Source organism: Williamsia sp. Y712, from assembly GCF_059445525.1.
This window is the reverse complement of the sequence record NZ_JCAIUN010000001.1, coordinates 2591752-3244674: the sequence shown is the minus strand read 5'-3', so window position 1 is coordinate 3244674 and position 652923 is coordinate 2591752. Positions and strand designations below refer to the sequence as shown.

Genomic DNA, 652923 nt, shown 5'->3' with positions numbered 1-652923 from the left:
TCGAGTTCTCAAAGAACACACCCACAACCAACTTCGACACACACACTGTGGCGCCATCCTGGAAGGGATATTTATGTTGTATAACTTAGAAGTTCTGCGACCCGACTCTGTCTGGCGCAGGTCTCCCAACCTACCAGCTTCGAAACTCTCCTGCAACACGCTGGTAACCAGCTTGCGGCGGTCGGATTTCTCAACCTCGGTCCACCCGCGCTTGAACGCTCCACTCGAAGGTGGATCTGATTCTCACTTGGGCGGTCTGCGTTGTTCCTTCAGGAAAAGAACTTCCTGTCGGTGTTAGGGCCGCTCCGGACTCTCGCTCTCCGGCGCCTCACTCGCTGACTTGAAGAAAGTTACGCGGTTGTCAGCAGTGCGTCAAATCGGCTGGTCAGAGCGTTTTCGCGTCCGAGCAATCCTTCGGGTTCCGCAAAAACTCATCCGATCTTGGCGCCGGCCAGATTCTTCTTGCCCCGCCGGACCACCAGCCATGCGCCATGGAGCATATCGTCGGCGCCCGGAGTCCAGTCATCGGTGGTGATCTTGACGTTGTTCACGTACGCGCCACCCTCGTTGATGGTCCGTCGCGCGGCCTTGTTGCCTTCGGACAATCCACTGGCGACAAGTAGCTCGACGATCGTTGGCGTCGAGCCGGCATCGAACTCCGCAACAGTGGTCTCGGACAGTGCCGCGGCCAAGGTGCCCTCATCGAGACTGTCGAGCTCGGCCCGACCGAAGAGCGCCTGGCTTGCGGTCTCCACCGCATCGGTGTTGGCCTGGCCGTGCACCAAGGTGGTCATCTCCGCAGCCAACCGTCGTTGCGCTGCCCGCAGATGCGGCGAATCGGCTGTGACCTGCTCGAGTTCTGCGATTTCCTCGCGTCCCAGGAAGGTGAACCACTTCAGGTAACGGATGACGTCGGCGTCGGCGGTGTTCAGGAAGTACTGGTACCAGGCGTACGGCGTGGTCATCTCCGGGTCGAGCCACAGGCTTCCGCCTCCGGTCGACTTTCCGAACTTCTTGCCATCCGACGAGGTGACCAGCGGCACCGTCATCGCGTGCACCGCATGACCGTCCACCCGCCGGGTGAGGTCGACACCGGCGATGATGTTGCCCCACTGATCCGATCCACCGACCTGCAACGCGCAGCCATACTCGCGGTGAAGTTGAAGATAATCGTTGGCCTGCAACAACATATAGCTGAACTCGGTGTAGCTCATGCCGTCGGACTCGAGGCGGCGACGAACCGTCTCGCGCGCGAGCATCACGTTGACCGAGAAGTGTTTGCCCAGGTCACGAAGGAAGTCGACGGCGGTGAGTTTGCCAGTCCAGTCCAGGTTGTTGACGACGACGGCGCCCTGGGGCGACTCGTCAAAATCGACAAAACGCTCGAGCTGGCCCCTGATCCGACGAGCGGAGTCGGCGACGGTCTCGGCGGATTGCATGGTCCGCTCCCCCACGTCGCGCGGATCACCGATCAGTCCGGTGGCCCCGCCTGCCAGCACGATCGGCCGGTGGCCTGCGCGTTGGAACCTCTTCAATGTCAGGAGTGGCACCAAGTGCCCGGCATGCAGGCTCGGCGCCGTGGGATCGAAGCCGGCGTAGAGAGTGGTCAGCTCGGACAGCACTTTCCCCAACTCGTCGAGGTCCGTGCTCTGGGCGATGAGCCCACGCCAAGTCAGTTCTTCCAGGATGTCTGCCGGTGCGAGATTTGCTGCGGTCACGTAGTCGATCCTCCCCCATCGGCGACCGGTACCGACAGCCGGAGGGGTGCGGCCCGCCGGTACTTGGACACCGCGGGGCTGCGTTCATCCCAGAGTCGCCACGGGTGATCCTGTGCGGTGCTCACCCCGACCCGAGGTCCGTGTCCGACGGCTGATGTCGGGATGCGCGGTCCGCGAAACAGTCGCACCGGCGAGTCCGCGGTGCAGACCGCAGCACCGTTGAAGCTCCGGTCGATCGCCATTGCAGACCCGACATTGCCTGGGCCACAAGCTAATTGGTTGTCATTGCGCGCAGCCGGCCGTCGACTGCGGGCAAGCTCGACGCCCGCAGCGATCTCACCGGCACGCATCAGCACACCACCGCACTGCCCGACCGGGCCGTACGAGATATTGCCGCACCAGTGGATCCCATACGAGCGGTAGACGTATAGGTGCCCGGCCTCGCCGAACATCACGACGTTACGGTCCGTCGGACCGCGGTAGCCGTGCGACGCCGGATCCGGGTACGGGCTGCCCGGTGGACCGCCGTAGGCCTCGACCTCGACGATGCGCATCCGCACCGTCCCACCCGGGCCGTCGACCTCGAGATAGGACCCGAGTAGGCGGCGTGCGGCCTGCGCCGGCGTGGCAGCTGCCAACCGGCGAACATCGAACAGGGCGGGCGCGGACAAACGATCAGTCGGCGACGGGGCCGGTTGTCGCTGTCGCGCGAGACAGGAGTTGCTCGTGCTCGTCGTCATCGACGTCACGGGCGTCGTCGATCAGCAGAGCCGGGATTCCGTCATCGATCCGGTAGGCCCGGCGCAGGCGTGGGTTGTACATCTGCTCGTTGCCGATGACCAGCAACGGACCGTGATCTTGTGGGCAGGCCAGCAAGGTCAGCAGCAAGGGACTCAATCCGGCTTCGTGTGACACGGCGTCAACGGTACCCGGCACCCGGTTCCCACCCACGTTCGTGGGCGATCGCCTTCGTGAGTCTGCGGTATCGGCCTCCCTCATCGCGGTACCAGACCGACGCACCGGCCGCCGGTATGCCTGCGGCCTGGAGCACCGAGGCCTGCGGTCGATACGAGGAGGTCAGATCGATGTGGTCGAGAATCGAGATGATGTGCGGCCGCTGCGCAGGCGTCAGGCCGGCCAGTGCCAGTCGCAGGGCCGATCCGGTCGGCGGGCCGGTCCCATCCTGCTTCGACACCGCAGCGATCGCGATCTCGTCGCCCGGTTCCCCCACCTTGTAGACGACTGCATGTTTGACCTGGACCAGACGAGACAGCCCGTCCACGATCGGTTGCGGATAGATGTATCCATCGGCCGAGTCGACCACCGCACTGGTGTGACCCATGAACCAGAAGTCGCCGTCGGCGTCACGATAGAACATGTGCTCCGAGAGCTGCCACCGGTCGCCCACCGCGAACACATCACGGAACACCGTGGCGCCGACTTCGTACTGCTGCTGGGCTTTTGACATCATCACGCCGACTTCGTCGACCCGGGCCTCACGAACGAAGCCGGATTCGTCGGTGATCAGGCGCCCCTCGGCCAGATCAAATGCGGCGATCGCGACATCATTGACACCCGGCACCGGACGGCCCGACGATCCCACCTTTGTGCCCGTCACATTCGCCAAGATCGCCGACCCGTCACCGGTCGCGAAGAACTCGAGCACGCGGGCCCGCGGGAACTTCTCGTTCACGTCCTCCCACAGTCCCGCAGACATACCCGAACCCATGAACAACCGGATCGTGTTGTGGTTGCTGATCGCGAAGTCGTCCGCCCCGATGATGTCTTGGAGCATCGACCACGTGTACGAGACCACCGTGATCCCGTACCGAGAGATCTCTGCGGCAAACGTGTCGGGGTCGAGACCGGCGGACAGGGCGATTCTCGCACCGCCGACGACGGTGCCACCAAGAGCCGTCAGCAATCCCGACGCATGATGTAGCGGCGTCAGGCAATACACGGTGTCGTTGCCACTGAGCGCGGCCGCAGAGGCAGCACCGAACGCCGACAACGCCCACCGATGGTTGGTCACCGGCCACTTCTCGAGGGTTTCGCCATTCTTGCTGAACAGCACGAACGCGAGATCGCCTGCGCGCCCGGGATCGGGCCGGTACCAGGAAGGCACCTCCACCGAATCCGGATCGATCTGCTCCATGTCGATGATGCGCTCGCCGTCGGCCTGCGCGAGTGTCCGCGCATCACCACCACCGAGGACCAGCACCCGATCGGCAACCGCAGCCACCTGCTCGAGGTTGGCCGGGTCTGTCAGGACCAGGGAGCAATCCCCCAGCTGCATCGACAGTTTCAGATCCGGCCCCGCCGACACCATGACCGCGACCGCACCGAGTCGAGACAGCGCGGCGATGGCCACCAGCGCACTGGGGCGGGTCGGCATCCGTACTCCGACATGTTCACCCGGTCGGACCCCACACGAGATGAGACCGCGCACCACATTGTCGATCCGATCGTTGACCTGCCGATGACTCAGAACGCGGTCCTCGAACAGGAACAGCTCCTGTTTGCCGTTGCGGCGCGCGTTTTCGTTCATCAATTTGCCGAGCGAAATGGTTGTGCGGGACTGGATCTGACCGAGCCTCACCAGTCGGGGCAGTACCCGCAACGATTCGCGACGCACCGCATCGGCGGTCCGGCCGACCGATCTGGCGGCGCCGACGATGTCGCGCCCGGTGTCGGCACCCATCCCGGCGGCCGACCCGAGTCCGTGGGCAACCCGGGAGGAGAAGCTGACACCGGTTCCACCGCGCTGGTCGACGTCGTCGCGCATCTTCTCGATGGTTTCCGGTTGCTCGCCTGATCCGTCGATCCAGCGAATCCATTCCCCGGTACCCGGCCACGTCCGCGAGCCCGCGGTCGATCCGACGACCAAACCGAAATGCCCGACCGGTAAGGATGATTCAAAGACTTGGGCCATCGGTGAGGCCCGCAGGATGCCCCGCACCGCGACCGGCTGTCCGATGTCGTCGGCCTCGCCAAGGAACGCAAGCACCGGGCAGGTGATCTCGGCGAGCGTGACCACCTGATCGTTGATCACGAATCCACCACCGACGAGCCGGTTGTGGACCACGAACTGGCGCAGCACGTCTGCCACCGCGGGTCCGGACCACGCCACCCAGCCGTCGACCTCGATGAAGCGCCGCGAATCCTCGCGTGGCAGCAGGGCTTCCCGGTCGTGGAGCTGCCGCAGGAAATCGATCCGGCTGCGCGCCGCCTTCACCGGGTCGACGAGTTGAAAGCCGGTGCGGGCCAACCACCCCGGGATCGCGATGCGGTTGAACACGTTGTCGGCGAGGAATTGTGCGCCTGGTGTCACCAGTGCTGCGGGCAGACCCAAGGGAAGCGCACCCAGTACATCCACCGGACTGCCGTAGGTGACGATGCTCGCGATGCCCTTGGAGCGTCGGTAGGCCGCGGCCTGGTAGCAGAACATGCCGCCCTGGGAGTACCCGGCGAGGTGCACGTCCTTGCCGGTCACCGCACGCACCCGGTCGATGATCTCGTCGATCGACACGATGTGGTCTGCGAGGGTGCGGCGCATGCCGCCCGCGACTTTGTCCGGCGAACCGAAGTCGACCACCCAGGGGTCGAGTCCGGCCCGGTGCAAGATACTCACCGCCCCGTTGTCGGTGGTGACGTCATAGACGTTCGCCGACACCATCATCGGCGGGACGAGCACCACGGGCGGACCCGCGGCCACGTCGTCCGGGAAGTACCGACGCAGCCGGTACATCGGGACCGTCTCCTCCACCCGAAACGGAGCGGGGCGGGTCCCGGTCTCGAGACCGCCGTACCGGATGACCTCGAGCCCGTTCTGCGCCGTGGCCACAACACGATCAAGGGATTCCTTGATGTTGGGAACGCCTCGCACAAACCCCCCTCAGAACCACAACGACCAACAGGTGACTGGCATCACATATTACCCGGCGTCATCGCCTGCCACCCCGGGACACACATCCCTGCGCCCAGTATCCCCCGAAGTCAGAAGTTGCGGTGCTCCGCAGCCTTGGCGACGAGACGCTGCAACTGCTCCGCCACCCGGACTCCGGCCGTGCCACCGAGCGCATCACGGGAGGCGATCGATCCCGCCACCGTCAGCACCTCACGGACATCAGGTGTCAGCGCCGGATTGATCGCGGCGAACTGCTCATCGGTCAGATCAGCAAGTCCGACACCACGTTCCTCGGCGGCCCGCACGCAGGCACCGGCCACTTCGTGGGCGACCCGGAACGGCACACCGGCCCGGACGAGCCACTCCGCGATGTCGGTCGCGAGGGTGAATCCGGCAGGCGCGAGTTCCGCCATCCGCTCTTCGTGGAATGTCAGTGTGCCCACCAGACCTGCGATCGCCGGCAACAACAACTGCAACTGGGCAACGGAGTCGAAGACCGGCTCCTTGTCCTCTTGCAGGTCGCGGTTGTACGCGAGTGGTTGCGCCTTGAGGGTGGCCAGCAATCCGGTGAGGTTGCCGATCATCCGGCCGGACTTGCCCCGCGTGAGCTCGGAGACGTCCGGGTTTTTCTTCTGCGGCATGATCGAGCTACCGGTCGACCATTCGTCGGCGAGGGTGATGTAGCCGAATTCCGGTGTGCTCCACAGGATCACCTCTTCAGCCATCCGCGACAGATCGACGCCGATGAGCGCGAACACGAACGCTGCCTCGGCCGCGAAGTCACGCGAAGACGTGGCGTCGATGGAGTTCTCGGCAGCACTGTCGAATCCGAGGTCCTCGGCGATCGCGGCCGGATCCAGTCCGAGAGACGACCCGGCCAACGCACCCGAACCGTACGGCGAGACCGCTGCACGTTTGTCGAAGTCCTTGAGGCGCTCGACATCTCGCAGTAGCGGATGCGCGTGGGCCAACAGATGATGGGACAACAGGACCGGCTGCGCTGCCTGCAGATGTGTCTTGCCCGGCATCACCGCATCGGGATGGGCCTTCGCCTGGGCGACCAACGCATCGACCACGTCGAGGACGCCGGTGGCGACCTGACGGACCGCGTCCCGCAACCACATGCGGAACAGCGTTGCCACCTGATCGTTGCGCGAACGACCGGCACGCAGCCGTCCGCCGACCTCGGGACCGACACGCTCGATCAGGCCACGCTCGAGGGCACCGTGGACGTCCTCATCGGACTCGGCCGGACCGAACGCACCGGAACGCACATCATCGGCCAGCGCGGTCAGACCGTCCTGCATGCTTGCCAGGTCGTCGTCCGACAACAATCCGGCCTTGTGCAGGATCCGGGCGTGCGCCTGCGACGCGCGGATGTCGTACGGAGCCAGTACCCAGTCGAAGTGGGTCGACTTGCTCAGGGCCGCCATGGCGTCGGCCGGTCCGGATGCGAACCGACCGCCCCACAGCGAACCCTCGTTGGTACCGGAACCTGAAGACGGGGTCATCTACAGGCCCAGGTCCCGCTTCGCGGCGATCTTCGAGGACAGCCCGTGCAGGTGAACGAATCCCTTGGCGGCCGACTGATCGAAGGTGTCGCCCTCGTCGTAGGTGGCGAGGTTGAAGTCGTACAGCGATTCACCGCTGCGCCGACCGGTGACCGCGATGTGGCCACCGTGCAGATTGAGCCGGATGTCACCGGAGACGTGCTCCTGGGTGTGATCGACAAACGCCTCGAGCGAAGCCTTCAGCGGTGAGAACCACAGACCGTCGTAGACCAGCTCGGCCCACTTCTGATCGGTGTGGCGCTTGTAGCGACCCAGTTCGCGTTCGAGGGTGACGTGCTCGAGTTCCTCGTGCGCGCGGATCAGGACCATCGCGCCGGGTGCCTCGTAGATCTCGCGGCTCTTGATGCCGACAAGCCGGTCCTCGACGACGTCGAGGCGGCCGACTCCGTGTGCTCCGGCGCGACGGTTGAGTTCGACGATCGCCTCGAGCACGCTGACCGGCCGTCCGTCGATGGCCACCGGGCGACCCTTGTCGAAGCTGATGATGACCTCGTCGGGAGCCTGCCAATGGGTGGTCGGGTCCTCGGTGTACGAGTAGACGTCCTTGGTTGGCGCGTTCCACAGATCCTCGAGGAAGCCGGTCTCCACCGCGCGACCCCACACGTTCTGGTCGATCGAGAACGGAGACTTCTTCGACACGTTGATCGGGATGCCGTTCTCCTCGGCAAACGCGATCGCCTTCTCGCGGGTCCAGGCGTAGTCGCGGACCGGGGCGATGACGTCGAGTTCAGGCGCCAACGACGCGAATCCGACCTCGAACCGGACCTGGTCGTTGCCCTTGCCGGTGCAGCCGTGGGCGACGATCGTGCCGCCGTGATCACGCGCGGCGGTCACCAGGTGCTTGACGATCAGCGGCCGTGAGATCGCCGAGACCAGCGGGTACCGGTCCATGTACAGCGCATTGCTGGTGATGGTCGGCAGGCAGTACTCGTCCGCGAACTCGTCCCGGGCATCGACCACCACCGATTCGACAGCGCCACAATCAATGGCTCGCTGACGAACCACCTCCATGTCCTCGCCGCCCTGACCGAGGTCGATGGCAACCGCCACGACCTCCTTTCCGGTCTCTTTACCGATCCAGCTGATGGCCACCGAGGTGTCCAGGCCGCCCGAGTACGCGAGGATTACGCGCTCCGCCATGAGGGGGTCACTCCTTGTTTGTTCGTGATAGTTAAGTCTTGGGTATTCAAATCGTGTGCGTGGTGGTACACGGCCGCATGTCAGAATCTCATGCCAACGCCTCCAGCATTTCGGCCAGGTCCGCTCCGGTCAAAGGTTCGCGGGCGAGTACGAACAATGTGTCGTCTCCGGCTATGGTTCCGACGACCTCCGGGAGGGTTGCGCGGTCCAGCGCGCTGGCAAGATAGTGCGCCGCACCCGGCGGGGTACGCAGCACCGCCATGGCGCCGCTCGAGTCGACCGAGACGAGCAGATCGCCGAGCAGACGGGACAGGCGGTCGGTGCCGCCGGTGACACCGCGCACCGGGGATCCGTCCTCCGGCACGACGTAGATCCCCGATCCACCGTCGGCCCCGCGTAGCTTCACCGCACCGAGTTCGTCGAGGTCGCGCGACAATGTCGCCTGGGTGGCCTCGATACCCTCGTCAGCCAACAGTGTCTGCAACTCGGTCTGGCTGTGCACCTGGGCACCGGACAGCAGGGCCACGATCCGGGCATGACGAGCTGCCCGGGTGGTCACTGCTGTTCCAGAAGCCACAAGAGCACCGCCTTCTGTGCGTGCAAACGGTTTTCGGCCTCGTCGTAGACCACACTGCGCGGGCCGTCGAGGACCTCGTCGGTGATCTCTTCTCCGCGATGAGCGGGCAGGCAGTGCATGACGATGGCCTCGGAATCCGCGAGCGCAACCAGTTCGGCGTTGATCTGGTACGGCCAGAACGGTGCCACCCGGTCTTTGCCGTCGCTCTCCTGGCCCATCGAGGTCCACGTGTCGGTGACCAGCACATCGGCCCCGGCCGCGGCCTCGCGCGGATCAGCGATGACTGAGACGCTGCCACCTGTCAGTTCGGCGCGCTCGGTGGCGTAGCCGACAAACTTCGCATCGGGGGTGAATCCCTCAGGGGCGCTGACCCGGATGTGCATGCCCGCCGTCGCGCCACCGAGCATCAGCGAATGGGCCATGTTGTTGGCACCGTCACCGAGGTACGTCAGGGTCAGCCCCGCAAGGGATCCCTTCTGCTCGGCGATCGTCTGCAGATCGGCGAGCACCTGGCAGGGATGGAAGTCGTCGGAGAGCGCATTGACGATCGGGATCGTCGCTGCCGATGCCATCTCTTCGAGCCGGTCCTGACCATAGGTGCGCCAGACCACGGCCTCGACGTACCGGGACAGCACCCGGCCGGTGTCGGCGAGGGTCTCTTCTCGGCCGAGCTGAGTGGCCTTGCCATCGACGACGACGGCGTGACCGCCGAGTTGTGCGATGCCGACCTCGAACGAGAACCGGGTGCGGGTGGAGTTCTTGTCGAAGATGACCCCGACACCTTTGGGTCCGGCAAGCGGCTTGTGGGAGAAGGGATCCCGCTTCAGCTCGGCGGCGAGTTCGAGCACGCGCGCCTGCTCGGCGGGCGACAGGTCATCGTCGCGCAGGAAGTGGCGCGTCATGACGCGGCTCCTTTCGCGGCGTCGAGTATCCCCGGGAGATCGTTCACGAATCCCGTGGCCTGCTCCTCGGTGAGGATCAGCGGCGGAGCCAACCGCAACACGTCTGGACCCGGCGCGTTGATGAGGTAGCCATGATCGCGCGCCACCGCCTCGACGGCTGGGGCGAGGGGCTCGGTCAGCACGATTCCGATCAGCAGGCCCGACCCACGCGAGTGGTCGATCAGCGGATGACCGAGTTCTTCGACCGACGACGTGATGTGTTTGCCAAGCCGCGCAGCATGATTGGTCAGATCGAGGGTGTCGACCTGTTCGAGCACGGCCAGAGCCGCCGCGGCGCACACCGGGTTGCCCCCGAACGTGGTCCCGTGTTGCCCCGGCTGGAACAGGTCGGCAGCAGCGCCGGTGGCCAGGACAGCACCGATCGGCATACCCCCGCCGAGCCCCTTGGCCAACGTCATCACGTCCGGGGTGACTCCGGAGGCCTGATGCGCATAAAACGTTCCGGTACGGGCGATTCCGGTCTGGACCTCATCGAAGATCAGGAGCGCGCCGTGCTCGACGGTCAACGCCCGGACCGCGGCCAGGTAATCCACCGGCGGCACGATCACACCGCTCTCCCCCATGATGGGTTCGAGGATGACCGCTGCGGTCTGCGGGCCGATCGCGGCCTTCATGGCCTCGAGGTCGCCGTACGGAACGTGGCGCACGCCGGCGGGCATCGGTTCGAAGGGCGCCCGCTTGGCAGGCTGGCCCGTCATCGCGAGCGCGCCCATGGTCCGGCCGTGAAAAGCCTTCTCGGCGGCGATGATCTCCGGCCGGCCGGTCAGACGTGCGATCTTGAACGCAGCCTCGTTGGCCTCGGCGCCGGAGTTGCAGAAGAACGCCTTGCCTTCTACGCCCCACCGAGACAAGAGAGACTCGGCCAGCTTGATGACCGGTTCGGTGACGTAGAGATTCGATGTGTGCCCGAGCGTGGAGAGCTGCTCGGTGACCGCATCGATGATCGCCGGATTGCCATGCCCGAGGATGTTCACCGCGATGCCGCCGAGGAGGTCGAGGTACTCGCGACCATCGACACCGGTCACAACCGCGCCCTTACCCGAGCGCAGCGCCACCTTCGGGGTGCCGTAGTTGTTCATCATCGACGCCGTCCACCGCTCCTGCAGTGCGACGGTCGGATCGGCCTGTTGACTGGAATCGGCTTGCTTGGTCATTATTTGTCCTCGATAGGTGGCTGCCGGTCGTAGGCGTCCGGGACCGCATGGTCGGCGTCGGGCACGACCATGGTGCCGTTGCCTTCGCTGGTGAACAGTTCGAGCAGTGTCGAATGCGGTGTGCGGCCGTCGATCACGTGTGCACGAGGGACTCCCCCGGCCACCGCGCGCAGGCAGGCCTCCATCTTCGGCACCATCCCGGCATCCAGGGTCGGCAGCAATTCGGCCAATGCGGTCGTATCGATCTCCGACACCAGTGATCCGCGATCGGGCCAGTTCGTATACAGGCCCTCGACGTCCGTGAGTACGACGAGCTTCTCGGCACCGAGCGCCTGGGCCAGCGCTGCCGCCGCGGTGTCTGCGTTGATGTTGTGGACCACGCCGTCGGCGTCCGGCGCGATCGTCGAGACAACCGGAATACGTCCGGCCGCAATGAGATCGGTGACCGCGCCCGGGTTCACCGTGGTGACATCGCCGACGAGACCGATATCCGTCGCCTCGCCGTCGACCATCACAGAACGCCTGGTGGCGGTGAACAGGTGGGCGTCTTCACCCGAGATCCCGACCGCAAACGGTCCGTGTGCGTTGATCAGGCCGACGAGTTCTCGACCGACCTGCCCGAAAAGGACCATCCGTGCAACGTCCATCACCTCGGGTGTGGTCACCCGGAAGCCGCCCTTGAATTCGCCGGTCATGCCGAGCCGGGCGAGCATCGCCGAGATCTGCGGACCGCCACCGTGCACCACGACGGGATGAATCCCGCAGGTACGCAGGAACACCATGTCCTCGGCAAACGCGGCCTTGAGATCCTCGTCGACCATGGCGTTGCCGCCGTACTTGACGACGATGATCTTGCCGGCGAACCGCTTCAGCCAGGGCAGCGCCTCACCGAGCACGTGCGCCTTGTCCAGGGCGCTGAGCGTCTCCGGCACGGGTCGAGCTCCGCTCCGCTGCGTCTCCGGCACGGGTCGAGCTCCGCTCCGCTGCGACTCCGGCACGGGTCGAGCTCCGCTCCGCTGCGTCTCCGTCATGACGAATAGGCCGAGTTCTCTTCGACATAGGCGTGGGAGAGATCGGTGGTCCGGATGAACGCCGTCCCCGAACCGATGCCGAGGTCGACGGTGAGGTCGATGTCGATGCCGGAGAGGTCGGCGTCGCGCGCGCCTTCCACGCCCATACCGTTCTCGCAGACCGGATAGTTGTTGAACCGCACCGAGATCCGATCGGGATCCAGTTCGACCGGAGCCATGCCGACCGCGGCCAGCACCCGGCCCCAGTTGGGATCCGAACCGAACAGCGCCGTCTTGACCAGGCTGTCTCGTGCGATGGTGCGAGCGGCGGCCAGCGCATCCGCGTCATGCGCTGCACCGGTCACGGTCACCACAACCCGCTTGGTGACACCTTCGGCATCGGCCTGCATCTGTGTGGCCAGGTCATCACAGACCAACCGGACGGCCTCGTTGAGCGCGGACTGATCCGGCGTCTTCTCGCTGGCGCCCGAACTCAGCAGCAGCACAGTGTCATTGGTGGAACACGAACCGTCGACGTCGAGCCGGTCGAACGTCAGCGCGGTGGCCGCCCGCAGCGCTTCGTCCAGCTGCGCGGCCGATACCGCGGCGTCAGTGGTGATCACACAGAGCATCGTGGCCAGCGACGGCGCCATCATTCCCGCACCCTTGGCCATACCGCCGACATTCCAGCCATCAGTGTGGTGGAAGGCCGCTTGTTTGGGCACGGTGTCGGTGGTCATGATCGCGTAGGCGGCATCGGTGCCGCCGGTCAGGCCGCCGCCCATCTCGTGGACGATCTCGGTGACACCGGCGAGCACCTTGTCCATCGGAAGGCGATCGCCGATCAAACCCGTTGAACAGATCGCAACTTCGATGGCACCGGTCTCGGTGCCCCAGTCGCTGATCGCCGCTGCGGTCGCCTCGGCCGTGGCGTGGGCGTCCTGGAATCCGCCCGGACCCGTGCAGGCATTTGCCCCGCCGGAGTTGAGGATGACCGCGCGCAGCCGTCCGGTGCTCAGGACCTGCTGGCTCCACAACACGGGGGCAGCCTTGACCTTGTTGGAGGTGAACACTCCGGCCGCCGCGTAGTCGGGGCCTTCGTTGAACACGAGTGCCAGGTCTTCCCTGCCGCTCGCCTTGATCCCGGCTTTGATGCCCGCGGCCCGGAACCCCAGCGGTGCGGTCACACCTTGCAGGTGGGTCATGCGGTGTCCGCCGTCGACCTCGCGCCAGTTCGCGGTCACATCCACCACCTTGTCACCGATTCCATCTGCCCCGTTTGCGGCCACATCGCCCCCGCTTGCGGCCACATCGCCACTGCCCTTGTTCACGGTGCCACTCCCACGGTGCTCAGTCCTTCGGTTTCGCCCCATCCCAGGGCCAGATTCATCGATTGCACGGCGCCGCCACCGGTGCCCTTGGTCAAATTGTCGATCGCGCCGACCGCGATCAAGGTGCCGGAACGCTCATCGACCGCGACACTGAGCTGCACCGCGTTCGACCCGATCACCGAGCCGGTGGCCGGCTGCCGCCCCTCGGGCAACAGGGTCACAAACGGTTCGTCGGCGTACGCCTTTTCGTATACCGCCCGCGCCTGAGCCGTCGTCACCGACGTCGGCGCCGTGCAGGTCGCCAGGATTCCCCGTGCCATCGGCGCCAGCACCGGCGTGAACGAGACACTGACCGGCGCGTTTGCCACCGCCGACAGGTTTTGGATGATCTCCGGTGTGTGCCGGTGAGCACCACCGACGCCGTATGCGCGAGCCGAGCCGATCACCTCGGAGGCGAGCAGGTCGACCTTCGGTGATCGCCCGGCACCCGAAGCCCCACTGACGGCAACGATCGTCACCTGCGGTGTGATGATGCCCGCTGCGACGGCAGGCAGCAGCGCCAGCGTGCTCACGGTCGGATAGCAACCGGGCACCGCGATCCGGGTGGCACCCGAGAGAACATCCCGATTGCCGGGCAGTTCCGGCAGTCCATAGGGCCAGCTACCGGCGTGGGTCCCGCCGTAGTACCGCTCCCACTCCGCCGGGTCCTGCAGCCGGAAGTCGGCGCCGCAGTCGATCACGAGGGTCGCGGGCGGCAACGCGTCGGCAACAGGGCCGGAGGTTCCGTGCGGCAGGCCAAGGAAGACAACGTCGTGCCCGGACAGGATCTCGGTGGTCGTCTCCGACAATTCACGATCCGCCAGGGGCAGCAGATGGGGATGGTGCTCCCCGAGCAACGATCCGGCATTCGATCCGGCCGTCAAGGAACCGATCTTTAACTCTCCGGATGCATATTTGGGATGACCGAGAAGCAGACGAAGAATCTCCCCACCTGCATACCCGCTTGCGCCGGCTACTGCGACTGTCACACTCATGTGATTCATTATGCACCCCACCGCAAGTTAATTCATTAGCGGGTCCCTGCGCTTTGCCGGTGTGGCGGTGCGCAGCGCGGTAAGACTGAACGATGACCAGGCCCGCAGCGATCATCGTGCGGTCGCTTGTGGTCAGGCGTGGCGGCAATCTTGTCCTGCATGACTTGGAACTCACGGTACCCGCGGGGTCCATCACCGGACTTCTCGGTCCGTCGGGCTGCGGCAAGACCACCCTGATGCGCGCCATCGTCGGCACCCAGCAGATCGACGCCGGCTCGGTGACGGTCCTCGACCGACAAGCAGGCACCGCTGCGCTGCGACACCGGGTCGGCTACGTGACACAGGCACCCTCGGTGTACACCGACCTGACCGTCGAGCAGAACGTCACATACTTCGCCGACCTCTACGACAACCGGGCCGGGGTGCGCAGCGCCCTCGACGCGGTGGGCCTGACCGAGTTCCGTGCACGCAAGACCCTGGACCTGTCCGGTGGCCAACTCAGTCGCGTCTCGATTGCCTGTGCACTGGTCGGTTATCCGACGCTGCTCATCCTCGACGAACCCACCGTCGGCCTCGATCCGGTGTTGCGCAAAGAACTGTGGGATCGATTTCATGCACTGGCCGACACCGGTGCGACCTTGCTGGTCTCGAGTCATGTGATGGACGAGGCCGACCGCTGCGACAACCTGATCCTGATGCGCGAAGGACGAATACTCGCCGAACTCACACCGGCCCAGCTCCGAGAGCGCACCGGCCAGACCAACCTCGAAACGGCATTTCTGCAGCTGATCACCGAGGAAGCCGGCTGATGCACCCGCGTCGGTTCACGGCGACCACGCGACGCATACTCCGGCAGCTACTGGACGACCACCGCACCGTCGCACTGATCCTCGTGGTGCCGTGCATCCTGATGGTGTTGCTGTACTTCATGTTCGAGGATCAACCCGGCCGCATCCCGGGGACCTCACGTTTCGACGAGATCGGCATCATCATGCTCGGCATCCTGCCGTTTGTGCTGATGTTCGTCACCACGTCGATTGCGATGGTCCGGGAGCGAACGTCCGGCACCCTCGAACGCCTACTGACCACACCACTGGGCAAACTCGATCTCCTGGCCGGATATGGCGCCGCATTCTCGGTCGCCGCCGCGGCGCAGGCAACGCTCGCAAGTGCGGTGGCCTTCTGGATCCTCGACCTCGACATCGCAGGCCAGGCCGTCTGGGTGGTGGTGATCGCCGTCCTGGTCGCAGTACTCGGTGTGGCTTTGGGACTGTTCTTCTCGGCATTCGCCCGCACCGAGTTCCAGGCGGTGCAATTCATCCCGGTCGTGGTGATACCCCAGCTCCTGCTGTGCGGACTGTTCGTTCCCCGCAATCAGATGGCCGACTGGCTGGACTGGATCAGCGGGATCCTCCCGGTCACCTACGCCGTCGACGCACTGCAACAGGTCGCCGCACACCCCGACCCTACCGGCCAGATGTGGCGTGATCTGGTTGTCGTGCTGGCCTTTTCGGTGGTCGCGCTATGTCTGGGTGCGGCCACCCTGCGTCGCACCACTCCCTGACGCAGGTCACCTCACTCCGAAATGCTGAGCGCGAGAACGAAGTCGACCCTGTCGTGCAGTGTCGACAGACTTCGGTCGGTCAGCTTCTCGACCCGCTGCAACCGATAGCGCAGGGTGTTGACGTGGATGTGCAGCCGTTCGGCGCTGCGGCTCCAGGAGCCCGATTCCTCGAGAAAGACCCGGAGCGTTGGTAGCAGGTCGGTCCGGTGGCGTTCGTCATGATCGCCGACCACCCCGATCAGACGTTGCCGAAAGACCCGCTTGATCTCGTCCGGGACCGAAGCAACCAGCAGCAGATGCGACGACAACGAATTGTTGTCGGCAAACCTGATCGGCCCGCCACCCTGGGTCGCGTATCGATGCGTGTATTCGGCCTCACTCATCGATACCCGCGCACCTTCGGGCAGTCGACCAGGCGTACCCGTACCGATCGCCACATACCCTCGATCCAGCAGCGGGCTCAGCCGCTGGGCGATCGAACGAACCTGCGCGGAAAGGACATTCGCCGCATCCGCTGTCGATTCAGGGGCAACACCGACAAACATCAGGAATGCCTCTGACGGCAGTTTCACCGGAGCGGTGGACAACGGTATCTCGTCGTGTAGTTCCTCGAGGATGACACCGGCGAGTTCCGTACCGTAGCGGGTGTCACGAGAACTCACCACGATGCAGCTCACCGGCACGTCGTCCTCGAAGCCCAGACTCCGGAATTGCCCGGCGGCGCCTGTGGCATCGTGCCGTTGCAGACGTGCGATCGCCTCCCGAACCGTACGTTCCTCGAGCCGCCGCGACTCATACCTGGTCGACCGGTCCATGGCCAGCAATGCGCAGACCTCCTCAACCGCTGTGGACATCCAGGGAGCCTGGGTGCGGTGATCGCTCGCAACGGCCACATATGCGACCGCAGGACGCCTGGCCACCGGCGACTGCACCGCGAAAAAGGAGACGTCGCCCTCGTCGATTCGCTGCGCCGAGGGAAATATCCATTCGCTCAACGCCTTTCGGAACGCGATGGGCAAGCCTTCAGAGCCGGCCCCGGTGAGCCGGCCTGCGACCATCCGGCCCGTCGCGGTCACCACGGCACAATCGACCCCCAGAGCACGACGAAGTGAAGCGACCAGACCGCTTGCTCCTTCACCGGCCGCGAGGTCGGCAACCAGGTCTCGATGGAGCGTCAGCTTTCCCGCTGCGCCCGCCAGTGCACGCATCACGGTTTCGGTCAGGAAGCGGAACGACACCGCGCCCTCGACTGCGAACAGCGCCAGCCCGGCCTCCCGGCACGCCCGGATCAGCGGTGTCGGAACCTCGCCGATCGCCGCCAGACCCACCACCAGGGCAGCTGCATGACCACCCGTCAACGCCCCCACAAAGGTGTCCGCATCAGCCGGCTCCCGGTACCACAAACCACTGGTCAGCACGAGCTCCCCGCCGTAGAGGAACGCCAATGGATCGCCGAGATCGGTGGTGTAGACACCGTGCACCTGAGGATCGCCACCACCTGGCACCACCTCGATGAAGTCCAGACCGGGAATCGTTGCCATATCCGACAAGAGCACCGCGCAACCCCTTTCGTCGCCGACATGTGATCAGCACCTCAGCCGAAGCGAACCAGTTGTTACGCCTAGGAAACCACTTTAAATCAGCCTGGAGATTCCTACTACTCGAAGGCGACTTTGTCCTGCCTTCTTCGTCGGATCGTCCATGTCGACGTGTTCGCGAGTGGACTTGACTGTTGACACAGCCCCACGAGCGGAAGTTGTTCCACCCAGTCCCATCAGGTTTCACCAGAGGAGAAGTCATGAACGCTCGGAGCCCGGAATCGGGTTTTCGCGCAACCGGTATCGACCTCGCAGGAGTGTCGAAGAGGTTCACGATGAAACGGCAGCAGGTGACCGCGCTCGACAACGTGAGCCTGCAGACCGACCGGGGTAGTTTCGTCTCCCTGCTCGGACCCTCGGGCTGTGGCAAGTCGACCATCCTCCGGCTGCTCGCCGATCTCGAAGTGCCCACCACCGGATCGATCCTCGTCGACGGCCGGACACCGAATGAGCTTCGCAGCGAACACATTCTGGGAGTGGCTTTCCAGGACTCGGCCCTACTGCCCTGGCGCAGCGTCGAAGCCAACATTCGGGTCCCACTCGAAGCCGCGGGAAAGCCCGTGTCCCACAGCGATGTCAACGATCTGATCAAGCTGGTAGGACTCGACGGATTCGAGGGCGCCAAGCCCGGCCAGCTCTCCGGCGGCATGCGCCAGCGGGTATCGATCGCTCGTGCGCTCATCCTCAAGCCCATGGTGCTGTTGCTCGACGAACCGTTCGGGGCGCTCGACGACATGACCCGGCAGCGTCTCAACACCGAGCTCATGCGTATCTGGACCGAACGGCCATCCACCACATTGATGGTCACCCACGGCATCTCCGAGGCTATCTACCTCTCTGACCGGGTAGCCGTGATGTCGGCGCGCCCTGGCCGGATTCAGCAGGTGATCGACATCGATCTGCCACGCCCCCGGACGCCGGAGATCATGCGGAGTCCGGAGTTCCGGCGTTACGTCGAACAGGCATCCGATCTATTGTTCGCCCCACCGACCGAGTCGGTTGTCCGATGACCACAGCAGTGGCCCTCACCGCCGACCTGATGCGTCGCCTGCCCAAAGCCGAAGTCCACGTGCACCTCGAGGGATGCTTCGACATCGCCGACCTCGTCCAGAGCGCACACACACTCGGCGTCGAGCTGCCAGGCCCTGCCGCAACACTTTTCGACACCTCGACCCATCACGTAGAACGCGATCCGCAGGGCGCAGCCGTCAAGGGCATGGGTGTGGGGACCTTTCTCCAGTTCCTGGACTGGGAAGGGTCACTCGTCCGCACCCATGAACACCTCGTGAGCGCCGCATACCGCGCCTGCGCACGCGAAAGTGCGTCGGGTGTCCACTACGCGGACATCATCGTCAACCCCACGCATTGGGGCAGTTGGCAAGGACGCCTGACCGACTTCACCAGGGCCATCGCCGAGGGTTTCGACGAAGCCGCCCGAGACGGCCTGTGCGAGGCCAACCTCTGTGTGTCCCTGTTGCGTCAGCAATCCGGCGAATCCGCGATCGAGGTGGTCGAAGAGATGATCAACGCGCGCGTTCCACGGGTTGTCGCACTCTCGATAGACGGCGACGAAACCCATGCCGGCGACACCAATGCGAAATTCGCGCCCGCCTTCACCCTCGCCCGCGATGCCGGATTTCGGCGCACGGTGCACACCGGTGAATCCAGCGGCCCGGAAAGCGTCTGGGGTGCACTGGATCTGCTCCATGCCGAGCGGATCGACCACGGCGTCCGTTCCATCGAGGATCCGCGGCTGGTCGAGGTGCTCGCCGAACGTGAGATCCCGCTGGGGATGTGCCCTCGCTCCAACGTCGAAGGATTGAAGATCTACCCGTCACTGGACGTGCATCCGATCGAGCCACTGCGACTGGCCGGGGTCAAGGTCTCGATCAACACCGACGACCCGGCGCCGATGAGCGTTCGCATCGAGGACGACTACGTCGACTGCGCCCGCACATTCGGGTGGGATCTCGACACGGTGAAATCCATTGCCGAGACGTCGATTCACGCCTGTTTCGCATCCGATGAGATCAAGTCCCGCATGCTCGCCGACCTCGACGCTTTCGAAGGCTGAGGCCCCGATGTCAACAACACTGACCGCGCCGGCCCCGCCGCGCCTGAATCTGACCGCCGTCGTGGCCAAGATGAACATGCTCGCCCTCGGCAGCGTCGTCGGCCTGGTTCTCGTGTGGCAGCTGCTCGCAAAGACCGTCTTCAGCGATGTCTACGCCATCGCCGCACCCCTCGACATCCTGGTCACCGCGGTCGACGACTTCAGCTTTGTCTGGCCGAACCTGCTCACCACCGCCGGAGAGGCGGGCTGGGGATGGCTGCTCGGGAACGCCGTGGCAGTCACGCTGGCCGGACTGTCCTTACTCCTGCCATGGACCCAAGCCGTGGTGATGAGGGTGGGCGTGGTCGCGTATTGCCTTCCCATCGTGGCAATTTCACCGATCCTGGTCGCGGTGACCAGCCGGTACATGTCCGTGGTCCTCATCTCTGCCCAAGGTGTCTTCTTCACCACGCTGGTCGGAGCCGTCCTCGGACTGCACAGCGCCTCGGCCACCCGGGTCGACGTCATCCGGGCCGCGGGCGGAGGGCGCGGAAAAGTGTTGCGGATGGTTCAGATCCGATCGGCCGTGCCAGCCCTGTTCGCCGCGCTCCGCGTTGCCGCACCGCTGGCCGTTCTGGGTGCGATGATCGGCGAATACCTCGGCGCGGACAAGGGTCTGGGCGTCGCGATGGTCTATTCGCAGCAGTCACTCAACGTCGACCGCACCTGGGCCCTCGCCCTGTACGCCGCCCTGCTGGCGGCAGGCGCCTACGGCCTCACCGTGCTCGCAGAGAAGCTCGTATACACCTGGCGCGATCAGGAGACCGTGTCCGACATCTCGGTTGCCTCCGCACCGCAGGTGACCAAAGCCCGAAACGTGGCGGGCGTCGTATCGCAGTTCGCAGTGACCTTGCTGCTGGTCTTGGGTGGCTGGTATCTGATCGCCCGCTCGGTCGACCCATATTTCGGGAAGACACCGGTCGATGTCTGGAATTACCTGACCTCCGGACGAGACCTGTCGGACATGTGGGCCGCGTTGCGCCTGACCATCGTCCACACGGTTGTCGGCTTTGCCAGCGGCCTGGGTCTGGCCCTGATCGGAGCCGTTGTGGTCGTCTTGTCCCGCACCGCCGAGTCGATCATCATGCCGATCGCCATGTCGATCCGCACCGTCCCGCTCGTCGCCATGACCCCGCTGATCGCACTGATCTTCGGGCGTGGGTTCATCACGTTGATCGTCGTGTCCGGCGTGGTGACCTTCTTTCCCGCACTGGTGACGATCGTCGGCGGGATCCGGTCCGTCCCACCCAGTGCCCGCGAAGTGGTGACGGTCTCCGGTGGCGGCCCGGTAAAGGTCCTCTGGATAGTCCAGCTGCCCGCCGCCCTACCGTCATTCTTTGCCGCGGCACGCGTCACCGCACCACTGGCCATGACCGGTGCACTCCTGTGCGAATGGCTTGCCACCGGCGACGGCGCCGGCTTCATGATGCTCAGAGCCGGTGTAACGGGCAACTATTCACTGATGTGGTCGCTGGTCGCCCTCGTCACCTTGTCCGCGGCAGCACTCTATGGCATCGCAGCACTCGCCGAAAGCGCCATCAATCGCGTTCGAAGTTGACCACTGGCGGCACGTAGCCGCCCGCACCCCAATCACGGTCACCCATCTCGCAACCAGGAGTTCCCCATGCCGATTTCACCCTTGTCCGCACCGATCAGCCGCCGGTCACTCTTCCGCGGGGGCTTCGGTATCGGCGCCACCGCTCTCGTCGGTATCCCGATCCTCAGTGCCTGCGGTTCGGATTCCGCATCGTCGGACGACGGCAGCGTCTCGGCTCAAACCCAGTGGGTACCAACGGTCGAACAGGCCGGCACCTATGTCGCGGCCACCAACGGCTACTACACGTCGAGGGGCATCAACGTCAATGTTCTCGCGGGCGGACCCAACACTGCCGTCGACACGGTGGTGGTCTCGGGTAAGGCGGCACTCGGCAACGGGAATGCGGACGCGGTGGCCGAGATGATCAGCAACGGCGCGGACGTCAAGATCATCGGAACCCGCTTCCAACGCAGCCCATTCTGTGTGTACTCCCTCCAGGACAAGGCTCTGACCGACCCGAAGCAGATGATCGGAAAGAAGATCGGTGTCGCGGCGCAGAACGAGGCACCATTCCGAGTCCTGTGCGCCATCAACAACATCGACGTCGACGACCTGAACATCGTGCCCGTGCAGTTCGATCCGGCGCCGGTGGCCAACGGTGAAGTCGACGCACAGGTCGGGTTCCTCATCGACCAACCGGCCACGCTACGGGCACAGGGCCGCGACGTGAACGTCATGTTGTTCTCGGACTTCGGTTACAACGTCTTCTCGAGCGTCTGGTTCGCCACCACGGAGACCATCGAGAACCGGCCCGACATGCTCCTGTCTTTCCTCGGTGGCGAGCGGCAGGGCTGGCAGGAGAATCTCAAGGACCCGGCACTCGGCGCCCGACTTGCCGTGGAGGTCTACGGCAAGAACACCGGACTCGACCTCGCCCAACAGACCCTCGCCTCGGAGAGCATCGAAGCGCTGATGGTCACCCCTGAGGTGCCGGCCGCCGACCTCCTGACGATGACCGACGCCCAGATCGCAAGCAACATCGCCACACTCAAGTCGGCCGGAATCGACATCTCCGCTGATCAGCTCTTCGACACCAGCATCGTTGCCCGGCTGTGAGTTTCAACCGCCGCCCCGACCGGCTGACCACCGGCTTCGAGCGCATCCAGCACGCACCAGCACATGAGAACACGAGGAGCCCGGCATGATCCAGCAGGCCGACATCGCCATCACCGGAACAACCGTCATCATGCCGGACGGTCGCGATCCACTGGTCAACCACACGGTCCTGGTGGCCGGCGGGCACATCCAGGACCTGGTGCCCGCGTCGACAGCAGTGCAGGCCGCGAGGGTGATCGACGGGACACACTCGGCAGTGCTACCCGGCATGGTCAACGCGCACACCCACATCGCGTCGAACATGTTGCTGCGCGGACTGCTCGAGGACACCGAACTGTTCGCCTGGCTCGACACCATGTGGCGGCTGAAGAAGAACTTCGACCACGAGACCCTGTACTGGGCGTCGATGTGTGGTCTGGTCGAGATGGCCAAGTCCGGAATCACCTGTTTCAACGAGCATTTCGACGCTTATGCGGTGACGCCGCAGGCACGGGCCCTGCGCGAGGTGGGCCTGCGGGCCACGCTCGGGTACGGGTTCGCCGACGGCGGCGTCTACCGCGACGTCGGCCCCTGGTCCTGGGCCGCGGTCGAGGACTTCGACGCCGCGATCGCGCCGGTGGAAGGTCTCATCGACGACCGTGTCCGGTTGGCGCTCTCCCCCCACGCGCCGTATTCCTGCAGTGGTCCACTCTGGCAAGCGGTTCGGGGGCTCGCCGACGAGCGGTCGCTGCCGATCCACACCCACATCGCCGAAGGACTGAACGAGAGTGCCTACATGGCCTCGACATACGGGCGCACCACAGTCGAATGGCTCGACGACCTCGGGTTCCTCGGACCCGACATCACCGCCGCGCACTGCACACAACTGACCGCCGGTGACATCGCGCTGTTCGCCGAACACGGCGTCAAAGTGGCCCACTGTCCTTGCTGCAACGCAAAACTGGTGTCCGGGACCATGAATCTGAAAGGGCTGTGGGCGGCCGGGGTCACTGTCGGGCTCGGCACCGATGGTCCGGCGAGCCACAACACCCTGGACATGTTCCAAGAGATGAAGTTCGCTGCCATCACCCACAAACAGAGCACCGCCGATCCCACGTTCCTGACCACCCGCGAGGTGCTCCACATGGCCACCGCCCAGTCGGCGATTGCGATGCACCGACCCGAATTGGGGGCAATCCGGATCGGGGCGCCTGCCGATCTGGTTGTTGTCGATCTCGACCGACCGCATGTGGCACCCGTCTACGACGTAGAGGCCGCGCTGGTCTACAGCACACGCGCCGACGACGTCACCCACACCATCGTCGGGGGCGAGTTCGTCGTCGACAACGGCGAGGTCGTCGGGGTCGATGAAGCGCAGGTGGTCGCGAAGTTCCGAGAAAGCGCACTGCGCCTACGTGATCGATCGCAACCGACCGGCAAAGACCAGACACCGCACTGACCCCCGGATCCGCGCTCGTGTCGGCGGTGTAGTCCCAACAACCGACGCTTCCAAGAAAACAACCCGATGGCTTCCAAGGCCGCCACAGCATCGTCGCTGTCATGACAACTGACAGAAGCACTCACACGGCCGTGGTGAAACGCGCGACGCTGGCCGTCGTCTGCGTGACCACCGCGATGCTCATGCTGGACATCGCGGTGGTGAACACTGCACTGCCCTCCATCGCCGTTGATCTCGACGCCGGCCTCGGCGCCCTGCAGTGGGTGGTGGACGCCTACACTCTGGCGCTGGCCACCGTTGTACTCAGCGCCGGGTCGTGGGGTGATCGCCGAGGTCGACGCCACGTGTTCGTGATCGGCCTGGTGCTGTTCACACTCGCCTCACTGGCGTGTGCGGCCGCACCGACGATCGTTACCCTCGACATCGCGCGGGCAATCCAGGGGCTCGGTGGCGCAATGCTTTTCGCCTGCTCACTGGCCCTGCTCGCCGACGTGTTCGCGCCGGGCAAGGAACGTGCCGGTGCACTGGCCGCGTACGGCGCGACCATCGGTGGCGCGTTTGCGCTCGGACCACTGGTCGGTGGCATCCTCACCGAGTGGCTCGACTGGCGCGCCATCTTCTTCGTGAATCTCCCCATCGGGATCGTCGCACTGGTCGCCACCCTCAAATGGGTCCCGGAGTCACGGGACCCGAACTATCGACGTCTCGACATCGGCGGGCAGGTGCTCGCCTCGATCGCGCTGGCCGCACTGGTCCTCGGGCTGCTCCGGGGCAACGAGCACGGCTGGACCGAGACGATCACGGCGTTGTCGTTTGTGGTCGCCGCAGTCGCGGGGACTGCGTTTGTGGTGGTCGAGATGCGGGTCAGCCAACCGATGTTGCCATTGGAGATGTTCCGCAACCGGGCATTCACCGGCGCTCAGATCGCGGCGTTCGCGATCTCCGTGTCGTTGTTCTCGGTGTTCTTGTACACGACAATCTACCTGCAGAGCGTGCTCGGCCTCTCCCCGATCGAGGCGGGGCTGGTCTATCTGCCGGCGACGGTCGCCATGTTCATCGTCGCCGGTGCGACCGCACAGATCGGCGAGCGGGTACCCGACTGGATCATGTTGTCCGGGTCGCTGATGCTGGTCGGAGTGGGTTTGGCGATGACCACGGTCGTCGACGTCGACAGCTCCGGCCTGACGCTTCTGCCGGGCATGGTCGTAGCGATGGTCGGCGCCGGCATCTTCAACCCGGTGATGAGCAGACTGGTGCTCGATTCCAGTGCCGCAGAACATTCCGGCCTCGCCGCCGGCATCAACGACGCGTTCCGGCAGACCGGTATCGCGGTCGGTGTGGCTGCCCTGGGCGCCCTGATGCCGGCAGAGTCGGTGTTCGCTGCCGATCCGCACGAGTTCGTGTCCGGGCTCGACACGGCACTCTGGGTATCGGCCGCGGTCGCAGCGTTGGGCGCGATCATCGCCGCTTGGACCCTGCGTAGCGCACGCACCCCGGCAACCCCAGCCGCGGCGAAAGACCTGACAGCACAATCAGATCTGGTCTGAGCCTGCCCCGGCGATCAACCCCTCCCCTGATCGCCGACCGTCGACGTCGCCCCCATCAGGGGCGACGTCGACGACGACAGATCGGTGAAGCGTTGTCAGCCCCGCATCATGGCGCCGACAGTCAACGTGGCGTGAGCCAGCGCGGCGTCGCGACCCGCGGTGGCCTCGTCCTCGGTCAGGGTGCGGTCGTCGGCGCGGAAGCGCAGTGAGAACGTGAGGGACTTCTTGCCTTCACCCACCTGCTCGCCCGTGAAGACGTCGAACAGCGCGATGCTCTCGAGCAGTTCTCCCGCTCCGGCCTCCAATGCGACGCGGACGTCTTCGGCGGCCACATCGGCATCGACGACCACTGCGAGATCCTGCAGGACCGGCGGGTACGGCGAAATCCGCGGCGAGACAAGGTCATTGTTCACCGGGATGGCGTCGAGGTCGATCTCCAGGGCCAGTGAGCGCGACGGAAGGTGCAGCTTCTCCAACAACGCCGGATGCAGCTCGCCCGCCCAGCCGACCACGGCGTCGTCGGCGAGGATCTCGCCGCAACGACCGGGATGCCAGGGCACCTGCGCGGCCGACCGCAGCTTCAGTTCGACACCGGCGGCCTGCCCGATGATCGCGACCGCATCGAATATGTCGGTGGTGTCGGCGACGCGTCCCTTGCCCCACGGCCCGGCCGGTTCACGCAGTCCGGTCAGCACAGCGGCAACGTGCAGCGGCTGCGCCGGAAGTGATTCGACCAGCTCGGCGATCTGCTCCGCAGTGGGCCGCCGGTCCACCGGAAGCGCATCGATCGGGCGGACGTTCTGTCCACCCAGGACCACCTGACCGATCGTGTACATCGACAGATCACGTTGTCCGCGAGCGATGTTGCGACCGACCATCTCGAGCAGTCCGGGCAGCAACGTGGTGTTCAGCTCGGGACGGTCGGCCTCGAGCGGATTGAGCACGGTGACCGTGGCCCGACGCGGATCGTCGGCGGGCAGATTCCAGAGGTCGAAGACACCGGCAGGCATGAACGGGTACGGCAACACCTCCACGTAACCCGACAGCGCGAGGCTGCGCCCGACACTGCGGCGACGCAGCTGCCGCCGGGTCAGGCCCCGTCCGCCGGGGGCTTTGGGGAGCACAACCGGAATGTTCTCGTAGCCCTCGAGACGCAGTACCTCTTCGACGAGATCTGCGCTCAGGCGCAGGTCCGGTCGCCAGCTCGGCGGGGTGACGGTGAGCACGTCCCCCGCAGCTTCCACAGAGCAGCCCACCTGGACCAGGCGTCGCTGCGCGGTGCCCACCGGATAGTCGATGCCTGCGGTGTCCGATGGAGCCCGCTCCGACATCAACACGGTCGCCGCAGGGGCCACGGACCCGGCGTCTGTGTAGGTGGTATCGATTGTGCCGCCGCAGATCTCGGCGAGCAGCGCCGCGGCGCGCAGCAGCGCGATGTCGGTGACCTTCGGGTCGACAACCCGCTCGAAACGCTTGCTGGCCTCGCTGGTGAGTCGATGCCGTTTGGCGGTCCGGAACACCGAGACCGGGTTGAACGTCGCCGATTCCAGCAACACATCGGTGCTCTGTGCGTTGATCTCGGTGGCGCCACCGCCCATGACACCGGCCAGGGCGATCGGGCCCGTGTTGTCGGTGATGACAACGTCTTCCGGATCGAGATCCCGCACCACATCGTCGAGCGTGGTCAGCTTCTCCCCCGCGTTCGCACGGCGCACCCGGATGTCACCGGAGAGCTTGGCGGCGTCGAAGGCGTGCAGCGGCTGGCCGAGTTCGAGCATCACGTAGTTGGTGATGTCCACTGCCGCCGAGATCGGTCGCACGCCGGACAGCATGAGCCGCTTGACCATCCACCACGGGCTCGGGGCGGACGGATCGATACCGCGCACCACCAGCGCGCAATACCGGGTGGCACCGGAGTCCGGATCGAGGTGCACAGTCGGGACCGACTCGCCGGCCGTGGTCGGAAGCACCGGTGCCGTTGCCGGATCGGCGAACGGCAGGTCGAAGCTACAGGCCAGTTCGCGTGAGAGACCACGCGCCGAGAACGCGTAGCCGCGGTCCGGGGTGACGTTGACGTCGATGATGGTGTCGTCGAGGCCGAGCACCTCACGTGCGTCGGCACCGGGCGCCGCGGTCTCCGGCGGCAGCACCAGAATGCCACTGTGATCGTTGCCGACACCCAATTCGGTGACCGAGCAGATCATGCCGTCCGAGACCCTGCCGTACGTTGTGCGGGTCGCGATCGCGAAGCCCCCGGGCAGGACACAGCCGGGCAGCGCCGCGACGATCAGGTCGCCTTCGGCGAAGTTCCTTGCACCGCAGACGATGTCGCGGTCTTTCTCTTCACCCACATCGACCTGGCAGAAGCGGATGGGCTTCTTGAACTCGGTGAGTTCTTCGATCTTGGTGACCCGGCCGATCACCAGCGGACCGGTGATCTCCGGCAATCCGGTGATGTCTTCGATCTCGAATCCGACACGAACAAAGGCCTCATCGATCTCGGCGGACGGCTTGGCCCATCCGGGAGTGCCCTGTTGCAGGATCTCTGTCAGCCACGACTGCGCTAATTGCACTGGAAACTCAGCTCTTTCGTTGGTTCTGCGTACTCAGGCGCCGGGACCGAAGGGCACCGTGAAGCGGATGTCACCCTCGACCATGTCGCGCATGTCGGGCAGGTCGTTGCGGAACTGCAGGGTTCGTTCCAGTCCCATGCCGAAAGCGAATCCCGAGTAGACCTCGGGGTCGATGCCACTGGCGCGCAGGACATTCGGATGGACCATGCCGCAGCCACCCCATTCGACCCAGCCGGCGCCACCCTTCTTACCGGCGAACCAGACGTCCACCTCCGCCGAGGGTTCGGTGAACGGGAAGTAGCTCGGGCGCATCCGGGTGACCGTCTCGGGACCGAACAGCGCCTTGGCGAAGTGGTCGAGGGTGCCCCGCAGGTGTGCCATCGTCAGACCCTTGTCCACGGCAAGGCCCTCGACCTGATGGAACACCGGGGTGTGGGTCGCGTCGAGTTCATCGGTGCGGAAGGTGCGGCCCGGGCACGCGACGTAAATCGGCAATTCCCGCGACAACATGGCACGCACCTGCACCGGTGAGGTGTGCGTGCGCAGCACCTGACGTGACTCGGGCGGCGCGATGTAGAAGGTGTCCTGCATCGACCGGGCCGGATGATCCGGCAGAAAGTTCAGCGCATCGAAGTTGAAATGCTCGGTCTCGACCTCGGGTCCTTCGGCGATCTCCCAACCCATCCCGACGAACACGTCGGCGACCTGATCACCGATCACGGTGATCGGGTGACGGGCGCCAGGTGTCCGGCGGGCGGTCGGCAGGGTGACATCGATGGTCTCGGCGACCAGCACGGCGGCATCACGTTCGGCGGTCAGGACCGCAAGACGCTCGTCGTACGCCTTCTGCGCCTGTCCACGAGCAACATTGACGAGCTTCCCGGCCTGCGCCTTCTGCTCCTTCGGCAACGCGCCGAGTTCGCGGCGGGCCAATGCGATCGGCGACTTGTCACCGAGGTGCTCGGTCTTGGCAATTGCCAGCGCTGGCAGATCGACCGCGGCGGAAAATGCTGCGACGGCAGCGTCCACTGCGGTCGCCAATGTCTGGCTGTCGACGTCGGCCACGGCTGTGTTGACTCCCTTGAATATGACTTCTTAGAGCTGAAGTACGTCTGATGGAACTGGCTTGGCTCACCTGCGAGGGTAGTCGACCGCCGCAGTGGCATCGGCGCTGGCATAGAGGCAGATCGCGGCAGCGGCAGCCAGGTTGAGGCTCTCCGCGCGACCGTGGATCGGAATGGAGATCCGATGATCGGCCTGCGCCAAGATGTCGTCCGGCAGTCCGTGTGCCTCGTTGCCGAACAACCACGCGGTCGGGCCGGCGAGCACCTCACCGGCGTCGGGCAGGCTCAACTCGGCATCCCCGGCGGTTGCACAGATGGCCACACCGGCCTGGCGTAGCGCGGCGAGGACCTCGTCGACACTCCGCTCGCGTGCGACCGGAATGTGGAACACGCTGCCTGCTGTGGACCGGACGCACTTGCCGTTGTGCGGATCGACACTGTCGCCGGCGAGGATGACGCCGTCGGCGCCCATCGCATCGGCGGTCCGGATGAGGGTGCCCGCATTGCCCGGATCGGTCATCTCGACCGGCACCGCGAGCAGTCGCGGGGTGGCGCTCAGCACCTCTGACATCGGCACGTCGACCAGGTCGCAGACCACAAACAACCCGGTACTGGTGATGGTTTCGGCGAGCTTGTCGGCTGCCCCCGGGGAGATGGACACGACCTCGACGCCACCGGCCTGCGCCTGGTGCACCAGATCGGCGTACCGGTCGAGGGCTTCGTCGGTCGCCAACAGAATCCGTGCGCGACGCGATGCGATGGCCGCGTCGACGGCATTGAATCCCTCCGCGAGGAAGCTGCCTGCTTTACGCCGCGCCGCGGAACGGTGCAGCTTTGCATATGAAACAACCCGCGCCGAACGTTCGGTGAGAACGTCCGGCGCGGGGATGTTTATCTCGCTGCCGATCAGGCTGCGGGGGCGTTGACGTCAGCAGGCAGTGCCTGCTTGGCAACAGCGACCAGACCGGTGAACGCCTCGGGATCGCTCACGGCGATCTCGGCGAGGATCTTGCGGTCGACCTCGACACCAGCGATCTTCAGACCCTGGATGAAGCGGTTGTAGGTGATGTCATTGGCCCGCGCCGCAGCGTTGATACGCGCGATCCACAGCTTGCGGAACTCACCCTTGCGAGCGCGACGGTCGCGGTAGGCGTAAGTCAGCGAGTGCAGCTGCTGCTCTTTGGCCTTGCGGTAGAGACGCGAACGCTGTCCGCGGTAGCCCTTGGAAGCTTCCAGGGTTGAACGACGCTTCTTCTGGGCGTTTACCGCCCTTTTTACGCGTGCCATTGTTGATTTACCTCTTAGAATGTGGCAGCCGGGAACCGGCAGCGGGTGGTCTGGTGGGGAGCGTTAGATCTTCAGCAGGCGCTTGATGCGGGGCGCATCGTTCTCAGAAACGACGACGGTGCCATCGAGACGACGGGTCTGCTTGGAGGGCTTGTGCTCCATCAGGTGGCGACGGCCCGCACGCTGACGGACGATCTTGCCGCTACCGGTCACCTTGAAACGCTTAGCGGTTCCCTTGTGGGTTTTGGTCTTGGGCATGGGAATGCCTTTCTCTTCGTAACGCCTGTGGAGAGGGTCAGCTCTCAGGGTTGGCGGCCGGAGCCGGTCCTGAATCTGCCGCAGGCTTGGTGGGTGCACTCTGCTGGGGTTGCGCTTGCGCTTTTGGAGCTTGTGCTTGTGCTTGTGCTTGTGCCTTGGTCTTGGCGCCCTTGTGCGGGGCCAGGACCATCGTCATGTTGCGGCCATCCTGCTTGGCGGAGGTCTCGACGAACCCGTACTCGCCTACGTCGGAGCCCAAACGCTGCAGCAGTCGGTAACCGAGTTCGGGGCGCGACTGCTCCCGTCCACGGAACATGATCGTCACCTTGACCTTCGACCCGGCTTCGAGGAAGCGGATGACGTGACCTTTTTTGGTCTCGTAATCGTGGTCGTCGATCTTGGGGCGGAGCTTCTGCTCCTTGATGACGGTCATCTGCTGGTTGCGACGCGATTCGCGCTGCTTCTGTGCCGCCTCGTATTTGAACTTGCCGTAGTCCATGATCTTGCAGACCGGCGGACGCGCATTCGGGGCTACCTCGACCAGGTCGAGATCGGCCTCGATAGCCAAGCGCAGGGCATCTTCCACGCGGACAATGCCTACCTGCTCCGAGTTGGGGCCGACAAGACGGACCTCGGGTACTCGGATGCGCTCATTGATACGAGTCTCAGTGCTGATGGGGCCTCCTCATTTGTGTCCGCGTACGTAGGTGGTTCCTCGTGGCAGACGTTTTCGTCTCAGGTTGGACCGCGGTAGCAACTGGTGAAACAGATCCTCAGCGAAAAGGCCCCGGATCGATGATGATCATCGACGGGGCCCACACCGACCGGTATATGTCACCTATCGCATCCCAGCGATCACAGCCTCCAACGCGAAGACCCCCGGAGAATATTCCGCTTTCGCGGCATCTCCGGCGACAAAACCGGACCGTTCAACCGTACGATTGCTTCTTACGAAGACATCGACGTCGAGCGGTGGGAGTGTGAACTCCACTTGCAACCCCGGCGTGAACCAGGGCGGTCGTAGGTGAAAGTCTAACAGCCATGACGGAAAACCTGAATTCCGAGCCCGACGTGCGCGACCTGGCCGAGATCCCGGCCATCGAAGTGATCACCCGAGCCGCAGTCATGCTGATGAGCGCTGCGGCCGAAAAACTCGGCTTGTCCGAGCAAGATCCGTCGACGAGCCCGTACCTCGACCTCGATGAAGCCCGCAAACTGATCACCGCCCTGGCCGGGCTCATAGAGTCGTCGGTCGCCGACCTGGGCATCCACGCCTCCGCACTTCGCGATGGCCTCAAGAGCCTGCAACTCGCCTTCCGGGAGGCCAGCTCACATCCCGACGAACCCGGCAAGGGTCCCGGCGAGAAACAGACCGGCCCCGTCGCCGAGTAGCCCGCCCCCGATAATGTGCCCTTTTGGCGGCGCCCACCTGGGGTTTTGTTCGCCAAAAGGGCACATCTTCGGGTGTGCCAGGGGCTAGTGGTCAGTGGGTGACGGCGCCGACCGAGGCCGAACGCACAAGCTTTGCGTACTTGGAGAGCACGCCCCGCTGATACTTGTGGTCGAGCGGTTGCCAGTCTTGTTTGCGTGACTCGATCTCATCGGCGTCGACGAGGAGGTCGAGGGTGCGGCCGGCGATATCGACCCGGATGCGGTCACCGTCACGGATGAAGGCAACCGGTCCCCCGTCGGATGCCTCCGGCGCGATGTGCCCGATGCAGAGCCCGGTGGTGCCGCCGGAGAACCGTCCGTCGGTGAGCAACAACACATCCTTACCCAGGCCGGCACCCTTGATCGCGCCGGTGATCGCCAGCATCTCCCGCATCCCGGGTCCACCTTTGGGACCCTCGTACCGGATCACCACCACGTCGCCCGCCTGGATCACTCCATCGGCCAATGCGGCCAACGCACTCTGTTCCCGTTCGAAGACCCGCGCCGGGCCCTCGAAGGTGTCGGCGTCGAAGCCGGCTGACTTGACCACGGCACCCTCCGGCGCCAACGAGCCGTGCAGGATGGTGATGCCGCCGGTCTTGTGGATGGGGTTGTCGAGTGCCCGAATGACCTTCCCGTCGAGCGGGCCGATCTCCATTGCCTCGAGGTTCTCGGCCAAGGTCTTGCCGGTGACGGTGAGGGCATCGCCGTTGAGCAGGTCGGCATCCAGGAGCGCCTTCATGATGACCGGGATGCCGCCGTGGCGGTCGAAGTCGTTCATCACGTACCGACCGAACGGCTTGAGGTCACCCAGGTGGGGCGTGCGGTCGCCGATGCGGTTGAAGTCGTCGAGGTGCAGATCGACCTCGGCCTCGCTGGCGATGGCGAGCAGGTGCAGCACCGCGTTGGTCGAACCGCCGAGGGCCATGGTGACGGTAATCGCGTTCTCGAGTGCGGGTTTGGTGATGATGTCGCGGGTGGTGATCCCGAGCCGCAGCAGGTTGACCACCGCCTCCCCCGAACGATGGGCAAAGGCGTCCCGCCGTCGATCTGCGGCCGGTGGCGCGGCTGAACCCGGCAGGCTCATCCCCAGGGCTTCGGCGATCGACGCCATGGTGTTGGCGGTGTACATGCCACCGCAGGCCCCCTCACCCGGACAGATGGCCCGCTCGATCCGGCCCAGGTCCTCCTCGGACATCTTGCCCGCCCGGCAGGCCCCGACCGCTTCGAAGGCGTCGATCAGGGTGACATCTCGCTCGGTGCCGTCGGCCAGCTTGACCCAGCCCGGCGCGATGGTGCCCGCGTAGAGGAACACCGACGCCAGATCGAGTCGGGCCGCCGCCATCAACATGCCGGGCAGCGACTTGTCGCAACCGGCCAGCAGGACCGAACCGTCGAGGCGTTCGGCCGACATCACGGTCTCGACCGAATCGGCGATCACCTCACGCGAGACCAAAGAGAAATGCATACCCTCGTGGCCCATCGAGATGCCGTCGGAAACCGAGATGGTGCCGAACTCCAGCGGGTATCCGCCACCGGCGTGCACACCCTCCTTGCTGGCCTGGGCCAGCCGGTCGAGCGACAGATTGCAGGGGGTGATCTCGTTCCACGAACTACCGATGCCGATCTGGGGCTTTTCCCAGTCCTCATCACCCATCCCGACCGCACGAAGCATCCCGCGACTTGGAGCCGCACTGATCCCGTCCGTGACGGTGCGGCTACGGGGCTTCATGTCGACCATTGGAACTCCTTGGTGTTGTCGTCGGCCGGCGAGGATCTCGCCTGACCCGATCAGTCGTTCCGCACTCAGCCTGCGGTGACCGCTTTCTTACGTCCAGTCTGCTTTGCCGCCGCCTTCCGCGGGGCTGCTTTACGCGCAGGCGTCGGCGCTGCGGCACTCGTCGGCTTCAAGATCTCGGCTAGGAACTTGCCCGTATGGCTCAGCGGCTCGGCCGCGACATCTTCAGGTGTTCCCTCGACGACCACGGTGCCACCACCCGACCCGCCTTCCGGGCCCATGTCGATGACCCAGTCGGCGGTCTTGATGACGTCGAGGTTGTGTTCGATGACGATCACCGAGTTGCCCTTGTCTACGAGACCGTTGATCACATGGATCAACTTGCGGATGTCCTCGAAGTGCAGACCGGTGGTGGGCTCGTCGAGGATGTAGGCGGTGCGCCCGGTCGACCGTTTCTGCAGTTCAGCCGCCAGCTTCACGCGCTGCGCTTCACCACCGGACAGTGTTGTCGCCGGCTGCCCGAGCCGGACATAGCCCAGCCCGACCTCGTTGAGGGTCTTGAGGTACCGATGGATCGAGGTGATCGGCTCGAAGAACTCCGCAGCCACCTCGATGGGCATGTCGAGTACCTCGGAGATGGTTTTGCCCTTGTAGTGCACCTCGAGCGTTTCGCGGTTGTACCGCGCACCGTGACAAACCTCGCACGGCACGTAGACGTCGGGCAGGAAGTTCATCTCGATCTTGATCGTGCCCTCGCCCGAGCAGGCCTCGCAGCGGCCACCCTTGACGTTGAACGAGAACCGTCCCGGCTGGTAGCCACGGACCTTGGCTTCGGTGGTCGCGGCGAACAGCGTGCGGATCTTGTCGAACACACCGGTGTAGGTGGCCGGGTTGGATCGCGGGGTCCGGCCGATCGGCGACTGATCGACGCGGACCAGCTTGTCGAGGTTGTCCATCCCATTGATGCGGGTGTGCCTGCCGGGGACCTGACGCGCACCGTTGAGCTTGTTGGCCATCACCGTGGCCAGGATGTCGTTGACCAGAGTCGACTTACCCGACCCCGAGACACCGGTGACCGCCGTGAGAACACCCAGCGGGAACACGACATCGATACCCTGGAGGTTGTGCTCCCGGGCCCCGACAACGGTCAACTGCCGTTTCCGGTCGATCGGTCGCCGAGTCTCCGGGACCTCCAGCCTCGAACGCCCCGAAAGGTACGCGCCCGTGATGGATTCCTCGTTCCTCAGCAGGTCTTTGTAGCTGCCGCTGTGGACAACCCGACCGCCGTGTTCACCGGCGTGGGGGCCGATGTCGACGATCCAGTCCGCAGAACGGATGGTGTCCTCGTCATGCTCGACCACGATCAGGGTGTTGCCCAGGTCGCGCAGCCTGGTGAGGGTGTCGATGAGCCGCCGGTTGTCACGCTGATGCAGACCGATGGACGGTTCGTCCAGAACGTAGAGGACACCGGCCAGACCGGAACCGATCTGGGTCGCCAGCCGGATGCGCTGCGCCTCACCGCCGGACAGTGAACCCGCTGCCCGGGAGAGCGACAGATACTCCAGGCCCACGTCCAGCAGGAAGCGGATGCGTGACTGCACCTCTTTGAGGACCTGGCCGGCGATGGCCTCCTCACGCTTTCCGAGTTTGAGGTCGGAGAGGTAGTCGGCGCATTCAGCGACCGACAAGGCGCAGACCTCGGCGATCGACTTCTCACCGAACCGCTTGTGGTCGAGGGTGACCGCCAAGATCTCCGGACGCAGACGGGCGCCGTTACAGGTGGGGCACGGGATGTCCCGCATGTAGCCCTCGTACCGGTCTTTCATCTGCTCGGATTCGGTCTGTTCCATCCGGCGATGCAGGAACGACATCACACCTTCGAACTCGGTGTAATACGAGCGGGTGCGGCCGTAGCGGTTACGGAACTGCACATGAACCTGATGTTCACTGCCGTTGAGGATCGCCCGGCGGGCCTTGACCGGCAGCTTTTTCCACGGGGTGTCGGTGTCGAAACCCATGGCGTCGCCGAGTCCGGACAACAACCGCAGGAAGTAGTCGGCGTTGTGGCCACCCGCCCACGGCGCGATGGCACCCTCGGCGAGCGTCAGATCGGCATCCGGGACGACCAGTTCCTCGTCTACCTCTTTACGGATACCGAGGCCATCGCAATCGGGGCAGGCACCGTAGGGCGAGTTGAACGAGAACGAGCGGGGCTCGAGATCGTCGATCGCGATGGGGTGACCGTTGGGGCAGGCCATCCGCTCGGAGAACCGGCGCTCACGATCCGGATCGTTTTCTTCCAGATCGACGAAGTCGAGAACGATCACACCGTCGGCCAAACCGAGCGCGGTCTCCACCGAATCGGTGAGTCGCTGTTTGGCCGAGGCCTTCACCGCAAGCCGGTCGACGACCACCTCGATGTCGTGCTTCTCCTGCTTCTTGAGCTTCGGAGGATCAGCCAGCTGATGGACCACACCGTCGATACGTGCGCGCGAGAAACCCTGCGTCTGCAACGTGCCGAACAGATCGACGAACTCACCTTTGCGGGTCCGGACCACCGGCGCGAGCACCTGGAACCGGATGCCCTCTTCCATCGCCAGCACCTGATCGACGATCTGCTGCGGGGTCTGCTTCTCGATGGCCGCCCCGCACTCGGGGCAATGTGCCTTGCCTGCGCGCGCATACAACAGACGGAGGTAGTCGTAGACCTCGGTGATGGTGCCGACCGTTGACCGCGGGTTGCGGTTGGTCGACTTCTGGTCGATCGAGACCGCCGGAGACAGACCCTCGATGAAGTCGACGTCGGGCTTGTCCATCTGTCCGAGGAACTGCCGGGCGTATGCCGAGAGCGATTCGACGTATCGGCGCTGGCCCTCGGCGAAGATCGTGTCGAAGGCCAGGCTCGACTTCCCGGAGCCCGAAAGCCCGGTGAAAACGATCAAACTGTCGCGCGGGAGATCCACGTCGACGCCGCGAAGATTGTGTTCGCGGGCTCCGCGCACGATGAGTCGATCAACCACTGTGGTCCTTTTCGGGTTCAAATTAGTTCAAATCAGTACTGTGCCGACCATCACTGATCAGCTGTTGGGCGTGCGCCAGAGGCGTACCCGGCAATGCTAGAGGCACCTACTGACAAGATACCGGCGGCAACAGAGCCTGCCAGTCGATCGCACTGCCTGCAGCACCCCGTCAAACCTTCTGACCTGCGAAAACCTTCACCACCCAGAGTGTGAGCAAAGCAACGATCACAAACGGCAACCACACCGCCGCCATACCTATTCCGCGGTAGGCGCCGGCACCGGCAAACGCGCCGACGGCCATCGCCGACCACATCAGGAAACTCCGGACCCACCCCCATCGCGGGCCACCGAACGCCGCATCGACCAGCCGCTGCGCCGCCTTCACCAGGGTGCCGGTCATATAGGTCAACCCCACCGAGACCACCCCCGATTTCTCGAACACCGAGTTGAGCGCGCCCATCGCGACCGCGACGACCATCAACGACACGTATCCCGACCACACCGCAGCGATCACCGCAGACACCCCGAGAAGTGTTGTCACCGAACACAACACCGCGATTCGGCCGTGTACCTCGGCAGTGAGGCGCCGGACGATTGAACCCACCATGACCCCGACCACGAACAATCCGATGATCAGCAGGCAACGCAACCCCGCACTCGTCATGCCCTCGACAAACGACGTCGACATCTGCGTCGTGTTGCCGCTCATGAATGAGATGAAGTAGCCGCCGAGATGGATGAACGCCACCGCGTCCAGAAAACCTGCCACCCCGGTCAATGCAGTGGCCAGTGCCAGTTCACTGCGATCGATCGTGTTCAAGGCCGCACCGTCACAATCCACAACACCCGGCCGAGTCCGGGCAATGGGCTCAATTATGCGTCACCGGCCGGGTACAGCCGGGCTGATGGAAAGCCGGTGGCGGCTACTCATCTGGGTCGCCCGCGGCACCATCGGCACAGATTCGGGGGCAGGCGACCCCCAAACCCTCATCCGGACGGTTAGGGTTGTTCCCATGAGTGCAGCGGCCCCGATTTCCGACAACTACACCGGCGACTTCAGCAATTCGGATGTGCCACAACGCAAAACCACACCGAATGCGACGATCCTCAAATTGTCCGTCGGCCCGATGGACAACAACGTTTACGTCATCACCTGCCGTGAAACCGGCAAGGGTCTGTTGATCGACGCCGCCAACGAAGCCGATGTCCTGATCGACCTGATCAAGGCACACGGCCACATCGAATCGATCTTCACCACCCACTGGCATCCCGACCACTGGATCGCACTCGAAGAGGTGGTCAAGGCAACCGGCCTGCCCACCGCGGCGGGCCGGATCGATGCCCCACCGATCCAGGTGGCCACCGATCGGCTCGTCGATGAGGGCGACGTCATCGAGGTCGGCAACCTGAAGCTGGGGACCATCCACGTCAAAGGCCACACCGATGGTTCCATCGCCCTGTTCTTCGACGACGACGTCACCCACCTGTTCACCGGCGACTGTCTGTTCCCCGGCGGTGTCGGCAAATCGCAGACACCGGAAGACTTCGAGTCGCTGATCAGCGACGTCAAGACGAAGCTGTTCGACCGATTCGACGACAGCACGGTGGTCTATCCCGGTCACGGACTCGACACCACCCTGGGTGCCGAGCGCCCCCATCTCGACGAATGGCGTGAGCGAGGCTGGTAGAAGTTCGCTCCGCGGGGTACCCACCCAACGTCTATAGGCTCAACAGAGTCCATTAGCCCAGAAGTTCGACAAGCAGATTCGACTTAGAACAGTGTCTTTGAGGAGGCCCTTCATGCTGATTCGCCGAATTGCCCGTCCCATGCTCGCCGCAGCGTTCATCGCCACCGGGGTCGAGGTGATCCGACGGCCGGAAGTACTGGCCGAGGCTGCGCAGCCCTACGTCGACAAGGCAAAGGTCGCGCTGCCGCCCGCAGCCGCCGACCTGATCCCGGCCGACACGCAGATTCTCGTCCGCGTCAACGGCGCCATTCACATCGTCGGCGGTCTGGCCCTGGCCACCGGGAAGTTCCCGCGGCTGGCGGCACTGTCGCTGGCGGGGGTTGTGGTCCCGACCACATTGGCCGGCCACGACTTCTGGAACGAAACCGACCCACACGAGCGCGCCGAACAGCAGGCGCACTTCATCCAGAACGTCGGTCTGCTCGGCGGACTGCTGCTCGCGACGGTCGACACCGAGGGCAAGCCGTCGCTCGCTTGGCGCGGACGCAAGGCCGCCGCCGTCGCCGGCGGGAAGGTGGCCGCCGCGCTGCCCTCCGGTTCATCCGGTTCGGCGACAACCGAGGTGCTCACCGACAAGGCCACGCATCTCGCCGGGGTGGTCTCCGAGCGCAGCGGAGAGCTGGCCGAGGTCGCAGCGGATCGAGGTGGCAAGTTCGCCGATGTGGCTTCCGAGCGCGCATCCGAACTCGCGCGCAAGGCATCGGAAAAGGCGGCAACGTTCGCTGACGTGGCGGTCGAACGTGGGTCCGAGTTCTCGGATGTCGCGGCCAAGCGCGGAGCTGTCCTCGCGGGAATCGCTGCCGAGCGGGCCTCTGAGTTCGCCGACGTCGCGTCGAAGCGGGGCGAACATCTGGCGGAACTGACTTCTGATCGGGCTGCCACGCTCTCCAAGGCTGCCGCCAAGAAGCAGGCCAAGCTGGGCAAGCAGGCAGGCAAGAAGCACGCGAAGTTCGCCAAGCTCGCCGCAAAGGAGCAGGCCAAGTTCGCGAAGAAGGCCGCCAAGAACAGTTCGACCGCCAAAGATCTTGCGGCCGAGCGAGGCGCGGAGCTCGCGGATTCGGCGGCGAAGGCCTGGGCGTCGACCAACGGCTACGCCGGGCACTACCTGAACACGGTGCGCGACAGGACCCCCGAGTTGGTCGAGTACGTGCGTGAGCATGGCTCCGAGGTTGCCGCGCGCACCGCCGACGAAAGCGCCAAGCTCTCGGCCCTTGCACGTGAGCAGGCCAAGAAGGCACAGAAGAGAGCAGAAAAAGCTCTCTAGTTGAATCCCGGTGGGTGCGCGGGCCTCAGCCCAGAACCGCACGGGCCGCTGCCCGCGCACCTACCGGATCTGACGTCTGCGAGACCGCTGCCGCGGCGCGGCGGCAGTCATCGAGGCTGACCGTCCCGAGCTTCGCGCCGACCCCGGCCACCGCCGAGGCCGCCGCCGACAACGATGTGACGCCCAGCCCGACAAGCACACAGGCCAACAGCGGATCCGCCGCCGCCTCACCACAGACACCGACCGGTTTACCCGCCGCCGCGCCGGCCGCCGCCGTCCGCGCAACCAGGGACAGCACCGCCGGCTGCCACGGATCGGTCAACCCGGCTAGATCAGCAGACATCCGATCAGCGGCCATCGTGTACTGGGCCAGGTCGTTGGTTCCGATGGACAGGAAATCGACGTGCTCGAGAACTCGTTCGGCCAGTAGAGCCGCCGCCGGTACCTCGATCATCACGCCGGGCACCAGCCCGCGTTCGCGCACCTTCTCGGCAAACCACTTGGCCTCGGCCGGGGTGGCGATCATCGGTGCCATCACCCAGGGCGCCCGCAGGCCCTCGGCCGCGGCCGCCACCCCGTCGAGCTGACGCTCGAGCAATCCGTTGTCCAGCGCGGCCATTCGAATACCACGGACACCCAGCGCGGGATTCGCCTCATCGGGATGAGCGGCGAAGCGCAGCGGCTTGTCCGATCCGGCATCAAGGGTTCGCAGGACCACCTTGGAGTCGGGGAACGCCTCGATCACCTCGCGGTAGATCGCCGCCTGCTCGTCGACCGTCGGTTCCTGTTCCCGATCAAGGAAGCAGAGTTCGGTACGGAACAATCCGACTCCCCCGGCCGCACTCCTGGCAGCAACCCGAGCGCCTGCGCCGTCCTGGACGTTGGCGAGCACATCCACGCGATGTCCATCCGAGGTCGCACCGGGACCTGTCCAGCCGGCAGTGCGCTCGGCGATCAACTTGTACGCGGCAACGGCCTGTGCCGCGACCTCCTCATCCGGTGACACGGTCAGTTCACCGGCGCTTCCGTCGATCAGCACCGGCGTTCCGGCCGCGACGGTCTCGAGTCCGGAAACTGCCACCACGCAAGGGATCCCGAGCTGGCGGGCGATGATCGCGGTGTGGCTGGTCGGTCCGCCCAATGATGTGGCGAGCCCGACGATCAACGTCGGGTCAAGACCTGCGGTGTCGGCCGGTGCGAGGTCTTCGGCCAGGAGCACCGAGGGCACCTCCGGCACCGGGACACCGGGTTCGGGCAGGCCGAGCAACTCGGCCAGCACCCGATCGCGGACGTCGTTGAGATCGGTCACCCGTTCGGCCATCAACCCGCCGAGTTTGGTGAACATGTCCGCGAACTGAGCGGTCGCGGCAACGGCCGCGGCGGCGGCCGAACTGCCGGCCGTGATCAGATCCTCTGCCGCACCCAGCCACCCGCGATCGGTTGCCATCGCAGCGTTGGCCGCGAGCACCTCCGAGGCCGATCCGGTCGACATCGCGGCGCGGTCCGAAAGACGCTTCGCCACCGCGGTGGTCGCCTGACCGAAGGCCTGGATCTCTGCCTCACGACCCGCGGCGGGCACGGGATCTGTGTTGATCACCGGTTCCACACGAGGTCCGGGTACAACGGCCGGCCCGAGGACCACCCCTGGCACCACCGGAGTACCCCGCAGAACCTGACGCGGACTCTCCACCTGCGATGACATATTCATGCGACCTCCTGAGACCGATTCCTTCACGTCGCTTGACTGGACATTTCCAACATAGCGATGTGATCTAGATTACAGAAAACTCTTGACAAGACAATACGTTCGGGCATAAAACAACATAAAGCAACATTTCAAACCACATGCTTGCACATTGCGGCGGGCCACACGGAGGACGGGATGTACCCAGAGGAACGGCAGCAGGCGATGGCATCGGTCATCGCGCAGAACGGTCGCATGTCAGTCGCAGACCTCGCCGAGCTGTACGCCGTGACGACCGAAACCGTCCGTCGCGATCTGGCCGCACTGGACCGGCTCGGACTGATCCGGCGGGTACACGGCGGCGCGGTCCCGGCATCGGCCCTGACCGCCATCGAACTCGGCACCACCGAGCGCGAAAACAGCCACGCAGACGAGAAGGAACGCATCGGGAAGGCCGCCCTCGACCACTTACCGCCTGCAGGCGGCAGTGTGCTGATCGATGCCGGGACCACCGCTGCACGAGTGGCCGCATACCTGCCCACCGACCAGGATCTGGTTGTCGTCACCAACTCCCTTCCGGTTGCCATGCGGGTCAGCGGCCTCGGCGGCTTGCGCCTGCATCTGCTCGGCGGACGCGTCCGCGGCATCACCCAGGCAGTCGTCGGTGACGATGCCCTACGCACACTGTCCACGATGCGAGTTGACGTCGCGGTGGTCGGGACCAACGGCATCACCGTGCGCCACGGTCTGTCCACGCCCGATAGCGACGAAGCGGCCGTCAAGCGGGCCATGGTCGCATCCGCGCACCAGGTTGTGGTCGTCGCGGACTCATCGAAGGTCGGTCGGGAAGACCTGATCAGCTTCGCGCCGATCGACCGCGTCGATGTGCTGATCACCGACACCGCGATCTCGGACGCCGCCCGTGCCGAGTTCGTCGATGCCGGCATCGAAGTGGTGACGGCATGATCATCACGCTGACCGCCAATCCCAGCATCGACCGCACCGTGACGCTGGCCGAACCACTGCGGCGCGGCGCCGTACACCGTGCCACCACCTCGACCTCACATCCGGGCGGCAAAGGCGTCAACGTCGCCCGCGTGATCACTTCCGCCGGAAAACGTGCCGTAGCAGTTCTTCCCGGAAACCAGAACGAACCACTCCTCGTGGCATTGACCGAAGCCGGCATCGAGCACCGTGCGATCGGGCATCCCGGTGCGGCGCGCGTGAATCTCACCGTCACCGAACCGGACGGCACCACGACCAAGATCAATGAACCCGGCGCCGCACTGCTTCCCGAACACCTCGACGCCCTGGCAGCCTGCCTGTCCGAGCTCTCGACGTCGGCCGACTGGGTGGTCTTGTCGGGTTCGCTGCCACCGGGCGTCCCGGATCGCTGGTACGCAGAACTGGTGGCGACGCTCCGCACAGCCGGGAGCTCGGTCCGCATCGCCGTCGACACCTCTGACGGCCCCTTGCGTGCACTCGCGGCCGAGTTCTCCACTGCTGCACCCGATCTGATCAAGCCCAACGCCGAAGAACTGGGCCAGATCGTCGGCACGGACGGTCTCGAACTCGAACGTGCCGCCGAAGAGGGCGACCCCTACCCGACCGCCCGCGCGGCCCGATCGCTGATCGAGCGCGGCGGCCCGCAGACCGTGCTCGCCACTCTGGGCGCCGCGGGCGCGGTCCTGGTCACATCGACGGGCGCCTGGCACGCCACCACACCTCCGATCGCGCCGCTCAGCACGGTCGGTGCCGGCGATTCGTCGCTGGCCGGATATCTACTCGCTGATCTGGAAAACGCCGGACCAGCTGACCGCCTCGTCATGGCGGTCGCGTACGGCAGTGCCGCTGCCGCCCTACCGGGCACGGCACTTCCGAGTCCCAGTCACATCAACCCGGACGCGGTGACCGTCACCGCGCTGACCTCGATCCTCGGCAGCTCCTGATGGCTGCAATCGATCTGGTCACCAGCGCTGCGCACCCTCACGATCGCGCATCTCGAACCTAGGAATCCGTCATGTCGAACCCGACAGTCCACACCGGCCCCACGCCGGCGATCATCACCCCAGAACTGATCACCCTCGATGCCGGACTCGGCGCCACCAAAGAGGCGGTCATCGAGGCCCTGGCCGGCAAGCTCGCCGCCGCCGGGCGCACCACCGACGTCGACAGCCTGCGCGACGCTGCGCTGGCCCGTGAATCACAATCGGCCACCGGGCTTCCCGGTGGGATCGCGATCCCGCACTGCCGGGACGAATCAGTCGTCACGGCGTCCCTCGGGTTTGCCAGACTCGACCCGAAGGTCGACTTCGGTGCCCCCGATGGCCCGGCCGATCTGGTGTTCCTCATCGCGGCACCGGCCGGCGCCGGCTCCGAACACATGAAACTGCTCACCTCGCTGGCCCGGGCGTTGGTCAGGCCGGAGTTCGTGTCATCACTCCGGTCGGCTCCCGGTCCCGACGACGTGGTCGCGCTCGTCGACGATGTCCTGCATCCGGCACCCGCGGCCGCACCGGCTGCTTCCGCACCGGCTGCTTCCGCGCCGCCGGCCACTGCCCCGGCCGCAGCCCCCGACGAGGCCGGTGCCGCGAAGTCGACTACCGAGAAGTCGCCGGCGGCACCCGCGGGCGACACCGGTCCGGCCGGATCCGAGCGGACCATCGTCGCGGTCACCGCCTGTCCCACCGGAATCGCGCACACCTACATGGCTGCCGATTCACTGGTGGCGGCAGGCAAGCGCGCCGGCGTCGAGGTGCTCGTCGAGACCCAGGGTTCGAGCGGTAGCACTCCGCTGTCGCCCGAGGCGATCGCCTCGGCAGACGCGGTGATCTTCGCAACCGATGTCGGGGTGAAGGGCAAGGAACGATTCGCAGGTAAGCCGGTGGTTGCCTCAGGCGTCAAGCGTGCGATCAACGAACCGGACGCGATGATCACCGAGGCGTTGCGCGCGGGCGAAAATCCCAACGCGGCCAGAGTCGCAGGCTCCACGACCGGCGACACCGAACAATCCGGCTCCGGCGGCGGCGACGTCGGTTGGGGTACGCGATTGCGTCAGATCCTGCTGACCGGCGTGAGCTACATGATCCCGTTCGTCGCCGCCGGCGGACTGCTCATCGCGCTCGGATTCTTGTTCGCAGGCTATGAGATCACGGACACCGCAGCGGACATCACCCTCGACAACTCACTGACCTCGCTGCCCGACGGCGGTCTGATGACCTATATCGGCGCCGTCCTGTACCAACTCGGCTCCCTGGCCTTCAGCTTCCTGGTGCCCGCACTGGCCGGCTACATAGCGTTTGCCATCGCCGACCGGCCGGGCCTGGCTCCCGGTTTCACCGCGGGCGCGGTGGCCGTATTCGTCGGAGCCGGGTTCATCGGCGGTCTCGTCGGCGGATTGATCGCCGGCTTTGCCGCCCTCTACATCGGCCGGATACCCGTTCCGCAATGGGCACGCGGCCTGATGCCGGTGGTGATCATCCCGCTGTTCGCCTCGCTGGTTGTCGGCCTGTTGATGTTCATCGTGCTCGGCAAACCACTGGCCTCGATCACCGAGGGATTGACCGACTGGCTCAACAGCCTGTCCGGTTCGTCCGCCATCCTGCTCGGCGTCATCCTCGGACTGATGATGTGCTTCGACCTCGGCGGACCCGTCAACAAGGCCGCCTATGCGTTCGCCGTGGCCGGACTCTCGGTCACCGACGACGCCTCACTGCGGATCATGGCCGCGGTCATGGCGGCCGGAATGGTGCCGCCGCTGGCGATGGCACTCGCCTCGACCGTCCGTCCCGGGCTCTTCACCGAGGCCGAACGGGAGAACGGCAAGGCCGCCTGGCTACTGGGTGCCTCGTTCATCTCCGAAGGCGCCATCCCATTTGCGGCGGCCGACCCACTGCGGGTGATTCCGTCGATGATGGCCGGTGGCGCCGTGACCGGAGGTTTGATCATGGCCTTCGACGTCACCCTGAGCGCTCCCCACGGTGGCATCTTCGTCTCGTTCGCCATCGGCGGGATCGCCTGGTTCTTCATTGCACTTGCCGCCGGAACCATCGTCTCGGCGGTGTGCGTCGTCGCTGCCAAACAATTCATCCGTTCCCGCAAGGCAGCGCCCGACGAGGCAAAGGTTCTCAGCGCGGCCTGACCGATATCACCCCTGATCAGCATCAACCGAAAAACAACAAGGAGAAATCATGCCAAGTAACACCGTTGCTGTTGGATCGTCCATCGGCCTGCATGCCCGCCCCGCAGCCACGATCGCCGAGGCCGTTGCCGCCGCCGGCGTCCCGGTGACACTTTCGGTGGCCGGTGGTGAGCCGGTGGACGCCGGTTCGGCATTGCTGATCATGACGCTCGGCGCCACCGTGGGCACCGAGGTCACCGTCACCTGCGAAGACCAGGCAACCCTCGACAAGGTCACCCAACTCGTCGCGTCGGATCTCGACGCCTGAAGGACCGCGAGTACTGCCTGCTAGCAGGCCGCATCCCCACAGGCACGCGGTGGGCCGGGAACGTTTACCCGGCCCACCGCGTTATTCTTTAGCACTATTTTTGTGCGCGAACGGCGCGGTCGAATGCCCAGTTCGACAAGGTGCTGCAGCAAACCGAGGAGGACTGTGTTCGAGGCCGAACAACACCATCTGGATCGCGTATACGGTCGTCTGGACCGGATGCGCCGCAATACCCAGACGCGGTTGGCATCTGCTCTGCGCGACACCGGCGGCACTCCGCAGGCGCGTTCCGAACGCGAATCCTATGAGCGTCTGTACAACGACGATCTGACGAAGTTCGATGCCGCCGAACACAATCTTTATTTCGGCCGCCTCGACCTCGAGAGCGGTGAGGTTCGTCGGATCGGTCGTATCGGCATCCTCGACGACGACGAGCAGGACAGCACACTCCTGCTCGATTGGCGCGCACCGCTGAGCCGTCCGTTCTATCTCGCGACGCCGGCCTCACCGGAAGACGTCCAGGTACGCAGTCACGTCCGTACCCGCAACCGCAAGATCACCGCGATCAACAAAGAGCGCCTCGACGTCACCGAGATCGCCGATGCCGACAACACCGGCCACGGCGATGTGGTGAACGAGACAGCGCTGATCACCGCACTCAATGCCGCCCGCACCGGGCACATGAACGACATCGTCGAAACCATCCAGCGCGAGCAGGACGTCATCATCCGGTCGCCGCACCGGGGAGTGCTGGTGGTCCAGGGCGGTCCCGGTACCGGCAAGACCGCGGTCGCGCTTCACCGCGCCGCATACCTGCTGTACACGTACCGCGAAACCCTCGCGCGCAGTGGCGTTCTCATCATCGGGCCCAACACCACCTTCCTGAAGTACATCGGACAGGTGCTCCCCTCACTCGGTGAGAGCGGTGTGCTCCTCTCGACCATCGGCGACCTCTATCCGGGCGTGCGGGCCACCGTCACCGACAATCCGGTGGCATCGACCCGCAAGGGCGATCTGGCCATCGTCGAGGTCCTCAAACAAGCGGTCCGGGACCGGCAAGAGCTCCCCACGTCGCCGATCATCCGCAAGTTCGAGGGCTATGAGGTCGCGATCACCAGCAAGGTGATCCAGCGCGCCCGCGGTCGGGCCCGGTCATCGAGGCGTCCGCACAACCATGCTCGATCGGTGTTCCTGCGCTCGGCGTTCGATACCCTGGCCCAGCAACATGCCGAACGCATCGGCTCCAGCGTGGTCGACGGTTCACAGTTGTTGAGCGGCACCGACATCGCGGACATTCGTGACGAGATGCGCGAAGACCCCGATATCACTGCCGCACTGGCGCATTTCTGGCCACAACTTTCTCCGCAAGTGGTGTTGGCCGATCTGCTGACCTCGCCCGAGCGGATCAAGTCCGCGACGCCCGGCTGGTCGCAAGCCGACCGCGACGCACTCCTGCGTACCGAGCGGGGCGGTTTCAGCGCCGCCGACGCGCCGTTGCTCGACGAACTGGCCGAGATCATCGGCATCGACGACAACGACGATGAAGAACGCGAACGCGCCCAGTGGCGCCAGAAGCTCTCGGATGCACAGGATGCACTCGACATCCTGACCGGTTCGGCACCACAGGATCTCGAGGACGAACTCGATCCGGAGATCCTGATGGCGTATGACCTGATCGACGCCGAACAACTCGCCGCGCGCCAGACCAATCGGGTGGCCTTGACCACAGCCGAACGCGCCTACAACGACCGGACGTGGACGTTCGGCCACGTGATCGTCGACGAGGCCCAGGAGCTGTCGGCGATGGCGTGGCGAATGATCATGCGCCGCATCCCGAATCGCTGGATGACCGTCATCGGGGATACGGCGCAGACCGGCGATCCGGCCGGGACGAATTCGTGGGGCGAAGTCCTCACGCCGTATGTCGCGCAGCGGTGGCGCAAGTTCGACCTAACGGTCAACTACCGCACGCCCAGCGAGATCATGGCGGTCGCAGCCCCGATTCTCGAACAGATCGACAGCGAGATGTCGGCACCCACCTCGATCAGGTCGAGCGGGCGGCCACCGGTGTTCGAACACACATCGGCCGAGAAGCTCGGCGCGGTTGCCGGTCGGCTCGCCACCGAACCTCTCGACGGTATCGCCGCGATCATCGCCCCGGATGATCTGATCGACGAGATCCGCAGTGCCACCGAGAATCTCGAGGGCATCCAAGACCTGTCCGTCCTCACGGTCGCACAGTGCAAGGGCCTGGAATTCGACCGCACGATCGTGATCGAGCCGTCCATGATCGTGCATCAATCATCGCGCGGGTGGGGCGACCTGTATGTCGCGCTCACCCGGGCAACCCAGCAACTGGCAATTGTGCACAGCGCCGAGCTGCCCGAGCCTCTGCGGCAGTCCGCTCAGACCGTGTGAACGATCAGGACGTCGCACCTCGACTTGCGGGCGACGTCCGCCGGAACTGATCCCAGCAACCGGCCTGCGATCGAGTTGAGGCCCTTGTTGCCGACCACGAGCAGGTCGGCCTTGGAGTCCAGCACCAGGTTCAGGAGCGCGTCCACCGGCGAGCCGACGACGGGGCGGGTGGCGATGTTGACGCCACCTGCCGCGGCGGCCCGCTCCTTGGCGGACCGAAGGATTTCCTCGGTCGGCGCAGACCCGTGCACCTGGTAAGCCTCGTCCTTGAGCACATCCGATGCTGCAGAGAAGTCCTTGTCGTCAGTCGGGAAATACGCACAGGCAATGATCAACTTTGCCGAGTCCCCACTGATCGCCCCCGCTCGTTCCACAGCCTTCATCGACGATTCAGATCCATCGGTTCCCACTACGACGGTCTGGTATGCGCTCATTCATTCCTCCAATAAACGTGCTTGCATATGGATACGCTCCACGGCGATGCCTTCCGAGAAGGGGGCGTTGCCTTCCGGAAGGGTATATCGATACCTGCGGCCAACATTTGGGTATCCACCGAAGCGGACACCACCATGCCCACTGACCTGCGACAACACTTGCTGTCACTCACGTCACATGTATCTGGAGGAGATCGGTCAGGAGATACCTGCGGCGTCCATGCCGCGCAATTCTTTCTTCAGATCGGCAATTTCGTCACGCAGGCGACCCGCGAGTTCGAACTGGAGATCGCGGGCAGCATTCATCATCTGATCGGTGAGCGCTCCGATGAGATCGGCAAGTTCGGCGCGTGGCATCGCAGACACGTCCCGACCTTCGAGAACACCTGACGAGGTCGAGGCCCGGCCCGGTTCACCCTGTGCGCGCCGGCCACGACTGGCATTTCTGCCGGAACCGCCGACTGCGACCGAGTCCTCGGCTTCCTCGTACACCTGGTCGAGGATGTCGGCGATCTTCTTACGCAACGGTTTTGGATCGACGCCCATCTTCTTGTTGTAGGCGACCTGCTTCTCACGTCGACGGTCTGTCTCATCGATGGCGTTGCGCATCGAGTCGGTGATCTTGTCGGCGTACATGTGCACTTCACCGGAGACGTTTCGGGCCGCACGGCCGATCGTCTGGATGAGGCTGGTGGTACTCCGCAGGAACCCCTCTTTGTCGGCGTCGAGAATCGCGACCAACGACACCTCGGGCAGGTCCAAACCCTCACGGAGAAGGTTGATTCCGACGAGCACGTCGTAGTCACCGAGCCGCAACTGCCGCAGGAGTTCGACGCGGCGCAGCGTATCGACCTCTGAGTGCAGGTAACGAACCCGGATACCCATCTCCAGCAGGTAGTCGGTGAGGTCTTCCGACATCTTCTTGGTCAGGGTGGTGACCAGAACCCGCTCGTCCTTCTTGGTGCGTTCCCGGATCTCGTGGATCAGGTCATCGATCTGTCCCTTGGTGGGTTTGACCACCACTTGCGGGTCGACCAGGCCGGTGGGCCGGATCACCTGTTCGACGAACTCACCGTTCGACTGCCCCAATTCGTACGGGCCGGGTGTCGCCGACAGGTAGACCGTCTGACCGATGCGATCGGTGAACTCGCTCCAGGTCAGCGGACGGTTGTCGACGGCTGATGGCAACCGGAACCCGAAGTCGACCAAATTGCGCTTACGCGACATGTCACCCTCGTACATCGCGCCGATCTGCGGCACCGTGACATGCGACTCGTCGATGACCAGCAAGAAGTCTTCGGGGAAATAGTCGATCAGCGTGGCGGGCGCAGTTCCGGCACCGCGGCCGTCGATATGCCGCGAATAGTTCTCGATGCCGGAGCAGAACCCGACCTGCCGCATCATTTCGACGTCGTAATTGGTCCGCATCCGCAGCCGCTGCGCCTCGAGCAGTTTGCCCTTGCCCTCCAACTCGGCGAGCCGTTCTTCCAGTTCGGCCTCGATGGACGCGATGGCCCGCTCCATCCGGTCGGGACCGGCGACATAATGGGTGGCCGGGAAGATGCGCAGGCCCTTGACCTCCCGCACGACGTCTCCGGTCAACGGATGCAGGTAGTACAGCGCCTCGATCTCGTCGCCGAAGAACTCGATGCGGATCGCCAGCTCCTCATAGGAGGGGATGATCTCGACGGTGTCGCCGCGCACCCGGAAGCTGCCTCGGGTGAAGCTGACATCGTTGCGGCTGTATTGGACATCGACGAGCAGTCGCAGCAGCGCGTCACGGTCGACTTCCTGTCCGACATCGAGTTGCACCGAACGATCGAGGTAGGACTGCGGTGTACCGAGGCCGTAGATGCACGACACGGACGCCACCACGACCACGTCGCGGCGCGACAGCAGGTTGGACGTCGCCGAGTGGCGGAGCCTCTCGACGTCGTCGTTGATCGACGAGTCTTTCTCGATGTAGGTATCTGTCTGCGCGATGTACGCCTCGGGCTGGTAGTAGTCGTAGTACGACACGAAGTACTCGACGGCGTTGTTGGGCAACATGTCACGGAGCTCGTTGGCCAACTGGGCGGCGAGGGTCTTGTTGGGCGCCATCACCAGGGTCGGCCGCTGGACCTTCTCGATCAGCCACGCGGTGGTCGCCGATTTACCGGTACCGGTGGCACCGAGCAGCACGATGTCTTTCTCACCCTTGGACAGGCGTTGCTCGAGCTGCTTGATCGCCGCCGGCTGATCACCGGCGGGCGAGTGGTCGCTGACCACCTCAAAGGTGGCTTCCGAACGTTCAATCTCCCCGACCGGGCGGAATTCCGAGTGCGCAATGATCGGATGTTCTGCTGCAAAGGCCATGTCATCAGAGTAAACGCGACCTCTGACACGGCGCGTACGCCGACAGTGAACATCGCGCTGGCGTAGGTTGACGCGATGGCCGCGATTCATCCGCCCAAGCACGAGACATTCGACGTGCCCGGGCGTACGAACACCGACCCGAAAGGGTTCATCCGCCAGGTAGATGTCTACCGGGCCACCGAATTCGGCCTGTACATGGACCGGCCAGCCGACCATCGAAAGTTCAGCAGGCTACAGTCCTGGCTGCTCCCCGACTTCGGACTCCGGGCCACCATTTTCCATTTTCGTCCCGGGTTCGAACGTGACCAACGCCTCTACCTCGACGTCGGGGAGTTCACGCGTCCCGACGCACAGGGGTGCTGGCATTCCGAGGACTGGTACCTCGACCTGATCGAGCGCTCGGGCCGTATCGAACTCGAAGACGTCGACGAACTGTTCGACGCCCACGCCGCCGGGCTGCTCCCCCGCGAGCACGCCGAGGCAGCGGTCCACATCGCAACCCGCACGATGACCGGGGCGGCCACACATGGTGACGACGTCGAGGCCTGGCTCGCGGCCCAGGGCGTCGCACTGGTGTGGGAGTGACCCTCAGTCGAGCGTGATCGTCACACCAGTCTGATCGTCACAGCCCGCCCGGGATCGGCGTTGGCGTGCACTCCGGGACTGCTCACCGGGAACCCGCCGTCCGATAGCGGGTCGATGAGATCTGCGGCCGACGCCCCGGCGGCCAGCGCCACGTCGAAGTCGATGACGTCGACGGCCGCGGATCCGACCTCCGAGGTGGGGCCCACATGCTTGATGTCGACGATCTTGTCGGCGCCGAGCAGCCGCAGCCGATCCGCCAGCCGGGTCGCATCGACCTGCCACTGCTCTCGGTAGGCCACCTCCGTCGTCGGTTGTGGCGCACACACACGGGTGCGGACCCCACGCTCGTACGGCACGAGTCGTTCGTCCCAGAGCGTGGCCGCGAGTGCTGCCAGGTCGTCCGGGGTACCGCTGTTGTCGAGCCAGACATCTGCGACCGCGCGCCGATCCTCGACGCTCGCCTGCGACCGGATCCGGGCGCGGGCATCCTCTTCCGGCATGCCGCGCTGACCCGTCAGGCGAGCGAGCCGGACGTCTTCCTCGGCGTGCACGATGACCACGAGATGGAAGAACGCCGCGGTCCGATTCTCCACCAGCAGAGGGATGTCCTGGAGCACGATCGCATCCGCAGGCGCCGCATCGAGCAGTTCTGCGGCACGGGCACCAACCAGCGGATGCGTGATGCCGTTGAGCTTCTTGCGTTGCTCGTCATCGACAAAGGCCTTGGCCGCCAATGCCGGCCGATCGAGGGCGCCGTCGGCGAGCAGGATGTCTGCTCCGAACGCCTCGACAAGCTTCGCGAGACCATCCGATCCCGGCGCCACGACCTCTCTGGCGATCACGTCAGCATCGATGAGATACGCACCGCGCTCTGTCAGTGTGCGTGCCACCGTGGATTTTCCGGCGCCGATACCGCCGGTCAGGCCTACTCGAATCACCGACCCAGTGTTGCAGACCAACCCCCCGTCTTCCCGCATCCACCCGCTTTTGCACCAGTCCGACGAATATCGGCGGGCCGGAACCGTAAGCGGGTGGACGATCAAACAATTGGCCTAACCCGTGACACCGATCAGCTCGTTGGGCACCGCGGCAAACTCGTTCTGGGCGGTGATGCCGCCGCTGTCGAGGTCCACCGCGACGATCCTGCTGTTCGCCGGATCGGTGACGTAGGCGGTCGACTCCATGACAAACAGCGTCGGACGCGGCGCCTGCCACTCGATGGGCTCGGCCCAGTCCTCGATGACCTCGATCCGTTTGATCGTGGTGCCCGAGGCGGGGTCGATCACGTGGATGTCACCATCGGTGCCCAGGACCAGCGCCTCACCCCGTGGTCCGCGGGCCAGTGATCGGAAGCTGTAGCTGGTACCCAACTCGACGAGTCGCAGTTCAGCGGTTTGCGTGTTGGCCAGACTGATCCGGGTCGGACGTTCGAACTCGGCATCGGAGTCCACCTTGTAGTCCCCGAGGACCACCGGCGACGCTTCGGTGCCTGCCTGATTGCCGATCCGCCCGTAACTGTCCGGGCTGGTCAGCTTCTGGATGTTGTTGCCCTGCACCACCAGGAGGCCATCTTGGCATCCGAATGCGAGTGTTGCACCGGCGGCGATGGCCTCACCATGGACACCGGGACATTGATCGGTGCTCGCGAGCACCGAGTCGTCGGGTCCGAGAATCTGGATTCCACTGCGGGATTCTTCGGTACCGACGGTTGTCACCAGAGTGCCATCGGCACGCGCCACGGCGACCCCGTGATGCGCCGGTACCTGATATTTTTCCGTCTTTGCCTTGCCCCGCGACAGTTCTGCGGGGGCAACCACATCGATTTCACCGGTGCCGTCAGAGAACAGTGTGATCCGATCATCATGTGACACAACGTGTCCCGGCTCTTCCCCGCCGAATGTCAGCCCCGTCATCGTCGGCTGTGCCGTGTAGTGGTGCCCGTGATCGCCATGTTGGCGGGTCCACGTACCCATGTCGAGGACGCCGAACCCGTCGGGCCGGGACACGAACACGTGGCGCCCGTCGCCGGCCGGATTCAGGCGGATGAATCCCTGTGCCGCAATGTCGCCGACCGGCTCGAGATCGTCTGCATCGATGATCACGATGCCGTCATCGTGAGTGAATGCCAGCCGCCGGGTGGCCGAGGTCTGTTCGACGGGTTCAGAACCGGCACCCGCGCTCCCGGAGGATTTCTCGGCAGCCGGCGAGGTGGCTGCGGTGTCGCCGTCGGTTCCACAGGCAACAAGCAGACCCCCGGCACAGAAGACGGTGATAAATCGGACGGCGAGAGTATTTTTCACACCCGAATCGTCCGCGTTAATGATAATCATTGTCAAAAAGCAATGTTTGCATGGCTCGGCTCCTTGGCGTAACTGCGTCCTGCAGTTGCAATCGAGGGGTACCGTCGCACTACCCCACACGGAGCGTCCCGCCTGGCGGGATCGGCGCGTGCTGGATTCCCGAGCGGCCCGTCGCGGCCCCCCGTAGCTCTACCGAACAACCCTGTCGCCCGGATGGATCCGGTTTCCTCTGTGCGATCGGCACACCGGAAGCGAGCACAATGGTCTCACCGAATCTGTTGACCACCAAGGACGGTCATCGTAGAACCCGCCGGTCGGGACAATCCGTCGCAGTCGTCATGATCCTCACAACCGCACTGGTGGGCACCGCCTGCACATCGGATGCCGACACCTCATCGACCACGAGAAGTTCGACGTCGAACAACGCGCTCCTGCCGCTCGACACCGCTGCCATGGACGAAGTGGTCGACGGACTTGCCACCGAGTTCCATGAAATCGGCATGCTGGTGCTGATCCGGACACCTCAGGGTGACTACACAAACGCGTGGGGCACACTCGGAATCGACTCCACCGACAAACCCACCGTCGACACCAGGGTTCGCGTCGGCTCGAACACCAAGACCTGGACCGGTACCGCCATCATGCAGATGGTCCAGGAAGGCAAGATCTCGGTGGACGATCCGGTCAGCAAATACCGGCCAGATGTCCCGAACGGGGAGAACATCACCATCGGCCAACTGCTCGACATGCGAAGCGGGCTCTACAACTACACCGCGACACTCGAACTGAACACGGCCCTCGACGACGACACCCAACGGGTCTGGACGCCTGAAGAGCTGCTGGCCCTCGCGTTCGCCAACCCGCCGTATTCGGCTCCCGGCACGGAGTACCACTACTCCAACACGAACACCGTCCTACTCGGACTGATCGCCGAGGAACTCGACGGCAAGCCGATCGCACAGATCTTCCAGGACCGGTTCTTCTCCGAACTCGGCATGACAGGAACGTCATTTCCCGCCGGCACCGACACCGCGATCCCGGTGCCGTATGTCAGCGGATACTCGTACAGCGGGAACGTCGAAACCCTGGACGAAGGCAAGGAGTCTCTTCCACCCGAGCGCCTGGCAGCGATCGAGGCGGGCACGGTCCAACCGAGGGTCACCACCAACGACAATCCCTCGTGGACGTGGGCCGCAGGACAGGGCATCTCGAGCGCCAACGACCTGGCGATCTGGGTGGAGGCCTTGGGCAGCGGCCGGTTGCTCGATGCAAAAACCCAACAGCTGCGAATGGACAGCATCGAACCCTCTGACCCCGATGACCCGGCGGGCTCGGGATACGGCTACGGCATCGCACAGATGGGACCGCTGCTCGGGCACATCGGCGAGATGCCCGGGTACAACTCGTTCATGGGCTACGACCCGGTCAACGACGTGACGATGGTGGTCTGGGGCAACCTGGCCCCCACCCCCGACGGGCTACCGCCGGCCGCGATGGTCGCCAAGTCGCTGATCCCGTACGTATACGCCGGGCCTACCGAAGACACCGGCGGGGACATCGACGATGCAGCCGAAGACACCGGCGGCGGCTGAACAAAACAAACCGCCCCCGACCGAAAGGCCGGGGGCGGTTTGAGTTACAGCTCTATCAGGCGTTGCCCGAAAGCTTTTCGCGCAGAGCAGCGAGCTGCTCGTCGCTGGCCAGCGAGCCACCGCTCTTCGGAGCGGAAGACGAGGACGAGGTCGACGATGCCGTTGTGGTTGCAGCGTCGTCACCACCCTTGTCAGCCGAATCCGACGAGTAATCAGTCGGAGCGTTGGCAGCGGCCTCGGCGGCAGCGGCGAACTTCTCCATCTGAGTGGTGTGCATCTTGTGGCGGCGTTCTGCCTCGGCGTAGCGCGACTCCCACACTTCCCGCTGCTTGTCGAATCCGTCGAGCCATTCGTTGGTCTCGGAATCGAAGCCCTCGGGGAAGATGTAGTTGCCCTGCTCGTCGTAGCTGTCGGCCATGCCGTACTTCGAGGGGTCGAACTCTTCGGTGTAGTCCTCGTTGGCCTGCTTGAGGCTCAGCGAGATCCGGCGACGCTCGAGGTCGATATCAATGACCTTGACCATCGCGTCGTCACCAACGGCGACAACCTGATCCGGCACCTCGACGTGGCGCTCGGCCAGCTCCGAGATGTGGACGAGGCCTTCGATCCCCTCTTCGACCCGCACGAATGCACCGAACGGAACCAGCTTCGTGACCTTGCCGGGCACGATCTGGCCGATGGCGTGGGTGCGAGCGAACTGGCGCCACGGATCTTCCTGGGTGGCCTTGAGCGACAGCGAAACGCGCTCGCGGTCCAGATCGACGTCGAGAACCTCGACGGTGACCTCGTCGCCGACTGCGACAACCTCGGACGGGTGATCGATGTGCTTCCAAGACAGCTCGGAGACGTGAACCAGGCCGTCGACTCCGCCGAGATCGACGAATGCACCGAAGTTGACGATCGAGGACACGACGCCCTTGCGGACCTGGCCCTTCTGCAGCTGGTGCAGGAACTCGCTGCGGACCTCGGACTGGGTCTGCTCGAGCCATGCACGGCGCGAGAGGACGACATTGTTCCGGTTCTTGTCCAGCTCGATGATCTTGGCTTCGATCTCCTTGCCGATGTACGGCTGCAGATCGCGCACTCGACGCATCTCCACCAGCGATGCGGGGAGGAATCCACGCAGACCGATGTCCAGGATCAGGCCGCCCTTGACGACCTCGATGACGGTGCCCTTGACGGCCTCGTCCTTTTCCTTGAGCTCTTCGATGGTGCCCCACGCCCGCTCGTACTGAGCGCGCTTCTTGGACAGGATCAACCGACCCTCTTTGTCCTCCTTGGTGAGGACGAGTGCTTCCACCGCGTCACCGACGCTGACGACCTCGCTGGGGTCGACGTCGTGCTTGATGGACAATTCGCGGGACGGGATCACTCCCTCGGTTTTGTAACCGATGTCGAGCAGCACTTCGTCACGGTCAACCTTGACGATGGTGCCCTCGACGATGTCGCCATCATTGAAGTACTTGATAGTTGCATCGATGGCAGCAAGAAAATCCTCAGCCGAGCCAATATCGTTAATGGCTACTTGCGGCGAGGTAATGGTCGTGGACGGCATATGTTAGATGGCTCCGGACAGGTTGGGTTGTAGGGACAGATAATGCAGATATTGCTGGAACGACACGGATCACTGCAAAGTGATCGGCATGTAGAACCACACGAGCTCAGGCACGCGCGTGGTTGAGGATACGCCAGGCCCGGTGGCCTGGGCAAATACCGGCGATTCGCACCCGTTGTTGCGCGGCTCCGTGGACTCGCAGACGAGCGCCGCAGCGAATCGTCGCTGGTGGGACGCCGACGCCGACGAATATCACGTCAGCCACGGTGAATTCCTCGGAGCCGGCAGCGAGGCCGGCGACTTCGTCTGGTGCCCCGAAGGGCTCCGTGAAGAGGACGTTCACCTACTCGGTGACGTTACCGGAAAAACCGTTCTCGAGATCGGTTGTGGGTCGGCGCCGTGCAGTCGATGGCTCACCGGGCAGGGCGCCCACGCGGTGGGCCTCGACCTGTCGCGGGAGATGCTGCGCCGGGGTCAGATGGCGATGGCGCGCGGCGGTCCACAGCCGCCACTGGTCCAGGCAGGCGCCGAACAACTCCCCTTCCGCGACGAGGTGTTCGACACGGTCTGCTCGGCATTCGGGGCTGTGCCCTTTGTTGCGGACTCCGCAGGGGTGATGGCCGAGGTGGCGCGGGTACTCAAGCCGGGCGGCAAGTGGGTCTTCTCGGTGAACCATCCGATGCGGTGGATGTTCCCGGACGATCCGGGGCCTGCCGGACTGACGGTGATGCTCTCCTACTTCGACCGCACGCCGTATGTGGAGACCGAAGACGACGGGACAGTGTCGTACGTCGAACACCACCGAACCGTCGGCGATCGGATCCGGGAGATCCGGGCGGCCGGTTTGATTCTCGACGACCTCATCGAGCCGGAGTGGCCGGAGGGCTTCAACCGGGAGTGGGGTCAATGGAGTCCGCTTCGCGGGCAGCTTTTTCCGGGCACCGCCATCTTCTGTTGCAGAAAGCCCTGACCGCGGCCCGCGGAGTCAGATCGAGCCCAGTACGACCTCGGTGAACTCGGTGGTGGTGGCAGAACCGCCGAGATCACCGGTGGCAACGCCTTGCGACAACGCTGATCCGACAGCTTCCCGAATACGGGTGGCGGCGTCGGAAAGGTTGTTGTCACCGGATCGGGCCGCCTGCCAATCCAGCATCATCGCGGCCGACCCGATGATGCCCACCGGATTTGCGATGCCACGCCCGGCGATGTCGGGCGCTGCGCCGTGGGCGGCTTGGGCCATCACCTTGGTCGCGGAACTGTTGATCGAGGCCGCCAGGCCCAGTGACCCCGCGAGTTCGGCGGCGAGGTCCGACAGGATGTCGCCGAAGAGATTTTCGGTGACCACCACGTCGAACTCGTGTCCGCGCCGCACCAGGTGCGCGGCCATGGCATCGACGTGCTGCTCGGTGATCTGTATCTGTGGGTACTGCTCCCCGACCTGCAGGCAGACGTCACGGAACAGTCCGGTGGTCATCGTCAGCACGTTGGCCTTGTGCACGATCGTCACCTGCTTGCGCCGCGTCATCGCAAGCTCGAACGCGGACACCGCTATTCGTTCGGTCGCCGCCCGGGTGACCACGCCGACCGAGAGGGCGACGTCGGGTGTCGGCATGAACTCCCCTGTCCCGCGCGCCATGTTCCGGTCGGCGTAGAGCCCCTCGCTGTTTTCGCGCACGATGATCAGATCCATCTGCGGACTCACCGCCGGCACCCCCGGATAAGCCACTGCGGGACGAATATTGGCATAGAGATCGAAGCGCTTTCGGATCACCGCGCCCGGTGTCAGACCGGTGCGATGCTCGGCCGGATAGCCCGCCGAATCGTGGGGCCCGAGAATCCACATGTCCAGCTCATCCAGCGCGGACAGTGTCTGTTCGGGGATTGCCTGACCCACGGACTCGATCGCCGCGCGGCCGATGTCCAGGGGTACCCATTCGACCGCACGGTCCAGATTTGCCAGTGCGGCCTCGGTGATGCGCGCGGCCGCCGGGACGACTTCGGGACCGATCCCATCACCGTTGATCAGTCCGATCCGATAACGCTGCATCATGGCGACAATGCTTCCAGACGACGGAGCTGCAACACTGAGGGACATGCCTGACGAAGCATCGGTCAAAAGATCGGCATGGGTCAAAGGTTCGGGAGCGACCAACAGTTCACACTGGGGTGTCTTCACTGCTTCTGTCGACGGCGATGTATTGCGTGTCGAACCGGACTCCGCCGACCCCGATCCATCGCCCCTTCTGGGAAACATCCCCGCGTCGCTCGACACCGGCGCCCGGATCCTGCACCCGTATGTTCGCCGCCAATGGCTGAACAACGGACCCGGCGCCGACAGTGCTCGCGGTGACGACGATTTCGTCGAGGTGACCTGGGATCACGCGCTCGACCTGGCGGCTCGCGAGTTGGAGCGCGTGCGCGACACCTTCGGCAACCGCGCAATCTTCGGAGGCTCGTACGGGTGGGCCAGTGCGGGCCGATTTCACCACGCGCAGAGTCAGATACATCGCTTCCTGAACTGCCTCGGCGGATATACCCGATCGGTGCACAGCTATAGCCACGGTGCATCGAGTGTGCTGCTCCCGCACATCGTCGGGAGCGAGGCGCCACTGTACAACCCGACCACGTGGCAGGTGATGAGCGAACACACCGAACTCTTTGTGTGTTTCGGTGGCATCCCCGCCAAGAACTTCCAGATCAACGGCGGCGGCATCAGCAAGCACATGGTGCGCGGCGCCATCGATGCCGCACACGACAACGGTGCACAGTTCGTGTTGATCGGTCCGCTCGCCGACGACCTGGCGCTGGCGGAGCACGACGAGTGGATTGCCATCGCTCCGGCAGGCGACACGGCACTGATGCTGGCACTGTGCTGGGTACTGCTCGACGAAAACCTCTGCGACCGCGACTTTCTCGACCGCCACTGCGTGGGCTTCGAGCGGTTCGCCGACTATCTGCGCGGCGAACCCGACGGTGTCGTCAAGGACCCGCGGTGGGCGGCAGAACTTTGCGGCATGGATCCCGCTTCGATCGCCGAACTGGCCCGACGGATGGCATCCAAGCGCACGATGGTGACCACGTCGTGGTCCTTGCAGCGAGCCACCTATGGCGAGCAGCCCTTGTGGGCTTCCATCGCACTGGCCGCATTCCTCGGTCAAATCGGCCTTCCCGGAGGCGGTTTCGGACACGGTTACGGCTCGACCGGCGGCATGGGTGCGGCCAAACTCCCCTATTCACTGCCGACGTTCTTCCAAGGCGCAAACCCGGTGGACGAGTTCATCCCGGTGGCGCGCATCGCCGACTTGCTGCTCCACCCCGGCGAGAGCTACGAGTTCAACGGGCAGACCAAGGTTTATCCCGACACCAAGTTGGTCTACTGGGCCGGCGGCAATCCGTTCCACCACCACCAGGATCTGGTCCGGCTCCGGCGCGCCTTCCAGAAACCGGAGACCGTCATCGTGCACGAACCCTTCTGGACGGCAACCGCACGCCACGCAGACATCGTGTTCCCGGTGACCACCACGCTCGAGCGCAACGACATCGGCTGCGGACGGTACGACCAGACCATGATCGCGATGCGGCAGGTGACCCAACCGGTTGGCGAGTCGATGAGCGACTTCGACATCCTTGCCCAGCTCAGCAAACGTCTCGGCGTCTTCGATGCCTTCACCGAGAATCTCGATGAACCCGGGTGGCTCGAGAAGATGTACGAGGATTGGCGTCGCGCCACACCCGCGGAACACACCCCGCCGGAGAACTTCGCCGAATTCTGGGAGAAGGGCAGACTCGAGCTTTCTGGCGCAGACACCGAACACACTCTCTACCAAGAGTTTCGCAGCGATCCCATCGCGCATCCGCTGCCCACCCCCAGTGGCCGGATCGAGATCTTCTCGGACACCATCGCCGGCTTCGGCTACGACGACTGCCCGCCGCACCCGGCCTGGCTCGCTCCACCAGAGGCCGACGGACTCGGCTGCGGCGCGTACCCGATCTGCCTGATCGCGAACAATCCGAAAACGCGACTGCACAGCCAACTCGATCACGGCGCCTACAGCACCGCATCGAAAGTGCAAGGCCGAGAGCCGATCCGCATCCACCCCGACGACGCCGCCTCGCGTTCCATCTCCGATGGTGATCTGGTTCTGGTCCGCAGCCAGACCGCTCAGATGCTGGCAGGCGCGGTCATCGACAACCGGGTCACACCGAACATTGCGCAGTTGTCCACGGGCGCCTGGTTCGACTACAGCGCACCCGACATCGCCGACTGTGTGCACGGCAATCCCAATGTCCTCACCCGCGACGTCGGCACCTCCCGGTTGTCACAGGGATCAACCGGACAACTCGTCCGAGTCGAGATCGAGGTCTATCGCGGCGATGTTCCAACGGTCACCGCTCACGACCAGAAGCAGTGGAGCCGGCGCTGAATGGCGCACTCGATCGAGCTCATCTTCGATGAGGCCACCAACACCGCCATCGGACAGCAGTGGCAGAAGATAGCTGAGGCCGGACTGCCGAGCCAGGGCAACATCCGGTCGACGTCCAATCGGCCGCACGTCACCCTTGTCGCGGCGGACTCGATCGACGCTGCCGTCGATGATGAGCTCGGCGCGATCGGAGATGTTGTCGGGCTACCCGTCAATGTCGGGGCCCTCCTGCTGTTTTGGGGTCGCCGCGGTACCGCCGCCCGCCTGGTGGTCCCATCCGAACGTCTCTTGGGTTTGCATGCCCGGGTATTTGCCACGACCCGACCACATATCGGCGGACGGCTGCTGCCGCACATCCAACCGGACGGCTGGACACCGCACATCACGCTCGCCCGCCGGCTACTGCCAGGTCAGCTCGGACACATCGTGCGAGCCATCGGCGACGACCCGGAGGTGTTCACCGCACATGTCGCGGGCCTGCGGCGCTGGAACGGCGACACCCGTCAAGAGTTCGGACTGATCTGACGCCCGCCGATCTCCGGATGGGGCATCACACGGCGACCAGTCGCTCAATCGCATTCAACGGCAACGGCAGCCACGCCGGGCGGTGACGCGCCTCGTACACCGCTTCATAGACCGCCTTGTCGAGTTCGTAGGCCCGCAGTAACGCGGAATGCGCGCGGGGATCCTCACCGGTCACGGCGGCATACCCGTCGCAGAATGCCGACGAGTTGCGTTCGACCCATTCCCAGGCACGGAACTCGCGTTGCCCGGTGCGCCCCGGCGTTGCCTCGCCAAGGAGATGGTGTCCGGCGTAGTCGAACGACCGGAGCATGCCCGCCACATCGCGCAACGGGCTGTCGGGCAATCGGCGTTCGGCCACCGACTTGAGTGGCTCACCTTCGAAATCGATCAGCAACCAGGTCAACGGTGTTCGCAGAACCTGACCGAGATGCAGATCGCCGTGGATTCGCTGCACAGGTGTCGGGCCTGCGTCGGCGGCCTGGTCGAATACCGCCGACACCGGCTCGCGCAGTTCGTCCAGTTGCGGAATCGATACGGCCGCGGCGTTCAATCGTGCCCGCATGTCACCGATCACCGAGTCGTTGCCATTGCGCTCACTCACGCCCAGGCTCCGGGCCAGATCCGCATGCACGTGTGCCAGTGCCGCACCGAGTCGCTCGGCATCAGCGGCGAAGTCGCTTCCCAACTCAGCTGCATGCAGGTCGGCCTCGGTGAACAGATCACGCACACTGATCAGCGCCATGCTCCACCCGTCGGCGGCGTTGTCGACGAACTCCTGCGCCATGGCCAACGTCGTCGGTTCGCCATCGATATCTGCTTCGATCCAGCCGCGTAGCTCGGCCACGTGCTTGCACCCGACTTCACTCAGGGCGCGGTGCAGTTCCACGTCAGGATTGATCCCGACCTCGAGTTGCCGGAATATCTTGAACAGCAAGGACTCCCCGAAGACCACCGACGTGTTGGACTGCTCGGCACTCATGACCCGACCGGGCGCCTCTGAGTCGACAACACCACCGGGCAAGGTCTCGAATCGCAAGGGTCCGATCCGCTCGTCGGTGGCCAGCGCGGTCAGGAGGCGGCCGGTCAGGTCCGGATCCTGCAACCCGTCGTAGGCGCTCGCCCCCTCCGGCACCGGATCTGTCACCGCCCACGTCAGCAGCGGTTCCGACAGGTGCGTGCGATACCCGAGCGGGACTTGGAATCGCAGGTCGGGACCAGAACTGAATTCGACAGAGACCAACACGTATTCGGCCGCGTAACCGTCGTCGGCAGCCAATGGAACCCGCATGATCAACCGCACCGCCACTATTTGGCGGTCTTTCGCCGAGAACCACCGCTGCTGCGGGAGCCACTGCGTCAATCCGGTGGCCAACTCCTGATCATCGGGCAAGTTCACAGTCATGTTTGGACCGCCGCCTCTGCTTCGCTGCTGAGTGGATATCCCTGGGGAACCCCGGTATCAGTCGGGTCCGGCTGCAACGCAAACCAATAGAATCCGTGGCCAGGGAGCGTCACCATGTAGGACGCGGAATCGATTTTCGGAAACGGTATCGACCCGGTCAGCTCCACCGGGATCCGGCCGTCGAACATCGACAGGTCCATGATCACGGCCTGCGGGAAGCGGGAGAGGTTGTTGACGCAGAGGATGACGTCGCTGGAACGACGCTCCTCGGCCGACGGCGCCAGCTCCCGCAGATAGGTGAGCACCGACGGATTGTTGTTGCCCAGTTCGGTGAAGGTCCCCAGCCCGAAGGCCGGATGTTGTTTGCGCACTTCGATCATGCGCCGCGTCCAATGCAGCAGCGTGTTGGTCGAATACATCTGTGCTTCGACATTCAACGCCTGGAATCCATAGGTCGGATCCATGATGACCGGCAGGTACATCCTCGCCGGATCGGTCCGCGAGAAGCCGGCATTGCGGTCAGGTGTCCACTGCATGGGGGTACGCACCGAGTCCCGGTCGCCCAGCCAGATGTTGTCGCCCATACCGATCTCGTCTCCGTAGTAGAGCATCGGAGATCCCGGCAAGCTGAGCAACAACGCGGTGAACAGTTCCAGCTGGTTTCGGTCGTTGTCGAGCAACGGCGCAAGTCTGCGCCGAATCCCGATGTTGGCCTTCATCCGTGGGTCTTTGGCGTACTCGGCGTACATGTAGTCACGCTCTTCGTCGGTGACCATCTCCAGCGTCAACTCATCGTGATTGCGCAGGAAGATGGCCCATTGGGCCGACTTCGGAATCGGCGGCGTCTGTTCGAGGATCTCCGAGATCGGGAATCGGTTCTGCCTGCGGACCGCCATGAAAATCCTTGGCATCAGCGGGAAGTGGAACGCCATATGGCATTCGTCGCCGACCTCCGATTCGCCGAAGTACTCGACCACATCGGCAGGCCACTGATTTGCCTCGGCCAGAAGGACTCGTCCGGGGTATTCGTCATCGACAACCTTGCGGCAGCGTTTGAGGAACTGGTGTGTCTCACTGAGGTTCTCGCAGTTGGTCTCATCCCGCTCGAACAGGTACGGCACCGCGTCGAGCCGGAACCCGTCGATCCCGAGGTCGAGCCAGAACCGCAACACATCGATCATTGCTTCGGCGACCTCGGGATTGTCGTAGTTCAGGTCGGGCTGATGCGAGAAGAAACGGTGCCAATAGTATTGCCCGCGAACCGGATCCCACGTCCAGTTGGAGATCTCGGTGTCGACGAAGATGACACGCGCATCCGGATATCTCGAATCGTCGTCGGCCCAGACGTAGTAGTCGCCGTACGGGCCCTCCGGATCGGAGCGTGACTCCTGGAACCACAGGTGGCTGTCGGACGTATGGTTCATCACCAGGTCGGTGATGATGCGGATCCCACGACGGTGCGCCTGGTCGAGCAACTCGACAAAGTCGTCGACCGTCCCGAACTCGGGTAGGACGGTCCGGAAATCCCGGATGTCATAGCCGCCGTCGCGCAACGGTGAATCGTAGAACGGCGGCAGCCACAGGCAATCGACACCCAGCCATGACAGATAGTCGAGCTTGTCGGTCAAACCGCGTAGATCTCCGACTCCGTCGTTGTTCGAGTCGTTGAAGGCGCGAACGAGCACCTCGTAGAACACGGCCTTCTTGAACCACTCATTGTCTACACGCAACGGCTTCGCGTGATCGAAGTCATCGGACTGCGCCTCGACCAGATGTCCGTCGGCTGTGTGCTCAGCCTCAGACAGGTCCAGCGGCGGTCGCGATGAGTCCGGCTGATTCTCCAGGGGCATGCGAACCTCGGTTGTCTCACTCGGCGATGTTCCGTTTCCAACCCTACGGGCTGCTGTCGGAGTTGGCCCGCTGTGCGAACATCGCGGATCGCGTTCGTCCACACAAGCGGCCGTCATCCACAGTCCGCGGGTGGAACCAAAGTTCCTGCTGACCCGTCACATGGCAGGAACAACAATTCGACAGCGATCGCCCGTGGGCGACGATCAAGCCGGGGGGCGTTTGTGGGGGAACAGTTCAAGGCATCGCCGACCGAGATCAGCGGGCTCGGCAACTACGTACTATCGGTCAACACCGGCGTGACGCAAGCCGTCGACTTGGTCAAAACGCACACCGCTGCCACCGGTGAGTTCACCGGCCTGATGAGCGCACTCAGTGCACCGATCAACACGCTGCACATCGAAACCGCAACCCGACTCGAATCACTCCCCGAGTCGTTGCGCGGCACCAGCGTCAGCCTCAAACAGACTGCCTGGAACTACACCGGTACCGAGCGCGACAGCACGTTGGGTTTCGAGCACACCAAGGAGCAGATCTTCGACAAGGCTCCCTTCGCACCACCTTTCTCGCGGTCGTCCATACCGGGTACCGCAGAAAACCGAGATCGATTCGTTCGTTGGGATGTGGTCGCCAACGTTCCCGGTGCTGCCGGCTTTCGACCGGCCACGCCTGTCGATGTCAGCCCGCCACCGAGTGAGAGCGTCGACTGGAATGCGCTCATCGAAGACACCGCCGGGTGGCTGGCCGACGCGGACGCAGCCATCGAACGACTCGTGAGATGGAGTCCGCTGACAGCGGCGTTGGAGCCACTGGCCGGAAACTGGCTGGAACTCAAACGTATTGGTCGTACCTACGGCAAAGCGGGAACAGCACTCGGTACCGCCGGCAATGATCTGACCTGGTCCACCAGAGAAGTCAACCAATTCTGGGATGGCGAGGCAGCGATGGCGTATACCGCCTACAGCACCAAAATGGCAGGTGGCCTGGAGTGGAACGCGTCAGTCGGCCGGCTACTCGATCAAGGACTGGAGATCGCCGCAGAGAAACTAGAGGAAGCAGCACGAGCGACCATGAACCTCATCAAGGAGGGTCTTTCCCGGTTGATCAAGGTCGACACCTGGATAGGTGCGCTCAAGGCCGCAGCCAAGATTATCCCTTACGCCGGAACGGCCACCGCCGTCGCCGAAGTGACCGCGCTCTTGGCGGAAGTCAGCAAGGAAGTCTCCCAGATGGTGAACGACATCAACACCTCTATCGACGCGCTGAAGGCATTCATCGAGTTCTGCACAGACCCGGTCGGGTCCACCACCGATCACGTGGATGCTGCCGTGCAACGCACGATCGACGAAAAGCTCAAGCCTCTCAACGATCTGGTGAACGATTACAACAGTGCCGAGGCAGATGTCCGGCACAAGGCGCGAATCGCCGAAGATCTGGTGAACGCAGCCGACGTCCAGGCGCTGGTGAATCAACCCGACACGCCGTTCACCATGGGTACCGGCAACCAACCGTGGAATGACGCGAAATGACCAGATACACGAAAGTCATTGTGATGACGGCATTTGTCGTCCTCGCATCTGCATGCAGCACCAGCAACGACGGCGGCAGCAACAATTCCTCCGCAACGACCGGCAGGGAGATCGTTCCAGGACTCACTGTTCCCGTCAGCACCTTGTCTGAAGACGCACGCCAATTCTTGTCACCGCAAGAAATCTGCGATGCACTCACACCTGAAGACGTGGCACCACTGACCGACGGCACAGTGACCGACGGGCCAACACAAACGACTGACCTCGGCCTCCCCGGATGCAAGTGGCCCGTTCAGGACGGCTGGGGCTGGTTCGAATTGTCAGTCTTCGAACCGGTGAGCATCGACGCCCTCATCACGATCTCCGAAGAGAGCTATGCGATTGCCGACCGGACCGTCTACCAGACCATGCCCGACGGCGGCAGCTGTCACGCAATAGTCGTCGCACCAAAGGCTCCCAAGGGTTACGTTCTTGGCCTCGATCTTCAGGGAATTCCCCGTAGAACTTCCGACAACCCCGACCTGTGTCAGCTGTCGATACCGCAGACCGCAAAGGTTTTGGAGAGGCTCGGGTGGTGATGCGCCCGCAAGATGACTTCGGCCAAGCGTTGAGCAAGCTGCAGGTTTCGATGGACAACCTGGCCACGTCGACCATTCGTGCACGCAACCTCGAGTTCCCTCCGGTGGAGATCACCACAGACCGGAAAACCGAGAACCTGCATCGCCCCGACGACTACCACCTGTTCTGCACCGACAAGTCGATCCGCGACACCGAGTTCGCCCGCCGGAAGCGAGAATCCGTCTCGGCCTGGTATTTCGATCTTGCAAGCAGCAACCAGCCCATGCGGGAGATCACCGCTGAGGAAACCCAAGCGCTCTACAAGCAGGTCGAACAAGATTTTGTTCGGGAACTGAATGAGTACCTCTATCAGTACCCAGAAACGGAGTACAAGAAGTGATCACCCGCTCGCGCCTGACGTTGGTCGCCGTGGCCCTGCTTGTTGCTTTTTCGTCCGCATGTGGTGCGGGAGGTGACAACAACGATGCATCCGCCGATAGCGCCGCCGAGGCGGCAGCCATATCGGCGACCGCCGGCGTGCCGGAGGAGTTCGAAGGTGCCTTGGGCGACTTGCAGGAGTCGCTGGATGATCTTGAAGGCGCGGCCAATAGCGCTCGTAACCGAGACTTTCCACCGGTCGTGGTCGATTCCGGTGATGACACCGAACCGCATCGCACGGACGCCGACCACCTTCGGTTCTGCACGGACGAGGCTGCTCGCAGCGCCGAACTCGAATTACGTAAACGGGGAGCGGTGAAGGCGTGGTATTTCGAACTCGCGGAGTCCACCGAACCCATGCGGGACATCACGGACAAAGAAGCACAGGAGATTCACGAACAGGCCGAAGAAGAGTTTGCTAGAGAACTGAAGAACTACCACGCGTCACATCCCGACGTCGCTTGCGCGGGGTAGCCGAAAACCGGGAGCTGATCTGCTACCTGCGAAAGAGCTTGTTCCCCAACCACACCAGTGGGTCGTACTGACGGTCGACGACCCGTTCTTTCATCGGGATCAGCGCGTTGTCGGTGATCTTGATGTGTTCGGGACACACTTCGGTGCAGCATTTGGTGATGTTACACAGGCCCAACCCGTGCTCGGATTGCGCTGTATCTCGCCGCTCGGCCACATCGAGGGGATGCATGTCGAGTTCGGCAATCCGCATCAAATAGCGCGGACCGGCGAAGTTCTCCTTGTTCTCCTCATGGTCGCGGACGACGTGGCAGACGTCCTGGCAGAGGAAACACTCGATGCACTTGCGGAACTCCTGCGACCGTTGCACATCAACCTGTTTCATCCGGTACTCCCCCGCCTCGAGACCTTCGGGCGGCGTGAATGACTGGATCTCACGGGCTTTCGCATAGTTGAACGAGACATCGGTGACCAGATCGCGGATCACCGGGAACGTGCGCAACGGGGTGACCGTGATGACCTCGTCTTCGGTGAATGTCGACATCCTGGTCATACACAACAGTTTCGGACGACCGTTGACCTCCGCCGAACACGAACCGCACTTACCGGCCTTGCAGTTCCAGCGCACAGCCAGATCTGGCGTCTGCGTGGCCTGGAGTCGGTGGATGATGTCGAGCACCACCTCACCGTCGTTGGCGAGCACGGTGTAGTCCTGCAGGTCACCGTCCTCGCTGTCACCACGCCAGACCCGGAACTTCGCGTCATAGCCCATGTCAGTTCTCCTTGGTGCCACCGGCGTCGGGGTGTCCGGCGATCTCGCCGGCGGTGTAGTACTTCTCGATCTCGGGGAAGTCGAAGAGTTCCAACAGCTCCGGACGCATCGGGGTCTGCTCCTCCTTGACCACCGTCACCTCCGGGACCGGCGAGTTGTCATTGAGATCGGCGGTGCAGACCAGCAGCGTGTTGCGCCAAGTCGGATCCATCGCAGGATGATCGTCGCGGGTGTGACCACCACGGCTCTCGGTGCGCAGCAGCGCTGCCTTGGCGACACATTCACACACCAGCAGCATGTTTCGCAGGTCGACCGCCAGATGCCAACCCGGATTGAACTGCCGGTGCCCCTCCACCTGCATGCCGGACAGTCGGCCACGGATGTTGTCGAGAACCTCGATCGCCTCCTGCACCTCCTCCTCTTTCCGGATGATGCCGACGAGGTCGTTCATGGACTGCTGCAGGTCGGTGTGCAATGTGTAGGGATTCTCGGGTTTGCCCTCGGCAGGCGGATCAAAGGGTGCCAAGGCAAACGCCGCCGCCCGGTCGATATCTGCGGCTGCGACCATGGGTCGCGTCTGCAGCGATTCGATATACGCCGCCGCACCGAGCCCCGCCCGTCGTCCGAACACCAACAGGTCGGATAAGGAGTTGCCACCCAACCGATTCGAGCCGTGCATGCCGCCCGAACACTCACCGGCCGCGAACAGACCCGGCACACGCGCAGCCCCGGTATCCGGATCGACTTCGATCCCACCCATCACGTAGTGACAGGTCGGACCCACCTCCATGGGTTCGGCCGTGATGTCGACATCGGCGAGTTCTTTGAACTGGTGGTGCATCGACGGCAGCCGGCGGATGATCTCGTCTGCAGGCATCCGGGAGGCGATGTCGAGGTAGACGCCCCCGTGTTCGGTGCCGCGGCCGGCCTTGACCTCTTCGTTGATCGCGCGGGCGACCTCGTCACGCGGCAGCAGGTCGGGTGTGCGGCGTGCACTGTCGTTGTCGGCGAGCCATTTGTCGGCTTCTTCTTCCGTTTCGGCGTACTGGCCCTTGAACACCGGCGGGATGTAGTCGAACATGAACCGTTTGCCGTCGGTGTTCTTCAGGACGCCACCGTCGCCCCGGACACCCTCTGTCACGAGGATGCCCTTGACGCTGGGTGGCCACACCATCCCGGTCGGATGGAACTGGATGAACTCCATGTTGATCAGGCTGGCCCCGGCCCGCAGCGCGAGTGCGTGCCCGTCGCCGGTGTACTCCCACGAATTGGATGTCACCTTGAAGGACTTACCGATGCCGCCGGTCGCCAGCACCACTGCCGGAGCTTCGAACAGCACAAAGCGGCCGGATTCACGCCAGTATCCGAACGCTCCGGCAATGGCATCGCCGTCCTTGAGCAGTTCGGTGATGGTGCATTCGGCGAACACCTTGATACGCGCCTCGTAGTCGCCGGTGGCCGCGTAGTCCTCCTGTTGCAACGAGACGATCTTCTGTTGCATGGTCCGGATCAGTTCGAGGCCCGTCCGGTCGCCGACATGCGCCAGTCTCGGGTAGGTGTGACCACCGAAGTTGCGCTGGGCAATTCGACCATCATCCGTCCGATCAAACAGCGCACCATAGGTTTCCAGTTCCCAGACCCGATCCGGCGCCTCTCTGGCATGCAGTTCCGCCATCCGCCAGTTGTTCAGGAACTTGCCGCCACGCATGGTGTCTTTGAAGTGGGTCTGCCAGTTGTCCTTCGAGTTGGCGTTACCCATCGATGCGGCACAACCACCTTCGGCCATGACGGTGTGGGCCTTACCGAACAGCGACTTGCACACGACCGCAACGGAGTAACCCTTCTCTCGGGCCTCGATGACCGCTCGCAGGCCGGCACCACCGGCCCCGATCACAACAACGTCGTATTGGTGGCGTTCGGTTTCGGTCATCTAGCAATGGCTCCCAGCGTGAAATCGATTGCGCAACAGACGTTGCGCACAGGGCAACGGATCAGTTCACAAAGCGAAGGTCGGAGATGGTGTCACTGGCCACGAGCATGATGTAGAAATCGGTGAGCACGAGCGTGCCGAGCGTTATCCAGGCGTACTGCATGTGGCGGGTGTTGAGCTTCGACACCTGCGTCCAGATCCAGTACCGGATCGGATGAGCCGAGAAGTGCTTGAGACGCCCTCCGGTGACGTGCCGACACGAATGACACGACACCGTGTAGGTCCACAGCAGGATCACGTTGCCCACCAGGATGATGTTGCCCAGACCGAAGCCGAAACCACCACCCTTGCCGTGGAACGCGGTGACCGCGTCGTAGGTGTTGATCAACGAAACGATCAGTGCCACATAGAAGAAGTAGCGATGCGCGTTCTGGACAATCAGCGGGAAGCGGGTCTCCCCTGTGTAGCGACTGTGCGGCTCCGCCACCGCACACGCCGGTGGCGAGAACCAGAAGGACCGGTAATAGGCCTTGCGGTAGTAGTAACAGGTGACCCGGAAACCGAGCAGAAACGGCAGGACCACAAAACCGAGCGGAATCCACATCGGGAGTTCCGGGAACGGTGTCCCGAAATGACTTGATCCCGGGACACACGATTCGCTCAGACAGGGCGAGTAGAACGGTGAGAGGTAGTGGTAGTCCGCGACCCAATAGGCGCTGCGGACAAATGACCGCACGGTCGCGTAGATGATGAACGCCGACAGACCGATCACGGTCAGCAGCGGCGACACCCACCAGCGATCCACTCGAAGGGTTCGCACGAGGATCCGCGCCCGTCCGGGAGATCGAACCCCGGCTGTCTCCCGCTCAGTCGCGGGGGCGCTCACTTCGTTCGCTCACGCGAGTGGAAGCCCAGCCCTTCGTCTTGCGCTCCGAGCCACGCGGACTCGTCTGATTTGCTGTCCGGCACGTAGACCACGTCGTCCTTGCCCACCGGTGATCGGCGCACGGGTGGTGGGGACTGTTCGAAGTCGTGCAAGTCGATCTCGAGGCGGTCGAGATCATTGGTCATCCGACGGACTGCATCAACATCCCCGTAGTGCAGTTTCAGCGTGACGATGTGATGCCGCAGCGCGCCGATGCTGCGATGGAGTTCGTTCATTTCGGCAATTGCCATGGCGTTCCCTCCAAGCCCTTGTGATACGCACCACAGTACTGGCAGGACCGATTCAGTCAACGGTTTTGACCGAACGTGTCGGACATGGAATCCGCCTTGGCTCGCAGAACTTCGCTCTCCCTTCGGTTTCCGGCCATCTCCGCCGCCTTCCTCAACTCCCCCTCAGCTTCGGAGTACCGCTCTAAACGCGCCAGGAGTTCACCACGCACCGCAGGCAACAAATGCGACCGGGCCAGCGCACCGTCTGCCACCAGACCGTCGATGATCTCCAACGCCGGACCGGGTCCGGATGCCATCGACACCGCCACCGCCCGATTGAGGTCCACCACCGGCGACGGCGCCAACCTCCCCAGAGCCTCGTACAGAACCACGATGCGGTGCCAGTCGGTCTCCTGTGCGGTGGCCGCGGTGGCATGACACTGCGCCAGAGCGGCCTGTAGGCCGTACGGCCCCCGGCCACGCCCGCAGGCGTCGGCACGCGCGAGTGCCGCTGTGCCGCGGCCTATCTGGGCCCGGTCCCAGGTGCCTCGATCCTGGTCCGACAACAAGATCGGCGTTCCGTCGGCGGCAATGCGCGCACCGAACCGTGAGGCCTGGAACTCCATCAGGGCCACCAGCGAATGCACCTCCGGCTCGCCGGGTACCAATTCCGCCAGGATGCGACCGAGGCGCAGCGCCTCCATGCACAGCTCGCCACGGATCCAGCGATCACCGGAGGACGCCGAATAGCCCTCGTTGAACACGAGATAGATGACGCTGAGCACCGCGGACAGGCGCTTCGGATAGTCCTCACGGGGCGGCACCTCGAATGGCACATTCGCGGCCTTGAGGGTTTTTTTCGCGCGCACGATGCGCTGCTGGATGGTGGCGGTCGAGGTCAGGAACGCCTGCGCGATCTCGTCCGGGGTGAGGCCACCGACGACGCGCAGGGTGAGCGCGATCTGGCCTTCCCTGGCCAGGACCGGGTGAGCCGAGACGAATATCAACCGCAGAACGTCATCGTCGGTGCTGTCCGGATCCCAGCCGAGCTCGGCGTCGGGTCTGGTGTCCAGGTCTCGGGCGATCGCGGCATATTTCGCATCCAACCGCTCCTGCCGCCGCCAACCGTCCACGGCGCGGCGCTTCGCGACGGTCGTGAGCCAGGCGCCCGGATTGCGCGGCACGCCTGACTCCGGCCACTTCGACAGCGCCTCTACCAGCGCTTCCTGGGCCAGATCTTCGGCCAGTCCGATGTCACCGACCATGCGGCTGAGGGTCGCGACGATCTTCGCGGCCTCCATCCGCCAGACCGCGTCGACGGTGCGGCCGATGGCGTCGGACTGGCTCATCGGCGACTCAGCTCGACTTCTGACCCAGTTCTTCGCGCCACCGCTCTTCCTTCTCGATCCATTCGTTGTCCTGCGGGAAGTCCTCGGGGCCGTGGACGCGCCGCACCTCGAGCTTGCTGCCCTTGCCCAGCGGGCACTGCGAGGCCCACTGCGCGGCCTCTTCCTTACTCGAGACCTCGATGATCCAGAAGCCGCTGAACAGCTCCTTTGCCTCGGCGTACGGTCCGTCGGTCACCACGGGCGGATCAGAGTTGAAGTCCACGACGATACCCTCGGATGGGTCCGTGAGTCCTTCGCCGGAGAGCAGCACGCCGGCCTTGACCAGCTTCTCGTTGTACGCGCCCATCGCCGCGATGATCTCGTCGAAGGGGACCTCTTTGCTCGCGTCGATCGCTTCCTGCGTGTCGCGCATGATCATCATGTATCGCATTGTCTTCTCCTCATTCAGTGGATGTTCTGAGGTTCGTTGCCCTCACCCATGCGTCGAACAAGCATCGACCAGATCGACACGCTCGCAGAGAGTATTTGTCGCTAGTGCGCGGCCTCGTCCCATGAACGGCCGTAGCCGATCGACACATCCAGCGGCACGGACAACTCGATCGCACCACCCATTTTGGCCCGGACCAGCTCTTCGAGCTTGTCTTGCTCACCGGGGGCAACCTCGAAGACGAGTTCGTCGTGGACCTGCAGCAGCATCCGCGAGGTGAGGTTCTGCTCCGCGAGTGCCTTCTGCACGTCGATCATCGCAACCTTGATGATGTCGGCGGCGGTGCCCTGGATCGGCGCGTTCAGCGCCGCGCGCTCGGCCACATCGCGGCGTTGCCGGTTGTCGCTGTTGAGATCGGGCAGGTACCGCCGACGGCCGAACAGGGTGGACGTGTACTCGTTGCGGCGGGCCTCTTCGACGGTCTCGTGCAGGTAGTCCCGCACTCCACCGAAGCGCGTGAAGTACGCCTCCATCTGATCTTTGGCCTCGCCGGTGCTGATCTTGAGCTGTTGCGACAGACCGAACGCACTCAGTCCGTAGGCCAGGCCGTAACTCATCGCCTTGACCCGCCGTCGCATGTCGGGGGTGACCTCCTCGATCGGCACACCGAACGCCCGGGACCCGACAAAGCTGTGCAGGTCCTCCCCCGTGTTGAACGCCTCGATCAGGCCCGCGTCACCGGACAGGTGCGCCATGATCCGCATCTCGATCTGGCTGTAGTCGGCCGTCATCAGACTGTCGTAACCGTCGCCGACCACGAAGCCCTGGCGGATCTGCCGGCCTGCGTCGGTGCGCACCGGGATGTTCTGCAGGTTCGGATCGGTCGACGACAACCGGCCGGTCGCGGCCACGGTCTGATTGAAGGTGGTGTGGATCCGTCCGTCGTCGGCGACCGTCTTGAGCAGCCCGTCGACGGTGACCTTGAGCCGGGTGGCATCGCGATGAGCCAACAGGTGCTCGAGGAACGGGTGACCGGTCTTCTCGAACAGCCCGGCCAGCGCGTCGGCGTCGGTGGTGTAACCGGTCTTGGTCTTCTTGGTCTTCGGCATCTCCAGCTCGTCGAACAGCACCACCTGCAGCTGCTTCGGCGACCCCAGGTTGATCTGCTTGCCGATCACTTCGTAGGCCAGATCAGCCGATTGCCGCACGCGCGCAGCAAAGCCCGACTCCAGCTCTTCGAGATGCGCGGTGTCGATGGCGATACCGGCGGCCTCGAGCTCGGCCAGCACGAACAGCAGCGGCAGCTCCATATCGGTGAGCAACGACGCCGAGTCGATCTTGGCCAGTTCTTCGTCGAACCGGTCGGCCAGCTCTGCGACCGCCTGCGCCTGCAACATCGCCTGATCGGCGGCGGCCTGCGCACCGGAGTCCTCGTCGAGCAGCGACATCTGACCGTTGTCGGCCACGGCCTCGGCGACGAGTTCGCGCTTCAGATAACGCAGCGCGAGATCGTCGAGGTTGAACGATCGTTGCCCTGGACGCACCAGGTAGGCGGCCAACGAGGTGTCACTGGTGACACCGCAGAGCGGCCATCCACGGCCGCGCAGTGCGTGAAACGCCCACTTCGCCTCGTGAATCGCCTTGGGTACGTTGACGTCTGCCAGCCACTCGGCGACAGCCTTCTCGTCGTCTGGTCCGATTTCCGCGGGGTCGAAGTAGGCCGATTCACCGTCGGCGGCGGCGATCGCGAAACCGGTGACATCCGAACCGAACACCTGACGAGGCCCGAGCACCGCCAACCCGGTACGTGCGCCACCGGGAGCGGCGTGCGCGGCCAGCCAGGCAGCGACCTCGCCTGCGCCCAGCAGAGTGCCGCGTAGGTCGAACCCGGATTCTGCCTCCGGCTCGGCCGACGACAGTGTGGTGAAGAGCCGATCACGCAGGACGCGGAACTCGAGGTCGTCGAAGAGCTGATGGATCTTGTCGCGATCCCAGGGCGCGAGCACCAGGTCGTCCGGCCCGAAGGGCAGGTCCATGTCGCGAACCAGCTCTGTCAGTTGCCGGTTCATCTGAACATTGGCCAGGTGCGTCCGAAACGATTCGCCGACTTTGCCTTTGATCTTGTCCGCGTTGTCGACCAGCGCCGACAGCGAGCCGTACTCACGAATCCACTTGGTGGCCGTCTTCTCCCCCACACCGGGGATCCCGGGCAGGTTGTCGGACGGATCGCCGCGTAGTGCCGCGAAGTCGGGGTACTGGGCGGGGGTGAGTCCGTACTTGGCCTCCACCTCTTCGGGCGTGAAGCGCGTCAGCTCGGACACACCCCGCTTGGGGTAGAGCACGGTGACGTTGTCGCTGACGAGCTGGAGCGCGTCGCGGTCGCCGGTGACCACCAGCACGCGGTACCCGAGCGCCTCGGCCCGTGTGGTCAGGGTGGCGATGATGTCGTCGGCTTCGTAGCCCTCCTGGGCGAAGACCGGAATTCCCATGGCGCCCAGGACATCTTTGGTCAGATCGACCTGACCACGGAACTCGTCGGGCGCGGAACTGCGCTGCGCCTTGTATGCGGGGAACACCTCGGCACGGAAAGTCTGCCGGGACACATCGAACGCCGCCGCGATATGTGACGGCGCCTCGTCGCGCAACAGGTTGATGAGCATCGAGGTGAATCCGTACACCGCATTGGTGGTCTGACCCGACGCTGTCTTGAAGTTCTCTGCCGGTAACGCGAAGAAGGCGCGGAACGCCAGTGAATGACCGTCGAGCAACATCAAGGTCGGGCGATCACCCGATTCGGTTGCGGACTTCGCCGTTGCACGGCCGGGCTGACTGATCTGGGCAGGACTCACGGGTCCAAGTGTATGGAGCGGCCCCGACACGCCTTGCCATACGGGCCACAAACTCGGGACTCGGCACTGTTTTACGAGGTCGGGAACTCAAGTTACTCAACGGTAACCGTGAGGAAACTTCTAAAGGCCGCCGAGCGCGATTACGGGTTATAGAGTCCGCAAGGATGACTTTCCGCCGCCCGGCCATGGCCGGGCGCTGACCATTTTTCGGGAGGACACACGCGTGATGCCCCATCCTGCTCAACGGGTAAGGGTCTTTGGAGCCAGATGGGGTGCAGGAGCATTGCTTGCCCTGCTGATCTCACTCATGTTCGCCGGGCTGATGGGCTCCGGCCTGGCCTCGGCTGCTCCAGAGGCTCCCGCCGACGACGACACCGTGCGAGTGTTCGGAACCCTGCGCAACGGTTCTGAACCTGTTGCCGGTGTCCAAGTCGATGCGAAAGACCAGGCCGGTGCGACCGTCGAGTCCACGGTCTCCGCCGCGACCGGCATGTGGGAAGTGTTCGTGCCGCCGGGCAACTACACCGTCGTGATCGAGAAGACGACGATCCCGAGCGGGGTCGAGGTCCAGAAGGACACCGTGCCGGTCACGGTCACCCCGGGCTCACCGCGACCGGTGATCTTCCTGTTCGGTGAGGAACGGACGAGCACCGAGATCTCCGCGGCCGAGGAACTGACCCGACTCACCATCGACGGTTTGCGGTTCGGTCTGATCATCGCCATCTGTGGCGTGGGGTTGAGCCTGATCTTCGGTACCACCGGCCTGACCAACTTCGCTCATGGCGAACTCGTCACACTCGGCGCGGTGGTGGCCTGGTTCTTCAACGTCAAGATGGGTATCCAGCTCATCCCGGCGACCATCCTCGCGATCATCGTCGGCATCGGGATCGGCATGCTGAACGAGCTGGCCATCTGGCGGCCCCTGCGACGACGGCGCTCGGGTTTGATCGCGATGCTGGTGGTCTCCATCGGTCTGGCGTTGATCATGCGATACCTCATCCTGATCTTCTTCTCCGACCGCGCCGAACCTCTCAAGGACTACCAAGTTCAGAAACAGATCGGCTCGGGCGCTTTCGCGATCACCCCGGTCAACCTGTGGTGCATCATCATCAGCCTGGTTGTCCTGCTCCTGGTGGCGGTCATGCTGCAGAAGACCCGGATCGGCAAGGCGATGCGAGCCGTCGCCGACAACAAAGATCTGGCCGCGTCCTCCGGTATCAACGTCGACCGCGTGATCCTGTTCGTGTGGTCACTGGCCGGCGCGTTGGCCACGCTCGGTGGCGTCCTGTTCGCGATGTCCGAACTCGGTGGACGCGTCCAATGGGAGATGGGATTCAAGCTGTTGCTGCTCATGTTCGCGGGCATCACCCTCGGTGGGCTCGGCACGGCCTACGGCGCGCTCCTGGGCTGTGTGATCGTCGGTCTGCTGGTGCAGCTCTCGACGTACTGGATCGACCCCGACCTCAAATACATCGGAGGCCTGTTGGTCCTCATCGTCATTCTCACCATCAGACCCCAGGGCATTCTCGGGTCCAAAGCGAGGATCGGCTGACACATGGATATCATTTCCGCACTTCAGATCTCGGTTGCCCAATTGGTCGGCCCGTCAGCGATCTTCTACGCGCTCCTGGCCATCGGCCTCAACCTGCACTTCGGTTATGCCGGACTGCTCAACTTCGGCCAGATCGGCTTTGCATTGCTCGGCGCCTACGGCGTCGGCATCATGGCCGAGAACTACGATCAGCCCCTGTGGATCGGCGCCCTCGTTGGCATCATCGCCTCCGGTGTCCTGGCCCTGGTCCTCGGCTTCCCCACCCTGCGCCTGCGGGCGGACTATCTGGCGATCGTCACCATCGCGGCATCGGAGATCCTGCGACTGATCTTCCGCTCGACCGCGGCCGACGACCTGACCCACTCCACCAACGGCATCTTCGGTTATGCCGGAGGGTTCTTCGAGTACAGCCCGTTCGAGAACGGCAAGCAGTACTCGTTCCTCGGGGTCAAGTTCCAGGGCACAGACCTGTGGGCGATGGTGGTCGGCTGGTCCATCGTCTTGCTGCTCTGCCTGCTGGTCTGGCTGCTGGTCCGCAGTCCGTGGGGTCGCGTGCTCAAAGCGGTCCGCGAGGACGAGGACGCCGCCCGCTCACTCGGCAAGAACGCCTATCTCTACAAGATGCAGGCGCTCATCCTCGGTGGTTGCATCGGCGGTATCGCCGGTGTCTACAACGCGATACAAACGCAATCGATCAACCCGGACTTCTACTCGACCGCGCAGACGTTCTTTGCATACGGCGCCCTGATACTCGGCGGAGCCGCAACGGTATTCGGCCCGGTGGTCGGTGCGATGTTGTTCTGGTTCCTGCTCGCCATCCCCGATGCCCTGCTTCGGCAGGTCACCACCGGCCCTGACGCCTGGTTCGATTTGACCCAGCAGCAGGTCGGCGCCATCCGCTACGTCTTGTTGGGATTGGCCATAGCGCTGATGATGGTCTTCAGACCGCAAGGAATCCTGGGTAACAAGCGGGAGGTGCAGCTCGATGCCTGATGGACGCCATCTGAAATCCGCCCCGTCCGGCGATGAGCCCGCAGGCGAGTCGACCACGCTGACCGCGGGGGCCGCTCCGGCCACGCTCGCCGAACTCAAGACGTTTTCGGCGGCTGAACGCGCCGCGATCTTCGAGTCGGTGTCGCCTGAGCCGGGCTCGGCCAAGCCCGATCCGATCATCACGGTCGACGGGATCACCCGCACGTTCGGTGGTCTCAAGGCCGTGGACGTCGAACATCTGGAGATCCAGCGCGGGTGCATCACCGGTCTGATCGGCCCCAACGGTGCCGGCAAGACCACGTTCTTCAACCTGATCACCGGATTCGACAAACCCGATACGGGCACGTGGGCGCTCAACGGTCAGGAAATGGGAAAGGTTGTGCCGCACCGGGTTGCCCGCAACGGCATGGTCCGCACCTTCCAGTTGACCAAGGCGCTGTCGAAGTTGTCGGTGCTCGACAACGTGCGGCTCGGTGCCCGCCACCAAACGGGTGAGCACATGTTCGCCGCACTGGCACCGTGGTTGTGGCGTAAGCAAGAAGCCGAAACCACCGAGCGCGCATACGAATTGCTCAAACGGTTCAAATTGGATGCGAAGGCCGACGACTACGCCGGCTCGTTATCCGGTGGCCAGCGCAAGCTGCTGGAGATGGCCCGCGCGCTGATGACCAACCCTGAAGTGATCATGCTCGACGAGCCGATGGCCGGCGTCAATCCGGCCCTCACCCAAAGCCTCCTCGAACACATCAAGTCATTGCGCGACGAGGGCATGAGCGTGGTTTTCGTCGAACACGACATGGACGTCATCCGCAACATCAGCGACTGGGTGGTGGTGATGGCGCAGGGCAAGGTGATCGCGGAGTCGCTCCCCGGTCGGCTCGGCGACAATTCGGCGGTGGTGGACGCCTACCTCGGTGGCCATCACGATCAGGCCCTGGAGTTCGACGACGAGGGCAACCCCGTCGGAGAGACCGCGGTCCTGGCCGAAGAGGTGCAGGCGGCGATCGAAGAAACCCTGCAAGCCGGCGGCGACCTGTCCGAACCGGTCATCACCGAACCAGAGAAAAAACCCGATGACCCGGACCGAAAGGACACACCATGAACGGGCCGGACATGTCGAAATCCGGTGGGACACCACCGGATCGTGCGTTGACCCATGCAGAGCTCGCCGCGACCCCCGAGGTTCATCGCAAAGACGCGGAGAACGCACTGCTCCGGGCCGACGACATCACCGCGGGCTATCTGCCGGGCATCAACATCCTGGAAGGCTGCAACTTCTATCTCGACGACGGTGAGATCGTCGGCATCATCGGACCCAACGGTGCCGGCAAATCCACCCTTCTCAAGTCGCTGTTCGGTCTGATTCCGGTGCGGGTGGGGTCGGTGAGCCTGCGCGGCGACGACATCACGTCCGCCAAGGCTCATGTGCTGGTGACCAAGGGTGTCGGCTACGTGCCGCAGACCCTGAACGTGTTCTCCGCACTGACCATCGAAGAGAACCTCGAGATGGGAATCTATCTGCGTCCCAAGAAGTTCAACGAAAGGTTCGACTTCGTCTCGGAGTTGTTCCCGCTCCTTGCTGAACGGCGCAAGGTGAAGGCCGGCGCGTTGTCCGGTGGTGAGCGTCAGATGGTGGCCATGGGCCGCGCGCTGATGATGGAGCCATCGGTGTTGCTGCTGGACGAGCCGTCGGCGGGATTGTCGCCGATGTTCCAGGACGAGGTGTTCATCCGAATCAAGAAGATCAACGCCACCGGGGTGTCGGTGGTTCTGGTGGAGCAGAATGCCCGTCGCTGCCTACAGATCTGCGACCGCGGTTACGTGCTCGATCAGGGCCGCAACGCCTACACCGACACCGGGGTCAACCTCGCCAACGATCCGAAGATCATCGAGCTGTACCTGGGTACGCTGGCAGGCAGCTCCGAGAAGAAGTAACTCGTCGGCAACGACAAAGAAAGGGGCCCAGGTCTTTCGACCTGGGCCCCTTTCTTATTGGGTTTTCTGACTGTCGCTACCCACGATCAGTTGTCGGACACCACCTTGAAGTCAGCGACCGGGGTGATCAGCTTGTTGTCGGCGTCGAACTCGAGGACACCGTACGAACCGATCGACGGTTCACCGGCGGTGACGAATGCCAATTCACCTGTGACACCGTCATAGTCGATGTCAGTGCCGGCCTGGATGAGTGCCAGGCACTCTTCATAGGTCGTGCACTTGGTGCCGTCCTTGGTCACGTTGTTGATCTCCGAAGCGATCGACTGACCGTTGGTCGACTTCGCGATCTCTGCCGCCAGGGCCGAGATGACCACTGCGTCATAGCTTTCACCGGCGTAGTTGAAGTCGATCAGGCCGGGATCGACGGCCAAGAGTCGGCCTTCGAAGTCCGGGCCGACCTCGGTCAGCGGTGTGGTGCCCTTCATCCCCGCGAGGATTCCGGCGCCCACCGACTCACCCAATGCGTTACCCATGTTGCCGTCGACACCGAAGACCAGCTTGTCCTTCGGTCCGATGCCAACCTCGTTCATACGGGTGAGGATCTTGGCGCTTTCCTCGAATCCGATGATGGCGATGCCGTCGGGATTGAAGTTCTTCACCTGGTCGACCTCAGCGTTGAACGACTGGGCGTTCGGGTCGTAGATGATCTTCTGGATCTGGTCGGACGGAATGCCGGCAGCTTCCAGGTCGGAGACCGTGTTGGAGGCCAGACCGGTTCCGTACGGGTCGTTCATCGCCAGGATCGAGACGCGCTGGACGCCACCTTCGGCGATGACCTGGGCCAAGGCCTGGGCCTGCAGAGTGTCGGCCGGGGCCGTACGGAAGTACATGCCCTTGTCGGCGTAGCAGGTGAACTCGTCCGACGTGTTGGCCGGCGAGAACATCACGGCGCCGGCACTGGCGACCTTGTCAATGACCTTCAGCGACACAGACGATGACGCCGCACCGACGATCACCTGGGTGCCGGCCGCGAGCTGGCGGTCGACGGTGGCGCTTGCGGTGTCGGTGGTGGTGTCACCGGAGTCGCCGTTGACCTCTTCGACGGGCTTGTCGAGGACACCGCCGGCGGCGTTGATGTCTTGGATGGCAAGTGCCACGCCCGCGAACTCAGGCGGGCCGAGGAATGCCAGGGAGCCTGTTGCAGGAAGCAACGTGCCGATCTTCAAGGGGGCTGTACTTACCGGGCCAGGTGTGGCCTGGGGGACGTTGTCGCCACAATCAGTGGTTGTGGTGGTCTCCGACCCGCTCGGCGACGCCTGATCTGATGAATCATCGTCGCTACTACATCCGGCCAACGCCATGGCTGTTACAGCCAGCGCTACCGTTCCCCTCAAGAGATATCTATGAGCCATCAATATTCTCCTCGCGGTGTATCCACAAAGCGCGGCGCGCCATTGACGACGCATACGACCGACGCTTGCTGGGGTAAAGCTAGCGCCAACGTGTTGCCCGCGAGTAACGTTCGTGAAACTACAGCCTCTTGGAGCGCGCCGTGATCATTTCGAGACCTCGGCTGGTTTGCTTTGGCCTCACTCTCGCGAAAGACGTTCTCTACGAGATCAGCTCGGCTTGGTCCCCAGCGTTTCGATGACCACTTCGGCAACCGCCTTCATCGTTGTCCGGCGATCCATCGCCGCACGTTGAATCCATTTGAAGGCTTCGGGCTCGGTGAAGGCGTGCGACTGCATCAAGATCCCCTTCGCCCTCTCCACCAGCTTGCGGATCTCGAGCCTCTCGGTCAGATCAGCGACGTCCCGCTCCAGCACATGGAGCTCGTTGTAGCGACTGACCGCCACCTCGATCGTCGGCACCAAGTCGGCTTTCGTGAACGGCTTGACCAGGTATGCCATCGCCCCGGCATCGCGCGCCTTCTCGACGAACTCACGCTGACTGAACGCCGTCAGCATCACCACCGCCGCCAACCGCTTGCTGACGATCTCGGCCGCGGCGTCGATCCCGTCGCGCACCGGCATCTTCACATCCATGATCACCAGATCCGGACGGAGCTCTTCGGTGAGGTCGACGGCCACCTGACCGTTCGGGGCCTCCCCCACGACGTCGTAACCCTCTTCCCGGAGCATCTCGATCAAATCCATCCGGATCAAAGAGTCATCTTCGGCAACCAGAACCCGGCACGTCGAGGGTGCGGACTCCCCGCCCTTGGCTGCAATCGCGTCCGTTGTCGCCATCAGTCCACCTCCACATTGAAAAATCGCCTGGCCACCAGCGCGGACCAGCAGCAACACACGCTACTTCCCCCGCCACGATGTGACGCAACAGTACCGGTTTGGTTGGCGTGAGGCCTGTCCTCTAAAGTGACTTCTGCGACGAGCCCCCGTAGCCCAATTGGCAGAGGCAACGGATTCAAAACCCGTCCAGTGTCAGTTCGAGTCTGACCGGGGGCACCACATTCGCGCAGGTCAGAGGTAGTTTCACTCCTCTTCGCGATCGCTCGATTCAACCCCGGTACGCAGACGGTACGCAGCAGATTCAGCAGCAGCGTCCATTGCCTTGGAAATTTCGTCCAGATCGTCCGGCATGAGGTGTCCGTACCGATCCAGCGTCATCGTCGCCGTCTTATGCCCCAGCAGCGTCTGCAGCACCTTCACGTTCGCCCCGGCACTGATCGCCAGCGATGCACAGGTGTGCCGAAGTTGATGCGGAGTGATCGTCGGGAACCCAGGCGAGGCCTTCACACACCGCTTCACCGCGGGGTCGAAGACCCACCGCAGTGCCCCGATGGTCAACCAATTGGTCGAGCTGGTCGGCGGCCATACCAACCTGTCGGCCGATCGATTGCCTATCTGCTCACGCAACGGCTCCAAGGCGACCGTCGGTACCGGGACGGTTCGAGACGAGTGATTCTTGGTCGTACCTTCCACATAGCCCTGTCCGCTAACGTGCGTCGCCGAGCGTCGGACTCGAATCCTCCCCTTCTCGAGGTCGACGTCACCAACACGAAGCGCGATTGCCTCCCCGAACCGCAGACCGCAGTATCCGAGGACCAATACCAGCGACTTGAACTGCCGACACTCCTCCGCCAGCTGAAGCAGCTGCAGGTGATTGAGATAGACATGCTCGGCTTCCCCTCGACGAGGGAGTTCGACGTCTTCGGCCGGATTTCTCATCAGCAAGCCACTCTTGACCGCGTATTTCAGTACGGCTGAGAGTGTTTGGTGCGTCTGAATCACCCTCGATGGAGACAATCCCCTGTCGACGAATCTCGAGCTTCCGCCCACGCCGCTGAGGCTACCGACCCAGGTTTGGATGGATGCGAAGTCAATGTCGACCAGTCGCTCATCTTCCCACCGAGGTAGCACCACGGTGTCGAGCAAGCTTCGGTAGCCCGCAAACGTTTTCGGCTTCAGCCCAGCCTTACTCAGCATCCAACGTTCAGCTACCGGTCTCGAACCGCTCCTTGCTCTTCCCAGGTTCAACCCACGTCCCGGCGACCATGGCGGCGGTGTTGCTATCGAGCCAGCCCTGAGCGTCAGCCTTCGTTCGAAAGGCCCTTGTGCACTCGGCGCCGGATGGGTCGACATACACAGCGCGCCAACGCATACCGCGACCATATCTCGACGTTCGAGTCTTCTTGTCCTTCGTGAGCCACAGATCCGCCACGCCCGCTCGCCGGCCGCGACGTTGCCCTGGCCGCGGACGTCTAGCAACTCCACTGCTCGGCGCGGTCCCCTCCGGAGTTTCGTTGCTCACTGGCATTCCTCACGCTCACAACATCGTCACACGCCGCCGCTGTCGCCGAGATCCTTCGCCAGGTCGGATTCCGGTGCCAGTCCACGCAACAGGTTGGTCAGATACGGAACGCTCCAGTCCCAGTCCAGATCTTTGAAATCAACAGATTTCGCATCGTAGGTCTTCTCTGAACCGGGCAACGTGGCAGTGTGCGCGAGGAACTCGCCGTCATCATCGGACGAAGGATCATGTATTTCCCACAGCTTGTATTGAGTCGCAGCATTTTTCGCCGCATGCAGGTAGTCCGCGACCGCGGAGCGCGCGTCAAAGTACCGCTGAGTGGCTTGTTGCATCGCCCCGTAGTAGCTGACGTTGGGCTGGTCGATCTCGACCTGCAGGATGTCGAACTGTAGATACTCCGCGATAACAACAGCTTCCGACAGCCGCGGCTCCCTCTGCCCGCTCTCCATCCGCGTGATGCCAGCCTGGTCGATGGTCACACCAAGCTCCGTCAGCTTTTGCGACAGCGCCCGCTGACTCAAGCCAAGCGCCTGGCGTCCGTGGCGCATCGACGCAGCGAAAGTTCGGCCACCCGCGTCAGCCTCATCTTGATTCATATTTGCCACCGTAATGCTTGACAGCATCACCAACAAGTGCCACGCTCGAATTGATTCGCCACAGACTCGTCATGCACCGTCGAATCGAACGACCAACGACTGCCAGGAGGGGCGCGATGTCGGAGGAATTCTTAACAACCAACCAAGTCAGCGAGGAATGGCCGTTCCTGCCCGCAGCGACGTTGAGGTACTGGCGTCACGCTAACCAGGGTCCGGCTTCATTCCGCGCGGGATCCCGAGTCTTGTACCGCCGGAGCGAGATCGAACGGTGGCTCGACGCACAGGAAATCGCGACGAGAAGGGGCGACGTCCCTGCACGGCACACGCCCTGAGTCTGCGGCGACGCAATACGAGAGCGTGACACCACAACCAGTGACTAATGCCGATTGGTCTTCAGTTTCCGCCCCTGGGTTCCCGCGTACTGCAGAAGTCTGCAGGCCTACAACGCAATCGTGAACCGGTCAAGACGGATACGGCTATCGACCTTCTCGATGCGAGCGCGTCAACTCGGGTCCGCAGGCGTTGGCAGTACTTAGGGTTGAATCACGGCAGTCCCAGTTGAATGTCTTCGACGTTTGCGGTCGGTGGCAGATCGAAGAACTCTGCGGGGCAACGCCCGCACCGCCAAACGGTCCACATCCACACGCACACCCCAAACTAAGCCTTTTCAGCCCCGCCAACCCCGCCAACGTCGGTGCCACCGACTAGCATCAGCTCGTGAGTTGGAACGGCTGGCTGCCACAGTCTGCGCGGGAGGCAACACCGCAGCAAGTCTGTGGTGGCTTGTTCGCACTCGCCAGCGTAATTTTGACCATAATTCTCGGCTTCGTCGCGACTGATGGCAACGCACTCCCCGCAATTCTTGCTGTTCTGGCAGTCGTGGGGCAGTTTGCGGGCGCTTGGCTCTTTTCACGGCATCGCAAGGCTGACCCTGCGCACGCGAAAACGGTCGTTCGACTGATGATCGATCTTGTCGCGAAGTCCGCGGTAGCAGTTGCGTTAGTCGAGCAGGTACAGGAGAAACGCAATCCGCGCGCGAATGCCGAGGAGCTTCGTTCCGCGTTGGTGAACTTGAATGTGCGCCTTTCAGAGATACAGAACAGTGGGGTCATGATCGTCCGAAGTTGGAACGACTTCGATCCTCAGACGGTCACACAGGTCGGCTGGATAGCAGATGACCAGACGGACGAAACGATTAACACCGACAGCGGCAATGGAGGTTCACCATGACAGACAACGAAGACACATCCGACGACGAACGCGATGCAATCGTCGGTGAAGTTGTGGAAGTGATCAGCAACCGAGAAGTGATTATTAATGTGGGAGAAGTAGACGGGGCGGAAGTCGGCATGCGCTTCGTCATCCTCGGCGAGACCGAAGTGCACTCGAGCCGTGCGCCGGGAGGGAAATTGAAAGTTCCCTACCGAAAAACTGAGGTAAAAATTGTGCGATTCCTCGATGACCTTCACTCAGTTGGCCGAACATTCCACAAGATTCCAGGCCGCAAGGCGGCATCCTGGAGTGCAGTCAGCCTAGGATTTGAAGAAACCCCTGATCGCGTTGAGACATTACCCGTCGCCAAAGGCACCGATCTCCTTTCGCGGCTGCCATCAGGGTCGAAAACTGTCAATGTAGGCGACCGCGCTGAGGAAACTTGGGGCGAAGAGTTCAGCGATGAGTAATCGTTCAGCGCCGAACTCGCCGGCTGGTCGATGACTCCGTCGTCATTAGGTGTCGACGGCAACGCCTAGCGCATTGGTCAGCACGTCGCCCGGCGGCATTGTCCAGGTCGGCGCAATGTGGCAATCGTGGTCTTACGAGAGCTGTGGCGTCGATGCTCCTGGATCACTTTCGCTGAAGTGTCCGCCGCGATCGGTAGCGAGGAAAAGGTATGCCGGAGGTCGCGTGGGAGGTTCCATTAGCCCGAGTGCGTCGTCGCCTCTGAATGCCACAATTAGGTCGTCCACCGACTACAGCCCCGAGCGAAGGCATCGATTGTTAGCTGCGTTCCGCACGCTGTTGGAGTTCCGCGACCATCCCGACGTCGGCAGAACGGGTTAAGCTCGATTGTTCCTCGGCGACCGATCACGCCGTCGTCATTACCCAGCCTTAACAAGCTCCTTCGCCTACGCAGAGGTCGACGCTTTCCCACCGCAGCGCGAGGCACTCCTGCCATTCCCCCGTAGACGAGTCCACGTGATCGAACACAACTACGTTAGACGGGCAGGTGACGGCCATGGAAAGGTTTCCCAGAAGACGCACGGGCCCTACCTTGGTGCCCAGCTTCCGTACACTTTTATGACGGACCGCTAAGCGCTTCGAAGGTTCCCCTCCGCTGCTGAAGCGCACCGTCCCGCCCCGCCTCGACGGCCGTACACTGGCCGAATAAATCGCCGGACTGTTAGCCTCACAAGAACAGCACGGTTCTAGACGTTGACAAGAATCTATTCGAGATCCAACAAACCCTCGAAGTGACTGTTTGCAGAGGAATTACATGAAGAAGAGAGAGAACGAACCCAAACGCCATCACACGGTACCCAAATTTTATCTCAACGGATTTGGAGCCCAAAAACGGGAACGCTTTCAACTCTGCGCAATCTCCCGGACCGCGGAAAAAGTCATCCACACTAACACTTCAGACGCCACAGTCGTTTCTGATTTCTATCGCATCGGTGAACCAGACCCGTCCGCCCTTGAGGAATTCTTCGGGAGCATCGAAGAAACCGCTTCCGTTGTAATTCGGAAGATCGTAGACCATGATGATTGGCCGCTATCGGAGGACGACAGAGTAAGTTTGGCGCAGCTTATCGCATTCCAATACTTACGAGGACGGCACGTCCGAGACTTCGTATCAGAGCGTGTTCACCAAGTTCTGAATGAATTTCTAGCCGAGAATGTAGTCGCTGAGGGATCCAGCGTCGGCGAGGCTAGCGACGCGAAGTTCGATAAGCTATCAAAAACTTCTACCGATTCCTCCACAATCGAATTCGCCGTACCCGCATCACCGCATGTAGCTCTGATTTACCAAATGTTTCCACTAGTCCTAGATGCCGTCCTTCGATCATCGTGGCGGCTAGTGAGGTTCGGCGATGAATCCCTATTAACATGCGACTCTCCCGTCGGAGTGATACCTCCAAACGATGTTCCCGTCGGCGGCCGGACGGGAATGGCCGACGCTTTATGTTTCCTTTTTCCTCTATCAAGGAAGTCAGGGCTCGTGTTAAAGCCGCTCCCGAGCAGTATTCCCGTACGACTCGATTCCGGGCGTGACCGTCGTACTTTGGCCACACCGCACCTAGCACGACTCTTTAACGGCGTCACCGCCAGCCATGCATATCAGTGGCTCTATTCACATCCCGATGACCGCTCGCTTCTGCAAGAACCGTTCCCCACTCCGCTGCGGCCCTTTCCAATATCCAATGCGATGGAAAACGCACTTCAACTTTGGTCCGACTAGCTAGTCGTCCCCCGCGACTCCCAGGGCACCAGACTGCCGCGCTGTGTGCTAGTTGCCCAATGTCCAAAGGTTGCCTTCGCACCGAACGTGAAACCGTCACGCCGACCAGAGGACAGCATCAACCTCGATTAGGGCCTCAAGTGTTCGGAAACGATTCAGAAAGTGACCGTTCCTGACCGCCCCCACACTCCGGGTACCACCGAAATATGAACGAATGCCCCGCGTAGTCCGAGTGACATCTCAAGTCTCCCACCGGCGCGCGCGTTCGAGCGATGGCTCTCAGCGCAGAAGCAGGCGACGGAGCGCGGTGGTCGCCGCATAACCTAGCGATTGATTCACCTCGAGGCCGAGGATCCCCGATTACCTAGGACTCGCAAAGATCCGATGAATCCTCTGCTGCGCTACAGCGGGAGCGGGACTCTGGAACCATCAGCCAAGGCGGGTTGCACCCTTTCGCTCAGCCGATATGAAGCAAGGCCACACGCTAGCAGCTCGGACCGCTCGACGTCTGCCGGTATACTACCCGGCACATGACTAGCGTTGGGGGCGCACATGAGTCACTTCGAGGTCGGCAACATCGCCGCTACCGCAGTCTTGACGGCGAAGATGCGAGCGATCGAGTCCGAACGCGACGGGAGACTGATCTACGACCCGTTCGCAGCATTGCTGGTCGACAGTTCCGGGTTGGACCTTCGATCGCTCGAGCTCGAACAAGTCACTGGCCAAAGACTATTCGAGTCCAACGTCGTTCGAACGCAGTTCCTCGACCAAGCGCTTCTCCAGGGGACCAGCAACGGTGTCCGGCAGGTTGTCATCCTCGGGTCCGGACTCGACACACGTGCTGCACGACTCGATTTGCCGGCAGACTGCGTCGTGTTCGAGATCGACCAACTCCCCGTAATCACCTACAAGAAGCAGGTACTCGCCGAGCATAGAGTCTCCATCAACGTCGATTGGCGCCCGAGAGGTGGGGACCTCGAGGGTGGCTGGCTTAGTGAGCTGACTACCGCCGGCTTCGATCCACAGGTTCCGACCACCTGGATCATCGAAGGCGTCCTGTTCTACTTCTCGGACGAAACTGTGGCCCAACTGATTCAGATCGTGACGGATCAGAGTGCGCCGGGGAGCCAGTGTGCAAGCCGGTGAAAGTCGCCCGAAGCGCGATCCCAGCGCTGCACGGAAGGCCGTTCGCACCTTCGGTTTTCGTGGGCTGCCAGGACGCGGAGGTGGGCGCTGGACGTTGGTGGACAAGCCCGCCGAATACCGAGGGACGAGCAATCAGGTGTGCGGCATCTGGCCATGGCTGGTCAGTGCCGGCACACCGACTATCGGCACCTACCTCGGTGAGAACCTCGATACCGGCCAAGCCCTGTGCTTCGACCCACTCAACTGGTTCCACCGTGCGAACCTGATCTCAAATCCGAGCGTCTTCATCCTGGGGCTACCAGGACTTGGAAAGTCGACCCTGTGCCGAAAGATGGTCACCGGGGCCATCGCCAGCGGCGTGACACCCATGATCCTGGGTGACCTCAAAGGTGAGTACGTCGACCAAATCCACAAGATGGACGGGCAAGTTGTCAAGGTCGGCCCTGGTGAAGGAACGATCAACCCGCTCGCTGTCGGAGCCCTGGGATCGATCCTCCCCGTACTCAAGCAGTACGGATTCGACGACGAGTACAAGCGGGTGCACGCCGAGGTGCTCTCTCGCCAGGTCGAGATGACCGGCGCGCTGATTGCCATGGTCCGCAAAGACAGACCGGTGTCCGATACCGAGGAAGCTGTCCTGAGCCGCGCACTCGAGCTGATCACCAGCGATGTTCGGTTCGGGCCCGAGAGCCCTCCGCTGTTGACAGATCTGCGGCGCTTCCTTGCTGATGGGCATCCTGATCTGTTCGCCACCTGCGAGGCCGAGACGCACGAGCAATACCTCGAAGTCACTCGCCCACTGCGAATGTCACTGCGCGCCTTGATCGACACCCCTGTTGGGCGAGTCTTCTCAGCACAGACCTCCACACCCCTGAACCTCGATGCTCCCGCGGTCTGTGTTGACGTCTCCGCGCTGGCCCGAGGTGACTCACGCCTGCGCGCGGCGGTGCTCCTCGCGTGCTGGAATGACGGCTTCGGCGCCATCGAAGCCGCCCACACCCTCTCCGACCTCGGTCTGCGACCGCAACGGCAGTTTCAAGCCGTCCTCGACGAGCTGTGGCAGGTCCTCGGTGCCGGCCCGGGCATGGTCGAGCGTGTCGACGCGCTCACCCGCATCAACCGCACGCTCGGCTTGTCTCTGATGATGATCACACACACGCCAAAAGATTTGCGCACGTTGAAGAGTGAACAGGAACGCCAGCGTGCGATGGGATTCATCGAGCGCGCCGGTGCTGTGATCTGCGGCGGCCTGACACCGGCCGACATCGACGCGTTGGAAACGGTGATTGCGTTCACCGCGAAGGAACGGGCTCGGGTCTCGGGTTGGAGTTCGCCTCCCACCATGGACGTGCAACGCAACCTTGAGAAGCCGCCACCCGGCCGCGGGATGTTCCTGCTCAAGATCGGGCGCCGACCCGGCGCCGCCTTCATCACCAAACTCACCTCCACCGAAATCGCATCGGGAATCCACAACACCAACAAACGCTTCGACGGACTCGATCGCGCAACCAGGTAGGGGCGGCACATGAGATGGGCAGTACCACCAGCAAACTCGCTATCGCGCTCCTGGCGCTGGTCACAGGTGTGACGCTCATGCTCGCGGTCATCACAGCCTCGGATCCTGGAGCGAACTGTGACACCTCGGTCTCCGATCAGACCGTTGTCAATGCCGCCGGGGTCGCACCGGCACCGTCGGGGCGATCGGCTGACCCCACCGTGGTCTCCGCGGACGACTGGAATGCGCTGGCCCAGTGCGAGGCTGGTGGTAACTGGAGCACGAACACTGGGAACGGGTTCTTCGGTGGACTGCAGTTCACCCAACAGACCTGGGAAGGTCATGGAGGTTCGCGTTACGCGCCGCGCGCCGACCTTGCGAGCCCTGCGCAACAGATGGAGGTTGCAAATGCCGTCCTCGCGACCCAGGGATGGGGCGCGTGGCCATCGTGCTCAGAAGCCAAGGACTTGATGGGCAAGAAGCCTGCACCCGCGGGTAGCTTCGATCGCGCCGGTACTGGACCGGCCAGTGCCCCAGCTGCACCCCTGGCCCAACCTCAGCCCGCAGGCTCCCCCGCACCCGTCGCGGCAGTCACGCCCAGCAAGCGCACAGTCCCTGTGGCACCGGGCTACACCGTGTCCAGCCCCTTCGGCGACCGCGACGGCGAGGCTCATCGCGGTACCGACTTCGCTGCACCTCTGGGCCATCCGATTGTCGCCGCACTGGATGGACAGGTCGCCGACGCCGGGCCAATTCAAGGTTTCGGCAACTGGATCGTCATCGATTCACTCGACAACGGGCAGAAAGTCTCCACCGTCTACGGCCACATGTACGACGACGGCGTCCGAGTGCGGACCGGAGACAAAGTCACAGCAGGGCAACGTATCGGTGACGTCGGAAGCAACGGCCAATCCAGCGGCGCTCACCTACATTTCGAAGTCTGGCCTGGCGGACGGGTACCTGAAGGCAACGGGCACCCTATCGATCCGATGCCCTGGCTACAGGGTGCCGCCTCCACCGACGGAACGGCAACCCAAGGTGGCGACCCGCCGGCCCCGTGCCCGCCCGACACCTTTGGTACCGCCGGCGGATCCCTCAAGGCCGGCTCCGTGCCACCTGAGTTCGAACCGTGGATCCGCAAAGCCGGTTCTCTATGCGCTGACGTTAGCGCCCCGATGATTGCAAGCCAGCTGTACCACGAGAACAAGTTTCGCTACGGCCCCAACGCACCGGTCTCACCGGATGCGGCCGCCGGCCCCGCACAATTTATACCCGGCACCTGGGCTCGATGGGGCAAAGACTACGACACCAACGGGATCGTCGACGTCAACTCGATCGGCGACGCTGTCATGGCCGAAGGCCACTACCTCTGCTACATCCGAGAGCAGGTTGACAGAGGACTGGAAGATGGCAGCTACCGCGGCGATCCGAACGAACTGACCCTCGCCGGCTACAACGCGGGCGAGGGCTCACTCGTCCGCAATCCGACCCTGGGTCGAGACTCGCTGCCTAGCTATCCACGCGCGATCACCGAAACCATCCCGTACGTGCGGTCGATCATCAACGACATGCCGAAGTACACCGACCGCAACGCCTCTGGTCGGTTCACCTACAGCGCCACCTCGCCACACGGCAAACAGATCGCCGACGCTGCCAAGCAATACCTCGGCACGCCGTACGTGTGGGGCGGTGGCGACATCCACGGACCCACCAACGGAGGCCTGGACTGCAGCGGACTCACCAGTGCCGCGGTCTTCCAAGGGACAGGCAACAAGACGTCACTTCCACGCACGACCTACGACCAATGGAATCTCGGCACCGAGATACCCCTCGACAAGGCGCAAGCCGGCGACCTCGTCTTCTCCGAGTTCGGGAGCACGGGACCCGAACACGTGGGCGTCGTTGCCGCACCCGGCCAGATGATTCACGCCCCGCAGGCCGGCGAGAACGTCAAGTACAGCAGCTTCCAGAGCGGCTCACGCGTGAAGAGGGTCGTATGAACACACCCCGACCCGTACAACTCGTTGCAGCTTTCGCGCTGACACTGCTGCTGGCCAGCTGCGGCTCCGACACCGCTGATCAACCAGCCACGTCGATGTCATCCACCCCACAGCCGACGAGCAACGCCGAACTCGTCATCACCACCGCACTCACCCGACTGTTCACGTGGTACCCAGCGCGGGAGGCTGACACCACACCAGCTTTCCACCGAGCACGCCCGCTACTGGGACCGCCACTGATCGACGCGCAAGGTACCGGGGCACCGTTCACACGGACCGTCGAATGGGGTCAATGGGCCACTCAGGGTGTAGCCATCGTCGCGACGGCACAGATAGTCAGCGACGAGCACCCGCCTGATACCCCCACCTCCGTGTCGAGGGTCGTGAAGATCACCCAGCGGCCGACCACGGTCGACGGACACTCTCAACCACCAAAAGTATTGACCGCGTGGGTCACCGCGACCAGCCACACACCTGGCGATTGGCGTGTCACGACCATCCGCATCTAGGTCCATCCGAAGGGAACAGTCATGACTCATCCGGGACGGTCCAGACAACCCAACAGAACCGCCGGCCACGCTCTGATCTTGGGTGTTCTCGTTCTCGGCTTTGTCATCGCGGGCCTGGTGACTGCGGCACTGGTGTTGGGGACCGACCAAGAGGTCTCGCTGTTTCCACCGACCACCGTGCTCGAATTGGCCCAGCACCGGCTCTATTGGAATAACCGGGCCACCGTCGTCCTGGTCCTGTTGTCGGTGTCGGTCATCGTTGCAGGGGCCGCTTGCACAGCACTTGTGCTGCGACACAGAGCAAGACGCACACGCATCGACGACGCCGCCCAACTCCTGGGACGTGGCAAACACATTGCGTCGCTGACCGCTCGTGAAGCGAACCGGGCTGCTCGACGAATGGGCGTTGACGCCGCGGCCGGCCCTGGCCTGCCGCTCGGTATCGCGCTGCAGAGCAACCGACGCTTGTACTCGTCCTGGGAGGACACACAGATTCACATCTGGGGCCCACGGACAGGCAAATCAACCTGCCTGGTCATTCCGGCGATCCTCGAGGCGCCCGGAGCTGTGAGCGCGACCAGCAATAAACGCGATCTCGTGGACGCAACCCGCCACGTCAAGGCCAGGACCGCACCGGTCTGGGTCTTCGACTCCCAGGAGCTCGTCGGCGAACCTGCGAGCTGGTGGTGGAACCCACTGTCCTACGTCACAGATGACGTGACAGCGATCAACCTCGCAGAATTGTTCGCGGCCGGCTCAGCAGCACCCGATGCCAAGACGGACGCTTTCTTCGATCCAGAGGGCAAAGATGTTCTGGCGCAGCTTCTCCTGGCTGCCGCCCTCGAACAGCGTCCGGTCACCGCTGTGTACGACTGGATCACGCGCCCCTCCGAAGATGCCGTGGTCACCTTGCGGCGAGCTGGCTACGACCTCATGGCCGACGGTCTCGCCTCCCAGATCGCCGCCCCCGACCGCCAACGCGCCGGCGTCTTCGGCACGGCCAAAAAGATGGCCGGATGCCTTCGCCTACGCGCCTTCCAGCAGTGGGTCACCGACGACGGACGCCGACGACGTCACCACCTCGACGTCGCTGAACTCGTCGGCGACCACCACACCCTCCATCTGCTGTCGAAGGAAGGCGCCGGCACTGGTGGCCCACTGGTGGCGGCTCTGACCGTCGCGGTGATCGAAGAAGCCGAACGCCAAGCCATACGTTCCCCCGGAGGACGGCTCTCGACACCGCTGGTGGCCGCCCTCGATGAAGCCGCCAATATCGTCCGATGGCCTCAGCTACCAAACCTCTACTCCCACTACGGCTCGAGGGGAATCGTCCTGGAGACGATCCTGCAGTCCTGGTCACAGGGTGTGGAGTGCTGGGGACTCGGCGGGATGAAGAAACTGTGGTCAGCAGCCAACATCAAGACCTACGGCGGCGGCGTATCCGAGACCGAATTCCTACGGGAGTTGTCCGAGCTTGTCGGCGATCACGAGTACACGACGTCATCGATCTCGTCCGGCCGCGGAGGCGGTTCGGTGAGTCGGCAGGTCAGTTCCAAACGCATCCTCACCACCGCAAATCTCACCGAGTGGCCGCGCGGCCGAGCCCTGGTGTCGTCCTCGGGAAACCGCGCCACCATCGTGCGCACCGAACCTTGGATGTCCAAGCCCTACGCGGCTGACGTCAAGGGATCGATTGACATCAGCACCTCAGCAGCCGTCCCATCGAAAGGTTCTGTCCCGCAAACTGCATCATCACGTGCGGACGTGAACGGATCTGTTGACTTGACAAAGTTCAAGCCGAAGAAGGACCGGCGCTACCTTCCCGGCCTGCGATAGCCCCCAACCATCTGACTACCCAAAGGAGAACACCGTGGATGGAATCGAAATCGACGTCGGCGCCGAAGCCGGCGAGCTCGCGCGAGAGGCTGTGCGCAAAAGGATCCGCGCGCACGTCGACGCAGCGGTGGAACGAGCGTTTCAATCGGAGATCACCAAGAACATCCAGGACCAGATCAGCACCTTGGCCGATGACTTGGTGATCGAGCAGCTCGCTCTGACGGTCGCGCCTCCTGAACCAGAGCAAACCACCCCAGACGCCGCCTCACAATCTGCACCACCGCAATTAATCTTCGACTCGCTATCCGAGTTCGTCACCGACAAGCTCGCCCCGACTTACCGGCGCGAGGTCACCGAAGGCTTGAGCAGACGGTGGTGCCCGGAGTGGTGGCGGCACGCCGAAGCCACCTCGAGACTCGAATCGTTGTGGCGCTCCTGGGAGCACCTGCGTCTCAGTCCGTCGACGGGGATGAGCGTGTGGTGGCGAGATCACGCCGATCACCACATGGAGAAGCTCTTCGATCCGGACGGTCCGTTTAAAGCCTGCTCAGTCCGTGATGGCCACAAGAAGCCCGGCCAGCCCGGGCACATCGAGCCGCTGCCGGTGACCGCTGAGCCCAACGGGATGTTTGTGGCCCTGCCTCAAACCATGGGCGTCGGGTAACGGGGGTGTCGAGTCATGAAGGTCACCGTTTACACCAAACCCGGCTGCGTGCAGTGCAAGGCCACGTTCCGAGCGCTCGAGAAGTCCCAGATCGGCTATGAGGCTGTCGATATCACCACCGACGCGGAAGCACGCGACTACGTCATGAGTCTGGGATACCTGCAGGCCCCGGTCGTTGTCACCGGTACTGCGCACTGGTCCGGATTCCGGCCGGAGAGGATCAAGGACCTCGCATCGTCAGAGTCCGCAGTCGCGCCGCAGGAGCCCGCTCACGATGGGCACCGAGTAGTCGCCGGCGTTCCCATCCCCGAGTACCATCCGCCTGATCTCGAAGCAGTGCGGACGTGGATGAGACCGGTCATCGCCGCCGCAGCCGAAACCGGTGGCCACACTCCCCCTTTCGGCAGTGCTGAATGGACCGAACTCGAGGACGCAGACCCGCGAAAACTCGCCGCTGCTCTCCAAGCCGGTTTGAGTGAAGCCCTGACCGAAGCACGGATCCCAGCCGAGATGCAGCGAGAGATCGAGATCGAGCGGGATGAATATCAACGTGCTGTCGCCCAGGCGAACGAGTCCGTACACGAGTACATGCGGGAACACCCACTCAGCAATCGCGCCAACCACGAACAGCTGCAACGTATTCGCTACGGAGCCTCCGCCGACGCCGTAGCGGCGCGACAGTATCTGGAACGCAGCGACTTTCCGCTCCACTCCAGCCCATCACCAGAACCCTGTGACAGCGGGTCGAACGACCAGACCCAGAGTCCGGTCCTCGCCCGCATCCCCCAACCGAGAACAATCGAAGGCAGGTCACCCGCATGACATCCTCCGAAGTAGACGAAGCAATGCAGCACTTCACAACCTCGCTGCGGATCGGGCTGGCCGCCGCCAGCCAGATCGCCGAGCGCCAGGCTCGGCTGCGCGAACAACGGAGTCGAAACGCCGCGGCCGAAAGCGACCAGACACGCCGGGATCTCAACCCCCGCATCGTGGCTCAACAGAAGAGCGCGGAAGCCTCGTTCACGCGGATCTACCGACGTGAATGGTGGCAGGACGCCGATCCCGTGAAGATTGCCACTGCCTACCGAGCGGTCAGCGAGTGGCAGCAACTATCGCCGGCCGCAGCCATGGCCCGGCAACACATGGACGAGCAAATCCATCGCCGGTACGGGATAACCCCCGCCGAAGTACACGCCGCCCGCAGCGATATCCAAGGCTTGCTCCGCAGAGCGGACACCAAACACAACGAAGCTGGCACAGAGTCCGGCCGTTCCAACCCCGACGAGGCGGTGGCCGTCGCGGTCATGCGCCAGTCAGAAGCCGAAGATAAAGCGACACAGGCAGCTGACCTCGACGCGGACAACCACGACGCAGCCACGACTTCCGCCAAGCAGGAGGGCCGCACAGATCCTGCTGTCACTCAGGACCACTACGACTCTGCCGAACGACGGGACCAACTCCGCGGTCACCTAGAGAACCAAGGCGTCGACGACGAGGCCACCGCAGCGAGACTCTCCGCTGACCTAGATCAAGCCACTCCGCCGGCGGCAGCTGTGTCGAGTGGTGGTCCCAGACGTGCACCGGCAGGGCGCAAGAACAAACTCGGTCGCATGCGTGGTCGCCAGCACAGCCGCGGCCGGTAACAGAGAGGTGGAACTCAATGTCACAGTCCCCGTTCGCTCTCGGTGACTACTACGAACTCCCCGACCGGTCCGCAGTTGTGGACGTATCTGCCCGCATTACCAAGGACGGCTATGCGATCACGGCAACCTTCGTCCGTCTGGACGTTGCCGAGCGTACCGACGAACGCACCTGGAGCGTCCGCACCAGCGCGCCGGTGAAGGATCTAACCGGGGACGGTTGGGCCGTCGATCCCGAATCCATCGCGAATGGGCCTACGCGGCTCGAAGGCGGCCCCCGCGCTGAGTTGAACCAGCTCCTTGCACGATCAGCGACAAAAGCCCGTCACACCGCCAATCTAGAGGAACGTCAAGCCCGTCAAGAGATCATGGAGCTGCGTGCCGAGGTCTCAGCACTACTGTCATCGCACCCCACACTCCGGACCGAGCATCGGTCGACTGAAACTCGCTACGCGAGCCACCATCGCGGACATGGACGTGCCGCGACCGCGATGCGGTAAACCACGCGTCACACGGGCACGCTGATTTCCAACGATCCAATCCCAAAGGCTTGGATAAGTCGCCCAGACTGCTGAAGTTCCGGGTCCCACCGCACGAGTTCGAGTGCCGCGGCAATAGCCTGGCGGGCGATGGACAGCCGCGCTATTGGGTGGCGTCAAACCCGTCCAGCGCGGGCGACACCTTGTTCATTCGCGTGTAGGCCCAGTACAGGCGCGGTAGAACCATGACAAAAGCGAGAAATACGTACGCTGTCAACGCAATCGCTATGTAGGCTGGGATGCAGATCACTGCTTCCTGGAGTGGGGTGCCGGGTGCGCCACGCGAGGCATTTAGGCCAATCACTAGTACCGCAGCATCGACTACACAGGCCAGCGCAATCATGAACAAATGAGCGACGCTCTCATCGAGCGAATCGCGGTGCACGTTCTTGCCATCCTCGCCGTCTGACCACTCGGTGAGTTTCAACCGGAGCGTGGACAACGAGCCGAACGCGCTAAGAGTGCCGCCCGCTAAGAGAGACACCGCGGTCAAAATCGGGATCGGAGCCGACAGAGTCCACTGATACCACCAGGCAACGGCGAACAACGTCACAGGAACGCCGTAGAGGATGGCGAGGGAAACGAAGTCTGGACGACGACCAGGCCTTGTGCCGAGCGTGAGTCCTTTGATCTGCCCGCGAAAGAGAGGGATCAAATTGAATCTACTCATCGCCTCCCCATCCGTCCCAGTTGATCGACAGCGTCAGGGAGTCCTCAAGCGGCTTCACCGCCTCCTGGACTCGTGCATAGAATAGCCGGTCCGTCGGACAATCGACGCCCGTTGCCACGGGATAGATGAAGATGTCAGCCCAGCGTGAGGGGCTGATCTCCTTCTTCTTCCCATCGGAGTCCTTAATCTCAATCCAAGCGTCGTCATACTCCTCGTTGTCGAAACCCGTGTACTTCTCAGCCAGCACAGCCGCAAGTTGGCGACCAGCTTCAACTTGACCCGTGCGCGGAGACTCCCCGCTCGCGTTGTTCGGGAACCAGCCCCCGATCAATCGGCGGGCTGAAGCGACAGCTGAAGGATCGTCGAGTCCCATCTCAACTTTGAGTTTGGATCTGCCTGGCGTTCTCGTATCTGATCCACCTTGCTTTGTCAGTACGATCTTGCTGCTCTGTCCATTCCTGATCATCCGTGCGAGGCGCTGCGGGTCACTCATCGGCGTATATCTGCCGGCCCACCAGACCGGACGGCTCACTTTTCCGCTGGCAGCCTTCGCTGCTTCGGCCGCTTCTATGGCGTCTTGACGAGCCCAGTAGCGAAGCCACTGCTCAAGCTTCTTGTGTGCGCATGCGCGGCTTGCATCTTCGATCGCTAACACGCCCCCCTCCGACTTTTCGCTGTCAGGAAAGAGGAACACTGCCCGGTACGGGCGCACCGATTTCAAATTCGCAATCGGCACCGGCGGAGCGTCTTTCGAAGCATCAGCCTCCGAGTAGCCAGCATGTGTGAATCCCATCTCGCGTCCGTACAAGTAGTCAATGACCAGGTGATCGCCACGGTGGGAGAGCTTGGTGATAACCAGGACCGGGCGGCCCTGACGCGGAGAGGATTCCGCTTCGCCGTTCCCGTTGGCTGGATCGTCGGGGACAACTGCATCGTCATCGTCATCCTCGGTAGCGCCTTCATCACCGCCTTCCGAACGCGATGTCGGCGGAGTGCCATGGACTACCTCGTCAACTCGAGGCTCGATCAAAGTGTGGAGATAGTCGCGGAAGTGCTGAGTCTCGTCCCCCTGTCCTACCCCCAACTCGCACGGCTCGCCGCGGTTGTTCCGGTGGACCTTCACGCTGAACAACCTGAACCCGTAGTTGGTCATTGACGCACACCACAGCTGCACAAAATAATTCGGAACATACGTGAGGTAATACCAGATCAGGGGGCGCAGGCTTCTGGATGCATCTGGATCGTCGCTTGTTTGAGCGGAAGATTCACCAGTCTAGTAAGTTCTTTTCGTTCAAATCGTGTAATCCGATCGGACCCTTCTCGGGAGTATGGGCGGGGCGTCGGGTGGTCCACGCCGTCCACGTTCCGCACGTCCCATCGGGTGCAACACCGTATGCGAGGCGGGCTTGGTGGCGGACGATCCCAACAGACCAGCACCCGGCCCTCTGTGCCAGCTACCTACGCGAGATTCCTCCTACTGACGCATCTGGTGCTCCATAGGTTCGTTCTCTGGGTTCCAGCGATTGAGGAAGAACAGATCCTGCCGTCCGCTCATTGTCTGATCGTTCGACGTCCGGCGGAATAGGAAAGTCTGGTGCACGATCGGCCGGCGGGGCCCAGGCCGGAATCTCGGGAATGGACGGTGCAAATGCGGTCTGTTCTCGACAGACCTCAGCGAGTGAAAAAGCCCGCTGTGCATCACCGGAAGCCGCCGACGCGTCGGCAAGGGCCGAAATCGTCGCTAGTAGCTGGCGCATAAGCACGGTGTACGCGACAACCGGTTTCGTGGGGCTACTGGCAGTCATCAGGAGAAGCGCTGCGCCGCCGGTGCTCACTCTCCCCGCGCGTCTCGGCACCACATGGTGCTGCTGGATGCCGGCACCGCGCGCAAGAGCATCGGCAGTGCATGCGAGTGGACCGGGAGCAGTCTCGGTCCGAGCCGACCAGGCGGCGAACACACCAGCAGTTTGCCCGGCAGCACGAGCCCACTCCGCGCGGTCGTCGAGCGGAATCGACTTAAGATACGACGTCCATCGACCTAGGTCTTGTTCCGCCCTCGCCAACAGCTCTGGCGAAACCGTACGGCTCACAGGTCCCCGCATCGGGGGCCGGTCACGCTTGGCACGACGCCACTCGGCAACTGCGGTGAGGGCGTCTGCGGGGCTGTCGGGCCACTCCGATCGAAGTCGCGGCAAAGTCAAGTCCTTCGATAGCTGGCCGCCACCGAACCAGACCGGACGCGCAGCGAAGTCGCGTTTACCGTCAGCTGTTCGGGGCGCCAGCGCAATTGAGTAACCGGTCACCACGTCCTCCGTACCCGCGGCAAACCGCGGCCGGATCAACATTCCTTCAGCGCGGACACGACGAACGAAGTCAGCCTCGTCGACCGCTGCCGACGCGCACGCACGGGCATCGCGTGCGAGAGTCATCCGGGCCGGCTCGCCACCTTTGCCTGCAGCCTTGTGGCGTTCGGCGCGCGAGTATCCCCTACTTGTGATGCCGGAGGCTCGGCCTTCAGTCACCACTAAGCCGTACTTGCGCTCCAACGCCTGGGCCGCGCGTTGACTCTTCTTCCAGTCATCCCATAGTGCAACCTTTGTGCCGTCTTCGCGTACACATGTCGCGGCGATGTGGATGTGGTCATTGCCGTTGGCGCTCAGACCGTGTCGCACTGCCAGCCAGCGGGCCGGCGACAGACCGGCTTCCGCGAAACCCATCTCGCGCATGAAGTCGTTGGCAATGTCGGACCACTTATCGTCGGCGAGTTGCCCTTCATCGGCTTTCAGCGCCAATGAACAGTGCCAGACGTTGCCGTCTCGCAGACCGTCCGCGCGCCACTTGCCGTCGTCGCCCATCGTCCGCTTCGAAACCATCACGTTCGTGCCGTAGACCCGGCGCGGTTGATCAAGTTGCCGCGCCACGTCCCGCGCAGCGTCCATCGACAATGTGGCGTCGTCATGCCACGCCATGATTGCTGGATCGCCGCCAACAAGGTGAGGATCGTTATGCTCGTTGGCCTTCCCCGGACCGACAAGGTACTTCATCAGTCCAGTCATCTTCGCGCCACGCGTCACGTTCGGCATCATCGGGCTTCGAACCCGTCCAACGTCCGTTCCAGCCGGTAAGCAGCCCGACGCACCGCAGCCAGCGCGGCGGCGGTGTCCGGTTGGACCTCGCGAGTTGAGTTGGTCACCTTTGCGATCTGATTGATGTTGTTCGCCAAGGACGCCAACATACGATACGACGCGAACATCGCGGCTGCGAGATCGGCACGCTGCGTGGATGTCTCACCGCGAGGAGCCAACGCCGCCTCTACCAGCAACCGCGGAATCGTGACCCGTGCCGCAGACGCACGCGCCGCCAGCATGGACTCCTCCCCCGGCGAAACCATCACCTTGTGGGGGATCGAACGACCGCCAGCCACATTCTTCCGCCGAAACCTTCTGCGTGATGGCAGCTTCGGCGAGGCTTGGACTTCCTCTGTCATTGCCACCTCCCTTCGGCCCAGCGCAGCGACTCCAGTAACTGGAGACTAGCACCGTGGTGCGACAGATTCCGGAGCGCAGCGCTCGGGATCTCGACTTAGGGAACCTAAGTCTATAGCTTGCTCCGCCCGGGGCAGGGATTCGACGAAGTACGCTGCAACCGAGGCACACTCACCGCCCGTGGACAGAATCATTGAATCGCAGTTCGCCCAGGCGCATCCACCGGAACGCGACCATGCTTCGAAAGCTGCTGTACCGCACATCATATCAATTCCGAATGGACCAACTGGACGGACTGGACATCAATCAACTCTCAGATCCAAGGCCTGAAATCTGTTGCAGGAAAACATGACAACACGCCACGAACGAACACCACAAACCCCCTCAACTCGCTACCGTGAGTCTATGAATCTGACCATTCCCGCATCTGAGATTGAAGCACGCATACGCGACGAGGCAGAGCGCAAGATCGCCGCAGTTCATACCCTGAAGAAGATCCACAACGAGATCATCGAGGAACGCGAAGCGTTTCTGACTCGAGACTCTGAGCGCCGCCGACAGCTGGGTGACGCACTCGCCCAGGCCAAGAAGGCCGGCTTCCCCGACGCTGACCTCAAAGACTGGCGAGTGGACCCTGTCGGATCCAGCAGGAAGCCGAGAGCACGCCGCACACCTTCCAAGACCCGTAGCGAGGATCCCGCAAGCGGCAAGTCGGCACAAGGATCCGACACGCCTGTAAGGGGATCCGAGAAGGTGAACGCCGAACAGGCGAGCGATGTGACCGCATAACTTCGTCAGCGCGTACCTAGGTTGTCATCCTTCGCCGGATACCGCCCACAGTCTGGACAAACCGACTTGCAAGCCTGGTCTATTCAGAAGCCCATCGACGTCGGCCGCCACGCGATGCCCGTCTCGCGGACTTCAATTACGGCGTCGACGAGCGCACCTACTTCCACCTGACCTCTGGCGTCTGTGCCAGCAGCAGCGAGCAATAGCGGTATGTCGTCGACGCTGATCGTCACAAACGGGCACGAACTCGGGTGCTCGCGCGCGAGCACCGCGAGCGCGACGAGCGCTGCGTCACCGGCGGAACGATGGGCGTCGCCGTACGTGGCGTTGGATCCGGCATCAAGGATGCCTTCATCAGGGTTGGTGGCGACGTGGGCGGTGATGCTCCAGCAGATCATGACGTACTCCTTGTCGAGTGCGAGTGTTTCGCACCGACAAGGATGCCGCGCGGCCCCCAGGCCGCGCGGCAATCACCTATCCGCCGACCCGTTCCTGTGGACAACGTCCGGATCTGGGGATAACCGGGTCAGTCGCGCTGCTTCTCGGAGGTCGGTCCGCGCATCAGCCAACCGGTGCCGGTAATCCGGTAGCTGTGCTGCGCTCGCGGCCGCCAGCTGGGTGCGGCGGAGTTGCGTGAAAACTCTTCGCCGTCGTCGAAATTGGCAATGGCCAACTTATGCGCCTTCTTCATCGCCGCAATCATGGTCTCGATGGCTGTCGTATCCATCAACGCGAACGTGAGCGGCGCGATCGTCAGACGCACGTACGGCGATACCCTTTGCGTGACTGGATGTGTGAACTGATCGCGTGATGCCGCGCCCATCGGTACCCGCGTCCACATCATGGTGGTCTGGACCTCGACGTTGGACTCTGTCATGACTCCGGGCAACCTGTGCAGCTTGCTCATGCCCATCCGAGCCTGTCGGGCGATCGCGAACAATCCGAGTACGAGCTGCACCTGTTCGCAGCTGGTGAATTGCATCGTCACACCGGGGAACTCCACTTGCAGCATGGCCACGCGGGTCTCGGGCGCCACCACTTGATGCGGCTGCTCTGCTCACCGCACGCGGTGATGTTGACGTTTGTGACGACACCGTTTGTCCGCAGTGGGAGCGGAGTCGCGGTGTGATCGGGACGACTACCCGCAATCCGACGTTGTTCCTTCGAAAACTCGCGCGATTTGCCTGTACTCATGGTGACCCCTCCCAGCTCGGTCCGGCGGACCCGCTGTCCGCCAACTTTTTGCCCTTCTGGCGAGGGAGATTTGGGCCGGATAGGAGGACAGAGCACAAGATTCGAGCGGAAAGTTTTTCTGGGAGGCGTAGCCGAGTGCGGGTTGAAAAAGTTTCCGGGCCCAGCGGGCCGGAGCGCAGCGGAGTCGGGTCTTGTGCGGCGGACGACGCCGGCCAGAATCGGAAGGCCAGAAGGGCAAAACACGAGCTTCCGGCCGAAGGCCGGGTCAGGAGTAGCGCCGTAGGCGTTTCGATGTAGGTGCACGCGCAGCGGGCAAACAAAGAAGGCTGGCCACGATGCAACTGCTCCGCCCGGAGCCAAGGCGGTCGTCGCTTCGGGCCTATCGGGTCTTATCAAGAATGTGCGTGCCCTCAGTGAAACTGTCGACGCGGACCGGGCCAATGCTGATGTCCTCGGACGACTGCTCGCCGGTCACCGTTTGACCTCCGAGGACCTTCCAAGTTATCTCACGCCAACAAAAGCTAGCTTCTCTTGGCCTAGCGAACGTTAGTACGGGCTGACCGTCTCATACGCCAAGTGTTTGAAGAGCCATAGGTGACTCTGCCTTGATGCGCTTTGGCTCTTGATATTTGACGTTTGGACTCATAGTCAGCGCGGCTGAACGGGTACGAAATCCGCGTCGAGAAACTGATGGCCAACCGGTCGTTAGCATACGCACCATTTGTCGTCTTCTTATGTGACGACGGCGACCCGAAACGTCGGTACGCTTCGATCGTGACTCCTAGAGCAAATAGTCAGCGGACACTGTCTGCGGCGGCCGTGGTTGTAGTCCCTGGAATCATGGGGTCGGAGCTCAGAGAAGGCGATCGGACGGTGTGGGGCTTCCGGTCGCTGCGTTGGTATTTTGACGTTTGGAAGGACGACCAGTTCAAATCTCTAGCATTAACACAGCGAGAGCGGGACGGAGAGTACGGGCGGATTGAGGCCAGTCACCTGATATCTAGTCCAGCGTTTCTGCCGAAGTTCGACGCCGTGAATCCCTATCGCGCACTCCTCGCTCGCCTTAAGCGCAATGCAGTACACGGCGATGCAGTGACGGCTTTCCCATATGACTGGCGCCTTCCGGTGTCTTACAACGGCGTCCTGCTGGCGCGGCACATCGAACGGCACGTGTCCCGATGGAAGAAGCATCCCGCTGCCCGCGATCATCTTTCCGCATACCCGAGCGCAAACATGAATGTTGTACTAGTTGCCCATTCAATGGGCGGCCTTGTAGCTCGACATTCGGTCGAACACGTTGGCGTCGACCGAATCGTTGCCTTGGGAACTCCCTGGCACGGAAGCCTGTCGAGCCTGCATGCCATGTCGACGGGTTCACTCGACCACCTGCCGTTCTCGGAGTCTGCGATCCGCGAACTCACCTCGGGATTGCCGTCGATGTACGACCTGCTACCGCGGTGGAATTGTATTGCGCCGTCGATAAACTCGAACGCTGAGCCAGACTATGTCGACGGCTCACTCATAGCATCGATCGGAGGGAGCCAATCGGACTACAGCCGCGCCAGCGCGGCGTATGAGGTGCGGATGACGAGGCAGTCCGCCGATATCGTTGGTGTCACAGGAGTAAACCAACCAACGTTCTGCTCTGCGGTGGTTACCAACGGAACAGTCCATCCACGAGAAGGCGCGTACGTCCGCGATGGAAGCGCATTTGAACGCGACGTTGCAGGCGAACTCGTCACGGTTGATGCAAAAGGCGACGGAACGGTACCCCGATTCTCGGCATCAGTCCCCGACGAAATGACACAGTCGTACCAGTGCTTGCAACACGGTCAACTGGCCAGCGCGGCTGAAGGAGTGCAGATCGCGACTCACTTCGTGACGAATACCGACGAGCTGAGGTTCTTGTCGGCTACATCCGACTTGGGTATCAAGGTGCCCAGGTTGAATCGTGTCGGCGCGGCTGTCGAGATCCAGATCACCGACGCTGCACCCGACGCGGACTTGCGTGTAGCAATCCTCGACGCTGAAGGTCTGATGGTCGAGCGCTTGCGCCACATTGCGCGAGATGGCGTGAATTACGCACTGGCGCCCACGCACGGTGAGGGAATTTTTACAGTGCGCGTCGACAATGGGCAGGGAACGCCAGTCGAGACCTCCTACATGGTCGTAGCAGAATAGGCATGGGCGTGAATGCGGTCCTCGTGACCGCGTACGACGAGTTCCCCGACATCACGGTCAGCGAAGATCACCTGGCATCAGTTTCGGACGTTTTTAAATCCTTTGGTATCGGAGAAGACTTCGATAACGTCGCGCTGCGTGGGCGGGTCGACAAACAAGAAATCGAAGCCGCGATGAAGTTGTGGCAACATTCTGCTGCTGGAACAGTTATCTACTGGCTTGGGCATGGCGTTGGGCCCGCGCCGGGGCGACTCCTGCACTCGGCGAGTGCCAAGAATAGGACACATGATGGGGTCCTACCGGTTAACCTAGTCGACGATCTCTTCAGACTCGGTACCGAGACGAGGTTGATTGTGCTCATCCTCGAAGCGTGCCGGTCCGATGCGTTCGTGCTGGCGCTGACGAATGAACTTCGTGAACGGCAACATCGGTGCGCAACGCTGGTGCTTTTCTCCGACGAATCTGTGACCACCCCTGGAGCTGTCGTGCGGGTTCTGCGCGAAGTTGTTGATGATGTCTTTGGTGCGCAAGACGAAATTCATCTGGCCAAGATCGGGGCCGAGTTCGAAATAAGGAGCGTCTCAAGCGAGGTAGCGTTTGCATCATTGAATCTTGGCGATGCCATCCTCACGAGATCGGCCCAACTCCCGACGGGCCAGACCCTGGACGTTCATCGCCGACTCCGAAAAGCCGTCGACGCCCTCCCGGCCGATGAGCGAGACCACTTTGTAGCTAAGGCACAGTCAGGCGGTTCCGGTGAACTAACCTGGAACTTCGAGGGTCGCGAGGCTGAGCGCCAGGAAGTGCGTCGGTGGCTGGACAGCCCCGAATCGTCAATATGCATCGTCCGCGGGGATGCAGGCCAAGGAAAGTCGGCATTCCTTGGAGATATCGTCACACGCTCGCGTCCCGAGCTATTTGAAGCCTTGGTAAGGGCCGGTCTCATGACGCGGGTCAACTCGTGGCCAGACACGGACGGATCGATGCTTGTTGTCTCGATTAATGCCTCCGGAATATCGACACGTCGGTTACTGGAACGTTTTTCGGAGGGACTAGACGAGCCTTCCCTCGTTGAGGGTCTCGAACTCGACGAAGGTCTGAACCGCATCGCAGCGCATATTGACTCGGTAGACGGAGCGGTCCTGTTTATTGTCGATGGACTCGACGAGATGCAGGAACCTATCGAAGGCGCTCGTTTCATTGGCGCTGCCAGTGCGAGATTCGGTAGCAAAATCCTCGTCGCCTGCCGCGATGCGCCGAATGAGGGTCGACATTACCTGTCGTATGCTCACCCGGACCTCGTCCAGGCGATAGTTGAGGCCGCTCCTGCCGGGCAAGCCGTCGAAATTCCTCTACAGGCAGACGCAGGCGCCATCGACCGGTATATCCGAAAGCGGCTAAAAGCGATCCGCAGCGGGCTCGTGATACCCGATCACGTGGATCTGCGTGCAACCGACTTTCTGCACGCGAGTCTGATCGTGCACGAGATTGCTGCGGAGCCGGACTTGCTTGATGCGGGATTGCTCGCGGATCTACTTCACCTTAATCTAGTGCAGTTGTTCGAGTTGATGCTGGATCGGCTGCGGCGGCGGAACCCCGTATTCATTCCGATCTTCCAGGCGTGTGCCATATCCCAGGGCCGCGGAATACCGATGGCAGACGACGTCTGGCTGACCGTGGCCCGCACGGTTGCGGGCACAGCAGAGGGATGCGACCCGAACGCACTTGCCGATTTTCTCGTGGACGCAGAACCGTACTTGCGTATCGACAACGAGTACGAGCAGACAGTCTATCGGCCCGCTCACTCGTTGCTTAGGGACTTCCTTCTCCTCACTCTGCCCGGCGTGAGTCGATACCACACATCCCTCGCCAGGGTTTGCGCTGCTCACGTGCGGGAAGCGGCGCCAGGCGCCTCAAACGCCTATTACCAACACGCAGCGACGATGCATGCGGCTCAGTCTGACCGCGCTGGCTGGTGGGAGATCGACCGCGTCAAGCCGGCGGTTTGGCGCTTACTCGACCCTCGGAGGGTCGTTGAAGATGCTATGAGTGACTTGTTCGGCTGGGCGACGATGCCTGGTGGAGTTGAAGATTTGGTGTTGAGTCACCACGTCAATATGGGACGGGGCAACGCAAGTACCGTTGAGGGCTGGTCTCAAGCCGTGCGTACCGGCCGGTACATTGAACCGCGACTCCCGACCGGTGATCGCCCCAGCGGGAACGCCCGTCTGCACTGGGCACACAACATTGCGCGGCAGCCGCTTTCCTTAAGTCTCACGGGTCATCGAGGCCGCGTGACAGCTATACGAGAGGCTCGCCTTGGTCCGGACCAATCCGGTCTTCTCGTCGGAACTGCCCACGGAGGTGTGTACCTCTGGAACTTGGAGTCTGGCGGGTTAGTGGCGGAGTTCGAAGGCCTTCATCGCGCGGCCCTCTGCGTCTGCTCTGTGGTCGATGCTGAGCTCGGGCTGGTGGTGCTCGGCGGTGATTCTACGGGGCAAATTATTGCTTGGTCAGCGCGTACGCAACACGTGTTGTGGCAGGAAGCCTACGACACTCAGATCGCAGCCCGAATCACCGAGACAGGCAGGTCGTCAACTACTTCCATGGCTGCTCTTGTTGTCCGCAAAGAGGTTTCGGCCGTGGTCGTCGTAACTGATCACCGCGTCCGCATCGTCAACGTTCAAGATGGTCGAACGTTGTATCCGCCCCAGACTGCCTTGCGGCGTTTTGGGCCAGCTGTTGCCATTGGCGAAGATAGGGACGGCATTCGGTCAATTGTGATCGGGGCCGCGGACGAGCCCGGCCTCTTTGTCTGGCAACTGCATTCGATTGGTGATGTTTTGACTTTGAACATGCACCGGGATGTTGAGTTGCCGGCCGACCTGGTGGCTATCCGGCTCATGCAGAGCCCCGAGAACACTTTCCGTCTGCTGCTTGCGAACGGGCAACTGTTGCGATGGAAATCCGGCTCGCATGCCGATGTCGAACTCCACGCCCAGAACGGAACAATTAGCATGGGCGACCTCTCAGCGTCCCCGACTGGACTCACGGACATCCATGTTGACCAGCACCTAGGGCTCCTAGAAATCCGTCTGGTAACCGACGATAGGCAGCAGCGGCTGATCGGGGCGTCTCACGGCGCGGCACCATCGACCCTCCGCGTTATAGATCGCCCTGGCGGGCGTGCGATCGCGGTATCAGGAGGCTCCGACCGAACGGTGCGCATCTGGGACCCGTACTCGGTGGGTACGCGGAAACCTAGTGCAGAGCCCCAGGCTCGGACGGTGTTGGCAGTCCAATCCGGAGGGGGTAGGACCCTAGGTGTGGTAAGCGGCCAGGACGGCACAATTCAATTTGTGAACGGTGCCAACGCGCGCAGCATCGAGCGGTACTCGCTGGGATCGACCGTCGTGAGCCTCAGTTCGTCGACCGATAAGCCTGGACACGCCCTGATTGCTGCGGGGACATTGTCGGGCCAAATGCACTTGTGGCGGCAGCGCGGCCTTGACCGGCCGGAGAGGCTACCGTTCAACGAACAGTTCCCAGACGGCGTTGTGATGGACGTCGAAGCTTCCGGCGAACTTGTAGCAGCCGCGACTTCGGGCGGAAACTTGGCTCTTTGGCGTCAGGCACACCGTCTCGAGTTACTCGTCGAGACAACCTTTGAGCCCTCAGAGATAACGAACGTGAAGGTTCTACGGCCGTTCGATGACTTGGCAGTGATCGTCGTCGTGACCCCCTCTCTCGTTCGATCGTTCTCGATCTCCATGGAACGCAGACCTCGGAGGCTCCATGCCCACGAAGTGCCGCATGGGATCAACAGGATCGTGTCCAGCCTCTACTCGAACGGTCGAGGCATTGGGGTTGTTTACGGCGGGACTGACGGTCTGGTACGCGTGCTGCCGAGCCTTTGGACTCCGAAGCACAGTCTAGTTATCGATAAGCGGGCATCGCGGACCCTGCTCAATCTCCGCCAACCGGTTTCTTCGATCAACGCCCGATTGGTACAGCCGCACCGCCTCGTAGTAGTTGTGGGTGGAGCACACGGGAGGCTCATGGAGGGCGGAGATACGCGTGTTGGACCGCCCCTCGAATTAGAGTTCGGCCAAATTATCTCGTCGGTTTCGGCCCAAAAATCGGGAGTGCTGGCGGCGGTTCAAGGTGGTGTGATGTCTGTGTCTTTCGGCCGCGATTCGCTAAGTTAATCTCTGCAGGATTGCTATCGTCACAGCTCAACGAGGTGCCCGAGACGGTCTGGCGTTGAGGTGACGCGGTCCTCACCCTGCCGAACGCCACGACCCACACGCGAGGTTAGTCCCACTGATAAGGCCGGTATCGCGACCTCCTGCGGCAAATTGCATCCTGAGCCGCCTCAGGGCAGCGATGCGGAGTCAACGTTATTTCTTACAGCCCATTCGCGTACGTGTCGTCGATAATCCTGCAGGAGGTTAAAGGTGTTGATCGCACCGTCCTCCGTAATCCAGTTGGGTTCGGGTACTCCGAACGCCTGCACGATCGGCAACGCGGCGTCGTACGCGGCAGCGAGACGATCCTGTGCGGAATTGATGCCTGCGAGATCGACTACGACGGTCGTTTTGGGCAGTCGACGATCAAGACGACGCAGTCCATGTGTGGAGGTTCCGCCAGAACTGTCGAGCGTGAGAGTCGCCGAACCAGCGGCACCAGCTGCGACCACACCCACGACTATAGTCGCATTGCCCCACAATCCCGTTCGCTCGATTAGATAGTTGAGGACATGCGTCGTGAGGGCATGGATGTCATCGACTAAACCATCAATGCCAATCGCGACCGTCGCACCCTGGCCCTCGAATAGGGATAGGGCAGCGAAGATCGAGCCATCGACATGCAGTTCCCGATAAGAGCCCACCGCGCCAGGGACAGGCGTGCCGCCGTCTGCCGTCGCCACGAGCTCGGTGAATACCAGCCGTCCCGGTGAGGGAAATGGCCTCCCCACTCTGGCCCCGGTCTTTCCGAGGATGGAAACGGGAAACGGCTCACGCTCCTCCCACTCCTGGATCTCCTTGCGTGCCTGGCGGGTTAAGCGGCCGTCGGCGGCAGGGAGGTCGGGGTAGGCAGCCATTGCGATCCATACAGCGCCGCTAGGAGTGAGTTCGTCGACGCCATCGACCCAGAGTTGATCGAGTCGTTGCTGGCGGTCTTCAAACCCCCGCGCGCGGGTGGCATACTTCTCGGCGATTTCATACTCGGTAAGGTACCGGATATTGGTTTCTCCGGGCTGACGCACGAAGTAGTGGACCGGTTTTCGTTCCTCCCCAGATTGCGCGACGACTGCATGGGGAGCGAGGGGGCTAGGCGGAATGACTACAACTAGATAGAACTTGTGCGGGTCCCCCTCCGCTTGGACGTGAATGACGTCAACGGTAGGAACGGGAGCCGCATACTGGCGGACGCCACGGCGGATCTCGTCAATGAAGGCGTGCCGGTCCTTGGCATCAGTTTCCTGGATCGGCTGCATCCGGTCGTCAACCACCGTGTGCTCGCGGTGGTCTTCAATGCCGTACACCAGGATAGCGCCGTGTGCGTTGGCTGGCGCGCACACATCGCGTGCTCGTTCCTGGACATTGTTCCACTTGGGGTCTCGGGTCGGCGGTTTGGTCAGGGCCATGCCGCTCTTGTAGTCAACGAAGTCAGCCTCCGCGGGGACTTCCGTTACCAGATTCCTCAAATTGGCTTCAGTGATCGCCCCCTGTTCCAAGGGGCCGCCGAGTAGGGCTTCAATTCCGGGATGACGCCATAGGGCCATATCTAGCCCACCTCCAGTGTTCGGCGTTGCGATATGTCCGAACTGTATCGGCCGTCGCCATTGTGAGACGCCCGGGTGTATTTGCCGGCTGGTCAACTCCCAGGAATCCTTCCTGGCTAGCCGCGAGGGACATCCGTCGCACCGCCCGCCCAAGAAGCGACAACAGTAGCTAGGCATGTCCATGTCGCTGGTCGCCCAGCAGAACGATCGCCCGATCGGAGAGCTAACTACTGACACCGGGGTGGTGGCAGTTGAGGATTCTGACACTTTGGTGAGAATCCCGGCGTGACAAGTTCATGAGAGATCCCAGGTCGCCCGTGACACGGGGGATGAGAACCTGCAGCTCGCGGCGGCTCGCATCATCTCGACGGCGTCAACCATGCCGTATCGTCGTTCTAGTACTTCGAGAACGTGCTCGAGGGTTTCTGGAGGACTGGTGCGTCGGTCGATCATCGTCCGTAGTGCTCGGACCGCAGCATCGGGCGACACCGCGACCGTGTCTGCAACGAACACAGCAGGTCTGATCACACCTGGATCTGAGCGGGCATTTTCCCTTCTGGGAGGTCTGAGATGTTGTTGGACACGATCGCCTTTTGCGCCACCGAATACAGTTGCTGCCGCGAGGTAGCTCATCGTCGGGATCCGGTAGGCCAAATGAGCCGTCGAGAGCCTCCCAGCCCGTGACCCAGGCATCGTCGAATGCTCCTCCGAAGGCTGTGACGAGGGCGTCGATCACAGCCTGGCGCCACCTTCGTCGAGTCCACCCGACAGGGCGTCATTGGAGGTTCAGCACCGATCGCGTCCGACTTGTAGTCGTATTCAGGCAATCGTGGAACTCGACAACCACGTCGACGTCGCTGTCTCGGCTGACCTTGGTGTTGTCGGGTAACTGCCCTTCGTGTGGATGGGGAGGTCGGTGCCAACGAATAGGTATTCTGTGACGGTGATCGGAGCTGTTGTATTTGACGTTGGCGAGTGTCTGGTCGACGAGACCCGGGAGTACGGGACGTGGGCAGACTGGCTGGGTGTCCCCCGCCATACGTTCGTGTCCGTGTTCGGAGCGACCATCGCATCCGGCAAGGACTACCGCGACACTTTCCAGGTGTTCCAGCCAGGCTTCGACCTCGCTGCCGCCCGCCAAGAGCGCGCCGACGCCGGCAAGCCGGAGTGGTTCGGAGAGGACGATCTCTACTCCGACGTCCGTCCTACGCTGAGCAAGCTTCGCGAGATCGGCGTTTGGGTCGGCATCGCCGGCAACCAAACCGTCCGCGCCGGCGCGATCCTTCGCGACCTTAACCTGCCCACCGATTTCATTGCGACATCGGATGATTGGGGCGTCCAGAAGCCAGACGTTGCCTTCTTCGAGCGTCTCATCGAAGAGGCGCCGGTTCGGGCCGACCAGATCCTCTACGTCGGCGACCGCATCGACAACGACATCACACCAGCCAAGAAAGCCGGCCTCAAGACTGCCTACATCCAGCGCGGACCTTGGGGCTGGATCCTTCGCGACAAGCCCGAAGTCGCCGAACTCTCTGACTGGCGGATCGACAGCCTCAATGAACTGCCCGGCATCGTCGCGGCCGAGAACGGTGAATCGAACTAGCCGACCAGGGAGTTGACGGTGGTGTGCCAGTCGTAGAGACGCTCGTCGAGTTTCCGTACTGCTGGCAAGGACTCCCAATCACGTAGCGATTGCCGAACGGCTTTAACCCGTTCCATCGCTGTCGCGTACCAGGTCTGTCCAAGCTGATCCAGCGCCGACGACAGGTACTCACATGCCTTCTCGGGTGACTTCTCGATGACCGCGGCGGCGGCGAGGTCGGCCAAGATGATCGAGCGCTGTTTGACTGCCTCATCAGGCAGGTCGTTGAGCACGCCCTCTAGGGTTTCGCGTGCGTCACGACCATGACCGGCGACCATCAGGGTGTTCCCCTTGAAGCCAGCGAGTCGCGCTTCCGAGAACCAGTCGAACCACACCGGTGACGGACGATCGTCGAGCTCGGCAAACTGCTGCTCAGCATGATGAATGAGTCCAAGGGCACGGCGGGTGTCCCCGTACCTGGTCTCAACCTCAGCTTCGACAGCGTCGAGCCAAGCGATCATCATCGAGTTCGCGGCACCCCGGCGCGCGAACGCGCGCGCAGCACGAATACGGTCCCGCGCCTCTTCGGCACGCGCACTGTCACCCGAGAACGCCGGCGCGAACGACATGTGCGCAAGCGCCGCGGCACCTAACAACGAATCGTCCGACTCGTGCGCTGCCTGCAGCGCGAGCACAAAACTGCGTTGCGCGAGGTCCGGCTTCTGAAGGTCGAAAAACTCGAGGCGACCTGCGAGCAAACTCGATTCCGAAACCGCCGACGCGAGAATCGGTTTCGCGGATACAGCGACCTGATCGACCAGGTCCGCACCCAAGAGTGCATGCTCGGCGACTGCCCGGTGGATGCGCACTGCGGGCAAGGACCAATAGAGCCGCCGATGAGCAACGGTCACCGCCATGTAATCGGCAGCCACTGAGGCCGGCAGCAAAGGTCCGGACTGGCCAATCCTCGGATGTGCGGATCCCCCGCTCGACTCAGTCCGTCGTTGTGGCGTGTAGCCGGCATCGGACTCACCCGACCACGGCGGAGTGAATCCAAGTTCGGTGATCGGGCGCTGAAATACAGCTTCCAAGGCCGCAGCATGGTCGGGATGCGGCCACGGTGGCGTCGCCGACTCCCAGCGCCGAACAGTGCGCGCAGTTACCGAGATACGCAGACCGGCATCGCGAGCTGCATTCGTCACCGCCTCAGCGAGAGCGGCCTGCGACCGCAGACCAAGACTCTGGCGGGCGGCGCGGAGGCGTGCATTGCCGGGCGTTGTCATACCACAATGCTAGGCGCTAAGCGGACGCGTGTCACGAGTCGTTGGATCAATATGTCCTCGTCATGTCCTCTTGTACGTCCTTTTGTGCGAACTGAAACTGCCTGATGATTCGTACGAGAGCGACAAGTAGACCGAGTAGCCCAACCCGGCCCGACCAACGGCTCCCCACCACACGAAGTCACATCACGACGCACAACCAGTACCTGAACCACGCGCAGGACAGGACAAGACATGAGGAAGCAGCAGACCAGCAACGGCATGACACCAGGCGAATGGGGCCTTCCGATCGCCGGCAATGTCGCCAACGACCTAGATCAGCACTTCGAACAGACTGCTCGCGACGGTGCTGCCGGAACCTTCGGCCCCTCGCCAGCCAGCCCACTCCCCTTGCTCGACGCGCTCGCGCAAGAAGCGCGGCTCCACGCAAAGCTGCACCAACGGCTCGCAGACTGGGCCGGCCAGCTGACCTCAGATCCCACGCTGCGCGATACCCACTACCGCGATGTCGAAGATGCGCTGAACCATGCGTGCGCTGTGGAGCGGGCTGAAGCGGCAGCGACGGCGTTCAGCGTTGTCGCCCATCACGCCGAGGCTTTGTCCGACACGCTCCAGCTGGCGCAGGACTACATCGCCAGCCTCTACCACGATGGCACCGAGCGCCGCCCTGGTCGCCAGAACCGAAGCGCATGAACACCACCGGCGCAGCCCAGCCATTACGGGCGGCAAGTTACTGCGCCATCGGCACCACCGTCGCCATCGCCAGCGGCGCATTCGTCCTCTCATTCGCCGCGCTCGAGGATCTCGCCGTGCAGGCCGGCCAACCTCAAGAACTCGCGTGGATCTGGCCAGTCATCGTGGACGGAGCCATTCTCCAATCCACGATCAGTGTCGTGGCGCTCGCGCCACGCACTGGCGCACAGTCCGCCCGTCGGTTCTTCTGGTCAGTGTTGACGGTCGCTGCGTCGGTATCCGTGGCCGGAAATGCCCTGCACGCGGCGGTATCCACTGTCCGAACACTGGCGCCCCTGATCGGCGCCGCGGTCGCCACCGTTGCGCCAGTGAGTCTGCTCGCAGCGACACACGGACTGTCGCTTCTGGTCGGTACCCCAATCGCCGCTCCACAGGACGGCGCCGTCGACACCACCGCACCAGTGGAACTGGCGCGCGCCGACGACGATCTGGAAACCGGCGACAAACCAAACGCCACGCAAACCTCACCAGCGCCAACTACGGAGATCAAAAACGTCGAAGTCCCTACGGGCCCAGGCGCGCCGACCCTCGCAGTCACGCTCAAAGACGCCGGCTGGTCCAACCGGCGCATCGGCCTCCACCTCGGAGTACACCACAAGACCGTCGGCCGAATGCTCGCCAAAGCGGCCATACCGAACACCACCGACCTCACGACCACCCAGCCTCGCGAAATCCCCACCGACAAGCCCACCACCGAAGGAAACAGCCATGCGCAATACCGATAGCGACCGAGACATGCTCACCGCCAACGAAGTCCGCGACCTTACCGGCATCCCGGTCTCGACCCTGCACGACTGGGCGGCCAAGCGCGAACGAGGCATCAACGCCCCCGGACCACACCACCTGCGCCTGAGCGACCGCCACCGCCGATGGACCCGCATCGACGTGCTCGAGTGGCTCGAATCCACTCGCGTGTAACCCACCGCCATGAGCTGGAAAGCCGTCGACTGGGCCACCGACGCCCACGTGGGTTCCCCAGTCCTCAAACTGATCCTAATCCTGCTGGCCAACAAAGCCGACGAACACTTCTCCTGCTACCCCTCAATCCGAACCTTGATGGCCGAATCCGGCGCCGGCAGAAGCACAGTCCTGCGCGCCCTCAACACCCTCGAAACCGACGGCTACCTCACCCGCCGCGCCCAGTTCCACACCTCCGGAGCACAACGCTCCAGCCGCTACTACCTCAACCACCCCGACGCCCCACAGGCCGACTCCGACCCCGGTCCCGAATTGACACACCCCCGTCCCGAAGTGGGACGGGCCCCATCCCGCAGACAGACCGGGGGCGTGTCAGAACGACACCCCCCGAGAGACCCAGAGCAGGACCCCTTGAACCCACCAACAGAACCCCCATCCGAACCACATCCCCTCGACGACGCCGACCGGGTCTTCGACGCACTCAGCCCCATGGACGGTCGGACATGCGGACCGCCGCCGACTCTCGCCAGCGATCTTCGCCGCCCTCGCCGGCGGTTGGACCGCGGTGGCGTTGGCCGAGCACCTAGCGCGAAACCCCGATGGCGTTCGCTATCCAGTGCAAGTGCTCGCCGCACGTCTCGCAGATCTTGCTGGGCCGCCTAGTAACCGGCGCATCGCCGGCCGGACGTTACCGCCCTGGTGCGGGGAATGTGAGGACGATCGGTCCCGCACTATCACGGTCCAACAACCCGACGGGTCGGAAGCGGCGGCCTTCTGTCCCAGATGCAGTCCGCAAGCCGCCGGACGATCCCGGATCCACCGGCCTGAGAGCGTCGATTCCTCCGAAGCCGGCCTCAACGCTGAAGTGATGACCGACGCCCAGCCGACATGCGATCTCCCGGAATTGAAAAAGCGGTTGGCCGATGACTTGTGACTATCGAACGGTCAGCGAAGACTTCCGAACCGCAGCTGTCAGCCGAGTCCGCTACCTCCTCAAGACCGAGAGCGTCTCTCGGTGGACTGCCATCCTCGACGCTGCGCGACACCTCGGCATCCATCCCAACTCGCTGCGGATCTGGTGCCATCAGAACGGCTTGACTGTCACCGATCAGACAGCGTCAGCGCAAACGGCTAGCGGCCATCTACGCGAAGGTCCAGGAAAGTAGCGACGCGATGAATCCAACCCACAAGCAGTGCAATAGTTTCACCGGTACCGACAGGTACTACTACGTCGAAGTGTCTGCGAGAGTCTTTGCCAACGGCGACACCTCCCCACGAATGCATCGGCGAAATGGGGCCATACCTGTTATCAACTGACGCAATCATCGCGGGTTGTTGTGCCAGTGGACGACCCGGTGCGCGACATGCTCGGTGAGCCACACCATTCCGTACTGCACCCAACCCGGAGCCGACCACGGGCATGCCCGCGTCAACCAGTACGCGGTCCATCGATGCAGTCCGAGTTCTGACGACGGTCTATACCGATACTGGCTCCGACGCGTCCTACCTGCAACGCTCGCCAATCGTATGATCGACGCCGGCACATGCACCCTTCATCATGCTCAACCCGTCGACCGCAGATGCAGACGAAAACAAACCAACCATTCTGCGCTGCATAGGATTTGCAACTCCCTCCGATGCAAAGAACTCGAGGTGGTCAACCTTCACGGCTCCCCTAGCAGGCAGTCAAGTCCGATGCAAGGCGGATGCCTGCCCGCCGTTGACTTGGTGTGACCAGTCCACAACCGCTTGGGTGTGCGAGAGATCAGCGAGGGGCTTGTCAAGGTCGTGCCGCACACGTTGAGCACAACGAGGCGTGGCGGTTCGGGGGCTACGAGACCGCCGCAGATCCTATCGAGGTCGACGAGGCCGGTCTCCATCAGTGGTGATGGACACCGGACGACCCTGCGATCGACACGGTCGAACTGATCGAAAATCAACTGCGGTGTTGTCATCGACGTGTTCACCATTGGGTGCTCGAGGTACGGAGCGAGCGAGCCCGGACGGGTGGTGCCGCCGCCGTCACAAAAACAATTCGGTGACCTCTGCTGCCGTCAGCTGTCGGGTCGCGACGGGGCGTCCTGCTCGGCTGTCGCGGGCAGCGCATCGCCAGCGCTTTCGATGGTTAACCGCAGTTCTGGTGATGCGGCGCGGAGCAGCGCGGCGGTGGCGTCATCGCTTCCATTCAGGGTTTGGGCTGCGAACTGTGGGTCGGTTACGACCCGGTAAGTATCGGTGAGCGTCATGGTCCGGGTCAGCGCGGCGATCGCGGCGTGCTGTGCGAAGGCGGGTTCGTCGGTTCGGGTCTCAAGCAGCGCAAGAGTCCGGGGATCGGTGAACAGTTCGGCGTGATCGCAGGCGAACTCGTAGGACGCGTTCCATGACGGGGTTTCGATCCACTCGCCCAGTAGCGTTGCATGATGGAATGTTTCGGCGAGGGCCTGCAATGCGTCCGCGTGGTCCGGGTACACCTGGGTCATCCGGTCCAACCGGCGCGCGCTCGCGCGGCGCTGCACGTCGCTGCCTGCAAGCGCCGCGTCGGCGATCACGCTCGCACTGACTGCGTCGGTGCCGGTGAGCGTGTACCAGACCGCGGCGACGAATCGGCCGGTAAATGGTACCCCCGCCAGGCCGGGCGACATGCTGATCAGCAGAGCGGCCGTGTCGGTATCCCCGCTCAGCAGGGATTCGACGGTGCGATCGGCAGCGAAGGCGGGGTCGGTGATGGCGTCGTAGACCTCACTGAGGTCCATGGCGCGGCTCAGTCGGGCGATGCTGGCATGCTGGACCAGGACTGGGTCGTCGGCGTTCTGGCTAGGTACCGCGATGGTGCGGTCGGACAGCACATCCGGATAGTCCTGCGCAAACGACATTGAGTCTGCCCAGCTCTCGGTGTCGAGCCAGGTCCGGACAAGGTCGGCGTGTGCTTCGGTGGCTCGGTGTTCGGTGTAGACCGCGTCACGCCCGCGCTGCGCGATGTTTTCGAGCATGACGCGCAGCGAGTCGAGACCTGCCGCGGGGTACACGAAACACGCGAGGTCGAGGTGGGTGCGAAACTGAGGATCTCCGCCGTCGATCCGGTCAAGGGCGCCTTCACGATCTGACCATCTGCTTGCTCCGAGCCATGCATTAATCTTCTCAATCGCCTCGTCGGGGAGCGGATCGCTCGGCCAACCGGACGTGGCCATAGAGTCCACTGACTGGGCATGTCGAGCGGCCAAGTCCCGCACGGCGATCCGTGCGCGCGATGCACGGGTCAAATCGGTCTCCTGCTCGGCTAGACCCCGCGCACGCATTAGGTCGTTCCCGGCCTCCCCGGCACGGTCTGCGGTCAAATGCCACTGGGCGCGGTGAACGAGCAACTCGGCACCGGATCCCGCGGACACGCCGTTCACGGCGTGTCCGTACTCCTCGCTCGCCTCCTGCCACTCGCTCCCATTTTCGATCAGCAGATTGACGAGGTTGTTGAGCGACGTGACGAGGGCGGGCAGGTAGGCGGCGGGATTGGCCTCCGCGAGCTCCCGGCGGATGGTGACGGCTTCGTGGGCGGGGTCGAGGGCGGCAGAGTAGTCCCCGGTCTCGGCCAGCTGCTTGGCGAGGTTGTTCAGCGACGCGGCGAGGTTGGGCCGGTAGGCGGCGGGGTGGGCCTCGGCCAACGTCCGATCGTGCCGGACGGCTTCGCGGGCCAGGTCGAGGGCGGCAGTGTGGTCCCCGGTCTCGGCCAGCCGGTTGGCGAGGGTGTTCAGCGACGCGGTCAGGTCGGGCAGGTAGCCGGGGTTAACCTCGGCCAACGCTCGGTAGTGCCGGGCGGCTTCCTGGGCCAGGTCGAGGGCCGCGGCGTGCTCCCCGACCTCGGCCAGCCCGATCGCGAGGTTGTTCAGCGACGAGGCCAGGTCGGGCAGGTAGCCGGCGGGATTGGCCTGCACGAGCTCCCGGCGGATGGTGACGGCTTCGTGGGCGGGGTCGAGGGCCGCAGCGCGATCCCCCGTCTCCGCCAGCCGGATCGCGAGGTTATTCAGCGACGCGGCCAGGGCGGGCAGGTAGCCGGGGTTAACCTCGGCCAACGCTCGGTAGTGCCGGGCGGCTTCGTGGGCGGGGTCGAGGGCCGCGGCGTGATCCCCGGTCTCGGCCAGCCGGTTGGCGAGGTTATTCAGCGACGCGGCCAGGTTGGGCAGGTGGGTGGCGGGGTTGGCCTCGGCCAACGTCCGATCGTGCCGGGCGGCTTCGTGGGCGGGGTCGAGGGCCGCGGCGTGATCCCCGGTCTCAGCCAGCCGGATGGCGAGGTTGTTCAGCGACGCAGCCAGGTTGGGCAGGTGGGCGGCTGGGCTGGCCTGCGCCAGCGCCCGATAGTGACGGGCGGCCTCGTGGGCGGGGTCCAGGGCAGCGGCGCGGTCCCCGTTCTCAGCCAGCCACATGGCGAGGTTATTCAGCGACATGGCCAGGTTGGGCAGGTAGGCGGCGGGGCTGGCCTGCGCCAGCGCCCGATAGTGACGGGCGGCCTCGTGGGCGGGGCCCAGGGCAGCGGCGCGGTCCCCGGTCTCAGCCAGCCACATGGCGAGGTTATTCAGCGACATGGCCAGGTTGGGCAGGTAGGCGGCGGGGCTGGCCTGCGCCAGCGCCCGATAGTGACGGGCGGCCTCGTGGGCGGGGCCCAGGGCCCCGGCGTGATCCCCGGTCTCAGCCAGCCACATGGCGAGGTTATTCAGCGACATGGCCAGGTTGGGCAGGTGGGCGGCGGGGCTGGCCTGCGCCAGCGCCCGATAGTGACGGGCGGCCTCGTGGGCGGGGTCCAGGGCAGCGGCGCGGTCCCCGGTCTCAGCCAGCCACATGGCGAGGTTATTCAGCGACATGGCCAGGTTGGGCAGGTAGGCGGCGGGGCTGGCCTGCGCCAGCGCCCGGCGGATGGTGACGGCTTCTTGGGCGGGGCGCAGGGCCCCGGCGTGATCCCCGGTCTCGGCCAGCTGGCTCGCGAGGGTGTTCAGCGACATGGCCAGGTTGGGCAGGTGGGCGGCGGGGCTGGCCTGCGCCAGCTCCCGATAGTGACGGGCGGCCTCGTGGGCGGGGTCCAGGGCAGCGGCGCGGTCCCCGGTCTCAGCCAGCCGGATGGCGAGGTTGTTCAGCGACGAGGCCAGGTTGGGCAGGTAGCTGGCGGGGCTGGCCTCGGCCAGCGCCCGATAGTGACGGGCGGCTTCGCGGGCCAGGTCGAGGGCGGCAGAGTGGTCCCCGATCTCGGCCAGCTGGTTCGCGAGGGTGTTCAGCGACATGGCCAGGTCGGGCAGGTAGCCAGCGGGGTTGGCCTCGGCCAGCGCCCGATAGTGACGGGCGGCTTCGCGGGCGGGGTCCAGGGCCGCGGCGTGGTCCCCGGTCTCGGCCAGCCGGATGGCGAGGTTGTTCAGCGACATGGCCAGGTTGGGCAGGTGGGCGGCGGGGCTGGCCTCGGCCAGCGCCCGATAGTGACGGGCGGCTTCGCGGGCCAGGTCGAGGGCGGCAGAGTGGTCCCCGGTCTCGGCCAGCTGGTTCGCGAGGGTGTTCAGCGACCCGGCGAGGTGAGGCAGGTAGCCAGCGGGGTTGGCCTCGGCCAGCTCCCGATAGTGATTGGCGGCTTCGCGGGCCAGGTCGAGGGCTACGGCGCGGTCCCCGGTCTCGGCCAGCAAGTTGGCGAAGTCGTTCAGCGACGAGGCCAGGTCGGGCAGGTAGCCGGCAGGATTGGCCTGCACGAGCTCCCGACGGATGGTAAGGGCTTCGCGGGCGGGGTCGAGGGCTGCGGCACGATCCCCCGTCTCCGCCAGCCGGATGGCAAAGTAGTTGTACCAGCGGGCGAGAGCAGCGCGCTCCTCATCGGTGGTGGGAGGCTCGGTAGGTTTGGTTCGCCGGGTGGCGGTGAGGGCGAGACTGCTTAATGCACTGTGCGCGAACGGGATCTGGTCGGCGATCTCGGCGAGTGGCAGAGGCGTGTTATCGATTTCGGCGAGCGTGATCAGCGCGGCGGCAAAAGGCCCGCCAACGGCTGTGGCAGCCGCGAGGGCCGGGCGCCAAAGCACTGGGTCGTGTTCGAGAGCGACCGCAGCGGTACGGGCAGCGAGGTCGCGGTCGATACCCGCGGCGCGTGTGAGCACGATGGTCGCATTCGTGCGTTCGGTGTCATCGGCCAGGTCGAGGGCGCGGGTCAACAATGTTGCGGGGTTTGCTTCGCGGGGTTGGCCCTGCGGGACGAGGATGTCGGTGAGTAAGAGGTGGTCGGCGATCGGGTCGGGTCGGATCGCTATGGTGCCATCGCCCTCAGCTGGTAGCAGGTTCGTGAGTAATTCGGCGAGCTGTTCGGCGTAGAGGCGGTCGTGGTCGAGTGTGCTGATCGCGGTCAGCACAGTGGGGACCCGGTCCTGCACCGGGGTCAGCAGCGACAAGCAGGCCCCGGCGGCGCGCAACAGTGACTGCGGCGGTGTGCTCAGACCGCGTTCGTCGGCGGTCTTTTTCCAGTAGTCGAACTCCCGGTGAAGGACGTCTTCGTAGAGGCGGTCGCGGCTGGTGGGCAGGTCGATGACGCCGTGGGTCCGCAGATAGGCCAGCAGGATCAAATCCAGGGTGGTCCACCGCCCCTCGGGTGTGTCGAAGGTGTCCACGGGCAGGGTGGGGTCGCGGCGGAAGGCCCGCAGCGCAGCCCGGTAAACCCCGGTAATTCGAGGGTGCCGGTCCGGCATCGCAACAGGGAGAGTGGCGGGGTAAACACCGTCGTTGCGAAGGTCGTGTAGCAGGGTGGTCCACCAATCCCCGAGAGTCCGGGCAGTGAGGATCACGCAGGCAGGTTGCTCGCGGGTGGCGAGGGCGGCCATCAGCCGTTGCACGTCACCGGTTTTGGCTTCGGCGTAGTCGACCACGACGACCACCGACCCGACGATGCCAGCCAGCCAGGACAGCTCCTCTTCGGTGGGGTGGGCGGGGGTGCCCTTGTTCGCGTTGGCTGGGATACAGGTGAGGAACCCGGTGTACCAGCCATCGCGCGCGAGCCGGTCAGCGAGTTCGGCACCGAGATGGGTCTTACCGGCGCCGCCGGTGCCGTGCACGACAGCCAGCCGCGGCCGCGGCTCGGTGCCGAGGGCCGTAGACCAGTGCAGCAGAACGTCGAGTTCGTCGCGGGCCTGGAACCGGACGGTGTTGCTGCGGGCCCGCACCCGAGTCAACGGGCCCGCGTCCAGGTTGGGTGGGTCGTAGGGATCAGCGAGCACCGCGCGGGTGGGCCGGTAGGGCATCGTGACCGGGTCGGGGTGAGGGTAGGTGAGCCCCAAGTCGACCGCCGTCGACCACAACCACCGCGGATCTGCTCCGGCCACGATCCGCGCCCCCACCGCGACCGCCTCGTCCCACGAAGTGGGGGTGGTGACGGCGGTGACGTCGACCGCAAGGAACGCGCCGGGCTGGTCCACCGCCGCCCGCAGGTCGTAACGCAACGCTTCCGGAACTACCGCGAGGTCCACCCCCCGCAGCGGATAATCGGCGGCAGTCCGCCCTTCGCGCCAGTCACCGCCGAGCCACACCATCACCAGCGCGTGACTCGGACCACCCGGCTCGGTGCTATCAACGAGCACGATCAGCGGATGCAGACCCGCATTCAGACAGATCCCCGCATACACCAAGGCCAGATCGACACACGTCCCGGCACCGGGACGGTGCAGCACCTGATCGGGTGGCCGCATCACCTGCCGCCCTGCCCCCGACATCGTCGGCTCGATCACATACCGAATCCCGGCCTCGGCGAGCACCTCATAACCGACTCGGGCCCGCGCGATCCGAGTACCCTCACCCGGGCCGGGCAACTGCCGCGCCAACACCGACACCAACAGCTCACGCGCCGCACCAGGCTGCACATACCGCACCAAACCCGCCGCGTCGTCGACCTGCCACAACGGCCACACACTCACGCCGCCACCACCCCGACAACATCCTCGCACCGCACACCATCGCAACCCGGGATATTCACCGCGTCCACCCGAATCCTGTACTCCCCTGGAGGCAGGACCGGCAACGTCGCCACCCACCGATCCTCGACGCGGACCGCCCGCTCACGGGCCACCAGCCGCAGCCCATCCAGAGCGCTCACCCACACGCCGATGTCTTCGTCGGCCGGAGCTGCGTGCAGTTCGGCAGTGACGATGATCGGGTGGTCCTGAGGATAAATCTCGTCCAGATCCAAACCCAGCCACGGCAACTTGTCAGCTTCCCCACCGCGGACACGTTTGTTCGAGTCTCCGGACGCAATCCGCAGCACCTCGATCACCACCGGTGAGCCGGGCAGCATCAAGTGCCGCTCCGGCGCGCTGCGCCATCCATTTTTGTCGAGCTCGTTCGGGGTTGCGCAAAACGCCGGCACGGTCGCGTCGCCCTTCCAGTCCGGGTTGGGCATCCACGACGCAGCCTCCTTGGTGACCCGTACCTGGGCCGCGTCGCCCGCGGCGCGGGTCAGTGTGGTGTGGCCTTCACCGAAGATCGCGACCTGCCGCGGAGTGTGGGACATCCCTGACCAGGCAGCATCGATGTCGGTGTGCATCGCATACGCCTCCCACGCCCGCTCGGCGAGGCCCAGCGTCGCGAGCAGCGACAGCTCGTGCGGGTACTGCGGATCGGCACCTGTTGCGGCGATCGCGCGATAGCGCGGCAACAGGTCGTGCACCGACTGCCAGCCCCGACCGATACCGGTCAACGTCCGGAACGTCTTCGGCCCCAACCGCACCCCGTTCGCCAGCATGTCCAAGGCCTTCGGCGCGCCGCCGTGCGGCGTACCCACCGTGACCAAAGCGTCCACGACGCCTGCATCGGTTTGCCCACCCACCTCGAGGCACCCTAGCCAATAGCGGGCGACCAGCCCCCCCATGGAATGGGCGACCACGATGACTCGCCGCCCGGGTTGGGTGCCCAACTGCGCGGACACCCTGTCTCGAACCGACACCGCCGCCGCCGCAACCCCGACACGAAAGTCGTACGGCACCAACAGCACATCGGTACCGGGTTGCGGTGACCAATCGAAGGTGCGGGCGGTGTCCACCCGCGCCCCCGGGAACGCCTCGACGATATTGCAAACCAGCGTGTCGTAGCCCGGCAACCGCCCCACCGGCCCGATCACCGACACCGTGTCGACCAGGCCCACCGCATCCAGGTGGGGATTCTCGTCCACAGTCAACGATGACGGGCAGATCGCTCGACCGGCCATGTCCCAGAGCCCGGGCCCCCAAACATCCCGACCTCGCTTGTCCCGCAGCACCGACCCCAAGATTCCTGGCAACACCACGACGAGATGCTTCAGCTGTGCCACACAAATCCCTTGTCTCGGTTCTAGTCTGGCGAATCTGTTGGTCGCCTGATCCGGCTATTTCGTGTGGTTCAGAATGTCGATGCACATCCTTGCCAGCAGCGCCAACAACGCCACCACGATCGCAGCGAACACTGTGGCCCGCAGCGCTGTCGTGTCGTCGAGGAACTCGGCCAACTCCGCCATCACCGCCATCACCGCCCCCAGTGCCAGTATCACGAACGTGATAATCGACAGCGAGTAGATCCGCACCGGGGTCCGCTTCCAGAACCGGTTGTGTTGTAACACCGCCGGCGTCAGACGCTCGAAATACCGCGACTCGAACACCAACGCCAACAACAACACCACAATGATCTGCGCCGCAGTCGAATAGAAATCACTCACCACCCACCCACCCACCCCTTTAGCCTGGATGCACCGACCCAATAGCTGCCGATCGAGCGCCGTAGACGCGAAATACCTTGTCGCGGTGAAAGAATTGAAATCCACAGAAACAACCAGTCACAACGAAGGGCATCTCGTAGATGAAACTATCTCACATCCAGTCAATCGCTGCGGCGAAGTTCGATGACCCCAATTTGGGGGCCGTAGCCCCCAGGCCGCGCGTGATCGCGCTCGCCGAGCAGGCCATGTTGTTCCACCTCCCAGTGGTCAATCCCTTGACCGTTAAGGACAATACGATCTCGTCGATCCCCGTTGGACGGCGTTGCCGTTTCATGACGATCTGCGGATCAAACGAGGCATTGGTATCGTGCGGGACTTCGATCTCGACCGGCCCGGCCTCAGTCAGCACGGTTTCGGATCTCATGCCGTTTCTGGAGTTGCCGCTACCGCGGCCGGCCGGGTCGTGCTTGTCATAACCAAGGTGCTCGGTCATCTCCGCGTCCGATGCGGTTTCGAGCACGTTCTTGGTCAACTGGTTGAGCAGCCCGTTCGGGCCGATCAATTCCACGCCCTGCTCTTTGGCCTGCGCCAGGAGCTGCTCAGCCAACTGTTTTTGATCCACCTTGTTTGCCACGGGCTCGAGTGTTCGGACATCAGTGATCCTTCCTGCCAAGCTCACGCTCGGCGTGTCAAACCACCATCAACTCCACCCTTTCTGACAGTCCCTCGTTTCACCCTTCGGGAGAGGACTCGATAGGTGCGGATTCAGTGGCCGCGGACTCCTTGAGCGTTGACCCGGCCCCCGGCTCAGCAGGCAGCGAAGTTACAACATTCCTCAAGTCGAGAATCGCTACGGCGGTACGTGGGTCTTTGTTGGTTGTGCGGGATTCCGTAGCGGGTTCTGTGGCGTTGGCGGGTTCGGGAGGCGCGATCGCGGTCGAAGTGGGCAATGTCCCGTCGGGCGGCGTCTTGGTGACTTCTCTTACGGTCCTTGAAGAAGGGGTGGTCGTGCCTGCAGCGGAGCCTGGTTCTTTCTCAGTCCTGGACGAGAGGACGGCGACCACGCAGACCCATTGGAATTCCTTCTGCGAGATCTGCAGGCTCACAGATGCTTCGGTTTCACCTTTTGAAGTTGGTCCCGTTTCCCCCCAATAGATTGTCCGCCACAGGGGTGGTTCTAAGTTCGGAGTGTTGTCTTCGTTCCATGGTTGCTGAACACCTAGGCACACGTCGTGACGCACGCGGGGGTCGTATCTGGCATCAAGTGGATTGGTCGTATCGATTGAAGTAATGGCGGACACGCGCACGAGCATCTTGTCTTTGGGTCGGAGTGACAGGCCACTCGCTGTGACCTGAATATTAACCATGTCGCCGGTCGCGGCCTTTTGGGCGGCAAGCACGATGTCTGGCTGCTCACGGTTAGCGATCGCCTGACTGCCAAACACCGCCGTCAGTATCGCGGCAAGAACAACCAGTATCGAGCCCAGCACCTCTGGCCATGGTGAACTCGGCGCGGCACCAGCGGTGGGTTTCTCGGTATTCGGCGGTGCTCGAAAACTCGCCGCGATAGACGGAAGAGACACGCCGACAATGGCTAAGGCGAGAATAATCCACAGGCCAGTCGGGTCGTCCCGGATGAATCTTGAGCGGGCGTCGCCCTCCAATCCCAACACCACGAGTAGTCCTGTGATAACTGCGACGCCGAGCGGAATTGCCAGGCGAACAGCATTGGTGATCCCCGGTGTCTTGGGTTGATCGGTCTCTGCTTCGGTATCGGCAGCTGCTGGCGTCTGCGCCTGAGGTGGAGTGACTACCACAACCAACTGACTAGGAGTAGCGGGCGGCGGATGTTTCTCGAACATTGGAGTCCTCACGTTGGGCCAAGTCCCTGACACTAAATCTGATGCGGCGAGGCATCTCGGGAACTACGCGAATTCGACCGTTGAGGGGAACTCGGCCTGCGTCGCGGCCTGCGGCCGCCATTTCAAAGCAAGCCCGGGCTGAACTGCGTCTGTCCCAGACGTTTCTTGCGCGGCTTGCTCAGTCGCAGGCGCGCAACGAGCACACCTGACGTGTGTGGTCTCATCACATGAGCGACGTGTTCTACCCGGGACACGTCTGCCGTCGGTGGGGCCTGGGCCTATGCGCGTTGAAGTTCCGGACCGGTTTACTGCTGGTACAGGCGTGCGTTGGCGTCACGCGGATGAATCACCCCAAGTTCTTGTGCTTCCCACATTGGAGACGCCACAAAACTTGGGGTGGTTTCTAGGGCTGGTCGCAACACTTCTCTAGATTCTGGAGGTGTGTTGACATTGTCTCGTCGTGTGAAGAAGGGGCCGGGGCGTCGTCCGCAGTCGGCCAAACGTCGCCGGTTCATGGAACTGCGTGCCCGCGGGTGGAGCGTCGTGGCTGCCGCCCGAGAAGTCGGCGTATCTAGGACCGCCGGAAACAACTGGTCGCGCGGGCACAAAACTTACCGCGGCGGCAAGGCTGTCGGCTTCGTGCCGGCGCTCGACCGGTTGATGGTCCGCGAAGTCAGCCCGCGCTTCTTGTCGCAAGATGAGCGAATAGAGATCGCCGACCTTCGCAGGGCTGGGCACAGCATTCGGCACATCGCCAGGGTCTTGGGACGGGCGCCGTCCACGATCTCGCGCGAATTGCGCCGCAATGCAGCGTCTTCGGCCAAATATCAACCGTTTGAGGCTCATCGCCGGGCAACGGCGCGGCGCGAGCGTCGACATCCGAGGCGATTGGCCACTAATGAGCAATTGGGGCTGATCGTGGCTGAGCTGCTTGCCCAGCGATGGAGTCCTGCGCAGATCAGCCGCCATCTGCGGGTCCGGTTCCCGTGCGATCCGGGGATGTGGCTGTGCCACGAGAGCATCTACCAGGCTCTCTACCAGCCGGGATCGGAACTGATGCGGCCGTCCCCGCTGGCCCCGCACCGCCGATCCCCGCTGCGTACCGGACGTGATCATCGACGGGCCCACTCGAATGCGCACAAGCGTCGGCCGAGGTTTCAGCAACCGATGTTGAGCGTGCACCAGCGTCCGTTTGATGGGTAAGTCCCTCGGAGTGGTGGACTTCAGATAAGGCCGGCACCAGCAGAAACGTGTGTCGCTGACCTGATCAGGGTGGGCCATCGCGTAGTGATCAATGAGTTACCGCCACAGTGACTCAGAGAAAGCGATCTACGCGATGACCCACGACCATTCTGCCTTGCTCGCCCAGCTCGATGCACTCACCAGTGCCGATTCCGCCTCTGTTTTTGCCGAACTGATCCGCGCCGGCCTCCAAGCGCTGATCGAGGCCGAAGCCACCGAGAAGATCGGCGCCGCCCGCTACCAGCGCACCGAGGGCCGCAGCACCCAGCGCAACGGTCACCGACCAAAGACCGTGTCCACTACCAGCGGTGATGTGGAGGTTCAGATCCCGAAACTACGGTCAGGATCCTTCTCTCCCTCGCTGCTCGAGCGGCGCCGGCGGATCGACAAAACCCTGCACGCGGTGATCATGGAGGCCTACGTCCACGGCGTCTCCACCCGCAACGTCGACGATCTGGTCGCCGCCCTCGGTGTGGACTCCGGGATCTCCAAATCGGAGGTTTCGAGGATCTGCGGGCAACTCGATGGTGAGATCGCCCGGTTTCGGGAACGCACGTTGACGCACACCACTTTTCCCTACATTTTCCTCGATGCCACCTTCTGCAAAGTCCGGGTCGGCGCCCACGTGGTCTCGCACGCGATGGTCGTGGCGACCGGGGTCTCGATCGACGGCACCCGCGAAGTCTTGGGTACCGCCGTCGGCGACAGCGAATCGTTCGAGTTCTGGCGCGAGTTCCTCACCGGCCTCAAAGCCCGCGGGCTGGCTGGGGTGCATCTGGTCATCTCCGATGCCCACGCTGGTTTGAAAGCAACTGTCGTACAACAATTCACTGGTGCAGCGTGGCAGCGATGCCGAGTCCATTTCATGCGTAACCTGCACGGCAAAGTCGCCGCGAAACAGATCCCGCCAGTCATGGCGGCGGTGAAAACGATCTTCGCCCATACCGAACCCGACGCCATCCATGCCCAGTGGGATCAGGTCGCTGACACCCTGCAGCCGTCGTTTCCGAAAGTCTCGGAGATGATGCGTGAGGCCAAAGCCGACGTCCTGGCGTTCACCGCGTTCCCCAAAGTGCACTGGCAGAAGATCTGGTCGAACAACCCGATCGAGCGGCTCAATAAGGAGATCAAGCGCCGCGCCGATGTCGTGGAGATCTTTCCCAACCCGGCCGCTTTCCTACGCCTGGCGACCGCGGTCGTCATCGAAGCGCACGACGAGTGGCAGGTCACCCGACGCTACGTCTCTGATGTCAGCATGGACGAACTCAGAAAGGTCATCGCCGACAAGGAACGCGCTGCAGCGACCGCCACCACGACTGAATCTCTGGTGAAGCAACACCAAATCACCTAGCATTCATCATGACTCGTTGATCACGCGCTAACGCTCAACCTGATCCGAAGTCCACCACGCCAAGGGGCACTATCCGGATCTACGTGAAGAGATTCCAGCTAGACCCAATGTGATCACATACCGTTGGCGTCCGACTGCACCCACATTGGAACCATCCCATGTTCGGAAGGCTGGACGTCTGATTGCCACAACGGCTGAAGGGGATCGGGTCAGTACCGCCCAACTGGAAGAACGGGCGGGTCGCTTGGTTGAGTTCAACAGGAAACGCTTCATCGCCAGTATTGAACGCGCACTACTCGGACGGCCTAACGCTGTACCGACAGCTCGTTCAATTGCCTATTGGGTTCTCACCGACCGCCAGGGCCAAGAACGTGTGCCTTCATCTCAGCTTGCCGTGGGAGTGCTCGATTGCTTGCGTCGCGTCGGCGACATTGCTTATCTGCGATGGACAACACACATTAAACAGTTGCCGCAGGTACGCAGCGTCAAGGCCGAGGCACTTGGACTGATCACTCATCCTTCAGAACGGTTGGTGTTCGATCCGCGAGCCTCATCGCTTAAGCAGCTGTCGATAGACCCTGCTTAGCTTGGTGATCGGTTGTGATGACAGCGATCACGTCGGCACGGAACTCCTTCGGATACGGCTTTGGCATGACGACCGTCCTTTCCGGGATAGTGCCCCGTAGCGTCATGTGCCAACAGCGAAATGGGTGTGTCGACGGTCGTGACGCCGGGTTGACGAACGTCGATCGCGTTAGGTCGCGCGTGGCCCAAAAGTTGTCCATGGCCATGAAAAAGTCCACGTGGGTCCCCTGCCAGGCACATCAAAGCCTCCGGACACACCGGGGTGATTCAAGTGAGGTTCCCCCGCATAGTGGAGGGAACCTCACTCAGTGTCTAGTGCAAGGTGCAACGCGGCGTTCACTACAGCGTTCCCGTTTGCCAACCGCAGTTGGTCGATAACGCCACTCAACTCTGCAGACGTGCCCGACATGGCCAACTTGATCAGGTCCGCGGCGGGCTGGACTCGCGGATCTGGTGGCGGATTCCGGAACACATCCCACCGGTCAACAGCCACAGTCCGCGCCTCTTCCTGAATCTTACGGATGTCGCATCGGAACATGTGCTGCCGGTAGTCGTCACCAAACTCGACTGTGTTGCCTTCAAAAAGGACACCCACCCGCCCCTCAGCACTACGGTGCGCCGAGGACGCCTTGGCGACAACGCTGATAGAGTAGTTGCCGTCGGATGGCAGGTTGCGAAGCACCAACTGATTTTCGGTGCGCGTGTAGAAGATTGTCGCGGAATAGTTCTCGACCGCAGTTCCGGCTGGTAGCGGCAAAGGGTAGCGCGTATCGACATCAATTCGCACTGACCCCTTGGACTCGGTCAGGTGTCCCTGACCGATCTGCTGGGGCTCCGAGTACGTCAGGTGGAAGCCACGCCAGCACTCAATCCGCCAATCCCATGCCAGCGGGCGGCCGAGAAGCACGGGTCTGGCGGTGATGTAAGCGACCCGCCCGTGTTCGTACTCATCATAAAGAAAATCGCCAGGTGGGCACAGTTGAGTCCCTTTGTAATGGTAAGTGCCAGACGAAATCGAACGGCGAGAGCCTTCCTCCGCAACACCTGCCACCATGTCCACGGCCGGGGTCCTCAACGGCGGAATGTACGGCTGGCTTATGGCGCCGCCGAAGGTGACCGCTTCGGGGACGATCCGGATTGGGTCGGCAAACACAGCGCCGTCAATACCTAGTGGTGAATCACCACCTTCAGTGGATGGTGTTTTGGCATCAGTTGCGCCTTGGGCGACCTGATCGTCTATCCAGATGTTGCCGGCAATCGCGGTTGCGAGCCCCAAGGGGAAAAACCCGGACGCTATTCCTAGGAGGCCACCGAGCACCCATGCCGCTGCGTCACAGTACCAGTCGGTGTGATGCTCGATCTTGCGATTCGGCGGGTTCGGAGTGAATAACGTCCGGACGCGCCGTTCAAACCCATGCGGAGTGCTATTTACGACGATTGCCAATCTCATCTGCTGGGTCAAGGTGATATCGGCCTCGTAGCAATCGCCAGACTGGTGGATTTGGAAAAGGAGATCGATGTAGCCGCCGGCGAACTCGCACGATATCCTTCTCAATTTCCGTCCGGTCCCGATGACACGATTAGTCGCTCCGCCGCAATTAGGAGGAAGCCTGGCGGTCACCAGCCCAGGGTTAGCAGCAATCTCTGCATTGGCCGCGTTGGCAGCATCAGCCCCCAGGGCACCTGCCAGTTCATCGGATCGGAACTGAGTCTCTATCGACGGGCAAAACACCAGGCGCCGGAACGCCGCCTCCGAAATGCTAACGCTGACTTCCTCGCCCGGCAGCGTTGCAATCGTGGTCTTTTGGGAGATGTCGCCGCGATCGCGGCGGTCGAGGAGAAGATTGCCGAATAAACCCACGGTATTGGTGTCAATACATTTGACGGCGTCCAACCGTACGAACCGCAGCGGCGTCACCGCCCCATCAAGCGACGCGTCTACTACGAATCCGCCAGCGGGCATGCGAGGCGATTCCAGACCATGCACGTAGTCGGTCACCATGCCATCGGCAAACTCCTGATAGTTTGGAACGAACGACAGCTGTTGCTTCGAGGGATCATCGAAGCCCACGCGCACTGTCGACGTCGGAAGGTTCACGGTCAGGAAACGCACAAGCGGTCCCGGCGCACCGCCATCGACGAACCCGAGTGCTGTACGCACATAGAAAACACCGTTCAATCCGGTGAAAGAGCCCAGCAAGGTCTGCAGCGACATCTCCTTGAACGACAATGTCAGGTCGACGAAGGCTGTCCCGGCCTCAAACTCGATCGTCGGCGGATATAAAATCAAGTGCGTCACCTGGCCGGAAGTGTCCACAATTTCAATCTCGAACGGCGGGTCCTCCTGAGTAGGCCGGAATCCCAACTGCACTAATCGTTCCACCGCCCCCCTTGACAGTTCGAGCACCCAGTCGAAGTCAGCAAGCAGGCTCATTACGTATGCCCCTTCTCGAACAATCCGCGCAAACGTACCGTGGTTGTCGCCGATCCCGGGTTCGCTTTGATCGCGTGGTAGGCGGTCGCGGACACCGTCGCCAGGTTGGGTATTCGACGAACGATCTCGGCCCGCGCGGGGTCGGTAACCTCTACACCGACATCAGCCAGCAGCAGGAAAGGATTCACCGTGAACAACAGTCCCCCATCGCGGGTTCCGTTGACACGTTCAAGGATCTCTGTCTGGTGCTCACGTAACGATTCCAGCGACTCCACTCTCACCCACGCTCTCGGGCGACCGAGCCCCTCGAAGCTGTCGTCGTCCACTTCAATCGTAACCAGCGAATCGGCCTTTGTGGCAGTCCAGTGCGCACCTCCCGGGTCCACGACGAGGCGTGTATGAGCCTGGGACACCGCGAATGTCACTGTCGACTCTTTCGCAGCTGAAGTGGACTCGACACTGACGGGGATGGTAAAAACGCCTTGGTCGTCAGTGTCGCCACCTCCCACCTGATCCCCACCGTTGTATGCTTGGACCGTCACTCCCCCCAGCCTGCGGCGCGTAATCAAACCGACGACCCGACCCGTAATCCTTAGAGACATTAATTGGTCCTGCATTCCGGCTAACCGTTCCTTTCCGAAGTGGTTTACTGCCGTAGCACCCGAAAAGTTCTAAGGCGCTACCGTATTAACGCGATCCTCCTGTTGAACTTGGGCCAGAATCCGCCTTGCAGGCGTCACGCTCTATCGAAACCAGTGTTCCTAAGCGCTTCGACTAATCCGCTAATAAGTGCGCCAGCGATCGGTCGCACAAGCTTGAGGCAGTTCTCAATGCCAGCGCGAAACGCCCATCACTCGCCTCTCTTCGTTGATCGCCGAATTCTATGCTTCGATCGACGATCTCTCCCGAGGAATCTGGACAGTCCACATTCCCATCTGCGCCTGGGCTTCGGATCTCCAGAGTCACTGAGGAACTGAAGGGCATGGTGTCCAGCTGTAAGTTCCCCGTAGATAGTAGACACAGCGTGTAGCGAGGTCACCGGTTCCGCTATCTCGCTGACCACTACCGGGGCCTAACAGGTGCTGGGTGCGAGGATCTCGCAAAACATGCCGTCGCGGCCCTTCTTTTGGGTTGTTCGCTATCGCTACCGTCCATCCCGTCAACCTTCCTCCGGTCCTGTTCTATGTTGACTTTGTCAGCTGCCGTCAGCATGCATGATCCGTCTGCGTTGCGGTGCGTAGTCGACTACCCCACTTCGGTCCAGAAGTTCGGTACCTGTCACCGCGACGCCAGAACCTGTCACGTGGCCTTGCCTGGCTCGCAGGATTGCTATGCACGCTTCGGTCGCCGACATACAACATAGACGCAAAACCGCGCCCCCTCGAGCGTCTCAGTTAGTTAGGTTTTCGAAGGTCAATTTTCTTTGAAGAGATGTAATCCAGTGGATCTACGTATTGACAATCTCCTCCGAAGGGTCAGACTAGCTGTAGGAAGACGCTCGCGCTTTACCTAACTGCAAAGTACGTCCTTGCCTACAGGGCCCCAACACCCCGAGATTGTTCGGCGGATTATCGGAGTCAAAAGGGTGATTGATGACGCCGTAACCGGTATCGGTGTTGCCATCTTGAATTCACTGATGGCGGAACCCAATTGAGCACAGCGCCCTCGTGGACCACCCGCTGGTTGACCACTCCGACCGGCACGACCATCAAATTTCAGCGCGAAGACCGTTACGCGTCACAGGAGAAGACGCAAGAGGAGGAGAGATGTCAGTACTTCAAGGACAAAAGAACGGCAGTGGCGTAGACGCACGCCCACCGCTCTCGCATTTGTGGCTTGAACTCACCGGGAAATGCAATCTTCGCTGTACCCACTGCTATGCAGACAGCGGGCCCGACGGAGAGCCCGACTCCGTTGGATTAACACGCTGGTTGTCCCTCGTCGATGAGGCGGCAGATGTTGGAGTGGCGTCGGTACAACTGATTGGCGGCGAGCCGACCATGCATCCGCACTTTGATCAGATCCTCGAGCACATATTGCAAAAAGACATAGATGTCGAGGTGTATACGAACTTGACCCACGTTAGAGAACAGCAGTGGGAACTTCTGAAAAGACCTAGGGTATCGCTCGCGACCAGTTTCTATTCGTGGGATCCCGCGGCACATGACCAGGTAACGATGAATCGTGGCAGTCAAAAAAGGACTCTCCGAAATATCGAGAGAGCTCTCTCTGCGAGCATACCGTTGCGAGTTGGTGTCGTGAAAGTCAACGATAGCCAAGGTATCGACAAAACGGTTGAATACTTGGACAATATCGGCATTCGTCATGTTCGTGTCGATGAATCGCGTGGTGTGGGACGGGCGCTCACGACGGACCACACTTCATCCGTGGAAGACTTGTGTGGGCAGTGCAGTAACGCGCGATTAGCTATCGGTCCTGATGGTGAATCGCATCCTTGCGTCTTTGCTCGATGGCTTAATCTCGGAAATATTCGAAATTCGACACTTTCCGAGGTCTACTATTCCGAATTTTCAATTGAAGCTAGAGATACGCTGGAATCGAGCTTTCAGGCGATGGTCGATCGACGTTTGGCCGCAAAGAAAGGGCCTGCTGTGTGCGCTCCGACCTGCGGCCCCGGCCGCAACGAGGGGTGCATCCCCGAGTGCCACCCCAGCGGCCCTTGCAATCCCAACTGCCTACCTTTTACGTAAGTCCTGGGCATGTCAAACTATTCGCGGAGGTCCGACGGTATGCCGGAAAAGGGTGCCCTGAATTCAAACTCTATGCACGGGCGGAAACCGTTGTGCGGGCGAATGTTGCGATTGCGCCCCATCAGACCAGACGACTATCGATTTCTTTACGACCTGACGGTGTCAGAGGATGTCGGGTACCGATGGCGCCACTTTGGGACGTTCCCTACATACGAGTCCTTCGTACACTATTTGATCAGGGACGAATCCGCACAATTCGTCGCAGTACGGACAATTGACGATAGCTACGCAGGCTGGGTTACTTCGTACAATGTCGATCTCGTAAACGGGACGGGTTATCTGGGTATTGCAATGTCCAGGCCGCTGATAGGAACTGGCCTCGGCTTGGAAGCTGCTGGACTTTTCCTTGACTATCTATTCACTTTCTGGAACCTGCGGAAGGTATATGCCGAGTCGCCGGAGTTCTCCTTCAGTTCGTTCTCGAGTCAAGCCGGCCAGGTATTTAGGGAGGAGGGGGTTCTAAAATCACATCGTTACTATGACGGACGGTTCTGGGACGAGCATCTCTTGGCAGTTTATCGAGAAGATTGGGATCGACTGAAACCGTTCGCTAGCTGGATTACTGCCAGTTGGCTTGCCGGGAGCAACGCCGATCTCCATCCCCGGCAATGGTGGGCGGTGACTCCTGACGGTGGTCAAGCGCTCCGAATCGGGGATCAGGAAGGTGGTAGCAATCGCGAATCTGCATCATCAGATAGCCCATCTTAGCTCAGTTTAGGGATTTACAATGCCTCAGCGCAAGCCGCGGACGAATGAAATCGATGCTATACGGAAAGCTCTCGTCGGTTTGGGATTTGTCACTGACGGTGACCCAATATCGGATGACTCCGCACTTTTCGACAAGCCAGGGAAGGATGGTGGACAATCTCTGGGTCTCGATTCATTGAGTATGCAAGTTTTATTCATAGAGCTAGAGAACGAATATGGGTTAGCCTGCGCGCCCGACATCGATCCGTCTTCGGTGGAAACGGTAGGGAAATTGGGTTGCGCACTTCGCGGCAGCGGTTCTTTCGAGCCGGGGTGATTCGTCTGCGTAGAACCCGAGGCGGACAAGAACCTTCTAGACCGTCGCGCGGCGCGCCACGACGCAATCCAATCCCCGAATACAACCGCCCTGCAGGAAATGCTCATTCGTGGATACCTTCCTGCTCGTGCGGGAGGCTGTGCCGCCAGGTGCCTGAAACTACACCTGCCAGCACTACACTAATGCGTCTGGTAGTCCTAGTGCTTCCTGTAATTGCTACTCCAATATTATTGGTATCAAATAGCCTTCCGATCTCGTTGCGATCCAAGTTTCTCCAATGGTTCGCTCATGCGATACTTCGAGGTGTTGGAGCGCAAGTTCGGGTGATTGATACGCGAGGTGACAGTGGCGACAGGCAGGGCCATCCCAGTGGAGCAGTTTTGGTTGTCAGCAACCATGTTTCGTGGATCGATATATTCGTTTTGACGGTCGTCACTCCTTGTGCCTTCGTTGCTGGCGCTGACATTCTCGGTCGACCCATGTGGCTCGTGGTTGCGAAGATCTTCGGCGTGATTCCGATCGATCGGTCTCGGCTGCGAGGTTTGCCGTATACAATTGATGCGATAGTCAGTCGCATCACTTCTGGCCAGAATGTTGCGGTATTTCCCGAAGGGGTTACAACTTGTGGAAAGGTGCCAGGTGCTTGGCACCCAGCGATGTTCGAAGCCGCAATCGCCACGCAATGTCTTGTCCAGCCGGTCTCAATCGGGTACTCCGACTTGTCGGGGATGCCTTCAACGAGCCATGTCTTTGTCGGCGATGACACGCTCCTCCGCTCGGTCTGTCGAGTGATTCGTCAGCCGGATGTAGTTGTGGAGGCAGTCCTGCTACCTTCCGAAGTGCCCGGATGGGATAGGCGCGAACTTACCGCGCGCTGTCAACTGCTGGTCCAATCCAGAGCCCGGAAGAATCAAGCCCTGCATGTCTAGCGAAATAAAACTGATCCTCGACGTGACTAATTCGCCAAAGGACGTCGCGGTTCGTCACGGTGCGCGAGCTTATTGGCGTATCCCCAGCAGATGAATCCACGTGATGTGGCCCGACTATCGGGGACCTGCCACTGGTTCTCAACGCATCCAGGGGGTTAGAACTCGGCCCAGTCGCGGCTACGCTATGCAGATCAACAGAGATGCTCAGCTTTCTCTCGCCAAGGCGCTCAGCGATTTTACGTACTATCTACTAAGGATTAACATGTTGCTGCTCAACATTGTTCGTCACCAGTATTGGAAGAGAACGTGAAACAGGCACTGAGACAGGGTGAATGAGGAAATGGACATGACGCCCGGGCCAGCGAACTCTGGCAGAGTTGTAGACATGCAGCGGCCACTAGACAACGAGATACCCGTGCGCGCACCGATCGCCGGCACCGTCAACCGCACCTCGGAATAGTGTTCGCACTGACGTCGGTTGAGGTGCACTCGGTTGGCGTGATGTGGACCATCGATATCTTCAAACGGGTACCTACCCACTCGTTCGGCTCCTTCGGATTTGGCCGACCCGAAACCTCGAGGTCCTCGAGTTCCCCATGCCTACTGGGTTTTGAATGGGCCGACGGCACCATCTCGTCGAACATGCCACTGGACAACCGCGGCGGACTGCACCCCGACTACCGCGGAGGCCGTCAGCACACCCGCGTCAACTTCTACCTGGACCACTTACCACCACCCGGGCCGCTCTCCATCATCACCGCATGGCCCTTCTTCGACCTTCGCGAACAAACAATTCAGATACGACGGATCCCTCATTACCGACGCTGCTGCACAGGTAGAGCCACTATGGGAACCAATCGAGTCGACGCTGGCCAGTCATGACGACATCCCACGAACCGATGTCACCCTCGTCATGCCCAGAACGGGGTGGTTCGGTGAGCACTTCGACCAAACACCTCCACCTCCGAAACTCGATGAACACGGGAACGAAATGCACTTCCGGGCGGTCAGCATCGACGGCGAGGGAAACCAAATTCCGCTCACGCCCACACCTCGAGGATGGAAGCTAGCCGACGCCGATGAGTAGTACCGGGCACCCTCCACATCCGGCGAACATAGCGTTGAGCGCTCTCCATGTATGCCAAGCCCAGAACAAGTGACGTAATCTGTAATATCGTCTGCGGTTCCTGTCGACCGGCATGGACCCGGTACGCAGAGGGTACGCAGCAGCACCGGAACACTCCACAACGGTTCAACCCCACCAACACGAATACCGCTCCCCCACTACACAATCCGTCAAACCTCAGCAACGCCAATGATCTGCAAACATCCACGACCGCAGGTTCAAAACCCGTCCAGTGTCAGTTCGAGTCTGACCGGGGGCACAAAACCGCAGGTCATAGCGTTGCTTAGATCCGCTAAAGCTGCGGATACGCTGCGGGTACGCTGCGGGTACGCAGGAGTCGTAGCAAGCAACGCTTCCGATGCGGCCAGATTAGCGATTCAGCGAGCGGCCATACCTCGGGGCGAGTACACCTTCTGGGACGAACACGGCCAGGAAATTGCCTAGGCCGTAACCGATCTGGTGAGCGGCAAACCTTGAGCGCCGTGACCCGCCTGCCAACGCCACTCAGCACGGATCGACCCCGCCCCGCGCCCATCTCGCCACTGAACGGATTTCTCACGGGCAAAGTTGCCCGTGTGCCGAAAGCCGAGGTCCGCCAACATGACGGACACCGGTCACCAAGCCGCCTCCAAATCAGCCCTCGACAGGTCCGTGAGACCGAGAAAGCAACCAAGTACACCCAACACCAGCCGCCTAATCCCCTGGCGCACGCGGAGCAACGATCACCATCCGGCGAACCACCACACGATGCAACTGAGGCAACAAGCACATCAGAATGCGACTTCAAACCGATTCGAGGCAGTCCCGACCGGACGGGAACTCTAGCTTCCGGGGCGAGGTGGGGTATCTTGTCGACGTACCCGATTGCCGCACAACATATTTCGTCACCAATGACGAAATGTTCGGGAGTCCGCGAGAGTTGATGGCACGCAGAGGCCGCCTGACAATCAGATTCCCATCCGGGTACACATCGACGGGCCTTATGGCACGAGCTGCGTGACGTTTTCCGTAGAGGCGACAGCGAGTTGGCGAAGCTCCTGCAGCCCTTTGATGGTGCTCACACCGCATCTGTCCAGAGGTTCGCGTGGGACTAGGCCAAGCCCATCGAGATTGATCAACCACACTTCGGGCCCGCGCCTGGCTGCAGCTGTGCACGAATCGTCGGGACGCTGGTCCCGTCCGGCGAATGCCTTGAGTGCGGCTGTGAAGTCGCCGCGGTACCGCGTTGCGGTGTAGGGCCCGGACGCGTGCCGGGGCGGTCCATTCTTCGCATCTGCGCACACGAGGGCCTCGACAGGAACAAAATTCCTCGGCACCTGGACAGGTACGGGCCTTGGATTGCCTGTGCACGCAGGCGACGCTAATGCTACCGGCGTCATCTGAGGTGGTGGATCAACATCTTCCGAACACCCGACGATAGAAGCTAACGCAGCAACCCCACACAAAACCGCCACAACATGTTTCAACACCTTCCGGGGAAAAGGTCCTCGCTCCGTCACCATGCGCCCGCCCTTCCGCCCCAGCCGCATTCCACGCAGCGATTCGTACCAGCTTAACGAACTGGATTCATGACGGGGTGGTACAGGCAACGGTGTGGCTCGCACGCTCCCCCAATCCTTCTGCGGTATACGCGATACCGGCATTGTTAAACTGAGCGACCCAGCTCAATACCGAGGGACCGGCTGGAGCGTGTGCCTCATCAGCAATACGCAAGCAATACGCAGAATCGGAGAGCAGGATCACTGCAAGGTTGCTTCTACACCAAATCGCGCGAGATCAACGGGGACCGCTTCCTCGTACCCCCCAACTAAAGAAGGACACCAACAACTAGTGGCTACAAAACGAATGCGCGTCACTCAACCCCAATACGTCGCACTGCGAGCTCTACCTGATCCGTGGCAGCCCGGACAACTGCTAACGATCGGAGGGGCCTCGAAACGAGACACCACACCGTATGAGGGGTACCCACCTGACCATCCAATCTGGCAGCAACTGCCCGAACAAGGCACGCGGTACCTGGTGATCGTGATCGGGGACGAGCCCGATGAAGTCAACATCGAAGTCACAACCCACCAGACCGCACCGCCCCTCGACCTCGACAGCTGGGACAGCATCGAAGAAGCCGGCGCCGAGTTCGAGCCAGAGACGATCGAAGCCCACAACCAGCTCGGTATCGACTTCACCGAAGAACTACGCGAGGTCCTCACGACAATCCCCTCCGGCTGGAACATGGTGCGCGTCAGCAAACGCCGCGTGACACAACCGCCCAGCGTCGACGTCCACATCGACATATGGCCCATCGACGGCCCCGCGGACCTGAACCGCATCAAACATCAACCCCACCCCCGCCGATCCCGAAAGGCCCAAACATCAGGCGTCGACGCCGAAACGCACTGGTGGCGCATCACTGGCATTCTCCAACGCGCCGGGGCGGCCACGCCGCAGGACTCTTCCCCCAATCCTCGACGCCAGAACCCCGCACATGTGCAAGACATCGCTGCGAGCACCGGTCAAGACTGGCCGCAAGAACTCACCCAGTGGTTCACGACCCTCAGCGGCTACCCCGACGATCGATGGACCACTCTCTTCCCTAGCTACGACCTCCTGACCGCAGAACAGTCACTGCACAGCCGAAACACCTCACTGGCGGCGATGAGCCCAGGCATCGAATACCCCTCCACTGCCGGCGAACCCGCGTACACCTTCATCCCCGAGTACATACCCATCGGCGTACGCGACGGCTACTCGCTCGTCTGCGACACACGCCCCGGACCGCGCCACGGCATCATCCTCGCGTTCGACAAAGTCGACGCCGACGACGAAGCCACCACATGGAAGAGCATCTCCCACTTCCTCGGCGACCTCGCAGACGCACTAGAAGACCGCCAACCTTTCCTGGGCTACAAACCCCAGCTTCCCAACAACACGCTGACATGGACCTACAACCGACGCTGAACGGCCCCAGGCCCACTGGTTTTCACGCACGAGCAGCCGGGCGCCACGAATGAGATGAGTTCGCAAGTCACGAAGTTCAACAACCGAATGGAGTTACGACAAGACGGCAAGAGCATTTGCAGAAGAATCAGCGTCAATATCGCCGCCGTCTCGTAGACGTTCGCGGTGGGCGCCGGAGACGCCTCCGCAGCTACAAAAATCAGCTGGGTTGGCCCAACTCGCCCAGGGCAAGAGGGCAAATCGGGAATCGGCCTGCCGACTAATCGAGTTGGTCGACTGATCCTGCCCGGTACGCAGAGGGCACGCAACAGCACCGAAACCACCCGCACTCGTCCAACGGGACAAACATGAATACCGCTCCCCCACTGCATCATTCGCAAATCGCCCACAACGCCAACGATCTGCAAAAATCCACGACCGCCGGTTCAAAACCCGCCCAGTGTCAGTTAGAGTCTGACTGGGGCACCACATTCGCGCAGGTCAGAGGTAGTTTCACCACTTCGAGTGTCATCTGAACGGTTCAAATACCACCCCCGCGCTACCCACCGGTGTGGGCGCGTCTGTTTTGTCGGCGCCTGCCGATAAGCTCCGATCCATGACAGATGGGCGCAAGGTCTTCGTTATCCACGGGCGCAATCAAGCAGCCCGCCAGTCGATGTTTGTGTTTCTTCGTGCGATCGGCCTCGACCCAATCGAGTGGAGCGAGGCACTAGCAGCAACACGGTCCGCCAGCCCCTATATCGGCCAAGCCCTCGATGCGGCATTCGAACAGGCAGCGGCAGTGGTTGTACTGATGACCCCTGACGACATCGTCCAGCTCGCGGAAGAGTTCGTGTCGGGGCCAGAAGATCCTGAAGCCACCCCCAGCAGGCAGGCGAGACCAAATGTCCTATTCGAAGCTGGCATGGCTTTTGGTCGACACCCAGAGAGAACAGTGCTCGTCGAATTCGGCACCGTACGTCCGTTCAGCGACGTTGCCGGACGGCATGCTGTTCGGCTCAGCAACTCTCCTGCAAGCCGAAACGACCTCGCAAATCGCCTCAGGACCGTGGGTTGCGCTGTCAACACGAACGGCGGCGACTGGCTCGAGGCCGGCGATTTCACTCCGCCGGAGGTCGGAGGTGCCCTCCCAAAAGGGCGTAGGCTCCCGAGCAACCATGACGTTGGCCCCCGATTGGATGCGAAGTACATCAGCCGCTCGGGAGGCACCGACCGCATACAGATCATCAATCGGTCCGGGGGATCAATCTTGAATATCAACGGACTCAACGTAAAAGAGTTTGAGGGTCGGATTGACGGACTACCGATTGAGAAGTTGCCCGGCAACAAGTCGATCAGCCTCACCGTGATTCGCGGTTGGACATCGCAACGCACATTCGAGCTCAGAGTCTCAGCAGAAACTGAAGCTGGCGAAGGTTTTGAGCAGGACCTTTTTCTAGATCTGACAGGGTGAGGCAGACGATGGAGATCCCGATCACGTTCCCAATTGACAACGATGGCTTCCTTCGACGAGAGTGCCCGTGGTGTGAAGGAGAGTTCAAGTGGCACAACGGAGCACTGGCCTCTCGCCCTGAAGACGCAGTGGACCCGCCCGCTTACTACTGTCCGCTGTGCGGACACTCGGCCGAACCCGACCAGTGGTTTACGCAAGCACAGGTTCAGTATCAGCAGGAAACAATTCAATTCCACCTGACGGATATCGTCGGCGACGAACTCGCAGCAGAATTCAAGAGCAGCCGAACAATGAAGTTCAAGAAAGCACGCAACACAGCACCCGCGCCAAACGAACTCACCGAACCCGACGACATGATCATCGTTGAGCCGCCCTGCCACCCATGGGAACCCGTTAAGGCTCCCGAGGATCGGGTCAACGAAGCGCCAATGTTTTGCCTTATATGCGGCGCACGGTACGCAGCCTAACGTCCGAACGGGACTATCCCGTTAACGGTGTATTGGCCGTTAAGGGATAGTCCCGGTATCTCCCGAGAGGAAGCGGTAAGCCTCGGCGGGTGACAGGGTGAGGTATGTACATCATCGTCTGCGCGATCGCTGGAATGGTCCTGGGTGCGGCCTTGTTTGGTGTGGCATGGCTAGTCACCACGAGACTGCGACTGGTTCCCCCTCCGGCCGGCCGGCGGCGAGCACGTCGTGTGGTTGGGTCCAGCCTCTCAGTGCTGATTACCGCCGCCTTCATCGCGACTTCGGGCTGGTATCTCACGTCACTCATACTGACTGGCAGCCTTCTGGTCGGCATGTTCGTCGCGTCTGCCGCCATGGAGTGGCTCGCCCACAAAGTACTTGCCAGTGCGAAATAGGTTGCAGCACAGGGACCACCTGCACGCTGGCGAGACCTTTTCAATTCAACCAGCGCACCGTCAAGTCCGCTTAACCCACTATCTATTGTCGGCGTACTCGATTGTGCTGCAGCTGCTTACGTCACCCCCAGCAAGCCGATAGCGCCCGGAGAAGTTGGGCCTGGTCTAGGATCTCAATACGGGAAGCAAATCTGCGCCAGTGCATGTTGTCACACAAAGCGGCCTTGCTTAAGGCACGCCTGTCAGCTGTCCGATTGGGCCTACGTGACCGAGCACAACTAGTTAAGGTGCGGAGGTGACTATGGTTCCTTCTTGGGATGAATTGATCGAGATGAATCGTGCAACCGCAGGGCGGCCGCTTCAGGCGGTTGTGCACTACGCCGGCAATGCGGCGATGGGTTGGACATCGCAACGGGTCTGGTTTGCACCACCGAATTGGTGGCGAGTCGAAAATGCTGACGCGGTGGTGCAGCGAATCAACAACGACGAGTTCGCATATCGCCGCGTCGCCTCATCGTTGCACCGTTATCGCACCACCGAGTGGACACCGGGTGGTCCCATCAATGCACGCTTGGAACCACCCAGCGAACTACTCGTGGCCCATCGGCGCTGGCCCGCCCCGCAACCCCCCGCCCCGGAGCCGCCGGCACCGAAGGCCCGCCCCGCAGATGCAATAATCGGACGTGCACGACTCATTACGATGACCGGTTCATTTCACCAGGATGCCGAGACGCGACACTTTGAACCCATCGGTCCTGCCGAAGCAGTCACTGTGCGTGGCCGCTCTGGGTGGACAGTTCCGTGTGTGATGCCGTCGGTCGCCCAGCATCCCGTACGGGTGACCCTCACCTTCGACGCCGATACAGGTGTTGTTATCGGCCGCAACGCCGGCCAGCCCTACGACACAGTCGAAGTCTCCGATGTAGTGCTCGACGACCCCATCGACCCCACTGTGTTCGAGTGGGACGGCGAGTACACAGACGCTGATGCTCTCGAAGAGCAGCGACAAGCAGAGATCGACGCCCACCAAGCTGTTCTCGAGCAGATCCCGACCTTCATCCCGACAACGTGGCCGCGCCCAGATCTGCAGACGTTCCTGGAGAAGGGGGACCCGGACACGTGGGCGCTGCATCTGATGCTCTTCGATTCGACGGGTTTCGACGGCGCACTGTTGCGGTGGCCGCTCGGCACTCGGCGGCCGTTTTTTGTCGGATCGCGCCACCCGCACACTTATTCTTGGTCCGATGAGCACTGGACCTACGCGATCGACACCGAACAGCCCCTTCCCGATGCCGAAGCGCGGCAGATTCAGCGGTCGGTACCGACGGTCATTCCCCCGGCCACCATGCAGGACGAGGCCCGCCGCGCTGCGGCGGCCGTCACCGCAGCCGCGGTCATCGACGCTGAACAGATCCTCTACGCCGGTCCGGTGCATGTGCACTACGGCTTCTTCACCCTGACCGCCTTCCCGGACGCTCCCGTCCCCGGTTCCGATGCCGAACCATTCGCCGGCCAATCCAACGGCCTGTGCGGGACCGCCGCCGCACCTCTGGCGTACGTCCGCACCGGCCTGCACACCGGCTCCGTCAACGTCGAAGTAGTCCTCGCAACGGCCCGGCCTCCCGTCGACAGCGACGGATGGGAAGAGATCGTCGAACTCGACTATCACGTCGACACGCCCACCACGATGCTGGCCGGCTTCTCCGGCGGTACAGCACTCGCAATCCCGTTGGGCCACTATCGAATGCGATTCAGCGCCCGACACATGGACCAGGCCCGTGTGGCCGACACCGGCGACCACATCGACACCTACCAACTGCTCCTCTGGCCCAACAGCCCATCGCAGCAGGCAGACCAACCGACCGACACCATCCTCAAGGCCACATCGAGCATCGCCAAGGCCCGCCACGCCACCCCGAATTGACCCACCACCCCTGCAGCGGCGCCCTACCCTGCACCTATGAGGGCACCGTCATGGGTAGAGCTTGCCGGCCGCAATGCAGCCGCCGAATCTGTTTGCATCACCGGAACACTGGAGATCAGCACGTCATCCCCAGAAACCGTGCGTTTCAACTTTCATCATGCGCCGGGCGGGAAATGGCGTATCGAACACGATGGCCATCTGGTATATCTCGCGACAAACTCGACCGCGGTCGAGTAGCCGTTGGAAAGACCGGTACCCGCCACTCAGTGTCACGTGTGCTTTGCGGCGTCCAGCCGGTATCCGTCGTGTTGCCAATCCAAGACCACCCACCGCAGATCATCCGCAAACTCTTCGACTAAACAGCGCAACGCGTCAGCGTTCACAGCGTCGATGCGAGCCGCAAACGCTCTTCCCACCGCGCCCAAAATCAAAGGTGACCGATTGCGCATCCAGTCGAACGTGTCTGCCTTCATGTTTGGTTCGTTTCGTGTGTTCAGTTGGCGAGTTCGTCGATCCAGCTCGATCGCATCCGCAGCGCTCGTTCCATGCTGCCGATGACAGCCGCGAGCCCGAAGAGCAGGTCGATGTGGAGGGGCAGTTGTACGGGAGAGGTGAAGATTCCGATCGAGTCGGCGATGGGTGGCACCTGGGAGATCGACGCGATGATCTGCGGCACCGTGACACACACGCCGGCGATGACGAGCACGGTCGAGATGATGCCGATGACGTGGCTCAGACCGGGGTGATTGTGGTACAGCCGGGCTCGACGTCCTTCAGCGGAGGCAGGATCGGGAGTCAGCGGCTGCTCGGTGCCGTCCGGACGCACGTAGTGGCATCGTTTGAGCCCGAAGCCGTTGATGGCAACTTCGATGTGACCTCCCGGGACCGGTAAGCGCGCCGGCATCTTCGAGTACGAGTGCATCGACCCGTTCACGTATAGGCGCGCACGGATTACGCCGTCCGTCATGTCGCCGGCGTGACGAACATCGACGGCATAGGTAGACGGCGTGCCGTCGGGCAACGGGAGCGTGATGGTTCGGAGAGATCGCCCGAACATCTGCCACCAGCGGTACCGACGCAACGGCGCCCCCGATCCGGCGCGCTCGCGGCGGTTGCCCCACTCTTTGAATCCCATCTTCCCATCCTCGATCCGTGACTAGTACAGCGTGATAGTAACTGGGGAGAGAAGCTAGCACGCTGTGATATACATTCACCATGGGAGGGCACGCATGGACGTAGAAGCCAAGACTCCGGGCACGCGCGACAAGATTCTGATTGCTGCAGCGACGATGCTCGGAGAAAACCCCACCGCACGGTTGAGCGTCCGGGCGGTTGCCGCTCGCGCTCAGGTGAGCACAGGCTCACTACGGCACTTTTTTCCCACGCAGCGAGACCTCGTGGACACTGTCGTCGCCGGGATCTACGACGTCGACATCCAGGACGATCCGATCGACAATCGCGCACTGACGCCAACCGACCGACTCATCGCGTGCTTGCAACTGATGCTCGCGCAAATAGGTGTCGGCGATCGCGCCCGAAAGCACTGGGGAGCACTGTACGAGGCGTACGTGGCATCTCCTCCGGCCGATGACGATGCGGCCACCTATCTCGCGCTCGAGCGAATGGGTCGCCACCGCATAGAGCGTTGGTTGACCACCCTCGTCGACGAGGACGCGATCCCTGCGGGCAAGATTGAGCAGCGAGCGCGATTCCTCACCACCGTCATCAGCGGGCTCATGGTAGAGCGGGTCCTGCCCGCAGAGGCGATCGAGGTCGAGACTGAAACGGAAACGCTTCGCCTCGCGGTTCACACCGCGACAAATGCATGGCCTGCGGCATCATCAGCACACTCTCGATCTTGACCATCGTCGTCGGAGTGGCTGAGCGCTGCGGGGCTGGTTCTCGGGTCGAGAACTGCGTTACTTCGCCGATGCAGTTGATGGCGAACGAGGCTTCGAAGGCATCAGCGTATTGCCCGGTTTCTGAACGGTCGTAGCATCCGTCACTGCAAGCGAGTATGGCATCGGGCCTCCCCCTTTGCAGTTCGGAGAGCCCTGCGATGCTGGCGGGCCAGCCGGCCCCTCGACGTACTGGTCGGAGATGATGCCTTCGCTTGCTGCGAGGTTACCGATCTCTCGGCCGTCGACGTGCCTGGCAAAGCGTTCCACCTCGCGATAGGAGCGGGTGCTGTTCTCCGGTTGACGAATCCGTGACCCTCGTCCTCGAATACGAAGTAGTCGACGTCGACGCCCCGTGACCGGAGTCGCTCGACGACGTTGCCCGATTCCGCTTTGACCACCCGGGGACCGTTGGCCCCAAGGGCAATTAGCAGAGGTGCCATCACGTCGTCGAGCTTGGAGAGGAGCGATCGTGCGAGCATGCCTGCCACCTGCGGCGGATCGGCCGGTCGCCCACGAAGCGGTACCAGCTGTTGATGATTCCCGGGCCGATGAATGCCGGTTGCGGCCATGGCAGATGTCCTATTCGGAGCTCTATCACGCCGTGTTAATACAGTGTGCTAATGTTGCCAACCATGACGATAGTACAGCGTGCTAGTTGGTCTGACGGCGTTGACAACGAGGAAGGAAAGCCATGAAACTCCGGTCATACCGCCAGTCGGCAGCGGCAGTGGCGGTGATCGGCCTACTGGTGACCGGCTGCTCTCAGCCGTCCGCGCCGGGGACAGCAGAGCCAGAACCGGCGCCGATCCTCTCGTGGGGTACCTGCCCGGCTGGCGTCGAAAACCCCGCGGACGGTCCGGCTCGGCTGCAGTGCACCACCCTGCCCGTGCCGCTGGACTACGACGATGCCGAAGGGGAGCAGATCGACCTCATGATCTCGCGATTGCCGTCGAGCAATCCCGAGCAACGTCGAGGTGTGCTGTTGCTCAATCCTGGTGGCCCCGGCGGCACCGGACTCGATCAACCCAGATTTCTCGAGTCCCTGGGTATGCCGAAGGACGTTCTCGGCAGCTACGACCTGATCGGTATGGATCTGCGTGGCGTCGGACATTCGGCTGCGATCAGTTGCGGGTTCACCGATGACCTGCAGTATTACGGCGCAGTGCCGCCGTTTGCATACGATGAGGCAGCGTTCGACGAGCAAGTGGCGACCTCGAAGAAAGTAGCCGAGCGCTGCGCGGCCAATGATGTCGATGGTCGACTTGAGCACATCAGCACGGCCAACATCGCCCGGGATCTGGATCGGATTCGCGCCGCGTTGGGTGAGGAGAAGGCGAGTTTCCTCGGCTACTCGTACGGCACTGCGCTCGGTGCCGCCTACGCGTCGATGTTCCCGGATGCATCGGACCGGATCGTCCTCGACAGCAATGTCGGTGACACTCACCTCGACGGCGAGGGTATGCGCCGGTACGGACTGGGTATGGAGGAGACTTTCCCGGATTTCGCGAAATGGGCTGCAGAGCGCAATGATCGGTTCGGCCTGGGTGCGACGCCAGACGAGGTGCGCAGCACGTACTTCGAGATCGCCGATCGGTTGGATAGGGCCTGGTTCGAGGGCATGAACGGTCGGGCATTTCGGCTCGCGACGTTCGCATGGCTGTACAACCCGCGCTCGTACGAAGGTGCCGCGCAATTTTGGCAATCCGCTCGGACTGCGCCGGATTCGATGCTGGTGCCTGAGCCACCGACGTTCGATTCGACGCCCTCTGTGGGCGACAACAGTTGGTCGGTGTTTCTGGCGGTGACGTGCAACGACGTTCAATGGTCGGAAGACATCGCCGATTACCGGCAAGCAGTGGCCGAAGACAGCCAGAGGTACCCGTTGTTCGGTGCGGCGACCGCGAACATCATGCCCTGCGCTTTCTGGAAGAGCGAGCCTGCCGAGGCACCGGTTGCCGTCGAGACCAAGGGACCGAGCAATGTCCTCATCGCCCAGAACCGACGCGACCCGGTCACTCCGCTGCGTGGCGGCGAAATCATGCACCAGAAATTCGGTGATCGATCAACACTTCTCACCGTCGACGGCAGCGGACACGGGGTCTACGTTCTCGGCACCAACCCGTGCGCACAGGACGCCATCACCGAGTTTCTGGTTAACGGCACCATGCCCGAGGAGGGCACCATCTGCTGAGGTCCATCCCGCGTTGCCCTGGGTGCTCGCTGATCGGGGTCCATTGCACCATCGCAGTGTGCAGCAACGTGATTGCCGACGCCGCGATGGCCCGAGCCCGGACTTCGCGGCGTTCGGCAAACCGGCCCGCACACTCATCAACGTCGCGAGCCCAGGTCACGCTCGCAGGGTCAGTCTCGTCCAGCAACACTCGCCCCTCGCGAGACGAGCGGCCAATGTCGTTGTGCTGCATACGCACTTTTCGGACGAGACCGTGGTCCGCTGCGTTGACGGTTCGTGATGCGGCAGAGAAGGCGAGCCGCGACCCCTCTTCGATTCAGATCTGGTCGTGCTACGCAACGGTCCCTGACCATCTGACGAAATACAGCCCAAAAGACCGTTGCCCGGCTGGGCAACATATCTACAGACCTACGGAGACCTAACGGTGAGGACGAACCGCTGGGGCCCAGCGCACTGAGGGACTCCAGCGGTCATCCATTCCTATGCAGGGTTGACGTGCCAACCACAACGGGTCCGCAATGCATCGCACCGTCGCAGATCCGGCAAGCGCCTGCCAGAACTCGATGTCACCGCTCTGATCGGGGGTGAAGCCCGACCGACCATTGTTCTATCGGCTGGAGGCGAGGCCGATTGGGATACCGGAGAACCGCCCGGTCGGGTCCACGTCGTGTTTCACCGAGTGCAGCCGGGAGAGGTTATCGCCAAAGGTTGCCGCGGCACGCTCGCTATCACTGTGCTGCAACAGGTTCGGGTACGCTGCAGGCAGACCAAGCGGCTCCAGTTGACTCAGCAGCTCGTCCGCCCAGGCAACCTGCTCCTCGTGACCATCGGCATCCGTGGTTGTCGCGATCATCTCCACCATCAGGTGCGGCTCCCGAAGTGCCCAGGGTGCGACGCCAGATTCGGTACGAGTGGCGGCACCGTGGAAGTGATGGATGTTCACAGCGCTGAACGGTGACGTACGGCCCCGCTCGCCGTCCTCCAAAGCGTCGATTGCCGCAGGGGTCAGACCGGGCAACGACACCGTCCGAACCGTGTAGTGCTGTCCCGCGGGAAACATCCCGTCGAGGGCATGCAGCGCCTGCGCGGGCGTGGCCGGGTGTACCTCGGACATCAGCGGCGTTCCTAGCTTCTCCGCAGCCTGCACCCACGGCGCCCCCTCCCGGGCATCACCGCTCCACTGCACCGCCATGAGCAACGCAGGGCTGCCGTCAGGGCCGCTCGTGATCGCGGGACGCAGTGCGAGCTCGTCCGGAACACTGGGAAGCAACCGATCGAACCCGGCGAGGACTTCTCGGATCTCGGTCGTACCGAAGGCGATGACACCTGCAAGAACTTCAGGCAGTTCGGTCAGGCCAATCTCGAGCGACGTGACGACACCGAAGTTTCCGCCCCCGCCCCGAAGCGCCCACAACAGGTCCGCGTTCTCGTCCGCCGATGCCCTCGTGATCGATCCGTCAGCGAGCACGACGTCTGCGGAGATGATGTTGTCGGCCGCAAGACCCATGGTGCCAAGGTAGGGCCCGTAGCCCCCGCCCAGCGTGAGCCCGGTCACGCCAACCTCATTGACCGTCCCGACCGCCGCAGCCAGACCGTGCTCGCCGGCAGCGTCCATCAAATCATCCAGCCGTGCACCGCCTTCCACGCGAGCGATCCGGGCGTCGACGTCAATCTGAACGCCACACATCTGCGACAGGTCGATAGTGATCCCACCCTCGGCGTGCGCACTGCCCGCCCAATCGTGCCCGCGACCGCGGATGCCGACGGGGGCTGCCAGAGGGGTCGCCTGCAGAACGCGCTGCACATCCGGGGCACCGGCCACTCGTGCAATGAGTGCGGGACGGCGCAGCGGGCGTGCGCTCCACAGAGCAGCACTTCCCTCGAACGCTTCATCAGCTGGCGCAATGACCTGCCCATCAATGGATGCGCTCAGCGATGCTGCCAGCTGGTCCCAGTCATGTTCTGCCTGCATTGTCTCTCCTATCATCCTTGCGCCGCGGCGGTCGCGGCGCCGGCCGAATCGTGTGACGCGGGGCGTCACAGACTGCACTTTGCCTGCTCTGGAGGCGACTTGAGGTCAACGAGATAGTCGGCGACAATGCCGTCGACACACTCGTTGGTTCCGTCGACAGCGATGGTGTGCTGCTCACCGTCGACGGTGAGCAGGCTGCCGCCCAGGGTGTCGGCAAGGCTCACGCCGCCGTCGTAGGGCGTGCTCGGATCACCGGTGATCGAGATGGTGAGCGTGTCGGGTAGTCCACTGATACCGGTGGCGTAGGGGTAGTCCAGATCTGGTTCAGCGGGCCACGATTCGCAAGCATCACGCGCCCCGTCGGCGCCGAGTCCGGCATCGGTGAACGGCGCCACCTCCTGGATTCTGCGTTTGAGTTCGACTTCCTGTTCCGGCGTGTGGCGCTGCTCGTCCATACAGTTGATCGCGAAGTTTGCTTCGGAAGAATTGGGGTAAACGCCATCCTCTCCGCGTCCGCCGAACACGTCGCTGATCTGCAGCAGCGTCTCCGGTGATCCGTCGCGCAGTTCACCGATTCCCTTGGTGATGACCGGCCACACCCTGGAGTCGAACAGGCCCGCGGTCACCGCGCCGTAGGCGGCGTCGAAATCCATCCGTCGGCCGTCGGCCGTTACAATCGGATTCTCGATCAGTGGGCGCGCGATGCTGTGGAAGACCTCGACGGCTCGGCTCGGGTCGGTTCCGAGCGCACAATCCGGCGTCGACGCGCAGTCGACTGCCATGTCGTCAAAAGCTTTTTGGAACTGCTCAAATTGCGCCACTCGGCGTTCGGCCGTGCCCAGATGCGGGTCGATGCCGCCGTCAAGCACCATCGCCCTGACGTTGGCCGGGAACATCTCGGCGTACACCGCGCCCAGCCTGGTGCCGTAACTACGTCCTAGGAAGGTGAGCCGATCGTCACCGAGCACTGCGCGAAGGACGTCCATGTCGCGGGCAGCGTTGCGGGTTCCGACCGCAGAGAGGACGTCGTCTCCGCCGGACCGCTGCGAGCACTGTTCCACGATCGTCCGGGTGTCCGCTTCGGTCCAGGACCCGGATCCGGTCAACACTGTCGTAGTGCCCTGTCCCGCATCGATTTCCGCGTCCGTGAAGCATTCGATCGCAGGTGCGGACGCCGCGACCCCGCGAGGATCGAAACCGACCAGGTCAAATTTCTCCGTCACTCGGCTCTGGCTCAGCGACCCCGCTGCGAGCGCAGCCATGCCCATGCCCGCTCCCCCAGGGCCGCCGGGATTGAGTACCAGCGACCCGATGGGTTCACCCCTGGCGGGCGCCTTCAACAGCGCGATCGACGCCGTCTTCCCTTCTGGATCGCGATAGTCGAGTGGCACTGTCATACGTGCGCATTGCAACCGGGGATCGAGGGTGAACGTGCCCTGGTCAGTGGAGTTCGTCGCATATCCCTCGCACGCCTCGAAGGTCAGGGTCTGGTCGTAGAACTGTTGCAGCTCGGTCGACGGTGCCGGTTCGGGGCTTTGTGCGCCCGTGCCCGCTGAGCCGGAACTGCACGCGCCAAGAGCCACGCACATCGTCGACGCTATCGCCACCGTGACAGCCGCGAGCTTTCGTCGGGATTTGAACATGGGTGAGGAACTCCAATCAAGGGAGACAGGGTGATTCGTGCTGCGTCGGGTTGTCGTCAGTCGCGCAGGCCGAGACCCACACGGCGCAAAACGTCGAGCTGGGCAGGGTTGTACAGCTCGGACATCACATCCATGACGTCCTGCATCGTGCGTTGGCCGCCGGCGGTGAGTCCTGCGACCACGCCGGGGTGCTTGTCTGTCAGTGCCGCCACTTCCGGAATCATGCGGACAGCGAGGTCGGCCCGCGTCGATTCGTCGGCGTCGGTTGGCAGTTCGTCGAAGTCCTTACCGGTGGGCGTCGCGGGGGTTCGTAATATTTCGTTGTACGCGTCAAGAGCGGGCGGGCTGAGTACTCTGCTCAGGTAGGTCGCGAAAGCCCGGTCGGCATCGGTCAACTCACTGTTTCGATTCGCCAGGGCGATGTCCGGGGGCAGGTCTGGTCGGGCGGAATGCCGCAAGATCGAACTCAATTCCATCCGCGCCCGCTGCAACCGTTCGATCGTCGCTTCCAGTTCGGCGTCCAGCGCGCGGAGGGAGTGCTCGGGATGATTGATCTCGTCGCCCATGGCCGCGACCTGGGCCAGCGAGAATCCGAGGTCTGTCAGACGCTTGATCTGCAACACCCGGACGAGATGCGCGACACCGTACTGCTTGTACCCATTGGAGGCCCTAGCCGGCTGGTCGAGGACACCGATGTCGTGGTAGTGCCGGACTGCCTTCACCGTGGCCCCCGCGAGTCCGGCGAGTTCGCGAGTGCTCCATCCCATCGCCTCTCCTGTCCCTTGTGCCCGTCGCTCTGGAGACAATTCTGAACCGTGCCCTTGGGGCACAGTCAACCGCTCTGCGTTGAGGGAGCTGACGGAGGGGCACGGTGTCTGGTTCGTGTCGGCTGGCCACGCAATCGATCGGAATGCGATATCCCTACGGCCACAGCACGGTTCGCTGTCCGCGCGGCTCGAGGTCCAGGAGTTCTTCGCCGATCCGCCCTTTCGCCGCGGCCGCGATCTTCCCTTCGGCAGGCGCCTGGCCCCGGATCCACGGCCAGCAGAACCTCTAGGTGCCCGCCGTCGACGTGACCTGATGGGCGAAGTCCTGATGTCGATGAATCGGCGCCTCGGCCGTCCACGCCACCCTCGATGGACGCTGCACGGCACATCAGGAGACGGCGGCGGTGAGCTGAGCGACGATACCTGCAAGCAAGCCGGCCACTACCTGATGACTACTCAAGGTCATGCGCAGCCGGCCGCCATGGGTGAGGACTCCAAGGATCTGCTCACCGTCGACCTGGGTGCTCATCACTGGACCCCAAAACGACTGCGCCAAAGCAACTTTACCGCCTGCATCAGATATTCCGAGATTGGTGATCTCGATGTCGGCGCTCGTGGCGGCGAGCATGGCCTGCTCGGCGTCGTCGGCGTCGGCCAGGGCCAGCGAGGCCAGAGCAAGGACCGAATTACGACTTGCCTCCCGAGTGCGCGCCGCCGCTAGCTGGGCGGCAGCGGCGTTGGCAAGTTCCCAGAACTCCTGCGGTGACGGGCGAGTGAGAACGACGGAGGTCGCCGTGAAGCGAATAGCGACCTCGTCCTCGAGGCCTGCCGTGCGGCGAAGATCAATCGGCACGTTGATCCGGACGCTTTGCCGGTCCGACAGGTCGAACAGGGTCGACGCAGCGGCAGCGCACAGCATCGCTTGCACGGTGCAGGAACGAGAACGAGCACCCTGGCGGATCCGGCACACTGTCGCCTCGTCGAGTTCTGCATAGTCCACAGCAAGCGGCGTGTTCTCGTCGAACGGCCGTAGGGCCGCCCGAGCGGGGGGCTCAGGATGTTCGCTGCCTGCGGCCTCGTCCGGACCGGTCGGGGCGGGCTGCGTTTCCAGCTGCCGCATCAGGTCCTCCTGGGCACCCGGTATGTCCCGAGCACTTATGTCACGACCGCCCACAACGGCGAGCAAATCGTGCATCGCGCGCAGAGCCCCACGCCCGTCCGCGATCTGGTGGGAGAACGTCAGCACGATGGTCGTGCACCTCGGAGCTGGAGCGTCGGGCAGAAGAACTGCCCGCACCAGGGGGCCCGGTGACGGCGGGATGGGCACAGTCTGCTCGACAGCGGCCTGCTCGTGCCACGTCGAGTCGAGCGCGATGCGCAGCGCAACGGTGCCGTCGGCAGACCGGAACACCGGCCGATCTCCACTCCGGTCAATCATCGCGGCGAGCAACGGGTGCACCGTCTGCAGACGACGCAGCGCCACCTCGATCTCGTTCTCGGTCACGACACGACCACACTCGACGGCGAGCGAGAACTGCACGGGATTACGGTGCATGTACAGGTCGATGATGCGCTCGAACGCACCCAGCGGACGTAAGATGCGCCCTGATACAACAGTATTCATCGAATGATCCCTTCATCGGCGCTCGGCGCAAATCGGTTGCGCAAGAACATATTCATCGGTGACGACGAGACAGTCGCCCCGAGAGCGGCGGCGACGGGACCGTCACCGCCATCGAGCTCAGGACAGCTACAGGTGACATCCGCGTCCGACATGGCACCGCGGCCGAGAGAGCGCTGTGGCGGGCCGGTTGGTGACCGGCTGCGTCCAGTCAGCAGCGGCATCGCCGCTCGAGCCCACTGTGCGATGGAGCGCCTGTCCCGGCCGGCTCGGGAACTCCGAGGACGGACGACCGCAGCCGAAGTCAGAAAACGTGGGCGGGGTTTCATCGAATTCCCTTCCTCCGGTGGCATCGATCGCCGATGTTGTGGCGTCGAGAACGACTTATTTGCAGCGTATTTCACTTCGTGGTCCATTCCAGACCGTGCCCTAAGGGCAGGGTCAAGCCCATCCCCCGGTGCGTCACTCGATCCCCCGGCGGCCCGACAGCAGGATCGGCGCCGACGGGTATCGTCCGAACCATTGCGCCGACGAGCGAACGCTTGTTGTGCCGCTCTCGATGTCGAGCGTTCGGAAAGGAAACAGTCTCTGACATGCACTCCCTCACCCGTCCCATCACGGCCGTCGCCGCTGCAATCGCTCTGATGCTCACAGCCTGCGCCGAACCGCACGCCGATCGAGCATCCGCCCCCGCGCCGTCGGCTGCCCTCGAGAGCCGTACTGTCCCCGAGGACATCACGACCGACATCCGGAGTATCGAAAGGCGTTTCGACACGAGAGTCGGAGTCAGCCTGTTCGACACCGAGACCGGCAAGACGATCAGCTACCGCGGGTCAGAACGGTTCGGCTTCGCATCGACAGTCAAGGTGTTCGCCGCGGCTGAATTCCTACGTCGCACCTCGGCCGACGAACGAGATGAACTCGTGCGGTGGACCGAGTCCGACATCGAACGAGCAGGTTACTCGCCGGTCACCACCGAGACACTCGATACCGGACTGACGGCCGCCGAGCTCGCCGAAGCCGCCGTCCGAGACAGTGACAACACCGCCACGAACCTCATATTCGACCGCATTGGTGGCGCCTCAGGTCTCGACGCCGCCATGGAGAAGCTCGGGGACAACGTCACCGAAGTGGTCGACGTCGAACCAGACCTGAACACCATCGCACCCGGCTCGACCGCCAACACGACCACCCCGGAAGCGTTCACCAAGAACCTGGCCACTCTTGGACGAGCCGGCTCTCTAACCGAGAGCGACCGCGCGATTCTGCTCAACTGGATGAGCGGAAATGCCACCGGCGCTCCTCTCGTGCGCGCGGGTGCACCCGAGGGCTGGTCCGTCGCAGACAAATCCGGTGGAGCCGGGCCCATTCGCAACGATATCGCCATCGTCACACCACCAGGACGCGCACCGATCCTCCTCACCATTCTGACCGAAAACAACAACCCTGCAACACCATTCGACAATGTCGTGGTCAGCGACACCGCCGCGGCCGTGCTCGGGACGCTCGAGGTCAGCTGAGGTCGAGAAACGACGCCAGTTTCGAGTGCTCGGCAATGGTTCGGAGCTGTGCTTGTGTCAGTCCAACAGCAGTGACGGCGGCGTCGTATTCGCGCGACAGGCTCGTCCTGCTCGTTGCAGGATCATCGGTCGAGAGGGCGACGTGTACACCTGCGTCCAGCAGCGCTGGTAGTTGATGTTGACCGTAGCTCTGTGCCGCCGATGTGTGCACGTTGCTGGTCAGTGCCACTTCCAGAGGAATCTCTCGCGAAGCGAGAAGCTCCAGAACTTTTTCGCCTTCGGCACTACGGACCCCCGAGTTACACCCGGTGCTGCATGGTCGGCTCTGCGCTTTAGCTCAGTTTGCGGCGCGGACCCGCGGGGCACACTGGACCCATGCCCGCAGTTCCCTCCCCGATGCTCGCCACGCTGGGCAACCCACCATCAGGGGATGGCTGGGCATTCGAAATCAAATGGGATGGGCAACGCGCACTAGCCGAAAAACGTTCTGGAACAACACGATTGTTCAGCCTTAACGCGAACGATATCAGCGGTAGCTACCCGGAGTTGGTTACCGGAATCCCTGAAGCATTGGGAGTGCGGGCCGCGGTCCTCGATGTTCACGAGCTCGATTGCGTCTGCAATCGCTTGGCAGGCAAGCCCGGAAGTTCATGCACCTAGGTAAGACGTCGCCCCACGTTTTGGTGGCTATTCGACCTTGAGCGGGCAACCCTGCCAAACCCTGCCCCGGACTCCTAGTCATCGGCTGGTGTTGTCACGCACAATGACTGGACACCGCGGCCCTTCACGGTCACAGGTGTTTCCAGGCTTTCGAGTAGACGCAGGCCGTCTGCGGTGGGGCTCTCGGGGGTGGCGGTGAGCACGATCAGTTCCATTCCGGGCTGGTCGGGTAGCGCGAAGTTCTCTTGATGAAATTCCAGTAGTCCGACGAGCGGGTGCTGGTATGCCTTGCGTCCGTGTGTGCGGGCGCGTACGTCTGCGCGGGACCAGAGGCGGCGGAATCGTTCACTGCCGATCGCGAGTTCACCGATGAGCGAAGCCAATCGTGGGTCATCGGGGTATGTTCCGGCGGCCAGGCGCAGATGCCCGACGACGTCGAGGGTGCACGTGTCCCAGTCAGCGTAGAGGCCACGTTCGGCTTCGGCGAGGAAGATGTGGCGGGCGGTGTTCAGACCCGGTATCGGTGTCCCGTAGAGGAGGCGGGCGAGCTGGTTTGCGGCGAGCACGTCGAGGCGGTGATTCATGATCAGTGCGGGTGCGCTGGCGGCCAGATCGAGAACGCTGAGCAGTTCCGGTCGGAGCTGTCCGCTCGGTGTCTTGGCGGGCCGTCGACGTTGCCGGGCGAGGCGATGCAGGTGTCCGCGTTCGGTGTCGTCGAGTTCGAGGACGCGGGCGAGTGCGTCGAGGACCTGCTCGGAGGGCTGGGTCGCGCGGCCCTGCTCCAAGCGTACGTAGTAGTCAACGCTGACTCCGGATAGGTGTGCGACCTCTTCGCGGCGCAGCCCTTCGACCCGACGGCGACTGTCGGAGGGAATGCCGACGGCAGCCGGGTCGACCCGGGAACGCCGGGTCCGCAGGAAGCCCGCAAGATCGTCCATGCCCTCAGTATGGACTCGGTATTGCCTAGGTAGTGCGGATGAGGGTGGTCCTGCCGATACCAGGAAGTCCCATCCGTTGGTAAAAGCGCCCCTGAATGTCAGGCGCCGCGGCACCCAGAATCGAAGGCACCCGACACGAAGGAGTTTCCATGAAGACACTCATCATCTACGCCCACCCGGAGCCGACGTCGCTTAACAGCTCACTCAAGGACCTTGCGGTCTCGACGTTGGAGAGCGCTGGACACGAGGTACGGGTCAGCGACCTGTACGCAATGAACTGGAAGGCCGTCGTCGACGCCGAGGACTTCGGCCCCCACGCCTCGAGCCCGCTGCAGGTCGCCCGGAACTCGGGTGGGGCGTTTGACAACGGGACGCTCACACCGGATGTTCTTGCGGAGCAAGAGAAGTTGCTGTGGGCCGATACGATCATCTTCCAGTTCCCGCTGTGGTGGTACACGATGCCCGCGATTCTCAAGGCTGGGTAGATCGGGTATTCAGCTTCCACTTCGCATACGGCGTCGGCGAACACAGTGACACCAAATACGGCGAACGATTCGGTGAAGGCACTCTCGCAGGCAGGAGAGCATTGTTGTCGGTGACAACCGGCGGACCGGAGTCGCATTACACCGCACGCGGAATCAACGGTCCGATCGAAGACCTGCTGTTCCCGTTCCAGCACGGCATCCTCTATTACCCGGGAATCGAGGTGCTGCCACCGTTCGTGCTGTACGGCACGGACCGGATGAGCGACGAGGACTACCCGGACGTAGCGAAAGCATTCGAGCAGCGCTTGCTCACCTTGCATTCGACGGAGCCAATCGGGTTCCGGCGGCAGAACTTCGGTGACTACGAGATCCCCTCATTGCAACTGAAGGAGGGACTCGAGCCGGCGGGCCACACCGGGTTCGGGTTGCACGTACGCAGCTGAAAGCAGCTCCCGCTACCCAGTGGCGGGACACAGTTGCTCAGGGCAGCGGAGACTATTTCTCCACTCTGACAAGGACACCCGTTTGGATGCAGAAGCGCTGGGGGCATTGGACTCCTCGGCCTGAGGGCACAAGATCGTTCTAGCCTTGATGTAGATTCGGCGGTAGGTATCTTAAACCTTCTTCATATTGCCCAGGTTCGCTTCATCGGGCGAATGGCGCTCGATCGCGCAATCGTTGTAGCCGAAACCCAGTGCAGCGGTGAGTAGTTCAGGCGACCCTAGAATGCCGAGCGATGCAAGTTCGGAGCAAACTCGTAGGCGAATTCTGCCTGTGCCCCCGCCTCCACGTTGCCATCGTTGTCCCCTTGACAACTACCCTCGACGGCACCGAATACACCTGGGCCAGACCAACACGTTCTACGAAGACGCCACCGTCACCGATGTCGACGGCACCTCGGTGACCTTGAGTCCGACCGGCGGCAACGATCGATGCACGCTCGTAGTGGCCAACGCCAGCTCCGACGACGCGGCAACTCCGATCGCCCGATGACCGCCGAAACGCACGACCAAACAGCATAAATGAATACGTCTGTCCGGCCTGCGCGCGCACCCTCACCAGCACATTCCCGGCTTGCAGGTGACGTAATATCCGCATTGGGTTGCTTGTTGTCGCACAACCCTTTTCATTAACAGTGACGATATGTAACGCGATCATGTCCGCGCTCACGCCCACAATCTTGGACGAGTCCCTTTTGCGCCAGCGTGTCACTGGAACGCCTCTGGGGCAAAACCGTCGAAGTGTCTGGCTCGTGACTACTCTGAGTTCATGAGTGCGAGCGGTTTCACAGCGGTCGAGATGTCGCCGCGATGGGCTCATGTGGTCTGGGGTCTGTCACTGGCGACTGCGGCCGTTGCCGGCGCGGTCTTGGGCGGCGAGCTGACCACCACCGTTGCCGGTGCCGCTATGGGAGCTTTCATGGCGCTGCCTGCCGGGGCTCTCGCTGCGTTGACCCTGTGGTCTCTTGGATCAGTGTCACTACGAGCTTTCGCGCCGGATCTGCCCAGCTGGCGCCGACGAACTCAAGTGCTCAGGACCGTATTCGGGGTGCTGGCCGGCGGTCTCATCGGGCTGGAAATCGCGATCGCCTTTGCCGTCCTGGGCGGTGCAACGCGGGAATCCATCGTGTGGGTCGCGGTACCGACAGTCACAGTTGTTGCCGCAGGGATCCTCTACCCACCGAGACCAAACCCCGCCCCCTGCAAGCAAAAGAGAAGTCCACAACCGACATACTATCTATCATCAGCGAAACAGTTTGCCCGCAACGCATTCCGCCACAAGCGACAAGAGGCGCCGAAGTAGTCGAGCGCGATGGCGACATACTATCGCGGCGACTCTGTATCGAGCCAGGTCTCGCTATCATGGTGAAATGCACGGGGTTCCGGTATGACTAAGCCATGACCCGGCATCGCGTGTTCGCGCTCACCCGTATCGTTGGCCATAGTGCGTGGTGGGTTTTCGTAGTGGTGACTCTTTTCGCGGGCGGTATCACGTGGACCGGTGCCAGTAGCCATCTCGGCGCCAGCTCTTTCTCCGGGTGGTCGGGGAATTGGGCTGCCTACCGCCCGATCCCGACGTCACCGGTGGCAATCGCGAACTTCACGGGCTCGTCGTCGTACGACGACCCATGGACCGAGCTTGAGCTATGGTCCGTGATTGCCATTGCAGTGGTGCTCATCGCTGCGCTTATCGAGGCAGTATCGGCACGTCAAGTATTGCGGGGGACGGTAACAATTGCGGCCCCGTGTGTGGCATTTGGGCTGTTGTTGTTAGGTACTCCCGGTGTCCTCGACAACCTTCATCTCGGCACTTCCCAAACCCTGGGTGTGGTGCTAGTCGCCGTCGCGGTACGCGAGGTATGGGCCCGCGGTTTCGCGCCCCGGCCGCCAGTCCCACAAGAGAAAACGGTTCTGGCCGAACCAATAACGGATGACAACGGGCACGGGTAGAGGTACGGTCGATCGCGTGACGTGCTCGGATCCTCAATTCACAGTGGTCGGTACATCTAACTCCGCCAGCCAATTGCGCCGGTAACATTCTTCGATGACGCATACTAGCGGTAACGGGAATACTCAACGCAGAGTCCAGTTGGGTTACATCGACGATGTGCCCGAGTCCCTTCTTGATCCGGCTGTGCCGGGATCAGATTTGGATGATCTGCTGTCCTACGCAGACAAGGACTTTCCGCCCAGCAAAAACACGGCGACGCTTCCCGCGAGCGGCTGGCGGATGATCAGCAGCACGACGTCCGGGCCTTCCCTAACAGAGAATCAGGCATGGGTCGCGTCAGGAGCGGATGGGTCCTGGCACCAGCTGAATTTGGTCACGTTAAGACGTGATGGATCCAAACGTATTCAAACCGCGCCTTATACACTCCGGGCGTTCCCCTGTAGGTCATTTCGTCGGAAACCGCTCCACCTCGACTGGGTCGACCACAACACCACACTGACAACGACTGACCTACAGGATCATCAGTTCGAGCTCAAGCTCACGAACACAGGTTCCATCACCTGGGTCAATGAAGCAGACGACAAAAGCACCCTAGATCTTCGTTATCCCGAAAGGAGCCCCGGATTCACACAGTTGGTCGTCGGCATCGACCTGCCCAATATTCCGGCGTCCCAGTCGGTGATTCTCAAGGGCCGACTCGTCGAGACCCCACCGGTGGGTACCTACAAAGTGACCGCGGAACTCGTCGATCTCCAACTGTCAACCGATTCAACAGCCGTCGTCACGGTGACCCCATGACCTTCGAAACCCATGCGCGAATTACTACATGGTGATACTCACGCTCAGATGACAACGAGACGACCTGTGCGGATGATCCGCCGCCGCGGCAGAGAGCACAATGGGCCGCTTACCGCTTTCGTCGGCGTTTTATGTCGATGCGTCCACCCATGAGCACCGTTGAACTCTGGGACGCGGGCTCAAAGCATGGCGGCGGCAGCAGTCGCCTTTCGGGCTTGCCGCCTGACTGTCGCTGCTCCGAGTCTGAGGATTTCGGACCATCCGAATGTCACCCGCTTGGTGAGGATCGCCGCCACCAGAGCGATCGGCTGTCACTTCTTGGGCGACCACGCAGCGACGGCGGGTGGGAAGGATCGCCCCTCATGAGATCGAACGCCACGTCCAGTGACTACGCATGGCTCGTGATCGCCGTAGTCCTCGGGACGGGATTCGCACTGTGGTGGTGGCGACGCATCAAGAACGCCGCACGACGCTAGCGGTGCTCGGCTTTTTTCGCGTCATCGACCCCGGTAGAGCTTGCGGGCTGCACGAACGCCAGCGCAATCATCGCCCCCCCGTCTCGGTCGGTGACGAGACTCCTACAATACGAATTCGAGCACCGTGGCGGCCTCACTCGGCGAACGAAAAGTCAATTGAGCAGCCACATTCTAGGTATCCTTCCTGATGAGGCCACCGCGTTCTATGCGCCGATTCCGGCGCCCTCAGTTCGCTTTTCGAAGTCGAAAAGGACTAGACCGCATGAATACCGACGATGCCGACGCCGCCATGATTCGACACACCGGACGAAGCAGATGGATCACGTTGGTGACGACTGCCACCCAAGTGGTCACCGGCCTAGTGGGCGGTTGGTTCTCGGGTTTGGCGGTTATGCTCGCGATGCTGCTCGGGGCTCGCATCGCTGGATTTCGGCATGCGACCGGGGACGTCGTGGGGATGGCCGGAATGGCCCTGTGGATGTTGGCAGCGGTCGCAGGTGCCGTGGTGGTCTACCAGTACCGCCGATCTTGGTCGCCTCTGGCCGCCGCGTTCGCACTGAGCACCACAGCTTTCGCCCTGTTCGCGATTCTTATCGCCGTCCCGTTTGCTGCTAGCCTGCGAGACCTCGACTGATAGGCAGTGCGGAGGAACAAACCAATTGTCCGGCCGCTAGTTTCGACCCGTATCAATCACTTCCACCACCGAACTCGATCAGCACGGCACGTAGTGCATTTTCGGGAGGTCGGCATCGACGGCGAGGGCAATCAGGTTCCCCTCGAGCCCGAACCTCGAGGATGGCGGCTAGTCGCCGCTGATGAGTAAGCCGACGCGTTCTGTTTCGACACATGTCATCGGCGTAACCGATTGCTAAATAATGTGTTTCGTCATGGCCTGCGGGCCGGTCAAACGATCGTAGAACGCGCGCGGAGCCGTCCATTCCAGTCACCCATATGCAACCAGTAACCGCTCCATCAATCTACGATACGTAGCGTGACCGATGACGATGACGAGGCCCGGTGGGTCACCGTTTTCTACGATGACGGGTCGGTTGAGACGGTGGAGCGGCCCGGTTATGCCGAATCGGTCCGGCAAAAAGAGTGGGAGGCCTGGGGTGGTGGACCACCGATCCCGGAGGTGGCCTCCTACAACGCAGGCCACGAACTGACGCGACACGCACGTGATGTGGTCGTCGGCATCCTCGCGACCGACGACGCCACTGCACGCCGGGTCGCGGTGTGGTGTGCCCGCAGCGCCTGCGAGTATGCGGGACTAGCACAACGACCGTGGGTAGCGTCGGCACTAGATGATCTCGCCGAGGGACGGCCGGCGGCCGACCCGTTCATAGACCCGATCGACGCATTCACGCGGCTGCAGATCGAGCTCGAGCTCGGATACGCCGGTAGTGACGGTCCACGACTAAGCGTGGGTTCGGCATACACTGCGATTCCTGCCGTACTCGGTGCCCGCCATCCTGATGGCCGGCGTGCGGCGATGGAAGCGTTAAGCCACGCCCACTTCGCCTTCGGCCCCCGGCACTCGTCCGAGCTCTATAGCCGTCTTCGTCTCGCCTTTCCCACCCTTCCCCGCAGCGACAACAACGACGATCCGCAGTGACCTACCCCTCTCAACCTCGCCGCCGGTGGCACGGCCCGCGGTCGACTCGGTCCATTTACGTTCGTAGGGAGCCGAATTGAGTGTCACCCAAGAATGGAACAAACTGATGTCGACCCTGGAGACGGTGTCCGACAGAGCCTTGATATTCCTTCCGCCCGCGTCCGCGACAGAGATCGCGGCCGCCGAAGCCGCAACAGATACCGAATGGCCCCAGCAGCTCCGTGAGTTCTACACACTGCACAACGGTCAAGACCCAAACGACCGGAAACGTTTTCACGGCGAGATGCTTCCGCAGTCCTGGTTTTTCAGCGTTGACTACGTCGTCGAGCAGTATCAAATGATGGTCGAGCACGGTCGTTGGGAACTTGAGAACGACCAGTGGCTACGTGACCATGCCCGAAACTCCGAAGCGGGGTCGACAGCATTCTGTTTCTTGCCGTCCTACATCCCCATCGGCGGATTGGACTCCTACTACTACTTCATCGACACCCGGCCCGGGCCACACTCCGGATGCATCCGGCACTGGACGCGAGACGATGGCGACAACGGCAGCGAACCCATCTGGGACTCCATCACAGACATGCTCGCCGCGGTCCGCGTGAGCGTCCTGACCGACGCACCGCTGTTCGAGCCGTGGCGTCCGTGGTTCATCCACGACCCAGACGACCCCGATCACGGCGCCCTGACCTGGGAAACGACATTTAGCACCGACCTCGCTGACGCACCTGCACCAGTCCCGGACCCGATTCCGCTGCACCTTCCATTCCCGCTACTTGACTTCCTCCCGTCCGAAGTCGGACCCGACGATGACTGCGTCGACCTCGAATCAGTCCGACAGTCGGTTCTCGCCGTTGCCCGTCGCCTGCACCCTGACGCCGTCATCGAGGGCGGCTACACGGTGTACCACCGACTCCCTCGTCGGCAAGGAGTCACCGCCAACTCGATGACTTACATCGACGGGGAGCTCACGGCGTATCTCACCATCGTTACCGGTATCGGCAACCGCGTTCTAGTACACGAACACCCGCCGGGAGGGTTCACCTTCAGCACCTCGCACTAGAAGCGCTACCCCACTTCAGATCAACCCGCAGTGGTCAAATCTGACGTAATATGATTATCGGTGTACTCGTCTGTCCCGTAACGTGTTTCGTCACCAGAGACAAAATTCCACCGGGTCACGTACACCTGACCCATGCCACCCGTTCAGGTGCTCGACCGTGGACTTGGACCTGTGTCGTCGCTGCCAACCGACGCTTACACAGCGCGACGAAGGATTGGCGCTCTACAGTTCCTCCATGTCGGATTCTAGGAATGAGTTTGATCGACTCAGCGCGGCCCAACCCGGTAACACCACCAGGGTGAGGTTGTTCCCATGAATGATTACCGCGATTACCTATGGACTGAAGACTGGGCGTTTTTCACGTCAGACGGTTATTGTCTAGCCCTTGTCGGCAACAGCACGCCCGATGATGTGCTCTCAAAACTCAGCGCCCTCGACGACCGCCTGACTGTCACGGGCGCGCGCGACGCATTCATCGCAGGCTACGACCTTGGCGAGCGCCACGGTGTCGACGGAGATGGTCGGCAACTCGCCGCGGTTGCCGACGCCGGCAACGGCTGGACGATCATGATTCAAGCACCCGGTTATCTTGGCGTCTCAGAGATCTCGATGGGTCGCATCATTATTGACCACGAAGTTGTCGCGCACGGCGCGGACAGATTCGTTTGGTGGTCTGGAGGAGTTCCGCGTATTTCATTCGAACCACTGCTCCCCCAGAGTGATCTGCTGGGTGTTCTCGCGGACCGTCAGCCCGAAGAGTCCCGGACTTACATTGTTGGACTGATTGACGAGGTAGGCGGCATCGACCTCACCCAAACTCCTGGCCGCGTATTCCACCATGTCGCAGGATCCTTCGCACTCGCAGAACGCCTCACGGGGGTACGCATCACGCCAGAACTGTTGACGCGCTCCACGTTCACAGTCGCCGTCGCACCTCATGACGCCTCAAACTGAGCTACAGCTATCTGAAGGCGTTCCCGCCCATGATGTGCAACGGATTGTTCATAGTGTCCCCGACAGGGTCCCCGCAGTGAAGGCATTGCGCGAGTCCAATCCCGGCCTGACCCTCAAAGACGCGGTCGATCTCGTCGATGCCGCCCGCGACACCATGCGCCCCAGGGCAGGGCCCAGCGTCGGAGACTCCCCCACGCTTTAGTTCATGCTTACGTAAATCTACGTTATCTTCGTAACCCCTCGCAGAACAATCCATTTCATACTGAATACACCAATAACGGAACGCCGGCGCCACTCAGCTCTCCCCGGACATGAGAGACACGCCCAGTCATCGCCAGCAGCAATGCCTCGCCAGATCCCCGAATCTCCAGACCACCTCCAGCAATCCAGTCAAGATCAGTGGCGACCAACCGAAAACCACGTGTACGACGGGCCCCGCCGATGACCGGGCTGACCCGGGCATAGTTCAACGAGGCACGCAATCGTTCCTCCGGAATATCACGCAGATTCCCGAGTGATCGGCGGATGTCCTGCTGATGAATCAAGCATTCAACCAACGCCACGCGCGCACCATAAAGCGCACCCACCCCGGATGGCTCAATAGCTCGCCACATCAGCTCCACAAGCTGCGCGGACTCAGCCTCAGCATACTCGCGCAGTCCCGCGACGTTGACTCGATCAATATTGCCTCGTGCTCGGAACATATTGATTGACAAGCGAACCCGGCTCTGGCCGAGATAGGCGATCGTATGAGCCACCACATCCCGAACAGTCCACCCCTCACACAGACTGCGCTCAGTCCACTGCTCTGGCGTCAACTCTGCCAACATCTCCGCAAAATCCTCCCGCTCCAACCGGGCAAGTTCGCGAACACTAAGCATCGACCGAGTATCCACGCACCATCCCCCTGACCGACAGGAGCCAGGTCACACCGCCCTTGGGGCCAGAAATGCTTGACGTAGCCACCCGCCAGTGATTCGGCCCGGGAATCAAGAGATGCACCGAAGGGCAGGTCGGCAACGCCTATACCCCTCACGCCTGTCGAGAGCTGACGGGCACGGTCTCAACCAGAAACTTAAGTTGGTCGGTGACCACGCCAGGAAAGGCGGGATCGACGTAGGGATCGAAGTGGCCGCATTCATAACGCAGCAGCGTCGACTCGGGGATGGCGCGGGCGGCCTTCACTGCCGCCGTGGCCGGCGCGATATTGTCCGACAATGCCACCTGGATCAGCACCGGACAGCTGATCTTTCGGGCAGTTCGAGCAGGAGAGTAAAGCCCGATCTTCACCAGGATCCGCGCGGCCACGGTCTCCGGGTAATCCCCACGCCGAATGCTCGATTCGGCAATGAGCCGCTCGAACGCGGCCATCGCGCCCGGGGCAGCGAGGGCTGCTACGGCATTTTCGGGCCCGACCGCCGCGACGTATCGAGGCGGTCGCCGAAGGAAGGATCCGACGAGGTCGGCCAGACCTACCGGCGCCAGTCGCAGCACTTGCCGCAGACCCGTGGCGCGCACCGCCGCCGGCCCACTGACGTGGGGAACCTGAGCGATGACCGCCGCCAATCGCTCACCATGGCCGGCCAACGTCAACACATGACCTCCGGCAAACGATGTTCCCCAGGCAACGACACGTTCGGCATCGGCGAACTGCAGAGAACGGGCAAACCTGATGGCGGCTCGCCAGTCGTCGAGTTGCGCTCGGACATCAAGCAATTGGCGTGGCTCACCCTCGCTGTCGCCGAAATAGCGGTAGTCGAACAAGACCACGGCGTATCCCGCGGTCGCGAAATGTTCCGCGTAGGCCGGTAACCGAATCCCCCGCGTCGCGGCGAAGCCATGAGCCATGACGACCACCGGCACCGGGCCCAGCGGTGCGCTCGGTCGATACACCGTCGCGGCGCACCTGACCCCGTCGCTCGAGAAGAACTCTTCAGCCTGGGTGTACTGGTTGCCGCTCGACACGGTCGCCCCCTGTTTTCTTGATTGGTATTCAAGGAATCTAGCGTCTTCTTGAACGCCGATCAAGTAAAGTGGTGTTATGCCCGCCAATCGTCGTCCACGAGCACGGGCAGAAAAGCGGGACGAGATCGTCACCTCCGCTCGCCGACTCTTTGTCGAGAACGGCTACGACGACACGGCGCTGAGCAAGATCGCCGCCGATGCCGGGGTCACCGCGAACACCGTCTACTGGTACTTCCCCGACAAGGACCACCTACTGGTGGCCGTCCTGGAAGAACTGCTCATCGAGGCATTGGCGCGCTACGAACCGATGGCACAGCGTCCGCTGGCGGACAAGATCATGTTCGTGGTCGAAGAGTTGTCCGCAATGCGCACCCTTGTCGACACCGTCCATTCGCGGCGCGCCGCCTCGCCAGTAATAGATCGATGGCACAGCAACTTCCACTCGATGGCCGACGCACTCACCCGCGCCGATCTCCCGCCCGATGATGCGCAACCGGCGAGCCACATCATCGCGTTCGTGGTCGAAGGACTACTCACACATCCCGGCGACGAAGCAGAGCAACGGGCAATCATCGATCTACTCGTCGACCGCATCACCCAGCGCTGATCGCCAGGTTTGGTCCACCCTTCACTCGGGAAGCAACCGTTCCCTTCGGCCACCTGACATAATATATACCGTCGGCGTAAAACGTTGTGCCCCAATATGTTTAGCCCCCATGGACGGAATGCAACGGGAAACGCGGCCCGGCTGTCTCGGTCTTCACCGTCTGCCCGCATGTCGACGAGCATGACACGCAGGCAGGCTTGATGCCTCAGGTCACAGGTGGATCGGCCATGACGTCTAATGAGCCGCATATACGTCAGGTAGAGGGACCCGCGGCTATAAGGCGTTCGCGCTAGATCGCGCCGAGCGGTGTCGACATGGCGCCATCGAGTCTGATCGTCTGACCATTCAAGAATGGGGTTGAGATGATGGCATTCACGAGATTGCCGTAGTCCTCGCCGCGACCGAACCGCTTGGGGAAAGCAACGGCGCTCACGAGATGATCGAGGAGTTCTTCGGACGCACTCGCGAGTCGGGGTGTCCACATCGGACCAGGAGCGATGGCGCAGGCGCGAACAGCTACGTCAGCCAGATCACGCGCCATTGCCAGAGTCATTCCAACAATGCCGGACTTCGCAGCTGAGTAAGCGGTCTGGCGCGCTTGACCGTCGTAGGCCGCAGTTGAAGCGGTGTTGATGATCACGCCCCGCTCACCATTTTCGTCGAGTTCGTTCAAAGCGAACGCTGCGGCACTCAGCCGTGACATGTTGAACGGTCCAAAGAGATGCATGGCGATCATCTCTTGAAACATCAGCATGTCGTGGGGAACACCGTCGGCAGTGGTCGTACGGGGCATTCGCAAAGTAGCTCCAGCCGCGTTGACATTGACTGTGAATCTACCCTGCCCCTGCGCGATCTCGATCGCCGCCCGCACGTCGTCAGCGTTGTTATGGTCACCCGCCGCAGGCACAGCCCGCTCACCCAGACTCTCCGCAAAGTCCGTCGCACGCTGCTCATCCGGCTCGAAAACAACCACGCGGAACCCGCTTTCTATGAGGCGGCGCGATGCGCCGCCCCCGAGCCCCCCTGCCCCACCACTGACCAGAGCGGAATGTCCTTCAAACCTCACCGGGATCGACCTTTCGTTGATCGCCAGACGGTGACAAAAGCCGCCCGGAAATACGATTCTCTCTCAGAGAGAACTAGCATACCAAGCAGCTTTCAGCTGATCTGGTAACGCTCGACAGGAGCCAGCGCGTACCTCGATAAACGGTATCCAACCTTCACCGATGCGGGCCGGTCGGAACATCTGTCACGGTCACTCGTAATAGATGTTCCGACGTCACGACGGCGAGGTGACGGCCACTCTGCGCGTCCTCGCCGACCACGACCCGGTTACATCGGCCGGGTGGCGACAGCGACCATCGCACGGGGCCGCGGCTAGCAGACCGCCCCGGTATGCAGAGGGTATGCAGGCACCGTGAACACAGCCACGAATCATCAACACCAGCTAACGCCAATACCGCTCCCCCACTAAGCAATTCACAAAGTGTCAGCAACACCCAAATCCAGCAAACATCCACTTCCGCAGGTTCAAAACCCGCCCAGTGTCAGTTCGAGTCTGACCGGGGGCACGCCAAAAACACCCCGTACCTGGGCAATCAGGTACGGGGTGTTTCGCTGTCCGGGTCCGAATCATCCCCGATCCCCCACAAACCCCCGACATTGCCGAGCGTCTTCAGAATCTCTGTAAGGTCCGGCGCCACATTCGGTTTCGCTTCGACGTAGCGCTTCGACGTCACCTTTGACGAAGCGTGTCCGAGATGCGAAGCGGCATCCCGCAACCATAGAGGCTTGTGTCGGCCTTCAGACCGTTGCCGACCGACCCTCGCTCCGTTCTTTGTCCCAGATTCCTGCGGGCGCGCACGGCAAGCCCACATCCTTGAGGGTCAGAATCCCTGCCGGCGCGGCGGCGACGTTGAACGCAGCGCTGACCGCCGGCATGGCGGTCATCGTGTCCCACTCGTGGTTGCCCCAGTGCTCGGGCGGGATGAACCGGATGCGGGTCTGAATTTCGGGTTCGCCCTTGATGACAACCTTGTAGTGGTCGTCGTCGAAGACCCAGTTCCCGTTGAGCTTGGTGGTGAGATACCAGGCGACGTTCGACTGGACGACCGTCTTTCCGTTCACCTTGCCATTCCACCCGGCCCGTATCGCAGCGATGGTGTCCTTCTTCATCAACAGCCAGCCCAGGTCGACGTCCTCCGACGCAGTCTGGTGTTCGATGAAGAACTCCATGTCGTCGAGGTCGTAGTGCAGCGCGACTGCCATGCGCCCGACGGAATCGCGGAACGTGCTCAACCACATCTTCGCCATCTCCAGCACCTCGGCGGACGCCTCCGGCAGCGAAAAGCCCAGCGCCTGCCAGGTTTCGGCCGACTCGTAGACCGAGCAGTCCGCCGACTCGAAGAGCGATACTTGCTGAACGTCACGACACACGGCAGTCATCGCCGTGACCATCGTGTTGATCCAGCCTGGGTTGACTCCGGAGATGTAGAGCGAACTGTTGCCACGCTCGCACGCGGCGGCAAGCTTCTCCTGTGTCTCGCCCGCGATGCCTCCGACGTTGAGGAACAGGTTGGTGCTGATTACGTCGAGTCCGCTCTCGAGCAGACGGACCACGTGGTCGACGTCGGCCATGAATGGGTTGTAGAAAACGGTGTCGGCACCCAATGCGATGAGCGCGTCGATGTCGGTGGTGGCGAGGACACCGGTGTCAGGTCTTCCGCACAGTGGTCCGGCGTCGGTGCCCGCTTTGTCCTCTGAATAGGCGTAGACACCGACCAGTTCGAGTCGCGGATCGTCAAGAATGCCACGCAGACTGAGCTTTCCGACCTTGCCAGTAGTCCATTGAATTACGCGCAACTTGTCCATGAGTTCCTTCGGTTTGACGCCTGTCGGCTGATCGGGTCGCACGGGGCGATGTGTACGTTTCGAGTCACGAATCGTTGGACCGGCTCGGTCGAGCCGTCGAATCTCGCCATTACTTCTCGTAAACTATCCACCCCACTATTTGAGGAGACTCCCTGCATCGACGGGGAGCGTGATGCCAGTAACAAACCGTGCTTCATCAGAGGCGAGGAACAAAACTGCATTGCTGATGTCCTCCGGCTCGACACACCCGGTGGGCAATACATGCATCATCTGCGAGACGGTCAGCATATCCTCGGGTCCCGGATTTTCGAGGTCAGGTCGGAACAGTCGCATCGTGGCTTCGTTCATGAACATCGGTGTGTTCACGTTTGTCGGCGCAACTGAATTGACCCGGATCGAGTGTTCTCCGAGTTCCATCGCGAACGTACGCATGAGGCCGATAACGCCATGTTTGGCGGCAATGTAGTGCCCGGTGTTGGGGTACGCCTTGAGGCCTCCGACCGAGCTTGTAAGAACGATCGATCCGCCGCGTCCTCCAGAAATAAGGTGCGGGACACCGGCTTTAACGGTTTTCCATACTCCCGCCAGGTTGACGTCGATCATCTCGGTCCAGTCGCTTTCACTGGTCTTGTCCAGTGTCTGGCCACCATTGCCGATTCCGGCATTGGCCACGATGACATCCAGTCGACCCAATTGTTCGACTCCGAGATCGAGCGCGGATTTCAAGGCGTCGTAGTCGCGTACATCCACTTCGGCCGTGATCACTCGTCGATCTAGGCCTTTCACCAGGTCAGCGGTCTCAGCGAGATCTGCAGATGTGGCCGCCGGAATGGGACTGTCGAGTGTGATCGGGCCGCAGACATCGACGGCAATGATGTCGGCACCTTCCTGGGCCAACCGCACCGCATGGCTGCGGCCCTGTCCCCGTGCTGCTCCAGTGATGAAGGCAACCTTACCTTCCAATCGTCCGGTCATAATCCAACCTAACCTTTCAGTATCGTTCGTATTAGTTGTGCAGAGCCCGGCGGGCTGGTGTTCGCGCTGTTTCGATATAACGACCGGGATATGGCGTTGATAACGCACGCGCCGTCAACCGATCTGGCAGTGTCGTCGGCCTATATTTGCGTGAAGACCGACTTCGTTTTCATGTAGGCTTCAATGCCTTCGCGACCGAACTCGTAGCCCCAACCGGATTGTTTATAACCTCCGAATGGCATGGCGTGATCAAAGACCAATTGGCAGTTCAGAGTTACGGTTCCGGCATCGAGCCGCTTTGCGAGACGATGAGCTCGGCCGACGTCCTGTGTCCAGGCGGTGGCGGCCAGCCCGTAGCTAGTGTCGTTGGCCAGGGCAATCACCTCGTCGTCGTCGTCGAACGGCATGATCGGCACGACGGGGCCGAAGATTTCCTCCTTGTAAAGCCTCATGTCGGGGCTGACATCGGTCAACACGGTCGGGTGAACGAAGTAGCCGGTCCGATCGAGCCGGTGTCCGCCGGCAACGACTTCGACACCGTCACGTTTGCCCTCGTCGATGAATCCCAGGACGCGAGCGAGCTGTTTTTGACTGATCAAGGGACCGATGATGCTGTGCTCTTCTTGGGGTCCGCCGAGTTTGAGGTTGTTCGCCACTGTGGCGATGCCTTCCACCACCTGGTCGTAGACGCCGCGTTGGACGAAGATACGCGATCCGCACACACATCCTTGCCCGGAGTGCACGAAAATACCCATTGCCGCCATCATTATGGCTTTGTTCAGATCGGCGTCGTCATAGATCAAGACGGGCGATTTACCGCCGAGTTCGAGTGTGACCTTCTTGAGGTTTCCGCTAGCTGCCTGCACAATTTTCTTGCCGACTTCAGTGGACCCGGTGAAGGCAATCTTATCGACGCCCGGGTGTTCGGTCAGTGCCGCTCCGGTGGTGTGTCCGTGACCGTTTACCAGATTGACAACACCGTCGGGGACGCCGGCCTGAGCCAACAGCTTGACCAACAGTAGCGCTGAAAGGGGGGTTTCTTCAGCTGGTTTGACGACGACGCTGCAGCCTGCAGCGAGTGCAGGTGCGAGTTTCGCGGCCGCATTGAAGACGGGGCCATTCCAGGGGAATATCAGTGCAGCGACACCGATGGGCTCTTTGATGGTGTAGCCGTGCATGTTCGAATAGACACCGGTAATTCCTCCCGTCATCTGGATGTCGTGAGCAATTCCATTGAGCTTGGTGCACCACCCACCGTAGTAGCGGAAAAATTCGGCGCTGGTTCCGATAATCGACTGAGCTTGGACAAGAGGCATACCAGTGTTGAGCGAGTCGATCTCCGCCAGTTCGGCTGCGTGCTCGTCAATCAAGTCAGCTGCACGCCACAGGATTTTGGCGCGCTCGTTGCCCGGCAGTCCATGCCAGACACCAGAATCGAAGGAAGCCCGTGCGCGTGAAACGGCTTCGTCAACGGCCTTCGACCCTCCATCGGCGAACTCGGTGATCTGCTCCTCGGTCACTGGGTTGATGACCGGAATCAGTTCGCCAGTACCTGGAAGGTCACGCACCTCGTCCAGAATTGATTGCAATTTCATTGTGGCCTTTCGAATTTCAGGGAGTTATATGTGATTTACGCGCATGCAGGAGTGGACGCGCTTGCTTGGCTATATCGTCAGCTCGCTGAGGAATGCCACGGTGCGCATTCTTGACGCCTCCCGCTCGGCGCGGTCTTGGCCCACGGCAACCGGTTGTGCCCAAATTTCGGTTGCCCCTGCGTCCAGGAGCTGTTGCAACTGTTTCTGGACTGAACTCTCGTCGCCGACGATTGCGATCTCGGCCGCGGTGGTCCCGCCGCCGGTCTCTATGATGCGTTGATAATTGGGCATTTCCGCGTACATTCCAGAAGTCGCCGCGGTCGCCGTTCGTGCGGCGTCGACATCATTGTGTACAGCTACCGGCAGGCCGGCAATAATGCGTGGGCGTGGCCGGCCCGCCAGGGAAGCAGCCGCATTGACCTTAGGTGCTATGTGCGTCTCAATGGCTGTGGCAGAGGCCATCCACAGTATCGTCCCGTCGGCGAATTGCCCGGCGATGCGCAGCATGCGCGGGGACAGTGCCGACAGCAGTACCGGTACACGATGCGTTGGTGGCGTCGCCTGGGCGTGGGCACTCCAATCCTCGCCAGTGAAATCGACCGACTCGCCGTGGAGTAGGGCGGAAATGATCTGCAGATACTCTTCTGTGTTGCGGCCAGGATGATTGTAGGAGAGCCCATAGACGTCCCGGATCGAAGATTCGTGCGAGGGACCTAAACCTAGTGCCAGACCCGATCGGCCCATGGCGTCCGCAGCTGCGGCGACGCGATTGGCCTGCAGGATCGGATGACACGGATACGTTTGCAGGACACCGGTTCCCAATTCAATTCGGGTGGTTTCACGTCCTGCAATCGCCATGGCAGTCAACGGATCTCGAACAACGTTGCTGGCGTACCAGAGCGACGAGAAACCATGGTCTTCGGCGTCTTGCGCCTGCTTGACTATCTTCTCGACGGTGGAACCGTGTCCGGTCAGACCGATGCGCATCGTTATTGTCCATTCTGGAAAAGGGTGTCGTACTGCTGCATCAGCTTGTCGATATCGCCGTCAATCCCCAGTTCCAAAGTGTTGAATAGCGACGCGAGCAACCCGTAGGTACCGACGGTGAAGATCAGGTCGAGAAGCTGCTGACGATCCAGCTCGGCTGCGAGTGTGTGCCAGGTGGAAGCGCTGACGGCACCATCGAGAATGAGTTCGTCCACGGCGCGGAGCATGGCCGCTTCGAGATCGCTCCAAAATGGTGCATCAGGTCCGTACGCGATACGACCAACTTCTTCGTCCGTCAGCCCGGCATCGCGAGCAACAAACAAATGTTGCGCCCATTCGTAGGGGCTTTTGCGGACGGCAGCAACCCTCATGACAAGAAGTTCACGTTGACGCTCAGACAGCGTTGTTGCTCGGAGAATATGTCCATTGAGCGTGAAGAAGGCGCGAGCTAGAGCGGGATGATGCGCCATAGTGCCAAGCGCAAGAAGGGCTTTGGGCCGATCCTTGGTGGGCATCGGTTCATGGGTCGGTTGGGGCGGAACCATAGCCGCCAGTGCCCCACGCATTTCCGCAGGGAACTCTGAGGGGGTCAGTGGATCAATTCGTGCCATGTCAGACCATCGTCCTTCTGCCGTTGACACCGCTGCTCGTTCAATCCGTCAGTGGCGCTTCGTTCTCTATTTAGGCGATCGCCTAATTAGACTCTGGTTGTATGCTTAGCAGCTGCGTGTGACTGGGTCAAGGGCTAGGGATTCGCGCCAGCACTACTGCGTGGGATAGGACAGGAACTAAATGAGCGCAACGAGCCGTGTCGGGCAACGCAATACCGGCACCCGCGAGAAGCTTCTCGACGCCACAATCGAGATCATGCTCGACGAGGGATACGCGGCTGCCACGTCGCGCCGGGTCGCGGAAAAGGCCGAAGTTCAGCGCGCCATGGTCTATTACTACTTTCCGACAATGGACGATCTCTTCCTCGCAGTTCTGCGGCGCGGCTACCAGGCCAATCTGGAAGCGCAACGCCAGGCATTCGCTTCTGAGAAGCCTTTGCATGCACTTTGGGACATGACAGTCGACCCGCGTGGATCACGTTTGACCACAGAGTTCATGGCCCTTGGCGCCCACCGGGAGCAGATTCGCGAGGAACTGGCCGCCGGGGCAGATCAGTTTCGTGAGGCCCAGGTCGCGGCGCTAGAACACGTAGTTCGTGGCTATGCCGAGCACGAGGGATTGGATGCCGAAGTCGTCTCGGTTGTCATTGCCAGCATCGGCCGGACGATTGGTCTCGAAAACGGACTCGGTATTACCACTGGCCATGAACGAACCCTGAGAGTCGTAGCCGAATACCTCGACCGTTTCGAAGGGTCTCGTCCAGACTGATCGGCTTACGGTCGATTACGTCAGATGGTCCTTCCGCCATTGACGGGGATCACTTGCCCGGTAACGTAACCCGCGTCTTCTCGAGCCAGGTAGGCGCATGCGGCCGCGATGTCTTCAGGTTTGCCGACCCTGCGCATCGGGGTGGTCGCCTCAGCGGCCTCGATGCCCGGACCGAGGAGTCCTTTCTCTTCGGTCCGACGCAGCATTGGGGTGTCAATGAAACCCGGCGGCACCGTGTTCACCGTAATTCCCTTGGGGCCCAACTCTTTGGCAAGCGCCTTGGTGAATCCAACAACCCCAGCCTTGGCCGCCGAGTAGTGCACCATCCACGGATTGCCGGTCTGTGCACTCGACGAGGAGATGTTGATGATCCGGCCCCATCCGGCATCGATCATGTCTGGTACGACGGCCTGGCAACAGTCGAAGGTTCCGGTCAAATTCACCGCAAGGAGTCGCTGCCAGCTTTCTGCGGATATCGTCAGAAAGGGCTCGAAGCCGTCCATCCCCGCAGAGTTCACCAGTATGGTCGGCGGCCCGATCTCGCGACGAACCTCTTCGACCGCTTCGTCGATCCGCGGCCGGTCCGTGACGTCGACGCCGAGTCCGATCGCACGATAGCCCGATCCCGTGATCTTCTCGGCAGCCTCGGAAGCCGCGTCGGCATTACGGTCGAAAATCGCGACCGATGCGCCTTCCTCCGCCAAGCGTTCGGCGATCGCCAAGCCGATCCCGGACGCCCCGCCGGTAATGATCGCGGCACGCGGGACCGAGAATGCCGGTGAAATCATTACGCCACCGCCTCATCGCCGACCAGCGTGGTGCGATGCATCAGGCGGCGTGACGTGGGCTCGTAGGGAATCGCTCGATGAAGAAGACCGGTGTTGTCCCAGATGACGAGATCGCCTACTCGCCACTTGTGGCGAAGGACGAATTGCGGTTGCGTTGTCCAGTCGAGGATGCTGTCGAGGAACTCTCGACTGTCCTCGGCGGTCATGCCGACCACTTGGCCTGCTGTCGCACCGACGAGTAGCGAGTGCCGACCATCCCGATGGCTCCAGATCAGTGGATGCTCGCGAGCGGGAAGCCTGTCCCACATCTGTTTGTCTTTCTCCGAGGCGTCGGGGTAGACCAACATCTGGGCGGCGGCCAGGCTGTGGACGACCCGGTAGCCGGCCAGTTCGGCCTTCTTCTCGTCACTCAAAGCGTCATAAGCGGCATAGGTATTCGCGAACTCAGTGTCCCCGCCTTCGTCGGCCACCTCCCGAGCGGTCAGCAGCGTGGCCTTCTGCGGTACGTCATCTGTGAGCCCGTCGACATGCCAAAAGATGGTGCTGCGGCGCAGTTCGGCCAGCTTGCTCCTGGTCGGATCAAGCGTGACCGGGGAGACCTCCGGATGGTTCGGGAGCCCGCCTACCTTGGCGACGACCACGTCCCCGAGCATCCGGCTGAAGGCCACGAGGTCGGGGTCACTGATGTTCGCGCCGCGAAAGACGACCACCCCGCGTTGCTTGAGCAGCCGCATGGCCGTGTCAGCCGTCTCGGCGGAGTTGAAAGCAGATCCCGACACCCCGGTTACCTCGACGCCGATCGATGGGGATAACTCGTTGGTCTTCATTGGCATTCCTCCCTGTGTCCTGTGACACGGTAAACGCGCAGCAGCAATGTTGTCAATGACTACATCACCCCGCGGTTGGTAGTGTTCTCACATGGATCACGGCTACCATCACGGAGACCTTCGTGCCGCGTTGCTCACTAAAGCAGAAGAGCGACTTAGCATTTCAGGGATTGAGAGTCTTTCGCTGCGAGAACTGGCGCGCGACCTGGGAGTAAGCCACGGAGCGCCGCGCCGACATTTCGGCGATAAGGCCGCACTGTTGGAGTCATTGGCCGTCGAGGGTTTTCGACGGCTGGGCGACAATCTCGCCGCAGCCGCCGACACCCACGACCGTGACTTCACCTCCACCTTGCACGACGTGGCTATTGCCTTCGTGCGATTTTCCACCGACAACCCTGGGCTGTTCGGTCTCATGTCGACCTATCGGAAGGGAGACGTTTCAGGCGAGCTTCGGCGTGCGCGCGCATCAAGTTTTCAGCCAGTCGCGGCCCTGATCGACGTTGGCCTATCGACCGGCAACCTCGCGGGTGATGCGCAAACTATCGGAACAACATTTTTTGCCACACTGCAAGGGCTCTTGGTCATGGCCAACAACAAGACGATCGATTCGCTCGACAGCCCATTCGTAATCGATGTAGTGAACGCGGTGCTCGTCGGCCTGACGCCTCGAGGATGATCAATTGACTCATACTCATAGCATTTTCATGTTTAGGTCCGGCTGAGAGGGGCTCACCGGCCGGCGGAAATGGGGACGGTTGCTTCGGGTCATCTCCGAGTCATATGTCACTGAAGCGATGGCGTTCGTAGTTGACCGCGCCTCCTTCGACCCACGGTTTACGGTCACGCTTCTGCTTTGGGTGTACGGAAGCAGCGACTATCGGCTGCTGCTCCAATCGAGCATGACCGTTCCCCGGTACGCAGAGGGTACGCAGCTGCACCGAAACCTGCCGACTCACCCAATGGGACAACACGAATACCGCTCCCCCACTACATAATCCATCAAACCTCAACAACGCCAACAATCTGCAAACATCCACGACCGCAGGTTCAAAACCCGTCCAGTGTCAGTTCGAGTCTGACCGGGGCACAATATTCGCGCAGGTTAGAGGTAGTTTCACTGCTGGTCACCATCGCTCGATTCAATCCCAGTACGCAGCAGATTCAGCAGCAGCATCCATTGCCTTGGAAATTTCGTCCAGATCGTCCGGCATCAGGTGCCCATAACGATCGAGTGTCATGGTCGCTGTCCTATGCCCTAGCAGCGCCTGAAGGACCTTGACGTTCGCGCCGGCACTAATGGCCAGCGATGCGCAGGTATGCCGCAGTTGATGCGGAGTGATCGTCGGGAATGCCGGCGAAGACTCCACACACCGCTTCACCGCGGGGTCGAAGACCCACCGCAATGCACCCGACGGGGTTCACAGTGCACGCCTCAACTCGCACCAGGAGCTGTCCCGGCTTACGAATGGGTCCGGCAGTTCACCGACACGAACCTCCGCCGGCGGCCCTATCCGGTCAACGTATGCGGCAAGCATCCGGTCACGCCGAATCTGGGCGACGGGACGTCAATGCGAGGAACACGAAGGCGACTCCCGACAGGGCCGCGCCCGTGGCAAACATCATCGCTGGTACTCGATCGACAAACACGGACCCAAGAACCGTCCCCAAACCAATGCCCAGATAGATGCCCGAGGAGTTCAAAGCCACCACCAGAGGTCCTTCTGCAGGCGCGGCCGCAAGCAACCGATGTTGCTGCGGCGGTGTTTGAGCCCAACTGGACGCGCCCCACAGAACGAAAAGTACACCTATCAGCACCACCCACTGGTAGTCGGCAGCCAGGGCGACGGCCCCTCCAATGAGCGCAATTGCCATGACTGCGTACGCAATCAACAAAACGCGCCGCGATCCCCACCGATCCGTCGACCACCCGGCTGCAATATTGCCTACGACGGCTCCGACACCGTAAAGGGACAACATCACAGTGATTGCGGCGCCATCTATGTCGAGCGCCCCCAAAGCCGCAACCGTGTACGCATAGGCGGTGTAGCACGCCGTCATGCCCAGGACAGTCAGCGGGACGACGCGTCGGACGTCATGGTTGCCCAACACTGCCAAGCGTTTGCGCACCGGAACCCGCGCCTGACCTGGCATGGTCGGCATAAGGGCACCGATTCCAATCGCGGCGACGACACACATCACCGCGACAAGCGCCAAAGCCGTCCGCCAACCGAACAATTCGTCGGCGACGTTGCCAAGTGGAACGCCTATCGCAGTGGCAACTGTAAGCCCGCCAATCACAACTGCCAGCGCACGCGCGCGCAGCTCAGGCCTGACGAGCAGGGCACTCGCAGCGCCAGCATTCGGCGTGTACGCAGCCGCCCCAGCCGCTGCTAACACCCGGGTTGCCAGAAGCACCCACAACGACGGAGCGAACGCGGATGCAATGTTGGCCACCGCAAGCAACACCATCGCCGCCACGAGCAGCGTTCCACGCGGAACCGCTGAAGTCACTGACGCCACCACGGGCGCGAGGACGGCGTACCCGACAGCGAACACCGTGACCGACATACCGGCGGCGGAAGTCGATACGGCAAAGTCGTCGGCCATGGACGGTAAGAACGCAGCAAGAATGAACGCGTCCGTCCCGACCGCGAACGTGCCCAGCGCGAGAATCAGGACAGCAGAGAGACCGCGCTCGGTGTCTGTCGGTGCCGGTGAAGTCGTAACCGATGCCATCGAAGGCCCTTCATTCGAGAAATCATCTGCTTACGGTTTGCCGGGGACCCGCCCCACGAGGTCGGCAACCGTCGTCGCGGCAAGTTCTCTGCGCCAAGCGATTTCCGCTGCTCGCATCGCGAAAACGACTGCGCAGGGACGACGAAACGCAGTAGCGGACCTACCCGCCCCATTGGTGCCACGCTGACGAATTTCATCGCACACAAAGAGCGGCTCAGGTCCTTCGATCGCTGTCACAATGTCGGCCAGCGTGACTTCGCCTGCGCTGCGTTGCAATTGGAATCCGCCGCCTGCTCCAGGCCGGGCCTGCAGAACGTCTGCTGACGTGAGCGCGCGCAGGAACTTGAGCAGGTACGGCTTCGGCAGACCGTAGACTTTCGCCAGATCACTGCCAGTACGCCCCTCCCCCGGCTCCAGCCCGGCCAGGGTTATGCACACATGGATACCCCACTCCACACCTTCACTGACCTTCATATTATGGACACTACATATCCATAATAAGTCTGGGTAGTACCTCGGCACACAAAACCAGCCTCCACCGTGCGGCCTAGATCGGCCACCCGAGGGAACGTCAGCAGCAGGCTAAGGTTCCCCCAGGTAGTGGACACCGAGATAGCGGGATCACTGGCCCCGCTGGGAAGATGTTCACATGTCGCGGAAGCGTCGGTCGTTCACAACCGAGTACAAGGTCGATGCAGCGCACCGAGTGATCGATTCAGGTCGATCCATCGCCGAGGTCGCCCGCAACCTCGGCCTCAACGAAGGCCTGCTGGGCCGCTGGGTGGCTGATGAACGCCGGCGTCTCGATGCCGCGGGTCAGGGCGACCAGGAGCCGTTGACGGCCGCTGAGCGCGACGAGTTGACCCGGTTGCGCCGGCAGGTCGCCGAGCAGGAGAAAGACATCGCGTTCTTGAAAAAAGCGTCGGCTGGGGGTCCCTCCCTGCACGAAGTGCTTGGGGGAACTTCGCGGCGAACCATCAACGGTAGAGAAGTACGCGTTGATGGCCGCGGAGTGCGCCACCACAGGGCATTTCGCGTCTACGACGCACTATCGGTTGCTACCTCATCGGTGCATCCAGGCTTAAACACTCTGGAGACAGATCGCCTCACCCTGCGACGCCAGAGAGTGGGCGAGGCAGCCATCTATCGTCAATTGTGGACTGAACGGAATCCGCGGGTGCAACTGCACCGGCGGATAAACCTCGAGGGACGTCCAGCCGACGAGGACATCGCCACGCGGATCCGCGAAGAGCGCGACGCTTCGAGGCCGGGGCTTCTCGCGGTAGAGCGGAAGGGCACGGCCGATGTCATCGGGTAATTGCGGGCCGGTCTTCAACGGGAACGGATCACCGGACGAGCTGGCCTTCGAATTTGCTGCGCGCAGTTCACAACTGCAGTTACGCGACCGAAGCAGGCCAGGCTGTGATCACAGGGGCGGGCGCGGCCGGCTATCGGCGGTTGTGGGCGCCGGTGTGAGACTGGAATGTCGCGTCTCGGCGGATCCTGGAGAAACTCGGGTTCCGCGACACGGGCTGCATCAGTCCCGACACCGTCCACGGCCGCCGCAGCCTGCTGACCGTGCGAGCTCTGATCATGCAATGTAAGAGATCGGGACACGATGCCGCCGCCCGCGACATCGCGATGAGGCTCGTGAGTCGCGACGCTTGGTGACATCGGCGATCAGCAAGAGAGGCTTCGGCGTTGGACGGACCAGCTCTTGTCACGTGAAGCCTGGCCGAGCCGCATCACTGGGCGAGGAGGCGTAACCCGGTTTCGTGCACGGTCGCTAGTAGTGACATGAGCATTGTGCGGCCCTCTGGCGACAGGTCGGCGGTCAAGGCCGCATCCAGTTCCCGCCGTTCCCGCTCGATGGGGTCTTGTAGGTTCCGGCCGGTGTCCGTGAGCCACAGGCGCACCAAACGGCTGTCGCGTTCATCTCGACGGCGAGAGATCCAACCGCCCGCGGCCATACGCGTGGCCATCTTGACGACGGCTGGCGTGGAGACGCCGGTTGCGTTGGCGATCTCGCCTGGCGTTTGCCCGTCGCGATCCCACAGTTGCGCGAGCAGGTGATCTTGACCGAGATGCAGCCCGTGCCGCTGCACAGCGCGTTCGGCGAGCGCTTTAACTGTCTTGTTTGTCGTGCCGTGGAGATTGAGAAACTCTGACACGCGCTACCTCCTGTGTGAATGGGACGGCCTTGACCGTATTCCATTAACCGGTTACCGTCGTCAATCATTAACCGGTTATCGAACGGAGTACAGCTATGTTATTAGTCACTGGGGCCACTGGCAACATCGGAACTAACGTGGTGCGCGAGCTGGTCGAGAGAGGAGCGCCAGTACGAGCTTTTGTTCGCGATCGAGGGAGGGCCTCTATTCTTCCGGATGGCGTCGAGTTGGCCATCGGCGACCTGGGCGCCCCATCGACACTCGTTGCCGCGATGGGTGGAATCGATGGCCTTTTCCTCCTCACCCCGGGAATCGACACGGCACTCGCACGTCACGCCGTCGATGCCGCACGCGCCACAGGGGTTCGTCGCATCGTCCTGCTGTCCTCGACCAACGTTCTGGGCGATCCCATGCCCGCCATGGGACGCTGGCACCATGACAAGGAAGTAATGGTGCGCGAGTCGGGCATCCGCTTCACCATCCTGCGAGCCAGCGGCTTCATGAGCAACACGATCGAATGGCTGCAAAACCTACGTCGAGACGGATACCTCCTCGACGGGACGGGCGCCGGGCGTCAGGCCATCATCGACCCTGCGGACATCGCAGCGACCGCAGCAGCGGTCCTCACCTCGGAAAGCCATGACGGGAAGACGTACACGCTGACCGGCCCAGAGTCGCTCACGACGGCCGACCAAGCCGAGACCTTGCGCGAGGTTCTCGGTTTTTCGCCACCCATGCGAACCGTGTCCTCACCCGACGACGTCGTCGCCGCCCGATTCCCGAACGGGGCGCCGCCGGCACTAGCCGCTGCCGTGGTCGAGTTGGCGGCGCTCATGCGTGCCGATACGGTCGGCGCGCCGACCGACACGGTCGAGCACATCACCGGTCACCGCCCCCGGACCTTCCGTCAATGGTGCGTGAGCAATAAGGAAGCCCTCGTCTCGCTAAGCCGGGATGCGCCGATCGGTTGGTGATTGCGGGCTGAGATCTGTTGCGGGCGTTGAGTTGGCTTTGGGTATGGTGATCGTCCGACCTCGGTGATCGGGTCGTTTCACGGGGTCTTTCGCGTCGTGGGTGGTCGGTGGCTGGATCATTAGGTGATCAGCGGGCTGGTCGGCCGTAATATCTTGTTGAACAAGGTCATCCATGATTGTTCGTAGTGCCATCGCGTGGGCAGACGCAAGGTGAGTCTGACGAACTCCGCGCGTTTTTCGATCGCGCGGATGATGAGGTTGAGAACATCGCTAGTAGGAAACGTAAGGGATCAGCTCCCAAGCGCCGCTCGATCCTCACCCTCTTCGACTGGGCACAGAGATCGTTGAAGACTGGATCACCCACGGCTTCCCCGGCATGTCCGGCGATCGCGACCTGTTCACAGGCGAGCGCGGATCGCCGGTTTCAGAGCGCGCACTACTGCGCCGCTTCCGTAGATACTGCGACGACCTAGACCTACCTCGAGGACTCGTCGTTCATTCCCTACGCCGCTCCTACATCACTCATCTCATCGAATCCGGAATGGACCCAAAGTTCGTGCAAGAACAAGCCGGTCACGAATACGCATCAACCACCGCCATCTACACAAGCGTATCGAGCGACTACCGTGTCAAAACTCTGCGAAGAGCGCTGGATTCGACTCTCAAGCAAGCGCTGAACACCGGCGATCCGGCCGAAGCGCACAGTGTTCGCCGCGAGGATGGAGAGGCCTGACATGCGTCGCACAGTGGACTACTCGTGGAGGCTGAGTGAACTCATGGCCGCTGCAGGAATGCACAACAGCACCGATCTAGTTCCCCACCTGCGTGAACGGGGCATCGAACTATCCGCCTCCCAGGTCTACCGCCTGGTGACCCAGAAACCAGAGCGCGTCTCGCTCGCCCTGGTCGCTGCAGTCTGCGACATTTTCATCTGCACCCGCCGATCTCGTCACCGTCACAGCAGCCGACCAGAGACGCAAGAAGACAGCGTCGGCCGAGGAAAACGTCATCGACCTGAACCGAGCTGCGCGTCCACGCCGAGACCATGATCGCGTTCGCAGGCCCCTGCCGGAATCTCCTTCTCGACAGGATCAAAGACCCAAGCCTCAGGCGAAGGCAGCGAGGCCGGCGCGCCAGGCTCCGGCCAGCTCAACGCCGTCCGGAAACCGCTCATCGATCTCCAACGTGACCATGCCGTGGGCGAACGCCCAGATCGCGCGCGCACGGTCCTCATCTCCACCGACCGCCTCGACCAGCGGGCGGGCCGAGCGCTCCTCCAGACCGGCAGGCAGCAGATCGCGGCGGAGTGGACGGTAGTTCATCAAGCGGTAGAGATGGGGGTGAGCGAGAGCGTAGCGGCGGTAGGCGTCACAGAGGGCGGCAAGAACCTGCCCCCGGCGGCCGTCGGACGAACCTGCGTCGGAGGCAGCCTTCTCCAAGGCCTCAGCCAGCTCGACAAAGCCATCCGCCACCACCAGCGCCTCGAGAGCGGCCTTGTCCGGCAGGTGCTTGTACAGCGAGGGCGCACGGATGCCGACGGCGTCGGCGACGCGGCGCATCGTCAGCGCCACTGGGCCCTCCGCCTCCAGGAGGCTGCGTGCCTCGCAGGCGATCTGCTCCAGGCGAGTATGGGCGTCAGGCACGAACCAATCCTTCCTTGGTGCGGAGGTTGTAACCGGCCAGCCGGTCCACCGCGATGTGCAGCATCCAGGCCAGCAAGAAGGTGAACAGGACGGGGAGCTGGAACGGGCCGACGGAGTACGCGACGGCCAGCGCGAGCGGGATCGCGGTGCGGTGCGCGGTGTTGTACCAGGGGACGGCGCGTGCCGGTAACTGTCCCTGATGGGTGGGCTTCTTAGCGCCCATCGCCGCGAAGAAGGTCAGGTCCGGGGCGATCATGCCCACTGCGAGCGCGATCCAGGCGCCTGCGCCGTGGTTGACGCCCTCCAGGATCGCGAATGCAAGTAAAAACGCGGCCCACAGGCCCCATCCTGCACGGCGAGCATGCAGGCCCGGGGTGGCACCGGAGGTGGTGGAAACCTTCGGGGAAAGCGTGCTGCACATGGCGACTCCTCGTGACTCACGCCATTCCTGCGTGATGGCTAACAGTGTTAGCCGGAACGATACGGCTAACACCGTTAGTCGTCAAGTGGCAACCGACCTACACCGACCAACCACCGCGACCGATAGCGGGGACCACCAGTGGCATCGGGCGCTTCTGGGTTGTAGGACGCTGTCGCGGTCAACATCCAGGGCGGGACTACGGTGCGGGGTGGGCGTGGTCCAGGGGCGGTTCAGCGCCGCGGGAGACTCTCGCGTCCGACTCCCGCGGAGCGGTACCCTCGTGCTGCTTGGGCGCGGGATCCGCGACGGCATAGAGCATGTCCCGAACGCCGGGTTTCGTCTCTCGGTCAGCACGCCACACCAGCCGCAATGTGAGCGCTGGCGTGGCCGCCGGCAGCCGGACAAGGTTGCCACTTGTCAGTTCGGGGCCAAGGGCGAAATCAGGTAACAAGGCGATGCCAAGCCCCTGAGCTGTCCATGCTTTCGCTATCGCTACGCTCCCAGCCTCGATTCGCGGGGTTTCGTCACCGGCCAGCTGATTGGCGGCGAGCCAGAAGGAGCAGGCGGGGTTGTTGCCGATGAGAGGGTAGCTCCGAAGGAGATTCGACTCTGGGTTCTGTGTCGTCGCCAATGGATGTGAGTTGCCGGCCACCAGCGACAGGGGCACCGGTTCGAGATCGAGATAGATGAAATCCTCATGAGGCGGCTCAAAACCGAGTTCCCCTAGAGAGTCTCCAAGGTCGAGAAGCAGCCCTGCATCAACAACGCCCTCCGCCACGTCCGTGAGAAGGTCCATTCGGCTAGTGTGCACAGCCGTCCGGAGGCTTATGCCTGGACGTCGTATCGCGAGACGTTGAAGCATGTTCGGTACGTGGATCGCCATCAAGTTCTCCAGAGCTCCCAGGCGAACCTCGATCGGACTCGCCGACACGTCGCGACGCGCGGCCTCGGCCTGATCGAGGAGAATCCGAGCCCAGCCGCGAAGTCGCTCTCCTGCGGGCGTCAGATGCATGCCGCGGGCTTTACGTTCGAAGAGCGCGACTCCGAGAGAGCGCTCCAGCGAACGCAGCTGTTCTGAAACGGACGACGGCGCCCGATCGAGGGCAACCGCTGCCGCTCCGACTGTGCCCTCCCTCGCAACCGCTTGGAAGATCTGCAGTTGTCTGAGCTCCACATTTGCCTCCGTTCGGGTTTTCCGAATTCACCGTACGCGCCACCCGGTCGATCATCCGCTCGGCGCGGACGAGGCTAAGCGAGCAGATCGCTGCACATCACTTCGGCTCCGAAAGAAAGTCCAGAATGACCATTCCACGAGAGCACATCGGGGTCGAGGCGGCCGAGAAGAAGGTGGCGGGCCATAGGGTCCGCGCCTTGCTGGGGCTCTCGCTGGGGTACTTCATGGTGCTGCTAGACACAACCGTTTTGTCGGTGGCCGAGCCTGACATATCCCAGTCGCTGACCACATCCGTCGGGGGCGTGCAATGGATCGTCAACGGTTACACGATCACCCTCGCCGCGTTTCTTCTCTCAGCAGGCGCAGTCGCCGACAAGTTCGGCCCTCATCGCATGTTCCGCTATGGCATAGCGGCGTTCGGTCTGCTGTCCCTCCTAACTGCATTCGCCCCCTCCGTCGGTGTACTCATTGCGATGCGCGCGCTTCTCGGCGTGGCAGCAGCCGCATGTATCCCCGCGTCCACAGCAATGATCGCCCGCCTATACCCCGAAACTTCTGCGCGCTCGCACGCACTCGCCCTGTGGACAGCAATCAGTGGCATCGGCCTCGCTGCAGGCCCCCTGATCGGTGGCCTACTGGTGGGCTGGGCTGGATGGAGGGCCGTGTTCCTCATCAACGTCCCCGTCGCGGTAATGACGCTAGTTCTGGTAGCCGGTCAGGGATTCGTCGCGGTACGAATTGCCAGACACATCGACTACGCAGCCCAGGTCTTCGCCGGCATTACCCTGGCGCTCCTGAGCGGTGCGCTCATCTCCGTCGGAGGGGGCGAATTGCTGCTGGCCGCACTTCTGGGTATTGCCGCCCTCGTCGCTGCTGGAGTCCTTGTCGTCCTTGAACGCCGGAGCACATCACCGGTCTTCGCCCCGCGGATCCTTCGCGCGCGAGGAGTCGCCGCCGGCTTGGTCGCCGGAGCGGCCGTAAACTTTGCCCTGACCGGAGTCATATTCGCGCTGCCACTTCTCCTCACTCAGAGCCTCTCGCTCACGCCCCTACAAATTGGTCTGTTCCTCCTGCCGCTCACCATCCCGTGCGCGTTGAATCCACTTTTGACCGGGCAGATCGTTGCGCGGTATGGCAGCAAACTGCCGATCCTCTCCGGCCTCACACTCGTGGCCGTCGGCGCGATTGCCCTAGCGCTTGCGGTTGTCTCAGGATTTCCCACTGCGCTCACCACAGCGGGACTTATCGCCACTGGCTTCGGCATCTCATTTACCCTTCCCGCACTGATCTCCGCCGTACTTAGCGCCGCGCCGGATGGAACCGCTGGCACCGTCAGCGGGCTACTCAATGCGGTTAGGCAGATGGGAGCGACGCTCGGTGTCGCCGTCATGGGCGCAGCAATTGCCGCTTTCCCAGCAGGAAGGGGTGGTCCGGTATCGCTTCTAATCGTGGGCGTTGTGGCGGGAGCCGGATGCGCAGCGTATGCGCTCCTGACTCGTCGCAATCGCTCGCGGGAAGCAGCGACTACCTAGCTGTAGTGCCCGGGCGGGCTGCTCCCGCCGCCAGCGAGGTCTCATGACTGGCGCTCAGAGCCCAGAACCGAATGATCGCGTCGCTAAGCCACTGCGGCTGCTCGAGCGGGATGAGAGTTCGCGAATCGGGCGCCACGCCCACGATCCGTGTGCCACCGCGAGCGAAGCCGCGCGTGCCTGTTCGCTCGTCCATTCCCCTCGGTCATCAGATGCGATGAACAAGCACCGCGTACTGAATCGGGGAAGGTCCCCGGAGCCGTCTTATCGGTCGAGGATGAACGATCGTATCGCCCGAGCAGCCCCGGTGGCGATCTGCCCGCTGCGCTCGTACACCGGCCTCCTTGGCTGCTACTGACAGAGTCAGGTACTCCGGATTGTCTTTCGGGTCAATTTCCGCTGCTGTCACGGCCCAACCGTATGGGACCGGAGACCCCACTGCCCGAGTTGCACCCGGTGCTGCCTGGTCGGCTCTGCGCAATCCGGCACTCCGAACTGGCGCACCGGATCGGCGGAGTCAGCCAAAAAATGCTCACCCAAACCCTGCGCAACCTCGAACGAGACGGAATCATCACCCGCACCGTCACACCCACCGTCCCCCTCAAAGTCGAATACGAGCTCACTGCCCTGGGCCTATCGCTGGTCGGAGTCTTCGCCCAACTCAAGAAGTGGGCCGACACCAACACGGACAAGGTCTCCACAGCCCGCCATGACTACGACGCCCACGAAAGCACCACACCGAACGGGTCATGAGTTCATTCAGGAAGTACTAGACGACGTAATACCTACCATCGGCTGCCAGTACTGTCGGGCGGTATTGTCCCCGGTAGCAGCGGGTACGCAGCAGCCTCAAAACCGCCCAAATGGTTCAACGTCGCAAACCCGAATACCGCTCCCCCACTGCATCATTCATGAACAATCAACAGTGACTGCGATCTGCAAACATCCACGACCGCAGGTTCAAAACCCGTCCAGTGTCAGTTCGAGTCTGACCGGGGGCACCACGTCAACGCGCCGTCACATCGTCGACGGACTAACCACAGACCTTTCGGCGACGACGCCGGAATACCAGGCCCGAACCTGCCGTTGCCGCACCACCACCGCGAGCAACAACCCGTTGACCTCGACGGCGATGTTCCGTTTGCGGCCGTTCGTTTTCTTGCCGCGGGCGGGCAGCGGTCGTGTCCGGCGTGCCCGTAGCCGGTGGCGCAGCATGTCGTGGATGTACTGCCACGCCCCGCACCGGATCCAGCGGACGAAGATCTCGTGCACGGTGGTCGGCGGTGGCAATGCTTTTCATTGCAACTGCCCCTGCCGATCGGCGGAATTGCCTTGTCGGGCATCGTAACTGGCACTCCGGCGTCTTCGTTGCTCGAGCCGGTTGCGGAACACGACGATGCAGCCCATAGTGCGACGCGCAAGCAGGTGGCGGACTTAGCCGAGCAGGTTCGACTCCTGGCGAAGCAGCCTGGTCACGGCTCTCGCAAACATATCGGAACCGAGAGTTGCGTCATGAACTGGAGCGACGCGAGTTAATCAAGCCGAATGCAGTGTTATCACAGTGATTTCACTCGGCGCGAAGATGCGTAGCGGAGGCCCCCAGAAACCGGAACCCCGGCTTGTATAGAGCTGAGTGCGCTCACCGTGGCGGCTCAAGCCGTGGACGGTGGGTTGGTCGAGGCGGACCAGGAAGTTGAAGGGCCAGATCTGCCCGCCATGTGTGTGGCCCGCGATCTGCAGGTCAACTCCGGCGGCTTCGGACTGGAAGACCTGCTTGGGTTGGTGCGCCAACATCAGCACAGGCAGTTCCTGGTCGGCCCCGGCCAGAGCCTGGTCGAAGTTTGCGCCGTGGCCTGCGATTTGTGAGGACTTCGCGGTGGCGTCGTCGACACCCGCGATGATGAGTCGGTCGCCGCCGCGTTCGACGACAATGTGCTTGTTGTGCAGTGTTTCCCAGCCTATCGAGTCCATGTAATCGAGCCAGCCCTGTGCCTCGCCGAGATACTCGTGGTTGCCGGTGACATAGACCTTCGCGAGTTCGGCGCGCATGGTGGTGAGTGGTGTTGCTTGAGCCCGTCGTTGTTCTACCGTGCCGTCGGCGATATCGCCGACGTGCGCCACGATGTCGGGGCGCAGTTCGTTCACTGCTGCTGCCACTCCCTCCGACCACTTCGTGCGGTTGATCGGACCAAAATGTGTGTCGGTAACCGCGACAATGCGGGTGCCATCCATCCCCTTGCCGAGTCTCGGAAGCACGACGTCTACATGCTTGATCCGAGGCACTCGCATGGCTTCCCGGTTACCCCAGATTACGAGAATCACGGACACGACGATGACGGCTGCGGCTACCCAACGCGAGCGAGTCGGGTCTTCGACGCCAGCGAGACCGAGCGCGAATCGTGCGAGATTTCCGATCACCGACCATGCGAACAGCACCCAGATGATGCCCAGAATGGAGTCGCCGACCAACCCTGCCCAATCGAGGTGGCGGCGGCCGTGGCTCAGAACCAACATCACCGGCAGTGCCACCAACGTCAGCGCGAAGGCCACGGTTCCCAGTGCGGTCACGGGAGTCGGCCACTGCGTTCCCGACATCACCAACGTCCACCACGGGACAACAAAAAGGATCAGCAGGACGGAGACGATCGTCGCGGTGATCGTGATTGCACGCAGTGGTCTGCGGGCTTTCGGCGAATCAAGCTCGGGTGTTATCTCTCGCGACTGGGGAGTACTCACCACGCCGATCATAAAGGCTCTTCAACTTTATGCGGGCAATCACCTGAGAAGGCGTCCGAGAACTCGTGATGGTGAGCAGCGCTGGCGGATCGTGGGCCCGCCTCACGCGTCGGCGGGACACCGGTGCGCGGTGAATTCGTCCTCGTCACTGAACGACCACCAATGGGCGGTCCTGGAACCGCTACTGCCGCCGAGCAACTTCGCGGGCCGCGGTGGACGGCCCGAAAAGCATTCTCGCCGTGTGATCCACGACGCCAATCTCTATCTATTGCGGGGCGGGATCGCGCGGCGGCAGATGCCGGCGGAGTTCCCACCACCGACCACGGTCTACGACACGTTCACCCGCACGGTGCGAGCCGGTGTGTGGCAGCGCGTCGACGACTCGCTCCGGGACCAGCTATGGGTACTCGCCGGGCGTGAGCCGGTGCCCGACTGCGGCCATCATCGATTCGCAGACCGTGCCCGCCGCCGACACGGTGCACCGGTCGGATCGCGGGCGGGATGGCGGAAACGGACGAATGGCCGCAAACGGCACATCGGGCGTGGACGTCAACGGCCTGCTGCTTGCGGTCCATGCTTTGCCCGGACATTGATGGGTCCGGCGCTAACGAGATGCCGCCCGCGGGCCATCGGTAGATGCCATCCACGGAGCTCTCCGCACACTGAGACAAGGACTTTTCCTCGGCCATGTTGTTCTCGATCGCCCACAGGGAGTTCAGCAGGACCAGCACAGGTTTGCGCTGTTTGCAGATCTACCGCCACGACTCGGTACGGGTGAATCAGTGCTGGGCCGTCGACCAGAAAGGCCACTCCACCCAAGCTCCATTCGGCCGGCCGCAGACAGCTCGGAGGATTCAAGGCCTTCGGACTGCGGCTCGTCGATGACGCGCACGCCCGAATGAAACTCATCGGCTTTCAGCAACTCGGACCGGGGCCGCTGCTCGATGCCGGATATCGAAACACCCCTCATCCTTGGAGAACTCGCTCCGCACCAGCAGCAAACCATCGTTGAGCGTCCGAAATTCGCCCAGAATTTGCATTCGCCGGGGTGCTTCAATTGGTGGTTCCACGCCGGCACGGTGCCATTCGCAGCTGGATGACACGAAATCGCGAGCACCCACCTTCGAGCGATACTCTATCTTTCCGTTGCCGCCCTACCGGTTTCATCGTCATTGACCGAAGAAGTCGGGGTATATGCACACTCCCTTGAACCAAAACGGCCCGTGCCGCCAACATGGACCTCGACGGTTTATTTCAAACCACGTTGTGCGGGAGCCGAGTTGCGGCCATCGCCGCGGCATTGGGTCCGGTGACCTCTGACGATCTCCTGCCACCTGACGCGCCACTCAGACACTGATTCCCGAAAAGAGCGCTGTCGCACGATGAGATTCCGGTCGCACTGCTCAACCGCCTCAACGCTGCGTCTTCGACAGCGGAAGTTTCGCGAGATACCGCAATTATCCGAAACGCCAGTGTTGCATCTGTCAACCTTGATCCTGACGCACCTGCCGACGAACAGAGGAGGTCGGGTCGAGATGCCACTAACGGGTCCGCGATTTTCTGGTGACCCTGTCCTCGAGGAGTGCTTTGCCGGCCGTCATCGCATGTTGTCGGGAGAGGATGGACTCCCCGTCAAGCGTGTGCAAAACGCCTTGATGGAACTGGGCTTCTCGATTCCCGATGGCGACACCGGTTTCTTCGGTAACCAAACTGGTAGCGCAGTCACTGCGTACAAAACCCACAAAGGACAAATACCCAACGATCCCGTCGTAGGATCGGGCACGTCGAAGGCGCTCGACGATGACCTATTCTTCGCCCCGCCCGTGCTGGATCCGGCATTCGCCGAATTCAGCCCAGCCGTCGTGGCCCACCGAGTTGAGCCCTTCGTGGCGCGTGAACTCGTATCACTGATGAGTGCGCCGCTCGACTCTTGGCGGCGAAGACTGGCCCAGTCTGCACTCTCCCGTCTGAATTCTGGCGAGATCCTCGGCATCGTCGCGCAGAGTCGCGCGATTGACATCCGGCCGGCCTTCATTCAGGCCGCCGATCCAACGCAAGACGGTATGAGCGCAGGAGACTACTTCGACGATCTGATAGTCCTCGGGAGTGCGCTCGGCAGAACGATACCTTTCCAATCTGCCGGCAGCACTCACGTTTTCATTGTTATACGGGACTCGGTTATTCTTGGGCGAGAAGCGATCGTTCTGCAATCGAATCAAACAAGGGCCCCGGTTACACTCCTTGGCGTGCTCGTTCACGAGCTAACGCACGCCCGCAATTTCGCCGCGCACGCTTCGCTCGAACAAACAGCCGACACCGACACCGACGCATTCGCCGACACCGCATTGGCCCAGGCCCGCACTTCCGCCACGGGAGTGGCGACGGCCGATGTTCTCACCAGCTTCGTCGACGAGATCGTCGCGCGGCATGTGCATTGGATTCTGCTGAAGGAACTGAGCGGAACACCGGGAAACATCGCTGTACAATTCCTTCCCGCGGACCAGCTAGCAGGTGCCGCATTCTTTTACTTTTCCGAAGCCGGTGGCCTTTTCGACTCCAATCAATACATTGCGGGCATCAATGGAAAGGCGCCCGCCGCCCGGGCCGACGCCCAGCTTCATCAGGTGCAGCTTTGGATCCAGCTGGCAGGGGATCGATATTTGTTCAGCGACGACCCCGCCCAGGACGCGACGTCAACGGCCTTGTTCCGAGCCGCTGTCCAGGAAATCGCGGACCGGCGCGCCGCACTGCCGGTGTTTACTGCATTTTCTGATGAGGACGGGCTCTTTCCGCGACGGGCAGATTTCCAATAAGCATGCTTACCGCCTTGACGGAGTCGACGGACAAAGCACCGCCCTTCGCTGCACGCTGTGCTGCTATAGCTCGGCGACCCACCCGTTCCACGACCGGATTGCGCCGCACCGAACGAAATCCCTGAGCACCCTTCGATCACCCCGGCGAACGCCCAACTCACGGGAGCAACGTCCACCGGTGTGCCACGATACTGAGGGGGTCTACCTGCTCGCCAAACTTGACAGCGAGCGAACCGCGATCTGGCTGTAGCTTGTAGGACTCCTCGGAATCACCGGTATTGCAGCCTCATTCGACCATGAAACATCAATGCTGATCGGAGCAGTCGGCGGATTCCTGGCCCCAACCGTGAAGCAAATAACCGCGACCCACACCAGTCATTGCCAACCCACTGACCCGTCCTGCCCAATGGCACACCAACAACGAACCCTCAGAGAACACTTCGGAGTGCGTGTTGTCCACTCGATTGCGACCGACACCCCGGTGACGACCTGATTCAATTCGCTACGAGACCACTGATGGCGCTGCATTGGGTATGCAGGAGACCTGGCGAACAGCCGTTTCGACGGGGATACGCCCAGAAGTGCATCCAACCCGACTAGAGCGGCCAGTCACAAGGCGAGTCGCAGACACTCCGAATTTGCAACGCGCACAACAGCTCCAACGCATCTGAGCCACTTCTTCCAACTTTCGTCCCCTGCACACCCAGTTCTGAACCGCGATCCAAGCATTGACTGGACGGGTTTCGCAATACCAACCGTTGGACGAGATGGTTGGGCCATGCGATCAGCGGCGGGCCGTGCGCGCCGTTTTGCATATCCGGTCGAGCCGATAGGACTCGAGCACCGCCCGCCTGCCCGACCTCGTACTCGCGCACGCCGCCACCGACCTCCACGATCGTCGCACGCTGGTCGCCAAGGCTGATCTCGAATTGCTGACCCGATGGAGGACCGGTCATCCCTCTCCCCTCTTTCCATGCGCGCGGGCCTGGAGGTCGGCGTCGATCTGCTTGAAGTTCCGGTCTTTGGTCTCGGGCACATAGCGGTAGACGAACGCCAGGCCGAGCACGCACACGCCCGCGAAGATCAAGAACACCGGGCCCGTGCGGATCGCCCCAACCAGCGGCAGAAAGGCCGTGGACAGGGCAAAGTTCGAGAGCCAGCTCACCGCCGAGCCGGCGCCCGAGCCCTCGGCCTGGTTCTCGGACGGGAAGATCTCCCCGAGGATCACCCAGAACACCGGGCCCATCCCCACAGCGAAGGAGGACACAAAGACCAGCATGGCCACGAGCAGGATCACCGAGCTGAGCTCGGCGACGAACGCGAGGCCGAGCAGGGCGACCGAGATGGCCATCCCGATCAACGAGACCAGCAGCAGCGGCCGACGCCCGATCCGATCGACCAATCTGAGCGAGACGATCGTCATCGCGAGGTTTACGACACCAATGATGATCGAGTAGACGATCGAGTTCGAGGCGCTCAGCCCGGTCTGGGCAATGATGGTCGGCGCGTAGTACAGGACGGTGTTGATGCCGACGAACTGCTGGAAGATGGCCAGCCCGACTGCGACGATCAGCGCCGGGCGGACCCGGGGCGAGAACAATGCGCGCCACCCCGTGCGCTCGGGGCGCTGATCCTGCGCCCGCTGGTGTTCCTGCTCCTCCTCGTCGCGGCGGTATGCTTCGATCACGCGATCGGCGCCCTCCGGACCGGCGACCGATTCGATCACCTCACGCGCCGTGTCGGCACGTCCCGTGCGAACGAGCCAGACCGGCGAGTCGGGCAGCCGTACCGCGATCACCGCCAGCACGACCGCCGGGACCGCGCCAACCCAGAACATCGCTTGCCAGTTGCCGCTGGAGCTGAAGGCGAAGTTCACGATGTAGGCGACGAGCATCCCGACCGTCTGCAGCAGCTGATTGAGGGTGAGCATCCGGCCCCGGATCTGCGGCGGCGAGATCTCGCCGAGGTAGGTGGGCACGAGCGCCGACGCGATGCCGACCGCGAGGCCCACGACCAGGCGGCCAAGAATCAGCATCACGAAGCCCGTCGCCAGCGCCGAGACCGCGAAGCCCACCGCGAAGAGCACCCCCGCGATCCCGAGCATGGCCTTCCGTCCGAAGCGGTCCGCGAGCCGGCCGGTGAACACCGCGGCGACCATCGCGCTCAGCAGCACGATGCTCGTCGCGAGGCCCTGCTGAGCGCTGTTGATTCCGAAATCGTCCGCGATGTAGAGCAGCGCCCCGGCGATGACGGCAGTGGCGTACCCGATCAGGAAGGTTGCGAGGTTGATCCACAGCCCCCAACGCCGCGTCCGGGCCAGGCCCTCATCGGAGATATCGACCTGCGGCCGCCTCCCGGCTGCCTTGTCCTTCGCCGCGTCGTCTTTCGCCATGTCACTATCTCCCTACGGGAAGCCTGGTGAGCGACCAGCCGCCGGTGTCGGCGCGTCGGCGGCCAGCAACCCGCCCTGCCCTGGCAGTAGCCATGCAGTCAGGTCGCCGCTCGCGCCCAGAACAAGAAGGGTCTGATCGCGGGAACTGTCCGTCGCGGATTTTCCACGGGCAATGCCTTCGCGGTGTGTGTCGGGTCGGGGGCCATGAGTGTCCCTTCCAGTCATTCAAAGGGTATTACGCGCAACGCGCCACAGTAGCGTTATCGCGTCGTGAAGCACCCCAGGTCCGTTCCAATGTGGTTGCGAATGCATGGATTCGCAACTGATGCAGCCAAACGGCCCGCCTACCCGGAGGTTGGCGATGGCGCGCACATTCGAAGCCCGCGAAACAGTTGCCGACGACGAGGCGCGGCAGAGCAAACCGCACATTGTGGTTGCCTCAGACTGTGTCGTGATACGTTGCGCCGCAGGGTAATTTGTGTCGCCGGTGACGTAAGACAACTCACCGGTGACGTAATGCGACTAGAGCCAACACAACCGCACCGCCTAGGCCGATCAACGTACGCCCGCCGTCGCGAATAAGTCTGGGGGACAATCGATCACGGTAACCCGCCCCGGAACTGGACCGAAGCCGCAGAAGAAGTTGAGCTAGAGGCTCCGACTGTACGGTCACGCGGGCATCCCCGCGAACTCGGTCAGCCGGCTCATCCCCAGCGCCGCGTACTTCGTCAATCGCTCGACCACAGCGGCGAGTTCATCGGACTCCATCAGGTCCGGTGGCGTACGCGAAGGGTTCAGCGCGACCTGATCAGCCCACGCCTTGATGTCAGGGTTCGCACTGAATGCCGCAGCGGCGCGGCCTCCGGTGACCTGCATCCACGCCCACTCGGCAAGACCGTTGGGATAGGTCGACGACGGGCAGACCGCATTCTTCACAGCATTTGCGGCGTCGGCGTCCATTCCGACAGCCACGGTCGCCTCGACATGGCCCGATAGCGCCGCGCCGAACAACGGGAAGCCGGCACGTACCGGCTGCAGCGTCATCGCCCGGTTCCCCCAGATGGGCACCTGCGGCGCAGTACGTAGTCCCCGCGCGGCACAGTGCACGATCACCGCATCGGGGTCGACGGCCACCACATCATCAGCAGCCTCTTCCTTGTCGAACGTGAGGTGCCCGGGCGCGACTGCGCGCAGGTGCCCCCGGCGTACGACATTCTCGATCATCCGCAACCGGTCGAGCTCCCACTGCGCGATCGTCGGAGTCCTTGCCATCGTGGGCGTCACCGAACGGTCGATCCGCAGCATGACGCCGGCGTCCTCGAGGCGGCAGAACATCTCCTCGGCCGAGGCGGATTCGGATGCGGCCTGCATGGTGTCGGCCGCGGCACCGATGAACATCACCGGTTCGGGCTGGATGACGGCACGGTTCAACATCCACGGGTCGCGCGGCCGCACCCAGCAGATCGAGTCGGGGTCGACCCCGTTGTCGATCAGCCACACGCAGGCGTCAGTGGCGGTTTTACCCGAACCGACAATCACGTACTGCGATGTGGCACGACCGAGGCCGACCAGATCATTGATGGGTATGACGTGCGCGCCGTCGGCCACTTCGAACGGCGGCGGCATCAAGGAGGGGATATCCGGGGCGAGATAGCGGGCATCGACCACGCTGCGACGTACCCGCACCTCGTGCTGACGCCCGGAGATCAGGGACACAAACCGACCTCCGCCGAGGTAGTCGCAGTTCGAATGGAACGACACCTTGCCGGAAGCGAGCAGGCGGTCACGCAGGATGCGTTCGTAGTAGGTGCAGATCTCCGGCGCGGTTGCCCGCTCGTGCAGACCAGCCTCGGGCCCGCGTTCCTGGATCCGTCCACCTCCCAACGGCGTCGAGGCCACACCGTAGAGAGCAGAGGCCTGGTGGAGCCGGACGAACGGATAGGCATCGAGCCAGTGACCGCCGACTCCGTGCCGCCGATCGACCATGACCACGGAGACGTCGGCGCGGTCGATGAGGGCGTCGACAAAGGCCATCCCCATCGCACCCGCACCCACCACCAGGTAGTCGGCCTCTAGCACCGCCATCTCCTCAGACTGACCCTGGCCACAGGGAACGTCAATGACCTCTTGGGTTCGGCGTAGCACCGCTACCGCCCGGTTCGCCAATGGGCCCCGACAATGCCAGTGGCTCGAGGGAGGAGGCCGGCCCTACCAATCTTCGGCATGGTTTCTGCCGGGATGGGTACTGCAGCAGAAGCGCAGGAATGAAGGAGCTAGGAGATGTATGGGTGTGGATCGAGATGACCGCGGGTGTTGGATCGTCAAAGGCAATGGCGCGACCAACCCCGGCTACGTCGGCACCGATATCGGTGCGGCGCGCAGCATGCCCGCCTCCGTCATCGAGGCGACGTGGTGCCTGAGTGCCCGGACCCGGCGCCCGGCACTCGTTCGTCGCGGTGATCTCATCGCGCTGTGGATCACCGGGAAAAAGAATCCGGGCATCTATGAGTTCGGATACGTGACGAGCGACGGCGTCGCCGACAAACCGATGGACCCGGGATCTGCTCTGCACGTTGAGTTTCAGGCGATTCGACTCGATCGAGACTCATATGTGCCGAGGGCGGTGATGGCGGCATCGCCGACGCTGAGGGATTGTGAACAGTTCCGCGCGCCGATCGTGGCAAATCCGTCGTATTTGACCCGTCCGCAAGCGCTCGTGCTGGCCGGATTGATCGCTCGGCGGGTGCCGCGAGAATCGATGGAGATCTCCGGATGGGCAACCGCGCTCACATGGTGAACGAAGGCGACTGCCGGCTTACCGCGACCTAACCCGGTACGCAGAGGGTACGCAGTTGCACCGAAACCGCTCACACTCATCGGCCAGGAACAAACACAAAAACCACTCCCCCACTCCATCATTCGCAAACAGGCAACGATGCGAATGCTTTACAAACATCCACGACAGCAGCCAAATGCAGCTACACCTCATGACACTCGAACTCACATGTCCGATATCAGCCGCCTACACGACTCGCCCCAACGGCAACCCGCGCAATCCCGGCATCACCAAATTCGCGCCAGGACCATTCCCGCAGCGGCTACGATTTTGGAATGTGTGAACACAACGCTCGGCGGCGTGTACCGGCCAGCAGCGAAACAGTCCGATGACGATGCGCCGGCGGGGACCACTGTGGATGGCCGTCGGCGCGTGGATGGTGGTCTGCGCGATGGCCGCGTCTTCCACGGTTGCATTCGCGGCCCCCAACCCGGCAAACGGATCCGCTGTGGTGGCCGTGGCGCCGCTGGGCGGACGCCAGTTCGCCGTGACGGTGTATTCGGCGGCGATGAATCGGCAGATACCGCTGTGGGTGTCGCATCCGAACGCTTCGGCACCTGCGCTGTATCTCCTCAACGCCGTCGATGGCGGCGAGAGTGGAGGCGCGTGGACCGGGCGGACGGACGTGGCCTCGTTTTTCGCCGACAAGAACGTCAATGTGGTGATCCCGATGGCAGGTCGCGCCAGCTTCTACACCGATTGGAAACAGGACGATCCGGTCTTGGGTTCCAACAAGTGGCAGACGTTCCTGACCCGCGAGCTGCCGCCGCTGCTCAACGCCAGGTTCTCCATGACAGGCCGAAATGCGGTCGCCGGCTTGTCGATGTCGGCGACCTCGGCGCTGGATCTGGCGGGCCATGCACGCGGGCTGTATCAGGCGGTGGGTTCCTACAGCGGCTGTACGCGCATGAGCGACCCGCTGGTGCAGGGATCTGTGTATTCGGAGCTGGCGGCCTTCGGCGCCAATGCAACCAACATGTGGGGTCCACCCGGAGATCCTGCGTGGGCCGACCACGATCCGACGCTTCACGCGGACCGGCTGCGCGGCACCGAAGTGTACATTTCGGTCGGCACCGGCCTTCCGGGTCCGCACGAAACACTGAATGCGCCAGGAATCGGCGGCAATGTCGGAACGCTGGTCGATCGAGGCGTTGTCGGCGGAGCGTTTGAGGCGGTTGTCAACCAGTGCACGCGGCCGTTGGTGGACCGACTGCACGCCCTCGGCATTCCGGTGACTGTGAGCATGCCTGCGGCCGGCACACACTCATGGCCGTATTGGCAAGACGAGCTGCACAATTCCTGGCCCATGCTGGCAGCCGCGATCGGCGCATGAGCTGCGACCCCAGAACGTGTCGGAAGTTTGGTGACATCCAAAGGGTCCATTTCGCACATTTCGGGCGGGATTTCTGATTTGGCAGGACATTTCGCCAAATATCGCTTCTCGAAGGCGAGCTTGGATGTTGCCGGTGTGTGGTCTATCGGCAGGACGGGTGGCAAGATTACCGTTGATAGTCGGAGAGCCCGGAACGCGTATGAGCTGAGCGCCAATAGGGAGTAGCTGAGACGGCAGGAGAATTCCAGCGACCAGAAAGTGCCGATTGTGATGACAGAATGTCTCAATGTCCGAGCCGAGCGTGAGCGGCTTACCGGCGCGTTCCGTCCGGGTCAACCGCTGCCTGATTTCGGCTACAGCCACGAAGAGGACGCTTTGTGGTCACGTGTGTTCGCGACGCTGTGCGGCATGCACAGGCATTTCAGTTGCGCGCGATATCAATTGGCCGCACAACGGGTGACGCTGCCCACCGGCCGGGTGCCGCAACTCAGTGAGGTCTCGCGCACCCTTCGGTCGTTGACCGGCTTCGAGCTCGCACCGGCTATGGGAGCAGTACCAGGTCCGCTGTTCTACGGCCCACTTGCCCGGGGGATCCTCACTTCTACTCCGGATTTGCGCCCGGTTACGGAGCAATCGTTTTCGCCGGACCCCGATGTCATTCATGAACTGGTCGGCCATGGGGTGATGCTTGCCGATCCAGAGTTCGCGCAGCTGTATCGCTGGTTCGGACGAGCCGCCGCACATGCCGCCTCGGAGGAGGTGCGGTCGGCGATCTCGCGGTTGTTCTGGTTCACCATGGAGGTCGGTCTGGTCGTCGAGAAGGGTCGCCCGCGAGCGTGTGGTGCCGCCATCTTGTCCTCGGTCGCGGAGATGGAGTCTTTCGAGGATGCGGAGTTGAGAGACTTTCGGGTCGAGGATGTCATTGCCAGCGACATCGACGACAGCATTTGTCAGCCGGTGATGTTTGTCGCCGAATCGGTCAGCCAGATGATGGATGACGTAAAACGTTTCCTCGCGACAAGTGCCGACTTGTGACAGTGCACTTCGGCATGGTTGCCGTCGCTGACACCCTCGCCCTCGACCTCGAGCGTTAAGGACTTTGCGGTGCTGGACCTGCCAGGCAATGTGCGCCGAGATGGCAGCACGGCACCGCAGGCGGACACCTTCGAATTGTCGGTCGCTCAGTCCGAACTGTGGATGGCGCAACAACTTCACCCGAGCGTTCCGTTTTCCATTTCTCAGTATGCCGATCTGCACGGGCCCATCGATCTCGAACTACTACAGGGTTGCGCGCGACGAGCCGGTCGCGAATTGCAGTCGCCGCATGTGCGATTTGCAGTCGTCGGTGGCCGACCGTGCCAGTACGTCGACCATGACCTGCTGACGGGGTTCGACTGCGTCGATGTGAGCGATCACCCAGATCCAGACGATGCCGCTCGTGTGTGGATGAGCCAAGACCGTGAGGCCGCCATCGACTTGTCGGGTCCCGATGTCACCAGGACGGTGATGTTCACCCTCGGTCCTGACCGGTACCGCTGGTACGCGCGCAGCCACCATATCGCGGTCGACGGCTTCGGCGCCGCGCAATTATCGCAGCGAACGGCCGAATTGTACTCCGCCGCAACCGAAGGACAGACCGCTCCACCGCGTCGGGCGATGCTCCTGACCGAGATTGTGGCGGCCGAGCAGCGGTATCGGTCCTCGCCGCGATTCGATGCCGACCGCGAGTACTGGGCCGAGCAACTCGCCGGTCTAAATCGCATCACAAAGCTGACCGATAGGTACGCTGCACCGTCTGCACGGCCGCATACCGCGCACGCAACGGTGGATGCAGCAGCAACGGCGCGGCTCGATGCCGTGGCCGGCCGGTATGGCGCCGGAATGGCGGAGGTGTTGGTTGCGGCAGTGGCCGGATTCCTGGCGCACATGACCGGTGACCGCGACATCACGGTGTCACTGCCGGTCGCCGCCCGCACCACCGGGGCGCTGCGGCGATCGGCGGGGATGGTCTCGAACGTGGTGCCTTTACGCGTGCGGGGCGTAACCGAGAGCACGGTCGCCGACCTGGTGCAACAGGTGCGCCTGAACATCATCGGGGCGTTGCGCCACCAGCTGTATCGCCACGAAGACCTGCTCCGCGACCACGGTGTGGGTCTGGCCGGTCGCAGTGGCTACGGTCCGCTGATCAACGTCCTCACCCTTCCCGCGAGCATCGGTTTCGGTGTTGCCCGCGGGCGGGCGCACCTGCTCTCCGCCGGGCCGGTGGAGGATATCTCCGTCAGCTGCTACCGAGTCGGTCCCGGACCCCTCAGCATCGATTTTCACGCCAACCCCGACCTGTACACCCCCGATGAGCTGGATCGATATCAGCAGCAGTTCATGCACTGGTTGTCCCGATTCCTGCAGGCTTCGGCTGAAGAGAAGGTGTTCGCACTCAACGCCGGCACACCGAGCGTCGCGGCCCCCCAGCCCCGGCGCCGGTCGCGGGTGCTACCGGAGTTGCTGGCGGCCGGGATCGGTGCCGGTGAACGGATTGCACTGAGCGGGCCGGACCGGTCGATGTCCTATCGCGAACTCGACGAGGTGACCGCGCAGTGGGCACGTGAGCTGATCGCGCACGGGGCTGGGCCGGAAGTCGTTGTCGCAGTGGCATTGTCCCGGTCGGTGGAATCGGTGATGGCGTTGTGGGCGGTAGCCCGAGCGGGCGCGGTGTTCTTCCCGGTGAATCCCACCGACCCGCCGGCGCGGGTGACGAAGCTGATTGCAGATTCAGGGGCGATGCTGGGAATCACCCTCCAAAAATGGCGCATACTGCTGGACGCCAGGACGGTGGATTGGTTGCTGCTCGACAGCGACGAGTTCACCTGCGCCGCCGCATCACACCCGGTAGCGGCGATGACCGATGCGGAGCGGACACAGCCACTGCGTGCCGCTCACCCCGCATATCTGATCTACACCTCCGGATCCACCGGCGAGCCGAAGGGTGTGCTCAGCACTCACGAGGGCCTGCCGGCCCTGAGCGACGAACTGCTCACCCGTGGTCGAATTTGCCCGGAATCGGTCGTGCTGCTGGCACATTCACCCTACTGTGACGCGTCGATGCTCGAATACCTCTCCGCATTCGCGGCCGGGGCGAAACTGGTCGTGTTGGCGCCGGACATCGTGGCCGGCGAACAACTTTCGCAGGTGATCGAGCATGATGCGATCACCCATTTGAACGTCACGCCGACCATTTTGGCGACACTCGACCCACACCGACTGACGTCGCTACAGAGCGTCACCGTCGGCGGCGACAAATGCCCACCGGCACTCGCCGGCCGCTGGGCCACCCGGGTGCCCATGTTCAACTCCTACGGCCCGACCGAGGCCACCGTGATCGCGACCCACACCGGCGCGCTCGACCCCAACGCGCCGATGACGATCGGCGGGGCACTTCCCGGAGTGCAAATTCTCGTGCTGGATACCAGGCTCGGTCTGGTCTCGGCCGGGGCCCGGGGCGAACTCTATCTCGCCGGTGACGCGTTGGCGCGAGGGTATCTGGGACGGGCCGCGACCACGGCGCATTGTTATGTCGCAAACCCGTACGGGCCCAGGGGAACCCGAATGTATCGCACGGGCGATGTAGTACGCGAGCAGGCGGACGGCACGCTGGAGTACCTCGGACGAAGCGATGCCCAGATCTCGCTACGCGGGCAGCGCATCGAACCGTCCGAAGTCGAGCGTGCTCTGACCGCGGACGAGGCAGTCGATCAGGCCGTGGTGCGGATGTGGACGTCCGAGACACTCGGCGACCGATTGATCGGCTATGTCGTCGCCGCAGATGGCGACAGCTTCGACCGCACCGCCGTGTTGGCGCGGTTACGGACGGTGTTGCCGCCAGCCATGATTCCGGCAGCGCTGGTTCCGTTGACCGCGATACCGATCAACCCCAGCAGCGGTAAGACCGACCGATCCGCACTGCCCGATCCACAGGTGCTGGCGCGTCCCGCATTTCGCCCGCCGCACACTCAGATCGAGCACACAGTGGCAGATGCGATCGCCGATGTGACCGGACAGTCGCGCATCGGTCTGGACGACAATTTCTTCGAACTCGGCGGCAACTCGTTGCTGGGAGTGCAGCTGTGTCAGCGGTTGTCGGAGCAATGCGGCACTTCGGTGGCGATGTCGTGGTTATTCACCCCGACCGTGCGCACCTTGGCAGCCGCCATCGAATCCTCAACGGCGATCGGTGTAAATAGTGATGTGACGGCAGGCGTATCGGCGCTGGAGACGATTCTTCCGTTGCGCGGCAACGGTTCAGGGACTCCGTTGATCTGCTTGCACTCTGCCGTGCCGCTGTCGTGGTGTTATACCGGCTTGCTGAAATACGTCACCGACCGGCCGATCTACGGGCTGCAGTCCCCCACCGTCGCCGCAGGAGGGCGCCGGTGCCGGACCGTCGAAGAGTTGGCGCAGGTGTATCTGGACGAACTCACCCGTGTGCAACCACAGGGGCCGTACTACCTGTTGGGTTGGTCGCTGGGCGGGCAACTCGCGCACGCGCTTGCCATTGGGCTACGTGCTCGGGGGCATGACGTGGATTTGCTCATCATGCTCGACAGCTTGGCATTCGCCGACGGTGCACCCCAACCGCCATCGCCGACCATGCGCGATCTGCTGACCCACCTACGGGGCAATGAGACAGACACTCCGGACACCCGGCCACTCGCCATCGACGACGCTGTCGATGTGCTCGCCCACACCACCGGGCCGGGCCGGGGGTTGACCCGTCAGCAGCTCGAACGCCTGCACCAGGGATATGTCGACTGCGTTGGCATGTCGGCGCGCTACCGGCCGGAATCCTATGACGGCGACCTGCTGTACTTCTCGGCACGCGAAGGAATCACCGGCCAACTGACCGGCGACATGTGGCGACCGTATATTTCCGGACGGATCACCGAACACTCCGTCGGCGTCGCACACGCCCAAATGGCGAACCCCGACGCCCTCGCGGTCATCGGACCGATCCTGGAGGCCGAATTGAATCGGCGACAATGCATCGACGGGCGACAGTGAACTCACACAGCACGCAGAGGGTCTCGCATGACCATGCCGACAGAATAAGGAGGGACGTGTGAGGAAGCCTTTCGCTGCGATCCTGGCAGTCACGGTGTCGGTCGCTTCATCGGTTCTGCTGACCACACGTCGGCCAAGACTCTTTGGGAGCCGCCTCCCACAGGCTGTGCTGGCAGCCATCGCGGCACTCGGTCTGGCTATCGGCGTCAACGAGTGCACCGGTAAACCGGTGATGTTTCTGCGCTGGTCCTATGTGCGGTTCCTCTTCGGTCTACGGCGCATGGGCGCCACCTGGCAGGTCGGTGACGGCCGCGAACAAGCTTTGGCCGACTATGTGTGCGCGCATGCGCGCAGAAACGACATCGACGACGTCATCCGGGTGATCGACGAGTTCTGCTACACCAGGAGCTATCTGATCAACATCGGTGATGAGAAGGGCAAGCTTCTCGACCGCGCCGTCGTAACAGCGCAACCGCGCCAACTGCTGGAACTCGGCACCTACTGCGGCTACAGCGCACTGCGCATTGCGCGTGCCATGCCCACCGATGCCGTTTTGTACTCGATTGAGTTCAATCCGGCGAACGCCGTCGTTGCCCGACGGATCTGGGATCACGCGGGCATCGGCGAGCGCATCGTCGTGATCGTCGGAACGTTGGGCGATGACGGGAGGACCCTCAGCACACTGGGCGACAAACACCAGTTCGCTCCCCGGACCCTCGATTTCGTCTTCATCGACCACGACAAAGACGAGTATCTTCCCGATCTCCACCGGATCCTGGACCACGAATGGCTGCACCCGGGCTCGGTTGTCGTGGCAGACAACGTCAAATACCCAGGCGCGCCACAGTACCGAGCATTCATGCGCAGCCAAGAGGGCCTCGACTGGCATACCCGAGAACACCCGACACACGCCGAATACCAAAAGATCATCAAAGACGTCGTGCTCGAATCGACCTACCTCGACCGACCAGACAACGCGCAGTCAGGTCGCCGGCCCAACCCGCCTCGCTCGGGATAAGCAGCCGCACCCCTTGAAAGGCAGATCTCGGTCGACACCGATCGCGCCGCGGTGGAGGCGTGACGACCGCTCCTAAACACCCCGGTACCAACAGATCCGGCAGGTAGCCTTCCGAGGTGCCGAATCCTGCACCTGCACGGGCGACCACAAGCAGCCTGTGAGCTACGAAGTTCTCGCCTCACCTACGCATGGCAACTTTGTCAGGGAACGCTTGGGCGGCGAACCGCTGTCCGATCCGTTGATGCGCGGCAGCGTCCGGATGCAAGTTGTCGGCTAGGGGCAGGTCTATGAAGTCTTCTTCGCCGTATAGCTCCCTGCCGTCGAGATAATGCAGGTTGGGATCGTCGATCTCGCGCTGCGCGACGATTCGAGCGAGCTCGGCCCGAATTGTGTTCAGTGTCAATTTGCCGGCAGACACCTCCGTGGGTTCGCCGGTCGCGATGAAACGGACGCTCCCCTCGGCTATCGCAGCCGGGTCGAACGCACCGGGACCCGGTGTTTCCTCATGGATCGGGCAGTAAATTGGGGACACGATCAGCAGTGGTGTCGTTGGGTGGCCGTCACGAATGGTGTCCAGAAAGCCGTGGACGGCAGAAGTGAAGGCGCGCATCCGCATCACGTCGGTGTTGACGAGGTTGATGCCGATTTTAAGGCTGATTTGATCGGCACGCGTGTCCCGGATCACCCGGGCGACGAATGGGTCCAGCAGTGCGCTGCCAGCGAATCCAAGGTTGATCAGTTCCGTGTTTGTGAATGCGGCTACCAGCGACGGCCACGTAGTGCTGGGACTTGTGGCATTTGAACCCTGGCTGATGGAGCTTCCGTAGTGCAGCCACGTGCGCCGTGAAGGAGCATCGAACGGTTCGAGCGGCGCATTCGAGCGGAGCTCTACCAATTCGAGGTTCTCGTTGTGAGGCAACCAGATCTCGACATTCTTAGCACGGTCAGCCAACCCTACGAACTGGACGGTTCCGACCGGACCTGGCTCATCGGTCATGGTGCCGGCAGCCATGTCAATAGTGATCCTGTTGCCACCCACCGTGACAGCCTGGTCTACCAGCTTTCCATCGATGACGAGGTCGAAGACACCGTCCGGCCGCGGCGGGAGGCCGACGTAGACGCGTTTTGTCGGCAGTGAATCGAGCTCGATGACGGTCGCCGCAGTGCGAAATGCGATCCGTACCCCTGAAGGCTGCGACTCGGCCATCACCAGTTGTGGATCGACACAGCGTGAGCGGGCTTCCGAAGGAAGTCGGTGGACGACCAAGCCGCGCTGCGTGCGCTCATGGTCTAGGGCGCCGCGCACTAGATCTGGCGTGACGGGCGTTGTGGTTAAAAACTCGGTGGCTTTCATGGTGGGCTCTCCGATCGTCGATTACGGGGTGGGCGGCCAAATCCGCAGGAGTTAGTACGACTCTCCTGGTTCTCGGCATGGTCAGTGAGCGTGTCGTTCTGATCTCCAACGATCGCACCTTGTCGGATCGAGTGAGCCGGCGCGTACCGAACCGCGACCTTCCGATAGATATTCGAGTCGCCCGCAGGTTGGAGTAGAACCCCATATTGAGCGTGAAGTCACGATGTCCCAGTCAAGGGTCGACGACTGTCCAGTCGGCATCGCCAGAGGCCCCCGTTCGCCTGCCTTCTCACTCGGTGACAAGACTCTGCATGCGAATCGCCCACCGTTGCTGCCCGACTCGGCGCGAACGGATAGTCATTTGCGCAGCCACATTCTAGGTATCCTTCCCGATGAGGCCCACCACGCTTCTAACGCTGCGTCTGATTCTGGTCCCCCTCAGTTCGCTTTCAAAGTCAAAAATTGACTAGACCGCATAAGTACCGACAATGCCGACACCGCCATGATTCCGAAAACAATCAGCAAAAGGGATAGGGCCACGTGAGGCGGGCCAACGCTTCCCGGGTGTATCAACTACCCCATCGATCCGCCCGTGCAATAGTCACTCAGCGTTGTCGACATTTCGCAAATGGGTAATTGCCCGGTTCAGCCACTCGGCCATAAGCGTGCGCTCTGCATCGGTGAGCGCCGGGAGTTCGGGTAATACGCTTGCGAAGGTGACTGCGACAGTACTCGTCCCGGTATCCTCTGCCATCGGTGCAGAGGCGAGTATCTGGCCCAGGACGGCGACGAGCATCGCCTCGGAGAGGCTCATATCCCGTTCAGCGGGAGGGGTTCCCAGCAAAGCCAGAACGGTGCCGGAACCGGCGGCGTGGATCATCGCGACCGCGCGCTGCTCGTCGACGCGGAGCAGTCCCGCAGTGGCCAGGCGTCGCACCCGGGCGCGCAGTACGTCGATGCCCGCAGCGGTGGCCGGTGACGTCTCAGCGCGTCCGGGGGCGTTAAGCAGCGCGTAGAGTTCAGGGTTCGCCAGCCCGAAATCGACGTGCATCTGCCATCCGGCGCGTAGGTCCGCGACCGGATCAGGATTGTCGGTGGCGGACGCAGCTTGAGTTTTGGCCGCCACATAGGTCTCCATGACGTGCTCGGCGACGGCGTCGATCAGGCCATCCTTGTCGCCGAAGAGTCGATAGAGCGTCGGCGCCTGCACTCCGGCCGCCTTGGCCACCCTGCGCGTGGTCACCGCACGAGCACCCTGTTCGCGTAGAAGATCCGCGGCCGCCTCGACAACGGCAGATCGAACGTCGTCTCGTATCACTGTCACTTCCGACATGTATCGACGCTAGCAGATGCCTGTTATCGACGGAAATACAGGTGATAACGTCTAAATCGGATCAGCGGAAGCTAAGGAGAAATCATGCTTATAGTCACCGGTGCCAACGGCAGGCTCGGATCGCAGATCGTCGAACAGCTGTTGCAGCGCATTCCGGCCAACGAGATCGGCGTGAGTGTTCGCGATGTTGACAAAGCGGCGGCCCTGGCGGAACGCGGCGTCCGCGTCCGGGCGGGCGACTTCACCGACCCCGCGACCTTGGATCACGCCTTCGAAAGCGCCGACCAGGTGCTGGTCATCTCGGCCGCGATTCGCGGTCCTGGTGCTGTGGAGGCGAACATTGCGGCCATCGATGCTGCTCGGGGCTCCGGCGCGCAGAGAATCCTGTACACGAGTCATCAAGCGGCATCGATGAACTCGCTCTTCGCCCCGCAGATCACCCATGCCAGGACCGAAGCCCATCTCGCGCAGCAGGGTGTGCCGTTCACCTCACTACGAAATGGGTTCTACGGGAACACCCTTAATCAATACCTCGACTCAGCTCTCGAGTCAGGCCGGCTCGTCGCGCCGGAGGACGGACCGGTGTCGTGGACAGCGCACGCTGACCTGGCCGAGGCCGCCGCGATCGCACTCGTCGACGGTAGTGGCCTCGACGGCGTCACCGCGCCGTTGACCGCGCCGGAGACACTCGATTTCGACGCCGTCGCAACCATTCTCAGTGAGATCACCGGGCGGACGATCGCGCGCATTGTTGTCAGCGACGAGGAATGGCAGTCGGCCGCGATCGAAGGTGGAATGCCGCCGCAGGCAGCCGAGTTCACACTCGGTTTGTTCCGAGCGTCCCGACGGGGCGAGTTCGCCATCACCGATCCGGCGCTGGAAAACCTAATCGGCCATCGACCGGTATCAACCAGAAATGCTTTGAGCGACTTCGTGTCATCCAAACGGCTCTGAGACTATCCGTGAGGTCGGCTGGTACCAGTTCAGACTGTCGTCACGTCCGATCCGATGTTCGGCTTTGATACTCCCGAGTCCGAGGAGGACGAGGTTGCGGGCTTCGGAAAGCCAGCCACCAGTCTCGTGCACCACCGGAGGATGCCGGTGGCTTCTCGCCGGGAACCGAAACATCATGGAGTGATCATCGTGATGAGTCCGGACGCCCACGGAAGTAATTGACTGGACGGAAACCATCTGTACGTCAGACTGTCCTGATGCTGTTGACCATCTCTGCCGAACGTTCACCGACTCTCGAGGTGCCGAGCGATTTCGGCTACCTGCTGCACAAGCATCCGGAGAAGGTTCAGCAGTTCGCTGTGTACGGCGGGACGGCGCACGTCTTCTACCCTGAGGTCAGCGACAAACGTTGCACGGTCGCGATGGTGCTCGAGGTCGATCCGGTTGCCTTGGTACGGGGACGATCTGGTGCGCATGACGGGTTCGCGCTGGGCCAGTACGTGAATGACCGGCCGTACGTCGCGTCGTCGTTGCTGTCGGTGGCGATGGGGAAAGTGTTCCGGTCGGCGCTGAACGGGCGATGCACTAATCGGGAAGATTTGGTGGACTCCGCGTTGGATCTGACGATCGCACTCCCCGCGGTCCCGGGCGATCCTGCGCTGTTGCGGCGTCTGTTCGAGCCGATGGGATGGGACGTCACTGCGTCTCCGATCGTGTTGGATGCCACCAGGCCTGCGTGGGGCGATGCACCGTTGGTGTCGTTGACCCTCGAGGGATCGCTGCGCCTGACCGACGCACTCAGTCACCTCTACGTCTTGCTGCCGGTGCTGGACGACTCGAAGCACTACTGGGTCGGCGACGACGAGGTGGAGAAGCTGGTCAGGGCCGGATCGGGATGGTTGGCGATTCACCCGGAAAGAGAACTGATCACACACCGCTACCTGGCCCACCAGCGTGGACTGAAAGATGCTGCAACACAACGACTCGTCGAGCTGGATGACCGCCCGGTCGAAGAAGCTGCGGAGGATGCCGAACCCGACGCGTCGCGCCCCCTGGTCCGGTTGCGCCACGACGCGGTGCTGCAAGTCGTACGCGAGCTCCGGCCGACATCGATCGTCGACCTCGGATGTGGGCCCGGCGCCCTGCTCGGATCGTTGCTCGAACTGCAGGGTGTGGCACGGGTGATCGGCACAGAAGTCTCCGACTCGTCGCTGACCAAAGCTGCTAAACGGCTGCACATCGACCGGATGACCGAGCGTCAGTCTGAACGCCTGACGTTGTTGCTGTCGTCGTTGCAGTACGAGGACGACCGCCTCGAAGGTCTCGATCTGGCGATCCTCATGGAGGTCATCGAGCACATCGACCCAGAACGGTTACCGGCGGTCGTGGCCAACGTGTTCGGGTCCATGCGGCCACGCCACGTCGTGGTCACGACACCTAACAGTGAGTACAACGTGAGGTACCCGGCGCTGGCCGCCGGCGGTTTCCGTCACCCCGACCACCGATTCGAGTGGACCCGTGCGGAGTTCGCGAGCTGGGCCGGCTCAGTAGGCCAGACCTACGGGTACAACGTCGACCTGCGGCCGGTGGGCGATCGTGACGACGAGGTCGGGTCGCCGACGCAGATGGCCGTGTTCGCACAGCAGACTTCGGGTGGGGAAAGCGTATGAGCGAGCTGAGCATTCCCGAACTGTCTCTGGTAATTCTGGTCGGGACGAGCGGGTCGGGAAAGTCGACCTTCGCCGCGACCCACTTCCTTCCGACCGAGGTCGTATCCAGCGATGGGTGCCGGGCCATGGTCTCCGACGACCCGAACGATCAGGCTGCGACGACGGACGCCTTCGCCCTGCTGGAGTACATCGCAGGCAAGCGACTCGATCGTGGCCGGCTGACGGTGATCGACGCGACCAACGTGCAGGCGTCATCGCGCAAGTCACTGCTCGCCCTGGCCAAGGACCACGATGTGCTCCCGGTGGCTATTGTCCTGGATCTGCCGGTCGCACTGGCATTGGAACGCAACGCTTCTCGGCCGGACCGGGACTTCGGCGCCCATGTGGTCAAGCGTCAGCACGACCAGCTGCACCGTTCGCTACGCAGTCTCAAACGCGAGGGTTTCCGCACGATCCATGTCCTGGACTCGGCGAAGGCCGTCGCGGAGGCCTCAATCGTGCGGACCCGCCTGTTCAACGACCGCAGGCACGAGCACGGTCCATTCGACGTGATCGGTGACGTGCACGGCTGTCGTGAGGAGCTCGAGATCTTGCTCGAACGCCTGGGATATGCGATCAGCCGGGACGACGCAGGGCGCTGCGTGGATGCCGAGCATCCAGATGGTCGCCAGGCTGTGTTCGTCGGCGATCTGGTCGATCGTGGTCCGGACTCCCCAGGCGTGCTCCGCCTGGTCATGGGCATGGTCGCGAGCGGCAACGCCCTGTGTGTGTCGGGCAACCACGAGGCGAAACTTGTTCGCGCACTGGGCCGTAAGGACGTGAAACCGACGCACGGTCTCCAGGAGACACTGGATCAGCTGGCAGCCGAGGACGATTCGTTCGTCGTCGAAGTGCGTCAGTTCTGCGACGGCCTCGTCGCCCACTACGTACTCGACGAGGGCAACCTCGTTATCGCGCACGCAGGCTTGAAGGAGAAGTACCACGGGCGGGCATCAGGCCGGGTCCGGGCGTTTGCTCTGTACGGAGACACCAGCGGCGAGACCGACGAGTTCGGGCTGCCGGTCCGGTACCCGTGGGCCGATGACTATCGGGGCTCGGCGACGGTCTTGTACGGGCACACCCCGGTCCCGGAGACCGAGTGGGTCAACAACACCATGTGTCTGGACACGGGATGCGTCTTTGGCGGCCGTCTGACGGCGCTGCGCTACCCCGAGCGCGAGGTGGTGTCAGTGCCGGCGCGGGCGACGTATTACGAACCCGTCCGGCCGCTGGCTCCGCCGCAGCGCGACCCCGAGGTGTTGACGCTGACCGACATCCTCGGGCACCGCGTCATCAAGACCGAACACATGGGGCGGGTTTCGTTGCGGGAGGAGAACGCAGCCGGTGCGCTGGAAGTGATGAGCAGATTCGCCATCCCGCCGGCCGAGCTGCTCTACCTGCCACCGACCATGTCACCGGTCGACAGCTCGTCGCGTGACGGCCTGCTCGAGCACCCGGATGAGGCGTTCGCTCACTACGCGAAGCGATCCGTCGATCGGGTGATCTGCGAAGAGAAGCACATGGGATCCCGCGCCATTGTGCGCGTGAGGCGCGACGGATCCGGCGTCATCTACTCCCGCACCGGACGAGCGTTCTTCTCCGACGAACAGCAGGCGGCGGTGCTGTCGCGGATTGCCGACGCCATCACCACAGCAGGTGTCTGGGCAGACCTCGACGCAACCTGGCTACTCCTCGATACCGAAATACTGCCGTGGACCGCGAAGGCGGAGGCGATGGTCCGCAGTCAATACGCCAAGGTGGGCGCCGCCGCGACGACCGCGCTGCCGGCGACGATCGACGTGCTGTCGGCCGCCGCAGCGAGAGGGGCTGACGTCGCCGATCTACTCGACAGGACACGAACCCGAGCCGTCAACGCCGAGCTCTTCGTCGACTCGTACCGCCACTACGTGCAGCCGATCAACACCCCGTTGGGGATCCAGGTGGCACCCTTTCAGATCCTCGCGGGGGACACAGCTACGTACGAGACCCGCGATCACCACTGGCATCTCGACATCGCCGATCGCCTGGTCACCGCAGACCCGGAACTGTTCCGTCCCACCCGCCGCCTCGTCGTCAAGACCACCGACAAATCGTCGTGCACCGCGGGCACGGCTTGGTGGGAGGACCTCACCGCGGGCGGCGGCGAAGGCATGGTCGTCAAGCCGTTCAACAATCTCGTCCGAGGCCCGAAGGGCCTGGTGCAACCGGGCCTCAAGGTTCGCGGGCGCGAGTACCTGCGAATCATCTACGGCGCCGACTACACAAACTCGTCGACGCTGACCCGGCTCAAGCAGCGCAATCTCGGACAGAAGCGGTCGATGGCGTTGCGAGAGTACGCACTCGGGCTCGAGGCCATCCGCCGAGCCGTTGCAGGAGAACCGGTTTGGCGCATCCATCAGTGCGTCTTCGGTGTCCTCGCCATGGAGTCGGAAGCTGTGGACCCACGGCTATGAAACACGAGTCAGACCGGTCGTGATCGGAAGTGCTACCGGGACTGCACACTCGCGGCATCTCAACTGTCCCGCGCTCGACCTCCCCGGAGGCATCCGATCGGCAGCAACGGCCCGACGCACAATTTAATCGGGCTACTTCACATGTGCAGCCTCCAATCGATTGAAGAAGCAATAATCGATTATTTCTGTTAGTGTCGATCCCATGGCAAAAAGTGTTGACGCTGTCGCGCCGTCGGTGCGGGCATACGAGGTGTTGCGTTCGGCTGTCCTGCATGGCGAGTTTCGCCCAGGACAGCCCTTGAAGCCGCAAGCGTTGGCTGCTGAGTACGGGGTCAGTTTGGCGGTGGTCCGCGAATGCCTGTTACGACTGGTCGGCGAGGGTTTGGCTGAGCGGCTGCCGAATCGAGGCTTTGTGGTTCCCGAGGCCGGCGACGACCGATGGCAGGCTGTGGCGGAAGCACGGGTGGTGGTCGAACCGGCAATGCTGCGCATGTCGATCATGCGCGGTGATCTGGAATGGGAAGCCCGTGTCCGTGCCGCTCACCACCGACTGGCCGGCACGAGCGGCTACGAACACGAAGACGACGCCCATTACTCCGACGCGTGGTCGTCGGCTCACCACGAGTTCCATCGGACGCTGCTAGACGCGTGTGGCAACGACATCTTGTTGGACACGTTCGAGCGACTCTGGACCGCCAGCGAGCTCTCACGCCGATGGTCGGCTGCCGACAATCGAGGACGTGACGCCGTCGGCGAACACCGGGAACTCGAGCAGTTGGCGCTGAATCGACAGGGCGACGCGGCAGCAGCCGCGCTTGCGAGACATGTCGCACACACCGCGGCCATCCTCGCCCAGGACGTCAAATCATCAAATCCAAAGGAGCTCAACCGAAATGAAAACTGCTGACACCCTCGACCGCACACCCGCCGCAGATCTGGAGGCGGTGCGCGAGGTGAGTGCCGCGATCACTGCGGTCCACATGTTCATCCACCTCGTCCCCGAACCAGCTGACGAAGCCGCCTCACTCGGCGTCACCGATCGTGCCCAGCGGTACTTCGCATTCCGGTCGGCCGCGCTGGGCGCGGTGCCGTGGCAGGTCACGGCCGCGACCTTCTACAACTTCAGCCCTCGGGCAGTCCAGGCCATGGACGGGGCGTGGAACTCCGCGTCACCCGAGCAGTGGCAAGCTGCACGATTTCGAGCGGTCGAGCGTGCGATGAGGCGCGTCGGCGTGCGGATGACGGACGACCAGATCAGTGAAGCCCGGTCACTGATCGACCCCGTCGTCGCCGAAGCCGATTTCGCCGGCAAACCATTGGCCGCGGCGAACGCCTCGGTCACGCTGCCATCCGATCCTCTACTCGCCCTTTGGCAACAGATCACGGTGCTGCGAGAGTGGCGCGGCGACGCACACATAATCGTGCTCTCCGACCATCGACTCGGACCGTGCGAGTGCACGGTTGTTCAGGGTGCGACACATCGCATCCCGACGGAACTCCTGCGCGCCACTCGATTGTGGAATGACAACGAATGGGCAGCGGCAACCGAACGTCTCATCACACGGGGGTGGCTCAACGCCGACGGGGCGATCACCGCTGCGGGAACCGCAGCGCGCGAGCAGATCGAGATCGAGACCGACGAGCACTGCGCTGCCTTGTGGGCGCCCATCGGCGGCACCGGCATCCGGCGACTCACCACACTGATCGCGCCGATCAACGATGCCTTCTCGGCTGCGGGAACCTTTGATCAACTTCGTTGAATACGGGCGGATTTCTCGACTTCCGGCGTTCCAATTCCCGTAGCTTCGGGAGTTGAAGATCACGACCCGCTATCTTCATCAGCGTTCCGTCAACTCTGGGACTGCCAGATTATTAGTGAATCCGACCGTGGCATCTGTTGGTTACCGGACCAGCTGACGTTGGTTGCATTTCCGGATGACCCGAAAAGGTACCCGTTGCCGTCGTGCCGGCATTGATTCGAAGCCAAGGCAGCGGAGGCAGTTTCGGGTGTGCGGCAGCCTGGTTTTGGTTCTAGGTGTTGGGGGACGAAACGTTGATGACGCTCAGTTGATGAGGGCTTTGGCGGCAGTCCGAGCGGGGCGGGCGGCCTTCGCGTCTCCGGTGATCGCGGCGGTGACGATCGCGCCTTCAGCCAGGAGGCTGACGGGTTCGGCCGGCACGTTCGCGGCAGCCTCGACCCACTTGGCGATCTGTTCGTGGAAGGCCTGCTTGTGTGCACGCACCTCGATCAGGATCGCAGGTGAGGTGGAGCCCAGTTCGCCGTAGGCGTTGATCCAGGCGCAGCCGCGGAAGCCGGGTTCGGCGAACCATTGCTCAAGCCAGTCGAAGATCGACAGCACCCGTTCGCGGGGATCCTCGTGCTGCTCCACGTATTCGGTCAGGCTCGCTCGCCATCGGTGATCTCGCCGCCGCAGCACCGCGACGACCAGGTCCTCCTTCGTTGAGAACATTCCGTAAATCCGATTCAAGGGCATCCCTGCAGCTGTGCGGATGGCATCCATGCCGACCGCCTGGATGCCACGTTCATAGAAGAGCGCTTCGGCGGCGTCTAGGAGTGCGACACGGCTGCGGGTCTTCTGCTCTTCGCTGATCGGCGGTGGCACGGCAATCCTTCTTGACGTTGAGAACGGGCGTTCTTATGCTAGCCGAACACCCATAGAAAACGACCGTTCTCAACGAGGAAGGACCCATGAACGAATCACGCCCGCCGCTCCCCCCGTTCACCGAGGCAACCGCACTGCAGAAAGTACAGGCGGCCGAGGACGCCTGGAACACGCGCGACCCGCATCGCGTCGCCATGGCCTACACGACCGACTCTGCATGGCGGAACCGCGACGTGTTCGTCACCGGCCGCGAGGAGATCATCCAGTTCCTGACCAGCAAGTGGGAGCGCGAGCTCGACTACGCCCTGCGAAAGAGCCTGTGGGCATACCGCGAGAACCGCATCGCCGTCCGCTTCCAGTACGAGTGGCACGACGCGACGGGACAGTGGTGGCGCAGCTACGGAAACGAACTGTGGCAGTTCAGCACCGAAGGCCTGATGGAACGACGCGAGGCCAGCATCAACGACGCGCGGATCGATGAGGCGGACCGGCGAATCTTCGGCCTACGACCGGAGAATGAGCGCGGCGTCGAAATTCCCCTCCGATAGCCAGGTGGTCAATCATCGGTAACCGTTGCGGCACAGTATGTTACGAGTCGCAAATAGTGCTCAACCGAAAGCGCGTCGCTGGTATACAGAAGTGGTCGGCGAAAGCCCGATGCGGCTCGGTCATCGCACCGAGCCGCTAGCGGTGGGCCGCCCTACATATCAGCCTGTTTGGCGGCGATGCCGGCCAGGAAAATGTCCACGCCGGCGAGGAACTGCTCGCGGTCATCGTGGTCGCCGAGCAGTGAAGCATCCTCCTGCGCAACGGGGTTGGAGTCGTGGTGGGCCCACTCTGCGGCCAGGGTTTCGAGGTACGCTTCTCGATCCGCGTCGGCGGGGGCACGTCGTGCGCCGGCCGCATATTGTGCCGCTGAACCAAGGACGTAGTTGACCAACGCCGACCCGGCATCAGATCGGGCCGACCCGGCCACACCGAGTCGTTGGAGTTGCAACCCCACGCCATTCCAGATCATGAAGACCGCGGGTTGCAATGGTCCACGCGAGAGCTGCGCCCCGATCCACGGATGTTCGTCGATCGCGTCGAAGATCCCCAGCGCCAGAGCGCGGACCGCCCGCTCCGCGTCGTCGTCGCCTCCCACTCCCGCCACCACCTGACCGATGATCTCGCCGGTGGCAACCGCAAGGAGTTCCCCCTTGTTGGCGACGTGGTGGTAGATCGCTCCCCGGCCGGTCGATAGATGCGCAGTCAACGCACGGACCGTCAGGCCGTCCTCACCTGATGCGTCGAGCAACTCGATTGTCGCCTCAACGATCCGATCACGCGACAACGCATCGGAGCGTCTCGGACTTCGCGGCGTGGACCCAGTCATGGCCAACATCTTGACATTGTTTGGACCGTGGGTCCAAACTACTGATTGGACCACCGGTCCAATCGCTTTCGAGAGGAACATCATGACCACAGCAGTCACCATCATCGGCGCGGGCCTGGGCGGCCTCACCCTCGCTCGCGTCCTTCACCTTCACGGAATCCCCGTCACCGTCTACGACGCAGACGCATCACCCACCGCACGGACACAGGGCGGGCAGCTCGACCTCCACGAGCACAACGGTCAGCTCGCCCTCGAAATTGCCGGGCTCACCAAGGAATTCCGCGCAATCGTTCACCAGGGCGGCGCCGCCCAGCGCGTACTCGATCAGCACGGCAAGGTACTTGCTGACCTGCCCGACGACGGTTCCTTGACCAATCCCGAAGCCCTTCGCGGCGACATCCGGCGGATCCTTTTGGAATCCCTCCCTGAAGGCACGGTGCAGTGGGGCAAGAAGTTCCTCTCGGCCACTTCGGTCGGCGACAGTGGGCACGAGCTTGTGTTCGCAGACGGGTCCACAACCCGCTCTGAGGTTTTGGTGGGGGCCGACGGTGCCTGGTCAAAAGTCCGGGCACTGCTATCCGGCGAGATCCCCACATATGCGGGCATGAGTTACATAGAGACATACCTGCATGATGTTGACGTACAGCACGCCGCGACGGCCGCGGTCGTCGGCGATGGATCTCTGTACGCCCTCACCCCCGGCAAAGGGTTTCTCGCCCACCGTGAAGCCGGCGCCGTCATCCACACCTATGTTGTCCTCAACCGTCCGGTCGAGTGGTTCGCAGACATCGACTTCACCGTCGCCGACGATGCGAAGGCGCGCGTCGCGGCCGAGTTCGAGGGATGGGCACCCGAACTCACCTCGTTGATCACCGACGGAGAAACCGGACCCACGCTTCGAAGCATCTACCAACTCCCGAACCGCCACCAGTGGGACCGAATCCCCGGTGTCACCCTCCTCGGCGACGCCGCGCACGTGACTCTCCCAGGGGGCGAAGGTGCAAACATCGCGATGCTCGACGGGGCCGAACTGGGCCAGGCGATCGCCGCGCACCCAGACGATATCGAAGTCGCCCTTGCCGGTTACGAAAAAACCATGTTTCACCGCAGCGAGGCCGAAGCCGTCGCCGCGCGAGAAACCATCGACCTCATCTTCGGCGCCGGCGCACCTCACGGCCTCGTCAATCTATTCAACGGAAATGAAGGCTCCACGGACTGATTGGGTCCGATCTGATGTTTTAATCCGATCCTCAGACCCCTAACGGTCAACTCACACCAAACCCGAAGGCACCTGCTGCCTGACAGCCGTTTTCAAGTTCGGATGACAACAGACATCGGCGAAAGTCACGCTCGGGAACTTTCGAACCTGCGTGATCCGCGAAAGGTGCGAGCGCTCAGCGACGCAACGGCACCGAAACCACCCGCACTCCTCCGACAGAAAACACGAATACCACTGGCGGGTATGAACCTGCGGCCGCGGATGTTGCTGCACCGTCAGGAATGCGCGTGCATCTGCGCAACGCGGCCCGCCGACCCGGTGAGCACTCATCGGCCGATGACGTTCAGCGAAAGGCCGCAATGACGAAGGGGCTGCTCCGGTCAGGAACCTACAACCACCAACGCCACAACGAGATTGATCAACGTTGCCGATACGGCGAAAGCAATCGCTCCAGGTCGGGCCTCTCGACAGCGAGCGACGACGACACCCGCCAGGCCGAGCGTGACGACGACAGACACCGCGACGACACCCGCCCCGGATTCGAGCGGAAGCGCTCGCAGTAGTGCCGCCACCGCCATCGGGCCGAGGATCAGCCCGGCGATGATCTGCAAGACGGTGCCGATCTTGCGGTACCCGCGGGCATCCTTTGTTGTCTCGGCCATGGTTATTTGTCGACCACTTCGAGCAACTGCACCATTCCGTGGTCCTCGTGGAAGAGGATGTCGCAGTGCATGACGAACCGACCGGTGAAGTCCTCGCTTCGATGGCGGAAGGTGAGTGGCTGGAGGCCGTCGCGACTGTCCGAGGAATCGTCGTCGCCACATCCGCCCGCCACCAGCACCAACGCACCGGTGAGCACACTGTCCATGCGACGCGGCCGCCGCCTCGGCACCCGGCTCACGAGTCCTGCAATCTCGCCCATGGTGATACCTCAACAGAACAGTGCATATTTTTTGCATAGCGACCCGGCGCCTGGGAGCGCCAATCGAAATACATCGCTTCGACATCACCGGGGCGAACCACACCCTGGACACCTCCAGCGTCTCGCTGCGGCGGAACATACAACCACGCCTGGACCAATAGCCATAAGTTCTGCCGGGACGTCAGCTTTGACACACCCAATCCCGATGCTCGAAGCGTCTGCATCGTAGACCCGCTGCCAATGCCGACGGCCGAGTTGTCCACGTACCCAGCAGACCTGACCCAGATTCGTCCAGCGCTTACGTGATCTGTCGCGGTCTTGGCGAAGGTTGCGTTGTTGGCGGTGGCCGGGCTCGCTGGTGTGGGTCAACAAAGTCTCCGGCGGAAGGAGCGGCCGTGGGCATAGCGATGACGACGTCGACGTCGACGTCGACGTCGTTTACATTCTCTGAATGTCTACCGGGACTGTTCGTTTCCCACTGGGGTGTCGAGCACGCTGAAGTTCCCCCGGATGATTCGGTCGGGATCCCTCTGCGTCTTGAGTTGACGAAGACGCTGGATCGATCCGGCAGGAAGCGCGTCGGTGAGTTCTTCAGATGGATTGAGGAATGTGATCGGCTTGCGTCCACTGATGGGCAACGAGTTTGCCACTGCCGCTTGCTTGCCCACGATGGACTCGGAGATCTCGGCGCTCGAAGCAATGCCGAACATGTAGACGGCGTATGGCTCGGTGAGTGGTCCGTGCGGGCTGTCGCTCGGTTGCGCCAACGCTCCCCCGAGATGGCGAACCTGCACACTCAACAGAGGAGCAATTGGTTCATTGATCAGGGCCGCGAGTGCCTGGTCGTCGAGCCTCGTCAGAAGTTCGGCACGTGATTGTCCGGGCCCCGGGTCGGTCGGCTCCGCAGTGATCGACCCCAGATTCGCGGCGCTCATGACCGCGCGCGTGTCCGAGAGAGGCGCAGGTAGAAGATCGGTCTCGCTCATCAGGCCACGCGCGGTGGCTTCGTCACCCAAGAATGTTGAATCGATAGCGATCAACGGATCCGAGCCGGGGAAGTTCAACAGCTCGAGCCACAGGCTCAGGGCATCTGGCGCTTTCTCGGTCATCGACCGGTACGCCTCGGCGACCTCACGGGCATGGGTTGCCGGCCAGAGTTGGCGGCCGCCGAATATCTGGGGCGCCGGGCGCAGTTGCAGTTCGATCGCGGTGACGATCGCCAGATCGCCGCCACCCCCGCGCAGTGCCCAGAACAGGTCTGGGTCTGCGACCGGGGTGACGCGGTGCGCGTTGCCGTCGGCTTCCACCACGTCGAAGGCACGCACGCTGTCGGCCATCCACCCGAACGAACGACCGAACCAGCTCAACCCTCCTCCGAGCGCTGCGCCCGTCACGGTTACCACGGGTGAACTGCCGGGTAGCGCGGTCAAACCGTGCACCGCGGCGGCTCGTTGCAGGTCGCCAGAGCGGACACCGGCACCGATTCGAGCGGTCATAGTGGTCGGATCGATGTCGATCGAGTTCAGACGGGCAGTTCGCAGCAGGATGGACCCCGCCGTGCGGCCTGTCGCCCCATGCCCACTCGGTTGTGTGGCAATCGATAGCTTCCTCGAACTGGCAAGGCGCACAAGGTCAACGACATCGTCGGCGTCGGCCGCTTCGACGACTGCGGAAACGTTCTGCTCGACAGCCAGGTTCCAGGGCCGTCGCGCGTCATCGAAGCCGGAGTCGGTGGTGAGCCAGACACGCCCGCGGACGATCGATCGCAACTCTTCACTGATTGTTGTGGGAAGAATGGTCATGGTGGCTCCTTCGCCGAGGTGATGTTGTGGATACCGAGCAGGGAACGAACGACCTGCCTCACCTACGAGTCGAGCGAGCCGAACAAAACGTGACACGCTGCTGTCAGAAGGAGCCCCGTGATGCCTGATCAGTCTGACTACACCCTCGACGCCCTGGCGGAACAGTTCGCCGTTCATCAGCAGAAGCTCTATGCCATCGCCTACCGGACGCTGGGCTCGCCGTGGAATGCCGACGACGCAGTGCAGGATGTCTGGCTCCGGCTACAGCGCAGCGATGTGGCCGGCATCGACAACCTCGAGGCCTGGCTTACAACGGTCATCTCCCGGGTGTGCATCGATATGATCCGTCAGCGCGTGTCATGGCGCGAAGACTTGGACGGTGAATCCGGCTGGGATACCGAAGCTGCCGACCATATCCCTGCGGCAGGCGACCCGGCGGGCAGCGCGCTGCGATCGGAAGAGCTCGCAGTGGCCATGCAACTGGTTCTCGATACGCTCGGGCCGCTCGAGCGGCTCGCATTGGTACTTCACGACGTTTTTGCGTTGTCCTACGACGACATCGCTCCCATCGTCGAACGAACCCCCACCAACGCCCGCCAACTCGCCTCCCGCGCTCGCGCACGCCTCAGAGCGGTCGACGTCAACAGTCTGCGCAAACACCAGGAAACAGCGATCGACGCGTTCCTATCTGCGGCACGCAATGGAGAGTTCGGAGACCTGCTGCAACTCCTCGACCCGGAGATAGAACTGCGGAGCGACGATGCCGCTGTCGAACTCGCAACAGCCGGAGCACAGTTCGGTGCGCCGCTGCTCACCGAGAACATCCGCGGTGTGGACGCCGTGGCGAGAGTCTTTGCCGGCCGGGCGGAACTGACAAGGCTGGTCTACATCGACGGCGTTCCAGCCGCGGCCTATGTAGCAGACGGTGTGGTTCACGCGGTGTACCTGATCACCTTCCGTGACAACCACATCGCAAAACTGGATGTACTCGCAAATTCCGAACATTTGGCCAACCTGGACATCGCATTTTGAGCCGACGCTCACGGACTTCTGATGCGGCAGATCTCCGTCTAGGGCATTCACCCAATGACTACAGTCGGCTCGACGACGACATCTGCGGGTCCCCTGGCATCGTGACAATCGGACATGCATTCTGGCGCACTGCAACAGATTGTTCCACCGGTTGACTCAGACGACTCACAGTAGGCAAACCTGCTGTCCCGCAGATGGTTTAACGAGCCCCTCAAAGTTGGCTGGTTCACAGTGATCCAAGATCGACCTGTCGACGAGCATTGGCGATTGCGGTCACCGTGCAGTTGCCGAGGTACCCCAGGCGGTCAAACATGGTGGCGGTGCCCACGGAGATCCCATGTTCGCTGACCTGGCTGTCCGCACGAAGGCCGAGGCCAGAGCCCACGGGAAGGCGACACAAAGCGAGGGTCGTGTCTATGTTGATAAAACCGGCACCCTCTGTCCCCCAGTGACACACAAGGCTGGTGGTCTCCGCCATGACCGCCGCGCGTTGAAACGGAGACATGACCTCGCCTGCGATGAGCGGTGGAAAATTCTGCCACACGGCCTTCCGATCCGAGTTCTGATGCTCCGAAAAGTCGCCGCTCCACGGGCCGTCGCCACTTTTCAACAGCGGGGGGCCAACCGTGTCGACCACGTCCGGCGCACCCGGGAGCGGATCGTTCGACCGCCACAGATCGCCCGGCGGTTCGCCACCAACTGCAACGAATAGAGCACTCGCGCGGGCCTTGACCTCACCGTTCTGGACGATTTCGCTGTCGACGACTTCGATCCGCGGCCCGCTGCGAACCACGACGCTTCGCGCATCGATCAGCTCGGTGAGGATCGGTTTGAACAGATCCACGGTCAGCCGAGCCGGCATGAAGCCCTCCGTTTGCCGACTGTGCTCGATTGACCGCGCGAGAGTTCCACAGATTGCGTAACCACCGATCTGCGATTGTGACCATGGGCTGATCGATAGATACTCAGGGCGCAATGAGCCACCGTCGACCGCTGAAAAGAACGCCACCATAATCGAACCCCCAAGATCGCCAGCGTCCCATACTAGAACATGTTCACCCCACCGCAGGAGAATGAACCTCACCAGAGTGTGACAGTCAGGCAAACATCAGCAGCAGTGCAACCTACGAAACACTCAGCGCAACACACCCGCGCCATATCGAGTAGCAGCCGTCACGTCGCCCCCTCGTTCGCCGCGACGTTACTTCCATCCTAGGCAGCGACGTGATGACCAGATTCACGCAGGACCTCGATCGCGGCCTCGACGTGATCAGTTGGGACGTACACCAGATCTGCAGAGAGCGTGGACAGGACGAATACCGAGATGTTTGCGGTTGCCAACGGGGCAAGTACCGAGACCGCCATCCCGGGGACGTCCAGTTCATGTGCCGACTCGTCACCGTAGAAACACCGCCACGTATCGCCGTCCCCGTCTGAATCCTGCACCTCGACGACTGTGGTGCAGTCCGGCGCAACGACGGTGGCCACTGCAGGCCCGGGTACCTTGCCAGATGGTGAGTCCGCGATGCGGTATTCGCCCGGCAGGAGTCGAAGACGTTGCTGTACAACGGTGATTCGAATTGTAGTGCTCATCTGGAGGATGCTACGGAAGTTGCGCAGACAGTTCCATCCGCCCCAAGATGCGCACGAAGACGTTACGGCGAATTCCTTCGTGCGCGCCCTTGTCGCGTTAGGCCTGATCGCGGCATCCCACGCTCGGGCTTCGGTTCCACAAAGTCTTCCGCGCGCGGCGCACCGACAAGCGTCGCGGCTCAATCCGCGCAGACCGGCCCCGTACGCAGAGAGTACGCAGCAGCACCGAAACCGACCGCGCAACACCACAAACACGAATATTGCTCCCCCACTGCATAATTCGCAAACGGTCAAGACGTCAACGATCTGCAAACACCCACGACTACAGGTTCAAAACCCGGGGCGAGGGATCCTCACATGCTGCGCCGGAGCCATCAACGGAATTGCCCTATGGTCCAATGGAATCCAGGTCGTACATCTAGACCCATTGCTACGCTGTAGCATTTGCCCGAGTCAGATTCCTCAAGAGTGGCAAGTACGGATAGCCGAGGTCGGGATCGATCCCACGAGTGAAGGACCACTACCCGACGGAAAGTTCCACACCCTCGACGCCGCAATTGCCATCGCAGCCAACTTCACTGGAGCGGCACTCACACCCGTGTTCTTATAAAACACTGAATTCGCACTTGGTGTCGCCGCGGATTGAGTCGAGCGGACCATAAACCTCAGGATGCCCGCCCAACGGCTACCTCACGAACCCTCGTTGCGTAGGCCGCTCAGGTGGCTCACGAAGTGAGCGGACTCTGTAGAAGAGCTCGACGACGCCGCAGAACGAGGACGCAACAAGTAGACACCCCCCAATGCGCTGCAACACCGAGGCCTGCATCACCACTACGAGCACCCCGGCGACCCCCAAACCCAGACAGCACAGTGCGCGAAATGCCATCACCCGCCACCGCATCCGGCGATCGAGGTCCACCTCCCGCAGTCGATCTCCACCCCACCAACTGACCGCCGATGACGCCACCAGCACAACCCACAACACCTGAACCCAGCGACCGTTCGCTACCCCCTCAATCAGGAGAATAGATCCCGCTACGACAACAACCGCAGCGACAACATGAGCCCAACGTGAGTGACTGACATTTGCTCGACTGATGCCCATGGCCCCGACCATAGACCGCACACTCGGCGAAGACCGATAGCGGACACCCACGCGTTTCACTTCGACACGTCTCGTTACCCAGTTCTCATTGGCCCACAATCTGTTACGTCATCAGTGACGACGTATGGAGGGCACCGCCAAAAGCGACGTGCGCACTGCACCGAATCTGACCCATATGTCGACGACCTATCGAGATTATCTCTGGACCTTTCATCCAGCCCAGTCGGCATGACCCAGATCGGTCCCCTGGCTTCGGAACCGTGAACCACACGGGCGCTCAGGAAAACTCGCCCACATCGAACTGCTGCTACCCGCCGCAGGTCCGTGTAGCAGCGCGATCGATCAACACGTCGACCAAGCCACCGGCCAACTCTTTGATTGGAGCTTGACCAGCCAGACCCCCTCTTACGTCCCTCGGTCAGGTCGTTCAGAAGTAGCGGGGACGATGCAGAGATAGAATCAATACAATGAGACCTTGCCAGCGGCTGCTTGCCGCGGTCGCAACGAGTGCATTCATACTCGTTGCCACCGCCGGGTGCACCGACGAAACGAGCACCGAGGCAGACGGCAATAGTCCAACTGCCACGCGGGATGCCTGGCAATGCCCGCCGTCGCCTACCGATAAATTGTGGCCTGCGAGCACGCACTCCGACCCAGACATGCTAGTACCTGCATCTCCGACTGTGGCCTACCAGTGCACCTACCAATCAACCCTCAACAACCCCGATGGCGGAGCTCTGGTAGGCGACATGATCACTTTCACCGACACCGCACTCGCAGATCTCACTAAGTCGTTCAATACTGCCGGTCAACCCAGCATGAGTTGCCCGCCAGGTCGAGAAGACCAACTAGTCCAGAACATGCAGTTCAATTTCGTTTACCCCGACGGCGGTTCCGCCATCGTCGACCAGCTAGGAGCAAACTGCTCAACGATTACAAATGGCACGCTGACGAAACAGGCACCAAACATGCCGTCGTCGACCCAACCAACCCCCTGATATTCCGCCCGGGCGGCGAGCCATCCTGTGCGAATGGGTGATCTCGTGGCGATTTGTTCAAACATTCAGCACCAGACAGACATAGACAGAGGCGCCCGGACAACGAAAAGCGGCCAGGTGCCGATATGGTCGTCTGGTGTCGATTCCCTCACCGGTCAGTGCTGTTGTATTCGATTGCGACGGCCTACTCCTCGACACCGAAACGTGTTGGTCCCGGGCTGAGGCTTCGCTATTTGCCGACTGTGGTTTCGGTTTCGGCGCTGCGGAAAAGGACCTGCTCATCGGACGAACCCTGGAGACCGCGTGCGCCAACATGGCGGACTACTTCGGCCGGCCGGGGACAGGACCCGAGTTACACCTGCAGCTGCTCCCGCGGGTGGAAACCGAACTGTCGGCGACGGTCGAGTCGATGCCCGGTGCTCGCGAGTTGCTCGAACTCCTGTACGGGAAAGTGCCTCTCGGGGTCGCAACCTGTCTATTACATTCGACCAGCGCCGTGGAGTTTCCCTGGTTTTGTTCGCAGCAAATGTCGTACTTCGCGCACACGAGCCACGGAAATCTGCGTTGTCACTCACCGGAGGAAATTCGTCTGGCGAGTTGGTGCTGGGTCAGCACTGCGGCAAGACCTGCTGCGCCCACTGCGTGATGTGCGGATCGGCGAGTGTTGTTGCGACATAGTCCGGTGCCGCGCCCGTTGTGCACCATCACCTACCCAGATCCCGCGGAGCCGACCCGCGTCGAGCGATCGATCGTCACCACCGCTCCGACCGGTGCCGGGAAGACCACTTTCAGGTTCCATACCCTTTCCACCACCCGTGCGGCCTACAAACAGGACGCGAGTGTGATTTGGGCGAACCTGGACACCGGGCTCAGCGGCGGCGGGTGGGATTCCATCCGGTCGGCGTCGGTGGACCGCGGCTACACCCAGATCACGCTGCCGGTCCAGAACGTCGGCAAGGGCCGCATCACGGTGGTCGCCTCGGTCACGAACACCGCCCCCAACGGTTGGATGAGCACCCTGGACTGCACCAACGAATACACCGCTCGCTAGCACCTGCCCGCTCCCCATCCGGTCGTCCCGCATCGCCGCGCATTCGCATACCAGACCCTGACCAGCGCGCCCTTTAAACCACTGCGGGACAACAATTTTTCGAACTTTGCGGATAGGAACTGTTGGCCGCGACCGGAATTGGCGATCGTGGCGATCTGGTCGCGTTGATCAACAGAGTTCTACAGCACTCGTCATGTCAGGACAGACTGACAGCGATTCGGGGCGGCCGATGCAGATTTGCCGGCCACCGAACCAAGCACCCCGACGTTCAGTGGAACAGCGATAGCGTCCGACGGTAACACCGCCAAAATGACTGCGTAGCCGGTGTTACCGTCGGACTGTGCGAGAACTATTGCAGCACAATCAGTTTTGTCGCGAGTGGCAAAACGTAAATTGAATTCCGTCCTACCAAGACCTCCGATCATTCACCCAGCACGGGTTAATTCCGCACAACCAACGCCGTTGAAATGACAGACTGAACGCCGTGATCAACTTCGTCGAACTGGAGCCCCGAGAGCAAGTCTTGACAGCCATATGGACACCCATACGGGGCGTTCAGATCGTGTCGTCAGATCTGCCGTATGCGTGGATCGAGGCACTGCTTCTGCTTGGACGCGATCTGCGCGTCCGTCACTACGGCGGCTCAATAGAGCAGATCGACTGGGTCGCAGAGTATGAGGTGAACACCGGCGGAGTGGTGCTGCTGAGCGCTGTCACCGTCGCTGGACACGGGCGCAACGGTTTCGGCATCAACGGCGGAGCCCCTCAAGTCGACGACGACGAAGAGTCGATCCTCGCCTGCGTCGCTGACCTTGTTCAAGAGTTCAAGATCAGGTAGCCCGAGCGCATGTTGCGTGGCCGTGGGGTGATTCCGGGGGCTTTATGTCACCCCGACTTGAGGACGGGCTCGCAGCGTGGTTCGACAAGAGCCGTCGAACTGTGATCGGCACACTCTGACCAGTGCCGTCTTCGCACGCCGGTACACCTCCCCCACCAGCAATACAGGGTCGACACCCGACGTAATCTCCAGCATCGACGAAATTGATTGTCGTACAATATATTTTCGCCACCGGTAACAAAGCGTCGCCTACTCTAGTGCCTTCGCGCTTGATCGCTGCCTCGGTCAACTCAAGTCGGGAGGCTCTCGCCCCAGGTCACTCCAACATAGAGTTGCTAGTGCGGGTGGCGCGCCTCGCACCGCACGGGGCCCGATGGTCTTCTCGCGCAGCTTCTTCGGCACCGGGCCATCGAAGGGATCGGCTTTTCACGAACTACGGACCGCAGGCGCCTTTGACGGGTACCGTCACGCATCGTGACTTCTTCAAAGGTTATCGTGGCGATCCGAAGTGGCGGATTGTCGCGGGCGAGCACCGCCGACCTCGTCAATCGGTGTGCCGCGTCGGGTGCCACTCGTGTTCAGGTCAACATCAGCGACGAACCGGTATCACCGGCCATGCGAATCGACCAGCTCGATCCCCCGATCCAAGCCGTGGTGACATTCTGGGCCCCAGACCCCGACAAGTTGCTCGCCACTCTCGCTGAGGACATCGACGGGGCCATCGCGGCCTGGGAAGTCGAGGCCCGCACACCGCTTGACCCGCCACTGCCCGCCGACGGATCGCGGATCGACGCGTTGTCCAACATCGCGTTCCTCCGTCGGCCGGCCGAGCTCGGCCACGACGAGTGGCTCGAGCGGTGGCTCGGACACCACACACAGGTGGCGATCGACACCCAGGCCACTTTCGGTTACGTCCAAAACATAGTCACTCGAGCGCTGCTCGACGACACCCCGCGCGTGGACGGCATCGTCGAGGAGCTCTTCCCAATGGCGGCAGTGAACGACATACACGCGTTCTACGGCAGCGGCGGCGACAAGGACGACCTTGATCATCGAATGACCCTGATGCTCAACAGCGTTGCCCGTTTCGGTGCCGACCGGAACCTCGACGTGGTGCCGACGTCGCGCTACGACTTCGACCTCACCCGCGGCGCCTGACAAGACCAGAACTGCACAGCCACCACCTCGCATCAGTACAACCCACACTGCGCCGTCCGCCGGCCAAAGTTGAAAAAAGCTCAACCCGTGTGGCGGGGCGGACTATATTGCAGAGTGAGCCAACTGGGAGGGTTGTGTCCATGGGGAGATCGTTGCCGGATTCGCTAGCGGGAGTGGGGCTATCGGCAATCGGGGTGGCGCTGATTCGCGCTCGCGAGTCGGTGCGCGAGGATGCGTTGTTCGACGATCCGTACGCGCAGCTTTTTGCGCAGGCGGCCGAAGAGGCGTTCCACGCCGAGACCGCTCCGGAGGGCGCGGTCAGCACGTGGGAGCAGATGCAGCACCTGGTCGACGACTTCTACGACGACCGCGTTCTGGCTACCAGGTATTTCGATGACTACCTGGTCGCAGCGTGCGAGCGCGGGTGCGAGCAGATCGTGATCTTGGGCGCCGGGCTCGATACGCGCGCTCTGCGATTGCCGCTACCGACGCACACACCAGTCTTCGAGATCGACCTCCCGCCGATGTTCGACTTCAAAGAGCAAGTGTTAGCGAATGTCTCGAAACCCAGGCCTGTGCCTCGGCATGTCGTCCGTACCGACCTATGCGGGCCGTGGGAGCAAGACCTGCGCGCATCCGGGTTTCGTGACGACACACCGACTGCGTGGCTCGAAGAAGGCGTGCTCCCCTACCTACCCGACAACATCGTCCAACGGGTGTTGACGACGATCACCGAACTCTCCACTCAGGGCAGCCACCTCGCACAGATCGCCCAACTGGCAGCGACAACCTCTCAAACTACGCCTGAGCGCTACCGGAAACTGAAAACGCTCGTCAGCACGAACGAAGCCGCAACCACCGGACGAAGCAGCCGCGGCACCTCCAACCAACTCGACCCCAACTGGCAAACCACAATCGCCAGCCAATCTGATCTGCAAGACCGTTACGGCCGACTCACTCCACACCCCGACGGCACCCACTACCTGACCGCAGTCCTCAAGCCATCGCCCTCGCACCACCCGCGCAAAACACAGCAACCGAACATGACGTAGTTGGCACGATCGGCTGCTGTTCCTGTCTAGCAGCACTGTCCCCTGGCACGCAGAGGGTACGCAGCGGCACCTGAGCCACGATTTCACTTGCATTGAATAGCGACATTTTCCGCTGAATGCCACACTCCGCGACGACTACAGGATGTCGAACTGCACATGCTCTGCGATCACCGCTGCCTCGGACAGCTGCGCGCTCGCGCTGTCTCAGAGCAGGGTCGGCGCGGGTTGCGGGAGAGGATTGGCGCCTTCGGGGCGGAGGCCATCGAAGATGATCGCGAGGTATCGCTTCCATAGCTCGGGATCGGGATGGGAGAGATTGCTGACGACATGAATCGGTGCGCACATCAGCAGGAAAATATCTGCCCCAGTCACATCAGGGCGGATAGTGCCGGCCTGACGGGCACGCTCAACAAGCGAATCGATGGCCAGGTGCAGGCGGTCTCGTAGCTGCGTCACCCTTATATCGCCGTCGCTGACCGCCCACAGGAAGTCGACGTCATGCTGTTGCCGCTCGTCGGCCGCCACGGTCAAGAATTCCAATAGCGCAGCCCCCGGGTCGGTCGCACCTGCCAGCTGTTGCGCATGTGCGATGAGAATGTCGAGATGGCCGGTAACGATTGCAACCATGAGATCCTCTTTGCTGGCGAAATGCCGAAAAACCGTACCTTTACCTACGCCCGCCCGACGAGCAATCTGGGCGACCGAGGCCGACAATCCGCGCTCGGTGAACTCCTCTTCGGCTGCGGCCAACAGCAATTGCCGATTTCGAGCAGCATCTACGCGCATGGGTCGGTCAGTTGGCATCTCTCAATGCTAGCAAGGTGACCGTCCGGTCCGATTCGTGCTAGCTTCACAGATGTAAGCGGACCGATGGGTCACCTTATCGGCCCGGAACAAGCACCTGGAGGACAGATGGAACTTTCGACCACAACAGCGCTTGTCACCGGCACCAACCGAGGACTTGGCCACGCCTTGGCAAGCGAGTTGGTGCGCCGAGGCGCGAAGGTTTACGCGACTGCACGGCGGCCAGAACTGATCGACATTCCCGGCGTCGAGGTTCTCCGCCTAGATATCACCGACCAGGCGTCGGTCGATGCTGCCGCAGCGGCCGCCGGCGACGTCGATGTGCTGATCAACAATGCTGCTTTCACCGGCGGCGGAAACCTCGTCACCGGTGAACTCGACGCCATCCGCGCCGTGATGGATTCCAATTACTATGGCACCCTTGCCGTTATCCGAGCGTTTGCACCGATCCTCGCCCGCAATGGTGGTGGCGCGATCCTTAACGTCCTGTCCGCCGCGGCATGGAATACCGTCGACGGCAATACCGCCTACGCCGCCGCCAAGTCCGCGGCATGGGGTCTGACCAATGGCGTACGAGTTGAACTAGAGGGACAGGGAACACAGGTCACCGCGCTGGTGCCCGGCCTGATCGCCACCCAGACCCTTCTCGATTACGCAGCACAAGCAGGCATGACATTGCCTGAAGAACTGCTGAACCAGCCGGCCGATCTGGCACGTATTGCTCTCGATGGATTGGTAGCAGGAGACCTGGAGGTTCTCGACGATTTCGGCAGACAAGCCAAAGCCAGCCTTGCAGGACCCCCGCAAGCTTTTGCGCTGTAGTCAAACAGTGCGCAAAAGAGCTGTTCCACAACAGGTTGGAGGGGCCGTGGGCAGAGCTTGGGGTGGGGACAACGCGTCCATGGAGTCATTTACCGCTTCCCTTCAGAAAGACGTCCCCGGTCGGTAACGCTGGCCCACCCCGCGGAAGGCTCACCTTCCGAATCGGAAGGTGTACCGGATTGGTTCCGCCGCAACCGATCCGGTCGGCAGCAGACCGGAGAGCCCCAGTGCGCCTGACGCCTATTGGCAACGCCACGAAGTCCAGGACCTCGGCGACGTTGCTGCCCTGGCACGACTCTTGGTCCGGCAGTGGGTGTCCCACCACGATTCGCGACTCAACAGACGTCGCCAGGTCAGGTGCGCTGTGCTGGCCCGAACTCCGGGATCCCCCGCCGCTGCAGCTGATCCATTCGGGATGCAACACCACGAGCACCAATTCCGACATATGAGGCACGTTACAAAGGCGTGGCGACCACCCAGCTCAAACTGCGGACCCATTCGGTACTCTTCCGTGGCGGTGCTCCGTCAACGCCGATTCGGTGCCCGCGCGGCGGAAGTCACTGCCACTGAGGTCAGTCGGGGCCGAATGGAGTGGTGCTGTCGGCGACCGGTGCCGAGAAGATCGACATCGTCGGGCATTCTCAGGGCACCCTGATGCCGACATACGGTCACCGCCGGCTAACCTCGCGAGACAGGAACCAAAAAGCAGATCCGCCCGTTCTGAAAGGCCCCTGTCAGCGTTCCGTCGAATTAGGATTGATCACCGTTGCGGCGCAACATAGTTGGCTACAGCTGACGCAATGTTGTTTTGAAAGTGCCCGCCGGCAATGGACTTCAGACCTGAGATTCGCCGCCGTCGACGAACATCTCGCTGCCAGTGATGAAGCTCGCCTGAGGCGACGACAGGAACAGGACGGCGTCGGCGATCTCCGAGGGCCGCCCGAGCCGACCAAGCGGGACGCGGCTTGCCTCCCGCTCCAGCAAGGCGCGAGACTCCTCGGGATCAGAGGCCAGGCCGGCAAGCCCGGGAGTTTCGGTAGGTCCCGGCGTCACGGTGTTGACCCGAATTCCTCGCTCGGCGAGCTCGACCGCCCACACTCTGCTGAACTGACGTATCGCGGCTTTACTCGCCGAGTAGACACCGAATGCCGGCGTTGCCCGAGCCGCCGAGGTCGATCCGGTGACCACGATCGACGCTCCGGGATTGAGCAGCGGCAGAGCCTTCTGCACCGTGAACACCGTCCCGCGGACATTGATGCCAAACGTGTGGTCGAAAGCCTCGGCCTCGAGGTCGGCCAGGGCGGCAAACGTGCCTCCCCCGGCGTTGGCGACGACAACATCGAGGCCACTTCCCCGTTCGGCGATCATCGCGTACAACCGGTCGAGGTCATCGAGATCGGACACGTCACTGCGCACACCGGTGATCCCCTCGCCCAATTCGGCGCCGAGCGCGTCGATTTCGCCCTGGCGGCGACCGGTCACGAAAACATGCGCCCCTTCGTCGACCAGCCTCGTGGCGATCGCTCGTCCGATACCCGAAGTTCCTCCGGTTACCAATGCGGTTCGCGAATCCATCTGTCCCATGACTTCTCCTCAGCTGAGTTATTGACCTTCTAGTCCAAAATACACTTATGGACCAAAACGTCAAGAACGGCTAATGTAGATCGGGTGGCGCGTCCCAGAAAGTTCAACGAAGACGAGGTCATCGCATCGGCCGGCGAAGTATTCGCGCACAACGGGTACGGCGGCACCACGATGGATGACCTGGTCAAAGCGACGGGACTCGGAAAGCAGAGCCTGTACAACACCTTCGGTGGCAAACACGAACTGTTCCTGAAGGCACTGTCGGCGAGCGCCATCGACGCGGTCGCCGCCGTGGACCAGGCATTGGGCGGCCCCGATTCCACCCCGCTCGAACGGATCAGGGCGCAGATGCTGAAAGTCGCCTTCGCGCTGACTCAAGAGAAGCGCCAAGACTCGCTTTTCACCAAAGCCATCGTCGAACTCGGCCACCGAGACACTGACGTAGCCACATCAGCGCTCGAGGGATTCACCAGACTCGAAGCGATCTACTGTCAATGCATCATCGACGCCCAGGTCAGCGGAGAGATCGACGCCGCGGCGGACCCCCATACCCTGGCCGCCTATTTTGTGGCCGTCACACGCGGGATGGAAGTGCTGGCCAACGGTGGCGTCGGCCGACCCGAGTTGACTGCGATCGCGACGACCTCGCTTGACGCGCTTCCCCTTTCGGGCTGATCCCTCCCGAGAGTCGCGCACCGTCTCCGACGGATTCACCAAGTGCCAAATCATTTTCAGCACTGCAACTTTCGAAACCCTCAGGTACCTCATCGGCGATAAACCAGAAAGTAGAAGTCCCGGGAACGCTATGTATCGTCGCCGCTAAGGCGCAGGGAATCGATCATGCTCCGCAAGATCCGAAATGCACCGGACCGCTCGGTCTCAGTCATGCCGGCCAGCATTCTGACCTCGACGGACCGGACGGCCACGGTCGCCTTTTCAAGACTCCGTCGACCGCGAGGCGTGAGCCGAGTGGGAAGAACCTTCCCGACGGCCGCCTCTGCAGGCCTGGTCACATAGCCATCTCGTTCCAGGGCCTGAAGCAGCACGTTCATCGACTGCCGCGTCACGAACGCACCCCGCGCGAGCTCGGAGTTCGACAAGCCCGGTCGCTGAGCCAGCAACTCGAGGCACGAGTAGTGCGTCACGCTCATCCCCAACGGCCGCAACACTTCCTCCATCGCTGCACGGAGGGCGCTCGAAGCCTCTTTCAGCAAGTAGCCCAGCGAAGTCTCCAGATCAACACCGTCTTGACTCATGTCAGTATTCTGACATATTGTTCTCCGTGTCAGCTAACTGACACGAAAATAAGGAGCATCATCATGCCCGCCACCGGCCCCGATTTCCTCTCGCTCCAAGCGCGTGACCTAAGCGTTTCGCAGGCGTTCTACGAGCAGTATCTCGGCCTCGTCCGCTCGCAGGTCGGACCCCCGCACGCCGTCGTCTTCGAGACGAAACCGATCGCGTTCGCACTGCGCGACGTCATTCCCGGCACCGACCTCGCATCCGTTGCCCAGCCCGGCATCGGTGCCGTGATCTGGCTCCACGCCACAGACGTCCAGGCCATTCACGATGCTCTCGTCGCCGACGGTCACACCATCATTTCTGCACCGATCGACGGCCCCTTCGGTCGGACATTCACCTTCGCCGACCCCGACGGCTACCAGATCACCCTCCACGACCGCGCCTGATCGCCTAACGCCACCGGCCTACGCTCACCTTCCCAATCCCAACACCAGGTGAAGAAAACCGGCCCCCACTCTCACCACCACAACCGCGCTGAGGCCTCGAGTGACCTTCTGACTGGTATGACGGCTGAGGAAGATCGGATGGCCATTCAGGAAAACAGGTACATCACTACGGCCTCAAACGACGCCAGTTGCGACAACGTTGATGCATGGCTGCTCGGTCGTGGTACGGATGATTGAGCCAACGGGCCATCGGCAACTGCTCACCGTCATCGAACAACTTGCGTTGGAGGACGGATCCCATTCCGTCCTATTGCACTGTTGGACAAGGTATTTGAGATACTTGTTGACCCGGAAGTTTCTGCGAACGAGAAGGTAGCGTTGTTGGAGGACACCGACGCCCTTGGCCCGCCGCCCAATCCGTTCAGCGACATCGCGTCGGATTACCGATTACCTGCCGCGCCCACGAAGTCGACGTCTTTCTACCTGAGTAGTCGACTACTCAGGTAGAAAGCGCCGCGACGGTATAGCGTACATAGCATCTCGAATAGTCGTCCGGTCTTTCACGCCAACGATCGAGGAACCCGATGGGATACTTGACCGCATTCCAGGTCACCGAGGCGCTCACTGCTCTCGCCACCACGTTCCCTACGCTCTGCACCATGAGTCAGCTGACCGCGACGGACGGCGGCAATCCGGTTAACGTTGTCGTACTTCATGATCCAGCTGTTCAGGACCGGATTCCCGTCCTGGTGATCGGCGGCGCACACGCCCGCGAATGGGCACCGCCGGACGCTCTGATCGGACTGGCTACGCGGCTGCTCAACAGTCGGGCTTTGAATACCGACATCGTCTATCCCGAGTTCGTCAGCGGCGGTGTCCCCTACAGCGACCCCAACTACACGATCGCGGCCGCCGACGTCGCCGGGATGTTCGACAAGCTCGAGTTGATCTTCGTGCCGCTGATCAATCCTGATGGCCGCGACTTCAGCCTCCAGGCGAGCACCCCCGCCAGCCAGCTGTGGCGGAAGAACCGCCGGGTATCACCGACGAACGCAGCGTGCGTCGGGGTCGACCTCAACCGGAACTTCCCCATCGCCTGGTTCCATCGTGATTTCTACAATCCGGCAGCAGCAGCAAAAGCCGCGGTCTCGGAGAACCCGTGCGAGCTCCAGATATACAAGGGTCCGAGCCCCGCATCCGAGATCGAGACGCAGAACATCGTCACCCTGGCCACCGACCGCAAAGTGCAGGCATTTGTCGATGTGCACATGAGCGGGCGCAGCATCACCTACCCATGGGGACTCGACCGCAACCAAGAGACAGATGCAACCCAGCGGTTCGACGAGGCCGCACTGAATCACTTCCCGAATCAGCCGACGAGCGGTCGCGACGGGCTACTCGGCTCCGTCTACGGCGAGTTCATCCCGACCCAACTGCATCAGCGACTGCGCACCTTGGCGGGCATCATGTCTGCCGAGATCCTGGCGTCAGCGGGAAGTTCGCCGATCGCAAAGAATCGGTCGAAGTATGCGGTGTCGCAGACAGTGGACACCGGTATCCTGCCGAAGGAGACCTTTGTCGGCTGCGCAGACGACTTTGTGTTCAGCCGACAATTCGTCGATCAAGACATGCCCGAGTGTGTCGCGTTCACGATCGAATGCGGTCTCGATGCCGGCCAGAATGAAAACAATCCGGACGAATCCGACGGTGGATTCTTTCCGCATTTCACCAAACAGTTTCCGAAAATCGAGCGGGAGATCCACGCCGGCTTGTTCGGGCTGTTCCGAGCCCTCCTCTGAGGAGCACGCCATGGAGAAAGTGATCGTTCGCGGCACCGACGGCCAGCTCGCGACGCTGCGTGGGCGATCCGGGGTGAACCTCATCGGCGGGCAATCCGATGACTCTGGCACATGGTTTGTGGTCGCATATCTCGACGACAACGTCCGCGCGGCGCTCACCGCCGAAGGGATGCAGGTGACCCTGCTCGCTGATGCCGCAACCACCGGAACGAAACTCGAGGCCGCTCGGGGTCAGGTCGGCACCGGACCGATACCGGCCGATGTCCGGATCCGAGGCGAGTTCTCTGCCGAGTTACTTCAATCGGCCCTTATTTTCGTTCGAGAGCGGCTGAATGCCTTCGCGATCGACGCACTCGCCTCGGTAGACAGCTTGGCCGCAAAGCTCGGTGCTGCCGGTGGCGGCGCGACCATCGCCGGGGACCATTCCAGTGCACTCCTCTCGATCGACAAGTTCTCCGCAGTCCTCGAAGACGGCCTACTCCACCCGAATCCCAATTTCATCCGCGCCGCGATCGCACCTTTGGCCTCGGCGATCGGTGCACTCGACACCGCTGCCATCAAACTGGGAGGAAATCTCGCGGCCCTCCTGACCGAGACCTTCGCCGTCGCCCTCCCCGGCTCCGGCATTCTCAGCCAACTCGGCCTGCCTGCCGGCCCCGGCGCACTCACCGCAAGCAGCGGCACGCTCGGGTATTCGGTGCGCGCCAACAGCCCCGAGATTGTCGGGATCGGCGCCGACTCGGTGGAACTCGCTGCCGGACTGCGGTTTCGGGGAGCAGCACCGGCGCTCGGTGTGACCGTCACAGTGACCGGGGCGCATATCTCGATTCCGGGCGCAGGTGAACTGCTGTCGGCCATCGGCCTGGCCGGAAGTGGCGTGACCGCCGATATCGCGGTCACGGTCGACAGCACATCCGGCGTCACGATCGGCGGCGCGACGCAGGGACGAATCGCCCTGCCCGCGCGTCCGCAAGCCGGGCCGATCAAAGTCAAAGGGCTCGCACTGGATTTCGGGCGTGACGGGGAACGGCTGGTGTTCGACCTGGTCGCAATGATCCAGGGCAACCTCGGACCACCGCTCCAGCTCACGGTGGACGGGGCCGGACTGCGGTTTGTCATCGACCCCGCGAACCCGCATCCGCTGCAGGATGCGACGGCCAAGCTGCCGACCGGATTCGGTGTTGTGCTCGATGCCGGTCCGGTGCGAGGCGGCGGATACCTCGACATACGCAGCGTCCCCGGACATCCCGACTGGACTCGCTACGGCGGTGCGTTGCAGTTGCGGATAGGTCCGGTGGACGTCAAGGCATTCGGCGTGATCACCGACAAACCCGGCGGATTCTCCATCGTCGTGGTGATGTCGGTGGAAATCAACCCACCCGTCGAACTGGGACTGTTGTTCACGCTCAACGGGGTCGGCGGCATCGTCGGTATCGAGGTGGCTGCCGATACCGAGGCCTTGCGTGCCGGCCTGCGTACCGGCGTGCTGGCCAATCTTCTGTTCCCGAGTGATCCGGTCGGCGCCGCTCCGACAATCCTGGACACCTTGTCCTCGGTCTTCCCGCCCACCAAGGACGGATTCGTGATCGGTCCGATGGTGAAACTCGGTTGGGGCCGCCCGATTTCGTTTGTCACCGCCGAACTGGCGCTGATCCTTTCTCTTCCCGACACGAAGGTCCTGCTCCTTGGTCGTTTGCGGATGGCGATTCCGCTGCCCGAACTGGCGCTGATCGACCTGCGGGCGGAAGTGTACGGCGAGTTCTCGGCAGACCGAATCCTGGTGATCGCCAGCCTGTCCGGATCGCGGATCGGGTTCTTCGGCATCGGCGGTGATGTCGGCCTGCTGCTCCGGTTCGGCGACGACGCAACATTCGCTCTGTCGGCGGGTGGCTTCCACCCACGCTATGACCCGCCCAGCGAGCTGGCATCACTCCAACGTCTCAATGCCGAGCTCTCCCCTCCCGGGCTGCAATTGCGGCTCGAAGCCTATGTGGCGATCACCAGCAATTCGGTGCAGTTCGGCGGGCATCTGCAGGTGGCCATCGCGATCGGCGACACCGGCGTGTTCGGGTATGTCGGACTCGACGCGCTGATCCGGTTCGCTCCCCGATTCGGGTTCCTGGTCGATGTGGAAGCCGGAGTGTGCGTTCGGGTCTTCGGGCTCACCCTGGCGTCGATCGACCTGCACCTGCACCTCGAAGGACCCGGTCCGTGGAAGGCCTGGGGCACCGGAGAGGTGTGTCTGCCGTGGCCGCTGCCCGACGTGAGCCTCGATGTCGGCCCGATCACCTGGGGTGACGACCCGGCCACCGAACCGGCGAAGGTATCGCCGCGCAAGCTCGTTCGCGACGCACTGGCGAAGGAAGCGGCGTGGCGGGCCGCCCCGGCACCCGGTCGGGAGCAACCGGTCCACCTGCACGAACTACCGGCCGGTCCCTCCGACGGTCTTCCGGTCGAACCGTGGTCGCTGCTTCAAGGACTGCAGTCAGCGGTACCGTTGGACACGGACATCGCCCGCGTCGGTGCCAGCCCGGTTGTAGACGGTGAACATCGAATCAGCCTGGGCGAACCGGTTTTCGAAGATGTCAGTGGAGGTGGCGCGATCACCGGGGCGGCCCGGTCACCGGTCGCCGATCGGTTCGCGGCAGGCCAGTATCTCGACCTGTCCGACGACCAGCAGCTGCGCCGGCCCTCATTCGAGCAGTTCCCGGCGGGGCTCAGGATCGATCCGCAGGGTGTGGCCGATCTGGCGGCGGGAGCAGTCGAGGCGGATCTGCGATACGAGACCTCGTATCCGCACCGGCCACGCAAACGGTTCACGACCGAGCTGTACACATTGACCGGCGCCGATGCCGTGCTCGCGGCGTACGCAAGCGCGGCCGGGCACAGTGAATTGCGGGCCGGCGACCGTTACGCCACCCCGTCGCCCGGTCTGCCCATGGCCGGGTCCGATCAGGCAGTCGTTCGCAGCCGCAGCGATCTCACTGCGGTGGCGGGGGTTTCGAGTGCGGTCATGACCTGGACCCATGCTGAAGCGGCGGCGGCCGCCGCCCCGGCATCCCTGCAAGTTGTCGCACTCGGAGGCGCCTGATGGCCGGAAAAATCGTGGCAGACGCCTTCCGCGTGCACCTGCCGATCGAACCCGAACAGCTTGTCTTCGACTCCTACACGCTGCTGCCGCACTACCGCACCGGTATTGCGGCCGCACTGCGCCATCCGTTCAGTCCCACCGCACCTGCCACGGCAAAGGTGGCATTGCGGGTGCCGGTGGTCGCCGCGGCAGGGACTGACAACGCCGAAGTGACGCTGCGCCTGCGTGGTCCGGGCGCCGTGGCGTCGCTGATCGGACGGCAGGTGATCCGGAGGTACCCAGAACCTGGTACCGCCACTGCCGAACCGAGCGACATCGCACACATCGAATTCGATGCGCCCGACCTGCCATGGCAATTCACGCCGGCTGGGCCGGATACGAACGGGCACCTGCCGCCGTGGCTGCGTCTGGTGGTCGTCGATGCGGCAGTCTCCAAGGTCGTCACCACCACGTCGGGTGGGCTTCCGGTGTTGACGACTCCACGTTCCGAACTTCCGCCGACCGGCGAGGCCTGGGCGTGGGCGCACGCGCAGGTGATCGGCAAAATCGCTGCGGCACAAACCATTGCACAACGTCTCGCACCGGCCACCCCATTGGCAAATCTGTCCCGCCTTGTCGCCCCGCGTCAGTTACCGGCATTCCGGAACTGGATCGCCTGTGTGGTGCCGACTTTCAAGGTCGGCGCGCAGGCGGGGCTCGGCAATGAACCCACTGAACAAACGCTGGCGTACGCCTGGGGCGACGGCGCGGGTGGTGTGGTCACACTGCCGGTCTACGACCATTGGACCTTCTCGACGGGCCCGAACGGTGACTTCGAAACCCTCGCCGAACGATTGTGGCCGGTGATGGCGACAGGCTCGGTCGGCGAGCGCCGCGTCGATGCCACTCACCCCGGAAACGGCATTCCTGTTGTCCCCGCCGATGCGGAAGGCGGCGACCGGCGGGTCCGGGGCGCGCTCACCCGGCCCAACGCGCCCAACTCCGACGGCAAGCACTGGCCGACCGGCACCACCGACCACCTGCGCCACCAACTCGAAGCCGCCGCCGAGCACAAGTTCGGCGCCCCCGCCGCTGACGACCCAGCTGTTGGTCCCCCGATCTACGCGGGCGCGCACACCGCACGCTCGCGGGTCCCGGACGCACCGGCGTCCTGGTTTCGCGATCTCAACCTCGACCCGGCCGACCGCATCGTGGCGGGCCTGGGCACCCGTGTCGTTCAGATGGATCAGGAATCCCTGATGGCCAGTGCGTGGGCGCAGGTGGCCGGGGTCGAGGACGCGAACCGCGCGCTGCGGTTGGCCCAATTCGCCCGCTACACAGCCCAATCGCTGCACCGTCGCCACCTCGGCGGCTTCGACGCGGCAAACCTGCTCGCCGTGACGCAGCGGGTGTCGAGCCGGATTCTGGCTGAACCGGGCACAACGCTGAGCGCGCACATCGAGGCGAGTGTGCTGCCCAGCGGCGCGGTGGCCGGGACCTTGCGGCGACTCGCGGCACCACGCGGCAAGATCACCCGGTTCGTGCGGTCGCCCGACGGCGAATTGCCCGCGGTATCCCGTGCGCGGGCAGTGCGCCGCCTGGTCACCGACGATGACGGCAACGCCCGCAATTGGGTCCGCACCTATGCCGATCCCGACGGAGTGACTGACCTGCACCCCGCCGGTCTGGAACTCCTCCCTCCCGGTCTCGGCGACCTGGTCGCCGCCGGGTTGGCCGAACCCGCCCTCCCCGACGCGCTGACCGCCGCCGCCGACGACGGATCACTGTCGGACCTGCTCGAAGGCAACCCACCCGACATCGCCCGAGATGTCGTGGCCACCATGCTCGATGCCCTGCTCACCGCACTCCCGACCCGCGACGAGATTGAGCAGGACCGTGATGCGGCCGCCGGTGTCGGCGACATCCAGCGGCGGCTGTTCGCAGTTCTCGACGTCGGGCAACGATTCGGCCAGACCGACTGGCTCGTGCAAGCATCGACTGCTGCCCGCACCGGCATCGGACGTTCGGTGGATGACGGTTTGGCCCTGGTCACTGTCAACGAGGTGGAGTCCTACGCCCGCGCGGTGGCGGAATGGGCCCGCGAGGCCGGTTTCCCGGTTGAAGTCGCCGCCGACCCCGCGGTGATCGACGTGCTGCTCGTCGCCATCCGCCACAGTGAGCCGCGTGGCCTCGCCGACGACTACCGGTTGTTGTCCGACGGCCTGACCCGTCCCGGCGGATTGCGCGACATCGACCGCAGCAACTTCGCCGTGGGCAGCCTCGACCTGCTGGGCAAGCTCGACCCGAAGGAAACACTCACGCGACGCGTACTCGCCCGGCTACCTGCGCCCAACCTCTGGCCGCCGTGGCTACCGCGAGACTGGTTCGGGGACAAAAGAATCGAACAGGTGCTGGCCGCACCACGCTTCGACCACCCGATGTATGAGGCGCTCGACCGGTATGACCGGGAATGGTTGATGCCAGGTGTTGGCGCGATGAAACCGCACGAGATGGTGACACTGCTACAGACCAACGCCCGCTTTGCCGAGGCATTCTTGGTCGGCGCCAACACCGAATTCGCTCGCGAACTGGTGTGGCGGGGGTACCCGACCGACGGGCGCGCGACGTCCTTCTACTCGTTCTGGACGCCAGCAGCCGAACTTCAGGCTCCCGTCCACGCCCTGGACGACCAGTCGCTCGGCGAGCACATCGACGAAAAGTTCGCCGGCGCACTCGTTCTGCTCGTGCGCGGCGAACTGATCCGGCGGTATCCGAATGTCCTCGCGCATGCCGTCAAGCAGACAGCTGATGCCGATCCGCCCACGGTGTTCGCCAAGGATCCGGCGAAGACGCTGTTCCGCCTCCACCTCGACCCCGACCTGCTGCTCATCGGTTTCGATCTCAAAGCAGCCGATGTGGCCGCGCCGCCACCCGGGAAGGCCGGCGCCTACTGGTTCACTCTCAGCGAGCACATCGGTGAGCCACGATTCGGGCTCGACGAAGTGGACGAACCGGCCGCCAAACATCCCGACGGGGCCTTGGTGAAACGCGACGACCTGCAATGGGGCGATCTCAGGCAAGACGCCAACGGGAACCTGCTCACCACCACACCCCGGGTGAAGATCGACGTGACTGGCGGCTACCGGCCCGATGCGGCGTTCCTGGCATGGTTGCTGTTCCAGCAACCATCGCGGGCGGCGTTCGCGGCCACCGACATCATGGACAAGGTGCGCTGATGGACAACTGGGAAGCCGTGGATCCGGCCGTACCAATGCTGTTGCTGCCAGTGCGAATCGAAACCCGTTCAACGCCGGATCGCACCGCGCTGCGCGTACGGATCTATCCCGACGACATCCATGTCGACATGCTCGATACCGCAGTGAACCCCGACGAACGCGTGGCAGGCGTCCGCTACTGGCAAGAACGCTGGCCCGTCGATCGACCGGTCGAGGCCTCCGACCCGTGGACCGGACTGGTCGGTGCAATCGGTGCGCGGCGGGCGGCCTGGGTCGCGGCGGCCCTGACGCCGGTGAATCTCGCTGCCCGGCCGGACGATCCGCCGGAGTTCCCGGATGTCCCCGATGCGCCGGACGTCAACGGTGTGTGGGCGCGGTTGCTGCCGGACTGTTTTCGCGTCGTGGTTGATCAAGCCGGTGTCCGGACGTCGACTCCCGGCGCACCGATCGCACGCGAAGGCCTCGCGCTGGGCCCCGGATTGGATCTGCGAAAGCCCGGCGCGACAGAGAAGCTCGGTGCGATGGTCGACAGCCTGCGGGGGCAACCGGGCATCGAGCCGGATCCCGACATCGCTTGGCTCACCGACTACGACGCCGCCGAAGCCGCAGGTATGGCCGTGACGGTGCCGCTGACCGATCCGTTCGCGCGCATCGACCGGCTGTACGTGATCGGTGTACGTGCTGCAGAATCACCCGAGACGACGGCCGACGAGCTCGCACATCTGTTGCGTGCACACGCATTCGGCGACGGACTCGCGTTTGTCGCACCGGGGACGGTCACCAACAACACCGCCTCCTCGAAGTCGGCATGGAGTCGTGCTGCCCGGACGCCGGGTGAACCACCGATCGGCGTCGCGACGCCGGATCCGGCGGCCAACGCCCAGGTGCTGGCCACCGCGTTCGGCATCAGTCCCACCGACCTGATCGGACTCGATGACGCGAACCGCACCGACCAGGCGACGGCGGCGGCGTTTGCCACCGCGCTGTGGCCGATCACGTGGGGAACATTCCTCGACAAATCCCTGACCCCGAATGCGGCAGGCGGCGCGGTACCCGCGGCAGCGCGCGAAACCGTGCGTGAGCATGCAGCCGCGCATGTGCGGGGGCTCGGTCCGCTGCCGACGATGCGAATCGGCAAGCAGCCCTATGGAATTCTTCCCGCCACCACACACGGGGCGGGGTGGAAGCCCCGAGCAGGCGACTACATCGACCAGTCGCTGGCTACGCTGCTGTCACGAATCCGGCCGCTGTGGACGCAGGCCGCTCACTCGGTGCCGACGGTGACCTCGGGCGATCTCGAGAAGGACCTACCGCACATCCTCGGTCACACACCGCTCTCGCGCGGCCTACGAGTGCGTAGCGCCGTCGACGCGCAGACGGCCAAACCGATCACGCCCAACCTCGGGACCGCAGCCAACGCGGCGGCGCAACATGCGGTCACCGTGGCCATCGAGACTCTTATCGGCACCACCCCCGGTGTTTTTGTGCCGCCCGACCTACTCGGGAAATCCACCCGCAACCTGGCGTTGCCGATGGCACATGACAGCGACGCCGACTTCTGTTCAGCGATCCTGCGGATAGAACAGCTCCCCGAGGTACACAGTGTCCTGCAGGCACTACTCGGACTCGCCGAGGCAAAATCCCGTCACGAGGTAGAAGAGTTTTTCGAGCGGGAACGGCTGCAGCAGTTACAGATCCGGCTGGGTGCCGCCCAAGATTTTGTCAGCCAAGACGCGATCGACCTGGGACTTGCTGCTCTACAACGCCTCTCGGATCGGTCCTGGGATGAGCGTGAGCTCTACCGGGATGCTGCGTCTGCCCTGGAAAGTTACGTCGGCCCGTTCGAGCCGACACGGTTCGCGGCCCGCTTCCCGATCGTCTCGCTGCGCCCGCACCTCACGGAGGCCATCGGCGATGTCATCGAAGGTGTGCGTGCAGCGGCCGCAGCACTTCGGGCTGCCCAGCGGTTCAGCGAAATTCGCGCTGCCATCACGACCATTGCCGGGATCGAGAGCATCACCGACCGTACGCTGTTCCTGTCCGGCACCCTTGACTGCACCTCGCACCGACTCGACGCCTGGCTGACTTCCCTGGCCGCTCGTCGGCTCACTGCCGCCCGCACGAGTGGGGTCCGGGGAATCGTCGTCGGCGCCTACGGCTGGGCCGACGGATTCGACTTGGCGCCGCCGGTTGATGTCGACGTACCCGGCCTGGAGGGACCGGTGTTCCAGGCATCGCGCGACGGCGGCCACATCCTTGCCCCGAGCCCTGCCCACGCGGCAACGGCCGCCGTACTGCGCGGCGCGCATCTCACCCACGATCCCGGAGACACGGGCCGTTCGGCATTGAACATCGACCTGTCCAGTACCCGGACGCGCGCAGCGATGTCGGTGCTCGACGGAATTCGGTCCGGTCAACCGATGGGGGCACTGCTCGGGTATCGGTTGGAGCAATGGCTACACATCCGGACGCCGGAGGGTCACGCACTGGATCGGTTCATCTATTGCCTGCGATCGCTTGCACCGATTGTCGCCGCGAAGGCGACCGACCGGGCTCCCGCGGGTACCCCGGTCCCGGAATCGCTGGAGTCGATCGCCGCCTCCGAGGTGACCGATGGGCTCCGCCTGCTGGAACTGTTTCGGGCCGACCCGGATTCGGTACTCGCCCGGCTCAACACACCTCCCGCCGCTTACAAGAACTACATCGTGAACTGGGCACTCCCGACTCCCGACGAGATCGCAGCGGTGAGCGCCGCGATCGAGCGGCTCGACCGATTGCACGACGCGATCGCCGACCTGCTGCTCGCCGAGTCGGTGCATCAACTCGTGCTCGGGTCTGCGCCGCGGGCGGCCGCCGCGATGGATGCACTCTCCGGCGATGGCATGCCCCCGATCCCCGATGTCGTGAAGACACCGCGCTCGGGTGTCGGCCTGACACATCGAATCCTTGTGGGGGTGCCCGATGGTGCTGTTAGCGTTGTCGATGGCTGGGCGGTCGCGGCCCGCGCAAAAGCCCACCCCGCCTGGGAGATGTGGGCCCGCGAAGGGTTCGGGCGAGCCGATCTGATCGTGCTCGGGCCCGGAATCACCCTCGCGGACGCACACCTCTGTGCCCTCGACTTCCTTGTCGCAGCAGGCAACAACCCTGCACCGTTCTGGGCACTTCTTCGTCGGCGCCTACCCGGTCTCGCTGTCGAGCCCGAACCGGTCCGTCCGGCCGGACTCCCCGCGAACGCCCTGATCTTCACGGAGGCATGGTCGCTCGCCGGTTCGCTCCGGAATCTGATCGTGGGAACCCGCGCCCTCGGGCCCGAGGACCTGGTGCCACCCGGGGAGGCCGGATCGACGAGCACCACACAACGTCGGACCATTGATCTCGCCGACCTTCATACGCGCGCCGAGGCCGCGGTGACCGCGCTCGGGGCGCTCATCGACGCCGTTGAAGAACCCATCGCCCGAGTGGACGCCTTCGCCCTGTTCGGACTGGGTATGTCTGGTGACCCGACAATTCTGCCGGACAACGAACTCGCGGCACACATAGCTGGGTTGAACGCCGGAGCGCAACGACGGTTCGCGGCGGCCGATGCACTGCTCACCGCATTCAACGGAGAGCCACCAGAAGATGATGCCCGAGCGCAGGCCGCGCTGGCCGAAGTGATCTCGCAGGTATTCGACGACAAGCTGCCGGTATTGCCGGTGATCGAGCAGGGCCCCGACCCGGTTGCAGTGAGCCTCGCCGCCGGAGTCCGTGTGCTGCAGGAGAATCGTGAGGTATCCGACGGCCGAGACGTGCGGCCCTGGCTCACCCGGATCGCCCGGGTGCGACCCGCAGTGGCCCGCTACACCGAGACCTTGCTCCTACGAGAAGCATTGGGGCAGCGGGTACCGCTGCGCGTGGGACAACTACCGGACGGCGCCTTCGGCACCTGGATCGGCCTCCCGTTCGGCAAAGATACTCTGCCTCCGGATGTTTCAGTGACCGGGTTTGTTGTCGAGACGACTGCGGATGCGGTACCGGGACGGCTTGCCGGGTTTGTCGTCGACGAATGGACCGACGTGGTGCCCGGACGAGTATCCGTGCGCGACCAGGCCACCGGAGAGCCGACCGGTGCGCTGCAGGAAGTCGGCACCGCCGGACTCGCGGTCAATGCCAACGGCCCCAACGCCCGTGCGCCGCAAGTCCTGTTGCTCGCGGTGAGTCCGGACGACGCGCCGTGGTCGCCGGAAAAGGTGATCGATCTGCTGCGCGATACCTACGCGCTCGCACAGGAGCGCGCGGTCACCCTGGAACGGCTTCCGCTGGCCGGCCGGCTGCTTCCGGCCGCCTACGTGCAGGACTGGTCGCTGCAGGGCGAACCGGTGCTGGACGTCGCCCGGCTGGTGATGAACGCGGGCGTCAAAGAAGCCATACTGACCCACGTCGCAGAAAAGAGCTGAGATGGCCGATCTGATCGCAACGAAGGCCTGGACCGCGACGATGGCGCCGCTGCTTCTGCGACCACCATCCTGGACTCGGCTCGAACCGCAGTCATTCTCGGGTGATCCCGGGCCGGGTTTGTCTGCGGCCGTGAGTGATCCGCTGTGGTTGTTGACGCGACAGTGGCAGTTCGGCGAGTTCGCGGGCGAGGATGCGGGAACCCCGCTGGCCGTACGCGTGGACGCGACAATTGCACCGGTGACGCGGTGGCAACCCGGCGATTGGACGGCAACCGAACCACAAGCCGTGCGGGACCTGACCAACGAACCGCTGGACGTGTCGGTCGAACGCGAGCCGATCGCCGGCCGCCCGGGCCTGCGAGTTCTTGCCCAAGCAGGTGCAGCCCTGCTCACCGCCCTGCGCGACGCCGGGCTGTCCGCAAGCGCCGACAGTCTGATTCGTGAGGCGCCCCTGCCGTTCGGTGACAAGACGGGTCCCGGCTGGACCGGCCCCGACCTCCTCCTGCGTGGACGGGCCGTCGACGCCGAAATTGCCGCCGTCGCACTCGAACAAGCAAGTCCGAACCTGCCCGCCTGGCTCGACGGACCGCAGCGCACGGAGATCCTCGAGGTCACCAACCGATGGCGGCAGTGGTACCGCAGCGAGATCGCACCCTCCACCGACGCGTCGTCCTGGGTCGGCCGTCGACTCGAACACCGTTACAGCGTGGGCATTTCGACCGGTACAGCCCTGCGCGCCCCGGAAGCCGCCGGCGGCGCCGCCGACTGGTGGACATTTGACAGCGACCCCACCGACCTCGGCCCACGCACCGACCCACAGTCGTTCACCCACCGCTCGGTGGCAATTCCACTGCGGTTCCCTGGCATGCCCGCCGACCGATTCTGGGAATTCGAAGACGCCCAGATCGACATCGGCGCACTCGAATCCGACCCGCACGACCTGGCCCGCCTGCTCGTCGCCGAATGCGCACTCATTTTCGGCTGCGACTGGCTCGTCGTTCCGATCGACCTGCCCACCCGGTCGCTGGCCACAGTCACAACAGTGACCTACCGCAACACCTTTGGCGAAACGTATCTCGCGGCGAACGCGCCGGACCGCGATCGGATCCTTCCCGAGGATCCATGGCGGATGTTCACGATCACCGGACCGGACAAGGCTTGGGAGAACCGCAGCGGTACACCCGGGTTCGACGGTCTGTTCGTCCCCCCCGCCTCGATCAGCTGCCTAGAGGGGCCGGCTGTCGAAGAGGTCCTTTTCCTGCGTGACGAAGCCGCCAACCTGGTCTGGGGTGTAGAGCGGATCGTCGAAGATCTCGCGGGCGACCCCCACCTCCGAGAAGCCGACCACCATACCGTCGAACCCCCTCTCTCCGGGCGTATCCCCGATGCCGAACTCGACTATCTGCTGCAGACGTCGGTCCCCGAATGGTGGATTCCTTATGTCGCCCGCATCGAAGTCGACGGACCGGTCCGACTGGCCCTTGTTCGTTCCGCGCTGCTGCGATTCGGTGAAGGTCTACCGCCCGATGGTGTGCCGATACGCGGAATCGGTCGTCTGCTCAACGAACCCGGTCACGCTGTACTCGATGATGCCGAGGTGCCCCGCGAAGGTGTTCGAGTACAGCGGGTGCCCGTGCTTGCACGGCGGTCCGACGGGTCCTATGACAATTGGACTGCTCGCCGAGTCTCTGTGGGGCGCGGCGAAGGGCGCAGTGGGCTCGAATACGACTCGGCCACTCCACGACGAAATGTATGACCCTCGGAAACCTGACACGACTTCCGCTCGCGAAATCGCAAGTGCGTAGATACTGGGCAACGTCCCTGCCGACTGCCCAGTGAGCTATGCGCCCAAGGGTTTACAGGGTCCTCGTGGCGTACATCGTTTCTTCCAGCTGCCACGTGTGTCCGTCGTCCACCGAAACCTCGCCAGTCCATGTGAACGAGCGCGCGGTGATTTCAGTGAATCGCCAACGCAGTAGCGGATCTTCATCGCGACTGATGAGTTCGATGCTGCCGCCGCCGCCGTTGTGTCCGATGAACTTTCGCACTCGCGAGTTGATTGGCTCCACCCAGGTGGATCGCCATGCATCGATCGCTGGATCGTAGAACCGGATCGTGGAACCGTGGAACGCACGGACACCTCCCGTCATCGCTGTCGCCCCGGTTCTGGGCACGATCCATACATCCTGAATCGCTCGACCGCCCAGCACCCAGCCGAAGTGCAACTCCCCGTCGAGTGTGTCCAGCTCAGTTGCCGCCGAGACCCACCGCAAGTGCCACGAGCCGATAAATTGCCCGAACGTTTGCAGCTTGTCAGCGAGATCCTCATCGGGTGCAGGCGCATGCAGGTTCGTTCTCAACGCTTCCGCATTGGTCAACATGCTGACAGGCTGTCATGGCAGCAACAGATTGTCAGCCCATTGACATAATTTGTGTACCATCGCCATGTGGACAGGGCCGAGATGTACCGACTTTTGCTCGCCGACGTCTACGAATTAGCTGGTACATCTCGTCGTACCAGCGAGTCGATCGCGCGGGGCGCGAACCAGACAGTTGCCCGGTGGCATGCCTTGAGCGTGTTATCCGAACCAGCCACCGCGGCCACCGCGGCCCGGCGTCTGGGACTGTCTCGCCAGAGCGTGCACCGGGTCTGCAGTGGCCTGATCCGAGACGGTCTCGTGGAGACCGTGGACAATCCCGACCACCAGACTTCGCCGCTCCTGCAACTCACCCCCGAAGGTCACCTGGTGCTTGAAGAATTGGTCGAGCGGGCAGACACCGATCGGGCGCGTCTCCTTGACCGCGCCGCTATCACGGCCGAACAACTCGCCAGTGCACGCACAGTGATCCAGGCTGCAATTTCGGCTCTCAACGAAACCTGAGATCACCGACCCAGCCAGCCGCACTAGCAGTGCAAGGTCATGGAATAGATATCGCGTAAGTGTCTGTACTTCAACACATTTCGTAGACACCGAAATTATCGACCCGACTGGGCAACGCGCGCACGCGATGGCATCGATCCTTCGATGCCAACGGTGAGCGGACCCACTAGCCGATTGCGCTCAGAGCGTCTGCGCCGCGACCGATATTTCTGCCAGGAGCTCGGCTTTGCGGGCATCGTCCGCGAACGAACCTGTGACCGAGTTTCTCGCCAATGTCACAAGATCTTCGGGATTCAGGTCGAGCGCGTCGCGGACCCCGTTCAGGTTGTCGTCGACGTACCCCCCGAAATAGGCGGGATCGTCAGAGTTGACGGACACATTGAGACCCTTGCGAAGCATCGTTCGCAGCGGATGGTCAGACAGCTGATCAATCACTTTTAGGCTGACATTCGACAGCGGACACGCGGTCAACGGAACACGGTCCTCCACCAGGCGTTTGACGAGCCTCTCATCCTCAAGGCACCTGATGCCATGGTCGATGCGTTCGACACCGAGCAGGTCCAAAGCCTCCCAGATGTACGCCGGCGGGCCCTCTTCACCCGCATGCGCGACGAGGTGCAGACCTTCGGCACGCGCCTTCGCGTACACATCCACGAACTTTGACGGCGGGTATCCGACCTCCGCGGAGTCGAGTCCGATCCCGAGCATCGGAGTTCCGAGCGCAAGCACGTCGTCGAGTACGGTCATGGCCGACGCCGCACTATGGTCACGCAGCATCGAAACGATCAGGCCGGTGCTGACACCGTGATTTTCAATGGAGCTACTGAGCGCCGAGGTGACTCCCTCCATCACTTCTTCGAGTGCAACACCCCGAACCAGGTGGGCCTGTGGGTCAAGGAACACCTCCGCATGTCGTACACCGGCGAGCGCTGCTCGCGCCAGGTAGGCATTCGTCATCTCGGCGAAATCGGCCGCGGTCCGCAACGTCGACATGTTGGCGTAATACAGATCAAGAAATGACTGCAGATCCGCAAACTGGAACCGGCTCCTCAGTTCATCGACGTCGGCGTAGGGCAGGGTGATCTTGTTTCGTTCGGCGAGACTGAAGATGGTCTCGGGCTCGAGGGTTCCCTCGAGGTGGAGGTGAAGTTCGGCGACCGGTAGGGACGTCATTTGCGGTCCAATCATGTTGTGCACGTGTCGAAGTGGCTCAGTGAGCGAAGTCCAGGGCGTTCGGTCATCGCATTCCTACTCGGACCCGACGAACGGTCCACACTACCATTCGTGGTGTCGCCGGCCGGCCGGCCGGCTCGCACATGGACTGTTCCCCGATACGTCGCCTACTAACACGACGAATTCTGTCGAAAGGGGCGTTCTCGCCCTGTCAGCGTCACGGGGCACTCGGCGGCCCAGACGGGGCCTCTATGCTGGCCTTGTGTTCTTCATCGTCGGATACGGCATCAAGCGGCAACACCTCGGCCCGGGTCAAACCCGAACGTGCCCGCACTGCCACAACACCACGCAATGGACACGCATCCAGCAATTCAAACAATTCACGCTGTTTTTTCTTCCGATCGCACGTTGGAAGCGTCGTCAACTCGAGCAATGTGGCATCTGCGGCACCATCACCGAGGTTTGAGCGCCTGGCCCGCGCTCTGCACGACCGACAGAGTCGAACGCGTACACGACGCTCTCCTGTACAACTTGACCATGACAAGCCGCCGCGTATTCCCGCTCGCGCGCATCACGGGCCATGTCGCGTGGTGGATCTTTGTGGTCGCAACACTGTTCGCCGGCGGCATCAGCTGGACGGGCGCAAGCAATCGCTTGAACGGCAGCTTTATTGACGCCTCTTTCACCGCGCGATCAAGTCGGTGGACCGCCTACACCCCGCTGACCGACACGCCGGTGGGCATTGCCAACTTCAGCGCTTCGGCGCCATATGACCGATGGACCGATCCGGAGTTCTGGTCGATGGTTGCGTTTGTTGTGGTGCTCATCGCCGCTGTGGCCGAAGCAATTTCGGCTCGTCGGTTGCTACCGGGGCTAGTTACGGTAGCCGCCCCGTGTGTGGCGTTGGGGCTACTGCTGCTGGCTACCCCAGGCATCCTCGACAGCGTCGAACTCGACACCATGTCCGCGATGGGTGTTGTGCTGGTCGCGATCGCGGCCCGAGAAGTATGGGCACGCCAATTCGCGCCCCGCCCACCGCTACCCGACTGAACGAGTTGTCTCAAGCTTCATCTGGCAGGGGCATCTCAACTCGATAGACGAATGACCGTCGGATAGTCGATTGCGGCCCAGAAATTTACGTCACCACCGAAGGATCGCAGTTCTGGTCAAATGTCCAGGCATCGGTAAGCTTGCGCGATGGATCTGGTCACGCTTGTTCTGGCGTCACCTCGGGGGCGTTCTTTCTGCGCCGCCGTCGCGTACTTGTGCAGCTCAGATCACCGAGTTGCGGCCAGACGCCGACCCCAGACTGCCGCGGACGTTCGCGAAGTCATCGAGGCGGTTGATCTTCAAGCGATCCCCAAACTGTCCGAACTCGAGTTGATCGAGGCTCTGGAGTTCGCCGCGAACTGCGCTCACTACTGGCAAGAACCAGACGATGAAGATGTGATCTTCGCCCGCCCGGAAATAACTGCCGCTCTACGCCCGGTAGCCGCCACTGTCTTGGCCGCGGCGCATACCGCTTGATGGGGGGATGCTCCCCACTTAGTCAAGGAGTGCTGTCATGGCCGCTGCGCAGGGTGCTGCCCCGAAGTCGCCCTGTCCCATGCGCGCCGATGCCCGGCGAAACCGCGACGCCATCCTCAACGCCGCCCGCGAAACATTCGATGACGAGGGTGTTCTCGCATGTCTCGATGGCATAGCCCTGCGCGCCGGTGTGGGCAATGCAACGCTCTATCGCAACTTCCCCACCCGCGATGATCTGCTCGCGGCCGTCATGGAGACGAACACGGAAGCAGCGCTCAACGAGGCAGAGGAGCTGTCTCGATCGTCCACTCCACGCGAGGCACTTGCCGAATGGCTGTTCCGTCTGACGTGGCAGATGCGCATCTGGCACGACCTGCCGTACTGCATTTCCACAGCCCGCGAAGACCCGTCATCATCGATGAACACGGCCTGCAATCCCCTATTCACCCAGACAAGCACCCTTCTCGATGCAACGAAATCCGCCGGCGATGCGGTCGAGTCCATCACTGCGGACGAGGTGTTCGAGTTGATCACCGCACTGTCATGGGGTGTGGATCGCTTCCGTGACGACACCGAAGCCGCACGCCGCCGCGTTGCCATTGCGACAGCGGGCATCTTCACCCGACCTGGATAGTGGCGATGTTGCCTAACTGGGCCGGTGCGTAACGTGTGTTACGGTCACACATAACGCATGTTACGTATCACCGGGACGGGATCATCTATGACCGACGGGCCGACACAAGCTGTAGTCGACCGGATCTCCGCCGCTGTGTGGGCTGTGGCGGCCGACTGCGGCTTGGAGAACGTTTCGCTGCGTGCGGTCGCTGTCCGCGCAGACTGCACCACCGGCCTGATTATGCACCACTTCGGTTCGCGCACAGACGTTCTGGTTCACGCCTGTCGGACGATGTACAGCCGCGTCGTCACACGCGCCGACGCAATCCAGGGAGGCCGCAAGCCGAGCATCGACGTGCTTGTGGACGTCCTATCGGCCGTGCTGCCACTGGATCACGACCGGGTCGACGAGGTCCGCGTGTGGGCAGGCTTCGCCGCGACCGCCCTGGCGGAGCCGCAACTCAAAGAGGTCCACATCAACCACCACCGCCAGTGGGTCACGCGTATCACCGGCCTGGTCCAGGACCTGCGTTCAGACGCCACCGAAACTGACGTCGAAGATATCGCGAAGTCGCTGTCCGCCACAGTCAATGGACTCGCCTTGACGGCCATCCTGGACACCGAGACATATCCGCCGCGAACGCAGCTACGCCTACTCACAATGTGTGCCGCCGAGGCGCTCAACTCGCTGACAACAACGGACTGATCCACATCCGAAAAACCCGGCGAAGCAGAACCATTCCGCGTTTCACCCTCCGATCGAAAAACGAGTTCACCGATGATTGACCCCCACTTCGTCCTGTTCGGCGCGCTGCTGAGCCTGGTCGGCTGTTCCTTCTACATCCGCGCAGTGCTGACAGGCTCGGCCAGTCCGAACAGGGTCTCGTGGTTCCTCTGGGCTGCAATGCCCGTCATCGCTTTCCTCGCGCAGATCGACGAAGGTGTCGGACTATCCTCAGTCCTCACCCTGTCCGTCGGCCTGGGACCGGCGTTCGTCTTTGCCTCGTCATTTGTCAACCGGGAAAGCTACTGGCGCATCACGACGTTGGACGTAGTCTGCGGCGCGATCTCGGTGGCCGCCATCGCGGCATGGCTCCTACTGGACAGCGCCACGATGGCTCTCGTCATGGTCGTGATCGCAGATTCTGTCGCCGCACTGCCGACCATCGTGAAGAGCTGGAGGTCACCTCACACCGAGAGGTCGGACTACTACGTGCTCGCCGGACTGAACGGAGCGATCGCGTTGCTGACTCTGGACTCGTGGCGCATTGTCGACTGGCTGTTCCCCGTCTACGTTGTCGCCGTGACCACCACCATCGCTGCCACCATCGCGATCCGGCGCCGAGCGAACGCCACTCCGGTTGCTGTCACCAACTGACCGGCCCCGGGAGCACTCGCGGCAACAACACGATCAAAGGCGACCGGTCACCGTGGACCGAAGACTTCTACTCGTTCCACATCACATCCCCCGCTGCCGAGTGAATAGACCCTCGAGGAGGTGAGAGACAGAATCGGATAGTCCAGCGGCACACGCACCGAAGGCTGCTCGAGCTATTTCGGGATCGAAATGCTCACCGCGCCCGTACTTTCTGCGGCGTCTCCCACCCCGCGCCGGTCCCGTCCACGTGCTGCACGTCGGCTTCCCATGGCAACCGGTACTCGCCCGCTACGAGATCCTGCATGAACGTGTAGGGACAATCTGTGGCCCCGCCGTCGACTGCTGTGTAACCGCGGTGCCCGAGTTGGTAAATGTTGTTCTCGACACCCCAACCCCGGCGCGCCTCATCTGCTCGGGCGGGGACGACCTCGGCGGTGACGACACGATCTGGCGATCCGTCACCCCGCACCAGCACGGTGCCATCGATGTCACACACCATCGCCTCACCCTGCGACCAGATGTTGTTCTCGTCCGGGCCGGCGAGCGCCACCGAGGCCGTATAGGCGAGGTTGTGAAAGGCATTGCTCTGATTGGTGATTCGCCATGACTGCTGAATCGGGTAGGTGTATCCCGCCGTGCGCAGGATGACGTTGGCGTCCTTGTACGCTGCCTCCCGGGCCATCTCGGGCAACATTCCGTCGTGGCAGATGATGAGCGCGATCCGGGAACCGGACGGGCCGTCGCAGACCGGGATCCCTAGATCTCCGGGCGCCCATGGCTCGGCGGGCACCCACGGATGCATCTTCCGGTAGTAGAGAACCTCCTCGCCCTTGTCGTCGACGATGATGCCGCTGTTCCACGGCGCACCGGACGGGTTGCGTTCCATGATCGAAAAACACCCCCAGACCCCGGCCTCACGGCAGGCATCGGCGAGCAGCGCCATCTCGGGTCCGTCTCGGTCACAGAGCATCTCGTTGTCGAGCCAGGTGTCCGGGTCAAGACCGTTGATGCTGTACTCCGGCATCACGACCAGGTCGAGCGTCGGCATGCCCTTCTTCGCACCCTTGACGACACTGGCGAGTCGTTCGGCGGTCGTCTTCAGGTCTGCCGGGGTCTTGATGATCGGCACCCGGGCCTGCACCAGTCCCAGGACCAGCGCCCCGGGCGTCGGATTGAGTCCATCGAGTCCACTCATGGTTGTTAGTTCCTTACTGTCGCGGTGGAGAGCGACGACAGTTGTGGCCATCGCCCTCCGAATGGTCTGACACTCACGAAAGTTGCAGCAGTATCGCCCAGATGCGGGCATCTGCGCGGTGGTCAGCCTTCGGCGGACCATGGACTAGCGCAGCATCGACCGCAACGGCCTGGGCGCGAGCGGCGTCGTCGGTGCGTTCGACAAACGCGTGCAGATGATCGTCGAGCCTATTCATCTGTGCAAGTGCGGCTTCGGTGATCTCGACAGCGGTCACCGACCGGGAACGGACCGCTGCCGAGACCGCGGTGGCCGTCATTCGGGTCAGGTCGACGTCGGCCGGGAGCGTCATACAGCGACCTCGATCTCCGCCGCGACATCGTCATTCACCTTGGCAGGAGCAGCCGTCGGCACGAACTTGTCGATGATCAGATAAGCAATTGCGGCACAGACCATTCCGACGATCGCTTCGCTGAACTGCGGAGCCCAGTGATGCACGGCGTAGGCGCAAACGGCGCCGATGATCCACGCCGCGAAGGGTTGTACGCGGAACGCGGTGATGCCCCGTGTGGCGGCCCGGCGGGTGATGAGCTGATCCACGATCAGCACCGCACCGATCGACGGCACGAAGATGCCGAGCAGATTGAGCCAGGTCGAGAAGTGACTCCACACACCAGCCAAAGCGATGACCAGGCCGATTGCGCCGAGGATGAGCGTGAGCACCCGCATTTTCGAACCGGTGAGCTGGCTCCACCCCACTGCGCCGTTGTACAGGCAGTGTGAGCACACCGAACCGAGGTTGACGAACACGAAGAACACCGCGAGCGCAGTCAGGAAAGCGCCATGATCGACGAGGATGGGCATGAAGTCGCCACCGTCGGTTGCCGGGTTGAGTGCTCCCCCCGCGGCCACGATCACCGCCCCGGTCACCATCGCGATGAGGTTGGCGACCGGAAAGGCGCTGAAGGTGGCGATCACGGCTTCTCTGCCGCCGCGTGACCACCGCGTGAAGTCCGCCGCCATGGTGCCCGAGTCGATGAAGGTGGCCACGACGATCGTCACTGCCGCACCGATCGAGAGAACGGTCGCGTCACTGGCACCGCCCTCATAGGAGGTGATCGCACCCCACCCGTTGCTCCGGGCTACCAGGACGATCGACACGACGCCTAGTGCGATGAACAGTGGTGCGGCAATCATGCCGATGACGGTCAATGCGCGGATCCCGATGAAGGTCACACCGATGTACAGCAGCCCGCCGATCAACGCGACCAACGTTTCATTCCAGCCCAGCGAGGTGTTCAGGGTGGCGCCAGTCAAGCCGGTCTGGAAAGCGAACCAGCCGATGACGACGGTCGCGAGAAAGCCGGTGACAATCTTGGATCCGTGATGCCCGAACGTCTCAGCAGCGCTGAGTGCGAAGTTCTTCCCGGTTTTGCCTGCGATGAATGACAGTGCGCCGACGTATCCGAACAGGACGAGGTTGCCGATGATAATCGCCGCGATGCCCTTCCAGAACCCGAGGCCATAGACGATGGTGCCACCGAAGATGGCACAGGTGAGGACCATTGGGAACCCGAACCACACCGCGGAGACCGACAGCGTCGATCGACGGTGCGAGTCAGGAACTGGCGAGTTCTCGAACTCTGAGTCGAGATGCAGTGTGCCGTGGTCGGGCTCTGCATTGGATTTGGCGGAGGTTGTCATGAAGCACCTTCTGGCATGGTTGCCGGCAACTGTGAATGTGCCGTGATGGATTCCCTGGGCACCGATGACGAGGGAGAAGTGAATGAGTAGCCCCCATCGACGAGGGCTGTTCGCAATTCAGCGAGTAGTGTTGGCGCGCTAGGTGAGTCGCTGTGTACGCATACCGATCGGATGCCATGATCGCTTGGCCTGGCCAGTTGCGCCAGCGTGCGGGCGATCACTTGATCGACACCACCTATGCGATCAGCGGTGCGTTCGTACATCTGCACCTGGCCATCGCGATAGGGCCGGTCTGCGAAAGTCTCGCTGACCGTACCCAGACCGAGTTCTGCCGCCCGGAACTGCAATTCGGAACCGGGCAGCACATAGACGAGCAGTGACGGATTGAGTTCGGTAATCGCAGCGCACACCGCATCGGCCAGATGCGGATCACGATTGACCATCATGTAAAGCGACCCATGGAGTTTCACATGCTGCATGGTGCAGCCGCGGACCCGGACAAACGAGTCCAGCGCACCGACCTGGTACAGGCACAGGTCGTACGCCTCCTGAGGTGTCGTCGGGATCTCGCGACGCCCGAACCCGATTCGATCCGGGAGACCGACATGGGCACCGATCGCAACTCCATGGCCTGCTGCCAGATCAACACTTCGCCGCATGACCGCGGGGTCGCCGCCGTGAGCACCGCACGCGATGTTCGCCGAGGTGATCATGGGCATCATCTCGGTGTCGGCGCCGTAGTCGTAGACGCCGAAACTCTCACCGAGGTCACAGTTGAGGTCGAGGAGCGGCATTGATCATCCCTCCACGTCTGCGGTCAGAGCCGCAGGTCGCCGAGGGTTCACTGCCAGTTCCCACGCACGCGCGAACCTCAGCAGACTGCGCTCGGACAAGGGGCGGCCGAGTACTTCGAGTCCGACGGGAAGTCCACCTTCGGTGAAGCCTGCGGGGATACTCATGGCGGGCAGCGACGTCTGTGAGGCGATGACGGTGTTGGTCGGGAAATCCAGGGCAGTCCAGCGCTTTGCAGCAAGCTCTTCGCGGGTGGGTGCCGGTACCTGGACCGTCGGGTAGATCAGGAAATCTACATCGGCATCGGCCATCATCGAGATCAATGTGCGTCGCCATTCGTCTTGACGCAGACGGCGCGGGAAGTAATCGGGATCCTCCTCGGGCACAGATGGACCATCGGCGATGTCGGCGATCAGGTCGGTGAGTGGATGGAATCCACCGTCAACGATCTCGCGGAGCGTGGTGACGGGCGCACCCGGCCGTGCCTGCAGAAACTCTTCGATGTCGGTTTTCGACTGGATCGTGTACAGCGAAGTACCTGCCACCCACGCCAGCAGATCACCGAGTTCTAAACCGTCGACCACGGCAACCCCCCGCTGATTGAGCTGAGTGATGGCGTCTCGCACAACCGAATTGGTGAGACCTTGATCTACACCCTCACCAAAACCGTCCGTAAGCACGCCGACCCGGAACGACGAGATGGAGTCGGCGTCGACGTCGGCGATCGCCTCGCGGTAGTTCCCGACATCCGAGGTTGTGGTGGCGATGGAGGTGTAGGCATCGGCCGGGTCGTACCCGACGATGACGTCAAGGATCGCGGCAAGGTCGGGCACATTGCGCGCCATGGGTCCTGGTGTGTCCTGGAAGTGCAACAGCGGGGAGAAACCAGTGCGCGGGATGAGCCCGGTGGTAACGCGGAGACCGAACAGATTGGTGAACGAGGACGGCAGGCGAATCGATCCACCGGTATCTTCCCCGATCCCGACGAGGCAGAGGTTTGCGGTCACGGCTGCGGCCGTCCCAGCACTCGATCCCCCGGTCTCGCGATCGAGATCGTAGGGGTTCTTGGTGTGCTCGGTCCGTGACGAGAACGAGAACCACCCCGCGGCAAAGTCGCACATCGCCGTTTTACCGAGGATCACCGCGCCGGCCTTACGGAGCCGATCGATGACCGTGGCGTCGGCCTCGGGGATGTACTCAGCGAATGCCTTGTTACCGAACGAGGTTGGGATACCTTTCGTTTCCCCTTGGTCTTTGACCAGAATCGGCACACCGTGCAATGGGCCGACCAGAGTACCGGTGCGTGCGTACTGGTCATCGATCCGTGCGGAGTCCTCGAGTGCCGCCGGGTTCAGTGTGACCACCGAATTGATCTGCGGTCCGTCGGGGTTATCGGCTGCGTCGAGGGCCGCGATCCGGTCGAGGTACCACGCGGTGAGACCGGCACTGGTCGCATCGCCCGTCTCGATCATTCCGTGGAACGAACTCACTGACAGCTCTTGGTAATTCACCTGTTTCTCCTTGCCCGTACCGGCATCTGTTCCCAGTGCTCCGACGATGGTTTCTGCCGTGTGTTCGAGGTGATCTCGGGTGGCATCGAGGAGTGCGTCGAGGTCGCGAGCAAGCATCAGTTGATACATACGCTCGTGCTGGCGGTCGGCTTCCTCGAAGTTGTGCATGGCTGTCGCATAGATCGCCATATAGGGCTGGATACGATCCCAGATGTTGTGGATGAGCTCCATCAGGTAGCGACTGTTGCCACCGGCATAGAAGGTCTGATGAAACTTGCGATTCAGCTCGCGCCACTCGTGAGGGGTGATGTCCGGATCGGTCATCTGATCGAGAACCGAACGCAGGGCCGCGATTCCGTCGTCGTCGAGTTCGTCTAGCGCCCACTCCGTGGCAAGGGACTCGAGTGCCAACCGGATGGTGAAGAGTCTCCTGATCTCGCTCGGCGTCAGCGTGGTGATCGTGACAGCTCGGCGATCGAACGCCACCAGACCCTCAAAGTTCAGCCGTTTCAGAGCTTCTCGTGCCGGCATGGTCGAAACCCCGACCGATTGGGCGAGTGAGCGGATGGACACACGTGTCCCCGGAGCTATTCGGCCTTCAACTATGTTGCGGCGGATCTGTTGATAGACGCTTTCCGCCAACGTCGTCGGCGGCAAGACCTCGACTGCCATGTGATATCAACTCCATCCCTGATCCAACTGTGATCACACATGAAGGTTTCCGGTTGCCGATGACGGCTACGTTGTTGATTTGTTGCGGCTGTATGACGTCATCGCGGTCTCGTTACGTCCTGATGACGAGGTCTCAAAAGGGGGGAGAATGACTACGCAGTGCGTAGGTCTTCTCGGGCGGGAACCGAAGAATCATGGTCAGCCCCGAACTCGTGCTGGACGAGTTTCTCGGACGTATCCACCACCCAACCCTTGCAAATCGGTGAAGCTGCCGCCGAGACCATCGGGTACGCAGGAACTTCCCGACGTCGCCATCTGGCCGGGATACACGCCTACGAGTGCGACGAACACCGAACAGCACTGTGTGGGTCGCATGGCTGAGCTCAACGCCGTTACGTTCGGATATGAGCCTTGTCTCCATGCGGGCCGAACAGATGGAGTATCTCGATCACCTGATCGTCAGCAGGCCCAAACCAGTGCGGCTCATTGGTATCGAACTCCGCTACTTCACCGGGGCCTAGTAGAACTTCATTGGCGCCGAGAATGAGCCGCACGCTTCCCGCGAGAACGTAAAGCCATTCGTATCCGGCATGAGTGACCAGCTTCTGAGGGCGAGGACCGATCACCTGCTTGAAGACCTGCACGCGCCCCGGATAACGCGTCAATGGAACCACGGCGCTCCCGTTACCACTGCGCCGCGGCGTGAGATGGACTCGGGGATCGCCGGTGGCAGGTGCACCGACAAGTTGGTCGAGAGCCACTCGATGCGTTCGAGCCAGCGGCACAAGCAGATCGAGAGTTGGGCGGCGCTTCCCGGACTCCAACCGCGACAACGCGCTGACAGATAGACCAGTGGCGTCGGCCAGCGACTCGAGCGTCATACCGCGATCACGACGAAGTGAGCGCAAACGCGGCCCTATGTCGGCGAGCATCTGTGCAAGTTCGGCGTCCATAGCGTCCATTTTTGCACTTTTCGCAAATTCTCTATCGGGTTCGGCGGAGCGACTGCGACTATTCGCCCGACGAAACAGCCCACGACGATAGGAATCGATCATGAGTCCGCCAATCCGGCAATCCAAAACCAGCACGGCGCCCATCGATTACGCGGGAAACACCCAACGCCGCTGGGGAGTGCTCGCAATCTGCTCCGTTGGCATTTTCGTGGTCGGTCTCGACACAACGATTGTGAATGTTGCCCTGCCGTCAATAGGCGAGGATTTCGACGTCGGAACCAGTGGTCTCGAATGGGTCGTCAACGCGTACACACTTGTACTCGCGAGTTTGTTGATTTCATCCGGTGCGATGGCCGACCGTTTCGGGCGGAGACGGATCTTCCAACTCGGGCTAGTCGTTTTCGGTGTGGCTTCGGCGGCCTGTGCACTCGCGCCGTCTATCGGCGTTCTGGTCGCAGCACGTGTAGTTCAAGGGATCGGTGGATCGATGCTGAGCCCGGTCGCACTCGCCATCGTGGTCAACGTGATGACCGAACCCAAGGAGCGGGCCAAGGCGATCGGCGTGTGGGCTGCGGTATTCGGAATCAGTATGGCCGCAGGGCCGGTCACCGGCGGCCTCCTCATCGAGAATTTCGGTTGGCGGTCCGTGTTGTGGATCAACGTGCCGGTGATCGTTGTAGTCCTGGCCCTTAGCAGAGCATTTGTTCCGGAATCGCGTGCCCCACAGCCGAGAAGACTCGACGTACCTGGTCAACTGTTGCTGACCATAGTGATCGGCGGGATGGTTGCGCTCCTCATCGAAGGACCACAAATCGGGTGGACATCACCGGGTTCACTGGCCGGATACCTCCTCACGGCCGTGGCGTTGGCGGCTTTCACGCGGATCGAGTCACGGCGTAGCGAACCGCTCATCGATCCCCAACTATTCCGGCACACAGCGTTCTCTGCCGCCGTTGCAGGCGCCGTGGTGGTGTTCGTGTCTCTCAATGCGACATTGCTTCTCGGCACTCTCTACCTACAACACGCGCGAGAAATGACCCCAATGGCCGCGGGCGCCATCACTCTCCCGATGGCGATCGGCGCAACCGTCTGCGCGCCGTTGTCCGGGATGCTCGTCGGTCGTGTCGGCGCGCGAAGGCCACTGTTGATCGCCGGTGGTTTCACCACCCTCGGCGGCCTGTGTCTGGTCTCGCTCGACAACACCACGAGCACAACGACATTGCTCGTCGCCTACCTGTTTCTCGGCATAGGATTCGGCTTCTCGAATGCACCCATCACCACTACCGCTGTCAACGGCCTACCGTCTTCGCGCGCGGGTCTAGCTGGTGGAATAACCTCCAGCGCCCGCCAATTGGGAGCAGCGCTAGGCATCGCATTGGCCGGCGCAATGATAGCCGGCAGTGCACCGACTGACCTGGCACAAGCATCTCGGTTGGGGTGGATGCTCGTCGTGGTGTGCGGACTACTGCTCCTCCTGATTGCCCGCATTTCACCAACATCCGGCACGCAGAACTGACCAGCCGTCGACCGCGCCGATCCGGGTGAACCACGTGTCCCCAGACGCTCACACTCGTCGTCCAACGAGAACCACTCGTGTCACCCAAATCCTTACAGGGCATGGGTTATGAACTCCGGATCGACGCCAATCCATCGCACTGTTGATGGTGACCAGGCTCGCGACGCCCAGCAGGTCACCGAATACCGGTCACAGCCAGCAACATCTGTTCCCAGTGCCGCAGCGGTAACAAGTGCCCTTCGTCCTTGTAGAGGACCAGTTTGGCATTCGACAACTGCTTTGCGAGCCATTCGCCGTTGTTCTGAGGCGCCATTTCGTCTCGGTCGCCGTACCAAAGGTGGACCGGTGCAAAGACGTCGGCGAGGTCGAAACCCCATGGACCGACGAATGCAACGTTGTCCCAGGCAATCGCCATGGGGCCCTGCCGCAATGCCTCTTGAAAGGAAACGAAGATCGCTTGTCTCGCTGCGGGATCGGCGACCACCTCAGGATCACTGGCTCCCCACATCCAGTCGATCCACGGCGCCTTCTGGTCATCCCGTACCGACATCATGGCATCGAGGAACTTCTCGTTGCCGGCCAGGAACTGTTCGGCTGCACGGGTAGGTTCGGCAGGCAGGTAAGAAAGCGCAGAGAGGTCGTTCTCGGTTAGAGCATCCATCGCACCAGGCATCTGCTGCACGGGCCCGAGTCCACCCGACACACCGACCCGGGTCACACGATCGGGCATCGCGGCTGCCGTCGCCAAGGCGAACGGTCCGCCCCCCGACCAACCCAAGGTGGCGAACCGGTCCACTCCGAGTTCGTCAACGATGGCCTCGACGTCCGCTGCAACCCGCCCGAGGCTGCTCGCAGCGGCATCGGACCGGCCGTAGCCGGGGCGGTCGAAGCTGATCACGCGTATGCCCATCCGGTGGGCGCGGTCGGCTCCGAAATCGACCTCTAGCCGCGATCCAGGTGTGCCGTGGAAGTGCACAACAGGCGCACCCGTCGTATCCCCGGTGTCTCGAACCATGACCGAACGGCCACCGACTACGACTTCGAACTCCATCATGGTGGCAGCGTACGGTGCGTACCGGGCGCAGCAGAGAGTTGCTCAGCTTGTCGAACCGATAGCCGAGTCCGAAATCCGTTCTTCTCCAGGTGAAGTGAATGAGCGCCGGGCACGTCAGATTCGATCCGCGCCTGCAGCGGGCGTTGTTCACTTGACCTTTGATTCGGCGACCATCAATATAGATCTATGTCGAAACAGAGGTTGCCAGTCACCGATGTCGCCAGCGAGGAGTGCTGCTCACCGTTGATTCGCGAACCGTTGTCCGCACCGTGGGCGGGTGATCTGGCGCGGATGTTCAAGGCGCTTGGCGATCCGGTGCGCCTGCGGCTGCTCAGTTTGGTCGCCAGCCACGCCGGCGGTGAAGCCTGCGTCTGTGACATTTCAGATTCGTTCGATTTGTCCCAGCCGACGATCTCCCATCACCTCAAGGTGCTGCGTGAGGCCGGCTTGCTCGATTGTCAAAGGCGCGGAACCTGGGTGTACTACTGGGTGATTCCAGCTGCCCTGCAGCAACTCTCATCGGTGCTCAGCGCAGCTGACCCCACCTGTGACGACGCCCCGCTGGTCACCGCGTGAGTACCGCCGCAAGTACCGCCGAGCATCCGGCAGTCGTCGGAAAACTATCCACTCTCGACCGTTTCCTACCGGTCTGGATCGGCGTGGCGATGGTTGCCGGCCTCCTGCTCGGACGATTGATCCCCGGCCTGAACGACACTCTGTCGGCAATCTCTGTCGACGGCGTTTCCCTACCCATCGCGATCGGGCTGCTGATCATGATGTACCCGGTGCTGGCGAAGGTCCGGTACGACCGCCTCGACACCGTCACCGGCGACAAGAAGCTGCTCATCGGGTCGCTGGTACTCAACTGGGTGCTGGGGCCTGCTCTGATGTTTGCCCTGGCGTGGATCTTCCTGGCTGACCTTCCGGAGTACCGGACCGGTCTGATCATCGTGGGTCTTGCCCGCTGCATCGCGATGGTCATCATCTGGAACGACCTCGCCTGCGGCGATCGCGAAGCGGCTGCGGTCCTGGTGGCCATCAATTCGGTGTTCCAGGTGATCATGTTCGCCGTCCTCGGCTGGTTCTACCTGTCAGTGTTGCCGGGCTGGCTTGGCCTCGAGCAGACCGAAATCGACGCCTCTCCATGGCAGATCGCCAAGTCCGTCCTGATCTTCCTCGGCATCCCTCTGGTCGCCGGATTCTTGTCGCGCTATTTCGGTGAGCGGTCCAAGGGTCGCGACTGGTATGAAGCGAAGTTCATCCCAAAGATCAGTCCGTGGGCTCTCTACGGTTTGCTGTTCACCATCGTCATTCTCTTTGCGCTACAGGGTGATCAGATCACCTCCCAGCCCCTCGACGTGGTCCGCATCGCGATCCCGCTTCTGATTTACTTCGCGGTGATGTGGGGCGGTGGGTACGGCCTCGGCGCGGCAATGGGGTTGGGCTACGAACGCACCACCACCCTCGCGTTCACCGCGGCCGGAAACAACTTCGAACTCGCCATCGCCGTCGCCATCGCCACCTACGGCGCCACGTCCGGCCAAGCACTCGCCGGCGTCGTCGGCCCGCTCATCGAAGTACCGGTCCTGGTCGGCCTTGTCTATGTATCTCTAGCCCTGCGTAAACGGTTCACCCCACAACCATCGGTGACGGCAGCGACAAAGGGGTCTTGATGTCCGAATATCCCGGGCGGGTACACGTCAGGTCTGCCGGGTCTGCACCGACAAACGAGATCAATCCCACCGTCGTCCACGCGATGGCCGAGATCGGTCTCGATCTCGGTGCGGAGTATCCCAAACCGCTCACCGACGATGTGGTCGCTGCCGCTGATGTAATGGTGTCAATGGGTTGCTGCGACGCATGCATCAGCCGACTCCTCACCGAGTTGACCTCCACCATTTCCGCCTGACCACCAGCCTCCGACTCACGAAGGGCCTTCATGTCCAACACTCCCAGCGTGCTGTTTGTCTGCGTCCACAACGCCGGACGATCGCAGATGGCTGCCGGTTTCCTCTCTCACCTCGCCGGCGACACCATCGAGGTCCGCTCTGCGGGCAGCGCGCCGGCCGCGACGATCAATTCCGCCGCAGTCGAAGCGATGGCCGAAGCGGGCATTGACATTTCGGCCCAATCACCGAAGATTTTGACTCCCGCTGCAGTGGAAAGCTCGGATGTCGTCATCACCATGGGATGCGGCGACGCATGCCCGGTCTTTCCTGGCATCAGCTACCGCGACTGGGCACTGCCTGATCCAGCAGGCAAGGGCGTCGAGGCAGTACGCCCGATCCGGGACCAGATCAAGATTCTCGTCAAAGACCTGATCGCCGAACTCGTTCCAGCACGATCAGATACCAGCCGATGAGCACACCAAGCGTGTTGTTCGTGTGCGTGAAGAACGGCGGCAAATCGCAGATGGCTGCCGGTCTTATGCGCAAGGCAGCCGCAGACGCAGTCGAAGTCCACTCGGCGGGAACCCGGCCCGGCGGCTCGCTCAACGCATTGTCGGCACAATCACTGATCGAGGTCGGCGTCGACATCACCGCCGAACAGCCCAAACCTATTGATCCCGCCCTGCTGGCCCGGATGGACTATGTGATCACTTTGGGCAGCGAAGCCACCATCGACCGGATTGATGGTCCGAGGTTCGAGAACTGGGACACCGACGAGCCTTTCGAGCGCGGTATTGACGGTATCGAGCGGATGCGCCTGGTCAGAGATGATATCGCTGCCCGCGTCGACGAACTCGTAGCGAGACTGCGTCGCTGATCCGTTGAGCGCAAGCAACAGCGAGGTTCCAATCTCCACCACCTCGACCGATGTGGTCGTCGTCGGTGGCGGTCAAGCTGGATTGGCCGCCGGGTACTACCTGCGCCGAACCGGGCGCGACTTCGTCATCCTCGATGACCAACCTCGGCCCGGTGGTTCATGGCAACAGTATTGGCCGTCGTTGCATCTGTTCTCCCCCGCCGAGTACGCACGGCTGCCAGGCTGGCCGATGCCGCCCTGGCCCGACGGCTTTCCACCAGCATCACACGTCGTGAACTACCTCACCACGTACGAAAAAAGGTACGCGCTGCCCGTGCAGCGTCCTGTCACCGTGACCGGCGTCCACCGCACCGCCAACGGATACCGTGTGGACAGTGCCACCGAATCCTGGACCGCCGCAGCGATTATCAACACCACCGGAACATGGTCACGACCGTTTTGGCCCAGCTATCCCGGAATGCGCGACTACCGAGGTACTCAACTGCATGCCAGCAACTACCGCACCCCCACTCCGTTCGCCAGCCAACGCGTGGGCATCGTCGGCGGCGGCAATTCCGCCGCACAGATTCTCGCCGAAGTCTCCACCGTGGCCGACACCGTGTGGTTCACCGCGCATCCACCAAAGTTCCTACCCGACGACGTCGATGGACGGGTCTTGTTCAAAGTCGCCACCGAGCGAGCCCGTACCCTCGCCGCCGGCGGCACCGATTCCGGTGGCGTCGCCGGGCTCGGCGACATTGTCATGGTCCCGCCGGTCAAAGAAGCCCGCGATCGCGGCGTGCTCCACGCACGGCCGATCTTCACCACCCTGACCGCTGACGGGGTCAGCGACGGTACCAGCACCGAAAAACTCGATGCGATCATCTGGTGCACCGGCTTTCGTCCCGCACTGCGTCATCTCCAGCCGCTGCATCTGCGCTCGGACGGCTCAGCAGGCATCACACTGGATGGCAATCACGCGCACGGCGAGCCGTCGTTGGTGTTCCTGGGCTATGGCGATTGGACCGGCCCGGGGTCTGCCACGCTCATCGGTGTGGGACGCACCGCCCGCGCCGCCGTCATCGACCTGGTACACGATGTCCTCAAGTGACCATCGTCGGTGGTACGAACAGATACCGAAACGGTCACGACCACGCTATATCGATGACTGTCAATGTTGCTTATATTGATAACTGTCGATACAGTGGGCCGCAAGTACTGATCCTCGTCAATGGAAGGTTTCCCATGAGTTCCGAGTACCCCGTCGCAGTGGTAGGAGCCGGCCCCATCGGCCTGGCCGCCGCCGCACATCTGACCGAAACCGGTTCTGACGTCATCGTTCTCGAACGTGGACAGTCCGCCGGCAGCGCTGTCGCGGAGTGGAACCACGTGCGTCTGTTCTCTCCGTGGTCCGAAGTCATCGATCCCGCCGCAGCCCGCCTGCTCGCTCCCACCGGATGGACCCCACCCGAGGGTGAAACCTATGCGACTGGCCGGGAATGGGCTCGCGACTACCTCGAGCCACTCGCCTCTTCCCTTGGTGAGCGTGTCCGGTTCGATTCCGAGGTCATCGGCGTCGCCCGCCGCGGTCGCGACCGTGTCGTAGACGCCGGCCGCGATACCGAACCCCTCTCGGTCCACGTCCGCCACTCCGACGGCAGCGAGGAACGCATCCTGGCCCGTGCGGTCATCGACGCCTCGGGAACGTGGGGTTCACCCAATCCACTGGGCAGCGAAGGACTTCCAGCAATCGGCGAACGTGCTGCCGCCGTCCGGATCAGCTACCGCGTCCCCGACCTCACCGATGAGGCGACCCGGGCCCGGTACGCGGGCAAGCACACCGTCATTGCCGGCAGCGGGCATTCAGCCCTGACCGCCATCATCACCTTCGCCGAGCTGGCCGCCGAACATCCGGGCACCACGTTGACCTGGGCGGTACGCCGGCCCGTCACCGATTCTGTCTTCGGTGGCGGCGCCTCCGATGAACTCGCGGCGCGCGGAGCGCTGGGTCTGCGGGCCAAGAAGGCCGTCGATGACGGATACCTGCAGATCGTGTCCGGATTCCGGACCGAAGCCGTTGATCGTCAGGGTGAGCAGCTCACCCTTGTCGGGGACACCGCGGCCCGTATCGACGGTGTTGATCAGGTGATCGCCCTGACCGGTTTCCGGCCCGACCTGTCCTGGCTGTCCGAGGTGCGGCTCGATCTTGATCCCACGCTGCAGGCACCCAAGTTCTTGGCGGAGTTGATCGATCCGAACATGCATTCCTGTGGAACCGTCTACCCCCACGGCGTCGATGAGCTCACCCAACCCGAACCTGGCCTCTACCTGGTCGGAATGAAAAGCTATGGCCGCGCACCGACGTTCCTGGCGATGACCGGCTACGAGCAAGTGCGTAGCATCGCTGCAGAACTCGCCGGAGACCACGACGGCGCGCGCAAGGTCGAGCTGACCCTGCCCGACACCGGAGTCTGCGGCGGCGCCGGACTGTTCGACGATCCGAGCGCCGAAAGCTCTGCCGGCGGCGGCTGCTGCGCCGCGCCCTCCGCCGAGCCGGAACTGATCAGCCTGAGCTCGCCCACCTCGGGTGACTGAGTCGATCACCGATCCAGCGTCACTACGGGAAATACCTCACCCCGGGCGACGCCGGGTCCTGTCGGTTCTGTGTGTCACCGAGATCACCAGCTGGGGCATTCTCTACTACGCGTTTCCTGTTCTGTCCCCATCGATTTCGGCCGATACCGGGTGGTCGACAAGTGCCGTCGTGGCCGCGTTTTCGATCAGCCAACTCGTCGCGGCCCTGGTCGGAATCCCGGTTGGACGGATCCTCGACCGGCACGGCCCGCGCTGGGTCATGACTGCCGGCTCGGTCATCGCCGTCCCCGCCGTGGTCATCATCGCCACCGCCGAGCACCTGGCTACCTTCTATTTCGGTTGGATCATCGCCGGAATAGCCATGGGCGCAGTGTTGTACCCACCGGCGTTTGCAGCATTGACCCGATGGTGGGGCTCCGACCGTGTCCGCGCGCTCATGATCCTCACCCTCGCCGCAGGATTGGCCAGCACCGTTTTCGCGCCGCTGACCGCACTATTGGTCGATCACTTTGATTGGCGGCAAACCTATGTCATCCTTGCCGCAATCCTGCTCGCCATCACGGTCCCAGCCCACTACCGCGGCCTCCGCGGCAGCTGGCCCCTCATCCCACACCAAGATCCCGCCACCTCCCCCGCCGACACAAATGACACCACCCGCAGCCGGCCGTTCATCGCACTCACCGTCGCCCTGAGCCTGGCCGCATTCGTCGCGTTCGCCGGGGTCTTCAACCTGGTACCGCTACTCCTCGAGCACGGTGCCGATCCCACCGTCGCTGCCACCGCACTCGGCCTCGGCGGTGTCGGACAAGTCCTGGGCAGAGTCGGATACCTTCCGTTGCAACGCCTCACCGGAACCAAGGGACGAACCGTCGGCGTCATCGCGGCCGTCGCGACCACCACGATCGCCCTGGGATCTACCACCTCGGTATTCGCGCTGGTACTGGTTGCCGTCGGCGCTGGACTCGCGCGCGGCATCTTCACTCTCATCCAGGCCACCGCCATCACCGACCGGTGGGGGCCGGCGCGCTACGGGCACCTCAACGGCGTCATGTCCGCGCCCATTGTCATCACCATGGCCTTCGCACCATGGGCAGGGGCACTACTTGCAGACTGGACAGGAAGCTACTCAGGCGCTTACCTCATCCTCGGCATTCTCGCCCTGGCAGCCGCCGCTCTCTCCGCAGCAAGCATGCCCCGCCGATCCAACGACCAAGTCACCGCGAAATAGACCAACAATCGTGCACACTCGCCGTCAACTCGGCTTCGCGCGATACTCGCCACCAGGCTCGTCGACAACCCCACCGCGACATTCACCGACGACGGCACAGTCGCCTGGTGACAGGCGAAGATTCGACCCACCCACGTTTAATCGTCAGCTGCCCTCCTCGGCAGTGTCGAACTTCAAGCGAGCTCGTTCGATGTCCGGCATGTGCGCAGTAGCCCATTGAAGGATCACGTCGACCGGTGGCCGGAGCGTCTTTCCCAGCGGCGTAATCCGGTACTCAACCGCGACCGGACGCGACCTGAGTAGGTTCCTTTCGATGATTCCGTTCCGCTCGAGCTTGCGCAATGTGGCGGTGAGCGACTTCTGAGTCACGGTCGGGATTGCCCGCCGCAGTTCGTTGAAACGGCAGGGGCGCTCACAGAGTTCGTTGAGGACCGCCAACGACCACTTGTCGAGCACCTGATCCAGCAATTCGCGGTGTGGTGCGCTGACCGTGAGCTCAGCCGGCGTCCTATGGGTTTCGGTCATGAAACCTAGTCTCCTTGAAGTGTCCTTGATATACCAGGTATCAGTTGTATACCCACTCGATTTCATTTGAAGGAGAACATCTTGTCCGTCAACTACTCCACCCCCGAAGGCATGATGCAACCCACGCCCTACCACCACGTCGCGGTGGGTACGGGGTCGCGCCACGTGCACGTCAGTGGCCAGATTGCGCGATTGGCCGATGGAACACCTGTGGCCCCAGACGACCTGGCCGGACAGGTCGCGCAGGCTCTGCGCAACACTTCGACCGGACTGGCCGGCGCAGGTGCCACGTTCGCCGATGTACTCAGACTGACGTTTTTCGTCACCGACTGGACGCCGGAAAAGATCACCCCGTTCATGGCCGGCGTCGAACGCGTTGCCGCTGACATCGGACTGCCACTTCCGATGCCCCCCGCCTCATTGATCGGCGTCGACTACCTCTTCGAACCCGACGTACTCGTGGAAGTCGAGGCCACAGCGATCCTCGACTGACCGGGCCCACCCCGCGCTCTACGCGCGGGGTGAACCAACCGGACGCTTCCCCTCGAAGGACAGTTGGCTCCCGCACCGCTCACTTGTCGGGCGGCTACTTTTCGATTTCGACGACGAAGCAATACGACAATGGTTCGGAGCCGACATGCTCGCCAATGTCGTCACCGCACTTAACCTCTCCGAGGTTGACGAGCCATGGGCACGAACTATGAGCGGTGCGTGATCGGGAGACCGACTCGGTCTTGACTCGAGGCCAAGTGCGTTTTTCGCGGCGGCGTGGGTGCGGGTGCGTTCGATATCACCCGGTTGCAACCCTCACTCGTGAAATCAGTTTTGGAGGATGAGGCTCACCAAGGCAATGTGCCCGCTTCGTCCTGGAACGTCCCGGTAGGGCCTTCCGGTCCGAGTGTCGCCCAACGCACGACGACCCGTGCGCTCTCGTCAGCAGGCCGGCCGATCCCGAAGGCGGCGGTCAAGTCCGTTGCGGTGGGTCCCGGCTCGACGGCATTGAACTTGATGCCCGGCTGCGACTTGGCGTACTGCACTGTCAGCATGGTCGCGGCAGATTTGGACGCCGAGTAAAGCGCGAGAGGCAGGTTGAACTCCGCCCGCTCGGGGTTGTTCACCGCCCAGAACGATCCAGCGCTGCTGGATACGGTGACCACGGTGGGATTGGACGACTTGCGAAGTAGCGGCAAGGCCGCCTCGGTTACTCGCACGATGCCGACCGCGTTCGTGTCGAACGATCGTAGCGCCGCAGGTCCGTCGAGCTCGGTCTCCAGGATGCCCGCATTGTTCACCAGAACGTCAAGGCTGCCTTCGGCCTCGTCGATCACCGCCAGTGCGCTGCGCACCGAGCTTTCGTCAGTCACATCGAGCTGAACGAATCGTGCGCCGATCGATTCCGCCGCCTTTTCTCCTCGCTCGACATCACGCGCGCCGATGTAGACGACGTGTCCGAGGTCGAGAAGCTGCTTGGCGGTTTCGAACCCAATGCCCTTGTTGGCGCCGGTAATCAAAGTGACGGTCATGATTTTCCCTTTTTCGAGATCAGTTGCGTGGGGTGGTCAGGCGGCGAGCTGGGTGCTCAAGGCGTCGGCATCGTGCAGCGCCGACATGTGCAGAAACTTCCCGTCTCGGATTGTGTAGATCGCGAACTCGGCAAGTTCGATGGACTTTCCGGTGGGTGCGACACCGAGCCATTCCTTCACAGGTGTGCCCGTGTTGGTCAGACGTGCAGCCAGCCGATCGCCATAGGCAACGAGTTCTTGTACCTCCCACTGGAAGTCAGGAACCGCGTCAACTATTCCGTTCAGGTCGGCGACGAGAGCGTCTCGGGAGCCCGGTTCGCTCTGCAACGTGACGTGATCGTGAACGAACTCGTGCATGCGGTCGAACCGATGAGCGTTGAGCGCCTCGATATAGCTCGTATAGAACTCGCGGGAGTCAAAAGACATTGGATTCCTTTCTGGGCGAGGCAAAAGCCGGGCAACCCGCCCGAGCCGACTCTCCGAAAGTTATGCGCGGACAAGTCCTTCGACCAGAGTCCCGTCGTGCCCAGGGTGTGACAGGACCCCCTCTGACTGTGTCGCAGCGACCTATGCTGATCCGTATGAGTGAAACGACAAATGCTCTCGGTGCGTACCTGCGTGCTCGACGCGAATTGGTGACGCCGCAGCAGGCGGGTATTCCCGACGGCGGTGTGCGACGCGTGCCAGGGCTGCGGCGTGAGGAAGTCGCCATGCTTGCCGGCATCAGCGCCGACTACTACCTGCGACTGGAACGAGGACGCGACCGCAACCCCTCACTACAAGTGCTCGAGTCGATCGCACGCGTACTGCAACTCGACGACGAGCATCTGGCCCACCTGATGACGCTGGTGGCGGAGGTTCCCCGTCGCCGCAAGCGCCGCAAGCGTTCGGTGACGCCGCCGGACGGTGCACTCAAACTGCTGCATTCACTGGTGCAGCCCGCGTTCATCGAAGATCGGTACTTCGACATCGTCGCCGCGAACAGCCTTGCGCAAGCCCTCTCGCCCGGTCTGACCGTCGGAGGAAATCAGTTGCGAGGCATGTTCCTCGACCCCGCCGAGCAGGCCCTCTACCCGGAATGGGAGGCCGTCACAGAATGCTTCATCGCGAACCTGCGGCAGGCCGTCGGCAATGACGTCGATGATTCTCGGTTCATCGAGCTCACCGGCGAGCTGTCGCTGGCGAGCCCAAGGTTCCGACAGCTCTGGGCTCGGCACGAAGTCCGGGGACAGCGTGGGGTGCCCGTCCGGTTCGATCACCCACAGGTCGGTGAGATGACGCTCAACCGTGAACGGCTCGCCATCAGCGGAACCGAGGACCTCATGCTGGTCGTATATCACCCGGACACCGGTTCCACTGCTGCGGAGAAGCTTTCACTACTGGCTTCAGCCGGGCTGCCCGCTTCGGGTGCGGTACACACTGTAACGAGCCAGCTGTGACGACCATAGGGATCATCGGCGCAGGAGAAGTCGGAAGCCAGATCGCCCGCGCCGCAATCGCTCACGGCTACACGATCGTCATCGCCAATTCGCGTGGACCGGAAACGCTCGCGAGCCTTGTCGCCGATCTGGGACCAGCGGCCCGCGCCGCACGCGCGGATGAAGCCGCAGCAGCAGGCGATTTCGCCGTCATTGCCGTGCCGCTCACGCTGGTGAACAACATGCCCGTCGACGCACTCGCCGGAAAGATCGTGCTGGACACGAACAACTACATGGCCTGGCGCGACGGCCACTTCCCCGTCATCGATTCCGGCCAGAAGACGATTCACGAGCTGCGGCAGGAACAACTGTCCACATCGAAAGTCGCGAAAGCCTTCACCCACATCCAAGCACCGAGCCTGTTGAAGTTCGCACGCCCCACCGGCGCCCCCGACCGTATGGCATTGGCCGTCTCCAGCGACTACCCCGAAGCCATTGAGCTCGTCGCGCGGCTGTACGACGAGTTCGGCTTCGACACTGTTGACAACAGCCCACTGCGCGAATCCTGGCGATCCGCACCCGGAACACCCATGTGGAACTTTCACGACACAGGGCAGACCCGCGAAGAGCTCGTGCTCAATCTGGCCCGAGCGCAGCACGTCAACAACTCGTGACGCCGGCGGTCATCCGGGGAGCATCAAAACATCTGTTGTTGAGTGTATTTCAACACTTGTGACATCCACAGCCTCAACGCAGGTCGCTCATGTCGAGTACGAAGCGATACCGAACGTCGCCGCTTTCGAGACGTTGAAGAGCGGTCTGCACCGCGGCCGATGGCATCACCTCGATGTCGGCGGTGAGGTCGTGCTCACCGCAAAAGTCGAGCATGTCCTGGGTATACCGGTGTCCCCCGCTGCCGGCCGAACTCAGCGACTTGCGACCACCGAGAAGTTCGAGCGTGTCTACTGAGATGGGTCCCAGGAAACCAACCGAGCACAACGTTCCGTCCAGCGCGAGGCATCTGAGGTAGGGAGCAAGTTCGTGCGTGACGGGTATGCAGTCGATGATCAGGTCGAGCGTCCCGAGTTGTGCATCCATGGCGCTCTGGTCGGTAGACAAGACTGTGGAATCCGCACCCAGAGCCTTGGCCTGATCTGCTTTCTCTGCCGACGTCGTGAACACCGTCACCTCTGCGCCGAGTGCGTGCGCGAACTTCACAGCGAGGTGACCGAGACCGCCGATTCCAGCGACGCCCACGCGCACTCCCGGTCCGACGTCCCAGCGCCGCAACGGTTCCCAGACCGTGATCCCCGCACACATCAGCGGCGCGACCGCAGCGGGATCGAGACCGGGCGGGCGGTGGTAGACGAAGTGATCGTCGACGACGTACTCACTCGAAAATGCCCCGAGTGTCGTCGTTCCATCGATGCGATCGCGTCCGCCGTAGGTAAGTGTCGGGAACTCGCGACAAAAGTTCTCTTGACCTGCCCCGCACATATCGCACCGACCGCAGGAGTCGACGATGTTGCCGACAGCCACGGGGTCGTCTATCGCGAACCCGGTGACGGCATCGCCGACAGCGGTCACCACGCCGACAAACTCGTGGCCGGGCGTGACAGGGAAACTACCCGCCGGGTCCTTCATCGCGTGCAGATCGCTGTGGCACACCCCGCAGTGCGTTACCTGCACCGCGACGTCATGTGCACGTAGATCGCGCCGCTCAAAGTCCCACCGTTCCAGTGTCGATCCGGCGGAAAGTGCTCGATATCCGGTTGTCGGCCTCATGTGTCTCCTTCACCCTTCATTTTCCAACCAACTAGTTGGATACTGACTGTAGACGATGTGGGACGAGATGCAACCAACTGGTTGGTTTGCCGATATGCTGGGCCGATGGGAGACGCAGCGGCCACAAAAGTGCGGATACTGGCAGCAGGAACGACCGAGTTCGCTCAGTACGGCATCGCCGGAGCCCGGGTGGACCGGATCGCGGCACGTGCTTCAATCAACAAAGCCCAGATCTATAGCTATTTCGGCAGCAAGGAGCAACTGTTCGACGCAGTTTTCGACCATCGGGTCGACGTCGACGTTTCCACCGTCCCCTTGGACGCAACCGATCTCCCCGGCTATGTGACAGCGCTGTACGACATGTACCTCGGTGACCCGGACTTGGTCCGCTTGCTGACGTGGGCACGATTGGAGCGCACTCCGACCGGCGCCCTGTTCGGCCAACGAGGTGACCACGATCGAGACAACCTCGCAGCGCTCGCGGACGCACAAGAACGCGGTCTAGTGGTCAATGACATTGCGCCACAGGATATGTGGGCAATGATCATCTCCCTCGCCGCGACCTGGGCGCAGGCCGCGATCGTTCATGTCGCCGACGCGGACGAACCGGCTGCGGTCCACGAACGACGGAAAGCCGCCCTCGCCGCCGCGGCTCGGCGTGCTTTCTGCCTACCGTGACCGTCCGCCTCGCACAGCAGCTGACCGCATCGCGCTAACTTCGGGGTTCTCGGTGTTCCCGGCCACACGGCACGGCAAGAGGTTTCCGTTCTCGACCAACTGGCTATGCCTACCGGCGACGAACACCTGAAAGCACGGCCGATCCTCACCGAGAGTGACCAGCAGTGCTTTCGGGCCTGCAACCAGGAGACGTGAATGACGGCCGACGCCGATTCGGGAACACAAGCAACAGGCGATGAGCCCGCATCAAAACTGAAGCGAAAGATCACCGGCCCTCTGCTCTTCTTCTTCATCTTGGGCGACGTGCTCGGGGCGGGCATCTACGCACTGATGGGGGTGCTCTCTGAAGAGGTCGGTGGCGCACTCTGGGCACCGCTCCTCGTCGCACTCCTGCTCGCACTACTCACCGCGGGTTCTTACGCCGAATTGGTGACCAAATATCCGCGGGCAGGCGGCGCCGCCATCTTCGCCGAGCGGGCATTCAAACGACCGATCGTGTCGTTCCTCGTGGGCTATTGCATGCTGGCCGCTGGGGTGACCAGTGCGGCCGGACTTGCCCTCGCGTTCTCCGGCGAATATCTCAGTACGTTCATCGATGTGCCGGCCGTCCCGGCCGCCATAGTATTTCTTGCGCTGGTGGCCTGCCTCAACGCCAGGGGTATCAGCGAGTCGGTGAAGAGCAACGTCGCGATGACGATCATCGAGCTCAGCGGACTGGTCATCGTCATCGTCGTCGTCGCGATCATGCTCGGCGACGGAAACGGGGACATATCCAGGGTGGGCGACTTCCCGGACGGATCAACCCCCGCAATGGCCGTCCTCAGCGGGGCCATCATCGCCTACTACTCGTTCGTCGGGTTCGAGACCTCCGCCAACGTCGCCGAGGAGATCCGCAACCCGAGCCGGGTGTATCCGTTGGCACTCTTCGGCTCGTTGGCCACGGCCGGAGTTGTCTATGTCCTGGTCGGGCTCGCGAGCTCGATCGCCCTGCCGGCGAGTGACCTATCCGCTTCGTCTGGTCCTCTACTCGCCGTGGTCGGGGAATCCGGCGTCGGCATCCCGGACTGGGTTTTCAGCCTGATCGCGCTCATAGCAGTGGCCAACGGCGCTCTGCTCACGATGATTATGGCGAGCCGATTGGCTTTCGGCATGGCCGAACACAAGCTTCTGCCGGGCGTGCTGGGAAAGGTGTTGCCCAACCGCGGCACTCCATGGGTGGCAATCGCCGCGACAACGCTGGTCGCCATGTTGCTCACGCTCACCGGCGACCTGTCGACATTGGCCGAGACAGTGGTGTTGTTGCTGCTCTTCGTCTTCATCTCGACAAATATCGCCGTACTGGTCCTCCGGCGTGATCGAGTGGAACACAAACACTTTCGTATCCCTACGGTCGTGCCGGTACTCGGGGTGGCGTCATGCGTGCTACTGCTCACCCAGCAGAGCGGTGAAGTATGGCTGTTCGGCGGCATTCTCCTTGCGGTGGGCGTAGTGCTGCACTACGGCGCGGCGTGGGTACGCCACCGCGCGTCCTGACGTTTCATCGAAGGCCCATACCCAAATCCGCGGATGGCAAACGTTGCCGCATTGCCGAACTTCCGGCAGTGTCGAGGTATGAGCGACAATACGAAGGTCACAGTTGAACGCACCATTGAGGCGCCCGTCGACGCAATTTTCGATGTCCTCTCCAACCCCGAACGACACCAGGAACTCGACGGCTCCGGGTTCATCCGCGGCGTGGACCACGCCGATCGGATCCAGAAAGTCGGCGAGGTGTTCACGATGAACATGCAAGGCGATCACATGGGTGGCGAGTACAAAACCGACAACCACGTTTCCGGTTACGCGAAAGACAAGCTGCTGGCCTGGAAGACCGCACCCGCCGGCACCGAGCCTCCCGGATGGGAGTGGCTGTGGGAGTTGGAGTCTCAGGGACCCAATGAGACGTTGGTTCGCCACACCTATGACTGGTCGAAGGTCACTGACAAGAAACTGCTCGAACAGGTGAAGTTCCCTCTCGTCACCAAAGATCAGCTGGAAGATACGCTCGGTCGCCTTGCCGCCGCGGCTGCTTCCTGATCAACCCTCCCGACTCCGCCGACATCGCGGCTCCACCACGACCATCGACATGATCGGATGGACCGCGGTGCCGGCGCAGGGGCGGTGGCCCGTCGCTATGCCGGCTCTCTCATCACACCGACATGGCGCACCGTCCCGGAAAGACCGGGAAGCACTTGCACCGGCGACCAGGTGCGCAGCCCGTCGCTGCTGTCGGTATAGAGATATTTTCCTTCGCGATAGGCGTCGAGATATAGCCGCCAGGAACCGTTTGGCAACTGAACCACGGCTGGGCCCTCCACCATCGAACCCCAATTACCAGGTGGGACAAATGAATAAGGTCCCGTCACTGACGGCGCGACCGCATGCTCGACGACCTTCTTCGTCTCGTTCTTGGTGAACGCATGATAGGCCGATCCCACCTTGACCACGGTGGTGTCGATGTGGTCCGCACCGATCCCGGCGAGCGGAGTAGGCAGGTCCCACAACCGCAGCGATGGTTCCAGCGCCGTCATCAGATACGGCACAAATCCCCCGCCTGTCGACATCGACAGGATGACGTGGACACGGCCGCCGTCCACAAACCATTCAGGCGCCCAGGCTTTCGTGGTGAACGGCGACAACGACGGTCCGTCCTCGAACCCGGCCGACCCCGAGGAGCCCGGAGGGCTCGCAGGACCTGTGCCGGCACCGGTGCCCGGTAGAAATGCACAGCAGAACGGAACCGGGTAGGTCGCCAGGAACGTCCAGTTGATGCGGTCGCTGCTGCGCGCGAAGCCGATATTCGCCCCGTTGGCCGTTGTGTAGGTGAGGTAGTACAACCCGTCTGTGTGCCGGAAGATGCTCGGGTCACGCACAACCCCTGAGGGGGGCCGATACGCCGAAAACCGGACGGGTTCGAATTGAGTGGCGTCCCCCGATTCGTACACGTCCATGTCCCGGTCGCTGGTGTTGCTGAACGCCACCATCGTGTATCGCCAGGCGGGCGGTGCGGCACCACTGCTCCCCGGGACAGCGACCAGTAAACCTGCGACCGCGAGCACCACGACCGAAATGACGGAAACGCAGGTTCGTTTGGCCAGCATCATTGGTGCAGTATCTGTCATAGCCGCCGTACGATGCGTAACTTTGGCAAAAGAGCAGCGGATTGGTTGGCCTCGGCGGTGTATTGACGCTGTACATGAGTGCGGGGAAGCCCGCTGTACTCAGGAATTCAAAAGGACATTCCGGGCGAGAGCACATACTGCGCGAGATGGCATGAATGCCTCTCCCCCACTGGGCAATTCACACATCATCCAGAATCACTGCAATCATGCGGACTCGAATTTCCTTGGCTTATCGAGATACCGGCCCCCGCACGTCTGACACCGGCAAGACAACCATCTCGACAAGGCCATCGCCGAGGTCCGACAGAGCCTGCTGCACCTCGGTGAGTGACTGTGCGGGAGTCAAGATCTCGAGGCGGACCCGAGGCGTCATCGTCACCCGGCGGGACTGCCCCCGGACCTTGTGGTCGACCGGGCTCGCTGACGTCATGAACACCTCTGACACCACGGCGCGACGGGCTCCGGCGGCGAGTACCTCCTGCTCCGCACCTTCGGTACCCGCAGAAGTGATGACTGCGGTGACGAGATAGAGCCCCTCACCGGCGACGACCGGTTGCGCTGCGACGGGCGTGGCGGCGGGATCACCGGAGGGAATCGGCAGAACCGGATCATCGGTGTACGCCGACATCCCCTGCTGGACCTCATCGAGACGTTCTTCGTCGTCGGGGTCCACGCGGAGTCCGATCGTCTTCTCGATCACGATTGCGAGCACGAGAGTAAGCACAAACGCGTAAGCGATGGCCGAGGCAAGGGCGATGACCTGTTCGCCCAGCAACCCCCACCCTCCGCCGTGGAAGACGCCATCATTGCCGATCGAATTGATCGCTTTCTCACCGAAGAACCCGACGAGGAGAGTACCCAGGATGCCGCCGACGAAATGAACTGCGAGAACGTCGAGTGCATCGTCGAGACGGGCGAGGTCCTTGAGTCCGAGCGCGCTTTGACAGACTATTGCGGCGAGGACCCCGATGATGACAGCCGCGTATGTGTCTACGTAACCGGCTGCGGGAGTAATGGTGGCCAGGCCCGCCACCGCGCCGGTCACCCCGCCGAGCACGGTCGCATGCCCCTCTCGGAAGCGCTCGATCACCAGCCACACCACCATCGCACCTGCCGCCGCCACCTGGGTGTTGACCAACGCCTGAGCCGCAACTCCGTTGGCCTGCAGACTATCTCCGGCATTGAACCCGAACCAACCGAACCAAAGAATGCCCGCACCGACGATGACCAGTGGGATCGAGTGTGGCAACGGCGCCCTGTCGGGCCACACCTTGCGTCGTCCGAGGACAATCAGCAGCGCCAGCGCGGCCGCGCCTGCCGTTGAGTGAACGACAATTCCGCCGGCCCAGTCCTGAGCTCCGCGCTCTGTCAACCATCCAGTCGGCGCCCACAACCAGTGGGTGACCGGTGCATACACGATCACCGACCAGATGGCGATCAACACCGCCCAGCCGAAAGGCTTGAGCCGGCTGGCGACAGCACCGGTGGCCAAAATAGGGGTGATGATCGCGAACATCAACTGATACGCGAAGAATGCCAGAGTCGGTATCGCGACCGTCCCGGTCACCACATGGAGGTTCGGATCAGGTGCCTCGGCGATGTCCTTGAGTGCGACGAAGCTGAAGTCGGCGATGAATCCATTGGCCCGATCGTTACCGTACGCAAAGGTGTAACCGAAAAAGAACCAGGTGAGAGTAATGATCCCGAGCGCCACCATGTTGCGCTGGAGCATTGCCAGGGTGTTGCGTCGACTGACCATTCCGGCGTAGAAGAATGCGAGACCCGGTGTCATGAACAGCACAAGGGCCGCACATACCAGTACCCACGCGGTGTCGCCGCTGTTGATCGTTGCCGTTTCGGCCAGCGTCGTCGATGTCATCGGAATTACCTCCGTGTGCCTACTGTGGATCGGCTTTCGTGGGAACCTCTGGTTCGCGGGGGAAGATACGGTAGGCCAGAATCGTTCGCGCAGAACCCGAAGTGCCCACTTGTCCGGCGCCACTGCACTCGGTCTCGGCAAAGCGCAGGAGACCGTGGTTGGAAATCAGCGAGGACCACGGCCTCGCAGGGTCAACACGCATCGCGACCTCCGATCGTGACGCCGATCCGGTCCACTGTCGTTCGCGGCACGCAAAGCAGTCTCGGCTCGTTGCTGAAAGGCGACTGTTGCGATCCGAATCGACACTACGCGCACGATTAATCATCGGTTGCGGAATTGCAAGACTTGATTGGTGGCTGAACTCGCGCGTTTATCGATGTCAGCTTCGGACGATGAATCTGCACACACCAAAGTGGGCTCCGCTAAGCGCTTGTGGTCTATCTGATCTCTATCGGAGCGAAGTTTCATGTCCTAGTTTCAGCGGGGGGCAAACGCAGATGTGGAGACCGAATACGGCCGAGTTGATTCACTCCGGCACTGCCTTCCCACTCTGAAGCTGAAAACCACAGCAAACAAACCAGATTCAGTCGCTGCCATGCACCCAGCGACGCCTTCGGGAGCCTTTCGCACCCGAACCCGAGACGATCGATCTCAAAGGAGAACAGCCATGTCCTTGCCACCCGATCTACCCCCGCCGCCGCCCGAGTACTCACAGCCTCAATATCTGCAGTCTGCGCCGAAGAAGGCGAAGAAGTGGCCCTGGATTGTTGCTGGAATCGTCGTGTTGCTGGTCATCGTAGGCATCGCCGGCGGAGGAGGCGAGGACGACTCGAAGACCACTACCGCTGCAAAGACTTCGACCGCCACTGCCACCACGACGCCCGCAGCGATCGCACCACCTGCCGCGACGACGCCCACAATTGTCGCACCACCGGCAGCTCCCGCCCCGACATCCACCAAGGCGGTGGTGGTGCCGCCCGCACCTGTGGTCACCAGGGAAGTCGCACCTGCCCCGGCCAAGCCGCAGATCAGTTCCAGTCAGCGGAATGCCGTCCGGTCCGCCGAGCAGTACATCGACATGAGCGGCTTCTCCCGCAGCGGACTGATCGATCAGCTTGCATACGAGGGCTTCTCCACCGAGGATGCGACGTACGCGGTGGACAGTTTGAACGTGAACTGGAATGAGCAGGCTGCGCGAAGTGCCGAGCAGTACCTCGACATGACGTCGTTCTCCAAGTCAGGCCTGATCGAGCAACTGGAGTACGAAGGCTTCACGAGCGCTCAGGCCGAATACGGTGCCAACGCAGCGTACTGATCGGTCCGGCCTGAACGTCGCAGGCACTTGCTCCGTGAACCTCCGAAACATGTGAATGCCGCGGGTTCTCGTCCTCGGTCATGGGTCGTCCCATCATCCCGACACTCGGGCTGATGGGACGACAGTGCACTCCTTTTGGCGGGGAAGGTCTGTCTACACCCTCCGCGGATGGTGTCGGTCAGTCGCGGAGTTCACAGAGCCGTCGCAACCTGCCACGCAGTGTGGATCGCACCCTCGATGTAGTCGACACTCACCGCGTCACCGACTACGTGCACGTCGGGTACAGAACCAATCAGTGCCTCGGCGAGTGGCGCCTTGGCCGATACGCCCGAGGCCACTACAACCATGTCGGCCGGTGCTGTCATCGACTTGTCGCCGACGCGGAACTCGACGTGCCCCTTCGTGATTCGCTGCACCGACGCATTGCGGTGGATCTTCACACCCTTCTCGTTTGCGTGCCGGACAGCAGTCCAACGCCGAGGCATCGCCATCGGTACACCAAGTTGCTGCCCCTCCTCGAGCAACGTGACGTTGCGGCCCCGCTCGGCAAGGAACTCTGAAAGCTCGAGTCCGACAAGGGAACCACCGATCACGACGACATCTTTGCCCATCGGCAGAATTGTGCGGGTGACGGTCCTGATCGCCGCGGGGCTTTTGGTGATGCCAGACAGCTTGCCCAACCGGCCCATGGTCCGCAGGAACCAAGGCACCTGGGAGACATCACCGGACCCGGTCATCAACGCGCGCAGCGTATCCCCCGTATGTACGTGCGGCAGATCGCCGCCGGGAACACTGGGACGGTCGCGGACGGCGCCGGTGGCCAGGACAACCACGTCGGGATCGAGTGCCTTGATCGATGCAACCGTGGCTTCGGTCTTCAGTCGGATCTCGACGCCGAGGCGCTCGACTTCCGCCTTCAGCCACCTCAGAAGTCGCTGGTTGTCCGGCGTCGTCAGGCTCGAGAACCACAAAGTTCCGCCGAGACGATCGGACTTGTCCAACACGGTGACTCGGTGTCCACGTTCGGTGGCCACACGTGCGACCTCGAGGCCGCCCGGACCCGCTCCGACGACAACCACGTGCTTGGGGGCGGCCGTTCGCACAAACGGGAGCAAGGTCTCGTTGCCCAGCGCAGGATTGACCGCGCACAGCGGCGTCGCGTCCCAGAAGTTCTCCTGAACACAGACATAGCAATTGATGCAGGGGCGGATGCGCTCGGGCTGGTGGGCTTTGAGCTTCGACACCAGGTCGGGGTCGGCCAGCAGCTGTCGGCCCATCGCGACAAAATCAGCTTTGCCCTCGGCAAGTGCCTTCTCGCCGACATCGGGGAGCACACGGCCCACGGTGATCACCGGGACCGACACGGCTTTCTTCACCTCACCCGCCAACTCGGTGTACGCGCCAACCTTGTCCGGCAGCGGTCCGTCGGTGAAGTTGGAAAACGGGTTACGCCCCCAGCCGGTGACGTGGATGCCGTCGGCGCCGGCGGCCTCGAATAAGGCGGAAGCCTGGGCGGCTTCCTCGGTGGTGAGGCCGTCATCCTCACCGAATTCTCGGCCTGCCACGCGGACGAGGATGGCCAGGGAGTCGCCGACCTCAGCCTTGACCGCCCGGATGACCTCGCACGTCAACCGCGCGCGATTCTCGAGCGATCCGCCGTATCCGTCGGTGCGCTTGTTGTCGGCGCGGCTCAAGAATCCACCGAGGACGTAGCCGTGAGCGCAATGAATCTCGACAGCGTCGCCGCCGGCGGCCTTCACTCGTCCCGCTGCCTCCGCGAAGCAGCGCACCAACCAGTCGATGTCATCCTGGGTGGCCTCGTGATAGGTGGCCTGCTTGCCGCCGGACACAGCAGCCATCTTCTTCAGTTCTTCAGGTGTGTTGTCAGCCAGCGCAGACATATCGCGCGCACCGCCCGGCGTCGAGGCGACCAGAAGCGGGCGCTCCTCGATCGTGTCGATCCGAGCCACCTTGCCGTGGTGCGTCATCTGCACGCACAACTTGCTACCGGTCGCATGGATGGCGTCGGCAAGTGCGGCCAACCCCGGAATGAACCGATCTTCGGACAGACCTGGTTCCTTGGTGCTGGCGCACCCGACCGGGTAGGCGACAGCGCAGCACCCGGTGATGATCAGCCCGGTGCCACCGGCCGCACGGGCGACGAAGTGGTCGATGTCGCCCTGTTCGATTTCCCCGTCTTCACACAGGTTCATGTCCATGGCAGGCAGCACCACCCGGTTCGGAACCGTCATCGGGCCGATGGCCCCTGGTGCGAGTAGGTGCGGAAAGGTCTGGCTTCGGATCGTCACCTGAAGACAGTAGATCTCGAGGGCACTAGTTCGTCGGCGCGTTCCCAATCATCGAGACCTCAGGGTGACTCCCGGTTGGCCGCCGGCGCGGTTTCTACCGCGTGTAGTGGCCGACGAGCAGTGTGAACAACGCAGCTCGCCGCTCACGAGCAAGCTCGGCATCGGGCTCGATCAGGCACTGCACGAGGGTGCCGTCGTGCACTGCGACCAACGCCGGCCCCAATGCCGCAGGATCAGTGATCACAAGCCCGACCTGGGCGAGTAACTGCTCGATCAGCGGCATGAGCGTGGCAAGGATCGCCTGTTCGCGCGCAACAAGCACCGGCTTGAGTGCGGGATTGCGCAACGCGTGGGCAGTGAACTCGGCGCTCACCCGATACCACCCGTCGTCGACGGGCACCACTGCCAACACACAGTCGACAACATCGCCCAGCGAGCGCACTCGCGGTTGATTTTCCGGAGAGAGCAGCGCCTCGACGCCGGCCAGCATCTGCGCCGAACGCTGCTCCCACACCGCGAGGAACAGCTCGTCCAATGAGGTGAAGTTCGAATAGAAAGCACCTCGGGTGAAACCCGCACGATCGCAGACATGCTCGATACTGCTGTTGCCGAAACCTCGCTCCACGTACACCTCGAGCGCCGCGTCGAGCAGTCGCTGCCTGGTCACGCTGCGGCGACGTTTCGCTCGATCTGTGGCGTCGGCCATGTCCACACCCTAATTGTTTCGATGCACTTGTGTATTCAATGCGATACCGTATCGATTTGAGTTTCACATCTCACCAACTCGCGAGACTGATGCACGTCACACCGACGGTGGAAACGACAGGAGCGGCGCAGTGGCTGTAGAACGGCGAGTATTTCGGGTGATCCGGTCGGCCTTGGCAACGGTCTGCCTGGTTGGCGCGCTCGGTGTGAGCATGGCGGCGCCAGCCGTTGCTGAACCCGTTGGCCCCGCATTGTCAGTGCCGCAGGAAACACTCGATCAATCGGTGCACTGCACTCCTGACGTGACCCCCACGTCCGGTAAGAAAGCCGTGCTGCTCGTGCAAGGAGTGGGCTTCGATCCCGCCGATGCGTGGAGCTGGGGGTATGCAAAGGCGTTGCCGCGCGCCGGTTTCGGCGTGTGCGAGGTGGTGGTCACCAACCACGGCCGCGGCGACGCCACGATCGGAGCCGAGTACGTCGTCAATGCGATCCGTTATGCGCGAACACAGTCCGGGCAGAAGATCGACGTCGTCGCTCACAGTGGCGGACCGATCTTGGCAATGTGGGCAATGAGGTTCTGGCCGGACGTGGCCGACTCCGTCGACGACATGGTCTCCCTCGCCGGGCCCATCCACGGGGGCATCTTTGTCAACGCCGCGTGTGCCGTGGGCATCTGTCCAGCGCTGGCCCATCAACTGTCCGTTGGGTCCGATTTCACCGCGGCGCTCAACAGGGTCCCGCTGCCGTCCTCGATTTCGGTGACCTCGATTTTCAGCCTGCTCGATGAGGGCATTCAGCCTGCTCGCGAAGTCAGCAGCTATCCGGGTGGCGCGAACATCGCCTTGCAGGACCATTGCCCGGGCCGACTGGTCGAGCACGTCGGACAGTTGTACGACGCCGCGGCATACCGCCTGGTGCTCGACGCGCTCACCCATCCCGGCCCCGCGGTACCTGCGCGGATCGCGCAGTTGTGCGATGACATCACCCTGCCAGGCTTCGAGCTCCCCGGATTCGCGTCTTCGACCGTCAGCGGCGCGATCAAGTACCTGGGAATCCTGGGCGAACCCTTCCTGCCCACCGCTCCGCCCCTACCCGCATACGCGCTGCATGGCTAGCACGCGAAAGTGCCTGCGCCGCAAATCCGTTCCCGTGAGGTGCACATGAGAATGCCCGACCAGTTCCCACAGCTCGCGTCCACGTCCGATAACACCGCAATGCGGTGCGCCTTCCTCGGCACGTCCAGCGTGGTTCTGCGCGACCACGACACCACGGTGCTGACCGATGGGTTTGTGACCAGGCCGCGGATCGCCCGGGTAGCACTCGGAGCGCTACGCCCTGATCGCCAGCTCATCGCGAGCACCTTCGCCGGGCTCGGTATCGCAAATGCGGCATCGGTCGTGGTGACGCATTCCCACTACGACCACGCACTCGATGCGCCGACGGTCGCGACCACACTCAACGCTGACCTGATCGGTTCACACTCCACACAGGAAATCGCAAGCGGCTACGGCTTCGACCTCGGCCGCTATAAACTTGCCGACCCCGAACTGCCGTTGAGTTACGGGGATTTCACCATCTCGATCCGAGAAAGCGAACACAGTCCGGGCGACCGATGCCCGGGCGAGATCTCCGGACCGTTGACGCCGCCTGCGAGGGCCGGCCGGTTCCGAACCGGAGAGACGTACTCGGCGCATTTCGCCCACCCGGCCGGCGACGTGATCGTTCACGGTAGTGCCAACTATCGCCCAGATTGTCTGGCCGGACTACACGCGGACGTGATTTTCCTCGGCGTCGGGTTGCTGGGCCGGCAAGACGATGCGTTTCGGCGGCGCTACTGGAATGAAACCGTCGTAGCCGTTGGCGCCCGCCGTGTGGTCCCAGTGCACTGGGACCGATTCTGGCGACCGCTGACTGCGCCGATGTTGCCGATGCCGCGTCTGGTCGACAACCTCCGATCGACCGCCCGATTCCTACGCGATCGTGCCGAGGCAGACGGCGTCGAAATCGCCATCGCCCCCGCATCAACCTGGTGCGATCCGTTTGCGCCACTACTCGACCCATGAGATGGCCCAGGCCGTGCCCACCGGGAATCAGTCGCCTCGGTGGATGCGGGCCCGGGCAGATCCGAGCGCGAAGAGATTCGTCGGCGCTGGATAGGACGAAATCGACACACCGGCAAAAGGACAGTGCCACAGTGAAACCATGGCCTCGACACCTGCGACGCCGATCACGGTCCGTCAGCTGACCGCTGACGAGCGAAAGCTGATCATCAACTCAGACCCCTGGAAGTTCTGGAAGACGGTCAACGCGATCGAGTACACCGGCGGACGCGGCGAACATTTCTACATCGAACCCGGGTTTCAGACCGATTTTGCGTCCGTACCAAGAGTTTTCGCATGGTTCCTGCCACGCTACGGTCGCTACACCCGGGCAGCGATTTTGCATGATCATCTGGCGGCCCGCGCACGCAAGACCGAGTTTTCTTGGCGCGACGCCGATGGAATCTTCCGCCGCGTGATGCGCGAGGACGGCGTCCCGTTTTTGCAGCGCTGGGTGATGTGGGCCGGCGTCCGATGGGGTTCGGTCACCCAGTTCCGCACCGGCGGGCTGCTGGATTGGTGGCGCGATGCGCCCCTGATACTGGTGACCTCAATCGTGGCCCTACCGGTGTTGTTGGGTCCTGTCGTCGCTATTGCCCTGTCCTACTTGCTATTTCTCATCTACGAGACAACGGCATGGGTCGTACTGCGCGTCGGTCGACTCATGAAGAGGGCCATTGGCCGCACTCCCGAGAAACCACTGAACAGGCCACTATTCAGTAGTCATACCTGAGCTGCGGTCAGCGTGATACCCGATGCCCACGTACGGCATCGGGTATCTGGACCGCGACTAGTCGGGAGGTTCACTGGTGCCGGCTCCCCCATCAGCGATGTCGTCGGTCCCATCGTGGGTCGCAGAGGCTGGGTCTATCTCCGGTGCGGGATCCGGGACGCTGACGTGTTTGTCTTCGAGATCGTCGACTAGTTTTTCAAGATCTGTGCGACTTTCTGAACGATCTTTCTCAGACAATTCTCCACCTTCCAGCGTCGACTGCTCACCGCGCCGAAACAGCCGGTACCGCAAAAATTGCGGTACCTGACTCATACCCAACTCGGCGCAGAGGAAACCCCCCGATGACGCGAGAGGATGCTGGAGTCGCTCATGTCGTCCGCGAGTGTCCACCTTCGGGCTCTGTCCAGCGTTGCGTTTGTGTCAGCCGCAACAGGTAAGCAAGGGCAGGTAGAACGACGACGGCTGCCACACCCACAACGATGAGCAGTCCGACCAAGGTCGCATCGGCACCGGCAGCTTCGTTGATGGTCATCTGGTCGACGAGCATCCACGGATACTGCCCGACACCCCAGCCGGCAACCACCGACCCAACGGCCACCGCAGCAGGCAACCGCGCCAGCGAATATCGCCGCTGATAGAGCAAATACACAGCGGCCAGCCCGGCAACCGCCGCCAACACCAACAAGGGAGCTGCGGCACCGAGGAGTCCATCACTGAGAGTCGGCGCGTCTTCCAGAATGGGATAGAGCCCTGCGAAGACGACCACACCCGTGACGACACCGACCACAAGAGTCCGAAACCGTAGCTTCTCGGTGAGCTCGTGGATTCCGGCACGAGCGGCGTCCGCGGTGAGAAATACGCCGGCAAGGAATACACACGTCGTGACGGCCAGTACGCCACCGATCAGCGAGGTGGGATTGACCCAAGAACTGATTCGGTCCCCGTAGCCCCCGGCAGGCACACGGCCCGAAGCGACACTGCCGGCGACGGCGCCGAGGAAGAACGGGGTGATCAAAGACGAGCCCGCAAAGATGGCCCCGAACAAGCGCGCCTGCGCGAGGGTTTCCGCATATTTCCGGAAAGCAAACGTTGCGCCACGCAACACGATTCCGACCAGAGCCAGAGCGAACGGGATGAACAGTGTTGTCATCGTGTCCGCGAATGCGGCCGGAAATCCGGTCCACCAGATCACCAGGACATAGATCAGCCAGACGTGGTTCGCCTCCCAGACCGGGCCGATACTGTGGTCGATCAGCGTCCGCAGTTGACTACCGCCTCGACTGCCACCGGCAGTGAGATCGTAGAAGCCGGAACCGAAATCGGCGCCGCCGAAAAGTGCATAGGCGATCACTCCGACAAAAAGGGCAACAGCGACGACCGCGGCAAGTGTCATGGCAAGGTGCCCTTGGACTCAGCGGACGCGTTGTCGCTCTCACTGTCGGCAAAACTGTCAGGTCCGTAGGGGCTGGGTAGATCATGTTCTCCCGCTCGCCACCGTCTGGCCATCGATCGCAGGACGACGAATGCACCGATCGTCATGCCGAGGTAGATAACCAGAACTCCGCCGTAACTCCACCAGAGCCCGCTACTCCTACTCGCGGCGTCGGTGGTCCGGAGAATCTGCCACACCGTCCACGGTTGCCGTCCCACCTCTGTGGCGATCCAGCCGCACTCGAGCGCGATGATGGACAACGGACCGGCGACCACCGCGAAGCGCAGGAACCAGCGGTTGTCGAGGAGGTCGGTCTTGCGCCAGCGGAACAGCCAGTAGAGCACCACGGTGACCGCCAAGAGCGTTCCGATGCCAACCATCGCCTGGAAGGCCAGGTGCGTGATATTGACAGGCGGCAGATCTCCGGGCGGCACCTCATCGAGTCCGGGGACGGGCGCGTCCAGTGAGTTGCGCGCAATGATCGAGCCGAGGCGCGGGATTGCCAATGCCCAGCGCACTTCTCCGTCGATCCATAGCCCGCCCAATCGCAACGGCGCCGGACCTTCAGCCGTGGGCGACAGCTCGAACGCAGCGAGCTTGGCCGGCTGGCTGTCGTTGACGCGCATACCCAGAAAATGGCCGATGAACGGTTGTGCGATCGCGGCTACCGACGCGAACGTGAACGGAATCGTGAAACCCAGGCGATGGTGCCGGTCGGTACGCCCGCGCAACATCCCCGCCGCGTACACACCGGCCACCACCAGGCCGACGAGCATGAAAGCGCCCACCCACATGTGTAAGAACTGCAGCCAGACACCATCATTGAACATCGCGCGCCAGGGATTGACGTCGGTGACCACTCCATCGACGATCCGGAAACCGGTGGGATTGTTCATCCATGCGTTGACCGAGACGACACAGAACGTCCCGACCACACCCGCTATCGCCATCGGGATGAGCATCGCCAGGTGCCGACGCGGTGGCATCCGGCCCCAGCCGTAGAGGTAGATGCCCAGGAAGATCGCCTCGACGAAGAACGAGAGCCCCTCGAAGGCAAAGGGCAGGCCCAGGACGTCGCCGAAACGGCCCATGAGTCCGGGCCACAGCAACCCCATCTCGAAACTGAGAACCGTGCCGGAAACGGCACCGATGGCGAACAGGACCGCTGAAACCTTCGCCCACCGTTTGGCCAGGCCCAACGCAACCGAATCATCACGCACCAATCCGCGCCTGTGCACCACGTAGATCATGGACGGAAACGCAACACCGAAGCAGGCCAGAATGATGTGCCAACCCAGCGAGACCGCCATCTGTTGACGCGCGGGCAGCAGCCCGGGCGGTTTGTCGCCCGACGCAACATCGAACATCGACATGACTTCAACGATCATGGCTGGTCCCATGCTCGAGCTTGGCTATCGGATGATCACGGTCGCAGTACAGCTATCCGAGTTCCCATCGGCATTCTCCTCCAAACAGAGGCGCGAAACAGCCGTCTCAAGAAGAACGTCTATGGTTTGGCACAAAATCAGCAAGACCTTGTGGCACAGAATGTTTCGCCAAGGCTGGAACTTGCCGCGACATGCCTCAGTTCGTCCCGCACCGATACATCACGTGCAGGCACTGGTGATTGCGTGGTGGAGCTGCGCATGATCGTCGAAATAGGCGGTATTCGCTCCGAACCTCTGAACGGTGTCGCTGCCACGGCCCGCCACCACCAGCACATCGCCCGGACCCGCGGCCGCCACCGCCAGGTCAAGGGCCGTCCGCCTATCGGGTTCTTCGACCACGCGAGCGTGGTGCGCCTGCCGGGCACCAGAGAGGACCTCTGACCGGATGACTGCGGGGTCTTCATCTTCCGGGCTTTCGTCGGTGATGATGAGCAGATCCGCGTGGATTGCGGCGTACCGACCCAGCGGATGCCGCTTGCTGCGATCGCGGCCCCCGGTGGCGCCGGCCACCACAATCAGGCGGCCCCTCGCCAGTGACCTCAGATACGGCAGCAACGCTTGCTGTCCGGCGGTGTTGTGCATGTAATCAACGATGGCGGTGAACGATTGCCCGGCATGGACCGGTTCACACCGGCCGGGTATGGCGTGCAGAGACGATATGCCCTCGACCGCAGCAACAGCGTCCACCCCGTCGGCGACAAGGGCGGTCAGTGCGACCAGCGCATTGCTGACCTGATGCGGGCCCAATACCTGCAGCCGCACCGGCACCTGCCCGTTCGGTGTGTGCGCTACGAAATGGGAACCCGTCGCGGTCGACGACATCCCGTCGGCGTAGACATCAGCGGTCCGGTCGCCGGTCGAACACGTCCAGACCTCTGGGGTTGTTGTGGTGGCAGCCAGACGAGCACCGTAGGAATCGTCGATGTTCACCACCGCTATGTCGGTGCGCTCGGGAGTGAACATGGCCGCTTTGGTGCGGTAGTAATTTTCCATCGTGCCGTGGTAGTCGAGATGGTCACGACCGAGGTTGGTGAAAGCCATCGCCCGATACCGGATGCCATCGACTCGCCGTTGATCGATGGCGTGCGAGGAGATTTCCATCGCGCACGCGGTCACCCCCTCGCGGCGAAAGTGCGCCAGTGTTCGATGCAGCGTCGTCGCCTCGGGTGTGGTGCGCTCGGGCACCAGATCACAGCCCGGTCCCCTGATTCTGGCGCCGGAGATCAGCCCCACCGCTTCCCCGGCGGCATCGAGTCCGGCATCGAGAAAGTGTGCGGTGCTGGTCTTTCCGTTGGTGCCAGTGACGCCGAAGACCTGTAGTTCAGCGGTCCGCGTGCGATGAAACCATGCACACAGCGGGCCGATGACTGCTCGCGGATCGTCCACGAGCACACTCGGTAGCACCGCAGAGGGCCGGTCACTGACCACGACCACCGCACCGGCGGCCAGGGCTTCCAGTTCGAAATCCAGCCCATGCCAGCGCCCACCGCGGAAAGCGACGTAGGCATCACCTGCACATAACGTGCGCGAGTCGTCACCGACGTCCCGCACCACCGCGCGACCCGCACCCGGATCGCCGACAAGCCTGGCCCCCAGGAACCCGGCCAGAGCCGACACCGTGATCTCAGCATCCGCGGCAGGCGCCGCGGCGGGATGGCCGGTGAGCTCACTCATCGAATTCCGACCGGTCGACCCGTGTTCGACCTGGTCAGGGGGAAGGCGGCCACCGTTATCGCGCTATCGCGCCGAAAGAGGCCAAAAGTGAATGTCCGAGTCGCAGGGCTGATCAAAACCCCAGTGTCGATCACGCCGCATGCCCGCGGTGTCATCGACTGCTTCATCAGCGAGCGATACCCACCGTCGAAGCATCGCAAACCAGCCGCGTACGCCCCTGCGACCAACCGGCCGCGCGAGACGACGAACACACCCGGCACTTTGGAATACATGCCCATCAATGGCGGTTGTAGAAATCGACGGTGCCCGGTTCATTGCCCCGGGTCCTACACTCTGCCGCCACGAGCGGCCTTTCGCCGAGAGGCGCATTGACGGGCATCGTCCTCGTGCACAGAGCCGCTGACCTCACCGTCAGCGGCTCTGTCATTGGTGCAGATGGCCCGACCACATCGGCCATCCGGTTCACTCGTGCGAGAAATCGCCAGGTTCAGACTGCAACCCGGGTCGAGGCCGACGACGACGCCTCGGCAATAGCGCGGGTGCGCTTCACGGCGAAGATGATCAACGCGGCCGGAATGAGCCAGTTCAGGAGAAGACCCCCGGGATGGTTCCCGGCGATGATGGTGGCTTCTGCCAACATCCCAGCGACGGTATGAGCAACCGCGGTCGCGAACACGACTGCAGTCCACAGCAAGCTGATGGAGCGGTTCTTGGCCCGGAAGATCGGCGAATGCCATAGTGCCGCGGAGTCGTTGATCTACACAGCCGTCATACACCAGCTCGTGACCATCGACAACACCTTCGCGTTGTCGAACGGAGTATCTCCATTCAAGTATGTGTACATCGTCGACGGGATGGCACCGCGCAGCCCTGAGCTGTCGCTCAACGCTGAGGGTGGGCCGTTCAGCGACAGCCTGAAAAGCGAAATCATGAGCCAATCCAAAGCCTGCCGCCCGTAGAGTTCATTCCCATCCCCAAACTGAAGATTGATCCCGACCCCCAGGGCGTCACCGGGGTGGACAACGACGGCGTCATCATCGGACTCGGTCCGATCAAGCATCAAGGAGACGACGTCGTGCACGTTGGCGCCGGATTCTATTGCGGAAACGTCTGCGGCCACGGCCTCACCTACGTAGTGAAAAAGATCAACGCGCAGTGGCAGGTCGCAGGCACAACAGGATCGCGAAGCATCTCATAGCCTGACTCAATGATCGTTTCTCGCTGAATCCGCGTACCACCCGGCTGTGTGATCGCCGCGGCCTGGAATGTTGACGACGCGCCAACCCCGGGCGTGGGCGCGGTCGAGAATCAATCGCTCGCAGCGCGGCCGATCAGCCGGAGTGGATCTCCACTGCGCGACGAATGCAGCAACGTGAGACAGAACGGTCATATGCCTGCCGCCATCAGAGCCCGGTAGCGGCGCCGCGGGAAGATCGCTCCACAGGTGGCCCCGACGACGGGGTGAACGAAACCATCACCGATTCGCGCCGACATCATCTTGCTGAATGCCCTTGTGCCCGCGGCATTCACAGCGTCGCCGTGGTCACCACCCAGTGTCAGCATCAGTTCCTCACCGAGCAACTTCTGATACTCGGTGGTTTCCTGGTGCCCCTCCAGAATTGGCTCGTCGCGCTCCTTCCTTCGGAACCGCGACAGGATCTCGGCGACCGCTTCGGCCACGTCAGGCGGGATCAGCGGCGGCACCTCGAATAGGCGCCGGTGCATGACCTTCAGATACCGCTGGCTTCCCAGGACAAATGTGTCCCAGGTGCCCTCACCGACCGCACATCGAGTTGCCCGGCGGAGGAATTGGTCGAAAGCATCGCGGTGAAATGGCGCCGTGCGACGCATACTGTCCATCTGCGTAACGGTCATCGACCCGAATACGAACTGTTCGAGGATCGCGTCCATGAATCCGCTTGTCCTCGGGTCGGTCCTGTGGCATCCTGCTCGTCGTGTACCTGCCGATGTCGTTGCCCGATGGGCGTCAGGAGGTTGCCGGCGTGATCGTCGGCAACAACTGACTTCGTCGCCCCGCAGCGCGTGTGCCTTTCCCATGGCCCGCGTCGGCTTTGCCACACCCATCGGCGAATACACAATGATCAGGACACTCATGCAACCCTTGACCGACCAACAGGTCCGCAACTCTCTCGTGAACGCATCCGTGCGCGAACGCAAAGCTCTGACACTTCCATCGAACTTCGATGAGATCGACTGGAACGAACTGGATTTTCTCGGCTGGCGGGATCCGAAATTGATCCAGGCCGGCTATATGGTCATTCCGGTTGACGATGAGATGGTTGGCATCATGCTCAAACTCGGTGGTCGACAGCCGCACCGACGTCCGCTGTGCTCGTTCTGTCAGGACGTCCAGTTACCCAACGAGGTGGCGTTCTACAGTGCGAAGCTTGCCGGGACGTCCGGACGCAACGGCAACACCGTCGGAACTTTGGTCTGCACGCACTTTCAATGCTCCGCGAACGCCCGGGCACGTCAACCGAAGATGTTCAGCGGTGACGATCCAGAGATCGTGAAGCAGCAGCGCATCACGACCCTCCAAATACATCTATCCGGTTTCGCCCGTCGAGTCCTCAAGGGGTAGAGCTCATCCCAGGGTGCTCGGGACGGGCTCTCGCAAAGGCGAAATGGAGTGCAGCCGGATCAGAGGTCAGGAATTCGGAGTAACTGGCCGACCTTGATGACGTCCGGATCTGGAATGTGATTCGCCGCCGCGATGAGTGCGTACATCGAGGTATCCCCGTAGAATCTGTCCGCCAATTCCGACAGTGTGTCCCCAGGGACCACTTTGTACTTCTTGGTGAGTCCCGGGATCAACAGAATTTGACCGGTCCTGATGAAATCCGGGTCGGGTAGGCCGTTCGCGATCACAATCACCTCGAAAAGGCTGGCATCGCGATAGAAACGGTTTGCCAATCCCGACAATGTGTCACCGGCGGCCACCTTGTATTTCTTTGCCATGATCGTTCCTCTCTTCTGGGATTTCCGCGCCACTGATGAACGGCGCGCATGGCATCAATTCTGTTCGGACCACAGACCGCAACAACGAGTAGCGCGCTACGCGAATCCTTGGCCGTGAAACGCGCGACGACGAGTAGTGGTGTCGTAAGCGCAGCAATCGAAAAGGGACACAGCCACATTCCCTCGTGTGGTGGAATACCCACACTTCAGTTCATCGCCGACTTCCGCAGCTTGCCACCGCCTATTGGGACAACGGATGAACGCGACCGATTCGAGTAGTGCAGTACTCGCGACACCGCGTCACACCCGAACCTACGGTCTTATCGACACCTTCTGATGCACGAACGGAGATCGCAATGACTCGTCCACTGACCCAAGAGGATCTGGAGCACGCCACGTCGATCGATGCTGATCCACCAAGTGATGCCAGCATCGAAGTCCCCCTTATCGACATCGATCCCGACGCGACCGGCGATCTCACGATTCAGCGCTCGGAGCGCAGCGTGAGGGTGGTCGGCCGAGTAGGCACCCGCGGCTGGCCCGACGTGCGCGATCAATTCCGTCCCGAGGCCATCCCCCTGTCCCGAACACATCTTGACAATGCGGACTTCGCGTCCGAACTGCCCGGTTTTCGCCCCGGCGGGGTGGAGACCGTCTTCAGACCGACAAGGGCACCGCATGTGTGGCGCGATGTGCCGACTGGTGAAAAGTTGCGCAGGCAGGGTGGGTCGATCTTCGACGCCGATGATCGCTACCTGTTCCACGACCAGACATTTCCCTGGCGAATCACGGGAAAGGTTGCCACAGCCGGCGGGTGGGGATCCGGGACAGTGATCGGGCCGCGGTACTGGTGTTCAGCGAACGAATCGGTGATGTCACCGGATACGCGGGTTATCGCTCGTACGACGATGATTGGGACGGCGAGGCATACTGGCAATCATGGCCCCGGGTGGTCGGCGTCGGCAGCACGATCGGAGACACCATGGTCAAATCCGCCGCGACGGGGACATCCGAAAACGACAACAACTATGGCGGCGGACCAGCGCTGAGTGCACTGATCGGGTGGGCCCGGACAAACCACCCGTAAGCGTGGGTCCTACACCGGGTCAGCCGAGTCCCTCCACCAACTCCAAGGTGTTTCCGTCGGGATCGGAGAGGAACGCAAGTCGTTGCGCGGGACCGATCTCGATTGGTCCCATCTGTAGCCGACCGCCGGCGGCGATGCCTCGTTCAACGAGTTCGTCGAGTCCGCCCGCGACGTAGAACGAGAGATATCGCAAACCGGGTGCAGCGAGGAACGAACCCGACGGTTCGACCGTCGTCGGCGGTTGCGCGGGCACCATCACCTTGAGGACCATGCCGCCCGCCCCGAGCCGGTGCACTGTTCCCGAACCTGCTTCGGTGACTTCGAGCCTGTCCATCTCGAAAACGGTTGCATAGAAGTTCACCAGGGCGTCATTAGCGCTGACGAGTCCCATCTCGATCCGGTCCAACACCATGTGGCTCCAATCCTTGGCTCGCGCCGGCACGGAATGAGCGACGCAAGAGCAACAGTTCCACAGTGGACAATGATATTCTGCAATTTCAGAACATGATTCTTGACGCTCGCCAAGCCGGAACAGCTGCACGGCCACGGGGAGTTCGTCGGGGCCCATCGAAAGCGAGAAGGCAATGGAGCGACTAGGAATCGAGATGCTCAGCGTCTTCGGGTTGCCGCCCGTCGAACACATCGAGCTGGCGGCAGACCTCGGCTGCCGCCACATCTCGTCGGCTTTGACGTCGTTCCCGTACGACGCACCCTTCTATCCACCATTTTCGCTGCGCGACGATCCTGCTCTGCGGCGGGAGATGCGCGCAGCCATGCGGGACAGGGGGGTGACCATATCCCTCGGCGAGGGGATGTCGATTCGTGGCGGCATGGACATCCGAGACAAAGCCACTGACTTGGCGTTCATGGCCGAACTCGGGGTCGCCCGGGTCAACACCGTCTCGCTCGACCCCGATCTGAGCCGCAGTATCGATCAATTCGGCATCCTCGCGGAGATGGCAGCCGAGAGCGGGATCGAAACGACGGTCGAGTTCAGTCCAGGGACAACCATTGGCGATCTGAACACAGCCTTGTACGCAGTCAAAGCTGTTGGCAGAAAAGACTTCCGGATCCTTGTTGACACCATGCACCTCGTCAGGTCCGGGTCCGGCGCAGATGACCTCACCACAGTTGATCCAGACCTCATCGGCTACGTCCAAATCAGTGACGCACCACGGGTCCCGGTCATCGACGATTACATGGAGGAGTCCATGTTCGAGCGGATGTGTCCGGGAACCGGCGAGTTACCGCTCCTCGACATCCTCGCCGTCCTGCCCCGCGACCTCGTCATCAGCCTCGAGTTGCCCATTCGCTCGGCGATGCAGGCCGGTGTGCCACTCTCTGCACAGCTCGGTAAGGCCTTGGAAGCAACCCGCAACATGCTCGCGCAGATCGATCACATCAATTGACGGAGAACACACACATGACGCGTATCGGCACCTCGGACCTCGATGTCTACCCACTGGTCCTGGGCGGCAACACCTTCGGCTGGACCAGCGACCCTGTCACCTCCTTCGCCGTGCTCGACAGCTACGTGGCGGCAGGTGGCAACTTCATCGACACCTCGGACAGCTACACCCAGCCCGGCAAGACCGATGGTGACTCGGAAACGATTCTCGGACAGTGGTTCCAGAAACGTGAACGGCGCGACGACGTCGTCCTCGCGACCAAGGTCGGCCTGCGGGCGGAGACCTTTGGTCTGGCTCCAGACAACGTGGCCCGGGCCGCGGAGGCCTCGCTGATACGTCTGAATAGCGACTACATCGACCTCTACTACGCGCACTACGACGACCCGAAAACACCGCTGGTCGAAACGATCGCCGCCTTTGATGCTCTGGTCCAGTCGGGGAAGGTCCGACATGTCGGGATCTCGAACTACTCCGCAGACCGGGTGGCCGAGTGGCTGTCGGTGTGCGAAGACAACGGATTTGCCAAACCCATTGCCCTGCAGCCCAACTATAGTTTGGTAGCACGTAAGGGCTTTGAGGCAGAGATGCGGCCACTCGCCGAAAAGTTCGACCTCGCCGTGTTTCCGTACTGGGCATTGGCCAGTGGATTCCTCACCGGCAAGTACCGAACCGAAGCAGACCTCGAGGGGGCGGCACGCGGACCATTGGCAGGCCGGTTCTTCAGCGCCGACGGGCTCGCGGTGGTCGCCGAACTCGACACCATCGCACAGGCCCATGACGTCGCGATCGCGACCGTTGCCCTCGCGTGGACGAGGCAACAACCGACGATCGTCGCACCCATCGCCAGCGCCCGTATCCCGGAACAACTCGATGCCCTACTCGCCTCGGTCGATCTCACTTTGACCGCAGCCGAACTAGATCGGCTGGACAGCATCTCGTCGGTCGGCTGAAACCGACAACTCCGCCGACACCAGTCACCCACGAAACCAAGTCTTGGACGAGGGCAGAAGTTATACCCACACAACAAGAGTGGCCTGGTACGTTGCTTCTCGACTGCAGCTTCCTCTCGATCTAGACCGCGAGTTAAGGACCGATACAGTGGCACCTACGGAATCCACGACCGACTTGACCGAGTCGTCCGTCGAGCGGATGCTCGACATCTTCGATGTCGAGGAGGCGGGGCCCGACCGGTTCACCGGCACCAGCGACGGCGGGGCGCGACAGGTGGCCGACGGCACGCAATTGCTCGCCCAGGCGATCGTGGCGACCGCCAAGCGTTTTCCCGGCAAGTCCATCAGGTCGGCTCGTGCGGTCTTCACCCGACCTGTCGATGCCACAGTTCCAGTCGAGTTCGAGGTGGACGTGATCCACGAAGGCCGATCGATGGCGAGCGCCAATGTGGCGGTGTGCCAGGGCGGCCGGCGATGCGCGATGGTGTCGGTGCTCGCCGATGTACCGACAGAAGACATCATCCGACACTCGGCTCCCCGCCCGGATGTGGCGTCACCCGCCGAGTCCAACTGGCGTGACATGCCCATGACCGGACGCGAAGTCCGCCTCGTCGACGTCGTGGACGTCAACAGCCCCGACGAGGTGGGTCCACCCGAGTTATACGCGTGGCTCAAGTACGACCCAATCCCCGACCGCGACGACCTGGCGAAGGCATTGCTGGCGCACTTCACCGGCCATCTGTCGGTTTCCACGACCATGCGGGCGCACGCCGGGATCGGCACGAGCCAGGCGCATCAGACCGTATCCACGGGAGTGATGACTGTGACCATCGGCTTCCACGAACCGGTGGCGTGGGACGGGTGGATTCTCTACTCACATGAGAGCACGCAGGTCGGTGCCGGGATGACCTACGTGCGCGGGCAGGTGCATACCGAAGCCGGCGAGTTGCTGGCCTCCTTCACCCAGGAAGCCATCATCCGGCCGATCAGATCTGCGGACGCCGGCATTCCATCGGCGAAACGACTGTGAACCGCAGACGCACTCGCAGATCCGGCTTGTGATCGGCATTGCCATTCCTTCCCCAGGAGCCCATATGACAACACAGCACATCAGCGCCTTCAAAGACAGACCCGACTATCGCGTGGACATCCTCGCCCGCCGAAATGTCGTGACGGCGTCTGTCGGCGGTCGACCGCTGGCGCAGACGTCCCGCTCGCTTCTCGTCGACGAGCAAGACCATGGTTTGGTCTTCTATTTCCCCCGCACCGACATTCACGTCGAGCTGACCCTCGACCCCGATACAAAGAGTCGCTGTCCGTTCAAAGGTGAAGCCACACACTGGCGTTTCGACGATGATGGCGATTCCACGATCTGCTGGAGCTACGAGACCCCGTTCGAAGAGGTAATGCAACTCCGCGGATACGTTGCGTTCTACCAGGATTCGGTCGACATCCGCGTGGGGCAGGCGCATCCTGCGGTGTCGTGGCGTCCGCCGGCGACAGGCAAATAGCGGCTTTCCTACCGTCGTCCGGGCATCACCTGGAGCGACGATCGTTGAACGCGATGAGGTTCATTGCCGTGAGATAGCCACCCTCGAGATGTCTTCCGGGTCGATGAGGTGGGAATGATCGTCGTCGCCGACATCGATCTGGACCACATCGATGCGGCCGTTGAATTTGCTTGCGCCGGCGTAGGCAGCGCTGACGGGCAGACCGTAGTCATCACCGATGTCGGTGGTCTCGTCCGCAGAAAATATCAGCGGTTGAGTCTGTTCCACCCGACCTTCCCCGACGACGGCACCGTCATAGAACAGCGTCACCCCTCCGCCCTTGGCGAGTCCCCCGCCGTCATAGGCGAATTCGACGCGAATCTGGTGACTCCCGGCGGGAAGTACTTTATCGGCCACGACCGTGAACTCGGCCATTCCCAACAGGTTGTAGACAAATGCGGCGGCCCCATCCTTCATATACAGCGCCCAGCCACCGAATCGGCCACCCTGGGCGATGATCACGCCGCTGGTGGTACCGGAAGTCGCACTGTCAATCGCCGCGGTGACGCTGAACGACCGGTTCTTGATGTCGATCACACTGTGTTCGCTGAGGCGTTTCATCCCGGGGAACAACACCTGGGTCGTGCCTTTGATCAGTTGCGGCCGGCCGGCGATTGTCGCGTTCAAACGTTCGAATCGGCGGTCATCGATGGGCAGGACGTTGTACTTCACCGCCTCGATCAGCCATAGCCGCTGCAGCGCGGCCAGCCGCTCCGGCTGCTCTTGTGCGAGGTCGTGCGCCTGGGTCCAGTCCTTGGCACCGTCGTAGAGCTCCCATACGTCGTCGTCGAGAGCAACAAGTTCTTCGGCTGGAAGCCAGGGAGTGCTGTGGCGGGTCACTGCGCTCCAACCCTTGAAATAGATCCCCCGGTTACCGGCCATCTCGAAGTACTGCAGATCGTGACGCTCGGGCTCCTCGGCCGCATCGAACGTGTACGCCATGCTGGTGCCTTCGATCGGCGCCTGCTGCACGCCGTTGACAAACGTCGGTTCAGGCAGACCTGCAGCCTCGAGAATTGTTGGTGCCACGTCGATCACATGGGTGAACTGCGACCGAACCTCGCCCTTGCTCGATATCCCGGCCGGCCAATGCACGATGGTTCCGTTGCGGGTGCCACCCCAGTGCGAGGCAACCTGTTTGGTCCATTGCAGCGGCGCACACATCGCCCACGCCCAGCCCACCGAGTAGTGGTTGTAGGAATCGACGCCGCCCAGTTTGTCCTTCATCTCCGCCATGAACTCTGGTGTTTCGATCGCGGCAAGCCCGTTGAAATTCGCCATCTCGTTGAACGCACCGTTGACTGTGCCCTCGGCCGAGGCACCGTTGTCGCCGATGATGTAGTAGATCAGCGTGTTATCCAGCGCGCCGACCTCTTCTACGGCGTCAACGACCCGGCCGACGTGAAAGTCGGTGTGCTCGAGGAACCCGGCATAGATCTCCATCTGCCGCTCCAAGACGGGTTTGAGCTCATCACTCATCTCATCCCACGACGGGATCGCGTCCGGACGCGACGTGAGCACGGCCTCGGCGGGGACCACGCCGAGGTCCTTCTGCCTCGCGATGATTGCCTCCCGCTGCGCATCCCAGCCGTCGGCGAACTTGCCGGCATATTTGTCGGCCCACTCCGGGGGCACGTGGTGGGGTGCATGGGTGGCGCCCGGTGCGAAGTAGAGAAAGAACGGTTTCTCGGGAGCAAGCGCCTTTTGGGTCCGCATCCAGTCGATTGCGCGGTCGGCTAGATCTTCGGTGAGGTGATAGCCCTCTTCCGGGGTCTTGTCGGCCTCAACGGGTGTGATCCCGTCATACAGTGCCGGGTAGTACTGATTGTTCTCACCGCCGATGAAGCCGTAGAAGTGCTCAAAGCCCCCGCCTCCGGTCGGCCATGCATCGAACGGGCCCACCGGCGAGGTTTGCCATGGCGGCACTTCATGGCACTTCCCGAACTGTGCCGTCGAATATCCGTTGAGTTTTAACGTCATCGGCAGTGCTGCCTTGGTGTTCGACCGCACTCCCGACGAACCCGGCGCCGACGTGGCGGTCTCGGTGATCATGCCCATCCCGACCGAGTGATGGTTGCGGCCGCTGAGTAGCGCAGCCCGAGTCGGCGCACACAGCGCCGCCGTATGAAATCGGTTGTAGGTCAGCCCACCGGCCTGAAGACGCTCCGCCGTCGGTGTGTTCGATGGCCCGCCGAATGCGCTGCTGGCCCCGTAGCCCACATCGTCGAGCAGGATGACGAGCACATTCGGTGCACCCTCGGGCGGCAACAATGGTTCGATCGGCGGAAAGCTGGTGTCGGGATCCTTCGCGTCGTACGTCACCAGTCCCAGATACTCGCGATCTGGAATCGGAAGACTCCCGCGGCCCGCGCTCAACTTGTCCACCATCGTCGACTCCTCGTCGTGGCCGATCACTGCGCGGACGCCGCTCAGGACACGAGCCGCCGATATCTCACCGGAGTGGAGATCCAACTCAACTACTGCTGCCGCCGCTCAAGTCTGCAAGGACATCCCACGTCTGCGCCTCACCCGAGATGGGTGAGAAGCCCCCGGAATCGGAACGATATCGTCGCGCTGGGCCAAAGCCATGCCAAAGCAATCTGCGCAGGGGTGACACCCACGTCGTTTGCGATCGCCGTGACCTCGTCGGCCGGTCACAGATTCCGCTGAAAGTTCTCTCCGGTGAAGCGCGGATTGGTGGAACGAAAGTCGTTCGCATCGAGGCCCTTGATGGCCTTCCCGACGAGCTCTTCGTTGATGTACGGACCATAGATTTCGGCAACCATTCAGCGCGCGGCTCGAGTCGAATGGCGCGCGCGTTCTCGAGAAGTCGCGGCAATGAACCACAGTCCACACAATCGGCTAGTGGGCTTGTCGATCGATGGCTGAAAATGGGTAAAACAGCGATCCAAGGATCACACCGCCAAGACGGAATACGGTGAGTACACCCGACGGAAATCAGGAGCCCCGTATGCCAAAGCTGGAGATCAAACGGACATCTACGCTTTCTCGCAAGCAGGCGTCAGAAAAGCTGATCGCGCTCGGTCGAGCATTGGCCGAGGGAGTCGAGGTCGAACTCGGCACCGGCGGCGACTCCATCACTGTCGAAGTCGCGGACCAAGTCCAGTTCGAGCTCGAAGTCGAAGTTGACGGGGACGAAACCGAGATCGAAATCGAAATCAGCTGGCATGACAGCGGCCCAAACACTTCGGAGAGCGCGCCCCCGGCAAAACCGGCCAAAGCGCAATCAAAGACGACTCGCCGCGCGGCCCCGCGCAAAGCAGCGGGCAAGTAGGCCGCGGCGCCGACAGTCTGCAACGATCTCCCCCATTGCGCCTCACGCGAGACGGGCGAGAATCTCGCACCGCGGATGGATACCGAATTCTCCACGTACACAGAAGCTTTGGTCGCCAAATCGCCACGTCCGCGCCGGACGTTGCTTGGTCGATCAGGATCTAAGTGTCGAGGACTGCGTCTACGCGTTCGTCCAACCCACCGAGCGCTGTCACGTCGATACCGAAGCGTAGATCGAGGACCTCGATCACCTCGGCGGCAGACTCGAATCTGGTCCGGGTGGACGTCCCATCCCGATGATGGACGGTCAGGTTTCGCCCCCGGAGATTCCACCGGGCGTCATCGGTCACTCGCGCGACGGTCATTCCCACGACGAATATCGAGTCGGGGTAGGTGGACACGTACCAGCTGCCGACCTGGAGATCGATCTGCGGCACCGCTTCTCGCGAGAACGTGTACAGCGGATGCCAACTTCCACGGAGGTATGCTTCGAGCTGGTATTCGTCTGCGGCCCTTGAGATCCGGTAAGGCTCGTGCCGCGTCGATTGGACCTCGTCGACCACCATCCGAATCGGGGACGACAACGTCTGGCCACCAAAACCCACGTCCACGAGGTATTCGACACCGGTGTCGGGAACGGTCACCGACAATACGTGGTGTGTCCGGGCCGGTACGGGAGCATCGGCGCCGAGCATCCACACCACACGACCGGCCAACGGCCGAACGTCGAAACCCACCGCCTCGAGGGCGTACCGCATGAGTCCGTTGTGTTCATAGCAATAGCCACCACGACGACGGAACACAAGCTTCTCAGTCAGCGCTCGCGCGCTCAGATCCACCACCGGTATGCCCAGCAGTGGGTCTAGATTCTCGAAGGGAATGGTGCGGGTGTGGGCTGCGACCAGCGCGTGCAAGGTCTGCGGTGTCGGATCAACCGGCTTGTGGACGTCGATGCGAGCGAGGTAGGCGTCGATGTCGACGGACGGTTTAGCGGTGTCGAGCTTCCCGGATATGGCCATCTCTCGATGATTCGCCCTCAACCCCACTTGAAGTCAAGCCCCTGCGAGCCACATATTCGATGGGGCGAATACTCAATTGCCGACATCTGGAACGATCTGCAACCGGGGTCCTGGGTTGGCATGACTTCGATCGGGGAAGCCGCCGTCAGTTCGGCGTACCGAATATCAGCAGCGAGGCCAGACCGGCGAGGACCGCCACCACGGTCAACCATCCCATCCACCCTGGGCCGGGCTCCTCATCGCGAAGACGACTATCGGCGTGCCGCACGGGCGATGTCCAGGGCAGTGTCGAGGGGTCGTGACTCATATTTCTCCCCTTTCGGATGAACGTTTGCTACGCCGCGGGAAACTCGAGGTTTATCTTCGGGTGGTGGCGACCGCGAGGCTGCAAGGCCCCGACCCAGAGTCCGTTGACCACACTCGCGACGAAGATGCTGCTGTCGACCTGGACGGCGGTTCCTAGATACATTCGCCCGTTGACGACCATGCGTCCTCGGCCGAGGATCGGCAAATAGTCTTCTGGCGGACCGGGATTGGACACCACGTCTGCCACATCCCATGGGAATGGATCACTATCACTTGCGTCACGGACCATACGTACCGAGTTCTCGAGTAGCAGCGCGGGGTACAGCCGGCGTTCCAGTGGATCAGCATCAGGTTGGGCCGAGGAATGCGTCGAGACCGTCGTCATCCAGATGCGGTTGTCGTCATCGTGAGCCCACCGGGTCACATCCTCGGTGCCGGCCGTCTCAAGAGGACGCCATCGCACCATCGGGTCTGTAAACCACACGCTGGGAACGACTTTGAGATGTGTGGTGCCGGTTGGCTCTTGGAACGAAGTCGTCATACTCCTCTCGCTCTCGATCACCGCACCAACAACCGGATTCAATCAACACGACACACCAGTCGTTGTCGGCGGTGGCTGTCCAGGGTGGTGCCGCCCAGGAATGTCACTGGGCGGCACCACCTGCGGTCAAGGATTGGTCGCCTTTTCGGCGACTCTGTGTGGGTGGTTGTCTCCAGAGGTCGCCAACCCGTAAATCGGGCGGGGACCTCGGACTCCATCAGCTAACTCGATAGGCACCTCCTCGACATCATTCAGACATAAGGTCGGGAACACCGCAGCGTCGGCGCGAGCTAGACGACTGCGCGTAGCGCAGGTCAGTGCTCGCTCGTCAGCCGGATACGGTTTCGATGGATCTGGCAATATCCGAAGGTTCGATCTCGATAAGCCACCTCCTACGTCACTCGCGGGCCGCCACCCTGGTGGGGCGACCAATCTGTGCAAGAACAGTTTTAGCACTCTGATCTACCGTGTGCAACAACCCCCTCAAGAGACTCGCCGCACACGAAAGTTGTTGGTGTACAGGACTACTGATCCCGAATTAGAGACCGCGCGCCACGACGATCAAGGAGCCGTTGATGATGACGATGCGGTATACAGCTCGAGACGTCGGTCGTCGAACACATGGTTGACGGTGGAGATCTGCCTGTCACGAGCTGTTGCCAGAGACAGTTGAGCGCCGCGAACCCGTCGGCGTCCGGTCTGTCGAGCACCCGTCCAGCCGTGTCGATGATGGCCGAGCCGCCGGTGAAGTCCTGGTCTCGCTCACGGCCGGCGCGGTCGGCACAGGCAACGTAGGCGTGATTGATCCGGAGATCGGCACGCGACTGTTCGATCGATCGACGAGACGGGTCGCGCTGACGCCGGCCGGGGCGGCGTTTGCCGAACGCGTGACCGCATTACTCGCGATTCTCGAGGACGCAGTCGTCGAGGCCGCAGACTTCGGTGCCGGAAAACGAGGCCGGGCGCGGGTCGGTTTCATCAGTTCCGCCAGCGTCGCCGTCCTTCCGAGCGCGGCATGCTTCTGACCACAGACGCTCTCGAGGCCGGCGGAGCACACCCTGAATTGATAGCGAAGGGTTGAGCAGGTCGCACGGTGGTTACCCTCGAAAGATGGCTGCAATCCCGGATTCCACAGTAGGCACGAACACAGCGTTGGCAGGCCTCGAGAGCACCTTCGCCGGCGAACTCGGCGACCTGGCGGTGCCGTGGCAGGGCGCCGCAGCTCCTGACCCCACGTTGCTCGTGTTGAACGAGCAACTCGCGGTGTCACTGGGGTTGGACGTAGAGACACTGCGCAGCGAGGATGGGGTCGGCGTGCTGTCCGGATCGACGGCTCCGGTCGGGGCCAAGCCGGTGGCGATGGCGTATGCGGGCCATCAATTCGGCGGGTACACACCGCTGCTCGGGGATGGTCGGGCGTTGTTGCTCGGTGAACTGGAGATCAGTGATGGCCGCCGAGTAGATCTGCATCTCAAGGGCTCAGGGCCCACACCGTTCTCACGGGGCGGCGACGGGTTCGCAGTTGTCGGTCCGATGCTGCGCGAATACCTGGTCAGCGAATCCATGCATGCCCTCGGCATTCCCACGACGCGCGCGCTGTCGGTGGTCGCCACGGGCCGGGACGTTCGCCGAACCGGCGCCGAACCTGGCGCCGTTCTCGCCCGCATCGCGGCCAGTCATCTGCGGGTGGGCACCTTCGAATACGCGGTCCGTCGCGGCGAGATCCTGCGGCCGCTCGCCGACTACGCAATCGCACGCCACTATCCGGAGCTGACCGACCTGCCGGCGAGCAATCGTTATCTGGAGTTCTTCGCCGCGGTTGTCGAGGCGCAGGCGTCGCTGGTGGCGCAATGGATGCTCATCGGTTTCGTGCACGGGGTGATGAACACCGACAACACCACCATTTCCGGAGAGACCATCGACTACGGTCCGTGCGCCTTCCTCGACGCATTCAACCCGGCGGCGGTATTCAGTTCGATCGACCACGGCGGGCGCTACGCCTTCGGCAACCAGCCGGCTGTCCTCAAGTGGAATCTGGCGCGGTTCGCGGAAACTCTGCTGACACTCGTCGATTCCACGCCGGATGAGGCGATCACCGCGGTTTCGGCGGTCCTCAACACCTTCGACGAGCGTTACGAAAGCCACTACGCGGCGGGTATGGCAGCAAAGTTCGGCTTGGCCGGCGTACCTGCCGATCGAGCCTTGATCGACGATCTGCTGACGCTGATGAACGAACATGGCGCCGACTGGACGGGCACCTTCCGCGCTCTCAGCGACGAGCTGCGCGGAAACCCTTCGCCTCTCGACAATCTCGTACCCCGCGAGCAGGTCGGGCCCTGGCTGGAACGCTGGCGCGCCGCCTTGACGGGACACCATCGCGGGGCAACCGAGACCGCGGACGCGATGGACCGCATCAACCCGCTGTACATCCCCCGTAATCATCACCTCGACGCTGCCTTGCGCGCCGCCACCGACGGCGACCTCGCTCCGTTCGAGAAGTTGCTGGACGTCGTCACCCATCCATACGACCACCGCGACGAGTGGTCCGACTACGCCACACCCGCTCCCGAGTTGTTCAGCGACTCATTTCAAACCTTCTGTGGCACTTGAGTATCACCTGAGCGACAGCGCGCCCGCCATCATTCCCGCCAGAGGTGACGGAGGGAAGTGTGTCCTCGGCGGCAGCTGTCGGGGCCGACCACGGGAGGTTCTCAGCAAGAGGTCTACGTGTCGTTGCCGGACTCGTCGGACGACTGTCGGCGCTCGCGCAGCTGAGCCCAGTGGTCAAGACGTTGCCGGATGTGCCTCTCGTAGCCGCGATCTGTGGGTTCATAGAAGGTGCGACGGTCCATGTTGGTTGGGAAGTAGTTCGCGCCGGAGAATCCGTCGTCGGTGTCGGGGTCGTACTCGTATTCCTTGCCGTAGCCGAGATTCTTCATCAGCTTGGTCGGCGCGTTGAGGATATTGAGAGGTGGGGCGAGGGAGCCCGTCTGCTTCGCCGCCTTGGTGGCTGAACCGAGACCTCGGTAGACGGCGATCGACTTCGGGGCGGTCGCCAGGTAGACGACGGCCTGCGCGATCGCGAGTTCGCCTTCGGGAGAACCCAACCGCTCGTAGACATCCCACGCAGCCAGTGCTTGGTGAATCGCTTGCGGATCAGCAATGGCGATGTCTTCGTTCGCAAACCGGACAAGGCGACGGGCGATGTACAGCGGGTCTTCACCACCGTCGAGCATCCGCGCGAGCCAGTACAGCGCGGCGTCCGGGTCCGAACCTCGCATCGACTTGTGCAGAGCGGAAATCAGGTTGTAGTGGCCCTCCTGGGACTTGTCGTACAGGGGAGCCCGTTTTTGAACCACTGCGGCCAGCGCGGCCGTGTCCAGGTGTTGTTCGGTGTCCGGGAGAGCGAGGAGCTGTTCGCACATGTTGAGCAGATACCGGCCATCACCGTCGGCCAACGCCAACAATGCGGTACGGGCTTCTGCGTCGAGGGGTAGAGCTCTGCCACTGAGCTGTTCGGCACGCGTGACAAGCGCCTCGAGGGCGGGCTCGTCGAGACGCTTGAGGACAAAGACCTGGCACCGGGACAGGAGTGCGCCGTTCAATTCAAAACTGGGGTTCTCGGTCGTCGCACCCACGAGAATAATGGTGCCGTCTTCGACGTACGGCAGAAAGCTGTCCTGCTGGGCCCGGTTGAATCGGTGTATCTCGTCAACGAACAGCAGAGTTCCCTGGCCGACTTCTCTCCGCTTTTGTGCAGCCAGGAATACTTTGCGCAGATCTGCAACACCGGAGAAGGTCGCCGACAACGGCTCGAACACCAGATCTGTCTGTTGTGCCAACAGACGAGCGATTGTTGTCTTCCCGCATCCGGGCGGACCCCACAGGATGATCGACACCAGCCGCTGCTGGGCGACCATCCGCCCGATCGGCGCGTCCGCCGCAAGAAGATGATCTTGGCCGACAACGTCTTCGAGTAAGGTCGGCCTGAGGCGGTCGGCAAGTGGTCGGGACGTATCGTCCACCTCGAACAATGACGGCGGCGGGTTCTGCTCCATGGCCCTACCTCGTTCCTGATCAGTTCTCAACGGTGCCACGGCACCGGGCCGTCCACAACATCGCTGGTGGACGCACCGCCACCGGGCGCAGTGACCGGGAGTGCCCGAGCATTGACGCCGGTCCGGCGCGGCTGGATCGACAGCGGTTGCCTCCGTCGGTAACCATGGTGAATGGAGAGTCGTCGAGACCAATGGGTCGTCGACGTACGCTGAACACCTCCAACGGAATCAGGGAGCGATGAACCCCAGACACCAAACAGGAGGCGCCATATGACGTGGAATTTGACCAAAACCACTGAACTCGCAGACGGAGTCGTGCGCTGGGAATCCTTCGGTGACGGTCCGCCGATCGTGCTTGTGCATGGCACGCCGTACTCATCGTTTCTGTGGCGCGACGTTGCGCTCGCACTCGCCCGCCGCGGACGACGCGTCTACGTCTTCGACCATCTCGGGTACGGACGATCCGATAAACACCACGGCCAGGACCTCACCCTTGCGGCACAAGGCCGCAACTTCGCAGAATTGTTGCGACAGTGGAACCTGCAGCGCCCCAGCGTCGTTGCCTGCGACATCGGCGGTGCGATCGCGCTACGGGCTCTGCTGCTCGAACAGGCCACCTACTCAGATCTGACACTCTTCGATGCCGTTACCGGAGGAGATTGGGAGCGGGGTCTTTTCGCGCTGATCCGCGAACACCACGACGTTTTCGAACAACTTCCCGCCTATGCCCACGAAGCCCTGGTGGCCGCACACCTGCGCAACGGCACGCATCAGGGTTATCGCCCGGGGGTCCTCGAAACGTATCTGGAGCCATGGCTCGGTCCCGACGGGCAAGCCGCTTACTATCGCCAATACCGGCAGCTCAGCCAAAGCGACACCGCCGATTACGAGCACCTACTCGGCACCATCGATATCCCCGTAACCCTGCTGTGGGGTCGCGAAGACCAGATCCTGCCCCCGCCTTACGGGCATTGGATCGAAGAACGAATCCCCAACCAGGGACTCACGTGGGTCGATGATGCCGGGCACCTACTGCCCGAAGACGCACCGGCCCAACTGATCGAGCGATTGACGGAGGTTCTGGGTACGTAAGCGGTCGGGATGCCGAAGACACCCACGAAACGAGGTCACGTACTCGGGTTCGAGTACGTGACCTCGTTCTCGCCGTTCAGCAAATGCGAGTCAGGCATCGCGGCGACGCAGGGCCCACCAACCCAATCCGAGAGCCGCAGCCGCCCAGGCTGCGGTCACCAGCAGACCCACCCAGGGCCCCGGGGAGCCGATCGGATTCTCGACGAGAACCTGACGACCGGCCCGGTCTGGCAGGTAGTCGGCGACGCCCGCACTGCTGGTGACATTGCCGAGCACGAAGGACAGCAGCAGCACAACTGGAATGAGGATTCCCAATGTGGCTGCGGTACTGCGTAATAGGTTTGCCACCCCGAAGGCGAACAACGCCATCAGGGTGAGGTAGATGGCGCACCCGATCATCGCGCGAAACCCGGCCGGGTCGGTCCATTCCATTCGGTCTTCCCCGAGCAGCCCTTGTCCACCGAAGAAGCAGGCCACGGCCGTCGCGAGGCCGATCAAGAAGGCCAGTCCCGCAACGACGCCCACACTGGCCAGGTACATCACACCGCGGCGGGGCACGGCGACGAACCAGATCCTTGTCCCGTTGTTCTTGTATTGCGCAGCCGCCACGAGGGCACCGAAGGTGATCGCGACGGCCTGACCGAAATTGATGCCGAAGAACGAGGTGATCAGTGGGTCGAAATCTGGTTCAGCAGCTTCCTCTTTGCCAAAGGTCGCGCTACCGAGCAGAGAGAATCCGACGGTGACGACAAAGAGCAGTGCGAGTGCCCCGCCGAGCGACGGCAATGTCCGGGTCTTGATCCATTCCGAATGAAGAACGGGCGCATACGTCATGGCTATACCTCCTGGGTGGTCGTGCCGGATATGTGAGTGGCCGCTTTCGCTGTCAGAGCCAGATAGGCCTGTTCGAGCGATGCGGGTTCTTCGGCCAGTTCGAGAACAGGTATGCCCGCCTCCGCCAGTAGCGGTCCGACGTCCTCGATCCGGGCACCGCCAACCATCCAGCGACCGCTCTCGCCTGCGACGGCGGTGAAGCCGGAACGGGCGAGCACCTCGTGCGGACGTTCACCGATCGGGGTACGCAGTCGCACATGGGGTTCGGCATGAGAACGAACGAAATCGTCGATACCGGTATCGGCCAGGAGCCGGCCCTTGCCGAGTACGAGCAGATGATCGGCGAACGCGGCGGTCTCGCTCATCAGATGGCTGGAAACGAGGATCGTGCGACCCTCGCGAGCCAGCCGCTGCAACGCCTCCCGAATCCAGATGATCCCCTCCGGATCCAGACCATTCGACGGTTCGTCCAAGATCAGCACCCGCGGGTCACCGAGCAGTGCCGCGGCGATCCCGAGACGCTGACGCATACCGAGCGAAAAGCCCGAGACGCGTCGGCCCGCGTCCGCAGCCAGACCGACCTCCTCGAGCACGACGCCAACGCGGGCAGCCGGCAGCTGGTTGCTCGCAGCAAGCGCGAGAAGATGATTGCGCGCGGTCCGTTTCGGGTGGGCAGAGGTGTCGTCGAGAAGCGCTCCCACGAGCGCCAACGGCCCGGATGCCTCGGCGAAAGGCGCGCCTCCGATCGTCGCGGTGCCGGATGTGGGCCTGTTGAGGCCGAGAATCATTCGCATGGTGGTGGATTTGCCCGCACCGTTGGGACCGAGGAAACCGGTCACCACGCCGGGGCGCACCGTGAATGTCACACGGTCGACCACCGGGGTCGATCCGTATACCTTCGTGAGCTCGTGAACTTCGATGGTGGTCATGACTTTCAGCCTCGTCGGAGGTGGCACCGTGGTCTCCCCCCACGGGCGGGACTAGTCTCCCCCGTTTCGGGGAGACGATTCGACTGCGGGTACTGGCACCATGAGGTCATGCTCCGCACGATCGGCCGGTTGGTGATCCGCCCAGCCACCTACACCCGCGGCCTTCATCTGTGCGTGCCACTGGCGTTTGCTGCGGTCTGGCTTTTCATCGACTTCGACCGGCCCTACATGCTCGCGCTGTTTGTCGTGCCGGTCGGTTTGATTCCGGGGATGCGGTTGGCCGAGGGCGTCCAGGCGCGTCTGTTCCTCACCCCCGGCGAGGGTGCCGACGGTAGTGAGCCGTCGATCAGCGCCGCGCCGTCGGCACGGTGGTCGGACCGCTGGCGCACTGTGCTCTGGCTCGAGGCGCGCCTGGTCCTCAGCGCGGTCCTGCTCGCCATCTGTGTACCGATGATATTTCTATGCGCGGACCTGATCGGCGCCGCGGCCGGAGCACCGCCCAGCGCCGAAACCATCCTGCGGATCGAACAACCACACTGGTTGTACGCGTTCCTGATCCCCATCCCCCTCGCCGTCATCATGGCAACCGTCATCGGCCTCGGGGAGTTGGCCACCAGACTGGCCCGCCGGTTACTGGGGCCCTCGCCCGCGGAGCGGATGAAAGCACTGGAAGCACGCACCGATCTGCTCCTCGAACACAACCGACTGGCTCGCGAACTGCACGATTCGATCGGTCATGCCCTCACTGCGGCGGTGTTGCAGGCCGGGGCCGCCCGCACGGCCGATGATCCGGAGTTCACAGCTCGCGCACTACGCGCCATCGAAGAAACCGGACGCGCCGCGCTCGACGACCTCGATCGAGTCCTATTGGTCCTGCGCGATTCCGGAGGTCCGGCAGAGCGCCCCACTCTCGCCGACGTGGATCGCCTGGTGGAGTCCGCACGATCCGCAGGCGCCGATGTCGAGGCATCAATCACCGGTTCGCTCGACCATGTGCCGGGACCGCTGTCCCGGGAGGGCTACCGCATCCTCCAGGAATCGCTGACCAACGTATTGCGGCACGCCGGTCCCGGGCCGGTGTCGGTCGGGGTGCGAGTGGAGGACCCTCAGCTAGAACTCGACATCACCAACGCCCTCCCCCTCGACACTCCTTCCACCCGGGCCGGTAGCGGATTGCGTGGTATCCATGAACGTGCGGAACTACTTGGTGGCCAAGCCTTCACCGGTCCCGTCGACGACCACTGGCAGGTCCGCGTGACACTTCCCCTCGATGGGGCACGGTGATCGCCGGTGCCGATCACTGTGCTCCTGGTCGACGACGAACCCCTCGCCCGTGCGGGTCTGCGAGCGATCCTCGATGCGCAACCGGATATCGAGGTTGTCGGCGAAGCCGCTGACGGGGCCGCCGTCATCCCGCTGCTGCGGCAGTTGCAGCCGACGGTGATCGCCATGGATGTGCGGATGCCGCTGATGGATGGGATCGACACGACGCGCGCAATCCTGCGCGCAGTGCCGACGCCGCCGAAGATCCTGATCGTGACAACCTTCGAGAACGACGAGTACGTCTACCGGGCATTGCGGGCCGGCGCAGACGGTTTCCTGCTCAAACGTGCCCGTCCCGCCGAGATCGTCAATGCCGTCCGCACTGTCGCGGAGGGAGATTCACTGCTCTACCCCGCCACCGTTCGGACGCTGGCCGCAGGCCACGGAAACACTCCCGCCCGCGATCAACTCGAACACGCCGCCCTCACCGAACGCGAGTCGACGGTGCTGCGGTTGATGACCCGCGGCCTGTCGAATGCGGAAATCGCCACGCACATGTTCGTCGGCGCCGAAACCGTCAAATCTCATGTCAGCGCGGTGCTGGCAAAGCTCGGGGTCCGGGACCGGACACAAGCCGTCATCGTGGCCTACGAATCCGGTTTCGTCACAACAACGTGAGGCGTTGTCGGTCACTCCAGCCCGGCGAGAAAGTGCTCAGCGGCGTCCTGCACGCGTGTTTGATCGCCACTCGCGAGAAGGTCGAGAAGCAACCCACGAATCGTGGCAATCACCAACGTGGCCATCCGGTTTGCCGTGGCCGGCTCGGTACCCGGCCCCTGGGCTTCACACAGGGTCGCCATCCAGTCGGTGCCCACCTGCTGCAGGAATTCCGCATAGGGCTCCGGTGCCTGCAGGGCACTGCCATAGACGGCAAAGAACAGTCGAAACGTCGCCCACTGACGCCGATCCGAGCTCCATGTCCACACCGCGCGCGCCGCGGTGGCGAAGTCCGGCTGCTCACCGGACAGCTCACCGGTGGCCGCGACAACGCGTTCGCGCAGCCGCCCGAGGATGGCCTCGAGTAGGTGCTCTTTGGTTCCGAAGTGGTGCACCAACGTCGTGGTCGACACCCCGAGGGCCGCCGCCATGGGCCGCCATGACAGATCAGCGAAACCCTGATCGGCGGCATAATCCACCGCCGCGTCAAGAAGTTTCGCTCGCCGTTGGTGGTCAACCGGTCGCCCGACCATGGTGTCCTCCGTACCCATCCCGACTTGACTTCATAGGACGATCGTTCTAGTAATTGTTATTAGAACGAACGTACAGGTAATCATGGCACAGCGATCGGCCACCACCGCCGACCCGCGAGAGGAATTCGATGAACAACGCAGACCAGGCAGTTGTAGACAACGGTCTCACCCATCCGACACCTGTTGTGTCAGTGAGTCCGATAGAGCTGCCGGCCCCAGAACGCGGTGCAGACCTGCAGTTACGCATCTCGGCTCCGGTCATCGGCGGCGATCTGCCCATCATCTTGTTCTCCCACGGCTTCGGATCGTCGATGAGGGCGTATGGCCCCCTGGCCGACTTCTGGGCAGCTCACGGCTTTGTCGTGATCCAACCGACGCACCTGGACTCTCGAATGGTCGGACTCGGACCGGCCGACCCGCGGCAAAGCCGGTTGTGGCAGTACCGGATCGAGGACATGAAGCGCATCCTCGACAACCTCCAGATTGTTGAGGCTGCGGTCCCAGGCCTGGATGGACGCCTCGATGACACCCGGATCGCCGCAGCCGGACATTCATTCGGCGGCCAGACCACCGGCAGTCTGATGGGCTTGCGTGTTCTCGATGCGGAAACCCAGCAAGGCCCCGACATGTCCGATCCGCGGGTCAAGGCCGGCGTACTCATCGCGACCGCAGGTCGCGGCGGAACCGACCTCCGTCCCGAATACGCCGCGCAAATGCCTTGGCTCAATGCCAGTTTCGATCACGTGACCAAGCCGACCCTGGTCGTCGCTGGAGATGCGGATGTCAGCGTTTTGTCCACGCGTGGGGCGGATTGGTCGGCCGATCCCTACTGGCTCAGTCCAGGTGCCCAATCGCTGATCACCCTCTTCGGGGCTGAACATTCACTCGGAGGCATCCCCGGATACGAGGCCGCGGAAACCACCGACGAAGACCCTGCTCGCGTGGCAACACTGCAACGGTTGACCTGGGCATTCCTGCGCAGCGCCCTCTATCCCGACGATTCGAGCTGGGCACAGGCAAAGGCCGAGTACCAGCAGAACCCGACGACGCCGGGCCGAATCGACTCGAAGTGATCGAGCCCTAAAGACGCTGGGCGGGTGCGGCACTCACCGAGGTCTCACCGATCCAGGTTTACTGAGGGGTCCAGCCGGGCGCGTCGATGCGTATCGCTTTATCCCCGACGAGGGCTGTCAGCGAGGCCTCGAGTCTCGCCAGTTCTGCAGCGCCGATCTGTTGTTCAAACTTTTCGCGCAGCTCGTCGAACACGGCCTCCCCCTGTCGCAGGACCTCGAACCCGCGTGGCGTGACCTCCAGTCGTTTGCGACGGGCATCTTCGGGATCGGCATCTCGCGACACGTAACCACGGTCGATGAGAACCGAAATCGTCTTCGCTGCGGCCTGTTTCGACACCGACATGCGGCGGCCCAGATCCGAGGCACTGTCCGCGCCCGCCGCGATGGCTCGGATCGCGAAGTCGTGGGCGGGACGAAAATCGTCGTATCCGCGCTCGGCGAGGTCGACCATCGCAGCGTCCACCAGTGTGCGGTAGCCACCCAGGAGAAGGAGCGCGAGATCGGCGCCAGATCGCGACATACATACAGGTTAGAGACAACACCTGGACAAAGACAACCAGGTTGCCTATTGTGAAAGACAACCTGGTTGTCGACCGAAAGAAACAAATGATGCAACCCACGGCCCCGAGCCCATCCGCTCCCGGGATCACCCATCACAACGCGCAGGTGAACGGCGCGACGATCCACTACGTATCCGCAGGCACCGCCGGGTCCCCAATCCTGTTGGTCCACGGCTTTCCCGAGACCTGGTGGGCGTTTCACAAGGTCATCCCACTCCTTGCCGCGAAGCACCGCGTCATCGCCGTCGACTTACGCGGGTTCGGCGACTCGAGCAACGACGAGGGTGATTACGACAGTTCAACCTCAGCTGAAGACCTGCACCAACTCATCGAGCAGCTGGGGATGGGACCCGTACACATCACGGGCCAGGACATCAGTGGAGCCACCGTCTTCCGTCTTGCCGCTATGCATCCAGACGACATTCGCAGCTTGACCGCGATCGAGATGGGCCTCGCCGGCTTTGGCCTCGAACAGTTGGGTGATATCACCCATGGAGGCACCTGGCATATCGGCGTCCTGGCCGCGCCCGGCATCCCCGAGATGCTGCTCGCCGGGCGCGAACGGGAGTTCTTGGAAGACTGGGCATTCCCGGCGATGAGCGCGGATCCGGGGTCGATCACCGCTACCGACATCGACGAGTTCGTTCGCACGTACTCCCGCCCGAACGGCTGGCGTGGCGCGGCCGGCCTCTATCAGTCGATGCTCATCGAAGGCGACGGCCTCCAGCAACTGGCCACCACCAACCCACTGACATTGCCCGCCTTGGCGATCGGCGCCGGCGGCGGATCGTTCACCGCGGATACCGTCCGCCACATCGCGGCGGGAACCATCGAGACCGTGCAACTCGAAGGTGTAGGCCACTACGCCGCCCTGGAGGGACCAGAATCTCTGTCGACAGCGATCCTTGATTTCTTGGCGCGGGTCGACGCCGGCTGAGCCCTCGGGTACAAACTCCCGCAGCTGGGTTGCGGCGACCAGGGTCTACAGGTCGGCCAATAATGCGACGACATCTTCTTCGATCTCGGACGTGGTCAGCCCACCCTGGCTCAACACTCCGAGTCCGTTCTCGTATTCGAATAGCGGTAAATGCCGGCCTCTACCCTCAGACTCCCAAGCGCACAGTCGATCCGAAACCCTGTCCGGTTGCCGCATCCACGATCGCCCTGGCGCTGACGAGATCTTGCAGGCCGATTCCGACCGAATTGAAGAGGGTGATCTCGTCGTCGGTGCGGCGGCCGAGTTCGGGCCGCACGATCACGTCTCCGAGTTCGACGTTGACGTCGCCGGTGTCCAGGTGCCCTTCGGCGATGGCCAGCAACACATCTCCCGATTTACTCAGGGCAGTGGACGTGCTGTCGACGACCAGGCGGCAGCTGCCCATCCCGCGACCGTCGATCTCACGATGGTCAGCACGTGGGGGTGCTCCGACGGCGTTGAGGTGAAGTCCGGGCCGGAACCATGCACCTTCGACGATCGGGTCGCGTGATGGCGTGAGTGTGCAGACGATGTCAGCCGCGGACAAGATGTGTCGCGGTGATTCTGCGTATTCGATCTTGAGGTTCAGATCAGCCGTCCGATCGCGAAACCGGTCGAGTGTTGCTGTGGACCGTGACCACACGAGCACCTTTTCAATCTGCCTGATGCGGCAGATCGCGCGGACGTGTTCAACAGCGAGAGTTCCGGCGCCGATCAGCCCAAGGATTGAACTGTGTTGGGGCGCAAGGTGTGCAGTTGCCACGGCACTGGCGGCAGCAGTGCGGATGGCGGTGATGAGCCGGCCGTCGAGTACTGCTTCACATTCACCGGTCTGCGAGGACATCAGCAAAATGGTCGACCGCTGGCTGGGCAATCCGCGATCGCCGTTGCCCGGCATGTCCGAGAGCATCTTGACAACACTGGCACGCGACGGTTTTGACGATGCAACCATCGGGATGGCATTGCCCTGATCGGGTAGCGGCAGTTGAGCCGGTGCCGGGTTGGTCGCGGCTCCGGTGGTCAGGTCGGCGTGCGCTTGTTCGATGGCGTGGTAGATCGCGGCGCGGTCGATCAGTGCATCGATGTCGGAGTGGGTGAGGATGAGGGTCATCGGGTGCCTTCCAGGCAGAGTGAATGGGATCTACGAACGGCCGGCGTACGGAACCGTGAGGCAGGACGGGGCTCGACGGCCACCGACGACGCCGCTGATCGCAACGATGGCGATGAGGTAGGGCAGCATCACGAGCACGGCAAACGGGATGTCGACCCCGACGGCGGGCAGAGCGAATTGCAGAGATCGGGCGATGCCGAAGAACAAGCACGCCCAGACGATCCCGAGTACCTTCCAGCGTCCGGCGATGACTGCGACCACAGCGAGGTAGCCGAGTCCTGCAGTCATGTTCTCGCTGAACGACTGCACTTCGGACAGCGCCAGTTGAGATCCCGCGAGGCCTCCGGTTGCCGATGCGAGCAGAACGCAGAGGGAACGGATCTTGTTGACGGACAATCCCGTCCATCCGGCCGAGGTGGCATCCTCGCCGACTGCATCGACCCGCACTCCGGCCATGGTTTGACCTGAGAAGACCAGCGCCACTCCGACGACAACTGCCACGCAGAGATATCCGAGCAGAGATTGGCCGAACAGGGCAGGACCGACGATGGGTATGTCGGTCAGGACCGGGATGGTGAGGCCGGAGAAACCGGGCACGCCTTGCCCTTTGCCGTCATCGAGCAGGATCCGGGCGCCGTAGGTCGTCAGGCCGAGTGCCAATGCGTTGCTGGCGATGCCGACAACGATCTGGTCGGCCCGGAACCGGACGCTGAGCAGTGCCTGAACCGCACCGAAGACCATGGTTGCCAGCACACCTGCAATGACGCCGAGAACTGCAGATTTGGTGGTGGCCGAGGCCAATACGCTGGCAAAGGCCCCGGTCAGCATCATTCCTTCCATGCTGAGATTGAGCACCCCGGCGCGTTCACTGATGGACTCGCCGGTGGCGGCGACGACGAGCAGGATCGCGAAGGCCACTCCGCTGGTGAAGACCTGAGTGAGCATGTCAATGTTCATAGGGATGCCGTTTCAGTGGCTTCGGTGTTGTGGACCGGTTGGGTGTCGGGCGATGGTTTCGATCGGGACGTTGTGGTCCACAACGCGGCGCCGGCGATCAGGACGATCAGGACACTTTGGACCACGGTGACGGTGGACGACGGGACACCCGCCGCAAGTTGCAGATTGATGCCGCCTGCGACCAGGAAGCCGAGAAACAGCGAGACCGCGGCAACCGCTGTCATCGAACCGCGGGCCAACAGGCCCACAACCAGTCCGGTGAAGCCGAATCCGGAGGAGAAGCCTTCGGCCAGCACGAAGGGGGCCGAGGCGACGAGGATTCCACCGGCGAGTCCGGAGAATCCGCCTGCGGTTACGAGTCCGAGCAAACGGACCCGGTCGACGGGGATGCCAAGACGGGCCGAGGCACTGGGCGAAAGCCCCACCGACCGCAACCTCAAACCGATCGAACTATGTCGCAACAGGACACCGACGGCGGTGATCGCGATGAGGGCTAGCACGATGGCGATGGTCGCCGGAGACTTCGCCAGTCCCAGTAGTGGCAGATGACTGGCGTCGCTCAGCGACTCCGATTGCGGGAGTGTTTCCGAGGACGTCACCGGCTGCCGGAGCAACGCCGGCTCCTGCACCATCAGGACCACCAGTGCCAGGCCGACAAAGTTCAGTAGCAGGGTGGTGATGATTTCACTGGTTCCGCGGCGCACGTACAGCCACGCCGCTATGGCCGCCCAACAACCGCCTGCCAGGATGGCGGCCACCAATGCACAGGTGATTCCCAGCCAGATCGGCATGGCATCGGGAACATTCACACCGACGGCGGTGGCCGCAATGCCGCCCAGGCACATCTGGCCTTCACCACCGACGTTGACCAGTCCGGCACGGTAGGCGACGGTGAAGCCCGCAGCGACAAACATGATGATGGCGGCGTTGTTCAGCGATGTCCCAATCGCAAAGGGCGAACCGAGGGTGCCTTCGATGAGTGCGTCGATCACCTCACCGGGCCCGGCTCCGGCACCCGCGGCCAAGGCAAGACCGACAACGGCCGCGACCACCAGCGCCCCGGCAGCGACGACCAGAGGGCTGTGGAGCCAGTCGCGCCGCGGCGTCGCGCGGCGAAGGTAGCTCGATGCGGTCATGTGCTCACTCCCATCATGAGTTCACCGATTTGTTGTGTGGCCGTGGCTGAGTCGGGCTCGACAGATCCGCGGATCGTGCCCCGGTAGGCGACTACGATGCGCGAGCACAAGGCGACGAGCTCGTCGATCTCACTGGAGATCACCAGGACCGCTGCTCCCGAGGCCGCAGCCTGCCGCAATCGGTCGAGGATGAACGCGACGGCACCGACGTCGAGTCCGCGAGTGGGCTGGGCGGCGACCACAACCCGTAGGCCTGGTGTCGACAGCTCGCGGGCCAGCACGACCTTCTGTTGGTTGCCGCCCGACAGCGAACCGATCGTGGTGTCGGGGCCGTTCGCACGGATCGAGTAGTCGCTGATCGCCGATGCTGCCTCGGTTTTCATGCGGCGACGGTCCAGCAGTCCCCAGCGTCGGTAATCGGCGAGTCTGCTCAGTGCCATGTTCTCGGCGATCGACAGTGCGGAGATGACCCCCTCGGCGTGACGGTCTTCCGGGATGACACCCACGCCCGCAGCGGTGCGTTGGGCGGGTGTGTGCGAGGTGATGTCAGCGCCATCGACGTGTACCGATCCGCTGTCGGCCCTGGTGGACCCGGACAGGATGGCGGCCAGCTCCGATTGGCCGTTGCCCTCGACTCCCGCAATGCCGACGATTTCACCGGGCCGCACGGTCAAGTTGACCTCAGAGAGCGCGACGCTGCCATCCGCCCGGGATAGGTTGACGCCCTTGATCTCCAAGCACGCGATGTCATCGACCGGCCGTGGTACCGGCAGTTGGGTGGATTCAATCGGATTCACACCGCCGAGCATCAGTTCGAGTAAGGAGTTCAGTGGTGTGTGTGAGAGCCGTCCGCCTCCCGCAACCCTCCCGCCCCGCAGCACGGTCGCCGAATCGGCGGCGCGACTGACCTCACCGAGCTTGTGGGTGATGAGAACGACGGACCTACCATCGGCGGCAAGGGCGCTGCATGTTCTGATCAGTGAATCGATTTCGGCCGGATCGAGGACTGCAGTCGGTTCGTCGAGAAGGATCAGATCGGGTTCGCGCAGCAGAGCTTTGACGATCTCGACCCGTTGCCGAGCGCCGATGGGCAGATCCCTGATCCGGGCGCTTTGGTCTACGGTCAATCCGTAGGTATCGGCGATTCGGTCCAGGCCTCGCTTGACATCGCCTCGGGGTGGACGGAAGCCGGCCCGTCCGAGTAGTAGGTTGTCTCCGACTGTCATGGTCGGGATGAGTGAAAAGTGCTGGTGCACCATCGCCACACCGGAGTTCAGCGCTGCCGAGGGAGTCCGCGGACTGTACGGTTCGCCGCTGATGGTCATGCTTCCCCGGTCTGCCGGGACCGTTCCGTAGACGACGTTGCAGAGGGTGGATTTTCCGGCACCGTTCTCACCGAGGATGCAGTGCACCGACCCGCGCTCAACGGTCATGCTGACCTCGCTGAGTGCGCGAACGCTGCCGTAGGACTTGCTGATTCCGTTGAGCGTCAACAACGGGGTGGTTGCTGTTGTCATCACCGCGGCCGGTTTCAGTACGCCTCGACGGCGCCGGACGTCAGCGCCGCCTTGGCATCGGCCAGGGCTTTGGTGACGGCAGGTTCGTCAGAGCACAGGATGAAGTCGCTACCACCTTTGTCGGTGGTCAGTCCGAAGGGTACCTGCGCTGCCGTCCAGGTCTCATCGATTGTCGAGGTGACGGCGTATTCGATCTCAGTGCCGATGTCGGTGCGGACGAAGCCGGCGAATACGGTGTTGGCGCAGTCGCCGGGGATCGGCCCGCCGACCATACGGTTTCCCGATTCGCGGGCGGCTTGCTCGATACCCTGTTTGCCTAGGTTGACGATCTGTCCGAGGACGTTCGCGCCCCCGGCGTAGCCGGTTCCGGCGGCCTGCTTGGCTTTTGCGGGATCATTGAAGTCACCGACGTACTGTGGGCCAAGAACTTTGACTCCGGGACGGACGAACGCGGCACCGTTCGAGAATGCAGCTGCGGCGTTGACGATGGCCGGGAGTTCCACACCGCCGACGAACCCGACGGTTCCGGTCGACGATGACGCGGCGGCCACGGCCCCGGACAGGAACTCGGCTTCTGCCTGCTGGGGGTCGTAATATGCGAGGTTGTCCATCGGTTCGGCATCGGAGGGTCCGCCGATCTCGACGAACTTCACATCCGGGAACTGCGGCGCCACCTTTCGGACGTCGGCATCTGTCTGCCCGCCGACCGAGATCACCAGTTCATTCTCAGATGCGAAGCGCTGCAGCGCCTGCTGGTAGTCGGCCGGTGCGACCTGCTCGACGTAACTGAGGTCAACCTGGTTGCCCATCGACTTCTCGATACGTTGATAACCGAGGTATCCCGACTCCATGAATCCGGTATCGGTGATCGAACCCGGGAAGAAGACACCCACTGACAGACGTCCGTCGTTGGAGTCGGCGCCTGACGTGCCACAGGCGGACATCCCTACCGCAAGGGCTCCCGCAGCCAGCAACGCCATGGGCACACGGACTGAGGTGGATCGAATCTTCATCGCTTCTCCTTGGGGATCGGACCGCCGCTTAGCGGTATACCGTTAGCGAGAAGGGTGCGCGCGCTGTGTTTCCATTCGATTACAGTCCGGTTAGTTATCGGTATACCGTTAACTCGGTGGCGTCTAGACTTGTCGCAACTGATCAATTCCCAGAAGGGATCCGGTGCACCATGCCTGTGGCCGAAGAGCCGCTGCGCTCAACTGTCGATCGAAAACCTCTGCGCGAGCATGCGTATGAGGCGATCCGGCAACAGATCGTCGACTTGCGATTGGCGCCAGGGTCCCGATTGGTCGAGCGCGACCTCGCCGCAGAGCTCGACGTCTCGCGGATTCCGCTGCGCGAGGCACTGCAGTTACTGCAGCAGGACGGGCTGGTGGTCGTGGTCCCCCGACAGGGTGCCATCGTGTCACCGTTCAACGAGAATGATGTTCGCGATCTCTTCGATGTGCGCGAGAGTCTCGAGGTGTTGGCCGCCCGGCTCGCCGCCGAACGCGCCGACGGCGCCGGCCTGAAACGGCTGTCCGAGCAACTCGAGGCAGCCCGCGAAGCCACCGAGAAAAAAGACCGCCCCGCGATCGCCGCAGCAAATGCCAAGTTTCATCAGATGATCGTCGACCTGGCCGCCAACCCGCTTCTCGAATCATTGTTGCGCCCACTCGAAGCCCGGACGCAGTGGCTGTTTCATCTCACCAAGGACCGCGATCCCGGCCGCCAATGCCAGGAGCACGAAGAGTTGCTCGCGGCCATCGCCGCCAACGATCCAGATCGCGCCGGCGAATCAGCCTTCCACCATGTGCATTCGGGCCGAGAAGCGAGTCTGGCCATGGCTGCCAAGTGGTCAGGTGGAAGCATCGACCCGATCGAGGCAACCAAAGGCCGCCGCCGAACGAAAGCGACCTGAGGTCCCGTCCTCAGATCAGGACACGGAGCCAAACTTCTTCGAGTACAACGCTTTCATCTCTTCCTCGAACTCGGCGGCGGGACCGTCCACAGGCAGCGCCGGTGCGACGGTGTTGATCGAAAGGCCCGCCACCGGCGACGTTGGGGCATTCCACTCCTGCAGCCACGACGAAAACTGGGCCGACGACACCGCATAGACGATCCGCCCCAGCCCCACCCAGGCATGCGCGGCAGCACACATCGGACAGTGTTCGCCGGAGGTGTAGACAGTGGCGCTTGCGCGCATCCCCTGGTCCATGTTGTCGACCGCCCACAACGCGATCGCAAGTTCGGGATGCCGAGTGTTGTTGCCGCCCTTGACCCGATTGCGGTCTTCGAAGAGCACTCGCCCGGCAGTGTCGACGAGCACCGAGCCAAAAGGTTCATCGCCGTCAGCCAAGGCCTCGCGAGCCAACTCAACACAACGCCGCAAATGCAACAGGTCACCATCAGAAATTCCCACGAACGCAAGCCTACGACACCGACCGTCGCCGTGTTATTCGACAGGTTTCAGAGCTACGACCGCAGGTGTGCGAGTACCGCGAGCACCCGCCGGTGTCCGGTGTCCGTTGCCGTCAGCCCCAATTTGGCGAAGATGTTGCCGATATGTTTGCTCACCGCGGTATCGCTGACGAAGAGTTTGCGCGCGATCGCGGCGTTCCCGAGGCCTTCGGCCATCAATTGGATTACTTCCGATTCACGAGGTGTCAGCGATCGGATGGGGTCATCGGCACGGCGCCGACTCATCAACTGGGAGATCACTTCTGGGTCCATCACAGTTCCGCCCGCAACCACGCGGTGCAGCGCGTCGACGAACTCCTCGACCTTGCCGACCCGCTCCTTGAGCAGGTACCCCACACCGGAGGCACTGCCGGAGAGAAGTTCTCCGGCGTAGCGGTCTTCCACGTAGGCAGAGAGCACAAGGACCGGGAAGTTCGGGACCCTCCGGCGCGCCTCGATCGCGGCCTTGAGTCCTTCGTTGGTGAACGTGGGTGGCATACGCACGTCCAGCACCGCACCGTCAGGCGGGTCGGCGTCAAATGCGTCCAGGAACTGTTCGGCATCAGCGACCGCTGCGGTCACCTCGATGCCGACACTACGCAGCAAGAGCGCAAGCCCCTCGCGCAGCAGTGCGTCGTCTTCCGCGATCAAAATCCGCATGGCAGCTCCACTTCGAGTTTTGTCGGTCCGCCGGGCGGGCTGTCGAGCGTCATCGTTCCCTCGAATGCTGCCACGCGACGACGGATACCCGGCAATCCACTGCCCAACGTCTCGTCGGCTCCGCCCCGCCCATCGTCGAGTACTTCGATGACCAAGTTGTTGCCCGCCACACCGTTACGTGTGCTGATGGTCAGATGCACCGTGCCGGCACCGCTGTGTTTCACCACGTTGGTCAAGGCCTCGGCCACAACAAAATAGGCCGCGGCCTCGACGGCAGCGGGTGCACGGTGCAGTTTTCCGGCGTCGAGTACGCAGGTAACCGAGCATCGGCCGGCCAGTGCTGCCACTGCACCGTCGAGGCCGAGCTCATCAAGGATCGGTGGATAGATGTCGTGGACGAGTGTTCGCAGTTCCGACAACGCATCCGTTGCGGCGTCCTGGGCCCGAAGTAATTGCGGGAGGGCCTGTTCGGGGTCGACCCGCAGTGACCGCTCCGCGAGCCCCAACATCATGACGACCCCGACGAGCCTGTTCTGCGCACCGTCGTGCAGATCACGCTCGATGCGCCGCAGTTCGGCCGAGTGTGCATCGAGGGCAGCGGCCCGACTGGCGGTCAGGGCCGACACCCTCGCGGAGAGTGCGGTTTCACGCCCAGGTGCCAACAACGCTGTCGTTATTGCCGCGACCCCTCGGGCCAACATCGGATTGAGCCACCACGTCAGCAACCCATACGCGGCCGCGACCAACGGCATCGTGGCGGCCAGTGCCCACGAGGTGACCGGGTACGGACTTCCTGCCGGACTATCGGCCGGCAATGCCCACCAGTAAAAGGGAGTCGACAGCGAATCCAGCGCCGCCAGCGGCAAAACCACGGCAACCAGCCCCGTGACCAGCGCTCCAAAAGCATGCAGGACCAACCAGGCAAGGTCGCGGCGAGTAGAAGCTGCCGACAGCATCTTCCGCACGTCGCCGAATCCAGCGGCCTCATCAATGGGTGGATACCACTCTGGGACCACAGTTCCCGTGTACCGCCCCGTGCGCAGCCGTGCCCGGCCCGCCCAGAGTCGCAACAGCCGCAGGTAAGTCGGGGCCACCAGCCACCCGACAATCAGAATCATCAGTGAAACGATGACCAACCCGGCAATCACCAGCGCCAACGACACGAACGCCGACACACCTTCGACCATCAGATAGCGAGATGCCCGCCACCAACGTGCGGCTTGCCCGGTTCGCCTCATCGCTCCAGGATGCCGTACGGCGCGGTCGTTGACGGTATAGCCCACTACACCTTTGACCGGTAGGCAGCGGGATGGTTCACACCACCACCGATTCATAACGTTGCTGTCATGACCTCATACGCCCCGCTACGTCCATCGGCCGCCGTGACACCCCAGACGGCGATCCGACTCGATGACGTGACCAAGACCTACGGATCTGGCCGCACTCAGGTGACCGCACTGGACGCGGTGAACCTCACCCTGCCCGTGGGCGGTTTCACCGCGATCATGGGCCCATCCGGTTCGGGTAAGAGCACGTTCCTGCACTGTGCCGCCGGTCTCGACCAGCCCACCCGCGGTGCAGTGTGGCTGGGCGATACCAAGATCAGCGCACTGAAGCCGCGCAGGCTGACCACCTTCCGACGCGACCACGTCGGGTTCGTGTTCCAGGCCTACAACCTCATGTCGGCGCTGACCGTGGAACAAAATGTGACACTGCCCTTGCTGTTGGCCGGACGAACCGCCGACCGCGCACAACTCGAACACGTCCTGGAGTCGGTGGGCCTTGCCGGCATGCAGCTTCGACGGCCTGGCGAACTGTCCGGCGGCCAGCAGCAGCGGGTTGCCATCGCACGCGCGCTGGTCAGCCGCCCCCGCGTGTTGTTCGCCGACGAACCGACCGGCGCGCTGGACGGTCGTACCGGTCAGCAGATCCTGACCCTCCTGCGTCGAGCCGGCACCGAGCACGGACAGACCGTGGTGATGGTCACCCACGATCCCGTCGCCGCCGCACAAGCCGATCGCGTGTTGTTCCTCGCCGACGGACGTTTTGCGGGTCAGCTACAAGCACCCACGGAAAGTGCCATCGCACAGCGCCTGACCGACCTCGGGCAGTGGTGACCATGCCGAACACGCACTTGGGTGGTCTTGCCCGCGCCAACCTCCGCCGCCACCGCAACGGGTTTGTGGCCGTGTTCATCACGGTGTTCAGCGCCGCGTTGCTCGTCTGCGCTCTGGGGATCTTGTTCGAATCGGGTATTCGCGGCGGCGCCACACCACATGGATTCGCCGGAGCCGATGTCGTCGTGGGAGCACCGCAAACACTCGACACACGCGAAGACTTCGACCAGCCCTACATCGAGCGCGCACTGGTGCCCGCGTCTGCCGTCGACAAGTTGGCGGGGATGCCTGACGTCCGTTCCGCGGTCGGTGATGTCAGTATTCCGCTCACCGACGACAGCGGCCGACAGTTCGATGCCCACGGATGGTCCTCGGCCATCTTGGCGCCGTTCGCCTTGACTGCCGGGCAACCGCCCACGGCTCCGGACGAGGTGGTGACAACCGACCGCACAAGACTCGGCGACCGCGTGACGCTTCGGCATGGCGGCATCGGAACCGAATACACCGTGGTGGGTGTCGCTGCCACGTCATCACCCGAAACCACCACCCGTCCAGCCACAATCTTCTTGGAAGATGCACGTGCGCAGCAACTCTGGCCACATCCGGGCACAGTGGCCGCCATCGGTCTACTCGGTCACGACGGTGTCGACTCCTCATCGCTGGCTTCACGGGTCCATGCCGAGCTCGGTGACCTCGATGTCGTCACTTACATCGGCGACGCCCGCGCCGACGCCGAATATCTTGACATCGGGGCGGCTCGCGGCGAACTGGTCGCCCTGACGGCTGCACTGGCAGGCGTGGCACTGATGATCGCCGTGTTCGTGGTGTCGAGCACGGTGTCGCTGTCCATTTCGCAACGTCGTCGCGACTTCGCCCTACTGCGATCCATGGGCGCCACGCCACGCCAGATTCACAAGCTCATCGGATCCGAGGTGTGGGTCATCGCCTGCGCGGCGGCAGTGTTGGGTGTCATGCCCGGTTATCTGCTGGCGCAGGTCATCCGCAGCAAGTTTGCCGGCGCGGGCATACTTCCCGCCGACTTCAGCCTGGCCATCAGCCCCCTTCCTGCCCTCGCCGGCATCGCCACCGCGGTGATCGCTGCCCGACTTGCTGCCGTAATCTCGGCGCGGCGTCCGGCCCGCCTCGATCCGATCGAGGCACTCCGTGAGTCGGCAGTGGAGGCCGGTGCGATCAGTCGGACCCGCACCACCGGCGGCCTTCTCATCGGCCTCGGCGGCTTGGTGACCGCATTCTTGCCGCTCGTTGTTCCCGGGCCCGATGCGCTCGCAGGCGCCGGCGTATCGGTGCTGCTGTTCATCATCGCGCTGGCACTTCTCGGACCGACACTGGCCTCGGGTGCGCTGCGTCTCATCGGTGGCCCCATGCGGCGCAGCCGCTCCGCCGCAGCGGTCCTCGCCGCCGCCAATCTCAATGCTCACGGACGTCGGCTCGCAACGGCGATCACACCCTTGGCTTTGGTGATCGCCTTCGGATCGGTCCAACTGGGAAGCCAGAGCACGCTGACCGCAGCGGCGCAACAACAGGTCGAACAAGGAATGACGGCCGATCTGGTTGTAACCGGGCCGGGCGGTGTCGAGCCGACACTCATCAGCACGATCGCGGCGATCGACTCCGTCGATGCTGCCAATCCCGTCACCCGGAGCCTGGCCTTTCACACCGCGAACAGGGCCGACGATCCCACCACCGAGGCATACCCCGTCCTGGGGATCGATCCGCTCGACGTAGCCACCACCCTCGACCTCGACGTCCACAGCGGTGCGCTGACCGAACTGCGCACCGGGACAGTCGCACTCAGCCAGGACGCCGCTGCGACCATGGGCGCCGGAGTCGGCGACACCGTGACACTCCGATTGGGCGAAGGCACCCTCATCACCCCCACCGTCATCGCGACCTACAGTCGCGGACTAGGTTTCGGTGACATCGCACTTCCAGACCAGGAGGTCCGCGAACACACCACCACCGGACTGGTCGACCACATCGTGGTATCGGCAGCGGCAGACCGGATCGACGAGACCCGGACGGCCATCGAATCGATCGGCGGACTCACGGTGATGGACGGCAACGGTTTTGCCGTCGCGAACCGGCAGGAACAGCGATCGCAAGACACGGTGAATGTTGTCGCACTGTCCGTCCTGCTCGGATTCCTTGCCATCGCGGTGGTCAACACATTGGTTCTGATGACCACCGAGCGCCGCCGCGAGTTCGCCCTGTTCCGTATGGTCGGTGCACAAACAGGTCAGATCCGCGGGATGGTTCGCTGGGAAGCCCTGGTCGCAGTCGCAGTCGCAGTGGTCGCCGGGACGATCATCGCCTACCCGCCGCTGGCTGGGATCGCAATCGCGCTGCCGGGCATATCCTTTCCCACCCTCTCCCCCTGGGCCTACGGATGTATAGCTGGCGTCACCAGCGTGTTGGGTTTCGGCGCAATCACCGGCACCGCATGGAAAGTGTTCCGCCACAATCCCCTCGATGCTCTGGGGTCGCAGGATTGAGTGACCTCCAACCATCCTCACTCCAGTCGCGTCTTTCAGCAATAGCGCGCGAAATGCCCGATATGCCCGTTGAGTTCGGGATCAATTCACCCAGTCCGGCCCGGTGACAGTACTTGCTTGACTAGCCTGAACCAATGGACACCATGTGGCTCGTCCTGGAGACCGAAGTAGTGCCGGCGGGCGCGCACGAGGAGAAGACCCGATGACGGCGCCGACCCGGCCCGCGTACCTGCAGGCACCCAACATCGGCCTGGTCCTCGTAGGCGGCGCCATCGGTGCCGGATGTCGCGAGGGACTCTCTCTCGGAGTTCCTGATCTTGACGGTGTCCCCGTGGTGATCACGGTGGTGAACGTGGTGGGCGCCTTCCTGCTCGGCTACCTGTACGAGGCGCTCACACGTACCGCGCCGGGACCGACCAGGACCTCGCAGCTCAAACTGCTGCTCGGCACCGGATTCTGCGGCGGCTTCACCACGTACAGTTCGCTCGCGACAGACACCGCAGTGCTGATCGACCACACCCGCTGGGGCATGGCATTGCTGTATGCACTCGGGACCGTCATTGTCGGCGCAGCCGCGACCATCGCGGGCATCGCCTCGGCAGCGAAGATCCACGAAGCGCGCGGCACAAGCGGACAGCAGCGGTCATGACCTTCTGGTTGTTCGTGTTACTCGCTTTCGCCGGCGGCGTTGGCGCCGTGACGCGGTACGTCTTCGACGGATTCCTCCACTCCAAGATCAACTCGAAGTTCCCGTGGCCCACCGGAATCATCAACATGACCGGTTCCCTCGTCCTCGGCTTTCTCACCGGCCTGATCGTGAGCAGGATTGCCTCGACGGACGTGGGCGCGGTGATCGGAACGGGATTCCTCGGCGGTTACACGACCTTCAGCACGGCGAGCTACGAAACGGTGCAGCTCATCCGCGACAAGCGGTATGGGCTCACCCTCGCATACGGCTTCGGCGTGCTGGTCGTGTGTGTCGCGCTCGCGTTCGGTGGATATCGCTGGGGCGCTTCGCTATAGGCTGGGGCGCTTCGCTACAGGAATCATGTGCGTCGCAGCGTGGTTGGCACAAACGCTGCGATCACCAGCAGTACCCAGGTGGTCAGGATGTAGGGCCAGGTGTAGTGCGGACCGCCATAGTAATCGGTCATGAGGAGGGTCGCCACCGCCGTCAGCACTGTTCCGATTGCGGCATACACCCACGAGATCACGGTGTTCTGGAGGAATGTGACCGACAGGGCAATCGCTGTCAGAACACCGGAATAGCCGGCAAGGCCCTCAGCTATTGTCCCGGAGGTATCACCGAACGCCATTGCGCACAAGGTTCCGATCACGGTGCCCATCACCGCGGCGAGGCCGACCTTCCAGGACGCGACAAAGAGGCCCAGCAGGATGAGCGCTCCACTCCAGATGCTGTTGATCAGAACGACTTCGGAGACATTTGTGAGCAGCGAGCGCAGTATCGACTCGCCCGACCCGTCGGCGACATGATGGGGTGCAGACTTCTCGTGGATACTCTTGGTGACAACGAACATGACGCCCGCAGTAGCGCAGAACGGCGCCGTTGTCGAGGGTAAGTTGAAGCGGGCGAGAGGTTTTGACGCAAAGATCCACACCACGACCCAGGTGACGGGTGCACATACGATGCCGGCGATCACAGTCACCAGATAGGACCAGCCCTGATCACCGAGCGCGGTATAGACCGCAGCACCGATCAGTGCACCGTTGAAACCCTGCATCCCCATCCGGACGTTGTCGGCACCCACCTTCATCAGGGCACCGGTCACGGTGTTGCACACCGTGCCGATGACCACGAGCACCGCCATCTGCCAATCGGCGACCAGGAACGCGAGAAGGATCAGCAGACCGGTCCAGCTGTTGCTCTGGAAGAAGATCTCAGACACACCACGGGGCAACGTCGCCGACGCCTCAACCCATTTGTTCGGTGGCGCCGCTTCTTTACTGCTCGTCGACATGTCATCTCCCTGGTTCTTCGGTCGGGTCGTGTGACGGGACGCCCCCGGCCTTCATCGCACTGTTCAGGATTTTCGGATCGTCGGCGCCTCTCTCCCGGTGAGTAACAGACGTAGGGCGCTCCATGCGATCGTCGTGGCGCGCAGGATGGCCCGCGTGTCGTCGCCCAGCATCCGCACCCACACTCCGGCGTCGCCGGGAAGCGCGCTGACACCGAAGACGACGCCCGCTTCGGTCGACGGCGACAGGACGCTGTGCAGGAGGTCGCTGATCTCGGTGACGGTTGCGCGTGGGGTGAACACATAGAGCATGGAGAGCACATCGTGGTCGGCGAGAACCGCCAGGCCGCCGGTGTCCTCATCGACCGGGGTCAGTCGCACCCGATCGAGCGCGACCATGGCCCCGTCCGGGCGACGGACCTCGAAATCGGATGCGAGCGCGGTGTACCGATGACGCTCGTCGCGCGCCAGACGCCCGGCGATGAGGGTCTCGCCGGCGATGAGGGTGGCCGACGGCGCGAGTGTCACCCGCGTGCGCTGATACAGGCGCGCATCCGCAAACGCGATGACAGGGTCGGGAAGAAACTCGACATACGCATCCGCATCGACGCGCAGGTTCATCTGCGCGACTGCGTAATCGTGTTCCATCCGTAGGACTTTCGTGTACGCCGCGGTCGTCAGGTACGCGGACGTGCCCGTACCGAACACTAGATCGGTCCGGAGCCGGTCACCCTGCATGACGCCGGCCCCGGTGGACATGAGGTAGGTATATGGCATGTCGGGACGCGCGAGGTCGTAGTACAGCGGGCGCATGATCTGCAGCGGCGACTTCTGGTAGTGACCGACAAGTTCCGTCCCGCGTTCGTTCCGGCCGAACTCCAACTCCAGCACACCGACCTTTCCCGGGCTCCCGGTCGGCAGCGTGTCGGGTACACCTGAGAGACGGGCGATCTCACGAGGAACGCGGTCCGGCTGGTAGAACGCAGGGTCGAGCCGGTGCCCGCCGTACCGCTCCGACTGCGCCTCCACGGGTGGTACGACGGACATTCCGCCCGCCCGGCCGGTTCCAGGGGGCGGACCGGTATCCGCCGCCTGGACTGTCGCTGCGCTCATCGGGACATCGCAGCGGGGCGGGCATTCCAGAGCGCGAGGATGTGATCCTGCAACTCATCGATGCCTTGCCCCGTCAGGGAGTTGGTCAGAACCACGGGCTTACCGTCGCGCACCCGCAACGCGTCGGACTCCATGACATCGATGTTCGTCCGTACATACTGGGCGATGTCGATCTTGTTGATCACCAGGATGTCCGACTCGGTGATGCCTGGGCCTCGTTTGCGCGGCATCTTCTCACCTTCAGATGTATCGAGCACGAAGACGAAGACGTCCGCGAGCAAGGGTGAGTACGTGAGCGTCAGATTGTCTCCACCCGACTCGTACACGAGGGTGTCCACATCGGGGAACCGCTCGAGCATCTCGGCCCCGGCCGCGAGGTTCATGGTGGGGTCGTCGCGTACGGCGGTGTGTGGACATGCACCGGTCTCGACTCCGACGACGCGATCAGGGTCCAGCACACCCGCGAGTTCGCGGCGTACGTGCTGCGCGTCCTCCTGGGTGTAGATGTCGTTGGTGATGACCGCTGGTTGCCTGCCCGCGGCAATGAGCCGCGGCACAAGGGCTTCGGCAAGTGCAGTCTTGCCCGAACCCACTGGTCCGCCGATCCCGATTCGCAATACGCTACCGCTCATTCGATCACCTCATCTGTTCTGTTGGTCCGTGGAAGGGCCGGCGCCGTCAGCTCGCGAAGAGCCTCGCGTCCGCGCGCTCGTGTTGGGCGGACATGGCGTCCGCCATCGGGACACATCCCCCCATGTCCTCGAGATCGCGGTCCATCGCCTCGGCTGTGGCCTGCGCTATCACCGGGCCGATTGCACGCAGCATCACCTGCATCTGCAGGTGATCGGTGAGCCGAAGCCGCAGCGCCGCACCGAGAAAGCTCACCGAGAACGCGAACATGTCCGAGGCGACCGCCTGTTCGGCGCCCACACCCGCCGCGACGTAGGCCACAGCGGTCGCGACCGGCTGGCACCCGGGGGTCCGCTTGGACGCGATGGCCCGTTTCCATTGCTCGAGCTCCACACCTCCGACTGCCGCGAGGGCAACGTCTGTCATCTGGTGGCCACTACGCACCGCTGCCCTGCGCATCTCCGCATTGAGTTTGGCGGCGAACAACATCTCATCCACGAGATACACACGTTCCCAATCACTTTCCCGAGCCGCCTCGTGCGCCCGGGCCAGCGCTGTGGCATCCCCCGGACCGACCGAATGGAGCAGCAACCCCCGCAGGAGACCCTCCACGCCGTCCTTGTCGACCGCGCGAGCCTGGGCGAACCCCTCCAGCCCCTGCGACATGGTGAAGAATCCGCTGGGGAATGCGGAGTCGGAGAGTTGCAGGCTCACAAGAAGATCGCCCACATCGGTCGAGGTCATGTCAGGTTCCTCAGGCAAGGAAGAAGAGCTGGGACATAGGCAGCGTCTGCGCCGGGTCGATGTGCGCGGGCTTCCCGTCGAACGTCACCTTGTATGTCTCGGGATCAACGTCGATCAACGGCGCCTTGTCGTTGCGAACCATGTGTGCCTTGCCTATTCCACGGCATCGCTTCACCGGCAGCACCTGACTCTCGAGCCCCAGCTTCTCGGGCACACCGAGGTCGATGGCCGCCTGCGACATGAAGCTGACCCGAGTGCTCTGCTGTGCCTTGCCGTATCCACCCCACATCGGGCGGTAGAGCACGGGCTGCGGGGTGGGCAGCGAGGCGTTCGGGTCACCCATGACGGCCCAGTTGATGAAGCCGCCCTTGATGACCATCCGCGGCTTGACCGCGAAGGCGTCGACGTTCCACAAAACGATGTCCGCGATCTTGCCGGCCTCAAGCGATCCGATGTAGTCCGAAACCCCTTGCGTGATAGCCGGGTTGATGGTCACCTTTGCCAGGTAACGCAGGACCCTGAAGTTGTCGTGACCATCGGAGTCCTCGGGGAGAGGGCCGCGCTTGTCCTTGCTGTGGTGGGCGGTCTGAAACGCGCGGGTCACCGATTCGCCGATACGTCCCATTGCTTGAGAGTCGGACGAGAACATCGAGAGGACACCTTCGTCGTGCAGCACGGTCTCGGCAGAGATCGTTTCGGCGCGCACCCGCGAGTCGGCGAACGCAACGTCTTCCGGGATGTCGTGCGAGAGGTGGTGGCACACCATGACCATGTCGAGCAGCTCGTCGACCGAGTTGACCGTATAGGGCAGGGTCGGGTTGGTAGACGAAGGAAGAACATTAGGGAGACCGGCAGCCTTCAGGATGTCCGGGGCGTGGCCTCCACCGGCACCCTCGGTGTGGTACGTGTGGATGGTGCGTCCGTCGATCGCCGAGATGGTGTCTTCGACGAAGCCCGCTTCGTTGAGGCTGTCCGTGTGTATGGAAACCTGGACGTCGTACTTGTCGGCCACGGTGAGAGCATTACGGATCACCGCAGGAGTGGCCCCGAAATCCTCGTGAACCTTCAGCGACGAGGCGCCGGCTTTGATCTGCTCCACGAGGGCCTCGGGAAGGGAGCCGTTGCCCTTGCCGTGGATTCCCATGTTCACACCGACACCTTCTGCTGCCTCGAGCATGCGGTGGAGGTACCAGGCGCCTGGTGTCGTGGTGACGCCGTTGGTCCCGTCAGTGGGCCCCGTGCCACCCCCGAACAGCGTGGTGATCCCGTTCGAGAGGGCCGCCTCCGCCTGCTGCGGCGAGATGTAGTGCACGTGCGTGTCGATGGCCCCGGCAGTCGCGATGCAGTGCTCCCCCGCGAGCAACTCGGTCCCGGGTCCCACAACAAGACGCGGATCCACGCCGCTCTGCAGGTGCGGGTTACCCGATTTCCCGATCCCGGCAATCTTTCCGTCCTTCACACCGATATCACCCTTCACGACGCCGAGGACCGGGTCGATGATGATCGCATTCGTGATGACCAGATCGAGCACGCCCTGCGGACCGGTCGCCGCGGGATCGGCGGCCATCCCGTCGCGTGCGGTCTTACCGCCGCCGTACACGACCTCGTCGCCGTAATACCCTTCGCTGTAATCCTTTTCGATCTCGACGACCAGGTTCGAGTCGGCCAGATGGACTTTGTCTCCCGTCGTCGGGCCGAAGAGATCGGTGTACTGCTTGCGTGAGATTGTGGCCATCAGCTTTTCCTCTTCTTATCGGATCCGGTGCCCGGTTTCGGTTTCCCGTCTTTGAACCCGCCCTCGGTCATCCGCGCGAGCGCGTCGATCTTCGTCTGCTTCGAATCGAGGCCGCCGTTCACGAGTCCGTTGAAGCCCACCGCCCGGCGCGACCCGGAGTACGACGTCAATGTCACATCTCGTGTGTCGCCCGGCTCGATACGCACTCCGGTACCGGCCGGGATGTCGAGATGCATGCCGTACGCCTTTTCCCGCTCGAAGAGCAGTGCGCGGTTCACCTCGAAGAAGTGGAAGTGCGAACCGATCTGCACCGCCCGGTCGCCGGTGTTGCTGACCGAGATGGTGACGCTCTGATGGCCGGCGTTGATCTCGATGTCTTCGTCCTGGTGGTGATACTTGGGGCTGCCCAACATGGGTTGATCCCTCCACTATTTTTTTCGCGGCGCCGCGATCTGCGTCGCCGGATGATGACTCAGTGAGGCGAGGTCAAGACCTCGACGTGAAACGGGTTGCCGTTGTCCGGCGTCTCGTGTCTGTGGGAATGGGGATGTGAGTGTTGCCCGGGACCGTCGTTCTCGAACCCGTGCGAATGGGCGTACCCGTGGCCGTGATCGGCGAGCAGACCGCCTGCGATCCCGTCTCGCCCATGATCGAGCTCGTGCTGCGCGGCGGCCACCCGTCGACGGATGACATCGAGGAGCGCCTGTTCAGAGAGCAAAGGCCCGAAGAAGCTCGCATGGTCGGCGGGTAATCCGGCGGGCGCGGTTCGGGCAAAGCCCGCCGGTGCGACGACCACATCATCGGCACCCAGCAGCCGCGACCGCTCGATGGCGCGGGTCAGCTCGCCGTGCTCCCCGACGCACGCCACCTCGACCTGGGTTCCGGAGCCATGGGTGCGGACCAGGTGGGCGATCCGGTGCAGCTCGGCGTCATCGAAAGGGTTCGACGACGGCGCGGCAATGATCATGCCCGCGCCCGGTCGCTGCCGGGCTGTATCCACGGCGGCTCGACGGAGCCATGCGATCAGATGGTCGGCCGTCCCGAACTCCGTGCACAGCGCGACACGACCCGCGCCGCCCTCGGCGGCGCTCCACCGGAGCGTCTTCGCGGTCTCTGCCACCATGACCGGATCACGACCCCAGGTCATCGGAAGAACCATCACCGGGCCACTGCCGTCGGCCAGGAGTCCGGACACCGCGTCGTGTAACGGACGCCCCGACGGGGTGATAACCGCACCGGGCAACGTATCGAGCAGTGAAACCAGGTCAGCGCCGTGCGCGCTCTCGTGGCCACCGACAAGGACGGTGGCCACTGCATCTTGTCGCACGGCCGGCATGGCTAAGCACTCACGGGGTCGTGACACGAAACGAGTTTGCTGCCGTCCACGAACGTGGCTTCGACCTGAAGCAAAGCAAGACGCTCTCGCACCCCGGGCATGCAGTCGGCCTCCGACACCACATGTTTGCCCAGTTCCATGCACTGGGCAACCGACTTGCCGTCTCGGGCCGCTTCCAATATCGCCTCCGAGACCATGGCCTGGGCTTCGCTGAGATTCAGCTTGGTGCCGCGGTCGCGTCGTTTTCGGGCAAGTTCTGCAACCTGGTAGATGACGAGCTTGTCCATCTCGCGTGGAGTTAGATTCATGGCCTCGACGACCTTCCTGCTGTTACGGCCGGCGCCCTGATAAAACACTGGCCTCGGAGTGCAGTACTTCGGACACTATTCGAACTGCAACGAACCCTCAAGATTTTCGGAGAATTGCCATGCAGTAGAGATGATCTCGACTGTGGGCGAATTCCATATCACTATCCCACATGCCCAAATAGTCGTAATTCTGGTGCGGTACAACACTATTCGATTACCCAACGAAACCGGACATTTCAACTCTTCCCACTCAGCTAATGGGTATTCACACAAATCCCGGACGCACAGCCACCTCGGGACATCGGCAATGACAACGTCACCGGCAACGTTTCATCGAATCCTACGAAAGGAATTTACTTATGTCCGAATTCTGGCGCCAGAACCGTTAGGCCTGCTATGAAAAGTGGGATTGCCTTTGTCATCACAGGAAGAGCACTATCCTTATGTGACTGAAGTTTCCGGTATGCAGTCATTGACCAACGTCCGGGCAACACGCCTGACTCGGATGATCCTCGGCTCGATCTCATCCGGCGGCATCTGTGCTCGCGGACCTGCCGCCGTTCACGCTCGGCCTGTCGATCATCGCACCGATCACGTCCGCGTCTGCCCGGAATCGTCCTCCTCGGCACAGATCACGGACAAAAAACCAGGCGCCTTACGTGTACTCGTGCACACATAAGACGCCTGGTTGGTTCGAGATGAACTCGAAAGCGCGCTGTCCTACTTCTTGCCGGCCACCAGATCCAGCGCGATGTCGGTGATCAGGTCTTCCTGGCCACCGACAAGTCCGCGAGCCCCGACCTCGAGCAGCACCGCGCGGGTGTCGAGACCGTACTGCTTCGCCGCGGATTCAGCATGCCGCAGGAAGCTCGAGTACACGCCGGCATAGCCGAGTGTGAGAGTCTCCCGGTCGACCTGCACAGGCCGATCCTGCAGCGGACGGACGATGTCGTCGGCAGCATCCTGCAATCCGAACAGGTCACAACCGTGCTTCCAGCCCTCGATGTCCGCGACAGCGATGAAGGGCTCGATCGGGCAGTTACCGGCGCCGGCGCCGTGTCCGGCGAGCGATGCGTCCACGCGGGTCACACCTTCTTCTACTGCCACAACCGAATTGGCCACGGACAGCGAGAGGTTCTGGTGCGCGTGAATACCGATCTGGGTGTTCTCATCGAGCACGTCCCGATACGCACGGACACGCTGTCGAACTCCATCCATCGTCAACCGGCCACCGGAGTCGGTGACGTAAACACAGTGCGCGCCATACGATTCCATCAACTTCGCCTGCTCGGCCAACGCGGCAGGCTCGGCGAGATGCGACATCATCAAGAACCCGGACACATCCATCCCGAGTTCACGGGCCTTGGCGATGTGCTGAGCCGCGACATCGGCCTCGGTGCAATGGGTCGCGACGCGAACCGAGGTCACGCCGAGGTTGAATGCACGTTCGAGTTCGACAACGGTACCGACACCGGGCAGCAGCAAGGTCGTCAGCTTGGCCCGGTGGACAACCGATGCCGCGGCTTCGATCCATTCCCAGTCGGTGTTGCTGCCTGCTCCATAGGTCAGGCTGTGTCCGGCGAGCCCGTCGCCGTGGGCGACCTCGATCGCGTCGACGCCCGCCCGATCGAGAGCGCCGGCAATCCGGGCCACGTTTTCGGGTGAGATGCGGTGCCGGCTGGCGTGCATGCCGTCGCGCAGGGTCACGTCCTGGATGTACAGGGCCGCGCCATCGACCACGGAAGCTCTGTTGTCAGTTGTCATCGGGCCATCTCCACTGTTGAGTCGGTGAGTTTCGTTTCGGCGATGCGCTCGGCCACCTGCAGTGCCGCCGAGGTCATGATGTCGAGGTTTCCTGCATAGGCCGGCAGGTAGTGGGCAGCACCCTCGACCTCGAGGAACACCGACACCTTCCACAGGCCCGGACCGACATCGACACCGCCGGTCAGGGTGGCGACGGACTCCGCATCATCGAGCTTGGTGAACTGCACCTCCTGCTTGAGGCGGTATCCGGGAACGTAGGCCGACACCTTGGCGACCATGTCGAGGACCGACTGCCGGATCGCATCCTGATCCGGATCGGTGACCAGGGTCAGCACGGTGTCCCGCATGATCAGCGGCGGGTCGGCCGGATTCAGCACGATGATCGCCTTGCCGTATGCGGCACCACCGACCATCTTGATGGCCTCGGAGGTGGTTTCGGTGAACTCGTCAATGTTCGCCCGAGTTCCGGGTCCGGCCGACTTCGAAGCGATCGACGCCACGATCTCGGCGTAGTGAACCTTGGTCACAGCGGACACCGCCGCCACGATCGGAATCGTGGCCTGCCCGCCGCAGGTCACCATGTTCACGTCCGGTGCATCCAGGTGCTCTTCAAGGTTCACCGCGGGCACCACGTAGGGACCGATCGCGGCCGGGGTGAGGTCGATGAGCCGCTTTCCGTACGGGCGCAGCGCTTCTTCGTTGACGACGTGCGCTTTGGCGGAGGTCGAGTCGAAGATGATCTCGATGTCGGCGAAGTCCGGGTGGTCGATGAGACCCTGCACGCCGGTGTGCACGGTGCTGATGCCCATCCGCTTGGCGCGGGCCAATCCGTCGGATTCCGGGTCGATTCCGACCAGGACCGCGATCTCGACGTTCTTCGCCACTCGCTTGAGTTTGATGACCAGGTCGGTCCCGATGTTGCCCGATCCGATGATCGCGGCCTTGATTGTGCTCATTGTCTTCTGCTTTCGGAGGGGTTGGTCAGGCACTGAAAACTGCGGTCGCGCTGCCGATGCCGGAAATGGTGGTGACGTAGGTGGAACCGGGCTTCGCAGGCACCATCGGCCCCAGCGCGCCGGAGAGGACAACGTCTCCCGCATAAAGGACGGTTCCGTATTCGATCGCGGTGTTGGCCAGCCACGCGAGTGCATTCCACGGACTTCCCAGGCAATCCGAGCCCTTGCCCTGCGACACCTGCACGCCGTCTTCGGTCATGGTCATCTGGACGCCGGCCAGGTCAGGAGCACTCTCGCGGTCGCATCGGTCGCCGAGAACGTACAGTCCCGATGATGCATTGTCGGCAACCGTGTCGGCCAACCTGATGTCCCAGTTGGCAATTCGACTGTCGACGATTTCAAATGAAGCGTAGACATCGGAAACATATTGCGGTGCTTCAGCTTCGGTGATCGGGGCCGTGATATCCCGGGACAGCACGAAGGCGATCTCCGCTTCGACCTTCGGCTGGAGCAGCCGCGTGGAGTCCACCTCGGCATCACCGGTGCAGTCCATGTCGTCGAGCAACACCCCGAAGTCGGGCTGGTCGACACCGAGCTGCTTCTGCACCGCAGGCGAGGTCAGACCCGTCTTGCGGCCGACGATACGGCGACCCGATGCCACCAGCGCCTCGATGTTCAGGGTCTGGACCCGATAGGCCGCTTCGATGTCGTCGCTTCCGATCAGGTCGCGCACCGGTGCACACGGTGTGCCCGCACGAGTCGCGGCAGCCAGACGCTCGGCGGCAGCCTCGATCACATTCACTTGCGTTGTCATAGGGACGAAGATATTGGTCGGCCCAACCACTGACTAGGATTCGTCCCATGCCACGGGACGGAAACATGTCGCAGCTCGAAAAGTCGGCGCTTCTGCTCGATTCTTTCCCCGGTGGTACCGCGCTCACGCTTGCCGAAGTCTGCACCCGAACCGGTATCCCCCGCTCGACCACCCACCGACTGCTGGTCGAGTTGACCGACCTCGGCTGGATCCAGCGAACCGGAAACAAGTTCGAACTCGGCATGACGCTGTTCGAGTTGGGTGAGCGGGTCTCGGTGAAACACCGCCTCCGGGTGGCCGCCATGCCCTTCATGCAGGACCTGTTCGCGGTCACCGAACAAACCGTCCACCTCGCGGTCCGCGATCAATACGACGTGGTCTACATCGAGAAACTCCACGGTCACACCGCTCCGCCTTTGCCTTCACAGGTCGGTGGCCGGCTCCCCCTCACCTGCACCGCGGTGGGCAAAGCGCTTCTCGCTTATGAATCCGCGGAGTTCCAGACGGAGGTGCTCTCACGCCCGCTGCGGCGTTACACCGCGAACTCGATCACCGATCCGAGGACTCTCGAGCGCGAACTCGCCCACATCCGCGCCCGAGGTGTCGCGCTCGAACGGGAGGAAGCGGCCGAAGGAAGCTGCTGCGTCGCGGCCACGGTGCTGATCCGAGACGAGCCGATCGCCTCGCTGTCGGTGTCGGTGCCGAAAGACCGGTTCAAACCCGAACTCCTGGCTCCTGCCGTTCAAACCGCATCACTGGCCTTGAGCCGACTGTTGTCCCGAGCGGGGGCGAAAGGAGAAAAATAGCCAATTGATACCTGGCACGTCTATTCGCTGCCTAACGCTCGCAACCTTGCTAATGTGTGCCAACCCACAGTCCAGGCGCGGCGCTGTGTCACCCCTTCTACGGCAGGAGCGGAGCGTGCTCAGTCGTCGCGAGTTCTTCGTCAGGGCCGGCGCGGTCGGCGTGAGTCTGACCGCAGCAGTCACACTCCCGGGCGCCATGTCACGAATACGGGTTTATGCCAATTCGCTTCCGCCCGTGCGCGATACGATCAACGGGATCCTGTCGTTCATCGTTCCGGGCGATGATGAATACTCACGCGCGCAGGGTATGGCGACCGATCGGCCGGGTGGGGTGTCACCGGGAATCCCTGAGTCGCTGGAGAGAACGCTCGACCGGGCAGTCCCGATTCCGGTCCTCGGACCGGCATTCGGGATCACACTTCCGGGTGCTGCCGCAATCGCTGCGTTGATCAACATCTTCGCGGTGACGCTCAACCCGGGCTCGGTGCGTGGGCGCTTCGCCGCACCGTTCGCGAACCTCTCACACCGGGAGAAGGCCCAGGTCTTCGAGATGCTCGATACCAACCCACTGTTACCGGGATTGCCAATCAAGTTCGCGGTCAACGCCATACCCACCCTGGCCGCGTTCGCCGCCTATTCCGAGGTGTCCGCATTCGATACCGGCAGCAAGCGGTTGACCGGACGCCCGGTTGGCTGGGAGCTGAGCAAATACGAGGGTGTGAGCGACGGCTGGGACGAGTTCCGCGGCTATTACCAAGGGGTTTCAACCATCGATTGACGTTCGGCATGAGGGGGTTCGATGACAGACATCATTGTGATCGGTGCCGGTGGCGGAGGGCCTGTGGTGGCGAAGGAACTCGCCGCCCGTGGCCTGGACGTGCTCGTCCTGGAAGCGGGTCCACGGCACGGCGATCCGGAGAATGAATGGACTCATTTCGAAGACGACGCAAACAATCCGATCACCGGATTCTTACGCGAGGGTCCCGGCGATCGGTCCAAGGGTCCGTGGTTGCGGGATCTGCCGCAGAGTTCGTTCGTCTGGCAGGTCAGCGGCGCCGGCGGTACCACCTTGCACTATTTCGGCAACTGCCCCCGTGCAGCACCCGGTGTGTTCAACGACTACGCCGGGGCGGATCGGCAGATGTACGACACCGCGAATCTGTTCCCCCTCGGCTACGAAGAACTTCGGCCCTACTACGAGTGGTGCGAGGCAACGCTTCCGATCCAGACCGCTCCGATGGGCACGAAGGAGGAGATCTTCCTGCGCGGGGCCGCAGCCATGGGACTACCGCACCAGACCTCACTCGACACCACCGGACCGGCACATCGGGCACAACAGAACGCGATCTTGCAGCCGGGCGGTACGGCGGGTCGCACTCGCGACCCGAATCGGCTGCGCTATCCCGAAGCGCAGGGATGCACGATGTGCGGGCACTGCTACGAGGGCTGCTACCTCCCCAAAGGTGCGCCCCGCAACCTCAAAGCCCGTCGCTCGACCGACAATTCATACATTCCGATGATGCTCACCGCCGACGCGTGGTCTCCCGGAGGCAAGGCCGCCAGGCTCATCACCGACGCGTTCGTGACCAGGATCCTGACCCACGACGTGAACGGCGAGACCACCGCCCATGGCGTGCAGTTCCGGACCGTGGACGGGTCTATACACGAGGAGACCGCGAAGGTGGTCGTTCTGGCGGCGGGCTGTATCGAGTCTCCGCGACTGTGGCTGCAGTCCCTGCTCCCCAACCCGAACGGTTGGGTCGGCCGAGGAATCACCGACCATCACATGGACTGCGTCTTCGGGGTTTTCGACGAATACACCGGCCAGACCAAGGGCGCGGGTTCCAATGCCCGCGTCGATTTTCCGGGCTACGGCGGCATCGAGCAGGTCTGCCTGCCACCGGCGTTGCAGGCGTATGCGATGAATTTCAGTGACTCGGGCATCGAGGGCTACGGCCGCGCGGGCAGCGTCGTCGATTCGGCGGGCGCCGACACCTACGGCCGTCTTGTCGGACGTGACCTCCTCACCACGCTCGACGACGCCAACAAAACACTCGCCGCGCTGGTCATCACAGATGACGACGTCGAACCCGGCAACCTCGTCTCGGTGCCCGGCATCCTCCCCCCGGACGAGAACGGCCTGGCGCCTCGCGTCACCATGCAACATCGCAACCGGTCGGCCCGGACCAAACGGAACCGGAAGTACTGCACCGAGAGGGCCGTGGAACTCATGCGGGCCGCAGGCGCCCACACAGTCCACCGCTGCGATTGGCCCCCACTCATCCTGCATTCACAGTCGAGCATGCGCATGGGTGAGGACGCCAACACATCGGTGCTCGACTCCGACGCCCAGGCCAGATGGGTCAAACGTCTCTACATCGCCGACAACTCTGCCTTGGCCAATTCCCTCGGTGGCCCGAACCCCACGCTGACAACCCAGGCGATCGGGACGCGAACCGCGGAAAAGATCTTCCAGACCTACTTCGGCGGGGAGAATTGGGTGACGAAGGAATCCCCTGTGTCATCGATCGACGACCGCGTCACCGAGGCGGTCATCGCCCGAAACCTGTAGATGCCGCTTGAAAACGATCCCGACGGGGTAACCGAGGACTGCGGTGCGAACGACCAGTCTGCGAAGAGGGAATACATGTCTGACGAAAACACACGCGAGAACGAACGTGACCTCGCGAACCTCGACATCGAAAAGCCCAAAACCCACGCTGCGGGACCGACTGCGGTCGCGGTGTCCATGAAACGGGCACTGGGGCACATGGGGCCGGTCCGGACCGCGAAGACACTGCTGAAGCTGAATCAGGCCGAAGGTTTCGACTGCATGAGTTGCGCCTGGCCCGATCCTGAACCGGGCCACCGGCACACCGCCGAGTTCTGCGAGAACGGCGCCAAGGCTGTGGCCGAAGAAGGCACCACCACCCGCGCGACACCCGCGTTCTTTGCCGCACACAGCATTGACGACCTGAACAGTCGCACGGAACATTGGCTCGGACAACAGGGACGTATCACCCATCCGATGGTCAAACGACCCGGCGGTACCCACTACGAAGCCATCGACTGGGACGATGCGTTCGGGCTCATCGCAGCGGAACTGAACGGTCTTGCCACACCTGACGAGGCCACTTTTTACACATCGGGTCGCGCCTCGAACGAAGCGGCTTTCGTCTATCAACTGTTCGCCCGCACGTTCGGCACCAACAACATGCCCGACTGCTCGAACATGTGTCACGAGTCCACGTCGATCGCCCTGCAGGAGTCCATCGGTATCGGTAAGGCCAGCGTCACCCTCGACGATGTGTACGAGGCCGAACTGATCGTCATCGCCGGTCAGAATCCGGGTACCAACCATCCCCGCATGCTCTCTGCCCTCGAGAAGGCCAAGCAGAACGGCGCGACGATTCTGACCATCAACCCTCTCCGTGAGGCCGGGTTGGTCAACTTCAAGAACCCCCAGACACCCCGCGGCGTGGTCGGACCCGGTACCGATCTGACGGACATGCATCTGCCCATCGCACTGAATGGCGACCTGGCCCTGTTCCAGGCCTTCGGCTCATTGCTCGTCGAATGGGATGCCCTCGACCACGAGTTCATCAACGCCCACACCGCCGGCTTCGACGCCTGGCGCGACCACGTCCGGAACGTGGACTGGGATGTGGTCACCGCAACCACCGGCCTGTCCCGGCGGCAGATCACCGACGCCGCGAAACTGCTACGCGATTCGAAGGCCACCGTCTTCTGTTGGGCGATGGGCCTGACGCAGCATCGCAATGCAGTGGCCACCATCAAGGAACTCACCAATGTTGCGTTCGCACAGGGCAACATCGGCAAACCGGGCGCTGGGCTGTTTCCGGTTCGGGGACACTCCAACGTCCAGGGCGACCGGACGATGGGAATCTGGGAACGTGTACCGGAGCATTTTCTCGACGCTCTGCAGAAAGAGTTCGGCTTCAACCCACCTCGCGAGCACGGCCTCGATACCGTCGACTCCATCCGGGCTCTGCGGGATGGCAAAGCCCACTTCTTCATGGGTCTCGGCGGGAACTTTGCTCAGGCGACCCCTGACAGTGATGTCACATTTCGGGCGTTGCGCAACGCGCGGATGACCGTGCAGGTCTCGACCAAGATCAACCGTTCCCACCTCGTCTGCGGACAGACCGCACTCATCCTCCCCACGCTGGGCCGGACCGAACAGGACGTGCAGGCCGGCGGACCCCAGTACATTTCGGTCGAGGACTCCACCTGCTCTGTACATTCCTCCCGTGGACCGCTGGCACCAGCGAGCCCACACCTCAAGTCCGAGGTCGCCATCATCACCCACATCGCCGAGGCGACCCTCGGTGACCGATACGGCATCGACTGGCGAGCGATGCGTGATGACTACCGCAACATTCGCGCTCACATCTCGCGCGTCGTGCCCGGATGCGAAGGGTACGAGGTCAACGTTCGCAAACCCGGCGGGTTCATACTCCCCCACCCACCGCGTGACTCTCGTACGTTCGAGACCGACTCGGGCCGTGGGGAGTTCGCGGTGTCACCGATCGACGTCCTTCAGGTGCCCGCCAATCACCTGATCCTGCAGACCCTGCGCAGCCACGATCAGTTCAACACCACGATCTACGGATTCAGTGATCGTTACCGCGGGATCGAGGGTGGCCGACGAGTGATCTTCATGCATCGCGAGGACATCACGGCCCTCGGCCATCGCGACGGGGACATCGTCGACATCATCACCCGCTGGGACGACGACGATCAGGTCCGGTGTGCACCGGAGTTCCGGATCGTCGAATACGGCACCCCACGTGGGTCCGCCGCCGCCTATTACCCGGAGACCAATCCTCTTGTGCCGCTGGACTCCACCGCGCTCAAGAGCAACTGTCCGACTTCGAAATCGATCATCGTATCGCTGGTACCGGCGGGCCAAGGCACCGTCGAGTCCCACACCGGCAGCCAGCAGGCGACCGGATCCGATTGGGATCACAAAACGCATCCGCAACCGCATCACCTGAGCTGATGATGCTCGGCACGCCGAAGACCTGACCACTCGGCCAGTCGTCAGTCAACGGGCGCACGCATACAAATGTGAAATCTGGGTACACGACATCTGCGGCGCGGACGCCGCACATCCGATGCTCTTGCGGGCCAACATCCCCCGGCGAGAAAACCTGACAGGAGTCTTGAGTTGTTGCGTGTCGCGTCGGTGCCGTCCTCGCATGTCTATGTCCGACATCTCTCCCACGTGGCTGCCAAAGGCGACGTCGAGCGCCTTCCTGACCCCGTTCCGACCGACGGGCGAAAGGTTCCCGGCGGCTGGTGGCCGCCACTCATGCTCGATCCGGGATGGATCACGCGCAATCACAAGGATTTTGACGTGTTCCACATCCATTTCGGTTTCGATGCCATCAACCCCGCCACCCTCGAATCAGTCATGCACGAGTTGAAGACGCATGACATCCCGCTGGTCTACACCGTTCACGACCTCCGCAACCCCCACCATCGGGAACCTGACGCGCATACTGCACAACAGGATGTCCTGGTCAACGCTGCCGACGCGTTGATCACGCTGACCCCTGGTGCAGCCGAACATATTTCAAAGCGATGGAACCGCGAAGCCACCGTTTTGCCCCACCCGCACGTGCTCGACGGTCCCCGGATCGAGGCTCCCCGACATCCGTCGGAGGAGTTCGTCGTCGGACTCCACGCAAAGAGCCTGCGCGCCAACATGGATCCGTTGCCCGTCATGGAGGTGTTGGCGGAGACCGTGCGTGACCTGCCGAACGCACGATTGCAGATCAACCTCCACGACGAGATCTTCGACCCCGACAACCATTGGTATGCGCCTGACATGGGCCACCGAATACTCGACTACCGCGATCGGACGAGCGTCGAGGTCCGTGTCCACGAATACTTCTCTGATGACGAATTGTGGGACTACCTCCAATCATTGACGGTGTCGGTGCTGCCGTACCGATTCGGTACACACTCCGGCTGGCTCGAGGCCTGTCATGATCTGGGAACCGCCGTCATCGCCCCGAGCTGCGGCTTCTACGACCAGCAGCAGCCATGCGAGGTCTTCAGGTTCGACGAGCACGGTTTCGACGGCGGGACGCTTCGCAGCGCTGTTGAGAATCTCCATGCCCGCTGGATCGGCGGGAACCCCCTGCCCCGTGCAACGTGGAGCAGGCGACAGGCGCAACGAACTGAATTGGCCGAGGCCCATCTGGCCTTGTATGAAGCAGTCCTGGCATGAATCCGTCCACGTTGCGAATCGCGCTGATCGCCTCGAACCGCTACCCGATCAGTCAGCCTTTCGCCGGCGGCCTCGAGGCCCATGTCTGGCACCTGGCCCGAGCGTTGTCGAGTCGGGGCCACGAAGTCGCACTCTTCGCCGCTCCGGGCTCCGATCGGGAGGCTCCGACCGAACAACTACGGGTCCGAGAACTGCACCTGAGTCCATCCGCACGTTCTGACCCGTCGATGCCTTCCGCCCATTTCATGGCCGACCATCACGCGTACCTGAACCTCATGATCGAACTCGCCCAGAACCGCCGATTCGACGTCATACACAATCACTGCCTGCACTATCTGCCGATCGCCATGGCGCCGACGTTGAGTACTCCGATGCTGTCCACGCTGCACACCCCGCCGACTCCCTGGTTGGAGTCGGCGATCGTCACCACCGGAGGTGACGGTGGCCAGTTCGTCGCAGTCAGCGAACACACGGCAGGCGCGTGGCGTCCGATCATCAGGGATGTCGATGTCGTCAGGAACGGTGTCGACCTCGACACCTGGCCAATGGGTCCCGGAGGTGACGAACTGATCTGGTTCGGCCGGATCACTCCCGAGAAGGGCCCGCACCTGGCCATCGAGGCCGCACGCAGAGCAGAGGTGCCGCTGGTGCTCGCCGGACCCATCTCAGATGAACGCTACTTCCGGAACCTGGTCGAGCCGCAACTCGGCGGACCGATCCGGTACGCCGGACACCTGACCCAGCCGGCACTGGCGAAGCTGATCGGTCACTGCGCCGCCGCGTTGGTGACACCGCGGTGGGACGAACCGTATGGACTCGTCGTCGCGGAGTCGTTGGCCTGTGGGACACCGGTCGTCGCATTTGCCAGGGGCGGCGTCCCCGAGATCCTGAATTCGGCGGACTGCGGCGCACTGGTTCCCACCGACGATGTCATCGCCATGGCCGAAGCCATTCCCGCGGCTACCGCGCTGTGTCGCCAACGTGTCCGGGAGCATGCCCGCCGCCACTGCTCGGCCGACGGGATGGTGACCGCGTACATCAACCGGTATCGACGCATGATCTCGGCCGACCGAGGCCTCGGAGACACCGTGAAGCAGACGGCATGATCGGTTACTACATCCATCACCACGGACGCGGCCATCTGACCCGGGCCGGTGCCATCGCCGCACACATCGGACACGATGTCACCGCGCTGACCTCGATGACCTCCCCACCGGGTCCCGTGTACACCGACGTCGTGCAACTACCCCGGGACGACAACGATCCCTCGCCGATCAGTCCGACCGCAGGGGGACGCCTGCACTGGGCACCCCTGCACGATCCGGGCCTGGCCGAGCGCATGCACACGCTCGCCGACTGGATGCTCCACCGTCGACCGGCGGCGATCGTAGTGGACGTGTCAGTGGAGGTTGCTACTCTTGCACGGCTTTTCGGCATTCCGGTCATCGTCATCGCCATGCCTGGAGAGCGAACCGATCCGCCCCATGAACTCGTGTACGGTCTTGCCGATCACATCATCGCCGCCTGGCCCGGCGATCTGTACATCCCCACGTGGCTGACGCCACATGCGCACAAGACCACCTTCGTCGGTGGCGTGAGTCGGTTCGACGGTTGCCCGGTTCTGGAAACGCGCACCGACGACAGGCCCCTGGCATTGGTGCTCAGCGGAGCCGGTGGCTCAGATCTCACGATCGACACCGTCTCGAGGTGGGAGCAGTGCAACCCCAACTACCGTTGGCAGGCGTTGGGAGTCACCGGAACGCCATGGATCGCAAACCCCTGGGCAACGCTGTCCGAGGCCGCGGTGGTGATCTCCGGCGCCGGCCAGAACACCGTCGCCGACATCGCCGCCGCGGGGCGTCCGGCCGTGATCGTTCCGCAGCCGCGTCCGTTCGACGAGCAGGACGCAACCGCCGGTGTCATCGAACGCAATGGTCTCGCCGTGGTGCGATCGTCGTGGCCAGAGGCGCATGAGTGGTCCGAAACATTGAAGGAGGCACGGCGTTTGGACTCCCGGCGATGGCAGCGTTGGCAGACCCGGGGCGCCGCGCAGCGAGCCGCTGTCGTCATCGACAGCGTCGCCGATCGGGCTGCCAGCGGGAAGAGCACCGGGTGAAGACCGCGATCATCACCCCGGTGTCAGGACGTGAACGCCATTTGCGCCGGCAGCTTGCCGCACTCGATCGCAGCGGTGTCAAACCTGACATCCATGTGGTGGTGGCGATGAACGACCCCTCGGTGACAGCCGTTGTCGCCGAACGTCGCTCGATTCACATCGAGCATGTCAGCGACCCCCGCAGTCGTCTGCCGATCGCCGCAGCGCGCAATGCCGGAGCTGCCACCGCGATGGCACTCGGCGCCGAACTCCTGATATTTCTCGACGTCGATTGCCTGCCCATCGACACCATGATCGAGCGCTACATCGCCGCGGCAATTCGACGTCCCATCGGCGCACTGTTCTGCGGGCCGGTCACATATCTGCCGCCGGCCGGACCCGAAGGCTATCGTCTCGATCGACTCGAATCGTGCATTGACCCCCACGCCGCCCGCCCTGATCCTGAGCCGGGTGCCCTGATCGAAACCGACGATCACGCCTTGTTCTGGTCGCTGTCTTTTGCCGTGACCCCCGCAACCTGGCACAGCATCGGCGGGTTCTTCACCGGCTACGTCGGGTACGGAGCAGAAGACACCGACTTCGCACAACTGGCTGCACGGCAAGGGCTTCCGCTGTGCTGGGTCGGTGGCGCGCACGCACTGCATCAACACCACCCCGTGTCCGATCCCCCCGTCGAACATCTCGACGACATACTGACCAACGGCGCTGTGTTCTATGACCGGTGGGGATGGTGGCCCATGCAGGGTTGGCTTGATGCGTTCCAAGAACTCGGACTCATCACGATGGACAACGGTGTGCCGGAACGGATCCGGGTGACGTGAGGCGTTAGCGCCGACCCGCTCGGCTCTGCCGGTAGGCAACCGTCCGGATCTTCGATAGCCAGGCCGGACCAGGACATACACCCTCGACGGTGTTGATCGTCGGGTCGAATCCGATGTCCGGGTGATCCGCTTCGTCCGAGGTGGCGGTCAGCGTCAGCTGCGCCAACGCCATGAACGGGCCTCGATGTTCTGCCTGTTCGATGTCGAAGACCATTCCGTCGCGGTCGATTCGTTCGGCCATGCGGTCCAGCGACATACCGACACCTGAGCCCAGACTCGCCGGCGCGAGTCGGGCACGCAGCCACCAATGCTTCGATTGGCAATCCAGCGGCTGAAGTGTCGTGAGGACCGCGTTGTCGATCGAACGTGCCGGAAAAGGGATCATCTTCGACCAGCCGCTGCCGCCGAGCGCACTGGCCAACAGCACGTCCCACGGCGTCGGGTCACCCTCGTGTGGATCCATGCGCATGGCCAGGCCGAGAACATCCGGCACCCCGCCCGGCGTGCCTATCCCCTTGGAAACGCGCGCAACCACATCGCCACTCTCAACGGGCAAGCCCACGCCGACCGCGGCCATCCTCACCAGCGAGCCGACGGCAAGCACACCGTTCGGATGGAAGAGGCGAGCGCCACGAACTGCGGCACCCACCTTGATCGGGTACGCAGCCAGATCAGCTGGATTCATGGCGCTCCTGGCAGTCGGCACCGGTTTCGCCGACTCAGTCGATCACACCGTCACTTGATCACGGCGTCGATGGTCTTCTTCAACGCAGACGGCTGGGCAGGTGAATGAGGTGCCTTCTTCTTCAGAGCGAGAAGTTGCTCACCGATCTCCTGCAGCTCTTTGCGTCCGAGGGCCTTTCGGACCTCCGGGAACCACTCGTCTTCCTCTTCCTCGATGTGGTGCTCCACTATTTCGATGAGGACCGTCGTCTTCGCGTCGAATCGTTCGTCCGAAGGTGTCATCCCAGCGAGTTCCATCACCAGCAAATCCGCGACGTGATGCTCCTCGTACGATTCCAGGATGTCGTCCTCGACGTCGGGGACCGCTTTGCGCACCGCCGGATACATGCCCTCGTTCTCGATATAGGTGTGAACCGTCAATACCTCGATGATCTTGGAGACAATGTCCGACTTGGTCTTTGTCGCATTCGGACCGGCATTCCGGAAGTCGTTGAACAGCTTCTTGATTACCTTGTGATCCTCTTTGAGGATGACGATTGCATCTGTGGACATCAAAATCTCCTCGGGCGGGTAAGCGGTGGCATGGAGCCGATACCCGAGAGGATGCCCCTACTCGCTGCGCCCTAAACACCGAATACTGAAGTTGTTGCACGGTTGCGCAACTCGTTGACCATTGGCGAGTGCCACGCTTGCACTCATCAACCGGCGACTCCGGACTGACCGAGGTAGGCGCGTTCAATCCTGCCCACATCCTTTGAAAGCACCGCCGCATCGTCCTCCAGGTTCACCTGACCGTGGACCAGGACAACGGCACGGTCGGCGATCCCCAGCGCAAGCCGTACATGCTGTTCCACCAGCATCACCGCGGTCCGCTGGGTGGACGCGACATCACGTAGGACGGCCAGTATCGATTCGACCACGACGGGGGCCAACCCCATACTCAGCTCATCGATGAGCAGCACCTTGGGTCGCTGTACGAGCGCCCTGCCGATCGCAAGCATCTGTTGCTCGCCGCCTGAGAGCTGACCTGCCGCGAGGTTGAGACGAGGTTCAAGCGCCGGAAAGAGCTGCAGCACTTCATCGATGGATGCGCGCGCCGTTCGTCCGCGCTCCCGAATGGCAAGACGGAGATTCTTCTCGACCGACAGCTTCTTGAACAATGCGCGATCGTCGGGCACCAGGACCATTCCCCCGCGCACCGCGGCGCGCGGATTCCCGGATCCGAGTTCGTCACCGGCCAACAGCACCGAGCCGCCGAGTCTGGGAAGCAATCCGGCCAACGTCATCAGCAGCGTCGTCTTGCCCGCACCGTTCGGCCCGAGAAGAGCAACGATCTCCCCTTCAGCGAGCACGAGATCGAGACCACGCACACACGGACTCGACCGAACGTAGCCGGCATTCAGATCGTGACAGGACAGGACGCTCATGTTGACACCTCATCCGTTGCGGCGGAGCCCACGGCCTCCGCCGAGTCATCGGGTTGCCTGGCAGGAGAACCGAGGTACGCGCGAATCACCGCGTCGTCAGACCTGATCTCGTCGGGCGTTCCAGTGGCGATCACCCCGCCGAGGTCGAGCACGATGACACGGTCGCAGATGCTGAGTACCAGTTCCATGTCGTGATCGACAAGGAGCATCGTCGAACCCATCGAGCGAGCCGCCTGCAATCGCTCGCCCAGCCACCTGCTCTCGGTGGTGTCGAGCCCCGCAGCGGGCTCGTCCAACAGGGCAACAACCGGTCTGCCTGCGAGCACTCGGGCCACCGACACCAACTGCCGCCTGCCCTGGGAAAGGTCAGCTGCCGCAACGTCCGCCAGGTGTTCGATCTGCAACAACCGCAACACCGCGCCGACGGTCTCTGACGTTTCACCGCCACTCCGGACCGCTCCGACCGTCACGTTCTCCGCGACCGAGAGTTCGTCATACAGTTCCAGGTCCTGGAAGGTGCGGCCCAATCCGAGGCGGCTACGACGGTGAGGTGCCAACCCCTCGATCTGATTGCCGTTCAATGTGACTCGACCGCGAGAATCGGCAAATCCACTGATCGCGTCGATGAGCGTGGTCTTGCCTGCACCGTTGGGCCCGATCAAGCCGACGATCTCACCGGACCGTAGATCAAAGCTGACGTCGTCGACGGCGCGCACAGGACCGTAGTGAACACTCACACCCTGGACCGTCAGGACCACGTCGTCGCCGATATGGCCTTGGGGCGCAAGGGCAATCTCCTTGTCGACCACTGACGAGTCATCCGTTTTCGGCTGCGTCGCCCGACCTGCCAATCCGGGGATCCGGATCCGGTGCAGGTAGCCGGCAAGTCCATCCGGCGTGGTCACCACGACGACCACCAGCAGGATCCCACTCGAGAGCATGTAGTAGTCACCGAAATGCAGATACCGGTCGGAGACGTAGAACATGAGACCGCCGGGCGCCAGGATTCCGGCAAGGAGACCGCCGGACACCGAGGTCACTCCAGCCACGTAGAAGACGGCAAACAGGCCGATGCCGGCGAATACACCGAAACTGCCGGCGGTGGCCAGGGTTTGCTGATAGCCCAGGAGCGCACCACCGAGACCGGCCACAAAGGATGCGATCGCGAACGCAACAAGCTTCGTCATCCCGACGTTGATTCCCGCAGCCGCCGCTGACCGTTCGTTCGCACGGACAGCGAGCATCGAAGCACCGAGACCGCTGCGCCGCAGACTCGCAACCCCAAGTGCAACCAGTGCGAGGAAGACCAGACAAACGATTCCGAATGCCAGCCTCGGATAACCTTCACCGGCCCCGATCCCGAGGTCGATGCCGAACAGAGTCGGTGGCTCGATCGCTGCGCCCTGCATACCGCCGTTGAAGGTCGGGTTACGAAACCAGAAGGCCTCCAGGAAGACCGCAAGCGCGAGGGTCGCCACCATCAAAGGCAGACCGCGGACCCGTAGCGCAGGCAGTCCGACCGCGACTCCGATACCCATAGCGACCAGCGCCGCAAGGACCGGAGCGATGGGAAAAGGGATGTCCAGATCTGTGGTGAACCGGGTCAGGCTGTAGGCACCGACACCGGCAAGGGTGAGCTGCGCCAGCGACACCTGGCCGGCATACCCGGTGATCACCACCTGAGAGAGCGCGATGACAGCGAAGATCATCGAGCAGACCACCGCCAACCGAATGCTCCCCGACGTCAGGAGCAAGGCGAGCATCCCGGCTCCCAGACCGGCTACGGTTCCCAGCAGCAGTCGGCGTGGACGGGGCGATCGTCCGAGATCCTGACGGGTCACCGCACCCCGTCCCGGAAGCGGCTGCCCACGAACGAGCAGGAAAATCATAATCAGCAGCAACGGAACGGCTTCGGCCACGCCCGCCTGAGGGAACCAGTCGATCGTCGCCTGCAGATTGGTGGCCTCGGATTGCACCATCCCGATCACCAGCCCCGCGCCAACGGTCAGTGCGACACTCGAAAAATTGCCAACCAGTGCGGCGGCGAGGGCGGGAACGATGAACATCGAATAGGCAACCGGATTGAGCGGGACTATCGGTGCGATGACCACGCCACCGACGGCAGCGACCGCTGAGGACAGGGCCCAGTTGCTCACTGCGATCCGGTCCGGAGACAGACCGGTGACCAGCGCACCCTTTTCCGACTCGGCCGCGGCCTCCGTCTCGAGCCCAAAACGGGTGTAGCGCAGGACAAGACCGGCGCACACGGCCAAGGACACAACCACAACGGCCAACCACAGCCGATCGGTCGGGACCACGGTGTCGCCGATCGAAATGGTGTCGAGTTTGAAGATGGGTCCCACGGTCGGCGTATTGGTACCCACTCGCAACGCGATCAGCGCCTGGATCACCAGCATCAGGCCGATGGACGCGACCGCTTTTGCCAGAGCCGGTGCGGCGCGCATCTGGCGAAACACGATGAGGTAGAGGATGACTCCCAAGATTGCCGCGATGACAACGGACAGCGCCATCGCGGGGATCACGCCCCACTCACCGCCGAGATCGATCCTCGCAGGCAGACCCGGAATCGGGTTGAGGAGTTCACCCTTTCGTAGGAAGGCGTAGGTGTACGCCGCGTAGAGGGCCACCGCGCCGGTGGCGAAGTTGACCACTCCGGAACTCTTGAAGGTCATCACGAGCGCGAGCCCCAGAGCGGCAAAAACGGCCCCGTTACCCAGGCCCAGAAGAAGAAACGAGAAGTGCTGTGTCATCAAGTGTCCTCGACCGGGGGCCGCAAACGAGACGCGACCCCCGGTCCGTTAGATCTAGCCGTTGTTGACTGCGACGGTGTTGGTGAACGCCCCGTCACCGGTGACGTCACTGACGAGAATTGCCTTGCTGCACAGTGCACGAAGCGGTGGGAACGCCTTGCCATCACAGGTGAAGGTCAAACCCGGTGCCGCGGGGAACGGTACGTCCTTGGCCGAGGCCAACGCCGTCGTGAACTGCTCGGGCGTGACCGGACCGGTGAGCGACTTGCCGACCTCACCCATCGACATGACGACCTGGTACCCGGTGTAACCGATACCTGCGGGATCGGTATCGGGGGCGTATTTCGCCATGACATCCTTGTAGAGCTTCACCGAAGGATCATCGGAGCTCAGGTTGACGGTGGTGAATGCCTTGGCACCGGTGATCGCCTCCATACCAACGCTATCGGTCACGCTTTTGTCGATGCACGTGGCAATCAGGTACTTCTGCACCGTCGGCGCCACCGTCTGCAAGGCTTTGAGAGACGTGATGCACTGCGATGAGTCGCCGAGAATCGTGACGGCGTCGGGCTTGTTCTGCAGGCCGGCGGTGATCTGGGGCGTGGGATCGGCCGTCCCGGTCGGGATGGTGACGACGTTCAGTTCGATGCCCGCCCGCTTGAACAATGGGTCACCGAGCGCCTTCACCGACGCTGCCGCGTCGCCGCTGTCGCCGACGAAAACGGTGAACTTCTTCACGCCTTCCTGGGCGGCAACTGTTGCCTGGCCGGTCATCACCGCGATGATCCCGCCCGAGAGCATGAACGAACCGGGCGAGACCATTTCCACCTGCGAGACCGGAGCCTGAGCAACATACGGGATACCCGCGCCGGTGATGATCGGCAACATCACCGCACCCTGCGCACCCAGTGGCGTGACCACTGCGGCAACCTTCTGCTCGACCATCTCGTTCGCGCATTTCGTCGCCGACGCCGGCTCCTCCTGCTGCTTGCAGACGACGAGATCAACCTTGTGTCCGCCGATACCGCCACCGTTGTTGTTCAGGTACTCCGCTGCGGCCTCACCACCCTCACGAACCATGGGCAGATTGACGGTCCCGCCTTCCGGCGCGATGAAACCGAGTTTGATCGGATCACCCTCCGGCACATTCGATGGCAGTGAAACGCCCGCCGCATCCGCGTTGGTAGACCCGGATGACGAGTCGCTACAGCCCGAGACCAACCCGAGTAGTAGTAACGAGGCCGCACCGTAAAGCGCGGCGTTACGGACCGTGTGCCGTCGTGCCTGTGTTGTTTTCAAGTGGGGTCCCTTCAGAGAATAGAACGCAGCTGACCAGGGCAATCCGGAGTCGGCGAGAAATCGAACGGCCAATGATAGGGGCGACCATACGAGGTCTCGGCAAGACTGTAACGCGTTACAGAACACGGAAATCGCGATTCGGCCAAACCGGACCAACTCCGATCGCAGCGGCATCATTGCGCCCTTTCGTCGAACCAGGGAGGTGCTATCTTTTTGACGTCGCGGGTCTTTCGTCAGCGCTCACTCGCGCCGATCAAAGATGGCCGGGCGTCGGGATGCGGTCCCTCTGCCCGAGGTTCTGGACACATCGACGACCAGCGCGCGAACGAGAGAGAAGGATGGCTACGGCGAAGTCCAGGAAGGCAGCAGGGATCCGCCGACCACGAGGATCGATCTCAGCAGAGGAGATCATCGCCGGGGCATTCGAGGTCGCCAACAAGAAGTCGTTGAGTCAACTCAGCATGGCTTCGCTCGCCAAGCACCTCGATGTCGGCGTCGCCAGCATGTACTGGTACTTCCGCAAGAAAGAAGACCTCCTCGACGCGATGACCGAACAGGCGAGCGAGGAGTACCACGCCGCAACACCTTCGGTCAGGGCCGACAATTGGCAGGACGCCCTGCGCAAGCACTTCCGGAAGATGCATCAGACATTCCAGAATCAACCGGTGTTGATCGAGTTGTTTCTTCTGCGTGCCAGGACGGGCCAATTGAGTCCGGTGTCGATCCGCGCGACCGCAACCAAACTCGACGCGATGATCACCGAGATGGTGGACGCCGGATTCACCCCATCTGAGGCACTCGAGGTGTATCTGTCGTTGTTGGCACATGTGTGCGGCGCAGCAATGATCGAACACCACGGGGTCTTCTCCGGCGACGGGGGCGGTGGGCCGCGCAGTGGCACCAACAGCGCATTGACCGCGCCGCTGTTCCAAGAGCTTTCAGAAAAGGGCCGCCGCATCGACGACGTCGAAGAGACGACCTTCGACTTCACATTCGAAGCGATTCTCGAGCATGCCCAGAAAATGATCGCGGACTGAGCGCGAGCCGGGCACCATCAATGAATGCCGCTCTGCACAATGAGTGGTCCGACAATTCTCTCGCAGTTCACCACACACGTTTGAGCAAAGTCCTTGGCGGGTAAACGCAGCCATGACACGACGCCTTGGCGTTGCCATCACCACCGTTGCGGTCGCGGTTGCGGCATCGACAATCCCCCTTGGCGCGAGCACGGCGTCTGCGACACCGACCGTAGCGTGCGGACAACAGTTGTCGGACACCGACATTCGTCGGATAATCGAACTCTCCGACACTGCGGATCGACGCGAGGCGACACCGCTGGCCAAATTGGACGGCGCGATTGCCGACCTCGCGTCCATCACCGAGATCTTGGTCGAACGCGGCGACCGTCGTGGATTGTTCGCGGTGGGTCTGTACAGCGTGGAGCGTGATGCCGTCGCGCCGCTTCAGCACACCAAGAATGCCTTCGAACATCCCGCGTGGGCTCCGGTGATCAGTTTGGCATTACTCAACCGTTTCCTCGACGCCCTGCATGCGGAGTTCAACGACGCACCAGTGCCACCTCAGTGGGAGCGCTACTTCGACTTCGCTCGTGACTGCAGCGCCTCCCCGGCCCGGACGGCCATGGTCGGATACAACGCTCACCTGACGGTGGACCTCGCTTACGCGGTTGCTGACGCAACATCGACTCCGGCACAGGCCCGCGACTACTTCACGATCGTCGACACCATCGCGATCCACGGCGACTCCATCGTCAATGACACCACCGCGGCCTATGGGTCGGCAGCAGATCTAGGTCCCCTGTTCCGCTTCTACTTCGTCGGCGAGGGGCTCGATCGTCTAGTCGGGGCAGGCGTGGCAACTGACGCGATGCTGCGTGCTGCCGACGTCGGCTACAACGTGTTGACGTTCACCAACGGGTTGGGCCTGCAGAATCCGGCAACAGCCCCTGAAACGCGCAACAACATCACAGCGCTATGGCAGAGCGCGGACAACGCCTTCACCGCGCTGACAGAGCTGGATCTACTCTGATCACCGGTTTCACAACCCACCATCGCGGGTACCTGTGGACATGGCCAGCACACGCGACGACAAAACGTTCGCATCCTCGACACCCGACCCGGACGATCCGCGCAAACCCGAGTCGCCGACAGACCTGACAAAGCCGTCTTTCTTCTATGTCTTGCGCAAGGTGATTCGCGAGTTCTCAAAGGACCAATGCACGGACCTCGCCGCTGCACTCACCTACTACGCCGTGCTCTCACTGTTCCCCGCCCTCCTCGCCCTCGTCTCACTCCTGGGCATCTTCGGACAGGGCCAGAAGACGGTCGACTCCGTCATGCAGATGATCGATGACCTCGGACCGTCATCGGCGGTGGACACGTTGCGCGGACCGGTCGAGCAACTGGTCGATGCACCGTCCGCCGGCTTTGCACTGGTCATCGGTCTACTCGGTGCTCTGTGGTCGGCATCGGGGTACGTCGGCGCCTTTGGCCGGGCGATGAATCGGATGTACGAGGTCGAAGAAGGGCGTCCGATCTGGAAGCTGCGACCTCAAATACTGCTCATCACTCTCGTGGCGTTGCTGATGGCGGCAGCCGTCGGGTTGATGCTCGCAGTCAGCGGTCCCGTTGCCTCGTCGATCGGTGACGTCATCGGACTCGGGGACACGGCTCTGACGATCTGGAACATCGCTCGCTGGCCCGTTGTCCTGCTGTTCGTGGTGCTGACGGTTGCGATCCTCTATTACGCCACCCCGAATGTGAAACAGCCGAAGTTCCGGTGGATCAGCGTGGGGGCCGCCATCGCCATCGTCACCTGGATCGTCGCATCGGTGCTCTTCGCCCTCTACGTTTCGAACTTCGGTAGCTACAACAAGACCTACGGCGCACTCGCCGGCGTGATCATCTTCTTACTGTGGCTGTGGATCACCAATCTGGCGCTATTGTTCGGGGCCGAGTTCGACGCCGAACTCGAGCGCGGCAGGCAACTGCAGGCGGGCCTGGCAGCCGAAGAATCAATCCAGCTGCCGCCTCGCGACACCACCGTGTCCGACAAGAACGCCGAAACCGACGCGAAGTTCGTCGAGCGCGGCAGACACCTTCGGGACACCCACGGTGACGAGGGAAGCGCCAAAGACTGACACCGAAGCTGGTGCGCGGGTGCACAACTCGCCAAAATTGTGTCTTGTCACTCGTGCCCGTCGAGTGCTAAAAATAGAGGGCACAGTGATTTGGTCGCCCGCCAGGGTGGCGGGCCGCGAAGATGTAGGAGGTGGGTTGCTGTGCTTCGATTTGATCCTTTCAGCGATGTCGATGCATTGACCCGTGGGCTGTTGGGGAATCAGGCAACAGGGTCGCCGCGAACTCCACGATTCATGCCGATGGATCTCTGCAAGATCGACGACCATTACTTGTTGACCGCCGATCTCCCCGGCGTCGACCCGGGCTCGATCGATGTCAGCGTCGACAACGGTGTCTTGACCGTTTCGGCGCAACGTTCCGCCAGTTCCGGAGGCGCACAATGGTTGACGAACGAACGATTCTTTGGAAGCTACCGTCGCCAACTGTCCCTGGGTGAGGGTATCGACCCGGCAGGAATCAGTGCACACTACGACAACGGCGTCCTGTCGGTCACGATTCCGGTTGCAGAAAAGGCCAAACCGCGGCGGATCGAGATCGGTCACTCGGATTCTCGACAGTCCATCGAAGCCAGGTCCTCCGGCTGAGTCCTCTTCTTGCACTACACAGTTCGCCTGTCCTGAACTCTCCGGGCGAACTAAGTACTGACAAGTTCAACTGAGAGGAGACGACGTGAATCCAACCGACCAAGCGGTCGTGTGGCCTGATCCCAGCCCTCTGGAGAACTGGTGGGTCAGCGTGATGACCACCGACGAGTAAACCCAGTTCACATCCCTTCGCGCGCGGTGCCGCCCGGACACTCCCCAGTGCCGGGCGGCACAGCCATTCTCTGGCCGATTCGACGCCACCCGGTAGGTGAAGACCTCTTCGGGGTACTCCCCCGAGTGGAACCCGGATCGACTGCGTCAGGAGATGCCATGGGTGGCGAGATGAGTGTTCCGACGTTCGGCGTCGAGGAAGAGTTGTTGCTCGTGGACGCCGACACCGGCGCGCCATTCATGGAGAGCACCGCCGTGAGCCACGTCGCGAAATCGCTCGGACTCGATCTCGACCTGGAACTGACGCCATGCCAAATCGAAACCGCAACACCCGTTCTGGATACATCAGCCGAACTGCGACAACACATTCTGAGCAGCCGCCGAACTGCCGCGACGGCGGCGCGGGAGATGAGCGGACGGGTACTCGCTTGTGGCGTTCCACCCGTTGCCGGTGACATCACCCCGGTCTCCCGAACCGCTCGTTACCAGCGTCTCGCCGACAACTTCGGACTGCTGGCCCGGGAACAGGGCGTGTGCGGGTGCCACGTTCACGTGGAGGTACCGCACCGCGGTGAAGGTATCGCGGTGATCAACCGGCTGCGGCGCTGGTTACCGGTGTTGGCGGCGCTGACCGCAAACTCCGCGCTGCACAACTCAGCCGATAGCGGTTACAGCAGCTGGCGGACCGTGCTGTGGTCCAGATGGCCCACTGCCGGCGTGCCGCCACACTTCGAGTCCGAAAAGGACTACGACAACGCGGTTGCCCGGATGCGCGCTGTCGGCGCAGCGTTGGACACCGGAATGATCTACTGGGACATCCGTTACTCTGACAAGTTCGACACACTGGAGCTCCGCGTGTCCGACGTCCCGGCCACAACCGATGAGACCGTTCTGTACGCGGCCCTTGTCCGGGCGTTGGTGATGACCGAGCTCGACCATCTCCGGCGCAATGAGGCCGGTCTTCCCGACATCGACACCGACACCCTGCGGCTTGCCAAGTGGCGCGCCACCCGAGACGGGACCACGGGCATGCTCCCGGATCCGTTGAGCGGCAACATGGTCGGGAGCCGAACCGCGGTCGACCAGTTGGTCGAGTACACCTCGCCCGCCCTGGATGTCGTCGGCGACGGTGACATGGTCGCCGACGCGATCAAAAGAGTTTTCTCCTCCGGCAATGGTGCCGTGCACCAACGCCGGGTGTATCGCCGCGATGGCCTCGGCGCTGTCGTCGATCACATCGCCGCGCGTACGATCGCAGACAGGCTATAGCTCCCCGTAGACAAGCCCTTCGAGGCCGGAGGTAGACCAGATGCACGCATGGCGAGTGAGAAACCCGGGACCTGTCGAAGATTCGCCGATCGAGTGGGTGGACGAACCTCGGCCGATCCCGAACTCCGGTGAACTCCTACTCGCGGTCGAGGCGTGTGGGGTCTGCCGAACCGATCTCCATGTCACCGAAGGCGATCTCCCCGTGCACCACCGCGGCGTTGTCCCCGGTCACGAAATCGTCGGCCGCGTGGTGGAGATTGCTCCCGACACCACAACCGAGTTTCAGGTCGGCGAGCTGGTCGGCGTCCCATGGCTCCGATACACGTGCGGAATATGCAACTATTGCCGCCGGGGTTCTGAGAATCTTTGTCTGAGTTCGCTGTACACCGGGTGGGACCGCGACGGTGGTTATGCCGACTACGTGGTTGCACCTGCCGACTACGCCCTCGCACTCCCGACGGGCTATACCGCCACACAACTGGCGCCGCTGTTGTGTGCCGGCATCATCGGCTTCCGGGCATTGAAACGCGCCGCACTGCCGCCGGGTGGACGTCTTGGCCTGTACGGTTTCGGCGGCAGCGCCCACCTGGTGGCGCAAGTCGCGCTTCACCTGGGCGCAACCCTGCATGTGATGACACGCGGTCAGGAGGCACGGAATCTCGCTCTCGAACTCGGTGCCGCCTCAGCCCAGGGCGCCTATGACCCACCACCGGAACCACTCGACGCCGCAATCGTGTTCGCCCCCGTCGGCGACATGGTGCCCACCGCCCTCGAAGCCCTCGACCGCGGTGGAACACTGTCGTTGGCCGGCATTCACATGAGTGACACACCAGCTCTCAACTATCAGCGACATCTCTTCCACGAGAAGAACATTCACAGCGTCGAAGCCAACACGCGGGCCGACGCACGCGAGTTCCTCAACTTCGCCGACGAATACGAACTACAGATCGAAACGACCGAATATCCACTCACCGAGGCGCACACCGCGCTACGCGACCTGAAGGCCGGACGATTCGCCGGCGCCGCCGTCCTACGACCCTCACCTCAACAAGACTGAAAACAGCGGCCCTCCCACAAGACGGCACCGCATCTCACCGAGCCGTGGGCACGATCAGCACCGGGGTCTGCACGGTGTGCAGCACCGCTTGACTGGTGGAACCGACAAGCATCGTCGGCAACCCGCCACCACCACGGCTTCCCATCACGATCAACTGCGCCTGATCGGCTTCGCGCACCAGGTGACGTACCGGGCGGTCCCGGACCGTTTCCCGACGAATACGCACATCCGGGAACTGCTCCTGCCAACCGGCGAGGCTCTCGGCGAGCACCACGTCGTCGAGCGGGTCGGCGGGCATCTTCGGATCAGCGAATCCACCCGAGTTGGCGTGAGCGGGATCGAAATCGATCAGGGCATGAACCGCAACCAATTCGACGCCGCGGACCGACGCCTCGGCCAGCGCGTGGGCCAGCGCCGGCTCGCTGTGCTCGGTGCCGTCGAGCCCGACCACCACCGGCAACACAGACGGTCGGGCCGTGTGGTCACCCGACTTCACCACGGCGATCGGGCACCGGGCATGCGTGACGATGTGCGTGCTGACCGATCCGATGAGCCCGCCGGTGAACTCACCCAGTCCTCGTGAGCCGACCACGAGCATCACCTGCTGCTCCCCGAGCTTCAGCATCACGTCTGCCGCTTCGCCCACCTCGATCGCGGTGTTGACCTTGAGATCTCCGGCACCAGCGGCCTGCCGCGCCGCCTCGGCTGCCACTTCCAGTGTCGCCTCGGTCTTACGCCGAAGAAGTCTGGACCGGTCCGACCTCAGATTGATCGCATCGGCCAGGCTGGGCAATCGATCTCGCATCACCGTGACGATGGTCAAGGGCACTCCCCGGAGCGCAGCGTCGTAAGCGGCCCAGCGCACCGCCTCGAGCGAATGCTCCGATCCGTCTACACCAACGATGATTCGCTGAACCTGCGACATGGCAGCACCTTTCAGGCGAGCACATGTGTGACTCGCACGTGTGTATCGTGTGTCGTCTTCCCAGTGTCTGTGGTCGAGGCCCCAAAGCCAAGTGTCGTTGGTCCTTCACTGCGAGAACTCGCCGGGCCGATGCGGCGCGAGCACATCGGAATCCCCAGGGACTACGGTCGAATACAACGCGCGGACCGGACTCGGACGCCGGCTGATTTTGTCGAAGGGTCAGGAGGTCTGATGTCGGATACGGTCATTCGCATCGGACCCGTGCTCGTGGTTGCGATAGCCCTGTTGGCCGTCACCGCCGTACTCGTGGCCTATGCGGGACGAACCCGACTGCACTGGCCCATTGCCCGAGCGTCAGTTCGCGCAACGGTTCAACTGGGTGTGCTGGCACTCGTTCTGGGACTGCTGGTACGCAATCTGTGGGCGTCGGCCGGGTTCGTTCTCTTGATGGCGATCATCGCGGCATGGACTGCCGCCGGCCGGGTCACCGGTCACCGCCCCACCCTTCGCGAGATCTGGCAGACCTTGCTTCCGGTGGCGGCGATGACGATCGTCGTGGTCGGCACGCTGGTGCTGGTGGGGGTCCTGCCGGCGTCGGGTTTGGCCGTGATTCCGAGCGCGGGCATCATGATCGGTGGCGCGATGAACACCACGTCGTTGACCGGGCGCCGGGCGGCAGACGAGTTGAAGGTTCGTCACGGCGAAGTCGAAGCGGCACTGTCCCTGGGATTCTCCACATATGACGCGCGGATGGAGATCTGCCGCACGGCAGCGGCGACCGCACTCGTGCCTGCCATCGACCAGACCCGAACTGTCGGGTTGGTCACGATTCCGGGGGCGTTTGTCGGCATGGTGCTCGGTGGGGCGTCCCCGGCCGATTCCGCGGTCATGCAACTGTTCGTACTGATTTCGTTGCTCGCGGTGTGCTCGACCGCACTTGTTCTGACCACCGAACTCGTCGCACTCGGCAAGCTCTTCGATATCAATTCTCGGCTCCACCAAGAATTCTCACAGAGCAGACGTTGAGTTCCGCTGTGCGCTTTGGCAGTCCGATCAGCGTTGATGCCGGATGCGCCCGCGACCGATTCGAAACCGAGCCCAGCAGATCGCGAAACGGGGCGGACGTGCAACGATAGCTCGATGACGGATCGAGAAGTGTTGACATGGGAGCTGTTCGGCCATGCGAGCCGCGAACTGGCCCAAACGATTGCCGACTCCGGCTATGTACCCGAAGTTGTCCTCGGAATCGCACGCGGCGGTCTGCTTCCGGCCGGGGCGCTGGCCTACACCCTTGATTGCAAGGCACTGTTCACGATGAACGTCGAGTTCTACACGGGCGTGGGCACCACGCTGGACAGTCCGGTGATCCTGCCGCCGATCCTCGATGCCACCGAACTCGACGGACTGAGCGTCCTCGTGGTCGACGACGTCGCCGACAGCGGAAGAACCCTTGAACTGGTCCACAGCTTCTGTCGCGACCACGCGTCCGAGGTCCGCACAGCGGTGCTGTACGAGAAGCCGGCGTCGGTGATCCGCGCCGACTACACCTGGCGATACACCGACAAGTGGATCAATTTCCCTTGGTCAACGATGCCACCCATCACGCCGAGGTAGGTCAGACCAGCGCTGCGACCGCGTCGATGTCGAGCTCGTCGATCCCTGCGATGACCATCGCAGCCGGTTCGAGAGCATCGTCGGCGGGTGGATACTCGGGACGCGGTGCGGCGATCAGCACCAGTCCGGCGGCGGATGCCGAGCGCATACCGTTCGACGAGTCCTCGATGGCGGCGCAGGCAGCGGGCTCGGCGTCGAGCGCTTTCACCGCATGGAGATAGACGTCCGGCGCAGGTTTGCCCCGATCGAGTTCTTCCGTGGAGACCGTGACCGCGAAGAGATCCGTCCATCCCGCGGTGTCCAGGACCGCATCGATCAACCTGCGCGGCGACGAACTCGCGAGCCCCAGTCGCCACCGGCCGGCACATCGGCGGACCGCCTCATCAGCGCCCGCAAGCACCGGAAGGTGCTCTTCGTATCGCGCAACCATCTGGTCGATGACAATCTGCGCCACCTCGGCCGGCGGCTTTCCCACCCCGAGATCGGCGCTGAGGTAGGCAGCCCATTCCGGGGTGCTCATCCCCATCAACGCCGTTTGCGCTTCCGGAAGCCACGTCCCGCCGTATTCGGCGACCACCTCCCGCCGGACCTGTTCCCAGATCGGCTCGGAGTCGATCAGCACACCGTCCATGTCAAAAACCACTGCTTCGATCACCGGTCCATCATCTCCTGATCGTCAAGAGATGCGCAGGGCGGGCGACACACCGTGGCCCGTGGTCACCCGAGATCGACAACACCCTGCCGGGGTTCAGCGGCGTACAGGTCGACGATCGTATCGGCGTATTTGTTCGCAATCGGCTTGCGCCGCAACTTCATCGTCGGGGTCAGTTCGTCACCACCGGGATCCCACGCCGATGGCACCACCACAAACCGCTTGACCTGTTCAACCCGCGACAACTTCGCGTTTCCGGCCTTGACCGCTGCAGTGACCTCTTCAATGATCGCCGGATGGGCGGCAAGATCCGAGATCTGTGCACCCGGGATTCCCAGTGATTTCGCCCGCAGGGCGGCCACGTCCGGATCGAGCACCACCAGCGCGGTGATGTACGGCTTGTCATCGCCGACCGCAACAACCTGACTCACCAGTGACGAGAAGGCCTTCACTGCGTTCTCGATGGCACTGGGAGACATGTTCTTTCCCGCCTCGTTGATGATCAGTTCTTTCTTGCGATCAACGATGGTCAGGTTCCCGTCGGCATCGATTGTGCCCACATCACCGGTCGCCAACCAACCATCTGCATCGATCGTGGCGGCGGTTTTTTCCGGATTGTTGCGGTAGCCCCGCATCACAATCGGAGCCCGCACGAGGACCTCGCCGTCATCGGCGATCTTGAGCTCCACTCCCCCGACGGGCCTGCCCACCGACCCCACCTTGAGGTTGTCGACCGAAGTTTTGGTGGCCGCACCGGTGGTCTCGCTCAAACCCCAAACCTCGGTGACCGGAATACCCAGTCCCACAAAGAATTCGATCACTTCGACCGGTATCGAGGCGGCTCCTGACATGGCAACCTTGAGTTCGTCCAGCCCGAGTGCCGCCCGCACTTTGGACAGGACCAGCTTGTCCGCGAGCTGATATTGCGCGTCCAGTAACCGACCCCGCGGACGCCCGGACAAGTCAGCCCGTGCCGCCTTGGCGGCGACGTCCAATGCCCAGGCCGCCAGCTTCGACTTGACCGGACTTGTCTCCTCGGCGATCTTGCCCTCGATCCCGGCCTTGATCTTCTGCCACACCCGCGGCACACCGAAAAAGACGGTCGGACGCACATCCGGTAAAGCAGAGGCGAACTCCCGAGGGTCGACAACCGACGTTATCTGCACGCCGCGCAACAGATTTGACCCATGCGTCGACACCCTGTCCGCAATATGCGCCGCGGGCAGATACGAGATGATCCGATCATCGAATCCCGCATCGATGTCGTCTGTCACCGACGCGGCGGCCGCGATCACATTGCGATGGGTGATCTCGACACCTTTGGGCGGACCGGTGGTACCCGAGGTGTAGATCAACGTGACCAGATCATCGGGTTCGGTTGCGCGCCAGGAAGCCTGGAAATCGAACGTCTCATCGGGCTGCGCTTCGACCTCGCGCAGTTCGATTGCCCCCTCGGCCGGACCATCGACGGTGATGATGTGCTCCAGTTCCACACCGGACTGTTTCACAACCGGCAGAAACGCCCGTTCGGTGATCACGATCCGGGTGGCGGCATCGGTGAACAGGTATGCCAGTTGTTCGGGAGCACTGGTGTTGTACACCGAGAACGGAACCGCCCCCAGGTGTGTGATCGCGGTGTCGACCAGATGGAACTCCGGCCGGTTCGCCAGCATCAGGCCGACGGTGTCACCGCGTTTGACTCCCAGCCGCGCCAGTCCCAGCGCTATCGCTTCGACCCGCTCGGCATATTCGCGCCAGGTGATCTCCTGTATCCCCCCCGGCGTGCGCAACGCCACCCGGTCGGGATGCATCTTGGCCGTTTCCTGAAAGGCTTCGACTGTGGTGCGGACAGCGGCCCCCGACTCGTGCTGGAAGACGGTGTCTGTGGTGTTCTCGTTCATCTGAACTCCTTGACGGTCCGGTCGACCGGACAGCTGACCCGGCACCGCATCCCCCGCGATGCCCATCGGACAAGCCTGTACCAAAAACCTAGCCCCGACGACTCGTCGATACTGCCGGTTTCGGGTTACCCGCGATTCGACAAGACAGAGTTACCCGTGGGTAACATAGCTTCCGTGGGTTCTGGATCTCGCCTCACACTTGCATCAGGCGACACCGAGATCCGCGTACCGCATATTTCGTACCGCAGACCTGAAGGAGCACGTCATGTCCACTCCAGACACCACGTCCGGACCGACACCTCTGACCATCGCAGCCGACCCGGCAGCGAGCCCCGCCGCGGACGGTTCGGTCACGTACCGGGTCGAGCAGACGACCTTCGGTCCGGTCGCTCACGTGCAACTCAACCGGCCCGACAAACACAACGGCCTCACCCTCACACTGCTCGCCGGGCTGACCAAGGCCGCCAAGATGGCCGCGCAGGACAAAACACTGCGTGCGGTCATCATCAGCGGCGCGGGCAAGTCGTTCAGTGCCGGCCTCGACTTCGCCAGTCTCGCCGGCAAAGAAAAGAGCATCTACCGGACGTTTGTTCCCAATATCTTGTTGGGGTCCAACGGTTTTCAGGATCCTGCGTGGCAGTGGCGTCGGGTCCCGGTGCCGGTGATCGCCGTGGTGCACGGCCATTGCTACGGCGGCGGACTGCAGATCGCTCTGGGTGCCGACTTCCGCTTCGCCGCCCCGGACGCCGACTTCTCGGTCCTCGAGGCCAAGTGGGGCCTGATCCCCGACATGTCAGCATCGGCATCGCTCTCGCAGCTCACCGGCATCGACATCGCCAAACGCCTGACCATGACCGGTGAGATGCTCTCTGCTGCCGAGGCCAAGGAGATCGGGCTCGTCACCGGGGTGGCCGACGATCCGCACGCTGCCGCCATGGACCTGGTCGAGAAGATCGCCGCGCGATCACCTGACTCGGTGTCGTCGACGAAGCGCCTGTTCGAGAAGACCTGGTCTCGCTCACCGCGCTTCTCGTTCCCAGTCGAGCAGGTCTTGCAGCTCCGCCTGCTACGCGGTGTGAACCACGCGATCGCCCGCAAGGCCGGGATGAAGCGCGAGACCCCGGTGTTCAAGGATCGTCAGGTCTGAACCCTGGTACGGCTCACGGCTCGAAGATGATGCCGCGCTCGAGTCCGTCTTCGGTGGTCTCGTACCGGAAGGTATCGCCGACCTCCACCACATAGCGGTCGCGGCCTTCGGGGATGCCCGGGACCGAGAACTCGAGCCGGCATTTGTCGGCCGACAACTGTGGCGCGGTCAGCGATGACTGCTCGAGAATGGTCCGATCGGTGTCCAGGATCCGCACCCGGGCACCCGCCCTGATGTCTTCGAACTCGCCGGTGCCACCGCAGACATCGTCCGCTGATGCCTCATACTGGCCGGCGGTGAGCACCACCGCACCCTCGGCAGTGAAATCTCGTGGCTGCGAACCGATCACGACCGCCCCGATCCCGACAACCGCGAGGATCAGACCCGCGACCGTGCTGATGACGATGACCGGTCCGCGGGTGCGCCGCTGCCAGTTGCGCGGCTCCAGATCATTCCCCGGGGCCGGCCAATACGGCGGCGCCGATTGCGCAGGCTGCATGGACCCGAGTCTGCCTGATCGGTGATCGCGGTGTCGATCAGTTACGGGGCGGGAAGTACTTGATGAGTGCTTCCTGGACGACGGTGGTCGCCAGCACGCCGTCACGGGTGAAGAAGCGGCCCGTACCGAGCCCCCGGGATCCGGCGGCCACCGGCGACTCGCTGGCGTACAGCAGCCAGTCGTCGAAGCGGAACTCACGGTGGAACCACATCGAATGGTTCACGGTCGCGGCGAACAAACGATCAATACCCCACGACAGTCCGTGGGTGGTGATGATCGAGTCCAGCACCGTGGTGTCGGATGCGTAACACAGCGCCGCGATATGGACCAGCGGATCGTCGGGCATCTGACCGTCGGTCTTCATCCAGACCCGGTTGTGCTCGAGTCGCTCGCCGGTTTCGCGGGCCTTCCAGCTCGGATCGTTGGCGAAACGGATGTCGATGGGATGCATCGCATTCACAAAGGTCGCAACCCGGTCTTCGTAGCCCTTGAAGTGCTCGCCGAGCGGCGGCAGATCCTCCGGGTACTCGACCTCGGGGATCTGCACCGAATGTTCGAGTCCGGCCTTGTTGTCCTGGAACGCGACAAGCATCGAGAAGATCTCTTCGCCCTCTTGCATCGCCGTCACCAACCGGTTGGCAAACGGCTTGCCGTCGCGCAGGCGGGTCACGTGATATTCCAGCGGTTTGGTCACGTCACCACCGCGGATGAAGTGCGCGTGGATCGCGTGGACCGGGGTCGGCCGGGGCACACTCCTGCCGGCGGCAATCACACCTTGGCTCAGGAGCTGACCGCCGAAGGTCCGAGCACCCACCTGCGTTGGGTGCACCCCGATGTACAGATCCGGCTCGGGCTCCTCGAGATCGAACAGCGAGAGCAGCTTGGACAGGTCCGACGACGTACCGGGGGCATCACTCACAGGCTCAGACTGTAGAGGATGCCCCGCTCCGCCTGCCGGGTCAGTGGTCGTCTTCGCCGATCCGGTGGACGTGGATCAGGTTGGTGTTACCGACGGTGCCGGGAGGGGCACCGGCGACGATGACCACCTGGTCGCCGACCTTGAGCCGGCCGATTTCCAGGAGGGCCTTGTCCACCTGGCGGATCATCGCGTCGGTCGAGTCACATGAGGGGACGATGAAAGTCTCTGTGCCCCAACTCATCGAGAGCTGGCTGCGCACCTCTGGCAGCGGTGTGAACGCCATCACCGGAAGTTTCGTATGTAGGCGGGCCAATCGGCGGACGGTGTCTCCGGACTGGGTGAAGGCAACCAGAGCCTTCGCGTCCAGGCGCTCACCGATGTCGCGGGCGGCGTACGAGATGATCCCCCGCTTGGTCCGCGGCACGTGTGACAGCGGCGGAACCGTGCGTGGGCTGTTCTCGACGGCCGAGACGATGCGGGCCATCGTCTGGACCGTCTCTATGACGTACTTGCCCACCGAGGTCTCCCCCGACAGCATCACGGCGTCGGCACCGTCGAGCACGGCGTTGGCCACATCGGAGGCCTCGGCGCGCGTCGGGCGTGAGTTCTCGATCATCGATTCGAGCATCTGGGTGGCAACGATCACCGGCTTGGCATTTTCGCGGGCCATCTGGATGGCTCGCTTCTGCACCAGCGGGACCTCTTCGAGAGGCAGTTCGACACCGAGGTCGCCGCGGGCCACCATCACCGCATCGAAGGCCAGGATGACAGCTTCGAGATTGTCGATGGCCTCGGGCTTCTCGAGCTTCGCGATGACCGGGACCCGTCGTCCGACCCGATCCATGATCTCGTGGACCAGTTCGATATCGGCAGGTGACCGGACGAACGACAGCGCGACGAGATCGACGCCGAGTGCCAGCGCGAACTCGAGGTCGGCCTCATCCTTGTCGGACATCGCAGGCACCGAGACGTTCATCCCCGGCAGGGACACACCCTTGTTGTTGCTGACCGGCCCACCTTCGGTGACCGTACAGATGACGTCGTTGCCCTCGACGTCGACCACGGTCAGGCCGACCTTGCCGTCGTCGACCAGCAGTCGGTCACCCGGCTTGGCATCAGCGGCGAGTTGTTTGTAGGTGGTGGAAACCCGTTCGGCGGTTCCGGCGCAATCCTCGACGGTGATGCGCACCTCTTTGCCTGCCGGCCATTGCACGGGGCCGTCGGCGAACGTACCGAGACGGATCTTGGGGCCCTGGAGGTCGGCGAGAATGCCCACCGCGCGCCCGGTGGCGTCGGAGGCCTTCCGTACCCGTTCGTACATTTCCCGGTGGTCTTCATGTTTGCCGTGACTGAAGTTCAGTCGTGCGACATCCATGCCGCTTTCCACCAACTCCTGAACACGTTCATCAGTGGCGGTTGCAGGTCCGAGGGTGCATACGATTTTGGTACGACGATTCACTCCTACAAGCCTAGTCCGCACCGTCGGACCGTTCTACGTGAGCCACCAGAACGTCACGAGTTGTTTTCTGCAACACACCTACGTCTCGGTTGAACGCATCAGATTCCAGACAGATCACCGCCGATGTCAACGGCACGGCCCGCTCACCGGGACACCGCTCCAGATCACCGGACAGACAAGGGCAGTGCTGCCGGATGTACCGGCGACGGCAGATCCGATTCACCCATCAAGAACTCGTCGACCCCGCGTGCGGCCGCGCGACCTTCTGCGATCGCCCACACCACCAGCGAGGCACCCCGATGTGCGTCGCCACAGACGAACACCCCCGGGGCGTCTGTCTGCCAGTCACTGCCGCAGCCCAGCGCGCCGCGGCGGTTGGGCGCAAGTTCCAGATCCGACAACAGCTGCATCTCCTCGACCCCTTCGAAGCCGATCGCAAAGAGTGCCAGCTCGCAGGGCAATTCGAACTCTTCACCGACAGGGACGATCGTGCGTCGTCCATCCTCGTCACGCTCGACGGTGACCTCGGCGAGCACCATCGCGGCCACGTTGCCGTGCTCATCACCGATAAACCGCTGCACCGCCACCTGGTATCGACGCTCTCCGCCTTCGACATGCGCCGACGAACTACGCAGGATCAGCGGCCACGTCGGCCACGGAGACCGGTCGTCGTCGCGCTCTTCGGGTAGTTCCGGGTTGTAGTCGAGCTGGGTCACCGAGGCCGCACCCTGCCGATGGGCCGTGCCGAGGCAGTCCGCACCGGTGTCGCCACCGCCGATGATCACAACGTGTTTGCCATGCGCGGAGATCGGCGAGGGCCCGTCGCCCTCGCACTCCTTGTTGGCGGGCACCAGGTGCTCCATCGCCAGGTGCACACCACCGAGGCCACGTCCGGGCACCGCGGTGTTGTCGCGGGCCTTCAGTGCGCCCAGGGCGAGCACGACGGCGTCGTAGCGCTCCCGTAGCTCGGGGACGGTCACATCGACGCCCACGTTGCAGCTGACGACGAACTCGGTGCCCTCATCCCTCATCTGCGCCAGGCGGCGCTCGACATCGGCCTTCTGCAGCTTGTATTCGGGGATTCCGTACCGCAGCAAACCGCCCAGGCGGTCGTCCCGTTCGTAGACGGTCACCGCATGGCCGGCCCGGGTGAGCTGCTGTGCCGCAGCCAACCCGGCCGGACCCGACCCGACCACCGCCACCGATTTCCCCGACGTGGTCTTCGACGTCAGCGGCCGGACGAATCCTTCGCGCCACGCCTCGTCGGCGATGGTCTTCTCGATGCGCTTGATGGTGACGCTGCCACCGGTGGTGGCCTGCGAGATCGACAGCACACAGGCGGATTCGCACGGCGCCGGACAGATCTTGCCGGTGAACTCCGGGAAGTTGTTGGTGGCGTGCAGCCGGTCACTGGCCACGTCCCACCGTCCCCGGCGGACCAGATCGTTCCACTCCGGGATGAGGTTGCCCAACGGGCAACCGGCGGTTCCGGAGTGGCAGAACGGGATCCCGCAGTCCATGCACCGCCGGGCCTGTTCGGAGACGTGGGCGATCTCGATGAGTGGATCTGCGTCGGCGTACACATCTCGCCAATCGTTGACCCGCTCGTACACCGGCCGGGTCACGGCCTCGGCCTTGTCGACCTCCAGAAATCCGCGCGGGTCAGCCACGAGCTGCCTCCATGATCGCCGAATCCACGTCTCGGCCTTCGGCTTCCGCCATCCGGGCCGCGTCGAGGACACGTTGGTAGTCGGTGGGCATCACCTTGGTGAACTTCCGGCTGCGCCGCGGCCAGTCGGCGAGCATCGAGGCACCGACGGACGAACCGGTCAGTTCGACGTGCTTGGTGATGCGTTCGTGCAAGAAGAGCAGATCGTCGGGGTCCGGGCTCTGCAGGTCGACCATCGCCGTGTTCACCTTGGACGAATCCAGTTGGTAGACATAGGCGATACCGCCGGACATACCCGCCGCGAGGTTGCGTCCGGTCGGCCCGATGATCACCACCCGGCCACCGGTCATGTACTCGCAGGCATGGTCACCAACGCCTTCGACCACCGCGACGGCACCAGAGTTGCGCACCGAGAACCGTTCACCGACGCGGCCGCGCAGGAACACCTCACCACTGGTCGCGCCATAGAGGATGGTGTTGCCGGCGATCACCTGATCTTCGGCGATGAAGAGTGCATCCGGATCGGGCCGCACGACGATCTTGCCGCCGCACAAGCCTTTTCCGACGTAGTCGTTGGCGTCACCGGTCAGGACCAGGGTCACGCCCGGCGGCAGGAACGCACCGAGTGACTGACCGGCCGACCCGAACAGGGCGACGGTGATGGTGTCCTCCGCCAGACCGGACGCGCCGTATCGACGGGTCACCTCCGAGCCGAGCAACGTGCCGACGGTTCGGTTGACGTTGCGGACCGGAAGCTCCAGCGTCACCCGGTGAGCATCCTCGAGTGCACCCTCGGCCAGCTGGATCAGCGTCTGATCGAGCGCCTTGTCGAGCGCGTGTTCCTGGCCCCGCATCCGACGCTTGGGTGATGTCGTCTCCGGCACGGCGAAGATCGCCGAGAGGTCGAGCCCCTTCGACTTCCAGTGCGCCACACCCGGTGCCGTGTGCAGCGCCTCGGCATGTCCGATCGCCTCGTCGAGGGTGCGGAAACCGAGCATCGCCAGATGTTCCCGCACATCCTCTGCGATGAACTTGAAGAAGTTGATGATGTGTTCGGCCTGGCCGGTGAATCGCGCCCGCAGCTTCGGATTCTGCGTCGCCACCCCCACCGGACAGGTGTCGAGGTGACAGACCCGCATCATGATGCAGCCGGCGACAATCAGTGGCGCCGTGGAGAATCCGTATTCCTCGGCGCCGAGCAGCGCGGCCACCATCACGTCGCGACCGGTCCGCAACGCGCCGTCACACTGCACGGTGATGCGGTCGCGCAGCCCGTTGAGCATGAGCGTCTGCTGTGCGTCGGCCAGGCCGATCTCCCACGGGGTCCCGGCGTGTTTGAGCGATGTCAGCGGTGAGGCACCGGTACCACCGTCATGGCCCGAGATCAGCACCACGTCGGCATGCGCCTTGGAGACTCCGGTGGCAACGGTGCCGACGCCCATGGCACTGACCAGCTTGACGTGGATCCGCGCCTGCGAGTTGGCGTTCTTCAGATCGTGGATCAGCTGGGCCAGATCCTCGATCGAATAGATGTCGTGATGTGGCGGCGGCGAGATCAACGCCACACCCGGCGTGGAATGCCGGGTCTTGGCGATCCACGGATAGACCTTGTACGCCGGAAGCTGGCCACCCTCACCGGGTTTGGCACCCTGGGCCATCTTGATCTGGATATCGGTCGCGTTGATCAGGTAATCACTGGTGACACCGAACCGGCCGGAGGCGACCTGCTTGACCGCGCTGCGGCGCATCGGGTCGTAGAGCCGATCGGTGTCCTCTCCGCCCTCACCCGAATTGGAACGTCCACCGATCGTGTTCATCGCGATCGCGATCGTCTCGTGCGCCTCGGCCGAGATCGAGCCGTAGCTCATCGCACCGGTGTTGAACCGCTTCATGATCTCTTCGATCGGCTCGACCTCGTCGAGCGGGACGGGCTCACGATCGGAGTCGAACTCGAACAGGCCGCGAAGTGTGCCGCCCTCACGGGAGAGCCGGTTCACCTCGTCGGTGTATTTCCGGTAGACCTCGGTCTTGCCGGATTTGGCCGCATGTTGCAGCAGGAACACCGTTTCCGGGCTGAAGAGATGGAGTTCGCCTTCGCGCCGGTACTGGTATTCGCCGCCGACCTCGAGGGGACGGTAGGCCTGCTCCGTCGCGTTCGGTGGGTATGCCCGGTGATGACGGATCCGGACCTCTTCGGCTATCTCGTCTAGGCCGATGCCACCGATCCGGGTCTTCGTACGGGTGAAGTACTCCTGCACCAGATCCCCCGCCAGGCCCACGGCCTCGAAACACTGTGCGGCGGTGTAGGACCCGACGGTGGAGATACCCATCTTGCTCATCACCTTGAGCACACCCTTGCCCAGGCCCTGCAGATAGTTGCGTACCGCCTGGGACGGGGTGACACCCGTCAATTCGCCCTCGGCGACAAGGTCTTCGATCGTTTCGAACGCCAGATACGGATTGACCGCTGCGGCACCGAAACCGATGAGCAACGCGATGTGGTGGACCTCGCGGGCATCGCCGGTCTCGACGACCAGCGCCACCCGGGTCCGCTCCTTGGTGCGCACCAGATGGTGATGAACCGCGGAAGTCGCCAGCAACGACGGAATCGGCGCATTCTCACGCGTGGTCTCGCGGTCACTGATCACCAGCGTGGAGTATCCGGCCGCGATGGCCTCACTGGCCCGCGACCGCAGATCCGTCAGGGCACGTTCGAGTCCGGGGCCACCCTCGGCCACCGGGTAGTGGGCGCGCAACACCTTCGCCGACAGGCCACGGTGGTTGCCCTCGTCGTTGATGTGCACGATCTTGGCGAGTTCGCTGTTGTCCAGGACCGGCCACGGCAACAGGATCTGCCTGCAGGACGCCGCCGACGGATCGAGCACGTTCTGCTCCGGTCCCATCACGCGCGCCATCGAGGTGACGATCTCTTCGCGGATCGCATCGAGCGGCGGATTGGTCACCTGCGCAAACAGTTCCACAAAATAGTCGTAGAGCAGCCGAGACCGCTGCGAGAGCACCGCGATCGGGGTATCGGTGCCCATCGAACCGAGGGCCTCGTACCCCGAGGCCGCCATCGGTGTGATCAGCACCCGCAACTCTTCCTCGGTGTACCCGAACGTCACCTGCCGTCGGACCACCGATTCATGGCTCGGGACAAATCGTGGACGTTCGGGAAGGCGTGCCAGTTCCAGCAGGCCGGCATGCAGCCATTCCTCATACGGCTCCTCGCCGATCAACTGTCCCTTGACCTCTGAGTCGGAAACAAGTCGGCCTGCCGCCGTGTCGATCAGGAACATCTTGCCTGGCTCGAGCCGTCCCTTGGCGATGATCTCGTCATTCGGGATGTCGAGCACACCGGCCTCCGATGCCAGAACCACCTTGCCACCCGCGGTCTGCCACCAACGTCCCGGCCGCAGACCATTGCGGTCGAGCACGGCGCCCACCATCGTGCCGTCGGTGAAGGTGACGCACGCCGGACCGTCCCACGCCTCCATCAACGACGCGTGGAACTGCAGGAAAGCCCGGCGCCGGGGATCCATGTCGGTGACGTTCTCCCAGGCCTCCGGGACCATCATCATCACGCAGTGCGGAACGCTGCGGCCACCGAGATGCAGGATTTCGAGGACCTCATCGAGCGAGGCCGAGTCGGAGGCGTCGGGACTACAGATCGGGAACACGCGGGTGAGGTCGCCGGGGATCAGATCCGTTGCCAGCATCGCCTCGCGGGCCCGCATCCGGTTCCGGTTGCCACGCACGGTGTTGATCTCACCGTTGTGGGCGACGAAACGGAAGGGATGGGCCAGCGGCCAGGACGGGAACGTGTTTGTCGAGAACCGGGAGTGCACGATCGCGATGGCACTGCAGACCCGTTCGTCACGCAGATCGGTATAGAAGGCGGGCAGCTGCTTGGTGGTGAGCATGCCCTTGTAGACGATGGTCCGGCTCGACAGCGACGCGAAGTAGAGCCCGCTGCCGTCGGCCTCGATTTCCGGCGTGACCCGTTCGGCTCGCTTGCGCAGCGGGTAGACGAGGCGATCGAGATCCAGGCCCGCGGGCGCGGTGCCGTCGGCACGCAACGGCGCGACGACGAAGAGCTGGCTCATGTACGGCATGCAGGCGCGCGCGGTACCGCCGATGTCGGCCGCGTCGACCTCGACCGGGGATTCGCGCCATCCCAGGACGGTGATGTTCTCTTCGGCGGCGATGGCCTCGACCCGGGCGATCGCACGGGCCCGCGCCTGCGGCTCCATCGGCAGAAAGCAGTTGCCGACGGCGAAGGTGTTGCCTGCGATCGGATCGGCGGGCGGCAGGACGAAGTCGACCACTTTACGCAGGAATGTATGGGGTACCTGGATCAGGATCCCGGCACCGTCACCACTGTTGGTCTCGGCCCCGGCAGCGCCGCGGTGGTCCAGGTTCTCCAACGCGAGCAGCCCGTCAGAGACGATCTCGTGGGTTCGACGGCCGTGAATATCGGCGACCATTGCAACACCGCACGAGTCGACTTCTGAGTCAGGGTCGTACAGACCCTGGGCTTTGGGGAGCTGAGAGAACAGCAAATCCGACCTCCACGCCTAGCCCCCGGACATCCGAGGGAACCAGCAAACAATCCTCAGGACGTCACTGGCCCGTGGTGTGAACACGCACCTGAGAATTGACGTTGGTGCGACTGCTAATGCTAGCAGTTAAGCCGAAAGACGGCTGATTCACATCGGGGTCAGACCTGGCGTTCGCCGGTCTCGCTTTCGGTGTCCGGCTTGGATTTACGTTCCTCGTCAGCAGAGTCCACCCGGTTGCGTGCCCGGTCATCGACCTCGGCGTCCGTCAGGTCGTCTTCGACGTAGCCCTCGACGGGATGCTCGCTCGGGCCGGACTCTGAATCCGGTGCTGCGCCAGGGTGATAGATCTCAGACGGGGTCTCGCGACCCTTCGGCGCGAGAACCACGTAGATCGCCGCACAGACGAACACCAGCGCAGCGGTGAACAGGTTGACCCGCACACCCCAGATCAGCGAGGCCGCATCGGTGCGCATCGTCTCGATGACAAACCGGCCGACGCAGTATCCGGCGACGTACAGCGCGAACAGTCGGCCATGCCCGATCCGGAAACGCCGGTCGATGACGACGAGCGCGATCACGATCAGGACGTTCCACAACAACTCGTACAGGAACGTCGGTTGCACGATCGCATAGACCACGCCGTTGGATTTGCCGTCGATCAGGCCCGGGCTGACATAGCCGGAAGAATCGACGCGCTCGTAGATCTTCAGGCCCCACGGCAGGTCGGTCTTGTCGCCGTAGAGTTCCTGGTTGAAGTAGTTGCCGAGGCGGCCGATGGCTTGCGCCAGCAGAATGGGCGGCGCGATCGCGTCACCGAAGGGCGGCAACTTGATGCCGGCCCGGCGGGCGCCGATCCAGGCGCCCAGCGCGCCGAAGGCGACCGCACCCCAGATACCCAGGCCGCCGTCCCAGATCTTGAGGGCATCGATCGGGTCTTTGGGTCCGTCGCCGAAGTAGGTCTTCCAGTCGGTTGCCACGTGGTAGATCCGGCCACCGATGAGACCGAAGGGCACAGCCCAGATGGCCACGTCGAGGACTTCACCGTCGCGGCCACCGCGGGCGACCCAGCGCCTGTTGCCCCAGAAGATCGCCACGATGATGCCGACGATGATGCACAGCGCGTAGGCCCTGATCGGGAAAGGTCCCAGATCCCAGACCCCTTGGGAGGGACTGGGGATGTAAGCCAGCGGCTCGGTGTTCACGAACGAACCCCGGAGCGCGCCCGCACGCCCTCGGCCAGTTCGGAGGTCAGTCCGCGTAGTGCGGCATCACCCTGCGCCACCGCAGAGACCAGCGCCGAGCCGACGATCACACCGTCGGCATATTCGGCGATCTCCGCTGCCTGTGTCTTGCTGCGCACGCCCAGTCCGACACCGATCGGGATGTCGGAGTGCTTACGGATCCGGGCACACAACTCGGGAGCCATCGACGACACGTTGTCGCGGGCACCGGTGACACCCATCGTCGAGGCGGCGTAGATGAACCCGCTGCTCGCTTCGAGAGTCATCGCCAGCCGTTCTTCCGTCGACGACGGAGCGACCAGGAAGATCCGGTCGAGCTTGTGTTCGGTGGAGGCCGCCATCCAGTCGTCGGCCTCGTCCGGGATGAGGTTCGGCGTGATCAGACCCAGGCCACCGGCACCGGCCAGATCGCGGGCGAAGCGGTCGATCCCGTACTGCAGCACAGGATTCCAGTACGTCATCACCACGGCGCTGCCACCGGCGTCGGCGATGGCCTCGACTGCGGTGAACACGTCACGGACCCGGATCCCACCGCGCAGCGCCTGTTCGGCCGCGTCCTGGATCGTCGGGCCGTCCATGACCGGATCGGAGTACGGGACCCCGACTTCGATGATGTCGCAACCGGCTTCGACCATCGACCGCATCGATGCCAGCGAACCGGGAAGGTCCGGGTATCCGACCGGCAGATAGCCGATCAGCGCACTGCGCCCTTCGGCGCGGCAGCGGTTGAACAGTGGTCCGAGCCGAGATTCGGCTTCAGGCATTGTCTGTGTCCTCGTCTAGAAGTCCGAACCATTTGGCCGCGGTGTCGACGTCTTTGTCGCCACGCCCGGAGAGATTGACGACGATGATCGCGCCCTCCCCCAACTCGACACCGAGCTCTAGCGCACCGGCAACGGCATGGGCCGACTCGATCGCCGGGATGATGCCCTCTTTGCGACTGAGCAGGGCAAGGGCATCCATGGCCGCGGAATCGGTGCACGGACGGTATTCCGCGCGGCCGATGTCCTTGAGGTATGCATGCTCGGGCCCGACACCGGGGTAGTCGAGTCCGGCTGAGATGGAATGGGATTCGATGGTCTGGCCGTCTTCGTCTTGCAGCAGGTACGAGTAGGCACCCTGGAACGCACCCGGTGTTCCGCCGGTGAAGGTCGCGGCATGGCGTCCGGTTTCCACACCGTCGCCTGCGGCCTCGTAGCCGACCAGGCGCACGTCTTTGTCATCGATGAAGGGATGGAAGATGCCGATCGCGTTCGAGCCGCCACCGATGCAGGCGACCACGGCGTCGGGCAGCCGGCCGGCAGAGCGCAGGATCTGCTCACGGGCCTCGAGACCCACCACACGCTGCAGATCGCGGACCATCACCGGGAACGGGTGGGGTCCGGCGGCAGTGCCGAAACAGTAATAGGTGTTGTGCGCGTTGGTGACCCAGTCGCGCATGGCCTCGTTGATCGCGTCTTTCAGTGTGGCCGAACCGGTATCGACGGCGACCACAGATGCACCGAGCAGACGCATCCGGGCGACGTTGAGTGCTTGACGTTCGGTGTCGACGCGACCCATGTAGACGATGCATTCGAGACCGAACATCGCACATGCAGTGGCGGTTGCCACGCCGTGCTGACCGGCCCCGGTCTCGGCGATGATGCGATTCTTGCCCATCTTCTTGGCGAGCAGTGCCTGGCCGAGAACGTTGTTGATCTTGTGAGATCCGGTGTGGTTCAGGTCTTCTCGCTTGAGGAAGATCCGCGCGCCACCGGCATACTCGGAAAGGCGCTTGGCCTCGTACAGCGGCGACGGACGCCCACTGTAGTCACGTTGGAGCCGATCGAGTTCCCGCAAGAACCCGTCATCGGTACGAACCTTCTCCCAGTTCACCGTGACCTCTTCGATCACGGCCATCAGGGCTTCGGGTACGTGGCGTCCACCGTAGACACCGAAATGTCCACTGCGATCGGGTTCGACCGATGTCCTGTTGACCAGACCGGCGCTGGCCTGAGGGAGTTCGGAATAGAAGGAAGCTGATGCAGCAGACGACGAGGTCATGATGAAGACAGGGGCCTAACGGACTGGTTTGGGGCAGGACGGGTGGGTTCCGGCGGTCACCAGTTCCGAGACGGCCGCACGAGGGTCACCAGAGGTGACCAAGCCTTCTCCGACCAGGACCGCATCGGCGCCGGCGCCGGCGTATGCCAGCAGATCGGCAGTTCCGCGAACCCCGGATTCGGCGACCCGGATGACCTTGGAAGGCAATCCGGGAGCAATCCGGGCGAAGCTGTCGCGGTCGACTTCGAGGGTCTTGAGATTGCGCGCGTTGATGCCGACCACGGATGCTCCGGCCTGCAGCGCTCGATCTGCTTCTTCCTCGGTGTGCACCTCGACCAGCGCGGTCATCCCCAGGGACTCCGTGCGGTCGAGCAGTGCGCTGAGCACGTTCTGCTCGAGGGCAGCGACGATCAGCAGGATGACGTCCGCGCCATGGGCACGGGCCTCGTGGATCTGATACGGGCCCACGATGAAGTCTTTGCGCAGGACCGGGATCTGGACCACTGCGCGAACGGCATCGAGGTCGGCGAGCGAGCCGCGGAACCGACGTTCCTCGGTCAGCACGCTGATGATCCGTGCACCCCCGGCCTCGTACGCCTGCGCCAGCGCTGCCGGATCGATGATGTCGGCCAGGTCGCCTTTCGACGGGCTGGCGCGCTTGACCTCGGCGATGACACCGATGCCGGGCTCACGCAACGCTGCGGTCGCGTCGATGGGCTCCGGTGCTGCCGCGGAGGCGGCCTTGATGGCAGCGAAGTCGATCACAGACTCGCGTGCTGCCACATCGGCCCTCACCCCGGCCAATATCGAATCAAGGACGGTTTGCGTGCTCATGATCAACCCCTTTCTCACGCCACTGACGAGGATGTAGTCGGTCGCGCGAGACCCCAGCAGCTCGTGTTTCAGTAAGCAAAGGGTAGCTGCGGCCCGGTAGACGATGGATTCGGGGTACCGCCAAACGAAGTGAGAACCGTCACCTTTCGCGATCCGGTGGGTCAATCGTCGGATCATCACCGGTATCGAGGGCATCCCAGAGCATCCGTTCGTTGCCGTCGCCCGGGGTCGAGCCGGTGTCGCCAGGGGTCGGGGACGCCCCTTCGTCAGCGCTGCTTTCAGCCGCTTTGCGTTCGGCATCGCGCTTGGCGAAGACCTCTTCTTCGAGCTCGGCACGACGCGCCGCAGGTGACTTGTACTTCGAGGACATCGGCGCATCCCGGGATGCGGACTGCAGCATCACAACGGCGCCGATCACAGCGGCCAGCGCTCCCGCGATCACGACCAGGCCCGGCAAGACGTTGGTGTCGACCTGTAATGCCTCATAGCGCGACGGCAGGTCGATCACATCGACCGCATAACTGACGTGGTCGTCGCCGGTCAGCAGCGTCAACGCGGGCACGAGACCGATGATCGCGACCGCCGCGACGACAAACGCGGTGATTCGCAACGCCCAGCCGCGCAGTGATGCCGCCGCCGCGATTCCGGCGAGCAACACGATCGCCAGCGGGGTCAACAGCGGTGTCCAGTCAGACCCCTTGACCGTGAACGTTCGCGGCGGCGCCATGCCGTCGGCGCCGATCAGTTCGGCCCAGGTCATCCGGGAGGCCGCCCAGAAGGCCAACGCGCCGAGCCCGAGCAGGACTGCGATGATCGCCAGCCGCCGGCCACGACCACTCGCTCCCCGAGCAGTTTTCGCAACGTTGCCTGCTGACTTGCTCTCACTCATTGTCGGTACCCGCGATCGGTGTCATCGTCTCGGCAGCCGCGATCGCCTTGAGGACCGCGCGCGCCTTGTTGCTGGCCTCGTTGTATTCGTAGTCGGCCTCGCTGTCGGCAACCACGCCGCCACCGGCCTGCACGTACGCGCGCCCCTCCTTGAGGACCGCGGTACGGATCGCGATGGCGGTATCGGCGTCACCCGCGAAGTCGAGATAGCCCACGATGCCGCCGTACAGGCCACGCCGGGTCTTCTCGTGTTCGTCGATCAGTTCCATCGCCCGCACTTTGGGTGCACCGGTCAGGGTCCCGGCCGGGAAACAGGCGTTCACCGCGTCGAGGGCGGTCTTGCCGTCCTGCAATTGCCCCGACACTGTGGACACCAGGTGCATGACGTGGCTGTAGCGCTCGATGTGCCGGTAGTCCGACACCTTCACCGTACCCGGCTCGCACACCCGACCGAGGTCGTTGCGTCCGAGATCCACGAGCATGAGGTGCTCGGAATTCTCTTTTTCGTCGGCGAGGAGGTCCTTTTCGAGCAGCAGGTCGTCGGCCTCGGTCTCGCCACGCCAGCGGGTACCCGCGATCGGATGGGTGGTGGCCACCGAATCCTTCACGGTGACAAGAGCTTCGGGACTGGAACCGACGATCGTGAAGTCGGGTCCACCATTACCCGGAACCCGCAGCAAGTACATGTACGGGCTCGGGTTGGTGGTTCGCAGCACACGGTAGACGTCGATGGGATCGGCGTCGGTCTGCATCTCGAAACGCATCGACGGCACCACCTGGAAAGCCTCACCGGCCTCGATCTCCGAGACCAGGCTGGTGACGATCGTCCCGTACTCCTCGCGAGTGCGCTGAGCGGTGAATTCCGGTTCTGCGGGGTGATAGGTCGAGACGGTCGACGGCGCGGGTGCGGCGAGCGCGGCCGTCATCGTGTCGAGGCGGGCCACTGCGTCGGCGTACGCCTCCTCGGCCCGATCGGCACTGCCGTCCCAGTTCACCGCGTTGGCGATCAAGGTGATGGTGCCCTCGTGGTGGTCGACGGCTGCGATGTCGGTTGCCAGCAGCATCAGCATCTCCGGCAACTGCAGATCGTTCACCGTCGTGTCGGGCAGACGTTCGAGACGACGGACCGCGTCGTAGGCCAGAAAGCCGACGAATCCACCGGTCAGCGGCGGCAGATCGGGGAACCGATCGGTGGCCAGGATTCGCAATGACTCGGCGAGGGCGATAAGTGGGTCGCCTCCCGCCGGTGCGCCGGCGGGCCGGGTCCCCCACCATTGTGCCTGGCCATCGACCGAGGTCAGCGCGGCGGGCGAGCCGGCACCGATGAACGACCATCGGGACCACGAGCGGCCGTTCTCCGCGGACTCGAGCAGGAAGGTCCCGGGTCGGTCACCGGCGAGTTTTCGGTACGCACCCAGCGGTGTCTCCGAATCGGCCAGGACCTTGCGGGTCACCGGCACAACTCGATGGTCGGCTGCCAGCTCCAGGAACTGGGCCAGCGTTGTGGTGTCTGTGAAGCCGCCTGCAGTGGCTGCGGCGGTGGTCATGTTTGCCATCGTCTCCGATTGTCCCAGTCTCTCGCTATTGACCGAGCGGCTCCCCACCCACACCCCAGTGCGACCGCGGAACCTCGGTGATCGTCACCCATACAGAATCGGGATTTTTCCCGGTCGCACGGGCATACGCCTCGGTGACCGCGGCGATGGTTTCACGCTTGACCCGATCACTGAGTCCGGGTGTCTGGGAGATCTGGATGAGTGGCATGGAACGAATGTGCCACAACTCGGCTCGGTTCCGAGCGGGTGACCAGCCAGACGAGTCGCGTCAGACTTCGGCAGACGGGTGGCGAATCGATCTATTCCAAACCCAGGTGTGCGGCGCTGACGGCACACTTGAACCCACGTACATCGCCGGCGAGAGGTGACTGCAGTGGTCGATTGGGATGGCGACCGATACGCCGACGTCAGTGCACTGCAGCGAATGGTGGCCGAGAACTCGATCGGAGACCTCGAACTGGCCGGCGATGAGCGTCTCCTCGACGTCGGCTGCGGCGACGGATTCATCACCATGCAACTGGCCCAGCGGTTGCCGGCGGGGTCGGTCGTGGGTGTGGATGCTTCCCACCGGATGATCGACAAAGCCCTCACCCGGGTGCCCATCGGCCTGCTCCGGGTGCAATTCCATGTCGATGACGCTTTGGCGTTGCCGTTCGAGCGCGATTTCGACATCGCGGTGTCGTTCAACGCCCTGCACTGGATCGGTGACCACACCGCTGCACTACAGGGCATTGCCCGCAGTCTGGACGATGGTGGCCGGGCTGTCATCCAGATCGTGTGTGCAACAGACCGTCTCAGCATCGAAGACGTGGCCATGGAGGTGGCGGCGAGCTCATCGTGGCGCGATCATTTCGTCGCCTTCGAGGCTCCGTACTTCCACGTCGAACCGGATCGGTTCCGCGAGTTCGCCGTGACCGCCGGCTTCACCGTCACCGATCTCGATGTGCAGGACCTGCGCTGGCAGTTCGACTCCACCGAAGCGTTCGTGCAATGGTTTTCGGTCGGCGGTACGGATTGGACCAGCAGACTCGACGCGACCGCCGTCAACGATTTCGTCGGTGACGTGATCGACCGTTACCAGCACGAGATCGGCGAGCCCGCATTGCTGCGATTCAGTCAGATGAGAGCGTCGATGGCACTTGTGGATCGGTGAAATGTGTCAAGCAGCCCGATAGGTTGCACGTTTCCATCCGAAATCGACGGCATATACCGGGGCGACCGGTGCTTCAGGCTTGGTCTCGAACGCCGTCCGAGCACGTTCGAGGAACCACGCGGCGTCGGCGTCGCTGTTCGGGTTCCACATCTCCGGGTTGGTGAAGTACTTGTCCGGGAAGTGAGTGTTGTTGGGCTGCGGCAAATCCAGGCTTCCGCGTTGGCGCCAGCCGATCCGGCCCTGCCAACCCGGCGGACCGGTGTCGGCGTTGATGATCTCGGTGATCCATCCTGTTTCACCATCATGAACCTGCGCATGATCGGAATCGCACACCAACGTCAACACAGTGATGTCGGTCCACCCGCCTTTGGACCATTCCCGCGTGTGATGGACCGCAACCTCAGTGGCCGGAGCATCACAACCCGGCCGCGAACAACCCCGCTCAGCGGCAATCAACGCCATCCGCTGATCAGCAGTCGCCAACCGTTGTTCACGACCCAGGTATAGCGGGCGGTGCATGTCGTCGAGCAACGCCAGAAACCTACGATTCACCCCGGCCAACCGGATGGCATCACGCACCGGCATCACCCCGCCCGAGGCGGTGGTCGCAACACCGGTTTCCTTTTCGAGCTGATCCAGAGTCATGGTCACGATCACCCGCGCAGGCAAACCCCGGTGCTGACCCAGAGTTCCTTGCCCGACAGCCAACTCCAGCAACCGTTTGAACGCATCATGATTGCGCTGACTCGGCGTGCGATTGTCGCGTTTGGCTGCAGCCTGCACAGTGTCCCTATCGGCTTTATCGGCTGGTCCGGACGGCGATTCGGGATCGTTCGGGTTGTTCATCCCGGCTGCAGCCCACTTGGCAGCCACCACATCCCACAGCGCTTTGGTCACCGGATCCAGGGTGCCGGTGATGGCGGCCATCTTGTCCGCACCCTGCTTCGAGACTGACAACCCGCGCTTCTGGGCTCGGTCGTTGTCGTCGAAATCGCCGTCGGGATCGAGATGATCACGCAGATACAGCCCGACCCGCTTGAGTTCGTCCGGATCCATCGTCCGGGCGGCCTCGGCCATCAATCGTTCACCGTCGGACCACAACTCAAGGGTGCTGCGAATCGTGCCGGGCAGGTTACGCAACGTGTCATCGATGACGGTGTAGTGCGCCACCCCGATCGCACCATCACGCAACGCCAACCAAGTATGCGGGTACACCGGAGCGATCACCTCACCCGACGGGGTATGCCACTGGCCCACGCGTTCAGCCCTTTTCGATCGGGTACTGGCCTGGGTCGCCGAAATCCGCAAATGATGGCGCAAAAACTTGTTGTGTTTGAAACCCTGCTTCGCGGCGACCGAGCGTTCTCGGAGCTCGACCGCCACCCGTACTTTGACGGCTTCATCACGGCGACTCTGGGCTTCGATCACTTGGGCGAGTTCGACAGCCTCCTTGTCCGACAAGTTCGCCAACGAGATGTCAACAAGCCTGCGGGACAACACTTCACGGACAGCAACGATTTCCTCCGCATCAAGAGCCATACCCTCGATACGGTCGATGAGATCCACCACCCCCGCGGTCATGAAACAGTTCTATCAGCACCCACCGACAAGTCCTTGGCCGGCAATTTGACCGACACAGGTGGAGCCTATTGAAATACCGACCACCGTACGGGTAGTGCGGCCTCAGGCCGGTGCGGTGTACAGCACGTTGGCGTCGAAGCAGGTGTGGTCGCCCGTGTGGCAGGCCGCACCGGTTTGCTCGACCGTCATCAGGACGGTGTCGCCGTCGCAGTCCAGGCGGAGTTCGATCACCTTCTGGGTGTGCCCGCTGGTCTCCCCCTTGATCCACTGTTTGCCCCGCGACCGCGAGAAGTACGTGGCCTCACCAGTTTCCAGGGTGCGGGCCAGCGCGTCGTCATCCATCCACGCAACCATCAGCACCTGCCCGGTGCCTGCCTCCTGCACCACAGCGCAGATCAGGCCCTCGGCGTTGCGTTTGAGCTGCTCGGCGATCCCGGTGTCCAGCGGCATTGTTGTCACTCCCGTATACGAAAACTGTTGGTGCAGTGCTTGAGTCAGCGCAGCGCATGCCTCAACGGACGGGTATGTCCTCGGCGCGCAAGGCGTCCTTGACCTGCCCGATGGTCAGCTCACCGAAGTGAAAGACCGAGGCCGCCAGCACCGCGTCTGCTCCACAACGCACGGCGGGCGGGAAATGTTCCACCACACCGGCGCCGCCGCTGGCGATCACCGGCACCTTCACCGCAGCGCGCACTGCGGTGATCATCGCGAGATCGAATCCGTTTTTCGTGCCGTCGGCGTCCATCGAGTTGAGCAGGATCTCCCCGACCCCGAGGTCTTGGCCGCGGCGAGCCCATTCCACGGCGTCGATACCGGTGCCCTCACGGCCTCCGTGGGTGGTGACCTCCCAGCCCGACGGAGTCGGGGGCTGACCCTCCGGCACGGTGCGGGCATCGACCGACAGCACGATGCACTGCGATCCGAAGTGCCGGCTCATCTCGCCGAGTACATCAGGATTGGCGATGGCCGCGGTGTTGACGCTGACCTTGTCGGCGCCGGCGCGAAGCAGGCGGTCGACGTCGGCGACGGTGCGGATACCACCGCCGACCGTCAGCGGGATGAAGACCTGATCGGCGGTGCGCTTGACCACGTCGATCATCGTGCCGCGATTGCCGCTCGACGCTGTGACGTCGAGGAAGGTGAGTTCGTCGGCCCCGGCCTTGTCGTAGGCGGCGGCGAGCTCCACCGGATCTCCGGCATCACGCAGGTTCTGGAAATTGACGCCCTTGACCACCCGGCCGGCGTCGACATCCAGACATGGGATGACCCGAATCGCGACCGTCATATGTACTTCTCCTTCGGAGGTTCAAAAGCCTGGGGATCCCCGATTCGGCCGATCAATTCGATCAGTTCCTCGTGGACCCCGGCACTGGCCGCCACGATCGACGGCGATGCGACCGACCACGGCCGCCCTTCGATGTCGCTGATCCGACCACCGGCCGCCAGGACCAATGCGGCGCCGCCTGCGTTGTCCCAGGCGTGGTGACCAAAGGTGACCGCGCCACCGAGCTGTCCACCCGCGGTGAGCGCAAGGTCGAATCCGGTGCTGCCGAACAGTCGCAGACGCGCTGTCCGCCTGCTCAATTCACCGAGCATCTCCACCCGGTACGCGCCCGGATACCGTCCGCGGCCGTTGATGTTGAACGCGCCGAATGCCAGCATCGCCTCGCTGAGCTTCTGCTCGGGCCGCGGCGGCACGGGAACGCCGTTGCAGAGCAGTTCACCGTCGACAAAACCCTGATAGTTCAAGCCCGACAACGGCAGCCACGTCAATCCGAGCACGGGCAGGCCGTCGTGGACCAGTGCCAGCAGCATGCCGGCGATCGGCAGTCCGGCCGAATAGTTGTAGGTGCCGTCGATGGGATCGACCACCCACACCGTGCCCTCGGTCAGGCCCGGTCCACCGAATTCCTCACCGTGAACGGCGATCTGGGTGCGCTGCTCCAACTCCGCAGAGATTGTGCGTTCCAGCTCGAGATCGAACTCGGTGGCAAAATCGTTATGGCCTTTGGAAACCGCACTGGGTGCACCGACGCCCGACAAAAACCGGTCGGTGCTCTGATCGAGAACCGCAGCAGCGCTGGCCAGCAACTGCTCCGGATCGAGATCGGGTGGGAGGGTCCCTCCGAGCGCCGAACTCATGACGCCGACGCGACCGCCGCAAGCGCCTCGACGAGGGTGAAGCGTCCGGCGTAGAGCGCCTTGCCGACAATCGCTCCCTCGACGCCCGTGCCCACGAGTCCGGCGATCGCAACAAGATCCTCGATGGCGGAGACGCCACCGGAGGCAACCACCGGTGCATCCGTCTTGGCGGTGACCTCCCGCAGGAGTTCCAGGTTCGGTCCGGTGAGGGTGCCGTCCTTGGTCACATCGGTCACGACGTAGCGGCTGCAGCCATCACGCTCGAGGCGTTCGAGAACGTCCCACAGGTCGCCGCCGTCCGACACCCAGCCGCGGCCACGCAGGCGGTAGGACCCGTCGACCAGCTGGACGTCGAGGCCGACCGCGATGCGGTCGCCGTATTCGGCGATGGCGCGTGAACACCACTGCGGGTCTTCCAGTGCGGCGGTGCCGAGATTGACCCTGGCACAACCGGTTGCCAGCGCGGCGTTCAGGGAATCGTCGTTGCGGATTCCGCCCGACAGTTCCACCTTCACGTCGAGTTCACCGATCACCTCGGCCAGCAGTTCACGGTTGCTGCCGCGACCGAAAGCGGCGTCGAGATCAACCAGATGCACCCACTCCGCACCGTCACGCTGCCAGGTCAGGGCCGCCTCACGGGGCGAACCGTAAGAGGTTTCGCTTCCGGCGGCACCCTGCACCAGCCGTACTGCTTGGCCATCGGCCACATCGACCGCCGGGAGCAGCTCAAGTCGTGCATTCATGCTGGGGATCAGTCTCCTTCGATTTCTGATTGGTCTGCTTCTTCGCGCATCGCGCGGGCCACGCGGTCGACCATCCGGTTGGCAACAATACCCATCGCGACAATTGCCAGTATCAGCGCCAGAAGCGCGACGATCAGGGCGGCGAGCGGTGACACCTTCGCCAGTCCGATCACGATCACCGTAGAGACAGCCAGCACCACGACTCCGGCACCCACGGTGAAGAGGGCCAGCCGGGCAAACGAGAACCGTGGTGCGGTCATCATTGTGGCGCAGGGCTTGTCGCGGCGGTCACGTCAATGACCCGACCCAGTTGTTGAGCAGCCGGGCTCCGGCGTCACCGGACTTCTCCGGGTGGAACTGGGTCGCGCACAGCGGGCCGTTCTCCACCGCGGCGAGGAACCGTCCTCCGTGGGTGGCCCAGGTCAGTTTGGGCGCCTTGAACAGTGCGTCCGCGGGCAACTCCCAGCTCTGCGCGGCGTACGAATGCACGAAGTAGAAGCGCTCATCTTCGGGCATGCCCGCAAAGAGCATCGAATCGGGTTCTGCCTCAACGGTGTTCCAGCCCATGTGCGGCAGCACCTCGGCCTGGAGCTGGGTGACCGTACCCGGCCACTGTCCGCAGCCCTGCGCTTCGGCACCGAACTCGACACCGCGTTCGAACAGGATCTGCATACCGACACAGATGCCAAGGACCGGTCGGCCACCGGCGAGCCGGTCGTCGATGATGCGGTCGCCCTTGACCGCGCGCAGACCTTCCATGCATGTCGCGAAGGCGCCGACACCGGGCACCACGAGACCGTCGGCCTCCAACGCGATCGCCGGATCGGACGTCACCGTGACCTGCGCGCCGGTCCGCTCCAGGGCTCGTTGCGCCGAACGCAGATTGCCCGAACCGTAGTCGAGGATTGCGACCGTACGATCGCCGTTGCTGCCGGTCACAGGGCCCCCTTCGTCGACGGCACACCGCTCACCCGCGGATCGGATTCTGTTGCGGCTCGCAGTGCGCGTGCCACAGCCTTGAACTGCGCCTCGGTGATGTGGTGCGGATCGCGGCCGTAGATCGTGCGCACGTGCAGCGCGATCTGGGCGTTCATCGCGAGGGTTTCGAAGACGTGCTTGTTGATGACCGTGTGGTACGGCACGCCGGGATTGCCGCCGATGGTGGTGGTCAGCATGTGCTCGGGCTCGCCGGTGAACACGCAGTACGGGCGTCCGGAGACGTCGACGATGGCCTGTGTCAGGGTCTCGTCCATCGGGATCCAGGCGTCGCCGAAGCGGCGGATGCCCCTCTTGTCACCGAGAGCCTTCGCGATGGCCTGGCCGAGCACGATCGCGGTGTCCTCGACGGTGTGGTGGGCCTCGATCTCGACGTCACCCTTGGCCGCCACCGTGAGGTCGAAGCTGCCGTGCGCACCGAATGCGGTGAGCATGTGGTCGTAGAACGCCACGCCGGTGGAGATGTCGGTGCGCCCGGTGCCGTCGAGATTGATCTCCACGGTGATCGAGGACTCCCGGGTGGTCCGCTCGATGCGGGCCACGCGCGGTTGTGCGGTCATTTCTGCTCTCCGATCAAGTGTGTCGGGCCTATTAGGTCAGTGCGGGCCAGTTCGGCGCTGCGGGCCAGCAGCGCGTCGTTTTCGGCGGGCAATCCGATGGTGGCACGTAGATGGCCCTCGATCTGCATGTCACGGATCAACACGCCACCATCGAGGTAGTTCTGCCAGCTCACGGTCGCGTCGGCGAACGGGCCGAACAGGATGAAGTTGGCGTCGGAGTCGACCACCGAGTAGCCCAACCGGGTCAGTTCAGCAGTGACGCGCCCTCGTTCGGCGACGATCGCGGCGACCCCGGCGAGGGTGTCGTCGGCATGTCGCAGCGCCGCCCGGGCGGCGGCCTGCGTGACCACCGACAGGTGGTACGGCAACCGAACGAGCAGCAGCGCATCGATCACGGCCGGATCGGCGGCCAGGTAGCCCAGGCGTCCGCCCGCGAAGGCGAATGCCTTGCTCATGGTCCGGCTGACCACCACCTTGGCGGGGAACTCCTCGATCAGTTCGACCGCACTCGGTGCCGCGGAGAACTCACCGTAGGCCTCGTCGACGATGACGATGCCCGGCGCCGCGGCGGCCACGGCGCGCACGTCGTCGAGCGAGATGGAGCCACCGGTCGGGTTGTTGGGTGAGGTCAGGAACACCACATCGGGCCTGCGCTCGGCGATCGCCGAGAGAGCGCCATCGAGGTCGAATGAGAAGTCGGCGTTGCGCTTTCCTTCGATCCAGGTGGTGTCGGTGCCGGTGGAGATGATCGGATGCATCGAGTACGACGGGACAAACCCGATCGCGCTGCGGCCCGGACCACCGAAAGCCTGCAACAACTGTTGCAGGACCTCGTTGGATCCATTTGCCGCCCAGAGGTTTTCAGCACCGAGTGCAACACCTGTCGCCGAGCTGAGGTAGGCGGCGAGATCGGTACGCAGCGCGACCGCGTCCCGGTCCGGATACCGGTGCAGCTGCGATGCGGCCTCGCGCACCGACTCCGCGACGTCATCGATCAGTGCCTGCGACGGCGGGTGCGGGTTCTCGTTGGTGTTCAGGCGGAACGGCACGTCGAGCTGCGGTGCGCCATAGGGCGACTGACCCTTCAGCGTCTCGCGCAACGGAAGGTCGTCAAGCCCGATCCTTCTGGTCGAGGAGGTGGGGGTCGAAGAAGTCACCGAAGATCCTCCGAACCGGCAAACCGCAGCCGGACGGCTTCACCGTGCGCAGGCAGATCTTCCGCCTTCGCCAAGGTCTGCACGTGTCCGGAGACCTCCTTGAGTGCGGCCTCGTCGTAGTCGATGACGTGCACGCCGCGCAGGAACGTCTGCACCGACAGACCCGAGCTGTACCGCGCCGAACCCGACGTGGGCAGAACGTGGTTGGAGCCGGCGCAGTAGTCGCCCAGGCTCACCGGCGAGTAGTCGCCGACGAAGATCGCACCGGCACTGCGTACTCGGGCAGCCACCGCAGCAGCGTCGCGGGTCTGGATCTCGAGGTGTTCGGCGGCGTAGGCGTTGACCACCTGCAGGCCCTGATCGATGTTGTCCACCAAAATGATTCCCGACTGCGGACCAGCGAGCGCTTCACGAACCCGATCCACGTGCTTGGTCCGCCGGACCTGGAGCTCGATTGCAACGTCCACGGCGTCAGCGAGCTCGGGGCTGTCGGTGACGAGGACCGACGCTGCCATCACGTCGTGTTCGGCCTGGCTGATCATGTCGGCGGCCACGTTCACCGGACTGGCCGAACTGTCGGCCAGGATCGCGATCTCGGTGGGGCCGGCTTCGGAGTCGATGCCGACAACGCTGCGGCACAGCCGTTTTGCCGCCGTCACGTAAATGTTGCCAGGGCCGGTGATCAGGTCGACCGGATCGAGGTCGGCGCCGTCGGTATCGGTGCCGCCGTAGGTCAGCAGGGCAACGGCCTGTGCACCGCCCACCGCCCAGACCTCGGTGACACCGAGCAGCGCGCAGGCCGCCAGGATCGTCGGATGCGGCAGACCATCGAACTGCGCCTGTGGAGGCGACGAGACCACCAGGGATTCGACACCGGCCACCTGGGCGGGCACCACATTCATGACCACGCTCGACGGATAGACCGCATTGCCGCCCGGCACATACAGACCGACCCGTCCCACGGGGATCCAGCGTTCGGTGACTGTTCCGCCCGGTGAGACCTCGGTGCTCACGTCGGTTCGACGCTGATCGGCGTGAACCCGACGGGCCCGCTCGATCGCCTCCGACAGCGCGGCGCGGACATCGGGATCGATCTCGGCCAGGGCCTTCTCGATCTGCTCAACGGGGACCCGCACGGTCTCCGGTGCAACGCCGTCGAACTTCTTGCCGTAGTCGAGCGCCGCGGAGGCACCATGCTCGCGGATCGCATCGATCACCGGTTTGACCTGGCCCAAGACCGTGTCGACGTCGGTGGCGCCGCGCGGAAGAGTCCGGCGTAGTTGAGCGGTGGTGGCGTTGGCACCGCGAAGGTCGGTGCGGGCAAGCATGAGCACGAACTCCTGACGAATCGTTGGCGATCCACAGTTGCCCCTGGAATGGCCACTGCGGACTTACTTCTAAGGATATGCGTTCCGGCCAGCCGTTTTTACCAGCGCCCCTAGGATCTGATCATGGTCTTCGCCGCACGCCTCCTCATCAATGCTGTCGCCATCTGGATTGCGGCAGCCCTCATCAACGGGATATCGATCGCCACGGACGGCCGCGACACCGGCGCTCAGATCCTGGTGGTGCTGTTCATCGCACTGGTCTTCACCATCGTCAACACCGCGATCAAGCCGTTTGTGCAGCTGCTGTCGGTCCCCCTGCTGGTCCTGACGCTGGGACTGTTCACCCTGGTCATCAACGCGTTGATGCTGTTGCTGACGGCCTGGGTCACCGAGACCACCGACTTCGGCCTGAGCGTCGACGGATTCTGGACCGCGGTCGGTGGCTCGATTGTGATCTCGATCGTCAACTTCCTGCTCGGGGCACTGGTCCCCGACCGTCAAGACCGCTGACGTCGACGGGTTCGGTCAGAGCGTTGCGGTATCGATCACAAATCGGTAGCGCACATCCGAAGCCACCACCCGCTCGTAGGCCTCGTTGATCTGTGAGGCGTCGATCACCTCGATCTCGGCACCCAGGTTGTGCTCTGCGCAGAAGTCGAGCATCTCCTGGGTTTCGGCGATTCCACCGATCAGTGACCCGGCCAGCGAACGCCGCTTGGACACCAACGTCATGGCCGCCACCGAAATCGGGTTCTCCGGAAGGCCCAACTCGACCAAGGTGCCACCGACGGCAAGCATCGACAGGTACTTGTTGATGTCGAAGTTGGCGGAGACCGTGTTCAGGATCAAATCGAACTTTCCGCGGAGTTCGGTGAACGTCTCGGGATTGTCGGTCGCGTAGTAGTTCTGCGCACCCAACCGGAGTCCGTCTTCCATCTTCTTCAGCGACTGCGAGATCACGCTGACCTCGGCGCCCATGGCATGGGCGATCTTCACACCCATGTGGCCGAGGCCACCGAGTCCGATGATCGCGACACGCTTGCCGGGTCCGGCGTTCCAATGGCTCAGCGGTGAATACGTGGTGATACCCGCGCACAACAACGGCGCTGCGACGTCCAACGGCAGCCCCTCGGGGATGCGTAGGACGTAGTTCTCGTCGACCACGACTTCCTGTGCGTAGCCACCGGTGGTGACCTTTCCATCCCGGCCGACCGCGTTGTACGTGCCGACCATGCCCTTCTCGCAGTACTGCTCGTCGCCCTGCAGGCAGGGCTCACACTCGCGGCAGGAGTCGACAAAACAGCCGACGCCGACGCGATCGCCGACCTTGTACTTCGTCACCTCCGAGCCGATCTCGGCGACTGTGCCCGAGATCTCGTGACCGGGCACCACCGGATACTGCGCCTGTCCCCATTCGTCGCGCACCGTGTGGATGTCGGAGTGGCAGATACCGGCGAAGGCGATGGCGATCCGCACGTCGGCCGGACCTACGTCACGGGTCTCGATTGTCATCGGGACCAGCGCACCCTTCGCAGATGGAGCGGCGTAGGCGTTGATGGTCGGCAAGATATACCTCCGAGAATGTGGGGATTGCGATGTTGAACCGCGCATTCAAGCGTACATACGCATATGTCCTCGGCTAACGAATGCGACGTGCACCACAGGTCCCCACCCACGCAGGTTTGTCGACAGTCAGTCGCCGATCCAGTCGAACCCGATATCGAGGGCGGTCACCGAGTGTGTGAGTCCGCCCACGGCGAGGTAGTCGACGCCGGTGCGGGCGTAATCTCCGGCGACGTCGACCGTCAGTCCGCCCGAGCTCTCGAGCTTGGTGGACGGCGACCGGGTGTTGCGCCGCTGCACCGCAACCTGGGTCTGCCAGAGCGGAAAGTTGTCCAAGAGAACAAGTTCGGCGCCCAGAGCCAGAGCTTCGTCGAGCTGTTCGAGACTGTCGACCTCGACCTCGCAGGTGATGTCCGGGGCAGCGGCACGTACTGCATTGAGTGCCGCGGTAACCGATCCGGCGGCTGCGACGTGGTTGTCCTTGATGAGCGCCTCATCGCCGAGACCCATCCGATGGTTCTGTCCACCACCGCAGCGCACCGCGTACTTCTGCAGAGACCGCATGCCCGGCAACGTTTTTCGTGAATCCCGAACCTTGGCGTGCGTGCCCTCGACCTCGGACACCCACACCGCGGTGGCACTGGCGATGCCGGACAGATGGCACAACAGATTCAGCGCGGTCCGTTCGGCCACCAGCAATCCGGCGACCGGACCGCGCAGTGTTGCGACCGCAGATCCGGCCTCGAGCTCTGCACCATCGTCGAGACGGTCGAGGACCTCGTAGTCACCGGCACCGATGACCTCATCGAACACCTGCAGCGCCACATCGAGGCCCGCGAGCACACCGGGTCGGCGGCTCGAGAGCACCGCGGTTGCCACGGCGCCTTCGGGAACCGTTGCAGCTGTGGTGATATCGGGTCCGTAGCGCAGATCCTCGTCGAGTGCGATCGCGATGAGCGCCTTGACCTCAGCGGTACCGGCGGGATTGCCCGTCACTCCCCCGACCCCGGGTTACCGATCTCGATCATCCGCTGGACGCTGCGGCGTGCCTTCTCGGCGACGTCGGGTGCCACATGAACCTCGTCTTTGCCCTCACGGAGGCAACGCAGCAGCGCAGCCGGGGTGATCATCTTCATGTAGGGGCACGACGCCCGGTCGTTGACCGCCTGGAAGTCGACATTCGGCGCGGCCTTGCGCAACTGGTGCAACATGCCGACCTCGGTGGCGACCAGCACCTGCTTTGCGCCGGTCTCCCTTGCCGCGTCGAGCATACCGCCGGTCGAGAGGATCTTCACCCGATCAGCGGGTACAAAGCCCTCGCCTGCCAGGTACAAAGCTGATGTGGCGCAACCACATTCGGGGTGAACAAACAGCTCGGCGTCGGGGTGCGACCGCGACTTGGCGGTCAGTTCGTCACCGTTGATGCCGGCGTGAACGTGGCATTCACCCGCCCAGATCTGCATGTTCTCGCGACCCGTCTCACGTTTGACGTGAGCGCCGAGGAACTGGTCCGGCAGGAACAGGACTTCCCGGTCGGGGTCGATCGAGGCCACCACGTCGACCGCGTTGGACGAGGTGCAGCAGATGTCCGTCAGGCCCTTCACCTCTGCGGTGGTGTTGACGTACGAGACCACCACCGCGTCGGGGTAGTCGGCCTTCCACGCCCGCAGGTCATCTGCGGTGATCGAGTCGGCCAGCGAGCAGCCGGCCCGCTCGTCCGGGATGAGGACCCGCTTGTCCGGGCTCAGGATCTTGGCGGTCTCGGCCATGAAGTGCACACCGCAGAAGATGATCTCGTCGGTTTCGGCCTCGGCCGCTATCCGCGACAGCGCGAGCGAATCCCCTACGTGATCAGCGACGTCCTGGATGGCCGGCAGCTGGTAGTTGTGCGCCAGCAACGTGGCGTTGCGCTTCTTGGCGAGACTTTTGATCTCGGCGAACCATTCCGGCGTCGGCTCGACCCCGGTGTAAAGGGGCTCGGTCGATCCGAGAGTGAGTGACGTGGTTGTCATGACAACCACCTCCTGTTCCTGGCGCCGGTCGTCGGTGGCCGGCCTGGGCTATGGGCTGGGGTTTTCGACTGTAGATCGAAAACCTCCCCCGATCCTAGCACCCGGCATGTGCGCACCCTCACACTCCGCCCCTGCGATACCCCGGTCACGCCTGGTCCGGGGTGCCGCAGCGCACCCACTACACTCGCAGCCATGCCGTCGCCGAGTGTCTTCCATGAAGTCCTCTGTGCCGTGTTCCAAGTCCGCGAGCATCAGGCCGGCGAGCCGCCCGTGCTGTCGGTCTTGTTGTGGCAGCGCGCTTTTGATCCGCAGGCCGGTTCATGGTCGCTGCCCGGTGGCGGTTTGCAGGATGACGAGGACCTCAAGTCGTCAGCCTTGCGACAGCTCGCCGAAAAGGTGGACCTACGCCAGGTGGCCCACCTCGAGCAGCTGTCCGTGTTCTCCGAACCCGACCGCATCCCCGGACCGCGGGTGATCGCGTCGTCCTACCTCGGCATGGTGCCGTCGGATTCGCGACCGAACCTGCCGCCGGACACCCGCTGGCACCCGGTCTCAGATCTTCCGGAGATCAGTTTTGATCACCGCCAAATCGTCGAACGGGCGCGCTCGAGGTTGGCCGCCAAGCTCTCGTACACCAATATCGCGTTCGCACTCGCGCCCGCCGAGTTCTCGATGTCAGCCCTGAGCGACATCTACTGCGCAGCCCTTGGCTATCCGGTGGACTCGACCAATCTGCTGCGTATCCTCTCGCGCCGCGGCGTGATCACCGCGACCGGAACCGTCGGCCGAACCGGTCCGTCGGGTGGACGGCCGCCCGCTCTGTACCGCTTTGCCGACAAACAACTGCGCATCACCGACGAGTTCGCAACACTGCGCCCACCCATGTAGCCCCTCCAGTCGGGCCAAAGACGCTGTGTTACTTGCCCACCGGGTTTGTCTCCGGCTGCTCCCCCGCTTCGGCGAACAGGTCCGCCACGCGGTCTGCCGTCTGCAACGACTTCCTCGTGGTCGAGTAGATGCCGCTTGCCAGGATGATCGCACCCAGTCCGGCGGCGACCCACCACAACGGCGCCATGTCCGAAGCCGATGACGTCCCGCGGTCGCCCGCGATCACCGAACCCGCCATCGCACCCGACAACGCCACACCGATACTCACGCCGATCTGCCTGCTGGTGGATGCGATCGCCGAAGCCGCCCCGGCCCGATCCCTTGGCATGCCGCTGACCGCGCCGGTGGTGATGGGCGCGTTGACCATGCCGAAACCGATTCCGAACAAGCCAAAGGTGATGAGCAGCTGCCAGACCGGTGTCACATCGTCGATCGTCGACATCAATACGGACGCAACCGTCAGGAGTGTCCCGGCAGCGACCAGCGAGGGCCGGGTGCCGTAGTGCCCGACCAGCCGCCCGGACAGTGGAGAGAAGAGCAGCGTCCCCGCCGCCAACGGCAGGAACATCAGCCCGGTCTCGATCGGGCTGAATCCGCGGATGCTCTGCAGGTAGATCGACACCACGAAGAGGAAAGCCCCATAGGCCGCAAAAGCGCAGATCCCGTTCACCGTGGCGGCCGAGAACGGAATGCTGCGGAAGAACCGTAGGTCGATGAACGGGTCGTGGTGACGCAGTTCGTAGCGACAGAACGTCCCGAACGCCACCACCGTGATCGCAAAGATCCCGATCGTCGCCGGATCGGTCCAACCCATCGAGGGTCCTTCGATCAGCCCGAAGACCAGGCCTGCCATGAAGACCACCGCCAGCGTCTGACCGACCGGGTCGAGACTACGCACGTGCAGCGACTTCGACTCTGGCACAACAAGTGCGGTGGCCACCACCGCGATCACGCAGATCGGCAGGTTGATCCAGAACACCGCTTCCCAGCTGAAGAGTTTGATCGCGGTCCCGCCGACGATCGGCCCCAGAGCCATCGAGATACCCACCACCGCGCCCCACACCCCGACCGCCCGAGCCCTCTCCACCCGGCCAGGGAAGGTGTTGGTGATGATCGACATCGCAACAGGGTTGAGCATCGAACCGCCGATGGCCTGGACGAAGCGGGCCGCGATCAGCACCTCGATGCTCGGGGCCAGACTGCAGAGCAGCGAACCGAGCGCAAAGGTGGTCAGACCGATCTGGAACACGCGACGGCGACCGAACTTGTCGGCCATCGTCCCGGCCAAGAGCAGCAGGCTGGCCAACACCAGGGTGTAGATGTCGATGACCCATTGCAGCTGCGACGCACTGGCATCAAAATCCGCACGTATCGACGGGATCGCCACGTTGACGATGGTCGCGTCCATCGTCACGATCAGCAGGCTCAGACAGCAGGTCACCAGAATCGCGGTCTTACGACGAGGACTGAGCACCGTTGCTGAGGTCACGCAGTAATTGTGCTGCTGCTCGACTATCGCCTGTGCGGCGGGTCACCCAGCCGGCGTGTCATCCGACACGGACCGACGGTGCGTCCAGCGCGATCGTCTCGTCCGGGAATCCCAGATCACCGGACCGATTCATGACCACCAGCACCACATAGGTCAGCATCGCGGTCAGCGGTGCGATGACCAGCAACGCCCAGGAGAACCCGATCCCTCCCCCGAAGTCGAGGTAGGCCCCCGCGATACGCAGGCTCGGTGCCTGCGTGAACTCGTCGCCGACGGCCACCCCGTCGCGCCCGGGGAAACGCTGACGGGCCACCAGGTCTCCGACCCAGACCGCGACCACACCGGAGGCGATCGCACCGAACGCCAAACCGGTGACACCGGCAGGCCCCCGCAGTCGCGGCGGCATCCAGAAGACCACCGCTAGGACCACGCCGGCGATCAGGGCGACCGAGAAGTACAAGCCGATGGCCGTGAACTCCGACGTGGCATCACCCGTTGCGACAGCGCGATCCGGCGCGACCATGCGCCCTTCGATGCCCGGGGTCAACAAACCCCAGATCAGACCCCATAAAATCCCGGCAAGCACCACACCTGCCGAGACAAAGCCCACAGACCGAACCCTGCCGGTCAACGTTGATACAGCTCCACCGAATCGACGGTACCGTGCCGCGAACACCGCGCCGACCAGCCGTCAGGGCGAACCTGGACAACCATCCGCCTGCCACACTGTCCGCAGTAGCGCGGTGGCTCGAGCCCGAGCTGCGCCGCCCGCGGAATCGAATCGGGGTCCTCGACATCGAGCTTCACCCCGGTGTACACGCCGTAGACCATCGGGACGGCCAACGGAGTCGGGATGTCGCTCATCGTCTGATCGCTGATCAAATCGAGTCGTTGAGTGCCTTGATCGGCATCTGCAGCTCGTCGAGCAGATCCAGATCGGTTTCGGCAGGGCGGCCCAACGTGGTCAGGTAGTTGCCCACGATGACTGCGTTGATCCCGCCAAGGATGCCCTGTTTGGCACCCAGATCACCCAGCGTGATCTCGCGTCCTCCCGCGAAACGCAGGATGGTGCGCGGAAGTGCCAATCGGAACGCGGCAACAGCCTTGAGCGCTTCGGCCGCAGGCAACACATCGAGGTCGCCGAACGGGGTTCCGGGACGCGGGTTCAGGAAGTTCAGCGGAACCTCGTCGGGATCGAGTGCAGCCAGGTCCGCGGCGAACTCGGCGCGCTGCTCGAGGCTCTCACCCATTCCCAGGATGCCGCCGCAGCACACCTCCATCCCGGCCTCGCGGATCATCTTCAGCGTGCCGAAACGCTCTTCCCAGCTATGGGTGGTGACCACGTTCGGGAAATGCGACCGCGCGGTCTCCAGGTTGTGGTTGTAGCGATGGACCCCCATCGCCTTGAGCTCATCGACCTGTTCCTGGGTCAGCATGCCCAGGCTGCACGCGATCTGGATGTCGACCTCGGCCCGGATGGCCTCGATGCCTGCGGCCACCTGCGCCATCAGGCGCTTGTCGGGTCCACGTACGGCGGCCACGATGCAGAACTCGGTGGCACCCGATTTGGCGGTCTGCTTGGCGGCTTCGACCAATGCCGGGATGTCGATCCAGGCACTGCGAACCGGCGAGGCGAACAGTCCTGATTGTGAACAGAAGTGGCAATCTTCGGGACAGCCGCCGGTCTTGAGGGAGATGATGCCTTCCACCTCGACCTCTGGACCGCAATGCTTCATCCGTACGTCATGAGCGAGTTGCAGCAGATCGGTCAACCGGTCATCGGACAACTGCAATACCTGCAGCGTCTGCTCCTGGTTGAGCCCCTCCCCGCGTTCCAACACCTGCTCACGTGCGACGTCGAGTATGTCGGTACGTACTGGCGCCTGGGTCACGTGGGGCCTCCCTTTTGTCGCGAACGTTGAGGTCTCAGTGTGCATCATCACGCACACCGGGTACCCGGCAGTGGGTCACAGACCCGCAAGCCAATTCGGATCAAACCATCCAGATGCCTGCGAAGTAAAACTACTGCGCGGTAGGCTTCCGGCTACCGCGGGGATCCGCCCGACCACCGGGACCCCCGTCAGGGCCGGCAGGTCGTCGAGGTTGCACAGTTCGGCCAGACCCGGCTGCGATGGCCACGAGCCGATGACGATGCCGGAGCACTCGAGGCCGGCGGCCTTGATCGCCGACGTGGTGAGCTCTGTGTGGTTGAGCGTGCCGAGCCCGGCAGCGGCGACAACCAGCAGCGGCGCACCGATCCCGGCCGCAACGTCGAGCATGGTGATGTCAGGTGCCAGCCGTACCAGTACCCCTCCGGCACCCTCCACCAGCGTGAGGTGGTGCGAATCCAACCCGCGAATGCCGTCGATGATCACCTGCAGATCCACCGGTGCGGCACCTTCACGTGCGGCCGCACGAGACGGTGCCAGCGGATCACGAAAGCGGTAGAGCTCGGAGGTGGCGGTGACCCCCGCGAGCCGGATCACCTCGTCGACATCGCCGGGTTCGCCCGGCCCGACCCCGGTCTGCGCCGGTTTGCACACGGCCACGCTCGCCCCCGCAGCCATGGCCGCCGCTGCCACCGCGGCGGTTGCCACGGTCTTACCGACCTCAGTCGAGGTCCCGGTGATCACGAGTCTCACAGTGCGCCCTCAGATCTCGGCGAGTACGGCCGTGACGACCTCGGCCACTCGGGTGATGTCGTCATCGGAGAGATCTGCGCGAACGGTCAGACGCAGCCGCGACGTGCCCGGTGGCACCGACGGCGGACGGAAGCACCCGACAAGCACTCCGCGGTCGCGACAACGTTGCGCGGCCGCGTACGCCTTGGCCGGATCGCCGATGATGATCGAGACAACCGCCGCCTCCGACTCCGTGCCCCCACACAGGCTCGCGAGCCGGGCAGCGTTGGCACGCACGCGAGTTGCCAGATCAGGCTGCGCGCGCAGAACTCGCAACGCGGCCTGCGCGGCACCGGCTGCGGCGGGCGCCAGACCGGTGTCGAAGATGAATGTGCGGGCGCGATCGATCAGATGATCGCGGACCATCGTCGATCCGAGGACCACACCGCCTTGCGAGCCAAGCGATTTCGAGAGAACCGCGGTGGTGACGATGTCGGGGGCGCCGGCAAGTCCGGCTTCGTCCAGAACCCCGCGACCGCCGGTGCCCCGAACCCCAAAGGCGTGGGCCTCATCCACCAGCAGCACCGCACCGTTGGCGCGGGCCGCTGCATACAACTCGGCAACCGGGGCGATCGCACCATCGATGGAGTACACGGAGTCGGTGACCACCATCGCCCGCTGCTCGCTGCGCCCTTCCAATTCCCGTCGCACCGCCGCATGGTCACCGCGGTCGACGACGACCACCCGGGCCCGCGACAGACGGCACCCGTCGATCAGTGATGCGTGCGAACCCCCGTCGGAGACGATCAGGTCGCCGCGACCCATCAGCGCCGACACGGCCGCGATGTTGCCGACGTAGCCGGACGAGAACACCAGGGCCGCTTCATAACCGAGGAAATCCGCGAGGTCGTTCTCGAGCGCTTCGTGGATCTCGGTGGTTCCGGTGACCAGACGCGACGATGTCGATCCGGCACCCCACAGATCGAGCGCTTCGTGTGCGGCCGCGATGACGTCCCGATGGCGGGACAACCCCAGGTAGTCATTGGACGCCAGGTTCAGCAACCGGTCGTCGGTCCCACGCGGCACCAACGTCCGGTGCAGGCCTTCCGCCGCGCGAACGTCGGCGGCCTCATGGAGCCAGTCCAGCGCGGTGTCGATATCGGCGGAGTTCGGCGTCAGCGGGTTCACTGTGAGAAGCCTCTCATAGAGCCAGATGTTGTGGCATGGCCCGCCACCGCGGCGCGTACGGACGCACTCACTCCACCGATCAGTGTGTCGATGTCGGCTTCGGTGCAGATATACGGAGGCATCGTGTAGACGAGGTCGCGGAACGGTCGCAACCAGACGCCGGCATCCACGGCAGCATCCGTCGCAACGGCCATGTCGACGGGGTCGTCGACCTGCACCACTCCGATGGCCCCGAGGACGCGTACCTCCCGCACCCCTGGCAGCTCCGACAGCGGCGCCAGCCCGGTGGCCAGAGCCGCCGATATCCGGGCGACCCGATCGCGCCATGGCGATTCGAGCAACAGTTCGGTCGAGGCGACCGCGATGGCCGACGCCAACGGATTGGCCATGAATGTGGGGCCGTGCGCGAGCACTCCGACGGCCGAACCCGAGATGGTGTCGGCAATCTCACGTGTGCACAGAGTTGCTGCCATCGACACATAGCCGCCGGTCAACGCTTTGCCGACGCACATGATGTCGGGCGAGACGCCCACGTGGTCGGCGGCGAACAATTCTCCGGTCCGACCGAATCCGGTGGCGATCTCATCGAAGATCAGCAACACCCCCTGCTCGTCGCAGATTCGGCGAAGCTCGACGAGGTAGTGGGGGTCGTGGAAACGCATCCCTCCGGCACCCTGCACCACCGGTTCCACGATGACCGCGGCCAGCTCGTCCCGATGCGCGATCACCAGTTCTTCGAACTCGCCGACGTAGTCGGCCTCGAAATCGGCAGGCGGCGCGGGCGCAAAGACCTGCCGGGTCAGGACGTCGGTCCACAGTGAGTGCATCCCACCTTCGGGATCGCAGACGCTCATCGGTGTGAACGTGTCACCGTGATAGCCGCCGCGCCAGGTCAAGAGCCTGTTTCGACCTGTTGTGCCCCGAGCCCGCCAGTACTGCAGAGCCATCTTCACCGCGACTTCGACGGACACCGATCCCGAGTCCGAGAAGAACACGGTGCGCAATGTTTCCGGGGTGATCTCCACCAGCAACTCGGCCAATCGGGCCGCGGGCTCGTGCGTCAGGCCACCGAACATCACGTGCGCCATCGAGTCGAGCTGGGTGCGCGCAGCATTGTCGAGCACCGGATTGCGATAGCCGTGGATCGCCGCCCACCACGAACTCATCCCGTCGACCACCGTGGTCCCGTCGGCGAACGTCAGTCGCACGCCTTCGGCCGAGCGCACCACCCGCGGGACCGGCGCCGAATGCGGCATCGTGCCGTACGGATGCCAGATCAGCTCGGAATCGAGCCTGCTGATCTCCGCTGCGGAGCGCGCAGCCGATTCGTTCGAAGTGTCGGGAAAGTTGGGCACGGATCCACACTAGTGAGGGCGCGCGGTGGATCCGAGCCGGGGATTCTGATCTAAGGCAGGTACATTACGTGGCTGGACAGCCGAACGAATTGCTGCGTTCCGACTACCGCGCCGCAGACCCCGAACAAACGAGATACCAGACCATTGACTGCTATGCCCAGCGTTGACACGCGGAACGCCACGGTTCCCCCCGACACGGTGCCGACCTACCGCACCGACCTCGACGGACTCCGTGGCCTCGCGATCGTCCTCGTGGCCTGCTTTCACATCTGGTTCGGCCGGGTTTCCGGTGGCGTCGATGTCTTCCTGACCCTCTCGGGCTACTTCTTTGTCGGCTCGCTCCTGCGGCACACCATCGTCAGCCAGGACGAGCGGACCACACTGTGGAAGACCGTCAACCCGGTCCAACGCCTGACGCGGCTGGCCCGACGCCTGCTACCCGCAATGGTGGCGATCCTGATCGTCATCAGCCTCGGGATGCTGCTGATCTTCCCGGAAACCCGGTGGCTCGCCACCGGACGTGAGGTCATCGCGAGCCTGTTCTACTACCAGAACTGGTTCCTGGCCTTCAATTCCCAGGACTACACCGCGGCAAGCTCGGCCAACAGCCCGTTGCAGCACCTGTGGTCGATGTCGGTGCAGGGTCAGTTCTTCGTGGTCACGATGCTCACCGCGCTCGCATTTGCCGGTGCCATCAAGTTGCTGGTTCGGTCCGGATTCAAGAAACTTGCCGACCCGACGGTGATCCGGGTGGTCATCGGTGTGGCGATCCTCGGCGTTGCCGCGGTGTCGTTCTACTGGGCGCATATGCGGATGGGCGTGAACCAGCAGTTCAACTACTACGACACCATCTCGCGCGCCTGGGAGCCGCTGGCCGGCGGCCTGCTCGCCGTGTGGATGCCGAAGTGGCGTGTCCCCAACGCGATCCGCAACCTGGTCGCGATCGTCGCACTCGGCCTGATCATCAGCTGCGGCTGGTGGATCGTGGGTGTCGAGCAGTACCCCGGACCGTGGGCCCTGGTTCCGGTGCTCTCCACGTTGGCGATCATCTGGTCCGGCAACAACGCGGTCCGGCGTGGGTCGTCGGTCGACCGGCCCGCGGTCAGCAATGCCTTGGCCGGCCGGCAGATGGTCTGGCTCGGCTCGATCTCGTATGCGCTCTATCTGTGGCACTGGCCGCTGCTCATCTTCTACCTGAGCTGGCGCGACAAGAACGACGCATCCGTCCTCGAGGGCACCGCCCTGATCGCGCTCTCGATCGCGTTGGCCTGGCTGACAAAGCGTTACATCGAGGATCCGCTGCGGGCACCGCGTTCGGTGTCCGTTCACGGACACGGAGCCGGACAAGGCGCTGGGACGAACAGCCCACCGTCCGAGGGGACGCCCCCGCTGCGCCATCAGCCCGCCCACGCCACGCCAGTGCGCCCGTGGCGTAGTCGTCTGCTGAACTACTCGACGATCGCAGGCAGCCTCCTGCTGGTCGGCGCCATCGTGATGACTGCCGGGATCAAGGCGTGGGAGAGCCACGCGACCAATCTGACCGTCGACACCACGAACCTCGATACTCGCGTCTACCCCGGTGCGCGCGCACTCCTCGACGGTGTCGCAGTACCCCACGTCGATCCGCAGCCCTCGCCGCTGGCAGTTGTCATGGACCTGCCCGCAACCTCGTTCAACGGGCACATCAGTGACTTCGATGACGGCGACGTCCACATCGGTGAGTACGGAGATCTGCAGGCCACCAAAACAATTGCGCTGGCAGGCGGTTCTCATGCAGAGATGTGGATCACTGCGCTCGACATCCTCGGCAAGCAGAACCACTTCAAGGTCAGGACCTATCTGAAGATGGGGTGCCCCCTGACCGCCGAGGCAGAACCCAAGCAGTCCGGAGTCCCCTACCCGCAATGCCGCGCGTGGGTGGACAAGGTGATGCCGATGATCATCGCCGACCGGCCCGACGCGGTGTTCACCAACTCGACCCGGCCTCGCGACAACGATCCCGGCGACTGGGTTCCCGACGACTACCTGCCGATCTTCGCCCAGTTCGCCGCCGCCGACATCCCGGTCCTGGGCATACGCGACACCCCCTGGCCACACAACGATGACGGAGCCATCAACACCCCGGACTGCCTATCGAAGAGTTCCAACGACGACTGCAGCACGTCCCGCGCGTGGGCATTGGCGCCTACCGATCCGGCGCTTGACGTGGTGCCCGATTACCCGAATCTGCATCCGCTCGATATCACCGCGGGATTGTGCGACGACACAACATGTCCCGCTGTCGTGGGAAACATCACCGTCTACAAGGATTGGCACCACCTCAGTGCCACCTTCATCCGTAGCCTGATCCCGGAATTGCAGCGTCAGATGCAGGCCGCCCTACCCTGGACGTAACCAGCAGATTGCGGCCACGGTGCTGCCCTGTGCTCCGAGTGCCGCTCGGCCCGCGTCCCAGTAGGGTCATGGACATGAATAATCGAGAGTGCAGATGACGACGCCTGACGGTGGTGCGCTCACGGAGGACGCCGGCGACAAAGTATCCACCGAGGTGAGTACGCCAGAATCGGACACACCGGCCGCGATGCCCGCGCAGAGCGGCGCCGCCATCACCGAAGAGGTCGAAGAACTCATGGTGTGGCCGGGTACGGCCTACCCGCTCGGCGCCACGTTCGACGGCACCGGAACCAACTTCTCGCTGTTCTCTGAGGTTGCGACCAAGGTCGAGCTGTGCCTGATCAGCAAAGACGGCTCAGAGACGCGTATCGAGCTCGAAGAGGTCGACGGCTACGTCTGGCACGCATACCTGGCCACGATCTCTCCAGGGCAGCGATACGGTTACCGCGTCCACGGACCTTACGATCCCCGGCAGGGTCTGCGATGTGACCCGTCCAAGCTCCTCGTCGACCCGTATGGCAAGTCGTTTCACGGAGAGTTCGACGGCGATGCGTCGCTGTATTCGTATCCGATCGCTCTCGATCCCCCGGCTCCCGAACCGGCCGCTTCCGAACCTTCGTCCGGGGAATCAACCGGAGACGAAACCGACTCGTCAACAGATGAATCCGTCGCCGAGACCATGGCCGCCAGTGCGGTCGAGGTCCAGGTCACCGACACCGCGACCGAACTCTCGAGCGAATCCGAAGACCTCATCGACACCGCGGAGGTGGCAACCGCCGAGACCGACGCCGAGGACGCCGTTGCCGAGCCCGAGGCAGAGCCGGAATCCGAGCAGCCCGACCCACTGTTCGGAGATCCTCCGCGCCTGGATTCGTTGGGACACACCATGACCTCGGTCGTGATCAACCCATTCTTCGACTGGCAGAATGACCGCGCGCCCAACCGTCCGTACTACGAGACCGTCATATACGAGGCCCACGTCAAGGGTATGACGGCCACCCATCCCGAGGTCCCGGAACAACTCCGCGGAACCTATGCGGGGCTGGCGCATCCGGCGATCATCGACCACCTGACAAAGCTCGGCGTCACAGCGATCGAACTGATGCCGGTGCACCAGTTCCTGCAGGACCAGACGCTGCTCGATCAGGGCCTGCGAAACTACTGGGGCTACAACAGTTTCGGATTCCTGGCACCCCACGCCGACTATGCGTCGAACAAGCGGGCCGGCGCCGCGGTGCCCGAGTTCAAGGCCATGGTCCGGGCATTCCACGACGCGGGTATCGAGGTCATCCTCGATGTGGTCTACAACCACACCGCCGAGGGCAACCACATGGGACCGACGATCGCCTTCCGCGGCATCGACAATGCCGCCTACTACCGGATCGTCGATGACGAGCCCTGGGCCTACATGGATTACACCGGAACAGGCAACAGTCTCAACGCCCGGCATCCGCACACCCTGCAGCTGATCATGGACTCCCTTCGGTACTGGGTTCTCGAAATGCATGTCGACGGATTCCGTTTCGACCTGGCCTCGACCCTGGCCCGAGAACTACACGATGTGGATCGCCTGTCGGCGTTCTTTGATCTCGTGCAACAGGATCCGGTGGTCAGCCAGGTCAAACTCATCGCCGAGCCGTGGGATATCGGCGAAGGCGGCTACCAGGTCGGCAACTTCCCGGGCCTGTGGACCGAATGGAACGGCAAGTACCGCGACACCGTGCGCGACTACTGGCGGGGCGAACCGGCAACTCTTGGCGAGTTCGCGTCCCGGCTCACCGGTTCATCTGATCTCTACGAGGCGACCGGACGTCGCCCCAGCGCCAGCATCAACTTCGTCACCGCGCACGACGGCTTCACGTTGCGAGACCTGGTGTCGTACAACGAAAAACACAACGAGGCGAACGGCGAGGACAACCGGGACGGCGAGAGTCACAACCGGTCGTGGAACTGTGGGGTCGAGGGTCCGACCGATGATCCGGTGATCGAAAACCTGCGGGCTCGCCAGCAGCGGAACATCCTGGCCACCCTGATGCTCAGCCAGGGCACCCCGATGATCGCCCACGGAGATGAGATCGGCCGGACGCAACAGGGCAACAACAACGTCTACTGCCAGGACGGCCCTCTGGCCTGGATGGATTGGTCTCTGGCAGAGACCAATTCCGAACTTGTCGATTTCACTGCCCGGGTCATAGAACTCCGCAAAGAGCATCCGGTGTTCCGTCGTCGGAGGTTCTTCGCGGGACGGCCCATCCGTTCCGGGGACGAGCCCCGCGACATCGCGTGGCTCACCCCGTCGGGCCACGAGATGACCGAAGAGGATTGGGACAGCGGTTTCGGAAAGTCCCTCGCGGTGTTCCTGAACGGTTCGGCCATCGGCGAGAAGGACATTCGTGGACGGGTGGTCCAGGACAACGACTTCCTGATGTGCTTCAACGCGCATTACGAGCCGATCGCATTCCAGCTCCCCACAACCTTCTACGCCAACGAGTGGGCGGGTGTACTCGACACCGCGCATCCCCTCGGTGACAGCGCGGTCATCGCCAAGGCCGGGACCCCCGTCCTTGTCACCGGAAGGTCGTTGCTGGTCCTGCGCAAGGTGAACTGATGATCCTGCCTCCCACCGCCACTTATCGCCTTCAGCTGAACAGTGGTTTCACATTCGCCGACGCCGTCGGAAATCTCGATCATTATGCGGCATTGGGGATCAGCCACCTGTACCTGTCGCCGGTGCAGACCGCTCAGAAGGGATCGGCGCACGGTTACGACTGGGTGCCGCCTCCCGAGGTCTCCCCCACACTCGGCGGCATCGACGGTCTCCGGGAATTGCGTCGCGCAGCCGCCGATCGCGGCATCGGGTTGATCATCGACATCGTGCCCAACCACACCGGCGTCGAGGACCCGCGGCAGAACCCGTGGTGGTGGGACGTACTACGACTGGGTGCCAACTCTGAGTTCGCGCCGTATTTCGACATCGACTGGTCGACGGACAACGGGGCCGACGGCAAAATCGCTCTGCCCGTTCTGGGTTCACCCGACGACCTCGATGCCCTGGAGGTCGATACCTCCGGCCCGGAGCCCGAGCTCGCGTTCTATGAACACCGCTTTCCACTCGCTCCCCGAACCCACGACCCACAGGCGCGGGAATCAGCGGTCGCAGTGCATGACAGACAGTCATATCGGTTGGTGCCGTGGAACATCGGTGTCCTCGGTTATCGCCGCTTCTTCTCCGTGAACGGGCTCGCCGGACTGCGGCAAGAAGATCCGGCCGTGTATGCGGCCACCCACACCCTGGTCCGGCAACTCATCGAGGAAGATCTGGTCGACGGGATCCGGGTTGATCATCCCGACGGTCTGGCCGACCCGCAAGGTTATCTGCGCAACCTCCGCGACGACCTCGGACCGGACCGCATCCTGCTGGTCGAGAAAATCCTCTCCAAAGGTGAACCGCTCGATCCGTCGTTGCCGGTGGACGGCACCACCGGGTACGAGATGTTGCGTTCCGTCGGAGCTGTTCTCGTCGACCCGAATGGCGAAGAGCCCCTGGGTGATCTCCATCAACGGTACGCGGGCGACCGCGGTGACCACCGATGGATCGAGGCCACCGAGCGGCATCTGAAGTTGTCGATCCTGTCCGACACCTTCCCTGCCGAACGTGCCCGGCTCCGGCGCACACTCTTGGCCTTCGCAGCCGGCACATCTCCCGATACCCCGGCACCTTCCGCGGCCGAAGTCGACTCCGCGATCGGCGCGGTGATCGCTTCCCTCGGCGTATACCGCAGCGACTACCCGGTTCTGGCCGGAACCCTGGAGTCTGTACTGACCACCGAAAAGCAACGGCTACCCGCGTTGAGTGGAGCGTTCGACCTCATCGGTGCGGCCGTCGACTCCGACGCCGAGGCGAGAGCACGTCTGGCGCAGGTCTGCGGTGCAGTCACCGCCAAAAGTGTTGAGGACTGCCTCTTCTACCGGACCGCCCGACTGGTGGCCCTGCAGGAAGTCGGCGGCGATCCGGGTACATTCGCCGACTCGATCGAAGAGTTCCACCGCATCAACGTCGAACGGGCCGCCGCCTGGCCCCGGGCCCTGACCACACTCTCGACACACGACACCAAACGCAGCGAGGACGTCCGCACCCGCATCGGCGTGCTGTCCCAGATCCCCGCGCGCTGGACCGAATTGGTGGATCGATCACAGACCCGTAACCCGGCGCCCGACGGAGTCACCGGACTGTTCCTGCGGCAGAACCTCTTCGGCATCTGGCCCGTGGACGGCGTGATCACAGACGACCTGCGAGACCGCTTCCATGAATACGCGACAAAGGCCATCCGTGAAGGTGCGGTCGGCACAACCTGGACCCAGGTCGACACCACCTTCGAGTCGGCAGTGCATGCGTGGATCGACAACATCTTCGACGGGCCCTGCGCCAAAGACCTGACCGACCTACTGGAAGTTGTTCGATCACACGTCGAATCCGACGCGCTCCTACACAAGGCGCTGGCCATGTTGACGCCGGGAGTCCCCGACGTCTACCAGGGCACCGAATGGTTCGACGATTCACTCGTTGATCCCGACAACCGTCGCCAGGTCGACTACACGCAGTCGGTCGACCACCCCAAGGTGGTGATCGTGCGCACCGCAGCACAATTGCGCCGCCGACGTCCTGAGGTGTTCACCGCAGGCGAGTACCTCCCCTTGTCGGCGGACGGACCCGCAGCCGCGCACGTCATCGCATTCGGACGCAGCGAACCCGGCGCGGACGTCTCGGTGATCCTGGTCGGATGCCGCTGGACGGTGAGCCTGGACCAACGGCATTGGGAACAGACAACACTCGACCTACCCCCCGGTACCTGGCGAGAACTCCTGACCGGCAGCGACATGTCCGGAACCGTGCAGATCGCGCGCTTCGGAACCGCGGTCGCGATCCTCGAACGGATCTGATTCGGGGAGTACCTGTCCGATCAACCGGCCGGAGCGGGCGCCGGTGCGGGCTCGGTGGTCGGAGCCGGCGCGGTAGCGCCAGGATCCACGCCTGCGCTCGGATCCGCTGAACCGGCACCGGTGCTCGACGGACCCGGATCCATCTGGGACACCAGCCATTTCCCGTCGTGCTTCTCCAGGGTCAGCTGGAACATGCCCAGGTTGGTGACCGGGGTGGTCGCGACACTGCTGGTGCCGGTGATCTCGGCGACCACCAGGGTTGTCGCCGTATCAGTCGTATTCGACACCACACCCGACGACCAGATCTCCGGCGTGATCTTGAGTTGCATCGACGCGATGTCGGTCTGGGTCTTCTCCCGCTCGTTGAGCAGGTTGTCCCGGAAGGCACCTACGGTCAGCGGCGACATCCGATTGACGTACTCGCCGGCGGTGGTGGTGTTCATCGAATCGAGCAGCTGGGTGACGAAGTAGTCAGACGCGGACTTGGCATCTGATGCGGCGTCGAGCTTTGCCTTGTCCGACTTCCAGTTGATGCCGAAGAAGATCACGGCCCCCAGCAGCGCAACAACCACAGCACCGGCAAGGATCTTTCCGACAACCGCAACGCTGATGGTGATCTGCTTGCCGCTCTTCGTATTCGATTCGCTGATGACGCGTCCCGGCACTGCGGTGTCAGCCGGGACGTCGGCCTCAGAACCCACCACTTTGCGGCGCGGCTTCCCGGTCGGCTTCTTGCTCATCGAGACACCCTCGGTGGACTCAGCTTCGGATTCGGGCTTGTTGTTCTCGGCCATAGGGCGTTTCTACCTCATAACAATTTTCGGACGGCGGCGCGTGGTGTTCTCGCCGCTCAGCCCAACGGGGCGGTACGTGCATTCGGATCGAAGTTCGGGGGCGGTCCGGCGGTGTCGTCACCGGACGGACGTGGGGCGTTGGACGCTCCCCGGATCTGCTGTGTCTCATCCTCTGTCACGCAGTACAGATTGACCGGCACCGATGCCTCGAGGATCTCGGTCGGCGGTTCCGGCAACACCGGATACTCGCAATACGGACGTGGATAGATCGACCCGTAGGCCCACCACGCACCGTCGTGGAACATCGATTGCGAGGTGATTGCCCCGTCGCGGATCGCCGGGAACAGATTCACCAGGGCCGGAGCACGTAATGCGCCCTGCTCGGCGATGTCGAGGAACTGTGTGAGCACACCCGACAACGGATCGGTCAGCTGGTTGAGCGATCCGCTCAGGGTTGTCAGCTGCGCAGGCGCCTGGCCGAGGAAGGTACGCAACTCCTGATCCGAGGCGACCAGGGCGTCGATCAGTTCACTGATGCCGGTGGTCAGGGTACCCAGATCAGGCTGGATGTCGGCCGTGGTCTCCAGGATCGTTCCGGTGTTCTGGATCAACGTGACCGTTTCCGGGAGTACCCGATAGAGATCGGCGAAGATCACACCGCCGCTGTTGAACAGCGCCCGCAACTGGTTCTTTCCACCGCTGTCGAGCGCGACGTCGAGCTCGTCGATGGTGATGCTCAGCTTCTCCGCGTCGATCTGGCGGACCACGTCGAGCGACGACTCGAGCAACTTGGGGAACGCGACCGTCGACGACGTCTGTGTGGTCGAGATCTTGTCACCATTCGAAAAGTACGGCCCGTCAACGGTACTCGGTTGAAAGTCGACGTATTGCTCTCCGACGGCAGACAACCCGAGCGCGGCGACGTGCGAATCCTTGCTGATCTTGTATTCGGAGTCGATCACGACCGTGACCTCGACCGAGGTCGGAGTGGTCCGGATCTGGTCGACCGCGCCGACCCTGGCCCCGCGCAACGTCACGTCCGATGTGCTCTGCACACCACCGGAATTGGCGAACTCGACGGTCAGCTCGTACGTCTCGTCGAGCGGCCGCCAGCGCAGCACGCCCAGACTCAGATACCCGAGGCCCACAAGCATCACGAGTACCAGGGCGAAATTCGAGAGCATGATCTTGTGTTTCAGCAACCAGGCTGTCATCGCTGCCCCCTCACCCACAACATCCGCGGGTACCGGTCAGACGTGCCAGCACCCTGGTCAGTGTCTGTTCCAGGCTGCTGACACCGTTGGTGAGATCCTCCATCTCGGGAAGCCTGCTGCGGGAATCGGATCCGAAGCCCGGCGACAGGTACCAGACCCTGGCGGACAGGGTGGCCGCGCTACCGGGTGTCGCGTCGACCCACTTGGGGGTCAGCACCCTGAGCTTGTCGGCCAGCGGACCGAGTTCACCGGCGGCGCGACCGAACGCCTCGACGTCGACCGCGAGGTTGTTCGCCAATTCGATCGTGTTCTGGCCCTGGCTGTCCAGGAAGTCGTTGAGCGCATCGGTGACTGCCTTGGTCTTGTTCATTGTCGTCACGATCGACGGGATCTGGCCGTTGACCACGTCCAATGCCGGGCCCACCGTGCCGATCGACGCCACCAACTGATTGCGGCCGTCGGCCAGGTCGGTGGTCACTGCGTTCAACGACGCCAGCGAGGTGTCGATCTCCTCCGTGTTCATCGCAAGACGGCTGACACCGGTGGTCAGTCCCTGGATCACGCCGGTCAGATCCTCCGATTTCCCGCCGATCGCGTCAGAGAGTTCGTTGATGATCTCGGTCAGATTCTTGATCGCGCCGCCGTCGACGAACGCGGTCGCGGTCACGAGCAGATCTTCCACCGTGGCGGCCTCGGTCGTCTCCCCGGTGAGTGTGTCACCCGACGACATCAACACTGCTGAGGCGGCCTCGGCCGGCGGCAGCAACGCCACGAAAACGTCACCGAGCGGGGTTGCCTGGCGGAGCTGGGCGCCGGTGCCGACCGGCAACTCGATGTCCTTGCGCACGCGCATCGTGACATCTGCCCGGTAGTTGTTGGCGGTGATCGTCTCGACCAGGCCGACGTCGTTACCGTTGAGCTTCACCTTGGCCCGCGACGGCAGATTGAGTGCGTTGCCGAACGAACCCTTGATCTCGTAACCGTCACCGACGCCACCCGGTGCGGGCATCGGGATCTGATCGATGGTCAAGCTGGGGATCGCACCACAACCCGACAACAACATCATCGCTGCCAGGCCGGCGATCACGGTGGTCCGCAACCGCTTTCCCTCGTGTTTCACGTTTCTCATTTGCTCAACTCCACCAGTGCCGAGAACACACCGAGGTCTGGTCCGAAGCCGGTCAACCTACCCGTGCGGCAACCGTCCGCCTGCAGGTTGATCGCCTCACAGAACGTTGCGAGCAGCTCGTTGTCGAGCAGCGACTTGTCAACGAGAACCTGCGCGCGCCATGCCCGTTGTTCCGTCGACACCGAGTTCGCCAGGTTTTCGAACGCCAACGGCGCAACATCGATGGTGTCGACCAGTTGACGCGAGTAGTCGCTCAGGTTGCTGATCAATCCGGCCAGCCTGCCCATCGCGCCACCGAGGGTGTTGGTGTTCGCCTCCAGGAACGTGGCGGTGTTGTTGAGTGTCTGGTTCAACGCTCCGAGTGTGGCCTGCAGGCCGATCGACTGGTCACCCAGCATCTGCGACACCTCGGTGAGCGATGCGGAGAACGCGGTCATCTTCGGGTAGTTGTCCACCAGGGCGGTGGTCAGCTCCGACATGTTCCTGATCACCTCGACCAACGCATCACCGTTGTCCACACCAACCTGAGCGAACTTGCTCAGCTCATCGATCGCAGTCTTCATGCGCTCTCCGTTACCGCCGAAGATGCCGGACGTGATCGTCAACATGTCACCGAGTGGGCCGTTGCCATCCGGGTCGGAGGCGAACTCCTGCACCAGATTGTCGACGGTGTCGAACAGGGTGCCGATCTCCACCGGCGACTTCGCGTTCGCCAGCGTGTCACCTTCTTCGAGCTTCGCCCCTTCGACATACGGCGGCGACAACTCGACGTGCCGGGTGGTCACCAACGAGGTGTTGATGATCGCGGCGGTGGCATCGGCGGGAATCGGGATGTCACTGTCGACGGTGAACTCGACCTTGACGTGCTCGCCCTCCGGAGTGATCGACAGAACCCGGCCAACCGGCATCCCGAGCACCGAGACATCATTGTCGATATACAGGCCCGCAACGCTGTCGAAGTAGGCTGTCAGCTTGATCGACTGTCCCGCAGCATGTTTCAGGCCCTCGGGGATCAGCGAGCAACCAGAGCCCACCAAGGCCGTGGTGAGCAGGACCGCGATCAGGACAATAGTGCGGCGCACCCGTGCCCCCGTCATATGGCCATCAGTCCGTTTCAGCATCCGGCCACCACATTTGCTGCGCAGAGCCAGTTGTCGGGGAACAGACCCCACGGGAGATAACCCATCGCGTACGGACCCGAACCCGTGGTGTTCGCGATCACGCGCACCGTCAGCGGCAGCACCTCGAGCAGATGCCGCAGGTTGTCCCGGTTTTTCTCCATCCCCTCGGAGATCGTGTTCAGGTTCATGACCAGGGGCGCGAACTCGTTGTTGTTCTCCGCCGCCAGCGCCTCCATCTCGTTCGACAGCTCGGCAACGCCGTCGAGCAGGCGCATCACCATTTCCTGCCGGGTGGCGATCTTCTGTGCGAGCAGCTGACCCTGCCCGACGATCACCGACAGCTGGTACTGGGTGCTGGTGATCACATCGGTCACCGTCTCGGTGTCCTGGATCAGCAGGTTGATCTGGTCGGTGCGATCGGTGATCACCTGCGACATCTGTGTCAGCGCATCCAGCGTCTGTGTGGTGACCCCGGGCGCATCGGCCAACTGTTTGTTCAGTGCATCGACGCTGTCGGCGAGCTCGCCGGCGTTGACGCCGGCCAGCACCGGCGTGCCGCGTTCGATCGTCTTCTGCAGGTCGTAGGGCACCTGGGTGTTCGGGATGCGGGATCCGCTCAGCTGCTCGGTCGAATCCCCGACCTTGAGGTCGATGAACCGCTGACCCAGCAACGTCGAGAGTTTGATCTCTGCCGATCCGTCCACCATCACCTCGACGTCGTTGTCGACCTCCATGCCGATCTTGACGTGGTCACCGGCGAGCTCGGTCGACGACACCTCACCGACATCGATACCGGCCACCCGGACCTTGTCGCCGGTACGAATACCTCCGGCTTGCGAGAAGTCGCCGGTGTATTCACGCTTGCCGATTCCGGAGTCGGACAGCACAAACGTCGCCATCACAACAACCAGCAACGCCACTGCACCGAGCACACCAAGCCAGATGAACCGGCTGTTTCGCCAGCTCGTTCGCATGCGATCCCGATTGAACACGCTCATCGGCACACCGCCGAATGTTCTGAGCCACCGATCTGGCTGATCAATCCCGGCGGGAACAGCACCCCACCGATCGAGACGTCCAGATCGCACGCATAGATGTTCAGGTATGTGCCCTGACCCATGACCATCGGGAAGTGCACCAGGAACAGTGGCAGGTCGATGGCCAGCTGATCGAGCTTGGCGCCGACGCCGATCAGTTCGCTGGTGGTGGTGCGCAGGCCGCTGCCGATCGATTCGACATCCGGACGGATCTGACCGAGCAGCCCGCCGAGACGGTCGGTGGCACTGCCGATGCTGTCGACTGCGGCACCCAGCGCGGGCGAGTTGGCATTGAGGCCCTCGATCAGGCCGGCCAGATTGTTCACGAGCTCCTGCATCTGTTCGCCCTGCTTGCTCAGATCACCCATGACTGCGCTGAGGTTCGTGATGACGGCGGAGATCACCTGATCACGGTTGGCAAAATCAGAGGCGACCTCACCGATCTGGGCGATCGTGTAACTCAGTGAGACCTCATTGCCCTGGAATGTCTGGACCAGACTCTCCGAGAGCTGGTTGACCTGTTCCGGTTCGAGGGTGTCGAACACCGGCTGGAATCCGGCCAGCAGAGCGGACACGTCGAACGAGTCCTGAGACGGTTCCTGCAACGTCGAACCCGCCTTCATCCGCTGCTGCTCGGAATCGTCGACCAGTTCCAAGCCGAGGTATCGCTGTCCGATCAGGTTCTGATATTTGATCGATGCGCGGGTGTTGGTGAAGACCGACTGGTCGTTCTGGACCTCGAACTGCACTTCGGCACGGTTGCGGTCGAGTTCGATCGACGCCACCCGGCCCACCCGGACGCCTGCCATCCGAACGTCATCACCTTCGTGCAGACCTGCCACGTCATTGAAGTGGGCGGTGTACTTGTTCGTCTCACCGGAGACCGACCGCTCGAGCGTCGACCAGATCGTCCAGGTCAGCACGAGTGCCAGGACGGCAAAGAGACTGAACCCGATCAGCGGCTTGCGGTAACTCATCTCCCACCTCCCTGAACCTGGACGGATTGCACCAGTGGGCCCAACATCAAGGTGTCGGCCGCCGACGGCTCCCGATCCAACGCGGCCTGCAGTGTCTTGTTGTCGGTCGCGGTGGTGACCACGCCCGGCGCAGTCGCCGGGCCGGTGTCAGTGGTTGCGCTCGGCGTGGTTGCGCCGGCCGGGGTGATCGCCAGCGGACCCGAACTGGTCGGTCCGGTTGCGGTGCCGGGTCCGGTACAGCCCGGCCCGCGGGTGATGCCGTACTCCCCGCCGTTGTACACCGGGCAGTTCTGATGCTTGTACATCTGGAACGGGCTGAAGCTGACACCGATGTTGAGCAGGGGTTTGCCATTGGTACCGGTGAACACGGTCAGCACCTTGGCGGCGAGCACGTTGAGCGCACGCAGGCTCTGCGGCAGTGCATCGGCATCGACGGCAATGGCTCCGGTCATGGTGTTCAGATCGTTGACGATGCGAATCCCGCCATCACCGTTGGCCGCGAACAGTGTTTGCAAGCCGTCGATCATTCCCTGTGCAGCGGTCAGGGTGCTCACGAGTTCACGCTGGCGCTCGATGATCGTCAGCGATGGAACAACCGCACGTCCCATCGCGTCGAGGAGTTCGGGCGTGGACTCTTCGATCCCCTGCATGGACTCGTTGAAGTTGTCGAAGCCCGGCGGCGCCCCGTCGGGGAACTGCGCGTTGATCTGTTCCCAGTACTGATTGAGGGTGCCGACGAATGCGCTGAACACATTGCCACCACCACGCAGCGCCTCGGCGATCGTCGCCAGGACGCGACCGATCTCCTCCGGCGGTACCGCAGTGAACAGTTCACGGAGTTCGTTCTGCACCGACTGCAGGGCGATGGTCTCCTTGGACTCGTCCGCGACGATCTTGCTTCCGCTCGACAGATGACCGTTCGGATCGGCAGGCGGGATGAGCTCCACCGAGTTGACCCCGAAGAGGTTGCTCGGGACCGTCCTGGCGGTCACGTTGGCGGGAATACCCGGTGCCTGTTCGGGAATGATGTTGATGTTCACGTCCGACAAGCTGGTATCGGTGACATCGATCGAGGTGACCGCACCGACGATGAGCCCGTTGTAACGCACATCCGCCTGGCTGACCAGACCGTCCCCGATGTCCTCGAGACTGGCGGTCACTTCCACCTTTTCGTCGAACGCCCCCTGGTACCGCAACGCGAGCACCGCCAGGATCAGGATGAGGACGATCACGAATGCGACGCCACGCAGAAGGTACTGCGTCGCCGATGGGTTACGCCCGGTTGTGTCCACATTCATGTCGTCACCCCGAGATCCTGATGCCGGGCGACAGACCCCAGAAGACCAGTGTCAGCAAGAGATTCGCGAAGACGAGCACGATGATCGACAACCTGATCGCGTGTCCGGCGGCCACCCCGACACCCTCGGGACCACCCGAGGCAAAGAAGCCGTAGTAGCACTGGATGAACGTTGTCAGCATCACGAAGATGACCACTTTGATGACGGAATAGACCATGTCACGCGACAGGATGAACTGGTAGAAGTACGACAGATAGACACCGCTGCCCTGACCACTCTGCACCTGGAACATCACCTGGCAGGCAATGTAATTCGCGGCGAGCGAGACCGAATACAGCGGGATGATGCAGATGACGGCCGCGATCATCCGGGTGGTGACGAGGTACGGCATCGGACGGATCGCGATCGACTCGAGCGCGTCGATCTCCTCACTGATGCGCATGGACCCCAGTTGCGCGGTGAACCTACAGCCCGATTGCGCGGTGAATGCCACCGCCGCGAGCAGCGGGCCGAGTTCGCGGGTGGTCGCGAACGCCGACACGGCACCGGTCACCGGCGACATCCCGAGCAGGTTCAGCGCGGTATAACCCTCGATGCCCACCGTGGCGCCGCCCATGATGCCCAGCAGGATGATCACGCCGATCGTGCCGCCGCCGACCACGATGGCACCGTTGCCCCAGGTGACGTCGGAGAGCAGGCGCCAGATCTCTTTGCTGTAGTGCTTGAAGGCGATCGGGACAGCGCCAACCGACCGGACCAGGAACGTGACCTGGTGACCGATCAGAACCAGGATGTCGCGGGGTCCCTCGTAGACCTTCTTGCCCCACTCGACCGGCTTCAGTACCGGGGGCGTGTATTTGGAGGCAACCATCTCAGACCACCCTCGTCGGGACGAGCACGGCGAAGATCTGGGTCAGAATGACGTTGACGGTGAACAGCAGGATCACCGAATTGACGACGGCGGCGTTCACCGAGTTCGCGACGCCGGACGGTCCGCCTTTGGTGTTGAGACCGCGATCGCATGCGACCACGGCAACGATCGCACCGAATATCACCGCTTTGAGAATGGCGAATGCGAGGTCGGCCGGACTGGCAAAGGACGCGAAGGTGCCGGTATAGCTACCCGGCGTACCTCCCTGCGCGTAGACGTTGAACACGTAACCGGTGACAAATCCGATGAAGCAGACAAAACCACAGAGCAGGAAACTGACGACCATCGTCGCGAGCAGTCGCGGCGAGATGAGCCGTTGGGTCGGGTTGACGCCCATCACCCTCATCGCGTCGATCTCATCGCGAATCGTGCGAGAACCGAGATCGGCCGCGATGGCCGAACCGACGGCGCCGGCGAGCAGCAGCGAGGTCACCAACGGCGCACCCTGGCGAATCACGCCGAGGCCGGTGGCCGCACCCGAAAACGAGGTGGCACCGATCTGATTGGCGATGTTGCCGACCTGAATCGAGACGATCACGCCGACCGGGATCGCCACCAGCAAGGTGGGGATCACCGACGTGTTCGCCATGAACGCACATTGACGGATGAACTCACCGAACGGGAACCTCCGCTTGACGATGTCGACAAAGAGAACTTTGAAGACCTCGAGGAAGAGCGTCATCTGACGGCCGAAGGTCTCGAACGAGGCAACGATGTGCTCGCGGAACCACCGCGTGAGCGGTGCCAGCTTCCTGCGCGTCGCGGCAGCCCCCCCGGTGCCTGCCGTCACGGATTGTGTGATCACACCCTGCCTTCGTTGTCCCCGCCACACGTAAACGCATCGTGTGAGTTCGCTCATAGTGCCACATGGATATCGAACCACCCAACGAACACGCCTGGTCCCCCCGAAAAGCCGGTTCCGTAGAGCAACTCATGCAATACGGGACTCCGGCAAACTCACCCGAGAAATCGATGCGTGCGTAGTCACACTAGCCCAAGCCTCGATACGGATCGGCACCCGGTGCGATTGCCCGTTAACTTAGCTCATCGAGCCGGGCGCAACCAGAAGACTGCACGAACAGCGTTCTCGGCTCCGAGGACATACGGTTTGGGAGTGACAATCCTCCCGGTGTGGGCGCCTGCCGCACAGAAGATGCGTGTGATCATCGACGGAACGACCCACGAGATGCGCCCGCGCCCGGGTGGCTGGTGGGAATCTCCGGTCAGCGCCGCACCCGGCGCCCGGTACGGATACCTGATCGACGACGCCACCGAGCCACTCCCCGATCCACGTTCGGCACGACAACCGGACGGCGTCCACGGACTCAGTCAGGTCCACGAGATCGCGGAACAGGTCTGGACCGACACCGATTGGACGGGCAAGCCGGTCGCCGGAGCGGTCATCTACGAGCTGCACATCGGGACGTTCACGGCCGGCGGAACCCTGGATTCGGCGATCGACAGACTCGATCATCTGGTTTCACTCGGCGTGGAGTTCGTCGAACTGATGCCGGTCAATGCCGTCAACGGCACCCACAACTGGGGCTACGACGGCGTCGGCTGGTACGCGGTCCACGAACCCTACGGCGGCCCGGACGCACTGGTTCGGTTCGTGGACGCAGCCCACGCGCGCGGGCTCGGCGTCATCATCGACGCCGTCTACAACCACCTCGGACCATCGGGCAATTACCTCCCGAACTTCGGCCCGTATATGACCTCCGGCGCCAACTCGTGGGGTCAGGCGGTGAACCTGGACGAGGCCGACTCCGACGAGGTCCGCGAGTTCATACTCGGCTCCGCCCTGCGATGGATGGAGGTCTTCCACGCCGACGGCCTACGGCTCGATGCCGTGCACGCCCTCGTCGACCGGACCGCACTGCATCTGCTCGACGAACTCCAGATCCGCACCGACGAACTCTCGGCGCGGGTGGGGCGACACCTGTCACTGATCGCGGAGAGCGACCTCAACGACCCCCGGCTGATCACCCCGCGTGAGTTCGGCGGGTACGGTCTGGCCGCGCAATGGTGTGACGACGTCCACCACGCGATCCACACCGCGGTCTCGGGCGAGCGTCAGGGCTACTACGCCGACTTCGGCAGTCTCGAATGCCTGTCGAAGGTTCTGCGGGAAGGCTTTTTCCACGCCGGGACATACTCGTCCTTCCGCCGTCGCAGGCACGGCAGGCCGATCGACCCGATGCTGGTCAAGGCCACCTCACTGGTGGTCTACACGTGCAACCACGATCAGATCGGCAACCGCGCGGTCGGCGACCGGCCCGGCGAGTACCTGAACGCCGGACAACTCGCGGTCAAGGCGGCGCTGGTCCTGACGTCCGCATTCACCCCGATGCTGTTCATGGGTGAGGAGTGGGCGGCGAGCACGCCGTTTCAGTTCTTCACCTCGCATCCGGAACACGAACTCGGTGAGGCGACCGCGAACGGTCGCAAGGCCGAATTCGCCGAACACGGCTGGGATGCCGCCGAGATCCCCGATCCGCAGGATCCGGCGACCTTCGAGCGCTCCAAGTTGGGCTGGGACGAGGTCGGCGTCGGCGAGCACGCCCGGGTGCTCGACTTCTACCGCGCATTGATCGCGCTGCGTGCCGGCGAACCCGATCTGACCGAGAACACCTTCGATTCGGTGGCCACCGATTGGGCCGCCGACAACACCTGGTTCGCCATGCACCGCGGCGCCATCACCACGGTGGTGACGCTGACCGGGCAGTCGGTCCCCTTACCGTTCACCGGCACCGTCTTGCTGGCCTGGGAACCGCCAACCCCGGACGGCACGATGGCCGGACACAACGCGGTGATCCTGCGCCGGACCTGATCCCTCGCCTGAATACCAAACGCTCCGGTTATACGAGGATGCTCCACAAATATGTGGAGCATCCTCGTATAACCGGAGCGTTTGAGTGGTGGGGTCCGGGTCAGGTGAGGTAGCGGTAGACCGGCGATCCGGGTTCGAGACGCTCACAGGTCAGACGCGAGTTGTCCATCCGACCGAGCAACGGGCCCAGACCGTCCGGCGAACCGAGTTCCACACCGACCAGCGCGGCACCGGTCTCGCGGTTGTTGCGCTTGACGTACTCGAACAGCGTGATGTCGTCGTCCGGGCCGAGCACCTCGTCGAGGAATCCCCGCAGGGCGCCGGGTTCCTGCGGGAAGTCCACCAGGAAGTAGTGCTTGAGCCCACGATGGACCAGCGATCGTTCGATGACCTCTCCGTACCGCGAGACGTCGTTGTTGCCGCCCGAGAGCAGACAGACCACAGTCCAGCCCGGCTCGATCGGCAGGTCGTCGAGCGCGGTCACCGACAGCGCACCGGCGGGCTCGGCGATGATGCCCTCGTTTTGATAGAGCTCCAGCATGGCCGAGCAGATCGCACCCTCGTCGACATGTGTGATGTGCGAGCCGCCGATGGGCAACTTGTCGACGTCGTGATGCACCGTGCTCGCAGGCGGCAGGTCCGGATGCGAGGCGACTGTCGCGCCGGCGGCAACCATGACCTGATGCCCGATGTTCCCGATGCGCCTGACGGCAGCACCGTCGACGAACGAATCGATCTTGCTCAAGGTGACCGGACCCCCGTCGACCAGAGCTGCGGACAGCGAGACCGCACCGGTCGGTTCGACACCGACGATGCGCACCTTGTCACTGTGCGCGCGCAGATAGGTCGTGATGCCGGCCAGCGCACCACCACCGCCCACCGGCACGACCACCAGATCGGGCATCACCCCGAGTTGGGCGATGATCTCCTTGGCGATGGTGCCCTGTCCGGCGGCGGTGCGAGGGTCGTCGAACGCATGGATCCAGGTGGCTCCGGTGGCCGCGACATCGGTCAGCGCCGCGGCGGCCGCAGCGTCGTAGGTGTCTCCGACGGCGATGAGTTCGACGAACTCCCCACCGTGCCAACGAATCCGGTCGCACTTTTGTTTGGGCGTGTTGGTCGGTACGTAGATCCGGGCCCGAATCCCCATGGCGCGGGCCGCGTAAGCGACGCCCTGCGCGTGGTTGCCTGCGCTGGCGGCGACCACACCGGCGTCACGTTCGGCGTCGGTCAGCTGTGCCATGACGTTGTAGGCGCCACGAATCTTGTACGAGCGCACCGACTGCAGGTCTTCGCGCTTGATGTAGACCGTTGCGCCGGTGCGCGCGGACAACCGCTCGCAGAGCTGCAGCGGAGAGGCGACAACCACGTCACTGATGCGCTCGGCCGCCGCATCGATCGCGGCGGCATCGAGCGATGTGGCGATGGTGTTGTCGGTCGGAGATCCACTAGTCACGTCCGCAATGGTCTCACTCCACCAAAACTCGGCTCCCGCCGCCACACCTGCCCGATTACTGCGCGGGTTCGAGCACGAACACCGGGATCTGGCGATCGGTCTTCTTCTGGTAGTCGGCGTACGGCGGGTATGCCTCGACCGCGCGCTCCCACCAGATCGCCTTCTCCTCACCGAACACCTCGCGGGCGACCATGTCCTGGACCTTCGGGCCGTCCTGGAGTTGGACCTGCGGGTGGGCGACGACGTTGTAGTACCAGACCGGATTCTTCGGTGCTCCGCCCAACGATGCGACGACGGCGTACTTGCCGTCGTGCTCCACCCGCATCAGCGGGGACTTACGGAGTTTGCCGGACTTGTTGCCAACGGTGGTGAGAACCACCACTGGCATACCCTCGAGCTCGGTGCCCTTGGTACCGCCCGACTCTTCGATCTCCTCGGCCTGCTTGCGCGCCCAGTCGGAAGTACTCGGCTCGTATTCACCCTGTAGTGGCATCGATCCTCCATATGTGTTCACGTGCACGAACCGCGTGCACGAATTCCGATCAACCTCCCCCGCCGGGCCGATATTCCTGCTGCCCGGTTGGGGGTCTAAACGCTCAAACAGGACGGTCCGAGCAACGCCTTGAGGTCACCCATCAGTGCCGACGTCGGGTTGACGCGGAGCTGATCGTCGAGTTTCAGCGTGGTCTCCTTAGAGCCGCTGGTCAACCGGACGTGGACGTCGGAGGTTCCGGGATGACGGACCAGCACCTGCTTGAGCGCGCTGACCCGGTCGGCGGTGCACAACCTCGTCGGCATGATCAACGATACCGGCTTGGCGACTCCGACATGCGAAAGATCAGGCACGGCAAGATCATTCGCAGAAATCATCATGCTGTCATCGCGTAGGTTGACGCGCGCCTTCACCAACACCACCGCATCGGCGGCGATGTCCATGCCAAATGCCTGATAGGCCCGCGGGAAGAAGTAGACCTCGACGCCACCGACCATGTCCTCGATCTGGACAACGGCGTACGACTCGCCCTTCTTGTTGACACGTCGGGTGACGGCCGAGATGATGCCGCCGATCACGATCTGCGCGCCGTCTTTGGCGTTGCCTTCGAGCAGCGAGGTGATCGACGTGTCCGTCTGGGCCGAGATGACGTGCTCGACACCGTTGAGCGGATGTCCGGAGACGTAGAGCCCCAACATCTCTCGTTCGAGTGCGAGTTTGTGTTTCGTATCCCACTCTTCGTCCGGGACCTTCACCGCGAACGCATCGTCGGTGACACCGCCCCCGCCATCACCACCGGCGTCACCGAACAGGTCGAACTGTCCGATCGCCTCGGCCTTCTTGGTGCCAAGGACCGCGTCAACCGCGTCCGCGTGGACCAGGAACAAGCCCTTGCGCGGATGATTGAGCGAATCGAAGGCGCCTGCCTTGATGAGCGATTCGGTGACCTTCTTGTTGCAGGCGGTCACACTGATCTTCGCCAGGTAGTCCGAGAAGCTCGTGAAATTCGACTTCTCTTTGCGCGCTTCGATGATCGAGGCGACCACGCCGCTTCCGACGTTGCGCACCGCGGCCATACCGAACCGGATGTCCTCACCGACGGCGGAGAAGTTCTGCTGCGACTCGTTGACATCCGGTGGCAGCACCGTGATCCCGAGGCGTCGGCAGTCGGCCAGATAGATGGCGGCCTTGTCCTTGTCGTCGGCCACAGAGGTGAGCAGGCCCGCCATGTACTCGGCCGGATAGTTGGCTTTGAGATACGCGGTCCAGAACGAGACCAGACCATAGCCGGCCGCATGCGACTTGTTGAACGCGTAGCCGGCGAACGGCAGAATCGTGTCCCACAGCGCCTTGATCGCGGCCTCGGAGAATCCGTTGTCCAGCATGCCCTGCCGGAATCCGGCGTAGGCCTCCTCCAGCACCGAGAGCTTCTTCTTACCCATGGCTCGACGCAGGATATCGGCCTGTCCGAGGGTGTACCCGGCCACCTTCTGCGCGATCTGCATGATCTGCTCTTGGTAGACGATCAGACCGTAGGTGTCGCCGAGGATCTCCTTGAGCGGCTCTTCGAGCTCCGGATGAATCGGGCTGACCGGCTGCCGGTTGTTCTTACGGTCGGCATAGTCGTTGTGGGCGTTCATGCCCATCGGACCCGGACGGTAGAGCGCCAGCACCGCGACGATGTCACCGAACCCGGTGGGCTGCATGCGTTTGAGCAACTCCCGCATCGGCCCACCGTCGAGCTGGAAGACGCCGAGCGTGTCGCCGCGCGCCACCAACTCATAGGTGGCCGGATCATCGAGCGGCAATGCATCGAGGTCGATGTCGATGTTCCGGTTGAGTTTGATGTTGTCGATGGTGTCGCCGATGACCGTGAGGTTGCGCAACCCCAAAAAGTCCATCTTCAACAGACCGATGGCCTCACACGACGGGTAGTCCCAACCGGTGATGATGGCGCCGTCCTGCGCGCGCTTCCACACCGGGATCGCCTCTGTCAGCGGCTCGGACGACATGATCACCGCGCAGGCGTGGACGCCGGCATTACGGATCAGACCTTCGAGGCCGAGGGCGGTGTCGTAGATCTTCTTGACATCCGGATCGGTCTCGATGAGCGTGCGGACCTCGCTGGCCTCTTTGTACCGCTCATGGCCGGTATCGGTGATACCGGCAATCGTGATGTCCTTGGCCATGATCGGCGGCGGTAGCGCCTTGGTGATGCGGTCGGCGATCGCGTAACCGGGCTGGCCGAACTGGACGCGGGCCGAGTCCTTGATGGCGGCCTTGGTCTTGATGGTTCCGAAGGTGATGACCTGGGCGACCTTGTCGCTACCCCACCGTTCGGTCGCGTACCGCACCATGTCGCCACGACGACGATCGTCGAAGTCGATGTCGATATCGGGCATCGACACACGCTCGGGGTTGAGGAACCGCTCGAACAGCAGGCCGTACGGAATCGGGTCGATATTGGTGATGCCCAGCGCCCAGGCCACCAGTGACCCGGCGGCCGATCCACGGCCCGGACCCACCCGGATGCCGACCTCGTTGGCATGCCGGATGAGGTCACCGACCACCAAAAAGTATGCGGGGAACCCCATCTGGATGATGACGTCGAGTTCGTAGCTCGCGCGGTCGAGGTACTCCTGCGGGACCTCGCGGTTCGGGAACCGCCGGGTCTTCAGACCTTGTTCGACCTCTTTGCGCAAAAAGCTCGGCTGCGTCTCGCCTTCGGGCACCGGGAAGATCGGCATCCGGTCACGATGCTCGAAGACCTCGGAGTAGCTCTGCACCCGCTCGGCGATGAGCAGCGTGTTGTCGCAGCCGCCGGGGACCTCCTGGTCCCAGAGCTCGCGCATCTCGGCGGCCGACTTGAGGTAGTAACCGTCGCCGTCGAACTTGAACCGCGTCGGGTCGGACAGCGTTTTGCCGGTCTGCACACACAGCAGCGCTTCGTGGCTGGAGGCGTGGTCTTTGGTTACGTAGTGGCAGTCGTTGGTGACCAGCGGCGGGATACCGAGTTTGCGTCCCACCTCGAGCAGACCGTCGCGGACCCGGCCCTCGATCTCGAGGCCGTGTTCCATCAGCTCGAGGAAGAAGTTCTCTTTGCCGAAGATGTCCTGCCACTTGGCGGCGGCTTCGAGGGCTTCGCGTTCATGGCCGAGTCGCAGTCGTGTCTGGACCTCGCCGGACGGACAGCCGGTGGTCGCGATGATGCCTTCGGAATGCTCCGCGATGATCTCGGCATCCATGCGGGACCACTTGCCGAGCTGTCCCTCGATCGACGCCCTCGACGACAGCTTGAACAGGTTGCGCAGACCGGTGGCATTCTCGGCCACCATCGTCATATGGGTATAGGCGCCGCTACCCGAGACGTCGTCGCCCTTCTGGTCCCGGCTGCCCCACAGGACGCGTTTGGTGTTGAGACGCGACTCCGGTGCGATGTACGCCTCGATACCGATGATCGGTTTGACGCCCATGTCGGTGGCGACGTTGTAGAACTCACTGCCGCCGAACATGTTTCCGTGGTCGGTCATGCCGATCGCGGGCATCTCCAACCGGGTGGCTTCGGTCATCATCGGTTTGACCTTGGCGGCCCCGTCGAGCATCGAGTACTCAGTGTGGTTGTGCAGATGGACAAACGAATCCGACACGCGCTACCTCTCAATTCGAACTCTCGAACACCACGCCGACACCACCGCCGAGAGCGGGCCGCGGGCGCAAGGTCTTCAGTCTAGGCGGGGGTACCGACGAGCTCGGACAGGCGCGGCGGACACCTCGTCAGGAAGTGACGGATGTGCCTGTTGTGACGGGATGTGACCCCGTCATGCGACGCACTGTGACCCCGTCATGCGACCAGGAAGATCGCCACCACGATCGCGATGGCCACGACGACCAACCCGATCAGCAGGGCGATCATCACCGCGTTGGAATCCGAGGTACCGGCACCTGAGGCGTTGGCTCCCGATGGATTCCGGGCGGGATGTCGTGGCTGCGAGTATTGCGGCGAGACCTGGTGCGCGGGCGCCGGCTGCTGGTACGGCTGCGGTGCAGCGCCCTGCCCCGGCTGCCGGCCCATCGGCCGCTGCCCGAACGACTGGGGTCCGGCGGATTGGGTGGGCGGTGGGGTCGGGTGCCGCGGCTGCGGCGTCACCGGACCTGCCGGGTGGGAGGTCACCGATGGCCGGGCCGAGACCGACGGCGAGTATGCGGAGTGGCCCTGGCGTAGCGCCGATTGCAGCGCGTCGGTGAACTGTCTGCAGGTGGCGAACCTGTCGTCGGCCTCCTTGGCCATGGCCTTGGCGATGACCGAGTCGACTGCGGGCGGCACCGCAGGGACCATCTCGGACAGCCGCGGTACCGGCTTGCTCAGATGTCCGGCGATGACGTCGGCGGTGCCCTCACCCTTGAACGGAACCCGGCCTGCCAGCAGATGAAACGTGGTGGCCGCCAAGGAGTACTGATCTGTTCGGGCATCGACCGGCAGCCCTTTGAGCTGCTCCGGTGAGGCATAGGACAACGTCGCGAGCACCGTTCCGACGACGGTCAAGGATTCCGTCTCATTGGCGGCTTTGGCCACACCGAAGTCGGTCAGCAACACCCGCTGTTCATCGGCATCGGTGGTGTAGCCGCGGTCGATCCCGTCGCCGAACTCGCTCGACTCGTATTCCGACAGCAGGATGTTGGCCGGTTTGATGTCGCGATGCAGTAAGCCGCGCCGATGGGCGTAGTCGAGGCCACGGGCGATCTCACCGGCGATCCGGACGACCCGCTGCGGCGGCAAACCCACCTGCGCGCCGGCCTTCTCTTGCGCCCGCTGCAATTCCTGGGCACAGTCGGTGCCTGCGACGTACTGCATCGAGATCCAGAGCATGCCGTCGTTGCGGCCACGGTTGTAGATCGTGACGATGTTGGGGTGGTCCAGGCCGGCCGCCACCTCGGCCTCGCGCAGAAACCGTTTCCGGAACTGCTCGTCCTCACCGACCTGCTCACCGAGAACCTTGATGGCATCGCTGCGTGGCAGTTCGGGATGTTTGGCCAGGTACACCGCGCCCATGCCGCCACTACCGAGGGCACGCTCCACCCGGTACCCGGCAATCCAGGACCCCGGCTGCAACATGGTGACCCCTCCCACAACTCACGAATTGTCTAGGGCACACCATATAACGAGCTAGCTCGCCGGAATGGGTCCATCGTCGGGCACCGGCTCGACGACATCGACCATTGACGGGAGCAACGGAATCACGGTGAACATGCCCGCCGAGGCATCCCCTGGCAATGCCTCAACCGCCCGGACCCCCGGAGCGGTGGCGACCTGCTCCAGGACGGCGAGCCGATCGCGGACCACCAGACCGATCAGGCAACTGCACCCGGCCCGCAGCCGCGCGGCAGCCACCGCACCGACCTGCTCGGCGCGATCGGTGCCCACCGACCTGACGGTCACCTGCTCGGCACCGATCTGCTCCGACCAGTAGAAAGAATCCTTGGTGTTGCCCGCCGCGGCCCGCACAGTCGGTGTCTGAACTCTGTCGATCTGCACGTTGAAGATGTTCTGCGACAGCAACATCGACGGATATGCCGTACCCAGATCCCAGCCCTGGTCGAGTGAGTTCGCCTCCGACAACGAGATCAGCGCCCACCGGTCGGTGTCGGGTCCGGACAACGACTCCTCGGCGCGGGCCAGGTAGCCGGCGACCTGCTCCCCGTTGTCGGGGCCCAGGACGTCATCGGTGACGAGGGGCTTCGGGACCGGATTGACCACACCGACCACATACAGGCCGGCCACCAGCACCACGATCACGGCCAACAGGCCAAGTGCGGTGCGGACGGCCGAACTCATGACTAACCGGCCCGGAGAATGTCCAGCGCATGCTGCAGATCCGCCGGATAAGGACTCGTGAACTCCACCTGTCGACCGTCAGCCGGATGGGCGAACGACAACGCCCTGGCGTGCAGCCACTGCCGCTCCAGCCCGAGCCTGCCTGCCAGCACCGGATCGGCGCCGTACGTGATGTCGCCGCAGCAGGGATGGTGCAGGGCCGAGAAATGCACGCGGATCTGGTGTGTGCGGCCGGTTTCCAGGTGCACATCGAGAAGGCTTGCCGACCGGAACATCTCGACGGTGTCGTAGTGGGTGATGCTGTGTTTGCCCGAGGCCGAGACCGTGAACTTCCAGTCGTTTCCGCGGCTTCGGCCGATCGGGGCGTCGATCGTCCCACTGCGCGGATCCGGATGTCCCTGGACCACAGCGTGATAGCGCTTGTCGACGGTCCGCTGCTTGAAGGCCCGCTTGAGCGAGGTGTACGCGCGTTCGGAGGTGGCGACCACCATCACGCCCGAGGTACCCACGTCCAGCCGGTGCACGATGCCCTGCCGTTCATGGGCTCCCGACGTCGAGATACGAAATCCTGCCGCCGCCAGACCACCGATGACGGTCGGTCCGGTCCACCCGACCGATGCGTGGGCCGCGACCCCGACCGGCTTGTCGACCACCACGATGTCGTCGTCGGAATAGATGATCTCCATGCCTTCGACCGGTTGTGCCTCGATGGTCAGGACCCGCGCCGGTGCAGGCAGCACCACTTCGAGCCATTGACCACCGACCAGCTTGTGGGACTTTCCGACCGGCGCGCCCTCGACGCTGATGTCACCGTCGTCGGCGAGTGTGGCCGCAACCGTCCGCGACAATCCGAGCATCCGGGCGACGCCGGCATCGGCTCGCATTCCGTCGAGACCGTCCGGGATCGGCATGGACCGTGATTCCCGGGTCATGCGTCGCGGCCGTTCTCAGTTGGATCATCCGTGCTCACGTTGTCGTTCACTGCCTTTGTTGTTGTCGAGGTGTCTGGATCGTCGTCACGGTGGTCGTTGTCAGGGTGGTCGTTGTCACGGTGGTCGGCGGCGCGGGTTCCGTCGAACTCGAACCCGAAGAGGGTCAGACCCACCAGGAGGACGGCGCCACAGACCACCGCCGAGTCGGCGACGTTGAACACCGGCCACCATCCGACCGACACGAAGTCGACGACGTGCCCTCGGAGTACGCCGGGCGACCGGAACATGCGGTCGATCAGGTTGCCGACGGCGCCACCGAGCACCAACCCGAGACCGACGGCCCACCACACCGAACCGAGCCTGCTGCTGTACCGCACGATCCCGACCACAACGGCAAGCGCGACGATCGTCAGGATCCACGTGTAACCGGTGGCCATCGAGAAGGCCGCGCCACTGTTGCGGACCAGTTTGAAGGTGACCGTGTCGCCGATGATCTCGATCGGATCACCGGGTTCGATCACCGCGACCGCGATGATCTTCGTCACGAGGTCGGCGATCAGGATCACGACGGCGACGATCACCAGGGTCACCCAGACCTTGGGCCGGGCCGGTTGCGGGGTTACGTCAGCGGTCGAATCGCCGGCTGACTGGGGGGTGGGCTCGCTTGTCACCTGTCCATCATCCATGAGCGACTCGATACGCTGGCGGCCGTGTCCTCTCCTGCTCCGCTCCGGTCATCGACCCGAGTCCGATTTCTGCCGATTCCCCACCTTCCCCGGTTGTCGCGACCGGTCGGATCCCTCGCCGCGGCCCTGATCCTGACCGTCGGCCTGGCCGGATGTGGATCGGACGGCGAAAACACCCCTCCTCCCGCACCGACGGGATGCGCCACCGATAGCACCGCCGGTTCAACGGACGCGGCCCTGCTACCGGTCCCGCCCGCGCAGGTCACCCTGGAAACCGCAGGTGGCGAGCCCCTCGAGGCTGCTCTGAGCGCGTTCGACCGGGCCAGCGCGCAGCCTGCCAAGCTCGTGACGACGTCGACGTTCGCCTCCCCGGACGGCGAGGGCGCCGCGTCGTCGGCGACCACGGTCGACCTACCGATGACCGCCCGCGTCAACTGCACCGATGCCACCGACATCGACCTGCAGATCGGTGCCGCCGGTTCCCCCGACACCGCACTGAACGAAGCACTCAAAGCCCAGGACGGCTCCCGGGCCGGGATGAGCATCGGTACAGGTATGGCACCCATCTCACTTCGGATCCTGCCGGGCAAGGATGCGGACGACAACGCACGTCAGGCGGTCGAGGAAGCCCTCGTCTCCACCTTCCAGCGGTCCGTAACCCTGCCCACCGAGCCGATAGGTGTCGGGGCACGGTGGGAGGCCGTCCGGACCGTCAACGCCGGAGCCAGTGTGCGTCAGACGATCAATGCAACACTCACCGCGCGTGAGGGTGACCGGCTGACGGTCGAGTTCACCATCGACGAATCACCGAACAACTCGGCGTTCCGGCTTCCCGACGGCGGCACCCTGAACATCGAGAGCTATTCGATGACCGGCGGCGGAACGGTTGTCATCGATCTGACCCGGGGTGTGCCCGTCTCCGGTCAGATGAATATTTCCGGTGGTCGCACCCTGGTCGGCGGCGATGGAACCCAGTTCCGGCAGCTCCTCGGTTTCAACTCGACGTGGTCGCAGTAGCGCTGATCGCCGCACGACCCAGCACACACAGCAGCACCGGCGCCGATCGCGAGATATTCGCGTTCGGCGCCGGTGCTGGTTTTGTATCTGTTGTCGTCCCGATCGCTCAGGTCAACGTGTGTCCTAGCTGGTGGCCGGGCACATCGGGCTGGTCTCGTTGGCAGCCGACAGGAGCAGGCAGACCGTGGTCGAGGACAGCTTCCAGGTGCCCTGATCGAAGACGATCAAAGCCTCGAGCTGCTGCTCCGGGGTGTCCGGGAGCTTGACCTTGACGTTGGCCTTGGCCTGGTCCTTGCCCGCGGGACGGACCGGGGCAACGATCTGGTAGTCCAGGTCCGGGTTGGCCTGGGCGGCCTCGACCAGCTTGTCGAAGAGTCCGGGATCCTTGTCGGAGTTCTGCACCAGCTTGGTCTTCTCGCTGGCAGGCACATTCGGATCCAGCGCCGTCTCCAGCATGGTGTTGAGCTGCGCGGCGGTCGGCGGCTTGCTGGAGTCGGTCAGCCCGCCCTCGCCCGGGGCCTCAGAGCTGACAGACGACGTAGTCGTGGTGGTGGTGGGCGAGCCGCCGTCGTCGTCGGAGCAGGCAGCAATGGACAGGAAGGCGCATACTGCGACTCCGGCGGTCACGAACTTACGAAGCTTCAAAATCCGTCCTTCTCATTTCACAACCGGTCACCGCAAGTGACAGGTGCATCTGGTCGTTTGGGCCAAATCGGCATCGGTCTCGACCCACTATGCCAAATGCTTCCGGATTTGACCCGTACGGTCGGGGAGTCAAAGCTGGCCTGCATGGCGTACAAGCAGGCAGTGGTGTCGATTCTCACCACCGGCGGGACCATCGCGAGTCGCCGCTTCGCCGACGGAGCGCGTCCGGATGTCGGTGGTGCCGAACTCATTGCCACGGCAGCACCGGACGAGACCGAACTGCGGGTCCGCGACGTGGTGCAGGTCGATTCCGGAGCACTGCTCCCCACCGATCAGGATGCGATCCGGCAGGCGATGGCATCCGAACTCGCCGATCCTGACGTGAGCGGGGTTGTGGTCACACACGGCACCGACACCATGGAAGAGACCGCGATGCTCCTCGACCTGATGCACGCCGACCCGCGGCCGGTTGTCGTGACCGGCGCGCAACTACCCGCGGACTCCCCCGATGCCGACGGCCCGGCCAATATCGACGCGGCCATCGCAATGGCCCTCGACCCCGCTATGCGCGGGCGAGGAGTCCTGATCGCCATGGGCGGCGAGGTGGTCGCTGCACGCGGCGCGTCCAAGTTCGACACCCGAACGCTGATGCCGTTCCGGCAGGTTCATCCGGGGCTACCCCGTCGGCTGGTGCCAACCGCGACGATCGCCGGTGTCCGGGTCGACATCATCGCCCTCTATCCGGGCGTCGATCCACAGATTCTCGACTGGGCCGCCGATGTCGGCGCCGCCGCAATTGTGCTGTCGGCCAGCGGTTCCGGGAACACCCATCCCGAAGTGGTCGCGGCCGTCGGTCGGGTGATCAAACGCGGTCTGCCGGTGATCGTGTGTTCGCGGGTCCCGCTCGGTGAGGTGGTGCCACTCTACGGGGGCGGTGGTGGCGCAATCGATCTGATCAAGCGTGGCGCCGTGATCTCGCCATGGCTTCGTGCGTCCCAGGCACGAATCGCGGTGCAGGCGATACTCGCCGGAGGCGGTGGCCGAGAGGAGATCTCCGACTTCTTTGCCACCGTCTGAACCACAGCCGGTCAACCGGGCATCTTCAGAGCACGGCTTGGGTCTGCGTGACCTTCCCGATGAGCTTCCCGGCATCGTCATGGATTTCCGTTTCGACCACGATGAATCTGCTTCCGGCGTGCAACGGTGTCGCCGACGCGATGGCATGCCCCGACCGCACGGCGCGCAGGAAGTTCGTCTTCGATTCGACCGTGGTCGTGCCCGCTTTCCCCGCGGGCAGATTCAGGTAGGCGCAGACCGCGGCCGTGGCATCGGCCAGCGACATCAGTGCCCCTCCGTGGAGCGCTCCGCCCAGCGTGCACAGACTCTCGTCCCATGCCAGCCGGCTGCGAACCAGATTCGGTCCGTGCTCGAGCACCTCGATCCCCAGCTTCTCGGTGAACGGCATCGTCGTATGGAACAGCTGGGTTCCCTCGGTATCGATCATGGCCACCAGCGTGCACCCGGCAGGTGCACACAGTCCATTACCTGCCGGGTAATGCTGTGTGTGTGCTCGGCATGGAGTCGTCCACCGAAACCGGATGCACTCGCTCGGCGGTCAGTCCTCCTCGTGCACCGGACGCAGATACTCATCCGGCCAGTCGAGGCTGAGCAGCGAATCGGCACTGTCCAGGTCGGGATCGTCGAGGGAGAATGTGTGGGCGAATCCCGGACCAGTGGCCCGGGTTTCGAATCGGATCGTCACCCGGCCGTGGCCGCTGCCCTGTACCCAGCCGTAGCCGTGCTGCCGGTGGTGGACGTCATCGCCGGTGGTCCAGCGCAGCCGGTCGGCGTCCGGAGTGCGCCCGCCGGGATAGGACTCTTCCGCCGACGTCGCATCACCCTCGCCAGACTCGGGCCCGGCGAACTCGTCCAATTCCGGGAACATCGAAAACTGTTGCACCGCCGTCAAACCGGAGTATCCGACGCCGACCAGGCGGATCGGTCCGATCTCCTGCGGGTCGAGCACGAGACGTTGGGCAGCTGCGGCGAGGACCGGAAACTCTGTGGTGGCCGCGGTCAGCGTGCTCGACCGGGTGAGTACCGACATGTCGGACTTCTTGAGTTTGACCACCACCGTGCGTGATCCACGTCCATCGGCGAGCAGCCGGCGATGGGCCGAGGCCGCGGACCGTTCCACCGCACCACGTAGTTTCACCAGATCCGTGATGTCCTCGGCGAATGTCGATTCGGCGCTGATCTGTTTGGCCGAGGCCCGCTCGGCGACGGGCCGGTCGTCGACACCCTGCGCAAGCAGGTGCAGTCCGGGACCAACCGTGGCGCCCAGCACCGACGAGACCTCCATCGACGACATTGCCGCCAGGTCGCCGATCGTGTCGATACCCAAGCGCTGCAACCGTTCTCCGGCGACCGGCCCGATCCCCCACAGTTTGCGCACCGACAATCGGGCCAGGAACTCCCGTTGTTCGTCGGGGCGGACGACCACCACGCCGTCGGGTTTGGCCATGCCGGACGCGATCTTGGCGATCTGCTTACCGGTTCCGAAACCGACGGATGCGGCCAGGCCGACCTCGTCGCTGATCCGCTTCCGCAGTCGCTGCGCGAACCCTTCCGCGGCGGCGGCATCGGCCCCGGCCAGTTCGGCGGGCTCCCCGAATGCCTCGTCGAAGGAGAGGGTTTCGATCACCGGGATCATCTCGCGCATCAGGCCGAACACCCGCCTGCTCACCGCGCCGTACACGGACCCCCGCGGCGGCAACACCACCGCACCGGCGCCGACCAGCCTGCGGGCCTGATGCATCGGCATCGCCGAGCGCGCACCGAATACCCGAGCCTCATAGCTCGCGCCTGCGACCACTCCCCGCCCGCCCATGCCGCCGACCATCACCGGCCGCCCGCGCAATGTCGGCCGGGTGAGCTGCTCGACCGAGGCAAAGAAGGCATCCATGTCGATGTGCATCACCCACCGGGAACTGCTGCTCCCGCCCTGTTGTTGCACACCGGCAATCGTATGCCCCGGCCACGACACCAGAACCGACGCGGGCGTCAGGAAGTGGCGCGCAACTCAAAGACCGGAATGATCCTTCCCGCGGCCACCAGCTCATCATCGGAGGAGTCCGCGCTGATCTTGACCGGCATCAACGAGGCGACTTCCCACCCCCAGCGCTTCAGGTATGGACGCAGCAGCGTGGGCTTGTCCACGGCGTCGACTTCCGAGACCGAGTACGTGGTCGCGGTCCGGCCACCGCGCAGTGTGCAGGTGCCTGCCGCCCGTACGTTGCGGGCCCATTGGGTCTCGCCCCGCGCTCCGATCAGATAAGTGCGACCTTCGATCCGCAGCGGGTTGACCGGGATTCGTTGCAGATTGCCCGAAACCCGGCCGCGCACCTCGAGCGTGCGCGCCCCGGCGAGCGTGATCCCGCGGTCGGCCAGCCACGAGACGATGCCGTTGAAGAAGTGCACGCCCTTGCCGGGCTGGTTGTAATGCGTGATTGCGGTCATGACCTGCTCCTCCACTTGTTTAGAGAGCACTGCTCTCGCTTGATTCGAGTGTGCACCACTGCGGCGACAATTGCAAGAGCACTGCTCTCAGTTATGGCAGGATGAGGGTATGACCGACAAGCTGACACCACGTGCGCAGGCCCGGATACAGACGAACCAGCGCATCCTCGAGGTGGGCCGCGAGCATCTCGCGAAATATGGCGCGGCAGCGCTGTCATTGCGGGCGATCGCCCGGGAACTCGATCTGGTGTCTTCGGCGGTGTACCGATACGTCGCAAGCCGCGACGACCTGCTGACGATCTTGGTGGTCGACGCGTACACCGAACTCGCCGAGAAGGTCGGCGCCGCGCACAACACCGCACCCTCCGACGACCCGAGAGAACAGATCCGGCGCAGCTGCATGGCATTCCACGACTGGGCGGTCGCCGAACCCGCACGGTACGCACTGCTCTACGGCAGCCCGGTCCCCGGTTATCAGGCACCGGCAGAGAAGACCACCGAACCCGGGACGCGTGTTGTCGCACTGTTGATGCGCACCATCCTCGACGCCGCCGCATCAGGCCGGATCGCGCCGCAACCCTCGTCTATCGAGTCGAATGTCGGCGCCGTCTTCGACGGCATCCGAGAAGAGTTCGGCCTTGATCTCGACGACCGCCACCTCCACAGCGCAATAGCCCTGTGGGCAGGCACAGTCGGCCTGACAAGCCTGGAGGTATTCGGTCAGTTCGGCGTCGAGTCACCCACCGACATGCAGCGGTTGTTCGCACTGCAGATCGATGGGCTCCTCGATCGGATCGGACTGATACCGGCTCCAGTGACCTAGCCGGCCTTGGTGACCGTCGCCTGGACTCCGTCGCCGAGTTCGACCCACTCCCCCGATGCGGCTTCCTTGCGCCCGTCGACCAACGTCAGATCCACGGCCAGGATCTCGCCTGCGATGAGATCGGCGTGCCGCCTCGCCCACTCGAGGTGCTCGGCAGGCACCGCCAGGTCAACCTTGATCCGGTCGGAGACATCCAGGCCGGCGCTGCGACGCGCTTCCTGCAGTTCCCGGATCCGGTCCTTGGCCCAGCCCTCGGCTTCGAGTTCTTCGGTGACCGTGGTGTCGAGTACCACGAGCCCGTTGCCCGACGGCAGCTCCGCAGTCGATTCCGGCTTGACCGCAACGAGTTTGCGGGTGAACTCACCTTCGAGCAATTCGATACCGTCGGCACTGACCACCTCGGCGCCGTCGCGTTCGGTGATGCTGACGTTCCCGGACTTGACGGCCTTGATGACCCGCTGGACGTCCTTGCCCAGGCGCGGACCGGCCACCCGGGCATTCACGGACAACTCCACCTTGCCGTACTGATCCGCATCTTCGGTCAGGTTCACCGACTTCACGTTCATCTCGTCGGCGATGAGATCGGTGTACGGAGCCAGCCGCAGCGCATCGGGCGAGGCAATGGTCAACGCAGGCAACGGAAGTCGAACCCGCAACTTGTTGGCCTTGCGCAGGCTCGATGCCACCGAACAGACCGACTGCACGTCGTCCATCGCCGCGACCAGTTCCGGATCAGCGGGGAGTTCGTCCTCGGCGGGCCAATCGGTCAGATGCACCGACCGCTCGCCGGTCAGCCCACGCCAGATCGCCTCGGTGGTCAGCGGCAGCAGCGGCGCAGCCAGTCGGCAGGCCACCTCCAGTGCCGTGTACAGCGTGTCGAACGCCTCCGGCGCCTCGTCCTGACCGGCCCAGAAGCGCGAACGAGACCGCCGCACATACCAATTCGTCAGCGCTTCACAGAAGTTCCGGAACTCGTCACAGGCACCGGCGACGTCGTAGGTCTCCATCTGCTCGGTCATCGCGTCGCGGGTGGCCGCAGCCTTCGCCAGGATGTACCGATCGAGCACGTTGGTGGACGCGGTGCTCCACTGCGCGGGCCGCTCGGCGTACAACTGCAAGAAGCTGTAGGCATTCCACAACGGCAGCAATGCCTGCCGGACGCCTTCCCGGATCCCACGCTCGGTGACAACCAGGTTGCCGCCCCGCAGGATCGGGGAAGCCATCAGAAACCACCGCATGGCGTCGCTGCCATCCCGGTCGAACACCTCGTTCACATCGGGGTAGTTCCGCTTGGACTTCGACATCTTCTGGCCGTCGTCGCCGAGCACGATGCCGTGGGCGGCCACGGTCCGGAATGCCGGACGATCGAACAGTGCAGTCGAGAGCACGTGCAGGTTGTAGAACCAGCCGCGTGTCTGCCCGTTGTATTCGACGATGAAATCGCCTGGGCTGTGGCCTGGTTCGGTGTCGGTGCCCTCGAACCAGTCGGTGTTCTCGAAGGGGTAGTGCACCTGGGCGAACGGCATCGATCCGGATTCGAACCAGCAGTCCAGGACCTCGGGCACGCGACGCATGGTCGAGCGCCCGCTCGGATCGTCGGGGTTGGGGCGGGTCAGGTCGTCGATGTACGGCCGGTGCAGGTTGTCCGGGCGGACACCGAAATCGCGTTCGAGTTCGTCGAGGCTGCCGTAGACATCGGTGCGCGGGTATTCGGGGTCGTCGGAGACCCACACCGGGATGGGCGCACCCCAGTAGCGGTTGCGGCTGATGTTCCAGTCCCGCGCCCCTTCGAGCCATTTGCCGAACTGGCCGTCGCGGATGTGTTCCGGGGACCATTCGATCTGCTTGTTCAGCTCCACCATCCGGTCACGGAAGGTGGTCACGGCAACGAACCACGACGGAACGGCCATGTAGATCAATGGTTTTCCGGACCGCCACGAATGTGGGTAGGAGTGCTCGATCGTGTCATGGCGCACGATCTTGCCTGCCGCCTTGAGGTCTTTGATGATCATCGGGTTGGCATCGAAGACCATCTGCCCCTCGTAGGGCGGGACCATCGAGGTGAAACGGCCACCCGGATCGAGCGGTTGCACGACCTCGATCCCGGCGGCCGTGGCCAGCTCCATGTCCTCTTCACCGAAAGCCGGTGCCAGATGGACGATTCCGGTTCCACTCTCGGTGGTGACGTAGTTGCCCAACAGGATCCGATGGGCGCCTTCGTGCCCGATGAAAAAATCGAAGGGCGGCCGGTACCTGATGTTCTCCAGCTGCGAGCCGGTGTAGGTGCCGAGTACCTCTGGGTCCGAACCCAATTCACGCGCGTAGCTGCCGAGCAGCGCGCTGGCGAGCAGGTACTCCTGCCCGTCCTCGCCGCGAACGTGGCTGTACTCGGTGTCGGGATGGACGGCCATCGCCAGGTTCGAGGGCAGGGTCCAGGGCGTGGTGGTCCAGATCAGGGCGTTCACGCCGTCGAGCTCGGCAGGGCCGGAGTCCTTGGTTGTCAGCGGCATCCGCACGGTCAGTGCGGGATCCTGACGCATCCGGTAGGCGTCGTCGAGCTTGCTCTCCTGATTGGACAGCGGTGTCTGCTCATACCAGGAGTACGGCAGCACGCGGTAACCCTGGTAGACCAAGCCCTTGTCGTGCAGTGTCTTGAATGCCCACATGACCGACTCCATGAAGTCGATGTCGAGGGTCTTGTAGTCGTTGTCGAAGTCGACCCAACGCGCCTGGCGGGTGACGTACTCGCGCCATTCATCGGTATACCGCAGCACCGACGAGTGACAGTAGTCGTTGAACTTCGCCACGCCCATGGTCTCGATCTGGGCCTTGTCGGTGATCCCGAGTTGCCGCTCGGCCTCGAGTTCGGCAGGCAGGCCGTGTGTATCCCAACCGAACCGGCGGTCGACCTTTTTGCCGCGCATGGTCTGGAAGCGCGGCACGAGATCTTTGACGTAGCCGGTCAGCAGATGGCCGTAGTGGGGCAGGCCGTTGGCGAAGGGCGGTCCATCGTAGAAAACGAATTCCGGCGCGTCCGCCCGGTTGTCGATCGATGCCCGGAAGGTGTCATCGGACTTCCAGTAATCGAGCACCCGCTCCTCGACCTCGGGAAATGAGGGCGCTCCGCTGCGGGTGCCGCCTGCGAGATCAACCAACGGGTACACCCGCCCGGTTGCATTCTGTCCCGCCGATTCCTGTCCCGAAGAACCCTGCGCTGCCGATTCGTGTGAACTCACTACCGTCTCCTCGTGCTCTGGCGTATCAGCCGGCACGGGGACGAACCGATGGTTTCATCGGCCGCGGTACCACCCCGCTTGCGCCTCGAATCGGCGCCACTCCATCGATTGACCGGCACACTCCTGCCGGTAATCGCCGAGGCTTTGACGGACCTCATCCGCCCGGTTCTACTGAGGACCTCGCGGCCCCGTTCTTCCGGGTGCTCCCCGGTGATGGCCGGATCAATGCGTCTTCAAGTCTAACGTGGTTTGTCCAGAAAGATTTCTTCGGTCGGCGGATCATCATCCCGACCGTGTTTCGATATCCGAGGGATCACACCGGTGTCGGCGTCAGATCCTGCGTCATTGCCGCCCGCATTGCGGGTCTGGCCCTCGGACGAGTCGCCGGCTGCGGGATCTTCCTCATGTTCCGCCGTGGCGGACCAATCCCCAGCCTGCTCCTGATCCGAGGTCCCGACCTCGTCATCACTCACATCACCGTCGGCGGTGTCGCTGCCGGTAGCGCCACGGTCAGCATCGCTGCTGTCGGGGCCATCCGCGTCGGTTCGGGTTGAAGCAGAAGAACTCCGCCCCAGTCCGAGTAGGTCGGCAATCAGAAATCCGACGCCGATCACGCAGACGACCACACAGGCGATCGCCAACCAGAGAACACCACTGACCAAAGCCGCCACCAGTAGGACAAATCCCACCAGGGTGGCCGACAGCGCCAAAACCAACACTTTGAAGCGTCCTGGTTACCCGGTCGCGTCAGTTACTCGGCTTGGAGAATCCGCCCGTGTTGGTGAAGCCGCCATTGCCCGGATCGGACGAGAACGCATCACCACCGCGTGCATTGTCGACCGGTGCCGCACTGCCCCGTTGCTGCAGCTCTTCGAGCTGCGACTCCAGGTAGGTCTTGAGCCGGGTCCGGTACTCGCGCTCAAAGGTCTTGAGCTGCTCGATCCGGCCTTCCAGCACCGTGCGCTGCTGGTTGATGGTGCCCATGATCTCGGTGTGCTTGCGCTCGGCATCCGCCTGCAGGGCAGCTGCCTTCTCCTGAGCCTGACGCGTCTGCGTCTCGGCGCGGGTCTGCGAATCGGCGAGGATGGCCTCGGAGCGCTGACGCGCGTCGCTCAGCATCGCCTCGGACTTCGATCGGGCATCGCCGACCAGCGCATCTGCGCGGGCGCGGGCGTCGGCCACCATCGACTCGGACTCACTACGAGCATTGTTGGTGAGTCGATCGGCGGTCTCCTGAGCCAGACCCAGCACTCGGGCGGCCCGGACGCTCTGGTCGTCGTTCTGCGGTGCCGCGGGCGGCGCTGCCTCGGGGGCCGGAGCCGCCGGTTGTGCTGCCGCAAACGCCTGCGTGGCAGGTTCTGGAGTCGGTGCCGGCGCGTTCTTGGCCGCAGTGACCTCGCCCTCGAGCTCTTCAACCCGCTGTTTCAGGTCAGTGTTCTCTTCGATCAAACGCGCCAGCTCGGCTTCGACGAAGTCGAGGAACTGATCTACCTCGTCCTCGTTGTAGCCGCGTTTGCCGATCGGCGGTTTGCTGAACGCGACGTTGTGCACATCAGCTGGTGTCAGCCGCATTGGTCGGTCCCCTTATACCTTGTGTCGAACTTCGGTCTTCTACTTATCGGGCAGATGCTGGCTCAGCGTGTCCGCCAAACCGTGAGCGTCCTTCATATTATTCACGATATGCACACAGGCTGTAACTGGCGTCCATCCTGTCACACTAGAACCGTTCGTTGCACCCTATGGATGCCATGTCGAAATCAAACAGCGGTCAAAACGCACCATTTAGAACGGCGCGCCGTGAATCCGTGACCCGTTTGTTATCAACCTACTCGATACTAGTGCGTCCCACGCCAGTCGAGGTGATCCGGAGCGTCATCGCCCTGTTCACGCGGAGTGTCTCAGAGTGTCTGCGCCGCCCACGCACCGCAGATCCCCCGCGAATTCGGCGGTGGATACGAGTGTTCGGGCAAAAGAATCCGGGCGGGCCGAACTATCCGGCAACCACGGTCATCGCTATCAACACCAGGATCATCGTGATCATCAGGGACAGGTCCAGACGGACCGGACCGAGCGGGATGGGCGGAAGGATGCGCCGCAACGTCTTGATCGGCGGATCGGTGGATGTGAAGACACCCTCGATGACCACAACCGAGGCGCCGGTCGGGCGCCATTCCCTGGCAAATGTACGGACCAATTCGATCACCAGCCGGCCCAGGAGCAGCAGCCAGTAGATGAAGAGGACGTAGTAAATAATCTCTCGCGCGATCGTCACGCCATAACTCTGCCCGAATTCGCGACGGTTTGGGAAAACCGCAGCACTGGCGGCCTGTTGCCGGTGTCCTACTGGTGGTTGTAGAAGCCGGTCTCGGCGATCTTGCGGCGATCCTCGGCCGAGACGTCGATGTCGGCGGGAGCCAGCAGGAAGACCTTGGTCGCGACCTTGTCGAACGATCCGTGCAGAGCGAACGCAAGTCCGGCCGCAAAATCGACCAGGCGCTTGGCGTCGGCGTTGCTCATGTCGACGAGGTCCATGATGACCGGGCTGCCGTCGCGGAAACGCTCACCGATGGTGCGCGCCTCGGCGTAGCTGCTCGGCCGCAACGTGGTGATCTTGCCGAGTGGATTGTCTTCCTCGAAGACGCGGTCCAACTCGGCGCGGGAATCGAGAGCGAGTGCACCACGAGTGCTCGTGCCGCCACCGACGGTGGTGGTACGCGTGGCCGCAGGCCGGGTGCTGCCGAGCGGCTCGAGACGGGCCGAAGGCCGGGCAGGCGCCGGTGCGGCGGCGTAGCGATCGGCCGATTCGAACTGGGGGCGACGAGCACCGGCGTAGGCGTACTCCGGAGCGCGCTCGTATTCGGCGCCTGCGAACTCGGCCTCGCGGTAGTCACGGTCATCGACCTCGTCACGATACGGACGGGCGGCACCGGCTTCGTCACCGTAGAACGGCTCGCGGTAGTCACCATCGCGGTAGTCGCGCTCATACCGGCGAGCCCGGGCGGGGGCCGGATCCTCCAAGTAGTCGTCTTCGTAGTCTCCGGGCGGGACCATGCCGAAGTACGCCTTGAACTTGTGGATGGTGCTCATCGCATTTCCTCTTTCAGTCGCAGCTTGTACTCGACAATCTTTGTTAGCCATGTTGCTCGTGTTACTCGTGTGACTAACTGTTAGGGCGAGATTACTGGCCGTTGGCCCATGATTGCGGTACCGACACGCACGCATGTCGATCCGTACTTGACAGCGACCTCGAGATCGTCTGACATACCTGCCGACAATTCGGTTGCCGCCGGGTATTGCGTGACAAATCCCTGGTGGATGCGCGCCGCCTGCTCCAGCCACTGTTCCGCCGAACCACCGAGCGGAGCGATCACCATCAGCCCGCACAAGTCGAGATTCACTGATTCGGCGATGGCGTCGGCCAGGCCCGGCAGTTCGTCTGCCGATACCCCTCCGCGTCCCTTGGCCTCGTCGTCATCGAGGCCGATCTGGATGAGGACCTCCAGGGCTCCGGCGCGCGCGCCGTCCTCCCGGGCAGTTCCCACGGCACGGTCGAGTGCCTGGGCGAGTTTGAGACTGTCGACCGAATGCACTCGATCGGCCCAGCGGGCCACCGACTTCGCCTTGTTGCGCTGCAACTGACCGATCATGTGGAACCGCAGATCGTCGCGCCCGGTCGAGGCCCGAACCTGCGCGGCCTTCTCCCCTGCCTCAGGTTCACGCGACTCACCGAACTCGGTGGCGCCTGCGGCAACCAGCAGAAGCACGTCCTGCGCGGGAAAGAACTTGGTCACGGGCAGCAACTGCACCTCTGCCGGTGAGCGATCCGCCGCGAGACAAGCCGCGTCGACACGACTGCGGACACGTGCAAGATTCGCGGCGAGTTCTTCTCCGCGCTCGGATGTCCGGTCAGAGCCCTCAGGCACCGCTGTCCATCCAGATGACAGAAGCGATCCGTCCCGTCGGCGCGCTGCGCCGGTGACTGAACAGGGCCTGGTCTTCGATCGTGCACCGAGGATCCTGCGCGACCGCATTGACCCCGGCCTCCAACAGCTGGCGGCGGATCCCGGCCCGAAGATCGAGCCCGGGAGTGCCCTTGAGCGTCGTGGTGGCGCTGCCGGGCAGGTGCGCCTCGACATCGGCCTGCATGTGCGCGGGTACCTCGTACTGCCGACCACTGGCGGCCGGTCCCATGAATGCACCGATCCTGCTCACCACCGCGCCTGCGGCTTCCATCTCGGCGAGCACCCGCGGAACGATCCCGATCCGCGCGCCGACCCGTCCGGCATGGACCGCCGCGATCACACCCGCCGTCTCATCACTGAGCAGCAACGGAACGCAGTCGGCCGAGAGCACGGCCAACGCGAGATCCTTGGTCGTGGTGACCAACGCGTCGGTGGCAGGTACCGGCTCGGACAGTGGACCGTCGACGGTGACCACGTTGCGGCCGTGGATCTGTTCCATCCAGACCACCCGGGAGGCACCGACGCCGATCTCGTCACCGAGTCGGATCCGGTTGCGTGAGACCGCCTCCGGATCGTCACCGACATGATCACCGAGATTGAACGAAGCATAAGGGCCGGTCGAAAAGCCGCCTGCCCGCGAGGTGGTCACCCGCCTGACGCGAAAACCCACTGCCACGCTCAGCGCTTCATGAACGGGGGAACGTCCACCTCATCGTCGGCCTCGTCCATACCGTGGGCCGGACGCGAGGTCTGGCGTCCCTGGCGATCATCGGCGAAGGGGTCTCCGGCAGGAGCCTGCGCGAACAGCGAGTCGCGGCGTTCGGAGTCGCTGCCCTTGGACACGACACCCGAGCGTCCGGATCCCACCGAGGCGCTGCGAGCGGCGACCGTTGCCGCGGACTCGACCGGCTTACGGGCCGGTGATCCACTGTCGAAGCCGGCTGCGATGACCGTGACGCGCACCTCGTCGCCGAGGTTGTCGTCGATCACGGTGCCGAAGATGATGTTGGCGTCGATGTGGGCAGCTTCCTGCACCAGAGTGGCCGCCTCGTTGATCTCGAACAGACCGAGATCGCTGCCACCGGCGATGGAGATGAGCACACCGTGCGCGCCCTCCATCGAGGCCTCGAGCAGTGGCGAGTTGATCGCCGACTCGGCGGCCTTGGTGGCACGATTCTCGCCACGCGAGGAACCGATACCCATCAACGCGCTACCGGCATTGCTCATCACACCCTTGACGTCGGCGAAGTCGACGTTGATCAGTCCGGGTGTGGTGATCAGGTCGGTGATGCCCTGAACACCGTTCAGGAGCACCTCGTCGGCACTGCGGAACGCATCCATCAAACTGACGGCGGCATCGCCCATCTGCAGCAGCCGGTCGTTGGGGATGACGATGAGGGTGTCGCACGACTCGCGCAGGGCGGTGATGCCGACCTCGGCCTGCCCTCCGCGGCGCTTGCCTTCGAACGAGAACGGACGGGTGACCACACCGACGGTCAGCGCACCGAGCTTGCGCGCAATGCTCGCGACGACAGGTGCGCCACCGGTTCCGGTGCCACCACCCTCTCCGGCGGTGACGAAGACCATGTCGGCGCCCTTGATGAGCTCCTCGATCTCGTCTTTCGCGTCTTCGGCGGCGCGGCGACCGACCTCGGGGTCGGCGCCGGCGCCGAGACCACGGGTGGAGTCGCGACCGACGTCGAGTTTGACGTCGGCATCACTCATCAGCAGGGCCTGGGCATCGGTGTTGATGGCAATGAACTCAACACCTTTGAGTCCCTGTTCGATCATGCGGTTGACGGCATTTACTCCGCCGCCGCCAATACCGACGACCTTGATCACGGCAAGGTAGTTGTGCGGGGGCGTCATGGCGCTCGCCTTCCTTTTGGTCTGTTCGAACCAGTTTGGTTCTACGGCACGGCCGCTTCGCGAAAACCCTCAACCTAAACCATAGGCTTAGAGTTATGTCAAGTAGTCGTGTGCTGATGGAAACGCTAGGCACCTTCGGACACCGGAGCCAGCAACCGGCGCGGCGTGTCGGGAAAGAACTGTGCGAATTGCACCAAATCGGCTATTTGAACGTCGGATTCGACGGGCTGGACACATTGTATTCGGTTCCCGGTTGCGTCAGCACATGGCGCAGGGTCTCCGCTTTCTCGGCGTTTCGACTGTCGTCTCCCCACACCACGGTGCGGTTGTCCTTGAGTACCAACACGATATTGACCGGAGAACTGACCTCGATCGCGGCGATTTGTTCCGACACATATGGGGGAACCTGCGCCATCATCGTCAACGCGGCCCGTGTCGAGGCGTCACCCGAACCCGGATTCCGGGTACGCAGCTGGGCCAGCCCGGGCGGCGGATCCTGTTGCGCGAACTCGAATCCCAGCTTGTCCATCAAGTACTTCTGTCCGTCACGTTCGGTGAAGACGACGGCGACACGTTCGACCACGGAGATACTGATGGTCGAGGGGTACTCACGCTTGACCCGGACCGAGGCGATCCGCGGCATCATCGATACCCGCCGGGCCGCGGCCGCAGCATCAACCTGAAGAAGCGGCTCGCCCGCGGGAATTGCTGCCGCGGAGGTGATCTCCTCCATCGGCACCGCGGAATTGCCCGTCACGTCGACGCTCCGCACCGACATCAGCGGCGTGAAGTACGCAACCAGGAACAGTGCGATGACCGCCGCTATGACACCGATGGTGCCGACCAGCACGCGCATGCCGCTGATCGCCGGCCGGGCGCGACTACGACCATTGCTTGTGCGACCACGGCTTTTGCGACCACTGTTCTTGCGACTCAGCCAACTGAACCTGCCTCGGCCGAACCGTCCGCCGCGATCCCTCGCCGACGTTCCCCTGCCGTCCGAATCGTCCGATCTGCCGGAGTCGTCGACGTCGCCGCCGGTTTCGATGTCGTCGGCGTCCACGTCGTCACCGAACTCGTCTGGGTCGAACTGTTCTGGGTCGAACTGTTCTGGGTCGAACTGTTCTTGGCCGTACTCGTCCCCGACGAAATCATGTGGGCCAGGGACTTCCGCGTCGATGTCTGCTGGGTCGATCTCCCCTGGGTCGCGGCCGCCCGGACCGAGCTCATCTGAACCGACGTCCCTCGCGCCGCCGGTACGCCGCGACTTCTCATCGCGGCCGGGCCGACCACGCCCGCTCATTGTTCGCCCCGCGGGATCCGGTCGTCCTGATTCACCCGACCGGCATCGCGCAACGCTTTGACGATCTCCCCTGCCTGCATGGTCACGTCACCGGCACCGATGGTGAGGATCACGTCCTGCGGCTGGGCCAGTTCGACCACCTGACGCGGGAGCGCCGAGACATTTGGCTGGAACGCAACGGGTTTGCCGATCCGTTCGGCGATCGTCACGCCACTGATGCCCGGGATCGGTTGCTCACGGGCTCCGTAGACATCGAGCACGATGACCTGATCGGCGAGGTCGAGTGCGCCGGCGAACTCGGTCGCGAATGTTTGTGTGCGTGAGTACAGATGGGGCTGGAAGATGGCCACCACACGGCCACCGTCGACGTCCACCATGTCGCGCGCCGCGGTCAGCACCGCCCGTACCTCGGTGGGGTGATGTGCATAGTCGTCGAACACCCGGATTCCGCCGACCGCACCGCGCAGCTGGAATCGGCGGTGCACACCGGTGAAACCCTCGACGCCTCTGATCACATCGGAGATCGGCGCCCCGGCAGACTCTCCGGCAAGTACCGCGGCCATCGCGTTGAGCGCCATGTGTTTACCGGGGACCGGCAGATTCATCTCGTGTTCGACGACCACCCCGTCGCGGTCGGTGAATCGAACCTGCGCGATACCCCCACCGGCGCGGCTCTGCCAGGCCAACAGCTCGGCAGCGAGCGGAACACCCGGAGCCAGATCGCGATGCACCCCTTCGCCGTAGCCGCGGACCGATATCCCCCGCGCGACCAACCGTTCGTTCACCCGGCCCGCGAACGCCGCCGAACCCGGATCGTCCAGGCAGACCACGAGGGTCCCGCCGTCGACGATGCGGTCGGCGAAGTCGTCGAACACCCTCACATAGGCCTCTACGGTCCCGAAGAAGTCGAGATGATCGGACTCGACATTGGTCACCACGGCCACGTCCGGCGTGTATTCCAGGAGCGATCCGTCGCTCTCGTCGGCCTCGGCCACGAACAGCTCGCCCGAGCCGTGGTGGGCGTTGGTTCCGGATTCGTTCAGCTGTCCACCGATGGCAAACGACGGATTGAGACCACAGTGCTGCAGCGCGACCACCGTCATCGAGGTGGTGGACGTCTTGCCGTGGGTGCCCGCGATCAGCAGATTGCGATGCCCTTCCATCAGCGTCGCCAGCACTCCGGGCCGCAGCAGAATGGGAATCCCGCGCTCGCGTGCGGCCACCAGTTCGGGGTTGTCCTTGGGGATGGCGGCCAGCGTGGTCACCACCACCGTCGGACCGCCGTCGAGCATGTCGAGTGCGGAACTGTCATGTCCGATGTGGATCTGGGCACCACGGGTGCGTAGATCGACCACACCCCGCGATTCCTTCGCGTCGCTTCCAGAGACCTGACCGCCACGCGCCAGCAGAATCCGTGCCAGCCCGGACATGCCCGCGCCACCGATCCCGACCATGTGCACGCGCGAAAGTTGTGCAGGCAATGGTTGTTTCATATCTCCGGCGATCGGCTCGTTCATCGGCTCGCCGCCGCACGCCGGGCTTGCGCGAGTTCGATGCCGGCGGCGGCAACAGCCTGCGCGGCACCCCTGGCACCCGATCCGGCGGCCGCAGCGGCCATGGCCGACAACCGCTCGGGATCGGTCAACAACGGCGGAAGGGTTTGCGCCACATAGTCCGGCGTCAGATCGGCATCGTCGACCATCAGCCCACCGCCGGCCTCGACCAGTGGAGCCGCGTTCAGACGTTGCTCACCATTGCCATGCGGAAGCGGGACATACACCGCGGGCAGACCGGTTGCCGAGACCTCGGCGACGGTCATCGCGCCGGACCGGCAGATGGCCAGATCCGCTGCCGCGTATGCGAGGTCCATCCGCGAGATGTAAGGCAGGCCGACATACGGCGGTGTCGCGTCGAACGGCTCTAGGGTGTTCTTCTTCCCGTAAGCGTGCAGAACACCGATTCCGTTGTCCGCCAATGTCTGTGCCGCGCCACGGACAGCGGTGTTGAGACTCTGCGCACCTTGTGATCCACCGAAGACCAGCAGGGTCGGCGCATCGGGATCGAGCCCGAAGAAGGCCCGGGCCTCGGCACGCAACGCACCACGATCGAGATCGGATATTGCTGCGCGCACGGGGATTCCGACAACGTCGGCCGCCAAGCCCGATCCGGGAACCGCGGCCAGCACGCGCTGGGCCAGCCGCGCGCCCACCTTGTTCGCCACACCGGCGCGCGCGTTGGCCTCATGGATGACCACTGGGATCCGTGCACCCGAACGGCTCCGCAGGCGGGCCGCCAGATACGCGGGCAACGCGACGTATCCACCGAAGCCGATGACCACGTCGGCGCCCACCTCATCGAGGATCCGACGCGTGGCTGCAACCGACTTGGGTAGCCGCAGTGGAAGTTTGGCCAGATCCGCATTGGGTTTGCGGGGCAACGGTACCGGCGGGATGAGCTCGAGGCGATAGCCGCGCTCGGGCACCAAGGTCGTCTCGAGTCCCCGCGCTGTACCCAGCGCGGTGACCTTGATCGTCGGATCGATCTCGATCAACGCATCCGCGACGGCCATCGCCGGTTCGATATGACCGGCTGTACCGCCACCTGCCACCACAACCGACAGCGGCCGGGTCGATTCACTCATGGCTTCATGCCCCATCCGCCTGCGCCCCGTCCAGATTTCCATCCGGCGGTTCGCTCACCGCCTCGGTCGCGGATCGCGGTATCGGCGGTCGTCGCCGTAGGCCGGACGGGCAGAGGTATTGCTGCCGCGACGGATATCTCGCGGCTGACGATCATGGGCATAACTGTCATTGTTACGCAGTGACTGCGACCGGCGCTGCGGCGGGCTCGCAGTGCCGTCATAACCCCAATCCTGGGGTCGCTGAACCCGCACGCGCCTGGTGTCCTCACGCGCTGGATGGCTGCGTGGAGGCTGTCGTTTCTGGGCCGGTCGCCGCGCTGGTTCAGTGGCCGCAGCGCGGCGCGCGCGTCCCACCGGACTCGGTGCGCGCTGCACCCGTCGCCGATCCAGGCGGTCGCGCAGAACCTCGGCACGGGTCTGAGCGTACGGAACCGGATTGGGCAGCCGGAGCATTCGGCCGAACCTGCCGTCTCCACCCGATGCCAGTGCCGCGACCGCTTCCGGTTCGTGCCGTGCCGCGTTCGCCAGCAACCCGAACATGATCAGTGTGGTCAGCGTCGAGGTGCCACCGGCCGACAGCAACGGCAGCTGGATACCCGTCACCGGGAGCAGACCCACGACGTAGCTGATGTTGATCAGTGCCTGCGCGGTCACCAGGATCGTGATGGTCGCGGTGAGCAGTCGCAGGAACGGGTCCACCGAGCGAACCGCGATCCGCAGGCCGACAAAGGCGAACAGACCGAACAGCAACAGCACGAGGACGCCACCGACGAGTCCGAGTTCTTCGCCGATGATCGCGAAGATGAAGTCGTTGTGGGCGTTGGGCAGGTAGTTCCACTTCGCCCGGCTCTGCCCGAGCCCCTCACCGAACGGACCACCATTGGCCAGGGCATACCGGGCCTGCCTGGCCTGATAACCCGCACCCTGCGGATCGTTGTCCTGACCCAGGAAGCTGAGCACCCGCGCGCTGCGATAGCCGGCCGACATGGCGAGCACGGCGGCCAGCGCCACACCGGTGAGCGCGAAGAAGCCGAAGACCTTCATCGGCAAACCTGCAAACCACAGCAGTGCGCCAATGATGATCGCGATCGTGATGGTGGTACTCAGGTTCGGTTCGAGGATGATCAGGCCACAGATCAGGATCGCGACCGGGATCAGCGGGATGAGCAACTCACGCAGTTGCGCGTTGTCCCGGCGACGGGAAGCGAGCAGATGGGCACCCCAGACACAGAGTGCAACCTTGGCCAGCTCTGAGGGCTGTACCGAGAGTCCGCCGATGACGAACCACCGTCGGGCACCCTGACTCAGGGTTCCGATGCCGGGCACCAGGACCAGCATCAGCATGATCGTGGTGATGATGATCGCCGGGGCGGCCAGCCGTCGCATGATCCGCACCGGCATCCGTACGGCGAAGTAGAACAGCACCACGCCCATCGCGGCGAACACCAACTGCGTGGTGAACATGCCGTATGACGAACCGGTTTTTGAATAACCCTCCACTGACGATGCCGACAGCACCATCACCAACCCGAAGGCGGTCAGCAGGACGGTCAGGGTCACCACGAGATGAAACGACGCCAGGGGCCGGCTCAGGACACCGGCGACCCTGGTGAGAATCGAACCGATCCCCTCGCCGAGGGAGATGACCCGGCGATCCGGCGTGGACTTGGAGGTGCCGCGAGTGCCTGCCGCGGTCGAACCGGCGGGCTCTGCCTTGTCGTCGGAGCCGCCACCGATGTCGACGCCTTCCAGATCCCCATCGTCCTCGAGGTCCACGCCGCCCAGGCTTGTTTCCGGCTCGGAGTCGATATCCGAATCAATATCGTCAGAGTCCGCGTTGATCCGGTTCTTTCGCATCAGGATTCCCCCAGCACCTGCGCGCCCGGGAGAGCGCGGGCACTCGCGGCGAAGCTGTCGCCGCGGGCTCCGTAACCGGAGAACATGTCGAGCGATGCCGCCGCCGGGGCCAACACCACTGCATCAGGGGTGTCCGGGTCGGCTGCGCAGAGGCCCCAGGCAGCCCGCACCGCGCTGTCCATGACCGCGTCGGCGGAGACCGGATCTACAGAAGCCGGGGCGATGTTCACCGACTCATCTTCCCCTGTTACTCGTGTGACTGTTGGGACCAAAGGGGCGTGTCGTGCCATTGCATCTCTGATGATGTCGCGATCGGCTCCGATGATCACCACCCCGGCGAGCCGATCGCGGACGGCGATGATGAGTTCGTCGACCGAAGCACCCTTGAGCAATCCCCCGGCAATCCAGATCACTCGGCGATGTCCCAGGATCGAGGCCTGCGCGGCGTGGGGGTTCGTCGCCTTCGAGTCGTCGATGAAGGTGGTTGTGCCGACGATGGCGACCGGCGCACTGCGGTGTCCGGCTACGGTGAACGCTTCGAGCCCTTCGGCGACGGCTTGCGGGCTCACCCCGACCGCCCGGCACAGCGCCGCCGCCGCCAGCGCATCGAGGACGCCGGACGGACCTTGCGGCCGCACCTGGTCGGCGTCGATCAGGGCAACGACATCGGTCAACGGGATCGGCTGAGAATCGCCACTCGCGTCCCAGTCGACCCTGTCGACCAGTCGGCCGTCGAGGACACCGAGTTCATCCGGCTCCGGGACCCCGAGCCGGAATCCGAGTGTGCGGCCCTCCGGATCCGAGCCGGTGAGGTTGCCTGCCACCGGGTCGTCGCGGCCGACAACCGCAACCGGTCCCGACAGGGCGATGGCCTTGGCCTCGACGTAGGCATCCATCGAGCCATGCCAGTCGAGGTGGTCTTCGGCGATGTTGAGCACCACACCCGCGGTCGGACGTACCGACGGTGCCCAGAAGAGTTGAAACGACGACAGTTCCACCGCGAGCTGCTCGACGCGGGGCTCTGCGACCAAAGCGTCGAGCACCGGCAGGCCGATGTTGCCGCAGGCCATGACCGAGGCGCCGGCAGCGGACAGGATCGACTCGATCATCCCGGTGGTGGTGGTCTTGCCGTTGGTACCGGTGACCACCAGCCATTGACGAGGCGGGCCCGTGACGCCGGATCGGTCCACCTGCCAGGCCAATTCCACCTCGCCCCACACCGGTAGCCCCGCGGCCGCGGCCGCAACCACCAGTGGGTTGTCGGGGCGGAAGCCCGGCGATGCGACGACGAGGTCGAAGTCGGCGGTCCAGTCCGAGGTGGCGGTCAGCGTATCCGGGGACACCGCCGCAGCACCGGCGGCGACCAGCGGTTCGAGCGCGGCAGGTCGGTTGTCGCAGACGGTGACCGCCACATCATGGTTCAGCAAGAACCGCGCGGCGGACGCTCCGGCAATACCGGCGCCCGCGACCAGAACCCGCTCACCCCACGGTGCCTGCACCGTCATCGCCTATCCCCCACTTGAACTGAGGAACTCGCTGTAGAACAGCGACAACCCCAGGGCGCACGCGATGGCGGTCAGCAGCCAGAACCTGATGATCACCGTGGTTTCGGCCCACCCGGACAGTTCGAAGTGGTGATGGAACGGCGCCATCCGGAACACCCGCCTGCCGGTGGTCCGGAAGACCGCGATCTGGATGACCACCGAGATGATCTCAGCGACGAACAGCGCGCCGACGACGACAGCGAGGAGTTCGGTGCTGGTGGTGATCGACAGGCCGGCGAGCAACCCACCGAGCGCCAGAGAACCGGTGTCGCCCATGAATATCTTGGCCGGGGCGGCATTCCACCACAGGAATCCCAGGCAGGCGCCACCGCCGGCCACCGCGATCAACGCCAGATCGAGCGGGTCACGCACGGTGTAGCAACCGGGCTCGGCAGCTTTGGGCCCACCGACACAGGCATTGCGGTACTGCCAGAACGTGATCAGCACGTAGGAACCGAGCACCATCGCCATCGAACCCGCGGCGAGGCCGTCCAGTCCGTCGGTGAAGTTGACCGCGTTGGACCACGCCGACACCACCAGCCACACGAAGATGATGAAGACCACCGAACCCATGGCGATGGCGTCGATCTCACGGACGTACGACAACTTGGGGCTGGCCGGCTGGTAACCGGCTTCGTTGCGGAACTGCAGCGCCAGCACACCGAACAGCAATGCGGCGATGAGCTGACCCACCGACTTCGCGGTCTTGTTCAGTCCGAGGTTGCGCTGCTTGCGGATCTTGATGAAGTCGTCGAGGAAGCCGACGAGCGCCAACGTGGTCGCCAGCGACAGCACCAGGATGCCCGAGGCGGTCGGACCGCTGCCGTCCGTGATGTACCCGAACAGATGCGATCCCCAATAGCCCGCCCACAGTGCGGCCACGATCGCCACGCCGCCCATCGACGGGGTGCCGCGCTTGGTCTGGTGGCTTGCGGGCCCCTCGACCCTGATCTCCTGACCGAAGCCTTGACGCGAAAAGACCTTGATCAGCACCGGGGTCAGCAAGATCGCCACCGCCAGCGAGATCACGCCCGCAATCAGGATCTGCCTCACCTGAACATCCCTATCTGTCGAGTATCAAAGCTGTGATCGAAGACGTTCACGCAGGATCGCCACTCGGAGTCGGGCGGCCGCCGTGGCCGTCCAGGAATTCGGTAAGGCCGAGTTCGCGCCCACCCATCACCAGCACCACATCGTGCTCGCCGAGTTGCGCGTCCAGTATCTCCGCAGCCTTCTGTGGAGTGGACACCAGGACCGCCTCCGAACCCCACGAACCCTCCATGACCGCACCCTGATGAAGTCCGTGGACGGCTCGAGAGGTACCCACACAGATGACCTGACCGATGTCCAGGCGCACGGCCAGCCGGCCGAGTTCGTCGTGCGCGACCACCCAGCGCGTCATCGCAAGCCGATCATCGGCATCGAGATCCGGTGGGAGGTCCATCTCACCGAGCACCGCCCAACTGCGCCGCTCCGGCGCGGCGTGCACGGCATCGGCCAGGTCGCGCAGGGCGGCACGTACCGCCCTGGTGTCGACCCGGTCCACCTGCTCGGCCGGGCCGCTATCGGTATTGCTCACTGTGATGACTCCGTGTCGGTTGTATTCTGTTGCGTTCCAAGCTCATCGATGGCCTGGGCCAGGACGACCCGATCGTCGAAGGGATGCTTGACGCCGCGGATCTCTTGACCTGCCTCGTGTCCTTTGCCTGCCACCAGCACCACGTCACCGGGCCGCGCCCAGCGGACCGCGGCCCCGATCGCCTCGGCCCGGTCGCCGACTTCCCGGACCGGCTCAGCGCCCGAGGGGCGCTCGGCAAGCGGTACGGCCGCGGCTCCGGCGACCACCTGCGCCCGGATCTCGGCGGGTACTTCGGATCGCGGATTGTCGTCGGTGACGACAACGAACTCGGCGCCGCGCGCGGCCGCCTCACCCATGATCGGACGTTTTCCGGTATCGCGGTCGCCACCGGCTCCCACGACAACGGCGATCCGACCCTTGCTCTGGCCTCGCAGCGTGTCGATGACGGCCTCGAGCGCGGCGGGTTTGTGGGCGTAGTCGACCACGGCCAGGAACGGCTGCCCGCGGACGATGCGCTCGACTCGTCCGGGTACCGCGACACCACCGATCGATGCGATCGCCGTCGGCACCGGAACACCGGCACCGGCCGCGAGCGCAACAGCGGTCAGCGCATTGGCGACGTTGTATCTGCCGGGCATCGGGACAACCATCTCGTGCGACCGGCCGTCGGGCCCGGTCACCGTGACGTGCTGTGCACCGTCGGCGGCCACCTCGGATGGTCCGGCATGCCAGTCGACACCCTCCCCTGACCCCGACGTCGACACACTGATCGCGCCCGGGCCGGCGATCTGCAACATCTCGCGTCCCCAGTCATCGTCGACACAGATCACCGACGCCTCGGCGTGAACCGGCGAATCCGGCTGGAACAGCAGCGCTTTGGTGTTGAAGTAGTCGCGCATGGTCGGATGGAAGTCGAGATGGTCCTGCGAGAGATTGGTGAAAGCCCCCAGCGCGAACCGACTGCCGTCGACACGACCCAGATACAAGGCGTGACTGGAGACCTCCATCACCACCGAATCCACACCCTGCTCGAGCATCGCGGCCAACAAACCCTGCAACTGCGGGGCCTCGGGCGTGGTCAGTGCACTGGGCTGCCGAATCCCGGCGATCCGGGTCTCGACGGTGCCGATCAGTCCCACCGAGTGCCCGTCCGCCATCAGCGCCGCCTCGGTCAGGTAGCTCGTGGTGGTCTTGCCCGAGGTTCCGGTGATACCGATCAGCGTCAGGCGCCGGGACGGGTGACCGTATATCTGGGAGCTGAGGTCGCCGAGGATCTGCCGCGGCTGCGGATGAACCAGAATCGCGCAGTCGTGGGCTCCATCGAGAGCGGCCACGATGTCGCGTCCGGCGGGATCGGTCAGTACCGCCGTCGCACCGGCAGCCAGTGCATCCGCGGCGAATTGCGCACCGTGGAAATGGGTGCCCGGTAGCGCCGCGAACAGATCTCCTGGGCGAACATCCTGGGCCCGAAGGGTCACACCGCGCACAGCGCTCTGTGCTGTTGCCGCGCCGATCAGATCAATCTGTGCGTTGCCGGTCGCTGCGAGATCCTCCACCGGGGTCGGGGTGACCAGGGCAGGGCGCAGCACCGAACTATCGGGAGCAGACATTTTCTCAACATACCGCCGCGGGGTCACCCGGCTTGCAAGACCAGTGGAGGCGTCGGGCCCGATGACAGTGGTATCTGTTCACGCTGCAGCATCCAGGATGCGATGGTCTGGAACAGTGGCGCAGCGCTCTGTCCACCGGTGCCGTCACTGCTTCGTTTCGGGTTGTCCAGCATGATGCCGATCACGTATCGCGGGTTGTCAGCGGGCGCGATTCCGGCGAACGTGATGTTGTACGCCTCATTGGAATAGCAACCACACTTCGGATCCACCTGCTGCGCGGTGCCGGTCTTACCGCTGATCTGGTATCCGGGGACGTCTGCTTTCACACCGGTGCCGTTCTGCACACCCATCGGATCGCTCTGGACCACCGAACGGAACATGTCACGAACCGACTTGGCGGTCGCGGGGCTCACCACCCGAATCCCTGCCGGCGGCTCGGTGGCACCGGGCTGACCCTCACCGTTGATCGCCTTGATGATCCGCGGCGGGATCCGCACTCCGTCATTGGCAACCGCCTGGTACATGGCCGTCATCTGCAGCAGCGTCATCGTCAGGCCCTGGCCGATCGGAAGGTTGGCAAAGGTGCCACCCGACCACTGCGTGCGGGCCGGGACCACGCCGCCACTCTCGCCGGGCAGACCCACATCGGTGCTCTGGCCGAGGCCGAAACGCTTGAGCATGTCGGCAAATCGGTCCTCGCCCACCTTCTCGGCGAGCATCAGAGTTCCGACGTTGGAGGACTTACCGAAGATGCCCGTGGTCGTATACGGCGCAACGTCATGCGCCCAGGCATCTTTCACGGTGGCATCGGACATGGTGATCGTTCCCGGCACCTGGTGCACCTCGTCCGGCGTGGTGACACCGTATTCGATGGCGGCCGCAGCGGTGACGAGCTTGTTGACCGAACCGGGCTCGAACGGCGAGGTGACCGGGAGGTCACCGAGCTGCGCATCCCCCTGCTCGTCAAGGGGTTTGGCGGGATTGAACGTGCCGTCGTTGGCCATCGCCAACACTTCGCCGGTCTTGACATCCATGACCACGGCCGACGCGTTCACCGCGCCCGAGCGGTCCTTGGCCAGCTGCACCTGGTTCTGGACGTACCACTGGATGTCGGAGTCGATGGTCAGTTCCACGGTGGCACCGTTGACGGCCGGATGCAGGTTGCGAGGGCTGCCAGGGATGACAGCACCGTCGGAGCCACGGTCGTAGGTGCGCGACCCGTCAGCACCTGAAAGTACTGAATCCATCGAGGATTCCAGGCCGATCAATCCGTTTCCGTCGAAGTCGACGTCACCGACGATGTTCGCCGCCAACTCGCCACCGGGGTACAGCCGCACGTCCTGTCGCTCCGAACCGACCTCGGGGAACTCATCGATGATCTTGTTGGCCGACTCCGGACTGATCGCCCGCGCCAGGTACACGAAGGTCTCGTCGCTACGCAGCAGTTCACGAAGCGAGGACTCGTCGAACTCGTTGCCGAGCTCCTCTCGGATTCCGCGCGCGATCTCACCGATCCGGGTGTCGAGGTCCGGTAGCGACGGATTCTTCTGATGCGCCTCTTCGATCTCTTTGCGAACCTTGACCGGCTGGAAGGTCAGTGCGCGAGCGTCATCGGTGTAGGCGATGGCCTTGCCCTTGCGGTCCTCGATGGCACCACGTTTCGCGGGCAGCACCTCGGTCACCGCACGCTGGCTTGCCGCCTCGGCGGACAGTGACGGGCCGTCGACGACCTGCAACATCGTCATCTTCACCGTGACCACCAGGACCACGACCAGGATCAAAGCCGTTGCCACCCGGTGGCGCCGCAAGAATTGCCGACTGGCCTGGATCATGTCGTCGCTCCCGTGGTGCGAACCACCAGCCGGGAAATTGGTACGGCCGGCGGCCGTCCGGGGCGCGTTGTCGGGATGGTCGCTGTCGCGGTATCCGGCAGGCCCCGTTCCCTGGCGTCCCCGCGGACGCCGCGACGGGCCAACCCGCTCCCGGCCCACTGATCGCTGCCGGGTACGACGGTCGCCCGTACTCCTCGGCCGCATCATCGGCAGCACCGATCGTCAGCAGATCCCTTCGCCGTGAACACCATCGCAAATGAGACCTTCATGGTTGTCAATTCTCTGCTGCGCTAACCGACTTCGCCCGAATTTGCGCCCGGCGCGCCGCCATTGGTTGGAAGAACATTTGAGTATGCCGGCGCAGTCGGGGACTCGGCCGGGCTATTCACTGTCGGGGCCGTCGGGGCCGCCGGAGAGGTCGGGGCCGTCGGCAGAGGATTGGCGGCGTTGCCACCCGGGGTGACCGGGGTCCCCTGAATCGGAATCCCCTGAGCCCCTGGTGCTGTCGGATTGACAACCGGAGTTTCTGCCGGCTTGGGCGCGGCCGTTTTCCGACCGTTGTTCATCGACGGCGCTTTGTCACCTTCAGCGGGCTTGATCTCGCCGACAACGGTTTCACGCCCATCGGGACTGATGACCATCCGCGGCACATCGGTGGCCGGGATCATGCCCAATTCACCGGCCTTTTCGGACAATTCAGGCGCAGAGTCACCCGACTCGTACGCCTTCTTGAGGGCGTCCCGGCGGTCGGACAGCTGTTCGTTGTACGCACGTTCCACACCGAGTTGATACGAGTCCTGAGCCGACTTGGTCGAAAGCCACAGTGTCAGCGCCAATCCGGCCAACAGCATCCCGACAACGACTACGGCGAACGGGACGCGGCGCATCGCCTGGACCGGCGCACTTCGCATGCGGCCCCACATTGCCGGCTTCTCCACCGGCGCGGCCTGGCTCTCGGGACGCTGCCAGTGACGTGATGTCGACGAAACCGCCCCGGCACCAAGGCGTTTGCGACGACGCTCGAGCGCCTTCTCCGCCGCGGCCGAACGCTGCCGGTTCGCACCCGAGTGCCTGGCACGCTGTTCACCGGCATCGCGGCGCCGTGCAGAGGCGAGATTGTCGTCGGTTACCGTCACTTCTTCCCCCCCGCTATCCGTTCGATGACCCGCACCCGCACGGATGCGGACCTCGGGTTGCGCTCGATCTCTTCGTCCGAAGCCTGTTCCGCTCCCCTGGTCACCAGCACGAAATCCGGTGCGGTTCCAGGAAGATCGACAGGGAGTCCGGGTGGTGTCCTCGATTTGGTCCGCTCGACGAACTCGCGTTTGACGATCCGGTCCTCCAGCGATTGGTAAGACATGACCGCCAGGCGCCCACCGACCGCCAAAGCCGAAAGTGCTGCGGGTAGAGCAGCCTTCAACGAGGTCAGCTCCCCATTGACTTCGATCCGCAACGCCTGGAATGTGCGCTTGGCCGGATGACCACCGGTACGTCGGGTGGCTGCCGGAATGGTCCGATACAACAACTCCACCAGTCGGCCGCTGGTGGTGAAGGGTTCGATCTCCCGTTCACGCAGAACCGCGGAGGCAATCTTGCCCGCAAACCTCTCGTCACCGTATTCCGAAAGGACACGGGCCAATTCGCCGTGCCCGTAGGTGTTGAGGACATCGGCCGCGGTCAGTGGGTCGTCTGCATTCATCCGCATGTCCAGCGGAGAGTCAACCGCGTAGGCGAACCCGCGGTCGGGCTGATCGAGTTGCATCGACGAGACGCCGAGGTCGTAGAGTGCGGCGTCGATCTTCGTCACACCGGCCTGCTCCAAGGCCTCGTCCACCGCGTCATACCGCGTGTGGACAAAAGTGATCCGATCGCCGAAGGGCGAGAGTCGTTCGCGCGCGAGATTCAAAGCGTTGATGTCACGGTCGATCCCGATGATCGAAACGCCAGGGAATCTCTGGGCGATGAGTTCGGTATGGCCGCCTGCGCCGAGAGTGCCGTCGACATAGATCGCGTCGGTGCCGTCGGGATGTCGCCGCGTGATCGAAGGTGCGAGCAATTCGATCATCCGCTCGGCCATGACCGGGACGTGCCCGAAGGGGCCATCGGCGAGATCCACTGTGCTACCTCTCGTGCGGTCCGGGTGCGCCAATTGGCCGGCAGGTGTGTGGGTGGATCCTGGTCCCTGCCCGATCTCCGCACCTGGCGCTGGGGAAGTGCGTCAGGGGCGGGCTGTCGAACCTGGCGCTGGGGAAGTGCGTCAGGGTCGGATCGGGCAAAGGCCTCGATTCACCCACGTGGTCTTGTGGTCCTTGGCCTCAGGCCGTGTCCAGGACGTCGAAGCCCACGCTCGAGAAGTTCTCCTCGTGCTCATCCTGGTAATCGCGCCATGTCTGCGCGTCCCAGATCTCCAAGTGGCTCATGTTTCCGATGACCACACATTCTTTGGCCAGCCCGGCATAACGACGGTGATCCGGGGACAGTGTTATGCGTCCCTGTCCGTCTGGCCGCTGTTCATCGGTTCCCGAGCTCAGTTGACGCTGAAAAGCCCGGGCAGCAGGATCGTTCTTGGGCGAGCTCATCACTCGTTGAGCCAACTCATAGAAGTCATCCCGCATGTGCACTGCGAGGCTGCGGTCCTGACCTTTTGTGATCATCACCCCTCCTGCAAGTGCGTCTCGGAACTTTGCGGGCAGCGTGAGCCGCCCCTTGTCGTCCAACTTGGGTGTGTAAGTGCCGAAGAACATAGCGCTGGCCATGTGTCGTCACCTCCAACCCCAAGGTTGATGGAAAGATCCGGTTCTCTTCCACCAACGATCACCACTGTACCCCACAATCCACCACTTTCCACCCCATGCAGCCCAAAAATGGGCATTTCGCCGTCAACATTGCAGGTAGACGCCGCATCACCAGGTGGGGGACAAAACCTGATCCGGGGTGTCCCGGAACCTTTCGGACCAGATTTTGGAGTCCCAGGGGGCACTTCAGCCCCGTTTTGCCGGCAGAACCTCAGGCGTGGGAGAAAGTGGGGATTCGGGTGGAAAGTGGGGCGAGATGCCCTGAAAAACACAAAAAGGCCGTGCATCGCGATGCGATGCACGGCCTTTTACAATCAAACGCGCTTGGAGGCGTCTACTCCTGCTCGAAGCGGCGGTTGAACCGCTCTTCCATACGCTCGGAAAACTTTCGTCCTTGCCGCTGCTCGCGGCCCGACGAACCGCCGCGCGACGACGACCCCGAAGAACCTCCGGGAGTCGGTCCGCTACGAGATCCCCACAACGCCATCAGCCCGGCGCCGAACATCACCAAGAAGCCGATGAGGCTGACAATGGGGAATCCGCCGACCTGCACCTCGATGACAACTCCCCCGACAAGGAGAACAAGTCCGACGAGGAACAGCACGGCAGCTTGCAGTCGACGGCGCGCAGTGGAGCCGCGAAAGCGACGCGACCGTACGTTCGACGCAAACTTGGGGTCTTCGGCGTACAGAGCGTTTTCGATCTGTTCGAGCATGCGCTGCTCGTGCTCTGAGAGTGGCACCCGCCCCCTCCTTCAGCACATGGTTTCGGTAGAGCATCCAGAGGAGACAATTCCGGTTGCCCGGACCCACTGCGGTGGACCCACCTCCGATGATACGAGGTGTTGGAAGTTCGAACCACCATTCCCCGCCACAAGTTGGTCAATTTTGGTCCGTTAGCAGTAATTTCGTAGCCTTCAGGCCGCACCGGCAGGCATATTCGACGGTTTGCCCCGCTCGAGTCGCAGGATTTCCATCTCGACCACGTGCAAAAACTTGTCCACGTTCGGTCGTAACTCGGCGATCTGCTCGTCGGTCACCGACCGGATCCCGGCCTCCGTGTCGGCGCGCAGGCGAGAGAGCCCGGCGAAGTACGTTGCCCACTCGGAGAGCTCGGGCATCGCCTGCGGCAGTCGCGCCCACGCACTGCGCGACCCGCGTCGGCGCGTGGGGTGCTCGGCGACGGCCAGGACAGCGCCTGCCGCGCGCAACGCCGATTGGTACAGCGCGCTGAACGCCTCGGCGGAATCGGTGACGACATCCGATTCACGCAGACGCGACTCCGCTCGTTCCAACATCTCGCGGGAGGCGATGATCTGGGTTGGTTCGGGCAGTCGGGTGACCCGCGCGGTCGAAGCCGCCACGCCATTCCGGGAGACACGCGCAGGGGTTTGTGCCGTCGTCGCCATCTCGGTCCTCCTTCGCCGAACTGTCTGTGTCTATGCGGGGTCGGCCCGGTGGCCTACGCTTCCCTCGTCGGCCACCGAGCCGCTCCACGTCGTAAAGCGGGTAAACGATGCGGCTTGCGCCTTTGCGGAGGTTGAAGCCTCGAACACCCGTTCGACAGTTTCAATATACCTAACGACACCGACAACCCTCAAGCAAAAAAGGCGGAAACTTCTGTGCCCATCCGGATCGCCGACCTCTCGGCCCACGATGCACAGATCTGGCTGCCCGAGGCGTTGAGCGTGTACGTCACCGCTATGAACTACCCGCCGGGCACCGAAGTGCAACGGGCTCCCCTGTGGCACGACCACATCCGGCGCCCCGGATGGAAAGCCGTTGCCGCGATCGACTCACCTGGCCCGGCAACCGGACGGGAAACCCTGGTCGGGATCGCATATGGATACAGCGGCGCGCACGATCAATGGTGGAACCAGCAGGTGCGCAGCGGTCTGGTCCGCGCCGGATGCAGCCGTGAGCGCGTCAGCGCCCTGACCGACAACTACTTCGAACTGACCGAACTCCACGTGCATCCGTCCGCGCAGGGCAGGCAGATCGGCGAACACTTGTTACAACGCCTGCTGGTCGATCGCTCCGAACCACAGGTGCTGCTCTCGACCCCCGAGGTAGACGAGGAGAACAACCGTGCCTGGCGCCTGTACCGCAGGCTGGGTTTTGCCGACGTGCTGCGCGGCTTCACCTTTGCCGGTGATCCCAGGCCGTTTGCTGTCCTCGGCCGCGCACTCCCATTGCGTTAGGACCACATGATCGACGTCAGGACCACAATCGACACCATCGTCATCGGGGCCGGACACAACGGCCTCGTGGCCGCCGCCTATCTGGCCGCCGCCGGTCAACAGGTCAAAGTGCTCGAACGCGACAGTGTCGCCGGCGGTGCCGTGTCCAGCGTCGAACGGTTCCCGGGCTATCGCGTCGACCGTGGGTCGTCGGCGCACCTGATGATCCGGCACACCCCGATCCTCGAAGAGCTCGCACTGGCCGATCACGGACTGCGATATATCGACTGCGACCCGTGGGCGTTCTGCCCGGCGACCGACGATGCTCCCCCGATCATTTTCCACCACGACCTCGAGAAGACGATCGCGTCGATCGAGGCGGCCTGCGGTCCCGCCGATGCGCACGCCTACCGTGGCTTCGTCGACGTCTGGGCGCGCCGGTCGGCGGCGATGATGTCGGCGTTCACCTCTTCCCCATCCCCGCTCGCTCTCGGCAAGGCGTTCTGGGGTCTGCCCGCGCGCATCCCCGGAAACGGCTCCGCCGCCGGGCTCGGTCTGTCGCAAGAGTTCCTGATGTCCGGTAATGCACTCTTGGACAACTGGTTCGAATCCGAACACCTCAAGGCGGCGCTGGCCTGGTTCGGAGCGCAGTCCGGTCCGCCGATGAACGAACCCGGAACCGCACCCATGGTCGGCTTTGCCGCGGCGATGCACACCATTCCCCCAGGCCGGGCTGTCGGCGGCAGCGGCGCGCTCGCCGAAGCCCTCATCCGCAAACTTCACGCCGACGGCGGCGAACTCGAACTGTCGGCCGCCGTGACCGCCATCGAGAAGCAGGGCGACGGCTGGCGGGTTCGTACCGCCGATGGAGGCTCGCATCGGGCCCGATCGGTGGTCAGTGCCTGTCACATCCTCACCACCCTGGACCTGTTGCAGGCCGGTGGATTCGACCGCACGACCGCTGATCGGTGGCGCTCACAGATCCGGATCGGTGGCGGCATAGGCATGGCAGTCCGTCTCGGGGGCACCGCGCTGCCGCAGTATCCCGGACTACCCGCCGACACCTCGGTGCATGGCGGGCTGGGTCTGCTGGTGACCGATCGCGGACATCTGGCCCGTGCGTACGCCGATGCCACCGCCGGCGATCTGCCGCGGCGCCCGGCACTGATCGCGATGAGTTTCTCCGCGATCGATCCGACCCTGGCACCACCCGACCGGCATCAGACGAGTCTGTGGGCCCAATGGCATCCGTACAAGCTCTCCGGCGGGCGGAGCTGGGCAGACCTCGCTGCCACCGCCGGCCGGGAGATCATCAACGAGTTGGACCGGCACGCACCGGGTTTCGCCGACTCGATCGAGCACACTTACGTCCAGACGCCCGCCGATCTGGAATCCGAGCTCGGGATGACCGGTGGCAACATCATGCATGTGGAGATGTCGCTGGATCAGATGCTGTTGTGGCGCCCCCACCCCGAATTGGCCCGGCACCGGGTTCCCGGTGCCCCCGGCCTGGTGCTCGCCGGGGCCTCGACCCACCCGGGCGGTGGTGTCAGCGGTGCCAGCGGTCGGATCGCGGCGACCGCGATCTTGTCCGACCGGAGATCTCCGTTGGCCAAGATCACCCGCGGCCGATGGGGGTGAGGGCCGCGCCGGTGGTCCCCCGACGTCAGGTCTTGCTGTGGACCTCGGCGGTCATGCTGGCCGGGTCGATCGCCGCGCAGATCGTCTACCCCCTGGTCGACGGGGTGGCGCGCGATCGGGCCACCGTGGTCGTGGTTGTCGCCGCGGCCGCCGCGATGCTCGCTCATGCCACGTTCCGGCTGGGGCCGTTGCGGGCAGTCGCGGTCTTCGCGGCGACGGCCGGCGTCGGATGGACCGCCGAAATCGTCGGCGTCGCCACCGGTTTTCCGTTCGGCGCCTACGCCTACGCCACCGACCGGATCGGGCCGTCCGTGGCCGAGGTCCCGGTGATCATCGGCTTGGCCTGGACCGCAGGCGGTTACAGCATCTGGTGGATCAGCTCGCTGGTCAGTCGCCGTCGTCCGATCCGGATCGCCGTGGCAACTGTCGGGATGGTCGGCTGGGATCTGTACCTCGACCCGCAGATGGTCAGTGCCGGATTGTGGACCTGGTCCACAGAGGACGCCGGGCTCCCCGGCATCGATCAGATCCCGCTCACCAACTTCATCGGCTGGGCCGGTGTCGCGTGTGTCATGTTCGTCTTGCTCTCGCTCATCGACCCGAACCCGGTCACGGTGACACCGATGACGTTGGTCGCACCGGTGGGCTGGTTCACCTGGACCTGGCTCGGTTCGGCACTGGCGTTCCTGGTGTTCCTCGACGACCCCGCGCTTCCCGCCGCGGTTCCGTACGGGCTGATCGGGATGGGCATCCTGGGGGTGCCTGCGGCGTTGGCATTGTCTCGCCGGCACCTTTCCGGCATCAACTGACACGATCAGCGCGGCCCTCCTCACGGACCGGCCCGGCTAATGGCACGATAGTTCCGTGCCTGAGATCATCCGACCCAACCGCCGTCGCGGTCCCCTGAGTGCGGTGTTGCTCGTGCTGGCCCTGCTCTTCGGCCCGGCACTTGCCGCCTGTTCTGACGAGCCCGCCCAATACGGCGATCGGTTGTGGGGCGCGATCGTGCTCGCCGAGAAGGACATCGGCCAGGAAAAGGGTCCGCAGATAACGGTGCCGCAATCACTCGAAGCGGTGGTGAGCGCCACCGAATTCAAGCGAGACGGACTGATCGGCACCCGGGCAACATTCACCGAGGCCACCCTCGGCCAGTTCGCCCAGCTCGGCGAACTCGTCGACGACGCCTACCCGGATGCCCCCGTGACCCTGGACCTCCAGGCGCAGCGCCGCGGTGAAGCGGTCACCTTCCGCGGTACGGCCGATCTGCAAGGGCTGACGCCCGAACGCGACTACGTCGAGTTCTCGGTCCAGTTCGCCGGACCGATCAGTGCCACCAACGGCCAGCAGGATGGTGACGACGCCGTCTCCTGGAAGCCGGAGATCGGCAAGGCGACCCCGATGACCGCCGAGGCCCGCTACGACGAACCCGGGACCGCCGCATTCGCCGGTTGGACCGGTCTGATGGCCGGCATCGCGTTGGCCGTTGCCGTCGTGGTGGTGGCGCTCGCGTGGGTCAGCCGCGACCAATCGCCGCGGCCAGGTGCCCCGCACAAACGCCCCAAGGACGCCGCCCAACAACCCGTCGGAAGCTCGAACACCGGCGGTACGGGTCACAGCGGGACCGACCGCAGCGGTAACTCACGCTGATCGGTTGGCCACCACCGGTGAGTAGATGCCCTCTGACCGAGCCTCAGGCAGCGATCGAGTTCATCCCGAGGCGTTCGAGGACCTCACTGGTGGCCTTCGCGAAGTTCAGGCTGCAGAAGTGCAGACACGGCGCGCCCTCGTCGATCAGGCGCTGCGCCATCTCGGTGGCCAGATCGATACCCACTGCGCGAACCGATTCCCGATTCTCCTCGGGCCCGTCGCCTGCCGCCTCGGCCAGTCGCTTCTCGACCGCGGGCGGGAGCACCGAACCCGATAGTTCGACCATGCGGCGCACCGAGGCAAGCGAGGTGATCGGCATGATCCCCGGGATCAAGGGCTTGGCGCCCTGCTCCGGGTCGGCGGCGTTGACGCGGTCGCGCAGTCGCAGATAGTGATCGACGTCGAAGAACATCTGGGTGATCGAATACTGTGCTCCGGCACGCAGTTTCGACACCAGGTGCTTGGTGTCGTGATCGAGATCGGGTGCGCGGTGATGCCCTTCCGGGAACGAGGCCACCCCGATGTTGAAGTCGCCGAGATCCTGCAGTAGCCGGACGAGTTGTTCCGCGTACTCCAGCCCGTCGGGATGCTTGACCCATTCGCCCAGCGGGTCACCCGGCGGATCACCACGCAGGGCCAGGATGTTGGTGATGCCCTGGTCGGCGTAGCCGCCGGCCATCGCCCGAAGCTCGTCGATGCTGTGCCCCACCGCAGTCAGGTGCGCGACGGGGAGCAACGTGGTCTCGCGCGCGATCTCCCCGGTGATGCGCAATGTCCGGTCACGGGTGGAGCCGCCGGCGCCGTAGGTCATCGAGACAAAGGCCGGGTTCATTCGCTCGAAAATCCGCACGGTTCGCCACAGGCGCGCCTCGGCCTGCTCGTCTCGGGGCGGCATGAACTCGACCGAGAACGGCACCGGACCCGAGTGGGGTTCGGTCAGCCGCTTCACGATCGATGATTGCGTCATCTGCGAACTCACCCGGCAAGTATAGAGGTGGCGGCCGGCGACGACCGCCTGCCTGCCGCCGCCACATCCCACCGTAGTGTGGTTGACGTGGCAATCCAGTCTGTGACCGACGTTCCCGCCGCGACCACCGACCTCTTGCAGCGGGTTTTTGCAGACCGCGCATCCACGGCAGCCGACATCGGTCCGGGATTCTGCGATGCGGTGGACGCACTGTCTGCTTTTGTACTCCGCGGCGGCAAACGTGTCCGACCGACGTTCGCCTGGGCCGGCTACCTGGCCGCCGGGCCTGCCCGTACCGATCCCGACCGACTGTTGTCGGTCTGCGCCGCGCTGGAACTGATGCAGGCCTGCGCGCTGATCCACGACGACATCATCGATCGCTCCGACACGCGTCGGGGGTTCCCGACGATCCACCGCGAGTTCGAGACCCGTCATCGCGAGGCCGGTTGGCGTGGTGATGCCGCCGACTACGGCGAAGGCGTTGCCATCCTCCTCGGAGATCTGGCCCTGGCCTGGGCCGATGACCTGATCGCCGAAGCCGGGTTCGATGCCCAGATCCATCGGTCGGTGTCGGCGATTTGGCGGGGTATGCGCACCGAGGTCCTCGGCGGGCAGTTTCTCGACATCGCCACCGAGGCCTCCGGTGACGAAACGCCGGAGGCCGCCTATCGCGTCATGCGGTTCAAGACCGCCGCCTACACGGTCGAACGCCCACTGCATCTCGGCGCTGCCATCGGTGGCGCCGACCCCGGCCTGATCGAGTCGTTGCGTTCATTCGGCACCGACATCGGTGTCGCCTTCCAGCTTCGTGATGATCTGCTCGGTGTGTTCGGTGATCCGTCGATCACGGGCAAGCCGGCAGGTGACGACATCATCGCCGGCAAGCGGACCGCACTGTTGTCGGCTGCCCTTGGCCATCTCGACGCCCACGACCCGGAGGCGGCAGGCGTACTGCGTGAGCGGGTCGGACGCGCACTCGACGCCGACGAACTGGCCCAGACACTGCAGATCATCACCGCCAGCGGTGCCGTCGCCGAGGTGGAACAGCAGATCGAGGATCTGGTGACCAGCGCGCTGACCACCTTGACCGCGAGCACCGCGACCGCCTCAGCCAAGGCCGACCTGATCGACCTGGCAACCGCCATGACCCGTCGCCAGTACTGATGGCGCGCACCACCTCAGGCAGGAGCGACCGGATCGTTGTTGTCGGCGCCGGGTTGTCGGGTCTGACCGCAGCCCTGTATCTACGCGGGGCGGGCCGAGAGGTGACGGTGCTCGAGGCCGCCGATCTACCCGGCGGCCGGGTCGCAACCGAGACGATCGGTATCAACCGATTTGATACCGGCGCAACAATTCTCACGATGCCCGAACTCGTCCATGCACCGCTGGCCGCGGTGGGTATCAATCGTGACGACGCGGCGCGGCGTCTGGATCTGATCGACGTCGACCCGACCTATCACATGCGGTACGCGGACGGCACCGAACTTCAGATGCATCGCGACGTCGACAAACTGGCCGCAGCCATCGCCGAAACCTTCGGCGCCGAAGCGTCTCACGGCTACCGACGCCTCAACGACTGGCTGGCCCGGCTGTACGACGCCGAGTTCGACCGCTTCATCGACCGCAACTTCGATTCGCCCGTCTCGATCGCCCGAGACCGGACAACCCGGACCGCCGCAGCACAATTGGTGCGCCTGGGCGCACTGGGCAACCTCTCGTCGACGGTGGGACGTTTCATCAGGGACGAACGACTGTTGCGCTCCTTCACCTTTCAGGCACTCTATGCCGGGGTACCGCCGGAGCGGGCCCGCGCGGTGTACGCGGTCATCGCACACATGGACATCAGCATGGGTGTCTACTATCCGCGCGGCGGGATGGGCCGGGTTGCGCAGGAGATGGTCACCGCACTGATCGAGGCCGGTGGTCGCGTCGAATTCGGCGCCGCCGCCGAAGGTGTCGAGTGGGACGACAACCGGGTGAGCGCCATCACGGGCATCGACGGCCGCCGTTGGCCCTGCGACGCCGTCATCTTCACCACCGACACACCGGTCACCCGCGGACTACTCGGAGACAAGCCCCGTCGACATCGTCGCAAGGTCGTCTACTCGCCGAGCGCAGTGGTCGCACACGGCGTGGTTCCCACGTCCGTCACGGCACAGTGGCCGGGCGGGCATCACACGCTGGACTTCGGCGCGGCGTGGTCGCAGACCTTCCGTGAACTGACCGCCCGCTCGGGCCGGGGCCGACTCATGAGTGACCCGTCGCTGCTCATCAACCGTCCCGCGATCTCCGACCCCGCCCACTCGATCACCGCAGCAGGCGAATCCGTGACGGTGCTCGCCCCCTGCCCCAATCTGGATTCTGCACCGCTGCCGTGGCGCGAACTGTCGAGGCCGTACGTGGACGAAGTGCTCGCCGTCCTCGAGACGCGGGGCTACCACGGCATCCGGGAGAACTTCGAGGTCGTCAAGATCGACGACCCCGGCACGTGGGCTGCCAAGGGGATGGCAGCGGGCACACTCTTCGCCGCAGCCCACACCACCGGGCAGACCGGACCACTGCGGACTCCCAACCTCGTCCGTGGAACCGACAACGTGGTGCTGGCCGGCAGCTCGACGGTGCCCGGCGTCGGCATCCCGCCGGTGTTGGTCTCGGGTCGACTGGCCGCAGCCCGAATCACCGGTGACTCGGGGCACTAGGATCATCGAGATGTCCGTACCCGCCACCACCCCTGCGCCGGTCACCGTCGCCGGTCGGTGGCGGCAAGGCTTCTCGATTCGAGCGGTGCGCAAATTCTGTGCCACCGAGATCGGGCGCCACGTGGTGCTCGGATTCATCGGTTCGGTACTGGTCACCATCGGCAGTTTCGGTGTCGGTGACATCCCCCGCAACAACACCTCGCTGCAGAGCATGCACCTGTCGTGGATGTACTACGGCCACGGGAGAACCCTGAGCACCATCGCTTTTTGGCTCGGCGTTGCGTTGATGGTGATCGCGTGGGTGCGGATAGGACGCACGCTGCACGCCCAGAAGACCGGTAACGCTCAGAAGAGCGGCGAGCAACCCGCATCGGCCATCGGCTGGGCGTCGGTGGCCTGGTCTGCTCCCCTGCTGATCGCGATACCGCTCTACAGTCGCGACGTCTACGCCTATCTCGCGCAGGGGGCACTGCTGCGCGATGGCTTCAATCCCTACTCCGACGGTCCCGCGGTCAATCCGGGGCCGCTGGTCGATTCGATGGCGCAGGTCTGGGCGACCACCACCGCGCCCTACGGCCCCGGCTTCATGACCGTTGCCCGCGCGGTGACGGAGATGACCGGCGATAGTCCGGTTGCCGGAGTCCTGGTGATGCGTCTGGTCTTGCTGCCCGGCCTGCTGTTGACGCTGTGGGCACTGCCCAGGCTGGCCCGCCGTTTCGGCGCCAATCCGTCGATGGCCATCTGGATCGTGCTCCTCAATCCGATGGTCCTGATCCATCTGGTCGGCGGCCCGCACGTCGAACTGCTGATGATGGGTGTGCTGATTGCGGGCGTCACGCTGGTGGTCGAGGGCCGCCATGTCGCCGGGATGAGTGTGCTGGCGCTGGCCACCGCGATCAAGATCACCGCGGGTGTGGCGATTCCGTTTGTCCTGTGGATCTGGCTGGCACACATCCGCGCCGAGCGACCGGTGCGGGCGAGCGATGTGGTCCGGGTGCTGGCCTGGATCATCGGGCTCGGTGCGGTGATCTTCGGTGCCTTGACGCTGGTCGTCGGTCATGGATTCGGCTGGCTGCTCGGGTTGACCTGGGCTGACAAGATCATCAACTGGCTGACGATCCCCACCGCGGTGGCTCATCTGATCACCTTCGCCGCTTCACCTTTCACGGCGCTGCCGCTACTACCGGTGCTCGATGTGGTCCGCACTGTGGGATCGGTCATCATGGCGCTGACGCTGGTGGGTCTGTGGCTGTGGTTCCGCAGATCCGAGCGCGACGCGGTCAAGGGCATGGCGTGGGCGATGTTCGCCGTCCTGCTGCTCGAACCGTCCACGCTGCCCTGGTATTACACCTGGGCGCTGGTTCTGGCCGCGGCCTTCGCGATCGACAGGCGAGCCATCGTGGCGATCATCGTGTTCTCGGTGTTCCTATTGCAGGTGTTCGGCCCCACCGACGAGATCTACATGTATGAACTCCCCGACGTCCTGCTGGCGCTCGTGTTGTCAGGATTGGCCGGGTGGTCTTTTGTCCGGGTCGATCCGCTTCGATTACGCCGATTGATCCGAGGGAAACCGGCACCGGCCCCCACCACCGGTGCCACCGAAGACGTGTCATGACCGAAGATCTCGGCGCCGCGTACGAACACTGCCGACAGTTGGCCAAAGTTCACGGCCGCACGTATTACGCCGGTACCCAACTGCTTTCGAAAGACAAGCGCAACGGTGTGTACGCGCTGTACGGATTTGCACGGATGGTCGACGACATCGTCGACAACGACACGGGACCAGATCGTCTCACCCGCCTCGATGCGATCGAATCCGATCTCGCCTCGGCCCTTGCCGACCCGGCATACCGGCCGGACCTACCGGAAGTGCTGGCAGTCGCCGATACCGCGACCACCTACTCGATCGACCACCACTACTTCGCGGCTTTCCTGCGCTCGATGCGAATGGACCTGCCCGAGAGCCCACTTCACGTCAGCCGATACCGGAGCATGGGGCAACTCCGGGACTACATGTACGGGTCGGCCGGCGTGATCGGCCTCGAGTTGCTCCCGATCCTGGGGACGGTTGGCCCGGTGTCGGAGGCGACCGAATCAGCTCGTTCGCTCGGAGACGCATTCCAGCTGACAAACTTCATCCGCGATCTCGGCGAGGATCTCGACCGCAACCGGATCTATCTCCCCACCGACGAACTCGCTGCATTCGGCGTCGACGAGTCGATGCTGCGCCGGTGCCGTCGGACCGGACAGGTCCCACCCGAATTACGCCGGGCCCTGGCTCATCTGATCGCGATGACCCGCGCCGAATACCACCTCGCCGAACCCGGCATAGATCACCTGACGCCGGCCAGCCGTCCCGGAATCCGCGCGGCGTTCACCATGTACCGGGCCATTCTCGACGAGGTCGAGGCAAGCGACTATCGCGTACTGACCCAAAGAGTCCGGGTCCCCCGGCGCAAACGACTGACCCACATCGCCGCAGCACTCACGCGTCGGCGCTGACGATCTCAACCCAGATCGACCTCGGCGTCGGCCGCTCCCTCGATCCAGTCGTTGGCCTCGAAGGATGGACGCTCCCGACCAGCGCTTCCGAGAATGGCCGGACCATGTCAGACCCGCCGGGCACAATGTCGTCCAACCCCATTTCGCGCACGGAGAGGAACTGAAGTGGCCACAGACACTCCGCCACCCCGCACCGGTTCATCCGAAAAGGAAGTGCTGGTGGGCTTTCTGGACTATCTGCGCGTGTCCGCGGCCTCGAAACTCCTCGGGGTTTCCGAGACGGCAGCCCGGGCACCGGCGGTGCCGAGCGGCACGAACCTGATCGGTCTTCTGCGTCACCTCACCTACGTCGAACGAGCGATCTTTCTCGAACTGAAGGTCACGAACTGGAAGTCCACGTTCACCGCAACAGATTCGGACACAGTCGATTCGATCATCGAGGCGTACCGCGACGCCACCGTGCAAGCCAACGCAGTCATCGCCACCTACACCGACCTTGCCCAACCCGCACCGATCGCCCCCGGTCGAAAATCGGCGCCCTCGATGCGTTGGGCGCTGACGCACATGATCGAGGAGACCGGACGCCACGCAGGTCACCTGGACATCATCCGCGAGCAGCTCGACGGCCAGACCGGGCGATAGATGGCTTCGCCCCAACCCACGTAGGAGTACGAAATGCCAGAAGGTCGTCCTCGGTTGGACGTTCCACCGAGGCCTCGAGTGAAGGTTCGCGAATGAACGACATACTGAGGATCGAACCGGCAGACTTCGACGATCCGGTCTTACAGGAGTTCCTGCAGGCACATCTCGACGACATCGCCCCCACCGCACCCGACGAGAGTCAGCATGCTCTGTCGATCGCTGCCATGAAGACATCGCCGGGATTCAGGCTCTGGGTCGCATACATCGACGCCGAATTGGTCGGAACCGTTGGACTGGGCCGGGTTTCGGCCGGACATGAGGAGCTCAAGAGTATGCGGACCTCACCACACCGCCGCGGTTCCGGAGTCGGCAGGGCGCTCCTCGATCACGCGCTCGCCGACGCCACCGCCCGCGGAATCCACAGGCTCTCACTCGAAACCGGCAGTATGGACTTCTTCGCGCCGGCTCGGGCGCTCTACGTGCGAACAGGATTCAGCGAGTGCGGCTCGTTTGGGGCCTATCCAACCGACGACCCGAACAGCACCTTCATGACGATGACCCTCGACCGCAAGGAGGTGGAGTAACCCCCGTGCGCGGTGACGACGTGAACGCCGACGATTCCTGTTCGATCGTGACCGCACGGCTGGTTCTGCGTACATGGCAGCCCGCGCATCGCGGTCCGTTTGCCGAACTCCACGCCGACCCGACGGCAATGGCCGACCTCGGCGGCCCGATCGACCGGGCCGACAGCGATGAGAAGTTCGACCGGTACATCGATGCCCAGCGCCGGCACCACATCTCCCGGTGGGCCGTGGAAAGCTCAGACGGCCACCTGATCGGCTATTGCGGTGTGATGCCACGCATGGCGAGCGACCACCCACTGGGCCGACACTTCGAGGTGGGCTGGAGATTCTTCACAGAATTATGGGGAAACGGCTACGCCACCGAAAGCGCCCGTGCAGCATTGCATCACGCACGTCGTGTGCGGGGGATCCGGGAAATCCTCACCTACACGGCACCCGACAACACCCGATCACAAGCGGTCATGGAACGCCTCGGACTGACAAGACAACCCCTCCGCGACTTCACGCACGAATACTCCGGCGAGTCATGGCACGGATTGGTCTGGTCGGTCCCATCCCACTGGACACCCGATGCGGATTCTCGATCGAGAACAACATGATGGTCCGTCAGGCAAAAATCCGATGACCGCAACAAAAACGAAGGTGAGCATGAAACCCGACGGCGACGTGACGTTGGCCAGTCATCAAGCAGCAGCGCAGTCCTGTGTGGACAACACGCCACCGCTCGGTGAGCATCTGACGGCGTATCTCGATCGGGTCGCCGATGAAGTGGGGTCCGGCGGGTTCGTATTGGAACTCGGCAGCGGCACCGGGTGGGCTGCGAAGTACCTCGAGAGCAAGTATCTGCGTGTGCGTCGCACCGACGCCGCACCGGCTTTCGTCGACATGATGCGTGCAGATGGTCACCACGCCGATGTCCTCGACATTCGCAGTGATGCATTCGGCGGCCCCTACGACGCAATCCTGGCCACCACCGCCTTGCTGCACCTGACCCGGGACGAGTTCGAGAACGTCCTGCGGCGAGCGCAATCCGCGATCGCACCCGACGGACTACTCGCGTGCACGATCAGGACGGGCAGCGGATCAGCCCGGAACACCGCAAAGCTCGGCTCACCCCGGCAATTCGCTGACTGGAGCCAATCCGAAGTACACGACGTTCTGGCCCGAACAGGATGGACACCCGTACTGCTCGAGCACGTCGATCTCGACGAACCGTGGATTTTTGTCCTCGCCACATCGTCCGCCGATGTCCATACCCGATGGATTCACCCGTGATGCTCGGCCAAATGCCCATCGACGGGCAACTCGACACATTGCGCGTCACACTCGCCCGCAACAACACCGCGATCGAAGTACTCAACGGAGCGCGAAACTCGCCCTAGACAGGCGCGGTACCTACGTCAGAAGGCTTCGGCCTGCGCGCGGCGGATCATCTCGCGAGCCGAGTGCCCGTGCAGTGCCTCTGCCGGCGTGATGCCAAGGTCTTCTTGGACGGTGAACATCCACCGCATGATCTCGTCGCGGCTGAAACCACCGTCGAACAGGACTTCGATCAGTCCGGAGAGGTGTTTGACGATGTCGGAACCATCGAAGAACAACTCCGGTACCGCGACCTGTCCGTCGCGGCGAACCGCGAGGAGCTGATGCGCGGTGATCATGTTGAGGACTTTGCTGTTGGAAAAGCCCATTCGGGAGGAAACCTGAGAGACCGACAGGACGTCGACGTCGGCAGGAAGAGTGTCTGGAGAAAGCGGTACGGAACCCACGGTCAAGAGGGTACCGAGCGAGTGGTCAAACCGTCGAATCCCGGCCCGCGCTGCTCTGCTCGACCGCGCCGTGACCGATTCTCGATCCCACATCGCTAATGTGGACTCGGTTCGACATCTCCACCTGAATTTCCACCCCCATCACGAAAGGCTTCGACACGGTGAACGCTCCCTCCGACGTGCTTTTGGGTGCGCTCCTGGAGCGCAGATACCGCATCGATGCGCTCATCGCCCGCGGCGGCATGTCCAGCGTCTATCTCGGTATGGACCTGCGACTGGACCGGCCCGTTGCCGTCAAGGTGATGGACCCCCGCTTCTCGGCCGACCCCCAGTTCCTGGCCCGTCTCGAGTTCGAGGCCCGGTCGGTGGCCCGACTGAAGGATCCGGGCCTGGTTCCGGTGTACGACCAGGGCGCCGACGGTGACTACGCCTTTTTGGTGATGGAACTCGTGGAGGGTGGCACTCTCCGGGAACTGCTGCGTGAACGCGGGCCGATGCCGCCGCATGCCGTCAACGCGGTGACGGCACCGGTCCTGAGCGCTCTGGGCGTGGCCCACCGCGCCGGCCTCGTCCACCGCGACGTCAAGCCCGAGAATGTCCTGATCTCCGACGAGGGCGAAGTCAAGGTTGTCGATTTCGGACTGGTCCGGGCGATCGCCGCAGCGGGTATCACGTCCAACAGCGTCATCCTGGGCACCGCGGCCTACCTCTCCCCCGAACAGGTCGAGACGGCCTCTGCCGATGCCCGCTCCGATGTCTACTCGACCGGCATCCTCGTCTTCGAAATGCTCACCGGCAAAACGCCGTTCAGCGGCGATACCGCCCTGGGATTGGCGTACCAGCGACTCAACAACGACGTGCCGCCACCGAGTTCACTCATCGCAGGCGTCCCACCCGAGTTCGACGAGTTCGTGCTCACCGCGACGGCCCGCAACCCGCAGGACCGCTACCGCGACGGCTTTCACATGCGCGAGGTCCTCGATGAGATCGCCGCCGACCTGGAACTGCCGCCGTTCACCGTGCCCGCCCCGACCCGATCCGCCGAACGGGACACGATGGTCGCCTTCCGCGACCGGAAGATGACGCAGCCCGCCGATCCCGACAGGACCGACCCGATCCGGGCGGCGGCCCCGCCCGCGCAACCCCCCGCCGGCCGCAATCCCACCCGCGTCCAGACGTTGCCACCCGACACCCGAGCGCCCGCTCAGACCCCACCCGGCCAGCCACCGGCCGATCAGGGGCAACCGCCCGAGCACCATCCGACGTCGGCGGTGCTCGCTCCACATGCCGCCGACTACGCGGAACGTCGCCGCAAATCCCGCCGCACCACCCTGATCTGGATGTTGGTCGTCGTGCTGATCGCCGCACTACTCGGTGTTGGCGGTTGGTGGCTGGGTTCGGGCCGATTCGCCACCGTCCCGGATACGAACGGCATGGATCGTGTTGCCGCGACCGAGGCCATCGAGGACGCCGGGCTCGGCGTGGTGGACGACCCGACATTCCACAACGAGATCCCGGTCGACGAGGTGATGTCGGTCGAACCCGCCCCGGGCACCCGCGTCAGCCGATTTTCTGATGTGACACTTGCCTATTCGGTCGGTCAGCCGAAGGTTCCCGATGTCGGTTCCGGGACCTCGCTCCCCGAGGCCGAAGGGGTGCTGCGTGAACACACGCTGGTGCCCGAGGTGACCCGTCAGCAGTACAGCGCCACCGCTCCCAAAGGTTCGGTGGTGTCGCTGACCCCCAACTCGGGAACGACAGTCCCGGTGGGCAGTACCGTGCAGATCACGACAAGCCGTGGCCCCGAACCGGTTTCGGTCCCGGACGTATCCGGGCGGGATCAGGCCGAGGCCACCAAGCTCATCAAGGGCGCCAAACTCAAACCCGGTTCGGTGACCACCCGCTTCAGCCCGGACATCAACGGCGGCGACGTGATCGGCACCGAACCTGCGGCCGGAACGCTGGCAGAGCCCGGCAGCACGATCACGCTGGTGGTCTCGGACGCGATCACCGTGCCGGATGTGTCCGGCAAGACGCCCGCCGACGCCCGCCGGACCCTGCAAGATGCTGGTCTGATCGCCGAGGACGGCGGAACGTCCACCGATGGAAAAGCGAAGGCAGGCACCATCACAACGGCCAGCCCGGCATTCGGTGCGCGCGTGGATCCACGCAATCCGGTGGTGAAGATCTTCATCTCCGATGCGGTCTCGGTACCCGATGTCACCGGGGACACCGTCGGCACCGCCAAGAAGAAGCTCTCCGAGGCCGGACTCGACGTGAACAGTCGCGGTCTGACCGGCTCGAACATCTCGATTGTGGTCAGTCAGAGCCCAGGCGGCGGAAACCGGGTCAAGACGGGCTCCACCGTCGAGATCACATCGATACCCTGACCGACGTCGCTCTCGAACAGACCCGATCCGTACAGGCTCTCCACCTACGCATGTGTTGCCGGTGCGTGGTCGGAGAACCTGTACGGCTGGGTCCGGAACGGATCAGCCTCGGAGCATCTCCGCGACCAGGAAGGCCAGTTCCAGCGACTGCTGGGTGTTCAGCCTTGGATCACAAGCGGTTTCGTAGCGTCCGGACAGATCCAGATCGGAGATGTCCTGGGCACCACCGAGGCATTCGGTGACATCTTCACCGGTCAGCTCGATGTGGATACCACCCGGGTGAGTGCCCAGCGCGTGGTGAACCTCGAAGAATCCCTGCACCTCGTCGACGATGCGGTCGAAGTGACGGGTCTTGTATCCCGTGCTCGCCTCGTGGGTGTTGCCGTGCATCGGATCGCACTGCCAGATGACCTTGTGTCCGGTGGCCTCGACGGCGGCGACGATCGGCGGCAGCACCTCGCGCACCTTGGAGTTGCCCATCCGCGCGACCAGGGTCAGACGACCGGGCACGTTGTGCGGGTCGAGACGCTTGACGTATTCGACGGCCTGTTCCGGCGTGGTGCCCGGACCGATTTTCAGGCCGATCGGATTCGATAGCAACTCGGCAAAGGCGATGTGTGCGCCGTCGAGCTGGCGGGTGCGCTCCCCGATCCAGAGGAAGTGTGCCGAGAGGTCGTAGAGCAACTTGCCGCCCTCTGGATCCTCCGGATCGTCGGCAAGACGCAGCAGGGCGCGCTCATAGTCGAGCACCAGCGCCTCATGTGAGGCGTAGATGTTCGCCGACTCCAGATTCGAGTCGCGCACACCACAGGCATCCATGAACTTGAGGCCACGGTCGATCTCCGAGGCGAGTGCCTCGTAGCGGGCACCGGCCGGTGAGGTGCGGACGAACTCCTGGTTCCAATCGTGCACCCGATGCAGGTCGGCATGACCGGCGCCGGACAGTGCCCGGACCAGGTTCATCGCGGCGCTGGCGTTGGCATACGCCCGAACGAGCCTGGAGGCATCGTGCTCTCGCACCGCCTCGTCGGGCAGGAACCCGTTGACCATGTCACCGCGGTACGACAAGAGACCCAGGGCATCGGTGTCGGACGAACGGGGTTTGGCGTACTGCCCGGCGATCCGGGCGACCTTGACCACCGGCAGGCTGGCGCCGTAGGTCAGCACCACGGCCATCTGCAGCAACGTGCGGATGTTGCCCTTGATGTGCGGTTCGGTGTTGTCGGCGAACGTCTCGGCGCAGTCACCACCCTGCAACAGGAACGCGCGACCCAGCGCCACCTCGGCGAGCTGAGCCTTGAGCTCCTCGACCTCGTTCGGCAGGCAGATCGGGGGCACGCTCTCCAGGACGGTCCGCATGGCGCGGGCCTTGTCCTCGGGCCAGCTCGGCTGCTGCAACGCCGGCTTGCTGATCGCATCAGCAAAACGCTCAGCCAGGTCGCCGGGCAACGGCGGAAGCTCGGGAAGTTCATTCAACGGAACATCTACGGTCCAATTCACCACCCCAACAGCCTAATGCCCTCGGATCAGGAGGTGAACGGCGAGGTCACGCGCGCGGTGCACCCAGCGAGGCCTCGATGGCAAGCCACTTGTTGAGGTTGTGCCGCGCGTCCGCGAGCGCATCGTGCGCGTCCTTGGGTGCGGCGGGCAGTTCCGGCCTGCCGTTGAGTTCCCAGTGCTGCCGCAACTCGCGGGTATACCGCGGCATCTCCCGCGGCAACGCGGTCATCGGACCCCAGAGCTGACAGAGAACCACGTGGTCGTAGGCACCCACCCAGGCCCAGAGCTCGATCGTGCCGTCGCCCTCGTTCAGGAAGTCGAAGAGGTCACTGCGGATCCGCGAGCGTCCGCGCCAGGCCTTCGACGCCGGTGACGGCAGCTTGGGAAGCACATTCGCCCTGACCCACGGTCCGGCCTTGTCCGGGTTGAACTCGGTTGACACCGCATAAAATTCGCGGCCGTCCTCGGCCACCATGCCGATCGACACGAGGTCGATGGTGTGGCCGTCCTCGATGAATTCGCAGTCGTAGAAGTATCGCACCGCCGGACTCAGGCGGCCGGTGACGTGGAGGCGGGCGGCTCGGCAGGCTTGTCCTTGAGGGACGCGGCGTACACATCCACGTACTGCTGATCACCGAGTCGCATGAGTTCGTACATGATCTCGTCGGTGACGGCGCGCTCGATGAACCGGTTGCCTTCCATGCCCTCGTACCGACTGAAGTCGAGCGGCTTACCGATCTTCACGGTGATCCTCGCGGGACGCGGCATCGTGGTCCCGGGCGGATTCAAGTCGCTGGTACCGATCATCGCGACCGGGATCACCGGCACACCACACGCCATCGCGACCCGGGCCAGGCCCGTCTTGCCCTTGTAGAGACGACCGTCGGGCGAACGGGTGCCCTCCGGGTACATCGCCATCAGATCGCCGGCATCGAGCTTGCGTTTGGCCGCGGACAGCGCGCCCGACGCCGCGTCGGCCCCGGTGCGGTCGATCGGGATCTGGCTCGACGCGGTGAAGAACCAACGTTGGAAGGCACCCTTGGCGCCGGTTCCGGTGAAGTACTCACTCTTGGCCAGGAAGTACATCCGGCGCGGAACCATCAGCGGGAGGTAGAAGCTGTCGACAACGGCCAGATGATTGCTTGCCAGGATCGCCGGCCCTTTTGTTGGAATATTCTCCAGGCCTTCGACTTTCGGCCGTCCGATGACCCGGAGGAACGGTCCCATCAGGATGTATTTGAAGACCCAGTACCACATGTCTTCCCACTCTCTGACGAGCCACGAACTCCCCGCCGCTATTTACCGAAAACCGAATACGACTGCAAACTTTACCCACTCGGCCGGGGCGCCGTCACCGCCCCGATGCGGGACGCGTCACGAGCCTGATGCGGGACGCGTCACGAGCCTGATGCGGGACGCGTCATGGCGGCCGTCTCGGTGCGCGCGACCTGGGCGGCACCGATCATCCCCGCGGCCTCTCCGAGCTGCGTGCCGCGGATCCGCGCCATGCGACGATGTCCGGCGCCGGTGAGCAACGCCGAATAGTGCTCGCGCGCCTCATCGAGATACAACCCGGCCGACGACCCCACCCCACCGGCGATCACCACCAGGTCTGGATCGAACACGTCGCAGACCATTGCCAGCCCCAACCCCAGCCAGCGCGCGAAATCGGCGAACGCCGCCAGCGCCAGCGCGTCCCCGTCGTGCGCGGCGGCAGCGATCCGGCGACCGGTCAGGGATCCGGGATCGTCCATGATCTCGCGAGCGAGCTGACTGTTCCAGTCACCACCATCGGCGATCATCTCCACGACGGTGTCCACCAGAGCCGTACCGCTGCAATATCTTTCCCAGCACCCGTATTTGCCACAAGAGCAGGGCCGACCGTCGGGCATCACACGCAGATGCCCCAGTTCGGGTGCCACCCCGAAGCTGCCCCGATAGATTTCTCCGTCGATCAGGAACGCTGCGCCGATGCCGGTACCGATCGTGACCACCACGGTGTTGCGGCCACGGCCCGCACCGAAGTGATACTCGGCCACCGCAGCCGAGTTGGCATCGTGTTCGAGGAAGACCGGTAGCCCGACCCGCTTGCTCATGTCTTCGGCGACCCGCGCCTCGCGCCACGGCAGATGCGGCGAGAAACGAATGGTCTGTCGATCAGCGGTCAGGAAGCCCGCCACCGCCAACCCCACCGCGGTCACGCTCCACCGGCTCGTCAGCTCCGCCACGGCACGATCGAGTGCGGACTGAAGGGCGGCTTCGGTGCCCGGGGTCGGTGCACGGAACGTGTCGTGGACCCGTCCGAGTTCGTCGACCACCGCAGCCCTGATACTCGTGCCACCGATGTCGATCCCGATCGCCAATTCTCCACCGACGGCGCCACCGAGGCGGATCGGGCCGGACGCCCCCGCGCTCACCCGCCGCCCGTCGGCGGATCGTCCTGGGAACCTTGGGGGTCCGGGGAGTCGAAGTGCACGGCGATCGGCTCGTAGGGATGTTCGCGCCATCCACCTTCACCTGTCGATCCCGCGGTACCGGACCCGGGCGTCGAACCCATCACGTGTTCGAGTGCCTCTTGGATGGCCTCCAGGATCGCGATCAGCTGACCGAGCATCTGCCAGATCAGCTCACCGGCCTCTTCGATGATGATCTCCAGCGTGGTTCGGATCTGAGCGGAGAAGTCGCTCGGCGCGCCCGCGGCGTCACCGGCCGCACCGCGCGCGCGGGGTCCGGACTCACCTCCGAGCAGGCCCGCCGCAAGGAGGTCCACCTTCTCGAGCAGGCCGACAAGCAGGTCCCGCCACGCGTCCGAGTCTCCCCCGGATCGAGATCCGTCTGGCGAGCCGTCGTGCTGTTGGTCCACTCGGCCCTTCTCTCGGTTGGAACTGACTCATCGGTCACGAAATTCTGCGGTGCCCGCCATTCTTACGTATCTAAGACTGACTCGGCCACAGATCAGGATCGGGCCGGAACCGCACGGTCATGAAGCCATCATCCCAATGCGCGTCCAGAACCACGCACCGGCGTAGCACCGAGGGCAAGCGGACCCGTTGACGGACGCCGCTGACGGTCACCATCAGGTCGTCACCGCTACGGCCCAACCGGAGCCCCGACGGGTCGGGCAGCGACTGCCGCCACCGCATCCGATACACCGAATCGACACCGCTGCCCGACTCCCGGGCCACGTCGGCGGCGCGCGGGCCGACCGGACTCATCGGCCGCGCCTCCAGTAGCGCCCCGAGCTCACGCATTCTGACCACCGAATCAATGGGTTCGGAAAGCCAAGGAAGGCAAATCAATTCGGCCTCGCCACCGATCTCCCGCAGCTGTTCGACGCAGGCGCTCTGATCGGCGGATTTACGGGCGAACCAGTCCGATGTCGAGGTCGCACCTGTTTCCGGCATGAGACGGTTGACCAGCACAGAGGTCAACGGCAGACCCATCACCTGAAGCACGGCCTGGTACCGGCGGGCTGCCAGCACTCCGTGGTCGTCGGCCCCGACCACCAGATGGGCGCTGACACCCGACGAATCGAACAGCAGGTCATCGATGTCGGAACAATCGCGGATCAGGGCATCGAGTACCGCGACCACACGCGCGATCCGGGTGTTGTCGGTGGCGGCACCCAGCCGACGATGACGGGGCCAGAGTCGCTCGATGGTGTCGGACACCATTTGCGGGACGCGGAACAGTTCGAACGCGTCGGTCGCACCGGATGTGTCCACGACCACGCGTGACCACTGGCCAGAGGCCGCCTCGTCGCGGATACGTCTCAACGCGAGAAGCGACTCCACCCCGGGCATCCCGAGGATCTCTTCGGGATCCAGGCCTGCCAGCACCGCTTCGGAACCGGGCACCGCGGTGCCGGTCAACGCCCCGGTGGCCAGCGCCTCCCTGATCTTGCCCCACGTTTCGGCCAGCATGGCAAGCGTGTCGAGTTCCAGGAGGTCGACCTGTTGCGAGGCCGGAACCGTTTGGCCCGGAACAGAAATCACCCCGAAGATCCCGGACATGACATGAAACCGGTCCAGTGACACGACCAATGTCTTACCGCGACGGTCCGATTCGGACCGACCACCGCCGGATCGCCGCGCACCTACCGCACCGGCGGCGGCGACCGTCGACGTTCCGGTACCACCTGGTCCCAGGACGAGGTGGATGGGCGCTAGATCGATCAGTCTTCGACCCTTTTCTTGAGTTCCTTGAGTGCTGCGTCGGTGATGGCTTTCTCGGCGCGACGTTTGAGTGCCCCGATCATCGGGATCGCGAGATCCACCGTCAACTCGTAGGTCACCTTGGTCGAGCCGGGCGCCTGCTGCACAAGCGAATACCGTCCGTGCTGGGCGGTCTGGAGTTCGCTGGTGATCAAATCCCAAGTGACCGAATACCCGTCGACGGACCAGACGTAGCTCAGCTCGTACCTGTCCTTGAGGACACCGGCGTCGAGGACGAACCGCACGTGCTCGGCGCGGCCGTCGGCACCGGACTTCACGACCTCGACCTCACGGGCCGCCGACACCCATTGCGGGTACTTCTCGAAGTCGGCGATCACCGCCATGATGTTCTCGGCGTCCGCGTTGATCACGATCGACTGTTCTGTGCGATCGGTCATCTACCCGCCTTCCTCACTGTCGGAGCCGCCGCCGGACCCCCGACATGACGCTCCCGCTCGAGCCGGTCCTTGACCTCAAAGGCCATCGCCCGCCCGGCAACCCGTCGCCGGTGATTGAGCTCGGCCACCGCGTCCATGCGGGCCCGCGGCTGCGCGGGAAGCTCACCAGCCGGTTCGGCATGCAGAAAGTAGTGCATCACAAAGCCATCGAGCACCGGCTCGAGCCAGAGCTCGCTGGTACCGGCAAATGAGCCGGCCACGGACCAGCGCACGCCCTGCTCCGCCCGATCCTCGACAACGGTCAATCGCAGGTCGGGCCACCAGCGACGCCAGTTTTCGCGGTCGGCAATCACCGCTGTTGCTGTCTCGGGTGGCGCCGCGATGAATGTCTGATCGGCAACCTGGATGCTGGTCACCGCAATAGCTTCACATATCGGCTTGCAGACCCGACCACAAACCCTGCCTTGACCCCGCAGCGCCGCCCTTGTGCGGTCACAGCAGATGCCCCAGACGGCTTGCCATGTGCTCCCATCGCCAGCGGGAACACACCCACTCGCGCCCGGCACGACCCATTGCTTCGCGCAGCTCCGGGTTGCCGAGAACAGTTGTCAGGGCCTCGGCGACCTGCGGCACCGACCGTCCGTCCACCACCAGCCCGGTCTCGCCCTCGCGGACGGTCTCGGGTGCTCCGCCCGAGTCGCCTGCGATCACCGGCACCCCGGTCGCCGACGCCTCGAGATAGACGATGCCGAGACCTTCGACGTCCAATCCACGACCACGCGTGCGGGCAGGCATCGCAAAAACATCCGCGATGTTGTGGTAGCTCGCCAACTCGTCCGCCGCGACCGAGCCGGTGAACAGGACGTGGTCGGCCATACCTGTCTCGGCCGCCAGCTCGCGCAGTCGTTTCGCATCGGGCCCGCCGCCGACGATCACCAGGGTGGCCCCCTCGATCGCTTCACGGACCTGCGGCAGTGCCCGAATCAGCACGTCCTGCCCCTTACGCGGGACGAGCCGCGACAGACACAGGATGGTCGGCGCGTCGCCCAATCCGAGTCGGTCCCTAAATGCCTGGCGCGCAACCGGGTCCGGCGCGAACCGATCGACATCGACACCGGGCGGCAGATGTTCCAGCGCAGCCTGGGGGCCGAATGCGGAGGCGAAGCGGGCCCGCGTGTACTTGCTCACGTAGGTGATCACGTCGGTGTTGCGACCGATCATGCCGAGTGTCTGGCGGGCGATTGGCAGCATCGACCAGCCCACCTCATGACCGTGGGTACTGGCGATCACCCGATTGGCCCCGGCCCGGCGAACCGCACCGGCCAGCGTCGCCAGTGGCGCTGCCGCACCGAACCACACGGTGTCCACCTGGTGCGCGCGAACCAACTCGGCGGCCCGATGGGCCACCACAGGGGTCGGCAACATCAACGTGGTCGGATGTCGGACCACCTCATAGGGCTGTTCGGCATCGAAGCGGATATGACTGTCCCCACGCCACCGAGGCGCGTAGACGACGATGTCGCCGGCCGGAAGCCGATCGACCAGATTCTGCAGGTACGACTGGATACCCCCTTGCCGGGGTGGAAAGTCGTTGGTGACCAACAGGGTCCGGTGCATCAGCTCACCGTATCTGCGCGGTGAGCCAATCGCGCCATTGCCGCACCAGTTCTTCGCGCGAGATCCTGAGCACCACTGCCGACGCGGTGTCCTGGGCCGCAACCACCAGCGTGGGGTCGACAGGCTGGTCGGCACCGGCCAAGGCGACGTAAAAGTTCCGCAGCTTGTCTTCGCCGAACGTCTCGGCGATGAAGGCGGCGACCGACCAGGCCGATTGGTACGACACCGACGCATCGGGATTGCTCGGCGAGAAATCGGCGTCGCTCGGCAGATCGTCCGGTGGCCCCGAGCTCGCGATCTCCGCGGCCAAGGCCGGGGCCGCCTGCGACAGGTCCGAGTAGGTCCCGCTGCGGCCGACATACTCCGCGACGCCCTCGGTGACCCAGACCGCGGCGCTGCCCGCGGTGGCGGTGCGCGCCGCCACGTGGAACACCTCGTGACGCAAGACCACGCCCAGGTCGGCGGAATCGAGTTGCGCTGCTTGCGGAGTGAACACCACGCGCTGGCCGATGGCGGTCGGCGCGGCCCCGTCCGGTCGGTCGATCCCGGAGAAGACCGTGACCGCGGCAGCGGCGTCGGCATCGCCGGCAGCTGCCCCGGTCAGCGAACGGAACTCGTCGTCGGTCGCCGCGGCGACCACCCCGACACTCTGCGGCCACTTCGTGCCCCAGAACCGGCTCACCGCAGTGACCGCGGCCGGAAGCTGTCGCGCAATCTCTTCGGCGAATGAGCGGTCGCCGCCGTTGGTGAGCACCAGCGACTCACCTGGATCGGTTGCGACTTCCTGGGAACCGGGATCCGGGAACTGCCACACCTGACCGGGCGCTTGGGGCTCGCCGAACAGTGGTGCGGCTTCGGCAACAATTCGCCAGCCGTCGGGATACTGGGCCATCACCATCGGGATGTCGACCACAACGGCCTTCGCGTCGATCCCCGCGTACGCATATCGCAGCTGGACCGGTGCCACCCAGGAATCGACACTACCGGCGGCGTCGAGCGTGTCCTGGATCTGCGCCGGCACCATCCGTTCGAAGTCGCGACGCTCGGCCAGCCGGTACTCGAAGGTCGTCAACGGCAGATCGCCGACACCGGCAGCACTGAGCTCGGTCTGGGTGCGCAGGGCGAGGTCGGCGGACGGGTCGAGTTGCGCCAGCGCCGCGGCCGGCTCGGCATCACGCAATGCATCGGTATAGGCCTGCAGGGTCAGTGTGACCCCGAGCGTCCGCGCCTGCTCGTACGGATTCGCCGGGCGCGCAGCGGGCGCGGCGGGCTCTGATACCGAATCCTGGGACCCGTCACGGGAAATGACGGTGGCCGCGACCGACACCACGGCGACGAGCACCACAGCAACGACCACCCAGATGATCCGGCGGGTCCGTGAAGCGAGGGCAGCGAGCCGCTTGCGCACCGCGATGGTCAGTACCGACGGGCAGAGTTGAACGGGCCGCCCTTGTCGACCGGGACAACCGCCACGGGCACACCGAAGGTGGACGCGTGGATCACATACCCGTTGCCGACGTACATACCCACGTGGGTTGCGTCGGGGTAGTAGATGATCAGGTCGCCTGGCCGCATGTCGTCGCGGGAGACCTCGGTTCCGCCTGCCAGTTGGGCCTGGCTCGACCGCGGCAACGTCTTACCGGCCTGCTTGTATGCCCAGACCATCAGTCCGGAGCAGTCGAACTGGTCGGGGCCGGTGGCGCCCCAGACGTACGGATCACCGATCCGGGTCATCGCCGCACGAACCGCGACCACCTCAGGAGCGGTGCCCGCGGGCAGCAGCTTCGGGTCGAAGTCGACGTTGGCACCGGCGAGTTCGGCGAGTTGCTTGCCGGTGAGTGCCTGGTACATCGCCCGGATCTCGGTCGCCTTGAAGACCCGCTCACTCTGCTGGGCCTGCAGGTCGGCACTGGTCTTCTCTGCGGTGGCGACAGCGGCTTCGGCCTTGAGCTTGGCATCAGCCGCGGCCTTCTCCGCCTTCTCCGCCTTGGACTTGGTGGTCGTGAACTTCTTGACGTCCTCGACGGTCTGGCGCGAGATCATCTCCAGGCCGGCCATCTGATCGAGTAGTGACTGCGGCGAATCACTGACCAACACTGCATAGAGGCGGTTGACCCGTGCGCCCTTGTAACTGGCGGTGACGAGCGCATCGACCGCGCCCTGCAAATCTTCGGCCTGCTTGTCGAGTTCCGCGAGCGTGGCCACGGCCGCTTCCGTGTCCTTGGTCGCGGTCGCAACGGCTTCGCGCTGCTTACCCAGTTCGATGGTGGCCGTATGGATCGCCTCGGTGGCCTGCTCGGCTTCACGCCCAAGCTTGGTGTAGTCGGCGAGCATCACGTCCGGGCTCTGCGGAGCGGGCTCGGCACTTGCCTGCGCACCAGCGCCCAGCGTGACCGCCAGCGCCACGACCACACCGGCAACGGCAGTCCGCATCACGGCGGCATATCCCTCACGCACCACGACTTTGACAACTCCTCGTTAACCGACGTTCACAACTCTGGTCGACGACGGTCACCCGCCGACCAATCCCCTTGCACTGCAATTGACCAACCCGGCCAGGCTACACAGCGCGCATGGGCCGGCGATGTGAATCGCCAGACCCCACTGCCGCACAGGTGGCCGGATGCCGTCGGGCGGGACCGCAAGGATGCGGACCCGCCCAATGGCTTGTTCAGTTCTTGTTGCTCAGTAGCGGCGGATGTCCACGATCGACATGCCGTCCAGAGCCATACGTGCGACGGGCACACCCTCGGTGGAAGAGTGCACAACTTCACCGCCACCGACGTAGATGCCGGCGTGGCCGCCACCGTTGTAGATCACGACGTCGCCGGGCAGGGCGTTCGCAGCGCTGACGCTGGTGCCTCCGCCGAGCTGGCCGTAGCTGTCACGAGGAATGGTCTGACCGGCCTGCTGATGCGACCAGTAGACGAGACCCGAGCAATCGAAAGCACTGGGGCCGGCTGCACCGTAGACGTACGGCGAACCGATCTTGCTGACTGCGGCGTCCGCAGCGACCTGACCGGCAGCCTTGACGGGTGCGGGTGCAGCGGCGACGCCGGGGAAGAGGTTCTCCGGCTTCAGCTCATTCGGAATCATTTCCGGGGTCACACCCGGGATGTCGAAAGTTCCGACACCGGGAACTGTCACCGGTGCGGCAAAGGCAGGCGCTGCGGCGATACCCAGGGTGCCGAGTGTGATCGAACCGGCAATGAGTGCACCGCGGGCACTCTTGGCACCACGGCTTTCTTTGTTCAAACGATGTTTCGCCACGAAGCGAGATCTCCTTGTTTCTTCCCTATCCGCTGACCGAGTTAGCTGTCGGATTCGGGCCGGAAGATGGCCCTACCCGGTGAACCCGCAAAGTCGTTGAGACCTCAGGGTTCGATGGGATTCACCCCGGATGCGGATTTGTGGTCTGCACCAGATGGTTCCCCGGTTCACCGTGTTGGTGATTAAGCGGCGACCTCACGATTCGCTCCGGTTGGAGTGAACGCTTTCGTAAGGTCTCAGAAAGGTTACGAAACCGTGGCGGCGAATGTCCACCGGAAGGACGACAGAGGCCCTCCGGCGTGTCGTGTTACACAGCCCACAACTGGGGCTGATTCTGCCCCAAAAAGTGGCCCCTACCTGCGGCGGGACCTACGCGATGATCGTGAGTGTCAGACTTCTCGAGCATGCCCGCGGCGCGGAACATCGCCACCGCGTCCTCGAGGCGGGCCTCGTGATCAATAACGAATTCATCACAGCGAACTTCCGCATCCTCGCTGCTCCGGACCCCTACGGGTCCCATGAAAACCGTCATCATGCAGCCGTCACACTCAACTGGACGACCCGGGCAGGTGCTGCATTCGATGAGCAATGTGATCTCCGTCTCATTGGGCCTCTCATCTCGATCTCAGGGGCCCTCGGGGTTTACCCGGAGGCGAGATGAGCCGGCTTTTGTTACATCGATCGCGACGCTAGCGGCACCGTCCGACAAGACATCTCGGATCTTGTACCCCGGCCCCGGCGGCCGGAAACATCGCCGCGTTGTCAGAGGCTCGAACTAGTGTTCGCGATGTGAGTGTTGTGATTGGTGTTGATGAGGCCGTTGGGGCTCAGATGTCGTTCGATGACCCGACTCTGGCGCATCCGGACGATCTACCTCTGCGGGAGACGACATTTGTGGTGGTCGACCTCGAGACCACCGGCGGCAGTCCCACCGACGATCGCATCACCGAGATCGGTGCGGTGAAGATCCGCGGCGGCGAGATACTCGGCGATTTTGCGACGCTCGTCGATCCCCAGCGCGGCATACCCCCGCACATCGTCCGGTTGACCGGGATCACCGAAGCGATGGTCTACCGGGCACCCACCATCGATCAGGTGCTGCCGGCATTCCTGGAGTTCGCGCAGGATTCGGTGATCGTGGCGCACAACGCACGATTCGACGTCGGCTTCCTTCGCGCCGCCGCCGCCGACCTCGGTCATCCGTGGAACTTCCACCGGGTGCTGTGCACCGTGAAGCTCGCCCGACGGGTGTTGACCCGCGACGAGGCGCCCACGGTGAAACTCTCCGCCCTCGCCGCATTGTTCGCCGTACAGACCCGCCCCACCCACCGGGCACTCGACGACGCCCGCGCCACCGTGGAGGTACTGCACCGCCTGTTCGAGCGGGTGGGCAACCAGGGCGTCCATACATATAGAGAACTGCGCGACTATCTCCCCGGGATCTCGGCAGCCACCCGCAGTAAGAGAGTCCTGTCCGATCACCTACCGGCCGAGCCCGGTGTCTATCTTTTCCGCGGCCCGTCGGACGAAGTCCTGTATATCGGTACCGCGGTCGATCTGCGGCGGCGCGTGCGCAGCTACTTCACCGGCTCGGAGACCCGCACCCGCATCCGGGAGATGGTAGATCTGGCCACCCGCGTCGACCATGTGCAATGTGCGCACCGCATCGAGGCCGGGGTCCGGGAACTGCGCCTGCTCGGCGCCCATGCCCCGCCATACAACCGCCGGTCCAAGTTCCCGCACCGTGGTTGGTGGCTCTGCCTCACCGACGAGGCGTTCCCGCGACTGAAGGTGAGCCGCACACCCACCCCGGTGGCCCTGGGTCCGGTCCGATCACGCACCGTCGCCTACGACATCGCCGATCTCGTCTCCGAGCTCTGCGAACTGCGCACCTGCCGCACTCCGCTGCGCGCGGGCGGGCTGCATCAATGTGAGGTCGGGCCCGACGGCCGGCGGATCGTCGGCGGCTGCCATGGCGCGACCGCCGAATCGGTGGATGCCGACTCCTACGGCGTGCGGGCGCACGCGGTGGCCGATCTGTTCTCCGGACGCAGCGATGCGCCTGTCCTGGCCGCACTGGATCGCCTGACCACCTTGTCCGAGGCAGAACTGTTCGAGAACGCCGCCCGCCTGCGCGATCGCCTCGATCAACTCATCGCCCATCTCGAACGCTGCCAGCGCCTCGCCGCATTGGCCAGGATCTCCGAACTCGTCGCCGCCGCACCCGACGGACGCGGCGGATGGGACCTTGCCGTCATCCGTCATGGACGCCTGGCCAGCGCCGGGGTCGCGGTCCGCGGGGTGCCCCCGATGCCGGTGGTCGAGTTGCTCGCCGCCTCGGCCGAGACGGTGATCCCCACAACCGGACCACTCTGCGGCGCCGCACCGGAGGAAGCCGCCCTCGTCTTCCGGTGGCTCACCAGCCCCGGCGTTCGAATCGTTTGCGCCACAAGCGGATTCAGCCTACCCCGACACGGCGCCGGACGGTGGGCACAGTGGCGCGAACTCGTCGGTTCGGCACATCGCACCATCGACATCGATCAGAGTTGATCCGGCACTAGTCTGAATCCATGATTACCGCGATCGTCCTGATTCAGACCGATGTCCACCAAATCCCCGAAACCGCACAGGCGGTCGCCGACATCCCCGGCGTCACCGAGGTCTACTCGTGCGCAGGGGACGTCGATCTGATCGCAAAAGTCCGCGTCCGCGACCACGAGAAGATCGCCGACGTGGTCACCGAATCCATCAGCAGGCTCCCCGGGGTCAAACACACCGCAACCCACATCGCGTTCAAGAGCTATTCGAGCGCCGACGTCGACGCGGGCTTCTCCATCGGCGAGTGATCCGGCCATCAGCACGTGACCTGGGCCGACGAGTGGGTCAGGCGTTACTGACGCGGACCCACTCGGCCAGCAGTGCTGCGGCAGCGCCCGAATCGATTGCTGCCGCAGCCACGGCCATGTGCTGACCCAACTGCTCGTGCAGATCGACGTCCGGTTGCGGACGGTACGCGGTCAGTGCGCCGGCAGCGTTGAGCAGCACCGCATCCCGGACGGGCCCCGTCCGGCCGGCGAAGACCTCCCGCGCGACCGTCGCGTTGTGCTCGGCGTCCCCACCCTGCAGCGCCGACAGTTCGACCCGGGCCAACCCGAGCGTCGTCGGGTCCACCGTCTGTTTGCGCACCGAACCGCCGAATGCCTGCCACACCGTTGACGTCGACGTCGTTGTGAACTCGTCGAGACCGTCGTCGCCGCGGACCACGAGTACCGAGTCGCCACGCTCCATGAAGGTCTGTGCCAGCACCGGCGCCAGATCGACGAAGGCGCAACCGACCAGCCCGCTCGTCGGACGTGCCGGATTGGTCAGCGGGCCCAGCACATTGAAGACCGTTGGAATGCCGATCTCCTTGCGCGGCGCGGCGGCGAAACGCAACGCCGGATGGAAGACCGGGGCAAAACAGAATCCGATACCGGCTTCGGCAACACACCGACTGACGCCGTCGGCCGTCAGCGCAATGTTCACACCCAGCGCCTCCAGCACATCGGCGCCACCACTCTTCGAGGTCGCCGCCCGGTTGCCGTGCTTGACCACCGGCACACCGGCAGCTGCGACGACAACAGACGTCATCGTCGAGATGTTCACAGTATTCGAGCGATCACCACCGGTGCCGACGATGTCGACACAGGCAACGGACGTCGGGACCACCGTCGAGTGACTGAGCATGGCATCGGCGAGACCCCGCAATTCGGCGGCGACCGGCCCCTTGATCTTCAGGGCCACACCGAATGCGGCAATCTGCGCCGGCGTCGCGTTGTCCGACATGATCTCGTTCATCGCCCACTCGGCGCCGTCAGTGGTCAGGTCCCGGCCATCGGCCAGGACTCCAAGTACCTGCGGCCAGCTGCGGGCCTGCGCATCGGAGTGGGTCACGCGAAAAGAGTATCCACTGCCCAACCGGGACGACCACCTAGGCTTCCGCCACTGCAACAACCAACCCCTAACGCGGCTGCAGCACCTGCTGGGACAAAACCGGCAGGCTGCTTCCGCCACTGCAACAACACCAACCCTCAACGCGGCTGCAGCACCTGCTGGGACAAAACCGGCAGGCTGCTTCCGCCACTGCAACAACTCCAGCCCTAACGCGGCTGCAGCACCTGCCAGGCAATGACCCTGCCACCGTGACGCTGCGCGAGCCCGACCATGCGCGAGCGCTCCTGTGACACGTGGAGTGCATCGATCAATTGCACCCGCGCCAACGCCACGACGATCTGTCCGGCACCGATCTCAACCGAGTGCGGAACGTCGACCGATACCTGTCGATAGTGGTCCTGCGCGGCCAGCCCGATGACCGCTTCGACCGAATCTTCGGACACCACCAAGAGGTGCCGCAAGACAGACTGTTCGTCGGCCCGCCACTGTGAGTCGGACAAGGTCTTCGAGGCCGCCTCCGCGTCATCGAAACTCTCGGCGGTGATCGTCAACGAAGATTCGTCGACCGACAACTCCCCGTTGGTATTTCGCCGGCCCCCGAGACGACTTCTCAGTCGCCGCCAGCGGGGGACCTCGATCGGATTGCCGTTCACATCACGTGCCACCCCACCAGCCTCTCAGGTGGCCCTGAACAACATCGCGGACACGCCGCGTCGAACCGTTTCAGCCCCACTACCAGCGTCGCCGCATCGGGGTTGAAAAAAATCCGGACCCGAGTAGTCAGGGCTTACTACGAACCGTCATACTTCTCTGGTGACTAGCGCTGCAGCACCCACAGGATCAGCTATCACCCAGCGCGTGCACTCGCTGAACCGACCGAACATGGTCAGCGTTGGCACCATTGTGTGGCTTTCGAGCGAGCTGATGTTCTTTGCCGGATTGTTCGCGATGTATTTCGTGGCAAGGGCCGGAAACTACGGCAATTGGCCGATGGAGCCCACCGAGCTCAATCTGACACTGGCGATCCCCGTGACCGCCGTGCTGATTCTCTCCTCGGTGACATGTCAGCTCGGCGTCTTTGCCGCCGAGCGGGGCGACGTCTTCGGTCTCCGACGGTGGTACACCATCACCCTGTTCATGGGCGCGTTCTTCGTCGCCGGACAGGGCTACGAGTACTACCACATGGTCCACGAGGGCACCACGCTCTCGTCGAGTGCCTACGGTTCGGTCTTCTACATCACGACGGGCTTCCACGGCCTGCACGTGATCGGCGGCCTCGTTGCCTTCGTGATCTTGTTGCTCCGTACGCGGCTCAGCAAGTTCACCCCGGCACAGGCCACCGCCGCCATCGTCGTCTCGTACTACTGGCACTTCGTCGATATCGTCTGGATCGCGCTCTTCGCGACCATCTACTTCATTCGGTAACGGCCGAAACAGTCTTTTGGCACAGGCAAAGTCAGTCCGCTAAGCAGAGAGATACAGATGAGTTCATCTCCCCCACCCACCTCACCCGGGGATTCGGAAACGGGTGCCCTGAGCGAGGGCACCGGCCGCACAGACGCCAAGAAATCCAAGTCGCGCCGCAAACTGCGTCGTCGCGCCTCCGGAGCTCTTCTTCTGTTGGCAGGTCTGGTTGTCGCCGGCGGACTGGCCGCAGCCATCACGCCTGAAGCCCAGGTCGCCAAAGCGGACAGTGATTCCACTGCCGCGCTGGTCCAAGACGGCAAGAAGCTGTACGAGACCTCTTGCATCACCTGCCACGGCGCGAACCTCGAAGGTGTCGCCGAGCGCGGTCCATCACTGGTGGGCGTCGGCGACGCGGCGGTCTACTTCCAGGTGTCGTCCGGCCGTATGCCGGCGGTCCGAGGCGAAGCCCAGATCGTCCGTAAGCCGAGCAAGTTCACCCAGGCCCAGATCGACCAGCTCGGTGCCTACATCCAGTCCATCGGTGGTGGCCCCCAGGTGGTCTACGCCAAGGACGCGGACGGAAACGTCATCTTCGAAGACGGCTACCCGGTCATCGAGCAGGGTGCTCTCCGAGGCGACAACATCGGACGCGGCAGTGAGCTGTTCCGTCTGAACTGCGCCTCGTGCCACAACTTCACCGGCCGTGGCGGTGCGCTGTCGTCGGGCAAGTTCGCGCCCGCCCTCGACGCGCCGAACGAGCAGCAAATCTATACCGCCATGCTCACCGGACCTCAGAACATGCCCAAGTTCTCTGACCGGCAGCTGACCGACACCGAAAAGCGCGACATCATCGGCTACGTCAAGTACGCCACCACGGCGAAGGACCCAGGCGGCTACGGACTCGGCGGCTTCGGCCCGGTGTCCGAAGGCATGTTCATGTGGTTTGTCGGCGCGGTCGCAGTTGTCGCCGGCACGATGTGGATTGGATCACGTAGATGACCGACCAGCAGAAACCAGATCCGACCCCGGATGAGCTGGATGCAATGAACAAGGACGAGTTGGTCAAACTCGGCACCAACCTCGACGGCGTTGAGATCATCCATCGCCGGGAACGTTTCCCGGTGCCGGGTACCAAGGCGGAGAAGCGCGCAGAGCGCACCGTCGCATTCTGGTTCGCACTCGCCGGGGTTTCGGCCCTCGCATGCTTGATCATCTTCCTGTTCAACCATTGGGAATTTGTTATGCCCGATGGTGACGACTACTGGGCGTACATCCTCAACACCCCGCTCATCGGTTTCACCTTCGGTCTGTCAATCCTCTCTCTCGGTATCGGCGCCGTGCAGTTCACCAAGCGCTTCATCCCCGAAGAGATCTCGGTCCAGGATCGCCATGACGGCGGTTCGTCCGAGGTCGACAAGCGGACCATCGCCGCAGAGTTCGCCGATTCGCTGAACACCTCCACGCTCCCCCGCCGCAAGGCCATCAAGCGTGCCGGGCTGTTCGGTCTGGGCGCCTTCGCCCTCACCGGTGTCGTGGCGATGCTCGGCGGCTTCATCAAAAACCCGTGGGCGCTCGGCAAGAAGGCGCCGCTGTGGAACACCGGATGGTCGCCGATCTACAACTCGCCGGAGGATCCCAACGAGACGGTCTTCTTGCGACGCGACAACGGCAACCCGATGTCTGTGGTGCTGGTTCGTCCCGAGGATCTCGACGCCGGCGGCATGGAGACCGTGTTCCCGTGGCGAGTGTCCGACGGAACCGGCGAGACCGAGGAATCACGTCACAAGCTCATCGAGAGTCTTCGTGGCGTCAGCAACCCGGTCATGTTGATCCGTCTGCGTCCCAACGACGCAGCCAAGGCGATCAAGCGTCAGGGCCAGGAGAGCTTCAACTACGGCGATTACTACGCCTACACGAAGGTCTGCTCGCATCTCGGCTGCCCGACGTCACTGTTCGAGCAGCAAACAAACCGTATTTTGTGCCCGTGCCACCAGTCACAGTTCAACGCTCTCGAATACGCGAAACCGATCTTCGGTCCTGCCGCCCGTGCTCTCGCGCAGTTGCCGATCTCGGTCAACGAGCAGGGCTTCATGGTGGCTGCCGGTGACTTCATCGAGCCCGTAGGCCCGGCGTTCTGGGAACGCGGCCAGGGGAAGGACAAGCCATGAGCAAGATCGGACAGCAGGCCGAGGAAGTAGATTCCCGGTATCACATGGCGGCCGGCATTCGCCGCCAGATCAACAAGGTTTTCCCCACCCACTGGTCATTTCTGCTCGGTGAGATCGCGCTGTACAGCTTCATCATCCTGCTGATCTCGGGCGTCTACCTGACGTTCTTCTTTGATCCGTCGATGTCCGAGGTCATCTACAACGGATCCTACGAACCGCTCAACGGCGTCATGATGACCCAGGCGTACGCCACCACACTCGACATCTCGTTCGAGGTCCGTGGCGGACTCTTCGTCCGGCAGATCCACCACTGGGCAGCGCTGCTCTTCGCGGCGTCGATCATCATCCACATGGCTCGCATCTTCTTCACCGGCGCTTTCCGGCGTCCGCGTGAGGCGAACTGGGTCATCGGTTGCTTCCTGCTGGTGCTGGCGATGTTCGAAGGCTTCTTCGGATACTCGCTCCCCGACGACCTGCTCTCGGGAACCGGTGTTCGCGCCGCGATGTCGGGCATCGTCCTGGGCATTCCGGTTGTCGGAACGTGGATCCACTGGGCACTGTTCGGTGGACAGTTCCCCGGCGACATCATCATCCCGCGCCTGTACGTCCTGCACATCCTGTTGTTCCCGGGAATCATCCTGGCCCTCATCGGTGCTCACCTCGCACTCGTCTGGTACCAGAAGCACACCCAGTTCCCCGGCCCCGGCCGCACCGAGACCAATGTTGTCGGTGTCCGGATTCTGCCGGTGTTCGCAGTCAAGTCGGGTGCCTTCTTTGCCGTCACGTTCGGCATCCTGGCGATCATCGCGGGTCTGTTCCAGATCAACCCCGTGTGGGCGATCGGGCCTTACAACCCGGCGCACGTCTCGGCAGGCTCTCAGCCCGACATCTACATGATGTGGACCGACGGTCTGGCCCGACTTATGCCTGCATGGGAGATCTACTTCGGTAACGCGTACACGATCCCGGCCATCTTCTGGGTCGTTGTGGTGCTGACGATCGTGTTCGGGCTCATGTTCACGTACCCGTTCATCGAGAAGCGGCTGACGGGCGACACCGCCCACCACAACCTGCTGCAACGGCCGCGTGACGTGCCGGTGCGGACCGCGGTCGGCGCGATGGCGCTCTCGTTCTACATCATCCTCACGGTCTCTTGTATGAACGACATCATCGCCTACAAGTTCGACATCTCGCTCAACGCGACGACGTGGATGGGCCGTATCGGGCTGATCATCGTCCCGCCGCTGGCGTACTACATCGCCTACCGCTGGGCTCTGGCTCTGCAGCGCAGCGACCGCGATGTGCTCGAGCACGGCATCGAAACGGGCATCATCATGCGCCTGCCGCACGGTGAGTTCATCGAGCTGCACCAGCCGCTCGGACCTGTCGACGCCCACGGACATCCGATTCCGTTGCCGTACGAGGGTGCCGCGCTCCCGAAGCGGATGAACAAGCTCGGCTCCGCCGGCGAACCGGGTACCGGTTCACTGCTGGTCGCCGACCCCGCCGAAGAGCAGGTTCGCAACGTCGAGCTCGAAAAGAAGGCACATCACGACGAGAAGGACGCCCTGCGCGCGCTGCAAGAGCGTGGCGGAGATCCCTTCCTCGACTGACTCAGCCAATAGACAAGAGCCGGACCGCATCTGCGGTCCGGCTCTTGTTGTATGTGAGGTCTTCGAACCAGCCGCTCCCCTACCCCACCGTTGTCTCGTCTCACACCGTTGTCGCCGCGAACGTCCCGGCAAGCTGCATCGGGAGGGATTGGTTCGTCGGACACCATTACGACGGTGAAGCACGCGACTGCGCAGCGTCCAGCTGTGAGTAGTGCTGAACGATGGGAAAAGGTTCGTAGAAGTGATGCAGCAGGTCTCGCCACTGCTGGTAAGCCGGCGACCCGCGGAAGCCCTCGGTGTGATGCTCCACCGACTCCCATTGCACGAGCAGAAGGTAGCGATCCGGATCTTCGACGCACTGCGACAGCGTCAGACCACCGAATCCGGGCATCCCGGCAATGATGTTCCTCGCGTCAGCGAAAGCGGTACGGAAGTCCCCGCTCATACCCGGGCGCACCTGTAGGACCGCATGTTCGGTGATCATCGAACCGATGATGCCTCAGTCGGTCACCAGAGTTCGCCGCCGCGCCAATCGCAGGTCAGTTCGCCCGAAATCGGAGCTGATCGTCCGTAGACATGGACGCTGTCTTCTGGCGTCTTGATCAACCCGTCCGGGGTCATCGCCGACAGCCGGCCGGTCCATGGAATCCAGCCGTGTGCGCGGTAGAGGCGCAGACCGGCGTCACTGGCTCCCAGGACACCGAAGTCGTAGGCGCCGTCGATCACGCCCTCTACGGCGCTCATCAAGCGGTCACCGAGGCCCTGGCGCTGTCGGTCCGGATCGGTGGCCACCGCCTCGACGTAGCCCACGCGGTATGCGCGGCCGTCATGGGCGATCGACCGGGCAACCACCGCGGCGTGGCCGATCACCACTTCACCGTCAGTGATCATCGCGTGGACTCCCCCGAGTGCGTGATCGAAGTCGGAGTCGGTGAAGTCACCGTCGAACGCCCGGTCGAGGAGCACTCGGATCGCCGTACGACAGAAAGCACTCAGCTCCCAGGTGTGCCGCAGTTGAACCTGCGGACCTGGGAGCTGAGTGTTGATTATTGTTGTCAGTGCTTTTCGGGTCCGACGTGGTACTCGAGCACCAGACCGCACACCGCACCGATGATGCAGACCGCGGCAAACGCAACGAGCCAGAACTGCCCGAACGCGAGTGCGACGGCGAAGAGTGCAGCACCGCCGGCGATCATGATCGGCCACCAGCTGCCGGCGCTGAAGAAGCCCAGCTCGCCCGCACCGTCAGACACCTCTGCGTCTTCGTAGTCCTCGGGGCGGATGTCCACCCGTCGAGCGACAAAGCGGAAGTAGGTGCCGACCAGCATGGACAGACCACCGGTCATCACCAGTCCGGTGACGCCAACCCATTCGACGTTCTTACTGGTCAAGCCCGTGGCCAACCCGTACGCCACGGCCACTGCGAAAAAGAATCCGGTGAGGATCTCGAAGATCCGCGCTTCAATATGCATCTCGTAGCTTCTCCGTGACTAGTTCGGCGCGGTCTGCGTGCCGCGCTTGGTGTCGAAGGGCTTGGTGGTGATCGCCATCGGATCCTCACCAATCGCCTCGAGCGCCTCTGCATTGGTCGCGTTGGGGTTGGATTCGCGGAACTTGATGTACTCGTCGAACTTCGCCGGGCTGACCGCACGAACCTCGAAGTTCATCATCGAGTGGTATGTGCCGCACATTTCCGCGCAACGTCCCACAAACGCACCCTCGCGGTCGATCTCGCTGACCTGGAAGCGGTTGTCCGAGTGGTTCTCTTCAGGGAACGGCATGACGTCCCGCTTGAAGAGGAACTCCGGAACCCAGAACGAGTGCACGACGTCGGTTGCCGCGATCTCGAACTCGATACGACGATCAGTAGGGAGCACCAGCACCGGAATCTCGTCCGACGTACCCAGAGTCTCGATCTTGTCGAACTTCAGGTACGAACGAACGTCGTTCTCGAGGGCCTGGAACGGCTCATTGTGCTCGTCGCCCGACTCTTCCGGGTGCTCGCCCTCCGGGACCTGACGGTCGTACGGATTCCCCTCGGTTTCGGCACCGTCGTAGATCTGACCGTCCTCGAAACGAACGGTTCGGTAACCGAACTTCCAGTTCCACTGGAATGCGGTCACGTCGACCACCACTGCAGGATCGGGCTGCTTCGCCTCGACCTTGTTCTGCACGATGATCGTGAAGTAAAAGAGGACCGCGATGATCACAAAAGGAATCGCGGTATATGTCAGTTCCAACGGGACGTTATATGCCGTCTGACGCGGGAACTCGTCTTGTCCTGCCTTACGGCGATGGAACGTAATGGTCCAAAATGTCAGACCCCACACCAGAACACCCATGATGAGGGCCGAAATCACCGACCACGTCCACAGATGCCGCATGTCTTCTGCCTCAGGCGTAATGCCCTTTGGCCAACCGAATCGCAACGCTTCTTCAGCGCTGCAGCTCGACAGCATCAGTGCGCCAACGCCTAGGAACAAGGCTGCGCTTATCTGCTTGATTCGACGTCCGCGGTGCTGACGCTTGGTCGATGCCGGAGGTCGCCCACCGTGTGCCAATTTCACGCCTTCCTACCCTGCCCTGACTGGAAACAGTCACAACGCTCTCCACGATTGGTAGCTCGTGTACTACGCAGCGTAGACCAAGCCCGGCTTACATTCGTATCGGGGTTTGGGTTCGTGTCACGCGGTGCCGTCGGCAGGCCGTCCAACCCGGGCCGCGCACGCGGCCGCACTCCCGATTGCGGCATACTCGGGCGTGTTCTGTACGCCGTCCCTGGACGAATTGAGGCAATTTCGTGTGTGGTCTGTTAGGTCTGCTGTCTAGCGACGCATCGGCCGCCGAGTCAGCTGATCTGGTCGCATCTGCGTTGCACTGCATGCGACATCGAGGACCTGACGAACCGGGCACCTGGCACGATTCCGACCTGGTACTCGGCTTCAACCGGCTCTCGATCATCGACATCGAGCACTCGCATCAACCGCTGCGTTGGGGTCCGCCGGAGAACCCCGATCGATACGCACTCGTCTTCAACGGCGAGATCTACAACTACCTCGAGATCCGCGCCCAGCTGGCCAAGGACGAGGGTGTCGAGTTCCGTACCGAGGGCGACAGCGAGGCGATTGTCGCGGCCTTCCATCACTGGGGCCCCGATTCGGTTTCCCGATTGCGCGGAATGTTCGCATTTGCCATCTGGGACACAGAGAATCAGTCACTGTTCCTGGCTCGGGATCCGTTCGGCATCAAGCCGCTGTTCATCGCGACGGGTTCGGGCGGCACCATCTTCGGCAGCGAGAAGAAGAGCCTGCTCGAGTTGATCGACCGCATCGGCGTCTCCGATTCCCTCGACAGCCGCGCGATCCAGCACTACACCGTGCTGCAGTACGTCCCGGAGCCCGAGACACTGCATGCCGGCATCCGTCGACTCGAGTCCGGCAGTTACGCAACCCTGCGGCCCGGTCAGATGCCGAAGGTCTACCGGTACTTCACTCCGCAGTTCGCCGTGCGCCCGTTCACCAAGGGCAGCGAGCAGGCCCGCTACGACGAGATCGCCGAGGTGCTCTCCGATTCGGTCGCCAAGCACATGCGCGCCGATGTCACCGTCGGCTCGTTCTTGTCCGGAGGTATCGACTCGACGGCGATCGCGGCACTCGCCATCCGGCACAACCCCGATCTGATCACCTTCACCACCGGTTTCGAGCGGGAAGGCTATTCGGAGGTCGACGTGGCCGCGGAATCTGCCGCAGCCATCGGTGCCAAGCACGTCGTGAAGGTCGTCGGGCCTGCCGAGTTCGTCGCCGCAATTCCCGAAATCGTCTGGTACCTCGACGATCCGGTGGCCGACCCGTCACTGATCCCGCTGTACTTCGTGGCCAAGGAAGCGCGCAAACACGTCAAGGTCGTGTTGTCCGGCGAGGGTGCCGACGAGCTGTTCGGTGGGTACACCATCTACAAAGAGCCGTTGTCGCTCAAGCCTTTCGAACGTCTGCCCCGCGGTCTGCGGGCCGCAGCCGGCCGCTTGTCGGATCGGATCCCGGAAGGTAAACGGGGGAAGAGCCTGCTGCATCGCGGATCCATGACCCTGGAGGAGCGCTACTACGGCAACGCCCGGAGCTTCGACGACGCCCGACTTCGGGCCGTGCTCAAGGATTTCCGTCCCGAGTGGACCCACACCGACGTGACCGCCCCGATCTACGCGACCTCACGTGGCTGGGATCCCGTGGCCCGGATGCAGCACCTGGATCTGTTCACGTGGCTGCGTGGCGACATCCTTGTCAAGGCCGACAAGGTGACGATGGCGAACTCGCTCGAGCTGCGGGTGCCGTTCCTCGACTCCGAGGTACTCCGAGTGGCCGAAGGCCTGCCGTACGAGGAGAAGATCTCCCACGGCACAACCAAGTACGCCCTTCGTAAAGCGCTGGAACAGATCGTCCCGGCGCACGTCCTGCATCGCAAGAAGCTGGGCTTCCCTGTACCCGTGCGGCATTGGCTGCGCGGCACGGAACTGTACGACTGGGCGCATGAGACGATCGAGAACTCACAGACCGACCACATCCTGAACAAGGACGCGATCCGCGCCATGCTCAACGAGCACCGCACCGGTGCGGTCGACAACAGCCGTCGGCTGTGGACCGTTCTCATCTTCATGGTGTGGCACGGGATCTTCGTCGAAGGCAGCATCGTGCCGCAGATCGAGGATCACCACTACCCGGTCCGGCTCTAGCTACACAGCCAAACGCTCCGCTTATACGAAGACGCTCCACATATATGTGGAGCGTCTTCGTATAAGCGGAGCGTTTGGTGGGGCGGTCAGGCGGGAAGGATCGCGCCGATCTCGGCAGCAGCCTCGGCGCCATAGGCACCGGACAGACGCTCGAGCGCGCTCTTGCGGTCCCACACCCATTCCTGGGTGCCCACGGTCTCGAGGACCAACACGGCGACCATCGAGCCCAGCTGTGCGCTGCGCTCGTGGCTCAGGCCGGCTGCGTTGCCGACCAGGAATCCGGCGCGGAACGCGTCACCGACGCCGGTCGGGTCAACCTTGGCGGTCTCCGGGACAACCGGAACGTGCACGCGCGAGCCGTCGGCGTCGACGATCTCCGCTCCCCCACCACCAAGTGTGGTGACGCGGACTCCGACCATTCCGGCGACCTGGGCCTCACTCAGCCCCGATTTCTGCCGGAGCAGGCCCCACTCGTATTCATTGGTGAACAGGTATGTGGCGCCTTCGATCAGATCCCGAACCTGCTCGCCGTCCAGACGGGCGAGCTGCTGCGAGGGATCGGCGGCGAACGGGATGCCGAGTTCGCGGCATTGCCGACTGTGGACGATCATGCCCTCGGGATCGTCGGCACCGATCAAGACCAGCTCCGGTGTACCGAAATCGGATGCCAGTGCGGTCAGCGAGATCTCACGCGACTCACTCATCGCGCCGGCGTAAAAGCTTGCCAGCTGCGCCATCTCATCGTCGGTGGTGCACATGAAGCGAGCAGTGTGCGCGGTCTTCGACACCCGGACTCCACGCGTGTCGACTCCGTTGTCCTCCAGCCACTTCCGATAGTCGTCGAAGTCACTGCCGACCGACCCGACCAACAGCGGCGAGCCACCGAGGACGCCCATCGCGTAGGCGATGTTGCCGGCAACACCACCGCGCCGGATCACCAACTCCTCCACGAGGAAACTCAACGAGATATGACTGAGGTGTTCTGCCAGGAGCTGTTCGGAGAACTTGCCCTGAAAGCGCATCAGATGGTCGGTAGCGATCGATCCACAAATGGCAATGGCCACGAAGGAATGCCTTTCTTCCTGAGCGAATAATGGCCTAACGCTACCTGCTCGTCAGGTGAACACAGGCAGGACCCGGAGACAGCAAAAGAGCCGCACCCGAGCTGAGCTCGGATGCGGCCCGATTGTTGATGTGCGGGTCGAGCAGCCTGGTGAGAGGTCAGGCGTCAGTTGAACGAATCGCCACAGGCACAGCTGCCCGTTGCATTCGGGTTGTCGATGGTGAAGCCCTGCTTCTCGATCGTGTCGACGAAGTCGATGCTGGCACCCATCACGTACGGGGCACTCATGCGGTCGACGGCCAGGCCGACACCGTCGAACTCGACAACGAGGTCGCCGTCGAGGTTGCGGTCGTCGAAGTACAGCTGGTAGCGCAGGCCCGCGCAGCCACCGGGCTGAACCGCGATGCGCAGCATCAGCTCTTCGCGGCCTTCCTGCTCACGCAAAGCCTTCGCCTTGGACGACGCGGCTTCGGTCATAATCACACCGTGCGCGGGTGCCTCGGTCTCGGTCTGCACAGCAGTCTCGTTCGATGCGGTCATGAAATCTCCTCAGTGTGCGGGGCGTCGGCCTGCGAACCCACAGTGGTCCGGGTTTCGGATGCGAACTTCCGTCGGCTACAACCGTACTCCTGCCCGGTCTATTCCTGCGTATCACACCAGGTGCGCTGCAGCGCTGCTCACCACGAGTCGGCGACTCTACGCGCGAGTTCGGTCAGCTGATTCTGGGCGTCGTCCATCGCCCGCTGCACCGAGCCGGCGACCTCGACGATGGCATGACCTCGCGCGATACCGGCCTCGGCGATCTGCGCGGGGGTCAGTGCCAGTTGTCCGGCCAGCACGATCGTCGGGATGCCATGCTCGCGGGCGGCACCCGTCAGCGCCGCGACGACCTTGCCTTTGAGCGTCTGTTCATCGCATTTGCCCTCACCGGTGATGACCAGGTCGACCGTGGTGATCAGGTCGGCCTGTCCGGTCGCGTCGGCGATCACCGTCGCCCCCGAGATCCGGGTTCCGCCGAGTGCGAGCAGTGCGGCCCCCAATCCCCCGGCGGCGCCGGCACCGGCCAACGGGCTGATGTCGCGACCGGCGAGTTCACTGAGCCTGCTCGCCCATTCGGTCATGCGCGCCTCGAGCGCTGCGACGGTGTCCGGGTCAGCGCCCTTCTGCGGGCCGAATATCACGGCCGCACCATCCGGACCGAGCAACGGATTCTCCACGTCGGAGGCCGCCACCAGCGTGATCGGCCGCAGCAGTCGCGACGCCTCTTCCAGCCCACCGAGCGCATCGATCAGGCCCTTGCCGCCGTCGGTGCTGCCGCTCCCACCGAGTCCGACCACGATCGTGTCGGCGCCGGACGCGACCGCGGCCGACACGAGTTGGCCCACTCCATATGTATCTGCGGCGACCGCGGTGCGCGGCGAGGGCCTGCCACCGAGCTGATGCAGACCGCAGGCCTGTGCGCATTCGATATAGGCGGTCAGGTGGTCTCCATCACCATGCAGCAGCCATTGCGCCGACACGAGTGCACCCAGGGGTCCGGCGACCGTTTCTTCCCGGACCTCACCGAACCGGCTGGCCAGCACCGACACGAAACCGGGCCCACCATCGGACTGTGGCGCGAGGATCAACTCGTCGTCCGGCCGGGCCAGAGCCCATCCCGCGGCGATCGTCTCCGCGGCGGCAACAGCGGTCAGGGTGTCACCGAACGAATCCGGGGCGATCAGAGCTTTCATGGACGAAGTATAGGAAGGCGACCGCCGCGCGGCAGTGCGCAGAAACACACCGGCAGAGCACTGAGGCCGGCCCCATCGGTGCAGTGGCCAGACCCGGCAGCCACTGCACGCGCCGTCGGGATAATCTGGAGAGGTGAAATTGCCCTGGAAAAAAGACGACGACGCCGAGGTCGCGGCCAATACGACGTCGACCGTCGAGCAGACGGCAGAAGAAGCTGCGGCCGATCGCAGATACACCGAGGGCAAGGGGCGCCCCACCCCCAAGCGCCGCGACGCCGAGGGCAAACGACGTGGTCCGGTTGCCCCGGCCCCGACGACCCGCGCCGAGGCCCGGGCCCGCAAGAAGGAACTCAAGGGTTCGACGGTCAGTCTGACCAAAGAAGAGAAGCGTTCGCAGTCCGATGCGCGCCGTAAGGCCCGCACCGATCAGCGCGAGAAGATGATGGACGGCGACGAGCGTTACCTGATGCCCCGCGACAAGGGTGAGGTCCGCCGGTACGCCCGCAACATCGTCGATTCACGGCGCAACTTCGCCGGGCTGTTCATGCCGTTCGCGATCCTGCTGATCCTCGTGATGTTCATCCCGTCCCTCGCGGTCTACGCCACGTTGTTCATGCTCGTCTTCGTCATCTTCCTGGTGATCGACGGCGTGATGCTCGGACGGATCATCAACAACCGCGTGCGCGAACGCTTCCCGAACACGACCGACGGCGGTTTCAAACTCGCCTGGTACGGATTCAGCCGCGCGATGCAGATGCGGTTCATGCGCGCACCGCGGCCCGTGGTCAAGCCGGGCGACGCGGTCTGATCGGTGATGCGAACCCTGGTTCTTGGTGGAATACGCTCGGGTAAATCAGCTTTCGGTGAGAGCCTGCTGCCCCGCGACGGTGTCAGGTACCTGGCGACGGCCGCGGATCCGGCAACCGGCGACCCGCAGTGGGAGAGCCGGATCGGAGCCCACCGCACCCGCCGCCCCAGTGGATGGACGACCGTCGAATCCGGCGACGTGGCGGGCGAATTGCGCCGCGACGCTCACACACCGACCCTCGTCGACGATCTCGGTGGCTGGCTGAGCCGGTACATCGACTCGGTCGGCGGCTGGGACGACGAGGCCTTCGACATGTCGGCCATGGTGATCGAATTGTCCACGGCAGTAGCCGAATACACCGGCGACCTGGTGATCATCAGCCCCGAGGTCGGCCTGTCGCTGGTGGCACCGGTGCCGGCCGGTCGACTCTTCCAGGATCAGTTGGGCATCATCAACGCGGCTGTGGCCGCGGTCTGCGACCGGGTCGTCTTGGTTGTCGCCGGCCAGACGCTCGAATTGCGCGGTGGCGCGGTCGCCGATGTCGCTGCCCCGGAGTCGGTTTCATCCCCACTTGCAGCATCGGTCCTGGCGCCGCTCCCCTCACCCGATTCGGTACCGGCCCCGACCACGGTCGAAGACCCGGTCACGGTGGACGAACCGACCGCAGTTGCGGATCCGGTACCGCTGACCGAGTTCGAGAAACCGGAACAGTTCGACTTCGTCGCAGCGCCCGACCGCGATGCCGCGATCGCCGCGCGCGAACGCCAAGGCGAACTGACGAAGCCGGCCGGATCGCTCGGACGTCTCGAAGAAGTCGGCATCTGGGTGGCATCGTGCCAGGGTCTGTGCCCGCCTCGTCCGATCACCCAACCCACCGTGGTGGTCTTTGCCGGCGACCACGGCGTCGCCCAGAGCGGTGTCTCGGCGTATCCGCCTGAGGTCACCGCGCAAATGGTCGCGAACATCAGTGCCGGTGGAGCCGCGATCAACGTGCTGGCACGGCAGAACGGTGCACGGGTCCGAGTCGAGGATCTCGCCGTCGATGCGCAGACACCGGAGGAGATAAGCCGCTTCAAGGTCCGCCGTAGCAGCGGCGATCTGACGCGTGAAGATGCGCTGACCACCGAACAGACCCGCGCCGCGCTCGCGGCGGGCCGCGCCATCGCCGATCAAGAGATCGATTCCGGCGCAGACCTTCTCATCGCCGGAGAGATGGGCATCGGGAACACCACGCCTGCCACCGTGCTGGTCGGCCTGCTCACTGATACCGAACCGGTCGTGGTTGTCGGGCGCGGCACCGGCATCGACGACAACGGCTGGATCCGCAAGACCGCGGCCGTGCGGGACGGCATGCGACGAGGTCGGCCACACGCGCGGATCCCACTCGAGCTCCTGCGTACCGTCTCCGGTGCGGAGATCGCTGCGATGGCCGGATTCCTCGCGCAGGCCGCATTGCGCAAGACGCCGGTCATCCTCGACGGCCTGGTGGTCACCGCGGCCGCACTGGTCGCCAACGATCTGGCACCCGGCGCCCGGGAATGGTGGGTGGCCGGACATCGGTCGGCCGAGCCTGCTCACCAGATCGCGTTGCGGCACCTCGATCTCGAACCGCTCCTCGATCTGTCGATGCGTCTCGGTGAAGGCAGTGGCGCCCTCACCGCGCTCCCCCTGGTGCAGGCGGGCGTCAACACGCTCGCGTCGATGGCCACGTTCGCCGAGGCCCAGGTCAGTGGTGCGCCCGACACGGCGTCCTGACCACCGATGAACCTACGAGCCGCATTTCGGGGTCCGCAGACCGCGCTGTCGTGGTTGACGATCCTGCCGGTCCCCACCCCCAAGGGTCCTTTCGACCGCGCACTGGGTGGTGCAGTCATCGGTTCGACACCGCTCGTGGGCGCCGTCCTCGGAGTGGTCACCGCGGCAATAGCTCTCGGCCTCGGCGAGACGGAGCTGCCATCGTTGCTCGCGGGCTTGCTCGTCGTCGGTGCGATCGCAATCCTCACCCGTGGCATGCATCTCGACGGATTGTCGGACACCGCAGACGGATTGGGATGTTTCGGCTCGCCCGAACGCGTGCACAAGGTGATGCACAGTGGCAGTGCCGGGCCCTTCGGCGCAGCCACACTGGTTGTCGTGCTGGGCGCGCAGGCGGCAGGCTATGGCGCCCTGATTCAGCAGAATGATTGGGCTGCAATCGTTTTTGTGCTTTTTGTCAGCCGGGTGGCACCGGTCATCGGCTGCCGGGTGAGTCTGTCCGCCACCGACGAATCCAAGTTCGGAGCGCTGACCGCCGGAACGCAACGGCTGACCATCGTCTTCTGGGCGCTCGGAGCAATCGCCGCCGGCTATGCCGTCGACACCGAGCTGCCGCTTCCGGGTGTGTTCACCGCGATGGTGGTTGTCGTATTCGCCTGGTGGTTCAGCTTCCACTGTGCCCGCCGATTCGCCGGCATCAACGGCGATGTGCTCGGTGCACTCATCGAATTGAGTGCGCTGATCGCCATCTGCGGTCTCCTGGTCGCCTGAGACCCTCAGCCGTGGAGTTTGGCCATCCATCCATGGATGTCGGCGAAGGTGCCGCGCTGGATCCCGGTGAGCGTGTCGCGCAACGCCATGGTGACCTCGCCGGGCTGGCCGTCGCCGATGGTGTAGTCGTCGACGTCGCCCTTCACGTGACCCACCGGCGTGATGACGGCGGCGGTACCGCAGGCGAAGACCTCGGTGATCTCGCCCGAGGCAACACCCTTGCGCAGTTCTTCGACGCTGATCTTGCGTTCGACGACGTCGAAGCCGGCGTCTGCGGCCAGCTGCAACAGTGATTCACGGGTGATACCCGGCAGCAGCGACCCGGACAGCTCAGGGGTGACGAGTTTGGCGTCGGCGCCGGAGCCGAAGACGAAGAACAGGTTCATGCCGCCCATCTCTTCGACGAACCGGCGTTCGATCGCGTCGAGCCAGACCACCTGATCACAGCCCTGTTCGGCGGCCTGGGCCTGGGCGAGCAGCGAGGCGGCGTAGTTGCCACCGAACTTGGCTGCACCGGTACCGCCGGGCGAAGCGCGCACGAATTCGGTCGAAAGCCAGACACTCACCGGATGCACACCGCGCGTGAAGTATGCACCGGCGGGCGAGGCGATGAGCAGGTAGCGGTACTCGTTCGCCGGCCGCACACCGAGGCCCGCCTCGGTGGCAATCATGAAGGGACGCAGGTAGAGCGCCGCTTCTCCACCGGCATCCGGGACCCAGAGGTTGTCGACGTCCACGAGCGCACGCAGCGAGTCCATGAAGTCCTCGACCGGCAGTTCGGGCATTGCCAGGCGCCGCGCCGAACGCTGCATGCGCAGGGCGTTGGCGTCGGGACGGAACGACGAGATGCTGCCGTCGGCCTGGCGGTAGGCCTTGAGTCCTTCGAAGATCTCCTGCGCGTAATGCAGGACCATCGACGACGGATCGAGCTGGATCGGTCCGTACGGAACCACCTTGGCATCGTGCCAGCCCTGCTCGGCGCTGTGGTCGATGGTCACCATGTGATCGGTGAAGTACTTGCCGAATCCCGGTGCAGCCAGGATTTCCGCGCGGCGCTGCGCCGACGTCGGCTGCGGGTGTTCGGTTCGGGCGAACTCCAAAGTCATGGGGCAATCGTATCGCCTGACCTCACGCGGATTTTCCCCGGTGGGACTCCGATCGCCTCGGCGTTGCCCGGTCTCGTCGGTCCGGACAATTCCGGCCAATAGCGACCCCGAAGCTAGCTTGTGCCTGCCGAGACGAACGGCGGCAGGACGACCTCGCATTCCAGAGCCCTGCCGCGGACGTCGATCACCACGGTGTCACCTTTGGAGACCCCCGCGGACGAATCGATGAGTGCCAACGCGATTCCCACCTTCAGGGTCGGCGAGAAGGTCCCGGATGTGGTGGTACCGATCTGCGTTCCACCGGGCCCGTCGAGGACCGCGAGGTCCGCCCGCGGCACCCCACGTCCGGTCGCCCGCAAGCCCCAGAGGCGACGGACCGGACCGGCTTCTTTCTCGGCCAGCAGGGCATCACGACCGAAGAACTCGGGCTTCTTCCAGCCGACGGCCCAACCGCACCGGGCCTGGACCGGACTGATGTCGACGGACAGTTCGTGTCCGTGCAGCGGATAGCCCATCTCGGTGCGCAACGTGTCGCGCGCACCGAGTCCGGCAGGCGCTCCCCCGGCGGCGATGACCGCGGCCGACAACGCAGTGAAGACCGGTTCGCTGTCGTCCCACGCAGGCAGCAACTCGAAGCCGATCTCGCCGGTGTAGCCGGTCCGGCAGACGCGAACCGGGTAACGTTGCTGTCCCACAACCATTTCGGTGTCGACAAAGGACATGTACTCCATGTCCGTTGGCAGTCCCAGCCCCGCCAGCACCGCAGGCGACTGCGGCCCCTGGACCGCGAACACACCGAATTCGCGATGCCGGTCCACCACCTCGACGCCTTCGGGGGCCACGGCCTGCAGGGCCGCCACCACGGCGCCCGTGTTGGCGGCATTGGGGACGAGGAACACGTCTTCGTCAGAGACCCAGTAGACGATGAGGTCATCGATCACGCCACCGGAGTCGTTGGCGCACAACGTGTACTGCGCCTTGCCCGGCCGGATCTTCTTCAGGTCGTTCGTCAGGCAACGGTTGACGAACTCGGCCGCACCCGGACCGGTGACCGAGGCCTTGCCCAGATGACTCACATCGAAGATGCCCACCGTCTCGCGGACCGCGGTGTGTTCGGCAACGGTGCCCGCATAGGACACCGGCATGTTCCAGCCACCGAACTCGGCAAAACTCGCGCCGAGCCCGCGATGCAGTTTCTCGATGGGGCCTGCCAGCAATTCACCTTCACTCATGGGCGCAACGCTATCGCGCCGCGAGAGCAAGCAGGCTGCGACCACTAAGCTTGGTCCAGAGCACAAGGTACGGCTACGAGTGGGAGTGAAGTGTGAGCAAGTCAAGCGCAAAACGTCAGCTGGGTCCGCAACTGTCACTGGCCACCGGGATCAGCAAAGACGACGACGTCCTGGTCATCGGACTGACCACCGCCGATGAAGACGGTGGCGCACCGAGTCTTGTCATCGGTGAAGGACTCCTCGACGACGCCACCGCCTCTACGATCGACGATGCGCTCGCGGCGCTCGGCGCAAAGGGTTCGGCAGGCGAGTTGACCAAGCTCCCCGCACCGGCAGGCCTGGGAGTGACATCGGTGCTGGCAATCGGACTCGGCGCGCCCGACAAGCTTGATGATGCCGAACACATTCGCCGACAGGCCGGTGTGGCCGCGCGCAGCCTGCAGGGCGTGGCCACCGCGGTGACCAGCCTTCCGGCCGCCGACCTCGCCGCCACCGCGGAAGGTTTCTACCTCGGCGCCTACCGGTTCGACGAGTTCCGCTCGACACCGCCCGAGAAGGCGCCACTGTCAGCGGTCCGTCTGCTGGTGCCTGCCATCGACAAGAGCACCGAGACCGAATTGGATCGCGCTGCGGCCATCGCCCGCGCCGTTGCCATCGCGCGCGATTTCGTGAACACACCGCCGAGCCATCTGTTCCCCGAGGAGTTCGCCGACCGCGCCAAGGCCCTCGGTTCGGCTGCCGGACTCAAGGTCGAGATCCTCGACGAGTCCGCCCTGGACAAGGCCGGTTACGGCGGCATCATCGGTGTCGGCAAGGGCAGCTCACGTCCGCCGCGCCTGGTCCGGCTGAGCCACAGCGCAGGCAAGAAGGCCAAGACAGTGGCCCTCGTCGGCAAGGGCATCACCTTCGACACCGGCGGTATCTCGATCAAGCCGGCCGCGGGCATGGAGAACATGACCTCCGACATGGGTGGCGCCGCCGCCGTGATCGCGACCGTGATCCTGGCTGCCGAACTCAATGTCGGGGTCAACGTCATCGCCACGGTTCCGATGGCCGAGAACATGCCCTCGAGCACCGCGCAGCGTCCCGGTGACGTCTTGACCCAGTACGGCGGCAAGACCGTCGAGGTCATCAACACCGACGCCGAGGGTCGGTTGATCCTGGCCGACGCCATCGTGCGCGCCTGCGAGGACGAACCCGACTACCTGATCGACACCGCAACCCTGACCGGCGCCCAGATGGTCGCCCTTGGCACCCGTACCCCGGGAGTGATGGGCACCGACGAGTTCCGCGACCGTGTGGCATCCATCTCACAGGCCGAGGGCGAATCGGGTTGGCCGATGCCATTTCCGGAAGAGCTGCGCCCGGATCTCGATTCACGCGTCGCCGATCTGGCCAACGTGACCAACCACCGCTGGGGCGGAATGCTCTCGGCGGGTATCTATCTGCGCGAGTTCGTGGCCAAGGATGTGCAGTGGGTGCACATCGATATCGCCGGTCCGGCTTTCAACACCGGCGGCCCGTGGGGCTACACCGGTAAGGGCGGAACCGGGGTACCAGTGCGGACCATCTTCGCCGTACTGGAGGACATCGCTGCCGAAGGATGAGGCAAAAGGTAGGGTTTAGAACGGCGGTTCGCCTCATCCGGCGGATCACCACCTCCATGCCTGCCACCAACACTGGTGGTAAGGCCCAGACCGTAGACCGCACACCGGTTCTCGAAATCAAGGAGTCGACAACGATGGCCTTCTCCGTCCAAATGCCAGCCCTGGGTGAAAGCGTCACCGAAGGCACCGTCACCAGGTGGCTCAAGCAGGAGGGTGACACGGTCGAGGCCGACGAACCGTTGCTGGAGGTGTCGACCGACAAGGTCGACACCGAGATCCCCGCACCGACGTCCGGCGTCCTGATCAAGATCGTCGCGCAAGAAGACGACGTCGTCGAGGTCGGTGGCGAACTCGCCCAGATCGGCGACGCCGGCGAGTCCGCCGGTGACAGCACTCCTGCGCAGGAATCCACACCGGAGCCAGAAGCCGAGCCAGAACCCGAGCCCGAGCCCGAACCCGAAGCGTCGGCAACCCCGGCCGCATCGGCACCGGCAGCCGGATCCGCCGAAGGTACCGACATCACGATGCCCGAACTGGGCGAGTCCGTGACCGAGGGCACCGTCACCCGTTGGCTCAAGGAGGTCGGAGACTCTGTCGCGGCCGACGAGCCACTGCTCGAGGTCTCCACCGACAAGGTCGACACCGAGATCCCGTCGCCCGTCGCAGGCACACTGCTCGAGATCATCGCCTCCGAGGACGACGTCGTCGAGGTCGGCGGCCGTCTGGCCGTGGTCGGTTCTGCCGAGTCGAAGCCGACCGTGGCACCGTCCGAACCGGAGCCGGAGCCGGAGCCCGAGGCCGCACCGGAGCCGAAGGAAGAGCCCAAGCCGGAGCCGAAGGCACAGGCAAAGCCCGAGCCGGTCGCAGAAAAGAAGCCCGACCCGAAGGAAGAGCCCAAGCCGGCAGCAGCCGAGCAGGAGTCGACTCCGTACGTGACCCCGCTCGTCCGCAAGCTCGCGGCCGAGAACAACGTCGACCTGAGCGCCATCAAGGGCACCGGCGTCGGTGGCCGCATCCGCAAGCAGGACGTGTTGGCCGCCGCTGAGGCCGCCAAGGCACCGGCTGCACCCGCCACCCCGGAACCCGCTGCAGCACAGGCGAAGTCGGCACCGCAAAAGTCGGCACCGGCCACACCGAGCCCGGAGTTGGCCAAGCTGGTCGGCACCACGCAGAAGATCAACCGGATCCGTCAGATCACCGCCAAGAAGACCCGCGAATCCCTGCAGGAGAGCGCACAGCTCACCCAGGTCTTCGAGGTCGACATGACGAAGATCGCCACGCTGCGTGCTGCTGCCAAGGCGGGCTTCAAGGCCAGCGAAGGTGTCAACCTGACCTACCTGCCATTCATCGCCAAGGCAGTGGTCGAGGCGCTCAAGGCGCATCCGAACGTCAACGCCTCGATCAACGAAGAGGCCAAGGAGATCACGTACTACTCCAAGGTCCACCTCGGCATCGCGGTCGACACCGAGCAGGGTCTGCTCTCCCCCGTCATCCACAACGCCGACGATCTGTCGATCGCCGGTCTGGCGCGGGCCATCGCAGATATCGCGGCGCGGGCCCGGAGCAACAACCTCAAGCTCGACGATCTGACCGGTGGCACCTTCACCATCACCAACATCGGTAGCCAGGGTGCGCTCTTCGACACCCCGATCCTGGTTCCGCCGCAGGCGGCCATGCTCGGTACCGGTGCCATCGTCAAGCGCCCGGTGGTCATGACCGGTGCAGACGGTTCGGAATCGATCGCGGTGCGGTCGATGTCGTTCCTGCCGCTCACCTACGATCACCGCCTCATCGACGGCGCCGACGCAGGCCGCTTCCTGAGCACCGTGAAGCATCGTCTCGAAGAGGCTGCGTTCGAGGCGGATCTGGGACTGTAGGAAGTCCATGCGGATCGCCATAGCGGGATCTTCTGGCCTGATCGGCTCGGCCCTGGTGGACAGTCTCACCGGGGCCGGCCATCAGGTCGTCCGCCTGGTTCGCCGTCCCACCACTGCCCCGGATCAAATCCATTGGGAGCCTGATTCGTTCGGCATCGATCCAGCCTCGTTGGCGGGCGTCGATGCGGTGGTGAACCTCTGCGGGCGCGGTATCGCCGAGCACCGATGGTCCGGACACGTCAAGCAGCAGCTCCGGGACAGCCGGATCATCCCGACACAGGTGCTCGCCGAAGCAGTCCGGATTGCCGGTGTACCCGTTTTCGTGAGTTCCAGCGCAACCGGTTACTACGGTGACACCGGTCCGCGGGCGGTCACCGAGGACGATCCGGCCGGTACCGGGTTCCTGGCGGAGCTGACCACCGACTGGGAAACCGCGGCTCTCCTCGCGCAGTCGTCCGGATCGCCGACCAGGGTGGCACTGATCCGCACTGCGCCGGTGATGTCTCCGTCCGGCGGCATGCTCGGCAAACTGCGACGGTTGTTCGGGTTCGGACTCGGCGGCCGGTTGGGCAACGGTGAGCAGTACCTGCCGTGGATCAGCCTCGTCGACGCCGTGCGGGTACTGGAGTTCGTATTGACCCGGCCGATAGCCGGTCCGGTCAACATGTGCGGCCCCCTGTCGGTCACCAATGCCGAGTTCACCAAGGCGTTGGGACGAGCGATGCGACGACCCACACCGTTCGCGGTACCGGCGTTCGTGTTGTCGAAAACTGCAGGTGAGATGGCCGAGGAAATGTTGTTGCATGGTCAGAACGTTGTACCGAAGGTGCTGACCGAACACGGCTTCGAATACCACCATCCCACCATCGATTCCGCGCTTGCGTACGCGGTCGGCAAGGGCGCCTGATGCCCAGCGCTCGTCTATCCGCGGCACCTCTCGAGGTCCGCTGGCTGGGGCGGGTCGACTACCAGGAAACCTTCGACCTGCAACATCGGCTCGCGAATGAACGGGCCGACGGTGTCCTCGACCACGACGTCCTGCTGCTGCTCGAACATCCGTCGGTCTACACCGCGGGCAGGCGTACCGAGGATGCCGACCGTCCCACCGATGGCTCTCCGGTGATCGACGTCGACCGCGGCGGGAAGATCACCTGGCACGGACCCGGTCAACTGGTCGCCTACCCGATTGTCGCCTTGGCCAGTCCGGTCGACGTCGTCGATTACGTCCGGCGGCTGGAAGAAGCGATGATCCATGTCTGCCAGATCTTGGGCCTGCCGACATTTCGGGTCGACGGTCGCTCTGGTGTCTGGGCCGTCGACGATCCCGGTCACCGCGGCGACGTCTCTCGCCCCGATCGCAAGATCGGCGCAATCGGCATCCGGGTGGCACGGGCGGTGGCATTGCACGGCATCGCCGTGAACTGCGACCCCGACCTGCGCGCTTTCGGCTCGATCATCCCCTGCGGTATCCCTGACGCCGGAGCCGGTTCACTCACCGACGAACTCGGTCGCACGATCACGGTGGACGAGGTTCGTCCCCTGCTCGCCGCGGCCATTGCCGACGCCCTCGACGGGACGTTGCCGGTCAGCTCACACAATGCATCAACCAGCGTCACCGAGCGTGACAATCGAACCCACGTAGGATCTCTCCAGTGACTGTTTCGCACGACAAACCAGCCAAATCGAGCGCTTCGGCATCAGTTGGCCCGAACGGACGCAAACTTCTGCGCCTCGAGGCCCGCAACTCCGAGACACCGATCGAGCGCAAGCCGTCGTGGATCAAGACCCGCGCGACGATGGGCCCCGAGTTCACCGAACTCAAGGCCCTGGTGAAGAGCGAGGGCCTGCACACGGTCTGCGAAGAGGCCGGTTGCCCCAACATCTACGAATGCTGGGAAGACCGCGAGGCCACCTTCCTGATCGGTGGCGAGCAGTGCACCCGCCGCTGCGACTTCTGCCAGATCGACACCGGCAAGCCCGACGACCTCGACCGCGACGAACCGCGACGGGTCGCCGAGAGTGTCGCCACCATGGGTCTGCGCTACTCGACCGTGACCGGTGTGGCGCGCGACGACCTCCCCGACGGCGGCGCCTGGCTCTACGCCGAAACGGTGCGGTACATCAAGCAACTCAACCCGACCACGGGTGTCGAGCTGCTCATCCCCGACTTCAACGCCGATCCCGACCAGCTGGCCGAGGTTTTCGCATCCCGCCCAGAAGTGTTGGCGCACAACGTCGAAACCGTTCCGCGGATCTTCAAGCGGATCCGTCCGGCGTTCCGGTACCAGCGCAGCCTCGACGTCATCACCGCCGCCCGCGATGCCGGCCTGGTGACCAAATCGAACCTGATCCTCGGGATGGGCGAAACCCCCGAAGAGGTCACCGAGGCGATGGTCGACCTGCACGAGGCCGGTTGCGACATCCTCACCATCACCCAGTACCTGCGCCCCTCGCCGCGGCACCATCCGGTGGACCGGTGGGTCAAGCCCGAGGAGTTCGTCGAGCATTCGAAGTTCGCCGAGGACCTCGGCTACGCCGGTGTCATGGCCGGACCGCTGGTTCGCTCGTCGTACCGGGCAGGCCGCTTGTATGCGCAGGCGATGAAGCATCACGGACGGGAACTTCCCGAGGCGATGTCACATCTGACCGACGGTGGAAGTGCCAGCCAGGAAGCCTCTTCGTTGATGGCCCGCCTCGCCCGCTGAGGCCTGATCGACGCCGTCGGCCGTCCAGATTTCCGGATCATCGGATTGCGGGGGTACCGGGTTTACCGGATGCCGACCGCGGGCCAGTATCCTGATGGGCATGGCGAAGGCAACAAAGGCGACAAAAGAAGCAAAGGCGGCCGCTAAGGCTGCCCGTAGGGAAGCGTCGCGAGCTCGCCGCAAACAACTGTGGCAGGCGTTCCAGATGCAGCGCAAAGAAGACAAGCTGCTGTTGCCACTGATGATCGGCGCCATCGTCGGCGCGACGGTGATCGCAGTTCTCGTCGGAATCTTCGTCGGTGGCCTGATCTTCGTCCTCCCGATGGGCATCCTGCTCGGTGTGCTGCTCGCGTTCATCATCTTCGGACGCCGGGTCCAGAAGACGGTCTTCCGCAAGGCGGACGGTCAGGCCGGTGCCGCGGCCTGGGCACTGGACAACATGCGTGGCCAGTGGCGGGTCAAGCAGGCCGTCACCGGTACCGCTCACCTCGACGCGATCCATCGCGTGATCGGCAAGCCCGGTGTGATCCTGGTCGCCGAAGGGGCGCCGAGTCGCACCAAACCGCTGCTGGCCCAGGAGAAGAAGCGGGTCGCCCGCATCGTCGGCGACACCCCGATCTACGACATCACCGTCGGCAACGAAGACGGTCAGGTACCGCTCAAGAACCTTGAAAAGCACCTGAACAAGCTTCCGAAGAACATCGACAAGAAGCGTATCGATGCGCTGGAGTCACGGCTTGCCGCGCTCGGCGGCAAACAGCCCGGTCCGGGCATGCCCAAGGGGCCGATGCCCGCAGGCGCCAAGATGCGCAGCATTCAGCGCACCGCACGCCGCCGCTGATCGGTCTCCACGTCGTAACCAAAAAACCACCCGTCTTCCGCGGGTGGTTTTTTGTTGGCGATGAACTGCTCAGCGAGTGCGGATCAACGCTGTACCGGTCGCCCGGTCGTGCATGCCGCGGCCGTCGTGGTCGTTGATCAGCGGCGGGACCAGGAAAACGATCAGGATCTGCCGGACGAATGCCCGAACGAAGCCCACGCGCCCGCCCCCGTCGACGCGCGCGACCCGCATGCCGGTGAGGAATTGTCCAGGGGTGAACCCGAACGCCGTCACCGAACCGACGCCGACCACAAACCAGACGAGCAACACCACGTTGGACAGGATCGGCGACTGCAGGTCACGGACGAAGATCAACGTCACGCCACCGGACATCAGCCAGTCGGCCAACAACCCGAGGCAGCGATGCCAGGAGGAGGCCAGCGAGTTCGGACCGGACTCGGCCAAACCGAGCTTTTCGCCGCGGTAGGCGCCTACTTCGACATTGTCTCCGAGTGCTGCCTGCGGGCCAGAAAGCCACGATCCGGTAATACGTCCCATGGCCACAATCATAGATGTGCTGGGAGAACAGTCTCACCAAGCAATATGCGGCCCATCTCACACTCGGATTCGTGCTGGAGAGGCGCGCGTAACACGGGCGAAACACCGAAGTATCTGGCTAGCAACCTGACGTCAATACGGTCAGCGTTGATGATCCGCCGCTCTACAGTGGACAGGGACAATCGCCAGCCCTTGCAACATCCATGAATATGGTGCTGGCAGCAATTGGGCACGAGTGAAGGAGTCACCCGCAGGTGTACAACACAAAAGAAGAACTGCTCGAGGGAATCAAGGCTGAAGGTGTCGAATACGTCGACATCCGCTTCTGCGATCTCCCCGGAACGATGCAGCATTTCTCGATCCCGGCAACAGCCTTCGACGAGAGCGTCTTCGAGGACGGCCTGGCATTCGACGGTTCGTCGGTTCGCGGCTTCCAGTCGATCGACGAGTCGGACATGATGTTGCTGCCCGACCCCACCACCGCACGCATCGATCCTTTCCGCAAGGCAAAGACGATGAATGTGACGTTCTTCGTGCACGATCCGTTCACCCGTGAGTCCTACAGCCGCGATCCGCGAAACGTCGCCCGCAAGGCGCAGGATTACCTACTCAGCACCGGTATCGCTGATACCTGCTACTTCGGCGCCGAGGCCGAGTTCTACATCTTCGACTCGGTCTCGTTCAGCTCTGAGATCAACGGCACCCACTACAACGTGGAATCGGAGTCGGGTTGGTGGAACGCCGGTTCGCAGCAGAACCCGGACGGCTCCCCGAACCTCGGCTACAAGGTTCGCCAAAAAGGCGGCTACTTCCCTGTCGCACCGTACGACCACTACGTCGACCTGCGTGATGAGATCTCGACCAACCTGACCAACGCCGGTTTCATCCTCGAGCGTGGGCACCATGAGGTCGGCACCGGCGGCCAGACCGAAATCAACTACAAGTTCGACACACTGCTGAAGGCCGCTGACGATGTTCAGCTGTTCAAGTACATCGTGAAGAACACCGCATGGAAGAACGGCAAGACCGTCACCTTCATGCCGAAGCCCCTGTTCGGCGACAACGGTTCGGGCATGCACGCCCACCAGTCGCTGTGGAAAGACGGCAAGCCGCTCTTCCACGATGAGGCCGGCTACGCGGGACTTTCCGACATGGCCCGCCACTACATCGGCGGCATCCTGCACCACGCTCCGTCTCTGCTGGCGTTCACCAACCCCACAGTGAACTCTTACAAGCGTCTGGTCCCGGGCTACGAGGCCCCGATCAACCTGGTCTACAGCCAGCGCAACCGCAGCGCTTGCGTGCGAATCCCGATCACGGGCAACAACCCGAAGGCCAAGCGCCTCGAGTTCCGTTGCCCCGACAGCTCGGGCAACCCGTACCTCGCGTTCGCCGCCATGATGATGGCCGGCCTCGACGGCATCAAGAACAAGATCGAGCCGCACGAGCCCGTCGACAAGGATCTCTACGAGCTCCCGCCGGAGGAGGCCAAGGGCATTCCGCAGGCCCCGACCTCACTCGGCGCAGTCATCAATCGTCTCGAAGAGGATCACGATTACCTCACCGAAGGTGGCGTGTTCACCGAGGACCTCATCGAGACCTGGATCAGCTTCAAGCGCGAACAAGAAATCGAGCCGGTGCAGATCCGTCCGCACCCGTACGAGTTCGAGCTCTACTACGACGTGTGACCTTCTGATCGTCTGATCTGACAAACCCGGCCCGGTTTTCCGCAGCAATGCGGATCGCCGGGCCGGGTTTGTCTGTCAGATCAATACACGGACCGGCGGACTACTCCAGGATCTCTGGTTGGGTGAGCCGTAGCACCTCCCGGTCGAGCCGAGCCTGAATCGTCAGGAGCGTGGTGCCACTGATCTCACCGCGATCGCGAAGCGCAATCGCCACCTCCCGCATCCGGCCGAGTATCGCCAGACGCAATTGCACGTCCTCATCGCTGCGCTTGAGAAGTTCCTGTTCCTCGGCGCGGTCGGGATCCGCATCGAGCACGGCCAGATGTTCGCGGTAATCCTCCAAGACTTTCGACCGCACCGGTTCGCTGACACCGAGGTCGTCCGCAAACTTTTCCACGACGCCAACAGCCTCCTGCGCCATCACACGTTGCGCAGCTGCGAATTCCTCCTCGCCCGAATGGTCGACAGGTAGATCTGCCCACCGCAGCACCACGGGAAGCATCAGACCCTGCACGACCAGACTGAGCAGCACCACGCCGGCCGCTACGAAGATGATCTGATCCCGACCCGAAAACGCCTCCCCACTGGTGAACGTGACAGGGACCGAGAGAGCGACCGCGAGGGACACCGCGCCACGAAAACCGGCGACCGTGCTGACAACACGCGCACGATGTGGCATCCGCCGACCGCGCTGTTCCGGACGACGATCGACGAGGCGGATCACGTACACCGCTCCCATCTGGAACAGGAACCGGATGATCAGCAGCGATGCCCATGCCACGAACGTCAGAAGGATCAGCGGCCCGATCTGAGAGGTTTCCACCGCCCGGGCGGCCGATTGCGCTTCGATCCCGATCAGTGCGAACAGTGCGCCATTGAGTACGAACGTCGACAGCGACCAGAATCCGAACGTCTGCTGTCGAGACAACGGGGTGCTCACCCACGGGCCGGACTGGGTGATGAAGAGGCCGGCCACCACCACGGCCACGACACCCGAGGCATCCACCAATTCCGCCAACATGAAGGCGAGGAAGGGAATCACCAGCAACGTCGTGTTGATGACGAGCGGCTCGTCCAGTTGCCGCAACAGCAGAGTCCCCAGCCACGCGATGGCGAGACCCAGAACGCCGCCACCGCCGTAGGCAACGACAACCAGCCAACTGATCGACCAGCCCGTGTACGCGGTGTCACCGATCGCCACCCCGACTGCGATCGTGTACATCACCAGTGCCGTGCCGTCATTGATCAAGCTCTCGGCGCGCAGCAATGTCATGTTCCGGTGCGGCAGCGACCGTGCCATTGACCCAACTGCGGTCGCGTCTGTCGGCGCAAGGGCGGCACCCAAGATCAGTGCGGCCCCGAAGGACATTCCCAGTGCCGTCCCGAGACCGGCAACCCCGAACGCGGTCGCGACCACCAGCAGCGTGCTCAGCAACAGGATGCCCCGCAGATCTCTGCGAATCTCACGCAACGACGTGGTCAGACTCTCCCAGAACAGCAAGGCGGGCAAGAACAGAACCAGTACCGCCTCGGAAGGCAGGTGGATTTCGCGTACCTGCGGGACGAAACCCGCCAAGACTCCCAAGACAAGCAGGGCCAACGGGACCGGAATACGCAGACGCGGAGCGATTGCCGCACCGACAACCAGGAGTGCCCCGATCAAGACGATCGTCTCGAGCGATTCCATCTGAGCACCCACTTTCAATTCACCGTCGCCGATGTTGCCGGTCTCCCCTCCCGCGGTTGACGACGGTCAGTCTTGGTCCGATGCTGTGCGCCGCGGTCAAGGTCGATCTGGCGCCAGTCAACCCGATCGCAGCCCGGCGCGGCAGGGACTGTGATTACCGGTATCGGGTTGATTCCTGACCTGGCCGTGGACCTCGCGCCGTCCATGGCGCTCACTACCACCGAGCACAGATGGTGACCTCACGCGCCGACAACACCTGTGGAAACCAAAATGCTTGTAGCACTTGAACTTCGAGCTGTGGTGGCGTCCATGGACGGCAGAGCCCACCAGCAGTCAGAATGTACTGGCGACAGCCTTGACGGCGATCCACCTGTTCTGCCGCCGCTCGTATGAGATCACCATCTGCAGGTTCCAGGTGCCCCGGCTTCCCCAGATTCTGGCGTCGACGACATTCTTACCAACGAGTTCCGCACGGTCACCGGCCAGTTCGACCGAAATGCCGCGCTCCTGCGCCGAGAAGTACCGCATTTCGCCCGAATCGATCTGCTCCAGCCATTCCTTTTTCGATTGCACAACCCCGGTCATGTGAGTGAGGGTGTACTCCTCACCCAACAACTCCCCGAGCAGGTCGGTGTCCTGCTCGACCATTCCGCGGTACATGGATCGGTACGCGGCGACTACCTCGATCTCGCTGTCGCGGCTCGGACTCACCGCACAAGTCTATCGCCGCCATCCCGTGGCACATCCGAACCGCCGGCCCCGGCCGACTTCCACTCGGAGAGTGAGTCTGCGCACAGGGCGGTCACATATCTGCACCGTGGAGAGGGGTACCGGCAGTACCTGCATCGGCGGGCTCTCCCAGATGCCCGACGATGCGACAACTCTGGTCATTGTCGGCGATGTTCATCCACGTCGCCCCGACCGACCCGTAGACCGACCCAACGAACAGTGGAGATCATCGATGCGAGCAACATTCATGTACGGCGCCGGCGACGTGCGTGTGGAACACGTACCCGACCCGACGATTCAGCTGCCGAGCGACGCGATCGTCCGAGTTGTCCGTGCCTGCGTCTGTGGATCCGATCTGCACCCCTACAACAGCATGGCGGGTTCGCAGGCGCCGACCCCGATGGGACACGAGTTCCTCGGCGTCGTCGAAGACATCGGCGCGGATGTGACCACTGTGAAGAAGGGCGACTTCGTCATCGGCACCTTCGCGTTCCAGGACAACACCTGTGTCTTCTGCCAGGAAGGTTTTCAGACTTCCTGCGTCAACGGTGGTTGGTATGGGCAACCGGGTATCGGTGGCGCGCAGGCTGAAGCAGTCCGCGTGCAACAGGCCAACGGCAGCCTGCTGGCGGTTCCCGTGGACGAGACCTCCGAGTTGCTGCCTTCTCTGCTGACCTTGTCGGACGTTTACCTCACCGGCTATCACGCCGCCCACATGGGCAACGTCACCCCCGGCAAAATCGTCACCGTCATCGGCGATGGCGCAGTGGGACTTTCGGCAGTGCTCGCGGCCAAACAACTGGGTGCCGAACAGATCATCCTGATGGGCCGCCACACCGCTCGCACCGATCTGGGTCGAGAGTTCGGCGCCACCGATGTGGTCGCCGAGCGTGGTGAAGAAGGAATCGCGAAGGTGATGGACCTGACCGGCGGACTCGGCTCGCACGTGGTCCTCGAAGCCGTCGGTCACATGCCCGCCTACGAACAGTCCTACGGAATCGTACGACCCGGCGGCGCCATCTCTCGTGTCGGTGTGCCCCAATACGAGGCCGCCCCTGTGGGTTTCGGGTCATTGTTCGGTAAGAACGTCACCCTCAACGGTGGACCGGCACCCGTGCGTGCGTATATCGAACACGCCATCCCGCAGGTACTCGACGGCCGCATCAACCCCGGGAAGGTATTCGACCTCACCGTCGGACTGGACAACACGGCCGACGGCTACCGGGCGATGAACGCCCGCGAATCCCTCAAGACACTCGTGCAACCGTAGCCACCTGTTCGGCGCCGCGTCGGCGTGGGGTGGCAGCGGGGTTGCTCAGCAGCTTGATCCTGCCGCTTCACACCACCGATGCTCTGATCGGCAGATGTTTGAGTCCACCGACGAAGGTGGTGGCGATGAGTTCGGGTTCGCCGGTCAGCTCAACCGACCGCAAACGTGGCAGCAGTTCGGAATAGAAGCTGCTGACCTCCATCCGGGCCAGCGCGGCACCGAGACAGAAATGCACGCCGTAGCCGAAGGCGACGTGGTTGTTGGGGCTGCGCCCGACGTCGAACCGGAACGGGTCGTCGAAGACGTCTTCGTCCCGGTTGCCCGACACGTAGGACAACAGCAGCGACTCCCCCTGCGCGATCGGCACTCCGCGCACCTCGGTGTCCTGCGCTGCGGTTCGCATGAACGCCTTGACCGGCGTGGTCCACCGGATCATCTCTTCGGCCGCCGACGCCATCAAACCCGGATCGGCGACCAAACGTGCTCGCTCATCCGGGTTTTCGATCAGCGCCTGCATTCCACCGGCGATGGTTGCGCTGGTGGTGTCGTGGCCTGCGGTGGCGATGATGAGGTAGTAGGACACCGTCTCGATGTCGGACAGGGGTGCACCGTCGATGGTCGCGTTCGCAATCGTCGACGCCAGATCATCGGTGGGATGTTCGCGCCGAGCAGCGGTCACGGCGTTGAAGTACTCGAACATCTCCAGCAGTGCCATGGTGCGATCTTCCTGGGTGTCACCGCGGTGATACTCCGGTTCGTCACCACCGAGCAGCTCCTGCGTGAGCTTGAGCATCAGCGGGAAGTCGGCCTCGGGTACGCCGAGCAGCGACATGATCACGTACAGCGGATAATTCACCGCGATCTCTTGGACGAAGTCACAGTCGCCGTCCATTGCACGCATCTTGTCGACATAGATCGTGGCCAGTTCGGCGACCCGGGCTTTCATCGCCCGCATCGCCTTGGGACGGAACCAGTCCCCCGCGATCGCCCGCACCACCTTGTGTTCGGGATCGTCCATGTGGATCAGCGTCTTCACCTGGCTCGCGATGTCCATCTCCTCCTGCACGGATTTGATCAGAACCGGACGCGGGAAGTTGGTGAAGAGGGCGTTGTTGCGCGAAATCGCCATGATGTCTTCATGTTTGGTGATCGCCCAGAAGGGGCGGTAGTTCGGCTCCTCCACCAGCGAGACCGGCGCCGTGGCCCGCAGGTGCGTCAGCGCGTCGTGCAGGCGGGCGTCGTCGGTGTATGCCGATGGATCAGCGAGCACCCGCGCTGCATCATCGGTACTCGGAACTGTCATACGAAATCCCCTTACAGATCACTTCTTTGAGCTGGACAATACGTACCGCCCGACGATCATGGGCAGATCCAGGAATGTGCGAATACCCGGTGCCGCCGCACAGAGGGGTTCGATCGCGTGCACGGCATGCATCGCGGTGCCCAGGCAGGCCGCATCGTTCTCGTCCTCACCGGCGGTGGCGATCTGCGCTTCGAGAACCAGAGAGGGCGTGCCCGCCACGGTGACCTTCCAGCCTCGTCCGGTGGGCCAGTCCGGGACCTGATCGTCACGTAACCGCGTGATGTGTTCGACGGTCAACGCCGGCCTGCCATCGATGATGGCGGTACAACTGAAACGCTGGGCAGAGACGGTTCCGGTCGCAACCGGGCCTGCCTTCACCTCGAACGGCTCGTCGGTGACCGCCACCTGCCGGTCGAAGGTGAAGTCGTCGATGGTGGCGCCGAGTCCGTCGGCGAGCAACATCAGTGGAGCTCGGAATGACGATCCGGCGAGCACCGGGTCGGCCATCGGCACCTGTTCTTCTGGCAGCTTTCCAAAACCCATGATGTCGAACAGCATCGAAGGGCTGTCGTACTCGCCGTAATCGAGTAGTTCCTGGACGAGGATCGAGTCCACCTGCCTACACAGCCCGGACATGGTCAACGGCAACACTTCTGCCGCCCAGCCCGGCTCGATACCGGTGGCGTGTATCGATGTTCCGCCCTGTGCGCACGCCGCCTCCAACCGGTCCACCACATCCGCACCGAGACTCCGGGGATAGATCAGGGCCGTCACCGCGGTCGAGACGACGTTCTTGCCGGAGGCGAGCAGACGGCAGATGTTGTCGACGGCGCCCATCGGATCCATCTCCCCCTGCGCCATATAGAGAACACAGTCGGCGTCGAGCGCGAGAATGTCTTCGCCGCTGCTGGTGGCGAGCACACCGGTCTCGGCGATCCCGCAGATCTCACCGATGTCGCGGCCGGCCTTGCTGTCGCTGTATACATATGCCCCGACCAGCTCCAGGTCGGGATGTCCCACCACTGCGGCAGCGGCATGCCTGCCGACAGAACCCGTGGCCCACTGAACGATTCGAAGTCTGGCCATACACGTACATGCTCCTCACCGGGTCCGGGCTGCACCATGTAACTGTAAGTCGTACAGTATCCCATTTTCGCGGGCCTGCGGAGACTTCCCAAGCACCTCGATGCACGCTAAATTGAAAGCCATACTGTATGGCCCTCGAAACGGAGAACAGTCGTGGACAAAAATGACATGATCCTGATCAGCGTCGATGATCACATCATCGAGCCGCCCGATATGTTCAGAAATCACCTGCCGAAGAAGTACCTCGACGACGCGCCCCGGTTGGTACACCAGGACAGCGGCGCCGACGTGTGGAAGTTCCGCGACATCGTCATCCCGAACGTTGCACTCAACGCCGTGGCCGGGCGCCCCAAAGAGGAGTACGGCCTCGAACCCGACGGCCTCGACGAGATCCGCCCCGGCTGCTTCAACGTCGACGAGCGCGTCAAGGACATGAACGCCGGTGGTGTGCTGGCCCAGATGAACTTCCCCTCGTTCCCGGGATTTGCCGCCCGCCTGTTCGCCACCGACGACCCGGACTTCTCACTCGCGCTCGTGCAGGCCTACAACGACTGGCACATCGACGAATGGTGCGGAGCGCACCCCGGTCGATTCATCCCGATGGCATTGCCGGTCATCTGGGACGCCGAGCAATGCGCCAAGGAGGTCCGCAGAGTCTCCGAAAAAGGCGTCCACTCACTGACATTCAGCGAAAATCCGGCAGCGCTGGGCTATCCGAGCTTCCATGACCCGTACTGGGAACCGCTCTGGAAGGCCCTGGTCGACACCGAAACAGTGCTGTCGGTCCACATCGGTTCCTCGGGCCGGCTCTCGATCCCGGCCGTCGATTCACCCCCCGATGTGATGATCACCTTGCAGCCGATGAACATCGTGCAGGCCGCGGCCGACCTGTTGTGGTCCAAGCCGATCAAGGACTACCCCGCTCTGAAAGTTGCGCTCTCCGAGGGCGGAACCGGCTGGATCCCCTACTTTCTCGAACGGGTCGATCGCACCTTCGAAATGCACTCGACGTGGACCTTGCAGGACTTCGGGGGCAAACTCCCGAGCGAGGTCTTCCGCGAGCATTTCCTCACCTGTTTCATAAGCGACCCACTCGGGGTGAAACTCCGTCACGAGATCGGCATCGACAACATCAGCTGGGAGATGGACTACCCCCACAGTGATTCGGTGTGGCCCAATGCACCCGAGGAGCTGTCCGAGGTGTTCGACGCCGAAAACGTCCCCGACGACGAGATCGACAAGATCACCCATCTCAACGCCATGCGCTGGTATTCGTTCGACCCGTTCGGACATGTACCTCGCGAGAAAGCGACCGTGGGCGCACTGCGCGCGGCGGCGTCCGGTCACGACATCAGCATTCAGGCCCGTAGCCACCACACCATCGACGCAGCCCAGAAGCTCGCGAACTTCCAGACCCAGATCAAGGCGGCCACCAGGCACTCCGCCACCAAGTAGGCGCCCCACCCGCCGCCACCACTTTCGACCCGCCACCAGCACTTTCGAAGAGGAACGAGGCACATGACAAACGCACAGGGCTGGAAGGAAACGCTTGAGGATCTAGAGCGCCGCCGTCAGCACGCGCACGCGATGGGCGGACCGGACAAGGTTGCCAAGCATCACGCGAAGGGCAAACTCGATGCCCGGCAACGGATTGCACGATTCCTCGATCCGGGCAGCTTCCAAGAGTTCGGCACTCTCGTCGGTGGCGAGATCGCCTCCGACGGCATCGTTGTCGGCTCGGGCCTGGTCAATGGAAACCCGGTGATGATCGGTGCCGAAGACTTCACCACCATGGCGGGCACCATAGCTCCGGGCAGCAACTCCAAGCGATACCGCATCGCCGAACTTGCTGTGCGCAACAAGATCCCACTGGTCATGATGCTCGAAGGAGCCGGATTCCGCGCCACCGCCCACGCGTACGGGCGCACGCCCACCGACCTGCTGGCGCAGGCACAGTGTTCTGGCCAGGTCCCGCTGGTGACCGCGGTACTCGGTTCGTCGGCCGGGCACGGCGCCCTTGTCGCCCCCATCTCCGATTTCACCATCATGTCCGAGCAGGGCGCGATCTTCACCGCCGGACCTCCCGTGGTCAAAGAGTCGACCGGAGAAACCATCTCGAAGGAAGACCTCGGCGGACCTGCGACCGCGATTGCCAGTGGTGTCATCCACAACCTCGCAGACGACGATGAAGCCGCCCTCGACGACCTACGGCGGTATCTGAGCTACTTCCCGTCGAGCGCCTGGTCATATCCGCCGTCGCTGTCGGCAGGCGACGACGATGACAACGAACAACGCCCCACCGCAGAGCTTCTCGACATCATCGCTCGTGACAGTCGCCGCGTCTACGACATGCACGACGTCCTCGATGTCGTCTTCGACCGTCCCGACTACTTCGAGGTTCAGCCCACGTTCGGTCCGGCGATCATCTGTGCGCTCGCGCATCTGGGCGGTCATCCGGTTGCGGTCGTGGCCAACCAGCCGCAGGCGATGGCCGGTTCCATCAACTCCGCTGCCGCCGACAAGGCCGCCCATTTCATCAACGTGGCCGATTCGTTCCATCTCCCGCTGATCTTCCTTGCCGACAACCCCGGGATGCTCCCCGGCAGCGAGTCCGAGCGGAGCGGTGTCCTTCGAAGTGGTGCGCGGATGTTCGCGGCTCAAACCGGTGCCGGCACCATCAAGTTGCATGTCACCCTTCGTAAAGCCTACGGATTCGGCTCGATGGTCATGTCCCTGATCGGGTTCGACAGCCAGGCAGCCACTTTCGCATTCCCCGGGGCAACCATGGGCGCGATGAGTGCTGCCGCGTTGAGCCGGGCGTCCAACGCGAAGGAGGACATGAGCACGGTGCTTCGTGAAATGGAGCTCGAGGCGTCCTACCGATCGGCCGGACACCTGGGTTTCGACGAGCTCATCGATCCCACCGAGACGCGCAACGCACTGCTCACCTCACTAGAACGTGCACTGCGCGGCCGACAGGCATCTGCCCAGCCCGTCACCCGTACAACTATCACGCCCTGACCGCCGAACAGATCGCACGAGAGGTCCCCTATGAAGGTTCCGTTCACCTGGAAGGTCACCGGCTGGTTCGTGATCGGTTGGTCGCAGGAGTATCCGGTCGGACAGACCAGGCCGCTGAAGTACTTCGGCGAAGACCTCGTGGCCTATCGGGGCGAGTCCGGCGACATGCACGTGAGTTCGGCGCGGTGTCGGCATCTCGGTGCGCACCTCGGGCACGGCGGAAAGGTGGTGGGCGACTGCGTTGAATGCCCGTTCCACGGCTGGCAGTGGGGCCCGGACGGTGTCAACAAGTTCCGGCCCGACGAGCCCGATCGGCCCAACAAGATGTTGACACTGCGCACCTTCCCGGTTCAGGAGCAGTACGGCCTGGTCTTCGTGTGGCATCACCCCCTCGGTGAGCCACCGAGGTGGGAGCTGCCGGATCTGTTCGGGAAGTTTCCGCAGTTCCCCACTGATCGCGACGCGTACTACCGCCCGTATCCGGAATTTTCCCGCAAGTCCGAGCACGAACCGGTCCACCCGCAGATCGTTGCCGAAAACGGCCCTGACAGCGCCCACTTCAGGTACGTCCACAATGCCACCGTCACCCCGGTCGGATTGAACTGGGAAGTGGTCGACAACGAATGGAGATTTCTCACCGGCTGGCCCGATGCGCGCAGCGGCGACCCGGACAAGATGGCGCTGTTCATCCACAGTCATTTCTCTGGATTGGGCTTTGCCATCAGCGCTTTCGAGGGCGCAACCAACTATCGTCTGATCTTCGCCTGCACACCGGTCGAGGACGGCTACTCCGACCTGTTCTATTCGATCTGGTGGCCGCGAAACCCCGGCGATGAATCCGATATCCCACCCGATGACGTCCGGGAAAAGGTCGAAAAACAGTTCCTCGTCACGGTATTCGAGGACCTGAGCATCTGGCGCCACCAGGAGTATGTCGAACATCCACCGCTGTCCCGGGTTGATGCCCCGCCGTTCCGGGCGATGCGGAAGTGGGCAACACAGTTCTACGACGTCCCACCCTCCGAAGCAGTCGGTACCTCGTCGTGAAGGTCGATCTCGCCGAGCTGATCGCGCCCGGCCGCACCGCGGTCATCACCCAGGAATTGCAGGGAGCTGTGGTCGGGCCCGACGCAGGCCTGCGGCTGCTTGCCGATGAGGCCCGTCGGGTGGCACTTCCCAACATCGTCCGGCTCCTGCCTGCAGCGCGTTCGGCAGGTGTTCAGGTGGTGCACGCCCTGGTGCAGCGACGCCCGGATGGATTGGGCTCCAACCACAATGCCAAGCTGTTCGCCCTCGGACGCACCGAGGTCGGTATCACCCCGGGAACGCCGGGTGCCGAATTGCTCCCCGAGTTCGGACCGGACCAGTCAGACCTCGTCTTGCGCCGGTGGCACGGACTCGGGCCGATGGGCGGCACCGATCTGGACCCCATCCTGCGCAACCTCGGCGTGAGCACCATCGTGGCAGTGGGGGTCTCGCTGAATGTGGCGATCCCGAACCTGGTGATGGACGCGGTCAACGCCGGCTACCGCGTCGTCGTTCCGAGGGATGCGGTGGCCGGTATCCCCACCGAGTACGGCAACGCCGTCATCGACAACACCCTGTCACTGCTGTCGACCATCACTACCACCGACAAACTGATCGAGGCATGGAAGCAATAGCCCGGCCCCGCCTCACGGTCTGCGTCCCCGCCTCGACACCGCGTGGTCGGTCAGGACTTCAGCCTGCGGCGGGTCCGCCACCGAACCATGGCGATGGCGAGGTCGCCGCCCCTGCGCATCGGACCGCGAAATGGCGGTGTCGCGATCCCGGTAGTCACCGAGAAGCGCAGATCGGTCCCGACAACCGTGCGGTGGTGACTCAGCGCGTCGAAGCCTGCTTTGCCGTGATATGCGCCCATACCGCTGTTGCCCACACCACCGAAGGGCGCAGCCGATGGCATCATGTGGATGGCGAAGTCGTTGCGGGCAACTCCCCCACTGCGCGTATGCCGCACGAACGTCCGAAAGTTGTTGTCGTCGGGGCCGAACCAGTAGGCCACCAGCGGTGACGGTCGCCGATTGACCTGGTCGATGGCGTCCGGCAGACCCCGATAGGTCCGGACAACCAACACCGGGCCGAAGATCTCGTCGTGCGCGATCCGCATGTCCTCGGTGACGTTGCGGACGATCGTCGGGGCGATCTTGCGGGTCTCCTTGTCCGGCAGAACCTCTCCGGCCGGCGCAACAGATTCCACCTGAGCACCCCGCGATCGCGCATCAGCGAGCAGACCGAGTACCCGCTCGAAGTTCGCCTGGTTCACCGACGATGAATAGTCGTCGTTGTCGATGATCGTCGGAAACATCGCCGAGAACGATGCCCGGACCGCGTCGACAAACGCCACGGCAGACTCTTCGGGTACCAGCACATAGTCCGGGCAGACACAGACCTGACCGCCATTGACCATGCGGCCCTTGGCGATCCGCTGCGCCGACCGCACGATGTCGGCATCCGGGGCGACCACCACCGGGTTCTTTCCACCGAGCTCCAGGGTCACCGGGACCAGGTGCTCGGCGGCGGCGCGCGCAACAAGTTTGCCGACCGCCGGTGAACCGGTGAAGAAGAGGTGGTCAAAAGGCAGGGAGACGAATTCGGCGGCAATGTCGGGTCCACCGGTGACGACCACCAGCTCCGTGTCGTCGAAGTAGCGCGGCGCCAGCTGTGCGGTCAGCTCCGCGGTGTGTGAGGTGATCTCGGACATCTTGATCATCACCCGGTTGCCGGCCGCGAACGCGGTGGCCGCGGGAAGAATCACCAGATTCAGCGGAAAGTTCCACGGTCCGATGATGCCCACCACACCCACAGGAGTGGGCTCCACCTGCGCTTTGATCCCAGCCAACCGACCCGCGCGCATCACCGGGGTGGTCCGCATCCATTGTGGGATGTGAGACCGCGTGTGTTCGATGACGGAGATCATCCCGAAGATCTCCGTCATCAGTGTTGCGGTTCTCGACCGGGTGCCGAAATCACGAACCATGGATTCCACGAACTCGTCGGAGTGCTCGAGGACCAGTGCCATCAGACGATCAATGCGGTTGCGCCGCAATGCGGCATCCGGTGGACGATCCTGCAGGAACGATGCTCGTTGCTTGTCCAGCAGGTCCGCAATCTCGGTGCTCATTGCTGAACCATCAGGTGATGTTCATCGGACCGGTCTCGACCACCGACCGCAGCAAACCGAGATCAACGCTCGATTCCTCGGCCGAGGCGATGCAGGCCGCCACATCTTTGGCGATGTATGGGCCGGCCAGGTCTGTGAAGCCCTGGAGTCCACCGATGAGCTGTAGCGACTGCGCTGCCTTGCTTGCACCGCTACACACAGCCAAGGCCTCGAGCAATTGCGTTTCCTCGACGCCCAGCTTCTCTCCGAGTTGGATCGCCGAGGCGACCAGTTGAGCGTTGGCAGCGAACAGCACATTATTGATCAGCTTGAGCGCCAACGCACTTCCGACGTCACCGGTGTCGATGATCGGGTCGGCGTATGCAGCCAGGACCGGCCGAACCCGTTCACGCACCGACTCCGGGCCTGCCAACAAGACGGTCAACCTGCCGGCGTGGATGTCGTCGGCAGATCCGCTCACCGGTGCGTCGATCAGCTCCGGGCCGTCGGGGTACTCGGTCTTCAGTGTGGTCAGGGTGCTCAGGAGTCCGGTGGTGTGAGAGACCACAACGGAGCCCGATCTGGCGTTGGCCATGTACCCGCCCTCTCCCCTGCCGAGTTCCAGAAGCTGAGGGTCAGAGAAGACGCACAGGATCAGGATGTCGCTACCGGCGGCGACCTCGGCGACCGAATCCGCAAGCCGTGCGCCCTGATCCGCCAGTCGGGTCCGCACCTCCTCCTTGCGCGCGTAGAGCAACACATCGTGGCCTGCGGCGAGCAGACGGGTGACCATGGGCTCACCCATCTGCCCCGCCCCGATGAATCCGATCACTTCTGGCATTGCCTCATCCCTCCTCATCCCTACTCGTCACCCTTACTCGTCACCCTTGCCCGTCACCCTTTCCAGGGCTTGGCTTTGATGTAACCGCCTGCATCGATCCGCAACTGCGTGCCGGTGATGTACTTCGACGCGTCGCTGGCGAGGAAGACCACCGCGTCCGAGACGTCCTGCGGTTCGATATACGGCACCGGCATCGCCTGCATCGCAGGGAAGCCCAGCTCCGCGTCTTCGCGGGTCGGGGCCGTCAGGTCGGGGCGGAACACCTTGTACATGCCCTCGTTGTGCAGCATGTCGGTGTTGACGTTGGTGGGGTGGACCGCATTGACGCGAATCATTCTGTTGGCCAGCTGAATCGACAGGTCGTTGACGTACCGGGCCACGATCTGCTTGGCCAGGCTGTACGCCGAACCACCCGGCCCCTGATTGGTCGCACTTCCGAGCTGCGCGGCCAGCGAACCGGTTGCGATGATGGAGGACCCGTCGGCAATATGCGGCAGGCTGGCCTGAATCACATTGAAAACACCCGACAGATCCGTATCGATCGTGTCTGACCACGACTGCATGGTCTGCCCGTCACCCATCGCGCAGATGCCGGCATTCGCGACCACGATGTCGAGCCGTCCCAGTTCTTCGACACCATCGGCCACCGCCTTCCACACCGCGGCACGTTCACGGACATCGACCACCGCGGTGACCACCCGGACGTTCTCCTTCTCGATCAGCCGAGCCGTCTCCTCCAGGTCTTCGGGTCGGGCAAGCGGATAGGTGTTGCCCTCGAGGTCGGCGCAGATGTCCAGTGCGATGATGCTGGCACCCTCGGCCGCCAGATTCACCGCGTGCGAACGCCCTTGGCCACGTGCGGCACCCGACACCACCGCCACCTTGTTGTCCAGTTTTCCCATGTGCTGATCCCTTTGCTCGTGGTGGATTCGGTCTGTGCGTCGCCGAACGCAATACGCCTCAGCGCGCTTTCGGTGCCCGGTGCGCGACGGTCTTCGTCTCGAGATACTGCGCAAATCCTTCGATGCCGCATTGCCGTCCGACACCGCTGTTCTTGAATCCACCGAACGGAGCGTCGGCGCCGTAGAACATCCCGCCGTTGACACCGATCGATCCGGTCCGGATGCGGCGGGCGACCTTCAACCCGCGCTCGGTCGAACCCGACATGACCGCACCGGCGAGCCCGAAGGCGCTGTCGTTGGCAATCCGGACCGCATCGTTGTCGTCGTCGAACGGGATCAGCACGGCCACCGGACCGAAGATCTCGTCCCGGGCGATGGCAGCGGAGTTATCCACTCCGACAACCACGGTCGGCTGCACGAAGTTGCCGCCTGCCAGGTGCTCGGGCAGGTTGTCCGGAGTTCCACCACCCGTCACGAACTCGGCGCCGTCGGCGTGCGCCCGGTCCAGGTGCGCAAGGATTCTCGACTTCTGCGCGTCGCTGATCACCGGACCGACAAAGGTGTCCGCACGGGCCGGATCACCAACGGGGAGCATGTTGAAACCCTCGGCCACGCCGGCCACGGCCTCATCGAACAGCGACCGGTGAATGAGTATCCGCGATGTTGCCGCACAGGCCTGACCCGCGTGAGCGGTGGAAGCCAATGCGCCGTAGATGATCCGGCTCGGGTCGGCATCATCGAGCACGATCAGCGCCGACTTGCCACCGAGTTCGAGGAACGTGCGTTTCATGGTGTTCGCACCCTGGCGCATGAGCAGCTTGCCCACGTCGGTCGACCCGGTGAACGAGACCATGTCGACACGCGGATCGGTCGCCAGCAGCTCCGCGACCTCGTTGAAGGGCGTGGTCACGACGTTCACCACGCCCGCCGGGATGTCGGTGCGTTCGGCGATCAGGCGGCCCAGCCGCGTGGCATTCCAGGGGGTGTTCGGATCCGGTTTGAGGACAACGGTATTGCCGGCCGCCAGTGCCGGACCCAGCTTGTTGAGGATCACTTCGATCGGGTAGTTCGACGGACAGATCGCCGCCACCACACCCACCGCTTCTTTCACCACGGTGCGTACATTGCGCTCGCCGAACAGTCCCCCGCCGTCCAGGACACGTTCCCACTCGAACCCCTCGATCAGGTCTGCCGGATAACGCAGTGACTGCGCCAGCGGCCAATCCAGTTGCGCATCTTGTGTTGTCGCCGCCGGACAGCCGACCTCGGCGATCAATTCCTCACGCAGGTCCTCCTGCTCGGCCTCGATGGCCGCCTGCAGTTGCTCCATGCAGTGTCGCCGCATCGCGCGATCGGTCGACCAGTCCGTCTCGTCGAATGCCCGCCGGGCGGCGCCGATGGCCCGCACCATATCCGCCGTACCCGCGGCGGCGGCAACTCCGAGTACCCGTCCCGTCGCCGGGCTCAGATTGTCGTATTCGGCGCCATCGGCCGCACTGACCAACGCGCCGTCGATGAGCATCCGCGTCTCTGCTCGGCGACCGACGCGTTGCCCGAGTTCCACACTGGTTACGGCACCTTCGATACCAGGCCCTTCGATGCTGACGTTGCTCAAGTCGTCTCCTGGTCATCGAGAACTGCAGTGGTACCGACGCGGACCCGCGTGAGCCCAAACGCTGACGGGCTGACTAACTGTAGTTCTTACAGTAGGCTCGAACATTATGTGCGTCAAACAGTTGGAAAGGGAGTGCGGATGTCCTCATTGCTGAGCGGTGTCACCGTGGTCGAGCTGGCTTCATGGACATACGTTCCGAGCGCGGGCGTCATCCTGCGCGACTGGGGCGCCGATGTGATCAAGATCGAGGACACCCGCGGCGGCGACCCCTGTCGACAGCTCACCGTCGGCGGACTGCAGCCGCAGGACTCGCGGGTGAAGGTCAACTTCATGATGGAGATCGGCAATCGCGGCAAACGCAGCATCGGCATGGACATCAAAACCCCCGATGGCAAAGCAATCTTCGCGAAACTGATCGCCGGTGCCGATGTCTTCCTGACCAACTGGCTACCCGGACCACTCGAACGAGCCGGCCTCACCGTCGAGCTGCTTCGCGAACTCAATCCACGGCTGATCATCGCCCGAGGCAGTGGGCAGGGATCACTGGGCCCCGACCGCGACAAAGGCGGATTCGATGCCTCCGGCTACACGGCCAGGGCCGGGGTGGCCTACGCACTGACACCGGACGGCAGCGAATTCCCGTTCGCCCAGGGCCCGGCATTCGGTGACCTGCAGGGCGGTAGCACGCTGGCCGGCGGTATCGCCGCCGCACTGTTCCATCGCGAGCGCACCGGCGAACCCGATATCGTCGACGGTTCCCTACTGGCACAGGGCATGTGGGCCGTCGCACCGGATATCATCGCCGCCGACCACTACGGGATCGATCGCATCCCCGCGTACCCACCGGGCGAAGCCCCCAACCCGGTGGTCAATCGCTACAAGACCCGCGACGACCGGTGGCTGCAGCTGGTGTTCCTACAGGCCGACCGCTACTGGGCCGGTTTCTGCGAGCGGATCGGACGTCCGGAACTGGCGACCGACGAACGGTTCACACCGATCGCCAACCTCGTCGCCAACAAAGACGTCGCCACCGCCGAGCTGCGAAAGATCTTCGCCGACCGCGACCTGGCGGAATGGAGCAAGATCCTGGCCGACGAGCCCGGGGTCTGGGCCAGTCTCGCCACACCGCGCGAAGTTCTCGACGACCCCCAGGTGGCCGCCAACGGCTATCTCCTGACGGCAACCGATGACGACGGCGTCGCCTTCCAGACCGTCAGTGCACCAATTCAATTCAACAACACCGCTCCCGATGGTGCCCGCGCCCCCGAATACGGTGAACACACCGAGACCATACTGCTCGAACTCGGCATGGACTGGGACCAGATCATCGCCGCAAAAGAGTCCGGCGCGATCATCTGACCGCCCACTCACCCGATAGGACCGAAAAGAACTCTGGCGCCGAGGATTTCCCCCGGCGCCAGAGTCCTTTCTTCTTCAGGTCGATCTGACTGTTCAGGTGGCCTTGCGCGTGAAGAGGGCAGAGACATCGATGGGCTTGATGTCGACAACCGTGCCGTCTTCCTCCGCCATGCCGATGAGTCCGTCCTTCGTGCAGACGTTCGGTGTCACCGGAATCGGCTTGGTACCGCACTGGAACGTGAGCCCGGCCGCCATCGGCACCAATTGCGGCTCCGGCATCGCCGCAAGTCTGGCCGCGATCGTTTCCCGGTTGATCTCACCTTCCATGCCGTTCAATGCTCGCTGCAACGACACCAGGCCAACCCAGGGCGACCCTGCGGTTTCCGCGCCTTGACCGTTGTACTTGGCCAGGGTTGCCGCGAAGATCTGATAGTCCTTCTGCGTCGGCGACAGGTCCCTCGACACCCCAACCGGCATGTCCGCGTAGCCGCCGGGGATCTGGGAAGCAACATCTTCGCCGCCGATGCACTGCGTGATCAGCATCGTCTCCTGATCGGTGTTCAGTGTTCGCATCGCCTTGAGCACCGCCGTACAGAACGGGACGTCACCGAGAATGTGGAACATGTCCGGATCATTCGACAACGCCGCCTGTACCTGCGGGGTCGCGTCAGCGGTTCCCGGCGGGATCGTCACCAGATCCATTTCTACGCCGGCGTTCCCGAAGGCCATCGGGCCGAGGAACTGGATCGGCTGCACCGCGTTCGGCGCGTCGATCGCAAGGATTGCGACCTTCTTGTACCCCTTCTCCTTGGCATATGCCGCCGGGGTTCCGAGAATCGGCGCGAGCGGATTGCCGAGGACAAAGGTGTTCGGGAGCGACAACACCTGTTGTCCACCACCGGACACCGACAGATAGGGCATCCCTGACGGAGAGGTGATGCTCGCGACGGTGTCGGCATTCGCGAACTCACCGGTCACGGTGATGACCGCATCGGATTGGACGAACTTGTTGGCGCATTCCCGGGCGGCGGCGACCTGGATCTGATCTTCACACACCTCCGTGAGCTCGATCGGCCTGCCGTTGATGCCTCCGAGGTACTCGTTGATGTAGCCGACGGCCGCGTTGGCCGCCTTCAACTCCTCGACGTGGGTCGCCGCACCGGCCCCGGTCCATGCAAACGCGATCGGAATCGGTGCACCCGTGGCCTGATTGACCTCGCCAAGAACGGACTGGTCGACGGTCGTCGAATCCGATGAGCTGCTGTCGTCGCTCGAACACCCGGTGGCGACAAGCGCCACGACAGCCACGGCGCAGGGCACAGCGGCCCACCGCTTTCTCGACAAACTGAACATGTACTGATCTCCTGACGTTTGAAACGCTTGGTGGGGCTAGGTGTTCGGCGTTATGGCAATGCCACCTCCCAGGTACGCGGCTTCGAGTCGTTGCGGCGCGCTGCGAAGTTCTGTCGCGGTACCACGGAGTGTGACGTTGCCGTGCACCATCACGATCGCGTGATCGGCAACCTCGAGGGCCAGGCGCACATGCTGTTCCACGAGGACAACGCAGGCACCGGTGGTTTCGGCGATCTGACGGACAACCGGAAGCAGACCCTCTACGACCACGGGGGCCAGGCCCATGCTCATCTCGTCGATGAGCAAAACCTTCGGTGCCTGCACCAGTGCCCGGGCGATGGCGAGCATCTGCTGTTCGCCACCTGACAGTGAACCCGCCGCCACCTTCCACCGGGGCTGCAGGGCCGGGAACAAATCCACGATCTCCGAGATCTCGGGGCCACCACGACGGTGTGCGATCGACAGATGTTCTTCGACGGTCAGGGAGCTGAACAACGCCCGATTGTCCGGTACCAGAACCAGACCCGCACGATTCGCCGCCACCGGCCGGCCACCGGCGAGCTCATGACCGTCCACACTCGTCGTGCCGCGCAGCGGTGGAAGCAGCCCTGCCATCGTCCGCAAGAGTGTTGATTTCCCGGCGCCGTTGGGACCGAGGATCGCAAGCACCGACCCGGCGGGAACCTCCAGGTCGAGACGGTCAACCACTTTGACCTTGCCGTGGCCCGCCTCCAAACCGATTACCTGCAAGCTCATTTCACGGCCTCTCCGGCAAAGGTGCTTCCGAGGTAGGCCTCGGTGACGGCGCGATCGACACGAATCTGCGCGGGCGTGCCGGAGGCAAGTGTGTGACCGAAGTTCAACACCTCGATGCGGTCACACACGCGCAGCACCAGACTCATGTCGTGCTCGACCAGGACAATGGTCACCCCGCTGGCCCGGATAGCCATCAACCGCTCACCGAGCCAGTGACTTTCGGTCGTATCGAGGCCGGCTGCCGGCTCGTCGACGAGGAGCACTTTCGGCCTGCCCGCCAGCGCTCTGGCGATCGACACGAGTTGGCGCTGGCCCTGCGAGAGTTCACCGGCACGCACGTCACCGACCTCGGTCAGTCCCAGTAGTTCGAACACCGCGGTGACGTCCTCGTCGCCTCCGGGTCCATGGTCGGTGCCGCGGGCCGAGAGGCCGACCAGTACGTTCTCCCGGACGCTGAGATCCTCGTACAGGTCGATCGCCTGGAATGTGCGGGCCAATCCGGCCCGGATCCGTTGGTGGGTGCGTTTTCCCGCGAGGTCCTCGCCATCGAGTGTGATGGTGCCGGTCGAACGCGCCAGCCCACTGATCGCATCGATCAACGTCGACTTGCCCGCACCGTTCGGTCCGATCAGGCCGACGATGGCGCCTTGCGGCACGTCGAACCCCACGTTGTCGATCGCCACCACTCCGCCGTACCGAACGGTGACCTCACGCAGACTCAGAATCGGTTCACCGAGCTCCACCGGGCTGTGGTCGGCGGCCGGGACATCGACCGCCACAACAGATCCGACGCGGCCACTGCCGGCGGATCGACCCATCCGCGCGATGGCCCGGTGCGCGGGTCCGGTCAGACCTTCGGGGTTGAGAAGGACGATCAGCACCAGCCCGATGCCGACGGCAACCTGATACCAGTCCCCGGTGCTGTCCCCGATCATCTGGTCTGCGGCATAGAAGACCAGACCACCGGCTCCCAGGATGCCGCTGAGGATGCCACCGGAGATCGAGGTCACCCCCGCGAGATAGACGGTGGCAAAGAGGGTCAGACCGGCGATGGCCATGAACGGCTGATACGAGATGTTCGTCTGCTGGTATGCGTACAGGCAGCCACCGATTCCGGCGATGAATGCACCGATTGCGAACGCGAGCAACTTGGTTCGGGTCACATCGACGCCGGAGGCCGCGGCAGACCGTTCGTTGGCTCGGACGGCCAGCATCCGCGTGCCGAGCCGGCTCCGTCGCAGCAACGCGATCCCGACGGCCACCGCCACCAATACCACCAGGCACAGCAGACCGAACCCGATCCGCGGATAGTCGTTGCCGATTCCGATCCCGAGATCGATTCCGAACAGCTTCGGCGCCGGGACCTCGATACCGCTCGAGCCGACGATGTCGGTGTTACGGAACCACAATGCCTCGATTGCGTAGGCCAGCGCGAGGGTGACCACCGCCAGCGTCAACCCGCGGACGCGCAACGCCGGGAGCCCGATCAGGACCCCCAGGACCGTGGCCGCCGCTGCCGCCAGCAGCGGCGCGATCGGAAATGGGACGCCCCAGTTCTCGGTGATCGGACCGACCAGGAACGCTGCGGTGCCGGCCAGTGCGAGCTGCGCCAGCGACACCTGCCCCGCGTAGCCGGTGACGACAACCTGCGAGAGTCCGATGACCGCGAGTATCAGGCTGGTGATCAACGCCGACCGCACGTCACCGCCGAGTGCGATCACACCGACCGCAGCGACCGCCGTCGCCACGATCGTCGTCGACCACAATCGCCTGGGGTATGGCGCACTGCCCAATTCGGCAACGATCACGCCGCCACGGGAAGGTAGTGGCCTGGCCCAGGCGACCAGAACGATGAGGATCAGGATCAGCGGGACCAATTCGACCAGACCGGTCGACGGGAGCCATTCGTAGACCCGCGGCAGGTACGTCGCCTCGGACTGCAACATCCCGATCGCAAAACCGGCAGCGGTGGCCGCGAGCACCGACGTGAAGCGGCCCATGATCGCCGCGGCCAGCGCCGGAACGATGAAGAGCGTGTACGCCGTCGGGGTGAGCGGAACGATCGGCGAGATCAGGATGCCGCCGAGGCCCGCCACACCCGAACCGATCATCCAGTTGTAGGCAGCGGTCCGATCGGGTGAGACCCCGCTGACAAAAGCTCCCTCTTCACTCTCCGCGCTCGCGCGGGTGAACAAGCCGAAGCGGGTGAACCGATAGGCCGCGGCCAGGGCGACCGCGATGGCGATGATCGTGAGCGCGAAGTAGATCCGGTCCTGCGGGATCCGAACATCGGCCACCGTCCAGATGTCGACGGGGAAGATCGCATCGACTCCCACGGGGAGCGTTCCGACCTGTTTGGCCGCCACCGCGACCATGACAAGCATCAAGGCGATGGACGCCACCGCCCGCGCGATCGGTGGTGCCTTGCGCAGCGGCCGGAAGACCACGACGTACATGACCAATCCCAACAGCGCGCAGAAGGTCACCGAAATGACCGTGGAAATCAAGAATCCCGGATCACCGCCGATATCCACGGATTTCGGCGCCCCCGGGACCAGCAGCACGAACTCCCCTTCGCGCAGGAAGGCGTACACGTACGCGCCGTACAGCGACATCGCACCGGTGGCAAAGTTGACAACCCCCGAGCTCCGATAGATGAGCACCAGAGCCACTGCGAGAGCTGCGAATACACCACCACTACTGGTACCTAGGACGAGGAACTGAAGATGCTCGGTCATGGGCGGCTTTCTTGAGATCGAAGGCACCGACACCCGGCCCCGTGATCGGCGCCGACAACGTCGGGCATGCCCCTACGGTAAATGAAACGGTAGGAACAATAGTTGAATTGGGATTACTGGGACATCCGAGCCGAAAGACATATCGTCCGATCACGGGACACAAGAAAGGCGCCGACCTGCACGTGGGCAGATCGGCGCCATCGGCTCCGGTGTCGAGCGGCTCTGCGTCAGCCCACCTGAACCTTCGCCTCGATACCGAGCAGCCTGGACATGTTGCCACCCATGATCTTTCGGATGTCCTCTTCGGACATGCCGGCAAGTTTGCTGTCGATCAGACTCAACGGGTCCTGCAGTCCTTCCGGATGCGGCCAGTCCGAGCCGAAGAGAACATGATCGGCCCCGAGGAGCGCGACCACCTCGGCGTAGCTGTCCTCCCAGAACGGGTTGACGTACACGCAACGCTTGAATGCCTCAATGGGGTTCTCCAGGAACAACTGTGGCAGCTTCTTGTACGTGTTCTCGAGGTTGCGGAACAACGTCGGCAGCCAGTCCGCCCCGTTCTCGATCAGCAGGAGCTTGAGATCCGGTACCCGCGACAGGGTCCCGTGACAGGTCAACGCGGTCATCGCATCCTCGATGGCACGACTGCCCATCGCGGCCGTCCGAAAGCCCGTGGTCGGGGCGAACGGCTTGAATTCCGACGCCGGCTCCCAGATGTTGAGCACTTCGGAATAGCCACTGTCCGAGGCATGCATCGACACCGGGATGCCGGCATCGACGCAGGCCTGCCAGAACGGGTCGAACTCCTCGAAACCGAAAGACCGCGACCCCTTGAACCCGGGAACCGGTGCCGGACGCACCAGCACCGTGCGGGCTCCCCGCTCGAGGGCCCAGTGCAACTCCTCGATGGCGCGGTCCACGATCGGGAGCGTGATGACCGGCGTCGCAAAGATCCTGTCCTCGTAGTTGAACGACCACTGCTCGAACATCCACTCGTTGAGCGCGTGGATCACATCGTGTGTCAATTCCGGATCGTCCTTCAGACGTTCCTCGACAAGGGACGCCAGCGTCGGGAACATCAACGCGTAATCGACACCCAGTTCATCCATCTTCTCCAGCCGGGCCGCCGGTTCCCGAAACGCCGGAATCGATTTCATCGCCTTGCCCATGATCTCCCTGGCACTCTTGCCTTCCGGGTTTCCGTTGCGGAAGTAGTCTTCCTGCGCCCCCGGTGCGGCGACGACGGAGAAGGTCGGATTCGGGATGAACTCGCTGATCGTGTCGCGGACGACGATCTTGGTGCGCCCATCGATGTCGACGTAGCGGATCGTGCCCTTGGCGTGGTCCGGGAGGAACTTGGTCAGGGCCTCCTGTGTCTCGTACATGTGGCTGTCGGAATCGAACACCGGAAAGTTGACTTTGCGCGACGGCATGGTTGCACGCTCCTTGTTGTCAAAATTGTTGTGCACAGGGCTGATCGGCTGTTCCTAACCCGCTTTGGTCTTCGCCGGCGAATAGTCGGGGCGTCCCAGCCCGAGAGCGTGCTGGGCGATCATGTTGCGGAACACCTCCAATGTGCCGCCGTAGATGCCACACAGCGGCGCCCAGCGATACAGGTACTCCGACGCACCGTCATCGGCGGCGCCGTCTGTCTCGATCGGCAAGGTCGACGCGGTACCGAGGATGTCCATCAGATCCGGTGCGGTCTCACGCATTGCCTGGGCGATGGCCACTCGGCCGAACATCCCCGGCGCCGACAGCGACGCCTCCATCCGGGCGGCACTGCGACCGAGCCGATACGCGACCGACGAATCATCGAGAGCCCTCTTGCCAGAGGGTGTCTCACGCGATACCGCGGCCGCGACCTTGTCGACGGTTGTCGCCATGTACAAGCCCTGATGCATCATGATCGCGATGTCGTCCAGACCGTCGGGCTTGCGCTCGGTCACGCCGTGCTCGACGCTGAGCGGCCCCATCAGCACCGCCCAGCCGCCGTTCACCTCACCGAGCCGGTAACGGTCATCGACCTCGACGTCGCTGTAATAGACGATGTTCGTCCGATCCCCGTCGACGGTACGAATGCCCTGGATCTCGACGCCTGGTGAATCCAGCGGCACCAGGAACATCGTCAGGCTCTTGTGTTTCTTCGCATCCGGGTCCGTGTTGGTGATCAGGAAGACGTACTTGCAGTTGTGGGCGCCAGTGGTGAACATCTTGGACCCGTTGATGATCCAGCGCTCACCATCGCGCACGGCTCGGGTCTTGGATGTTGCGATATCCGAACCCCCCTCGGGCTCGGTGTATCCCAGGCACATCCGGATGTGACCGCTGAAGACACCCGGGAGCACCTCGTCCTGCAGTTCTTGCGAACCGAACGACAACACCGACCGCGCCACGATCGACGTTGTCCCCCACGTCACCCACGGGGCGTGCGCCCGCCGCTTCTCCAGTTGCCAGATGCGTCGTTGGATCCGAGTGAAGCCACCCTCGGACTCCGTGTGGAACTCGGCCGAGAGATAGCCTGCCGCACCCATTGCCACATGCACTGCCTCGTCGAAGTTGTCGCCGGTTTCGCGATCTCGGCGGATCACCTCGTCGGTGACATGTGTGCCGAGAAATGCACGCGCCTCATCGAGAAACGCCTGATCGTCTGCTGCCAGTTCAACCTTTGAGAAATCCATGTCCGCTCCCCTCCTAGACCGTGACCGGCGTCGACGAATGCGCCCCAAGCGCGTCCTGCGCGCTTTCGCGAGCCCCGATGATCTCGGCAACCCGCCGCGCACTGACCGCTGGATCTCCGCCCGCCAGCGGCCACCCCCTGGCGCGGACGAGGTACGCGGTGGCCGCCGCCTCGGTGGTCACACCCAACCCACCCTGGATGTGGACGGCACCAGCCGCCGAGCGCGTGGCTTCCTCTGACATGTAGACAAAGGCCGCGCAGCCGAGCTCACGCCGCTCGTCCGGCTCGTTGTCGAGGAACCAGGCCGCCCGCCGTGACAGATTCCGACCCGACTCCACCACGATCGCCATGTTGGCCAGCGGATGCGAAATACCCTGCAGTGTCGAGATCGGAACGCCCATCGTGTACCGGCTCTTGGCGAACTCGGCAGCGATCTGCATCGTCTTCTCGACCAGACCGGCCAGCGCCGCGGCGGTCAGCACCCGCCATTCATCGCACGCCAGTTCATATTCGGCGATCGCATCCGGTCCACTGGCCACCACGGTGCGATGGCCGCCCCCGGCGGGATCCACCCAAGCCATCGGGAGGTACCCGATGTTGTTCACCCGGGTCGGCCGGGTGTCGGCGGTCAACCTGACGATGTCGTCGCCGTCTCGCAGAATGATGTGATCGGCCGCCGACGCCGCGGCCACCAGCCGGGTTCCGTCCACCTCGTCGCCGTGCGGGTCCAGCGCAACCAACTGCCGACCCGCTACAACATCGAGGACGAACGGCGAATCATCGTTCAGCGCACCGATTCTGGCCAGCAATCGCGCCGCGCACACGTGATCGATCCAGGGCACCGGTGCGATCGACCTGCCGATCTCCTCGGCCACCAGCGTGAGATCGACCAGAGTGGCACCGTCACCGCCGACCGACTCGGGCACCGCCATCGACGTGGCACCGGTGGCACACAGCCGTTCCCAGAGGTTTTTGTCGATGCCCTCGGGTTCGGCGGCACGAACCACCTCGATCCCCGAATGGGTGCTGAAGAACTTCGAGTAGGCCGCCTGTAGGTCGAGCTGGTCGGGCGACAGGGTGTAATCCAACCTGCGCAATTCGTAGCGGTCCATGATCATCGCTCCATATCCGGGGTCACTGCTCCTGGTTTCGGGCCGGGGAAGAAGAAGTCCTGAGCGTTGTTGTAGAGGTAGTTCTCGAGCACCTCGGAAGGAAGATCGAGTGCTGCCGCTTCCGGCAATACCCGCCGCATCGGCAGTACCGGCCAGTCCGAACCGAAGATGATCTTGTCCCGGCCGCGGGTCCGCATGTAATGCAAGAGGCTCTCCGGCAGGCGTTTCGGCGACCAGGCCGATGTCATCAGCCGCAGATTGCTGTACTTGACGAGAAGCCGGATCGCCACATCCCACCAGGGATCGGCCCCGTGGATCATGCACAACCGAAGCTCGGGGAAACGCACACAGACCCGATCGAGGTGGATCGGATGTTGCACCTCACCGGGTATCGGCGGGCCGGGTATCCCGGTGTTGACACAGAGCGGCAGGTCCAGGTCCACGCACTTCGTGTAGAGCGGGTAGTACACCGCGTCACTGGCCGGATACATTCCGTCGCCCCAAAAGCTCGGTCCCACCACCGCATACGTCACCGGCAGGTCCCGCACAACCGCGGTCAGCTCCCGGAGGGACGGCATCGGCTTGAGCAGGTTGATGCCGCCCATCGCGAGGGTGAACCGATCGGGCTCCGCCTCGACGAACTTGCGGGCGGTGGTCGACGGCGTGGCGAGGTTGTCCATCAGGATCGCCTTGCGCACACCCTGCTCATCCATCTCGTCGAGTAGTTCGGCCATATCCACCGGCCCGAACATCGACTTGGGACCCTTGAAGTAGTCGTCACGCACCTTCAGCATCCAGCCCGGTTGCCGTGCGGTCTCGCCGAAGTGGACGTTGACCAGGCAGTCAATTGCTTGTGTTGGCATGTGAACGAATCCGTTTCTACAGTGCTGAGGTCACGGGACTGGCTGTGTCACAGGCAGATTCCAGCTCTGCCTGCGCCCACCGGTAATCGGGCTTACCGTTACCGAGCCGTTTGACCTGTTCGACGAAGATCACCTCTTTGGGCACCTTGAACCCGGCCAACTCCAACTTGCACAACGCCCGCAAGCTCTCCGCGGTCTGCCTCGAACCGGGATCGAGCGCCACCAGCGCCACCACCTCCTGGCCCCAGCGATCACTTGCCCGACCGAGCACCAGAGCATCGGTGATACCAGGCTGCCTCCGCAGTACGGCTTCGACCTCTTCGACAAAGACCTTCTCACCGCCGGTGTTGACCACGAGCGAGTCACGACCGAGAAGTCGCACCGTGCCATCGGCGTCAAGGGTCGCCCGGTCGCCGGGGATCGACATCCGCACCCCGCCGAGTACGGGAAACGTGCTCTCGGTGGCGGCACGATCCTGGAAGTATCCAAGAGGAACGCGGCCAGCGCGGGCAGTCCAGCCGATCTCGTCGTCCCCGGGTTCGAGGATCCGGGTGCGATCGGCCGAGACAACCGTGCCGCCGGGCCGGAGTCCGAAAGTCTCTCCCAGCGCGCCCTTCTGGCTCGTGTAGAAGCCCAGACCACCGGTCTCCGACGATCCGTATCCGTCGATGACCAGCACATGCGGCAGCGCTTCCAGCAGCGCGGTCTTGTGGATCGGGTTGGTTGCCGCACCGCCGGAGGCAATGGCGTACATCGATGAGAGGTCGTATTTCTTCCGCCCCAACTCCGCGGCGATCGGCGCCGCATAGGCGTCCCCGACCATCGTCATGAGCGAGACCTTCTCCCGCTCCGCCGTTTCCAGGACCGACCCGGGATCGAAGTGGTCGCGATCGTCGAACAGCACCACGGTCTGCCCGGTCAGCAACCCCGAGAACGCCGTCCAGATACCGGCCGCATGCACCAGCGGCGACACCGCAAACCAGACCTGACCGCCGGTCAGCGCGATGTTGTGGAGGTCGGTGGCGGACTCGTAATCGTTGCCGGCCAATGACGACACATAGAGATCACTCTGCCGCCACATCACGCCCTTGGGTCGTCCTGTTGTGCCGCCGGTGCACTGCATGACGATGTCGTCGGGCGATGAGGGCAGCAGTCGGTTCGGATCCCCCTGTGCCACAGCGTCATCAAAGGTGACCGCGCCCTCGAGGTGCGGCGCATCGCTGCCATCGCCGACCTCGATCAGGTGCTCGACCCCCTCTCCGGCCAACGCCGCGGCGAACTCGGGGCCGAATGAGCGGTGGTAGATGACCGCCTTCGGGCGAACATAGGCGAGGAGTTCGGCGATCTCCCGCGCGGTGTAGTTGTAGTTGATATTGACCGGGACCACGCGAGCCTTCAGGCAGGCGATCATCGCATCCGGGTACAGGTCGTTACGCATGATCAGCGCAACCCGGTCTTGTCCACATTCCCAGCGTTCGTGCTCGGATTGTGGGGTGTGAACGCCGAGGCCTTGATCGACGAGGTAATTGGCCAGCCGGCGGGTCCGCACGGCCGACTCGGCGAATGTGCTTCTCCGGGAGCCACAGACCGTCATCACCCGATCCGGTATGGCCGACGCCACCTCGTCGAGCACATCGCCGATCGACCACTCCCTCATCGGCCCACCTTCGACTCGGGGCCGGCGCCTGCTGCAACGGATGAACGACCCAGCAGCTCCAACGCGTTGTCGCGCATAATCTTCCGGACATCCGTCTCGTTGAAATCAGCCAGATCATCGACAAACGACACCGGCGTCTCCAGTCCTTCACCGTGTGGCCAGTCCGAGCCGAACAGGATGCGCTCGACGCCGATGAGCTCCGCGAGTGCCGGCATGTCCTCTTCGTAATACGGGGCCGCCCACACGTGATTGCGCAGCGTCTCGACCGGATCATCGGGGAATGACCGCGGGAACTGATTGGCAAGCTTGGCCAGACGCTTGGCCAACCGGTGCATCCAGTCCGTCCCGTTCTCGATGCTCGCCACGCGCAGCGTGGGATGACGGTCGAACACCCCGTGAACGATCAGCGAGGCGATGGTGTCGTGTATGGCGCGGTCATCGACCACGATCTTGTCGAACGGGTCGGTGGTACCGAAGCCTTCGAAGTTCGATTTGCCGCCCCACATCGCAGCGATGTTGAGATATCCACTGTCGCTGAGGTGGAAGGCCACCGGTACCCCGGCTTCGGCCAGGCGCGCCCAGACCGGATCATGCAGGCGGTCGCCCAACGACCGCGGCTTCGGGATCCCTGGAACCGGCGCAGGCCGGACGCAGACCAGCTGCGCACCCTTGGCGACGACGGAATCGACCTCTGCGGCAGCTGCTTCCGGATCCGCGAAGGAGATGATCGGTGCCGTGATGATCCGGTCGTCAGGCCGCGCGAAGCCCCAATCCTCGTCCAGCCACAGGTTGAACGCGTGCAGAGACGCCATCGTCGCGGGTATGTCGTGCTTGAGCGCTTCTTCGACACCACACCCGAAGGTCGGGAACATCAGGATCGTCTCGATGTTCTGCTCATCCAGGATCGCAACCCGGGCACCGCGCTCGCGATACTCGGGGCGCATCTCGATGCTCTCGACCTGCATCAGGGAGGCCGGGTCGACACCGTCGGGGATCTGACCCCGGAACATCAGGTCGAGACAGCCCGGCACGATGATCGGGTCGAACGACGGATTGGGGATAAATCGGTTCACCCGGTCACCGATGATCGCCATCGTGTGCCGCCCGTTGTCGGCGAACTGCACACCCCGGCGGCGGAACTTCTTGTCCAGGTGGCGCGTGAAGGCGTCGAGCGGCTCGTAATAGTGATTGTCGACATCAATCGCCTGGTACGGAAGCTTCGGCATTGAGTGTCCTTTCGATCCGGCGAGCGGTGAATTGTGTTGTTGGAGCACCCGTTGCCGCGCAATGGAGCTGTTCACTGCAGCGGCGGGAAGTTCGGCTTTCGTTTCTCGAAGAAGGCCAAGATGCCTTCGGTGAAGTCCGGCCGGGTCAGAGACTGACCCATCAATACCCCGGCGCGGGAACCGGCTTCGCCCATATCACCGGTCGAATCCCGATACGCCTGTTCTTTGATGTGCGCCAACGAACTCGGAGCACACTGCAGGGCAATACCTTCGGCGTATTCGAGCACCCGCTCCATGAGCACCTCGGTGGCGACAACCTCTTTGATCAAGTGGAGATCCGCGGCCTCGTCGGCGTAAAAGGTGCGGCCACTGAGCAGCAGGTCCATGGCCACACCCCATCCGACCAGACGCGGGAGTATCCAGGAGATGCCGTTTTCGGCGACCAGGCCCCGCTTGGCGAAGGGTGCCGCGAACTTCGCACCCGTGGTGGCAAACCGGACATCGCACATCAGGGCCAGCACCAGACCGATGCCGACGCAGGGACCATCGATGGCCGCGACAACGGGTTTGCGCAAGCCGGTCAGAAACGACACCGGCCGATCTCCGATGATCTTGCTGATGTCGATGTCACCCGTGCGCGCCAGCGAGTCACCGATGGTCTCCGACGATCCCAGGTGTGCGCCTGCACAGAACGCACCACCACTGCCCGCGACGACCAGCACGCGAATATGCGGAGCCGCCTCGGCGCGATCGACACACGCGTAGAAGGCATTTGCCATGTCGATGCCCCAGGCGTTCATCCGATCCGGACGGTTCAGCGTGAGAACCGCAACCCCGGTTTCGGTCTCGGAATACAGCACGGGGTGATCGATATCCGCCTCGGACACGGCGGCACCTCCTGAATTGGGTAAACAGCCCCGAGGACTCTCTGGCACCACTACTGTATACCTATCGGTAGTGCATTCCACAAGGGTTTGCACAGGCCACGGGGGCCACCCTCACGTCGGCCGAGCCCGCTGCCGCATCAACAAACGGAGACCCAGCTCACAGGACTGGCAGCGGTCGATACTGCACGGTCTTCGGTAACGTTTACGGGGACGATCAAGCACGACGGCGGACGCGCTCGTCGGCAGACGAGTGTTGACGGAAGTGGTGTGGAAATGGCAAAGCAAAGCGCTCCAGTGAAGCGGCAGAGGCGAGAGCGTGGATCCATCGATCCCAACGACATCATCGAGGGTGCCTTCGAACTCGCCGAAGAGGTCTCGATCGACAACCTCAGCATGCCGTTGCTCGGCAAACACCTCGGCGTCGGAGTCACCAGCATCTACTGGTACTTCCGCAAGAAGGACGACCTTCTCAACGCGATGACCGACCGGGCGCTGGGTCAGTTCGCCCGCCAAACCCCGTTCCCGCAGAACCGGCCGTGGCGCGAAACGCTCAGCGAACATGCTTACGGGATGCGCGAGACATTCACCGCCAACCCGATCCTGTGCGACCTGATCCTGATCCGGGGGTCGATGAGCCCACGGGCCGGACAACCCGCTGCGCAACTGATCGAGCTGGCCGTCGCCAACCTGGTCAAGGCCGGACTGTCGCTGGACGACGCATTCGACACGTACTCGGCAGTCCAGCTCCATGTGCGCGGATCTGTTGTCCTGGCGCGACTGCACCAGAAGCAGAAGGCAGCCGACCCCGAGGCCCGTGCGTACTACGAGCACCTGATCATCACCCCGGAGACGACGCCGCTGCTCTCCGAAGGCGTCGGACGCGGGCACAGCATCGGTGCGCCGGACGACAAGAACTTCGCCTTCGGTCTCGAATGCATCCTCGATCATGCGAGCCGGCTGATCGAGGCCACCTCGGCAGGGGCGGCAAAGTCATCGTCATCGCCACGCCGCAACGGAAAAGACACCTGAAGCGAGTTAGCCAAACCGCCTGCGAACACGGCGAATACAAACCAGACTCATCGAAGTGGCCTCATGGACAAGGCATACGACAACATTTCGGCTGAGATGAGATCGAATGGGCATCGCTACGGGGTCCGGATCCGCTGGTTCACGCTCCACCGGCATCATCGGTGCCGGTATCGCCGGCCTGACAACCGGCAAGATGCTCGGCGACTACGGGGTGCCGTACACCTGCTTCGAGTCCTCGGACCGGATCGGCGGCAATTGGGCCTTCCAGAATCCGAACGGTGTCTCCAGCGCCTATCGTTCGCTGCACATCGACACCTCGAAGCATCAGTTGTCGTTCCGGGACTTCCCGATGCCCGACGAGTTCCCCGACTTTCCGCACCATTCGCAGATCAAGTCCTATCTCGACGACTATGCCGAAGCCTTCGATCTCTTCGAGCGCATCGAGTTCAACCGGGCGGTCCTGCGAGCCGAGCACCACAGCGGTGGCGGCTGGACCTTGCACACCCGCGACGGCGAGAGCCATGACTTCGAGTTCCTCGTTGTTGCCAACGGCCACCATTGGGATCCCCGCCACCCCGAATTCCCCGGCGAGTTCAGCGGCGAGACGATCCACTCCCACCAGTACATCGATCCATCCGAACCCCTCGATCTGCGCGACAAGAGCATCCTCGTGGTCGGCATCGGCAACAGCGCCGCGGACATCACCGTCGAGGTCTCCTCGCGAACGCTGAACAACACCGTTTACCTGTCCACCCGCTCGGGGTCCTGGATCGTCCCCAAGTACGTCGCCGGGCGACCGGTGGACAAGTACGGACGTGCACTGCCGTACATCCCGAAACGATTGCAGCGCAGGATGATCAATGGCTTCGCCGAGTTCATCTCGGGCGATCCGGCGCAGTGGGGTCTACCGAGGCCGACGCACCGCTTCCTCGATGCACACGGCACACAGTCGATCGAACTGCCCCTGCGGCTCGGCTCCGGTGACGTGACCCCCAAACCCAATGTCCGGCAACTCGACGACCGGACCGTGCACTTCGACGACGGCACCAGCGCCAAGGTCGACGTCATCATCTATGCCACCGGCTACAACATCACCTTTCCGTTCTTCGATCCTGATTTCATCAGCGCTCCGGACAATCGCATCGCGCTCTACAAGCGCATCCTCAAACCGGGTTTCGACGATCTGGCCTTTGCCGGCTTCGCACAGTCGGTTCCAACTCTTTTTCCGTTCGTCGAATGCCAGTCCCGATTGATCGCCGCCTACGCCGCGGGGGCGTACCGGCCACCGGACGTCGACGAGATGCAGCGGATCATCAAGGCCGACGAAGACATGTATCTGCACAATGTGCTCGACCGTCCCCGACATACGCAGCAGGTCAACTTCTTCGACTACGAACGTCAGATGAGGCTGCAGGAACTCCCGCAGGGGCGGCGCCGAGCAGGAGCACAGCGGTGAGGAGTCGACTCGTGTTCTCCTCCGGCGGTGTCGACATCGATGCCTGGCACTTTCCCGCCACCGACAACCGACTTGCCGGTGGCACCGGCAGACCCGTGGTGGTCATGGCGCACGGTTTCGCCGGTACCAAGGACTGCGGACTCGAACCCTTCGGCCGGAGCCTGGCCGCCGCCGGGCTGGACGTCATCGCGTTCGATTACCGGGGTTTCGGTGCCAGTGCGGGGCAGCCACGCCAGGTCATCTCACTACCAGGGCAGGTGCAGGACTACCGCGCCGCGCTCCGGCAGGCCGCGCTACTCCCCGAAGTCGATCCGCAGCGGATGGTGCTCTGGGGTGTCTCGATGGCAGGCGGCACGATCCTTCAGGTTGCGGCCGGTCGCAGCGACATCGTCGCGCTGATCTCGCTCACCCCATTGGTGACCAGCCGCCCGGATCATCGGGCGCCTCGGGTGGCAAAGCTTCTTGCTCAAGGACTTCGAGACAAGGCCGCAGCAGCACTGGGCCGACCTCGGATCATGGTGCCCGCGGTCGGACGGCCGGGTTCGCGCGCACTGCTGGATGTGTCCGGCACGTTCGACGCCTATACGTCCATTGCCGGACCCACCTGGCGCAACGAGGTGAACGCCTCGATAGCAGTCGAGGCCATTCAGCACCGGCCCGACCGCTTCGCCGCGCAGGTGCGTTGCCACGCCCTGTTCCAGATCGCGGATTTCGACCGCTGCGTCGCCGTTGATGCCGCGATCAAGACCGCGGTGCGGGCCCGCGCGCAGATCCGGCACTATCCCTGCGATCACTTCGACGTGTATCCGGGTAAACCTTGGCACGAAACGGTTGTCGCCCATCAGGTGAAGTTCCTGACCCGCGCGTTGACCACCGGTGCAGGTCTCAGAGGTTCTTGATGTCCTCACGTTCGACGTGAAAGTGCTCGTCGCGCAATCGAAATGCTTCCCTGGTCCCGTGCTCGGCTCGCGTCTTGACAAAGTTGAACTCCCCCGGCGCGAACTGCAGGTTCGTCCCGAAGGCGTGGAAGAGGTAGCTCGCCACTTCCTCTCCCTGATACGCCTGATTCTGCTCCACCATCCGAAACGCCTCTTTGGCGATCACCACGCCATCGGCTGGCATCTTTGCCGCCTTGCGCGCCCAGTAGCGCGCAGAAGCGGTCAGGGATTGCGGGTCACAGGTCTCAGTGAAGACGCCCAGATGCTCCACCTCTCCGGCACCGATGATGTCGCCCGTCAACAACATTCGTCTGGCCAGCACCGGTCCGAGGCGATGGAAGAACATGTGCAGGCTGCCCAGAGCCGGGCCCAGGAACCGGGTCGCGGGCATCCCGATCTTGGTGTCCCTGGCGATGACCGAGATATCGCACATGAGCGCCATCTCGAATCCGCCGCCCAGCGCATACCCGCCGATCTCGCCGACGGTGACCTTCGGGAACCCCAGGAACTCGTGGTAGAAGCCAAATGACTTGCGGTCCACATTGAGTCGTCGACGCTGACTGGGCCTGCGATTCTTCGCGGTGCCCGCAGCGTTCCCGTCGGCGCCGTTCTCCTCGCCGTACCAGCCGTATGCGTTGTTCATGTCGGCACCCGTGCTGAACACACCCTCCGCGCCGCGCAACAGCGCGACCGTCACGTCGTCGTCATCGGCGACCACATCGAGGCACCGGGCCAGATCATCGCGCATGACCGCGTCGTAGGAGTTGCGGCGTTGCGGATTGTTCAGCGTGATCGTGGCGATCCGGTTGTCGCGGTCCACCTCGAACAGGACCCGGTCACTTCCAACAGTCGACGATGTCATCTGCCACACTCCTTATCGATTCGCACGGGGATGTGCGGTGGTACGCATCAGTTCGAAATCCTGCGTTTGCCGTGGCGCGAGCCCGCCAGTTGATCGGGAGGTAAGGCCACCGCGGTGACCTGCGCGCCGCACAACACCTCGTCGCCGAGCAGCAGGCGCGCCGTCGAGATGAGCTCGCGGCCCTGCGGCGACCGGTCGATCTCGAACCGCAACGGGGTGAGCACCGGCGTCGGCCGTCGGTAGGTGATGTTGAGTGAACGGGTTTTGCCCGATAGTCGTACCGCACAATTCTGGTGCTGTACAACACAATCGAAGAACACACCCAAGAACCCGCCGTGGACCAATCCCGGTGGACCTTCGTAGGACAACCCGAACTCCACCCGTCCCGATGCGCTACGGGGGTCGAGGTGGTCGAATTCGTACTCGGGGAAACACGGATTGAATGCACCGACGTCAAAGGCGTGGTCGAGGTAGATCCGCCGATCCGCACCTTGCTCATCTCCGAATCGCGGCGCCGGATTCGGTGGCGCTGCCACGGCGAGTTCGCGCTCCCACTGCTCACACTGGGCGGCAATGGCATTCATCGTCGGGTGCTCATGTTCGAGTGAGAGTGCCACGTCTATCAGCCGGCGGATGGCCGCTGCGGCGGCGACCGTCTGGCCCAGCGGCGCTTCACCATAGCTCGGTCTGACGCTCTCGGCCGAGGTCACCCGTTCATCCGGCGCCATGGTCCCACTCCTTCAAAAGCTTGTCGCAAAAGACTGTCGCAGGCATTCCCGTATACCTTACAGTAGTGGGCATCGGGCCACCTGTGGCCGCGAAGCCGCCATCGAGGAGGAATTGTGTCCAACACGGAGACCGGGGCCGAACCGACAACTACCGAGTTCACCGTTGGAGCGGCTGCCGACGTCGTCGCCGCCGCGATCGGCGACCGCGTTTTCATCTCCCAGGGCGACGCTCACTACACCCACGCCCAGGTCGCGGACCGCTCCAAACGCCTTGCCTCCTACCTCCATTCGTGTGGACTGGGTGTGCACAGCGAACGCGATGGACTCGCCGGCCACGAAACCGGTCAGGATCTGCTCGGCATCTACGCCTACAACGGCAACGAATACATCGAGGCGCTGCTCGGTGCCTTCCGGGCCCGCGTCGCCCCGTTCAATGTGAACTACCGGTACGTCAGCGACGAGCTTCGGTACTTGCTCGCGGACGCAGGCGCCAGTGCGCTGGTCTATCACTCCGTGTTTGCCCCACAGCTCGCCGCGGTGCTGCCCGACCTCCCACACCTGCGAGTGCTCATCCAGATCGCCGACAACTCGGGAAACGATTTGTTGCCCGGCGCCGTGGACTACGAAACCGTCATCGCCGAGAGCTCCCCGGAATCACCGCCCGTCGAACCTTCGCCGGACGACCTGTACGTCCTCTACACCGGCGGAACCACGGGTATGCCCAAGGGTGTGCTGTGGCGTCAGCACGACATTTTCGTCGCCGCCTTCGGTGGCCGGAATCTCGCCACCGGTGAGCTCGCACGGTCGTACGAGGACATCGCCATCCGCGTGGTCGACAACCCCGGCATCAAGATCGTGGTGTTGCCGCCGCTGATGCACGGAGCCGCCCAGTGGGCCGCCATGCAAGCGCTGAGCACAGGCCAATCCCTGGTGTTCCCCACCGTCGTCGACCATCTCGATCCCCAGGACATCGTCGCCGCGATCGAACGAGAAAAGGCCGGGGTGGTGATGCTCGTCGGTGACGCCGTTGCACGGCCGCTGCTCACCGCGCTGGAAGACACCTCGGCCGACCTGACGTCCCTGTTCGCCGTGGCCAACGGTGGGGCGATCCTGACGCCGACCATCAAGGCACGACTGATCGACGCACTCCCCAATGCCATCGTGATCGACGGTGTCGGGTCGTCCGAGACCGGCGCGCAGATGACCCACTTGTCCACTGCGGACGCGGTTTCCACCGGTACGTTCAATCCCGGACCGGACACCTTCGTCCTTTCGGAGGACCTCCAGGCGGTCCTCGAACCCGGACACGACGGCATCGGATGGCTGGCACAGCGCGGACACGTACCGCTGGGCTACAAGGGTGACGAAGCGAAGTCCGCGAAATCGTTTCCCACCGTTGCAGGCATCCGCTACTCATTACCCGGTGACCGCGCACGACTGCTCGAGAACGGCACCGTTGCACTGCTCGGCCGGGATTCGGTGACCATCAACTCCGGCGGTGAGAAAGTCTTCGTCGAGGAGGTCGAGATGGCCATCGCCTCGCACCCGGCGGTGAGCGATGTCGTGGTGGCCGGACGTCCCAGTGATCGCTGGGGTGAGGAAGTCGTTGCGGTGGTGTCGCTGATCGATGGCGCAACAGCAAGTTCCGAAGACCTCGTGGATCACGCGGCCAAATCACTCGCCCGATACAAACTGCCCAAGGCCGTTCTGTTCCGGACTGCGATCCAGAGAAGTCCCGTGGGCAAAGCCGACTATCGCTGGGCGCGAAAGGAAGCGGCCACCGGCCACTGATCGGCGTTCCACCCCATCTGCAGAACCACGAATGGAGTGCTTGATGCAAAAAGCCTTGGCGCCGGAGATCTCGACCTGGCCGAACGAGGATCCCCAGCTGATCGGAAGTCGTTGTGGCGACTGTGAGGCCACGGTGTTTCCCGAACACAAACTCTGCCCGCGATGCAGCAGCGATCAGGTGTCGGCGGCGCTGCTGCCGCGCCGCGGAACCCTGGTCGCGTGGACCACCCAGGGGTTTCTCCCGGGAGCTCCGTACGCCGGGCGCGAGACCATGAAGACCTTCACGCCGTTTGCGGTCGGTCTGGTCCAGCTCGGCGATGTGGTCCGGGTGGAGGGTCGATTGACCGAAAGTGACACCGCCAAACTGCAATTCGGGATGGACGTCGAGCTGACGATGATCCCGTTCACGGCCGACGACGACGGCAACGAGATCGTGACGTTCGCCTTCCAGTCCATCTGACACCGCGCTCACCGACCACCAGAAAGGTTTGAAGATGACAGAGGTCGCGATCATCGGAGTCGGACTGCACCCGTTCGGCCGGTTCGAAGGCAAGTCCGCCATGGAGATGGGCGTCGACGCCGTCCGCTATGCACTCAAAGACGCCGGCCTGGAATGGAAAGACATCCAGTTCGGTGTCGGCGGCAGCTGGACGGTCGCCAATCCGGACAACATCGTCGGAATGTTGGGGCTCACCGGGATTCCGTTCACCAATGTGTTCAATGCCTGCGCCACCGGCGCCAGCGCAACTCAGGTGTGCGCCGACACGATCCGCGTCGGCCGCTATGACATCGGGATCGCGATCGGCCTGGACAAGCATCCGCGCGGTGCGTTCACCGAAGACCCGACCCTGGTGGGGATGCCGAAGTGGTATGCCGAGAACGGTCAATACCTGACCACGCAGTTCTTCGGCATGAAGGCCAATCGCTACCTCCACGACCACAACATCTCACCGCAGACCCTGGCGAAGGTGGCCGCCAAGAACTACCGGAACGGCGCCCTCAACCCGAATGCGTTCCGCCGCAAGCCGATCTCCGAAGAAGACATCCTGGCCTCGCCGATGCTCAACCATCCGTTGACGCACTACATGTTCTGCGCACCCGACGAAGGTGCCGCCGCGGTGATCATGTGCAACGCCGACATCGCCCACCGCTTCAAGACCAAGCCGGTCTTCGTGAAGGCCGTTGAGCTGCGGACGCGCAGTTACGGTGCCTACGAGGTCAACACCACCTACGGCCCCGTCGACGAGGACGTGGCGCCCACCGTCTACGCGTCCCGCGCCGCGTTCGAGGCCGCGGGGGTATCACCGGAGGACGTCGACGTGATCCAACTCCAGGACACCGACGCCGGCGCCGAGGTCATCCACATGGCCGAAGCGGGCTTCTGCGCCCACGGCGACCAGGAGAAGTTGCTCGCCGAGGGCCTCACCGAGATCAGCGGTCCGATGCCGGTCAACACCGATGGTGGCCTCATCGCCAATGGTGAGCCGATCGGGGCCTCCGGCATCCGGCAGATCCACGAGCTGGTGCGCCAACTCCGCGGTGAGGCCGGCGACCGCCAGGTCGGCGGCAACCCGAAGGTCGGGTTCGCCCAGCTCTACGGCGCCCCCGGCACCGCAGGCGCCACAGTCCTGACCACCTGACCGCACCCCCGCACCACCAAACGCTCCGCTTGTACGAAGACGCTCCGCATATTTGCGGAGCGTCTTCGTACAGGCGGAGCGTTTGCGCGGGGCGGCTCAGGCCAGGCTGACCGACATCCGTTTGACCCCATGGACGAACGTGCTCTGGAGGTATTCGGGTTCACCGAGGGTGACGTCGGGAACCCGGGTCAGCAGTTCGTAGAAGAGATGGCGCAGTTCCATTTTCGCGAGCTGCGCTCCCAGGCAGTAGTGCGCTCCCCCGCCGCCGAAACCGACGTGGGGGTTGGGGTCGCGCGTGATGTCGAACTCGTGGGGACGATCGAAGACTTCCTCGTCGCGGTTACCCGAGCAGTAGAACAGACCGAGCTTTTCACCGGCCGTGATCTTTGTGCCGTCGAGTTCGGTGTCGACCAGTGCATGCCGTGCAAACGAGACCACCGGCGTCGACCAACGGACGAACTCGTCGACGGCGGTGTTGATCCTCCCGTCGAAATCCTCCAGTAGCCAGGCCTTTTGGTCGGGATTCTCGACCAGCGCCTTGAACACGTGGGTCGTTGTCTGCTTGGTGGTGTCGTTGCCTGCCGAACCGAGTAGCACCATGAACGAGCCGATATCGGTGTCGGACACCTTGTGCCCATCGACCTCCGCGTTGATGATGTTGGTCATCAGGTCCTCGCGCGGGTCTTCGCGTCGACGGGCAGCGAGTTCGATCCCGGCATTCTGGAGGATCCCGAGCTGACCCATGACGTGCATCGCCCGCTCCTCCAGGGACGCGTACTCGTCATCGCTTCCGCCCATGAGACTTTCGGCAGCGTAGGCGACGGCCTCCTGATTCTCCGGCTCGATGCCGATCATGTCGGAGATGGTCTTCATCGGCAGCTTCGTCGACAGGGACGACACGAGGTCGAACTCTTCACCGGTGCGCAGCCGCGTCAGGAAATCGTCCACCACCACACGCGCATTCGTCCGGATCTGATCCTCGATCCGCTTGACCTGCCGCGGCGTGAAAGCCGAACTGATCAGCTTGCGGTGCCGGGTGTGATCTGGCGGATCCATCGCCAGGAAATAGGTTGTCATACGCTGGATCTCGGCAGGCATCGGATCGAGCGACACCCCCAGACTGGATCCGAAAACGGCGTTGTTCTGGCTGACCTCACGGATGTCCGCGTGCCGGGTCAGCGCCCAGTACCCGGTCTCCTCGTGTGGAAAGACCGCGGACACCGGAGCATGCCAGCTCAGACCCTTCTCACCGCGCAACTGGGCGAATGTCTCATCACGCGTACGGAAATCACCGGCCTTCCAGAAGTCCTCGGCCGAAATGTCGAGCCGGTGATACGGATGCGGTGAAACCGGCGCACTGTCGATGGTCATCGATACCCCTGGATCTTGTTGTTTGGCTGAAACTCTGGAGAGTCACCCCGCAGGACTTCGCGACGGTCGCCGCTACAGCGCGATCGGTGGCCCGGCCATCATCGACGAGACAAAGCCACCGTCGACGTGAATGTCTTGTCCCACGATCCAGCCGGCTCCGGGTGAACCGACAAAGTCGATGACCGGAACGATGTCTTCGACGCCTGCATGCCTGCCCACGGTGGCCTTCACCGAATCGAGTACGTCCTTGCCCATCGATGCCTCGAAATCGGTGAGGATCGGGGTCTCGGTGGGCCCCGGACTGACGATATTGACCCGTACACCGTATTTCGACAGTGCCGGGCCCGCAATCCGTTTCGCGAACAGGATCGCCGCCTGTTTCGACGTGCTGTAGACGGGGTAGTTCGGATCCTGCGTCGCCTGCCATGCCACCACCGCAGCCGGTTCGGTCGCATCGAGCAGTCCGGCGAGATCTGCGGCCCGCTGCTCCCAGCCCAGCGCCGCCACCGAGGCGACCACCACGACTGCGCCGCCGGTGTTCAGCAGCGGCAGCATTCCGGCGGTCATCAAACGCATGCCCAGGTAGTTGACCAGCAACACGTCATCGGCAGGCGCCGTCCCCGGGACGCCGGCCACATGGGCCAGCAGGTCCCAGCCGGAGCCGATGTCATCGAGGAGCGCCGTGATCGCCGCCGGATCACGCAGATCAACCTGGCGATGCTCCGACGCCGGTGTCGCATTCGGCTTGACATCAACTGCGAGAACGTAATCCCCCCGCGAATGGAAGTGGGCAGCGGTCGCCGCACCGATCCCCGACCCGGCTCCCACAACCACCACTCTGCGCTGCTGTGCACTGCTCATGTTGCCACAACCCCGTCGTCGTACGATTGACTGTAAGTCCAACAGTAAACGGTTTGGTCGCGCCAGGGCAATAAATCCACGACTTCTTGGCTTGCACGCGAAACAGATATAGTATGGCTTACGGTATCAGGCAACAGTGGGCGCTGCCCCGGCAGTCGTGCGGCACAGCGGTGGAGGAAGTATGACCAAGTTCGAATCTGGGCGAACCACGTTCGAGGCCAAACTCGTATTCGATCCGTTCTCGCAAGAGTTCTTCGACGGTGCATACGACACCTACCGGCGAATGCGTGAAGAAGCCCCGGTCTACTACAGCGAAGAATACGACTTCTACGCACTGAGCAGGCATGCCGATGTGGCACACGGCCTCACCGACTTTGCCACCTACTCGTCCGCGCGCGGTGTGGACCTCGCACAGGTCCGCGTCGGCGGCGCCGAGAAGTTCAAATCCATCATCGTGATGGATCCTCCCGACCACCGTCATATGCGCGGACTGCTCAGCAAGGTGTTCACTCCGCGGGCCATCAACGCACTGCGGCCGATGGTCACCGAACAGGTTGATCGCTTTCTCGGCGAGGTCGATCCGGACGAGTTCGACCTCGTCCAAGACTTCTCGGTGTATTTCCCCGTGGAGGTCATCACGCGGATGCTCGGAGTGCCTGCCGATCGCAGGCAACAGGTTCGGTTGTGGGTCGACGAGATGCTGCATCGCAATCCCGGCCAGGTCGAGATGTCGGAGGCCGGGCTGCAGTGCGCCATCGACACGGCTATGCTCTACTACGGGCTCGCCCAGGAGCGCCGCGCAGATCCACAAGACGACATGCTCACCAAGCTGGTCAACGCCGAGATCGAACGCGAAGACGGCAGCACAACCGGCCTCGACAACATCGAAATCGCCAGTTTCACAACGTTATTGGGTGGAGCAGGCGCCGAGACCGTCGCCAAGCTCATCGGCAACGTGGGCGTACTCTTCGCCAAGCACCCCGATCAATGGGAGATGCTGCGAGAAGATCGCAGTAAGATCCCGGCGGCGATTGAAGAACTACTTCGCTATGAGGCCCCGGCACAATACAACGTGCGGTATTCACTCAAAGAGGTGGAACTGCACGGCGTCACCATTCCGGCGGGCAAGCCGGTGTTCCTACTCGGTGGCTCGGCCAACCGCGATCCCGAGGCCTTCACCGACCCCGACACGTTCAACATCGACCGCGATCGTAGCGAGGCACAGAACCTCGCCTTCGGGTACGGGATCCACAGCTGCCTCGGTGCCGCACTCGCGCGCATGGAGAGCGCCATCGCCATCGATCGGTTGCTCGACTTCATGCCGAAGTTCACCGTCGACGCGGACCGCTGCAAACGGGTGACCATGCAGAATGTGGCCGGATGGAGCAACGTACCCGTCCGGGTGGTCCGATGAGAGTTCAGGTCGACTTCGGACTGTGCGAAAGCAATGGTTTCTGCATGGCAGTGATCCCGGAGGTCTTCGAGCTCGGCGACGACGACATGCTCACCCTTCTCGACCCCGAGGTCACACCCGAAAACCTGGACCTGATCAAAGAAGCGGTGCGCCAATGCCCCCGTCAGGCCATCACGATCGCTGAATGATCACCGCCGGCCTGATGGTCGAGTGCAGATCAGGTGAAGTCGGTGCCACCGTCGACGTTCACATTCGCCCCGGTCATGTACGAATTGGCACGTGAGGCCAAAAATGTCGCCACGCGTGCTATTTCGTCGGGTAATCCGGCCCGCGGCAGGTGCGCGGGATGCCCGAAGTGTTTGTCGATCGCTGCCATCAGTTGATAGGGATCGTCACTGTCGATGCCAACCGATGTGGCCCATGCGATCAATGAATCCGACGCCACGCTGCCCGGCGAGATCACGTTGACCATGATCTCGTCCGGCGCCAGGTACAGCGACAGATTCTTGGAGATACTGGTGACCATCGCCTTTGCCGCCGTATAGGCCGGTAACCGAACACTCTGTCGCTGTGTGGAACCGGCCGAGAAGTTCACCACCCGCGCCCATTCGGCCTGCCGCAGAAGCGGTAGTGCCGCCCGGACGGTGTGGACCATCCCCATCACACCGTCATCGAATCCGGCTTGCCACTGCTCATCGGTGAGGGTCTCGAAGTCGCCCTGTACGTTCGGGCCTGCAGCGTTGATCAGCACGTTAAGGCTGCCATCCCACCGCTGCCCCAGCTCGTCGAAGACCTCGATCACGCGCGCCTGATCTCGGATATCCGCGACCAGGCCGACCGCATCAGGGCTACCGGACGTGGTGAGTTCGGCGACGGCGCGCTCGAGGTCGGAAGGTGTCCGGGCCAGGACGGCAACGCGCGCACCCTCTTCGGCAAGGCAGCGGGCGGTGGCCAGGCCCATGCCCCGGCCACCGCCCGCCACCACTGCAGTGGCCCCGCGAAATCCAAGATCCATGATTTTCGATCCCTGCGCTGTGGGGTGTCTACTTCGGCTGAAAGCGCTGGGCCCCGTCGATCCGGACAACCTCGCCGTTGATGTAGGTGTTCTCCAGGAGGTAGTGCGCCAGTCCCGCGAACTCGTCCGGTTGGCCGAGCCGCTTCGGGAAGGGCACCGACGCAGCGAACTTCGCCAGTCCTTCTTCGCCGAGCAATTCCATCAGCGGGGTCCGCATGGTGCCCGGAGCGATGCTGTTCACCCGGATGCCCACGGCACTGAGGTCACGGGCGGCAGTCAGCGTCAGCGAGATCACTCCACCTTTTGCTGCGGCATAGGCGGATTGGCCGATCTGTCCCTCATATCCCGCGATAGAGCTGGTCATCACGATCGCGCCGCGAGCACCGTCGGCCTTGGGCTCGCGGGTGGCGATGTTCGCCGCCGCCAGCCGCAGCACGTTGTAGGTGCCGGTCAGATACAGCGCGATCGTATCGGTGAAACCCTTCTTGGTGTGCGGGGTGCCGTCGCGGTTCACCACTTTTTCCAGGACCCCGAAGCCGCCGTGCGCGATCACCACGGATCGGAAGTCCCCCAGCTCTTCGGCTTTGGCGATGGCGGCGAACACCGAGTCGTCGTCGAGCACATCGGTGCGGACGTAGGCGACCTTGTTGCCCAGTTCCTCTGCCAACGCCAGCGCCTTGTCATCGGCCAGATCGGCGATGACAACGGCGGCACCCTCGCTGTGGAGTTTGCGGACGGTTGCCGCGCCGAGGCCTCCCGCGCCTCCGGTGACAAGTACTGACTGACCTTCAAATGACACGGAAGTCTCCTAGAAGTGAAGTGTTACAAAGTGTTTGCGGAACGGGTGAGGACTATTCGCCCGACCAATTGGGCTTGCGCTTCTCCGCGAAGGCCACAGCACCTTCCTGGGCATCCTTGGAACCGAAGATCGGGATGATCAGCTCCATCTGCTTTTCCCACATCTCCTGTTCGCTCCAACCACGAGATTTCACGATGATCTCTTTGGTGGTCGCGACCGCGAGCGGGCCGTTCGCGGTGATCTTCTCGGCGAGTTCCAGTGCCTTGTCCAGTGCCTCACCGGGTTCGGCGACAACGTTCACGAATCCGAATCCGGCGGCTTCCTCGGCGGTGAAGCTGTCGCCGGTCAGTGCCAGTTCCAGGGCCTTCTGATACGGGATGCGATCAGGCAACCGCAGCAATCCGCCGCCCGCGGCCACCAGCCCCCGCTTGACCTCTGGGATACCGAACTTCGCTGTCTTCGATGCCACCACCAGGTCTGTGGCCAACACGAGTTCGGTTCCACCGGCCAGTGCGTAGCCCTCCACGGCCGCGATGATCGGCTTGACCGGCGGCTTCTCGGTGAAGCCCATCCCCTTGCCTTTGATGTGCACCATCTCCCCGGCAGCGAAAGCCTTCAAATCCATACCGGCGCAGAAGTTGCCACCCGCCCCGGTCAGCACCGCAACCGACAGCTCCGGACTGCTGTCGAGTTCGTCGACCGCATCGGCCAGTCCCTGACTGACCGCCAGGTTCACCGCGTTTCGCGCCTCCGGACGGTTGATGGTGATGACCAATGTGCGCCCGCGACGCTCGACAATGACCTCGTCTGACATGCCTTACCCCTCGTTGGATGATGTTGTTTCGGACCTCGAAGAAAACTCAGACCTCGACGACAACGGCGCCACCCTGGCCGCCGCCTGCGCACATGGCCGCGACTCCGATGCCGCCGCCCCGTCGCTTCAGCTCATACAGAAGCGTGGTGACCATCCGCGCGCCGGACGCGGCGATGGGATGCCCCAGGCTGGCGCCACTTCCGGAGAAGTTGACCCGCTCTTCGTCGAGCCCGTACTCGCGCACGGCTGCGATCGGCACCGAGCAGAACGCCTCGTTGATCTCCCACAGGTCGACGTCCCCGGCCGCAAGGCCCGCGCGATCGAGGACCTTCCCGATCACCGCGACCGCACCGAGCCCGGTGTCGCGTGGCGCGAGCGCCGAAGCAGCCCATGCCTTTACGGTGCCCAGGACCTCCAGGCGCTCGGCCAGCGCGTAATCCTCGTCCACCACAACCACGGCCGCTGCGGCGTCATTGATCCCACTGCTGTTACCCGCGGTGATCGAGAAGCCGTCGATCTCGGGATGCAGGACCGGCAGCGCCGCCAACCGTTCCAAACTGCTGTTGCGCCGGGGATGTTCGTCGACGCTGAAGTCGACAACCGTGCCATCGGGCAGTTCGATCTTCAGTGGGAAGATCTCGTCGGTGAACTTTCCGGCGTCGATCGCGGCGATCGCACGCTGATGCGAACGCAGCGCCCAGGCGTCCATCTCGGCGCGGCTGATGCCGACCGCCTTCGCCGTGTTCCACCCCACGGTGATCGACATGTCGAGGGTCGGTGCGTCCGGCGTCTCCGGATGGCTCGGCGGCATCCAGCCCTCTTTGAACTCCAGCTCCGGGCCCGGGATCCGCCACTTCATCGCCGGCCCCGTCGACAGTGATTGCACACCGCCGGCCACCACAACGCGCTCCATTCCGTATCCGACCTGTGCCGCCGCGTTGCCGATGGCGGTGAGACTGCCTGCGCAGTGGCGGTTCACCGCCTGTCCGGGCACGGTTTCCATCCCCGCGGCGACCGCAGCGTAGCGCGCCAGGTCACCACCGCCGTAATGCGACTCGGCAAGAATCACGTCGTCGACTGTTGCGGGATCGACGCCCGCGCGGCGTACGACCTCGGGGAGGACGGCGGTCGCGAGTGTCTCGGCAGGTGTGTTGACGAGCGCACCTTTGAACGATCGGCCTATCGCCGTCCGTGCTGCACCAACGATGACGGGTGTGGGCATTTTTCCAACCTCGGGCTCTCGGGCCGCGTCCCCGCGAACGGGCGCAGCGTGATGATCACAAGCGGCGAATCCAAATCGTAGCATCTACCGTAGGTCTAACAGTATGCTTATTTGGAACCTGATCGACGCCTTCGGTTCACCGCGGCACAGCAGAGAGGTGTGGACTACATCATGGGCGACTTGAACCCGCCGGATCCGGCCGATGGAGAACTCACCGTCTCTGCCGACGGCGGAGTACTGCGCATCGTGATCGATCGCCCATCCCGGCGAAATGCCATGACCCACGCGATGATCGACGCTTTCGTCAAGGCTTTGACCGACGCCGCGACCGATGACTCCCTGCGGGTGGTCCATATCCGCGGCAGTGGCGACGACTTCTGTGCCGGTTCGGATTGGGTGGCAACGAACAGGACCGATCAGCGACCCCGGGCAGGCAATCTGATCCGCCGTATCCCCCATACCGCGCACCGGGTGATCGAATTGGTCACGACCATTCACCTCCCCGTGGTCTGCAGCGTGCGAGGTTGGGCGACCGGACTGGGCTGCAGTCTGGCACTGGCTGCCGACTTCACGGTGGCCGACGAGCGCGCCGTCTTCTGGGAACCGTTCATGGCGAGAGGCTTCACGCCCGACTCCGGTGCCACCTGGCTGCTGCCGAGACTCATCGGCATCGCCCGGGCGAAGGAGATGCTCCTGCTCGGCGAAAAGGTGACCGCAGCCCAGGCGCAGGAGTGGGGCATGATCCACCGGGCCGTCGCCGCCACCGAGGTCGACAAGATCTCCACCGACCTGGTCGACCGCCTCGCAGGCGGGCCCACCGTCGCGATCGGTCTGGCCAAGGCATCGATCAATTTCGGTCAGGGCGCATCTCTCACCGACACGATGAACCACGAACTCACGGCCCTGGAACTGGCTTGCAGAACAAGCGATTTCAAAGAAGGGCTGTCGGCGTTCAAAGAACGCCGGACACCAGACTTCGATGGTCGATGACCATCTCCCGACCCCGAGGAGCACCCATGTCGTTCGACTGCATCAAGTATGAGGTCGACGGCCACACGGCCACCATCACCCTGAACCGTCCGGAAGCACTCAACGCACTCAGCCCTCACATGATCACCGAGTTGCGCAGCGCCTACGACGAGGCCGAGAACGACGAGGCCGTCTGGCTCATCATCGTCACGGCTACCGGGCGGGCATTCTGCACCGGGGCCGACGTGAAGGAGATCCCCGGAGACGGCAAGGTCATCAACGAGCGTCCGTATCTGTCGACCTACGATCAGTGGGAAGCACCGCAGGAGGGCACCCCGCCGTTTCGCACCATGGCCAAACCGATTGTGGTCGCGGTCAACGGGTTGTGCTGCGGCGCCGGACTCGACTGGGTCACCACCGGCGACATCGTGATCGCCTCCGACAAGGCGACCTTCTTCGATCCGCACGTCAGCATCGGCCTGGTCGCCGGCCGTGAGACGGTCCGACTGGCCCGGGTCCTGCCCAGATCGGTTGCCCTGCGGATGGCTTTGATGGGCAAACACGAACGGATGAGCGCGCAACGGGCCTACGAACTCGGGATGGTCAGTGAGGTTGTCGAACACGACCGGCTCCTCGAACGTGCGCACGAGATCGCCGCGGTGGTGAATTCGAATGCGCCCCTGGCGGTCCGGGGTACCCGGCTGGCGATCATCAAGGGTCTTGACCTCCCGCTCCACGAAGCCGAGATGCTGGCCGAATCATTCCGCGAGCGTGTCACCCGCACCGAGGACGCACTCGAAGGTCCCCTGGCCTTCACCGAGAAGCGCGCACCCCATTGGCAGTGCCGATGAGCAGGTCATTCGACACCCTTCTACTCGAGGTCGATCCGACCGACCGAGTTGCCACCATCACCCTGAACCGGCCCGACCAGCTCAATACGTTCAATCGGACGATGTGCCACGAGATGGCCGAGATCTGGCAGACGGTCAAAGATGACAACCGGGTCAACGCAGTGGTCTTGAGGGCAGCCGGAACCCGCGCGTTCAGTGCCGGACTCGACATGAAATCGGCCTACGGCCAACCGAACATCGTCTGGAACCACGAGGATCCCGGCGAATTGCTGAGCCCGAAGTGGCAAAAGGTGTGGAAGCCGGTGGTCTGCGCGGTGCAGGGCATGTGCACCGCAGGTGCGTTCTACTTCGTGAACGAGGCCGACGTGGTCATCTGCTCATCCGACGCGACGTTCTTCGACTCACATGTCTCTGCCGGTCTGGTATCGGCTCTCGAACCCATCGGGTTGATGCGGCGGGTCGGCCTGGGCGACACCTTGCGGATGGCACTGATGGGCAACGACGAGCGGGTCAGCGCGCAGACCGCCCTTGACATCCGATTGGTCACCGAAGTGGTTCCGGCCGAACAACTCTGGCCGCGGGCCCACACCATCGCCGCAGCCATCGCGGCCAAACCACCCACCGCCACCCAAGGCACCGTGAAGGCGATCTGGGAATCGCTCGACAAACCGTATCGGGCTGCCATGGACCAGGGCCTGATCTACACCCGGCTCGGCAATCCGATCGGCAAAGACGAACTCGCCGCCGCACCACTGGTCAAGCAGACGCCGAGGATCCGCTGATGACCGACCCCACCGACGTCTCCATCCGGCATCCATTGGGCAGGCGCATCGCCGATGTCCTGGCCCTGCAACCGGATACGCGCGCGATCGAACACGAGGGCACCTGGTCCACATGGGGTGACCTCGCCAGACTCGCCGACCGGGTCAGCGACCTGGTCCATCGCCCCGGCGTCGACCGACGCGTCGGCATCCTGCTTCGCAATCAACCGGCACACGTGGCCACCCTCCTTGGCGTGTTGATGGCGGGCGGCAGCGTGGTGGTCATCAACCCGTCACGCGGAGACGATCGCACGCGAGCCGACATCACCGCCTTGAACCTGCCGCTGATCATCGGAACCGCCGATGACATCACCACACTGGTTGCAACGTCACCTGATTCGACCGTTGCGTCCATCTCCGACCTGACTTGCCCGCCGGTGTTGCAGGAAGCCGGCCGGGTGAGCGTGGACCGCGAGCACGTGGACGCCGACGTTGCCGTACGCATGCTGACCAGCGGCACCACCGGTCCACCGAAGCGGGTGGACATCACCTACAACATGTTGGCGCGCAGCGTGATGGGTCACGACCGGACCTGGCCGACGTCACCCACTGAGTTGCGCAACGGAGTGGCGATCGTCAATGCGCCACTGGTGCACATCGGCGGGATCTACCGGGTACTGCAATGTGTCAGTGAGGGCCGATCCTTTGTCCTGTTGCCGCGCTTTGATCTCGACCGGTGGGCCGATGCCGTTCGCGCCCACCGGCCCCGGGCGGTCTCCCTGGTCCCCACCGCGTTGCGGATGGTCTTGCACTCGGACCTGACCCGCGATGATCTGCGCAGCATCAAGGCGGTGACCTCGGGTACCGCGCCACTGTCGGTCGAGGACGCCGAGGCGTTCACCGAGAAGTTCGGGATTCCAGTCCTGACATCGTATGCGGCAACAGAATTCGGTGGCGGTGTGGCCGGCTGGACCTTGCCTGACCATCAGCAGTACTGGGAGAGCAAGCGAGGCAGTGTGGGTCGGGCATCCGGCGGCGCACAGTTACGTGTGGTCGATGTTGACGGCATACCGCTGGACCCCGACGAATCCGGGGTGCTCGAGGTCAAACCGGGTCAGATGGGCGCCTCGGCACCCTGGCTTCGGACCACTGACCTCGGTCGCATCGACCCCGACGGTTTCGTGTGGATCCTCGGGCGAGCCGATCAGGCGATCATCCGCGGTGGATTCAAGGTGATGCCCGACGATGTGAGGCTGGCACTCGAACGTCATACCGCCGTCGCCGGGGCCGCCGTGGTCGGCCGCGAAGACCCGCGACTGGGCCAGACCCCGGTGGCCATGGTCGAACTACGTACGAACGGATCGGTCGATGCCGACGCATTGTGTGACTACCTGCGGAAAAATCTGGCGCGCTACGAGATTCCCACAGAGATCGCCATCGTCGACGAGATACCCAGGACCCCTTCCGGCAAAGCCGATCTCGGTGCTGTCCGCCGCCACTTCGACGTCGGCGGTTCACATGCCTGATCCCCAGGCCACAGCACTCACCGTCGACCGAGTGGTGAAATCCGTTGCCGCACAGTACCCGGACAAACCGGCCGTCATCGATCCCGACCACCGGATCACCTACGGCGACCTCGATGCCTCAACCCGGGAGGTGGCAGCAGGTTTCATCGAGGCCGGGGTCGGGAAGGGTTCCCGGGTCGGGTTGATCATGCCCAACAGTGCCCGCTGGGTACAGATTGTTGTCTCGCTCACCCGGATCGGGGCCGTGCTGGTCCCACTGAGCACGCTGCTATCGCCGCGAGAACTGGTGGCACAGTGCGAGGTTGCCTCGATCGAGTACCTGGTGAGCGTTCGCGAGTTCCGTGGGCACCGATATCTCGACGATCTGCAGGCGGCGCTGGATACCGGCGATTTCACCGACCAGATTCTCTACCACCCCGCATTGCCCTCGCTGCGGCGGGTCTGGACCGACGACGGCCTGCCTCGGGCGGCCGAGCCGTCGACGATGGCCCAACTCGTCGACGCGCTGGCCGAAACCGTACATCCCGACGATCCGCTGGTCATCACCTTCACCTCCGGCAGCAGCGGCATCCCCAAGGGTGTTCTCCACTCGCACGCAGGCGCGCTCGGTGCGGTGGTGTCCGGACTCGCCGACCGATGCATCACCGCCGATACCCGCCTCTACGTTCCGATGCCGTTCTTCTGGGTCGGAGGTTTCGGGAGCGGTGTTCTCTCGACACTGCTCGCAGGCGCAACGCTCGTGACCGAGCAGATCCCCCGGCCAGAAACCACGCTGCGCCTGCTCGAACGTGAACGGGTCACCCTGTTTCGCGGTTGGCCCGATCAGGCCGAGGCACTCGCCCGGCACCAGCAGATTGTCGGGGCAGACCTGTCCTCGCTCGTCGCCGGCAGTCTGGATGCCCTGCTGCCCGCCGGCCAACGAGCCGCACCGGGTGCCCGGGCCCGCCTGTTCGGCATGACAGAGACCTTCGGTCCCTACTGCGGATATCCGGCGGATACCGATATGCCCCGGTCCGCCTGGGGTAGCTGCGGAAAGCCGTTCGCAGGCATGGAGGTTCGGATCATGTCCGAGCAAGGCCCGGTACCAACCGGATCACCCGGAGAAATCCAGGTCCGCGGCCCGCATATCCTGCGCGGGATCTGCCGGCGAGGACGCGACGACACCTTCACGCGCGATGGCTTCTACCCCACCGGCGACCTCGGCCACCTCGACGACAACGGATTCTTGTTCTACCACGGCCGATCCGACGACATGTTCAAGGTCAGCGGCGCCTCGGTGTACCCGAGCGAGGTGGAGAAGGTGCTGCGCGGGATCGCCGGCATCCAGGCGGCGTATGTCACCGATGTGCCGGTCGGCGGTGCACAGCAAGTCGGCGCAGCGATCGTCTGCGACACCTCCACCACCTCGGTCGAAGAATTGCGAGCCGCGGCGGCCGCCGCGCTGAGTTCGTTCAAGGTGCCCACCGTGTGGCTCCTTGTCGATTCGGACGACGACATCCCGCGTGGCGGCACCGGCAAGGTCCCGGCGCCACAACTCCGTGAACTGCTGTGCACCACCGCCGGTGGTAACTGAAACCACAGTCGAACAAATGAAGGGTCTGACATGTTGGCAAAGGGCGCTCCGCTCCGGGATCTCCACCAGCCCTGGGCAATTGAGGACCTCGCCGTCGGTGACCACCTGCCCTCACCGAAAGGAACTCCATGAGCTATACCAACACCATTGGCGAGTTGTTCGATGAGATCGGATTTCGGCAGGCCTCCGTCGATGGCGCCGCCATGGCGTGGGAACTGCCGGTGGCACCGCACGTCGTCAACCTCTCGGGTGGAATCCAGGGCGGACTGTTGGCAACGCTGGTCGACATCGTGGCCGGCCGGCTTGCCCTCGACGCCTGCGACGGCAATGTGGTCACCTCCGACCTGCACCTGCGTTATCTACGGCCGGTGACCGCCGGAGTTGCGCAGGCCACGGCACGCATTGTGCACGCAGGCAAACGCAACGTCATCATCGATGTCGAGATCACCTCCAGGCCTTCCGACGAACTCGCCGCCATCGCAACCATCAGCTTCGCGCGGGTACGAGGGCAGTCGCCGTTGGTTTCGACAGTCGACCACGCCGCTCCAGAGCTCGGATGAATCGATGACCATCGACGCCGGTACCCGATTTGCCGCCGAGCTGGATGACCGGCTGGCCGGATACGGCGATGCCCCGTTCATCGAGTTCGGCCGGCAGTGGTACTCCGGCAACGACATAGCGCGGTATCGCGAGTTGATCGACAACGCACTCGTCGAAGCGGGAGTGCAGGCTCACGAATCCGTCGGCATCGTGGTCCGCAACCGGGTGCCGCATGCCGCAGCGCTCTTCGATTTCATCGTGGCACGACGTCCGATGGCGATGATCTATTCCTACCAATCCGAGAGCTCCATCGCCCGGGACATCGAGGCACTGCGCCCGGCGGCAGTCATCACCGATCGCCAGGACTGGACCGCACCTGTTGCCGCGGCCTGCCGCACGATCGGGGCCTGCGCAATTGTGTTGTCTCCGACCGAACCCACGGTCGAACTGGCGGCGATGCGCGACCGCAAGACCGGAAACACCGGCGGAACCTTCGACCTGCCCGGACTCCACATCCTGACCAGCGGGACCACCGGTCCACCCAAGCGTCTCCCGCTGCCGACCAAGGCACTCCAGCACACCGTGCTCAGCATGACCATCGGCCAGAACGCGACACCCGATGATCCACCGGAACTGGTGTATTGGCCGTTCGGGAGCATCGGGATCTGCCAATTGCTGGCCGCTCCGTTTCTCCAAAAGCGCATGGTGCTGCTCGAAAAGTTCACCGCCGATGAATGGGTGCGAGCGATCCGCACCTATCGCATCGCCCGGACCGGGGTGCAACCGGCGATCCTGCGTATGGTGCTCGAGGCCGGTGTTCCGTCAGAAGATCTCGCGTCCTTGCAGTACCTGCCGGGCGGATCCGGCCCGCTCGATCCAGAGCTGCGCAAGCGATTCGAGGAGAAGTACGACGTAACCCTGTTGTGGGGCTACGGCGCAACCGAATTCGCGGGTTCGGTCTGTGCGTGGACACCGGACCTACATCGTGAGTTCGGCGCGTCCAGGCCCGGCAGTGTCGGCAGGCCGTTGCCGGGTATCGAGGTCCGGATCATCGACCTCGGCACCGGGGCGCAGGCACCGACCGGAATGCAAGGTCGACTCGAAGCCCGATCAGAAGTACTCGGAAACGGTTGGGTGGCAACCACCGACATCGCATCGGTCGACTCCGACGGATTCGTGACGATTCACGGACGTGGCGATGGCGCGATCAACCGTGGTGGATTCAAGATTCTTCCCGAAACCGTCCGCAGCGTGCTTCTCGGACATCCGTCAGTGCTGGACGCGGCGGTGGTGGGTGTCGAAGATCAGCTACTCGGTCACGTGCCTTTTGCCGCCGTCGAGGTCCGCGCCGGACTTCCGGTCCCGACAGAACAAACGCTGAAAGACCTGGTCCGTGAGTCACTGCCAAGCCACCACGTCCCGGTGGCGATCACGATCGTCGATGAGTTGCCCCGCAATGCAGCACTGAAGGTGCAGGTGAACGAGGTGGCCGCGCTCTACTCGTGAATCGCCCCGCCTGCGTTTCAGGCAGTTGCTGCGACCAGCTCCAGGCTGCCCAGGTCACGGATCGCCTGACACCCGCGTTGCAACATCACCTCGAACAGCTGCTCCCCGCGGTCTGTGCCGGTTGCGAACGCGCAACCCAGCGAGGTGATCAGCAGGGTCTGCAGCATGCCGAACCTGTAGTCGCGCCAACATGTTTCGAGTGAGTAGTCAGCAATTCCATAGCCGGTGAGCGCTTGGTGATAGGCGTCGACCACACCCTCTTCGATGGCGGCGCGCAACTCCGACTCGACGCTGGTTCCGACGAAGTACGCCAGATCGCGGGCCGGTAGTCCCACACCCAGTGTCTGCCAGTCGACCACCGTCAGCTTTCCGTCGGCGCCGAACAGCATGTTGTCCAGCCGGAAGTCGCCGTGCAACAGCGCAAAACGTTCCGGAGAATCGCTCAGCCACGGTTTGACCATGCCCATTGCGTCGGTCAGGGTCACGCGGTCCGCGGCCGACAATCGGTCGCCGAGTTTGTCGATGGTCATGCCTGCGCTCATCTGCGCCACATCACTCAACCCTGACATGGCGGAAACATCCTTCGTCGCGAAGGCCAGGCCGGAGAAATCGTGCCAGGCGGGATCGCACCAGGTCGGTCCATGAAGTCCGGCCAGCGCCCGCGCCACCGCCAGGGCCTGTTCCTGTCCGCAACCACGGATCTGATCGCCTTGCACCGCACCGACCTCATCAGCGAGCAAAAGCGCGAAGTTCTCTCCGCCATCGGCGATCTCGTTGTGGTAGCACCGCGGGATCGGAACCTGCACCAGGTCGGCAACCGAGTCATAGAACGCACATTCGCTGACGTACCCCAACACCAGACCGTCGCGCACGCTGTCGTCCTGGGCCGGGAGTTTCAGCACAAAACTGTCGGGCAGGTCTGCGCGGCCCGCGGTGTACGTGGCATTGATCCGGTAGGTCGCGGCGGTCTGTCCGGTGCCGATCGGGCTGACCGCCACCTCGGCCACCGTCACCGGTGCGCGTCCGACACTCAGCACCCCTGACAGCCAGGTGTTGGTGACGTCGGAGGGATACCGCGGGATCGACAGCGTCGCACTCATGGGCGTGTTCCTTTGGTGGTCACTTCTGCAGGCTGTTACCGCTGTGTGCGGAGCGGGACTGCGCCACAAAACGAATGGACATCTTCTGCATCAGGCCCGGTGCGAGCCGTGCAAATATCCAGGCCATCCGCGAACGGGCCGGTGTCACCAGCAAAGCGCGATTTCGTTCGATGGCCCGCAACGTGTCCCGGGCGAGTCGATCCGGATCGTGAAAGTGCTTGGTTCCCTGGCCTTGCCGGAAGAAATCGCGGCCATCGAAGTCGCCGACAGCGCCCTTCTCGATGATCGGTGTCTCCACTGCACCGGGGCAGATCGCCAGGACACCGATGCCGTGTGCGGCAGCCTCGGTACGCAGGGCGAGCGACAGTCCCACCACCGCATGCTTGGTCATCACGTAGCTGGTGATCTGGCCGGTCGCGGCCAGCCCCGCCATCGACGACGTATTGATGATGTGACCGGCCCCCTGCCGGATCATCACCGGATATGCCGCCGAAACACCGTGCACCACACCGCGGATGTTGATATCGATGATGGCGTTCCACTGGTCCAGAGTCAGCAGTTCGGTGTCGCCGCCGAAGAGTATCCCGGCATTGTTGAACATCAGATCGAGGCGACCGCAGCGCTCGACCACACCGTCGACAACGGCCTGGACAGCGACTGCGTCCGTGACGTCGAGTCGCTCGGCGCGCGCCGTTCCGTCACCCACTGCCGCCTCCGCGACGGTGCGGGCCGCATCAGGATCGATGTCGGTGCAGGTGACGTCGGCGCCGGCTGCCACCAGAGCGCGGGTCAGTGCCGCACCGATTCCGGAGCCACCGCCGGTGACAATCGCGACTTTGCCTGCAAACGTTCCACTCATGCGCGCAACCATACGGTAAGCCCAACGGCAATACGTGCGCTTTCGCCCGTCGAGTGGGCCCAAATTGCCATGACGTCAGGATGTTTCAGCCCTGCCGAACCGTCAGTAGTCGATGCCCATCAGGTCCAACACGTTGGTCCGCATGATCTGATCGACTTCGACCTCTCCGAAGCCCTCGAGTTCGTGGATGAAATCGAGCGGAGTCTCCAACCCCTCGCCGTGCGGCCAATCCGACCCGAACATGACCCGGTCAGATCCCATGACCTCTACAAGTTTCGGGACGTCATCCTCGTAGTACGGCGAGACCCACAGGTGCCTGCGCAAGGTGTCCCCGGGATCTTCGACGAACAACCACGGTGCCTGGTTGGCGAGTTTGCGTAACCGCTTGAGCAGCAAATGCACCCAGTCCGAACCGTTTTCGATGCTCGCAACCCGGAGTCTCGGATGGCGCGTGAACACGCCACCGATGACGAGGCTGGCAATCGTGTCGTGGATGGCTCGATCCGATACGACCAGCGATGCCAGCGGGTCGTTGTATCGAAACGGTGCGAACTTCGGTGGCCCGCCCCAGGCCGCACCCAGGAACTCTGTGTAGCCGCTGTCGCTCAGGTGGAACGCAACCGGGATGTCCGCTTCGGCGAGCTTGGCCCACACCTTGTCGTATCGCGGATCTCCGAACGCCTTGGACGTTCCGTGGCCGGCAGGTATCGGCGCCGGACGCACCGAGACGATGCGCACATCACGCTCGATCAGACGATCGATTTCTTCCAGAGCCTGGGCGGGGTCGGCGAACGACAGCATCGGAGTCGCAAAGATCCGGCCCTGATACGCGTAGCCCCAGTCTTCGTCGAGCCATCGATTGAAGGCGGTGATGCTCGCCATCGTCGCCGGTATGTCATGTTTGAGGGCTTCTTCGACACCGCAAGCCAGCGTCGGCAGCAAGATCACACCCGACATCTGCTGCTTCTCGATCATCTCCAGCCGCAGGTCGCGATCCTGGTAGGCAGGGTTGAGCGGCTCGACCTTCGACAGACTCCGAGGGTCCACACCCTCCGGGATCTCGCCGCGGAACAGAGCGTCGAGGCAGCCCGGAACGATCACCGGGTCAAACGTGGGGTTGGGCACGAACTCGAACAACTGGCCACCGGCGAGCAGTTCGGTGTGGGTGCCCTTGGTGATGATCTCGACCCCGCGCCTTTTGAACTTCGGGTCGAGATGGCGGGTGAAGGCGTCGATCTTCTCGTAGTAGTGGTTGTCGCAGTCAACCGGGCGATCGTAGGAAACCTTGCTGCGTTGCCGACCCTCTGAAACCGTCGTCACCGTGCACCTCCCCTGAAGGTTCGTTTCACAAAGCGATACTGTCAGCCTTGCGGTTGCACTCACAGTAGCCGCGTTCGCGTCAAGTTGTCCACCGCCGCCGATCGGGGCCCCGAGTAGGGACTGTTAGGTTTCCTTTCATGATCTCCAAGCGCCTCTCCATGGCCCTCGTGGCTTCGTCCTCACTGCTACTGCTCGCCGCCTGCGGCTCCGACGACAACTCGTCGAGCGATTCCACAACCGCCGCATCTTCGGTGGCGTCGTGCCCCACGGCGGAACCGGCAGGCGACGTCGCACCGGAATGGACACTGGACGGCGCTACCGGCGCGGTGGAGGTCACCGGTTCGACCGATGCGGCGGCTCCCAAAATCACTGTCACAGAGCCGTTTTCGGTGGACGCGACCGCAGTTCAGACGCTGACCGAGGGCAATGGTGACATCGTCGCTGAGACCGCAGAGGTCTCCGTCTGCTACATGGGCGTCAACGGCCGCGACGGCACCGTCTTCGACAACAGCTACGAGCGCGGCGCACCCGTCGACTTCCCGCTCACCGGCGTCATCCCGGGCTTCCAGATGGCCATCGCCGGACAAAAGGTCGGGTCCACCGTTGCCGTTGCGATGACCTCCTCCGACGGCTACGCGTCGGGACAGCCGGCGGCCGGCATCGAAGCCGGTGACACCCTGGTGTTCGCGATCAAGATCCTCGACGCGACGAACTGACCGCACCCCCAAACGCTCCACCTATACGAAGACGCTCCACAAATATGTGGAGCGTCTTCGTATAGGTGGAGCATCTGCGGGTGCGGTCAGCGCAGCGCGACCAGTTCGTGGAGGGTCGTCCCGGTGCGATGGTGGGTTTGCTCCCCGTCGATGATCTTGAGGTCGAACGTCGACTGGAACCGGAAATACCCGGGATGCCCGATCAGTCGGTACGCGAGCGAGCGAAGTAGCTTGCTGCCGATCACCGGAATATCGTCGAGGAAGTCGTGCGCATGGAGAACGCGCTGGACATCCAGCCGCAGCTCCAGACTCCCCGGCACCTCCAGCGAGATCCAGGTGGGATAACTACGATTCGCCACCTCGTCGAACGCTGTCGGCCCGGTGGTGAACTCGACCTCTCCGGTGCTCAGGACGATGGAATCGTTGTGTGCGAGCATCAAGGGCTGGATCGCATGCGATCCGAACTTCTCCTGCGTCTTCACCGACGCGTACAGCAGTGTGTAGTCGTCCACATAGAGCCGGCCCCAGTGCCAGCAGTCGATGACACGCTTCATGTCGCCGACGCCCCAATTGTGGTCGGCGTAACCGCGGCCGTTCGCATCGAGAGTCTTCGCACCCAGCTTCACGGTTCCGGTGACGCGTGCGCGGGGTGCACCGACGATCCAGCCGAAGGAATGCTTTGCGCCGAAGTGTGTTTCACCACGCCCCGGCATCCAGGGCGGCAATTCGACCGTGAACGTGAGGTCGAACGTCACGTCTTCTTCGGCGATGAAAACGTGGTAGCTCGGCAGCCCGCCATCCTCCGGAAAGCTCACGCGTGCAGTGTTTTTGCCGATCCGCACGTCACACTTCTCTTCGGAGAAGTACGACTCCCCGCGCGGGTATTTCTTGGCGATCTCCCGGCGGGTTCCATCCGGGGCGTAGATGATGATCTCGACCCAGGGTCTGCACTTGGGAGGATCTTCAGGCCGCCGTTTGTTCAGGAACGCGACCACGGTGTGGCCGTCCTCGAGCTGGGCATCGAAATACCAGTGCTCGAATGCCGCGCCACCTGAACTGAGGTGTACCGCATTGTTTTTCGGTGTTGCATCGGTGATCACCCCGTCCTTGCGGCCGGGGCCGTTCCATGCTTCGACGATGTCCACGGTTGTCATGATCTCACTCCGTTGTTGATTTTGATCGCGGTCTGACTGTTCGGTCGACCGGGATCAGAAGGCCAGGTGGACGGTCTTTTCCTCGGTATGGGCGAGCAGACCCGCTTGACCGAGTTCGCGGCCGTACCCGCTGGCCTCACGACCACCCCACGGGAGCTGCGGCTCGGGCACACCCCAGCCATTGACCCACACCATGCCCACCCGAAGCCGGGGAATCACCGAATGTGCCGTTGACAGGCTCGATGTGTAGATCATCGCGTTGAGCCCGTATTTCGTCGCATTGGCAAGTCGCACAGCCTCATCGGTGTCGCGGAAGGTGATGACGGTGGCCACCGGGCCGAATATCTCCTCGCGAGCGATGGTCATGTCGTTGGTCCCGCGGAAGACGGTTGGTTCGACAAAGAAGCCCGAGCCGGCGATCCGGTTGCCGCCGGTGATCAGCTCGGCCTCCTGTTTGCCCTTCTCGATGTAGCCCATCACCCGGTCGAGCTGCTTTTCGTTCACGATCGTTCCCATCGTGCTCGACGGGTCCATCGGATCACCGATGACCGCAGCGCGCGCAGCCGCGGTCAAGCCCTCGACGACCTCGTCGACAATCGACTCGTGGACCAGGACTCGGGTACCAGCCGCGCACACCTGTCCCTGGTGGTAGAAGTTGCCCATCGCGATCCAGAACATCGCCGCGTCCAGATCGGCGTCCGGAAAGATCAGTTGCGGCGACTTCCCGCCGAGCTCCAAAGTCATCTTGCGGAACTTGTCGCCGGCCAACGGCTGAATCTGCTTGCCGACCCGCGCCGATCCGGTGAACGAGATCTTGTCGATACCAGCATGTCCGGCGAGCGCGGCGCCTGCTTCGTCGCCGAGTCCGGTCACAATGTTGAGCGCACCGTCGGGAAGTCCCGCCTCTCTGAACAATTCGGCCAGACGGATGGTCGACAACGACGCGTCCTCAGCGGGTTTGACGACCGCGGTGCATCCGGCAGCAAGAGCCGGCGCGAGTTTCCACGCGGCGATGACGAGCGGGTTGTTCCACGGGGTGATCGCACCGACCACACCCACCGGTTGCCGCAGCGTGAATCCGAAGCGGTGCTGCCCGGCGATGTCCGGCAGCTGAGCGGTCGATCCCTGGATTTTGTCGGCCCATCCCGCGAAATGCCGGAACACGGCGGCTGCCGCCGGGACATCACCGTTCACGGTGTCCACATACAGCTTGCCCATCTCAACCGATTCCAGTGCAGAGATGTTCTCTGCATCGGCCTCGATCAGGTCTGCCACCCGGGACAGCACCCGACCCCGCTCATGCGCGGGCATGGTTGCCCACTGCCCCTCTTCGAACTCTGCGCGAGCGACGCTGACAGCCTCGTCGACGTCGGCGGCATTGCCCGCCGGGAGTTCGACGACCAACGATTCGTCGGCAGGATTGATGGACTGGTAGGTCTGCCCACCGGCCGATGGACGTACCCGTCCACCGATCCGCAAACCCGCTTCGGGGAGCACAGGTGATTTCGGCCGGACTGCTGCAGCTGTCATGAGGACTCCCTTGTCGATGGTTGAAAGTTGCGGTGCAGACCGGACCAGACTCCGTCGTAGTCGTTCTGCCGATGCACGGCTGCCATGGCGAAGTCGGTGACCACCAGCGGCCACCTCGTCTCGAACATGAAAGCCAATGAGTTGTCGAACTTTTGAGGTGTGAGATCGGCGTTGCTACCGGCCTCGAAGGTCTGTAGATCCGGGCCGTGCGCAGCGAACATGTTGTGCAGGCTCGATCCACCGGGCACAAAGCCTTCGGCCTTCGAGTCGTGGACGCCGTAGATCAGACCCATGAACTCGGTCATCACGTTGCGATGAAAGTGCGGCGGCCGGAAGGTGTGCTCCCCCACCACCCAACGCGGCGGGAATGCCACGAAGTCGACATTGGCCTGCCCCGGTCGTTCTGACACCGACGTCAGCACCGTGAAGATCGACGGGTCGGGATGGTCCCAGCCGAGCGTCCCCATCACATTGAACTGTGCCAGGTCATATTTGTAGACGCTGTGGCTCCCATGCCACGCCACCACATCCAGCGGAGAATGATCCAGATCCGTGGCCCAGAGGTGGCCACCGAACTTGTTGACCCACTGCACATTGCGCGCCACGTCCTCGTACGCCGCCACGGGATGATGGAAGTGCCGTGCGTGTGCCAGACCGTTCGCGCCGATCGGGCCGAGCTCCGGCAGCTCGAAGTAGGCCCCGTAGTTTTCGCAGATATACCCCGATACCAGGTCATCGACGATGTCGACGGAGAACTTGATGCCACGTCCGATGACGGCGATCTCGCCCGGACCGACACCCAGCACCCCGAGTTCGGTTCGGATCGTCAGCTCACCGGATTGCGGCACGATGAGGAGTTCACCGTCGGCGTTCGAGAAGTAGCGGTCGGTCATCGAGGTTGTCGCGGAGTACAGGTGAACCGCGATTCCACTGCGCGTACGCACATCCCCGTTGGCGGCGATCGTGTAGATGCCATCGAGGAAGTCGAGGGGTCCGGTCGGCGCGGGCAACGGATCCCAGCGCAATCGGTTCGGGTCGGCCGGTGCGCTGATGGGAGCACTGCGCAGCCTGCCGTCGTCGATCCGGGTGAACGGGTGGTGCGCGGCGGTCGGCATGATCCGGTACATCCAGGTGCGCCGGTTGATGGTTCGGGGTTCGGTGAACGCGGTGCCCGAGATCTGTTCGGCGTACAGACCCATCGGCGCGTGTTGCGGTGAGTTCTGGCCGGTCACCAATGCGCCCGGGATCGCCTCGGACCAGTGCTCGTTGCCGAATCCGGACAGGTACTGCAGTTCTGCCTTGCTGTTCGACGCTGCTTTGCTGTTCGACGCTGCTTTGCTGTTCGACACAGTCATCGCCGCAATGCCCCCGAGGCGTCGAACTCTGACTCCCGGCCATCCATCTGTGCGCGGTACCAGTTCTCGCGGTGGCGGCGCATGAGCGTCTCGTGGCGAGCAGCCACCGGCGGAATCAGTCGTCGCAGGATTTCGTACACCGTCACCGCGGGTAGTCGTGCGATCAACCACAGTAATCCCGGGACAGCGCTTGGCATGTCGTACTTCTTTCGGGTCCAGGGCATCATGAATACCGCCGAATACGCCGCATAGATCATGCCGTTGTACTTTTCCCTGAACTTCTTGAGCCCGGTGTGCCCATACCGCGGCGCAAACGCTCTCGGGAACGACTCGATGAGTTCGGCACCGTGATCACCTGCATCGTGGCTGCGGGACACCGCGACCAGCAGAAGGAGCCGTAGCGAGTCGGCAATGGTCTCCGGATGCCACCGGGTCCGCACTCCGAGGACGTGACCCATGTACTTCTGGAAGTGGATCAGCTCGCGGATTTCGCTTGCAGGCGTCTGTATTCCGACCAGTCGCAGAGCGAGCGCAGGCGCCACACTACCGCCGAGCAACGTCAGCAGCATGTAGGTCTGACTGATCGGGATGCCCCACTTCTCGGTATCCCATTCGGGGTGGTCGGCCACTCGCCTGCGCACCGACACATGCATCACGCGCACCAGCATCGCGGTCTCCCGGCCTTTGCTGCCACGGGTCAGCAACGCATCCGGTTCCGACACGTCGATCCAGAACCTCGCTGTCTCGAGGAATCTGCGTAATGCGTTGTCACCGGCGTATCCGCCTGCCAGCGACAGTGGGGTCGCGACCGACGATTCGGTGTACATCTCGAGGGTGATCCCGCCGGCAACACTGAACAACATTGTGCCCCAACGCCGCCAGATCGCCGCACCCCGTTCGACCATCTCCGGATCCACCCAGTCCGGCACATGCTCGAACTCTTCGAACAGGGCCACCATCGACTCCGGTGGATCGGTGAGCGACGAAATGCCCTCGGCCAAGGCCTGTTGCAGCATCGCGCGCCCACGGGTGGGCCCGATTTCGCCGTAGAAGACCTCGTCGACAAACCGTTCCGCAACGGGATCCGCCGTGAACATGTCGGCACAGATGTCGTCGATCTGCTGCTGCTTCGGGAACATCTCGGTACCGAAGATCCGGCGCACCAACGTCTGCGCCCGCTGGACACCCGGGGAGTTCATTCCCTCCTCGTAGCAGAAAGCAGTCGGATGGCTTGCGGTTTCCGGGCCGGATTCGACTGTCGGCACCGCGGTTTGGTCGATGGTCACGATTCGAATCCCTCTGCAAGTTCGCGTTTGATGAGCCAGGACTTCAAGTCTTCGACGATCATCGGTAGGCCACCGGGCTGATCGACGAGGTAGTGGTTGAGGTTGTCGAGTTCGGTCAGCGACGCCTGCGGATCCGCCGATGCCTCGTACATATCGCGCGAGTCACTGACAAATGCGGCCTGATCGGCGCGCAGACAGACCACCGTTGTCGGTGTTGTGATCGCCTTCAGGTTGCGCAGCGCATCGGCGTTGGTGCGATCGAAACTCCAGGTGCTCAACCACGATCGGACCGTGCTGAACCGGGCGAGGCCACCGGCCGCCATGTTCGCCGCGGCCGGGTCGCCGTACATACTCCCGATCGCGCGGTCGCTGAGATCGACTGCGAGGTCGACAAACCGCGGGTCGGCCACGGTGCGATGGACAACAAATGCGCGATCAGCCGCGCCATGTCGATCGAGTACCTGCAGCTGGTCGAGAGCCCATCCGTCGATGCGGCGAATGCGACGAAGCTGCGCGTCGCGGTATTCCTCCACCCAGGCCGGATCCAGCGGAACCGTTCGTCGGGGATTGTAGAGATTCAGATGTTCGTCGGTCTCAAAGGGATTCGATTCATCGACCACAGAGCCATCGATCCAATGCCGCAACACCCTTGCGCGACCGGGATGGGCACCGATGAGCGCAAGCCCGTCGGCGGGCACCAGTCCAGACATGTCAACCGGATCTCCCGCGGGCGTTTGCGTGACATCGTTGTTCAACGCTTGGGCCTGGTAGAACGCGGCCAACGACCCTCCCCCGCTGAAACCGAGAATGACGACCTTCTCGAATCCCAGCACTTCGCGCATCCACCGCACACCACAACCGAGATCGAGCGCGGCCCGCTCCATGATCAACGCCGGCTCATTGGTGCTGTATCGCGTGTTGATACCCATGATCGGAACGCCCGCTTCAGCGAATCCGCGGAGCAGGAAGTGGGTCAGGAAGTTGGACGCGGGATGAGCCATGATCAGGCCAACGCGCTTCGAATGTGCCTCTGGCGCCACAAAATTGGCGGGCAAAGTCGGATAGTGACGAGTCAGACCCGAATGGCTCTCCACCCGCCCATCCGTGGCCGGTTCGAACGGGATTCGCTGGAAACTGTCACCAATCGTCAAACCTGGGCTCAATTCCTGTTTCGGCGCGGCACATGACTTCACGTGATCAAGACACGGCGGCTATTGCGATCCAGATCACAAGTCGCGACCGTACCATACCCGATGGTATGTTCCAGGGAAACCAAAGAACCGCCTGGCCCGCCGACCACGATCGACACGACCATGGGACCTCCTTTGGGATGCACCAACCGTCCAGGCGTGGCGCACAGAAGACCACGATTGGGCGATCGCCATGTACACCGGCGAACTCGACCCCACTGCCCTGACCGCTCTCCAAGAGCTACTCCACCCCGGCAAACACGTCATCGGCCGTCCCGACATCGCAAGTTGACGAAGAGATCACCGGGCCTTTTGGCTTCCAGTTCTCTACGCTGACCGGAATACTGACCGGAATGACGAACAACCCCGAGTGGCGCGTCGCCGATATCGAGACCAACATGTCGGCGGGCGAATGGATTCGAGATGCAATCCCCCGGTTCGGTCACCGCGTTGATTCGCTCGTGCCACCGATATTCGATGCATACTGCCGTGTCCTACACCCGCCAGGAGATGCTGACAACAGCTGGACCAGCTGGTCGGCCGTCGCCGATCACACGCGCGCAACCATCCACCCCACCGTCGAATGGGGCTCCATGATCGAATCCGGCAAACTCAGCGGCCGCGGAACCGGAGCGCGCGCGGTGTGGGATATAGCCCCCGACAGAGGCGAGCTGGTCAACTGGCAACGTCGCATTCTCGCCGAAGTGCTTGCCACTCAAACCACAAGCCCCGACGACTGCTGGTTCGGCATCTGGGAAGGACAAAGCTTTCAAGGTGTCGACCTCGATGGCCCGCGCCTGAAGCTGCCATCCCGCAATCACTACCTCTTCCATGGGCGCGTGATCGACGCAGTGAACCACTTCCAGGGGCATGGCCCGAGCATCTGGTGGCCGGCAGACCGGTCGTGGCTGTGGCCACCGATGTCGACCTGATGTCCACCTACATCGGATGCACCATCGCTTGTTCACAGGCCCTACTGAATACGCATGGACTCGAGGTCGTGGCGACGGTCGCCGACAACCAAATCACCTGGGACAGCGACACTGTCAACTCTCGACCACCCCATCCCCGGAGATGATCTCCATCGTTTGTCAGACCTCTCATCTAGACTCAAATGTATGTTCGAGGGGGAGATCGAAGATGCAGGTGGGGACGATGAAATCGGCCCTGTCGAGTCGCTGGGTGTCAACGAGTTGTTGCGTAACACCGAGCTCGCGATGGTCCAGCAGTCGCGGATGGAGTGGGAGCGGTATGCCGCTGCAGCGATGCTGCATCGACATCTCGTCGAGCCGACCGTAGGGACCGAGGCGGAGATGCGCGCGCTTGATCCGTTCGCGCAGTGTGCGGCGAGATTGTCTGCGGCACAGGGATTGACGCAGCGGACCGCGGAGCTCCAGATCAATCGCGGGGTCGCGCTGCGCGATCGCCTGCCTGCGGTCAATGCGTTGTTGAAAGCCGGCCGCATCGCCGCGCACCACATCCCCGACATCATCGCCCGCACCGAACTGATCGAGGGTTCGGCCCATATGGCCGAGATCGATCGCGCGATCGCCGAAGCACTGCGTCGGCGGGGTTCGTGGTCCAAGGGCCGGATGCGAGACATGGTCGATGCCATCATCTTCCGTCGAGACCCGGACCTGGTGCGTAAGAACCGTGAGGACGCGAAAAACAACCGTGGGGTGTGGGCCAACAACACCGACCACGGCATGGCGGTGCTGGATGCCCATTCCACGGCCGAGGAATTGACGTTGATCGTGGCGCGGCTCGAAAAGCTGGCCATGGCCACGTGTAAGGCTGACCCGCGGAAGAAGTCTGATCGGATGGCTGATGCGTTGTTCGCCACGGTGATGGGCCGTGAGTTCCTCTGTGAATGCCCGAACGACCCAAAACATCCTTGTACCGCCGAGATTGTCACTGTTCCTGCCGGCCAGATGGTTTCGGGTGTGGATGTGAAGATCGTGCTGCATGTGATCACCGATCAAGTCACCCTTGACGGTCGAGCCGAGAATCCGGGGTTCATGGATGGTCACGGCGTGATCTCCGGTGATCATGTTCGTGACATCGCGGCCCGCCCGGAAACTGTGCAGCGGCCGATGGGCAACAAACCTGCACCTGCTCCGCCGGAGCCGGCACAGCCTCAGTCTGAGGCCGACTCGACACCCGAGCAGCTCGAACCCGTGCAACCTGAACCCGAGCGGCCCGAACAAAAGACGCCGACGCCGAAGCGGCCGAAGGTGTACATGCGCGGACCGCAGAACCCACCTGCCACGGATGCCCCCAACGACAGCGCCATCGTCGTAGCGCCGTTCCCACAGGTGATTCCGCTCCCGGCCACCCAACCCGGCGACCATTACCGGCCGTCAGTGGTCCTGGACACCTACCTTCGGATCCGGGATGTCTACTGCATGTGGCCCGGCTGTGAGCACAAGGCCTGGGGAGCCGACCTGGACCACACCTGCGAGTACAACCACAACGACCCCGACGCCGGTGGCTGCACACATCCCTCAGAGATGAAGACACTGTGCCGTTTTCACCATCAGCTGAAGACGTACTCCGACTGGCTTGATGACCAGTACCCCGACCCCGAGACCGGGCGGACCCGGCTGATTTTCACCACACCCGAACGCCGCCACTACGACGGCCCGGGATGGACCGGCGACGATCTGTTCCCGACGTTGAGGTTGATCGTCTTCGACAACCAACGCGGCTCACCTAAGACCTCGCCGTCACGAACACCGCCGCCACCGTCAGCGGGCAGGACACAAACCCGCACCGCCGCCAAACACGCACGCCGCCGACAAGAACGCCAACAGAATCGCCGACTCCGAAAAGAACAGGAAAGGAACACGCCCCCGGCACCGTTCTGACGCCATGCCGTTGTAACGACTACTCGACGGTCCGGAACTTCAGCATCATGTCGTGATCTTCGTGATCGAGGAGGTGACAATGCCAGACATAGCCCTGCAGCATCGCCGGGGTGTCACCGTGCGCATCGGAATGCTGATGATGTGTAGGCGCCTCGGGGGCAACCGGATCCACGATCGCGGGCTCAGTTGGTGCCGCGACCGGGAGGTTCACCGGCAACGCGGTCGGGTCGGACGAGAACATCGCATCGGGATCGAAGTGCAGTTCTTCCGCGGTCGGGAAACGGACAACGATCCTGGTCACGGTTCCCGGATCGACGCGCACGGTGTCTTTCCAGCCAGCCTCCCATCGCGCAGGCACCACCATCGGGCCTGCGAGGAAGTTCGTCGGATCGGGTGTCCACTTCACGCCGATGGCCGGTTGCGGATGTGCCGCCTGGTATTCGACGGTCCGCAGCGGGGTACGACCGAGAATCCGGAAGGTCACCAGGTGGATGTGAATTGGATGGGGGTCATCGGTGATGTTGACGATGTTCCAGATCTCGGTGGTCCCCTGCTTCGGCTTCTCGATCTGCGGATCGGAGAATCGAAGGTTGTTCAGCGACATGATTGCCGGCGGATTTCGGAGCGCGTAGGGCTGGCTGAGCGTGACCGTGCGCTGCGACGTCGGCTTTGCCAACGGCGGCAACACTTCTGGCAGGCCTCGGCCACCCCGCAACTCGGTGGGTACCGGCCCGGTGAAGCCCTTCTGCCCGGTGGATCTGAAACGACAAAAGACCGGCAGCGCCACAGCACCCAAGATACGGGCCTGGAACGGAGGCTCCTCGTCGTTGCACAACTCCACCGATTCACCCGCAGCCAGACCGGCGAAGTCCACCAACAGGTCGTAACGCTCGGCCGGTGAGACCTGCAGCGAGCGAACTGGTTCAGGCGCACCCAGCAATCCGTGTTCGTTGCCGATGACCCAGAACTGCATCCGATTGGAGAAGAACAGATTCCACACACTGAAAGATGCGGCGTTGATGAGTCGGAAACGGTAGAGCCCACGGTCGACGTCCAGGTTGGGCCAGGCCTTACCGTTGACCATGCCGACGTCGCCGACCGCGCCACCTTCCCAACCCCCCTCCGGCACAAACAGAGTCGAGCGAAGGCTCTGGAACCCGTCCGCGCCGAACAGCTTCTCCTGCAGAATCAGTGGCATCTCGTAGTCATCGGCAGGCAGATTCAGCGCATTGTCCCTGCGACCGGTGTCGTAGCCGTCGCGCAAAAAGTACATACCGGCCAGTCCCGCAGCCACGTTGGCACGCGTGATCCCCATCGCGTGGTCGTGGTACCAGAGGTGGCCGGCTTCCTGTCGATGCGGGAAGAAGTGAGTTGCCGTCCCACCACCCGGCAGCAGGACTCGCTGCGGATGTCCATCGCTGTCGGGTGCGCTGACGCCGCCGTGGAGATGAAGGTTCGTCGGCGGACGCGTTCGCCATGACTCCGAGACCCCGTGAATCGATGTGTCCAGATCGACCCCAAAGGGATGTCCGTCAATGGCATTCGCGAGTGTGACGACACCCGGTTGATCAACATGCGCTTCGATCGTCGGCCCCAGATACGGCATGTCGTTGAACCCGAAAGCCGGCGAGGCGGGCAGATCGGCGTGGAACTTCGCGCGCGTGGTCCTGGCCGTCAGATGCAATTCGCTGCCACTGATCACCGGAGGTCGAGGCATCTCGTCGACAAACTTGCGCATCGGCGGCGAATGAAAGAGAAGCGGGCTGTCGAATGGAGGATCCGGTAGCGGCGGCGCCGCACCGGCAACACCTGTGCGGGTCGCAACGAAGCCTGCTGCGGCCGCGACTGCCGCACCTCGTAGTGCGGTACGGCGATCGATCTGCTTGCCCAAATTCACCCGACCTCCGATCCGCCTCGATTGAGGCGGCCGTCACACTACCCTACTGCAGGGTATGGGCGAAGTTGCACGCCGATCGTTCGACGTATCATCGAATTCATGCGCCCGAATCGAGACATCTCTGCTGGATGCGATTGGGTGGCGCGGTAATTGGCCACTCGATCAAAGCGGGACACGAGCTCACGGTTGTCGATGCAGGACTGGCTGGATGCTGCGCTCGACCTCCTCATCCGTGAGGGTGTGGGTGAGGTCAAGATCAGCCGCCTGTGCCAAGAACTCCGCGTGACGAAGGGCAGTTTCTACTGGCACTTCGAGGACATCAACGCACTGATGAACGCGCTCGCCGACCACTGGAAGACAACCCAGGTCGAGGCCTTGCGCGGCCTGGCCGACATCGAGAACATCCCTGCCGATCAGCGACTCGAGCAGATGGCCGGGATGCTGGTCGAACGCAACTGGTCGGTAGAGGCTGCGATCAGGGAATGGGCGCTGCGAAACGAAGAGGTTGACAAGTCGGTCCGTGAACTCGATCGACGGATTTTCGACCTCGTCCGCGAAGCACTCATCGAGCTCGACCTCAGCGAACAAGACGCCCGGCTTCGCGCCGGACTCCTCGTCTACGCAGGCATCGGGTTCATCCACGGCCACGCCAGCCTGCCGACACCGACCAGCGACGACATCCGCGCGTTGTTCGCGATACTGGTCGGCGATCGCTGATCGGATCCGCTCCGCGTCGGATTCGCCCAGTGCCTGCTCATTCAGCGGAGGACGTCGAAGACCTGCTTGGTGATGCCGTTGCCGTACGCCTCGTACTCGGTGAGCTTCAGCTTGGTGGCGTCCTTGTCGGCTTCGCTGAACAAGCGTTTGCCGCCGCCGAGCAGCAGAGGGAACACCAGCAGGTGATAGCGGTCAACCAGTCCGGCGTCGGCCAGGCTGCGACCGAGAGTCGCGCTGCCGTGCACGGCGATCGGGCCGCCCTCGGTCGCTTTGAGCGCAGCCACGTCTTCAACCGACCGCAGGATCGTTGCCGGCCAGCGCGCGTCGTCCGATTCCAGAGTTGTCGACACCACATAACGGGGCATCGCGTTGTATTCGGCGAACTCGTCCATCGTCGGCCACACCGGGGCAAACGCCTCGTACGAGGTCCGGCCCAGCAGCAGTGCGGTGGTCTCCTGCTGCTCACGTCCCTTGATCTCGTAGGCGGCCGGATCGAACTCGACGTCTTTGAAGGTCCACCCGGAGTTGCGGTACCCGGGCTCGCCGCCCGGGGCCTCCATGACCCCGTCGAGCGAGACAAAAGCAGTGACGATCAGGGTTCGCATGATGTTTCTCCTTGTTGAGTGGTTCCTACACTCACGGTTGAGTGGTTCGTACACTCACGTCGATTGAACTTCCCTCATATCGACAACCACGCGCAGGAAAAATCATCGGCGCTCTAGCCGGTGTGCACGCCCAGTTCGGCAAACAGGGCCTCGTTGAACCCGAAGGCCCGCACTGCCTCGTCCAGAAGGCGCGTAACGGCCAACTCATCGAGTGCCAATCCGTCGATCGACTCGGCGTAGGCGTCCTTGAATCGCTTCAGCTTGTCGATGTCGAAGTTGTAGAAACTCAAGACCTCATCGGTCAGGCCGTAGTGCAGCTTCAGTCGGCTCCGGACGATCTGGCCGCCCGAGAGGTCACCGAGGTACCGCGTGTAATGGTGTGCCACAAAGGCAACCGGATCAGCGGCGCTGTCCCGGATGCACGCTGCGTACTGGGCGGTCGACGGCAACAGTTCGACCTCGGACACCGAGACTCCCAGCGCGTCGAGGTCTGCGGCCAGCCGTGGCAGACGCCGCAGACGTTCGTCCATCACCACACCGGCGATCGGATCGTCGACGAGCTGATCACACACCGACTCCAAAGCCTCATAGATGAAGTACTGCTGCGCCGCCATCGCCCGGTAGGCGTCAGCGGTGAGCTCGCCCTCCATGAGGCTTCCGATGAACGCAGCGCCTTCTGCCCGAGTGTGCGCACTGGCTGTTGCCGCGCGCAACCGATCCATTGTCGTACCCGATGCAACAGGCGTTTCCGTCATCGCGTCCCTCTCCGAGCCAACCGGTCGAACATCACCGGGTTAGGTCAACCTCAGTTAGGTATAAGTGATACCACCAGGGCGCGATGATCGGCATCCTCGATCCCAAAACTGTCCAGCTCCACCGCGGTGAATCCGCGCGAGATCACGTGGTCGATCCCGATCGCAGGCGGATAGCTGCGGTCGGCCGGATAGGTCATCTTCCAGCCGGCCCCGGACTGATCGGTGGCATCGGCGAATCCGTCGGCCAACAGCTCTCGGAACTGCCGGTGGTCCCAGGTCGCGTTGAAGTCGCCGCTGACGATCACCCGATCGGTGTCCGTCGAGTGGACGATCCCGCGTAGACGTTTCATCTCCTCGACCCAGCGCCACGGATCGTACGGGTAAGGCGGAATCGGGTGCACGGCGAAAACCGTGGTGTTCGCAGCACCGGGCAGGTCGACTTCGACCCGGAGATTGTTGAGCCCGAAGTCGTTGAGCTCCGCAGTGTTTCGCAGTGGATAGCGGCTGAAGATCCCGGTTCCCACGCCACCTTCGCCCGGTACGACGAACTCGTAGGGCAACAGGCTCCGCACATCGGTCTTCTCGATCCGTTCCAGCGCTTGCGGAGTCAGTTCCTCGACCGTGAGCAGATGCGCCTTGCTGGCCCGAACCTGCGCCACCAGTTCCTCGACGTTTGCCTCACCAAGCGTGATGTTGGACTGCACCACCACGATTCGCTCACCGGACGGTGCATCCGAGGCGATGAACAATGGCGCCTGCGTCCAGATGCCGACGCCGAGCAGGGTCACCGTCAGAGCCGTGGTGAGCCAGCGCTGTGTCGCGGCCAGGATGATGGTCGCCGGAATGCCTGCGAGCAGAAGCCACGGCACGGCACTGGCGAACGCGGTGGAGACCCGCCCCTTGCCCGGATAGAAGTGCAGCCAGATCGCCGCGACAACGGCGCCGAGTAGCGCCCAGCCGAGAAGCACGGCAACCAGATACAGAACCTTGAATACCGGACCACGCCCGGCGAGGCGTTCGGAAGTCCGCCTCACCCGCCGAATACCTTCAGCACCACGGCCTTGGCCCGGCGCGTGACCCGCAAGTAGTTGTCCAAGAACACCCCCGAGTCGTCGTCATGCCAGCCGGCGGCAAAGGCGACCGCGCGCAATGCTTTTCCTGGTCCGGGGAGTTGATCGATGGCCTTTCCGCGCACCAGCACCAATGCGTTGCGGGCTTTTGTCGCGGTCAGCCAGGCCTCTTTCAGGAGTGCCACATCTTCTTCGGCGAGCAGTTCGGCCGCGCCGATCGCATCGAGACATTCCAGGGTCGACGTGTTGTGCAGCGCCGGGATCCGATGGGCGTGCCGCAACTGCAACAGTTGCACCGTCCACTCCACGTCCGCCAGACCACCGCGCCCCAGCTTCGTGTGGGTCGCGGGATCGGCACCTCGCGGCAACCGCTCGGCGTCGACACGGGCCTTGATCCGGCGGATCTCCCGAACCGCGTCGGACGAGACGCCGCCTGATGGATAACGGATCTTGTCGGCCATGTGCAGGAAGGCGATGCCGACCTCGTCGTCACCGGCCACCTGATGAGCCCGCAACAGCGCCTGGACCTCCCAGGCCTGTGCCCACTGCTCGTAGTAGGCCGCATAGGCCGCAAGCGTGCGGACCACCGGACCGTTGCGGCCCTCCGGACGCAAACCGGTGTCGACCTCGAGGGGCGGATCGGCGCTGGGTGTCCCGAGCTGCGATCGCACCTTGTCCGCGATGCTGTTGGCCCAGCGCACCGCTTCGGCGTCATCGACGCCTTCTTCCGGTTCACAGACGAAGAGCACATCGGCATCGGATCCGTAGCCGAGTTCGCCGCCGCCGAGCCGGCCCATGCCTATGACTGCGATGCGCGCCGGTGCGGGTGAGCCACGTTCGGCGACAGAGGCATTCACCACGACCTGCAGAGCCGCATTGAGCACCCCGGCCCACACGAGCGACAGCGCCCGGCAGACCTCTGGGACGTCGTACATGCCGAGGAGGTCCGCCGATGCGATCCGGGCGAGCTCTCCACGGCGATGGGAACGAGCCACCGAGATCGCCATCTTGACGTCGCGGTGCCGCAGGGCCGAGGCGACCATCCCTGCCACGACGTCCTCCGAGTCGACCTCGGTCAGCTTGGGGCCACTGGCCCCGTCGGCGTAGAGACGAATCACGTCGGGCGTCCGCATCAGCAACTCTGCGGCGTACACCGAGGTACCGAGCACGGTCATCAGACGCTCGGCGACGACACCTTCGTCCCGGAGCAACCGCAGGAACCAGTCCCGGTCCGCGGCTGCGTCACACAACCGCCGGTAGTTCAACAGGCCGGCGTCGGGATCCGGTGTGCGGCTGAGCCATTCGAGCAATGTCGGGAGCAGCAGTTCCTGGATCTGCCCCTTACGGCCAGCCGTGGAGACCAAGGCTTTGAGATGCCCGAGGGCGTTTTCCGGTTTGGTGTAGCCAAGGGCGGCAAGCCGCCGGACCGCCGAACTCGTCGACAGGCGCAACTCATCCTTCTCGAAACGGGTGACCGCTTCGAGCAACGGGCGATAGAAGAGCTTTTCGTGCAACTTGCGCACCCGATAGGACTGACGGCGAACTTCCTCGCGCAGCGTGCCACCGGCATCGAGGTCGCCCTCCGGCCGGATGTGGGCGGCGCGGGCCAGCCAGCGCACCGCCTCATAGTCGTCGAACTCCGGCAGGGTGTGGGTTCGCTTGAGACGCTGCAACTGCAGGCAATGTTCCAGCAATCGCAAGAACTCGTAGGACGCAATGAGATTCGCGCCGTCATCGCGTCCGACATAACCACCGTCGCGCAAGACGGTCAACGCCTCGACGGTGCTCTTGACCCGGAGCGACTCGTCCACGCGCCCGTGCACCATCTGCAACAGCTGGACGGCGAACTCCACGTCACGCAGCCCGCCCCGACCGAGCTTGATCTCGCGCACCCGCAGATCTTCGGGTAGCTGGGCCTCCACCCGTCGGCGCATCGCCTGCACGTCGACAACGAAGTCTTCGCGTTCTGAGGCCTCCCAGACCATCGGACTGACGGCGTCGACATATGCGCGCCCGAGCTCCATGTCCCCGGTCATCGGGCGAGCCTTGAGTAGGGCCTGGAACTCCCAGGTCTTCGCCCAGCGCCGGTAATAGGTCAGGTGCGATTCGAGGGTCCGGGTCAGCGCACCGGCCTTGCCTTCGGGACGTAGCGCGGCATCGACCTCGAAGAAGGCGAGAGAGCCGACCCGCATCATCTCCCCTGCGATCCGGCTCGTCTCCGCGTCAGCGGGTTCGCTGACGAAGATGACGTCGACATCGCTGACGTAATTCAGCTCACGCGCACCACATTTGCCCATCGCGACAACCGCGAGCCTGGACTTCAGCGGTTTGTCACCGCAGACTTCTGCGACGCCCACCGCGAGCGCTGCGGTCAGCGCCGCGTCGGCGAGGTCGGCAAGGTAGGCGCCGACTTCACTGAACCGCATGACCGGTTCATCCTCCACTGTCGGCGCCAGGTCTCGGGCAGCCAACTGCAGCAACAGATTGCGGTAGGCCAACCGGAGCGCGGGAACTGCCTTGGGACCGGTGAGCTGCGCACGGAAGACCAGGTTGCCGTCATCGACGCCGGTTTCGCGACCGTTGTATGCCGGCTCCGGCTGCGCGCCCACCGAATCGAGCATCGATTGCCTGACCTCGTCGAGACCGGGCAGCTCCGGGCGGGTCAGCAGTCGCCAGGTCTCCGGCTCTGCGACGAGGTGATCACCGAGCGCGGTGGACGATCCGAGTACCGCGAACAGCCGGCCACGAAAACTCCGGTCCGTACGCAGGAGGCGATCGATCTGCGCCCAGTCCCCTTCGACAGCACTACGCAGGCGCACCAGAGCACGCAGTGCGATATCGGCGCTGGGTGCGCGCGACAACGCCCACAGCAGGTCGATGCTTGCTTCATCACCCCAGCCGAGTTCGGCCAGGTCCGCGGCGGCCGTCGGTTCGAGTAGACCGAGTCGGCCGACGCTGGGAACGCGGGATCGGGACGCAGGTGGTGTCACAGAGGTAAACCGTACTGGGCTAGGCCCCGGTCACACCATGAGCCCACCCGGAGCCCGCGAGGATCTCTAGAGCGCCAAATAGTTCTGCAGCTCAAAAGGTGTCACCTGACTGCGGTAGTTGGTCCACTCCGCCCACTTGTTGCGCAAGAAGTATTCGAAGACGTGCTCTCCGAGGGCCTCTGCGACCAGTTCGGACTTCTCCATCTTCGTCAGTGCTTCGGCCAACGACCCCGGCAACTCCTTGTAGCCCATGGCCCGACGCTCGGCGGGAGTCAGCGAGAACACGTCGTCCTCGGCGTGATCGGGAAGCTCGTAGCCTTCCTTGATGCCCTTGAGCCCCGCGGCCAGCAGGACCGCGAATGTCAGGTACGGGTTGCAGGCCGAGTCGGGGCTGCGGACCTCGATACGCCGCGACGACGCCTTGTTCGGTGTGTAGAGCGGCAAGCGGATGAGGGCGGAACGGTTTGCCGCACCCCAGCTCGCGGCGGTCGGAGCCTCACCACCGTGGATGAGTCGCTTGTAGCTGTTGACCCACTGATTGGTGATCGCGCTGATCTCATCGGCGTGATGCAGGATGCCGGCGATGAACTGCTTGCCGGTTGTCGACAGCTGCATCGGATCGTCGGGGTTGTGGAAGGCGTTCGTGTCGCCCTCGAACAAGCTCATGTGGGTGTGCATCGCCGAACCGGCGTGCTGACTGAACGGCTTCGGCATGAACGTGGCCCAGACGTTTTCCGAGATCGCGACCTCTTTGACGACGTAACGGAACGTCATCACGTTGTCGGCCATCGAGAGCGCGTCGGCGTACCGAAGGTCGATCTCCTGCTGGCCCGGCGCCGCCTCATGGTGCGAGAACTCGACCGAGATACCCATCGACTCGAGTGCGTCGATGGCATGCCTGCGGAAGTTGGGTGCCGAATCGTGCACGGCCTGATCGAAGTAGCCACCGCCGTCGGCGGGGATCGGCACCGAGCCGTCGAGCAACGGCGGGTTCTTCAACAGGAAGAACTCGATCTCGGGATGGACGTAGCAACTGAAACCCTGATCGGCTGCCTTGTTGAGCTGGCGCCGCAACACATGCCGCGAATCGGCCCACGACGGTTCGCCGTCGGGCATCACGATGTCGCAGAACATGCGGGCGGAGTGCGGCCTGCCGGCGCTGGTGGTCCACGGCAGGACCTGGAACGTGGAGGGATCAGGCTTGGCGATGGTGTCTGCTTCCGACACCCGCGAGAAGCCCTCGATCGCTGATCCGTCGAAGCCGATCCCCTCGGCAAAAGCACCTTCTAGCTCGGCAGGCGCAATGGCAACCGACTTCAGGTAACCCAGTACGTCGGTGAACCAGAGGCGGACAAAGCGAATGTCGCGCTCTTCGAGGGTTCGGAGCACGAATTCTTTTTGGCGATCCATGACAAACGAGCCTAGGAGTGCCCTGTTAAATGCATGTTACAGACGCGCATCATCCAGAATATCCTGGGGATTTCAGCCAAGATTCTCAACATATGAGGCCTTCATCCGGCAATGTGAGATCAACGAAGTACGCCGTGACCGCATCGTCGACGCAGTCCTTGCCCTCGAGCGACGCGGTGTGCTGGTCACCCTCGAACGTGATGAGCCTGGCACCAAGCGCTTTCGCAAGTGCAACACCGGCCTGATAGGGGGTCGCCGGATCGTTGGTCGTGGAGATGACAACGGTCGTCGGCAGGCCCTCCACGTTCAGCTCATGCGGCGTGCTGGTGGGTGGGACCGACCAGAACGCACAGGCATCTCGGGCACCGACCCCGGTCCCCCTGCCGTCATCGGCGAACGGTGCCGCCCGGCGCGCCTCGGTGTCGAGTCGATCGATGGTCGCCTGGTCGGTGATCGGCGGGTCGTCGATGCACCGGATCGCCGTGAAGGCATCCGCATTGTTGTTGTAGTGACCCTGCTCGTTTCGGCCCTCGTAGAGGTCGGCAAGTCGAAGCAGGGTGTCGCCGTTACCCCGCGTCAGCTGCTCCAGACCCTCACGCAGCGGATCCCACAGCGCATCGCTGTACAGCGCCTGGATCACCCCGGTCATCGCGTCACCGTAGGTCAGAGTCCTGCCGAGACCCGTCGTCGCCGGCTGGTCGATCAACGGTCGGGTGAGCTCCTGGAAACGGGTGGTTGCCTGCGCCGGGTCATCGCCAAGCGGACACCCACCGCGCTCGATGCAATCGGCGGCGAAGGCCTCGAACGCGGACTGGAAACCAGCCATCTGTTTGATGGTGTCCTCCACCGGATCTGCTGCCGGATCGACCGCACCGTCGTTGACCATCGCCCGCACCTCGGATGGGAACTGTTCGGCATAGGTCGCCCCGATCCGGGTGCCGTAGGAATAGCCGAGATAGTTGAGCTTGTCGTCACCGAGCGCCGCGCGCAGCACATCGAGATCCTTGACCACGTCCGCTGTCCCGATGTGTGAGAGGTACTCGACACCCATCCGCTGCTCGCACTTCTCGGCGTTCTTTCTCGCTTCCTGTTCCTGCTTCGCGATACCGGCCGGGGTCATGTCGGCCAGTGTCAGCGCCCGCTGCTCGTCCCGTTCGGAATCTGTGAGGCAACGGATTTCCGGTGTCGACTTACCGACGCCCCGCGGATCGAATCCGATCAGATCGAATCGCTCGGCGAGGTCCAGATCGGCGAAGTCCGAGGCCTGCCCCGCCAGGAAATCCACACCCGAGCCGCCCGGCCCGCCGGGATTCATCACCAGCGAGCCGATCTTGTCGCCGCCGGCACGCACCCGCAGGATCGCGATCTCGGCGGTATCTCCGGCGGGGTCGTCGTAGTCGACGGGGACCGTGACGGTGGTGCAATCGGTCCGGTCCTCGGGATATCCGAACGACTCCTGATCGGCGTAGTCGTCGCACGATTCCCAGTGGAGTCGCTGTCCGTAGAAGGGGTCCAGCGACGGCGTCGGGGCCACACCCGATCTGAACGTCGCGGGCTCGGCGGAACCATCGAGATCGGTACTGCAACCGCCGACCACCAGTGCTGCCGCCGCAACTACGGTCATCCCGCACAGGATTCCCCGTCTACCCCGTGCTCGTATCCTCACCGGTTACATCGTGCCACGCCGGCAACCGTGCACCGGCGGCCTGAGCAGCGCAGTTGTGACAAATTGCACACCATCAGGCGTTTCCCTGCTCGAGCCGTGGTGCCACACTGGTGGGGTCATCCACCAACCCGGGTACCTGCGGATGCAGGACTCGAGGCACGAAAGAGACAATGATGTCCGACACTTCGGTATATGGCGCTGCGCCCTCAGCAGACACTTCTTCTCCCCGCCGCCGCGCAACGCGCGTGCACCATCTGGCCCAGATGAAATCTGAGGGCGACAAATGGTCGATGCTCACCGCATACGACTACTCCAGTGCGCGCATCTTCGATGACGCACAGATCCCGGTCTTGCTGGTCGGCGACTCGGCAGCGAACGTGGTGTACGGATACGACACCACCATCCCGGTCACCATCGACGAACTGCTTCCGCTGGTCCGCGGTGTCGTGAAGGGTGCCCCGCACGCACTTATCGTCGCCGATCTGCCGTTCGGTAGCTATGAGGCCGGCTCGCAACAGGCCCTCGAATCATCGATCCGTTTCTTCAAAGAAGGCGGAGCGCATGCGGTCAAGCTCGAAGGCGGTGAACGTGTCGCCGATCAGATCGCGACGCTGACCGCAGCGGGTATCCCGGTCATGGCGCACATCGGCTTCACCCCACAGAGCGTCAACGGACTCGGCGGCTTCCGGGTCCAGGGGCGTGGTGACGGGGCCGACCAGCTCATCGCCGACGCGATCGCCGTCCAGGAGGCCGGCGCGTTCGCCGTCGTGATGGAGATGGTGCCCGCAGACCTCGCCGGGCAGATCACCCGCAAGCTCACCATCCCGACCGTGGGTATCGGTGCAGGCAACGAGACCGACGCCCAGGTCCTCGTCTGGCAGGACATGGCCGGGTTCACACACGGCAAGACCGCCAAGTTCGTCAAGCGTTACGCCGACGTCGGCGGCGAATTGCGCCGGGCGGCAGAGCAGTACGCCGACGAGGTTCGTCGCGGCCAGTTCCCCGGCCCCGAGCACGCGTACTGACCTCACCCGGCATAGTGGGGGGATGCGCGACTTCTACCCCCCGATCGAGCCCTACGCCACCGGACATCTCGATGTCGGTGACGGACAACGGATCTACTGGGAACAAAGCGGTAACCCCACGGGCAAACCGGCTATCTTTGTGCACGGTGGGCCCGGTGGCGGCACCAGTGGTTTGCAACGGCAGTTCTTCAATCCGGACGCGTACCGCATCATCCTGTTCGACCAGCGCGGCTGTGGCCGGTCGACTCCGCACATAGCGGACGGCGGCGACCTGTCGGTGAACACCACCGATCACCTGATCGCCGATATGGAGATGCTCCGCGAAGAGTTCGGGATCGAGCAGTGGCAGGTGTTCGGCGGCTCGTGGGGTTCGACGCTCGGTCTGGCCTACGCCCAACGCCACCCCGATCGGGTGACCGAATTGGTGCTGCGTGGCATCTTCCTGCTTCGTCGCAGCGAGATCGACTGGTACTACAACGGCGGTGCGGCGAACATCTTCCCTGATCGCTGGGAGGGATACCTCGAGCCGATCCCGGCCGACGAGCGTGACGGTGATCTGGTTGCTGTCTATCACCGACTGTTGACCGGCGATGACCGTGAGAAGGCGACCCAGGCCGCCCTTGCGTGGACCACCTGGGAACAGACGACAAGCCATCTACTCCCCCAATCCGATGACGACAAGGACAGCGATCCGGCCCGGTATGCCCTCGCGTTCGCCGGCATCGAAAACCACTACTTCGTCAACGGCGGTTTCCTCGAAGACGGTCAGCTACTGGCCAACGCCCATCTGATCGCCGACATCCCCGGCGTCATCGTGCAGGGCCGCTACGACGTGGTGTGCCCGGCCCGAAGCGCATGGGACCTGCACCGCGCCTGGCCGACCGCGCAACTGCACATCGTCGCCGATGCCGGACACGCATCGTTCGAACCCGGAATCCGGCATCATCTGATCGAGGCAACGGATCGTTTTGCCGGAGTCGGCAACCAGAGCAGCGGGAAGGACGCACGGTGAGCGCCCAGGAGACAACAGAAGTCGAACTCAAATACGACCTCGACACCAACGCGTCTGTCCCCGACCTGACGGTATTGCCTGCGGTGCAGTCGATATCGGGACCTGTGATCGAACATCTCGACGCGACCTACTACGACACCGACGCGCTCGATCTCGCGGGCAACAAGATCACCCTCCGACGGCGAGAAGGTGGTCACGACGAAGGCTGGCACCTCAAGCGGCCCGGCATCGGCACTCCCCTTGGCCGACGCGAGATGCACGTCCCACTGCAGACCGCGGCCGATCCGTTCGCCGAGGTCGTGGTGCCGTCGGAGCTCACCGACCCCGTCCAGGTCCACCTCCGCGGGCGGCACCTGGCACCCATCGCGACCATTTCGACGATTCGCCGCATCACCGAACTCCACGACCCGCAGGGTGCAGTACTCGCGGTGTTGTGCGAGGACTCGGTCGCCGCACAGTCGCTGCTACCCGGCGGAATCGCCCAGAGCTGGCGCGAATGGGAACTCGAATTGGTCTCCGGTGACACCGAACTCTTGTATGCCGCCGACGAGGTACTGCGCGCCAATGGTGCTCGCACCGCCTCGAGCGCGTCGAAGCTCGCGCGTGCCATCGGCACCACCCCGACCACCGCTGACAGTTCGGACGGTGGCCGGCGCGCGAAGAAAGCCAGACTCGGCAAGAAGTCGACGGCGCTGGAGCTGGTGGTCGCCGAGCTCGCCGAGCATCGCGACCACCTCATCGCCCATGATCCGCAGGTTCGGTGCAATGCGCCCGACTCCGTCCACCAGATGCGGGTCGCGACCCGGCGAGCACGCAGCGTTCTGCGATCGTTCCCGGACGTCTTGCGGGGCACCGGTCTCGAACAGCTCGAAGGTGAATTGAAGTATCTGGCAAGCATTTTGGGCGATGCCCGGGATGCGGAAGTGCAGCTGGAACGAAATCGTCACCTACTCAAAGGCGAAGCCGCATCGGCGCATGTCACGCACGCGCTGATCGACGGTCAACTCGAAACACAACGCGTCGCGATGGCGACCACCATCGACTTCCTGCATTCCAAACGATATTTCGATCTACTGGACGAGCTCGACCGGACCATCGCGGAACCGCAACCAGGTGGGGACGCCGACGAAAAGGCCCGCGTCATCTTCGACAAGGCCGTCGCGCACAGCGCCAAACGTGTTCGCAAGGCACAGAAGAGACTCACCGCCATGACCGAAGGTTCGGCAGAGTGGGTCGAACAGCTGCACACCGTGCGCAAACGCGCGAAACAGTTGCGGTACACCATCGATTCCGGGATCCGGCTGAACACCGACAAGTACCGCAAGCTCGGCAAGAAAGCCAAACGGGCCCAGAGCGCTCTCGGGGATTTCCACGACGCCGTCATCAGCCGCAGCCATATTGCGCTTCTGGCAACGGGATCGGATGTCAACGTGGCTGATGCATATGTGTACGGGCGTCTCGACGCCCGCGAAGAAGCCGCCGCGGCGCGCGACCTCGCGACGTACCGGCCCGTGTAGCCACACCGCCGCCCGCACCGGCCGCCTAGACCGGCATGAACGTCACATTCGGGGTGCGCGGGTCGGCGTCCATCAGCTTCACCTGAACGTGCCGGCCCTCGGCCGGATCGCCACCGCACGTGGCGAACACGGCCGGATCTGCGATGAAGATCTGTGCGGGACGCTTGCCGCGAGCGGCGTGCAACACGGTGGCGGTGAACGTCTCACCGACTCGGTCGGCCAACAGGATGGCTTCGGCCATGTCCAGGCTCGACCGGTCCGCTCGGCCCGCGACCGAACTCGAACTCCTCATCACCTCGGGCAGTGTCGGCAAGGCGCTGCACACCCAGTCCGGCACCGGTTCTGCCGCCGCCAGCGCCAAGCATGTCTCGGTGGCAAAGCGGTCGGCCAACCGACGCAGCGGCGCGGTCACGTGGGCATAGACCCCGGCGATTCCGCCGTGCGTCGTCACCGCGTCGTCTGGGATCACGCCCAACATCGGCAGGTAGTCACTGCCGCGTAGCAACGTGGTGGCATCCGACATCACAGCCAGGGTGAGCGGGGACTGCGGATCCAGACCGGCGAGGAACGCACCCGGTGAAACATCCTCCGGCCAAGGCACATCCAGCGCCCCCGCGGAGGCCCTGAACACCTTCACCGCGTCGTCGGTGGCCGACGGCAACGTGCGCAACAGCCCGACTTTGTTGTCCAACATCATCTGTCCGGCACACATACCCGTCAGCAATGAAACCTGCGAGTTCCACATGTCGGCCCGGGTCCGTGGTTGCACCACCAACTGCCACCCGCCGTCACCGTCCCTCAACACATCCTGCTCGGGCAGACCCAACTCGACCGCGCCCCGCTCGATCGCCAAACGCTGCCGAAGCTCACCGAAGTCCGGGAGCGCCTCGATGGACGGATGTAAACGCCCGGCGTCGGCGTCGGCCTGCACGGTCGCGTAGTCCAGCCGGGCCACCGACCGCACCAACGCCCGCTGTACGTCAACCGAGGTCGGATGTCCGTCCCCGTCGACGGCGATGCGCCACAGCACCGCCGGACGGACCTGATCGGGAAGCAGCGATCCGCGATCCTCCGACAACGCCCGCGGATGCAGCGGCACGTTGCCGTCCGGGAAGTAGATCGTCTGCCCACGCCTGCGGGTTTCGAGGTCGAGTGGGCCGGCGGGGCGAACCAGCGCCGCGACATCGGCGATCGCGTACTGCACCACGAACCCGGCGCCGTCACGGGCGATGTGGACGGCCTGGTCGAGATCCACCGATCCGGGCGGATCGATGGTCACCAGCGGCAGGTCGGTCCGATCGACACGACGGGCGGCGTAACCATCCGACGCCGTCTGGGCTTCGGCCTGGGCGGCGGCTCCGAACTCCTCGGACAGACCGAGGTCGGTGCGGATGGCACCAAAATCTATGTCGGCGGCGCGAAGTATCCGTTGCACCGCACCAACACTAGCGGGCAGTGACCTCCACACCGGGCCAATCGGGGCACCGGAGTGGTTGGTGCGAGTCCATATTGCGGGGCGAACGAGCCGGCCTGTAAGCCGGATCCTGTACCGACCACAAGGGTCGGCAGCGGCCATCCATCTGGGCACACCGTCACCGGGTACCTCGAGCGGTCCACCCGCAGGCTCGGGCGAGCAGCCCTCGAACACCTGCGCAGCCACACCAGTTACCTGGTGCAACCTTCGACCTTGCTCCGGGTGGGGTTTACCGAGCCATCACGGTCACCCGTGATGCTGGTGCGCTCTTACCGCACCTTTTCACCCTCACCGGCTTGCGCCGGCGGTCTGTTTTCTGTGGCACTGTCCCGCGAGTCACCTCGGGTTGCTGTTGGCAACCACCCTGCTCTGTGGAGTCCGGACTTTCCTCGATCACGGGCTCGCCGCCGATGCGACTGTCCCCGCGACCGCAGCCGCCCAGCCGGCTCGTTCGCACCATCACTGTACGTTCTCCGGCCCCGGATCCACGCATCCTTCGCCTGCCGGATTGGTGCCCGGTCCGGGTATCGGGGGAACATTGCGCCGTGGATGTTGTCGCGGTGGTCCTGATGGTGGCTGCACTGGGATTGGCCGTGTGGCGTCCGCGTGGCCTGTCCGAGGCGGCGGTTGCGGTCCCGGCAGCAGTACTGGCCATTGTCGTGGGCGCCGTTGAGCCCGACCGCGCCTGGGACGAGCTGCGGGAGTTGTCGTCCACCGTGCTGTTCCTGGCGGCGTTGTTGGTGATCTCCTACGCCTGTTCGGTACTGGGCGTTTTCGAATGGGTGGCCCGGGTGATCGCACACCGCGCATCTCCGCAGGGCGGCGCCGGTCACCGATCCGGGCGCAGGCTCTTCGGACTGGTCTTCGCCGCTGCCGCGATCACCACCGCCGCGCTCAGTCTCGATGCCACCGTGTTGCTGTTGACACCCGTGCTGCTGTCGATGACATCGGCGCTCCGGGTGCCGGCCCGTCCACACAGTTACGCCACCGTCACACTTGCCAATTCGGCCTCGACGCTGATGCCGGTCTCGAATCTGACCAACCTGCTCGCCTTCGCCGCCACCGGTCTGGGCTTTGTCGAGTTCACCCTCTTGATGGCTCTGCCGTGGCTCGTCACCCTTGCAGTCGAATTCGCGTTGTTCTGCTGGTACTTTCGCGACGACCTCGAGGTCGCGCCCGGCCCCGACGTACTCGACCCACCCGGCCCGGCGCCGCGCGCCCCGCTGATCGTTCTTGCCGCGACCCTGACCGCATTCGGTGTCAGTTCACTGGTCGGTATCGAGCCGGTGTGGTGCGCGGTCGCAGGTGCCGCGGCGATGGCCTACCTGGCGCTACGCGGACGCGCCTGCGGGGTCGGAGCATTGGCCAAATCGGCACAACCCGGATTCCTGCTGTTCGTCTGCGCACTCGGGGTGTTGGTGGCCGGGATCTCCGACGGACGGATCGGGAGTTGGGTCGCGGACCTGCTGCCCGACGGAACCGGGCTACTCGACCTGCTCATCGTCGCCGTGGTCGCAGCCATCGCGTCGAACGTGATCAACAACATCCCGGCCACCCTGCTGATGCTCGCGGCACTGGGCAGCGGCGCACCGGCGGCACTGGTCCTGGCAATGCTGCTCGGCGTCAACATCGGCCCCAGCCTGACCTATCTGGGGTCGCTGGCAAACCTGCTGTGGCGCAACCTGGTCAACTCCGGCGGCCACCACGTCAAGGTCGCCGAGTTCACCAAGGTGGGCCTGGTGACCGTGCCGTTGACCCTGGTGTCGTCGGTGTTCGCGCTCTGGCTGGTCACCTAGCCCCGGGGCGGACCGCCGGTCAGCTCGCCGGCGGATCCTCTCCCCCGGCCAGATCGGCGCGTACCGCTCGCAGTGCGGCGATCAGGTCGTTGACGATCTCGGATTGTCCGGTCGGCGCGCGCACCACCGCCGACACCGGAACCCGCAGTGCACGTTCGCTGTCCCGCGTGAAGGCGATACCCGCGAGCGGCGTGCGCTCGTAGAGCACGGTCCACTCCTCGGGGTGGTTGAGCAGCTCCATGGTCGCGGTGTGGTCGACCGGCAGCGGCGGTGCCTGGCGGGGGCGGTCAAGCCCGTGACGGTCAAATGCCTCGCGAATCACGTTGTGCAACAACACTTGATCGCGCGCCGACGGCAACAGCAGCGGATACTTTCCGAGTTCCGCCAGCCCGACCTCGGCCGACCCCGCCAGTGGATGCCGCTGCGACATCGCAACCACCAGGTCGTCGACCCACAGGTGTTCGATGGCGAGCCCTGGTCGCTCGAGGCCCCCACGGATCAGGGCCAGGTCGACGTCGCCTCCCAGGACCGCATCGATCCGCTGATCGAAGCTCTTGATGATGAATTCGATCTCGACGTCGAGGTGTTCGGTGCGCAGCTTGGCGATCGCGGCCAGTGACTGCTGTGCGAACGACATGTTGGCCGCCATCCGCACCCGCCCACCCGGCGTACGTGCTGTCGCGGTGATCATCGATTCCAGCCGGATCATCTGCTGAGCCAGCGGCAGCACCTGGGCCCCGAGGTCCGTCAGGCGCACCGTGCGCGTCGACCGGGCGATCAATTTGGAGCCCAGCTCGTGCTCGAGCCGGGCGACCTGGTGGCTGATCGCCGATTGCGAAATGAAGCAGCGGGCCGCGGCCCGGCTGAAACTCAGCTCCTCGGCCACGGCCACGAAGTACGTCAACTGGCGAAGTTCCATGCCACCAGCTTATATGAGTGATCCAGATAAGTTCTATCTTCAGAACAGGTTGAAAAATGGCCAAAAATGGCCTGATTAGGGATTTTCACCCCAGTTAATTGCGCTATACATGGAAGTAGTTGTCATCAAGAGATAAAAGGATCACTAACTCATGCCCACACCGCACAGCGTTCCCACCCACCTCGAGGCCGACGTGGCCATCGTGGGTTCGGGATTCGGTGGACTGACAGCTGCACAGCGGCTGGCCAAAACCGGACTGCGCGTCGTGTTGATTTCCAGCACCCCCGAACACCTCTTCCAGCCACTGCTCTATCAGGTCGCCACCGGCGTGCTCTCCAGCGAAGAGATCGCTCCCGACATCGCCGGCATCCTGCGCAAGCACCGCAATATCGAGGTCCGCCTGGGCACGGTGACCGATGTCGACCCCGACGCCGGCGTACTGCACTTCCGGCATGACGGCCCGACGGAGACGGTTCGATTCCGCTACCTGATCGCGGCCACCGGCGCGACCCAGTCGTACTTCGGACGCAACGAGTTCGCGCAGTACTCCTACGCACTCAAGACGATCGAAGATGCGACAAAATTGCGCACGCAGATCCGCCAGAACTTCGAAAGGGCCGCGCAGACCACCGACGACGATCTGCGCCGCCGACTGCTGAGTTTCGTGATCGTGGGCGCCGGCCCGACCGGTGTCGAGGTCGCCGGGCAGATCCGTGAACTGGCGTCCCGCTACTACAAGCGTGACGACGTGTCCGTCTACCTCGTCGAGGGCGCAGGCGACGCACTTCCCGTCTACGGTGGTTCGCTCTCGGCCTACGCCAAGAAGGCGCTCGAGGCGGCAGGCGTGGAACTCCTGCTCAATTCGCTTGTCACGGACATGGATTCCGAGGGCGTCACCGTCAAGATCGGATCCGGTGCGGCGACCCGCAAGATCGCGGCCGACACCATCATCTGGTCGGCAGGCGTACAGGCCAGCGCGTTCACCGCAGTCCTGGCTGAGGCAACCGGAGCGCAGACCGACCGCGCCGGGCGGATCCTGATCAACCAGGACCTGACCGTGGGTGGCTACGCCAACGTATACGCGATCGGTGACATGACCTCACTGAACGGCTACCCGGGACAGAGCCCCGTGGCCATGCAGGAGGCCCGTCACGCCGCCGACGTCATTAGCCGGAAGAAGCTGCCGGGCACACCGTTCAAGTACCGCGACAAGGGCAGCATGTCCGTGATCAGCCGGTTCAGCGCGGTGGTCGCCATCAACGAGAAGATTCGCTTCCGCGGCATGTTCGCCTGGATCACCTGGCTCGCGGTGCACCTGTTCTACCTGATCGGCTTCCGAAACCGCTTTGCCGCCATCGCATCGTGGCTCTACGCGTTCATCGGCAGCAAGCGGCCAGGATTCGAGCAGGTCGACCGGCGCGGCGCGGCCGTCCCGCAGGCGCAATCCCGCGCGAGCTGATCGCATACCTCACGGTCAACCCGAACCACCTGGGAGAGATCAGATCTCACCCAGGTGGTTCGTGTCGTTGACCAGCCGGACCGACGCACCACCGTCGGGATAGAACTCGGCGATGCTCAGTGATGCCAGATCGAGGTGCATCCGGTAGAGGAGCGACGATCCGACACCGAGCGCTTCCCGCAGGAGCACCTTGATAGGTGTCACATGGGACACCACCAGCACCTCGCCCGGGCCGTACTGATCGACGATCTCCGCCTGCGCCTTCAGGATTCGCACGGTGGCGGTGTCGAAGCTCTCGCCTCCCGGAGGCGCGATGCTCGTATCGCCGATCCACGCCTTGTGGAGGTCGGGATCCTGACTCGCGGCTTCGGCGAAGGTCAGCCCTTCCCAGTCACCGAAGTCGGTTTCGATCAGACCGTCGTGGACGGTGACCGGCAAACCCAGTGCGTGCGCGGCAGCCTCGGCGGTATCGCGGGCCCGCCCCAGCGGGGAACAGATCACGGCCGAGATACCGTCCGGTTCGGCGGCGGTCTGCGCACGGGCCGACAGTCGCTTGGCCGCCCGCGCCGCCTGATCACGGCCCAGTTCGGTCAGTTGCGGGTTGCCGCGCCCCGAGTAACGCCGCTCCACCGACAACGGAGTTTGTCCGTGTCGTAGCAACAACATTCGCGTCGGCGCACCCATCGCACCGTTCCAACCCGGCGCCCTTGGTGCCGGCTTCAATGACTTCTCGACCGGCTTCTCAACCGACATCTCGATCGGCTTCTCGGTCACCACGGCCACCTGCTCGCCCGCGGCCGCAGCGTCCATGGCCTCGTTGGCCAGGCGGTCGGCGTGTGAGTTCTGGTTCCGTGGGATCCAGGTGTAGTCGACGCGCGAGAATCCCGACGCCAGCGCCTTCGCCTGCGCGGCCAGCGGAATCATGTCCGGATGCTTGATCTTCCAACGACCGGACATCTGCTCGACCACCAGCTTCGAGTCCATCCGGACCGAGACCTCGTCGGCGCCCACGTCCTCGGCGGCAGCCAGACCGGCGATCAGCCCGCGGTACTCGGCGACGTTGTTGGTCGCGATACCAAGGGCCTCCTTGCGTTCGGCCAGGACCGAGGCCCGGTCGGCGTCGAACACCACCGCGCCGTAGCCCGCCGGACCCGGGTTGCCCCGCGAACCGCCGTCGGCCTCGACAACAACCTTCACGAAGAAGCCAATCCCGACTCGTGGGTGCGCACCAGGATGGCGCCGCACTCGTCGCAGCGGACGACCTCGTCGGTCGGGGTTGCGTTGATCCGGCTGAGTAGTCCGCGGTCGAGTTCCATCCGGCACGCGCCACAGCGGGCGGACCGGAGCAGTCCGGCACCGATCCGTCCCTGTGAGACCTGCTTGGTATAGACGGCCATCAGATCCGGATTCACGTTGGCGGTCAGCGCGGCCCGCTTCTCCTGCACGGCGGCGATGTCCTCATCGATCTTCGCCAGCGCTGCATCACGGCGGGCGGTGGCCTCTTCGATCTGCCGCTCGGTGTGGTTGGTCATGGCTGAGGCCCGCTGCTCGTCCGCACCGACGGCTTCCTGCTGTTCCATCACCTCGAGCAACTCGTCTTCGAGCAATGCGCGACGACGGATCAGCCCGGTGACCTCATGCGAGAGTTCACTGAGTTGCTTGGCGGGCAAGGTACCCGCGGCCAACTGCTGGTTGTCCTTCTCTTCACGCATCGACATCGACATGATCTCGTTGTCGAGCCGCCGGGACTCACGGTGCAGGTCCTCTGCAGCGATCTGAGCCCGCACGGCCTCGTCGCGCTGGGTATTCAGCTGCTGCCCGAGCTGATCCAGCTCGGCGATCTCGGGCAACGTGGACCGCCGGTGTTCGATTCGATGCAATTCCGCATCGACATCGGCGATGTCCAACATCAATCGTTGGTCGGCCGGATCTGCTTTCACCAGTGTTCCTTCATTCCTCTACTGTCCGGTCCCACGGGCCGGATCAACAAGTCGTTCGGCGCCGTCAAGCGCCGGTGATGACATTTTTGCAACCGTACGCGGTACCGCGCCTCAGTGGCCGCTCCGATGAATTGTCCATGGATCTGTCGGAGTGGCGAACACGCCGGTGGCCAATCCGGGGACGGCGTCGGCGAGCAGACCGGCGACCTGTTCACACCAGGGGAACTCTGTACTCCAATGACCGGCATCGATCAGGGCCGGACCACCACCGCGCAGGTGTTCGTCGACCGGGTGATGCCTCAGGTCGCCGGTGACGTAGACGTCCGCGCCCACCGCGCGGGCCGTGGCCAGCATCGAATCACCAGCACCTCCGCAGACCGCCACCGTTGTGATGGTCATCCCCGGGTCACCGGCGGCGCGGATTCCCACAGTCGTGGACGGCAAGGCCTCGGCAACGTGCGCAGTGAACGCAGCCAGACTCATCGGTTCGCCGAGCTCGCCCACCCGTCCCAACCCTTCGTCACCGCGAGCGGGTGCCAACTCGATGAGGTCGAAGGCCGGTTCTTCATAGGGGTGTGCGCTGCGCAGCGCGGTCAGGACACGCGAGCGCACCCGGCGGCTCGCCACCATCTCGACGCGGTCCTCGGCCACCTGCGTCACCTCGCCGCGTGCCCCGATCGCCGGATCGGCAGCCGCGCCCGGCAGGAATTGGCCGGTTCCGGAGGTGCTCCAGCAGCAATGGCTGTATTCACCGATCTCACCGGCTCCGGCGTCGAACATCGCCTCGCGGACCGCCACCACATCATCGGCCGGAACGAACACCGACCACTTGTCCATCGCTTCTGCGGGTTTGGGGTCCAGCGGTCGCATGTTGATGAGCCCGAGCAGCGCACCCAGGGCGTCGGAGACACCCGGGTTTGCCGAGTCGGCGTTGGTGTGCGCGGTGTAGAGGGCGCATCCGCCCTTGATCAGGCGGTGCACAAGCCTGCCCTTGGGTGTGTGGGTACCGACGGTGTCGACGCCGCGCAGGAGCAGTGGGTGGTGTGCCACAACAAGATCCACACCGGACTCCAAGGCCGCCTCGATCACCGCATCGGTGACATCGACACAACACAGCACCGAGGTGACGGCATCATCCGGGTCGCCGCAGACCAGGCCCACCGAATCCCAGCTCTCCGCCAGCCGGACCGGGTACGCGCGTTCGAGAATCCCGATCACGTCGGCCAATGTCGTCATACCCGTCATCCCTGTAGCCGTCACCCGAGTACCTTCCTGATCGTGTCGACCAATCCGTCGACGGTCGTGCGGTCCCGGACCGCGAGCCGTAGATGGTTCGCGTCCATCCCGACGAAGTTGGCGCAGCTGCGGACCGCGTAACCATGATCCCGCAGAGCCGCTTTGAGCGCGCTACCGTCTGCGACCGAGATGGTCACAAAGGATGCCGACGGCTCCCCGACCACCTCGATTCCCGCCGCAGTCAACGCGATGATCATCCAATCACGTTGATCGACAACCGAAACCGCTTCGGCGTTGGCGTAACCAGTCGCAACGTCACCGGCGCAGAGCTCGAGCGCCGCGAGTTGCAGGGTGCCCAGCGGCCAATGCGGTCGTCGTCGCCCCAACCGCTCGAGGAGATCGGGCGATCCGAGGAAGTACCCGGCCCGCAAACCGGCCAGGGCGAACGTCTTGGTGATGCTGCGCAATACCAGGATGTCGTCGCCGCGGTAGCCGGCCAGGCTCTGCGGCTCGCCCGGCACCACGTCGGCGAACGCCTCGTCGACAACGATGACGCGGCCGGGGCGACGCAGCTCCTCGATGGTTTGCCGGGGATGCAGCACCGACGTCGGATTCGTGGGGTTGCCCAGGACCACGAGGTCCGCGTCCTCGGGTACCAGCGCCGGGTCCAGCGTCCAGGGCGACGGCAACACCACCTGGTCGATGGCGACTCCGGCGCTGCGCAGCGCCCGCTCGGGTTCGGTGAACGACGGCTGGATCAGCGCCGCGCGGCGCGGTGCCAACTCCGGCAGCAGCGCAAAGCCCTCGGCGGCACCGGCGAGCAACAGCACCTCGGACGGATCGCGGTGGTGCCGCTCGGCGATCGCCGTGACGGCCCGCTGCTGATCGTCGGTGCTGGGATAGCCGGCCAGGTCACCGAGTCGTCGCGCCAGGGCGTCGAGAACGAACTGTGGGGTGTCGCCGCGGACGTTGACCGCGAAGTCGATCAGGCCTGGTTGGGCATCTGCGTCGCCATGGCGACCCAGGTCGGTCAGCTCGTCCGATTTCACAGTTGTCGAGCCTACGGGCAGGATGGAGTGGTGAGTTTGAGCAACAGGCCTGACCTTCCGGACCCGGCCGATCCTGCGACCATTCTGCTGTTCGACCTCGATGGCACGATCACCGATTCGTTCGACGGCATCGAGAAGAGTTTCCGGCATGCGCTCGCCGCGGTCGGAGCACCCGAGCCCGATCCGGCGCTGGTCGCCGGACTGGCCGGACCGCCCATGATCGACAGCCTGCGGGACATGGATCTCGATGACGCCGATGTCGAGACCGCGATGACCGCCTATCGGGAGCGTTACGTCGAGACCGGCTGGCTGGAGAACTCGGTCTTCGACGGCATGGCCGACCTGCTGGCCGATCTGGCACTGTCCGGTCGCCGGATGGCCGTGGCGACCTCCAAGAACCAGGACACCGCCCGGGCGATCCTCGAGCATTTCGGCCTCGCCTCGTATTTCGAGTACATCGCCGGGGCATCGAACGACGGCAGTCGGCGGAGCAAGTCCGACGTGATCGCCCACGCTCTGAGCTCGCTCGGGATCACCGATGTCGCCACCCACCCGGTGGTCATGATCGGCGACCGGTCCCACGACGTCCACGGCTCGGCGCAGTTCGGGATCCCGGCGATCTTCGTGGACTGGGGTTACTCCGTTGGCGATGAGGGGGCCGACGCCGCCTGGACGGTGGACTCGGTGGCCCAACTGAGAAAGCTGATCCATGGCTGAACCACTGCATGTCACCTTTGTCTGCACCGGCAACATCTGCCGTTCACCGATGGCGCAGAACATCTTTCGACGAGCACTCGAAGACGCAGGTCTGGACGACAAGGTACGCGTGACCAGTGCGGGCACCGGCGGCTGGCACGTCGGCGAGCCGGCCGATGCCCGCGCTCGCACCGAACTCACGTCGGCAGGCTACGACGACGAACACACCGCAGCAAAGGTGGGCCCCGAACACCTCGGCGCCGACCTGCTGATCGCGCTGGACACCAGCCACGCCGAAGCCCTGCGCAAGCTGGGGGCCGGTGACCGGACCCGGTTGCTGCGCAGCTTCGATCCCGACGCCGATGACGTCGACGTCGCTGATCCGTACTACGGCAGCGACGACGACTTCCGGGTGGTGCGGACCCAGATCGAGGCCGCGATGCCCGGACTCCTCGATTGGGTACGCAGCCGCGTCTAGAGATCAGGCCGATCCGGATCAGACGCTTTCGAGATCAGAGAGCGGCAGGCGCGATCAGTCCGTGGATGAACCGCATCTTCTCGAGCACCTTCGCGGGCAGCACGAACGGATACAGATCATGGTGACCCATCGACCGGTTGATCTGATTCAGCGCCCAGGTCAGCGGTAGCCACAGATCGATGATCTGGTCGAATCCCACATCCCCCACCAGCACGCTGTCGAGTGTCGCTCCCGCAGGTGCCATCGCAAACGCGGCCGCGGTGTCGAGGGTGTCGCGGATGTGGAGATAGTGCGCAAAGGTCTCGGCCCAGTCCTCGGCCGGATGCATCGTCGCGTAGGACGAGACGTAATCCTGCTTCCAGTCGTCGGGCGGGCCCTGGCTGTAGTGCCGATCGAGCGCTGCCTGGTAGTCGTCGTCGGGGTTGCCGAAGAGCTCCTCGAACCGCGGTCGGTGCTCACCGGTCCCGACCAGCACCATTTGGTAGTAGTGCCCGATCTCGTGGCGGAAGTGCCCGATCAGGGTCCGGTAGGGCTCGTCCATCGACACCCGCAACTGTTCGCGGTGTACGTCGTCGCCCTCGGCGAGATCCAGGGTGATCACCCCGTCGGCATGACCGGTGATCACCGGCGTCTTGGCGCTCGAGAGCAGTTCGAAGGCCAGCCCGGTCTGCGGATCGACATCGCGGCCTTCGATGGGCAGGCCCAGCTCACTGAGCTCGAGGATAACGCGTCGTTTGTCGGTCTCGGCGATGCCGAAGGCCGTGATCGCGTCGCTGTCCTCGTCCGCCGGACGGGTCCGCGTCAGGCGGCACGATTCGCACAGCGTCGACGGATTCGGCTCTCCGTCAGGTGTGCTCGCACCCGGCTCCACCGGGGGTACCAACCAGTTGCACGAGATCAGCTTGAAGTTGGCACACCGGACGAGGGCCTCGCCGTCGGTCTCGGTGGTGGCGTCCTCGTCGAGTGTGTACATGGTGCGCGACGGCAGATGAAACCCCAGCGGGCTATTGCAGCTCAAGCACAACGTGTTCTCGAAGGACAACTTTTGTCCACATTTACGACAGACCAGATCGCGCATTTGAGCCTCCCCAAGACGTGACGGACCGTCCGCACGCCAACCTCGCCAAGAGTAGCCAGGCCGAGGTCGGTCGGCAGGGTTCGAAGCCGGGTATGGGGAGTCGGGGGCCACATCGAGCAGCTCGGTACCGTATAGGGGTGCGCATCCTCCGTAGTTTCCTTCGGCCCGGCTGGCTTCTGCTCGCCGTAGTTGTGGTCGCTTTTGCGGTGGCGTGCTTCTGGCTTCTCGCGCCCTGGCAGTTGGGCAAGAACTCCAATACCGAACATCAGAACGACCTGCTCCGCAAAGCCGAGACCACGGACCCCGTGCCGATCGCCGATCTGTACAACGATGGACAGCCGGTCAAGGATTCGGAGTGGCGCAAGGTGGCGGTGACCGGCACCTACCTACCGGAGCAGCAGGCCGTCGTCCGGTTGCGCCACATCGACGGGTCCCCCGCCTACGAGGTGCTCACACCGCTACGGAGCACCGACGGTGCCACCTACCTCGTCAATCGTGGATATGTGACGCCCGTACAGGGCACGGCCCTGCCACCGATCACTCCGCCGCCGACCGACGAGGTCACGGTGGAGGCGCGGATCCGTTCCGCCGAGGGCACCAGTCCCGGGCGCGAGCCACGCGTCGAAGCCGGTGCCCTGCAGGTGTATTCCATCGATCCGACGGTCCTGAGCACCGTCGTCGATCTCCCGCTGACAAACGGATACCTCCAACTCGACGAGGGGCAACCCGGCGGCCTCGGAGCCATGGGTCTGCCCCAACTCGATTCGGGCCCCTACCTGTCGTACGGCTTGCAGTGGATCGCGTTCGGTGTGATGGCCCCACTGGGGTTGGGCTACTTCGCCTGGTCGGAGTACAAGCAACGCCGCGCCGCCAAAGAAGGAACGATCCCGAAGAAGCCCCGCGAACGCGGACGGCAGACCCGCGATGCGCTGGCCGCGTCATCGACCGGTGGCGCCGGTTCAGAGGTTCGCGGTGGGGTGGTCGGTTCGGGTCCGACGGCCGACCAGGACGGCAGCGACAAGCTGTCCGATCGCTACGGTCGCTAACGCTCCCACCTGTACGAGCCGCGACAGCTGCGCTGTCCGACGGACGTCCATCGCGGCGGGCGCCGGGCCCTGGCCGAGTACGGGCCGATCCTCGATCCGATGGCGATAGACGGTCCGCCCACCGATCGACACACCGAGCGCCCCGGCGAACGAGGCCTCGACCACCCCTGCATTCGGGCTGGGATGCGCTCGGGCATCACGCCGGACCGCAGCCACCGCACGTCGCCGATTCGGCCCGGTGGCAATCACCAGCGCAGCGGTCACACGCGCAGGCAGATAGTTCGCGACGTCGTCGAGCCGGGCGCTGGCCCACCCGAAGTTCTCGTACCGCTCGTTGCGGTACCCGACCATCGCGTCGAGGGTGTTGATCATCCGGTAGGCCAGCAGTCCGGGAACGCCCGCCACGGCGCCCCACAGCAGTGGCGCGACCGCCGCATCAGATGTGTTCTCTGCCACTGATTCCACGGCCGCGCGTGCCATCCCAGCTTCGTCGAGGCTGTTCGGATCGCGGCCGCACAGGCTCGGGATGAGCCCACGGGCAGTGTCGATGTGACCGGCTTCCAGCTCATCGGCCAACCGGTCGCCGACGGCCGCCAACGACGATCCGCCCAGCGCAACCCACGTGGCCAAGGCAACTCCGACCACACCGCAGCGTTGTCCGACGATTCCGGCACCCAGCGCAGTACCCACACAGACCGCGGTGAAGGCCGCTCCGGCCGACCGTGAATCGCGATACAGGAGTTGTTCGAGCTTGCCCGCCGATATCCCCATCCCGGCCACCGGATGCAATCGCCGCGGATCACCGAACCTACGATCGAGTAGATAGCCGATCGCCAACCCCGTGCTCCGGTGCACTCCTGATGACTTCACCGGCCACATCCTAGATCCACGCGATCGGCCGCCAACACCAGCTGAGGGTACCCTTAGCCAGTCTGGTGCCGCTTCAACGGAGCAGCGGTGCCCGACGCAGTGAACACGTACGCGCAGACTTCGGAGAGCACAGCCAGGCCATGAAAACTTCCAACCTGCCCGATGACGCCGAGTTCACCGGAGACGAGCGGCTGTGGTTGTCCGGCTTCCTTGCCGGCTACGACACCGGATCGGCGTCCGGAACCACCGTCGCGACCCGCGAGGATGTACTCGCCCGCGCTCTGATCGCGCTACGTGAACTCGATACGACAACTGATGCACCGGAGATTTTGCACGCTGTGACCGCCACCACCGAAACCCCCGCTCTACCAAGGGCGGACAAACCGAAACGCTCCCCCTGGACCCGTAAGAACCCGTACGGCGCGACGCTTGTCGCGAACCGTCCCCTCCGCGGATCCGACTCTCGCAAAGATGTCCGTCACGTGGTCTTCGATCTCGGTGACAGCGACATCGACTACGAAGCCGGCGATGGCCTCGGCATCAAGCCGGTCAACGATCCGGCGTTGGTGGCCGCACTGATCGAACGCATCGGCGCCGATCCCGACGAGATGATCACCACCCGAGCCGGTGAGTCGAGACTCATCGACCTGCTCTCCCACGAGTACGAGATCTCGCTACCGACGCGCGAGCTGATCAACCACATGGCTGATCACTCCGGCGACGCCGAACTCGTCCACATTCTGTCGACGGAAGACCGCGAATCGCTCGAGGGCTGGCTGTGGGGCAAGGACGTCCTCGATCTCCTCGACCTCGAACCGACACTGCAGATCTCCGCCACCGAACTCATCGAACTGTTGCGCCCGCTCGCCCACCGCGTGTACTCGATCTCGTCGAGTCCACTGACCCATCGCGGCATGGTCCATCTGACCGTTGCGGCGGTGCGACACCGCAGCGCCGAACGCGATCGACGCGGACAGTGCTCGACGTACCTGGCCGACCGGATCAGCGCAGGCGGAACCGCGGGCGTCTTCCTCTCGAAGAACAAGTCGTTCCGTTTGCCGACCGATGACTCGGTACCGGTGATCATGATCGGACCCGGCACCGGCGTGGCGCCGTTCCGGTCGTTCCTCTACGAGCGCAAGGCCCGCGGCGCGCGCGGCCGCAACTGGTTGTTCTTCGGTGACCATCATCGCGCCACCGATTTCATGTACGAGGACGAAATCGTCCAGTTCCAACGCGACGGCGTCCTCACGCGCCTCGACCTCGCATTCTCCCGCGACCAGGAACACAAGATCTACGTCCAGGACCGGATGCGCGAGAACGGCGATGAGTTGTTCCGTTGGCTCTCGGAGGGTGCGTACCTCTACGTCTGCGGCGACGCGTCGCAGATGGCCAAGGACGTCGACGCCGCGCTGCACGATGTGGTCGCCGAGCACGGTGGTCTCGACACCGACGCCGCCGAGGACTTCGTGAACACCCTCAAACGCGAAAAGCGTTATCTACGTGACGTGTACTGACGTCGATGGCCAAATCGCGCAAGGGTGCCCAGGTCGGCAAGACCGGGTCCCGCAAGTCCGCCCCGGCCCGCGAGAGCGAGGGGCCGCAGCCGGGCATCTACCCCATCGACACGGGCACCTGTGAACTCGTCCGCGATCACCTGACCGACGGCTGGATGATCACCGTCAACGGTGCGCAGAGCTCGCATATCAACCTGGCCGATCCGACGATGCTCGACTTCGAGTACATGCAGTGGATGGCCGAACTGATCGGTGATCATTGGCCCACCACCGAGCGGTTGCGTGCGCTGCACCTGGGTGCCGGTGCGTGTTCGATGGCCCGCTACCTGGCCGCCACCTACCCCGAAGCCCGGCAGGTGGCCGTCGACATCGACAAGCGGCTCACCGAACTGGTCCGCGAGTGGTTCAACCTGCCGCGTGCGCCACTTCTGCGGCTGCGAGCGGGTGACGCGCGCGAGGTCACCGAGTCTCTCACCGACACGACCCGCGATCTGATCATCCGGGACGTGTTCTCCGGAGTGGTGACGCCGACCGCGCTGACCACCCTGGAATTCGTGACGCAGGTGCGACGGGTGTTGGCTCCCGGCGGTATCTACGTCGTGAACTGCGGAGACACCCGCGACCTGACCCTGGCGAGGGCCGAGGCCGCGACCATGGGCACCGTCTTCGAGCACATGGTGATCATCGCCGATCCCGCCATGCTCAAGGGGCGGCGCTACGGCAACATCGTGATCGCAGGCAGCGACACCGAAATCGGCCGGTCCCCCGCGCTGACCCGCGCACTCCTCGGCGGCGGTGTGCCTGCGCAGGTCTGGGACAACGCCCGGGTCCGTGAGTTCGCCGCCGCAGGCAAGGTGCTGCGCGACCCCGTGCCGGGTGACCTCTCGATCTAGTACGTCGGCGGTGGGCGAGAATTGCGCGACGGACTACCGTTGTCGATGTGCTTCCCGTGATCGATCTGGCCGAACTCGACACCCCCGAAGGCCGGCAACAACTTCGTTCCGTCACCCACGAGGTCGGTTTCTTCTACCTCGTCGGCCACGGGGTCGACCCGCAGCTCATCAGTCGGGTCCAGACCGCCGCCCACGCCTTCTTCGCCCTCCCCGACGAGGACAAACTGTCGATCGCCATGATCAACAGTCGCCACTTCCGCGGCTACAACCGCCTCGGTGGCGAGTTCACCAATGGCGAAGTCGACTGGCGTGAGCAGATCGACATCGGCCCCGACCGGGACCCGCTTGATCACGCAATGGGCTACATGCGTCTACAGGGGCCCAATCAGTGGCCCGCAGCATTGCCCGAATTACGTTCGGCGATCACCGATTACGACGCCGCCATGTCACGGGTGTCGCTCCGACTGCTGCGCAATTGGGCCGCCGGACTCTCCGCCGACCCGCACCTGTTCGACGACACGTTTGCGCACGCCCCGGCCACGCTGATCAAACTGGTGCGCTATCCGGCCCGGCCTGCTGCGGCGGTAGCCGGCGACCAAGGTGTTGGGGCACACAAGGATTCGGGAGTGCTGACCTTACTCCTACTCGAAGAGGGTTCCTCGGGGTTGCAGGTCGAGACCTCTGACGGGAGCTGGATCGACGCACCACCCCTGCCCGGCGCATTTGTCGTCAACATCGGCGAGATGCTGGAAGTGGCCACCCACGGCTACCTGCGGGCGACCAGACATCGGGTCCTCACACCACCCGGTGCGGGCGAGCGCCTATCGATTCCGTACTTTTTCAGCCCCGCCCTCGACGCGGTGATACCCACGGTCGACCTGCCTGACGAACTCGCAGCCAATGCCCGCGGCGTCGAACAGGATCCGGCCAATCCGCTCTATTCGACATACGGCGCGAACACCTGGAAAAGCCGAACCCGCGCCCATCCGGACGTGTATGCACGCTGGTATCCGGACGAGGCCCGGATCGCCGGGGGACGAGACCGCCTCGGGCACTGACCCCCGACGTCGCCGATCCCCCGGCTCAGTTCTCGAGAATGTCGGTTGCCCGGTGGTCCGGATCGACACCTTCGAAAGTCGCGACGGTCCCGCGGGAATTGTTCACGCGCAGCGGGGCAATGGCCTGATAGGCATCCGAGTCGTACCAACGCGCAGCGCCATCCGACGTCGGGAACCGGACCACGATGAGGTCCCCTGTCCATGTTCCTTCGACGACGTTCGGTTTGCTGCCGTGGATGATGAATCGACCGTCAAATGGCGCCAGGGTGCTGTCGATACGCCGAAGGTATTCGGTGATGTCGTCTCCCATGGAGACGTCGGTGAGGATGGCGACCGCGTAACTCTCGCTCATGGTGGGCTTCCTGTCTCGTCGGGTATGTGTTCGAGTGTGGCGACAGGCAGGTAGTCACGTCGATTACCTCTCGGGTAATTCTCCGACTGCAATGGCGCCGATCCAGCTCCCGGAAAACCCCGGACACACCCGTGACGATGACGGCCCCTGCCAAATATCGCGTTCTGCCCCCGCCTGGCGCCGCCGAGCGACTGTCGATCCCCTACTTCTTCAGCCCCGCACTCGACGCGGTGATACCCACCATCGACCTACCGGCCGAGCCCGCCGCCAAGGCCCGCGGCGTCGAACAGGATCCGGCAAATCCGTTGTACCCGACCTACGGCGAGAACACCTGGAAGAGCCGTACGCGCGCCCTTCCGGACGTGTTCGCACGGCGGTATCCCGAAGAGGCCCGGATCGTCAGCGGACCGGGCAGCGTCGCGCACTGACCCACAGCCACCCGCATTCCACGAACCAAGTGCGGGTTCAAATCTGGTCGATCTCAACTCTCGACCGTTGACGCAGGGCTCAGTAGATTTCGCATGGATCGTCGTTCTACGTCTGAAGGTGAGGCATGACTGCTGTACTCGGCTTCTCGCAGGCTCACGCAGATCCCGTTCATGCACATACGTCGTCGCGGACTTTCGAATCCTGTGACCCGGACAAAGTTCACCAGCACCTGACCGAGTCGTTGGGACCTCACCGGATGGAACTCCCCGATGGAGTGGTCGACTTCCTCGCCAAAGCGCAAGCAACCTCAATGCCCGGCGTCCAGGTGCACAGGATGACCTACGGCGGGGCAGCCGTTGATCTACGTCCCGAGCCGAACGACAACCACATCGTGGTCATCCATCCGCTCGCCGGCCGAATCGGTGTGAGTGCCGATTCAGTTGGTGTTGTCTCCAACCCCCTCCTGCCGGTTGTACTCGACGCGGGTAAGCGTTACCGGACGCACTGGAGCAAGAACAGCGTTGTGTACAAGGTCGTAATACACCGAGATCTGGCTCGCGAAGTGGCCGCCGAGTCCTGTGGGCTCTCGGCCGAAAAGGTCTGTCTCGACTTCTCATTGCAACTGCAACCGTCCGGACCGGCAATCGAGACGTGGGGTCGCATGGTTGCAGTGATGGCTGCGCAGACCGGAGTCTTCGTGGACAGCAGGCTGCCCACGCTCACCGAGTTTCACCTTGCGCGGGCCAGAGCATCGGCATTGCTCGACGCCTTTCCAGCCGCGATTCGAGTTTTGGGCGATGAACGCGTGCCGTTCATCTCGTGCCCACCGGTCGACCGCGCCGTCTCGTACATCGAGGAGCATGCCGGAGATCCACTCACGCTGCGAGACATCGCACTGTCGGTCGGCTTGAGTTCACGAGCGCTACAGGTGGCATTCAGACGTCACCGGGATATGACGCCGATGGAATATGTGCGGAAGATCCGACTCCAGCGCGCGTACGACGAGCTGGCGGCGGCCGACCTCGAGAGCACCACAGTGGCCACCGTCGCGACACGGTGGGGTCACCACAATCCCGGACGCTTTGCGTCCGAGTTCCGCAGCGCCTTTGGGAGATACCCGAAAGAGGTTCTGGCGCAGTAACAAACACCGGAACTGCCGACGACGGTGTCTCGCCGCCGGCAGCTCGGATATTACAGGGTCAGAGCTTCGGCAATCCATTCGTGCGGTTGCTGAGTTTTTCGTCAATACCGAACCGCTGAACATTGAAGTCCGAGAACTTCGGATGAGCCCGGAGCTGAGCCACCAGAGGGCCGGTCAAATAGGCGTCCACTGCGGCGTCATCCCGGAAGATGTAGAAACCTCCACTGCCGCCCTCGATTTCGAGCCATGTCTTACTCAGCAGTCCATCGACGCCGCCAAGGGCCCCGGCAAAGTCATCGGCGATGGCGCCGAGTTCTTCTGGTTCGGCGACGCTGGAGAAGGTCACCAGAATTGCGATGGCCATGGTCACCAGATCTCTACGTCAAGTGCCGAGAAGAACTTCGACAGCGCGGACATGTGGGCGGCAAGCTCGGTCAGCTCGGCGATCTCTGGATCGGAGTACCAGCGACGCAGGTTGTCGACTTCCTCATCGGTCACTTTGAACGCATGCAGAGCAATCTTGCGCGAGTAGTCGAAGACCGCAAGGACGCGCTCTTCGAATGCATCCCGATTCTCGTCGTAAGTGTGAATCTTGGCGACCAAGCTCTCTTCGGCGCCTTCGAACCGTGACGCCGCTGAATGCCATGCGATGCAGTACGGGCACTCCAAGGCAAACGCGACGACGAGGCCGACCAACTCGGCCAGTTGCGGGTCCTTCTTCGAGACCAGGCTCTCGCGAACGATGTACCAGTCCTTGTCGAGCCATGCCTTCAGCAGGCCGGGGCTCAGCCCGAGGACGCGGATGAACTGACTCACCCACTCGTGATGCGCATCGCTTCCCTTCTCTCGAAAGGGGTGATCGACTGTCTGCGCGATCTGGAAATACTCGCCGCCTGTCTTCTTGGCGTAGTCGTCCAGGACCTGCTTGGCCTCAGGAGACAGGCTGTCAAGATCGGGGACGAGTTTAACGCGGGGCGCCATGGTTTCTCCTTCAATTCTCGAATGTTCCACCTACAAGTCAACCGCCCGAACGACTTTGCCAACAGCCACGAAACGCACAGCGCTGTACAGATTGCGCACCCGCGGGCAGTCCGGCCCCTAATTGAGCACAATGCTGGTTCCGGCTTTCGTGGTTATCGGTGAGAGCTTCACCCCGCCAGATGCCACGCCAACGCCGCACCGAGTGCACCGGTGCCGTTGACCGCCCAGTGAAAAGCGATCGGCGCCAACAGGCTGTCGCTTCGTCGTCGCAGCCAGATGAAGATCAACCCGGACACACCCGTGACGATGACCGCTCCCACCACTCCGGCGATCTTCGCCATCACCCCCGATCCGAGCAGGTCGGTCAGACCTCCGTTGCCTTCGGTCAAACCGAGGGACGACGAGACGTGCCAGAGCCCGAACAACCCCGCACCGGCGAAATAGACGACCCACACCGGCGCGACCCGCACCAGGGTCGCGTTGAGCACACCCCGGAAGAGAAGTTCTTCGGGGATCACCGTCTGCAGCGGAATGATCACAAACGCACCCCACAGCGCCACCGACACGGTGTCGTAGTGATCTGACAAGTACAGGGACCGGGTCCACGGCAGCAGCGCGCCCCCGATCGCGATGACCGCAACGGGGATCAGGATCGCCGCAGCCCATGTGAGTCCCTTGCGGTGTTGACTGCGAGCCAGTCCCAACTCATTCCAGCCATATCCCCGCCACCGGGCGTAGACGAGCAAGCCGAGTGCTCCGAGTGGGACAAACAAAGTAATCGCATGGTCGAACGTGAAGTGGGCAAGCACGTTGATCAGCGCGAGGACACCGACCACCACCGCCACATCACGCATCCGCCGAACTCTATCGGTCGGTGGCGTAGCGGGCTGACTGCTTTGTCGATTCGATTGTCGGAGCCGGGTATTAGGGTGCTCCGCATACGCGATCGGCTCCGAAGATCGCCGCCACACACCCACCGACACAGGAGGCCACGATGCACGTGCAGTCCGATCCCGTCGACTTTGCCCATCGCGCCATCGCCAAGCGGTATTGGACCGTCACCGCGGTCCGAGCCAACCCCGGGGCAGGCTTTCCGTCGCACGCGTACACCACAGGACTGACCTCGCTCGGTCATCCCGAGTTGATCGTGTACGGACTCGAGCCGGGTATCGCCGGGTCGATCCTCAACACCGTCGGCCATCGGATCGCGCTGGCGGGGGGCAAACTCACTGCGGGTGAACGCCTCTCCGGATTCATCGCGGACGATCTCGACCTGATGGTGATCGAAGCACTCACCACGAGCGACCTCAGAGTCGCGCACGCGGTGTACGGCGAGGTGTCGGCGTGGCAGTTGGTGTGGCCTGACGCCACCGGCGAATACCCCTGGAGCACTCAGTACGGCATGGCCCGCACGGCGCAGCCGCTCGCAGGCCTACCCGCCGCCTGAAGTCTGCGTCCCGCGCGGACCTACCGGGGCTGTAGATAATAGGCCGATGGTTTCCCTGACGCGTGGCGCCAACACTCCCATCGATACCGGTCCTTTGACGGTTGAGGTCTCTGGAGCCCAACCCGGCATGGTCGATGTGATGGCCTTCCAATTGGCAGGCAATCACAAGACTCGCACCGACAACGACTTCATCTTCTTCAACCAGCCGACCTCCCCGGAAGGCGCAGTTGTCCTGTCCGGGACCGCCACACTCTCGATCGACCTCTCGCGAATCCCCACCGACATCGACACCATCGCCATTGCGGTCGCCTGCGATGAGGGTTTCACCGCGGGCCTGGCCTCGCTGCCCGGCCTCGCCGTCGCCGTCAGTGGTTCCGGCGTCACGGTGGAACTGCCGGCCAGCGGACTCACGACCGAGCGTGCGGCCGTACTCGGCGAGGTCTACCGGCGCAGCGGTCAATGGAAGATCCGGAACGTCAGCGCCGGATGGGACCGCGGATTCGCCGACCTCGTCCGCGAGCACGGGGTGAGCGTCGACGACACCCCGGCCACACCCCCACCGACCGAACCAGAAGTGAGAAATGTTGCGGGAGAGGAGAAACTCTCCCTCGAAAAGCGTCAGCGCCTCGATATGCGCAAGCGTGAAGTCCACAAGGTTCTGCTCTCCAAGAACGCCACCGGTGTGCGCGCTCGGGTTGTCATCGTCATCGACAAGACCGGGAGCATGGCCAAGCAGTACTCCAAAAAAGTGATTCACCGCGTTGTCGAGCGAATGTTGGCCGTGGCCACCCAGATCGACGACGACGGACAGCGCGAGCCGTACATGTACGCCAAGTCCTTCGTCCGGGTGCCGGACATCAGCGTCGGCAACATCGAAGCCTGGACCGGCGAGTACCTCCACATCTACGGCAAGCACGGCGGGTTCGACTACGACGAGATCGGTGCCACCAACGACGAGCTGCCGATCATGAACGAAATCCTCGGTTCGGTGACTCCGGGGTATCCGGTGCTGGTCCTGTTCTTCACCGACGGCGGATTCCGTAAGAAAGGCCCGATCAGCGATTTGATGCGGGCGGCGTCCAACGTCCCTGTCTTCTGGCAGTTCGTCGGCATCGGCAAGGCGAACTACGGCGTACTCGAACAGCTCGATGAGATGGACGGCCGTGTGGTCGACAACGCCGGGTTCTTCGCCCTCGACGACATCGACAAGGTCTCCGACGACGAGCTCTACCAGCGGCTGCTCTCCGAGTTCCCCGACTGGCTCCGCGCCGCCAAGGCCGCAAACATCCTTACCTGACCCACCCCGAAAGTGTGCCCTTTTGGCGTATCCCACCTGGGGTTTTGTTCGCCAAAAGGGCACAGTTTCGGAGGGCGGGGTCAGGCTCGGGAGGCCGCGCCCATCGCCCGAATGCCCACGGCCAGACCGCCGCACGCCATCAAGATCGCGGCCAGTGCGCCGGCACCGATCACCGAGAAATCGAAGTCGCCGACAAAGAGCGCCCGTTCGGCTTCGACGACGTAGTGCAACGGATTGATGTTGACCAGAAACCGCATCCATCCGGGTGCGTCGTCGAGCGGCAACATCGTTCCCGACAGGATCAGCAGCGGGAACATCAGGGTCTGCTGCACGGTCCAGAACACCCAATCCTGGTCGCGGACAGCCAGCGCCAAGCTGTACGACAACGACCCCAGTCCGACACCGAAGACGGCCAGGATTCCGATCCCGATCACCGCTCCCCCGATGTTGATGTCGAAGCCCAGCGGCAATCCGATCAAGAGGATGACCACTGCCTGCGCCGCCAGCGGGACCATCTCTTTGAGAGCGCGGCCGAGCAGCAGCGAACTGCGGCTCAGCGGGGTCACGAGCATCCGTTCATGACTACCGCTGTGCATCTCATCGAGCAGGTTGGCTCCGGTCATCGAGGTTCCGAAGATCGCGATCATCGCAAGTACACCCGGGATGAACCAATTCCAGACGTTGCCCGAATCTGCCGCGCCCGGAACACCTTTGAGGAGCGGGCCGAACAGTGCCAGCAGAATCAACGGTTGCACCAGGCTGAAGATCACCGTGAACGGGTCACGGATGGTGGGACGTAGCTCGCGAACCAGGACGATCGAACTGTCTCGGACGATGTTTGTTGTCATCTGAATTCTCCTTGGATGCAGTGGATCAGGCGGCTGCGGATTCGCGCAGGCTGCGCCCGGTGAGTGACAGGAAGACGTCATCGAGCGTCGGACGGGTCGCCTGAGCCGTTCGAATGGTGATCGCCCGCTCGGTGGCCGCGGCGATCAACTTCGGCAACATCACGTCGGCCCCCTCCACCTGCAGTCCCACGGTCAGTGCGTCAACCGTGGCGCCCCGGGTCTGGTCAAAACTTGTTGCCAGGCGGGCCAATTCGTCGGCGTCGGCGGTCGAGTCCACGGTGAACTCGATGCGGTCGCCGGACAGTTTGTCTTTCAGTGCTGCCGCGGAGTCGTCGGCGATCACGGTGCCCTTGTCGATGACGACCACCCGTTCGGCCATCGTGTCGGCTTCTTCGAGGTAGTGCGTGGTCAGCACGATGGTGGCTCCGGTCTCGGCGCGCAGTCGTTGGATGTGCGTCCACAGGTTGGCTCGGCTCTGCGGATCCATCCCGGTGGTCGGTTCGTCGAGGAAGATCACCGGCGGCCGATGAACTATTCCGAGGGCGATATCGAGGCGCCGACGTTGCCCACCCGAGAGCGTGCTGACTTTCCTGCTCTCCATGCCGCTCAGATCGAGAGCGCCGATCAATTCATCTGCACGGGCGGCACTTTCGGACTTCTTCAAGCCGTAGCACAGCCCCTGGGTCACGAGTTCTTCACGGACGCGCTGGTTGTTGCCCCCGCCGTTGCCCTGGCCGACGTAACCGATCTGGCGCCGGACGGCGTCCGGGTCGTCGGCGATGTTGTGACCGGCAAGCCAGGCCGAACCCGAGGTCGGCCGCAGCAGCGTGGTGATCATGCGTAGGGTCGTAGATTTTCCCGCCCCGTTCGGACCGAGTAGGGCCAGCAGCTCCCCTTCGGCCACGGTCAGGTCGATTCCCTTGACCGCCTCAACAGTGTTCTTCCCCTGTTTGAATGTCTTGGTCAGTGCCGCGACCTCGATCGCCGGCGCCGTCTTACCGGTGCTGATTGTCATCATGTCCCTCCAGAAGGTTGCCCGTGAACTGCGTTGACATGAAGTTACGACGCAATGAGGACAGAATCAGTCCGCAATATCTGGCATGGTGAAAAGCATGTTGGACACGTCAGCGCGACTGCTCCGCCTACTGAGCCTGTTGCAGACCCGCAAAGAATGGTCGGGTGCAGATCTGGCCGAACGCCTGAACATCACCACCCGTACCGTCCGTCGGGACATCGACCGACTCCGCGAACTCGGCTATCCGGTGGACGGCACGGTGGGTGTCGGCGGCGGCTACCAACTCGGCGCCGGCGCCGAGATGCCTCCGCTGCTCCTCGACGACCAAGAGGTCCTGGCGGTGGCGCTCGGGCTCGGAGCCGGTGCCACGGCGTCGGTCACCGGGCTCGACGAAGCCGGAGCGCGGGCGATGTCGAAGTTGCGGCAGGTGATGCCATCTCGGCTTCGTCACCGGCTCGATTCCCTCCAGATCGATGCCACCCCGATGCGGGCGCACGTGTCCCAGGTCGAGGCGACCGTCCTGTCCGACGTTGCGGCGGTCTGCCATCGTCACGAACGCCTGCGTTTCGACTACCGCGCCCGCGACGGTGCCGAGACCCGGCGCGAGGTGGAACCATATCGGTTGGTGCGCAGCGGATTACGCTGGTATCTACTGGCCTGGGACCTCGGACGCGACGACTGGCGCTCATTCCGCGTCGATCGCCTCACCCCGAAGATCCCGACCGGCCCCCGCTTCACCCCACGCGAACTCCCCGAAGGTGGTGCTGCGGCGTTCATCGCCGCCAGCATCGGGTCGGTGTACCGCCAGTCCACTGCCCGGGTGCGAATCCACAGTCCACTCGAACAGGTTGCGGAGATGGTCGATTCCGCCTGGGGCGAAGTCGAGTCAGGTGATGTCAACAGCTGCGAGGTATCGCTCTTCGGTAAATCCCTGACGTCGATTGCCCGCTGGCTGTACGCATTCGACGCCGACTTCACCATCATCTCCCCCGCCGAATTGCGCACCGAATGCCGCATCGTTGCAGACTTCCACCTCAAGACCGCCGAGCGTTATCGCAACGCCTGATCAGCGTTCTGACCGGCTGCCGCGCCGCTACCCGGCAACGGCACAGGAATCGCTGCCGCCAGCATCACCTTGAGCTCTGCGACTTCACTCCGGAGCAGATCGATATGCGCAGCGGTTGCCGCCTGGTTGGCCGTGTCCTCCTCTGCAACCCGCTGCACGATCCAGGATGCCAACGTAGCGGTGACCACACCGATCAGGCTGATCCCTCCGATCATCAAGAGTCCCGCGATGACTCGGCCCGTTGCCGAAACCGGCGCATAGTCCCCATATCCGACTGTCGTCACAGTGGTGATCGACCACCACAGCGCCTCGCCGAATGACCGAATTCCTGCTTCGGCATGAGGTCGCTCGGCTTCCAGAATCGCCAGCGAAGCAACATAGATGAGCAGGATCGCACTGGCCACCGTGTAAATGATCACCCGTCCTCGGATGACACCTCCCACCACCTTCTGGAACACACCGATCAAGATGACCAGGCGCAGGAGTCGCAGCGGCCGCAGGATGGGCAATGCGACGATCGCGAGGTCGATGAGGTGCCGGCAGAACCATCGAAACCGCTGCGTGGCCAACAGCAGTCGGCAAACATAGTCCACGGCGAATGCCAGCCACGTCACCGCGACCACCGCCGACAGCGCGCGTTCGGCAATCCCTTCCGGGCGGGCCAGTACCTGCATCGAATAGGCGACAAGGAAAATCACCGCAACCATTGCCAAAGGCCACTCTGTGCGCTTCTCCCAGAGCCCGAGCTTGTCGACCTGGCCTCCCACAATGTTCTCCACGACCACAACACAACCACCTTCGTTGGGCGGTCAGAAGTTACGGTGCCTTATGGCGACTCACACGTATTCATCGCATCTCGTCTGGCAAGGTTCGACCGGCAGCGGGTATCGCACATATTCGCGGGATCACCGGGGCGTGACGCCGCCGGCGCTCGACGAGATCGGGCTGAGCGCCGACCCGCATTTCCGGGGCAGCGAGCAGTTGATGAACCCCGAACAACTTGTTGTGCTGGCAGCGAGTTCATGTCAGTTGCTGTCGTTCCTTGCCGTTGCCGCTCGCGCCGGAATCGACGTTCTCGGCTACGAGGACGATGCGTCCGCGGCAATGGACGATGCCGACACACCGATCCGCATCAGCACGATTGATCTCTCTCCCACCATCCGGGTGGCGCCTGGCACGGACCCCGATCACGTTCTGGCCCTTGTCGAGCAGGCCCATCACGAGTGCTATATCGCCAATTCGCTGAATACCGACGTCACGGTCACCGCGACAATTCACATCGAATGACGTGACCCCCCCGGCTATATTCGACCCGTGCCCACCACTGATTCGGCGAAGAGCGCCTCGCTCACCAAAAACCTCCTTGTGATCGTCTTGATCGTCTCGATTCTCTTGACCGCCCTGGCGATCTACGACATCGTCAACGACGACCACAGCCTCAGCGTGTGGGTGGCCATCATCTGCTGGCCCGTCGTCGCGATTGCCAACGGCATCAAGCTCTTCAAATTGCGCAAGAACCGCTGAGCCCCAAAGGCCCGACGCCCGTGGAACCGATGGTCGGCAAGCTCGGCACCGTGCACCTCTCCATCGAGGCCGGTGGATATGGTGAGGTCGTCCTCAACGTGAGTGGCGCAAGCCAACTATTTGTCGCGACGTCGTCGGTCGACATCGCTCGCGGCGACAGCATCTTGGTGATCGACAGGACCAACGACGGGAGCCTGATCGTCGAAAAATGGTTCCCGACACCGAATGCCGCTGCACGCCAAGACAACTGGTGAATACAACTGAAAGCAGGATGACAGATGCTCGGTTATCACGTGCCCGATCCCGACGAGGCGATGATCATCTCCGGAAAGAAGTCGCACGACGAGAACGCGCCGTTCCTGGTGATCATCGGTCATGGCAAATGGGTGATGCCGTTCTTCCGCCGCGTCAGTTACCTGTCGCTGGCGATGCATGAGGCAGCCATCGAAGAGACCTGCGTGACCACACAGGGCATCCAGCTCAAGGTCCGCGCGGTCATCGCGCACAAGGTCGGCTCGGACACGGAATCGATTGTCAACGCCGGACAGCGATTCATCTCCGAACAGTCCAACGAGATGAATCAGTTGACCGGACAGATCTTTTCGGGGCACCTGCGCTCCATCGTCGGTTCGATGACCGTCGAGCAGATCATTCGTGAACGCGACACTCTGGCCCGGCAGGTCCTCGATGCGTCGAAGCGCGAGTTGACCCTGATCGGATTGAAGGTCGACTCGTTCCAGATCCAGTCGATCGACGACCTCGGTTCGGGTTACATCAAGTCGCTCGCCGCCCCTGAGGTCGCGCGGGTGCAACGCGATGCCGCTGTCGCCCAGGCAGCTGCCGAGCAGCAAGCTGTGGAAGCCCAGCAGAAATCTGCACGGGCACAGGCGGACTACGAGCGCGAGACCGCCCTCAAGCGGGCCGAGATCAAATCCCAGACCGACAAGGCCAATGCCGAAGCTGCGCAGGCCGGTCCACTCGCCCAGGCCCGCGTGACCCAGGAGATCACCACGGAACAGACCAAGTTGGCACAAACCACGGCGGAGCTGCGCGAGCGCCAACTCCTGTCCGAGGTGATCAAACCTGCCGAGGCCGAGGCACAGCGCACGCGCATCCTGGCCGAGGCCGAGGCCGACGCCATCAGGATCCAGGCTGCTGCCGCGGCCGAGAACGACCGCATCTCCCTCGATCAGCTACTGATCGAGCAGCTGCCCGAACTCGTCGAAGCGGTGTCGAAGGGCTTGGCAGGCGCCAACCTCACCGTGTTCAACGGCGCCCAAGGTGTCAACGAACTCGCGACGAACGTCGTCGCACAGGGGATCTCGATCCTCGATACGGTGCAGGGCCGATTCGGTCAGAAAACAGAAGAAAGCTGACGCCGCTCGCGTTTCTCACATTCGCTCGCGCTACAGAGCGAGCGAGTGTGAGAACTGTGAGCAAGCTTGCCCGTTGTTCGATGTCGGTGCGCGCAGAGGGATTTGAACCCCCGACCGCTGGTGTGTAAGACCAGAGCTCTACCGCTGAGCTATACGCGCATGGCGGCTGAACGAAGGCGAGTTCGCCAGCCGCGACGGCGAGAGAAAACATTCGGACTCGCCGCCCATCCGATCACCCCAAGGTGCCGGACACACTCAAGAATTTAGCGTGGCCAGAGCTTTCTCCCAAAGCGACTGGTCACGGACCTGACCGGGATCCATCATTTCCGAAAAAGTGATGATTCCGTTCTTGTCGATGACGAATGTTCCACGGTTGGGGTAGCCCTTGTCGTTGTTCAGGACGCCATAGGCCTGGGACACCTCGCCGTGCGGCCAGAAGTCGGCCAGGATCGGGAACAGGTATCCCTGAGCCGACGACCACACCTTGTGCGTGGGCGAACTGCCTACCGACACCGCGACGAACTCGGAATTTTCGTTCGAGAACAACGGCAACCGATCCCGGACCATGCTCAGTTCGCCTTCGCAGGTCCCGGTGAACGCCAGTGGAAAAAACACCAGCAGAACGTTCTTCTCACCGCGGTAGTCGGAGAGACTGACCATCTGGTTGTTTTGATCACGCAGGCTGAAGTCGGGAGCCTCGGTTCCCACCTTGAGCTCCCGACCGAGAGAGGAAGTCATGCTCTCTTGCCGACCCGCGTCTTCGGTTGGACCAAACGTGATCCCAGCCATTCACCGAAACTGACGGCACTGGTCTGGGTGAGCCCTGCGGTAGGAGCCGCCTCTGCGACCTCTGTGGGGTCGACGTAACCGTCAGCCCCGGTCTTCGGTGACAACACCCAAACGAAACCGTCGTCGGCGAGTGGCGTGATGGCATCCATCAACGCATCGACCAGATCGCCGTCACCGTCGCGCCACCACAGCACAACCATGTCGATGACCTCGTCGGAATCCTCGTCGACCATCTCAGCGTCGATGGTGTCTTCGATGAGGCCGCGCAAGTCGTCGTCGGTGTCCTCATCCCACCCCAGTTCTTGCACAATCATGCCCGCTGTCACTCCCAGCTTCTGGGCACGATCACCATCTGAAGCGGCAACCAACGCGACGACCTCCTGTCAAAAAAATGGGTGAACACGGTCCGTGCCCACTTTGATCACTCAAGCGAACAGGGTAAACCCCCAAGTTGCAAGCCGAATGCCGCTTTTTCAACTGGAGAGTTGCCCGCAAGCGTCCACCGCCGCGTTCCGAGACTCGATCCACCGAGCCGCCGGATCGTTGAGTCCGGACTGATTTTGGCCCTCGATGGCGCGCACCAACTCCTGATTTCTGACGAAGAATGCGCGTACGAGCCGGCTCACCGAAGGCTCTACGTCAGGCACCAATTTGGCGTTGATCGCCTGCTCACCGGCTTTGAGCTGATCGATGGCCACTTGTGCGGCACCACCGACTGCCGAATAGGACTGCACTTCATTGAGTTTGGTCACGAAGTCGTTGTAGCTGCTGAGCATCGTCACCACGGTGGTGGTGAACTGCGAACACAATTCCAGCGTGAGATTTTTGGCGGCTTGCGCGCGTCGCGACGATTCGGCGGCCTGCGACTGCACCGCAGCCGCCGACTGCTCACTCCGATACGCGAACACCTGGCCACCATCGACGGAACTTGAGCCGTCAATCGTGGTCGCGCATCCGGAAACGCCCAGCCCGATTACCGCAACGACGGCCACACCCCAAACCTTCACAGTCCAGATACTGCACGACGAGCGCGCAAACCGGCGACGAAACGCCCGTGGGTAGGGTTACTTTGCCGCACACCGATGCCAACGCTCATCACTTGCGGCACGATTGAGACAACGCCGAACCACACCCCGGTTCCGGCGGGTCGATCCCGTTACGGCAGCTACCGCTGCCGAGTGACTCGAGGAGAAAGAGCACGCAGTGACTGACAGCACTCACGCACCAAAGAACCAGGCCCGAGTACGGGTCATCCGGGAAGGTGTTGCGTCGTACCTCCCCGACATCGACCCGAGTGAGACAGACGAATGGCTCGATTCATTCGACGGACTCCTCGAACATGCAGGCCCCGGCCGGGCCCGATACCTCCTGCTGCGTCTACTCGAACGAGCCGGTGACAAACGGGTGTCGATCCCGTCCCTGACGTCCACCGACTACGTCAACACGATCCCGACCGAAAACGAGCCCTGGTTCCCGGGCGACGAAGAGGTCGAGCGTCGGTTCCGCTCATTCATCCGCTGGAACGCCGCCGTCATGGTGCACCGCGCCCAGCGTCCCGGCGTCGGGGTCGGTGGCCACATCTCCACCTACGCGTCGTCCGCCGCGCTCTATGAGGTCGGCTTCAACCACTTCTTCCGCGGCCAGGACCACGCAGGCGGCGGCGACCAGATCTTCATCCAGGGCCATGCCTCCCCCGGCATCTACGCCCGCGCCTTCCTCGAAGGTCGCATCAACGAATCCCGCATGGACGGGTTCCGCCAGGAGCACTCCCACGCCGGCGGCGGCCTGCCGTCGTACCCGCACCCGCGGTTGATGCCCGACTTCTGGCAATTCCCAACGGTTTCCATGGGCCTGGGTCCGATGAACGCGATCTATCAGGCGCGCTTCAACCACTACCTGAACGATCGCGGCATCAAGAACACCGAGGATCAGCACGTCTGGGCATTCCTCGGCGACGGCGAGATGGACGAGCCCGAGTCGCGTGGCCTGGCGCACGTCGCCGCCACCGAAGGTCTCGACAACCTGACCTTCGTGGTCAACTGCAACCTGCAGCGTCTCGACGGCCCGGTGCGTGGCAACGGCAAGATCATCCAGGAACTCGAGTCGTTCTTCCGCGGCGCCGGCTGGAACGTCATCAAGGTGATCTGGGGCCGCGAGTGGGACTCGCTCCTGCACAAGGACCGCGACGGTGCGCTGGTCAATCTGATGAACAGCACCCCCGACGGCGACTACCAGACCTACAAGGCCAACGACGGCGCGTTCGTCCGCGAGCACTTTTTCGGTCGCGATCCGCGCACCAAGGAACTGGTCAAAGACCTCAGCGACGCCGAGATCTGGGGCCTCAAGCGCGGTGGTCACGACTACCGCAAGGTGCACGCGGCGTACGCATCGGCGATGGCCCACAAGGGCCAGCCGACGGTAATCCTGGCCCACACCATCAAGGGCTACACACTCGGCAAGCATTTCGAGGGCCGCAACGCCACGCACCAGATGAAGAAGCTGACCCTCGACGATCTCAAGGACTTCCGGGACAGCACCCGCATCCCGATCAGCGATGCCGAGCTCGAAAAAGATCCGTACCTGCCGCCGTACTACCACCCCGGGGCCGACTCACCGGAGATCGAGTACATGCTCGATCGCCGTAAGCAACTGGGCGGGTTCCTGCCTGCGCGGCGCACCAAGAGCAAGGTGCTCAAGCCCGACACCAGCGGTGCCATCAAGCTCGCGAGCAAGGGTTCGGGCAAGCAGCAGGTCGCCACGACGATGGCCATCGTGCGCATCTTCAAGGAACTGATGCGCGACAAGGAGATCGGCAAGCGCCTGGTGCCGATCATCCCGGACGAGGCCCGCACGTTCGGTATGGACTCCTGGTTCCCGACGCTCAAGATCTACAACCGCAACGGCCAGCTGTACACCTCGGTCGACGCCGAACTGATGCTCGCCTACAAGGAGAGCCCGCAGGGCCAGATCCTGCACGAGGGCATCAACGAAGCCGGATCCACGGCGTCGTTCACCGCGGTCGGCACCTCGTATGCCACCCACGATGAGCCGATGATCCCGCTGTACATCTTCTATTCGATGTTCGGGTTCCAGCGCACGGGCGACGGCTTGTGGGCCGCGGCCGACCAGATGGCCCGCGGGTTCGTGCTCGGCGCCACCGCCGGCCGGACCACCCTGACCGGTGAGGGTCTGCAGCACGCCGATGGTCATTCACTCGTGCTGGCCTCGACCAACCCGGCGGCAGTGGCCTATGACCCCGCGTTCGGTTACGAGCTGGCACACATCATCTCCGACGGTCTGCGGCGGATGTACGGCGAAGATCCCGAGAACATCTTCTACTACATCACCATCTACAACGAGCCGATCACACAGCCCGCACAGCCCGAAAACCTTGATATCGCAGGCGTTCTCAAGGGCATCTACCAGTTCGCCGATGCTCCCGAGGGCAAGCAGTACCCGGCCAACATCCTGGTCTCCGGTGTCGCAATGCCGAGCGCACTCAAGGCACAGCAGCTCTTGGCCGATGACTGGAATGTCGGCGCGAGCATCTACTCGGTGACGTCCTGGGGCGAGCTCGCCCGTGACGGGGTCGAGTACGAGAAGGCAGCGTTGCGTGAACCGGCAGGCAGCCATCCGCAGCCCTACCTGACGGAGGTCCTTGCCGATGCCTCCGGACCGTTCGTTGCGGCGACCGACTACATGAGGGGTGTCCCGGAGCTGATCCGCGCCTGGGTCCCGGGCACCTATCTCACCCTGGGCACCGACGGTTTCGGATTCTCCGACACCCGACCGGCCGCACGCCGCTACTTCAACGTCGATGGTGAATCCATCGCGGTCGGTGTCCTCTCGGCACTCGCCCGCGAGGGTCACATCGACATCAAGGTTGCCGCCGAGGCCGCCGAAAAGTATCAGATCGAAGATGTACTGGCTGCCCCGAAGCAGACCAGCGATCCCGGTCCCGGCGCCTGATCTTTCGTTTCCATCCGACCGCCCATCCGTTGACCAACGGGTGGGCGGTCGGCTGTTGCGGTCGACATGTCCCCAATCGGACCCGGGACTGACATAGATTGAAGCCATGACTGAGTCCCGTACGGGTGATCAGCCCGTAGGCGATCTCTTCGGCCCGCGTGGCGCCCACGTCCCGGCACCTGCGAATGTTCACGATGCCCTGCCGGACACCCTGCTCCGCCGCGTGAAGCAGTACAGCGGACGGCTGGCCACCGAGGCCGTCCATTCGATGCAAGACCAGTTGCCCTATTTCGAGGATCTCGAAGCGGGTCAGCGGGCCAGCGTCCAACTCGTGGTCCAGACCGCGGTCGTGAACTTTGTCGAATGGCTTCAAGATCCCGAGGGCAACGTCAAGTTCACGGTGCAGGCCTTCCAGGTGGTACCCCAGGACCTCGCCCGCCGGATCAGCCTGCTGCAGACCGTCGAGATGGTCCGGGTCGCGATGGAATTCTTCGAGAAGTGGCTGCCACTCCTGGCCCGCAACGACGCCCAGCTCCGCGCCCTGACAGAAGCCGTTCTGCGCTACGGCCGCGAGATCGGGTTCGCCGCCGCCTCGATCTATGCATCGGCCGCAGAATCCCGCGGCGCCTGGGACTCACGACTCGAAGCGCTCGTCGTCGACGCCGTGGTCCGCGGCGACACCGGCCCCACCCTGCTGTCCCGAGCCGCCGCACTCAACTGGGACACCGAGGCCACCGCCACCGTCGTAGTGGGCATGCCGCCACCCGAGCGCAACGTCTCGGTTCCCCTCGCCGTTCACAACACCGCACGTCAGCACGACCGCGCAGCGCTGTCGGTGGTCCAGGGCAGTCTCCTCGTCGCGATCGTCAGCGGTCCGGTGACGATTGGCGACCCGTTCATCACCGACCTGCTGATCCTCTTTGCCGACGGGCCTGTGGTCATCGGACCCACCAGGCCCAACCTGGGTGCCGCGCACGCCAGCGCCATCGACGCCCTGGCCGGCATCGAGGCGGTCGCCGGCTGGCCCAGTGCACCCCGTCCGGTCCACTCCCTCGAGCTCCTGCCCGAACGCGCATTGCTCGGCGACCAGGCCGCCATGACCACACTGAGTGATTCGCTGGTCAAGCCGCTCGCCAAAAGCGGCGACACCCTGACTTCCACTCTTGATGCCTACCTGGACTCCGGAGGGTCCGTCGAGTCGTGTGCGCGCCAACTCTTCGTCCATCCGAATACTGTGCGATATCGACTAAAGAGAATTTCGGACATTACTGGTCGCGATCCAATGAACCCCCGTGATGCTTATGTACTGAGGGTGGCAACAACCGTTGGCAGATTGGCACGGGTTAGACACGACATGCGCACAATTTTCCCTACAGTCACACCTGTCACAGGCTCCAGCGAGTAAAAGCTACGGTTGTGCATCAATTCACAACGGTGTAACGGATGTCGGTGAGGTGACGATGCAGGCACGCTGTTGTGCAATTTTGTAGGGATCCCACAAAGGGGTCGCCCAAGGTTCATTGCGTACAGCACCTTCACCGAGGGCGAATAGGGTGTTCTCTGATCAGGTGCTCACCTTGCTTGCGCCCGGACAGGGCTCTCAGACCGTCGGAATGCTCACGCCATGGCTTGAGCTGCCCGGCGCACGCGACCAGGTCGCGACCTGGTCGAAGCTGACAGGGCTCGAGATCGAACGCCTTGGGACCACCGCGACGGCGGACGAGATCACCGACACCGCGGTCACCCAGCCTCTGGTGGTCGTGTCGGCACTGCTCGCCTATGACGAGATCGACAAGCGTTTCCCGTTGCCCTCGGACACCCTGATCGCGGGCCATTCCGTCGGAGAATTGGCCGCCGCCGCGATCGCCGGCGTCCTGACCGCCGACGAGGCCGTGTCTCTGGCCGCCATCCGTGGCGCCGAGATGGCCAAGGCCTGCGCTCTCGAGCCCACCACCATGGCCGCCGTGCTCGGTGGCGACGAAGCCACCGTGCTGGCCCGCCTCGAAGAACTCGATCTGGTTCCGGCCAACCGGAATGCGGCCGGGCAGATCGTGGCAGCCGGTGCGATCGCCGCTATCGATGAACTGATCGCCAACCCGCCGGAGAAGGCACGTGTCCGCAAGCTCGCCGTCGCCGGTGCGTTCCACACGCGATACATGGCCCCGGCCCAGGACGCAGTTGCCCGTGCGGCAGCCGATATCAACCCATCACAACCGGCGCGGCCGCTGCTCTCCAACTCCGACGGTGCACCGGTCACCTCCGGTCGCGACGCACTCGATAAACTCGTCGCACAGGTCACTCGGCCCGTGCGGTGGGATCTTTGCTCGCAGACGATGCGCGAGCTCTCCACCACCGGACTGATCGAGCTGCCCCCCGCCGGCACTCTCGCCGGAATCGCAAAGCGCGAGCTGAAGGGAACACCGACCCTCGCGCTCAAGACCCCCGACGACCTCGCGGGCATCACCGAACTTGGATAGCGACGGCGGCACGCCTGTGCCGTCGTCCCCGGGAGATGCAGGAGAGCACAGTTGCTCGCCACATCCGTCCATTGCAGCGCGCACGCGCGCTGTCCTCCGGAACATCGGAAACACGAATATGAAGGGAGCCACCCAGTGGCCGCCGCCCAGGAAGAAATCATTGCCGGACTCGCTGAGATCATCGAGGAGGTCACCGGCATTGAACCCTCTGAGGTGACTGTAGAGAAGTCGTTCGTCGACGACCTCGACATCGATTCGCTGTCGATGGTCGAAATCGCAGTGCAGACCGAAGACAAGTACGGCGTCAAGATCCCCGATGAGGATCTGGCCGGACTGCGCACCGTTGGTGACGCCGTGAACTACATCCAGAAGCTCGAAGCCGAGAACGCCGATGCCGCCGACGCCATCCGCGCAAAGCTCGACGCCGACAAGAACACCGGTGAGTGACAGACCGTGACTAACTCTCTTCGCGATTACTCCACCCTCGGCGGGAATTTCCCGAACGTGGTGGTGACCTCCATGGTTGCGACCACATCCATCGGCGAAGACCTCGATTCGACGTGGAAGGGTCTTCTCGCCGGAGAGAGTGGCATCAAGACTCTCACCGATGACTGGGTCGAGGAGTTCGATCTCCCGGTCCGGTTCGGTGGGCGTCTGGTGAAGGATCCCTCGACGGAGGTCTCTCGGGTTCAGGCCCGACGCATGGCCTACACCGAGCGGATCGCCTATGTCATGGGCAAGCGTCTGTGGGCGCAGGCAGGCGAGCCGGATATCGAGAAAGAGCGCCTCGGCGTTGTCATCGGTACCGGTCAGGGTGGCGGTGACGCACTCATCGAGGCCTACAACGCGATGCACAACACCGGCAACTACCGCAAGGTCTCCCCGCTCGCCGTACCGATGGCCATGCCCAATGGGCCGGCCGCGGTGGTCGGACTCGAGATCGGCGCCAAGGCCGGTGTGATCACCCCGGTCTCGGCCTGCTCCTCGGGTTCTGAAGCCATCGCGCACGCCTGGCGTCAGATCGTCATGGGTGACGCCGACATGGTCGTCACCGGTGGCGTGGAGGGTCATATCGACTCGGTCCCCATCGCCAGCTTCGCGATGATGCGTGCGATGAGCACCCGTAACGAAGACCCGGCCGCCGCCTCTCGTCCGTTCGACAAAGACCGTGACGGCTTCGTCTTCGGCGAGGCCGCTGCACTGATGGTCATCGAACGCGAAGATCACGCCATCGCCCGTGGCGCGCACATCCATGCGCGTCTACTCGGTGGCGGCATCACTTCCGATGGGTACCACCTGGTCGCTCCTGACCCGGAGGGCACCGGCGCAGCACGCGCGATGTCACGAGCTCTGCAGACCGCTGGTCTGGGGAAATCCGACATCACGCATGTCAACGCACACGCCACATCCACCTCGGTCGGCGACACCGCCGAGGCCCTGGCGATCAACATCGCGGTGGGTAACCACGCAGCGGTGTATGCACCGAAGTCTGCCCTCGGGCATTCCATCGGCGCTGTGGGTGCGCTGGAGTCGATCCTGACCATCAAGGCCATCGAAGAGGGCGTCATTCCCCCGACGCTGAATCTCGACAATCAGGATCCGGAATGCGATCTCGACGTCGTTCACGGAGAGCCGCGTTACGGACAGATCGACTACGCCATCAACAACTCGTTCGGATTCGGTGGGCACAACGTTGCGCTCGCCTTTGGGCGCTACTGAACCCCGCCGCCCCTGAGCCAGTTCTCACCGGGCGCTGAAGATCTAAGGAGATTCATGACCACCATGGCCCCGATCACACAGCAAGAGGAATCCATCGATCCTCGGGATCCATTGCTGCGGTTGACCAATTTCTTCGACGAAGCATCCATGTCGTTGCTGCACCCCCGCGACAAGTCGGGTGTGCAGGCTGCCGTCGGACGGGTGAACGGTGTCCGCACCGTCGCCTACTGCACCGACGGCACCGTGATGGGCGGGGCCATGGGGGTGGTGGGCTGCAAGCACATCGTCAACTCCATCGATACCGCCATCGCCGAGCAGGCCCCGGTTGTCGGGATCTGGCATTCCGGCGGCGCCCGACTGGCTGAGGGCGTCGAAGCCCTTCACGCAGTCGGCCAGGTGTTCGAGGCGATGGTCCGGGCGTCCGGGTACATCCCTCAGATCTCGATCGTCGTCGGCTTCGCCGCCGGCGGCGCGGCATACGGACCGGCCCTGACCGATGTGGTCATCATGGCGCCTGCCGGCCGCGTGTTCGTCACCGGACCGGACGTCGTCAAGAGCGTCACCGGCGAGGTCGTCGACATGGAGTCGCTCGGTGGGCCACTGACCCACGGCAAGAAGTCGGGTGTCTCGCACATCACCGCCGACTCCGAGCCCGACGCCTACTGGCGCGCCCGTCGCCTGATCGGAACCTTCGGTCAGCAGGGACATTTCAGTCGGCAGAAGGCCGAGGCCGGCGATACCGACCTGCGGGCCCTGATGCCCGAGTCCAACCGTCGTGCATACGACGTCCATCCCATCGTGCGGGCACTGCTCGACACCGATGTGGCTGCAGACGGCGAAACCGAGATCTCGAGTTTCGAAGAGCTGCAGGCAAAATGGGCACCGAACATCACGATCGGTTTCGGCAGGCTCTCCGGACGCAGCGTTGGCGTCATCGCCAACAACCCGCTGCGGATGGGTGGTTGCCTCAACTCCGAGAGCGCTGAGAAGGCGGCTCGGTTCGTCCGTCTCTGCGACGCGTTCGGCGTCCCACTGATCGTCATGACCGACGTTCCGGGTTACCTGCCCGGTGTCGGCCAGGAATGGGACGGCGTCGTGCGTCGCGGCGCAAAGCTGCTGCACGCGTTTGCCGAATGCTCGGTCCCCCGCGTCACGCTGGTGACCCGCAAGATCTATGGCGGTGCCTACATCGCGATGAACTCGCGGGCACTGGGCGCCACGGCAGTCTTCGCGTGGCCCGGTTCCGAGGTCGCCGTGATGGGCGCCAAGGCTGCGGTCGGCATCCTGCACAAGAAGGCGCTGGCTGCCGCACCCGATGACGAGCGCGAAGCACTGCACGACCGTCTGGCCGTCGAGCACGAAGCCATCGCCGGTGGCGTGGGCCGCGCCCAGTCCATCGGTGTGGTCGACGAGATCATCGACCCGGCCAAGACCCGCAGCATCATCGCCGAGGCACTCGCTTCGGCACCGGCTCGCCGCGGACGTCACAAGAACATCCCCTTGTGATCTGACGCGGTGATCTGACAAGACACAAAAGCGGGCCCGGACTTTTCAGTCCGGGCCCGCTTTTGTGGCTGTGTTGCGTGGCGCGCGGTCAGCCCACGCGCTGATGCAGCCAGGTGACCTCGGCGCCGGCGCCGCCCATGCGGAACGACTCCAATGCCTCGTCCCAGGCCGTGCCGAGTGCGGCATCGAGTGCGCCGGCGAGTTCCATCCCGTCGGCGTGCGATTCCATGAGCGATCGCAGTTGCATCTCACCGACGATGACGTCGCCGTTGGCGCTCATCGACCCACGCCACAGACCGAGTCCGGGCACAAAGCAGAAGCGTTCGCCGTCCACGCCGTCACTGGCGTTCTCGGTGACCTCGAACCGCAGGGCCGACCATTCGCGCAGAGCATTGGCAATGCGCGCTCCCGTTCCGACCGGTCCAACCCAATCGACGGTGGCGCGCTGCAGGCCGGGACTCGCCTCCTGTGCAGACCACTTCAGATTCGCGCGGGCATCAAGAGTCGACGAAAGAGCCCACTCGACGTGCGGGCACAACGCGACCGGTGCGGAATGTACAAAAACCACACCTGCCGTTACGTCCGCAAACTGATTAAGGTTGCGCACTTTCCACCTCCGGTTTCGACGAGGAACGTCTTCCCCAACGCCTGGCGAAACCACAGTGGATACCACACACTTGTTATTTATTGTGCCTCAAGTGACCCGTGTTGCGCTAGTGTCGCATGCGTATTGAGTGAAAATAGTTTTCAATCCGAAAGAGCTGACACCAGCGAATCGTTGAAGTCGCTCCACAGCGGCTTCGCCCAGGCACCGAAGGCCCGATCGGTGAGAACCACGCAGGCCGCGGACAACGCCGGGTCCACCCACAGGAACGTTCCCGCCTGACCGAAGTGACCAAAGGTCTGCGGACTGTTCCGGCTCCCCGTCCAGTGCGGACTCTTGTGTGACCGAATCTCGTACCCCAGACCCCAGTCACAGGGCCGGTGTTTGCCATAACCCGGGACGAAGCCGTCCAGCCCCGGGAACTGCACCGATGTCGCCTCGCGGAACAAGTCCGCGGAGACCAACTTCGGCGCGAGTAACTCCGCGGCGAACGCGGCCAGATCCGAGACCGTCGAATCCGCCCCGTGGCCTGCCGAACCGCGCAACGTGGTCGACGTCATTCCGAGCGGTTCACAGACGGCCTGCGCGAGGTACTCGTCGAAGGCGATGTCGGCCTCGGTTTCGATCAACTCGGCCAGCACCTCGAACCCGGCGCTCGAATAGATGCGCTGCTCCCCCACGCCGGCCACGGCCTCGCGGCTGCCGAAGTCGAGGCCCGAGGCATGCGCCAGCAGGTGTCGCACGGTGGACCCGGGCGGCCCGGCGGGCTGGTCGAGTTCGATCGCCCCCTCCTCGACCGCCACCAGCGCCGCGTGCGCGGCAAGCAATTTGGTCACCGACGCGAGCGCGAACACGTGCTCGGTGTCACCGTGTTGTTCGATCACCTGTCCACCGGACACCACCGCCGCCGAGACCAGATCCACCGGCCAGCTGTCGAGTTGCTTGAGCATGTGCCCATGCCATCACGCCCGGTGCGTGCGCGGCAAACGCCCCGGCTCGGACACCAAGAAAGAGCACATGACAACGGCCGCGGGGAGGGGGGGGATTGGGAACCAACAAACGCCAGCACTCTGGTCCAAAACCCACGACCAAGCAATGACGGTT

At 63.4% G+C, this 652923-nt stretch carries 579 protein-coding genes, 2 tRNA genes, 1 other RNA gene, 10 pseudogenes and 1 riboswitch; of the genes and pseudogenes, 266 read left to right on the top strand and 326 right to left on the bottom strand.

Going from position 1 to position 652923, the window contains the following annotated elements; translation table 11 throughout:
* Positions 1-431 precede the first annotated feature (431 nt).
* From tyrS to argC, 12 genes are all read right to left on the bottom strand, one after another.
* On the bottom strand, positions 432-1718 hold the full coding sequence (tyrS, locus tag AC1D75_RS14810) for a tyrosine--tRNA ligase (protein WP_495515922.1): 1287 nt from the start codon (positions 1716-1718) through the stop codon (positions 432-434).
* Entirely contained in the window at positions 1715-2389 is a 675-nt protein-coding gene (locus AC1D75_RS14805) for a DNA-3-methyladenine glycosylase (protein WP_495515921.1), read from the bottom strand. The genes tyrS and AC1D75_RS14805 overlap by 4 nt, the downstream gene beginning before the upstream one ends.
* Positions 2390-2393: 4 nt before the next feature.
* Positions 2394-2633 carry a Trm112 family protein gene (locus AC1D75_RS14800; RefSeq protein WP_495515920.1) on the bottom strand — a complete coding sequence of 80 codons (240 nt, stop codon included), beginning with the start codon at positions 2631-2633 and terminating at the stop codon, positions 2394-2396.
* Positions 2634-2637: 4 nt separating this feature from the next.
* Positions 2638-5604: an AMP-binding protein gene (locus AC1D75_RS14795; protein WP_495515919.1), complete on the bottom strand. Its 2967-nt coding sequence runs from the start codon at positions 5602-5604 to the stop codon at positions 2638-2640.
* Between the two features lie 110 nt (positions 5605-5714).
* On the bottom strand, positions 5715-7136 hold the full coding sequence (gene argH / locus AC1D75_RS14790) for an argininosuccinate lyase (protein ID WP_495515918.1): 1422 nt from the start codon (positions 7134-7136) through the stop codon (positions 5715-5717).
* The gene (locus tag AC1D75_RS14785) at positions 7137-8336 is read right to left on the bottom strand and encodes an argininosuccinate synthase (RefSeq protein WP_482141923.1); all 1200 of its coding nucleotides are present in this window, start codon (positions 8334-8336) and stop codon (positions 7137-7139) included.
* 88 nt (positions 8337-8424) lie between these two features.
* Complete coding sequence (locus tag AC1D75_RS14780; protein ID WP_495515917.1) at positions 8425-8895, bottom strand: arginine repressor; 471 nt, start codon at positions 8893-8895, stop codon at positions 8425-8427.
* Entirely contained in the window at positions 8892-9815 is a 924-nt protein-coding gene (gene argF / locus AC1D75_RS14775) for an ornithine carbamoyltransferase (protein ID WP_495515916.1), read from the bottom strand. The genes AC1D75_RS14780 and argF overlap by 4 nt, the downstream gene beginning before the upstream one ends.
* A complete protein-coding gene (locus tag AC1D75_RS14770) occupies positions 9812-11029 on the bottom strand; it encodes an acetylornithine transaminase (protein ID WP_495515915.1) in 1218 nt (405 codons plus the stop codon). The genes argF and AC1D75_RS14770 overlap by 4 nt, the downstream gene beginning before the upstream one ends.
* Positions 11029-11961: an acetylglutamate kinase gene (gene argB, locus AC1D75_RS14765; RefSeq protein ID WP_495515914.1), complete on the bottom strand. Its 933-nt coding sequence runs from the start codon at positions 11959-11961 to the stop codon at positions 11029-11031. Before argB ends, AC1D75_RS14770 begins: the two co-directional genes overlap by 1 nt.
* Positions 11962-12056: 95 nt before the next feature.
* On the bottom strand, positions 12057-13244 hold the full coding sequence (gene argJ / locus AC1D75_RS14760) for a bifunctional glutamate N-acetyltransferase/amino-acid acetyltransferase ArgJ (RefSeq protein WP_495516093.1): 1188 nt from the start codon (positions 13242-13244) through the stop codon (positions 12057-12059).
* Positions 13245-13366: 122 nt separating this feature from the next.
* On the bottom strand, positions 13367-14404 hold the full coding sequence (argC, locus tag AC1D75_RS14755; protein ID WP_495515913.1) for an N-acetyl-gamma-glutamyl-phosphate reductase: 1038 nt from the start codon (positions 14402-14404) through the stop codon (positions 13367-13369).
* 92 nt (positions 14405-14496) lie between these two features.
* Here argC and AC1D75_RS14750 point away from each other — a divergent pair, with 92 nt between their 5' ends.
* Together AC1D75_RS14750 and AC1D75_RS14745 are read left to right on the top strand one after the other, a co-directional pair.
* Positions 14497-15213: an ABC transporter ATP-binding protein gene (locus AC1D75_RS14750; RefSeq protein WP_495515912.1), complete on the top strand. Its 717-nt coding sequence runs from the start codon at positions 14497-14499 to the stop codon at positions 15211-15213.
* The gene (locus AC1D75_RS14745) at positions 15213-15968 is read left to right on the top strand and encodes an ABC transporter permease (protein ID WP_495515911.1); all 756 of its coding nucleotides are present in this window, start codon (positions 15213-15215) and stop codon (positions 15966-15968) included. Before AC1D75_RS14750 ends, AC1D75_RS14745 begins: the two co-directional genes overlap by 1 nt.
* Before the next feature lie 11 nt (positions 15969-15979).
* Here AC1D75_RS14745 and AC1D75_RS14740 read toward each other — a convergent pair whose 3' ends face one another.
* Positions 15980-17509: a helix-turn-helix domain-containing protein gene (locus AC1D75_RS14740; RefSeq protein WP_495515910.1), complete on the bottom strand. Its 1530-nt coding sequence runs from the start codon at positions 17507-17509 to the stop codon at positions 15980-15982.
* Between the two features lie 257 nt (positions 17510-17766).
* Here AC1D75_RS14740 and AC1D75_RS14735 point away from each other — a divergent pair, with 257 nt between their 5' ends.
* The 6 genes from AC1D75_RS14735 to AC1D75_RS14710 all read left to right on the top strand — a co-directional run bounded on the left by AC1D75_RS14735 (position 17767) and on the right by AC1D75_RS14710 (position 25317).
* Positions 17767-18576, top strand: coding sequence for an ABC transporter ATP-binding protein (locus AC1D75_RS14735; protein WP_495515909.1), 810 nt, complete (start codon positions 17767-17769; stop codon positions 18574-18576).
* Complete coding sequence (add, locus tag AC1D75_RS14730) at positions 18573-19640, top strand: adenosine deaminase (RefSeq protein ID WP_495515908.1); 1068 nt, start codon at positions 18573-18575, stop codon at positions 19638-19640. Before AC1D75_RS14735 ends, add begins: the two co-directional genes overlap by 4 nt.
* A gap of 7 nt (positions 19641-19647) precedes the next feature.
* A complete protein-coding gene (locus AC1D75_RS14725; protein WP_495515907.1) occupies positions 19648-21237 on the top strand; it encodes an ABC transporter permease in 1590 nt (529 codons plus the stop codon).
* 66 nt (positions 21238-21303) lie between these two features.
* Entirely contained in the window at positions 21304-22332 is a 1029-nt protein-coding gene (locus tag AC1D75_RS14720; protein ID WP_495515906.1) for an ABC transporter substrate-binding protein, read from the top strand.
* Between the two features lie 85 nt (positions 22333-22417).
* On the top strand, positions 22418-23770 hold the full coding sequence (locus AC1D75_RS14715) for an amidohydrolase family protein (protein WP_495515905.1): 1353 nt from the start codon (positions 22418-22420) through the stop codon (positions 23768-23770).
* Between the two features lie 101 nt (positions 23771-23871).
* Positions 23872-25317, top strand: a complete 1446-nt coding sequence (locus AC1D75_RS14710) for an MFS transporter (protein WP_495515904.1) — start codon at positions 23872-23874, stop codon at positions 25315-25317.
* A gap of 95 nt (positions 25318-25412) precedes the next feature.
* Here the strand turns inward: AC1D75_RS14710 and pheT are convergent, their stop codons facing one another.
* The 6 genes from pheT to infC form a co-directional block, all read right to left on the bottom strand.
* Positions 25413-27890, bottom strand: coding sequence for a phenylalanine--tRNA ligase subunit beta (gene pheT, locus AC1D75_RS14705; protein ID WP_495515903.1), 2478 nt, complete (start codon positions 27888-27890; stop codon positions 25413-25415).
* A gap of 33 nt (positions 27891-27923) precedes the next feature.
* A complete protein-coding gene (pheS, locus tag AC1D75_RS14700) occupies positions 27924-28955 on the bottom strand; it encodes a phenylalanine--tRNA ligase subunit alpha (protein ID WP_495515902.1) in 1032 nt (343 codons plus the stop codon).
* Between the two features lie 66 nt (positions 28956-29021).
* Positions 29022-29843 (bottom strand): TrmH family RNA methyltransferase, encoded by an 822-nt coding sequence (locus tag AC1D75_RS14695; protein WP_495516092.1) that lies wholly within the window; start codon positions 29841-29843, stop codon positions 29022-29024.
* 17 nt (positions 29844-29860) lie between these two features.
* A complete protein-coding gene (gene rplT, locus AC1D75_RS14690) occupies positions 29861-30241 on the bottom strand; it encodes a 50S ribosomal protein L20 (RefSeq protein ID WP_214242162.1) in 381 nt (126 codons plus the stop codon).
* Positions 30242-30304: 63 nt separating this feature from the next.
* Positions 30305-30499: a 50S ribosomal protein L35 gene (gene rpmI, locus AC1D75_RS14685; protein WP_495515901.1), complete on the bottom strand. Its 195-nt coding sequence runs from the start codon at positions 30497-30499 to the stop codon at positions 30305-30307.
* A gap of 37 nt (positions 30500-30536) precedes the next feature.
* Complete coding sequence (infC, locus tag AC1D75_RS14680; RefSeq protein ID WP_482141948.1) at positions 30537-31175, bottom strand: translation initiation factor IF-3; 639 nt, start codon at positions 31173-31175, stop codon at positions 30537-30539.
* A 365-nt stretch (positions 31176-31540) separates the two neighbouring features.
* On the opposite strand from infC, the gene AC1D75_RS14675 reads away from it, so the two are divergent.
* On the top strand, positions 31541-31891 hold the full coding sequence (locus AC1D75_RS14675; RefSeq protein ID WP_495515900.1) for a DUF1844 domain-containing protein: 351 nt from the start codon (positions 31541-31543) through the stop codon (positions 31889-31891).
* Positions 31892-31982: 91 nt separating this feature from the next.
* Here AC1D75_RS14675 and ilvD read toward each other — a convergent pair whose 3' ends face one another.
* From ilvD to AC1D75_RS14660, 3 genes are all read right to left on the bottom strand, one after another.
* Positions 31983-33671, bottom strand: a complete 1689-nt coding sequence (gene ilvD, locus AC1D75_RS14670; RefSeq protein WP_495515899.1) for a dihydroxy-acid dehydratase — start codon at positions 33669-33671, stop codon at positions 31983-31985.
* A 65-nt stretch (positions 33672-33736) separates the two neighbouring features.
* On the bottom strand, positions 33737-36688 hold the full coding sequence (uvrA, locus tag AC1D75_RS14665) for an excinuclease ABC subunit UvrA (RefSeq protein ID WP_495515898.1): 2952 nt from the start codon (positions 36686-36688) through the stop codon (positions 33737-33739).
* A gap of 169 nt (positions 36689-36857) precedes the next feature.
* Entirely contained in the window at positions 36858-37484 is a 627-nt protein-coding gene (locus tag AC1D75_RS14660; RefSeq protein WP_495516091.1) for a YoaK family protein, read from the bottom strand.
* A gap of 217 nt (positions 37485-37701) precedes the next feature.
* Between AC1D75_RS14660 and AC1D75_RS14655 the strand changes: the two genes are divergently transcribed.
* Positions 37702-38376: an MBL fold metallo-hydrolase gene (locus tag AC1D75_RS14655; protein WP_495515897.1), complete on the top strand. Its 675-nt coding sequence runs from the start codon at positions 37702-37704 to the stop codon at positions 38374-38376.
* Positions 38377-38488: 112 nt separating this feature from the next.
* Positions 38489-39700 carry a DoxX family protein gene (locus tag AC1D75_RS14650; RefSeq protein WP_495515896.1) on the top strand — a complete coding sequence of 404 codons (1212 nt, stop codon included), beginning with the start codon at positions 38489-38491 and terminating at the stop codon, positions 39698-39700.
* Positions 39701-39725: 25 nt separating this feature from the next.
* On the opposite strand, the gene AC1D75_RS14645 is transcribed toward AC1D75_RS14650, so the two are convergent.
* On the bottom strand, positions 39726-41402 hold the full coding sequence (locus tag AC1D75_RS14645) for a phosphoenolpyruvate--protein phosphotransferase (protein WP_495516090.1): 1677 nt from the start codon (positions 41400-41402) through the stop codon (positions 39726-39728).
* 180 nt (positions 41403-41582) lie between these two features.
* Here AC1D75_RS14645 and AC1D75_RS14640 point away from each other — a divergent pair, with 180 nt between their 5' ends.
* From AC1D75_RS14640 to AC1D75_RS14620, 5 genes are all read left to right on the top strand, one after another.
* A complete protein-coding gene (locus tag AC1D75_RS14640; protein WP_495515895.1) occupies positions 41583-42350 on the top strand; it encodes a DeoR/GlpR family DNA-binding transcription regulator in 768 nt (255 codons plus the stop codon).
* Positions 42347-43333, top strand: a complete 987-nt coding sequence (locus AC1D75_RS14635) for a 1-phosphofructokinase family hexose kinase (RefSeq protein ID WP_495515894.1) — start codon at positions 42347-42349, stop codon at positions 43331-43333. The genes AC1D75_RS14640 and AC1D75_RS14635 overlap by 4 nt, the downstream gene beginning before the upstream one ends.
* Before the next feature lie 71 nt (positions 43334-43404).
* Positions 43405-45525: a PTS fructose transporter subunit IIABC gene (locus AC1D75_RS14630; protein ID WP_495515893.1), complete on the top strand. Its 2121-nt coding sequence runs from the start codon at positions 43405-43407 to the stop codon at positions 45523-45525.
* Positions 45526-45574: 49 nt separating this feature from the next.
* Positions 45575-45832, top strand: a complete 258-nt coding sequence (locus AC1D75_RS14625) for an HPr family phosphocarrier protein (protein ID WP_495515892.1) — start codon at positions 45575-45577, stop codon at positions 45830-45832.
* A 123-nt stretch (positions 45833-45955) separates the two neighbouring features.
* Positions 45956-48250, top strand: a complete 2295-nt coding sequence (locus AC1D75_RS14620; protein WP_495515891.1) for a HelD family protein — start codon at positions 45956-45958, stop codon at positions 48248-48250.
* On the opposite strand, the gene AC1D75_RS14615 is transcribed toward AC1D75_RS14620, so the two are convergent.
* Both AC1D75_RS14615 and uvrB read right to left on the bottom strand, forming a co-directional pair.
* Positions 48238-48684, bottom strand: coding sequence for a universal stress protein (locus AC1D75_RS14615; RefSeq protein ID WP_495515890.1), 447 nt, complete (start codon positions 48682-48684; stop codon positions 48238-48240). The genes AC1D75_RS14620 and AC1D75_RS14615 overlap by 13 nt on opposite strands.
* A 198-nt stretch (positions 48685-48882) precedes the next feature.
* Positions 48883-51039, bottom strand: a complete 2157-nt coding sequence (gene uvrB, locus AC1D75_RS14610; protein ID WP_495515889.1) for an excinuclease ABC subunit UvrB — start codon at positions 51037-51039, stop codon at positions 48883-48885.
* Between the two features lie 75 nt (positions 51040-51114).
* On the opposite strand from uvrB, the gene AC1D75_RS14605 reads away from it, so the two are divergent.
* The gene (locus AC1D75_RS14605; RefSeq protein WP_495515888.1) at positions 51115-51624 is read left to right on the top strand and encodes a ribonuclease FAU-1 family protein; all 510 of its coding nucleotides are present in this window, start codon (positions 51115-51117) and stop codon (positions 51622-51624) included.
* A 20-nt stretch (positions 51625-51644) separates the two neighbouring features.
* On the opposite strand, the gene coaE is transcribed toward AC1D75_RS14605, so the two are convergent.
* Positions 51645-52562, bottom strand: a complete 918-nt coding sequence (coaE, locus tag AC1D75_RS14600; protein WP_495515887.1) for a dephospho-CoA kinase — start codon at positions 52560-52562, stop codon at positions 51645-51647.
* A 114-nt stretch (positions 52563-52676) separates the two neighbouring features.
* The gene (aztD, locus tag AC1D75_RS14595) at positions 52677-53954 is read right to left on the bottom strand and encodes a zinc metallochaperone AztD (RefSeq protein WP_495515886.1); all 1278 of its coding nucleotides are present in this window, start codon (positions 53952-53954) and stop codon (positions 52677-52679) included.
* Positions 53955-54262: 308 nt separating this feature from the next.
* Between aztD and AC1D75_RS14590 the strand changes: the two genes are divergently transcribed.
* Positions 54263-55516, top strand: coding sequence for a serine hydrolase domain-containing protein (locus AC1D75_RS14590; protein WP_495515885.1), 1254 nt, complete (start codon positions 54263-54265; stop codon positions 55514-55516).
* Positions 55517-55571: 55 nt separating this feature from the next.
* Here the strand turns inward: AC1D75_RS14590 and rpsA are convergent, their stop codons facing one another.
* On the bottom strand, positions 55572-57071 hold the full coding sequence (gene rpsA, locus AC1D75_RS14585; RefSeq protein WP_495515884.1) for a 30S ribosomal protein S1: 1500 nt from the start codon (positions 57069-57071) through the stop codon (positions 55572-55574).
* Between the two features lie 142 nt (positions 57072-57213).
* Here rpsA and AC1D75_RS14580 point away from each other — a divergent pair, with 142 nt between their 5' ends.
* Positions 57214-58041, top strand: a complete 828-nt coding sequence (locus AC1D75_RS14580; RefSeq protein ID WP_495515883.1) for a class I SAM-dependent methyltransferase — start codon at positions 57214-57216, stop codon at positions 58039-58041.
* Between the two features lie 15 nt (positions 58042-58056).
* Here the strand turns inward: AC1D75_RS14580 and AC1D75_RS14575 are convergent, their stop codons facing one another.
* Positions 58057-59121 (bottom strand): isocitrate/isopropylmalate dehydrogenase family protein, encoded by a 1065-nt coding sequence (locus AC1D75_RS14575; RefSeq protein ID WP_495515882.1) that lies wholly within the window; start codon positions 59119-59121, stop codon positions 58057-58059.
* 43 nt (positions 59122-59164) lie between these two features.
* Between AC1D75_RS14575 and AC1D75_RS14570 the strand changes: the two genes are divergently transcribed.
* Positions 59165-61495 (top strand): molybdopterin-dependent oxidoreductase, encoded by a 2331-nt coding sequence (locus AC1D75_RS14570; RefSeq protein WP_495515881.1) that lies wholly within the window; start codon positions 59165-59167, stop codon positions 61493-61495.
* Positions 61496-62020 carry a 2'-5' RNA ligase family protein gene (locus AC1D75_RS14565; RefSeq protein ID WP_495515880.1) on the top strand — a complete coding sequence of 175 codons (525 nt, stop codon included), beginning with the start codon at positions 61496-61498 and terminating at the stop codon, positions 62018-62020. It begins immediately after the preceding gene.
* Between the two features lie 25 nt (positions 62021-62045).
* Here the strand turns inward: AC1D75_RS14565 and AC1D75_RS14560 are convergent, their stop codons facing one another.
* Positions 62046-63422: a maltokinase N-terminal cap-like domain-containing protein gene (locus AC1D75_RS14560; RefSeq protein WP_495515879.1), complete on the bottom strand. Its 1377-nt coding sequence runs from the start codon at positions 63420-63422 to the stop codon at positions 62046-62048.
* Positions 63419-65272 carry a maltose alpha-D-glucosyltransferase gene (gene treS, locus AC1D75_RS14555; protein ID WP_495515878.1) on the bottom strand — a complete coding sequence of 618 codons (1854 nt, stop codon included), beginning with the start codon at positions 65270-65272 and terminating at the stop codon, positions 63419-63421. The genes AC1D75_RS14560 and treS overlap by 4 nt, the downstream gene beginning before the upstream one ends.
* Before the next feature lie 222 nt (positions 65273-65494).
* On the opposite strand from treS, the gene AC1D75_RS14550 reads away from it, so the two are divergent.
* The 4 genes from AC1D75_RS14550 to AC1D75_RS14535 are packed head-to-tail and all read left to right on the top strand — an operon-like array spanning position 65495 to position 68269.
* Positions 65495-66799 carry a hypothetical protein gene (locus AC1D75_RS14550; protein ID WP_495515877.1) on the top strand — a complete coding sequence of 435 codons (1305 nt, stop codon included), beginning with the start codon at positions 65495-65497 and terminating at the stop codon, positions 66797-66799.
* On the top strand, positions 66796-67377 hold the full coding sequence (locus AC1D75_RS14545; RefSeq protein WP_495515876.1) for a DUF3558 family protein: 582 nt from the start codon (positions 66796-66798) through the stop codon (positions 67375-67377). The genes AC1D75_RS14550 and AC1D75_RS14545 overlap by 4 nt, the downstream gene beginning before the upstream one ends.
* Positions 67377-67757, top strand: coding sequence for a hypothetical protein (locus AC1D75_RS14540; protein ID WP_495515875.1), 381 nt, complete (start codon positions 67377-67379; stop codon positions 67755-67757). Before AC1D75_RS14545 ends, AC1D75_RS14540 begins: the two co-directional genes overlap by 1 nt.
* Positions 67754-68269, top strand: coding sequence for a hypothetical protein (locus AC1D75_RS14535; RefSeq protein ID WP_495515874.1), 516 nt, complete (start codon positions 67754-67756; stop codon positions 68267-68269). Before AC1D75_RS14540 ends, AC1D75_RS14535 begins: the two co-directional genes overlap by 4 nt.
* A 22-nt stretch (positions 68270-68291) precedes the next feature.
* Here the strand turns inward: AC1D75_RS14535 and AC1D75_RS14530 are convergent, their stop codons facing one another.
* The 7 genes from AC1D75_RS14530 to polA all read right to left on the bottom strand — a co-directional run bounded on the left by AC1D75_RS14530 (position 68292) and on the right by polA (position 76748).
* Positions 68292-69038, bottom strand: coding sequence for a succinate dehydrogenase/fumarate reductase iron-sulfur subunit (locus AC1D75_RS14530; protein ID WP_495515873.1), 747 nt, complete (start codon positions 69036-69038; stop codon positions 68292-68294).
* Between the two features lies 1 nt (position 69039).
* Positions 69040-70968: a fumarate reductase/succinate dehydrogenase flavoprotein subunit gene (locus AC1D75_RS14525; RefSeq protein WP_495515872.1), complete on the bottom strand. Its 1929-nt coding sequence runs from the start codon at positions 70966-70968 to the stop codon at positions 69040-69042.
* Positions 70969-71029: 61 nt separating this feature from the next.
* On the bottom strand, positions 71030-71854 hold the full coding sequence (gene sdhC / locus AC1D75_RS14520) for a succinate dehydrogenase subunit SdhC (RefSeq protein WP_495515871.1): 825 nt from the start codon (positions 71852-71854) through the stop codon (positions 71030-71032).
* Positions 71851-72144: an Rv0250c family protein gene (locus tag AC1D75_RS14515; RefSeq protein WP_495515870.1), complete on the bottom strand. Its 294-nt coding sequence runs from the start codon at positions 72142-72144 to the stop codon at positions 71851-71853. Before AC1D75_RS14515 ends, sdhC begins: the two co-directional genes overlap by 4 nt.
* Positions 72145-72200: 56 nt before the next feature.
* The gene (locus AC1D75_RS14510; RefSeq protein ID WP_495515869.1) at positions 72201-73472 is read right to left on the bottom strand and encodes an RNA polymerase sigma factor; all 1272 of its coding nucleotides are present in this window, start codon (positions 73470-73472) and stop codon (positions 72201-72203) included.
* Positions 73473-73479: 7 nt separating this feature from the next.
* Positions 73480-73902, bottom strand: a complete 423-nt coding sequence (locus tag AC1D75_RS14505; RefSeq protein WP_495515868.1) for a YciI family protein — start codon at positions 73900-73902, stop codon at positions 73480-73482.
* Between the two features lie 101 nt (positions 73903-74003).
* Complete coding sequence (polA, locus tag AC1D75_RS14500; protein ID WP_495515867.1) at positions 74004-76748, bottom strand: DNA polymerase I; 2745 nt, start codon at positions 76746-76748, stop codon at positions 74004-74006.
* Between the two features lie 307 nt (positions 76749-77055).
* Here polA and AC1D75_RS14495 point away from each other — a divergent pair, with 307 nt between their 5' ends.
* From AC1D75_RS14495 to AC1D75_RS14480, 4 genes are read left to right on the top strand one after another with little or no spacing between them, the layout of a single operon-like run.
* Positions 77056-78300: an ABC transporter permease subunit gene (locus tag AC1D75_RS14495; protein WP_495516089.1), complete on the top strand. Its 1245-nt coding sequence runs from the start codon at positions 77056-77058 to the stop codon at positions 78298-78300.
* Positions 78301-78303: 3 nt separating this feature from the next.
* Positions 78304-79293 (top strand): branched-chain amino acid ABC transporter permease, encoded by a 990-nt coding sequence (locus AC1D75_RS14490; RefSeq protein ID WP_495515866.1) that lies wholly within the window; start codon positions 78304-78306, stop codon positions 79291-79293.
* Positions 79286-80395, top strand: a complete 1110-nt coding sequence (locus tag AC1D75_RS14485) for an ABC transporter ATP-binding protein (protein ID WP_495515865.1) — start codon at positions 79286-79288, stop codon at positions 80393-80395. The genes AC1D75_RS14490 and AC1D75_RS14485 overlap by 8 nt, the downstream gene beginning before the upstream one ends.
* A complete protein-coding gene (locus AC1D75_RS14480; protein WP_495515864.1) occupies positions 80392-81228 on the top strand; it encodes an ABC transporter ATP-binding protein in 837 nt (278 codons plus the stop codon). Before AC1D75_RS14485 ends, AC1D75_RS14480 begins: the two co-directional genes overlap by 4 nt.
* An 86-nt stretch (positions 81229-81314) precedes the next feature.
* On the opposite strand, the gene AC1D75_RS14475 is transcribed toward AC1D75_RS14480, so the two are convergent.
* The gene (locus AC1D75_RS14475) at positions 81315-82439 is read right to left on the bottom strand and encodes an ABC transporter substrate-binding protein (protein WP_495515863.1); all 1125 of its coding nucleotides are present in this window, start codon (positions 82437-82439) and stop codon (positions 81315-81317) included.
* A gap of 408 nt (positions 82440-82847) precedes the next feature.
* A complete protein-coding gene (locus tag AC1D75_RS14470; RefSeq protein ID WP_495515862.1) occupies positions 82848-83477 on the bottom strand; it encodes an ANTAR domain-containing response regulator in 630 nt (209 codons plus the stop codon).
* A gap of 142 nt (positions 83478-83619) precedes the next feature.
* Between AC1D75_RS14470 and AC1D75_RS14465 the strand changes: the two genes are divergently transcribed.
* Positions 83620-83696: transfer RNA gene (locus AC1D75_RS14465), tRNA-Leu, on the top strand.
* 24 nt (positions 83697-83720) lie between these two features.
* Here AC1D75_RS14465 and AC1D75_RS14460 read toward each other — a convergent pair.
* Both AC1D75_RS14460 and AC1D75_RS14455 read right to left on the bottom strand, forming a co-directional pair.
* Positions 83721-84623 carry a tyrosine-type recombinase/integrase gene (locus AC1D75_RS14460; RefSeq protein WP_495515861.1) on the bottom strand — a complete coding sequence of 301 codons (903 nt, stop codon included), beginning with the start codon at positions 84621-84623 and terminating at the stop codon, positions 83721-83723.
* A 402-nt stretch (positions 84624-85025) separates the two neighbouring features.
* Positions 85026-85595, bottom strand: coding sequence for a helix-turn-helix domain-containing protein (locus tag AC1D75_RS14455; RefSeq protein ID WP_495515860.1), 570 nt, complete (start codon positions 85593-85595; stop codon positions 85026-85028).
* 717 nt (positions 85596-86312) lie between these two features.
* Between AC1D75_RS14455 and AC1D75_RS14450 the strand changes: the two genes are divergently transcribed.
* The 13 genes and pseudogenes from AC1D75_RS14450 to AC1D75_RS14390 all read left to right on the top strand — a co-directional run bounded on the left by AC1D75_RS14450 (position 86313) and on the right by AC1D75_RS14390 (position 98842).
* Positions 86313-86825, top strand: a complete 513-nt coding sequence (locus AC1D75_RS14450; RefSeq protein WP_495515859.1) for a hypothetical protein — start codon at positions 86313-86315, stop codon at positions 86823-86825.
* Complete coding sequence (locus tag AC1D75_RS14445) at positions 86822-87277, top strand: hypothetical protein (RefSeq protein ID WP_495515858.1); 456 nt, start codon at positions 86822-86824, stop codon at positions 87275-87277. Before AC1D75_RS14450 ends, AC1D75_RS14445 begins: the two co-directional genes overlap by 4 nt.
* Positions 87278-88089: 812 nt before the next feature.
* Entirely contained in the window at positions 88090-89052 is a 963-nt protein-coding gene (locus tag AC1D75_RS14440) for a DUF4238 domain-containing protein (RefSeq protein ID WP_495515857.1), read from the top strand.
* 552 nt (positions 89053-89604) lie between these two features.
* Positions 89605-90198 carry an SAM-dependent methyltransferase gene (locus tag AC1D75_RS14435; RefSeq protein WP_495515856.1) on the top strand — a complete coding sequence of 198 codons (594 nt, stop codon included), beginning with the start codon at positions 89605-89607 and terminating at the stop codon, positions 90196-90198.
* Positions 90185-91714, top strand: a complete 1530-nt coding sequence (locus tag AC1D75_RS14430; protein ID WP_495515855.1) for a putative type IV secretion/conjugal transfer ATPase — start codon at positions 90185-90187, stop codon at positions 91712-91714. Before AC1D75_RS14435 ends, AC1D75_RS14430 begins: the two co-directional genes overlap by 14 nt.
* Before the next feature lie 14 nt (positions 91715-91728).
* Positions 91729-93693, top strand: coding sequence for a transglycosylase family protein (locus AC1D75_RS14425; protein WP_495515854.1), 1965 nt, complete (start codon positions 91729-91731; stop codon positions 93691-93693).
* Complete coding sequence (locus tag AC1D75_RS14420) at positions 93690-94202, top strand: hypothetical protein (protein ID WP_495515853.1); 513 nt, start codon at positions 93690-93692, stop codon at positions 94200-94202. The genes AC1D75_RS14425 and AC1D75_RS14420 overlap by 4 nt, the downstream gene beginning before the upstream one ends.
* 78 nt (positions 94203-94280) lie before the next feature.
* On the top strand, positions 94281-96038 hold the full coding sequence (locus AC1D75_RS14415; RefSeq protein ID WP_495515852.1) for a type IV secretory system conjugative DNA transfer family protein: 1758 nt from the start codon (positions 94281-94283) through the stop codon (positions 96036-96038).
* A 34-nt stretch (positions 96039-96072) separates the two neighbouring features.
* The gene (locus AC1D75_RS14410) at positions 96073-96702 is read left to right on the top strand and encodes a DUF4913 domain-containing protein (protein WP_495515851.1); all 630 of its coding nucleotides are present in this window, start codon (positions 96073-96075) and stop codon (positions 96700-96702) included.
* A 15-nt stretch (positions 96703-96717) separates the two neighbouring features.
* Positions 96718-96945, top strand: a pseudogene (gene nrdH / locus AC1D75_RS14405) (glutaredoxin-like protein NrdH); the annotation flags it as partial.
* Between the two features lie 105 nt (positions 96946-97050).
* Positions 97051-97524: a DUF2742 domain-containing protein gene (locus AC1D75_RS14400; protein WP_495516088.1), complete on the top strand. Its 474-nt coding sequence runs from the start codon at positions 97051-97053 to the stop codon at positions 97522-97524.
* Entirely contained in the window at positions 97521-98345 is an 825-nt protein-coding gene (locus AC1D75_RS14395; protein ID WP_495515850.1) for a hypothetical protein, read from the top strand. The genes AC1D75_RS14400 and AC1D75_RS14395 overlap by 4 nt, the downstream gene beginning before the upstream one ends.
* A 17-nt stretch (positions 98346-98362) precedes the next feature.
* The gene (locus AC1D75_RS14390; protein WP_495515849.1) at positions 98363-98842 is read left to right on the top strand and encodes a hypothetical protein; all 480 of its coding nucleotides are present in this window, start codon (positions 98363-98365) and stop codon (positions 98840-98842) included.
* A 142-nt stretch (positions 98843-98984) separates the two neighbouring features.
* Here AC1D75_RS14390 and AC1D75_RS14385 read toward each other — a convergent pair whose 3' ends face one another.
* The 4 genes from AC1D75_RS14385 to mobC form a co-directional block, all read right to left on the bottom strand.
* The gene (locus tag AC1D75_RS14385) at positions 98985-99551 is read right to left on the bottom strand and encodes a hypothetical protein (RefSeq protein ID WP_495515848.1); all 567 of its coding nucleotides are present in this window, start codon (positions 99549-99551) and stop codon (positions 98985-98987) included.
* The gene (locus AC1D75_RS14380; RefSeq protein ID WP_495515847.1) at positions 99544-100704 is read right to left on the bottom strand and encodes a hypothetical protein; all 1161 of its coding nucleotides are present in this window, start codon (positions 100702-100704) and stop codon (positions 99544-99546) included. The genes AC1D75_RS14385 and AC1D75_RS14380 overlap by 8 nt, the downstream gene beginning before the upstream one ends.
* 301 nt (positions 100705-101005) lie before the next feature.
* Positions 101006-102520, bottom strand: coding sequence for a relaxase/mobilization nuclease domain-containing protein (locus tag AC1D75_RS14375; protein ID WP_495515846.1), 1515 nt, complete (start codon positions 102518-102520; stop codon positions 101006-101008).
* Positions 102521-102633: 113 nt separating this feature from the next.
* Complete coding sequence (gene mobC / locus AC1D75_RS14370; RefSeq protein WP_495515845.1) at positions 102634-102942, bottom strand: plasmid mobilization relaxosome protein MobC; 309 nt, start codon at positions 102940-102942, stop codon at positions 102634-102636.
* Between the two features lie 499 nt (positions 102943-103441).
* Between mobC and AC1D75_RS14365 the strand changes: the two genes are divergently transcribed.
* On the top strand, positions 103442-103825 hold the full coding sequence (locus tag AC1D75_RS14365; protein WP_495515844.1) for a hypothetical protein: 384 nt from the start codon (positions 103442-103444) through the stop codon (positions 103823-103825).
* Between the two features lie 83 nt (positions 103826-103908).
* Here the strand turns inward: AC1D75_RS14365 and AC1D75_RS14360 are convergent, their stop codons facing one another.
* Positions 103909-104223: a hypothetical protein gene (locus tag AC1D75_RS14360; RefSeq protein WP_495515843.1), complete on the bottom strand. Its 315-nt coding sequence runs from the start codon at positions 104221-104223 to the stop codon at positions 103909-103911.
* 128 nt (positions 104224-104351) lie between these two features.
* Positions 104352-104732 (bottom strand): hypothetical protein, encoded by a 381-nt coding sequence (locus AC1D75_RS14355; protein ID WP_495515842.1) that lies wholly within the window; start codon positions 104730-104732, stop codon positions 104352-104354.
* Positions 104733-105892: 1160 nt separating this feature from the next.
* Here AC1D75_RS14355 and AC1D75_RS14350 point away from each other — a divergent pair.
* Both AC1D75_RS14350 and AC1D75_RS14345 read left to right on the top strand, forming a co-directional pair.
* Positions 105893-107200 carry a lipase family alpha/beta hydrolase gene (locus AC1D75_RS14350; RefSeq protein ID WP_495515841.1) on the top strand — a complete coding sequence of 436 codons (1308 nt, stop codon included), beginning with the start codon at positions 105893-105895 and terminating at the stop codon, positions 107198-107200.
* Between the two features lie 2 nt (positions 107201-107202).
* Positions 107203-111408: a hypothetical protein gene (locus AC1D75_RS14345; RefSeq protein WP_495515840.1), complete on the top strand. Its 4206-nt coding sequence runs from the start codon at positions 107203-107205 to the stop codon at positions 111406-111408.
* A gap of 167 nt (positions 111409-111575) precedes the next feature.
* Here the strand turns inward: AC1D75_RS14345 and AC1D75_RS14340 are convergent, their stop codons facing one another.
* The gene (locus tag AC1D75_RS14340) at positions 111576-112988 is read right to left on the bottom strand and encodes an AlbA family DNA-binding domain-containing protein (RefSeq protein WP_495515839.1); all 1413 of its coding nucleotides are present in this window, start codon (positions 112986-112988) and stop codon (positions 111576-111578) included.
* A gap of 294 nt (positions 112989-113282) precedes the next feature.
* A complete protein-coding gene (locus AC1D75_RS14335; RefSeq protein WP_495516087.1) occupies positions 113283-113621 on the bottom strand; it encodes a VapC50 family PIN domain-containing toxin in 339 nt (112 codons plus the stop codon).
* Positions 113622-113931: 310 nt separating this feature from the next.
* Between AC1D75_RS14335 and AC1D75_RS14330 the strand changes: the two genes are divergently transcribed.
* A complete protein-coding gene (locus tag AC1D75_RS14330) occupies positions 113932-114591 on the top strand; it encodes an HAD family hydrolase (protein ID WP_495515838.1) in 660 nt (219 codons plus the stop codon).
* Here the strand turns inward: AC1D75_RS14330 and AC1D75_RS14325 are convergent.
* Entirely contained in the window at positions 114588-115853 is a 1266-nt protein-coding gene (locus AC1D75_RS14325; protein WP_495515837.1) for a helix-turn-helix domain-containing protein, read from the bottom strand. The two genes, AC1D75_RS14330 and AC1D75_RS14325, sit on opposite strands and share 4 nt — an antisense overlap.
* Before the next feature lie 231 nt (positions 115854-116084).
* Here AC1D75_RS14325 and AC1D75_RS14320 point away from each other — a divergent pair, with 231 nt between their 5' ends.
* From AC1D75_RS14320 to AC1D75_RS14300, 5 genes are all read left to right on the top strand, one after another.
* Positions 116085-116543: a hypothetical protein gene (locus AC1D75_RS14320; RefSeq protein WP_495515836.1), complete on the top strand. Its 459-nt coding sequence runs from the start codon at positions 116085-116087 to the stop codon at positions 116541-116543.
* Positions 116540-117328, top strand: coding sequence for a DUF2637 domain-containing protein (locus tag AC1D75_RS14315; protein WP_495515835.1), 789 nt, complete (start codon positions 116540-116542; stop codon positions 117326-117328). Before AC1D75_RS14320 ends, AC1D75_RS14315 begins: the two co-directional genes overlap by 4 nt.
* A complete protein-coding gene (locus AC1D75_RS14310) occupies positions 117312-117521 on the top strand; it encodes a helix-turn-helix transcriptional regulator (RefSeq protein ID WP_495515834.1) in 210 nt (69 codons plus the stop codon). Before AC1D75_RS14315 ends, AC1D75_RS14310 begins: the two co-directional genes overlap by 17 nt.
* 9 nt (positions 117522-117530) lie before the next feature.
* Positions 117531-118184 (top strand): helix-turn-helix domain-containing protein, encoded by a 654-nt coding sequence (locus AC1D75_RS14305; protein WP_495515833.1) that lies wholly within the window; start codon positions 117531-117533, stop codon positions 118182-118184.
* Between the two features lie 892 nt (positions 118185-119076).
* Positions 119077-119325 carry a DUF1643 domain-containing protein gene (locus AC1D75_RS14300; protein ID WP_495516086.1) on the top strand — a complete coding sequence of 83 codons (249 nt, stop codon included), beginning with the start codon at positions 119077-119079 and terminating at the stop codon, positions 119323-119325.
* A 250-nt stretch (positions 119326-119575) separates the two neighbouring features.
* Here the strand turns inward: AC1D75_RS14300 and AC1D75_RS14295 are convergent, their stop codons facing one another.
* The 5 genes and pseudogenes from AC1D75_RS14295 to AC1D75_RS14275 all read right to left on the bottom strand — a co-directional run bounded on the left by AC1D75_RS14295 (position 119576) and on the right by AC1D75_RS14275 (position 129068).
* Positions 119576-125467: a tetratricopeptide repeat protein gene (locus tag AC1D75_RS14295; protein ID WP_495515832.1), complete on the bottom strand. Its 5892-nt coding sequence runs from the start codon at positions 125465-125467 to the stop codon at positions 119576-119578.
* Complete coding sequence (locus AC1D75_RS14290; RefSeq protein WP_495515831.1) at positions 125434-126825, bottom strand: esterase/lipase family protein; 1392 nt, start codon at positions 126823-126825, stop codon at positions 125434-125436. Before AC1D75_RS14290 ends, AC1D75_RS14295 begins: the two co-directional genes overlap by 34 nt.
* Positions 126826-126879: 54 nt before the next feature.
* Positions 126880-127206: a hypothetical protein gene (locus AC1D75_RS14285; RefSeq protein WP_495515830.1), complete on the bottom strand. Its 327-nt coding sequence runs from the start codon at positions 127204-127206 to the stop codon at positions 126880-126882.
* A 259-nt stretch (positions 127207-127465) separates the two neighbouring features.
* A pseudogene (locus AC1D75_RS14280) lies at positions 127466-127840 on the bottom strand (transposase); the annotation flags it as partial.
* A gap of 97 nt (positions 127841-127937) precedes the next feature.
* A complete protein-coding gene (locus AC1D75_RS14275) occupies positions 127938-129068 on the bottom strand; it encodes a hypothetical protein (RefSeq protein WP_495515829.1) in 1131 nt (376 codons plus the stop codon).
* A gap of 441 nt (positions 129069-129509) precedes the next feature.
* Here AC1D75_RS14275 and AC1D75_RS14270 point away from each other — a divergent pair, with 441 nt between their 5' ends.
* From AC1D75_RS14270 to AC1D75_RS14260, 3 genes are all read left to right on the top strand, one after another.
* On the top strand, positions 129510-130271 hold the full coding sequence (locus tag AC1D75_RS14270) for a transposase (protein WP_495515828.1): 762 nt from the start codon (positions 129510-129512) through the stop codon (positions 130269-130271).
* A 133-nt stretch (positions 130272-130404) separates the two neighbouring features.
* Positions 130405-131661, top strand: a complete 1257-nt coding sequence (locus AC1D75_RS14265; protein WP_495516085.1) for an IS256 family transposase — start codon at positions 130405-130407, stop codon at positions 131659-131661.
* Positions 131662-131905: 244 nt separating this feature from the next.
* Positions 131906-132247, top strand: a complete 342-nt coding sequence (locus AC1D75_RS14260; protein ID WP_495515827.1) for a hypothetical protein — start codon at positions 131906-131908, stop codon at positions 132245-132247.
* Positions 132248-132547: 300 nt separating this feature from the next.
* On the opposite strand, the gene AC1D75_RS14255 is transcribed toward AC1D75_RS14260, so the two are convergent.
* Entirely contained in the window at positions 132548-134680 is a 2133-nt protein-coding gene (locus AC1D75_RS14255) for a hypothetical protein (RefSeq protein ID WP_495515826.1), read from the bottom strand.
* Entirely contained in the window at positions 134680-135222 is a 543-nt protein-coding gene (locus AC1D75_RS14250) for a hypothetical protein (RefSeq protein WP_495515825.1), read from the bottom strand. The genes AC1D75_RS14255 and AC1D75_RS14250 overlap by 1 nt, the downstream gene beginning before the upstream one ends.
* A gap of 1224 nt (positions 135223-136446) precedes the next feature.
* On the opposite strand from AC1D75_RS14250, the gene AC1D75_RS14245 reads away from it, so the two are divergent.
* The 8 genes from AC1D75_RS14245 (at position 136447) to AC1D75_RS14210 (ending at position 147961) form a co-directional block, all read left to right on the top strand.
* Positions 136447-137391 carry a radical SAM/SPASM domain-containing protein gene (locus AC1D75_RS14245; protein WP_495515824.1) on the top strand — a complete coding sequence of 315 codons (945 nt, stop codon included), beginning with the start codon at positions 136447-136449 and terminating at the stop codon, positions 137389-137391.
* Positions 137392-137400: 9 nt separating this feature from the next.
* Positions 137401-138159 carry a GNAT family N-acetyltransferase gene (locus AC1D75_RS14240; RefSeq protein WP_495515823.1) on the top strand — a complete coding sequence of 253 codons (759 nt, stop codon included), beginning with the start codon at positions 137401-137403 and terminating at the stop codon, positions 138157-138159.
* 498 nt (positions 138160-138657) lie between these two features.
* Entirely contained in the window at positions 138658-139404 is a 747-nt protein-coding gene (locus AC1D75_RS14235; protein ID WP_495516084.1) for a lysophospholipid acyltransferase family protein, read from the top strand.
* 3145 nt (positions 139405-142549) lie between these two features.
* Positions 142550-143485, top strand: a complete 936-nt coding sequence (locus AC1D75_RS14230) for a hypothetical protein (RefSeq protein ID WP_495515822.1) — start codon at positions 142550-142552, stop codon at positions 143483-143485.
* A gap of 595 nt (positions 143486-144080) precedes the next feature.
* Positions 144081-144938, top strand: coding sequence for a TIR domain-containing protein (locus tag AC1D75_RS14225; protein WP_495515821.1), 858 nt, complete (start codon positions 144081-144083; stop codon positions 144936-144938).
* Positions 144939-144946: 8 nt separating this feature from the next.
* Entirely contained in the window at positions 144947-145405 is a 459-nt protein-coding gene (locus AC1D75_RS14220; RefSeq protein WP_495515820.1) for a hypothetical protein, read from the top strand.
* A 1200-nt stretch (positions 145406-146605) separates the two neighbouring features.
* Positions 146606-147724 (top strand): hypothetical protein, encoded by a 1119-nt coding sequence (locus tag AC1D75_RS14215; protein WP_495515819.1) that lies wholly within the window; start codon positions 146606-146608, stop codon positions 147722-147724.
* Between the two features lie 36 nt (positions 147725-147760).
* A complete protein-coding gene (locus tag AC1D75_RS14210; RefSeq protein WP_495515818.1) occupies positions 147761-147961 on the top strand; it encodes a hypothetical protein in 201 nt (66 codons plus the stop codon).
* A gap of 32 nt (positions 147962-147993) precedes the next feature.
* Here AC1D75_RS14210 and AC1D75_RS14205 read toward each other — a convergent pair whose 3' ends face one another.
* Together AC1D75_RS14205 and AC1D75_RS14200 are read right to left on the bottom strand one after the other, a co-directional pair.
* On the bottom strand, positions 147994-148197 hold the full coding sequence (locus AC1D75_RS14205; protein WP_495515817.1) for a DUF2716 domain-containing protein: 204 nt from the start codon (positions 148195-148197) through the stop codon (positions 147994-147996).
* Between the two features lie 20 nt (positions 148198-148217).
* The gene (locus AC1D75_RS14200) at positions 148218-148859 is read right to left on the bottom strand and encodes a hypothetical protein (RefSeq protein WP_495515816.1); all 642 of its coding nucleotides are present in this window, start codon (positions 148857-148859) and stop codon (positions 148218-148220) included.
* 94 nt (positions 148860-148953) lie between these two features.
* On the opposite strand from AC1D75_RS14200, the gene AC1D75_RS14195 reads away from it, so the two are divergent.
* Complete coding sequence (locus AC1D75_RS14195) at positions 148954-149586, top strand: TetR/AcrR family transcriptional regulator (RefSeq protein ID WP_495515815.1); 633 nt, start codon at positions 148954-148956, stop codon at positions 149584-149586.
* Positions 149587-149726: 140 nt separating this feature from the next.
* Here AC1D75_RS14195 and AC1D75_RS14190 read toward each other — a convergent pair whose 3' ends face one another.
* On the bottom strand, positions 149727-150065 hold the full coding sequence (locus AC1D75_RS14190; RefSeq protein ID WP_495516083.1) for an alpha/beta hydrolase family protein: 339 nt from the start codon (positions 150063-150065) through the stop codon (positions 149727-149729).
* Positions 150066-150316: 251 nt separating this feature from the next.
* On the opposite strand from AC1D75_RS14190, the gene AC1D75_RS14185 reads away from it, so the two are divergent.
* On the top strand, positions 150317-151816 hold the full coding sequence (locus AC1D75_RS14185; RefSeq protein ID WP_495515814.1) for an alpha/beta hydrolase: 1500 nt from the start codon (positions 150317-150319) through the stop codon (positions 151814-151816).
* A 607-nt stretch (positions 151817-152423) separates the two neighbouring features.
* Here AC1D75_RS14185 and AC1D75_RS14180 read toward each other — a convergent pair.
* The 4 genes from AC1D75_RS14180 to AC1D75_RS14165 form a co-directional block, all read right to left on the bottom strand.
* The gene (locus AC1D75_RS14180) at positions 152424-153788 is read right to left on the bottom strand and encodes an FAD-binding oxidoreductase (protein WP_495515813.1); all 1365 of its coding nucleotides are present in this window, start codon (positions 153786-153788) and stop codon (positions 152424-152426) included.
* Positions 153789-153853: 65 nt separating this feature from the next.
* Positions 153854-155431, bottom strand: coding sequence for an alpha/beta fold hydrolase (locus AC1D75_RS14175; protein ID WP_495515812.1), 1578 nt, complete (start codon positions 155429-155431; stop codon positions 153854-153856).
* 56 nt (positions 155432-155487) lie between these two features.
* Entirely contained in the window at positions 155488-156198 is a 711-nt protein-coding gene (locus AC1D75_RS14170; RefSeq protein WP_495515811.1) for a helix-turn-helix domain-containing protein, read from the bottom strand.
* A gap of 388 nt (positions 156199-156586) precedes the next feature.
* Positions 156587-157822 carry a hypothetical protein gene (locus AC1D75_RS14165; protein ID WP_495515810.1) on the bottom strand — a complete coding sequence of 412 codons (1236 nt, stop codon included), beginning with the start codon at positions 157820-157822 and terminating at the stop codon, positions 156587-156589.
* A 590-nt stretch (positions 157823-158412) separates the two neighbouring features.
* On the opposite strand from AC1D75_RS14165, the gene bla reads away from it, so the two are divergent.
* Positions 158413-159339 carry a class A beta-lactamase gene (bla, locus tag AC1D75_RS14160; RefSeq protein ID WP_495515809.1) on the top strand — a complete coding sequence of 309 codons (927 nt, stop codon included), beginning with the start codon at positions 158413-158415 and terminating at the stop codon, positions 159337-159339.
* Here the strand turns inward: bla and AC1D75_RS14155 are convergent.
* Positions 159332-159622: pseudogene (locus tag AC1D75_RS14155) on the bottom strand (adenosine deaminase); the annotation flags it as partial. The gene bla and the pseudogene AC1D75_RS14155 sit on opposite strands and share 8 nt — an antisense overlap.
* A 92-nt stretch (positions 159623-159714) precedes the next feature.
* Between AC1D75_RS14155 and AC1D75_RS14150 the strand changes: the two are divergent.
* On the top strand, positions 159715-159999 hold the full coding sequence (locus AC1D75_RS14150) for an ATP-dependent DNA ligase (RefSeq protein WP_495515808.1): 285 nt from the start codon (positions 159715-159717) through the stop codon (positions 159997-159999).
* Positions 160000-160073: 74 nt separating this feature from the next.
* Here AC1D75_RS14150 and AC1D75_RS14145 read toward each other — a convergent pair whose 3' ends face one another.
* Positions 160074-160937 (bottom strand): helix-turn-helix transcriptional regulator, encoded by an 864-nt coding sequence (locus AC1D75_RS14145; RefSeq protein WP_495515807.1) that lies wholly within the window; start codon positions 160935-160937, stop codon positions 160074-160076.
* 95 nt (positions 160938-161032) lie between these two features.
* Between AC1D75_RS14145 and AC1D75_RS14140 the strand changes: the two are divergent.
* Positions 161033-161865, top strand: a pseudogene (locus AC1D75_RS14140) (NAD(P)H-dependent oxidoreductase).
* A 417-nt stretch (positions 161866-162282) separates the two neighbouring features.
* Here the strand turns inward: AC1D75_RS14140 and AC1D75_RS14135 are convergent.
* On the bottom strand, positions 162283-162429 hold the full coding sequence (locus tag AC1D75_RS14135) for a hypothetical protein (protein WP_495515806.1): 147 nt from the start codon (positions 162427-162429) through the stop codon (positions 162283-162285).
* A gap of 262 nt (positions 162430-162691) precedes the next feature.
* Here AC1D75_RS14135 and AC1D75_RS14130 point away from each other — a divergent pair, with 262 nt between their 5' ends.
* From AC1D75_RS14130 to AC1D75_RS14100, 7 genes are all read left to right on the top strand, one after another.
* The gene (locus AC1D75_RS14130; RefSeq protein WP_495515805.1) at positions 162692-163225 is read left to right on the top strand and encodes a hypothetical protein; all 534 of its coding nucleotides are present in this window, start codon (positions 162692-162694) and stop codon (positions 163223-163225) included.
* A gap of 786 nt (positions 163226-164011) precedes the next feature.
* Entirely contained in the window at positions 164012-164671 is a 660-nt protein-coding gene (locus AC1D75_RS14125; protein WP_495515804.1) for a hypothetical protein, read from the top strand.
* 738 nt (positions 164672-165409) lie between these two features.
* Positions 165410-165781, top strand: coding sequence for a hypothetical protein (locus AC1D75_RS14120; protein WP_495515803.1), 372 nt, complete (start codon positions 165410-165412; stop codon positions 165779-165781).
* A gap of 357 nt (positions 165782-166138) precedes the next feature.
* Complete coding sequence (locus AC1D75_RS14115) at positions 166139-166762, top strand: hypothetical protein (RefSeq protein ID WP_495515802.1); 624 nt, start codon at positions 166139-166141, stop codon at positions 166760-166762.
* 76 nt (positions 166763-166838) lie between these two features.
* Positions 166839-167822 (top strand): SMI1/KNR4 family protein, encoded by a 984-nt coding sequence (locus tag AC1D75_RS14110; protein ID WP_495515801.1) that lies wholly within the window; start codon positions 166839-166841, stop codon positions 167820-167822.
* 312 nt (positions 167823-168134) lie between these two features.
* Positions 168135-168776 (top strand): DUF6461 domain-containing protein, encoded by a 642-nt coding sequence (locus AC1D75_RS14105; RefSeq protein ID WP_495515800.1) that lies wholly within the window; start codon positions 168135-168137, stop codon positions 168774-168776.
* Positions 168777-168852: 76 nt separating this feature from the next.
* Positions 168853-168978: a hypothetical protein gene (locus tag AC1D75_RS14100; protein WP_495515799.1), complete on the top strand. Its 126-nt coding sequence runs from the start codon at positions 168853-168855 to the stop codon at positions 168976-168978.
* Between the two features lie 55 nt (positions 168979-169033).
* Here the strand turns inward: AC1D75_RS14100 and AC1D75_RS14095 are convergent, their stop codons facing one another.
* The gene (locus AC1D75_RS14095) at positions 169034-169657 is read right to left on the bottom strand and encodes a maleylpyruvate isomerase family mycothiol-dependent enzyme (RefSeq protein WP_495515798.1); all 624 of its coding nucleotides are present in this window, start codon (positions 169655-169657) and stop codon (positions 169034-169036) included.
* Between the two features lie 151 nt (positions 169658-169808).
* The gene (locus tag AC1D75_RS14090) at positions 169809-170741 is read right to left on the bottom strand and encodes an alpha/beta hydrolase (RefSeq protein ID WP_495515797.1); all 933 of its coding nucleotides are present in this window, start codon (positions 170739-170741) and stop codon (positions 169809-169811) included.
* A 76-nt stretch (positions 170742-170817) separates the two neighbouring features.
* Here AC1D75_RS14090 and AC1D75_RS14085 point away from each other — a divergent pair, with 76 nt between their 5' ends.
* Positions 170818-171348 carry a TetR family transcriptional regulator gene (locus AC1D75_RS14085; protein ID WP_495515796.1) on the top strand — a complete coding sequence of 177 codons (531 nt, stop codon included), beginning with the start codon at positions 170818-170820 and terminating at the stop codon, positions 171346-171348.
* A 289-nt stretch (positions 171349-171637) separates the two neighbouring features.
* On the opposite strand, the gene AC1D75_RS14080 is transcribed toward AC1D75_RS14085, so the two are convergent.
* The 6 genes from AC1D75_RS14080 to AC1D75_RS14055 all read right to left on the bottom strand — a co-directional run bounded on the left by AC1D75_RS14080 (position 171638) and on the right by AC1D75_RS14055 (position 178387).
* Positions 171638-172414, bottom strand: a complete 777-nt coding sequence (locus tag AC1D75_RS14080) for an SDR family NAD(P)-dependent oxidoreductase (RefSeq protein WP_495515795.1) — start codon at positions 172412-172414, stop codon at positions 171638-171640.
* A gap of 737 nt (positions 172415-173151) precedes the next feature.
* Complete coding sequence (locus tag AC1D75_RS14075) at positions 173152-174219, bottom strand: NAD(P)H-dependent amine dehydrogenase family protein (RefSeq protein ID WP_495515794.1); 1068 nt, start codon at positions 174217-174219, stop codon at positions 173152-173154.
* A 135-nt stretch (positions 174220-174354) separates the two neighbouring features.
* Complete coding sequence (locus AC1D75_RS14070) at positions 174355-175194, bottom strand: mycofactocin-coupled SDR family oxidoreductase (RefSeq protein WP_495515793.1); 840 nt, start codon at positions 175192-175194, stop codon at positions 174355-174357.
* Positions 175195-175334: 140 nt separating this feature from the next.
* Positions 175335-176789: an aldehyde dehydrogenase family protein gene (locus tag AC1D75_RS14065; RefSeq protein WP_495515792.1), complete on the bottom strand. Its 1455-nt coding sequence runs from the start codon at positions 176787-176789 to the stop codon at positions 175335-175337.
* A gap of 69 nt (positions 176790-176858) precedes the next feature.
* Positions 176859-177776 (bottom strand): TIGR03564 family F420-dependent LLM class oxidoreductase, encoded by a 918-nt coding sequence (locus tag AC1D75_RS14060; RefSeq protein WP_495515791.1) that lies wholly within the window; start codon positions 177774-177776, stop codon positions 176859-176861.
* Positions 177777-177778: 2 nt separating this feature from the next.
* Entirely contained in the window at positions 177779-178387 is a 609-nt protein-coding gene (locus tag AC1D75_RS14055; RefSeq protein ID WP_495515790.1) for a carboxymuconolactone decarboxylase family protein, read from the bottom strand.
* Between the two features lie 181 nt (positions 178388-178568).
* On the opposite strand from AC1D75_RS14055, the gene AC1D75_RS14050 reads away from it, so the two are divergent.
* On the top strand, positions 178569-179156 hold the full coding sequence (locus tag AC1D75_RS14050; protein ID WP_495515789.1) for a TetR/AcrR family transcriptional regulator: 588 nt from the start codon (positions 178569-178571) through the stop codon (positions 179154-179156).
* A 20-nt stretch (positions 179157-179176) separates the two neighbouring features.
* On the opposite strand, the gene AC1D75_RS14045 is transcribed toward AC1D75_RS14050, so the two are convergent.
* Complete coding sequence (locus AC1D75_RS14045; RefSeq protein ID WP_495515788.1) at positions 179177-179944, bottom strand: SDR family NAD(P)-dependent oxidoreductase; 768 nt, start codon at positions 179942-179944, stop codon at positions 179177-179179.
* A complete protein-coding gene (locus tag AC1D75_RS14040; RefSeq protein ID WP_495515787.1) occupies positions 179944-180777 on the bottom strand; it encodes a TauD/TfdA dioxygenase family protein in 834 nt (277 codons plus the stop codon). Before AC1D75_RS14040 ends, AC1D75_RS14045 begins: the two co-directional genes overlap by 1 nt.
* 85 nt (positions 180778-180862) lie before the next feature.
* Between AC1D75_RS14040 and AC1D75_RS14035 the strand changes: the two genes are divergently transcribed.
* Positions 180863-181447, top strand: a complete 585-nt coding sequence (locus tag AC1D75_RS14035) for a TetR/AcrR family transcriptional regulator (RefSeq protein WP_495515786.1) — start codon at positions 180863-180865, stop codon at positions 181445-181447.
* 463 nt (positions 181448-181910) lie between these two features.
* Here the strand turns inward: AC1D75_RS14035 and AC1D75_RS14030 are convergent, their stop codons facing one another.
* The 3 genes from AC1D75_RS14030 to AC1D75_RS14020 form a co-directional block, all read right to left on the bottom strand.
* Positions 181911-182138, bottom strand: a complete 228-nt coding sequence (locus AC1D75_RS14030; RefSeq protein WP_495515785.1) for a tyrosine-type recombinase/integrase — start codon at positions 182136-182138, stop codon at positions 181911-181913.
* A 172-nt stretch (positions 182139-182310) separates the two neighbouring features.
* Positions 182311-183435 (bottom strand): MFS transporter, encoded by a 1125-nt coding sequence (locus AC1D75_RS14025; RefSeq protein WP_495516082.1) that lies wholly within the window; start codon positions 183433-183435, stop codon positions 182311-182313.
* Positions 183436-183537: 102 nt separating this feature from the next.
* Positions 183538-183981 carry an RrF2 family transcriptional regulator gene (locus AC1D75_RS14020; protein WP_495515784.1) on the bottom strand — a complete coding sequence of 148 codons (444 nt, stop codon included), beginning with the start codon at positions 183979-183981 and terminating at the stop codon, positions 183538-183540.
* 175 nt (positions 183982-184156) lie between these two features.
* On the opposite strand from AC1D75_RS14020, the gene AC1D75_RS14015 reads away from it, so the two are divergent.
* Positions 184157-184825 (top strand): transposase, encoded by a 669-nt coding sequence (locus AC1D75_RS14015; RefSeq protein ID WP_495515783.1) that lies wholly within the window; start codon positions 184157-184159, stop codon positions 184823-184825.
* Between the two features lie 427 nt (positions 184826-185252).
* Here AC1D75_RS14015 and AC1D75_RS14010 read toward each other — a convergent pair whose 3' ends face one another.
* Complete coding sequence (locus AC1D75_RS14010; protein WP_495515782.1) at positions 185253-185678, bottom strand: MarR family winged helix-turn-helix transcriptional regulator; 426 nt, start codon at positions 185676-185678, stop codon at positions 185253-185255.
* Between the two features lie 95 nt (positions 185679-185773).
* On the opposite strand from AC1D75_RS14010, the gene AC1D75_RS14005 reads away from it, so the two are divergent.
* The 3 genes and pseudogenes from AC1D75_RS14005 to AC1D75_RS13995 all read left to right on the top strand — a co-directional run.
* On the top strand, positions 185774-186652 hold the full coding sequence (locus AC1D75_RS14005; protein WP_495515781.1) for an SDR family oxidoreductase: 879 nt from the start codon (positions 185774-185776) through the stop codon (positions 186650-186652).
* A gap of 221 nt (positions 186653-186873) precedes the next feature.
* Positions 186874-187385 (top strand): annotated as a pseudogene (locus AC1D75_RS14000) (tyrosine-type recombinase/integrase); the annotation flags it as partial.
* A 1-nt stretch (position 187386) separates the two neighbouring features.
* Positions 187387-187693 (top strand): annotated as a pseudogene (locus AC1D75_RS13995) (helix-turn-helix domain-containing protein); the annotation flags it as partial.
* A 65-nt stretch (positions 187694-187758) separates the two neighbouring features.
* On the opposite strand, the gene AC1D75_RS13990 reads toward AC1D75_RS13995, so the two are convergent.
* The 3 genes from AC1D75_RS13990 to AC1D75_RS13980 form a co-directional block, all read right to left on the bottom strand.
* Positions 187759-188295 carry a TetR/AcrR family transcriptional regulator gene (locus AC1D75_RS13990; protein WP_495515780.1) on the bottom strand — a complete coding sequence of 179 codons (537 nt, stop codon included), beginning with the start codon at positions 188293-188295 and terminating at the stop codon, positions 187759-187761.
* A complete protein-coding gene (locus AC1D75_RS13985; RefSeq protein WP_495515779.1) occupies positions 188288-188716 on the bottom strand; it encodes a DUF4260 family protein in 429 nt (142 codons plus the stop codon). Before AC1D75_RS13985 ends, AC1D75_RS13990 begins: the two co-directional genes overlap by 8 nt.
* Positions 188717-188912: 196 nt before the next feature.
* Positions 188913-189890, bottom strand: a complete 978-nt coding sequence (locus AC1D75_RS13980) for a LysR family transcriptional regulator (RefSeq protein WP_495515778.1) — start codon at positions 189888-189890, stop codon at positions 188913-188915.
* Positions 189891-190015: 125 nt separating this feature from the next.
* Here AC1D75_RS13980 and AC1D75_RS13975 point away from each other — a divergent pair, with 125 nt between their 5' ends.
* Both AC1D75_RS13975 and AC1D75_RS13970 read left to right on the top strand, forming a co-directional pair.
* Complete coding sequence (locus AC1D75_RS13975; RefSeq protein ID WP_495515777.1) at positions 190016-191422, top strand: MFS transporter; 1407 nt, start codon at positions 190016-190018, stop codon at positions 191420-191422.
* A gap of 417 nt (positions 191423-191839) precedes the next feature.
* Positions 191840-192172, top strand: a complete 333-nt coding sequence (locus tag AC1D75_RS13970; RefSeq protein ID WP_495515776.1) for a winged helix-turn-helix transcriptional regulator — start codon at positions 191840-191842, stop codon at positions 192170-192172.
* A gap of 264 nt (positions 192173-192436) precedes the next feature.
* Here the strand turns inward: AC1D75_RS13970 and AC1D75_RS13965 are convergent, their stop codons facing one another.
* Both AC1D75_RS13965 and AC1D75_RS13960 read right to left on the bottom strand, forming a co-directional pair.
* The gene (locus tag AC1D75_RS13965) at positions 192437-192709 is read right to left on the bottom strand and encodes a hypothetical protein (protein ID WP_495515775.1); all 273 of its coding nucleotides are present in this window, start codon (positions 192707-192709) and stop codon (positions 192437-192439) included.
* Positions 192710-192955: 246 nt separating this feature from the next.
* Positions 192956-194155 (bottom strand): metallophosphoesterase, encoded by a 1200-nt coding sequence (locus AC1D75_RS13960; protein ID WP_495515774.1) that lies wholly within the window; start codon positions 194153-194155, stop codon positions 192956-192958.
* On the opposite strand from AC1D75_RS13960, the pseudogene AC1D75_RS13955 reads away from it, so the two are divergent.
* From AC1D75_RS13955 to AC1D75_RS13945, 3 genes and pseudogenes are all read left to right on the top strand, one after another.
* Positions 194073-194471: pseudogene (locus AC1D75_RS13955) on the top strand (transposase); the annotation flags it as partial. The gene AC1D75_RS13960 and the pseudogene AC1D75_RS13955 sit on opposite strands and share 83 nt — an antisense overlap.
* A gap of 100 nt (positions 194472-194571) precedes the next feature.
* The gene (locus AC1D75_RS13950) at positions 194572-194748 is read left to right on the top strand and encodes a hypothetical protein (RefSeq protein ID WP_495516096.1); all 177 of its coding nucleotides are present in this window, start codon (positions 194572-194574) and stop codon (positions 194746-194748) included.
* A 942-nt stretch (positions 194749-195690) separates the two neighbouring features.
* The gene (locus AC1D75_RS13945) at positions 195691-196968 is read left to right on the top strand and encodes a peptidoglycan-binding protein (RefSeq protein ID WP_495515773.1); all 1278 of its coding nucleotides are present in this window, start codon (positions 195691-195693) and stop codon (positions 196966-196968) included.
* A gap of 952 nt (positions 196969-197920) precedes the next feature.
* Here the strand turns inward: AC1D75_RS13945 and AC1D75_RS13940 are convergent.
* Both AC1D75_RS13940 and AC1D75_RS13935 read right to left on the bottom strand, forming a co-directional pair.
* Complete coding sequence (locus tag AC1D75_RS13940; protein ID WP_495515772.1) at positions 197921-199360, bottom strand: sugar porter family MFS transporter; 1440 nt, start codon at positions 199358-199360, stop codon at positions 197921-197923.
* 669 nt (positions 199361-200029) lie between these two features.
* Positions 200030-201445 (bottom strand): Rossmann-fold NAD(P)-binding domain-containing protein, encoded by a 1416-nt coding sequence (locus AC1D75_RS13935; protein WP_495515771.1) that lies wholly within the window; start codon positions 201443-201445, stop codon positions 200030-200032.
* Positions 201446-201644: 199 nt separating this feature from the next.
* Between AC1D75_RS13935 and AC1D75_RS13930 the strand changes: the two genes are divergently transcribed.
* The 5 genes from AC1D75_RS13930 (at position 201645) to AC1D75_RS13910 (ending at position 209602) form a co-directional block, all read left to right on the top strand.
* On the top strand, positions 201645-202157 hold the full coding sequence (locus AC1D75_RS13930) for a hypothetical protein (protein ID WP_495515770.1): 513 nt from the start codon (positions 201645-201647) through the stop codon (positions 202155-202157).
* Positions 202158-202530: 373 nt separating this feature from the next.
* On the top strand, positions 202531-203529 hold the full coding sequence (locus tag AC1D75_RS13925; protein ID WP_495516081.1) for an alpha/beta hydrolase: 999 nt from the start codon (positions 202531-202533) through the stop codon (positions 203527-203529).
* Between the two features lie 270 nt (positions 203530-203799).
* Positions 203800-204564: an amino acid hydroxylase gene (locus AC1D75_RS13920; RefSeq protein WP_495516080.1), complete on the top strand. Its 765-nt coding sequence runs from the start codon at positions 203800-203802 to the stop codon at positions 204562-204564.
* 69 nt (positions 204565-204633) lie between these two features.
* A complete protein-coding gene (locus AC1D75_RS13915) occupies positions 204634-208584 on the top strand; it encodes an amino acid adenylation domain-containing protein (RefSeq protein ID WP_495515769.1) in 3951 nt (1316 codons plus the stop codon).
* 232 nt (positions 208585-208816) lie between these two features.
* Entirely contained in the window at positions 208817-209602 is a 786-nt protein-coding gene (locus AC1D75_RS13910) for an O-methyltransferase (RefSeq protein WP_495516079.1), read from the top strand.
* Positions 209603-209780: 178 nt separating this feature from the next.
* On the opposite strand, the gene AC1D75_RS13905 is transcribed toward AC1D75_RS13910, so the two are convergent.
* Together AC1D75_RS13905 and AC1D75_RS13900 are read right to left on the bottom strand one after the other, a co-directional pair.
* On the bottom strand, positions 209781-210956 hold the full coding sequence (locus AC1D75_RS13905; protein WP_495515768.1) for an SGNH/GDSL hydrolase family protein: 1176 nt from the start codon (positions 210954-210956) through the stop codon (positions 209781-209783).
* Between the two features lie 601 nt (positions 210957-211557).
* Positions 211558-212289, bottom strand: coding sequence for a TetR/AcrR family transcriptional regulator (locus tag AC1D75_RS13900; RefSeq protein ID WP_495515767.1), 732 nt, complete (start codon positions 212287-212289; stop codon positions 211558-211560).
* Between the two features lie 84 nt (positions 212290-212373).
* Between AC1D75_RS13900 and AC1D75_RS13895 the strand changes: the two genes are divergently transcribed.
* From AC1D75_RS13895 to AC1D75_RS13875, 5 genes are all read left to right on the top strand, one after another.
* Complete coding sequence (locus AC1D75_RS13895) at positions 212374-213243, top strand: NAD(P)H-binding protein (protein WP_495515766.1); 870 nt, start codon at positions 212374-212376, stop codon at positions 213241-213243.
* Between the two features lie 257 nt (positions 213244-213500).
* Positions 213501-214913, top strand: a complete 1413-nt coding sequence (locus AC1D75_RS13890; protein WP_495515765.1) for a 3' terminal RNA ribose 2'-O-methyltransferase Hen1 — start codon at positions 213501-213503, stop codon at positions 214911-214913.
* Positions 214910-217405, top strand: a complete 2496-nt coding sequence (locus AC1D75_RS13885) for a polynucleotide kinase-phosphatase (protein ID WP_495515764.1) — start codon at positions 214910-214912, stop codon at positions 217403-217405. The genes AC1D75_RS13890 and AC1D75_RS13885 overlap by 4 nt, the downstream gene beginning before the upstream one ends.
* Before the next feature lie 202 nt (positions 217406-217607).
* Entirely contained in the window at positions 217608-218312 is a 705-nt protein-coding gene (locus AC1D75_RS13880; RefSeq protein ID WP_495515763.1) for a GntR family transcriptional regulator, read from the top strand.
* Positions 218299-219165, top strand: coding sequence for an SCO6745 family protein (locus AC1D75_RS13875; protein ID WP_495515762.1), 867 nt, complete (start codon positions 218299-218301; stop codon positions 219163-219165). Before AC1D75_RS13880 ends, AC1D75_RS13875 begins: the two co-directional genes overlap by 14 nt.
* A 303-nt stretch (positions 219166-219468) precedes the next feature.
* Here the strand turns inward: AC1D75_RS13875 and AC1D75_RS13870 are convergent, their stop codons facing one another.
* A complete protein-coding gene (locus AC1D75_RS13870; protein WP_495515761.1) occupies positions 219469-220029 on the bottom strand; it encodes a TetR/AcrR family transcriptional regulator in 561 nt (186 codons plus the stop codon).
* An 86-nt stretch (positions 220030-220115) separates the two neighbouring features.
* Here AC1D75_RS13870 and AC1D75_RS13865 point away from each other — a divergent pair, with 86 nt between their 5' ends.
* The gene (locus AC1D75_RS13865; RefSeq protein WP_495515760.1) at positions 220116-220577 is read left to right on the top strand and encodes a nuclear transport factor 2 family protein; all 462 of its coding nucleotides are present in this window, start codon (positions 220116-220118) and stop codon (positions 220575-220577) included.
* Positions 220578-220729: 152 nt separating this feature from the next.
* Here the strand turns inward: AC1D75_RS13865 and AC1D75_RS13860 are convergent, their stop codons facing one another.
* The gene (locus AC1D75_RS13860) at positions 220730-221404 is read right to left on the bottom strand and encodes a TetR/AcrR family transcriptional regulator (RefSeq protein ID WP_495515759.1); all 675 of its coding nucleotides are present in this window, start codon (positions 221402-221404) and stop codon (positions 220730-220732) included.
* Between the two features lie 82 nt (positions 221405-221486).
* Between AC1D75_RS13860 and AC1D75_RS13855 the strand changes: the two genes are divergently transcribed.
* Positions 221487-222623, top strand: coding sequence for an FAD-dependent oxidoreductase (locus tag AC1D75_RS13855; RefSeq protein ID WP_495515758.1), 1137 nt, complete (start codon positions 221487-221489; stop codon positions 222621-222623).
* 380 nt (positions 222624-223003) lie between these two features.
* Here the strand turns inward: AC1D75_RS13855 and AC1D75_RS13850 are convergent, their stop codons facing one another.
* The 3 genes from AC1D75_RS13850 to AC1D75_RS13840 all read right to left on the bottom strand — a co-directional run bounded on the left by AC1D75_RS13850 (position 223004) and on the right by AC1D75_RS13840 (position 225347).
* Entirely contained in the window at positions 223004-223285 is a 282-nt protein-coding gene (locus tag AC1D75_RS13850; protein WP_495515757.1) for a hypothetical protein, read from the bottom strand.
* A gap of 2 nt (positions 223286-223287) precedes the next feature.
* Positions 223288-223545 (bottom strand): hypothetical protein, encoded by a 258-nt coding sequence (locus AC1D75_RS13845; protein WP_495515756.1) that lies wholly within the window; start codon positions 223543-223545, stop codon positions 223288-223290.
* A 455-nt stretch (positions 223546-224000) separates the two neighbouring features.
* Positions 224001-225347: an FAD-binding oxidoreductase gene (locus tag AC1D75_RS13840; protein ID WP_495515755.1), complete on the bottom strand. Its 1347-nt coding sequence runs from the start codon at positions 225345-225347 to the stop codon at positions 224001-224003.
* A gap of 120 nt (positions 225348-225467) precedes the next feature.
* Between AC1D75_RS13840 and AC1D75_RS13835 the strand changes: the two genes are divergently transcribed.
* Positions 225468-226379 carry a sigma-70 family RNA polymerase sigma factor gene (locus tag AC1D75_RS13835; RefSeq protein WP_495515754.1) on the top strand — a complete coding sequence of 304 codons (912 nt, stop codon included), beginning with the start codon at positions 225468-225470 and terminating at the stop codon, positions 226377-226379.
* 226 nt (positions 226380-226605) lie between these two features.
* Here the strand turns inward: AC1D75_RS13835 and AC1D75_RS13830 are convergent, their stop codons facing one another.
* Complete coding sequence (locus AC1D75_RS13830) at positions 226606-227391, bottom strand: acyl-CoA thioesterase domain-containing protein (protein ID WP_495515753.1); 786 nt, start codon at positions 227389-227391, stop codon at positions 226606-226608.
* A 200-nt stretch (positions 227392-227591) separates the two neighbouring features.
* Positions 227592-227972, bottom strand: coding sequence for an ACT domain-containing protein (locus AC1D75_RS13825; RefSeq protein ID WP_495515752.1), 381 nt, complete (start codon positions 227970-227972; stop codon positions 227592-227594).
* A gap of 2239 nt (positions 227973-230211) precedes the next feature.
* Here AC1D75_RS13825 and AC1D75_RS13820 point away from each other — a divergent pair.
* From AC1D75_RS13820 to AC1D75_RS13800, 5 genes are all read left to right on the top strand, one after another.
* Complete coding sequence (locus AC1D75_RS13820) at positions 230212-230721, top strand: HAD family hydrolase (RefSeq protein ID WP_495515751.1); 510 nt, start codon at positions 230212-230214, stop codon at positions 230719-230721.
* 15 nt (positions 230722-230736) lie between these two features.
* Positions 230737-231126 (top strand): hypothetical protein, encoded by a 390-nt coding sequence (locus tag AC1D75_RS13815; RefSeq protein WP_495515750.1) that lies wholly within the window; start codon positions 230737-230739, stop codon positions 231124-231126.
* A 562-nt stretch (positions 231127-231688) separates the two neighbouring features.
* Positions 231689-231964 (top strand): hypothetical protein, encoded by a 276-nt coding sequence (locus AC1D75_RS13810; RefSeq protein WP_495515749.1) that lies wholly within the window; start codon positions 231689-231691, stop codon positions 231962-231964.
* Positions 231965-232438: 474 nt separating this feature from the next.
* On the top strand, positions 232439-233122 hold the full coding sequence (locus AC1D75_RS13805) for a hypothetical protein (RefSeq protein WP_495515748.1): 684 nt from the start codon (positions 232439-232441) through the stop codon (positions 233120-233122).
* 173 nt (positions 233123-233295) lie between these two features.
* On the top strand, positions 233296-234174 hold the full coding sequence (locus AC1D75_RS13800; protein WP_495515747.1) for an SAM-dependent methyltransferase: 879 nt from the start codon (positions 233296-233298) through the stop codon (positions 234172-234174).
* A 204-nt stretch (positions 234175-234378) separates the two neighbouring features.
* On the opposite strand, the gene AC1D75_RS13795 is transcribed toward AC1D75_RS13800, so the two are convergent.
* The gene (locus tag AC1D75_RS13795; protein WP_495515746.1) at positions 234379-234978 is read right to left on the bottom strand and encodes a TetR/AcrR family transcriptional regulator; all 600 of its coding nucleotides are present in this window, start codon (positions 234976-234978) and stop codon (positions 234379-234381) included.
* Positions 234979-235086: 108 nt separating this feature from the next.
* Between AC1D75_RS13795 and AC1D75_RS13790 the strand changes: the two genes are divergently transcribed.
* On the top strand, positions 235087-235800 hold the full coding sequence (locus AC1D75_RS13790) for an SDR family NAD(P)-dependent oxidoreductase (RefSeq protein WP_495515745.1): 714 nt from the start codon (positions 235087-235089) through the stop codon (positions 235798-235800).
* A gap of 834 nt (positions 235801-236634) precedes the next feature.
* Here the strand turns inward: AC1D75_RS13790 and AC1D75_RS13785 are convergent.
* A complete protein-coding gene (locus AC1D75_RS13785) occupies positions 236635-237384 on the bottom strand; it encodes an SDR family NAD(P)-dependent oxidoreductase (protein WP_495515744.1) in 750 nt (249 codons plus the stop codon).
* An 84-nt stretch (positions 237385-237468) separates the two neighbouring features.
* Here AC1D75_RS13785 and AC1D75_RS13780 point away from each other — a divergent pair, with 84 nt between their 5' ends.
* A complete protein-coding gene (locus AC1D75_RS13780; RefSeq protein ID WP_495515743.1) occupies positions 237469-238059 on the top strand; it encodes a TetR/AcrR family transcriptional regulator in 591 nt (196 codons plus the stop codon).
* Between the two features lie 128 nt (positions 238060-238187).
* Here the strand turns inward: AC1D75_RS13780 and AC1D75_RS13775 are convergent, their stop codons facing one another.
* A complete protein-coding gene (locus AC1D75_RS13775; RefSeq protein WP_495515742.1) occupies positions 238188-238640 on the bottom strand; it encodes a MarR family winged helix-turn-helix transcriptional regulator in 453 nt (150 codons plus the stop codon).
* A 63-nt stretch (positions 238641-238703) separates the two neighbouring features.
* Here AC1D75_RS13775 and AC1D75_RS13770 point away from each other — a divergent pair, with 63 nt between their 5' ends.
* The 6 genes from AC1D75_RS13770 (at position 238704) to AC1D75_RS13745 (ending at position 253369) form a co-directional block, all read left to right on the top strand.
* Positions 238704-239072: a VOC family protein gene (locus AC1D75_RS13770; protein WP_495515741.1), complete on the top strand. Its 369-nt coding sequence runs from the start codon at positions 238704-238706 to the stop codon at positions 239070-239072.
* Between the two features lie 584 nt (positions 239073-239656).
* On the top strand, positions 239657-240871 hold the full coding sequence (locus AC1D75_RS13765; protein ID WP_495515740.1) for a M14 family zinc carboxypeptidase: 1215 nt from the start codon (positions 239657-239659) through the stop codon (positions 240869-240871).
* Positions 240872-240881: 10 nt separating this feature from the next.
* Entirely contained in the window at positions 240882-243962 is a 3081-nt protein-coding gene (locus AC1D75_RS13760) for a DUF6603 domain-containing protein (RefSeq protein WP_495515739.1), read from the top strand.
* Positions 243962-247177: a hypothetical protein gene (locus tag AC1D75_RS13755; RefSeq protein ID WP_495515738.1), complete on the top strand. Its 3216-nt coding sequence runs from the start codon at positions 243962-243964 to the stop codon at positions 247175-247177. The genes AC1D75_RS13760 and AC1D75_RS13755 overlap by 1 nt, the downstream gene beginning before the upstream one ends.
* Positions 247177-251613: a hypothetical protein gene (locus AC1D75_RS13750; RefSeq protein ID WP_495515737.1), complete on the top strand. Its 4437-nt coding sequence runs from the start codon at positions 247177-247179 to the stop codon at positions 251611-251613. The genes AC1D75_RS13755 and AC1D75_RS13750 overlap by 1 nt, the downstream gene beginning before the upstream one ends.
* 1 nt (position 251614) lies before the next feature.
* On the top strand, positions 251615-253369 hold the full coding sequence (locus tag AC1D75_RS13745; RefSeq protein WP_495515736.1) for a hypothetical protein: 1755 nt from the start codon (positions 251615-251617) through the stop codon (positions 253367-253369).
* Positions 253370-253469: 100 nt separating this feature from the next.
* Here the strand turns inward: AC1D75_RS13745 and AC1D75_RS13740 are convergent, their stop codons facing one another.
* Complete coding sequence (locus AC1D75_RS13740; protein ID WP_495515735.1) at positions 253470-253994, bottom strand: hypothetical protein; 525 nt, start codon at positions 253992-253994, stop codon at positions 253470-253472.
* Positions 253995-254060: 66 nt separating this feature from the next.
* Here AC1D75_RS13740 and AC1D75_RS13735 point away from each other — a divergent pair, with 66 nt between their 5' ends.
* Positions 254061-254495, top strand: a complete 435-nt coding sequence (locus tag AC1D75_RS13735; protein ID WP_495515734.1) for a MarR family winged helix-turn-helix transcriptional regulator — start codon at positions 254061-254063, stop codon at positions 254493-254495.
* A 180-nt stretch (positions 254496-254675) separates the two neighbouring features.
* On the opposite strand, the gene AC1D75_RS13730 is transcribed toward AC1D75_RS13735, so the two are convergent.
* Positions 254676-255668, bottom strand: a complete 993-nt coding sequence (locus tag AC1D75_RS13730; protein WP_495515733.1) for an adenosine deaminase — start codon at positions 255666-255668, stop codon at positions 254676-254678.
* Between the two features lie 262 nt (positions 255669-255930).
* On the opposite strand from AC1D75_RS13730, the gene AC1D75_RS13725 reads away from it, so the two are divergent.
* Both AC1D75_RS13725 and AC1D75_RS13720 read left to right on the top strand, forming a co-directional pair.
* A complete protein-coding gene (locus AC1D75_RS13725) occupies positions 255931-256134 on the top strand; it encodes a zinc-ribbon domain-containing protein (protein WP_495515732.1) in 204 nt (67 codons plus the stop codon).
* A 71-nt stretch (positions 256135-256205) separates the two neighbouring features.
* The gene (locus tag AC1D75_RS13720) at positions 256206-256718 is read left to right on the top strand and encodes a hypothetical protein (protein WP_495515731.1); all 513 of its coding nucleotides are present in this window, start codon (positions 256206-256208) and stop codon (positions 256716-256718) included.
* 222 nt (positions 256719-256940) lie between these two features.
* On the opposite strand, the gene AC1D75_RS13715 is transcribed toward AC1D75_RS13720, so the two are convergent.
* Positions 256941-257087 (bottom strand): hypothetical protein, encoded by a 147-nt coding sequence (locus tag AC1D75_RS13715; protein ID WP_495515730.1) that lies wholly within the window; start codon positions 257085-257087, stop codon positions 256941-256943.
* 145 nt (positions 257088-257232) lie between these two features.
* Here AC1D75_RS13715 and AC1D75_RS13710 point away from each other — a divergent pair, with 145 nt between their 5' ends.
* The 3 genes from AC1D75_RS13710 to AC1D75_RS13700 all read left to right on the top strand — a co-directional run bounded on the left by AC1D75_RS13710 (position 257233) and on the right by AC1D75_RS13700 (position 259188).
* Positions 257233-257829 carry a TetR/AcrR family transcriptional regulator gene (locus AC1D75_RS13710; protein ID WP_495515729.1) on the top strand — a complete coding sequence of 199 codons (597 nt, stop codon included), beginning with the start codon at positions 257233-257235 and terminating at the stop codon, positions 257827-257829.
* Positions 257830-257916: 87 nt separating this feature from the next.
* Positions 257917-258516, top strand: a complete 600-nt coding sequence (locus AC1D75_RS13705) for a TetR/AcrR family transcriptional regulator (RefSeq protein ID WP_495515728.1) — start codon at positions 257917-257919, stop codon at positions 258514-258516.
* A gap of 72 nt (positions 258517-258588) precedes the next feature.
* Positions 258589-259188, top strand: coding sequence for a hypothetical protein (locus AC1D75_RS13700; RefSeq protein ID WP_495515727.1), 600 nt, complete (start codon positions 258589-258591; stop codon positions 259186-259188).
* Between the two features lie 193 nt (positions 259189-259381).
* Here the strand turns inward: AC1D75_RS13700 and AC1D75_RS13695 are convergent, their stop codons facing one another.
* The 6 genes from AC1D75_RS13695 to AC1D75_RS13670 all read right to left on the bottom strand — a co-directional run bounded on the left by AC1D75_RS13695 (position 259382) and on the right by AC1D75_RS13670 (position 266012).
* Positions 259382-260383, bottom strand: coding sequence for a formamidase (locus AC1D75_RS13695; protein ID WP_495515726.1), 1002 nt, complete (start codon positions 260381-260383; stop codon positions 259382-259384).
* A 73-nt stretch (positions 260384-260456) separates the two neighbouring features.
* The gene (locus AC1D75_RS13690; protein ID WP_495515725.1) at positions 260457-260732 is read right to left on the bottom strand and encodes a hypothetical protein; all 276 of its coding nucleotides are present in this window, start codon (positions 260730-260732) and stop codon (positions 260457-260459) included.
* The gene (locus AC1D75_RS13685; RefSeq protein ID WP_495515724.1) at positions 260729-262084 is read right to left on the bottom strand and encodes a cytosine permease; all 1356 of its coding nucleotides are present in this window, start codon (positions 262082-262084) and stop codon (positions 260729-260731) included. The genes AC1D75_RS13690 and AC1D75_RS13685 overlap by 4 nt, the downstream gene beginning before the upstream one ends.
* Entirely contained in the window at positions 262081-262878 is a 798-nt protein-coding gene (locus AC1D75_RS13680) for a 5-oxoprolinase subunit PxpA (RefSeq protein ID WP_495515723.1), read from the bottom strand. Before AC1D75_RS13680 ends, AC1D75_RS13685 begins: the two co-directional genes overlap by 4 nt.
* Before the next feature lie 3 nt (positions 262879-262881).
* Positions 262882-265059 carry an amidase family protein gene (locus AC1D75_RS13675; RefSeq protein ID WP_495515722.1) on the bottom strand — a complete coding sequence of 726 codons (2178 nt, stop codon included), beginning with the start codon at positions 265057-265059 and terminating at the stop codon, positions 262882-262884.
* A 392-nt stretch (positions 265060-265451) separates the two neighbouring features.
* Positions 265452-266012 carry a helix-turn-helix domain-containing protein gene (locus tag AC1D75_RS13670; RefSeq protein WP_495516078.1) on the bottom strand — a complete coding sequence of 187 codons (561 nt, stop codon included), beginning with the start codon at positions 266010-266012 and terminating at the stop codon, positions 265452-265454.
* Between the two features lie 100 nt (positions 266013-266112).
* Here AC1D75_RS13670 and AC1D75_RS13665 point away from each other — a divergent pair, with 100 nt between their 5' ends.
* Positions 266113-267528 carry an MFS transporter gene (locus tag AC1D75_RS13665; RefSeq protein ID WP_495515721.1) on the top strand — a complete coding sequence of 472 codons (1416 nt, stop codon included), beginning with the start codon at positions 266113-266115 and terminating at the stop codon, positions 267526-267528.
* A gap of 175 nt (positions 267529-267703) precedes the next feature.
* Here the strand turns inward: AC1D75_RS13665 and AC1D75_RS13660 are convergent, their stop codons facing one another.
* Positions 267704-268582 carry an alpha/beta fold hydrolase gene (locus AC1D75_RS13660; protein ID WP_495515720.1) on the bottom strand — a complete coding sequence of 293 codons (879 nt, stop codon included), beginning with the start codon at positions 268580-268582 and terminating at the stop codon, positions 267704-267706.
* A gap of 186 nt (positions 268583-268768) precedes the next feature.
* Here AC1D75_RS13660 and AC1D75_RS13655 point away from each other — a divergent pair, with 186 nt between their 5' ends.
* From AC1D75_RS13655 to AC1D75_RS13620, 8 genes and pseudogenes are all read left to right on the top strand, one after another.
* Positions 268769-269158: an ArsR/SmtB family transcription factor gene (locus AC1D75_RS13655; protein ID WP_482141670.1), complete on the top strand. Its 390-nt coding sequence runs from the start codon at positions 268769-268771 to the stop codon at positions 269156-269158.
* Entirely contained in the window at positions 269155-270255 is a 1101-nt protein-coding gene (gene arsB, locus AC1D75_RS13650) for an ACR3 family arsenite efflux transporter (protein WP_482141668.1), read from the top strand. The genes AC1D75_RS13655 and arsB overlap by 4 nt, the downstream gene beginning before the upstream one ends.
* A gap of 11 nt (positions 270256-270266) precedes the next feature.
* Positions 270267-270446: pseudogene (locus tag AC1D75_RS13645) on the top strand (arsenate reductase/protein-tyrosine-phosphatase family protein); the annotation flags it as partial.
* A gap of 75 nt (positions 270447-270521) precedes the next feature.
* Entirely contained in the window at positions 270522-270944 is a 423-nt protein-coding gene (locus AC1D75_RS13640; RefSeq protein WP_495515719.1) for an arsenate reductase ArsC, read from the top strand.
* On the top strand, positions 270941-271348 hold the full coding sequence (locus AC1D75_RS13635) for an arsenate-mycothiol transferase ArsC (protein WP_495515718.1): 408 nt from the start codon (positions 270941-270943) through the stop codon (positions 271346-271348). Before AC1D75_RS13640 ends, AC1D75_RS13635 begins: the two co-directional genes overlap by 4 nt.
* A gap of 31 nt (positions 271349-271379) precedes the next feature.
* Positions 271380-272438: an ArsO family NAD(P)H-dependent flavin-containing monooxygenase gene (locus AC1D75_RS13630; protein ID WP_495516077.1), complete on the top strand. Its 1059-nt coding sequence runs from the start codon at positions 271380-271382 to the stop codon at positions 272436-272438.
* A 134-nt stretch (positions 272439-272572) separates the two neighbouring features.
* Complete coding sequence (locus AC1D75_RS13625) at positions 272573-273922, top strand: FAD-dependent oxidoreductase (protein ID WP_495515717.1); 1350 nt, start codon at positions 272573-272575, stop codon at positions 273920-273922.
* The gene (locus AC1D75_RS13620; RefSeq protein ID WP_495515716.1) at positions 273915-275150 is read left to right on the top strand and encodes an MFS transporter; all 1236 of its coding nucleotides are present in this window, start codon (positions 273915-273917) and stop codon (positions 275148-275150) included. The genes AC1D75_RS13625 and AC1D75_RS13620 overlap by 8 nt, the downstream gene beginning before the upstream one ends.
* A gap of 144 nt (positions 275151-275294) precedes the next feature.
* On the opposite strand, the gene AC1D75_RS13615 is transcribed toward AC1D75_RS13620, so the two are convergent.
* Complete coding sequence (locus tag AC1D75_RS13615; RefSeq protein ID WP_482141658.1) at positions 275295-275675, bottom strand: winged helix-turn-helix transcriptional regulator; 381 nt, start codon at positions 275673-275675, stop codon at positions 275295-275297.
* Between the two features lie 81 nt (positions 275676-275756).
* Between AC1D75_RS13615 and AC1D75_RS13610 the strand changes: the two genes are divergently transcribed.
* Positions 275757-276167 (top strand): RidA family protein, encoded by a 411-nt coding sequence (locus AC1D75_RS13610; RefSeq protein WP_495515715.1) that lies wholly within the window; start codon positions 275757-275759, stop codon positions 276165-276167.
* Between the two features lie 347 nt (positions 276168-276514).
* On the opposite strand, the gene AC1D75_RS13605 is transcribed toward AC1D75_RS13610, so the two are convergent.
* Both AC1D75_RS13605 and AC1D75_RS13600 read right to left on the bottom strand, forming a co-directional pair.
* A complete protein-coding gene (locus AC1D75_RS13605; RefSeq protein ID WP_495515714.1) occupies positions 276515-277198 on the bottom strand; it encodes an SDR family NAD(P)-dependent oxidoreductase in 684 nt (227 codons plus the stop codon).
* Between the two features lie 36 nt (positions 277199-277234).
* Complete coding sequence (locus AC1D75_RS13600) at positions 277235-277624, bottom strand: ester cyclase (protein ID WP_482141652.1); 390 nt, start codon at positions 277622-277624, stop codon at positions 277235-277237.
* Between the two features lie 155 nt (positions 277625-277779).
* On the opposite strand from AC1D75_RS13600, the gene AC1D75_RS13595 reads away from it, so the two are divergent.
* Complete coding sequence (locus AC1D75_RS13595) at positions 277780-278637, top strand: helix-turn-helix domain-containing protein (RefSeq protein ID WP_495515713.1); 858 nt, start codon at positions 277780-277782, stop codon at positions 278635-278637.
* Positions 278634-279290, top strand: a complete 657-nt coding sequence (locus tag AC1D75_RS13590) for an NADPH-dependent F420 reductase (protein ID WP_495515712.1) — start codon at positions 278634-278636, stop codon at positions 279288-279290. The genes AC1D75_RS13595 and AC1D75_RS13590 overlap by 4 nt, the downstream gene beginning before the upstream one ends.
* Before the next feature lie 73 nt (positions 279291-279363).
* Here AC1D75_RS13590 and AC1D75_RS13585 read toward each other — a convergent pair whose 3' ends face one another.
* Positions 279364-280401 carry an NAD(P)-dependent alcohol dehydrogenase gene (locus AC1D75_RS13585; protein WP_482141646.1) on the bottom strand — a complete coding sequence of 346 codons (1038 nt, stop codon included), beginning with the start codon at positions 280399-280401 and terminating at the stop codon, positions 279364-279366.
* A gap of 105 nt (positions 280402-280506) precedes the next feature.
* Here AC1D75_RS13585 and AC1D75_RS13580 point away from each other — a divergent pair, with 105 nt between their 5' ends.
* The 3 genes from AC1D75_RS13580 to AC1D75_RS13570 all read left to right on the top strand — a co-directional run bounded on the left by AC1D75_RS13580 (position 280507) and on the right by AC1D75_RS13570 (position 283155).
* On the top strand, positions 280507-281079 hold the full coding sequence (locus tag AC1D75_RS13580) for a TetR/AcrR family transcriptional regulator (protein WP_482141645.1): 573 nt from the start codon (positions 280507-280509) through the stop codon (positions 281077-281079).
* 195 nt (positions 281080-281274) lie between these two features.
* A complete protein-coding gene (locus AC1D75_RS13575) occupies positions 281275-282612 on the top strand; it encodes an APC family permease (protein WP_495515711.1) in 1338 nt (445 codons plus the stop codon).
* A gap of 78 nt (positions 282613-282690) precedes the next feature.
* Complete coding sequence (locus AC1D75_RS13570; RefSeq protein ID WP_495515710.1) at positions 282691-283155, top strand: SRPBCC family protein; 465 nt, start codon at positions 282691-282693, stop codon at positions 283153-283155.
* Positions 283156-283250: 95 nt separating this feature from the next.
* Here the strand turns inward: AC1D75_RS13570 and AC1D75_RS13565 are convergent, their stop codons facing one another.
* Both AC1D75_RS13565 and AC1D75_RS13560 read right to left on the bottom strand, forming a co-directional pair.
* Positions 283251-284240, bottom strand: coding sequence for a glycoside hydrolase family protein (locus AC1D75_RS13565; RefSeq protein WP_495515709.1), 990 nt, complete (start codon positions 284238-284240; stop codon positions 283251-283253).
* Positions 284241-284469: 229 nt separating this feature from the next.
* A complete protein-coding gene (locus AC1D75_RS13560; protein ID WP_495515708.1) occupies positions 284470-286119 on the bottom strand; it encodes an ammonium transporter in 1650 nt (549 codons plus the stop codon).
* 667 nt (positions 286120-286786) lie between these two features.
* On the opposite strand from AC1D75_RS13560, the gene AC1D75_RS13555 reads away from it, so the two are divergent.
* A complete protein-coding gene (locus AC1D75_RS13555) occupies positions 286787-287434 on the top strand; it encodes an Ltp family lipoprotein (RefSeq protein ID WP_495515707.1) in 648 nt (215 codons plus the stop codon).
* A gap of 191 nt (positions 287435-287625) precedes the next feature.
* Here the strand turns inward: AC1D75_RS13555 and AC1D75_RS13550 are convergent, their stop codons facing one another.
* Both AC1D75_RS13550 and AC1D75_RS13545 read right to left on the bottom strand, forming a co-directional pair.
* On the bottom strand, positions 287626-289743 hold the full coding sequence (locus tag AC1D75_RS13550) for an oxidoreductase (RefSeq protein ID WP_495515706.1): 2118 nt from the start codon (positions 289741-289743) through the stop codon (positions 287626-287628).
* A gap of 94 nt (positions 289744-289837) precedes the next feature.
* Entirely contained in the window at positions 289838-290449 is a 612-nt protein-coding gene (locus AC1D75_RS13545; protein WP_495515705.1) for a TetR/AcrR family transcriptional regulator, read from the bottom strand.
* 130 nt (positions 290450-290579) lie between these two features.
* Here AC1D75_RS13545 and AC1D75_RS13540 point away from each other — a divergent pair, with 130 nt between their 5' ends.
* From AC1D75_RS13540 to AC1D75_RS13530, 3 genes are all read left to right on the top strand, one after another.
* Entirely contained in the window at positions 290580-291563 is a 984-nt protein-coding gene (locus AC1D75_RS13540) for an esterase/lipase family protein (protein ID WP_495515704.1), read from the top strand.
* Positions 291564-291614: 51 nt separating this feature from the next.
* Positions 291615-292511 (top strand): MBL fold metallo-hydrolase, encoded by an 897-nt coding sequence (locus AC1D75_RS13535; RefSeq protein WP_495515703.1) that lies wholly within the window; start codon positions 291615-291617, stop codon positions 292509-292511.
* A gap of 139 nt (positions 292512-292650) precedes the next feature.
* Positions 292651-293280, top strand: a complete 630-nt coding sequence (locus tag AC1D75_RS13530) for a DUF1353 domain-containing protein (protein WP_495515702.1) — start codon at positions 292651-292653, stop codon at positions 293278-293280.
* Between the two features lie 367 nt (positions 293281-293647).
* On the opposite strand, the gene AC1D75_RS13525 is transcribed toward AC1D75_RS13530, so the two are convergent.
* From AC1D75_RS13525 to AC1D75_RS13510, 4 genes are all read right to left on the bottom strand, one after another.
* A complete protein-coding gene (locus AC1D75_RS13525) occupies positions 293648-294673 on the bottom strand; it encodes a cytochrome d ubiquinol oxidase subunit II (RefSeq protein WP_495515701.1) in 1026 nt (341 codons plus the stop codon).
* Complete coding sequence (locus AC1D75_RS13520) at positions 294670-296100, bottom strand: cytochrome ubiquinol oxidase subunit I (protein ID WP_495515700.1); 1431 nt, start codon at positions 296098-296100, stop codon at positions 294670-294672. The genes AC1D75_RS13525 and AC1D75_RS13520 overlap by 4 nt, the downstream gene beginning before the upstream one ends.
* 219 nt (positions 296101-296319) lie before the next feature.
* A complete protein-coding gene (locus AC1D75_RS13515; RefSeq protein ID WP_495515699.1) occupies positions 296320-297834 on the bottom strand; it encodes a UDP-N-acetylmuramoyl-L-alanyl-D-glutamate--2,6-diaminopimelate ligase in 1515 nt (504 codons plus the stop codon).
* Positions 297835-298321: 487 nt separating this feature from the next.
* On the bottom strand, positions 298322-298474 hold the full coding sequence (locus tag AC1D75_RS13510) for a hypothetical protein (protein WP_495515698.1): 153 nt from the start codon (positions 298472-298474) through the stop codon (positions 298322-298324).
* Positions 298475-298616: 142 nt separating this feature from the next.
* Here AC1D75_RS13510 and AC1D75_RS13505 point away from each other — a divergent pair, with 142 nt between their 5' ends.
* The gene (locus tag AC1D75_RS13505; protein ID WP_495515697.1) at positions 298617-298793 is read left to right on the top strand and encodes a hypothetical protein; all 177 of its coding nucleotides are present in this window, start codon (positions 298617-298619) and stop codon (positions 298791-298793) included.
* A 427-nt stretch (positions 298794-299220) separates the two neighbouring features.
* On the opposite strand, the gene AC1D75_RS13500 is transcribed toward AC1D75_RS13505, so the two are convergent.
* The gene (locus AC1D75_RS13500) at positions 299221-299745 is read right to left on the bottom strand and encodes a hypothetical protein (RefSeq protein ID WP_495515696.1); all 525 of its coding nucleotides are present in this window, start codon (positions 299743-299745) and stop codon (positions 299221-299223) included.
* Between the two features lie 202 nt (positions 299746-299947).
* Here AC1D75_RS13500 and AC1D75_RS13495 point away from each other — a divergent pair, with 202 nt between their 5' ends.
* Positions 299948-300436 (top strand): FBP domain-containing protein, encoded by a 489-nt coding sequence (locus tag AC1D75_RS13495; protein ID WP_495515695.1) that lies wholly within the window; start codon positions 299948-299950, stop codon positions 300434-300436.
* A gap of 59 nt (positions 300437-300495) precedes the next feature.
* Here the strand turns inward: AC1D75_RS13495 and AC1D75_RS13490 are convergent, their stop codons facing one another.
* Positions 300496-300813: a LysM peptidoglycan-binding domain-containing protein gene (locus AC1D75_RS13490; protein ID WP_495515694.1), complete on the bottom strand. Its 318-nt coding sequence runs from the start codon at positions 300811-300813 to the stop codon at positions 300496-300498.
* A gap of 814 nt (positions 300814-301627) precedes the next feature.
* Here AC1D75_RS13490 and AC1D75_RS13485 point away from each other — a divergent pair.
* Positions 301628-301900 carry a hypothetical protein gene (locus AC1D75_RS13485; RefSeq protein WP_495515693.1) on the top strand — a complete coding sequence of 91 codons (273 nt, stop codon included), beginning with the start codon at positions 301628-301630 and terminating at the stop codon, positions 301898-301900.
* Between the two features lie 19 nt (positions 301901-301919).
* On the opposite strand, the gene AC1D75_RS13480 is transcribed toward AC1D75_RS13485, so the two are convergent.
* The gene (locus tag AC1D75_RS13480) at positions 301920-302312 is read right to left on the bottom strand and encodes a VOC family protein (RefSeq protein ID WP_495515692.1); all 393 of its coding nucleotides are present in this window, start codon (positions 302310-302312) and stop codon (positions 301920-301922) included.
* A gap of 172 nt (positions 302313-302484) precedes the next feature.
* Between AC1D75_RS13480 and AC1D75_RS13475 the strand changes: the two genes are divergently transcribed.
* The 4 genes from AC1D75_RS13475 to AC1D75_RS13460 all read left to right on the top strand — a co-directional run bounded on the left by AC1D75_RS13475 (position 302485) and on the right by AC1D75_RS13460 (position 305770).
* Positions 302485-303309 (top strand): sugar phosphate isomerase/epimerase family protein, encoded by an 825-nt coding sequence (locus AC1D75_RS13475; protein WP_495515691.1) that lies wholly within the window; start codon positions 302485-302487, stop codon positions 303307-303309.
* A 14-nt stretch (positions 303310-303323) separates the two neighbouring features.
* Entirely contained in the window at positions 303324-304259 is a 936-nt protein-coding gene (locus AC1D75_RS13470; protein WP_495515690.1) for an aldo/keto reductase, read from the top strand.
* A 199-nt stretch (positions 304260-304458) separates the two neighbouring features.
* On the top strand, positions 304459-305289 hold the full coding sequence (locus AC1D75_RS13465; protein ID WP_495516076.1) for an acyl-CoA thioesterase: 831 nt from the start codon (positions 304459-304461) through the stop codon (positions 305287-305289).
* A gap of 64 nt (positions 305290-305353) precedes the next feature.
* Complete coding sequence (locus AC1D75_RS13460; RefSeq protein WP_495515689.1) at positions 305354-305770, top strand: DUF427 domain-containing protein; 417 nt, start codon at positions 305354-305356, stop codon at positions 305768-305770.
* 60 nt (positions 305771-305830) lie between these two features.
* Here AC1D75_RS13460 and AC1D75_RS13455 read toward each other — a convergent pair whose 3' ends face one another.
* Positions 305831-308185, bottom strand: coding sequence for an arylsulfatase (locus AC1D75_RS13455; RefSeq protein ID WP_495516075.1), 2355 nt, complete (start codon positions 308183-308185; stop codon positions 305831-305833).
* A gap of 278 nt (positions 308186-308463) precedes the next feature.
* Positions 308464-308595 carry a hypothetical protein gene (locus AC1D75_RS13450; protein WP_495515688.1) on the bottom strand — a complete coding sequence of 44 codons (132 nt, stop codon included), beginning with the start codon at positions 308593-308595 and terminating at the stop codon, positions 308464-308466.
* A gap of 185 nt (positions 308596-308780) precedes the next feature.
* Between AC1D75_RS13450 and AC1D75_RS13445 the strand changes: the two genes are divergently transcribed.
* On the top strand, positions 308781-309104 hold the full coding sequence (locus AC1D75_RS13445) for an amphi-Trp domain-containing protein (RefSeq protein ID WP_495515687.1): 324 nt from the start codon (positions 308781-308783) through the stop codon (positions 309102-309104).
* 160 nt (positions 309105-309264) lie between these two features.
* On the opposite strand, the gene AC1D75_RS13440 is transcribed toward AC1D75_RS13445, so the two are convergent.
* From AC1D75_RS13440 to AC1D75_RS13430, 3 genes are all read right to left on the bottom strand, one after another.
* Positions 309265-310122, bottom strand: a complete 858-nt coding sequence (locus AC1D75_RS13440) for an arylamine N-acetyltransferase family protein (protein WP_495515686.1) — start codon at positions 310120-310122, stop codon at positions 309265-309267.
* 145 nt (positions 310123-310267) lie between these two features.
* Positions 310268-310429 (bottom strand): hypothetical protein, encoded by a 162-nt coding sequence (locus AC1D75_RS13435; RefSeq protein WP_495515685.1) that lies wholly within the window; start codon positions 310427-310429, stop codon positions 310268-310270.
* A gap of 27 nt (positions 310430-310456) precedes the next feature.
* On the bottom strand, positions 310457-310852 hold the full coding sequence (locus AC1D75_RS13430) for a hypothetical protein (RefSeq protein ID WP_495515684.1): 396 nt from the start codon (positions 310850-310852) through the stop codon (positions 310457-310459).
* Between the two features lie 773 nt (positions 310853-311625).
* Here AC1D75_RS13430 and AC1D75_RS13425 point away from each other — a divergent pair.
* Together AC1D75_RS13425 and AC1D75_RS13420 are read left to right on the top strand one after the other, a co-directional pair.
* Positions 311626-311994, top strand: coding sequence for a hypothetical protein (locus tag AC1D75_RS13425; protein ID WP_495515683.1), 369 nt, complete (start codon positions 311626-311628; stop codon positions 311992-311994).
* 85 nt (positions 311995-312079) lie between these two features.
* Positions 312080-313579, top strand: coding sequence for a protein adenylyltransferase SelO (locus tag AC1D75_RS13420; RefSeq protein ID WP_495515682.1), 1500 nt, complete (start codon positions 312080-312082; stop codon positions 313577-313579).
* A gap of 113 nt (positions 313580-313692) precedes the next feature.
* Here the strand turns inward: AC1D75_RS13420 and AC1D75_RS13415 are convergent, their stop codons facing one another.
* Entirely contained in the window at positions 313693-315027 is a 1335-nt protein-coding gene (locus AC1D75_RS13415; protein ID WP_495515681.1) for a replication-associated recombination protein A, read from the bottom strand.
* Positions 315028-315297: 270 nt separating this feature from the next.
* Between AC1D75_RS13415 and AC1D75_RS13410 the strand changes: the two genes are divergently transcribed.
* Positions 315298-316119 (top strand): alpha/beta fold hydrolase, encoded by an 822-nt coding sequence (locus AC1D75_RS13410; RefSeq protein WP_495515680.1) that lies wholly within the window; start codon positions 315298-315300, stop codon positions 316117-316119.
* 90 nt (positions 316120-316209) lie between these two features.
* On the opposite strand, the gene AC1D75_RS13405 is transcribed toward AC1D75_RS13410, so the two are convergent.
* Both AC1D75_RS13405 and AC1D75_RS13400 read right to left on the bottom strand, forming a co-directional pair.
* The gene (locus AC1D75_RS13405; protein ID WP_495515679.1) at positions 316210-316953 is read right to left on the bottom strand and encodes a hypothetical protein; all 744 of its coding nucleotides are present in this window, start codon (positions 316951-316953) and stop codon (positions 316210-316212) included.
* Between the two features lie 2 nt (positions 316954-316955).
* Positions 316956-317882: an ABC transporter ATP-binding protein gene (locus tag AC1D75_RS13400; protein WP_495515678.1), complete on the bottom strand. Its 927-nt coding sequence runs from the start codon at positions 317880-317882 to the stop codon at positions 316956-316958.
* Between the two features lie 108 nt (positions 317883-317990).
* Here AC1D75_RS13400 and AC1D75_RS13395 point away from each other — a divergent pair, with 108 nt between their 5' ends.
* Both AC1D75_RS13395 and AC1D75_RS13390 read left to right on the top strand, forming a co-directional pair.
* Positions 317991-319166: a sensor histidine kinase gene (locus AC1D75_RS13395; RefSeq protein WP_495515677.1), complete on the top strand. Its 1176-nt coding sequence runs from the start codon at positions 317991-317993 to the stop codon at positions 319164-319166.
* A gap of 6 nt (positions 319167-319172) precedes the next feature.
* Positions 319173-319823 carry a response regulator transcription factor gene (locus tag AC1D75_RS13390; RefSeq protein ID WP_495515676.1) on the top strand — a complete coding sequence of 217 codons (651 nt, stop codon included), beginning with the start codon at positions 319173-319175 and terminating at the stop codon, positions 319821-319823.
* An 11-nt stretch (positions 319824-319834) separates the two neighbouring features.
* Here the strand turns inward: AC1D75_RS13390 and AC1D75_RS13385 are convergent, their stop codons facing one another.
* Complete coding sequence (locus AC1D75_RS13385) at positions 319835-320395, bottom strand: TetR/AcrR family transcriptional regulator (RefSeq protein WP_495515675.1); 561 nt, start codon at positions 320393-320395, stop codon at positions 319835-319837.
* A gap of 128 nt (positions 320396-320523) precedes the next feature.
* Between AC1D75_RS13385 and AC1D75_RS13380 the strand changes: the two genes are divergently transcribed.
* Positions 320524-321468 (top strand): alpha/beta hydrolase family protein, encoded by a 945-nt coding sequence (locus AC1D75_RS13380; protein WP_495515674.1) that lies wholly within the window; start codon positions 320524-320526, stop codon positions 321466-321468.
* 58 nt (positions 321469-321526) lie between these two features.
* On the opposite strand, the gene AC1D75_RS13375 is transcribed toward AC1D75_RS13380, so the two are convergent.
* Positions 321527-321988 (bottom strand): MarR family winged helix-turn-helix transcriptional regulator, encoded by a 462-nt coding sequence (locus AC1D75_RS13375; RefSeq protein ID WP_495515673.1) that lies wholly within the window; start codon positions 321986-321988, stop codon positions 321527-321529.
* A gap of 86 nt (positions 321989-322074) precedes the next feature.
* On the opposite strand from AC1D75_RS13375, the gene AC1D75_RS13370 reads away from it, so the two are divergent.
* Positions 322075-322965: an alpha/beta fold hydrolase gene (locus AC1D75_RS13370; protein ID WP_495515672.1), complete on the top strand. Its 891-nt coding sequence runs from the start codon at positions 322075-322077 to the stop codon at positions 322963-322965.
* Positions 322966-323131: 166 nt separating this feature from the next.
* On the opposite strand, the gene AC1D75_RS13365 is transcribed toward AC1D75_RS13370, so the two are convergent.
* The 5 genes from AC1D75_RS13365 to AC1D75_RS13345 are packed head-to-tail and all read right to left on the bottom strand — an operon-like array spanning position 323132 to position 328738.
* Positions 323132-324115, bottom strand: coding sequence for an ornithine cyclodeaminase family protein (locus AC1D75_RS13365; protein ID WP_495515671.1), 984 nt, complete (start codon positions 324113-324115; stop codon positions 323132-323134).
* 30 nt (positions 324116-324145) lie between these two features.
* Positions 324146-325072 (bottom strand): ABC transporter permease, encoded by a 927-nt coding sequence (locus tag AC1D75_RS13360; RefSeq protein WP_495515670.1) that lies wholly within the window; start codon positions 325070-325072, stop codon positions 324146-324148.
* Positions 325069-326208, bottom strand: coding sequence for an ABC transporter permease (locus AC1D75_RS13355; RefSeq protein ID WP_495515669.1), 1140 nt, complete (start codon positions 326206-326208; stop codon positions 325069-325071). The genes AC1D75_RS13360 and AC1D75_RS13355 overlap by 4 nt, the downstream gene beginning before the upstream one ends.
* Positions 326205-327725: an ABC transporter ATP-binding protein gene (locus AC1D75_RS13350; RefSeq protein WP_495515668.1), complete on the bottom strand. Its 1521-nt coding sequence runs from the start codon at positions 327723-327725 to the stop codon at positions 326205-326207. Before AC1D75_RS13350 ends, AC1D75_RS13355 begins: the two co-directional genes overlap by 4 nt.
* A 14-nt stretch (positions 327726-327739) precedes the next feature.
* A complete protein-coding gene (locus AC1D75_RS13345; protein WP_495515667.1) occupies positions 327740-328738 on the bottom strand; it encodes a BMP family ABC transporter substrate-binding protein in 999 nt (332 codons plus the stop codon).
* 170 nt (positions 328739-328908) lie between these two features.
* Between AC1D75_RS13345 and AC1D75_RS13340 the strand changes: the two genes are divergently transcribed.
* Positions 328909-329640 carry a GntR family transcriptional regulator gene (locus AC1D75_RS13340; RefSeq protein ID WP_495515666.1) on the top strand — a complete coding sequence of 244 codons (732 nt, stop codon included), beginning with the start codon at positions 328909-328911 and terminating at the stop codon, positions 329638-329640.
* Positions 329641-329655: 15 nt separating this feature from the next.
* Here AC1D75_RS13340 and AC1D75_RS13335 read toward each other — a convergent pair whose 3' ends face one another.
* The 3 genes from AC1D75_RS13335 to AC1D75_RS13325 are packed head-to-tail and all read right to left on the bottom strand — an operon-like array spanning position 329656 to position 332077.
* On the bottom strand, positions 329656-330141 hold the full coding sequence (locus AC1D75_RS13335) for a nucleoside deaminase (protein WP_495515665.1): 486 nt from the start codon (positions 330139-330141) through the stop codon (positions 329656-329658).
* A gap of 53 nt (positions 330142-330194) precedes the next feature.
* Entirely contained in the window at positions 330195-330839 is a 645-nt protein-coding gene (locus AC1D75_RS13330) for a LuxR C-terminal-related transcriptional regulator (protein WP_495515664.1), read from the bottom strand.
* Positions 330827-332077, bottom strand: coding sequence for a sensor histidine kinase (locus AC1D75_RS13325; RefSeq protein ID WP_495515663.1), 1251 nt, complete (start codon positions 332075-332077; stop codon positions 330827-330829). The genes AC1D75_RS13330 and AC1D75_RS13325 overlap by 13 nt, the downstream gene beginning before the upstream one ends.
* Before the next feature lie 108 nt (positions 332078-332185).
* Between AC1D75_RS13325 and AC1D75_RS13320 the strand changes: the two genes are divergently transcribed.
* From AC1D75_RS13320 to AC1D75_RS13305, 4 genes are all read left to right on the top strand, one after another.
* Positions 332186-332956 (top strand): ABC transporter ATP-binding protein, encoded by a 771-nt coding sequence (locus AC1D75_RS13320; RefSeq protein ID WP_495515662.1) that lies wholly within the window; start codon positions 332186-332188, stop codon positions 332954-332956.
* A 2-nt stretch (positions 332957-332958) separates the two neighbouring features.
* On the top strand, positions 332959-335469 hold the full coding sequence (locus tag AC1D75_RS13315) for an ABC transporter permease (protein ID WP_495515661.1): 2511 nt from the start codon (positions 332959-332961) through the stop codon (positions 335467-335469).
* A gap of 202 nt (positions 335470-335671) precedes the next feature.
* Entirely contained in the window at positions 335672-336118 is a 447-nt protein-coding gene (locus AC1D75_RS13310) for a fluoride efflux transporter FluC (RefSeq protein ID WP_495515660.1), read from the top strand.
* Positions 336115-336492: a fluoride efflux transporter FluC gene (locus AC1D75_RS13305; protein WP_495515659.1), complete on the top strand. Its 378-nt coding sequence runs from the start codon at positions 336115-336117 to the stop codon at positions 336490-336492. Before AC1D75_RS13310 ends, AC1D75_RS13305 begins: the two co-directional genes overlap by 4 nt.
* A gap of 23 nt (positions 336493-336515) precedes the next feature.
* On the opposite strand, the gene AC1D75_RS13300 is transcribed toward AC1D75_RS13305, so the two are convergent.
* From AC1D75_RS13300 to AC1D75_RS13250, 11 genes are all read right to left on the bottom strand, one after another.
* Positions 336516-337448 (bottom strand): urea transporter, encoded by a 933-nt coding sequence (locus AC1D75_RS13300; RefSeq protein WP_495515658.1) that lies wholly within the window; start codon positions 337446-337448, stop codon positions 336516-336518.
* A gap of 63 nt (positions 337449-337511) precedes the next feature.
* The gene (locus AC1D75_RS13295) at positions 337512-338558 is read right to left on the bottom strand and encodes an urease accessory protein UreD (RefSeq protein WP_495515657.1); all 1047 of its coding nucleotides are present in this window, start codon (positions 338556-338558) and stop codon (positions 337512-337514) included.
* A complete protein-coding gene (gene ureG, locus AC1D75_RS13290) occupies positions 338555-339190 on the bottom strand; it encodes an urease accessory protein UreG (protein WP_495515656.1) in 636 nt (211 codons plus the stop codon). Before ureG ends, AC1D75_RS13295 begins: the two co-directional genes overlap by 4 nt.
* A 46-nt stretch (positions 339191-339236) precedes the next feature.
* The gene (locus AC1D75_RS13285; protein WP_495515655.1) at positions 339237-339932 is read right to left on the bottom strand and encodes an urease accessory protein UreF; all 696 of its coding nucleotides are present in this window, start codon (positions 339930-339932) and stop codon (positions 339237-339239) included.
* A gap of 10 nt (positions 339933-339942) precedes the next feature.
* Positions 339943-341667: an urease subunit alpha gene (gene ureC, locus AC1D75_RS13280; protein ID WP_495515654.1), complete on the bottom strand. Its 1725-nt coding sequence runs from the start codon at positions 341665-341667 to the stop codon at positions 339943-339945.
* Positions 341667-342080, bottom strand: coding sequence for an urease subunit beta (locus AC1D75_RS13275; RefSeq protein ID WP_495515653.1), 414 nt, complete (start codon positions 342078-342080; stop codon positions 341667-341669). The genes ureC and AC1D75_RS13275 overlap by 1 nt, the downstream gene beginning before the upstream one ends.
* A gap of 59 nt (positions 342081-342139) precedes the next feature.
* On the bottom strand, positions 342140-342994 hold the full coding sequence (locus AC1D75_RS13270) for a sirohydrochlorin chelatase (RefSeq protein ID WP_495515652.1): 855 nt from the start codon (positions 342992-342994) through the stop codon (positions 342140-342142).
* 11 nt (positions 342995-343005) lie between these two features.
* Positions 343006-343311, bottom strand: coding sequence for an urease subunit gamma (locus AC1D75_RS13265; RefSeq protein WP_495515651.1), 306 nt, complete (start codon positions 343309-343311; stop codon positions 343006-343008).
* Positions 343312-344031: 720 nt separating this feature from the next.
* Entirely contained in the window at positions 344032-345075 is a 1044-nt protein-coding gene (dmpG, locus tag AC1D75_RS13260) for a 4-hydroxy-2-oxovalerate aldolase (RefSeq protein WP_495515650.1), read from the bottom strand.
* A complete protein-coding gene (locus tag AC1D75_RS13255; protein WP_495515649.1) occupies positions 345072-346031 on the bottom strand; it encodes an acetaldehyde dehydrogenase (acetylating) in 960 nt (319 codons plus the stop codon). Before AC1D75_RS13255 ends, dmpG begins: the two co-directional genes overlap by 4 nt.
* A 25-nt stretch (positions 346032-346056) precedes the next feature.
* Positions 346057-346845, bottom strand: a complete 789-nt coding sequence (locus AC1D75_RS13250) for a 2-keto-4-pentenoate hydratase (protein WP_495515648.1) — start codon at positions 346843-346845, stop codon at positions 346057-346059.
* A 47-nt stretch (positions 346846-346892) separates the two neighbouring features.
* Here AC1D75_RS13250 and AC1D75_RS13245 point away from each other — a divergent pair, with 47 nt between their 5' ends.
* The 8 genes from AC1D75_RS13245 (at position 346893) to AC1D75_RS13210 (ending at position 356847) form a co-directional block, all read left to right on the top strand.
* Complete coding sequence (locus AC1D75_RS13245) at positions 346893-347651, top strand: IclR family transcriptional regulator (protein WP_495515647.1); 759 nt, start codon at positions 346893-346895, stop codon at positions 347649-347651.
* A gap of 115 nt (positions 347652-347766) precedes the next feature.
* Positions 347767-348429 (top strand): hypothetical protein, encoded by a 663-nt coding sequence (locus AC1D75_RS13240; RefSeq protein WP_495515646.1) that lies wholly within the window; start codon positions 347767-347769, stop codon positions 348427-348429.
* Between the two features lie 21 nt (positions 348430-348450).
* On the top strand, positions 348451-350223 hold the full coding sequence (locus AC1D75_RS13235; RefSeq protein ID WP_495515645.1) for a GMC family oxidoreductase N-terminal domain-containing protein: 1773 nt from the start codon (positions 348451-348453) through the stop codon (positions 350221-350223).
* Between the two features lie 75 nt (positions 350224-350298).
* On the top strand, positions 350299-352674 hold the full coding sequence (locus AC1D75_RS13230) for an FdhF/YdeP family oxidoreductase (RefSeq protein WP_495515644.1): 2376 nt from the start codon (positions 350299-350301) through the stop codon (positions 352672-352674).
* Between the two features lie 168 nt (positions 352675-352842).
* On the top strand, positions 352843-353910 hold the full coding sequence (locus AC1D75_RS13225) for a glycosyltransferase family protein (RefSeq protein WP_495515643.1): 1068 nt from the start codon (positions 352843-352845) through the stop codon (positions 353908-353910).
* Positions 353907-355016: a glycosyltransferase family 4 protein gene (locus tag AC1D75_RS13220; protein ID WP_495515642.1), complete on the top strand. Its 1110-nt coding sequence runs from the start codon at positions 353907-353909 to the stop codon at positions 355014-355016. Before AC1D75_RS13225 ends, AC1D75_RS13220 begins: the two co-directional genes overlap by 4 nt.
* Entirely contained in the window at positions 355013-356026 is a 1014-nt protein-coding gene (locus tag AC1D75_RS13215; RefSeq protein WP_495515641.1) for a glycosyltransferase, read from the top strand. Before AC1D75_RS13220 ends, AC1D75_RS13215 begins: the two co-directional genes overlap by 4 nt.
* Positions 356023-356847 (top strand): glycosyltransferase family 2 protein, encoded by an 825-nt coding sequence (locus tag AC1D75_RS13210; protein WP_495515640.1) that lies wholly within the window; start codon positions 356023-356025, stop codon positions 356845-356847. Before AC1D75_RS13215 ends, AC1D75_RS13210 begins: the two co-directional genes overlap by 4 nt.
* A 4-nt stretch (positions 356848-356851) precedes the next feature.
* On the opposite strand, the gene AC1D75_RS13205 is transcribed toward AC1D75_RS13210, so the two are convergent.
* The 5 genes from AC1D75_RS13205 to AC1D75_RS13185 form a co-directional block, all read right to left on the bottom strand.
* A complete protein-coding gene (locus tag AC1D75_RS13205) occupies positions 356852-357532 on the bottom strand; it encodes a phosphodiesterase (protein ID WP_495515639.1) in 681 nt (226 codons plus the stop codon).
* A gap of 50 nt (positions 357533-357582) precedes the next feature.
* A complete protein-coding gene (locus tag AC1D75_RS13200) occupies positions 357583-358083 on the bottom strand; it encodes a hemerythrin domain-containing protein (protein WP_495515638.1) in 501 nt (166 codons plus the stop codon).
* 146 nt (positions 358084-358229) lie between these two features.
* Positions 358230-358958 carry an ABC transporter ATP-binding protein gene (locus tag AC1D75_RS13195; RefSeq protein WP_495515637.1) on the bottom strand — a complete coding sequence of 243 codons (729 nt, stop codon included), beginning with the start codon at positions 358956-358958 and terminating at the stop codon, positions 358230-358232.
* A complete protein-coding gene (locus AC1D75_RS13190; RefSeq protein WP_495515636.1) occupies positions 358955-361729 on the bottom strand; it encodes an ABC transporter permease subunit in 2775 nt (924 codons plus the stop codon). Before AC1D75_RS13190 ends, AC1D75_RS13195 begins: the two co-directional genes overlap by 4 nt.
* A gap of 54 nt (positions 361730-361783) precedes the next feature.
* Positions 361784-363028 carry an ABC transporter substrate-binding protein gene (locus AC1D75_RS13185; protein WP_495515635.1) on the bottom strand — a complete coding sequence of 415 codons (1245 nt, stop codon included), beginning with the start codon at positions 363026-363028 and terminating at the stop codon, positions 361784-361786.
* Between the two features lie 338 nt (positions 363029-363366).
* Here AC1D75_RS13185 and AC1D75_RS13180 point away from each other — a divergent pair, with 338 nt between their 5' ends.
* The 6 genes from AC1D75_RS13180 (at position 363367) to AC1D75_RS13155 (ending at position 369270) form a co-directional block, all read left to right on the top strand.
* Positions 363367-364065: a TetR/AcrR family transcriptional regulator gene (locus AC1D75_RS13180; RefSeq protein WP_495515634.1), complete on the top strand. Its 699-nt coding sequence runs from the start codon at positions 363367-363369 to the stop codon at positions 364063-364065.
* Positions 364066-364177: 112 nt separating this feature from the next.
* Complete coding sequence (locus AC1D75_RS13175) at positions 364178-365077, top strand: DUF5995 family protein (protein WP_495515633.1); 900 nt, start codon at positions 364178-364180, stop codon at positions 365075-365077.
* Between the two features lie 40 nt (positions 365078-365117).
* Positions 365118-366188: a YihY/virulence factor BrkB family protein gene (locus AC1D75_RS13170; RefSeq protein ID WP_495515632.1), complete on the top strand. Its 1071-nt coding sequence runs from the start codon at positions 365118-365120 to the stop codon at positions 366186-366188.
* Between the two features lie 141 nt (positions 366189-366329).
* A complete protein-coding gene (locus AC1D75_RS13165) occupies positions 366330-366773 on the top strand; it encodes an Hsp20/alpha crystallin family protein (RefSeq protein WP_495515631.1) in 444 nt (147 codons plus the stop codon).
* Between the two features lie 342 nt (positions 366774-367115).
* Entirely contained in the window at positions 367116-368213 is a 1098-nt protein-coding gene (locus AC1D75_RS13160; RefSeq protein WP_495515630.1) for a carboxylate-amine ligase, read from the top strand.
* A 40-nt stretch (positions 368214-368253) separates the two neighbouring features.
* A complete protein-coding gene (locus AC1D75_RS13155) occupies positions 368254-369270 on the top strand; it encodes a zinc-binding alcohol dehydrogenase family protein (RefSeq protein WP_495515629.1) in 1017 nt (338 codons plus the stop codon).
* A gap of 34 nt (positions 369271-369304) precedes the next feature.
* On the opposite strand, the gene AC1D75_RS13150 is transcribed toward AC1D75_RS13155, so the two are convergent.
* The gene (locus tag AC1D75_RS13150; protein WP_495515628.1) at positions 369305-370195 is read right to left on the bottom strand and encodes a universal stress protein; all 891 of its coding nucleotides are present in this window, start codon (positions 370193-370195) and stop codon (positions 369305-369307) included.
* A gap of 231 nt (positions 370196-370426) precedes the next feature.
* Here AC1D75_RS13150 and AC1D75_RS13145 point away from each other — a divergent pair, with 231 nt between their 5' ends.
* The gene (locus AC1D75_RS13145) at positions 370427-371221 is read left to right on the top strand and encodes an ABC transporter permease (protein ID WP_495515627.1); all 795 of its coding nucleotides are present in this window, start codon (positions 370427-370429) and stop codon (positions 371219-371221) included.
* A 114-nt stretch (positions 371222-371335) separates the two neighbouring features.
* Positions 371336-371809, top strand: coding sequence for a phosphoribosyltransferase (locus tag AC1D75_RS13140; RefSeq protein WP_495515626.1), 474 nt, complete (start codon positions 371336-371338; stop codon positions 371807-371809).
* 1 nt (position 371810) lies between these two features.
* On the opposite strand, the gene AC1D75_RS13135 is transcribed toward AC1D75_RS13140, so the two are convergent.
* On the bottom strand, positions 371811-372464 hold the full coding sequence (locus AC1D75_RS13135) for an HAD family hydrolase (protein WP_495515625.1): 654 nt from the start codon (positions 372462-372464) through the stop codon (positions 371811-371813).
* A gap of 62 nt (positions 372465-372526) precedes the next feature.
* Positions 372527-374362, bottom strand: a complete 1836-nt coding sequence (locus tag AC1D75_RS13130) for an AMP-dependent synthetase/ligase (protein WP_495515624.1) — start codon at positions 374360-374362, stop codon at positions 372527-372529.
* Between the two features lie 265 nt (positions 374363-374627).
* Here AC1D75_RS13130 and AC1D75_RS13125 point away from each other — a divergent pair, with 265 nt between their 5' ends.
* Complete coding sequence (locus AC1D75_RS13125; protein WP_495515623.1) at positions 374628-375509, top strand: crotonase/enoyl-CoA hydratase family protein; 882 nt, start codon at positions 374628-374630, stop codon at positions 375507-375509.
* Positions 375510-375522: 13 nt separating this feature from the next.
* Here the strand turns inward: AC1D75_RS13125 and AC1D75_RS13120 are convergent, their stop codons facing one another.
* The 12 genes and pseudogenes from AC1D75_RS13120 to AC1D75_RS13065 all read right to left on the bottom strand — a co-directional run bounded on the left by AC1D75_RS13120 (position 375523) and on the right by AC1D75_RS13065 (position 391387).
* Entirely contained in the window at positions 375523-376008 is a 486-nt protein-coding gene (locus tag AC1D75_RS13120; RefSeq protein ID WP_495515622.1) for a hypothetical protein, read from the bottom strand.
* Between the two features lie 37 nt (positions 376009-376045).
* Positions 376046-376927 (bottom strand): acyl-CoA thioesterase, encoded by an 882-nt coding sequence (locus AC1D75_RS13115; RefSeq protein ID WP_495515621.1) that lies wholly within the window; start codon positions 376925-376927, stop codon positions 376046-376048.
* A 40-nt stretch (positions 376928-376967) separates the two neighbouring features.
* A complete protein-coding gene (gene pyk, locus AC1D75_RS13110; protein ID WP_495515620.1) occupies positions 376968-378386 on the bottom strand; it encodes a pyruvate kinase in 1419 nt (472 codons plus the stop codon).
* 164 nt (positions 378387-378550) lie between these two features.
* Positions 378551-380056, bottom strand: coding sequence for a glutamate synthase subunit beta (locus AC1D75_RS13105; protein ID WP_495515619.1), 1506 nt, complete (start codon positions 380054-380056; stop codon positions 378551-378553).
* Positions 380049-384617: a glutamate synthase large subunit gene (gltB, locus tag AC1D75_RS13100; protein WP_495515618.1), complete on the bottom strand. Its 4569-nt coding sequence runs from the start codon at positions 384615-384617 to the stop codon at positions 380049-380051. Before gltB ends, AC1D75_RS13105 begins: the two co-directional genes overlap by 8 nt.
* Before the next feature lie 215 nt (positions 384618-384832).
* Positions 384833-385819: pseudogene (gene lgt, locus AC1D75_RS13095) on the bottom strand (prolipoprotein diacylglyceryl transferase); the annotation flags it as partial.
* The gene (gene trpA, locus AC1D75_RS13090; RefSeq protein WP_495515617.1) at positions 385816-386622 is read right to left on the bottom strand and encodes a tryptophan synthase subunit alpha; all 807 of its coding nucleotides are present in this window, start codon (positions 386620-386622) and stop codon (positions 385816-385818) included. The gene trpA and the pseudogene lgt, both read right to left, overlap by 4 nt.
* Positions 386615-387901, bottom strand: a complete 1287-nt coding sequence (gene trpB / locus AC1D75_RS13085) for a tryptophan synthase subunit beta (RefSeq protein ID WP_495515616.1) — start codon at positions 387899-387901, stop codon at positions 386615-386617. Before trpB ends, trpA begins: the two co-directional genes overlap by 8 nt.
* A 15-nt stretch (positions 387902-387916) precedes the next feature.
* Positions 387917-388735 carry an indole-3-glycerol phosphate synthase TrpC gene (gene trpC / locus AC1D75_RS13080; RefSeq protein WP_495515615.1) on the bottom strand — a complete coding sequence of 273 codons (819 nt, stop codon included), beginning with the start codon at positions 388733-388735 and terminating at the stop codon, positions 387917-387919.
* Positions 388736-388874: 139 nt separating this feature from the next.
* Positions 388875-389624: a Trp biosynthesis-associated membrane protein gene (locus AC1D75_RS13075; RefSeq protein WP_495515614.1), complete on the bottom strand. Its 750-nt coding sequence runs from the start codon at positions 389622-389624 to the stop codon at positions 388875-388877.
* Positions 389617-391179, bottom strand: a complete 1563-nt coding sequence (locus AC1D75_RS13070; protein ID WP_495515613.1) for an anthranilate synthase component I — start codon at positions 391177-391179, stop codon at positions 389617-389619. The genes AC1D75_RS13075 and AC1D75_RS13070 overlap by 8 nt, the downstream gene beginning before the upstream one ends.
* Positions 391180-391204: 25 nt before the next feature.
* Positions 391205-391387: a tautomerase family protein gene (locus AC1D75_RS13065; protein ID WP_028462844.1), complete on the bottom strand. Its 183-nt coding sequence runs from the start codon at positions 391385-391387 to the stop codon at positions 391205-391207.
* A gap of 165 nt (positions 391388-391552) precedes the next feature.
* Between AC1D75_RS13065 and AC1D75_RS13060 the strand changes: the two genes are divergently transcribed.
* Positions 391553-392332 (top strand): class I SAM-dependent methyltransferase, encoded by a 780-nt coding sequence (locus AC1D75_RS13060; RefSeq protein ID WP_495515612.1) that lies wholly within the window; start codon positions 391553-391555, stop codon positions 392330-392332.
* Positions 392333-392338: 6 nt separating this feature from the next.
* Here the strand turns inward: AC1D75_RS13060 and AC1D75_RS13055 are convergent, their stop codons facing one another.
* The 10 genes from AC1D75_RS13055 to hisD form a co-directional block, all read right to left on the bottom strand.
* Positions 392339-393913, bottom strand: a complete 1575-nt coding sequence (locus AC1D75_RS13055) for an HNH endonuclease signature motif containing protein (RefSeq protein ID WP_495515611.1) — start codon at positions 393911-393913, stop codon at positions 392339-392341.
* A gap of 102 nt (positions 393914-394015) precedes the next feature.
* On the bottom strand, positions 394016-394363 hold the full coding sequence (gene hisI / locus AC1D75_RS13050; protein ID WP_482142157.1) for a phosphoribosyl-AMP cyclohydrolase: 348 nt from the start codon (positions 394361-394363) through the stop codon (positions 394016-394018).
* A 61-nt stretch (positions 394364-394424) separates the two neighbouring features.
* Positions 394425-395198: an imidazole glycerol phosphate synthase subunit HisF gene (gene hisF, locus AC1D75_RS13045; protein WP_495515610.1), complete on the bottom strand. Its 774-nt coding sequence runs from the start codon at positions 395196-395198 to the stop codon at positions 394425-394427.
* Positions 395195-396055 (bottom strand): inositol monophosphatase family protein, encoded by an 861-nt coding sequence (locus AC1D75_RS13040; protein ID WP_495515609.1) that lies wholly within the window; start codon positions 396053-396055, stop codon positions 395195-395197. The genes hisF and AC1D75_RS13040 overlap by 4 nt, the downstream gene beginning before the upstream one ends.
* Positions 396052-396798: a bifunctional 1-(5-phosphoribosyl)-5-((5-phosphoribosylamino)methylideneamino)imidazole-4-carboxamide isomerase/phosphoribosylanthranilate isomerase PriA gene (gene priA / locus AC1D75_RS13035; RefSeq protein WP_495515608.1), complete on the bottom strand. Its 747-nt coding sequence runs from the start codon at positions 396796-396798 to the stop codon at positions 396052-396054. The genes AC1D75_RS13040 and priA overlap by 4 nt, the downstream gene beginning before the upstream one ends.
* A gap of 8 nt (positions 396799-396806) precedes the next feature.
* Positions 396807-397061 carry a hypothetical protein gene (locus AC1D75_RS13030; RefSeq protein ID WP_495515607.1) on the bottom strand — a complete coding sequence of 85 codons (255 nt, stop codon included), beginning with the start codon at positions 397059-397061 and terminating at the stop codon, positions 396807-396809.
* A 25-nt stretch (positions 397062-397086) separates the two neighbouring features.
* Positions 397087-397737 carry an imidazole glycerol phosphate synthase subunit HisH gene (gene hisH / locus AC1D75_RS13025; protein ID WP_495515606.1) on the bottom strand — a complete coding sequence of 217 codons (651 nt, stop codon included), beginning with the start codon at positions 397735-397737 and terminating at the stop codon, positions 397087-397089.
* Entirely contained in the window at positions 397734-398354 is a 621-nt protein-coding gene (gene hisB, locus AC1D75_RS13020; protein WP_495515605.1) for an imidazoleglycerol-phosphate dehydratase HisB, read from the bottom strand. Before hisB ends, hisH begins: the two co-directional genes overlap by 4 nt.
* Positions 398351-399511, bottom strand: a complete 1161-nt coding sequence (locus tag AC1D75_RS13015) for a histidinol-phosphate transaminase (protein ID WP_495515604.1) — start codon at positions 399509-399511, stop codon at positions 398351-398353. Before AC1D75_RS13015 ends, hisB begins: the two co-directional genes overlap by 4 nt.
* Positions 399508-400839 carry a histidinol dehydrogenase gene (hisD, locus tag AC1D75_RS13010; RefSeq protein ID WP_495515603.1) on the bottom strand — a complete coding sequence of 444 codons (1332 nt, stop codon included), beginning with the start codon at positions 400837-400839 and terminating at the stop codon, positions 399508-399510. Before hisD ends, AC1D75_RS13015 begins: the two co-directional genes overlap by 4 nt.
* Before the next feature lie 123 nt (positions 400840-400962).
* Between hisD and AC1D75_RS13005 the strand changes: the two genes are divergently transcribed.
* Positions 400963-401349, top strand: a complete 387-nt coding sequence (locus tag AC1D75_RS13005; RefSeq protein WP_495515602.1) for a phage holin family protein — start codon at positions 400963-400965, stop codon at positions 401347-401349.
* A gap of 15 nt (positions 401350-401364) precedes the next feature.
* Here AC1D75_RS13005 and AC1D75_RS13000 read toward each other — a convergent pair whose 3' ends face one another.
* From AC1D75_RS13000 to nadA, 3 genes are all read right to left on the bottom strand, one after another.
* Positions 401365-402405, bottom strand: coding sequence for an NAD(P)-dependent alcohol dehydrogenase (locus AC1D75_RS13000; protein WP_495515601.1), 1041 nt, complete (start codon positions 402403-402405; stop codon positions 401365-401367).
* A 126-nt stretch (positions 402406-402531) separates the two neighbouring features.
* On the bottom strand, positions 402532-403398 hold the full coding sequence (nadC, locus tag AC1D75_RS12995; RefSeq protein ID WP_495515600.1) for a carboxylating nicotinate-nucleotide diphosphorylase: 867 nt from the start codon (positions 403396-403398) through the stop codon (positions 402532-402534).
* Positions 403395-404414: a quinolinate synthase NadA gene (gene nadA / locus AC1D75_RS12990; RefSeq protein WP_495515599.1), complete on the bottom strand. Its 1020-nt coding sequence runs from the start codon at positions 404412-404414 to the stop codon at positions 403395-403397. The genes nadC and nadA overlap by 4 nt, the downstream gene beginning before the upstream one ends.
* 192 nt (positions 404415-404606) lie before the next feature.
* Here nadA and AC1D75_RS12985 point away from each other — a divergent pair, with 192 nt between their 5' ends.
* Positions 404607-405302, top strand: coding sequence for an NUDIX hydrolase (locus AC1D75_RS12985; RefSeq protein ID WP_495515598.1), 696 nt, complete (start codon positions 404607-404609; stop codon positions 405300-405302).
* Positions 405303-405330: 28 nt separating this feature from the next.
* On the opposite strand, the gene AC1D75_RS12980 is transcribed toward AC1D75_RS12985, so the two are convergent.
* From AC1D75_RS12980 to AC1D75_RS12950, 7 genes are all read right to left on the bottom strand, one after another.
* Positions 405331-406791, bottom strand: a complete 1461-nt coding sequence (locus tag AC1D75_RS12980) for an MFS transporter (protein WP_495515597.1) — start codon at positions 406789-406791, stop codon at positions 405331-405333.
* Between the two features lie 58 nt (positions 406792-406849).
* Complete coding sequence (locus tag AC1D75_RS12975) at positions 406850-407401, bottom strand: DUF2567 domain-containing protein (protein ID WP_495515596.1); 552 nt, start codon at positions 407399-407401, stop codon at positions 406850-406852.
* A 17-nt stretch (positions 407402-407418) separates the two neighbouring features.
* A complete protein-coding gene (bsaP, locus tag AC1D75_RS12970) occupies positions 407419-407655 on the bottom strand; it encodes a biotin synthase auxiliary protein BsaP (protein ID WP_482145730.1) in 237 nt (78 codons plus the stop codon).
* 14 nt (positions 407656-407669) lie between these two features.
* Positions 407670-408683 (bottom strand): biotin synthase BioB, encoded by a 1014-nt coding sequence (gene bioB, locus AC1D75_RS12965; protein ID WP_495515595.1) that lies wholly within the window; start codon positions 408681-408683, stop codon positions 407670-407672.
* 75 nt (positions 408684-408758) lie between these two features.
* Positions 408759-409424: a dethiobiotin synthase gene (bioD, locus tag AC1D75_RS12960; RefSeq protein WP_495515594.1), complete on the bottom strand. Its 666-nt coding sequence runs from the start codon at positions 409422-409424 to the stop codon at positions 408759-408761.
* Positions 409425-409442: 18 nt separating this feature from the next.
* Complete coding sequence (locus tag AC1D75_RS12955) at positions 409443-410591, bottom strand: 8-amino-7-oxononanoate synthase (protein ID WP_495516074.1); 1149 nt, start codon at positions 410589-410591, stop codon at positions 409443-409445.
* A gap of 5 nt (positions 410592-410596) precedes the next feature.
* A complete protein-coding gene (locus tag AC1D75_RS12950) occupies positions 410597-411955 on the bottom strand; it encodes an adenosylmethionine--8-amino-7-oxononanoate transaminase (RefSeq protein ID WP_495515593.1) in 1359 nt (452 codons plus the stop codon).
* A gap of 153 nt (positions 411956-412108) precedes the next feature.
* Here AC1D75_RS12950 and AC1D75_RS12945 point away from each other — a divergent pair, with 153 nt between their 5' ends.
* The 3 genes from AC1D75_RS12945 to treY all read left to right on the top strand — a co-directional run bounded on the left by AC1D75_RS12945 (position 412109) and on the right by treY (position 419290).
* Positions 412109-414349: an acyltransferase family protein gene (locus tag AC1D75_RS12945; RefSeq protein WP_495515592.1), complete on the top strand. Its 2241-nt coding sequence runs from the start codon at positions 412109-412111 to the stop codon at positions 414347-414349.
* Positions 414350-414443: 94 nt separating this feature from the next.
* Positions 414444-416957 carry a glycogen debranching protein GlgX gene (glgX, locus tag AC1D75_RS12940; protein ID WP_495515591.1) on the top strand — a complete coding sequence of 838 codons (2514 nt, stop codon included), beginning with the start codon at positions 414444-414446 and terminating at the stop codon, positions 416955-416957.
* A complete protein-coding gene (gene treY / locus AC1D75_RS12935) occupies positions 416957-419290 on the top strand; it encodes a malto-oligosyltrehalose synthase (protein WP_495515590.1) in 2334 nt (777 codons plus the stop codon). Before glgX ends, treY begins: the two co-directional genes overlap by 1 nt.
* Positions 419291-419310: 20 nt before the next feature.
* Here treY and AC1D75_RS12930 read toward each other — a convergent pair whose 3' ends face one another.
* From AC1D75_RS12930 to AC1D75_RS12890, 9 genes are read right to left on the bottom strand one after another with little or no spacing between them, the layout of a single operon-like run.
* Positions 419311-420084: a hypothetical protein gene (locus AC1D75_RS12930; RefSeq protein WP_495515589.1), complete on the bottom strand. Its 774-nt coding sequence runs from the start codon at positions 420082-420084 to the stop codon at positions 419311-419313.
* Positions 420085-420140: 56 nt separating this feature from the next.
* On the bottom strand, positions 420141-421298 hold the full coding sequence (locus AC1D75_RS12925) for an MlaD family protein (protein ID WP_495515588.1): 1158 nt from the start codon (positions 421296-421298) through the stop codon (positions 420141-420143).
* 10 nt (positions 421299-421308) lie between these two features.
* Positions 421309-422427 carry an MlaD family protein gene (locus AC1D75_RS12920; RefSeq protein ID WP_495515587.1) on the bottom strand — a complete coding sequence of 373 codons (1119 nt, stop codon included), beginning with the start codon at positions 422425-422427 and terminating at the stop codon, positions 421309-421311.
* A complete protein-coding gene (locus AC1D75_RS12915; RefSeq protein WP_495516073.1) occupies positions 422424-423524 on the bottom strand; it encodes an MCE family protein in 1101 nt (366 codons plus the stop codon). Before AC1D75_RS12915 ends, AC1D75_RS12920 begins: the two co-directional genes overlap by 4 nt.
* A 17-nt stretch (positions 423525-423541) precedes the next feature.
* Positions 423542-424546 (bottom strand): MCE family protein, encoded by a 1005-nt coding sequence (locus AC1D75_RS12910; RefSeq protein ID WP_495515586.1) that lies wholly within the window; start codon positions 424544-424546, stop codon positions 423542-423544.
* Positions 424543-425562 carry an MCE family protein gene (locus AC1D75_RS12905; protein ID WP_495515585.1) on the bottom strand — a complete coding sequence of 340 codons (1020 nt, stop codon included), beginning with the start codon at positions 425560-425562 and terminating at the stop codon, positions 424543-424545. The genes AC1D75_RS12910 and AC1D75_RS12905 overlap by 4 nt, the downstream gene beginning before the upstream one ends.
* Positions 425559-426860: an MlaD family protein gene (locus AC1D75_RS12900; protein ID WP_495515584.1), complete on the bottom strand. Its 1302-nt coding sequence runs from the start codon at positions 426858-426860 to the stop codon at positions 425559-425561. The genes AC1D75_RS12905 and AC1D75_RS12900 overlap by 4 nt, the downstream gene beginning before the upstream one ends.
* Positions 426861-426864: 4 nt before the next feature.
* On the bottom strand, positions 426865-427731 hold the full coding sequence (locus AC1D75_RS12895) for an ABC transporter permease (RefSeq protein WP_495515583.1): 867 nt from the start codon (positions 427729-427731) through the stop codon (positions 426865-426867).
* Between the two features lies 1 nt (position 427732).
* Positions 427733-428473 carry an MlaE family ABC transporter permease gene (locus tag AC1D75_RS12890; RefSeq protein WP_482142155.1) on the bottom strand — a complete coding sequence of 247 codons (741 nt, stop codon included), beginning with the start codon at positions 428471-428473 and terminating at the stop codon, positions 427733-427735.
* A 432-nt stretch (positions 428474-428905) separates the two neighbouring features.
* On the opposite strand from AC1D75_RS12890, the gene treZ reads away from it, so the two are divergent.
* A complete protein-coding gene (gene treZ / locus AC1D75_RS12885; RefSeq protein WP_495515582.1) occupies positions 428906-430621 on the top strand; it encodes a malto-oligosyltrehalose trehalohydrolase in 1716 nt (571 codons plus the stop codon).
* Between the two features lie 100 nt (positions 430622-430721).
* Here the strand turns inward: treZ and ilvA are convergent, their stop codons facing one another.
* The 7 genes from ilvA to lspA all read right to left on the bottom strand — a co-directional run bounded on the left by ilvA (position 430722) and on the right by lspA (position 440021).
* A complete protein-coding gene (ilvA, locus tag AC1D75_RS12880; protein WP_495515581.1) occupies positions 430722-432077 on the bottom strand; it encodes a threonine ammonia-lyase IlvA in 1356 nt (451 codons plus the stop codon).
* A gap of 55 nt (positions 432078-432132) precedes the next feature.
* On the bottom strand, positions 432133-432570 hold the full coding sequence (locus AC1D75_RS12875) for a nitroreductase family deazaflavin-dependent oxidoreductase (RefSeq protein WP_495515580.1): 438 nt from the start codon (positions 432568-432570) through the stop codon (positions 432133-432135).
* A 95-nt stretch (positions 432571-432665) separates the two neighbouring features.
* The gene (dnaE, locus tag AC1D75_RS12870) at positions 432666-436217 is read right to left on the bottom strand and encodes a DNA polymerase III subunit alpha (RefSeq protein WP_495515579.1); all 3552 of its coding nucleotides are present in this window, start codon (positions 436215-436217) and stop codon (positions 432666-432668) included.
* A 194-nt stretch (positions 436218-436411) separates the two neighbouring features.
* On the bottom strand, positions 436412-437683 hold the full coding sequence (locus tag AC1D75_RS12865) for a serine/threonine-protein kinase (protein WP_495515578.1): 1272 nt from the start codon (positions 437681-437683) through the stop codon (positions 436412-436414).
* Between the two features lie 51 nt (positions 437684-437734).
* Positions 437735-438403: a hypothetical protein gene (locus tag AC1D75_RS12860; RefSeq protein WP_495515577.1), complete on the bottom strand. Its 669-nt coding sequence runs from the start codon at positions 438401-438403 to the stop codon at positions 437735-437737.
* A gap of 2 nt (positions 438404-438405) precedes the next feature.
* On the bottom strand, positions 438406-439335 hold the full coding sequence (locus AC1D75_RS12855) for an RluA family pseudouridine synthase (protein ID WP_495515576.1): 930 nt from the start codon (positions 439333-439335) through the stop codon (positions 438406-438408).
* Positions 439332-440021, bottom strand: a complete 690-nt coding sequence (lspA, locus tag AC1D75_RS12850; RefSeq protein ID WP_495515575.1) for a signal peptidase II — start codon at positions 440019-440021, stop codon at positions 439332-439334. Before lspA ends, AC1D75_RS12855 begins: the two co-directional genes overlap by 4 nt.
* Before the next feature lie 93 nt (positions 440022-440114).
* On the opposite strand from lspA, the gene AC1D75_RS12845 reads away from it, so the two are divergent.
* Positions 440115-441038 carry a hypothetical protein gene (locus AC1D75_RS12845; RefSeq protein WP_495515574.1) on the top strand — a complete coding sequence of 308 codons (924 nt, stop codon included), beginning with the start codon at positions 440115-440117 and terminating at the stop codon, positions 441036-441038.
* 123 nt (positions 441039-441161) lie between these two features.
* Here AC1D75_RS12845 and AC1D75_RS12840 read toward each other — a convergent pair whose 3' ends face one another.
* Complete coding sequence (locus AC1D75_RS12840) at positions 441162-441683, bottom strand: WKL family lipoprotein (RefSeq protein WP_495515573.1); 522 nt, start codon at positions 441681-441683, stop codon at positions 441162-441164.
* A 144-nt stretch (positions 441684-441827) separates the two neighbouring features.
* Here AC1D75_RS12840 and AC1D75_RS12835 point away from each other — a divergent pair, with 144 nt between their 5' ends.
* On the top strand, positions 441828-442760 hold the full coding sequence (locus AC1D75_RS12835) for an asparaginase (protein ID WP_495515572.1): 933 nt from the start codon (positions 441828-441830) through the stop codon (positions 442758-442760).
* Between the two features lie 25 nt (positions 442761-442785).
* Here AC1D75_RS12835 and AC1D75_RS12830 read toward each other — a convergent pair whose 3' ends face one another.
* The 3 genes from AC1D75_RS12830 to AC1D75_RS12820 all read right to left on the bottom strand — a co-directional run bounded on the left by AC1D75_RS12830 (position 442786) and on the right by AC1D75_RS12820 (position 445202).
* Positions 442786-443187 (bottom strand): PaaI family thioesterase, encoded by a 402-nt coding sequence (locus AC1D75_RS12830; RefSeq protein WP_495515571.1) that lies wholly within the window; start codon positions 443185-443187, stop codon positions 442786-442788.
* A 111-nt stretch (positions 443188-443298) separates the two neighbouring features.
* Positions 443299-444660, bottom strand: coding sequence for a DNA polymerase IV (locus tag AC1D75_RS12825; protein ID WP_495516072.1), 1362 nt, complete (start codon positions 444658-444660; stop codon positions 443299-443301).
* Between the two features lie 86 nt (positions 444661-444746).
* Positions 444747-445202, bottom strand: a complete 456-nt coding sequence (locus AC1D75_RS12820; RefSeq protein WP_495515570.1) for a PNPOx family protein — start codon at positions 445200-445202, stop codon at positions 444747-444749.
* Positions 445203-445311: 109 nt separating this feature from the next.
* On the opposite strand from AC1D75_RS12820, the gene AC1D75_RS12815 reads away from it, so the two are divergent.
* Entirely contained in the window at positions 445312-446025 is a 714-nt protein-coding gene (locus tag AC1D75_RS12815; protein ID WP_495515569.1) for a TetR/AcrR family transcriptional regulator, read from the top strand.
* Here the strand turns inward: AC1D75_RS12815 and ileS are convergent.
* The 22 genes from ileS to AC1D75_RS12705 all read right to left on the bottom strand — a co-directional run bounded on the left by ileS (position 446022) and on the right by AC1D75_RS12705 (position 471661).
* Entirely contained in the window at positions 446022-449261 is a 3240-nt protein-coding gene (gene ileS, locus AC1D75_RS12810) for an isoleucine--tRNA ligase (protein WP_495515568.1), read from the bottom strand. The two genes, AC1D75_RS12815 and ileS, sit on opposite strands and share 4 nt — an antisense overlap.
* A 239-nt stretch (positions 449262-449500) precedes the next feature.
* The gene (locus tag AC1D75_RS12805) at positions 449501-449980 is read right to left on the bottom strand and encodes a hypothetical protein (RefSeq protein ID WP_495515567.1); all 480 of its coding nucleotides are present in this window, start codon (positions 449978-449980) and stop codon (positions 449501-449503) included.
* A 28-nt stretch (positions 449981-450008) separates the two neighbouring features.
* The gene (gene wag31, locus AC1D75_RS12800) at positions 450009-450833 is read right to left on the bottom strand and encodes a DivIVA-like cell division protein Wag31 (RefSeq protein ID WP_495515566.1); all 825 of its coding nucleotides are present in this window, start codon (positions 450831-450833) and stop codon (positions 450009-450011) included.
* 418 nt (positions 450834-451251) lie between these two features.
* Positions 451252-451533, bottom strand: a complete 282-nt coding sequence (locus AC1D75_RS12795) for a YggT family protein (RefSeq protein ID WP_482142073.1) — start codon at positions 451531-451533, stop codon at positions 451252-451254.
* Between the two features lie 68 nt (positions 451534-451601).
* Positions 451602-452348: a cell division protein SepF gene (locus AC1D75_RS12790; RefSeq protein WP_495515565.1), complete on the bottom strand. Its 747-nt coding sequence runs from the start codon at positions 452346-452348 to the stop codon at positions 451602-451604.
* Between the two features lie 80 nt (positions 452349-452428).
* Positions 452429-453184, bottom strand: coding sequence for a YggS family pyridoxal phosphate-dependent enzyme (locus AC1D75_RS12785; RefSeq protein ID WP_495515564.1), 756 nt, complete (start codon positions 453182-453184; stop codon positions 452429-452431).
* Entirely contained in the window at positions 453177-453893 is a 717-nt protein-coding gene (pgeF, locus tag AC1D75_RS12780; protein WP_495516071.1) for a peptidoglycan editing factor PgeF, read from the bottom strand. Before pgeF ends, AC1D75_RS12785 begins: the two co-directional genes overlap by 8 nt.
* Before the next feature lie 8 nt (positions 453894-453901).
* The gene (gene ftsZ / locus AC1D75_RS12775) at positions 453902-455092 is read right to left on the bottom strand and encodes a cell division protein FtsZ (protein ID WP_482142070.1); all 1191 of its coding nucleotides are present in this window, start codon (positions 455090-455092) and stop codon (positions 453902-453904) included.
* Positions 455093-455294: 202 nt separating this feature from the next.
* A complete protein-coding gene (locus tag AC1D75_RS12770; protein ID WP_495515563.1) occupies positions 455295-456395 on the bottom strand; it encodes a cell division protein FtsQ/DivIB in 1101 nt (366 codons plus the stop codon).
* Positions 456392-457912, bottom strand: coding sequence for a UDP-N-acetylmuramate--L-alanine ligase (murC, locus tag AC1D75_RS12765; RefSeq protein ID WP_495515562.1), 1521 nt, complete (start codon positions 457910-457912; stop codon positions 456392-456394). Before murC ends, AC1D75_RS12770 begins: the two co-directional genes overlap by 4 nt.
* Positions 457909-459036 carry an undecaprenyldiphospho-muramoylpentapeptide beta-N-acetylglucosaminyltransferase gene (gene murG, locus AC1D75_RS12760; RefSeq protein ID WP_495515561.1) on the bottom strand — a complete coding sequence of 376 codons (1128 nt, stop codon included), beginning with the start codon at positions 459034-459036 and terminating at the stop codon, positions 457909-457911. The genes murC and murG overlap by 4 nt, the downstream gene beginning before the upstream one ends.
* A gap of 54 nt (positions 459037-459090) precedes the next feature.
* Entirely contained in the window at positions 459091-460893 is a 1803-nt protein-coding gene (ftsW, locus tag AC1D75_RS12755) for a putative lipid II flippase FtsW (RefSeq protein WP_495515560.1), read from the bottom strand.
* Positions 460893-462398: a UDP-N-acetylmuramoyl-L-alanine--D-glutamate ligase gene (gene murD, locus AC1D75_RS12750; protein ID WP_495515559.1), complete on the bottom strand. Its 1506-nt coding sequence runs from the start codon at positions 462396-462398 to the stop codon at positions 460893-460895. The genes ftsW and murD overlap by 1 nt, the downstream gene beginning before the upstream one ends.
* A 3-nt stretch (positions 462399-462401) precedes the next feature.
* Entirely contained in the window at positions 462402-463490 is a 1089-nt protein-coding gene (mraY, locus tag AC1D75_RS12745; protein WP_495515558.1) for a phospho-N-acetylmuramoyl-pentapeptide-transferase, read from the bottom strand.
* Between the two features lie 46 nt (positions 463491-463536).
* The gene (locus AC1D75_RS12740; protein WP_495515557.1) at positions 463537-464016 is read right to left on the bottom strand and encodes a UDP-N-acetylmuramoyl-tripeptide--D-alanyl-D-alanine ligase; all 480 of its coding nucleotides are present in this window, start codon (positions 464014-464016) and stop codon (positions 463537-463539) included.
* Positions 464013-465626, bottom strand: a complete 1614-nt coding sequence (locus AC1D75_RS12735; protein WP_495515556.1) for a UDP-N-acetylmuramoyl-L-alanyl-D-glutamate--2,6-diaminopimelate ligase — start codon at positions 465624-465626, stop codon at positions 464013-464015. Before AC1D75_RS12735 ends, AC1D75_RS12740 begins: the two co-directional genes overlap by 4 nt.
* Before the next feature lie 23 nt (positions 465627-465649).
* Entirely contained in the window at positions 465650-467662 is a 2013-nt protein-coding gene (locus tag AC1D75_RS12730; protein WP_495516070.1) for a peptidoglycan D,D-transpeptidase FtsI family protein, read from the bottom strand.
* Positions 467663-467748: 86 nt separating this feature from the next.
* Positions 467749-468594, bottom strand: coding sequence for a cell division protein FtsL (ftsL, locus tag AC1D75_RS12725; protein WP_495515555.1), 846 nt, complete (start codon positions 468592-468594; stop codon positions 467749-467751).
* The gene (gene rsmH / locus AC1D75_RS12720) at positions 468591-469535 is read right to left on the bottom strand and encodes a 16S rRNA (cytosine(1402)-N(4))-methyltransferase RsmH (RefSeq protein ID WP_495516069.1); all 945 of its coding nucleotides are present in this window, start codon (positions 469533-469535) and stop codon (positions 468591-468593) included. The genes ftsL and rsmH overlap by 4 nt, the downstream gene beginning before the upstream one ends.
* Positions 469536-469773: 238 nt before the next feature.
* The gene (mraZ, locus tag AC1D75_RS12715) at positions 469774-470202 is read right to left on the bottom strand and encodes a division/cell wall cluster transcriptional repressor MraZ (RefSeq protein WP_495516068.1); all 429 of its coding nucleotides are present in this window, start codon (positions 470200-470202) and stop codon (positions 469774-469776) included.
* A 385-nt stretch (positions 470203-470587) separates the two neighbouring features.
* On the bottom strand, positions 470588-470995 hold the full coding sequence (locus AC1D75_RS12710; protein ID WP_495515554.1) for an SCO2097 family morphological protein: 408 nt from the start codon (positions 470993-470995) through the stop codon (positions 470588-470590).
* Between the two features lie 174 nt (positions 470996-471169).
* The gene (locus AC1D75_RS12705) at positions 471170-471661 is read right to left on the bottom strand and encodes an SAV_6107 family HEPN domain-containing protein (protein WP_495515553.1); all 492 of its coding nucleotides are present in this window, start codon (positions 471659-471661) and stop codon (positions 471170-471172) included.
* 213 nt (positions 471662-471874) lie between these two features.
* Here AC1D75_RS12705 and AC1D75_RS12700 point away from each other — a divergent pair, with 213 nt between their 5' ends.
* Genes AC1D75_RS12700 through AC1D75_RS12685 form a run of 4 tightly spaced genes read left to right on the top strand, consistent with a single transcriptional unit; the run spans position 471875 to position 475720 of the window.
* Complete coding sequence (locus AC1D75_RS12700; protein WP_495515552.1) at positions 471875-472453, top strand: GNAT family N-acetyltransferase; 579 nt, start codon at positions 471875-471877, stop codon at positions 472451-472453.
* A 6-nt stretch (positions 472454-472459) separates the two neighbouring features.
* A complete protein-coding gene (locus AC1D75_RS12695; RefSeq protein ID WP_495515551.1) occupies positions 472460-474073 on the top strand; it encodes a phytoene desaturase family protein in 1614 nt (537 codons plus the stop codon).
* The gene (locus AC1D75_RS12690) at positions 474064-474882 is read left to right on the top strand and encodes a carotenoid biosynthesis protein (protein ID WP_495515550.1); all 819 of its coding nucleotides are present in this window, start codon (positions 474064-474066) and stop codon (positions 474880-474882) included. The genes AC1D75_RS12695 and AC1D75_RS12690 overlap by 10 nt, the downstream gene beginning before the upstream one ends.
* A 55-nt stretch (positions 474883-474937) precedes the next feature.
* Entirely contained in the window at positions 474938-475720 is a 783-nt protein-coding gene (locus AC1D75_RS12685; RefSeq protein WP_495515549.1) for an LppM family (lipo)protein, read from the top strand.
* A gap of 43 nt (positions 475721-475763) precedes the next feature.
* On the opposite strand, the gene AC1D75_RS12680 is transcribed toward AC1D75_RS12685, so the two are convergent.
* A complete protein-coding gene (locus tag AC1D75_RS12680; protein WP_495516067.1) occupies positions 475764-476687 on the bottom strand; it encodes a methylenetetrahydrofolate reductase in 924 nt (307 codons plus the stop codon).
* 48 nt (positions 476688-476735) lie between these two features.
* Here AC1D75_RS12680 and AC1D75_RS12675 point away from each other — a divergent pair, with 48 nt between their 5' ends.
* The 8 genes from AC1D75_RS12675 to AC1D75_RS12640 all read left to right on the top strand — a co-directional run bounded on the left by AC1D75_RS12675 (position 476736) and on the right by AC1D75_RS12640 (position 484389).
* A complete protein-coding gene (locus tag AC1D75_RS12675; protein WP_495516066.1) occupies positions 476736-477851 on the top strand; it encodes a polyprenyl synthetase family protein in 1116 nt (371 codons plus the stop codon).
* Complete coding sequence (crtI, locus tag AC1D75_RS12670) at positions 477851-479386, top strand: phytoene desaturase family protein (RefSeq protein ID WP_495515548.1); 1536 nt, start codon at positions 477851-477853, stop codon at positions 479384-479386. Before AC1D75_RS12675 ends, crtI begins: the two co-directional genes overlap by 1 nt.
* Before the next feature lie 10 nt (positions 479387-479396).
* Positions 479397-481001, top strand: coding sequence for an alpha-(1->6)-mannopyranosyltransferase A (locus AC1D75_RS12665; protein ID WP_495515547.1), 1605 nt, complete (start codon positions 479397-479399; stop codon positions 480999-481001).
* Positions 480998-481888: a phytoene/squalene synthase family protein gene (locus AC1D75_RS12660; RefSeq protein WP_495515546.1), complete on the top strand. Its 891-nt coding sequence runs from the start codon at positions 480998-481000 to the stop codon at positions 481886-481888. The genes AC1D75_RS12665 and AC1D75_RS12660 overlap by 4 nt, the downstream gene beginning before the upstream one ends.
* Before the next feature lie 165 nt (positions 481889-482053).
* Complete coding sequence (locus tag AC1D75_RS12655; protein WP_495515545.1) at positions 482054-482530, top strand: DinB family protein; 477 nt, start codon at positions 482054-482056, stop codon at positions 482528-482530.
* Positions 482531-482622: 92 nt separating this feature from the next.
* Complete coding sequence (locus tag AC1D75_RS12650; protein WP_495515544.1) at positions 482623-483114, top strand: GNAT family N-acetyltransferase; 492 nt, start codon at positions 482623-482625, stop codon at positions 483112-483114.
* Between the two features lie 5 nt (positions 483115-483119).
* Entirely contained in the window at positions 483120-483713 is a 594-nt protein-coding gene (locus AC1D75_RS12645; RefSeq protein WP_495515543.1) for a GNAT family N-acetyltransferase, read from the top strand.
* Between the two features lie 22 nt (positions 483714-483735).
* A complete protein-coding gene (locus AC1D75_RS12640) occupies positions 483736-484389 on the top strand; it encodes a class I SAM-dependent DNA methyltransferase (protein ID WP_495515542.1) in 654 nt (217 codons plus the stop codon).
* A 125-nt stretch (positions 484390-484514) separates the two neighbouring features.
* On the opposite strand, the gene AC1D75_RS12635 is transcribed toward AC1D75_RS12640, so the two are convergent.
* The gene (locus AC1D75_RS12635) at positions 484515-484880 is read right to left on the bottom strand and encodes an Rv2175c family DNA-binding protein (RefSeq protein WP_495515541.1); all 366 of its coding nucleotides are present in this window, start codon (positions 484878-484880) and stop codon (positions 484515-484517) included.
* A gap of 161 nt (positions 484881-485041) precedes the next feature.
* Between AC1D75_RS12635 and pknB the strand changes: the two genes are divergently transcribed.
* A complete protein-coding gene (pknB, locus tag AC1D75_RS12630) occupies positions 485042-487270 on the top strand; it encodes a Stk1 family PASTA domain-containing Ser/Thr kinase (RefSeq protein WP_495515540.1) in 2229 nt (742 codons plus the stop codon).
* Between the two features lie 102 nt (positions 487271-487372).
* Here pknB and AC1D75_RS12625 read toward each other — a convergent pair whose 3' ends face one another.
* From AC1D75_RS12625 to AC1D75_RS12570, 12 genes are all read right to left on the bottom strand, one after another.
* Positions 487373-488773, bottom strand: coding sequence for a class II 3-deoxy-7-phosphoheptulonate synthase (locus AC1D75_RS12625; RefSeq protein WP_495515539.1), 1401 nt, complete (start codon positions 488771-488773; stop codon positions 487373-487375).
* 43 nt (positions 488774-488816) lie between these two features.
* The gene (locus tag AC1D75_RS12620) at positions 488817-489311 is read right to left on the bottom strand and encodes a polyadenylate-specific 3'-exoribonuclease AS (protein ID WP_495515538.1); all 495 of its coding nucleotides are present in this window, start codon (positions 489309-489311) and stop codon (positions 488817-488819) included.
* Positions 489312-489319: 8 nt separating this feature from the next.
* Positions 489320-490027, bottom strand: a complete 708-nt coding sequence (locus AC1D75_RS12615; RefSeq protein WP_495515537.1) for a lysophospholipid acyltransferase family protein — start codon at positions 490025-490027, stop codon at positions 489320-489322.
* 140 nt (positions 490028-490167) lie between these two features.
* Positions 490168-491187, bottom strand: coding sequence for an ROK family protein (locus AC1D75_RS12610; RefSeq protein ID WP_495515536.1), 1020 nt, complete (start codon positions 491185-491187; stop codon positions 490168-490170).
* Positions 491184-491633 carry a hypothetical protein gene (locus tag AC1D75_RS12605; protein ID WP_495515535.1) on the bottom strand — a complete coding sequence of 150 codons (450 nt, stop codon included), beginning with the start codon at positions 491631-491633 and terminating at the stop codon, positions 491184-491186. Before AC1D75_RS12605 ends, AC1D75_RS12610 begins: the two co-directional genes overlap by 4 nt.
* 70 nt (positions 491634-491703) lie before the next feature.
* Positions 491704-492918, bottom strand: a complete 1215-nt coding sequence (locus AC1D75_RS12600; protein ID WP_495516065.1) for an ArsA family ATPase — start codon at positions 492916-492918, stop codon at positions 491704-491706.
* 26 nt (positions 492919-492944) lie between these two features.
* A complete protein-coding gene (locus AC1D75_RS12595) occupies positions 492945-493382 on the bottom strand; it encodes an SRPBCC family protein (RefSeq protein ID WP_495515534.1) in 438 nt (145 codons plus the stop codon).
* Entirely contained in the window at positions 493379-493798 is a 420-nt protein-coding gene (locus AC1D75_RS12590) for an SRPBCC family protein (protein ID WP_495515533.1), read from the bottom strand. The genes AC1D75_RS12595 and AC1D75_RS12590 overlap by 4 nt, the downstream gene beginning before the upstream one ends.
* A 76-nt stretch (positions 493799-493874) precedes the next feature.
* Positions 493875-494999, bottom strand: a complete 1125-nt coding sequence (locus tag AC1D75_RS12585; RefSeq protein WP_495515532.1) for a glycosyltransferase family 4 protein — start codon at positions 494997-494999, stop codon at positions 493875-493877.
* Between the two features lie 4 nt (positions 495000-495003).
* Entirely contained in the window at positions 495004-496407 is a 1404-nt protein-coding gene (locus AC1D75_RS12580) for a hypothetical protein (protein WP_495515531.1), read from the bottom strand.
* Between the two features lie 8 nt (positions 496408-496415).
* Complete coding sequence (locus AC1D75_RS12575) at positions 496416-497432, bottom strand: C40 family peptidase (RefSeq protein WP_495516064.1); 1017 nt, start codon at positions 497430-497432, stop codon at positions 496416-496418.
* Between the two features lie 252 nt (positions 497433-497684).
* A complete protein-coding gene (locus AC1D75_RS12570) occupies positions 497685-498269 on the bottom strand; it encodes a C40 family peptidase (protein ID WP_495515530.1) in 585 nt (194 codons plus the stop codon).
* A gap of 15 nt (positions 498270-498284) precedes the next feature.
* A riboswitch (cyclic di-AMP (ydaO/yuaA leader) is annotated at positions 498285-498468 on the bottom strand.
* 599 nt (positions 498469-499067) lie between these two features.
* On the opposite strand from AC1D75_RS12570, the gene AC1D75_RS12565 reads away from it, so the two are divergent.
* Together AC1D75_RS12565 and AC1D75_RS12560 are read left to right on the top strand one after the other, a co-directional pair.
* On the top strand, positions 499068-500819 hold the full coding sequence (locus AC1D75_RS12565; protein ID WP_495516063.1) for a DEDD exonuclease domain-containing protein: 1752 nt from the start codon (positions 499068-499070) through the stop codon (positions 500817-500819).
* Positions 500820-500839: 20 nt separating this feature from the next.
* On the top strand, positions 500840-501115 hold the full coding sequence (locus AC1D75_RS12560; RefSeq protein WP_495515529.1) for an Lrp/AsnC family transcriptional regulator: 276 nt from the start codon (positions 500840-500842) through the stop codon (positions 501113-501115).
* A gap of 37 nt (positions 501116-501152) precedes the next feature.
* Here AC1D75_RS12560 and trpD read toward each other — a convergent pair whose 3' ends face one another.
* A complete protein-coding gene (trpD, locus tag AC1D75_RS12555) occupies positions 501153-502202 on the bottom strand; it encodes an anthranilate phosphoribosyltransferase (protein ID WP_495515528.1) in 1050 nt (349 codons plus the stop codon).
* A gap of 206 nt (positions 502203-502408) precedes the next feature.
* Positions 502409-502867: a hypothetical protein gene (locus tag AC1D75_RS12550; RefSeq protein WP_495515527.1), complete on the bottom strand. Its 459-nt coding sequence runs from the start codon at positions 502865-502867 to the stop codon at positions 502409-502411.
* A 148-nt stretch (positions 502868-503015) separates the two neighbouring features.
* On the opposite strand from AC1D75_RS12550, the gene ctaE reads away from it, so the two are divergent.
* The 4 genes from ctaE to qcrB are packed head-to-tail and all read left to right on the top strand — an operon-like array spanning position 503016 to position 507390.
* Positions 503016-503627, top strand: a complete 612-nt coding sequence (gene ctaE, locus AC1D75_RS12545) for an aa3-type cytochrome oxidase subunit III (protein WP_495515526.1) — start codon at positions 503016-503018, stop codon at positions 503625-503627.
* A 57-nt stretch (positions 503628-503684) separates the two neighbouring features.
* Positions 503685-504608: a cytochrome bc1 complex diheme cytochrome c subunit gene (qcrC, locus tag AC1D75_RS12540; protein ID WP_495515525.1), complete on the top strand. Its 924-nt coding sequence runs from the start codon at positions 503685-503687 to the stop codon at positions 504606-504608.
* The gene (qcrA, locus tag AC1D75_RS12535) at positions 504605-505777 is read left to right on the top strand and encodes a cytochrome bc1 complex Rieske iron-sulfur subunit (RefSeq protein WP_495515524.1); all 1173 of its coding nucleotides are present in this window, start codon (positions 504605-504607) and stop codon (positions 505775-505777) included. The genes qcrC and qcrA overlap by 4 nt, the downstream gene beginning before the upstream one ends.
* Positions 505774-507390, top strand: a complete 1617-nt coding sequence (gene qcrB / locus AC1D75_RS12530; protein ID WP_495515523.1) for a cytochrome bc1 complex cytochrome b subunit — start codon at positions 505774-505776, stop codon at positions 507388-507390. The genes qcrA and qcrB overlap by 4 nt, the downstream gene beginning before the upstream one ends.
* Positions 507391-507556: 166 nt before the next feature.
* Here qcrB and AC1D75_RS12525 read toward each other — a convergent pair whose 3' ends face one another.
* From AC1D75_RS12525 to ctaC, 4 genes are all read right to left on the bottom strand, one after another.
* Entirely contained in the window at positions 507557-507874 is a 318-nt protein-coding gene (locus AC1D75_RS12525) for an antibiotic biosynthesis monooxygenase family protein (protein ID WP_495515522.1), read from the bottom strand.
* A gap of 23 nt (positions 507875-507897) precedes the next feature.
* Positions 507898-508356 (bottom strand): GNAT family N-acetyltransferase, encoded by a 459-nt coding sequence (locus AC1D75_RS12520; RefSeq protein WP_495515521.1) that lies wholly within the window; start codon positions 508354-508356, stop codon positions 507898-507900.
* Between the two features lie 89 nt (positions 508357-508445).
* Positions 508446-508862 (bottom strand): cytochrome c oxidase subunit 4, encoded by a 417-nt coding sequence (locus tag AC1D75_RS12515; protein WP_495515520.1) that lies wholly within the window; start codon positions 508860-508862, stop codon positions 508446-508448.
* Positions 508863-508880: 18 nt separating this feature from the next.
* On the bottom strand, positions 508881-509957 hold the full coding sequence (gene ctaC / locus AC1D75_RS12510; RefSeq protein ID WP_495515519.1) for an aa3-type cytochrome oxidase subunit II: 1077 nt from the start codon (positions 509955-509957) through the stop codon (positions 508881-508883).
* Positions 509958-510190: 233 nt separating this feature from the next.
* Here ctaC and asnB point away from each other — a divergent pair, with 233 nt between their 5' ends.
* Positions 510191-512116, top strand: coding sequence for an asparagine synthase (glutamine-hydrolyzing) (gene asnB, locus AC1D75_RS12505; RefSeq protein ID WP_495515518.1), 1926 nt, complete (start codon positions 510191-510193; stop codon positions 512114-512116).
* Between the two features lie 86 nt (positions 512117-512202).
* Here asnB and AC1D75_RS12500 read toward each other — a convergent pair whose 3' ends face one another.
* From AC1D75_RS12500 to AC1D75_RS12490, 3 genes are all read right to left on the bottom strand, one after another.
* Positions 512203-513180: a carbohydrate kinase family protein gene (locus AC1D75_RS12500; protein WP_495515517.1), complete on the bottom strand. Its 978-nt coding sequence runs from the start codon at positions 513178-513180 to the stop codon at positions 512203-512205.
* Between the two features lie 164 nt (positions 513181-513344).
* Positions 513345-513719, bottom strand: a complete 375-nt coding sequence (locus AC1D75_RS12495; RefSeq protein WP_482142020.1) for a HesB/IscA family protein — start codon at positions 513717-513719, stop codon at positions 513345-513347.
* Between the two features lie 137 nt (positions 513720-513856).
* On the bottom strand, positions 513857-514912 hold the full coding sequence (locus AC1D75_RS12490; RefSeq protein ID WP_495515516.1) for a glycerate kinase family protein: 1056 nt from the start codon (positions 514910-514912) through the stop codon (positions 513857-513859).
* Positions 514913-515045: 133 nt separating this feature from the next.
* Between AC1D75_RS12490 and AC1D75_RS12485 the strand changes: the two genes are divergently transcribed.
* The 3 genes from AC1D75_RS12485 to AC1D75_RS12475 are packed head-to-tail and all read left to right on the top strand — an operon-like array spanning position 515046 to position 518246.
* Positions 515046-515720 carry a DUF3043 domain-containing protein gene (locus AC1D75_RS12485; protein ID WP_495515515.1) on the top strand — a complete coding sequence of 225 codons (675 nt, stop codon included), beginning with the start codon at positions 515046-515048 and terminating at the stop codon, positions 515718-515720.
* 6 nt (positions 515721-515726) lie between these two features.
* A complete protein-coding gene (gene cobT / locus AC1D75_RS12480) occupies positions 515727-517475 on the top strand; it encodes a nicotinate-nucleotide--dimethylbenzimidazole phosphoribosyltransferase (RefSeq protein ID WP_495515514.1) in 1749 nt (582 codons plus the stop codon).
* 6 nt (positions 517476-517481) lie between these two features.
* Positions 517482-518246 carry an adenosylcobinamide-GDP ribazoletransferase gene (locus AC1D75_RS12475; protein ID WP_495515513.1) on the top strand — a complete coding sequence of 255 codons (765 nt, stop codon included), beginning with the start codon at positions 517482-517484 and terminating at the stop codon, positions 518244-518246.
* Between the two features lie 5 nt (positions 518247-518251).
* On the opposite strand, the gene AC1D75_RS12470 is transcribed toward AC1D75_RS12475, so the two are convergent.
* Both AC1D75_RS12470 and gcvT read right to left on the bottom strand, forming a co-directional pair.
* The gene (locus AC1D75_RS12470; RefSeq protein WP_495515512.1) at positions 518252-519352 is read right to left on the bottom strand and encodes a branched-chain amino acid aminotransferase; all 1101 of its coding nucleotides are present in this window, start codon (positions 519350-519352) and stop codon (positions 518252-518254) included.
* A gap of 113 nt (positions 519353-519465) precedes the next feature.
* On the bottom strand, positions 519466-520584 hold the full coding sequence (gcvT, locus tag AC1D75_RS12465; protein ID WP_495515511.1) for a glycine cleavage system aminomethyltransferase GcvT: 1119 nt from the start codon (positions 520582-520584) through the stop codon (positions 519466-519468).
* A 92-nt stretch (positions 520585-520676) separates the two neighbouring features.
* Here gcvT and AC1D75_RS12460 point away from each other — a divergent pair, with 92 nt between their 5' ends.
* The 6 genes from AC1D75_RS12460 to AC1D75_RS12435 all read left to right on the top strand — a co-directional run bounded on the left by AC1D75_RS12460 (position 520677) and on the right by AC1D75_RS12435 (position 527614).
* Positions 520677-522191 (top strand): leucyl aminopeptidase, encoded by a 1515-nt coding sequence (locus tag AC1D75_RS12460; RefSeq protein ID WP_495515510.1) that lies wholly within the window; start codon positions 520677-520679, stop codon positions 522189-522191.
* 134 nt (positions 522192-522325) lie between these two features.
* On the top strand, positions 522326-524068 hold the full coding sequence (gene sucB / locus AC1D75_RS12455; RefSeq protein WP_495516062.1) for a 2-oxoglutarate dehydrogenase, E2 component, dihydrolipoamide succinyltransferase: 1743 nt from the start codon (positions 522326-522328) through the stop codon (positions 524066-524068).
* A 7-nt stretch (positions 524069-524075) separates the two neighbouring features.
* On the top strand, positions 524076-524975 hold the full coding sequence (locus AC1D75_RS12450; RefSeq protein WP_495515509.1) for a TIGR01777 family oxidoreductase: 900 nt from the start codon (positions 524076-524078) through the stop codon (positions 524973-524975).
* Positions 524975-525724: a lipoyl(octanoyl) transferase LipB gene (gene lipB, locus AC1D75_RS12445; protein WP_495515508.1), complete on the top strand. Its 750-nt coding sequence runs from the start codon at positions 524975-524977 to the stop codon at positions 525722-525724. The genes AC1D75_RS12450 and lipB overlap by 1 nt, the downstream gene beginning before the upstream one ends.
* Complete coding sequence (gene lipA / locus AC1D75_RS12440) at positions 525721-526773, top strand: lipoyl synthase (RefSeq protein WP_495515507.1); 1053 nt, start codon at positions 525721-525723, stop codon at positions 526771-526773. Before lipB ends, lipA begins: the two co-directional genes overlap by 4 nt.
* Positions 526774-526873: 100 nt before the next feature.
* Positions 526874-527614: a DUF4191 domain-containing protein gene (locus tag AC1D75_RS12435; protein WP_495515506.1), complete on the top strand. Its 741-nt coding sequence runs from the start codon at positions 526874-526876 to the stop codon at positions 527612-527614.
* 69 nt (positions 527615-527683) lie between these two features.
* Here the strand turns inward: AC1D75_RS12435 and AC1D75_RS12430 are convergent, their stop codons facing one another.
* Positions 527684-528151, bottom strand: coding sequence for an RDD family protein (locus AC1D75_RS12430; protein ID WP_495515505.1), 468 nt, complete (start codon positions 528149-528151; stop codon positions 527684-527686).
* A gap of 254 nt (positions 528152-528405) precedes the next feature.
* Between AC1D75_RS12430 and glnA the strand changes: the two genes are divergently transcribed.
* Entirely contained in the window at positions 528406-529839 is a 1434-nt protein-coding gene (gene glnA, locus AC1D75_RS12425) for a type I glutamate--ammonia ligase (RefSeq protein ID WP_495515504.1), read from the top strand.
* Positions 529840-529939: 100 nt separating this feature from the next.
* Here glnA and AC1D75_RS12420 read toward each other — a convergent pair whose 3' ends face one another.
* Positions 529940-531526, bottom strand: coding sequence for a Na+/H+ antiporter (locus AC1D75_RS12420; RefSeq protein ID WP_495515503.1), 1587 nt, complete (start codon positions 531524-531526; stop codon positions 529940-529942).
* 333 nt (positions 531527-531859) lie between these two features.
* Positions 531860-532237 (bottom strand): nuclear transport factor 2 family protein, encoded by a 378-nt coding sequence (locus AC1D75_RS12415; RefSeq protein ID WP_495515502.1) that lies wholly within the window; start codon positions 532235-532237, stop codon positions 531860-531862.
* Between the two features lie 250 nt (positions 532238-532487).
* Between AC1D75_RS12415 and AC1D75_RS12410 the strand changes: the two genes are divergently transcribed.
* Positions 532488-533525, top strand: coding sequence for a zinc-binding dehydrogenase (locus AC1D75_RS12410; RefSeq protein ID WP_495515501.1), 1038 nt, complete (start codon positions 532488-532490; stop codon positions 533523-533525).
* A 67-nt stretch (positions 533526-533592) separates the two neighbouring features.
* Here AC1D75_RS12410 and AC1D75_RS12405 read toward each other — a convergent pair whose 3' ends face one another.
* Together AC1D75_RS12405 and AC1D75_RS12400 are read right to left on the bottom strand one after the other, a co-directional pair.
* A complete protein-coding gene (locus tag AC1D75_RS12405) occupies positions 533593-534828 on the bottom strand; it encodes a cytochrome P450 (RefSeq protein WP_495515500.1) in 1236 nt (411 codons plus the stop codon).
* Between the two features lie 18 nt (positions 534829-534846).
* Complete coding sequence (locus tag AC1D75_RS12400) at positions 534847-535914, bottom strand: NAD(P)H-dependent amine dehydrogenase family protein (RefSeq protein ID WP_495515499.1); 1068 nt, start codon at positions 535912-535914, stop codon at positions 534847-534849.
* 153 nt (positions 535915-536067) lie between these two features.
* Here AC1D75_RS12400 and AC1D75_RS12395 point away from each other — a divergent pair, with 153 nt between their 5' ends.
* The 4 genes from AC1D75_RS12395 to AC1D75_RS12380 all read left to right on the top strand — a co-directional run bounded on the left by AC1D75_RS12395 (position 536068) and on the right by AC1D75_RS12380 (position 540596).
* Positions 536068-537369 carry an amidohydrolase family protein gene (locus AC1D75_RS12395; RefSeq protein ID WP_495515498.1) on the top strand — a complete coding sequence of 434 codons (1302 nt, stop codon included), beginning with the start codon at positions 536068-536070 and terminating at the stop codon, positions 537367-537369.
* 63 nt (positions 537370-537432) lie between these two features.
* Entirely contained in the window at positions 537433-538935 is a 1503-nt protein-coding gene (locus tag AC1D75_RS12390; RefSeq protein ID WP_495515497.1) for an acyl-CoA carboxylase subunit beta, read from the top strand.
* A gap of 30 nt (positions 538936-538965) precedes the next feature.
* Positions 538966-539982, top strand: a complete 1017-nt coding sequence (locus AC1D75_RS12385) for an aromatic ring-hydroxylating oxygenase subunit alpha (protein WP_495515496.1) — start codon at positions 538966-538968, stop codon at positions 539980-539982.
* Positions 539979-540596: a cysteine hydrolase family protein gene (locus AC1D75_RS12380; RefSeq protein ID WP_495515495.1), complete on the top strand. Its 618-nt coding sequence runs from the start codon at positions 539979-539981 to the stop codon at positions 540594-540596. Before AC1D75_RS12385 ends, AC1D75_RS12380 begins: the two co-directional genes overlap by 4 nt.
* Before the next feature lie 50 nt (positions 540597-540646).
* Here the strand turns inward: AC1D75_RS12380 and AC1D75_RS12375 are convergent, their stop codons facing one another.
* The 4 genes from AC1D75_RS12375 to AC1D75_RS12360 are packed head-to-tail and all read right to left on the bottom strand — an operon-like array spanning position 540647 to position 545432.
* Complete coding sequence (locus tag AC1D75_RS12375; protein WP_495515494.1) at positions 540647-542095, bottom strand: coniferyl aldehyde dehydrogenase; 1449 nt, start codon at positions 542093-542095, stop codon at positions 540647-540649.
* A gap of 10 nt (positions 542096-542105) precedes the next feature.
* The gene (locus AC1D75_RS12370; RefSeq protein WP_495515493.1) at positions 542106-542915 is read right to left on the bottom strand and encodes an NAD(P)-dependent oxidoreductase; all 810 of its coding nucleotides are present in this window, start codon (positions 542913-542915) and stop codon (positions 542106-542108) included.
* Positions 542916-542968: 53 nt separating this feature from the next.
* The gene (locus AC1D75_RS12365) at positions 542969-543817 is read right to left on the bottom strand and encodes a mycofactocin-coupled SDR family oxidoreductase (RefSeq protein ID WP_495515492.1); all 849 of its coding nucleotides are present in this window, start codon (positions 543815-543817) and stop codon (positions 542969-542971) included.
* A 58-nt stretch (positions 543818-543875) separates the two neighbouring features.
* Positions 543876-545432, bottom strand: coding sequence for an aldehyde dehydrogenase family protein (locus tag AC1D75_RS12360; protein WP_495515491.1), 1557 nt, complete (start codon positions 545430-545432; stop codon positions 543876-543878).
* A 138-nt stretch (positions 545433-545570) separates the two neighbouring features.
* On the opposite strand from AC1D75_RS12360, the gene AC1D75_RS12355 reads away from it, so the two are divergent.
* Positions 545571-546791: a CaiB/BaiF CoA transferase family protein gene (locus tag AC1D75_RS12355; protein WP_495515490.1), complete on the top strand. Its 1221-nt coding sequence runs from the start codon at positions 545571-545573 to the stop codon at positions 546789-546791.
* A 93-nt stretch (positions 546792-546884) separates the two neighbouring features.
* On the opposite strand, the gene AC1D75_RS12350 is transcribed toward AC1D75_RS12355, so the two are convergent.
* From AC1D75_RS12350 to AC1D75_RS12305, 10 genes are all read right to left on the bottom strand, one after another.
* Positions 546885-548144, bottom strand: coding sequence for an ABC transporter substrate-binding protein (locus AC1D75_RS12350; protein ID WP_495515489.1), 1260 nt, complete (start codon positions 548142-548144; stop codon positions 546885-546887).
* Between the two features lie 36 nt (positions 548145-548180).
* Positions 548181-548900, bottom strand: a complete 720-nt coding sequence (locus tag AC1D75_RS12345; protein ID WP_495515488.1) for an ABC transporter ATP-binding protein — start codon at positions 548898-548900, stop codon at positions 548181-548183.
* Positions 548897-551638, bottom strand: a complete 2742-nt coding sequence (locus tag AC1D75_RS12340) for an ABC transporter permease subunit (RefSeq protein WP_495515487.1) — start codon at positions 551636-551638, stop codon at positions 548897-548899. The genes AC1D75_RS12345 and AC1D75_RS12340 overlap by 4 nt, the downstream gene beginning before the upstream one ends.
* Positions 551639-551865: 227 nt before the next feature.
* The gene (locus AC1D75_RS12335) at positions 551866-553071 is read right to left on the bottom strand and encodes an amidohydrolase family protein (RefSeq protein WP_495515486.1); all 1206 of its coding nucleotides are present in this window, start codon (positions 553069-553071) and stop codon (positions 551866-551868) included.
* 54 nt (positions 553072-553125) lie between these two features.
* Positions 553126-554319 carry an acyl-CoA dehydrogenase family protein gene (locus AC1D75_RS12330; protein WP_495515485.1) on the bottom strand — a complete coding sequence of 398 codons (1194 nt, stop codon included), beginning with the start codon at positions 554317-554319 and terminating at the stop codon, positions 553126-553128.
* A gap of 13 nt (positions 554320-554332) precedes the next feature.
* Positions 554333-555430: an acyl-CoA dehydrogenase family protein gene (locus AC1D75_RS12325; RefSeq protein ID WP_495515484.1), complete on the bottom strand. Its 1098-nt coding sequence runs from the start codon at positions 555428-555430 to the stop codon at positions 554333-554335.
* 2 nt (positions 555431-555432) lie between these two features.
* Entirely contained in the window at positions 555433-556293 is an 861-nt protein-coding gene (locus AC1D75_RS12320) for an amidohydrolase family protein (protein ID WP_495515483.1), read from the bottom strand.
* 16 nt (positions 556294-556309) lie between these two features.
* On the bottom strand, positions 556310-557950 hold the full coding sequence (locus tag AC1D75_RS12315; protein ID WP_495515482.1) for an acyl-CoA synthetase: 1641 nt from the start codon (positions 557948-557950) through the stop codon (positions 556310-556312).
* Positions 557947-559176 (bottom strand): amidohydrolase family protein, encoded by a 1230-nt coding sequence (locus AC1D75_RS12310; protein ID WP_495515481.1) that lies wholly within the window; start codon positions 559174-559176, stop codon positions 557947-557949. Before AC1D75_RS12310 ends, AC1D75_RS12315 begins: the two co-directional genes overlap by 4 nt.
* Before the next feature lie 71 nt (positions 559177-559247).
* A complete protein-coding gene (locus AC1D75_RS12305; protein ID WP_495515480.1) occupies positions 559248-560063 on the bottom strand; it encodes an enoyl-CoA hydratase in 816 nt (271 codons plus the stop codon).
* A 273-nt stretch (positions 560064-560336) separates the two neighbouring features.
* Between AC1D75_RS12305 and AC1D75_RS12300 the strand changes: the two genes are divergently transcribed.
* The 3 genes from AC1D75_RS12300 (at position 560337) to AC1D75_RS12290 (ending at position 563447) form a co-directional block, all read left to right on the top strand.
* A complete protein-coding gene (locus tag AC1D75_RS12300; protein ID WP_495515479.1) occupies positions 560337-561092 on the top strand; it encodes a TetR/AcrR family transcriptional regulator in 756 nt (251 codons plus the stop codon).
* A gap of 106 nt (positions 561093-561198) precedes the next feature.
* Positions 561199-562548, top strand: a complete 1350-nt coding sequence (locus AC1D75_RS12295) for a flavin-containing monooxygenase (RefSeq protein ID WP_495515478.1) — start codon at positions 561199-561201, stop codon at positions 562546-562548.
* A complete protein-coding gene (locus tag AC1D75_RS12290; RefSeq protein WP_495515477.1) occupies positions 562545-563447 on the top strand; it encodes an alpha/beta hydrolase in 903 nt (300 codons plus the stop codon). Before AC1D75_RS12295 ends, AC1D75_RS12290 begins: the two co-directional genes overlap by 4 nt.
* On the opposite strand, the gene AC1D75_RS12285 is transcribed toward AC1D75_RS12290, so the two are convergent.
* Together AC1D75_RS12285 and AC1D75_RS12280 are read right to left on the bottom strand one after the other, a co-directional pair.
* The gene (locus AC1D75_RS12285; protein ID WP_495515476.1) at positions 563434-564348 is read right to left on the bottom strand and encodes an enoyl-CoA hydratase/isomerase family protein; all 915 of its coding nucleotides are present in this window, start codon (positions 564346-564348) and stop codon (positions 563434-563436) included. The genes AC1D75_RS12290 and AC1D75_RS12285 overlap by 14 nt on opposite strands.
* Before the next feature lie 47 nt (positions 564349-564395).
* Positions 564396-565076, bottom strand: coding sequence for a hotdog family protein (locus AC1D75_RS12280; RefSeq protein WP_495515475.1), 681 nt, complete (start codon positions 565074-565076; stop codon positions 564396-564398).
* Between the two features lie 114 nt (positions 565077-565190).
* Between AC1D75_RS12280 and AC1D75_RS12275 the strand changes: the two genes are divergently transcribed.
* From AC1D75_RS12275 to AC1D75_RS12265, 3 genes are read left to right on the top strand one after another with little or no spacing between them, the layout of a single operon-like run.
* Positions 565191-566867, top strand: coding sequence for an acyl-CoA synthetase (locus tag AC1D75_RS12275; RefSeq protein WP_495515474.1), 1677 nt, complete (start codon positions 565191-565193; stop codon positions 566865-566867).
* Positions 566868-566910: 43 nt separating this feature from the next.
* On the top strand, positions 566911-567327 hold the full coding sequence (locus tag AC1D75_RS12270) for a Zn-ribbon domain-containing OB-fold protein (protein ID WP_495515473.1): 417 nt from the start codon (positions 566911-566913) through the stop codon (positions 567325-567327).
* Between the two features lie 34 nt (positions 567328-567361).
* On the top strand, positions 567362-568507 hold the full coding sequence (locus AC1D75_RS12265; RefSeq protein ID WP_495515472.1) for a thiolase family protein: 1146 nt from the start codon (positions 567362-567364) through the stop codon (positions 568505-568507).
* Between the two features lie 96 nt (positions 568508-568603).
* Here AC1D75_RS12265 and AC1D75_RS12260 read toward each other — a convergent pair whose 3' ends face one another.
* The gene (locus AC1D75_RS12260) at positions 568604-569878 is read right to left on the bottom strand and encodes a cytochrome P450 (RefSeq protein WP_495515471.1); all 1275 of its coding nucleotides are present in this window, start codon (positions 569876-569878) and stop codon (positions 568604-568606) included.
* Positions 569879-569950: 72 nt separating this feature from the next.
* Positions 569951-570739, bottom strand: a complete 789-nt coding sequence (locus tag AC1D75_RS12255) for an SDR family oxidoreductase (RefSeq protein ID WP_495515470.1) — start codon at positions 570737-570739, stop codon at positions 569951-569953.
* 181 nt (positions 570740-570920) lie between these two features.
* Here AC1D75_RS12255 and AC1D75_RS12250 point away from each other — a divergent pair, with 181 nt between their 5' ends.
* Entirely contained in the window at positions 570921-572153 is a 1233-nt protein-coding gene (locus tag AC1D75_RS12250; RefSeq protein WP_495515469.1) for a cytochrome P450, read from the top strand.
* Entirely contained in the window at positions 572150-572341 is a 192-nt protein-coding gene (locus AC1D75_RS12245; RefSeq protein ID WP_495515468.1) for a ferredoxin, read from the top strand. Before AC1D75_RS12250 ends, AC1D75_RS12245 begins: the two co-directional genes overlap by 4 nt.
* A gap of 29 nt (positions 572342-572370) precedes the next feature.
* Here AC1D75_RS12245 and AC1D75_RS12240 read toward each other — a convergent pair whose 3' ends face one another.
* From AC1D75_RS12240 to AC1D75_RS12225, 4 genes are read right to left on the bottom strand one after another with little or no spacing between them, the layout of a single operon-like run.
* Entirely contained in the window at positions 572371-573168 is a 798-nt protein-coding gene (locus AC1D75_RS12240) for an SDR family NAD(P)-dependent oxidoreductase (protein ID WP_495515467.1), read from the bottom strand.
* 28 nt (positions 573169-573196) lie between these two features.
* Positions 573197-573967 (bottom strand): SDR family oxidoreductase, encoded by a 771-nt coding sequence (locus AC1D75_RS12235; protein ID WP_495515466.1) that lies wholly within the window; start codon positions 573965-573967, stop codon positions 573197-573199.
* A gap of 52 nt (positions 573968-574019) precedes the next feature.
* Positions 574020-574781, bottom strand: a complete 762-nt coding sequence (locus tag AC1D75_RS12230; protein WP_495515465.1) for a crotonase/enoyl-CoA hydratase family protein — start codon at positions 574779-574781, stop codon at positions 574020-574022.
* A gap of 46 nt (positions 574782-574827) precedes the next feature.
* Entirely contained in the window at positions 574828-576003 is a 1176-nt protein-coding gene (locus tag AC1D75_RS12225) for a thiolase family protein (protein WP_495515464.1), read from the bottom strand.
* A 171-nt stretch (positions 576004-576174) separates the two neighbouring features.
* Here AC1D75_RS12225 and AC1D75_RS12220 point away from each other — a divergent pair, with 171 nt between their 5' ends.
* The 7 genes from AC1D75_RS12220 (at position 576175) to AC1D75_RS12190 (ending at position 583729) form a co-directional block, all read left to right on the top strand.
* Positions 576175-576993: an enoyl-CoA hydratase/isomerase family protein gene (locus AC1D75_RS12220; RefSeq protein ID WP_495515463.1), complete on the top strand. Its 819-nt coding sequence runs from the start codon at positions 576175-576177 to the stop codon at positions 576991-576993.
* A 26-nt stretch (positions 576994-577019) separates the two neighbouring features.
* Complete coding sequence (locus AC1D75_RS12215; protein WP_495515462.1) at positions 577020-577823, top strand: enoyl-CoA hydratase/isomerase family protein; 804 nt, start codon at positions 577020-577022, stop codon at positions 577821-577823.
* Positions 577814-578605 (top strand): enoyl-CoA hydratase/isomerase family protein, encoded by a 792-nt coding sequence (locus AC1D75_RS12210; protein ID WP_495515461.1) that lies wholly within the window; start codon positions 577814-577816, stop codon positions 578603-578605. Before AC1D75_RS12215 ends, AC1D75_RS12210 begins: the two co-directional genes overlap by 10 nt.
* Positions 578605-580110, top strand: a complete 1506-nt coding sequence (locus AC1D75_RS12205; protein WP_495515460.1) for a class I adenylate-forming enzyme family protein — start codon at positions 578605-578607, stop codon at positions 580108-580110. Before AC1D75_RS12210 ends, AC1D75_RS12205 begins: the two co-directional genes overlap by 1 nt.
* The gene (locus tag AC1D75_RS12200; protein WP_495515459.1) at positions 580103-581683 is read left to right on the top strand and encodes a class I adenylate-forming enzyme family protein; all 1581 of its coding nucleotides are present in this window, start codon (positions 580103-580105) and stop codon (positions 581681-581683) included. The genes AC1D75_RS12205 and AC1D75_RS12200 overlap by 8 nt, the downstream gene beginning before the upstream one ends.
* Before the next feature lie 128 nt (positions 581684-581811).
* Entirely contained in the window at positions 581812-582243 is a 432-nt protein-coding gene (locus AC1D75_RS12195; RefSeq protein WP_495515458.1) for a PaaI family thioesterase, read from the top strand.
* Between the two features lie 4 nt (positions 582244-582247).
* The gene (locus tag AC1D75_RS12190) at positions 582248-583729 is read left to right on the top strand and encodes a class I adenylate-forming enzyme family protein (RefSeq protein ID WP_495515457.1); all 1482 of its coding nucleotides are present in this window, start codon (positions 582248-582250) and stop codon (positions 583727-583729) included.
* A 17-nt stretch (positions 583730-583746) separates the two neighbouring features.
* Here AC1D75_RS12190 and AC1D75_RS12185 read toward each other — a convergent pair whose 3' ends face one another.
* From AC1D75_RS12185 to AC1D75_RS12175, 3 genes are all read right to left on the bottom strand, one after another.
* On the bottom strand, positions 583747-584829 hold the full coding sequence (locus tag AC1D75_RS12185; protein WP_495515456.1) for a phosphotransferase family protein: 1083 nt from the start codon (positions 584827-584829) through the stop codon (positions 583747-583749).
* Positions 584830-584848: 19 nt separating this feature from the next.
* Positions 584849-585688: an SDR family NAD(P)-dependent oxidoreductase gene (locus AC1D75_RS12180; RefSeq protein ID WP_495515455.1), complete on the bottom strand. Its 840-nt coding sequence runs from the start codon at positions 585686-585688 to the stop codon at positions 584849-584851.
* A gap of 102 nt (positions 585689-585790) precedes the next feature.
* Entirely contained in the window at positions 585791-587008 is a 1218-nt protein-coding gene (locus AC1D75_RS12175) for an amidohydrolase family protein (RefSeq protein WP_495515454.1), read from the bottom strand.
* A gap of 137 nt (positions 587009-587145) precedes the next feature.
* On the opposite strand from AC1D75_RS12175, the gene AC1D75_RS12170 reads away from it, so the two are divergent.
* The gene (locus AC1D75_RS12170) at positions 587146-587724 is read left to right on the top strand and encodes an FKBP-type peptidyl-prolyl cis-trans isomerase (RefSeq protein WP_495515453.1); all 579 of its coding nucleotides are present in this window, start codon (positions 587146-587148) and stop codon (positions 587722-587724) included.
* Positions 587725-587810: 86 nt separating this feature from the next.
* Here AC1D75_RS12170 and AC1D75_RS12165 read toward each other — a convergent pair whose 3' ends face one another.
* The 5 genes from AC1D75_RS12165 to AC1D75_RS12145 form a co-directional block, all read right to left on the bottom strand.
* A complete protein-coding gene (locus tag AC1D75_RS12165; protein WP_495515452.1) occupies positions 587811-588878 on the bottom strand; it encodes a lipocalin-like domain-containing protein in 1068 nt (355 codons plus the stop codon).
* Between the two features lie 54 nt (positions 588879-588932).
* On the bottom strand, positions 588933-590408 hold the full coding sequence (locus AC1D75_RS12160; protein ID WP_495515451.1) for an aldehyde dehydrogenase family protein: 1476 nt from the start codon (positions 590406-590408) through the stop codon (positions 588933-588935).
* Positions 590405-591763, bottom strand: coding sequence for a homogentisate 1,2-dioxygenase (gene hmgA / locus AC1D75_RS12155; protein WP_495515450.1), 1359 nt, complete (start codon positions 591761-591763; stop codon positions 590405-590407). Before hmgA ends, AC1D75_RS12160 begins: the two co-directional genes overlap by 4 nt.
* A complete protein-coding gene (locus tag AC1D75_RS12150) occupies positions 591760-592962 on the bottom strand; it encodes an oxygenase MpaB family protein (RefSeq protein ID WP_495516061.1) in 1203 nt (400 codons plus the stop codon). The genes hmgA and AC1D75_RS12150 overlap by 4 nt, the downstream gene beginning before the upstream one ends.
* A gap of 83 nt (positions 592963-593045) precedes the next feature.
* Positions 593046-594143, bottom strand: coding sequence for an alpha/beta hydrolase (locus AC1D75_RS12145; protein WP_495515449.1), 1098 nt, complete (start codon positions 594141-594143; stop codon positions 593046-593048).
* A 449-nt stretch (positions 594144-594592) separates the two neighbouring features.
* Between AC1D75_RS12145 and AC1D75_RS12140 the strand changes: the two genes are divergently transcribed.
* Positions 594593-595171, top strand: a complete 579-nt coding sequence (locus AC1D75_RS12140) for a hypothetical protein (RefSeq protein WP_495515448.1) — start codon at positions 594593-594595, stop codon at positions 595169-595171.
* Positions 595172-595357: 186 nt separating this feature from the next.
* Positions 595358-597106 (top strand): HNH endonuclease signature motif containing protein, encoded by a 1749-nt coding sequence (locus AC1D75_RS12135; protein WP_495515447.1) that lies wholly within the window; start codon positions 595358-595360, stop codon positions 597104-597106.
* 19 nt (positions 597107-597125) lie between these two features.
* On the opposite strand, the gene AC1D75_RS12130 is transcribed toward AC1D75_RS12135, so the two are convergent.
* Complete coding sequence (locus AC1D75_RS12130; protein WP_495516060.1) at positions 597126-598997, bottom strand: multicopper oxidase family protein; 1872 nt, start codon at positions 598995-598997, stop codon at positions 597126-597128.
* 198 nt (positions 598998-599195) lie between these two features.
* On the opposite strand from AC1D75_RS12130, the gene AC1D75_RS12125 reads away from it, so the two are divergent.
* The gene (locus AC1D75_RS12125) at positions 599196-599720 is read left to right on the top strand and encodes a TetR/AcrR family transcriptional regulator (protein WP_495515446.1); all 525 of its coding nucleotides are present in this window, start codon (positions 599196-599198) and stop codon (positions 599718-599720) included.
* A 41-nt stretch (positions 599721-599761) separates the two neighbouring features.
* Here the strand turns inward: AC1D75_RS12125 and AC1D75_RS12120 are convergent, their stop codons facing one another.
* The 6 genes from AC1D75_RS12120 to AC1D75_RS12095 all read right to left on the bottom strand — a co-directional run bounded on the left by AC1D75_RS12120 (position 599762) and on the right by AC1D75_RS12095 (position 608174).
* On the bottom strand, positions 599762-600325 hold the full coding sequence (locus AC1D75_RS12120) for a dihydrofolate reductase family protein (protein ID WP_495515445.1): 564 nt from the start codon (positions 600323-600325) through the stop codon (positions 599762-599764).
* A 113-nt stretch (positions 600326-600438) separates the two neighbouring features.
* Positions 600439-601080 (bottom strand): biliverdin-producing heme oxygenase, encoded by a 642-nt coding sequence (locus tag AC1D75_RS12115; protein WP_495515444.1) that lies wholly within the window; start codon positions 601078-601080, stop codon positions 600439-600441.
* A gap of 50 nt (positions 601081-601130) precedes the next feature.
* Complete coding sequence (locus tag AC1D75_RS12110; protein WP_495515443.1) at positions 601131-602114, bottom strand: endonuclease/exonuclease/phosphatase family protein; 984 nt, start codon at positions 602112-602114, stop codon at positions 601131-601133.
* Complete coding sequence (locus AC1D75_RS12105) at positions 602111-605140, bottom strand: bifunctional [glutamine synthetase] adenylyltransferase/[glutamine synthetase]-adenylyl-L-tyrosine phosphorylase (RefSeq protein WP_495515442.1); 3030 nt, start codon at positions 605138-605140, stop codon at positions 602111-602113. The genes AC1D75_RS12110 and AC1D75_RS12105 overlap by 4 nt, the downstream gene beginning before the upstream one ends.
* A 66-nt stretch (positions 605141-605206) precedes the next feature.
* On the bottom strand, positions 605207-606550 hold the full coding sequence (locus AC1D75_RS12100; RefSeq protein ID WP_495515441.1) for a glutamine synthetase family protein: 1344 nt from the start codon (positions 606548-606550) through the stop codon (positions 605207-605209).
* 85 nt (positions 606551-606635) lie between these two features.
* A complete protein-coding gene (locus AC1D75_RS12095) occupies positions 606636-608174 on the bottom strand; it encodes an alpha/beta hydrolase (protein WP_495515440.1) in 1539 nt (512 codons plus the stop codon).
* A 215-nt stretch (positions 608175-608389) separates the two neighbouring features.
* On the opposite strand from AC1D75_RS12095, the gene panB reads away from it, so the two are divergent.
* The 3 genes from panB to AC1D75_RS12080 are packed head-to-tail and all read left to right on the top strand — an operon-like array spanning position 608390 to position 611770.
* Positions 608390-609241: a 3-methyl-2-oxobutanoate hydroxymethyltransferase gene (gene panB / locus AC1D75_RS12090; RefSeq protein WP_495515439.1), complete on the top strand. Its 852-nt coding sequence runs from the start codon at positions 608390-608392 to the stop codon at positions 609239-609241.
* 22 nt (positions 609242-609263) lie between these two features.
* Positions 609264-610253, top strand: a complete 990-nt coding sequence (gene pip / locus AC1D75_RS12085) for a prolyl aminopeptidase (protein ID WP_495515438.1) — start codon at positions 609264-609266, stop codon at positions 610251-610253.
* Entirely contained in the window at positions 610250-611770 is a 1521-nt protein-coding gene (locus AC1D75_RS12080) for a CYTH and CHAD domain-containing protein (protein WP_495515437.1), read from the top strand. The genes pip and AC1D75_RS12080 overlap by 4 nt, the downstream gene beginning before the upstream one ends.
* A gap of 25 nt (positions 611771-611795) precedes the next feature.
* Here AC1D75_RS12080 and AC1D75_RS12075 read toward each other — a convergent pair whose 3' ends face one another.
* Positions 611796-613205, bottom strand: coding sequence for an RNB domain-containing ribonuclease (locus AC1D75_RS12075; protein WP_495515436.1), 1410 nt, complete (start codon positions 613203-613205; stop codon positions 611796-611798).
* 82 nt (positions 613206-613287) lie between these two features.
* Positions 613288-613694, bottom strand: an RNA gene (gene rnpB / locus AC1D75_RS12070) — RNase P RNA component class A.
* A gap of 95 nt (positions 613695-613789) precedes the next feature.
* Between rnpB and AC1D75_RS12065 the strand changes: the two genes are divergently transcribed.
* A complete protein-coding gene (locus AC1D75_RS12065) occupies positions 613790-615040 on the top strand; it encodes an SLC13 family permease (protein ID WP_495515435.1) in 1251 nt (416 codons plus the stop codon).
* 19 nt (positions 615041-615059) lie between these two features.
* On the opposite strand, the gene AC1D75_RS12060 is transcribed toward AC1D75_RS12065, so the two are convergent.
* Positions 615060-615959, bottom strand: coding sequence for a LysR family transcriptional regulator (locus AC1D75_RS12060; RefSeq protein ID WP_495515434.1), 900 nt, complete (start codon positions 615957-615959; stop codon positions 615060-615062).
* Between the two features lie 151 nt (positions 615960-616110).
* Between AC1D75_RS12060 and AC1D75_RS12055 the strand changes: the two genes are divergently transcribed.
* Positions 616111-617418 carry an NAD(P)/FAD-dependent oxidoreductase gene (locus tag AC1D75_RS12055; RefSeq protein ID WP_495515433.1) on the top strand — a complete coding sequence of 436 codons (1308 nt, stop codon included), beginning with the start codon at positions 616111-616113 and terminating at the stop codon, positions 617416-617418.
* Between the two features lie 39 nt (positions 617419-617457).
* On the opposite strand, the gene AC1D75_RS12050 is transcribed toward AC1D75_RS12055, so the two are convergent.
* The 4 genes from AC1D75_RS12050 to cobC form a co-directional block, all read right to left on the bottom strand.
* Positions 617458-618615, bottom strand: a complete 1158-nt coding sequence (locus AC1D75_RS12050; RefSeq protein WP_495515432.1) for a bifunctional RNase H/acid phosphatase — start codon at positions 618613-618615, stop codon at positions 617458-617460.
* The gene (locus AC1D75_RS12045; RefSeq protein WP_495515431.1) at positions 618612-619358 is read right to left on the bottom strand and encodes a zinc ribbon domain-containing protein; all 747 of its coding nucleotides are present in this window, start codon (positions 619356-619358) and stop codon (positions 618612-618614) included. Before AC1D75_RS12045 ends, AC1D75_RS12050 begins: the two co-directional genes overlap by 4 nt.
* Before the next feature lie 111 nt (positions 619359-619469).
* Complete coding sequence (locus AC1D75_RS12040) at positions 619470-620594, bottom strand: Nif3-like dinuclear metal center hexameric protein (RefSeq protein WP_495515430.1); 1125 nt, start codon at positions 620592-620594, stop codon at positions 619470-619472.
* 20 nt (positions 620595-620614) lie between these two features.
* A complete protein-coding gene (cobC, locus tag AC1D75_RS12035) occupies positions 620615-621643 on the bottom strand; it encodes an Rv2231c family histidinol phosphate aminotransferase CobC (RefSeq protein WP_495515429.1) in 1029 nt (342 codons plus the stop codon).
* 30 nt (positions 621644-621673) lie between these two features.
* On the opposite strand from cobC, the gene AC1D75_RS12030 reads away from it, so the two are divergent.
* On the top strand, positions 621674-622360 hold the full coding sequence (locus AC1D75_RS12030) for an HAD-IA family hydrolase (RefSeq protein WP_495515428.1): 687 nt from the start codon (positions 621674-621676) through the stop codon (positions 622358-622360).
* On the top strand, positions 622353-622817 hold the full coding sequence (locus AC1D75_RS12025) for a low molecular weight protein-tyrosine-phosphatase (protein ID WP_495515427.1): 465 nt from the start codon (positions 622353-622355) through the stop codon (positions 622815-622817). Before AC1D75_RS12030 ends, AC1D75_RS12025 begins: the two co-directional genes overlap by 8 nt.
* A 34-nt stretch (positions 622818-622851) precedes the next feature.
* Here the strand turns inward: AC1D75_RS12025 and AC1D75_RS12020 are convergent, their stop codons facing one another.
* On the bottom strand, positions 622852-623895 hold the full coding sequence (locus AC1D75_RS12020) for a zinc-binding metallopeptidase family protein (RefSeq protein ID WP_495515426.1): 1044 nt from the start codon (positions 623893-623895) through the stop codon (positions 622852-622854).
* A gap of 137 nt (positions 623896-624032) precedes the next feature.
* On the opposite strand from AC1D75_RS12020, the gene AC1D75_RS12015 reads away from it, so the two are divergent.
* Complete coding sequence (locus AC1D75_RS12015; protein ID WP_495515425.1) at positions 624033-624941, top strand: SURF1 family cytochrome oxidase biogenesis protein; 909 nt, start codon at positions 624033-624035, stop codon at positions 624939-624941.
* Here the strand turns inward: AC1D75_RS12015 and AC1D75_RS12010 are convergent.
* Positions 624855-625820 carry a cobalamin biosynthesis protein gene (locus AC1D75_RS12010; RefSeq protein ID WP_495515424.1) on the bottom strand — a complete coding sequence of 322 codons (966 nt, stop codon included), beginning with the start codon at positions 625818-625820 and terminating at the stop codon, positions 624855-624857. The two genes, AC1D75_RS12015 and AC1D75_RS12010, sit on opposite strands and share 87 nt — an antisense overlap.
* Before the next feature lie 131 nt (positions 625821-625951).
* Here AC1D75_RS12010 and AC1D75_RS12005 point away from each other — a divergent pair, with 131 nt between their 5' ends.
* The 3 genes from AC1D75_RS12005 to AC1D75_RS11995 are packed head-to-tail and all read left to right on the top strand — an operon-like array spanning position 625952 to position 629279.
* Entirely contained in the window at positions 625952-627328 is a 1377-nt protein-coding gene (locus tag AC1D75_RS12005; RefSeq protein ID WP_495515423.1) for a sulfite reductase subunit alpha, read from the top strand.
* Positions 627329-627333: 5 nt separating this feature from the next.
* Positions 627334-628221 (top strand): spermidine synthase, encoded by an 888-nt coding sequence (locus AC1D75_RS12000; protein ID WP_495515422.1) that lies wholly within the window; start codon positions 627334-627336, stop codon positions 628219-628221.
* Between the two features lie 47 nt (positions 628222-628268).
* Positions 628269-629279, top strand: coding sequence for an isopenicillin N synthase family dioxygenase (locus tag AC1D75_RS11995; protein ID WP_495515421.1), 1011 nt, complete (start codon positions 628269-628271; stop codon positions 629277-629279).
* 25 nt (positions 629280-629304) lie between these two features.
* On the opposite strand, the gene AC1D75_RS11990 is transcribed toward AC1D75_RS11995, so the two are convergent.
* Positions 629305-629631, bottom strand: coding sequence for a DUF1330 domain-containing protein (locus AC1D75_RS11990; RefSeq protein ID WP_495515420.1), 327 nt, complete (start codon positions 629629-629631; stop codon positions 629305-629307).
* 152 nt (positions 629632-629783) lie between these two features.
* Here AC1D75_RS11990 and AC1D75_RS11985 point away from each other — a divergent pair.
* Together AC1D75_RS11985 and AC1D75_RS11980 are read left to right on the top strand one after the other, a co-directional pair.
* Positions 629784-630059: pseudogene (locus tag AC1D75_RS11985) on the top strand (isopenicillin N synthase family oxygenase); the annotation flags it as partial.
* 125 nt (positions 630060-630184) lie between these two features.
* Complete coding sequence (locus tag AC1D75_RS11980; protein ID WP_495515419.1) at positions 630185-631201, top strand: AraC family transcriptional regulator; 1017 nt, start codon at positions 630185-630187, stop codon at positions 631199-631201.
* Positions 631202-631259: 58 nt separating this feature from the next.
* Here AC1D75_RS11980 and AC1D75_RS11975 read toward each other — a convergent pair whose 3' ends face one another.
* The 3 genes from AC1D75_RS11975 to AC1D75_RS11965 form a co-directional block, all read right to left on the bottom strand.
* The gene (locus tag AC1D75_RS11975) at positions 631260-631565 is read right to left on the bottom strand and encodes a YdhR family protein (protein ID WP_495515418.1); all 306 of its coding nucleotides are present in this window, start codon (positions 631563-631565) and stop codon (positions 631260-631262) included.
* Between the two features lie 2 nt (positions 631566-631567).
* Entirely contained in the window at positions 631568-632182 is a 615-nt protein-coding gene (locus AC1D75_RS11970) for a carboxymuconolactone decarboxylase family protein (protein WP_495515417.1), read from the bottom strand.
* Between the two features lie 167 nt (positions 632183-632349).
* Complete coding sequence (locus AC1D75_RS11965) at positions 632350-633036, bottom strand: CPBP family intramembrane glutamic endopeptidase (protein WP_495515416.1); 687 nt, start codon at positions 633034-633036, stop codon at positions 632350-632352.
* Positions 633037-633176: 140 nt separating this feature from the next.
* Between AC1D75_RS11965 and AC1D75_RS11960 the strand changes: the two genes are divergently transcribed.
* A complete protein-coding gene (locus tag AC1D75_RS11960) occupies positions 633177-633629 on the top strand; it encodes a DUF4262 domain-containing protein (RefSeq protein ID WP_495515415.1) in 453 nt (150 codons plus the stop codon).
* A gap of 46 nt (positions 633630-633675) precedes the next feature.
* Positions 633676-634926, top strand: coding sequence for a vWA domain-containing protein (locus AC1D75_RS11955; RefSeq protein WP_495515414.1), 1251 nt, complete (start codon positions 633676-633678; stop codon positions 634924-634926).
* 80 nt (positions 634927-635006) lie between these two features.
* Here the strand turns inward: AC1D75_RS11955 and AC1D75_RS11950 are convergent, their stop codons facing one another.
* Positions 635007-635774 carry an ABC transporter permease gene (locus tag AC1D75_RS11950; RefSeq protein WP_495515413.1) on the bottom strand — a complete coding sequence of 256 codons (768 nt, stop codon included), beginning with the start codon at positions 635772-635774 and terminating at the stop codon, positions 635007-635009.
* A 25-nt stretch (positions 635775-635799) separates the two neighbouring features.
* Positions 635800-636792, bottom strand: coding sequence for an ABC transporter ATP-binding protein (locus tag AC1D75_RS11945; RefSeq protein ID WP_495515412.1), 993 nt, complete (start codon positions 636790-636792; stop codon positions 635800-635802).
* A 94-nt stretch (positions 636793-636886) separates the two neighbouring features.
* Here AC1D75_RS11945 and AC1D75_RS11940 point away from each other — a divergent pair, with 94 nt between their 5' ends.
* Positions 636887-637855 (top strand): helix-turn-helix transcriptional regulator, encoded by a 969-nt coding sequence (locus AC1D75_RS11940; protein WP_495515411.1) that lies wholly within the window; start codon positions 636887-636889, stop codon positions 637853-637855.
* On the opposite strand, the gene AC1D75_RS11935 is transcribed toward AC1D75_RS11940, so the two are convergent.
* Positions 637840-638562, bottom strand: coding sequence for a potassium channel family protein (locus AC1D75_RS11935; protein ID WP_495516059.1), 723 nt, complete (start codon positions 638560-638562; stop codon positions 637840-637842). The genes AC1D75_RS11940 and AC1D75_RS11935 overlap by 16 nt on opposite strands.
* Before the next feature lie 121 nt (positions 638563-638683).
* Here AC1D75_RS11935 and AC1D75_RS11930 point away from each other — a divergent pair, with 121 nt between their 5' ends.
* Genes AC1D75_RS11930 through AC1D75_RS11915 form a run of 4 tightly spaced genes read left to right on the top strand, consistent with a single transcriptional unit; the run spans position 638684 to position 640755 of the window.
* A complete protein-coding gene (locus AC1D75_RS11930; protein WP_495515410.1) occupies positions 638684-639142 on the top strand; it encodes an OsmC family protein in 459 nt (152 codons plus the stop codon).
* A gap of 27 nt (positions 639143-639169) precedes the next feature.
* On the top strand, positions 639170-639379 hold the full coding sequence (locus AC1D75_RS11925; RefSeq protein ID WP_495515409.1) for a hypothetical protein: 210 nt from the start codon (positions 639170-639172) through the stop codon (positions 639377-639379).
* A gap of 29 nt (positions 639380-639408) precedes the next feature.
* Positions 639409-639633, top strand: a complete 225-nt coding sequence (locus AC1D75_RS11920; protein WP_495516058.1) for an NfeD C-terminal domain-containing protein — start codon at positions 639409-639411, stop codon at positions 639631-639633.
* A gap of 24 nt (positions 639634-639657) precedes the next feature.
* Positions 639658-640755: an SPFH domain-containing protein gene (locus tag AC1D75_RS11915; RefSeq protein WP_495515408.1), complete on the top strand. Its 1098-nt coding sequence runs from the start codon at positions 639658-639660 to the stop codon at positions 640753-640755.
* Positions 640756-640842: 87 nt separating this feature from the next.
* On the opposite strand, the gene AC1D75_RS11910 is transcribed toward AC1D75_RS11915, so the two are convergent.
* The 4 genes from AC1D75_RS11910 to AC1D75_RS11895 form a co-directional block, all read right to left on the bottom strand.
* Positions 640843-640914 (bottom strand) — tRNA-Val (locus AC1D75_RS11910).
* A gap of 96 nt (positions 640915-641010) precedes the next feature.
* A complete protein-coding gene (locus AC1D75_RS11905) occupies positions 641011-641493 on the bottom strand; it encodes a peroxiredoxin (protein WP_495515407.1) in 483 nt (160 codons plus the stop codon).
* Positions 641490-641912, bottom strand: a complete 423-nt coding sequence (locus AC1D75_RS11900; protein ID WP_482134955.1) for a DUF3052 domain-containing protein — start codon at positions 641910-641912, stop codon at positions 641490-641492. The genes AC1D75_RS11905 and AC1D75_RS11900 overlap by 4 nt, the downstream gene beginning before the upstream one ends.
* A gap of 105 nt (positions 641913-642017) precedes the next feature.
* On the bottom strand, positions 642018-642452 hold the full coding sequence (locus AC1D75_RS11895) for an Rv2240c family protein (protein ID WP_495515406.1): 435 nt from the start codon (positions 642450-642452) through the stop codon (positions 642018-642020).
* 295 nt (positions 642453-642747) lie between these two features.
* Here AC1D75_RS11895 and aceE point away from each other — a divergent pair, with 295 nt between their 5' ends.
* The 6 genes from aceE to AC1D75_RS11865 all read left to right on the top strand — a co-directional run bounded on the left by aceE (position 642748) and on the right by AC1D75_RS11865 (position 651215).
* Entirely contained in the window at positions 642748-645513 is a 2766-nt protein-coding gene (gene aceE / locus AC1D75_RS11890; protein WP_495515405.1) for a pyruvate dehydrogenase (acetyl-transferring), homodimeric type, read from the top strand.
* Positions 645514-645619: 106 nt separating this feature from the next.
* Complete coding sequence (locus AC1D75_RS11885; RefSeq protein ID WP_495515404.1) at positions 645620-646918, top strand: PucR family transcriptional regulator; 1299 nt, start codon at positions 645620-645622, stop codon at positions 646916-646918.
* Positions 646919-647081: 163 nt separating this feature from the next.
* Positions 647082-647990 carry an ACP S-malonyltransferase gene (locus AC1D75_RS11880; protein WP_495516057.1) on the top strand — a complete coding sequence of 303 codons (909 nt, stop codon included), beginning with the start codon at positions 647082-647084 and terminating at the stop codon, positions 647988-647990.
* Positions 647991-648125: 135 nt separating this feature from the next.
* Positions 648126-648437 carry a meromycolate extension acyl carrier protein AcpM gene (gene acpM, locus AC1D75_RS11875; protein ID WP_020105643.1) on the top strand — a complete coding sequence of 104 codons (312 nt, stop codon included), beginning with the start codon at positions 648126-648128 and terminating at the stop codon, positions 648435-648437.
* A 6-nt stretch (positions 648438-648443) separates the two neighbouring features.
* Positions 648444-649709 carry a KasA/KasB family beta-ketoacyl-ACP synthase gene (locus AC1D75_RS11870; RefSeq protein WP_495515403.1) on the top strand — a complete coding sequence of 422 codons (1266 nt, stop codon included), beginning with the start codon at positions 648444-648446 and terminating at the stop codon, positions 649707-649709.
* Positions 649710-649763: 54 nt separating this feature from the next.
* Positions 649764-651215 carry an acyl-CoA carboxylase subunit beta gene (locus tag AC1D75_RS11865; RefSeq protein ID WP_495515402.1) on the top strand — a complete coding sequence of 484 codons (1452 nt, stop codon included), beginning with the start codon at positions 649764-649766 and terminating at the stop codon, positions 651213-651215.
* An 88-nt stretch (positions 651216-651303) separates the two neighbouring features.
* Here the strand turns inward: AC1D75_RS11865 and AC1D75_RS11860 are convergent, their stop codons facing one another.
* Together AC1D75_RS11860 and AC1D75_RS11855 are read right to left on the bottom strand one after the other, a co-directional pair.
* Positions 651304-651822 carry a DUF3145 domain-containing protein gene (locus AC1D75_RS11860; RefSeq protein WP_482143922.1) on the bottom strand — a complete coding sequence of 173 codons (519 nt, stop codon included), beginning with the start codon at positions 651820-651822 and terminating at the stop codon, positions 651304-651306.
* A gap of 140 nt (positions 651823-651962) precedes the next feature.
* On the bottom strand, positions 651963-652769 hold the full coding sequence (locus AC1D75_RS11855) for a serine hydrolase domain-containing protein (RefSeq protein WP_495515401.1): 807 nt from the start codon (positions 652767-652769) through the stop codon (positions 651963-651965).
* Positions 652770-652923 lie beyond the last annotated feature (154 nt).

Coding starts and splice junctions, on each gene's coding strand:
- AC1D75_RS12410 (WP_495515501.1), top strand. CDS start 532,488: ATGCGAGCAACATTCATGTACGGCGCCGGCGACGTGCGTGTGGAACAC.
- priA (WP_495515608.1), bottom strand. CDS start 396,798: ATGAATGCACGACTTGAGCTGCTCCCGGCGGTCGATGTGGCCGATGGC.
- AC1D75_RS12025 (WP_495515427.1), top strand. CDS start 622,353: ATGGCTGAACCACTGCATGTCACCTTTGTCTGCACCGGCAACATCTGC.
- AC1D75_RS13395 (WP_495515677.1), top strand. CDS start 317,991: ATGCTCCGCACGATCGGCCGGTTGGTGATCCGCCCAGCCACCTACACC.
- AC1D75_RS14720 (WP_495515906.1), top strand. CDS start 21,304: ATGCCGATTTCACCCTTGTCCGCACCGATCAGCCGCCGGTCACTCTTC.
- AC1D75_RS12260 (WP_495515471.1), bottom strand. CDS start 569,878: ATGACCATCGACAGTGCGCCGGTTTCACCGCATCCGTATCACCGGCTC.
- AC1D75_RS12355 (WP_495515490.1), top strand. CDS start 545,571: ATGTCCTCATTGCTGAGCGGTGTCACCGTGGTCGAGCTGGCTTCATGG.
- AC1D75_RS14485 (WP_495515865.1), top strand. CDS start 79,286: ATGCCTGATGGACGCCATCTGAAATCCGCCCCGTCCGGCGATGAGCCC.
- AC1D75_RS12325 (WP_495515484.1), bottom strand. CDS start 555,430: ATGGACCGCTACGAATTGCGCAGGTTGGATTACACCCTGTCGCCCGAC.
- AC1D75_RS12450 (WP_495515509.1), top strand. CDS start 524,076: ATGCGGATCGCCATAGCGGGATCTTCTGGCCTGATCGGCTCGGCCCTG.
- AC1D75_RS13905 (WP_495515768.1), bottom strand. CDS start 210,956: ATGAAAGCCACCGAGTTTTTAACCACAACGCCCGTCACGCCAGATCTA.
- AC1D75_RS14435 (WP_495515856.1), top strand. CDS start 89,605: ATGAGTCACTTCGAGGTCGGCAACATCGCCGCTACCGCAGTCTTGACG.
- gcvT (WP_495515511.1), bottom strand. CDS start 520,584: ATGAGTGAAGGTGAATTGCTGGCAGGCCCCATCGAGAAACTGCATCGC.
- AC1D75_RS13345 (WP_495515667.1), bottom strand. CDS start 328,738: ATGAAGATTCGATCCACCTCAGTCCGTGTGCCCATGGCGTTGCTGGCT.
- AC1D75_RS12985 (WP_495515598.1), top strand. CDS start 404,607: ATGCCGTCGCCGAGTGTCTTCCATGAAGTCCTCTGTGCCGTGTTCCAA.
- AC1D75_RS14325 (WP_495515837.1), bottom strand. CDS start 115,853: ATGACAACGCCCGGCAATGCACGCCTCCGCGCCGCCCGCCAGAGTCTT.
- AC1D75_RS13605 (WP_495515714.1), bottom strand. CDS start 277,198: ATGACCGTCACTTTGATTACCGGCGCCAACAAGGGCATTGGGTTCGAA.
- AC1D75_RS13365 (WP_495515671.1), bottom strand. CDS start 324,115: ATGACCCTCATCCTCACCCACTCCGACATCGATGCACTGATCGACCGC.
- AC1D75_RS14235 (WP_495516084.1), top strand. CDS start 138,658: ATGCGTCTGGTAGTCCTAGTGCTTCCTGTAATTGCTACTCCAATATTA.
- AC1D75_RS13310 (WP_495515660.1), top strand. CDS start 335,672: ATGACGGCGCCGACCCGGCCCGCGTACCTGCAGGCACCCAACATCGGC.
- AC1D75_RS12200 (WP_495515459.1), top strand. CDS start 580,103: ATGCCTGATCCCCAGGCCACAGCACTCACCGTCGACCGAGTGGTGAAA.
- AC1D75_RS11885 (WP_495515404.1), top strand. CDS start 645,620: ATGACTGAGTCCCGTACGGGTGATCAGCCCGTAGGCGATCTCTTCGGC.
- AC1D75_RS13775 (WP_495515742.1), bottom strand. CDS start 238,640: ATGAGTCAAGACGGTGTTGATCTGGAGACTTCGCTGGGCTACTTGCTG.
- AC1D75_RS13160 (WP_495515630.1), top strand. CDS start 367,116: ATGAGTGTTCCGACGTTCGGCGTCGAGGAAGAGTTGTTGCTCGTGGAC.
- AC1D75_RS13675 (WP_495515722.1), bottom strand. CDS start 265,059: ATGGCAGTCGAGGTCTTGCCGCCGACGACGTTGGCGGAAAGCGTCTAT.
- AC1D75_RS14715 (WP_495515905.1), top strand. CDS start 22,418: ATGATCCAGCAGGCCGACATCGCCATCACCGGAACAACCGTCATCATG.
- AC1D75_RS13740 (WP_495515735.1), bottom strand. CDS start 253,994: ATGTTGACCAATGCGGAAGCGTTGAGAACGAACCTGCATGCGCCTGCA.
- AC1D75_RS13330 (WP_495515664.1), bottom strand. CDS start 330,839: ATGCGGATTTTGATCGCGGAAGACGACGCACTGCTGCGCGAGGGGCTT.
- AC1D75_RS13375 (WP_495515673.1), bottom strand. CDS start 321,988: ATGTCGCGATCTGGCGCCGATCTCGCGCTCCTTCTCCTGGGTGGCTAC.
- AC1D75_RS12310 (WP_495515481.1), bottom strand. CDS start 559,176: ATGCCGAAGCTTCCGTACCAGGCGATTGATGTCGACAATCACTATTAC.
- AC1D75_RS14005 (WP_495515781.1), top strand. CDS start 185,774: ATGTTATTAGTCACTGGGGCCACTGGCAACATCGGAACTAACGTGGTG.
- AC1D75_RS12435 (WP_495515506.1), top strand. CDS start 526,874: ATGGCGAAGGCAACAAAGGCGACAAAAGAAGCAAAGGCGGCCGCTAAG.
- AC1D75_RS14540 (WP_495515875.1), top strand. CDS start 67,377: ATGCGCCCGCAAGATGACTTCGGCCAAGCGTTGAGCAAGCTGCAGGTT.
- AC1D75_RS14785 (WP_482141923.1), bottom strand. CDS start 8,336: ATGGCGGAGCGCGTAATCCTCGCGTACTCGGGCGGCCTGGACACCTCG.
- AC1D75_RS13680 (WP_495515723.1), bottom strand. CDS start 262,878: ATGCCGCTCCTCGACCTCAACTGTGACCTCGGTGAGAGTTTCGGCGTC.
- AC1D75_RS14310 (WP_495515834.1), top strand. CDS start 117,312: ATGCGCAATACCGATAGCGACCGAGACATGCTCACCGCCAACGAAGTC.
- AC1D75_RS12010 (WP_495515424.1), bottom strand. CDS start 625,820: ATGTGGCCGGTGAAGTCATCAGGAGTGCACCGGAGCACGGGGTTGGCG.
- AC1D75_RS13595 (WP_495515713.1), top strand. CDS start 277,780: ATGAGTGAAACGACAAATGCTCTCGGTGCGTACCTGCGTGCTCGACGC.
- AC1D75_RS13865 (WP_495515760.1), top strand. CDS start 220,116: ATGAACGAATCACGCCCGCCGCTCCCCCCGTTCACCGAGGCAACCGCA.
- murD (WP_495515559.1), bottom strand. CDS start 462,398: ATGACGGTGCAGGCACCGTGGGGTGAGCGGGTTCTGGTCGCGGGCGCC.
- AC1D75_RS12735 (WP_495515556.1), bottom strand. CDS start 465,626: ATGTCTGCTCCCGATAGTTCGGTGCTGCGCCCTGCCCTGGTCACCCCG.
- AC1D75_RS12405 (WP_495515500.1), bottom strand. CDS start 534,828: ATGACAGTTCCGAGTACCGATGATGCAGCGCGGGTGCTCGCTGATCCA.
- AC1D75_RS13900 (WP_495515767.1), bottom strand. CDS start 212,289: ATGTCGGAAGTGACAGTGATACGAGACGACGTTCGATCTGCCGTTGTC.
- AC1D75_RS12665 (WP_495515547.1), top strand. CDS start 479,397: ATGTCCGTACCCGCCACCACCCCTGCGCCGGTCACCGTCGCCGGTCGG.
- AC1D75_RS12890 (WP_482142155.1), bottom strand. CDS start 428,473: ATGACGCTCTTCCTCGAGGTCTTCAAAGTTCTCTTTGTCGACATCGTC.
- trpB (WP_495515616.1), bottom strand. CDS start 387,901: ATGACCTCGTCGTCTGCTGCATCAGCTTCCTTCTATTCCGAACTCCCT.
- AC1D75_RS13275 (WP_495515653.1), bottom strand. CDS start 342,080: ATGTTGGGCAGCCCCAAGTATCACCACCAGGACGAAGACATCGAGATC.
- AC1D75_RS13295 (WP_495515657.1), bottom strand. CDS start 338,558: ATGAGCGCAGCGACAGTCCAGGCGGCGGATACCGGTCCGCCCCCTGGA.
- trpA (WP_495515617.1), bottom strand. CDS start 386,622: ATGCCTGAAGCCGAATCTCGGCTCGGACCACTGTTCAACCGCTGCCGC.
- AC1D75_RS14305 (WP_495515833.1), top strand. CDS start 117,531: ATGAGCTGGAAAGCCGTCGACTGGGCCACCGACGCCCACGTGGGTTCC.
- aztD (WP_495515886.1), bottom strand. CDS start 53,954: ATGATTATCATTAACGCGGACGATTCGGGTGTGAAAAATACTCTCGCC.
- AC1D75_RS14565 (WP_495515880.1), top strand. CDS start 61,496: ATGGCGCACTCGATCGAGCTCATCTTCGATGAGGCCACCAACACCGCC.
- AC1D75_RS13520 (WP_495515700.1), bottom strand. CDS start 296,100: ATGATCGTTGAAGTCATGTCGATGTTCGATGTTGCGTCGGGCGACAAA.
- AC1D75_RS13850 (WP_495515757.1), bottom strand. CDS start 223,285: ATGGCCGAGACAACAAAGGATGCCCGCGGGTACCGCAAGATCGGCACC.
- argF (WP_495515916.1), bottom strand. CDS start 9,815: ATGACGCGCCACTTCCTGCGCGACGATGACCTGTCGCCCGCCGAGCAG.
- crtI (WP_495515548.1), top strand. CDS start 477,851: ATGGCGCGCACCACCTCAGGCAGGAGCGACCGGATCGTTGTTGTCGGC.
- AC1D75_RS12945 (WP_495515592.1), top strand. CDS start 412,109: ATGCCCAGCGTTGACACGCGGAACGCCACGGTTCCCCCCGACACGGTG.
- AC1D75_RS12650 (WP_495515544.1), top strand. CDS start 482,623: ATGAACGACATACTGAGGATCGAACCGGCAGACTTCGACGATCCGGTC.
- AC1D75_RS12195 (WP_495515458.1), top strand. CDS start 581,812: ATGAGCTATACCAACACCATTGGCGAGTTGTTCGATGAGATCGGATTT.
- AC1D75_RS12370 (WP_495515493.1), bottom strand. CDS start 542,915: ATGCCAGAAGTGATCGGATTCATCGGGGCGGGGCAGATGGGTGAGCCC.
- AC1D75_RS13445 (WP_495515687.1), top strand. CDS start 308,781: ATGCCAAAGCTGGAGATCAAACGGACATCTACGCTTTCTCGCAAGCAG.
- AC1D75_RS13515 (WP_495515699.1), bottom strand. CDS start 297,834: ATGAGTGAGCTCACCGGCCATCCCGCCGCGGCGCCTGCCGCGGATGCT.
- AC1D75_RS13130 (WP_495515624.1), bottom strand. CDS start 374,362: ATGAACGAGAACACCACAGACACCGTCTTCCAGCACGAGTCGGGGGCC.
- AC1D75_RS12220 (WP_495515463.1), top strand. CDS start 576,175: ATGGGCGACTTGAACCCGCCGGATCCGGCCGATGGAGAACTCACCGTC.
- AC1D75_RS14375 (WP_495515846.1), bottom strand. CDS start 102,520: ATGGCGTGGCATGACGACGCCACATTGTCGATGGACGCTGCGCGGGAC.
- AC1D75_RS13615 (WP_482141658.1), bottom strand. CDS start 275,675: ATGACCGAAACCCATAGGACGCCGGCTGAGCTCACGGTCAGCGCACCA.
- AC1D75_RS13125 (WP_495515623.1), top strand. CDS start 374,628: ATGTCCACTCCAGACACCACGTCCGGACCGACACCTCTGACCATCGCA.
- AC1D75_RS12100 (WP_495515441.1), bottom strand. CDS start 606,550: ATGGATCGCCAAAAAGAATTCGTGCTCCGAACCCTCGAAGAGCGCGAC.
- AC1D75_RS14495 (WP_495516089.1), top strand. CDS start 77,056: ATGTTCGCCGGGCTGATGGGCTCCGGCCTGGCCTCGGCTGCTCCAGAG.
- AC1D75_RS13560 (WP_495515708.1), bottom strand. CDS start 286,119: ATGACATCGACGACGCTGGCCGAAACGGCAACGATCAACAGCGGCGAC.
- AC1D75_RS14065 (WP_495515792.1), bottom strand. CDS start 176,789: ATGAAATTGCAATCAATTCTGGACGAGGTGCGTGACCTTCCAGGTACT.
- AC1D75_RS13005 (WP_495515602.1), top strand. CDS start 400,963: ATGGTCTTCGCCGCACGCCTCCTCATCAATGCTGTCGCCATCTGGATT.
- AC1D75_RS14380 (WP_495515847.1), bottom strand. CDS start 100,704: ATGACCAACTACGGGTTCAGGTTGTTCAGCGTGAAGGTCCACCGGAAC.
- AC1D75_RS14245 (WP_495515824.1), top strand. CDS start 136,447: ATGTCAGTACTTCAAGGACAAAAGAACGGCAGTGGCGTAGACGCACGC.
- AC1D75_RS13700 (WP_495515727.1), top strand. CDS start 258,589: ATGATTGACCCCCACTTCGTCCTGTTCGGCGCGCTGCTGAGCCTGGTC.
- AC1D75_RS13985 (WP_495515779.1), bottom strand. CDS start 188,716: ATGTGCAGCACGCTTTCCCCGAAGGTTTCCACCACCTCCGGTGCCACC.
- AC1D75_RS12340 (WP_495515487.1), bottom strand. CDS start 551,638: ATGACCGAGCATCTTCAGTTCCTCGTCCTAGGTACCAGTAGTGGTGGT.
- AC1D75_RS13655 (WP_482141670.1), top strand. CDS start 268,769: ATGTCGAAACAGAGGTTGCCAGTCACCGATGTCGCCAGCGAGGAGTGC.
- AC1D75_RS12255 (WP_495515470.1), bottom strand. CDS start 570,739: ATGAGCAGTGCACAGCAGCGCAGAGTGGTGGTTGTGGGAGCCGGGTCG.
- AC1D75_RS13415 (WP_495515681.1), bottom strand. CDS start 315,027: ATGGAGCAGAACCCGCCGCCGTCATTGTTCGAGGTGGACGATACGTCC.
- AC1D75_RS13380 (WP_495515674.1), top strand. CDS start 320,524: ATGAACAACGCAGACCAGGCAGTTGTAGACAACGGTCTCACCCATCCG.
- AC1D75_RS12020 (WP_495515426.1), bottom strand. CDS start 623,895: ATGCGCGATCTGGTCTGTCGTAAATGTGGACAAAAGTTGTCCTTCGAG.
- hisB (WP_495515605.1), bottom strand. CDS start 398,354: ATGACCGCACAACCGCGCGTGGCCCGCATCGAGCGGACCACCCGGGAG.
- AC1D75_RS12265 (WP_495515472.1), top strand. CDS start 567,362: ATGACAGAGGTCGCGATCATCGGAGTCGGACTGCACCCGTTCGGCCGG.
- AC1D75_RS12150 (WP_495516061.1), bottom strand. CDS start 592,962: ATGAACTCCCCGGGTGTCCAGCGGGCGCAGACGTTGGTGCGCCGGATC.
- AC1D75_RS14050 (WP_495515789.1), top strand. CDS start 178,569: ATGAGCGCAACGAGCCGTGTCGGGCAACGCAATACCGGCACCCGCGAG.
- AC1D75_RS12575 (WP_495516064.1), bottom strand. CDS start 497,432: ATGCGGACTGCCGTTGCCGGTGTGGTCGTGGCGCTGGCGGTCACGCTG.
- AC1D75_RS12915 (WP_495516073.1), bottom strand. CDS start 423,524: ATGACGGGGGCACGGGTGCGCCGCACTATTGTCCTGATCGCGGTCCTG.
- AC1D75_RS12820 (WP_495515570.1), bottom strand. CDS start 445,202: ATGACCGCAATCACGCATTACAACCAGCCCGGCAAGGGCGTGCACTTC.
- panB (WP_495515439.1), top strand. CDS start 608,390: ATGTCCGACACTTCGGTATATGGCGCTGCGCCCTCAGCAGACACTTCT.
- AC1D75_RS13215 (WP_495515641.1), top strand. CDS start 355,013: ATGATCGGTTACTACATCCATCACCACGGACGCGGCCATCTGACCCGG.
- AC1D75_RS11855 (WP_495515401.1), bottom strand. CDS start 652,769: ATGCTCAAGCAACTCGACAGCTGGCCGGTGGATCTGGTCTCGGCGGCG.
- AC1D75_RS14275 (WP_495515829.1), bottom strand. CDS start 129,068: ATGTTCGAGAAACATCCGCCGCCCGCTACTCCTAGTCAGTTGGTTGTG.
- AC1D75_RS12385 (WP_495515496.1), top strand. CDS start 538,966: ATGAAGGTTCCGTTCACCTGGAAGGTCACCGGCTGGTTCGTGATCGGT.
- add (WP_495515908.1), top strand. CDS start 18,573: ATGACCACAGCAGTGGCCCTCACCGCCGACCTGATGCGTCGCCTGCCC.
- AC1D75_RS13570 (WP_495515710.1), top strand. CDS start 282,691: ATGAGCGACAATACGAAGGTCACAGTTGAACGCACCATTGAGGCGCCC.
- trpC (WP_495515615.1), bottom strand. CDS start 388,735: ATGAGCACGCAAACCGTCCTTGATTCGATATTGGCCGGGGTGAGGGCC.
- AC1D75_RS14445 (WP_495515858.1), top strand. CDS start 86,822: ATGACAGACAACGAAGACACATCCGACGACGAACGCGATGCAATCGTC.
- AC1D75_RS12515 (WP_495515520.1), bottom strand. CDS start 508,862: ATGCATATTGAAGCGCGGATCTTCGAGATCCTCACCGGATTCTTTTTC.
- AC1D75_RS13770 (WP_495515741.1), top strand. CDS start 238,704: ATGCCCGCCACCGGCCCCGATTTCCTCTCGCTCCAAGCGCGTGACCTA.
- AC1D75_RS12320 (WP_495515483.1), bottom strand. CDS start 556,293: ATGCCAACACAAGCAATTGACTGCCTGGTCAACGTCCACTTCGGCGAG.
- AC1D75_RS13400 (WP_495515678.1), bottom strand. CDS start 317,882: ATGACCACCATCGAAGTTCACGAGCTCACGAAGGTATACGGATCGACC.
- AC1D75_RS12245 (WP_495515468.1), top strand. CDS start 572,150: ATGAGAGTTCAGGTCGACTTCGGACTGTGCGAAAGCAATGGTTTCTGC.
- AC1D75_RS14070 (WP_495515793.1), bottom strand. CDS start 175,194: ATGACCGGACGATTGGAAGGTAAGGTTGCCTTCATCACTGGAGCAGCA.
- AC1D75_RS14185 (WP_495515814.1), top strand. CDS start 150,317: ATGAAACTCCGGTCATACCGCCAGTCGGCAGCGGCAGTGGCGGTGATC.
- AC1D75_RS14045 (WP_495515788.1), bottom strand. CDS start 179,944: ATGATTTCACCGGCATTCTCGGTCCCGCGTGCCGCGATCATTACCGGC.
- AC1D75_RS14655 (WP_495515897.1), top strand. CDS start 37,702: ATGAGTGCAGCGGCCCCGATTTCCGACAACTACACCGGCGACTTCAGC.
- AC1D75_RS12920 (WP_495515587.1), bottom strand. CDS start 422,427: ATGAGAAACGTGAAACACGAGGGAAAGCGGTTGCGGACCACCGTGATC.
- AC1D75_RS13480 (WP_495515692.1), bottom strand. CDS start 302,312: ATGGTGTTGGACCGGATCGAGATGGGACTCGTCAGCGCTAATGACGCC.
- AC1D75_RS12900 (WP_495515584.1), bottom strand. CDS start 426,860: ATGAATGTGGACACAACCGGGCGTAACCCATCGGCGACGCAGTACCTT.
- AC1D75_RS12375 (WP_495515494.1), bottom strand. CDS start 542,095: ATGAGCACCGAGATTGCGGACCTGCTGGACAAGCAACGAGCATCGTTC.
- AC1D75_RS13575 (WP_495515711.1), top strand. CDS start 281,275: ATGACGGCCGACGCCGATTCGGGAACACAAGCAACAGGCGATGAGCCC.
- AC1D75_RS11920 (WP_495516058.1), top strand. CDS start 639,409: ATGGTCGGCAAGCTCGGCACCGTGCACCTCTCCATCGAGGCCGGTGGA.
- rsmH (WP_495516069.1), bottom strand. CDS start 469,535: ATGGCCGAGCGGATGATCGAATTGCTCGCACCTTCGATCACGCGGCGA.
- AC1D75_RS13475 (WP_495515691.1), top strand. CDS start 302,485: ATGGAGCGACTAGGAATCGAGATGCTCAGCGTCTTCGGGTTGCCGCCC.
- AC1D75_RS12875 (WP_495515580.1), bottom strand. CDS start 432,570: ATGCCACTACAGGGTGAATACGAGCCGAGTACTTCCGACTGGGCGCGC.
- AC1D75_RS13030 (WP_495515607.1), bottom strand. CDS start 397,061: ATGATGACCGCACCACGGTTCTCGTTTGCCCGGCTGGCCCTCTTCACC.
- ilvD (WP_495515899.1), bottom strand. CDS start 33,671: ATGGTCGACATGAAGCCCCGTAGCCGCACCGTCACGGACGGGATCAGT.
- AC1D75_RS13860 (WP_495515759.1), bottom strand. CDS start 221,404: ATGACTGGGTCCACGCCGCGAAGTCCGAGACGCTCCGATGCGTTGTCG.
- ureG (WP_495515656.1), bottom strand. CDS start 339,190: ATGAGCGGTAGCGTATTGCGAATCGGGATCGGCGGACCAGTGGGTTCG.
- AC1D75_RS11940 (WP_495515411.1), top strand. CDS start 636,887: ATGTTGGACACGTCAGCGCGACTGCTCCGCCTACTGAGCCTGTTGCAG.
- AC1D75_RS14615 (WP_495515890.1), bottom strand. CDS start 48,684: ATGAGCGCATACCAGACCGTCGTAGTGGGAACCGATGGATCTGAATCG.
- AC1D75_RS14750 (WP_495515912.1), top strand. CDS start 14,497: ATGACCAGGCCCGCAGCGATCATCGTGCGGTCGCTTGTGGTCAGGCGT.
- AC1D75_RS12055 (WP_495515433.1), top strand. CDS start 616,111: ATGCCCACACCGCACAGCGTTCCCACCCACCTCGAGGCCGACGTGGCC.
- AC1D75_RS14040 (WP_495515787.1), bottom strand. CDS start 180,777: ATGCCAATGAAGACCAACGAGTTATCCCCATCGATCGGCGTCGAGGTA.
- AC1D75_RS14225 (WP_495515821.1), top strand. CDS start 144,081: ATGACAGATGGGCGCAAGGTCTTCGTTATCCACGGGCGCAATCAAGCA.
- AC1D75_RS12180 (WP_495515455.1), bottom strand. CDS start 585,688: ATGAGTGGAACGTTTGCAGGCAAAGTCGCGATTGTCACCGGCGGTGGC.
- AC1D75_RS12730 (WP_495516070.1), bottom strand. CDS start 467,662: ATGCGGCCGAGGAGTACGGGCGACCGTCGTACCCGGCAGCGATCAGTG.
- AC1D75_RS12865 (WP_495515578.1), bottom strand. CDS start 437,683: ATGTTGCAGCCGGGGTCCTGGATTGCCGGGTACCGGGTGGAGCGTGCC.
- AC1D75_RS13055 (WP_495515611.1), bottom strand. CDS start 393,913: ATGACCGCGGGGGTGGTGGATCTCATCGACCGTATCGAGGGTATGGCT.
- AC1D75_RS14095 (WP_495515798.1), bottom strand. CDS start 169,657: ATGCTTAGTGTTCGCGAACTTGCCCGGTTGGAGCGGGAGGATTTTGCG.
- AC1D75_RS14105 (WP_495515800.1), top strand. CDS start 168,135: ATGAATGATTACCGCGATTACCTATGGACTGAAGACTGGGCGTTTTTC.
- AC1D75_RS13285 (WP_495515655.1), bottom strand. CDS start 339,932: ATGACCTCGACCGATGTGGGCGATCTTCTTGTGAGCCTGCAACTCTCC.
- AC1D75_RS12925 (WP_495515588.1), bottom strand. CDS start 421,298: ATGACAGCCTGGTTGCTGAAACACAAGATCATGCTCTCGAATTTCGCC.
- AC1D75_RS12420 (WP_495515503.1), bottom strand. CDS start 531,526: ATGGAATCGCTCGAGACGATCGTCTTGATCGGGGCACTCCTGGTTGTC.
- AC1D75_RS13795 (WP_495515746.1), bottom strand. CDS start 234,978: ATGCCAACTGACCGACCCATGCGCGTAGATGCTGCTCGAAATCGGCAA.
- AC1D75_RS14425 (WP_495515854.1), top strand. CDS start 91,729: ATGGGCAGTACCACCAGCAAACTCGCTATCGCGCTCCTGGCGCTGGTC.
- AC1D75_RS12930 (WP_495515589.1), bottom strand. CDS start 420,084: ATGGCCGAGAACAACAAGCCCGAATCCGAAGCTGAGTCCACCGAGGGT.
- AC1D75_RS12225 (WP_495515464.1), bottom strand. CDS start 576,003: ATGCCCACACCCGTCATCGTTGGTGCAGCACGGACGGCGATAGGCCGA.
- AC1D75_RS13695 (WP_495515726.1), bottom strand. CDS start 260,383: ATGAGTGGACTCGATGGACTCAATCCGACGCCCGGGGCGCTGGTCCTG.
- nadA (WP_495515599.1), bottom strand. CDS start 404,414: ATGACAACCACGTCACTCACTCTCGGATCGACCGAGCCCCTTTACACC.
- AC1D75_RS13385 (WP_495515675.1), bottom strand. CDS start 320,395: ATGGTCGGGCGACCGGTTGACCACCAACGGCGAGCGAAACTTCTTGAC.
- ftsW (WP_495515560.1), bottom strand. CDS start 460,893: ATGCGAAAGAACCGGATCAACGCGGACTCTGACGATATTGATTCGGAT.
- AC1D75_RS13300 (WP_495515658.1), bottom strand. CDS start 337,448: ATGTCGACGAGCAGTAAAGAAGCGGCGCCACCGAACAAATGGGTTGAG.
- AC1D75_RS11930 (WP_495515410.1), top strand. CDS start 638,684: ATGGCGACTCACACGTATTCATCGCATCTCGTCTGGCAAGGTTCGACC.
- AC1D75_RS13705 (WP_495515728.1), top strand. CDS start 257,917: ATGACCGACGGGCCGACACAAGCTGTAGTCGACCGGATCTCCGCCGCT.
- AC1D75_RS12705 (WP_495515553.1), bottom strand. CDS start 471,661: ATGGCGACGACGGCACAAACCCCTGCGCGTGTCTCCCGGAATGGCGTG.
- AC1D75_RS11905 (WP_495515407.1), bottom strand. CDS start 641,493: ATGACTTCCTCTCTCGGTCGGGAGCTCAAGGTGGGAACCGAGGCTCCC.
- AC1D75_RS12190 (WP_495515457.1), top strand. CDS start 582,248: ATGACCATCGACGCCGGTACCCGATTTGCCGCCGAGCTGGATGACCGG.
- AC1D75_RS13925 (WP_495516081.1), top strand. CDS start 202,531: ATGCGCCGGCGGGGACCACTGTGGATGGCCGTCGGCGCGTGGATGGTG.
- AC1D75_RS12115 (WP_495515444.1), bottom strand. CDS start 601,080: ATGACGGAAACGCCTGTTGCATCGGGTACGACAATGGATCGGTTGCGC.
- ftsZ (WP_482142070.1), bottom strand. CDS start 455,092: ATGACGCCCCCGCACAACTACCTTGCCGTGATCAAGGTCGTCGGTATT.
- AC1D75_RS13855 (WP_495515758.1), top strand. CDS start 221,487: ATGACCACAGCAGTCACCATCATCGGCGCGGGCCTGGGCGGCCTCACC.
- AC1D75_RS11915 (WP_495515408.1), top strand. CDS start 639,658: ATGCTCGGTTATCACGTGCCCGATCCCGACGAGGCGATGATCATCTCC.
- AC1D75_RS13635 (WP_495515718.1), top strand. CDS start 270,941: ATGAGCACACCAAGCGTGTTGTTCGTGTGCGTGAAGAACGGCGGCAAA.
- AC1D75_RS14545 (WP_495515876.1), top strand. CDS start 66,796: ATGACCAGATACACGAAAGTCATTGTGATGACGGCATTTGTCGTCCTC.
- AC1D75_RS14035 (WP_495515786.1), top strand. CDS start 180,863: ATGGATCACGGCTACCATCACGGAGACCTTCGTGCCGCGTTGCTCACT.
- AC1D75_RS12365 (WP_495515492.1), bottom strand. CDS start 543,817: ATGGGAAAACTGGACAACAAGGTGGCGGTGGTGTCGGGTGCCGCACGT.
- AC1D75_RS13845 (WP_495515756.1), bottom strand. CDS start 223,545: ATGGGCGAGATTGCAGGACTCGTGAGCCGGGTGCCGAGGCGGCGGCCG.
- AC1D75_RS14265 (WP_495516085.1), top strand. CDS start 130,405: ATGACCCACGACCATTCTGCCTTGCTCGCCCAGCTCGATGCACTCACC.
- AC1D75_RS14745 (WP_495515911.1), top strand. CDS start 15,213: ATGCACCCGCGTCGGTTCACGGCGACCACGCGACGCATACTCCGGCAG.
- AC1D75_RS14640 (WP_495515895.1), top strand. CDS start 41,583: ATGTACCCAGAGGAACGGCAGCAGGCGATGGCATCGGTCATCGCGCAG.
- argJ (WP_495516093.1), bottom strand. CDS start 13,244: ATGACCCACCTGCAAGGTGTGACCGCACCGCTGGGGTTCCGGGCCGCG.
- AC1D75_RS13835 (WP_495515754.1), top strand. CDS start 225,468: ATGCCTGATCAGTCTGACTACACCCTCGACGCCCTGGCGGAACAGTTC.
- AC1D75_RS12205 (WP_495515460.1), top strand. CDS start 578,605: ATGACCGACCCCACCGACGTCTCCATCCGGCATCCATTGGGCAGGCGC.
- mobC (WP_495515845.1), bottom strand. CDS start 102,942: ATGGTTTCGCCGGGGGAGGAGTCCATGCTGGCGGCGCGTGCGTCTGCG.
- AC1D75_RS13665 (WP_495515721.1), top strand. CDS start 266,113: ATGAGTCCGCCAATCCGGCAATCCAAAACCAGCACGGCGCCCATCGAT.
- AC1D75_RS13075 (WP_495515614.1), bottom strand. CDS start 389,624: ATGAGTGAGAGCAAGTCAGCAGGCAACGTTGCGAAAACTGCTCGGGGA.
- AC1D75_RS13360 (WP_495515670.1), bottom strand. CDS start 325,072: ATGAACATTGACATGCTCACTCAGGTCTTCACCAGCGGAGTGGCCTTC.
- AC1D75_RS11935 (WP_495516059.1), bottom strand. CDS start 638,562: ATGGTTGCGGTGATTTTCCTTGTCGCCTATTCGATGCAGGTACTGGCC.
- AC1D75_RS13235 (WP_495515645.1), top strand. CDS start 348,451: ATGACAGACATCATTGTGATCGGTGCCGGTGGCGGAGGGCCTGTGGTG.
- AC1D75_RS12470 (WP_495515512.1), bottom strand. CDS start 519,352: ATGACTTTGGAGTTCGCCCGAACCGAACACCCGCAGCCGACGTCGGCG.
- AC1D75_RS12895 (WP_495515583.1), bottom strand. CDS start 427,731: ATGGTTGCCTCCAAATACACGCCCCCGGTACTGAAGCCGGTCGAGTGG.
- AC1D75_RS14220 (WP_495515820.1), top strand. CDS start 144,947: ATGGAGATCCCGATCACGTTCCCAATTGACAACGATGGCTTCCTTCGA.
- AC1D75_RS13720 (WP_495515731.1), top strand. CDS start 256,206: ATGACAAGCCGCCGCGTATTCCCGCTCGCGCGCATCACGGGCCATGTC.
- AC1D75_RS14320 (WP_495515836.1), top strand. CDS start 116,085: ATGAGGAAGCAGCAGACCAGCAACGGCATGACACCAGGCGAATGGGGC.
- AC1D75_RS12250 (WP_495515469.1), top strand. CDS start 570,921: ATGACCAAGTTCGAATCTGGGCGAACCACGTTCGAGGCCAAACTCGTA.
- AC1D75_RS12280 (WP_495515475.1), bottom strand. CDS start 565,076: ATGGCGCCGGATGAACGGGTGACCTCGGCCGAGAGCGTCAGACCGAGC.
- AC1D75_RS14180 (WP_495515813.1), bottom strand. CDS start 153,788: ATGCAGGCAGAACATGACTGGGACCAGCTGGCAGCATCGCTGAGCGCA.
- AC1D75_RS12490 (WP_495515516.1), bottom strand. CDS start 514,912: ATGAAAGCTCTGATCGCCCCGGATTCGTTCGGTGACACCCTGACCGCT.
- ureC (WP_495515654.1), bottom strand. CDS start 341,667: ATGGCCACAATCTCACGCAAGCAGTACACCGATCTCTTCGGCCCGACG.
- treY (WP_495515590.1), top strand. CDS start 416,957: ATGATCCTGCCTCCCACCGCCACTTATCGCCTTCAGCTGAACAGTGGT.
- AC1D75_RS11950 (WP_495515413.1), bottom strand. CDS start 635,774: ATGACAACAAACATCGTCCGAGACAGTTCGATCGTCCTGGTTCGCGAG.
- AC1D75_RS12165 (WP_495515452.1), bottom strand. CDS start 588,878: ATGACAACCGTGGACATCGTCGAAGCATGGAACGGCCCCGGCCGCAAG.
- AC1D75_RS13690 (WP_495515725.1), bottom strand. CDS start 260,732: ATGACGCTCCCGGCCGACGTCGACCTGACCCGAATGACGGCCACCGCG.
- AC1D75_RS13495 (WP_495515695.1), top strand. CDS start 299,948: ATGCAACCCTTGACCGACCAACAGGTCCGCAACTCTCTCGTGAACGCA.
- AC1D75_RS14170 (WP_495515811.1), bottom strand. CDS start 156,198: ATGGGATGGAGCACTCGCGAACTCGCCGGACTCGCGGGGGCCACGGTG.
- AC1D75_RS13195 (WP_495515637.1), bottom strand. CDS start 358,958: ATGAGCGTCCTGTCCTGTCACGATCTGAATGCCGGCTACGTTCGGTCG.
- AC1D75_RS11970 (WP_495515417.1), bottom strand. CDS start 632,182: ATGGCGCCCCGCGTTAAACTCGTCCCCGATCTTGACAGCCTGTCTCCT.
- bsaP (WP_482145730.1), bottom strand. CDS start 407,655: ATGAGCGACATCCCGACTCCGTTGGCCGTCCCGATGGTCTACGGCGTG.
- AC1D75_RS14395 (WP_495515850.1), top strand. CDS start 97,521: ATGACATCCTCCGAAGTAGACGAAGCAATGCAGCACTTCACAACCTCG.
- AC1D75_RS13660 (WP_495515720.1), bottom strand. CDS start 268,582: ATGATGGAGTTCGAAGTCGTAGTCGGTGGCCGTTCGGTCATGGTTCGA.
- qcrB (WP_495515523.1), top strand. CDS start 505,774: ATGAGCAAGATCGGACAGCAGGCCGAGGAAGTAGATTCCCGGTATCAC.
- AC1D75_RS12690 (WP_495515550.1), top strand. CDS start 474,064: ATGGGGGTGAGGGCCGCGCCGGTGGTCCCCCGACGTCAGGTCTTGCTG.
- AC1D75_RS12560 (WP_495515529.1), top strand. CDS start 500,840: ATGATTACCGCGATCGTCCTGATTCAGACCGATGTCCACCAAATCCCC.
- AC1D75_RS14355 (WP_495515842.1), bottom strand. CDS start 104,732: ATGAGCAAGCTGCACAGGTTGCCCGGAGTCATGACAGAGTCCAACGTC.
- AC1D75_RS12040 (WP_495515430.1), bottom strand. CDS start 620,594: ATGACGACATTGGCCGACGTGATCGGGATTCTCGAACGCGCGTACCCG.
- AC1D75_RS13405 (WP_495515679.1), bottom strand. CDS start 316,953: ATGACGTATGCGCCCGTTCTTCATTCGGAATGGATCAAGACCCGGACA.
- AC1D75_RS13410 (WP_495515680.1), top strand. CDS start 315,298: ATGACGTGGAATTTGACCAAAACCACTGAACTCGCAGACGGAGTCGTG.
- AC1D75_RS12910 (WP_495515586.1), bottom strand. CDS start 424,546: ATGAGCGTGTTCAATCGGGATCGCATGCGAACGAGCTGGCGAAACAGC.
- AC1D75_RS14440 (WP_495515857.1), top strand. CDS start 88,090: ATGAAGAAGAGAGAGAACGAACCCAAACGCCATCACACGGTACCCAAA.
- AC1D75_RS13530 (WP_495515702.1), top strand. CDS start 292,651: ATGGCCTCGACACCTGCGACGCCGATCACGGTCCGTCAGCTGACCGCT.
- AC1D75_RS14645 (WP_495516090.1), bottom strand. CDS start 41,402: ATGTCATCGCAGGTGGAGAGTCCGCGTCAGGTTCTGCGGGGTACTCCG.
- AC1D75_RS14590 (WP_495515885.1), top strand. CDS start 54,263: ATGATCCTCACAACCGCACTGGTGGGCACCGCCTGCACATCGGATGCC.
- AC1D75_RS13265 (WP_495515651.1), bottom strand. CDS start 343,311: ATGAATCTAACTCCACGCGAGATGGACAAGCTCGTCATCTACCAGGTT.
- AC1D75_RS13140 (WP_495515626.1), top strand. CDS start 371,336: ATGACGGATCGAGAAGTGTTGACATGGGAGCTGTTCGGCCATGCGAGC.
- AC1D75_RS11945 (WP_495515412.1), bottom strand. CDS start 636,792: ATGATGACAATCAGCACCGGTAAGACGGCGCCGGCGATCGAGGTCGCG.
- AC1D75_RS14085 (WP_495515796.1), top strand. CDS start 170,818: ATGCCCGCCAATCGTCGTCCACGAGCACGGGCAGAAAAGCGGGACGAG.
- AC1D75_RS13565 (WP_495515709.1), bottom strand. CDS start 284,240: ATGACAGATACTGCACCAATGATGCTGGCCAAACGAACCTGCGTTTCC.
- dmpG (WP_495515650.1), bottom strand. CDS start 345,075: ATGACAACTGACAACAGAGCTTCCGTGGTCGATGGCGCGGCCCTGTAC.
- AC1D75_RS13190 (WP_495515636.1), bottom strand. CDS start 361,729: ATGACACAGCACTTCTCGTTTCTTCTTCTGGGCCTGGGTAACGGGGCC.
- sucB (WP_495516062.1), top strand. CDS start 522,326: ATGGCCTTCTCCGTCCAAATGCCAGCCCTGGGTGAAAGCGTCACCGAA.
- AC1D75_RS12640 (WP_495515542.1), top strand. CDS start 483,736: ATGACCGCAACAAAAACGAAGGTGAGCATGAAACCCGACGGCGACGTG.
- AC1D75_RS13340 (WP_495515666.1), top strand. CDS start 328,909: ATGCCTGTGGCCGAAGAGCCGCTGCGCTCAACTGTCGATCGAAAACCT.
- AC1D75_RS13825 (WP_495515752.1), bottom strand. CDS start 227,972: ATGAGCACTACAATTCGAATCACCGTTGTACAGCAACGTCTTCGACTC.
- AC1D75_RS13910 (WP_495516079.1), top strand. CDS start 208,817: ATGTTTCTGCGCTGGTCCTATGTGCGGTTCCTCTTCGGTCTACGGCGC.
- AC1D75_RS13220 (WP_495515642.1), top strand. CDS start 353,907: ATGAATCCGTCCACGTTGCGAATCGCGCTGATCGCCTCGAACCGCTAC.
- murC (WP_495515562.1), bottom strand. CDS start 457,912: ATGAACGAGCCGATCGCCGGAGATATGAAACAACCATTGCCTGCACAA.
- AC1D75_RS14735 (WP_495515909.1), top strand. CDS start 17,767: ATGAACGCTCGGAGCCCGGAATCGGGTTTTCGCGCAACCGGTATCGAC.
- AC1D75_RS14075 (WP_495515794.1), bottom strand. CDS start 174,219: ATGGACAAGTTGCGCGTAATTCAATGGACTACTGGCAAGGTCGGAAAG.
- AC1D75_RS12430 (WP_495515505.1), bottom strand. CDS start 528,151: ATGGGACGTATTACCGGATCGTGGCTTTCTGGCCCGCAGGCAGCACTC.
- hisD (WP_495515603.1), bottom strand. CDS start 400,839: ATGCTTGCCCGCACCGACCTTCGCGGTGCCAACGCCACCACCGCTCAA.
- AC1D75_RS13150 (WP_495515628.1), bottom strand. CDS start 370,195: ATGTCGCAGGTTCAGCGAATCATCGTTGGTGTAGACGGATCGGAGCAT.
- AC1D75_RS14420 (WP_495515853.1), top strand. CDS start 93,690: ATGAACACACCCCGACCCGTACAACTCGTTGCAGCTTTCGCGCTGACA.
- AC1D75_RS12790 (WP_495515565.1), bottom strand. CDS start 452,348: ATGAGCACCATCCACAAGTTCAAGGCGTACTTCGGCATGGTCCCGCCC.
- AC1D75_RS14510 (WP_495515869.1), bottom strand. CDS start 73,472: ATGAGCCAGTCCGACGCCATCGGCCGCACCGTCGACGCGGTCTGGCGG.
- AC1D75_RS14130 (WP_495515805.1), top strand. CDS start 162,692: ATGAGTGCGAGCGGTTTCACAGCGGTCGAGATGTCGCCGCGATGGGCT.
- AC1D75_RS12240 (WP_495515467.1), bottom strand. CDS start 573,168: ATGGATCTTGGATTTCGCGGGGCCACTGCAGTGGTGGCGGGCGGTGGC.
- AC1D75_RS13670 (WP_495516078.1), bottom strand. CDS start 266,012: ATGGACGCCGAACTTGCACAGATGCTCGCCGACATAGGGCCGCGTTTG.
- AC1D75_RS13890 (WP_495515765.1), top strand. CDS start 213,501: ATGCTGTTGACCATCTCTGCCGAACGTTCACCGACTCTCGAGGTGCCG.
- AC1D75_RS13205 (WP_495515639.1), bottom strand. CDS start 357,532: ATGAATCCAGCTGATCTGGCTGCGTACCCGATCAAGGTGGGTGCCGCA.
- AC1D75_RS11960 (WP_495515415.1), top strand. CDS start 633,177: ATGCACGTGCAGTCCGATCCCGTCGACTTTGCCCATCGCGCCATCGCC.
- AC1D75_RS14020 (WP_495515784.1), bottom strand. CDS start 183,981: ATGAAGGTCAGTGAAGGTGTGGAGTGGGGTATCCATGTGTGCATAACC.
- hmgA (WP_495515450.1), bottom strand. CDS start 591,763: ATGACTGTGTCGAACAGCAAAGCAGCGTCGAACAGCAAAGCAGCGTCG.
- AC1D75_RS12660 (WP_495515546.1), top strand. CDS start 480,998: ATGACCGAAGATCTCGGCGCCGCGTACGAACACTGCCGACAGTTGGCC.
- AC1D75_RS14015 (WP_495515783.1), top strand. CDS start 184,157: ATGTCGCGGAAGCGTCGGTCGTTCACAACCGAGTACAAGGTCGATGCA.
- argH (WP_495515918.1), bottom strand. CDS start 7,136: ATGACCCCGTCTTCAGGTTCCGGTACCAACGAGGGTTCGCTGTGGGGC.
- AC1D75_RS13440 (WP_495515686.1), bottom strand. CDS start 310,122: ATGGCCATATCCGGGAAGCTCGACACCGCTAAACCGTCCGTCGACATC.
- AC1D75_RS14385 (WP_495515848.1), bottom strand. CDS start 99,551: ATGAGTAGATTCAATTTGATCCCTCTCTTTCGCGGGCAGATCAAAGGA.
- AC1D75_RS13175 (WP_495515633.1), top strand. CDS start 364,178: ATGACACGACGCCTTGGCGTTGCCATCACCACCGTTGCGGTCGCGGTT.
- AC1D75_RS13315 (WP_495515661.1), top strand. CDS start 332,959: ATGCCGAACACGCACTTGGGTGGTCTTGCCCGCGCCAACCTCCGCCGC.
- AC1D75_RS13840 (WP_495515755.1), bottom strand. CDS start 225,347: ATGACCATTCTTCCCACAACAATCAGTGAAGAGTTGCGATCGATCGTC.
- AC1D75_RS14205 (WP_495515817.1), bottom strand. CDS start 148,197: ATGAAGGCAGACACGTTCGACTGGATGCGCAATCGGTCACCTTTGATT.
- AC1D75_RS13170 (WP_495515632.1), top strand. CDS start 365,118: ATGGCCAGCACACGCGACGACAAAACGTTCGCATCCTCGACACCCGAC.
- AC1D75_RS12140 (WP_495515448.1), top strand. CDS start 594,593: ATGACGAACAACCCCGAGTGGCGCGTCGCCGATATCGAGACCAACATG.
- AC1D75_RS12005 (WP_495515423.1), top strand. CDS start 625,952: ATGAAAACTTCCAACCTGCCCGATGACGCCGAGTTCACCGGAGACGAG.
- treS (WP_495515878.1), bottom strand. CDS start 65,272: ATGCCCCTGGAGAATCAGCCGGACTCATCGCGACCGCCGCTGGACCTG.
- AC1D75_RS14060 (WP_495515791.1), bottom strand. CDS start 177,776: ATGCGCATCGGTCTGACCGGACACGGTTCCACCGTCGAGAAGATAGTC.
- AC1D75_RS14390 (WP_495515849.1), top strand. CDS start 98,363: ATGTCACAGTCCCCGTTCGCTCTCGGTGACTACTACGAACTCCCCGAC.
- AC1D75_RS13040 (WP_495515609.1), bottom strand. CDS start 396,055: ATGAGTTCGGCGCTCGGAGGGACCCTCCCACCCGATCTCGATCCGGAG.
- hisF (WP_495515610.1), bottom strand. CDS start 395,198: ATGACGGTCGCGATTCGGGTCATCCCATGTCTGGATGTCGACGCCGGC.
- AC1D75_RS13250 (WP_495515648.1), bottom strand. CDS start 346,845: ATGACAACGCAAGTGAATGTGATCGAGGCTGCCGCCGAGCGTCTGGCT.
- AC1D75_RS12095 (WP_495515440.1), bottom strand. CDS start 608,174: ATGACCGTAGTTGCGGCGGCAGCACTGGTGGTCGGCGGTTGCAGTACC.
- cobT (WP_495515514.1), top strand. CDS start 515,727: ATGCGAACCCTGGTTCTTGGTGGAATACGCTCGGGTAAATCAGCTTTC.
- AC1D75_RS13580 (WP_482141645.1), top strand. CDS start 280,507: ATGGGAGACGCAGCGGCCACAAAAGTGCGGATACTGGCAGCAGGAACG.
- AC1D75_RS13450 (WP_495515688.1), bottom strand. CDS start 308,595: ATGGTTGCCGAAATCTATGGTCCGTACATCAACGAAGAGCTCGTCGGG.
- glgX (WP_495515591.1), top strand. CDS start 414,444: ATGACGACGCCTGACGGTGGTGCGCTCACGGAGGACGCCGGCGACAAA.
- AC1D75_RS13510 (WP_495515698.1), bottom strand. CDS start 298,474: ATGTTGGCAGAAGCCACCATCATCGCCGGGAACCATCCCGGGGGTCTT.
- AC1D75_RS14725 (WP_495515907.1), top strand. CDS start 19,648: ATGTCAACAACACTGACCGCGCCGGCCCCGCCGCGCCTGAATCTGACC.
- AC1D75_RS13920 (WP_495516080.1), top strand. CDS start 203,800: ATGACAGAATGTCTCAATGTCCGAGCCGAGCGTGAGCGGCTTACCGGC.
- AC1D75_RS14770 (WP_495515915.1), bottom strand. CDS start 11,029: ATGACCAAGCAAGCCGATTCCAGTCAACAGGCCGATCCGACCGTCGCA.
- AC1D75_RS13790 (WP_495515745.1), top strand. CDS start 235,087: ATGGAACTTTCGACCACAACAGCGCTTGTCACCGGCACCAACCGAGGA.
- AC1D75_RS14340 (WP_495515839.1), bottom strand. CDS start 112,988: ATGGCCCTATGGCGTCATCCCGGAATTGAAGCCCTACTCGGCGGCCCC.
- AC1D75_RS14470 (WP_495515862.1), bottom strand. CDS start 83,477: ATGGCGACAACGGACGCGATTGCAGCCAAGGGCGGGGAGTCCGCACCC.
- AC1D75_RS13245 (WP_495515647.1), top strand. CDS start 346,893: ATGCCACGGGACGGAAACATGTCGCAGCTCGAAAAGTCGGCGCTTCTG.
- AC1D75_RS13355 (WP_495515669.1), bottom strand. CDS start 326,208: ATGACCGCATCGAGCTACCTTCGCCGCGCGACGCCGCGGCGCGACTGG.
- AC1D75_RS13555 (WP_495515707.1), top strand. CDS start 286,787: ATGTCCTTGCCACCCGATCTACCCCCGCCGCCGCCCGAGTACTCACAG.
- AC1D75_RS12680 (WP_495516067.1), bottom strand. CDS start 476,687: ATGACGCAATCATCGATCGTGAAGCGGCTGACCGAACCCCACTCGGGT.
- AC1D75_RS12815 (WP_495515569.1), top strand. CDS start 445,312: ATGACCGACAAGCTGACACCACGTGCGCAGGCCCGGATACAGACGAAC.
- AC1D75_RS12270 (WP_495515473.1), top strand. CDS start 566,911: ATGCAAAAAGCCTTGGCGCCGGAGATCTCGACCTGGCCGAACGAGGAT.
- AC1D75_RS12525 (WP_495515522.1), bottom strand. CDS start 507,874: ATGATCACCGAACATGCGGTCCTACAGGTGCGCCCGGGTATGAGCGGG.
- AC1D75_RS13465 (WP_495516076.1), top strand. CDS start 304,459: ATGCTCGACATCTTCGATGTCGAGGAGGCGGGGCCCGACCGGTTCACC.
- AC1D75_RS14360 (WP_495515843.1), bottom strand. CDS start 104,223: ATGATCTGCTGGAGCATCACCGCCCACGTCGCCACCAACCCTGATGAA.
- AC1D75_RS14240 (WP_495515823.1), top strand. CDS start 137,401: ATGTCAAACTATTCGCGGAGGTCCGACGGTATGCCGGAAAAGGGTGCC.
- AC1D75_RS13535 (WP_495515703.1), top strand. CDS start 291,615: ATGCCCGACCAGTTCCCACAGCTCGCGTCCACGTCCGATAACACCGCA.
- AC1D75_RS13975 (WP_495515777.1), top strand. CDS start 190,016: ATGACCATTCCACGAGAGCACATCGGGGTCGAGGCGGCCGAGAAGAAG.
- AC1D75_RS13325 (WP_495515663.1), bottom strand. CDS start 332,077: ATGAGGCGAACCGGGCAAGCCGCACGTTGGTGGCGGGCATCTCGCTAT.
- AC1D75_RS13500 (WP_495515696.1), bottom strand. CDS start 299,745: ATGGACGCGATCCTCGAACAGTTCGTATTCGGGTCGATGACCGTTACG.
- AC1D75_RS14255 (WP_495515826.1), bottom strand. CDS start 134,680: ATGAGCCTGCTTGCTGACTTCGACTGGGTGCTCGAACTGTCAAGGGGG.
- AC1D75_RS12495 (WP_482142020.1), bottom strand. CDS start 513,719: ATGACCGCATCGAACGAGACTGCTGTGCAGACCGAGACCGAGGCACCC.
- rpmI (WP_495515901.1), bottom strand. CDS start 30,499: ATGCCCAAGACCAAAACCCACAAGGGAACCGCTAAGCGTTTCAAGGTG.
- AC1D75_RS13945 (WP_495515773.1), top strand. CDS start 195,691: ATGCCACTAACGGGTCCGCGATTTTCTGGTGACCCTGTCCTCGAGGAG.
- AC1D75_RS13745 (WP_495515736.1), top strand. CDS start 251,615: ATGGCCGATCTGATCGCAACGAAGGCCTGGACCGCGACGATGGCGCCG.
- AC1D75_RS13710 (WP_495515729.1), top strand. CDS start 257,233: ATGGCCGCTGCGCAGGGTGCTGCCCCGAAGTCGCCCTGTCCCATGCGC.
- AC1D75_RS12285 (WP_495515476.1), bottom strand. CDS start 564,348: ATGACATCGTCGACTGTTGGAAGTGACCGGGTCCTGTTCGAGGTGGAC.
- qcrC (WP_495515525.1), top strand. CDS start 503,685: ATGAGTTCATCTCCCCCACCCACCTCACCCGGGGATTCGGAAACGGGT.
- AC1D75_RS12855 (WP_495515576.1), bottom strand. CDS start 439,335: ATGACCCGGGAATCACGGTCCATGCCGATCCCGGACGGTCTCGACGGA.
- AC1D75_RS13830 (WP_495515753.1), bottom strand. CDS start 227,391: ATGGTGGCGTTCTTTTCAGCGGTCGACGGTGGCTCATTGCGCCCTGAG.
- AC1D75_RS13935 (WP_495515771.1), bottom strand. CDS start 201,445: ATGGCGGTGCTAGAGGCCGACTACCTGGTGGTGGGTGCGGGTGCGATG.
- AC1D75_RS14335 (WP_495516087.1), bottom strand. CDS start 113,621: ATGAGCTACCTCGCGGCAGCAACTGTATTCGGTGGCGCAAAAGGCGAT.
- pip (WP_495515438.1), top strand. CDS start 609,264: ATGCGCGACTTCTACCCCCCGATCGAGCCCTACGCCACCGGACATCTC.
- AC1D75_RS12905 (WP_495515585.1), bottom strand. CDS start 425,562: ATGAGTTACCGCAAGCCGCTGATCGGGTTCAGTCTCTTTGCCGTCCTG.
- AC1D75_RS13120 (WP_495515622.1), bottom strand. CDS start 376,008: ATGCAGCCTGCGCAATCGGCGCCGCCGTATTGGCCGGCCCCGGGGAAT.
- AC1D75_RS12185 (WP_495515456.1), bottom strand. CDS start 584,829: ATGAGTGCGACGCTGTCGATCCCGCGGTATCCCTCCGACGTCACCAAC.
- AC1D75_RS13585 (WP_482141646.1), bottom strand. CDS start 280,401: ATGAGGCCGACAACCGGATATCGAGCACTTTCCGCCGGATCGACACTG.
- AC1D75_RS14515 (WP_495515870.1), bottom strand. CDS start 72,144: ATGGCAATTGCCGAAATGAACGAACTCCATCGCAGCATCGGCGCGCTG.
- AC1D75_RS13895 (WP_495515766.1), top strand. CDS start 212,374: ATGCTTATAGTCACCGGTGCCAACGGCAGGCTCGGATCGCAGATCGTC.
- AC1D75_RS12335 (WP_495515486.1), bottom strand. CDS start 553,071: ATGCCGTCGCGCAAAGTCAACTTTCCGGTGTTCGATTCCGACAGCCAC.
- AC1D75_RS13070 (WP_495515613.1), bottom strand. CDS start 391,179: ATGGCAAACATGACCACCGCCGCAGCCACTGCAGGCGGCTTCACAGAC.
- AC1D75_RS12860 (WP_495515577.1), bottom strand. CDS start 438,403: ATGAGTTCGGCCGTCCGCACCGCACTTGGCCTGTTGGCCGTGATCGTG.
- AC1D75_RS14620 (WP_495515891.1), top strand. CDS start 45,956: ATGCCCAGTTCGACAAGGTGCTGCAGCAAACCGAGGAGGACTGTGTTC.
- AC1D75_RS12170 (WP_495515453.1), top strand. CDS start 587,146: ATGATCTCCAAGCGCCTCTCCATGGCCCTCGTGGCTTCGTCCTCACTG.
- AC1D75_RS12585 (WP_495515532.1), bottom strand. CDS start 494,999: ATGCACCGGACCCTGTTGGTCACCAACGACTTTCCACCCCGGCAAGGG.
- AC1D75_RS12135 (WP_495515447.1), top strand. CDS start 595,358: ATGTTCGAGGGGGAGATCGAAGATGCAGGTGGGGACGATGAAATCGGC.
- AC1D75_RS13875 (WP_495515762.1), top strand. CDS start 218,299: ATGAAAACTGCTGACACCCTCGACCGCACACCCGCCGCAGATCTGGAG.
- murG (WP_495515561.1), bottom strand. CDS start 459,036: ATGAGTGAATCGACCCGGCCGCTGTCGGTTGTGGTGGCAGGTGGCGGT.
- AC1D75_RS13940 (WP_495515772.1), bottom strand. CDS start 199,360: ATGGCGAAAGACGACGCGGCGAAGGACAAGGCAGCCGGGAGGCGGCCG.
- AC1D75_RS11955 (WP_495515414.1), top strand. CDS start 633,676: ATGGTTTCCCTGACGCGTGGCGCCAACACTCCCATCGATACCGGTCCT.
- AC1D75_RS13145 (WP_495515627.1), top strand. CDS start 370,427: ATGTCGGATACGGTCATTCGCATCGGACCCGTGCTCGTGGTTGCGATA.
- AC1D75_RS13230 (WP_495515644.1), top strand. CDS start 350,299: ATGTCTGACGAAAACACACGCGAGAACGAACGTGACCTCGCGAACCTC.
- AC1D75_RS12125 (WP_495515446.1), top strand. CDS start 599,196: ATGCAGGACTGGCTGGATGCTGCGCTCGACCTCCTCATCCGTGAGGGT.
- AC1D75_RS13730 (WP_495515733.1), bottom strand. CDS start 255,668: ATGACGTCCCTACCGGTCGCCGAACTTCACCTCCACCTCGAGGGAACC.
- AC1D75_RS13200 (WP_495515638.1), bottom strand. CDS start 358,083: ATGTCCACAGATGCAATCGTCATCCTCAAAGAGGATCACAAGGTAATC.
- AC1D75_RS14315 (WP_495515835.1), top strand. CDS start 116,540: ATGAACACCACCGGCGCAGCCCAGCCATTACGGGCGGCAAGTTACTGC.
- wag31 (WP_495515566.1), bottom strand. CDS start 450,833: ATGCGGCTGACACCAGCTGATGTGCACAACGTCGCGTTCAGCAAACCG.
- AC1D75_RS14675 (WP_495515900.1), top strand. CDS start 31,541: ATGACGGAAAACCTGAATTCCGAGCCCGACGTGCGCGACCTGGCCGAG.
- AC1D75_RS13490 (WP_495515694.1), bottom strand. CDS start 300,813: ATGGCAAAGAAATACAAGGTGGCCGCCGGTGACACATTGTCGGGATTG.
- AC1D75_RS14175 (WP_495515812.1), bottom strand. CDS start 155,431: ATGTTCAAATCCCGACGAAAGCTCGCGGCTGTCACGGTGGCGATAGCG.
- AC1D75_RS12060 (WP_495515434.1), bottom strand. CDS start 615,959: ATGGAACTTCGCCAGTTGACGTACTTCGTGGCCGTGGCCGAGGAGCTG.
- AC1D75_RS12300 (WP_495515479.1), top strand. CDS start 560,337: ATGGCAAAGCAAAGCGCTCCAGTGAAGCGGCAGAGGCGAGAGCGTGGA.
- AC1D75_RS13625 (WP_495515717.1), top strand. CDS start 272,573: ATGAGTTCCGAGTACCCCGTCGCAGTGGTAGGAGCCGGCCCCATCGGC.
- AC1D75_RS13180 (WP_495515634.1), top strand. CDS start 363,367: ATGGCTACGGCGAAGTCCAGGAAGGCAGCAGGGATCCGCCGACCACGA.
- AC1D75_RS14570 (WP_495515881.1), top strand. CDS start 59,165: ATGCCTGACGAAGCATCGGTCAAAAGATCGGCATGGGTCAAAGGTTCG.
- AC1D75_RS14490 (WP_495515866.1), top strand. CDS start 78,304: ATGGATATCATTTCCGCACTTCAGATCTCGGTTGCCCAATTGGTCGGC.
- AC1D75_RS13320 (WP_495515662.1), top strand. CDS start 332,186: ATGACCTCATACGCCCCGCTACGTCCATCGGCCGCCGTGACACCCCAG.
- AC1D75_RS14145 (WP_495515807.1), bottom strand. CDS start 160,937: ATGGACGATCTTGCGGGCTTCCTGCGGACCCGGCGTTCCCGGGTCGAC.
- AC1D75_RS12215 (WP_495515462.1), top strand. CDS start 577,020: ATGTCGTTCGACTGCATCAAGTATGAGGTCGACGGCCACACGGCCACC.
- AC1D75_RS13305 (WP_495515659.1), top strand. CDS start 336,115: ATGACCTTCTGGTTGTTCGTGTTACTCGCTTTCGCCGGCGGCGTTGGC.
- AC1D75_RS14480 (WP_495515864.1), top strand. CDS start 80,392: ATGAACGGGCCGGACATGTCGAAATCCGGTGGGACACCACCGGATCGT.
- AC1D75_RS12615 (WP_495515537.1), bottom strand. CDS start 490,027: ATGTGGTACTGGGTCTTCAAATACATCCTGATGGGACCGTTCCTCCGG.
- AC1D75_RS14710 (WP_495515904.1), top strand. CDS start 23,872: ATGACAACTGACAGAAGCACTCACACGGCCGTGGTGAAACGCGCGACG.
- AC1D75_RS13350 (WP_495515668.1), bottom strand. CDS start 327,725: ATGACAACAGCAACCACCCCGTTGTTGACGCTCAACGGAATCAGCAAG.
- AC1D75_RS13755 (WP_495515738.1), top strand. CDS start 243,962: ATGGCCGGAAAAATCGTGGCAGACGCCTTCCGCGTGCACCTGCCGATC.
- AC1D75_RS13930 (WP_495515770.1), top strand. CDS start 201,645: ATGGGTGTGGATCGAGATGACCGCGGGTGTTGGATCGTCAAAGGCAAT.
- AC1D75_RS14740 (WP_495515910.1), bottom strand. CDS start 17,509: ATGGCAACGATTCCCGGTCTGGACTTCATCGAGGTGGTGCCAGGTGGT.
- AC1D75_RS12295 (WP_495515478.1), top strand. CDS start 561,199: ATGGGCATCGCTACGGGGTCCGGATCCGCTGGTTCACGCTCCACCGGC.
- AC1D75_RS13880 (WP_495515763.1), top strand. CDS start 217,608: ATGGCAAAAAGTGTTGACGCTGTCGCGCCGTCGGTGCGGGCATACGAG.
- AC1D75_RS13065 (WP_028462844.1), bottom strand. CDS start 391,387: ATGCCACTCATCCAGATCTCCCAGACACCCGGACTCAGTGATCGGGTC.
- AC1D75_RS12160 (WP_495515451.1), bottom strand. CDS start 590,408: ATGACAGCTGCAGCAGTCCGGCCGAAATCACCTGTGCTCCCCGAAGCG.
- AC1D75_RS14505 (WP_495515868.1), bottom strand. CDS start 73,902: ATGCGATACATGATGATCATGCGCGACACGCAGGAAGCGATCGACGCG.
- AC1D75_RS13525 (WP_495515701.1), bottom strand. CDS start 294,673: ATGACACTTGCCGCGGTCGTCGCTGTTGCCCTTTTTGTCGGAGTGATC.
- AC1D75_RS12345 (WP_495515488.1), bottom strand. CDS start 548,900: ATGAGCTTGCAGGTAATCGGTTTGGAGGCGGGCCACGGCAAGGTCAAA.
- AC1D75_RS11865 (WP_495515402.1), top strand. CDS start 649,764: ATGACCACCATGGCCCCGATCACACAGCAAGAGGAATCCATCGATCCT.
- AC1D75_RS14635 (WP_495515894.1), top strand. CDS start 42,347: ATGATCATCACGCTGACCGCCAATCCCAGCATCGACCGCACCGTGACG.
- AC1D75_RS13765 (WP_495515740.1), top strand. CDS start 239,657: ATGGGATACTTGACCGCATTCCAGGTCACCGAGGCGCTCACTGCTCTC.
- AC1D75_RS12120 (WP_495515445.1), bottom strand. CDS start 600,325: ATGCGAACCCTGATCGTCACTGCTTTTGTCTCGCTCGACGGGGTCATG.
- AC1D75_RS14605 (WP_495515888.1), top strand. CDS start 51,115: ATGGCCGCGATTCATCCGCCCAAGCACGAGACATTCGACGTGCCCGGG.
- mraZ (WP_495516068.1), bottom strand. CDS start 470,202: ATGTTCTTCGGCACTTACACACCCAAGTTGGACGACAAGGGGCGGCTC.
- AC1D75_RS13255 (WP_495515649.1), bottom strand. CDS start 346,031: ATGAGCACAATCAAGGCCGCGATCATCGGATCGGGCAACATCGGGACC.
- AC1D75_RS12830 (WP_495515571.1), bottom strand. CDS start 443,187: ATGATCGATACCGAGGGAACCCAGCTGTTCCATACGACGATGCCGTTC.
- AC1D75_RS14195 (WP_495515815.1), top strand. CDS start 148,954: ATGGACGTAGAAGCCAAGACTCCGGGCACGCGCGACAAGATTCTGATT.
- AC1D75_RS12400 (WP_495515499.1), bottom strand. CDS start 535,914: ATGGCCAGACTTCGAATCGTTCAGTGGGCCACGGGTTCTGTCGGCAGG.
- AC1D75_RS13970 (WP_495515776.1), top strand. CDS start 191,840: ATGGGACCGGAGACCCCACTGCCCGAGTTGCACCCGGTGCTGCCTGGT.
- AC1D75_RS14560 (WP_495515879.1), bottom strand. CDS start 63,422: ATGACTGTGAACTTGCCCGATGATCAGGAGTTGGCCACCGGATTGACG.
- rplT (WP_214242162.1), bottom strand. CDS start 30,241: ATGGCACGCGTAAAAAGGGCGGTAAACGCCCAGAAGAAGCGTCGTTCA.
- AC1D75_RS14120 (WP_495515803.1), top strand. CDS start 165,410: ATGAATACCGACGATGCCGACGCCGCCATGATTCGACACACCGGACGA.
- AC1D75_RS14190 (WP_495516083.1), bottom strand. CDS start 150,065: ATGGCACCTCTGCTAATTGCCCTTGGGGCCAACGGTCCCCGGGTGGTC.
- AC1D75_RS14530 (WP_495515873.1), bottom strand. CDS start 69,038: ATGGGCTATGACGCGAAGTTCCGGGTCTGGCGTGGTGACAGCGAGGAC.
- AC1D75_RS14625 (WP_495515892.1), top strand. CDS start 45,575: ATGCCAAGTAACACCGTTGCTGTTGGATCGTCCATCGGCCTGCATGCC.
- AC1D75_RS13470 (WP_495515690.1), top strand. CDS start 303,324: ATGACGCGTATCGGCACCTCGGACCTCGATGTCTACCCACTGGTCCTG.
- lspA (WP_495515575.1), bottom strand. CDS start 440,021: ATGGATGATGGACAGGTGACAAGCGAGCCCACCCCCCAGTCAGCCGGC.
- AC1D75_RS12695 (WP_495515551.1), top strand. CDS start 472,460: ATGATCGACGTCAGGACCACAATCGACACCATCGTCATCGGGGCCGGA.
- AC1D75_RS14055 (WP_495515790.1), bottom strand. CDS start 178,387: ATGGCACGAATTGATCCACTGACCCCCTCAGAGTTCCCTGCGGAAATG.
- AC1D75_RS11980 (WP_495515419.1), top strand. CDS start 630,185: ATGACTGCTGTACTCGGCTTCTCGCAGGCTCACGCAGATCCCGTTCAT.
- AC1D75_RS12330 (WP_495515485.1), bottom strand. CDS start 554,319: ATGGATTTCTCAAAGGTTGAACTGGCAGCAGACGATCAGGCGTTTCTC.
- AC1D75_RS14400 (WP_495516088.1), top strand. CDS start 97,051: ATGAGACCGGTCATCGCCGCCGCAGCCGAAACCGGTGGCCACACTCCC.
- AC1D75_RS13435 (WP_495515685.1), bottom strand. CDS start 310,429: ATGAGTCACGACCCCTCGACACTGCCCTGGACATCGCCCGTGCGGCAC.
- AC1D75_RS14455 (WP_495515860.1), bottom strand. CDS start 85,595: ATGAATCAAGATGAGGCTGACGCGGGTGGCCGAACTTTCGCTGCGTCG.
- hisI (WP_482142157.1), bottom strand. CDS start 394,363: ATGCCGCTGGACACCGGGATCGCCGAGCAGCTCAAACGCAACGCCGAG.
- AC1D75_RS11965 (WP_495515416.1), bottom strand. CDS start 633,036: ATGCGTGATGTGGCGGTGGTGGTCGGTGTCCTCGCGCTGATCAACGTG.
- AC1D75_RS12315 (WP_495515482.1), bottom strand. CDS start 557,950: ATGAGGGAGTGGTCGATCGGCGATGTGCTCGACGAGGTGGCGTCGGCC.
- AC1D75_RS14150 (WP_495515808.1), top strand. CDS start 159,715: ATGCCCGCAGTTCCCTCCCCGATGCTCGCCACGCTGGGCAACCCACCA.
- AC1D75_RS12350 (WP_495515489.1), bottom strand. CDS start 548,144: ATGTTCAGTTTGTCGAGAAAGCGGTGGGCCGCTGTGCCCTGCGCCGTG.
- AC1D75_RS13885 (WP_495515764.1), top strand. CDS start 214,910: ATGAGCGAGCTGAGCATTCCCGAACTGTCTCTGGTAATTCTGGTCGGG.
- AC1D75_RS14210 (WP_495515818.1), top strand. CDS start 147,761: ATGAGGGCACCGTCATGGGTAGAGCTTGCCGGCCGCAATGCAGCCGCC.
- AC1D75_RS12825 (WP_495516072.1), bottom strand. CDS start 444,660: ATGCACATCGACATGGATGCCTTCTTTGCCTCGGTCGAGCAGCTCACC.
- AC1D75_RS14630 (WP_495515893.1), top strand. CDS start 43,405: ATGTCGAACCCGACAGTCCACACCGGCCCCACGCCGGCGATCATCACC.
- uvrB (WP_495515889.1), bottom strand. CDS start 51,039: ATGGCCTTTGCAGCAGAACATCCGATCATTGCGCACTCGGAATTCCGC.
- AC1D75_RS12595 (WP_495515534.1), bottom strand. CDS start 493,382: ATGACCGATCGCACAGAACAGTCGATCGTGATCAACGCGGACGCCGAG.
- AC1D75_RS12000 (WP_495515422.1), top strand. CDS start 627,334: ATGGCCAAATCGCGCAAGGGTGCCCAGGTCGGCAAGACCGGGTCCCGC.
- rpsA (WP_495515884.1), bottom strand. CDS start 57,071: ATGCCGTCCACGACCATTACCTCGCCGCAAGTAGCCATTAACGATATT.
- argC (WP_495515913.1), bottom strand. CDS start 14,404: ATGAGTGTGACAGTCGCAGTAGCCGGCGCAAGCGGGTATGCAGGTGGG.
- AC1D75_RS12770 (WP_495515563.1), bottom strand. CDS start 456,395: ATGAGCGGGCGTGGTCGGCCCGGCCGCGATGAGAAGTCGCGGCGTACC.
- AC1D75_RS12475 (WP_495515513.1), top strand. CDS start 517,482: ATGAACCTACGAGCCGCATTTCGGGGTCCGCAGACCGCGCTGTCGTGG.
- AC1D75_RS14165 (WP_495515810.1), bottom strand. CDS start 157,822: ATGAATACTGTTGTATCAGGGCGCATCTTACGTCCGCTGGGTGCGTTC.
- AC1D75_RS12390 (WP_495515497.1), top strand. CDS start 537,433: ATGACAAACGCACAGGGCTGGAAGGAAACGCTTGAGGATCTAGAGCGC.
- AC1D75_RS13785 (WP_495515744.1), bottom strand. CDS start 237,384: ATGGGACAGATGGATTCGCGAACCGCATTGGTAACCGGAGGAACTTCG.
- AC1D75_RS13545 (WP_495515705.1), bottom strand. CDS start 290,449: ATGGCCGACGCCACAGATCGAGCGAAACGTCGCCGCAGCGTGACCAGG.
- AC1D75_RS12835 (WP_495515572.1), top strand. CDS start 441,828: ATGGCGTACAAGCAGGCAGTGGTGTCGATTCTCACCACCGGCGGGACC.
- AC1D75_RS13155 (WP_495515629.1), top strand. CDS start 368,254: ATGCACGCATGGCGAGTGAGAAACCCGGGACCTGTCGAAGATTCGCCG.
- AC1D75_RS11975 (WP_495515418.1), bottom strand. CDS start 631,565: ATGGCCATCGCAATTCTGGTGACCTTCTCCAGCGTCGCCGAACCAGAA.
- AC1D75_RS13760 (WP_495515739.1), top strand. CDS start 240,882: ATGGAGAAAGTGATCGTTCGCGGCACCGACGGCCAGCTCGCGACGCTG.
- AC1D75_RS13600 (WP_482141652.1), bottom strand. CDS start 277,624: ATGTCTTTTGACTCCCGCGAGTTCTATACGAGCTATATCGAGGCGCTC.
- qcrA (WP_495515524.1), top strand. CDS start 504,605: ATGACCGACCAGCAGAAACCAGATCCGACCCCGGATGAGCTGGATGCA.
- AC1D75_RS14200 (WP_495515816.1), bottom strand. CDS start 148,859: ATGGGATTCAAAGAGTGGGGCAACCGCCGCGAGCGCGCCGGATCGGGG.
- lipB (WP_495515508.1), top strand. CDS start 524,975: ATGCCCAGCGCTCGTCTATCCGCGGCACCTCTCGAGGTCCGCTGGCTG.
- AC1D75_RS14525 (WP_495515872.1), bottom strand. CDS start 70,968: ATGACCGAAACCGAACGCCACCAATACGACGTTGTTGTGATCGGGGCC.
- AC1D75_RS12230 (WP_495515465.1), bottom strand. CDS start 574,781: ATGTCAGACGAGGTCATTGTCGAGCGTCGCGGGCGCACATTGGTCATC.
- AC1D75_RS13640 (WP_495515719.1), top strand. CDS start 270,522: ATGTCCAACACTCCCAGCGTGCTGTTTGTCTGCGTCCACAACGCCGGA.
- AC1D75_RS14575 (WP_495515882.1), bottom strand. CDS start 59,121: ATGATGCAGCGTTATCGGATCGGACTGATCAACGGTGATGGGATCGGT.
- AC1D75_RS13420 (WP_495515682.1), top strand. CDS start 312,080: ATGGCTGCAATCCCGGATTCCACAGTAGGCACGAACACAGCGTTGGCA.
- AC1D75_RS13685 (WP_495515724.1), bottom strand. CDS start 262,084: ATGACAACCTCCGCCAAATCCAATGCAGAGCCCGACCACGGCACACTG.
- AC1D75_RS14345 (WP_495515840.1), top strand. CDS start 107,203: ATGGGCGTGAATGCGGTCCTCGTGACCGCGTACGACGAGTTCCCCGAC.
- AC1D75_RS14650 (WP_495515896.1), top strand. CDS start 38,489: ATGCTGATTCGCCGAATTGCCCGTCCCATGCTCGCCGCAGCGTTCATC.
- AC1D75_RS11990 (WP_495515420.1), bottom strand. CDS start 629,631: ATGAGCGAGAGTTACGCGGTCGCCATCCTCACCGACGTCTCCATGGGA.
- AC1D75_RS14365 (WP_495515844.1), top strand. CDS start 103,442: ATGAATCTGACCATTCCCGCATCTGAGATTGAAGCACGCATACGCGAC.
- bla (WP_495515809.1), top strand. CDS start 158,413: ATGCACTCCCTCACCCGTCCCATCACGGCCGTCGCCGCTGCAATCGCT.
- AC1D75_RS13460 (WP_495515689.1), top strand. CDS start 305,354: ATGACAACACAGCACATCAGCGCCTTCAAAGACAGACCCGACTATCGC.
- AC1D75_RS13370 (WP_495515672.1), top strand. CDS start 322,075: ATGATGCAACCCACGGCCCCGAGCCCATCCGCTCCCGGGATCACCCAT.
- AC1D75_RS13750 (WP_495515737.1), top strand. CDS start 247,177: ATGGACAACTGGGAAGCCGTGGATCCGGCCGTACCAATGCTGTTGCTG.